A 922,746-nucleotide genomic window follows, 5' to 3' on the forward strand; every position below is an offset into this window, starting at 1 on the left:
GAGGCACGAAGCAATCTTTCGATTAGTGTAAAGATTGCTTCGTACCTCGCAATGACGATATAGTCGCAATGACGATGGATTGCTTCGTCGTACCTCCTCGCAATGACGCAATCCCTACCCCCGTCTCTTCAAAATCCCTTTACAAATATCCCCTACCAATCCCGGGCCCTCATAAATAAACCCGGTATACACCTGAACCAAACTCGCTCCAGCATCCAACTTATCCAACGCATCCTGCGCTGAATGGATACCACCTACCCCAATAATCGGGAAAGCCTTCCCAGATTTCTCCGACAAATACCTAATCACCTCCGTAGAACGTTTCGTCAATGGCGCACCACTCACTCCCCCAGCCTCTTTGACCAATTCCGCATCACTCCTTAACCCTTCCCTGGAAATCGTCGTATTCGTAGCAATCACTCCCGCAATCTTCGTATCCATCACAATCTCCACAATATCATCCAGCTGCGAATCCGTTAAATCCGGTGCAATCTTCAACAAAATCGGTTTCTGCGAAGCCTTCTCCAGATTCAATTGCTGCAAGGTGTTCAGAATATGCTTCAATGGCTCTTTCTCTTGCAAATCCCGTAATCCAGGCGTATTTGGCGAACTCACATTCACCACAAAATAATCCACATGCTCATACAGCGCATGGAAACAATAGATATAATCATTGACCGCCTCTTCATTAGGCGTCACCTTATTCTTTCCGATATTCCCCCCAATGATAAGCCCATTCCGATCCTTCAGATGTTTCAATCGTTCCGCCGCCACATCTGCTCCCTGATTATTGAAACCCATCCTATTGATCAAGGCCGAATCGTTAACCAATCGAAACATCCGTGGTTTATCATTTCCCGGCTGTGGCTTTGGAGTAACCGTACCGATCTCAATAAAACCAAATCCCAACTTCGCCATGTCCTCAATATACTCCGCATTCTTATCGAATCCTGCAGCTAAACCCACCGGGTTCTTGAAGGTCAATCCGAATACCTTGGTCTCCAATCGCGGATCTTCCACGCTGTAAAGCGATTTCAACAAGGCCTTAGATCCCCAGATTTTATTGAATACATGAAGCCCTCCGGTCACCGTATGATGCGCCTTCTCCGGGTTCATTGAAAAGAAAAATGGTTTTACGAGCTTATACATACCTGCAAATGTAGCCAAAGATGGAGAAATATTCATTACTTTTGCATCCGAAATGATATCTATAAATAACTTAACATTCGAAATTGGAGCACGTGCATTGTATGATGAAGCAAATTGGCACATCAAACCTGGAGACAAAGCGGGTTTAATCGGAGCCAATGGGGCTGGAAAATCAACCTTGCTGAAACTCATCGTGGGCGATTATGCGCCGACCAGTGGTAGCATTTCCATGGCCAAGGACCTGAAGATCGGTTATCTGAACCAGGATCTATTGTCCTACCATTCGGATAAGAGCATTCTGCATGTTGCCATGGAAGCTTTCGAGCGCCAGAACCAGCTGCATACCGAAATCGAAAAGTTATTGCTAAAACTAGAGACCGATTATTCCGATGATATCCTCAACAAATTGAGCGATAAACAGATGGAATTTGAGGCTTTGGATGGGTATAGCATTGAATTTCGCGCCCATGAGATCCTCGCCGGTCTGGGATTTTCAGAAGAGGAACAAAAACGTCCATTAGCTACCTTTTCTGGAGGTTGGCGGATGCGCGTGATGCTTGCCCGGATCTTATTGCAGACTCCTGATATCCTCCTACTGGATGAGCCTACCAACCACTTGGACCTTCCGTCCATCAAATGGCTGGAAACTTACCTGCAGGCTTTCGAGGGGGCAATCGTTATTGTATCCCATGACCGTTATTTCTTGGATAGGATCATCAATAAAACCGTGGAATCCCGAAAAGGAAAACTGACCATCTATGCGGGGAATTACACGTTCTACCTGGAGGAGAAATCCCTGCGGGAAGAGATTCAGAGTAATCAATTCAAAAACCAACAGGCCAAGATCAAGCAGGAAGAGCGTTTGATCGAGCGTTTCCGTTCAAAGGCCAGTAAGGCGAAAATGGTCCAATCGCGGATCAAAGCCTTGGATCGGATGGAAAAGGTGGACGAGGTGGATGATGACAACCCAGAAGTAAACTTCAGCTTTAAGTTTTCCAAACCTTCAGGCAGGCATGTCGTGACCATGGAAAACATTTCCAAATCATACCCTAACCTGGAGATTTTAAAGAATACCGATGCGCTGATCGAAAAAGGCGACAAGATTGCTTTGATCGGTGCGAATGGTAAAGGTAAATCCACCCTATTACGGATTGTAGCCGATGCCGACAACGATTATGAAGGTACATCCACCAAGGGGCACAATGTTTCGCAGACCTTCTTTGCGCAGCATCAATTAGAGGCCCTGCACTTGGAAAACAGCATCCTGCAAGAACTGGTGGCCTTTGCACCAAAACATACCGAAACGGAATTGCGTTCCATTTTAGGCTGTTTCTTATTTACGGGCGATGATGTTTTCAAGAAGATCAAGGTGCTTTCTGGAGGTGAAAAATCCAGGGTGGCCTTGGCAAAAGCCCTAACCGCAGATGCGAATTTCTTGGTGCTGGATGAGCCGACCAACCACTTGGATATGGCTTCGGTAAACATCCTGATCCAAGCGTTGCAACAATACGAAGGAACATTCATTGTGGTTTCCCACGACCGTTATTTCCTGGAAAATGTTGCGAATAAAATCTGGTATATCGAGGATAAAAAGATCAAGGAATATCCAGGAACCTATCAGGAATATGAGGCTTGGTCTGCTAAGCGGGTCGTGAAAGCGGAAGAACCTGCGGTAAAGAAAGTGAAAGAGGAACCGAAGAAAGTTAAGGCCGCACCAACGGAAGATAACAAGCGATTACTGCAGAAAAAGAACAAGGAATTGGCTGCTTTAGAGGAAAAGATTGCGCAACAGGAAATCTTGGTGAAGGATTTGGAGGTGGAACTGGCGAAAGAAGAAATTTACAGCGATGCTGTTAAATTGCAAGATCATACCCGTCGTTATAATTCCGAGAAAGCAAGCTTTGATAAACTTCAAGCTGATTGGGAGAATCTGGCGGAAGAGATCATGGAACTGGAAGGTTAATTTAAAAGGATAATTGGATGGATTTTTGATGTAGAAAATCAAAAATCCTCTTATGACCGAATACATTCCCTATATATTATCGCTATTTGTTGGTGTTGGGTTGGCCGCTGCAACTGGCTTTCGGATATTTCTACCTATCTTTTTCATTAGTCTGGGAACTTTCATGGGCTGGATTCCTGTGAATGATGCCTATGCTTGGATCGGAGGTCTACCTGCTGTGATTGCCACTGGAATCGCCACTTTGATCGAAATTCTTGCCTATTATATCCCTTATGTCGATAACGCGTTGGACAGTATTTCAGTACCATTGGCCACAGTAGCCGGTTCGCTTTTGGTGGCATCCCAGTTTACGGAATTGAATGCTTGGACACAATGGGCATTGGCCATTATTGCTGGCGGTGGAACAGCAGCCACTATCAGTTCGGCACTGGCCGGTACACGTGCTGCATCTACTGGAACAACCGCGGGAATCGCCAATCCCTTGATCTCTACTGTAGAGACTATCTTCTCGACCATCATGAGTATTTTCGCCGTTTTCCTGCCTGTACTTGCGATTATCATCGTGCTAATCCTGCTGTATTTGGCTTTTAAATTCGGCAAGAGACTGATGCAAAAATTAAGACCGGGTAAAAAGGCTATTTCTTAAGGAAATTTCAAAAGGTTATTTCTTAAAGCTATTTCCTAAGGGCATTCCCTCTTCCTTCCGGAACATATTCTTGCTTTTTTATGGGGCTGTAATTCACCCAGCAATAAGAAAATACCGGCATCAGGATAAAGAACAGGAATCCTGTGGTGAAATTGAATATATTTCCCAGGATGATGCTCAATAGGAAAATCAGAATCGGATATCCGAACAGCAATACCCCAAATAGAAGGGAATCATAAAATATGCTGCCTTCCGTCTTTTTCTTGATCTGTTTTTTCACCAATTGGTAGAACCAATTATGGGTATAATACCCAATCTGGGCAGGGATTTTCATCCATACTTTTTGTTGTCTTGTCTGGCTGAGCGTCAGAAATTCGCCTGTCAGGTTAAATTCCAACTTCTCCCGAAGATCCATCATGATTCTCTCGGTTTCCACCTGGTTAGGTCCGGAAAGGTAATTGGTGGAGTCGATCGGCGACATGCCTTCGATGGACACCGCTTTAGGTACTTCATCAAAGGAACTATAACCCAAGGCGTAAGGCTGAATCTGTAAGGGAATATCCCGCTGGATTGCCCTTTCGATCAACATGGTCATGCCTTTGAACATAAAGGGCTGTAAGGTCAATTGATTTCGGGATACGCCTTCCGGAAAGATCAGGATCTTGTTGCCCTTACTCAGTTCCTTCACACATTCATCCATGGTAAAAGCATTCATGATATCGGCTTGCTCATCGTCGTTCCTTTTGTAGATGGGCAGCATAAAGAAGGTCCGCAATGCCCAATTGGCGATCGGTTTTTTAAAGGCATCCCCACGTGCAAGAAAAAGGATTTCTGCTGGTGAGTGTACAGCAATCACCAAGGCATCAAAAAAGGAATTGGGATGATTGGATACAATCAACGCAGGATTCTTCTGGTCGACGAATTCCAGGTTCTTGATTTGCCATTCTGTGACATACCAGTTCAATCCAAACTTAACAAAGGATTTTAATAGTGGGTATAGCATATAACTTTCCGTCTAACGATCTTTTTGTTGTTACACAAAAAACACGCCTAAAATTGATTTTGGACTGGAAAATATAATGCTAATCTTCTTTCATGGACTCGGTGATCTTGTGGATGTTCAAGCTATTGGCCATCGCACTGAAAATCTGATGGTAGGTTCCATGTTGATCGAACAGTTCTTCATGCGTTCCATCTTCCACAACCCTACCCTTTTCCATCACAATGATATGCTCAGAATCAATGATCTGCGAAATACTATGGGAAACAATGATCACGGTTCGACCGACCTTGATCGCATCCAAGCTGTTCTTGATCTGCTCGGTGGCAATGGCATCCAGGTTAGCCGTAGGTTCATCCAAAAAGATGATTGGTGGATTTTTCAGGAACATTCGGGCGATGGCGATCCGCTGCTGCTGCCCACCTGATAACAGATGTGCTTCTGAATCGTATCCGTTTGGTAATTCCAGGATCTGCTGATGGATATAGGCTTTTTTTGCAGCTTCCTGAACCTCTTCAAAGCTGGCTTCCGTTTTTCCATAGCGAATATTGTCTTCTATACTGCCCTTGAAGATGTGGTTTCGTTGCAAAACCAACCCTACATTTTCCCTTAAAAAATCGGTGTCATATTCTTTAAGATCGACCCCATCCAACAGAATCTGTCCGGAGGAAGGCTCATAGAATTTATCCAAAAGATTGATGATGGTACTCTTTCCTGCACCAGATAATCCCACCAAAGCCGTATTCTGGTTCGGTTGGATGGTCATGTTGACATCGGTCAATGCCTGATGGCCATTCGGGTAAGAGAATGTGACATCCTTGATCTCGATCAGCCCGCGGATATGGGCAGGTTTATAATTTCCAGATGGTTCCTTTTGACCTTCATCTTCCAGGATTTCGAAGAAGCTCTCCGAATAGATCAAGGCATCATTGACCTCATCATAGATCCTATGCAACTGCCTGATCGGTGCTGAAACGTTGTTGAATAACATGATATGGAACATGATAGCCCCGATGGACATCTGCTCGTTCAATACAAAATAGGCCGTTAGGATAATCACGATAACCACCCCGATCTGCTCGACAAATCCTTTGATGCTATCAAAAAGGAAACTGGTCTTGCGGGTCGCCATCTGGTTCTCCGTCATTTCATATTGGATCTCTTTATGCCTTTCCGCTTCGATATCTTCCCTGACGAAAGATTTGATAACGGTAATGGAATCGATCAGGTTGATGATCTGGTTACTTTTGTTCTCCCGGTATTTCCGCATGTTCCTCCGAAATCCCGAAAGGCGGTTTGCCTGCATTTGGGAAACATAGAAATAGATGGGAATGATAAAAAGTCCTACTAAACCCACATAGAAATTGGCCAAGAACATACAGACCAAAGCGACAATCGCATTGGCGAACAGGGGCATGATATCGATGAAAAAGTTTTGGACCAATCTGGTTAGGGAACTGATACCGGCATCAATACGGGTCTGTAGTTTTCCGGATTCATTGATGCTCGAGGTATAGAAGGCCATTTTATAGGTCAGGATCTTATTGACAATGGCTTGGGAAAAGTCACGGGCAATCATGATTCGCAATTTCTCTCCATAGAACTTCTGACCGAACTGCACAATGGAATAGATGATTTCCTTTCCTAAAAGGATGGCTGAAATCACGCCTAGCAAGGACAAGCCCTGTCGGAGCGGGGTTTTATTCACCAATAGCTCGCTGATGGTATCGACAGTATATTTAAGGATAAAGGCATTTACCTGTGCGGCGAATGACCCTACCACCGTTAATAAAAGAGTATAAAAAATGAGGTTTTTATACGGTTTGGCAAACGGAAGAATTTTTTTGAACAGTTGTTTGATGGTCATATCTCATTAAACCTAAATTGACCACAAAAGTTTAAACAAGGGGCTAAAAACCTAGTATTTTACCGGGTAATTGCTCATAAATTCAAACTTATAGTCTTTATGTTGTTTCAAACTATCGATCAAACTGGTTAGCAAATGCTGTCCTTTCACATTTTGGAACATATCATCATGCATCAGCAACACCACATTATTGGGTTTTAAAGTTGATTTATTGCCCAACATATTTTTTATACGCGTATAGATCTCATTCACGGACTGAACAGGATTTCCTGAAAGCCCATTGATCTTCCATTCCACATCCCAACCGTAGATCTTAAATCCATTGATGCCCAATAGATCAGCTGTCTGACCGCCTGATGCGAGGTCGATTCTTCTGGTATCATCGAACAACCAGATGTTTCTTCCCGGCATGCGCACGATCTTATGGGTCAAACCCAGATCAGTTTCACACTTGGCAAAATCAGCATAAGCCATATCCGGGTTGGAATAAAAGGCATGAAAACGGTTTGCAGCATGCGTATAGCTGTGGTTATAGACTTCCACCAACGGGTTGTCTTTATACCGTTGAAGGTCATTCTTGAGGCGTTTGCTCATGTTGGCATGTCTCCCGACCACAAATGCATTCACTTTGGCATGTTTGAAGGTGGCGATGGAATCAATAGCTCGAGAACCGATCAAAGGTCCATCATCAAAAGTCAGGTAGATATGTTTTTCTTTTTTATTCAATTCGTTGTAAATACTATCCCTGAATCGACGTTTGGCAACTTTAGGATCAATCTTATTGATGGAATCCAATGCTGGGAAAGTGATTTTACCCCGGTTTAAGGAATCCAGGATATCCATAAGTTTTACCGTATCCTTTTTGGCAACCAGCTCTTCCTCTTCATTTTCTATTAATACGGAATCCTGAAGGTCATCCTTGGTGGAGCCAATAATATTATGACAGGAAAAAAGGGTTGTAAAAACAGAAATGGCGACTATACCAACAAAATACTTCTTCAACATAGCCAATGAATACGTTTAAATTTTCACAAAAGTACGAATTATCCGATATAACCAAAAGCAGGAAAATCCAAGCCTTTTAAAAGTGGTTTTTCGGCTACATGGAAAAGAAAAACCGCCTCAGAACTTACGTTAAGAAGCGGCTTTCCTACAATTAAACTTACACACTAATCTCTCCCTCTATGTTTTCTGTAATGTTTATCCATTTTCTTATGGTATTTATTACGTTCTTTTTCCATTTTACGGTAATGCTTTTCGCGGTCTTTATAATATTTATTATTTCCACGGCCATCCCTAAGGTTTACCTGGGAATAATTCCTGGAGTATCTATGATAACGATCGTAGTACGAACGGTGGTTCCGCCAAGGATTGGAATCATTGATCACCACTTTGTAAGTGCGGTACAGATCTACATGTCCATAACGTCCCGGCAAAGATCTTTGTCTTGCCCAGCGTCTACCGTCGTAATAATGGTAATACCTGTTCGACACATCGTAATAGACATCAATTTCGGGGATATAATAATACCTGGCATAATCGTATCCAACCGGACCCCAATTAGGTTGTACGCCAATATTGAAGCTTACATTGATTTGGGCATTTGCTGGATTAGCAAAAACGAAAGCTCCAAGAAATAATGCTGCGTAAAATAATTTTTTCATAATATCCTCCTTATCATTAAAGACCTCTTGATCTATCTTCTATTAAAGACCTTTTGGTCTGCCTTATTTTGATTCTATGACTTTGAAATGACCGCCAAGGATTAATCGGTAAAATGTTAAATTTTGTAAAATTTTGATGGAAGCCTGCTTTAGGGAATAGAAAAATGACCTTCTAAATTGTGGCTTCATTTTCTTATCTTTGTCGCAATTTTAACATAAATTACTTATGGCATTACAATGTGGTATCGTAGGCCTACCGAATGTGGGCAAGTCAACCTTATTTAACTGTTTATCCAATGCGAAAGCGCAGGCAGCTAACTTTCCGTTCTGTACGATTGAACCGAACGTGGGTGTGATCACTGTTCCGGATGAGCGTTTGAACAAATTAGCAGAATTGGTAAATCCTCAACGTATTGTTCCGAACAACATTGAGATTGTTGATATCGCTGGTTTGGTTAAGGGGGCTTCCAAAGGTGAAGGTCTAGGAAACCAATTCCTGGGAAATATCCGTACGACCAATGCGATCATCCATGTTTTACGTTGTTTTGATGATGGAAATGTGATCCATGTGGATGGTTCGGTAGATCCAATCCGTGATAAGGAGATCATTGATACCGAATTGCAACTGAAAGATTTGGATACAGTGGTTAAACGCATCCAAAAGGTAGAGAAGATGGCGAAGACAGGTGGAGATAAGGATGCTAAACGCACTTTTGAGATCCTTTCTGTTGTGAAGGAACATTTGGAAGCTGGAAAATCAGCCCGTACTGCTCCTATTTCGGTTGAGGACTTTGAGTTTATTGAGGATCTTACCTTGTTGACCATCAAGCCGGTGCTTTATGTATGTAATGTGGATGAAGCTTCTGTGAATACAGGAAATGCGTATGTGGAGCGTGTTAAAGAGGCTGTGAAGGATGAAAATGCGGAGGTATTGATCATTTCAGCACAGATTGAATCGGAGATTGCGCAGTTAGAAGATTATGAAGAGCGTAAGATGTTCTTGGAAGATCTTGGTTTGGAAGAATCTGGTGTTTATAAATTGATCCGTGCGGCTTATTCGTTGTTGGACTTGGCGACTTATTTTACGGCAGGTGTGCAGGAAGTACGTGCTTGGACGATTGAAAGAGGATTTACTGCACCGCAGGCAGCTGGTGTGATTCATACGGATTTTGAAAAAGGGTTTATACGTGCGGAGGTGATCAAGTACGCAGATTTCGTGAATTATGGATCGGAAGCAGCGGTTAAAGAAGCCGGAAAACTGGCTGTTGAAGGAAAGACGTATGTCGTTGAGGATGGTGATATTATGCACTTCAGATTCAATGTTTAAGTCGTTTTAACGATTAATTGATAAAGTTTTAAATCGTCATTGCGAGGAACACACCCTCATTGCGAGGATTTTACCGTCATTGCGAGGAACGAAGCAATCTTTACACCTATCGAAAGATTGCTTCGTTCCTCGCAATGACGTTTTTTTTTCCCAAGTAAACCACGTTTTTTTTTCGTACATTAGTTTATAGCATTAAAGATTATAGATAATAGACACTAGATTATAGATAATAGACACTAGATTATAGACCCTACAGTCTAACTACTAAATACTAATTACTAAATACTAAAAAAAAATGGCATCATTAAAATTCTCCCGCATATTATTAGCTATCGATGAGACACCATGTTCTCAACGGGCTATCGACTATACCAAACAGATCGTCACCAATATCCAACCATCCTTGGCATTGGTTACCGTAGTTCCGCCTACCTCCCCGACTGCTTATGGTGTAGATCCACTTTTAGGTCAGCAACCCATCATTGTTCCTGAAGTTTCAGAGATCCAACAACAGGCATCCCAAGACTACCTGAATAGAGTGGCAGATGAATTCCTGGACGCAAAAGAAACATTTACATTTAACCGTGTGGGAGATATCAGGGATGAAATCCTTAGTGTGGCAAAAGAATGGACTGCCGATCTCATTATCGTAGGCAACAATGGCCGAACAGGATTTGATCATTTCCTTTCCGGATCGGTATCTGAGGCCTTGATTCGTAAAGCAACAGTCCCAGTTTTGGTTATTCCATTGAACTGTGATTAATAGTTTGGTCAATCCCTTAAATTGTGATTAACCAAAAAAAGGAATGCAATCAGCATTATAAAGAATTTAATCAAGAAGACTTTTTCAAGCGGGCAACGAACATGGAGTCCGCTTTTTTATTATACCCTGCAATGGTCCGCATTTCTTCCACCTCCAACCCAAACTCGGCAGCCACCTGATTCACCACTTCCTCATTCTCCTGTGCATACACCGAACAGGTAATATAAATCAGCGGTTTACCCACTTTCAGATAAGGGATCACATTACTCGCAATATTCTTCTGCAAATCAGCATAAGCATCAATATCCGACTTTTCAATTTTGGAAAGCATTTCAGGCGTTCTTCCCCAGGTTCCAGAACCAGAGCATGGCGCATCCAAAAGAATCCCATCAAAGGCTTCTCCGGACATCAGGTTTTCTACCGGCGTACTCAGATCCAAGATCTTTTTACGGAAATAGGTCTTCACCCCCGCCCTTTCAAAGCGCTCATCCAGATTCCGAAGAATACTCAAACGGATATCCGAAACCATTAATTTGATATCAGGTTCTTTATCCAATAGCAAAAGGGATTTGCCCCCAGATGCTGCACAACAATCCCACCAGGAGCTTTTAGGCATAATTTCTACCCCATCTAAAGTCTGTTGGGAAGATAGATCCTGAACCTCATAGGCCCCATCAATTTTCCTGAACTGCTGTAGATTGGTCCCATTGGCCAATGCCAAGGTCTGAGGTGCAATAATCTGGTATTGCACTCCCTGACGATCCAGTTCCTTTTTAACCACATCTTCTTTGCCCTTTTGTAGACGGATGTAAAGATCAGGTTGAACAAAATGGGAAGTTATAAATTCTTCTTTATTGATCGCCGGAGAAAGATCTTCCAAAAACGGAAATACATCTCCTAGGAAATCCCCATAGATACTGCTGATAAATGCAATCTTACTAGGAAGATCATCCGAAATCCTGGAAATCCAATCCGGTTGAAACAACGCAACAGCAGCACTTTCGCTTTCACATAAAAACTCGGCAACCACCAATCGCTCCTGCAGACTTAATGTCGACAAGGCCTTTCCTAAACGGAAAAAATGATAGCAATACCTGGAATTCATCCGCCTATCGGATGAACCCATCTGTTTATTACTTTTATAGAATTGTGTCAGATATCGGGAGAACGGTTCATTAAACGAGTAAGACGCCATGCATCTCTCAAAATTACGAACCTGTCCCTGAACTCGTTTCGGATTAAACTCCAGCATGAAATGATTATTGAAAAGAACCGTTCCTATAGGTCCTAAAATTCACCGATTGGTTTACATAACCCCATTGCGGATTATAGCTGAATTGATAATTGGAAAAGATCCCATTGTATTTTTCATCCACAATCTTTTCGGCATAATCCTGACCATATTTATTCAACATCGTCGTGAAAAAGCGTCCCGCATCATAGCCTTTATAGGCATAATCCGAAGGATCAACTTTAAACTGCGTTTTATAGTTTCTTTGGAAATTCTGTACTTCGGAACTCCATACTTTCAAATGGCTCTCGGAAGTAATGGTTGGATCCATGCGGTAAAAATTATCGTAAGGACTAAAATCTATCCTTTCCCAAAGTGGATGTCCGAATAATTTGATGCTGTTTCCACTGCTTACCAAATTATCCAAGGTACTTACAAAAGAGCGCAATTGGGTTCTTTCAGTCGTTCCACAGACCACAAAAGCATAGCCAACATCAGGCATCGCCGATCCCAATTGGGAAGTGGAAGCAATATGCTTGATGATAACATTTGGATTGATCCTTTTTAGTTCAGCATCAAAGCCATCGATAAACTGACGGTGATCATTATCACGGGCATCAAAAACGATTACCACATCGCCTGCGCGATATTTCGCATTGATCTCATTCGCTACGGCACGCATGTGGATGCGGATTGGTGGCGTAATGGAAACCAGGTTGCTGATATTGAATTCCGTTGGCATAGAAGCTGCCAAAGGACTAACCTGAAGTACTTTTTTGTTGGTATTCGCTCGTGCAAAAGAACGGATCTCCTTTGGATATACAGGGCCAACGATCAAACTCGCTTCCGTTACATCCTTCGTTGCCGCCAAAGTCACATTGCGAATCTCCGAATCCTGGGAGTCCATCACATTTATCTTAATGTTCCCATTTTTCTTGGATGCTTCATTTACGCCCAATTGAAAACCTTGATAAAAGTCCAAGGCCAAAGCCGAACGTTTCACATCGGCTTCCACCACATTGTGCCCTGCTACCTTATCCAATTGGAAAGGAAGTAATAGGGCAATGTTAGGGCTTAATTCTGCTTTTTTGGCTTCTTCATTCTTTTTTTCTTCCGCTTTGGTGGTAGGTTTCGTGGTTTCTGAACCTACATTACCTCCGTGGACGGTAGGATTACGAAGTACACCTGTTGTTTTTGGCGTACATGAACTCACAGCAAGTATTGCCCCAAGGCATACTGCTGTGAATGCACGATTAGAAATATTTTTTAGTTTATTCCCACTCAATGGTAGCTGGTGGTTTTGAACTGATGTCATACACGACTCTGTTGATTCCTTTGACATGATTGATGATTTCATTTGAAATTTTAGCTAGCAAATCGTACGGTAAATGAATCCAATCAGCTGTCATGCCATCCAAAGAGCCTACAGCTCGAAGGGCAACAACATGTTCGTAAGTACGTTCATCGCCCATTACGCCCACTGATTGTACAGGCAAGAAAATAGTTCCTGCTTGCCAAACTTTATCGTACCATCCTGATTCTTTTAAATTGCGAATGTAGATGTCATCTGCCTCTTGCAAAATTCGTACCTTTTCTTCTGTAATATCTCCTAAAACTCGAATTGCAAGTCCAGGTCCTGGGAAAGGATGTCTTCCAAGGATGGCCGGATCAACTTCTAATGTTTTACCAACTCGACGTACCTCATCTTTGAAAAGTGTTTTTAAAGGCTCAATAACCTTTAATTTCATGTAATCAGGTAATCCACCCACATTGTGGTGAGACTTGATGGTTGCTGAAGGACCTTTGACCGAAATGGATTCGATAATATCTGGGTAAATGGTACCCTGACCCAACCATTTTGCCTCTGCTCCTTCTGGAAGTTCTTTTTGTATCTCTTTGGCCGCCTCATCGAATACATCGATAAAGGAAGCACCAATAATTTTACGTTTTTGTTCAGGTTCTGATACACCTGCTAGTCTAGAAAAGAATAATTCTTTCGCATTAACACCCTTGATGTTCAATCCCATGTTCTTGTAGGAAGCCAAAACCTGCTCGTATTCATCTTTACGAAGCAAACCATGGTCTACAAAGAAACAGTGTAATTTACTGCCGATTGCATGGTGCAACAACACCGCTGCTACGGTTGAATCTACTCCTCCAGAAAGGGCCATGATCACATGGTCATCTCCTAACTGCGCTTTCAATTCCTGCACGGTCGTTTCAACGAAAGCATCTGGCGTCCAATCCTGATGACATCCACAGATATCGATCACAAAGTTTTTCAATAAAACCTGGCCATCGGTAGAGTGGGTTACTTCCGGATGGAATTGGATACCGTAGGTATTCGTTCCTTGTACATGATAAGCTGCAACACGCACTTTATCGGTACTGGAAATAATAGTGAAATTACTAGGAACTTCTTTGATGGTATCACCATGGCTCATCCATACTTGGGATTGCGTAGGGATACCTTTTAATAATGCATTCTCTTGGTCTACGAACTGTAGGTTAGCACGTCCATACTCACGTATTTCTGATGGTAAAACATCTCCTCCAGATTTCTGGGCAATATATTGCGCTCCATAACAAACCCCCAATAAAGGGTATTTCGCTTGGATGGCTTGGAAATCGATTTGAGGCGCATCCTCCTGGCGAACAGAATAAGGACTACCTGAAAAGATCACTCCTTTTACCGTATCATCAAATGCTGGAAGGTTGTTGAAGGGATGAATTTCACAATAAACGTTAAGCTCTCTAACGCGACGTGCAATTAACTGCGTATACTGAGATCCAAAATCGAGAATGATTATTTTTTCTGACATGGCGCAAAGTTACAAATCACGGACGATTTTTAAGGAGATAAATTAATGAAAATTAAACATTATTAATGAAAATTTATCTTTCCTCCGGCAATTTTACGCTGTTTGGTTTGTGCAGGTTTGCCATACACTTCAATGCTCCCTCCCATCCTGGTTTCCACATCTGCCGATTCTGAGGCATTCACTTCGATTTTACCACCTGCATTCAACCTGGCAAAGGCACTTTTAACCTGTAAATCCTTCGCGAAAATGGAAGCTCCGGCTGTGGATGTTGCGGATAAGGATTGGCTGGAACCTAATAAGTCGATGCTTGCTCCGGTTCCTGCAATAGCTTCAACAGCGTTACTGGCTACTTTAGCCCGGATCTTAGCCCCTTCGAGCGAAGTAAAGAACAGGCTATCACCCTGTAATTCTTCCTGTTCCACATATAATTCGGAGCCTTTACGTGCGGTTAAACGGTTCAAGCTTGGCGAATAGACCATCACCTGGGCTTGATTTCCTTTCATCAAGAAACCGGCTTTCATTTTTAAACGAAGGCTGTTTCCAGCGATAATGATTTCTACTTTATCTGCCAATTCCCCTTTGATCTCCACCTGACTGCTATCACTTGGGATCACGGTTACCGATAATCGATCGGTAATATCGAGGGAAGTAACTTCAGGGATGACCTGTTTAATCTGTGCAAGGGCAAATTGAGCGCATAAGCTAAGGGCTACTACGAATAGGAATTTAATGTTCATTGTGCTAATATACTTGTTTATCTACCTAATAACGCTAATTCTTCGGTAGTATACATATTTGCACCCTTTAAATATTTGTAAATTTTTTCTTTCGTAAACTTATCATCCAATTTATGGAGGTTGTTTTTGAGGTAATCCTTATCTCCTTTGATGGCATCGTGATAGCCTAAGTACTTGGGTATGTGGTATTGTATGCTGAGTCGGATGAAGCGAAGCTCTACATTGTTGGGATTGGACTTTAACTCTTTTTCCAAGCGGTCTCTGCCATCCTTAAAGAACCCCATTTTCTTGAACGGATTGGAGGTATGTTTGGCCATGAACATATGAAAGGCTGCTGCATATCCGCGTTCGACCGGTGTGTCGGCTTGGTCATCCAAAAGATCCAAATATCGTTTACATAATTTCTCATCCTTCACCCCTTTATTGAAATCGTTCCGAACAGCATTCAAGTCCAATTTTTGCGCCTTAATATCATCGGTTATCAATAGCACAAACGCGATCAACAGTACTCTAATCATAATTATTCCTTTGGTTTATAAATCTTAAAATACAAAAAATGTTTTGATTTTCCGTTAATGGAACAATTTTTTAAGCAAATATGTTTTATATTTAGGGAGACAATTATTCAACCACTAAATCCACAAGTACTATGGAATCAAATGAAAATGAATTCAATCCGCAACAGCCAAATGAACATAGACCGGAGCAATCCGCTTATGGACAACCTGATCAGCATGTAACAAACCCCTCTTTCAAATCTAAGCTGGAATTAACGATTTTTTCCATCGAACATCTCCGCGAAATTGCCAAATGGAGTAAATTCTTGGCCATTATTGGATTTGTCGGCATTGGATTAAATGTTTTGGGTTTAGGATTTTTCTTCTTATTAGCTCCAAACATGTCTCCGTTTGCTGCCGAAGGCTTAAATATATTCGCTGGATTTGCAGGTTTTATTGGATTTGTATTTATTATGGCGCTTTATTTCCTGCCAATTTTATGGCTTTATAGATTTGGGGATAATTTAAAGAAAGCGATTGATATGAATAATTCCGCGGAATTGGAATCAGCTTTTGGATTTCTGAAAAAGCATTATAAGTATGTAGGAATCTTGATCATATGCTTTTTGGTATTGTATGGCTTGATAATCGTGTTTAGCATGTTGGGTGGATTATTTGCTGCTATGGGAACTTTGTAGAATTTATCGTCCCCAGCGTCATTGCGAGGAGGCATCACAGCGTCATCATTGGAAGATTGTTGCGTCATTGCGAGGAGGCACGACGAAGCAATCTTTCCCCATGTCAGACCTTCTACCTGTCAGGCTTTGCCTTCCCCATGTCATCCTGAGCGAAGTCGAAGGATCTGTACGGTTACTAGCGAACAGATCCTTCGACTACGCTCAGGATGACGCCGATCAGGATACCAAAAACAACCTACTTCCCTCCATTAAAATTATCCCCTTTCGAATACTTAAACATAAAATCATAAATCTTCTCCCCATGGAATAACCTTTCCACACTTCCATGCGTCCCACCAGGAATTATCGTCAAAGTTGCATCCGCATTCTTATTACACTTCTTGATTGCATTATAGATTTTCTTACTCTCCGAAGCCGGCACGGCCGTATCCGCACTTCCATGCTGAATCCAAACCGGTACTTGCGTCAAATTACACGCATAGGAAACCGTTCCACCCCCACAGATAGCCACCGCCGCAGCAAAACGGTCAGGATACTTTCCAGCCACATCCAACGTACCATAACCACCCATACTCATCCCACACACATAAACACGATGCCTATCAGCAGGATAATCCTCCAAAACCTCATCCAACACTTTAACCACTTTATCCGGATTCCATCCGTTGGAAGTCTGCGGAGCAACCACAATCGCATCCAAATCCTTACCCCGCTCGATTGCCCTCAGAACACCATACCGCTTAACCCGATTCAAATCATGCCCCGAAAGACTACGCCCATGCAAAAAAACAATAACAGGTAATTTCTCTTTTGCCTTGATATCTTTTGGAACTCTTACCCAATACGAATAACCGGACTTAGCTTTCACAGCCTTCAATTGAGCCTGTGCAGAAAATGCTGTAAACGATAAAATAACAGCTAAAACAATAACGATTCTTTTCATGTTTTTCAATAGGAAAACCTAGGGTTTTCAGGTGATTTATCTATAAAAATAGGGTCGCAAGATAGCAACTCCAATTTTTACCGACAAACCAAACGATACAACACGCTGTTTTCCAATGTAATATAATTTCTCATGACATTATTATTACATTTCTTTAAAATACTTAGTATATTGCATTACCTATCAAAAAAATTGCACATGAAAAGAACAATGATTACCCTGCTAGCTGTCTTCGCCATCGTCGTTGGATTAACAGCTTTTAATCAGGCAAAACAAGAAGAAAGACCTAAAAACTTAAAAGTATTACCTAAAAATATCTCTCACGAGGAGCTGGACAAAGTCATGAAATCATTCAACATGGCATTGGGCGTAAAATGTAACCACTGCCATGCCCCAAAAGCAAATGGCGAACGCGGATTGGATTTCGCTTTGGATACCAATCCAAACAAAGATGTAGCGCGGTACATGATCAAAATGACCAATCAGATCAACAAAAAGCATTTCAAGCATGAGCATGAGGGTAAAGTAATGAACATTACCTGTAACACTTGCCATAATGGTAAAACAGAACCTCATACCATCTTAAAAGATTAGTATAAACGTCCCAAAAAGACTCAGGTAACACCCTAAATAGAAGTCCATATTCCTCAGGAATAGGATTTTAGATGTGGTCGGTTGTTCGGAACTAGGTATATAGTTCAGACCATCTGACCACATTTTCTTTTGCACGAGCGGATAAGTTTTGACATTTCTTAACGCCTAAGCTGTTGAAAAAACTGTACTTTTAACCATCACCTTAACAAAAAATTGATTCATGCGCATATTACATACTGGAGATTGGCATCTTGGCAAAAAGCTCGACTTCTTTTCCCGAATGGAGGAACAACGGGAGGTCATGGAAGAGATTTGCGAGATCGCTGAACGTGAAGAAGTGGACTTAGTACTTGTGGCAGGCGATCTGTTCGATAACTTCAATCCTACCGTCGAAGCCACGGAATTATTATATAAAACCTTAAAAAGACTGACAAACGAGGGCAAAAGACCGGTCATTGCCATTGCAGGCAATCACGATTCGCCCGATCGTATAGATTCCCCGGATCCGTTGGCTAGAGCCTGTGGCATCTTCTTTTTTGGATATCCCCATATGGAAGTAAGGCCATTAACCGTGGAAAATGCCTTTGATATCATCAAAGTGGATAAAGGGTTTATGGAAATCAAACTCCCAAAATACTATTATCCGGCCAGAATTTTAGCCACCCCATTTGCCAATGAAATCCGTTTAAAACAATTTCTGGGATTTGAGGACAAGGCCGCACAATTGCAGGAAGCCCTTAAAGAGAGTTGGAGCTCCCTTGCACAGCAATATTGCGACGGCTATGGCGTTAATATCCTGACAACGCATCTGTACATGTTAAAAAGAGGTGGGGAAATATTGGAAGAACCTGAAGGCGAAAAACCGATCAAATTAGGCTATGCGGATCTGGTCTATTCAGACAGCATCCCCCAGCAGATCCAATACACCGCTTTGGGACATTTGCACCGCTATCATCAGATTGGTCCGGAAGATAGACCAGTGGTCTATCCAAGTAGCCCATTGTGCTACTCCTTTTCTGAAAGCGGACAGGAAAAACAGGTGGTCATTGTAGATCTGGAACCTAATAAAAACGCATTGACACGAACAATTCCATTGACAAAAGGGCGATCCTTATTCCGAAAAAGATTCACCTCCATTGATGAGGCAGTCGTTTGGTTGCATGAAAACCCGAATAGCCTGGTCGAATTGACCATTGAGAGTGATACCTTCCTGACGGCACAGGATATGAAACGCCTGCATGAAGCCCATGATGGCATCATCCATATTATTCCAGTGGTCAAGCAGGCCAATCAACTTGCCAGCACTTGTGAACATGTTAACCTGGAGCAAGATATGAAGGATTTGTTCATCGATTACTTCAAGTCAAAATACGGCCAGGAACCTAACGAAGAATTAATGTTATTATTTGATGAGGTATCTACGAATACCCTAGAAAAGGAAGATTAACCTAGAAAAGGAAGATTAATTTATGCTGCCATTATCACTGAGCATTGAAGGGCTTTACTCCTATCAGGAGAAGCAAACCATAGATTTTACCCAATTAACGGATGCCGGATTATTCGGCATCTTTGGCGCTGTTGGCTCCGGAAAATCATCCATTTTGGAGGCCATCAGTTTTGCCTTATACGGCGATACGGAACGGTTGAACAAAACCGACAAACGCGCCTACAACATGATGAACCTCAAATCCAATCAAACACAGATTGTATTTGAATTCCTCAATTACGAGAACCGAAAGTTCCGCTTTGTTGCCCAATGGAAACGGAGGAAGAACTTCGAGGACACCACGCCTATCGAACGTACCGCCTACGAATGGAAAGAGGAAGCCTGGATTCCCATGGAATCGGCGGATGGTGCTTTGATCACTAACCTCTCCTACCCCAACTTTCGTCGTACAATCATTATCCCACAAGGACAGTTCAAGGAATTTTTGGAGCTTAAAGGAAAGGAACGTTCCGAAATGATGAAGGAAATCTTCTTCCTGAACAAGTTTGACCTGGGACCAAAAGTATCCCATCTTCAAGCTGCGAACAATCGCAAACTGGAAAACCTCAGAGGAGCGCTCTCCGGATTTGAAAGCATCTCCGCAGAAGCCTTGGAGCAGAAAAAACTGGAAGTGAAAGAAGCGAAGGAAACGTTGGTGCAGACCCGCGAAACCTATCAGGAACTTTTGGATAAGGTGCAGCAGATCCAGGAATTCAAGGATAAGCAGATCGAATTGCAGCAAAAACAAGCGCAATTCGCCGAGCTCCAGCAGAGCAAGGATAAAATACAACAGCAGGAAAAAGAGCTGAACAAATACGAGCAAACGGCAAATGCCTTCCGTGAGCCTCTGAACAACCTGCAGGCATTGAATACCGAGCGGGAGACCCTGATCCATAAGATCGAGAATCTTCGTGCTACAAAAGATCGTCAATCCCATGAGATCGATGTGATCGATCGGGAAATCCATGCGATCCAATCCGATTACCTGAACCTTAACAATTTCAGGACACAGGTCGAAGATTACAAACTGATCCTACAGATTAAAGAGAATGAACGTAAGATCGAGGAATCGGAAGTACGTTTGGCGAAAGGCACTCCTTTTGTGGAAAGGACCAAGCAAGCTGAGTTGGAACTGGCAGCAAAAAGCCAGCACTTCGAAGAAGAGCTGGAAAAGCTGAAAGCCCAAAAAATAGACAGCAGCCAATTGATTGCCATGGAAAAATGGTATCAGCAACGGGAAAATTTCCAACAGCAGATCCAACAGGTCAAACAACAATCGGAACAGTGCAAAAACGACATCGCAAGCGAGCTGAAAGCCTTCAGTCAGGAAGGCTACCATTTGGACAATTATGAGGATATGATTTCCAAAGAGCTGCAATTGCTGGAAAACCAGCTCCTACAGCAACGGGAACAGGAAACACAGCTTCAGGTGCAGGCAAAACTGAGTACATTTGCCAATGAACTGCAATCTGGGCAAGCTTGTCCGCTCTGTGGCGCCTTGGACCACCCTCAACCCATGGTGGCGGAACATATCCAGGAAGAGCTTCAGAAAAGTAAAGATCTTCGGAAAAACCTGGAAGTAAGCCGTACTGATTTCCAAACCTTAAGACAAAGACTTAGCTTAAATGCACATTCGTTGGGCACGCGTAAAGTACAAGAAGAACGGTTGACGTTGGATCTTCAGCGATTGGATTCGTTAATGGAAAACCACATCCAGCAGTTTAACTGGGAAGGATATTCTACAGAAGATCCGAATGCGTTTGAGGCGCAGAAACAGAAATTAAAACAGAATGAGCAGCAGATCCTTGATCTGGAGGCCCAAATAAAACAGACGCAATCCGAACTTTCAAAAACTCGCGAGAATATCCAGAAATACGAAAAGGAATTGGAAGTCATTCGCAATGAAATTTCCGTTTTTCAGGGTGTCAACAAGCAGAACCAGAATAATCTGCAGAAATTCCAATTTTCGGAATTTGTCGCGCAGGGCTTGGATGAGGTAAAAAAGTCCAAATTGACCTTGGAGACTTCGGTTGTTCATATAGAAACCACCTATTTAAGCTTGAACCAAAAGGTCAACACCTTCCGCACAAAATTGGCAGAGGTGGTGGGTCAATACCAATCCGCTATCGACCAGTTGAGCGGTTTCAACCTTCAATTGAAAACCCGAAAAGAGCAGTTGACAAAATTATTGCAGGAGTTCAGGTTCAATGATATTATTGAGGTGCAACAGATTATCCAACGGCCATTGGATGTAGAAAATATCCGTCAACGGATTCAGCAATTTTATGTCCGTTTGGAGGTGTTGGAGACGCAGATCGCCGCTTTAAAAGATTTTCTGGTTCAAAAAACCTACTCAGAAGAGGAATTGGAGACCACCCATGCCCTATTCAATCTGAAAAAAGAGGAATTGGAACTTCAGCTTTCCTTAACGGGTGGATTGGAAAAGGAATTGAACCATCTATCGGTGGAGTTTGGCAAGAAAGAAAAATTATTGGAGGAGTTTGATGCCTTGAGCAATCGCGGAAGCAATCTAAAGACCATGGAAAACCTTTTCAAGGGTAATGGTTTTGTGAATTATGTTTCGGGAATTCATTTAAGGCAGATGTGTGAGATGGCGAATCATCGTTTCCATCGTTTGACCCGGAACCAGTTGAGTCTGACGATCAATGAAAGCAATGAGTTTGAAGTGATCGATTATTTGAACAATGGTTATAGGAGATCGGTAAAAACCCTTTCAGGAGGGCAAGGGTTCCAGGCATCCTTATGTTTGGCCTTAGCCTTGGCAGAAAACATTCAATCCTTGAACAAAGCGGATAGGAACTTCTTCTTTATCGATGAGGGTTTTGGAACGCAGGATGCTGATTCCATCAATACGGTTTTTGATACGCTGCAATATTTGCAGCAGGAAAACCGCGTGGTTGGGATTATTTCGCATGTGGAAGAACTGAAAGAAAGGATACCAAGTTCTGTTACGGTGACCAAGGACCTTGAGGATGGTTCCAAGATCAATACTATGAATTCATAATTCGAGATAAAACTCATGAATAAAACTCATGAATAAAAAATCGTTTATAAAAATAAAGAAAGGCCACGCATCGCTGCGGGGCCTTCTTCAATTAAACATATAACCACTAACTAATATTACTAACCTAATCAACCAATTAGAATTACTAACCTCTTTTTATTATTTTGAACTAATCTAACTAACTATTTGAACTATTCTGTTTTTTTGAACTGTTCTATTCGCTTAACTATTTGAACTATTCTCTTTAACCTCTTTTGTTTCTTTTTCTATAGGCATTTTACGGTCCATGCGTTTATGGCGCATTTCACGGGTTCTGAATTCTTTCCCACCACGTTCAAATCTTCCTCTTTTACCATCTGCCAATTTATCTTTAAAAATCGCCAACTGTTCTGGTGTCAAAAGCTTTTGGAAGGCATCTTGCTCCGCTTTCATTTCTTTACGGTGGATTTCTCGCGCTGCGATCATCTCATTGCGTTTTGCTTCCATTTTTTTAGCTTTCTCCAATTGGAAAACATAAACTTCCTTTTTCTGAGCTTCGGTAAACTTCAACTCTTTATCCATATGTTCAGTCTTCAGTTTCGCAATCTCTTCTGGAGATTTTGGTTTCATTTCCTTCCGGTCAATTTTCATACGGCGTTCTTTTTTAACATCCTGACGTACTTCTTCTTTCTTTTCCTGCGACAATGCGGAGAATGAAATCCCTGCGACCAATGCTGCTATAGTGAATATCTTTTTCATATGATTCTATTTTTATATCGTTTTCAAATTTGTTTTATACTCTTTTAGAGGGAGGAAAAATCAAAACGTTTAATTGGAAGTATGTTAATCAATGTTAACTTTTGTTAAGGTTTGGTTCGGGGATTAAGTGAGGTGTATGTGACATGTAAGTGAGTTGTAAGTGACTTTTAGCACTTACAACTCACTTACAATATACTTGGATTATGGATTCATTATGAATCAAAGGTTCGTTCAAGAGGGATGTCTTGGAACCTATAGATTTGCTTTTTTGATTGGTACTTAGTAAAGGTAAAAGAAAGGGTTTCACGTAGTCTAATAGTGCTTTATCTCCAAATCAATTAAGTTTATGGGAAAAGGAGAATTGAATAAATAGTATATTTTATAGAGAAATTGGAATTTTATCTGTTTATACTGAGGTTATTCCAGCTAGAATTGAGGCTATCCCAACTTTAACTGAAAAAATAGCTATAAAGGAAAAAAATAATAAGAACCCCTCCTATGAAATATAAGCGATTGTAAAACCTGCCTGGCTTATTAGATTTTTGCAAGATTACACCTGCAATGATACATATCGCAGCTAAGATTAAAAAGGCTAATTGTTCGGTTACCATGTTTACAAGATAGGGAAAAATGTATGTAATGCAAGGGGAATTTCCTTCAATTTTACTCATGTTTACCTATTAAAATCATTTATTATTTTAGAATCTGAGCTATAAAATTCAACTATACAAAAATAAATAGGCTTAAAATCAATAAGTTTAGGGCATAGGATAAAATTATTTTTGGAGAATAAAGTAGAAGCCCTATATTTGCATCATTCCAAACGGAATATGCCCAGGTGGCGGAATTGGTAGACGCGTTGGTCTCAAACACCAATGAAGCAATTCGTGCCGGTTCGATCCCGGCCCTGGGTACAGAAGAGAAACGAGGATTTTAGGATCCTCGTTTTTTTTTGTCAAAAAACGCGATTCTGCGCAATTTAAAAAATCGAATTCCATTACATATTCTCTTTTTGTTTTTTCTGGGAAAAAGTAAAAGGTAAATAAAATGAAATTTTCATGATTTTACCTCTTTTATAAATTACGGGAATATTTTTTAATAACCTTGAAACTCGGATCGCTTCTTGAATAAAGATCTCGTTGTTTCCGTAAATTGATAATATAGAATCCACATGTCCCAATTCATTGGCCTCAACAGAAAGTTGCAATGTAATCGTTTCTGTGATTGGAGGAAGTGCTTGCCAGTTAATAAGGGAGTCGATAGTTGAATTAAGTTTCCGAATTTGCCCATAAAAAGGTGTGTTTATAGATAAGGAATTATCAAAATAAGAAGCATTTTTTAATAATCCTTTTTCAAAGCTGTATTCAAATTCATGTTCAAAAAATTAGGAAAAGCCCATATGCATAGAATATAGAAATTTCCCTCTGTATGCAGTCACTGTATCCGAAAACCATTCTGCGTACACCCGCCCATCTTTAACCTTATCAGCAAATAAAGACTTTAGGTTTACTTTAGCCGTTCGATTATCATTGAAGATATTTGTTAGGTACATTTACAACACCGTAATAATTAGGTTAATGAATTCACAGTAAAGACTAGTTATTATTCGATAGGCAAAATTTCCAAGCTCAAGTGATTTTTGAGGAGGCTCTATTCATAGTTAACAGGATTTAAATGGCTTTTTAGGAATAATGTGTCTCAAATTCCATTTCATCTACTCTTTTAACGATCAGTTTTAAATTTCGGTGGAATATATCCAAGATACCTAGAGCCACATAGATAAAAACTAGAATAAGAATATTGGATAAAGCTAATGGCATATATTTGCTGAGCCATTCTCCGGAAATCAACAAAACCAATATGGTAAACATAGGGATCATCATACCAATATAAGATCTGTAAAGCTTATATTTATTGTAAATAGGCCTGTATTTAAGTAGATAAACCGGAACGAATATGATAATACTAGCAACCAATCCCATTTTAATCCCGTCCCAAAACGGACTTGCAGTAAACGGAATGAAATATGCGAAAAGAGTAAAATAGAGGATATAAACTGGTGATCGCCAGCTTTTCATGAATAGCCAAAAATCTCCTGGAAGACTCTTTACGAATTTATTCTGAAGACCAAGGTCAAAGGAATCTTCAATTTCAGAAAAACCCATTGCCCCAAAACTTTGATGGGCTTGTATCATGGCTCCTTTTAAATTCAAAGTTGGATTCTCTGTCATCAATTCTTCCACCTTGCAGGCAAAATGATCCAGAATTTCTAATTGAACATCCACAAAGGTATATCCTTTATGCTCAATAAAGGCCAAAAGCTCCTTTAGCTCCGTTTTATTCAATTTCTTTTCCATTATGATATACTTGGTTTTGCATTCAAGATCAGCTGAAGTTTCTCCACAAAAGTGAGTGCATCCTGCACTTTGGCCACTTGCTCCTCTTTTCCCTTTGCTGTTAAGGAGTAATATTTCCTTGCCCTACCATCTACTATCTCCGACTCCGTGGCCAACAAACCCTCAGCCTCTAATTTATGCAGAGCTGGGTATAATGCACCTTCGGTCAATACAAATTCACCTTCGGTTAATTGTTTGACCTGTTGGGTGATCTCATAGCCATACATCCGATCCGTACCTGACAGTAATTTCAGGATGATGGTCTGCAAAGTACCTTTCAATAATTTGGAATCCTTCATGTAGATTAGTATTTATAAATCTAATATACATAATTTTCTTAGGTATATAAAATTATAGGATAATTTTTCCGCGAAATCCCCTTGCAGCATAATATGACTCTGCTCCGTTGTGGTATATGAATACTCGGTTATAGCGTCTATCGCCAAAAATAGCGCCTCCCAAATCCCGAACTGCTGCTGGAGTTGCTAGCCAGGAGCTGGTTTTGAGGTCAAATTTCCCGAAGGACTGAAGGGTATGGTATTCTTCTTCGTTCAATAGGGCGATACCGATTTCTTTGGCAAAGCCAATTGCGCTGTGTTTGGGTTTGTGTTCTTTTCTGGAGTCTAAAGCATCTTGATCGTAGCAGAAACTTCTTCTACCCTTGGGGCTTTCCGCTGCGCAATCGACAAAAATAATGTCTTCGGAGGATTTGGATAACGAAACGACATCGGGTTCTCCTTCAGTTTCTTCCATTTCATTGATGATGTATAGTTTTTCAGGTTTTTCCTGAAGGGATTTTGAAACTATTTCCCAGGTGATATTTGGATGTCTAACCATGTTCTTTTCAAATCGTTTTTGAAGGATTTGGAGAAGTTCTGTGGATCTTTCTGGGGTTAGGGATTTTTTCATGGTGATGGTTTTTTTGATGATTGAGTTTAGGTAAAATTTAAAACTTGGGATTTAATGTAAAAATTGAGTTCGAATCTAAAACTTGAGGTCTAATTTAGTTAAGATTTTTGTTTTTATAAAGGTGTTAAATTATAAGCCTACGTCATTGCGAGGAGGCTTTATGTCGTGAGAGGAGCCATCCGGCATAGCGAGGACCTTTCCGTCATTGCGAGGAGCCTTCCGTCATTGCGAGGAGGCACGACGAAGCAATCTTCCCGCATGTCATGCTGAGCGTAGTCGAAGCATCTGTTCGTTGGTACCCGTATAGATCCTTCGGCGATGCTCAGGATGACAAAGTCGAAAGATTGCTTCGTTCCTCGCAATGACGGGGTGGCTCGCAATGACGTAAAAATAATAAACTTGAAAATCAATAACTTACAAACTTTTATCATCCCACAACCCTACTATAATCCAGTTTCAGGATATATATAGGTATGACCACCAAAGAAATATTGACCTTACTTGAAAAGTTTAAGTCTGGAAAACTCAATAACCAAGAGCTATCCAGATTAAAACAACTATTTGAATCATCATCCGCTCTCAAAGATCTCCTCCAATCCATGCAAATGGATTATGACCTATTGAAAGTACAAATCCAAGAATACCCAATCTACCCTAACCAAGAAAAAACTAAAAACCGCATATTACAATCCATATTAAACCAAAATTCCCACAGATCAACAAAACGGTTTCCTTTCCATTACTTGGGTTGGGCTTTGGTTGCATCCCTTGTAATTGCAGGAATATTCCTATATCCTAAAAAATCAACAAAGCAACAAGAAATCGTTTGGGAAACCATCAGTACCTTACATGGCGAACAAAAACACTTCAGGCTTTCCGACAGTACTGAAATAAAGCTTAATGGAAATTCCAGCATTACCTATGCAAAATCTACTACCGGTCAACTTCGAATCGTTAAGTTACAAGGAGAAGCATTCTTCGATGTGGCAAAAGATCCGCAGAGACCTTTCCTCATTTTATCCAAAGATTTTGTAACCCGAGTAGTTGGTACCTCCTTCAATATCGATTCTGATATTGAAAAATCTGTAGAAGTCAATTCGGGAAAAGTAAAAGTTTTTCAAATGGACGAAAAGAGTTATTCAACCCTGTTAAACCAAGATTTTACCAGTCTTGAAACACAAATAACCCAATCAACAGGCCATAAAGTTGAGCTGAACAAAGGCGAAAGAGCTGTGCTAACAAATAACAATTGGGAAGTCAAATCTTTTAATAATAACAATTGGTACAATAAGGAATTGGTGCATTTCGGAGAAAAACTGAGCACTATCCTTAAAAAGGCGTATAGGTATTATGGCGATTCCATCACCGTTTCACCGGAGATTGCCAATACAAAAACCACCATCACCTTCAAAAGAAAAAGTATTGAACAAGTATTACAAACACTTGCGGAAATGAATAATGCTAACCTCATTAAAAAATCTGATCAACTATGGGAAATTAAAAAGAAATAATAGCTAACACTTTAAAAAAAACAGGAGTGCCAGGCACCCCTGCAATTATTTTTCTGTAATCAACTTGCCTGAGAAACTAACTGATTAGCAGAGACAATCAACAAAGTTTTAACCTTTATTAATTTATGCAAAGATGCAAAAAATTCGACTCATTTTATATAACCCTAACCTACGACAGATTATGCGTAAATCATTTATGCTCTGGAGTTTTCTCCTTACCTGCTGTATCGTATTCGCCAGTACAGAATCTTACGGACAGAAGGAGTTGCTAAAAACAATAAAAGTAGATTTTAAGAATATCAGTCTGCAAACGGCATTGGAAGAATTGCAAACCAAATACAATATTCCTTTAGCCTATAATAACGATGCGAGTTACTTGAAATCCAAGGTGAACTATTCGGGGAAAAACACCGCTCGAGAGGTGCTTAATGCCATACTGGCAAAACATAACCTCACCATTGAAACCAAACATGATTTTGTTCGCATCGTGAGCAAACCAGCGCCACGAAAAACCGGCCCTACATCTCCTCAAAGTGAAATTACGGGTACCGTAAAAGATACAGATGGTAATCCCTTAGCAGGGGTAACTGTATACCAAAAAGGAAAACAATCCAATGGGACCACTACTGACTTGAACGGTAAGTTCATCCTGAATGTTCCAAACAATAGTGAACTTGTTTTTCAGATTGTAGGTTACAAGACTATTGAAACAAATATTGGAACGAATAAATCCATCGAGGTTACCATGGAAATCACGGAAGCAGGAATCGATGAGGTGGTGGTTGTCGGATTCGGTACGCAAAAGAAATTGTCTGTTGTGGGTTCGCAGTCAACTGTAGAAGCGAAAAAACTACAGGTCCCAGCAGCAAACCTCACCAATGCTATAGCTGGAAAGGTTTCTGGGGTTATTGCAGTACAACGTACAGGAGAGCCTGGTTTTGATGATGCGGGGATTTGGATCCGAGGAATTTCGACTTTCAGCCAAGGATTAAGTGCTCCATTGATTTTGGTGGACGGTACACCTAGAAGTATGTCCAACGTAGATCCAGAAGATATAGAAAGCTTTACGGTGCTAAAAGATGCAGCTGCAACTTCCGTATATGGTGTTCGTGGTGCCAACGGGGTTGTCATTATCAAAACCAAAGCTGGACAAGCAGGAAAACCAAAATTTAGCTTCAGGTATTATGAAGGGGTTACCCAATTCACCAAATTACCAGAATTCGCAGATGGTATAACTTATATGCGCATGTCAAATGAAGCATTGACGAACCGAGGAGCTGCTCCAATCTATAGTGAAGAAAGAATTGAAAAAACGGCGAGTGGAGAAGATCCATACCTCTATCCAAATGTGGATTGGATGGATGTCCTTTTCCGGGATTTTGGTCAGCAACGTAGAGGAAACCTGAACATCAGCGGGGGATCTGACTTGGCAACCTATTATGTTGGTACCAGCTATTACGACGAAAATGGTTTATATACTGAAGACCCTAGTGTGAATTATAACCAACAAGTAGGTTATAAGAGGTACAACCTAACCTCCAACCTGACAGTAAGACCATCCATCAATACAAAGATTGAATTGGGAATCCAAGGTTACTTGGCCAATGCCAATTATCCGGCAACGGGAAATGGCGATATCTTTGCCAATGCGTGGATGGTAACTCCTGTCCTGCACCCGGCCATGTATGAAAACGGGACGGTACCTGACCAAAGAGCTGGCTCCTTGGTCAATCCATATGCCCACTTAACCCAAACAGGATATGCCAATCAGTGGAGAAATCAATTGTTTTCTAACCTTCGGGCAACCCAACAATTACCATTTATCACCAAAGGACTTTCCGCTACGGCGATGTTCTCCTTCGATGTTTACAACTATACGAGTATGCGAAGAACAAAACGTCCAAGTTCTTATTTGGCTACCGGTAGGGATGAAAATGGTGAAATGCAATACGAGCAAACCTTTGAAGGCGATCGTTTCTTAAGCTTCGATAGATCTTCACAAGGAACTAGGACCATCTATTTAGAAGGAGCTTTCAATTACAATCGTACTTTTGGAAAACATACCACAACTGGAATGTTGTTGTTCAACAAGTCCGACGAGTTGAATTCGCAGGCAGGAACATTGATTTCTTCCCTACCCTTCCGATTTTTAGGTTTGTCGGGAAGAGGAACCTATTCCTATGCTGATAAATATTTTTTAGAGGCCAACTTTGGCTACAATGGTTCTGAAAACTTTGCTCCAGCGAATCGCTTTGGATTCTTCCCATCCGTTGGCTTGGCCTGGGTATTGAGCGAGGAAAATTTCTTTGCGGGTTTGAAGGAAACATTGCCCGTTGCTAAACTGAGATTTTCCCATGGTAAAGTAGGAAGCAGCAGAATCTTAAGTGAATCAGGCGAGACCCGTTTTGCCTATATCTCCACCATTGCCAATACTGGTGGATATAACTTCGGAAAAAATAGAGGAACCAATTTTGCTACGGGGTATAATATTGGTGAATATGGTGTTAATGTGACTTGGGAAACATCTATCAAGAGCAACTTAGGTATAGATTTACAGACCAAAAACAATGAATTTAGCCTACAATTTGATTTGTTCAAAGAGCGCAGAGAAGGTATTTTCCTTCGTCGTGGCAATGTTCCAACCTATGTAGGTTTACAGACGGCACCATTCGGTAACTTAGGAATCATTGATAATAAAGGTTTTGATGGATCCATCACGTATACCAAAAAGTTCAATGATTTCGGATTCCAAATCTTAGGAAATTTCACGTTGAACAGAAATAAAATCGTGGAAAATGACCAACCTGATCCATTATATCCTTGGCTAGATCAAAAGGGTCAAAAATTAGGTCAACGTATGGGTCTTGTAGCTCTGGGTCTATTCGAAACGGAAGAAGAAATTGCCAATGGTCCATTACATTCGGGACTTGTAAGACCAGGAGACATCAAATTTCAAGATGTTAATGGTGATGGAAAGATTGATGATTTTGATAAAGTGCCAATCGGATATGGAACAATTCCTGAATTTGTATATGGATTTGGATTTAGTGTAAATTATAAAAACCTATCCCTATCTACCCTATTCCAAGGTGTAGGTAATGTGGATGTACATATGAACGGTGAAGGTTTAATGCCATTCTCAGTATCCATGAGCCGTGGTAACCTGCTGAGCAATATTGAAGATCGTTGGACTATTGACAACCCTCGTCAGGATGCTTTCTACCCTCGTTTATCAGATGGTAGCCCGAACGGAAACTACCAAACATCCACCTGGTGGGTGAAAAATGGCCGCTATATCCGATTAAAAGACGTTCAGTTATCTTATATGTTACCTAAAAATTGGACAAATCCCATCGGTCTGAACAATGCGAATATATTTTTCGCAGGATACAACCTGGTTACTTGGACACCTTTCAAATTCTGGGATATGGAATTAGGGGATGGCCGTGGAACCCGCTATCCAAATGTCAAAACGTATAGTTTAGGTCTAAATGTTAACTTTTAATCCTTCCAATCATGAAATTTAATTTAAAAAATACCATAACACCTGTCCTTGCTGCAGCTCTTTTGATGCTTGGAAGCTCCTGTCAAAAAGAATTCCTGAACCAGGTACCTGATGACAGGTTATCGCTGGAGGAAGTATTTAATAGAAGAAAACTTTCCGAGGATTGGTTGGCAGGAACGTACAATTTTATACGCGATGAAGCACACCGAACCAACACTACTCCTTGGGATGTTATTTCGGATGACAACGACGTATCGCAACGAGGAACTCCTTTTCAAGTGAATCTTGGTAACTGGAATGCCTCCTCCAATTATTGGAACTTCTGGGACCATTATTATAAAGGCATTCGTACTGCTACAACCTTCATTAATAACATTGATGGAAACGAGGAAATTCTCCAAGAAAGAGAAGGTGCAGCTCTAATCAAAAAGAGAAAAGCAGAAGCTCGGTTTTTAAGAGCATTCTTCTACGCAGAAATCCTAAAACAATATGGGCCTTTCATTATCATTGGTGATGAGGAAATTGCACCGGATCTCCCTTTAACGGATCCTAATATGCAGATGCCACGTAGCTCCTATGATGAATGTGTAGATTATATTGTCACTGAGCTAAACTTAGCAGAAGCTGACCTAGATGTGGAACATTACGCCAATGGAGATAATGTCTTGGAGAATGACATGGGAAGAGCGAGTAAAATTCTTTGTAGAGCCGTGAAAAGCCGTGTATTACTTTATGCGGCAAGTCCATTGAATAACGGGAATCAGGATTATTTAACTCTTGCTAATAAGGATGGAAAATTATTGTTCAGTTCTAGTTATGATGTAAATAAGTGGGCAAAAGCGGCTGAAGCTGCAAAAGAGGTTATTAATTATGCTGAATCATCTGGAAAATTAGGCCTTTACCGAAAAAATAAATCAAATGGTGAACTGGATCCGTTTTTATCCTATCGTGACCTTTTTCTGGATTCTTGGAACATTGAATGGATTATAGGTAGGAATAACAATGGTTTATCAAGCTATCAAAGATCCTGTACCCCAAGATTAGCGAGTGGATATGCTTCCATGGGTCCAACCCAGCAATTGGTGGATGCTTACCGCATGGTAAATGGGGAGTCTCCAATAACCGGATACAATGCCGCAGGAGTTCCCAACATCAATTCCGCAAGTGGTTATTCCGAAACAGGATTTAGTAGCTTTCAGGCACCTGGTTCCACACGTGCAAAGAACACGTTCAATATGTACAAGAATCGCGAACCACGTTTTTATGCAACTATAACCTATTCCGGCAGTGATTGGATCAATACAACCTCCAGCTTGGGGGTTCGAGAAATCCAACTGTATTATACTGGAGAATCTGGAAAAGGGGGATCACACGATTATTCAGAGACTGGATATCTTTTCCGTAAGAACGTATCGCCAACCTATCATCCAACGCAGAATAACGTCGCGAGACCTCATGTGATGATGCGCTATGCAGAAATACTTTTGAACTATGTAGAAGCGCTAAATGAGTCTAGCCCTAACAATCCAGATATCCTAAAATATCTAAACCAAATCAGGGAACGCGGTGGAATCCCTGCATTATCTGCAGGTTTATCGCAATCGGAGATGAGAAACCAGATCCGATTGGAAAGACGTATCGAATTGACCATGGAACATCTGCGTTATTTTGATACCAGAAGATGGAAGGTTGCAGAACAGACTGATGCGGGACCAATGTATGGTATGAATGCAGAAGGAGGAACCTCCAATACCGATCTTGCCTTCTTTAAAAGGACAAGGTTTGAAAGCCGGGTTTTCCGCAAAAGCTTTTATTATTTTCCTATTCCACAAGCGGAAATTCAACGTAACCCAAATTTAGTTCAGAACCCAGGTTGGTAAATCTAACCCAAAAATGAAAGGATCAATGAAAAGTCTAGTTAATAAAAACATAAAAAACAGTATGCGATTATCCGCATTACTGTTATTATCCTCCCCGCTGTTCTTCTTACAAAGTTGTAAAGAACAGGCTTTGGATGTCGAAAACCAAGATCAGTATACCAAAGTTTTCATGCAATCCGCTAGTAACGGTGCTGTACCTAAAAGTTTGGCCATTAAAGATGAATGGACCAATATTGCTTTTGGAGCTGGCTATGGCGGATTCAGTATATTAAGCAACCCTGTAACCGTAAATTTTGAGATTGACCAAGAAAAGGTAGATCAATATAACCAACAGAACAATACAAATTATGAATTGCCACCTGTCGAAAGTTATAAAATTTCCAGTCCGTCTGTTATCATTCAACCGGGAAATGCCGGATCTAATAATAGTAACCTGGAGATAAACCCTATAAAATTGGGCGGTACAAAAACCTATATCATTCCTGTTTCAATCAGTGATGTTCAACCCAGCCTACCGGTTAAAGAAAACCTTAGGACTACCTTTTATCTGGTAAATGGAGTCTATGAATCAAATCCTTTTACACCAATCTCCATTGAAGGTTGGGAGATTCACGATTATTCGGATGATGATTACGATGGTGCCGGTGGAAGAGCGAAATATGCCATTGATGGTACCAAGGAAATGATTTGGTTATCCACCTATCGTCGAGTTAACGGTTGGAGGCCGCCACATCCGCATTACTTGACCATTGATATGAATGCCACCCATACGCTCCATGGAATTACATTATACGGAAGAACAGGTGCTAATAATGCCTATCTTTTTCCAAAAAATGTACTTATACAAACATCCAACGATGGAAATACCTGGACTGATGCTGGTCTATTCAGCATTGTAGCCTCCTCAGAAGATACATCTGCAACCATGTATTTTGAGAAAAGTGTAAGCTGTCGTTATTACAAAGTAACGGTATTAAGCAGTGCGGGTAATGGCGATACCACTTCGATTGCCGAATTGGTAGCATTCTAATGTGGGATTTAATCTATAGATAACATGAAGAAATTAATTGGGTTAATCATAATGGGCAGCATGGTTTTGGCATGCGGAAAAGGCGGTGGAGGTAATGAACCTGTTATCGACCCTCCAAAAAAGGATATCATTGTAAAAACAATGACCTATAATATCTTTGGCGCTAGATCTGGAGGAATTCCAGATCTAAAGGTCATTGCGGAGGTCATCAAAAAAGCAGATCCAGATCTTGTTGCGCTTCAGGAAGTCGATAAAAACTCCGACCGCAACAAACACAATGGCGATATTGCCAAAGCATTGGGCGAAATGACAGGTATGGATTATCATTTTGTGAAGGCTATTGATATAGCAGGTGGTGAATATGGAGATGCCGTACTTTCAAAACTTCCCGTAAAAGAAAAGAAAGGATTTAACTTGGAAGTCGATCCTGCTTTGGGAGGAGAAAGAAGATCTGTTGCACGCATGTTGGTAGAAAAAGACGGCAAAGAATTCTATTTCATCAGTACGCATTTTGACCACTTAAGTGATGAACGAAACAGGATCAAGCAGGCAAATGATTTCAATGCACTATGTAAAACCTTTGGGAAACCGATGATTGTAGGTTCCGATTTTAATGCGCTACCAACATCTAATACGATGAACATCCTGAAGACCTATTTTACCGTTGGCTGTTTAAATGGAAACTGTAGCCAGTTTACTTTTCCTACCCCAACGCCAAACAGAACCATTGACTATTTGATCTATCAACCTCTGAATGCCTTTACACCTCAAATGTATTCGGTGTTCACGTGGGCGAATAAAGAATCGGACCATTACCCTGTAATCGCGAATTTTAAAATAAACTTTTAATTGAATTAGGATCTACTGGAAGAAATTTCGTTAGATCCTATTGAAAAAAACCAGAATTAAAATGGTTTTCAAAAGGATATCATGTTCTTTAGCGATGTAATCTTTAATGCTTTTCATCGCTAAGGACATATGTTCCTTTACCGTTTGGGTGGAAATCTCCAGATTACCTGCAATTTCTTTATAAGTCAAACCTTCCTCTCGAGACATTCTAAATATACGTTTCCGCTGAGGTGGTAAAGTATTTATCGCGAGATTGTAGATATTGGCATATTCCTTATCCAAAATCGTTCGTTCAACACATTCTCCCCCTTCGATCTGTTCATGTTCTGTGGCATCAACTTTTAACATGATGGAGGCACTGATCTGCTTTTTGATTTCTTTATAAACTAAATTTCTGGTTATTCGGAAGATGTAATGCCGAATGGGATGAGTGGTTTGTATACGTTCGCGTGCATTCCAAAGATTCAAAAAAGAATCATGAATAATATCATCGCAAATTGCTTCATCTTTTATATATTTTTTGACAAAATAATACAATTCTTTTGCCAGGCTATTGTAGATGAATACAAAAGCATCATGATCACTGTTTTTTAATCGTGAATTTAAACTAATGTCTGAAATATAGTCCAAAGTTTAGGCTCCTTCTCTACCCAAAATTAGTTATAACGTATTAAGTAATTGTTAAACCTAGTTTATCTAAAAATAATGTCCACCTTGCGGTTTTGAATTTGGTTATTTAATTAAATCAAATATAAGGTAATACACATTACATGTCAAGGAGAATTAACATAGATTTAATCGATATTAAACTTAAGCTTAATTAACTTCAGCCTTCACACTTTCCTCCTTGTTGAAAACCGTAGTTCCAATACTTGCCAAAACCACACAGGCCACAGATGCCCATTGCATACCGGTCAAGAATTCCCCTAAAAAGATCAAACCCGACAATGCCCCGAAGGCAGGCTGCAAGCTGGTCAGGATACTAAAGGTTTTTGCAGGCAATCGACCCAAGGCAAACATATCTAAAGAAAATGGCAGGGCACTAGAAAAGATCGCTACTCCAAGTCCTTTAAGGAATAAACTTGGGGTAACATCCATAATGGCGCCATCCCATATGGCGAAAGGAACTATAAAAAAAGTAGCAATCAGCATGCCCGTACTTACAGCATGTCGGCCATCCATGATTTTGGAAACCTTTCCTCCTACCACAATATACACCGCCCAAAAAGTACCAGCTACAAAGGCCAATACCAATCCTATGATATCGATGGAATTATTCTGCCAGGGCACGATCAATAGGATCCCTAAACAGGCTAGTAAGGCCCAAATCACATCCAACCATTTACGGGAAAAGGCAAAGGCCAGGAAAAGAGGACCGATAAATTCTATGGTTACACCCAAACCTAAAGGTATGCGCTGAATGGCCATGTAAAAGATCAGGTTCATTGCGGCAATCCCCAAACCGTAAATCGCACAGTACAACCATTGCTTTTTATTGAAGGAAAATATGGGTGGTCTATTGATCAACAACAATAATATAGCTGATAAACCAATTCTTAAGGTACTTGTTCCAATTGGACCAAGAGCGGGAAAAAGTTGTTTGGCAATGGATGCCCCACCCTGCACGCAGACCATGGATAATAAAGCAGCTGTAACAGCTAAATTGGCGTGTTTTAATTTCATTGCTATGGAAATTGCATGGCAAATATAGGTATTCCATGCCTTGTTTATTAAAGGAAAAGAAATGTTTATTTTTCGAATGCTTAGGTATATAAACACCTAGTAAAATCAGAGATTAAATAAAGTAAAAATATAAGCACAAAGAAAAAAGGAAGCGATAATATCGCTTCCTTCGTATTGAAGGATATTTTGGCAGGCTCCTTCAACAGCTATATCCTACGGGGAATAGAATTAGCTAACTAAACATATATGGACAGGATTGTCAAATACTATTGATAAACACGTACATAGTCAATTTCATAAATGGCTTCATTGATGGAAGGATCAACATCACCACCAAAATACCCCCCCATGGCCATATTCAATATGATGAAAAAATCATGGTGAAATGGGTACTGAGGCGAACTTTTGAAAGTATGGTAAGCTTTTCCATCCACCTTGAAAATAATTTCATCCTTATTCCAATCCACAGAATACACATGGAAGTTTGTTGTTGCTGTAGCCAACTCTGTAGTCTTGGTCGTGGCATTTTCCCCATGATGTTCTGGATAATGTAAGGTTCCATGTATCGTGTTCAGTTGCTTACCCACATGTTCCAGTATATCAATCTCCCCACATGCAGGCCAGATTTTTGTTTGGTAATTGCTACCAAGCAACCAACCGGCTGGCCAAGTTCCTTTTCCAACAGGCACTTTTGCACGGATCTCCACCCTTCCGTACGTAAAATCAAATTTTCCGCGCGTCACTATTCGAGCTGAGGTATATCCAAAACCTTCATAGTTCTCCTTAATCAATTTGATCTTTAAGGTGCCATCTGAAATATAGGAATTTGCTGACCGGTCGGTATAATATTGCTTTTCGGCATTTCCCCATCCATTCTCACCATTCCCAATTTCATGGGTCCATTTCTTGCTGTCCAAGCCTCCAGGAACATTGAATTCATCTGCCCAAACCAGCTTTTCTGGTCTTGAAAACTCCAATTCCTCCGTTTTAGAAATGGTAATTCCGTTGGCAGAACGTGCAGTAGCAGTAACTGTATACTTCCCTGCGATAGGATAGGTATATTCTACTTTTCCGGTTTTACTTACTTCCTTTTGGTTGTTGCCAAAATTGATTTCATAGGATAATGCATTATCCGCCTTTGCTTCAAAAATATACGTTCCACTTCCGGCTTCCTTTTCCGTAATTTGCAAGGTTAAATTTGAAGGCGCATCTCCTGCTGGATCACTCCCCTTATTACTACAACTGATTACCCCTGACAAGGCAATGATCAATATCCAAAATCTATACATCGTTATTTTGCTTTAAGTTTAACATACCAGGCAAGACCATCTCGACCAATGGTCCGCAATTGCATTTCCGTATCCGTTCGTTTTAGGATTTGGTATCGATGGGATCCCATATAATTACCAACAAAACCCAATTTTGAGAATACGATAAATTCTGTTGTTTCGGAACCATCATATCCAAATGCTTCCGAATAATCTGCTGCTTTTGGTCCTAATAACGTAAAATCCCCACCTCCAGTTAAGGTATTATCGAAATCACGCAGAAAATCCTTATTCCCAAAAATGGAACCATTGGTTTTGTGCGTAAAACTACCAGAGGCTGTAAAGGTGTACTCATCATCATATATGCCTAAGCCTTTTTTATCCAATGGTGGTGCAGCCCACCATATGGGTTCCATTCCATCACTAGGTCCTACTCCAAGATGACCAGAGGCTAAGGAATCTAAAGCCCAAGTTTTGCTGGACCCGGCAGTTAGCATGGCTACCAATTCTGGATTAGGAATAAAATCACGTTGAACGGTTATTTCCTGTGTCGTTTCAGAAGAAACGCCCGCTCTTCCATAAGCGATTACCTTTACTTTAAATGTTTCTACACCTACGTGTTTATAGGCGTGCTGGAAGCTATTGGTGGTGGAAGTGATGGGATTGGAACCATCTGCAAAATCCACCCGATAGGTAAATGCATGATCGGCATTTACAGTTAGGGATACTTCCCCAGATCCATCCCCATTGGGATGGGTTGCATCCTTTCCTTTGATATCAAGCTGTAGTTGAGGCGTTGAAGGTGTATCGATGTTTCCAAAGGTAAAGGTTTCCTCCTTACAGCTATAGAGCCCCAAGAAGCAAATCATGGCTATTAAAAAATTCTTTCTCATGGTTTAATAATTAGGGTTTTGTTCAAGATTTGAAATTCGCACTTCATCCAAAGGGATAGGATAGACTTCATGCTTACCGACTACGAATCCCAAGGATCCCAACCTGGAAGCTGCCATGCCCGTGCGCACAAGATCGAAGTAACGGTCGCCTTCCATGGCCAATTCCAATCGACGTTCCGACAGAATTGCATCGTATAAGGATGCTCCTGCTGCATTAACATCATGGTTATTATTTCCAAAAGCTCTCCTGCGAACCAGGTTAAGATAATCCTTAGCTTTGATATCATTTGGCGAACTGCTTTTGTTCCAAGCCTCAGCAGCCATCAACAACACCTCGCTATAACGTATGATGCGAAAATTGTTCAGGTAATTCAATTCCACCTGACCTGATGTCTGACCTTTTCTAGGCTGATATTTTTGGGAATACAATCCTGTATTTTTATATGGTGCAACCTGATAGGAAATACCATAGGATGGATTAGCGGCAGCATAGGCATCGATATCCAGGATGGTTGCATTTTTCCTTTGATCGCCTACTTCATAAGCTGAAGCTAGATTACCTGCAGGAAGGTTGGTACTCCATCCGGCCGCATAAGGCATAGCATCAGTTCCTGCTAAACCGCGGATTCCACATTGCTGAACCGCAAAATTACCCTGTCCGCGCATCGGTGCATCCCAATTATAATAAGGGAAGGTATTGGTATATTGAATTTCAAATACGGATTCGGGACCATTCTCTCCAGCTTGGAGAAAAATGGAAGCGAAATCTGAAACCAAAGAGAAAGCATTCGATGTGATTATACTTTCCAAAACAGGGGCCGCTTGATCATATTTTTTCTGGTAGAGGTAAACTTTTCCCAACAATGCCTGTGCAGCGTATTTTGTAATTCTACCCTTTTGCTCTTGAACTGGAGGTAGATTTCCAATAGCATCCAACAAGTCCCTTTCAATCTGTTCGTAAACCTGCTCCTTGCTGGAACGCTGGATTTGCCGGGACTCATCTAGACTTAATCGTCGATCCGCAAACAAAGGTACACTTCCGAATAAACGGACCAACGTAAAATAATAATATGCCCTCAGAAAACTGACTTCGCCATAAAGGGCATCCTTTCCATTAAAATTGACTGCTCGGCCCAATGGATTTTGATCCCGATATTGGGTCATGAAATTTGCCCGATTAATCCCTTCATAAGCAGACTGCCACAGTTCCCTCAATGTAGCATTTTCAGGATTCACCGTAAAATCATCCACCTGTTGCAATGCAATCACATCAGAGGCACTTTCTCCACCGGCTACCGCATTGTCCGAAGCAATATCTCCGATCGGAACAACTTGGTTCAACCATTGCAAAGGAGTATAAACCGAGATTGTCATTGTCCGATAATCATTCTCATCCTGCAGGTAGGTTGTCGCAGCAATTCTGAAATCATCTTTAGGACTATATTCGACCCATTTCTTGCAGGAAGTTGTACCCAATCCCAGCAAGGCAATGAAAACTAAAGGTTTTGCGAATTTATAGGTATGTTTTTGAATGTTCATGACTTAAAATTTAAAATTAGCACCAAAAGAAAAAGTCCTCGCTTGTGGATATGCCCCACGGTCAACACCTGTATTCATGATTCCTCCAGGCAATTCCGGATCATATCCTAGATAGTTGGTAAACGTGAATGCATTTTTAACCTGCGCGAACAGGCGGATAGATTTAACATATTTTGAAAGCTGTGGATTTTCCAATGTATAACCCAATTGAAGGTTCTTCACCTTTAGGAAGGATCCATCTTCCACGAATCGGTCAGAAACTCTATTGTTATTGTTCGCATCCGTAAAGGAATATCTTGGATAACGAGCGTCATTCGTACTGTTTGGACCTGTCCATCGGTTCAGGATACTGTTCGGTTTATTGGAATAATTGGCATTCCGTTCATATGCGCGGTACAGATCATTACCGAAAGAACTGTATAAGAAGGCGGAGAAATCAATCATTTTATAAGAAAGGTTCAAGCTCAAACCCAAAGTCATGCTTGGGAATGGATCGCCTATTTTGGTCATATCCGAAGCATTGATCACGCCATCTTCATTGATATCCATAAATTTGATATCCCCGGGTCTAGCGCCTTCCTGTTGAGCCCATGCATCAATTTCATCTTGATTTTGGAACAATCCAACAGTTTTATATCCATAGAAATAACCTGGTGTCTCCCCTTTTTCAAAAACGGTTACTGTCTGCGATTGACCATTGAAATAACCCCCGCCAATGATTTTTGCAGTGCCATCGTCATTGGTCGCTGTTACTTTATTCTTTGCTGTGGTAATGGTCAATGCAGAACCAAATTTCCAGTTGGATCCGTAATTGTCGTTATACCCGAAGGTGATATCCAAACCATCTGTTTGGGTAGAACCAATATTTGCCGTAGGGATGGCAACTGTGCCCAGGTAAAGCGAGGCAGAAGGGGTAAACAACAGACCATCAACAGTTTTATGAAAATAATCAGCATCCAAGCTGAATTTGTTATTTGCAAATTGAAGGTTGAATCCCACGTTGGCCTGTACCTGTTTTTCCCAAGCTAAGCTTGGATTATCAATGGAGGTTAGGCTAGATCCCGAATAAAAAACACCCGAGAAATTATATCCATTGGAATTTGCATTTGGTCCATAAACTGGTCCTCCAGTACTGATTCCAGCAAATTGAGGACTTACATTTTCATTTCCGATCGTACCGTAACTTGCTCTGATTTTGAATAGATTTATGAATTCCGATTGAAAGAAATCTTCATTTGAAACAACCCATCCAAGAGAACCAGATAGGAAATTCGCAAATTTATTGTTAGATCCGAAAGCATAGGATCCATCCCTACGCATGGACACCGAAGCCAAATAACGTTCGTTATAATCGTAATTGACACGCCCAAAATATGAAAGATTCTTTCGGAAATATTGTCCATAACTTCCATCACGTCCATCCGTACGTTCGGAAGAATTGGCCCCAGTTGCTGCACTGAAATCCGCGAACTCCCAAGAATTATAGGGAACATCTTGTCGGGTTGCAGACATACCATTTCCAGTAGCCTTAAAAGCCGACATCCCTAAAACAGTCTCAAAATTATGCAATTCATTCACCTTAAAATCATAATTCACGAAGTTTTCCCAGGTATAATTAAAGTATTCATTCTTATTATGGCTCACACTATTGTGTTTGCCCGTAACAGTAGAACCGTCCGCATTCATGGAATTATCCACATTATTTACACCATAGAACACCAAAGGATTGAAGGTTTTTCCATTATCATCATATCGGGAATAACCAAACCTGGAAGTAAATCGAAGATTGTGAAGGAGACTATAGGTGAGCTCACCCTTCCCATAGATCTTATTACCCCGGTAGGTATTATAAGTGTTTTCCAATTTGGTCAAAGGATTGAAAATTTCGGATAACAATAAGGTACTGAAACCATATTGACCGACGATATTCGGATCAGTATTGTACAAAGGGACAGTAGGGTCATAATTCAACGCACTACCAAGAATGGAGTTAAACGAGTTTTCCTGAATACCTTTACTATTGATCAATACATAGCTCGTATTTAATGTAAATTTCAGTTTATTGCTCAAATCATAACTCATATTGGCCGTACCAGTGGCACGGTTGAACCTGGATTTATCATAACCACCAACAATACCTCCCTGCCCCAACCAACCGGCTGATAGAAAGTAAGTGGTTTTTTCACCTCCACCATTTGCTGTAAGGGTATAGGATTGATCCAATGGTTTTTCAAAAACCATCTCCTGCCAGTCAACGCCTTCACCAAAAACAGTGATATCCGGGAAAATAGCGTTTCCACCAGCAGCAATGCTTCCTTCGTTAATGATTCCTGCATATTCTGTGGCATTGAGCATGTTAATTTTTTTCACAGCCTCTTGGTAGCCGACATTTGTATTGATACCAATTTGTACAGGAGCATTCTTACGTCCAGATTTCGTGGTGACAACAATAACCCCATTGCCGCCTTTGACTCCGTAAATTGCAGTTGTAGCAGCGTCCTTTAAAACATTTATAGACTCGATATCCGTGGAAGATATGGCATTGAGATCGTCCAAGGATTGCGGTACCCCATCAACGATAACCATCGGATCTGTCCCTGAAAAGGATGGGATACCACGCACAAGGACGGTCGGTTTAGATCCTGGAGTTCCTCCTTGTATAACATTAACCCCAGATGCTCTTCCCTGCAATGCTTCCTCTACGCGCGTAGGTCTCAATTTTTCAATATCTTCACCTTTCACTGTCGAAATCGCACCGGAAACCTTGGTAATTCGCTGCGTTCCATAACCAACTACAACAACATCCTCAATCAGACTGGCATCACTGGCTTCCAATTGGATGTTTAAATTCCTCGCATTTGCTGTTAAAGTAATGGTTCTGTCTTCATAACCTACATAAGTTATGATCAATTGATTACCTGGTTGAGCAGATATTTCAAATCTACCCTGACCATCAGTACTGGTCGCTTTGTTGGTACCCAAAATCCGGACAGTAGCCCCAGATATGGTTTCGGCAAGCGCATTTCTCACAACACCAGTATAAGATTGCTCCTGCACTTGGGCTTTGGCCATAGAAGGCATCACAAAGGTCAATAGGAGCATCAGGTTGCAAACATACATATGCCACTTGCATTTGTTGATTAGGTAAAATAACATCATGTTTAATTGCTGTTTATAAATGGTTAAAATTTCTGAAGGCATACTTAGCAGTCGCACATCAATATCCCAAAGTTAATGTAGAATGCTTTATCCACCAATTTTTTACACCCTATAATGCCACTACAAAATAAATTTATACCATTGTAAATCAGATAATTAAAATACTACATATATTTGTATTAAAAAAAAGAGAATCTAACCAATTAAAATATGACCAATTTCTATTCTAGGGTTTTTCTTTTATTAGTAACTCTCCTACCCTGCTTGACTGTTATGGGACAGAAGAACATTGGTGTAGCCAAGATTGTTAACATCAGCCATTTTGATATGGATGCCGGTACCCAAAATTGGCAGATTCAGCAAGATAGTGCTGGTACTATGTATATTGCCAATAACAATGGGCTGATCACCTTCAACGGGAAAGAATGGAAATCCTACCCCATTCCGAACCATACTATTCTTCGTTCGCTGAAAATCATAGATCAGAAAAGAATTTACGCCGGTGGTCAAGGTATGTTCGGATATTTTATCCCCCACAATTCAGGTTTACAGTATGTCGATTTAACAAAACTAATACCGAAGGAACAGCAAGATTTTGGAGACACTTGGAGAATTGAACAATTTGAAAACCACATATTCTTTCAAACATCCCGATATATTTTTCAATATGATGGAAAGAAGATAACAGTTTTACCTGCAGCAAGAGGAACAGAATGGTCTTTCCTTGCCAAAAATCAGGGACGGTTATTCATAGCAGAAAAGGACAAACTTTATGAATGGAAACAAGGGAAACAAGGGAAACTTACCCTTATTCGAAAAGATATTTTTGCCTATATCACCGGGCTGACCGATCTAGGTAAGGAGGGCATTTTGGTAAGTTTATTGACAGAACAAGCATTTCTTATCAAAGATAATGGAACGAGTCCTTTCCATTTACCCTCGGAAATAGTCAACCAACAAGTAAATAGTATCAGTGAATTGGAAAACGAGCAATATGCGATCGGAACTGTCTCTAATGGTCTTTATATTGTTGATAAAAATTGGAAAATCATACAGAATATCAATAGCTCAGATGGTTTAAGGAACAACACTGTGCTATCGAGCCTAGTGGATAAAAATGCAAGGCTTTGGCTTGGTTTGGACAATGGCATCGCGATAATCGATGCCAATTCAGCCATCAGAAATATATACCCTCTACCTCAAGTTCCGATGGCCAGTTATACCTCTTCGGTATATGACAATAAATTATTCATTGGGACCACCGATGGGGTCTATCAAACGACTATTGATCCTGATGCAAGGGATTTATCCTATTCCTCCCACGCATTCAAAAAAATGCAGAATAGCAAAGGACAGGTATGGAATTTCGCCATTACATCCGGTGAATTCTACATGCTGCACCACACAGGGACTTACCATTATCAGAACAATAACTTTGTACAGATGAACCAATTAGGTTCCTGGCTAGTGAAGGAGACAAAAGATAAACAACTTTTGATCGGGACATATAATGGTCTTTTTAGTTCTTCTAATGGTTTAAAAGACCTGATGCTGCTAGGAAAAATGGATGAATCCATGCGTTTTCTACAATTGGAGAAAGATGAACGATATGCTTGGACCTCGCATCCTTATCGAGGGGTATATCGATATCATTTGGAAAATCCACAAGAAAAAGCGAAACTATATGGTAATGAAGATGGTTTGCCAGCCCAAATCAACAATTACGTCTACAAAATCAAAGATCAGATTTTGGTCACCAACCCTCAAGGGATTTATCGTTTCGACCACCATAAGAACCGGTTCATTAGAGATGAATATTGGAATGCGCTCTTCGGAAATAATGCTATCATCTATCTGAAAGAAGATCAACAAAATCGAGTATGGTTCGTTAGTGAAGAAAGATTAGGAGTTCTAGATTTAAGCACTAAAAAAATAACCTTTTTTCCTGAACTCGAAAAGAATATGATAGGTGGATTCTACCATATCAATCCTGTTGACGGGAAGAATATCTTAGTTGGGTCCTACAATGGGTTATTTCACATCAATTATGAGGTTTACCGCTCCAGAATGGAGAAGCCGGTCATATCCTTCAATAAGATTTTAGTGAGTAACCAGGTAAAAGACAGCATATTGATGAACGGTTATTTCAGTAGCCAGTTAAGTGAAACCAAAAAACAGGATCAGGAATTATGGATGCCTCCGGCTTTCAATTCCATTATTTTGGATATCTGTAACCATGATTTCCAAAAAGATGCCATGCAGTATGCTTATCGAATACAAGGGCAGGGTGATTGGTCTAACTGGACATCGGAATCTACTCGGACCTTCGGGAACTTAAAACCTGGAAAATATGTTTTTGAGGTGAAGGCAAAAAACCGATATGATCAAGAATCCGAAACACTTTCCTATACCGTCAACATCAATAAACCTTGGTACCAAAGTCTTTGGGCGATAATCATTTATTGCTGTCTTGGTTTAGGATTAGTTTATCTCGGTTATACACTTTACCTTAACCAACTTTGGAAGCAAAAAGAACGTTTTGAAAAAAAGCAAAGGGACCTCACCTACCTTCATGAATTGGAAAGTCGGGATAAAGAACATAAGATTACCGAGCTGGAAAAGGAAAAGTTACAAAATGATCTGATGTACAAAAACAAAGAATTGGCTTCCATCACCATGAATATTTTTAGAAGGAGCCGTCTAATGGATCGAATGAAACTGGAAATGGAAGAAGTAATCGCCAATATCGATAACAGGGAGACGAAAAACGAAGTGGAAAAAATCGTCAAAAAATTAGTGGACCATTCGAAACAGCGGGATGATTGGGAGCAGTTCTCCCTACATTTCGATGCCATCCATGCTAATTTTTTGAAGAAAATAAAGAATAAATATCCTGCCCTAACAGCAACCGATCTTAAACTCTGTGCTTATATCAAACTCAATATGTCCAGCAAGGAAATTGCCCAGATATTGCATATTTCGCCTAAAGGTGTGGAGGTCGCTCGCTATCGATTACGGAAAAAACTAAACTTGGATCAGCAGGCCAATCTTGCGGATTTTCTGAATGATATTTAACCCACACTGGCAACAATTAATTTTAAATAATTTTTATTTCCATGAAATAATCCCTAGCTTAGTCGAAACTTTAGGGGTGTCTGCAAGGATTGCAGGCTGAGATTTTACCCTTTGAACCTGATCTAATTCATATTAGCGTAGGGAAAAGTAGAACTCAACATGGGTGCGTATCTGCAACCTTGCGGCGTTCCTAAAGTTTATCAAAAAAGATAAACATAGGAATGGAAATCAGCATCAACCAAGAAAAAATTCATTTTGAAATTGCTCCAGCGTCGATCCAAGAATTACTGGAACAACATTACCCAACTTTAACATCAGGTTTTGCCATTGCCCTCAACCAACAGGTAGTGCCGAGGGACCTCTGGAAATCCACCCCTATCCAATCTCAAGATCAAATACTAATCATTTCGGCCACCCAAGGTGGTTAATATTCATTTTTCATACCCCCATATTATGAACGAGCAAAGCATAAGTACGAGCCCATTTCCCAATTCCAGAAAGATTTATGTTTCTGGAGAACTGTTCCCTATCCAGGTTCCCATGCGGGAAATCAGCCTTAGCCCAACAAAACTAAGCAAAGGCGGCGTGGAGGAAAACCCAGCCATTACGGTCTATGATACCTCTGGTCCATACACCGATAGCAACGAAACCATTGATGTACGCAAAGGACTGAAAAGGGTTCGGGAGCAATGGATCATCGATCGAGGTGATGTGGAAGAGTTAACACAGATCAGCTCCGAATATGGAAAAGCCAGGTTAGCAGACCCTAAATTGGATGAACTCCGTTTTTCCTACGCACATAAGCCCCTAAAGGCTTTGCCAGGCAAAAATGTGACCCAATTACATTATGCACGAAAAGGGATCATCACCCCGGAAATGGAATATATCGCCATCAGGGAAAACCAACGTATAGAGCAGATAGAAGCTGCTCCAGCCGCATTGCAGCAACAACACCCAGGCGAAAGTTTTGGTGCAAAAACCCCGAAAACTAGAATCACCCCTGAATTCGTTCGGGAGGAGATTGCAGCAGGACGTGCGATCATTCCCAATAACATCAACCATCCTGAAAGTGAGCCAATGATCATCGGACGTAACTTCCTCGTAAAAATCAATGCCAATATTGGCAATAGCGCGGTAAGTTCCAGCATCGAGGAAGAAGTGGAAAAGGCTGTTTGGGCATGCCGTTGGGGTGCAGATACCATCATGGATCTGTCGACAGGAAAAAACATCCATGAAACAAGAGAATGGATCATTCGCAACTCGCCTGTTCCGATCGGTACTGTGCCTATCTATCAAGCCTTAGAAAAAGTGAATGGAGTGCCAGAGGACCTGACCTGGGAAATTTTCAAGGACACCCTGATCGAACAGGCCGAACAAGGCGTTTCCTATTTCACCATCCATGCGGGAGTACGATTGAAATACATCCACCTGACTGCCAATAGGGTAACTGGGATTGTATCCAGAGGTGGATCCATCATGGCAAAATGGTGTTTATACCATCATCAGGAAAGTTTCTTGTATACGCATTTTGAGGAGATCTGTGAGATCATGAAACAATATGATGTGGCCTTTTCCTTAGGCGATGGTCTGCGACCGGGATCCATTGCTGACGCCAATGATGCGGCCCAGTTCGCAGAGTTGGAAACCTTGGGAGAACTGACCAAAATTGCCTGGAAACACGATATACAAGTGATGATTGAGGGTCCTGGCCACGTGCCTATGCACATGATCAAGGAAAATATGGAAAAGCAGTTGGAGGAATGTGATGAAGCGCCTTTCTATACCTTAGGACCATTGACCACCGATATAGCGCCAGGTTATGATCATATTACCTCAGCAATCGGAGCGGCCATGATCGGTTGGTACGGATGTGCCATGCTTTGCTATGTAACTCCCAAAGAACATCTGGGATTACCGAATAAAAAAGATGTGAAAGATGGAGTCATCACCTATAAACTAGCTGCCCATGCCGCTGATCTGGCCAAAGGACACCCTGGAGCCCAATACCGAGATAATGTATTGAGCAAGGCGCGATTTGAATTCCGTTGGGAGGATCAATTCAACCTCTCCTTGGATCCGGATACCGCAAGGGAATTCCATGATGAAACCTTACCTGCTGATGGGGCGAAAATAGCGCATTTCTGCTCCATGTGCGGACCGAAATTCTGCTCGATGAAAATCACTCAGGAAATTCGGGAGGCCACGGAAGAAGGCATGTTGGAGAAGTCAAAAGAATTTATTGAATCTGGAAAAGAGATCTATATATGATCATCGTGATTTCAGAAGAGCAGTATGTTCCTTCGGAACTGAAGCATTGGTTGGCCTTATTTGATGCAGGACTGGAAAATCTCCATCTGCGCAAATACGGCTTACCAGATCAACTTCTGCTGTCCCTTCTGAACCAAATTCCAACTGTATTCCGGAAATATCTGGTACTACATAGCCACCAGCATTTGGCTGCTGAATTAGGAATCGAAAGAGTACATCTCAAAAGAGAGGGATCGATCGAAATGGAATATCAAACCTTCAGGAAATCCTGTTCCACCCATAGCCTGGAAGAATTTAACCAATTGACCAGCTTTTGGGAATATGCTTTTTTAGGACCTTTATTTTCGAGTATTTCCAAACCGGGATACCAAGCAAACCCGGATCTGGCCAATGCTTTAGCGATTACCCAAAGACAAAACTACCATACAAAACTGATTGCGCTGGGTGGAATCTCCAAAAAGCAAATCACAAAACTATCCATATTAGATATCGATGGAATAGCCTTAAAAGGAGGAATCTGGAAATCTGAAAACCCAGCACAAAGTTTTAAAGAAATACAAAAACAATATCTAAATGAAAAAGGGAAAATCAATTCCTAGATTACAATATATTTCCCAAGGCCTTACAGAAACCGATCAGCTCACAGGCATACAGCGAGTTCTGGATGCTGGAATCAAATGGGTTCAGGTAAGATGGAAAGAGGCCGACCTTGCGGAACTAAAAAATCTTCTGGAAATAGTCAAACCTCTATGTCAATCCTATAATGCTTATTTATGCATCAATGATCAGGTGGCATTGGCAAAGGAATTCGAAGCAGATGCCTTACACCTTGGCCTAAATGATTCCCCCATAATACAAGCAAGGGCAATTTTAGGATCGGACACCTTGATTGGAGGAACCGCAAATACCTTCCAGGATGTAAAACAAAGGATCGAAGAAAAAGTGGATTATATTGGATTGGGCCCGCTACGATTCACCAGCACCAAAAAATCATTAAGCCCCATCCTTGGCTATCAAGGCTATGAAGAAATCTTCGAAAACCTCAGGCTGCATGAACTTTCCTGCCCTCCCATCTTTGCCATTGGTGGAGTGGAATGGGAAGACACGGATATCCTACAGCATTTAGGCCTTTACGGCTTTGCGGCTTCCAAATTATTTTTAAAAGAACCGATACCTTCAGAACTAATTCTATGAAACCCTTAGTTATTGCCGATAAAACATTTGATTCACGCCTATTCTTGGGAACAGGCAAATACGGAAGCCATAAACTGATGCGTGAATCCATATTAGCCTCCGGTTGCAACATGGTCACCATGGCCTTAAAGCGCTTGGACATGCAAGAAAAGGAAGATTTCTTTTTACAAGCGATGGAAATCCCAGGTATGAACTGGCTACCAAATACCTCAGGTGCTCGAACTGCAGAGGAAGCTATTTTTGCCGCTCAATTAGCGCGAGAAGCATTAGGCACCAACTGGCTGAAGTTAGAAATACATCCCGATCCCCGCTATCTACTTCCCGATCCGATCGAAACATTGAAGGCGACGGAAGAATTGGCAAAACAAGGATTTATTGTCCTGCCCTACATCCATGCCGATCCTGTTCTCTGTAAACGATTAGAAGATGTAGGCACCGCAGCTGTGATGCCGCTTGCGGCCCCTATCGGTAGCAATAAAGGCCTAAAAACCATGGATTTTTTAGAGATCATCATCGAACAGAGCCAGGTTCCAGTCATTGTGGATGCCGGAATCGGAGCGCCCTCTGATGCCGCCAAAGCCATGGAAATTGGAGCAGATGCCGTATTGGTCAATACAGCCATTGCGACAGCTAATGATCCAATCCTAATGGCCACAGCCTTCAAAGAGGCAGTAAATGCCGGAAGAATTGCTTATGAATCGGGATTAGCCGCAACGAAAAGCAAGCATGCAGCAGCTTCTTCCCCTTTAACTTCCTTTTTATTCGATTGATCATCAGCAGTTATGCTTAACCAGTCAATTTATCAGTAGCTATGTTAAACAAATCAAAGTATCAGCAGGTATTCCAACAATATGCCTGGGAAGATATCAAAGCAACGATCTATGAGGCTACAGCAAATGATGTTTCCCGAAGCTTGGGCAAAACCAGGTTGGATGTTTCCGATTTCATGAACCTGATCTCACCAGCGGCCGAACCTTATTTGGAAGAGATGGCTTTTCGATCCATGCAACTGACCCAACAACGATTCGGAAAAACCATACAGTTATATGCTCCGTTGTACCTCAGCAATGAATGCCAGAACATCTGTACTTATTGTGGCTTCAGTATGGACAACAAGATAAAACGAAAGACACTGTCCGACAGCGAATTGCTCTTGGAAGCTTTTGCTTTAAAGGCCATGGGTGTTAACCATGTGCTGTTGGTATCCGGAGAAGCCAATAAAATCGTAGATACCCCCTATTTCCTGCATGCCATAGAACTTTTGAGGCCACATTTTGCGCATATTTCCTTGGAAGTACAGCCTTTGGACCAAGCAGATTATGAAGTGTTGCAAAAAGCTGGACTACATTCCGTGCTGGTCTATCAGGAAACCTATCATCAGGAGGTTTACAAACAGTACCATCCAAAAGGCAAAAAATCAAACTTTTCCTATCGATTGGATACCCCCGATCGCATCGGAAAGACTGGAATCCACAAAATGGGCTTGGGCGTTTTATTGGGCCTGGAAGACTGGCGTATCGACAGTGCTTTGAACAGCTTCCATCTGGAATATTTACAAAAAACCTACTGGCGAACCAAATATTCGGTTTCCTTTCCCCGCTTGAGACCGGCCCAAGGTATCATAGAACCTAATTTTATCATGGAGGATAGGCACCTGCTTCAGCTGATCTGCGCCTATAGGATATGGAATCCCGATCTGGAAATTTCCCTTTCCACACGAGAGGACCAAAAATTCAGGGATCATATCATTCCTTTAGGAATTACCCATATGAGTGCCGCCTCCAAGACCAACCCAGGGGGCTATGTGGTCGACCCGGAATCCTTGGAACAATTCGAGATCTCGGATGAGCGATCGATGGATGATATCAGACAGTTGATTCGAACAGTGGGATATGAACCGGTAATGAAAGATTGGGATAAGGTTTACTCCTCATTTGCATGAAAAAGGAAGATCCGTTTTTACGATATAGCCGTCAGGTGTTCATCGAGGAGATTGGTGTCGCTGGGCAACGCAAAATTATGGCCTCCAAGGTTCTGGTGATCGGCGCTGGCGGATTAGGTTCGGCTATTATTCCTTATCTGGCAGCCGCTGGGGTTGGATGCATTGGAATTATGGACCATGACCTGTTGGAATTGCATAACCTTCAAAGGCAGATCATCCATCAAGAAAAAAACATCGGGCATCCTAAGGCTCATAGTGCAGGCGATTTTGTCAAAGCATTGAACTCCAGTTTAATGGTCCACACCTATCCTTTTGCTCTGGATCAGACCAATATGGAATCCATAATCAATAAGTACGATATTATCTTGGATGGCTCAGACAATTTCGAAACACGCTATTTGATCAATGATGGCTGTGTTCAATATCAAAAACCATTAGTCTATGGAAGTATCGAAGGCTTTCAGGGGCAACAAACTGTATTCAATTATCAAGGCGGAAAAAATCTGAGGGATCTATTTCCCCAACCAGAAGAGCCAAGTTACCAGCCAACCTGTGATAGCCTCGGCGTACTAGGACCTTTAGCAGGCATTGTTGGGAACATGATGGCTTTACAGGCCCTAAAAATATCAGCTGGTTTACCTGTTACGATAAACCAGCTGACCATCGTTGATGGCTACCATTGGCGATTTACGACGGTGAATTATTAATCCTCTCGGGAACCGTCATCGGCCATTCGAACTATTTTTGGTGAAAAATTGGCCACAATATCCACCAGATCTTCTTGGGCGGCCATCACGGTATGAATATCCTTATAAGCCATTGGTGCCTCATCCATATTGGAACCGATAAGGGTAACTCCCTGATCGTTCAACATTTGCAGCATGTCCTGTTTTTTCAGGTTTTTAATGGCTTGGGTACGGCTCATTTGACGACCAGCCCCATGGGAAGCAGAGTTGATCGACGACTCCACTCCTTTCCCTCGAACCAAGAAGCCGTCGGATGCCATGGATCCTGGGATAATCCCAAGGACACCCTCTGCAGCAGGAGTAGCTCCTTTTCGATGCACCATCAGTTCTTTGCCTTTATATTGCTCTTTCCAAGCGAAATTATGATGGTTTTCAATCTTGGCCATCCTATCTACCCCCAGATCCTTCAACACCTTTTCATGGATCACCTCATGGCAGGCTGATGCATAATCACCCGCCAGGTTCATGGCGTTCCAATATTCTTGACCGGCTTCTGTATCCATCCCCAAATATGCTAAATGTTGTGCTTGGTAAGGGAGTTTACACAGCTCTTTAGCCAATTTGGTATAATGTCCGGCAATGGTAGCGCCAAGTCCACGAGAACCAGAGTGGGTCAACAAAGCGAGGTATTTCCCTGCAGGGATACCTAATTCCTGGTCCTCTTGCTCAAAATTAATCGACCCAAATTCTACGAAATGGTTCCCTCCTCCTGAGGATCCCAACTGTGTCCAAGCCTTATCCTTCAAATTCGAAATAAAGGGGATTTCTTGGAATAAAGGATTTTCCAACACTTCATGATCCAATCGCTCATGCTTTAAAAAACCATTGCCAGCTCCAAACCGGGTGTTCTGCAAAATGATCTTTTTAAGCCAATCGTGTTTTTCCAGTAAGGCAACATCTTCCATATCAAAGATGGATAAGGCCATTCGACATCCGATATCCACCCCTACAGCATAAGGAATAATGGCATTTTCCGTTGCCAATACCCCGCCGATTGGTAAACCATATCCCTGGTGGGCATCAGGCATCAAAGCACCCGCTACCGACACCGGTAATCGCATAGCAACATCCATCTGCTTTCTTGCCCCCTCTTCAATATGTTCTTCCCCATATACGGCGTAGGCATCCGTTGATTCTTTTAATGGAATGATGTTGGTGTCCTTTTCCTCGGGAAACAATAAAGCTTTCGCCAAGGGTTCGAAAATCGCGTCTTCCGAAAAGGATTCCGGATCAGCTAAAACCTCTTTAAATTTCTGAAGCATTTCATCACGTTTTAATCCATGACGCTTGCTATTGATCTTTAGGGCAATACCTAATGCACGGTTTTCTTTATAACCTAAGGCTAATAAATCATTCCCATTTATACGTTTATTTTCCATTTTTTGTTTTCCTTTCTTCTTTTTAAAATTGCTAGGGACGAATTTCCCTAGCAAACTTCTTTATTTTACGAACAATTGTTTTAACTGGTCTAATACCTGGCCATTGCCTGAAACCGAGATGTTATTGATCTTTTCGGAGATCTTCTCCATGTATTCCATTTCTTTCAACCGGAACAACATGTTATTCTCTTCCAATAATTTAGCCGTGTTCAACAAACTTCTGGTCGAAGCTGTTTCTTCCCGCCGGGTGATGATATTGGCTTGCGCCCTTTTTTCAGCAATCAACACCTGATTCATGATATCCCGTACATCGCCAGGTAAAATGATATCCTTAATCCCTACATAGAACAATTTCAATCCCAATTCCTCCACCTTCAATTGAAAGTTCTTGAAAAAATAGGAAGAAATTCCTTCTCTATTTTCCATTAAGCCATCCAAGCTAAAGTTTCCAATGTATTCCCGCAATCCAAATTGCATCAATGCATAAAGTTGATTGTTAAAATCCCTATTATCCAAAAGGGCTTTATAGATATCTTCAACTTGATATTGCACGATAAAATTGACCCGGATCTGGGCTTTGTCCTTGGTTAAGATCTCTTGTCCAGGAACATCCATCTGTAAGATCCGCAAATCCACTTTTTTGATTTCGATCTGTATGCTGTTTTTCCAATAATAATAGCTTCCCGGCAACAATTCCTGTTTAAACATACCATCCACAAAAAGCAAACCCTTCTCTTCTGGATTTATGGTAAACATTCGCACAAAACACTTTAATTGGGATTTTTCAAGCAAATCTCTCTTTATAGACGTTGGGATTTCCAATGTGCTTATATCATACTTTTCGAAACTGTTCTTTTGCAAACCTTTCCAAAAGAAATACCGTCCGGCACCCAAGACCTGATATAAATTACCATTGATCCTATGTAAGGCAATTTCCATATCCGGAACCTCGATGACATCAACCAATTCGGCAAAGCCTGGAATGGTTAACATCAGATCCATGTCGAATGGCATTTGCACCACTCCGCTCATTTCATAAACAGCAAGCTTCTCGCCCATCCATAACCAATATTTCCCAGTGGTTAAGATGCGTTCTACGGCATTGTTTTTCAATACCAAGCCTACTTCGTTTTTGTTGATGTTAATCCTTTTCATTTTATTTCATTTTTGGTTTTTATTCCATTTGTTGACAACCTCTTTTTCATTTTACAGCTTCTCTTTTCCTTGTTCATCCCTTGGACAACGGGGATAAGAGGTAAATCCTTTTGCAATTATATACGCTTATGATTTAGGGTATAAATCCGAAGGAATAGCTCAAATCCGCTGGTCATTCAATGGATTGTTACAGATCCTTTCGTCCGCATTGCTGCAGGTTAGAAGATCCTAACGGAACAAGGAATCGATCTGCTTTTCATGTATTTTAGCTTTACCAATTAAGCAACATTGCTTTCGCAAAGACAGGACTCGAACCTGCATATAATTCAACAATCCCTTTGTTGAATGGAGTCAGCAAGCCAACTCTTGATCAGTATACAGTCTATAAATCTATAGCTGCACTATCCTGCTATTCAGAAACAGTAAAATGAATCAAAGAACTTGGTCATACCTGACACTACAAAGATGGGGCTACTACTGCGCAGGGTAATTGCGCAATAGAGGAAAATGCTAAAAATTTTTAAAAAATATGCTAAACACCTGATTTAATGAAACATATATTTTAATATTTCATTATCACTTGGAAAGTAACAGAACAAATACGCAAATAGATTGCGTAGTGAAATCCATTTCATTACATTTATGTTAGCGAATAACCAGATGAAATAACATGTCAAGCAATAAACTCGCCTTAATACGCTATAAAACGATCGACCAATGCTTAAAGCAGCGGCATCGAAAATGGACCTTGGAAGACCTGATGGAAAAAGTATCGGATGCCTTGTACGAATTGGAGGGGATAACTTCTGGCGTTAGCAAAAGGACCATACAGGGAGACATCCAATTGATGCGTAGTAACAAATTGGGTTATAATGCACCGATAGTTGTCAAGGATAGAAAATTTTATGCCTATGATGATCCTACCTATAGCATCAGCAACTCCCCATTATCCCATATGGATATGGAGAAGATGAAAGAAGCATTGGATGTATTGAAGCATCTTAATGGCTTTTCCTTTTTTGAGGAGATGAGTGACATGATCATCCGACTGGAGGACAAAATATTGGTAAATGAAAGTAATAAGCCAAATATTGTCCAAATGGAAGGCAATAAATTGTTGCGAGGGCTGGAGTGGATCAATCAGATCTACCAAGCGATCAAAAATCAAATTCCCCTTTTGATCAAATATAAATCATTCAAATCCCAAACTGCAACCGAACAGATTTACTATCCTTATTTATTGAAAGAATACAGGAACCGATGGTTCTTAATGACCTATACAAAAAACGGAAACACCCTAATAACCTTGGCATTAGACCGTATTCTGGAGATTGAAGAGATGGCAAAATCTTCTTTTAAAGCTTATGAAGGGATAGATTTTGAACGCTATTTTTCGGATACGATCGGCGTTACGAAAAGTCAAAAAGACCGTGGTCAGGCTGTTTTGTTAAAATTTGACGCCAAAAATGTCCCTTATGTGGAAACTAAGCCCCTACATGATTCCCAAGAAATCGTGCAGCGATATCCGGATGGATCGGCATTGTTCCGCATTGATGTGGTCTTGAACCTTGAATTGGAAAGGGAGATCCTAGGTTTTGGGGAATGCGTCGAAGTGCTCGCGCCAAAACAGCTAAAGAACTACATTAAAAGAAGATTGTTCAGAGCTTATAAACAATACCAGAAGGAACCTAAAGTGGAGAAACAGAACAGTTAAAAAGAAATGAAACAAACGAAAACAGGTAAGAAACCAAGAAAAACCACCGCTGGACCAATTAGGGAGAAGGCCAGAACGATGAAAAACCTGGTGGCGGCCGTTGGCAAGGTGTTGAAGAAAAAAGGATATCCTGGATTGACCATCGCAAATATTGCGGTGGAAGCAAAAGTGGACCGGAAATTAGTATATGCTTATTTTGGAAACTTGGATAATTTAGTGGAGACCTATATCACCGAACAGGATTATTGGAAATCCAAGGCTAAAAAACAGATTGCCAAGCTGCTGGAGCAGGACCAAATGAGTAAAGAGGAAATGCATGGCTTATTGTTTGGACAATTTGAAACGGTCCTGCAGGATAAGACTTTGCAGCGGATTTTGCAATGGGAACTTTCCGAACCGAATACATCGCTTCGCAAATTGGCGGATGCGCGGGAGGAAGTGGGCGAAGAACTGATTCAAAAATTGGAAAAGAATATTGGGAAGGATGGATTGGATATCCGTGCGGTATTGGCTCTGCAGACAGCCGGTTTGTATTACTTGGCGATACATGCCAAATCGAATGGAAGCACTTTTTGTGGGATTGATATCAATGAGGCAGAGGGAAGAAAACGAATTGAAAAGACCTTGATGGATATTTTGGAAAAATTAGATGAAAAAAAGAATCAAAATTGATGAAAAACTTACACTTCGGGCCTTAGTTTCGGCTGATGCGATTCGGATGTATCAGATAATTGATTCCCAACGGGACTATTTGGGCGAATGGTTGCCTTTTGTGCAGTTTACCAATAAGCTGGAGGATAGTAAGGGTTTTGTGGAGATGTGTATACAGAATTGGAAGAACATGAAAGATTTTGTGTTTAAGATTTGTTTGGATGATCGGATGGTTGGATTGATTGGAACGAAAGAAATTGATTATTTGAATAAATCTACGGAGATAGGGTATTGGTTGTCGGAGGAAGTACAGCATCAAGGGATTATGACAAAGGCGGTTAAGGTGGTTATTGAGCATTTGTTTGAGGAGTTTAATTTGCAAAGGATTCAGATTTGCTGTGCAACTGGAAATGTGAAGAGCAGTAATATTCCGCTGAGGTTGGGTTTTGTGAAGGAGGGGGTTAAGAGAAATGCAGAATGGATAGGGAATTATGAGTTTAGGGATTTGGAGGTGTATAGTTTGTTGAAAGGTGATTTTTGATAAGTAGTTGCGTCATTGCGAGGAGGTACGACGAAGCAATCTTTGCACTAATCGAAAGATTGCTTCGTTCCTCGCAATGACGCGGGGGCTCTCAATTAAGCAGGGCCTCTCAATTAAGCAGGGCCCACGCAAGCCCCCCAGCAATGACGCGGTTACCTCTTCCTCGCTTCTTTCATCGGATTTGACTCCGACGACTGCCCTCTCACCCCTCTGCCCTGCCCCTGAAAAATCTCAAACCTAGAAGGTTGCGATTTTCTTGGCCAAGCATTATTATCCTCATCAATATCTGCTGTTTCTCGCCATGGATCCAACTGAATGGAAACCACTTCCTTCCCCTTAGCAAACACCTTCGTCACCTCATTCTCATTCAACCTCCAAATATAAGCCGGGATATTATCCACTTCCTTACTTCCATCAGCAAAGGTCCATTCAATAATCAATGGCATAACCAACCCCCCATTATTCTTGAATTTCAATTCATAAAAAGAAATCTTTCCATCAAAAATATCCTTCTCCTTCGCATTTAACGACGCATAAAAAGCTTGATAATTTGCCTCATTCTCCGGTTTCACCGCAAAACGGTCCCACTTATTATAAAAATCCAACAAGGAAGTATCCTTTTCTACCAAGAAAGCCATATTTTCTTCCATATTACGCTTCCGAGTAATCGTATTCAAATCCCTATCAAAGGCTTCCTTCTGATCTTTCTGCGTTTTCCCCGGATCTGCACCCGTCATCCTATATTGGGTAACATTCGCTAATTCAATCTCCACTGCATCCGTTGTAAAGAACCAACCCCGCCAGAACCAATCCAGATCAACCGCCGAAGCATCTTCCATCGTCCGGAAGAAATCAGCCGGTGTAGGATGTTTAAATTCCCAACGACGGGCATATTCCTTAAACGCATAATCAAACAGCTCCCTACCCATTACCGTCTCCCTAAGAATATTCAGTGCGGTGGCCGGTTTTGCATAAGCATTAGGCCCAAACTGCACAATATTCTCCGAATTGGTCATAATAGGTTCCAATTGATCCTTCGGCAAACGCATATAATCCGTGATCTTATGCGCCGGTCCGCGACGCGATGGAAAATCCTTATCCCATTCCTGCTCTGTCAAAAACTGTAAAAAGGTATTCAAACCTTCATCCATCCAGGTCCATTGCCTTTCATCCGAATTCACGATCATCGGGAAGAAATTATGTCCTACCTCATGGATGATCACCCCGATCATCCCATATTTCACCGCCTCCGAATAGGTCCCGTCCTCATCAGCACGACCATAATTAAAACAGATCATCGGATATTCCATCCCATTGGCCGCTTCCACTGAAATGGCTACCGGATAAGGGTATGGAATCGAGAATTTGGAATAGGTTTTTAAAGCATGTGCCACCACTTTGGTGGAATATTTTCGATATAAAGGATAAGCTTCTGGCCCGTAATACGACATGGCCATGGGCTGGTTTCCAGGAACACCTTCATTCACCTTCAACGCATCCCATACCAAACGACGGGAACTCACAAAGGCAAAATCACGGACATTCTTGGCTTCATAAACCCAAGTTTTCTTGGCTTTGGATTTCTCACCCATCGCTTTTTGGGCATCGGCCAAGCTCACGATTTCAATTGGCTCCTGGCTGCTTTGGGCTTGCTTCCATCGGTTAAGTTGTGTAGCATTCAATACCTGCCCATAATTCTGACATTCACCAGTAGCTCCAACGATATGGTCCGCGGGAACCGTGATATTCACTTTATAATCTCCAAATACCAAGGCAAACTCTCCTCTACCGGTGAACTGTTTATTCTGCCAACCTTGGAAGTCCGAATAGACCGCCATTCTTGGAAACCATTGTGCGATGGTATAGAGGTAATTATCATCTTTCGCAAAATATTCGTATCCGCCGCGGCCACCCTGCTCCATGCGATTGGTAATCTTATAATCCCAATCGATATGCAGATTCATTTTTGCACCCGGCTTCAAAGCGGTTGGAAGGTCGATGCGCATCATCGTATAATTGATGGTGTATTTCAAAGGTTTATTGGATCCGTCCGTCACCTTATGGATATTTACGCCAAACCCCTTCTTTTCAGGGACTAATGTTTTCAATTGCTCAATCGACATGCGTTCGCTCAAACTACTTTGATTGAATTTTTTGCTTTCTGAACCATCTGCATGTTCGTTTTCATCCAGCTGAACCCATAAATAGGTCAAGGGGTCTGGAGAATTATTGGTATAGGTAATGACCTCAGAGCCTTTAAGGATTTGGTTCACTTCATCGATCTCCACATTGATGACATAATCTGCTTTCTGCTGCCAATACATGGACCCAGGAGCACCAGAAGCGGTCCGGAAGATATTCGGATCACTCAACAAGGTGCCCAATTGTTCAAATTTATTGCCATGATTTGACCCAGGATTTTGTTGAGCCTGAGCAAATGCTAAACACAGGGAGCCAGCGATTACTAAGCTTTGGGTTTTTAGGTTGCCAAATATTTTCATAGTGGAATACGTTCAATAGCCATAATAAAGGAAATACCGATCACTGCAGATGATAAAAAGAAACTCCAGTCCCTATTATTGACCCGGAAGATCTTCAGCATCAGTTCGGACAGTAGGATAACAAAGAAAACGATAATTAGTTGTCCAAATTCCAAACCTATATTAAAGGATAAAAGAGGAACCACAATGTTTGCCTCTTTTCCCAAAAGTGATTGCAAATAATTGGAAAAGCCCAATCCATGGATCAGACCAAAGATGAGGGCCATACTGTAGAGAATAGCAGCGCTTCGCTGCTTTCTTCTTTTCGGCAGGTTATAAAGCGCCGTAATCAGGATAGTGACAGGAATCAGGAATTCGATCCAGCTCATATCAACCTTGATAATCTTGAAGGCTGCCAAGGCAAGGGTAATGGAATGGCCGATTGTAAAAGCTGTAACCAACCAAAGCAGGCGTTTCCAGTCCTTTAAGGTATAGCTACAACATAAAACCAAGACAAATAGGATATGGTCATAGCCATTGAGGTCCAGAATATGTTGCCAACCAAGTTGAAAGTAAATGGAGAAATCGCTCATGATTTAGGTTATTCCAATAATATCACACAAATTTAATATTATTTTAATAAGGAATATTTTATAACTAAATAATTACATAGTTCAAGGATTTAAACTAACCAATTATTTATCCAATACTAACTTTTTGATTCGATCATCAGCCTGCAGCAGTTTAACCTCTTGTTCTGAAAGCTGCACAGAAAATTGGAAATAGTTCGGCATCGGTTGGGAAACATCGATCTGCCGGCCAACATTGATGTTCAGATCCTGAAAAACAGTGATAACAGCATCCTTAACCACAAGAACGGCCTTCGGTTCTGCCAGACCATTAAGTGCAATCGTCAACATATAGGATTCCGACAGGGTGCCCTTATAGGCAATCCGGTCATTTTCATCCTTTTGGCAGGAATTGAAGGTCAGTAAAAGGCAACATCCCAACAACAGTACAACTATATTTTTCAAAGGTTTAGCTTGTTTTAATAATAATAACAGCTTGTTCATCAGTTAATTAATTAGTTTTGGCATGGAAAATTAATAATTTTCCTGAATATTGGATACTTTAGTGTGATAAAAATATGAAAAACCTAAAATACAATTGGAAAGTCCTATGTTTCGTTTTAATATTTGTAACGAGCATTGCCTTCGCACATCCATTTTACGTTAGCATCAGTTCCATCACGTTCAACCCCCAAAAGAAACAGGTAGAAATATCCTGTCGGCTCTTTTATGATGATCTCGAACTGGCCATAAAAAATCAGATGAACCAACGCATTGATGTTATTAATCCGAAGAATAAACAGCAGGCCGATTCTACGATATCTCAGTATATAAGGAACAATTTTCGGATGAAAGTAAATGGTAACCCGGTTGAGCTCAGGTACCTAGGATATGAAATCATTGATGATGTGGCTTGGTGTTATTTATATTCCGAACAGATCAGTTCCATTAATCGACTGGAGGTGACCAATCAACTATTATATCAGGATTTTAAGAGGCAATCCAACATTATGCATGTGCAGGTTGAGAAAACAAAGAAAAGTTACAAGTTAGATCATCCAAAGCGAGTAGCTTCGTTCAGTTTTTAATGGATGAATGATAGAATTGGTAAAAACCTAACCCCCTATAAACACAAAATGCTTTTCGTTAAAAAAGCACATCTAAATTTTAATTATTGATTTTTGTTTTTTAGAAGGTTAACTTTTATTGTTAACACTTCTAGGATTTGGTTTGGATTGATCTCCGACAAAACCCCAATTCGTTACATAATATAAATATGGGTTTCTGACTAGGGTTTGTTTTTTCTTCTTCTCTTTTTTAATCATATTATTTCCTTTCTTTTATTGTTACGGCAATAATATAGCAAAAACCAGTCCAATTTCCAAAGAAATGGTTTATTTTTTTTTAAATAAGCTATTAAACTAAAATATTGGGAATTTAGGGATATATTTCTTTTAAATTTAACGATACACTTCCTTTAAAGGAACGCTTCTTTTATACGTAAAATCTGTTGGCGAACATCCAATGATATGTTTAAATAACCTATTAAAATGAACTACGGTATTAAAACCACAAAGATAGGCCACTTCCGATATATTCTCCGTAGAATGGTTGACCAATAATTGGCAAGCCTTTTCTATCCGTATCTCGTTCAAGAAAGTAACATAGGTTTTCATGGTGTGTTTCTTGAAATACTTACAAAAGGCCGAAGGGGTCATGTGGATTAACTTCGCAATCTCATCAATGGTAATATCCTTCGCATAATTTTCCAGGGTATATCTTAACACCTCATTGATTCGGATACCGACCCGGTCGTTGAAATTGGAATCCTGCAATCCAGAGTATAGGGAAATCATATTCGATTCCTGGGTAAAAAGGAAATCAAATACGGTAAATACCTTTTTGAGTTTGCTGATATTTTGGGATCTAAATAAATCCAGGAACACTTCTTTAATCTCCAGACTATGCTTAGGGCTTAATTTTTTGGAAGAATCCAAGTTCTTGAAGAAATCGCGAATGGAACGAAGTTCCGACATTTCGAACAGGGATCTTAATTTTTCAAACCCAACGAATAGATGAACAACATGGATTAATTCTATGGAATCATTCTCTTTAATAAAAACATGTGGATCATTCGCCTTCAGGATATAAATCTCATCCTTTACAAACGGTTGGATTAAATTCCCGATCACCACGGAACCCCTACCCCTAACAATGTATGAAATCTGAATTTCTTTATGCCGGTGATAGTGGCTATAAAATTGTTCAAGGATATCTTCTTGTACATAAAATGATCCTGACCCACCCGCTGGGGCAGTAAATTCGATAGGTGTTTTCACCTCCATGTTTTTAATCGATTCCATACTAGAGAGAAAATTTAATTCAAATGGTTTAAAAGTCTGGTGTTAAAATTCATAACTAAGTTTAACAAATCTAAGATTTTTTTTTATCCTATTAGCATAGGATTAAACATAAAGTGAACTTTTTTCTCTTAAAAGTTATTGTTACACTTTTTATTGTCAAAAATTTAAGAAACAATCATTTTTATTGGAAAAAATAAGAAAACTGTTCTTAGCTTGTTGAAATATTTTAAATCTACCGGAATCCAAGTTTGATTCTTCATCTAAGTGAGGTCTAAGTGAGATGTAAGTGAGTTGTAAGTGCCTTTAGTCACTTACAACTCACTTACAACTTGCTTAGACATTTCTTCCATAGTGAATCTAAAAAGATATTCCTAAATTGGTCCATCATATACTTGGAAGGATGAAAGATGTTTTAATAATAGCTTTAGGCGGTGGAATCGGCAGTATAATGCGGTATTTTGGTGCACAATTTATCAGCAAGAATTACCCTTCGCATATTCCTATGGGAACCCTGCTTATCAATATTACCGGATGTCTACTTATTGGCTTGTTGATCGGTCTATCGGATAGACAGCAATGGCTAAATAATGAATGGAAACTCCTATTGATCACCGGTTTCTGTGGTGGCTATACCACCTTTTCCACTTTTGCAGCCGAGAACATCAACCTGATCCAAAACCAACAGATCGGATACGCTATCCTCTACACGGTTTTATGTGTGGCTTTAGGTTTATTGGCGGTTTGGGCAGGACTTTCCTTAGGAAAAGTTTTCCTTAGTAACTGACCAAATTAGAGTTGAATACCAGCCCTTCCTTCCGTTCAATATCCTTCATCTGATTCACTAATATCCGAACGCTTTCTTTTGCCAATACATCGGTAGGCTGTTTCACATGACTGATGGGATGATAGAAAAAATCATACACTTCACTGGCATCAAAACACAAGACTTCTAAATCCTTTGGAATCTGAACCCCTCTCTGGGTCAATATTTTCAATCCTGCAACCGACAAGGTGTTGGTGGCAAACACCATCACATCCGTCTTTTGTCCATCCAGGATTTCATATACCACCGATTTCAGTTCCTGATGTTGATTTGCATAATCAATTTCAAAAACATCGGTTACCATATCTTTTGCTGCATCTTTAAATCCAGCCTTCCTATCGATCATATGTTGAAGTTGGGTATTGTAACTGATCAACGAAAGATGTTTAAAACCTTTTTCAATCAGGTTCTTTACCCCTGCGAACATCGATTGGTAATTATCCGTGATGACATAGCTGCTATGGATATGTTTAAAATGCCTATCAATCAAGCACAGTGGTATGCCCAAGGACATGATATATTCAATAGTTTCCTCCGAATTTTCCGGTGGAGAGATGATAAAACCATCTACCTGCCTTTTAATGAACACATCGACTAATTTCTTGAGCTTTTCAGGGCTCTCATCAGAGCTTCCCATAATGGTGGTCAACCCAAATTGGCTGGATTCATCCTCCACCCCTCGTGCAATGGAAGCAAAAAATGGATTGGAAATATCGGCAACGATCAATCCAATGGTATTTGTTTTTCCTGATTTTAAGCTCTGGGCGATGTGATTGGGTTTGTAATTCAATTCCAAAGCGGCCTGCTTGATGCGCATGGCTGTTTCTTTGCCCACTCTTCCCTTTTCCTCATTGCCACTGATCACATAGGATACCAAGGCAGTTGAAACACCCAAATGCTGTGCAATATCCTTTAATGAAACTTTCTTAGCCATGTTATAAAGATAAATTAAAATAAACACTTGTTAATACTTCCGGAAGATTTGATCCCCCCAATTATCCAGTATTCGGTTATAGGCCTCCGAAGCTGCCCCATTTCCCCAGTCGTAGATGGTAAATTCCCCAATTCCAATGCCCTCAGCCGAGGTATGCCCATCATGACCATAATTTTCCATCATAAAACCATAATCCCGTTCATTCATAAAAGGCCATCTTTTTTCCCATTGCACTTTGCTAAGGGCATTTTCCGGGCAATACATCAGTACAAAAGATGCCCGTAAGGCCGCTATCCCCCGCTGCATGTAATCCTTTCTTTTCAAGGCCTTCCCATATTGAAGAATGAGCTCGGCGAATAAACTCTGTCGCGAATCATTCCATTCGGCATCCGCATTCATCACCCCAAAACCGCCAACAGCAGGAATATGGATGAATCCCGGCTGCCAAACCGCTTGCCACATCAATAGTTCATCCATCACACGCTCTCCTAATCGTAGATGAGTCTCATCCCTGCTTATCCTGTACGCCTGAAAATGGGCCTGGGCTAAATAATACATACTCAAGGTATTCTGTTTGTACATATTATTCCGAATGACCTTCCGCCCGACCAAATCCACCGATCCAAACCTACTACAGGACCAATAGGTCTCGAAATCCTCCCATTGTCCATGCGCCAAACATAATTGATCAACGGCTTTTAATGCGCGCCATGCGGCATTCTTGAACTTTTCTTCCTTCGTGATTTCAGATAGTTTCAGTAAAAAGGTCACGGACATGGCCGATTCTGGACTCTTGCTGAGGACCTGCAGGTCCTGATGCGTTTGTACATCGATCCAGGCAGGGAAAAAACCATCCTCTCGTTGGATCTTCAACAAGCCTTCCCCATAATTTCGGGCAAAGTCCAATAACCTTTCATCCTTTTCCAAATCCTGATACCACTCCAACATAAGAAAGGCCGTAAAACTCATATCGAGGACATGGAATGGCGCTTCCTTTGCCGCTTTTCCAAAAGGATTTCTATCCGAATTGCCGTAATAATAATGTTGCCAGCCTTTGGACCGCCAATAACTCTTTCCGGCTATTTCACGAGACTCCATTTCGGTAGCAATCAAACCAGGAAAAAATCCATCTTGCTGAGGAAATGCCAAAGCCAACTCTTTGGTTTTTAAGGCATACCCCTTCAAGGAATCATTATGGGTTCTCAAGGCATAACGCATCAATCCAGATGCGGAACGGAATGAGTTAAACCAGGCCTGGTTCCAGATGGATCGAAATTCCCGCTCATTGATCTCGCCCTTGTAATTGGGACTTTGGGTTACATTGACAATAAAAGTGGGGGCTCCGACCCTTTTCCCATGGAGATCAAACTCCTGCCAAACCGCATCCTTCCAATTTTTGAATGCCCAATTATAGGTATGCTGCACATAAGTATCTAAATCCGACTTTAGCAAGGCTTTGTTCTTCTCATTCGCTTTCTCCCCCCATTTTTGCCATAAGAACTGGTTCACTTTCGCAAAGGGGTTTCGGATATCCTCTTCCTCTTCGGAGATCAGGATATAAGCTGCCAATTGATTTTTCCCTTTCGGAAAATTCGTTTTCCCCAGTTTTTCATACAGCACATGATCTGTAATCTTAGATGCAGAAAAACCTAGGGAAAGTAGATTCTTCATGGCATCCATATCCATAAACCAAGGTGCTTTATCCTGATGCTGCAGCAGATCCAGATCTGGAACGATGGCCAAGAACCTATCCTCACTCGTATTGATCATGGCCGGTGAGCGAAAAACATGCTGCGGCATGATATGGTTATCCGTAGGCGTCAGATGAGGTGCCCAATGGAATAAAGGCATAAACATTGGCCTGATCTGTACCTCCCAGAAAGCCAGAGATAGATCGTTAGCACAATCCCACTCAAAAGCAATGTAATAAACCCCCTTGCCCATCTTCCGGATTTCTCCTTCTGGTTTAAACCCCTGCGGAGCAAAGTAGCTTATCGATTGGATATACGGTATAAGATCCTTCGGAATATCCATGCTGATCGAATCTTCCGCCACAAAGTGAAAACCTTTCTCTCCATAAGGAGAGGCTTGGACAATCCCTAGCAGCAAAAACATCCATATACTGGTCAGTAAATAGACTGGACTTCTCATAATTTCTGAAACTTGGTCAATTGGTTAATGTTGAAACAATTTAAGCAATTAATCCACGACAATAGCTAAACCATTGGCAACTTTTCGCGGTTCGGCATCCGAATACACATTGATCTCCCGAAAACCAGTCCCTTCCTTTTGAATCAAGGTACTGGAACCCCCACCATCCAGATTCAGCGCATGCTGAACCTTCAGGCTGAAGAACAATTCAGACATTTCCCGGAAACTCATGCCGATGGAATGTTCCGCCTTTCGGCCATCCACCACCAAGAGATAGAATTTCTCGGCATTAAAGCCCAAGGATGTACGTGGATGTCTTTCCGAATTGGCATGACTGACCATGGCATAATCGCTCATTAATTTTTCCACACCTCCAATCCCCTCCGAAATAGAATCCTTCAATTTTGTATAATTCAGGTTCCCTCCAATCAGAAACTCGCCTGTTTTCTTAACCGCAAAGAAGCTATGCCAGGTATCAAAAAACTTATCATGAATGATCTTTCCCTCCTGTACAAAAGGTCCCCAAGGGTTCCCCTTCCAGTAGAAAAAATCCCCATTTACAGCAAACTGTATCTTGGATGCGTAGGGCGATTGTGTCGCCATTTCCTTCACCGTACCTAATTCATAATCCGAGGAATCCTTGGTCAAGGAAATGGTCTTTAATTTTAGATTTGCCTTAGCGCGATCCATCGCTATTAGATGAAATGCTAGCGGCGCATCGGTTTGGTTCTGTATGTTGACCGAATATAACTTCAGTCCATCAAGAACAGCTGTTTCTTTGAATTCCACTAGGTTTTTGACATAGCTTAGCTTTTGGATCTGATCTTCCACATCTACCTGAAGATCCAATACTACCGGCGCTATATTTTCTGCTTTGTTGCAAGCTAGCTGCAACAGCAAAAAGATTCCCCATATATTATATTTAAACTTCATCTTCCAATTATTTTAAAGGGTAAAAACCATCTGTTCTAAAATCCTTATAGCGATAGATATCACCTGCTGCATCCAAACCAACGAGATCCCCTTTTAGCACCATGATTTTCTGGTACATATCAAACCCTTCACCGATCAATCGCCTATTGGAAGGCACAGCCAATTCCGACATGCTATAAGCCCACAGTTTCCCATTACTTTCCAAGGCCAATAATTCATCCTTAAAGGCCATCAGTTGTTTGTAACCCTTGAAGCCAGTAGCCACTTCTGTTTTTGCTGCAGAAACATTGCTCAAGACAGGTTGTCTATTCATGATTCCATTGGCATCTACGGTCAACAGGTAATTCTTGAATGGGACCAAAGTCCATTTATTCCAAAAATCGCCCAACCAGAAAGGATTGGCTTGTGCCATGGTATAATCCGCATTGATCCTGAAACTAAATAATCCTGCCCAATAAGGATGATTTCTAAAAACAATGGATTGATCGTCTATCAAATACCAGGATTCCGAAGCATCCCAGAATACCCCGACCACTTTAGGCGGATCGCTGAAGACTCCTGCCTGATCTGGAACATAGGACATGATATCGTGGTTATTCTTTTTAAGCAATAGACTACCGCGTGAACCTGGACCAATAAACAATCCCCAATTGGCGCCCAAACTCAATACCTTATCCCTTGGTACCTCTCCACGTGGATAACTCACCTGAATAACATAATAAATCGTTTGGAATTTTTGGTTGGTAGCAATTCCAGAAGACTGCGATTGGATCGTGATGGGCAACAAATAAGATTTGAACAATTGCAGGTTCGCATCCGGTTTGATCTGAACCTGTAATTTATTGCTCATCCTTTGGCCAGCTGTAATCAATAAATTACTGCCTGTCAATTGGTAATTGGAAGCGGGGAGCAATTCATAATTAGTACCATTAGCCCTGTTGAAAGAATCCAGCAAGGAGGCATCTGCCGCCGCCGTGATTTGGATATCCTGCCCAGCATCCTTTGGCCCACCTAAATACACATTGAAATCGAGGTCTATAGGCTCACCACTAGGGCTAACAGCCTGTTGAACCACTCCTCTTTCCGCTTTCGGAATGTACAATTTTCCATAAAGCGCATCTTCTTCTGCTGTTGTTTCGTAAATGATCACCTTGCTACAGGAAAACATCATTACGATCAAAAGCAATCCGAGTATATAATTTATCTTACTTTTCATAATAATATCATTTATAGCTTACCAGCCTACGTTCTGCACCATATATGGATTCTTTTCGATCTCCCCGATCTGAATTGGCCATAGATAATGTTTTGGTGAGGTAAATACCCTTCTTTCGATCACCGTTCTTTTATAATAAGCAGGATCTTTTAGGTGGGTACCGGCCATGATGTTCATGCCGTAGATGGGTCCAGAATCATACGATCTGGCAATTTTCCAACGTCTCACATCAAAATAACGTTGCGCCTCAAAGGCCATCTCTACCCTTCTTTCCTGTTGTATCCGTTCGCGCATGCTTTCCTTACTCAATCCGGCAGGAAGATCAGGCATGCCCGAACGTGTCCGGATTAGGTTGAGGTATTTGTACACATCGGCTACAGGACCTTGGGATTCATTCAATGCTTCGGCATAATTCAGATAGATTTCAGCCAGACGGATTTCCACCCAGGTATTCAATCCAAATTGATTCTGAGGGATGTTACTGGTATGGTTCACCATTTTGCGCATCAGATAGCCCGAAATACAATAGTCTGAACCTGCCTTTTCACGTCCATCCTTACCCGTGAACCAAAACTGAACCTCCGCATTTTTCCAACGCGAACCGGCAAAGGTTATGGAAGCATAAAAACGTGGATCACGATTGATGTACATATTGCTAACTCCTGCGGGGTAATAATCCTTAGGATGTTTTGCTGCTACAAATCCATCTTCGCGATAACCGGATTGGGGGTTGATAATAGGCGAACCATCTGAATTGTAACCGCTGATCGGTTTCTCGCCATTGTTCATTTCATAGGCATCCACTAAGCCTTGGGTTGGACAATAAATGGAATATCCACCATAGGAGGTGGGATTAGCACAACGTTCAAAATGCTGTTTGACACCATTGTTCCGAGCCAATAAAACTTCCCTATTATTTCTTATCGTAAATACCTTTTGGTAGTTATCCATCGGGTCATTCGTTGGAGAATAATATAAGCCATAACCATTCTGTTCAGCTCCATCGATACAGGCTTTTGCTGCTGCAGCTGCCTGTGCCCATCGGTTGGCATCGTAATCCGGAAACAAACGGGTTCCATCATCGTTCTTCAAATTCCGATAATCGGGATTCCCATTGAATAAAGGACTCGCCATATACAGCAATACCCTTGATTTAAGGCCCATTGCTGCAGCTTTGGTGATCCGTCCATAATCTATGGGTTCCACATTCCAATCCAAAATGGCGATCGCTTTATCGCATTCCGCCGCAATAAATTCGGCAACCTTATCCACTGGATTTCTTCTGATCTTACTAAAATCCTCATCCAATTTGATGGTGCGATCCACGATAGGAACAGCGCCATACATTTTCATAATATTAAAATGGTAGTAGGCCCTTAAAAATATAGCCTCTCCTTTCCAAACTTCTTTATCCCGTTCATCCATCGGAACTCGATCTATATTTTCCAGGAAGATGTTGGTCTTCCGGATACCTTCATACATAAAACCCCATACATCGGGATGAAAATCGGCAGGGCTCCAAGCCCCGGAATTCAGCAGATGCGAATAGGCTCCTGTCCAGGTGATCTCCATTTCATCGCTGGCACCGGTAAATGGGTTTCTTTCCTCCCAACGGGAAATCTCCAGCATGGGCGGCATATTATGGTATACGGAAGAGAGGAAGCCTTCTGCAAACTGCCTTTCGGAAAACACCTTATCGATATCGAGGTTTTCATCCGGCTGTTTTTCCAGGAAATCACGCTCGCAGGATAGTAAGCAGGCTCCAGCTATCAGTATTTTGAAGATTAAATTTCTTTTTTTCATGACTAGTTCATTTAGGTTTAAAAAGTCAATTGTGCACCAAAATTCACGATCCTTTGCAGCGGATATCCCGGAGTACCATAATTTGCTTCCGGATCGATGATCTTGATCTTATCCCAAGTAATCAGGTTCGTTCCATTAGAGAATACCCGGATCCCATTCAAACCGATTCTCTTCAAGGACTCGGGCGCAAAAGAATAGGCAATCTCTGCACTCTTCAACCGAATGAAACTGGCATCTTGAAGGAAATGTGTGGATGTCTGGTTATTGTTCAGGTTATCCATGCTCGATACCCTAGGGTATTTGCCGTTGGGATTTTCTGTGGTCCAACGATTATCATAATATTCCTGTAGGATATTGTAGGTACCTAAACCCATCTGGAAGGGATACATGGAAGGGCCATCGATAAAAATGGAGGTTTTGGAAGTCCCTTGAAAAAAGAGGCTTAACTCCGCTCCTTTATAGGCCACCGTAAAGTTAGCTCCATAAATAAATTGTGGAGTCCTTGGGTATCCTATCGCAACACGATCGAAGATATCAATCACACCGTCGCCATTTACATCCATGTATTTAATATCCCCAGGCTGCACATTTTCGATGAACGTTTGTCTAGGGCTATTATCGATTTCATCCTGTGTTTGGAAAATTCCCATGGAGATGTATCCAAATGGCTGATCAATTAAATGCCCGATGGGATTTTGGTAAGGGTATAGGTAATTCGGAAGATCATCCTTGACCCGGATACTTTTTGCATAGGTCATGGTTCCCCTGAAATTATAGTAGAACCCTGCCTGGGTCGTATGCTTCACCTCCAATAATCCATCAATACCGTAGTTCTTGGCCTTTCCTAAATTCGCATAAGGAATTACCCAAGGATAATAACCAGCCACTCGTGGGATCACCCCACGCTGCAATAGGATATCCTGCCTATTTTCCCGGAAACCATCTACCTGAAGGTTTATTTTTCCATTAAACAACTGGAGATCCAAGCCTAGGTTGGCTTTATTCGCAACTTCCCAGGTTACATTTTCATTTCCGATCTGATCTTCATTATAGCCGGCCAACCAGGTCTGTTGTTCGCCAAAAGGATAATCCTGTCCACCACGAATAATGTTGGTCAGGAATAAGAATCGACGACCACCAATCTGATCGTTTCCGACCTGTCCATAAGACCCACGGATCTTCAGGTGGTTGATGACTTCACTGTTCCAGAAAGGTTCATTGCTGAGCACCCAACCTGCGGCTACGGACGGGAAAAATCCATAACGCTTTCCTTTCGGAAAGTTCTCCGATCCATTATACCCTGCATTCAGCTCCAAGAGATAACGCATCTTGTAATCATAGGTCAAACGTCCGGCAAAACCTCTACGGCGAAATGGAAGGTTCGCCAAACTGGTCCCTGCCGTTAGGTGTACATAATCCCGTTGGTTGTATAGGAACATGGCCGTTACATTATGCGCCTCTTGAAAGGAACGGTTATAGTTCAGACTGGCTTCAGAGTAATATGCCCTATTCGAGGAACTACCTGATCCATAACCCATAGCACCTTCTTCACGAATATCCGGGTTTCGGTATAATTCTTCCCCATTGGTGCCTAATCCCAGATATTGTCGGATTCTATACGGCTTGAAACGATCGTTCCATCCTTGGTAATAATGGTCATAGGAAAATAGTCCGCGCAGGGACAAGCCTTGAGTCAGTAGTTTGGAAAGATCCCATTTACCACCAAATGTTCCCTGCAGGGTATTTCTATCCTGTGTACTATAACCCGACCGCACCACCAATCCATAAGGATTTTCTTGGAGATAGGAAGTCTGTCCGCCGGCGATCGACCCATCCGGATTGGTGATCGGGAAGTTGATCGGGCTGGTTATTTTCAAGGCCCTGAAAATATCCGGCGCGGATCTTCCTGGGTAATTACCCCGTTGGATGATTCCCCCAAGCCCCAGTTGCAAAGCAATGGATTCTGATAACTTGATATCCACATTGGATCTAAAATTATAGCGCTGCATCTGGGCATTATTGTTCCAGAAATTATCCGGATCCTGTTTGTAGATACCGTTCTGTACGGTGTATCCCACATTGGTATAATATTGGATGATTTCACTACCACCGGTAACCGCTAAGTTATTGATGGTCTGGAAGGTATTTTCTTTTAAGATGGTATTTACCCAATCTACATTAGGGTATAGATAGGGGTTTCTACCATCGGCAAATGCCTCCAGTTCCAATTGCGAATAGATCGGATTCTTCCCTTCATTCAATTGGGCTTCATTGATCAACCCGGCATATTGTGGACCATCGATGTATTTCGGTAGGCGTTGAGCAGTAAGCAGGGCATTCTCCGTACGGAATACCACCGAAGGTTTTCCTAATTTCCCTCTTTTTGTGGTGATCAGGATAACTCCATTTGCTCCACGGACACCATAGACCGCTGTTGCGGAAGCATCCTTTAAAATGGAGAAACTTTCAATTTCTTGGGTATTGATATTGTTGAGGTCACGTTCTACCCCATCAACCAAAATCAGTGGCGAACGGTTTTCCCAGGTTCCAAAACCTCGGATGAAGATGGCGGCACCATCATACCCCGGTTCTCCGGAGCTCTGTCGGGTAACAATACCTGGCATACTGCCCGCTAAAGAATTCGATAAGGAGGGTGTGGATATCCGTTGGATATTCTGAACGGGAACTTCCGAAATAGCACCAGTAACCGTGATTTTCTTCTGTGTTCCAAACCCAACGACCACCACCTCGTTCACCTGCTGTTCCTTTAGATTGGGTTCCATCTTGATGGTGATGGTTCTACGGCTTCCTACGGTTATTTCCTGACTGGTATAACTCAGGTAGGAGACCATCAGCTGTTCTGTTTCAGCTGTAATTTCGAGGATAAACTTGCCTTCATTATCTGTTTTTGTCCCACGATTTGTGCCTTTGACCAGCACACTAGCACCAACTAAGGGTTCACCTTTCTCATTGGTAACCAGTCCATTCAAAACCCAAGATTGCTGCTGGTAATTGGTGGAGATCGAAGCGATATGTTTTCCGAACGAAAAACAATTTCCACTATTACTTAAAAGAATCGAGAAAAGGAGAAAAACACGCAACTGAAAAGACAAGCGAGATCTTTTTTCCATATATTAGAAATTGGTTATTAATAATCGATAGGCAAGATTGTCCAGACCGAACCTATCTTTTATTTAATGATTAATAAATTGATAATTTTCATCAGCCATATGAGAGCCTAGCTGTCATATGGTTTTTTTTGTTTTAAACTGTTTATATAGGTCTATTTCTGTTGTATAGTTCATTTCCAATCTGTTGATAGCGTTGATACCTATCTTCGTAAATTGTTTTTAAGGATTCATCGGGTAGAAATGTTTTCTCAAATCCCAATCCCATCTTCTCCATGGCTTCTTGAAGATTCTGATGGATCCCGGCAAGGGTAGCCGCTAACATGCAGGCCCCTAAGGCGCAGGTTTCCAACGATTGATGCACCTGAATGGGCCTTTGCAATACATTGGCCAAGGTCTGCATCACATAGCTGGATTTTTTGGCTATACCGCCAATGGCGGTCACCGAATTTATTTCTACTCCCTGTTTTTCCATATCATCCACTATGGCGCGCGATCCGAAACAGGTGGCTTCCACCAAACTCTGGAACAAACTCACCGCATCCGAACCTAAATGTAGATCTACCATAGCCCCTTTGGCATGTGGATCCACGTAAGGTGTTCTTCGCCCATTGAACCAATCCAGCGAAATGGGATTATGAAGTTCTACCGGTCGGCTTTCGGCCTTTTCAGCCAATCGCTGTAATATCTGATCTTTCCATGTTTCTGCAATGTTTTCATCCAGATCCAATTCGTTGACCGAAAATAGGAGCAAGTCTCTGTACCAGCTGAACACATCTCCAAAAGCAGATTGCCCAGCTTCCAGCCCTACAAGTCCCGGAACGATCGATCCTTCTACCTGTCCACAGATCCCTTTGACCAATTTCCCATCCAATTCTTCCTGGGAAATCACCAACATATCGCAAGTGGAAGTTCCCATCACTTTACAGAGCACGCCCGGCTGAATTTCAGCACCGATAGCACCTACATGGGCATCAATGGCGCCTACTCCCACCTTCACAGAGCTGGATAAACCCAATTTATCAGCCCATTCCTTGGAAAGTTGGCCAGCAATTTCATCCGCAGAATATAAATCCTTCGGTAAGCTTTGGTAAATCCGGGTTAATGCTGGGTCTATATGTTCGAAAAATGCCAAGGGCGGAAATCCTCCAAAGGCCTTTGCCCATAAGCCTTTATGCCCTGCCGCACATACATTTCGTTTCATGCGGTTGGCATCTTGGGTCCCGGTCAAAAAATAGGGAAGCCAATCGCTCTGTTCCACCCATGAAAAACAGGCTTCTGCCACTTCCCTATCCTGACGTAAAACGTGCAATAATTTTGACCAGAACCATTCTGCCGAATACATTCCGCCAACATGGCTTAAATAATCTTTTTCAAATAACTTCGCTTTCTCATTGATTTCCATAGCCTCCGAAATGGCCGAATGGTCCTTCCATAAGAAAAACATGGCGTTTGGATTTTCCGCGAATTCCGGATGTAGGGCTAAGGGTATTCCTTTTTCATCTACAGCCACAGGACTTGAGCCCGTCGCATCAATAGAAATCGCCAATACAGCGTCTTTTACCGCTTGTGGCTGTCCCCCCAAACATCCCATCAGACAGGCTTCCAAAGATTCGATATAATCCAATGGATGCTGGCGAAACTGATGTTTGTTCGGTTGACAATATTTTCCTTCCCGCCATCGCTTAAACAAGGAAACATGAGCACCTATCTCCTTTCCAGTCTCCGCTTCTACCAGAATGGCACGAACCGAATCGGTCCCGAAATCTACGCCTATAACATACCCCTTCTCCATAGCTTTTTAATGTGTTGGGTTCGACATGTCTAACTTTCCTTCTATCTTCCTAACTCCCCAGATAGCAAATGCAGCAATGACCACATAGCACAGCACCGGAATGATAAAACCCCTCGCCATGGTACTATGATCTGCGATCAGCCCCATGATGGGTGGACAAAATGCCCCTCCGGCAACCGCCATGACCAAAAAGGAGGAACCTTTTTTGGTTAAAGTCCCCAAATTGGAGATCCCCAAAGCAAATATGGTCGGGAACATAATGGACATGAAAAAGTAGGTGCTGAACAAAGCAATTACCGAAAGCCAGCCCAGGTTCATAAATACCAATATGTTAAGGATGATATTGACTACCGCATAAATGGCAAGCAATCGTTGTGGTGCTACAAATTTCATCAGATAAGATCCAGTTAATCGACCAATCCAGAAGGCACCCATTCCCCCTATTGCGAGGATCAGGGAAGCTGCCTGTTCGTTGTTCTTGGGCATAAAAAATTCCCCAAAGTAACCCAGATGTTCCATAATTCCGGCTATTGGCGTTCGTAGATCGTGGATCGCATCAATCACATAATTGATAAAAAAGGAATTTGTTCCCGTTTGTGCTGCCACGTAAAGGAATTGCGCGATGACTGCAAAAATAAAAACCGGATGTTTGAGAAGTCGACGCATCGGCGGGTTCTCCTCCATTTCGCCGCCCTCTTTTTTCTCTTTTATTTCGGGCAGCTTGATGACCAGAAAGACCAAAGCGACGACCACCACAATACAACCTATGGCCAAATATGGGGTTACCAGAGAGTCAAATTTATCATGTTCCCCTTCTGCTTCAGTGCCAAAGATCATTAAACCACCAATGAGCGGGCCTAAGATCCATCCCAATCCATTAAATGATTGGGAAATATTGATCCTTCTGGCGGCACCTTCCTTCGAGCCCAGAACAATGGAATAGGGATTAGCGGCTGTTTCCAAAAACGCCAAACCACAGGCAATAACAAATAAGGCGGTTAAAAAAGGGATAAAGGCTGCTAATTTTGCTGCTGGATAGAACATAAAAGCTCCTAGTGCAAATAATACCAGCCCAAAGATTATCCCCTTTTGGTATCCATAGCGTTTGATGAATAATCCCGCAGGGATGGCCATGGCTAAATAACCGATGTAAAGGGAAAACTGTACAAAACCCGACTGTGCCTTAGACACATGAAGCAGGTCTTGGAAATGTTTATCCAATACATCCAAAAATCCATGGGCAAAACCCCATAGCAGGAACAAACTGCATATGAACAGGAAAGGTATAAGTAGTCGATTACCCTGATCGTCTGTAAATAATTTCTTTTTAGTTTCCATGTTGCTTAACGGTATAATGGTCCAAAGGCTTGGCAAGCGCGGTAATCGGATCCTTCTGAATCCATTCCATATGCTGCCCAGGTAGCTGGTCTAAATATTTTATCTTCCGCAACATTGTGCATACAAACCGGAATACGGAGAATGGATGCCATGGTAATCAGGTCTGCACCGATATGTCCATAGCTGATGGCGCCATGATTGGATCCCCAATTGGCCATCACAGAATATACGTCACGGAAAGCCCCTTGCCCCATGGTACGAGGGACAAACCAGGTGGTAGGCCAAGTTTTATCTGTCCTATCGTTTAATAATTGATGTACTTCATCTGGAAGGTCTATGGTCCACCCTTCGGCCAGTTGTAAGCTTGGGCCTAAACCTTTGATCAGGTTAACCCGGCACATGGTCACCGGCATACCGCCTTTGCTTAAAAAGTTGGAGGAATAACCACCACCGCGGAAGTAATCCCGATTTGCAGGATACCAGGTTGTGGCATCCAGGCAATCTTGCACCTCTTGCTGCGAGATTTCCCAATAGGGTTTAATGGCTGCTTGCCCATCTTTTGACTGACGTCCAGAACCATCCAAGGTAGCTGCACCTGAATTGATCAGGTGGATAAAGCCATCTTTTGCTCTTCCTTCCGGTTGCCATCCGCTTACCCGCTCGACGGCAGTTGGGCTCCAGTAGGTCCTTACATCAGCAAAAATCTGGGCGGTATTGGTGAGTAGATGATTAAAGGCCATGGAAACTCCATTCAAGGAATCGTTCTCCGTAGCGACCATATACGGTGCGCGGATACCGTTCCAATCGAAGGAAGAGGTCAGCATGGCTTCCGAGAAATCGCCATTCGGCAGGAAGTCTGTCCATTGCCGTTGACCTTGGAAACCGGAAATATATGCATGATGCCCCATCGCCTCCTCGGCATGGCCCATTTCCGCCAATTTTGGATTCCCTTGCATGAGGTCTCGGATGATCATGGTCATTTTGACCACAAACTCCCAGTCCTCATCCTTTTCCTGGCGGCTTTTTACCTTATGTGTTTGATTGAAATCCTCGCCTTCTTGGCAATGTTCCTTGGTCCAAGCAATGGCTCTTTCAAATTCTTGTTCATCGTATATTCCCAGTTGTATCCTGCGGAGAACTTCCGTCGAATCCACATATTCATTGCGCATTCCCAGGTATTCCTGAAAGAATTCCGCATTGACGATGGAACCGACAATCCCCATTGATACCGAACCAATGGAAAGGTAACTTTTGCCTCTTAAAAAGGCTACAGCAAGCCCGGCTTTGGCAAATGCCAATAATTTTTCTCTCACATCATCGGGGATGCTTGTATCCCCAAGGTCTTGTACATCATGTCCATAAATACTGAAAACAGGCAGGCCTTTCTGGTTATGTGCCGCAACGGTTGCAGCCAGATATACCGCACCTGGACGTTCTGTGCCATTAAAGCCCCAAATCGCTTTGGGACGTAAAGGGTCCATGTCCATTGTTTCGGAGCCATAACACCAGCATGGGGTTACAGAAAGTGAAACGCCGACCTGTTCCCTATCGAATTTCTCCTGGCAATCCGCTGCTTCTTTCACCCCACCGATACAAGTATCAGCGATGACGCAGGATACGCGTGTCCCGTCTAAATACTTTAATTCTTGTTCAAATAACTGTGCGACGGCTTTCGCCATATTCATGGTTGTTTCCTCCAAAGACTCCCTGATTCCTCCCCAGCGACCATCAATGATTGGACGGATTCCGATTTTAGGATAATTGTTCATATGTATTAATTTTTGAAGGCTGTACGGATATCGTTGATTTCTATCTGGAATAAACTTTTGATCAATTGATTGATCTCCTTTTTGTCACCCATAAAGTGGTAAACGGCATGCTGATGCGTGAGGCTTTCGTTCGGCTTTAAAAATGCTGCAGGAGAAACACTTTCGATCTCATAGAATGGTCCCATCTGACCGCCATCTGCTAATGGCCCATCGTTGTAGGCATTGACAGCATCGCCCACAAATGGATCTTTTTTGGTAGTCCATTCCTGGTTTAAGTAGGTTTTTGAAGGATCTAAACTGTATTTGGTAATGGTCAACACGCCACTTTCCAGGTCGTAACTTCCGGCAATCTGCTTAGCGCGCTGTGCCGTAAGTCCTAATTTACCACGGGATTTTCCATCCGCCTTAAAGAACAATACCCCTTGTTTATAGACGATTCTGTCGGTTGGAATCTCCCCAAAATAATCGGTCGTAGCAACCTTTCCGCTGGCGTTTTCCTGATAAGGAATGAGGATCACCGTTGAATCAGACGGGTTGAACATATCCAGGTTCCAAAGGCAGGGAGCTCCGGTTTCTTTTGTCCAAGCGGCTGAGCCTACATTGCTAATGGTATTTTGGGTAGTAAAAGCAACCGATTTCAAACCTGGGCTCAAACTGATGCCTAATTCCTTTTCAACCTCGGCATTTTCCAATATCCGCACCTTGCGTTGCAGCTTGATATCCAAAGGCGTACCTTTATAATTAGTTATCACACTGCGTTTCTCCATGTTGACTTCTTTGCTGTCTGCTGCGACCAGATCCCAGGCTTCGGTATCAATCGCAGCTGGAGTCTTCCAATTTTCGAAAACCATCTCCGTATCCTTTTTGAAATACAGAGAAAATGGTCCTCCTTCAGGGCCCAACCATAAGCGGTCTTCGCCACCATAGGCATTCATATGCGGATCTATTTCGGCATCGAAAGCCTTATAATTGACCCAACCAAAACTTTTCCCCTCCGCCCCATTGGCTGTGGAAGTAAAAACTTTTGCTTGATATTTCGCGGAAACAATGATTTGTCCCAATCCACTTTCGTTCTGCAACAAGATGACGGAATCATACTTATTCAAGAAATCCAGATCATAGCCAAAGCTTCCTTTTTCATAGCTTACTTTCATACTGTCTTGCTGATTTTCGGTCGTTTTTCCTGTTTTTTGTTGGCAAGCTGCCACCAACACGGTTATTCCGAAGAGAATACCAATTGCTATCGGATGTCTCATGCTCTTTTAATTTACTTCTAGATCATTTTTTACTGGAAGATTCGGGAATTTCTGATGGGGTTCGGACTGGTACCAGAAGGCCACGGATATCATATCTGATTTTTGTGGCAGATACCTTCCTTCAGAACGCCAGCCCAGATCTTGGATGGTGACCTTCAGATCACCTTCAAAACGAACGGGATCCATGATATGCCAGCGATACATCCCGAACCGTTGTTGTGATTCATATAGCCCATCCGGACGGATGACCTGATGTAATCCGGCATAAGCTGTGGAGTATTCCTGATATTGACGGGTAGCCTTATTCTCAAAATTATAGGACCCGCAGAAATAATCCTCCAATCCGGTACCTACGATAGTGGCATAATCCTTATCGCCATCCATAAAGAATTTGATCTCGCCTTCTCCCCACCAGCCTATGTTGTTCACACCGACTCCCAAATAGGTTCCAACGTACTGTCCTTTCCCTTTGATACCATCAATGATGGTATGCAGGGCTCCAGTAGTCGGGTTAGAACGACGATACTGTGCATGAAAATAACCTTCATTAGCATCCACTTCTGTCAAAGCATAATCGATCTGATAATACAGGTTCATCGGATCGGCACTGATATTCTCCATGGTAATCTTACAACTTTTGCGGAAAGGCATCTTCCAATAGGAATTGAAGGCGCTTCCCGGATTTACGGTCATGGCCAATGAATTTAAGGGAGCAAAACGGTTCCAGGCCATTCCAAAAAAAGGTCCTACCGGAGACTCTACCGATGGCGTGCTTTCGCCGTCCCAATAGATCCGGAATATGGTATGGTTCCAATTCCCTGTCGGAGTCATCCAGATATGTTGGATAACACCTGATTCGTTGATCTCTGCCATGGTGAAGGTTTCTCCAGGTTTAATGGTGATAAAGGGATTAACCTTCCAGCCCACCCCTAATTCCCGGGAAGCATGGTGTGCATTGGCCACATTTGGCTGACCAGCATGTTTTGTGGGATCTGCCATCCCCCCTTTTCCTTTCTCTCCGGTAAAGTTCTCCGGACTGATGGAACGGGTCTTGGCATCAGATAAACGGGACAAGGTGCCGAGGTTCATATCCACCCCATTAAATTTCTGCTCCTTCTGACCATAAACGAGTCCAGTGAATAATAAGGAGGCAATCAAAAGTTTAATTTTCATATCTTATTGATTAGTTGATTTTCGGTAACTGGTTATTTTTCTTTTCAATTTAAACCTTTTTTGTTTTGCTAATATGTTTTTGCAAAAATTAAAACAACAAATTCTGTTTAAACGTTTAAGCGATTAGCTAACAAATAGGGGATCAGCAGCTTACAATTAAAATAAAATTTCGGTATTGATCAGTTTATAATTCATACAAGTATAATGCTTAATCGATTAAAAGAAAAATATTTTTTTATCATTTTTCAATAATTTCTTGAAAAAATAAGTTCTAAGCACCTAGGAATAAGATTTTAAAGCACAAAAAAAATCCATAAGATCGTTTTCTTATGGATTTTGCAACAAAGGATTTTTAGTTCCTGTGTTAAATGCTTCGAATGTAAGCTGTTATTCCTTGATCAATGCCCTGTCCAGATGCACATAGCCCCCATCCACATGAATCAATTGTCCGGTGGTATGGCTAGACCTGTTGGACAACAGAAATATCGCCATATCCGCAATTTCCTCCACTGTCGTCATTCTGTTCTGAAAGGGGATCCGATCGGTAATCTTTTCCAACGTTTCTTCTGGGTTATCCAATGTCTGAATCCAACTTTCGTATTGCGGGGTCATGCTTTCTGCTACCACAATCGCGTTTACTCGGATTTCATCTTTCAGCAATTCTACCGCCCACTCCCGGGTCAGTGCATTCCTACCTCCGTTGGACGCTGCATAACCAGAGGTCCCTCCTTGTCCCGTCTCAGCGGTCTTGGAGCTGATGTTCAGGATACTTCCTTTGGAGGCCTTCAAAGCAAGAAGGCTATACTGTGCCATCAAAAAATAGTGGATCAGACTATTGTGCAGGGATTGCACAAAATCTTCATAAGTTCCGGTCGCCAAGCTGACGCCATCGTTTAATCCAGCATTATTAACCAAACCATCTATCCTTCCAAAAACTTCCATGACCTTATCCACAGCAGCTCTACACTCTTCTGGCCTACCCAGTTCAGCCTGAACGGCCAAAGCCTTTCCGCCCAAGGCCTCAACTTCTGCTTTAACCGCCTCGTTATCTTTATCTTTTCTGCCTACAATCACTGGAATCGCGCCTTCCTTGGCCAATGCCATCACAATCCCTTTCCCTATTCCTTTCGCTCCTCCGGTAACTATGACTACTTTATCTTTTAATTCTAAATCCATATGCAATTAGGTTAAACCATAGAATTTTACGGCATTATCTCCCCAGAAACCAGCCAATTCCTCTGGGCTAAAATCAGTTAATTTGTCGGACACGATATGGATGGTATCCTTGAAAGATCCCGCCAATAAACATACTGGCCAATCTGATCCAAAAACCAGCCTATCTTTGCCAAAACATTGAATCACATGGGCAATATACTGGGTAAAATGATCCAGTTTCCAATGTTTCCAATCGGCCTCCGTCCCCAGTCCTGATACTTTACAATGTACATTCGGATGGGCCGCCAATTTTTCAATGAACGCTGCCCAATCGCTGAACTCCTGGCTTTTGATCGGAGGTTTGGCGATATGATCCAGCATAAATGCTTGTTTTGGATTGGCTGCTACACATTTCAGGGTACTTTCATAATGCCAAGGCTTGATCAAGAGGTCATAGGTATAACCATATTGAGTCAATGCGGCAATCCCCCTCAGAAAAGCATCCTTATGTAGGTAATCCGGATCGGATTCGCCTTCCACAATATGTCTGAACCCTTTAACCTTCGGAAACTGCTTAAAATGGTTCAACTGCTCTTCAACCTGCTCCGATTGCAGATCTACCCAACCTACAATTCCCTTGATCAATGCATAAACCTGGGAAAGCTCCAATAAAAACTCCGTCTCCCGGAGGCTTTGATCCGCTTGGACCGCCACAACACCGTCAAAACCATTGTTTTTTAAGGTCTGACCAATATCGTTCGGAAGGAAATTCCGTTGGATGACTTCCATCTCTGAAGTAATCCAGGCATCCTTTACCGGCTCATATAACCAAAAATGTTGGTGTGCATCAATCCTCATACCTATCCATTTTATTTTCTTTCATAGGCAACCACCGTTTGGCGTTGCACTCCTAAATAATCTGCTCCCAGTTCCATCACATCCCCAGGTTTCAGGTAGATCGCTGGATTGAACCCAAGGCCAACCCCTGCAGGTGTACCTGTTGAGATCACATCCCCAGGTAATAAGGTCATAAACTGCGAAACATAAGAAACCAAAGCCGGCACCTTAAAGATCAGGTTCGATGTATTTCCATTCTGGTACACCTTGTCATTTACTTTTAACCAAAGTGCCACCTTATTGATATCCGGAATCTCATCCGCTGTGGTCATGAATGGACCCATCGGCGCAAAAGTATCACAACCTTTACCCTTATCCCAGGTTCCCCCTCTTTCCAACTGGTATTCCCTTTCGGAAACATCATTGTGCAACACATAACCTGCCACATAATCCAAGGCTTCACTTTCTTCCACGTAACTTGCCTTTTTACCGATCACGATACAGAATTCCACTTCCCAATCGGTTTTAACAGAGTTTCTAGGGATCATCACCTCATCATTCGGGCCGATCAATGCCGTGGTGGATTTCATAAAGATGATAGGTTCTTCCGGAATCTTAGCCCCGGTTTCCTCAGCATGGTCTCTATAATTCAAGCCAATGCATACAATTTTCGATGGTCTAGCAAATGGAGCCCCCAGACGTACATCCGCAGGCAACTCAATCAACTCTCCTTCATTGGCCTTCACAAACTCTTCCAATCGTGCCAAACCATTCTCTGCGAAAAAGGATTCATCATAATCCCCTCCAAATGCAGAAACATCATAATTCTTACCCCCGATATGTACACCTATCTGCTCTTTTCCAGCCTCACCGTATTTTATTAGTCTCATGTTTTTTTAGTATTTAGTAGTTAGTAGTTAGTATTAAGACCTATGGTCTGATAACTTTTCCTATAATCAATTGTCTATTGTCTAAACTCTATTATCTATAATCTGATATCTATCATCTACCATCAATTATTCAGCTTAATGAATCCGCCATCTATAGGGTAGTCATTTCCAGTGATGAAGGCGGCGTCATCTGAACATAGGAACAAAGCCAATTTAGCGATTTCGGCTGGTTGTCCCATGCGGCCGATGGGCTGGGATTTGGATAGTTTATCGAACATTTCCTCCTCTTGTCCGGGGTAGTTTTTGGCAATGAAGCCATCAACAAATGGCGTATGCACGCGGGCTGGCGATATCGAATTTGATCGGATGTTATAGGCCATATAATCCCGGGCTACGGAAAGGTTCATGGCAAAGATAGCCCCTTTGCTCATGGAATAGGCAAAACGGTCGCTGATGCCTACTACGGCTGCAATGGATGCCAAATTGAGGATGGCACCTCCGCCATTGGCTTTCATAGCTGGAATTACCGCATACAAGGCATTATAAGCCCCTTTAACATTCACCTGATAAACCCTATCAAAATCAGCTTCCGCGCAGTGTTCCAGATCCCCTACATGGGCGATACCTGCATTGTTCACTAATATATCCACTCGCCCGATCTTCGCCACGATATCAATAACCTCTTGTTGGATCGAAACATTGCCAATATGAATATCGCATTTCCCTCCTTTAGATTCGATTGCTGCTTTCGTTGCTTCGGCTCCTTCGGCATTTAAATCCAAGATATGGACATGGGCACCTTCTGCACCGAACAATTCCGAAATTGCTCTACCAATACCACTACCACCCCCGGTTACCAACGCTACTTTGTCTTTTATTTTAGACATAACTATTTAATTTTATTTTTATTACAATATCTAATTAAAGCGAAACTCCACGACGCCAAGGAATGAAATCATCCTGACCCATCAACACCGCTTTCGCTTTTATTTCGCCACTTGCCACCTGTATCACATAGTCCAGGATCCGGTGGGCGGCTTCGGCAATACTTTCCTCCCCGTCGATAATCGTCCCACAGTTCAGGTCGATGATGTCCGCCATCTTCTCATAGATCTTGGTATTGGAGGATACCTTGATCACCGGAGCAATCGGGTTTCCAGTAGGAGTTCCCAATCCGGTCGTGAACAGGACAACATTGGCACCTGCTGCAACTTCTGCCGTGGTACTTTCCACATCATTTCCCGGAGTGCATAAAAGATTCAAGCCTTTTTGATTCGCCAATTCTGGATAGTCTACCACCGCAGTCACCGGCGATGTACCACCTTTTTTGGCTGCTCCGGCCGATTTTATGGCATCTGTGATCAGTCCATCACGGATATTTCCAGGTGAAGGGTTCATGTAGAAACCTGAACCATCTGCCTCTGCCTTAGCATTGTATACCTTCATCAACTGCATGAACCGTTCCGCCATTTCCTCGTTCAGGCAACGATCGCTCAGCTCTTGCTCCACCCCACATAGTTCCGGGAATTCCGATAGGATAACCGATCCCCCTAAACTGATCAGCATGTCGGAAATATACCCCAAAGTAGGATTGGCGGAGATCCCAGAGAATCCATCCGATCCACCACATTCCAAGCCGATGCATAGTTTATCCAAACCCGCAGGTTCCCTTTTCAGTTGATCGGCCTGCACCAATCCTGAGAAAGTGGCTTTAATGGCCTTCTGCATCAAATCCTGCTCGGTTCCTTCCAATTGTTGTTCAAAAACATATAAAGGTTTGTCAAAATGGGGGTCACGCTTTAGGATTTCTGCTTTCAGAATGGAAGCTTGCGCATGTTGGCATCCCAAACTCAATACGGTTGCCCCGGCCACATTCGGATGGGTAATATAACCTGCCAAGAGGCCACAAAGGGCATCTGAATCCATTCTGGTACCGCCGCATCCCATATCATGGTTCAGGAATTTAACCCCATCCACATTCGGGAATAGCCTTTTCTGCTCCTGGTTGATGGTTCCAGCACTCAGATCCAGGTTCAACAGGTCATCTACGGAAGCGCCAGCCTTATATCGTTCGATAAGGTGGTCTACTTCATTAGAATAATCCTTTGATTGCACCTGATAACCCAGTTTCTCCTCCAAAGCAGTCTTCAACGTCAATACATTTCTATTCTCGCAGAAAACCAATGGGATAACCAACCAATGATTGGCCGTACCTACGGTACCATTACTTCTATGAAATCCCTGGAAAGTCCGACCTTCAAAGGCGGACACATCAGGCCTTTCCCAATCCAACTTACGGGCAGCCAGTTTGAATGGCTCCGCAGCATGCCGGAGGTTCTCGGTGCTCAGCAATGTTCCTTCCAAAAGATCTTCATTAACCTTCCCTACCAAAACCCCATACATATACACCTCCTCGTCCTTCAACATGGGGTTTAACGTAAATTTATGTTTCGCTTTCACCGCTTGGCGAAGGGAGAATTCCTTTCCCCCAAACCCGATCGATTCACCCTCCGAAAGGTCCCTAAGCGCAACCAGCACATTATCCTTCGGATGAATCTGCAAGTACGCTACATTCTTTTTATTCATGATATCTATAACTCAAATATTTTATCCATTAATACCCATTTCTCTCCTGGTTTTGCGCCCGGAATGGCCTGCTGGTATTTCCACATCAAGGATTCCCAATCCTGCACATGCGGGTTCTGAGCATCCATTTCCCCCTTGCGCTCGAAACTAAACTGATCATCTACCTCCATGATCATAAATAACCTATTTTCAAAACGATATATCTGCATGGATATTACCCCAGCATCCTGTATCGACTGTTGGATTTCCGTAGGAATCCGCTCATGGTAGGTCTCATATTCCTTAATCAGAACTGGATCATTTACCAGATCCAGTGCTAACGCATATTTTCTATTCTTCATACCCATTAATGATTTTTGGTGGAGATGACCTGTTCGCCAGATTTATTATTCAGGGCAAACAAGACCACCACAAAGAAACAAACTAAAACAACAAAATACCCATATTGCATATGGCCGGTGCTATCCGAAATATAGCCTAATAAGGGCGGAAAAATGGCACCACCAACAATCGCCATGATGATCAGACTGGATGCCGATTTGGTATCCCCGCCGATTCCTTCCACACCCATCGCAAATATCGTTGGGAACATAATGGACATGAAAAAGGCAATCGCCACCATGCTGTAGAGTGCAACCATGCCAGAAGCGAATATACTGATCAGTGTTAAGATACAGGCTATCACCGCATAGATCAACAACAATTTGGATGGCAGGATATAACGCATCAAAAAAGTGCCCAAGAAACGACCGATAACGATCAAAAGACCAGCGATAGCGGCATAATCCTTCGCATCAAAAGCCTGTATCCCAGCTACCTCCGTAGCAAAGAGAATGATAAAGCTCAGGACACAGATCTGGGCACCCACATAGAAGAATTGGGCAATCACGGCCCAACGCACATTCTTATGACGGAATGCGGACCATACACTGGCATTGGAATCCCCCTCCTCTTTTGCTTCAGGGAGTTTGATCAGGGCAAACAACAAAGCCGCCAATAAAATAACACAACCCAATACGATATAAGGCCCTTTTACAATGGCCGTTTCTGCCTGGATATAGGCCGTTCTGGCTGTTTCATCCAACGCAGCAACTTCCTCATGGCTTAATGGTGGTTTTGCCAAAATAATGTACCCGCCCAATAAAGGAGCAACAAAGGAAGCCAAACCATTGAAAGACTGGGCAAAATTCAACCGTTGGGTAGCTTTGCTCGGATCCCCTAGAACGGTCATATAAGGATTGGCTGCAGTTTCCAGGATCGTGATCCCACAAGCCAAGACAAATAACGCCATCAGAAAGAACAGATAACTCATGGTATTGGCGGCAGGTACGAACAGGAAACAACCGACAGCAAATAATAACAAACCGATCAAGATGGCGGTTTTGTACCCATATTTTTTCATGAAAATCCCTGCGGGTATGGCCATGACGAAATAAGCCACAAAAACGGCCGAATCGATCAGTGAAGCCTGTAAATGGCTCAGACTGAACGCGCTCCGAAGATGCGCAATCAAAATCGGATCCAGGTTATGGATAAATCCCCAAAAGAAGAACAGGGATGTGATTAAGATAATAGCCAATGTATTATTTGCTTTGCTCATAGATGGTTTTTATTGGAAGACCTAAATAAGCGATTAAATTGCAGAATGGAGTGAAGAAAATTACCTTTTTTATAAACTATATTATCATTTGATGCGAATGATATTGATAAAAAATGAATAAATTAGTCAATTATGATCATCAAGCAGCTCGAAGTTCCCAAGCAGTACAACGAAAGTTTCCAGATCCGAAGAGATTATGCTCCGCGGCATCATCAGATATGGCATTACCACGATGAGCTGGAAATTGTACACATTTTAAAAGGCTCTGGGACACTTTTTATCGGAGACAGGATAAAACCTGTTCAACCTGGAGAAACGGTTCTTATACCTGCGCAGATTGCCCATTATTGGCTCTTTGAAGAGGATGTTGTGGACAATCCAGAACCTCATGCTATTGATTGCCTGGTCATCCACTTCAAAAAAGATCTCGGAATCGAACGGTTCTTTTCCACCCCCGAACTGCTTGAAATCAAAACCCTGATCGATCAATCCGAACGCGGTTATTTTTTTGATTCGAATTCTTATACGGCAATCCAACCCCTATTCGAGCACATGCTGGTCAACCAAGGCTTGGATCGCTTCATCGCGTTCCTGAAATTCCTTAGCCTGATGCAGAACAGCCCAAAAGAAGAGCTTACCTCCGAAAATTATTCCATACTCCATCAATCGGAAGACCAGTTCCGGATGAACAGTTTGATGGAATACCTGCGGGAAAACTATAAGCAAAAGATCAAATTAGCGGATCTGGCGGGATTGGCTGGCTTGACCGAAAACTCTTTCTGTCGGTATTTCAAACAAAAAACCGGCAAGACGCCGGTTCAGTTCATTACAGAATTACGCATTTCCCATGCCTGCAGTCAGCTGAGGAACAGCAAACTATCCCTGAAGGAAATCTGTTACGATAGTGGTTTCAATAATTTTGTGAGCTTCCACAAAAACTTTAAAAGCATCATCGGACAGACCCCATTGCAGTTCAGACAGGCATAGCAGGACGTCTATGCATATGTTTTCTTGGATTTCAATACCATGAAACCAATGATACCCGCCAATAAAGAAGTGATCAAAATGGATAGTTTTGCTTCTGAAATACTCAACGGATCCTTAAACGAGAGGATCGCGATGAAAATGGACATGGTAAAACCGATACCTGCCAATAGACCTACCCCCAATACATGACGCCAAGTACTTCCTTCCGGCAGGCTGCTCAACTTTAATTTTGTACATAGGTAGGAAGTCAGTAGAATACCGACTGGTTTTCCAAGCAATAATCCCAAGGAAATACCCAAACCTAAGGAAGAGGTCAGACCGCCGATCATTTCGCTTTCCAAGGTGATATTGGTATTGGCAAAGGCAAAAAGCGGAATGATCAGGAAGTTCACCGGTTTGCTCAGGGCATGCTCCAATCTTTCCAATGGAGATTCTACATCCGTATCGTTTGTCGGGATGGTCATAGCCACCAAAACCCCTGCTATGGTAGCGTGAATACCGGAATGATGGATAAAATACCAGATGAATACACCCGGAATAAGGTATAGATAAGGATTCTGTATATTTAATCGGTTCATGATGATCAGGATCAACAGACCACCTAAGGCGTATAGCAGATAAGACACTTCGATACCAGAGGAATAGAAAAATGCGATAACCAAAATAGCGATCAAATCATCCACGATGGCCAAAGCCGCCAAAAAGATCTTCAGGCTACTTGGCACCTGTTTCCCCAACATACCGATCACGGCCAGTGCAAAGGCTATATCGGTCGCCATCGGGATTCCCCAACCACTAGCTGTTTCTTGACCTGCATTAAAGCCTACATAGATCAATGCCGGAACAACGGCACCACCAATCGCACACAAAATAGGTAATGAGGCCTTTTTAGGCGAAGAAAGCTCCCCTTCCACAATTTCCCTTTTGATTTCCAGACCTACCAATAAAAAGAATATGGCCATTAATCCATCATTAATCCATAACAATACGGAATACCGGAGGTGGATGCTCTCATTTTCAAATCCCAGCTGTCGGTCCAACAAGGTCTGGAGCGATCCTGCCAGCGGTGAATTCGCCACGATCATGGAAAATATCACACAGATGAATAAGAGAATACCCCCTGCATTACTCGATTGGAAGAAATTTTTGAATGCATTCAGATTAATCAATTTTGCCATACTGTTTCCTTAATAGTTAATTATCCTATAAATTTTATTTATATATTTTGAGGTAGATTATTCGATTTACTCTCGAATACGGCTAAAATATGGAATCTCCTTAGCATACATCAGAATTATTGCATAGATAATATCTATAATTTAATATCCATGATATAACCAAACAAAAAGGCCAGAGCAAAATGCTCTGGCCTTTGAAAATCCCCTTTTATAAAGTAAGGTTAACCTCTACTGTTATAATTTGGCGCCTCTTTGGTGATCTGGATATTGTGAGGATGAGACTCTCTCAAACCAGCTCCTGTGATACGCACGAATTTAGCTTCTTGTAATTTTTCGATGGTCGCTGCACCGCAATAACCCATGGAAGCACGCAATCCACCAATATATTGGTAAACCACTTCAGCCAATGTACCTTTATATGGAACACGTCCAACAATACCTTCAGGTACCAATTTTTTGATATCGTCTTCCACATCCTGGAAATACCTGTCTTTGGAACCTTTTTCCATAGCTTCCACTGATCCCATTCCGCGGTAGGACTTAAATTTACGGCCTTCCAACAAAATGGTCTCTCCAGGTGCTTCCTCTACGCCGGCAAATAAAGAACCTGCCATAATCGTGTGTGCTCCTGCTGCAATAGCTTTGGCGATATCACCTGTTTGTTTGATCCCTCCATCAGCGATCAAAGGAACTCCAGTTCCTTTCAATGCTTTTGCCACTTCGTATACAGCATATAATTGAGGAACACCAACACCTGCAATAATACGGGTGGTACAGATCGAACCTGGACCAATACCTACTTTAACAGCATCGGCACCAGCATCAGCCAACATTTTAGCCGCATCTCCCGTAGCGATATTACCTACGATAACCTGTAGGTCCGGATATTTTGACTTAACTTCTTTTAATTTATTAACTACACCCAAAGAATGTCCATGGGCCGTATCGATCGTGATCACATCTACCCCAGCCTTCACCAAGGCATCCACACGTTCGATGGTATCAGCCGTTACACCTACTGCTGCACCAACCAACAATCTTCCATGTTCGTCCTTTGCGGCATTTGGGTAATGCTTATATTTTTGGATATCCTTAAAGGTAATCAATCCTTTAAGCATCCCATTGGTATCAACTACCGGTAATTTTTCAATTTTGTGGTTCTGTAGGATTTCCTCCGCCTTGATCAAGTCAGTACCTTCTGGAGCAACTACCAAATTTGTTTTGGTCATCAGCTCACTGATCGGTCTTGCCATATCCTTTTGGAAACGAAGGTCACGGTTGGTCACAATCCCTACCAATTTGGCTTCCAGATTGATCACTGGAATACCACCGATCTTATGGTCACGCATGATCTGGAAGGCATCACCCACTGTCGCTGTCTCCAATAAGGTAACAGGATCTTGGATCATACCGCTCTCCGAGCGCTTAACCTTGCGAACTTCCGCAGCTTGTTCTGCGATCGTCATATTTTTATGTAGCATCCCAATACCACCGGCCTGCGCGATCGCGATCGCAAGATCAGCTCCAGTTACAGTGTCCATCGCTGCGGACACCAAAGGGATGTTTAATTTGATTTTTTTAGTTAGAAAGGTACTGGTGTCTACGTCACGAGGCAATATTTCAGAATAAGCTGGAATCAAAAGTACATCGTCGTAGGTAAGTCCTTCTTGTACGAATTTTTGTGGATCTAATTGCATAGCAAATAATAATGGGGTTTCCTATTTGCGAGGCAAATCTACGGAAAATCTCTGATTTTAGCAAAATAAATAAAAGGCCGAAACGAATTAAATGACATTAAAATTAGTTTTACTGTTTTTTGGCAAACTATTTGCTTAGATTGAAATGAAATAACTGTACAATATTCACATTTTGATAATGTATGGTTAATGGAAAACATAAATTAATTCACATGAAAAAATTATTTTTATCTCTATTTGCAGTTTCAGCTTTAACATTTGCTGCTAACGAAGCGCAAGCTCAAACACCTTACAAATCAGCATTGGGTATCGTTTTCGACGGTTACGATGGTTCTAACGTAGGTATTCAGTACAAAACAGCATTAACAAATGTTTCAGCTTTACAATTGCAGGCTGCATTCCGTAACCACTGGGTTTCTTTCGGAGCAGATTGGCAATATGAAAAAGCTATCCCTAATGCAGACGGTTTAGCATGGTACGCGGGTGTTGGTGCTCAAGTTGGTATCTGGAGTCACGATGGTAACTCTTCTACTAGCTTCGGTATCCGTCCTCAAGTTGGTTTAGAGTACAAAATCCCTACTATTCCAATCGCTATGCACTTAGACTACAAACCATACTTAGGTTTGAATAATGACACTGGTTTCGATGGCGGTGGTTTCACTTTCGGTGTGAAATTCGTATTGAAATAAGTCTACCAAAAAGAAAAACAAATGGCGGCCAATGGCCGCCATTTTTGTTTTAAAAGGTCGGTTTGGCATCGCTGTGAAAGTAGGGTGAAAGCATGGTGAAAGTATGCTTTTCCTATGCTAAGCATACAAAAACCTGCTTTAAACATACTATAACCTTGTTTTTACCCCGAAAACAGCCTTTTAGGTTAGGAATTTAAAAGAGAAAATAAACTAATTTTCTAGTTAAATTTTCGTTATTTAGCTAGGTAAATTGTAGCAGCTTCCCTAAAAGAACCGTTGAGTCTTATTACATGAACAGAAAAAAAGTCCTTTATTTCATGCCCGATAACCCGATGAAGGGTCATGCAGGAAATATTTCGAGATGCCGACAGATGCTATCTTTCTTCAATGAGCGCGACAGCATGTTCGAAACTGACTTTGTGTCTGAGCATATCTGGGGCGACTGGGATCAGGAATCGGAGATAAAATTCCATCAAAAATATCCCAAGCTGGGCCTGGAGCTTATTCAACGAAAAATCAAGCGGGATAATCTTCTGGGTTATCTATTCCGTTATAAAATCCCAAATTTTCTGCATAGGCTATTCTATCAGAACCGAATTGATTTGACTACCCTGTTGATGCATCGGACGTTTCGGAAGGTGCTGTCCAAAAAAAAATACGACATAGTCATCATTTCTTATGCCCAATGGGGAACACTTATTAAAAACCTACCCTATCGCGCCTATACCATTAACGACACCCACGATTTTATTTCTTTGCAAAAGGAGTCTGACCTTGACCATCCTGCAAAATCGGGAAAAAACCTCCGGGATGAATTTCGCATCCTGAAAACTTTCGACTGCATCTGGACCTTTTCGGTGGAAGAACAATTTATGTTCAGCCAGGTGGTCAATAACCCCGTCAAGCTGATCCCGATCGGTTACCCCTTATTTCCCGAACAGGCAGAACAATCTTTCAGGTATGATCTGATCTATGTGGCTAGCAATAATCCCCATAATATAAAAGGCATCAACTGGTTTATCAAAGAGGTACTGCCGCTATTAAAGAATATCCGAATTGCGGTAATCGGTAAAATAGCGCAGCACGTCGTAGACCATCCCTCTATCCATAAACTTGGCTTTGTAGATGACCTGGAAGAAGCTTATCAATCCTCCAAGGTTTCGATCTGCCCCATGTTAAGTGGAACGGGGATCAAGATCAAAGTTCTAGAATCCCTTTCCATGGGTATTCCCGTTGTTACAAATTCCTATGGCGTAACGGGCCTGGTGAATAAAATAAATAATGGCTGTTTGGTAAGTGATGAACCGCAGGAATTTGCTGATCATATCCAGAAACTGCTAGAAAACGAGCCTTTCCGACAAGCTATTGCACAGCAAGGACGGGAATTAATGAAATCATTTTATAATTTAGCCCAGGAAGAAAAAGTACTTATGGATTCTTTATTGGATCCATTCAATAAGAAATAATGAAAGTTGTATTCGATACAGAGCGAATGAAATATGCGCATACCGGTTTATACCATTATTGTTTAAACCTGGGTAATGCACTTTTAACCGCTAAACCATCCCATGCCGATCTCTATTTTTACCACAACGAGAAATCGCCCTTGGTATTTGGCGAGGATAAAAACTACATCCGTCAGAAATCGATACAGAAATTCCTAAAACCTAGCTGGAAAGGGTATGATGTCTATCATGCGAATTTCCAATTATCCCCTTACCTACCGAACAAAGGAAAATGCAAAGTCGTACTTACCATACATGACCTTAATTTCATTGCGGAAGGAAAATCACCGGAGAAAGTCAAGAAGTACCTCGCAAAGGTACAACGGAATATCGACCGTGCTGATGCGGTTGTAGCGATCTCCAAATTTGTGAAGGAAGATGTAGAAAAGCATTGCGACCTGAAGGGAAAAGAAATCCAGGTGATCTATAACGGTAGTACGATCGATGCTTCCAAGATCAATTTGGCCAGTCCAAACTCCCCTATAGATGGTCCTTTTATGTTCAGCATAGGAACCATCGCGCGAAAAAAGAATTTCCATGTCCTACCCTATCTTTTGGTAGGAAACGACTATAAATTGGTCATCAGTGGTATTGTACAGGAAGAGAACTACCAGGAAGAAATCCTGCAAATTGCTAAAGAGCTACAGGTAGAAGACCGTGTACTGCTCACCGGCCCCATTTCGGAAGAAGAAAAATACAGTTACCTAAAGCATTGCAGCCTATTTGTATTTCCTTCCATTGCCGAAGGTTTTGGCCTTCCGGTGATCGAAGCGATGACCTTTGGTAAAAAAGTACTGCTCTCCACCTACACCAGTTTACCGGAGGTTGGTGGTCCGGAAGCCTTTTACCTGGAGTCGGTGGACAAGGATTACCTGATGGCATTTGGAGCCGAACGCTTGAAAAGCATTATAGCATCTGCGGATCGTTCCAATGAAATTAAGGCTTGGGCATCCCAATTTACCTGGGACAAGGCGGCCGCAGAATATTGGCAAATTTACCAATCCATTTAATCCAAGTAGATCAGGAGATAAGGTCAAAAATATTTGTTTTCATTATACATTTTTTTTATACCTTTGCGATTCTTGGTAAATATTATTAAGCTTAAAAAACAACATAAAAAACCATAATTTATTACGATTAGACAATGAGTAAAGGGCTGATTAAATTTTTGGTGATAGTGGTTTCCTTAGCGTGCCTCTACTCCATATCATTCACTTTTGTGACCCGCAAAGTCGAAAAAGATGCCGCAGCTTATGCAAATGGTGATCTGGCTAAAGAAAAAGCCTACCTAGATTCCATGGCAAGCGAAGTAGTTTATAACTTAGGTATCGCGAAATTCACTTACCGTGAAGCAAAAGCAAATGAACTTGCTCTTGGTCTTGATCTAAAAGGTGGTATGAACGTGACCATGGAGATTTCCTTGGACGAGTTGATTACCAACTTGGCGAACAAGCCTAAAGATGCAAACTTTAACAAAGCATTGGCGACAGCTATTGCTAAAAGCAAAACAACCAACACATCGTTGATTGATTTATTTCTAAATGAGTACAAAGCTACCGGTGCAGCAACTCCAATCGCGTCGTTCTTCGCGACCACGGATAATGCAGCGGAGATCCAAGCAGGAAGTTCTGAAGCTGATGTGAAGAGATTCTTGAATAAAGAAGCTGATAATGCCATCCAAAACTCATACAAAGTACTTCGTACGCGTATCGATAAATTCGGTGTTGCTTCCCCTAACATTCAGATCCAACAAGGTACCAACCGTATCTTAATCGAACTTCCGGGTATCAATGATGAAGAGCGCGTGCGCAAACTTCTTCAAGGATCTGCAAAATTGGAATTCTACGAGACCTTCAACAATGCAGATGTGTACCAGTTGATGGACAATATCAACCGTACCTTAGCAACTACCTTAAAAGCTGACAAACCAGCAGCAGTAGCGGCTACTCCAGTTGATACGACAGCAGCAGCTAACAACGCAGCTGATACGACTAAAAAAGAAGATAACCTATTATCAAAATTAGGCGCAAACAAAAATGCGGCTGATTCTAATGCAAGCAATGCCGCTGACCTAACAGCAGGAAATCCATTATTCTCCATCTTACAGCCAAACGTTGGCCAAGGTCCTTCCGGACAAATGGAATTGGGTCCTGGTGCAGTAGTTGGTTATGCAAACCTTAAAGATACGGCTAAAGTAAATGCTTACTTGGCTCGTCCAGAGATCAAATCGATCATTCCTGGCAATATGCGCCTATTATGGGCGGTAAAACCGGAGAGCCTTTCACAAACGAAAGACATCCTTTCCTTATTTGCTATCAGAACTTCAGGTAACGAGAATGGTCCTGCCATGACAGGTGATGTGATCACCAACGCTAGAGATGAGTTTGATCCGCAGACCAATAAACCGATCGTTTCCATGGCGATGAACGCACAAGGCGCGCGCGATTGGCAACGTGTTACAGCTGCTGCCGCTCAAGGTAGATATTCTGTAGCTATCGTGTTGGATGGTGTGGTTTACTCCGCTCCAGGTGTAGAAAGAGAAATCGCTGGTGGTAACTCGACCATCTCCGGAAACTTCACGATCGAAGATACCAAAGACTTAGCAAACGTATTGAAAGCTGGTCGTCTTCCAACAACGGCTAAAATCGTGGAAGAAGCGATCGTAGGTCCTTCTTTAGGACAGGTAGCTATCGATTCAGGGGTTAACTCTGCGGTGATCGGTATCATCGTGGTTATGGCCTTCATGATCGCTTACTACAACCGTGCAGGTATTGCTGCAAACATTGCGGTAATCTTCAACGTGTTCTTCCTTATGGGCGTATTGGCATCCTTAAATGCCGTACTGACCCTGCCAGGTATAGCGGGTATCGTATTGACGATGGGTACTGCCGTGGATGCGAACGTACTGATCTACGAGCGTATGCGTGAGGAAATGGCGCTTGGTAAATCCATGCGTAAAGTGGTAGAAGATGGTTATAAGCATGCTATGCCTTCCATCTTAGACTCCCAGATCACGACGTTCTTAGTAGGTTTGATCCTATTCTTTACAGGTTCGGGACCAATCCAAGGTTTCGCAACAACCTTAATGATCGGTATCATTACATCCTTATTCACCGCGATCTTCATTACACGTTTGATTTTCGAATACATGTTGAGCAAGGAAATGAAAATTACCGTTTCTTTCCCTTGGTCTAACCATACCTTGAAGAATGCAAACTTCGCATTCATCAAGAAAAGAAAAGTAGCTTATTTGGTTTCATTGGTAGCCATTGTAATCTCTCTTGGTGCTATTGCTGTTAAAGGATTCTCTTACGGCGTTGACTTCCAAGGAGGACGTACCTATACCATTAAGTATGACACTCCGGTAGCTGCTGAAACAGTACGTGAGAATTTGGATAATGTTTTTGGAACCACTACCGAGGTTAAAACCTTTGGAACGGACAATCAATTACGTGTAACGACTTCTTACCATATCGAAGAGACCAGCGATGCTGCAGATCAGGAAGTATTGTCTAAATTGAACGAAGGACTTTCTAAAGTTCAAGGTAAATACGAAATCCTTTCGCAACAGAAAGTAGGACCAACGATCGCAAGTGATATTAGAGACAGAGCAATCTATGCTTCCATCCTATCCATCCTTGTCATTGCTGCCTACATCTTGGTTCGTTTCCACAAATGGCAATATTCTGCGGGTGCTGCAATTGCAACCATCCACGATGCGATCATCCTTTTAGGTCTATTCTCGATCTTGGATGGTATTGTTCCCTTCTCTTTGGATATCGACCAACACTTTGTAGCGGCTATCCTTACGGTATTGGGTTATTCAGTGAACGATACGGTCGTTGTATTTGACCGTCTGCGTGAGTACCTGAAAAAACCAGATGCGCATAGAGAAGATATTGGTACAACGATCAATAAAGCGATCAACTCTACATTAAGCCGTACCGTGATTACCTCATTGACTGTAATCTTCGTTCTAGCGGTATTATTTGTATTTGGTGGAGAAGTTATCCGCGGATTCTCTTTCGCCATCTTAGTGGGTATCGTCGTTGCGACTTATTCATCGATCTTCCTAGCTGCTCCAGCCATCTACGACTTAAGTGGTGGTAAGCATCTAGCTTCTTCAGCAAAACCTGAAGAGAAAAAACAAGCAAAAGTGGTTACTCCATAATCGAGTATCATAATAAAATCAGAAAAAGCCTTGATGTTGACCATCAAGGCTTTTTTATTTATAATTTTTAGTAGTTTTGATGCTTAAACAGTACACATGAGATTAACATACGTTCTTCCGTTTTTAAGTTTATCCTTGGCCCTAACGACCGTAGGATGCAATAATGAACCGAAACAACAAGCAGCCACTGAAGTGCATAATGAGCACGATGGACATGACCACAGTGCACATGCAGAGACAAGCCCTTCTACTGCAGCTCCTGCCCCACAACAGGCTCCACCGACGGTAAAAGCGGCCAACTTATCTATTCCTGAATTCACGTTTTTCAAGGTTAAATCGGGTATGCCATTCAGCAAAGCGGATATTGCCGCTGGAAGGAATACCGTTTTTATTCTATTTGACCCTTCTTGTGCACATTGCCAACATGAAGCCACTGCCCTATCATCGAATTACGATAAGATCAAAGGGGTGAATATCTATTACGTTTCCATGAACGATCCGGCTTTGATGGCCAATTTCTTCAATACCTTTGGTAAAGAATTAGAAGGAAAACCGAATGTGGAAATGCTTTACGATCGTAATCAGGAATTTGTACAACGTATTCACATCCCAAAAATGTTTCCGGCAAACTATGTATATGGTCCAGACGGAAGCCTAAAAAAATACTGGGAAGGTGAGAAAGATATCAAAGAAGTAATCGCTGATTTTAATAATTAATGAGAATAGCCATCAATGGGTTCGGACGCATAGGACGCCACAGCCTAAGAAACCTGCTGAACAGAGGATTGGATAATGTAGAGGTTGTTGCCATCAATGATTTGGCAGATGCGGCTACACTAGCCCACCTCTTTAAATATGATTCGGTGCATGGTCCGCTTGGAAAAGAGCTGAGCTATGAGGAGAACCACCTTTACATTGATGGAAAAGCTATACAGATCTTCAACAAAAAAAATCCGGAAGAACTTCCCTGGAAGGAATTGGCGATTGATGTGGTCATCGAATCGACCGGATTATTTGTGAAGCATGATCTGGCCCAAAAGCATATCCTGGCTGGGGCAAAACAGGTGATCATCTCTGCTCCATCGCCGGATAAAGAGGTTCCTACAGTGGTATTGGGTATCAATGATGCGGATTTTGATTGGAATACGCCGATCTTTTCCAATGCCTCCTGTACCACCAACAATGTGGCACCCATGATCAGGATATTGGATGAGAATTGGGGTATTGTCGATGGGTATATCACCACGGTACACTCCATGACAGGGGATCAGAACCTGCATGATGCACCGCATCGGGATCTACGAAGATCACGAGCGGCATCGGCTTCCATCATTCCCACTACGACGGGTGCTGCCAAGGCCATTACCAATGTCTTTAAACATTTGGATGGCAAACTGGGCGGCGCAGGTATACGCGTTCCGGTATTGAATGGTTCTTTAACTGATTTTACCTGTAACCTGGCCAAACAGACTACTGTAGAAGAGATCAACCAAAAATTCAAGGAAGCTGCTGCAGGTTCCTTGAAAAATGTACTATACTATACCGAAGATCCCATCGTTTCGGTGGATATCATCAATAACCCTTATTCCTGTGTTTTTGATTCGGAGCTGACCAGTATTGTGGGTGGCTTGGTAAAGGTGGTTGGTTGGTACGACAATGAATTCGGATATTCCAACCGCTTGGTGGATATCCTGGAAATCCTATCCAAACGATGATCAGGTTTATCAAAACGGAGGATACCTTAGCGCTGCGAAGCGAAGTACTACAGCGTGGAAAAGCCTTGGAGCTTTGCATCAATCCGGAGGATGATAAACCCGATAGTTTTCATTTGGGGTATTTTGATGAGGAGGGTAAGCTTCAAAGTGTATTGACCATTCATCAGATCAATCATCCCAAATTACCGCATACCGGTTATCGATTACGTGGCATGGCTACTGCCGCTGAGGCCAGAAGGAAAGGCTATGGTAAACAGCTTTTAACGGCTGCTATCGATCATATTCAGACACAGCTTCATGGGGGTTACTTATGGCTAATCGCCAGGGAAATCGCCTATCCTTTTTATGAGGATATGGGTTTCGAATATTTTTCCGATGAATATGATATTCCGAATGTAGGTTTGCACAAGGAAATGTACCTGCCGTTTTACTCCTAATTTTTATTGGGGATTAGTTTTCGGTTTTTATAACTCACCGGCCACCCCTAGCCCAAATAAGGCAAAATCATATTTAACCGGATCCTCTGGATCAAAATACCGTAGGTTTTCCGTTAATTCTAGCGCAGATTTCCAATTGACCTTATCGCTTTGGATCAAACCAAATTTCCGGGCAACGCGCTCTACATGGACATCACAGGGACAGATAAGATCTTTGGGTGATATCCGGTTCCAAATCCCAAAATCTACCCCCTTATCATCCTTCCTCACCATCCAACGCAAGAACATATTCAATCGCTTACAACTGGATTTCTGGAAGGGAGAACTGATATGCTTTCTTGTTCGCCAAGGAAAATCAGGCAGGGAGAAAAAATAGCTTTTGAAATTATTCAAGGCGTTCTCTATGGAGAATTCCTGGCCTTCATCAAGCTGCAGGAATGCATCTTCCAAGCTGTTGAAGCGAAGGTAATGCTGCTGGAAAAAGGCAATAAAATATAAGAGATCGGTGTCATTGAAGGTACGATGCTTAAATCCCAAGAGGCGTTTGAGGTCGCTATCCTGATGGTTGAGGATAAAATCATGCGGTGCCTGGTCCATACGTTCTGCCAATTCCAGGCACTTATTGATGATGGTTTTGCGTTGCCCCCAGGCCAATATGCTGGCAAAGAACCCCATGATCTCGATATCCTCCTTCTTTTGGAATCGATGGGGTATACTGATCGGGTCGTGCGGAATAAAATCCGGTTGGTTAAATTCCAGTACCTTTTTGTCCAAGAAATCTTTTAATGATAGATCCATTATCCCTAAAATAAGAAAAGCAACCGAGGTTGCTTTTAAATATGGTTATTCATTGATGGCTTTCCAGATCATATCCTTCAATTGCTGGATATTTTTTCCGGTCACTGAGGATATGAACAGGTAAGGAATTCCTTGAGGAACCTGTTCGGCCATTTCGCTTTCCAGTTGCTCATCCAACATATCCGATTTGGTGATGGCCAATAATTTTGGCTTATCCAATAATTCCGGATTGTAGGCGGTAAGTTCATGCAATAGGATATTATATTCCTCTTCGATGGTCCGATCGGTATCTGCTGGTACCATGAACAAGAGCACGGAGTTTCGTTCGATATGTCTCAGGAAACGGTGTCCTAATCCTTTTCCTTCGGATGCACCCTCGATGATCCCTGGAATATCCGCCATCACAAAGGATTTGTTATCCCGATAGCTGACGATGCCCAAGTTAGGAACCAAGGTGGTAAACGGATAATCTGCGATTTCAGGTTTTGCGGCGGAAAGAACCGACAGCAAGGTAGATTTTCCGGCATTCGGGAATCCAACAAGCCCTACATCCGCCAATACTTTTAATTCCAAGATGATCCAACGCTCTTTACCTGGCATCCCCGGTTGGGCATGTCTTGGTGTTTGAACCGTGGAAGATTTGAAGTGCCAGTTTCCTAAACCACCACGACCTCCTGGAGTAAGGATTTTCGTCTGGCCATCACGGGTGATTTCGAATAGTACTTCGCCGGTCTCGGCATCCTTGGCCACCGTTCCTAGAGGAACTTCCAGGATTTCATCCTTACCGGTAGCACCTGTTTTCAAGGTAGATCCACCAGGTTGACCATTTTCGGCAATGATGTGTTTACGGTATTTCAGGTGCAATAAGGTCCAGTGTTGGGTAGAACCTTGGAGCATAATATGCCCGCCACGACCACCGTCGCCCCCATCGGGACCACCTTTGGCCGTGAATTTATCGCGGTGCAGATGGGCTGAACCAGCACCACCATGTCCCGAACGACAACAAACCTTTACGTAATCAACAAAATTTGACCCCTGCGCCATAAGACCTCTTCAATGTTTTTTATAAGCTTTTTTATTAGTAACGATCGATGATCGACGTTAATTCCGAAAAGATGCTTTCGATTTCACCAATACCATTTACTTTGGTCAATTTACCTTTGCCTTCGTAATAAGGTAATACATGGATCGTTTTTCCGAAATACTCTTCGATACGTTTTTTTAGTTTATCTGCCGCATCATCTGCACGACCGGAAATCTCCTGGCGTTTAGCGATACGTTGCGTTAATTCCGTTTCATCAACATCCAAAGCAATAACGCCTGAGATAGGCATATTGTTCGATTCCATGAATGCATCCAATGCTTCCGCTTGGGCAACAGTACGTGGAAAACCATCAAAAATAAATCCTTTTGCATCAGGGTTATTATTGATCTCTTCCTCAAGCATGGCAATGGTTACCGAGTCAGGAACTAAGTTCCCATCAGCAATGATTTGACTTACTTGTTTACCTAATTCGGTTTGGTCCTTGATATGAGCGCGAAACATGTCACCGGTAGATATATGATGAAGGTCATACTTATCAATTAATTTAGCGGATTGGGTACCTTTTCCTGCTCCTGGAGGCCCGAATAATACTAGGTTTAGCATAATGATGTTATTTATTGTTGATGATAAAAAACAAAAGCCTAATCCGTTTACGAATTAGGCTTATTCTAAGTGCGCTCAAAGGGAGTCGAACCCCTAACCTTCTGATCCGTAGTCAGATGCTCTATCCAATTAAGCTATGAGCGCGACAACCAACACTTTTGCGACAAACGCCCTTTCTGTTTTGGTGATGCAAATATAAGGAAATAATAAGCCATTCAAAATTTTTTTTTCATTTCTGACGCTTTCTACGCCCATACCAGATCAAAAAACCAGTGATGGGTAGGCTGGTTGAGATCAAACCTGCAATAAAGGTCGAAAATTTCCCGACCTGACCTAACCATTGCCCCATGTGCAATTGCCAAACCCAATTCTCCACTTTATTATGCTTATCTTGCTGAATGCTAATTACATAAGGTTTACCTGTATATTTATCAAAATATCTGACATCCCTGTTTTCATCAGATTTCAAGCCTGCCCGATCGGCAATATGGAAAGCGAATACCCCACTTTTAGCATAATCATAAACCCAATATTTAATGACTTTTTTGTGAGGTATTTCTTGAAATAGTTTGTCCATTAAAGGAAATGCATCGATAAATTGCCCCGATTCCTTGGCCTTAGGCAATGATTTATGCCAATCTTCTGTTGTTGCTCCAAAACTGTTCATGGTCATTTTCATTAAGGGCTGAAAAAAAATAATCAGCCCTGTCATACCCAGAATGAAACATATCAGCATGGAAGACTATGAGTAAGATATTACCTATGGAATTCCCCTTCTTAACTGCGTTAAAGAAAGGCAGAGCCTGTAAGTTGTTTGACGAGTCTAAAATAATTTCAACCCCCATTAAACAGTTATTGGAAAGCATGTTGAATTGTTCATTACCAACTTCGATGCGGGATTACTATTACAGGTTGAAGATAGAAGAATTACTTCTGACTATTTTTTCCATGCACCCAAAATTTTTGGAGGATGACCGTAGCAACACCAACCTATCCCTAGACGAAAAAGTTATTGAAGTAAAGGAATGGGTAGATAAACAGGAAATCGGTAATATTCGATTGCAAGAAGTTGAAGACCTATTTCATATTTCTCAAAAAAACTTGAATAAAGGATTTCAAAAGTATTTTGGGTGTAATCTATCGCAGTACCTACGCGAAAAACAGATGGAAAAAGCTCGATACCTGATACAACATAAAAACTACAGCATCAATGAGGTAGCCAAATTGTTAAGATATAGTTACTCCCAACATTTCACATCCGCATTTACTAAGCATTTCGGGTATTCTCCGAAAGAATTAAAAGCGCAAAAAACACTGGAAAAGAATAAATGATAAATCAAGAAAGTGAAAGGGGAAATAAAGAAAGTGCGCTCAAAGGGAGTCGAACCCCTAACCTTCTGATCCGTAGTCAGATGCTCTATCCAATTAAGCTATGAGCGCATTACAAACGGTCAAATCACCGTTGATGCTGCAAATATCGAGGTTTTTTTATATTTTCCAAATGGTTTTTTCGTTTTTTAGGCAATTTCAAACTATCTTAGGTCTATTCTGTTGATACCTATATAATTAATTTTTATGGCTGAACGATTAATAAAAAGCAACAAGATCCGGATTGGCGATATAAGCATTGCCTATCATATAAAGAAAGCAACTGAAAAAACCGATAGAACCATCATATTTCTTCATGGATTCCCTTTCAACAAGAATATGTGGCGGGAACAACTGGAAAGTCTGGAAGATAATATAACCGGCATTGCGGTTGACATTCGTGGATTAGGAAATAGTACCAAAGGTCATGGATTTTTTTCCATAGATGTATTTGCAAAAGACCTGGGCGCCTTTCTACGGAAAATGGAAATTGATAAGGCGGTACTCTGCGGGGTTTCCATGGGAGGCTATATTGCCCTGCGTGCCTATCAACTGTTTCCGGAAAAGATTGATGGACTTATCCTTTCTGATACCCATGCCAAGGCAGATGATAATGCCGGAAAACAGAAACGCTTTGATGCTATTCAAGCTGTTTTAAACCATGGTCGTCGCCCGTATGCGATCGGTTTTATTGCGAATGTATTTTCACCAAAAAGCATCGAGGAAAAACCTGAGGCGATTGAACTCATCAAAAGCAGTATCCGAAGGAACAGTGTTTCGTCCATTTGTGCAACGTTGTTGGCGATGGCTTCCAGAACCGACACCACGGATGTACTTTCAGAAATTAAGGTGCCGACCTTATTGATACGGGGGAAAGAGGATAAGATCACCCCTGCTGAGCCAATGGAAGAGATGGCCAAAAAGATCAAGGGTGCAACCTATATGGAATTTGAAGGCTGTGGGCACTTGCCTAACATGGAAGACCCAGCTAAGTTTAATTTAAATATGAACAAGCTTTTACAGAAGAAATCTTAAGATCTTCAGCATATGTTTTTATGCTAATGGAATATTAGATCTTTATTCATTTATTTAAATAGCGGCCTTCTTTTTAACGGGGATTTCCGGGATCAGTTTTTTTGTGTATTCCGTTCCTTTCTCGATTAAAAAGGAGGCTTTATCATAATCCCAAATGCCTCCGATATTGTGTGGGATATCGATCAGGTAATCCGGTTTATACAATTCTACGCTTAATTTCGATAGCCGTCTTCGCATCATCAGGTAAGCTTCTTGAAGCAATCCTATAGAATTCATCTTGCTCTCAAAAGGAAGCGGACCATATTTAGCATCCGGCTTTCCATCCAAGTTTACCGCAATGATGATGTTCCTGCGCTTTCTTTTCACATAATTGATGGGCAATGGGTTCAAAACCCCACCATCCACCAGGTTCCATTCATCCGATTCAATACTGGTAAAAACACCTGGTATGGCGATGGAAGCTCTGATAGCTTGATAGACACTCCCCTTATCAAAGATCATTTCGCGCTCATTTTTAAGGTCGGTGGCAATGGCACGGAAGGGAATGCGCATATCCTCGATATCCTTATCCGGAAATATCTCTTTCAGAGATTCAAAAACACGTACGCCTTTTAGCAATCCAAACTTTGGATTTGTGAAATCCATTAATCGGAACACCTGCCTTTTGGTCAGAACCCTCATCCAATCCTCCAATTCAGTTAATTTTCCTTCGACATAAGCGGCTCCGATCAAAGATCCTATCGAACAACCCACCACTTCATCTATTTCATAGCCCATCGCTTCCAATTGACGAATCACACCTATTTGCACCAAGCCTCTGGCACCACCGCTGCCCAGGACGAGGGATACCTTACGTTTGCTTTTCAGAAAGTTCATATTTAAAGGTAAAACAAATTTACTTGCTTTAAAAATGTCATTTGCATGTCCCATTTTATCTAAAAGTTGGAACAAATAACTATCGTTGTTAATTTTGCTAACAGTGTTAACTAAATGGTATGGGCGTAACAGAAAGAAAACTTAGGCAACAAGAGGAAATGAGGAAGCAAATCATCGATTGCTCGCGAGAAATCGTGCATGAGGAAGGTTGGGCTGCCCTTTCCATCCGCAAAATAGCGGATGCCATTGAGTATTCGGTACCCGTGATCTATAAATATTTCGAAAACAAGGAAGCAATTTCCGCTTATTTCGTAGCAGAAGGTTTTGATCTGCTCTACGCGCAGATAACAGCAGGAATTTCTACAGAAGACAGCATCGAAGAACGCTTTCAACAATTGGGATTGGGATATTACCTATTCGCTGAGCAGCATCCCAAACATTACGAGATCATGTTTGGCTTGGGGATACCGACCTGTGAAACAGCAAAGAACATCAAATCTGTTGGGCTCTTGTCGGATCTTTTCCGCCATATGATTGACGAATTGATCCAAAAAAGTGGAAGAAAGGATATTGATGCCTGCATCAAATACCGTAGCCTTTGGGCCATGCTGCATGGGGTGGTTGCCTTGGAACTTCTTTCCCTTACAGGCTCCGATAAGGTATGCAACTCCCTCATCCTGGCCGATAGCATGCGCTCTTTCACAAAAGGAATTTAAATTATTATTAAATATATCAAATACATACATGAATCTATTAGAACATTTAAACTGGAGATACGCCACTAAAAAAATGAATGGCAATAAAGTTGATCAAGAGAAAGTTGATCAAATCGTGGAAGCAGCACGTTTGGCACCAACCTCTTCCGGACTTCATCCGTTTAAGATCATTGAAATCAGCAATCCTGAGCTAAAGCAAAAAATCCAACCTATTGCTTTCAACCAATCCCAGATTGTAGATAGTTCTCATCTATTGGTTTTTGCGGCTTACGATGAATACACCCAAGAACGTGTTGATGCACCTTTCAAGCAACAGGAAGTGGAAAGAGGATTGCCAGCTGGCTTTGCTGATGATTATAAAAACTCACTTTTCACTTCTTTACAGGCGAAAACAAAGGAGCAGCATTTTGAACATGCCGCACGTCAGGCCTATATTGGATTTGGTTTGGCCATTGCCGCTGCAGCGGAATTAAAAGTTGATGCAACCCCGATGGAAGGCTTTATCCCACAACAACTGGATGAATTATTGGGATTGGACAAATTAGGTCTTCGTTCCGTTACTATCCTTGCTTTGGGATATCGCGATGAGCAGAACGATTGGTTATTGAACATGAAAAAAGTACGTGTACTTAAAGAAGATTTTGTTATAAACTTTAACTAATCCCCTACAATAGCAATTTGGCTGTTATTGAATGTAAAAAATTATACATGCAATAACAGCTTTTTTATTTATTATTAGCCTGTAACTAATAGGAATGTATGGAAACTGCCAAAGAAAAAATGATTGCCGGTAAACTATTCCGAGACGAGGATGGCGCTCTTTTCAAGGAAAGACAACATTGTAAAGTGATCCTTCAACAATACAACCAAATGGAACCCATCCGGGTAAAGGCAAGGAATTCACTCCTAAAAAGTATTCTTGGAAAGACAGAAGGCAAGTTTTTCATCGAGCCTCCCTTCCGCTGTGACTATGGTTATCATATTGAATTAGGAGAAAATTTTTATGCAAATTTCAACCTCACCATATTAGATGGGGCAAAAGTATCCTTTGGAAAAAACGTATTGATAGGCCCAAATGTCAGTTTATTTACGGCTTCACATCCTATTGATCCCATTGCAAGAGCAGAGGGTTGGGAATATTCCAAACCCATCAGCATTGGGGATAATGTCTGGATAGGTGGACATACCGTGATCAATCCTGGAGTTAGTATCGGAGAAAATTCGGTGATCGGCTCCGGATCTATCGTTACTCGCGATATACCTGCCAACGTGGTCGCGGTTGGCAATCCCTGCCGTGTAATACGGGAAATTACTTCTGAAGATATCCTTTCTAAAGATCAATTCATGTAATAGCTGCGGAACAATTTGTTTATATAAAACAAAAACACCTGAGATGGGGAATCCCAGGTGTTTTACCAAACCAATTATTAACCTAAATTATGAAATTATGAATTTACTATTTAAACGCCTGCTAATTCATTTTAGTATATCCATCTAAAAAAAATATCAAAAAAAAAAATACCTGAAGCGGAGAACTCCAGGTATTTACCAAACCAATTATTAACCTAAATATTTCTATTTATCTAGTTGCAATTAAAACGGCCATATATCTTGATTATTGTATGGATTATTAAAAAAATTAAAAAAGATTACAGCAACTCAATTAACTTATTAATTATCAAAAATTTAATTTTAAAATTTTTCGATAATAATTAAGGATTCCCTGATATTACCTCCACCACTTTATCACTGATTTTAGTGATATCAGATTTTAACCCCACCATCATCGTCATCACGTGCACTGGATTTCCCTCCATTTCTCTGAAATTTCGCATGTACCCGATTTCAAAACCAAGAAAAAAGCCTTTGAATTTATAATCAGCCCCTACCCCTACCTTAAAAGCAGGCGATATGCTGTATTTATATTCGATATCCACATTTTGGTTATTCCCCATGTCATTTGCTCGAGGTTCAGAATTAAGGGCAACTCCAGGTCCGGCATAGGCATAGGTATTCAACCTGTCCCATTGCCTCCGCGTTCCTCCCGCCAAACTCAAGGTGTACATCGTTGCGCGAGAGTTACTGAGAAGCCTATTATAATCGGGATCCTTTTCCAATTGGTCATAACCAAAACTCATCATATAAAGCGTTGGCAACAGGTAATATTTCGGATTTTTCAAGGAAATATCCAAACCCATACTGCCTGTAAAGAACTTCGTGCTCAATACATTTTTGGTTTTTCCCAAGGGAATGGAAAGACCTGTTCCCCCGAAATAATAAACCTTCTTGAAATGCAAAGTATCTGCTCCAGTTTGTGCCATAGCAGAATAGCCTATTACTAGGCTTAAGATACTCATGAAAATAACCTTCATTAACTAGATGTTTATCAATAAAACATAAACCTAATTAAAATGTTTGAAGGCCGTATTATAAATAATTCTTCGCTTGAGGACCTTGGCTGAACAGCAGGTCGATAACACTCAGATTTGGGATAAAACCATTCTTATCTTCAAAGAGCTGATAATAAGGCTTCTGATCCGTTATTAAAGAAGGCTTTTTGGGATGAATAATCTTTCTGAAATCATGTTCTGCAGACTCCACCTCTTGATAGGAATCCGTGAACTTGATTTCTTTTTTCAATTTCAATAATTTCAGCAATAAGGTAAGTTGATCGACATGGAAATCCATCAAGAACTCATATTTCTTTTCGTAGAATGGCAGTAGATCATCCTCATAATATTCAAAGTATGCCGAACTGCGGTAAGCCGTCTGAAGGGATAACCAATGCAGTCTTTGCCATGGATGATCGTAGTTGATGCGAACATCTTTCATCGCAACGCGTTCCTTTCTTCCGTGCTGTATAGGCACAAACAATTCCAAAACACCATTTGCCGTCGAGATCTGCGTACGTGTTCTGAAGGTCTGCTTTGGATAATTTTCAAAGCGTTCCAACAACAGATCACCTTCAGCGTCCTTGATGGTTTTGAAGTAACTGGCATTTGGTAAATATAAAACCGGAAGTAGAATATCCTGCATCATCATGAAATAAACCCTTAAATGTTCGCAAAAATAACTTTATTTAGGGATATTTGTACCTAAGAATACAATAAGAATGAAGGAAAAGCTTGTTTATGGATTAATATATACTATTTCGCTTCTTCCTTTTTGGTGCCTATATTTCATCTCCGACATCCTTTTTTTCCTGATTTACTATGTTTTCGGCTATAGGAAAAAGGTGGTATATGAAAATCTGCGGAATTCATTTCCAGAGAAATCTACAGAAGAAATAAATAAAATTGCAAGGGATTTTTACAGATATTTCCCTGATCTATTGGTGGAATCGGTTAAGATGGCAAGTATTTCAGAAGCAGAAGTTAAAAAAAGAATCGAGCTACTAAATCCAGATGAGGTTTATCAATATATCCATAAAGGGAGATCAGTAATCGGTGTTACTGCCCATTATGGCAACTGGGAATTGGCGATCCATAGTTTATCCATCATGATGAACACCCCGGAACTGATCATCTATAAACCTTTGAACAACAAGGTTTTCAATACCGTTCATAACCGGATCAGAACTCGCTTTGGAGCGACCATGGTACCTATGAAACAAATATTACGGCATATCATCAAACTAAAAAATGTGCCTCATGTAAGCATGTTTGTTTCAGATCAGACGCCAACCTATCAAGATTCGGATTATTTTATGGAATTCCTGAACCAGGACACCTTGGTTTTCACTGGAACTGAGCGCATTGCCCGTCTGACCAACAATCCGGTGGTATATTGTGAAATCCGTCGGAAGGAGAAAAGAGGATATTATTCTTGTAAATTCACTACCTTAGTAGAACAGCCATCAGCGTATCCAGAACATGAGATCACGCATATTCAAAACCGATTTACCGAACAGGTTATTCGTGAAGAACCGGCCTATTGGTTATGGTCACACCGCCGATGGAAGCGTAAAAGAAGAAGTTAAATGATAGCATACCCAAAAGTAGCCGTTGTAATTCTGAATTGGAATGGTAAATTTTTCTTGGAAAAATTTCTTCCTTCCGTCTTCAACAGCACTTACCCAAATATAGAATTCATTATCGGCGACAACGCCTCTACCGATGATTCCCTAGCCTATGTCAGGGAAAATTATCCGCATTTCAAAATCCTGGTCAACCAGGAAAACCTGGGATTTGCAGGTGGTTATAATGAGATATTAAAACAGGTGGATGCAGACTATTATGTACTGCTAAATTCAGATGTAGAAGTAACCGAGAATTGGATCGAGCCCGTTATCCGTCAGATGGAAGCAGATCCCCTTTTGGCGGCCTGCCAGCCTAAGATCCAAGCCTACCATAACAAAGGACACTTTGAACATGCCGGTGCTGCAGGAGGCTATATTGACTATTTTGGATTCCCTTTTTGTCGCGGTCGCATCCTAGATAAAATGGAAAAGGATAATGGCCAATACGACCAAGCCACCGAAGTTTTCTGGGCTACTGGAGCTGCCTTATTTATTAAAGCAAAGGCTTGGAAAGAAGCGGAAGGATTCGATGCAGATTTTTTTGCCCATTTTGAAGAGATCGATCTATGCTGGCGACTGAAAAGAATGGGTTACAAGATTGGGTTTTGCCCTAAATCCTTGGTCTACCATGTCGGAGGTGGTACATTGAACACCAGCAATCCGCAGAAAACCTACCTCAACTTCCGCAACAACATGGTCATGATGCAAAAAAACCTGCCGGTATTCCAGGCTTTTTGGCGATTGGCATTAAGATTATGGTGGGATTTATTCGCATTGATCAAGTTTTTGGTCGATGGAAAACGGAAAGATGCCTGGGCGGTTTCCCGTGCACATCAGTATTTCTTCCTAAATGTTTTTAGGAACGCAAAAAAAAGAAAGAAATATCCGGCGAAATACAACAATAAAGGACAATATAAGAATTCCATAATATGGGATTATTACGTGAATAAAATCCATAAATTCTCTGATCTGCACGATAAAAATTTTCATTAACCCAACTCTTGCTGAACAAATGCTTTTGCGGTTTTCTTAAACCACTTGCAAGACTTTGCCTGTTTACATATTTAGTTCCCTAAAATTATTTTAGGGCTATAATATTTCGTATTTTCGTGGTCTATGGCAGTAGATATTCAAGCGAAAATAGAAGCGTTAACTAAAGATTTAAACGAATACAACTACCAGTATTATGTATTAGCGCAATCCGCAATCTCCGATTTCGATTTTGACCATAAACTGAAGGAACTGGAAACCCTCGAGGCCCAATATCCCGAGTTTAAAGACCCCAACTCCCCTACCCAAAAAGTGGGCGGAGATATAACCCAACGTTTCAACACCGTCAAACATCGTTGGCCGATGATGTCATTGGGCAACACCTACAACGAACAGGAACTCAAAGATTTTGACACCCGAGTTCGGAAGGTCATAGGTGATGATGTGCAGTACGTCGTGGAGCTGAAATTTGATGGTCTTTCCATTTCCATTACTTACGAGGATGGCCGACTGACCAGAGCGGTTACCCGCGGAGATGGTACACAAGGTGATGAAGTAACCTCCAATGTAAAAACCATCAGGAGCATCCCCCATCAACTCAAAAAAGGAAATTATCCGGATAACTTTGAAATCAGAGGGGAGATTTTCATGCACAAATCAGCCTTCCTACGATTGAATAAAGAACGCGAGGATAATGCCGAACAGACCTATGCCAACCCAAGGAATTTTGCATCCGGAACGATCAAATTACAGGATTCTGCTGAGGTAGCTAAAAGACCATTGGATTGTTTTCTTTACTTTCTCTATGCCGATAACAGAAATCGATTGTTTGCCAATCATTGGGAAAGCTTAGAAGCCGTTAAATCCTGGGGTTTTCCGGTATGTGAGCACACCAAACTTTGCCAGAACATCAACGAAGTGTTGGATTTCATCCATTACTGGGATGAAGGCCGGCATAAACTATCCTACGAAATCGATGGGATTGTTATTAAAGTGAATGATTATGCCCAACAGGAAGAACTTGGTTTTACATCCAAGTCGCCAAGATGGGCCATATCCTATAAATATAAAGCCGAACGAGTAGAAACCATCCTGAAAAGCATCAGTTATCAGGTTGGAAGAACCGGAGCGGTTACCCCCGTAGCGAATCTGCAACCCGTTCTATTGGCAGGAACAACCGTAAAACGGGCGTCTTTACACAATGCCAATGAGATAGCACGTTTGGACCTTCACGAAGGTGATACGGTATTTGTGGAAAAGGGTGGCGAGATCATCCCGAAGATCATTTCCGCCAACACGGAAAAACGACCTGCAGGAGCGGTTGCCATTGTTTATCCTACGCAATGTCCTGAATGTGGAACTGATTTGATCCGCGAAGAGGGCGAAGCGGTGCATTATTGCCCGAACGATGCGGGCTGTAGGCCACAGATCGTTGGTAAGCTGCAGCATTTTATTGGCCGCAAAATGATGGATATCCAAGGTTTGGGTGATGAAACCATCGAAACTTTCTATCGTTTGGACCTGATCCGGAAAATCTCTGACATCTATGAATTGAAGGATCGTGCAGAAGATCTGGTAGGAATTGAGCGTTTCGGACAGAAATCCATCGATAATATGCTTGCCGGTATCGAGCAATCGAAACAAAAACCCTTTGAAAAATTATTATTTGCACTAGGCATTCGTCATGTTGGTGAAACTGTAGCGCGTAAATTGGCGCAATATTTCAAGAATATCGATGCCATGAAGGCGGCCTCGGCCGAAGAAATATTAGCGGTTCCTGATATTGGTATCCGGATCGCAGAAAGTATACACGATTACCTGAACGAGCCGGAACATTGGGAAGAGATCGAGAAATTGAGATCCCTGGGCTTGCAATTTCAGATCGAGGAAAAAGAAGTGGTGCTGGCAGGTAATGGTCTGGCGGGGAAAACCTTCCTGATCTCGGGGGTTTTTGCAGATTTCTCCCGTGAGGAATTGACGGCATTGATTGAATCCCATGGTGGAAAAATGCTGAGTGGTATATCCGCCAAATTGAACTATTTAGTGGCTGGGGATAAGATGGGACCATCCAAATTAGCCAAAGCAGAAAAACTACAAGTGCCAATCATTTCTGAAACAGAATTATTGGCCATGATTAATGAACAGTAAATAAAGCATACAAATACAATAATGATGAACGAGCTTCAAGGAGCAGGTGTTGCATTGGTAACACCCTTTAATGCAGATGGTACCGTCGATTACGAGACGTTAGCAAGACTTATCGATTACCAGATCGAAGGTGGAATTGATTATTTGGTTTCTCTTGGTACTACCGGAGAAACAGCAACCTTAAATCAAGAGGAACGAAAGCAGGTCTGGGCATTTACTTCGAAGCATGTTAACAAAAGAATTCCGTTGGTGGCAGGTATTGGTGGAAACAATACCCATGAAATCGTGGAACAGGTGAAGAACTTTGAAAGCTTGGATTATATGGCTATTCTTTCCGTATCGCCTTATTATAACAAGCCTACGCAAGAAGGGATTTATCAGCATTATAAAGCGGTTGCAGAAGCAGCAAAACTGCCTATTATTTTATATAATGTACCGGGAAGGACGGGTAGTAATATGAGTCCGGCGACAACGGTACGCTTGGCAAAGGATTTTTCGAATATTGTAGCGACGAAAGAAGCTTCTGGGAATTTTGCGCAGTTCAGTGAGATTTTGAGGGATAAGCCCGAAGGGTTTTTATTGATTTCTGGGGATGATCCAGTGACACTTCCGATGATGGCGTTGGGAGCTGCAGGGATTATTTCTGTGGTGGGAAATGCTTATCCGAATAAGGTTTCAACCTTGGCGCATTTATGTGCGGAAGGTAATTTTGAAGAAGCAAGAGCGATTCATCAGGAGTTATTGAAGATTACGGATCTTTGTTTTGTGGAAGGAAATCCTTGTGGGGTGAAGTATATTTTGGAGAGGAAAGGATTTGGAAAGGATAATGTGAGGTTGCCTTTGGTTCCTGTTACTGATGGAACAAGGAAGTTGATTGATGAAGAGATGGAGGTTTTAGGGTAAGTTGAAACGTCATTGCGCCTCGCGTCATTGCGAGGAACACGTAATTACGCCTACCCGTCATTGCGAGGAACGAAGCAATCTTCAGCCATGTCATGCTGAGCGAAGTCGAAGCATCTACATGTGGTAACCGTAAAGATCCTTCGACTACGCTCAGGATGACAAAGGCTGCTCAGGATGTCAGAGTCCAAAGATTGCTTCGTCGTGCCTCCTCGCAATGACGTAAAGCTCCTCGCAATGACGTAAAGATCATGCAATTACGTAAAGCTCCTCGCAATGACGAAAATTCAACCAAGTTTCTTATTTTTAGGTATTCTTTTTGTGCTATCAACATACAACACTTTAAGACACACATACAACCCTATAAGAAAAAAACATCGTTATGGAAACTTCAAACCAACCCCCTAAACAAGAAAAATCCATGTTCAAGAAAATCCTAGGATGGTTCTTTTTGGTATTATTCGCAGGAATTGCCATTGCCATCTTCTTTAAATATTTCTTTGTATTCGGCGAAGGTGTCAAATCCGGCGAATTGAACTACGCGGTCAAAAAAGGCAATATCTTCAAAACCTACGAAGGAAAACTCATCCAAGAAGGGATCAGGACCCAATCAACAGGCGCCGGTCTTTCCAGCAATGAGTTTGAATTCTCCATTGCCAATGATTCCATTTACCAAATCCTGGAAAGCAATTCTGGAAAATCCTTCGACCTACACTATAAAGAGTACCACGGCGTTATTCCATGGCGTGGAAACACCCGCTATATCGTCGATAAAGTAGTCGAAATCCGCGAAGCAAAACCTAGAGGATTTTAGGTTTCTTCAATTTTTTTAGGTAAAACGTTGCAAATATTGATTTCACACCCTATATTTGCGACGTACTTCAATAGTAGTACCCTAATCAATACCCTTCTCTGAATGGTCTTGATTTATAAAGAAGTGGCGAGAGACTGGCTCTATGACCCACTGGCAACCTTCAACGTGATTGAAAAGGTGCCAATTCCTGTCCGAAGCAATAATGCTTAGGAGCATATAAATGAAATAGACTATGACAATTACATCATCAAAATCTACATTTCAAGCTTGCTGTATAACGCGAATGCGTTAGTCGTCGGTATGTTTATACATTCCCTTTCTCAAAGGCAAAAGGGAAAAACATGACCATTTTAGACGACTACCGTAAGGACAGCCTTATGCCTGAAAAACCCATTAATTTTAATTTAAAACCAAAAAATCATGTCAGAAAATAAAAACTTTAAATTTGAAACCTTACAGGTTCATGCCGGCCAAGAAGTAGATCCTACTACCGGTTCAAGAGCTTTACCTATATACCAGACTTCATCATACGTATTTGAAAATGCAGAACATGGAGCCAATCTTTTTGCCCTAAAACAGTTCGGAAATATCTATACCCGTATCATGAACCCAACCACCGATGCATTCGAAAAAAGAATCGCAGCATTGGAAGGTGGTGTTGCCGCATTAGCGGTAGCTTCAGGACAAGCAGCCCAATTCATCGCATTGACCAACATCCTGGAATCAGGAGATAATTTTGTGTCGGGTGCTAACCTATATGGAGGTACTTACAACCAATTCAAGGTTTCTTTCAAAAGATTAGGTATCGAAGCGAGATTTGCGGAGGATACCGATGCCGATAAGATCGAATCATTGATCGACGATAAAACCAAAGCGATCTATGTAGAGACCATCGGTAACCCAAGCTATAACATTCCCGATTTTGAAAAAATTGCGGCTGTTGCCAAAAAACATGACCTTCCATTGATCGTCGATAATACCTTTGGTGCAGGCGGTTACCTGTTCAAACCTTTGGAACATGGTGCCAATATCGTGGTAGAATCGGCTACGAAATGGATCGGAGGACATGGAACTAGCATCGGCGGTGTGATCGTGGATGGTGGTAACTACAACTGGGGAAATGGAAAATTCAAGCAATTTTCTGAACCTTCCGAAGGCTACCATGGCTTGGTGTTCTCCGAGGTATTCGGTGAAAACGGTCCTTTCGGAAACATCCAATTTGCGATCCGTGCTCGTGTAGAAGGCCTTCGTGATTTTGGCCCTGCCCTATCTCCTTTCAATTCCTGGTTATTGGTGCAAGGATTAGAAACCCTTTCCCTACGTGTACAACGCCATGTGGACAATGCCTTAGAGATCGCCCAATGGTTGGATGCACATCCACAGGTGGAAAAAGTTAGCTATCCGGGATTGAAAAGCCACCCATACCATCAAAATGCTCAGAAATACCTGAAGAATGGTTATGGTGCCGTATTATCCTTCACCGTTAAAGGCGGCGTAGAGAAAGCCAATGAATTTATTGATTCCCTAGAGCTGATCAGCCACCTGGCAAACGTTGGGGATGCTAAATCATTGATCATCCATCCGGCGGCTACCACTCACCAACAATTGAGTGCTGAAGATCAGGTAAAAGCAGGTGTACAACCAGGTCAATTGCGTTTGTCGGTAGGTATTGAGCATATTGATGACATCAAAGCAGACTTGGAACAAGCATTTCAGAAGATTAAATAGATCATAATAGGTCTTAGCATAAGCATAAATTAGAGCACATGAGTCTTAAAATATTCGAATATGGACAGGAATTCCCACTGGAAAGTGGGAAGAAACTGCCAAATATTCAGATTGCTTATCATACTTATGGTGAGTTGAATGCCGACAAATCCAATGTTATTTGGGTTTGCCACGCATTGACGGCCAATTCTGATGTTTTTGATTGGTGGCCAGGATTATTCGGTGAAGAGGAATTATTCAATGACAAAGAATATTTCATTGTTTGCGCGAATGTGTTGGGATCCCATTATGGATCTACCAATCCCCTATCCATCAACCCTGAAACTGCGGAGCCTTATTACCTGGATTTCCCGCAGTTCACGATCCGGGATATCATCCATGGTCATGATCTGCTGGCAGCACATCTTGGTATTACCGAAATCAACACCTTGATCGGTGGCTCTCTTGGTGGGCAGCAGGTGCTCGAATGGGCAGCTTCCAAAACCATCAAGATCCATAACCTGATCGCCATAGGTACCAATGCCTTTTTCTCCCCTTGGGGAATCGCGTTCAATGAAAGCCAGCGTTTGGCATTGACCGCCGACCCAAGTTTCTATGAGAAAAGGCCTGATGCCGGACTGAATGGCCTAAAGGCAGCCAGAAGTATGGCGCTGATATCCTACAGAACCTATAATGCTTATGGGGTGACCCAGGTGGAGTCTGACCATGATAAAACCGATCAATACAAGGCTTCGTCCTACCAATCCTATCAAGGCGATAAACTGGTGAAACGGTTCAATGCCCTGAGCTATTGGTATCTGACCAAGGCCATGGACAGCCATCATCTTGGTAGAAGCCGTGGTGCCGTAGAAGAGGTCTTACACGGGATCCAAGGTATCAACACCTTGGTGATTGGCATACCTTCTGATGTATTATTCCCTCCACAGGAGCAGGAATTCATCGCCAAAAATATCCCGAATGCAGAATATTATGAACTACATTCCTTTTTCGGGCATGACGGTTTCCTTATTGAGACCAAAACATTAACACAAGTCATTGGAAATTTCCTAGCAAAATATAATAGTAAAGCAGAACAATTAAATTTAATACAAGAAAATGAGTAAGAAACTGACCATCGGTATGTTCGGATTTGGAGTGGTGGGACAAGGGTTATACGATATCATCAAAACAAAAAACTTAAACCTGGAGATCAAGAAATTCGTGATCAAAAACGCAGATAAAAAAAGAACTTTACCTGCCGAATTGTTCAGTACAGATCCGAATGCGATTCTTGACGATCCAGAGATCAATACCGTTGTGGAATTGATCGATGATGCCGAAGCAGCATTTGAAATCACCAAACGTGCATTATCTTCAGGCAAAAATGTGGTATCGGCAAATAAGAAAATGATTGCTACCCATCTGGAGGAATTGACCGAAATCCAACAACAGCATGGTACATCCTTACTTTATGAAGGAGCGGTCTGCGGAAGTATCCCGATCATCAGAAATCTGGAAGAATATTACGACAACGAATTGTTGCATTCGGTAAGCGGTATATTCAATGGTTCATCCAACTATATCCTTTCCAAGATCTTCAACGAGAACCAAAGTTATGATGCTGCCCTGAAAAAGGCGCAGGAATTAGGTTTTGCGGAAACCGACCCCACCTTGGATGTAGGCGGTTATGATCCAAAATACAAATTGGCCATTGTAGCTTCCCATGCCTATGGGGTTTACATCGATCCGGAATTGATCCTTAATTTAGGAATCGACAAATTGGGAAATGCCGATATCAAATATGCCCGTGAGAAAAACTATAAGATCAAATTGATCCCATTGGCTAAAGAAGTATCCAATAACGAAGTCGTCCTATACGTATTGCCAAAATTCATTTCGAACAACAGTATGTTGTACAATGTGGAAAATGAGAACAATGGGGTGTTGGTAAAAGCGGCTTTTGCCGATGAGCAATTTTTCTACGGAAAAGGCGCTGGTGGCCACCCAACCGGTTCTGCAGTGCTTTCAGATATCGCAGCGCTTCGTTATGACTACAAATACGAATACAAAAAACATTTAGAATCGCAAGAGGTAAGCTATACCACGAATTACGACATTAAGGTATATTTCCGTTATGAGGATGAAGATGTATTGGAAAACATCAGCTTTATCAACATATCTGAACGATTCTACAGTGATGAACATAAGTATGTGATCGGCACGATCAACATTCAAGAGATTATTGACAAACGATCATTGATCCATCAGGACGGGAATTTCCTAGCTGAAATTTTATAAGCCTATTTTCTTTCTTGATGCATATTTTTTAGTATATTGTCGTATAAACTTAAAAAATAAGAAGTCATGAGAAAATGGAGTATGATGGGATTGCTCCAGGTAGTTAGTTTGGCATTATTTGCCCAAGAAGACACAACTACAGGAGAAGTTGTAGATAACGCATCACCTACAGCATTTGTGGTGATCGGCGTGATAATATTGATCGTTGTTATTTACGTGTTATATAGTCGACAAAAAAGGCGATATAACGATTAAAAATAAAAAAGGAAAAAAGCTGTATCCGAACCAATGGGTACAGCTTTTTTTGTGGTTATTGGCTTCGGACTGAAAGCATAGTGAAAGTAATGTAAAAGTATGTTTTTAGTAACCTAAGCATACTAAAACATGCTTTAAGTATGCTTTAACCTTGATTTCAGAGCGAAAACAACCTTTTACCATACAAAAAAGAGGCCTTATCAATTATTTGATAAGGCCTCTTCCTTAGTATTATTTACCGATATTGAATAGCTCCCGATTAGTCTCTTTTCAAACCGTATTTTTCAATCTTACTGTATAAATGACTTCTTTGTATATCCAGATCGTCGGCTGTTTTGGACACATTCCAATTGTTCTTCTCCAATTTATATTTGATGAATTCACATTCCGAATAATCCTTGAAATCCTGGAAAGAAGTGAATTGCTCCAGGTCAAAACCTTTGGCCGTTGCTGTATCATTTCCAGTAATTGATTTTGCCGATACCGGGCCTCCTGGGTTCGCAAATGTCAATACATCATCTTCCGTGATTTTCTTATCACAAAGAATGATCAACCTTTCGATCATATTGCGCAGCTCACGGATGTTACCTGTCCAAGGAAGAGATTGCAATGCCAGCATCGCATCTGGTGTAAAGGTTTTCACCGGCATGCTGTATTCTGCGCAGATTTCCTCACAGAACGAGTTTGCAAGCGTAGGAATATCATCCTTACGTTCTGCCAATGAAGGCACATGGATCAAGATCACACTTAAACGGTGGTACAAGTCCATACGGAAATTACCATCTTCGATTTCCTTCAACAGATCCTTATTGGTTGCGGCAATGACACGTACATTCACGTCGATTTCCTTTTCGCCACCAACACGGGTTATTTTGTTTTCCTGCAGCGCACGAAGTACTTTCGCCTGTGCAGAAAGGCTCATGTCCCCTATCTCGTCCAAGAAAAGCGTTCCATTATTGGCTTGCTCAAATTTTCCGATACGTTGTTTTACCGCCGAGGTGAATGATCCTTTCTCGTGCCCGAACAATTCGGATTCGATCAGTTCTGAAGGGATCGCCGCACAGTTCACCTCTACCAAAGTAGAGCTGGAGCGGGTAGACTTTTCGTGCAACCAACGCGCCACCAATTCTTTACCAGCACCGTTGGCACCGGTAATTAATACACGAGCTTCTGTTGGAGCAACTTTATCAATCGTTTCCTTGATCAAACTGATTCCAGAAGAATCCCCTAGGATTTCTTTGGTTTTGGAAAACTTCCGTTTTAGGACTTTGGTTTCCTTTACCAAGGATCCTTTTTCGAGTGCGTTACGAACAGTGATCAACAAACGGTTCAGATCCAAGGGTTTTTCCAAGAAATCAAAAGCGCCTTTACGGGCTGCTTCTACCGCTGTTTCGATCGTACCGTGACCAGAGATCATTATGAACGGGATATCAGAGAATTCTTTGGCAGCGGTCAACACTTCCATTCCATCCATCTTGTTCATCTTGATATCACATAGTACAAGATCGATCTTCTCCTTTTTAAGGATTTTCAGACCATCTTCACCGTTATCGACATCAAGTACTTTGTAGTCTTCATATTCTAGGATATCACGAAGGGAACTTCGGATAGGGCGTTCATCATCGATGATTAAAACTGTAGTCATATAAAATGTTCCTATTTTTCTAGGCTGCGATAATTTAACAAATAAAGTAAAAAGAAGCAAACTTTATAAGCCGGGTTCTGTATCCCCGAGGGGATTTCTATCATTTATCTAGGATTATGCTCGCGCATAACCTCCATCAACCTACCCATTGTGAGGTCCCGAAGGAAGAAAACGAGCAGCTTTCGACTCTCACAACCTATTTGGTTTTTCAACACACGAGGTTTACCGAGATGTATGTTACCATACAAATCCGTGAGCTCTTACCTCACGTTTTCACCCTTACCATGTTGCCATGGCGGTATCATTTCTGTGGCACTTGCTGTCTACCCGAAGGCATCCTTCCTGTTAGGAAGCGTGTTGCTCTGTGTTGCCCGGACTTTCCTCTCGCCTTATTCGATAAAGGCCAGCGATAGAACGAGTTTGCTTCAAGCTGCAAAACTACGAAAAAAACAATTTAATATCGGCCTAACGAAATACTATATCGTTGTTGTTATAACTTATAATTATTTGAAAGTTTTTTGTTTTCTATTGTAGCGAAATGAATTTTAGTTTCGTCATAGGAGAAACATTTATGCGCAACATGTTTATTTTATTCATTCACAAATTAATTTTAATAAATAATATATGAAAACTATTTCTTACTTAAAGATTGCTACAGCGATTGCACTTATTTCATTCAGCACTTCATGCAAAAAGAAAAAAACTGAGCCTAATCCAGTAAGTATCGCTTACAAAATCACGACTGCATCGAAAGAAAAGATTAAAATGACCAATCTTTCCGTAACCAGTACAAAAGGAAAAGACTCAGTGATCACAGCTGCACTGGATGTTCCTAAAACCGTGGCTACTAGACGTGCTATGCCAGGAAAAGGCTATACGGTAGCGTTGAAGACAAAGATCGATAAACCAGCAAAAATTACCTTGGAGATCCTAGTAAACAATAAAGTAGTAAAAACTTCCAAAGACATTGATGTTAAGGATATCAGCAAGGAAGTTAAATTAGAACATAAGTTTTAAGTTGATAGATGCGCTATATGAATATATAAATTTTTAGAACTCTCTTTTTACCCTAGTTAACCATAGCTCCAAATCGAGCTATGGTTTTTTTGTTAACAAATAAATAATATTAACATATTAATCATTAACTTTCCCCTAACAATATATTTTTACTTTTGCTGAATAAATCAATATTAACTGTCATTGGATGAATCGGATAAAGCTTCTCTATCGGTTAAACAAAACCAACTTGAGCATTTTTTTCGTTTGGTATGTGCTCATTAGTGTAATTGTCTTTTCAACCCCACGTATCAGTTCGTTCCAATGGATCAATTCCATGAACCACCAGATACTGGATTATTTTTTCAGTCTGCTCACCCAATTCGGTGATGGCATTTTCGTGATGCTCGTGGCGGTACTATTCTTTTTTCTAAGATCAAGAAAGATCGGTATTGCCATTGCTGCCAGCTATATTGGTTCCGGATTGATCTGTTCGGTACTAAAAAGATCTTTTCAGGCGCATCGTCCGGCTTTTTTTCTTAAAGAAGACCCCAGCTTCCATTCCCTATCCTGGCTACCCTTATCCCATCATAATGCCTTTCCATCTGGACATACCACCTCAGCCTTTGCTTTAGCTTTTACCTTAATGCTATTCAGCAAGGATAAAAGGCTGGCCATGATGGCTATGGTTCTGGCTTGCCTGACGGGGTATTCAAGGGTTTACTTGGGTCAGCATTTTTTGGATGATGTGTGGTTTGGATCCATCCTTGGAGCAGGTTTTTCTTGTCTGTATTTTCTGATGTATTCCTATTTCGGCGAGAAAAAACTAAGCCGAAGCCAACTCTTTCCCCCTTCATTTAAGATATAACCATGTGGAAACTATTCATTAGCCTGTTAAAATTTGGCCTTGTTGGGTTATTGGGAATGGGGATCGACTTTGGAATAACCTGGCTGCTGAAAGAAAAATTAAACACGAATAAATTCTTTGCCAATGCCTGCGGTTTTTATTGTGCAGTGGTCAGCAATTATTGCCTGAACCGCATCTGGACCTTTTCCAACAACAATCCACAGATTGCCAAACAGTTCCTCCAATACGCACTTTTCAGTATCATTGGCTTGGGTATAAATACACTCATCATATACCTCTGCAGTACCAAATGGAAAATCAATTTCTATTTGGCAAAGGTATTTGCGATTGGAATTGTTTTTCTCTGGAACTTCTCCATCAACCATTTAATCACATTTGGACATGGATAAGGCATTCCGCATCAAATTACGGTGGCTGATTTTACTGAGTACTTTGGTACGGATCCTATTTGCTAACCTGTTGGAGTTGGGTAATGATGAGGTCTATTATTATACCTATGCCCTACAGCCTGATTGGAACCATTTCGACCATCCACCAATGATCGGGTTCCTGATCAAATTCTTCACCTTGAACCTGCACTGGGTAAACACCTTTTCCATGCGATTGGGAGCTATATTCCTGGCTGCCCTTAATACCTGGATCATTGCCTGCATTGTCAGGAGGATCGCGAATGATCGCGCAGCTTTTATTGCAGCGATCTTATTTACCGCATCGATCTATTCCAGCATTATTTCTGGGATTTTCATCCTTCCAGATTCGATCTGCAATACCTTTTGGTTGGCCGCACTATACTGTATGGTACTGATCGTAAAACCAAAAGACAAAAAAGAACAGACCGAGGCGCTTCTGTTTCTTGGCGTTTGGATCGGTTTAGCATGTATGAGTAAGGTTCATGGCATTTTTCTCTGGTTAGGTTTCTTGGCGTATCTATTCTTGCATCAACGGTCTTTATTGAAAAATTGGGCATTTTATGTTTCCTTGATCATCAGTGGTCTGATTATTTCCCCTATCGTGCTTTGGAATATTCAACATGATTTTATCACTTGGCGCTTTCATGGTGAACGGGTAAGTTTATTGGATGCTGGAATACAGATACACTTCTTCCTGCAGGCTTTTTTTGGTCAAGTATTATACAATAATCCACTTTTATGCCTTATTTACGCCTATTTAGCCCTTGCAGTAATCAAAAACTGGAAATACCATACTCAGCATTGTAGGAAAGAAATTGCGGTGATACTCTATTGTGGCCTACCGATTATATTCATAGCCAGCTTTATCTCTCTTTTTAAACAAGTGCTTCCCCATTGGAGCGGTGCAGGCTTCTTTTCGATCATGATCTTAGCTGCCGTTTGGATCGACCAGGAATTGAGCTTGGAAAAGATTCGAACAGTGCGTAAAGTGTTCAATGGGATGTTGATTTTTACACTCGGATTTATGATCCTTGCTGTATGCATTATTCGTTTTTATCCAGGCAACCCAATCGGTATTAAAAGCGGTAATGAGCTTGGAAAAGAAGATGTTTCCATCGAAATGATAGGTTGGGAGCAATTTGCCAAGGAATTTGAAAAAATCCGCTCGGAAGATCTGGAACAAAAGAGAATGCAGGAAAATGACCCCATCTTGGTCAATAAATGGTTCCCTGCTGGACATATCCTATTTTACGTGGCTAGGCCTTTGGGAATTCCCATATTAGGGGAAGGCAAATTACATGACCTGCATAAATTCGCGTGGCTGAACAACATGGCAAACCCTATACAGATTACTGATGATGCCTATTATATCAGTCCTTCCAATAATCATGTAGAGCCATACGAAATATACGGGGAAGATTTTGAATCAATCAATCTAAGAAAGGTAATCCAGCAGAAAAGAGCTGGAGCTGTGGTAAGGAAATGGTATGTATCATCTTAAAGGAGCAAAACGGATATTAGGTGAAGACCTTATTAAAGATCATTTGCGATAGCATACCCTGCTGCCCAAGCCCATTGGAAGTTATAACCGCCCAACCAACCGGTAATATCGACGGCTTCGCCACCAAAGTAAAGCCCTGGAACTGCTTTGGCAGTTAAGGTTTTGGGATTCAGCTCTTCTGTATTCACCCCACCACGCATGACCTCCGCCTTATCGTAGCCCTTATCGCCTGCAGGCTTGACCTTGAACTTATGGATGGTATCTACGATGAGTTTTGCATCATTTTTACCTAGGGAAGCGATCTTCACCGTAGTGGGTAAGAATTTTCCGAATGCTTCAACGGTTCTCTTGGTGAAATAATCATTCATCAGCTGTGCAACGGTCCTTCTTCCACCCTGCTCCCTTTCCTGCTTAATGAGGGTATCCATTTTGAATTTCGGCAATAAATCGATGCTGAACGTTTCCCCAGGTCTCCAATAGGAAGAAATCTGTAGAATAGCCGGACCACTCAGACCCCAATGGGTAAATAGGATATTTTCTTCAAAGCTGATCTTTTCATTATATACTTTAGAAAAGATGGAATTTCCGGCCAAAGAGGCATACCAGTCGGCATCCTTTCCGGTGATGGTCAAAGGCACTAAGGCTGGCGCTGTAGGTACAATTCCCAATCCGAATTTTCTCGCTATGCGTAATGCAAAATCGGAAGCTCCCAATTTAGCAACCGGTAGACCTCCAGAGGCAATCACGACTTTGGGGCTGTGGATCTTTTGGGTTTTCCCATCCTTCACAAAGGTTATTTCAAAACCTCCTTCTGTTTTTTCGACATCCTTCACTTCGGTATTCAACCAGATATCCTGCTTGGTTTCAAACATCAATTTGCTAAAAACCGCTACAATATCCTTTGCCTTATTGCTTTTGGGAAAAAGTTGCCCCAATGTCTTTTCTTCCCCTTGAATGCCTCCGAAATTCTCAAAGAAATTTTGGGTATCTTCAACAGTCCATTGGGAGAAAACTGCATGCAGAAATGCCGGGTTCTCCGAAACAAAATTTTCAGGTTGGGTATATAGATTCGTAAAATTACAACGTCCACCGCCAGAGATCAGGATTTTCGCTCCAGGCTTATCGTTCCTTTCTAATAGTAAGGTTTTTTTGCCCAGCAGCCCTGCCTGTGCGGCACACATCAATCCGCAGGCACCAGCTCCTATGATAATGGCGTCGTAATTCTTCATCTTAAGAAATCAATTCTCCAGCAAGGGAAACTACGCGTTGCTCTGTCCAAGATTGTTCGGCCAGTTCCAAGATCCGGATCACATCCCTAGCCTGTTCTGGTCTAACGAACAACTCTTCTTCTCCTTTTAATGTAGCCACTATATTTTTATAGAAATCCTCACCAGAACCCTTCTCTGACGGAATGATCTCTTCGATTTCCGTACCGTTTTCCAGGATGGCTAATTTTCCATAGATCTCCGGGTTTTCTGTTCCCCAATCCGCAACATCTGCAGGTCGCTTACCTGCGCGCAACAGTTCTTCCTGTGGATCTACACCCCATTTTACAAAAGAACCGTTCGTACCGTATAAGGCAAATCTTGCTGTTGGGATTTTCGCTAGCATCTGTCCTTTTAAGGAAACTTTGACTTGGGGATAATGCAGGATAAATTCAAAATCATCAATGGCTTTAGCACCGTCTCGTTGCACCCTTAAATCAGCATAGATCGCCGTCGGATGTCCAAAGATCTGTAGGGCTTGATCGATCAAGTGTGCACCCAGGTCATAGTGTATACCCGAACCAGGGAGGTTTTCTTCGCGCCAGGCTCCTGCCCTTAAAAAATTGCGGAACCGATCAAATCTTGCTTCATAGTTTGTTAAACGCCCCAATCTTCCTTCTTCAATAAGTTTCTTAACGGTTTTAAAATCAGAATGGAACCTCGCGTTGTGATGGACAGAAAGCAAGAGGTTCTTACTTTTTGCCAATGCGATCAGTTCATCGGCCTCGGATGTATAATTCGTGAATGGCTTTTCTACCACCACATGTTTTCCGGCTTCTAATGCAGCTTTCGCAAACGAAAAATGCACATCATTTGAAGTGGCGATGACGACCAGATCTACCACTGGATCTTCGAAAATATCTTCTGCTTTCTGAACGGCAATGGCATCCGGATATCTTTCAGCTAACATTTCCTGTTGTTCAAATTTCCTAGCTGTTACCTTATATAATTCCAGATCAGGATTTTCTGAGATAAATGGCGCATGGAATACATGTCCACCAATAGAAAACCCGATCAGTCCAACTTTGATCTTCCCCATGCTTACATTCTTTCAGGAACCTGAATTCCTAATAAGTTCATACTTTTTGCAATGATTTTTGCCGCAGCAGAGGACAATTGCAGACGGAAGGTTCTTACGGTTTCATCCTCCGCCTTGATAATACTTTCTTCGTGGTAGAATTTGTTGTATAATTTAGCGACCTCATAAGCATAATTCGCTAATTGAGCTGGGCTGAATTCCTTTGCTGAGGCTTCAATGACTCCTGGAAATCCGGCCAATGCCTGGATCAGATCCCGTTCGTAACTGGATATCTTTTCCGGTTGTACGGCAGTACCTTCCTTAAAATCTCCTTTTCTCAAAACAGATTTGATACGAGCGTGGGTATATTGAATAAATGGACCTGTGTGTCCTTGGAAATCTACGGTTTCGTTCGGATCGAACAGTAGCCTTTTTTTAGGGTCAACCTTTAATAGGAAATATTTCAATGCCCCCATACCGATGGTATTGTATAAAGCTTCTTTTTCTTCTTCGTTGAATCCTTCGGTCTTACCCAATTCTTCGGTTCTGGTTTTTGCTGTGGCAAACATTTCCTGCATCAGGTCGTCTGCATCCACAACCGTACCTTCTCTGGATTTCATTTTACCCGTTGGAAGGTCCACCATGCCGTAAGAAAGATGGAATAGTCCATCCGCCCAAGATTTACCCAGTTTTTTCAAGATCTGGAACAATACCTTGAAATGGTAATCCTGCTCATTGCCCACCACATAAATAGAATCATCCATCTTGAATTCATCGTATTTCAATTGTGCTGTCCCCAAATCCTGGGTGATGTATACAGAAGTACCATCTCCACGTAAAACAAGTTTTTCGTCAAGGCCTTCTGCGGTCAGGTCGATCCAAACGGAATTGTCTTCTTTTTTATAGAATACACCCGAATCCAATCCTTCCTGAATAATATCTTTTCCTAATAAATAGGTATCTGATTCGTAATAGAATTTATCGAAATCAACCCCTAGGGTTTTATAGGTCTGATCAAAACCTTCATATACCCAAGCGTTCATGGTTTTCCAAAGGTTGATCACTTCCTCATCCCCGGCTTCCCATTTCAACAACATGGCCTGCGCTTCCTTGATCAATGGTGCATTCTTTTTGGCTTCCTCTTCGGTCTGCCCTTCGGCTTTCAAGGCATCAATCTCCTGCTTATACGCTTTATCGAAAACCACATAGTATTTACCGACCAAATGATCGCCCTTCATTCCGGTTGAAGCAGGGGTTTCCCCTTCTCCAAACTTCTGCCAAGCAAGCATGGATTTACAGATATGGATCCCTCTATCGTTAACCAGATTTGCTTTGATCACATCATAGCCATATGCTTTTAGGATTTCAGCTACCGAATAACCCAAGAGGTTGTTACGCACATGCCCTAAGTGTAGGGGTTTATTGGTGTTTGGTGAAGAATATTCCACCATCAAGCGTTTTCCATTGGCTGGAAATACAGCAAAATCATTATGAGCTATTTCCCCGTTCAATACCGCGATCCAGTATTGGTCGGTGAAGCTCAGGTTCAAAAACCCTTTGATCACGTTGTAGGATTCAATCTCCGGAATCTGCTCCTGAAGGTAAGCACCGATCTCCTGCCCTGTTACTTCCGGCGATTTTTTGGAGAATCGGGTTATAGGAAATACAACCAAGGTAATTTGTCCTTCAAATTCCTTTCTGGTTTCCTGTAATGCAAGCTGTGAAGCTGGGATATCTGAACTATAAAGTGATTTAACTGCTTCTACAGACTTTTCAATAAGCAGTTCTTGGATTGATTTTGCCATGTAAATATTTCGTAATATTCTTAACCTTCTGATAATGAATTCAAAAAATAACACTCAGATTATTCATGTATTCGTTATGAAAGCATATCTTTGCCAAAAATAATAAAAAATGCAGAGCTATCAGGAATTTCTTGACTTAAGTGTTGGTTTTCCACAAGACGGATTCGAAATTATCGAAGACGAATTGTACTTCCACGATTTGAATTTGATGGAAATGATAGAAACGTATGGCACGCCCCTACGTTTTACTTATCTACCTATTATTAGTAAAAAGATCCAACAAGCGAAGATTCTGTTTCAAACAGCCATGTTGAAATACAATTACCGTGGGTCCTATAAGTACTGCTATTGTACGAAATCATCTCATTTCAAACATATTGTAGAGGAAGCGTTAAAGAACGATATTCACTTAGAAACCTCGTCGGCATTTGATATGCCTATGATCGATGCCTTGGAAAGACAGGGAAAGGTGACGAAGGATATTACAGTAATCTGTAATGGCTTCAAAACTTACCAGTACAAGCAATATATCGTGGACATGTTGCATGATGGTTTCCATAATATTATTCCGGTATTGGATAATAAAGAGGAATTCAACATGTACGATGATGAGATCGAATTGACAGAGCCATGTAATTTGGGTATCCGTATTGCCGCAGAAGAGCAACCGGATTCTCAATTCTATACCTCGAGATTAGGTATCCGCATGGAAGACGTCATTGATTTTTACAACAGCAAGATTGCAGAGAACCCTTACTTCAAAGTGAAGTTGCTTCATTTCTTTATCAATTCCGGTATTTCGGACACACCGTACTATTGGAATGAATTGGAGAAATATGTGACCCTTTATTGTAAGTTCAAAAAGATCAATCCAGACCTTGATACGTTGGATATCGGTGGCGGAATGCCATTCAAAGATTCATTGGTACATGATTTTGATTACGAATACATGGTTAACGAGATCGTGAACCGCATTAAACAGATCTGTGCACATCACGAAGTAGTGGAACCGGATATCATTACCGAATTTGGAAAATATACCGTAGCAGAAGCTTCTGGAATTTTATACAAAGTATTAGGCCGTAAGCAACAGAATGACCGTGAAAAATGGTTGATGTTGGATGGTTCTTTTATTACCAACCTTCCGGATGTTTGGGCATTGAACCAAAAATACATCTTGTTGCCGATCAACAATTGGGATTCGGAATATGAACGTGTCAACTTAGGCGGGATTACCTGTGACGGCCAAGATTACTACAATCAAGAGGCCCACATGAACTCTGTGTTTATGCCAAAGACCAGAAAGGTGCAATACCTTGGCTTCTTCCATACTGGGGCTTACCAAGAGGTATTAAGTGGGTATGGTGGTATTCATCATTGCCTCTTACCATCTCCAAAGCACGTGTTGATCCGTAGAAACAGGGATGAAACGTTCAATTACGAAGTGTTTGGGGAAGAACAGAATTCTAAACAAGTCATGAAACTATTAGGTTATCAATAACCTTTAATAGCATCCATAAAAAAAGCCTTAACGATATTGGAGGGCACTGAAAAAGTCTCAACTTTTTAATGAGATTTAAAGAAATGACTGAGTACAAGATTTATCTTACTCGGTCATTTTTGTTCTAAGGATTTCTGAAAATTTGTTTTTTAATGGTTTTATTGAAGGTTTAATCGACCATGAGTGGCTATTTAGGCTTTCAGAATCTCAAATCCATTGATTTTGAGGTAATATTCCTCCTTTTTAGATCAATTTCAGGATTCTTTTCAAGTTTACCGTGAAGATGGCCATTGCACCCTGCATTTCCATATTTTTGATGCCATAGGAATCTGCTCTTCCATAACCATGGACATTCTTGAGCTCACTGTTCTTTGCCTCGATCTTATACCTTTCCTTAGACTTGCTCCGGTAATGATAGGTTTGCTGGAAAGCCATCTGCTCTTTATGGAGTTCGGATTTAATGGTTATCGAATAGGTCTTTGTTTTTGACCCATCCTTATAACATCCTTCCCTGAGAGGGCAAACTTTACATCTATCCACATCGAAGTAATACGTGTCTGCTTGATTTTTACCTATGTTCTTTTTGCCCTGACGGGCCTTCCGGATTGCTAGATGGCCAGCTGGACAGACAAACATCCCCGCATCTTTATTGTAGTGAAAGTGATCGCTTTCTTTCCTGGATCCCTGGCTGACTGCCGGTTTCAATTTAGCGATGATATCAATGTTCTGTTCTTTTGCCAGCCGTAGATTGTCCTTTCCAGAATATGCGGCATCGCCTATAATCGTGTCCACTTCCATTCCATTCTGCTGGCTGATCTCCAATAATCGGGGCAGTTCCGGACCATCACCTTTCTCGCCTGTAGTAACGACCGCTGCTGTGATGATGCGTTCCTCGGTCATTGCCAGATGTGTTTTATAGCCAAAGAAACTGCTGTCCATTGATTTATGTCCAAGCCTGGCTTCACCATCTTTTGAGAGCAGATAGTATTCCTTTGTGTCCTCGATGGTTTCCTTCAACAGGTTCAACTTCTCTTTTACAGCCGGTATTTCACTGATAGATTGATCCTGATCCAGCACTCTCTGTAATTCCCTGCAATAGGCAAGCTCTTGGTCCAGGTCGTTGGACTCGTTCTTTTGTGGTAGGCGCCCTTTGTAGTCCTCATCGATCTGATATATTGCTTTCCTCAACAGCTTGGATCGTTCCTTTAGCACTTCCTGTGCTGTGTATGGGTTCGATCTGGAATGGGTATGTGTGGCATCTACGATGATGGACCTTGATTTTATAATACCCTTTTCAAGAGCGATCGTTACGGTCTTATTGATCAACAGGTTCAATAGGTCCATGTCCTTTAACCGTAGCTTACGGAATTTGGTGAGCGAACTTGGATTGATCACATCCTCCTCAGGGGCCATTTCCAGAAAGTATTTAAAGGACATGTCATATCTGGAACGCTCAACAACATCAACATCCGAAACGGTGTAGATCGTCTTTAACAGAAGGTACTTGAACATCTTGATGGGGCTCTCTGCTGTACGCCCATTGGTCTGGCAATACTTCTCCAAAAGTTCCTCATGTATAAAACTGAAATCGATAAGATCGTTGATTTTGCGAAGTAGATTGTCTTTTGGAACAATGATATCGTACAATCCCGAATAGGAACTGAACTGAATTTTTTGTTGGGTAGAAAGCATCCTGATATCCGTTAAAGCCTACTTTAAGATACGAAAAAAGGAGCAGAAAACTGTTGTTTTCCACTCCTTTTTTTAGCCCATTCTAAAAGGGGACTTTTTCAGTGCCCTCCGATATTGTTAAGGCTTTTTTCATGAAGGGAATTCGAGGTTAATTATTCAAATGAACAATTGTTCTTTGAACTGATCGGAATTTAAACTGCTTTAGCAAAGCTTTCGTAATGGCATATAATAAACCCCAAAAACCCTATTCTTTAATATTATCTATGATTTCATTAATCGATAACCATGAATGTTGCAATATCCTCGCGGATATGCACCGGTAGCATCATAAAGATTTCCTTTTTCAGGATGAGGTTCTCTTGACGTGAATCAGCTGGATTTTCTTCAATGCTTACGATTGATTCAAACCCTTCGTTCAACCATCTACCCTCTCCTATTAAGTAATCGTTGTATTTAGCATTTAAGGCTTTTAACGCGCCTAGGATTTCGTTCGAATTTGATGTATAACTATTAACCATATTATTCTGTTTCACTATTACATTTAACGCCAAAGTTCGATTATTGTTATAATCAAGATGTTAATTTATTATTATAGTATTGGTAATTATGGCAAAAAAAGGTTTAAGTTAGGTCGAGTTGACCAATTCTTTATTTAAATAATCAAACAACTAAGGACTATTAATCCATTAATATACTATAAACGAAACAGTTGAGCTAAATCTTCTCTTATTGCTGCTGGAAGCATATTGAATACTTCCATTTTTATTCGAATAACTTGCTTGTCATTATCTTTGGGATCTTGGTTTATAGAAACAATGGATTTGAATCCTCCGATGAGCCACCTTCCATCTCTGCGTAAATAGTCTTGATATTTAATATCAAAGATTTCCAACTCCTCTAGTAACGAGTCGGTTTTATTAGAAAAATTTGTTAACATATTGGTTTTTAGTGAATAAAATTTTACAATTATACAATATTATTAGGCTAGAAAAACATTCCTCAAAAAAAATATTTTTTTATTTATTTAAGTTAAATGATTTCTTAACGCGTTGTTTAAAAAAATAGCAAAAGATTAAGTTTATCGCTCAAAAACTACATTTTTTATATTCATGACAATCAGATGAAAAAGAATCTTTTAACTTGCGCCTCGCATTTATGAAAAGAACATTAAAAAGAATCATGTATATCCTTTTGGCCATCATCGTTATCATCGTTATTGCTGTCTTCCTATTGGGCAGATCGGCGCCAATCGGAACCCTCGCCACAGGCGAGCGTTTGGAGAAAATGTCCTCGAACCCTAATTTTAAAAATGGGGTATATGAAAACCTGGAAGTAACGCCAGCTATAAAAGAAGGTGTTTCTTCCTTCGAGATGCTGCGTTCCTTTTTCTTCGGAAAAGACAAAAGAAACGTACCTAGTAAGCCATTGCCATCGATCAAGACCGACTTCAAGAATCTGGACATCAACGAGAACTTGTTGGTTTGGTTTGGGCATTCCTCTTACTTATTGCAATTGGATGGAAAAAGGATCTTGGTGGATCCGGTATTCAGTAAATATGCCTCTCCTGTTCCGTTTGGAATCAAGGCATTTCAGATGACCTATAATTATACGGCTGCTGATATGCCCGATATCGATATATTGGTCGTCACCCATGACCATTTTGACCACCTGGATTATTCCACTTTTGAGGAAATAAAAGGCAGAACCAAACAGATTGTAACGAGTCTTGGCGTGGGTGCCCATTTTGAAAAATGGGGCTATCCCTCGGATAAAATTCATGAGCTGTATTGGGGTGAAAGTTTCCAAGTAGACTCCTTAAAGTTTACGGCAGCTCCTGCCAGGCATTTTGCTGGCCGTTGGTTCAAGCGAAACACCAGCCTTTGGTCGGCCTTTGTTCTGCAAAGCCAAACCTACAAACTATTATTGGGTGGAGATAGTGGATATGGAAAGCATTTCAAAACCATTGGTGAGGAACATGGTCCATTTGATCTGGTTCTTCTTGAGAATGGACAGTACAATGAATATTGGAAATACATCCATATGATGCCGGAGGAGGTGATACAAGCAGCGGAAGATCTTCGGGCAAAAGATTTGATTCCAGTACACTCAGGGAAATTCCCATTAGCAAACCATGCCTGGGACGAACCGTTGATTAGGGTTACGAATGAAGCTAAACGAAAGAATAGACCGATATGGACACCACAGATTGGGCAGGTGGTATATCTAGGTAAAGCGAACCAATTTTCAGAATGGTGGAATAATATTGATTGAGGTTGAAAAAAATCAACCTCATTTTTTATTCTTTCTTTTTGAGAAGCATCCCATGGTCAAAACGAAGATTGTTCTTGTCAACAAATTTAACCTTTCCATTTTCGTCGATAATATCGCCGAATCCTTCTATTAAACCACTTGGAACAATCCCAAAAACTTTTTCCCAAGTTGATTCCATTCCTTCCGACATGAATCGGTATTCACCCACGATTAGGGAGTCCTTGATAACCCCTTTGAACGTCCCTACATTCTTATCCTTTTCAAATAAAGAATAAGTAAGGTCGCCTACCAAGGAATCCTTTTCTAAGGCTAAAGCCAAACGAATGGTATCCCTCTTTTCTTGATATTCGTAGGTACCAACAAAGTCTTCGAGATTGTGTTCTTGATTTTTTGGAGAATGGACTATCTCCTGTTTTTGATTTGAATTGGAATTACACGCACTCAAACCAGCTATTGTCAATGCTATAGCCAAAGCATTGCTCATTCTTTTCATCTTCTTGTGTTTCCTTCTATTAAATAAACCTTTTTAGCTTAGTAATGTTTTGGTAAAATCTATAAACTTGTGTATGCTGGGTTAAAATTAGGATAATTTTTGTTGTAACTTTACTTTTATGAATATTTTAAATCAATCATTTGATACCCCCCACGATACCGCTCCTTTTTCTAAAATCAATATAACGGATTACGTTCCTGCCTTTGATGCTGCGATTGCAGAAACCCGTCAAGAAATCGATGCTATTGTGCAATTGAAGGAGGAACCTAACTTCGAAAATACGATTGCTGCACTTTCTTTTTCTGGAATGCAGCTGGATCGGATCTCCAATATATTCTTCAATCTACATTCAGCAGAAACCAATGATGAGTTGGACAAGATTGCCAATGAAGTGGCGCCCAAATTGGCTGAACTCGGAAACGACATTACGTTAAACTTTCCCTTGTTCGAAAAGATTAAACAGGTTTATGATAAAATGGATTCATTGGACCTAACGGAAGAACAAAAAACTTTGTTGACCAAAAATTACAGGGATTTTGTCCGAAACGGGGCATTATTACCAGAAGATAAAAAACAGACATTAAGGGATATTGATTCGGAATTATCTGTGCTCAAATTAAAATTTGGGGAACATGTTCTTGCGGATAATAATGCCTTCCAGATGTTGATCACAAACCCGGACGAACTAGAAGGTTTGCCGGAAGGTACCATAGAAGCTGCCAAAGAAATGGCAACAGAAGCTTGCCTAGAGGGTTGGCTATTCACGTTGGATTATCCGAGTTATATCCCTTTTGTAACTTATGCAAAAAATAGGGAGCGGAGGAAGGAAATCACGTTGGCAGCAGGTAAAAAGGCATATCAGCAAAATGATAACAATAATGAGGAGATCGTCCTAAAAATTGTCAATCTACGGCATCAAAGAGCCCAACTATTGGGGTATGCATCGCATGCACATTTTGTGCTAGAAGAACGAATGGGCCAGGATCCAGCACAGGTCACGAAATTTTTGAACGATCTTTTAGCAAAGGGTAAACCCGCTGCTGAAAAAGAATTTAAGGAATTGAGTGAATTTGCCAAAGAGTTGGATGGTCTTGAAAACCTGGAAAAATGGGATGGCAGCTATTATACCGAAAAATTAAAACAACAACGTTTTAACCTGGAAGATGAAAAGCTAAAACCCTATTTCCAATTGGAGAAGGTGTTGGCTGGTGCCTTTGAGATTGCACATCGCCTTTATGGATTGAATTTTAATGAGGTCCATAACATCGATAAATACCATCCGGATGTGCAAACCTTTGAAGTGAAGGATGATGCTGGGGAATTGGTTGCTATTTTCTATGCTGATTTTTTCCCAAGGAAAGGAAAGCGGAATGGCGCTTGGATGACTTCCTTTAAATCCCAATACCAAAAAGCTGGAAAGGACGAGCGTCCGCATGTTTCAATTGTTTGTAATTTCACGAAACCTACAGCTAGTAAACCTTCTTTATTGACCTTTAATGAAGTGTTGACTTTATTCCATGAGTTTGGTCATGCCCTGCATGGGATGTTGGCCAATACGGTATATCCTACCCTATCCGGCACTTCTGTATTTTGGGACTTTGTGGAACTTCCAAGCCAGATCATGGAGAATTGGTGTTATGAAGAAGAAGCCTTGAAACTGTTTGCAAAGCATTATGAAACTGGAGAAACCATTCCAATGGAATATGTGGAGAAGATCAAGGAGAGTGCTGCTTTTATGGAAGGTATGGCTACGGTACGTCAGATCAGCTTTGGTCTGTTGGATATGGGCTGGCATGGACAGGATCCATCCTCAATTCAGGATATTAAGGCTTTTGAGGTCGAAAAATTCGCCTCTACATCGCTTTATCCCGATGTTCAGGATAATGCGATGAGCCCTTCTTTCTCGCATATTTTCAATGGTGGCTACTCATCTGGATATTACAGTTATAAATGGGCAGAGGTCTTGGATGCGGATGCTTTTGATTATTTCAAACAAAAAGGGATTTTCAATAAGGAAGTAGCGGATAAATTCAAGGAGAATATCTTGAGTAAAGGTGGAACAGCTCATCCGATGAAATTGTACAAGCAGTTTAGGGGACAAGAGCCATCGGTTGATGCCTTATTAAAACGTGCAGGATTGATTTAAATGAAAGATATGCAATTGGCTATTAAAAATATGGTTTGTCCACGCTGTGTAATGGCAGTTGAACAGATCTTGAACAATTTGAACATCCCTTTCCAGGATGTGAAGATAGGATTGGTCAATCTGCAAAGGGAGTTGAGCGATAAGGAAACTGATCAATTGGATACTGCATTAGGTGCTATTGGATTTGAGGTGCTGCAAGATCGTAAAGAACGATTGTTGGAGGAGATCAAAATAGCTCTGCAGGAGTTTTTGGGGAAATCAGAAGATCAACATCTTAAAACTTCCGTTTTTTTAACTGATCGGTTTAATTTGGAATACACGTATATAAGCAGTCTTTTTTCGGAATTGGCTGGCGAAAGTATTGAAAAGTATTTGATTAAGCTGAAGATCGAGAAGGTAAAAGAATTTCTTCAGTATGATATGTCCTTGTCGGAAATTGCTACGAAATTGAATTATAGCAGTGTGGCGCATTTGAGCAGCCAATTTAAGAAGGTTACTGGGATGACCCCATCGGAGTATAAAAAGGCAGTTTAATTTTGCTATCCTAAACGGATCATAAATAAAAAAGTCGAACAATCTGTTCTCATGGAGATGCAGATTGTTCGACTTCGTTTTTTATGGAAAATAACCTATTTCAGGTTATCTCTATAAACTGTAGCTTTTTTAACTTCTGTTTGGATATCCTTACGAGAAGCATCTAAGCTCAATACTTTTTGATAATCAGCGATAGCTGCGTTGTAAGCATCAGTAGCTGTTTTCTTGTTGTAATTAGCAGTTCCTGCAGTACCTGTCAATACTCCTAAATCACGGTTTGCAATCGCTCTATTCTGATACAGGTTTTTCTCACTTGGTTTCAATGCAATCGCTTTTGAATAATCTGAAACCGCAGATTTCAATAATGATTCACGATCTGCTGCAGATACTTTCGCTTCACGATTTACCGCTAAGTTATTATTCGCTTTTGCTCTGTAATAATAAGCCGATGAATGTTTCGCATCCAAAGCAATCGCTTTTGAAAAGTTAGTGTTAGCTTTCTTATAATCACCCAATTGGTAATACGAAAGACCTAACAAATGAAAAACATTTGCATCATCTGCTGAAGTAGTTGTTGCTTTTTCAAAATGCGTCACCGCAGATTTGAAATCATTTGCATTGATTGCTTTTTCTCCTGCAGCCACATTCGCATCTGTATGTTTCTGTGTTTGTGCCTGAGCACCCATAGTTGCTAAGGCAATCGCAACAGCAGCCAATCCTAATCTCATCGTTTTCATCTTTGTATTAATAAATCTTAAATTCATGTCCAATTATATAAATGTTTCCAATTAATTTCTATTCTCCCGTTATAGAGTAAAAATCTGTTAAATAGTTTAAGTAGTCAATCAATAATTATAAACATTTCCACATTTCGTCCTGCTTATCCTAAAAACTGGAATTAATCCAGCAAATGACAAAAAAAGAGGCCTAAACTGACGTTTTAACAGCAATACCATTTTAATAGCATAAATAGTACCAAAATAAAACCTTGGCATTGCACTTGCAATACTTGGGTACATAAAATTAGAAATGAATAATAGGTCGGCTTACTGACAACTTGTCGGCTGTATGATATAACGCTTATGAGCAAAAATGATCCATTCAACTTCACCCAATCCATGCCCATCATCAACGAGGAAACCGAATTCTTCCCTTTGTTGACCCAGCAAGATGAAGATGAATTGAGGAATGCTGAAATACCAGAATCCTTACCCATATTACCTTTAAGAAATACAGTGCTTTTTCCAGGTGTGGTTATTCCCATTACCGTTGGAAGGGACAAATCCATCAAATTGATCAAGGATGCCTATAAGGGTGATCGGACAATCGCGGTGGTTTCGCAAAAAGATATGAATGTGGAAGATCCTACTTTCGATCAGTTGAACAAAGTAGGAACTGTAGCCCATATCATCAAGATCCTTCAGATGCCTGATGGAAACACTACGGTCATCATCCAAGGTAAACAACGTGTGAAACTTAAGGAATTGATCCAATCAGAACCTTATCTGATCGCGACCGTAGAGAAATTTCCTGAAGAAAAACCAAAGACAAAATCGAAAGAGTTCAAAGCTTTGATCTCTTCGGTTAAAGAATTGGCACTTCAGATCATCCAGCTTTCTCCAAACCTTCCAAGTGAAGCGGGGATAGCAATCAAAAATATTGAGAGTCCTACTTTCCTGGTCAATTTCATCTCTTCGAACCTTTCTTTGGAGCTAGAGCAGAAACAGGATCTTTTGGAAACCCGCGACTTTGTAAAACGCACGCAGCAATTGCTGGAGCACCTGACCACCGAAATCCAGATGTTGGAGCTGAAAAACCAGATCCAGAATAAGGTACGGGTGGATTTGGATAAACAGCAACGTGATTATTTCCTAAGCCAGCAATTGAAAACCATTCAGGAAGAATTGGGTGGAAGTACGCCTGACCTGGAATTGGAGGAGCTTAAGAAAAGAGCTAAATCTAAGAAATGGCCAGAGGAAGTTGCTAAACATTTCCAGAAAGAATTGGAAAAACTAGCAAGGATAAATCCTGCTGCTGCAGATTATTCAGTACAGCTGAATTACCTGGAGTTAATGCTAGATCTTCCTTGGGGAGAATACAGCAAAGACAATTTCGACCTGCATCGTGGAGAAAGGATCTTGGATAAGGATCACTATGGATTAGAAAAGGTAAAACAACGTATCATTGAATATTTGGCGGTATTAAAGCTAAAGAATGATATGAAAGCTCCGATCTTATGCTTAGTAGGCCCTCCGGGAGTTGGTAAGACTTCCCTTGGTAAATCCATAGCTAAAGCATTGGGCAGAAAATATACCCGAATGGCATTGGGTGGTATTCGGGATGAAGCGGAGATCCGTGGACACCGTAAAACCTATATTGGTGCTATGCCAGGTAGGATCATTCAATCCTTGAAGAAAGCAGGAACATCTAATCCAGTATTTGTATTGGACGAGATCGATAAGATAGGTTCTGATTTTAAAGGAGATCCTTCTTCAGCTCTTCTTGAGGTATTGGATCCGGAACAGAACACCCATTTTTACGATCATTATGTAGAAATGGAATATGATCTATCCAAGGTGATGTTCATAGCAACGGCAAATTCACTGAGTGGTATTCAGCCGGCTCTGTTGGATCGTATGGAAATCATCGAAGTGAATGGGTATACCATTGAGGAAAAGATCGAGATTGCGAAAAAACACCTGTTGCCGAAGCAAAGGGAAATGCATGGGATTCAGGCCAAGGATATTTCGTTGAAACCAAAGATGATCGAAAAAATCATCGAAGAATATACGCGTGAATCCGGTGTTCGTGGTTTAGAAAAGAAAATCGGATCGGTGGTGCGCGGAATTGCGACCCGAATCGTGATGGAAAAGCCGTATGATCGTAATTTGAATGCAGAACTGATCGAAGAGATTTTAGGCGCGCCTATATTCGATAAAGATCTTTATGAGAACAACGATACAGCAGGTGTGGTTACAGGCTTAGCTTGGACCTCTGTTGGAGGAGATATCTTATTTATCGAATCCAGCCTAAGTCCAGGGAAAGGCAAACTTTCTTTAACAGGGAATTTAGGGGAGGTAATGAAGGAATCTGCCTTGATCGCCATGGCTTATTTACGTTCGCATGCTGATGAATTCGGCATTGACTATAAAGTTTTTGACCAATGGGATGTGAATGTGCATGTACCTGCAGGTGCAACACCTAAGGATGGTCCTTCAGCAGGTATCACCATGCTGACGGCGCTGGCTTCCTTATTTACACAACGCAAGGTGAAACAAAAGTTAGCTATGACGGGAGAAATTACCTTGAGAGGGAAAGTTTTACCTGTTGGGGGTATCAAAGAGAAAATCCTTGCCGCTAAGCGAGCCAACATCAAGGAAATTATTCTTTGTAAAGCCAATCAGAAGGATATCCAAGAGATCAAGGAAGATTATGTTAAAGACCTTACCTTCCATTATGTAACGGAGATGAGGGAAGTGATACAACTTGCTTTATTGAGTAGTAAGGTAAAAAATCCGAAAGATTTAATTCGAGAATAATTACAATAAAAATTTTAAAAAAAGTGAGCTGGTTCAAACCATTGCTCACTTTTTTTATTTAACTTAGATTTAAACAAAGTAAAACACTAACCTGAAACAGACTAACAGAACCTGAAATTGCCCACCCACTATTTATAGTAATAAATAATCATTCCACTTAAAACTGGGTGCTTCTCCCATAGAAAACCCAGTTTTTACATTTAATATTCCCTTAATAATTTATAAGCCGTATTTTTGCGCTGATGACAGTATCGGACAAACAGGTTCAATTCATTAAACGAGCGGTCAGCTCTGCCCTTTTGATTTATATCATTCGATGCTTAATTGGCTTTGCAATTGGGTATTTACTATACCTAAAGTTTAAACAATTCGAAGTTTTCTGGGCCTTGTTATCGATAATCCTAGTGATATCTCCCGAAGAAAAGGATTCCAAGAGATTATCCATCGAACGTTTTAAATCTAATTTTGTGGGCTCCATTGTAGCGATGGGTTGTGTTTGGCTCATGCCCAAATCAGTTTATACCATCATGGTGGGGATAGTGATCACGATTATCTTCTGTCGAATATTTAAGATCATGAACATGGCGAGGGTAGCCATCGTCGCATTGTTGATCATCATGATCGAACCGCATCATACCCAATTGACCTTCACCCCTATCTATCGTGCATTAGCGACAGGATTGGGCTGTTTCATAGGCTTGGCCATTGTGATCATCACTTCAGGAATCATCCATTATTTAAAAGAAAAATACCATATCCAACAAAATCCGAACAGCAATGATTGAACTATATACTGATGGCGCTTCAAGTGGTAACCCCGGACCGGGTGGTTATGGAACCATTTTAAGAGCAGTTTATCAAGGTGCAAACCCAGAATTTCAAGGAAAACTTTTGGAAAAGGAATTTTATGGAGGATTTCGTAGAACAACCAACAACCGAATGGAACTTCTGGCGGTCATCGTTGGCTTGGAAGCATTAAAAAACCTGAACCAAACAGTCACTATTTTTTCAGATTCCAAATATGTGATCGATGCCATTGATAAGCGTTGGGTATACGGCTGGATGCAGAAAGGATTCCAGGGCAAGAAAAATAAGGATCTCTGGTTAAGGCTGATGAATCTATACAAGCATCACCAGATCAAATTGGTATGGGTAAAGGGGCATGCCGGACATCCGCTGAATGAACGGTGTGATCAATTGGCGGTTAAAGCATCCAAGGACAAGGCAAATTGGAAAATTGACTCTGTTTTTGAAATGGAAGAACAGAAAGGTTTGGACATCTAATCCTGTCGGACAATGTTCCAGACCTTTGGCAAGTAGTTTATCAGATCGCCAGCGATCATGCCTTCTTCACTTAATTCCGTACTTGCAAGATCTCCGGCCAGACCATGTGCATAAACACCTATCAATGCCGCTTCTAAAGCGGTGTAGCCCTGTGCTTTTAAACCCGCTAAAATTCCCGTGAGCACATCTCCAGTTCCACCCGTGGCCATTCCAGGATTTCCACTGCTATTAAAATACACAGTCCCCTCACTATTGATGACGGCCGTATTTGCTCCTTTGATAAGCAATACAACCTTATGTGCAATAGCAAAATCTACCGCCTTCATTAACTTATCTTCATCAGAATCCCATTCGCCGATCAAGCGTTTCAATTCTTTAGGATGAGGTGATAAAATACTATTTTCAGGCAAATGACCCAACCAATGGGGATTTAGAGCCAATAGGTTCAATGCATCAGCATCCAATACCAAAGCCTGATCTTTATCCAGAGATTGCAGGAACAAACCTAACCCCCTTTCTGTTTCTTCTGAGGTCCCCATTCCGATACCGACGGCAATGGCTTGGTAGGACTGTGGGAGCTGAAAATCACGAAGGTTTTCTTCTCCGGAGTCCATTATGACCATGGTTTCTGGATGGCTTATCTGCAGGATCTGATGGCCGCATGTAGGGGTGAGATTACTGACCAAACCGCATCCGGTTCTCAGCGCTGCACGGCTAGCAAGTATCACTGCTCCCATTTTTCCAAGACTTCCTCCAATAATACAGCCATGTCCATAAATCCCTTTATGAGAGAATTTGGATCTATTTTTCAGCAATTTCCTGATGTCTTCCTTTTCTAGGTAGTAGTAGTTGCTGCTTAAATCTTCTAAGGTTGCTTGGTCTGATTGGATGGGAATCAAGGTAAAATCCAGGACGTAACGTCCATTTTGCGGCATGAAAAAAGAAAGTTTGGGAAGTTCAAAGCTATAGACCCGATCCGCTTCTACAACAATAGGATTTTCTTCCAATGGAAAATCAACCGGCAACCCCGAGGGCATATCGATAGAAAGGACAGTTCCTTCAAATGCATTGATCTGTTCGATGAGATATTTCCAGGAATGATCCAGGCCTTTGTTTAGACCAAAACCAAACAGGCAATCGATAAGATAGGTAGATGTGTTTAGGACTAGGTGTTCATTTAGAGTAACCTTTTGGAATTCATCCAAAAGCTTTTGGTTCTCTTGATTATCCGCTGAATAGTCCACTGATTCCAATAGAAATACCTGTACCTTAATTCCTACTCCTCGCATCATCCTTGCCATCGCCAATCCATCGCCCCCATTATTGCCCTTTCCACAGAGGATACTAACTTCCGCTTGAAGAATATCCGGATAATCATGGAATATTGCTTGAAAAGCAGCAAAGGCCGCCCGTTCCATCAATTCCCATGAACTGATTTCTTGATTATGGATAGTGGCCAGATCAAGTTGTTTTAAAGCAGATGTAGAAAGAATTTTTTTCATGATTAAGGTTCTGGCTCAATGGATCAAAAATACGAGCTTTTATGGGGAAAGAAAAAAGAGAGGTTGAACCTCTCTTTTTTAGTAGTCAATTTCAATAAGCGATCTCAAAGGAATCAGAATTCCATTTTTGATCTGGATATATCGATCGGTTAACGACCAGACAGTAGTCTCAATGCGTTTTGGTCCATCCTCCGTATTAAAAACAATAGAAGTCTTCGACTTAAACTCATTACCTAATCGCAAGGCATTCTGCAATTTACTCATGAATGGTGCGCTGTTGTCGATTTCGGCGGGGATAAATCTAAATTTATCGACGTCTTCTTTTTGTATCAATGTTCCAATCATTATTATTTATGTTTATTAAGGTTAACGTTAATTTAGCCATTTAAATATATTTAGACAAGATTTTAAAGCAGAATATTAAATTAGTTACATTCGCATTATAATAAAAATAATTATGGGAATTTTCGAAAAGGAGAATTGGATGAACTTTACCCAATGCTATTCCAATGGGCAGGTAAAGTTTAGTGAATTGAATAACCTTTTACAATTAGCAGCGAGTGAACACGCGGAGGAAATTGGCTTTGGATACCGGGAGATGCTGAAGATCAAGCAGTCTTGGGTATTGAGCAGGATGTTGATCGAAGTGGATGCCTTGCCGAGATATATGGAGAAAATTACCATCCGTACCTGGATACAGGAATTTACTGGAACCAGGTCTTTAAGGAATTTTGAGGTGATCCAGCATGATAAGGTATTGGTTAGAGCATCCAGTTTATGGGTAGTATTTAATATGGCTACCAGAAGAGCTGATCATATCGCTATTAAGACGGATTATGATCATGTATTAGGGGATAGGTATAGTACTAGGGAGCAGGTTGCGAAAATAGATGGAAATATTGATTTTGAGAAGATTGCAGAGCATCAGATTAAATTATCGGATCTGGATATTGTGAATCATGCGAATAATGTGAAATATATGGAATGGTGTTTTGATGCGATGAATCCGAAGGAGGTTTTGGATGGATCGATCAAATCGTTGGAAATGAATTTTTTGAAGGAGTTGAAGTTTGGGGAGGTTGTGGATATTAATAAAAGTGAGGAGAAAGATGGTTATACGACCTTTAATATTGAAAAGGAAGGTAGGATTCATTTTTTAATGAAGGTGGGTAGAAGGAAAATTTAAACGTCATTGCGAGGCCAAACGTCATTGCGAGGCCAAACATCATTGCGAGGAACGAAGCAATCTATAAATCCGTCATTGCGAGGCCAAACGTCATTGCGAGGAACGAAGTAATCTTCCCACATGTCATGCTGAGCGGAGTCGAAGCATCTGTTCGTGAGTAACCGTACAGATCCTTCGACTACGCTCAGGATGACAAAAAGACTCCGCTCAGTATGACAATAAGACTCCGCTCAGGTTTACAAAAAGACAACGCTCAGGATGAGAAAGTTCAAAGATTGCTTCGTCGTACCTCCTCGCAATGACGGAAAAACCTCCTCGCAATGACGTATGGCCTAGCAATGACGGTGTTTAAGCCTTATCGCTTTACCAAAAACCTTTCCTTATAAAGCCCAGGCTTTATCCCCTTTTTTATAAGGATAAGCCCCATCATATTTTCCAGGGATCTTCACAAAGCGTAAAGCCTGCTTCATGCCTACCTCCGAAGTAAAGAAACCAGTTAAGGTCAATTGCTTCATCATCGTAAAGAAATGATTAGCTTCCTCTTCCTTCTTATTCTTTTGGTATTCTTTCGCCTCTTTATCCCACTTATCAACAAATTTCAGCTTTTCATCCGCAGTCAATTCATTGAAACCTTTTTTGAACTCATCCTGCGCACGTTTATCCACTCCGTTAAAGCCATCTAAAAATGCCTTTTGATCCTTCTCATCGTAACAATCACGGATCATTACCGGAATGAAATCACCTACGCCAGCTTCCTTAGCTCCAGGTGTGGATGTCTTGGGTAGAATAGCCTCCGCCAACTCACCTAAAAATGCAGGTGAATCACCTTCGAACAATGCCGCAACATCTTTAGATGCAGGTCTAGAACAGCCCTCCAAAAACAATTTGGAGCCAATCACCGTTCCGCCGACAATAAAAGCTACGCGTCTTAATGCTTCTCTTCTATTCATCATCTCTTTAAAAATTATAACGTATATTTAACTTCCCAACCTTGAGGGTACTCACGTTTCACAAACTGATTAACAATATCAAAGTTCGTCACTTTCATATTATCGTTATCCCATAACAACTTCAAGTTACGTCCAGGATATCTACCATCAATTCTTAGATCAGCACCACGAATAGCAAGGTTAGCCATCAATAAAGCTTCAGTCAATGGACCTGAAATCTCGAATGGAGCAGAAACTTCTTTCTTACCATATCCAGCGATACAAGCATCCACCCATTGTGCATAGTGTCCACCAGATTGTCCCGGTACACGTGCATATTTCTGTGCTACTTGTTCTGTTCTGGATGTTGGTAACAAACGAGCCTTATCACCATAGGTATCCGCAAGGATCTTTCCTTTCGTACCGACCATCAAGATACCATTTCCACCATCACCAAAGATTTCGTTTGCACCCAATTCTTCCGGACGAGCAGGCTGAATACCACCGTCCATCCAGTGTAAAGTAACCGGTCCAGCTGTTTTGGCAGTTTTCGGGAAAGTCATGGTCGCATGGCTCGAAGGTGGCGCACTTTCAGGGAAGTATCCGCGTTTGAACTCATCCACATATACCGAACCTACAGATGCCTGTACATCCTGCACATACGTTAGGCCCAATACCGAGAATGGAACTTCCAATAAGTGACATCCCATGTCGCCCAATGCACCTGTTCCGTAATCCCACCAGCCACGCCAGTTGAATGGAACCAATTTATCCACAAAATCCTTTTTAGGAGCAGTTCCTAACCAAAGATCCCAAGCCAATTCCTTCGGAATCTCCGCCTTTTGGGATGGCCAAGCAATACCTTGAGGCCATACCGGACGGTCAGTCCAACAGTAAACTGTATGCACATCACCGATCAAACCAGCTTCGTACCATTCTTTGACCAATCGAGGGCCATCATTTGATGCGCCTTGGTTACCCATTTGGGTTACAACTTTATATTTTTTAGCTGCATGTGTCAATACACGTGCTTCCCATACATCATGTGCCAATGGCTTTTGAACATATACGTGCTTACCCAATTGCATAGCAGGTAAAGCATGTAAAGCATGGTTATGGTCTGGACCAGAAACAGAAACCGCATCAATGTGTTTGTGTTCCTTATCCAACATCGTACGGAAGTCCTTATAATATTTCGCTTTCGGGAAACGTTTTACAGAATTTGCAGCACGACGGTCATCCACATCACATAGATAAGCGATGTCAGCCTTTCCACTTTTATAGAATTCGTTGATATCACTCTCCCCTTTTCCACCTACACCAATACCTGCAACCACCAATTTATCACTTGGTGCTGTAAATCCAGTACCCCCCAAAACATGTCTTGGGACAATGCTGATTCCAGCAGCAGCAATCGCTGTGTTCTTTAGGAACGTTCTTCTAGAATTTGAATTACTCATATTTTACGGTTTAGTTGTTTATAGATTTCCTTTTTTAAGCTCACTGACAGCAAAATCAACAGCTCTTGCCGTCAATGCCATATAGGTCAATGAAGGGTTCACACAGCCTGCCGAAGTCATGGAAGCACCATCCGTAACGAATACGTTTTTAGCATCCCAAACCTGGTTGTTACCATTCAGTACGGATGTTTTTGGATCACGACCCATACGTGCAGTTCCCATTTCATGGATACCCATACCGAAGTTGTAACCACTATCGTAGGTATACACATCCTTCACACCAATGGATTCCAACATTTCCTTCATTTCTTCGGTCATGTCTTTACGCATCTTGTGCTCATTGTCCTTGATCTCCATGTCCATCGATAAGACAGGTAAGCCCCATTTATCCTTCACGGTTTTATCCAAGAAGATCCGGTTTTCATGGTAGGGAAGGATCTCACCAAAGGCGGTAAAACCAACCCCCCAGTTTCCTGGCTCACACATCGCATCTTTCCAAGCACCACCAACAGCCATCTCCGCAATCTCACCCGACCAGCGGCCACGGCTTCCCGATCCTTGGTATCCAAATCCACGCACATAATCACGCTTTTTGGTATCTCCAGGAACATTCACAAAACGCGGAACATATAATCCTGTAGGTCTTCTTCCGAAGGTATATTTATCTTCAAAGCCTTCTACCTTTCCTCCTGCTCCCAAACGGAAGTGGTGGTCCATCGCATTGTGGCCCAATTCGCCCGAGCTACTTCCCAATCCACCTTCCCAAACATCGGTTGCCGAGTTCATCAATACCCAAGTGGAATTGAAAGCCGATGCACAAACGAAAATAACCTTGGCATAGAACTCATAGGTTTTATTTGTTTCCGCATCCACAATCTCTACCCCTTTTGCTTTTTGGGTATCCTTATCGTAAATGATCTTGGTCACGATGGAAAAAGGACGTAAGGTCAAATTACCAGTTTTCATGGCTGGTGGCAAAGTCGAAGACTGCGTACTGAAGTATCCTCCGAAATTACATCCCAACCAACATTGGTTTTGGTACTGACAATTGATACGCCCGGTATGTGGTTTCGTAATATTTGCGGTACGACCCATGATAAAGTGGCGATTACCACCATATTGCTTTTTAAGGCGTTCTGCAAGATCCTTTTCCACCACATTGAATTCCATAGCGGGTTGGAAATCGCCATCCGGCAATACATCCAAACCATCACGGTTTCCAGAAATACCAGCCCACTTTTCAGCATAACTGTACCAAGGTGCAATATCAGCATAACGGATTGGCCAATCTACGCCATGTCCATCCTTTAAATTCGCTTCAAAATCCAGATCCCCAAAACGGTAAGACTGGCGGCCCCACATTAAAGAACGACCACCTACATGGTATCCGCGGAACCAATCGAATCTTTTTACTTCGGTGTATGGACTTTCCTTCTCATTCACCCAAAAATCAAGATTCTTTTCATTCAATGGATAATCACGCTTAAGGACAGGATAATCTTCTTCCATCTGCTTGGTCCTTCCGCCACGGTGTGGGTATTCCCAAGTGTCCTTATTTGCATGATAATCCTTTACATGTTCAACGTTTCTTCCACGTTCTAACATGATTGTTTTCAGACCCTTTTCAGTTAATTCTTTGGCAGCCCAACCGCCACTGATTCCAGATCCAATAACAATAGCATCATATACATTATTCTCTACCATTATTGTTTAGTTTTATATAGTTTCAGATTGATTTTTCACGGTTTCTTTCTTGAAGAAGATCAAGAAGATAACGAATACCACAAATGCGATTACCGCAGGAACGATCCATAATTGGTTCCAGAATTGTGGAAGATCAGTGGCTTTCAGATCTACATACATATCACTTACATAACCCGCAACCCAGAATCCGATCAATTGACCAACCCCATAGGTTGCCAAAGTGATCAATCCTTGCGCCGCACTCTTATATTCTTTTCCTGCTTTCGAATCGGTATAGATCTGTCCGGATACAAAGAAGAAATCATAACAGATACCGTGCAGGGCAATACCTAACAACAGCATAAAGGTAAGCTCGCCTGCATCACCAAATGCGAACAACAGATAACGCAATACCCAACAAAGCATACCCAATAAGATGGTATTCTTAAATCCAAAACGGGTAAAGAACACCGGCAATAACAAAAGACATAAAGCCTCGGAGATCTGTCCGATGGTCATCTTTCCTGTCGCATTCTCCAAGCCGATTTCCGTAAGGAATGGGTTGGCATATTGATAATAGAATGCTAATGGAATACAGATTAGAATAGAACAAACAAAGAATATAAAGAAGTTTCTATCTTTCAATAGTTTGATGGCATCAAAGCCAAGCATTTTACTGATGCTCTCCTTGCCTTGACCAGCCTCCACTTTTGCAGGTGGCGTCTTAGGCAGGATAAAACTGAACAGACCTAAGATTAAGGAGGCAACAGCAGCCATCAGAAATGTATTTTTTAATAAACCTTCTTGAATTCCAGCCTCTGAATCCCATTTAAATAAGTAGGAAATGGATAATCCGGCCACGATCCAACCGATGGTTCCAAACATCCGGATAACGGAAAATTCCTTTTCAGGATTCTTCATCTGTCGGAAGGAAATGGAATTGACCAAGGATAGGGTCGGCATATAGAGGATCATATAGCCCAATACATACGGGAAAAAGTTGGCAATGGAGTCGCTATTATATAATTGCCACATTAAAAAAGCGCCTATCAGGTGTAGAATACCCAAAATGCGCTCAGCATTAAAATAACGATCGGCAATCATACCGATGATGAATGGTGCAATGATCGCTCCCCAAGATTGGGTAGAGAACACATTGGATATTTCCAATCCAGATGCTTTAAGGGTATTTCCCAAGAAAGTACCCAACGTTACAAACCATGATCCCCAGATGAAAAACTCCAAGAACATCATGAAGGACAATTTAAACTTTATAGATGAAGTCATTATTTAAGGTTTATTAAAAAGTAACTAATTAAAGATAGCGATATAAAATCAATATCAAAATTTAATAACGAATTTGTTTCAATACTAAAACCCTTTAGCATTAGAAGGAGTCTACCTCTCTGTAGGCTTTCACAAGGGCAGTTTCGCCTTCTTTCCCGCCTTTGGACATGCCATGTTCCATGCCCACAATCCCTTTGTAACCTTTTTCATACAACCATTTGAACACATTTTTATAGTTGATCTCTCCGGTAGTTGGTTCTTTTCGGCCTGGGTTGTCCCCTACCTGTATGTACGCGATCTCACTCCAACAAAGGTTCATCAGATTGATCAAATTCCCTTCGTTCTTCTGTTGATGATAAGCATCGTAAAGGATTTTACAGGATGGGCTGTCTACCGCTTTACAGATTTCATAAGTTTGATCGGTAAAACGTAGGAAAAGGTCTGGGGTATCGCTAAGAGGTTCTAGGACCATCGTAATACCATGTGGTTCAAATATCTCAGCTCCACGCTTCAATCCTTCGATCACATTGGCCGTTTGTACACCCAAAGGTAGGTTCCTAGCGTAATCACCTGGTACCACGGTCACCCACTTGGCATTACAGCGTTTGGCAATCTCCACCGAATCACGACATCCCTTCAAGAAAACATCAATATGTTCCTGTTTTCCCGCGGCTAATGTATTCGCACCATTTCCGCCCTTAGGGACTACAAAAACACCCATACGCATGCCTAATTTCGCCAACAGATCACCGGCTTTTTTCTGGTCCTCCACCGAACGACCCGGCATCCCATTATCCTCGATGCTACGGAAACCCAATTCGTGCATATACTTAATTTCATCTAAGAAATTTTTTCCTGCAGTAGCGCTGAACATGCCCTGATGTGGAGCATAATCCAATTTAAAAGGCTGATTGGCTGACGTCATGGTTTGAGTTGATGTAGTTGATTCGTTCGCTGCTAATTTACTTGACAATAATGATCCGCCCACTAATAGTGATCCATTTTTCAAAAAGTCTGATCGTTTCATGTAAGGTTTAGTTTATAATTTTTTTCTTATTAATCGGTTATAAGATAGCTCTTAAATCCAGAAGAAAAGGCTTCTTTTACTTGCCCGGCCTCTTCGTAGATTAAATAAATATCCATTTTATTTTTTTTATTCGCAAATGCAATAGCATCGGAAGGTTTCATGGCCATGAATACATTGTCATAGGCATCGGCATCCATCGCATTTTCAGCAATCACCGTCACGGAAATAATATTCGATTGCAGTGGATAACCTGTTTTAGGATCCATATGGTGGGAAAAACGATACTTGTCTACCGTTCGGTATTTTTCATAGCTCCCAGAAGTGGTAATGGCTTTATCCTGGAGATTGATCACATAATCAGGAACAGCGCTGGCCTGTTCTGGTCGAGCAACCAATACCCGGTAGGATGAATCGTCTGGCTTCTTTCCGAAAGTCCTAATCTCCCCGCCTACCTCGATGATAAAACTGCTGATCTTTTTGCCCTTCAAGAAATCGTAAAGTACATCAACGGTATATCCTTGGGCAATTCCATTCAGGTCGATTTCAACACTTGGTAGCTTTTTAATCAATGTATTCCCTCTCCTTTTCAGCTTGTCCATCCCAACCACCTGAAGCGTTTGTTGAACCAAAGTGCTATCCGGAAGACCATCCTGTTTCTCCGTTCCAAAACCCCACAAAGCAACCAAAGGCTTAACCGTTATATCAAACCGCCCCTTGGATTCCTTATTGATTTTGAATGATTTTTTAATGACCTGAAGCAAGTGCTTGTCCATGTCGATCTTGCTGCTGGAAGCAAGATTAAAGCTGGATATCTTGGAATCCTGCTGATAAAGGGACATGGAAGCATCGATCACCCGGAAAATACTGTCGATCGATTCCACCTTCACCCGTGCTGCATCGGCATAATAGCTGATCGTATAGGTTGTCCCCTGCGCCTTGCCAAAAAGTTCAAAACGCTCTAAATCAGAAATTGGTTGTTGGCCATAAGCCGAACAACCAATTACCATCAATAGGATCGAACCTAAAATCCTCAACACTATTAAATATATTTTTCCACGTTGATACCAGGTACCGCTACTGGATAAAGACCATCCGCATTCGGAACAATCTTCGGCTGCGCATCAAATGAATATTGTGCCGGCATGATATCGATATTGGATTGCATTGCCTCATCCCATTTGATTACCTTTCCGGTATAACAAGCAATACGACCAATAATACCTGTTAAAGTACTGTATGCGCCATACTCTGCATTATCAAATTTATATTCTCCGTTGGCAATAGCAGCAAATAACTCTTTATGCTCTTGTTGGTAGGCATTCGGATTGCCTTTAGGATCATGACGATAGATTTCCTTTCCTTGCGCATCCCAAAGGACAGCTTGGTTTCCTGCAGAAAGGTAAACCCGCCCTTTTGTTGCCTGGAAGGTCTCATCCACTCGGTTGGAAATTCCCTCGAAGTGTCTACACTGACTGTAAACCACGGCGCCATCATCATAGGTCATTTCAATCGCGAAATTATCATAGATCTCTCCATAATCCTTTCCATCACGATGGGCCCTGCTTCCTGTTCCCTGGATGGAAACCGGATATTTTCCTTTGATCCAGTTGGCAATATCGATATTGTGAACATGCTGTTCTACAATATGATCGCCACACAACCAGTTGAAATAATACCAGTTACGCATCTGGTATTCCATCTCTGTTTGTCCAGGTTTGCGTGGTCTTACCCATACACCACCTGAATTCCAATATACCTGCCCCGACACCACATCGCCAATAGCGCCATCCTGAATGCGTTTGATTGCTTCCCGATAGTTTGTTTGGTAACGGCGTTGAAGTCCAACAACAACGTTCAATTTCTTCGCTTTCGCTTCTTTGGCAGCTTCCAACACCTTACGGATACCTGGAATATCAGTAGCAACAGGTTTTTCCATGAAAACATGTTTTCCTGCTTTTACAGCTGCAGCAAAATGGTCCGGACGGAATCCCGGAGGAGTCGTCAAGATTACCACATCGGCATCTTTGATGGCGGCTTTATAGCCGTCAAAGCCTACATATTTGCGGCTATCCGGAACATTGATCTTGTCCCCAAATTTCTCTACTAAGGTTTTATGAGTAGCATCCAAGTTGTCTTTGAAGGCATCTGCCATCGCTACCAACTGGATATTTTGGCCTGAATTGAAAGCATCAAATGTTGCGCCTGTCCCGCGACCTCCACAACCAATTAATGCCACTTTGATCACATCGCTTCCCGCAGCGAACACTTGTCCCACAGAACTTGCAGTTAAAACTGTTGCGCCTGCCAGTGCTGAAGAAGATTTTATAAAATCTCTACGTTTTAAACTTTCCATTTAAGGTTTAAATTGAGTTAATGAAATATATTAGGTTGATTAAAAATCCTTGATTGGAGCCTTATCGTAATAAGCCATAATCTCCTCATGGCTAGGCTGCTTAACAGGTCTTACTAAACGCATCCCTACAAATGGCGCCTCTGGGAACCACCAATTCGATTTTGGGATCTGAGGATCCAACTGCTTCCAGAAAGGATCTGAAAAGTGACGGGCAGCAGACCGTAGATCAACCGCTTCACTTTCATAAGAACCGCCACGAACGGAATGTGCGTATAAAGTAGTTGGCACATTCACCGGATTATCCGCAACTTTCCCTTCAAATTGCTTGTAATAATCTTCTTGATATTGATCATAGGTCCATTCGCCTACATTGCCATAGATATCGAATAATCCCCATGGATTTGCCTTCTTCTGTCCTACTTTCGCTGTTTTGCCGCCACTGTTGTCTTTGTATACGGCAAATTCACCTAACTTGCTGGCATCATCGCCAAAGAAATAGGCCGTTTTACTTCCTGCTCTCGCAGCATACTCCCATTCCGCTTCTGTTGGAAGGCGATAGAACACCCCTGTCCTAACGTAAAGCCATTTACAGAATTGAATAGCATTATAATGGGTCATCGCCAAGGCTGGTTGTCCATCCTTGCCATAGCCAAAAGTCATATCCAAATACGGTTTGGTCGGTCTGGTCACTGCATCTACGTTGGCAGGCACCTTTCCACCATCCGATTTGGTAACTTCGTAATCTTTATATAAAAATGGTTCGAAAATATTCCAGGTAACTTCATAGGTACCCATCCAGAATGGGTCAATTTTTACTTTGTGAACAGGCTTTTCGTCAGCTTTAGCTGATGTTGCACTCCCCATTTCAAATTCACCGCCAGGGATGGCTTCCATCGTGAACTCCAGACTAGTTCCATTAATTTTTTGTGTGAAACGCTCATGTTTAGTTTGAGCCTGAGAAATCTGCATTCCTGCCAATAAGGCAAAGAATAGTACTTTTTTCATAAACTGTAATGAATAATCCTTAAAATAAAAAATGACTAAGTCTAGCTTGATTAAATTGCAATAAAGATAAGTAATATCATATAATTATTGATAACAATTCGGTTACAGTAAGAAAGAATTCAAAATTTGATACCAAAAATAGGTGCTTAGCAAACTAATTGGGATACTCAAGCCGATCACACTGTTGCCTAATTTAGCATTCAATTTGAATTGGTTGATCACGATACTGGTGGCTACCAAACTCGGCATCGCCATTTCAAAAATAGAGATGCTGATGATCTCCCCTTTTGCCGACAAGGCCATGGCCAGCCCAAAGACAATAGCTGGTGCAAGGAGCAATTTATAGATTAGGGCATAACAGATCTGGAGAACCTCACTTTTTTGTATGGCAAAGTTCAATTGAAGCCCAATGGAAAATAGGGCCACGGGAGATACTGTAGATGCTAAAACAGAAAAGAAGTCATCCAAGGGACTGATATCGATCAATTTGGGAATGGTCAAAGCCAACAAACAGCCGATCAGCGGTGGGAAGGTTAAGACACGTTTTAAAATAAATGCTGCCCCCACTTTCTTCTTAGGCTTGAGCGCGCCTTTTGTGGCCAGTATGATCCCAATGGTCGACAAGAGAAAAAAGGTCATCTGGTCACTGACGATGCCGATGGGTAAACCCTCTACCCCAAAATAGGCTGTGATCAATGGAAAGCCAACAAAGGAGGTATTACTAAGCCCTCCCACCAACATCAGGGTATGGCTAGACCGCTTTGACAATTGAAGTTGCCTGCTCAGCAAATAGAAAAATCCAACACTGCCTAATAACACAATTAATGGACATAACATGGTAAACAACAAGTTATTATCCCATTTCAGATGAGGTAAAAATCGAAATGACAAGGCTGGTAGACCAAAATAGAGCACCCAGGCATTCAACGCCTTAAATCCATCCTTGGCCACCCAATTCATCCGCCTACTGAGCACGCCAGCAGCCAAACAAAATATGATGAGTATAAAATTGGACACAGCCAAAGTTATTACTATTTTTGGGCTCTTTATCATTAACTGTTATTGTTTTACTACGTGAGGCTATTTTTCTTATTCCTATCATCATTCCTAATCCCCTCTTTTCTTTTTGCTCAAGTAGAGGAAATCAAAGAAAAAATTGTAAAAAGCCCGTTGGTATTGGAATTTGAGATGGAGAACGGTGGGATATTGCAGCAAAAAGGATTAAAAAACACCACCTATGAGGGGGCATATTATAACGGTTTGAACCTTAAAGTAGGTTTTAAATCAAGGGCAAAAAGAGATCAATATTATCAGGTATATAATTATCCGATCTACGGTATCGGAATTTATTCCAGCACGTTCAACTCTCCTATTATCGGAAGTCCCTATGCGATTTATGGTTTTGTACAAACACCTATCTATCCGAAGGAAAACAGCAAATGGAGCTATGACTATCGTTTGGGGTTGGGGCTTTCTGGAAATTTTAAACCTTATAACGCACAGGAAAACCCTCTGAATCTAGTTATTGGATCGAAGAACAATGTGTTTATTGATTTGGGGATACGGGCGCAATACCGCTTGACAGACCATTTAAAAGTGGGAGCTGGATTGGCATTTCATCACTTTTCAAATGGGGCACTTGCACTGCCCAATAAAGGCGTGAATTTGATACCGGCTACGGTATCGGTTAATTATCAATTTAATCCGGATGTGAAGATCCATAGGGATTCTGTCCTGGAGCCTTTCAGCAAGAAAATCTATTATCATTTGAATTATGGGGTTGGTTTTAAGCAACTGCGGGATGATTTGGATCATCGTTTTTTCAAAACGACCTTGAGTGGGTATGCGAGTAGGTTTGTTTCCTATAAGTGGCGATTGGGTGCGGGGGTGGATCTCTTTTATTCTTCGTCTGGAAATGATGAAGAGATTGCTGGGGATAAGTCGGGGGAATTAGCATCCAAGTTGTCGGGAGGGCCTTCGTTTTATGTGGCGCATGTATTGAATGAACGATTGGTGTTGAATGGGAATGTGGGGTATTATATTCACAACCAACGGTTTAATGGGGAAATTAAGAAGTTTTTCTTGAGGGCTGGCGCGAGGTATTATGTGTATAAGAATTTAAATGCGGGGGTTTCTATTAAGGCGCATATGGGAAAAGCAGACTTTATAGAATGGACGCTGGGGTATACGTTTAATAGGGATTATAAGTAGGATTGAGTGAGGGGTCCGCGTCATTGCAAGGAGGTCGGTCCGTCATTGCGAGGAGGTCGGTCCGTCATTGCGAGGAGGTACGACGAAGCAATCTTTCTTTCCACTTGTCATGCTGAGCGAAGTCGAAGCATCTACATTTGGTACCCGAACAGATCCTTCGACTGCGCTCAGGATGACATGAAGGAAGATTGCTTCGTTCCTCGCAATGACGAGTTAAGATTGCTTCGTTTCTCCCAATGACGTGGGCCTCGCAATGATTAAAGATTGCTTCGTTCCTCGCAATGACGGGGGCCTCGCAATGACGTTCTACTTCCCAAATAAATCAAATAATTTCTTTCCGAAATTCTTATCCACCGTAATATAAGAAGGATAATAAATATTCTGCCCGGCAATATTAATCGAAGGCTTAATCTTCAGCGCAATAAACCCTTCCGACTTCTTATTAAACAATTCATCAAAGAAATTCTCAAAACCATTCTCTTTCGCCTTATTAAAAATATTAGCCTTAAAGGTCATCGGTACAATAGCACTCTCCCCCTGCCCTAAATTCACATTCTGATCCACCTTTCCCTCAAACAAAGGCGATCCTTGCACCTCAATAATATACTTAAAAGAATTAAAAGCCGCTTTCTTTACCTCCGGATTGGTAATCTTCAAATTCACCTTTCCTTCCAAAGGCAGTTCCTTACTGAACAATGCCACTGCCAATCCTGCCAAAGAAGAGATATTATAATTCCCATCTGCCCCCTTATACGACGAAAGGTTCTTTCCATTGAACTTCACCTGCTCCACCGAAGCTACATCATATTCACAATCAGCCAAGGCTTTTATCTGCGCCTTCTTGTTCACCTGACAGCCCGAAAGCAACAATACCGAACATAAAACAATTAAACCTGCTATTTTTTTCATATCCAAACTAGTTAATATAATTCCTAAATACTATTTCCTGCCAAAATTATAGATCAGCCCCAAGGTAAAAACCGCATTTCCCGGTTTTAAAAACTCATTGCTCATCAAGCCAATATTCCAGCCATTGGTATATTGCAATTGCAGTCCCTTGCTCAATTCCATCCGTGTAAAGAACACCGGTTCCACGAACACATTCTCCTCCAGAGCATGATCAACACCATTCAGCTTAAAACTATCCATTTTAATTCTGCTCAAACGAATGGCCGTCCCATAATTCAGACTCCGCTTCTTACCAAAAAGATTAATCTTGTTTTTCCGAGTCGATGAAAAATTCGCCTGAACAAAGATCTTGTTGAAATCCAGGTCCCTGGATTCCACCGGATCAGCCCCTGTAGTACTGGCTCTTTTATCCACATCCAACGTAGATCCCAGACCATAACCGCCATAAAATTCCAACACACTACGTTTGGACTTTCCGACCAAGGTATAATAGCCCAGCCCCCCTTCATAGAGGTATTGATTAAAATCATGATTACTGGATTTATAATCGCTGTAGGAACCATTGGCGATGATCGCTAGGTTATCTATGATGGCAACACCCGCATTTCCGCTAAGATTGCCCTTGAGGTTAACATGAGCTGCTAAATAACCCTCACCCTTATTATTGAACATCGGCGTTGCTGGAACGTTCGGTAGATAAACTGAACTACAACTGCTCAGAAACCCTACCCCGCATAACAACGCCAATGCCTTTATTGGAGATCTTTTAATATTCATAGTTGAAAATAGTCTCCCTACTCTACAAATTATTATGCCAAATCTTACAATTTTAACAAAAAGTAAGATTTTATTGGCGAAAGCTTAAATAATACCGTGCAATTCAAGCTGTTGCTGCATCTCCTTTTGAAGGATGATAGCCTCCTGACGCGCTCTTTCCGCAAAATCCTTCCCTTGAGAAGCATAGATGATCCCGCGCGTACTGTTCACCAATAAACCACAATCCTTGTTCATACCATATTGGCAAACATCAGCCAATGAACCGCCCTGCGCACCCACTCCAGGAACCAATAAGAAATGATCTGGAGCATGTTCCCTTATCTTAAGAAAAGCTTCCCCACGGGTAGCTCCCACCACATACATGATGTTTTCTGATGTACCCCAGGTATTCACCTTATCGATCACCTCCTCAAACAACTGCTTTCCATCCGCATTGTTGAAATTCTGAAAATCAAGACTTCCTTGATTAGAGGTAAGCGCCAGTACGATCGCCCATTTCCCTTTAAAATCCAAAAATGGCGTAACAGAATCTTCGCCCATATAAGGTGCAATCGTAATGGAATCGAAATCCAAACCCGAAACCTCCGGATTAAAAAATGCCTGCGCATACATCTTTGAGGTATTACCGATATCCCCACGCTTCGCATCAGCAATGCTGAAACAATCCTTTGGGAGTACCTCGCTGGTCTTCCTTAAAGCTTCCCAACCTTTCACCCCATAACTTTCATAAAAAGCGATGTTGGGTTTGTAGGCCACACATAGATCAGCCGTTGCCTCGATGATCGCTTTATTAAAGGCGAAGATCGGATCTTCTTCTTCCAATAGATGTGAAGGGATCTTGCTGAGATCAGTATCCAATCCTACACATAAAAAACTCTTCTTACGTTTTATCTGTTCAATTAGCTCTTGCTTGGTCATTTTTATTCGTTGATAAGCGAAATAATATAATCTTCAAATTCTTTGGTCGAGTAATCGGCCATACCCTTATGCTCAAAAACCCGGGTTCCATTTTTATTCAGCACGACCGTACTTGGGATCGCACCGCTCATCCAGGTATCAGGGATCTGGCTTTCCGGAAAATAGATCGGAAGGTTCAGGTTCTCTTTCTCTAAAAACTTTATGGCACCTTCTTGATCATGTTCGATCTCCACCAAAAGGAAAGCGATCTTATCGTTATCCTTGTACTTATCATACAATTTTTGGATGGAAGGCATTTCTGCTCGACAGGGACCACACCAGGTAGCCCAAAGGTTGATGAACACTACTTTTCCGCGCAGGTCATGCGTACTCAGGCGATTCCCTTGTTGATCCGAAATACTCATCGTCTCCGTCAGGACCATCGGACTTGCAGAGCCCTCGGTATTCACCTGGCCCTTTTCAATATTAGGTTTGAACAAGCCGATCTTCATCAGACCCTGTTGCATATAGGTACGACTTGTAGGCCATATCATTAAGCCTATTAAAATGGCAAAAACCACATAATAGGTAATATCTTTCTTAGAAACCTTCTTTTTTTCCATAATTAAGCATCAAATTTCTCCAATTGCTTCAGTAAGGTAGCAAAATCTTTAGGGTATTCCGCCTCAAAACTGTATTCTTTACCGTCAAGTACGAATTTCACTGACTTGGAATGAAGGGCAAACCTCTTCATGATCGGTTGTTCCTGCTGGTCTTTGGATAGGGTATATCCCCTTTTCTTGATCTGCGAAAGATATACCGGCTTCCCCCTATACATGCTATCCCCTACAATGGCAGCATGTTGTGTCGCCAAATGGATCCGGATCTGGTGCATGCGACCAGTGATCGGCTTGCATTCAACCAAGGTATAATGCTTGAAAAACTTCAAGCTATTAAAGATTGTTTCTGAAGGTTTTCCATTATACCGATCAATGGTAACATTCTTGTTTCCCTGATTGAGGATCGGAAGATCCACCAATAGGTTTTCAAAAACATGGGTACCATCGATAATGGCATGGTAAATTTTATCCACTCTTCTTTTTTCAAATTCAATGGACATCAATCGGTACGTTTCTGGATTCTTGGCGATCAATAAGATACCGGAAGTATCTTTATCCAAGCGATGGCAAACCTGCGCATCGGGATGGTATTTCTTCGCCAAACGTAAAATATTCACCTCTCCCCCTTCGCGAGCATCCAAGGATGGAATAAAAGGAGGTTTGTTGATGACGATCAGATTATCATCTTCGTGAATGATCAGGTCCTGAAATTTTGGATATTTAAAGTGATTTTGTTCTTGTGGAATCATCCCGCAAAAATAAGAATTAAACGGTAATTTTCTATTCCTATAAAAAAAGCTAATTTTGCAGGAAACGATAGAGCATATGTCAGTTAATAAAGTAATCAAGAGAGTTACCACATCCGCCTTGCGCGATATGAAACACCGGGGAGAGAAAATCAGTATGTTGACCTCCTACGATTATTCTACGGCCAAGATCTTGGATCAGGCCGGTGTGGAAGTATTATTGGTTGGCGATTCGGCAGCCAATGTTTTTGCAGGATTTGAAACGACCCTACCCATTACTTTGGATAATATGATCTATCATGCTGCTGCCGTTGCTAGAGGGGCTTCCCGCGCAATGGTCATCGCAGATATGCCTTTCGGCGAATACCAGGGTGCTACGGATGATGCCTATAAAGCAGCGGTCCGTATGATGAAGGAATCTGGAGTCCATGCCCTGAAGATGGAAGGTGGCGAGGAAATCATCGATAACATCAAAAAGATCGTTCAATCGGGGATTCCGGTATGTGGACACTTGGGCTTAACACCGCAATCCATCTATAAATTCGGAGATTTTGGTGTTCGGGCAAAAGAAGAAGCAGAAGCTGCACGACTGAAATCGGATGCCCTTGCGCTTCAGGAAGCCGGTTGTTTTGCCATCGTCTTGGAAAAAATCCCTGCCGAATTAGCTACAGAGGTTTCCAAAATGCTCGATATCCCAACAATTGGTATTGGTGCGGGTAACGGTTGTGACGGACAGGTATTGGTCGTAAACGACATGTTGGGCATTACCCAGGAATTCAAACCTAAGTTCTTAAGACAATATGTGAACCTGGCAGAGCAGATCGGGAATGCGGCGAAAGCTTATGTGGCTGATGTGAAGGCTGGCGATTACCCGAACGAGTCTGAACAGTATTAATCCATGCAAAAGTTCTTATTGATCATCGCCCTGTTGGGAATCCTTTTATATTTTATCTCCAATAAAATCATAAAGGCTGGGAAATCCATGGCCATAAAAAGACAGGCCAAACAAGGTTATGTATTGGTAGACAGCAATGAGCAATTGATCAATAAAGTCATAAAAAGCTGTTTATATAGTGTGGGTATTGGTGTAATCCTTTTGGCCATTACGTTATTTTTGGCGATGAAGGTCAAAATCCTATTGTTGATGCTTCCGATCAGCTTATACCTGATCGGGCAGATCCTGATCCTGAACAACCACCTCAAGTATGCCAAAGAACAGGAGATCTGGTTCAACCCGCAAAATAGTGATGTATTAGTGGAATGGACAAGCGGCAATCAGATCCGCTTCAACCTTCTAAGGGATATTCAAGGCATACGATCTGTGAAAGCTATCCAAAAAAATAATAAGGTGTTGTTTGGTTATTATGAACTCATCGTCCAGAACAACCCCTTGTATATTCCCTTTCTATTGGAGGAAAACCCACTTAATAAACGATTCTTTCAATCCATAAAGGATAACTACACCATCGCGCAAAAGTCTTCCCTCTTCCCCATGATCTAATGGCTTCGGCTATCTTTTAGATCTTTGGGAGCTTATAGCCATTATGGTATGGAGCTGCAAGCAGTCTATTCGCTTCCGCTTCTTTAAATTGCTGTCGCTCTTTGTTCCAATAGATTTTCTTACCGGTCCGGTAGGCAATATTTCCCATTTGGGATAATTTGGCAATATGGCTCCCGATTTCCAAGGGTGCATTTAATAAGCTTGGATTCTTGGCCTTCACCGCTTCAATGAAATTATAGGTATGCAGATCCAATCCATTATCCACTTTCTTCTGCAAAGGTACAGGCTCCATTTTCTTTCCTTCCGGAATCACCTCCCAGCCATTCCGATCGACCACTAACGTACCATTATTACCGATAAAGGCAATACCATGTTCCCTGTTATATGGTCCTCCGGAAATACTTGCAGCATGTTCCCACAGGAGGTTAAATCCGTCGAACTCATAAACAGTAGTCAAGGTATCAGGAGTTTCTCCTGCATCATCGGGATAGGCAAATTTACCTCCCGCCGCCATGATGGATTTTGGATCGGAGACTTTCATTCCAATCAGGGCATAATCCAATAGATGCACCCCCCAGTCGGTCATCAGGCCGCCGGCATAATCCCAATACCACCTAAAATTATAATGGAACCTATTGGCATTAAAGGGTCTTGATTTTGCAGGACCGATCCAGCGTTGGTAATCAACCCCTTGAGGCACCTCGCTGTCTGCCATCGCAGGAACACGCTGCTTCCAGCCAAGATAAGCCCAAGCCTTCACCAACCTGATCTTTCCCAATTTACCGGAATGCACAAAGTCTATGGCGTCCCGGAAATGCTGCTGCGATCGCTGCCACTGGCCTACCTGCACAATCCGCTGGTATTTATCCCTGGCAGCCAGCATGGTATTGCATTCCACAATGGAATTCCCAATAGGCTTTTCGACATATACATCTTTACCCGCCTTCACCGCGTCAATCATCTGTAAGCAATGCCAATGATCTGGTGTACCTATCATCACCGCATCCACCTCCTTATCCTTCAACAGGTCCTCGTGTTTTTTATAGACTTTGGGGTTCTGACCAAGCTTTTTCAACTGGGCCAATCGGTCACTGATGACCTGATCATCGATATCACAAATGGCTGTACAAACGACATCCGGATGTTTCAACAAGGAATTCAGATTAGACCAACCCATCCCTTTGATGCCGATTGCAGCAACTCTTATTTTCCCTGCGTAACCCAAATTCTTGGCATAAAGGGAAGATAACTGTAAAGCAGGTATCAACAAAACGGACTTTTGGATAAAATCTCTTCTGGAAAGCGTCATAATGTTTAGGTTTTTTCTGAAATACTAAAATAATGAGCCTAATCCAATAATAATATAACTTTAACTGGAAATTGTGTAACAATTTCAAACCCCTTTCTAGCGACCTTTGTTACTATATTAACAGGGATAAACCATGAACAAGGAAAAAACATATAAAGTGTCAGGCATGACCTGTAATGGTTGCAGGACAAACGTGGAGAAAAAACTCAATGAATTGGAGGGAGTACATGCCGAAGTAAATCTTTCGAAAGGGGAAGCAAAAATCCATTCGGAGGAGGAGCTGGATGAAAACGCGCTCCAGGAAAAATTAGATGAACTAGGCGGCGCCTACCAGATACATTCGGATGCACATGCCCATCAGCATCATGGAGCGCATCAGCACAAAGAGCCGGAATTGTCCGAAAGTGGGCAATATATCTGTCCGATGTTCTGTGAAGGAAAAGATAAGATCTATACGGAACCAGGGCGTTGTCCTGTTTGTAATATGCATTTACGCCCTATCGAAAAGGTGGACTTTAATGCCCCATCCCATCAAGCAACCAGCGAAAAACCGAAAACGACTGCAAGTAATGCGGGGAAATATTATTGTCCGATGATGTGCGAAGGCGACAAGGTCTATGATAAATTTGGCTCCTGTCCGGTCTGCGGGATGAACCTGGAAAAGATTCCAGAAATAACCCTTAAGGTGGAATATACTTGTCCCATGCACCCAGAGATAGTGCAGGACCATCCGGGCAATTGCCCCATCTGTGGGATGGACCTGGTGGCAAACCAAGTATCGGAGGCCGACGACGAACATTATAAAAGTCTATTAACGAAATTCTGGATCAGTGTAGCTTGTACCGTTCCGATTTTCATCCTTTCCATGGGCGACATGCTTCCTGGACAACCCATCAGCAAGATCATCCCCTATCATATCAATGCCTGGATCCAATTGATCCTGACGCTTCCAGTCGTATTCTATACCTGTTGGATGTTTTTTGAACGTGCATGGACTTCCTTTAAAACCTGGAACCTGAATATGTTCAGCTTAATCGGACTGGGTGCTGCCGCTGCCTTTATCTTCAGTCTATTGGCATTTTTCTTTCCGCAGATTTTCCCAGCAGAACTGAAAGGCCATCATGGCGAGGTGCATCTCTATTTTGAATCGGTAGCCGTTATCCTGACTTTAGTCCTTCTCGGCCAGGTCATGGAAGCTAAAGCCCATTCCCGGACAAATTCAGCCATCAAGGAATTGATCAAATTGAGCCCTGCAGAAGCTATTCTGGTAGAAAATGGAAAAGAAAGAAAGGTTTCCATTCATGATGTGAAAGTGGGTGATGTGCTTCGCGTACGTGCGGGTGATAAGATACCGGTAGATGGCTTGGTAACTGAAGGTTCTACTTCCATCGATGAATCCATGATCACCGGTGAGCCTATCCCGGTAGAAAAGAATGCCGAAGACCAAGTAATAGCAGGTACCATTAATGGTAACCATGAAATATTGATGAAAGCCAATCGGGTGGGTAGCGAAACCTTGTTATCCCAGATCATCCAATTGGTGAATGACGCCAGTAGAAGTCAACCACCCATCCAAAAGTTAACGGATAGGATCTCTAAAATATTTGTACCAACGGTGATCGTTATTGCGATCCTTACCTTCTTGGTCTGGAATTTTATGGACATTCCGAACAGTACAGCCATGGCATTCTCCAATATGCTGGCTGTTCTGATCGTAGCCTGTCCATGTGCACTGGGTTTGGCAACTCCAATGTCTGTCATGGTGGGGATCGGAAAAGGTGCGAAATCAGGAATTCTGATCAAGAATTCCGAAGCATTGGAAAAACTGGAAAAAGCAGATGTGCTGATCGTCGATAAGACCGGTACGATCACAAAAGGTAAACCTTCTGTTTCGGAAGTGATATCTGGAAATCCAAAGTTCAAGGAAGACGATATCCTTCAGATTGCAGCATCCGTAAATAAAAACAGTACCCATCCCCTTGCACAGGCCATGCTTGATAAAGCCAATGAAAAAGGATTACAGGTATTGGATGTGGTCCAATTTGAAAACATTGCCGGAAAAGGAGTTTCTGGAAAAATCCACCACCTTTCGGCCCTGTTGGGTACACCTCGATTGATGAAGGAACAGCATGTATCGCTTAGCGCAGAGCAAGAAGCGCAGATCGAAGAATTACAGAAAAAAGGTAACTCGGTATCGGTATTAGCGATTGACAAGCAGTTTGCCGGTATTGTTGCTGCCTTCGATGCACTAAAGGAGAGCAGTGTCGAAACCTTGAAGAAGTTTCAGGAAGAGGGCATTGAAGTTTATATGTTCACCGGGGATAATAAAAATACCGCAGAAATCGTGGCTAAAGAAGCCGGTATAAAGCATGTACAAGCAGGCCTATTGCCTGAAGATAAATTGAAGGGCATAAAGAAACTGCAGGCGGAAGGTAAAAAGGTCATTATGGTGGGCGATGGAATCAACGATGCCCCTGCCTTGACCCAAGCCGATATCGGCATTGCCATGGGAACAGGAACGGATGTTGCTATCCAAAGTTCTGAAATCACCTTGGTGAAAGGCGATCTTACAGGCGTGCATAAAGCCTATCGATTGAGTAAGGCTATGTTGAGCAACATCAAACAGAACCTTTTATTTGCTTTCTTATATAATGTAATTGGAATTCCTATTGCAGCGGGTGTATTATACGCCGCAACAGGTTTGCTGATGTCGCCAATGATCGCAGCAGCCGCCATGAGTTTGAGTTCGGTTTCCGTAATTTTAAATTCTTTACGATTGAATGCGCTGAACTTGGAAAAGTAAAATTTACCTATATAAATAAAAGCAGACAAATGTGCACTGACAAACTGACCTTTTTAAGGTGTTTGTCAGTTTTGGCATAAAATCATGCTTTAAAGCTATTGTAGTCCTATTGTCACGAAATCTGGCTCTCCTTGGAGAGACTTTTTCTTTTTGCGCTATCAATCAATCGCTTACAAAATCATAAAAATTTAATGACAATGGCAGAAACATACATCCTATCACTTTGGCACAGGTATTGAATAATTGACCGTACATGACAATTAAGTCAAATATTAAAATAAATAATCATGAAAAAATTATTACTTACTTTAACAGCTGTTTCAGCATTATCATTAGCAGCAAACGCACAAACTGAAAAAGGAAAATTCTTATTAGGTGGTACAGTTAATTACGAAGGAACAAGCATTAAAGATAACGATGCAAAAGATAACAAGTTTGGAATTGCTCCACAAGTGGGTTATTTCGTAGCAGATAATATCGCGGTAGGTACTGGTATTGGTTACAGCTGGTCAGAAACTGAAACTGAAGCTGGTGTAAAAAACACAAACAATGCCTTCACTTTAGCACCTTTTGGTAGAATGTACTCCGCTAACCAAGGTCCTGTTAAATTCTTCGGACAATTATCAGTTCCTATGGCATGGGGTAATCATGAAATAGATGGTACTAAAATTGGAAATACATCAAGCTATGGTGTAGAATTGGCTCCAGGTATCGCTTATTTCCCAACTAGCAACATCGGTATCGATTTTAAAGTAAAAGGTCTTTACTTCAACTCTGAAAAAAGTGAAGTGGATGCTACAAATACCTCTACAACAGTGAATAAATACGGCTTAAATGCTGATTCATTCGCTCCATCTGTAGGTGTTACTTTCCACTTTTAATAGCAAATAGAGATAAATGTGAATAGAAAAGGGTTGGTTCCAATTGGACCAACCCTTTTTATATAGACTATTTCAGGAACTTATATTTTACGGTTCCCCCTAATTTCATGGAGTTTTTGGTTCCAAATGAACCCAGTTCCATTTCTAATAAGTCGCCATTTCTCAAGGGCGCTTGATAGCCGACTCCCAAGGAGCTATACAGGCTATTGATACTTCCTCCTTTAATGATTGTGCCATTATCCATTTGGGATTCACCATACTCGTAAGCGTAGCCCAACGCACCTCCTAAATAAAAGGAACCCACATAATACCTTGCGCCTAAACTGGCCGAGTACAGATGGTGTTTGAGCAGGCCTTCATCATCACTGGAAAAATCCGAACCGGTCAGTTCTTTTCTGGTCTGTTCATAACTTAGGCCTGCAGTAAAACCTACTGATCGGAAAGGTTTATACTCATACATCAACCCCGCTCCATAGGATGGCCCCTTTAATTTGAAGTCATATCCAGCAATTGGTCCCAGACCTAATCGATGCTTTTCGGGAAGATCTAAGGTTTGAGCTTTAAGATGGCTTGTTAAACAAACAGCGCCAAAAACAAAAATTAATGTAAATTTTTTCATTTTGATGATTATTTAATGCGTTAAACATGTAATAGAATACATCAAAAATAGGTTACCACTCGTAGATATTAATATTTTTAACTTAGATTAACAATTTGTATATCAATATGTTAACTTTTGTTAATTAACATTATTTAATTCTCCTTTTAGGTTTCCGGACTGTATTAAGAAATCCAGATAGGTAGGGCGATCTGCTTGAGGAGATTGGCGAGGTTAACTGTTGAGCTCTCCTCCGGTTTCACCCACCTGACCTCTTCAATTTCTGCTTGCGCAAGCCACACTTTATCCGAATCAGCTAATTGGCATCGGAATACAAACCCCCTTACCGTCTTTCCTTTTTCATTCACCGCTTGGGCTTCATGCACGGTCAAAAAGGAACACTGCTCCTCTCTAAGGCTTAGACCTATCTCCTCTTCCAATTCGCGGATCAGGGTATCCACTGGTCGTTCATTGCTCTCGATCTTTCCACCAGGAAGTTGATAATAGGTCGATCCGAATTTACGCACCGTTAGCAGCTCATTCTTTTTATTGATGATGATGGCAACAGCAATCTTTATAAATCCATTTGGCTCCATAACTACAAAAAAAAGCTAAATTTTTCGAAATCCGCAAACTTGGAATGATTTTTAGGCTCTAAAGCTTAAGAAACAGTTTTAGTATCAAAAGTTTTGATATTTTTACTAAAATTGACAAAAACACTAAACATTACCAAACTATTCGAATGAGAAATACGATTTTCTTTATCTTTCTTTTTGTTATTATAGCAACAGCTGCCTGTAAAAATTCATCTAAAAACAGCAGTGCTGCGGAACTTCGGAGAAAAGATTCCCTAGAAAAAGTAAAGGAAGCTAAAGAAGCAGCTGAAAAGGCTGAAAGAGAAAAGCCTCGTACAGCTGCGGACATCAAACTGGACAAGGACATCCAGTTTGAAAAATATACTTTGGAAGATGTTTATCCTTATGAGGATACTACCCGGATATTTCAGTTTGATAAGATAAAAGAAAAACTAGCCCATATCGAGAATTTCATGAGGATGCCTCATGTCTATGGTGTCCTGGACAATTATAAAAACCGGAATGGCGAAGCTGCGGTTGTAGAGAATTTTGTAAGGAACGCCTATAAACGGGTTTCCGACACCTTGGGGAATGAAAAGTACCAATCTGCTCCTTTATATCAATCAGAAAACAGTAAGAAACCGAGTAGATATGGGCGCGATGGTTCCTTAGTGGCCATTGAAAGCAGTGATACCTTGGACATGGTTAAAGTGACCGGTTTATCCTTTGAAGGTACTTGGTATGTGCCGAAAAGATATGTCAAATCGAAGGGAGATTCGGTGAAAATTGCCCATGTTGCGGTGGTAGATGTTACAAACCAAAATATTTGTGTGCTGGAAAGAACGGGTGAAAATGAATGGAAAATCAGGTCGATGAACCCGGCAACTTCGGGCCGTCATAAGCCTCCTCATGCGATGGAAACTCCGCTAGGAATCTTCTTCGTTCAGGAGCAAAAAGCCAAGATGTTCTACTTCAAAGACGGCACGAAATCGATCGAGGGATATGCCCCATATGCGTCCCGATTCACGAATGGAGGCTATATTCACGGTGTTCCGGTCAATAATCCGAAAGGAAAAATCATTGAGTATAGTTGGTCCTTGGGAACCACGCCACGATCGCATATGTGTGTGCGGAATGCGTCCTCTCATGCCAAGTATGTGTACGACAATTTTAAGCCCTTCCAATCCTTGGTGGTGGTGATTGATTAATACTATTTAACATTTTGATTGTCAATTTTTTCCTAATTTTGTACCCGAAGATTAGGAAAAGTGCTTATGAACAAATTATTGCTATTATCCCTGTGGGCAATCGCAACTTCAGGATTCAACGTAAACCAAAACCATTCCAACATTATTCAGGAATCGACATCAGAAATTGTTAAAACTACTGAGGTTAGCAAAGACCCTATCAGAGGACTTTATGATGAAATGAAACTTTCATCGATTTTAAAATGGGAAGCTTTCGAGCAGGCCATGCAAGGATACAACCAACTCCGAGCAAAGAACAAAGACATCATTACCGTGATCGACTTCACCTTACCATCTACCGAAAAGCGGATGTATGTGATCGATCTGAAAGCGAAAAAATTATTATTCCATAACATCGTATCCCACGGAAGAAACAGTGGCGAAAAATACGCTACTTCTTTCTCCAACAAACATGGATCTTTCCAAAGCTCCTTAGGATTCTATGAAACACAGGAAACCTACAACGGCGGAAACGGATTTTCCTTACGCTTGAACGGTTTGGAAAGAGGAATCAATGATCAGGCTAGACCACGTGCGATCGTTATCCACGGTGCAGATTACTGCAGCACAGACGTCATCAAATCCACTGGAAGGTTAGGAAGAAGCTATGGCTGCCCTGCCCTACCAAGAGAATTGAACAAACCGATCATCAACACCATCAAAGACGGCAGCTTATTGTTCATCTATTCGCAGAACAAAGAATACTTGGCCAGTACAAAAATCATCAAAGCGCCGAAATTGAACCAACCTACCAATACTATGATTGCGACACAACACGACGCAGAATTGGATAAAGGTAAAGGCGTTCTGAACTAAGATTAAGAACATAACAATAAAATATCATAGCAGAGGCTGTATCAATATACCGATACAGCCTCTGCTGTTTTAAAAGCTTTATTGTTATAATAGGACAATACATATTTTATCATTACCTGCTTCGAGGTGCAAGCGCCATGTAAGTGCCCTGTAAGTGAGTTGTAAGTGACTTTAGGCACTTACATACTACTTGCAGCCTACTGACAATATCGGTTCATAGGGGCTCTTCCTATGTCTTGAACTTCCCACGTCATTGCGACACCCACGTCATTGCGACACCCACGTCATTGCGAGGAACGAAGCAATCTTTCGATATGTCATGGTGAGCGTAGTCGAACCATCTGTTCGTTTATCAGCGTACAGATCCTTCGACGATGCTCAGGATGACAGTGTTCAAAGTTTGCTTCGTCGTGCCTCCTCGCAATGACGTGTAGAACTCCTCGCAATGACGTGTAGAACTCCTCGCAATGACGTGTAGAACTCCTCGCAATGACGCGGAGGACATCTTGCAATGACGTGGAGGACATCTCGCAATGACGCGGTGAGGCAAAAAAAACATTACAAACAAAAAAAGGCTGAACCATTTATCATGATTCAGCCTGTTTAAGCGCTTGTAGTGTCTAACTACTAAATACTATCTACTTGATACTAAACAATACCTAACTACTAAAATAAGCCCTTACATTCTTTCCTTCCATCCAGTTCATAAAGGCTTTGTTCACCACCTTATTTCCTCCTGGAGTCGGATAATTACCGGAGAAGTACCAATCCCCTTTATGGTTCGGACATGCTTCATGTAAATTCTCCAATGTTTGGAAGATCACTTCAACCTCTGCTTTTAGGCTATGTGGTTTAATAATCCTAGCAATCTCTTGAGATATCTCCTCATCGGTGAATGGTTCATAGATCGCTTTCACATAATTCTGCACCTTTTCTCTTGGAAGCGTCGTCGATGCCAGACATTTCTGGTAAACCTCCTCAATAATATGTGCCAATCCTTTTTTACGCAATAGGGAGATCGCAGCTTCAAAAGCAACAAACTCACCCATGCGGGACATATCAATACCATAACAGTCCGGGTAACGGATCTGAGGGGCTGAAGAAACGATTACGATCTTCTTAGGATGCAAACGATCCAAGATGGTTAAAATACTTTGTTTTAAGGTCGTTCCCCGTACGATGGAGTCATCGATGGCAACAATGGTATCTTCATGGTCACGAACGATACCATATGTGGTATCATAGACATGTTGAACCATATCCTGGCGATCTGCATCTTGCGTGATGAACGTACGTAATTTAGCATCTTTCACGTTCAATTTCTCGAAGCGTGGTTTCATGCTCAATACCTCTTCCATTTCCTCGTCGGTGATCTTATCGTCTCTATTTAAAAGGATATCCTTTTGGCAATTTCTCACATAGGCATTGATACCATCCATCATCCCATAATAAGACACTTCAGCCGTATTTGGAATGAAAGAGAATACCGTATTCTTGATATCGTTGTCGATGGACTTCAACACCTGCGGACAAAGCAAACGTCCTAAGGATTTACGTTCCTGATAGATATCCGCATCCGAACCTCTCGAGAAATAGATACGCTCGAAAGAACAGGATTTCTGTTCAACGGGCTCACGGAACATTTCTTCTGAAACCGTTCCATCTTTTTTCGCGATCAAGGCATGACCTGGTTTGATCTCTTTCACGGCATTCAATGGAATATTGAAGGCTGTTTGAATCACCGGTCTTTCCGATGCTACCACAAGAACTTCATCGTCCTGGTAATAGAATGCCGGACGGATCCCCGCTGGGTCACGCATCACGAATGCATCCCCATGTCCAAAGATCCCAGCAATGGTATAACCACCATCCCAGGTTTTGGCTGAACGGGTCAATATATTGGAAACATCAATGTTTTTGGCAATCTGCGCAGAAATCTCAATGTTCGACAGGCCATCTTTTTTGAACTTATCGAACAATTGTTGGTTTTCTTCGTCCAGGAAGTGTCCGATTTTTTCCAATACCGTAACGGTATCGGCTTGTTCCTTTGGATGCTGGCCCAGGTCGTAAAGCTGTTGTAAAAGCTCATCAACATTGGTCATATTGAAGTTACCAGCAACTACCAAGTTTCTGGACATCCAGTTGTTCTGACGAAGGAATGGGTGACAGCTTTCGATGCTGTTTTTACCATGGGTTCCATAACGTAAGTGACCAAGTAAAACCTCGCCCGTAAAACTTACGTTCTCTTTTAACCATTGAGTGTCTTTCGACTCCTCTGGATAAGCCTTTTGTACAGCTGCAAATTTCTTCTGAACATATTCAAAGATCTCAGCTACTGCAGATGAACCCATCGCTCGGTATCTGGAAATATAACGGTTGCCGGGAGGCACGTCGAATTTAATCGTCGCGATCCCTGCCCCATCCTGACCACGGTTGTGCTGCTTTTCCATAAGCAGGTACAACTTGTTGATCCCGTAGTAGGGCGTACCATATTTTTCTTGATAATAAGATAGGGGTTTTAACAGTCGGATAAATGCGATCCCGCACTCGTGTTTTATAGCGTCACTCATAGCTTGAATTGATGCTGCAAAGGTACGGATTTTTGAAAAAATCTCCTATACATAAAGGGGTAAAAAATGTCGTGAAAAATCTGCTTTTTACAAATAGATTATATTAGTCTTCAAAAGCTGTTTTTTCGCGTTTTAAGGCATTGTATTCCACAAATCTCTCCCTACGGGACTGTAATTCCATTTTCTCCAATCGCTGCCAGGTCATGTAACTGTTCACATAACTCCCTCCGGACAAAATAGGTTCAACTGATTTCAGATAAAGGATATCGCCTTCGAAATCTATTTTTCGCACCTGCAATTGTCCTTCCCAATTGGGGAAGGAAGAAGTCTGAATAGCATAGGTAACCGTCGCTGTATTATTATCAATCTGATAGGATCCGGCAAAAGCAATAAAACCTTTTACGCAGGAAAGCAATTCCTCTTCGTTCACAATGAAACGATCATTGGAACTGAACAGACCTCGTTCGGAACTGGAAATCTGGACAGACATATGTCCATCTGGACCATAAATTAGGGATCCTTTCGGATTTTTGCCCATGGGAAAAGTGGAATCGAGACCATTCAATGGGACTTCTATATAGGAAAGTAGTGACCAAGTGCCAACTAACTCATTTTTCAATGTTGTCATTTAGGGTATTATTGTTTATGTGAATAACGGTGAAAATTCATTAATAGTTTGTAACATTCTTTATATACAAATTTTCGATAGCAAAATTTCCTTTTTATCTTCGCTGATGATGAGCGAAAATTGTTTTTGTGGGTCTGCCCTACCTTATGGGCAATGTTGTGAATTGGTGCACTCGAATCTTAAGAATGCCGAAACATGCGAGCAATTGATGCGTGCTCGGTATACAGCATTTGTGTTACAAAAGATAGATTTTATCTATGAAACTTTCCATCCCCAGACCCGAAGGTTTCAGAACAAAAAAGAAATTGAACAATGGAGTCGCGAATCTAATTGGCAGGAACTTAACATCCTGAAAACCACCCCATCAACAGTTGAATTCAAAGCCATTTATTTGGATAGGAATATGGTTTTGCAGGAGCATCACGAGAAATCCAATTTCAAAAAACTGCAAGGAATATGGTATTATGTAGATGGAAAGCTCCTTGCTTAAGAAAAAAGTTTTTTAAGCCTATCTACTATTTATTGAAATTTAGTAAATTAGGTTATAAACAACAAAATCGATTATGGGAAAGTTTGTAATCTCTACTAGGAAAAACGGAGAATTTCAATTCAACCTAAAGGCTTCCAACGGCCAGGTTATTTTAAGTAGCGAAGGCTACACCACCAAAGCAGCTTGTGAAAATGGCATTGCATCAGTAAAGAAGAATGCTGCAGATGAAAGTAAGTTCGACAAATTGACAGCGAAGAACGGTAAGTTCTATTTCAATCTGAAAGCTGGAAATGGTCAGATCATCGGTACAAGTGAAATGTACGAAAGTGAAGCAGGTCGCTCAAACGGTATTAAATCTGTTATGGAGAATGCTCCAGATGGGCCTGTAGATGATACAACAACTCATTAATACAAAGAGCCGCCCTGAGGCAGCTCCTGTATAATCAAAAGGTTCTGATGTGAGATCAGGACCTTTTGTTTTTATATTCATTTGGTCTGATTACCAAATAACAATCCTTTTATCTTTAGGAACATAAAGCTTATCGCCTTCTTTGGTTCCAAATGCCTTATGGAATGCGTCCAAGTTGATGGTTGGTCCAATCGCACGGTATTGCGCTGGCGAATGTGGATCTGTTTTCACTTGGTTCACCACAAATTCATCCGTGGTTTTCGCTCTCCAGATGGTTGCCCATGAAAGGAAGAAACGCTGATCTTGGGTATAACCATCGATCAGACCTGGGTTCCCTTTATCTTTTAGGTAAGCTTGCATAGCATCAAAAGCAACCGATGATCCACCAAGGTCACCGATATTCTCGCCCAAGGTAAATCTACCATTTACAAATACACCTGGTACCGGTTCATAAGACTCGAACTGTGCAACCAAGGCATCTGCTGCTTTTTCAAATTTAGCACGGTCTTCATTGGTCCACCAGTTGCTCAGGTTTCCATTACCATCATATTGCGAACCTGAATCATCAAAACCATGGGATAATTCGTGACCTATTACGGCACCAATTCCGCCAAAGTTTACTGCAGGATCTGCTTTGTAATCATAGAAAGGCGGCTGAAGGATAGCTGCCGGGAATACAATCTCGTTGAACATTGGATTGTAGTACGCATTTACCGTTTGAGGTGTCATACCCCACTCCGACTTATCCACTGGCTTTCCTTGTTTCGCCAAGTTCTCCTTAAATGACCATAATTTCGCATTATTTACATTCTCTACCAACGAAGTACCGATCGTTAAAGAAGAATAATCTTTCCACTTGTCCGGGTAACCGATCTTCACATTGAATTTTGACAATTTCTCCAATGCTTTTTCTTTCGTAGTTGGCGACATCCAAGCCAAGTTCTTGATATGTAGATCAAATGATTTGATCAGGTATTGAACCAATTCCTCACAGGCCTGTTTCGCTTCTGCCGGGAAATTATCCTTCACATAGATTTTTCCCAAAAGCTCACCCACTGTACCATTCACAAACTCCAATCCGCGCATATCCAAGGCACGTTGTTCTTGCTGACCTTTTAAGGTACGACCATAGAAATTAAAGGAAAGTTCATCCAGTTCTTTGGTCAGGTAGCCTGTAGCATCATCCATTACATGGAATTTCAGATATTCCTTGATCACCGGTAGGTTTTCCTGATTGACGATCTTATCCAGATTCTGGTAATATTTAATTTCGCCAATGATCACCGTGTCAGCTTGGAAACCTAAGGTTTTCACATATTTCGCTACATCGATGTTCTTCACCATTTTGCCTAGATCCTTCACCGCAACTGGGTTATATCGTTTCTGTGCATCTCTGGATTCTTCTACCGTTTTTAGGTTAGCAGCGATCAACTTTTCGAACTCGATTACTTTAGGACCTTTCAGATCTCTAGTTCTTGGGTCGATCTTGTTGTATAGGGTATTGATGTATTGATTATAGTTACCCAACGTTTCGGTGTTTTTCTCATCTACCTTTTGGTAATAGTTACGCCCAAGGCCTAAACCTCCACCACCAAGATAAACAGCATTCATTTTACTGTTTTTCATGTGCGCATAAACATATGCCCCAAAGAATGGGTTTCCGCCGGTAGCACCATATTTCACGAAGTAATTATACAGGTCGTTCAGGTTGTTCACCTTATCGATATCCGCTAATTGTTGGCGGATTGGCTCGTATCCTAATTTATTTCTGGTTTCGAAATCCACATAGGAACGGTAAAGGTCAGCGATTTTCTGTCCATCCGAACCTTTCTCGAACTTCTGGTCCAGAGATTCCTTTAGGATCTTTAAAGACGCCTTATCCGTATTTTCTCTAAGCTCGTCGAAAGAACCCCAACGCGCTTTATCGGAAGGGATCTGAACCGTTTTCATCCAATTACCATTTACGTAATTGTACAGATCATCTTGTGGGCGGACAGTTTTGTCCATGTACGACGGATTGATCGCTTGATGTTGCTGTGCATAGGAGAATCCTGTGCTGGCCATCAAAGCCGCCATAAATACATATTGTTTCATAATTAAACCTTTTGTTTTATAGTAATAGAACGAAGAACGTTCTTATTACAAACATAAGAATTCTAACCCAAAATGGTTAATTTGCGCTATGTATTTAGAAATCGACGGTAAAGGCTATGAATTGGTCAGTTCAACGGAGGAAGGGATCATCCTGGATCTGAAGAACCCTGCCTTACCAACAATCTATGCACATCCCCTGATCTCCATGGAAGAGGTTAAAACCTATATCCGGCAGCAATCTTTCAGGTTCCCAGCGAATGAAAAAAGTGGTATCGCCCTGGAATTCATGCACATGGAACTTTTTGATAAAAAAACAGCTGTAAAAATCACCCGAGGAAACAAGTTCGACTGTTTTGAAAAGGGTGATATGGTTTATTGCCAGATCAAAAAGAATGAAATCATAAACGAAGAAAAACTCCAGGAGAAAATAGCCGGAAAAATATTTGAACAGTTTATATTGAACAGGGTCTCCCACTGGGAAGAGGAACTTGGCTTTTTGATTTCACAGATCTCTTTCAGAAAGTTAAAAAGCAGTCCGTATGTAGTTGATAAAACTGAAAAAAGCATTACGTTCAATAAGAAGAATATTACATTGACCAAGCAGATGAATGATTCCCATGTGTTCAAGAGCATGAATGAAATGTTGAAATAAAAAATGCCCTGAAGGATTAACTCCTCAGGGCATTTTTCTTTAAGGTTTGTTACGCTTTTAACCAAAGATACTGTTCAGTTCCTTGGCCAAACGCAAGCCAGCTTTCAATAAACACTCTTCCATTGGACTCTTGAACTTAAAGATATAGTCATAGGAAAGTTTGTTGTTTTTTGCTACATCATCATAGATGATATTCGCAAGCTTATGCGATTCATATAGCCATTCCTCCAATGTGGAATTGGTGTATTGCTTATAGAAATATTTCTCATAGTCCAATACCCGAGCAAACTCGGTATAGGACCATTTTTCATTGTCAACAAGGTCGCTGTCCCAAACGCGATGAATATTGCCCTCACGACCAAAAAAGGTAATGGAGATCCGATTTCCACCTAAATCTTCCGCCCGACTGACATGCATCGGCTGGTGCGCATCGCCCAAGAGATGCACCAAAAAATAAAAAGCTTGCTGCCTTTGTTCCAAGGTCAACTCCTTATTGACCACCTGTTTTCTGACCCGGTTGTAGGCTTTGTACAGGTTCTCTTCTGGTGAATTCTGCAAGGCAACTAAAAACTGCTCGTAGGTCAGGTTTCCGGCTGTATTCAAAAAATGCCAAGATCCGGTACGATTGATCAGGGTATCCGGAGATGATTTGATGAAGTCTGCCCAATTGGACCAATAGGCCAGTTTTTGGTGACCAATCAATTTCTCTATGTTTCGCTTAGCTTTGCGGTTGAGGTGTTTTTCGGCAATCTCTGCAATCACCCGGTGCCCGGTCATTCCCCAAGCCATCACATCCTGGCTGCTTGTCAGGATCATAAAAAACACTAGAATTCTACCTACTAGTTTCATATATACTGTTATTATTTATTGATATTATTTAAAGAGTTCAAAACCATACTGCGCGGAAGACCAAAAACTATCCAATGCCATGATCCTTGGTTTGAAAAAGGAAATCAGCTGTGGCCAATCTTCCTGTTTGAAAACACTAACACCCCTTATATCAATGAATATCCTGGACTTTGCTTTTCCGTACTCATCGTAATAATCAAAATCCCAGATCCATTCTTCTTGGAGTTCCTCTAAAAGCATTTGTTCATATTCCTTGAACTGCTCCCAAATCAATGCCCTGATGCCTTCGTCAGGATTAGCGATTTCAATAGCAATTGTCGCGTGTTTATTATCGGCGTCCATCCTGAAAAACAGGTGTTTGATACCGGTTTTATAGTTTACCCAAGTGACCTTCTCCCCATCTACATTAGGAACCACGGACATATATTGGCCGAAACTGGTCCAAAAGTTTTCTTTTATCTTCTTCGCTTCTTCTCTTGAGTACAAATCGTTAATTTTAGGCAAAGCTAGGAATCTCCCTAAACTTTTATCCACTTTAGGTTGTTTATTATTAAAAAATTACAATGAACAAGAAAAAATCACTTATCGCATTATCTGCCGTTGCATTAGGGTCTGTGCTATACAACTACCTGAAACCCATCCGCTCTAACGTGGAAGTTGTTCGCAATTTCGATATCAACAAATATTTAGGTTTATGGTATGAAATTGCCCGATTGGATTTCAAGCATGAAAAGAACTTAAGGAATGTAAGTGCGACCTATGAATTCAATGAAGATGGCAGTATCAAGGTACTTAATCAAGGTATAGATATGCGTACCGGAGAATTAAAGCAAAGGACAGGAAAAGCGAAATTTATTGACAGTGAGACGGAAGGTGCATTAAAGGTTTCCTTTTTCGGACCGTTCTATTCCGGGTATAACATCGTTCAATTAAATCCAAATTACGAGGATGTATTGATCTTTGGCGAAAATCTGGATTATATGTGGATTTTATCCCGCAGCAAGGAGCTTTCGGAAGATAGAAAGAAAATCTATTTGGATTATGCCCTAGCTTATGGCTACCAGATCCAGAACCTCGTTTGGACCAATCAAGAAGATCTTGTGGATCAAACTAGCCAAATACTGGCTGAATAACGGAATAATTTAAGGTAGTATCCTGTGAGATCGCCTCGGCTATTTCTTGCAGGTCTGTAGCGGAAATGATGTTCTTCATGCCCGCATTGAATAGCTTACTTAGCTGAAGGGCCGCCTCAGGCTTTTCAGCTAGGCTGAGCAAAGAACTCCCCACATAGAAGTTCAATATGGATCCGGCATATTCGCCAAACAATTGAAAATCCAATCCCCTTCTTTCGGCACCTAAATGCTTGATGAATTTTTCAAAATCATCCTGAATCATGTTTTTCTGGGTCGTTGTTAGCATGTCCCAAAAATAATTAAATAAAAATAGGGATAGTAAAAAGATTAGATAATCTTTACTATCCCCGTTTTGTTCTATGCAAGCATAGAACGGTATGGTTGTATATAAGCGTTCTCTTGCTTAATTAATGTTGAGCAAAATTACTTACGAACACTCACAGAAACTCTTCTGTCTAGGATACGGTCAGACTCTGGTGCTGAAGCATCATACTTCGCAAATTCAGAACCATAACCTTCGGTCTCAATAACTTGAGCTCCTACCCCTTTCGCATCCAATGCATTTTTCACTGCAACGGCACGATCATTAGATAATTTCTTGTTAAGATCTTCATCACCAGTCTTGTCGGTATATCCACCGATTTTGATTTTGGTATCGGGGAATGCTTTCAAGATGGCAGCAATGTTATTTACCTGATCTTGGCTTTCCGGAACGATGGTCGATGTACCGGTTTCGAAATTAAGGTTATCAAAATCGAACCAACGGTTTTTCAGGTCATCATCCGACATGGTGCTGTAACCAGCGGTCAAGAACTGAACCAACTGATCTTCGATTCCGCCTTTGTAAGCGTTCAACGTACTTCCATCAGGAAGGGTAACCATGATCGATTCACGAGCTGGAACCGTTGTTGTGATGGTATCTGGCTCCACAGGATTAACAACAACCGTGGTATCAGTGGTCGCCGCTTTGTCATCATTGCGGAAGTTTTTACCAAACAGGAACCATAGTGCCAATAACAATAATGGAATCAGAAGCCACCAAAGACCACCCCCGCGCTTACGTTCTTCTTCTACCACCACCGGTTCATTGATGTTTCTTACCGGCGTAACTGGTTCAACGCGTTCTCTTACAGGCACTACTGGTTCTTCTACCAATACATCTTTTACAGGATCTACGATTGGCTCCGTACGGGAAATTCCATCTCCGAATAGGCCTAAGGAAAGGCCAGCTGGTAATGCACTCAAAAATCCGGCTTTGTTTTCGTTTAGGTCGCTGGAAATACGGCTAGCATTCCAATTCACCCCGTTCATGGTCAAGGCTGAAATAACAGATGGTACTGCAGCTTTTAATAAGTTCATGACCGAACCTCCGTTCATCCCCAAAAACCCTGATAATTTCTCTAGAACGAGGTCTAGTTTTCCGCCAAATAATTGGCCGATCAATCCTTGGGTCTCATTTCCAAATCCGGAATCTGGGCGGTCTATAGGAACATTGATGTCCTGCCCGGGTTCATTTGTTCCGGTGAACATTCCTTTAAATTTGTCTAAAATTCCCTGCAAAGCACCTTCTGGTTGCTGTTGTAGGCCCAAAAATAAAGCTGGAAGCGAAGCATCCAATCCTTTATTTACTTGTTCTGAAGTCAACCCTTCTCGTTGAGCTAATCCATTGATGGTATCTCCATCAAAAAGAGAGCGGGCTGCATTTAGCAATCGGTTTTCCATAATAAATACGATTAGTGATAATGCAGTAACAAACCATGTAACAATTTGTTTGCATGGGATTTCATTATTAAATTAATATTAACTTAACTTCTGAACCCTATTTTTGTAAACATATTATACATATTCGAAATACGACATGAATAAAAGACTATTTAATTTATTTTTAGCATTAATTCTTTTCACGGGTATAGCCAATGCCCAAAAGCAACCGAAGTATATCTTTTTCTTGATTGGAGACGGAATGGGTCTTAGCCAAGTAAATGTAGCGGAAGCATTTTTAGCTGCTCAACAGAATAAGAATGGTACCCTACCTTTGGTTTTCAGTAAGTTTCCTCATGTTGCTTTCGCGACATCCCATTCCCTATCGCATGGGGTTACGGATTCAGGAGCTGGTGGTACGGCTTTGGCGGTTGGCCATAAAACTAAAAATGGAGTGATCGGTATGGATAGTGCCGGTGTGAAACCTTATAAAAGCATTGCTTACCTTGCCAAAGAAAAAGGTATGAAAGTGGGTATTACTTCTAGCGTGAGTATCGACCATGCTACTCCGGCTTCTTTTTATGCAAACCAACCGGATCGCGACATGTATCATGAGATCGGTTTGGATATCATCAAATCTAAATTTGATTTCTTTGGCGGTTCAGGTTTCCTAAAACCAACTACCAATGCCAAAAAAGAGGAAGTTCCTTCCTTGTTGCCACAATTGGAAAAAGCAGGTTATAAATTGGTGAATGGTATTGCCGAATACAACCAGGCAAAAGCTTCTTCTGATAAGATCATTTTAATGAACAATAAAGGTGCAAATAATGTATCCTTAAAGTATGCGATCGACCAAAAGCCTGGTGATCTTAAGTTGGCGGAAATCACATCTGCAGCTATCGAATCCTTGAGCAAAGGAAAGAACGGTTTCTTCTTAATGGTTGAAGGTGGAAAGATCGATTGGGCTTGTCATGCTAATGATGGTGCCGCAACGATTCAGGAGGTTTTGGATTTCAATTCGGCGGTAGCAAAGGCTTACGAATTTTACCAAAAACACCCAGAAGAAACATTGATCGTGGTTACAGCGGATCATGAAACTGGAGGATTGGCTTTGGGTAATGGAAGTTCTACCTTACGTTTGAAAACCATTGCTAACCAAAAGATCTCTCAGGAAGTGATGTCTACATTGATCAACGACTTCCGTACTAAGAATGCATCAGCATCTTGGGATCAGGTGAAAGCTTTCCTAACAGAACATACTGGACTTTGGAAAGATGTTAAAGTAGCAGAGAAAGACGAAAAAGAAATCTTTGCAGCTTACGAGAAAAGTTTTGTGAACCACCAGAACGAAACGCAAAAAAGCTTATATGCATCCAATGATAAGATTGCTTCTTTAGCGGTAAACGCGTTGAACAAAGCATCTTCGTTGAGTTGGGCATCTGGAAGCCATTCTGCGGCTTATATTCCGGTATTTGCTATCGGTGTAGGTGCGGAGCAGTTCAAGAATAAAATGGATAATATCGATATTCCTAAAACGGTAGCAAAGATTGCCGGCTGGAATTTACCAGAATAATTGCTATGACTATAGTAGAAAAGTAACTGTAACAGTTAAATGAAAAAGGTGGGCCATTCGGAAATGGCCCACCTTTTTTGTGCTTTAAAAGCTATTCTATGATTTATATTATCTTATGAATTATATTATCTAATGAATTATATTATAATATGATTTTGTCTATTATGATTTTGCCGACGCAGCCATGGCCTCTGTTATAGGCAGGTTGGTTTCATTGGGGCTGGATAGGAACAATAATCGGTCTACCCGAACTTCGGTTTTCCGTTGCTCCATACCATTTCTATCGAGGTAGGTGTTATTGACCAGCTTGCCTTGGACAATCCAAAGGCTTCCCTTCTGCCCTTTTTTCTCCAAGACCCTGGTCAGGCTCCCCCAGATACTCAACGAGTGCCATTGCACGGTGGAAACCTCATTTTTATCTTTATCCAGGTAGGTTAAATTGGTCACAAAACTGATATGGCAATATTGGACCCCGTTTTGACTAACCTTTACCTGCGCATCTCTTCCTAATCTACCTAATAATTGTACTGAATTTTTTAATGAACTCATAATCATAACTTTAACTTGTTTTTATATATTAACTGCCAGAAGGCTTGATTACACAGTTCAAAGTTGCATCGTATGGCCAGCAACACTCGGATATCAATTAATTATAGCTGGATATAAATGTTTAAAATCGTTTAATTAGCTTATACAAACCCATATGGAAGAGAAAACCTGTTCAGAATGTCATCGGATCATTAGAGGAAGGTCGGATAAAAAGTTCTGTGATGATAATTGCCGTAATGTGTTCAATAACCGGAAAAACAGTAACGATGAGGATGTACTCCGAAAAATAAACCGAAAATTGAAAAGGAACAGGAGGATTTTGGAAACCTACCTGGGGGAAGAAAAAATGGTAAAGGTGAATAAAGTGAAATTATTATCGGAAGGGTTTTCTATTGATTACCACACTCATATATTAAATACGAATAAAGGGCAAACCTATTACTTTAGCTATGAATATGGTTTTCTGGAAATTGAGAATGGAATGATGCTGATCGTTAAGAATAGTAAGGAGAAACAAAAAACAGCTTGACAAGGTTCGTCATTGCGAGGAGGGGTCTACGTCATTGCGAAGAGGCACGACGAAGCAATCTTTGGACTTTGTCATCCTGAGCACAATCTTTTTGTCATCCTGAGCGCAGTCGAAGGATCTGTACGGTTAATAACGAACAGATGCTTCGACGATGCTCAGCATGACATGTGGGAAGATTGCTTCGTGCCTCGCAATGACGAGAGGCCTCGTAATGACGTGTTAAATATTGCTTCGTGCCTCGCAATGACGTAGACTCCTCGCAATGACGAGGTCTTAAACAGGAACTTCCATCAACAGAAATTCTGCTTGAGTATCTGCCTTTATCGTCACATGCTCCTCTCCAACAATACCTAACCCATCCCTGCTCTCCAATTTATGTCCCGAAACTTCCACATCCCCTTTCAACACAAAAACATACAATCCATTATGTTTATCCTTCAACACATACTCCCGTTCATAACCAGCCGAAAAATCAGCCCAATGGAACCAAGCATTTTGATGGATCCAAACCCCATCATCATCCTTCTCCGGAGATAGAATCTGCAAAAAATTGTTTTTTGCCTTATCAAAATCAATACTCAATTGATCGTATCTAGGTTCTACATTCTGCTTATTCGGAATCAACCAGATCTGCAAAAATCTTACTGGTTTTGTCTCGCTGTGGTTGTATTCACTATGTTCGATACCTGTTCCTGCACTCATTACCTGAATATCTCCCTTTTTGATCACCGAACCGGTACCCATGCTATCATTATGCGCCAATTCACCCTCCAAAGGGATCGAAATGATTTCCATATTGCTGTGAGGGTGTCTTCCAAAACCCATACCTCCTGCAACATAATCATCGTTCAATACCCTTAACGCTCCGAAGTTCATGCGTTCGGCATTATAATATCCAGCAAAACTGAATGTATGTTTAGAATGCAACCATCCATGGTTCGCATCACCCCTAGAATCTGCTTTATGCAATGTGTATTTTGCCATTTTGTTTTCCTCCAATTTTTATAACACAAAGATGCTGATATTGGTTTGTCTACGCATTGATGTATGGTAAGAAAGAACTAGATCAGCATTTCATCCTTAAAACTGTAATAACTGGAATCAGTGATGATCAGGTGGTCTATTACATAGATATCCATCGTTTTTGCTGCCGCTTGTATTTTCTTGGTGAGTGCTTTGTCGGCTTCACTGGGTTTTAAGGTACCAGAGGGATGGTTGTGGACCAGAATAAGCGAATGTGCCTGGTTGATAAGGGCATGCCGAAGGATAATTCGAATATCAACTGGTGTAAAATCATTTCCCCCTCGGCTTATTTGTTGCCTATCCAAGGGTTTACAGGAAATGGAAAGATAAATGACCCAGAATTCTTCATGTGGCAGATCCTGTAGTTGGTCCTTGATATAGATATAGGCCAATTTACTGTTGTTCAATGGTTCCTGAAGGGCTCCATCCGTCTCCTGCCTTCTCCTTCCCAGTTCTAATGCGGCTATGATACTGACCGCCTTAGCTGTTCCTATCCCCTTAAATCTGCACAGATCATTTACTTCCAATCGAGATAATCTTAGCAGATTATTATCCACACTGAGCAATATCCTTTTACAGAGTTCAACGGCCGTTTCTTCCGTCGAACCAGAACCCAAAAATATCGCCAATAGCTCGGCGTTTGTTACGGCCCTTCTCCCCAAGGTCAATAGTTTTTCTCTAGGTCTATCTGCCTCCGCCCATTCGCGGATCACCATTTTTTCCATATGACTGATTATCAAGACGCTAAGAACCCTATCTGCTTAAAGATAGAAAAATAGTACGAGAAAATGTATCTTTGTGACTTATTTCAATAATTTTGAAAACTATGAGTAAAGCAATTATCAAGACTGAAAAAGGCGACATGACTGTGGAATTCTACACAGCAGACGCTCCAAATACGGTGGCAAACTTTATCAAGTTAGCTAAATCAGGATATTATGATGGACTGACTTTCCACCGTGTAATCCCTGATTTTGTAATCCAAGGTGGATGTCCAAACACCCGCGAAGGTGCAACTGGTGTTCCGGGAACTGGTGGTCCTGGCTACAAAATTGATTGTGAATTGACTGGTGAGAACCAATACCATGACCGTGGTGTATTATCCATGGCTCATGCTGGCCGTAATACTGGAGGTTCTCAATTCTTTATCTGCCATAGCCGTAACAATACCGCTCACCTTGACCGCAACCACACTTGTTTCGGTAAAGTGATCGAAAATGTGGCTGTAGTGGATGATATCCGTCAAGGCGACAGAATCTTAGGAATTGAAGTAATCGAGGATTAATAACGTTTTATACCCATGAATTTAAGAGGATTAGTATCAGTTACTGGTAAACCAGGCCTGTTCAAATTAATCGGACAAAATAAAGGTGGTTTCGTATTGGAAACCTTAGACGCTAGCAAGCTGAAATCTGTAGTCAACCTTTCTACAACCAAAATGGCAACATTGGAAGACATCACCATCTACGGAGAAGATGAGGAAATCCGTTTATTGGATATCTTTGAAAAGATCAAAACCGATAATGTGGAAACTCCAGATGTGAAAGCTGATGGCGCTACTTTACGTAATTTTTTCCGTGAAGTTGCCCCTAACCACGATGAAGAACGTGTGTATTCTTCTGATATCAAAAAAATCATCACTTGGTACAACATCATCAAAGAACTTCCTTTGTTCGATGAAGAAGCTCCGGCTCCTTTGGTATAAGTGGATCAAAAAAAATACGAAAGGCCTATTAGCACACGCTATTAGGCCTTTTTTTTATATATTTAGCCTATGAGTCTATACGAAGAACTGAGCAGAATAGAAAACTCCCAATACCAATCCTTTTGGAATTGGTTCAAGGATAATAGTGAAAACTTTCTCCAGACCTTAAGGGCTAGAGAAAACGTAGAGGAGAATTTAATTGCCATTCTAGCACCCAAGATCGAAGAATTGGATCTGGGATTGTTTTTCCTGATAGGCATTGAGAATGATGATGTCGCGGAATTGATCTTTACTCCCGATGGGAACATACAGAACGTTTACCTGGCGGAAGAAATCGTGGCGGCAGCACCCGAGATCGAAAATTGGAGTTTCAAAGCCCTTAAACCGCCAACTAATATCCCTTCTTTTGAGATCAGGATGATGGATCTGGTGTTCAGCAAAAGTAATATCACTTTCTATCCAAAAAACCATCCGGCCTATCCAGATGAGATCGATCTGGTGATGATCTATAAGGATTGGAGGGAAGAATTGGCCGATGAAATCGTGAATGGGGTCTATATTTTCCTGGACAATTTTCTGGGTGAAGAGGCCATGATCGAAAAAATCGACCGCATCCAAGTGATTGGTCCAGAAGAAGAAGTTCCCGAAGAAATTCCTGTTGAAAAACTACCGGAATACATCAATTGGCGAGAAAAAGAATTTGTGGAAAAATACCAGGATATTACCTATTCCGATGAAAACGATAGCTATACCAGTTTTGAAACGATTCTGGAAGACGATACCCCAATCATCTCCACCATCAATACCGGCGCTTTGAACTGGGATAATAAAGCCTCCCACCCATGGATATTGGTATTGATGATCAACTTCCTTGAGGTCCATGATTCAGGCATGCCCAATCAAAAGGATTTGGATGTTTTAGGAGAAATCGACAAACTGACCTTACAATTATTACCCAATCTGGAAGGTTATATCTATATCGGTCGAGAAATCGGTGATGGAAAATGTGAGCTGTTTTTTGCCTGCAAAGATTATCGGATGCCTGCTAAGATTGCAGATTGGCTAGGATCACAGTTCAATGATGGAGTGGAGATCACGGCGGATATCTTCAAAGATAAATACTGGCAGATATTCGAACGATTCAACCAATAATTTCTTATAGAAATGGAAATAAACATTCGTCCATATGATACCAGAGATCGGGAATCTTTATTACAGGTTCTGAATTCCAATATTCCAACATATTTCCATCCGGATGAATTGGAAGATTTTAAATCCTATCTGGATAAGGAACTGGAAGATTATTTCGTTTTGGAGGTAGATGGAAAAGTGGTTGCGGGGGCAGGCATCAACTATGAGCTGTCAGAAAATCTTGCCAAACTGAGCTGGGACTTTATATCTTCCGATTGGCAACAACAAGGTTTGGGATCCAGATTGATGCAACATCGATTGGGGCACATATTGAGCAATCCAGCTATTAAACATATTACTGTGCGAACTTCCCAATTGGCGGAAGAATTTTATGCCAAGCATGGTTTTGTAGAAGTGGAAAGGAAAAAAGATTATTGGGCGGAAGGATTTGATATGGTAAAAATGCAATATGCTTTTACCAGGTAACCTAGGTTACAAAACATCAAGCAATTTTTTACGAATTTTGAAGGTATAAAGAAATGAGCGAAACACTTGATCAAGGGTATTGGAACAATAGGTGGCAGCAGCATCAATTGGGTTGGGATATTGGTTATCCCTCCACCCCATTGGTTGACTATATTAACGGCTTGGAGAACAAAGGGATTTCCATCCTGATACCAGGCTGTGGAAATGCCTATGAGGCGGCCTATTTATTGGAACAAGGGTTTAACAATATCACCGTCATCGACATTGCGGAGAAGGCTGTGGAACTGGTGAAGGAAAAGTTCGCTGGGAAAGAAGGAATCCGTATCATCCATGGGGATTTTTTCGAATTGGAAGGACGGTACGACCTCATCCTCGAACAAACGTTTTTCTGTGCTCTGGATCCTGCACTAAGACCAAAATATGTTTCTAAAATGGCCGAACTTTTAAAGACCGATGGTCAGTTGGTCGGTGTATTGTTCAATACCCAATTCCAAAGACAGGGCCCTCCTTTCGGAGGTTCAGAGGCGGAATATAGACCGCTGTTCGAGAAGTCAATGGACATAAGTGTGATGGAGCCTTGCCGGAACAGTATCCCGGAACGACAAGGAAATGAATTGTTTATCATCTTAAAAAAGAAAAATGGAAAAGATTAAAATATATGTAAGTCAATGGACCATTATGCGCTTCCTAAGGCTAATAATGGGGATACTCATCGTTATCCAAGGAGTCAAAGCAGAACAATGGTTGATCGCAGGTATTGGGGTGCTGTTCAGCATTTTACCTTTATTCAATATGGGTTGTGGGGTCAATGGCACATGTGATATTCCAAATAGAAAAAATTAAAAACATTTCTTTAGATTTGTCGTTATAAAGACATGTTGAAATTGCTCTACATACCGATAATCATGATGTGTTGGATCTTCATTCCAAAACAATCAGCGGCCTGTGAAGAGCATTCCTCCCCGAAAAAAGAAATGAGCTGTACGCATGCGCAGCAAGAAAACACTGAAGAACATGCTTCTACAGATCAAGAACATGCCTCTCCGAATAAAGACTGTTGTTCTTCCGATGGCCCATGCTGTTGCATCATTCCTATGGTACAACATACCTTTTTATTGGTACAGCATTTAGATTTTCAATTTATTGCTACTGAAAATATTACAGAATATCACTTCTATGACCAGCCGCTATCCAGTGCTGGATTTTCTAAAATTTTTACCCCTCCTAAAATAGCCTAATCTATTTCAATTTATTTAGGTAGTATTCTTACGAATATGGATGTATTCGAAGGAATCGCTAGCTTTTCTATGGATGTCATTACCCAACGGTATGACGGCTATTTTATGTGATTAAAAATTTAAGAAAATGAAAAAATTAACGATATATATCTTCATCAGTGTATTAGGTATTGGAGCATTACAGGCTCAAATCAAGAACCAGGAAACCATTACAGCAAGTATCAAGGGGAATTGCGGGATGTGCAAAAAAACCATTGAAAAAGCAGGAAACGAGAAAAACATTTCGGCGGTTAATTGGGATGCAGACAGCCAAACGGCTAGCATCAGTTTTGATAAGACAAAAACATCAAAAGAGGCCATTTTGAAGAAAATTGCGCAGGTAGGTTATGATAATGAATCATTCCGTGCCCCTGACGATGTGTATGCTAAATTGCATGAATGTTGTTTATATGATAGGGATCATGAAACGGCGGTTGCAAAAGAAGACCATGCAGGGCATATTGCTAAAAATGATCATGCAGCCCATTCAAGCCATCAAATGAACAACAGCAAGGAAACCAGTCTGAACTCGGTTTATGGCCATTATCTTGGTCTTAAAGATGCCTTGGTCGCTAGCAATGCAAATACCGCGGCATCTCATGCCAAAGAATTAAGCAAGGCTATTCAACAAGTGGATATGGGGAAATTGGAAAAATCAGAACATGATGCCTGGATGAAAGTCTATAAATCCTTGGAAAAAGACGCTTCAGCAATTGCAGCGGAGAAATCCATCGATAAACAAAGAATCAATTTCATCAATCTTTCCAACAATCTTTACAGCTTAGCAAAGGTAGCCAAAGCGGATAAGCCTCTTTATTGGCAATTCTGCCCAATGGCAAATAACAATAAAGGTGCGTTTTGGTTAAGTTCAGAGCAAGAGATCAAAAACCCTTACTTCGGCAGTAAAATGTTGACCTGTGGTTCGGTAAAAGAAAAGATATGAGAAGTCTAACGAAATACATCCTGCTCCTATTAACGGCAGTCCTGTATTTTCCGGCGGATGCACAACAGGTCGTGCGATATGATCTTTATGTAAGGGATACCATGGTCAACTTCAGCGGAAAACCAAAGAACGGGATTTCGGTTAATGGCGGTATTCCGATGCCGACATTGACCTTTACAGAAGGAGATACCGCAGAAGTGCATGTCCATAATAAAATGAAAGCAGGAACATCCCTCCATTGGCATGGGGTGTTTCTGCCTAATAAAGAAGATGGGGTTCCTTTTTTGACCCAAATGCCCATCAAAACCGATGAACCTTTTGTATATCGTTTTCCGATCAAACAGAATGGTACTTATTGGTACCATAGCCATTCAGGAATGCAGGAACAAATAGGCATGTATGGAGCCATCATATTCAATAAAAAGAAGGGTGATCCAACTTTCCGAAAGGGAATAGACGATATTCCATCCATCCCCTTGGTGCTTAGCGAATGGACAGATCTTGATCCAGACAATGTACACCGGATGTTGCACAATGCAAATGATTGGTTTGCGATCAAAAAGAACGCAGTTCAGAGTTATGCAGAAGCAATCCAGGCGGGACATTTCAAGACCAAAGTGACGAATGAATGGAAACGCATGTTGGCCATGGACGTGAGTGACGTTTATTACAACAAATTTCTCATTAATGGGGGCTCTGAAAAAGTGTATCCGGATTTCAAAGCGGGTGATAAGGTTAGGCTGCGTGTGATCAATGCCGGAGCATCTTCCTACTTTTGGTTGACCTATGCCGGTGGTAAGATCACGGTGGTTGCGAATGATGGAAATGACGTAGAACCGGTGGAAGTTGATCGTTTGATCGTTGGGGTTTCAGAAACCTACGATGTGGTAGTGACCATTCCGGAAGATGGATTTTCCTATGAATTCATGGCTACGCCAGAGGATCGGACAGGAAATTCTTCTATTTATTTAGGGAATGGCATCAAACAGTTGGTCACTCCCCTTCCTACCCTTAAGTATTTTGAGGGGATGAAGATGATGAACGACATGATGAAGATGAATGGGGATCTGGATGATATGGGCATGAAAATGACGCTCCAGAAAATGGATATGAATACGGTGATGTATCCAGAAATGGAAGATCAGCAGAAGGAGGCACATGAAGGGCATCAAATGCAGGAGAACCATAAGGGACATGATATGCAGGAAAAGCAAGATAATTCAGCGACCCATGAAGGACATGATATGAACAGTCATCAAGGGTCGGGAAACATCAAAACCCTGAATTATGGGATGTTAAAATCAACTATTCCTACTTCCCTTCCGAAGGATGCGCCTGTCCGGAACCTACATTTTGAACTGACCGGAAATATGAACCGCTATGTTTGGAGCTTGGACAATAAGGTCTTGGACGAATCGGATAAGATCCTGATCAAGAAAGGTGAAGTATTAAGGATCACCATGTACAATAACTCCATGATGCGGCATCCGATGCATCTCCATGGTCATGATTTCAGAGTGATCAATGGACAAGGCGAATATGCTCCTTTAAAAAATGTGTTGGATATTATGCCGATGGAAACCGATACTATTGAATTTGAATCCAATGCGGATGGTGATTGGTTTTTTCATTGCCATATCCTTTATCATATGATGGCAGGTATGGGTCGTGTTTTCAGCACGGAGAACCAACCTGCAAACCCTTATCTTCCCAATGAGCGGATGGGATACCCCATGCTCCAGAAGGAAAGCAACATGGCTCATTTCATGATCCAAAATGATTTTGCCACGAATGGGAATGATGGGGAATTAATGGCCCATAATGCGAGGTATAGCTTGACCACGGAATGGCGCTTGGGTTATAATAAGATGCATGGTTATGAGGTGGAAACCCATTTGGGAAGGTATATTGGGAAGATGCAGTGGTTTATGCCTTTTGTAGGTTTTGATTATCGATATCGAAAAATGGAAAACCATGAATCGGAGAAGAATCTTTTCGGCCAAGCGAATAGTAAGGATGAACGGGCTTTGTTCAGTGCAGGATTTGCTTATACTTTACCGATGCTGGTTCGGTTTCAGGCGGAGGTTTATCATGATGGAACGTTGAGGTTGGGGTTAATGCGGGAGGATATTCCTTTGACCAAGAGGCTGAGAGGTGGATTTATGGTGAATACGGATAAGGAGTATATGTTAGATCTGAGGTATATTTTGACGAAGAATTTTGGTGTGCGAGGTCATTATGATTCGGATATGGGTTATGGGATTGGGTTGAGTGTGAATTATTAAACCTACGTCATTGCGAGGCACTGCGTCATTGCGAGGAGGCATTACCCCGTCCTTGCGAACCATCCGTCATTGCGAGGAGGCACGACGAAGCAATCTTTACACTAATCGAAAGATTGCTTCGTTCCTCGCAATGACGTAATTTTCGCAATGACGTTGTTTTTGCAATGGCGTTGTTCTCCCTATTACATTTTTCCTAAATATCCCTTTTATACCCTGGCTTATCCATCATCTTATCCAAAGACATCGGGCCAGAACCTACTACCACAAAATAACAAAGCAACAACAACACCACCAAAGACAACCAGAACTCCGAATTCAGAAAACTAAATCCCTGCGTGATATTCACGAAAAACACCGCACCTATCAAAATCGGGATCTGTATCAACGCCGCTAACCTCGTCGCAAACCCCATCATGATAAAAATACCACCTACCAAATGCGCAAATACCACATAATGTACCGCCCCCCAAATAGAAAGCTGAAAATGCGTTCGCTCAATTAATGCAGCTACGGAATCCCTGTCCATAACAAAACTTACACCTTTGGCAAAAATCAAAATGCCGAGTGCAATCCGGATGAAATCAATCCACCTTGGATGGTGATGATCTCCCCAATATTCAATTCGTTGAATTAGGTTCATAATAACCTCCTTTTTTAATTGGTCATACTAAAACAACGAACAATAACCCGCTGATATTGTGTGGATTATTATCAAATATTTTTAGATCAGTTCAATATCAACTCAATAACCGGAATTTCCACATTCGGTTTTACCACCGGCAGATCCATGATCAGATCATTCTCTCTGGCCGTAATCGCCATGTGCTCCCCATCGTTGGATTTTGTCCTGGAGGTATATTTAACTTCCGAATTATCATGCAGAAATTGCGCATATTTCACCTTCCCTTTAAAATTTGGCAGATAAAGCGTTTTGAAAGGATATTGCAATAAATGAACATACAAACGCTTGGTCTTCGGGTTATAGGTCAACAACGTATTACCCGGTTTCTGAAAATCCGCAGGCGCCTCTGTACAGCCGTAAATAGATGCCGAGTGGAATTTCATCCATTTCCCAATAGCTTCCAATCGATCATTTGCCCGATCATCAAAATTCCCTCTCGCTGTTGGCCCCACATTCAGTAACAGGTTACCGCCCTTACTCACCACCTCGATCAGCATGGCGATAAGCTGGTTGGAGGACTTCCAGGTGTTCTCATCCCTATGGTATCCCCAAGATCCCGAAAAAGTCTGGCAAGTCTCCCAAGGAACCCTCACCCCGTTAAAAGTCGGCCACTCATTCGGCATGAATTGTTCTGGCGTTTTATAATCCCATCCCCAAGCTTCAGCTCCCATATCCAAACGATCATTCATGATGATGTTAGGTTGCAGCTCCCGCGCCAGTTTGATCAGTCCCTCGCTGTCCCAATCCTTGTTTCCTTTGCCATTAGGCCCCGGATACGAAAAATCCCAGAACAACAGATCGATCTTTCCATAATTGCCCAGCAATTCCCTGACCTGCTCCTTCAAATACTTCCGGAAATTATCCATATTTTTACCCGAATTCGTGGCGATGGCTTCCTGGTTGCCTCTCAGAGGATGCGTATTATCAATGGTAAAGTCTGGATGGTACCAATCGATCACCGAAAAATAGAAACCCACTTTCAGTCCGTTCTTACGGCAGGCTTCCACAAAAGGTTTCAACAGGTCTTTTCCATAAGGTGTTTTGGCCGCATTGAAATTGCTCGATTTGGTATCCCACAAACAAAATCCCTCATGATGCTTGGCGGTTAACACCACATATTTCATCCCGGCATTCTTGGCCGCTAAAGCCCATTCTTCGGGATGGTATAAGTCAGGATTAAAAAGATCAAAGTATTTCTTCTTATAGGTTTCATGGTCGGTTCTTTCGATCTGCTGAACCCATTCATGCCGTGCTGGCAAGGCATACAATCCCCAATGGATGAACATTCCGAATCGGTCGTTCTTCCACCAGGCCATCCGTTCTTCTTTGTTATCAATGGATTTTTCCTTCCAGTCTTTTCCTTGGGCAACGGCTTGGGAGGAAACAGAACCAAAAAGCAAACAGGCTAACGCTAATTTTTTAAGTAAAGGTTTTTGGAATAAGTTGATCATAATGGTTAGAATATAAATAACTGAAAATAGGAAAAATAAAACTATTTCTACAATTTATTGTTTATTAATAAGATAATCCCTAAAGGAGAATTTTATGCCTTTGCTTACAAAATATGAAATCAAATTGGCCGATAGCCCATTCTGGACTTTTGCTATCCACGACGGCCACGATATAGATGAAAAATTACTGCCTTATCAACTGTTGAATGAGGAAGAACGATTACGGGAGGAAGATCCCTTTACTGCGCTGATCGCCGAACTTCCCTGCAATCGCTTTATTATGGAAAGCTCACGCTTTCAATTGGACATCAACCGTACCTTGGATGACGCCATCTACCTCAAACCCGAACAGGCTTGGGGTTTAAATGTATGGAAAGAGGACTTCCCATTGGAATTGATCAGTGAACTCCGTAATGATCATCGCGAAATATTTGAAATCATAGAGAGTAAGATCCAGGATACCATTGCCCAATTTGGCTATTTCATTATCTTGGATATCCATAGCTATAACGCCAAACGCGAAGGTCCAGACCAAGAGATCAATATGGATACGGATCCTGAAATAAACTTTGGCACCATCCACCTCAACCAAAAGTGGAGACCATTAATGGATGAATTGATTAACTTTATATCAGCGGAGGAATTGAATGGCCAGGCCATTGATGTAAGGGAGAATGTAAAGTTCAAAGGCGGCTATTTCGCGCAGACCATGAACCAACTCTATGGAGACTATGGTTTCGTGCTGGCGATCGAATTCCGGAAAGATTTTATGGATGAATGGACCGGTGACCCCGATTACCACAAAATCATGGCCTGCAAACAGTTACTCTTAAAATCATTGACGGTATTTAACCAGTATTTTCACCAAGATGGAAAAGAATAAAGCACTTTTACGTATTCTAAATGCGATCAATAAACGTACTCCTATCCATTATCAAGTTCCAAATGCCGGTAAATTCATATTCAATAAAATAGTTCCCTATATTTTTATTTACCGTGTTCCAGACACGGGTAAAAAGGATAAAATGATTGCCGATTTGGCAAAGACCGAAAATGCAAGCATTGTATGTAAAGAAGATGAATTTGCGCTGGAGGAATGGATAAAACCGATTGCTGAATCCTTGGCACAAGAATTTGGTGCCTGTCTATTGATTGAAACTTGGATTTCGGAATCCAACCAAAAGGATGATATCCTTTTGCATGTCGGTCAGAAAGATATACTCCCACTTGCGGAATATTTTGAAAGGAACATCCGGATGGAAACGGCAGAATTATCGGTAGCCATTTCTAAGGACCTGCAGATTCCAAAACCGGAAAACCTGCCATCCTTATTCTCGAAGAAATACCTGCAGAACAAGCAGATTTTATTATTGGGAATATCCATAAAAAAGCGATATATCGATTACGAAGAGAATATTTTACCACTCTTGATGCGTACCTATCGCGAAACATTGGCAAAATCACTTTCCCGACTTTTCTTTGAATTCCTGCGGGTCTATACCCACTTGAATGCCACTGCCCAAAAGATCAATGTTCATCAGGAACTTACCCCGATGATGAATGAGATCGATGATGCCTTGGCCCAGGAAAGCAAGAAATTCGATTTCCTATTGATGGTCACGCCTTTGAATGCCCATGAAGCTTGGTTGCAGTTCAAAAAGGATAAATATTGGAAAACACCAAAATTCCTTTACCGACCTATGCACGTAGATCCCGATCTGGTTAAACGCCGGTTGTACAACCTCCGGATCGAAGATATTTACGATCCTACGATGGCCTATATTTTTCGGGACAAAAGAACCGAATTGGACTCCATGATCACCATGCTGGCCGATCGTGGTAAAGAGGATTTCCTGCATGGGAGCCTACAGGTATTCGGGAATGTTTCAGAGAAACTATACAACTCCGCTTTGGCCCTATTGATGATGACCGAACCAGAAACGACTTCCAGCAAAAATGAAGAATGGATCGGACCAAGTGAATTTGCCAAAATGGCCAAGGAAGAAGTTAAATTTCTGCAACAACAAAATCAGGAATTCAATTGTCCTATCCGTATCCGCGAAGATATTTCGGGGGTTATGGTCAATAGAGGGGCATTGAATATCAGTAAGGAGTATAAACTCACCAAATCACGGGCAAAAGCACTCATCCAGCATGAGATCGGCACCCATGTCGTAACCTATTTCAATGGCAGGATGCAACCATTGAACCTTTTTAGTTTGGGTGTTCCCGGCTATGAAGAATTACAGGAAGGCTTGGCGGTACTTTCGGAATATATTGTTGATGGTCTGAACAACGATCGGTTAAGGATCATTGCAGCGAGGGTTATTGCGGTACAACATATGCTCTTGGGTAATTCCTTCACCGATACCTTTGCCCTGTTGGTCGACCAATTTGGGTTCAAACATGAAACATCTTTTCAGATTGTCATGCGGGTTTATCGTGGTGGTGGATTGACCAAGGATATGCTCTACCTCAAGGGCATCATGGAATTGATCGAATACCTAAAGGAAAACAACAATGTACATCTCCTGATGATGGGGAAAATACGAAAAGATTACCTGCCGATCATCAAAGACCTGCTGCAAAAAGAAATCCTTATTCCACCAGCCATTACACCGAGGTTCATGTTTCCTGAATATTTGGATAAATGGAAAGAGGTGAAGACAAAAGCATCTGTTTTTAAATTGACACATTAAATCACTACATAAGAAAAAACTCAACGCAAATATGAAAATTGCATTTTTGATCAATCAAACGCATAAAGAAGAAGAGAAATTCACGACCACGATATTAGCCCTCAAAGCATTGGAGAGAGGCCATACGGTATTGTATATTGGTTTGGCAGATTTCGTTTACAAGGATGAACAGCGGGTTATGGCACACTGTAGGCTCATGGAACCTCCTGAAACCATGCCTACTGCAGCCAAGTTCATGAAAACCCTAAAAGCGAAAGAAAAAGAACTGGTCGATATGGCCGATGTGGAGGTGCTTTGGCTAAGGTTCGACCCTACCCTAGATATGATCGGAAGGCCATGGGCTTCAGCAGCAGGGATTCAGTTTTCCCAACTTGTAAAACGCAATGGAGGATTTGTTATCAATGACCCTGATAACCTAATCGAGGCGAATAATAAGCTGTACCTGCAGAATTTCCCAAAAGCCATCCGCCCAAAAACGTTGGTCACCAGAAACCATGAAGATGTAACGGCATTCCTGAAAGAACAAGGGGATAAAATTATCCTTAAACCTTTAAAAGGCTCCGGCGGAAAGAATGTGTTTATGATCAAATCGGGAGAGACACAGAACCTGAAGCAAACGGTAGAAGCCATTGCGCGGGATGGTTATGTTATGGCTCAGGAATATCTTCCAGATGCTGTTAAAGGCGATATCCGTTTCTTCCTGCTGAATGGTGCCCCTTTGGTGGCTGAAGGTAAGTACGCCGCGGTTAGACGTGTGCAATCTGCAGATGAAATCCGAAGCAATATCCATCAGGGAGGATCGGCTCAAGAAGCAGAAATTACGGATGATATTCTAAAGTTGGTTAAAAAAGTGACCAAAAAGCTAAAGGACGACAATATGTACCTAGTGGGATTGGACATTGTAGGCGACAAAATTATGGAGATCAATGTATTCTCTCCCGGCGCTCTGATGCATATTAATCAATTGACTGGCATTGATTTCACCGAAACCATCATCATCGATCTGGAAAAACGAGTGAAAGCATTCTATAAACCTACTTCTCGACCACAGTCTCGTCGGTAGTAAGTGGAGCGGGCGGAATTTCTTTGACATTCCGCTCGATCTCTTTAACCTCTACATGAACCGCATATTCCGATGGCTCTATCGGATAATTTTTGAAGGTGGCATATTCCCTCGTAAAAATTGCCCCAAAATATAGAATAGCCGCGGTATAATACACCCATAATAAAATCAATACGATCGATCCAGCAGCGCCATAAGTCGTAGCGGTATCTGAATTGGAAAGATAAAATCCTATTCCTAAGCGTCCGAAAATAAAAAGAATAGCGGTAAATAAGGCGCCCGCCTTAACCGGTTTCCATTGGATGTTGACATCAGGAAGAACCTTAAAGATAACCGAGAATAATAAAAATATAATTCCAAAGGTTAGCATGAAATTGATGATATCCATAACATGCACGGCCATATCCGGGAAATACCGCAATAAGTTATCGGTAAAGGCAATAATGATCCCGTTGACCACTAAGGTGACCACCAATAGAAATCCTAAACCAATGACCAATGAAGAGGATAACAAACGGTCCATGATCAATTTTAACCAACCTTTTTTCGGTTTCGCCCGCACATGCCATATTTTGTTGATGGAGTTCTGAATATCCCCAAAAACAGTGGTCGCACCAATGATTAATGTGACTATACTGATGATCAACGCCATGGAAGATTTTCCGGAAAGCTCCAAGTTTTTAATGATTTCTTGAACCTGACGTGCTGCATTTCTTCCTATCAGTTCATTCAACTCCGAAAATAATTTACCTTTAATGGCATCTTCCCCATAGAAAATACCCGCCAAAGAGATCATCAGCACCAAAATAGGACCTATGGAAAAGATAGTATAATAAGCCAAGGAAGCACTATACTTCATGGTATCTTCATTGATAAATCCTAATGCACTATTTTTTAAAATCGTAAAGGTGTTTTTAAAGAAACCTCCTTGTTTTTTATCTTCTTTTCGCTGTTGATCCATGTGTTGTATTTAATATTTTTTTCGAGATGTAAGTGAGGTGTAAGTGACTTGCAAGTGTGGTGTAAGTGCAAAAAGGCACTTACAATATACTTACAACCTAATTACAGTATACTTAAAGTGTGTTCACAGTCCTATTCAAGGCTTTATCCTTAAAACACCAAAGTCAAAAAATGGTTTGAAACCAGTAAAATATGGGGATTGCTTTGAACCTAGCTAAGAAGCTTCCTCAAATCTACCTTCGGAAGTCAGCAAATAATTGGTAACCGTTTTTGTAGGCTCTTCCGACATGTAATTCCAATCGGTAAGCACTACCCTATCCTTCTCCATCACGCTCTCCTTCCGAAAAGCTGATTCGGCAATCTCATCATAGGCAATATCCAAGAAATCAATGATTTTTCCTTCTTTATTGATATTCAACAAGGTTGTAATGATTTCATGTTCTCCTAGAGGATAGGTCAATACAATACTATAATAGGCTGGAGAATAGTGAAGCCTATACCTCAAGCGTACATCTTTAAAATTCACTTCATCGGCCTCAAAATGGATACGTTTCAAAAAATCAGGATTATGGATCCCTTTTTTATCCACATTATCAAAATTGGTCGAATCGGCCAAAGGAAATGAACGGTTATCAAGGCCTTCGATAACGGCCAAAATTTCGTCCTTTTCTTCGGATGTTGGGGCAACGGAAACTTCCTTTTCTTCTTGCTGAACAAGCTGCTCCACAGGCTGTTCTACAACCTTATTCTCGGTCTGCTGTCTACAACCTACCAGCACAATAAAACAACATGTTGTCAAAAAGATTTTCATTTCCCGTTCGAATTTTCTGCAAAATTAATCAATTTCAGAACAAGTTTGTAGGGTAGAAAGTTTTGTAGGGCAGCTAATTATTTCAATTTTCTAAACATTCAGCTACAATTACGAAAAAAGAGGCTGAATCTTTACGATCAGCCTCTTTAAGTATGTGATTTTTAAATTGTTCTAGTTGTGTTTCACATCCATTTCATCCACATAATGTTCGTTCGGAACATAATCGGCATCAATAAGTTCCACATAGTTGGTTTTCTTTTTACTTCCCCAACGGCGGCCCATACTATCAAATAGCGAATAAACCACTGGAACTACCACTAAGGTAAGTAATAGGGAAGATAATAGACCCCCGATAATTACGATAGCCAAACCTTTGTTCATATCTGCACCATCACCTGTTGCCAACGCGATCGGGATCATACCGAATACCATCGCAATGGTCGTCATTAAGATCGGACGAAGACGGGCATGGTTGGCAGCAACCAAGGCATCGTGCGTAGTATCCCCATTATCCTTACGGTGGTTAGCAAAGTCGACCAATAGGATCGCATTCTTCGCCACCAAACCGATCAACATGATGATACCTAAGATGGTAAAGATGTTCAAGGATTGACCAGTCAATGCCAATAAGATCAAGGCTCCAATAAAGGATAGTGGAATCGAGAACATCACGACAAATGGTGTACTGAAACTATCGTACAGGGAAACCATTACCAAGTAAACCAACAGGATAGATGCCAATAATGCCACTCCCAAGGTCCCGAAACCTTCTTGTTGGTTTTCCATGTTACCACCCCAGATATAGACTACTCCTGGCTTACGCTCTAACTTAGAGAACTCTGCTTCCCATTCTCCAGCCACATCCCCTAAGGTACGACCTACAAGAGATGCTTGAACCGAAACAGCTGGCGATTTATCACGACGCTCCAATAAGGAAGGTCCTGAACCGTATCCTACCGTAGCAAATTGCTCTAAGGAAATAGGAACACCTTGTTTGTTGATGAATTTCAATCCCCTCACATCAGCGATGTTAGAACGGCTAGCTTCATCAAAACGGATATTGATATCATATTCATTATCACCTGCACGGAATTTATTGTCTGTATTTCCGGAGAATGCTGTTTGCATGGTCATACCTACGGTAGCCACATCCAAACCTAATGAAGTCATTTTCTCGCGGTCTACCTGCACATTGATTTCAGGGTTACCACCTTCAGAAGTTAATTTCACGTTGGTAGCTCCCGGAACCTTACGAAGTAGGTCTGCTGCTTTCTCAGCAAATTCATTCGCATCTTTCAGGTCAGAACCGATCACGGTCAATTTCAATGGTGCCTGTTCTGCTCCCATCAATCCCATACTCACGAATTTTACCTTCGCTCCTACCAATTCTTTTTCCAATTCACGTTGCAATCTTGCCGCATAAACTTTTGAATTCTCGGTATAGGTATCCTTCATGATCACGTGGATCTCGGATTTATAACGCGTTCCTGAAGTAGAGTTCATACCATCTGAGGACTGACCTACTGTAGTAATGATACGTTCCACTTCTGGCTTATTTTTAATGATATTCTCTGCTTTTTGGGTCAGGAAGTTGGTCTTCTCTAGAGAAGCATCTTTCTCCAACTCAAACTGCATCAGGTATTCCCCTTTGTCCGAAGATGGGAAAAAGTCAGTACCGATATAACCTGCAGGAACCAGGGCACAAGATCCTACCAAAAGGAAAAAGGCGATAAATAAAGTTCCCAACTTGGTCCATCTGTTCTTCAATGACCATTCCAAGATACCGGAGATCCAGTGGGTGAATTTGGTCAATCCAGCTTCAAATCCATGGATGATCTTTCCAAAGAAAGAGTTTGGATTCAAATGCTCTAATTTTCCGAAACGGGAATATAACCAAGGCACCACCGAGAAAGATACCAATAAGGATAGTAAGGTCGATATAATAACCGTTACACAGAACTGCGCAAGGATATTAGCCACCAAACCAGAAGACATCGCGATCGGTAAAAATACCACCACGATAACCAAAGTAATCGCTGTTACGGTAAAACCGATCTCTTTTGCTCCGTCGTAAGCCGCACGCACCTTGTTCTTACCCATCTCCATATGGCGGTGGATATTCTCGATAACAACGATCGCATCATCGACAAGGATACCCACTACTAGGGAAAGTCCTAAAAGGGACATCAAGTTCAGGGTATAACCCATCAACAATAATCCGATAAAGGTCGCGATCAAGGACAATGGAATAGCCACCATGGTAATCGCCGCATTTCTCAAGGAATGCAAGAAGAACAACATGATGAAACCTACCAAGGCAATCGCGATCAATAAGTCATGGATTACGTTATTTGCTGCGTTCAAAGTATAATCTGTCGAGTCATTCGCCAACAATACTTTCACATTGTCTTTCGAATAATCTGTTTCAACCGTTGCAATAGTTTCTTTTACCAACCTGGATACCTCTACCGCATTCGCATCCGACTGCTTGAACACCTGTAACATGATGGTATTCTTTTGGTCTAAACGAGCGATCTTTTCGATCTCTTTGATACCATCCTGTACATCGGCCACATCACGAAGGAAAATCGTTGTTCCAGTCGGAGTAGTAATAGGCAGGTTTCTCAATTCATCAATTGACGTTACTTTACCGGCCAAACGGATGGTGGTACGGTTTTCACGTGTACTCACATTACCTGTAGGGAAATCGAGGTTGGATGATCCGATCACCTGTTGGATCTGACCAATGGATAAGCCATATCCTTCCAATTTCTGTGCATCCACACTGATCTGGATCTCTCTTTCTTCACCACCGATCAGGTCTACTTTCGCAACACCATTGATACGGGCAAAGATCGGTTGGATCTTATTGTCCAGTAAGTCGTAAAGTTGTTTCTCCGATAGGTTGGAAGTCACCGCTAAACTCATAATAGCGACATCATCCAAGGAGAATTTATTCAACGATGGTGCATCAACATCATCTGGTAAATCGTTCAGGATGGCATTGATCTTACGTTGGGCATCGGTCAACAGGAAGTTGACATCGGCTCCGTCGTTCAAGGTAATCATCACCACCGAAACGTTTTCCATGGAAGTAGCTTCCAATTTTTTGATGTTTTCCAAGGAGGAGACGGCATCCTCAATTTTCTTGGTTACGGTATTTTCCACCTCCGTAGGCGAGGCACCTGGATATACAGTTTGCACGGTAATTACGTTTACCTCAAACTTAGGTACCAACTCATACCCCAACTGGGTATAGGAGAATATCCCCCCCAAGGTCAGTATTATAAATAATACGATGATCAGGCTGGGACGTTTTATCGATATTTCAGTAATCTTCATAATAGAATTGTCGTACTTAGCACAAATTATTTAATAACTTCAACCGCAGTTTGATCCAACAAGTTGATCTGACCAGAAGTGATCACCTGATCGCCAGCTTGAAGACCGCTTGTGATTTCGATTAAATCACCAAAGCTTCTACCCGATTGAACTTTTGTTTCGATGGCTTTGCCATTTCTCAATACAAACACCTTGTTATCAGAGATGGAACCTACGAAAGCTGTACGAGGGATAACCAACGCTGAAGCAGTTCCAGAACCGCCGAATACCGCTGTTCCGTACATACCTGCACGAAGGTCATTGTTAGGGTTGTTAGCAATTTCGATCTCTACAGGGAAGTTCAAGCTACCATCAGATTTAGGTGCGATGAACGTAATTCTACCTGTAAATTTCTTGTCGCTGTATACACTAGCCAATACTTCTACTGTCTGTCCGACGCGAAGTGTTGCCACATTTTTCTCATCTACATTAACTCTCAATTTCAAGGTGCTCACATTAACGATATCAAATGCCGGAGTACCTGGACTTACATAAGCACCTGGTTCAATTTTACGGGAATTTACGATACCAGAAACTGATGTTTTGATTGTTACATCACCCGCAGTTAACTTCGCACTTTTCAAGTTGTTCTTTGCGTTTTCGAATTGAAGACGCATCTGATCTACCTGTGCTTGGGTTACACCACCAGTAGTTAATGCACTCTGATAACGTTGAAGGTTGGATTGTGCAATATCGTATGCCGCTTGTGCATTGGATACATTTACATTCAATTTATCACCTTCAACCACCGCTAAGGTTTGACCTGCACCAACTCGTGATCCCTCATCCACCAACACTCTTACTACACGGCCACCTGTTTCTGCAGCTACGGTAACTTCTTGTTTCGGCATAAACGTACCATTGGCTTGGTAAGCTAAGTTCATGGCTTCTGTACGAGCTGTATCAATACGTACAGCTACCGCAGCATTTTTCTCTGCTACCACGGCAGTCTCTGCTTCAACTTTCTTTTTGTTCTTGTTCAAAATCATGAACATCCCTACTAGGGCTGCCCCGATTACTATAATAGCTATTATTGCGCGTTTCATATGGAGTGTTATATTATTCGTTAATTAAAGATTTGATGTTACCGTTCGCTTTGATCAATTGGATCTCGGCAACTTTATAGTTCAATAAAGAGGTGTTCAAGTTATTTTCTGCATCTGCCAAAGCATTCTCTGCATCTAATAGTTCGGTCAATGTGGCCAAACCATTGTGGTAGTTGTTCTGCGTATTGGACAACACATTTTTGGCAAGTTCGATGTTACGGCGGTTATTGTCTACCGTGATCAAACTATTCTTGATCTGTGCTCTTGCGTTTTCTGCTGCAAGGTTCAATCCTAATTTTGCATCTTCTTTATCTACCTGTGCCTTACGGATCTCCACATTTGCCTGGTTGATCTGTGATTTAGTTCTTCCACCACTAAAAATCGGGATGGAAAGGTTCAGACCGATGGCTGAATAAGGAGAGAAATTGGCGTTGCTATTGAAAATTGGAAATTTCTGACCAAATCCTAGATATCCCAAGTTTCCAGTAAAGGATAGGTTCGGGTAATAGTTGGAGATCATCGCTTTCTTGTTCAGCTCCAACAATTCGATCTGCTTATCCAATAACTTGATTTCCGTACGGTTATCCAAGTTGAATTCTGCACTTAGGTAATCGGCTTTGATATCAAAGGTTTCCTTCGGAAGGACAATGTCTTCTGTAATGGGCATACCGATAGCGAATTTCAAGGCATTTTCGCGAAGATCTGCCCCATTGATCACCTGTTGTTTGGAAGCCAAAAGGTTATTGATCGCTACTTCCACACGGTCAAGGTCAATTTTCTTTGCTAAACCAGCATCCACCAAGCCTTTTAAAACATCTCTCGTTTTGATTGTGTTCTGAAGGTTGTTTTCAATCGTCTGCAATTGCATTTCCGATTGGTAAACTTCGTAATACGCATTGGCTACTTTCTCGATCAATTGCTCATCTGTCAGTTCATTGTTGATCTGATAGAATTCGCGAGTCGATTTAGCGGCCTTTAATCCGGTAAACAAGGACTGGTTAAAGATCTGCTGGCTCACTTGCACAACAGCATTGGCTTGCCAAGGTTGTCCAAATGCTACCATGATCGTTTCTCCGGGCCTTCCCATCAAGGCACCATCCAATGCACTTTTCTGAATCAATGGATTATAGGTCAAGGATCCTTGTCCGCTGATCTGCGGCAATGCTCCTGCACGTACTTCAGCAATCTTGTATTCTGAATTCTCCAGGTCCAGTTTTGATTTCTTTGCCTCCGCTTTGTTTTCTAACGCATACTTGACTGCCTCCTGCAACGTCAAGGTTTCTTGCGCATGTAAGAATGTGCCGGTAAAAATACCAGACAACATTAGTGCGATTACTTTTATATTTCTCATGGTGTTAATTGCGATTTATTTTACCATCAAAGATCAATTTTGCCGACCTTTTTTGGCTTTCTAATATTTTATCCACATTGCTATCGTTCGGAATGCCTGTAATCACATCCGCAACGGTATGTAATAGGGCGATGCCTTTCTGTATTTCCGTTAAACAAACGGCTGCCTCGTCTATATTATTCATTTTCAACTCTCCGGCTTCTACAGCTTTGTTCAATAGGCTTTTCAATACTTCCACATCCCTTTTATAGAATTTCTCCATCGTATCGGTCAGATCGATACCTTTGATCCAATCCAAATTCTCATTGATCTGGAACAGGTAGTATTTACGCATGAAACGAGACCTCGTTTCTATGACTTCATTGACCACCTTCAAAATATCACCATTGTATTTTTCAACGATGGCCAATTCCGCTTCATGCAGATCAGAGGCGATCTTGCATAAAACATCAATTATCAAGGATGGTTTGTCCGGATAATAATAATATAGATTTGCTTTTGTAATTCGTAGATCGTCGGCAATCTCGTTCATAGTGGTTTTGTGGAAACCAAAATGTGAGAAGCGCTTTAGCGCCACCTCGATGATCTGATCCTTACGATTCTCCATTTTTACTTTTGTTATTTTTGACTTTTTCTAAAAATTGTTCAAAAGTAAAGAATAGAAAATAAATAATATCATTCCTTTGTCATAAAAACGATTATTAACATTTTCTTAACTTAGGAAGCGTATTTTATGAAGTGTAGAGATTAATCTTGATTGAATTGCTTTTGGAACTTTTTCTTATCAAAGGCATAAAGTTTTGCCGCACGATAGGAAACCCCCTTCTGAAATTCATTAAGTTCTTTGAGATAACCTAAATTATTGATTTTCTTGCGGAAGTTCCTTTTATCCAATTTTTTGTTCAACAAGGCTTCATAAACCTGTTGCAATTGGGTAAGGGTAAATTTGGAGGGTAGTAATTCATAAGGGGTGGTGGAATAACCTACTGTTTTTTTCAAACGATCTAAGCTCAGTTCGATGATCTCGCGGTGGTCAAAAGCCAGGTCTGGAAGTTCATCTACCGAAAACCACTTTAATTGGCGCATATAATCAGAAATGGCGACGATTTTATTCTTCACATCTTCCATCTGTACCAGGGCCATATAAGCCACGGTTAGGATACGGCCTTCAGGATGTCGCTTAACACCGGCAAATGCAGCCAATTGGTCCATGTAGATATCCTTTAAGCCCGTCATTTCAAAGAGAATCCTTGCAACCGCATCTTCCATTTCCTCGTATTTGTTCACAAAATATCCGGGAAGCGCCCACCAATCTTTGTAGGGATATTCGTTACGTTCCGCCAATAACACTTTCAGTTGACCCTCGTCAAATGTCAGTATGACACAATCAATGGTAAAATACGTCTGCAAAATTTAAATCTTATTTAACTGATTAATATAGTCTCATGAATTTATCAACAATAATACTAATTAAACAAACAATTTACTAAAAAAATTTAATAGTGTAAGAAATACACATTATATTCGTAAATCAAAAAAGAAAGACCTAATGAAGCAAATCAAAAGAATTGGTGTTTATACTTCTGGGGGTGATGCTCCCGGGATGAACGCTGCAATTCGCGCAGTAGTCCGGACTGCACTCTATAATGGATTAAAAGTTACAGGCATTTACAGAGGATATGAAGGGATGATCGAGGGGGATTTCAAGGAGATGGTGAGCCGTTCAGTGAGTTCTATCCTGCAAAAGGGAGGAACGGTATTGAAGTCGGCAAGATGCCCGGAATTCCGGACGCCTGAAGGCCGTAAAAAAGCCTATGAAAATATTAAGGAAGCCGAGATCGATGCATTGGTCGCAATCGGTGGTGATGGAACCTTTACCGGAGCGGAAATCTTCTCGCAGGAATACGATATTCCGGTGATGTGTATTCCCGGTACGATCGACAATGATCTATATGGTTCTGACTACACCTTAGGCTTTGATACTGCGAATAATACGGTAATTGATGCGATCGATAAAATTAAAGATACTGCGGCATCACATAATCGTTTATTTTTCGTTGAAGTAATGGGAAGGGACTCCGGATGTATTGCGTTGAACGCTGGGGTTGCCGGTGGTGCCGAAGCCATCATGCTACCTGAAAAGGATACAGCGATCGATGAACTGATCGACATGCTGGAAACAGCAAAACATCGTAATAAGACCTCTATGATCGTTATTGTGGCCGAAGGGGATAAAAATGGTGGAGCTTACCATGTGGCGAAAAGGGTGAATGAAAAATTTGATTATTATGATACAAAAGTTAGTATATTAGGACATTTACAGCGAGGAGGATCCCCAAGCAGTTTTGATAGAGTGCTTGCCACCCGGATGGGATACTTTGCGGTAAACGAACTAATCAAAGGAAATAGAAGTGCAACAGTGGGCATCCGCGGAAGCCAGATCGTATCAACCAGTCTTGAAGAGGCTTTGCGTGGCAAGGAATTCAAACTGGATGAAGAGTTGGTCACTATCTCCCAAGTAATGAACATTTAACATATGATTGCAGTAGTTTTTAGTGGCTCCAGGTACGCCGATTGGCGTTTAGCAGAAAAAGGTAGAATTCTCCATGGCTTCCGTACGACGGGTATCAACCCCTACATACAGGATGAAAGGTTCATTTATCAATTACTCAATAAGAACACCCAATTGATCAACAATGCCGAACGGATCCGTAAGATCTACTTTTTCGGTGCTGGCGCCTCCTCTACCGAGCGTCAGGAAAAGATCGAAAAGGTGTTCAGCCAGTTCTTCAAGAATGCCAAAGTGAAAGTGAGCCATGATGTACTGGCTTCTGCCATTTCGACTTTTGGAAACGAGAAGGGCATTATCGGAATCATTGGTTCCGGATCGAATGCAGCCTATTATAATGGGCGTAAAATCACGGAAAACAATTATGGGCTAGGCTATATTCTTGCGGATGAAGCATCGACCAACTGGCAGGCCAGACAGGTCCTCAAGGATTTTCTGACAGAGGCGATGCCTGCGGGTTTTCGGGACAAGTTCGTAAGGAAGCATGCCATAGACCGAAAAACAATATTGGATAAAACCTACAATACCCCCAATCCGAACATCTTTTTGACCTCTTTTGCGGATTTCATCCTGGAGAACAAGGACGATCCTTATATGGAAGGCATCATCAAGAAAGGATTGGAACTATATGTAAAAACTTATTTGGTACCGCTTTCCGAAGCGTATCCGGATGCAACAATCAACTTCACAGGCTCGGTGGCAAATAATTATGCCGACTGGCTGACGGAGATCGTTCAAGATCACCATCTGGCCATAGGTACGATTATACGGGAACCTGTTCAAAACCTATTAAAATATTATTTAAATAAAAATTAGTTAGAAATGAAAATTGGAATTAACGGATTTGGCCGTATCGGCCGCTTAGCTTTTAGAGCTGCTGTTAAACGCAGCGATATTGAAGTAGTAGGTATCAATGACCTAGTTGAGCCTGATTACTTAGCATATATGTTGAAATACGATTCTACACATGGTAAATTCGATGGTACAGTAGAAGTGAAAGATGGACATTTGGTAGTAAACGGAAAAGAGATCCGTATTACTGCAGAGAAAGATCCTGCGAACCTGAAATGGGATGAAGTAGGTGCTGAAGTGATCATCGAATCTACAGGTTTCTTCTTGACCAAAGAATTGGCACAGAAACACATTGATGCTGGTGCGAAAAAAGTAATCATGTCTGCTCCTGCAAAAGATGATACCCCTACTTTCGTAATGGGTGTTAACCATAAAGATCTTAAAGCAGAATACACAATCGTTTCAAATGCTTCATGTACTACGAACTGTTTAGCACCTCTTGCGAAAGTGTTGAACGATAAGTTTGGTATTGTTGAAGGATTGATGACTACAGTACATGCGGTTACTGCAACTCAAAAAACAGTGGATGGTCCTTCAGCGAAAGACTGGAGAGGTGGACGTGGTGCTTACCAGAACATCATCCCTTCTTCTACAGGTGCAGCGAAAGCAGTTGGATTGGTATTGCCTGAATTGAAAGGTAAATTGACAGGTATGTCGTTACGCGTTCCTACGGCGGATGTTTCTGTAGTGGATTTAACGGTACGTTTGGAAAAAGCAGCTTCTTATGAGGATATCAAAAAAGCAATGAAAGATGCTTCAGAAGGCGAATTGAAAGGTATTTTAGGATATACAGAAGATGCAGTGGTTTCTACTGATTTCTTAGGTGATCCTCGCACTTCCATCTTTGATGCGGAGGCTGGTATTTCCTTGAATGATCACTTCGTGAAAGTAGTTTCATGGTATGATAATGAATGGGGTTACTCGAATAAGATCATTGATTTAGCGCAAGAAGTAGCTAAGTTAGGGTAGTGATAACGCCATTGCGAGGCTATTAACACGTCATTGCGAGGCACTCATTACCGCGTCATTCCGACACGGCCGTCATTGCGAGGCACTCATTACCGCGTCATTGCGAGGCACGAAGCAATCTTTCGCCGTGTCATCCTGAGCGCAGTCGAAGGATCTGTACGGAGAGAAATATACGAACAGATGCTTCGACTATGCTCAGCATGACATGCTTAGTAAAATACTTAAGAAAAGATTGCTTCGTCGTACCTCCTCGCAATGACGAAAAAAGGGATCCAAATGGATCCCTTTTCTATTTCTATCTAATTCCTAACTCACTAAAACTCTTCCTTCATCAAAAATCCGCCGCCCAACAAATCATCTCCCTCATAAAACACCGCAGATTGTCCTGGCGCAATACCCTTCACCGTATGGGTAAAATCCACCTTCATAATATCCCCTTGTTGGGTAATGGTAGACAATGCACCAGCATCCTTATATCTAATCTTCGTAATAGCCTCCATAGGCTCCTCAATCGAAGCATATTTCACCAGATTAATATTCTTCACAAAAGCTTGGGTTCTTTCCAATTCATGCTCTTCACCCAACACCACCGAATTACTTTCCGGAAGGATCTGGATCACAAACATCGGTTTACCCAAAGCAATCCCCAAACCTTTACGCTGTCCGATCGTGAAATAAGGATAGCCGATATGCTTCCCTACCACAGTACCATCCGACAACAAAAAGTTCCCTGGTCCAATCTCTTGATCCAACGTAGGTCTTTTATGTCTTAAGAACGAACGGTAATCATTATCCGGAACGAAACAGATCTCATAACTCTCCGATTTATTGGCAAGCTCTTTCTGCCCCATATCCAATGCCATCTGACGGATTTCAGATTTCGCGAATTTCCCCAATGGGAACTGCGTCCTGGCAAGGTTCTCCTGTGACACCCCCCAAAGTACGTAAGATTGGTCTTTATGTTCATCCTTACCTTTGGAGATCACATAGCGACCATTATCATGTTGCCTGATATTGGCATAATGTCCTGTTGCGATAAATTCACAATCCAATTTATCAGCGCGTTTCATCAACGCTTCCCATTTGATGTGGGTGTTACATAACACGCAAGGATTTGGCGTACGACCAGCAATATATTCATCCACAAAATTATCAATCACAAAATCGCCGAATTCATCGCGGATATCGAGAATATAGTGTGGGAAACCATAGTTTACCGCCAGCATGCGAGCATCATTGATACTATCCAAGCTGCAGCAACCCGTTTCCTTTGAAGAGCCACCAGAACTTGCATAATCCCATGTTTTCATCGTAATACCGATGACCTCATACCCTTGTTCGTGTAGCATGACAGCAGCAACGGAGCTATCCACTCCCCCACTCATTGCTACCAATACTCTTCCTTTTTTACTCATATTAATTTATTGAGCTGCAAAGATACCGTTAATTCACGATTCACAATGTTTATTTCGTGTAATTTTATCTCAATCAAAATCAAGACATTGCTGAAAAGGGATAAACTTTTTGGGCGAAAAGTTTTAGAATTCGAAAAAAGACGGTACATTTGCATCGCAAGTCCGGTAACGGATTAGCAAAAAAAGGTGCCATAGCTCAGTTGGTAGAGCAAAGGACTGAAAATCCTTGTGTCGCTGGTTCGAATCCAGCTGGCACCACAAAAAAGCTCGTCGGAAGACGAGCTTTTTTTGTGGGTATTTAGTATTGAGTATTTAGTAGTTAGGATCATACCGAAAGTTTGGGGGGTAAAGATTTTTAAGCATATAATTTCATCACTCTGTACAGGAAGAATGTTGTGTCCCTTACGCCACGAAAGACACTCCTAAAAGCTTTGAGTTTTGCATTGAAAGATTCTGCCGAGGCATTGGTGCTTCTGTTATCGAAGTAGTGTAGTATATATTGGTGATGTGCTGCAATGGATCTTGCCACGCTCTCAAAGGAAGCAATGCCCGCATTCTCAACCTGATTGTGCCACAGACCTAGCTTTGTAAAAGCTATCTTTTTGTCCCTGCATTTGTTGAATATGTCACCCAGGGCAATTCCAAGATCATAAGCCTGTTTTAGCTTGGGAAACCGCAGGAACAACAGTTCAGCTCGGTTTTTCTGGCTTTCCGACCATCTGCTTGGATGTTTGAACAGCAGGTGTCTCGACCTGGCCAATAGCTGTTTGAGCGTATCACCATTGGGCAACAATTCGGGTTCATATGGGATCCCTCTCTTTCGCGACTCCATTATCTTCTTGCTTTCTGCATCCAGGACTTCCCAACGATATTTGATACGGAGTTCCTGTACTGCATCATAGGCCAGTTTTTGGACATGGAACCGATCGACCACACGTCTGGCATTCCTGAAACACCTTCGGATAGCCTTGGCCATGTTGGGGGCCATATCCATGGTCACCTCCTTTACCCTGTTCCGTGAGCGCAAGGGTATCCGATCAAGAACAGCCATGATATCCTCAGCCTTAGTGCCCTTAATAGTTGCCAGGATCGTTCCTTTACGCCCCTTTGCCGATTTACTGCTAACAATGGTATATAACTCACCATTGCTGAAGCTGGTCTCATCTATGCTCAGATGTTCCGAGATGTTTTCAGGAAACAATGTCCAGCTCTCGGCATGAGGTTTTTGGTCCCAATCATGGAAATCACTGAGGTGGTTCTTGTACTGATCCTGGAGTTGCTTGCCGTCCATTTGGAAGAATAATCCTACCAATTGGGTGCTTACAGGATGGTTATCCAAATATCTTCTTTAAAAAAAGCCCGAATTCCGTAGTCATTCGAGCACCCTCACGCACAAGGTTCCAATCTCTTGTAATGATCTGTCCGGTATCCAGGACCGTCCAGCGACGACGACGGATATGTAGCGTAACTTTCTGGCCTCGAATGGGAAAGTCCGAGATCTCGGTGGAAGGCATGAAGCCCTTTGACTCCAACCTGTTGTTCTCATAGCCTGTCGGAGCAATATTAAGTTCATCTAAATAAATATGGAGCTGATTGTCGACCTGATCGACTTCTATGATCTGAAAGTATACCAAAAGCCCTTCGGGCATCAACAAGGATAGTAATTTACGTTCGGCTTCTTGCAAGGGATAACTGTTTTAAAGATGCTAAACTAAGAAATTTTTAGTATTCCCCCCCAAGGATTCAGCTTGATCCAGTAGTTAGACCTGTGGCGCCTCTGCCCATTGTTGTTTTCTGAAGTTCATTTTATATTGGTTCTTCTTAATCCTGAAGGAAGAACAAGAACATTGTCAGGAACTTGCGCGGAAAACAAGTAGACAAAAACTGAAAGAGATTTTAGGCATCTAAGATTGAATTACGTAATTATACATATCGACATACCCTCCCAATTGTGGAGGCTATATTTTTATACTTTTGGTTTTACGATTTAATACTTCTTTTAAAGGATTAATATTATTTAAGCCTGTATAGGGATTGGTTAAGACCAATCTTTCTTTGAATTTATTTGGCAAATCATTCAAGGATTTATCATCATCAATAATGATAATATCTTCTGATCTATAATTATGGAATTGTATATAATTAAAAATTTCTGTTCTTCTATTTATTGGTAATCGGATGTTATTATCCTTATTTACAATTGAGCTGTTATTACCAAGGATACTTACATTTTTAAATTTTAGTCCTCTCCTATGAAATATTTGTTTCCACTGCGCAATGTTATATTTAAATCGATGTGATGTAGACAAAATAATTTCATCCTTGCTGGTATATAAAATTGATTTTAGAATATCCACTGCTAATTCATTAAACTTATAAAACCCATCATCCTCTAGCTCCACCTTTCTATGGGGATTAGCATGAACCATTACGCCATCAATATCCAAAAAAACAATCATAATTACTTTCTTTTAAATTCTTCTAACCATTCTCCATCAAAAATAAATCTTCTATTCTTATATAAATGAACATCCCAATCGTTGTCAAAATCAATAGCTAAGTTACTATATTCTAAAGGATTATCCGAATTATTACTAGAAGATTCGATTATGCTAAATTCTATTCCTGCTAATAAATAAGCTATATAACGATGGTTACCTTCAACAATAATCATCTTGTTATAACAAGCTTTAATATCTTTAAAGTAATAATTTCGCTTGCATCTGCTATAGATTCTTTTAATAATATGGAAGCAAATTTTCTTTTGAATTGTCTTAAATCCAAATTTATAGGATTCCATAAAATTTTGAAATTCTTGCTTTGTTAGCTCATTTTTTGCTTCCAAAATAACTACCTAAAGGTTATAATAATTTAATAAATAACTCCTCCATTATACGATGCTTACCACATAAGCGATACTTCTGAAATAAAAACAATGCATCAATTTTAGGTTAACTTTCAAAATCGCGGTTTAAATCGTTTAAAAGATGATTTTATCCTACTCATTTTCTGATGATTAATAAATAGTTTTATACGAATATTTGCATAATAGCTCAAGATTACTACCTTTGTAGCGTTGTCAATCAAATTCGATTAACACAAGAATAAAAGGTGCCATAGCTCAGTTGGTAGAGCAAAGGACTGAAAATCCTTGTGTCGCTGGTTCGAATCCAGCTGGCACCACTGAAAAAAGCTCGTCTTCCGACGAGCTTTTTTAGTATTTAGTAGGGAGTATTTAGTAGGTAGACCTATGGCGGTTGAGACACATACTCCGTCATTGCGAGGAACGAAGCAATCTCTATTCACCTTTGCAATCCATCATGGTTCGAGACTTATAAACTAAGCAAAAAACCTTAACCTAAATTATCCATTTTCTCAACCTGGCTCCTAACCTATATCTTCAAAATATGTTTGAATTAGGGTCAGAATCGTACTTAAAACATGCTTAAAGCAGGATTAAAGTATCGGAAAAGTATATAAAGCATACATTTTGCATACTTTCAGCATCCTTTCAGTATGCTTTTGCACCGAAGGTAACTATAATAAAAACAGCTCTTATTGTATCTGCTTATAAAAGTTCGAAGGAGTCAATCCCGTAATTTCTTTAAAATATTTATTGAAGGTAGATTTAGAGTTAAAACCCGAAGCATAGGCTGTGGTCAACATATTAACTTCCAGATCCCTTTCCACCGCCCTTTCAATACGATCTTTAAAAGAATTCACCCGATACTCATTGATATAGGTATAAAAGGGCTTATTAACATAATGATTCAACGTTTCACTAATTCGATATTTATTGATCCCTACCAAACTTGCCAATTTATCTAACGTTAGCTCTGTATCCTTAAAATATTCCTCATTCTTCATGGAAGATTCAAGTTTATCCCAAATTTCCATCATTTCCGTTTCAGAGATTAATTCCCTTCGCTTTTTAGGTTGTTCAAGGGCTATTTCAGATGATCCTTTTTCCCCTTGAGGCGCTGTTGGAAAGCCTAATCCATTTGTATTCTGCGACACTTTTGTATCAACAAACCGATATTTAATGATCAAAACACATATAATCACTAATATAGCATATACGATCGTTCTTAAGAGAATGGGATCTAGACTATAGGAACTAATCTCAAAAAAAAGGGTATAACTCAATGCTAGGACATTTATAGTCAAAAAACCAATGGACATGCTGAGTGTTAACCTTTTTTCCGCTGGACTAAATTTATTTTTTAATGTTAATACGATAGCTTTAGTGCAAAGTATAATCGTAAAGGGAATGAGTGTCCAATAACTAATCTTATTGTACCAGTCCAATATATATTTTCCCTTCTCTAAATCAATGCTCAAAGCCGTTATCGCAGAAAAATAAACTATGCTGGCCATAAAAAACGGTAATAAGAGGTAAAATTTCTGTGCGATCTTCAAGGAAAAATTTGCCTTTTGAAGCGTAAAAAAATAAACAAATGGACCGTAACAATAACCGATAAAAGTATTCATCATATCGCGCACACTCTGCTCTTCCACAAAATTGAATATGGTGAATTTTATGGATAGATGAATGGTTACACAAGTAATGATTGCCAACAAAAGAAAATCACTTTTATCCCGCGATTTCAATTGCAGCAAAAAAAACATACAAAGAATTGCCTGAAAGATTCCGATTGAAATAACAATAGTCATGTGATTAAATTCAATAACCTAAGCTATAAAAGCAATATTACCTAAGTATTAATAGTTTAATAACAATTTAATAACAACCCATAAGCAATTGTAAATCAACAGGTAAACGTCCGCTTAAAATGATACGGACTTGGGACAATCGCTATTATTTGTTGGGGGCGAAAAATCTTTGGAATCCTTAAAACTTTGTTCCAAATGAATGCAAAAAATCAAATCCAATAAAAAAATGAAACCTCATCGTATTTGCTTAGCAATCGGGTTCTTTATTATTCTTCTTGTCTCGGGGAACAAAGAATTAAGTGCCCAAGTTATTAAATCCAATGTAATTGGCGCCACAGGCAATTTGCCAGGAGCTACTGTAAAAGGCTTGACTTTTAAAAACAGTGTTACCACCAATCTACAGGGCGAATTCACTATAGTAGCACCAGATACTGGAATGGCTAAATTAGAAATAACATACATCGGATATCAGCCAATGGAGATTGAACTCCACGTTAAAAAGGGAATTAACAGTTTGTCCCCTATTGAATTAAGCGAAGGAGCTAATGCCCACATTCAAGAAATCCTACTATCCGGAACCATGGCACCCTCCCAAGCCAAAGCATTAGCCATTAAAAAGCAATCAAACGCCATTATGGATGTCTTAGCAGCCGATGCGATCGGAAAATTACCCGATAGAAATGCTGCTGAAGCCGTTCAGCGTATGCAAGGTGTTGCTGTGGCCAGGTATCACGGTGAAGCGGATAGAGCAGCAGTGCGAGGAACTCCTTTTTCTTGGACTTCCGTTTTGTTCAACGGTAGCCGCCTTCCAAGTGCTGATGTTCTTGGCAATCGCTCCACTGTACTCGATGCTATCCCTTCCGAAATTATTCAATATGTGCAAGTAGCGAAAGCGATCACTCCGGAGATGGAAGGTGATGCAATTGGTGGTTCTATAAATTTTATTACGCGAACCGCACCTGCTAAAAGAACATTAAATGTGAGTGCTGCAGGAGGATATAATACCTTTAGCCAAAATGGAACCTATAATGGTTCTCTTGTCTATGGAGACCGATTTTTCAACAACAAACTTGGAGTCATTCTTTCTTCTGCCATTTGGACGCGGAAATGGGGTTCTGATTCCTTTGATGTTTCCTATAATACTGGACTTTCGAATGAGCAGCAAAAAAATTCCATTGGTTCGGTGATGCTTAAGCGGTATTTGGGAGAAAGACAAACCAAAGGTGTGAACCTTGGTGCAGAATATAAAATTAATGCTGGAAACAAGGTTTTTGTTCGGGGAATGCTGAACAAGTTTGAAGATATCCGACCTGTTTATGAAGCCTATGTCGATTATAACAAATCAAGATATCAGTATAACAATCGCTACTCCCACTACAATACCACCATCAATGGCATAGAACTTGGCGGAGAAAGCCAATTAGCCAACAATGTAGTTTTAGATTGGACGCTGAGCGATTACAAATCCAAGTATTACCTCAATACCCCGCCTGCCAATGAAAGAAAGGGTTTACCAATTGCTACATTCCAACAGAAAATCCAAAGTGGATTTGATAATCTTTCCAACGATGGCCTTCGTTATTGGGAATTCGATTCTCCAAATGCTGTTGGTGGATCGCCAAATGATTTTCAATCGGGCGTAAAAGATCCATTGGAAAACATGGACCCCAATAAATTAAAATTAAACCAATTGGTCATTGCCAAATTGGATAACAACGAACGAGATCAGGTCGGACAATTGAATTTGAAATGGACGGCCTCTTCCAAGGTGAAATTTCAAATAGGAGGAAAATTCCGCCATAAATTCCGGGAAAATAAATTTGGTGCCAACCATGTTTATCTAGCATCCGCATCACTGGGCATACCTAATTCAGCTCCGGCATTGAGTTTAGCAGAATTAAATAGGCAGGATTTCCCTGCCGGAGTGGAATACTTTGATCATTTAAATGGAAATTATGAAGCCTTCAAATTAGACCCATTAACAAAAAATCAAATTCTAGACCTTTTTGATCCTAATTTCTTGGATCAACATGGTTTTAAGGATTATACAGACGCTGCATCGGCTGCTTCCGAATATTCAGGATATGAAAATGTTTCTGCAGGATATATTATGTTAGATTATGACTTATCCGACCGTTTGAAAATGCTGGTGGGTGTTAGAAACGAATACACACACATGGAATTGAATGGCCAACGCGCCGTTCCAAAAGATAAAACATCAGAATTGATCCCGGCACAGACCAAAAATGACTACAATTCTTTGCTTCCTATGCTTCATTTCAAATATAAATTATCAGAAAATGCCAATTTGAGGACTGCATACACCAGAACTTTCATACGTCCAAACTTTGGCGATATGTCACCAGGATCATCCATTGACAGGACAAGCGCTATAATCACCATTTCTCAAGGAAACCCCGATCTAAAACCTACATTCAGCAATAATTTCGACCTTATGGGTGAATATTATTTCGATAATATTGGAATCCTTACTGCTGGGATTTTCTATAAGGATATCCAGGACGTGATATTCACAGATATCAGCCAACAGGAAATTGAGGGACAATTATTCAGAATTTCACAAGCAAAAAACCTGAATAATGCCTCAACCTTAGGTCTTGAAGCTGGGATCAATAAACGCTTTGATTTTCTACCTGGATTTATGAGCAATTTAGGAATGGAAGTGAACTATTCCTATATCGATTCCAAAACAAAAGTACCGCGCCTCGGAAATGCTGGGATCATTGACAAAAGTCCGCTTCCTAATCAATCAAAACACTTGATGAATGCGATTTTATTCTATGAGAATAATGCGTTGATGATTCGTCTAGCAGGAAATTATAGGGCAAAATCCTTAGAAGGTATTGATCAGACTTTAGGACCGGATTTCTACAAATGGTCTGCGGGTACATTTAGCTTGGATTTTTCAGGTACAGTTACCCTTACCCGCAATCTTAAAGCATTTGTGGAATTGAATAACATCAATAACTCCGCAACAACCGTCTACTTGGGCGATAGTAGACGTACGGTATCTCAAGAGGTCTATGGTAGCCGAGGTCAGGCTGGAATCCGTTGGGATATTTTAAAATAATACAGAACAAAAAGAATTACAATCAAAACATAAAAGAAAAGTTATGAATACCATTAAAACATTTATTTGTGCAACGGCTGCATTATTACCAAGTTTAACGTTTGCACAATTAGCAGACAGTACCAAAAGGTTGGCACCGGTAGAAGGTGCTATGAACTTCAGGGATATTGGGGGATACAAAACCATGGATGGCAAGGAAGTCGTATGGGGAAAAATTTTCCGAAGTGATGCTATTAATAAATTGACCGAAAAAGACGTAAGCTGGATGGATAAACAAGGTTTACACACGGTGATTGATTTACGTGGAGAAGCGGAAGCTAAGACGGCTCCAGACCGATTGGCAAATGGCACCGACTACACCCTTAGTCCAGCGGGAAGTGATAAATTGCCTACTGCTAACGATATGGCGGATATGTTCAAAAAGAAAGATTACCTACTAAATTTTTACGCGGAAGGGATCGATTATTATGGCAAAAAATATCGACCTGTATTTGTTAAACTTCTGGCTTTGGAAGCAGATGGCGCTATGATGTACCATTGTACAGGAGGAAGAGATCGTACTGGAATGCAAACCGCTTTAATTTTACATGTTTTAGGCGTTCCATACGAAACTATTGAAGCAGATTATTTAGCTTCTAACATCTATCTTGCCCGCAGACCTAATGGCGGATTTGATAAACAAAAAATTGCAAAAGCATTAGGGATGACAGAAAAGGAAATCGATGAAAAACTTGCCCTTACTCCTCAAACGCTAGCTTCTTTTTTCAATGCCATTAAGAAAAAATATGGAACGGTGGAAAATTTCCTTCAAGAGGAAATGTCGATTGGACCGAAAGAAATTGCACACTTAAGAGCAAAATATACCAAATAGGAACAAATTTGACTTCCATATTCCAAGTAAAAACGGCTAGGACCTCGATAGGCCTAGCCGTTTATGGAAGCATTCCAAACCGATTTTTGTTACCAATTGAATTCTCTTAAATGTATCATCAAGATCGCATTAAATGAAAAGGGCATTTGCTCAGGATTTTTACATTTCTAAGGATTTTTAAAAGTGGACAAGCTAACTCAATTATTAAATCCCCATGTTAGATTTTCAATAAATTTTCTACTTCTGCCGGTAATACTTTCCCTAATTCTTTTGCCTTCTTAAAATGTTCCACACATTTATTCTCATCCTTTAAGTTAACATAAAAAATCCCTAGCCAAAAGTGAACATCAGCAAGATTTTCCGGATATATTCTTCCATAAATGGTTTTTGGTATACCGAGTGAAATTGAATTTTGATTAGCTTCGTATTCCCTTAAAAAATCTTCCAACTGATTTTTCCCTTTTTCAAATTCCTGTTTTGATCCTAAAAAACGGGCATACTGCATTTTAGCCAAATAAAAATCATATAACTGCATCATGCGATACTTCTCCCCCCTTTTGGCCTTTTCTGACTCCTTTTTGAAAATTAATAATGCAGCTTCAAATTCCTTCTCAGCAGCAACCTGATCATTTCGCATAACATAAATGGAAGCCTTTTCAAGATGGGCCTTATAGTATAAGGAATCGAAGTCTGCCAACACTTTATCAAAAGTTATAAAGGCATTATCCAATTGATTAAACCTTTTCTCTATCATTCCTTTTACAAACCAAGTCTCGGGACTTGTTGGCTGCAATTTGCTCAAGGAGGCCCAATAATTCCGGGCATCTTTCTCCATGTTCTGTTCTAAAGCTAACCAGGTAAGTTGCAAATAAGCTAAAGCATGGTTAGGATCGATTTTTAAAGCCTCTTCATATTTTGTCTTTGCATTTCCCCAATCTTTAACGCGTGCAAAATTGACCCCTTCTAACACCAATTTCGCCGCTTGGCCATTCAGATTTTTCTTACGATAATTCTCTTCCTCTCTTTTAACCTGATCTGGATTATTCAAAAAGGCAAATTTTCCATAATATAAATCCGGTTCTTTAGGTTTAGGTATATGTCCGCTATGGTCAGGATGGGTGAACTCACTATCGGGTTTAAAACGGACCACCCCCCAGGTCTGATTAATTTCTTGAAGAGCTTTCATCCTTTCTCCAATCGGATAATAGTAATAAACCTTCCCAACTCCTAAATCAAACTTCAACAAGTACACCGTAATCATTTCATAATTATCCACCGTATCCTTAAATTTAAATTTAGTATTGGAAGTGAAAATTAAGGCTGTATCTGCGTTTATCAGTTTTAAGGCATCACGGTTCACATATTCCAAATATTGCAGTCCAGCATACGAAGGGCCAATGCTTTTTGGATCTGCGTTTATTGAATTTGTCCAGCGCCTAGATTCTTCAACCGATTTTTTATCATTGTTATATTTGTAATAATTGGAAAGACGAAACCAATTTTGGTCATAACCGATATAAATATCCCCTTTTTTAAAAGAAATAGGGTTACGAAAGGCCAATAGCGGATTGATGGCCAATTTATTCTCCTCCAATTTTTTCGCTTTTGGATCGCTTGCAAACAAACTAAAGTTGATGGAATCTGGAAGTTTCGGCCATGGAACGGTTTCATACCCTTCTGGTTTAAAAACTAATGCATTTATTTCTTCCAATTTGGAATGGGTTTGCGTATCGAAAGCTCCTAAGGATTTTTTGTTAACGATTTGTTGCCCCAACGCAAACAAATGTAGACAAATGCCCAACAGTGCAAAAAGGATTTTCTTAGAATACATAATCTAGCTTAAATGTTAAATGTTTTAAAGGTATTTTAATGATCTGGTAAATGGATGCTTTTTTTTAATCAATCCATAACTAAAATTAATTTTATTTTTGAGAATACGAGTTATTTATTGAAAAAATTAACAATAAAAAAACGGCTAGGACCTCGATAGGCCTAGCCGCTAAATTTTTTCTTATGTTCCTATTATAGGCCTACAAATAACCCAACAAATAATAGATAATGATAAATACGATAATGGTACCGAAACATCCCAGTCCCATTTTTTTGGCGCCCCATCCGGCAATCAGTGCTCTAAAAAACTTATTCATTCTTTTCTCCTTTTTGTTTAATATCGAAATATTAACAATAGTCGGGAGAAAATGTTTGTGAGAGGATATCCCGAATTTCAAATTTCCCATGGAAATGCTGCTGTAGCACCCTTCCATCGCCATGAATCGTCCAGATAGCCTTAGGTTTTACCTGCTCGATAAAGTACAAAATATCGTTCCAATCCACATGATCGGAAAGGTAAAGGCTAATATCGTTTTGCGCCTGCAACCGCTCCCAACCCGAAGCAAAAGCTTTCAGCACATTCCTTGCTCGCCTATAACTGTTGAAGGTCAATGGCGGAACCAGATAGATCTTATTCTGCGAACCATCTTTCATCGACTTCCGGTTGTATAATTCATAGCGCATCGGAGCCTTCAGGTACCGATCATAAATCTTATGCATGCCCAACATGGAATGGTGCACGAGAACTTCCTTCTCCGGACAATGCTCGTTCAATAATGCGGTAATGCGCTGCGCTTTTCCCAGGGAATAACAGCCCAGTAGGATGTTATGGGGAACTGCCAGTTTCATGATCTCCTGCACCGGATCTGGATGTTTGACCGCAGGATTGGCAAAGGTGGTCTCTGTGATCAGCACATCAGCCTCTTTGAACTGAATTGGTTCGCAGGTAGGATCAGCCTGCAGTTTATAATCGCCGGTATACAGGTATCGAACCCCTTTGTAGACCATTAATATCTGCGCACTTCCCAAGATATGACCAGCCGGATATAGGTAGATCCCTACCCCATTGATCTCAAAATAGGTATCAAATGGAATAAGTTGAAAAGATTGGTCAGGCTGTTTCGAATGTCGGAGTTTGATGAATTCGGCCGTTGCCTGGGTACAATAAATGTGCTTATGTCCAGGGCTTGCATGGTCGCCATGCGCGTGGGAAACCACAGCATGCTTTACCGGATATAAGGGGTCAATATAAAAATCGCCATAAGAACAATAAAAACCTTGTTCCTTACGCACTAAAAAATCTTCAATAATATTCATGAATGGAAAAACCGTTTATGAAGTTCCATAACCTGGACGATCAAACTGTGATCATCGTCATTATGGATGATGAAATCTGCCAACTTTTCCTTTTCGGATTCTGGCATCTGTTTGCTCATCCTTCTCCTCACCTCCTCTTCTGTTACCTGATCACGTTTCATGACCCGCTCGATGCGAACCGACTCTGGCGATGTCACCAAGATCGTAAAATCCAATTTCTTATAAGAGCCACTTTCAAATAATAAGGCGGCTTCCTTTACGCTATAAAGCGATGTTTGTGCGGATGCCCAATCCTCTGCATCCTGAATAACCGCTGGATGCACGATGGCATTCAACTTCGCCAATTCTTCTGCATTGGAAAATACTTGTTTCGATAACCAAGCCCTATTCAACTGCCCATCTTCCAGGTAAACTTCCTTGCCAAAGGTTTTCAGCAAAGCCTGGCGTACCGCTTCACTCTTGAACATGATATCCTTGGCTTCCCGATCGGCATCATAGGTCGGAATACCCAACACCTTGAAGATCCGGGCAGCCATACTTTTCCCTACACCGATTCCGCCTGTAATACCTATTTTCAATCCCATAATAGCTTGTTTTTTTTGAAATTAGCTTTGTTATTTCCTGACGAAGAAATCCACGTTCTGTGGCTCGATACTCAATACCTGACAGAACTCAGGTACCTTGGTGATGATGACAGGCAGGCTGCTGACTTGATGGTCCTTCCAGGAATCCAGGTCCACCACCGCCTCAAAATCCCTTGAGGTCCACTTGTTATAATCCTTTACAGATAATAAAACCGTTGCTTTCACCTTGCTCGGTAATACCCTAACGGAAGTATACCCCTTGTTATTCTCTATCTTGATGGGCAATTCGATCACCTTTTCTGTCACTTCCCCTACCGGGATGATCACCTCGGCAAAAGTCGGGTAGATCGTGATGTTGGTCTTGTTCTGTCTATCCAGATAGGCCACCGTGCGAACATCCGTATTCAGCTCCTTGCCTTTGATCGTATCCGTCTCCAAATATTCAATGCTCGCCACATCCTCCAATGGACCGGTAATGGTGACATATTCGGGGATGGTGCGCGTAGCAGCAATAATGCCATATTGTTTTTTGAAGGTCAAGCTATGGATGGCCTTTACAGGAACCTTGCGTTGGGTCTGTTTCGAAAAATCAAAATACAAGGTATCAGGAGAAACAGCCACCACCTGTTTATCGCCTGGGAATTGCCTGTTGATAAAACCGATCTGGCTTCCAAAAACAATGAAATTACGGGATTTTAATCCGCTCAGGTCGACCTGGATTTTGGCAGTATCCGGATATAATCTTTCCATCAGCATCTTCCAACCCGACATCTTGATCTTTACCGATACGGTATCCGACTGCAAAGGGTGGAAAGCCTTGTTTTCTGGCAGGTTCACATAGGTAATACTGGCCTTTTTACTGAAATTGTAATCGCTGGAAATCGCAAACAAGGTCCATGCTAAAAAAGATATGATTACACATCTCAAAAATATGGATAGCTTTCGCCTCTGTACCTTATTTATTCGCCTCATAGCCATGTTACAAATGTAATATTTTGTAGTTACGAATGATAAAATATTCCGTAACTTTGTACTTTAATTGAAGGACATTCAAAATTCACTTTAATAATGATTCATTTCTTTGTGAACCAATCGAACACATTTTATGCTGTTCAAACCCCAAAAGTTTTATCAACCGAAGATATCTCCAAATTAAACTGGCTTTTTGGAAATGCTAAAAAACTCGACGAGCAATCGCTGAACGATTCCTTTGTTGGGCCAAGAGCAGCCATGGTTACCCCATGGAGTACGAATGCCGTTGAAATCACCCAGAACATGGGTATTGAAGGTATCATCAGGATCGAAGAATATCAGCCGGTGGCTGCAGATTTCAGCGATTTTGACCCGATGATTTCGCAGAAATTCTCGGCATTGACGCAGGATATGTTCAGCATTAACATCAGCCCTGAGCCGATCATGGAAATCGACGATATCGACGCATACAATAAATCCGAAGGACTTGCTTTAAGTCCGGAGGAAGTGGAATACCTGGATAAGCTGTCGGATAAAATCGGCCGTAAATTAACGGATTCCGAAGTATTTGCCTTTTCCCAAGCGAACTCAGAACATTGTAGACATAAAATCTTCAATGGTACGTTTGTTATCGATGGTGTGGAGCAACCAACTTCGCTGTTCAAATTGATCAAGAAAACATCAGAAACAAACCCGAATGCGATTGTTTCTGCCTATAAAGATAACGTGGCTTTTGTAAAAGGTCCTCGCGTTACCCAGTTTGCACCGAAAACGGCAGACAAACCTGACTTCTACGAAGAGAAGGAATTTGATTCCGTAATCTCTGTAAAAGCAGAAACCCATAACTTCCCAACTACGGTGGAGCCTTTCTCAGGCGCAGCGACAGGTTCGGGTGGTGAGATCCGCGACCGTTTAGCAGGTGGTCAGGGAGCTTTGCCATTGGCTGGAACAGCAATTTACATGACTGCTTATTCCCGTTTGTTGGCAGACCGCCCTTGGGAGAACGGCATGGAAGAAAGAAAATGGTTGTACCAAACACCAATGGACATCTTGATCAAGGCATCAAATGGTGCATCGGATTTTGGAAACAAATTCGGACAGCCATTGATCACCGGATCAGTATTGACATTCGAACATGAAGAGGATGGCCGTAAATTAGGCTATGATAAAGTGATCATGCAGGCTGGAGGTATTGGTTATGGTAAATTGGATCAGGCCAAAAAACACGAACCGCAAGCAGGCGATAAGATCGTCATCCTTGGTGGGGAGAACTACCGTATCGGGATGGGTGGAGCTGCGGTTTCTTCCGCAGATACTGGTGCCTTTGGATCTGGTATCGAATTGAACGCGATCCAACGTTCGAACCCTGAAATGCAGAAACGTGCTGCAAATGCCATCCGTGCATTTGTGGAATCTGATCATAACCCTATTGTTTCCATCCATGATCACGGTGCCGGTGGACACTTGAACTGTCTATCCGAATTGGTGGAAAGTACCGGTGGATTGATCGATATGGATAAACTTCCTGTCGGTGACCCTACCCTTTCTGCGAAGGAAATCATTGGTAATGAATCCCAGGAACGTATGGGCTTGGTGATTGCCGATGAGGATATCCAAGTTCTTCAGACCGTTTCGGAAAGAGAGCGTGCTCCGATGTATACCGTTGGGGACGTGACGAACGATCACCGTTTTACTTTCCAATCGGAAAAAACGGGGGAAAAACCAATGGATTATGCATTGGAGGATTTCTTTGGATCTTCGCCAAAGACCATCATGTCGGATAAGAAAATCGATCGTCCATATGCTGATCTTTCCTATGACGCGAAGGATGTTCCAAATTACCTGAATCAAATATTGCAACTGGAGGCTGTAGCATCCAAAGATTGGTTAACGAATAAAGTAGACCGTTGTGTGGGTGGCCGCGTTGCTAAACAGCAGTGTACTGGTCCATTGCAATTGCCATTGAACAATGTGGGTGTAATGGCCTTGGATTATAAATCAACAGAGGGTATAGCTACTACAGTGGGACATTCGCCTTTGACGGCTTTAGTGGATCCGGTTGCTGGATCGCGTAATGCCATCGCAGAAGCTTTATCCAATATCGTCTTCGCGCCTATCCACAACAAATTGGCAGGCATTTCCTTATCGGCAAACTGGATGTGGGCATGTAACAATGATGGGGAAGATGCACGTTTATATGAAGCAGTAAAAGGTTGTTCTGATTTTGCGATCGAATTGGGCATCAATATCCCTACGGGTAAGGATTCCTTATCGATGAAACAGAAATACCCTAATGGGGAAAACGTTATTGCTCCAGGAACGGTGATTATTTCTGCGGCAGGAAACTGTACCAATATCAATAAAGTGGTAGAGCCGGTATTGAAAAAGAATGCGGGTTCGATCTATTATATCAATCTTTCCCAGGATGCGTTCAAATTGGGAGGATCATCTTTTGCGCAGATCTTGAATAAGATCGGTGCAGAGGTTCCTACAATCAAGGATGCGGCTTTCTTCAAGAAAGCGTTCAATGCTATTCAGGATCTGATCAATGCCGATCAGGTTGCTGCGGGTCATGATGTGGGTTCTGGTGGTTTGATCACGACCTTATTGGAAATGTGTTTTGCAGATGTGAACCTGGCAGCGGACTATGACCTTTCAGGATTGAAGGAGTCGGATACGGTTAAAGCTTTGTTCAATGAAAATAATGCGGTTGTTTTACAGGCGAAAGAGGATGCTTCTTTTGAGTCATTGTTAAAAACGGCTGGCGTTTCTTTTGTTAAAATAGGAACAGCTAAGGAAGGTTCTTCGATTTCGATTCAGAATCATACTGATGCTTTCCAATTTGATGTGGCGGAGACTAGGGATACCTGGTTCAAGACTTCGTTCTTATTGGATCAGAAGCAATCGAAAAATGGAACGGCACAAGCTCGTTTTGATAATTATAAAAATCAACCTTTACAATATACTTTCCCAAGTCATTTTAATGGTAAGAAGCCCGTTATTGATGCTGGGAAGGCGCGTCCAAAAGCGGCTATTATCCGTGAAAAAGGATCGAATTCGGAGAGAGAGATGGCAAATGCGATGTACTTGGCCGGATTTGATGTGAAGGACGTGCATATGACGGATCTGATTGCTGGTCGCGAAACCTTGGAGGATATTCAGTTCATCGGTGCAGTTGGTGGTTTCTCCAACTCGGATGTATTGGGATCGGCAAAAGGATGGGCCGGTGCTTTCCTTTACAATGAAAAGGCAAAATCGGCATTAGAGAAATTCTTCTCCCGTCCGGATACCTTATCTGTGGGGATATGTAATGGATGTCAGTTGTTCATGGAATTGGAATTGATTAATCCGAACCATGAGGTGCATGGTAAGATGTTGCATAATGATTCGCAGAAACATGAGTCGAACTTTGTTTCGGTGAAGGTACAGGAGAATAATTCGGTGATGTTGTCAACATTGGCGGGTTCTACCCTTGGGGTATGGATTTCTCACGGAGAAGGAAAGTTTAACCTGCCTTATGGGGAAGATAAGTACCAGATCGTAGCAAAATATGGTTATGAGGAGTATCCGCATAATCCGAATGGTTCTGATTATAATACAGCGATGATGTGTGATAGTACAGGAAGACATTTGGTGACTATGCCACATATTGAACGTTCTACTTTCCAATGGAACTGGGCGAATTATCCAGAAGGCAGACAAGATGAGGTAACCCCTTGGTTGGAAGCTTTTGTGAACGCAAGAAAATGGATCGAGGAGCAGAATAAGAAGGGGTAAGGATAGGCGTGGAAACACGACTGGCCGTCATTGCGAGGACCATCGTCATTGCGAGGACCATCGTCATTGCGAGGACCATCGTCATTGCGAGGACCATCGTCATTGCGAGGAACGAAGCAATCTTTACGCTAATCGAAAGATTGCTTCGTCGTACCTCCTCGCAATGACGATGGCCTGGCAATCACCCGAATACCCAATGACTACATAATTTGTCATATTAAACAATGGAAAAAAAAATTAAGAATCTACATCCACGCAATAAATTCAATCAAGAGTACGATTTCATCCCTTTGATAAAACGTGTCCCTGAACTCAAGAAACAGCTTATCAAAACCCCAGACGACCGTACTAGTCTTGATTTCAGAGATCCAAAATCCGTGTTCCTATTGAACAAGGCCCTTTTGGAATCCTCCTACGACCTTCGTGGTTGGGAAATCCTGGAAAACAGCCTTTGCCCATCCATCCCTGGACGTTTGAATTACATCCATTACTTAGCAGACCTATTCAAAGCTCGTCCTGGAAAACCGGTTCGTGTATTGGATGTTGGTACAGGTTCATCAGTAATCTATCCTTTATTAGGCGCGAAGGAATATGGTTGGCATTTTGTAGGATCAGAAGTTCACAAACCATCGATCCAACAGGCCAAGAACATCCTGGCAAAAAATCCGGAATTCCGCCAAACCATAGAACTAAGAGAACAAAAGAATCCAGATTTGATCCTAAAAGGGATCATCCATGCTGGAGAATATTTTGATGCCATCATGTGCAACCCTCCTTTCTATAAATCAAGAGAGGACTATGAAAAGACGGTTACCAAAAAGAACAGTAAACTGCATCAAACATCCGAAGACCTATCTACCAATTTCAAAGGTTTAGATAATGAATTATGGGTAGCGGGAGGTGAAAAAAAATTCATCAGCCAGTTGATCTATGAAAGCATCGAACTGAAAGATCAAATCGGCATTTGCACAACCTTGGTTTCTAATAAGGAAAACATCAAACCTCTTCGAGCTATCCTCGAATACCATAAAATTCAGGATATCAAAGTGACGACCATGCAACAGGGCAATAAGATCAGTAGGATCTTATCCTGGAAATTGAGCGGATCGAAATAAGAAATTGAACAAAATAAAGAGCGGAGCGTCAAAAAAAGGTTTATGAAGGAATTCATAAACCTTTTTTGTTACATTGACCCTAATACCTGTTTAAACGCTGATACTTAAGCACTACGAATCTTCACATTTTTTTTACAAAAATTTTGCTAAAACGATTTTAATTTTTAAATTCGTTATAACCATTATATAATTTAAAACAAAAACAGTCACCATCATGAACCTATTTTTTCCAAAAATTATCGTCAATTTCTATAGACCTTAATAAGTCTACTGAAAATTTGTTGGCCAAAACCTAGGTATAAGCTAACAAACCTTTACCAAACTACTTGCTAAATCGTTTTTTACAAGACGACTAGCACCTTATTGCCCTATTTGAACCTCAAATATTAACCTTTAGACAAACCAACATATGATTACACAACGACACAAGCCAAAACTGAAAACTTAGCCGGAAACCAAATTTTAGCTAATAGCTCTTCAATTAAACCTTATTTAATAACCAATAAAAAGCTCTACATTATGAGTGTAAAATGGAAGTTTAAATCGTTAATGATTTTGACTCTCTTATCTGCCCAAATGGCGGATGCCGATGAGTTGAATGAGTTTTTCGTTGATAAACAAGACACTAGCCAAACCGACACGGTACCCGAGTTGAGAGCCGTTTACCGCTTTGATCAAGCCAACAACAAGGTGGGCTCCATCAAGAATATTTCCTTGATCACCGCCCATAGCCTTCCGCAATTAATCAAAGGGGAACTACCAGGTGTCTATGTTTCGGAATCCAATGGGGAACCCGGAACCAGCCAGCAGATGTTTGTCCGCGGCCTCAACAAACCCATCTTTACCAATCGGGATATCTATAGTACCCAACCCCTCATCGTATTGGATGGAGTTCCCCAAATTGGAGAACATCCCTTTTCCTTTGATATCCAAAATTATGATGTGGAAAGAATTGGTCCTGAAAACAACCTATTGACCACCTTCGACATCGATAACATCGAAAGCATTGTGGTACACAAGGATTTGGCCACCTTGGCGAAATACGGCCCTATAGGTGTCAATGGTGTTATTGAAATCACCTCCAAAAAAAGCCTAGGACCAGATAAAAAAAGAATCTCCGTAAACAGTTATGGGGGATTTTCTGCAAGACCTGCTGTAACCACGATCAATGGTTCCTATGAAAATGCTTTCCGTAAGCAATTTTATGATCTTTTTACTACCAATGGCCGATATAATGAGGATGATGTTTACCCCATTTATTTAAGTGATTCGTTGAACAACAATTATTTCGGGCCCTCCAATTGGTCAGATAGTTATTACCACAATGGTTATAATTATGGTGCGAATGCTACCGTTGCCGGAGGTGGAAACCGCTCCAATTTCCAATTCAACCTGGGCACCATCCAAAATGGCGGTACAGCTGAGGATACTGAATTCGATAAACTGAATGCACGGTTCTATCTTAACCTTCGCCCTTTCAATTGGTTGGTTTTCGAAACCTTGGTCAATGTGAACCGACTCAATAGGGATAGGAATAAAAATCTCCGCAACCGTTACGCCATGATGGGGTACTTCCCAGATCTTGGTGCTCCCATATCACCCAATAAAGAGGTATATGATAAATACCTAGACGAATTCGACAAAAGCTTCGATAATAATTTCAACAACTTGTTGGGCGGATTTTTCGGATTGCAGTTCAATGTGGACAGGTTACGGTTCAAGACCAAATTCGGAATCGACTACAACGAGGGATACCGCGATCTTTTCTACCCGAGTACCATTTTGGAGTCCAATAACTTTGCTTCCAATTATTACGGCTATAACCAACGTATCCTTATCGATAATACCTTGGTCTATGATTTCCAAAACGACGCGAACTACTTCTATTTTGAAGCTGGCAATTCCTTTACATGGGATGTCTTTAAATACAATTATGCTTATGCCTTTAAAGGTGTAAATGATTACATAAAGATCAATTTATTAGGAGGAGACCAGAATTCCAGTGTGTTTCCAAAACAATTGATCTATAAATTCTTGGACAGGACCCGTCACAATATGATTTCGGTGTATGGTAAAGGTTCCTATACCTACGATAATACCTATACCGCATCCTTGATGCTTCGTTATGACGGATCTTCGAATGCCCAACCTACCGCACGATGGTTCTTCTCGCCTACCTTATCCTTGGGTTGGAATGCGAAGAACAGCCTAATGGCCGACAACGAACAGATCAGCCAATTGAATTTTCGTGCTTCGGTAGGGCGTTTAGGAATCTACAACATGTACGATAATTATTCCCAAGGACCAAGCTATACTGCACAGATCGGCTATACCGGAAACATGATCGTCCCTAGTTACAATGCCTTCGCTGCCTTGGTAAGACCCTATGAAGTGGGCTGGGTAGGATACGATATCCCTTGGAGCTATATGGATGAAGTCAATATTGGGATGGATCTTGGTTTACAGCAAAACAAACTTCAGTTCAGTCTGGATGCCTATGTTCGGGATACCAAAGATCAATTGGTGATGCTTCCCGGCAAAAGAGATTTCGGATATAAATACCAATACGAAAGTGGATTGGATGTGCGAAATATGGGCGTGGACCTGGGGATCAGTGGAGATATCATCAACAAAAGCCAACTTTCTTGGAATTCTGGGATTATCCTAGGTTTTAATACCAACAAGATCTTGGCTCTGCCAAATGGACTGGATGAGGTAGCCGTGGACAACCGCTTATTAAAAGTAGGTGAACGAGTGGATGCTTTCTGGTTATTGGAGAACCAAGGGATCTATCTGACCGATAATGATGTTCCACAGCAGTCGGGTCAGTTACTGACCTATCGTGCTATCGATCTAAAAGCTGGAGATCCTATCTGGAAAGACCAGAATGGTGATTTCAACATCGATGATGAAGACCGGATCGTGAAAGGAAACATTATCCCTAAAGTATCTGGTAGCTGGAACAATAGCCTACGATATAACAATTTCGACCTAAACCTTAATTTTTATTTCAACCTGGGTAGAAGTATCATGAACCAAGAAATGTCCAACCGCTTCAATTTCATTGAAAATGAAAATGCTCGGGAGATCGATGCGATCAAAGAGATCACTTATTGGGAGAAAAGAGGCGATTACAGCAAATATCCGCTCTATAATCCATGGAGTTCGGTGAGTCCTTATCAGGTCAATCAATCCCTATTCTTGGAAAATGGATCCTTCGTCAAGTTGCGGACTGTTTCCCTTGGTTACAACATGAAGGATGTTTTGAGCAGCAAGTACAGCAAGAAAATGGATCTGTATGTCTATCTGTCTGCCAACAACCTTTTGACTTTATCGCCTTATTCAGGTCGGGATCCGGAGTTAGTTAATTATTTAGGTTATGACTTAGGTTATTCGCTTCCTTTGCCGAAAACCTTTGCTCTAGGCTTCAAACTTAATTTATAACCCGTTATGAAAAGATTATTATTTATTATTCTGATATCATCTTTAACCCTAACATCCTGCAAAAAGATGTTAGATATAGACTCCAGTCGCTTGGTTTCTGAAGAGAACATGTGGTTAAAATTAGAGGATTCCAGAGCAGCGTTGATGGGGGTTTATGGATTGACAAAAGCCGCCCTGAATGATCATAATGCCCATTGGCTTTATGGTGAAGTTCGCTCCGGCGATTTCAGCATTCCGATTCGTCAAGATCTGAAAGCCATCAGTAGCCATAACCTATCCCCTTCTTACGGAGTAATGGAAGACCTTAAAAGCTGGCGGAGATTCTATGCGGTTATCAATGCGGCTAATATCTTTATTGAACGTGTTCCGGAGGTTTTGGCGAATGATAAACGCTATACCGATAACAATATGGTGGTGGATGTAGCGCAAGCTCGCTTTCTAAGGGCCTTTGCCTATTTTTATATGGTTCGGATCTGGGGCGATGTGCCATTGATCACGTCCTCTCAGGAAGGAAAGTTTACCGATGCTCCTCGTGAAGACCAATTCAAGGTTTTGGCCTGGGTTCAGCAGGAGTTGGAAGCTGCCGCTGCAGATCTTCCTTATCGTTATTCTGTTAATGACCCACAGCAGATCGGAAATTATTACAATGAAGCACCGTCTCGCTGGGACGGTGCATTGGCCAGAAAATTAACGGCTTATGCCCTATTGGCGCATGTGGCCGCTTGGCAGAGCAATTATCCTGATGCAGCAACCTATTCCAAATTTGTTGTCGATAATTATGGCAAAGCAGGCATGGGATTGATCCCTTCAGAAACCCTCTCGGCTGCAAATGGCTTTTTCTACGATAAAAACAGTAACCAATTACTGGGCTTCGGTCATGTGTACAACCATGTGGAAGGTTCCTTCACCGGACATATCGAAGAATTGACCTTGGCAACACCGGTGGTGGATAAGACCATTCCAGATATGTTCCTTCCGAAGGATAAAATCCTTCAGTATTTCAATGAGGCCAATGACCAACGATTCAGTGCAGATACTTTGGGGAATCCTACGTCTGAAAACTATTTCAGGAACTTCAATGGTCGCTATCCCATCTTCAGCAAAATCAAGTGTATCCTTGGTGGTGTAACCAACCCAACTTTCCGTTTGTTCTCGAGTGCTACGGTCTTTACGCGTCTTGAAGATATTTACTTATTACGTGCGGAATCATTAGCGGTATTGGGCGAAACCAATGGCGCCATCGATCTGCTGAACACGCTGCGGGAAAGAAGAGGTCTCGCCAAGTATGCCTTTGAGAAAAATGGTGAATTGGTGGATGCGATCTTCCATGAACGGAACAGAGAGTTGATGGGAGAAGGTCATCGATGGTATGACTTGATTCGATATAGCCGCCTAAAGAATGACAATTCGCCGATCAACCAGATGATTCGAGCAAACGCCATTTATTGGCCAATTGCGAAAGATGTACTGGCACAGAACAGCAAGTTAACCCAAAATGAGTACTGGAAATAATAAGAAGCATCATGAAGAAACATTCAAAATACCTTTATTTCCTTTTCATCATCCTTATAACAGCCTGTACGAAAGATGCTGGCTATTATAATGAAGAGGTACAAAAAATAAAATTCAATGGTACCATCTATGATTACCTATTAAGTAAACACGGTGTTTTCGATTCCTTGGTGAAAGTGGTGGGCCGTACAGAGATGGAAAAACTATTGAAGGAATCCAACAACATTACCTTGTTCGCGCCTACTAACCAAAGTTTCAAGATAGCGTTGGAGAACCTGAACAATACCCGTAAAAAGGCTGATAAACCCTTGGAATACATCAATAATGTGGATATCCTACATCTGGATACCATGATGTCACAATACCTGATCAGAGGCTATTACCCTACAGATTCCATGCTCTTAAAAGATGGTATCAATCTGTTCGATTATAAAAATGGCTATCCGATGAATGCCAAGGTGATCAGCGGCAATTCATCAGGATATTTGAAGGGTGGTCCGGTAATCATTCAGTATAGTGATACCAAAAGGAGCCAGTTTACCCGGAATTGGGTCACAGCCACCACGGAATCCATCAACATCCAAGCGGACAATGGTATTGTCCATGTTTTGGCTCCTGACCATGTGTTTGGTTTCAACGATTTCGTGAACAAATTGACCTATATTCCGCCTCCACCAAACCTATTTGTTACCGTGGGTGGTAAATTCAGCGTATCAAGAGAAAACTCCGGTGGACCTAATGCGGTAGAAGCCTCTAAATATGTATTCGATGGAAACCCAGAGACCAAATATTTAATAAGCGCCATGAACAATCCAGAGTGGATGCAGGTAGAACTGAATTCACCATCGGTAGCCAATGCCTATACCCTAACATCTGCCAACGACTTTCCAACACGGGATCCTGCAGATTGGCAATTACAAGCTTCTCATAACGGAACAGATTGGACTACCCTGGACTCCAGAAATTCGGAGGAATTTACATCCCGATTCCAACAACGGGTATTCTTTATCAATAATACCGTTGCCTATAAATTCTACCGACTACGCTTGATCCGCGTTCGGTCTGGAGTGGACATGCAATTAGCCGATTGGAGTGTAAACAAACATGATTAACCTAACTGAATAGCTAAAAATGAAATTATCAAATTCCATACGATTAATGAGCGTCTTGTTAGGCAGTTGTTCACTTTTCGCTGCTTGTAAGGAAACCTTTGAACTTCCTGCAGACCGCGACTTCATCAGTGAAAACATTACTTACGAGAACAAAGTTATCCAACCTATCATAGGTCGGGATAATATACATACAGGTTTACTCTTGGATAACTCCACCTTGCCCCTGAAGTTTGAGATCATCAATCCGCGGTACGGTGATGGAACTCCTTATACGGATGTTTTCCAAAAGGCACCGACCTATGAATGGATCGCCGAATACGATGGTAAGGAGAAATCCTTAGCGGAAATCGAAGCCAAAAGGCATCTGGTTGAAAAACCATATTTTGAAGTGGACGATTATGGAAGGTTCATTATGTACGGATCTTCCACGAACGAGACGGTCGCTCCTAGACCTGCTGATACAGTGGTGAAGACTCAGGATGTTCGGTTCTTTGACCTTAAGGTATCCAATTCTGGAGGCTTTCAGATCATCAAAGACCTACAGTTGATCCCTTGGCGGCAACGGGATTATTCGCCAGATTATGATATGAATCCCTATACGGGCGGAGTGGCGCCAGATCCTAGAAACCCGAAGGATCCCTCGAAAAGAGAATACCTGAAGCCTTCTTGGTTCAGCAACATCATCGGGGTTAACTCGAATACCAACCTGAAGAATGATGATAAGCAGACAGACTTGGTGGTATTTATTCGAAGGTTTGAAGGTGGAAACGGTAAGAGCCTGCGGTTTAGGTTTTTGAATCCAGATAGCACTTCCATCAACCCCGCAAAGTTCAATGAAACAAAATGGGACTTATTGGTACATGGGTTCAACAAACAGATGACCAGTGAATATGTACAATATGATGTTGCTTATCCGATTCCATTGACCAGTATCCGAACCGATTACAATTCCGGCAGCAATGCCCGGGTCGTCTTCAAATATTCCCGAACCGGAATGGGAGGAACATTGACCTATGGCGAGATGGGGTTGGATTTCAGGATTTTCAAGCCTGGCGATTGGGAGATCGTGTTTATGTTCCGTAGAGAGAGTCCAAAATTTGAGGATGAATAAATATTAACCTTATGAAACTACAGAAAAATATCATTTTATATATGGTGATGGCTGTCCTTTCCATTTCATTTGCCATGGCCCAGAACCAGCAGATTCAAGGAAAGGTATTGGATGAATCCAACAAGCCGGTAAGTGGGGTTACAATATTAAACGCCTCGAACAACCGCGCCTTGACAGCAACCAAAGATAATGGCGAATTTACCGTTACGGTTCCGGCCAATACGACCTTGATTTTTCGAGGTATTGGATTTACAGAAAGAAGGATCAAGATCAATGTGAACCAAACTTCTTTGACGGTTCGCTTGAGTGCAACAGATAACCAAGTGGAAGAAGTCGTGGTACGTGGTTATGTAGCCCGTTCCAAGGAAAAAACCACCGGTTCATCCTATTCCTTAGGTGAGAAAGATATCAAAGATAATCCTGCCATCAATATTGAGTCCTTGATGCAAGGAAAAGTTCCTGGATTGAACATTCAGGTGAATACCGGTGCGCCAGGTTTCCGTGGATCCACACAGATCCGGGGTCTATCCACCCTTTCCACACAAGGTACGGGTAATGAATCGATCCTGATGCCGACCTCTCCTTTGTATGTAATCGATGGGGTCCCGATGGATGCGGACAGAGCTTCAGAGTTCGGTCTTCAACAACAAGGTCCGGGTATCAGCCCACTTTCCTTGATTCCACCGGAAGATGTGGAGAGCATTGAGATTCTAAAAGATGCCCAAGCAACATCCTTATACGGATCTAGAGGAGCATATGGTGTAATCATCATCAATACCAAACGAGGTAATTCAGAGGTGCCAAGGATCAATTATACGCATTCCTCCTTTATGAGGTCGATCCCTAAACTACGGGAGACCTTGGGCGGTAATATGGAAAGAAACCTAAAATTGCTTCAGATCTATACCAATGCTCGTACGCAAGGGGAATTGGATAAAATTATGCAGACGCCTTCCCTAGCGGATAGTCTAAACTCCTACTTCAACAATTCCACCAACTGGCAGGGCTTGTTCTATCAGAACACGTTTAACCAGAACCACAACTTCAGTATGGATGGTGGAAATCAGCAATTATCCTATAAAGCCAACCTCAATTTCTACGATGAAACCGGGGTCATCAAGAATACTGGATTTACCCGTTATTCGTCGAACTTAAGGATGGATTACCGTCCTTCCAGACGATTTGAGTTTGTAGGTCAGGTGTTTGCCCAACTGGGAAAGATGAACAAAGGGGATGGAACAGGTATTCTACAGACCGGGGTAGCCAGTGGAGGTCAGTCTTCCACCCTATTGCCACCTCCAGGATTCTTTACCGCCTCTTCGGATTATGTTGCCGCGATCAGAACACGGAACGACAATAAAACCAAATTAATAAAACCCTTTATTGAAGCTGGGGTGGAGATCATTGATAATCTCCGATTCCGTACGACACTGAGTTATGAACTGTCTTCCGGCACAGAGGAGAAATTCTCGCCAGCAGCCTCTTCGGGCCAATTCTCTGAAGTATATGCCTTCAATAACCGTTATTCGCAATTCTATAGCCGGAATAACCTGAACTATTCAAAAACATTGAAAGAAGATCATGATTTGTTCTTCAGCATTTTCAATGAGATCATCCATGTGACCAACCAGAATTCGGTCATTACGCAACGTCGTACTCCGAACGATCAGTTTGAAGGTCCATTGGGTTATGATGGTTATTTTTCCAGTGGTGGTGGTATCCTGAGTTTTAAAAATGAGAAGGCACTATCTTTTGCTTTCGCAGGAAACTACAGCTATAAATCACGCTATGTACTGGATCTGACCTATCGTTTGGATGGATCTTCCTTGAATGGATTTGAAAACCTGTATACCAAGAATCCATCCATCGGATTGAAATGGAACATCCATCGGGAAGATTGGATCAAGGGATTGCCTTGGATCAATACCGCAGCGCTACGTGGTACCTGGGGAGTAAACGTGATGCCTACGGCAACCTTAGACCGGATCTATGGTAAATACAATATCTACGGGAACTACAATCAGCAAACAGGGATCGGTATCGACTCCTATCTGATTCCAAATCCTGATTTGAAACCGACGACTTCCATGCAGTACAACTTAGGATTTGACCTGATCATTCTGAACAACAAGATCGATATCATCTATGATACCTATTATAAACGTACAGAAAACCTGTATCAGGAATCCTATTTGAACAATACCACCGGTTTCTCCACGCTGTCCTCAAACGAAGGGGGTTTGGTAAACTATGGTCATGAGGTTTCCTTGCGATTGAGACCATTGAAAGGCGATAAGTTCTTTTGGATGCTATCGGTCAATGGCGCCTATAACCGGGATGTCCTTTTGCAATTGCCAAGTATCTTCAATGGTCAATTGATTCGTTGGGATGGTTCTGCGGCCAAACAACACATCCTGAACCGCGTAGGTACGCATGCCTTCTCCAATTATGTATTGGTGAACCGGGGTGTATATGCGACAGATGCGGATGTTCCGGTAGATCCGAGAACCGGCCTTCGCTATAGGACACCGGATGGTACCTTCTTCCAAGCTGGAGATCCGATCTGGGTTGATCAAAATGGGGATTATATTCTGGATGATAGGGATTATACCCGTTCAGGCAGTGCTCAACCGAATTTCATCGGCGGAATTCAGAATGAAATGTCCTACAAAGGCATCTCCTTGACGATCGCCGCTTCTTATACAGCCGGAAGAACAATTTTCAATAATGCATTAGCGGAACGTATGCGGCTGTTGGCAAATCCTTACGGTTTACAATCGGTAGTTCCATTGGATGATCTGGATATGTGGCGTCAGGATGGTGATATCGCCAAGTACCCGAATGCTTATGATTTCTCCCGTGCGGGCAATATCAATCCTCTGCGGAATGATCAAACCTTATGGGAAGAGAACGGATCTTACCTCAAAATCAATCAGGTATCCCTAGCCTATAATTTTGATCGGGAATTTTTAAAAAGATACAGGTTACAACGTTTCCGGGTCTATGCCACCATGGACAATGTTTACACCTTTTCAAAATATTCTGGACCTAACCCTGAGGGAGTGACCAGTTTAGGCCGTGACCTTTCCAATGGTTACCCGGTTCCTAGAGGTTATGCACTTGGTTTAAACTTATCCTTCTAAATCATGAAAACAATGAAAAGATTTAATTTAAAATTAGCTTCCGTAGGATTGGGTTTAATGCTCGGATTGGGTTCATGTAACAATTATCTGAATGTAGAACCTATAGACCGTTTAACTGGAAATAACTATTATAAATCTGCGGAAGATGTAGAGGCCAATTTTGCCTTTATCTACAGCCGTTTCTTCGATAAGATCAATGAATCCTGGGTAATGGGAGCCATTGGTGAAGCCCGTTCCGGTGAGATCTTCATCTCCCCTTTGGCCAATAATGAGAACAGCCGGAAAGTGATCGAGGTCATGGGTCAGAACGACCTGAACCAAGCCATCAGCAATCCTTTATTTGACTGGTACAATATAGACCGGATCACCAATTGGAAAACCTATTACGAGGTTATCCAGAATACGAATATCCTGATCCAGAAATTGGAAGAAGGAATTCCAGGCGTGAGTGACAGCGAAAAGAACCGATACCTTGCTGAGGCTAAGTTTATGCGCAATTTCACTTATTTCTGGATGTGCAGGTTATATGGTGATGTGGTGTACTACACCCAGCCCTATGAAGCTGCTGCCCTACCTCGGGAGGCCATGGTCTCGGTGATCAATAAATGCATCGAGGATCTGATGCCCCAGAAGGACCTGATGCCTTGGTCATTGAACGACCCATCCCTTCGCGGTGCAAGACCTGCCAAAGGAGCTATTATTGCCCTATTGATGCATATGAATATGTGGAACTCAGGTTTTGACCATGCCAATAAACAGAAGTATTATGAGGCCACTATAGCTTTAGGTAAGGAATTGCTTGCCAGCAACCAACATAAACTGATTGCTCCTTTTACAGATCAGAATTGGGCCATCGTGACCAAAGGTCGTAGTGAGGAATCCCTATTTGAGTTCTATAAAAGTATCAACTATGGTGACAATGTTAATCCATTGACGCCATTCTGGGATCACTTCTTACGTTGGCCATATAAGTTCCCACGTTTTACCAACCAGATCAGTCACTGTTATTACCTACCCTCCTATATGATGAGATTATTTCCAGAGGATGTGGCGGATAAACGCAGGGAGATGTGGTTTGAGGATATCTATTCCGGTAATGGGAATTTTGTACTTCGGAAATATGGTACCAATGTGTATGCATCAGGAAACGAAGATAAGAATCCGGACAATAGCTTCTTGATCTTCCGTTATGCAGATGCGATCTTGTTGTATGCAGAAGCATGTGCAGAAACAGGTTCGAATGATGATGAAGCGATCCGGGCAGTAAACCTGATCCGAACCCGCGCAGAAGCTACCCCATATACTGGTTCTGGTGGTGCTGAGCTAAAGGATTTTATATTCATGGAGCGAAGTCGGGAGTTGTTCGGCGAGAGCCATCATTATTTCGATCTGATCAGAACCCGTCGTATCCTGAATCCGACCTGGACCATGAGCCCATTGAGTTTAGACCAGTTCAACCGTGGAGGATGGACCTGGCCAATCGATCGAGAGGCTTTGCGCTATAACCCGAATATGCGATTAAATGATTATTGGACAACTATTGGACGCTAATGATGAAGAAGTTAACTAAGAATTTATCAATATGGGGTATGCTGGGGATACTGGGTTTCCTGGGCATATCCGGATGTGCAAAAGATGATTACTACAAAGATGGCGGACTAGCAAAAGCTGAATTTGATGGTACCATACTGGAATATTTAGATTCCAAACCTGTACTATTTGATTCCGTGGCAGCAATTATCCGAGCAGCAGAGATGGAGGAATTCTTCAACACGGAGGAATTCACCTTCTTCGCTCCTTCAGACCGGGATATCAAAGACCTGATCGGTTCAAAAGATAAAGGCGGCTTAAATAGGCGCTTGTATGATAATAAACAGGATACCATCAAAACTTTTACCGATGTGGATCCATCCATATGGCAACGATATCTTTACCGCTACATGTTCCGTGGTAAGAACAAGTTGGCGGATTATCCACAGATTGATTTTGGTTTATTGTCGCTATTTGGAGGTCAGAACTACCGATCCATGGCGGGAGATATCTTCAAGATCGGCGTGGTATTCAATGATGCTGTAGGAAGTGGAAGTAACCTCAAGTATATGGGATACCGCCAATTGCATGTAGGTCTGATTGGAGATCCTTCCAGGCCAGACAATTTTGATCCGGTGCCTGTTTCTACTTCGGATATCCAGCCTACCAATGGGGTGATCCACGTATTGGATTATACCAGGGTATCCTTTGGATTCGACCAGAACCAAGTTATGAACGATATTATTGAAAGTAAACGCTAAGTCATGAAAAGAAATTTTATATATACCTTAGGAATTCTTGTCGCCTTGGCGCTTTCTTCCTGTAATAAGGAAGTGGAATTCTTCTCAGAACCTTATCCGGAAGGCAAGGAAAACCTACTTGTCAAAATGGATCGAACCCTTAAACCTTCGCCTGAATTTGGGGCACCAGGAACGGAAGTGACCATCAAGGTCACCGGTCTTGAAGCTTATAAGGATAAAGCGATCTTCAATTTCAATGGGGAAAAGGCGGAAATCGTCAGCATCAACGATGAACAGATCGTGGTAAAAGTGCCCACATTTGCCAGTACAGGAGTGACCTCTATCTATATTGATGATATGATTGTTTTTGGGCCAAAGTTCACCGTATCAGGAAAAGTGAATATCGACCCTACCTGGGGAGCAACGAAAGGATCCAACGGTTCGATCAACGCCAATTTATGGACGATTGATGAGAAGTACATCTTTGTAGGGAATTTTAGCAATTACGAAGAGAAGGGTTCTGTAAAACCGATCAACAAATTGGTGCGGACCTTTAGAAACGGAACTTACGACATCAGTTGGAGAACTGGGGATGGATCCAATGGAAACATCAATTCCATCCTTCAATACCAGGACCATTACTATATCTCTGGGGGTTTTTCAGGATATGACCAACGTAAGGACAATATTTCGAACATCACCCGTATTCATCTGAGTGGTCGTATTGATACCATGGGCATCAAACCGTTCAGACGTCCGGAGCAGAATGATACCACGAAGTACTACCCTACCTTCAATGGTGGATTTGACCAGTTTGTAGCAAATATCTATGAACATAATGGAAAGATCATCGCCTCTGGAAATTTCAGATACCATATAAACCGGATCTATGGGGAGCCTAATTTTATGGAAACCAAAGACTCCGTGATCTTGGATTCTACGGAGATCCGCCATGTAGCCAGATTGAATACAGATGGAACGCTAGATAAGACCTACCGATTTACCGGAGACAAAGCATTTGCTGGCGCCAATGGATCGATCGAGACCTTTTTCCACGACGAGGGTCCTTTAAAAGGGAAGATCGTTGTATTCGGCAGGTTCAATCGTTTTGATGAGACTACCGTAGGAAATATCGTTCGTTTGAACGCCGATGGAACAGTAGACGCCTCCTTTAACACCGGCTCTGGAGCTAATTTCAAAGTGAATAAAGTAACCTACAACCCTATTACCAAAAAATATGTAGTCGTGGGCGAGTTCAAATCCTTCAATGGGGTGGAAACCGCTAGAATGGTCCTCTTGAACGAAGATGGAAGCATTGATAATACCTTTAAAGCGAAATCCTTTGGCAATGGTTACCCTTGGTATGCCAAGCAATTGAACGATGGATTGATCGTGGTAAGTGGTGGATTCATTGAATATGGAGGTGTGGCCAAGAATAGGTTTATGTTCCTGAAACCTGATGGATCCTTAGCTGAAGGCTATAATAATATTGGTCAAATGAATGGAAGTCTGAATCGGATAATAGAGACCACTTCGGAGGATGGAAAACGAGCCATCTTACTACTGGGCTCCTTTACTCGGATTGATGATTTTGTGGCGAATAACATAACACGTTTAATCCTTGAATAATTTGAACGCTATGAGAAAGAGAATATGTAAACCATTATATGCTGTGCTTTTTGTCCTGATGGGACTGTTTTTGAGTGCCTGTCAAGAAGAATTCAGCAAGATCATTCCTGAAAAAGAGGAAGAAGAAGTGGATGTTATCTACGGAACACCTAAGGTTTTGTTATTATTGGTGGATGGTGCACGCGGAGAATCTGTCAGAACAGCACAGATTCCTACCATGATGGGCATGCTTCCCAACGCGATCCATTCCTGGGTTTCCTTAAGTGAGGAGAATGCTTTGGATGTTGCATCCAATTGGACAGATGTCCTTACTGGCGTGAATTATGTGAAGCATGGCGTAAGATCTGACGATTTCAGCACCAATAAATTGGCTTCTTTTCCGGTAGTTTATAAACGGGTAATGGACTATGCAGATAGTATCAAGATGAATGTCATCAGTACCAAGCAGACCTTTATCGATCATTATGCTACAGGAATTACTTCCCAACTGGCCAGCAATGATGAGGATGTAAAGTCCAAAGTGATTGCTGCCTTAGGGCAATCGGATCTATCTTTTATCACGGGACATTTTAGTGATATTGATAAAGCTGGTGAGGCTTCGGGCTATGATAATTCCTACCCTACCTATAAGGCATCCATCGAAAAATTTGATGGGCAATTGGCAGAGATCATGACGGCGTTGAAGGCCCGACCTAATTATGCGAGAGAAAACTGGCTAGTGATCGTTACTTCTAGCCAAGGTGGACCATTTGAAATTCCCGAAGCACAGAACGACAATACCATTTTCAGTAATCCAGAGGTAAACACCTTCACCATCATGCACTCCCCTAAATTTGTCACTAAATTCATTGGGAAACCTTATATCGGAAATAAGTTCATTGGATCGTTCATGCGATTCAATGCAGAAAATTATGCTCAATTGGATGAAGGGGATAATCCTTTATTCGATCTGGATACCACCGATTTCACCATCGAGCTGAAGATCAAGAAGAATAAAGGTTCCAATAATAATTACAGTTTCAGTTATCCATCCATTATTGGTAAGCGAAAGCATTGGCAAGGCGCCTGGGATCGCGAAACGGATGGGATTGGATGGGTGATCCACCTTGCTGGTGAGTCTTGGATTTTTAATGCTCGTGGTGATAAGGGGACCGGAGAGATCAAGGCCGATAAAAACATGAACCGTGGCACTTGGAATTCCATTGCTGTGACTGGAAGTATCGTGGATGGTAAACGCATGGTGAAATTATACACCAATGGGGAACTATCAAAGGAAGGAGAAATAACAGGCTGGGGAAAAATATCCTCCGATGCGAAATTTAGGATTGGTTTTATCCCAACGCGTGAAAATTGGCGTTCCGATGCTTATCTGGCAGATATCAAATTCTGGAAAGCAGATTTGGGGAAGGATGTGATCAAACAATATAGCTGTGAGATAGGTGTTGATCCTAACCATCCTTACATGCAGTATCTGGTTGCTCATTATCCGATGATGCGATCTGAGGCAGGTATCATTAAGGATGAAGGAAGTTTTGGTCTACATCTGAAAACTGGAAATAGCAATTATCAGATCCTGAACTTCAACGATTACCTCTGTGCCCCATCTTCGCAGAATTTAGGCGCACAGGTTCCAAGGACCATCGATATAGCAACACAGATCATTAGTTGGCTAAAAGTTCCAAGACAATCAGGTTGGCAATTGGACGGCCGTGTATGGATTGATAAATAAGAAATGCCGTATGAAAAAGAAAATTAATCTCTATCTCTCCTATCTTTTCGTTGCAGCTATGGCATTTTCTGCCTGTTCTCGAGAAGACCTAAAGGAGTTTGAATCTACCCAGAATAATCCGACAACAGTTGGAACGGGTAGTATAGCCGGTCAGGTAATAAAAACAAACGAACAAGTGGTTGTTCCGGTAAGCATAAAGCTATCCAAACCCGCCGCCAAAGCTTTCGAAGTAGCCCTTGGTGTCAATCAGGAAGCCGCTCTTGAGCATATCGCCGATGGGAATCTTGGTTCCGATCATGTGGCGGTGGCGGCAGAATCGATCATGTTGCCCAATGCCATCAAGGTTAACTTTGGGGCTGATTCTAGCAAATTCGAAATCAAGATTACCCGCACAGAGGTAGAAAAATATTTCGGAAAAAATATTGTGATCGGCTATAAGATCACAGAAGCTGGAAAGGGTAATAACATCGATCCTACAAAAACCGATGGGGTGATCATTTTGAATACAGCGGATCTATTGGTTTTGGATGATATCCATTATATTTCCTTTACCAACGGTGCTGGTGAGGTTCTGGTTGCGAAAAACCAAACGAATTATGAAAGTGCCTCTTCGGGGATGTCCATCCCGATCGGTATCACACTGGCTAGTTTTCCCGGCCCTACCTTTACCGTGAACTTAGCAACCTCCACTGATACCATTGCCCAATTGATACAATCGGGTGTATTGCCGGCAAATACGGTTGCCCTACAGGCTGGTCAGTTCACTATGCCATCAAGGGTACAGGTTGCAAGCAACGCAAGAACCGCTAATTTTAATGTAGATGTTCCTTGGTCTGTTATCTCAGCAAACGTGAATAAACAATTGGCGATCATGGTGGAAATGACCAGTTCATCCCTTCATGTGATCAATCCGGCAAAAAGCTATACAATTTTGCTGATTGATTCGGAGAATGTAATTGAGGTCGATGTGACCAACCAAGGGGTATTCAGCGTGAATAAGGACAACTCGGGTGGTCCGAATGCGGGTGAAGGATCTTTAAAATTCATTGATGGTAATTATAATTCCAAATGGCTTGTGGGTAGTTTTGTTGGAGATCTTCAAGCGAAACTTGTTTTTAGCACGCCACAAAAGATCGGTTCTTATACATTAACATCTGGAAATGATGCATCGGATAGGGATCCGAATGTATGGCATCTGGAAGCTTCCAATGACGGAATTACCTGGACAACCATCGATTCGAGATCCGCTGAGGTATTTTCCTCACGGAACCTGACAAGAAGGTTTGATATTGATCTACCAAAAGCATATACCCATTACCGTTTGAATATTACGTCCAATGTGGGTTCCAGTTTGTTCCAAGCTTCCGAGTGGAGAATGATCAGAATTCCATAGCATATTTAACCATTCCATATTATGAAAACGAAACTATTAAAATCGACATATGCCCTTCTGCTGATGCTTATTACCATCAGCATGGGCTGCACCCGAGAGGATGTAATCGACAATTCTCCAGTAGATGGATTGGAGGAAAAACCTGCAGCGGCCTTTAATTTTGCTGTGGCAGATCCAAAGGATCCCTTTACCTATAAATTTGATAATAAATCAAGTAATTTTAAGGAGGTCCGTTGGGATTTTGCGGATGATAGCACATCATCCGAACTTTCTCCTACCCATACGTTTCTGAATACCGGAACTTATAAGGTTAAGATGGTGGTATTGAATGGGGAAGGTTATTGGGCCCAACGGGAGGAAACCATTAAAATCAATCCTTCATCCTATATACAGGTAGCCACGAAAATTCTACCGGATCGAAAAATGGAACTTTCTTTTGAAACTGCCATGGAGATTGAATCCGCCTCTTGGACACACGCTGTTTCTTCATCCCAATTTGATATCTTCTCGACGGAGAAAACAGCAAACCTATCATTTGCCCCGGGGGAATTCAAACGGATATTCCTAACGGTTATTACTCCGAAAAAATCCAAAGCCACGATCGAGTTTCTTTTATCGGAAACTGGGCAGATCAAAGACTTGACGAATTTCGACAACATCTTTACCATTTCGCATGATAACAGTGGCGGACCGGATGCCAATGAAGGTTCCAAGAAAATGATCGACAACAATACGAACACTAAGGTATTCATTGGTGGGGTTGGGAACAGCCTGACCTGGCAATTTGAGTACTATGTTCCGCAGATCATTAATGGATACCGGATGACCTCGGGTAATGATGCCCAAGAAAGGGATCCTAAAGAATGGAAAGTCGAAGGATCAAACGATGGTACTACCTGGACAGAGATTGATCACCGGAGCAATGAAGAATTCCCTTCGCGATACCTATCTAGAACATTTACCTTCAATAATAGCACAGCGTATAAGTACTATAAGTTCTCTATACTGCAATTACGGAGTGGTACAAACTTCCAGATGTGTGAGTTAAGACTCCTACAGATTCCTCAATAAGGATTTCATCCAAATAAAAAAGCCATGTAAAATTCATGAGGGCACTGAAAAAGTCTCAACTTTTTAATGAGATTTAAAGAAATGACTGAGTACAAGATTTATCTTACTCGGTCATTTTTGTTCTAAGGATTTCTGAAAATTTGTTTTTTAATGGTTTTATTGAAGGTTTAATCGACCATGAGTGGCTATTTAGGCTTTCAGAATCTCAAATCCATTGATTTTGAGGTAATATTCCTCCTTTTTAGATCAATTTCAGGATTCTTTTCAAGTTTACCGTGAAGATGGCCATTGCACCCTGCATTTCCATATTTTTGATGCCATAGGAATCTGCTCTTCCATAACCATGGACATTCTTGAGCTCACTGTTCTTTGCCTCGATCTTATACCTTTCCTTAGACTTGCTCCGGTAATGATAGGTTTGCTGGAAAGCCATCTGCTCTTTATGGAGTTCGGATTTAATGGTTATCGAATAGGTCTTTGTTTTTGACCCATCCTTATAACATCCTTCCCTGAGAGGGCAAACTTTACATCTATCCACATCGAAGTAATACGTGTCTGCTTGATTTTTACCTATGTTCTTTTTGCCCTGACGGGCCTTCCGGATTGCTAGATGGCCAGCTGGACAGACAAACATCCCCGCATCTTTATTGTAGTGAAAGTGATCGCTTTCTTTCCTGGATCCCTGGCTGACTGCCGGTTTCAATTTAGCGATGATATCAATGTTCTGTTCTTTTGCCAGCCGTAGATTGTCCTTTCCAGAATATGCGGCATCGCCTATAATCGTGTCCACTTCCATTCCATTCTGCTGGCTGATCTCCAATAATCGGGGCAGTTCCGGACCATCACCTTTCTCGCCTGTAGTAACGACCGCTGCTGTGATGATGCGTTCCTCGGTCATTGCCAGATGTGTTTTATAGCCAAAGAAACTGCTGTCCATTGATTTATGTCCAAGCCTGGCTTCACCATCTTTTGAGAGCAGATAGTATTCCTTTGTGTCCTCGATGGTTTCCTTCAACAGGTTCAACTTCTCTTTTACAGCCGGTATTTCACTGATAGATTGATCCTGATCCAGCACTCTCTGTAATTCCCTGCAATAGGCAAGCTCTTGGTCCAGGTCGTTGGACTCGTTCTTTTGTGGTAGGCGCCCTTTGTAGTCCTCATCGATCTGATATATTGCTTTCCTCAACAGCTTGGATCGTTCCTTTAGCACTTCCTGTGCTGTGTATGGGTTCGATCTGGAATGGGTATGTGTGGCATCTACGATGATGGACCTTGATTTTATAATACCCTTTTCAAGAGCGATCGTTACGGTCTTATTGATCAACAGGTTCAATAGGTCCATGTCCTTTAACCGTAGCTTACGGAATTTGGTGAGCGAACTTGGATTGATCACATCCTCCTCAGGGGCCATTTCCAGAAAGTATTTAAAGGACATGTCATATCTGGAACGCTCAACAACATCAACATCCGAAACGGTGTAGATCGTCTTTAACAGAAGGTACTTGAACATCTTGATGGGGCTCTCTGCTGTACGCCCATTGGTCTGGCAATACTTCTCCAAAAGTTCCTCATGTATAAAACTGAAATCGATAAGATCGTTGATTTTGCGAAGTAGATTGTCTTTTGGAACAATGATATCGTACAATCCCGAATAGGAACTGAACTGAATTTTTTGTTGGGTAGAAAGCATCCTGATATCCGTTAAAGCCTACTTTAAGATACGAAAAAAGGAGCAGAAAACTGTTGTTTTCCACTCCTTTTTTTAGCCCATTCTAAAAGGGGACTTTTTCAGTGCCCTCAAAATTCATACATGGCTTTTTTATTTCTAAGGCTTAAAAAATTAAGCTGTCTTTTCTTGATTTAAAGCTTTAGAAGCTTCCAAAGAAATGGCAGATTTATCAAAACGAATCTTCACTCCAGAACCTACATCAACTAAAAAGGTTTTTTCGCTAACTTCAACGATTCTTCCATGGATACCCGCTGTAGTAACTACTCTTGAATTAACACCAATTTCCTCAATGTATTTTTTATGTTCTTTTTGTTTCTTCATCTGAGGTCTGATCATGAAGAAGTAAAAAACCACGACGATTAAGATCATGGGAAGAAACTGCATCATACCACCACCTGTTGCTGCTTGCAATAAAATTGTAGAGATCATATGTATTTATTTTATTTTTATTGATTTATTAAGATTTAGGATTTACTGTTCCTTTCAATTGCACGGTCATGATATTAGACTCTGCATTGGAAGCAACCGTAATAATTTTTTGTTGTTGACCGACTTGGTTCTCACTATTGAACTCAACCGTGATCACGCCTTCTTTACCTGGAAGAACCGGCTCAGAAGTATATTTCGGTGTGGTACAGCCACAACTGGCCGATACTTGCGCCAAAATTACTGGAGCATTCCCAGTATTAGTAAAGATGAAATCGTGTTTTACCACTTCCCCTTCTTTGATAGATCCAAAATCAAAAGCTGCATCCTCGAACTTGATCACGCCAATACCTTCATTGGCAGTGGCTGCTGAAGTTTCAGTAGTCGCATTTGAATCAGATGCCTCATTTTTTGGGGCGTTATTACAAGATGCCATGAATGCCAGGGCAGCTAGGGGTAAAATTAATTTTTTCATAAGCTTGCTTTTAAGCGATCAAACCTCTACCCTCTTTCTTGATACGACGTTGGGTATTAAGATCTGCTAAGATTTTATCTAATATACCATTGATAAAGGTGCTACTTTTCAAGGTACTGAAAGACTTGGATAATTCAATATATTCGTTGATCGTCACTTTCACCGGAATGGTTGGGAAATTGATCAATTCGGTAATCGCCATGCTCATCAGCAGGTTATCGATCAAAGCAATACGATCCGACTCCCAGTTTTTGGTTTTTCCAGCAATCATTTCTTGATATTCGTTGGCATATTTAACCGAAAGCTTCAATAGGTCTAGGATAAAATCCTTGTCCTCGATCCAGCTTGGTGTAAGATCTGCCAATTTATTCTTCGCCGGAACCTCACTGCTGAAATTCTTGAACGTTTTGGCGATCATCGCCTGCAACACCTCTTTATCGACCTGCCAATTGATGAAACGCTCGTCCAAAGCCTGCTCGATATCCGGAGATTTCAAAATGATCTTCTTGAAAATATATTTGATAATATCCTTCTCTACGGCAATGGAACGATCTTCCAACTCCAAATAAGCCAAGTATTCTGCCGAATCTTTTAATTGGGAATAGATGGAACGCACAATCTCAGGATCATAGCTCCAGTCGACCTTATAGCGTTTTACTTTCTCCAGATATTCTCTATTCTGACGTAGGGAATCAATGAAGGTATTGTTGTTCAACTTGGTGGATGAATAAGTTTTATCTTTATCCGAAGGGATCCATTTATTGGCAATGCCTTCCACGTCGACCAAAACATATTCTGCCACTTCATCCAAAAGATTCAGTGTCCAGATATACATCTCATCAACTTCTTCGACATTTTTGAGCAAACCTTTTTCAAAATTGACGATACTCTTGTCTTCCGACAAGCTGTAGGCATACAGCGTCTGCATGACCTTTACGCGTAGGTGTCTTCTATTTAGCATAATAATTTAAAAAGAACGATTGGTAATAAAGAACGAAATTATACTATCTTATTTTAATTTTTTCATATCATGAATACGCTTTTCAGCTAGCTCTTTCGCTGCTTGATGCGTAGAGATATTCTCTTCTTTGGCCTTTTGGATCACGTGGCGCGTCATTGTATAGATATAACGGATCAAGTGATCGGTACGGTCTGCACCGTATCCTTCCAATTCGGAGAAACAAGAGATCAATGCACCGGCATTGATCAAGAAATCCGGTGTATAAAGGATGTTATTCTCTTTCAATAACTCCAATGTACGATCCTCTTCCAACAATTGATTATTGGCAGAACCTGCAATGATCTTACAACGCATGCGTGGAACAGTATCTGGATTAACCGTACCTCCCAATGCACATGGTGCATAGACATCAGCGTCCAATTCAAAGCTGGTTGAATAGGTGATCGGCTCTGCTTTGTATTTAGCAGCAATCTTCATCTTGCGCTCTTCGGTCATATCCGAAACATATACACGGGCATTTTCAGCACGCAATAGGGAAACCAAATGCTCGCCTACGCTTCCTACTCCTTGAACAGCAATCTTTCTACCTGCCAGGTTATCATCACCATAAAGCTCCTTGATAGCCGCTTTAATACCGTAATAAACACCTTTTGCCGCAAATACCGTGGTATCACCTGCCCCATTTAAGGACGTTGGCAATCCTGCAACATAATTAGTTTCAGCGTAGATATATTCCAGGTCTTTTTGGGTAGTACCCACATCGGAAGATGCAATGAAATTACCATTCAATCCGTTGATGAAACGACCGAAACGGCGCATCAACACTTCTGATTTCTCAGTACGATTATTACCAATAATAATCGCAGATCCGCCTCCAAGGTTCAACCCTGCTAAAGATGCTTTATAGGAAATAGCTTTAGATAAACGTAATGCGTCTTCGATGGCATCTGCCTCCGTTTCGTACGGCAACATGCGGACACCGCCGATGGCTGGGCCTAGTGTGGTGTCGTGAATAGCCACAATAGCTTTCAAGCCAACTTCTTTATCATTACAAATGAAAATGTTCTGATGATCAGACACACGCATCAAATCAAATAGCGAGGTAGATTCCTTATCCATAAAATTTATAAAAATTTACAGCTACAAAATTAGCAAATTATTTATTTCTTCGGCGAAATGGCGTAAAATATTAATAAAAGTATTAATTCATGACAGATAGCCGATAAATCAACAGCAGATATTTAAAATTATAACCTATTTTTGCTTCAATGAAGGAACTGTCATACCTAAACAAGTTTTTCTATAAATATCGCTGGAAGATTATCCCAGGGGTGATTTTCGTAATTATCTCCAACTATTTTGGAATCCTTCCAGCGCAGGTCATCCGCGAGGCTTTTGACCTGGTGAAGGAAAACATCGATATGTATAGGTTGTACGATGGTTTCGACAGACAGGATCTCATCTATCGTATTTTTGGTAATAGCCTCCTCTTTTTTGGTGCAGTGGTTTTGATTTTATCCATCATTAGGGGTATATTTCTATTCATGATGCGCCAAACATTGATCCTGACATCCAGGCATATCGAATACGACATCAAGAACGAGATCTACCAGCATTACCAGCAATTGGATTTTGCATTTTACCGGCGGAACAATACCGGTGACCTGATGAACCGTGCTACGGAAGATGTTAACCAGGTAAGGAATTACTTGGGGCCCGCCATCATGTATGCCATCAACACCGTAGTACTCTCTATTATGATCATTTATGCGATGTATAGTGTCAATGCTACGTTGGCTACCTATTCATTGATCCCTATTCCCATCATATCCGTGATCATTCTTTTTGTCAATAAGGTGATCAATAGACGAAGCGAACGCATACAAAGGCAATTATCCCAATTATCTTCCTTTGTACAGGAAACTTTTTCAGGCATCCGTGTGGTCAAGACCTATACCCTGGAAGCCGATAAGATGGCAAATTTTAAACAGGAAAGCGATAATTACAAAGACATCAACCTGAATCTGGTGAAGGTACAGGCAATCTTCTTTCCCCTTATCATATTCCTTGTAGGTTTCAGTACCATCATCACCGTATATGTGGGTGGTTTGGAAGTGAACAAAGGAACCATATCAGCAGGTAATATTGCCGAGTTCATTATCTATGTCAATCAATTGACCTTTCCGGCCATGTCCCTAGCTTGGGTAACTTCCCTCTTCCAACGGGCAGCAGCTTCCCAAAAACGCATCAACGAATTCCTAATGACGAAGTCCGAGATCAAGGACGGGCATATCGAAGCAGATCTGAACGGCGACATCCAAGTCGACAATGTATCTTTCACCTATCCAGATACTGGAATCAAGGCTATCGACAACATCAGTTTTTATATCCCCGCTGGGAAGACGATGGCCATTATTGGCCGTACTGGATCAGGGAAATCAACCTTGGCCAATCTCCTTCTTCGCACGTATGATGTGGATAAGGGAGCCATCAAATTCGACCAACATCAGATCCAATCCCTTAAAATGGATTCCCTTCGCGAACAGATTGGTTTTGTTCCACAGCAGGTTTTCCTATTTTCGGATACTATCGCCAGAAATATAGCCTTCGGTTTAGATAAGGTCGATATGCCGGCCGTAGAACAGGCGGCTAAGGACGCTGTGGTATATGATAATATCATAGGTTTTGAAGAAGGTTTTGACACCCATATCGGAGAACGCGGAATTACCTTATCCGGTGGCCAGAAACAACGTGTTTCCATTGCAAGGGCTTTGGTAAAAGATCCTAAGATCCTCATTTTCGATGATTGTCTTTCGGCCGTAGACACCAAAACAGAGGAAGAAATACTCCATAACCTAGGCCGTATCATGGAAGGCAAAACCTCCATCATCATTGCCCACCGTATTTCCACCATTAAAAATGCAGACCATATCCTTGTCCTAGAGGATGGTAAAATAATCGAGCAAGGGACGCATACTCAGCTACTTAACCAACAAGGAGAATATGCTTCCTTGTATGAAAAACAATTATTAGAATCATAATTTGCCAATTCCTATTTTTTGCTTAATTTAACAGTGGGTTTTTAAACAAATTATTAAACTAAATTTAACCTTCAGTTCGTTTAACCAGCGTACTTTAGACTAATTATTATCAATTATTATGAGATTTCTTTTAACTAGCCTTAGTATGCTTTTCGCATGCTGTATTACCTATGGGCAAGATGCTTTCTTACCCAAACTCCAACAGGAAGAATTCAGAAAAGACCATTCTAAAATAGATACTTCCGCCGATGCAATTATCCTGCATGAATACGGTAGAACTGAACTTGAAGTATTAGATGCTGAAAGAAGGTTGATGGTTGTGCATACCTATAATGTTCGATTAAAGATCTTGAATAAGGATGGCGATAAATATGCTACCGTGGAGATTCCCTTGTACAAATCAGGCTCAACCGAGGAGTACCTAACAGAAATCAAAGCCAGGACCTTGAACCTGGAAAACAATACGATACAGGAAACGGAACTCCAACGAAAAAACATATTTTATGAAAAGACATCGGAGTTCTATAACACCACGAAATTTACCCTACCAAACATCAAAGAAAACTCCATCATTGAGTATTCCTATAAAAAGTATTCACCGCTCGTTCATCATTTTGAAGATTGGCAATTCCAGGGATCCATCCCCAATCTCTATAGTGAATATATTGCGGTCATCCCATCCAATTTCGAATATAATGTGACTTTGAAAGGTCATCAACCTTTATCCGGTCAAAAATCGGAAGTGTTGAACCAGCATTTCCTTTGGAACGGAGCTCGTTTTGACTGCTCGAAGATGACCTATATCATGCAGAATATGCCTGCATTTAAGGAGGAGTCCTTTATGTTGGCACCCATAAATTATATTTCTGCCATTGATTTTGAATTAAGGACCTATACCGATCCGAACGGTGCCAAACAGAATTACACCCGTACCTGGGATAATATCGACACGGAACTGCTAAATGATAAGGATTTTGGTGGGCAAATAAAAGCTAAGGGGCCGTTCAAGGAGATAAACGCCAAGATCATGGCCGAACATCAGACCAAACTTGATCAGGCGAAAGCGCTATATAGTTATTTACAGCGAAATGTGGTATGGAACAAAAACTTTGGTAAATACGCAGAATTTGGGGTTAAGAAAACCTTAGAAGATAAAAGGGGCAATTTGGCAGATATCAATTTAGGTTTAGTTGCGGGATTAAATGCCATGGATATAGAGGCATACCCTGTTATTACAGCCACCCGAAATAGGGGAATTCCGAGTTATATATATCCCGTAAACGCCGATTTCAATGCGGTCATCTGCTTGGCTAAAATAGATGGGAAAGATTATCTACTGGATGCGACCAACAAATTCTTGCCTTTCGGCCAGCTCTCCTTGCTGATGATCAACGATCGCGGCCGTGCAATGTACGGAAAAGGGAAATCAGATTGGGTACCTTTGAAAAACGAGGTAGTAGCTAAAAAAACTTTCAATATTCTTGCCAACATCAGTCCTGATGGGAAATTGAAAGGTACGATAAGAACGCAGTTAAGTGGATTGGATGCCTATAGAAAAAGACAGGATATCACTGAATATCCAAGTCATGAAGAATACGAAGAAAAGTTGATGGAGAAGACCACCGATTTTAAAATCCTTAAAAGTACGGTCAGTTATGTAGACTCGTTGGATAAAGATCTGGTCGAAGTATTGGATTTTGAATTGGACCTTAAGGAAAACATGAAAGGAAATCGATTGGTCATCAACCCTATCCTGATTGAAAGGATGACGAAAAATCCCTTTTTATTGGAAGAACGGAACTACCATGTAGATTTAGGCGCGGTCATGTCTGAAGTGTATAATGTTAACATTATGATTCCAGAAGGCTATAAATTAGATAATGGCCCTAAGAATACCGCCCTATCACTACCAGAAAATGCTGCCCGTTATGTTTATCGTTCTGCCATCGAAGGCAATTCGATCATGGTCCAACAGACTACCAATCTGAACCATCCTATCTATTCTCCAGAAGAATACTTCCACCTGAAAGAATTTTTCTCCAGAATTATCCAACAACAGCAAACTGCATTTACATTCCTTAAATAATGAAGAAAAATATCCTATATATAATCGTATTGCTACTTGGTCTTTGCCATTATTCCTTTGGACAATACCAAGTGGAATCCATCCCCAAGGAATTACTGAGCCGTGCGGTTGCAACCTATCGGGAAGACAATATGGAGATCCATATGAAATCGCCGACAGATGTGATCATCAAGGGCAATAAAGTATTGACCATCCATAATCAAAGTGGGGATGAATATGCGCCGATTGTGGTATTCTATGATAAATCTAAACAGATTAAGGAAATCAAAGGGGAAATCCTGGACCAATTTGGCAAACAGATCAAAAAATTCAGTTTAAGGGATTTTGATGATCAGAGTGCCAGTTCAGGTTCCAATCTTTTTGATGATAGTCGGTATAAATCTTATCAACCCCACATCAATACTTATCCTTATAGTATTTCCTATAGTTACGAATACAAGAGTTCGCAGAACCTGGCCATGCCCAGCTGGAATCCAAATTGGCACAAGGATGTATCGGTGGAAAAAAGCACCTACAAAATCATCGTCCCTAAGAACAGCAAACTGCGCATCAATAGCCAGAATTTTGATGGACAGCCCAAAGTGGAGCATGTAGACAAATGGAGCAGCTACACCTGGCAGGCAGAAAACCTTAAAGCTATACGTAACGAAGCTTATAGCCCTGGAAGACATATCACTGGGATTGAGGTGATGGTGGTTCCTGAGGAATTCCAATTCTACAAGAAAAGTGGACAGTTCAACGATTGGAAGAGTTATGGCCTTTGGATGAATGAAAATTTATTGAAGGGAAAAAGGATCTTGCCAGAGGCAACGGTTGCCATGGCTAAAAACCTCGTGAAAGACCTGGAAGATCCAAAAGCTAAAGCCAAAGCATTATATGAGTTCATGCAAAAGAAAACCAGGTACATCAGCATACAGGTTGGTATAGGAGGTAATGAACCTTTCCCTGCCGAAATGGTAGATCGCTTAGGATATGGAGACTGCAAGGCGTTGGTAAACTATATGCAGGCCCTATTGGAAGCGGTGGATATCCCCTCCTATTATACCATCGTACAAGCGGGTAATGAAAAAGTGGATATCAACCCTACCTTTGCCAACCTGCAGGATGGCAATCACATCATCCTATGTCTTCCTTTTGCCAATGACACTACTTGGTTAGAATGTACTAACCAGGATATGCCTTTTGGTTACTTAGGCGATTTCACGGATGATCGTTTGGTATTGGCCTGTACGCCTGAGGGAGGTAAAGTTATGCGCAGCAAATCCTATCCTTATCATGAGAGCATTCAACACCGAGTTGGGAAGTTCCGCATGGATAAAACCGGAAAATTAACTGGAGAAATGGAAACAACCTATACAGGTTGGCAGTTTGAGAACCATTTTGCCAATGTGAAGGAGAATAGAGATAAACAGATCGAAAACCTCAGACGATGGTATAACATCAACCGGATTGGGTTTAATCAGGTCGAGTATAAGATCGAGCAGAACAAAAAGCATCAATTGAATGAGAAAATAGGCCTAACGATCGATAATTATGGCCTATTGAATGGAAATATACTTGTACTGATCCCAAATATCTTTAACAAAACCACCGCTGTCCCCGAAATCAGAAATAGGCAAGAAGTATTGAAAATTTCCCGTGGTTATACGGATATTGATGAAATCGAAATTGTTATGGATGATGTGGTCGACACAAAGATCATCCCAGCCGAAAAAATAATGGAGAATGAGATTGGTTCCTATAAATTGACGACCAAAGTGGAAGGGAAAACCATTAAAACGTATCGAAAAATTGAAATCAAGGAAGGTACCTATCCCGCTGATAAATATGAAGCCTTCGTGAACCTGAATAGATTCGCAAAAGAAAGTGATGATATTCGATATAATTTACCATTAATTGATAAAAAATAAAAAAATATCCTATATTTGGCTTGCCTTGGGGGATTAGCTCAGTTGGCTAGAGCGCTTGCCTGGCAGGCAAGAGGCCACCAGTTCGAATCTGGTATTCTCCACCAAAACACTTATAGTAAAATTAGGTATAGAAACAAAAAAAGAGGTGATCAAATGATCACCTCTTTTTGTTGAAGATATCTTCCGTATCTTAGTTTTGTTCAGCAGGTAATACTGAAACGTAGGATTTGTTGTTCGCTTTCTTACGGAAAACAACAGTACCATCAACTAAAGCATACAATGTATGATCTTTACCGATACCTACGTTATTGTCAGGGTTATGCTGTGTACCACGTTGACGAACGATGATATTTCCAGCGATAGCTTGCTGACCACCAAAAATTTTGATACCTAATCTCTTACTATGTGACTCACGGCCGTTCTTGGAACTACCCGCACCTTTTTTGTGTGCCATTTCTTTATCTTAATTTATGACTTGCGTCAGATTAAAAAATTCGATTATAAACTAATACCAGTGATCTGGATTTTTGTGAAGTGTTGACGGTGACCGTTTTTCTTTTTGTAGCCTTTACGACGTTTTTTCTTGAAAACGATAACTTTTTCACCTTTCAAATGTGACAAAATAGTAGCCGAAACTTTAGCACCTGAAATACTTGGTGTTCCTACAGTGAATTTACCACCGTCTTCTGCTAACAATACATTGTCAAATTCAATACTAGCGCCTTCGTCTCCTTGTAAACGGTGTACAAAAAGGTATTGGTCTTTTGCAACCTTAAATTGCTGTCCTGCTATATTTACTATTGCGTACATTGTTATTAATGATTTGTTAATTATTTAATGAACGGCAAAGATAAAACTTTATTTCTATTCATCCAATTATTTTTTATATTTAATATGTTATTTCCAAACCAAAAAATTACCTTGAAAATGATTAATTTTTGGAACTATACGTCATTGCGAGGAGGTACGACGAAGCAATCTTTCTTTCATGTCATCCTGAGCGTAGTCGAAGGATCTGTACGTGTACCAAATGTAGATGCTTCGACTTCGCTCAGCATGACATGGTTAAAGATTGCTTCGTACCTCGCAATGACGAAAAGATTGCTTCGTTCCTCGCAATGACGGTTCATCAACTATTCTTCAAATTCCTTTAAATATGCAATAGACTGATCGATCCGCCTAATCTGTTTTTCATACCGTCGGATGACTAGCCGGCCAAAAGCATAGGCAGCAAACAACAATAATCCAAAATAAATGGCAAAGAAGATAATTGGTCCAATGTCCACTGCTGTAGTACCATTCAACAAATCGTTCAACCTTAAAGTATAATGGTCTCCCCTTTCCAGTCCAGTGTAAATCATGGCACCGCCAAAGCCAATTATCATGGAATGGAAAGTGGTTGATCGATAGGACATCATATTTAATTTCATCTCGTAGGAAAACCAAAGCAGATTCTCCAGGGAATTAAATTCCAGGTGATAGGTTTTATGGTAAAACTTCCAATATTGGGAATAATAATGAATCCAGATCATCGTGGTTGCCAAGATATAAATGGATAATACCAATATGGTAAATATCTTGAGGTTCTCTGCGTATATAAAGAACCCAAAAAGACCCAAGAAAACAACAGTAAGGATCAGGTTTACCCAAAATTCCTGACGCATATATTTTCTGATCAGGTCGATCGCGGTACTCGCCTCCCTTTTCTTGGACAGGTTGATACTCAGATCCTGATCCTCATTTTTGTCCGCTTGCCAATCTTTTTTTAAATCGTCAAAATTCATAACCTTGTTTTTTTATGATTTCCTGTAATTTATCCTTCGTCCTATTCAATTTTACCCGCGCGTTGACCTCTGAGATACCTAGCTGTACACTGATCTCTCGATGAGACAAACCTTCCAAGAATAAGAAGATTACTGCCTTTTCCACTTCATTCAATTCCTTTACCGCTCGATAGAAATAATCCAATTGCTCCTCTTTTTGGGCGTGGTCGCTATGATCTGGTAGGTCTACCTGATCATTGATGGTATTGGTCTTTGGTTTTCGCTGATCTTTCTTGACGTAGACCAGCGCAGTGTTGAGTGCCACCCGATACATCCAAGTGGAGAACTTGCTCTCTCCTTTAAAATTTCCATAGGAACGCCAAAGTTGGAATACCATTTCCTGGTAGAGATCTTCCTGATCCAAGATATCATCCATATAAATTTTTGACAACTTGAATAAGATGCCTTTATGGGTGTCTATCTCTTGAAGGAATTGCTGCTCTAAAGAATTCACTGTTTGGATAAATTGTTTTGAAGATAATTTGCTTTTATAAGGTTAGTAATTGATTTTGGGGAATGTTACATGGGAAATGGAAAAACGTTTGAAAATAAAAACGTTATTAATTAAAAACGTTATTAATTAAAAACGTCATTGCGAGGAACGAAGCAATCTTTACACTTATCGAAAGATTGCTTCGTTCCTCGCAATGACGTGCATATCGCAATGACATAGGGGCCTTGCAAAGACCCTAAACCCATCGCAATGACGTATGTTCCTCAAAAAATAACCTATTTCCCTACGATTTCCTCCATCTCCTGCATAATCTTCTTCGCTATTGCCTCTGCTGCCTCCACAGATCCACCTTCCGAATAAATTCGAATAATAGGTTCTGTATTCGATTTACGCAAATGCACCCATTCATTTTCAAAATCAATCTTCAACCCATCAATTGTAGAATGATTCTCATGCGAATACTTCGCCTGCATTTTCGCCAAAAGATCATCAATATCCAACTCTGGTGTCAAAGTGATCTTATTTTTCGACATATAATATTGCGGTAATTCTGCCCTATATGCCGAAGCTTTCTTCCCTAATTGCGCCAAATGCGTCAGGAACAAAGCAACCCCCACCAAAGCATCACGGCCATAGTGAGAAGCCGGGTAAATAACTCCACCATTACCTTCACCACCCATTACCGCATCAACTTCCTTCATTTTGGTCACCACATTCACCTCACCAACTGCTGCTGCGAAATATTCACCACCATGCTTCAGCGTCACATCGCGCAACGCGCGGGTAGAAGACAAATTAGAAACCGTATTCCCTTTTTTATGGGTCAAAATAAAATCAGAAACTGCCACCAAGGTATATTCCTCACCAAACAATTCCCCATTTTCCATCATGAACACCAAACGGTCCACATCCGGATCCACGGCAATCCCCAGGTCAGCACCATTCTTCAATACCGCTTCCGAAAGATCCGTTAAATGTTCCTTCAATGGTTCCGGGTTATGTGGAAAATGACCATTAGGCTCACAATGTATTTTATAAACGGTCTGTACGCCCAAAGCTTCCAATAATGTGGGAATAAAAACACCTCCCGTACTGTTCACCGCATCAACCGCTACCTTAAAGTTCGCCTTTTTAATAGCTTCTACATCCACGAATTCCAAGGCAAGTACATCATCAATATGTTTCTGTAAGAAAGAATCATCTTTGGTCACTTTTCCTAATTCCTCCACCTCTGCGAAATCAAAATCCAAGCTCTCCCCTAAAGTCAATACCTCTTTCCCTTCTGCATCAGAAATAAACTCTCCTTTTTCATTCAACAATTTCAAGGCATTCCATTGGCCAGGATTATGGGAAGCAGTCAAAATGATTCCACCTGCAGCACCCAATTTTGGAACAGCGATCTCCACCGTTGGTGTTGTCGACAGCCCTAGATCAACCACATCAACTCCGATACTCTGTAAAGTCCCGATCACCAAGTTCGCGACCATCTCGCCAGAAATACGTGCATCACGACCGACAACGATCGTTTTATTCGTTGAGTTTGCTGTAATAATCTTTCCATACGCTGCTGTAAACTTGACGATATCAACCGGAGTTAAGTTATCGCCTGGTCTTCCGCCTATGGTTCCTCTAATTCCTGAAATAGATTTTATTAATGCCATATTTGATTGTTTGTTCGCCGTAAATTTAATCTAAAAAATATTTATTAGTGACTTTTATTCTTTTTTTCAATTATTTACCTACTTTTGTTGCAACATTGTTTCTTTTAGCTCAGCAGGGACATTAGGAAGCAAGGTTGATTTTTTATAGATTTGGTCTGAAAAAATGGACCATTCTATTTAGACTATATGTTAGAAAATATTATTGCATTCGATAAAGAGTTTTTTTTAGCCATCAATCAAGGATTAAGTAATCCGGTGTTTGACTGGCTATTACCAATTTTAAGGAACCCATATACTTGGTCTCCACTTTACCTCTTCCTCATTATCTTTTTTATTAAACATTATGGCAAGACAGGCGTGCTGATCGTTGCCTGTACCTTAGTGACCTTTGGTATAACCGATCTCACCTCCTCCCATCTGATCAAAAAGACGGTCAAGAGGGTCAGACCTTGTAATGATGTGGTTTTTAAAGATCAAGTAAACTTAAGAGCACGTTGTGGATCCGGTTTCAGTTTTACCTCTTCCCATGCAACGAACCATTTTGGGATGGCCTTCTTCTGGATTGTACTGTTCCGTCGTAAATGGCGACACGCCCTATGGCTCTGTATCCTTTGGGCCGCGTCCATCGCCTTTTCGCAGATCTATGTAGGCGTACATTATCCTTTTGATATCATCTGTGGTGCCATCCTAGGAACATTGATCGGTTTAGGCACCGGCTATCTATTCAAACGATTTTATCCGAAATTTTTCGAATCCCCAAATAACCCAATACCAATAACACATGAGTAGTTTCTTAATTGTCTCTATTTTATTTTTTTCAGCTTTAATTAGTGGTGTCGCTGTTTTCTTTGTAAAAAGAGACAATACACAATTACTCAAGCTTATCCTTTCTTTCAGTGGTGCCTATCTTTTTGCCATCACTGTACTGCACCTGATCCCTGAGGTATACCATAGCGGATCAACTCCAGGAGAAATCATCGGATTATACATCTTAGGCGGATTCTTGTTCCAATTGGTGTTGGAGCATTTTTCCCAAGGAATGGAACACGGTCATATACATTCCGATGGGCATGCAGAACATAAGCAAGCATTCCCTATCGCCATATTGATCAGTTTGTGTTTACATGCCTTTTTAGAAGGTTTTCCATTAGCATCAGGGCATCGTAATGAATTGGTATTCGGTATAGCCATCCACCATATTCCGGCGGCTTTTGCTTTAGGTAGTCTTTTGATCAACACGAAGTTGAACAAACAGAATATTATCCTCTTCATTGCCATATTTGCAGCCATGACTCCACTAGGTTTCCTGACCAGTAAAGGTATCAGCGGTGGAGACATTGGAAATATTGGACAATATTTTGATAAGATCATGGCCGTGGTAATCGGTATATTCTTACATATATCCACCACCATCCTATTTGAGTCAGGATCGGCAGACCATCATACCTTCAACAAAAAGAAAATGTTGGCGGTTCTTTGTGGGGTACTGGTTTCGTTGGCAAACTTCCTTTTCCCACACGAGCATGACCATGGATCCCACGGTCCGGCAACAGGAACAGAACAACATGATCATGATCACAACCATGACCATGATCACGATCATGAGCATTAATTAGCCTGCTTGCCCATTCGATTCACCGCGGAATTTATCCAACAGTTCGCTTAGTTGCATAAATTCCTCGGTGGTCAGATTTGGCGCCAAGACATCATCCAGCATCATATCGTTCTCGATATCATGCAACAGCTTCAACCCTTTGTCGGTGATCAACAGATCCACCGCCCGTTTATCACTGCCATTCTTCGTCCTAGAGACCAAGCCTTTTCCAACGATTCGATCCACCAAGCGGCTGATGTCAGGCGTCTTTGTCAGCAAACGCTCCTTCAATAAATTGTTTGTTACGGGATTTGGGAACTGACCTCGCAATACCCTCAACACATTAAATTGCTGTAGTGTAAGCTGCTTAGCTCCTGCTCTCTTTTCGAGCATCACATTCAGCCAGTTGTTCGTGTAGATAACATTGACCGTAACGCGATGCCAAGGGCTAGCGAATTGCTTCACTCTTACCAGTTCTTCAATCTTTGGCATAACTTTAAAAATACATTAGTGTGACTTAATCCGCAATTTAAAAGATTTTAATTATTTATCTTTGCTCAAAACGTATTTTTTTAAACCGTTCAACTTCACAAATGCAGAACAATATTAGCCTCGACAGACTAAAAATTGGCGACACCGTAAAAATTCAAACCATAGATTCCTTGGAAATTCCGGCAAAATTCTTTGAGCTTGGCTTTTATCCAGGTTCGCTCATTGAAATAAAACACAAAGCTCCATTTGGTGGACCGATCTGTGTAAATATCATTGAAAACAATTCCTTAATTGCCATCCGCAAGTCTGAAGCCAAGTTAATAACTGTAGAAAAAATTTAATGAAAAATCCAAATATTGTACTTTTAGGAAACCCCAATGTTGGTAAAACTTCCTTGTTCAACAGGTTGACAAAATTGAACCAAAAAGTAGGGAATTACCCCGGAATCACCGTTGAAAAGCGCGAAGGAACCCTTAAAGCACATAACAAAACCTACCATATCATCGATCTTCCCGGAACATACACCTTGTTCCCCAACTCTTTGGATGAGGAAATCGTATTTCAAATATTAAGTGATAAGAACAATCCATATCACCCCGATCTGACCTTGGTCGTGGCAGAACCTGCTACCATCAAACGGTCAATCATCCTCTATCAACAAGCTCGTGAATTAGGAATTCCTGCCATTTTTGTCATCAATATGATGGACGAAATCGAGAGCAAAGGGATGCAGATCGACATCCAAAAATTGGAGGTTTACCTGAAGACGAAAGTCTATAAAACGAACGCCAGAACGGGTAAAGGAATTGACGAACTTGTAGCTGCATTTCCACAAAGTCCTGTAACATACTTCGGGAATTTTCAGATTCCTGCAACATACTCAGCCGCCCTTGATGAAGCTAAACGGATTTTTCCATTGGCAACGGAGTATCTTACTTGGCAATATCTCGCTCAAGAAAGAATTTCCAGTCTAACAGCTGAGCAACAAAAGGCCTTGGAAGAGATCAGGACCAAGCATCAATTGAATATCCATGAGATGCAAAAACTGGAATCCCAGATTCGCCATGATGCCATTACGGAGGATCTTAAACCAATCATCCAGAAAGCGGAGAACAAAAAACTGAACAATACCTCAAAAATAGACCGCATCCTTTTACATCCTATTCTGGGATACATCATCTTTTTTGGTCTATTGTTCGTGATCTTCCAAGCGATCTTTGCCTGGTCAGGTCCTTTGATGGATTGGATCGATGGCTTATTTGCAGACATTACTGAGAAGCTGGATGCCGCCCTTCCTGATGGACCTTTGGCTTCCTTATTTATTTACGGTATAGTAGCTGGTGTTGGTGGAATCGTTATCTTCCTTCCTCAGATCGTTATTCTCTTCCTATTCCTTTCCTTAATGGAGGAATCAGGCTACATGAGTAGGGTCGTATTCTTAATGGACCGTTGGTTGAAACCTTTTGGTCTAAACGGAAAATCGGTGATCCCATTGATGTCAGGTGCTGCCTGTGCTATCCCGGCGGTGATGTCGGCGCGGAACATCGAGAACCCGAAAGAAAGGTTATTGACCATGTTAGTAACCCCATTCATGACCTGCTCCGCACGCTTACCGATCTATATCGTTATTATTGGACTGGTCATTCCAGAAACCAGCGTATTAGGATTCAACCTGCAAGGTATGGTTCTTTTTGCCATGTACCTATTAGGAATTATTGGTGCCTTGGGCTCTGCTTGGATACTGAACAAAGTCATCAAAAGCGTTCGTTCGTCATACCTGATCTTTGAATTACCGACCTATAAAGCGCCAGATTGGAAAAATGTATTGACCAATGTTTGGGATAAAGCTTCAGGGTTCCTATGGGATGCCGGTAAGATCATCTTGATGATTTCCATTGTCCTTTGGGTATTGGGTAATTTTGGTCCGAACGATAAATTCTATAAGGCCGACGAATATGTAACGGCCATGAAACCTAATCTGGAAGAGGAGCAGTTTGATAAAGAAGTGGCCTCTTATAAATTGGAGCACTCCTTTTTGGGTTACCTCGGAATGGGTATAGAGCCTTTCGTAAGACCATTGGGCTACGATTGGAAAATGGGTATCGGTTTGATTTCTTCCTTTGCGGCACGCGAAGTATTTGTGGGCACTATGGCAGTTGTTTACAGCCTGGGGGATGAAGTGGATATCGAAGACGATGGTCAGAAAAGATCGCTATTGGATAAGATGCGTTCAGAAATCAACGCCAATACTGGCAAACCGGCTTATAATATGGCTTCCGGAATTTCGTTATTATTGTTCTACGCCTTCGCTATGCAATGTATGGCAACGATCGGTGTGGTGCGTAAGGAAACCGGCTCCTGGAAATGGACCTTGATACAGACCTTGTTCATGACAGGTCTTGCCTATGTAGCCGCATTAATTGCTTATCAACTTCTAAAATAAGAACATCATGGGTTTAATCATTCAGTACATCATTATTTTCATCCTTTTTATTGGGGCTTTATACTTCATCTTCAAACCCTTCTTCAGTAAAAAAAGTAACTCAGGATGTGGTAAGGGATGCTCCTGCGATGTAAAAATGGATCCGAAGAAATAAACAATAGATAAAAAAGTATTTAAAAGCTCTCTTTAAAATAAAGGGAGCTTTTGTTTTATATGTTATTGGAAAAAATTATCTTGTACCGTTATAAAACATATAATCAGTAATTAACCTGTCAACAACGTGCAAGAAAACAAGGAAAAGGAACTCAAAAGAGGACTTAGCAACCGTCATATTCAATTAATTGCTCTTGGTGGAGCCATAGGAACCGGATTATTTTTAGGCGTTGGCCAAGCTGCCATCCTAGCTGGACCATCGGTTATCCTCGGCTATGCCATTGCTGGTTTGGTCGCTTTTTTCATCATGCGGCAATTGGGGGAAATGGTCGTTCAAGAGCCTGTTTCCGGTAGCTTCAGTACCTTCGCCAACAAATATTGGGGTCCATTTGCTGGATTCGCATCCGGTTGGAACTATTGGATCCTCTATATCCTGGTGTCCATGGCCGAATTGACCGCCATTGGAAAATATGTACAATTTTGGTGGCCAGAAATCCCCCTCTGGGTCTCTACCCTCTTTTTCTTTTTCGTCATAAACGCGATCAACCTCGCATCTGTAAAAGTATATGGGGAAACCGAATTCTGGTTTTCCATCATCAAGGTCGTGGCGATCATTGCCATGATCATCTTCGGTGCCTATCTATTGATTTCCGGCAATGGCGGAGAAAGGGCAACGGTAGAGAACCTCGTCAACGACGGTGGGTTTTTCCCCCATGGTTGGCTCAGTGGAAATGCAGCAATGGGCTATTCAGGGCTCCTCGCCGCCCTGGTGATCATCATGTTCTCCTTCGGTGGATTGGAGCTGGTAGGTATCACAGCAGCTGAAGCGGAGAACCCGGAAAAGAACATCCCTAAAGCGACCAACCAAGTTTTATGGCGTATTTTGGTGTTTTACGTGGGTGCTCTGTTCATCCTGTTTTCCCTAATGCCATGGCGTACCATTACGGCAGAAACCAGCCCTTTTGTGGAAGTATTTGCCACCCTGAAAGGCTTTCAATTTGAAATGTTTGGGAATACCTTCTATTTCACCAATGTGATCGCCAATGTACTGAATGTAATCGTATTAACCGCCGCACTATCCGTTTATAACTCCTGTGTGTACAGTAATTCCAGGATGTTGTATGGATTGGCAGAACAGGGCAATGCACCGAGGTTCCTTAAAAAACTAAACAAGAACCACTCTCCTATTGCGGCTATCCTAGCATCAGCAGCCATTGTGGCCATTACGGTAGTAATCAATAAAGTGATCCCTAAGGAAGCATTGGGCATCCTGATGTCGCTGGTGGTATCTTCCCTGATCATCAATTGGATCATGATCACCTTGACACATATGTTCTTCCGGAAACAAAAGGATAAGGAAGGTGTGAAAACCAAGTTTCCAACCATCCTTTATCCGATCAGTAATTACTTTAGTCTCTTGTTCCTTGTGGGTGTATTAGTGATGATGTGGTTTACAGGACTGAAGATATCTGTTGAATTGATTCCTGTTTGGTTGATCCTCCTTTGGATATCCTACCTGCTGATCAAAAGGAATAGAGCGAAAAAAGAAATCAATAATTCGATCGATCATTAAAAAGTTCATATTTCATATCGTTTTTGCCATCCTGTTTATCTGCCATCTGGTAGCCATACAACAGCATATGGATGGATTAAGGACCATGACAAAACCATTGATATGTATCGTATTGGTATTGTTCCTCTGGAATGAGACAGGCTTGAAGAGAAAATTCCATCGATTGATAGCTGCCGGATTGGTCTTTGGCCTGGCCGGCGATGTCTTTCTCATGATGAACAACATGTTTATCTTTGGTTTAGGGTCTTTTCTGATAGGCCATATCCTTTATGCTTGGGCTTTTCTTACACAAACGTCCAGCCTAAGTCTGACCAAACATAAAGGTTATATCTTCATTGCCTGTCTGCTCATCAGTTATTCCTATTACCTGTACAGCGTTCTGAAACCCAGTTTAGGTGTATTGGAAATACCAGTCATTGCCTATATCCTTGTGATAGCTGCCATGGCTTTGTTCGCTTTTACCCGAAAACAGCAGACCAATTTGGCCAGTTTTTTATTCATCTTTATCGGCTCTCTCTTATTTATAGCCTCTGATTCCATTTTAGCCATCAATAAATTTGTGGCTTATGTTCCCGATTCCGGCATCATGATCATGAGCAGCTATATGCTAGCTCAATACGGCATTACTACTGGTGCTGTTATGGACAGAAGCAACCGCTCTTCCTGATGGATCGTTCATGTTCTGGAAAGAAGCATCCCATAACAAGGCTTCAGGCGTACTACAGGCCACGGACTTTACCGATGGAACCGATTTGGCTGCCGCGTCCGACGGGAAATGGCTTTCAAATATATTTCTGTACAGATACTCTTCCTTGTTTTTTGGCGTATTGATCGGAAAGCGTTTGGCTGCGGCCTCAAATTCCGTATCCGTCACTTTCTCCTCCGCTTGCGCTTTCAGTGTATCGATCCAGGAATAGCCCACTCCATCCGAGAACTGCTCCTTTTGTCTCCAGGCGATGCTTTCCGGAAGGTAATCCTCAAATGCTTTTCTGACAACCCATTTCTCCATGCGTTCGGAAGTGATCATTTTATCCTGTGGGTTGATGCGCATCGCAATATCCATGAATTCCTTATCCAAAAATGGAACCCTACCTTCCACACCCCATGCTGCCAATGATTTATTGGCGCGAAGGCAATCGTAGAGGTATAATTTTTTCAGTTTCCTAACCGTTTCCTCATGAAATTCCTGCGCGTTTGGTGCTTTATGGAAATATAGGTAACCTCCAAAAAGTTCATCCGACCCTTCGCCTGACAACACCATCTTGATGCCCATAGACTTGATCACCCTGGCCAAAAGGTACATCGGTGTAGAGGCACGGATAGTGGTCACATCATAGGTTTCCAAATGATAGATCACGTCACGGATGGCATCCAAGCCTTCCTGGATCGTGAAGTTAACTTCATGATGGATGGTGCCGATGTGATCTGCTGCCTTTTGCGCAGCAATAAGATCCGGAGATCCTTTCAGACCTACGGCAAAGGAATGCAATTGGGGGTACCAGGCTTCCTCCTGATCTTCGGATTCAATCCTTTTGGATGCAAATTTTTTGGTGATGGCAGCAATAACCGAGGAATCCAATCCTCCAGATAATAAAACTCCATAAGGAACATCCGACATCAATTGCCGATGTACGGCATCTTCCAATCCCTGGCGTAATTTTCCCAGGTCGGTTTCCTTATCTTTTACCGTGCTATATTGCTCCCAATCCCGTTTGTACCACTGGATAGGTTCCTGTCCTTCCTTGCTGTGCAGGTAATGTCCCGGAGGAAATTGGTCGATCTGCTCGCAGAATCCTTCCAGAGACTTTAACTCGGAGGCTACAAATAATTGACCGTATTGATCCTTACCGTAATAAAGTGGAATGATACCCATATGATCTCGGGCAATGAAAAAAGAATCATCACGGGCATCGTATAAGGCAAAGGCAAAGATGCCGTTCAAGTCTTCAACGAATGCTGGACCCTTTTCGAGGTAGAGGGCAAGGATGACTTCGGAATCGGATTGGGTTGTGAAGTTATAATGTGCTAAGGAATTTCGTAGCGCTTGGTGATTGTAGATTTCACCATTTACCGCCAATATTACTTGTCCATCCGGACTGTACAAAGGCTGGCTTCCCGATTTTGGATCAACGATCGCTAACCGCTCATGCGCTAAAATTGCTTTTTCTGAACTGTAAATTCCTGACCAATCTGGACCACGATGACGAATGCGTTTCGACATTTCCAATACTTGAGGTCTTAATTCGGACACAGGTTGTATGATTTCAAAAGCTCCTACTATTCCACACATAATATTAAAATTTTATTAATGTTTTTATTGTTTTATTGATATAATGATACAAATAAAATGATTATAAAATTAATTTCATAATATTTTTTAATTTTTGTTGAATATATTGTAATTAGATTGTAGATGTTAGATGATAGATGATAGATGATAGACGCGTCATTGCGAGGAGGTACACCTCGTCATTGCGAGGAGGTACGACGAAGCAATCTTTGAACCCTGTCATCCTGAGCACTACCATTGTCATCCTGAGCGTAGTCGAAGGATCTGTACGGTTACTAACGAATAGATGCTTCGACTACGCTCAACATGACATACGGAAAGATTGCTTCGTTCCTCGCAATGACGAGGAAGGCGCAATGACGAGGAGGGCGCAATGACGAGGAGGGCGCAATGACGAGGAGGGCGCAATGACACGATTTGCCTCTTTCTGGAAGTGAGGTGTAAGTGACTTGTAAGTGAGTTGTAAGTGCTAAAAGTCACTTACAACTCACTTACATATCACTTAAATCCTGCCTACACCACGAACCAAGCATTTAAAAAAAAGGCCGAATCAACTACTTGATTCGGCCTCGTTATATGGCGTACAGATCCTTCGACTCCGCTCAGGATGACAATATAAATACGCTCAGGATGACATATTAAATAACCCCATGCAATGATCCTCCTTTGGCACCCAACTCATCCACTCTTCTTTCCACTTTTTCATCCTTGATCAAATCTGGTGCATGATGAGGTTTACTTCTTGCGTCAATAATCACTGGACCCTTACAGCCCCAATGCTTAAATTCCGTAAATGCCCCAACACCATGTATATCATGCGAAGGATTACTTCTTGTAAAAGTAACCCAAACAAAATTATTCTCATTGTCTGCCACAAACCCCGCATCATCAGCCAATACAATACACTGAATCCCATTCCAATTCTTATCTTTGACTGCCTCCGCCCATGCTGCAATCGCCTTATTCTCCTCCTCATAGGTACTAAATCCTTTCCCATCTACCACAATAATTCCTGGCAAAGCTAATTTCGCATGGTTAAACGGCCTTGGTAGATCCAGATCTACCGGCAGTTCCGTAGCCAGCTCTCTTTTCTTATCGCCCACAGCAGCAAAAACAACTTTAGATCCCGTATTCAATCCATCACCGGTATAGTCTAATGTATCGATTGTGGTATTGGTCTGGAAATGTAGGTCCCTGCTCAGGTCGATCCGTTCAAAAATATGGCTAAAGAAATCCTTGATATGATGGATATCCAATCCTGGATTATCCTCCTTTGCAGAAATGAATAGGAATTTCGCCAAGCTCAACTGGTTGGTTCCCAAGATTAGGTTCGAAATAGTCAATAGCTCCTGTGGTCTTTCCACCTTTTGATAAGGGGTGTACCTTTCGCTTCCGATGGCAAACAACAAGGGATGAACTCCAGCCGGATCCACCGCATGGACGGCATGTAAGCCCGGAATCTGTTGTGGAATCGCATTCCCCGTGATCTCATGGATCAATGCACCAAAACTGGTATCCTCCTGTGGGGGTCTTCCAACTACTGTAAAAGACCAGATTGGATCCTTCCGATGGTACACTTTATGCACTTTCATCAAAGGGAAAGGATGTACCAAGGAATAATAGCCGATATGGTCGCCAAATGGCCCTTCCGGTTTGTTCTCATTGGGATATACGGTACCTGTGATCACAAAATCAGCATCCGCTGAAATACAGAAACCCTCTTCATCATAAAAATAACGGAAGCGTCTGTTTCCCAATGTACCGGCAAATATCATTTCCGAAAGACCTTCCGGTAGTGGCATCACGGCAGACAAGGGATGTGAAGGCGGACCTCCAACAAAAATACTGACTTTTAAAGGTTTACCCAATTGATTGGCCTTGGTCTGATGTACACCAATGCCTCGGTGAAGTTGGTAATGAAGACCGATTTCCTGGTCTTGAATATAATCATTGCCTGCCAATTGAATCCTGTACATGCCCAGATTGGCATTCATGATTCCCGGCTTACTGATATCTTCGGTATAAACCTGTGGCATGGTCACGAATGGACCTCCATCCATAGGCCAGTTGACGATCTGGGGAAGTTCGGATATCTGGGTCTGTCCATAAAGGATTGGAGCCCCTGACTTCTTTTTCCAAGGCAATGCCCCCAGCGCCACCATAGATGAGCCTACATATTGGAACGGCTTCTTGAGCACCGACATCGGATTCATTTTTACATCCACTAGTTTTTTCACATGATCCAGGGAATCCCTGAACATGAACCTGGAACGATCCAACGTACCGAAAAGATTGGAAACCGCTGGAAATTTGGAACCTTTGACCCGTTCAAAGAATAAAGCCGGCCCTTGCGCATCATATACACGCATATGGATTGCCGCCATTTCAAGATAAGGATCAACCTCCTCTTTGATTCGAATCAAATGTCCATGCTGCTCCAGATCCTGAACACAATCACGTAAACTTTTATATCCCATAGTAATAGCAAATAGCTACAAATGTAATGGAAAGAAGGCAATAATTAAAGTTTAAGGCTATTGGTCAAATTGGATCACTTCGTCCAAAGGAGTAAAGGAGAACAACATGATATTCTTCCAAGTACTGTTATCTATAGGATATTCCATAGACATCAACCTTTTGAATTCGATCAAGTCCTCTTTATTGATCCTATATAATCTTTTGAACCACATGTTCATCAAAATACCTGGTACTTTAACACTCTGCACCTTACTATTCGGGTATAGCGTTTTTTTGTAAAGCCTGAACATTTCCTGGATGGTCACCGTTTTGGCACCACCTATTTCTATGATCTCATTCTTGAAATTCTTTTCCCAGTCTACATTATAGATCCAACGAATAAGGTCTAAAGCCGAAATGGGATTGAATTTTATTTTAGCAAAATCCGTATCGTAGGCCAAGTACTTCGAATTGATCAATTTGTGCATGTACTTATCGAGTACACTTCCTTTCCCGATCGCTAAATTTTTCAATACGATGGTATAGGTTAGGCCAGAATGTTCCAAAACCTGCTTTATAAATTTTATATAGGGTTTATCCATTAAACGGGCGATGTAAACAATACGCTTACAACCATTTCGTTCGGCCAATTGAACAAAATTATTCAAGGTAATCAGTTCCATGTTCAAGTTGACATGTTCTGACAGGGTGGGAACATGGGTAATATAGATTCCCAATTGGATTCCACCTACTACTTTGTAATCTTCATATTCCTGACCTTTTCTCAACAGGTCTACCATATCTAAACTCGCCGTTGGCTCTTCAATCTGCTTCGCTCTATAGAGATCGACATCACGTGCAATCCCATGGACATGATACTCATCTGCATTTAGGTTGCTCATGGCCCTTTTGCCTAAATATGAATTGAGTCCGGATAAAAGTATCTCCATCAGTCCTCCTATTTTTTAGTAAACAACTTTACCATATGAAACAGATTATTTTTATGAAAGTTTAATCATTTTTAAAATTTAACAATATTAAACATTTAGTAAAATACATATTGTCTATATCGTGTAAAAATTGGGGTTAAAAGCACTATAAACCTATCTAAAAGGCTATATTTGTTAGCATCGCATATTGGGAAAAAAACAACATGAGTAAAAAAGTAGTTCTTGTTTGGTTCAGAAATGATTTAAGATTACACGATAATGAAGTGTTAACGGAAGCACTTCATAAATTCGACCTCGTTATTCCCGTCTTTTGTTTTGATCCGCGATACTACAACAAGAACAAATTTGACCAGTATAATACCGGTTTAAATAGGGCTCTTTTCCAACGTGAAACCGTTTCCCATCTCAAAGATAAATTACAGGCTTTACAGAGTGATCTGATGACCTTCGTGGGTTATCCAGAAGAGATTATCCCCAAGTTATGTGCTAAATATGAGGTTTCGGAGGTGTACCATCACCGTGAAGTAGCCACTCGGGAAACACAGATCTCCGAAATGGTGGAAGCAGCGTTATGGGAACAAAAAATAAACCTGAGGCACTTTATTGGCCACACGCTATACCATAAGGAAGATCTACCCTTCCCTATCAAAGATATACCTGATAAATTTAATATTTTCAGAAAAAAAATAGAACGGGAAAGCAGTGTTCGCAAGCCATTTGACGAACCTAGAGCCATCCCGTCGCCGACTCACCTAGAGGCTACCAAGTTACCTTCTTTAGAAGAACTGGGCTACAGCACAACTGTTGAAGGGATCGACCAGCTGATTCCGGCAGGCGAAACCCACGCCATGGAAAAACTCCAGCAGCTGTTGGATCCAACTTTTCAATCCTTAGCGAATTACACCGAAATTTCACCTTATATAGCCGTTGGTGCCCTGTCGCCGATCTACATTTACGATCAGATGCGCAACTCCAACCTCATCCAGAACAAACGCCGGTACGACCGTTTGATGACGACCCTTTTATGGCGGGATTATTTCCGCTTCATGTTGAAGAAATATCCAAATGTATTCTTCAAATTGAAAGGCAGTCAATCGGAAAAACCGAGTCCCTTTTTAGATGAGAACAAACTGGAACAATGGAAATCGGGAACCACAGGTGACCAAGCGGTGGATGAAGGAATTGCAAAACTGAAGGAAGAAGGAAATATAACCTACGCAGTGAGAAGAATGTTAGCGAGGTATTTTACGCAAAACGTTTCTTCGAATTGGTTGATAGGTGCCGCATTTTTTGAGGAATACCTATTGGACTATGCGCCAGCTACCACGTATGGGTTCTGGTCGCATATGGCTTCCGTAGGAACTAGTGCCAAGGAAAATGTTTCCCAGGACTGGACCGAGTTTCGGAAAAAAGTTGTAAATTATTAAAACTAGCCTAATATTAGGCTGTAAACTTATATTATTATTGCTAAATTTGGCAAAATTTTATCTTACGTATCCAGCATGGACAATATGACATATTTGAGTAATGCCGATTCGAGTTACATCGACGGGTTATATCAATCGTACAAAGCAGACCCGAACTCCGTAGACTTCGGTTGGCAGAAATTTTTCGAAGGATTTGATTTCGGACAAGGTGCAGACCCAGGCACTGTTGCAGCTGATAATGTTTCAGAACACGCGTTAAAAGAAATTGACGTATTGAACATGATCCATGGTTACAGAGACCGTGGACACCTTTTCACACACACAAACCCTGTACGCGAGCGTCGTAAATACTACCCTGGCAAAGAGTTGGAGACCTTTGGTCTTTCCGAGTCCGATATGGACACGGTGTTCAACGCTGGTGTAGAGGTAGGCTTAGGTCCTGCGAAACTACGTGATATCCGCCAATTAATCGAAGATACCTATTGTGAATCTATCGGTGCGGAATTCAAATATATCCGTAACCCTGAAAAAATCAAATGGTTGCAAGACCGTATGGAAGCGGATAGAAACAAACCCAATTATTCCATCGATCAGAAAAAACGCATCTTCAAGAAATTGAACCGTGCTGTCGTTTTTGAAAGCTTTTTGGGTACTAAATTCTTAGGTCAAAAACGTTTCTCCCTAGAGGGTGCAGAAAGTTTGATTCCGGCATTGGATTCGGTGATCGAAACTGGAGCAAGCTTGGGTATTCAGGAATTCATGATCGGAATGGCTCACCGTGGTCGTTTGAACGTGCTTTCCAACATCATGGGTAAACCATACAAAACCATCTTCTCCGAATTTGAAGGTAAGATGTATGCGGAAGAAGATCCGGAATTACAATTTGGTGGTGATGTGAAGTACCACTTAGGTTATTCTTCGGATGTTACCACTGAAGATGGAAAACACATTCATTTATCTTTAGCACCAAACCCTTCTCACCTAGAAACTGTAGATCCGATCGTTGAAGGTATTACACGTTCTAAGATCGATATGAAATACGATGGTGATTCTTCCAAGATTGCACCGATCTTAATCCATGGTGATGCAGCTATCGCTGGTCAAGGGGTGGTATACGAAGTTACACAGATGTCGAAGCTTGAAGGATACCGCACTGGTGGTACCATTCATATCGTTATCAACAACCAAGTTGGATTTACGACCAACTATAAAGATGCACGTTCTGGCACCTATTGTACAGACGTAGCAAAAATCTCTTCCTCACCTGTATTCCATGTGAATGGTGATGATGTAGAAGCAGTAGTTTATGCGATTAATCTTGCGGTAGAATACCGTCAAAAATATAAGACCGATGTTTACATCGATCTATTATGTTACCGTCGTTATGGCCATAATGAGGCTGATGAACCTAAATTCACACAGCCATTATTGTACAAAGCCATTGAAAAGCATCCGAACCCGAAAGAGGTTTATGCTAAAAAATTAATCGACGAGAAATCGGTGGATACGGAGTACTCCAAAGCGATTGAAAAAGAATTCAAGGATTATCTGCAGGAGCAATTGGATGCTGCCAAAAAAGTAGAGAACCTGGAAGAAGAGATCCCTATGTTTGGTGGTGCTTGGAAAGGATTACATGCCGGTAAAAAAGCAGAGATCCATACCACGGTTGACACCAAGGTATCTGACAAGGAATTCTTGAAATTGGCTGGTGAGATCACTTCCCTTCCAAAAGACAAGAAGTTTTTCCGTAAGATTTCGAAATTGTTCGAAGACCGTGCTGCCATGATCAAAAATGACAGTTACGATTGGGCAATGGGCGAGTTAATGGCTTATGCTACTTTATTGGATGAAGGAAAACGCGTTCGTATCTCCGGACAGGATGTTCAACGTGGTACTTTCTCGCATCGCCATGCCGTATTAACCCTAGAAGATTCAGAAGAAAAATACATCCCATTGGCAAATGTAAATGGTGGTGAGCGTTTCAATATCTACAACTCCCTACTTTCCGAGTATGCAGTTTTAGGTTTTGAATATGGCTATGCATTGGCTAATCCGCAAGCCCTGACCATTTGGGAAGCCCAATTCGGTGACTTCTACAATGGTGCACAAATCATCGTAGACCAATACCTTTCCAGCGCTGAAACCAAATGGAAGCGTTCGAACGGATTGGTGATGATGTTGCCTCATGGTATGGAAGGTCAAGGTCCAGAACACTCTTCAGGACGTATTGAGCGTTTCTTGGAATTATGTGCAAACGACAATATGATCATTGCCAATTGTACTACACCAGCAAACTACTTCCACTTATTGCGCCGTCAATTAGTTCGAAACTTCCGTAAACCATTGGTCGTATTTACACCGAAGAGTTTGTTGCGCCACCCGAAAGTGGTTTCTAAATTAACAGACTTTACGAAAGAGAATTTCCAAGAGGTAATCGATGATAGCTACGCAAAACCAACTACGGTAAAACGCGTATTGTTCTGTTCCGGAAAGATTTATTACGATCTATTGGAAAAACAACAGGCGGATAAACGTACAGATGTAGCAATCGTGAGGATAGAACAAATTTATCCGGCACCAGTCGAGCAATTGCAAGCGATCCATAAGCGCTATAAAAATGCCAAAGAATTTATCTGGGTTCAGGAGGAAAATGAGAACATGGGTGCTTGGCCATATTACTGCCGTACCTTACGCAGAACGGATATTGAATTCACGGATTATATCGCACGTACAGCAAGCGGTAGCCCAGCTACAGGTTACATGAAAAAACACGTAGCACAACAAGAAGCAATAATTAACAAATCATTCGAATAAACAAAATGTTAGACCGTCCGTTATATATAAGGAATATGTAACGGACGGTTTTAAAAAAGAACTATATGAGCTTAGAAATCAAAGTGCCTTCGGTAGGCGAATCAATCACCGAGGTAACCTTGGCCCAATGGCTAAAACAAGATGGCGATTACGTTGAAATGGACGAGAATATTGCCGAATTGGAATCAGACAAAGCAACGTTTGAATTACCAGCAGAGAAAGCTGGTATCCTACGTATCATCGCACAAGAGGGTGATACCTTAGAGATCGGAGCTGTTGTATGTACCATTGAAGAAGGCGATGCTCCTGCTGCTGGTGGATCTGAGAAATCAGAAGCCGCTCCAGCGAAGGAAGAAGCTGCTGCACCTGCAAAAGGCGAAACTGCTGCATCGGTTGATGAAAACCCAGATAGCTATGCTGCTGGCACCGCATCTCCTGCTGCTGCAAAAATCCTTAGGGAAAAAGGTATCGATCCTTCCAGCATCAAGGGAACTGGTAAAGATGGAAGAATCACCAAAGAAGATGCTGAAAAAGCTCAAGCATCTGCTCCAAAAGCAGAATCAAAACCTGCCGCTGCACCTGCCGCTGCAAAACCTGCAGCTCCTGCTGTAGCTGGTGAACGTGCTGAACGTCGTGAAAAAATGAGTTCATTGCGTAAAACCATCGCTAAGCGTTTGGTAGCAGTGAAGAACGAAACGGCTATGTTGACTACGTTCAACGAAGTGAACATGCAGCCGATTATGGATCTAAGAGCGAAATACAAAGACTCTTTCAAAGAGAAACACGGTATCGGACTAGGATTCATGTCTTTCTTCACTAAAGCGGTAACAACTGCCTTGAAAGAATGGCCTGCAGTAAATGCTCGTATCGATGAAAATGAAATCGTTTATTCTGATTTCGCTGATGTTTCCATCGCTGTTTCTGCACCTAAAGGATTGGTAGTACCAGTGATCAGAAATGCAGATGCGATGTCTCTTCACCAAATTGAAAAAGCAATTGCTGAATTGGCTGGAAAAGCACGCGACAATAAATTAACAATCGACGAAATGACCGGTGGTACATTTACCATTACCAATGGTGGTGTATTCGGATCCATGATGTCTACACCTATCATCAATGCACCTCAATCAGCTATTTTAGGTATGCACAACATCATTCAACGCCCTATCGCGGAGAATGGTCAAGTGGTAATCCGTCCGATGATGTACATTGCACTTTCTTATGACCACCGTATCATCGACGGTCGTGAGTCGGTAAGCTTCTTGGTACGTGTTAAACAATTGTTGGAAGATCCAGCTCGTTTATTGTTGGAAGTATAATTCCTACCAGATATAAGGAAAAGGCAGTCGAATTAAATCGGCTGCCTTTTTCTATTTTATTGCTATATTGCCGCCTATGAAGGCTTCATCATTCCAAAAACTAACCCTTATCCTGTTTTCTGTTTTCTTGGGGATACATACGGTTTCTGCCCAAAACATCGGATTAAAAGTAGATTTTCTTGGCTACGCAGATAATAGGGAATATAAAGCGCCTTATACCCAGGCGAAGACATTTTTTGGAGCGACCATCTCCCCCAAACTCTATTTTCAACTGGAGGAAAACCACCGACTGTATGGCGGGGTGCATTTCAATCAGGAATTTGGAATAAACAAGGAAAACAAAAGCCGAATAAACCCCATCGCTTATTACAATTATAAAACCGAACATATTGATTTTGCGCTAGGATTTATCCCTCGCTATGAACGAACCAAGGATATTCATCGCATGGTGCTAGCGGATACTTTTCAATACGACCGGCCTAATCTGGAAGGGATGTATTTTCAGTACAAGAAGAATGGTTTCCAGCAGGCGGTATTTATTGATTGGACCAGCAAACAGGGGTACAGTCATCGGGAACAGTTTATTGCAGGGATATCCGGAAAATACCAGACCGGTATTTTCTATGTTCAGAATGAAGGAATCTTATACCATAATGCCCTGACATCCAACGATAGTATTGATGAACATATCCAGGACAATGCGGTGGTGATGTTAAGGTTAGGACTGGATCTGAGTGACAAAACGCTGTTAGATTCCTTGACTTTGGATGCTGGAGCTACCTATGGATTCGACCGCGTAAGATCGGTGTATGACATGCAGAAATCACCGGGTTTTATAGCTAATCTTTACCTGGGCTATAAGCGGTTTTTCCTGGCGAATAGTCTCTATTTGGGGAAAGCGGTAAACCTACCTCAGGGAGATCCTTTCTACCATCGCGATACCTATAACCGATTGGATCTGGGTTGGATCCCTTTCCAAACGGATAGAATAGAAGGAAAGTTTTCAGCTTCCTTCCATATTTCGGATGGTTTCTTTGATAACCAGCAACAGTTTACCCTCCGGTATCGATTCGGGAAGGATTGGTAATTTTTCCCCTATTTGGCAGTTAGTTTATTATGGATCATCCGGTAATTGTATTGTTGGATGAATGCCTGGACCGTAATCTTCATATCTTCCTGTACGTCTGCTTCCTTACCCAATAAGTTCTTCTTCAATAAAGCATCCTGGCGCAGATTATATAGGGATTTCACCTCATCATTGTCATAGGTCATGAAATAATCGCCTTTGAAAATATTATAGGAGCCACCGCCAATATTACTGATAAGGAAATTGTTGGTATCCGGTGCAAAGGCATCAAAGCCAAAGGAAAAATAGGCCTGGTCATAGCCCAGGTAATTCAATACGGTAGGCATGATATCGATCTGTTGCACCAATTTATCCGACATTCCTTTCAGCTCTCCTCCTGGATAATAAAAGATGATAGGAATGGAAAATGAATTGGGTAAAGTATGGTATTCATCGAAAAAACTCATACTGGCATGGTCTGCACAGATCACGAACAGGGTATTCTTGTACCAAGGCTTTGTTTTTGCGGTCTCAAAGAAACGTTTCAGGGAATGATCCGCATAGCCGATCGGTTCATGAAGGGCCAAGGTTCCTTTCGGAAATTTCCCTTCGTACTGTTCAGGGACTTTAAAGGGATGGTGGGAGGATAGGGAAAAGAAACTGCTGAAGAAAGGTTCTTTTAGGTGATCCATTTCATTGGCCATGTACTGCATAAAGGGTTCATCCCAAATACCCCAGATCCCATCAAAATCTGCATCGTTGTTGTATTCCGTTTTTCCGAAATACTTTTTGATACCCGCCAATTGCATGTAAGCGGAAAAGCCCATGCTACCGTTTGGTGCACCATGAAAGAAAGCGGTTTCATAGCCTTTATCGCCTAATAGTTTGGCGATGCTGGTTGTTTTATTGCCCGAATAGATGGAGAGCACAAACGGTTCTCCGATGGACGGGATTCCGGTAATAACGGAAGGTAGTGCATCGATGGATTTGCGACCATTGGCATAGGAACGGTTAAAGGTATACGATTGGGTAATCAAGGAATCCAAAAAGGGGGTATAGCCTTTATAGTTTCCTCCATCCAATTGTTTATTATAAAAACCAATATGCTCCTTTCCAAAACTTTCCAGGATCAGGAAAACCACATTCAGCTTATTGAAGTTGCTGGAATCTTTGGGCTGATGGATAACTGGATAAATGTTTTCCAGGTCTTTTTCGGAAAAATAATTTTTCTCCTTATAGGTCACTGCTTTAAGGGTTTTCAGAACGGAAAAAGGAGTGTTGAGCACAATGTTCATCTCCTCCGGAGATTTGACATAGTCTCCGGCATTACTCAAGGTAATTGGTCGTGTACTGTGCGCCCATCCTCCCCTAACGCCTCCAATAAAGAAAAAAGCAACCAGCAGTAGACCTACCGCTTGAACCGCATAGAATGGCCAAGCCAGTTTTTTGGGACGCTGTAATTTGATCAGGTCATAACCTTTCGCCAACAACCAGGCGATCAGGACAAATACGATCAGCAGGTACCAGTAATCGATCAGAAAATCTATGGTGAGCCTCAAGAGGTTATCTTCGTTAGCGAACTGGCTAAAAACGGTCCCTGTTGTTCTTTTCAGGGTAAAAGGGTAATAGGCATAATCGATAAGGTTCAATCCAATTCCGATGGAATTACTGACTACAAATAGCCATTTGCCAACCTTTTGATATTTTGGATGGTATTTGAACGGAATGGGCAAGGCGAACATCAAAATATAAAGGATATTGATGTAGAAAAGCGCCACAATATCAAAACGGATCCCCCCAAACATCATGTACATCAGCTCACTGGTACTTATCCCAGGAAATTGGCTGAGGTTGATCCAGTAGAATCCCAATCGTAATACGGCATAAATTATCAGCATCCCTAGAATTCGTAGGGTAATAGCGATATAGGGTCCGAACCAGCTGTTTAACTTAATCATGTTAATAATTCATAAAGTCTTGGTAGACTTCTTGGTAATATGCTTTTGCAATATTCAAGAGACTATCGGTTTTCGATTTTGGATAGTCCTTGTTTTTCATATAATTGATGGAGTTTCCTACTTGATCGTAGGAAATTTCTTGATCCTGCTGAATGATTCCAAAGGAATTTTTGGAATTGTAGAAGGCGATAGAAGGCGTTTGGGGATCCAGGAGATCTCGGCTCCATCTGTACCGATATGCAGGTATTCCTAATTGCTTGAACAGTGTGGCCAGCAAATCATTCTGGTTACCAATTTTCTCCACTTTTAACCCTCTGTAGGCAGGTTTGATCACCTCTCCAAAGAAAACCATCGGAATATGGAACCTGTTGGGGTGGGTAATATCAAATTTTTCACTCGGCAAACGGTGTCCATGATCAGCGACCAGCACAAATAAGGTGTTTTTATACCAGGCTGTTTTTTTGGCCTGTTCCAAGAAGTCCATGATAACGGAATCGGTATAATAAGCCGTACTCCGAAATTTGTCGGCATTGGATTTATCACCAAATTTATAGCCGTTGTTTAAGGTGAATGGCTCATGGTTGTTCAAAGTGAACAAGCTATAGAAAAATGGTTGTTTTTCTTTTTGGATATCTTTCAACATCCGATTGAAAACCACATGATCATAAACTCCCCAAGAGGATCGTTCTTCCAATGGATTGAAGTTATGGTTATCAATAACCTCTTCCACCCCATGGGCCAACATGTAGGATTTCATATTGTAGAATTCGGATTGCCCACCATGGTAAAAAGCCGACCGATAGCCTAAGCTATCCAATTCCTGCCCCATTCCTGGGAGGTTCTCATGCTTGTCGATGTATTTGATAATACTTTCTGGCCCTTGGCCCGGAAAAGCACTGAATATACCAATGATGCCTTTGTCCGAACGATCGGAAGTGGCGTAGATATGCTGGAAGAATACACCCTGCTGCATTATTTTCTCCAGGTTAGGGCTTACCCCTTTTTCCCCGCCAAGCGATTCAACCAGATCTGCGGTAAAGCTTTCCAGAACCAATAAAACAATGTTTGGCCGGGTATTGGTCAAGATCTGAAGACTGGAATCTTGGGCTTGGGTAAAAACAGGTTTTAATATTTTCTTTCTTTCCTCCGGTTCAAAATAGAGATAAGGAGAATGGTTTCTTCTATTGCTGCTGAAATATTCTTTCAACAAGGCATATTGGGTATTCACCGCAGCGTGGTTATAGAATGCTTCGGAGGAGAAATAGGCCCTGCTGGGGTTTAGTGGTGCTCTTCCGTATCCTCCGCGGATAAAAGTGAACAACAATCCAGCTATAAGAACAAACAGCAACACAACAGCGGTTGGTTTATGGAAATTACGATAGCGCAAGTTCTTGAACAGCGTTGTATATAACCAATAGGAAAGTCCTACTCCCAGAATTATCCCCATTATCGGTATGAATATTGGCGTCGATTCTGCAGAAGCTAAAGCGCCCATGGCATCTTCCAGAACGGCATCAACAGCACGCTTAGAAATCTTATCCCCCCACTCTCGGTAGATATTCACGTTGATAAACATGGTCAGGAAAAAGAGAATTAAGACCAACATGGTATATACATGTAATGGCTTCAGCCCCCATCTCATCTTGGGAATAAAATAGGAAAGGAAATAAAAAAGAAAGGGAATAGCGCAGATGTAGGCCGCTACGGAAAAATCTAGGGATAGTCCATGCCAATAAATCTCCAATACATCCATGAACCCACCTTCTCCGATCTTCTCCGAAAATGAAGCAATAAATACCGCCCTGTCGATAAAACAGATGATTAACCAAAAGGCAAAATACCGCAGTAAAATATTGAATTCATGGACAAGTCTTTGCATGAGTCTTGCTATTTTGACCGCCAAAAATACACTTAATAATCTTTAGCTAACACTTTCTTAACAATAATTTACAATTGGAAGGCTTTCCATGCATTAAATTATACCTCAGGCATGTGAAAAGCGGCGATTATTGCGTATTTTTGTATCCTTTTAGAATCTATTTAATACGTAATGAGCATAGCAAAGACCTACAGTCCCAAAGAAGCCGAAGAGAAGTGGTATTCTTACTGGATGTCGAATGGATTTTTTCGTTCGGTACCAGACGATCGTGAGCCTTATACAATTGTGATGCCTCCACCGAATGTGACTGGAGTATTGCATATGGGCCACATGTTGAATAATACGATCCAGGATGTGTTGATCCGTCGTGCCCGCATGCAAGGTAAAAATGCCTGCTGGGTACCTGGAACTGACCATGCATCCATCGCTACGGAGGCTAAAGTCGTCGCTATGTTGAAAGAAAAGGGCATCGACAAGAAATCCATCTCCAGGGAGGAGTTCTTGAAATATGCTTGGGAATGGAAAGAGAAGTATGGTGGCATCATCCTGAAGCAACTGGAGAAGTTAGGTGCATCCTGCGATTGGGAAAGAACCAAATTCACCATGGATCCGGACCTTTCTGAAGCGGTTTTAGATACTTTCATCAAGTTCTACAAGGAAGGCTATATCTATCGTGGCGTACGAATGGTAAACTGGGATCCGCAAGGAAAAACAGCCCTTTCTGATGAGGAAGTTATCCGCAAGGAAGTGAACCAAAAACTGTATTATATCCGCTATAACATCAAGGATAGTAAGGAATACGTGATCATTGCGACCACACGTCCTGAAACGATTATGGCCGATACGGCTATTTGTATCAACCCGAACGATGAGCGTTATACCCATCTTCAAGGTAAATCCGTATTGGTTCCATTGATCAATCGGGAAATTCCGATCATCCAGGATGAATATGTAGAAATGGAATTTGGTACAGGATGTTTAAAGGTTACTCCTGCCCATGATCTGAATGACTACGAATTGGGTCAAAAACATAATCTGCCAGTTATCGATATTTTGAACGATGATGGTACTTTGAATGAAAAGGCAGAGATCCTGATCGGTGAAGATCGTTTTGCTGCTCGTAAGAAAGTGGCTGTGCTGTTGGAAGAAGCAGGTCAGATTGAAAAGATTGAAGATTACAAATCTCAGGTAGGATTTTCGGAACGTACAGACGCCGCCATCGAACCAAAGCTATCCATGCAATGGTTCCTGAAAATGGACGAGCTCTCGAAGCCTGCCCTAGAATATGTGGAAGATGGAACCATTAAATTGATTCCAGAGAAATTCTTTGCTTCCTATAAACATTGGATGGAAAATGTGAAGGATTGGTGTATCTCCCGTCAATTATGGTGGGGACAACGTATCCCGGCATGGTTCAATGAGAAGAATGAATTCGTAGTTGCAAAAACCGAAGCAGAAGCAATTGCTGAATTCGAGCAACAGGGAAAAACTTCGGTTGGTATCCGGCAGGAAGACGATGTATTGGATACCTGGTTTTCGTCAGGCTTATGGCCATTGTCGGTTTTTGATGGTGTCCGTAATCCGGAGAATCCGGAATTCCAATATTATTACCCAACCAATGATTTGGTAACCGCGCCTGAAATCTTATTCTTCTGGGTGGCGAGAATGATCATTATGGGCCATGATTATACGCAGAAACCTCCTTTCAGAAATGTGTATCTAACGGGTATCGTAAGGGATAAATTGGGTAGGAAGATGTCCAAATCCTTAGGTAACTCACCTGATCCGATCGAATTGATGGAGCAGTATGGTACCGATGGGGTTCGCGTAGGTATGTTGTTGTCCTCTCCTGCAGGAAATGACTTGATGTTTGATGTGTCCTATTGTGAGCAAGGAAGGAATTTTGCCAATAAGATTTGGAATGCGTTCCGTTTGGTAAAAGGATGGGAAGTTGTGGATTCTCCTGCGACTGAGGCGCAGAAAATGTCTGCTGATTGGTTTGAAAACAGGTTTAACCAGGCCTTGGTAGAGATCAATGAGCATTTTGCAAACTATAGATTATCAGATGCCTTAATGGCAACCTATAAATTGATCTGGGATGATTTCTGTGCTTGGTATTTGGAGCTGATCAAACCGGCTTATCAATCGCCGATCGAAAGGGAGACTTTGGATACGGCATTAGGATTGTTCCAAAAAGTGCTTAAGTTGGCACATCCGTTTATGCCTTTCTTAACAGAGGAATTGTGGCATGATGAGATCTTTGGAATTAGAGAAGAAAAGGATTGTATTATTGTTGCGGAGTTCCCGGAACCTCAGGGTTTTGATGAGGAGCAGATCAAGGAGTTTGCTACGGTTCAACAGATTATTTCGGAGGTGAGGAATATCCGTAATTCTAAGGGTATTTCGCCGAAAGTGGCTCTTCCATTGGCGATCAATGCAAGTAATATCGATTATAGTAAGTACCAGGATAGTATTAAGAAGTTAGCGAATATTGAGGAGCTGACTTTTGTGAAGGAGAAGGTTGCTGGAGCGGTAAGCTTCTTGGCGGGAAAAGATGAGTGTTATATTGCCCTGGAGAATAATATTGATGTGGATGCGGAAAAGGAAAGGATTGGGAAGGAAATTGAGTATTTGAAAGGATTTTTGGTTTCTGTGGAGAAAAAGCTTTCTAATGAGCGATTTGTTCAGAATGCGAAGCCTGAGGTTGTTCAGAACGAGCAGAATAAGAAAGATGACGCGATAGCGAAGATCAAGATCTTGGAAGAGAGTTTGGCGAGTTTGGGGTAGTGTGAGGTAGTTATTAAACCCCGTCAATGCGTGAGCTCGTGAGCGAGGACTGCGTCATTGCGAGGAACGAAGCAATCTTTCAACCGTCATTGCGAGGAACGAAGCAATCTTCACCCATGTCATGCTGAGCGAAGTCGAAGCATCTAAATATGGTATCCGTACAGATCCTTCGACTACGCTCAGGATGACAAAGACCGATCAGGATGACAAAGACTGATCAGGATGGCAAAGACCGATCAGAATGACAAAGAATGATCAGAGTGACAAAGTCCAAAGATTGCTTCCTCGTACCTCCTCGCAATGACGCAGAGTATAACAATTACATGCAAACAAAAAAATAGCCTCAGCAAAACACTGAGGCTATTTCTATTATTCTTATCCAATTTTTATTCTTTCAACAATCTAAATTTATTCAATAATCTAAATTCTAATTATTCTTTTAAAAATCTAAATTCTTTCAACAATCTAATTTCTTATCCCTCCAAAAACCTACTTCTCTTCCCGAACAAACTTCCCATTCAAATCAAAATAAAGATCCACATCATTCGCCAATTCCAATTCATAACCAGTCGGTTCCTTATCAATCATATGCACGGCTACATTTCCATGATTAGTCTTTAAATAATCCTGAATAGCTGTCGGTATTGCAGATAAAGGAACATTCTTCTGATCCTCTACGCTAATCTCCATCCAATTACCATCCGCATCAAAATCCAATTCTGTTCCATCGGCCAACTTAACCTCATATAAAGTACCATCTGCATCAGCTACCCCTTTCTTTTCGGTTTTGCTAATAGCTGTTGTCCCAAAATGCTGCTCAATAAATTTTTTAGCCGCATCAGGAATCTCTCCATTATCCATCGCTGAAGCATTGCTGTTAACAGGTTTTGTCTCCACATTACCCGCCGGATCTGTCGTAGTAACCGTTTCTTGTCTATTCTGATTATTACAGGATATCATCAATAAAGCGAATCCTAAAACACTAAGTAACTTCATCTTTTTTTTCTTTAATTACCTCTTATTCTTTAACATAGAATAAGATTTCTTATCCATAGAACACAGTAACCCCTAAATTGTTTTCTCGGATTCCACATCAATCTTTGGTGGAATCAATTTATACACCACCGGAGTCACTACCCGCGATAATAAGGTCGAACTGATCAAACCACCAATCATCACAATAGCCAATGGCGAGATCAACGGATTTGAAGACCATGCAATGGGCAACAATCCACCAATAGCCGTAAGCGATGTCAAGATAATCGGCAAAAACCTCAACTCCCCTGCCTTTTCGATCGCCTCGTTCAACTCCACCCCTTCCCTTCGCAACTGATTAGTAAAATCAACCAAAAGAATGGTATTCTTCACCTCTATCCCGGCCAAGGCAACTATTCCGATCGTAGCCACAAAAGACAAGGTATTTCCAGTAACCAACAAGGCAATTACCGCCCCAACAATTCCCAAAGGAATCACCGACAAGACAATCAAGGTACTTTTAAACGTTTTGAATTCCAAGATCAACACCGCAATAAACATAAAAACCGTAATCATGATGATGGTTCCAAATCCACCGAAGGCCATTTCCCGGCTTTCCACCTCACCCCCCATTTCATAGCTGTACCCAGCTGGAAAAGGAAACTCATCCATCTGCTTGATCACATCGTTGATCACCTCATCATTTCCAAAACCCTTTGCAACAAAGGAATTCACGGCGACCATCCGAATCTTATCCTGGTGGTAAATATTGGCCGGGGATACTTCAAAGCTAAAGCTTGCCAACTGCGATAAAGGAATGGAAGTACCCGCTACATTATCCACAAAAACCTGCTCCAAGGTACTTAAATCAGCTTCCTTACCCCGAGGCACCGTCACTAGAATATCATACTCATTATCATCCGAATTAGGATCCGTATAAGTTCCAACCGAATACCCCGCCAATGCAATACGGATGGTCTGGTCGATAGAAGAAGTTGGCACACCTAAAGCCATCGCCTTCTCTTTATTGATATCAACCCTAATATCCGTTTTATTGTTTTTGATCGGGTTATTGACATATTCCGAACCCGCGGTATTCTTCAACAATTCCTCTACCCGATAGGATAAGGCCTGAAGCGTATCCAGGTTTTCCCCAAATATCCGTACCTCCACCGGAGAAATAACCGGAACTCCCTGTTCGAAATCCCTCACCTCGATCTTAGCATCCAAATAAGGTGTCCATTTAGCCCGTAAAGATTCAATCAGCGCCAATTTTTCCTTATACTTTACATCCTCATGCAATTGAACAAAAATATCCGCATAGGCCTGATCCTCACTCCCTTGTTGCATGTTGTAATACACCCGCGGATTCCCCTTCCCTACGTTACTCGTAAAATACTTGACCGAAGGGATCTGCTTCAATTCCGCCTCGATCTGCTTGGTTATACTATCCGTTTGCTGTATGTTTGCCTGCAAAGTCGTATTGATGTGGATCATGAACTGCGGTTTCTCCGAAGGCGGAAAGAGGCTAAAGCCTACCACCGGTATCAGCGCCAAAGATCCCAGGAAAATCGCCAAAGCAATCAAGGTTGTGCGTCCCGGATGCTTCAAGGCTTTGTCTAGGAAAACCCCATAGCTTTTATGGATAATGTTCTGCATCCCCCTTAGGATAGCATTTCCTCCTTCATGTTCATGCGGTTTCAAAAGTTTACTCGCCAAGAAAGGCACCACCAATAACGCGATCAACATGGAACCCACCACCGATGAAATCACGGCAATAGGCATACTCCGAATAAATTCCCCCGCCATTTCCGGCATGAACACCAATGGCATAAATGCAATCACCAAGGTCACCGTACAGCCAACAACTGCCAAAGCAATCTGTTCTGTTCCTTTGATGGAGGCTTCAAATCGGCTATATCCTTCCCGCATCCATCGTTCAATATTTTCCACCACCACAATACTATCATCCACCACCAGACCCAAGGCTACCACAAAACCTACGATACTCAATTGATTAAGGGAATAACCAAAGGAATTCATGGCAATTACCCCTAGCCCCAAAGAAAGCGGGATAGCAATCATAACCACTGCTGATGCCCTAATCCCTAAAGGAAGCAAGGTGATCAATACCAAGGTAATGGCAATGGCAAAATCAATCCCCAAGCCGCTCAGCCGTTTGTTCACATTCTCGGCCTGATCAAAATTCAGTTGCAGATCCACATCCTTCGGTAGGCTCTCCTTGAATTTTGCCAGGACAGCCAAATATTCCTTTTGGGTGTCGGAAATGTTCATCCCTTCTTTTTGGGCCGCATTGATCAATAAACAATGGAACCCATTCAAACGGGTCTTATGGCTTGCACTCGCGAAGGTCGGATATACATTTGCCACTTCCCGCAGCATGATATTCTTGCCACCATTACTGGAAATGATCGTATTGGAAATATCTTCTATAGCCTGGTAATTTCCCGATGTTTTTACGCTATAGGTTTGCGTACCGGCCTTTATACTTCCGGCAGGAATATTCTGGTTCTCCGTCTGCACCGCCTGAATCACGCGGTTCAAGGGGATCTTTAATTCCGCTAATTTAGCCTGATCGATATCGATTCGAACCTGTTGATCGGCTAATCCGGAAACTTCCACATTTTTTAAGGCTTTTACCTTCTCGAGTTCCTGCTTCAGCTTGTCGGATAATTCCTTCATTTTGCTGAGGGAAGCACTCTCGGAGATCAAGGCCATCTGCACCACACTTACATTCGTAGGATCAATCTTCATCACCTCCATACTGTAAATATTGTCCGGCAGACTTGGACGAGCGGCATTCAACTCCCGCACCAATTCCTGGTACTTTTCATCATAGCCCTCCCCGTACTCAAACTCCACAAAAAAGGAAGCTACAGAATTGCTAATCGAAGTTTTGATATTCTTAACATTGTCCAAGGAATAGAACCGCGTTTCCAAAGGTTTTACAATCAATTGCTCCATATCCTTTGGATTGGTTCCCGGATGGATAACAATTATGGGAAAACTAACCGCTTTCATGTCCGGGTCCTCTGCCCGGGGCATGGTCAGGATCGAACTCACCGCAACCACCATAATCATCAGAACCATGATCAGGGTGAATTGATAATTCCGAATCGGATATTTTATTAAACTCATGATCTTTGCTTTTGATTATTTACGAATTTGGATAGGTGATCCGTCCTGGAGATAAGCACTCCCAGCAACGATCAATCCTTGAGCTCCCTCAAGTCCAGAACTGATCAGCACTTCATCCTTTTCCATTCTGGCGATCTTCACTGGCTGCTTTTTTGCTTTTTTGCCATCAAAGGTGACAAACACATAGCCGTCCTGCCCATCGGCATCCAGTAGGGCGCTGTATGGAATCCTCCAATAAGGTTCTTTGGAAGGCTGAACCGATTGAATAACCGAACGGCCAAATATCCCTGATGCCAATTTATAGGCAGGCTTTTCCCGCAGCTCCAAGAAGATGGTGAAAGTACCGGATTGCGAATCCAATCCTTCGGATTTCTTGGAAACCACCGCCGCCAAGGTATCATTGGGCATCGCATCGGTACTGATCTTTGCCTGATCCCCGATCTTGATCTGCGCCCATTGTTGATCTCCTACACCTACCTTCAGTTTCCAATTGGCATTGCTAGCGCCATTGACCTGTAATACCGGTGTTCCAGGACCTACAACCTGCCCATCATTCGCCAGCTTTGCCAGTACATAGCCCGAAACGGGTGAATAGATATTGGAATATTGTTGATTGAAACCCACCGATTTCACATCCTGCAAGGCTACATCCAAAGCTGTTTTGGCGTTCTGTAATTGCTCCAACGTAGCGACACTATCACGGTATAATTTGCTGGCGCGTTCATAATCCCGCCGTGCCTTCTCGACCGACAGGTTGACCTGACCTGCACGTGCATCCACCTCCGAGCTATGAACGGAGGCCAATAACTGCCCTTTCCGGACCGGATCTCCTTCTTTCACCAGAATTCGGGAGATCACCCCGCCATTCTTAAAACCCAGAATGGTCTCATCATCGGTGCTGAAAACGCCCGTTGCTTCAATTTCATTGACCCCACCGGAGGCTTGTAAACTGATTAATTTAACGGGAATGGTATCCTGTACAGGTAATGCAGATTTCCGCTCCGAAGGTCCACATCCCACAAAAAAGATTAAACTTGCACTTGCTATAAGAGCTGTATATAAGGTTTTCATATCGTTTAGTTTAAAGGGTAAGAAGCATTTTCACGTTCAAATTTTGCCAGAGCCGATAAGAGCTTAAAAGCGGCAATGTTATTTGCCAATTGGGCATTGGTGTACTGCGAGCGGGCATCGATGGTCTCGATATAGGTATTTACCCCTTCCTGAAATCCCCGAAGGATCAATCGTTGATAGGTGGCGGCAGCTTCCAGCTGTACCTTGGAGCTCTCATAATTCTTTTGCATGGCCAGCATTTCATTCTTCGACATCCTCGCCACTAATTCCAATTGCTGTTTCGCTTGTACCAATTGGTTCTGGGCTTCGGCAACAGCGATCTGGCTTTCCTGGATCTTCAGTTTATTCCGGTTTCCGGCAAAAATCGGAAAGCTCAACTGTGCACCGACCATATAATATTGCGATTGACTACTTACTTTCATTCCTTCGGCCTGGGAACCCAGATCAAGAAAAGCATTCAATTTCGGGATGTACACCTGCTTATTCATATCCAACATGGTCTCCTGGATCTGGATATTATCCTGTAGGGACTTTAATTCCTCCCGGGCAGAAATATCCACTTGAAGGGGCTGACCCATAGTCTGAACCGCCTCCGATTTCCCTTCACTTTCTGTTATTGGCGCTTCGGCATCTCGATTCAATAAGGCATTGAAATAGTATTGCGCATTTTTAACCTGCTGCTCCGCTTCAGCGATCTTTGCCTCCTGTTGGGCAATCTCCGCATCAGCTCGAACCACATAGGCCGGAAGTCCTTTCCCCGCATCCAATAATTTCTGGTTTACCCTTCTTCCCTCTTTAGCCAAGCTTGCCGCATTCTCATAAATAGCTTTCGCTTCTAGGGCGCTGAGGTAATTGAAATAAGCTATTTTTATATCCTTCACCAATTCCCTTTTATATTGTTCAAGCTCCTGCTTGTTCATCTTCACCATCGTTTCCCGTATTTGTCGGTTATGTTTGATATCCGTATTGATGATCGGCACGGAAGTCCTCACCTTGGCATCGTAATAATGTTGGGGCAAGAAATTAATCTGTTGGTTTTCGATCTGCGGGAAAGCCTGGCTCTGTGTCAACTGGTTCAGTGTGGTATACACCGGGTTCAGCATATCCCCAACCGGAAGGTCAATGGAACGACCACCATCTGCATGTGTATAGGTTAATTCGAAAGAGATGTCGGGTAAATACATCGTCCGGGCAGCCTCCAAACCATTCATGGCCCTTTTCAGGGATAGGTTCTTGGAAACCAACGTGAGGTTACTATCCAATCCCAATTTCACATACCTATCCAATATAGGATTCTGGGCTTTACTACTGCCCGAAATCCCCACTAAAAAGAGGCAAAGAATTAAGCATTTAAAACATGTTTTCATTATTAACAGTGTTAAGTAAGTGATCAAATTTTTTATTTCGTGCTTCCCATCATTTGAACAAAAGCCTCAAAGGAGGCATACATCATGTCCTTTACGCCTTCTTGAAATCCCACCACATCAATGATCTTTTCCAGATGTTGGGTAACATGTAGGGTAACCAGTCCGTGGACCGCCGCCCAGGCCTGCATAGTGACTGCCTCTACAGTCATCCCTTTAAAATAGCCCTGCTGTTGGCATTGGGCAACGGTCATTTTCAGAAATTCCAGCACGCGTTCTCCCTCCTGCCATTGTTCACTACCACATTGCTGGTCCAGGAAATCCATGGGCTCTTTCATCATAAACATAACTTCGTAATATTCAGGATGGTCCAAGGCAAATTCAATATAATTCTTACCAACGGCCTTTAACCGTTCAAATGGATCTTCCACGACTCCCAAGGGCATAAAACGGTCACGCATCATGGTGAAACCCACCTGATGCAGTGCATAGATCAAATCATTTTTATCTTTATAATAGAGGTAGATCGTGGTCGGACTGAAACCAATCTCTTGGGCGATCTTACGGATGGAGGTTGATTCATATCCTTGTTGCACAAACAATTTTTTTGCTGCTTCAAGGATCAATACCTTTAAATCTTCTTTTTGTTTCTGTTTTTTCATGGAGTTAGTGAATACAGAACAAAACTACTTAACACCGTTAAGTTTTTAAGAAGAATCAGTCATTTTTTTTAAAAAAAATTAAAAACTGAAAAAAAATGACTGATTATAGGGGTAAAAAGCGGTTTGATTACCGAGTTTGGAGGGAATTTAATTGTAACAAAAAAGGGTAGCCTAAGCTACCCTTCATCAACTAACCACAACTAATCTTACTTCACCTCTATAAGTCTTTTAACAACAATTGCTTCTTCTTTTTTACCAATTTTGATTGCCAATACGCCATCTTCGTAAGACGCATCGATATTCGCATAATCCACTACCTCTGGTAAGGTAAATGAACGGGAGAATGAAGTATAGCTAAATTCTTTTTTGCTATAGGTTTTTCCATCTTCTACTTTCTCCTCTTTCTTCTCAACGGAAATACTGATGATATTCTTATCTACGTTGATTTTAAAATCTTCTTTTTTCAATCCAGGAGCCGCCAATTCAATTTGGAATGCCTCTGGTGATTCGGTGATGTTTACCGCAGGAACGCGGGTAACCAAACGATCACTGATGAATGAATCATTGAATAGGTTGTCGAATACGTTGTTAACGAATGGGTTTACAGCGTCTGTATTGTACGATTTTCCAGGTAATTTAATTAATGCCATGTTTTAATTCCTCCTTATTAATAATGTAATGTTTTTATTTTTTTTAATTCAAATACACTAGCTCTTGTTCAATGAACGTACCAAGTGTTATTTTCATTATTTAAAGGACAAATTGACAGATATTGTTTTGCAATAAAAGACAAAATGACATTTTAAGGGAGATTAAGCCGTAGGGATAAGGGTGTTATCCTTTGCAGTATTGCAGGAGAATCAACTAATCTTTGCTGTAATGCAGGGAAACAACGGAATTCGCTAGATCACCACCGAAAGGAGGATTGGACTTACGGATCCGAACATCTATCTTTTGTACAGAAGAATAGGTTTCTACCAATTTATTAAGGATATCTTCCGCTGCGGATTCCAAAAGTTTACGGCGTGGACTCATCACTTCTACCAATATCCGATAGATTTCCTCGTAATTGATGGTGTTCTCGAGGACTTCCGAGTCGGGGTTTTTAAAAGGGAAACTTACAGAGACGGTAACAAAGAACTCATTTCCTAAAATCTGTTCTTCTTCGTAAAATCCAATGGGAGAATAAAATCGAACGTCTTCTAGGGAAACTTGCTGGATGATTTGGGCCATTTCTGTAAAGTTTTAATGATGGATAGCTTAAAATTAATCAATATTCTTATATTAACACAAATAAATCTAAAACCTATGCTCAAACAAACGTTAATCATTTCGATGTTAGGAATGGCAGGGATCTGCCAGGCCCAAACAAAATTCCAACCACAGGATACGGAGTTTTATAGCCCTGTACCTCCTGTTGTAAAAACATTTGCCAATAAAGCGCCCAGTGATGCGATAATTTTATTTGATGGGAAGGATTTGGGGGAATGGGTAAGTGAGAAAGATGGGAAATCGCCTGCGGCTTGGACTATATCGAATGGGATGCTGACGGTAAAACCGCAGACCGGAGGGATTAGGACCAAAAGGGATTTTGAGGATTTTCAATTGCATTTGGAATGGCGGAGTCCGGAGGTGATAAAGGGTGAAGGCCAGGGACGGGGTAATTCTGGGGTATTCCTGCAGGGGAAGTATGAGGTGCAGGTATTGGATAATGATGATAATAAGACCTATGTGAATGGGCAGGCTGGAAGTTTATATAAGCAGAGTGCGCCATTGGTGGAAGTCAGGAAACCGGAAAATGGTTGGCATAGTTATGATATTATTTATTCGGCGCCAAGGTTTAATGAAAATGGGAGATTGATTAAGCGGGGGATGGTTACTGTTTTGCATAATGGGGTTTTGGTGCAGAATAATACGGAGCTGCAGGGAACAACGGAGTATATTGGAATGCCAAAAATGGTAGCCCATGGAAGGGGGCCAATTGCTTTACAGGATCATGGGGATTTGGTTTCCTTTAGAAATATTTGGATAAGAGAATTGAAGTGATGGGAATTGAATGGAGGGGAATTGAATGAAGGGACCCTCGTCATTGCGAGGAACGAAGCAATCTTCCATCATGTCATGCTGAGCGTAGTCGAAGCATCTGTTCGTTAGTAACCGTACAGATCCTTCGACGATGCTCAGGATGACAAAGGGCATTCAGGATGACAAAGGGCATTCAGGATGACAAAGGGTGCGCAACGTGACAAAGGCCAAAGATTGCTTCGTCGTACCTCCTCGCAATGACGTGGTTCCTCGCAATGACGCAAAAACCTCCTCGCAATGACGTGGTTCCTCGCAATGACGCAAAAACCTCCTCGCAATGACGCTAAGCCTTAAAAAATTACCCCAGCCTACTTCAACAAATTAACTGAATACAAATCCTTCCTTCTATCCTGCAAGATCTTCACCGTCCCATACTCATGCAAATCCTTCAGCGCTGATAAATCCACATCCGCAATCAACACCATCTCCGTATTCGGTGTTGCTTCCGCCTTGATCGCATTATTCGGAAACGCAAAATCAGAAGGCGTAAAAACAGCCGATTGCGAATATTGAATATCCATATTATTTACCCGTGGCAAATTCCCCACAGATCCCGCTATCGCCACATAACACTCATTCTCAATCGCCCTAGCCTGCGCACAAGACCTCACCCGAATATATCCATTCTGCGTATCTGTCATATAAGGCACAAACAAAATCTGCATCCCTTGATCCGCCAAGATCCTGCTCACCTCCGGAAATTCCACATCATAACAGATCAATAAACCCACCTTACCACAATCCGTATCAAACACCTTTACTTCACTTCCACCTACCAAGCCATAATACTTAAACTCATTCGGTGTAATATGGATCTTCTTGTACGAATCCAAACTACCGTTCCTATGGCACAGGTAAGAAATATTATACAACTTTCCGCGCTCCATGATCGGCATGGATCCCGCAATGATGTTCACATTATACGAAACCGCAAACTGCTGGATCCGCTCAATGATCTCCTTGGTATGTTCTGCCAACTTCTCCATCGCCAAACGCTCCGGAAGCTCATTGTAAGGACTCATCAACGGCGTATTGAAAAACTCCGGAAACATGATGAAATCCGTGTTATAATCACTCACCGTATCCACGAAAAACTCTACCTGATCATAAAATTCCTGAAGATCCTTAAAAGAACGCATCTGCCACTGCACCAATCCTAAACGTATCGTCTGCTTAGAGGCCGAAAACGATTTGGACAAAGGTTCATAGTAAATGTTATTCCATTCCAATAAGGTAGCCACCTCCATGGATTCCGAATCCTCCGGAAGATAATTCTTCAAAATCTTCTTCACGTGGAAATCATTCGACAACTGGAAGGTCAAGGTCGGATCATAGATTTCTTTGCGTTTTACCTTTTCGATATAGGTACGCGGGGTCATGCTATCCGCATAGTTATGGTAATTCGGGATACGACCACCTGCAATGATCCGTTGAAGGTTCATCGCCTCACATAATTCCTTACGCGCATCGTACAATCGACGGCCTAAACGTAACGAACGGAAATCCGGATGCACAAATACCTCGATCCCGTAAAGGGTATCCCCTTCATTATCGTGTTTCTCAAAGGTACCATCATCGATTATCGCGTAGTATTTATCGTATATATTGGTTTTTTGCGAATCCAAAAGAATGGATAAGGCACAGGCCACCACTTTTCCATCCACTTCCACCGCAATCTGTCCATCCGGAAAAATATCCACCAGATCAACAATATTCTCTTTTGTCCACACATCCCCTAACCCTTGGTATGCCTCGGTCATAGAGTTTTTTAAATCCTTGTAATCTTTCTTACTAAGGTTCCTTACTTTAATATCCATATATTATTTGCTTTCAATGCCTGAAAACGGCAATACTATTCTAAAACAAATCCTATTCCAAAAAACCAAACAACAGCTAATAATTCTGCTTTTCAGAATATTGATCGAAATGTATGCTAAACCTATGTTTTCGGGGTAAAATCAAGGCCTTAGCATACTTAAAGCATGATTTAGTATACCTAACATACGAAAAACATACTTTAGGTATACTTTCACCATACTTTCAGGGCGAACCAAGAAGGCTGCTTATGCTTCGCCTTTAGGTCCTCCAAAGTTCAATGGGAATGGAAAATCCTTGGAATTGATCGGTCCATTCTGCCCTTCGAAACGTTGTATATTTTCCTGCAATGCATTCAATAATTGTTTGGCATGCTCTGGTGTCAAAATCACCCGCGATTTTACCTTAGCCTTAGGAACTCCAGGCATCAAACGTATAAAATCCAATACAAACTCTGTATTCGAATGCGTAATGATCGCCAAATTTGAATATACCCCTTCTGCCATCTCCTCGGTTAGTTCAATACTGATCTCTGGGTTTTCGGGTAAGTTCTGATTGTTGTTATCCATGTTTATAAATCGTTAATAATTATTTGCTGAATGTTCTAAAATCCTGATCCTTTTTAATGGAAAGTACCATTTCATAAATCAATCGGATGACATTGTCTACGTCTTCCTTATGGATCATCTCCACCGTGGTATGCATATAGCGCAAAGGTAAGGAAATCAGCGCAGAAGGAACCCCGCCATTGGAATAGGCAAAGGCATCGGTATCCGTTCCTGTCCATCTGGAGGAAGCTTGGCGCTGGATGGGGATATTATTTTGCTGAGCCACCTCGATCAGTTGCCTGTTCAGGTTGATCTGCACTGCCGGCGCATAGGAAACCACCGGTCCTTTCCCACAGGCAAGATCGCCTTGTGTAATCTTATTGATCATTGGGGTATTGGTATCATGCGTAACATCCGTTACGATCGCCACATTCGGCTTGATGTATTGGGAGATCATTTCCGCACCACGAAGTCCGATCTCTTCCTGAACAGAATTTACTATGTACAATCCGAAAGGCAATTTCTTCTTGTTCTCCTTCAATAAACGAGCTACCTCCGCAATCATAAAACCGCCTGCACGGTTATCCATCGCGCGACCAACATAATAACGATCGTTCAATACCATGAATTCATCTTCATAGGTAATCACACAACCCACATGAATACCCAATTCTTCCACCTCTTCCTTGGAAGTACATCCGCAATCCAGGAAGATGTTCTTCAACGATGGAGATTCTTCTTTTTCACCCGAACGGGTATGGATAGCCGGCCAGCCAAAGACTGCTTTTACAATGCCCTTATCGGTATGGATGTTCACTCTTTTGGATGGAGCGATCTGATGGTCAGAACCACCATTTCGGATCACATAGATCAACCCATCCTTGGAGATGTAATTGACAAACCAGGAAATCTCATCCGCATGCGCCTCGATGACCACTTTATAAGTTGCCTTCGGATTGATGATCCCCACTGCAGTACCGTAATTATCGATGTAGGTTTCATCCACATAAGGTTTTAGGTAATCTAACCACATACGTTGTCCAGCCCATTCGAAACCTGTTGGGGAAGGATTATTGATATATTTTTCAAAAAACTGAAGTGATTCGGCGGTTACCACACTTGGTCTTTCTTCCTCTAATACTTTCTTTTTTGCCATTTGTATTCGTTTATGCTGCACAAAATAAGTATTTCCTTAATTTTCGCAAAAATAAATCCGAAACCTTATCTTTACCGCATATTATTATTCAACATGATTGACCTGTTAAGTTTTATCCATTGGGAGCCTAAACCCGAAATATTTAGCATAGGAAGCTTTGGCGTACGTTATTACTCGCTTTGTTGGTTGTTGGCTTTTGTGGCATCCTACTTCTTGATGCTGAATGTTTTCAAACGTGAAGGAAAATCCCAGGACCTGTTAGATCAATTGACCATCTATATTTTTATAGGTACTTTGGTTGGTGCTCGTTTAGGACACTGTTTCTTTTACGATTGGGCATATTTTAAGGATCATTTCATTGAGATCTTCATTCCCATGCAGAAAGTGAACGGCTCTTGGCAATTGACCGGTTTTACGGGTTTGGCAAGTCATGGTGGTGCCGTAGGGATTTTGACCGCCATGTGGTTATTCGCCCGGAAAAGTAAAACGAATTTCATGTGGGTGGCCGACCGCCTTTCCTTGGTTATCCCGGTTGCCTGTGCGTTTATCCGTTTGGGGAACTTCTTCAATTCGGAAATGATCGGAAATCCAACCGACCTTCCTTGGGCAGTTGTTTTTGGCCATGAGGATAATATTCCACGTCATCCGGCGCAATTATACGAAGCACTTGCTTACGTGATCAGTTTCTTGATCCTATGGGGCATCTATAAGAAAAACATACATCCAAAACCTGGTAAACTATTCGGTCTGATGTTGATTCTATTGTTCACCGCCCGTTTTGTGATTGAATTTGTGAAACTGGACCAAGTGGATTTTGAAGCAGGCATGGCCTTGAACATGGGACAATGGTTAAGTATTCCATTCATCCTACTAGGGTTCTACTTTTTATTGAGAACACCAAAAGAACCGCAAAAAGTTCAGAATAAAAGATAATCTTCGCCCTGCCATTAGGCAGGGCTTTTTTAGCTCATTACACCTTGAAAAACAGAAAAACAACATTATTGATTCTAGGGCTTCTATCTGCAATAGGTCCTTTTTCCATCGATCTTTACCTGCCGGCATTCGATATCATTGCGCAAGATTTTAATACCAATGTAGAAAATGTACAATTATCCCTGACCTCCTTTTTCATCGGGATTGCCTTCGGACAGATGATATATGGTCCTTTATTGGATAAGTACGGTCGGAAGAAGCCTTTATTGGTGGGTTTAGGTATTTATGTAGTCGCATCCATTCTATGTGCCTTTACCCGAGACATCAATCACTTGATCTTATTACGTTTTCTGCAGGCATTGGGTTCTTGCGGGGGGATGGTTGGTGCCAGAGCGATGGTTGCGGACTATTATTCCAGCAGAGAAGCAGCACGGGTATTCAGTTTATTAATGTTGGTGATCGGGGTATCGCCTATCCTAGCACCCAGCATAGGTGCTTTTATGCTTCAACACTTGGATTGGCATTATATCTTTATATTCCTGACCATTTTGGCGGCAGTGATCTTATTGGGTACCAAGTTCCTTTTACCGGAAAGTTATGCCGGGAACAAAGAGCTGTCCCTCAAACCAAAATCCATCCTTTCCAACTTTTGGCAGGTCCTTTCCAATAATACCTTTATCTCCTATTGTTTGATCGGATCCATATCCTCCGCAGGAACATACGCTTATTTGGCAGGCTCTTCCTTCATCATGCAAACCTTGTTCGGACTGAGCAAAAGTCAATATGGATTGGCCTTTGCGTTCATTGCTTCGGCCATGATCATTGCCACCCAGATCAACCGCTGGTTATTGAAAAAACACAGCTCTGCGAGGATTTCTTTGATTGCTAATATCTGGCAGGCATGTATCGGCATCTGTATGGTCATCGCCTTAAGCTTGAATCTGCTGACCTTTCCGACCCTGTTGATCCTGATCTTTTTGTTTCTGTTCGGGTATGGATTTATCTTTCCGAATACCTCTGCCATCGCGTTATCCCCATTCAAAGGTTTAGCAGGCAGTGCATCGGCACTATTGGGATGTATTCAAATGGCTATTGGCGCATTGGCTTCGGCGGTGGTGAGCCTATTGCATAACAGTACAGCCTGGCCTATGCTATCGGTGATGGCATTTGGGGCCGTGGCTTCCCTAGTATTGCACCTGTTTGTAAGAAGGTTTGTGAAAACAAATACAGAATTGGCCTAGAAACTTGCTAAGGCCAATCGGTATCCATCCAATCCGAAACCAACGATTATACCTTTACAGTTCTTGGAAAGATAAGAATGATGGCGGAATGTTTCGCGTTGATGTACATTGGAAATATGCACCTCAATGACCGGCGTAGTGATGGCTGCAATGGCATCGGCTATTGCTACAGAAGTATGCGTATAAGCTCCTGCATTCAACACCACCCCATCAAAATTAAATCCGATTTCGTGTAATTTATCGATGATCGCACCTTCGGAATTACTCTGAAAATAGCTCAGCTCCAAACCTGGAAACTTCGCTTTTAATTCCTCCAGATAGGATTCAAAAGATTGATCGCCATAAATACCTTTTTCACGGACACCTAACAAGTTTAGGTTTGGACCATTGAGGATTAATATTTTTTTCATGAATTGAAGATATGCTCTAAAGATAATGTTAAGCGCTAAAGATACTATAATCCCTACATATCTCCATAGAAGTTACGGAAACTAGATCGTAGACCTACATTGATCACGCCTGATTTCTGTGTTGCTGCGCCTTCGATTCTATTGTATCGTTGGGTATAGCCCACTTCAAAACGAAGATTATATTTCGGGTTCAATACATAGGCAACTTTCATATCCGCATAGAACAGATCGTTCTGTATACCTTGACCGATTTTGTTGCCATAGGTATTTGGTGCGGTTTGATAGCTCTGGAAGATATCTCCACCATAATTTACAAAACCACCCATACCGTCTGCTGGGTCTGTACCGTAACGGCTATATAAGCCTTGGGCAGAGAAATCGAAACGGTTCCAAGAGTAGTTCACTAAACCAAGGAGCTCACGGAAGTTAGCACCCCGAGGGTGTGCCAATGGCTCTCCCCTGTTGGAATAATTGGAGATGGACACAAAGTGCTGGTAAGTATAAGGACGAACCATATTGTATTCACCCAAGATATTCAGGTTCTGTACGCCAAAGATGTTGAAGGCTTTAGCTCCTAACTGAGCACCCCATTTATTATGTACATAGCCATTATTGGCAAAGAATTCCTTAGCGGTGAATTCACCCAATAAAAACTGTCCATATACGGTTGCATTATTAAGCACCTTGTATTTGGCATTCAGCCCTAGGAACATTTTATCTGGTGAGGATCGGTTGGAGTTTTCTACGGCTCTAATGAACATGACCGGATTCAGGTAATTAAAATCAAAACCTCTTTTTCCAGCCTGTGTTTTATTCGCCCAAACCACCGATTGGAAAAAACCAATGGATAAACGGTTGGTCACGTTATAATCTAAATATTGAAATGCTCCCCATTTGATGCCATCACCATAACGGTTTCCAGAGTTCATGGAATCAATCCTTGGGTTGCGAGGGTCGTTCATATACGCCCAAATGGAGGTATATTGGACATTTCCTACTTTACCGGTTAATTTCAGATGAGCATAATTGGAGGAAAAGTCGGATAATAACACGGAACGGTAACCATCACCGATGAAGTTCTTATCATAGGCCAATGTCGCCTGCAGGTAATCACTGAAATCATAGGTCAGGTTGGCTGTTGCATACATCCAATCCTTTTCCTTGCCGAGGTGGTTCTTTGAAGCTGCTTGGCCAGGTACGACCATGGATTTCTGCACATACTCATCGATATAATGCGGGAATACGGCTTGGTTTTCAAAGAAATTACCATAAAAGGTAAATTTATCTTTAATATTTACTCCAGCTTGTATACCGCGGGTATTCAACCAGGTTGTTCTTTTATCGGCGTTGATCAATTCCTTACCGATCATAAAATCCGGTAGAACATCCAGGTAAAAAGTATGGTCATCTTTTTCCACCTCTATCAAATGTTCATTAAAGACCTTACGCATGAACCAATTATCCGAATTGACAGGATGCAGGGATTGAATGGAATCCATTTTCTCCAATAATCGGCCTTTGAACAAATAAGGCTTGGAAGACGTATGGTATCGGGTATCTACGGAATATAACTCTTCGTCGTATTTTTGGTAATGTTGGTACGAGTATGGTTGATTTTTTACTTGTGCCTGCGAGGTATTGAAATAGGCCATGCCCAACAATCCAGCAAACACATAGGTTAATGACTGTTTCATAAATAAATTTCCGTTTATTTGCGCTATTCTATCAAATTCTATTCCTAAATATCCCGCAAGTTACTTTTAATAATTAAGCTTCCCCTATTTTAAGTTCAATAAGTAGCTAAAACGTTAATTCAAACTTCTTATTTTACAGTACAATTTGTATATTGCGGTAATAAATCATCGTGAAACCCCTATAAACTAAATATGAAGCGAAGAACTTTTCTACAAAATTCGGCCGCGTTAGGCGCCGGTATGCTGGCTAGTAAATTCAGCTTTGCCATGCCTCCAGCCGATTTTCCGGTGGTGCGGGTGGCGGAAAAAGACCGTCATTTCCGAAGTAAGCCGATCGAAGATATGATCAAGGAATTCCAGAAGAATGTAGCCGATAAGGAATTGGGCTGGATGTTCAACAACTGTTTGCCGAATACCTTGGATACCACCATCTATGATGAAACCAAGGACAACCGCAAGAGAACTTATGTAATCACCGGAGACATCGATGCCATGTGGTTGCGCGATAGTAGTGCGCAGGTTTGGCCTTATCTTCAATTCATGAAAAAGGATCCGAAATTGAAGGATCTGATCCTGGGATTGATCAATAAGCAATCGGAATGTATCAATATAGACCCTTACGCCAATGCTTTCTATAATGATCCGACCAAAAAAGGAGAATGGTTCAAGGATCATACCGACATGAAACCCGGTCTGCATGAACGTAAATGGGAAATAGATTCGCTCTGCTACCCTATTAGATTGGCCTATCATTATTGGAAGGAAACCAATGATAATACCCCATTTGATGAAGTATGGGTGCAAGCACAGGAAAAAACCTTGCAGACTTTTATCGAACAGCAACGGAAGGAGAATCTTGGCCCCTATCGTTTTGAACGGACGACTTCCCGTGGTTCAGATACCCTTCAGGTAGATGGATATGGCTATCCGGTCAATCCCGTTGGTCTGATCGTTTCCAGTTTCCGTCCTTCAGATGACTGCAGTATTTTCCCATTCCTGATCCCTTCAAATCTTTTTGCGGTTACCAGTTTGAGGCAATCGGCAGAGATTTTAAGGAAAGTAAAGAACAATACCGATTTGGCGGCCAAAATGGAAGCTTTGGCCAATGAAGTGGATGCTGCCGTGAAGAAATATGGTATCATCGACCATCCTACGCATGGGCGTGTATATGCATTTGAGGTGGATGGCTTCGGAAGTTACCTGATGATGGATGACGCGAATGTCCCTAGTTTATTGGCTTTACCTTATTTGGGGGCAGTGGATAAGAATGATGAGGTTTACCAACGCACAAGAGCGTATATACTATCGGACAAAAACCCGTTCTTCTTTAAGGGGAAATTTGCAGAAGGAATCGGCGGACCGCATATTGGTCGTGATATGATCTGGCCGATGTCCATTATCATGCGTGCTTTCACTTCTTCGAATGATGAAGAGATCCGAACCTGTGTTCAGACCTTAAAGAAAACACATGGTGGAACTGGATTTATGCATGAGTCCTTCCATAAAGATGACCCTAAGAAATTTACCAGACATTGGTTTGCGTGGACAAATACGCTGTTTGGTGAGTTGCTATGGAAATTATACAAGGAGAAACCTCAATTGTTGAGTTAAGTTTTTTCAGCTAAAGCTGAGCTATAATTTAATTTAACGGGGCTACTTTGCTTGAAAACCGATGCAAAGTAGCCCCGTTAATTATTTTCACTAATTTCTTATCACAAAATCATTCAGGTAGATCTTTTTTGATTCTGCAAAAAGCACCTTAGGTTGTCCGTTTGTCCATAGGACAGCAGTGGATTTCGTACCGTTCAAATAATTCCCTAGCACATACACTTTGCCAGCAACAACTTGAATCGCCGTTGCGGCAAGACTTTGGTTAGGATTCAATTGATAGAGTTTTGTTCTGTTTTTATAGACTACCGCAGTACCCTTATTGTTGTTGTAAAAATTGGCTACATAATAATAATCCTGACCAGACATCGTACCAATGACATCCGTAGCAGAACCACCCAATAGCATTTTAAAAACCTGCACATCGTTTTTCCAAACCATGGCCGCATCGCCGTCCTTAGCAAAGTTTTCTTTACCGATCACATAGATATCCGAACCAATTGCATGGACATAATCGGCATAGGTATTTGGACCAGCAAGCGCAATCGCATAACCATCTTTGAACATGTGGGCATTACTATTAAATCGACCTGCCAATACTGGTTTACCGTTCGATTCCGTAATGGAAGTCAAAGTGGATGAGGCAAGACAACAAGCCTTTCTGGATTCTACGCCATTTGTCCACAGAAATAACCCATAGTAGCCTGAATGGTCTTTCGTTCCTCCAACATATACTTTTGAACCAATTACATTGATCGAAGTCCCACTATTAAAATTTCCGGCAGCAGTTAAATAGGAAATCCTGTTATTCTTCCAATAAGCAACGCGTTTTTTTCCTCCTGCAGCCATTTGGTAGCCTGTTACATGGGCTTCCTTAGTGTTCACTGCTGCAATCGCCAAGGCATCAGACCGTGTATTTGGCGAAAGATTGATCAGGGAATCGTTAATGCTCAAGATCGCGTTCCGATCTGCAGTCTTAAAATCTGCATTATATTTATAACCCGCATAGAAAAACGTAAGGGGCTTGGGTGTTGGTGTTGTCGGTGGATCTATGGGAACTTCCGGATTTCCTGGATCAGGAGTCACGGGTTCCACCTCTTTCTTACTACAGGAAGAAATAATCATCAACATGCTCAATGCCAATACGGCGCTTTTTAAATCTAATCTTTTCATAATTTTTATTTCTTGCTAATTGGCACACAAAAAAAGAACCAGTCTTAGACGGTATAGAAGGGTTGGCTATAGGAATTATATAAATCATGCTCTTTAGCATTTAAACAGGGAAATGAGGGTATATACAAAGTATCTACTTCATATTTTAACAGGGAATTTTAAAAATGATTGGCTACCTTATGGTAATTAAGCTAAGAAAAGTCATCTTTGCATAGCAATACAACATGGAGAACACAAATTATCACGCAGGTCCTATCGGCATATTTGATTCTGGATACGGTGGGTTGACTGTATTTAAGGAAATCTATAAAGCCCTACCTAAGTATGATTATATCTATCTGGGAGATAATGCCCGTGTACCTTATGGTACCCGATCTTTTGAAACTGTCTATGAATTCACCAAACAATGTGTGTTCAAACTGTTCGATGAAGGCTGTAACCTGGTGATATTGGCATGTAATACGGCATCTGCTAAGGCTTTAAGAAGCATTCAGCAGAATGACCTACCTCCGGGCAAGAAAGTTCTGGGTGTTATCCGGCCTACATCAGAAGTGGTTGACCAATTTACAAACACGAATAAAGTAGGGATCTTGGCAACCCAGGGCACCGTAAATTCCGGTTCCTATGTTATTGAGATCAATAAGTTCCATCCGGAAATCGAGGTTTTTCAGCATGCTTGTCCGTTATGGGTTCCCATTGTTGAAAATAACGAGATGGATAGTGAGGGTTCTCAGTTTTTTGTCCAGGAGGATCTGAAGGAGTTATTGGCTATGTCGCCTGATATGGATACTATTTTGTTAGCCTGTACGCATTATCCATTGTTGCTTCCTATTATTGAACAGTTCGTACCTAAGGGAATCAATATTATTTCCCAGGGTGAGTTGGTAGCGGAAAGTTTAGTAGATTATTTGAAAAGGCATCCGGAAGTGGATGAAAAATGCAGTAAATCTGGGGAGTTGAAGTTTTATACCACGGATGATCCGGTGGATTTTAACCTGAAAGCAGAGCTATTTTTTGGAAGAAAGATTGAATCGGAGGTGATAAAGGTGGTTTAGTATTTAAATAAATTCAGGTGCTTAATAAATTTAAAATCTCTAATATTAAAAGTGAATAATTCAATTTCTACTTCAATTGAAGTAGCTGCAATTAAAGCATCAGGAATATTTAAACCATGACTCAAATGATAACTATTTATCAAATCTATAGATCTTAAAGTAATTTCAGGATTGATTAAAATGGTATCAAATTTCTTTATTTTTTTGGCAATCTGTATACTATCATTTTTATGAATCGCTCCTTTTATTAACTCCATTCTACTTATTGCTGTTAATAAAACATTTTCAATCCCAACCTCATTTATTATCTCCTTTGTAAAATTGTGACGGTTCCTCTTATTATCAAGTAATTCAATTAGAACATCCGTATCACAGATTATCATTTTCGATTCCAAGATGATATACGTAAATTTTTGGCTGTGTAATTTTGATGTGAGAATATTTTCTGCAATTCTTTAATATCTATACTTGAATCACCTTTTTCAATTGCAACACCATTAATATGATATATCTTTTTAGATTTTTTCTTTTTTAAGGATGTTATGGAGAATTCCAAGTATTCACTTAAAAATGCTAACATTTTAAAAGTTTTAAATTTTTTATATTTAATTATTACTTCAGGCATTGCTAAATTATTTATTATCAAATTTATTGAAATGATTTTAGATTAACGACTGAAAATCAGTAATTAACATTTAATTAAAACTACAGTAAATTAGTGCAAGGCTGGAAGATATTGGGAACTCTTCGTCATTGCGAGGCTAGCCGTCATTGCGAGGAACGAAGCAATCTTTCAGCCTTTGTCATCCTGTGCAACTTCGAAGGATCTATACGATTACATACGAACAGATGGTTCGACTCCGCTCACCATGACATGCGGGAAGATTGCTTCCTCGTACCTCCTCGCAATGACGGGCAAAGTCTCCTCGCAATCAAAGGGAAAACCTCCTCGCAATGACGGGCAAAGTCTCCTCGTTATTAAAGGGAAAACCTCCTCTTATTAAAAGTAAATCTCCTCTGTTAAAATAAGTTAATCAAAAACTATTCTCCTCCAATAATCCCTAATTTAGGTCATCTAATTAGTACCTAATGAGATTTTTTATATCCTTTATTTTCTTTTTTGGCATCCTAATTCCAATATCCGCGCAGACAATCATCGGTCAAATCCGGGATTTGGCTAGTAAAAAACCATTATCAGGCGTAAAAGTGGAAAGTGCAGAGAACAAAACAGTCACTGACACTCAAGGCAAATTCTCCATCCAGGTTTACGGTCGCGACGACAGTCTAACCTTTTCCTTAAAAGGTTATAAAACCCAGCGATTGATCTACAAAAATGGGATTTACAGGTCTAATATCCAGATTGCATTAGAAGAAATTGTGACGGAAATTGAAGAAATTGTAATCGAGCGAAAAGTGGTCGGAAGTGATCAACCAAAAGTAAAACCCATTTTTATTGAGCAAAAAAAGAAATCAAAATTAAGGCAGATATTTGGAGATCGCGTTGATCTTTCTGGTGGGCCAAGGCCAGGATTTCTCGCCAATGGTAGTACCGCCCAATTATTCAGCATCAACGTCCTTTCTGTAATTTCCATGTTCAAAAAAGAAAAAGAACCTAAAAAATCAAAAGAAGAGCAATTGGAAGAGTTGGAAAGGGATATCCAAAATGCAGATTTTGTCTTCTCGAAGAAACTGATCACAGAAATAACTGGATTAACTGGAGATAGGCTCCAGATTTTTCAGAATATATACCGTCCTCCCTACTCCACATTAATTGAAATGTCTGAATACGAACTTCGGGTATATATTGAAAAAAGTTTTAAAGAATTTCAGAAGGAGAATCCAGCAGCTAAGAAACCTTAGCCTGTAGGCCCATAAAAATTAAGAAACCTTAGCCTGTAAGGCCAATGCATATAATTTCATCTGTTTCACCATAGCCAACAAGCCATTCGCTCTGGTAGGCGACAAATGCTCCTTCAATCCGATCTGTTCAATAAAATAAAGGTCTGCATCCGCAATTTCCTTTGGCGTATGACCGGAAAGCACTTTCACCATCAAACTCACCAAACCTTTGGTGATCACCGCATCGCTATCCGCCGTAAACCACAGTTTACCATCCTTCATCTCTGGAAATAACCAAACCTTGGATTGGCAGCCTTTTATAATATATTGCTCCTGTTTATTGGCTTCATCAATCAAAGGAAGCTCTTTACCCAACTGAATAATATATTCATATTTCTCCATCCAATCGGAATAGAAAGCAAAATCCTCGATTAATTCGTCCTGTATTTCGTTTATTGTCATTATCTATATTTAATTTCGGCCTATCACCTTAAGGTTTATCACCTGAAAAGGCTTAAACCAACATGGCAACTGCGCGTTTCACGCCAGCAACCAATGCATCTATCTCTTCTTTTGTATTATACACCGCCAAACTTGCCCTAACTGTTCCAGGAATTCCATATTGCTCCATGACCGGTTGAGCACAGTGATGCCCTGTCCGAACAGCAATTCCCAATTTATCTAAGATCACCCCAATATCATATGGATGGGTGCCATCTACCACGAAGGAGATCACCGAGGATTTCTCTTTGGCAGTTCCGATAAAGCGAATCCCTTCCACTTCCTGCAGACGCTCCGTTGCATAGGCCAACAAATCATCTTCATATGCTTTGATATTGTCCAATCCGAGGGAATTGATATAATCGATCGCTGCATTCAAGGTAATTCCAGCTTCGATATTTGGCGTTCCAGCCTCAAATTTAAAAGGCAATTCATTATAGGTGGTCTTCTCAAAACTAACGTCCTTGATCATATCACCACCACCTTGGTAAGGCGGCATGGCGTTCAACCATTTTTCTTTACCATACAACACCCCTACTCCGGTCGGTCCGTACATTTTATGTCCAGAAAAGACCAAGAAGTCCACATCCAATTCCTGAACATCAATTTTCAGATGCTGTACAGCTTGTGCAGCATCCAACAGAACCGGTACATTTTTAGCATGAGCCAAACGGATAATTTCCCTGATCGGATTTATCGTTCCTAAGGCATTGGAGACATAGTTTACAGAAACCAATTTAGTTTTATCATTCAACATAGCAGCATAAGCGTCCATATCCAATTCACCAGCCTCGTTCATCGGGATAACCTTCAAAACCGCTTTCTTAGTCTCACACAACATCTGCCAAGGCACAATGTTCGAATGATGCTCCATCGCCGAAATAATGATCTCATCCCCTTCATGCACAAATTCTTGCCCATAACAGGTCGCTACCAGGTTGATACTATCCGTAGTTCCTTTGGTAATGATGACCTCATAATCATGCTCCGCATGTATGAACTCCTGAACCTTACGACGTGTAACCTCAAAGGCATCAGTTGATATTTGGCTCAGATAGTGCACACCACGGTGCACATTACTGTTCATATCGGTATAATAAGCCATGATGGCATCGATTACAGCTTGGGGTTTTTGAGTGGTTGCTCCATTATCGAGGTATACCAAAGGCTTTCCATTCACCTCACGTTTCAATATCGGAAAGTCTGCGCGTATCGCCTGTATATCTAAATTGTTCAATTTTTCCAGTTTTGATAAAAGTTCTACAAAGTTAATATATATTAAAAACAATCGAGCAGACATTCCGTTAAATGAACGTAATAAAATATTTGAACATCTTTAAAACAAAATCCAATTAACAAAATTTAGATATATATTAAATTAAGTTTAATTACCTTTGTTTAATTATGCAAGAACAACCTTTGAACATACCAGAAGGCTCTAGGAAAGAGGTGATGACGTATCTGGAACCATTCATGTTGAATGAAATGGCGGATTACCTGAAACCTGTGGAAGACATGTGGCAACCTGCCGACTTTCTTCCAGACTCTTCACGTGATACTTTTTTTGAGGAAGTACGCGATCTGCAGGAAAGTGCGAAAGAACTTCCTTACGACCTTGTCGCAGTCTTAATCGGCGATACGGTGACTGAAGAGGCGCTTCCGACCTATGAATCTTGGTTGACTATGGTTGAGGACGTAGACAAGAACGAGCAAGGCGGCTGGATGAGATGGGTTCGTGCTTGGACAGCGGAAGAGAATCGCCACGGTGATCTATTGAACAAATACCTTTACCTTTCCGGTCGTATTGACATGCGTCAATTCGAAATCTCCTTACAGTACCTGATCAAGGATGGTTTTGATATCGGTACAGGGGCCGATCCTTACCGCAACTTTATCTATACTTCCTTTCAGGAATTGGCAACAAATGTTTCCCATAGAAGGGTTGCAGGTTTATCCAAAAAATCAGGAGATAAATTATTAGCTAAAATGTGTGGTGTTATTGCAGCAGATGAGGCAAGACATGCCAAGGCCTATATGTCCTTTATTTCCCATGCCCTGGTGGTTGATCCTAGCGAGGTGATGTTGGCTTTTGAAGACATGATGAAAAAGAAGATCGTGATGCCAGCGCATTTTCTACGTGAATCAGGAGAGCCACAAGGAGATGCCTTTGCGCATTTCTCCGATGCGGCACAACGCTTAGGAGTTTATACTGCGGTGGATTACGTGGATATCCTTAAAGAACTTATCGCGGAATGGAAGATTGATCAAGTAGGCGGTTTGAACGAAAAAGGCGAAAAAGCAAGGGATTACCTCATGAAATTACCTGATCGTTTGTTACGATTAGCAGATCGAATCAAGATTCCAGAAAAAGAGTATAACTTTAAGTGGATCTATTAAGTTTTTAATTTAATTATAGAAAATATAACCCGCCAAATAAATTGGCGGGTTTTTTATTAAAAATAACCCCTCAACCCCTTAAAAATCTTTAGGGGGTTGATTTGTCATTCCATCGTTGAAATTTCCAAAAATCCCATTAATATCCAACTAAAAATAACAATCCTATTTAAACATTCCGTACATTTACTTGTCATACTAATAATTGTTATGCTAAAGGAAAAATTCAATCAATATTCATTCATCCTGGATCGGACAGCCAGGCGGGTAAAACAGTATGCCCAGACCTCCTTTTCCAGCCATGGCATTGATCTAACGGTAGATCAATGGACGGTCATCAAAACGCTTTACGAAGCGAAGGACCTTACCCATAAAGAGATTGCAGATGAATGTGGTAAGGATCAGCCGACCATGACCAGGATCATTGATCTCTTGTTGAAAAAAGGATTGGTCATGCGGGTGGAAAACCCCAACGATCGTCGTAGCCTGCATATTCAATTGACCTCAACGGGCAATCAACAAGTCGAAAAACTTGCTCCGCTCGTGAAGGAATTCCGTATGAAAGCCTGGGAGAACCTAACAGACGAGGACTTCCAACATTTTACCAGAATATTAAACAAGATCTATTCAAATCTAGAAACAACATAGCTATGATAACAACAGATATATGCATTATCGGAGCTGGACCCGTTGGTCTATTCGCTGTCTTTGAAGCTGGATTATTAAAGATGCGTTGCCATCTAATCGATGCCTTGCCTCAGATCGGCGGACAACTTTCCGAGATCTACCCCCATAAACCCATTTACGATATCCCTGGATATCCGAGCATTACCGCACAGGAGCTGATCGACAATCAGTTGAAACAGATCGAGCCCTTCCATCCTACCTTCAGTTTGGGGGAACGCGTTGATGCGCTTCAGAAACAAGATGATGGAAGCTATATCGTGCTGGGATCTGAAGGAACACAGATCCACTGTCAGGTAGTGGTGATCGCTGGTGGATTGGGTTGTTTTGAGCCCCGTAAGCCGGAGATCCTGAACCTGGAAAACTATGAAGGAAAACAGGTACACTACATGGTTAGGGATCCGGAAAGATTCCGTGACCAACGTATTGTGATCGCTGGAGGGGGTGATTCGGCCTTGGACTGGACTATTTTCCTGAGTGATGTAGCCAAAGAAGTCACCTTGGTACACCGGAGCGATAGTTTTAGAGGGGCTCCAGATTCTGCGGAAAAAGTATACCACTTGGCGCAGGAAGGAAAGATCAACCTGCTACTCTCCCATAACCTGCAAAGTCTGAACGGAAATGGCCATATGGAAAGCATTTCCTTGATCAATAAGAACAAGGAGGCCATCCAGTTGGATACCGATCATTTTATCCCACTGTATGGCCTTAGCCCGAAACTGGGACCTATTGCAGATTGGGGATTGCAGATCGACAAGAACGCGATCGAAGTAAACACCTTCGATTATTCCACCAATATTGAACGCATCTTTGCGATAGGCGATATCAATACCTATCCCGGAAAATTGAAACTGATTCTTTGTGGGTACCATGAAGCTGCCTTGATGGCACAAAGCGCCTTCAGATATGTGTATCCGGATCAGAAGTTGAGTTTTAAATACACCACCGTAAATGGAGTAAACGCATTTTAGAACATGGAAGATATCATCACCATAAAAGTAGAAGACCGCGATGGCAGCACCCAAGAGGTGCAAGTACCTACCGACGTCAACCTGAGCCTGATGGAAATCCTGAAGGCTTCAGAATACGATATCCTAGCGACCTGTGGAGGAATGGCACTCTGCGCCACCTGCCATGTAGAAGTATTGGCCGGCGCAGAAAACCTTTCAGAACCTGAAGATCAGGAACTGGACATGCTCGACACCCTTCCTGATGCGGATTCGCAAAGCCGATTGGCATGCCAGATTCGATTGCATCCGGAAAATGAAGGTCTGCATATTAAGATCAGGGGCAGTTTGCAATAAAAATTATAAGTGTACTTTTTACACTTAGTTAGTTGGAATTAAGTCCTTGAGAACAAATAAGATAGGAGATTGTTTAATTAAGAAAAGGGGGCATAATCTAAAATTAATGCAATTATTTAATAGATAATGCAATAAAATGTCAGATATTTGTACCTTATTTTAAAATTCTTTTAAAGAAACATATGATGTTGCTAAATCGTTCTGAGAGAAACTTTCCAAGAGTTGTCGTTATAGGTGCTGGCTTCGGAGGGGTGGAAGTTGCCCGCCGACTGAAGAACAAGGAAGTTGAAGTATTATTGATCGACAGAAACAATTACCATACTTTTCAACCTTTGATGTACCAAGTGGCAACCGGAACCCTAGCATCGGATTCCATCTCTTTTCCACTTCGGAAAATGTTCAAGAACCAACAGAACTTTCGTTTTCGATTGGCAGAGGTCCAACAGATCAATACCGCTGAAAAAATAGTGCATACATCGGTAGGCGACTACGATTACGATTACCTGGTGATCGCAACAGGAGCTACCAGCAATTTCTTTGGCAACAAGGAAGTGGAAAAATACTCCCTTCCGATGAAGAGTATTGTGGAAGCCTTGAATATCCGTTCCTACATGATCCAGAATCTGGAAGAGGCTGTCCTTCGGAAGAATACCTCCGATAGAGAGCGTTATTTGAATTTTGTGGTTGTGGGTGGCGGACCAACGGGGGTTGAACTTTCTGGTGCGATTGCAGAATACCAACAGCATATGCTGAAAAAGGATTACCCAGAACTTTCTACCTATGAGATGAAGGTCTATCTGGTAGAAGGTACAGGAAAGATTTTGGGCGCCCTTTCGGAAAAATCATCCCGTGATGCGGAGCGTTATTTGAATGAATTGGGTGTGAAAGTGACCTTGAATACGGTAGTTACAGGCTATGATGGCAATACGGTCACCTTATCTTCCGGCGAACAGATTCCTACTAAGACGGTGATCTGGGGAGCGGGAGTTATGGGACAGATGCCAGAAGGCTTAAGTCCGGAAATCATTGAACGTGGAAACCGTATCCGTATTGATGAGCAATGCCGAGTTGAAGGGTTGGAAGATGTGTATGCGATTGGCGATGTTTCTGCTATGATCACGGAGGAGAATCCTCGTGGATTGCCAGGGGTTGCTCCTGTGGCGCAACAACAGGGTAAATATGTGGCAGAGCATATCATGAATGCGCTCAATAAACAGGAAAGTAAGGGTTTTAAGTATTTTGATAAGGGATCCATGGCTACGGTAGGAAGAAATCGTGCGGTTGTGGATATGGGAAGCCTGCATATGAAAGGCTTTTTGGCCTGGATGACCTGGATGTTCGTGCATTTGGTATCTATCTTTGGATTTAGGAACAGGGTGGTGACTTTTGTGAACTGGACCATCAAATTTTTAACGAAGAACTCGGGTATCAGGTTGATTATTCATAAGTACGAAAGACCAAAGCCAGAACCAAAAGTAAAAGCTGAAAATAAAGCGTATTAAAACAAACTAGATAAAGGTTAAAGAGGCCGTATCAAAACTTTCGAGTTAGATGCGGCCTCTTTTTGGTTCGGTATGTACGTATATTGTCAGTGGGATGTAAGTAGGGTTTAAGTATCTTTTAGCACTTACACCTCACTTACATGGCACTTAGAACATGCTTTCAGTGCGAAGGAAGTTTTGTTAAAATTTGTTAATATGGAGGGGGAGATATACGATAGGCATATGCTTTGCGTTTATGTATTAAAGAAAAGCAAAAGAGTAAAAATTTCATAATTTAGGTTAATAATTGGTTTGGTAAAATCCTGAGGTTCCCCACCTCAGGATTTTTTTGTTTTTGTTAGTTTTCTAGTTATTTGGAGAGCCTCCGTCATTGGGAGAGCCTCCGTCATTGCGAGGAGGCCGAACCCAATGACATATTTTTTCACCATTAGCCTTTTCTTAATGAAGTATATTATTAAAAGATAGATTATCTTCGCATATTTACCATCCTCATTAAACAAAAACAATCATGACAAATAAAGACATAGCTAAAGTCTTCAAATTATGTGGACAACTCATGGAGCTTCACAATGAGAATTCCTTTCGTACCAAAGCTATGGCGAACGCCTCCTTCCGAATAGATAAATTACCTTTTGCGGCCAGCACTTCCAACCTGGAAGAACTGAGCGAGCAACCCAATATCGGGAAAAGTACCGCTGAGAAAATCCTACAAGTTTTAACCACCGGCACGTTCCCTGAAATAGAAAAACTGATCGAGAAAACCCCGGAGGGCATCATCGAAATGTTAAAGATCAAGGGACTCGGTCCAAAGAAAATCCAGATCATCTGGAAGGATTTAGAGATCGAATCCGTGGGCGAGCTGTATTATGCCTGTAATGAAAACCGCTTGGTCGAAGCCAAGGGGTTCGGCTTAAAAACCCAAGAAGACATCAAGAAATCCATTGAGTTTTCCATCGCCAACCAAGGTTGGTTCCTCTATGCAAGGGTAATGCCCTTTGCGGAAAACCTAATCAAAAACCTTCAAGAAAAAACAAGCAATAAACTCTCGTTTACAGGAGATTACCGTCGAAAGATGGAAGTTTTACAGCAGGTACAAATCCTGTGCGAAGGAACATCTGAAGAAGCCCTTCAACTGGTTAAATCGCTGGAATTTGAAATGGATATAAACCAGGAAAGCGGCAGGATCAGCTTCCGGGAAGAGAATGGGTTTGCCTTTGAGGTCATCCCTACTCCTGCTTCCGATTTCGCCAAGAACCTTCTCTTAACCACCGGTTCTCCCCTACATATCCAGCAATTGGAAAACCTTGGCGAGCTAAAATCCTTGCCAACAGAAGAGGAAATCTACCAATCCTTGGGATTAGCTTATATAGAACCCGAACTACGCGAAGGCAATCAGGAAATCGAATTGGCGAAAACCAATAGCCTACCTACCCTCATTACCTATCAAGATCTGAAAGGAAGTCTCCATAACCACTCCACCTATTCCGATGGTGTGCATAGCTTGGCAGATATGGCCAACTATTGCAAAAACGAGCTGGGGCTGGAATACCTGGGTATTTGCGACCATTCCCGAACAGCAGTCTATGCCAATGGGCTTTCTATTGAACGCGTGGAAGAACAATGGCGAGAGATCGACCAATTGAACCAAGAGCTTGCTCCTTTCAAAATATTCAAAGGGATCGAGTCGGATATTTTGGGCGATGGCTCTTTGGATTATCCAGCCGAGATCCTATCCAAATTCGATTTTGTGGTAGCATCGATTCACGGCAACCTGAAAATGGAGGAAGAAAAAGCAACTAATAGGTTAATCAAAGCTATTGAAAACCCTTATACCACGATACTTGGACATCCGACAGGAAGGTTATTATTATCTCGCGCCGGATACCCCATCGACTATAAAAAAGTCATCGATGCCTGTGCCTCAAATCAGGTGGTCATTGAGATCAATGCCAATCCATTACGCTTGGATCTTGATTGGCGCTGGCAGCAATATGCCTTGGAAAAAGGCGTCCTCCTTTCCATCAATCCCGATGCGCACCGAAAAGAAGGACATCTGGACATGGAATTTGGCGTTTATGTGGCACGTAAAGGCGGCCTGACCAAAGAAAAATGTTTGAACGCATTTAGTTTATCAGAAATATCTTCTTATTTTACCAACAACAAGAAATAACCAAAATAATATCCTCATATCGATCATGAAGTTAAACGGAAAATCTTTTTTATTGGGATTGATGCTGATGGCTGGCACACAGACCGGACATGCCCAATTGATGAAGGCCAAAGAAATCTATACCAAGGCAGATTCCCTACGAGGGGAATTGACACCTTTGAGAACCTGCTATGATATCCAATACTACCACTTGGACATCAAGGTGGATATAGACAATAAATTCATCAGCGGCAGCAATGAATTCCAGTTCAAGGTAGTAGATCGATTCAATAAACTTCAGTTCGACCTGTTCGATAACCTCTCTGTAGACAAAGTCGTTTATAAAGGAAAGGAACTGCCTTTTACGAGGGAATACAATGCGGTATTTGTCACTTTCCCAAACTACCTGGAAAAAGGAACGGAAGATTCGTTTACCGTTTTCTATTCCGGGAACCCGATACAAGCCACCAGAGCGCCTTGGGATGGTGGGTTTGACTGGAAGAAAGACAGCAAGGGCAAACCTTGGGTCGCGACCGCTGTTCAGGGGCTTGGCGCGAGTGTATGGTGGCCAAACAAAGATCATCAATCGGATGAGGTAAACGGCATGATGATCTCTGTTGCAGTACCTAATGGCGTCATGAATGTTTCCAACGGAAGGCTTGTTAAAACCGAAAAACTGAAAGGAAATTACACCAAGTACCATTGGAAAGTGGATAACCCGATCAATAATTACAATGTGGCATTGAACATTGGTGACTATGCCCATTTCAAGGAAGTATATGCTGGTGAAAAAGGGAAACTGGACCTGGATTATTATGTGCTGAAAGAGAATGCGAACAAGATCGATTTTCTGAAGAAGAACGCCAAAGAAACCCTGAAAGCCTTTGAACACTGGTTCGGGCCCTACCCATTTTATGAAGATGGCTATAAACTGGTAGAGACCGCCCATTTGGGTATGGAACATCAAAGTGCGATCGCCTATGGTAACAAATATAAGAATGGCTACCTGGGTGGCGACGGATCAGGCACAGGTTGGGGATTGAAATGGGATTTCATCGTGGTGCATGAATCCGGTCATGAATGGTTCGGCAATAACATCACCGCAAAGGATCTGGCCGATATGTGGATCCATGAAAGCTTCACCAATTATTCGGAGGCCCTGTTCATCGATTATTACTATGGCAAAGAAGCCAGCCAGGCATACGTCAATGGTAACCGAAGAGGGATTACCAATCAAACACCTATTCAAGGTCCATACCATGTGAATAAGGAAGGATCTGGCGACATGTACAACAAAGGCGGTGTGTTACACAATATGATCCGCACGATGATCGATGATGACGAGAAATGGCGAGCGATTTTGAGGGGTATGAACAAGACCTTCTACCACCAGACCGTGGATTACAACGACATTTTGAAATACATGACCGAACACAGTGGCATAGACCTGAGCAAGGTCTTTGAACAGTATGTGCAACGAAAAAGCATCCCTACGCTGGAGATCAGAAATGCTGGTCGCCCGGGATCCTTTATAATCCGCTGGAATTCAGAGGTCGACAACTTCCATATGCCGGTCCACATCTTCGATAAAGATGGTAAAAAGGTATTGATAAAACCGACTACGAAATGGTCTACGCACCGTTTTGAAGGGCAGACCACGGAGACCATAAAAGCGGATACCTTCAATTATTATATCGGGGTGACCACACAATAATTGACAGTGGATTTCGTTAGCAATACCAGATATCGAAAAAATAAAAAAGTTCTTCGTAAAATGAACATTTTTATGGAAGCGGCTTTATATAAAAACCATTTTTTTTCATTAGGTTTGCATTTAAATTTTACAATATACTTTCACAAATAAATGGGGCTTTTTAATTGGTTTACGCAAGAAGTTGCAATAGACTTGGGTACAGCTAACACCCTGATCATTCACAATGACAAAGTAGTAGTTGACGAGCCATCTATCGTAGCATTTGACCGCACGACAAATAAGGTAATTGCCATCGGTCGGCAGGCCATGCAGATGGAGGGTAAGACACACGATAATATTAAAACAGTAAGACCATTGCGCGATGGGGTAATTGCGGATTTCACAGCTGCAGAACACCTGATCAGAGGCATGGTCAAACTGATCAATAAAGGAAAATCCTGGTTCTTCCCATCTTTACGTATGGTAGTTTGTATTCCTTCTGGTATCACCGAGGTGGAAAAACGTGCCGTACGCGACTCTGCAGAGATTGCAGGAGCAAAAGAGGTCTACTTGATCCATGAACCTATGGCAGCTGCTGTGGGTATCGGGATTGATGTAGAAGAGCCTGTAGGGAACATGATCATCGATATCGGTGGTGGTACGACCGAGATTGCGGTTATCGCCTTATCGGGTATCGTCTGCGACCAATCCATTCGTGTAGCGGGAGATAATTTTGACTCGGACATCGTTCAGTACATCCGTCGTCAACATAACATCATGATCGGAGACCGTACGGCAGAGAAGATCAAGATCGAAGTGGGGGCTGCTCTTCCGGAGCTGACCGATCCACCAGAAGATTTTGCTGTTCAAGGACGTGATTTGATGACCGGTATTCCTAAGCAGATTACCGTATCCTATACCGAGATTGCACATTGTTTGGATAAATCCATCTCTAAGATCGAAGAAGCTATCCTTAAAGCCTTAGAGATCACTCCTCCGGAATTATCAGCTGATATTTACCAAACAGGTATCTACCTAACTGGAGGTGGTGCTTTATTGAGAGGATTGGACAAACGTATCCAAGCAAAAACAAAATTACCTGTTCACGTTGCTGAAGACCCACTACGTGCGGTTGTACGCGGAACAGGGATCGCATTAAAGAACATTGGACGTTTCAAGTTCTTGATGCAGTAATTAATGAACAATACTTATTCCGTACGCGATATAATGTCTCTCAGCACGTTATATCGCGTACCTATTAAAAGAGATTTAGAATGAAAAACCTTTGGCTTTTCTTGGTAAGATACAATGCCTTTTTTTGGTTTGTGTTGTTCTTTACCGTATCTCTTTTATTGGTTGTCCAAAACAACCGCTACCAACGTTCTGCATTCGTCAATTCCTCTAATGTGGTCGTAGGTTCTTTCTACGACAAATTGAACTCTTGGAAAAGCTATTTGGCATTGGAAGAGACGAACAAAAACCTGGCACAGGAGAACGCTGAATTAAGACAGCAATTGCAGAAATTCATTCTTGCCGATACCTTGGACTCTGTCCAGATCGCTGATTCCATCGAAGAAAACCGTTATCGGTTTACCATCGCCGAGGTGGTGAACAACAGTATACATCAAAAGAGCAATTTCATCACCATCAATAAGGGATCGTCCGAAGGCGTGGAAAAAGGCTTGGGCGTTATCACGTCCAATGGAGTTGTTGGGGTAGTATTGAATGTTTCTCCTCATTTCAGCACGATTCAATCCTTATTGCATCCAGATACCCGGGTTTCCGTGACCTTGGACACCACCAATGTGTTCGGTTCGCTGGCTTGGGGAAACAATGTGGATCCTAGATTTGCGTTGGTTAGGGATATTCCGAACCATGTGAAAGTGCAAAAAGGCATGAAGATCTATACCTCCGGATTTTCTTTGTTCCCGAAAGGGATCGAGATTGGCACGGTGGAAGAAACAGGGATTGTATCGGGTGAGAGTTTCTTGGATGTGAAGATCAGGCTGCGCACCAATTTCAGTAACCTGAACCATGTCTATGTAGTGAAGGACCTTTTGGAGAACGAGAAAAATTTGTTAGAAACTCAAACGGAGGATAACAATGGGTAGTGTGGTATTATTTAATCTGTTTCGGTTTGTGGCCTTGATTGCTCTGCAGGTGGTCTTGTTCAAGAATGTGGGTTACTATAACCTGGCAACCCCCTTTCCTTATATCTTGATTATCTTTTTATTACCAATCAATATTCCTAATTTTATACTATTCTTGTTGGCCTTCGCCACTGGATTAACAGTAGATGCTTTTTACGATTCCATCGGAGTTCATGCGGCAGCATGTGTTGCTTTGGCCTGGTTCAGGATCTTTTTCCATAAGATCACCCTGGACGTGGATGCACAGAATTCCTTTGAAACGCCTGCCTTGGGCAACATGGGATCCAAATGGTTCTTATCATACATCGCAATAGGTACCGTGGTACATCATATCGTACTCTTCCATGTGGAGTATTTTAGTTTTTCTAATTACTTAAGTACGCTGTTGAGCATTCTACTGAGCAGTATTTTCACTATCTTGTTAATCATGCTGATCAGCTTGCTGGTTTATAGGCGGAAATCAAGATTATTAGGCAATTAACATAGTAAAGGGTTCATTTCATGAACAATAGTTTCTTCAATCGTAAGTTCGTTATTCAGGGGATTTTTATAGCCATCGCATTGGTTATTGTAATAAGATTGTTCTATATACAGATCATCGATGATCGGTATTTGCTTTCTGCGAACAATAATGTGATGCGGAAGGAGATTATCTATCCTGCACGCGGGGTAATCTTGGATAGGAACGGAAAGATGTTGGTGGAGAACGAAATGGTATTTGATCTTATGGTGACCCCAAGAGAGGTTAAGGATATTGACACCCTCCTATTCTGTGAACTTTTGCAGATCGATACAGCGGATTTCAATAAACGCATGAAAAAAGCTAGAGCGGAGTCGCCATATCGCCAATCTGCCTTTATGAAGCAGGTACCAATACAGATTTTTGCTCCTTTTGAAGAACAACGCTATAAATTTCGAGGATTTTATGTTCAGAAAAGAACGGTAAGGCACTATCCAGACAGCATAGCCCCGCAGTTTTTGGGTTATATCCAAGAGGTAAACGAAAATGACATTAAAAAATCCAATGGTTTCTATCGTTCGGGAGATTATATTGGGGCATCGGGCGTTGAACGTGCATATGAAGATTTGTTACGTGGGAAACGTGGTGTAAAGAACAGGATGGTGGATGCCCTTAACAGGCCACAAGGGGTTTTCATGGACGGTAAATACGATACTACGGCTGTTTCTGGAGAAGGCTTGGTTTCTTCCTTGGACAAGGAACTCCAGGTTTTGGCCGAGAAGATGATGAAGAACAAACTGGGCTCGGTAGTCGCTATCGAACCTTCCACTGGGGAAATCCTGACCTTCGTCAGTAGTCCGGGTTATAACCCTAATTTGATGGTCGGCAGGGAACGCGGAAACAATTACATGAAATTATTGGAGGATCCGAACAATCCGATGTTTATCCGGCCGATACAAGCATCCTATCCCCCAGGATCTGTCTTCAAGGTCGTGGCAGCCCTTACAGCGCAACAGGCGGGCGTGATCAATGAACAGACGGTATTTTATTGTCCTGGAGGCTACCGTTATGGTGGTGGACGTGCGATTATGCGCTGTACCCACGTGGATGGAGCAACAGGCTTGGTGAAATCCATCAAGATGTCCTGTAATACGTACTATGGTTATGTATATGCCAAGATGATCGATGGTCGAGGAATGGCCAGCTATAAAGCTTATGACCTTTGGCGTGATGGTCTTTTGAAATTTGGTCTTGGCGGTAAATTGGGGATCGACCTGCCGGGAGAAAAAACTGGTTTGGTTCCTACTTCCAATTTTTATAGCAAACGCTATGGAAGCGACAAGTGGAAATCTGGGTATAACATTTCCCTATCCATCGGGCAGGATGCCTTGGGTATTACCCCGCTTCAGATGGCGAACGTGATGGCCATTGTGGCTAACCGTGGATTTTACTATCGCCCGCACCTGATCAAAGGCATCGGAGAAAAACAGATCGTGAAGGAAGAATTTACGGAGAAGATCTTCGCAGGTGTGGATGCCAAATACTACGAACCGGTTATCGAGGGAATGAGCCAGGCGGTCAATCAAGGTGGTACAGGTGCTGCATCTCGGATCGCAGGCATTGAAATGTGCGGAAAGACCGGTACGGTTCAGAACCCTCATGGGGAGAACCATGCGGTATTCTTTGCCTTTGCCCCTCGGGAGAACCCTAAGATTGCTATTGCCGTATTCGTGGAGAATGCGGGATATGGTGGTACCTGGGCGGCGCCTATTGCCAGTATGCTGGTGGAGAAATACCTGAAGGATACCATTACCTTACCGAAATATATTCAGGACAGGATCTACAATGGAAACCTCCTACCGAAACCAAAAGTTAAGGTAGAAAAAGAAGATCCCAAACTGAAAAAAGATAGTACGAAGAATAAAAAGGACAGCATAAAATTAAGAACCACGGCCATTGAACCAAAGAAGAAGGAATCGGCAATTTTAGTACACCATAGTCAGGTAAGAAGGTAAGATGAATAATTTACAGAATAAGAGTTTCTTTGGGCGGATTGACTGGATTACCATTGGTCTATGGATGACCCTATGCTTGATCGGATGGTTCAACATCCATGCGGCAGTTTATGATGCAGAAAATCCGGGGTTGTTCAATTTGGCAACGAATTACGGAAAACAATCAATCTATATTTTTACTGCCCTGATCATCGGAATCTGTATTTTAATTATTGATTCCCGGTTCTTTATCTCTTCGGCTCCTATTATCTATATCCTGGTGATATTGCTCCTCATAGCGACCTTGGTAGTTGGACGAAGTGTTGGTGGAAATCAATCATGGATACCATTGGGAAGCTTCAGGTTACAACCTTCTGAATTCGGAAAGTTGGCGACCTGTTTATTGTTGGCCTATTACCTCAGCAATCAAACCAATAAAACGCCCAACATGAAAACCTTGATGATTGGTGCGGCAATTGTATTTCTTCCGATCGCTTTGGTTATGCTACAGAAAGATACCGGCTCAGCCTTGGTTTTCTTTTCCTTGATCTTTGTTTTTTATAGGGAGGGTTATATCGGTTCATCGGTTTTGATTATCGGGGGATTGGCCATTCTGCTGTTTGTTCTGGCTTTATTGATCAACCAATGGATTCTCATTGGTATAATTGCCCTCATATGTGGATTCTTTGCTTTTATGATGCGTAAAAAGCGAAAGAATATAATCAATATAGCCTTATTTTTTGCCTTTTCATCCATCTATATCCTCAGTGTAGATTTTGCCTATAATCAGATCTTGAAACCCCATCAAAGAAACCGTATTGATGTTATTTTAGGAAAGATTGAGGATTTACGTGGGGAAGGCTATAACCTAAACCAATCGAAAATTGCAATTGGATCGGGTCAACTATTCGGAAAGGGCTATCTGCAAGGAACCCAAACGAAATACAATTTTGTACCGGAGCAAAGTACCGATTTCATCTTTTGTACTGTGGGTGAAGAATGGGGTTTTGTGGGCTCGGTTATCTTGATTTCGATCTATGTGGCGCTACTATTACGCATAGTAAACATTGCTGAAAGGCAAAGGACTGCCTTTGCTAGAATATATGCTTATGGGGTGGCTTCTATCCTATTTTTCCACTTCTTTATCAATCTAGGAATGACCATAGGTTTGGTACCTGTAATCGGAATCCCATTACCATTCATCAGCTATGGAGGTTCTTCCCTATGGTCATTCACCATCTTATTGTTTATTCTACTTCGATTTGACTCGTCGAGAAAAGGGCTATAACCTATCGAGTACCATTCGGATAGCCTTGTCCACAATCTCCTTGGGATTGCTGGCGAAGGTTTCATTTACCCGACTGGCTAGGATGGCGTTAATGGAGATCGCATGATGTCCTAACATATTGCTGAGTGCATATATTCCCGCTGTTTCCATCTCCAGATTGGTAATTTGATAGCCATTGACCTTGAAGGTATTGGCCTGCTTGATGAGATGGGGATAGGTATTTTGCGAACGTAGGTTTCTTCCTTGTGGCCCATAAAATCCCGGCGCGGTCATGGTTACTCCCTTTGGAATATCATGCGCAAATTTCTTCAAGAGCCTTTCGGAGGCATGCGCTACATAAGGTTTAAAAGTAAGGTCATGGAATTTTTCGATGACAGCCTCTTGGATTTCTAATTCCTTGCTGTTATACGGCTTTTGATAATACTGCATGAGGGTATCAAAACCAATGGCATATTCGCTGGCCAAGATGGTACCCATGGCAATATTTCCTTGTATGGAGCCGGATGTTCCGATCCGGATAATGTCGAGCGATTTAATCTCCGATTTCAGGTTCCTGGTTTCAAAATCAAAGTTCAATAGGGCATCCAATTCATTCAAAACGATATCGATATTATCTGTTCCTATGCCGGTGGAGATAACAGTCAATCGCTTACCATTCACATGACCGGTATGGGTAATGAATTCCCTTTTTCCCTTTCGGATTTCGATATCATCAAAATATTTGGATACTTCGGGCACCCTGTCGGGATCTCCTACAAAGATGATGGTATCGGCAATGTCTTCTGGTTTTAGGTTAAGATGGTAGATACTGCCATCTGCATTAAGAATTAATTCAGAATCGTTAATCATATCGTTCGTAAGTAAGTGATTTTTAAGTCCGCTACTTTTTCAAGTTTCCCCAGGACTTCGTTCACATGTAATTTACGAATTTCAAACTGCAATTTGCAATTCAAATCAAATTCTTGGTTTAATAACTGTAAATCTGCATCTTTCATGATCCGCATGACATCATTCATCTGTACATAATCAAATTGGATCTCGTAGACATCATTTACGGTGAGTTCTATAATGTTTGCTACCTGGAGTGCTTCCTGGGTAGCGGTTTTGTAGGCATTGATCAAACCGGGTACACCCAATAGGGTTCCGCCAAAATAGCGTACAACAACCACGAGCACATTGGTGATGTCCTGGGAAAGCAGGACGTTCAGGATTGGTCTTCCGGCTGTACCGGAAGGTTCGCCATCGTCGTTGATGCGAAAGACATTGCGGTCGGGGGTTAATCGATAGGCATAGCAATGATGCCTGGCTTTGGGGTGCTGGCTTTTCAGATCGGCAATGATATCCTTCAGGCTGGATTCATCCCTGAAGGGATAGGCATAGGCAATGAACTTGGAGCCCTTGTCGCGGAAAATCCCTTCCGAGGGCGATTCAATGGTCCGATAGGTATCTTCAAATAAACTCACAGAAATGCAATTAATAAAACGGAAATTAAAGCCAAAAATACCCCAATTTTATTGGAATTGCTAAGTTTCTCGCGGAAAAGAAGGACACCAACCAAAGCGCCTACGGAGATTACCCCGATATTCATGCCCGTAAATACGATGGATGGGTTGTCTGGCAAGGCGCGATGTGCCTTCATATAGAATACGATATTGCCAAAGTTGAACATCCCGAGTATTAATCCATAGGCTATGGATTTTAGATCCAAGGCTTGTTTCTTAATAAGGAGCAGATAGGTTAGAAAGAGTATGGCAAAGCCCAAGGCCAGGACAAATACGATCCAAAGGGAGGACATATAGGTGATTTCTGCTGATTGGGCGACTTGCTTGAAAAGGATATCGATGATCCCCATTCCGAAAAAGACGGATAAAGGGAATATCCAGGTGTTATCTGTGGAGTTGTTTTGTGTGTTACTTGTTAGGCTGCTATCTTTTTTGTTCCATCCGATGGAGAAGATAATGGCCAAAATACCGACTGAAATCCCGATCAATTTGGTTGGTACGACCTCCTCACCCATCCATAAAAATGCGGCTATTAAGGGGATGAAAAGGGATAAACGTTGGGCGACCTCTGTTTTTACAATTCCGCCATAGCGAATGGACATAGCAATGCAAATGAAGATGGCGGGTAATAAAAAGCCTAATGGAAGGTATAAATGCCAAGGCAGTTCTTTTTGCCAAGGGATGATTGCCGGTTTTAAAACCAAATAGGTTAATAAGAGTGCCATCGGATAGTTCCAGACCAGAAGCTGCAAGTAATTGACGCCTTTTTGTTTCGCCAATTTGATGATAACGGCTACTGTAACGGAACAGAGTACACTTAAAAGTACATAGATCATACGGATAATGTATTTTGACTCCGCAAATATAAGCTTATCCTAATTATTTATTTATCAGTTGGGGGTTGGGGTTGGAAATTGAGGGTTTCGAACATTTATATATGGAAATATGACATTAAATCATGGTAATTAAGCTGATGATTTTAATTATTTTAAACAAGTATTTTTATTCTTTTTTAGTATGATTTTTTGGTGTTTTTTTTAATGTTTTTTACAGTAATTTTTAAAGATATTTTTTTGTTATATTAAAACTTAAATATTTCATAAAATATTATAAAATAGAGGATTATGATTATTTTAACAATTTATAAATATATAAATTACAATGTTTTCAATGAATTTTTAATCATTTTTTATTGATATTTTTAACTGTTTTCATACTATTTTATTCATGTTTTTTATCCATATTTTTTGACTAAAAATCAATTTTTTTGAAAAAATATTTTGCAGATATGGAGATTAGCTCTATATTTGACTCAAATTAAACGGGAATGCACAAACAATACACATATACAAACTTTTGGTTCTTTTATTTTTATGATAAGAGCAGGGACTAGTATATGGTATCGGAAGCGATATATGAGGTCCCAAATGTAAAGTTTGGGACCTTTTTTTTGGCATCCAGCAAAGCATTCAACAATAAACAACACAGTAAAATTTAAAATGAGCGAGAAAACAAGAATAGCCATCCAAGGAGTTAAAGCATCCTTTCACGAAGAAGCAGCATACAAGTATTTCGGTACGGAGATCGAAACATTGGAATGTACCTCTTTCAAACAGACTTGCGAAATGTTGAAACAAGGAAAAGCAGACTACGTGGTAATGGCGATTGAAAACTCGATTGCAGGTAGCATCCTGCCAAACTACAACCTCCTGAGGGATTACCGATTCCATATTATTGGTGAGGTCCATCTGAACATTCAGCAACATTTATTGGCGCTTCCAGGGGTTAAGCTTTCTGATATACATTATGTAGAGTCCCACCCTATCGCTATCCGCCAATGTGATGAATTCCTTTCCGAGCATCCTGAATGGACGATAAAAGAGGGAATGGATACCGCTGCATGTGCTAAAAAAATATTGGATGATAAGTTGACAAACACCGCAGCGATTGCTTCTGAAGCTGCTGCAAAACTATACGGTTTACAGATCCTGGAAAAAAGGATCGAAACCAATAAGAAAAACTCCACCCGTTTCTTGATTCTATCCAACGACTTGGAGGAACAGAAAAATGCAAACAAAGCATCTATTTCTTTCCAGACTTCTCATGCGATTGGCGCCTTGGCCTCTGTGTTGCAATGTTTTGCAGAGCAGAATGTAAACTTGAGTAAGATCCAATCCATGCCAGTGGTTGGACGTAGGAACGAATACGACTTTTATGTGGATGTGGAATGGAAAAAGCAGTCGGATTATGATGCTGCCATCCGCAAGGTCCTAAAACATACCGTGAACTTCAGTATCATGGGTGAATATGTGAAAAACGAAAAAATCTAAATCTAATTAAATACGTAAAAATTAAAGACAACATACAATGAAACATTCATTAGACATCCTTCCTTTAAAATCTTGGTTAGACACAGGGGATAAACCATTAATCATCGCGGGACCATGTAGTGCAGAGACAGAAGAGCAATTGGTATCCACTGCACATTTGTTGGCCAACACTGGAAAAGTGAATGTATTACGTGCCGGAATCTGGAAACCACGTACGCGTCCAGGAGAATTCGAAGGTATCGGAAGCATCGGTTTGGAATGGTTGAAACGTGCTAAAGAAGAAACCGGATTGTTAACGGCTACTGAAGTTGCTACAGCAAAACACGTGGAAGAAGCCTTGGCAGCTGGCGTAGATGTACTTTGGATCGGTGCCCGTTCGACGGCAAACCCATTCACTGTTCAGGAAATCGCTGATGCGCTTCAAGGTGTAGATGTTCCTGTATTGGTTAAAAACCCGGTAAACCCTGATTTGTCTCTATGGATCGGTGCGCTTGAGCGTGTGAACAGAGCGGGTATCAAAAAATTGGCTGCGATCCACCGTGGATTCTCTTCTTACGAGAAAACAGCTTTCCGTAATGAACCGATGTGGGATCTTGCCATCCAATTAAAAACGATTGCTCCTGATCTTCCGATCATCAACGACCCTAGCCATATCTGTGGTAACCGTGAGCTGATTCCTTACGTGACCCAAAAAGCGATGGACATGGATATGCAAGGATTGATCATTGAATCACATATCGATCCTTCGGTAGCTTGGACTGATGCCAAACAACAGGTTACGCCAGCAGGCTTAGCTGAACTATTGGACAATCTTTCTGTTCGTAAACCAGAATCCAACAACCCTATTTTCGAGGATAAGTTGGCTGAATTACGTAAGCAGATCGATAAGATCGATGACCTTTTGATCAAACAGATCGGCGACCGTATGAAGATTGCAGAGAAGATCGGTGAAGTTAAAAGAGATAACAACGTAACGATCCTTCAGGTGAACCGTTGGGATGAGATTGTTCAGAAACGTGTTCAATTGGCAAAAGCATTGAACCTGAGCGAGGAATTCACCGTGAAATACCTAGAGTTATTGCACAACGAATCTATCCGTAAGCAAAATGAGGTGATGAACACAAAAACTGTGACGGAGGCCTAATGACTGCGGAAAGCATTGTTGTAAAACACCCATCCAAAAATATAAAAGGCACGGTTCAACTTACTGGCTCAAAGTCAGAGAGCAACCGTGCTCTTATTATCCAAGCATTGAGCAAGGGCTTGGTGAAGGTTGAAAACCTTTCAGAAGCTGCTGACACAGTAACTTTGAATGCTGCTCTGACCTTGGCTTCCAATGCATCTTCTTCCAACGAAACGTTGATCGATATTGGCCCTGCTGGTACAGCGATGAGGTTTCTTACCTCCTACCTGAACCTGATAAAAGGAAACTTTATCTTAACTGGAACTGAACGTATGCAACTTCGTCCGATCGGAATCTTGGTTGATGCCTTGAAAGATTTGGGCGCTGACATCCATTATCAAAAAAAGAGCGGCTTTCCGCCCTTAAAAATTGAAGGGGGAATGATCCAAGGAAAAGAAAAGATCAGTATCCAAGGCAATGTTAGCAGCCAATATATCTCATCCTTATTATTGATTGCTGCTAATCTCAAAAAAGGTTTAACAATAGATATCCAAGGGGAGCTGACCTCAAGACCTTATGTAACTATGACCTTGGAAATGTTGAAGGAATGTGGGATAGACTATTCGTTTACAGAAAACCAGATCCATATCGCCAAGCAGGATTACCAAGAAACCACCATCTATGTAGAGCCTGATTGGAGCGCTGCCTCCTATTGGTATGCTATCGTCGCCTTATCCGAAAATGGGCATATCATCCTTCCTGGACTAAAAGAACACAGCCTTCAAGGTGATATGGCGATCGTAGAGATCATGAGCCATTTCGGTGTGTCGTCTAGTTTTGAGCAGGATGGCCTGCATTTAAGGAAAACCACGCTTGATTCTGAAAAGACATATTTTGATTTTAAGGAATGTCCCGATTTGGCGCAAACTGTTGTTGTAGTTGCTGCTGCTTTGAAAAAGGATGTTACTTTTACAGGCCTGGAAACTTTAAAAATCAAAGAAACAGACCGTATCTTGGCTTTACAGACAGAGATTGCCAAATTTGGCGCTCAGCTGGAGGAAGATCAACAAGATTATCACCTGAAAACGTCTGCTGTATTTACACCCGAAACAGTAACCTTTGGCACCTATGAAGACCATAGAATGGCGATGGCATTTGCACCATTAGCCATGGTATTTCCGGAGGTGATCATCGAAGAACCGATGGTGGTGGAAAAATCCTACCCAGAATTCTGGAAGCATTTAAAGGCTCAAGGTTTCGAGATCAACGACTAATCAATCTTTAAAGAATCAGGATCAAAGATCTAATCAATTTTTATAGAATAAGCTATTTATTTAATAGGCTAAATTATTTAACATCATTTTTCATATATTTACGGGCATTATAGCATTATGGCAGGAAATTCTTTTGGCGATATTTTTAAGATTACCACTTTTGGTGAATCTCATGGGAAGGCTATCGGGGTAATTATTGATGGTTGTCCATCATTAATCGACATCGATGAGGAATTTATCCAATCGGAATTGGATAAGCGTAGGCCAGGCCAATCTAAAATTACTACCCAACGGAAGGAAAGCGATACTGCTCAGATCCTTTCGGGAGTTTTCGAAGGAAAATCTACCGGAACGCCGATTGCTATAGTGATTCCCAACGAGGATCAACGCTCTAAAGATTACTCGCATATCCAAGATAAATTCAGACCTTCACATGCCGATTACACCTACCAACAAAAGTATGGTATCCGTGATTATCGTGGTGGTGGTCGTTCATCTGCTCGCGAAACTGCTGCTCGGGTAGCCGCTGGAGCTATTGCAAAACTATTCTTAAAGAAACATGGTATTGAAGTATTCGCGCATGTTTCTGGTGTTGGCCATATTGAAGCGCCAAATATCGATGTTACAAACCTTTCTACGCTATTGGAGATCAGAGAGGGAAATATTGTTCGCTGCGCAGACCCTGCAACAGCAGCTGAAATGGCGGAATTCATCGATGGCATTCGTAAAAATGGGGATACCGTTGGCGGAAGAATATCTACCATAATCCGCAATGTACCAGTGGGTTTAGGTGAGCCGGTATTCGACAAACTGCATGCCGATCTTGCCAAGGCAATGATGGGGATCAATGCAGTGCATGGTTTTGAATATGGTTCAGGTTTTGAAGGTTCCTTTATGAAAGGTTCAGAACATAATGATATATTTGTCAACGAAGATGCTAAAGTAAAAACATTAACCAATTTTTCTGGTGGTATCCAAGGCGGCATTTCCAACGGCATGGATATTACCTTTAAAACTGCATTTAAACCTGTGGCAACCATCATGCGTGATCAAGCAACAATAAATGAGGAAGGCCAAGAGGCTACAATCTCGGGCAAGGGACGTCATGATCCTTGCGTGGTACCTCGTGCTGTGATCATCGTGGAAGCGATGGCTGCATTGGTGATTGCAGATCACCTATTGAAACATAATGCTTATTTAAATAATGCCTATTAGCGACTATATACTATCCTGCGATATCGGGGGGTCACATATTACATCTGCTATTGTCGACAGGTCGACATGGACAATTATTGAAAAAACTATCACGCGTTCGCATGTTAATTCGCTGCAAAATGCTAAATCGATTTTTCAAGAATGGACCTCCAACATGAAAAACTGCTTGGCCAAAATGGAATCCCAAGTGACCCAAATCGGCATTGCAGCACCCGGTCCCTTTGATTATGAAAAGGGAATCCCGCTGATGAAGGGACAGGCAAAATACGATAGCATTTATAAAGTTCCGGTAACAGATCCTATTATAGAGGGAATCGGAGATGAAAACCTCCATATTCGTTACATCAACGATGCTGCGGCATTTTTACAGGGTGAAGTTTTCGGAGGTAGACTGGAACATAAAGATTGTGTCCTGGGGGTAACTCTAGGAACAGGATTGGGATCGGCTGTTTGGCGGAATGGCGAAAAGGCATTCGATGCGGATCTATGGAACACAGTCTATAAGGATTCCATCTATGAAGAATATTTGGTAACCCGTTGGTTCACCAAAAGATTTGAGGAATTGACCGGAAAATCAGAAAAAGGGTTGCGTGAGATTTTGGAGAACAACAAAGGCGCAGAAGTTGATCAATTATTAAAAGAATATAGTCAAAACCTAGCCAGCTTCCTCCATTTCTTTAGCCAAAAGCATCAATGTAAGCATTTGATAATCGGCGGAAATATCGTAAAGGCATGGGATCTTATTTTTAAAGATAAATCCCTTTTGAAAGGTTTGGACATCTCTATAGGCAAATACCAGGAACATGCGGCCATTATTGGTGCTGCTTCCCTATTTTCAAACGAAGAACAATAAATCAGGTAATTAAATCTTAAATCGGAAAATATCCTCCTTAGAACAAAGGAGGATATTTTTTTGGATTGCTTTCAGACATGATCTGATAAGCAGTTTCTACCACATCATCTACAGCAGGTTTAGTGAAGTAATCACCATCTGATCCGTATGGCGGTCTATGTGCTTTAGCGGTCAAAGTCCTAGGTTTAGCATCCAGGAAGTAATAACCACCTTGTTTTTCTAAAATCTCATGGGTAATGAACGCTGATGCCCCTCCTGGAAAATCCTCATCGACAACCAATAATCTATTGGTCTTCTCCAATGATTTTGCTGAAATAGCTTCCCTATCAAAAGGTTGTAGACATTGTGCGTCGATAATTTCAATCGAAATTCCGACCTTATCCAATTCCAATGCAGCCTCCTGAACGATCCTTAACGTAGAGCCATAAGAAACAACCGTGATATCAGATCCTTCCCTTAACAGCTCTGCCTTGCCGATCGGCACGGTGAAATCACCAATATTTGCAGGCATTTTTTCTTTCAAACGGTACCCATTCAAGCATTCGATGACCAATGCTGGTTCATCCCCTTTTAATAAGGTATTGTACATACCAGCAGCTTGCGTCATGTTCCTTGGTACACAGATATGCACTCCGCGAAGCCCGCCCAATAAAACTGACATCGGAGAACCCGAATGCCAGATCCCTTCTAAACGGTGCCCCCTCGTTCTCACGATCAAAGGCGCCTTCTGCTGACCTTTAGTCCGATAGCTCAAGCTTGCCAGATCATCACTCAATACAGGAAATGCGTAGATCAGATAATCGAGGTATTGGATCTCAGCAATCGGTCTGAAACCACGTACCGCAAGCCCAATACCCTTTCCAATAATGGCAGTCTCCCGAATTCCAGTATCAAATATACGTTGTTCACCAAATTCCTCCTGTAGTCCAGCAAAACCTTGGTTCACATCTCCAATTTTCCCTACATCTTCTCCAAATGCCAATAAACGAGCATCCTTATCAAAATTAGCTCGGAAGCAGGCATTCAGAACTTCCCTACCATCTACGATAGCCGCATCTGCATCATAGTTTGCAGGAATCTCCTCCACCTTTAGCGGAGAATGCTGTGTAGAAGAATACAACTTATCGTTGAAGCGGAAACTATTAAGCTCCTGACTTTTTTTGTACCAAGCCAATAACTCTTCTTTTCCAGCAACCTCCACACCGCGCAACTCCCTGATCACCCTTCTAACATTGACATAAACCTCCTTTAGAGAAGGCTCTGTAATAGACAATAAGGTTTTCAAAGGTATTTCCACTGCGTGGTGATTGATCCCCTGAAGCAGTTCAATGGCTTCCGTTAGATCAACCTGTAAGGTCTTTTTATAATCTGACCAGGCACGTTTCTGTTCTTGTCGAACAAAATCCTTGGCCTCTGATTCAATCTGTTTTAATTCCTCTTCATCTGCAATACCCGAACTCAACATCCATTCCCGCATGCGGTCATTACAATCAAAATCCGTCTCCCAAGTCAATCGTTCGGGAGATTTATATCTTTCATGCGAACCCGAGGAAGAGTGTCCCTGAGGTTGGGTCATTTCATAGACATGCACCAAACATGGTTTGCAATGCTCACGAGCATATTCTGCAGCCTTTTCGTACACCTCACAAAGCCCGGCATAATCCCATCCTTTGACCTTAAAGATCTGGTAGCCTTGTCCTGACTCATCCTCCTGAAATCCCCTCAACACGTTGGAAATATCCCCTTTGGTTGTTTGAATTTCATTAGGAACCGAAATCCCATAGCCATCATCCCAAATGGAGATCACGACTGGAATCTGCTTTACCCCAGCGGCATTCACCGTCTCCCAGAACACACCTTCTGAGGTAGATGCATTTCCAATGGTACAGAAGATTACTTCCTGACCATCTTTGGTAAACTTTTCACTGTGTGAAAGCCCTGGATTGTTACGATATAGTTTAGAGGCTAAGCCGAGGCCGAGAATTCTGGCCATCTGCCCACCTGTAGTAGATACATCCGAAAAGGAGTTGACCTGAGCGGTCTGATCCAACCATTCGCCATCCTCATCCAATAATTTCGTGGAGAAATGGGCCACCATCTGCCTACCTCCGGAGGAAGTATCAGCGGAAAGGTCGGGATTGGAATACAATTGGGAAAAGAAATGATAGATACTGCTGATGCCTAAGGCAAATGCTAAGGTTTGATCCCGGTAATACCCAGAACGCCAATCTCCAGGTTTGAAAACCTTGGATAAAGCAATTTGTGCTAATTCTTTTCCGTCGCCAAAAATCCCAAACTTTGCTTTCCCGGTCAGCACTTCTTTCCTTCCCAACAAACTTACGATACGGCTTTGAACGGCTAGTTTATAATCGTCTATAAGGACCTGGCGGAATTCCTCATAACTAATTTTCTCTGAATTAAATTGCACTGGTCTTGTCGCGTTTAAATCTGACATTAAAGTGTTTCCTGTTTTAACAAAAGTAATAAAATAAACCTGTATATCTTAATCCGAAGAGAGGTTTAATCCCATGTAATTTGAATTAATCACTTAACATTAGGACTTTATTCACTACTTTTAGCCGTATTTTTATTTTAACATGAGTAATATCCATTTTTTTGATGCTAGCAACGGCGCAGGAAATTTTGGTGATCTAGAGAAAACCATTGCTGTCAACAACCTATTAGAGATCCCTTTGCCCGAACGGGATGGGAAATGGATTGCAGCCTTTATTGAAAATATTTCCGAAGCGAATTTACAGGTAGCCGAACCTGAGATCATTATGAGTACGGAGGGCTTCCCCTACTTTAACCTGAAAACGGTGGCCAATGGGGAGAATTTCCATGCCTATGTGATAAAAAATAAACTTTCGACCTTATTAAAAAGCGGATTTGGGGTGGCGATCAATACCCATAAGGAGCAGCCGGATTGGATGTTCAGTTATGGGGATCTGTTGAACCTGGAATTGAATGGCGAATATTACACCGATGAGAGCCTATTTTCCAAGAACACGGGTGATTTTGCAATCGGAAGCGATGAGGAGATCCTTGTTGGTCAACCATCCGAGGAGATCCTACCTGCCTATGTGAGGCGACATATGAGTGAATTCCTACAATATTCAGGCGTTCGAAATCCGATGGTCATGTTGATCGCGAGGAATTATACCGATGAAGAAAAAGTTTCGCAGGATCTGGTGCTGAATCTTACGCCAAAGAACTTTGCGAATGAGCGGGAATATCAGCAGGCGATGAATACCATTTCCTGGTTTCTACCAAAACATTATTCATTGGTTGGATTAGATTCGGAAGCGGTTGAATCGGGTTTTCAACCCTTATAGTCCAAATAAAAATTTAATAATAATATGTATTTATTCAATGTCCGGGTGTATGGCATCCTGGTGAATGAGCGTGGAGAGGTATTGATCAGTGATGAGCGCACCGAAAACGTTTCATTCACGAAGTTTCCTGGTGGAGGACTAGAATATGGGGAAGGTCTGTTAGACGCCCTTAAAAGAGAGTATCAGGAAGAGACGGGGATGGAGATAGAAGTGGTGAGACACATCTATACAACCGATTTTTGGGAGAAATCGAGCTTTAACGAGAGCCAGATAATTTCCATTTACTACCAGGTGAGGTGTTTGAATGAGGTAGATTTAAAGATTAGGACGGAAGTTTTTGATTTTCGGGAGGAGTCTATTGAAGGTAAGTTACAATCCTTTCGTTTGATTCCTTTAAAGGTATTACAGGCGAAAGATTTTACGTTTAAAACGGATCAAGTTGCTTGGTTAGAATTTTTAAAAGTTGCAGATAAAATCAAATTATAATATAAATGTTGCAACTTTTATTTGATATTATAACAAAAGGTTTTTACTTTTACAGTAGGTCTTGGAGATGAGATGAGAATCCAAATTCAAGATTTATGTTTTGAAAACACCTAGTTCTATAGGGTTTTATTAATAGTTAGTGTGATTTTAAGGCGATACTCCCCGTATCGCCTTATTTTTTTGAAGTTTTTTGAGGTGTTTTCGAGGTATTTTTGAAGTTGTAGTGAGGTTGTAGTGAGGTTTTTTTGATGGCAGATATCTTAAAAGGAAAAAAAACGTCATTGCGAGGAACGAAGCAATCTTTATTTAAGTCGAAAGATTGCTTCGTTCCTCGCAATGACGAAAATGTCGCAATGACGATAATGTCGCAATGACGAGATGGTAGACAGGACGAGAGTCCTAGCCGAAAGAGCTCTTACTTAAAAAAACTCCTACCTAAAAAAATAAGCCAAAGCCACTACCACAGCACCACCAATAATGATTATCCATTTATTGACATCACCACCATGTGCCCCTTCTTGACTCTTATACTTATAATCTCTTTTAAATTTATCTAAATCCATAACACTCCCTTTCTTATTTAATTCTTGAATGATTTAATTCTTAGATGCAATCAAACCCTAATTTACACAAAATTTCTTCAAAAATTACCAACAACCAAGATTCCCCTTATGCAAAAACTATCATCTCTCTCCTCAAAACCCAGCAATCCCCCTCAATAAAATCCTTCAACCTATCTACTCATGATGATATGGCTCCCCCCTCATGATCGTATAAGCCCGATACAACTGCTCCACAAAAAACATCCTGATCATCTGGTGCGAAAAGGTCATCCGTGACAAAGAAAGTTTATAATTCCCCCTATTGTAAACCTCCTCCGAAAACCCATATGGCCCGCCGATCAACAACACCAAACTCGACACACTGGAAACCATCTGCTTCTCCAAAAAAGCCGAAAACTCCACAGAACTCAATTCCTTCCCCCGTTCATCCAATAAAATCACGAAATCCTGATTGCTCACGCTCTTCAATAACAAAGCTCCCTCTTTTTCCTTCTGCTGTTCCTGGCTCAAGTTCTTCACATTCTTCAAATCCGGAATCACCTGCAATTGAAAATTACAATAATGTTTCAAGCGCTTAGTATACACTTCAATTCCATCCAAAATATGTCTATCATCTGTCTTTCCAATACAGACCAACGTAATTTTCATTCTAAGTAAATTAAATCAAATATATTTCCACCCTTTCCATCCAACTGCATCATCAACCATCCCAAGCCCAAAAATAAACAAAAAAGGCAACCCTTTATGAAAAGGATTGCCTCATATTCCTAAAGCCTAACCAAGATTATTAAAAGCGCATTAGCTTACCTTTCAAAATCCCTTAAAAGCTATTTATTTTTTAGCTACCAAAGTAACGTCAAAGTTGATCTCTTTAGAAATCAAATCATCTTCTTTACCTGCATAGTTCACTCCCCATTGAGCACGCTCAATATTGAAGTTAGCTGTTGCTTTAACATCAGTTTCTGTTGCTTCTGTTACTTTAGCATCAAAAGTGATGTTTTTGCTGATTCCTTTGATCACTAAGTTTCCAGAAATCACTAAATCTTGATCAGTTGCACCTGCTTTAACCTCTGTAATTGTGAATGAAGCCTCCGGATGAGTCGCAACAGCGAAGAAATCATCAGCTTTCAAGTGGCCATCCAATTTTTGTTTGTATTCACCTTCCAAGTCAGTAGAGCTGATGCTGTTCATATCCAATACAAAGTTTCCGCCAGTTAATTTACCAGCATCAACAGTGATCGATCCAGATTTGATGTTTACAGTACCTGTGTGTGCACCAGTTACTTTAGTACCTTTCCAAACCAATTTAGAAGCAGTAGTGTCTACATTGTAAACCGATCCTGCAACAGCAGTAGTGTTTTCTACGGCAACTGAATCTTTGGTTTCCGCTTTTTTACCTTCAGGGTTTCCAGCACAAGATGCTAATACAAGAGCAGCGATAGCTGATAATAATGTGATTTTTCTCATTTTTATATGTTGAAACATTTAATTAATGGCACAAAAATAGGGTTGCCCTTTTATATGGGCAACCCTTTGAACTTTTTTTAACATTAATCCGACAATCGTATTTTTAAACTACGATGTAAAAATAATTAATGTCCGGCAGGTTGCGCTTCTACACGACGGATATCCGCCCCTAAAGCTTTCAACCTTTCCTCAATATTTTGGTATCCTCTTTCGATCTGTTCAATGTTATAGATCGTTGATTTTCCTTGAGCAGACAATGCGGCGATCAATAGCGAAACCCCGGCACGAATATCCGGAGAGGTCATTTCTATACCACGTAATTTCGTTTGTTTGTTCAATCCAATCACGGTTGCACGGTGTGGATCACAAAGAATGATCTGAGCACCCATATCGATCAATTTATCCACAAAGAACAAACGGCTTTCGAACATCTTCTGGTGGATCAAGACATTTCCTTTCGCCTGGATAGCGGTTACCAAACAGATACTCAACAAATCTGGCGTAAAACCTGGCCATGGAGCATCAGAAATTGTCAGGATCGACCCATCAATAAAGGTGTCGATTTCGTAATGATCCTGCGCAGGAATGAATATATCGTCGCCACGAAGCTCAAATTTGATTCCTAAGCGTGAAAATACCGTTGGGATAATACCCAATTCCTGGAAACACACATCCTTGATCGTGATCTCGGATCCAGTCATTGCCGCTAGACCAATGAAAGAACCGATTTCGATCATATCCGGCAACATTCTATGCTCCGTACCACCTAAACGCTCTACCCCTTCAATGGTCAATAGATTAGAACCGATTCCGGAGATTTTTGCCCCCATGCGGTTCAACATCTTACACAATTGCTGTAGGTACGGCTCGCAAGCAGCATTGTAGATCGTAGTTGTTCCTTTTGCCAAAACCGCAGCCATGACAATGTTTGCCGTACCTGTTACAGAAGCTTCATCCAATAGGATGTAAGTTCCTTTCAACTGGGTAGCATCTACATTGAAAAAGTGGTTTTCTGCATCATAAACAAACTTAGCCCCTAATTTTTCGAATCCCAAGAAATGGGTATCCAAACGGCGGCGACCAATCTTGTCACCTCCTGGTTTAGGAATAGCCGCTTTACCGAATCTCGCCAACAAAGGACCAACGATCATGATGGAACCTCTTAAGCTTCCACCTTTGCGTTTGAATTCTTCCGATTGGAAATAATCGATATTGATGTCCTTGGCTTCGAATTCGTAGGTATCCTGATTTACTCTATTGACCTTCACCCCTAAGGCAGCCAATAAATCGATCAATTTGTTCACATCCTTAATATCGGGGATGTTGCTGATGGTCATTTTTTCTTCCGTCAATAATACGGCTGAAATAATCTGTAGGGCTTCATTTTTCGCGCCCTGAGGAACAATCTCCCCTTTCAATGGTTTTCCACCATGAATTTCGAATGCATTCATAAGATATATAGCGTAGTCGATGAATTATTTTTGGTAATTATTCTTCCTTCCACCCGGATTGTTCATCGGGCGTTTGGAATTCGACATCTTCTTATTGTTGTTGTTATTGTTATTATTATTGTTGTTGTATTTGCGTTGGTTGTTGTTCTGTTGACTAGCACCAGAACTCGAACTACCGCCTGTGCTCTTCATCCTGTTTCCTGGAGGCGGCGTTTTGAAATCAACCTTGGTCAATACCGTATCCGCTGGTAGGGACAGTTCGCCGTTGGACAATAAAGAAAGATCATTCAGGATCTGTTCGTCCGATACGGAATCCTTGTTCCAGGTCAGGTAGGCCATCTTCATGAAATTGGCGATGCCAACTGTCATTTTCTGTCTAGCCTCTTCATTGGAAACTGCTTTTGCTTTGCGGATCATCTCTTCCACGGTATAGCCATAATGTTTGAAACGGATATTATGGTTCGGATATTTAAGGGAATCCGGTTTGTGGTGGATATTTTCTTTGGTCGGGATCGGGTATGGCGAATCTACATCGATCTTAAAATCAGAAATGATGTAAAGATGGTCCCATAGTTTATGTTTGAAATCCGATACATCGCGTAGATGCGGGTTCAGAACACCCATCATATCAATGACCACTTGTGCTAGGCGATTACGTTCTTCGCGATCTGTTAAGGTACAGATGTAATCGACCATGTTCTGCACATTCCTACCATATTCAGCTAGGATAAGTTTAGGTCTGGTACTGTTATAGTCAAAAATCATATTTATTGTTTTACCGTACAGGTAATTTATTTTATTACTCTTGGATTATTCCACGATTCTCAGTTTGGCAAATTTAAGCAACAATTGCTTCTGTCCCAACTCTTTGAAAAAAATAGTTGCTTTAATATCCGGTTTATTTCCCTCCAGGTTGATCACCTTCCCAAAACCAAATCTTTCATGCTCCACTTCCATCCCTACTTGCAGGTTGGATGTATCCGATGGCGCAAAACCTTCGGTAGGTTTATGTGCCTTCGGCAATATCGAGGTCGTTTTCACCACCTTAGGTTTCGGTTTGGAAAACACATCGCCTGTCTCTTTTCGCTGCCAAGATACGCGTTCTGATTGAAAATCCTCGGATCCAACCGCAGAACTTCGCGGTTTGAAATCCAAATCCAAACAACTTGGGTTCAATTCATCCAAGAATCTACTTGGCTCACAGTTATTTAAGGTTCCCCAACGATAGCGTGAGGTGGCATAGGAAAGATGCAATTTCTTTTCTGCCCGTGTAACTGCCACATAGAACAATCGGCGTTCCTCTTCTAATTCCGAGCGGGAATTGAGTGACAACTGCGATGGAAATAGATTCTCCTCCAATCCTACGATGAATACCACCGGAAATTCCAATCCTTTAGAGGCATGTATAGTCATCAAAGAAACCGTATCTGCATTTGGATCCTTATCGTTGTCATCGTTGGTCAATAAAGCAATGTCCTGCATGAACACATCCAGGCCTTTTTCCTCCAGGTCCTCCCTCTCCGAAAACTCCTTGATACCATTCAGCAATTCCTGGATATTCTCGTATCGAGCAAGGCCTTCAACAGATTTATCCTCGTAAAGATCCTTTAATATGCCGGAATGTTGCGCGATATACATGGCGGTATCAAATGCCGTATTGGTTTTGGCCATTGCCTGGAAACTTTGGATCATGATCCCAAAATTGGTCACTGAACCCGCGCTCCTTCCGTCCAAAAACATCTGCGCATTGGCTACCACATCCCAGAGTCTAAGTTGGTTCTGGTCTGCAGCCACCATGATACGGTCTACGGTGGTATCACCGATTCCGCGTCGAGGATAATTGATCACCCGTTTTAAGGCTTCTTCATCATTCGGGTTAAAGGTCAATCGGAAATACCCGATCAGGTCCTTGATTTCCTTACGTTGGTAGAAGGAGGTTCCACCATATAATTTATAGGGAACTCCCAGCTTTCGAAGGGCTTCCTCCATGGATCTGGATTGCGCATTGGTACGATATAGGATTGCAAAATCCTTAAAGTTTAAGGTCTTAAGCGATTTTTCCTGCAAAATGGCCTCAGCAACAATCTTTCCTTCTTCATTATCCGAAAAAGCACGTGTAACTTTTATTTTTTCTCCATCCTCATTGTCGGAGAATACATTCTTTTCTAATTGATTCTTATTGTTGGCGATGATGCTGTTCGCTGCATTGACGATCATCTTGGTCGAACGGTAGTTCTGTTCCAATTTATAGACCTTCACATCCGGATAATCCTTCTGGAAATTCAAGATGTTCTGGATATTGGCACCGCGGAATGCATAGATACTTTGCGCATCATCCCCTACCACACAGATATTCTCGTTCACTGCTGCCAGTCTTTTCACGATCAGGTACTGGGAAAAGTTGGTATCCTGATACTCATCCACCATCAGGTATTTGAACTGATGCTGGTATTTGTACAGCACATCGGGATGTTTGTTCAACAGCACATTGGTCTTGAACAATAGATCGTCAAAATCCATGGCCCCGGCGCGGTAACAACGTTGCGCATAGGTCATGTAGATCTGTCCCAATTGTCCCCTTCCATTGGCGATATCCTCCGCCATAATGGCTTCGTTCTTATTATATTCCTGCGGAGAGATCAGGTTATTCTTTGCTGATGAAATCCGACCATATACATGGTTTACATTGTACAGTTTATCATCCAGGTTCAACTCTTTCAAGATGGCGCGCAATAAGCTCTTGGTATCGTCTGTATCGTAAATAGTAAAATTGCGGGGATAACCGATCAGTTCAGCCTCCACCCGTAGGATACGGGCAAAAACGGAGTGGAAAGTTCCCATCCAGATGTTCTTCGCCTCTTGACCAACCACCTTCATGATACGCTCACGCATCTCTTTCGCAGCCTTGTTGGTAAAGGTTAATACTAATATATTGAATGGATCAACGCCCTTTTGAATCAAATGGGCCACCCGATAGGTTATCACACGTGTCTTTCCAGATCCTGCACCTGCTACAATCATCACCGGACCTTGAGTCTGCTCGACAGCCGCTCGCTGGGAAGGATTTAATCCTGCTAAAAAATCCAAAATTCGCTCCTAAGTTTAAATATCTATTGCCTCTATTTATGGGGACTCAAAATTACGAAAAATACATGGAGTAGACAATAGATGAGAGACGTTAGATGAGAGTTTATAGATGATAGACTATAGACGATAGACCCGTCATCGTAAGTTTGTAAGTAAGTTATAGGAATTAAAGAGACAGAATATAATTTTGTATTTCATTTAGGATACAGCGAGAGAGGGAGTAAGATTTTTAATCGTCATTGGTCCTTGAGAGACCCTTCGCAATGTTAATCCCCCTCTCTTATTCCTATCATAAACTTGGACAGTTCATTAGGCCAGGAGCCTGTTTTTACGATTGATAAGTTATGATAAGAGCTGCTGTAATCCACAAATATGATATACAAATATGGTAACAGGTATTGATTGTTCAAAGGATTATTTTGACATTTCTGTCCAATCGGGAGAGAAAGAGGTTTTCAAGGGTCGTTTCCGTAACGACCAAGCGGGTTTTGTGGAGGCCCTGGGCCACATGCACGGCAGCCATATAGCGATGGAGGCCACCGGTCCCTATTACTTCCGCCTGGCAAGGTTCCTCTGGGAAAGGGATGAACGTGTCTCGGTCATCAACCCCCTTGTCATCAGGCGTTTTTCCCAGATGACCCTGGCCAGGACCAAGACCGACAGGAAGGATGCCCAGCTCATCGCCAAGTTCACCAGCATGACGGAACCTGCCCAATGGAGGCTGCCGGAGGAACATGTGCTGAGGATCAGGAACCTGGAGGGCTATATCAAGGGACAGAAGGAATGCAGGAACCTTCTAGGGAACCAGCTCCATGCATATGAATATGCTGGGACACTGGACCCCTCGCTCAGGAAGACCATGGAGGAAGGGATCAAAGTTTTTGATGAGAACATCAATGAACATGAAAGACAGATCCAGCAGATCATCATGGAGAATTACGGGGAACTCAACGCGAACCTGCGGAGCATACCGGGAATAGGGCCACGCAGCGCAGCACTGCTTATCATCCTGACGGACGGTTTCAGTCGGTTCGAGGGGCACAGGCAGCTGATATCCTATTTCGGACTGGCGCCCAGGATATTCGAATCCGGTACCAGCGTAAAGGGAAAGGGGCATATCTGCAAGATGGGGATGGGCCAGGTCAGAAAGGTGCTGTACATGGCGGCAATATCCGCCATCAGGAGCAACACCGCCTGCAGTGAGCTTTATGGGAGGTTGATGGAAAAAGGAAAGCCATACAAGGTCGCAATCATAGCAGTGGTGAACAAACTGATCAAACAGGCATTCGCCATCGCAAAATCTGGAAAGGGCTACATCGCAAAAGCGGCCTAATCAGAATATTATTTGGAGAAAATTTAATTTATTATTTGGATATATACACAGTTCATTGCGAGGAGGTACGACGAAGCAATCTTTACACTAATCGAAAGATTGCTTCGTTCCTCGCAATGACGAAAAAACTCGCAAGGTCGGGAAAGGTCTATAATCTATTATCTAACGTCTATTATCTAATCTATCAAGAACATTCCGTAAATTAGAGCTACCCTTATACATTTAATTCTATATACAATTAAAACTGAAATACAGTCCATTCTATGAATAATTTATTGACCACAGAAAAAGACCTCCAGCATTGTTTTCGAACTTTATTGAATTCCTGCATATTACTGATTTTCTGCTTAATATTATCTTCTTGTTCGGTTTTACAACCAGTGCCTGGTACCTTTGTGGATCTGAAAAAAATCGTACCTGGAATAGAAATAGACTTGAGCTATTATGGAAACCATAATTTTCTGGGTAGACCAGTGGATGGATACAAACGTGAAGTTGCCTATGCCACCCTGGAAGCAGGATTCGCACTTCAGGCATTGCAAAAGGACCTCCAAAAAGAAGGCTTAGGGATCAAAGTCTTTGATGCTTATCGACCTCAACAAGCGGTCGACCATTTCAAACGTTGGGCTAAGGACATCAAAGATACCTTGGCGAAAGCTACTTTCTATCCCGAAGTGGATAAAAGAAACCTTTTCAAATTGGGATACATTGCTGAAAGATCAGGACATAGCCGAGGCAGCACCATCGACCTCACCCTGATCACCCTCAAAGACAAAAAAGAACTGGATATGGGCAGTCCATTCGATTATTTCGGAGAAAAATCCCATCACAATTACCGGCATCTAACAGAAACCCAAAAAGTCAACCGCAAAAAATTAAGGACTCTCATGGATAAACATGGCTTCAAAGCACTTGATGAAGAATGGTGGCACTATACTCTGAAAAACGAACCTTTCAAGGATAAATATTTTAATTTCCCTATTAAATAACGGCCAATTTCTCCGTCATTGCGAGGAACGAAGCAATCTTTCGATTAGTCCAAAGATTGCTTCGTTCCTCGCAATGACGAATTTCGGCTATCCATCGTCTATTATCTATCGTCTATCATCTATAATCTAACATCTATTACCTTTCATCCGAATCCTTTTTTAACCATTTGATAAAAAGAAGGAAACAATTAATTTCCCTACGTTAATTATCTTTATAACAGACAATTAACACAATGAGCCGACAGATAAAACCAACCTACATTGAACCTTTATCGGATTTTGGTTTTAAAAAAATATTCGGCACATCAGCTAACAAAGATCTATTGATCAACTTCCTAAATGTGGTTTTTCAGGGACGAAAAATTATCTTAGATATACATGAATGTAATTCAGAACGAATTGGCAAAACCAAAGAGCATGGGAAAGTATTTTTTGATCTCCATTGTATCGGTCAGAACGGGGAACATATTATCATCGAGGTACAGCGGTATAATCAGCGGAATTTCTTAAGTCGAATACTATATTATCAATCCATTCTCATTTCCGAACAAGGTCAAATCGGAAAGCAGAAAAAATGGAATTACGAAATTTCGGAAATTTACACTATTGTGCTCATGGACAGCTTTCCGCTAGAAATAGAAAACAAGGATCAAAATTATATCCACCCGCTCTGCTATTGCAGTATGGAAACAGGAACAATATATCTCGAAAAAAGCAAAATAATTTTCTTAGAATTGATTAACTTTACCAAGAAAGAACCTGAAATACAGGGAGATCTGGAGAAATGGCTTTTTGCTTTAAAACATATGTCGGTCATGCAAAAAATCCCAGATCCACTTCAGGATCCTATTTTTAAAAAACTATTTAAAATAGCAAAATATACAAATCTAAACAGAAAGGAGCAGGAAATGTACGACAGGGAACTAAAACGTAAAAGGGATGCCCAATTAATGAAAGACACGTGGTTGGAAGAAGGAGAATTAAAAGGAAGAGCAGAAAGAAATCAAGAGTTTGTCTTACTTCTTCATCATTATGGTGACCCCATTGAAAAAATCTCCAAAATAACTGGCCTTTCTCAAGTGGAGATCAATAAAATCATAAAATCCAAAAAGGGCTAGAAATTCAAAAAAATAAAAGATTATCAATACAGCAAAAACCCAGATGGAATAAAATAATTAGACAAATAAATTCTATTGTCTATTGTCTAATATCTATCATCTACCACCTATCCCCCCCTATCGTCTAACTTGGTACAGTAATTGAAGTATTTGAAGTTGAACACAAATTGTTAAATAAATAACCACCTATGAACTCAAATACAAAAATCTTATTAGGTTTAGGCCTATTGGCATGCACGGCATGTACGACAACTACCAAAACTGATCAGGACACAGATAAGGACACGACTATTGTGGTCAACCAACCAGCTTCACCCGTAATTGTGGAAGAAAGAGTTGTGGAAGAACCGGCACAACCAGCCACAACCAATGCAATCAGCAGTAAACAAGTTAGTGACGGGACTATTAATGTCACTAAGGTCAATGTGTTGGGAAGCATCATGACTGTTGAACTGATGCTGGACAATCCAGAGAAAAATGCAATCAACATCAATTTCCCAGCAGATAACATCTATTACATCGATGATGCAACGGCAAAGAAAAACAGCTTACTGAAAGATGATGCTGGAAAAGTTATGCTTACGCCAACCAATTCAGAGGGCAAAAAAATGAGGTATCTGGGATCGGATAAAATGGTATTGATGAGCCTGAAATTTGCAGCTCCACCTGCTGAAAGCAAAACCATCAGTTTAACGTTAGGAGATTACGGAACGTTTGATGGACTTCCTATCACCCGCCAATAATCCATATAGAATTGCAGAAAGCAGATTTCAGAAAGGATAGAATTGTAGAAAAGATGGAATTGCAGAAAAGATGAGATAAGAGAAATTTGGAATATGAGAAATTCAGGAATAACTTTTATAAATATGAGTCTGTTCTCAGCATTGCTACTTATGGGTTGCAATGCTGAAAACAGCAATCAAAAAGGCAGCAAGGATACGGTTTATGCACCCATAAACAATGAGCCAGTAGATACCCTAAGAGCAGAATCCCAAGGGTTTGGTGCAGATACTGGATCATTTTCTGCATCAAGATCAGGCAACCAAACCGCCTCAGAAAGCGAAAACCAAACTACTTCAGCAACGGACAACCGAAACACCTCATCCTCAAACACATCCGATGGAACCTTGATTACTTCAGGAAGCAGTTTGACAGCATCATCCAGCAACTTGAATGTCGACATCCGCCTAGCAGCAGACAACCTTTTCGATTTTAATAAGGCAACCATAAAACCTGAGGCAGAACCAGAACTTAAAAAAGTTGCTGATCAACTGAAAAAAGTTAATGCCGATGCCGTTCAGATCATTGGGCATACCGATTCAAAAGGGAATGACCAATACAACGACAAATTGTCCCTACAACGTGCAGAAGCAGTAAAACAATGGTTCGAAAAAAACGGTGTAAAAAATAAGCTCTTAGCCAGCGGAAAAGGGGAAAAAGACCCCATCGCTGACAATGAACTACCCAACGGACAGGACAATCCCGAAGGCCGCACTAAAAACAGAAGAGTTGACATCAAATTCGTCGGCTCTCAGAGCATCAGCAATTAACTATTCCTATTGAACATTATTACCCAAAATTAGGCTAGGTTTTAATTATTCATGAAAGCATCTTCCAAGAATATTGCAAGTACCATGTAAGTGCAAATACACACTTACAACTCACTTACAACTCACTTACACTACACTTGAAACTAGCCTACAACAACATAAAAAAGCCGTATCAAATTCCAATCTGATACGGCTTTTTTTCTTATTTTTTTATCCTTTACCTAATCCCTCTCCATCAAAAATCTATAATCTCTCATCTATCATCTATAATCCCTCATCTCCCATCAAACTACACAGTCTAACTACTAAATACTAACTACTAAATACTACCAAATAAATACCCCTAAAACGGTGCATCATCCGGCATATCGTTCATTCTCGATGGCATAGTAATACCCCCACCAAATCCACCGAAATCACTGGAAGGCTGCATAGCACTACTTGCACCGCCAAAGTCGTTGAAACTTCCACCTTCAGGGCCACCCATACCAGAGAAATCATCCTCCAGATCCACGAACTTCACATATTTACCCACAAAGCGTAAAGGTACAATACCAGTTTCACCGTTACGGTGCTTCGCAATAATAACCTCACCTACCCCAACCGTGGATCGACCTTCTTCATCTTCCATCAACCCATAATATTCCGGACGATATAAGAACAACACCATATCCGCATCCTGCTCGATAGATCCCGATTCACGTAAGTCGGAAAGCATTGGACGCTTACTGTTACCAGGTCTTGATTCTACGGCACGACTTAACTGTGATAAGGCCAGTACCGGGATATTCAATTCTTTGGCAACAGATTTCAATGCGCGGGAAATACTACCGATCTCTTGCTCACGGTTACCACCGCCACCTTTACCATCACCTTTACCATGCATCAACTGCAGGTAATCGACGATCACCATCTGAATATCGTATTGTGCTTTTAGACGTCTACATTTTGCGCGGAACTCGAATACGTTCAGCGCTGGGGTATCATCGATGATCAAAGGTGCTTCTGTCAATCGACCAATTCTGGAATGCAGTTGCTGCCATTCATGGTCTGCCAGATTACCTTTTTTCAATTTCTCCTGTTCAATCTCCGTTTCTCCAGCAATCAGACGGTTAACCAACTGTACTGACGACATCTCCAGGGAGAATACCGCAACAGCACGCTGATGGTCTACCGCAGCATTCCGTGCTACAGATAATACGAAGGCCGTTTTACCCATTGCCGGACGAGCCGCAATAATCACCAGATCCGATGGTTGCCAACCGGAAGTCATCCGATCCAACGCTGTCAGCCCGGAAGGAATACCCGTTAAACCGTCTGTCCGATCACGTAATAACTCCAGGTTATTGATGGCTTCGCGCATGATGTCGTCCATCTTACGTGAATCCCTTCTCAAGTTATTCTGCGCGATATCGAACAAAGATTTCTCCGCATGATCCAATAGATCAAAGATATCACTGGTTTCGTCATACGAAGCGTTGATGATCTCTGTGGACACCTTGATCAGTTCTCTTTGGATATATTTTTGGGAGATGATACGTGCGTGGTATTCGATATTGGCTGCAGATACTACCCTATCCGTCAATTGGGTAATATAATAAGCTCCACCAACCATTTCCAAAGCGCCCATTCCGCGCAATTCGGCGATTACGGTCAGTAGATCGATTGGCGAAGTCTTTTGGAACAGGTTATAAATTGCCTGGAAGATCTGTTGATGTGCTTCTTTATAGAACGAATCCGGTTTTAGGATATCGATCACCTCACTCAATGCATTCTTTTCCAACATGAGTGCGCCAAGGACTGCTTCTTCCAGATCCAAAGCTTGAGGTGGTATCTTACCCAAACCACTAATCAAGTTGTTCACACTCGTCCGTTTCTGCTTGAAGTTCGGACGGTTCGACTGACCCGACTGGCTATTTGTGTGTTCGTTTTCTAAAGACATATTACAATTTATCTACGGCTTGTTCAAAAGTTTTCAATGATAGGGTAACAAATGTAAGGAAAATAAAATACCTCTATAACCAAAGTTATGAACAGCTAAAATAGGTGCTTCAACAATCATGCAATAGTAGTTGAATTACAAGCCTTAGTATTCCACATCAAATGTGGATAAAACCTTAATAACTCTATTTAAACACTCATTATCAATCATTTAAATCGATGTGGATAACATCGGAGACTGTTAATAAGCCTTTAGCAGGAAAGCCTCGGAAAGGCTTTGTTGGCTTAAAAAGCAGTTCAAATTCATAGTCAGGGAGTTAAGGTTTTTGGATTATCTAAACTATGGAAAAAGCTCGGGAGATAAAGGATAATTTCTGTTTACTTTGTTGTATCTTTGTCCCTATGTCAAATGATGCTTCAACAGTAAAACCATACAATCCCGAGGGCGGAAAAAAAGAGCAAGTAGCGGATATGTTCAACAACATTTCGAAAACTTATGATCTATTGAACCGTTTTATGACGATGGGGATTGATACCATCTGGCGCAAAAAAGCCATCAAATCTTTGAAAAGTTTAAACCCACAGATGATGCTAGATGTCGCCACGGGAACTGGTGATTTTGCTATTGAAGCCATCCGTATCCTGAATCCCAAAAAGATCATTGGGGTGGATATTTCCCAAGGGATGTTGGATGTGGCGAAAGAAAAGATCAAGAAAAAAGGTTTAGAAAATCAGTTTGAGGTTTGTTTGGGCGATTCGGAGGCACTACCCTTCGAAGACCAGACCTTTGACGCTGTGACGGTTGCTTTTGGGGTTCGGAACTTTGAGAACCTGGAACAGGGACTGAGCGATATCCGCAGGGTATTGAAACCTGGTGGAAAGGCAATTATTTTGGAGCTTTCCAATCCTACCGCCTTCCCGATCAAGCAGCTATTTAATTTTTATTTCAACAAGATAACGCCAGCGATGGGCAAAATGATCTCTAAAGACAATAGAGCTTATGAATACCTGCCGGAATCGGTAGCCAAATTTCCTGATGGCGAACGGTTTGCAGCCATCACCAAAACAGTAGGCTTTAAATCCTGTCGGGTAAGACCACAGACTTTTGGCTTCTGTACCATTTACGAATGTCATAACTAAAAAATAAATGAGAACAGTTTTAATTACAGGGGCAAGCTCAGGAATAGGTGAAGCTTGTGCATTGCAATTGGCGGAAGAGCAGAACTTTCGCTTGCTATTATGCGCCAGGAGAATTGAAAAACTGGAAGAATTAACGAATAAAATCAAAACATTGAACCCGAATTGTGAGGTACATACCTTCAAATTGGATGTCCGCAATGCCGAAGAAGTGGAGACCACTTTAGGGAACCTCCCTGCAGAATGGCGCAAAGTGGATGTTTTGATCAATAATGCTGGTCTGAGCCAAGGATTGGATCCGATTCAAGATGGAGACATAGGTGATTGGGACAGAATGATCGATACCAATGTAAAGGGACTTCTATACGTGACCAAATACGTGGTCCCTATGATGGAGGGGAGCGAACAAGCGCACATCATCAATTTGGGATCCATTGCCGGTAAGGAGGTCTATCCGAACGGCAATGTGTATTGTGCAACCAAACACGCTGTGGATGCCTTGAATAAGGCAATGCGCATTGACCTACTGAGCAAAGGGATCAAGGTAACTGCCATCAATCCAGGTATGGTGGAAACGGAATTTTCGGAAGTAAGATTTCATGGCGACAAGGAAAGAGCAAAGGCCGTCTACCATGGCCTGACTCCGTTGAACGGTCAGGATATTGCGGAGATCGTATCTTTTGTGCTTTCCAGACCAAAACATGTTAATATCAATGATCTATTGGTCATGCCAACCGTGCAGGCCAATGGCACCATCATCAACAGAAACAACTAATCTATTCATATACGTTTAATTTATAATAGAATGTCATTAGAAACACAAATCAACCAAGATATTAAAGCGGCAATGATCGCTAAGGATAATGCAAAATTGCGTGGACTTCGTGCCATCAAGGCGGCTATTTTGTTGGCAAAAACCGAAAAGGGCCATAGCGAGGAGATGACCGAAGAAGCGGAAATCAAGGTACTTCAGAAATTGGTGAAACAACGTAAGGAATCAGCAGAAATCTACCAACAGCAAAACCGTGAAGATCTTTATCAGATCGAAGTGGAAGAACAGGAAGTGATTGAGGCTTATCTACCGAAACAATTGGACCGTGCAGCCATCGAAGAGATCGTTAAAGGAGTTATTGCAGAAAGTGGCGCTACGTCGGTAAAAGATATGGGTAAGGTGATGGGTGTTGCCAATCAAAAATTGGCGGGTAAAGCAGATGGTAGAACAATTTCAGAAGTTGTTAAAGCGTTATTGAGCTAATGGAATGGTTCAATAAATCCTTTGAAGAGCTGAGTTCGTTGGAACTGTACAAAATCCTGCAGGTAAGACAGGAGGTTTTTGTACTGGAACAGACTTGTATCTATAGGGATTGTGATGATAAGGATCAGTTTGCCAAGCATCTATTTGCGGTGAAGGATGACAAATGTGTCGCCTATGCGCGATTGATCCCACCAGATTACTCCTACCCTGGATCTTCTTCTATCGGAAGGGTCCTGGTCCATCCTGAATTCAGAAAATTGGATTATGGAAAATTATTGATGGAACAAGCGATACAAAGCTTGGTAGAGGATTATCCTGATTTTCCGATCCGGATTTCCGGTCAGCAATACCTGGAAAAATTCTATAATGAACTGGGATTCAAGACAGAGAGTGATATGTATCTCGAAGATGATATTCCCCATCTAGAGATGGCTTATTACCAGCATATTCAAGCATAAAAAACGGGCTCCTTTAGGAACCCATTTTATTGTATAATATTAACGATGATGCTAATCAGGAACCAAATGGTTAATAGACCAGCTTGGTTGCAAATTCTGGATTTTCAATATCCTCCAATACAGAAGTCTTTTCCAATAAAGGCGCATATTTTACACGTGCTTTGGTCCAACGACCTAAGGTCATGTTATATTCTCCCCCCATATAATTGAAATAGCCCGCATCGGAAGGTGTATTATAAGGAATATTGTTGGTATTCGACCCAGAACGATAGAACGGCTGTTCGTTCAACGTGATCGGGTTAATGATATCATAGAAGTCATTATTGGCTACACGGTATCCAAAACCATTACCAACCACACTACCTCCAGAAGCCACAAACATCACATCCTCTGGGATCGATTTCTCTGTTACATCCGTACCTTCAAAAATCGCAATTCCATAGGTATTTCCGCTATTGGCCAATAGGTTGGTGGTCTTTGTTCCGAAACCTTGCCCATCGGTCGTGCCATAATTATGTGTAGCAATCCAGTTGGCATGTTTGATACTGGTGGATCCCGAACTGAGGATCAATCCATTGGTTCCACCTACATAGAAGAAGGTCCCTTTCTTGGCTGTTCCTTTGGTCAGATTGATCTTATAGGTCCGCATGCCACCTGTTGCCCAGCCCTTTTGTGGGAAACCCACTGGGGTGGAAGCATTGGCATTATTGGTGGTAACCACCGAGAACGGCGTTTTAGCAAAATCGATATCCTCTGTTGCCATAAACTGCATATACTCATGGTTATTATCGGAACCTTTTGGATCATTGTTCCAACCGGTAATAATAGCTTTCGGAACCTTATATACCGATTTCAATTCCACTAAATCTCGTTGCGTACGCATTTTCTGATAAGCAATAACACTGTCTTGCTCCTGTTTGGTAAATACGATACCATAGTAATTGGCCATTTTATACTGTGGAAGGTTGGCCAATGTTGAATTCGCATCGGTAGAAACCGTAATGGTTCCAAATCCATCATTGATGGTCTGATCGCCAGAAATCACCTGACCCGGCTCAGGAGTGTAAGTATAACCTCCCTTAACAATGGCCACCAAGGTACTTTCGAAATCATAAGGTTTCGCGGCAATCTTTGCGGTATTGGTTAAAGTCGCATAAACCGGTCTATCTGAAGCCACTTTAGTGATGCGATTCTGGTCCACATTCTTGATCTGCAAGAGTCCATCAACACGGTCTAAAACAGTACCATCGAGATTGATGATCACAGAATCTCCCGGTTTATATTCTTTAGCGAGATCTCCTAGTGGAATGGCCACTCCTCTTAATAAACTTAACCTTCTGGCATCCTGCACGAACAACATGCCTTCAGGCAGGTTATTACCCGAGTGATCCGAAATCACCACAGCCGAAAGGCTATTGGAGCCTTCCATGGTTTCCAGGTTCAGATCAATCGCCGAACCTTTATATAAATTACGGATATCATATATACCGATATAAGGACTCACCTCCCCTCCTGGATAATTGGTATCCGCACAACTTGCCAAGCTACCTGCGAGCACTGCAAATCCGAATAATTTTTTAAAAATATTTTTCATCTCCTTCATGATTAAGGCTTTTGCCACCACATTTTTGTATTGATTTCATCTGCCCCTTGTCTGGCAACCGCTTCTCTATAACTTACTGGGTTAGAAGATTGCACGTAGACTGGATATTGCATACGCGCCGGCATTTCGCCATTGTTCTTCAAACCTGCTCCTTTTGGCAATATTGGATGTCCTGTTCTTCTATACTCGAACCATTGTTGAAGATCTACTAAGAACAACGCAAAATACTTTTGCTGATGGATCATTTCCATTTTCTCGTCGAAAGTTGCCGCAGCATCCCAAGCCTTATCAGAGGCCGCCAGATGTTCCTCGATATTTCCGGTCCATGTCGGTACCCATAGGGTAATGGAATTGGAAGCGCCAGAATAGAAAGGCACGCTAGGATCTCCAGTGATATAGCCTTTCAGCATGGCTTCTGCCTTGATGAATTCCACCTCCGCAAAATTCATGATCATTCCGGTCATAGGTTCATGCTGCATGCTGTATCCCCCTACGATCTGATCTGCCGAATAGAAATAGGACATTTTTGAATAATCCTCCGAACCTTGGGCATATCCACTTGGAACACCTACGAAGTTTCCGGACACGGGCGCAATTCCCCAACGGTTTACACCTGCTTTCCCATAGTCAGGAATGTTCAATCGTGGATCATTCGTATCACGCAAGAAATCAATGAAATATTCGGCAATCGCAGTTGCTCTAAAATCCTGTACCCTTGTCGACATAAATGGGGATACATAAACCCCTTCTCCCGTCCAACGAAGAATGGCAGACTCCTCATTATTGGCAATGATGGGATAATTAGATTTATTGGTTTCCAAAATCTCTTTGATTTTTGCTTCTGCATAATCTTTTACCTCGGCTTTATGGGCAACACGCATCAATAACCTCAGGAATAAGGAGTTTCCAAACTTACGCCAATTGGCTACCGATCCAGCATATACTGGATCCTGTAATGGATCAATTGCGGTATTGGCTTTCAGCAGGTTATTCGCCGAATCCAATTTCATCAACAGATTGGTATAGATATCCTTCTGGGCATCAAATTTTGGTTCGAACAACAAGGAGTCTCTTCCCAAGGTAGCCTGTGTATAAGGGATATCACCATACGTATCCGTTAGAATGGAGTTGGTCCATGCCTGAAGGATCATGGAGATCCCTTGATAGGACGTATTAAAGGTCAACTCATTCTGCGCCTTGCTGTACATATCCTTGTAATTGGATAGATTCAGGAAGTGGTTGCTCCAAAGGTAATCTGACCAACTTCTTCTAAAGTCATATCGGAAGACTTTGAATTCGCCATCTCCAATGGAAACAGTGACCTGCATCAATTCATTGTTGAAGCCCCTGTTCCGGTTCATATTGGCGGATACGGAAGAGATCAAAGCATTTGCCATGAACTGCTCCGGATAGGCTTCCGTGGTTTTGGTCGGGTCGACATTCAGGTCAACAAAACCTTTATCGCAAGATGAAAGTGCTAAGATGCTTAACAGACTTCCAAATAGTATATTTTTCAATTTCATGATAATCGAGTTAGAAACCAACAATTAGGTTAAATCCGAATGTACGGGTTGACGGGAATTGAGCAATCTCAAATCCTTTCACGATATCCCCACCATCCAAGGTTCCGAATTCTGGATCGAAGGCCGGCCATTTGGTCCAGATGAATAGATCACGGCCATAAACACCAATGGTCGCCCGGTTAATGCCTAAACGGGAAACCAGGTTCTTATTTAAGCTATAATCCAAACGCGCTTCCCTAAATTTGATGAAATCGGTAGGGAATGTGCTTCCTTCGGCATTATCCTGCCCGAAATGAGAACGGTAATATTCATCAACGTTCTTGGCGATGACATCATTTTGGCGGTAGGTACCATCCGCATTCTGGATTACCCCATTACCGATGATACTGCTGTAGCGTCCTGGTAAGGTATTTTTGGTTTTTCCTTGCTCTGCTAATTTATAATGGGTTAAGGAATGACCAACTGCTCCCCATTGGGTATCGAACAAGAGGTTCATACGCAACCCTTTATAAGAGAAGTTATTTCCGAAACTCATTTTACCTTTTGGAATGGTATTTCCCAAATACAGGATTTCACTGGTTAGTTTCGCGTATCCGGTAGATTCATCATAGATGACTTGTCCATCAGGAGCACGCTCATAGCCAATACCATAAAGATCGCCTAAACTTCCACCGACCATTCCTACAATCTGTCCAGATCCTACTGAACGCTGCTGAAGCACGATGGTGCTATCGGTCAACTGTTTGATGAGGTTTTTATTTCCGGTATAGGTAATATAGGATGACCATCCAAAGCCATTGTCTTTAGCTTTGATCTGATCAGTGTTCAAGGCGATTTCTAGACCTTTGTTTTCCACTTCACCAAAGTTGACCAAGAAACGGCTTACTCCCGAAGCAGGGTCTACGAAACGGTAAAGGTGTTGGTTCGATGAATTTGCTTTATACCAAGCAATATCCAATTTCACTTTATTGTTGAACATGCGGATATCGGTACCGAATTCCAGCGACGATGTAGAAAGCGGCTTGATCAACGGATTGGCCAGGGTTGATGGATTAGCCAATGACCCTCCCAACAAGGAATTTGGATTTTCGTAATTGAATTCTGTTTGAAAAGGTTTCTGTACACCTGATCCGGTACCTGCATAAGAGGCACGGAATTTACCAAAGCTGATGAATTCTGGAAGATCCCAGATTTTAGAGAACACGAAACTTCCGTTGATAGAAGGATAATTGAACCCTAATTCTTTATCGATATACAAACGTGTAGCCAAGGTACTTGCCCAGTCCCTACGGAACGTAGCATCCAGGAATAAGAAATCCTTATATCCAGTAGTTACCAAAGTATATAAACTGTTGGTTTGGGATCGCTCGATGATCTGACGGGTTTTTACCCCATATTTTGAATTGTTGTGGTTGTAAACACCTGGGTAGAACAAACCATCAGAGGTCATTTCATCCCGATCATAATCGATACGGGCAGATGCACCACCTAAGTTGACTGAAAAATCAAAGTTATCGTTCAGTTTTTTATTATAGGTCACCAAGAAATCGATATTGGTTTCCTTCGAGAAAATAGATTGGCTACGGTATGATCCTTCCCGAAGTTTAGAACCGGCATCGTAAGGTCTATTCTGGTTTCTATCCTCGATCCCCATATCCATTGCCGCGCGAACATGGGCTTTCAGGTCTTTGGAAAACTGATAAACGGCCTGTGCATTCCCGGTAATGGTATGCCTGTTGTTGGCATTGATGAACTCATAGGAGATCGCGTATGGGTTTTCTGGATAGGTACTGAATGGATAAGCAATTTTACGATCTTCTTCACCATTCACCCAATAATTTCTCAACCAATTCAGGTCAGCGCTTGGTTGCCAGAAAATATACCAGTACATCAAGGATTGGTTTCCATAACCTGTTCCCGGCAAATTGTCTGACCAGCGGTTGGTATAATTCACTTTGGAATTGATGGTCAGTTTATCGGTGATCTTGGAACTCACGGACAGTGCCAATGAATTCTTTTTATATCCGGTATTCGGAACGATCCATTTGTTCTGGGTATTGGTGGCGGAGAATCTGGCAGTTGTCTTGTCGGTACTTCCGTCGATAGATACCGTATTGGTAAAGGTTCTACCAACATCAAAGAAACCATTTACGCCATTTTTGCCATCATAGGCACGCCAAGGTGTTCTTGTAGGACCTACCTTTTGTAATATAGGATCATATTGGAAAAATTCTTGACCATCGAATTTAGGGCCATAAGCAGAACTGGTTCCACTGGTGCTACTTCCATCCACGGAAGAACCGAAGGAGTAATGCGCAGCTCCGTCCAAACCCTGACCATATTCGTATTGTAGATCTGGGGAACGGTTCATGCTTTCAAAGGCAGCATTGGAATTAACGGTAATACCAATTCCTTTTCCTTTAGCGGACCCCGATTTAGTGGTAATGATGACCGCACCATTGGCTCCACGGGAACCATAAAGTGCTGCTGCACCTGGACCTTTTAGTACCGTAATGCTTTCGATATCCTCCGGATTGATGTCGTCCATACCGTTACCATAATCTACCGGCATGTTGTCGGAACCCGTTCCATAGGCGCCATCAGAACCTAGAGCCGAGGATCGACCAGAACCACCGTTCATGATGACTCCATCGACAACGATCAGGGCACCATTTTCTCCGGTTAGGTTGTTTTCTCCACGAAGGATGATCTTGGTGGTCCCAACAGGTCCTGCATTGGACCGCATCAGGTTCACACCGGCAACTTTTCCGGAAAGAGCATCCATCCAGTTATTGGATAAGGCTTCGGTCAACTGCTCGCCTTTAACGGTAGTAGCCGAATAACCCAAAGCCTGTTCTTCACGCTTGATTCCCAAAGCCGTGACTACGACTTCCTCGATCGATTCGTCTACAGCCGATAACTTAATGGAATAGGTTTCCTGTTCCACCTTTACGGTTGTTGAGTTATAACCTATCATTCTTAGGCTCAATGTCGTCCCTTTCACAACAGAACCACTAAACACCCCGTCTTTGCCTGTAAGGCCTATTGCTCGGTTGTTTGCACTAATACTCACGCCCTCTAAAGGGTTCCCAGAACTCTGATCAAGTACCGTAATACGTACATTGATCAATTCTTGTGCAGCATAGGATTTCAAAGGCACATACCTGACGTGCCCTGATGCCTGCGAAATACAGGAAAGCCCTAACAATAGGATAAGGCTTCCTTGGCTAATCCTCAAGATCGATCGATTCATTAATTTCAGTTTTTGTTTGTTTTTCTTAATTCAAGCGGATATCCACGTTCAAATGTTTATCACTTCGGATATAGGTAGAAACCACCTCATAGGTTAATGAAGGTTGGTTGGCTTCGGCAGTTAATGTTTGGGCAGATCCAGGGTAAAGTACAATCTTTTTTGTCCCTTTTCCTGCTTTTAATACCAGCTCAAAATATAGATCACTGTTGTTCTTGATCTCATAATAATTGGTTACTACTCCTTTATTATTGGTCTTTTTATGGAAAACTGGGCTCAACGCTACACAGGCATCGAACAAAGCCTTTACGTGTTCTTCTTTTCCAAATAAGTATTTGCTTGACCAAGCTACAGTCCTTCCGCTATTCAATGCTTCGCGGATACCTTGAGCGCTGCGGTCCTTGCTCATGATCAAGGTCATCGTGCGGTGTACACCTTCTTTGTTCAGATCGTAGCTATGGGCGATCAGGTTATGCATATCGGTATTTCCGATAATGGTTAGGTTTCTGTCCAATGCCCAATCTAAGGCTTTGGAATGGAAGCCCAATCCGTTCACTACTTCGATGCCATGTACTTTCTTTTCCTGGTAGAGTTTTTCTACAAATGGAATCCATTCATATGATCCCGGAATCTGTTTGTCCTTCCATCCCGGATGGTTCCAGAACACAAAGGCACCATCGTTGATCACGCGGTCAATGGATTCTTGGTCTTTATCCTCGTCGCGAACATCGATGAACTTGTTGGCATCAGTAATGAAAAGCGCATTGAAGTGTCCTGGAGGCGTATTACGGGTAACTTCTGTTCCTTTGATCAGGACCAAGTTGTTTTCTTTAGCCAATTCCACGGCAAGGTCATGTGAGCGGTTATGGTCGGTGTTCACATCATCTTTATGGGGTTGGTATTCCATATGTTCGGTAATGGAAATGGCATCCAAACCTTCTTTCCAAGCTTCCTGCACGCGTACGTTAGGCCATACATGGCCATCTGTAAATACGGTATGCATGTGGAAATCACATTTTAGAACCTGGAAACCGTTGACATTGGGAATATGGATGATATCGCGTTTGGATGGCAAACGGAATTCGTCCAAAGTGATTACTCCTTGATTGGTTTGACTGAATAAACTGGTTGTTCCTAATAATAGTAGGCTGGTTAGTATTGCTGTTTTCTTCATGGTTTTAGATTATGTTGAACAAAACTACAGTCAATATATAAATTTTATGTTAAGAAATTGTTTAGTATTTGATAAGAATTAACATGAATTTTGGTGTTTTATAAGGAAAGAAAAGCAAAGAAAAGGTTGCATAGGAAATATTTAAGAAAAATAAAGGTGCGCGGAAGGTGTCAAAAACCGCATGATAACGCATTTTAGTTAATTTATTTTCTTGAGAAAGGAGGTTGAATTGGGGAAGGATTAATTTTGAAAATTGTGGTTTCTTATGGGTATTTTTTTGGGGATTTTAGGGAATTGTAAAGAAAAATCCACGTCATTGCGAGGAGGAACGACGAAGCAATCTTTGGACTTTGTCATCCTGAGCAGCGTCGAAGGATCTGTACGTGTACTATCGAACAGATGCTTCGACTACGCTCAGCATGACATGTGGGAAGATTGCTTCGTGCCTCGCAATGACGAACGCCCTCGCAATGACGTAGGGTCGCAATGACGTAGGGTCGCAATGTCGTAAGGCTGCAATGAAAACCTACCTTGCCTTCACCGGTCTTTCGCCGAAATGCCTATCCCGTTCAAAAGTCGACATATGTCTTTCTTTCTTCGCTGGATAGATATCATCCAAGGTAATCATGATACCAGTCTCTTCCACCTCGCCAAATTCATTGTTCCTAGCGGTACCAAAAACACGCATGGTTGGCGACAAATTCATATACGTATTGATCAATGGCGGAACATTCTCCCCCAACTCTCTTACACGCGTATTCAACACCTTATAACCTTCTTTATAATCCAAGCCATCAAAAATGCCTTCAAACTTGGAAACATCAGTCTTATACCCCAAAAACAAATCTGGAGATGGAGTAACTAATTTATCCTTATCCGGAAAATAATGGTTCATGAAGTAGATCAGCAGATCTCTGGCTTCTTCATTATATTGCGGGTACATGGTCACCTTTCCAAATAGATACTTCACATCTGGATTCAACAACACCACCGCCCCTAGCCCATCCCAAAGGTTATCCAAAGAGAATATCCCTTTGCGGTTATCAATTGCGGGTTGGTATTTGGGTTGTACCCATGATCTTCCCAATTCCAAGGTCTGGGGAAGATAGTTCTTTACAAAGTCTTCTGAAAAATCAAAATAATGCGCTGTGGAGAGATGGACTTCCCCATCTTCTGAAACGGCATTATCACATTTGATCACACGGTATCCCGCAATGATCTCTTCATCATCCGGGTTCCAGGCGATCAGCTGGTCGTAGTTATGTTCACTGATATCGTTCTCATCAATATCCAGTGCTTGCCCGGTACCACCTCCCGCGGAGCGGAAACTCAACTCTCTCAGTCGGCCAATCTCGCGCATGATATTCGGAGACGTATGATAGTTTACCAAATAAACCTCATTGTTGCCATTATTAGTATAACGGACAAAAGCTTCTTTAGTAAGTTCTTTCTTAATTAATTCCCGATCAACAGGTTGAATTATTTCTTGCATAGATTATTATTTACTGTTGGCCATCGCATAAACCTGCTGTTTAACATCTTCGGCCCAGGCTCTTTCGTTTTTGCTTTGGTCGAAATGTGTATATGGAATACGTTTACCGATGCGGATTTTGATGTTCTTCCCGCGTTGGGAAAACAACTCATCAGGTAAATATAACATTTCAATGTTAGCTTTTAAACCTAGTTTTGCTCTTATTCTCGCTAAATTATAGAAGAAATTAGAATTCCTACCCTCAATGTAGACAGGAACGATGTCCTTTTTGTATTTTTTTGCTTTATTGATAAAGCTTTTTTTCCATTCTAGGTCAACAATTTTGCCTTTTATTTTCCGTGAAACCAATCCGGCCGGGAAAACCAACAGGGCATGGTCGGAGGCATAGGCGGTTTCAATGGCCGCGATTCCTGCCTTACTCTGATTGCCTACCTTATTAACAGGCACGAACAAAGGCTCCAGGTTGCGGATGTTCAATAGGATATCATTCACCAGGAATTTCACATCCTTCCGGTATTTTCCGATAGCCTGCATAAAAGCCACGCCATCCAGTCCACCAAGTGGGTGGTTGGAAGCAAAGATCACACTATCCTCCAAAGGAATGTTCTCCACACCCTCCAGATGAACCTCTACATCCAGCTCCTTCAATAAAGAATCCACAAAATCCAAGCCTAGGTCATCGTAATACCTGGTCATGATATAGTTGATCTCATCTTCGTGTATAACACGCTCTAAGTAACTAATTAATGGTTTGGGTATCCACTTCGCTAATTTTGGACTTTTCTTATGAATGACTTCTCGAATCTTTATAAACTTCTCTTGCTCTAGTAAGTCCATATAATTACCGCTCTTTTTAAAGTAGGGTAAAATTACACATTTCCTTTAAAGTACCATTAAACATCTTTTTATTTTATTTCAAAATATATATTTTCGTTACCTTAGCATCAACGAATCATTAAACTCCTAATTAAACGTTTTCTCAAAATAAGGGTTTAATATATAAAACGGTTTCATGTATATAGGCGAAAACATATCTACGCTCTACACCGAGGTCCATCCAAACGACACGGTAGCTGCTACCCTGGATAAGGTCAATGAGCTCCATCTCCAACAACTCCCTGTTGTTAAAGGCAAGGAATACCTGGGGATCATCACCGAAGAAGACCTCTTGAACGTAGATGATGACCTGAAAACCATCAAGGAACTCAAGTTCACTTTTCCATTTATTTATCTTTTCGATTACCAACATATTTTTGATGCCCTGCAATACCTGGAAACTTATCAGTTTGATATGTTGCCCATCATGAACAAGAACAACCAATATGTGGGTGTGATCACGCCAAAGGATCTGCTATTGGCCTTGAACAAGACCGTATCCAACCAGGAGATTGGGGCGATCATCGTGTTGGAAATGGAAGAGCGCGACAATTCCTTGACCCATATTGCGAATATCATCGAATCGGAAAACTGTAAGATCCTGCAGACTGGCGTTAAGGTGATGGAGGATTCATCCAAAGTGGAACTGACCATCAAACTCAACAAGACCAATATTTCTTCGGTTTTGGCATCCCTCTGGCGACATGATTATGTGGTGAAAGCGACTTTTAATGATGGATCTGACCAGAACGACATACAAGAGCGGTACAATCTTTTGATGAATTATTTGAACCTATAATTTATCAGAAATTCCCATCTTTGACTAAATTTTAAAAGAAAGCATGAAAGAACTGGCCATCGCAGTATATGGACGTGAATTTAACCAATCGGTTATCGGCTACGTTGTTGAGCTGTTCAGTTACCTCCGCGAACGCAATGTTCAGGTATATATCTACCACGATTTCCACAGTTTTTTAAAGAAACTATGCAAAGTGGATTTCAAATTCAAAAAATTTAGATCTCATAAGGATCTCCCGAAGGATATTTCGTTTATGCTGAGCCTTGGTGGCGATGGAACCATGCTGGCCGCAGCAACCTTGATTAAGGACTCCGGAATCCCGATCGCAGGTATCAACTTCGGTCGTTTGGGATTCTTAGCCAACATTTCAAAAAACAAGATCGAAGAGGCATTGGACCAAATCTTGGCAAACCAATACCAGATCCAAAAGCGTGGGCTGTTGCAGGTAGAAACCTCAGATGGAACCCTTGTGGCCGGAGATAATATTGCGCTAAATGACATAACGGTATTTCGTTCGGATTCTTCCGCTATGATCACAGTAAATGCGGTATTGGATAATGAGCTCTTGAACTCCTATTGGGCCGATGGATTGATCATTGCGACACCAACCGGCTCCACAGCCTATTCCTTAAGCTGTGGCGGGCCGATCCTGATGCCGGGAAGCGGCAACTTCGTGATTACCCCTATCTCTCCCCACAACCTGAACGTACGCCCTATCGTCGTCAGTGAAAACATGAAATTGCACCTGGAGATCGAAAGTCGCACGGAAAAATACATCTTGAGCTGCGATTCGAAAAGTTATACCCTATCGACAAATACAACCTTAACCATTTCCAAAGCGCCTTTCAACATCAACTTGATCAGGCTTCAGAATGACCAGTATTTCAGTATCCTACGGGAGAAATTACTATGGGGTATAGACGTCAGAAATTATTAATCAAGGTTTAAAGTTCATTTAACACTATTTAATATCAAAGGATTATCTGAAAACCTGTATCTTTACCGCAGTATACAATCAAATGAACTATAAAGATAAAATAGACAAAACTAACCTTCCTAAGCATATTGCGATTATCATGGATGGCAATGGCCGATGGGCCAAGGAACAGGGTGAGCTGCGTGTATTTGGACACAAAAACGGTGTTACAGCTGTTCGGGAGGCCTTGGAGGCTGCTGTTGAAATCGGCGTTTCCTACCTCACCTTATATGCTTTTTCCACCGAAAACTGGAACCGACCTGAATTTGAAGTCAATGCCTTGATGGAACTCTTAGTGAATTCCCTCAACCAGGAATTACCTACCTTCCAGGCCAACAATATCCGGGTAAATACCATCGGAAAGACTTCTGACCTACCAGATCATTGTCAAGTAACCTTGGCAAGTACCATCGATCAGACGAAGAACAATACAGGCTGTACCCTTACTTTAGCCTTAAGCTATGGTTCCAGACAAGAGATTGTGGAAGCCACCAAAAGGATAGCGGAAAAGGTGAAGAACAATGAACTTGATCCTTCGAATATTAATGAAGAAACCATAAGCCAGCATCTTTATACCTATGATATGCCGGATCCCGATATTCTGATCAGAACATCCGGTGAAGAACGCATCAGTAACTACATGCTTTGGCAGATCGCTTATTCTGAATTATTCTTCCTACCCATTATGTGGCCGGAGTTTTCCAGAGAACATCTCTTCGAGTGTATTTATTTATATCAAAATCGCGAAAGAAGATTTGGGAAAACTAGTGAACAATTGTAAGAAATACTTACTTTTGCAACATTTTGATTTTGGATGGGTTAATCCCCGAAATCCGCAATATTTCTTTTAACAAAAATTAACAAGACTTTGCTGTACTTTAGCAGACATAATAAAAAGTAGATGAAGCATATACTAAAAATTTCTATTTTTCTGACCATCTTAATTTGCAATTTCTCGCATGCCCAAATCCTTGGTGGTAATCCCATAAACGTCAATGACCCCGATGAAATTGACTATAATAACCCTAAGAATTATGTCATTGGAGGAGTGACTGTTACAGGAGCACAATACTTAGAGAGCGATGTATTGATTACCATTTCCAAATTGGTCGTAGGTAATTACATCGAGGTACCTTCTGAGCAGACAGCTAATGTGATCAAGGATCTGATGGATCAGAACCTATTCGAGGATGTTCAGTTATATGCTACAAAAATACAGGACGAGACGATCTTTTTGGAAATCCGAGTAAAGGAACGCCCAAGATTGACCCGTGTGGATATTGAAGGTTTGAGCAAGACCCAAACGGAAGAAGTTCGTAAGCGTTTGAATACTACGGCTGGCCGAATTGTCAATGAAAACCTATTATTGACCACCCGTACGACCATCGAGAAATTCTTGAGGGAGAAATCCTATCTATATCCGGAAATTACGATCAAGACCGCAAAAGATACAACCCAACCGAACAATGAAATTGTTATGGTGGATATCGAAAGAAACAAGAAAATCAAAGTTCATCATGTGAATTTTGAAGGCAATGAAGAATTTACGGATAAGCAGCTTCAAAAATACCTTAAAGGTGTTAAACCAAGAATGTGGTACCGTGTATTTGGTCCTGGTAAATTCAAGGAAGATAAATACGAAGAAGCGAAAGAAAAACTGATCGCTAAGATGCAGGATAAAGGATACCGTGATGCAGAAATCATCAGGGATTCCGTATACCGTTATGACAACAATGAAGTTGGAATCGATATTGATCTTTACGAAGGTCCTCGTTACTATGTGGGTAACATCAGCTGGTCCGGAAACGCGAAGTTCAAGGATTCCATTCTGAACATCTTTTTAGGTATTCAGAAAAGCGATATCTACAGTGAGGAAAAATTGAACTCGAAGTTGATGGGTCCTACCCGTAACTCGGATGATATTGCGGCAATCTATCAGAACGATGGTTACCTGACATTCAACATCCAACCGATCATCAAAAGAATCTATAACGATACGATCGACCTGGAGATCCAAATGTCTGAAGGTAAACAGTACACGATCAACAACGTGATCTTGAAAGGTAATGATGTAACGAACGACCGCGTGGTTCTACGTTCGATCTACACCAAACCAGGTCAGAAATATTCAAGGGAATTATTGGTAAGAAGTGTTCGTGAGATCTCCCAATTGGGGATGTTTGATGAGCAGAAAGTTCAACCTGCCCCTATCAACCTGAACTTTGAAGAAGGAACAACAGACATCGAATTCTCGGTTGCAGAGAAGCCTTCAGATCAGGTGGAACTATCCGGTGGTTATGGTGCAGGACAGGTAATCGGTACCTTAGGTCTTACCTTCAATAACTTCTCGACGTCTAACTTATTTAAGAAAGATGCTTGGAAACCACTTCCTCGTGGAGATGGTCAGAAATTAAGTATCCGTGGACAGACTTCCGGAAAGCGTTATCAGTCGTATAGCTTCTCCTTCTCGGAGCCATGGTTAGGTGGTAAGAAACCTATCTATTTCGGATTGAGTGCTTACATTTCGAATTCACAACAACAATATTACAATTGGCAAACGCAGCGTTACGAAGGCTATGCGAACAACCCTAAAATTCAAATGCACGGGGTTACAGCGACCTTAGGTAAGCGTCTTCAATGGCCAGACAACTACTTCCAGATCAATAGCTCCCTATCTTACCAACGTTATTATTTGGAAAACTATAGAGGTTATTTCATCTTCTCAGACGGTGAAGCATACAACATCAACTTTACCCAAGAGATTAGTCGTAACTCTGTTGATGCACCGATCTACCCTACTTCTGGTTCACACCTGAAGTTCAGCGTACAATTGACGCCTCCATATTCCTTGATGAACAACATCAACTATGCAACCGCTCCAGATAATGAAAAATACAAATGGACGGAATACCATAAATGGAAATTCGATTCGCAATGGTACACGAAAATCGTAGGTAAATTGGTGTTGAAAACCCAAGCACAATTTGGTTACCTAGGTACTTACGGTGATGAAACACCTACCTCTCCATTTGAGCGTTTCAAATTAGGGGGTGATGGTATGCAAGGTTTCGACTTCTTGCAAGGTTCTGAGATCATCGCGATGCGTGGTTATGCCAATGGATATATTATCCCAGCTTCTACCGGATCAAACATGCAATATACGGCGGCAAGCTCAGGTAGCCCGATCTATGCGAAATACCAGATCGAACTTCGTCACCCAATCTTGTTGAATGATCAGGCAACGGTATTTGCGTTGGCATTTGCTGAAGCAGGTAATACCTGGAACAAATTCTCTGAAGTGAATCCATTCAAGGTTCGTCGTTCAGTGGGTGTTGGAGCACGTATCTTCCTACCGATCTTCGGTATGTTGGGTATTGACTACGGTCATGCGATGGATCCTATCCCTGGATTGCCTTCGAGCCAGTGGAAACAGAACTTCACGTTCAGTATCATCCAGAACATGGGCGGATTTTAGTAATTAAACTTTTTATAATTTTAATTGTCTTAAAAAGTAGAATTAAAAAAATATTGATATGTCAATGAAAAAAATTATAACTACGGCCTTGATGCTAACCATGATGGTGGGCATCTCCTTTGCACAAAAAATTGCTTATGTAGATTCGGAGTATATCATGAAACATATTCCTGAAGTTGCAAGCGCACAGAAGAAAGTGGATGCCTTGTCCCAACAATGGCAACAAGAAGTGGATAAACAATACGAAGAGATTGAGCGCATGTACCAGGCTTATCAGAACGACCAACAGAAGTTGAACGCAGATATGCGCAGACGTCGTGAAGATGAGATTGTGAACAAAGAGAAAGCGGTTAAAGAATTACAACGCAGTAAATTCGGATTCGATGGCGAGATCGTTAAACAACGTGAAACCTTGATGAAACCTATCCAAGATAGGGTTTCTAAAGCCATTCAGGATATCGCTACTGCACAGCAATTGGATTTCATTTTAGACCGTCGTAGCGAGGTATCTTTCCTTTACGCGAACCCTAAAATGGATAAAAGCAATGAGGTAATCGTTAAATTGGGGTTAAAACCTAATCCAAGTTTAGCCAACTAACGATTTTTTTATTATTTTGCGCATCTAAAAAAATTAACAAATATAAAAAACAGAAAAAACTTATATAATTATAAGACTAACAGAATGAGCATGAAAAATTTATTGAAAAGTGTAGTATTAGCATCAGGACTTATTTTTGCAGCAAACGCAGCAAGCGCACAGCAAAAAGTTGGTCATATCAATTCTAGAACAGTTATGGAATCTACTACAGATTTCAAGAATGCGCAGACACAAATCCAAAGCCTTGGTGCTACCAAAGACAAAGAACTACAAGATATGTTTACCTTGTATCAAGCTAAACAAAAAGATCTTAATGATAAAGCGAGAAACAGAAGCGAAGCTAACAAGGAAACAGTTGATGTGGAATTGAACAAGATCGCTACGGAGATGCGCGAAATGGAAGGAAAGATCCAAGAAAGCCAACAACAAGCTGAAAAAGATATGGAAGCTAAACAGGCTGAATTGTTCGCTCCTATCCAAACAAAGATCATGACCGCTATCAACGCAGTAGCGAAAGAAAAAGGATATGCTTATATCCTGGATCTAGCATCTGGTTCAGTGGTTTATTCAGCAGGTGGTGATGACCTTACAGCTGATGTTCAAGCTAAATTAGGTGTAACTGCAGCTGCAGCTCCAAAGAAATAATTAAAAATCTATAAAGATTATAAAAGCCTCCCTAGGGAGGCTTTTTTTATTTATCTTATCCCATTAAGACAATTATTTTTAATCGGTCTAAATAATTTATTATGCCTGCATAGTATCTAAGGATTGATTATATTTGTTTTACCTAATTTGTAAACTATGATCGGTCAATTGATTTTTGGCGTACTTCTGATCGCAGGCATCATCCTGTTCTATAAAAACGCCAGTAAAATATATCGCAATATTCGTTTAGGAAAATCCCTCGATCGCAGCGATCGTCCTTCGGAACGATTGAAGGTGATGTTGCTGGTGGCTTTCGGACAGAAGAAAATGTTCAAGAAGCCCATCCCAGCAATCCTTCACCTGTTTGTCTATGTAGGGTTCTGTATCATCAACATTGAGATGTTGGAGATCGTGATCGATGGCCTTTTCGGTACCCATCGCGTACTTTCCTTTATGGGTGGTTTTTACGATTTCCTGATCTTTTCCTTTGAGATCTTAGCCTTCCTGGTATTGATGGGCTGTGTGGTATTTGCCGTGCGCAGGAATATCCTTAAATTGAAGCGTTTGAATCAATCTGAATTAGACAATTGGCCGAAAACAGATGCCAACCTGATCCTGACCGCGGAGATCCTTTTGATGGCTGCCTTCTTACTTATGAATGCCGCAGATTATAAACTTCAGCAATTGGGTGCTGCCCATTATCATGCTGTCGGATCCTTTCCGATCTCCCAATATATTGCGTCTTGGCTTCCCGATCAGGTGAGTACATTGATTGGGATCGAACGCGGAGCATGGTGGTTCCACATCATCGGCGTTTTGGCCTTTTTGAATTACTTACCGATCTCAAAACATTTACATATTATACTGGCCTTCCCGAACACCTATTTCTCCAACCTGGAGCCTAAAGGCAAGTTTGAGAACATGCCTTCAGTTACGGCAGAGGTTCAAGTGATGTTGGATCCTTCCTTACCCCCACCCACCGGAGAACCAACCCGTTTTGGGGTGAAGGATGTACAGGACCTTACCTGGAAGAATCTGTTGGATGCCTATACCTGTACCGAATGTGGGCGATGTACCGCTGCTTGTCCGGCCAATATGACCGGGAAGTTACTATCCCCAAGAAAAATCATGATGGATACCCGCGATCGCTTAACGGATGTGGGCTTGAACATTGATAAAAACGGAGAGTTTGTAGATGATGGGAAATCGCTATTGGATACACACATCAGCAGAGAGGAGATATGGGCTTGTACAAGCTGTAATGCATGTGTGGAGCAATGCCCGGTCAACATCAACCCTTTAGAGATCATCATTGGTCTTCGTCAATATGCGGTGATGGAAGAATCGCAGGCACCAGCAAGTGTGAACAACATGTTCTCCAACCTGGAAAACAACGGTGCACCTTGGAAATATGCACAGGCAGATCGTGCAAATTGGGCAAATCAATAAAAAAGAAAAAACATGGAAAACGAACTTCATATACCAACAGTAGCCGAGTTATTAGCAAAAGGAGAAAGCCCAGACCTATTGTTTTGGGTGGGATGTGCCGGTAGTTTTGATGAACGTGCGCAGCGCATCACCAAAGACATCTGCAAGATCCTTCAACATGTAGGGATCAAATATGCCATCCTAGGCACGGAAGAAAGCTGTACGGGAGATCCGGCAAAACGGGCAGGAAATGAATTCCTGTTCCAGATGCAGGCGATGATGAATATCCAGGTATTGGATGGTTATGAAATCAAAAAGATCGTGACCGCCTGCCCACATTGTTTCAATACCATAAAAAATGAATACCCGAGCTTAGGCGGCCACTATGAAGTGATCCACCACACCCAATTGATCCAATCGTTGATCGATGAAGGGAAATTGAAACCTGCCGATGGAAATGAATTCAAGGGCAAGCGAATCACTTACCATGACCCTTGTTATCTAGGCAGGGCAAATGATGTCTATGAGGCACCAAGGAAAGCCTTGGAGGTTTTGGATGCCGACCTGGTGGAACTTAAACGCTGTAAATCCAATGGTTTATGCTGTGGAGCTGGTGGTGCTCAGATGTTCAAAGAACCTGAAAAGGGCAATAAGGATGTGAATGTAGAGCGTATTGAGGATGTGATCGAAAGCAAGGCCTCCATTGTTGCCGCAGCTTGTCCTTTCTGTATGACGATGTTGAGGGATGGGGTGAAAGTAAAAGACAAGGAACAGGAAATCCAGGTACTGGATATCGCAGAGATTACCGTAAAGGCAAATAAAATTTAAACAAGAATAAGAGGAATTTTAAGGGGTGCCCAGGAGCAGATTCGAACTGCCACGCCCATTCAGGCGCCACCCCCTCAAGATGGTGCGTCTACCAATTTCGCCACCTGGGCATTTCACATCGCAAAAATAATCTTTATTTTGATATTTGCAACGAATTTTGATTAAGCCTTCTTCAGATTTTTATTGATCAGGGTCTGGATGATTCCATCCGCCAATCCGATCCTAGGCGCCATAATATTCTTCAGATGCCCCACCTTCATGATCGTTAAAAAGATCTCCGAAGCCGGGATAATCACGTCTGCCCTATCCTGTTTCAATTCAAGTACATTGATCCTATCTTTCAAAGAATACGAACTCAGATAAACATACATGGCTTTCAATTTGGCGTAGGAAATAGGCTTATCCGCCTTTTCATTCGCCATCCTCGAAAGTTTATTGATATTACCTCCAGAACCAATCCCGTAGATGTTCTTATAACTCTTGGTGATATTCTTCACCCATAACTTCATGTCGTCCCAGGTTTCCGGTTCATCCTGGTTATCCAGGATACGTATAGTACCTAAATTGAAGGAACGGGATGCCACTAGATCACCATTGGCAAAAAGCGAAATCTCGGTACTACCACCACCCACATCGATATAAAGATAAACCTTGTTCTTATCCATGTTGGTTTGGTTGTGCACATTGTATATGATTTGGGCTTCCACTGAACCATCGATGATCTCAATATCGATACCCACCTTTTTACAGGCCTCAACAACGTCCTTGCCATTATCCGCATCGCGCATCGCAGAAGTCGCACAGGCCATATAATCACTGACCTTGTACACATCCATCAGATTACGGAATGCCGACATGGTTTTCACCATGTTCTCAAATTTTCCTTCAGAAATGTGTTTATTGATGAATGCATCATCACCCAATCGTAATGGCACTCGTAGAAGTGTGTTCTTGTTAAATATGATTTCGTTTTCTCTTTCAATTATATCGGCAATCAGCAAACGAACAGCGTTTGAACCGATATCAATAGCGGCGTATCTCACAGTGTGTATTTGAAAAGTTTAACAATATTAAAAATCTTAGATTAAATTAATATTAATATAATATTAAATAGCCGATTATTTCGTCGGTTCTAAGATTTCTAATTGCCAGATAATCTGTTCTTTGCTCACAAAATAGGGAGCATCCTCGCGTATGGTGGCATAAACCGCATCAAAAACAGCCATATAATCACCTTTTACAGGCGCTATAAGCTGTCTTTCCATCACATCATCCCGAAGGGCAATACTCAGTACACCTTCATTACCTAAGGGCTCTAATCCGAAGCTTGCATGGTCAGGCATCAACCCTTCCAGGAGTTGGGCCTCCTGCACATCCGTTCTATATTTCACATAGCTCCCTTTTGTGCCATGTAGCACGAAGGCGGCTTGGGGGTCGGCGACCAATAGGCTGGTCGTGATGAAAACATTTACGCCAGAGCCATAGTTCAGCATCAGATGGGCATAATCGTCCACCACACTATTTGCCCTATAGGTTCCCTTTAATTTGCTCATGGATTTTGGCTTACCGAACAGCGATATGGCCTGATCCAACAGATGCGATCCCAGATCGTAAAGAATCCCCGAGGCAGCTCTTTTGGTTTCTTTGAACAACTTCACGCCGATCTGCGATTTATAGCGATCGAAACGGAGATGCAGCTCGATAGGCTTTCCTACCAGACCGGATTCCACGATGTTCTTGAGCGTAAGGAAATCGCTATCAAATCGTCTATTATGAAATGGAAGGATGTGTTTTCCCTGTTCTTCCGCCAATTTATATAATTTGGCTGCTTCTTGGGAGGTTGGTGCGAATGGTTTCTCGATCAATACGTGCTTACCGGCCAGGAGTGCCTGCTCCGCATAGGATACATGCGTATCATTTGGCGTATTGATGATGACCAATTCGATCTCCGGATTATCCAATAATTCCTGAACGGAATCATAACTGATGACATCGGGATATTTCTCTTGGGCTGATTTAAGGCTGCGTTCTACGATTGCCCTAAATTCAAAGTTGGGATTGACAGCTATAAATGGCGCATGGAATACCCTTCCGGACATTCCATACGACAATATACCTGTAACGATCTGTTTTTTAACCATTAAACTGTTTTTTGCTTAGTGATGCGCGTGGGCATCTTCTTTACCACCTACAGCAGTAAACAACTGAGCAACAGCTTCTGTTTTTGATTGAGCGAAATCTCTTAATTCTTTGTTGGTATTGCGAGACAATCTTCTCAATTGTTCCTTCACCAAGCCTACTTGATGTTGAACATGGTGTAAATACGCTTCATCCGTATAAGCAGCATGGCTAGGAGCCGTATGCATTACTGGTGCTGGGGCTGTTGCTGCGACTGCGGTAGAATCAGCGGTAGAATCTGTAGCAGTGGTTACGCTATGTGCTGCATGATCAGCTTCTGTGGCATATTTCTCTTGTCCTAAAATAGGGAAATCTACATGGAATTTTGTTGCCAAAGAGTCCATTTGAGGAAGCATCTCTGTAAAGAATTGGGATACTTTGCTCGCTGCATCTTTCGCTTGTGCATTTCCAACCGTACCAACATGTTTCGCATAGTCTACCTCATACGGCGCAATCGCTCCAACGGATCTGAAAAATGCATATGCATCCCCATCTACCAATGTCGTATGCGTGTATTTAAGTTGATTTTCGCTTGCAGTATCAAATACGCAAGAAGATAAAGTTGTACTTGCTAAAACTGCCGCAACAAATAATGTATTTAATTTCATCGCTTTATATTTTTTAAAACACACAAAAATATAAAAATATCCCTATTAATGCCTATTTCTGTTTAATTCATATTCAATCTACGCTAAATTTCTTCCTGCATTCACCACACCATAAATGGTTCTGCCGATTAATTTGCGGTAGATTTCTGCCCTTTCTTCCTTAACCTGCTGCTTATCAAGCAATCGGATAGCGTAATGCTGGATAATCAATAAAGGAAGGATAATCTTCTCCCTTTCCAAAATAGAAGCCCGCTCTACCGGATAATTCTCCATAAGCTCTTTCATTCCTGTTAATTTTAGCAGATAGGTTTTGGTCAGATCGAATTCTTCTTTCAGCATCGTCCAAAATCCACCAAACTGAGGGTCATCCTTCATGTAAGCGGTGATGTGGAAATTCGATTTGGTCATCGACATCATGCAATTATCGATCACGGTATTGAACATACCGGAAGTTTCATACAGGTTCTTGACATAGGACCAGAGGTTATTGTCCTCTGCCCATTGCAGAGCCGTCCCTACCCCGAAAAATCCAGGAATATTTTGTTTCAGTTGACTCCAGGAAGTCACGAAGCTGATCGCCCTAAGATCTTCCAACCGCAATTCCCGATCGGAATTCCGCTTTACCGGCCTACTGGAAATATTGATCGAAGACAAAGCCTTCAATGGACTCAAGGTTTCCAGGTATTGTAGGAACTGTGGATGATGGCGCAAGGTCAAGAACTTCTGATGACTTTCTGCGGCCATCTGATCGATCACATCCTTTTGTTTTGGTGTCAGGGTATCCCCCACCTTTTGTTGCAGATCTGAAACCAGACCAGCCTGTATCAATTGTTCGATATTGTATCTTGCCGAATCCAAAGAACCATATTGGCTACTGATGGTCTGCCCCTGAATGGTTACCTGAATATGGTTATTCTCGATCTCTTTGCCCATCGAAGCATAGAAGCGTTGGGTTTTACCACCGCCACGTGCCGGTGGTCCACCGCGACCATCAAAGAACACCAAATCCACATCGTATTCACGAGAAATGGCGGTCAATTCGATCTTGGCTTTATAGATAGACCAGTTGGCCATCAAATAGCCCCCATCCTTCGTACTGTCCGAAAACCCCAACATGATGGTCTGCTTATTCCCTCTTTTCTTCAGATGGGCAGCATAAGCTGGATTTGAGTAAAGCCTACGCATCACATCCGCGGCATGTTTCAAATCATCAACCGTTTCGAACAAAGGCACAAAATCCATGGTCAGATCCCCTTTCTTCCATCCCTGCCATAAAAACAGCTGCATCAATCCTAAGATATCCGAGGCTTGCTGGCAATTACTGATGATAAACCGCTGAACTGCACGCTCACTACCCGATTTTTGGATATCCTTGATCAAGCGGATAACACGCAGGGTATCCTGAACCAAGGGATCTTCTGCTGTTTCCAGATCCAGGTCCGCTTCAGAAAGCGTAATCTGTTTTTCTTTTTCCTCCTCCGAATCGACAACCTCAGATAAAGGGATTCCGGTTTCGGATGGATAGGTCTCCAACAACCAATTAAAGGTATTTCTCAGAATACTGCTATCCTGACGGATATCCAAGGTGGTGAAATAACAGCCAAAGGTCTGTACCTTACGTTTTAAATCTTCCACGATTTCAACAAAAAGTCCATCGTGGTCTTCGCGAAGAACACGGATGATATTTTCGAGGTTATCCAATATTTTATCGGTTTCATCCACCGGTTTATCAACGGGGTTGAAACTGTTCTCATAGAATAATTCCTGTAGGTTTTCCATGTAGGATTCTACTCCACGGAAGGTGATGCGTCTTTTTACGACCCTAAAATCCCGGTAATAACACCTGAAAAGAATGGTCCTCAACAGGTTAGCCACCTTTTTGGTACTCTCCCAAGTCACATTCGGATTTCCGTCACGATCGCCTCCTGGCCAGAAGCCTAGCTCGATCAAGTGATCTAATTCCTTCGTAGAAAGTTCAAGTTCATCATCAATTCTTGCCTGAATATCAGAAGCAACCTTATAGAATACATTTTCCAGGTACCAAGCTAAACTGATGGCTTCATCCACAGGGGTAGGCTTTTGTTTATTGATGAATGGAGTCTTTCCCAACTGCTGTAACAACAGGTGTATTTTAGGAATATCATTCTTTTTTAGAACCTCGATCAAGTCATTGATGATGGATAGCACCGGTCCAGGATAAAATTGGGTCGGATGCGCCGTCAAAACCAACCGTACCGACATTTCCTTCAACCGCTCCACAATCTGTTTACGCGTTTGCGGATTGGATTGGGCAGCACCAAAAATAGTATCCAATCCTCCCGTTTCATCGCTTTTCCCTACGGCCTTAAATGCCGAATCCTCCACCGCATCAAATAAAACCACCTGTCTTTCGATATACTGGACAATGCGGAACAATAGATCCAATCGATCATCTTCCCGCACATACTGCTCATACTGCCCGAAGAAACTATCGATGATGGTCTCGGGTGTCTGATGTTGTTCTACACCCTGCTCACAATGGGTATTGAAAAAAGGTAATATGGTTCCCGTATGTCGAACACGTTGGAATGGAAGCGTAAGAAACAGACTCTTGAATAAATCGAACCGCGTTAGGACTTCATTCTGAAAAGCTGCTTTTTTCTGACTTAATCTCATAGTTTAAAATAAGTATCTTGTTTATTCCCAAACGATAGGATAATAATTAAAACAAATATATGATTTTTATATATTTTTAAGGTACTAATTGTATTTTTTACACTAACTAAATAATTTTATTATGATTTTATCAATAAAATTGGTTTTAATGCTTTAAAATGCCCATTTTTAAGAAAAATAACCTTTAATCCTTTACCTTAGTAAACAAGCCTTGCGTATCTTTGTGTGACAAGCCATGATAAAAACAAAAGAGATCAGTAACTTTTTCTACAGCCAATACTTTGCAGATGGACTTCGAATCACCATTGGCTGCATCGTTCCGGTCATCATTTGCGCCCTTTTAGGGCAGTTCATGCTAGGCACTTACATCTCTTTAGGCGCTTTATTGGTGGGGCTTTCTGATACACCTGGGGCGCCCAGCCATCGCAGAACAGGGATGATTGCCAGTTTTATCGTCTGCTTGATCACCCAATTCCTGACGGTCTTGGTCAATAGCAATATCTGGCTCATGACAGGCCTCATTGCCATTCTTTGTTTTCTCTATTCCATGTTCGCCGTTTTCAATGCCCGGGCCGCTACCGTGGGTTCCATGGGGGTATTGATCATGCTGATCTACATCGATGATGTCAAGAACATCACCGAGGAGCTGGAATTTCTGCTTTACTTCATCATCGGTGGCCTATGGTATATGCTGATCAGCTTTTCCATGACGCAGGTTCGCCCCTATCGGCTTGCTCAACAGGAATTATCGGAATCCATCCGGCATGTAGGTGATTTTATTCGACTGCGAGCTAACTTTTACGACCCTAAAACCGACTTCGACGAGAATTACCGCAAACTGATCGATAAACAGGTGGAAGTTCATGAGCACCAGGAAAACGTTCGAGATCTTCTTTTCCAAAGCAAGCGATCGATAAAGGATACTACCAAAATTGGTCGATTCCTGACCTTGACTTTTAATGATATTGTAGACCTCTTCGAACTGTCCATGACCACCCATTATGATTATGAACAGATCCGGAAGTCGTATTCCGAAACGGGCATCCTGAAGGAATTCAGGCTTTTATTGATCAAGGTTGCCAATGAACTCGATCATCTGGCCTATCAACTCAACGCCAATAAAGCGCCAAAAGCAAAATACAGCTTTGCCAATGATTTTGATCGGATCTTATATAAAATAGACCAGTTGGATAAAAAGGAACAGGTCAATACCATTCCTTTAAAAAAGATCCTGATCAGTATCCGTAACATTACGGCGTTCATCCAGAATATTTACAATTACAGCATTATCAGGCCTAACAATGTCCATAAACAGGAGATTGAAGAAGCCAATAAATTCATACAGACGGAGCATATTGATTGGAAGAAATTTAAGAGTAACCTTTCCCTGAACTCTTCCATCTTTAGGCATGCCCTACGGATGGGCATTGTCATGTCCCTCACTTACCTGATCCTTAACCTGAACTTCTTCAACATCGGACAGATGGGCAGCTTCTGGGTTCTTTTGACCATCATGGTGATCTTAAAGCCCGGTTTTGGATTGACCAAGGAAAGGAATGTGCAACGATTGATGGGAACCGTGATCGGCGGTATTATCGGTGCTATCATCCTCATGACCATACATTCAGAGATCATACGGTTCATCCTCTTGATCTTTTTCTTCCTGACAGCCTATAGCCTATTCCGGGTAAATTACATTATGGCGGTACTCTTCATGACCCCTTATGTGATGATCATGCTGAGCTTCACCGGTGTCAACACCTTTGTGATGGCCAAAGAACGGATATTTGACACATTTCTAGGCGGGATGATCGCCTTTATTTCGAGTTATATCATCTTTCCCAATTGGGAAAGTTTCCAGATCAAAACGAACATGCGGCAGTTATTGATCGCCAATTACAATTATCTTGCCCAGGCGGTCCGTATCCTTTCGGGGGAGACCATCGGCGTGACCGATTATAAACTCGCTCGAAAACAGGTTTACATCTCCTCTGCCAATATGGGGTCCACCTTCCAACGCATGCTTTCCGAGCCTAAATGGCGGCAGAAAAGCACGAAGGATGTCAACAGATTCGTCATCCTCAACCATATTTTATCTTCTTACGGGGCAACCTTGCTGATCCAATTGACGGAAGCAACGGATACGAATTATACAAAGGAACATTTGACCATTCTCAAAAGAATCCTGAACCATATCCAAAAATCCATTGAAACCCTGCATGTAGAGCAGGAGGAAGAATTTACTCCTGTACGCGATTTTCCGGAGCTGACAGATGACACGCTTGATCCGGAAGAATCTAAATTAATTACCGAGCAATTACAGTTCTTAAATAAAATTTCCTCAGATTTATATAAATCTACGGTGGATGTAATGGAAAAGGAATCCGTCATTCAACTTGAAAAACTGGAAACAAAAAATGGATAATATATATGATGTCCTCATTATTGGGGCAGGACCGATTGGAATTGCCTGTGGTATAGAAGCAAAGAAAAACAAGCTCAAGCATATCATTCTTGAAAAAGGCTGTCTGGTCAATTCCCTGTACAATTATCCCATCAATATGTCCTTTTTCTCTACTTCCGAGAGGTTAGAAATCGGAGATACCCCATTTGTTACCACGAATCCTAAACCAAAGCGTGCCGAAGCACTGGAATATTACCGTCGGGTGGAGCGAAAATTCGACCTGAACTGCAAGCTATTTGAAGAGGTTTTAAGTGTAAGGAAGGTAGACCACGTTTTTCATGTCAATAGTAGCAAAGGGAATTACCAAGCCAAAAATGTGGTTATTGCCACCGGTTTTTATGACATCCCCATTTACCTGAATGTACCGGGAGAAGAACTGGAGAAGGTACGCCATTATTACGATGACCCTCATTATTATGCCAACCAGAAGGTTGTTGTCGTTGGAGCAAGCAATTCTTCCATCGATGCCGCCCTGGAGACCTTCCGTAAAGGAGCAGAGGTAACCTTGGTGGTAAGGGGGCCCGAAATCAGCCCGAGGGTAAAATATTGGGTAAGGCCCGATATCGAAAACCGCATTGCTTTTGGCGAAGTGAAAGCCTATTTCAATTCCAATATAACCGCTATCACCGAAGAAGAAGTCGAGATTGAAACCCCTGAAGGAAAGATCATATTGGAAAACGATTTTGTGTTAGCACTGACAGGATATAGACCCAACTTTAATTTTCTGTTGAAACTAGGCATTGAAGTGCCGGAAATTGCACCCTGCATCCCGGTCCATAATCCGGAAACGATGGAAACCAATGTCAAAGGGATGTACTTGGCAGGGGTGGTTTGTGGAGGATTGAATACCCACCTTTGGTTTATCGAAAACTCAAGAATTCATGCCAGCTTGATCATGAAGGCTATTTGCGAAGGCCATCAATAAATATCTTGGAAAGTTTTCGTTGCAGATCCAGAATGTAATCGAACTCTTCCTTTGTTGGTGGAAAAAACAGGTTCTTGAATTCTTTCAGGATGCCTAACCGCATGCCCAACATGGAAATCAATAAGATCCTGGCGGTCGTCATCATATCATCGATAGGTTTTAGCTCCCCATTCTCCACTCCCATTTCCAGGATGGACCTTACCTGTTCAATCTCGCGTTCAAACATCGCCGGCATGGCACATTCTAGATCAGGCGGCATATCATTGCGTAGGGAATAGGTAAATTCAAACACGTTATAATTCTCTTTGATGATATGCAAACGGGTTTCTAGAAATGCATCGATGGCGTGTTGGACGGTTTTTGCTGACTTGATCTTAGCGGTGCTTATTTCCAATAATTCATCAATCGTAGCTTCCATTACGGCAGCAAACAAACTGTTCTTATCCGGAAAATAATAATATAATAATGCTTTGGAGAAAGACAGGTCCTGCGCGATCTCTGCCATCGTTGTTTTGGCAAGACCATAATGAGCAAACCGCTTCTTTGCAGCCTCTAAAATCTTTGTCCTTTTTGCATCCGCACTCTTCGCCATTAGCAATTTAAATTAGTTATTGATTTAGGCTTTGCCTATATTTACGTCTTAAACTAAAGTTAACTAAATTTTTCGAACTTTTAATAGATTCGGTCAAAAAATGAAAAACGAGATCCAGCAAAACACCTCCTTAAAGCAGTTTAATACGTTTGGGATAGAAGCATTAGCCGAACAATACATCAAGGTGGAAGATGAACTTACCCTGACCAGCCTTTATGAGGCCGGACACTTCAATCAACCTTTCTTTGTATTAGGTGGCGGATCCAATGTGTTGTTCACCAAGAATTATGAAGGACTTATTGTACATATGTGCAATAAAGGAAAGCAACATTTCATTCAGAATGATAAGGTATTCGTTACGGCCGAAGCTGGAGAAGTTTGGAACGATCTGGTCTGGTACTGCATCGAACATGATTTTCCAGGTATGGAAAACATGGCGCTCATTCCGGGAACAGTAGGAGCCTCTCCTATTCAGAACATTGGAGCCTATGGACAGGAGCTCATGCATATCTTTTATTCCTGCCGAGCATTCGATACGCAAACCGGAGAATTCCGGACCTTCAATAATGCAGAATGCGAATTCTCGTACCGCGACAGCATTTTCAAGAAGGAATTTAAAGGCAGATTCATTATCTGTAGTGTAACCTACGAATTAGCTTTGTTCGGAACGATCAATACCAGTTATGGGGCGATTGAGGCCGAATTAAATAATAGAGGGATTACTTCCCCAACCATAAAGGATGTGGCCGAGGTGGTATCCTATATACGCGTCGAAAAACTTCCGGATCCTTCTACTGTAGGAAACGCGGGAAGTTTTTTCAAAAACCCCATCATCCCAACCGCACAATTTGAAGAATTGAGAAAACAATTTCCAACGATCGTACATTATCCTATTAATGAGGACGCCGAGAAGTTGGCAGCAGGCTGGTTAATAGAGGAATGTGGCTGGAAAGGAAAACGTGTTGGTGAAGTGCAAGTGTGGAAAAATCAGGCTTTGGTGATCACGAACTGTGGGCAAGCCACTGGAAATGAGATATTCCAAATATCGTCTACTATTGTGGACGATGTACTGAACAGGTTTGGTGTGAGATTGGAACGTGAAGTCAACCTCTTATAAAAGTTTTCCACATTTTCTGTAATTACATATTTTTTTATTAAAATTCAACAAATCTATCCTGAGCGCCCTCAAACCTCGATTATCGTAAAACAAGCGATTTCCTAAAACGAAATTTCCCTCCCTAAATCCTCAACATTTCCACACTTTCTGGAATTTCTCGCACAACTATTGCAATAACCCTTACAGCTAAACGATACGAACATACTCGTTTAGTTACAGGAATTCCTGTCAAATCGCATCATTTAACTATATAAACTACTAATCGTATGAACAAGCTCGATTTTAACACACTTGTCGTCCAACATTCCGAATCGCTAAGAAGTTACGCAAGAAACTTTACTAGAGATGCTGAGGATGCAAACGATTTAGTGCAAGATACGCTACTAAAAGCCGTAACGTATTTTAAGAACTTTAGAGACGGAACTAATCTACGTGGATGGTTGTACACTATTATGAAGAACACATTCATCAACAATTACCGTCGTGTCGTAAAAACGAACTCTTTTATCACGAAAGAAGAGGAAATCTCTCAAACCAACCTGGTAGTATCTGCGACCAAGAACAAAGGCGAAAACAAATTTGTAATGGAGGACATCAATTACGCCTTATCTAAATTATCAGATGAATATTATATCCCTTTTACCATGTATTTCGAAGGATATAAATACCATGAAATTTCAGATCATCTAAAAATCCCTATTGGTACTGTGAAGACCAGGATCCATGTGGCTAGAAAATCAATGAAGAAATCCTTGGCAGCGTATAACGTTGAAATGGATTAAAGAAATATACAAACCTTGAAGACAAAAAAATCCTCTATATTTTTTATAGAGGATTTTTTTTGGCCGTTTAGGAATGGCCGTTATTTCTTGGTACAGCTAATTATTCGCTGATCTCAAATTTTGATAGCTGAACGAATTGTTGAATACGGTCTGAAATCTCTTGTTTAGTCAGGTTCTGCAAACGTTCCGTACCAAATTTCTCTACACAGAAAGAGGCCAATGCCGAACCAAAGATGATCGCATTTTTCATGTTCGTGAAGTTCACGGATTGTAGTTTTGCCAAATAGCCAATAAAGCCACCGGCAAACGAATCACCTGCACCTGTAGGATCAAACACATCAGCTAATGGAAGAGCTGGTGCTGAAAACACCTGACCTTCTCCAAATAAAAGCGCACCGTGTTCGCCTTTTTTAATGATCAGGTATTTTGGTCCCATCTGCAAAATTTTATCCGCAGCCTTTACCAACGAATATTCTCCAGCCAATTGTCTTGCTTCAGCATCATTGATCGTCAATACATCCACCTTCTGAAGAACTTCTTTAAGACCATCCATGGCCACGTCCATCCAAAAGTTCATCGTATCCAGAACCACCAATTTAGGTTTGTTCTCTAAACGCTCTAAGGTCGCTAGCTGTACAGATGGAGTAAGGTTTCCCAATAATAGGTATTCGCAATCTTGGTAAGAAGAAGGTACTTTAGGATCAAAATCGGCCAATACATTCAATTCCGTGATCAGGGTATCCCTGCTGTTCATATCATTGTGGTACTTTCCGGACCAGAAGAATGATTTTCCTCCTGGAATGATCTCTACCCCTTCTACATCGATCCCTTTGGAGGTCATGATGCTCAAGTTCTCCTCGCCGAAGTCCTCTCCGATTACCGAAACCAATTTCACGTTTGGATAAAGGTAAGAAGCAGCCAATCCTGCGAATGTAGCAGCTCCACCAACAATTTTATCTGTTTTTCCAAATGGCGTTTCTATAGCATCAAAAGCCACGGTACCAACAATAACTAAACTCATGTACAAAATCTTTAAATAAAAAAAATGCCGGCATCGAGGCCGGCTTACTTTGTTTTTCTGCTCCTGAAGCTGGGCTCGAACCAGCGACCCTCTGATTAACAGTCAGATGCTCTAACCAACTGAGCTATTCAGGAATCTTTCTAATGACCCGCTGTCATCTTCAAAGTGGTACAAAAATAGAATTTTAGATTTTAATTCGCAAATTTTTTGTAAAACATTTTTTGATTCTCGCGTCATTGCGAGGAGGTACGACGAAGCAATCTTTAAAGTTTGTAGCAATCTTTACCTGTATTATCCATTTTCTTCGGATGGCATGCAACCTAGAGATTCAAAATATGTTTGAATTTGGGCTATAATCGTGGTCTAAGCAAGCTTAAAGCAGGGTCAAACTAAGGCTACTTCAAGTAAAGCATACATTTTACATACTTTCACTATCCTTTCACTATCCTTTTTCACCGACGCGAAAATAAAAAAAGGCTATCTCGCGATAGCCTTTTTTGCTCCTGAAGCTGGGCTCGAACCAGCGACCCTCTGATTAACAGTCAGATGCTCTAACCAACTGAGCTATTCAGGAATTTCCCGTCCCTTTCGTTTTGGTGATGCAATTATCGGAAGATATACCGACAAGTGCAAATATTTTTATGCGTTTTTTCGCAAGTTATTCAGAACCAATCAGAATAATTTTAAATCCGCTCCAATGAATTAAAAGAGCACATCTTTCAACACCAAGGTAGCAAAGGTAAAATAGATGATCAAACCTGTTACATCGACAATAGTGGATACAAATGGTGCGGATGAACTTGCCGGATCCGCTCCCAGCCTACGCAAAATAAAAGGAAGCATGGAACCGATAACCGAACCCCAAAGCACCACAGCCACCAGCGAAAGACTGATCGCAATAGCAATCAGATACCAGATATCACCATAGGATTGCCTAAAGGCTTCCTCCATCCCGATCCGCATAAATCCAAGCGCACCAAGAATCACCCCTAAAAGCAAACCGGAGAGCAATTCTCTTTTCATGACCATCCACCAGTCCCGAAGGGTCACCTCTCCCATCGCCATCGCCTGGATGATCAGGGTCGAGGCCTGTGAACCGGAGTTACCCCCACTGGACATGATCACCGGCATCAAGAGGATCAATACAGGCACGAATTTGCTTTCGTAATACCCTAACACCACGGCGGTCAACAACTGCCCTAGGAAGAGCACAATAAGCCAGCCTGCGCGTTTCTTTACCAAGTGGAAGATAGATACATCCAAGTAAGGCTCATCAAGGGCTTCAGTACCCCCGATACGTTGCATATCTTCCGTATACTCTTCATTGGCTACCCAAAGGATATCATCGATCGTGATGATCCCTAGCATGATGTCCTTATCATCTACGACAGGCAATGCCACGCGGTTGTTCATCCGGAAGATGGTCACCGCCTCTTCGGCCGGATCGTAGGCATGCAGGGAAATCAACCGATTATCGATCAGATCCGCAACAATGGTATCTTCTTCGGCAACCAGCACATCCTTGATCCGAATATCGTCTATCAACTTTCCTTCCGAATCGATGACATAAAGCACATCGATCGTCTCGGATGCCGATCCATATCGACGGATATGGTCAAGTACCCGCGGCATGGTCCAATGCTCCTTGACCGTGATGTAATCCGGGGTCATCAAACGACCAACCGAATCTTCTGGATACCCCAATAAAGACAAGGCTTCCTTACGCTCCTCCGGAGTCAATAGAATGATCAGGCGTTTCACCACATCACCAGACAACTCACTAAAAAAGGAAGTCCGGTCATCGGGTGGCAATTCGTTAAGAAGTTCTCTGATTTTAAAATTTGGTAATTTCTTGAAAATCCGTTCTTGGGTTGGGAAGTCCAAAATCCGGAATACGTTTACCGCACGTTTGATACTTAAGATCTCGAGGAACAATGGACCGTGCTCTGGGAGCTCATCGATCAGCTCCTCCACATCTGAAATGTTCAGTTCATTCAAATAATCTGCAAGCTCGGCTCTATCACCATGTTCAATAAGTTGTTCGACATGCGAAACAAGCATTGCTAATTCTTCCATACGCCTCCTCTATTTATATGATCCTACATTGGTGCCTAAAAATTCTTTTGTGCAAAAGTCGTTTTTTTAAATTGAAAAACAACATCTTTCACAATAAAAAAACGAAGCCTAAAAATCCGTTAAATCAAAAATAGATAAGACCCATTTTTGAAGGGATATTTGAATCAGATTATAAAAATGAAAAAATATGGCGATTTATCTATTATTTATGTTCTTAAACAAATTTAACTGATAAAGAAATATATCAGTTAAATTTAGCTATATAAATATTCGAAAAAAGCTTCATAAAACAGGGTTGACAGTTAACGAAGAACAATATTACTTCTTTACATTATTTATATTCTTTAAAGTTAATTAATCCTGTTATCAGTTTGTATAGAAAATCATTTCAATACCTTAATATCTGATGGAAAATAGAACAATAAAAAAAGAAACAATAGGCGGAAAATTGCACCACTTATAGCTTGAATAAATGAAGCAAAAATAACCGATCCCACTTAAAATAGAAACCCGAAAAACCATCAAATAAAACCACTTTCAACTCACCTTTATTTGATGTTCATTGGAAAGGCAAATGGATGAGTATACATGAATCAAATGTTATACTTATAGATTATATTTATTCAATACTGCAGCATAATCATATTAATATTACAGAACACCAAATTACCCCCTAATAGTCTTTGAAATATTCAAGCCTTTATCATCCACAAAAAAAACGATCCAAAACCCTCCCAAAAAAATCTTGTGCTAAAGGAGATAAAAATGAAGAAGAAAAAAAAGAAAGCTTTCATTCCAAAACTAATTAAGAAAAGTTCACTCGACAAAATCTAAAATCACCCAGAATAAATAGTCCATCCTAAAAATCACAATGCCAAAAGTGCGGCAAAAAAAACGAAAGAAAATCCCGAACTGACCTCGGAAAACAAGCAATAAGATAAACGTTGAAATTTTAAAGCCAGCACAAACATATGCCATTATGGCATATGTTTTTATAAATGAATAGTCTTATTAGAAAGGCTAAATCCTTAGCATTAGCATAGGAATAATAAGCCCCGCCCATAACCGAAGATTCCCAAACATAGGAGCTCCGAAAACACTAATTCGAAAAATGAATTTCCAATCTATAAAACGTATCCAAAAAAACGAAAGGATATTGAACAATATCTATCAAAGTAATAGACATAAATTTTGAGTTGAACAGCATCCAGCTTCATCTCTTGGAATATTTAATAAATAAACATACATTTACAGCAAGCAATAATTTGTCCGAATGAGTGGAGTCAACCAATTCCAAAACGCACAAAAAAGCATAAAAAACAACCAAAAATTAGTGAATTATGATTAAACACAAAAACAATATAAAATCTTGTATTTCAGTATTTAAAAGTTTTTTAATAAAACACTAACTTAAATTAAATCTTAGATTTAGTACTAATATTTTTAGCATATCATGTTTTTAAGACAAAAATCATTATATAAATATATATTTATCAGTATTTTAATTTGTATTATATTAACCATATATACACAACAAGTAAAAGCTCAACTTTTTGACTCCGACCAAGCCTCTTCTAAGACGAAATGGAGACAGATAAATGAAGCCCGATTCCAATTGATATTCCCTCAAGAATTTGAAAAAGCAGCTCCTCTCCTCGCCTCTCAGATCAACAGCATGTTGGATAATGCCAGTAAAGATCTAGGAATAAATCCAAGGAAAATTTCAATCATAGTTCAAGAGAACCATATCGAACAGAATGGTTTCGCTCAATTGGCTCCACGTAAAGTGGAACTATTCTCCACACCTGGGCCGGCTAGCGACAACACCAAATGGTTACCAAACCTCGTCCAGCACGAACTTAGACATGTAGCACAGTTTGACAAATTGACAGGTAAAATCAAAGGTCCGTTTTTCGAACAATTGGCTTTAGCCTTGTACGGACTTCATCTTCCGGCATGGTACTTTGAGGGGGATGCTGTCTCTATCGAAACCCAATTCTCCAATGGTGGCCGAGGAAGATCCAGCGCCTGGATGGTTCCCCTAAAAGCCAATATGGTAGCCGGCAAAAACTATTCATTCGATAAAAATATCCTTGGGTCTTTCAAAGATATTACCCCCTCTTACTACCTCACCGGTTATCTGATGAATAGCTACCTCAGCAACAATTTTGGATATCCGGTGAAGGAGAAGATCATGGACAACATGAGGAAAAATCTACTGCGCCCCTTCAACTTTAATGTTGCCTTGAAGAAAGAGACAGACATGAACAGTCAAGCGCTATACAAGCAAAGTATGAAGGCGTATAAGGGCACTTGGGAAATGCATATCAAACCCGAACAAGAGGATATTATTTCTCCAAAAAACGACCGATATTTCAGCCATTATTACCTCCCTCAAACCAATGGTTCAGGAGAAATTTTCACCTTGGTGGAATCGCCAGATCAGGTATCCCATCTGGCAAAAATCGAACAGAATAGCAGTAAAAAACTGTTTAAGCTCGGTTATCAGCTCCGTCCATATTTTCACTTAAACGATAACCATATAGTATGGGACGAAATCAGAAGGGATGCCCGATTTGGTAAACAGACCTATAATATTATCCGGATTTATGATATAAAGACGAAAAAAACGAAGGACCTCAGCAAAAACAGCCGTTTTTACAGCCCTGTAATCGATTCAAATTCTGAAAATGTGTATGTGGTCCATGTAGATCAAACAAACGTTTCTAGCCTAGTTAAAATCAATTTAGAGACATTGGATGTTCAAGAGGTTGTGCAAATGCCTGCGGATTTCCAGTTATTACAGCCTGCTCTTCATCCAAAAAACAACAAGATAGTAGCCATTGTCTTGAGTCAAAAAGGCAATAATCTGATCGAAATAGATTTGGAATCCAAGTCTTGGGAACCCCTATTCGCTTGGTCGAACCAAGAGTTTGAGCGCCCGATCTATGCCGGTGAAAGCGTTATTTTCAAGGCACAAAAAGATCAAAAAGATAATATTTTCAGGTTGGATCTTGGTAATGGATCAGTTTCGCAAGTCACCTTTTCGAGCTTGGGAAATTATTCACCAAGCAGCTATGATGGGAATACGCTTTACTATAACAGCTATAAATTTAATGGCCAAAAGGTAGGAAAACTTAGGTTGGATTCTGTAAAATTCCATCCGGTGAAGATTGATGAAAACAATCCGGCGATCATGGATCGGCAGCTTAATGCTATTTATAGTTTGGAAAATCAACCTCAAAATCAAGACTACCAGATCAAAAAATACAATCCTTTAAGCCATCTTTTCAACTTCCATAGCCTTAGTATAAGCGCTAATAATTTTGAAAGTTTTGATAATTATAGGCCTGGTATATTCTGGATCGCCAATGATCTGCTGAATACTTCCCAGGTCAAATTGGGTTATGAATATGATCTGGAAAGAGAAAAAAGCAGCTATTCAGCAGAGGTTACTTATCAGAAATATTATCCAAAATTTACGGTGAGTTATGAAAACAGAGGGCTGATAGGTCAGGCGAAAGTAGGAAATAACGGCACGCAAACCATCAATTTTGATTATAGGGAACATGTGTATATGTTGGATATGCAGATCCCTATGGTCAAATACAGGGGCAATGTGATTTACAGTTATGGGTTGAATTTTGGAACTTCCTATCAGAAAAGGTATGATCTGAGCATGGATAATTTAAGGAATTTCAGGTATGAAATTGCATTTCCATTAAATTATCAGGTTTATTTGAACCGCAATTGGCGCCGCAGCCAAATGGATCTGATCCCAAAATGGGGACAGAATATCAATATAATTTATCGGCATGTGCCTTTTACATCCGGCATGACGGGTAATATCTGGGTGTTAAAGAGTAATTTTTACTTTCCTGGTTTCTTTAGGAACCACGGTTTTCAGGCCAGGTTATCTTATCAGAATGGGTATGGGCAGTTTGCCAATTCGAATGAACTCCCTATGGTGGGTGGCTGGGCTCATTTCAAATCCGAGAAGGTGGATAATACCTTGTTGTTGAATTATCGTTTTCCGATTGCTTATCCGGATTGGTCGATTGGCCCTTTGGGGTATATCAAAAGATTCCATGGGTATCTGTTTACGGATTATCAGAATTTGGAGGATAGTGGGTTTTCACCGGCATCATATGGGGTTGGACTCTCTATGGATTTCAATTTGATGAGGTATAAATTGCCGGATTTTGGGCTGGGTGGGAAATTGAGTTATATAAATCATCCAAGCGCCAGAGGAAAGGTAGTGCCGAGCTTTAGCTTTAGTTATAGTTATTAAGAATTTTGGGAGCCACGCGTCATTGCGAACTCTACGTCAATGCGAAGAGGATGCGTCATCGTAAGTTTGTAGGGAAGTTATAGGAATTAAAGAAACAGAATATAATTTTGTATTTCATTTAGGATACAGCGAGAGAGGGAGTAAGATTTTTAATCGTCATTGGTCCTTGAGAGACCCTTCGCAATGTTAATCCCCCTCTCTTATTCCTATCATAAACTTGGACAGTTCATTAGGCCAGGAGCCTGTTTTTACGATTGATAAGTTATGATAAGAGCTGCTGTAATCCACAAAAATGGTATACAAAGATGGTAACAGGTATTGATTGTTCAAAGGATTATTTTGACATTTCTGTCCAATCGGGACAGAAAGAGGTTTTTAAGGGTCGTTTCAGTAACGACGAAGCGGGTTTTGTGGAGGCCCTGGGCCACATGCACGGCAGCCATATAGCGATGGAGGCCACCGGTCCCTATTACTTCCGGCTGGCAAAGTTCCTCTGGGAGAGGGATGAACGGGTCTCGGTCATCAACCCCCTTGTCATCAGGCGTTTTTCCCAGATGACCCTGGCCAGGACCAAGACCGACAGGAAGGATGCCCAGCTCATCGCCAAGTTCACCAGCATGACGGAACCTGCCCAATGGAGGCTGCCGGAGGAACATGTGCTGAGGATCAGGAACCTGGAAGGCTATATCAAGGGACAGAAGGAATGCAGGACCATGCTAACGAACAGGCTCCATGCATATGAACATGCGGGAACACTGGAACCCACGCTCAGGAAGACCATAGAGGAAGGGATCAAACGTTATGATCAGGACATCAATGAACATGAAAGGCAGGTCCAGCAGATCATCATGGAGAATTACGGGGAACTCAATGAAAACCTGCGGAGCATCCCGGGCATCGGCCCGCGCAGCGCAGCACTGCTTATCATCCTGACGGACGGTTTCAGTCGGTTCGAGGGGTACAGGCAGCTGATATCCTATTTCGGACTGGCGCCCAGGATATTCGAGTCCGGCAGCAGTGTAAGGGGAAAGGGACATATCTGCAAGATGGGGATGGGCCAGGTCAGAAAGGTGCTGTACATGGCGGCAATATCCGCCATCAGGAGCAACACCGCCTGCAGCGGGCTTTATGGGAGGTTGATGGAAAAGGGAAAACCCTACAAGGTCGCAATCATAGCAGTGGTGAACAAACTGATCAAACAGGCATTCGCCATCGCAAAATCTGGAAAGGGCTACATCGCAAAAGCGGCCTAATCAGAATATTATTTGGAGAAAATTTAATTTATTATTTGGATATATACACAGTTCATTGCGAGGAGGTACGACGAAGCAATCTTTGGACTTTGCTTTGGAATTTGACTTTGGACTATTGTCATCCTGAGCGCAGTCGAAGGATCTGTACGGTTACATACGAACAGATGCTTCGACTACGCTCAGCATGGCATGTGGGAAGATTGCTTCGTTCCTCGCAATGACGCGGAGTTCCTCGCAATGACGCGGAGTTCCTCGCAATGACCCGGAATTCCTCGCAATGACGCGGAGCTCGCAATGCCAGAGAGCCCCTCCCAAAAACCTTTCTAATCCATTATCGCCTTCACACCTGGCAAGGTCTTCCCTTCCATATATTCCAATAAAGCACCACCACCGGTACTTACATAGCTCACATGCTCCGTCATCCCAAATTTCGATATCGCTGCAGCAGAATCACCACCACCGATCAAAGAAAAAGCACCACGCTCTGTAGCTGCTACAACCGCATTCGCCACAGCACGTGTTCCCTTCTCAAATGTCTCCATCTCAAAAACACCCATTGGACCATTCCACAACAAGGTATTCGATGCCATAATCACATCAAAGAAATGTTCTGAAGACTCCTTACCAATATCCAATCCTTGTAAATCAGCTGGAATCTCATCGATCGGACCATCATACACCTTCGCATCATTCGCAAAACGATCTGCAATCTGCGCATCTGTTGGCAACACCAAATTCACCCCTTTTTCATCCGCTTTCTTCACCAATTCATTCGCCAGATCCAACTTATCCAATTCTACAATGGATTTACCGATCTCACCACCACGAGCCTTGATAAAGGTATAAGCCATACCACCACCAATGATCAAATTATCCACTTTATCCAACAAGGCTTCGATCAGTTCCAATTTATCGGAAACCTTCGCACCACCCATGATCGCTGTAAACGGACGCTCAGGCTTGTTCATTACCTTCTCCGCATTATTGATTTCATTGGACATCAGGTATCCAACAAATTTATTTCCTGGAAAATACTCCGCAATAATAGCTGTTGAAGCATGCGCACGGTGCGCAGTTCCAAAAGCATCATTCACATACACATCCCCAAGTTCAGCTAATTTCTTAGCAAAATCCTTATCTCCTTTTTCCTCTTCCTTATGAAAACGAAGGTTTTCCAACAAAAGCACTTCTCCAGGTTTTAATGCTGCAGCTTTTTCCTTTGCCTGCTCCCCAATGCAATCATCAGCAAACTGAACTTCTACACCCAACACTTCCGATAGGTGCTTAACAATATGTTTCAAGGAATATTTATCGGTAGGACCTTCTTTTGGTCTACCTAAATGGGACATCAAGATCACAGAACCACCATCCTTTAAGATTTTCTTGATGGTCGGCAATGCCCCTTGAATCCTGTTATCATCTGTAATATTAAAGTCGTCATCAAGAGGCACATTGAAGTCTACTCTCACCAATGCTTTCTTGTCCTTAAAATTCAAATCGTCTACTGTTTTCATGATATTTTTTTATTTCCGGTTGATTTTCGTGTCTAAAGATATAAAAAAGGCGTTGAACCCAAAACGATAGTCAACGCCTTTTTAGTTTAATATATTTCTACCAAATAAGGTATTCGTGCCTGTATTCCAGACCGCTTCGTAATTTTTTTAATTTCCGTGAGGTATTTCACATAATCACCCATCTCATCCTCCAGCATCCACATCTTGATTTTTTCTTTGGAGGTGGATAATAGATTGGCAAATGGTTCTTTCGCTCGAGGGTATTCGGAAACACGGTAATTATCCAGTTTCGCCTTTTTTGCAGCGGCTTCAATAGCCTCATCCAACCCAGCTACGCGGTCCACCAGCTTTAACTTAACTGCCTGTTCCCCAGTCCATACACGTCCCTGCCCGATACTATCCACATAGGCAACATCTATTTTACGACCATCAGCCACACGTTTCATAAAAACCTGATAGATCTTGTTCACCCCACCTTGAATGATACTTTTTTCCTCTTCCGTTAGTGGTCTATCCATATCGACATCCATATCTGCGAATTTAGCTGTCTTCACCGCATCAAAATGGATCCCTAATTTATCATTGAACAGCTTCTGCATATTCGGGATCATTCCGAACACCCCAATAGAGCCAGTCAAAGTCGTCGGATCAGCAAAAATAGAATCTGCTGCTGCTGAAATATAATACCCTCCCGATGCGGCATAATCACCCATGGAAACAATCACAGGTTTTACCTTTTTGGTCAGATCCACTTCGCGCCAGATATTTTCTGATGCCAATGCCGAACCACCTGGTGAATTTACCCGCAAAACGATCGCTTTAACCCGATCATCCGTGCGGAGATCCCGAAGTTCTCGAGATATTTTATCTCCCCCAATCTGACCTTCCATCCCTTCGCCATCTACAATCTCGCCATAAGCATACAATACCGCCACACGGCTAGCACCTGCTTCGCCTGCATCAGCTTTATTATTATAATCCAAGATCGAGACATAAGGAACATCCTTTTTCGCATCGATCCCTAATTTTCCACGCAATTTTGCCAAGACCTCATCTTTATATAACAGACCATTAACAAAACCATATTTCTTGGCATCCTCCGGTTCACGGATCAGATATCCGTCAGCAATATGCTTCAAGCTATCCACGGTGATCTTTTTGCTGTTGGAGATGTCCTGTAAAAAGGTATTATAGATACTTCCTAAGTAGGAATTCACCTGTTCTTTATTCGCTTCGCTCATACTGTTCATCATAAAAGGTTCCACCGCACTTTTATAAGTTCCCACCTTCAGGATCTGCATATCTACACCCAGCTTTTCCATGGCTTCCTTAAAGAACATCACCGAAGTCGCTAGCCCGCGAAAATCCAAACTTCCTTGCGGATTTAGGTAGATTTCATCGGCTACACTGTTCATGTAATATCCTTTTTGGCTCATTACATCACTGAACGCGAGTACAAATTTTCCTGATTCTTTAAAATCTACAATGGCTTCTCGAATGGCTTTAGCAGTAGGAAACCCCGCATTAACGCCTGCAACATTCAAATAAATCCCTTTGATATTTGCATCTTCTTTAGCGGCTTTGATCCTGGAAAGGATATCATTCAAGCCAATGCTGCGCGTACCGGAATAACCAGGAACATCCAGCCCCTCGAAAGGATTGGGCTCCGTTTTTTCGGTTATGGTATGATCCAGATTGATCATGAGCACGGCATTGCTCGGGGTAATAGTTTCTGATTTTGTGCCAACAGAACTCACCATGGCGCCAATTATTCCAATAACGATAAAAAATAAAATAATGGAACTAATAATAATACCGGTGATCGTGGCTAATACATACTTAAAAAATGATCTCATACATGTTATGCTTTAGCGTCAGTAAAAATAAGTTATTATTCCAACTTTCCTAATAACTATTCCTATATTAAACGCATGAATCGAGTATACATTTTGTTGGGTGCAAACATAGGTGATCCTTGGCAGCAACTGGCTGCTGCAAGGCTGGAAATTGAGGAACGTATCGGTAGCATTGAACTTCAATCCAGCATTTATGAATCGGAGGCCTGGGGAGTAACTGATCAGCCTGTATTTTTAAATCAGGTATTAGCCGTATCCACTGCGTATTCGGCCATGGAATGTTTGGACATCGCCTTGGACATTGAGCGTGACCTAGGTCGGGTTCGCTTAAAAAAATGGGGCTCACGTGTAATTGACATCGATTTACTCTATTTCAACGAGGAAATAATTAATACGGAAAGACTGAAATTACCACATCCCTATATCCAAGAACGCAATTTTACCCTGGTGCCTTTGGTCGAAATTTCTCCACAATATCTTCATCCGGTTTTAAAGAAAATAAACAAAACCTTATTATTGGAGTCTAAAGACACATTAACAGTTAAAAAACACATTCATGAACACCTATAATATTATCGACGCTGATATTATTCAAAGCAATATGATGAATAATACAGAAGTGATAAAACAAATGATTTCCATGTTTTTGGGACAGGGTAAGGAGGATTTTAAGGCTCTTCAAAAGCTGGTGGAAAACAAGGATTTCGCGGGAATCAAATCCAAAGCCCATCATATCAAACCGACCATGGAATACATTGGCGCAAGCAGTCTAAGATACCAGTTCCAGGAATTGGAAAACTTGGTGACATCAGGCGCGGCTTACACTGCCTTGAAAAGCCATTTCACGATTATGGAAAGAGACTTCAAGGAAGCCATGGAGGAGCTCGAAGATTATGCCTCTACCCTTTCCTGATTTTTCTCCGACGAAAAATGGATAAAGGAAAAGAGGATATAGATCAACAACACTAACGGTAAGGCCAGAAAACTTAACCAAACCAATAATAGCACACTAACGATCAGAAATAGGTATTTGTATTTGTTCACAGACCATTTCAAGCTATTCAGTTTCATCGAGAACAATTTAATTTCAGATACCAAAAGTAGGCTGGATACGATCGCTATGCCTATCAATAGGTAAGCGTTGTTCAGTATTTGGTATTGTTGGGCAATAAAGGGAAGGGAGATGATCACAAAGGTGTTCATTGGGGTGTTCACGCCTATGAAATCGGTCGTTTGGCGGGTATCAATATTAAATTTCGCCAGGCGTAAAGCTGAGAAAACTGTAATAATAAAGCCAATATAGGGCAGGTATTCTTGATCTGTAGCGTTTTTCAACATCATATACATAATCACCCCCGGTACAAACCCGAAACTGATCACATCTGCCAAAGAGTCCAGTTCCTTTCCTATCAGCGATTTTACATGGAGTGCGCGAGCCACCATACCATCGAAAAAATCAAATATCCCAGATGCCAATACGCAATAAAAAGCATAATTAAATTCTCCTTTCAGAACGAACAGCACAGCAATGCATCCGGAGAATAAATTGAGGGACGTTATGGTATTGGGGATATATTTCTTCATAAATAAAAAAAGCCATCTTTGTAACAAAGATGGCTTAAAAATATCAATTTCTCATGGTTTTTTAACCATTCATACTAATTAAAAATTCGGAATTCGATTTGGTACCACGCATTTGGGTCAATAAAAACTCCATAGCTTCCTGAGAATTCATATCCGCTAAGTGGTTTCTCAATACCCATAGACGTTGTAGTTCCTCACGGTCAACCAATAAGTCATCACGTCTTGTACTAGATGCTGTAAGATCGATCGCTGGGAAGATACGTTTATTGGATAATTTACGATCCAATTGAAGTTCCATGTTACCTGTACCTTTAAATTCTTCAAAGATAACCTCATCCATTTTAGAACCAGTTTCTGTCAATGCGGTAGCTAAGATCGTCAATGAACCACCGTTCTCAATGTTACGGGCAGCACCGAAGAAACGTTTTGGTTTGTGGAGCGCGTTAGCATCCACACCACCTGATAGGATTTTTCCTGATGCAGGAGCCACAGTATTGTATGCGCGGGCAAGGCGGGTGATGGAATCCAATAGGATAACCACATCATGTCCACACTCGACCATACGTTTAGCTTTTTCCAATACGATGTTAGCAATCTTTACATGGCGATCTGCCGGTTCATCAAAAGTTGATGAAACCACTTCCGCACGTACGCTGCGCGCCATATCGGTTACCTCTTCCGGACGCTCATCGATCAAAAGGATAATCAAATAAACTTCTGGGTGGTTCTTAGCAATGGCATTTGCCACTTCCTTCAACAAGTTGGTTTTACCTGTTTTCGGTTGTGCTACGATCAATCCACGCTGACCTTTACCGATCGGTGTGAAAAGATCCATGATACGGGTAGAATAATTGCCTGGACCTAAATCCAAATTCAATTTTTCATCCGGGAAAAGTGGTGTTAAGTAATCAAACGGTACACGATCGCGAACTTCGGCCGGATCTTGACCATTGATTGCTTCTACACGTACCAATGGGAAATATTTCTCGCCTTCTTTCGGCGGACGGATACACCCACGTACATTATCTCCAGTTTTCAATCCGAATAATTTGATCTGCGACTGGGAAACATAGATATCGTCTGGTGAAGTCAGGTAGTTATAATCAGAAGATCTTAGGAAACCATATCCATCAGCCATGATTTCCAATACACCTTCATTAACAATGACATTGTCGAAGTCTGTAGGGTTTGCTGCTGGTTTTTGTGTTTGTTCCGGAACTGATGGCTTCTGAGGTTCAGCTGGTTCTTTTTCGGAAGGTGTAGTTGGGAATTCGATCTTCGGTTGATCTTCTTCAGGTGATTTCTTACGACCTACGGCTACTGGTTCAGCCGTCTTTACCGTGCGCATTCGCTTTCTAGGTCTTTCACCACTTGCGTCCACATCCGCATCTTCATGAACAGGTGCTTCTTCAGCTGTTCCTTTTTGTGCCTCTTGGGCTATTACACTAATACGATCAATCAATTCTTGCTTCCTAAGCTTTTCAGCATCGGCAATACCAAGAACTTTAGCGATCTCGCGCAATTCAGACACGAGTTTCGTATTCAATTCATTAATATCCATTAATTTATTCTATGATTTATAGGATTTTTATTTTTATTGAAATTTATCTTTCAGGACTTCGCTATTCTAAGACTTGAAGTCAGGTAACTGACGATCCTTTAAGTGATTTTCCTTTTACCCTGATGAAAGACAATTTTTAGAACCGCCACAAAGTAAAAAAGATAAAATGTAAATTCAAAAGAAAAATAGGTTTTTTTTCCCACTTTTACCAATTTCTAATACAAATTCATTTAGTAAAATGTTTTAGCATCCGTTAAATTTTTGAGAAAAATCAAAAATTAATTCTTTATTTGTAGGTAGATAATCATAAATCAACGCTATTTGATATGAATAACCAACAAACAAACACCAATTACCCAGCACTATACACCCTCATTGTGGTGTTCTTTTTTTGGGGCTTTATAGCCGCCGGAAATAGTGTTTTCATCCCCTTTTGTAAAAATTATTTCCACCTCGATCAGTTTCAATCCCAATTGATCGACTTTGCCTTTTATACGGCTTATTATATAGGTGCCTTGCTCCTATTTATCTTCGGTACGATCTCCGGAAAGGACCTTGTCGGAAAATGGGGCTATAAACGGAGTATCGTTTATGGGTTGCTGTTCTCGGCTTTGGGCGCAGCGGCCATGATCGTGGCTGTGGAGGTCAATGTATATGTGGGAATGTTGATCGGTTTGTTTATTGTAGCCTTAGGTTTTTCCCTTCAGCAAACGGCTGCAAACCCATTTGCCGTTCTGTTGGGTGATCCTAAAACGGGAGCTTCCCGGGTGAACCTTGGTGGTGGTATCAATTCTCTCGGTACTACAATCGGTCCCTTGATCATAGGTTTTGCATTATTTGGCACCTTTGAGACGGTTTCAGACAGCCAGATCGCCAGCTTACCCTTGAATAAAGTGGTATATCTATACGTGGGAGTAGGACTATTGTTCATATTAGCTGCTGGCCTATTCCATTTCTCCAAGAAAGTACCTGCAGGATATAACCTGGAACCGATGGAAGCCGCCAATAAGGCGAGAACAACGCTGGTTATCATGACCATTCTGTTGTTATGTGCGTTCATTCCTGTATTCACCAGTTATAATTCAGCAGAAGCGCTGCAGATCGAGAACCTAAAGGAAGTGGTGAAAACCAGCCGGGATGCAGGCCCAGCTTTTGAATTGGAAATGCTATCACATTCCTTGGAACTGAAACGCATGTTCTGGTTATTAGGAGCCCTATTGGTCGTGGTTGTGGGCTTATTGTTCGCCTATGGTAGTGCTAAGAAAAACCCGGCCGGATGGGGTGCCATGAAATACCCACAATTGGTATTGGGGATGTTGGCATTGTTTGTCTACGTAGGTATCGAAGTGGCTATCGGAAGTAATCTAGGGGAATTATTGACTTTGGAAGAATTCGGAAGTCTGCAATCTTCACAGATCACGCCTTATGTATCGATGTATTGGGGCGGAATGATGATCGGCCGTTGGGCTGGTGCGATTTCTGCATTCAACCTGACAAAATCCAAAAAACAAATGCTGACCATTATTGTCCCTCTTATCGCATTTAGCGTCATTATTGGTGTAAATGCCTTAGCAGGGTTTGATATGTCGGTATTATATTATTATATCGTTTGTGTCGCTATTCAGATCGTTGCCTTCCTGATCAGTAAGGAAAAACCGGTACGTACCTTGATTATTTTTGGAACATTCGGTCTTGTGGCGATGGTGGTTGGATTGATGACTTCAGGTACGATTGCCATCTATTCATTCCTTGCAGGTGGATTGGCTTGTTCCATTATGTGGGGATCGATTTTCAGTCTGTCCATTCAGGGATTGGGAAAATATACCGAACAGGGATCCGCATTCTTGGTGATGATGATTTTAGGTGGAGGTATCATTCCTCCTATCCAAGGAAAACTTTCCGATATCATTGGTATCCACAACTCTTATATTATTCCGGTTATTGGATTTGCCTATATTATCCTGTTTGCGATCTTGGTTAAAAACTTCTTGACCAAGCAAGGGATAAATATGGATGAGATTGAAGCAGAAGCTGGGCATTAATCGCCCATCTAATTGTAAAATATACACTAAGTAAATATTAATTTTACACTTTGTTAATAAGCTCATAATCAAAAAATTATGAGCTTATTGCTTAAAATCAGCAGTCAAAGGGCTTCAAAATTTTTGATTATATCCAATAAAAATTCTTATTTTTAGTAATAAATCCCGTATTTTGGGAACAATACAGTAAAAATTACCATTGTAAAACGTAAAAACAAGTTACTTAATTTTAAAACTATTAAATAATGATAATAATTGCAGATGGAGGGTCTACAAAAACAAACTGGTGTTTGTTAGATGATACTAATAAAAAGATCTATTTCAACACCGAAGGTTACAACCCATATTTTGTAGATAGCGATTACATTGTTGCATCCCTAAAGAAAGGTTTACCACAGGATATTCCATACGATAAGATCACCGAGGTCAATTATTATGGTGCGGGGGTACATAACGAGGAGAAAGCGAAGATTGTGGAAGAAGCCATTCAAGCGGTGTTTCCAAATGCAAAGGTTGAAGTAGGACATGATTTATTGGCAGCTGCTCGTGCGCTGTTGGGTACAGAGGCCGGATTTGCGGCCATCTTAGGAACCGGTACCAATACTTGTATTTACGACGGTAAAGATATCACCCATAACATTGATTCTGCAGCTTATATTTTAGGAGATGAAGGTAGTGGTAGCTACATCGGAAAAAAACTATTGACAGATTTTATCCGTGGTCTTATGCCTAAGGATGTTTCTGATGTGTTCTATGAAACTTATAAACTGACTCCAGATGAGATTATGGACAATGTTTATACGAAACCTTTAGCAAACCGTTTCTGCGCAAGCTTCAGTAAATTTGTTTATGATAATAATGTAAATATTCAATATACACGTAAGATTGTTGATGATGCGTTTGAAGCTTTCTTTAACAATTTGGTGAGTAAATATCCAGATTACCAATCGTATACATTTAATTGTATTGGTTCGGTTGGGTATAATTTCAGAAATGTTCTGGAAGAAAAAGCAGATCAATATGGGATGAAAGTGGGTAAGATCCTACGCTCGCCTATTGATGATTTGGTACAATTCCATATCAATAGATCTAAAAGCATCGCTTAATAAGCAGCATAGTTTAGTCTTTATATACGTCATTGCGAGGAAAACGTCATTGCGAGGAAAACGTCATTGCGAGGAAAACGTCATTGCGAGGAAAACGTCATTGCGAGGGACGAAGCAATCTTTACACTAATCGAAAGATTGCTTCGTCCCTCGCAATGACGTTTTTAGATTGCTTCGTGCCACGCAATGACGTTTTTAGATTGCTTCGTGCCACGCAATGACGTTTATTTACAACTCATAACTCTTGCCAATCTCTGGCAAAGTCAAATCCACATCAGCTTCACTGAATAACTTCTCAACTGCAATTTCATCAATTTCTATTGGTGGGAAAGAATTGAAATGCGTTCCTACCACATGTTTACACTTAATAAACTGTGCAGCGATCACTGCATCTTCCGCATCCATGGTATAATGTCCGCCAATTGGTAAAAAGGCATAATCCACCTGATACCTCTCCAATAACTTCATCTCCATTGTCAAAGCTGTATCACCAGATACATATATAGTCTTCCCTTTGACAATAAACACAAATCCTACAGGAAATCCACCATAACTTCCGTCAGGCGTACTGTTAGAATGCGCCGCAAAAACCATCTTCACCTTTCCAAATGGCAAATTAAGAGTTCCGCCCAGATTAAAGTCAATCACTTTATCTGCATGCACACCTTGGTTCTTTACCCAATTAGCCGTCTCCACAATTGCCGCAACGGTCGCATTCTTCTTCTTCTGAACGGTCACCATATCCGCCACATGATCCTCATGTCCATGCGTTAGGAAAATATAATCTGGAGCCAAATCTTCTGCCTTCACCTCTTTAGCAATGGGGTTATAGGTTATGAAAGGATCCAAAAGGACTTTCGTCCCATCGAAATCAAATTCAAAACAGGCATGTCCGTAATAGGTATATTTCATTTTAAATCCTTTTGAATAATTATTTATTTCCGAACAAGTTCCCTAATCCGCCCAATCCTCCTAAAAGATCTTGGGAAGCTGCCTGCATTTCCGACTGACTGATGTTCTCAGCTTGGGTTAAGGCCTTATTGATCGCTACGATCAACAATTCTTCCAATTCTTCCTGATCTGCCTCTGCCAAAAACTCCGGATCGATCTTCACTTCCTTGATCTCCTTATTTGCCGTTGCAATGACACGTATTTTACCACCCTCAGCATCTCCAGATACGGAAATATGGTCTAATCTCTCTTTAATCTCCTTTGCACGTTGTTGCGCTTCAAATAACTTATCGAACATATGATTTTATCTTTTAAAACATCCAAAATACGAATAATTTAGGATTCTTGACAATCTTTATAGGTTCTTTTGCCGAGCTTGCTTACCTTTGCAGCAACAATATTTTTTCCAAGAATGGATCATTTAAAACATTATACCGCATTAGCGGACAACTTAGCATCTACCAACCCACAAGCACACGAAACCCTCGAAGAGGAGATCAATATCCTTATCCATAAGCTAAAATTCATCCCTATGGAAAGCAGACCAGTAGTGCTTATTCAGAACTTATCCACTTCGCAGATCGAACCGGATTACCTGGAAGAGATCTTGGCTGTTGCCGGTGGAAGGAAAGCAGGTTTGGAAAATGATCTTGCTGAAATTGATATTTTGATTTTCATTCAGGAAAGCCCTGATTTCTTGAGTAAGTTGCCTACCTTGTTGAGCGCCCAATACCAAGGAAGCAAGGCTGTTGAAAATAATCAGGTATACATTATCCAAAAGCCAGCTTTTGGTTCCCAACGATCAGATTATTTGCAGGATATAGAGATCCTTGCCGAGATCGTGCAATCCAAATATTTCATCTATGGGCATGAAGGTAACCACTGGATGAAATTCGGGCTATAAACAAAGGACTTAACATCTTAAATAACCAAAAGAGGTCGGTTGCTTGATGGCGACCGACCTCTTTTTATTGGATCAACTTATTTCCTTCGTTGTTAAACGAACTTCTTTCTTAGGATGGAATATAATTTTTCTACGGTTTGCGGTTTGGTTGCCCAATTATTTTTAAGCGCATAATTGGTCTGCAAAAAGGCATCTGCCTCCGCAAAATTATCAAACCTGTTCAGTAGCTCGATCGCCTCGGAATAAGCTAAACTATAACCGTTGAAAAGATCTTTGATGAACATGAGCTTATCGTTCAAGCTGACCGCTGTTTTAAGATCCACTACCGTTTCTGAACCTCGGCTAGCAGACGTATTGAACTGCTGCACATTTGTCAATCCAGCACGTTTCTGTTGTTGGATGAGTTCGTTCAATGTCAATGGCCTACTTGGTTTCGCCTCTGCTTGTTTGGCAAGATCATTTAACGTCACCTCTTTTTCCGCCGGTTCCTCAATCCTTACCTCTTTTTCCTCAATGCGAACCTGGTTTACCACCGGTTCAGAGGAGATTGATGCAGATCTTTCAGGAGTTGTTTCTTCTTTTGGCTCTACTTTGGATTCTTCCTTAGCTTCTACTTTGGAGTCTTCCTTAGCTTCTTCTTCATAAGCTGGTCTTACCGAAGTGTAATTGGAGCTTGAAGTATGTACTGGAGATTGTAGAGAATCCGTTATGGAAGTACTTGCCTCCGCTAATTCTTCTTTATCAGCGTCGGTTTCCCCTTCCTGCTTATTATCTTCTTCAGGGTTTTCTAAATCTTGCTCAGAATCCTTTGCCTCCTCCTCAGATTTCACCGTTGTTTGTTCTTTTTCTTCTTCCTCTTGATATTCCTCTACTACCGCATCATTTTCTTTGTTGCTCTTCGCTCCAAAGGTACTGGAGAATGGAATCTCTTCGTCGTATTCCTCTATCACAGGAGCATCATTATTCGATACCTCTTCTTTTTCAGTTTTTACTGCATCTGGGTTTTCTGTTGCTGTTTCTGCTTCAATATTTCCATCAGCCTCCACTTCCTGAATCTCATTTACGACCGGTTGATCATCCGCTTCATGTTCATCCACCTGAACCGCCGGTGTAAAAACAGTATCTTCCTCTTTTGCAGATTCAACATTCGAAGAATCCTCTTTTGTAGACTGGTCTTTCGTAGACTCCCCTTGCACAGGTTCATTTGAAACCGGTGAAGCAGCCAATAATCGAGGTTCCTTTTCTACTTGTAGGTTGGCCAATACATCTAGGTGTGCTGCCAAATATTTTGCCTGAGCGGCCAATAAAAGGATCTCTGTCCGATGTCCTGAAATCTGATTCCCATCCAATGAAGCGTACTGCTCATTGATCTCCACCAATAAGTCGCCGATTTTACCTAAAATATCTTGTTCTTTATAAGCCATAATGCTGTTTTGATCCTTTATTATTCTATCTTGTTCTTCTATATGAACAAAAAACAAACCAACTGAGTTTGACTAAGTTTGATTTTTTATTCGATGATGCTCAATCAAAAATAGGATTTTATTCTGATATTCGTAAGCAAAACGAAGTCCTATGATGTTATTTTCTGAACATAATTTCCACCGTAGAAGAGATTGTATTGGCAGTATCGAAGTGATCTGTGGATCGATGTTTTCTGGAAAAACGGAGGAGTTGATTCGGAGGCTTAAAAGGGCTCAATTTGCCAAATTACCGGTGGAGATTTTCAAACCGGAAATCGATATTAGATATGGCGCTAATGAAGTGGTTTCGCACGATAGCAATGCGATTCCTTCTACGCCGGTTTCCCATTCTTCAGCGATATTGTTGTTGAGTAATGAAACGAAAGTGGTGGGGATTGATGAGGCTCAATTCTTTGATGAGGAATTACCGAATGTCTGTGAGGAATTGGCGAATCGTGGAATCAGGGTTATTGTAGCGGGTTTGGATATGGATTATTTGGGACAACCCTTTGGCCCGATACCAAATTTGATGGCGATAGCAGAGGATGTGACAAAGGTGCATGCGGTATGTGTGCAATGTGGCGCGCCAGCGAATTATTCTTATCGGACGCAATTGGATGATGCTAGGGTTTTGCTTGGCGAGAAGGATAAATATGAGCCGAGGTGCAGGGGCTGTTATTTTGGACTGGAAGATGAGGATTGTTAGGTTGGATAGGCCAAGGCGAGGTATTATTCGTCATTGCGAGGTATTATACGTCATTGCGAGGAGGTACGACGAAGCAATCTTTGTATTCATGTCATCCTGAGCAACGTCGAAGGATCTGTACGGGTACCAAATGTAGATCCTTCGACTTCGCTCAGGATGACATGGGTTGAAAGATTGCTTCGTTCCTCGCAATGACGGTAGAGTTCCTCGCAATGACGGTATCTTTCCTCGCAATGACGGTAGAGTTACTTCAACTCCTTCACAATACTTTCATCCAAAGGCGTTACCTTCGATCTATATCTATGCGCTAATTTCCCATCCTTACCAATCAAAAACTTCTCAAAATTCCAATTGATTGCTCCGGTAAAATCAGGGTTCTTTGCAGTCGTCAGATACTTGAACAACGGGATCATCTTCTCCCCCGTCACATCCACCTTTTCCGACAACAAAAATTTCACGCCATAATTCTCCTCACAAAAGGCTGCAATTTCTTCATTACTATCAAATTCCTGGCCTTTAAAATTATCCGAAGGAAAACCAATTACGACCAAATCCTTTCCGTACTTATCAGATAACTCCTGCAGTTCCTTATACTGCTTGGTAAAACCACATTTTGAAGCCGTATTAACGATCAAAATCTGCTTGCCCTTGAACTCAGACAAGGAAACTTTCTTCCCATCCAAGGTCTTAAAGCTATAATCATAAACCGTCGGCTGATTGAACAGCATGGTAAAAACCATTAATATCGAATAAATCATCTTTTTAAATTTTATATTTCAACATTCAGCTCCCTATTCACCACAAAATGAAAAAGCTGCTCTATAGGATTCTTCAAAATCGTGCCAATCTTAACCCCATGTAGATTACACACCTCCCGCAAATGGATATCAAAATTATAGGCTATCTGACCCACAAAATGACATTCATATTCCCAGAAATTAGGATAAGTCATGATATTTGTCCGCACAAATTCATCAAAACCATTCCTCAACAGGTTATCAATAAATGGATGCGAACGGTTATCCCCCATGAATTTCGCAAAACTTGCCAAATAGGCATTCGGACGATCCCTTTGGTAGACATTCTTGATAATGATATCCTTGGTAATCGGATGCACTTCCTGGAAAATACGCATCAGATCCCTAGGCATGGATTCGTAGAGGTAAGCAGTTATCAATTGTTTACCGAACCAGGCACCCGAACCTTCATCCCCCAACACATAACCGATCCCGTGGATGCTTGTGGACAAACCTTCACCATCAAAATAGCTGATGTCCGACCCTGTCCCTAAATTCGAGATCAGGCCTTTGCCCGAACCAAAAGTAGCATAGGCAGAGCCGAGCAGATCGCTTTCTACTGCAACATAGGAACTGGGAAAAATCTCCGACAAGGCATTGGATACCAACTCCCTACGATCAGGAGTAGAGCATCCCGCACCAAAGAAATATACTTCATTGATCTCATTGATATAGGGAATGATCTCGGGAACACCGGAAAGGGTATTAGCGATTTCCTTTTCACTCACAAAAAATGGATTAAGGCCTTTGGTACTAAAACTTAAGGGTTTACTATCTGGAAGATGGAGCATCCAATCGGATCTTGATGAACCACTATCTGCAACTAAAATCATATTATTTAATTCTCATCAAACCCAAATATACGAAATGTAATATTATCGTGAAAGTGCATTTTATACGGATAAAAAAAGAGGCATTTCATATTCCTTTTCTATCTTTATGATGATTATTTAACCCTTTCTAATTATGATAAAATTTCGAAAACCTTTTTGGTTGATCGCTGCAGCCTTACTTGCATTCCAATCGGTACAGGCCCAGGAAGTCAGCCATCCGAAATCGCATTTTGGATTTAATATCGGAGATGATTATCAACTAACGAACTATACCCAAACAGAAGCCTATTTCAAAAAACTGGCTCAGCAATCCAATCGGGTAAAGCTCCAGGTGATCGGTAAAACCGAAGAAGGTAGAGACCAGATCATGCTCATCATCAGTTCCCCAGAGAACCTGAAGGAACTCGCGAAGTACCAGAAGATCGCTACAGATTTAGCGAAGGCAAAGATCTCGGAAGAAGCCGCTAAGCAATTAGCGAAAGAGGGAAAATCCGTGGTGTGGATTGATGGCGGACTACATTCCACCGAAGTGGTGGCTACCCACCAGTTGATCCAAACGGCCTATCTCTTAGCATCTGCAAACGATGAAGAGACCAAAAGGATCTTGGATAATTCGATCATATTAATGACACATGCCAATCCCGATGGCCATGAACTGGTAGGCGATTGGTATATGCGCCATACTGACCCGCAGAAAAGAAGCACCAGTCTGATTCCTGTCCTCTATCAAAAATATGCTGGACATGATAACAATCGAGATTTCTTTATGCTCAACCTTAAGGAAAGCCAGAACATTGCACGGCAATTGTTCATCGATTGGAACCCACAGATCATGTACAACCATCATCAAACTGCGCCTGCTGGAGCAGTGGTGGCTGGAGCACCCTATCGGGATCCTTTCAATTATGTATTCGATCCTTTGCTGATGTCGGGAATCGATGCCCTTGGGGCAGCCATGTCCTCCAGGCTGAACGCCGAAAATAAACCGGGATATACCGCAAAAGGTGGTTCCGTCTTTTCCACCTGGTATAATGGTGGTCTGCGAACAACCACCTATTTCCACAACATGATCGGTTTATTGACCGAAATCATCGGAAATCCCACACCTTATGAAATTCCATTGGTGTCCAAAAGGTTAATTCCATCCAGTGATACCCAGAACCCTGTCATCCCACAGAAATGGCATTTCCAACAATCCATTGATTACTCCGTTTCGCTGAACTATGCGGTTATGGGCTATGCGGCTCGCTATAAGGATGAGGTGTTATATAACATCTATCGGATGGGTCGCAACTCGATTGAACGAGGATCCAAGGATTTCTGGCCATTATCACCGAGTAAAGTAGCATTGATTGATTCGGCCATGAAAGGGAGCAACATTTCCTCTACCAGAGAAATGACCCGTGGTTTCGAAAAAAGAAGTTTGGAGACCTTGTTCGGAAATAAAAACCTGCGGGATCCAAGGGGATATATTCTTCCGTCCGACCAAAAGGACTTCAGTACGGCCAAAAAATTCCTGAATGCTTTAATCCAGAACGGCATCGAAGTTAAACAGGCAACGGCTGATTTTACCGTCAATGGCACATCCTACCCTGCCGGAAGTTATGTGATCAAAACCAATCAGGCTTTCCGTCCTCATATCCTGGACATGTTCGAACCACAGGACCACCCTGATGATTTCGAATACCCAGGAGGCCCTCCGATCCCACCTTACGATGCAGCAGGATGGACCTTGGCTTACCTGATGGATATTAAGTTCGATCGCATATTGGAAGATTTCAATGGTCCATTCCAGGACCTAATCCTCGGTGAGCAGATCTCCCTTTTGAACAGCAAAAAACCGGTTGGCAAATTCGTTAAATTGCCAGCGGAGATCAATGACAGCTATAAGATCGCCAACCAACAACTGAACAATAAAGGTAAGGTTTGGCGTGATCAGGTTTCAGGAGATTTCTATATCGAGAACAAAGGAAATATGGCCCTTACCTTTGATGCTGCAGGCGCCAATGCACTTCCAAAAAGTGTAAAACCATTAAAATCCCTTCGGATTGGTTTATGGGATACCTATGGAGGTTCTATGGCTTCGGGCTGGTTAAGGTTCAATCTGGAACAGCATCATTATAATTTCGAACTGGTCTTCCCTGCGGATATCGACAAGGGCAATCTGAATAGTAAGTTTGATGTCTTGATCTTCCCTGGCGGAGCGATCCCAAGATTTGGAACTTCCACAACAACTCGACCTGGGAATAGAGGAGAAATGGCGATGCCTGACCATATTCCGGCAGAGTATAAGAATCGTTGGGGCAGATTGAGCGCCGATAAATCCATCCCTGTCTTGCAGGAATTTATGGAAAAAGGCGGCAAGGTAATCACGATAGGCAACAGTTCCGATCTTGCTGAACACCTTAAATTGGGCGTGGAAGATGCATTGGTCGATCAAAACAAAGTGCCTTTGAAAAGAACGGAATTCTATACTCCAGGTTCTGTATTGACTGCCAAAGTAAATTCGGGTGTGCCGAGCACTTGGGGATATGGAGATCAGATCGATCTTTATTATTCCAATGACAATCTGTATAAGATCACCAATAAGGATATTACACCGTTGATCTGGTTTGATAGTGAAAAGGTATTAAAATCAGGTTGGTCTTGGGGAGAAAAATACCTGAAGGATGGTGTTCTGGCCTTTGAAACGAATATTGGCAAAGGAAAATTGGTTTCCTTTGGTAATGACATCAACTTCAGGGCGCAAACACACGGGACTTTTAAATTCTTATTCAACCAATTGCAATAGGTTTTTAATCCTTTAATGATAAAAAGAGCTGCTATCTTAAAATTAGCAGCTCTTTTTATGAAAGATAATTTTCTTTTTTATTGATTGAGCTTAGAAGTTCAATAGGGAAGTTTTCATCTTCATACTTTTCTAATAAAATTCCTGTTTTAATTGGTTTTAATTTCATCCTTCTAAATTTTGCTTCCTTCTATTTTTATCATATTCATAGTAAAAGATAGAAATCAATTCCCAAATTGGGAAATTCAATTTTAAATTTACATTCAAAACAAAGTATGGAAACTGAATTAAGACCGGTTTGGTTCTTCCTAAAACCAAGGTGAAAGCAATGTGAAAGTATGTAAAATGTATGTCAAGCATCCTAAACACCTACTTATACCTTGGTTTAAACCTACTTAAACCACGAACTTAAACCTATTTTATCCTATTTTAAGGGACTCAGGTCCTAATCACTTGACAATTGATAATAAGGAATTTCTTCTATTATTGAATCGGTATCCCAGCCCTAACATCAGGTAATTAGGCTCATGAAAATCTTTGATGGAATAGCCAATATGCAGAAATGCACTTTTGCTGACGCCTGTTTTCAGGGCAAAACTTTGGTAAGTACCCTTAAAATCCCCTTCACGATTAAGGAAATGTGTTCCCAATCCTATACTCAGTGTAAATATCGGCATGATATAATCTGCTCTTGCTGACACTCCCGCTGCAATCTGTTCTTTCCAATAAGGCTTAAAGAATTGCTGTTCCGTTCCTACAATATAGTCTTTGGTATACACATTAGCACTACCATCATGGATCAGGTCCAGGGATGCTCCCGCTCGGACGCGATACCCAAAGTTGTACATGGGTGCAATATATGCCCCCAAAACGGGGTAACGGTGTGGCGAAGCAATCTGATTACCTATGAAATAAACTCCTTTTCTACGCCAAGATCCAAAAGCCACCACATCATAGCTCCAATGCCTTTCAAAGGCTGGGATTTGCTTCTTCATCCGCCATTTTTCCGCGTTCGGAAGTTTTTTCGAAAGATCATATTGTAAGCCTAACCGAAAGCTGCTGGTATTAAATCCGGAATTGGGATATTCCGTATTTCCATTGGAAAAATGGGTGAAATCAAAGCCCGTATTCAGAGCTAGGCGTTTCCCCAAATACCAGCGCAGAAAAAGACCCGCATTGATATAGGCATTCTCCTTGGAACCAATAATTACGTTTTTTGGGTTTTCATGCGTATCGAAATATTTCCAACCCGTGGATAGGCCAAAATTCCATTCATAATGCAGACCCAGTAATTGGTTTAACCGTAGGATCTCCGCATTCTGGAAAATATACCCCGCCATTGGATTCCCTAATTCCTTTCCATTTCCATAATTAAAATAAGCTAAGCCAATTCCCTGGCTGGTCTGGGGGAAAATACAATTCCCAAAGGAACCTTCAGGCAGACCAAATGCATATTGCAGGTGAGCGGAAATCCCTTTTTCGGAGAGCGAGTAATCGTTGTCCATCCCTTTGTAAAAAGGTGCGGTAGGAATGACTTTTGCCGCCCGAAAATCGACACTGATCAGGTTTTTGTAGCCCCCTTGCATAATGGTCTCCCTTTGAATTGGCTGTTGGATAAGACTATCCTGGGCAAATACAAATCCTTGGGAACAGAAAATAACAAACAAGTAAATTATCCGGTAGAATAATCGAGTCATTTTAAATGGTTAACCATCAAAAATAACCAAATAAATCCTAAAGCAAGGTTAAAAATTCTTAAATATGGCGGCTAAATTCCGCTATTTTAGCGCAGCTTCGATCAATTCGCCGTAAAAAGCAGTTTCCGTTCTACCAGATGCCCTTACCTGTTGCGGAATAAAGCTCTGCGGAGTCTGACCCGGAACCGTATTGATCTCAATAAAAAAGAATTTATCTGTTTCATTCTCCAGGAAAAAATCCACTCTTACCATCCCACTGCAGTTCAACCGGATATATATTTCCTTGATGATTTCATCAGCTCGGCTTTTCTGATCAGCATTCAGATCGGCTGGCGTAATCTCCTCGGTCAGTCCTGGGGTATATTTCGCCTCAAAATCAAAAAACTCGCGGGTGGTTCGGACTTCTGTAGCCGGCAACACCTGCAGTTCGCCTTGTGCATTGCGGTAAATGCCTTGGGAAAACTCACGCCCTACCACAAATTCTTCTACAAGAACCTGCTTTCCGGTATTCTCCGCATCATAAGCATTATCCAAGGCTTCTTGGAGCGCATCCCAGGATTTCACTTTGCTCATCCCGATACTACTACCACCAGCATTCGGCTTCACAAATAAAGGCAGCACTAATTTTTCCTTAACGGTATTAAAAGCATCTGAACGATGCGCTTCAAAAAGCAACACCGATTTTGCTACGTATAATTGGGGGATATCCTGGATGATCGCTTTGGTATAGCCTTTATTCATGGTCAAAGCAGAGGTCAATGCGCTGCAGCTGGTATAAGGTAATCCGATCATATCGAAATAACCTTGTATCCTTCCATCCTCTCCGGGTGTACCGTGCAAGATGATAAATGCCACATCAAAATTGATCTTGCCGTTAATGTCCAAAGAAAAATCCTGTCTATCTATCTCATGCCTGTTTCCTTGATCATCGGTATAATACCAACCATCCAAATTAATGGCAATAGGATACACTTCATATTTTTCTTTATCCAATTGGGAGTACACAAAAGCGGAGCTTTTGAAGGAAACTTCGGCTTCTCCGGTATACCCACCCGTAATTAAGGCTACTTTAGTTTTCATATTATTCATTGAAGAAACAAATATAATTTGAGATACGAGGAAAAACGAATATTTTTGCCCTTATATTCTATCGATAATTCGAAAATTCTAAAAAATGGAATTAATATTGATAGTGCAACACTAAAAAAGCAACAGATCGATGTCGAAACTCTTTTTATACCTGAGGACAGCCACTTTCAGGAAAAACCTTATCGGGTCTATAATCTTCTTGATTGTCCTGTTCATCCTTATTTATTTTGGACTGAAAATTTACACCAAACATGGGGACTCCCAGGAGGTTCCAGTGCTGAAAGGCCTACATATCAATGAAGCCTTAAGTATCTTGGATAAGGCAGGCTTAGAATATGAAATAGACTCCATCTATCAGATGGATGCAAAACCAGGCTTGGTCATCGATCAGGATCCTGATCCTAAATCGCATGTTAAAGGCGGTCGGACCATCTATCTGACGATCATTACACAATCTGCACCGGAAATTGCTTTCCCAGAAGTGATCGACAAGACCTATATCGAGGCTTCGGCTATCCTGAAAAACCATTCCTTGAAAATTGCGGACACTACCTATATCAATGATATTGCTAGAGATTTGGTATTGGATGTTAAATTTGCCGGACAGTCGTTACGTGCTGGAAGAATGGTTCCTAAGGGATCGAAGATCTCCTTGATTCTTGGAAATGGCCGTGGTGATAGTGAGGTAGAAATCCCTAACCTGGTCGGATTGCCTTTGATCGAAGCAAAATTTGCTTTGGCTGGCGTAGGGTTGGTACTGGGTTCTGTTAAATTCGCAGATGGATCCAACGACTCCCTGAATGCGATCATCGAAAGCCAAAGTCCAGACACCAGCGCAAGAATTATTTCCATCGGTTCAGCGATCCATGTGATCATGTCCAAACCAAAAGAAGTAGCACCCGAAACTCCAACCCCGCTAAACCCATAACATGGCAGAGAACAGAAAAAAATCGAGCCTTCCTTTATTTATTGGAATTATCGTATTGATCATAGGATTAACCGCTGCAGGTTTTGCCTATTTCACTTTCATGGCACCATCCATCGCCACCGATGAGCCTTACTTTTATGTAAAGAGCAACGAGCCTTATGAGGAAGTGATGAAGCGGATAGAAAGTGAAGGGGTAGTCAGTAATCCGGCATTGTTTCAGTATGCGGCAAAATTTATGGACCTGAAATCCGCAGGTATCAAAGCAGGTAAATACAAATTATCTAAAGACCTTTCCAACCGCAGATTCATTGGAAATCTTCGTGGGGGATATCAGGAAGCCGTTAAATTCAGGTTTCAGAACATCCGTTTAAAAGAAAATTTCGCAGGTTTATTGGGCAGAGAATTTGAAGCGGATTCCACCGCCTTCCTTCAGCTATTGAACGATGAGCAATTGGCAACAAAATACGGTTTCACGAAAGATAACTTCTTCAGCATGTTCATTCCGAACACCTATGAAATCTACTGGAACACCGATCCTAAGGAGATCATCGATCGTTTTGCAAAGGAGTACACCAAATTCTGGAATGATGACCGTAAGGCCAAAGCAGCAGCATTGAACCTGACCACGCAAGAAGTTAGTGTGCTGGCTTCTATTGTTAAAGGAGAAGCGCTTCACGTGGATGAAATGCCAAAGATTGCAGGGCTATACCTTAATCGTTTGAAGAAAGGAATGTTATTGCAGGCCGATCCTACGGTAATCTTCGCAAACAACGACTTTACCATCCGTAGGGTGCTGAACAGACATTTAACCATTGATAATCCATACAACACTTACCGGTATAAGGGATTGCCTCCAGGGCCAATCATGATGCCAAGTATCGCCTCTATTGATGGGGTATTGAACTACGACCATCATAACTATATCTATATGTGTGCGAAAGATGATTTCTCCGGATACCATTTATTTGCAGAAACCGTTGCAGAACATTTGGTGAACGCACGGAAATTCCAAAAAGCATTGGACGAAAGAAATATCAAAAAATAAGGTTATGTTCTCTTACCAACATCAAATCCGGGTCAGGTATGCCGAAACGGATCAAATGGGTTATGTTTATTATGGCAACTATGCTTCCTATTACGAAGTGGCACGTACGGAGATGTTGCGTAGTACCGGTGTTTCCTATAAGGAGTTGGAGGACATGGGCGTCATGCTACCTGTTACAGACTTGAACAGCAAATACTTAAAGGCCGCCAAGTATGATGATTTGATCACAATAAATATTTATATTAGGGAAAAACCAGGTATTCGGATTAAATTTGAATACGAGCTATTTAACGAAGCGGGCGAATTGCTGAACACCGGATTCACCCAATTGGTATTTGTTGATATGGAAAAAGGTAGACCCTGCAAACCACCACAGGTTTTCGTTGATAAAATGGCTCCATTTTTTGGAGGATAATGAAAAAAGTACACCAACAACTTCTTCGTGTAAGGCCGTATGACCGTTTGATAGAATGGTCTAAAGGGGCCACCCTACCTGGTTTTGGGAAGTTGCCACTTTACACTGTACTTGTATTTTTCTTCCAAGAAATAGCCCGGGAATCCATTCTGAACAAAGCTTCTTCCCTCGCCTATAACTTTATGTTGGCGGTATTTCCAGGGATTATCTTCCTGTTCACCTTGATTCCCTATATCCCGGTTGATAATTTTCAGGAACAATTGTTGGACCTGATCCAATTGGCTTTGCCGAACAATGCCTTTGAGGTCCTACAGACTACACTGATCGATATCATCAAAAGACAGAACAGTGGGTTATTGTCGGTGGTATTTGTATTGGTCACTTTCTTCTCCACCAATGGGATGACTACCTTGATGATGACCTTCAATAAAGCTGCGCTTTCCAAAGAATCGAGGACCTGGCTACAACGACGGGTCATCGCTTTAGGTTTGGTTTTCGCTATCGTCCTTGCCCTGGTAGTTGGCATAGCGCTATATGCGGGTTCCAACTACTTCATCAACTACCTAAAAACACATATCGATTACGACCTGAAATATTTTTGGGCCACCCTGATCAAGATCGCCCAGTGGCTGATTCTCTTCAGTATCTACTTTTTTACCGTCAGTTTAATCTATAAATTTGGACCATCCTCTACAAAAAAATGGAAACTTTTCACCCCGGGAGCTACCTTAGCTACCCTTTTGGCCATGCTTTCCTTCTCCCTTTTCACCTTCTACATCAACAACTTTGGGGCCTATAACAAACTGTATGGATCAATCGGAACATTGATCGTAGTGATGATCTGGATGTATATTAACGCATTAATACTTATTATTGGCTTTGAATTGAATGCCAGTATTGCTTTATCAAAACAAAGTATTAAAATTGTAAAGCCAAGGGTATACAACTCTTTTAAACCAAACAATACTTAAATACCATCTTGTTAATTTATTTGGCTTTTTAATTAACTTTGTGTCGAATATGGAAGATAAGACTTTATTGAAGAGCTCTAAGCGGAACAGAAATGTCCGTAATATCCTATTATTTTCCATCATCATCCTTTTCATCACCTTCGTTATCGTATTTATATTTTCGTTTATCCAATATAAATCCATTCAGAACCGGATCAAATCCATTTACGTTTCCATCAATAGCGATAAAAATGACTTCTCCGATTTATTGGATGTTTTCAACGAAGCGGAACATGATTTCCGGGAGTTCTCCATCACCTATAGCAGTGAGGATTATGAAAACTACAAGAACAAGCTGGTCCACCTTAAGAAATCTGTTGATTCCCTGATCAATATCAAGGAATTGACCGACCTATGGTATGATGATCAACCAAAATCCAATCGGGAGGTGCTGGATCTCATTCCGAAATATAAATCCCTGAACGCAAAACTGGACTCCATGATCCTGGCATCAGAGACCCTACGGAATTTCCACCAGGAAACATCCAAGGATTCCATGTTTGATCTGCCGCTTCCGAAAATTGAGAAGGATAGTATTTTCAGTAGCGAGAAAACCTTGAGCAATAGGCAGATCCTTTTGGATAGAAAACCCCTATTGCAACGTATATTCCAGAAAAAACAGGATACTATCAACGTCGAGGCCTATGAAACTTACGAAACAGAACGTTTGCAGCTGCAGGAGACTTTGGTCGAGATCCTGGAAGATAACAATACCTTTACCCGAACCAAATTAAATGAACTGCAAGAAACCCTGAACCGGTTGCGGAAGAATGAAAGGGCTTTGCTAGCGGATAATTTCACCTTATTGCAAAGTGCCAATCAATTGGTTCGGATCATCCATAATGAACGCTTTCAGATACAAAAGGAAAAAACCGATCGTGACCTGATCTCTTTGATTTCCAGTACAGAGACGTTCAGGTGGCAGATCATCATCTCCCTAACCTTTGTATTCATCATTATCTGTATTCTGATCTACTACCAATTTTTCTCAGCCTACTACGAAAGGAAGCTGATGGAAGAAAAAGTGTACGCCTCCAAATTGGCAGAACAGAAGACAGACATCCTCGCAGAGATCACCCATGAGATCAGAACTCCATTAAATTCCTTGATCGGTATTGTGGATCTGTTGAAGAGTAGAAAAGACCTCTATCAGCCGAAGGATATCCTGTTGTTGGAATCGGCCTATTCCAATATCACCATGACTTCCAAAACCATCAATGATATATTGAACTTGAGCAAGATCGATCAGCATGACGCGATAGAACCGAGCTTCTTTGATTTCAAAGAATTGGTTATGGAAGTGATCGAAGGCCATCAGAACCAGGCAGCTTTAAAGAACATCACCCTGGATTATCATGTACAGCCGGAAGCACCTACGGTGATCTATACCGATGAAGTCAAGGTTCGGCAGATCTTACATAACCTGGTGAGCAATGCGATTAAATATTCTTCCAAAGGGGTAGTTCGGACCAGTATCTACATTAATGATAATGGCATGTTGTTGATCAAAGTTTCCGATCAGGGACAAGGGATACCCGATAACCTGAAGAAGAACATCTTCAAGAAATACTATACGGTGAATAAATCCACCAAGGTGGATAGTGGGGTTGGCTTAGGCCTTTACATCACTAAAAATATCGTGAACATGCTGGAAGGCAAGATTGGGTTCAAGACTGCTTCTGGCGCGGGTACCACATTTATTGTGGAGATCCCTGTTCCAGCACCAAGGTACCGCCGGAAGAACAATATCGAGGCCAATCGGGTAAACGACCTACCAAAAAACATCAGCTGGCTGATTGTTGATGATAACGCTTTGAATCTGCTCTATTTACGGCAGTTCTTTTCGTTACATAAGCAAGTATTTACGGCAACGAACGGTAAGGAAGCAGTGGAGATCATGGACCGCGAAAAGATAGATGTGATCATTACCGACATCAATATGCCGGTGATGACGGGGGATGAACTGCTCCTGAAACTACGCATCAACCCGGCCTTTGACCACGTGAAAATAATAGCCACATCCTCTGATAATGACCAAGTTAAGCGACTGGAAAAGGAAAGAGGCGTTCGATTCGACGGTATATTGATCAAGCCGTTCAACGAGAAAAAACTAACGGAAATTATCCTGAAAACCATCTATCCGATATTCGATGATCAGGAGTAAAATCCAAGGACTTCCGATGGGCTAAACTTTTTTTCATCTAAACTCTTGTAAATAAACTTTTTTCGTATCTTTGCAGTCCCTACCACGTAGGGAAAAGGAGAAAATTAATTAATGGCAAAAAAACAAGAAGCAGAAAAAGAGTTAGCGGCGAAAAACGCAGAGCTACAAGGTGCTGACACAAAAGTTGTGAAGGACACTGAAAAGATTGAGTCTGAGGCAGATTCAAATTTGATCGATGAGATCAAATCGAACACTTGGAGTACTCCACAAGGAGACTTCGACTGGGATCTTGATGAGAAAGCATTCGGTAACTATAGCGATGCTGAGCGTGTTAAATTGGAAGAGGAATATGCTGGAACATTTAACCAAATCAATCAAGGTGAAATTATTGAAGGTGTTGTTGTATCAATCAACAACAAAGATGTTGTTTTAAACATCGGTTTCAAATCAGACGGTCTAGTAGCATTATCTGAGTTCCGTGACTTACCTGACTTAAAAGTAGGTGATACTGTTGATGTATTCGTTGAATCTCAAGAAGATGCAAACGGTCAATTGGTATTATCCCGCAAACGTGCTAAAACACAAAAATCTTGGGAAGAGATCAACAATGCATTGGAAAATGACAAAATCATTGATGGTTTCGTTAAATCACGTACTAAAGGTGGTTTGATCGTAGACATCAAAGGTGTTGAGGCATTCTTACCAGGTTCTCAAATTGACATCAAACCTATCCGTGATTACGATGTATACGTAGGTAAAACGATGGAATTCAAAGTGGTAAAAATCAACCACGAATTCAAAAACGTAGTCGTATCGCATAAAGTATTGATCGAAGACGATTTGGAAAACCAAAAATCAGAGATCGTTGCGAAATTGGAAAAAGGTCAAGTATTGGAAGGTACTGTTAAAAACATTACAGATTTCGGTGTGTTCATCGACTTGGGTGGTGTTGACGGATTACTTCACATTACAGATATCTCTTGGGGCCGTATCGAGCATCCAAAAGAGGTATTGGCATTAGACCAAACTATCAACGTTGTAGTTCTTGACTTTGATGACGAGAAAAAACGTATTGCATTAGGCTTAAAACAATTATCAGAGCACCCTTGGGAATCTTTAGACAAAGGATTAGAAATCGGTTCTAAAGTGAAAGGTAAGATCGTTACTGTAGCTGACTACGGTGCTTTCTTAGAAATCATCCCTGGTGTTGAAGGATTAATCCACGTTTCTGAAATGTCTTGGTCTCAAAACCTACGTTCTCCTCAAGAGTTCTTGAAAGTAGGTGATGAAATCGAAGCGGAAATCTTAACATTAGATCGTGACGATCGTAAGATGAGCTTAGGTATCAAACAATTAACTCCAGATCCATGGCAAAACATCACTGAGCGTTACCCAGTAGGTTCTAAACAATCAGCTGTTGTTAAAAACATGACTAACTTCGGTGTATTCGTTGAGTTAGAAGACGGAATCGATGGTTTGATCCACATTTCTGATCTTTCTTGGTCTAAGAAAGTTAACCACCCTAATGAATTCACTAAAGTTGGTGAGAAATTAGATGTAGTGGTATTGGAATTAGACGAAGAAAACCGCAAGCTTTCTTTAGGTCACAAACAATTAGAGGAAAACCCTTGGGATACTTTCGAAACGATCTTCACTGAAGGTTCTGTTCACGAAGGTACTGTAATCAAAGTTGGTGACAAAGGAGATATCGTAGCTTTACAATATGGTGTTGAAGGTTTCTGCCCTAACAAACATTCTGTAAAAGAAGATGGTTCTTCATTGAAAGTTGACGAAGTTGCTGAATTCAAAATCATCGAATTCAACAAAGAGAACAAACGTCTAGTGATTTCTCACTCTCGTATCTGGGAAGATGCTAAAGCTGAAGCTCGTATCGAGGAATTCAATGCTCGTAAAAAAGAAGCTAAAACTGCTAACGCAGCAGTGAAGAAAGTTAAAGATTCTGTAGAGAAATCTACTTTAGGTGATCTTGACGTTCTAGCTCAATTGAAAGAGCAAATGGAAGATGATGAAAAAAAATCTAAATAATTAGATTTTAAAACATAATCCAAAGCCCCGAATGTAAGATTCGGGGCTTTTTTTATGCCTTATATTTCCTTAGCTTTATGAAAGGAAATGTAGGATTTGAATGTTTTTAAGGAATGATTATGGAAAAGATGGATATGCGTGAAAGCCCGCTGATTAGTACGGATGTTGCCTTGCAGATGATCAATGATGATCAGGTGGTGCTATTGGATGCGACCATTGATAAGGTTAATGAGAAAATGGATCGGGATCGGTTGGAACTGATTCCTGGGAGTTTGTTCTTTGATATTGAGGGAGGTTTTTCTGATCATGGAAGTGTTTATCCGCATACGATGGTGGATGCTGCCGTATTTGAAAGGGAAGCGAGGAAATTGGGGATAAATCAAGGGGATAAGGTTATTGTTTATGATCGTTGGGGGATTTATTCCAGTCCTAGGGCGTGGTGGATGTTTAAATTGATGGGCGTTGAAGAGGTATATGTCTTGCGTGGAGGATTGCCAGCTTGGAAGGCTGCTGGATTGCCGATTGTGGATGCTTATAGGGAGGTTGCTGGTTTGGAAGGTGATTTTGTGGCCAAGGAGGATAAGGATTGGATGATTGGAACGGAGGATTTGATGGAGAGGTTGGGATTGGATGGTCAGATGATCGTTGATGCGAGAAGTGAGGGAAGGTTTCATGGAACTGCTCCGGAGCCAAGGGCGGGCTTAAAATCGGGGCATATTCCAGGGTCTAAGAATATTCCTTTTGATCGGGTGCTGGATGGGATTGATTATAAGGAGGATGAGGAGTTGGAGCTGATTTTTGAAGGGAAGTTGGTTTCGGATGGGAAGATGGTTTCAGAAGAGAAATTGATGTCGGAAAATGTTTTGGATGATGATAGTAAGCCGATTGGAAATAAGCCTTTAGGAAATAGGAATATATTCACTTGTGGATCTGGGGTATCGGCAGCGATATTGGCCTTGGCCGCTTATCATTTGGGGAGCAGGAATGTGGCGGTGTATGATGGGTCTTGGAGCGAATGGGGAGCGAGAGAGGATACGCAGATAGAACGGTAATATTTCCGTCCTTGCGAGACCTACGTCATTGCGAGGAGGTACGACGAAGCAATCTTTGGACTTTGTCATCCTGAGTGGTCTCTGTCATCCTGAGGTCTCTGTCATCCTGAGCGCAGTCGAAGGATCTGTACGGGTACCAATTGTAGATTCTTCGACTTCGCTCAGCATGACATGAAGGAAGATTGCTTCGTGCCTCGCAATGACGGAAGGCCTCGCAATGACGCAGTAGCTCCTCGCAATGACGCCAAAAGGCGTCCCAATGTCAAGTACCCCCCTACTTCCTAGCTTCCGGCAAGGGAACATATCCATCATCCCCAGGAACTTTCGGAAACTCATGCTTCCGCCATTTATCTTTCGCTTCTTCAATAATCTCCCTTGAAGTCGCTACAAAATTCCAATAAATAAATCTTTCCTCCGGAAAAGGCTCCCCACCAAAAATATACACCGTCGTCCCAGCCTTCATCTCAAAAGAACATAAATGCGCGTCCTTCGTAATCAAAATATGCTTAGGCGCATAATCATGGCCATTACTGGAAATCTCCCCTTCCAAAATATACAAACCACTCTCGCCATAAAGCTCACCCCGGATATCAATCAACGCATCCTTACTCGCTTTGATCTCCATCATGTACAATTTACTATGTACCGGAACTGGCGATTTCTTCCCAAAAGCTTCCCCTGCAATCAATTTATAACTTACACCATCCTCTTCCCAAGCAGGAATATCCGACGCTTCCACATGATGGAATTCCGGTTCTTGAAACTCCAATTCCTTCGGCAAAGCAACCCAAATCTGCAAGCCATGCAAGAACTTATCCTTGGTTCGCAGATACTCAGGCGTTCTTTCCGAATGGACTACCCCTTTTCCAGCGGTCATCCAGTTTACCGCACCAGGTTTGATCTCCATGGCCGAACCAATGCTATCCCGATGAAAAATAGATCCTTCGAAAAGATAGGTCAACGTGGATAAACCGATATGCGGATGAGGACCAACATCCAGGTTTTCATGGTCTGCCAAACAAGCTGGCCCCATATGATCAATAAATACAAAAGGACCAATACTTCTTTTCTGACGGAAAGGCAATAACCTTCCCACCATAAAATTCCCAATATCCGCAGCGGTTTCTTCTTTTATGAAATCAATATTTGACATGTCTCTCCCTATTTTTTTAAATACTTAACTAATTTAAGCATTTGAAGATAGATTCTGAACAGCTTTAAAAATAAGATTGGCTGCCAAACGGGCTGTACGGTTATCAATATCGTACAAAGGATTCAGTTCTGCCACATCCATACTACGGAGATTGTCCAAGTTCATGATGGTTTCAAAAATGCGGTAGAAGCCATGCGTAGGCATGATTCCTTGAAAGGAGGATGCACTCACACCGGGCGCAAATGCCGGTGAGAATACATCCATATCAATAGTTAGATAGACATGATCTACAGCGTTCGCAAATTCAAATATTTCCTGAATGATCGGATCGATCTGTTCGTGATGGATATTCTCTGCCTTCACGATTTTAGTACCCATTGAATCTGCATAATCGAACAGGGCTTTGGTATTGCTGATATCCTGAATACCGATGGCCATATAACGGAATGCGCTATTGTTCTGTTTAGCTTCCTCTGCAATCTGGTAAAATCCAGTACCTGAATTTGCTCTTCCATCTGCCGTGGCACGGATGTCAAGATGAGCATCAATATTGATGATGCCAATCTTTCCTGATTTAGCAGCTTGTAATCCTTTAAAATGTCCATAGGTGATCTCATGGCCTCCTCCCAATAAAATTGGAAAACCACCAGCTTTCACGATCTGTGTTACCCTGTTTGCTAGTTCCTGCTGAGCTTCTTCCAGCTCCTCTCCAACACAGACTACATTTCCGGCATCCAGTAATTTGGTCTTGCCATCAAAGTGAACCGGGAGATTGGCAATGGATTTCCGTAGGGCTTCAGGAGCCTCCTTGGCCCCTACCCGACCTTGATTCCTATGAACGCCCTCATCACAGACAAAACCCAAAAAAACAATTTTACCTTTTAATGGAGGTTGATCATTCAGATCTATTAGTTCTATTTTCTGATGCCAACGCAAAAATGATTCATCTGTCCCATCAATTCTCCCTGTCCAAAGATTTCTGTCTACGGGTTGGTAATAAACTTGTACTAATGCCTCCATAATATTATCAGTCTAAAAGGTTAGAAATTATATCTTCTTCCACTAAAATGGCAGGTGTTACCTGTAGTGTAGAAGTACGTTTAAGTTCGGTTTCAATAGCTTGTTGAGCTTCTTTGTTCCTTGCCCAAGCTCTGCGGGCAATACCATTGTTCACATCAAAGAACAACATCTGTTTCAATTTCTGATCGGCTTCCTGGCTACCATCCAACAACATCCCAAAACCACCATTGATTACTTCGCCCCAACCTACGCCACCACCATTATGTATAGATACCCAGGTTGCTCCACGGAAGCTATCACCAATCACGTTATGGATGGCCATATCGGCTGTGAATTTACTGCCGTCATAGATATTGCTGGTCTCGCGGTATGGAGAATCCGTACCACTCACATCGTGGTGATCCCTGCCGAGAACCACAGGCGCGGAAAGTCTACCCTCTTCCACAGCCTTATTAAAAGCTTCTGCAATGCGCATTCTTCCCAAAGCATCTGCATAGAGGATCCTCGCCTGAGAACCTACGACCAACCTGTTTTTCTCCGCTTCTTCGATCCATTTGATGTTATCTGCCATTTGTTGGTAGATCTCTTTAGGTGCATCCACTTGGATCTCTTTCATCACTTCCAGAGCAATCTGATCTGTTAAACGTAGGTCTTCTGCCTTTCCGGAGGTACAAACCCAACGGAACGGTCCGAAACCATAGTCGAAACACATTGGGCCTAGGATATCCTGCACATAGGAAGGATATTTAAAATTCACCCCATCTGCAGCAAATACATCAGCTCCGGCACGACTACATTCCAATAAAAAGGCATTACCATAGTCAAAGAAATATGTCCCGCGAGCGGAATGTTTATTCACTGCATTCGCATGCCTTACCAAAGTTTTTTGTACTTCTTGGGCAAAACGTTCCGGATGGTGGGCAATCAGTTCATTGGCCTCTTCAAAACTGATATCTGCCGGATAGTATCCGCCAGACCAAGGGTTGTGCAAAGAGGTCTGGTCTGATCCCACGGTTATAAAAATATCTTCTTCATAGAATTGCTCCCATACATCCACGATGTTGCCGATATAGGCAATGGAAACCAATTCTTTGTTTTTCATGGCTGTTCTTACGCGATCGATCAAATCAGGCATGTTGTCGACCAACACATCTACCCATCCTTGTTCATGACGTTTGGTCGCTGCGGCAGGGTTTACTTCAGCACATACCGTAATACAACCTGCTATATTACCTGCTTTCGGCTGAGCACCACTCATTCCGCCTAATCCTGATGTAAGGAATACTTTCCCTTCAATACTTTCGCCTTCTTTCAGGTGTTTTCTAAAAGCATTCATGACCGTGATCGTTGTGCCATGCACAATACCCTGCGGACCAATATACATATAGGATCCTGCGGTCATCTGCCCATATTGGGTAACCCCTAGGGCATTGAACCTTTCCCAATCATCTGGTTTGGAGTAATTGGGGATCATCATCCCATTGGTTACCACGACTCTTGGCGCATGAGCGGAAGATGGGAATAAACCCATCGGATGACCACTGTACATGTGCAGGGTCTGCTCATTGGTCATTTCCGCAAGATATTTCATCGTCACTAAGTATTGTCCCCAGTTCTGGAACACTGCACCATTACCACCGTAGGTGATCAATTCATGCGGGTGTTGTGCCACGGCAGGATCCAGGTTGTTCTGGATCATCAGCATTATAGCTGCAGCCTGTTGGCTTTTTGCAGGGTATTCTTCAATACCACGTGCATACATTTCGTAAGTAGGTCTGAACCTATACATATAGATTCGTCCATATTCACGAAGTTCTTCCAAGAACTCCGCTGCTAATTCGGCATGCCATTCTTTCGGAAAATAACGCAGTGCATTACGTAGCGCCAATTTCTCCTCTTCTTTATTTAATATGGCCTTGCGCTTGGGCGCATGGCTTACACTTGGATCTAGTTTGGTTTTTGCAGGCAATTCTTTCGGAATGCCTTGTATAATGGTTTCTTGAAAATTCATTGTTCTTTAGTATTAAAGGTTTTCGCCTTTGCGGAATACTTCCATTCCGGATTTCCATACCCGTGCAGGTTTTAATGAACCCTGCAGGTAGGTGATATTCTGATAATTAGCTGTTTCATAGATGATAAAGTCGGCTAAAGCTCCAGCTTTCAAGATGGCTCTATCTTTTAAGTTCAATGCTTTGGCCGCGCGGAAAGTTATACCGGCAAACACTTCGGTATTGCTCAGTTTTTCCATGGATGCCAAAATGCTGGCACTTTCGATCAATTTCCCCATCGGTGCTGAACCTGGATTCCAGTCAGTGGCGATGGCCAAACATGCGCCGGCATCCAATAATTTTCGGGCAGGTGTAAATGCACACCCAATTCCCAAGGATGCCGCAGGTAGTGCAACAGCCACCACATTGGAATTTGCCAAGGCTTGGATTTCTTCTGCAGTGGAAGCTTCCAAGTGATCAGCCGAAACCGCATCTACCTCAACGGCCAAAGCCGAACCGGAAGTGCTGAACTGATCGGCATGTACCGTAATATCAAAGCCCATACTTTTTGCCTTTTCGAAATACGGTTTGGTCTGTTCTGCGGTAAACGCACTTTTTTCGACGAAGGCATCTATCCTATTGGTCAATCCTTCCGCTTTTAGGACTGGGAATAATTCTTCTGCGATCCATTCCAGATACGATTCCGGGCTTCCCTCATAATCCTTCGGACACATGTGTGCAGCCAAACAGGTACTGATCAATTCTGCTTTACTGCTTTCATTCGCCTTTTTGATAGCGCGGAGGGTTTTCAATTCCTCTGCCACATTCAATCCATACCCACTTTTCACCTCGATGGTGGTAATCCCCTGCTCCAATAAAGCATCTGCGTGTTTAAGGATCACCTCGGTCAATTCTTCCTCCGACAATGCCCTAGTATGTTTAACCGTGCTCCAAATCCCACCGCCGGCTTCCGCTATTTCCAGGTAAGAACTACCGGCATTACGCATGGCAAAATCATTGGCGCGGTTTCCGCCAAAAGCGATATGGGTATGGCAATCGATATAACCTGGAAGAACCACCTGGTCACCTTGTAAAAGGATCAAGTTTGCTTCCTGGCCATATTGGGTCTTTAAATCATTGAAATTTGAAATAGCCTTTATTTTATCCCCTTCCAGCAGGATTCCTGCATTTTCCTGGATCTGTAATTGGCTATCTTTTAACGCCCCTTTCATCGGCAGGTTGGCCATACTGACCAATTGCTTAAAGGGTCCTATTAACGTGAGTGCTTTGTTCATGCTTAATAGTTTTCGAAATATTCTACACCTGTACCGAAATAAGGCACACCTTCCTTCTCGGAAACCTCTTTGGCCAACTCAACCAATTCACCCGATTTCACCAATGCTAAAGCCGCATCTAGGATATCGGTCATAGGTTGGTCCTCTTCGATATGCGGGATGCTTTTACGCACATACTGATGGATGGCTTCCACTACCGCCGTAGATTTCAACGGTGCATGGTAATCCTTCGCTTGTGCAGCACATAATAGCTCGATACTTAATATCTTATCCACATTATCCAACACCTGTAATAATTTCCTTCCGGAAATCGAACCCATGCTAACGTGGTCCTCTTGCCCCAATGAAGTTGGGATGCTATCGGCACTTGCCGGGAAACATAATCCTTTATTTTCAGAAGCGATTGCTGCTGTACTGTATTGCAGGATCATAAAACCAGAGTTCAATCCAGTGCTTTTCATCAATAATTTTGGAACGCCATTGGTCTCGCCTTCCAAAGAAAGATAAACCCTACGATCGGAGATATTTCCCAATTCAGAAACGGCCAAGGTCGCGTAATCTAACGGAAGAGCGATCGGTTGACCATGGAAAGAACCTCCAGAAATGGTCAATTCATTGTTGATGATGATTGGATTATCTGTTACAGCATTGATCTCCGTTTCAATGATCTCCTTGAAGTGTAACCAGGCATTGCGGGATGCGCCATGAACCTGTGGGATACAACGTAAGGAATATGGATCCTGAACGCGGGAACAATTTTTATGTGATTCAAGAATATCGGAACCTTTTAAGAGATTAAAAACCGTAGCAGCTACAAAGCTATTTCCCTTATACGGTCTTAATTGATGTAATTCAGTATAGAAAGGTTTGATGGAGCCATTCAATCCTTCGATCATCAGGGTCGCGATCAGGTCGGCATTGTTCATCAGGCGGTTCATTTCTACCACGGCTTTAACGCCATGAGCAGCCATAAACTGGGTACCATTGATCAAGGCCAATCCTTCTTTAGCGCCAAGGGCAACAGGAGTAAGATTATGTTTCTTCAATACCTCAGCGGTAGAAACCTCTTTTCCGTCCTGCCATACTTTTCCATAACCGATCAAAGGAAGGAACAAGTGGGACAAAGGCGCTAAATCGCCCGATGCACCTACTGAACCTTGTTTTGGAACCACAGGGATCACATCCTCTTGGATGTGCCAGATGATCCTTTCGATGGTGCTGTATTGAACCCCTGAAAATCCTTTTGCCAAAGCTTGAACTTTCAGGATTAACATTAATTTACTCAATTCTTTATCGATGGCCTCACCCACACCTACGGCATGGCTCATCAGGATGTTCTCTTGTAATTTACGGGTATCTTGAGCACCAATCAGGGTAGTACACAATGGACCAAATCCTGTATTGATACCATAAACCACTTTTCCGGCATCAACAATATCTTGTACATATTGGGCACTTTGGTTTACTTTTGCTTTGCTTTCCTCGCTCAATTCACCTTTTAAATCTCCTTTTGCAATAGAGACAGCTTGGGAACTGCTCAAAAAATCTTCACCGTATTTAAATATTTTCATCATAATTATCTGTGTCTATCAAATTTAGCCGCTATATTTGATAATTAGTAATACCAATTTTTTCATCAATTGATAACTATGAATTATCAAATAGAACTGAGACATCTGCATTATTTTAAGGTTTTGGCGGAGGAACTGCATTTTAGGCGTGCAGCAGAACGTTTGTTTATTGCGCAACCTGGATTATCGAGGCAGATCAAGCAATTGGAGGATTATTATCAGGCTCAATTGTTTGAAAGGGATAAGCGGAAGGTTTCTCTAACGCCTGCGGGCCAATACCTGCAGATGGAGGTGGATCTGTTGTTTAACCAATTAGGGAAGATCAAGGAACAGGTGGAAAAGATCGAGGAGGGGAAGCTTACTTCCTTGAAATTGGGATTTATCGGATCGGCGGTGCAGACTGTGCTGCCGGAATTATTGGTTAGCCTAAAGCATGAACAACCGTTGATTGATATTACCTTGAATGAGTTGTCCAATGAGTTTCAATTGGAGATGTTGCTGAAGAATGAATTGGATTTTGGTTTTGTTCGGATGGAAAAAGCTTTTCCGCCATTAAAATCGATTCCGGTGTTGACGGATCATTTTAGTTTGGTGGTTCCGAAGGATGCGAAGAACAAGAACATTAAAAAGGTGGATATCTTGGATTATCAGAAGGAATCTTTTATACTTTTTTCGAAGGATTATAGTAGTTCGTATTATAATTTGGTGATGAGTATTTTTTATGATCATGGTTTTGAGCCGCATGTGACGTTGAAGACGGTGAATGCGTTGAGTATTTTTAATCTGGTAAGTCAGGGATTGGGCGTGGCGATCGTGCCATCTTCCTTGAAAAAGGGGTATCATACTCATGTTGATTTTTTGGATTTGAGCCATCTTCCACAACGGACGACATTGTCGTTGGTATGGAACGAGGAGAATAGGAACCCGGGGTTGGGGTTGTTGTTGGATATTGTGAAGAAGATGATTAAGTGAAGGGGTTGATGGGAGGTTTGCATGATTGGGGGGGCGTCATTGCGAGGAGGCACGACGAAGCAATCTTCCTTCATGTCATGCTGAGCGCAGTCGAAGCATCTACATGTGGTACTCGTACAGATCCTTCGACTTCGCTCAGGATGACAGAGACCTCTCAGGATGACAGAGACCACTCAGGATGACAAAGGCCAAAGATTGCTTCCTCGTGCCTCCTCGCAATGACGTGGAAATAAACAAAATAAAATATTTTTTTACCCCACCATTATGGAAATCTATATTATCTTGCATCAGATGAATAAAAACATATGGCATTCATCAACTTACCAACACCATTATGAAAAAAGCACTCTGGATTCTCCTCCTCTTCATCCCCTTATTTTCAATAGGACAAATCTCTCCACAAACAAATGATCTTACCAAAACATGGTTGGAAGTAGATCGCCTATTCAGCATAAAAAATTACGAACAAGCCTTACCCTTGCTCGCAACAATAAAAGCTGAATCCATAAAAAGAAAAGATGACGCCCTCTGGTTAAGAGCCTTTTTGGCAGAAACCCAAGTCGCAACTGTTAATACCAACGACGATAACCAATTCGAAAAAATCGACCAGCTTTTCCAGAATAACATCTCCACCGCCAAACCCTTGGTAAAAGATGTACTCTATAATTTTTATGCCTCCTTCCTCGAAAACAACCTACACAGGTACCTCAGCAATTCGAGCAATAAATTTGTAGCGGCAGACCATAATCAAAAATGGGATATAATCGATTCCCTTTATAAGCTCTCTTTAACAAACAAACTCAGATTAAAAAAAGAAAAAACAGAGAAATGGAGTTCCATGTTTTCGGATCTTAATAATATACAACTCACACCTACCCTATTCCATTATCTAAGCATCAATTACCTATCTTTTCTTAAAAAAGATATGGTCAGCTATAAAAGTGCTTATCAAAATCTTCATCAGGAAATCATGGCCTTAAATAAAAACGAAGACTATAAAATTTCCGCCACTTTTTTTGCTTCCCAAAATCCAACCATAAAAGCAAATAACAACCTCCTCTACTTCCAAGCCTTACGGGATATCATGAAAACCTATCCAAGTGATTATAATGCTTATTTGCTTTATCAGATGGCATATAAACATTTTTATATGGGAAATAAGAAGGAAGCCTTAGCCTTGGTTGAAGAAGCTGAAAAAAATTACCCTAATTCTCCTTGGCTAAATAATGCAAAAAACCTGAATGAGGACATTAAAAGAGTAGAAATAGGAATGGATATGAAGGAATTCCAGTTGCAGAATTCCTATTTACCGATTAGTTTAAGACTGAGGAATGTAGACAACCTTTATATCCGAGTCTATCGCACAACCAACCATCCGAAGGAACTGAAAAAATTTACAGTAAAATATGATAGTACGACCTTCGTGAACAGCTTAGATGCACCTCTGGCCTATGAGGAAGTCATACCCATAAAAGACCTAGCAGTTGGAGAATCTAAGCGCACCATCTATAAAATTAATCCCCTTCCGTATGGCCATTATACCATCTTGATCTCCAATAACGCAGCTTTTAAGGATGATGATAAATTCCAAAAGGTAAGTATCAATAATTTCTATATCACTGATTTCTTCTTTTCGGCAACCTTCGAAAAAGAAAATGAAAACAACGAAGAGTATCATACTTTATTCATCAACAGAAGGACCGGGCAACCCTATGCAAACAAAACATTCAGCCTCTACGAATTCTATGATAAAAATCCTCTGAAATTAATCCAGAAGATAAAAACAGACCAAAGAGGTTTCTATCATTTCAAAACAAACGAAAAGAAAGACATCACGGATATTAATGATTATTATATTTATTTAGCTGATGAAAATCAATTTATAGATCTATCGGAGTTTCCGGAAACAGCTGATCATGTCCGATACGATCAAGAAAAAGAAGAAATTGAGGGTGAAGTCAGGATAAATGCCATGTTAGACCGCGGCATCTATAGACCCGGCCAACCTTTATACTTCAAAGGAATCATTTACAATGATCACTATCTGAAAGGCAGGGTATTGGCCGATCAGAAAATCAAGGTCTATTTACATGATGTAAATTTCAGAAAAATTGACTCATTGGAACTGACAAGCAATGCTTATGGATCCATTCATGGAGAATTCAACCTACCAAGCCCCATATTGGCTGGTCGATTTAGATTATCCTTTCAACAGAAGGAGCTGCAGATTGGCGAAATAAGCTTTCGGGTAGAGGAGTATAAACGACCTACCTTTGAGGTTAAGCTGGAAACCAATAAAGAAACCTATACCAAAAAAGATACGGCCATATTCCAAGGTCAAGCCATGTCTTTAAATGGTGCGCCTTTGGTCGGCGCAAGTGTACATTATAAAGTAAACTATAGCGCTCGGGGTAAGCAGTATAAAAATGGTCTTTTTGTCGATTCGACTACGACGACCAATGAACTTGGAAAATTTACCATCAAAGTTCCATTGATGGATTCCACCTTCCAAACATTTACCGATTTCAGACTGAATTATGAGGTGGAGGTAGTCAATCAGAATGGTGAAATGCAATCGGCAGCTTCCAGTCATCAATACAGTGATAAACCATGGCGGATACAAATTCAAACGCCAAGGAATGTAGAAGAATATAAATGGTCTTCCATCCAGGTCCACACCTTAAATAACAATAATCAACCCCTGAAATTTGCTGGCGATGTACAGATCTTGAAAATAAAAGACCCTACTGTTGTGGTTCCGGAACACATGCGGAGTTATTTTAGGGATGTAGACTTTCATTTATTTTCCAATTCGGAATATAAAAAATATTTCCCGACCATATTTGATGATGTATTTATTGGTGATCAAAAATCAGAACTGATCAAAAGCTATTCTTTCGATACTCGGGATACCACGTTGGTTAGAATAGATTCTAATCTATTTGGACGTGGAAGATATTTCATCAAAGCTTTATCCATTCAAGGCCGGGATAGTATCCGAGCACAAGCCCTGGTAAGTGTATTTGATAAAGCGACTGGAAAAAGTCTTAATTCTGAATTCCTAACCTATACCTTGGATAAGCCGAGTTATAAAGAGGGCGATGAAGTGACCCTGAAACTATTTACGGATCTAAAAGAAGTAAAGCGTCTTTATTTATTCAGCCAGATTGGAAACAAAAAACTTCCTTTGCAGGTATTGTCCTGGAATAATGGGAAAATTATCTATAAATTCAAGATTACCGAAGAACAGCTGAACAATAATATGCAGTTCCATGCTATGTTGATCTTCGACAACAAATTGTCGTCCTTACCTATCCACATCCCAATTGAAAGGGAAAACCAGTCGGTGGAGATCAAGACCCAAACTTTCCGGGATAAGATAACGCCTGGACAAAAAGAAAAATGGAGTTTTACCATCACTAAAAAAGAGGAGAAGATGCAGGCGGAGGTATTGGCCAGTATGTATGATGCTTCATTGGATGTTTTCCAGGGTAATTATTTCAGCTCATCCCTTTCCAAGCAATATCCATATTTCCAACCCTATTATTACCACCATATGTATGGCAATTTTTATGCATCGAGTGGTTCTTACTCCCTATTTAGGAACTTTAAAGTAAGGAATACAAAAGGCACCGAATTCCCAAGTATAAAAAATTATGGTCTTTGGATTACGCCATATTGGGGAGAAAATAAAGTTTATGATTTCGCCTACTCGGATGGAGTTCACGAATCCTCACGTCGTCAAGTCATCGAGGAAGTAGTTACTGTTACTGCAGCTGGGAAAGTAGCAGGAGTGAATGCATCACCAAGTTTAATGCTCCGCGGAACATCCTCTTTAAATACTAATGATCCCCTATATGTCATCGATGGCGAAATTGTTAGTCAAGAAGAGTTCAATAGTTTCAATAAGGATGAAATTGCGGATTTTAAGGTCTTAAAAGATGCCGAAGCGACTGCTCTGTATGGATCAAAGGGGGCAAATGGTGTTATTATTTTAACCAGTAGGCTCGGGAAACAGGCGAATGAGCAATTATCGGATGTAAAGACCCGAACCAATCTTCAGGAAACGGCCTTCTTCTTCCCTACCCTTTACACGGATGCTGAGGGAAATGTTTCCTTTGAATTTGATTCGCCGGAAGCATTGACCAAATGGAAATTGCAGTTATTTGCCCATGACAAGGAATTGAATGCTGGATCTGCTACCTTCTATACCCAAACCCAGAAACAATTGATGGTGCGACCGAATCTACCACGTTACTTCCGGGAAGGGGATGAAATTGTGATCAAAACACAGATCCAAAACCTGAGTAAGAAAGCACTTTCAGGAACGGCAAAGATCGAGATCATCAACCCGGAAAACAATGAGGTGATCAGCAATAAATTTATTGGTGAAAAAGCGATAACCCGTTTTGAAACCCAGGAAAATACGCATGGATTAATAGAATGGACCTTAAAAATACCTGCTGGTTATCCAACGGTTCAGATCAAAGTGATTGCAGGAACAGATGAATTCTCGGATGGTGAACTATCCGAGGTTCCGATCCTGACCAATAAGGTGCTGATAACCGATTCGGAGAAGATCATGCTGAAACCGGATCAAGAAAAAGATTACCTCATCAAAATAGCTGGTAAGGAAAATGTACAGGCTAAGGTTCAGATCCAAAGCAATCCTATTCTGGAGATTATTTCGGCATTGGATTACCTGAAGAATTATCCATACGAATGTACAGAGCAATTGACAAGCAAATGGTTTGCCCTTAAAGTACTGCAATATGTGGACAAGAGCTATCCAGCAATTTCCGATTATTTCAGAAAACTGAATACGGAGGAAAAACAAAGTAAAATGGAATCCAATGCAGAGTTGAACAGTTTCAAACTGGAGGAAATGCCTTGGTTGAAGTCCATTGAAAATGATGGCAAGAAATTGCAGGAATTGGCAAAATTATTCCGTTCGAACTTTCCGTCAGAGCTAAAGGCTATCGAGGAGAAGATCGTCAAGAATCAGACCCGTGAAGGTGGATTCCCTTGGTTTGATGGTGGCAAAGCGGATCCTTATATTTCCATCCGGATCCTGGAGATCATGGGTAAAACATTGACCCTGGACAAGAGCTTGATCAGTAAAGATATGAAGGGCATCCTTCCAAAACTGACCAGTTATTTGGATACAACAAGTACAGTATTTGGACCTAAGGCTACTGAAAGTACGGCCTTGGATTATCTATATGCAAGGAGATATTGGTCTGCTGAGTTCCCTATTTCGGAGGCTATTAAAGCGAAATTGAAGAGTAAAGTGGCTATAGCGCCGTTGTTGACAGCAAATAGACCTGCAGGAGTTGCGGCTAAAGCATGGATCGTGAATCAATTGTTCGGAACAGGTAAAGAATCGACAGAGATCAGGAATAGGCTGCAGCAGGAGGTGATCTTGGATGAACTGAAAGGAATGTATTGGGAGAGTAATGAAAAATATTACAATGGCATCTCCATGCAGGCTTATGTTTTGGAAGCTTATAAAATGCATGATCCAAGCAAATTGATGCCGATCAGTCAGTGGTTCTTTTATAAGAAGGAAACGAATTATTGGTACAGTACCTGGATGACGGTGGATGCGATCTATGCGATATTATTGGCAAATAATCCGAAGGACTTTTCGTTGGAGAATACGGTGTCGGTGCGGATGAATGGAAATGAGCTGGCTATGGATGATAAGGTTTTGGGTCAGGCATCGAAGGTAATTCCAAAGGAGGAACTTAAACAGGATACCCGGTTTTCGGTGAAGAACAATAATGTTCGGAATATTTTTGGTGGAATTTATCATCAATATTTTGTGCCGATGGAGGATGTAAAGAGCAGTACGAACGAGATTAAGGTGAGCAAGGAATACTTGGTGGAAAGGGAAGGAAAATGGGTGGTGAGTAATCAGGCTGTTCTTGGTGAGAAGATTAAGGTGAGAATTACGGTGATAAATGATAAGCCTTTGCAATATGTGCATTTGAAGGATAGTAGACCTTCTGGCGTGGAACCTGTGTATCAGCCTTCGGGGTATAGGTATTGGGAGAGGTTTTATTTTACGATGAAGGATGCTTCGACAAATTATTTCTTTGATCGATTGGGTAAAGGGAAGTTTACTTATGAATATGAGGTGAAGGCGAATAATCTGGGAAGGTTTAATTCGGGGATCACGACCTTGGAATGTATGTATGATCCGACGGTTAACGCAAGATCGGAGAATGTGGAAATGAGTATTGTTAAGTAGAACTTTAAGTAGAACTTTAAGTAGAAACCGCGTCATTGCGAGAGCCACGTCATTGCGGGAGCCACGTCATTGCGAGGTACGCAAGCTAATAAAACCGCGTCATTGCGAGGTACGAAGCAATCTTTCGATATGTCATGGTGAGCGTAGTCGAACCATCTGTTCGTTTATCAGCGTACAGATCCTTCGACGATGCTCAGGATGACAGAGTTCAAAGATTGCTTCGTCGTGCCTCCTCGCAATGACGTAGATTATCGCAATGACGGGTTATTTACTCACCTTACTAACCAATTCCTGCTTACCCACCCTACTAACCAACTCCTGCTTACCCACCTTACTAACCATCTCCTGCTTATCCCCCGCCTTTTCCTTCTTACTCATTTCCTTCAAATGATGTCCACCTAATATCGGCGCAATCACCAAACCCACCAAACAAGTCAACTTAATCAAAATATTCATAGACGGTCCAGAAGTATCCTTAAAAGGATCCCCTACCGTATCCCCCGTAACCGCAGCTTTATGCGCCTCAGAACCCTTAAAAGTCATCTCCCCATTGATCATCACCCCTGCTTCAAAAGACTTCTTCGCGTTATCCCAAGCTCCACCTGCATTATTCTGAAAGATTGCCCACAACACCCCTGATACCGCAACACCAGCCATGTAAGCGCCCAACGCCTCCGCTCCCATCACAAACCCTACAATAATCGGTGTAATAATCGTAATCGCCCCAGGCAACATCATCTCCCTTAAAGCCGCTTTTGTAGAAATATCCACACACTTCCCATATTCAGGCTTCCCAGTACCTTCCAAGATCCCTGGAATCTCCCGGAATTGCCTTCTTACCTCATTCACCATATCCATCGCTGCCTTACCAACAGACTGCATTGCCAAAGCTGAAAACACCACCGGAATCATTCCACCAATGAATAAAGCTGCCAATACATCCGCCTTAAAAATATTGATACCATCGATACCCGTAAAAGTCACATAGGCTGCAAACAAAGCCAATGCGGTCAAAGCTGCCGAGGCAATAGCAAAACCCTTACCAACCGCAGCTGTGGTATTCCCCACCGAATCCAATACATCGGTACGCTGGCGCACTTCTTTTGGCAATTCGCTCATCTCTGCAATACCACCGGCATTATCCGCAATAGGTCCAAATGCATCAATAGCCAGTTGCATAGCCGTCGTCGCCATCATCGCAGATGCAGCAATCGCAACCCCATAAAAACCCGCCAAGGTATAAGATCCCCAGATCGCCAAAGCAAATAACAATACGGAAGAAAAAGTAGATTTCATCCCAGTTGCTAAACCAGCAATGATATTAGTTGCGGCTCCTGTGGAGGAGTTCTGCACAATATTCAGAACCGGTTTCTTACCAAGACCTGTATAATATTCCGTAAAGGAAGATATCAATCCCCCAACAGCCAATCCAACAATCGTTGAATAGAACACATTCATGCGAGATATATCCTTAAAACCTTCTCCGAAGAACTTCATCTGAATGGTTTCCGGAAGCATATATTGGATCAGGAAATAACAGGATATCACCGTTAAAATAATGGAAGTCCAGTTCCCCATGTTCAAGGCTCGCTGAACCTGCGCCTCCTTAGCGTCATTATTGGAAATCTTCACCAGGAAGGTTCCAAGTATGGATGCCAAAATACCAACTCCTGCAATGACAATTGGTAATAAAATAGGTCCCATTCCGTTAAAAGCATCCGTATAGGCAGTGCCCGAAGCTTCCGACATATCTCGGATAATATAATTTCCCAGCACCATAGATGCTAGAACCGTTGCCACATAAGAGCCAAATAGATCCGCTCCCATCCCGGCCACATCGCCCACATTATCGCCTACGTTATCAGCAATGGTAGCTGGATTCCGTGGATCATCCTCCGGAATACCGGCCTCCACCTTTCCCACAAGGTCTGCCCCCACATCTGCTGCTTTGGTGTAAATACCACCTCCCACACGTGCAAATAAGGCAATGGATTCCGCCCCTAGGGAAAATCCAGCCAAGGCTTCCAATACAATGGTCATTTCATGAACGAAATCACCACCATTGGTCACAAACATTTTTAGAAACAAAAGAAAGAAAATACTTAAACCGAGAACAGCCAATCCTGCAACGCCCAACCCCATTACGGTACCTCCCGAAAAGGAAACTTTTAAGGCCTGAGGTAGGCTCGTTCTAGCGGCCTGCGTGGTCCTTACATTGGCGCTCGTAGCGATCCGCATTCCGATATTTCCGGCAAGGGCAGAAAAAAAGGCACCAAAAATAAAAGCGACCACAATGATCCAATGCGTGGTTTCCACCAAGGTGGATACAAAGAAAAGCGCAACGGATGCGATGACAACAAAGATCAATAGGATACGATATTCTGCTTTTAGGAAAGCCATCGCTCCTTCTTTGATGCTCTTGGAAATGGTTTGCATGTGGCCATCGCCTGCATCCTGTTTGTTTACCCATCCGGACTTAACCAGCATGAAGAGTAGACCCAAAACAGCCAAGACTGCTGGTAAATAGATAATAAATTGTTCCATAGAAAGTTTATTTGGTTATCACTAATTTATCATTTTTTTTATCAAATAAAGAAGCAATAACCAGAACACCGTATAAATAACTTATTGATTATCGGTATAATAGACCATTCCAGGAATACAACCCGTCCTGAAGGAGGACTTTCTGCTGGTCCAGTAGGCTGCGCAAGGTCTGCAGGCGGAGTTCCTCCTTGCCAATCTGTAAGGCTTCGATCAATTCATACAGATACATGGGCTTTGCGATCAAAAGTTGCTGGATTTCCAAGGCTATTTTTTCGGACTCGTTGGTTTTGAAATCGCGGGTAAGGCAGAGGTCGCAGGCACCACATACCTCTTCGCCTTCCTCGCCAAAATAGCGTTGAATAGCCAAACTTCGACAATGCTTTTCGTCCAGATATTGGTAGATGGCCTTTACCTGCTCCTGTTTATAGGCCTTTCGCATCGCAATAAACTGGGTATCGATGTAGAGGTTTTTATAATCTACCCTAGCCTGCAGGAATTCCAATTGTGGCGCATCGGTTTTGGGAAGATAAGTCGCGATTTCCTGGGTCTGCATCATGGTCAGCATCTTAACGACTTCCTCATAAGGCTTTTTGATCAGCTTTGCCAATTCAAACTCATTGATGGGCACAAAATAATCATAAACTCCTCCATAGAGACGTTGGATAGCTTTTATTAATGGGTCGAAAAAGGCGCTTTGCACTTGGAATTTATAGAGTTCCTGAAAGTCCACTTCAAATTTAAATCGAGCAGGAATATAGACCGACTCACTCAAACTCAACCATCGGTCCCTTTCCAGAAATTTGAGGGCACTGATGGTCTTTAGAACCTCCAGTTTATATTTTTTAGCAAATTCAACGAGGTCAAAATCATAGACCAGGCCTTTTCCAGCACCATAGGCTATCTGGAAATAATTGCAAAGATAATGATATACCTGTTGGATAAATTTAACATCCGGAAAATCATTTTCGATATTTAGCCAAAGGTTATCCCTATCAGCTTGTTGATAGAGCAATACCGGGAATGCTTTTTTGCCATCCCTTCCGGCCCTTCCTGCTTCTTGATAATAGGCTTCCAAGGAATCCGGTAAGTCCAAATGGACAACGAAGCGAACATCGGGCTTATCGATCCCCATGCCGAAGGCATTGGTGGCAACAATGACCCGTACTTGGTTATTTGTCCAGGCTTCCTGTTTCTTCATCCTGCTAGGCATATCAAGCCCAGCATGGTAAAAATCAGCAGGTACCCCGTGGTTGAGCAAAAACCTAGCTACCTCCTGTGTTTCCCGCCTATTCCTTACATAGATTACCCCTGAGCCTCCCATCTTCTTGATGACACGCAACATGCGGTTCATCTTGTTCTCCTCATCAAAAACCATATAACCTAGGTTTTCCCTTCGGAAACTCATCCGGTATTCATTCCGTTCTCGAAATCCTAGCTTTTCTTGGATATCCTCTACCACTTTGGGTGTGGCCGTGGCCGTTAATGCCAAGAAAGGAACATTAGGTTGGAGTTCACGGAGTTTAGATAATTCAAGGTAAGGTGGCCTGAAGTCGTATCCCCATTGGGAAATACAATGTGCTTCATCGATGGCAAAGAGATTGACCTTCATATGCCTGATCCGCTCCTGTATAAGATCTAAATAGAGCCTTTCTGGTGCTAGATAAAGGAATTTGATGTTCCCAAAGATGCAGTTGTCCAACGCAATGTCCACCTCACGGTAACTCATTCCTGAGAAGATGGCTATGGCAGGAATATCTCTTTTACGCAAGTTCTCGACTTGATCTTTCATTAGGGCGATCAAAGGAGAAATAACGATACATATACCCTCCATCTGCAGGCTTGGAACCTGAAAACAAAGGGACTTTCCTCCACCGGTTGGCATCAAGCCTAAGGTGTCCTTTCCTAATAATACATCATGGATGATGGCTTCCTGCAAAGGCCGAAACCGATCGTATCCCCAATACTGCTTTAATATTTCCAGACTAGTCTTTTCCATGTGCCTTATTCTCCCAAACATACGCAAAATTATCCTTCAAAATATAGTAGGGCTGCTTTTTGGCATCCAATAAAGCGATGGATTCCTGGATAAAACGCTCCGTATTGGATGCATCAAATATCCATGTTTCAGTAGCATTTAGCTGTTTAGGAAGTTTGTTGTTCCTGATTAAACATAACTCCCCCTGGAAGCTTATGCTTCCTTCCATCCAATTCTCTAATCGGACAAACTGAATCTCATTCAAGGCTTTAAACTTTTCCAGGTCTGGCCAAACGGCATATTTCAATCTTTTGTCCTGTATGGAATCCATACTGCTAAACAACGAAACATGGCCATTATTTATAATGGCAAAAGCAATTTCCTTCTGGACATTATATAATCTTATCCCGTTAAAGTGTTGCTTGGAAAAGGTCTTCCAAACACCCCAACCAACCAGCAAGCAAGACATTAGGAGACAAAGAAACAGGGATTTTATATGTCTGAAATAATAGGCGACACTTAATAAAAGTAATATTGAATAACTTATGACTAAGGCATATCCATCCATTTGAAGCCCTTTTATACTTGAACCTGGTAAGTTATCCATCCAGGTTAGCATGGAATAACTGTACGTGATGATATTTTCCAAAATTATGGCGAAGTAGGTATTGATGCCTTGGAAAGGACTTATCATTAAGATACCACCAACAATAACCATCATGCTGGATGGAAGTGTAAAAAGCACATTGGCCGGCAAAAAGTAAGTTGGAAACTGATGGAAATAGTATAAGGCAAGCGGAGTAGTGATCAATTGTGCGGATAAGGAAACGGCAAGCAAGGAAATCATTTTCTTAAAAATGCTTTTATCATGATTCATCAGACTTTTAAAAAAGGGAGTGAATAGGATCAATCCTAACACGGCCAAGTACGACAGTTGAAAACCGATATCAAAGAGCATATGTGGATCAAAGCAGAGCAATATAAAGGCGGAGGCCGCCAAGGAATTAACAGAAAATTGGAAACGATGCAGCCATTGGCCAATAATAAAAATACTGATCATCAAAGCTGCCCGTTGGATAGGTGGTGCGAAGCCACAGATGGCTGCATAGAGCCATATGATGATCAAGACCAGTATATACCTACAAGCAGGACCTCCTAGGTAGGTATCAAATTTTTTAAGGATGATATTTAAAAACCAGAATACCAGCATCACATGATAGCCCGATACACTTAGGATATGGATTGTTCCGGTATTGGCGAAGGTTTGGGTAATCTCTTCCGAAAAATCTGTTCGATACCCAAAAACAATGGCCGAAGCTATCTGAAAAGCTTCTTTAGCTTTCATCAAGGTGTTGAATTTATCAGCAAAATGCTTTTGTTGTTTTCTTGCCCAGTAGGAAAAATTCCATCCTGAGTATCTTTTTATGAGCTTTACTTCTTCGGCCTTCCCCTCACTTTGAAAATAGATCCCCTTGCTTTTTAAATAGGATTTATAATCAAACTGATGTGGATTATAGGCTGGTTTTATGGATTTTAAATGCGCTTTAAAGCTTATTTGGTCCCCTAAATGAAAAGGGAAACTAGAAAGACTATCTTTCCATAATACGGCTAAGGTTTTGGAAGGTTTTATGGATTGCCCTTGAATTTCCAAGATCATTATTTCCATGCGTATCTGTCGCTTCGTAATTTTAGGTTCAGAAATTAACTTCGCCAAAACCTGTTGATCTTTCCCCATTTTCAACCTTGTGGCTGGCAAATGTTGATGCATGTTCAACAAGGAAAAAATAGTGAGCAATAAAGCTATTATCCAGGCATTTGCTTTATAATGGTTTTGGATTATTCGGTTGTGATAGATCATCAAAACCAATGCACCTGCTATCCATAAAATTAAGACAAGAGGGCTGGACCAAGTTATGTACTGGGCTATTACATATCCTAAAACCAAGAAAAAGAACAGGAATACGAATATGTATTTACCTAATACTATTTTCTCTAATTCCATGAATACCGGATCTGGAACCTGATGTCTGTCCGTTGATTTCCCGCGATGAGATCTAATCCCGATCCCATTTCATCAATCCCAAAATAATGGGTATGAGCAGCCTTTCCCCAGAACTCCAAGGACTTTCCAATACGGTATTTTATATTTGCATAAGTTCTGATGCCTTTTCGGAAAAATGATGGAAAGGAAAATGCATACAAAACATCCCTTTCATAGGTATAGATTCTTGCATCATAACTATCCACATTGAACCAAGCCAACCTGAGGTTTGCAGAAAACGGATTTCCAGGGTTTTTCCAGATCAGATCTTGAAGTGCTAAAAATCCTCTTTTAGGATAGGCGGCATCTTTGGCAAAATGCCTCCCTTCTACTTGATTGTTGAGCATCCAACTGTCTGTCAGTTTATATTGAAAATTCAACCTTAATTGATGCCGCAAGACGTTAGCTATCCTACTTTGCAGTTTACTTTCCGCTGGAAAATCCTCTTGGAACCATTTATACTGATATCGGAGTCTTAAATATCCCTTTTTATACCAGATATAGCTCATTTGGGACTGGAACAGCCAACCTTCCGAAGGTAATCTAACGCGATACCTTGGTTTCTCGAATTGAACATAATCGAAACTGGATATCCAATCGAATTTTCGGGAAGGATGATAGGCTAAGCTCAAATAGGCTCCTTGTTCATTTCCTAGATTACTTTGTGCTTGGAAAGATTGTGCAAAGAATTGCTGATAATTGGGTTGATAATGTCGATATCGGATATTGAAGGAAAACTTTCGACCAAGACTGGCTGTTAGACCGTGATAATTTGCCCAACCCGAAGATAAGCTATGGGCGGTTTCTCCATACAACAGCAGATTATAAAAGCTGTATTGATAATGGGCATTCAACTGATGGAGGGTGGTTCCCCTGAATCGATATTGATTATAATAGGTTGGTCGTGGTTGTAAAGGGTATTGCAATTGATGGTACAGATAGCCCAGACCTAATTTCCAGTTCAGGTTTGACCAATGCATGGAAGTTCCGGCGTTGAAAATTCCTGTAGTCTGTCGATTTCTTTGTTCAGAAGGCGTTCGATGGAGACCACTGTAATTGATGGAGGTCACTACCCAACCGAAATCCGGTAGGTGGTTTAAGGTGGCAGTTTCTTTTTTGTAGGATAAGAAAGGGATGAATTGAAAATTCTTTTTTATAAAAGAGGCTGCAATTCCCCGGAAGAAACGACTTTCGGTCATGCCGGTATGAGGTCTGATGCCTATGGGCTGTTGGAGGATCGGAGCTATGGCATTGCGATTCCCAAATTGCGGGCCAGTCCAGACTATAAGCCCTTGCCCAAGCTGCACATGAAAATCTCCGAGGATAAGATGATTTGCTTGTTTAATGTTTCGGTAATATATAGAACCTGCATAATAATCGAATCCATATCGTTGTTTAGCGGCGAAGAATGGTTCTCCTGGATCTTTTTTCATGTTTAGGGTAAAGAGGAGTTTATCCTGGTGGCTCCATCGAAATCGGGCCAATAAACGATCTGGACTGCCCAGATATTTGGACCGTTCAGGATCTGTTATTTGGTAGCCCTTAGCGGGTTGTAGGGTCCTGGAATAAGTGAACATGGACCAGGCCGAGTTATCGAGGGATTTTTTACGGAGATCGGATAGTTTAAAGGTATTGCTTGGTTTTACAGTGATATAAGGAAGCATAAGGGTAATCACTTCGTTGGTAAATCCTGGAATGACTTGCAGTTCATTAACGGAAAGGAAGGGTCCTGATTTTTGTCGGTGTAGGAAGAATTGATTGATTTGGTTGGCGGAGAGGAAGAAAAGTTGTTGGAGTTCCTCTTCGGAGATGGTATTGAGGTTTAGTGGATTTTTTTGGAGAGGTTTTAGGAGTTCGAGCTGTGCGGTAAGATCTTCGGTGAAGACATCAGGATCAGATGCGGATAAGGATATTTCTTCTAGGATTTTTTCTTCGGTTTGGGCATTAGAGAGGTTGGGGAAAAGGGTTATGAGGAGAAAAAGAAAGAAGATATATCGACGCATAATTTGATGTTTTTATTTATGTAAAATATTTAAAATCAATATGCTATAAATATATTATTGGGATATTATTGGGTTGTTATTAGGTTGTTATTAAGATATTATTTGGGTGTTATTGGGTTGTTATTGGGTTGTTATTGGGTTGTTATTTGTTTGTTACTAGGTTGTTATTAAGCAAAGATTTGCTTCTGACTTCAAGTGAGGTGTAAGTGACTTCTAAGTGAGGTGTAAGTGCTAAAAGGCACTTGCATAATACTTACACGCTCTTTAAACTATGCTTACATCTAGAAGCCAAATAGAAGCCACCTCCGTCATTGCGAGGAACGAAGCAATCTTTCAAACCATGTCATCCTGAGCGAAGTCGAAGGATCTACATTTGGTACCCGTACAGATCCTTCGACGCTGCTCAGGATGACATGAATCCAAAGATTGCTTCGTCGTACCTCCTCGCAATGACGGCGGGCGTACCGACTCGCAAGGACGAGATAACCTCCTCGCAATGACGCGGGCTCCCTAAGCTAAAATTCCACCCAAATAAAAAGGCAGTTCAAAATGAACTGCCTTTCTCAAATATTTCACGCTAATATCTATCGTCTAATATCTATCATCTAATATCTACCAATTAAATATCAATCTTCGCATACCTCGCGTTCGCTTCGATAAATTCCCTACGAGGAGCAACTTCATCGCCCATCAACATCGAGAAAATACGATCACATTCCGCAGCATTTTCAATCGTCACCTGACGCAACGTACGCTTATCCGGATCCATCGTAGTATCCCATAATTGTTCCGCGTTCATCTCACCAAGACCTTTATACCTTTGCACATGAACACTATCCTCTTTACCCGCACCTTTTAAGCGCTGAATAGCGGCCAAACGCTGATCTTCTGTCCATGCATATTGGAAATCCTTACCTTTCTTCACTAAATACAAAGGAGGAGTAGCGATATAAACATATCCACGCTCAATCAACTCCTTCATATAACGGAAATAGAATGTCAACAATAAAGTCGCAATGTGCGATCCATCGACATCGGCATCCGTCATAATAATAATCTTGTGGTAACGAAGTTTGTCGGTATTCAATGCTTTGGAATCCTCGGCGGTACCAATACTAACCCCTAATGCTGTGAACATATTCTTGATCTCTTCGTTTTCATAGATCTTATGTTCCATAGCCTTTTCCACGTTTAGGATCTTACCTCTCAAAGGCATGATCGCCTGCGTTCTACGGTCGCGACCTTGCTTAGCCGTACCACCCGCAGAATCTCCCTCGACGAAGAAAATCTCACAGCTCGCTGGATCATTATCCGAACAGTCGGCCAGTTTACCTGGTAAACCAGAACCTCCCATAACCGTTTTACGTTGAACCAACTCACGGGCTTTACGAGCCGCAGCACGTGCTTGGGCAGCAATGATCACTTTCTGTACGATCTGTTTTGCCTCTCTCGGATTCTCCTCCAAATAAGCACTTAAGATCTCACCAACGGCAACATCCACCGCACCCATTACTTCAGAGTTACCCAATTTGGTTTTTGTCTGCCCCTCGAACTGAGGTTCAGCAACTTTAACAGAAATTACCGCAGTCAATCCCTCACGGAAGTCATCACCTGTAATCTCTACTTTTAAGTTCTTCAATAAACCTGAATCATCGGCATATTTCTTCAACGTCCTGGTCAAACCTCTACGGAAACCAGCCACGTGAGAACCACCTTCGATGGTATTGATGTTATTTACATAAGAATGTACATTCTCCGCATATGTATCGTTGTATTGCAAAGCAAGTTCTACGGGAATACCTTGTTTGATTCCTTCTACATAGATCGGTTCAGGGATCAAGGCATGGCGATTGCCATCCAAGAACTTCACGAATTCTTGCAGTCCACCTTCTGAGAAAAAGATATTCTGGCGGAAAGAATCATCCTCCAATACCTCACGCTCATCGATCAATGTCAATCGAATCCCTTTGTTCAAGAAAGAAAGCTCTCTCAAACGGTTTGCTAAGGTATCATAGTTATAGACGATGGTTGTTGTAAAGATCTCCGGATCCGGATGGAATGTTACAATAGTTCCTGTTTTGTCACTCTCACCAATCTCCTTTACATCAAATTGCGGCTTACCCTGTGCATACTCCTGCACAAAGATCTTACCCTCACGATGAACTTCTGCACGCAATAAGGTCGACAGGGCATTCACACAGGAAACCCCCACACCGTGCAAACCTCCAGATACCTTATACGTATCCTTATCGAATTTACCACCGGCGTGCAATACCGTCATAACCAGCTCTAATGCCGATTTATTCTCTTTTTTGTTGATACCTGTAGGGATACCACGACCATTATCTTTTACCGAAACAGCGTTGTCTTTTTGGATAGTTACAACGATGTCATCGCAATAACCGGCAACAGCTTCGTCAATTGAGTTATCGACTACTTCATAAACCAGGTGATGCAGACCCTTTACTCCCGTATCACCAATATACATAGATGGACGCTTACGTACCGCTTCTAATCCCTCTAAAACCTGGATATTATCCGCTGAATACGTTGAAGGTTTTTTGTTTTCTTCGCTCATGAAAATGAATTAATATTACTGTTGATTAACTTTCAAAAATACGAAAAATTACCTTAATAATCAAACATAAAACGCTTAAAAATACGCTCGGGTACTCTCCCAAAAACATCCTCATCCAAGCCATTATTTACTAGCTTTTCATGCATTTTTGGTAAAATTTCATTTTTTTATCTTAGGTTTGTTCTTCAGAAAATCGAAATACAAGAAAAGAATGAATAAATTAGTAAAATTGACCTTAGGTCTTGTTGCCACTGCAGCAATCGTTTCCTGTAACCAAGAAGCAAAAAAAGATAACACTACTGCTTCCACTACAGCAGCAACAACAACCCCAACCACTGCCCAAGAAGAGAAGATCGTTTATGTAAATTCAGATTCTTTATCTGAAAAATACACGTACTACAAAGATGTACGCGCTAGATTAGAAGCGAAATTCAAAAAAGCGCAAGCTGATTTCCAGGCAAAAGGACAAGCTTACCAAAGAGAAGTAGCAGAATACCAACAAAAAGGTCAAGGCATGAGCGCAACGGAACGCCAGGCAACTGAAGAGCGTTTGGTTCGTTTGCAAGGCGACCTTCAACGTATGGAGCAGAATGCTGGTCAATCCATTGGTCAAGAAGAGCAGACAGAATTCTCCAAAGTTTATACTGCAGTAACAGAATACCTTCAGAAACATGCTGAAGATAAAGGGTACAAATTGGTATTGACTTATTCAAAAACCAACCCTGCCGTTCTTTATGCTGATCCAAAGATGGATATCACCAAAGAAGTGATCGACGCTTTGAACAAAGAATATGCGGATAAAACTCCTTCAAAGAAATAATACACAGGAGGAGGTAATTCTTCATTAAGATATAAAAATGGCAGTCTGAAAATACAGGCTGCCATTTTTTTGATATATCCTTAAATCTCCCTAATTTTCGGTAATTATTACGCTACTATGGTAAAACAGATTCTCAGCAAGGAAGACAATGGTTTCGACTGGTTCGACATCTTCAACCCTTCTATCGATGATTTCACAGATCTCAAAGAAAGGTACAACATTAAGGATGCTTCCATCAAAGATTGCCTGGAAATCGGCCATTTGCCAAAAATTGAAGAATTTGAGGAATACCATTTCCTCATCCTTAGGAATATTGCAGAGAGTTTTCCGGAAAGTTCCGATACCTTAACGGATATCACCAATCGAATTTCCTTATTCTACGGGCAGGACTTTGTCATCACGGTACATCGGAATGAAATCAATTTCCTTTCCGAATTGATCGATCTGGATAAGACCAATAAAAAACTGAAATCCAGCAAAAGCCTGGTGAATACCCTGGTTTCTTCTTCGCTAAAATCATTCGAAACCTTGATCATTTCCGATCTTTCCGAGAAACTGGATAATTATGAAGAGATTGTTTTCCTGCATAGCCGCAGAAAACCTTTCCTTCGAAAGGTGTACTATTTGAAAAGACAGGTTGACTTGATCCGGATCATTCTGACCCTGTACAAGGATATCGTGGACTATTTCCATATGCCCGAGTACCAGAACATCTATACGCAAGACTTAAGGGATATCTATTCCAGAACGAATACCCTTTACCGCAATATCAGTGAGAACACGGCACAATTGCTGTCCATCTATTTCAACATCGAATCCAACCATACCAATGAGATCATGCGTACGCTGACCATCATCTCCGTATTTTTTATGCCTTTAACGTTTATCGTAGGGGTTTATGGCATGAATTTCAAATACATGCCTGAACTGGAATGGTACTATGGATACCCGATCATTATTGGGGTAATGATGGCGCTTTCTGCCCTGATCTATATCTGGTTCAAAAGAAAACGATGGTTATAAGATTAAGAGGAAAGTAGGTTCTTTTTAGACTTGGTCACCACAAAATCCTTCAGGTAATACGGTTCAAAATAAGCAACATCCTCAAATTGCTGTTGTTTGAATTTATCATAGGCCTGCTTTCCTTGCTGAGAGGCATGGGATTCAAAGCCCTCTACTATAGTCACCCCCTCTTTGGAGGCAAACATCTCCTTGAACTTATCTGCACCAGCTCCAAATAAAACGACCTTGAAACCTTCCTTCAAATACGCATCAAAGGTTTGTTCATCCACGATCAGGGCATGGGTTTCCGTTAAAGTTGTTCCATCAGCATCAAAAAATGCTGTGTAGACTTCCAATCTCCGTGCATCAATCATTGGACATAGCATCAGCTTCTCCCCTACATGCTCATGATTCATCAGATACCCACCTAACATCGCTTCTAAGCTATTAATTCCGATCAAAGGGATATCCATTGCATAGCACAATCCTTTTGCCGCAGAAACCCCTATTCGCAACCCGGTATAAGAGCCCGGCCCCATGCTCACAGATATTGCTGCCAGGTCCTGAAACGTCAGCCCCGTCTTATCCAAAAGCTCTTGGATAAAGACCGTCAATGCCGTTGCATGCATATTGGGTTCATTGCTGAACACGGAATCAACTAAACGACCGTTATTGGATAGGGAAACCGAACATACCTGTGTTGCAGTTTCAATGGAAAGGATATAGCAGTTTGACATAGTAGAATTATGGAACAGGATCATGACCATGACCACCCCATGGGTTACAACGAGCGATCCGTTTTACCGTCATCCATCCGCCTTTGAAAGGGCCATATTTCAGGATGGCTTCCTTCCCATATTGGGAGCAGGTTGGCGAATACCGACAACTTGCACCTAAAAAGGGCGATATGAACAACTGGTAAAACCTAATAATAAAAAGGAATACCCATTTGATGGGAAGCTTAATTCCCTTCTCCCAGATCAGATTTAGCAATTTCATTTTTCAATTTTAAGAGCATTTGCTTCATTTTTGCCTGCATTTCGGCAAATGGCAGATCTTCTTTGCCCACGTATTGTATGGTCAAGAGCAAATGTAGGGAATGTTCAGTCAAAAAATCGTAAAGATTATGCTTTTCCAAACGATAGGCTTCGCGCATCCGACGCTTGAAATAATTGCGGTCGACCGCTTTCTTAAACTTACGCTTGGAAACTGAAATGATGGTTTGTACAGGGTATGGGAGTTCGGAAGGAGCCTGGGCATAGACCATCCGGAAAGGATATACAATAAAAGAAGAACCATTATCGAAAAGATGGTCGATCCACCTTTTGCTACATAATCGTTCTTCTTTTGTAAATGTATATTTTTTCATCTCGATGTGCATTGAGCCGGCTAAATTAGCTCGGTCGACGTATCACCGGCGATGTTTGGATTAACCTTTGTGACGGTATTCGTCAGAAACTGTAAGGCGTTTTCTTCCTTTAGCTCTACGAGAAGCTAATACTCTTCTACCATTTGCAGAGCTCATACGCTCTCTGAATCCGTGTTTATTTCTTCTTTTTCTTTGCGAAGGTTGAAATGTTCTCTTCATGACGCTTTTATGCTTGTTTTTATACTTTTAATCAATTTATCCCTCAAAAGAGGAATGCAAAAATAAAGTTTATTTCACAATTCCGCAACACTCAGGATATAATAAATAAAAAAAAGCAAATTAATTAGGCATGATCACCTGCATAATTTGCTTTCTGAGCGCAGAAATGGCTTATTTATTTCTTAATAAATCGCGAATCTCTGTCAACAAAACTTCTTCTTTTGTTGGAGGAGCTGGAGCTGCTTCTTCAGCTGGTTTTTCGCGTTTCAATGAATTCAATCCTTTGATCACGATGAAAATACAGAAGGCAATGATCAAGAACTGGATCAGCACGTTGATGAAGTTACCGTAGTTGATCGCTACTTCTGTGGTACCAGCAGCTTCATTCGCTTCGCTGATCACATATTTCATCTTGGAGAAATCTACTCCACCTGTGATAAAACCGATCGGAGGCATGATGATATCATCCACTAAAGATGTTACAATCTTACCGAATGCACCACCAATAACCACACCGACCGCTAGATCGATGACACTGCCACGCATGGCAAATTCTTTAAACTCTTTTAAAAATCCCATTTTATTCAATAGTCTTAACTGTGAAAAATTTATTTGCTATTTGAAATTTAAAACAAATAATCGACAAAAAAAACGGTTTAGAATGATATAATAAAATAATTCCGAAAATATTTGTCTATATTTAGTAGGCTACGAACTACATTTAACAAAAAAAAATTAAGGTGAAGTGAATTGTCACGAATATCTTATATTTGAAGAAATAAATTAACTACTATAAATAATAAATAAACCCTGCCTATTGATAAATCACACAGTCAAAAAAGCAGAAATCTCGGTTAGTGATCGTGTAAATATGAAGAAAATTTTAATTGCCGACGACCACATCATAGTAAGACTAGGTGTTTCAACCGCCATCAAGGAGACCATTAAGGCTGTTGAAATCACCCAGGCCCAGACCTATGATGAAGTTTTTGGGGAGCTAAAAAATAACAGGTACGACTTATTGCTCTTGGACATCAATATGCCCGGAGGAAATAACATCAAGGTCATTAAAGAGATATTGGAAATCCAGCCCGATTTGAAGATCCTGGTGTTCTCATCCTATGATGAGAGCCTCTATGCATTAAGGTATATTGAAGCTGGAGCGGCAGGATATGTGAACAAAACGACCAGCATGACTGAGTTCACCAATGCCATTAACAGCATCTTCGAAAGAGGAAGATATATGTCGGATGCCATTAAAGATCTCTATGTGCAGAAGTTGACCACCAGCAAATCAAAGGTCGATAGCTTGAACCCATTGTTCAAATTATCGAACCGGGAAATGGATGTGGCCAGACACTTGATCGAAGGTTTGGGAATCATTGAAGTTTCCAACCGATTGAACCTGAGTTCCTCTACTGTAAGTACCTATAAGAGCAGAATATTTGAAAAATTAGGGGTAACCAATATTCCCGATTTGATTTCCCTGTTCAAAATGAATACAGAAAAGGAATAACCGCTTGGTTATTCCTTTTCTTTTATACAATAAAATTTTGGTATTATTTCAAACTATCCATTGTTTGAAGCGGAATATCTTTTCTATCAATTCCCTTTAATGGACGTTGTTCGGTATAAGTATAGCCATTATCCTCCAGGCTCCATAATAAAGGCGCAAGGTAATTGACCGTGTTTTTAGCCCCTTGGTTGATCGCTCCCATATTATGGGTATCTTTGGAGTTCTTAGCCTCGTTCTCGATCTCAAACGGCCCAGAAAAGCCTCTCTCGTGCAATATCTCTACAAATGCATTCCAGTCCATATGATCTGTACCACCAAATCCAGGCAGCATAGCGGTATAATGATGTCTATCCCAATCATGCTGCGGGATACTGACCCCAGCCAATTCTGCCAATTCTGGCGATACATATTGCATCGGATACATTCCGCCCCATTCGGTATAGGCTTTTCCGTAGTTCATACGTGTTGTTTTCACATGGATACGTTTCAACCTGTTGATGTCCATTTCATCAATGACATCCACCGGATCGGTATTCTGCCAAATATCATGGGAAGGATCGTAGATCTCGCCATGGGCAGCACTAGGGATCATCGCATACATCAATTTGCGGGCAGCTAGGACTCCTGGTAAATTATTAAAGGTACTGCTATAGCGGGAAGATCTCCAGCCCTCCATCGGGCAATTCTCATAGACGATCGTCACGCCCAAACCTTCCGCATATTTTACGATCGGTTCAAAAACCTTTTTATATTCCTCCAGATTCCGTTGGAATCCATCGATCTGATTACCCAATTCATGGTTATACCCCACAAAGGTCCCTACCTTCACATCGTTCTCATCACCACCCAACAAATGCGCGATCCGGATCAAGGCCAACAAATGGTTCTGATTTTTTACACGTTGGTCTTCCTCGCCTCCTATCATATTCTCAAAGGCGCCTAAGGACAAGCGTAATCCTTTGGCATTGAATTTATCCAACAATGCCTTAGCCTGTTCCGGTCCAAAGGATTCATAATCCAAATGGGTCGCGGTATGGTCCTGTCTGGCACCATCCCTACGGAAAACACAAAGATCTATCCCTTGTGCACCCGCCGCGTTTGCCGCATCCAACAATTCATCTTGAGTCAATTGATCATAGGCCGAGCTCATCAGCCAGATAGGATTTTGAAGTTTATTCATATTGTAAATATAATAGTATTTGCGCATAAAAAAAGCCCATTGATAGGGCTTAAACTGTAACAAGGTTTTCTCAGGTTTCTATTTCTTGTTTTTCAGATCCTGAATACCTAAACGTAAAGATTGAGCCAATGTTTTCACATCCTGCAAACCTTTTCTCACGCGTGTTCCAGCAGCGCTATTTGCTTTTGAATAGAATTTTTCAGCATCATTTTCCAATCCATCGATAACTGATTTAAGTTCTTTGAATTTATCAATACTTGCCATAATTGTTAGATTTAATTGAGATAATTTTTTAGTAACTACCTCTAAATTAACATCTTTTTTCAAAAAACAAAACTAAAAACAAAAAAGGTGGTCTTCACAGACCACCCTTTAGTATTAAATAGGATAAGATTAATCTACATTGTCGTGCAAGAACGAATTGTTCGGTCTGATCTCCGTTTCACCATCATCAAACGACAAGGTAAAGCGGCTCACTTGTGATTGGGAAGAATGTGGCACATCATCCAAGGTCTTTTGTTTTCTCTTGTATGCTGGCTCATTCTCCAATTCCTGAAGACCGTTCGAAGACTTCAATTTCATGCTCAATTCTTTCAAACGAAGGATTCTTTCTTTCGTTTTCATCAATTGATCCTCAAAATTGGACTCTTCTTTGATCGCCTCTTCCAGTTCAACTTCAGCTTTTGGCTGAGGTTCTGCCTGCAATGGCGACTGAATTGGTGCTTGCGCCTGTGGAGCAACTTCCTCCGGTTCTTCGTTGGTTTTATACGCATCGAATACCGTTGGCAATTTGAATTCGAAGATCGATGGTGAAGTTTTCAATTCAAACCCGTGTGGATTTGGATCTTCTTCTACCTCTTCAACATCATTACTATCTTCAAGCTCCAAGGTATGACGAATCAAATTTGGTTCTTTGTTCTCCACTGCATTTGCTTGTGAAGCAGATGCTACTTTATTGGAAAACAGATCAGCTTGTGGACCTTGAGGAGCAGTTGGCTCCGCCGGTTGTGTAGTCTTTACAAAAGCCGATGGCTCCTGTGCAGTACGCTCAACAAACTGATTGGTTGCTACTGGTTTTACGAAAGCCGAAGTTTGAACTTCGGGTGTTAAGGGAATAGCGATCTTCTCTTTCTCTTTTTCTTTCACGCGCTCTTCCGCAGTTTGAAAACCAGTCGCGATTATGGTTACAGAAAGCTCCTCGTCGTAGTCCTCATCGATACAGTTACCCCAGATCAGATCAGCCGAAAGACCAGCCTTCTCTTGGATATAATCTGTTACGATAGCTACCTCATCCATGGTTACCTCACGTGTACCGGAAGTAATGTTCAATAGGATGTAACGAGCACCTTCAATTTCATTGTCTTTTAATAATGGAGAGGCCAATGCGCCAGTTACAGCATCTAATGCGCGTTGTTCTCCTTTTGCCACAGCATTACCCATGATAGCAACACCGCTATCATTCATTACGGTACGAACATCCTTGAAATCGACGTTCACATAACCCGGAATAGTAATAATTTCAGCAATACCCTTTGCAGCAGTCGTTAAGATATCATCTGCTTTTGCAAAGGCAGCAGTCATTGTTAGGTTTCCGAAGATCTCACGTAAGCGATCGTTCGAAATCACTAAATAGGAATCCACGTATTTACGTAGTTCTTCCAAGCCATCTTCAGCTTGCATACGACGACGCTTACCTTCGAAAGTAAAGGGAGTAGTCACAATAGCAACGGTCAATATCCCCAATTCCTTTGCTGCTTTCGCCAATACTGGACTTGCTCCAGTACCGGTTCCACCACCCATACCTGCTGTGATGAAAAGCATCTTCGTATTGGTACCCAACATACGTTTGATATCCTCAATACTCTCGATAGCCGAGTTCTCACCCACATCAGGATCGGCACCAGCACCCATTCCTTCCGTTAAACTTGCTCCTAATTGTACCTTGTTCGGGATAGGACTCAACTCCAATGCTTGCGCATCCGTGTTACACACGATGAAGTCTACACCACTAATTCCCTGCTTGTACATGTGGTTTACAGCATTCCCGCCGCCTCCACCTACACCAATTACCTTGATAATTGATGAATTCTCCTTTAACATTTCAAATTGTATCGACATATAATTTATCCTATTTAATTCTTCATCAATCTATTACGTTATCGCAACTTGACTCAACAATTCTAATGTAATATTACCAATATATTAACAATAGTTATCCACATTTGTTAAATTGTGGAAAAAACATACTGATGTTGATAATTATTTTTTTCCAATGAAAGTATCATCGTCAATGTCCGCCCCGTCTTTGATCCAGTCTCCTAAGAAACGAGATAACCAACCTTCTTTTCTGCTTTGACCTTCCGCTATAACTTTAACGTCATCTTTGGATTTTTCTTTCCCTGCAACCGGAGTTTTTCTTGTCGTTCTCTCCTCGTCGCGCTTCTCTTCTTCCTCGATAGACTGAATACCTTTGATCAATAAACCGATACCTGTTGCATACAATGGGCTCTTCAATTCATCGAATGCCTGTTTGTTCAACATATCTGTTTTTGCCAAGTATTCGTTCGGATAACCGATACGGCAATCGATACCTGTGATGTACTCCACCAACTGAACCAAATGTTTCAATTGTGCACCACCACCCGTGATCACAATACCTGCGATCAATTTATCTTCATAGCCCGAAGCTTTGATTTCATAATATACATGCTCGATGATCTCTTCCATTCTTGCCTGAATGATATAGGCTAAATTTTTAACAGAAATCTCCTTTGGCTCTCTTCCACGGATACCAGGTACACAGATCACCTCGTTATCCTTGTTTTCATCTGCCAAAGCCGAACCATAACGAACCTTCAATTGCTCCGCTTGATTACGTAATACCGAACATCCCTGACGGATATCTTCCGTTACGATGTTACCTCCCAAAGGAATAACCGCTGTATGACGGATGATACCTTCATGGAAGATCGCTACATCCGTAGTACCTCCACCGATATCCACCAATACCACACCAGCTGTTTTTTCTTCTTCATCCAATACAGCTTCTGAAGATGCCAATGGTTCCAAGATCAGTTCCGATACCTCAAGGTCAGAATTATCTACACAACGTTTGATGTTCTTGATATCGGTTACACGACCCGAGATGATGTGGAAGTTTGCTTCTACGCGTCTTCCCGCCATACCGATCGGTTCTTTGATACCAGGCTCATTGTCGATGGTGAACTCCTGTGGTAAAACATGGATGATCTCCTCTCCTGGAGGCAATACCAATTTATACATGTCCGAAATCAAACGTTCGATGTCGATCCGTCCGATTTCATCATCGTCGTTCTTGGTCAAGATACCACGGTGTTGAATACTTTTGATGTGTTGTCCGGCAATACCTACGTTTACCACTTTGATGTCAACGTTGGATTGTCCTTCGGCCACTGCCACTGCTTCGCGGATGCTGGTTACCGTTTTTTGGATGTTGGCAACGACACCACGGTTCACTCCTGCAGATTCTGCTTTCCCTACACCCAATAATTCCACCTTGTTAGCACCACTACGACGACCAACCGTTACGCAGATCTTCGTGGTACCGATATCCAATCCGACAATGATTGGATTCTCTTTTTCATTTTCTGTAATTCTAGGTTTCATATGCTGTGTTTGATGCTGTATATTATAATTCCTTTTTTTCTCCTTTGTTTGTCTGCTTAACGCATTAAGTTGTCTTTATTTATTTTCATCTGTAAGCTGTCCATAAACCACTCTCCTTTTCGCTCACAAATGATCTGACCACCATACTTTACATTCACCTTACTGTAGGCATCATTACCTACTTTTGGAAGGATATGGGTATAGAACTTGGTCAACCTATCCAGTTTATAACTCAATGAATCGGCATTCCCTATTACCAACTGCTGGTCTCCAACACGCGGCACAATCTCGATATCCCGCTCATTGTTCACATAGAGCTGCACAATCTGGTTAGACCATAATTCATCGTTTTTCGTTTGCTCCACCACTTTGATCAAATCCTTTACAGCTTTTGTCTGAACCGGTTCCAAGGATTTCTTATAGCCTTCGCCGATAAACCCGTTCGCAACCATCACATGCGGAACATACTTCAAGGTTACCGGAATCTTTTGATTCTTGGAATCCACATAGTATTCCTGTCCATTCTGGTTGATCACGCGTAGCACAACTTCCCGTTGCATCACCTGTACTTTCATGGTTCCATCCATATCCATATGTACATCGGCTTCCGACACATATGGCGATCTCCTTAACTCGGTTTCGATCTTTTGTAGAGGGATCTCGTTCAATGGTCTTCCCACTACACGGCCGAATTTCTCCTGGATCATCGAAGTAATATCCGTCTGGTCGATAAAAGTCTCCTTTCCTTCGACCATCACTTTCAAGGCCGAGCACACCTGAACCTGATCCTTTTTATTGACCAGACTCATCAACATGCCCACCCCTACCAGCGCAACAATGCTTAGGAAGAAGTAGCCGACCTGACGCCATTTGATATTTCTTATTTTATCCAACATGTAATACTTCGCTAATCGGTTTAACCAATTTATCAATATCGCCTGCTCCTACAGTAACCACTAATTCTGGGCTTTCTGCTTTAATGATTTCCAATACCTCTTCTGGGCTTACCAATCTTTTATTCTCCAGATTGATCTTGTCCAATAACCAAGAAGAATCCACTCCTTCAATAGGCAGCTCCCTTGCCGGATAGATCTCCATTAACAACAACTCATCGGCTAACCCAAGAACTTCCGCAAATCCATCTACAAAATCACGTGTTCTTGTGAACAGGTGAGGTTGGAAGACCACCGTCAGTTTCTTGTTCGGATATAGCTTCTTCATCGAGGTCAAAAAGGCCCTCAATTCCTCCGGATGATGCGCATAGTCATCAATATAAATATGTGACGGATTCTTAACGATAAATTCGAAACGTCTTTTAACGCCTGCAAAATTCGATAAGGCCGTACGGATCTTATCCGCTTCGATACCCAACAGATTCGCTACCGTAATCGCAGCAACGGCATTCTCTACATTATGTAATCCCGGGATACCCAGGTGCACATCCTTTAAAATCAAAGTCTCCGAATGGTAATCAAAATAAAATTCCCCATCTCTCACGTGTACATTTTCTGCGTAGGCATCACATTTCTCCTCACGGGCATACGTGATGTTTCCTGAAAATGGCAAACCTTTTTTCACGATCTTATCGCCATCTTCCACCACCCTATCCAAGAATAGTTTAAAGGAAGTGACCAATTCTTCAGGATCTCCATAGATATCCAAGTGATCAGCATCCGCCGAAGTAACTATGGCAATATTCGGATGAAGAGTCAAGAAAGAACGATCGTATTCATCGGCTTCCACGACAACCACATTATTATCACCGAACAATACATTGTTCTGGTAGTTGGTACTGATCCCGCCTAAGAAAGCTGAACAATCATAACCTGAATCTTTCAATATATGGGCAACCATGGTTGATGTTGTTGTCTTCCCATGGGTACCAGCTACGGCAATCGTAAACCGGCTTGCCGAAATAAACCCTAATACCTGAGATCTTTTGAACAATTCATGACCTTGCTCCATAAAGAAGGCTTTAAGCGCCAAATCCTTTGGAATAGCAGGGGTATAGATCAAAAGCGTCTCCTCATTCGCTTCCTTAAAAACAGCCGGAACGGTATTGATATCATCGGTATACGTGATATCTAATCCTTCTGCCTCCAAGGTTCTGGTCAACTCGGTAGAGGTACGGTCATACCCTGCCACTTCGCATCCCAAACGACTAAAATAACGAGCCAATCCGCTCATGCCGATTCCTCCGATGCCCAGTAGGTAAACTCTTTTTATTTTGTCGATATTCATTTCTTTATTTTTTTATTAATTCCAATACTTCTTTTGCAATGACTTCATCCGCATCCGCCAATGCCAATTTCTTGATCTCTTCGCTCAATTTGACCTGCTTTTCAGGATCAAACAATAGGTTCAGGATGGTTTCCACCAAATCCGAACCAGCTTGCGCATCCCTGACCATCACCGCCGCATCCTTGTTCACCAGGGCCAAAGCATTTTTGGTCTGATGATCATCCGAAACATTTGGCGAAGGAACCAGGATAACCGGTTTACCAACCACACATAGTTCAGATATGGTCCCCGCACCAGCTCTTGCCACGATCACATCCGCCGCTGCATAAGCATAATCCATGCGCTCCAGGAATGGCATCAATTTGATGTTCTCCGGAAGGGAGTCCCCAAATTCTGCTTGCAGCTTCTCATAATAGTAGCTCCCACATTGCCAGATCACCTGAATATCCTGTGCGACGAAGGCAGGAATACCTGCTTTGATGCAATCGTTCAGCGTCTTTGCGCCTAAACTACCCCCTGTTACCAAAACGGTTTTCTTCTTGGCATCCAAGAAGAAAGCATGCATGGCTTCCTCCTTTTTCCCCTCAATAGCCACTGATGACTTACGGATCGGATTTCCTGTCAACAAGATCCTATCCTTAGGAAAGAAACGATCCATCCCTTCGTATGCCACGCAGATGCGTTTTGCCTTGGCTCCCAATTTTTTGTTGGTCACCCCAGCAAATGAATTCTGCTCCTGGATCACTGTCGGAAGGCCCATCATATTGGCCATCATCAACAAGGGTCCCGACGCATAGCCACCAACACCGATAGCTGCCTCTGCTTTAAAATCTTTAAGAACTTGCCTTGCTTTCCATAGACTTTTGATCATCTTAAATGGAAGGCTGATGTTTTTCAACATCGATTGTCTATTAATCCCAGCAATATCCAATCCGATGATTTCGTATCCTGCTGCTGGAACCCGCTCCATCTCCATCTTACCATTTGCTCCTACAAAAAGGATCTCGGTATCCGGAGCTATATTTTTTAGCGCATTAGCGATGGCAATCGCCGGGAAAATATGTCCCCCAGTTCCTCCGCCACTAATTATGATTCGATGCGCCATCTGTTATGCTATTAAATTGTACCTACTACTACTTTCTTTGGTGTCCTAACCTTTGCGGGCTCCAATTCTTCCTTGTTCTTGATCTCTTCAATATTTCGGCTCACACTCAAGATGATCCCCAAAGCGATCGAAGTGAACAAGATGGAAGTACCCCCCATACTGACCAATGGCAAAGGAACCCCAGTAACCGGTCCTAGACCTACGGCCACCGCCATATTCGCCAAGGCTTGAATGGTCAGACTGAATCCTAGGCCTGCCGCCAGAAAAGCACCGAACGCCCGAGGACTCATGGTCACAATCCGGATGATCCGGTACATCAAGGCTATGTATAAGAACAAGAGTACTGCGCCTCCAACGGTTCCATATTCTTCAATGATGAACGCGAAAATAAAATCCGAATAAGGGTGTGGTAAGGAATTCCGCTGAACGGAGTTACCAACGCCTTTTCCGAACATCTCTCCTGTTGCGATGGCAATCTTGGCATTATTCGCTTGGAAGTTTTTATCATCCTGAAAAGAAGTATTGCCTTCATGTACAGATTCCGTTTGAAAGAACCCTTGTATTCGACTGATATAGGTTGCACGACGTGGTCCTAATAGCATGACCAAGGTCAAGAGCACAGCACCACCCATACATACTACGGCTATCTGCTTGAAACTGATCCGACCGATCATCAACAACAACACACTCACACCAAACAGCATCAAAGCGGTTGAAAGGTTGGCCAAGGCAATCAATACAAAGACTACACAAACCGCACCCATGATCGGAATAAAGGATTTCTTCACATCTTTGATCTCCTCTTGCTTACGGGATAACATCCTTGCCAAAAAAGTGATCAGGGCCAGTTTCGCCAAATCCGAGGTCTGGAACGTCTGGTTGATGATCGGAATGGTCAACCACCTGCTCGCATCATTGACCTTACTACCGAATAATAAGGTATATAACAACAATGGAATAGTGATCAACATCAATAATTTGGAAATACCGGCATAATAGCGGTAATCCAGTTTATGGGATAGATACATCAGACCAAAACCTGCGGCCACTGTAAAGAAGTGCTTAAACAAATAAATTTCCGTACCCTTTCCTTCTTTGTATGCCAAAGGACCTACCGAGCTATAAACAGCCAATAGCGACCAAATGGATAACAGGATCACGATGATCCAGATCCATTTATCTCCTTTAAGTTTTGAAAAAATGCGTTCCATCATAAATCTTAATTTTATAAGTGCATTACTGCATCCTTAAATTGTTCGCCGCGATCTTCATAATTCTTGAACCAGTCAAAGCTCGCACATGCCGGCGATAACAATACCGTATCTCCTTTTTTCGCTAGATGCGAAGCAATCTGTACCGCATCGCTCATAGAAGCTGAATTCACGATCACATCGGTATCATCCTCAAAAGCCTCATGGATACGACCAGTATCTTTACCGATACAGATGATCGCTTTCACTTTGGATTTTACCAAATCACGTAACATTTCGTAATCATTTCCTTTGTCCACTCCACCCATGATCAACACGATCTCCGTGCTGAAACTTTCCAAAGCATACCAAACCGAATTCACGTTCGTCGCTTTCGAATCATTGATGTAATTGACCCCACCGATGCAGGCAACATGCTCTAAGCGATGCTCTACATTTACAAAAGAACCCATACTTTCCTTCATCGTCTGGTTACGGAGTTCCTGTACTTTGGCTACTAAACCTGCGGCACTGTTGTTGTAAACATTGTGTCTGCCCTGCAGTGATAATTCTTCAATATTCATGGTAAAAGCTTCTCTATTTGGTACTAAAATGTTCAAGTTCTTGTCGGCATCCACAAAGGCACCTATGCTTAATTCCCCCTCTTGGGTGAAAGGCAGGTATTGCGCTGCTGTGGGATGTTTATCCAGGGCAGCAACTGTTTCTGCATCATCCTGGCAATAGATGAAATAATCTTCTGCTCGTTGGTTCTGAACCATTCGGAACTTAGAAGCCACATAATTCTCCATCTTATAATCGTACCTGTCCAAATGGTCAGGCGTAATGTTCAATATAACCGCTACATCAGCGCGGAAATGGTACATATCGTCCAACATGAAACTGCTGATCTCCAATACATAGCTATCATGTTGTTCCCTTGCTACCTGTAAGGCAAAGCTGTTCCCGATATTACCCGCAAGCCCAACGTTCAACCCTCCTTGCTTCAATACATGATAGGTTAATAAGGTGGTCGTTGTTTTACCATTGGAACCCGTGATACAGAATAATTTAGCATCGGTATACTGTGCCGCGAATTCAATTTCCGAGATGATCGGTTTTCCCATTCCACGCAATTGCTTGATCAATGGCGCTTTTTCAGGAATACCTGGGCTCTTGACGATCAGGTCTGCATTGACGATCAGGTCTTCGGTATGTTGACCCGACTCAAATGCGATCCCTTCTTCCTGAAGCATATTCAGGTATTTCTCAGAAATAGTACCCATGTCCGAAACAAAGACATCAAAGCCTTTATCCTTCCCAAGGATGGCAGCTCCCACGCCGCTCTCTCCTGCGCCAAGAATCACTAGGCGTCCAGACTGTGGGTAATAGGTATGTGCAATGTTCGACATCTGCTTATCTCACTTTCAAGGTTACTACCGTAATAATGGCCAAGATGATCGACACGATTAAAAATCGGGTAACGATCTTGGACTCATGATATCCTTTTTTCTGATAATGGTGATGCAAAGGCGACATCAAAAAGATGCGTCTTCCTTCACCGAATTTCTTTTTCGTGTATTTGAAATAGGAAACCTGAAGGATAACCGACAAGCTTTCCAACAAGAAAATTCCACATAAAACCGGGATCAATAATTCCTTACGGATCAGGATGGCAAAGGCAGCAATAATACCACCGATGGTCAAACTACCGGTATCCCCCATGAACACCTGTGCCGGATAGGCATTGTACCACAAGAAACCGGTACATGCTCCAACAAAAGCGCCTGCAAAGATTACCAGCTCTCCAGAATTCGGAATGTACATGATGTTCAGGTAATCCGAAAAGATGATGTTACCAGATACGTAGGCTAGGATCGCCAAGGTAATCCCGATGATGGCGGAGGTTCCTGTAGCCAACCCATCAATACCATCAGTTAGGTTCGCCCCATTGGAAACTGCCGTAACAATCAGGACCACAACCACCAAAAACAGGCAGAAGGTAATCCATACATTATTCAGTCCGAACACATCCAACACTTTGGCATAATCAAACTCGTTGTTCTTATACAAAGGAATATTGGTCTTCGTGGATTTTACGTTTTCGGCATAAGTCTTCTCCCCTGTTGACGGATTGATGATCACTTCCACCGGTCTTGAAGACGAAGGGTTGGAAACCGTTTGGCGAACTACGATATCCGGATGGAAATACATCGTCACCGCGATCAACACGCCCAAACCTACTTGACCAATCACTTTGAAACGACCGGCCAATCCTTCTTTATTCTTACGGAATACCTTGATATAATCATCCAAGAAACCGATAGCTCCCATCCATACGGTGGTGATGATCATTAAAAGCACATAGATATTATCCAACTTGGCAAATAACAAGGTTGGAATTAGAATACCTGCAATGATGATCAATCCACCCATGGTAGGTGTTCCTTGCTTTTTCTTTTCCCCTTCTAGACCCAGATCACGGATCGTTTCGCCAACTTGTTTCTGATGCAACAAGCGGATCAAACGGCTACCATAAACGGTGGTGATAATTAACGATACAATAACTGCCATGGCCGTCCGGAAGGAGATAAACTGGAAAAGTCCAGCTCCAGGGATATGAATATGCTCATTAAGCCAAGTGAATAAATAGTATAACATCCGTTTAGTTATGTTCGTTAAAAATTTTAATTAATTCTTCCTTATCATCAAAATGGTTCTTTACCCCATTGATTTCCTGGTATTTCTCATGTCCCTTACCAGCCACTAGAATCACATCTCCTTCTTGTGCCAAATGAAAAGCAGCACGGATAGCTTCTCTACGGTCGGTAATGGAAAACACATTTTTCTTTTTATCGGTAGGCACGCCGGTTTCCATTTCCTTGATGATCGCTGCTGGATCTTCGGATCTTGGATTATCAGAGGTTAGGATCACCTTATCGCTAAGGCGACAAGCCACTTCAGCCATTTCCGGGCGTTTGGTCCTATCTCGATCACCACCACATCCCAACACGGTAAAAACCTGTTGTCCAGCTTGACGGAGTTCATTGATGGTTTCCAATACATTCTCTACTGCATCCGGTGTATGGGCATAATCCACGATAGCCACTACGCCATTTTTAGCTTTCAAAGTTTCAAAACGACCTTCGGCACCCGCAATCTCCGAAAGTGCGGTCAACACTTTCATGGTCTCCTGCTCCAACAGGATAGCCGCACCATAAACCGCCAATAAATTATAGGCATTAAAATGTCCTACCAATTTCACCCACAGTTCGTGCTGATCGATCTGCAACAGCATTCCATCAAAATGGCTTTCCAAAATCTTGGCTTTGAAATCCGCCATTTGGTGTAGGCCATATGTTTTGCGGTGCGCAAAAGTATTCTGAAGCATCACCTGACCATTTTTATCATCGATATTGGTCAAGGCAAATGCAAATCTGTCTAAGTCATCAAAGAATTTCTTCTTCGCTTTAATATAGTTGGCGAAAGTGCCGTGGAAATCCAAATGATCGTGGGTAATATTGCTGAATATCCCACCTGCAAAACGCAGACCTGCGATTCGCTGCTGAACTACCGCATGCGAGCTGACCTCCATAAAACAATAGTCACATCCATCCATCAACATCTCCTGCAATAAAGCATTGAGGGAAATAGGATCCGGAGTGGTATGGGTGGAGGCAATGATGCGATCCCCAATCTGGTTCTGCACTGTCGACAATAAACCCACATGGTAACCCAATTTTCCAAAAAGATTGAAAAGCAAGGTCGCAATGGTCGTTTTACCATTGGTACCGGTTACCCCTACCAATTTTAGTTTATGGGAAGGATTGCCGTAAAAATTACCTGCAATCACACCAAGTGCATAGGCAGAATCTGAAACCAGTACATATACTACATCATCTTGGATATGTTCAGGCATCTCCTCCGCAACAATAACCCCTGCTCCTAAGGCGATGGCCTTTTCAATAAATAAATGCCCATCTGTTTGATGTCCTCGAACTGCAATGAATGCACTTCCCGATTCCGCTTTGCGCGAATCAAGACAAATGGCTTTCACCTCCGTCTCCAGGGTGCCGCGGTAATCTTGTACCGGAATGCCGTGCAACAATTCTTTTAACAACATCTTAATTTAATTCTATAAGTACATGCGTTCCAGCTTTCAATCGCTGTCCCGCTGCTAATGATTGATTGATAACTTTTCCTTTTCCACGCACCGTGGTTTTATAGCCTGCATTCTCCATCGCAAAGATGGCATCCACCAGGCCCATTCCCTTTACATTCGGAACTACCCCTTCTTTCACCTCATTGGTGGCAAATGAAGTAGGTGTGACGCCTGTGCCTGCGGAATCTTTTTCCGAGCGAACAATCGCATTCCAGTTCACCGTTTTGAACCCTAACTTCTCATATACCTTAGCAGTCGCTTCTTTAGATCCTCTTAAGGTATAAGGCACCTTCTCTCCAGCCACATTCACTTGGCGTTGGCCAAACGTATGGTGCAGGGAAAGGTCGTTGGCATAGACCATATCCGCCAGTTCGCGGAAAACCGGTCCAGCTACCGAACCTCCATAGTATCCATTCCTAGGGTTACGGATAACCACGATCATGGAATATTTTGGATTCTCTGCGGGGAAATAACCAGCAAAAGAGGATTGATATCTTCTTTGTCCATATCCTCTGGAACCATCGGCCATTTGGGCAGTACCCGTCTTACCTGCTGAAGTATACAATGGGCTTTTCAAACGCTTACCTGTACCTTCGTCCATCACTCCTTTCATCATCGTCTGCATAGACTTGATTGCTTCCGGAGAGGCAATCTGCTTATTGATCACCCTCGCTTCGAATTTCTTAACCGGTTGACCCAGGTGTTGGATTTCCTTTACGAACAAAGGCGCGACCATCTTACCATTATTGGCAACCGCATTGAACAAGGTCAATGTCTGCAATGGAGTAAGTTTCAATTCATATCCATAGGCCATCTGCACCAAGGATAATTTGCTCCAAGAACGGCTATCTGGCATTTTCACCCATGGCGTCGCCTCCCCAGGGATTTGGATTCCTAATGGTTGGTTCAACCCCCATTCATGCAATTTTCCAGTGAATTTCTCCGGATTAGCACCATAATGTTGATTGATCAATTTGGCAACCGCCACGTTGGAAGATTCTTCAAAGGCTTCCAAAACCGTCATGCGGGATTTTTTAGGTGCATGCGAATCCTTGATGGTATGCGAAGGAACTTTATACGTTCCATTACCCACATCCACCACGGTATTCAAGTCCACTTTTTTATCGTCCAATGCTACTAGGTAAGAGGCTACCTTAAAGGTAGAACCGGGGTCAGCCCCTTGCGCAATGGCATAGTTGAATTTTTCTCTATAAACTTCGCCATCTTTGGTAAAGTTGGCAATGGCACGAATCTCTCCGGTCTGAACCTCCATCAATACCACACAACCGTTATCGGCATTGCTGATCTGCAATTGCTTTTCCAAGGCACGTTGTGCCATATCCTGCATATTCACATCGATGGTTGCAATGATATCCGAACCATCTGTTGGAGCGATTTCCATCTCTCTGTTCACTGGGATCCAAACACCGCCCGCAATGCGTTGCATCAATTGCACCCCGCTTTTTCCTTCGATGTAATCGCCATAAGCACCCTCAAGACCTACCCTCACCGTATCGCCTTTGGTGTTTTTGTAACCGATGGTACGAGCCGCTAGATTAGTAAAAGGCAAAATGCGCTTGTTCTCACGAACCGCGATCAAACTGCTTGAAAAGCGTTTTTTCTCTGATTTGAAATTCTTGAAAAGTGGAAACTTCTTCAAGTCCTTTAACTGCTGATGCGACACCGCACGCTTGATCAGCACATAGCGTTGTTTTTTGGCCCTTGCCTCCTTAAGTTGGGTCAGGTACTGTCTCGAAGAACGATCTCCGAAGTATTTCGCCAGGTTAATGGCCAAAGAATCCACCCGAGCATTGAAGACATCGTTATGCTCGGATGGAATGGCCATCGCATCAAACCTAATATCATATTCTGGCACCGAAGTAGCCAGCAAACTGCCATCATTAGAATAAATATTGCCACGGGCAGCCTCTACCACACGCTCGCGTATGGTCAAGCTATCCGCCATTTCACGCCATTGATCACCATCAACATATTGCAGGTGAAGCAACTTTCCAAAAACCAAAAGGGCACCAAATACCATCAGCCCGAACGCCAGGTATACCCTCATCAAAATGGTCTTCCTAATATTCATGTTTCTTGCTAATGTGACTATTTAACTTCTTTTACTATCTCCAGTTTTATTGGTGGCTCGGTACGCTCTTTCAACCCTAAGGTATCCGCACGCTTTGCTATTTCTGTCTGCGTGGTCAATTTCATCAACTCCGCATTCAATGATTTATAATCCCAACTCAATTCCTTCACTTCCCTCCCCAATTTATCGATCCGACGAACCGTATTCTCTGCCAAATGCCTGTTCGTGATATACAGCAGGCCTAACAAAGCAAGAAAAGCCACAAATGGCAAATTCTTGGCAACGAGATAAGTGGACAACCTTTGGGTAGAAAAAAAGCTCTTGAGGAAATTTTCGGTCTCTTCTACTTTTTCTTCTAAAGCATCCGACATCTCCTCCTGAACTTCTTCGCTCAGTTCCTTTTGTTTTATGGTATTCCTATTCGCCATCCCTATCCTATCTTTTCTGCAATTCTTAATTTTGCACTCCGTGCTCTGTTATTTCTTGCCAGCTCTTCGGCATTCGCTACGATCGCTTTGCGGCTGATCACCTTGAATGGCTTGATCTCATTTCCGAAGAAATCCTTCTCTACTTCCCCCTTGAATTTTCCTTTTGCCATGAAGTTCTTCACCAATCGGTCTTCCAAGGAATGGTAGGACATGACCACCAATCTGCCATTTGGCTTCAAAACAGCTTCTGTCTGTAATAAGAACTCCTGCAAAGCCTCTAACTCCTTATTCACCTCAATACGCAAGGCCTGAAAAACCTGCGCATGGTATTTATGTTCTTTTCCTTTGGGAACCAACTTCTGGATCACCTGCTTCAATTCCGCTACCGTTTGGATCTCTTGGTTCAGCCTCGCTGTGACGATCACCTTCGCCAGGGATTTTGCATTCTGGATCTCCCCATACATCCCAAAAATCCGATGTAACTCTTCCTCCGGGTAAGTATTCAATAGTTTTTTCGCATCCAGGTCCGAAACCTGATCCATGCGCATATCCAGATCCGCATCAAAACGGATGGAGAACCCACGGTCTGCCGCATCAAATTGATGCGATGAAACACCTAGATCGGCCAAAATGCCATCAACCTGCTTAACACCTTCTAAGCGTAGATAATTTTTTAAGAACTTGAAGTTCTGATGGATCAATTTGAACCTTGGATCATCCAACGCATTTTTAACCGCATCAGGATCTTGATCAAAGGCGTACAACCTACCGTTTTCGCCCAGATGTTTCAAGATTTCTTTGGAGTGGCCTCCGCCTCCAAACGTTACATCTACATAGGTACCGTTCGGATCAATTGCCAATGCATCGATGCACTCCTGCAACATGACAGGTACATGGTATCCAATTTCATTACTCATCGATACTTCCTCCGAAATCAAATCCACCCATTACCTCTTCTGCCAAGGATGCGAAATCTGCTTCATCCGCATCTCCCATCAATGCCTCGTACTCCTCTTTTGCCCAAACCTCGATCTTATCGAACGTACATTGCAAGAACACTTCGCCATGAATGTTTCCATATTCCAACAATGATTTTGGCAACAGGACACGTCCGGCAGCGTCCAAGGTCAATTCCGTAGCCCCCCGCATAAATTGACGAATGAAGTTTCTGTTCTTCGCATTATACTGGTTCAGTTTAGATAGCTGGAACATCTTTTTGTTCCATTCTTCCTTGGTATAGATCACTAAATTTTTCTCAAATCCACGGTTCACCACTAGCCCTTCACGCTCTACATCAGGCAATTGCCTTTTGAGCGCGGCAGGGACCACCAATCTTCCCTTGGTGTCTAGCTTACATTCGAACTCGCCGATTAATGGATTCATTTATTTGACTTCTACGGTAATTTTAATGTAAAAGTATACACTTTCTCCCACAATCCCCCACAATGCCCCACAAAAAAGTTTTCCACATAGGCATCCGCCTACAAAAACAGCCTTAAATAGGTCAAAAACAAGGGATTGTATTGAAACACAATAAATTAATGAATGTATCATAGGGATGTTTTTTAGGGTATTTTTGGGTTAAATGGCTTGGTATTAAGCAGTAAAATGGCAAAATGAAAGGTAATGTGGGGCAAAGTGGAGGACTATTGAGAATGCAGATTTTTTAAGCCTTTTCGAGAGGTTTCCTTCGCTATAAAAGCAAGGTGAAAGTAACCTAAAAGTATGTAAAATGTATGTTCGACATAGATTTACATACTAAAACCCTGCTTTAAGCATGCTTTAAGGGCGAATCTAGTTTGAAAATGCGGTTTTAGCATAGAAAACTACCCTATTATAATTCTTTATTCTCGGATAAATCAGATAATTTTGTAGCGCAAAAAAAATAATACAGAACACATGCATAGAACACATACCTGTGGCGAATTAAGAATCACAGACTTGGGAAAAACGGTAACCCTTAGTGGGTGGGTACAGAAATCTCGTGACTTGGGCGGAATGACCTTTATCGATGTTCGTGATCGATATGGCATCACCCAATTGACCTTCAACAGTGAGGACGACGAGGCTTTACGTAGCCAAGCACGCGAATTGGGCCGTGAGTATGTGATCAAAGTGACAGGAACTGTAATTGAACGTTCCAGCAAGAACAGCAAAATCCCTACCGGAGAGATCGAAATAAAGGTGAGCAATTTGGAAATCCTGAACGAATCCAAGCTACCTCCTTTCACGATCGAGGATGAAACCGATGGAGGTGAAGATATCCGGATGAAATACCGTTATCTGGACATCCGCCGTAACCCGGTGAAGAATTCCTTGTTATTCCGTCATAAGGTAGCGCAAGAAGTAAGAAATTACCTTTCTTCCTTGGATTTCTGTGAGGTGGAAACTCCTTATTTAATCAAATCTACCCCTGAGGGTGCTAGGGACTTTATTGTTCCTTCCCGCATGAACCCAGGACAATTCTACGCGTTACCACAGTCGCCGCAAACATTCAAGCAATTATTGATGGTGGGCGGATTGGACAAATATTTCCAGATCGTAAAATGTTTCCGTGACGAGGACCTTCGTGCCGACAGACAGCCGGAGTTTACCCAGATAGACTGTGAAATGTCATTTGTGGAACAAGAGGATATCCTGAATGTATTTGAAGGAATGACCCGTCATCTTTTGAAGAACATCCATGGGATCGAATTGGAGCAATTTCCACGTATGACTTTTGATGAGGCCATGCGTACCTATGGTAATGACAAGCCAGATATTCGTTTCGGTATGAAATTCGGCGAATTGAATGCGGTAGCACAACATAAGGATTTCGCCATTTTCAATAATGCGGAATTGGTGGTAGGTATCGCTGTTCCAGAAGCGGCATCTTATACCCGTAAACAGATCGATGAACTGACCGATTGGGTAAAACGTCCGCAGGTTGGTGCTTCGGGAATGGTTTATGTGAAATGTGAAGCGGATGGTACATTTAAATCTTCCGTTGATAAATTCTACGACCAATCGGATCTGGCTAAATGGGCAGAAGCGACCGGCGCAAAAGCTGGAGATTTGATCCTGGTATTATCTGGTCCTGCGAATAAAGTTAGAGCGCAGTTGAGTGCCTTGCGTATGGAATTGGGTAATCGTTTAGGATTGCGCAAACCAGATGAATTTGCACCATTATGGGTAATTGATTTCCCATTGTTGGAATGGGATGAGGATACCGAGCGCTATCACGCCATGCATCACCCATTTACTTCACCTAAGGTAGAAGACATGCCTTTGTTGGATACCGATCCTGGAAAAGTACGCGCAAATGCTTATGACTTGGTATTGAATGGAAATGAAATCGGAGGCGGGTCGATCCGTATCCATGATAAAGATATGCAAGCCTTGATGTTCAAGCATTTAGGATTTACGCCTGAGCAGGCACAGGACCAATTCGGTTTCTTGATGAATGCTTTCCAATACGGAGCTCCTCCACACGGTGGATTGGCCTTTGGATTGGATCGTTTGGTAGCTATCCTTGGTGGCCAAGAAACGATCCGTGATTTCATCGCTTTCCCGAAAAACAATTCTGGAAGGGATGTGATGATCGATGCGCCAGCTACCATCGCGAAAGAGCAATTGGACGAGTTGGGTTTGGGAATAAAATAGTAAAAGAATATATTTCTTTCTTATTCAAAAAGCTTAAATGGAAAATCCATTTAGGCTTTTTGATTTTTTAGCTGCATGAAAATTAGCAGATTTTTTTTATATTTAAAATTGGCATCATACCTTTCATCTTTTATTTTTGCACGAAAGCTTAATCATCCCCTATGGCACAAACTATTGCTGACAAATTCCTTAAAGATAGCTTGGAGAAATCCTTTGATCTGAAACATCGTCAGATTATCAATACAGGAATTGATAAATATAATACCGCCTTTGAAAAAGGGAAAAGCAAATTTTTTGATCTGGAGAATTCGAAATTAAAGGCTAACCTGATCAAATGGAAAGCTATTGAAAATCTGGATAAATACCTATTGGATTTTGAGTCGAATTTCACGGCAAATGGTGGAAAGGTAATCTGGGCAAACGATGTGAAGGAAGCCCAAGAGGAGATCTGGCGCATCATGGAATACCATAATGCCCAATCGGTCATCAAATCAAAATCGATGGCTACCGAAGAAATCCACCTGAATGATTTTTTGGAGAAAAAAGGGATCGAGACGGTTGAAAGTGATCTAGGCGAGTATATCATCCAACAATTAGGTCATAAACCTTATCACTTCGTGACCCCTGCGATGCACCTTAGTTTGGAAGATATTGCAAAGGTCTACCACGAGAAATTTGATATGTCCTTGGAATCTTCAGCAGAAGAATTGACCATGAAAACCCGTGAGATCATGCGGGAGAAATATACTAGCGCTGATATTGGTATCTCAGGTACCAACTTTTTAGTGGCAGATACCGGCAGTATAGCGATTACGGAGAATGAAGGAAATGCCAGGTTGACCACCACTTTTCCCAAAGTTCATATTGCGGTGGTTGGAATTGAAAAGGTATTACCAAGCATCAATGACCTTGATTTATTTTGGCCATTATTGGCATCCCATGGAACTGGTCAGAACCTGACCGTTTATAATACTTTATTATCAGGCCCTAAAAAAGGAACCGAAAGAGACGGACCAGAGGAGATGTATGTGATCCTCTTGGACAATGGTAGGACCAATGTATTGGAGCAGAAAGACCAGCGCCAAGGCTTATATTGTATACGTTGTGGTGCATGTTTGAATGTTTGTCCGATCTATCAGAACATTGGTGGCCATACCTATGAAACCACCTACCAGGGACCTATTGGTTCATTGATCTCTCCACACCTGAACGGCATGAAGGAATTTAAGCATTTGAGTTATGCTTCTTCGCTGTGTGGAAAGTGTACAGAGGTTTGTCCGGTAGGGATCGATATCCAAAAGATGTTGTTATTGAACCGCAGGGATTCCGTTCAGGAAGGCCTAGCTGCTCCGATGGAGGTTAGAGGCTGGAAGATGTTCACCTGGGCGATCCAAAAAAGAAAATGGATTGATTTCTTTGGTGGAAAGATGAAGAATTTCTTTGTGCGTAATTTTTTCAAGAAAGCTTGGGGAGATCAAAGGGAACTGCCAAAGATTGCAGATAAATCCTTTGCGCAGCAATGGAAGGAAAAACAGAAGCACGAGAAGTAAAAAGGGGGTTTGCTAAGATTTACGTCATTGCGAGGAGGCACGACGAAGCAATCTTTGGACTTTGTCATCCTGAATGCCCTTTGTCATCCTGAGCATCGTCGAAGGATCTGTACGGGTACTAGCGAAGAGATGCTTCGACTGCGCTCAGCATGACATGTGGGAAGATTGCTTCGTCGTACCTCCTCGCAATGACGAAGGGAGAAAGTTTGCTTCGTACCTCGCAATGACGAGAGGAGAAAGATTGCTTCGTTCCTCGCAATGACGCTGGCCCTCGCAATGACGGGATTACCCCCCAGTATCCATCAAAGACTTACTATTCTCTGCCATCCTGATAAACTCTGCCCTATATCCCTCATCATCTTTTCCTTTGGCAGCTTTTGCTCTAGCGATCAAACTGGCAAAACTCGCTTTTTGTTTAAATTCTGAATTACGAATCAACATCCCAAACTCCGCAACTGCGGTTGCAAACCTAAAATCTTCACTTGCTGCATCAATACCAACAGCCTTATCCGACACCACCACTTGCTGCAATTTGCTCACCTCACTTTTCGGATCCTTATACCTGAACTTCACCGTAGCCAATTCGCCATTCAAAGCACCTGCTTTAGATTTTCCATTTTCCTGATATTTCAAGGGATCAACCGTTCCAATAGCCGAACTCTTCACCCCTACCGGAACAATCTCATAGATCGCAGTGACCGCATGCCCTACTCCCATATCTCCTCCCAATTTCTGGTCATTATTAAAATCTTCAGCGGCCAATAACCTATTCTCATACCCCACCAATCGGTAAGCCTGCACATAAGCCGGATTGAATTCCACTTGGATCTTCACATCCTTCGCCACCGTGAACATCGTTCCACCAAATTCAGTGACCATGGCTTTTCTGGCTTCCGCAATATTATCAATATAAGCATAGTTACCATGACCTTTATTCGCCAAGATCTCCATCTTACTATCCTTCAGGTTTCCCATACCATAGCCCAGAACGGTTAAATGCACACCACTCTCCCGCTCTCTGCTGATCAGGCTTTCCATATCCTCATCCGAAGATGCACCCACATTGAAATCCCCATCAGTTGCCAATACAATACGGTTATTTCCATTCTTCAGAAAATTTTCCCGCGCTATATTATAGGCCATCTTAATTCCCGCGCCACCAGCGGTTGAACCACCAGCTTCCAATTCATCGATCGCATTTTTAATGGTCATCTTCTGATCACCAGCAGTACTTTTTAATTTCAACCCAGCTGAACCCGCGTAGGTTACAATGGCTACCTTATCCTCTGGTCTTAATTGATCCACCAATAATTTTAGGGACGATTTCACCAATGGCAAACGATTATGTCCAAACATAGAACCAGACACATCAATCAAGAACACAAAGTTGGATGCTGGAAGCTTTTCTGTAGGCATATTTTTAGCTTTAAGTGCTATACGCATCAGTTTATGCTCTTTATTCCATGGCGAAGTCGCCAACTCGGTAAAAATCTTTACTGGATCCCCATTGGTTGGGGCAGGCAGATTATATTGAAAATAGTTGATCATCTCCTCTACCCGTACCGCATCTTTCGGCGGCAGAGTTCCCGAATTGATCATCCTACGTACATTACTGTATGATGCGGCATCCACATCTACTGCAAAAGTGGATAAAGCTTCTTTCAGTGGTGAAATAAACTTATTCTCATCAATGTTTTGATAGGATTCTGATTGCACAGGACTTGGAATACCCCGAACCACCATCCCGGGATGGTGGGATGCCACAACTGCCCCTACACGTTTTTGCGCTTTCACCTGCCCATATCCCATGACTGTTACTTCCTCTAACTGCATAGAACTCGCATCCATAAAAACCTCTAAATTCAATTTCTTGGCGATTTTTACGGTCTTGGTTTCAAATCCTAGGTAGGAAAACTCCAATACATCCCCTTTATCTGCCTGGATCTTAAAATACCCGTTCTTATCCGAGGTAGTGGCAAGGTTTTTCCCTTGTACCATAATCTGCACCCCAACAATGGGCTGTTTATTCGAATTATCCTTCACAAAGCCGGTAATTTCGGCTGCAATGGCTTGGCTCATACCTCCTAGGGCAAACAGCAAAGCGAAAACATATAGTAATCTTTTCATAGCGCGTTGATTTTTGACAAGGGATGCAGAAAAAAACAAATTTCCATAAACGAGAAAAAAAAATTAATTTTCAGCTTTTATAAAGCCGTAGCATTTTGTCGAAACAGACCATCCATACCGATGAGGAACTGCTCCAAGCCTTTCTGCAAGCTGGAGAACTTACCTATTTAGGTGAGCTGTTTCAACGGCACAGCGAAATGCTATACTATGTATGCCTCCGATACTTCAAAGAACCGGAAAGAAGCCGGGACGCCGTTATGCAGATTTTCGAAGAACTGATCGAAAAGGTAAAGAAACAGGATATCCAAGATTTTCCACGTTGGTTATATGTTGTTGGCAAGAACCATTGCCTGATGGCCCTGCGTTCTGCAAAAAATAAAATGGAAATTGTTACAGACAGTTTTGTGGAATTTGGGGTAAACCTGCATCAGGAGGAAAACTATCAGGACAAGGAAGAGCAACTTTCCCAATTGGAACGTTGTATCGAGGTGCTGATCGATAAACAAAAACAGAGTATTCAACTCTTCTTTATAGAACAGAAGTGCTATAAAGAGGTTTCAGAAATAACAGGCTATAGCTTGAATGATGTAAAGAGTTATATTCAGAACGGGAAGCGCAATCTGAAGAACTGCATGGAAAGGAGTGGAAATGAATAATCATTTTGATATTGCTTATTTAAGGAAATATGTAAACGGGGAACTGAGTCCTTCGGAGATGTATGCCCTTGAAAAGGCATCCCATCAGGATGAATTCTTGATGGACATCATCCTTGGTTTGGAGCAGGAGAAGGCACTGGGCGAATCTGAATTGCTGGATAAAAAGGATCTTGATTCTGCTATTTATGAACGTACGCATCCGAAGAAGATCCAAAAAATGGGTTATATACGTTGGATATCTATCGCAGCTGCCTTGGTATTGGCATTTGGGATTGGTCTTACCTGGTATCTAAATCGTGATGTGGAGCAGGAAACAATGGAGGAAAGCATTGCCGCGGCAGATCAGGCGGCACCGATGGATAGCCCTACGAATGTAGCTCCGATAGATAGTTTGGCGGATGAATTGTTCGAGCCTGAACAGGAAATAGCCATGCTGGAAAAGAAAGCGCCTCAAAGGCGGGCATCTAAAGATGCTGTTGTAGAAATTCAGCGGCCGAAATTGAGATTTCCAGATGCACCAGTGGCTACAGAGGCAGATCGGATGGGTTTTGGAAGATGGCGGGATACGTCTTATGATTTCCGGAATGAGGATATGATTGTGGATAATAGGATTGCAGGAAAAGTTTCGGGGGTACAAACTGATAATCAAATTGTTATCCGGGGAATCAATAGTATAGCGAAGAAGGAAACTATTACTGGAGCTGTTGCGCGGGTTGGTTCTGCCCAGGACAAAAAGACCATCGTAACGGGATTGGTGTTGGATCAGGTTTCAGGGAGACCATTGGATCATGTGACGGTTAGGGATGTTCAAACGAATGAAATTGCCATTACAGATTCTTCTGGTCAATATATTATGCCTTTGTCGGCAAATAGCCAAGAATTGGAATTGATTTCTTTAGGATATGAGAGTAAGCGTATAATCGCAAGTAATAATAAGGTGGTACAGCTGGCCCCATCGAATCAGAGTTTGGATGAGGTTGTTGTTGTTGGAGTAAGTGGTAGAGCGAGAAAAACAAAATCAGAGCCTTTGGCGGGTTGGTCGGCTTTTAGGAAATACCTAGAGGATCAGACTGGTCAATCTTTATTGGGTAAAGGGGCTGTGACCTTGGTGTTTGATGTTTCTAATGCGGGAAGGCCGGTGGAAATACAGGTTAAGAAATCTAGTAATGCGGTGTTGAACCAGAGGGCTATTCAGATTATCTCGAACGGCCCGGATTGGAGCTTGGGTAATGATGGGAAGAAGGTAGAGGTTAAGGTGGAGTTTAGGTAGTTTTTGCAGACTTTGCGAGAGCTTTTCGCGTCATTGCGAGAACTTCGTCATTGCGAGGAGGCACGACGAAGCAATCTTTAGCCATGTCATGGTGAGCGTAGTCGAACCATCTATTCGTGTACTACCGTACAGATCCTTCGACTTCTCTAAGGATGACATTGGGCGCCGCATATCGAAAGATTGCTTCGTCGTGCCTCCTCGCAATGACGGGTAAAGTTCAAAGACGTATAGTTCCTCACGATAACCAGATTAAAACCTATACATGCATCCTTGCCAATGGCGCTATATCCTGCCCTACAAAATCCTTTTTCAAAAACTTCTGATAACCCGCTATCGCAATCATTGCTGCATTATCCGTACAATACTCAAACTTCGGAATAAACACCTTCCAACCATACTTCTCACCCATTTCCAACAAGCCCTTCCTCAACCCCGAATTCGCAGAAACACCACCCGCAATAGCAATCTCCTTCACTCCTGTTTCCTTCGCCGCCTTCTTCAATTTATTCAACAAAATAGAAACAATCCTACTCTGCACGGATGCACATAGATCATCCATTCGCTCCTCCAAAAAACGAGGATCCTTCTTCAACTCTCCCTGAACCAAATAAAGTATCGCCGTCTTCAGACCCGAGAAACTAAAATTCAAGTCCGGAATCTGAGGCTCCGGTAATTTAAAAGCCTCCGGATTTCCATTTTGTGCATGTTTATCGATCAATGGTCCACCAGGATAAGGCAGATCCAATATCTTCGCTGTTTTATCAAAAGCTTCTCCAGCAGCATCATCCAGGGTCTCCCCCAACAATGCCATTTCAAAATAATCCTTTACCAGCACGATCTGCGTATGTCCACCAGAAACCGTTAAACATAAGAACGGAAAATTAGGCTTAGGATCATCAATAAAATGCGCTAGAATATGTGCCTGCATATGGTTCACCTCGATCAAAGGAATATTCATCGCCAAGGCAAAAGACTTCGAAAAGGAGGTTCCTACCAATAAAGAGCCTAAAAGTCCAGGTCCACGCGTAAATGCTACTGCATCTATCTCATTTTTATGTATTTTTGCCTCAGCAATAGCTTGATCTACCGTAGGGATGATATTCTGCTGATGTGCTCGGGAGGCTAACTCCGGAACCACACCACCATATTTCGCATGTACTGCTTGACCAGCTATAATATTTGCCTTAATTTCGCCGTCTATACAAATAGAGGCCGAAGTTTCATCACATGAAGATTCTATTCCGAGTATGATGGCCATTTTGAGAGAGTAATTTAAATAAAGTACAAAAGTATCAAAAAAATACTGAAAATAACGTTGATTTGCCTGCTCAGCATCCTTGCATTGCTGTCGATCGTGTTATTCTCGCTTCAGTTCTCTTCCGTGCAGACCTATGTGAGCCATAAGGTCGCCAATTACCTGTCCAAAGAGTTAAAAGCTGATGTTAAGGTGGAACGTGTATATTTCCGACCATTTTCAGAACTCACCCTTACTGGATTTCAGATTTCCGATCAATCGGGCAAGCCATTGCTTTCTGCCAAAGAACTGCATGCCAACCTCATGCTTCGCAAGATTTTGGAAAACAAGATCACCATTGAGGAAATCAGTATCGAGGAAGCAAAAGCCAACCTGCATTTCTATAAAGACAGTTCAAATTTTAAGTTTTTGGTCGATTATTTCGCCCCCAAGAAAAAGAAAGAAGGAAAACAGAGCAAGCCTTTGCAACTGCAACTGGATAATATTGTGCTCAAGAACAACCAGATCAAACTGGTCAACCATCGATTCAAACACCATAACCGAGGGGTTGATTTTTCCGATCTGGACATCATCAACCTTTCTGGCGCGATCAATGAGATCAAATTTGATACCCTAGGTTTTGAGGCTAATTTAAGAGCATTAACCCTGAAAGAAAAATCAGGTTTTCACCTGAAGGAACTCACTGCGCAGACGAAGATCAGCTCCACCTCCATGGAATTTGATGATCTGAAACTCATCAGCAACAACTCCTCCTTAAGCCGCTATTTAAAATTCACTTATTCCAAATTTGCTGATTTCGGCGATTTCATCAATAAAGTGCAGATTGAAAGCACCTTGGAAGATGTTTTTGTGGATTCCAGGGATATAGAATATTTTGCGCCTGACCTGAAGTTCGTCAAGTTCAAAACCCATATCATCCAGGCCAAGGTGGATGGAACCGTAGCGGAATTATACGCCAGCGATGCCCATCTGAAAACCGGAAAGGAAACGGAACTAAAGGGCGATTTCAGTATCAAGGGCTTACCCGATATCAACAGGACCATTTTTGATTTTGACCTGGAAAAACTGAACAGTTCAGCCAAGGATGTGGAACTCTTGGTGCCCCAATTGGCCAACCGTTCCGCTTTCAAGCTACCTGAACAATTACATGCCTTAGGACATCTACAGTTTGCCGGAACTTTCAAAGGGCTTTACAACCTGTTTGATGTGGAAGGTAACTTCCAAACTGCCTTAGGCGATATCATTGCCAAGACAAACATCAACCTTAAACAAGGCATACAATATCAAGGTCAACTCCAAAGCCCAGATTTTCAATTAGGTAAACTTTTGGGATCTAATAGCTTGAGACAAACCGGAATGGATTTCGATTTTCAAGGTAAAGGTCTGGAATTGGATCAATTGGAACTGAATCTGGCAGGAGATTTAAAAAACTTCCAGTTTGAGAATTACCAATATGATAGCCTATTCGTCAATGCGACCTTAGCGAACAGCATTATCCAAGCAGTTGGGGATATTAAAGATCCCCAGATCAGGTTGAGTTACGATGCTTCTATAGACCTTCAGCAACCGCAAATTTCTTACGACATTTACGCTGATATCGAACAGGTCAACCTGAAGAAAATGGGGCTGGTTAAAAAAGACAGCATCCTGATCTATAATACTAGCATCCACACTCAATTAAAAGGAAACAACCTGAACAATCTGGTGGGCGACCTTTATAGCGACCAGATCAATATGGAAACCAGTAAGGGCGAGTTTTCCATCAATGATGTTTATTTTTCGGCACAGGGTAATGAAAAGGACAGGCTTTTCAGTTTGAAGTCCAATGTGGCGGATGCGGAGATGCGCGGCTTGATCGATCTGAATACCATTGTTCCCTATTTTAAAGCCTTGGCGATGCGTTATGCACCAGCAATCGGCTTCGATCTGGAACCTTATAACCCCCAGATATTTGATCTGGAGTTCAACATTAAATCCTTTGAACCTGTGTCTGCGTTCTTGGACCCCAACCTGACCTTAGAAGATGGTGCTTATTTAGAAGCCCATTTTTCTTCGGAGGATTATACCGCTAAATTCCATGCTTTTAGTCCTTTGGTCAAATACAAAGGCATCAACCTGCAAAACCTAAATCTGCAGGAAAATGCGGATCAAGAGGCCTTTTCTCTTGACCTCAAGGCAGATCGGCTGTTTTTAAATGATAGTCTATATGTAAATAATATCGAGATCAACAATGTACTGGCAAAAGACAGCCTGATGTTCTCGGTCAATGCGGCAAATGAAACCGATGTAAATTACCTGCGATTGAATGGGAATATCCATTTTGCGCATAACAAACCCGCATACATCAAGTTCAATGAATCGACCATTGTGGTCAATAATGATCCTTGGGAATTCAACAAAGATGCAGAAATGCGTGTTTCTAAGGGGAAATTTTACCTGCAGAACCTGAAGGCCAGCCAGGGCAAGCAATTGTTGACCTTTAACGGGGTATTGTCCAATGAGGATGATAAATTGGATGTGGCTTTCAACCATTTCAACCTAAATTCCTTGGAAAGTATTCTTGCTCCTATGGGCATTCAGTTAAGTGGAGAGCTGAACGGAAATATTGAAGTGAATTCTATTTTCAGAAAACCATATCTATCTGCGGATGTAAGTACTACCCCTTTAGTTTATAATAAAATCCCCATCGGGCATTTGAAATTATTGGCGGATTATGTACCGGAATCCAAAGTAGCCAATTTAGATCTCCAATTATTGGATGAACTGAACCGAGGGCTTACTTTGAAAGGAACCTATCAAGTGGATGAGGGTGATCAGGAATTAAATCTGAAGGGCGATCTTAAGGAAGCAGAATTGATTTTGCTGCAACCTTTCGTCCGCAACCTGGCTTCTAATCTGGAAGGTAGGATCAATGCTGATATCCAGATCAATGGCACCCTGAAGAATCCATTGTTCAACGGAACGGCCAAGATTCAGAACGCATCGTTCAATGTGAATTACCTGAAAACGGCGTATAACTTCAGTAACCAGACGGCATTGGTAGACAAGAACAACATTATTTTGGATAATTTGACCTTCACGGATACCAAAGGGCATCAAGCGGTAGCGAATGGGAAGATCGATCTGAACAAATTAAACAATCCTTATATTGATGTGGATGTGGCCACCAATAATGTGATGATATTGAACACCACTTTCAAGGACAATAACCTTTACTATGGGACTGCCTTTGCTACGGGGAACTTTTTGTTCAAAGGACAGACCTCTGCTATCGACATCAATATCAAAGCAAGATCCGAGGCCAATACAGTCATCAGTATACCGTTTAACACAGCGATGACGGTATCTGACAGCGATTTCATCTATTTTGTGAGTAAGGATTCCAGTGAAAATAAAGAGAATGCTTCCAGGTACTTCCTGAAGGGCATGACCATGAATATGGACCTGGTGCTGACCCCCGATGCGGAAGTGAACCTACAGACTGATCTTGGATCTTTGAAAGGGACAGGTAATGGGGAAATCACCTTGAAGGTATCGAGTTTAGGGGATTTTGAGATGTTTGGAGATTATACCGTAAGTTCTGGAAAATTCCATTTTACGGCGCAGGATTTTATCAACAAATACTTTGACATCAAACAAGGGGGAACCATCCGTTGGACGGGCTCTCCGTCTGGAGCAACAATTAACTTGGTGGCACTCTATCAACAGCGAACATCGATCGGCGATCTGTATAATGCAGCCGGGCGAGCTGGGCAGGATGAACGCGTGTTGGCACAAGCTGATATGAACATCAAAGGTACGCTAAGCCAACCGGATGTTACTTTCGACTTGAATTTCCCGCAAAACCCGTATGTAAAGGATGAACTGCAGGCCTATTTAAGCGATGCGAACAATGTAAACCAACAAGCCTTGAGTCTGATTATCCGAAGAAGTTTTACAGCAAGTTCTTCCAATGATGTTGGTCGGGAGGTGAACAACACCTTATTGTCTGCCGGAACAGAGATCGCCTTCAATCAGCTTAATAATATTTTAGCGCAATCCTTGAATATTAATTTCTTGGATTTTAATATCCGTTCCTTCAATGATGCCTCAGCTTCCTTTAGGTTCTTCAATGATCGTTTGGTATTGACTGGTGGTATTGTGGACCGCAGGAATATACAGACCACCGATCTGACTTTTTTCTCCAATGAGGTAGCTACGGATGCGGAGTTGACCTATAGGGTGCGTAGGGATGGAAGTTTAGTTTTCCGGGCTTACAACCGTTTAAATACGAGGAATATTTTATTTACACCGACGGATGATTATATCAACGCGGTAGGATTGGTGTATCGGCAGGAATTCAATACCCTTGGAGAATTCTGGCGCCGGATGTGGACTTTCAAAACAAAACAGGATAGTATCAAACCTTTTTCTTTGCCAAGGCAGGATACGGTAAAGCATAACCTTAATCCATTTTAGTTGGCTATCCGTTTGTTTTTCTTCTAGTATACTTTAGTTTTTATTAAATAATTGGAATAAGGACTCCCATTCTTGATCAAGGGAACCGGTAAATTCAGGCTGCTTGGCCCGGTTGTACCAATACCTGGCATTCCATAGATCGCCCTCCACCCGATGCAAATAAGCATGTAGGTGTGCAGAAAGTAAATCCGTGAGTTGATCGACCAAGTCATGGGCAGTTTTCCAATCGCCTTTTGCATCATACCAAAGGGATTTTAGATGTACGGACCAGGAAGGATCGGGATGATTTTCTTTTAACGAAGCTTTGAATTCTTGAATAGTCATGGTTGAAATTAATCAATTATTTCGAGTACTAATAAAAAAATGGCTAGCCTTGAGGACTAGCCATTTCTTTTGTGTCTATTTAAATTTACTTGCCAAGGCTGCAAGTTTACTAGCCATATCGGTTTCGGGCTCAACCTCTCTCCTTCCATGGTTTCCCTTGCCATGCGACCTGTTACCCTGATCTCGTTTCCCTTGATCTGATTTTCCAGTCTCCCGGTAATCCGAACGCTTTCTTTGCCCTTTATCTTCTGTTTTCATGCTTAGGCTGATTCGGTTCCGGCGTTCATCTACCTCCGTCACCTGCACCATCACCTGTTGTTGCACTTTGACCACTTCATGTGGATCGGAAACATAATGATTCGCTAATTGACTTAAATGTACTAATCCATCTTGGTGAACACCTATATCCACAAAAGCACCAAAGTTTGTGATATTCGTTACGATTCCTGGCAGTTTCATGCCCACCTTCAAATCGCTGATTTTATTCACACCTTCCGTAAAGGAAAAGGATTCAAATTTCTCCCGTGGATCCAATCCTGGTTTAGCCAACTCGGCCATGATATCATTCAGGGTTGGCAATCCCACTTCCTCGGAGGTATAGTTTCTTAGGTTAACTTGTTTTCTAAGGCTATCATCCTTCATCAGATCCTCGATAGAAACCTTTAGATCTTTTGCCATCTGTTCCACCAACGCATATCGCTCTGGGTGTACTGCGGAGGCATCCAAAGGATGCGCTGCATTTCGGATACGGAGGAAGCCAGCTGCCTGTTCAAAGGCTTTATCGCCCAGTCTAGGCACTTTTTTCAACTCCCGACGGGATTTGAACGGTCCATTTTCTTTACGATAATTGACGATCTGTTGAGCCAATGCTGGACCTAATCCTGAGATATAGGCAAGAATCTGTTTGGAAGCGGTGTTTAATTCTACCCCAACTGCATTCACACAGGAAATCACGGTATCATCCAAGGCATTCTGTAATTTACCTTGGTCTACATCATGTTGATATTGACCTACTCCAATGGATTTTGGATCGATCTTCACCAATTCGGCCAAAGGATCCATCAATCTTCTACCGATGGAAACTGCACCACGAACGGTAACATCATAATCTGGGAACTCTTCCCTTGCGGTTTCTGAAGCAGAATAAATGGAAGCCCCACTTTCGTTCACCATCACCACCGTCACATTCGACAATTGTAATTTGCGGACAAAATCTTCTGTTTCACGGCCAGCTGTACCATTACCAATTGCAATAGCTTCCACATCGTATTTAGTAACTAAATGCTTGATGGTTTTCTCGGCCTCTGCCATTCCTCCGGCGCCATTGTGTGGGAAGATCGCCGTGTTCTCCAATAAATTCCCTTGCGCATCCAGTACCACGGTTTTACATCCCGTACGGAAACCTGGGTCAATCGCCAATAGACGTTTCTGACCAAGTGGTGCCGCCAATAGCAATTGGCGAACATTATCTGCAAAAACCTTGATCGCTTCTTCATCCGCACGTTGGCGAGTCAATACGCGAACCTCTGTTTCCATGGATGGTTTCAACAAACGCTTATAGCTATCCAATAGCGCAAGTTCAACCTGTTCGCTGGAACTGTTCTTGGCTTTGATATATTGTTTTTCTATACCCGGAAGCACTTGATCCTCTTCCACATCCACATCCAGGTACAATAATTCTTCTTTTTCGCCCCTACGCATCGCTAATACCCGATGGGATGGTGCATCTTTTAGGGATTCAGACCACTCGAAATAGTCCTTGTATTTAAGGGCTGCCTCCTCTTTTCCTGGCACCACCCTAGAAACAAACTTCCCTTTTTCCATCAGGATCTTTCTTGCATGAGATCGAACTTCGGCATCCTCTGCAATCTGTTCCGCTAGAATATCTCTTGCTCCTGCCAAAGCTTCTTCCAGGTTGTTCACCCCTTTTTCCGCATCGATATAGTCTGCAGCTGCTTCGTCAAGATCGATCTTATCCTGTGCTAATAGGATATCAGCCAATGGCTGTAATCCCTTCTCGCGCGCCATGGAAGCCCGTGTACGACGTTTTGGCTTGTATGGAAGGTAAATATCCTCCAGAATGGCCATGGTCTCGGCTGTTTTTACCTGCTCCTCTAAAGCAGGGGTCAATTTCCCTTGATCACTAATGGATTTTAAGACAGCTTCCTTGCGTTTATCCAGATCGCGTAATTGCTGAATGTGATCTCTGATCGCCGCAATCTGCACCTCATCCAAACTTCCGGTAACCTCTTTACGGTATCTTGCAATAAAAGGAATGGTAGCACCTTCATCCAATAGGGCCAATGTACTGTTTACTTGCTTTTCGCTAAGCGCTAGCTCTTGCGATACGATAAACTCGTGGGATGTACTCATAATCAAGTGTTATAGAAAAAATAAGCTGTTGAAGAACATCAACAGCTTAATGATTTATGCTTAAATATTGTTAGGCGTTTTTAGATGGATTTTCATCTGATGAAGTTTTACCTTCATCATGTTGTGTTTGGTCAGCAGATGGTTGATCTTCTGTAGCTGCCGTTTGGTCTACGTCTTTATTATCTTCAAAATGGTCGTTATAACCATAGCTGTAATAATCATCCTGTGTTGGGGTTGCATAAGGTTGATGGGTATATGTCCCGGCAGGAGCAGAAAAATGTGGAGTTTTCTTTTCTTTTACCTCTCCTTTTTCTGCCTGATCAGTACCTTGATTTGCTAAAGCCTCATCATTTTGGTAATTCGTAGATGTTTTTTGCTGCTCAGGTTCGCTTTCGATATTTGCTTTTACATCATCAATTTCCTTTTCAAAGTTATTGATCTGATCGGAAATCTCTCTTTTGATGCCTTCGGAAGCATCTTTAAATTCGCGTATACCTCTTCCCAATCCTCTCGCCAATTCAGGTAGTTTTTTCCCTCCGAACAACAACAACGCCACAATCAGGATCAACACCATCTCTTGGGTACCTATATTCAAAAACGCTAAATTCATTTCTTTTAAAAATTGTTAATAGAGCTAAGGTAAGTGTATTATTTTTTTTCGCCAACTGTTATCTGTAAATATTTAGACACAAAAAGTTAACAAGCCTGCTACAATGTTTGAAGTTAAACTTTGTACATTTGCCCACTCCAACCCGATTTGATATGTTCAATTATTACAAATCCAACAAAATGTATTACCTCAGCAGCATGGCATTAGCCGGACCTGTTGTGATTTCCCAATTGGGTCATACCTTGGTCCAAACAGCGGATACCATTATTGTTGGCCATTTTTCCGGTACGATTTCATTAGCTGCTGTTTCTCTGGTGCATTCTGTTTTTATGGTCGTCCTGGTGATAGGCCTTGGTATTGCCTTCGGATTAACACCGCTAATAGCGCAGGAAAATGGACGCGGGAACTATCAGGAATGTGCCAAATTGCTCTCCAACAGTTTTTGGTTGAACATCATTTCGGCTATCCTGCTGTTCCTGTTGGTTTATTTCGGATCGATGTATGCCATGCAACATGCTGACCAAGATCCGCTGGTGGTAGAAACTGCCAAACCTTATCTTCTGATCCTGAGCTTATCCATATTACCTTTGATGCTGTTCAATACCTTTAAGCAATTTGCCGAAGGATTGGGCTTTACCAAGCAGGCCATGAACATTACCATTTGGGGAAATGTACTGAACGTGCTCTTGGCAATTGTGCTGGTGAAAGGGATGTTTGGCATTAAGCCAATGGGCGTTGTCGGTGTGGGTATTGCCACCTTGGTGGACCGTATCCTGATGATGGCCGTAATGGCTTGGTATGTTTTGAATTCATCGAATTTCAAAAGGTATATCCAGCATTTTTCGGTAAAGTTCATTGATGTGGATCGTATGAAAAACATCCTGAAGATTGGTGCTCCGGTTGCTATGCAGTATGTTTTTGAGATTGGCGCTTTTGCTGCAGCGGCTTTGATCGCAGGGATGATCGGGGCAGTGGAGCAGGCAGCACATCAAACCGCAATTACGCTTGCGGCAATGACTTATATGATGGCCAGTGGAATTGCTTCAGCAGCCACCATTAAGGTTGGGAATAGTTTTGGAAACAAGAACTTTTTCAGGTTGAGGAAGTTTGCAACGGTTTCCTACCATTTGGTGATTGTCTTTATGATAATCTGTGCCTTGATATTTGCGGTGTTTAATCAATATCTACCGTATATTATTTCAACGGATCTGGCGGTTATTGCTTTGGCTGGCCCTCTATTGATCATTGCAGGTGGATTCCAATTATTTGATGGAACGCAGGTGGTTGGATTGGGTGTTTTGCGGGGTATGGGCGATGTGAATATCCCTACTTTTATAACGTTTGTGGCGTATTGGGTGGTGGGTATACCGGTAGCTTATCTGCTAGGGATTTATTGGAATGTAGGGGTTAAAGGGATTTGGTATGGCTTGACATTGGGATTGCTGACCTCTTCGGTTTTGCTGTTTTTGAGGTATCAGTATGTGGTGAAAAGGAAGTTAATTGAGGTGGGTGCCTAAAGACATTGTAAGGTACTTCGTCATTGCGAGGAGGTACGACGAAGCAATCTTTGGACTTTGTCATCCTAAGCGGAGTCTTTGTCATCCTGAGAATTAAAAATTTGAACTAAATTTATCGGAAGGTGATGACATTTAGTAACTTAGTTCATTGACCATTCTGCAGTTTGACCGGACTATCGTATAGTGCATCTTGCCTGTCCCTGAGCTTGGTTCCATAGATTGAGGCATTGGAGTTTGGTACATCTTTTAGATTGTCCGTATGGTAGCCTGCCGTTTATTTTTCCTCTATGGGCTTAATGGTTTCACATTTTAATTGATGTGCCATGAAAATCATTCACGATCATGCTGCGGGGATCGATATCGGTTCACGCAGAATCTTCATCTCCGTCCAGGGGCAGGAGGTCGTTTCCTTCGCCACTTTTACCCGTAACTTTCGCGAAGCCCTGGACTATCTGCTCTCCCATGGTGTGGACACCGTTGCGATGGAGGCCACGGGTTCCTATTGGTTCATCCTTTACGATATCCTCCACGCCGGAGGGCTTGACGTCTGGCTGGTCGACGGCCGCCAGACCAAACAGGTCCCCGGACGGAAGACCGATGTAAAGGACTGCCAATGGATCCAGCAGCTGCACAGCTATGGACTGCTGAACCGCTGCTTTGTGGCCGAAGGGGACCAAAAGGAGATCCGCAGCTACCTGAGGCTGAGGGAGGACCTGCTGCGGAACGCCGCCATGCATGTCAACCACATGCAGAAGGCCCTGGTGGAAATGAACATCAGGCTTCCCGAGGTACTGAGCCAGATCCATGGAGCAAGCGGTATGGCCGTCATCGGTGCCATCCTGTCGGGCGAGCGCGATCCTGGTGTCCTGCTGTCCCTGTGCCATACCAGGCTGCGCAGGACCAAGTCCCAGGAGATCCTTGCCGCCCTGGAGGGTTTCTATACAGAAAGGGGTGTGTTCGCCCTAAGGATCGCCCATGAGGCCTATCTGTTCTACATGAAGCAGATTGCCGAATGTGACCATAAGCTGGAAGCCCTGCTGCAGAAGGGCGGCGATGGCGGCAAAGGGACCCAGTCAGGGCCCAGGAAACCGATACGGCACAACAGGCCGGACATCAGGGACCTTGGCGCCCATCTGCTGGACCTCTTCCAGGGCAGGGATGCCACCATATTGCCCGGGATCACGGACTATACCTGGATGCAGATCTACAGCGAGACGGGAAACGATCTGGAACGATGGGCCACGGAGAAGCATTTCACAAGTTGGCTGGGGCTATCTCCGGGGCAGAACAGCTCGGGCACAAGTAGCAGAAGGGTCAAGCGGAAGGGGAAACCGCTGACCGGACAGATATTCCGGGTCATTGCACAGGGACTCCTACAGAGCAAGAAAATAGCGATCGGGGAATTCGGACGACGGCTTCGGGCCAGAAAAGGGCCTATGATCGCCATCAAGGCCATGGCCAACAAATTGGCAGCACAGTATTGGCGACTGATGGTAAAGGGGACTACCTATGTGGAACAAGGGGTGCAGACCTATGAAACACAATTGAAAAAGCAGAAGGAAAAGTACCTAAACAGGTTGGCACTGGAGTTCGATATGAAATTAGATAAGATACATTGACCTGATTAACAATAGGTTATACAACATGTCATTGGTAGCGTAGTCGAAGGATCTGTACGGGTACTAACGAACAGATGCTTCGACGCTGCTCAGCATGACATGCGGAAAGATTGCTTCGTTCCTCGCAATGACGTGATGCTACACCGTCCTTTCTGCGTCCCAGTTTTCTAAGTAATCAGCCACCCTACGGATAAAACTTCCACCTAAAGCGCCATCAATTACCCTATGGTCATAAGACATCGAGATATACATCATATGCCTTACAGCAATCACATCACCATATTCAGTCTCCAACACAGCCGGTTTCTTTTTAATAGTTCCTACAGCTAAGATCGCTGCCTGTGGCTGGTTGATAATAGGCATGCCCAAGATATTTCCGAACGCACCGATATTTGTAAATGTAAAAGTACCTCCCTGTGTATCATCTGGCTTCAGCTTATTACCCCTCGCACGATTTGCCAAATCATTTACCGATTTTGAAATCCCCGAAAGACTCAACTGATCCACATTTTTAATCACAGGAACAATCAGATTTCCACTTGGCAAAGCCGCTGCCATACCAATATTGATGTTTTTCTTGCGAATAATATTATATCCATCTACTGAAACATTCACCATCGGGAAATCTTTAATAGCTTTCGCGATCGCTTCAATGATCAATGGTGTAAAGGTGATGTTCTCCCCTTCTGCTTTTTTATAAGCGTCCTTGATTTTATTTCTCCAGTTCACCAGATTCGTTACATCCGCTTCCACCACTGAAAATACATGTGGCGAAGTCTTCACACTGCTCACCATATGATCTGCGATCAAACGACGCATTCTATCCATTTCAATGATCTCGTCGGATCCGGAGCTCTTCACTACCTGAGCCGGACTCGTCACAGCTTGACCTGCATTAGATGTACCAGAAGATGCTTTAACTTCTGAACCAGCAGATGATGAAGCTACCGAGCTTCTAGACTCAGTAATTGAAGACCCCATAGTTGGAGAAGTTGAATCCAATTTAGGCGTATGATTACTACCGTCCTTTTGATGGATATAGTTCAACACATCTTGCTTCGTCACTCGGCCTTCTGCACCAGTACCAGTAATTCCATCCAGCTCCTGTTGAGAAATACCCTCCTGTTGAGCAATATTCCTAACCAATGGGGAATAAAAACGAATACCGGAATTCCCAGCTTCCGAAACTTGGTTATGATCTTCAGCAGCACGGCTATCCACCTGATCCATTCCAGGAATTTCTGTCGATGCCTCAGGAGCATCATCCATTCCTTCATGATCAGCAGATTCTTCCGTATGTTCCGCTTGTTTTTCTTCTATGTTTTGCTCGGAATTATTCAAGTTTTCACCCTGAACATTCCCTGAATTTTCAGCATCATCATCGCCATCAACCTCGATCAATGCAATAACATCGCCTACCTGGATTACCTGATTTTCTTCAAACAATCTTTCCTTTAGGATACCAGCAACCGGAGATGGCACTTCGGAATCCACTTTATCCGTAGCGATCTCAGCGACAGCATCATCTTCCTCGATGCGCTCTCCAACCTGAATCACCCATTTTGTCAACGTAGCTTCTGATACGCTTTCTCCCATCTTAGGAAGTAAAAGTTTATATATAGCCATCTATTTTTTATTTGGATTGTTAGTCCACTAAGTTACTTATTAAAAGTTGAAACTCAAGGAAACAAAATATAATCGTTTGAATAAAAACCTATAAAAAATATAATTCTGTTAATCGCCCTTCTCTTGTCGATATAAATTCCATAACATCAGCAAGGCTTGCGCGGTTGCCCGTTCAATATTGATCTGCCGATCCCCATGAAAACGGAACAATTTAGTTTGTACTTCCTGCTTACCCGCTACAGCAATCCACACGGTACCTACAGGCTTTTCCTGCGAGCCACCTCCAGGCCCTGCAATTCCCGTAGTGGCCACTGCATAACTCGTGCCGAGACGTTCCTTTGCCCCTTTCGCCATCTCCACAGCCGTTTCTTCACTTACCGCACCAAAAGCCTCCAAGGTCGACTCCGACACACCCAGCTGCGACACTTTCACCTGATTGGAATAAGAAACAATCCCTCCCTCGAACATCTCACTTGCTCCAGCAACTTCCGTAATCACACGTGCGATATTTCCGCCTGTACAGCTCTCTGCGGTGGCTAAGGCACAGTTATCCGCCACAAAGGATTTGATGAGCACCTCCTCAAAACTGATATCTTCCGTTGATACAACAGCCTTCCCGATTCTCTCAATCAATTGTTCTTGCAACTCATCCGCTAAAAGATTCAATTGTTCCACATCTTTGCCAGAAACCGTCAAACGAAGTCTGACCATACCGATCTTAGGAAGGTAAGCAAGGTGAACCTGATCCGGAAAACTATCCTCGATATCAGCGATCATTTCGGCTAAATGCGACTCCCCTATTCCAACGGTTAATATATAGCGCAGCACCAACTTTTCCTCACTGTAAAAATTCTTCAGTTTAGGAATAACCCGATGGGTCATCAGGTTTTTCATTTCAAAAGGTACTCCCGGAAGGAAAATAAACACCTTCCCCTCATGCTCCACCCACATTCCAGGCGCTGTTCCCCAATCATTGAAAAGGACTTCCGCATTGGCCAAAACATCAGCCTGACCATAATTCATGGCCGGCATGGTCCGGTTAAAGCGTTCAAAAATCTGCTTCACATGAACCATAACTTCTTCATTATGGACGAAAGTGGTATTGAAAAACTTGGCGACGGTCGCTTTGGTTACATCGTCTTTGGTTGGGCCTAATCCACCTGTACAGATGATCACATCTGCCCTGCTTTGAGCGGCTGTTAAAGCTTGAAGAATATGGGATTCACTATCTGTTATAGAGGTTATCTGTTGAACATGAATCTGTAGGTCGAACAATTGCTGTCCTAGCCATGCCGAGTTCGTGTCCACGATTTGCCCCAGCAGGATTTCATCACCAATGGTAATAATCTCAGCTTTCATGGCTTTTAAGATTTAAGTTTTTCTAAAAGGTAAAATGACTCTGGCGTTTCGATAACTTCAGATCCTGAAGGATCGATGCCTTTGCCCTGATGGTTATGTTATAACTTTTGTATTGCCCAAATGGAACCCATCCGACCGACATATCCCAACAATGGAGATCCCGATAAATACTGATGTTGGTCAAACTGGCCTTCATCTGCACAAAATCGAAACCGGTATTGTATTGAATCTTCCATTTCGGCGTCACATTGAAATCCCCATGTACATTGACCGTATTGGTCAATACACTACGCATTCTTTGCTCTTCGTCATCAAAAACCCGCGCATAATTAAAGGAAACGGATGCCGCAACATTCCATGGAATGTTGAAATCCACGAAGGCATTCGGATCGGTACTGATGCGCGATAGTGCCTGCGCCTGTTCCGGACTTAGGTTCGGCATGCTGTTCCGCAGGGAATCCATATTGTTATTCCTGCTTTTATTCGCCTCCGGGTTAAAACTATAATCAAAGGAAAGACCGAAATTGGTCAAACGGGCAAGCTTACCATCTTTGATCGCATAGCGATTAACCGTTCTTCCCGTATAAGGATCATACGAATAAGGATCAAATGTACCATTGAAATTCAGGTTCAATTTTTCCTTGAATAAGGAGGTACGACCGGAGAAACTGATGGTGGATAGTTTCAGGGAGTCTGCCGCCATGTTATAGTTACCCGAGAAGGTTAGACCTTGGATAATAGGAACCTTTCGGAATCCATTACCTGTGGTATCATTATCATCCCTGATCTTCGCCTCAATATTATTATCTACTGAGAATCCAATCCCTAAGGAACGGCCTTCACTTGGCGATCCATAGAGTGCACCATCAAAGATGGAATACTTCCTGTTCACGCCATTTTCATCAATAAAATTACGGTAATAGCCATATCTTTCCCTTCCAAAATCTGGGCGATAATTCAAGTTCACCGATGGGGTAATCACGTGACGTATCCCCTCTATCTTACCCATTTTAGGATACATACCATAAACCTTGGTTGATAATCCACTGGAAAGGTTATAATCGTAGGCTCTTTTGAATCCTTGGATGGTATCCCTAACTGTGCTATACCCAAAAACCTCGTTTGCTACACGATTACGAACGGACTGCAAATACCAGCGTTCGGTGTAGTTGGCGGAGGTATTGAACTGGAAATATTTCAGCACATTTAAACTTAAACTAAGCGGAATATTATGTTGCATCCCATTGGTAAAGTCTTGTAGCGTTTCTTTTCTAAACAAAAGCGTATCAAACGTAACGATCTTATTCTGCGCCTGCATACTATAACCTACCGTTAGTTTCTGGTACCATTTCTGTTCCCCAACACGATCTTTACTATCGAAAGGATTAAAGGTGGCCACGTTCAAACTGATGGTCGGTAGATCCAAGGTTACCCGACCAGTGGTCAGGTCCTGCTCATGTCGAAGGTTGGACGTAAAATTGACCTTACCATCTGCAAATACTTTTCCATAAGCGATGGAAGAGTTCAATCGGTTATTGGTCAAAGCGCGAGGGTCGTATGTTCCACCCGCAGCAGAATTCTGCAAATAAGAACGGGTACCAAAGTTTACAGATGCCGTAAAGGAAGTCCCCGGATTAGCCTCCTGCCTTTGGGTATGGTTCCAGGTAAAGTTAAAATCCTTACTACGTCCATAACTTGGCGTACCTTCTACCCCTTCCACGAAGGAACCATAACGGATATTGAAGTTACCACTGAATTTATAGTTCACCAAATATTGGGTCCTTACACTAGCTTCCCAGGTTCCTTTGGAATACAGGTTACCTCTGATTTCCGAATCCCAATAATCATTGAAGGTCAAGTACCATCCCAGATCACGCATGGCAAAACCACGGGAGGCATCCTCACCAAAGGATGGGAATAAAAATCCGGAACTCTTCTTATCCTGTTTAGGGAAAAATCCGAATGGAATAGCAATAAATTTTAAGGGTATATTTTCAACCACCAGGTAGGATGGTCCGGCAATAATCTGTTTTTGGGTGATCACCCCTTTGCTGATCTGTATACCAAAGTGGGTATGCGGATAAGGCAGATCACAGGTACTGTACAATCCTTTGTACAAGGACATCTCGTCATAGATATTCTTACGTACTTCCCGGGCTTGAATATAACCCCCATCCACCTCGGTCATCACGCCATAGGTTTTCGGCACTTGGGATTTGTAATTATATAACAGGGAATCGACAGCAATCGGCGATTCTCCAGGCATAATCACGACTGGCCTACCTACATATTTTCCGTTATGATCGATTACACCGGAAGCAAATAAGATATTGGTATTTCTATCCAAACGGATATAGTCGGCTGCTAATTCGAAGCCTTCATATTTTACTTTGGCACCTTTGAATAGGTGCAGGATGTTTTTACTGACTTCGTTCCATGAAGAATCATTGGCAGAAATGGTGACCACAGTTTCCAGACCGCCATCATCTTGCATATGCACCGTATCTTGTCCCGAAACCTGTTTGAAATTGTTTTTACTGGTATCCTGGAGTTCGTTTTTGGAAGTGTCGTTTGTAACAGTTGTCCCTCTGGAATTGGTTTCCACCTGCCCTTTTACCAAAGACAGCCCACAAAAAAAAAGAAAAAGGGTAAGGAAAAAACAACTTAAAGCCTTCAAAATGAAATATGAATGTTATTTTTGTGCTAATTTTAAACTCTTGATGGCAAAAATAGTCAAAAATCTATTACAATAATTAGGATTTTGATAAAGTTAAACATATTTAACAAATAACTTTAAAAAGCATTTTGTTGGATATTTAAAAGGAGAAGTTGGAAATGAATCTTAATCAAAGAACAAAATCAGTCCTAAGCATTTTAGGCATTACACTACCTATCTTATTTCTAAGTATTTACGTCGGAACCAGTAAGGGCGACTCCGCAAAGGAACCCATTGCAACCGAAGTTTCTAGCAATAAAGCCATGCGATTGATCGTTATCGATCCGGGTCATGGCGGGAGAATTCCTGGCGCCAGAGGAAAGATTTCTGCCGAAAAGGATATCGTTTTGCAAGTATCAAAAAAACTGAAAGATGCTATTGAAAAAGAATTACCGGGTGTAAAGGTGATGCTGACACGCGAAACAGATGTGGATGTTCCTTTCCATGAGCGTTCCGCCATTGCCAACCGCAATCGGGCGGATCTCTTTTTATCCATTCACTGTAACTCGGCCGATTATGATTCGAAAGGTCGGGTAATCCGTAGACCTAGTGTTAGTGGAACAGAAACCTTTGTATGTGGTTATAACCGATTACAGAAAGGGGAATCCAACGTAGCGGTAAGAGAGAACGCGGATATCTTGATGGAGGAAAATTACCAGGAAAACTATGGTGGTTTTGATCCGAAAGATCCTTCATCCTATATCATTTTCTCTTTATTGAAAAGAACCTATCGGGACAAGAGCATTAAATTTGCCTCTTATATCCAGAATGAATATGTAAAGCAGGGCAGACCAAATCGTGGCGTTCAGGAATTATCTTTAGCGGTACTGGCATTTGCGAGTATGCCTTCTGCCTTAACCGAAATTGGATTTATTTCCAACCCCGATGAAGAAAACTACATGTTATCCGCAAAAGGACAGGAAGAAATTGTTGGCAACATTGTTGATGCAGTGAAACGCTATAAAACAAGTTCTGGATTATAGCATTAAGATACATTGAAATTGGACACTTTTAAAAACACGAAAAAACACATTTTTAAGGCAGCCGGACGTATGGCCATCTGTTTATCAGTCATCGTCTTAGCTTCCTTTACTCCTAAAGACCCGCAAAATCCAAATCAAAGTGGTACCGTAAAAAAGATGCGGACGATTGTACTTGATGCAGGACATGGTGGTCATGATTCAGGTGCTGTCGGTCGGGTATCGAAGGAAAAAGATATCGCGCTGCAGGTAGCCCTAAAATTAGGCAAACGTATAGAACAGGAACTGCCAGGTGTAAAAGTGGTTTATACCCGCAAAACGGATATTTACCCGAAGCTATACGAAAGACCTGCTATTGCCAATAAGCACAATGCCGATCTTTTTATTTCCATCCACTGTAACTCTGGAGGTACTACCAGTAGAAGGGTAAAAAACAGTAAAGGAAAATATGTTACACGAAAAACATTGAACACATCAGCTGCCGGAACAGAGACCTTGGTTTTAGGTTTTAGCCGTACAGGTCAGCAGGATGTGGCCATCCGAGAGAATGCTTCCATCCTGATGGAGGAAAACTATAAGGAAAACTATGGTGGTTTCGACCCAAAGGATCCATCATCCTATATCATCTTCTCCTTGATCAAAAGGAAATATAGGGAGCAGAGTATCCGATTAGCAAGCTATATGCAGGACCAGTTCAAAGGGTCTAACCGCACTGATAGAGGTGTTAAAGAGCAGTCCTTGGCTGTTTTGGCCACTGCGGGTATGCCAGCGGTACTTACGGAAATCGGATTCATCAGTAATCCCGAAGAGGAACGCTACATGAACTCTGCTGCTGGGCAGGAAGCCATTGTCACAGATTTGTTTAATGCAATAAATACCTACCGAAAAGCTTTTGAAAGATAAACTTTTTCTTAACTTGGTGGTTAAATATTTATAGATACTCTTAAATCGGATCATTTTGAAAATTTCTAATGAAACTAAAGTTGGCGCACTTACCATTATCGCCATAGCCTTGTTGTTTATTGGATACAGCTTCCTAAAGGGCAATAATGTCTTTAGTAGTGAAAACATTTTTTACACTGAATATGATAATGTGGATGGATTGGCTGTTTCCAAACCGGTGTTGGTGAATGGTTACCAGATCGGTCGGGTTTCAAAATTGACCCTTCAGCCGAACGGCAAGATCAAAACAGAATTCAAGATTGATGATAAGGTGGATATTCCATCCAATACGGTAGCACGGATTGTGTCTGCGGATTTATTGGGTAGTAAGGCCATTGTTTTTGAATTGGGAAATAGCACGACCATGGCACGAAATGGCGATCCTTTGCTATCGGATGTACAGGCGAACCTAATGGAAAAAGTAGAACCGCTACAGAAGAAGATCGAGAATTTGGTGGTTAAATTGGATTCGGTGCTAACGGGGGTTAACTCGGTATTGGATGCCGATTTCCAACGTGATTTCAAAAGTTCAGTGCATAGTATTTCAGTTTCTTTAAAGAATTTGGAGAAGATTACGGGCGATGTTGATGGGATGGTGGGTAGCGAGCGAGCTCGTTTGACCAATATCTTGGCGAATTTAGAGTCGATTACCAGTAATTTTAAGCAGCATAACAGTAAGATCAATTCGATTCTGGCTAATATTGATAACCTTTCTGATGATCTTTCCAAAACGGAAATTAAGGAAACGGTGGATAATGCGAATCAAGCGATGTTGCAGGTGCGGATGATAACGGATAAGATCAATAGTGGGGAAGGATCGTTGAGCTTGTTGTTGAATGATGAGAAATTGTATAATAATTTGGCGAATTCTTCGGAGAGTTTGAATCAGTTGATTGAGGATTTGAAGAAGAATCCAGGGAAATATCTTAAGATCTCGATTTTCGGAAAGAGGGATACGAAGTAACCGTCATTGCGAGGGTTACGTCATTGCGAGGAACGAAGCAATCTTTCGATTAGTCCAAAGATTGCTTCGTCGTACCTCCTCGCAATGAACTGTGTATATATCCAAATAATAAATTAAATTTTCTCCAAATAATATTCTGATTAGGCCGCTTTTGCGATGTAGCCCTTTCCAGATTTTGCGATGGCGAATGCCTGTTTGATCAGTTTGTTCACCACTGCTATGATTGCGACCTTGTAGGGTTTTCCCTTTTCCATCAACCTCCCATAAAGCCCGCTGCAGGCGGTGTTGCTCCTGATGGCGGATATTGCCGCCATGTACAGCACCTTTCTGACCTGGCCCATCCCCATCTTGCAGATATGTCCCTTTCCCCTTACACTGCTGCCGGACTCGAATATCCTGGGCGCCAGTCCGAAATAGGATATCAGCTGCCTGTACCCCTCGAACCGACTGAAACCGTCCGTCAGGATGATAAGCAGTGCTGCGCTGCGCGGGCCGATGCCCGGGATGCTCCGCAGGTTTTCATTGAGTTCCCCGTAATTCTCCATGATGATCTGCTGGACCTGCCTTTCATGTTCATTGATGTCCTGATCATAACGTTTGATCCCTTCCTCTATGGTCTTCCTGAGCGTGGGTTCCAGTGTTCCCGCATGTTCATATGCATGGAGCCTGTTCGTTAGCATGGTCCTGCATTCCTTCTGTCCCTTGATATAGCCTTCCAGGTTCCTGATCCTCAGCACATGTTCCTCCGGCAGCCTCCATTGGGCAGGTTCCGTCATGCTGGTGAACTTGGCGATGAGCTGGGCATCCTTCCTGTCGGTCTTGGTCCTGGCCAGGGTCATCTGGGAAAAACGCCTGATGACAAGGGGGTTGATGACCGAGACCCGTTCATCCCTCTCCCAGAGGAACTTTGCCAGCCGGAAGTAATAGGGACCGGTGGCCTCCATCGCTATATGGCTGCCGTGCATGTGGCCCAGGGCCTCCACAAAACCCGCTTCGTCGTTACTGAAACGACCCTTAAAAACCTCTTTCTGTCCCGATTGGACAGAAATGTCAAAATAATCCTTTGAACAATCAATACCTGTTACCATATTTGTATATCATATTTGTGGATTACAGCAGCTCTTATCATAACTTATCAATCGTAAAAACAGGCTCCTGGCCTAATGAACTGTCCAAGTTTATGATAGGAATAAGAGAGGGGGATTAACATTGCGAAGGGTCTCTCAAGGACCAATGACGATTAAAAATCTTACTCCCTCTCTCGCTGTATCCTAAATGAAATACAAAATTATATTCTGTTTCTTTAATTCCTATAACTTCCCTACAAACTTACGATGACGACTAAAATCACTCGCAATGACGCGTACTTCTCCCCTCTTCTACTTCAAAGTTTCACTTAACCAGCCAAAAAACTCACGTTGCCATACCTGCGCATTCTGCCCAGACAACACCCAATGGTTTTCCTCCGGTAAATACACAAACCTACTCTTAATCCCCTTCAACTGCGCTGCTTGGAAAGCTTCCTGTCCCTGCCCGATCGGCACTCTAAAATCCTTACCCCCCTGGAAAATCAAAATCGGTGTATCCCATTTATTCACATGCCTCATCGGGTTATAATCCGTATACGTTTTTGCATTTGCCTTATCCCAATAGGGTCCTCCCAAATCATGGTTCGCAAAGAACAACTCCTCTGTCGTCCCATACCAAGACTCCATATCAAACAACCCACAATGCGAAATAAAGGACTTAAACCTTCCTTCATGCACACCTGCCAACATAAACACCGAATAACCACCATAACTAGCGCCAATAGCACCTAAACGATCCTTATCCACATATTTCTCTTTCGAAAGGTCATCAATAGCCGATAGGTAATCCCGAATAGCCTGTCCACCCCAATCCTTAGAAATATCCTCATTCCATTTCACGCCCCAGCCTGGCATTCCCCTACGGTTTGGTGCTATCACAATATAACCCTGAGAAGCCAATAATTGGAAGTTCCACCGGAAAGAATACGATTGTGTAGTCGCAGATTGAGGTCCGCCCTGACAAAACAACAAGGTTGGGTATTTCTTGTTCGGGTCGAAATCCGGTGGATAGATCACCCAAGAGAATAGATCCTTTCCATCGCTCGCCTTTGTAACCCTACTTTCCACCTTCGTTGCCGCCATTTTGCTATAATCTGCATCATTCACGGTCGTGATCTGTCTCAATTCCTTGCCTTTGAACGGGAAGAAAAACACCTCCGTTGCACGGGTCATTTTGGTAGATGTCAATACCAGACCATCCTTGGTCTCTCCTACTATGCCTGTAATATCAAAATCACCTTTCGTGATCTGGTTGATCTTTGGCTGCATTTTATTCCATACCCCTTTTTCCACGCCCAATTCAAATACCTGAACAGTACCACCCACAGGTGCGGTAAAGAATATTTTCTTACCATCTTTGCTCCATGTAAAGGAATTCACCGTTCCATCCCAATGGGCCGTCAGGTTTACCTTACGGTTGGAACCAGGTTCCAGGATATAGATATCGTTTTTATCCGCTTCATAGCCATCAGTCTTCATACTCAACCAGGAGAACACGCTACCATCTGGATTGAATTCAGGATGGGTATCATAGCCTAACATGCCTTCGGTCCAATTTTTGGTTGTTCCGCTAGCCAGGTCATATTGATAGATATCCGTATTGGTACTCTGGGCATAATCGGTTCCGAATTTCTTCTTGCACACATAAAAAACAGATTTGCTATCCGGAGCCCAAGCGAAATCTTCAGCACCACCAAATGGCATCTGTGGCGAATAGAAAGCTTCCCCCTCCATGATATCCTTGGCTTCCCCAATCTGTCCATTATCATAGCTGGCTACAAAGGGATGCTTGAAACGGCCATCCATCCAACTGTCCCAATGCCTGTAATCCAAATTATCGTAGATATATACATCTGATTTTGGCAGGTCCTTATATTTATCCACGGAATGGTAAGGTTTGATCAAGACCGCTTTGCTGAACATGATCTTCTTCCCATCTGGAGAGAGCTTCACATTTTCAAGACCACCTTCTATATTCGTAAGCTGTTTCGCTTCTGAACCATCGATATTCTTTTTCCAGATCTGCCCTTTAAATGTGTACAGCACATCCCCAGTATCTTCCACTTTCAGAACGGATTCTGATCCAGCTTCAGAAGTGAACTGCTTGGCGACACCTCCATTTACCGGAATGGTATAAAGGTTCTTCTCGGATTTATTTTCATCAAATTGGTAGTTCGAAACTGAATAAACCAATGTCTTTCCATCTTTTGAAAGGCCTTCTGCAGCCACCCTACCTAATTCCCAAAGTTTTTTGGGCGATAAGGGTTCCAATCCTGGGGTATACATTGTTTTTACAGCAAGTTTCTGCCTATCCATCTTATCTGGAAGATCCTTGGTTCGTTGTGCCATAGCCATATTACTGATTAATAAGCATGCGCCAATAATGGTTATCTTTCGCATAGTGATTTCATTTTGCCTGCCAATTTACTAAAGTTGGCAGGCAAAGCGAAATATTAACCATTAAATCAACGCCTATGGCTGAACCATAAGCACCAGATACTGCTCAGGTACATCCTGATCGATTCTTTGCCTAATCTTATCATTTTCTTTCAAATTGGTACCAATCAATCTTGGTTGACAAACGCATAAGAACAGCCAAAATAAGGAAGATACCTACTGTTCCAACGATTAACGAGTAATCCTGCAGCTGTAAAAGCACAAAGATAAATAGGTAGAAAATCGACAGGATGCCCCCAAACAGCAGTGCTGATTTGGTATTCTTGGTAATAGCTTTGATAAAGCTTGCAATCAGCAACATGGTCGCCAAGGAAGCTATTAAATAGGCTATATTAAATCCTAAGTGTTCGGAGATGGCCAATAATAAACCATAGAAAAGCACCATGGCAAATCCGATCAGGATATATTGGATGAGATGCACCCGCTGTTTCTTGATCACTTCCATGAAAACCAAGGAAACAAAAGTCAATGCGATCACCAAAACACCATATTTAGCCACCCGATCGGTCTTTTTATAATTGTTTACCGATGGTAGGAAATTGATCTGTACCATATCCAGATCACTTGAAATCTCCAGGTTGGAACCTGCAGCATGGGCAGCTTCTGCAGCTGCAACTACTGCCGATTCGGCCATGTAGGATCCCGGTGGGTAGGCGGCTGTATGATCTTCCGTATTGAGGTCCAAACCTGAAAAATGGTAGATGGTAAAGGGTTCTCCCAGCCATTGTGCAGGTAATTTCCGGTTGAATGCCGGGATATCCCAACTAGCCGTGAAACTGTCTTTCACCTCCCTTACATTGGGAAGGTAACTGCCGTTGAAACTTGGATTTGCCCATTTACCAGCTGCTTTGATCTGTGTCTGTTTGGCAAGCGGCAGGAAATTCAAGGATTTTGATCCTCGAAGATCCAATTGGAAACTGAATTTTTGTTTGGCAGCCTCCGCATTCTCCAAGGGAAGATCTATCTGAAGATTGCCATTGAACAATTTTAGATCCAGGTTGTTCTTGAACATTTCCTTGGATTCATTCCCCCAGGTCATTACCGGATTTTTGGATAAGCCTTTAAAATCTTCGATTCCGACCAATAATTTTGTTTCTTTCCATTTCAATAAATTGGGGTCGATTTTTAAGGTGGTCAGATCAAAGCCCGCAAAGTCGCCATTGACCTTTACTTGGGTAGTATAGACAACGGTTTCATAGATCCCTCTTTTTCTGGATTCGGGTTCTACCTGTGCTTGGATGTTTACCTGATTGGGCATTAAGAAGGCATAGTTGGTGACGTTATTGTAAACCGTTCTTTTTGTGCCGTCGGATGTTGTTTCCACTGTTTCATTTGTAATATCGTATGGTACAGCTAGGATAGGTCCCGAAATGACCTGTTCCTGCCCCCATTTCATGGCTATCTCCTGGGAAACCACTGCTTCCCGCCCTTTTCTTTCCTGGATCAATTCATTGATCATATTTAAAGGGATGAGCATGATGAGGGTTAGAAAAAAGATGATGAATATTTTGAGAATTACGGATTGCGTAATTCGATCAAATAGCGAAGGCGTTGGTGTTGGCCTGTTTTCTGGGTTGATATTTGAACTTTCCATGCGTTTATTTTTTAGTTGTTGTGTTTTATTAATTGATGTGTTTTATTAGTTGTTTGTTTTTTTATTTCCCCCGTCATTGCGAGGCACGAAGCAATCTTTCCCCGTCATTGCGAGGAACGAAGCAATCTTTGGCCTTTGTCATCCTGAGCGCAGTCGAAGGATCTATACAGTTACCTACGAACAGATGGTTCGACTCCGCTCACCATGACATGCGGGAGGATTGCTTCCTCGTACCTCCTCGCAATGACGGACCGATAACCTATCAAATTAAAATGCAGCATCTCCTTAAACTCCACATCATAGAACCTTCCATAAAACTTGCCCTTCTGATACGATTCCCTGTAATACCTAAAATGCTCCGGGAAAACAAATGTTCCCACAAATAGCATCCCCAACAGGTACAAACTCACCTTTCCATTGCCGAACAATAAATATTGCATGGCAATCTCATCCTGAATATCTATTCCCGTACCGGTCAGCACATGAAAAACATCATGGTTCTCCAAGGTAGGCATCACATCAAATCCCTTCTCCTGATAGAATACTCCCAATTGATACCCAATAGAACCCTCAGGATAATTCAAAAACTCTTCTTTCTTAATCCCCCATGGCGTTTTATTGGCTTTAAAGATCTGGGCATAAATCCTCGATGAATGCGTGTACAGCCAAAGCATAAATTTTAAGCGAAGTCCTCTCATTTTATTTCAATATTTTAAAAAGTACTTTGTATTTCAAAGTTGTTCTACAAAAAAAATTATTTATACTGTTGTTTTATCAAATTCTCCAAGGCCATCAAGTGATTTTCAAAGGCTTTCGCTCCTTTATCTGTCTTACTATACCGCGTATTCGGCTTACGGTCAACAAAAGTTTTGGTCACCGTAATATAGGCCTCCTTCTCCAGACTCTTCAGATTCGAAGCCAGATTCCCATCTGTCACATCAAGCAATTCTTTCAAGGAGTTAAAATCATAGGAATCGTTGGCCATCAGAATACTCATGATCTGAAGCCTAATCCTATTTTCTAAAACCTTATCATATAGCGTTAAATCTAAACTCACTTTTCGTATTTCTTATGAACGATCAATCCATAGATGATGTGCAACACACCAAATCCCAAAGACCAGAACCAGATACCATAACCCGGAAATGCCAGCGCCAATAGCCCCAAAATGATTTCCAGGATCCCCAGTACACGCACCTCCCTAAAGGTAAAAACGGATGCCGCGGCCAAAGATAGTCCATAAAAAATCAACAAACTAGAAGCGACCAAAGAAAATACGCCTTTACTTATCAAGATCAAGGTAAATAAGCCTCCAGCTATCAAGGGGATCGCCATAGCTTTCAAAAGCGCCTTGCTCGTCGGGTTCCAAATGGTCTGTCCCGCTTTCTTTGCCTTTGCCTTCGCCATGCTCAGTCCCAGGATAATGGAAAGTAAGAGTACGCCAAATGCAATCAAGATCAGTTTCCACAATACATCCTCTTCCAGGACATAATTATCGCGATATCCAAATTGGGAGATCGTGCCATAAACCGTAAAGTAGGCCAAAGTTGCCCCTAGTAAAGCGATACAACCGATCAACACACCGGAGAGCCCACTGATGGACATGAACTTCGATGATTTTTCCATCATCGAACGGATCTGACCTATTTCTTTTATTAAATCTTGCTGGTTCATAAAAGTACTTTGTGTTTCAAAGTAAGGTAATATAATCGAATCTTTCAAATATTATTTTCATATTTTTTCAGGAATATAAATTTTCGTGCTCACAAACAACCACTTACAGTAAATAGTTAAAAAAAGGCAAAAAAAGACTTGACATATATTGGATAGGTTTCTATCTTTGTGGCTCAATAAAATCCTAACTGCGGAAGTGGCGTAATTGGTAGCCGCACCAGACTTAGGATCTGGCGCCGCAAGGCGTGGGGGTTCGAGTCCCTTCTTCCGCACTTGATATCCTCCTGAAAATAACCATCAGGAGGATTTTTTTTTAAATTGCGAAAAGCTAAAGAACGAATATGAATATTTCACATCAGAAAATTGATGACATCAACGCTAACATCCAAGTGGAAATAGCTCCTGAGGATTACAACCCGCAAGTTGATAAAGCAATCAAGGATCAAGCAAAAAAGGCTAAATTACCTGGATTCCGCCCAGGAATGGTACCTACTGGTCACATCAGACGTATGTATGGTAAATCAATTTTGTTCGACGAAATCAATAAAATCATCAACGATAAAATTGCTGAGTATATTGGCGAACAAAAATTAGAAGTTCTTGGTCAACCTCTTCCTACAGATGAGGATAAAGATGCTTCTTACAATTGGGATTTCAAGGATACGTTCAATTTCAAATACGAAATTGGTTTAGCTCCAGAATTTGAAACTCCATTCTCCGCAGAAACTGAATTCACTGAATACGATATCAAAGCAGACGAAGCTACTTTAACAGAACGTATCAAAAACCTACGTCGTAGCTACGGTAAAATGACCAATCCTGAAGTATCTGAAGAAGGTGACGTATTATACGCTACCTTGAAACAAGATAAAGAAGATGGTATCGAAAAAACAACTTCTGTACGTACGGACATCATCGAAGACGCTAAAATCAAAAAATCATTGGTTGGTTTGAAAAAAGATGACAGCGTAAAGATCGATGTGAAGAAAGCGTTCAAAGTAGCTGATTTAGCACGTATCTTAGGTGTTACCGAAGAGGAGGCAGAAAACTTGGACGAAACAAAATTCGAGTTGACCGTTAAGAACATCAACCGTTTGGAAGAGTCTGATCTGAACCAAGAGTTCTTCGATAAATTGTTCCCTGCTGGTGAAGTAACCACCGAAGAGCAATTCAACGAGAAAGTTAAAGAAGAGGTAGAAAACCTTTTCAAACAAAACTCGGCACAACGTCTTCGCAACGATCTATACACATTCGGAATGGAGAAAGTTGATGCTAAATTCCCTGAGGAGTTCTTGAAAAAATGGTTACAAGCTACTAACCCTAACTTGAAACCAGAAGAAATCGAAGAAGGATTCGCTGATTTCTTGAGCAACTTGAAATGGACGATCATCGAGAACCGCATCGTTACAGCAAACAACCTAGAAGTGAAATACGACGAAGTGGTTGATTTAGCAAAAGAACGTATCTATGCACAGATCAAGATGTACAACATCAATGAAGAGCCTACTGATGAGCAATTGCAACAATTTGCTATGCAATTATTAGCAGACAGAGAACAAGCAAACCGTTTGTTCGAAGAGGTAAAAGCATTGAAAGTGTTCGATCAGTTGAAAAACACCATCAAAATCAAATCTAAAAAGATTGATTTCGATAAATTCGAAGCATTAGAAAGCAAATAAGCTTTACGAATTAGTTATAAAATAGAAATAGGGCTGTATCATTCATTTGGTACAGCTCTTTTTTTGTATTTTTATTTAGCAAGATTGTTTTTCTTTCGAGAACATATATTATCCATTTTCTCCAGGTGACTTCCCACCTACTGCTTCAAAATAGGTTTGATTTTGGGCAGGAATCAGGGTTAAAGTAGGCTTAAAGCAGGGTTAAAGTATAAGGAAACTATATCAAGCATACATTTTACATACTTTTACATTAGTTTCAGTATGGTTTTACACCGAAGGTAACCTGTCTTCTAAAAGAAAATATTATAGCCGATGGAAAGCTTGCCGTAAGGATATTCCCTGTTGAAATCGGGATACTGCTGATCCCGGAAATGCCCCTGAAGGTTAAAATAACCCGAACTTAGGTTGATGGACCAACGTTTATATAACCGTAGGCTGCCTTCCACATTCAAGCCATGGAGCACATAATAAGAGTCTGTTCCGGAGATGGTAAAGAACACCCCACCGTTATAATCTGCACTCAGCAGAAAGGTGTTCAACAGCATCAGTTCGCCCTTGAAACGATAAGAAGCCCCCGGACCGTAATTGTAGTTCCGGCTGGCACCATAAAGCAGGTAAGGATCCGGCACTGCGGCTAGCACCACTGCCCCTGCCCCCACACTCAGATTCAACCGGTTTCCTTTCTTATATCGGAATTCGGATAGCCAATTGTAGTTCAGACTTTGCGCCCCGTAGAAAAAGGCATCGTTATTATAAAAATCATAATGCGCGTTCAATGTGCCGTAATGGTTTCCACGTTGGGATTTGAAAAATTTGGCTCCGTACAATAAAGCATGAACATTCACGGCATTGATAAAGGAACTATCCCCATTTCCCAACTCCAGGTTTACGCTGAACTGGTCAAATGGTCTTTTGTAATTATGATCACCGTTGCTGTATTTAAACCGTAGCCTCCCATAAAAAGCATTCTTGCCCTTGCTCAGGAAATCCCCGTCTTTGGCATCAAAACGACGGATCCCGGCGTCGACTTCGGCAGATATGATGGAGGAATCCACCACGAAATAATCATCCACCTTCTTTCCCCATTTACCATCCAACCACCTGTTCAAACCGCTGACCGGGTTGACCAAAGTCGCCACGATTTCATTGCCTATACGATTATGCCCATTTCTACTTCTTGCCAGAATGTTTCTGGAAACCCGATGCATCATTTCCCCGAGGAGAATCCCACCAAAGGTAGTGTTCACCAGGTCGTTGATGGATGGATGTTGGGTCTCCCCTGCAGTTTCCCAGATGTAGGATCCCGCAACAGTGGCCAAACTGGATTGGTAAAAGTTATAGCCGTTGCTCCTAAACGCATTGAAATAGATCTGCCCATGAAAGGGGTGATCGATCTGGTTGGTGGTGAATTGGTTATCATCCCAGTCCCAGGCACTTAAGCGTTGATGATCCAGGAAGTTCTGAAAGCTGATATAGGAATACGGATCTTTGGTAATGAAACGGTTGAAGGAGGCTGGAAAAGCCTGTGCCAGGAACCACTCCGTACCTGCCCGCCAGAATTTCTTTTCCCGAACGGGGTTCAGGGGTGTTTTTATGCTGTCTTTCCAATTGACGATCGGTTTAAGATCGATCGTTAGGGAATCTTTATGAATCTTTAAGGAATCGGATCTGAGGGAATCTAATTGTGCATTTGCCTGACCAATAGAAAGGAAAAGAAAGCTTATTACGAGGAAGATGAAATTCTTTGTCTGCAAGGGAATTGAATTATATGCCGACAAAATTAGGCTTTACTTTTGGAAACAGAAAAACCTTGTTCTGATACTTAGGTTAAAACTGTTTGCGGTTTTAAGGGTTTTAATTATATTTAGTTGATAATCAAAAACAAAGCGTTATGAAAAGAATCTATGCAATTATGATGATCCTGTTGTTTTCTGTGACAGCTTTTGCACAGGGAGAGATACAAATGAATGGGGCATTTCATCGGAAGGATGGAAATGTTAACCACCTTTGGCTTTTGAGTGATGGATATTCTTCGTATATCACATATGAGGATAATAAGTATTTGGGGACTTGGGGCGGTCCATTTACCATGAAAGCAGATGGGATTGAAGTGAAGGTGGAATATAATGATCTGAAGCCGGAGGAGATTGGGACGGTTAAAAAGACAAATGCCGTATGGAAGCCGAAGTTTTTGGAAATGGGATCGGTGAAGATGGATAGGATGAATTTAGGGAAACAAGACCTGGATGGATTATGGCGGATTACTGGTAGGAAGCAGGGCGATAAGGTTTCGGAAATTCCGGTTGGGGATAGGAAGACGATCAAGATCTTGGTGGATGGTTATTTTCAATGGATAGCGATTAATCCAGCGGAGAAAGGTTTTTATGGTACTGGTGGTGGAAAGTATGTGTTTAAGGATGGGAAATATACGGAGGAGATTTTGTTTTTTTCCAGGGATAATTCAAGGGTTGGCGCGAAGTTGGGTTTTGATGGGAAAGTGGAAGGAAATAACTGGAACCATAGTGGGCTGAGTTCGAAAGGGGATCCGATTTTTGAGGTTTGGAGTAGGGATAAGACGCAGTATGGGATAGAATTGAGGAAGTAAAGGGGTTAGCGGCCGAAAGGCCGTTGGCATGGAGCGGTAGCACGAAAGGCCGTTAAGCAAGCCCCCCGCGTCATTGCGAGGAGGCACGACGAAGCAATCTTTCGAGTCGTGTCATCCTGAGCAGCGTCGAAGGATCTGTACAGGTACCAAATGTAGATCCTTCGACTTCGCTCAGGATGACATGGGTTGAAAGATTGCTTCGTTCCTCGCAATGACGTAGGCCTCGCAATGACGCATGGCTCAATGACGCATGGGCCAACGACGTAGGTCTCGCAATGACGTTTTTACCCGAACAAATCCGAGCTCAAATACCTATCCCCTCTATCACAAACAATAAAAACAATTACCCCTTCCTCAATCTCATTCGCTACCTTCAATGCAGCATGAAAAGCTCCACCGGAGCTCATACCCGCAAATACCCCTTCTTTCCTTGCCAGTTCCCTGGCCTTCTGCGTAGCATCCTCCTGCGAAATATCAATCACCCTATCCACCCTACTCGCGTCAAAAATCTTCGGCAGATAAGCCTCTGGCCAACGCCTGATCCCAGGAATACTAGCCTCTTCCGTAGGCTGACAACCCACAATCTGCACCTCCGGATTCTTCTCTTTCAAAAACATCGAACAACCCATGATAGTCCCCGTTGTTCCCATTGCACTCACAAAATGGGTAATCCCCCCATTGGTATCCCGCCAGATCTCCGGCCCAGTTGTCTTAATATGCGCTTCATAATTATCCGGATTAGCGAACTGGTTCAAAATCACATACTCCCCTGTTGCCGCCTTTTCTTCCGCATAATCCCTACAGATCTCCATCGTCTCCAGCAAAGTCACCTTTGCACCAAATGCTTCCATGGTCAAGGTTCTTTCCCTGGTCGATGTCGAAGGCATCACCAGTTCCATCTCCAGTCCATACATACTCGCAATCATCGCCAAGGCAATACCGGTATTTCCGCTGGTGGCCTCGATCAATTTACTATCCTTTGTAATGGTTCCCCGCTCCAGGCCAGAACGGATCATGTTCAATGCCGCGCGATCCTTCACCGATCCACCGGGATTATTCCCTTCCAGTTTAGCAAAGATCTTTACTTTTGGGTTGTCATGGAATCTCGTGATCTCCACTAATGGCGTATTTCCTATCGTCTCTATTATTCCTGCCATGCTATTTACGTTTAGTATTATTTGATGGGTTTACTGTCTATAAATTTTGAATTTGCCTGATGATATACTGTGGTATACGGATCAATACTTGCTGTGAGCCATACATTACCACCGATGACCGAGTGATGCCCAACAACGGTCTCACCACCTAGAATGGTCGCTCCTGCATAGATGATCACATGATCTTCAATGATCGGATGCCTTTGTGTATTGGCCAGGTTCTTCTCCACACTCAAGGCACCAAGGGTAACCCCTTGATATAACTTGACGTGCTTACCAATAACCGTGGTCTCCCCAATAACGATTCCCGTTCCATGATCGATATGCAGGTACTCATCTATTTTAGCCCCAGGATGGATATCAATCCCAGTTTTGGAATGGGCATGTTCCGTCAGGATCCTTGGGATCAAAGGGATCTCCTGTTTATGGAGTTCATGTGCCAAACGGTAGATCGCAATAGCAAAAAACCCGGGATACGTACGGATTACCTCATTCAGGCTTTTGGCAGCCGGGTCGCCGTCCATGATCGATTGTGCATCGGTCAGCATGGTTTCATACACATGCGGCAATTGCTCAAAAAACTCTTGGGAAATCCTTTTGATATCGCAGGTTCCACAAGCCTTCGTCTTCAACAGGAGTTCATAAAGATCGAGTTCAGACTGTTTGAATGCTTCTTCTACATCTTTTACGGCCGAAAAGTTGCTGGAACTACGTTCGGGGAACAACAGATGCAGCAGTGCAATGGCCCATTGGCCTATTCTTTTGTTACTTGGCATATCCTGAACAGCTTGCTGTTTTTGAAAGATATGTTGGTAAAATTCTTGCATAAAAAAAATTGGGTTTAGGAGTAAACAAGTTTTTCCATCAGTTCCTGATGGGTTTCTGCGGCATCGAGACAAAAACCGGGATGCACAGCAGAACATTGGATGAGGGTACTACGTTTAGCCGTTATCCAGCGGAATCTTTCCGTCTGATCCAACATCGCCAAGGCTCCCCCCTCCTTATTTCCTTTACAGATATGCTGTATACTTTTTAGATGGGCATAGATTTGTTCAAAATCTATTTCTTTGTGCAATAGCCTACATCGTTCTTCATCGATATGGAACAACAATTTGGCATATTTCTGCTTTCGACAGTACAACAGCACACCGATATTGACGAACTCTTCACGTTCTACTCGAGGTACCAAACGTACCACGGCATATTCATATAAGGTCCTATCTTGCATGCTGGATCTGGTTTACGAAGACAGCGGAAGCCGCTGCTCTCCGGGTTAAAAACTCCACATAGACCTCTCGAACATCATCAGCGGACAGTCCTCGAACCTCGTCGATCAACCATTCATCAGGAATGGCATCCAAAATAGGTTGTATATTTTCTCTGGTAAAAAGTGATGTATAGTTTGCATCCACCTGATCCACCTCCGAAGCATAGTTGAGGAGAACATGATCTTTGATCTGTACAAAAGGTTTTTCGATATGATCTTCCCAGTTATCCCAGCTGTGATGGAAATACAGGGCAGCCCCATGGTCTATCAGCCATAGCTCCTGATGCCAGACCAGCATGTTGGTATTCTTGACTGTACGGTCTACGTTCATTAATAAGGCATCCAACCAGACTATCTTGGAAGCTTCTTCGGCACTGATCTGATCCGCATTGGCATCAAAGGTAATGGCGCCATTCAGGAAGCTCACGCCAAGGTTCTTTCCTACCGAAAATTTCAAAAGGTCCTGGATCTCTTCATCCGGCTCCGTTCTTCCAAAGCCTTCATCCAAACAGGCATACACCATTTCAGGCACGCGAAGACCCAGGAACCTCGCCAATTCGCCTCCGATAAATTCGGCCACTAAGGCTTTTTTTCCCTGTCCCGCGCCACGAAACTTGATCACATAACTGAATCCATCATCGGCATCCACCAACCCCGGCAAGGATCCACCTTCCCTAAAAGGCTGAATGTATCGGATGATATTGACCTCCCGTATCTCTGGTTTTTTCATATTAAGCGGATGTTTCATATCCCAAAGGTAAGGGATTTAGTATATTCTAACTATATTTGTGAAATTGAGCTATCAATAATTTTTATGAACACCACAACGGAATACAATCATATTATCCATCACTGTCAGGAATTATTTTTAAAAAAAACCAAGGATTATGGTACTGCCTGGCGTATCATGCGTCCTTCATCCATAACCGATCAGATCTTTATCAAAGCCCAACGCATCCGTACCTTGGAGGTGAAAAAAGTTTCCAAAGTTGGTGAAGGGATCATCGATGAATACATCGGGATCGTGAATTATTGTCTTATTGCCTTAATGCAGTTGGAACTGACCGATGAAGACCCGATGGAGCTTCCGGTGGAGGAAGTTGCCAGCAAGTACCAGGAGAAAGTGACGGAAACCAGGGACCTGATGCTGGCGAAGAACCATGATTATGGAGAAGCTTGGCGTGATATGCGGGTTTCGTCCTTGACCGACCTGATTCTGATGAAATTACAACGTGTCAAACAGATCGAAGACAACAATGGACAGACCCTTGTTTCGGAAGGCTTGGCAGCCAATTATCAAGATATGTTAAACTACGCCGTATTCGCTTTAATCAAACTCGGATTGGCCAAATAACGATTTCAAATGACTTTTACACAGCCCTACACGCAGAGCAAACATGCAAAACCAAATATCCTGTTATGGATTTCCCGCATCATTGTGGGTTTATTGTTTATTTTCTCCGGCTTGATCAAGGCCAATGACCCGATGGGTTTCGGGTATAAATTGCAGGAATATTTCCATGTGTTCAACATGAGTTTCCTCAATGATTACAGTTCCTGGATCGCTATTTTCCTATGTGCACTGGAAATCATCCTGGGTGGTCTGTTATTGATCGGTGTAGCCGGACGGAAAGTGGCTTGGGGATTGCTCCTACTGATTATTTTCTTCACATTCCTGACTTTTTATTCCGCCTATTCCGGTGCTGTAAAATCCTGTGGCTGTTTTGGTGATGCGATTCCATTGACGCCGTGGCAATCTTTCTATAAAGACCTGGTGCTTTTGGCCCTGATCATCATCATCTTTATTTATAGAGGGCAGATCAAGCCAACGATCAAAAGTTTATTTACAAGGAACCTATTGACGCTTTTCATCATCATCGTTTCTTTTGGAATAGGGATTTTTACCTTGTACTATTTGCCGTTTGTGGATTTTCTTCCTTACAAAGAAGGGAATAACATCCCAGAGCAGATGAAGATTCCTGAAGGTGCTGAACCGGATGTGTATGAGCATATCTATGAGATGAAAAACAAGACAACCAATGAAACCAAAAAGGTAAACGATAAGGATTATATTGCTCAGAAAATGTGGGAGGATAAAAACTGGGAAATCGTTGGGGATCCAAAAACTACCTTGATCAAAAAAGGGTATGAGGTAAAAATTCCAGACTTGATCATCTCGGATATGGATGGCAATGACCTGACGGAAGAGATCATCAACAATCCTTATTACAATTTTATTGTTACCAGTACGAACGTTTCTAAAATGTCTCCTATAGACCTGAAAGCGTTGGATAAGATCAATAATACCATTCGTGATCTTTCGGAAGATTATAATATCCGCGCGATCTTGGCTACGGCATCATCCACCGATGAGGTCAATTACCTGAACGATCAAATGGATCTTGTTTTGGAGACCTTCTATGTGGATGCTGTTCCATTGAAAAGTATGGTTCGCTCCAATCCTGGGGTGATGTTGATGCTGAACGGTACGGTGATCAAAAAATGGTCGTCCATCAATTTCCCGAGCAAGGAAGAGATCATCAAAAACTATTTAGATAAAGCCGAATAATGAATAAACCAGTTTATCTTATTGGCTTTATGGGTAGTGGGAAAACCACTTGGGGGAAGAAACTGGCGAAAGCATTGGATGTTCCCTTTATCGATCTAGACCATGAACTGGTGGAAAAAATAGGGATGTCCATTCCTGAATATTTCAGCCTGCATGGGGAGGCTAAGTTTCGTTTATTGGAACAGGAAACCCTGCATGCCAGCCAAAACCGGGAAGGGATTATCTCGACAGGCGGCGGAACCCCCTGCTATTTCGACAATATGGATTGGCTGTTGGATAATGGGACTGTATTGTACTTAAAGCACAGCCCAAAATCCTTATGGAGTAGGCTGAGCAAATCGGATGTCCATAAACGTCCGGCATTAAAGGGGCTTCAAGGGGAAGACCTCTTACATTTTATCGAAGAAAAATTGGAAGAACGGGAACCGTTCTATAACCGCGCACATATACAGGTGGATCAGATCAATACCTCCTTGGAGGATCTGGTAGCCTTGGTAAAAAATTATGATCACCAATGAATCCTAAGAAATTAATATTTAAAGGGCTATTTGCCGTTTTGTTTATCGGGTTAACGATTGGCTGTTTTCGTGGCGAAAGACCTGTAATGACAGATGAAACGCCTAAGGTTCATAATTGGTTCAATATAAACACGGTGGATGAGCTGTATGAATTTCTTACCTACGAGGAAGGTTCTATTCCATTGGTGAGTGCCCATCGCGGTGGTCCTCATGATGGCTATCCTGAAAATTGCCTGACCACCATCGGAAAGGTTGCAGGTGAAATGCCCGCCATTATGGAAATCGATATCGCCATGACCAAGGATTCTGTACTGGTACTGATGCATGATGAGACGTTGAACAGAACCAGTACCGGGAAAGGAAAAGTGTCTAACAAAACCTTTGCGCAATTGCAGGAGCTGAAACTGAAGGACAATGATGGTCAGGTCACGGACTACGTGATCCCTACCTTAAAGGATATTCTCTATTGGGGAAAGGGAAAGGTATTGTTCACCTTGGACATCAAAAAATCTGTTCCCTATGAAAAGGTGTTGGAAGTGGTCCGGGAGGCTAAAGCGGAAGCGAGTTCCATCATCATTACCTATTCGGCCAATCAGGCTTCGGCCGTGAATAAATTGGCACCTGACTTGATGATCTCTGCCACGATCAAGAACCAGGATGACCTTACCAGACTGAGCGATTTGGGGATTCCGGACAACCGTTTGATCGCTTTTGTAGGAACTTCTGAACCTGATTCTGCCTTGTACAGCCTGCTGCGCCAGCACGGCATCAAATCGATTTTGGGCACCATGGGCAACTTGGATAAGGCTGCGGATAAATCGGGTTTCCAACGGTATGCGGAATTGGTGGAGAGAGGTGCGGATGTGTTATCGACCGACCGTCCTTTCGAAGCTTGGAAGGCCCTGGATTTCTACATCAAAAAAAGAAGCTTAACCTCTACATATATTAACTGGTAATTTACTGGCAAGGATAAAATCCAAACATTTTGATTCATGGCTTGTTTTATAAGTACAAATTAAAACATATAACATCATGAAAAAATCATTACTTACCCTTGCTGTTGCATTAGGTATGTTCGGCATATCCAATGCACAAATCAACACTACCCCTCAAGCTTCTGCTGATGTGGGTATGAAGCCTATCAAAGAAGGCAATTGGATGGTAGGTGGATCGATTGGTAATATTGGTTATGCCTTTGAGTCCAATACGTTCAACTTTGCCTTGATGCCTAGAGCCGGATATTTTATTTCTGATGGTATAGCCATTGGTGCGCAGGCTAATCTAAACTTAAAAGCTGTTAAGGATTTGGATAATGAATGGGGATATGGTATTTCACCATTTATCCGTTATTATTTCCCAGGAGGTGCTAGTGCGACCGGTCGTTTCTTTGGACAAGGTGATATTGGTATTGCGGGAAGTTCTGCAGGTAGTGGAGTTGGGTTGAATGTAGGTGCGAATGTGGGTTATGCGCATTTTATTACACAGACAGTGGCGTTGGAAGGAACTTTTGGATATAATTATTCCAAAGCGAATATTAATACAGGCGATAAGGCCAGTGGTATTGGATTTGGTTTGGGATTCCAGATTTATCTTCCTGGAAGAAGATAGAACGTCATTGCGAGGAACTTTGCGTCATTGCGAGGAGTTTTGCGTCATTGCGAGGAGGTACGACGAAGCAATCTTTACACTCGTAGAAAGATTGCTTCGTTCCTCGCAATGACGGGTGGCTCCTCGCAATGACGTATTTTCCTCGCAATGACGTATAGTTTACTTCTTCATCGATCCCGTTTCATTGAAACGGATATGCCAACTAAAGGCCTCCTCCAACAAATGTGGCGTATGTCCTCCCCTTTCACATGCCCTATCGAAATAAGACTGCAATTCCTCCTTATAATCCTCATGCACACAATTATCAATAATTTTCTGTGCTCTTTCTCTAGGCGCCAATCCCCTTAGATCCGCCAAGCCTATATCCGTCACCAAAATATCCACATCATGTTCCGTATGATCCGTATGCGAAACCATTGGCAAAATATGCGAAATCTTATTCTCTTTCGACGCCGCCTGCGTAACGAAAATACTTAGGTAAGCATTTCTTGCAAAATCCCCGGATCCACCAATACCATTCATAATCTTCGTACCACCAATATGGGTCGAATTCACGTTTCCATAGATATCAAATTCAATCGCTGTATTAATAGCAATGATCCCTAAACGACGGATCAATCCTGGTGTATTGGAAATATTCTGCGGACGCAGCACAAATTTATCCCTATAACGTTGTAAATTATTGAACACCCGATCATAACATGCCGCAGACACCGTCACCGATGATGCAGATGCAAAGGAAAGGATTCCAGCATCCATCAAGTCAAAGGTAGAATCCTGCAATACTTCCGAAAACATCGTCAGATCGTAAAAATTACTGTGTTTGAAACCGGTCAATACCGCATTCGCCACCTTTCCGATTCCAGCTTGGATAGGCAATAATCGATCGGTCAAATGCCCTAATCGAACTTCCTCTTCAAAGAATGCCAAGATGTGTTTGGCGATGTTGGATGTTTTCTCATCTGGTTCCGCAATATCCGCCGGGCTATCGTGTTGATTGGTAAAAACAATCGCTGCTACCTTCTCTGGATCTAAAGGAATCGTCTTCCTTCCGATCTTATTCCAAGGTGCCACAATAGGAATCACGTTTCTATGCGGATAGTTTTCTGCTTGGTAGATATCATGGATGCCATATACATCTTCGTGAACGGAGGTATTGATCTCCAAGATCACCTTCTTTGCCAAAGCGGCAAAAGTAACCGAGTTACCCACGGAGGTGGTCGGCACTATACTTCCATCCCGATCGATAAAAGCGACTTCCAGCACAGCGATATCCACATCCGGAAGATTTTTATTATGCAATAGTTCCGCACTTTCACTCAAATGCTGGTCAATGAATAATACTTCCCCTGAATTGATCTTCTTTCTTAGTACCGGATCCACTTGGAAAGGCATGCGTTTTTTCAAGGCTCCCGCTTCGGCCAATTTACCATCAGTTCCATGGCCTAAGGAAGCACCGGTCATTAGGGTAATCTTGATATCCTCAGTTTTAGCGCGCTCTGCCAAAGCAGGTAGAATTACTTTACTGTCGCCGGCTTTGGTGAATCCACTCGAGCCAACCACCATACCATTCTCAATTAATTTTACAGCTTCCTCGGCTGTGGTGACTTTATCTCTTAATTTCTCTAAACGAATTCTTTCAATCATATGCTTGGTATTATTCACTCCTTCTAAGAGCGAGGCAATATTAATCAATATTTTAAATTAAAAATTATCAAAATTAGACACTTACTTTTTGAGGTAAAATAAAAAGTAACCGATTACTTACTGTGTTTATTAACCCTATAGCTAGCTTAACACATAAATATACTCCTATTTTGGTTTTATCAAATAAAAACAGGAAATTTATCGTTCATTTACAGCATAGTCTGCATGCAAAAGGAATACCTTGACAAATATTATATGACGGATATAGATACCTATGAAAACAGTATCTATTGCCATCATGCCGTAATGGGCGAAGGAATGGTTGTTGAACACTCGCACCATAAAGGTCAATTTTTATACACCGAAGGCGGTGTCGTATTTTTGAAGACCCCAGAGAAATCTTATTTTTTGCCGGCCAGGCATTATATCTGGATTCCTGCTGATGTAAGGCACAGCATTCATCCGAGTAACCCGGAAGTGGTGATGCGGAATCTCTACTTTCCACCTTTTGATACCGACACGGACTTTTTTGATAAAGTGAATATCTATCCAGTGAATGATCTACTGATCGAACTGATCATGTTCACCAATCGATGGAACGGAAATATCTTTCCTGATGAAGAACCTAAATATTCCATTGCAAAGGCCTTCAAATTAATCCTTCCGGAAATTTCCCAAACAGAACTTCCATTGGCTCTGCCCTATCCCAAAAATGATAAGCTCAAACACATCATTGCTTACCTGGAGCAGAACATTGCCGAAAACATCAGTTTTAAGACCTTAGCAGAACACTTTGATATTTCTGAACGAACACTTGCCCGGTTATTCCAAAAGGAACTGAGCATGTCGTATATCCAATATTTCACGATCCTACGGATGTTGACCTCCCTAAAATTGTTATTGGATGATAAATTAAGTGTGAATGAGGTGGCGCTTCGGGTTGGATACAATAGCCTACCCACTTTCAGCAATACCTTCAACAAAGTAATCGGTGTTCGTCCGAGTGAATACGTGAAAAATAGAAATTTACTATTATAACTTAAACCCCATGAAATTTAACAAATTAATTGCTGCAATTGCAATTGCCTCTTTATGCGCCTGTTCGGCCAACTCACAAGTGGCGAAGAATGGCGTAAAGACGCCTAAGCCGATCCAATTGTTTAATGGTAAAGACATCAAGGATTGGACGCCAAAGATCAAATTGCATGAAGTAGGCGAAAACTACGCCAACACTTTCCGGGTAGAAGATGGCTTATTAAAGGTTAGGTACGATGGTTATTCAGACTTTAATCAACAGTATGGTCACCTTGCCTACAAAAAGCCTTACAGCTATTACCTGTTAAAAGTGGAATACCGTTTTGTAGGTGATCAGACAAAAGGAGGTGAAGGATGGGCATGGCGAAACAGTGGTGCGATGTTGCATGGCCAAGATCCGAAGACTATGTTGAAAGATCAGGATTTCCCGATTTCCATTGAGGGCCAACTATTGGGCGGTGATGGTAAAAATGAACGTACGAACTCCAACCTATGTACGCCTGGAACCAATGTAGTGATCAAGGATAAATTGTTTACCCCACACTGTTTGAGCTCCACTTCCAAAACCTATCATGGTGATCAATGGGTAACAGCGGAGTTTTTGGTATTGGGTGATTCTGTTATCCAACATATCCTGGATAACCAAGTGGTTCTTTCCTACAACAAACCGCAGATCGGAGGCAGTAATGTGATCAATTACGATCCTGCACAAAAAACGGATGGTAAATTATTGTCGGAAGGATTCATCTATCTACAGAGTGAAAGCCATCCTATCGACTTCCGTAAAGTAGAACTGTATGATCTAAGCCCTTATAAAGCAGATCAGACGAAATTGAAACAGGTAGTGGATGCGCTACTAAAGAAATAGTATAGCAACAAGAAAAGGGATGCTGTTTGCATCCCTAAATATCTTTGAGGAAAAAGCCTAAACTTATGCTAACTTGTTAACGAACTTGGTTAACTTAGATTTGTTGTTAGAAGCTTTTTTCTTGTGAATAACATTTTTCTTTGCTAAACGGTCAAGCATCGATACCACGCGAGGTAATAAAGCTTTAGCTTCTTCAGCTGAAGTTGTTAAACGTAATTTTTTGATGGCGTTACGAGTAGTTTTTGCTTGGTAACGGTTTCTTAGACGCTTCGCAGCGTTTGCTCTAATTCTTTTAATCGAAGATTTATGATTTGCCATTTCTCTTAGCTATATAATATTATTAATCTTTTATACTAAATTCGGACTGCAAAAATAACATTCATAATCTAATATTCAAAATCATTTTTAATTTTTCGAAATTGTTATCTTTGCACATGCACAAATTATCCATGGATCAGCTGAATCGAGTTGATGTAGACACCTTTAAATCGCAGGAAAAAAACCCAATAGCTATCATTTTAGACAATGTACGCAGCATGCATAATGTGGGATCGGCGTTCAGGACAGCAGACGCTTTGGCGATCGACCGCATCCTGCTATGTGGGATCACCGGGACACCTCCCCATCGGGAAATCGAAAAAACAGCTTTAGGCGCAACCCAATCGGTGATTTGGGAATATTACAAAGAAACTATTGACGCCGTCAATCAACTAAAAGCCGAAGGATTTCAGGTATATGCGGTAGAACAGACCGACAATAGTATTTCTTTGGAGACCTTTGAACCCAATGATCAACAGAAATATGCCTTAGTGTTTGGAAATGAAGTGCATGGTGTAGAGGAAGAAGTGATTCAACAGGCTGATGGCACGATTGAAATCCCCCAATTTGGCACCAAACATTCTTTCAATGTCTCCGTAACGATCGGCATCGTGCTTTGGGATTTCATCAATAAATTAAAGTTTATCAAAAAATAACAAAATACCTAGCCATACAATTTTTAGAAGTCATATCAAAATAGTAGATTTGCGTTGCAAAAAATAAGACAAAATGAGTGTATTAGTTAATAAAGATTCCAAAGTAATCGTTCAAGGTTTTACCGGAAACGAAGGTACTTATCATGCATCTCAGATGATTGAGTATGGTACAAACGTAGTTGGTGGTGTTACACCAGGCAAAGGCGGACAAAGTCACTTAGACCGTCCGGTATTCAACACGGTACAAGATGCTGTAGATGCTACTGGCGCAAATGTTTCTATTATTTTTGTTCCACCAGCATTCGCTGCTGATGCGATCATGGAAGCTGCTGCTGCAGGAATCGCTTTAATTGTATGTATCACAGAGGGTATCCCTACGAAAGATATGATTCAAGTAAAATCTTACTTGAGCGACAAAAACTCCCGTTTAATCGGTCCTAACTGTCCAGGTATCATCACTGCTGAAGAAGCGAAGATCGGTATCATGCCAGGATTTATCTTCAAAAAAGGTTCTGTAGGTGTTGTTTCCAAATCAGGAACATTGACTTACGAAGCGGTAGATCAAACGGTAAAAGCAGGATTAGGAATTACTACAGCTATCGGTATCGGTGGTGACCCGATCATTGGTACAACAACCAAAGAAGCGGTAGAATTATTGATGAACGATCCAGAAACAAAAGGTATCATCATGATCGGTGAGATTGGCGGTGGTATGGAAGCGGAAGCTGCTCGTTGGATCAAAGAAAATGGTACTAAACCAGTAGTTGGTTTCATCGCTGGCCAAACAGCGCCTCCGGGACGTCGTATGGGTCACGCTGGTGCAATCGTTGGTGGTGCAGATGATACTGCTGCTGCGAAAATGGCGATCATGCGAGAGTGTGGTATCCGTGTAGTAGAATCTCCAGCTGAAATCGGAAAAGCTATCGCTGAAGAATTAGCGAAGTAATCGAACATATTAGAAATGGAAAAGTCCTTGCTATTACGGCAAGGACTTTTTTATTAAACTAAACAACAAACAAATTTTCCTTAAATATCTTTTTTATTGGTTTCGTAGTATTCAACCAATTGGTTCAATTCATTCAGGTCGATATCGGTTTTCAGGTCTACAAACACATGGTCACCATCTTCATTGATCCCCAATAAAATCTTCTTGATCTTATCCCCTTTCATCAAGGTATTGATGGATATCCTGGCCCCATCACTGTGGATGCTCATCATTTCCTCATAATTATTCCGAGCCAGGTACTTGCTGAAATTCTTATAAACCCGTTCTCCATCCTGACCTCCTTCTACAGCCATGAACTTAATCTTCTTGATCTTTTTCAAGGCGAGAGCCAACATGGGATCTTCTTCTTTAAGTTCCTTGATCTCCCCACGGATAAAACTTTTCATCAATATTCCTGGCACACTGATGGACACCACTTCTGCATCCCTGGATAGATCCGAACGATCTACAAAAGCCATGTTCGATCCTCTTTTTACAAAACAGCTCTGTGTTCCTATTAAAATAACTGCGGCAACTAAAATTCCTATTATACGTTTCATGGTTGGTTAGATTTATTATTTATCGTTATTTACTAAAGCATTCAGGTCATCATATTTTAAGGAGCCATCCAAGATCATAAATACGGTATCCTCATCGGAGTTAATGCTCAACAATAGATTCGACAGGTAGTCTCCTTCTACATTTTCTGCCAGGAATTTGATCTGGTTCCCTTCGGAATTGATCACCATCAATTCTTCGTATTTCAGGTTCTTGATCGCATTGGAAACTTCGGATTGTATTCCTTTATTCTCCCCTTCCAGCACCAACATTTTAATGGAGTTTATTTTTCCCAATAAGGGCTTGATCACTTCCACATCAGCGTCATCGATCTTTAGTTTGTTCAACATCTTGAACATCGGTTTGCCGATCTTGATGGATGTAACCCCCTTATGTTCTTTATATTGCTCGAAGATCTTATCCAATTTAGAGATCTGGGCTTGAGCCATCGTCGCCAAGAAGAGACTCATCACTAACATTAACGTTTTCATCATTTTCATTTTAGATTTCAATATGTAAGTATTTTACTTTTTCAATTCCTTTCATTCCAGCTTTCAGGTTCGTGGTGGCCAACTGAATGGCTGCTTCGGTAACGGCTAAGGCTTTTTCCTCGTCATAGATCCGAACACCATTTACCTCCACATACATTTCCTCTTCTGTTGCTTCTTCAATAGCTGCTTGTGTTTTGGGTTTGGCAATTTGTTTTACTTTGTTTGCCAATCTGGTATCGGTGCCTTTGGTTGTTCCTTTTGGAGAAGATTGCATTGTGCTTTCTTTTTCTACTTGTTGAACCTGCTCACTATCGATAGGCTGAACTGTTTCCCTTTCCAAGGGTTGAACTGTTTCCTTTTCAGTAGTTGGCACCTGTGCAATCCTATCCCTATTTTCTTGTTCCTGATCTTGGAAGCGGTTCACCACAAAAAAGGCGATCAATAAACTGGCAGCAACAGCCAATAAAGGAAAAAGTCTTTTTATTATTGGCCTGTTCGTTTCCCTGTTTTTTTCAGCGAACTCTTCCGGTTGAACTACGGATTCCTCCAGCTTTTCCGAGAAATCTTCGAAGTTCCAATCCATGGTTTCTGGAGAATCCTTTAAAGATTGGAAATACCCATCCCCCTCCAATTCCTTCAATCGGCGTTCCTCTTGCAGGCTGGTTTCCCCAGCCCAGTACTTAGCCTTTAATCGATCCAATTCTTCGTTTCTCATAATCAAAAACTTTTGTTAATTGTTCCTTAACGGTATTTCTTGCTCTGGAAAGGTTTACTCGAACCGCATTCTCTTCCAGGTTTGTCAAATCAGCGATATCCGAAATCTCATATTCTTCAATATCCCTCAGGTACATCACCAGCCTTTGCTTTTCTGGTAGGCTATCGATGTATTTGAGCACCAATTCCTGCGTTAGCGACGGATACTTTTCCACCTGCACTTCATCCTGCAATTGTCCAAGGTATTTCGCCTGCCTTCCCAACCTTTCGATCTTATTGTAGGCCATATTCCTGACCATGTTCATCGCATAGCCCTCAATGGAATGCAGTCCCGATAATTGCTGCCTCATTTCCCACAGTTTCATCATCACCTCCTGCACCAGATCAAAAGCATCTTCTTGATGTTCCAAAAACCTATTCGCAAAGCGGTAGAGCTTATCCTTATGGACAAATACCGTATGTTTAAAGGTTTCTTGGTTCATTGTTTTATCGCTTATTTACTATCAAGACAGGCAACAGGTCCGATCTATTACATCCAAAATGAAAAAAAAGTAAAAAATATTATAAAAATCTAATAGTCAATATATTAAAAAAGCCAGAAATGTTAAATTTCTGGCTTTCTATCAGCGGTTAGCCTTATTTTTTATGTTCATCCGCCGAAGGACCGTACAATCCAGGAACTGGGATATCCAATAATCGTAAATAAACGGTCGCCTGTCCGCGATGGTGGATCAGGTGGTTATGGATGATGAACCTGAAAGCACCGATCTTAGGAACCTCCGAGATAACATGATCACCTACATGCAGCTTCCATTTTTTTGACCATTCCTCATCATCAAAAACATTTACGGTTTCTACGTTCTTTTGATAATCTGCTTCCAATCTTTCTTTGATCTCTGCTACAGAAGTAGGTTTGAACGGTCTATAATCCGTCATTAAGTTAAAGCTGTCCTTGGTTAGGCCCGCAGCTACCCAGCTGTGCAGTTCTACGATATGCCCCAATAAGTCGCCTAAGGACATTGATTTTTCATGTGGTTTGTAGGATAAATGCTCATCCGATACACGCTCCAATAACCTTTTGGTATTATTGGTTTCATGTTCCATCTCAATTAAAAAGCCTTGTTTAATGCTCATGATTTTGCTGTTTTTGTTTCTTACGAATTTAACCAAAATCCCTTGAAAATTCCTATCTTGTTGTTCTTTAAAACACCTAAGCAAATGAAAAGATTACTGATCTTTTGTATCCTGATTTCTTTCTTCGGGCTACAAATCCGGGCACAATCCACCGATGCCTATTACGTAAAAACACATTATGACAAAATTGAACAATATATTACGATGCGGGATGGCGTCAAATTGTTCACCGCGATCTATGTTCCGAAGGATCAATCCCAAAAATATCCCATCCTTTTAAATAGAACTCCATACACCGTAGCTCCTTATGGAAAGGACAGCTATAAGAACAGCCTGGGAAATTTCCCTGACATGATGAAGGCTGGCTATATTTTCGTGTATCAGGATGTTCGTGGAAAATGGATGAGCGAGGGTACTTTTGAAGATATCCGCCCGACAAGGACCAAGGAGAATAAGCATCAGATCGACGAAAGTACAGACACCTATGATACGATCGATTGGTTGGTGAAAAACCTGAAGAACAATAATGGAAAGGTGGGCATGTACGGGATCTCCTATCCGGGTTTTTATGCAACGGCAGGACTGATCGGATCTCACCCTTCTTTGAAAGCCGTTTCGCCGCAGGCACCAGTAACCGATTGGTTTATCGGGGATGATTTCCATCATGGCGGAGCTTTATTTCTGATGGATGCTTTCCGATTCATGCACGTCTTTGATGCCCCAAGACCAAAACCGATCACCGATAAGGAAGGTCCGAAAGGTTTTGAATTGGCATCAAAGGATTACTCGAAATTCTTTATGGATAACCCAACGCTTTCAGGATTGAAGAAAAAATACCTCAGCCATACCGTAAAATTTTGGGATAACCTCGCGAAACATTCCACCTTGGATACGTTTTGGATGGCCAGGACCATTACCCAGCATTTAAACGATGTAAAACCAGCGGTTATGGTCGTTGGCGGAACTTTCGATGCGGAGGATACCTATGGCGCTTTTGAAACTTATAAACAGATCGAGAAGAGGAATAAGAACAATAATTCCATTCTGGTAATGGGACCTTGGTTCCATGGAGGCTGGGTTCGATCAAAAGGAGATTCTTTTGGGGATATCCGGTTTGGCGAAGAAACCAGTACACATTATCAAAATACATTTGAATTGCCTTTCTTTGAGTATTACTTAAAGGGGAAGGGGGATTTTAAGGCTGCCGAGGCGAATGTATTCTTCACCGGTTCCAATGAATGGAAAACCTTTGATACTTGGCCAAGCCAGAATACCACAACCTCCAGTTTATTCCTACAGGCGGATGGGAAATTAAGTCCTAAGCAACCTGCAAAGAGCCATCCCTTTTTAGAATACAAATCTGACCCGAATAAACCGGTTCCTTTTCAGGAAGGCATCATCAGCAATAGAACTCGGGAATATATGGTTGCCGATCAACGCTTTGTATCGAACCGGCCGGATGTATTGGTCTTTGAAACGGAGGTTCTGGAAAATGACCTGACCATGGCGGGTTCCATCATCGCTGATCTTCATGTTTCCATGACAGGAACCGATGCTGATTTTATTGTAAAGGTTATTGATGTTTATCCAGATACCAGTACGGCCACTTCTCCTGTGAGCAAAGATATCGTGATGCCCAACTACCAGATGCTGGTCCGTGGGGAGATTCTTCGTGGGAAGTTCAGGAACAGTTTCAGCAAACCAGAACCATTCACGCCGAATGAGATCACGAATGTGAAAGTCAATCTGCCAGATGTAGCCCATACCTTTAAAAAAGGCCATAAAATCATGGTTCAGATTCAACATACCTGGTTTCCTTTAGCAGATCGGAATCCGAATCAGTTTATGGATATCTACCAGGCAAAGGCCACTGATTATATTAAAAATACCCATAGGCTGTATGTAGATCCGGAACATCCGAGCAAAATCAACTTCTCGGTATTGAAATAATTTTTAGATATATATTTTTGTAACAAATCATGCCGAATACCTACTAATGATTAAAAACAACAACATTGATATGAAGAGACTAACTTTAAAGAGATTATTCACAACCGCATTCGCTTTGCTTTTTTCTGTGGCACTTTTTGCACAGGAGAACACTTTACTATGGAAGATTTCAGGAAATGGATTGACCAAGGATTCTTATCTATTCGGAACCTTGCATATGGCATGTGCCGAGGATTTTAAAATGGAAGATAAGGTGAAGGAAGTTGCTCAAAAAGCTGAAGCCATTGCCTTCGAAATCGATATGGCGAATCCTGAAAATATGACCAAGGTACAGGAGTTCATGAAACCAAACCTGGAATTCTTTAAAGATTTTGACCCAGCAAAAAAGAAGGTAATTGATAGCATCATGACCAGCTATCAAATTCCTCCCGCTATTTTTGATCAGGTGGCTCCTGCAGCAGTGATATCTATCCTTTCCATGCGTTCATTTGCCTGTTCGGACTTTAAAACGGTTAAGATGATGGAAAATGAGATCCGCAATTTACCTGCAGTTAATGGTAAGCCTATTGCGGAACTAGAAACCGTTGAATTCCAATTCAACCTTTTGAACAACCTGTTTTCGCCTGAGGATTTCTACAATTACCTAACTATAGAGGGAGGATTGGAAGCATCGACAAAGAAATTGGTACAGGCCTATTTTTCAGAGAACCTAAAGGAAATCGAGAACCTGACTTTGAAATCTGGTTATCTAAGTGAAGAAGAACAAGCGAAATTTCTAGATGAACGTAATCATACCTGGATGGAAAAAATGCCAAATATGATGAAAGAAAAGGCTTATTTATTTGCTGTAGGTGCTGGGCATTTGGTAGGCAAGAATGGTATGATCGAATTGTTGAAAAAACAAGGGTATAAATTAACTCCGATTTTAGATTAAATACAATTGTTTAATAAAGGGCGGTTCTACTAGGACTGCCTTTTTTTATGCTAAATTCGTTATTATTTATATGCTAAAGATTCTTCGCCACTATTGGCATTTTATAAAAAACCCTTCAGATCGCAGATTATGGCCTATCCATCCATCTGCCCGTACTAAAGTCTTTTTCACCATCTTTCTTTTAGATGTATCCATTTTAATCCTCATCTTTCCTATTTACATGTTGATTGATTACATCAATCCCATGGTAAGTACAATGGATAATACATTTGAAACACCTTGGAACGTATTTTGGATGGGTGTTATTTTCGTACCATTAGTTGAAGAGATCCTATTTCGATTTTTGATCAAGTATAAAGGTTTCTATGGTTTTATTATTTCCCGAAATACATGGCGTAAGTATTACCGATGGATTTTTTACAGTAGCGTAATCCTCTTCGGGTTTGTGCATTTAGGCAATTTTGATAATAATAATTTCTTATTTTATTTTCTTTCCCTATTCATCGTCCTTTCCCAATTGATAGGCGGAATTAGTTTGGGTTTTATCCGCGTTCGCATTAATTTTTTTGCGGCTTTTCTACAGCATGCCCTATGGAATTTAATGGCTTTTTCTTTGGGATTGGTTATCATCCAGCTCCACAATCCACTAATCAAATTAAATGAAAATCATATACAATTGGAGGTCAATGAATCCAACTTCAGAGATCGTTCTATTGAAAAATTTGATATGATTAGTAAAAACGATCGGATTTATAAACTAGATATAAAACAGTATGCCTTAGCGGAAGTGATTGACAGTATTTATGGAAAGGATAAGTATCAGGTTTATGATATTTATTTAAATTTAAAATTAGAAACGCAAGAAGGTATAAGTAAAGATTCCTTATTGCAGGAATTACAAAAAGAGTTAACTATTCTAGAAAAATCGGAGGAGTAATTTTAAATTACTCCTTAATTCTTTTTACTATCCATGCGGCAATAACCATGCAGGCTCCTGCCAATGCTAGGCCTAAAATAGGTTGGTTTCCTAAAAGGTGCTTAATAATCATACCTCCAAAAAATCCGGAAATAATCTGAGGGAAGGTGATGAAGAAATTGAAAATCCCCATATAAACACCCATCTTTTTTGCCGGAAGGCTATCGCTTAGGATAGCATAAGGCATAGCAAGAATACTTCCCCAAGCTATCCCGATTCCGATCATAGGTAAGATCAATAAGTACTCCGACCGAATAAAGAACATGGATACAAGCGAGATTCCACCGATGGCCAAACCCAGCGCATGGGTATGCGTCCGTCCCAATTTGGATGCTATTTTTGCCAAGAAAAGCGAGTAGATGGCAGATACCGCGTTATAAACCGCAAACAATACGCCTACCCAATTCCCTGCATCGGCAAACAATTGTTTCTTGTCGGCTCCTTTCAAATAAAAGACATGCTCTGCAATGGCCGGTGTGGTATATACCCACATAGTGAATAAAGCAAACCAAGAGAAGAACTGTACCCAGCCCAATTTTTTCATGGTAAGCGGCATCTGTTTGAAGTCCTCCCTCAAACTTGCAAAGAATCCCTTATTGTCTGTTTCCACCTCCTGCACTTCCGCTACCCCTTCAAAACTTGCCAATTCTTTTGGCGAATATTCTTTGGTATTGAAAACTGTCCACAAAACGGTTATGATCAATAAGGCTGCCCCGCAATAAAAGGAATAGATAACATTTAAAGGGACTGAACCATCAACGGCCTTCCCCGATACGCCGAAATAATTGGTAAGCGCATAAGGCAGCATCGATCCAATGACAGCTCCAAGCCCTATGATAAACGTCTGTACGGAGAATCCCAAGCTTCGCTGTTCACTTGGAAGATTATCACCGACCAAAGCACGGAAGGGTTCCATAGTCACGTTGATGGAGGCATCCATAATCATCAACATACCAGCTCCAACCATCAATGGCGGTAAGATGGCAGTAAACCAAGAAATATTGGGCATCAGCAACAAGGCAATGCTCGTTAGGATGGCACCAACAAGAATATAGGGTCTCCTTCTCCCCAGACCGTTCCACGTTCTATCGCTGTAATGGCCTATGATCGGCTGAACAATCATTCCTGTAATGGGCGCAGCCAACCAAAATAGGGAAAGATGTTCCACATCTGCACCAAAGTCCTGTAGGATGCGTGAGGCATTTCCGTTCTGAAGGGCGAATCCGGCCTGTATTCCCATGAATCCTATGCTCATATGGATAATCTGCGCTAAGGACAATCTAGGTTTGCTTAGAGAACTTTTCATGTTCGTTGTTTGGTTAATTGTTGGGGAGCGATATTAATCACATCGCCATTAAATATAATATTTATTTCCTTTCCAGATTTGTTTTGAACTTCAAAATTCCCCTGTGTAACCGTAATTTTAAGGTGTACCTCCCGAAATTGGATATGGAAAGAAAACCGCTTCCAGTTTTTAGGAATAAATGGTTGAAAAGATAACATCCCTTTTTTAACGCGCATACCTGCAAACCCTTCCACGATCGACATCCAGGTTCCGGCCATCGAAGTGATGTGAAGCCCATCCTCCGTATCGTTGTTATAATCATCCAGATCCAACCGCGCTGTCCTTAGATAGAACTCATAGGCCTTCTCGGGATTTCCAATTTTCGCTGCAATGATGGCATGCACACAAGGCGACAGAGAACTCTCATGTACGGTGAGGGGTTCGTAGAACGCATAATTCCGTTTAATGGTTTCCAGATCATACCTATCCTCTAGAAAATACAGGCCCTGCAATACATCTGCCTGTTTGATATAGCAAGATCTTAAGATCCTATCCCAGCTCCATTTCTGGTTCAGTGGCCTTTCTTTAGGATCCAATTCCGTCACAGGTATCAGTTCCTTATCTAAAAAACCATCTTGTTGCAAGAATACTTTTCTTTTAGCATCATAGGGATAATACATCTTCTCGATGATGGATTTCCATTCTTCCAATTCAGCATCCTTTAATTTCAGCTTTTTGAAAATCTCATGGAACTTCTCCGGCGCATGATCCTGAACAATATGCAAACTTTCCAAGGTATATTCCAAGCACCATGATGCCATGGTATTGGTATACCAATTATTGTTCACATTGTTCTCGTATTCATTTGGTCCTGTAACCCCCAGCATCACGAAAACTTTCTTATCCTCGCTCCAATTGATACGTTGTGCCCAGAATCGAGCAATACCGATCAATACTTCCAAACCGTGGGATGCCAAATAGCCCACATCATCCGTGTATCGGATGTAATTAAATATGGCAAAAGCAATGGCGCCGTTCCTGTGGATTTCCTCAAAGGTGATTTCCCATTCATTATGGCATTCCTCACCATTGATGGTCACCATGGGATAAAGGGCTGCTCCATTTTTGAAGCCCAGCTTTTCTGCATTTTCAATGGCTTTTTCCAGGTGGTGGTAGCGATAGATCAGCAGGTTTTTAGCTACATCCTCGCCCTTGGTAGCCATGTAGAACGGCAAACAATAGGCTTCCGTGTCCCAATAAGTCACCCCACCATATTTTTCGCCCGTGAACCCCTTTGGACCTATGTTCAATCGGGCATCTTCGCCCGTATAGGTTTGGTATAATTGGAAAATGTTGAATCGGATGGCCTGTTGTGCCGATACATCCCCTTCTATCTCAATATCCGCATCCTCCCAAATCTTTGACCAGGCATCTTCCTGCATTTTCATGAGCACTGAAAAATCCTTTTCAAAAAGCCAACTCAATCTTTCTATCCCCAAAGATTCCAGATCTGTTTCCGAGTGGTTCGTGCTGGAATGAATCGCCACATATTTTACCAAGCTTAAGGTAGCATCTTTCACCACATGTTGGTTGATCTTTTCACCAACTTTCGCCACTGCATCAATTTTCTTTTTCTTATTGATTGCTTTCCCTTGGTATTCGAACTTCGAAGCAAGATCCGTACGCACTAAGAATCCGGTCTTTTTGGTTCGCATCGTTAAATGCTGGAAATTCCCTCCTAATTCATGACCTTCGTAATCCCAGAATTTCTCATCGTAATTGCTATCCCTATTCAGCACATTCCCATCAAGATAGGAACTTAAACTGATGTCGATATCACGGTTTAAAGCCTTGATCTGATAATGCAGTGAAGCCGTTTCGGATAAGAACAAATGACACATCCGAATACTTTTAACCTCGATTCTAGCCCCGTTTTCCATCTCCGCTTCAAAGATTCGGATCAACTGACCATTCTTCATGTCAAGTACCCGTTCGAATCGATCCACTTTTACCTTGGCTAGATCCAATCTTTCCCCATCGATGAGCACATGAACACCAATCCAATTGACCGAATTGATCACCTTGGCAAAATATTCTGGATAGCCATTCTTCCACCATCCTACACGGGTTTTATCCGGATAATATACCCCTGCCAAATAAGAACCTTGAAGGGATTTCCCCGAATAATCTTCTTCAAAATTCGCCCGCTGTCCCATCCGTCCATTTCCAATGGAAAATAGACTCTCGGAAATTTCCTGATATGCCGGTCTAAATTCATCTTCGATGATTTGCCAAGCGTCTTTAATAATATAATCTTTCATAAGTAGGAATACTTAAATCGCCTCCACTAAACTATTAACTCGTTCATCATAATCTCTTAATACCGCATCTTTATCCACGGCCACAACTTGCATTCCGGCAGCTATAGCTGCCTCGATACCCGATTGCGCATCTTCAAAGACTACACAGTTTGCTGGATCTGCGCCCAATTTTTCGGCTCCCAAGAGGAAAACCTGAGGATCTGGTTTCGACCTACTGACGGAATTACCATCAATAACCGCATCGAAATATTCTATTATACCGGTTTTCTCTAAAATGGCAGGTGCATTTTTACTGGCAGAACCTAATGCAATTTTCTTATGGTTATCCTTTAACCAACTTAGCAAGGCAATCGTCCCTGGAAGTACATCGCCGGTTTTCATCGTATCCAACAATTCGAGATACCATTCATTCTTCCGTTCGGCCAATTGTTGTTTTTCTGCGTCAGTTTTTTGGACCTCTCCCCAAGCTAAAATTTTGTCTAAGGAGTCCATCCTACTGATACCTTTCAATGCTTCATTTTTTTCAATATCGAAAGGGATTCCCAGCTCATCGGCTAATCGTTTCCATGCCTGATAATGAAATACGGCGGTATCCACCAACACTCCATCCAAATCAAATATGACGGCTTCGGCTTTCTCTAATAATGCAGTGATCTTCTTCATTTATTTATTTTGGAGCTTGTAAATTTTTGTTTCAAATGGTTTCAGGCTAATAATGTCACCTCCAGTTTCTTTTTTATCGGATAGCAAATCAAATAGGCTGTTTGATCCAATCATGCGATCAAAACGATCTAAGGAGATGCTTTTAGCTTCGCTATTGAGGTTCATTATAACCATGATCTTTTGGGAATCATTGTATCGGAAATAAACATAGATATTGTCAATTGGGACATAATGCTGGAGTTTTCCAGTTTGAAGGACAGGACTATTCTTTCTAAAATTGGCCAATTTTTGGATATGCCTAAATATGTCTTCTTCCTGCGCTGTTCTTCCAGTCTGTTGGAACTTATCCACTTTATCACCTGGGAACCCACCTTTAAAATCTTCCCTTAACAACCCATCAGGATTATTAAAGTTTTTCATCAGGATTTCAGCACCATAATAGATCTGTGGAATACCCCTATAAGTCAACAACCAACTCATCGCTGATTTATATTTTTCCACGTTTTCACCAACAACAGAAAAGAAGCGATCCTTATCATGATTATCCAAAAACAGGACATGTGCATAGGGATTGGGATAAAGGTAATCGGCGCCCAAGGTACTATATAACCTATTGGCGCCATCCTTATGCTCTTTAAGGGCATCGGAAATGGCATAGTTTAACTGAAAGTCCGTAACTCCTTCCAATTTAGTGTCCACAGATTGACCAACTTGTTGTCCACCCAGGAAATAAGCCTGGTTGGCAATACCTGGTACCCAGGTTTCTCCAAAGAAACTGAAGGTTGGATATTCTTTTCGGATCCTATCCGTCCAATTTGCCATGAACTGCAGGTCATTGTAGGGATAGGTATCAATTCGGAACCCATCTACACCTGCAAATTCGATCCACCAGATATGACTCTGGGTGATGTAATTTACGACGAAGGGATTTTGTTGATTCATATCCGGCATGGTTTTCACAAACCATCCTTTTTCCATTAGTTCTTTGTCCTCCTTGGCTCCATAAGGGTCAAAAATGGTTTGATCCTTATAGGTGGTTTGGGTAAAGGTTGGCCATTCATGTAGCCAATCGGAAAACGGTTTATCCATGACCGTCCAATGGTAAATACCAACATGGTTCGGAACCACATCATGAACCAGTTTCATCCCCCTTTTATGCAGTTCAGCCCCCAGGTTCTGGTAATCTTGGTTACTTCCAAAACGAGGGTCTACCTGATAATTTTCGGTATTGGCATATCCATGGTAAGACGCTTGGGGCATATCATTAGTTAAGACTGGAGTTAACCATACGGCTGTAATTCCCAGGTCCTTCAAGTAATCGAGTTTGCCGATGAGTCCTTGCAGATCGCCGCCATGTCGATAATACATGGAATCTCTATTGACCGCCATCTCCCGCATTCCTTTTACTCGGTCATTCTTTGGGTTTCCATTTGCAAAGCGATCGGGCATGATGAGATAAATAAAATCGGAGGCATTTACGCCTTGTGCTTTTACCTGCTCTTGGTTTCTATCCATCAGTTGATAGCCATAGCTGAACACTTGTTTATCACGATCGAACAATTGGATAGGATATTCTCCCGATTTCGCGTCTGCAGCAATTTCCATATCCAAGAACAGGTAGTTGGGATTTTCTACTTGATGTTGTTTCAATAGACGAAATCCTGCCTTTGGCGATTTGGCCGTCAACTTCCCAACACCTTGTCCATAAAGGATCAATTGTAGCTTGGAATCCTTCATCCCTACCCACCAATTGATGGGTTCTATGCGCTGGATTTTCTCCTGACCAAAGACAATAAGGGTCTGCAACAGCATAAATATGCTGCTCAAAAGATAGATTCTCATATTAAATAGGTAAGAATAGGGAGCTGGGCTCCCTATCGTTTAGTTTTTAGTAATCTTAGCGGTATATCCAGATGGGTGTAGACTCAATTCGATATCATAAACCCCAGGAGCAGCAATGGCCAAGTTTGGACCATCTTGCGTAAGCTCGGTCAAACTTCCACCCAAGTTGATATCCCAAGCATCATTTGCCCTGAACTTCAATTCACCGGCTGCTAGATTTGCCTTGACTTTCCATACATATGTTCCTTTGCTGTTCGAAAAAGACATATCCGTATCTGCTTCCCAACCACCTGGTGTTGCACTTCCAACGATAGCCCAACTGGTTTTCAGCAATTCATAGGTAAGTGCCTCTGCATCCATGCGGATACGGTAGAAACCAGAGCTTGCAGCTTCTAGGTTTCCTGCTCCGCCATCCTGTAATAATGATCCTGCTGCAGCACCCTTTCCAAAAGCACCATCCCAATTGATGTTGGTTGGTAGGAATTTAAAACCACCTCCGGTCACATCAATATATTCATAGATTTCAAATTTAGTCTTGCTATCTGCATTTTGCAGTTTCATGGCAACGGAAAGTTCTGGAGACCATCCCGCACCAATAGAACCACCTACAATGTACATCACAGGGTTACTTTCCGTAAAGGTGATCGCTTTGAACTTGCTAACCGTTTGCCCATTTGCCTGGTAAGTGATCTTCAATAGGGCATCACCCACCCAAGTATCGTTCGACTTCAGGTCAAATTCCTTTTCAACGATCTTATTCCCTTCCAGGTTTACCTGTTCGGTAAATAAGGCTTCCGAAGAGCTGGAGTCCTTGACCACGGCGAATTCAAAATCAGAAACCATATTACTGATGAATCCTACTTTTAGCGGTTTTCCAACCTGAATGATGGATGTAGTTCCCTGATTGATGGAGACTACCTGTTCATCGATTCCATGCTCCACTTTTTTACAGGAAGCGAAGAACAATATGCTGAGACCAACGATGGCCAATAAGCTATTCTTTATGTTTAATTTCATGATCTTTCTGTTAATTGGTATAACCTGGATTTTGTGTTAAGTTGTTATTGTTCGCCCTGGCTTTTGCCGGAATAGGGAAAAGACGTTTATAGGTTTCTGCAGCATTTGCTGGTTTGAACAATTGCGCATTCTCCCATCTTCCAAAACGGATCATATCCGTTCTACGGGTCAACTCAAAAGTAAATTCCAACGCGCGCTCTCTATAGATGGCATCTAAGGTCAAGCTACTTGCAGTGAATTGTTTAGATGGCGTGCTAGGGAATGCTCTTCCACGAACCATGTTTGCTGCTGTCAATGCTTCGCCCGCATTTCCGTTGGTTGCCCCACGAAGAATAGCCTCGGCTTTCATCAGGTAAACATCTGCCAAACGCATCACCACCACATCATTTCCAGCATTATTGTTCAACTGGTTTTTGTCTGGGTAGTATTTGATACAACGTGCTCCAGCCAAACGACCGCCATCATTTGCACCACCAATATCGAAATCTGATCCTGGTAATAAGTTAAAGCCGTAAGGGTCGATCACAATGTTGACATTGTCATAGACCAAAGGTTGGCCTGTGGAAGTATATTGTTGGCCGTATAACCATTGTTGCTTCCGGATATCATCGTTTTCAAAATAGTCGAAATAGGCAGGCTGTGTACTCCAGCCATTCCAAGGGTTGGTACTCAACTCGAAGGTTTGGCGGTGGGCATAGTGTAATACACGCAAGAAAAGGGTATTACCGCCTGCGCGGGTCGCATCAAATGGAATGGAGAATATAGGTTCTGTACTGGAAGAACCGTTATCTGGCTTAAATTGAGCCAAAAAATCGGCCTCTAAGCTGTATTTTCCTGAGTTGATTACCGCATTGGAATGCTCCACAACTTTATTCCATTGGGCAGTCCCCGCATAAACCTGTGCATTCAAATATACCTTTGCCAATAAAGCATGGGCAAACCATTTCGTCGGTCTGGCATAGGTAGCCTCCGATTTTTCCTCATTCAGATTCGCCAAGTTCTCTTCCAATTCCTTTACGATGAAATCATAGATTTCTGCACGGGGTTTGGTACTAGGCAATTCTGTACCCGTATCAAAGGAAGTAACCAAAGGTAGATTTCCATAGGCGTCCATCATCAGGTAATAATACCAGGCACGCATCACTTTGATCTCAGCCAAAGTTTGGGCTTTGGTATCGGAATCCGGTGCATTTTCCAGGATACTCAATACCCGGTTACAGGTACCGATGGCATTGAAACCCCAATCCCAGGTATTGCTCACCACCTCATGGGAAGACGACCAGGTATGGAAATGCATATCGCGCCATTTTCCACCATCAAACCAGTCACCACCACGGGTTGGCACCACCACTTCGTCTGCTCCTCCCGTTTGTAAACTGAAATAATTGTCGAAATATCCTCTGGCAGAGGTATAAACAGGTCCCGTAACGGCCACAAATTGTTCAGGCGTTTTCGGGAAAGTATCTTCGGTATAGGCCGAGTACATCTTGTCATCAAATTTGGTACAAGATTGACCCGCCAAGGTTAGCCCTAGGGCTACCATTAAATAGAGTTTGCTATAATTTCTTTTCATGACTTACAGATTAAAAGGTGAAGTTTACTCCCATAGAGAATGATCTAGTTTTTGGATAATAATTTCTATTATCAATACCTGGTGCCAAACCACCTAAGCCTACTTCTGGATCTACTCCACTATAATTCGTAATCGTAAATAAATTCTGTGCTGTTAGATAAACACGTGCATTTTTGAGATGACGTAAGTTTCCTGTTTTGAAGGTATAACCTAAAGTTGCATTGTCAAGACGTAGGAAAGACCCATCTTCCAAGAACCTGCTAGAAGCAATCAATGGTGTTTCAAAGATTCCTTCTTCTACAGCATCTTTGGAAATATTGGTCACATTTGCCTGTTGTAATCTGGAAAGATCTGCACGTGTAGCATTAAAGATCTGGTTACCATACATGCCTCTTAGGAAGAAGTTGAAATCCCAGTTTTTGAATTGGAAGTTGTTATTCCATCCGTATGTGAATTTTGGTAAAGCCTGTCCCATGACCATATAGTCATCCGGTGCGGAGATCTGATCTTGGGTCACCAGCTCACCATTAGGTTTTTGGTAAATTGTTTTTTGGGTTGCTTCATCATAACCTATATAATTGGCAACATAGAAAGTTCCCAAAGCATGTCCAGGCAATACGATAGATGCTGTTTGACCCGTCCATCCTTCCAATCCGATACCACCTTCAAAGCGTTGTGATACCCCGATGTTCTCGATATTGGAAGCTAAACTTCCCACCTTATTGATGTTACGGGCAAAATTTACGGAGGTATTGTAAGAGAAGTTCTCGTTGCGATATACTACTGCATTCAACACCACCTCTACCCCTTTATTGGTCATGGATGCACCATTTGCCAATAATCTATTATATTGGTAAGGAGGCGAAGGAACATCATATTCGTATAAGAGGTCTTTGGTTTCCTTGTTGTAATATTCAATGGAACCAGAGAATCTTCCTTTTAGCAATTCAAAATCGATTCCTGCGTTAAACATGGAAGTGCTTTCCCATTTCAGGTCAGGGTTTTCATTTTGGTTTACGCCGTAGGCATTCACCCATTCACCGTTGTAATAGAATTGGCCATCACGAGGACCGAAAATGATGATCTGGCGGTAAGGATCGATGTTTTGGTTACCCGAAACACCATAACCTGCCTTCAATTTCAAATCGGAAAAGATCGTTTGGTCTTTCATGAACGCCTCTTCGCTGATTCGCCAAGCTCCAGAAACGGAACCAAAGGTTGCCCAACGGTTGTTCGCACCAAATTTTGAAGATCCATCACGTCGAACGGCTGCACTTAAGATATATTTATCAGCAAAAGTATAACCCACACGACCGTAGTAGGAAATCAATAAGGATTCCAGAATGTATGGATAATCTTGGAAAGGATTATATCCATTTGGCAAAGTACCTAGGTTCAGGTTGTTTGCTCCTAAGTCATCCGAAAGGAAACCGGTTGAACGTGCTATTACACCATCATTGTTTTTGGTTTTTTGGTAAGAATAACCCACCATCGCATCAAAAGCATGCTGATCTTTCGTAAGGTTATAGTTCAGATAACTCTCTAAGATCTGATCGATGTTTTTCAGGTTCGTGCGTTGTGCAAAACCTTGTCCCAATGCATTGGAATCAAAATCCGTACGGTGCATATAGTACTTGCGATCATATTGATTTTGTTGGTAGGAAAGCACATTGGTCCAAGTCAACCCTTTGTATAAAGTTAAATCAGCTTTTAAGCTTGCCAATAAGGTATTATTGTTTCTGTTCTCATCGCGTTGGTTCAACATCGCTACAGGATTCATGTAGCCTGTTCTTCCCGGCACTTGGAAATAACCTCCATAAGGTGCATAAGTAGGATCATCACTCATGATCGGAGAAGTCGGCACAAAGCGAGCTGCACCATTGAATATTCCATAGTCAACATGGTTGGATCTATTCAAGCTGTTGGCTAAGTTCAAAGCCAATTTCAAGCGGTCATCAAAGGCATTCTGATCCAGACCAACCCTTGCTACAATACGCTCAAGATCATTTCTTTTCACAATACCTTGATTGCTGAAATAATTGATGGATGCATTATAACGTGTTCCTTCAGAACCGCCGGTCATGGACAGGTTGTGGTTATGTGAAAATCCAGTTCTGGTGATGGCTTCTTGCCAATCGGTGGTGTGCCCAGCTTCCGATGGGGAAACAGCCAAACCATGCTCTTCTACAAAGGCCGCATGTTCAGCAGCGCTCAGGACATTTACTTGGTTGGCGATTCTTTCGGTTGCGGCGTATCCACTATAACTTAAAACTGGGGTTCCGGCCTTACCTCTTTTTGTGGTCACGAAGATAACCCCATTTGCTGCGCGGGAACCGTAGATAGCGGTGGATGAAGCGTCTTTCATCACATCCATGGAAACGATGTCATCGGGTGCTACCAATTCAATATTGGCACCCACTACCCCATCGATCACATATAAAGGAGATGAACTTGCTGTTAAGGAAGAAGGTCCACGAAGTTGTACCGTAGCTCCCGCCGTTGGATCACCACCCGAACGGTTTACGGTTAGACCCGCTACTTTACCCGCCAATAATTGATCTGGCGAGCTAACCACCCCTTTATTGAAATCCTTTGGACCTACACTGGCTACCGATCCGGAAATCTGTTTCTTTCTCGCTACACCATAACCAATCACCACGATCTCATCTAGATCGCTAGCCGTATTTTCGATCACGATGTCCAGCACGTTTTCTCCAGCTTTGATCGCGATTGCTTTTGAAGCTGTTTTATAGCCCATGGCGGTTACCGTAATGGTCTGGTTTCCTACGGCAATGTTCTGAAAACTGTAGGCTCCTTCAGGACCTGAAGCTGTTGCCGCTTGAGTTCCCTGAACCTGGACTGTAGCACCTAAAACTGCCTGTCCTTCCGAGTCGGTGATACGTCCGGTCAAACTTGCAGTCTGGGCAAATACAGACATGCTCATCAACATCAGTAATCCGATGCTTAAAATGGCACGAGTAAATAATTTGCTCATAATTGTGTGTTTTGTTGTTTAGTAATTTAGTTTGTTATTGCTCAATACAAAGTACTCCCCAGGAGCCAGTTGTATTCCACTTTGTGTTGTTAAGGTTTTGCTTTGGTTATTTAAATTGTCGTGCCAAGTACCCGCCATGGCAGCACTGATGTTAAGTTGCTGTTGCACTACATCAAAATTGCCGATGATCAGGACCTTCTGTCCAGCACTTTCCAATAGGTAATATTTCACGGCAGCATTCAAGGAAGATGCCTGCAAAGTCGCGTTTCGGAAAATAGAATTTGCCTTTTTCAAACGGATCATTTTCGCATAGTTCTTGAAGAGCTTGGTCCGGATCGGATCGTTGAAATATTCCCATTTGATTGGCTTCTCTCCTGTCCTTCCATTTTGATCAATGGAGATTTCATAACCCAATTCCCCGAATTGCCAGATCATTTTTGGTCCTGGTGCAAACAGTAGGAAGCTTGCTGCCATGCTATTTCGATCAATAGCGGTAGGCAATTGCTTGATGGAATAACTTCCGGAGGTGTTGCCATACTGCAGGTTTTTGAACATGATCCGTTCTTCGTCATGGGATTCCATGTAACTGATGAGGTTTGGATTAGAAAAGCCTCTATTCTGTGCAAATAAGCGGGAGAGATCGGATTTATTATCGCTGTTATAGCCCATGGTGGCCTCATTGAATGCCTGGTTCAGGTTATTCCAGAGGAACATCTCAGCTTCTGCCAATTCTTTCTCTTCTCGGTCATCCGCGAAGTGTTCCAGGATCACATAAGCAGTAGGATCTATGGTCTTGATGTAACTGTTGTACATCTTCCACAATTGAACCCGGCTAGCATCATAGGCGGACCATGCCCCGACCGCTGATTCTGAAGTGCCGGAGTTCTTTTGTGTAAACCCTTTTGATAAATCAAAACGGAACCCATCCACCTTATATTCACTTAACCAATATTTTAAAACGTCTTTTACAAAAGTCTGGCTGAGATTGCTCTCATGGTTCATATCATAACCTACATTAAAAGGATGCATCGCGATTGGATTGAACCAAGGATTGGAAGCCGTTGGGGCTCCATTCTCAAAGTATAATTGCACCATGGGCGATTGTCCAAAGGCATGGTTCAAGACCACATCCAAAATCACGGCCATCCCCTTCTGGTGGCAGGCATCAACAAATGCTTTCAACTCATCCTGCGTTCCATAATATTTGTCCAGAGCCAAATGGAAGGATGGGTTATAACCCCAGGTGGAATTCCCTTCTGACTCTTGGATAGGCATCAATTCTATGGCATTAACTCCTAATTTTTCAAAATAGCTGATAGAATCCTTCAATGTTGTATAATCATGGCTTTGGACAAAATCCCTGACCAAAGTTTCATAGATCACCAGATCGTATGGATTGGGTTTGTTGAATTGGCTGATCTTCCAGTTGTAGGAGGATGCCTTTAAATTCAACACAGATACTATACCCTGAGCTTGCGCAGGATAATTAGGCAAACTTGACCTATAGGAAGATTTAATTCCAGCATCATGGGCAGGATCTAAAACCAAATGGCTATACGGGTCAGCAATCCGAAGCTTGCCATCTACCATAAATTGATAAGTATAATCCTGGTTCAGATTAAGGTCGGTCAACCTGATCCAAAAAGTCTTCCCATCTGGGGTTTTATTTAATACATATTTTTCAGAAGCCTGATATTGATTGAAATCACCCAACAAAAAAACCGATTGTTTCTGTGGAGCGCTCAGTGCAAAGGTGACCGTATTGTTGCTTCTATCGATGCTTACCCCATTTGGATTTACACCAGCTGGCAATTCTGCCACATTGGACGATCCGGTAACAAATACTTCAAGATTCTGAGTGCTTTGCTGTCCATTAGCTTCAATCTTAGCCAAGAAATTATGTAAACCTACCTTGGTTAATTTATGGCTAGCTTTCAAGGTTTTACTGTTTTCTTCAACCCCGATCTGAACACCGTCCAAACTCAGGCTGATTTTCCCGGATTGGTTAGCCATGATCTCAAAACTAACTTCTTCTTGAACAGCATAACTTTCCTGCTCCGTTTTTAGCAGGTAGGTAGGTTGGGTAACAGGTTTATTGAATCGGATGGCTAATCCTTCCTTCTTTGCTATTGGAATATATAGATCTGAACCATCTTTATTTCGACCTACTTTAGTGCCTGTTCCATTTCTTACCAATAAGGCTAAGTACTTGACATCATTTCCATTGGAAAGTTTATAGAGAACACTTGGATTTAATGTAAAAGCATATTTACCATCATTTCTTTTGGTCATTTTGAAGGAAGCATCATTGCTCGTCCAGGAGCTGATTACATTTTTCCAATCCTGCGCACCAGCACTGGCGGCTGTGATCAGACCCATATGCAGGTATAAATCTCCGTTTTCGCCTTTTAATTCTGCATTCCCTTTGGAAGGATCAAATAGCAAAGTAGCTTGATCATTCCAATAGAGAAAGCCTTGCTCTACCGACAATAAACCCTCTGTACTTACTGCTATAGGATCGGGTTCATCGGTTGGCACGGCCTTCTTACAGGCCATAAAGCTCCATAAACTATTAGCGATTAAAAGAAATATGATTAACTTTCTCATTTGCTTACGATTTGGCATCCTTGGGAACGTTCCCAGAATGTGTGCAAAAAAATCATGGATACTTCAGCTAACAGGAAAACCAAAACAAGATGTTGGTGTTCAAGCCTAAAAATAAGATGATTTTAATATTTAATCTTTGCTACGACAATTGATGGATTGCAGTAGGTTTATAATTTTAATTGATTTCAATGTTTAGTTGGGAATGTTCCCGAAACTAATCGAAGATAAGAGGATATTTTTTATTAAGCAAGAAATTTATGATATTTTTTTACTGGAATCTTGATAAATGAGACTGGAATCCAGGATGATAGTTTGCTGTTCCTCTAATTTTACCGGTTTAGCAAGGGATTCAAATAAATAGGTAGCCGCCACTTTTCCCATTTCAAATGCAGGTTGTTTTACCACGGAAAGTGAAGGGTTCAACAGATCGGTAATATCCAAACAAGAGAAACAGATCAACTTCAAATCTTCAGGCACTGCAATTCCTTCCTCTTTCGCCACACGTAAGGTGGAAATGGCTAGACGCTCTACCGAGGCAAGGATGCCATCCGGTTTTGCATCTCTCAACAATTCACGGATATCTTCCGTATTCAGTTCCGCTTGGTTCACAGTATCCAATACCAATTGATCATCTACAGGAATCTTGTATTTTTTTAAGGCCCTTTTGTAACCATCCATGCGGACTTTACCTATGGAAATATTGGGATTGATGACCAAATAGGCAATTCGTTTACAACCATTTTTTATCAGATGTTCGGTTGCTAGGAAACTGGCCTCTTCATCATTACCCGTCACATAGACGGTATTGATATCATCATAATTTCGATCAAAGAAGACAATGGGAATATTATTATCCTTCAACAGGTTCAAATGGCTATGATCATTGCCTTCGCCCGAAGCCGACATCAGAATACCATCTACCCTACCATTGGAAAGGGAACGGATAATGGATGCTTCGTTCTGAACCTGATGGTCTGTCACATAAATCAAGGTATGATATCCTTTGGATCGTGTTACCAATTCTATTCCTTTGATCGCCTGACTGAAGAATTTATTTCCAAATTCAGGAATGATAATCGCAATTGTTTGGCTCTTGCTAACCCGCAAGTTACTGGCATGAAGATTAGGTGAGAACCCAATTTCTTCAGCCATTGCCAAGATACGTGCCTTTGTTTCCGGGTTGATGTCGTTACTATTCCGAAAAGCACGGGATACCGTAGACTTTGAAAGTCCAAGTTTTGCGGCCAGATCGATAATAGTTAATTGAGACATATAATGTATATGGTTGCGGCTCAAAGATATGGCAATTATCCTAATTTAAAAATAAAAGGCTTGCCAATATTCGGCAAGCCTTTAACTGATTGAAAAAATCTTGTTTATTTAAACCCTTATTAACCTTCTTTTAAGATCGAATTTACCTTATCAAACTCCTCCTGTACCTCTTTCGATGCTGGTTTGGTTATTAACGAAACAAGCACAATAGTCAAAAATCCCAATAAAAATCCAGGGATGATTTCATATACCGCTTTATAATCATGAGGAACATAAACCCAGATCAATACGGTCGCTGCGCCAACCAACATGCCCAAAAGACCTGCTATGGCGGTTGTTCTTTTCCACACCAACGATAAAATAATGATCGGACCAAATGCAGCACCGAAACCTGCCCAGGCATTACCTACCAGATTAAGGATACTATCTTTAGGTGTCAGCGACAAAAGAATAGCGATGACAGCAACAATCAATACCGAAATCCTACTCACCAAAAGCATATTCTTTGCCGAAGCCTGTTTATTGAAAAAAGTCTTATAAATATCCTCGGTCATGGAACTGGAAGTCACCAAAAGTTGGGAAGAAATCGTACTCATAACGGCGGCCAAGATGGCGGACAATAAAAATCCTCCGATCAATGGATGGAACAATACACGGGAAAGATGGATAAAGATAGTTTCTGACGCTTCCTTCGAGCCATCAAACTTGGTCATGGTAGCTTGGTCGAACTGTTGGAGATAGGCAATACCGAAAAGACCAACCAACATGGCGCCCCCAACGGTAAATATCATCCAGGTGATCCCAATTCTTCTGGCCTTCGGAATATCCTTCACACTGTCAATCGCCATAAAACGAACCAAAATATGTGGTTGTCCAAAATAGCCCAAACCCCAAGCCAATAGCGAAACAATGGAGACCGTAGTGGTTCCTTTAAACAGATCGAGGTAATTGCTGTTCTTGTTTTCGATGATATCCATGGTCGTTCCTAACCCTCCCAACTGGGAGATTAATACGATGGGAAGAATCACCAAAGCCAACACCATGATCGTCCCTTGCACAAAATCTGTTAGACTCACTGCCAGGAAACCTCCTAAGAAGGTATAGAGCACTACCACCGACGCAGTGAGGAACAAACCGGTATAGTAGTCCATATTAAAGGCCGATTCAAACAATCGTCCACCAGAAACCATACCCGCTGAGGTATATAAGGTAAAGAATACCAAGATCAGGATGGATGAAACCAACTTCAGCAGCTGGGTCTTATCCTGGAAACGGTTTTCAAAGAATACCGGAAGGGTAATGGCGTTTTTAGCTACTTCGGTATAGACCCTTATTCGAGGCGCTACGATCACATAATTGAAGAATGCTCCAATGGTAAGACCAATAGCGATCCATGCTGCGGATAGTCCAGAAAGGTACATCGCACCGGGCAATCCCATCAAAAGCCAACCGCTCATATCCGCTGCACCAGCAGATAAGGCAGTAACTGCCGCCCCCATTTTTCTACCCCCGATCAGAAATTCTTCCGAATTGGATGTGGATTTCTTCCAGGAATAAAATCCGATCGAGACCATTAACAGCATGTAAATGGTGATGGAAATAAGTTCGTATATATTCATATGGTTAATTGAAAAGATAAAGATGCTATAATTTTGGAAGAATTTCCATGGTTTTTAAATGATTATCCAATATAATTTTTGCCTCAGGCATCTTTGACGACCATTCTTTTAAGGTCTTTAAGGCGTCCATCTGATAAGGATAGAAATCCAAGGCTTTTTGGATCTGAAGGAAAGCGGCTTCGCTACCCCCTTTTTTCATGGAGAAAAGCGCCTTAGTCAATTCTTCAGATGCATAATATAGGGAAGAATGCTCTCCCTCCATTTTGTTGAAGAAAGCCTCTGCTTCCGCTATCCTATTCTGCGCTATTAACAGCCTAGTGATTTTCAGGTTATTTACGGGCGAAGTTCTGGAAGGATCACCGTCCCTCACCATCAATTTTGCTAAGAAATCCGACAGGGATTTAAGATCTCCTTTCTGCGCATAGGCTTCCGCATACAGCAATTCAAAATCAGCTCGGCCAGCTTGTGTTGCTTGTAAGGTCGGGTAGATCTTATCCAGATTCTCCAAAGCTTTATCAGCTTCCTGATTGGCCAATAAAGCTTCCAGGTATTGCATCCGGATGCCATAATTCTGTGGTTTCTGCGCAGAGATGTGCGCTAAAGTCTTAAGCTGTTCTTTATCGCCTAATAGTGCCCGCTGCCAAGCAGCAAAGATTTTTGCCTCGTCTTTCCTGTCCCTCAGGTAGGTTGAAATCTCTGATCCTTTTTTGATATATTCATCCGCCGTTTCAAGGGCTTCAACTAACCTTCCCCGATAGAAATAAAAATTACGGAGCGTGGCAGAGATCCTTGCCTGTTCCATATAATCCGTTTCCAGTTCATAGGCTTTTTGGTATAATCTCGCCAGGCCATCGACGTTTCCAGGATCCTTTGCCCCCAATAATCGCGCTTCTGCTAAATAGATTGGCGCATAATCAGCATCCAATGCTTTTGCTTGGTTCAATTTTTGGTTTGCCTCTTCAAATTTCTTTTGGGAGGTAAGGAATTCCGCATGGGCAAGGATTGCCGGAAGATAGGTCGCATCATATTGTAAGGCCGTATCGATCAATCTAATCGCCTCATCCAAGTCATTCCTGCTGCTATAATTTGCCAGATTCAAATAAACCTGAGACCAATTGGAAGCCATCGCTTTGTGATCCCCTGCCAGGTATGCCTTTTCTTTTTTGATCAGTTGATCAAGGAAGGCATACATTTCCGGATCCTTTGTCTGCAGGTCGGCCAAGGTATTCATGGATTTAAAATCCAAGGGATGCACTTTCACTTTTTCAAAGTAAGCCGGATAGGTCTGTGCAAAATACTCCGATTCATTGTTCTGTGAATAGTAGTCCAAGGTCCTACCGTTTTCCATCGCGCTGTAATAGAGCGATTTTATCTTTCTATTCTGCTCGTCGGTAAGTACCATGCCGTGGAACAGGTGTACATATTCATGCAGCAATACATTTCGTTCCTCAAAAGCACCACGTTCCACATATTCAATGGCTGCAGCACCTGAACCCACGCCTCTGATATCCATCCATTGCCTATTGTCAAACGTAGTATTGAACCTGAAATAAGGTGCTTTCATGGCAATGGCCAAATCAATGTGCAATGGTGGAATCACAAATAAGCGGTGCTGTTTGACGAGGAATGGAAAGTAAACCGTTGATGTATATAACTGGTTCCAGGCCATTCCTTTTGCTACATTTCCAGGATAATAAGCCACATCGGGAAAGACTTCCAGGAAATCTTCCATGTTATCAATCTTCGGATTCCGGAGGGATTGCATGATGCGATCATATGTCTTCAAGTATGGGATCCGTTTGGATTTAATGACAGCCGCTAATCCATTATGCGCCGGCCCATAATGTTTTTTCTTTTGTAGGATTTCGATAAATAGATTCTCCGAATTCCTTAACCTTTCTAATCGATCTAATGCATCAAAATCGCTGTATAGGAGCGATGCTTTATGCATAGCCGGTAATACAGAGTTTGGATATTTTGTACTAATCCGATCGATGACCTGATAGGATTCATTGATTTTATTGGCCGTGAACAGACTATCCGCCTGATTAAGATCTTGTCTAATTTCCTTTTCCTGTTTATCCAGGTAATCGGCGTAAGTCAGGTTGGTATGTCCATTTCCGAGATGCCAATGCGATTGGAAATGCAATGGGTTCAATTTTAGGGCGATTTCCCATTGTCCAACCATGGCATCCAGTTGGGTGGCGTCAATTCGTCTCCAAATGGCATATCCACAATAGAATCTAGCATCGGCATGGAACGGATCCAACTTCAAGCCTTTAACCAACACTTCCTCTGCTTCTTTAGGTTTCTGGTCCCAGAAAAATACATCCGCCTTTAGGAAATAACCTGCTGCCTGATCGGGGAAATGCTTGATCAGATCGTTAGCAAGTTGCAATGCTTCCGGATATTTCTTCTGTAGCATCAGCGCCCTTCCCAATACCATGGCATAATCCAGGTCATTGGCTGTTTGCGGCAGAATAGCTTTCATCAGTTGCTCTGCCTCCTCCAATTGCCAAGCTTCGATCAAGAGGATCGCTTTCCATTTCTGGATTTTTAGATGGCTGGATTCCTTCTGGTTCAATTCGCTCAAAAGTTCTTCGACCATCTTGAATTCATTGTTCAGCCAATTATATTTTGCTTGAACATCGATTTTATCGACCCTGGATAGATTCTTAATCGTGGGTAATTTCGTGTTTACATAAGTCCAATCGCCAAGGTCAAGTAGGCGGTTCATTACCTTCGCCGGATCGGATTTCCGATCTTCCAACGATTTGCGCTGCTGAGTGATCTCTTTTTCCAGCTTGGTTTGGATCTGTTGTAGATCGTCCAATAGGTCCTGCGCATTTAGGGTCAGGACAGATGATACAGCAAGAAAAAGAAGAAAAAAGTATTTTTTCATTTAATATTTCGCTGCTTGATCGGGTTTCGGAGTAGATAATTTGATGAACTGTCGGATGTCCTCATTGGCCTTGATCAGGTCTTCTTTTCGCAGGTACATCATATGTCCACTGCGGTACCCTTTGAAGCTCATTCTTGGAGCCAGTTTACCCGATGGATCCATCTGCCACATATTATATTTTGCATTGAAATAATCACATGCCCCATCGTAATAACCAGACTGAACCATAACATGTAGGAATGGATTGGCAGCCATGGCCTGTCTTAAGTTGTACCCAGTATTATCATTGCTGTTGTCCCAAGGATGAACATTGCCGAACATATTGTATTTCACATCCGATTTATACTTCAGTTCATTGGCATAATAGTAGTTAATGGCTGGAGTAAAGGAATGCAACCAGGAAGTCAGTTCCGCATTAAAATCGGGGCGTTCTCCGCCATCGCGCATGTCGATTCCCAAATAGCGGGAATCCAGACGACCGATGGTCATACCTTGATCCCTCAACAGTTCTTTCCAATACAGATTGGTGGAGATATCCATGTTGTTCTGGGCAATGACCGTTTCCGACAATCCGGAATACCTGGCCATCTTTTTAATGATGGCTGCTTTACTGTTGGCATCTAAGCTAGAGCCTTTTGCTATAGCCGGTAACAATTCATCCATGGTGAACTGCTCCACCTCGGGCAGCATCGCTTCCAATTCCTTGCTCTGCAGATCGGAAGGTAATTTTTTATGGAACCAGGCTGCTGCTGCATAATAGGGCCAACGTAAGGCTTTTTCCAAGGCACCATCCCTTTTGATTCCCAATTCTGTTGGAGATACCAAGATCACACCATTGAGGTACATCCATTGGTTGTTCTGAAGTTCATGGGCAAGTCCGGATACGCGGGTGGTACCATAACTCTCCCCGATCAAATACTTCGGAGAGGCCCATCTATTGTTCCTTGTCACAAAGGTATTCAACCATTCTGCTAGATATCGGATGTCGGCATTAATACCAAAGAATAATGATCGATCTGCCTTTTCATCCAGTATTCTGGAGAAACCGGTATTTACCGGATCGATGAATACGATGTCCGCTACATCGAGAATAGTATAAGGATTTTCCTTGACGCCATAGGGCTGTAAGGGATATCCTTCATCATCAATATTCAATAACCGTGGACCGGTATAGGCCAAGTGCATCCATACGGAGCCAGAACCTGGACCACCATTGAAGGAAATTACCAAGGGTCTTTTATTGCGATCCTGAATATCATCGCGGTAGTAATAGGTATAGTGAACAGTTGCCAAGACCTTTCCAGCATTATCCCAAACGGGTTGGGTGCCTGCTTTGGCTGTATAGGAAAATTTTTGTCCATTAGCGGTGATCTGGTGTTTGGTAGTTACCGCGGAATCAGCTAAGGGAATACGTTGGGCATGTGTTATGGAGATAAAGCATACTGCCAACATGGAAAAGAAAAGGTGTTTCATTTTATTTAGTAATTAGTAATCAGTATTTAGTAATTAGTATTTAGTAATTAGTATTTAGTAGTTAGACCTATGGCGCCCTCCGTCATTGCGAGGAGGTACGAGGAAGCAATCTTTGGATATGCGGCGCCCTTTGTAATGCTGTGATCGAATCTTTGTCATCCTGAGCGCAGTCGAAGGATCTGTACGGGTGCCACATGTAGATGCTTCGACTACGCTCAGCATGACATGCGGGAAGATTGCTTCGTTCCTCGCAATGACGCGTGGCGGTTTTCAAAGCCCTCCGAATATACGAAAAAACGCATAAAAACAGAAAGCCCCGTCATCTATCGATAACGGGGCTCCTTTGTAAAATTAGGCGCCGACCTACTCTCCCACCTGTTACGGCAATACCATCGGCTCTGGCGGGCTTAACTTCTCTGTTCGGAATGGGAAGAGGTGGACACCGCCGATATAGGCACCTGAAGATCTTTATGAGATATTGTTCTTTTTATTTACTTGACACCGTACCACGCATGCAGTGGTCTAAATACTGACTACTAACTACCTGATACTGTCAATGCCGGCGGAGCCGTCATTGACATGTTATTGGAAGAAAGGATCAAAAAAGAGAGAGGACAACAGTACTATCCGCATTGGAAAGCTTCGGGTTATTAGTACCACTCGGCTTTGGTCTCTCAACCTTTACACCTGTGGCCTATCAACGTCGTCATCTTCGACGGCCCTTATGAGGAAGTCTCATCTCGTGGCTAGTTTCGCACTTAGATGCTTTCAGCGCTTATCTATCCCGGACGTAGCTACCCTGCCGTACACCTGGCGGCATAACAGGTTCACCAGCGGTCCGTCCAACCCGGTCCTCTCGTACTAAGGTCAGATCCACTCAAACTTCCAGCGCCCACAACAGATAGGGACCGTATGGCCGTCATCGGTGCCATCCTGTCGGGCGAGCGCGATCCTGGTGTCCTGCTGTCCCTGTGCCATACCAGGCTGCGCAGGACCAAGTCCCAGGAGATCCTTGCCGCCCTGGAGGGTTTCTATACAGAAAGGGGTGTGTTCGCCCTAAGGATCGCCCATGAGGCCTATCTGTTCTACATGAAGCAGATTGCCGAATGTGACCATAAGCTGGAAGCCCTGCTGCAGAAGGGCGGCGATGGCGGCAAAGGGACCCAGTCAGGGCCCAGGAAACCGATACGGCACAACAGGCCGGACATCAGGGACCTTGGCGCCCATCTGCTGGACCTCTTCCAGGGCAGGGATGCCACCATATTGCCCGGGATCACGGACTATACCTGGATGCAGATCTACAGCGAGACGGGAAACGATCTGGAACGATGGGCCACGGAGAAGCATTTCACAAGTTGGCTGGGGCTATCTCCGGGGCAGAACAGCTCGGGCACAAGTAGCAGAAGGGTCAAGCGGAAGGGGAAACCGCTGACCGGACAGATATTCCGGGTCATTGCACAGGGACTCCTACAGAGCAAGAAAATAGCGATCGGGGAATTCGGACGAAGGCTTCGGGCCAGAAAAGGGCCTATGATCGCCATCAAAGCCATGGCCAACAAATTGGCAGCACAGTATTGGCGACTGATGGTAAAGGGGACCACCTATGTGGAACAAGGGGTGCAGACCTATGAAACACAATTGAAAAAGCAGAAGGAAAAGTACCTGAACAGGTTGGCACTGGAGTTCGATATGAAATTAGAGAAGATACATTGACCTGATTAACAATAGGTTATACAACATGTCATTGGTAGCGAAGTCGAAGGATCTGTACGCAGGCATACGAACAGATGGTTCGACTCCGCTCACCATGACATGCGGGAAGATTGCTTCGTTCCTCGCAATGACGTGGGAGTCGCAATGACGCTGGCCTCCCAATGACGCGGAAAGTTCAAGACATAGTAGGAGTCATTTTTTCTTCAATTTTCAAGTGAGATATATGTACCATGTAAGTGAGTTGTAAGTGACTTACACCTCACTTGAAAAAAGAAAAAAGCAAGCAAGCACCTCACCCCAAAAGAAGCTTTTTCTTTAGATCCTGTTTATAAAAAAAACAATTCCTAATTCTCCTAAGGTCAAATCCTAATTCTCCAAAATTTAATCCTATTTTTCCGAAAGCCAGATCCTATTAAACAACACTTCTTTCTCTGCTTGAAAATCAACCTGAATCTCCTGCGCCTTATCCATCGAAAATTCACCCAATACCACATCCAAAAACTCCTCCACATACCAATTCTGGTTAGGTTCCACAGTAATCTTTCCATTAGGCTTGGCCACTGCCTTCCAAGTTCTGCCATTCGCAGTAATGGTCAGCCCTATATCTTCTTTGGCAGGATTATGTAAGGAAGCTTCTAATTGATAATTTCCTGATTTTGGTACATATACTTTCCAGCTCACTTTTTGATTCGGTTTTAACTTCAAATGATCCGGGCTAGTTCCATCAAATCCCTTATACTCCAGTCCCTTACTGATCGTGTTTGTAGCATTCAAACTAAATCCTCCAAATGTAGATTCCCCTACGATTTCCTTGTTGATATCCAACTTATCCATCGTCAGCTTGATCACCGAAACATAAGGATCAGGTTGATCCCCTGCACAATGTATATGCAATAAAGGGCCATTCTGCTCAAATTTCAATGCCTTGCGACCGGAGGAAGTCAATAGTTCCACCTTATTGGGCTTACTGCTTAGCCCAGTTACCTGAAGAATTTTATCCAATGGCCAATTATACACATGCAGATACAATGCACCAGTCTTTTTATTCAAGGTGATCTTTCCCCAATCGTGTTGGGAAGACCGAATTTCCAATCCGGTGTTCATATATACCGATTCGCCATAGTTAGCAAGCCATTTCCCCATGGTCTCTAATCGTTCAATTCCTTCATACGGAACCGATCCATCTGCTCTAGGGCCAATATTTAAGGTATAAGACCCATTCAGGCTCACATTATTGATCAAAGATTGGAACAGTTGATTCGTTGATTTCCATTCGTTCTCCAAGGCATTGAATCCCCAGGAATGAGCGATCGTGCCAGGGGTTTCCCAGATATGGGTGGTATAAGCCGATCCAAATTGGTTATCACCCAATGTTTCGAAGTCCACATGTTCGTTTTCTATAGGTAGCCCCAAACGGGAGTTGATCAAGCAGTTGGGTTGCAGGTCGTGGATCAGGTTGGCCAATTGGTCCAACTGTTCTTTTTTGATGATGCTTTGTTGGTAGGGGATCCACATGTCAAACCACATCATCGCAATATCACCATAATTACTTAGCAACTCCCTGACCTGAGGGATCACTTTTTCTTGCCAATATTGGTTGTATTGAGCATCTGTAACCCTTCCGGTAATTTCCTGGTTATGATTCCATGCAAATGGATGTTGCCAATCGATCCAATGGGAATAATAGAAACAGAGTTTGATGTTGTGTTTTTTACAGGCTTCAGCAATTTCCTTGATCACATCCCTATTGGTTCCACTTAATTTGGGTAGGGAGTAATCACCTACCTTTGTATCCCAAAGGGCCACACCATCATGGTGCTTAGAGGTAATGATGATGTATTTCATACCGGCTTTTTTGGCCAGTAACACCCATTCTTCTGGATTGATTTTATCCCAGTCGAATCGTTTGGCAAGCGCTCCGTATTCGGCTTCCCCAATCCGGTTCCGGTATCGGATCCATTCGGCATAGTTGTTCGGGTGTCTAAGTCTTTCGCCTTTCCAGATCCCTTCCGTGGCACTGTACAGCCCCCAATGAATGAACATGCCGAAGCGTTCGTCCTCTAACCATTGGGCTTTATTGGGTTGTTGGGCAGAAGTTAATAAACAGTAGCAAATCAGAAACAAAGTACAGATGGCTGATCTCATAAAATTTGGTTTTATTGTGGCTTACAAGATAATAAAAAGGGGTTTAAAAAAAATCTCGTGGAGCAGGGCGCCCCACGAGAAACCATTATATTAAAAATTGAACCTTTAGTTCTTTTTAGCCCACCAAAGCGGGGTAAATATTTGGTCTTCACCACCCAACTGCGTAACAGCTTTGTCGTAATTAGTCTGATCGGCAGAGCGGAAAGATGAAGGATATCTCAAACGTTGAGGGAAGAAATTCACCTGATTTTTTGTGTAATTAGATGAATTCAACTGTAACATGGTTTGGATTGGTTGTTCTACAGCAGGGTTTTCGAAAAATGGTAAACCTAATCTTCGGTGATCACTCCATGCTTCCAAAGCCATATAAGGGAATGTAGCAATGTATTTCTGCGTGATGATCTTTGTTAGTTTATCATTCTTCACCGTACCATTTTTATAAATGGTATTGGATGGATACGGAATCTGCGCAGTTCCAGGTGCCCCAGTGTATGCATCAATGAATTTTACGGTATGAGAAGCAGGTGGTTCCGTAACATGGTCATAACTTACAGAAGTACCCACGCGGTTATAGTTGGTAGAAGCTTTATATGCTGCTAAATGGCTACTCACACCCCAATATTCAAAATTCTGTTCAATACCTTTTTCATAAGCGGCTTTATCCGACATCGGGGTTGACCAACCTCTCAATGCCGCTTCGGCCATTAGGAAATGGGATTCCCAAGAAGCAAAGAACAACCTTTTCTGTGTACTCGTTCTGAACTTGTTGATCATTCCAGGTAGGCGACCATTCTGACCACGAAATACAAGGTTAGATGCTAGACCACCCCATGTTCCACCAGTGAAAGCATTCCATGTGTATTTTGTATCTAAAATATCTGTCCGTGTATCTGAAACCTTGATTGAAGCTTCTTGGGTGCTGGCTGCCGGCCAATATTCTCCATCCGTTTTATTTCCAGGAACGAAGAAGGCTTTATAAGCACGTGGGTCCATTTTATTTGGCATACCATCCAAATAATATCCTTGAGAAGGATCGTTGGATTTTACCGAGAAATTGGAAAGATATCGTGTTCCAAAATCATCCTCAGGTTTGATCTTTTCTATTATGCCTTGATTGGTAAATTGATCGGCTGTTTTAATACCTCCTAAACCGATGAATATATTGTTGAGGGTAGCTGAAAGGATTTGTGTGTTCCAGCTTCTGGACATGACGCCTGAAATTGGGTCCCAACCATCTTTTTCTTGAACACCAAAGTTCTGTTCTTTCGTTTCGATGAATTTATTCGTAGCAACTGCAGCCTCAAATTCTGATTTTGCCTTCGCCGCATCTACTTCAGACAAGCGCATAGCGAAACGCATCCTCATGGAATTGGCAAATCTGATCCAATTCTCCCAATTGAAACCATAAGCCGCATCGTAAGATTTGATATCACCATTTGCAACACTTACATCAATTTTGCTGGTAGCATCTTTTAACTCGTCAAAAAGATAGTTGTAAACCTCTTGAACCGTATTGAAAGTTGGGTTGGTTCCTTTGAACGATTCGATCGGGGCAGGTCCAAAGTTATCCGATAGTTCACTCATCAGATAAGCTCTCCAGATACGAGCCACTTGTTTCACGTTTTCATTGTGTGCAGCTGCGGTTCCATTGGCGGCTTGCTTTTCGGCTATCTCGATGGCTGCGTTCGCATTGTTCAACCATTCGGAAATATAACGCCAATAATCACCATTAAACGTATCATCATCAACACCCATGTTTAGGTAATTGAAATAATGATGTCTTGCTGCGGTTTTCCAATAGTACACATATACCCTTTCTGCAATGTGTGGATCTTGCTGCGCGCCAATAATGGCGTTGTTTAGAAAATATTCAGGTTTTACCTGATTTTCATTCGCCGCTGTTGGGCTGGTATTTAATTCTTCGAATTTACTACAGGAAGCAGTTATTCCTCCAATAAGCAAAGCGAAAGTTATTTTTGATATGATATTTTTCATGATTGTCTAATTAGAAGCCTACAGAAATATTAAGGAAGAAAGATCTGGAAGTTGGGAAAGATAAGTATTCAAATCCTACGGCATTGGTGCTCAATGCAAAGGTCGATTCTGGATCAACCCCTTTTCCATAGCTTTTTAACATCGCCAAATTGTTCACTGAGATTCCGAATTTTGCAGATTTTACAGCTGAGGACTTCAGCACCTGACTTGGGATGCTGTAGTTCAACATTAAGTTTCGGATACGGATGTTTGTTGCATTCAATAGGTTGTGTTCCGTAATCCCCAAGTTACCATTGCCAGCAACAGCTGCCCAATAATTTTCAGGACTTACTTCTTTGTTGTTCTGTACATAGGTGTCTTTATCTAAGATAACTCCATCCACTACGAAATTAGCTCGGTCACCATTCACTACGGTTTCTGCAGAAGAACCACTTAACTGTATAGCACGGTGTGTTCCTGCGAAGAATTTACCACCGAAACGACCATCGACCTGGAAGCTCAATCCGAAGTTTTTATAAGAAAAAGAGTTGGTTATACCTACTAATGCACGTGCTGTTTGGTCACCCAACATGGTTGTAGGACCAGAAGCTTTTTGTGGAAGCCCAGTTTGGGAAGCCAAGATTAACTTTCCATAATGCTCAGATTCTACATCCTCAACTCTTAAGAATCGTGTTCCGTAGATGGCACCATAATACTTGCCTTCTTCAGCAAAGATTTTCACATCATCATATCCGCCTAGTTCCGTACGTTTTACGTCATCATGTAATTTGATGATTTTGTTCTGGTTGTGGGATACATTTGCTCTAAGATCCCATTTCAATGGGGTATCTCTTAAGATGTTCGCATTGAAAACCACCTCGAAACCTTGGTTTTGAATATTACCAGCATTAGCTTTGAACCCTTGGTATCCTGATAGGTTGTTCATTGGGATATTGATCAACTGATTGGTCGAATTAGTTTTGTAATACGCAAAGTCGATTCCGATACGATCATTCAAGAACCTGGTTTCAAAACCTGCTTCAAAACTTTTCTGCAACTCATTCACTACACCTGGATTGAAGAGGATATTTCCTTTGGAAGCTGTCGTTACGTTGTTCGGGTCATTACCTACATTATACGTGTTGTATAATTGGTATGGGTCCATATCACGACCAGTTTCGGCATAAGAAGCTCTAATTTTTGCAAAAGAGAACCAAGATGGCATTTCCCCATTTACACGTACAAGATCAGAGATGATCAATGAAGTACTTGCAGAAGGGTAGAAGTAACTGTTATTGTCTGGATGTAAAGTAGAAGTCCAGTCATTTCTTGCCGTCAAAGTAATAAACCAGAAATTACTATAGTTGATATCTAAGCTGGAGTAAACCGAGTTGATCTGTTTTCTGGAAATACTTTCAGAAATACTTGGGTTTCCAATGTTATTACCTAATGTGAAAAGATTTGGAACACGTAGGTTTCCTGCAGAAGAATTGATTCCATTTCTGTTTCTCTCCATGATCTGTCCATAAAGCGACAAAGCACCACCCCAGTTTCCAAAAAGATTATCTTTTCTCGCGTGGATACTAGCAATGTAGTTGTTTTCATAGAACTTATCCACCCCAGTAGAGTAGGAGTTGTTCAAGTTTGCCCCTGTATAGGTTTTGGATTCGTATTTGGTGCTGTAGGTATCAGTACCTACACGTGCATCAGCACTTAACCAATCATTGAAATCGTATTTTACCGTAGCGTTCATTAAATAACGGTCGCGGGTATCTGTACTCAACTTATTATGAGCAGCCCAATATGGGTTTACCGGTGCATCAGCTGGATCCGTATACCAGATTTGATTCACCCCTAGTTCATCCATCCCTGTTTTGAATTGGGTAATATCCAATGAACGTGGAAACAATAGAACCTGGGAGTAGAAGTTACCATCGTTATGACCACCTACAGCTCTGTTATAAGCCATGTTTTTCATGTATTGTACTTTTACATCAGTACTCCATTGGTTTCTTTCACCAAATTTAGCGTTTACACGGTTGATCAAGTTCAATCTGTTCAACTTCATCCCTGGCGTTTTGCTATCATCATGTAGGTAAGTGGCAGAAGTGTATAGGTTTACTTTGTCAGAAATCGCCTGTTGGAAGTTGATGTTCTGTGTTGTACTGAAACCTGTTTTAAAGAAGTTGGACATGTTGTCATAAGCGGAAAGATTGGCTTTAGAACCATCCCACATATCGACTTCCTGGCCAGCAATCTTTGCTCCCCAAGAAGTACTCGCCAAACGACCATAAATACCACCAGCACCTTGTGAGAATGTGCTTTGAAGTTCAGGTGTCATAAACATGTTTTCAATACCTGTAATGGTCGAATAACTTATTCCTACACCATCTTTAGCTTTACCTGATTTTGTTGTGATCAAGATAACCCCATTGGAAGCTCTTGAACCATATAAAGCTGATGCAGCACCACCTTTTAATACGGACATGCTTTCGATATCCTCTGGGTTTAAATCGCCAAGACCGCTACCCATATCGGCAGTAGGATTCCAGAAGTCATTATTGGATGCACCCACAAAGTTATCCATAGGCACACCATCCACAACGATCAAAGGCTGGTTGTCACCAGTTAATGAATTGAAACCTCTTAAGATAATTTTGGATGAAGAAGCCGGTCCTCCAGAACCTTTAACGACCTGAAGGTTAGAAACCTTACCAGCTAAAGCGTTCGCTACGTTATTTTCACGCGCATCTGTTAAAGATTCTCCTTTTACTTCTTGGAAAGAATATCCAAGCGCTCTGCGCTCTCTTTTAACCCCCATTGCTGTTACTACAACCTCATCAATGTTGCTATTGTCGGCAGATAGGGTTATATTATGGGTAGCTCCAGAAACAGTGATTTCCTGGAAAGCATAGCCCATACTTGAAAAGCGGATTTTTTGGCCATTATCAGCTTGGATGCTGTAATTACCATTTTGATCTGATTGTGCAGCCCGGTTGGTACCCACCACCGTTACACTGACACCAGCCAATGGACCATTAGCATCTGTTACTCGCCCCGTAACAGTTTGCTGTGCAAATAATGTCGTAATGCTCAATAGCATAACCAACATTATACTGCAACTTTTTGCGTAAAGATTACTCATTTGTTGATGATTTAATTGATTAAATTTCTGTTAAATAATTCTTGTAAATGCTCTTGTCTGAATTACCAATGCAGACGCAGGCAGATCCTATTAGTTGTATGTGTTTGGTATTAGAAAATTTGATTTTGGTGTTTTTTGATAATCGTTGGATGGTAAATTCCAAAAGGGCGGAATTGATCTGAGGGGCCAGGATAGTTTTCGCCTGCGCACCACGACCTGAAACCACCACCATTTCCGGATTGATTATGTGGATTAGGGTGGCTATCCCCTTGCCCAACATATACCCGATACGACTTATTGCTTCAATAGCCAATTGATCACCTGCGTTTGCCGCAGTTAATAATTGATCGCCAGTGATGTGGTTATTTTGCTGCTGATAATCCTTTAATAAAGAAGACTCTTCACCTTTTGAAAGTTTCTCGGTAGCAAATTCGATCGCTGCAATCAGCGATGCCTCCACCTCCAGACAACCTTTTTTGCCACAAGAACAAAGCTTGTTTTGATTAGATAAAGGAATATGGCTGAATTCTCCCGCATACCCAGAATGTCCACGATAAAGTTCGTTATCAATGATCATTCCCAGTCCTACACCCCAATTGAGGTTTACCACCATGACATTTCTGGCATCTTTGGCTTGTCCAAAATAATGTTCGGCTATAGCGATTGCTGAAGAATCATTTTCGATAAAAACAGGGAGGTTAAACGTTTTACCTAAATTCGCTTGAAAATCATAAAATGGCGATTCAGCTGTGAAAGAGTTGTTTTTTCCGGATTTGCTATCCACAAATCCTGGAATACTGACCCCTAAGCCAAAGATCGGTTTGTCTTGAACCAATAACATGGTTTGCCTGATAAAGGCAACCAATTCTTCATAAGCGTTTTCCCCTTTGAGTGGAATTCGTTGAGTAGAGATTTCCGTTTGAAATTCGTTTTTGAAGTCAGTAATAACGACCGATGTGTAAAATTGATCGATTGCCACACAAACGATTAATGGGAGCTGTTGGCTGTTTGGAATGAATTGAGCAGCCCGCCTTCCGCCTGTTGAAGGAGCAAGCCCATCTTGTTGAATCAAATCCGATTGAAGAAGTTTATGGATAGAATTCGTTATGTTGGGCACACTCTTCCCAATAGAGGAGCTAAGCTCTGCAATCGATTGCGGACTTGAAAAGTATAAACTTTTTAATATCGACAATTTTAGGTTATCCACGGCTAATACGTTTTATTAAACTTATTGTAAAGTTATGTTAAAAATTTCTTAACATACAAATTCTTTTTAAAATTTTTAATAAGTACTGTTCTACTATTTAAAACCTACTCAAAGTTTAAGATTATATATGCGTGTTTATGCGTTTTTATAGTAATTCAAACTAAATGTTGCATTATTTGAGCTTTGAATGCCCAATAATAATTGTACCTTAGTTAGAATTATTAAATTATGAAGCAACGTTATTACTCTTTGGATGTGTTCAGAGGTGCTACAGTGGCGCTAATGATCATGGTGAATAATCCAGGTACTTGGTCATCGATGTTTGCCCCGCTAAAACATGCACCTTGGCATGGTTGTACGCCAACCGATCTGGTGTTCCCATTTTTTCTGTTTGCTGTAGGAAATGCGATGTCATTTGTGATTCCGCGCCTTCAAGAGGCAGGGGATGGAGTATTCTGGAAAAAAGTCATTAAGCGAACGGTTTTGATTTTCCTGATCGGTTTAGGGCTCAATTGGTTTCCTTTTGTACAATGGGTGGATGGAACGCTGCAATTCCGAGAGTGGGTAAGCAGTGTGGATCCCGATAAAGGGGTTCGGATTTTAGGGGTTTTACAGCGTATTGCTATTGCCTACTTTTTTGCTTCGGTATTGGCCTATTATTTTAAACCTCGGACCCTAATTTATATTTCAGCCGTTATCCTTTTGGGATATTGGGGCCTGAGCGCATTTTTAGGAACGGGGGATCCCTATTCGTTGGAAGGCTGGTTTGGAACAGCGATCGATAAACAGATTCTGGGGGTAGCCCATATGTATAAAGGTGAGGGGGTTCCCTTTGATCCGGAAGGTTTCGTGAGTGCCATGCCTGCGGTAATCCAAGTGGTATTCGGTTATCTGGCGGGGGTATTTATCAAAAAACAGGGACAGGTGGATTGGCTTTGGACACGGGTTCCACAGAGTCAGGAACCACATTTCAAATTGTTGTCTGGGATGTTTGTGACCGGGTTTATTCTATTGGTATTGGCTTGGACCTGGTCTTTAGGATTTCCCATCAACAAAAAAATATGGACCAGTTCCTATGTGTTATACACAACAGGATTGGGCGTGATGACGATCGGATCGATGATCTGGTATATCGAGGTACAGGGAGTCAAGAATAAGCTTACCCAGTTTTTCGATGTGTTCGGAAAAAACCCGTTGTTCATTTTTGTGTTGAGTGGGTTATTACCAAAAACATTGGCTTTGATCCGAATTCCAAACGGATTTGCGGAGGATGGAAAAGCCTTGTTCACCACACCTTTGGCCTGGTTCTATAAAAATGTTTGTGCGCAGATTCCTGGTCCTACAGAGATAGGTTCTTTTGTGTATTCCCTGTGTTTTCTGGCCTTTATGTGGGCCATCTGTTACTGGTTGGACCAAAAGAAAATCTATATCAAGGTATAAAGGATAGGGTAATTCCCTGTAAATGAATAATAATTTTAAAAAGTTGCTGATAAACATTATCTTTGCAGCCAATTAATAAATTTTTTAACGCTTTAATATTATTCAAGAATGTATTTAAGTAAAGAGTACAAAGCTGATATCTTCGCAGAATTTGCAGGTGCAGCAGAAAACACTGGTTCTGCAGAAGGACAAGTAGCTTTATTCACTAAAAGAATCGCTCACTTAACTGAGCATTTGAAAAAAAACAGAAAAGATTTTAACACACAACGTTCTCTACAAATGTTAGTAGGTAAACGTCGTTCTTTATTAGCTTATCTGTACAAAAAAGATATCAACAGATATCGTGCGATCATCAAAGGCTTAGGCTTGCGTGATATCATCAAATAAGCTTTTAGTAAAAAAACAGAGGAGCCCCGAATTTCGGGGCTCTTTCTTTTTGTGATATGGTTTATTTCCAGAATGGATTCTGTTCCAGGTTTTCGTTCAGTTCCAATTCTTGGGTAGGCAATGGATAAAAGTAATCCTTCGTTTCATCAAATACCTTTTTGATATGAGGATTGACGATGACATTTCCACTGGTTCCATTTTCCAATAAAATTTCGGATCCTAATTTCAATAATTGAATGCCAGAGGCTGTCGGTTTTGTGCCTTCATAGATCCAGACATCTTCTTTCCCATCACCATCAAGATCAAATTTTCCAATACTTGGGAAATACATTCCCTTGAATTGACGGGTAACTAATTGTCCTGCTTTCCAGCGTAAAATATCATCCCAACGGTAAGTTTCCATCACCAGTTCAATCCGACGTTCCCTGCGAATTTCAAGAATGACGCCTTTGTTGTTCCCTGATACCAGCGGATAGTCTGTTGCTAGAATCTTATCTGGATTGCTGTTCGCTGCATCTTTATTCAAACCAGGCATTTGGATTCTTGCCCGGATTTTATTGATGGAGAGGTCAAGATCTGCTTGCGTCAAGAGCCCAAGCTCCGCACGGGCTTCAGCATAGTTTAACAGTACTTCCGCATAACGAATAACAGGCATATCATTTTCCGACCGATTATAATTATCATACATCGGATCACCAACAAATTTGGTCAATTGATAGCCGGTTACTGAATTTCCGAAGTTTGGCGCTAATTGAGCAACCCCACCGATCCGTTTATATCCTGGGTATCGGATCGTTTGGGATAATCGAGGATCTCTATCCTTCATTTCTTCCAGAAAGGTCAATTTATCGTAGTTCGGTTTGTCCGTAAAACGGGATCCATCTTTCATGAGGTAAGAATTCACCAATGATTTTTCTAGTCCCGGCTTACCATAAGATGCGGTAATGGTATAATAATTGACATTATGCCAGATCTGTAAAGCATCCGAGAATTTTCTGGTCAGGATCACCTCTTGGTCAATACTGTTTACAGAACGGAACAATGCCGCATAGGAATCAATTCCTGCACCCACATAGATATCATATTGTTTTTGGTCGATCAATTTTTTGGATGCATCTGCCGCCGCTTCCAAAAGTTTGTCGGCACCTTGAAGATCTAATTCCGTATGATATTTTCTAAATGTCCCTTCAAATAGAGCAACCCTAGATTTTAAAGCCAAGGCTGTCCATTGGGTGATTCTGATATCCGATTTTTTGTCTGCCTTGATTTTCTCAATGGCATAATCCAGATCGGCCAAAATGGAATCCACGATCAAAGTACGGGGGTCTCTTTTTTTCATCAATCCTTCTTCATCGGATTCCGAAAGAGTTTTGCCGTACCATGGCACATCGCCGAACCTTTTTAGCTTTTCGAAATAAAAATAGGCTCTGAAAAATCTAGCTACACCAGCATAAGGGGCAGCTTCAGCTTCGCTGAGATTATTGAAGCAGTTTTCCAGGAAGAAGTTGATGTTCCTGAGTTCACCCCAGCTCCATCCTCCACCAGTTGTTGGGACAATTCTTTTTCCGGAGATATTATCTTCCAACGTTGTTTTCACAATATTGTCTACACCTTCATTATAGATGCCCTCGGCTGATGGTAAATAGTTGTAGAAAGAATTGGTATAAAGTTCCAGGTCTTTTTTTGTTTTAAAAGAGGCATCGGGAGATACGCTAGCCTCGGGAGTTCTATCTAAGAAATCCTTGGAACAGCTGCTAAGACCAAAAGCTGTGATTATGACGAAATAAATTAATTTTTTCATGATTTAGAATGTAAGGTCAAGACCGAATGAGAAAGTTTTGGAATAAGGATAAGCTCTACCGTTGGTTTCTTGGGCAGCCTGTTCAGGGTCGATGTATTTGGAGCGTAGTTTTGTTGCAGTCCATAAATTTTCACCAGAAAGGAATATTCTCGCCCTACTTAACTTCATTTTCTGGGCAATGGAGATTGGAAGAGCATAACCTAGGGTCAGATTCTTCAAGCGTATGTAAGCTAGGTCCTGAAGATATCTATCCGTTCTTACGTTCAATGAACCTCGGTTGTTTAAGGCGATGTATCCTCTTAACAATGGGAAATAAGCATTAGGATTTTCTGGTGTCCAAACATCATCATTAAAATCTTTCGGGATAAACGAATAGTATGGACGTGAATATGGTCCCCAGAATTTGTCGGAATTATTCCCAGGCCACCAATTCTGTTTGCCAATACCTTGGAAGAATAGGGAAATATCAAAACCTTGATAATTAGCTCCCATATTGATCCCAAAATTGTACCTCGCACGGGAATTACCGATGATAACCTGATCTCCAGGTTCAAATACGGAGTTTTTTCCATTATTTACAATTCCGTCTGGCGTTCCGTCTGGTCCAGAAATGTCCACAAATTTTAAGTCTCCCGCTTGCAGTTTTGACCAGTTTCCTGGTGCAGATAGACGTTGGTTATCGACATAGTCCTGGTTGATGGTCCAACCATTGGCTTCTTCGTTGGATTGGAAAAATCCATCCGTTTTATAGCCCCAGATTTCACCTAATGTTTGACCCACGTAATAATTGTTGAGCAGCTTTTTCTCGTTATCAAAACGGGTGATCTTTGCTTTAGAATCAGACAGTCCAATCCCAAAATTGTATCCAAATGGTTTTTCATTGATCAAGAACTGATCTCTCCAGGTCATGGATAATTCCCATCCTGTATTTCTCAAATCGCCGGCATTGGTCCTTGGTGAAGAGGCTCCATAAACAGCAGGCAAGGTTTTTCCAGGGATCAACATATCCAATGTTTCACGGATAAAATAATCAAATGATACGGCGAGCTTATTTTGGAAGAATTCCAGATCAGTACCAAAGTTTAATGTATTTGTTCTTTCCCAGGTAAGATCTGCAGAAATTGGGGTAGGGATGCTTAGGTATTGCGACCGGGCACCATTGATGATATAGGTATTTGTTCCAGCATTTAATAATGGAATGTATCCATAAACACCAGCTTCCTGCGCATTACCCAGAGCTCCATAAGACACCCTGAACTTTGCTTCGTTCAATACTGGTTTTAGACTTTGCATAAAGTTTTCCTCCGAAATACGCCATCCAGCTGAAAAGGAAGGGAAAAACCCATAACGTTGTCCGGTAGGGAATTTAGATGTTCCATCGTAACGACCATTTACCTCTAATAGGTATCTCCCTTTATAATCGTAATTGATACGTCCAAAGAAACCCATTAATGCCCAAGTATTGGCTCCACCATTCAAAATTGGAATACCAGTTCCCAAATTGAAGTCATTCAGATCTTCGGATAATAAGTTGGTCTGGGTTCCGCCCATGTTCTTATAGACGTTCAGTTCTTGGTTAAAACCAAGGGTAGCTCCAAAATTATGGTCTCCGAAGTTTTTGATATAATTGGCAAATAAGTTCATGGAATGCTTGCGGGTCAACGCGATGGATTCCACTAATTGATCATTTCCTAAATAATTGATCACTCCTGGAAAAATGGACCATGGTGCTTGCGTGCGTCTGTTAAAGCGGGAAATAGGATTATACGTGAAAGTATAATTACCTGTTACCGTAAGTTCAGGTAATGGTTGGAATACGGCTTCAAATAAGTTTACAAATTCGTAATCCTTTTCTCCGCCTTTGGATTTTCCATATAATAGATCGGCCATAATACCATCACCGATGTTGTAGTTGTTCAGCTCAGTTCTGTAGGTGGCCGTTCCATCGGGGTTCACTGGGACATAGGATGGAAGCGCATGGACAGTAGTAGAAATAAAGTTATTATTGGCATCTACGCTGGAGTTCCATCCCGGATAGGTATAGCTTTGGTAATTCAATTGGGAATTGTTGCTGACACGTAGCCAGGAAGTAACTTGCCCATTGATCCTTGAACGTAGGTTAAAAGAATCGAATTTATCTTGGGTCACTTTCATCAAACCGCCTTTTTCATACATACGTCCAGAAAGGTAATAATCGATCTTATCTGAACCGCCCGAGAAGGTCAGCGCATGTTCCATAGAATTCATGTTCTTGCGATAGAAAGTATTCCACCAGTCGGTATTGGCATAATAAACATATTGGTCCTTACCATTTCTGTTTTGAATAACAACTGCAGGTAATGAAGGATCCTCTTTACGTTTTAATAGTTCGGCATAATCCTCATCGGTATAGCCGGTATAGCGGTTTCCTGTTGCTCTAACAAATGCCTCATCATTCAGAATGGCTGCATCATAGCCACTCGTCATAAAGTCTGTGCTTACCGTTAAGTTGGAAGTTGCAAAATTATTGTTGTAACTAATGTTCATTTTACCAGCTTGGCCCCGTTTGGTGGTCACTAACATAACACCAAAGGCGCCTCTAGCACCATATACAGCAGCAGCCGAAGCATCTTTCAATACGGAAATGGATTCAATATCTCTCGGATTGATGTTGTTGATGTTTCCCGGTACACCATCAATTAACACCAATGGGGCCGCATTCGCGGAGTTGATGGATGCGAAACCACGGATATTTATGGAACCTTCACCACCCGGGCGTCCATTCGAGAAATTGATGTTTAAGTTCGGAACTGCACCCTGTAATGCTTGCGTAGCATTGGATACGGAACGATCCTCTAAAATTTTGGAGTCGATTTGTGCCACAGCTCCAGTAAGATTTACTTTTTTCTGTTTACCATAACCCACGACAACCACTTCGTCCAATGACTCGTTGCTAGATTCTAGTACAATTCGGGAATACTCTTCTTGAATATTGAGGGTTTGAGGAGTATAACCCACCATAGAAAAACGTAATTGATTTCCTGTGGAGCCAGCGATCTCGAATTCGCCATTTTCATTTGTCTGGGTAGAAGCGGACGAGCTCAAATTGCGGACAGAAACTCCGGTGATAGGCTCACCTGTGGCATTTGTGATTTTACCGCGTAGAAGGTTTTGGCCTTGAATGATTTCCAAATGGTCAATAAAGGCAGGTTTTCGACCTGCTTGTACCGATGACCATGTACAGAAAGACATTCCTAAAAGGATAGGCAGAATAGCATAACTCTTTTTCATGTAGGTAGTTTTAGGATGTTTTTAAAGTTGCAAAGAAATGGTTAGAATGTTTTGATACCATTAAGGATATGTTACCAAATGGTAAAAGGTTTTAGGTAATTGTTGCTACCTAGGTGTAAGGGGTTTAAGGTTTAAGAAATATGTTTAGTTAGTATAAATTTAATATGAATTCTTTCTGCTTGTAACAAAAAATTAATATTTAACATTTCTACGGCATTTTCTATTGTTGTGATAAGGATTAATCTTATGTATCATTTATTGATGTGATAGAAATAAAAATTATTTACCTTTGTGCGATTAAAAATGTCAAATTAAATAGATGCATGTAAATTGACGCAAGTGCATCAAAACGAACGAACAATGAGTTATAACGAAAAGAAAGTAACAATTGAAATGGGTGGCGGGTTAGCTCCCATTGAATTGTCGACTGGGAAATTGGCTAAACAGGCTGATGGATCAGTAGTTTTAAAGCAAGGAGCAACGATGTTGCTAGCGACCGTGGTTTCTGCAAAGGAGCCAAAAGCGGGAACAGATTTCCTTCCTTTATCGGTAGATTACCAAGAGAAATATGCAGCCACAGGACGTATTCCAGGTGGTTTTTTACGTCGTGAAGCAAGACTTTCAGATTATGAGGTTTTGATTTCAAGATTGATCGATAGGGCTTTACGTCCATTATTCCCTGATACCTACCACGCAGATACACAAGTAATGGTTTCTTTGATCTCTGCAGATAAAGAGATCATGCCTGATGCTTTGGCAGGTTTAGCAGCTTCTGCAGCAATCGCTGTTTCTGATATTCCTTTCAATGGCCCAATCTCTGAAGTGCGTGTAGCGAAGGTAGATGGTCAATTAGTGATCAACCCTACGGTATCGGCTTTGGAAAAAGCAACATTGGAATTTATCGTAGCAGGTTCTGCACAGGATATCGTGATGGTAGAAGGTGAAGCCAATGAGATTTCTGAAGCTGAAATGGTAGAAGCAATTGCTTTTGCACATGATGCCATCAAAAAACAAGTGGCGGCACAGGTTGAATTGGCCAATTTGGTTGGATCCCACGATAAGAGAGGTTTCGATCATGAACCTTCCAACCCAGCATTGCGTGAAGCAATCTACGATGCTACTTATAGCCAAGTTTATGAAGTTGCCAAATCAGGTTCTTCGAAACATGACCGTACAGAGAAGTTCGCAGCTATCGGAGCGGCATTCTTCGAAACAATGGGTGAGGAGATCGATGATGATACGAAATTCTTATTAAAGAAATATTACCACGATGTACAGTACGATGCGGTTCGTAATCTTTTATTGGACGAAGGTATCCGTTTGGATGGCCGTGATGTTCGTAAGGTACGTCCGATCTGGACTGAAGTGGATTACTTACCGGCAGCACACGGTTCTGCGGTATTTACACGTGGTGAAACTCAGTCATTGACATCGGTAACTTTAGGTGCTAAAGACGATGAGCAGATGATCGATGGTGCATTCTTCCATGGATACAATAAGTTTATCCTTCACTACAACTTCCCTGGTTTCTCTACTGGTGAGGTAAGACCTAACAGAGGTCCTGGTCGTCGTGAGGTAGGTCATGGTAACCTGGCCATGCGTTCATTGAAAAAAGTGCTTCCTACGGAAGATAATCCATATACCATCCGTGTTGTTTCTGATATCCTGGAATCCAATGGTTCTTCATCAATGGCAACAGTATGTGCGGGAACATTGGCGTTGATGGATGCCGGTGTAAAAATCAAAGCGCCAGTATCAGGTATCGCGATGGGATTGATCTCTGATGAGAAAACAGGTAAATACGCTATTTTATCCGACATCTTAGGAGATGAGGATCACTTAGGAGATATGGACTTCAAAGTAACCGGTACAGCAAATGGTATCGTAGGTTGTCAAATGGACTTAAAGATCAATGGTCTGAAATGGGAAGTATTGACACAAGCTTTGGATCAAGCGAAAGAAGCTCGTTTACACATCCTTGGTGAAATGGCGAAAACCATCACGGAGCCACGTGAAGATTACAAACCACATGCTCCACGCATCATCCAGATCCTTATCGATAAAGAATTTATCGGTGCGGTTATTGGCCCAGGTGGTAAGATCATCCAAGAAATGCAACGTGAAACTGGTGCAACCATCTCCATTGAAGAAGTGGATAATAAAGGTGTTGTTCAGATCTTCGCTGACAATAAAGAATCTATCGATGCTGCCTTGGCAAGAATCAAAGCGATCACTGCAAAACCAGAAATTGGTGAAGTATATGAAGGTAAGGTCAAAACCATTATGCCTTTCGGAGCTTTCGTAGAGATCATGCCAGGTAAAGACGGTTTATTACATATCTCTGAAATTGATTGGAAACGTCTTGAAACCATGGACGGTGTGTTCAAAGAAGGTGATATGGTAACTGTTAAGTTATTGGATATCGACAAACAAGGTAAATTGAAGCTTTCTAGAAAAGCGTTATTACCAAGACCTCCAAGGGAAGACAAACCTGCAAAGGATCAACCAAAAGAGGACTAATAAACGAATACCTATAAATGAAGAGGCTGTCTAAAAAGGTCTCTTAAAAGAGAACCCCGTCATTAAAAAATGGCGGGGTTTTTCTGTTTTTTGTCCTCAAGATTTTGTATCTTAAGGTGCAACCAAAAAACAATATGGCAAACATACAATTCAAAGCGCTTCCATCCAATAGTCCTAGTCTTTTTCCTGAGAATATTTTAGACCGTATCCCCTTGAACCATCCTGTTCGGTTGGTGAGCCAGGTTGTTGACCAGTTGGATCTGGAACATATCATCCGTCAGTATAAAGGAGGGGGAACGACCAGTTTCCATCCCAGGATGCTCATTAAGGTACTGTTCTACGCGTATCTGAGCAATATCTATTCTTGCCGCAAGATCGAGCGCGCCCTGCACGAGAACATCCATTTCATGTGGCTTTCGGGCAACAGTACACCGGATTACCGTACGATCAATTATTTCAGGGGAAAGCGTCTTAAGGGACAGATACAGGAGCTGTTTGCCAGTATCGTTCGGATGCTGCATGATATGGAGTATGTCAGCCTGAAAGTCCAGTATGTAGATGGTACCAAGATCGAATCGGCCGCCGGTCGTTATACCTTCGTTTGGAAGAAATCGATCGAGAAGAACAAGATAAAGCTGGAGGCGAACATCGCTTCGGTCCTTTCGGATATCGATGCACAGATCAGCCGGGACCAATCTTCATTAGGGGATCAGCAGGTCATAAACAGGATCCTTTTTCGGTACAGAACCTATATTACAACCAGCAGGAGGACTTTTATGTGTGTCCGGCAGGACAGAAGCTCAGCTTTATCGGTCATGCAACCAGAGTCAGTGCCAACGGATACACTGCCCAGGTCAGCTGTTACCAGGCTCGGCGATGTGAGGGCTGCCCGATGCGCAGTGGGTGCCATAAAGCTAAAGGCGATCGGCTCATTGAAGTGAACCACAGGCTCAATAAGCTCAAGGATAAAGCCCGGGAAAGACTGCTGTCGGAAGAGGGAATGTACCATCGGAGCAAGCGACCCATAGAAGTGGAAGCTGTATTTGGTCAGATGAAAAGCAACAACAGGTTTACCCGGTTCACAATGAAAGGACTGGATAAAGTCGCTGTGGAATTCGGTTTGATGGCCATTGCCCATAACCTCAGAAAATGGGCAAAAAAGTGGAAAGACAAAGCTTTTATCGGTAAACCAGGTGGCAAAAACTCCCTATTTGCGATAAATCAAGCCATCAACATGCTGAAAAGTACAAAACATCGACTTGCAGCCTAATATTGCTCATGAAATTATAATGGAGCTCCAGAAAGCTATAAAACAGAAGAAGGTGCCTTTTTAGACACCTTCTTTTTTTTTACGTAAAAAAGTTTTCCCTCATTAAAAGCCAATATTCACTCATTCAAGAACCCCCTTCCCTCATCGATGGATTTTTGTGCGGCAAAATCAAATAATTTCGACATCATAAACAATAAGTAAACGAGAAACATTATGAAAACGAATTTATTGATGATGCTCTTGGCCGTCATTATTGGCATAGGCGCATGTAAAAAAGGGGATACTGGACCGATGGGTCCCCAAGGTGAAAAGGGAGATCAGGGGATACAAGGGGTAACGGGGATAAAGGGAGCTGATGGTTCCACGATATTTAGTGGAGCAGATGTTCCAACTGCAGCCATTGGTAAAAATGGCGACTTCTATTTCAGGACGGCAACTGGGGTGTTATATGGCCCTAAAACGGCAGCAGGTTGGGGAAATGGCACCAATCTGAAAGGTGCTAATGGCACGAATGGTACCAACGGAACAAATGGAACGAACGGTACGAACGGAAAGGATGGGTCACAATTTTTATCAGGTACGGTCATACCCGATGCGGGTTTAGGGAAAGTAGGCGATTTCTATTTCAATACTGCCCAGATGGTGCTTTATGGTCCAAAGACAGCTACAGGATGGGGTGTAGGCGCTAATTTAAAAGCAGATGCAAGAGTGATGTATTCTGGCTGGAAAACTAGTGTAAGGATGAAGGACTCTATCATGGATGGAACCGTCGCTCGGATTGCACACATTTATGCCCCCCAATTAACGGAAACCGTGATGGCATCTGCAGTTGTATTGATGTATTTGGATTATGGTGGTGGTCCATTTCCGTTGCCCTATACAAGCAGGGCAGGAGGTAGGATGTCTACCATCACCTTTAAATTGAAGAAAAATGAAATTGTGGTTTATCGGTATGTATATGATGGCGGGGCATTGTTGATGTTGGGCTCACAGATTCAATTTCGCTATGTCATCATCCCAGGTAATATGTATATAGGTTTGAAGGAAAGAAATATAGATTTTGGAAATCCAGCTGCCGTGCAGCAAGCTTTGGAAACAATGGACAGGTAAGAGGTTGTTTTTGAAAGATTGCTTCGTCGTGCCTCCTCGCAATGACGTTCCGATATAGGTCTAACTACTAAATACTAACTACTAACTACTGTTATAAAAAAGAGAGGGTGTCATTTTGACACCCTCTCTTTTTTATAACATCATTACATCAGGTATTTCTGCTACCTTTTTGTAATAATCGATAACCTCATCTGCATTGTTCACATAGTTCTCGATCGAGATGGAAGTGTATTTCCCGCCTGAAGAGCTTTTTTCGGAAAACTTAGCGCTGGCATGTGTAAAAATCGCTTTCACCTGCTCCGCTTTGTCTGAATCTGTTTTCACTATAAATTTAAAGGTGTAGATCGTAGGAAATTTCTCTACATCAATCAATTTCTCTTTAAAGTTTTTGTAAAAATCCTGTGGATTATTATCCTGTATATCTTTAATGTTGATGTTGTTGTTAAAATCTGTCATTTTTCAATTTCTCCTTTCCCTTACTTAACAAATTGCATACCCAATGGTTTGGTATGACAAAAGGTTAGTTTTCCATCGAAGTAGGCCAGGATTTCCTTTTTGTTCCGAATTTGAAGTTCGGTTTTTCCGACATCTGGAATTCCAAGGTGCCTCCCTTGAGAATTTCCGAATGAGTGATAAACAGCTTATCGTATTTCTTACCATTCAATCGGATGGAATGGATATACCTGTTCCTGGAAGAATTATCCTTTGCGATAATGTGGAATGTTTTTCCATTTGGCATTTGTATGCTCGCCTTATCCAATACCGGGCTTCCGAATACATATTCTCCATTGACTGGTGAAGCGGGATATAAGCCCATCATGGACCATACGGCCCAGGCACTCATTTGTCCGGCATCTTCATTACCGGCATAGCCATCTGGACGGTCATGGTACATGGAGTCTAAGATCGTGCGGACTTTTTCCTGGGTTTTCCAGGGTTTTCCAATGTAACTATACATATAAGCGATATGATGACTAGGTTCATTTCCATGAGCGTATTGGCCAATAAATCCTGAAGCATCCGGAGATTGGTTTTCACCAGTCATAATGGATGGTGCTTTGAAAAGGGTGTCTAACATCAGCTCCAATCCATTCTTTTTAGGGAATAATTTTGCTAAACCTCTCACATCATGTGGCACAAAAAATGAATGTTGCCAAGCATTGCCTTCGATATATTGACTTTTGTCGAAATCGTGTTCCGAATAGAATGGATCAAAAGGTTCAAAGAATTGGCCGTTTTTCAGTTTAGAGCGCATGAAACCCGTTTGTGGGTCAAAATGGTTTATATAATTCTTTGCTCGCTTGCTGAAGGTTTTAAAGTCCTCTTGTTTGCCCAATTTTTTGGCGACCAAGGAAATACAATAGTCGTCAAAAGCATATTCCAATGTTTTGGTTACTGAACCTCCGTTCACATCCTGTGGGACATAGCCATATTCGATATAGGCCGGAACTTCACGGATTTTTTGATAGGCACTCGCCAACATGGCCTGATAAGCTTTTTCCTGATCGAGCCCCGGCCAATCTTTGAGGATGGCATCGGCAATAACAGGGATGGCGTGGTAGCCGGTCATGGTATTGGTCTCAAAAGTACTCAAGTCCCAAACGGGTAAAAGGCCATTCTCTTCGTAAAAGGCCATCATACTCTGGAGGATATCTGTATATCTTTCCGCTTGCGTAATGGTAAATAAAGGTTTTAACGCTCGGAAAGTATCCCAAAGGGAAAATAGGGTATATCGTTGTCCAGCATTAGGCATTTTATGGGATTCTCCTTTATAATTTTTATAGGCACCATCCGCATCCGAATATAAGGTAGGAGATAGAGCGGTATGGTATAGGGCCGTGTAAAAGATGGTTTTTAGTTTTTCGTCGGCCGATTCTACTTGGATTTTGGACAATTCTTTTTCCCACTTGTTTTGGGCTGAAGTCTTAGCGGCAATGAAATCCCAATCGGGTATTTCGTTCAATGCAGCCAATGCTTTTTCTTCGTTGCTCGTGGAAAGTGCAACTTTTAGGGCAACCTGGTTTTGGTTAGGAAAGGTAAATTGTGCATTTACTGCTTTTACGGGGCCAGAAGTGCTTGTGTTGGTTTGAGAGACGCTGGAAGAGCTGGTTTTTTCCCCATTTAATAAGTAGGTGGAGAAAGGCTTTTCAAATCGGATGGCGAAATAGATATGTTGTTTATTCGCCCAACCATAGGAATATCTTTTTCCAATTATGGTATGCTTATCAATGATCTTTATTTCGGTATCCATAGGTCTATCCCAGTTAAAGGCATGGGCAAGATCCAAACGGATGGTTGGCCTACTGCCGGCAGGAAATTGGTATTGATGAAAACCTACTCGTTCTGAGGCCGTCAATTGAGCAAGGATGCCATTCTCTAGTTTTACTTGGTAAAATCCGGGGCTTGCCATTTCATCCTGATGGGAGAATCTGACCCGGGTATCCAATCTGTTCTGTTCCACAGGGTTCGTTAGGGGCATAATAGCGATATCCAACCAATCACCAATACCTGTTCCGCTGAGGTGCATATGGCTGAAGCCCGCAATGGAATCGGCAGAAATATGGTAACCGCTCACCCAGTCCCAGCCGCTCTTACCATTATCTGGTGATAACTGAACCAAGGAGAATGGAACGGTCGCTCCGGGATAGGTATGGCCATGGCCGCCGGTACCTATGAAAGGATCCACGTATTTGCTGAACTCTTGAGCCTTTAGGCCCAACGTGCCCAATAAAAGGCCAGTTAACAGTGGTAAAAATCGTTTAAAATATATGATCATAATGCAGTTTATTTCGATTTACAGCTTTTCAAATATAAGCTTTTAAATCAATTTAAACCCTTTTAGCAAATTATTTAGCGATTAATTTAGCATTTATTTGCTAAAATTTAGCTGATTTTATATATTTGGTTTGTATAACATCAACAATAACCTACAAACATGAAGAAGCGTATTTTGATCTCAGACATAGCCAAAAGCTTGGGCGTATCCGTTACGACCGTATCCTTTATCCTGAATGGGAAAGCGAAGGAAAAGCGGATCAGTGAAGGATTGACCAAGCGTGTATTGGATTATGTGAAAAAGGTCGGGTATAAACCAAATCAATTAGCACAGAGTCTGCGGACTGGCCAATCCAAGATTTTAGGATTGATCGTAGAAGATATTTCCAATCCGTTTTTCTCCAATGTAGCTAAGTATATCGAAAGGATAGCGTATGATAACGGCTACCACATCATTTATTGCAGTATGGACAATGATGTAACAAAGGCTAAAGAACTTATACAGCTATTTTACGATCGTCAAGTAGATGGTTATATCATTACGCCGCCTGAGGGTTTGGAAGAAACAGTGGCTAATCTGATAAAAAATAACGTCCCAGTTGTTTTATTTGACCGTTACATCCCAAATTTGGAAACAAATTATGTGGTATTGGATAATTTCAATGGAGCTTTTACGGCCACCAAGCACCTGTTGGAAAATCCTTCCAACAAGCGGGTCGGTTTTGTTTCCCTATTTTCGAACCAGACCCAGATGCGGGACCGTTTGGAAGGTTATATGAAAGCCATTGACGATTTCCAACAGCAGGCCTACATCAAAAAGATCAAGATTGATGAAGATGAGGCATCGTCCATCGAACAATTGCACGAATTTATCGCATCCAATAAACTGGATGCTGTATTATTTGCCACGAATTATCTGGCAATCCATGGGTTGAAGGCCATCAAGGAATATAAAATGAAATTACCCCATATGGTCGCCTATGATGACCACACTCTTTTCAGCTTATATGAGCCGGGAATTTCGGTGGTCACCCAAGATACTGCAACCATTGCCAATGAACTTATCCATACACTCTTGAATGAGATTAAAGGAAAGAACAAGGAATTGCAGAAAATTACCATTCCAAGTGAACTGTTGGTTCGCGGATCTTCCGTTATTTCTGAGGAGGCGCTGGAACAAACTTCATAGAAATAGAATTCACACAATGTCTCGTGTTTTTGGAGGTGAATCCTTCTCCTTCAAAAACATGGCCTAGGTGGGCATCACATTTCGCACATAAAATCTCCACTCTTCTTCCGTCTGCATCGACCTCCCTGCGCACAGCACCCTTGATTTCATCATCAAAACTTGGCCATCCACAGTGGGATTCAAACTTATCATCTGATTTGTACAAAGGGGCATCGCAGCGTTTGCACACATAGGTACCTTTCGCTTTATTGTCCAATAGTTTTCCTGTAAAAGGTCTCTCGGTACCTTTTTGAAGGATGACGTACTCTTCTTCAGGGGTTAGTTTGTTGTATTTTGTTGTGTCGTTCATAGCGATTTTGGTTTTGGGCTGTTGCGACTGCGCACAACCGGTAAAAACAAATAAAAATAAAATGCAAATTATTATTCTCATAGTACCACTAAGTTAGGGAATAATTGGGAGTAAAAAATCAGATTAGTGTTAATTATTGGCATGTAGGACAACAAATGCAAAGCTATTTAGAATGATTATAAATTGATAAATTAAGTCATCAAATTGTCAGTGATTGCTTAATAAGTTATACTTTTGTGCATTGTTTTGTACGGTATTGTGTACCTATAGTAGAGAGTCAACAATTAATTATTACACATAAAATAGTATAAAGTGCTAAATATGAGAAATATCTCATCCGTTTTAGGAAGACTTGCGAAGTCAATATCAGTAAGTTTGGTATTGTTATTTGCCGTTACTACTGCTGCGCAAGCGCAGGATGCTGCGAATGGTGCTGCGCTATTCAAAGCGAATGCATGTCAGTCATGTCACACGTTGGGAAGGAATGGCGTTGGACCTGACTTGTTAGGGTTGTCAGAACGTCGTGAAATGGGCTGGATTGTGAAATGGATTCACAACCCACAAGGTATGATCGATGCTGGAGACCCAATTGCATTGGAGTTGAAAGGGAAGTACCCAACAGTGATGACTCCATTTGCGAGTTTATCTGAATCAGATATCGCTGACATGGTAGCTTATTTGGACGCGGAGAAGGTTAAAGCTGAAGAGAAGAAAAATTCTCCTGCTGCTGCCGGTGCTGCTGCAAGTTCGGATGCAAACACCATGATGATCATCGGATTGGTTGCCTTATTTGTGGTTGCCATTGCCGTTATCTTCGCGTTGAACAGAGTGACCAAAACTTTGGAGCGTGTTATTGCCAACAACCAAGCAGCTATTGCTGAGGCACAGGCAAGACATGAAGAGGCAGGCGAAAGCAATACGGCTAAATTTGCTCAAGCATTCCTTAAGAATAAGAAATTGGTATTCTTCGTGGTATTGATGGTGGTAGGTCTTTTAGGAGCTGCAGGATGGAACACGATGTGGAACGTAGGTGTTCACCAAGGTTACAAACCTGTTCAGCCTATTAAATTCTCGCACCAGATCCACGCTGGGGTAAACCAAATCGAATGTCAATATTGTCACGGTGGTGCATTCAAATCTAAAAATGCATCTATTCCATCTGCGAATGTTTGTATGAACTGTCACAATACGGTAACAGCATCTGACCATTACGATGGACAAACATCACCTGAGATTGCGAAACTATACCGCGCGGTAGACTGGGATCAAGAAACCAGAACTTACGGTACCAATACTAGACCGATCGAATGGGTTAGAATTCACAACCTTCCTGATTTTGCGTATTTCAACCACTCCCAGCACGTTGTTGTAGCGGGTGTTGAGTGTCAAACATGTCACGGTCCTATTCAGGATATGGAAGAAGTTTACCAATACTCACCACTAACCATGAAATGGTGTGTTGACTGTCACAAAGAGACTGAGGTTAATAAGGATAATGCTTATTACGACCAGTTGATCGAAGCTCACGAGAAATTGAAAAAAGGTGAGAAGATGACAGCAGCGATGATCGGTGGATTAGAGTGTGGTAAATGTCACTATTAATGAATTAATTTAGAAATACAGAATCTTATATATAGCTTAAATGGAAAGCAATAAAAAATATTGGAAAGGCTTAGAAGAGTTAAATCAAACACCTGCTTTTGTTGAAGGAAGCAAGGGAGAGTTTGCTGAGTCTATTCCTGTAGAAGATGTGTTAAACGAAGCTGGTTTAAGTACAAAGACTCCTCGTCGTGATTTCTTAAAGGCTTTAGGTTTCGGTTTGGGAGCTGTTACATTAGCAGCTTGTAACCGTACGCCAATTCATAAGGCTGTTCCTTATGTGATCAAACCAGAGGAAATCACTCCAGGTATTCCTAACTTCTACGCTTCATCCTTCAATGGTCAGAGTGTAATCGTTAGAACACGCGAAGGACGTCCTATCTCGTTAGAAGCTAACCCAAATGCTGTTGGATTAAATCAAGGTACAGATGCGAGCACTTCGGCTTCGGTACTTGATCTATACGACATGTCTAAATTACAGGCTCCACAGATTGGTGGCAAGGATGTAAGTTGGGCACAATTGGATAAAGCGGTTGTAGACGCATTGAATAAAGCACAGGCTGCCGGAAAACAGATCACGATTGTTTCGGATACAGTAAACAGTCCGTCGACTTTGGCTGCCATTGCTGCACTTGCTGCTAAATACCCTGCAACACAACATGTTCAGGTTGATGCAGTTTCTTACAGCGGTATCATCGAAGCAAACAGAGCTTCTTTCGGTAAAGCTGTTATCCCTTCTTACCATTTTGACAATGCACAAGTTGTTGTATCCGTTGCAGCAGATTTCTTGGGTTCTTGGTTAGCTGGTGAGGAGCATACTCAAGATTATATCAAAAACCGTGACCATAAATCATTGAAAGGTGGTAAAATGTCACGCCATATCCAATTTGAATCTGGTCTATCGATGACTGGTTCGAATGCTGACGTTCGTGCAGCGATCAAACCTTCTGAAGAAGGAGCAGTATTGATCGGCTTGTACAATGCCATCACAGGATCTTCCATCGCGGGAGGTACTACTAATGCGAAAGCAACCACTATCCTTAAATTAGCTGCTGCTGAATTAGTAAAAGCTAGAGGAGCTGCAGTTGTTGTTGCAGGATCAAACGATATCAATACGCAAGTATTGGTCAACGCGATCAACTCGGCATTAGGTGCTTACGGATCAATTATTGATTTGGATAATTATTCTAAACAATATCAAGGTTCGGATGCCGCATTCCAACAATTCTTGACAGCAGCAAAAGCTGGACAAGTAGGAGTGGCCTTCTTCTTAAACAGTAACCCAGTATATAACTACTTCAAAGCAGAAGATGCAAAAGCAGCAATTGCGAAAGTAGATTATACGGTATCCTTCGCTGATAGAGCTGATGAAACAGCATCAGAATTGAAAGCGATCGCTCCAAATTGTACTTTCTTAGAGGCTTGGGGTGATGCATCAGCAAAAGAAGGATTATTCACGATCATCCAACCAACGATCAACCCAGTTTTCAACACCCGCCAAGCAGAGCAATCTTTATTGACTTGGGCAGGTGTGAACAAATCCATTCATGATTTCGTAAAAGAAACTTGGGAAACCACTATCCTTGCAGGTACTGGAAAAGCTTGGAAAGATGTATTACAACAAGGTTTTGTTTACAAAGGATCAACTACAGGATCTGCTTATGCTTCAAACGCTGATGTAAATGCTGCTGCTGCAGCTATCGTAAATGATAGCAAACGCGTTTCTGGCGGTGTAGAATTGAAATTATACGAATCTACTACCTTAAGAGATGGTCGTTATGCAAACAATGCTTACTTACAAGAATTGCCTGATCCGGTATCCAAAGTAACTTGGGACAACTATGCTGCCATCAACCCTGTTGATGCGGAGGAATTAGGAGTTAAAGAAACAGGAAAAGTTACTGTTGAAGCGAATGGCTACAAAGTAGATCTTCCTGTGATCTTGCAACCAGGTCAAGCAAGAGGTACTGTTTCAGTAGCTGTGGGTTACGGCCGTACGAAAGTAGGTAAAGCAGGTAATGAGGTAGGGGTGAATGCTTATCCATTTGCTAGTCTGGTTAATGGAACTATCCAATTGTCTGCAAAAGCGACAGTTTCCAAAGCATCAGGCATCTACGAATTAGCTCAAACACAAACACACCACACGATTGAAGGACGTAACATCGTTCGCGAAACTTCATTCGCTAAATACTTGAAAGATCCTAACTCAGAATCTGGTCGTTTCGCAGATACGCACCAAACTTATGACTTGTGGAACAAGTTTGAACAACCGGGTCACCGTTGGGTGATGGCGATCGACTTGAACGCTTGTACAGGATGTGGATCATGTATCGTGGCATGTAACGTAGAAAACAATATCCCAGTAGTAGGACGCGATGAGGTTCGCCGTCGTCGTGAAATGCACTGGTTGCGTATCGACCGTTACTATACCCTAGAAAATGGAGAAGCTTCTTTAACAAAAGAGAAAGAGATTGCAAAAGCTGACGGCATGGATTACGAAAGTGTAACCGTTGTTCACCAGCCGATGCTATGTCAACACTGTGAGCACGCACCTTGTGAGACGGTATGTCCGGTATTAGCTACTGTACACTCATCTGAAGGTCTTAACCACATGGCTTATAACCGTTGTTTCGGAACACGTTACTGTGCGAACAACTGTCCATACAAAGTACGTCGTTTCAACTGGTTCAACTACTGGAATGATTCTCGTTTTGATAACTATCTGAACAATGAATTCACGCAATTGGTATTGAATCCTGATGTAACTACACGTTCTCGTGGGGTTATGGAGAAATGTTCAATGTGTATCCAACGTATCCAAGCTGGTAAATTACAAGCGAAGATCGAAAACCGTAAAGTAAAAGACGGAGATATTAAGATGGCTTGTCAAGCAGCATGTTCTGCCAATGCTATCATCTTTGGAGATGCAAACGATCCGGAGTCAGAAGTTTCTAAAGCATTACGTAACGAACGTGTTTATTACGTATTGGAAGAAATCAACGTTCAACCAAATATTGGTTACATGACGAAGGTTAGAAACACATTTGAAGCTTAATTTTTTTCTAGACTGAAATTAAAAAACTATGTCATCGCATAACGAATCAATATTAAGAGAACCATTAATTACCGGCAAGGATATCACCTACGCACAAATCACAGATGATATCTTACTTCCGGTTGAGAATAAGCCCAACAAAGCTTGGTGGATCGGTTTTACGGTTGCCGCATTAGGAGCAATGTTATGGGTAGTGAGTGTTGGATACACGTTTTGGACAGGTATCGGCGCTTGGGGATTGAACAAAACAGTAGGCTGGGCCTGGGATATTACCGACTTCGTATGGTGGGTAGGTATTGGTCACGCCGGAACGTTGATCTCCGCAGTATTATTATTATTCCGTCAGAACTGGCGTAACTCCATCAACAGATCGGCTGAGGCGATGACAATCTTTGCCGTTATCTGTGCCGCAACTTACGTTGTTGCTCACATGGGTCGCCCTTGGTTAGCATACTGGATTTTCCCACTTCCTAACCAATTCGGATCACTTTGGGTGAACTTTAACTCTCCATTAGTATGGGATGCCTTTGCAATCTCCACTTATTTCACGGTATCCTTAGTATTCTGGTACTGTGGTTTATTACCGGATATTGCAACTGTTCGTGACCGTGCTACGGGTTTAAAACAAAGAATCTACTCTATCCTTTCTTTCGGATGGAACGGATCAGTGAAAACTTGGCAACGTTTTGAGATCGTATCCTTGATCTTAGCCGGTATTTCCACACCACTTGTACTTTCGGTACACACCATCGTATCCATGGACTTTGCAACTTCTGTAATTCCAGGATGGCACACCACGATCTTCCCTCCATACTTCGTTGCTGGAGCGATCTTCTCGGGTTTCGCCATGGTACAGACCTTATTGTTGATCTTACGTAAAGTAATGAACTTCGAGAACTACATTACCATGTTCCACATCGAGTCGATGAACAAGATCATCATGGTAACAGGTTCTATCGTAGGTATTGCTTACTTGACCGAGTTATTCATTGCATGGTACTCTGGTTCTGAATATGAGATGTATGCATTCGCAAACCGTGTTGCTGGTCCTTATGCATGGGCTTACTGGGCGATGATGACCTGTAACGTAATCTCTCCACAGTTATTCTGGTTCAAAAAGATCCGTACAAGTATTCCAATCTCTTGGGTATTGTCGATCATTGTGAACATCGGTATGTGGTTTGAGCGTTTTGTAATTATCGTTACTTCTTTGCACCGTGACTACTTACCATCATCATGGGCAATGTTCTACCCAACTTGGGTTGACGTGGGTATCTTTGTTGGATCCATCGGTCTATTCTTCACGTTATTCTTACTTTTCCTTCGTTTCCTTCCAGGTATTGCGATTGCAGAGGTTAAGTTGTTGTTGAAGAGTGCGAGTTTACAACAGAAAACCAAACTTGTTCAAGAAGGTGCATTCCCTGAGGACCAAGTGGAATACTTCAGAAACTCATTGGAAAAGTACGATACAGTAACTGAAGAGGACATTAAGGCATTAAGAAAAAAATAATTTAGCAATGAGCAATACAAAATATATACTAGGAAGTTTTGCGGATCCTGATGAAATGATGCACGGGATCGATAAGTTGCAAGCGAATAACATTAGCATTTACGATTGTTTCACACCAATGCCTATCCACGGTATTGAAGCTAAATTAGGTGTAAAGCCATCACGTTTACCAATTGCAGCATTTATCTTCGGTATCACCGGAACGATATTAGGATTTAGTTTATTATTCTATACAATGGCTTATGATTGGCCGATGAACATTGGTGGAAAACCATCAATGCCGTTGCCAAACTTTGTACCCGTAACGTTTGAGGTTACCATCTTGATCTGTGCGTTGGGTATGGTAGCTACGTTCTTTTTCCGTAACCATTTGTTTCCAGGACGCGCACCACGTGTTATGGACTTAAGAGCAACGGATGACCGTTTTATTATTGCAATTGATGCTAATGAGAATACTGACCATGGTTTGATCGATAACCTATTGAAAGAAGCTGGCGCAGTAGAAGTTAAATACAATGAAAGAAAATATGTTAGTTATGAATAAGAAGAATTTTCTTGGAACTGTATGTGTAGCTGTCGCTTTGTCAGCGGTCGTTTCTGCTTGCGGGGATGGAACAACGCGTAGTGCCGGATGGGAATTCTCGCCCAATATGTATGAACCGCTTGCTTTCAACCCGGATCAGCCAAACCCGAATTTTAAAGATAACAAGACAGCTCAATTACCACCAACAGGTTCAGATCCTATCGGATTTGTACGTTTTGAATATCCAAATACCACTGAAGGATATACCCAAGCTGGTTTAGAAGTTAAAAGCCCTCTAGCGATGACAGATGAAAATCTGAAACAAGGAGAAGCTTTATTCTTAACTTATTGTGCAGTATGTCATGGTAAAGATGGGAATGGAGATGGTCAATTGACAAAAGATAGAAAAGTTAATGATTCTCGTGGAGAGCGTGAATTGGAGAAATTCCCTCCGCCACCATCATTCCACAGATCCGCTGGAGCTAAATCGACTAGAGGTACGGTTATGGCTGACCTTTCGGATGGTCAAATATTCCACACCATTACTTATGGATATAACGCGATGGGTTCACACGCATCTCAATTGACTCCAGATGAGCGTTGGAGAGTGGTAATGTACGTACATGAATTACAAAAAAAATAATCTAACATCGATAATATAAATGGGAACTCACAATCATCATCACGATTATAATTTCAGCGAGCAATTTCAATTCGCAGGGATCGCTAAGGTCCTGAGTTTGGTTGCTATCGTTGTAGGAATAGCCGCTATTGCATTTGGCTTACTATCCAGTGACCATATCATGGTTGAGCGTACATATGCCAATTTATTATTGATGGGTTATTACTTTACATGTGTTTGTGCAGCAGGAGCATTCTTCGTTGCATTACAGATGGTAACTCAATCAGGTTGGTCTGCAGGTTTACTACGTATCCCTCAGGCTATGGCAAGCGTACTTCCAATCGCCTCAATCATCTTATTGGTTATTGTTGGCTTAGGCTTAACAACGCATAACCTTTACCACCACTGGCATGCTGAAGGATTAACAGATCCTAACAGCCCGCACTATGATAAATTGGTAGCCGGTAAAGCCGCTTTCTTGAACGTTCCGGGATTCTTGATCCGTCAGATCCTGTTCATGGGTAGCTACGCGATCTTCGCCTTTATCTTAGCAAAATTGTCATACAATGAAGATTTAGAAGGTGGACTTACATCTTATAAGAAAAGCTTTAAATTATCAGCTATTTTCTTAGTAATCTTTGGTTTCACAACACCTATTTGGTCTTTCGATACCATCATGTCCTTAGAGGCACACTGGTTCTCGACCATGTTCGGTTGGTACAACTTCGCAGCAATGTGGGTAAGTGGACTAGCTGTAATCATTGTGATCTTAGTATTATTGAAGAAAGCTGGTTATATGAACTGGGTTAATGAGAACCACCTACATGATTTAGGTAAATTATTGTTCGGTTTCTCTATTTTCTGGACTTACGTTTGGTTTGCACAGTTTATGTTGATTTGGTATTCTAACATTCCAGAGGAAACAGTTTATTTCTACAAACGTTGGGAACCTGAATACAAGCCTTGGTTTTGGATTAACATTATCATTAACTTTGTGGCGCCTGTATTATTATTGGTAGACCGTGACGCAAAACGTAGATTGAACATGATGTTGTTCGTAGCGATCTTGTTATTGTTAGGACATTGGTTAGATTATTACATCATGATTATGCCAGGTACTGTTGAAAACCACCGTGGATTCGGTATTGTGGAGATCGGTACTGCCATTGGTTTTGTAGGATTGTTTACTTTCTTAGTGATGTCCAAATTGAGCAAACATGCTCTGGCACCTAAGCATCATCCGTTCTTGGATGAGAGTTTACATCATCAGATATAATAGCGAATTACTTGAAATTACGTTCAAACGTCTTATAAGAAATGAAGTTTAAAATTAATACAAGATTTAAGTCCTTGTTTGCTGGATTATTAGCAGTTAATCTCTTCTTTGCAGCACCTGCTTTAGCATCGGTTCAAGATACTACTGCAGCGGCAGCTCCAGTTGAGCAAACTGCCGTAGCAACGGACTCTGCGGTTGTAGCGACAGATTCAACAGCAACAGCAACTACGACTGATACCGTAGCGGCTGCTGCTCCTTCGAATTCCGTTACACCTACGGCAACCACTACACCAGAAGAAGTAAAAGTTATTGATCCTCAGGTTTACAAAAACTTGACTTACTATATCCTTTTCTTCTTGGTCATCTGTGCAGTTTTTGCTGTAATTGGTAAAGTACATTCTATCTACACCCTTACAAAACGCGTAAATGGTACTTACAATCCTTTAGCTAACAATACAATCCAAGCTGTTTTATTCTTGGTTTTCTTGGTGGCTTTCTTAGGTTTTGTTTACTATGGTTATGCAGTATGGGGAGATTGGTCTTGGAGACCAGCGGTTACCGAGCATGGTAAAGACGTAGATACCATGTTCATCATCACAACTGTAATTATTACCGTTGTTTTGGTATTGGTTCACATCCTATTATTAGGTTTCGCATTCCTTTATAGAATGCGCGCTAAACGTAAAGCCTATTTCTATCCACATAACGATGCTATCGAGCGTTTATGGACGATTGTACCAGCAGTTGTATTGACTGTTTTGGTATTGTTCGGTTTCTTTACTTGGCGTAAGATCACCAACATTCCTGAAGAGCTTAAGAAATCAGCTTTACAGGTAGAGGTGTTAGGTGAGCAGTTCCAATGGACAATTCGTTACCCAGGAACGGATGGAGTAATCGGAAAACGTAATTTCAAAATGACAACTCCATTGAACGGTTATGGTATCGATTTCAATGATAAATCCTCATGGGATGATATCAAAGGAGATGAGATCGTAATTCCGGTTAACAGACCAGTTCGTTTCCATATTCTTTCTAAAGACATTATTCACTCGTTCTATATTCCTGATTTCCGCGTACAGATCAATGCTGTACCTGGTATGACGAACTACTTCCAGTTTACTCCAACTGTAACTACGGAAGAGATGCGTGATAAGATGAATGATCCTCAATACAACTACGTGATGCTTTGTGCTAAGATCTGTGGTGCTTCACACTACAATATGCAGAAGAACGTTCGCGTGGTAACCGAGGCTGAATATAGTGAATGGTTAAGCAAGCAGGCTAAATTCTTTACAGAAGATGTACAGAAAGAGTTTGCAGAACTTCATGGTGATGATACGAAGGAAACTCGTATTGCTGCTTCAATCAATTAATAGAATAGAGAATATAAAATAGCATATGTCAACTACAGTTATATCGCACGACGCAGCTCATCACGATGATCATGGTCACCATCATGAGACGTTCTTGACGAAGTATATCTTCAGTCAAGATCACAAGATGATTGCAAAGCAGTTTTTGATCACAGGTATTATTATGGCCGTTTTCGCCATGGTACTGTCGATTTTATTTCGTATCCAACTAGCATGGCCTGACAAAGAATTCCCTATTCTAGAAGTATTCTTAGGTAAATGGGCTGAAGGTGGACGTATTAAACCAGATTTCTTCCTATCGTTAGTAACGATCCATGGTACCATGATGGTATTCTTCGTATTAACAGCAGGTCTTTCTGGAACATTCAGTAACTTATTAATTCCTTACCAATTAGGTGCACGTGATATGGCATCTCCATTGATGAACATGTTATCATACTGGTTCTTCTTTGTAGCTTGTGTTATCATGGTTGCTTCTTTCTTTATCGAAAGTGGGCCTGCGTCTGCCGGTTGGACCATCTATCCGCCACTCTCTGCCGTACCGACCGCCATCGCTGGTTCCGGTCTTGGTATGACCTTGTGGTTAGTGAGTATGACTTTGTTCATCGCTTCACAGGTATTAGGTGGTGTTAATTACATCAGTACCGTATTGAACATGCGTACTAAAGGTATGGAACTTTGGAAGATGCCTTTGACTATCTGGTCTTTCTTCTTAACGGCAATCGTAGGTTTATTATCCTTCCCAGTATTAGTTTCTGCGGTAGTATTATTATTCTTCGACCGTTCAGTAGGTACATCTTTCTATCTATCAGACTTAGTAGTAGGTGGTACGATCCTTCCTAATGAAGGTGGTTCACCAATCTTATTCCAACACTTATTTTGGTTCTTAGGTCACCCTGAGGTATATATCGTAGTTATGCCTGCATTAGGTTTAACTTCTGAGGTAATCTCTACAAACGCTCGTAAACCGATCTTCGGTTACCATGCGATGGTTTACTCTTTAGTTGGTATTACGGTATTATCCTTTATCGTATGGGGTCACCACATGTTCGTTACAGGTATGAGTCCTTTCTTGGGAGGTGTCTTCATGATCACCACGTTGATCATTGCGGTTCCTTCTGCGGTAAAGGCGTTCAACTATATTGCAACCCTATGGAGAGGTAATATCCGTTTCACTCCAGCGATGATGTTTGCTATCGGTATGGTATCATTCTTCGTATCTGGTGGTTTGACAGGATTGTATTTAGGTAACGCAACATTAGATATCAACTTACACGATACGTATTTCGTAGTTGCCCACTTCCACTTGGTAATGGGTTCTGCTTCGATCTTCGGTATGCTTTCTGGAGTTTACCACTGGTATCCGAAAATGTTCGGTAGAATGATGGATGAGCGTTTAGGTTATTTCCACTTCTGGTTAACATTTATCGGTGCTTACTTGGTATTCTTCCCAATGCACTTTATGGGTATCGATGGGGTACCTCGTCGTTACTATGCATTTACCGAATTCCCTTTCATGGAGAAATGGGTATCTGTAAACTTATTGGTTACATGGGCAGCGATCGTTTCTGCTGTAGGTCAAGTAGCGTTCTTATGGAACTTCTTCGCTTCGATCTGGTGTGGAAAACGTGCGCCTCAAAACCCTTGGAAATCCAATACTTTAGAGTGGACTACTCCGGTAGAACATATCCACGGAAACTGGCCAGGAGAAATCCCTTCAGTGTACCGTTGGCCATATGACTACTCTAAGCCAGGTCATGATGAAGACTTTATTCCTCAAACAGTTCCACACTCTCAAACCATGAGCTCTAACTTGCTACATGATTGGGAAGGAAACGAAGAGGGTATAGCTGCTCAAAAAGCGTACAACCGCGAGCACGATAGAGAAATAGAAGGGTAGGTTCATACCTACCTCTTCTTTATTCGATTATAATTTGTAATAGGAGAGATCCATGTATCCATCAGCTGAAAAGCATTTTATTCGGATAAATAAGATCACGATTTTCGTTCTTTTCATTGTTATTGCAGCAGGAGGAATCGTTAGGAGTACAGGTTCGGGCATGGGATGTCCGGATTGGCCTAAGTGTTTTAACCGTATCATTCCACCTACCGATGTTTCGCAATTGCCAGCAGGCTATGAGCAACATTATGTAGAAGGAAGGGTTAAAAAGAACGAACGATTTGCCAAAATGATTGAATTCTTTGGATACAAGGAATTGGCCGATCAGATTCGTCATGATGAATCGATATTGGTTCATGAAGAATTCAATGCCGCAAAGACCTGGACGGAATACGTTAATCGATTAGCAGGTGTAACAGCCGGATTTTTCATGCTGTTTACCGCTATTTATTCCTTTACCTATTGGAAAAAGAAAAAGGCCATAGCAATATGGAGCGTTCTTAATCTTATTGTCGTTGTGATACAAGCCTGGTTAGGCTCTATCGTTGTATCCACTAACTTAACCCCTTGGGTGATTACCATCCACATGTTACTTGCACTAGTGATTGTCTGTATTGCCATTCACACCTATTTTTGGGCGAAAACATTACGAGATGGAACGATCCTAAAGGCAAATGTAAAACCAAGTTTAAGAATCTGGGCTTTAGTGTCCATTATTCTGTTGGTAATACAAGTAGTTTTTGGAACCGATGTTAGGGAGATCATCGATCATCTTAACCAACAAGCCATTCAACGGGAGAACTGGATAGATTCTATTGGATCTGCTTATCATATACATCGTATTTTGGGCTATATAACCTTAGCCATTACGTTGTACCTGTATTTTAAGATAAAATCCACAGGTTTATTCCAAACGGTTCAATACCGTTATGCCTTGATCGCAGTGGTATTGGTTTGTATTCAAATGTTGTCAGGGATTATATTAGCAAGGTTTCATGTTCCTGCTTTTGCACAAACAACGCATTTAGTGGTGGCGAGTCTGTTCGTCGGAGCTCAGTATTATCTTTTGTTATTATTGAGTAAGCCAAAGCCCGTGCTTGCCAGTGCTTAGTTGGGAATTATTTTGATTATGAAAGAGTTTATTTCAGATTTTAACAAACTTGTGAAGCTACGTCTTACACTGACCGTAGTTTTTTCGGCCTCTATCTCCTTTTTGATAGGAGCTACCCAACAAGGAGATATCATCTGGTATAACTGGGCATTGCTTACATTCGGTGGATTCTTGGTTACTGGTGCTGCAAATGGATTTAACGAGATCATCGAAAAAGATCTGGATAAATTAATGAAACGCACCATGGATAGACCACTTCCTGCCGGAAGGATGACTACTGGACAAGCCTTGATCTTAAGCTTGTTCATGGGAATATTCGGAACCTTGGTTTTGGTGAATCTTAACTTTATCGCAGGTCTGATTTCCGTGTTTTCCATTTTCCTGTATGCATTTGTTTATACCCCACTGAAACAGAAATCGCCAATTGCGGTATGGGTAGGCGCAATTCCTGGAGCTTTACCTCCATTAATTGGGTATTATGCAGCGTTTAAATCGGCGGGATTCGGATTGGCCTATGCAGAGGTGAGTGAGCAGGCTATCGTAATCACTCCTTTGGTTTTATTCGCTATTCAGTTTTTCTGGCAGTTTCCACATTTCTGGGCTATTGCTTGGGTTTCTGATGAGGATTATAAGCGAGCAGGTTTCCGGTTATTACCGACAACGAAAAAAGATAAGTTATCAGCTTGGTTTATTTTTATATCCGCGCTGTTAATGGTGCCTGTAGGACTATTGCCTATGTACTATGGGATTGGAGGCTGGGTATTCACTACAGTTTCCGTATTGGGCGGATTGCTGTTTACCTGGTATGGGTATCAGCATTTGGTTAAAATGGAAGTGAGTACAGCAAAGAAGATCATGTTTACTTCTTTCGCTTACTTACCAATAACACAGTTGTTGTTGTTGTTAGATTTTAAACCTTTTTAAAAACAATGGAATTAAATATTGCAATGGATAAGCAAGAATTGCTAAACGAAGAACTACAGAAATCAAGAAAGGCGAAGAAATTCAATCTTTACCTGGGCATGATCGGTATGTTCATGATGTTTGCTGCTTTTTCAAGTGGGTTTATCGTGTATACGAATAGTGGGGTGGATAAAGGTATCAAAACAATTCTTCCTTATGTATTTATTTATAGTACTGCCGCTATCGTCATCAGCAGTTTAACGATGTACCTAGCTTTTAAAGCAGTAAAAAACAATGACCTTGGAAAACAGAAAATCTTTTTGATTGCCACTATCCTATTAGGTGTGGTGTTCTTTTTCCTTCAATTGGAAGCTTGGAGCGTTTTATTCAGCCGTGAGATCACATTTACCAATACGAATGCCTCACAGTCGTTTATTTACGTCTTTACAGGTTTCCACTTAGCGCACATCATAGCCGGAATTTTGGTGTTGACGCGTTGTCTGATAGGGGCCATGAAAAATATCCCCCTTGGCAACAATATTTTCCGGATGGAAATTGCCTCAATTTTCTGGCATTTTCTAGGCCTATTATGGATTTATATATATGTTTTCTTACTTTTGAATCAATAACAGTAAACAATGAGTACAACAGTATCGCAATTGGATAAGGTAAAAGAGGGACCTTGGAGCGGAGGTAAATCACCTTGGAATTTAGAGTATGGAAAGATCATGATGTGGTTTTTCCTGGTATCAGATGCCTTTACATTTTCTGCATTCTTGATTTATTATGGTGCTCAGAAATTTGCACAGCCTACATGGATCGATGCCGATAAGATTTTCCAATCTATCCCAGGTATCGCAGAATCAGGACAACCATTGGTTTTCGTAGGTATCATGACCTTTATCTTGATCATGTCATCCGTGACCATGGTACTAGCCGTAGAAGCTGGACACCGAAACTCGAAACAAGAGGTGGTAAAATGGATGTTATGGACTATTTTAGGAGGTTTAATGTTTGTTGGCTGTCAAGCTATCGAGTGGAGCCACTTGCACCATCAAGGATTCTGGTTCGGACGTAACCCAGCTACTGGATTAACGGACGATAATGCTATCGTACAAGCATTGAGCCCTTATTTTACCAAAGAGGTTTCTTATACAGCAGCCCTTCAATTTTCTAACCTTTTCTTTACCATTACAGGTTTCCACGGATTCCACGTATCGATTGGTATCTTGTTGAACATCATCGTTCTTTCTATGACGTTGAACAATACCTTCGAAAGAAGAGGAACGTATTTAATGGTTGAGAAAGTAGGTCTTTATTGGCACTTTGTCGATCTAGTATGGGTATTCGTATTTACCTTCTTCTACTTAATCTAATTTTAGGGTTCAACATTTAAACTAACGAAAATGAGTCATCACGATCATATAGCAAGCCACGATGCGCACGCGCATGGCGAAGGAATGGATAAAAAACGTATCTGGTCCGTATTCTTTGTTCTATTAGCTTTAACTGCTTTAGAGTTCTTAATCGCATTAGGATTTGTACACCACTGGGGTATCCTTCAAAAAGGAACTTTGGTGAATGTAATCTACATCATCTTAACATTGGTGAAAGCATTTTACATTGTTGCCTTCTTTATGCACTTGAAATTTGAAAAATCAGGTTTCATCATCACTTGTAGTATTGTATTCTTATTTATCATATACTTCATTATCTTAATGTTGATTGAAGGCGGTCACTTGAATGACTCTTTCACACATCAACCAATTTTCCCTCATTAATAAGCATATTTGAAATGAGTAAACATACTCGTTCGAAGAATATATCGAAATTAATTATCCTGGCACTCGTTCTATTTGTGCCAGGATTTTTATATATACTGGTTAATAAAATGGGCTCCAATGAGTACATTAAGCTACCAGTATTCGGTGAAAAACACCTTTCTGGTAAGATGAACAGGGTGATGGGTCGTGAAATTCCCGATACTGTTTTCCATCAGCTTACCGAAGTGGATTTCATCAATTATGATAATAAACCGGTTAGGTTTCTGGAATCTGATACGATTATTACCGTAGCTCATCTATTCTATGGCAAGGATCAAGGACTATCGAAGCAATTGCTGCACGATGTCAATACCATTGCTACCCGTTTTAAGTACAATCCGAAGATTCAGCTGTTTTCCATTGATGTGGATTCTACCGATAGTCAACAAGTAATGGAGGAGGCAATTGCGCCTTACAGCAAGGATAGAAACCCCAATTGGTTTGTCGTTAACCAACCCAACACCGACATTTTTAAATATGCTCGAGAGCGGATGTTATTGGAGGCTATGCGGGTGGATGGGGATCCAAACAAGTTTGTCATCAGCAACCAGATCATCTTGATCGATTCTAAAAAACGGATCCGTGGTATCTACGACATTAGCCTTCGCTCAGAAATAGATCGCTTAGAAGATGAGGTAAAAGTGCAGGTGGTAGAAGAAATCAGAAACTCACCATTAAAAGTAGAAAGAAAGTAATCATGGGAATGACTGAAGAAGAAAAAAAATATAAAGGGATTATTTGGGCTTTGTCCATCATTATCCCACTTGCCGTAGCTGCCCTGTTTGGGATCAACCTTCCAAAAATGGGTTATGATGTAAAACCATTAGGATTCCTTCCTCCAATTTATGCCACTATCAACGGCCTTACTGCAGTTACTTTGGTGGTTGCTGTTTCTGCAATCAAACGGGGTAACATCAAGTTGCACGAGAACCTGATCAAATTATGTATGGTCTTTTCATCCTTATTCTTGGTGATGTATGTGGCCTACCATATGACCTCAGAATCTACCAAATTTGGCGGCGAGGGAACTATTAGATACATCTATTATTTCATTCTGGTGACACACATCGTGTTATCCGTGGTTATTATTCCTTTTGTATTATTTACCTTTGTAAGAGGGATTGCAGGAGCCTATGAACGCCATAAAAAATTAGCCCGTATTACCTATCCAATGTGGTTATATGTAGCTGGTACAGGTGTTATTGTTTACCTGATGATATCCCCTTATTACGCACATTAAGGAGAATAACATGAAAAAGATATGGATTTATCAAGCTGATCGTTTCTTTACCCAACCTGAGCATGAACTGGCACAGGAGAAGTTGGATAGATTTGTGAAGGAATGGACTGCCCATGGGAGTCAATTAGCTGGGAAAGCGGAAATCAAATACAATTTATTTATTGTTTTTACGGTTGATGAGGCCATGGCGCAAGTGACCGGATGCTCCATTGATAAATCGGTTCGGGTATTGAAGGAATTGGAAGAGGAATTGAATATCGGTCTATTCAATAGGATGTTGATCTCCTACCGTGATACAGAAGGTAATATACAACTTGTTTCACGTGAAGTTTTTGATTCCTTGTGTAAGGAAGGTGAAGTAGGGCAGGAGACCATCGTTTTCAATAACTTGATTCAAACCGCAGACGATTATTCCAGCAAATGGGAAGTCCCATTAAAGGATAGTTGGCATGCCTCTGTTTTTTTTGCTTCGGTGTAAAAGCATACTGAAAGTATACTAAAAGTATGTAAAATGTATGTTTTATATACTTGCCTCGTACTTTAATCCTGCTTTAAGCTTACTTAAACCACGATTGCACCCTTAATTCAAACATATTTTGAAGTTATAGGTGGGAAACAAGCCCAAGAAAATTGATAATATACGTTGGGGTTATTTATTTCTTATCGATACTTAATTTTCCAGGCCCCATGATGGCAAAGGCAATATATACGGCCATGAATTCCAAAGCATGGGAAGCGCCGGATAATCCATCCCCTTTCGCCAAATGATTTAGAGCGGCTACCAACATCGTAAGTGCCAAAAATATGGACGCTGGTTTGGTCCATAGTCCCAACATCAAAAAGACAGAGCCTAGACTTTCCACCAAGCCTGCTGAAAACCCAAATACGGTAGGCATGAAATTAATGCCCAAGTTGCTCATAGATCCTCCAATCTTAGTCCATAGTTCAGGACCACCCATTAATTTCGGTAATCCGTGGAAAGCGATCATGCTTGCCCCAATGACTAACCTGATAATTAGTAAACCGATATCTATCTTTGAATTTCGCATGTATAATATGTATTAGTGCTTTTTTGGTTAGAACAATATACATTTTTTTTGGCAATTTGCTGTATCTTTGCTAGCCGACAATTTTGTTGGAATTCATTAAAAACACACAAACCTTGGATATATTTAGCAAACAACGTTATACCATAACATCAGCATTACCTTATGCTAATGGTCCATTGCATATCGGTCATTTGGCCGGTGCATACATTCCCGGAGATATTTTTGTCCGTTTTCTACGTTTGAACCAAAAGGATGTGGTTTATGTCTGTGGTTCTGATGAACATGGTGCAGCCATTACCATCAAAGCCAAAAAAGAAGGCGTTACTCCACAGGAGATCATTGATAAATACAACCTGCAGATCAAGGAGAGTTTCGAGCAGTTCGGGATCTCTTTCAACATATATCACCGTACTTCGGAGCCGATCCACCATCAATTGTCGCAGGAATTCTTCTTGAATCTTTATGAAAAAGGAGAATTTATTGAGCGTTTCTCAGAGCAATATTATGATGAGGAATTTCATCAGTTCTTGGCGGATCGCTATATCGTGGGAACCTGTCCACATTGCCACAATGAAGGCGCCTATGGCGACCAATGTGAAAAATGTGGTACTTCCTTGAACCCAACCGATCTGATCAATCCAAAGTCTACTCTAAGCGGTAAAACGCCTATATTGAAGGAAACCAAGCATTGGTACCTTCCATTGGATAAATACCAACCTTGGTTAGAGAAATGGTTGATCGAAGGAAAGAAGAATGAACTTAAATCCAATGTGTTTGGACAATGCCAATCTTGGTTGAAATCAGGATTGCAACCACGTTCAATGACACGCGATTTGGATTGGGGGGTTGATGTTCCTTTGGAGGAAGCCGAAGGCAAGAAATTATATGTTTGGTTGGATGCACCAATCGGTTATATTTCTGCCACCAAACAATGGGCAATCGATGAAGGTAAGAATTGGGAAGATTACTGGAAAAAGCAAAGTAACCCAGAAGATGATTCCACCTTGATCCATTTTATTGGTAAGGATAATATCGTTTTCCACTGCATTATTTTCCCAGCGATTTTACATGCCCATGGGGAATATATCTTACCGGAGAATGTTCCAGCCAATGAATTCCTGAATTTAGAAGGGGATAAATTATCGACATCCAGAAACCATGCGGTTTGGTTACATGAATATTTAGAAGAGTTCCCTGGCAAACAGGATGAACTGCGTTATATGCTGACTTCCATTCTTCCGGAAACCTCCGATAGTGAGTTTACATGGAAGGATTTCCAGGCACGTGTGAACAATGAATTGGTAGCCATTTTTGGAAACTTTGTGAACCGGGTTATGGTTCTTTCCCATAAATATTTTGATGGTAAGGTTTTAATGGGTTCTTCATTGACTGCAGCTGATCAGGAGGTGTTGGATGAGTTGGCAAAAATTCCTGCGCAGATCAAACAATCCCTATCGCAATACCGTTTCCGTGAAGCCTTGGCAACCTTTATGAATGCTGCCCGCTTAGGAAATAAATACCTGGCTGATGAAGAGCCTTGGAAGGTTATTAAAACCGATGAAGAGCGTGTTAAGACTGTGCTTTTTGTAGCTGCTCAGATTGTTGGAAACCTAGCGGTGATGGGACAGCCATTTTTACCTTTTACCAGTACAAAGGTTTTTGAAATGTTGAACCTGTCTGCAAAATCTTGGGAAGATGCAGGTAAAGCGGATTTATTAGCCAATGGTCATTTATTGGGAGAGACACAATTGTTGTTTGAGAAGATTATGGATGAGCAGGTGGAGTTTCAATTGACGAAATTGGCGAATGCAAAAGCGCAAAATGCTTTAGCAGCTCCTAAGGCATCACAAAAACCAAATATCAGTTTTGATGATTTTGGGAAATTGGATATTCGGGTTGGAAGAATTTTGACCGCTGAGAAGGTGGCGAAGACCAAGAAGTTGTTGAAGTTGACTATTGATACGGGGATAGATAAGAGGACGGTGGTATCTGGGATCGCGGAGCACTTTACGCCTGAGGAGATTGTTGGTAAACAGGTGAGTATTTTGGTGAATTTGGAGCCTAGAGAGATAAAAGGAATACAATCCCAAGGGATGATTCTGATGGCAGAGGATGCGGATGGAAGATTGGATTTTGTAAATCCAATTTCGGAGGTTTCTGCTGGAAGTATTGTGAGATAGGGGGGGTATTGTCATGCTGAGGGAAGTCGAAGCATCTGTTCGTTAATGGCGTACAGATGCTTCGACTTCGCTCAGCATGACATTTTTTATGGGGCCTTGTAGGTTTGAGATTGTAATGTTAAGATTGCTTCGTCGTGCCTCCTCGCAATGACGGGTAACCTCCCTACGACGACGGGTTGCCTCCTTGCAATGACGGGGAGTCGCTATCAGCTGAATTTCCTAAGCCTGCTATCAAGATCCCAATCACAAAACCGATCAAAGAAGGGACAACCCAGCCCAGATCATACGCAAAAAACGGGATATGATTCAATTTATCGATTATCCCATCTCCCAAGAGGTTAAATTGCTTCAGCAAACCAATTACAGCCATCAACGTTGATGCCGCCAATGCCAACCTATAAGGCAATTTACTCTTCACAAAAGCTCCAAAAAACACATAATAAATTACCAGTGTAATCACAATTGGATACACAAAACTCAATATCGGATAGGCAAAACTGATGATATTATCCACGCCGGTAATAGACAGGACACAGGAAACCACACAACATATGGTCACCAACAATTTATAGCCCAATTTATTTCCTGTTAATTCGGAAAAGAAGGTTCCGATGGCCGAGGTTAAGGCAATAGCAGTGGTCAAACAGGCCAGGGCAATACTAATCGCAATGGCAATGGTGCCATAATCGCCCAATATCGACCTAGAAATATAGATCAGTAATTCAGAGCGTTTGATGCCCGGATCCGAAATCCCAGAGGTCGCACCCAAGTAGATCAATCCACCATAGATAATGAACAGGCAAACAGCTGCCAAAGCACCTGCAGCAATCACCACATAATTCTTCGATTTAATATCCTTATAACCTTTTGCCTTAGAAGCCATGATTATTATTCCTGCAAAGATCACAGACGCCAATACATCCAAGGTCTGGTAACCATCAATAAAACCTAGGGTAAACGACTCGGCAGTGCTCAATGCCGAAGTGCTGTAATCCGCTATTGGATTCATAACACCAACTACAATCAAACCTATTAACAAAACCAATAACAAAGGCGTCAGGAAATTCCCGATGATATCAACCACTTTTGAGGGAGCAATGGTCAATAGCCATGTTACGGCAAAAAAAGCGATGGAAGTCCAGATGGGTTGTGCATTCGGAAAGGAGGGGAGTACCCCTACTTCAAAAGTAGTGGCGGCAGTTCTTGGAATAGCGATCATAGGACCAATACATAACATGATGATTGATCCGAGGATAGGAGCCAAGTTCTTATGCACCCGTCCACCGAGGTCATTAAAATCTTCACCGGAATTTACGATGGAAAGGATTCCAAAAAAAGGCAATAATATCCCGGTCAAACCAAAGGCTAATATCGTTATCCCAACATGATCTCCGATCTGAAGCCCGATATAGGGAGGCAAAAGTAAATTTCCGGCGCCAAAAAACATGGCAAATAAGGCAAAACCAATGGTGATAATGTCTCTAGTTCTTTTCAAAATATAGGGGTTTAGTAAAAATAATCAATCAAATAAAGGTTCTTCAGAAAAATAAATCAATAAGTTGTTTAGCTTCTTTCACATCGTGTACACGAAGGAGTTGAACGCCTCTTTCCAATAATAAGGTATTCAATGCGATGGTACTTGGTAATACATCCTCCGGTTTCAGGTCCAATTTTTTATAGATCATGGACTTCCTCGAAATACCACCTAAGATCGGTAAACCAAAATAATGAAGCTGGTCCACCCGCATCAAAAGTTCATAATTCTGTTCAACGGTTTTGGCAAAGCCATATCCTGGATCCAAAATAATATCTTTCACACCAAGCGCACGTAATTGAGCCACCGCATTTCCCAAATGCACTGCCACATCATTGACCACATCTTCATACGACGTTAGCTGTTGCATGGTGGAAGGTGTTCCACGCATATGCATCAAAATATAAGGGACCTGCAATTCCGTTACGGTTTTAAACATCAAGGGATCTAAGGTCCCGCCGCCAATATCATTGATGATATGGCCTCCCGCTTGTACACTAGCTCTTGCTACTTCTGCCCGAAAGGTATCCACCGAAATAATCGCATCTGGAAATTCGCTCCTAATGCCCTCAATAACAGGGATGGCCCTGTCCATCTCTTCCTGCGCAGATATATCCTTTGCTCCAGGCCGGCTCGAATACGCACCTAGATCGATGATATCTGCACCTTCGGAAAGCAAACGCTCCGTATGTCGCAAAGCTTCATCTAAACCATTATGCTTCCCGCCATCAAAAAAAGAATCTGGCGTAACATTCAATATCCCCATGATCTTGGGCCTACTGAAATCCATCAATTGACCATTGATCTGAATCGTTTGACAGCTAGAAGTTTGGAAAATAGACATTAATGCCGGGATTTTAAAAATAAATAAGGCTGTAAATTTTCATTTACAGCCTCCAAAATAAGGTTTTTAGGTTTACTTTACAACTAAAACACCATCTGCAACAACAGAGATGTCTTTACGTGGCTTAGTAATCTTCGCAATCTCTTCCTTGCTTTTTCCCATATCTTCGGCATAGTGTTTTTGCCACTCTACCGTTGTTTCTTTAACTTTTGCTTTCCCTTCAACAACTACGGTCTTTCCAACCAAGTCCTCAGGTACAAAATAAGAATAATCCGTGAAACGAACCATGATCGGCTCTTGATCGCCAGCACGTTTGATGGTCAGGAAACATCCTTTTTTCTTACATACCTGAACCACTTCGCCTTCGATCTTTCCATTGAAAGATTCGGCCTTAGCAAAGGATTGCTCTAATTGTTTTACAGAAATAGCTCCTTTTTTATCGATTTTCTTTCCGTAGTTCACACCGACTTTGGCAGGTGTAATGGCTTGTTGCGCTTGGCTGATACTGATCATCGCGAATACAGCAACAAAAATGGCTAGTAATTTTTTCATATTATTTTCTAATAAATTCAAATTTACCACTTGGATCAAGCTTCATGATGGTCGATGCTTTACCTTCCGCATGGTTGTCTTGTCCAAATTTAACAACATAATCGACAGCTTTTCTAATTTCAGGGTCAATTTCATCAAAAGTTCCTGCAGATGGTTGTCCGCTGATATTAGCCGAGGTAGAAACGATAGGCTTTCGGAACCGTTGGATCAACTGCTCACAGAAGGGATGGTTGACGATACGTATACCAATACTCCCATCTTCTGCGATCACATTTTCAGCCAGATTCTTTGCGTCAGAATAGATGATCGTCAATGGCTTATCGCTCGCCTCGATCAATTCATAAGCAACTTCCGGAACTTCTTTCACATAACTTTGCAACTGATTATCATTGGCCAACAATACAATCATGCTCTTACCCTTATCCCTGCCCTTTAAGGCAAAGATCTTTTCTACCGCTTCCGGATTTGTAGCATCACAGCCTAAACCCCAGATCGTATCCGTAGGATATAAGATGATCCCTCCAGCTTTTAAGGTTTCTAAAGCCTGATGGAGATCCTCCCTATCGATAAATGCTCTGTTCATGAATAAATTAAACCGCTACGTTATGCTCACGTAAGGCATCGTTCAACGAGGTTTTCTTATCTGTAGATTCTTTACGTTGTCCGATGATCAAGGCACAAGGTACCTGATATTCTCCCGCAGGGAATTTCTTGGTATAAGAACCTGGAATCACGACTGAACGTGCAGGAACATAACCTTTATATTCTACTGGCTCAGGACCAGAAACATCAATAATCTTAGTAGATGCCGTCAATACCACGTTTGCACCCAATACTGCTTCCTCTTCCACACGGATACCTTCTACCACAATAGCTCTAGAACCAACGAACACATTGTCTTCTATGATTACTGGAGCAGCTTGAACAGGTTCTAGAACACCACCGATACCAACACCACCACTTAGATGTACGTTTTTACCGATCTGGGCACAGGAACCTACCGTAGCCCAAGTGTCCACCATTGTCCCCTCATCTACATAAGCACCAATATTTACATAAGAAGGCATCATGATTACCCCTTTTGCCAAGAATGCACCGTATCTTGCCGAAGCACCAGGTACTACACGAACACCAAGATCCTTGTAATTGGTTTTCAATTTCATTTTATCGTGGTAAACAAAAGGATCGTTCTTGATCTCTTTCATCGCACGGATCGGAAAATAAAGGATTACCGCTTTTTTGATCCAATCGTTCACATGCCAACGTTCACCAACAGGCTCCGCTACACGTAAATCTCCTTCATCCAACATTTGGATCACAAAAGCGATCGCTTCAAAGTATTCTTTATATTCTAATAATTGTCTGTTTTCCCAAGCTTCTTCAACTAGTTTTTTCAGGTTGCTTATTTCTGTCATAATGATTGCTGAACTTATAATAATTAGGCACAAATATAAGAAACTATCCCTATTTTTGTTATTATGGCGGAAGAGAAAGAGAAATTACGAATAGATAAATATTTGTGGGCAATTCGCTTATTTAAGACCAGGAGTTTGGCTACGGAAGCCTGCAAAGCAGGACGTGTCAAATTGAAAGGGCAGAACGTAAAACCATCTGCGGTGGTGAAAGTAGGCGATCAATACAGCATACAAAAAGGAATCGAAAGAAAGGTTATCTTAGTTACCGGCCTTTTGGAGCGCAGGGTAGATGCCAAGACTGCGGTTCAATTTTACGAAGATCACACACCGGTGGAAGAAACCTATGGTTTCAAATCCGTATTCCATGCACCGGTCCTGAAAAGAGATCGAGGTACTGGGCGACCAACCAAAAAAGACCGTCGGGAGATCGATGACCTGAAAAGTGATTGGTGGGAAAACGAAGAAGAAGATAAATAGACAATTATTACCTGATGTTATTACGAATATTCATTTTATGGGTTATGTTATCCATGGGCAAGCTATTGTTTGCCGATGATAATGCCGTATCCGTATCTACCGATTCGGTGGAAAGGGAATTGCAGAATACCCTTGCCCGGAAAATGGAATTTGAACGCGTTAAATTGAAGGATATCTTTCAGATCAAAGAGGCTTTGCGCAATACCAAAAGTATCAATACCCGCTATGACCTCCATTTGAAGTTATATAAGGCTTTTCTTACCTATCAGATGGATTCGGCGATCTATTATGTCAATCAGAATCTGCAATTGGCCAATGAATTGAATGATGTATTTAAACAGAACCAATCCCATATCCAATTGGCGGGGCTTTATTCATCGGCCGGTCGGTTTATTGAATCCAATGATATCCTGAAGCAGATCCACCGGAAAGGATTAGCCGATGAATTGTTGGCCGATTATTATCGTACCTATTCCGACTTTTATTCCCATTACGGTCAGAGTACTAATTATAATCATTATTTCACCTTAAGCGAGATCTACCGGGACTCCCTATTGTCGGTTATTCCTGAAAACTCTTTGGACCATCGCTTGATTATGGCGACCAGGGATCTATTTCGCAATAACCTGGATAGCGCAGAGTCTACTTTTCTAAAATTACTGAGTGAGTATGAAGAACCCCAACATGAAAGGGCCGTAATTGCCTATCTATTGGGGCTGGTACATAAGATGCGCTCAAATCGCGAAAAGCAGATCTATTATTTTGGGCTTTCAGCGATTACCGACATCAAGAATTCCGTGAAGGATAATGCCTCTTTACAGAGTCTTGCTTTGGTATATTTTGAAAAAAATGATATTGATAAGGCCTATCTATTTATTCAGGAGGCCATGGAAGATGCCCTGTTCTGTAATGTGAGGTACCGAACCATTGAAAACTCCTCTTTTTATCCGATCATCAATTCGGCCTTTCAGGAAAAGGAACAAGCTAGGAAAAAACAGCTTACTACCTTCCTATATACCATCAGTATCATGTCTGCCTTGTTGCTTTTGGTGCTGATTGTTGTTTATTTGCAGATGAAGCGTTTAAAGGAAGCTCGAAAGGATCTGAATAAAGTAAATAACGAACTCCAATTACTGAATGCCGAGTTATTGAAGGTTAATGATGATCTTCAGGAAGCCAACCTGGTCAAGGAAGAATATATGGCGCAGTTTTTTGAACTGTGCTCCTCCTATATTGAAAAACTGGATTATAATCGGAAAAGTATGCTCAAAAAGCTTTCCAGTAAACAATACGATGAACTGACCAAAGAATTGAAATCCCAGGATAACATCAAAACGGAACTGGAAGACCTCTACCATCATTTTGATGTGATCTTTTTGAGTCTTTATCCAACCTTCATACAAGAGTTCAATAAACTATTGAAATCTGAGGAACAGATCATCCTCAAACCTGACGAATTGTTGAATTCCGAGCTTCGGATCTTTGCCTTGATTCGTTTGGGAATTTCTGATTCCACCAAGATTGCCCAGTTCCTCCGGTACTCCTTAAGAACGGTTTACAACTACCGCGTGAAAGTGAAAAATAAGGTCATTGGTTCCAAAGAAGACTTCGATGAACGCATCAAAGAGATCGGAAACATGACGATTCAACCTTAAAATGGGTTACTTTTTTTCTCTGTAAAAACATCTATTTTGTTGACTGATAGTGGTTTTTGCTTTACTTCGTTTACTTTTTTAAAATTAGCCTTAACCATTTCGTAATATCAGCTTATTCCTTGCTTAACTTTGGTAACAAGGATTAAGGTTCTACCTGAATTATTTTAAATTATAAACTAGTTATACACCCATGAAACTTTTTACTAAAGTTAAGCAAGGTCTATTACTTTTTCTTTTTACGGTTTTTTTCAGCATGTCATATGCCCAATCCAATCTAACGGTAAACGGAAAAGTAATCGATGAATCCACAAACGAACCCATAGCTGGAGCTACGGTTTCCGTAATTGGCGGATCCAATTCAACCTCAACTAACAATGAGGGATCATTTACATTGACAAATGTTCCTGCCAATTCCAAGCTGAGGATTTCATTTATCGGCTATGTTAGCCAAGAGGTCATTTCCAAGGCCGATCTGACGGTTTCCTTAAAGAGTGCGACCAACACCCTAGAGGATGTCGTGGTGATCGGGTATGGTTCTGTTAAGCGAAAAGACGTAACGACGGCGATTTCATCCGTTTCTTTGGATGATATCAACGAAAGGCCGATCGTATCTGCTGAACAAGCGATCCAAGGTCGCGCGGCTGGGGTTTCTGTTACCCAAACTTCGGGTGCACCAGACGCTGGGTTATCGATTCGTGTTCGTGGTACGACCTCCTTTAATGGAAGTAATAACCCTTTATACGTCGTTGATAATGTACCTGTAGATAACATCAACTTTTTGTCACCAACCGATATCGCCGATATTCAGATCATGAAAGACGCTTCTTCGGCAGCCATCTACGGTTCACGCGGTGCCAATGGGGTTATTTTGATTACGACCAAAAAAGGTAAAACGGGTGCTCCGAAGATTACCTTCAACATGTTGGCTACCCAAAACAAAATCACAAACAAGATCACACCATTAAATACGGCTCAATACAAAGAGCTACAGGACGAAATCGGCATGATCAATCTTCCAAGCAATTTGACGGATCAGACCAACTGGTTTGATGAAACATTCCGTACAGGGGTGATTCAGGATTATCAAGTGTCGGTTTCGGACGGTAGCGAGCGATTGAAGTATATGATTTCCGGTGGATATGTAAATAACAAAGGGATTATTAATGAAGCATTTTTCAAGCGGTATAACTTCCGCGGAAATATCGAGAATAATATTCGCGAATGGTTGACCGTCAATGCAAATCTTTCCTACTCCGATTATGCTGGAAATGGCATTATCCAAGGTACGGGAGCTAACCGTGGTGGGGTAATCATGTCGACCATCAATACCCCAACCTATGCCCCTGTTTGGGATCCGTTCATGCCAGGACAATATTACAATAATTTCTATGGGGTGAATATCAATAGCCCATTGGAAAACATTGCCCGTACCAGCAATAATAAGAATAGAGAGAACAGGTTTATCGGTTCTGGTTCTGCGATCATCAAGTTTATGCCAGAGTTGAATCTGCGTACGACTTTTGCTTTGGATCGTAGAAACGCCATCTCTACTACTTTCTTAGATCCTTTGACTACTTCTTGGGGTAGAAACCAATTTGGTGAAGGTGCCGATTCGAGAAACATGAATACGGTGACTACATTCGATAATGTGTTGACCTATAATAAGAATGTGGAGAAGCATGGGTTTGAAGCGATGTTGGGATCATCTTATACCAAATCAGACTATACCAATAGTTATATCAATGCCTCTCATTACAGACCTGGCATGATCCAGACCTTGAATGCTGCCAATAAAATTTCTTGGACAGCAACCGGTTCTGGTGCATCCGATTGGGCGATCATGTCCTACTTCGGCCGGTTGACCTACAATTTTGATGGTAAATACATTATTACCGGTAATATGCGTGCGGATGGATCTTCAAAGCTTCATCCTGACAGCCGTTGGGGTTATTTCCCATCCTTCTCTGCAGCTTGGCGACTTTCTTCAGAAGATTTTATGAAGGATGTAGCCTGGATCAACGATCTTAAAATGCGTGGAGGTTGGGGTCTTACCGGTAACCAAGATGGAATTGGCGATTACGCTTACCTACAACGCTATTATATCACCAGAGAACCGTGGTTTGAAGAGACAAAAGAAAATGCCTTGGTCACTGTGACCCCTGCGAACCTGAGGACACCTGATTTGCATTGGGAAAATATGAAACAGGTGAATGTTGGTTTGGATTTCACTGGCTTTAACCAACGGTTGACTGTGAACTTGGATTATTATAACAAGACCACCAACGATATGTTGATGTATGTTTCCATTCCGGAAGGTCAAATTGCAAATAATATTCTGCGTAATGAGGGTGAAATGAGCAATAAAGGTTTTGAGGCAAATATCCTTAGCGAAAACTTAATTGGGGAATTCAAATGGAATACAGCGTTTAATATTTCGTTCAACAAAAACAAATTGGTAAGCTTGGATCTACAACAGATCTATCCAGCAGCCAGAACGGTAGAAGTGGTCAACGATTATGTGGTTCGCAACATGCCAGGCAAACCTATGGGCAGTTTCTTTGGCTACATCAGCCAAGGCGTAAACCCTGAGACTGGAGATATGATCTATCAGGATATCAATGGCGATGGCAGGATTTCATCTTCTGACCGTACGTTTATCGGTGATCCAAATGCAAACTTTACCTTCGGTTTGACCAATAATTTTGCCTATAAAGGATTCAATCTGAGTATCTTCTTACAAGGTTCACAAGGGAATGATATTTTCAATGCCTCCCGTATGGAAACTGAAGGGATGTATGATGGAAAAAACCAATCTACCCGCGTGTTGCAACGTTGGAGAGTACCAGGGCAGATCACTGAAGTGCCTAAAGCAGGATATAATATGTTGAATTCTACCTACTTTATCGAGGATGGTAGCTATTTAAGGGTTAAGAATGTATCCTTATCTTATAATATCAAAGGAGAGGTGTTGAACCGCATCGGAATTAACAGATTGCAGCCATTTGTTTCCGCTTCTAATCTATTCACTTTCACAAAATACACAGGTTTAGATCCCGAGGTGAATCAGTTTGGCAATAGTGGAGCAGTACAAGGAATTGATTGGGGAACATATCCACAGAGCAAATCATTTGTGGTGGGTCTGAACTTGGAGTTTTAGGTAATAAAAATTGAAAGCAATGAAAAGAAATTTTATATATCAATTAGCAGCACTGGCAATCATAGGATTGTTGGGTAGTTGTTCTTTAGATAAAGATCCAATCGATACGTTTTCCGATGTAACCGAAGGTGTTTCTGAGACAGGTGAAAAGGTGGTATTTAAAGATAGAGCAGCTGTGGAATCCCACATGTTGACCATCTATAACCAAATGCGCGACCGTCAGGAACATTGGTACCTGGATGTTTTATTGATCGCCGAATCCCATTCGGATAATGCCTATGCCGGAACTACCGGAGCAGAAGTGGTACCCTTTGAAAACAATTCGATCGAAGGATCCAACTCGGTGGTTGAACGCGATTGGAAAAGGTACATGGAAGATATTGCACGAGCGAATATCCTGATCCAATATATCGATTCTGTACAGGACAACACGCTTACGGAAGCAATTCGTAGAAGAATGAAAGGAGAAGCGAAAATATTCCGTGGTATGGTGATGTTCGATATGGTTCGTTTATTTGGTGATATTCCAGTGGTTACTACCATCGCGGGTGATATCACTGCTGAGACCATCAAGGATGTTTACAAAGACTATTTTCCTGAGCAAAAAACGGAGAAAGAAGCCTATCAACAGATTGAAAAGGATTTGTTAGACGCATTGGTGGATGCACCCGCAAATGATAATGCCAATAAAACGAGGTTCAGTAAATCAGTAGCGAAAGCGTTATTGGCGAAAGTATATGCCGAAAAACCTTTACGCGACTATAACAAAGTCATCCAATATGTGGATGAATTAGCAGCGGATGGGTTTGACCTGGAAGCTGATTTTACCGATCTGTTCGGTGTGGTGGAAGGAACCGCAGATGCGAAGAAAAGAAATTCGAAAGAAAGTATTCTGGAGGCTCAATTCTTTGTTGGGAATGGTAACTGGGTAACCTGGATGTTCGGTAGGGATCTTTCCAATTATAACAATGCTTTTGACTGGGCAAAATGGGTAACCCCATCACGTGATCTGATCAAAGCTTTTACCAATGAGGCCGATCAGATCCGTTATACCGAATCGATTGTTTATTACGAAGCCAAATGGAGTAATTACTATCCATCCAATAACTATCCTTTTATGTATAAAACCCGTTCAGCATATAGCAATATCATTAAATTCAGATATGCGGATTTATTGTTGCTCAAAGCTGAAGCATTGATCCAGAAGGATGGACCAAACCTAGCTGCTGCTGCAGATATCATCGATAAAGTTCGTACGCGGGTAAAACTACCTCGCCTAAGCAGCGCGACCAAAGCGAGCAAGGATGCCATGTTGGATGCTTTAATGAAAGAAAGAAGATTGGAATTGGCATTTGAAGGCCAAAGATGGTTCGATTTAGTGCGAAACAATAAGGTAGAAGCTGTGATGAATGCCGTTTTTGCCAAGGATTCAGGAAGAAAAGCACAGGTTTATCAGTTTAATGAGAATTCGTATAGACTTCCAATTCCACAGGCGATCATCGATCAGAACCCAAATATCAAACAAAACTTAGGTTATTAATTTAGAACATGATGAATTTCAAGAAATATATTTTAGCTGTTAGCGTTCTGACCACAGGAATGATTGCCTGTGGAAATGACAACTTTAACGGTGGCGATCCGATCAAGCCGACCAATCCAACTTCTGGCGATGTAAAGATCTATACAACGACCTCCTCCATGAGCCAGGATTTCGAGCGAACTTTTGTTAATTTCAATAAAACGGCAAGTATGTCGCCAAAAACCATCAAGATCGACGAGTCTAAGACTTTTCAGACCATGGATGGTTTCGGTTCTGCAATTACTGGTTCAACAGCTTACAACCTGCTGAAGATGAGTGAAACAGATCGTGCTAAGTTTTTGAAGGAAACCTTTTCTCCGACCGAAGGGATGGGCCAGAGCTATATCCGTATAGCTATCGGCTGTTCCGATTTCTCTTTGAGTGAATATACCTTGGCAGATAAACCAGGAATCGAAAACTTTGCCCTTCAAGAAGAGGAATTGAAATATGTAATTCCGGTTTTAAAGGAGATTTTAGCGATCAATCCAGATATTAAGATCATGGGTTCGCCTTGGACGCCGCCAACTTGGATGAAGGTGAACAACTTGACCGATCTTAAACCGCATGAGTCTTGGACCGGGGGGCACTTAAATCCTAAATATTACCAGGATTATGCCACCTACTTCGTAAAATGGATTCAGGCGATGGCCGCTCAAGGCATCAATATCTATTCCATTACGCCTCAAAATGAGCCATTGAATGCGGGCAACTCCGCTTCCTTGTTGATGTTCTGGTCAGAACAACAGGCATTTGTGAAAACGGCATTAGGTCCGAAAATCAAAGCTGCTGGTTTGACCACTAAAATCTATGCTTTTGACCATAACTATAATTACGACGATATGCCAGAGCAAGAGGATTATCCGGTAAAAATCTTCCAGGATCCTGCAGCGGCAGCCTTTTTTGCAGGTTCAGCTTTCCATAATTATGGGGGTAACAAAGATGAATTATTGGACATTCATGCCAAAGCACCTAATAAGGATATCGTTTTTACAGAAACATCCATTGGAACCTGGAATGATGGCAATGTATTGGGCAAACGTCTTACCGAAGATATGCGTGAAGTGGCGCTAGGGACCGTAAATAATTTCAGTAAAGCAGTTATTGTTTGGAACTTGATGTTGGATTCTGACAAAGGACCAAACCGTGAAGGTGGATGTCAAACTTGTTATGGAGCTGTGGATATCAGTAAAGCGGATTATAAAACGATCCGTAGAAATTCTCATTATTATATCATTGGCCACATGTCTTCGGTGGTTAAACCAGGAGCTGTTCGTATTGGTACAACAGGGTATACCGACAGTAATTTGACCTATGCAGCATTTAAAAACACCGATGGATCCTATGCTTTCGTGATTACCAATCATTCTGGAGCTGATTCATTCATCGTGTTGGAGGATGGTAAGAACAATTTTGGCTATACCGTTCCTGCTAGTTCGGTAGTTTCTTATACTTGGAAAAAATGAAAAAACTAATCAATTATACCGCAATATTATGCCTTTTTACCTTGCTGTTCTCGTGTAAAGAGGATGAATTTATCGTTCCAATTGGTGGCGGGTCACCAAGCATGGAAATCACGAATCTGCCAAAAACAGCTTTCTTCGGAGATAGTCTTGCTTTCTCGGTCAATGTTAAAGATCAAGGTGTCGCTTTGTCCACGTTAAAAGCTCAGCTTTTATTCAGTGGGGAAGTGGTTGCCGAGAAGATTATCCGTACGAAAGATTATGGCGAATATACTGGAAAATTATTTGTGCCTTTTCTTAAGGATATTCCAAATGGTGCCGCAGAATTGAAATTTACCTTGGAAAACGTGGAATTGGTGAAATCCGATACCAGTCAGTCCATCACGATCAGTAGACCTGATTTTCCTCATATCAATTTGGTGACACCTACCAAGACCTATAAAATGAACAGGGTAGCACTGAATAAGTATGAATTAACAGAAAACCTACCATTCAAAGTAAACGGTTATTTAGAGGCACCAGCATTTGGAGCTGCAGGAAACCCGATTCAATTTGGTTGGGAAAATGATATGATAACGCAAGGGATCACACAGAATATTCCTTTCTCCAATTCGGTATCTGGTGTTTATACCATTTCGTTCAATACCCTTACTTATGAAGCAGCACCTTTTATTATTGGTTATGCGTTCAATGGAGAGGGAATGAAAATGGTAAACGACAACCTGTACAGTGTTGATCTGACGATTGAAAATGGACAAGAGATTACGATTGATGGTATCGAAGGATTGTCGGCTTGGGGCATCAGTTCCGATTATATCCGTGAGGATGGGGGTAAATATTACTTCAACGCTATGAGCGGTAAATACCGTTTCTATGCGAATTTCGATAAAGAATATATTTACGCGGAAGCGATGAACGGAAGTAACCTAGCGAGCTTAAATGCAGACGGAACCGGCGCTATTTGGATCATCGGTGAAGGAATCGGTAAACCAACGGTAGCATCGAATGAAGTAGGCTGGAACCCAGATAATGCGATCTGTATGGCGCCAATTGGTGGCAAGAAATACCGTGTAACGGTGATCGCTGGAAAATCCATCAAAACGGATAACATCAACTTTAAATTCTTCCATCAAAAAGGATGGGGCGGTGAATTCAAGAATGAATTGACCACGACAAGTGATGTGGTATTTGTTGGAAATGGAAGTAACGGTAGAGATCCGGGTAACTTAGGATTATTGGCTGGCAAGACTTTGACGGCGGATACAACCTATGAATTTGTGGTCGATCTATCGGAAGGCAATGCCAAACCAAAATTGACAGTGACAAAGAAATAACCTAACTATTAATACACAAGCACCCAAAGGCTGGATATCACTTGATATCCAGCCTCTTTTTTTTGTGGCAATATTTGGTTAATTTGTGGAAATGATTAGTTAATGATGAAAAAGATTCTATATACGCTACTAACTTGTTTAATGATGGTGGGAAGTCAGGATAATAGCCAGGCTCAGGCTAAAAAAGAAGTGAAATATGTGTTGGCCATCCATGGGGGTGCCGGAACGATTCTGAAGAAGAACATGACTGATTCCTTGGAGAAGGCTTATATTGCTGCTTTAACGGAAGCCTTGGAAAAGGGGTATGCCAAGATAAAGAACGGTGAATCCAGTCAGGATGCGGTCATTGCCGCGATAGAAGTCATGGAGAATTCGCCTTTGTTCAATGCTGGAAAAGGTGCGGTATTTACCAATCAAGGAAAGAACGAATTGGATGCTTCCATTATGGATGGAAAAACCTTGAAGGCTGGTGCTGTTGCAGGAATTACCATTGTTAAGAACCCTATCAAGGCAGCAAGAGCGGTAATGGATAAATCGGAGCATGTGATGATGATTGCGAGGGGGGCGGAGGAATTTGCTAAAAAACAGGGCTTGGAGATCGTTGATCCCCAATATTTCTGGACACAGCAACGATGGGATGGATTGCAGCGGGCATTGGAACGCGATAAGGAAAGGATGGAATTGGATCATGATGGACAGCAAAGTAATTTGCCGCCTGTTATTAAGGATGAAAAGTTTGGAACGGTAGGTTGCGTGGCCTTGGATAAAGCTGGGAATCTAGCGGCAGGAACCTCTACCGGCGGCATGACCAACAAGAAATTTGGAAGGGTAGGGGATTCTCCGATCATCGGCGCAGGGAATTATGCGAATAATGAAACAGCAGCAATTTCTTGTACAGGATGGGGGGAGTTTTATATTCGGACCTCTGCAGCTTTTAATGTTTCAGCAAGGATGAAATATGGAAAGGAAAATGTGGCATCGGCAAGTAAGGCGGTAATCGATGAAATCGGTAAGCTAGGCGGCGATGGGGGGATGATCGCTTTGGATGCTCATGGAAATGTGGCCATGCCTTTTAATACCGAAGGTATGTATCGCGGAACTGTAACGGAGGATGGAGAGATAAAGGTGGAAATTTATAAGTAGTTTTTTTGCTGCGTCCGGGCTGCAGTCATTGGATGCACTGCCTTATTGCGTGCACTGATTCATTGAGGTCACTGCGTCATTTCGTACTTATGCGTCATTGCGAGGAGGCCCTGCGTCATTGCGAGGAGGCACGACGAAGCAATCTTTCGATTAATGTCATCCTGAGCAGCGTCGAAGGATCTGTAATGGTACCAAATGTAGATGCTTCGACTTCGCTCAGCATGACATGGGTAAAGATTGCTTCGTTCCTCGCAATGACGCCCAAGTCTATCATCTAACATCTATCATCTATCTACTCCGGTATCTCATAAACATGCATATACCTCACAATAGCATTAGCCCGTCTATTCACCCAATTAGATGGCCTTCGTGCGTCCCATTTCTGCGGGCTAGGCAGCACCGCAATAATCAATGCCGCTTCCTTCTTCGTCAAACTCTTCCCCGATTTATGGAAATAATATTGTGAAGCCGCTTCCGCCCCATAAACCCCTTGTCCCATCTCTATCACATTCAAATACACCTCCAATATCCTTTTCTTACTCCATAAACCCTCAATCAACAACGTAAAATAAGTCTCCAATCCTTTCCGGAACCAAGACCTTCCCGGCCAAAGAAACACATTCTTCGCCGTTTGCTGACTGATCGTACTCCCTCCCCTCAATTTTTTCCCCGCCTTATTCTTCTCAAAAGCCTGCTTGATCGCTTCCGTATCAAAACCATTATGCGTCAAAAAATGAGCATCTTCACCCGCAATGGCCGCTCTTTTCAAATTATCCGAGATATCCTCGTAATCCAACCACTTCTTATCGATCTTCCATTCCTTCCCTGCAGCCTTCCTTTCAAAGCCCCTAGTCAACATCAGATACGTAATGGGAGGATTGATAAAACGCAGGGCGATCACCCAAAGAATAGATAGCACAAAAAATGCAATAAGTCCCCTTAATGCATAGTAACCCACCTTCCTCCACAAAGTGGATTTTCCCTTGCTGTTGTTTTGTTTGACTTTATTCTTTTTGGTACTGCGCTTAATGGCCATAACCTTGAATTTTTATGCAAACATAAGAGGTATTTTTTAATAATTCTGCTATTTTTACATCTTATTCAAAATTGGCATATCTTGGCAAAAGAGAAGAAACAAACCCCTTTAATGCAGCAATATAATACCATCAAGGCGAAATATCCTGGTGCCCTTTTGTTGTTTAGAGTGGGGGATTTTTACGAGACGTTTGGGGAGGATGCGGTGAAGGCCGCCAAAATTTTAGGGATTGTTCTAACAAAACGCGGTAATGGCACCGAATCGGAAACGGCATTGGCAGGATTTCCGCACCATTCCTTAGAGACTTATCTACCAAAACTGGTGCGTGCCGGACAACGTGTGGCGATATGCGACCAATTGGAAGATCCCAAACAGACCAAAACCATCGTGAAACGCGGGGTGACCGAATTGGTAACTCCAGGTGTTTCTTACAATGAAAACATCGTTCACCAAAAATCAAACAATTACCTTGCCTCCCTTTATACCGAAAAATCGGTCGTTGGAGTGTCCTTCTTGGATATTTCAACCGGCGAATTTTTGGTCGCCCAAGGGAATGTAGGTTATATCGATAAATTGTTGCAAGGTTTCAAGCCAACGGAGATCATTCTTCCCAAGAAGCAGTATAAAGAGTTTCTGGAACAGTTTGGTTCCGGATACTATACCTATACCCTGGATGAATGGCCATATTCTGGAGATTATGCCGAGGAACAGTTATTGAAGCATTTTGAGGTGAAATCCATGAAAGGCTTTGGGGTAGATCGCATGAACATCGGCATCATTGCTGCTGGTGTGGCGCTGCATTACCTGAATGAAACCGAACACCGAAATCTGCAGCATATTTCCAATATTTCCCGAATCGAGGAAGATCGCTACATGTGGTTGGATCGTTTTACGATCCGTAACCTGGAGTTGATCGGTTCTGCCAATGAAAATGCCAGTACTCTTTCGGATGTCCTGGATGAAACATCTTCGCCTATGGGTGCACGATTGTTGAAACGCTGGATCATCATGCCTTTGAAGGATGAAAAGGCTATTCAGGAGCGACTACAGGTGGTGGAATATTTCCATAACCACCGCGATGTACGTGACGAGCTTATCCATGAGATTAAGCAGGTGGGTGATCTGGAACGCCTGATCAGTAAAATCGGACTTCAGAAGGCGAATCCTCGCGAGATCATCCAATTGAAGCGGGCCTTATATGCAGTGGAAAAACTGAAGGAGATGACCAATGCTTCGGATACGGAATCGCTACGGATGATAGCCGAACAGTTGAACCCTTGTCTCCTTATTCGGGAAAAGATCGAAAAAACGGTTAAAGCCGAACCTCCGGTGGCATTGAACAAAGGGAATGTGATCGAAGATGGGGTGGATGTGGATCTGGATAAGCTGCGAAAGGTGGCATTCGGTGGAAAGGATTACCTTTTGGAAATCCAACGTCGGGAATCGGAGGCTACGGGTATCCCATCGCTTAAAATAGCTTTCAATAATGTCTTTGGTTATTATTTAGAGGTCACCAATACCCATAAAGATAAAGTTCCGGATAGTTGGATCCGCAAACAGACCTTGGTCAATGCAGAACGCTACATCACCGAAGAACTTAAAGAATACGAAGAACAGATCTTAGGTGCCGAGGAGAAAATCCAGGTCATCGAAAATAGGATCTATGCCGAATTATTGCAGGATATCGCAGCTTACATCAAGCCCATCCAGCTCAATGCGCAATTGATCGCCAAGTTGGATGTGTTGTTGAACTTTGCGGTGATCGCGGAAAAGAACTATTACATAAAACCTGAGATCAATAATTCTCGTGTATTGGATATCAAAGGCGGTAGACATCCTGTGATCGAAAAGAAACTTCCGATTGGGGAGGATTACATCACGAACGATACCTTTTTGGATCCAGAAACGCAACAGATCATTATTATTACCGGTCCGAATATGGCGGGTAAATCGGCCTTGCTTCGTCAAACGGGCCTGATTGTATTGATGGCTCAGATCGGAAGTTTTGTTCCAGCGAAGGAGGCAAGTATTGGTATTGTCGACAAGATCTTTACCCGTGTCGGGGCTTCGGATAATCTATCCTCTGGAGAATCGACTTTTATGGTGGAGATGAATGAAACGGCAAGCATCATGAATAATCTTTCTGACCGCAGTTTGATCCTCTTGGATGAGATTGGTCGTGGAACGAGTACCTATGATGGTATTTCTATAGCCTGGGCTATTGCAGAATATTTGCACGGGCATCCGAGCTGTCAGGCAAAGACGCTTTTTGCGACCCATTACCATGAATTAAATGAGCTCTGTAATTCCATGCCCCGCATTAAGAATTATAATGTTAGTGTGAAAGAGGTGAATAATAAGGTGATCTTCCTAAGGAAATTGGTTCCCGGAGGCTCTGAACATAGCTTTGGTATACATGTCGCGAAATTGGCAGGTATGCCGCCGAAGTTGATCGGTCGTGCGAATGATATTCTGAAACGTTTGGAGCAGGAACGCACCGGCGGAGAAAAGATCAAGGATAGCATGCGGAAGATCCAAAAGCAGGCCTATCAATTGCAGATGTTTGCTATTGATGATCCGGTGCTGGAGAAGATCAGGGATATGCTGAACAACCTGGACGTGAATACCCTAACGCCTGTGGAAGCCTTGATGAAATTGGATGAGATCCAACGTTTGCTAAAGAATTAGTATTTCGTGTTTAAATTAGAAACTCGTATTTAATATTGGGATAGGATGGGACAGGTATTTCAATTCAAACAATTTGCTGTAGATCAGAATAATGTACCGATGCGGATCAATACCGATGGGGTCTTATTGGGCGCAACGGCTGGATTTCATCAAGAAGAGGCTGTTGATGGATCAGCAGTTAATGCGGGAGCCATGAATATCTTGGATATCGGAACAGGTACCGGTGTCATTGCTTTAATGCTTGCCCAACGTTTTGAACAGGCGAAGGTATGGGGTGTGGAAATTGATGAACTGGCCGCTGAAACCGCAGGCATGAACTTTAAGCAATCGCCCTTCAAGGACAGGATGCAGCTTGTTCATGGCGATATCTTTCACTGGCAAACGGAACTGCATTTCGACTTGATTGTGTCCAATCCTCCATTCTATATAAATTCCCTCCATAATCCGGATCAACGGAAAAAAGTTGCAAAACACACGGATGATACCTTTTTCAAAGAGATGATCAAATTTGCTTCGGAAAGGTTGAAGGCAGATGGGCAAATTCAGCTAATTGTTCCCATTGAGATGGAACAGTTCTTAAAAGATGAGGCTATTGCGCATGGCCTGGAATGGAACGGACAATGCAATATCCGATCTTTTGAAGATTCGGATAGTTTTCGTTGCATCATCAGTTTTGCCCGTAAAGCCCATCAGCCAAAAACAGAAGAATTTATTATCTATAAGGGCCGAGGGATTTATTCAGATGCCTATAATCATTTGTTGGAACCTTTCTTTTTAGCTTTTTAATATGAAAATCGGACTGATTTCGGATACGCATAGTTATTTGGACGATGCGGTCTTTGAATATTTCAAAGACTGTGATGAGATTTGGCATGCTGGAGATTTTGGCTCCTTGGAGGTTATTGAAAGGTTGCAGGCTTTTAAACCACTAAAAGGGGTGTTTGGGAATATCGATGCAAAGGATATTCGGATGATCTATCCGGAGAATCTGCGTTTTCAATGTGAAGGAGTGGATGTTTGGATGACGCATATTGGAGGATATCCCGGGAAATATAGTCCCCTGGTTCGGGAAGAGATCCGCAAGAATCCCCCAAAGTTATTTATCTGTGGGCATTCGCATATTTTGAAGGTGCAGTTTGATCAGAAATTGGGTTTATTGCATTTAAATCCCGGTGCAGCCGGAAAACAGGGTTGGCATAAGCAAAGAACGCTAATGCGTTTTGAGATCAATCAGGATCGGATAGAGAACCTGGAAGTGATCGAGTTGAACCCGAGATGGTGATGGAAAATAAATGGTATATCCGTTTATAAACTATATTCCTATTATAAACTATCCCTTACTTCCAGCAAGAAACTTTTCAGTTTTTCCAAGGAATCCACGACCCGTTGATTTTCCTTAGCTTCATTTTTATTGTTTCTAAGAAAGTCTCGAGCGCCTTGAAGGGTGTACCCTTTATCTTTGACGAGATTAAAGATGATCTTTAGGTTAGCGATATCATCTGGAGTGAATAATCGATTTCCTTTTTTGTTTTTCTTGGGTTGCAGGATATCAAATTCACGCTCATAAAAACGGATTTGTGAGGCATTTACATCGAACATTTCGGTAACTTCCCCCATTGTATAGTACAATTTATTGATTTCGCGTTCTTTATATGGCATGAATTAATGCTTTTGGTGATTATAACAAATATACAATCAATTTTGAAATTAAAAAAAAGCTATATTTTTATAGCGAAAAACAAAGTTATTGTACAAATTCTATAAAAAGTATATTCTGATCGATGAAAGGGAAAATTATAGTGAGTAAGTTCTGGACGCGTTTTTTTTCAGCCGGAAAAGCGCAGGCCATCACGATATTTCCATTTATCTTTTTGAGGGAACTGTCGAATCGATCAGATAAAGTTTTGATCAACCATGAGAGGATTCACCTTTCGCAAGCATTGGAATTGTTGATTCTGCCCTTTTACTTCTTTTATCTTTTGGAATTTCTATTCCGCTTTGTACAGTACCGAAATTTTCTTCAAGCCTATGTGCATATCTCCTTTGAAAGGGAAGCCTTTGAAAATGAGGAAAACCTGTATTATATTAAGAAGAGACGGCCTTTTAGTTTTCTGAAGTATTTGAAAAAGTAAAGTTTTCTGTAGTAGCTTCACTGTGCAAGTAGGATAAAAGCAAAAAAAGCGATCAATATTGATCGCCTAATTTTTTGTTAATGGTATTTAAACAAATAATATTTATACCTACTTCACTAATTTCAAGAAAGTAGCTACTTTATCTTTCAGTTGTCTTCTATCTACGATAAAATCCAAGAACCCATGCTCCAATACAAACTCCGAAGTTTGGAATCCTTTTGGAAGATCTTTTTTGATGGTTTCTTTAATTACACGAGGACCTGCAAAACCGATCAACGCACCTGGTTCTGCGATATTAATATCACCTAACATCGCGTAAGATGCCGTAACACCTCCAGTTGTAGGATCTGTTAATAAGCAGACGTAAGGTAGTTTTGCTTGCGCAAGAAGAGCGAGTTTAGCCGATGTTTTCGCCATTTGCATCAATGAAAAAGCGGCCTCCATCATACGTGCACCTCCGGATTTGGAGATCAGCATAAAAGGCAGTTTATGTTCGATACAATAATCGATTGATCTCGCTATTTTTTCACCAACAACAGAACCCATGGAACCTCCAATGAAAGAGAAATCCATACAAGCGATCACAATTTCCTGTCCATCTAGCTTCCCTACAGCAGAGCGCAAAGCATCGTTCAATCCTGTTTTTGCCTGACTTTCTACCAAGCGATCCTTATAAGGTTTGCTATCGATAAAATTTAAGGGGTCTCCAGCTTTTAGGTTAGGGAATAGTTCGGTGTATTCGTTATTGTCAAATAATACAGAAAAATAAGCCGTCGAGCCAATTCTAATGTGGTAATCGCAATAATGACAAACGTATTTATTTTCTACCTGCTCAACATTCAAAAGTGGTTTTTTACAGTTCGGACATTTATTCCACATCCCATCTGGTGCCTCCTTTTTATGTTCGGTCGCAGTTTGTATTCCTGCTTTGTTTCTTTTAAACCAACTCATAGATTCATGTTAATTCGGATTACAAATAAACGAAAAATATCTAATATGTGATTAGAATTCTTTGCGGATTGCTGGATACTGTTTCCCAGCAGGAATCTGGAATGGTAATCTTAATTACAATGTGATGTGTTTACTTCAGTAATATTTTATACTCCATTTCATAAAATGGCGTTCATATTTATAAGCAAATGTAACCCTCCCGAAAATTCGGACTGTCTGAAACGCGAAAATTCGTAACTTAGAACAGTACAATGAAAAAGACAAGAATCAGCGAGAGCCAGATTGTTTCTGCGATCAAGCAACATGAATCGGGTAAAAGCACTTCGGACATCTGCAGGGAGTTGGGTGTCCACCAAGCAACCTTTTACACTTGGAAGAAGAAGTATTCCGGGATGGACAGCCAAGAGCTGCGCCGTATGAAGGAACTGGAGGAAGAGAACCGCCGTCTCAAGCAGATGTATGCGGACCTCGCCCTGGACCACAAGATCCTCAAGGACGTACTATCAAAAAAGTTCTAAGGCCCTGCCAGCGCAAGGATATGGCTGCTTATGTTATTTCTATGCACCAGATCAGCATCAGCAGGGCCTGCAAGGTTGTCAACCTGCCGAAGTCGATGTATTATTACAGGAACAGGAAGGACGACAGCGAAACGATAGCGAAGCTCCGAGAGCTGGCCGATCGGTATCCAACCGAAGGACAGGACCTTTACTATTCACGTATTCGACATGAGGGACTGAAGTGGAACTACAAACGAATCCGCAGGGTGTATCAACTCTTGGGGATGAACCGTCGCAGAAAGACCAGGAGACGACTTCCAGCCCGGGTAAAGCAACCGTTATCGATTCCAGAAAGGCCGCTTAAAACATGGTCTCTGGACTTTATGAGCGACGTACTGACCAATAAGCGCAAGTTCAGGACCCTGAACATCATTGATGACTTTAACAGGCGGGCCATCGCTATTGAAGTTGCGCACAGTATGCCAGCAAACAACGTAACCTATCTATTGGATCGCATCATAAAAGAGCAGGGAAAACCTTCACGTTTCCGTACGGATAACGGCCCTGAATTTATCAGTAGGGAATTTCGAGATTGGTGTGCTGGCAAAGAAATAGAGATACAGTACATTCAACCAGGCAGGCCGATGCAAAACGGTTACATTGAACGTTTCAACCGCACATTTCGGGAAAGTATCCTGGATGCCTACCTCTTTGAAGATACACAGCAAGTACAGATACTTGCAGAAGAATGGATTCAGGATTACAACTACAAAAGACCACATGAGTCATTGGGAGGAAAGACACCAATGGAATACGATGCCCTGCCGGCGGCATGTTATCAATAGGTCAACTTTAAAAAAGATTGACCTATTGATAACAACTATTTTTAAATTTGAAAACTCGCCTGGATGCCAGTCCGAAAATAGGGAGGGTTACACAAACTTCATATTTTTATAATAAATAAAGTGTTAAGTATATTTTTTTCTTGAAATAATATTGGTTGAGTTAACATATATTAATTATTCAAGATCAAAAGTAGTATAATATAGAGTTTATGAGCAAACTGGATCAATACAACTATTAAATTGTATAATATGAAATTTCTCCACACAGTTATTTTGATGCAAATAGCTCTTTTGGTGCTCATGTCTTGCCATCAAAAAAAGAAAGGCTTCAGCAGCGAGGATATACAAGGAAGGTGGGCAATCGATATGGTATTTGAAAACCATAGTTTAGATCGGGTCATGGAAAATTCACCACACGATGTATATCCAACTCGTAATCTTTTCGGTGTTTTTTCAAATGGCTTTTATTTCTATGGGGATTCTTGTAATTATAAACCTGGTTTTTTTGATAGGAATAATTCAGATAATGGAATACCTATGTTGATTGGCTCCAAAACGAAATTTAAAATTAATGGCGACACACTTAAGGTATGGGATATAGTTAATCTGGATTGGCAAATGTTGTTAATAAAAGGCCTTGATGAAAAGAGTTTGATGCTTCAAACAATAGGAATTAATGATGAGGTATTTAAATATAAAAAGGTTGAAAAAGTTTCAAACAGTATTAGAAGTTTTGATAAAGTAATCGTTGTATCAATTACTCCTGAAGATCTCTCAGATGAATTATACACCCTAGATAATGAAGGCAATTATTTATATCAAAAATTTGAAATAAGAGAAATAGATGAAATTCCCGGTTCTTTTTATCAATCCAAATTAAAGGCGAATCTATTAGAATCAATAATTGATGGTTTTGATTTTATTGATCTTGATTCACTACAAGAAGAATACTTATCCGCAAAGATGGGAGGTAATACGACGAATTTTGTGTTTTTTATTAAAAACGGTGAAATATCGAAGGTCATTGAAGATCATGACCATGTTTCTCCGGACGAACTTCAGTGGGGATATAACGCTGTGATCTTTTTGCGGAGACAGCTAGATATGAAATTTGTTAAATCTCAAAAGGATATTAATGGGAGTGAGGAAATTGAATTACTTCATCCCCGGATTTTCAAAGAAGTGAAAGAACGTTTAGGTTGGCATTGGGATTATATTGAAGCCAATAAAAAGGTGTTGAATAAAACTCCTACAAATTAAATTTTTTTGAGATGGTTAATATAATCATCTTTCATAACCAAATTATTATTTGACCATTCAAAGCGTCATTGCCTTTTGTAGATGAGAATGCTATATTTATCATTTATTTTTAATGAAATTAAGGGATTGTTAGTCATTTCGGTCTGCACCTTTTAAATTTTTATCGTTTTCACGGTAATACGATATGATTTTTTCAAATTCAACAGTTGAACCATTGAAAATTTACTAAATATTATCCTTTTAAGATCATCAATTATTCATTAAAAATAAATTCCATTCTAGGTTTAAAAGGGTTTGAAGTGGGTATTGGTTTAAAACTTTATGAATGAAAGGTGTTTCTAATTTGAAAGTATGTTGTTAGTATAATTGATATACATTTTACATACTTTCGGTATACTTTCACCTTGCTTTCAGTGCGATGCCAATATTGATCAACCAAAATTTATGTTTAAGTAGGTTTTATAAATTATATTTATAAAACGAAGTTAGAATTAATTATGAGTTTGATATCCAAGGATAGTTATATGTAGTATGTTTTATTGATTTTATTAAATCTTAGCTCTTGTAAAAATATGATTAATGAGGATGTATACCCTTTAGATTTTTATACCCAGTATAGTCAATTTTATTTGACTGATGGGGCTGATGAAGATTCTGGTGGCGTTTTATGGACAGACACAGCTTTTTACCAAAGAATGGCCTCTGATAAAGGGTTTTTAGCTGTAGGAACAGAATGTTATGGTCCGGTAAAAGGACGATTGGAGATAAAGAATGATGGATCTAATATTGGGAACTTAGATGAGTATGATCATGTTGTTGAAGGTAAAATCGATATTGAGACAGGTGTTTTACAAGTTCAGGACTGTCCTACATCAAGTGTAGTTCTAGAAGTTGAGTTGCCATCGGGATTGTATAGTGTTCGGGTTTATTCAAAAGGTTTGACGACTGTTGAGGGGGATGAAGGAGATGATTTTTATCGTATAGTTATTTGGCCAGCTATGAATAATGATAGGAAAGTAAATGTCTTAAAACAATACACTCCTTAATTTCGATAATACAGAATACTAGTATACTAAATCGTGGTGCCAATCTTTAAACAGGTTGGCACTATTGTTTTATTGCGCATATGTTTTCCTAACCTTGTAATCCCTGATGAGCACATCGGCCAGCTTGGGGGCCACCTGCACGGAAGGCGTTCGCGTTGGTGGTGGCATATGATATAAATCTTTAACAAAAAGCATTTACGAGCATACATTAAATGCTTTTGAGAGAGGTAAACTTAAAGTCTTTCATTATGATCGGGATAAAGATAGGCGAAACCTAAGAAGACTAGAGGTGTTCGAAGATTATGATTGGATTAGAGGTTTGTCTGCTTTGCAAGTTTATTTTAAGTTCGTGTTTTATGAATATGTTGTATAGAAGTAATGAGTTAAATCTTGATACAGATTATTATCAATTTTTTTTAGTTGATGGAGATAGAGGCCTATCTCAAAGCTTTTGGTTAGTTGAGGAAGATTTTTTTCAAGAATTGACTCATCAAACGGTATTATTGTAGTTCGGACAGAAAGAAGTGGGGTATTGAAGGTCGCGGAAGGTTGAAAAAGGGCAAATCATATAATCCTAAATATGGTAAAAAACGAGAATAGAATTAACTGAGCTGGCAAAGAAAAAGGTGACAAGATAGCTAAGGATATGTAAAAATTAATAGACCAAGCTGAAAGCATTCATGACAAACTAAAAACAACGAAACGATGATAAACCTAAACAACTTTATAGAGAGATTAGCAGAATATGAAAGAAACATAAATGTGATTTCTCACGATTTAATGCTTAGAATTAAAAATGATACCTCCTTCTTCAATTATTTGAATAACGTTGATCAAAAGTATTTAAACGACATAAGATTAATTTTAATTATGACAGCTGCACTACAGATTTCTGAGACAGAATCGATATATGATTCTTTTGAGTTAGAGGATATAGCTAAAATATTTGATATCCTTGTAAAACAACATAAATCTAATTTAGACTTGAATTTGGAAGCAATATACTTTAATTACAACGTAATGACGGATAATAATAGAGCCCTCGCCTTAATAATTGAGTTGGAAGAAAGACTCACTGCAGAACTATCAAAAATTTATGAAATTAAAAATGAAATACAAAAAGAAATATAGCTGCTATACCATTAAATTAACTATTAACGTTATGAGATTTTTAATGTTGTTTATAATGATATCCGCAATCAATACTGCTCCAACAAATTTTTGATCGTAAAAAATCCCTCTTCAATATTGGATATTTGAAGAATTAGAGCGATTACCAGCAATGTTTCAGCCTGATGAAATTGACCAGACCAAGTCGTCTTAACGCAGGATGCAGTGCAGCGCAGTAAGGCCAGTAAGGAATGGAGCTATACGATATATGATGCCTTCGGGCGTGTGACCGGGACAGGATGTCTACGGTACTCAGCTTCAACCACCTGGACCTATCCGAAACGGCCACGAGGCCGGGCACGAGCGTTTCGTATGTATACGATGCGCTGGGGACCAAGCTCTCCCGGATATCGACGGTGAACTCGGTGGGCGTCCGTCAGGACTATGCCTTCGGGAAGACCCGGTCACTTGTATCGGGAGGGAACAATCGCTATCTTTCCAATGGCAAGGAGGTACAGCAGGAGCTGGGCGGACAGCTGGACTACGGGGCAAGGTTCTATGACAGTGAGATAGGCAGGTGGAACGTGGTGGATCCGCTGGCGGAGGCTTTTGAAAACGTATCACCGTATGTGTACGGGATGAACAATCCGATTAGCTACATTGATCCTACTGGGATGGCTGCAACCGATTCTACCATATTTGGAGGTATAATTGAAACGGTTACTGTTTGGGGCAATAAATTAAATAACTTTAGGTGGCCAACATGGACTTATCATGTGCCGATATTTGGCTCTGCTGCGGAGAGTGGAAACAACCTAGCAGACGGTCGTCCCGGCTTTGCTGCAATAAATTTTGCTACTTCTTTGGCCGAATTGTTCACCGCGGGGTATCTCAGTAAATATAAGCTTGGAACAAAAATGATGTCGTACGCTGCAGACGATGTTGTGGTTACAGGGTTGAAGATTAGACAGGGAGTAAAAGAAGCATTCAAGAAGCATGCACTTGCAAATGGGTGACATAATGATCTTGGCGTTTCTGAAGAGTCATTGGTAGAAAATGCTTTTAAACTTATTGAAAGTAATAAAGCGATACTGAAACCTGGTGATAATACATTAATAGGCACAATAAATGGTATTCAAAAATCATTGAAGGCATTTGTTAAAGATGGTGAGATTTTGTCTGTTAATATGTATCCAGGAGTGTCAACTAGAATTAGTGATGGAGGAATTATAAAATTTGGAGATATATTATGGAAATAAAGAATCAAAGTATAGAATTAATTGATAAAACGTATTTTTCTCAAAATGATTACGTAAAAATGAGCAATTGTATGATTAAATGTATTGATCTTACTGGATGTTTTGAATTAGATACTGAAATTATAATAGAAAATTGTGTTATAAACGAGTTTAATATACATTCTTGCTGGTTTGTCAAAGGTTTAACATTAAGATGTTGTGTTGTTAATGGATATATTGATTATCAAATGGGAGGACATAATGACGTTTCACTGATTTTTGATGAGAATATTTTTACTGACTTTTTCAATTTTTTTGACTGTGAATTTAACGCTCCGGTGATTTTTACTAATAACATTGTTCTAGAAGGAACTAATTTGTTAGGTAACATAGGTGAGGGATACGAGAATAGGTTTAATGCAGGTTGGAATGCTAAAAATAATTTGGGAGCTCTTAATTTGAGTTGTAAAGTATAATAATAACTTGTTACAGAAGAATTATCGCCCAAGCTTTTATCGGATTGGGCGGTGTTGGTTTATAAGCTATATGGCATAAAGGCTTTTGCATCCCTGATGTATGTGCTGGAAGTGCCACGGAATCGGCAGAACATCGGAAAAGTTGCGGAAGGCAATACGATTACGGTGCGAGGTTCTATGACGCGGAGATAGGGAGGTGGAATGTGATTGATCCAATGGCGGAGTTAAATTTCGAGCAATCTGTTTATGGATATGTTCAGAATAATCCCACAAATGCTATAGATCCTGATGGAAATGTTGTTATTTTCATAAACGGGAATCACTTTGGAGAAGGTGCCACAGGATACTATGGAAATTACAATCACAATAAAGGAAACTACAATTTCTACGGATCAAGAGATTACTGGACTAATGGTACATCTAATTTTGAATATGCTGTCCAGAATTAGTTAAACGATCACTCTAAGACTATTTATAGAGATGACGCTTTCTATCAGACACAATATTCTTTTGATGGTTCATATCCTGCAGGAGCAAGTTCATTGAAAGATATTAACGGCATAACGTTAATGAACATAAAAGCTTCGGATGGAAGAACGGTTTACGAAAAATTAAAAGATAAGAAGAATTGAGAAAGTTTTTATTTATATCAATAGTTGCGTTTCAACTTATTGGCTGCATTTCAACAAAAGGTCAAAAATTAAAAGTTCAAAATACGACAGGTGTATATCAGCGACAAAAGAGTTCAGAGAAATTGGAATTTAAGTCGGATGGAACCTATACATTATGGAACGCTGAAATATCATTTACTCCTGTAATAGAGCAATGTGATTATGCTTCAAAGGGTAAATGGTCGGTTATAGCATATAATGTGTTAGAGATTACAAGCGAAGATTATTACACAAAGCAAAAAGGCTTTGAATATGAAATTAAAAAACAGAATAAATTTTCGCAAGACAGTTTATATATCCAAGTAATTTTTCCTACTGATTTTCATTCTGTAAAATTGGACTTTACGTTTAACCACGATAACAGTAAGTCCGTCATAACTGATAAGGCGTATATGGTACTGCCCAAATCAAAGCATCTATGGAATAGAAGAACCGCTGCAAATCAAATCGGCTTTAGCCTGAATGCTGATGTATCGGGAACAGAACTTTACAACGGCAGGATATTGTTTAAAATTTTTGAGGAAAGTATTGACACGGAAAAGTACAATTACCTTACCATTACTTTACCAAACTTTGACAGATGCTTTTTTGAGTTTGAACCTTACTATCAGGAGTTGATTTATATTAAAGGCAGAAATCAGTTATTGTGGCGAGGAGAAATATGGAAAAAATAGTATGAAGGTACTCAATGGAAAGTTTGACCTAAAGGAACCAATGATTTTGGGCCAAATTCAAAAAAGTCAGGTGAAAGTACAACGCTTGATCAAAATGGTATTGTAATTGGAAATTAATAAAATATGGATTTTAATAAACTTTATGATGAATCAATAGAACTATGGCCGGATGAAATAGATATTTCCGATGGAAAAGTATTGACAAATGGAGTTGTCTTTAAAGAATTGTCTTCTATTTGGACGATAGTGGAAAAGAAAGCTGTGAAAATGGGAGAGTGGTATGATTTGATGACATGGGTAATCTTCAGTAACTATCATCATCAAAGTAAGTTGAATATGATTGAAAATATTAAGATAGTAAGGAAAAAAGATATAAGAAAAGAAAAAGTTAAGAATGATGTATTACAAAATTTACAGACGGAAGGATATGAGGATATGTTAAAAGAGTTTAATCAAACAAATTAGTTGGAAAGTCTACAAAAAAGGTAAGTCAATTTATGGGCTAGGCGTTGCAGGTGCGTTACGCATTGAAGGTAATTTGTTGAAATAAAATAAATTGTTGGTGACACAAGAAGGGACGCAACAACATCAAATAATAATGCAAAAAATGGTTCAGAGATAAAAGACCCAAAGAAGACAGAATTTTATGGAATTTGATTTTTATATAATAAAAATGTATTTGACCAAAAGCAAGTATGTATAGACTTGAAGTCAACAAGTTAATATCTGCTGGTGCTGTGATAGTTCTACTATAATATAGGTTTTAAAACTATAGTTACTTTGAAATGGAAAAGCAAAGAGGAATAAAGGTTCATCCGATAGTTTTTGTTTTTATGATAGGATTATGTCTTTTTTTAGTTTTTAAATTCATTTATAAAAAGGATATATTATCATTGATGAAAGAAAATTATAATTTAGAAATTGAAGATTCCTATAATGGAAAAATTGAAATGAGATATTATGATAAATTTAATCACAATGCTTCTATGATTGAATTTGTTGATAATAAGAGTAGAGGAATTCATCCATATTTTTGGGGAAAGATGCAAGTTGGAGATTCTATTAGTAAAGTAAAGGGAGATTCTATAATACAGGTTTTCCGAAATGGAGAAAAGATTATATTGGAAATTGCTCCGTTTTATGAAAAAGCAATAAAGAAACAACAGAAAAATAAATAAAAATTCCAGGTGCGTGCGGTGTATCGTTTAGGCTTGGTGCTGATTTAACGAATTGACCAGAATGAAGAAGAAAAGTTGACAAAATATCTGAATATCCAGATTACATGGACACAAACACAGTTCAATTTATACAATTGTCCATGGCGTAAATCTGCTTGTAGAATACATCCTACTAGTTTGTCAAAAACACTTTCTAAAAGCCTTAATTTTCTTATTTAACTTCAAACGATATAGTAAGAAGTATCAGATAATATCAAAATTCTAAAAAAACTACTCCGCTTTCAATATCTCCGCGCCGATCAAATTTACCTCTTCATCCATACCAAACATCGGCAAGCCAGTCTCCGGATTTAATTTCAACCAGCTAGTCTCTGTGTCCTTAATAATCTGCACATACTCCTTCCCATCCTTAAAAATCGTATAAGTATCCTTTTCATCCGGGAAAACCGAATATTCCACACCATTAATTTCTATATCAAAAGGTTCTTGCATTTCCATAATCGCTGAATTTATCCCTGCAAAGTTAAGCATTTAAGTTTTACAGATGTTGCAGAAAGCACATCGAATCCTTATATTTAATACCAACTAACCGAAATAATGAATGCAATAGAGCAAATTGCGATTACCAAAATAAAGGGAATCGGACCTAAATCCTGCAAGTTGTTATTGGCCTATTTTGGCTCGCTACATGCGTTGTTCCAAAGTTCCAGATCGCAATTGAACGCTATTCCGGGAATTAGTAAACAGGTCGTTGAAACCATTCTTTCCAAGAAATATATGCATGAGGCGGAATCCGAATACCGATTCGCTGAAAAACATGGGATCGATGTTTTATGGTTCGAAGATGAACGCTATCCCCGTAGACTCCGTAATTGCGATGATGCACCATTGCTCTTGTTCAGCAAAGGCAAGGTGGATTATAATAAACAGAAAGTGGTCAGCGTGGTCGGGACGAGAAATGCAACGAACTATGGTCGAAAATTGACCGAAGAGCTCCTGGGAGGAATCGGAAGGGCCGAGGTATTGGTATGCAGTGGATTATTTGGGATCGATATTATTGCCCATAAAGCCGCGAATAGCCATAACATTCCGAATGTTGCGGTATTGGGGCATGGATTGGACCGGATCTATCCCTATGAACATCGGGAGGTGGCATTAAAGATCATGGAAAATGGCAGTCTATTATCTGAGTTTACCTCCGGAACGAAACCTGATAAGACCAATTTTCCCATGCGGAACCGCATTATTGCAGGTTTGGCCGATGTAACCGTGGTCGTGGAGGCGGCCGATAAGGGTGGCGCATTGATAACAGCCGATATTGCCAATAGCTATAACCGCGATGTATGTGCTTATCCAGGCAATGTGGATCAACCGTATTCCAATGGAAGCAACCAGCTTATTCAGATGCACCAGGCACATCTGATCCGAAGTTCCAGGGATCTTTTGCAATTGATGCGTTGGGAAATTCCATCTGAACCAAAAAAGGATTCGGGTGTTCAATTAAGCATGCTCCAGGATTTGAATGCCGATGAAGAGAAAGTATTTGGCTTCTTGAAGGATGCAGGACAGGCATTGATCGATGAATTGGCAAATTACTGCGATTGGCCGCAGAGCAAACTCGCCATCGTGCTGTTGGAATTGGAGCTTAAAGGCCTCATACAGTCCTTACCAGGAAAAATATACAAACTACTTTAAATTTAAATAATTCAAAATACCTTAAATTTAAATAACACAAATTACCTAAAATCTGAATAACATAAATTACCTAAAACCTAATACATCTATGCAAGAACAAGTAAGTAAGAAGGGGATCTGGAAAGTGATCGGGGCTTCCTCGCTGGGAACCCTGATCGAATGGTACGATTTCTTTATTTTCGGGAGTCTGTCTGTCGTTATCTCCACCAAGTTTTTCCCGGCAGATAATCCAACTGCAGCATTTTTATCCACTTTGGCCACCTTTGCAGCGGGATTTGTGGTCAGACCTTTCGGCGCATTATTCTTTGGCCGTTTGGGCGATCTCATCGGTCGAAAATATACCTTTATGGTCACCCTGATGTTGATGGGAGGCGCTACATTCCTCATAGGATGTATTCCAAGTTATGAACAGATTGGATTTATGGCGCCATTGATCGTGTTGATATTACGTTTGCTGCAGGGATTGGCACTTGGAGGAGAATATGGAGGTGCTGCAACCTATGTGGCAGAACATGCGCCGAAAGGGGAACGTGGCTATTGGACCTCCTGGATTCAGACCACCGCGACCTTTGGCTTGTTCATTTCATTGGTGGTGATCCTATTGACCAAATTCTTCCTCACGGAAAACCAATTTGATCAATGGGGCTGGCGTGTTCCATTCCTGCTATCTATTCTGATGGTCTATGTTTCTTACCTGATCCGGAAGAATATGGATGAATCGCCTGAATTTAAAAAGGCAAAGGCAGAAGGGAAGACTTCTACCAATCCATTGAAGGAAAGTTTTGGTAATAAATATAATCTGAAGTTCGTATTGTTGGCCTTATTTGGTGCTGCAATGGGGCAGGGGGTGGTCTGGTATACCGGACAATTCTATTCCATGAGCTATATGAAAACCGTGATGATGCTGGAATCCAACCAGGCGGATACCATTCTGGGGATCGCCTTATTGTTCGGTACCCCGTTTTTTGTGGTATTTGGAAGGTTGTCGGATAGATTGGGCAGGAAATGGGTGATGTTGCTGGGGATGCTATTGGCAGTGCTTACCTACAGACCGATCTACCAAGCCATGTATAACATTACCAACCCTGTGCTAAAAGAAGAGGTCGTAGCTTCAAGAACCGAACATTACTCGGAAAGCCATCAAGGGGAGGATGTGTATGAGGTGCATACCATCAATAAGGTATTTTCAGATGGAACTACCTTAAAGGAGGAACATAAAAGTTTGATCAGTAGAGATGGGAAAGCTGTTCAGGGGGAGGTAAAGGCCTTGGATAAAACAACAGTACATATCAATGGGGGGAATTACATCAAACTGATCTTGTTGATCTTTATTCAGATCATCTATATCACACTGGTTTATGGGCCTATCGCCGCTTTCTTGGTGGAGATATTTCCGGTTAAGATCCGTTATACGTCCATGTCCTTGCCTTACCATATCGGGAATGGGATTTTCGGGGGATTGTTGCCTGCAGTTTCTACCTATTTGGCGACCAATGCCAAGACCATTGGGGATCCAACCTTTTATTTGGAAGGGCTGTGGTACCCGATCATTATTTCGGCGGTGAGTTTCATCATCGGCGCGCTTTATATCAATAAAAATATGGTTGCAAAAGATTTGAGTTAATTATGGAAGGATTAAAAAAAATATTAGGATGGTTGTGGATCGGGCTGGCTTTGCTGACCGCCTATTTCTGTATCGCAAAATTTGGATTGCCAAAAATCATGTCCGGTCATCAGGAAGATGTGGTGTTTGGGATTATTATTCTGTTTATTCTTACACCAATTATTAGTATTGGGCTGGGAGTTTTTGGATATTTCGCGCTAAAAGGGGAATATCATGAAGAGAAGATGTAATTTTTTGACTGAGATTCAGGTGGATAGCAGGATAATGCTATTTTCTTTTCGGAAACATTAAAAATTTGTTAATTTTGCCGTGGGTAAGTCCTTTACGACCAGCTCCCATTGACTCCCCCAGGTTGGGAACAAAGCAAGGGTATTTGGTTGAGCGGTGCGATAAAGGGGGCTTACCCATTTTTTATGGATAATTTTTAGTTTTAAAAATATTAGTAATATATATTTCCGAACAAAGGCCTCTCGATTGAGAGGCCTTTGTCGTATGGTAGGTTATTGCGAGGGTTTGCGTTGCGAGGAACTTTACCCGTCATTGCGAGGGTTTGCGTCATTGCGAGGAACGAAGCAATCTTTAGCGATGTCATGGTGAGCGTAGTCGAACCATCTGTTCGTTTACCAGCGTACAGATCCTTCGACTACGCTCAGGATGACATAGGGCGCCGCATACCGAAAGATTGCTTCGTCGTGCCTCCTCGCAATGACGCAGGGTACACGAAATGACGCGGGGGCACGCAATGACTTGTTGGTTCCTCAATGACGCAGAGCCAATGCAATGACGCTCCTACATCTGCACATACATCACATACTTCGTATCAAAGAAATCTTCTTTAAAGAAATCCGAGATCTTATGCAATTCTGCCTTAACCCTTGCTTCCTTGATTTCCTCCTTCAAATCCCCGCCCTTCAAATATAAAATCCCATTCGGGATCCCATTCTTATCCTTTTTCTCAAACTTATTCCTTACCCAAGGGATAAAATCCCCCAATCTAGTCACCGCTCTAGAAACCACAAAATCATACTTATAATCCAGTTCCTCCGCTCTCATATGATCCGCTTCCACATTCGTTAATCCCAAAGCTGATGCTACTTCCCTTACCACCTTGATCTTCTTACCGATCGAATCCACCAAATGGAACTGCACTTCCGGAAATAAAATCGCCAAAGGAATCCCCGGAAATCCTCCGCCAGTACCCACATCCAAAACCCTTGTCTTCGGCGCCAACTCCCCAACGAATTTCCCGATCGCCAACGAATGTAGCACATGCTTCAAATAAAGACTCTCTATATCCTTGCGGGAAACCACATTGATCTGGTCGTTCCAGAATGGATAAACCTCCGCCAATTTGGCAAACTGCTCTTTCTGTTTTTCCGTAAGCTTCGGAAAGTATTGGTAAATAATATCTACTGTTGGATTCACGATGAACAAATTAATTTTAAACGAATTACCTATCTATTTCCAGCTCTTCAATTTCTTATTCCTATTGAATAAACCATTAAAACAGATATAAAAATAATAATACAAATCTAATATAGGGAGCCAGACCAACAGGTCAGACACCTGAAGTTTTCTATAGATCGCCCGGAAGACCAAAAGCTGGCAAAGCAATCGGATCAGGTAAGCCGCCAACGCCACATACCAGAAACTAGGCAATAAAATAACACTGACCAACAATAAACTATAGAATAGCACAGCACTGATCAATTGAATGCCCAACATGCTTTTATGACGGGCTTTGTACAATACGGATGCACCCGCATGCCTAGCCTTCTGTTTATAATAGCTTTTCCAGGTTGTCTTTGGTGCTGATTCCACAAAGGCATCCGGATAAATGGCAATCTCCACATTATTTCGATTGGCATTGGCATTCACAAAAAGATCATCATCCCCCGATTTGATGTGCATATGTGCATTGAACCCTTTTCCTTTGAAGAACAATTCCTTGCTATAGGCCAGGTTTCTACCAACACCCATATAGGCATCACCCTTCAATGCATACGCCAAATAACTCATCGCTGTATGCGTGGTTTCAAATCGGATCAATTTATTCAGAAAACCGGGATATTTGAAATAAGGTGAATAACCTAACACCAATTCTTTCTTTCCTTGCAAGGCTCCAGCCATTTCTGCCAACCATTGCCTGCTCATCGGCTGACAATCTGCATCTGTCATCAGCAGAAGGCCATGCTTGGCGGCCTTGATCCCCATGGTAAGTGCAAATTTCTTGCTATGCTTCAGCTGGATATGTTCCTTGATCTCCACTACCCGAAGATGGGCATACCTGCTGGAGAATTCCTTCAATACCCATTTGGTCTCATCGCTGGAACAATCGTTGACCACAATGACCTCAAATTCCGGATATTCCTGCTCCAGAATACTTCCCAAATATTGTTGTAGATTTTCCTGCTCATTATGGGCACATATAATCACGGAGACCGCAGGTTTTTCAGTCGCCTCCTGATAGGATTTTACCTTATACCTAGAGAGCCTCCCATAAACAAACAGGATAAAATATAGCTGGAACAGCAACAGCAATAACAGCAGTCCATAAGGAATATGGAAGTAATTAAAGGAGATATCGAAATTAAATGGCATAAATTAGGGTCAAAGATACAGGTTCTCGACCTAAAATGTCTTTGGGATGTTAATAAATACTAATTAAATAGCGGAATTAGCATAGGCTCGAAATTTTATAGTATTTTTGCCGACGATTAAGGATAAATATGAAATTCACGCTTCAGGCACAAGATAAAAATTCAAGAGCAAGAGCCGGTGAGATCGAAACCGCGCACGGCACCATAAAAACCCCGATATTCATGCCTGTTGGTACAGCAGGAACCGTAAAAGCGGTACATCAACATGAACTGGTCAATGATATTCAAGCACAGATCATCTTAGGAAATACCTACCACCTGTACCTTCGTCCAGGTTTGGAGGTATTGAACAAAGCTGGTGGCTTGCATAAATTCATCAATTGGGACCGCCCGATCCTAACCGATTCGGGAGGCTATCAGGTGTATTCCCTCACCGAGGTTCGTAAAATCAAGGAAGAGGGGGTGACCTTCCGCTCGCATATCGATGGGTCGAAACATTTGTTCACTCCAGAGAATGTAATGGATACACAACGGGTGATCGGCGCTGATATTATCATGGCTTTTGATGAATGTACGCCATACCCTTGCGATTATCGCTATGCCAGAAGATCTTTGGATATGACCCACCGTTGGTTAAAGCGTTGTTGCGATAGATTTGATAGCACCGAGCCATTATACGGCTATGAGCAGACCTTGTTTCCTATTGTTCAAGGTTCGGTTTATAAGGATCTACGTGAGAAATCGGCCGAAGTGATCGCCTCTTTCGAGCGGGAAGGTAATGCCATTGGTGGTCTTTCCGTAGGAGAACCAGCAGAGGAAATGTATGCCATGACCGAAGTGGTGACCAATATCCTACCAAAAGAAAAACCGAGGTATTTAATGGGCGTTGGTACGCCTGTGAATATTCTGGAAAACATCGCCTTGGGAATCGATATGTTCGACTGTGTGATGCCGACCAGGAATGCCCGTAATGGGATGTTGTTTACCCGCGAGGGAATCATCAACATCAAGAACGAGAAATGGAAGGATGATTTTACGCCGATCGAGGCGGAGAGTGATCTTTTGGTGGATCAGATCCATACCAAAGCCTATTTACGTCACTTGATCAGATCCCAAGAAATTTTAGGGGCACAGATTGCTTCCTTACATAATTTACATTTTTATCTTTGGTTGGTGAACGAAGCCCGCGAGCGAATCCTTGATGGCACGTTTTATGAATGGAAGAACAAAATGGTCGTGAAATTAGGCCAGAGATTATAAGCCAATTGGTATGAAAATTATCGATCGTTATATCATTAAAAAGTACCTTTCTACTTTTATATTCACGGTAGCCATCTTCTGTGTGGTTATCATCATATTTGATATTTCGGAGAAGATCGATGATTTCAATAAATACAAAGCACCGATGTCGAAGGTCTTCCTGCAGTATTATGCGCTAGGAAGTCTACCTTTCTTCATCAATATGCTGACGCCGCTCTTTAACTTTATTGCGGTGATCTTCTTTACCTCCAAAATGGCCGATCAAACTGAGGTCGTGCCTATCCTCAGTGGAGGGATGAGCTTTAACCGGATGCTTCGCCCATATCTGATCTGTTCCGGATTGATCTGTGCGATGACCCTGGTCTCCAACATCTACGTGATCCCCTTTACCAACAAGGTCAAGGTAAATTTTGAAAATGTCTATGTGAAGCCGAATAAAGTGGAAGGAACTTCCACCTCAACGCACATGCAGATTGATTCGAATACCTATGTTTATATGGGATCCTTTGATTATAAGGCCAAAGTGGGCTATAACTTTTCCTTGGAGAAGTTCGATGGCGACAAGATGATCGAGAAGATGATGGCCGAACGGATAACCTGGGATTCTACCAAGAATAAATGGAGTATTGCCTCTTTTACCACCCGCCATATCGATGGTCTGGCCGAAAGAATGGAGTCGGGTGATCAACGGGATACCACCTTGGATATGCGTCCGCAGGATTTTGAGGTCTATGAGAATATCTTCACGACCATGAGTCAGGAAGAATTGGAAACCCGAATCAGTAAAGAAGAGATTCGAGGAACAGGGATGATGAACGACCTGCTTCTGGAAAAATATAAACGTATCATCAATCCATTTTCTGCATTTATCCTAACGGTGATCGGAGTGGCACTTTCTTCCAAGAAAGTCCGGGGAGGTATTGGTTTGAGTTTGGGTATAGGGATAGGCTTGAGCTGTATCTATATCGTATTGGAAAGGTTTTCGAGTATGTTCTCCATCAAAGGAGGGTTGGATCCCTTGATCTCCGTATTGATACCGAATGTTATATTCTTGTTCATCAGTTTTTATCTTTTAAAGAAGGCGCCTAAATAGGCCAAACCATGAAACTTGTTGTTAACCGCAATATTCTCATATTGCATTTTACGGTCCTTATCTGGGGTTTTACTGGGGTTCTCGGTGAATTGATCTCCGTTTCTGCACTGCACCTGGTTTGGTACCGGGTTTTGATTGCGGCGATTTCCCTTTATGTATTTTTCCTTTATAAAAAGAAAACCATTCGGGTTTCCAAAGAACAAATCTGGCAGTATCTTGGGGTGGGTGTGCTTGTTGGATTGCATTGGGTGCTCTTTTTCCATGCCATCAAAATCTCAACGGTATCCGTCACCTTGGTGACGCTATCCTCAGTAACCTTATTTACCGCGATTTTGGAGCCGATCATCAATCGAAAGCGGATCGCCATTTCGGATGTGCTGGTAGGTCTGTTGATCATATTCGGGATATACCTTATCTTCAAATTTGAGTTCAAATATTTCTGGGGGATTGTCTTCGGGCTATCCTGTGCCTTCTGTGCCAGTATTTTCTCGATATTGAATGCACGGATGGTAAAGAAAGCGAGTCCAAGCATCATTACCTTCTATGAAATGATCGGCGCGTTTTTGGTGGTCAGCGGTTTATTGTTGTATACCGGCCAGTTTGATTCCCAGATGATCCTGAGTCAAAAAGATCTCATGTATTTGTTGCTTCTTGGCGTGGTATGTACGGCTTTTGCCTATGTGTTAGGCGTTGCGGTCATGAAGGAACTGTCTGCTTTTACGGTGGCTCTGACCACTAATTTGGAGCCGGTTTATGGAATTATCCTTGCCTTGTTGATTTTTGGTCAACGCGAAGCCATGAGCACCGGCTTTTATTTTGGGGCAGTCATTATTTTGGGAGCAGTTTTTGTCTATCCCTATCTAAAAACTAAACTTATTGCGTAACTTTGCAATTTACATGGTACCTGAAAAATGTTGCCGTGAGGTAACAATCAAATAATAAATATGGCAAATATTGTAGCAATTGTTGGAAGACCGAATGTCGGTAAATCCACATTATATAACCGTTTGACGGAGAGTCGGAAGGCGATCGTTGATGACTTTAGTGGCGTTACGCGCGACCGTCATTATGGCCAGGCGGAATGGGTAGGAAAGCGGTTCACCGTAATCGATACGGGTGGTTTCGTGCATGGCTCGGACGATGTGTTCGAAGCAGCGATCCGTGATCAGGTATTGATCGCTATCGATGAAGCTTCCGCTATCTTATTTGTGGTGGATGCCACAACAGGAATCACCGATTTGGATGATGAAATTGCCGATGTATTGAGACGGAGCAGCAAACCTGTTTTTGTAGTTGCCAATAAGGTTGATAGTGCAAAGCAAACCCACGATACCCACGAATTCTATTCTTTGGGATTGGGTGAAGTCTATAATATTTCCTCCATGACCGGTTCGGGTACTGGAGAGTTATTGGATGAATTGGTAAAAGAGCTCGATGTAGAGGATGAGGAAGAAGAAGAATTGCCAAAATTCACGATCGTTGGTCGTCCGAATGTGGGTAAATCTTCCCTGACCAATGCTTTATTGGGTGAAGAGAGAAATATCGTAACCCCTATTGCCGGAACAACCCGCGATTCGATCCGTATTCATTATAACCAATTTGGACATGAGTTCCTATTGGTAGATACAGCAGGTCTTCGCCGTAAATCAAAGGTCAACGAAGATATCGAGTTCTATTCGGTGATGCGTACCATCAAAGCCTTGGAAGATTCCGATGTCGTAATCTTGATGATCGACGCTAAGGATGGTATTGAGGCGCAGGATATTAATATCTTCCACTTGGCAGAAAAAAACAAAAAGGGTATTGTACTTTTAGTGAATAAATGGGACACAGTTGAGAAAGATCATAAAACGGCAAAGGCATTTGAAGATACCATCAAGAGCAAGATTGCACCTTTCACGGATGTTCCGATCATCTTTACTTCCGTAACGGAGAAACAACGTATTTTCAAAGCGGTGGAAACAGCGATGGAAGTCTATGAGAACAAAACCAAGAAAATCCCTACTTCGAAATTGAATGATGTGATGTTGGAGATCATTGAAAAATATCCACCTCCAGCAACAAAAGGAAAATATATTAAGATTAAATATGTAACGCAGTTGCCAGGCAGATCACCTATGTTTGCCTTCTTCTGTAACTTACCGCAATACATCAAAGATCCATACAAACGTTTTATTGAAAACAAATTGCGGGAGAACTTTGATTTCAGCGGTGTGCCGATCCAAATATTCTTTAGACAAAAATAATAGCAGCAACAATTCATTATGGAGCATAATCTTGTATTATACAATACCCTTACGCGCAAGAAAGAGAAATTTGTGCCTATTCATCCCAATTTGGTTGGTATGTATGTTTGTGGGCCCACTGTTTACAGTGATGTTCACTTAGGGAATTGTAGGACTTTTGTTTCCTTTGATTTGATCTTCCGTTATTTGGTCCATTTGGGCTATAAGGTACGTTATGTACGCAACATTACCGACGCCGGTCACCTGGAAGGAGACAATGACGAAGGGGATGATAAATTTGCTAAAAAGGCTAAATTGGAGAAATTGGAACCCATGGAGATTGTGCAAAAATATACCTTGGGTTTTCATGATGTGCTCCGCATGTTCAATACCATACCACCAAGCATTGAGCCAACGGCTACTGGACATATTTCAGAACAGATAGAAATGGTTCAGGAAATTATGAAGAACGGCTTTGCCTATGAAGTGAATGGTACGGTATATTTTGACGTGGATAAATACGTTAAAGAATATAACTATACGATCTTGACCAACCGTAACCTGGAAGACATGCTGAACAATACCCGTGAACTGGGTGGGCAGGATGAGAAAAAGGGTAGGTTGGATTTCGCCCTATGGATCAAGGCTAAGCCAGAGCATATCATGCGTTGGCCATCGCCATGGGGTGTAGGCTTTCCGGGCTGGCATATTGAATGTTCGGCCATGAGCAGAAAGTATCTGGGTGATCAATTCGATATCCACGGCGGTGGAATGGATTTGGCCGCAACCCATCATACCAATGAAATTGCGCAATCTGAAGCGTGTAACCATACTACACCTGCCAAATATTGGATGCATACCAATATGTTGACCGTCAATGGTGCAAGGATGTCTAAATCTGCAGGGAATGGCTTTCTTCCTGGGGAATTGTTCACTGGGAATCATCCTTTATTGAATAGGGGATACTCGCCAATGGCTGTCAGGTTCTTTATGCTGCAGGCCCATTACAGGAGTACATTGGATTTCTCCAATGAAGCTTTGGATGCTGCAGATAAAGGCTATAAACGATTGATGTCTGCCATTGCGCTGTTGGATAAGATTGCGGTATCCGGAAAGTCCAATTTTGGAAATCTGGAGGAAATCAAAGCAAGATCTTATGCCGCGATGGACGATGACTTCAATAGCCCTGTACTGATTGCAGAGTTGTTTGAGGTGGTTCGTATCATCAATTCACTGTATGATGGCAAATTGACGATCACAGCAGCCGACTTGGAAGCATTGAAAGGCTATGTGTCGGATTTTGTTTTCGATATTTTAGGCTTGAAAGATGATCAGGTTGGAGATGTGGACAATATGGATGGTCTGATGCAGATCCTCATTGGAATCCGCAATGAAGCTAAGAAAAACAAAGATTTTGTGACTTCGGATAGTATCCGCGAGAAGCTTACGGAAATAGGTATTCAGCTCAAGGACAGCAAGGAAGGAACACTTTGGAATAAGATTTGATTAGATAGCAGAAATTATATCGAATGATCTATAAAAAAGGCTTATCAATACTAGCCGCTGCCTTGGTTTCCGTTTCTGCGTTCGCCCAGATGCCTGAGAAGGTTGGGGGATTGTTGAATGTGGATAAAACCGCAGCAAACATATCAAAATCGGAGGGTCCACATGCTGGATTCAAATATATGGTAGATAAACAGTCTACCTTTTATGTGCCCTCTCCTGTGAATGCCGTTAATTATTTGGATAATAGACCTAATATTCCCGATCTGTTGACCTGGGAACCCAATCTGGTTTTGGTATCCCGTAGTTTGGACTGGGGAGTGACCTCAGGCCCTATGGAATTTCAAAAAGTTGGATCTCCAAAAAGATTTGGTCAATACCTTTCGGTATGGCGTAGGGATAAAAAAGGGAACTGGAAGATCCATTTGCGTACAGAGGTTGATAACTTTGGAAAGAAAAAATCCGAAGGATTGGAATATTACGAACCGGATAGCAAGAATTTCCTGAAACATCGCTCGGAGAAGAGATTACAACAGCGTGAGGAAGTCGTTTTCCAAACGGATGAGTTATTCTCTACCATCTTGAAAGCAGATACTAGGACGGGTTATAAAGAATTCTTGGCGGATGATGCTCGTTTTTATTTTCCTTGGAAGGATGAGATTGAAGGCAGGGATAAGGTTCTTGACTTTTTGAAAAAGGACCGGATTGAGATCGATACGGAACCAACGGAGGTAGGACGTGCTTATAGTGGTGAGTTTGCTTATACGCTAGGAACGGCTACTGTAGGGATGAAAGATAAGGTGGTTAAGTTTAGTTATATCCGGATCTGGCAATTGAAAGATGATTTCAATTGGAAGGTTATTTTGGAAATGATGTGGGAAAGGTAGAAATTGGATTGTTTTAAAGCGTTGTGCTTTAAAACGTGATAGCTATAAAATGTGATAACTATAAAACGTAATTGCTATAAAGCGTCATTGCGAGGAGGTACGACGAAGCAATCTTTGGATTAGTGTCATCCTGAGCGAAGTCGAAGGATCTGTACGGGGTTCCAAATGTAGATACTTCGACTTCGCTCAGCATGACAAACTGAAAGATTGCTTCGTTCCTCGCAATGGCGGTAAAGGTCCTCGCAATGAAGCGTTTTTATCTAATGTCTATAATCTAATATCTAATATTTATCATCCCCAACCTAATTCCTGTTCACCGCTACATCCTCTAAATTACTCTTCGAAAAGATCTTCAGTTCATCACAAGAACCAAAATCCTCATTTATCTGAACAAACGTAGTCTTTGTTTTCTTCTCAAACCACTCACTCATTTTACGGCGGGTTTTATCCTCTTGCGCATAAAACTGAATAGTTGCAAAATCCTGCTCTAAACTTGCGCGGTGTGGCGGAATACGAGTCTTCAAATAATTGAATTTATAACCTATCTTTCCAGTTCTTGGATCCTGGTATTGATAGGATTCTGTATATTCTCCAGGTTGGATCGGGTCAATAGCGACAAATACCTCTTTCTCCAAATTCTCCACGGCAATAATCGTCGAACGGTTTTCCGATCTAGGATCGATAACCATACCTCCTGTAAACTTCGTTTCTTTATTATCCGAATATCTAGATGCAGCCGCACTAAAGCTCATCTTACCAGTTTTAACCAAATTCAAAACAGAATCTAACTTGGTTTTCGCGCGATCTAAACTTGCCTGGGTAGGCTGGGTAAGGATCAAGACATGGCGCACATTAACATCCTCTCCACGGCGTTGTAATACCTGCAAGAAGTGGAATCCATATTCCGTTTCAAATACCGGTGAGATCTCGCCCTCTTTTAATTTAAAAGCCATGGCGGAGAACTCCTTCACATAATTCGTTCTAGGCGCAAAACCCAATTCACCACCTCTTTTTGCAGATTCCTTATCTTCTGAATAAAAACGTGCTACCGTACCGAAATCTGTACCATCCAATACCTGTTGGCGGTATTTCTCTGCACGCTCTTTAAATACATTCTTCTCGTCCTTGGTCAATTCCGGTTCAATGGTGATCTCACCAATTTCCACCTGGGTACTGATGTTTGGAACTTCATTTTCTGCCAAGGATTCGAAATATTTTTTAACTTCCAATGGAGTGATCGTGATCTTTTGGATCAAGGAACGTTGGAATTTTTGTGCTTTTAATTGTTCTGCAACTACTGGACGCATTTCCTCCTTATACTGTAAGAGCGAACGTTTCAAGAAAGCCTCTACACGCTCCTGACCACCACCTTGAGCAATCATTCCACGCATACGAGAGTTTAGATCATCATCTACTTCTGATTCGGTTACTTCTACCGAGTCAATGGCCGCTTGTTGAGCCAACAGCTTCGTGATGATCAATTGCTGTAAGAATCTACATTTGATATCAGGAGCAGGTTCCCCACGATTAAGCAGGTATTGGGCGTATTGAGCTTCTACCTCTGATTGTAGGATTACCCCCGAACCAACAGTAGCCACTACGCGATCAATAAGTTTTTCTTGTGCACTTACCTGTATGGAACATACCGTAAGTATTAATATAATAATCTTTGAAAGGTTTTTCATTCTATTTTAACGCGCTATTCCGATAGTCTTTTGGCAAAAATATTAAATATTATGCCTTTTTTAATACATTTACGAATGAAATAAAATAATAATCTATTTCAACCGCTTCTTAATTCCGCTAAAATAGCGAAACAGTCTTACAATAAACTCGATTTAACCATATTTAACAGATGATTAAAAGATATTTTTCAGTTGCATTAATCCTTATGACAGTGGTAGTTACAGAAATTAAAGCGCAAAAAATTCCATTATATGTTGGAACTTATACGGAAAAAGAAGAGAGTAAAGGGATTTATACTTTTTCCTTTGATACCGAAACGGCAGATGTAACGTTGTTGTCAGAGACGGAAACCCCTTCACCATCCTTTATTGCACGGAAAAATGAGCTTTTACTGGCTGTAAATGAATTGACCGATGGTAATCAATCGATATCGGCTTTTCAGATAGAAGGGGACAAGTTGAAATTCATCAATAAATTGCCCACAACAGGATCAGCTCCCTGTCATGTATTGTTGGATCCCAAAGGTAAATATGCCATTGTCTCCAACTATTTAGGCGGAACATTGGATATCTATGGTATTGATTCTCAAAAGGGTTTATTAGGTCATGAAGGAAATGTAAAATTCGAAGGGTCAGGACCGAATAAAAAGCGCCAGGATGCACCACATATACATTCCACATTTTTTGGGAAAGATAATCATGTCTATGTTTCTGATTTAGGTTCGGATCAGATCTATGAATTCCAGGTACAGAAGAAGGATGGAAAACATGCCTTGAATTTAGCATCGATCATTAAAACTCCTGCAGGTGCTGGACCACGCCATCTTGCCTTTCATCCGAAGAAGAAGATAATTTACGCCATTATGGAAATGACAGCTGATGTGCTGGTCTATGAAAAGGAAAATGATACTTGGGTCGAAAAACAACGGTTGAACATGAATGCGGAAGGCTTTTCTGGAAACAGTGGAGCTGCGGATATCAAGGTTTCCAAGGATGGTCGATTTGTTTATGCTACGGATCGGGTGGATGCGAATAGCATTGCCAGCTTTAAGGTGCTTAGAGATGGAACATTGGAGAAAATCCAGGTACAATCCGTATTGGGCAAAGGGCCGAGAAACTTTAATTTTTCACCTGATGAAAAGTTTGTGCTGGTTGGAAACCAGATAAGTAATGAAGTGGTAATCTTCAAAAGGGATAAAAAAACAGGGTTATTAACGGATTCTGGCAAACGCATCAATGCATTTAAACCTGTTTGTTTGATATTTTAACCTGATATTTTAATCTGTGGCATCATCCGAATGCGCGATGTTCTCTTTTGCATGGGGTTGTGCTTTCTCCGGATCACTTTCTAAACAATGTGTTTCCTTGTTGTACATCCCTTTAAGTTCATCGACCACCGTGCCTTTCCACAAAGGGGTGCCAGTAAAATAGGCTGCTTTGGCTATCATATGGGCCGCAATAGGGGCAGTTAGGATCAGGAAGAAAATAATGGCGATGGATTTGGTAGTCACCGAGACATCACCAGGGAACATGATAGCTGCACAAATCAACAATAACCCAACTCCTAAGGTGGAGGCTTTTACCGTGACGGATAGCCGTAGGTAAAAATCAGGCATCCGTAGAACGCCGATGGAGGCGAATAGGATACTCAATGCACCTATGGTGCTTAATATGGCTAGAATAATATCAATCATCTTGTTGTTTTTCAATGTAATAAGAAAAGGCGATAGTGCCTAAGAAAGCGATCAGTGCCAATATGATCGCCACATCCAATAGCACATCCTGTTCCTGTCTGATGCTATAGACGGTGATGATCCCAATCCCGATGGTAATGATCAGGTCAAGTGCGATTACCCGATCCACCACAGTTGGTCCCTTGAATAATCGGATGAAAACCAAGAGCACCGAGATGGTCAATATCGGAAGAATCACAAAATCAAAATAGGCCTCTAAACTCATCGTAATAACTCTAATAATTTACGTTCAACTCCAGTTTTTAATGTCCGGATGAATTGTTCTTCATCCTTCAGGTACATCACATGGATATAAATAGCTTTTTTATCATCGCTGATATCAATGATCAAGGTGCCTGGCGTTAAGGAGATAAAAGTGGATAACAGGTTGATTTCAAAATCGGTGTTCGCATTGACCGGATAACGAACAATACCGGGTTTGAAAAAGTATTTTGGTGTTATCACATCGTATGCTACCTGGACATTGGCTTTGATCAATTCGTATAGGAAGAAAAAGAAGAAACTGATGATCTTGGGCACCCGATAGAAATAGCGGACATCCGATTCGTTCCGATTCATGATCCATAACACGCCAAATCCCAGGAGGTATCCAAAGATAAAATTAGAATAGAGCATGGATCCCGTAAGAGCTACCCAAATAAAGGATAGCAACAGGTTCATTAGAAAAAACTTGATCATTGTTCAAAAACTTTATCGCCCAATACCGTGCGGATATACAGGCTGGTGTCCAACAATTCGTTCGTTATCTTATCCACCAATATGATGATGTTTTCTACATTCAGACCAATGTACAAAGTAACAGCACATAAGAGGAGGATAGGTAGTACCAATAGGATCTTTTTGAATGGTGGAAGATCCACAAATTTATCATCAACTTCTATGCCTTCAGGGGTGTCCTTCCAAAATACATCAGCCCACATTTTGGCTATGACATACATCGTTACTAAACTTCCTACAATTAAAGCAATGATGAAGAAATATTGTTTTTCTATAAAAGCTTCCTGGAAAAGGTAGATCTTTGGCCAAAAGCCTGATAATGGCGGAATACCCACCAGTGAAAATAAGACCAAGGCAATAATCAAGGAAATCAAGGGATAATTTTTATAAAGACCTCCTAATTTATTCATATCCATCGTTCCTCTGATCTGTCGGATGATCCCTGCAATCAGGAACATATTGGTCTTAACAATAATATCGTGGATCAAGTAGAGGACGGTTCCCATCAGCGCAATCTTGCTGAACATGGCAATACCACCGAGCATAAATCCGATATGACAGACGATCAAATAGGAGAACAACCTTCTAATATTGGTTTTGATCAATGCCCCAAAAGCTCCAGTCAGGATTGTCAAAACAGCCAGGACCATAAACAGGTTCCTGGTAAAATCATCGGGTATAAATATCAGACTGAATACACGTAGAATAGCATAGATACCGACTTTCGTCAATAGACCACCAAAGGTAGCTGCTACTGCGGAAGGTGGGGTATGGTAGGAGGAAGGTAGCCAATAATATAAGGGGAAGACGGCAGATTTGATACCAAATCCCATGATAAAGAATACCGAGGTGATCCCGACCAAAGCTTTATTATCAAATTCCCTGATCTTAAGGGAAAGGTCTGCCATGTTCAAGGAGCCGGTAATACCGTAAAGAATCCCGATACCAGTGAGGAAGAAGGTCGAGGCGAGAATATTCATTGCCATGTACTTTACAGCACCTTCCAATTGTGCTTTTCGGCCACCCAATGTCATCAGAACAAAGGAAGAAATGATGATGACCTCAAACCAGACATAGAGGTTGAAGATATCGCCAGTAAGGAAGGCTCCGTTCAATCCCATTAAAAGGAAATGGAAGATAGGAAAGTAGCCATATAACATCCTTTGCCTATTCAGACCGATGGAAGAAAAGATAGAAACCGCAAAACCTGCAATGGAAGTAAGCAGGACCATGGTTACACTGAGCAGGTCGGCAACAAAGACGATTCCGAATGGTGCTTCCCAATTGGAGGCATTCATATGGAGCGGCCCTTCGTTATAGACCTTAGCAAACAACCGGATGGCAATCAGAAGTCCGATAAACGCGCCACCCACACTCAAAAAACGCTGAGATATTGTCTTCCGCCAAGCAATCAATTGAATGATGGCAGTGAACAAATGGATAAAAACAGGGGCTAAAATATGGTTATCGATCATATATCTTCTTCTTCCGGCGTGTTTAAATCATCCAAATCATCTGAATTGACCAATGCGTAGACACGTTTCAATAATACGATGGCAAATGCCGTTAATGCGAAACTGATAACAATCGCGGTGAGGATCAAGGCCTGCGGGATCGGATCAGCATAAATATCCTGAAAAACATTATGGTCAGCATCAATTACTGGTGGTTTTCCTTTGGTAATACTACCCAAAAGGAAAATTAAAATGTTCGTTCCATTTCCTAGGAGCATGATCCCCAAGAGGAGCTTGACCATACTTCGCCGCAGGATGAGATAGACCCCCGCAGCATACAATAAACCCAAAACAGCAACAAGTAATAATTCCATATGATTAGTCCTTGGTTAATGAGATGGTGAACAATATGGTTAAGACCACGCCTACTACGACCAAGTAAACGCCTAGGTCAAAAAATAAGGCTGAGCCTATCATGCCAATTACAGGTATCTTTTCTTCCCACCAAAGACCGGTCATTGGTGGAAGGCCAAAAAAGGTTGGAAGCACTACACTTGTGGCAGAAATGCCCAATCCTATGGGTATCAAGGACAATGGTTTTCTTTTCAATATTTTCATGGTTGCTTCGGTACCATTGGCAAAGCTATGGAGCACGAAGGCGATGGATGCGACCAAGCCGCCCACAAATCCTCCTCCGGGATAATAATGGCCACGTAGGAGCAAAAAGAAGGAAAATAAGAGTAGGATAGGCAACAGATATCGTGTTGCGGTCTGTAAAATTATACTGCGCATATTTCTATTCTTTTTCTGATGATTTCAACCTTAATTTTAACAAACTATATACGCCTAAGGCTGCTATTCCAAGAACCACCGTTTCAAACATGGTATCTATACCCCGGAAGTCGGCAAGGATCAGGTTGACAACGTTCTTACCTTTTGCAAGGATATAAGCATTTTCCCCATAGAAATCACTGGTTTGCGTTTGGATAGGTTCGTATAATACTTTCAATGCAATGATGGACAAAATGGCTCCAAAGCCTAATGCAACCACGATATCGCGGTATTGCTGTTTGGCGGAGGCTAGATTAAGGAAGCCTGGAAGTTTATAGAGAACCAGTACAAACAGTACGGTACTTAAGGTATCAATAGTAAATTGGGTCATGGCCAGATCCGGTGCACTGTAGAACACATACATCAAACAGATACAGTAACCGATGACACTCATGGAAACAACTGCCGTTAAGCGAGAAGGGGTGGAAACAACGATCAATAATGCCCCAAGGAGGATGACGACCACTGCTACTTCATAGATTGTTAAAGGAGTCAGGTTGTCAAAATCAATTTGAATTGGCCCGCTCATCCATAATTTATAGATCAGCAATCCCTCAGCAAATAGAATGATCTTCAGGTGGTAAGAGCGTAGATAGCCGTTATGGAATTTGCCCGTATACCAAGTGGAAAAACGAATAATATCGTTACTGTATCTTGTTAAAATACTTTGGGAAGATATGGATTGGAATTTTTCTAAAAAGGAGACCTTTTTTTCACTTGGTTTATTGAATATATAGAGTAGGATCCCTAATCCTAGGGTTACTAGGCTTAGTATCAATACGGTATTAAAAGAACCGTGCCAGATGGCTAATTTCAAATCTGTTTCAGCACCGAATATGCTGTTTGCAGTTGCCAGGCTCATCCATTTCCCAATAAAACTAGGAAACAAACCAAATAAAAGACCTAGGGTCCCTAAAATCAATGGTGGAATCCACATGGATTTATAGGGCAAGTGCAGCTGGCTATATTCCCGCGGAAGTTCGCCAGCAAAGGGTTTCCATCCTGCCATAAATCCTGCCGCAACTAGGCAGGTATTGGTAATAACCGCCAGAATGGTCAAAATCAGCATTAGGTTTTCTTTGCTGTGTAAAGTGGCTTCATAGATGAGGTCCTTACCGATGAAACCAAAAGTTCCTGGTAAACCGGCACTACTTAAAGCTGCCAGTATACCTGCGATGGCAACCGGCATCAATACCTTTCTTAAGCCGGCAAGCTTGGTAATGTCCCTTGTACCAGTTTCATGATCGATGATCCCCGTTACTAAGAACAATGTTGCTTTATAAAGGGCATGGACTAAAATAAATACGGCAGCAGCTATAATAGCTTCCCGGCTTCCAACGCCTAAAAGAAAGACCAGAATTCCCAATGCCGAGATCGTAGTATAAGCTAATATAGATTTCAGATCGATCCGGAACAGGGAATGTATGGCCGCATATAGCATGGTAAATCCCCCGACGATCATGAGTGGATAGGACCAGAGGTCGGTGCCACCTAAGGCAGGAAAGAACCTCGCCAACAGGTAGATCCCCGCTTTTACCATGGTTGCGGAGTGCAGATAAGCGGAAACTGGTGTTGGGGCTTTCATCGCTCCAGGCAACCAAAAATGGAAAGGGAACTGTGCGGATTTGGTAAATGCTCCTAAGAATATAAAAAGGAGGATTAATGGATAGAAATCACTGTTAATAATCCTATCCTTATATTCGATCAATTCCGAAATCTGATAAGTTCCAGCCACATTTCCGAGCAATACCAAACCTGCTAAGAGAAAGAATCCACCCATCCCGGTGATGGTCATCGCTGTCATGGCGCTTTTCCTGGAATCCTTATTGTCGTTATTGAATCCGATCAGGAAAAAGGAACTGATACTGGTCAACTCCCAGAAAATAAATAAGAGCAGCATGTTATCCGAAAGGACCAATCCCATCATGGCGGTCATGAAAAGGAATAAATAACCGAAGAACCGGTCAAAATAAGGATGTCCTTTGAGGTAGGTTCGCGCATAAAAGAAGATGCCGGTCCCTATTCCGGTAATCAGTAACATGAACAACATGGAGAGACCATCCAAACGGAAGTCAAAATTAACTCCTAGTGTTGGGACCCATTCGATATGTTGGACAAAGGATGCTCCTGATGCAATTTTCGGGATAAATCCGAGGTAATAGGCAAAGATTCCCGTTGGGATAAGCGGTAATAAAATACTCCATTTGGATTTGAGCCTGGATCCGAAAGGGATAAGCAAAATGGCGGAAAACAAACCAAGAAGTATAGTAAACAGCATGAACTAATTATTAGAAATTTATGGGAATTGGCTAAAAATAATAAAAAACTCGCATTTTTCGTCGTTAAATTACGGTTAAACTTGAAAAAAATGTAGTTTTCGTGTGGTTTTATAATTAGCTTTATTTATCAATTACTAATCAACATGAATAAAAAACCTATCCTAATTTTGACTCTATTTCTAGGGATTTTAATGTATAATTTTACGGCTTCAGCACAACAAGATTATGTGAAACCAAAACTTAGTAACAAAGACTCTTGGTCTTTGGTTTTGATTCCCGATCCGCAATCCTATGTGAAATTTGAACGCAATGTTCCGCTGGTCAATTTAATGACTGCTTGGATAAAAGAAAATGTAGACTCCTTGAACACGCAGTTTGTGTTATATACAGGAGATCTGGTGGAGCAAAATGATCTGTTGAATCCTAATGGAAATGGTGGCGATGGATGGTTGAGGTATCTGGAGTTCTTGCCTGATGGAAAGACTGTGAAAGTAAAAACCTTTTCACCTTTGTTTGCAATATCGCCAGCTACCCAATCTTTAGCTTATAAAACAGAGAAAAATCAAGAATTTGAGTTTGAATTGTAGTTCTTTTTATACTTTTGGGTTTACCAAGCTATATTATGAAGAAATTAATTTTATCTCGTTTATTTGTTTTTGCCGTTTTATCGTTAGTTAGCCTGCAATCATTAGTTGCTCAGGATATTTCCAAAGATAGTTTATCCAAACATGTACATTATCTTGCTTCGGAAGAATTGGAGGGAAGAGGTTTGGGCACTGCCGGAAAGGATAAAGCGACCAGATTTATAGTAGAACAGTTCAGATCGGCAGGTTTACAGCCATATCAAGGGGGTTTTTTACAGGATTTTGAATTGACTTTTAGTCTTGCGAAGGTTAAGGCGCATAATGTATGAGGATTTGTAGAAGGGTCGGATCCTCAATTGAAATCAGAAATGATCGTGTTAGGAGCTCATTATGATCATCTTGGCTATAAAAAGGATCGTAAAGTTTGGTATCCGGGTGCTGATGATAACGTTTCTGGTGTAGCGACGGTAATTGAATTAGCGAAATATTTTGGAGAGGATGTCAATAGATCGAAACGAAGCATTTTGTTTATTGCCTTTGATGCGGAGGAATCGGGTCTTTTAGGTGCGAAACATTTTGTTGATAAGTTGAGTGCTGAAGAGCGCAATAAAATTAAGGCAATGTTCAGTTTTGATATGGTGGGAATGTTGAGTAAGAATAAGGGCTTGGTGTTAAAGGGTGTTCGGACATTGGGAGATGGCGTGGAATTGGCCGAACAAGAAGCAAAAGGATTAAACCTATTAAATCTTTCGGATAAAATTGAGGAGCGGACGGATACAGAACCTTTTGGGTCAGTAGGAATTCCGGCTATCCATGTTTTCACGGGATTGAAATCTCCTTATCATAAGCCTGAGGATAAAGCGGAATTATTGGATTATGATGGGATGAAGGAAATTGCTGATTTTTCAGCTCGATTTGTTGGAGCACTGGCTAATCAGCAGGAGGAACTTGTTGCTACCAAGAAGATGCAGAGGTTGCAGGAAAATCCGAAAAGTATTGGAAAACCAGTGACTTTAGCAGGAATGTTCCAGTTGAATTCGGGAAAGCATCTGTATGATGATGAGTTTTATGATGCAAAATCGGATATTGGCTTTAGCCTTGGTCTGCAAATGGAGTATCGGTTCAAGAAATTGTGGGCGGTTGATTTAGGAGGATATTTTAATAATAATGCAAGTCGATCTGCAGAAGGAAGGTTTGAGAGGAATTCATTGATGGTTCCGATGAATCTTAAATTTGGAAGTAATGTGGTTATTTCTGCGGGGCCGTATTATAAATATCATTTTAATGGTAAGAATGGGAATACGGATTTGGATTTTGAAAATACGTTTAGAAGGGATGAGTGGGGGTATTCGCTAGGTGTGGCTGTGGAGGTGATGAATTATCATGTAGGATGGGTAAGTAGAAGATCTTTTCACTCGATATATTCGAATGGGCCAAAGGTGATTCCAATTGAAAATGGGGTTTCTTTGGGGTGGAGGTTTTAACTTTTTTTTTGGGAAGATGCTGTCCTTGCGAAGGGTTAATAACGTCATTGCGAGGTGTGTATTGCGTCATTGCGAGGCACGAAGCAATCTTTACATTAGTCGAAAGATTGCTTCGTTCCTCGCAATGACGGGGAAAACCGCAATGACGGAGAAAGCCGAAATAAGAGTAAATGTCCTTATTTCATTTCCTTGGAGCCTTCAATAATCGCTTCCACAACAGTAGGGTCCTGCAAGGTTGAAGTATCACCTAAAGATCCCAATTCGCCTTCTGCGATTTTTCTCAAAATCCTACGCATAATCTTCCCAGACCTCGTCTTAGGCAATTCAGTCACAAACTGAATAATATCAGGTTTAGCAATCGCACCAATAATCCTAGTCACGGTCTGTAAAATATCCTGACGTGTTTTTTCAGCATCAATATGATGGTTCGCAATCACATATGCATAGATGCCCTGTCCTTTTACAGGATGCGGATAACCAACAATAGCTGATTCCACCACATCTGCGTGCATATTGATCGCATTTTCCACTTCAGCAGTTCCGATACGGTGTCCAGAGACATTCAACACATCATCAACACGGCCCGTAATTCGGTAATAACCTTCCGGACTTCTATAACAACCATCACCTGTAAAATACATATCCTCATACGTAGAGAAATATGTCTGTCTACAACGTTCATGGTCTCCCCAAGTTGTACGCAGCATACCTGGCCAAGGGAATTTGATACAAAGGTTTCCAGAAACATCGTTTCCTTCAATCTCTTCTCCGTTCTCATCCATCAAACAAGGTTGAACGCCTGGCAATGGTAACATGGCATATCCCGGGATCTCCGGTGTAATACCCGCAATCGGCGTAATCAAATGACCACCATTTTCTGTCTGCCACCAGGTATCCACAATCGGACAATTTCCTTTTCCCACTTTATCGTGGTACCAATTCCAAGCTTCCTCATTGATTGGCTCACCCACGGTACCTAACACTCTTAAAGAAGAAAGGTCCTTATTCTCCACATATTCATCTCCAAAAGCCATCAACGAACGGATCGCTGTAGGAGCGGTATATAAGATGTTAACTTTGTATTTTTCTACGATATCCCAGAAACGGCTAGCATCAGGATAGGTTGGAATTCCCTCAAACATCAAAGAGGTAGCTCCTTGAGATAATGGCCCATATACGATGTAACTATGGCCAGTAATCCAACCAATATCAGCTGTACAGAAATACACTTCTCCAGGTTGGTATTGGAAAGTATTGGCAAAGGTATATCCGGTATAGACCATATAACCGGCAGTACTGTGCACTACACCTTTCGGCTTTCCGGTCGAACCGGAGGTATATAGGATAAATAAGGTATCCTCGGCATCCATTTCTTCCGCTGGGCAAGCCGGATTTCCTTGAGTCTCCACTTTCTTGATCTCATCTTCCCACCAAACATCACGACCTTTGATCATGGAAATCGGCGTACGCGTACGGGTAAGTACAATCACTTTTTCTACCGATTTACATTGCATCAAGGCATCATCAACAATGGTTTTAAGTTCCAGAATTTTCTTTCCTCGGAAACCACCATCCGAAGTGATCACCAATTTACATTCCGCATCATTGATCCTGTCTGCAATGGATTGCGCCGAGAAACCACCAAACACCACCGAGTGGATGGCGCCTATTCGAGCACAGGCAAGAACGGCAATCACCAATTCAGGAACCATCGGTAAATAGATACAAACCCGGTCGCCTTTCCGGATGTTGTTGTTCTTTAATACATTGGAGAATTGTTCTACCTTCTGTAATAATTGTTTATAGGAAAGCACACGATGTGCCTCATGTGGATCATTTGGCTCCCAAATAATAGCAGGCTTATCGCCCAACTGGTAAATATGACGGTCTAAACAGTTTTCGGTAATGTTCAGCTTACCTCCTTCAAACCACTTAATATCCGGCTCTTTGAAATTCCAGTTTAATACATTGGTCCATTTTCTTTTCCAAAAGAAATTCTCCGCAATGCCTCCCCAGAATTGTTCCGGATTTTCTACACTCTCTTTGTAAGCTTTTTGATACTCCTCAAAAGATTTAATTTGAAAACTCATCTTTCTAAAATAAAATTATAGGTCTATATGTTTATTTGCTAGGGAAATTATTTAATTCGGTCAATTAGTTATTAGATGCCGTTAAATAGCCTCCCAGCAGAGCTAATTTAATTTTTTTTAATATGTTTTACTAATTTTTCCTGTCTTGATTGAATAAATTGCATTTTTGTTTAGGTTTTATTGTGGAAATTTTAAAGAGGATATATTATTTTTTGGTGCATACCAACCTGCTCATTGCTTTGGCTGCAATAGCCCAATGCGCATTGACTTACATGATCCTTCAACTCCCGATAAATCCTTCCATCTTAATTGTCGAGGGAACAACCACCTTATTGTTGTACAATTTGAGTTTGTATCTCTCTTTACCCCGAGAAACCGAAAAATCACCTTATATACGAACGCGCTGGATAGGAAGGAATATGCCTGTTTTTTGGGTATTAAGTTTATTAGCCTTTATTGTTTGTCTGTTTGCATTATGGCAACTGCATCTTATCACTTGGGTATTTCTTGGTGTCATCGGGTTGATCAGCATTGCTTACGCTGTTCCGCTCGTCAAATTCAAAGGTAAGAGACTTGGTTTGAGGCAGGTTCCAGGTTTAAAGGTATTCTATATTGCGGTAATATGGTCGCTGAGCAGCGTTGGATTGCCCGTCCTTGAATTATATGCAAATGGTGAGGCGATCGATTGGTATATGGCCAATTACTTGGGCATCGTTAAGATTCTATTTCTGCTGCTCTGTACCTTGCCCTTTGATATCCGAGATTATGAGCAGGATGTACAATATAACCTAAAAACCTTGCCCATTCTATTGGGTAAAAGGAAAGCGATAGGTTTATCCTATGCTATGGGCGTAATCCATATTCTCTTGATCTATTTTTCACCTTATTCAGATCCTGTTAAAATGGGGATGGTTTTAACCAGTTTGCTTGTACTGTTTCTTTTTAAAGCCCTTATTTTCACAACAAAAAAACATTACCACCATGTTTACCTATTGGATTTAGCTTTGATCGTACAGTGGTTGATTGTATGGATCTGCTTATCGTGGAGGTAATACCTAGCCTAATTTGTTATAATCTTATCTGTTTTTTAAAAAGGCGATAATCTTTTCACCAAGGAAGGAGGAAAGCTTCTCATAACTTTCAAAGGTCCAACCGGCCACATGCGGACTCAACAAAACATTGTCCCTGCTGATCAGATCTGCATACCATTCCTGTTCCGCTAAAGCTGGAAATTTCTCGAAAGGGAGTACATCGAAGGCTGCGCCAAGAATCTTTCCATTATCGAGATTCTTTAAGACCGCAGGCACTTTTGCGATTCCTCCTCGGGCACCCATCAAAAAGAAGATGGGTTTGCGGAAATGGAAAAGATATTCCTCATCCACCATACCTCTTGTTTCGCGGGTCAATGGGATGTGAAAACTTAATATATCGGCTTGTTTTACCACTTCTTCCATGGAAACCTCACGCGCATATTGATCCGAAAAGCCAGTTTTGTATTTATCGTAAGCAATAACTTTAACCTCAAAACCGGAAAGCTTTTTGGCCATGGCCTGGCCGTTATTCCCATAACCGATCAATGCAACAGTCCGACCTTTGAGCTCATAACCTCTGTTTTCTTCCCTTTTCCAGAAACCCGTTCTCACTTCCTTATCCCCCCGATTCAAGTTATTCATCAGGCTCAATAACATGCCGATCATATGTTCGCCCACTGCATCGCGGTTTCCTTCATTAGCAGAAAAGAGGAATATTCCTTTAGAAGCGGCATATTCTTCATCGATATTGTCCATCCCAGCTCCAGCCCTGCCTATAAATTCCAGCTTATTCCCCAAATCGATGAAAGCCTGGTCAACTTGGAATTTTGATCGGATGATAAGTCCTGAGTAGTTCCCTATTATTTTTTCTGCCTCTTCACATTGGATATCAGGTTGATAATCATAAGCAATGTTCTCCTTCTTGAACTGGTCAAGAATAACCTCATGTAAATCATCGACAATTAATATGCTCATGAAAAATGGAATTAAATTTCAACTATTTATGTTGATTAGGGTTTCTTAGCGATTTCATTGGTCAATTGAACAAAATCGTTTACATCCAATCGTTCCGCCCGAAGTTCGTAAAGGGGATTATCACTCATCTGTTCTTTTGGGATAACGCCAGAAAGTGCATTTCTTAAGGTCTTCCGTCTTTGGTTAAATCCAGCTTTCACTACACGCCAAAATAATTTCTCATCACAATCCAAAGATTCCTTATCATTCCTCACCATGCGCATCACACCCGATAAAACCTTTGGCGGAGGATTAAAAGCACCTGCTTTTACCGTGAATAGATAAGAAACATCATAATAAGCCTGCAAAAAGACGGATAAGATTCCGTACTCTTTGTTCCCTGGCTTAGCCACACAACGTTCTGCAACTTCCTTTTGGAACATGCCCACCATTTCAACTACGCGCTGTCTTTCTTCTAAGATCTTGAAAAGAATCTGGGAGGAAATATTGTACGGGAAATTCCCGATCACGGCCATTTTATCGCCAAAATATTGACCAAAATCCAGGTTCAGAAAATCTCCATGGATCAATCTATTTCCTAATTCGGGGTACTTATCAGCTAAAAATTCAATGGATTCATCATCTACATCGATGAGAAAGGTTTCGTAGTTAGTGTTCTGAAGGAGGAAATCGGAGAGTACACCCATCCCAGGACCTACTTCCAACACCTGATTGAATCCCAAGGAAGGAGTCAAAGCATCCACTATACGTTGTGCCGCATTTTTATCATTAAGAAAATGCTGGCCTAAATGTTTCTTTGCACGAACTGAACCCATAAGCTTAAATTATGCAAAGATACTATTTTTAAATAACCTGATTGTTTATCTTTTTTTGCTATTTTTGACTATCTAATGCGCAAAAAAGATGAGTGAAAAGCTAAAAATTGGGATTTCAATCGGCGATATCAATGGTATCGGACTAGAGGTAATTATCAAATCGTTAATGGATCCTCGCATCCTGGATTTCTTTACCCCAATTGTATACGGAAATACCAAAGTGGCTTCCTTTCATCGCAAAGCAATAGGTGTTAATGATTTCAGTTTCAATGTGATCAATGCCGCATCAGATGCCAATCCGAAGCGTCCTAATATGATCAATTGTTGGCAAGAAGATGTGAAGATATCTTTGGGCGAGCAGAACGAAATCGGCGGAAAATACGCATTCATTTCCCTACAAAAAGCAGCAGAGGACTTAAAAGCCGGTGTGATCGATGCATTGGTTACTGCACCCATCAACAAACATAATATCCAACAAGAAGGATTTAATTTTCCTGGCCATACGGAATATCTTCAGGATTTCTTCGGGGCTAAGGATGTGTTGATGTTCATGGTCAGTGAAGATCTTCGGGTAGGGGTGGTAACAGGCCATATTCCAGTTAAAGAAGTATCCGAAGCGATTACCGAAGAATCCATCCTACACAAATTGCGCATGATGAATACCAGTCTGAAAGTGGATTTCTGGATTCAGAAACCAAAAATTGCCGTATTGGGATTAAACCCTCATGCAGGCGATGATGGACTTATCGGTACAGAGGATCAGGATATCGTGGCTCCAGCGATCAAAAAAGCCTTCGATGAAGGGATATTTTGTTTCGGACCATATCCTGCAGATGGTTTTTTTGCTGCAGATGCCTATACCAAATTTGATGCGGTATTAGCGATGTACCACGATCAAGGTCTGATCCCTTTCAAGCATATTGCTTCTCGAAACGGGATTAACTTTACTGCGGGCTTACCGGTGGTAAGGACCTCCCCAGATCATGGAACGGGTTATGATATTGCAGGAAAGAATCAAGCGTCGCATACTTCCTTCCTTTCCGCGATCTTTGAGGCCGTTCATATTGTGAATAGGCGTCGGGAGCAGGCTGTATTGGCAGAAAATCCATTAGCATTCCGTCGTTTGAGCAAGGATAGAGACTAATCTATCCGTTTTTTAGTCAGGTAGCAGGTCCCTGTTATCTATAAATTTCATTACTTTTGCACTTTGTTGCTATGAGTGAAAATTTAAGTCATCCAATATTTTCCATTATCCGAGATTTGGCGAAGGAAGAACAGGTATCTTGTTTCGTAATTGGCGGCTATGTTCGTGATCGGATCATGGGCAGGCCATTAAAAGATGATATCGATATATTAGTGTTGGGAAGTGGGATTGATTTTGCTGCCAAACTAGGGGAGAAGCTGCATACGAATGTAGCGGTGTATAAATCCTTCGGAACCGCCATGCTCAATTTTCAAGGTTTACAGGTCGAATTTGTGGGAGCTCGCAAAGAGTCCTATCGTCGGGAATCGAGGAAACCTATTGTGGAAGATGGCACATTAGAAGATGATCAGAACCGGCGCGATTTTACGATCAATGCAATGGCCTACTCCTTAAATGAGGAGAATTATGGCGAGTTGATCGATCCTTTTGATGGCGTGGCTGATATCCAGAACCAACTGATAAAAACCCCATTAGAACCCGGAATAACTTTTTCAGACGATCCTTTGCGAATGATGCGTGCCATCCGCTTCGCTACCCAATTGACCTTTCGAATTGATTCCGCAGCGTTGAATGCTATTGCTGAACATGCCGATCGTATCAAGATCATCTCCAAAGAGCGGGTAATCGATGAACTGAATAAAATTATCCTTGCTAAGAAACCATCCATCGGTTTTAAGTATTTGTTTGATACCGGCTTATTGGAGTTGATATTTCCGGCGATGCATCAATTATATGGTGTAGACTATGTGGATGGAAAAGGGCATAAGGATAATTTCTATCATACTTTGGAGGTATTGGATAATGTAGCGGAAATGTCTGATGATCTCTGGTTGAGATGGGCAGCGATCATGCACGATATCGCCAAGCCGGCCACCAAAAGATTTGATAAGAAGGTAGGTTGGACCTTTCATGGCCATGAAGATAAAGGGGCTAAAATGGTTCCGAAACTATTTGCCGAGCTCAAGTTGCCTCTCCATGAAAAGATGAAATTTGTGCAGAAACTAGTGGCTTTGCATCTTCGTCCTATTGTGCTGGCAAAGGATATCGTAACAGATTCTGCAGTTAGAAGACTATTGTTCGAAGCAGGAGATGATATTGATTCCTTGATGATGTTATGCCATGCGGATGTAACGACCAAGAATGATTTCAAGAAAAAGAAATACCGCGAGAATTTCGACCTGGTCAAACAGAAGTTGAAAGACGTGGAGGAACGGGATCAGATCCGGAATTGGCAGCCGCCAATTGATGGTGATGATATCATGAAAATGTTTGGTATTGGACCTGGAAGGCATGTAGGTATTATTAAAAACGCTATCCGTGAAGCTATTTTGGAAGGCGAAATTCCAAATGCAAGGAAGGAAGCCCTACAATTTATGTTGGAGAAAGGTAAAAACTTAGGCCTTGAAGTGGTAGGTCAAGTTTAATTTTTTTAAAAAATATGTAACTTTAATGCTCGAAATATCGCATTATTAACGAAATATAAAATGGCAATTTACAGATTTAGGGTAACCTTTGAAGACTATGAGGATGTGTACAGAGAGGTTGACATGCCTTCTAAAGCAACTTTTTTAGAACTGCATGAAACGATCCATAAATCAACGGGTTACGATCAGGACAAATCTTCTTCTTTTTATGTAAGTAATGACCAATGGAAAAAAGGCACTGAAATCGCATTTCAACCTAATGAAAGGAAGAAGAGTGCAGGTGTATTATTGGTAGAAGATGTTCGACTTAGTAAATTCATCGATGATCCACATCAGAAATTTTACTACGTATATAATTTTGATCGTCCATACGACTTTCATGTTGAGCTGATCAAGATCCTTAAAGAAGAGGATGGGAAGGAATATCCTGCGGTATTCAAAAAAGTGGGTGAAGCACCAAAAGTGGTATCTGCGGCTAATTTCCCTGTTACAGGCGATGAGGATGATGACGATGATTATGTTGAAGAAGTTGGCGAAGAGTACGGTGTAGATGAGGAGGATGATTATGATATGTTCGATGACGAAGAAGGGGAAGAAGGAGAAGGCGAAGATAAAAGTTCATCAAACGAAGATTATTAAGATTTTTTAGATTCGAATAGGAATAGATGATAGCCAAACTATCATCTATTTTTTTAAATATCCCTTATGTCAAGTCAGAAAACATTGATTGTTGTTGTTGGACCTACTGCTGTTGGCAAGACGGCTATGGGCATCGCCTTGGCAAAATATTTCAAAACATCCATTATATCGGCTGATTCCCGCCAATTCTATCAAGAAATGAGTATAGGGACAGCCAAACCGACGAAAGAGGAACTTGCCGAAGCCAAACATTATTTTATCGATTCCCATTCCATTGCCACTGATTATACGGCGGGTGATTATGAACGGGAAGCACTCCAATGCTTGGAAGAATTATTCAAAACTACAGATGTAGTGATCGCTGTTGGAGGATCTGGTTTATTTGTTCGTGCGCTGACAGAAGGACTGGATGATTTACCTAAGGCACCGGAAGAAGTCCGTGAATCTTTGAACCAATCCTTTAAGGAACATGGTTTGCAACCCCTCCAAGACAGATTAAAGGCGGTTGATCCCACTTACTATGCCAAGGCTGATATAGAAAATCCGCAGCGTGTAATCCGTGCATTGGAAGTTTTTGAAGCTTCAGGGAAACCTATTTCTCATTTTATGAAAAATGAGGCAGTGAAAAGACCATTTAATGTCATCAGCATCGGGCTGAATACCGATAGAGCGGTGTTGTACGAACGAATCAATCGTCGGGTAGACATCATGATGGAACAAGGTCTTTTAGCGGAAGTACAATCCCTTTCCTCCTATAAAAATAAGCCAGCGCTATTGACGGTTGGTTATGCAGAACTATTCGATTACCTCGATGGTCTAATCTCTTTGGAGGAGGCAATAGAGCGTATCAAACAGAACTCTAGGCGTTACGCAAAACGACAAATTACCTGGTTCAAGAAATATGGCCACACCCATTGGTTCGAACCGAACGATGTGCAGGCCGTTCTGGATTTTCTATCTGAAAAATTGCCAAAAAAATAGCCCCTCTTTCAAGGGGCATTCATTTGTGTATGTAATAGATGTGATTTAATCGTTTGGCAGCTCTTCCAGGTATTTCAATTCACTCTCTGATAAACCTTGAGAAGAATCGGTTAGCGTCCATAGAATATCCTGCAATTCATCAACAATATCCCAATAATCGCTACTGTAATCTTCCTGTACGTTGTATTGTTCAATGTTTATTTTTTTATTCTTTAACTTGTTGATCAGGTCATGAATGATTCTTGAATTGGTAACCACCGCAAAATCATATTGTTCAGAACTTGATGAACTTGATTTTGATGCATTTCCACAGTACATATGTAGATCCAACAGTTTCGTGCTGTTTGCAGGGATGGTAATCGTCACTTTCTTTAGTAGTACACCATTCTGATAATGTCCCGACCTAGATTTAATGACCAATCCTGCCGGTATTTCAAATCTTTTTTCAGAAGAAGTGCTGTTCTTCAAATTAAGTGCTAGCCTTACATATTCCCCACTTCCTCTTGTGAAATCAGCGGTATTATTAGCTAAATCTGCTTTCAGAGCAGCTCTTTTTTTGGAAATAGATGCTTTGAATCCTTGTTGTGTTTCGGTATTTACCTTGGAGAAATTACCATAGTATCCCGAGAAGCCTGTGATCTCACCTTCTTGGCTAATCCCTTCAGGTAGGGTGTATTTTATCCCTGTCAACTCTCCCTCTTTATCCCCAAGGCCAGGGATCTCTCCTGGAGTGTAATCTTTTAATTCTTGGTTATAGGAGGTATCATCATCACTGTCTTTTGAACATGAAATTTGGAAGAAGCAGATACTGCATAAAAGGACAAGGCTTGTCAAGATGGATCGTTTTTTCATAAGATTCGTTTTATTAATAGTAAGTTTCAATTGAATAGAACTTCTGTCTCAAAGGTATGAAGAAGAAAAACCTTAAAAAATACCGGATTTCAGGTAAATTTCATTTCATTTTCCGGGAGTTGGCAAAGTTTACAATTTGCGCAATCGATTGACAGCAATTTCAGAAGGAGAGAATTCTTATATTGTCGCTCAAATTATAATACCCCATATCATGATTTTCAAGAAACTACCTTATTTGACGCTTTCGATGGTCCTAGGCCTTTCGTCCGTTCATGCGCAATCAAGAGTTGATAAACCATTTAATGATAATTGGCAATTCTATAAAGCGAACAACAGCACATTTTTTACGGATTTTGATAATGGCACTAAGTATTTTGAAAGCCAAAGTCAATGGACCAAATTAGAAGTTTGGGAGGATATTCAGTTGCCTCATACCTATAATAGGGAAGATATGCAGAAAGACCGGAATTTCTTTGAAGGCAAAGCTGTTTATCAAAAGAAATTCCAGATGACAGCCTCGGATAAGGAAAAAAGGAGCTTTCTGAAATTTGAAGGAGTAGGGGCAGTCGCTCAACTGTTCATCAATGGAAATTATATTGGGGAACATAAGGGCGGATATGGCATGTTCGTTTTTGAGATCACCAATTCGGTGGATTATGATAAAGAGAATACTGTGGTTGTTGTAACCGACAATAAATCGAGACGTGATATTATTCCGATCAACCAATTTTTATTTCCGGTATATGGCGGTATTTACAGGCCTGTGCATTTGATCCAAACGAATAAAACAGGATTTGTAGTTACGGACCAAGCTTCTGACGGTATTTACATCCGTCAGAAAAATGTATCTTCCAAAAGTGCAGATGTTTCGGTTGAAGTAAAACTGGAAACCAAAGAAAAGCATACCCAATCGGGAGAATTGCTTGTTGAAATCCGGGATTTTGAAGGCAAGGTGGTGCAAACGGAAAAACAGGCGGTTAAGATAAGTCCACAAGGTGTAACCTATGTAACCCAGGATATCAAGATGAAATCGCCAAGATTGTGGGACGGCGTTAGGGATCCATACCTCTATTCCTTGACCGCGAAATTAATGGTGCAAGGGAAAGAGATGGATGCGGTAAAACAACCGTTGGGAGTTCGTAAAGTAGAATTGATCGCGGGTAAAGGTGTGTTCTTAAATGGCAAGCAATATCCAATGTTTGGTGTATGTAGACATCAGGACCGGGAAGGATTTGGAAGTGCATTAAGTTTTGAACAGCATAAGGAGGATTTCGAATTTATGAAGGAAATGGGGGTTACTACGCTCCGTTTGGCACATTATCAGCAATCTCCGGAGGTATATGCTTTGGCTGATACTGTAGGTTTTCTGACCTGGGCGGAGATTCCTTTTGTGAACAGGGTGTCGTATTATGAGAATGATAATGCGAAGCAGCAGATGCATGAATTGGTGAAACAGAATTTCAACCATCCTTCTATTTATATCTGGGGAGTACATAATGAAGTATATTCTAAAACTGCGGATGAACAAGTTCCGGTGTTGTCTAGGGAATTGAATGATATCGCAAAGACATTGGATCCAGATCGTTATACTGTAGCAGTTACGGGGTATAATGTGGTTGATCGTCAGGAAAATCTGAGTACAGATGTACAGGGGATAAACCATTATTTCGGATGGTATGGTGGTAAGATTGAAGATCTGAAACCATGGGCTGAAAAGGTTCAGCAGAATTTCCCGGATTATAAGGTTATTTTATCGGAATATGGGGCAGATGGAAATATAGATATTGGCCAAGAGTTGTTGGAACAACCTAAGGATGTGGTTTCTGGAAAATCATTTCCAGAGAATTATCAAACGGAGACCCATATTAAGCAATGGGCTGCGATTGAGCAGAATCCAATTATTTTGGCTTCTTATGTGTGGAACATGTTCGAATTTGCGGTTCCTGCCTGGAATAGGGGTGGTGTGAATGCAAGAAACTTAAAAGGGCTGATTACATTTGATCGCAAGCGTAAAAAAGATTCTTTCTATTGGTATAAGGCCAATTGGAATCCTGAGCCGATGATTTATTTGGCGAATAGGAGAGATAATAAAAGAACAAATGCAAGTACAAAGATTCAGGTATTTTCGAATTTAAGTAATGTGGTTGTTTCGGTTAATGGGAAAGATTATAAGGCAGTGAAAGGGGAGAATGATAAGCATTGGGTGGTAGAGCAGGTTCAGCTTCAAAAAGGTGAGAATAGGATTGTAGCGAAGGGGGATGCTGTTGGGAAAGTAGGGAAAGTTGGGGATAAATCTGCCGGGGGTAAAGATGCTGGGGCTAATGTGTTGACCGATGAAATGATTTGGACCTTGGAATAGATTAGGGGTTGGAATAGATTGAAGGAATTCACTCAAACGTCATTGCGAGGAGGTACGACGAAGCAATCTTCCCTCATGTCATGCTGAGCGTAGTCGAAGCATCTGTTCGTTAGTAACCGTACAGATCCTTCGACGATGCTCAGCATGACAAAGTGTAAAGATTGCTTCGTTCCTCGCAATGACGATAAAGTTCCTCGCAATGACGTGAATTAACCCTAATCAACCATTATCCCTACTTCACTATAAAATTCCAGCCATATGGATCTTCGATCCTACCATATCTTAAATCATTCAAATAATTCAATACCTTATTTGAAAACTCTCTTCCTTCAACCGGAGGAAGACTATAATCCTCACCTTCATATCCAATACGATCAATATGCGTAATGGTCGCCGCAGTACCTGCCGCAAAAGCTTCCGTAACTTTACCCTCTTTTATCCCATCGATCAGCTCCTGAACAGAAACCTTACGTTGCTCTGCCTTATAACCCCATTTTTCAGCTAATTCCATAATCGTCCTACGCGTCACACCATGAAGAATCGTATCCCCATGAGGCGTAATAATCGTATCCCCAATTCGGAAGATCAAATTCGCTGTACCAGCTTCTTCAATGTACTTATGCTCAAGCGCATCCGTCCACATGATCTGATCATAGCCTTCATCGTTCGCTAATTGCGTAGGATATAACGATAACGCATAATTCCCAGCATTTTTAGAGAAACCAACACCACCTTCAGCAGCACGTGTATAATGCGTTTCCACTTTTAAACTGATCGGTTTGCTGTAATACGCACCTACCGGACAAGTGATAATAATGAATTTGTATGATTTTGATGGATGTACGCCCAATGCAGCTTCAGTCGCAAACATAAAAGGTCGAATATAAAGGGAAGTTCCACCTACTGCTGGAACCCAATCTCTATCTACATCCAATAATTTTTTTAACCCATCCATGAAGATCTCTTCCGGCACCTCTGGCATCTGCAAACGTGCAGCAGATTTATTGAATCTTTCCCAGTTTTTATCCGGACGGAAAATGCTTACCGTACCATCTTCAAACTTATATCCTTTGATACCTTCAAAAATTGCTTGACCATAGTGCAGTGCAGACATGGAAGGGCTTACAGAAAGGTCTCCATAAGGCACAATGCTTACATCTTCCCATTTGCCATTGTCGTAGCTAGCTACGAGCATGTGATCAGACATGATCTGTCCGAATTTTAAATTGTTAAAGTCTACCTGCGAGAGTCTTGATTGTGTTACTGGCTCTACGCGAAATGAAATTTGTTCTGTCGCGCTCATATCTTAATTGATTGTTTTCGTTCTGCAAGTTAGGCAAAATTATTAAAATCCATACATTGTATGTTTTCCTATTCAGCACTGTATACTCTTTGCTATACAGTTAAGTATTAATACCCGAAAAATCCGAGAAAATTCAGTTCGGTATAATATTTGGATTATCGACCGGCAACTAACAATATTTTGTTAACAAACAACAGGTTATGGAAAGGAAATTGACAAATTTTAATAATTACGAAACAAAAGAAGTAGGTGGTTGGAAATTCATCTTGGGTTTTTTTGTGTTTCTATATAAAACAGCGATTCGTCCTTAATAATAGGCTATCATTGGTGGTCAAGCGACCCACCATTCACTAACTATTTTTCATTAATTCGAGCAGGGGATCAAGATATTCTCTACTATTCGCTAATCTTGGGACTTTATTTTGTCCACCTAATTTACCCCTACTTTTCATCCATTTGTAGAAGGTTTCTTGAGGAGCATGATGTATGATCGGCTTATTCAAGGCCATATTCTTGTGACGTTTAGCGTCATAGTCGGAATTTATCTCGCGAAGGGTATTATCCAAAATATCACAGAATCTTTCGAAGTCTATTGGGTCTTTTTCAAATTCGATGACCCACTCATGTGCTCCAGCTTCCCCTTGCCTAAAATAAACTGGCCCTGCTGTATAATCTTTGATGTTCGCATCGGTGGCCATACAAGCGGCTGCTAAGGCATGTTCCACATTATCCACGATCACTTCTTCTCCAAAAGTATTGATGTACTGTTTGGTTCTTCCTGAGATCTGAAATCGATAAGGTGTGGTCGAAGTGAATTTAATTGTATCACCAATCTTATATCTCCAAAGACCAGCATTGGTAGAAATAATGAGGGCATAATTCTTCCCGATTTCTACTTCATGTAAACCGAGAGTTTTAGGATTCTCTTCGTGGATATTCTCCATCGGAAGAAATTCATAATAGATTCCATAATCCAACATCAATAAGAGGTCGTCGGAGTCCGACTGGTCCTGGATTCCAAAATATCCTTCCGAAGCATTGTAGTTCTCCAGGTAATACATGCTATCCGAAGGGATCAATCTTTTGAACTGTTCCTTATAAGGCTTGAAACTGACGCCGCCATGTCCATAGAATTCCAGGTTTGGCCATACTTCCAAGAGGTTGTCTTTCCCTGTAAGCTCCAGGATGCGGTTTGCCATGACAATGTTCCAGGTAGGCACTCCAGCCAATGAGGTTACATTTTCTTTGATGGTGATCTCCGCAATCTGAGCAATCTTTTCCTCAAAATTCGGATTTAGGGTCACCTCAAGCGTTGGTGTCCTTTTGAACTCTGCCCAAAAGGGAAGATTTCGGATCAATATTGAGGATAAGTCCCCATAATAGGAATCAGGGCTGAAATTGTTGATTTGGGAGGATCCACCGATAACCACGGATTTTCCGGTGAAGACTTTGTTCTCTGGCTTATTATGGCAGTAAATGGAAAGCATGTCCTTTCCGCCTTGGTAATGGCATTCTTCTAATGCCTCAATACTTACAGGAATAAATTTACTGCGGTCAGAAGTAGTGCCTGAGCTTTTCGCGAACCACTTGATGTCTGATGGCCAAAGAATGTTCTGTTCGCCTTTGATCATCCGGTCCACATAACCTTTGATGTCATCATAATCCTGGATCGGTACCCTTCTTTTGTATTCATCTGGCGTAAAGATGCTATTATAGCCGTATTTTTTACCCCATTCTGTAGCTTCTGCGGCTGATATCAAACTCTGGAACCACTCATCCTGTACATCATGAGGATATTTCATGAACAACTCAATCTGATGAATGCGTTTTTTCATGATCCAGGTAAAAAGTGAGTTCAGTAAAGCCATAGTGTATTGCCGAAAGCTAAATTTAGAATTTTTTTCTTCTCAATTCAAAATGTCTACCCAAATAGAATTTACGTGCAAGTTCATTGTTCGCGATTTCTTCGGGTGTTCCAGTTAACATGATCTTACCTTCGGTAAGGAGATATGCCCTGTCCGTAATGGAAAGAGTTTCCTGTACGTTGTGGTCAGTAATAAGGATACCGATGTTTCTGGTCTTTAATTTTGCGACGATGGTTTGAATCTCTTCCACGGCGATCGGGTCGACCCCTGCAAAAGGCTCATCCAATAGAATAAAGCTCGGATTGGCGGCCAAAGCGCGAGCAATTTCCGTCCGGCGTCTTTCACCACCCGATAGTAGATCGCCCCGGTTCTTACGAACCCGGTGCAAACTGAATTCGGTAAGTAATTCTTCCAGTTTTTCCTTGCGTTCAGCTTTGTTGGGGTAATGGATTTCCAATACCGCCATAATGTTGTTCTCCACAGATAACTTACGGAAAACGGAAGCCTCTTGAGCCAAATAACCAATACCGCGTTGCGCACGTTTGTACATCGCATCTTGTGTGATTTCAAGATCATCTAAGTACACATGCCCATCATTGGGCTTGATCAATCCCACGATCATATAGAAAGAAGTGGTTTTACCGGCTCCATTGGGGCCTAATAAACCGACAATCTCCCCTTGTTCTACGTGGAAGGAAACATCATTAACAACAGTACGTTGTTTGTATTTTTTGATGAGATGTTCTGCTCTAAGAATCATGTGTTATTCCTTTATCTGCAAAGATATTTTTAAAATTTTATTGCCTTTACATTTAATTGCAAATTCTTCTTCCCGCGCCAATTATTTTCTTCGATTGAGTAACAGATATCGAATGGCTGTCCGGAATTGATCTGATCCACAAATTCGCCAAGGCCAAAACCGATACAATCGTATGTGATGGAATCGGATTGTTTGACGGAAAATTTCAAATGTATCCCCCCTACAATGTAGGCGGGATAGGCAAAAGTAACCTGCTTCGTCAAAAAGATTGGTGCTTCATTCTGTGGGCCATAAGGCTCAAACTGGCGCAGCAATCTAAAAAACTTCGTATCAATATCGTTAAAATTGATTTCTTTTTCAATTAAAACTTCTTGTTGTAGCATTTCTGGTTTAATGGTTCTGGAAACCACCTGTTCGAAGCGTTCCTGAAACAGGGTAATATTTTCAGTCGGCATGGTCAATCCAGCGGCATATTTATGTCCTCCAAATTGATCCAATAGGTCAGCACACTCACTCAAGGCTTCATATAGATCGAATCCAACTACGGAACGTGCAGATCCGGCGATATGTCCATTCGTTCGGGTTAGGATAATGGTCGGTCGGTAATATTTCTCCGTTAATCTGGAAGCTACTATGCCGATCACGCCCTTATGCCAATCTTCTTTATAAAGCACGGTGGTTTTGCGCTGTTGAAGGACGGTATTGTCGTTCAATAATCTTAACGCTTCCTCGGTAATGTTCAAATCAAACTCCTTACGGGCATTGTTCTGATCATCAATATTGAGTGAAAATTCCTTCGCTTCTTTCAAGGATTTAGAGATCAATAATTGAACGGCATCCTTCGCGTGGTCGATCCGTCCTGCAGCATTGATCCGAGGTCCGATCTGGAAAACAATATCGTTCACCGAGAAGGTTCCGGTTTTGTTGCTGGAGAGATCAATTAAGGCTTTTAACCCAAAAGAGGGGTTGCTGTTTAGTTTTTTAAGTCCAAAATGGGTTAAGAGACGGTTTTCGCCTGTGATCGGAACGATATCCGAAGCAATACTTACCGCTACGAGATCCAGGTTTTGGTAGGCAAGTTCCATATCCATATTATTCTGGAGGATAAACGCCTGTACGATCTTAAAACCAATCCCACAACCGGATAATTCCTTATAGGGATAGGGGCAATCCGACCGCTTAGGATCTAATACGGCAAATGCATTCGGCAGTTGATCACCTGGTAAATGGTGGTCCCCGATAATGAAATCAATGCCCTTATTATTGGCATAATCAATCTTGTCGTTTGCCTTGATACCACAGTCCAGCGCGATGATCAAGCTGAAACCATTGGCTTCGGCATAATCGATCCCTTGGGTAGAAATACCGTAGCCTTCACTATAACGGTCTGGTATATAATATTCCATACCGGAGTTAAAATTCCGGAAGAAACTGTACACCACCGAAACGGCCGTGGTTCCATCCACGTCATAATCGCCATAGATCAATATTTTTTCCTTATTCCCGATAGCTCTTTCGATGCGTTCTATAGCCTTGTCCATATCCTTCATCAGAAAGGGGTCAAGAAGGAGCGAAAGGGAAGGGCGGAAGAATTCTTTGGCCTGATCGAAAGTCTCTACGTTTCTGTTGATTAAGAGTTCTGCTATGATGGGGTTTATGCCAAGCTCTTGTTGGAGCTTATCGGTTTTATCTGTATTCTTTTTTGGTTTCAGGACCCACCTTTTTTGCATATCTTTGCCTCTAAATAACGTGTAAATATACATTTTCTAGCGCTACTTACCTACAAACATATATAAATGGCGAAAGCATATTCATTATTTGAGGGTTCTTATTCTGTCGATTCCAGTAAAAAATTTATTCCATTTGATCCCAAAAAAGATGATCCGAAAGACAGGCCGGGTTCATTGTTCGTACATGTACATCCTTTTCTTATCGAAACTTCCGATGGTCTGATCGTATTGGATACGGGTTTAGGATTGAGAAACGAAAAGGATGAATTGATCATCCATGAAAATATTAAAAAATTAGGCTTCTCGCCAAACGATGTGCGGTATGTATTGATGTCGCATCTGCATAAGGATCATGCTGGTGGCATGGTGGATATTAAAGATGGCGTAAAACGCCTTGCATTTCCCAATGCGGAGTATGTGATCCAGGAGCAAGAGTGGGAATATGCCTACAGTACCGAATCATCATCTTATAAGACCGAAGTCTTTGATGTGTTACAGCGCAGTGGAAACATTCTTTTTGTGAATGGCGATGGGCAATTGACGCCCGAGATCAGCTACGAACTTTCCAGTGGGCATAGTAAGTACCATCAGGTATTTCATGTGTTGGCGGATGGTAAGAACTATTTTTTCGGCGGGGATGAGTTGCCGGAACCGGAAGAGATCTTCCGCAGTTTCATTGCCAAATACGATTATGACGGTCGCAGGGCGAGGGATCTTCGTGCACAATATTGGGCAGAGGGTGCACCAGCAGGTTGGATTTACCTGTTCTATCATTCTAAGAACATCAGCGTAGGGAAGCCCGAGCAGAAGCCGGATGGGACCTATAAGATTGTTACAGCGGAGTAATCACGAAAAATTATTATATTTATAAAGAAGGTTTTTACAAATTATTTAATTTTTACTTAAAAATAACGTTTAATCATGTCGATAGTTAGAGAAAGTGACCTAATTGGTATTGGCAAAAAATACCAGATTGAGACGGAGGCTGGAGACAACATGGTTGTCGTTATCCATGATGATGGTCGTCGGGAATTATACCGGCACGAAGATGAAGATAACGAAACCCATTGTGTCATGACCCTTTCTGACGAGGAGTCTAGACAAGTTGCCGGCATTCTTGGCGGTTTATCCTATAAACCAAAAGCATTAGAAACGATAGAAGTAGCCTTAGATGATTTAAGGATCGAATGGTATAAGGTAGAACCAAGCAACGATGGTGTGAACAAAAGCATCGGACAATTGGAGGTTCGTCAGCGTACGGGGGCTTCTATCATCGCGGCCATCCGGGAAGAAGAAACCATTATTAATCCAGGACCAGATTATGTGATCACCCCAGGTACTACACTGGTTATTGCCGGAAAGCTAAAAAACATCAAATTATTAAAAGAAATCTTACTGTAATTTAATTCTATGCACAATACCATTATTATAGAAATAGGAATCGCTGTTTTATTAGTTGCGTTAGTAGGTCTTTTGGCCAATAGACTTCGGTTTTCGGTAATTCCTTTTTTTATTGTGATCGGCATGGTGCTGGGAAATGAAAATTACCCTGATTTTGTAGGTGATTTATTGGCAAAAGTCAACCATGAGGGTTTTACCCATGCGGTGCAATCCACTTGGAAGTTTTTGACCTTTACCGAGAGTAAACCTTTCATTGATTTCATGGGGCGCTTGGGAGTGTTATTCCTGCTGTTCTATCTAGGGTTGGAATTTTCCGTTGGAAGGCTCATCAAGTCCGGTAAATCCATTGTAGCAGGGGGGACGATCTATGTATTGTTGAATTTTTTCTCCGGCCTATTGGTGGGATGGATGATGCATCTACCTTTTAAAGAAATGATGGTCCTTTGCGGGATCATGACAAGTTCATCCACGGCGATCGTTGCCAAGGTTTTGACCGACCTGAAACGAACCGCCAACCCGGAAACAGAGGTGATCATGGGTATGATCATGTTTGATGACCTGTTCATTGCCATGCATATTTCTTTCCTTTCCGGATTGATCCTTACCGGGAGTGGTTCCTTCTGGACAGTTGCAGGAACCTCTTTATTGGCATTGGGATTTATCCTCTCTTTCCTTATTCTGGGAAGGAAATTAGTTCCCTTCATCGATCGGTTATTACAGGATAAATCATCCGAATTATTCATTTTGGTCATCTTCAGTTTGTTGTTCTGTATCGCAGGTTTTTCCGAAACCATCCATGTGGCAGAGGCTATTGGAGCCTTAATGGCAGGCTTGGTATTCGCGGATTCCAAATACCTGAAGAAGATTGAAAACATGGTACTACCGTTCAAAGATTTCTTTGGTGCGATGTTCTTCTTTAGTTTCGGATTATCCATTGATATGTACTCCCTTGGAGGCGCAGTAGGATGGGCATGTTTCGCCGCAGGCATTACAGTTGTTTGTAATGTGGCTTCTGGTTATTTCGCTAGTAGGTTCTCCAACCTGAAGGCGAAAAACTCTGTCGATATCGGTTTTACCTTATCGGCGAGGGGAGAGTTCTCCATCATTATGGCGAACATCGGCAAGGCTGGTAAGTTGTTGCCGGTAATTCAGTCTTTTGTGGTGGTTTATGTATTGATCCTGTCCATTGTTTCTCCTTTGTTGACTAAGGAGTCTAGGAACATCTGGAATAAACTGGCAGGGCATGAGGCAGCTCCTAAAAAACCAAGAAAGAAACTTAGCGATCTAGAAGCTCCCTTGACCGACTCTTAATCGTCGTATCCGAATCTTTTCAGGTAATTCTTTTTACTTCTCCAATCGGGGATTACCTTGACGAACAGTTCCAAGAAGACTTTTCCGCCGATAAATTCTTCGATATCCTGTCTGGCATAGGTCCCGACCTTTTTGATCATGGCGCCTGCCTTACCTATAATAATGTTTTTTTGGGAATCACGTTCCACGATGATTTCGGCCGCGATTCTGGTCAGTTTTGGCTCTTCTTTGAAAGAAGTGATGATAATTTCTGTGCTATAAGGGATTTCCTTTTCATACAGTTTGAATACTTTTTCGCGGATGATCTCAGACACAAAGAAACGCATGTTCTTGTCCGTCAACTCGTCCTTTGCATAATAAGCAGGATGCTCAGGCAATTTATCCTTGATGTATTGCATCACCGATTCCACATTATAACCCAAAAGAGCCGAAATAGGGAAGATGACGTCCGGATTGATCTTGTTTTTCCAGAACTCGATTTTGGCTTTCACTTCTTCTTCTGAGGATTTGTCCACCTTGTTGATGATAACAGCAACTGGGGATTTGGTTGTTCTCAATTTTTCAAGAACGTCGTTTTCGTCGTATTTTTCGTTGATGTCTGTAACAAAAAGAAGAATATCCGCATCGATAATAGAACCCATTACGAAATTCATCATGGATTCCTGCAGGGAATAGTTGGGTTTGATGACCCCAGGTGTGTCGGAAAACACGATTTGGTGGTCTTCATCATTGACAATTCCGATAATTCGGTGTCTTGTTGTTTGTGCTTTAGGAGTGATGATTGACATCTTTTCACCTACTAAAGCGTTCATTAGCGTAGACTTACCTGCGTTTGGCTTACCAATGATACTTACGAACCCTGCTTTATGTGACATTATTTTTAATTATTTATTTGGAATACAAAGAAACAAATAATATCTTTGTGCTCCAATTCGGAAGTAATATAATCTGCTTTTATAGATATAGGGAGCAAGATTTTAAAAATATAATGCGGGATGGAGCAGTTGGTAGCTCGTCGGGCTCATAACCCGAAGGTCATCAGTTCGAGTCTGGTTCCCGCTACTAAAAGGGTTAAACGCGAGGTTTAGCCCAAAGACATTTAAAATACATTGCGGGGTGGAGCAGTTGGTAGCTCGTCGGGCTCATAACCCGAAGGTCATCAGTTCGAGTCTGGTCCCCGCTACTACTAAGGTTTCTATGGTAACATGGGAACCTTTTTTGTTAGTAGTAAGTAATAAGTATTTAGTAGGTAGACTTCTTGTCTTTCATTTTATTCATTGTGTTTAAATCGGAGAATTTTCATTTTCAAACATCTCGTGTAGTTTTTGTTGGAGCAACCTTTTATCAGGTAGTTGCGTTTGATATTCTGCGACCATTGTTGGTGAAAGACTGCGACTTAAAGCATATTTTACCACTTCACTATCCTTGTCTTTACAAAGTAATATACCAATACTCGGATTTTCATTGGTTTTTTTCATATCGCGATCCAAAGCTTCGAGATAGAAATTGAGTTTTCCTAAATGCTCTGGCTTGAATTTATGGGCTTTTAGCTCAAAAGCTACCAAACATTGCAAACCACGATGATAAAACAATAAATCCACATAGAAATCACTATTCCCAACTTGAAGCGTGTGCTCTTCAGCAATAAATAAAAAATCTTTACCTAATTCTAAAATGAACTTTTTCATTTGATGGATTAAGCCTTTTTTTAAATCGCTCTCGTTAAATGGCTCAGGAAGGTTTAAGAAATCAAAAATATAACTGTCTTTGAATGCATTAGTAAAACCTGCATTTATTCCTTTTAATGTATCGGGTAGTTTAGAATTGCTAATTATCGTACGCTCAAAAACGGCACTATTAATTTGACGCTCTAATTCTCTTTTGCTGTATTTTTCGGATCATACCGAAAGTTTGGGGGGTAAAGATTTTTAAGCATATAATTTCATCACTCTGTACAGGAAGAATGTTGTGTCCCTTACGCCACGAAAGACACTCCTAAAAGCTTTGAGTTTTGCATTGAAAGATTCTGCCGAGGCATTGGTGCTTCTGTTATCGAAGTAGTGTAGTATATATTGGTGATGTGCTGCAATGGATCTTGCCACGCTCTCAAAGGAAGCAATGCCCGCATTCTCAACCTGATTGTGCCACAGACCTAGCTTTGTAAAAGCTATCTTTTTGTCCCTGCATTTGTTGAATATGTCACCCAGGGCAATTCCAAGATCATAAGCCTGTTTTAGCTTGGGAAACCGCAGGAACAACAGTTCAGCTCGGTTTTTCTGGCTTTCCGACCATCTGCTTGGATGTTTGAACAGCAGGTGTCTCGACCTGGCCAATAGCTGTTTGAGCGTATCACCATTGGGCAACAATTCGGGTTCATATGGGATCCCTCTCTTTCGCGACTCCATTATCTTCTTGCTTTCTGCATCCAGGACTTCCCAACGATATTTGATACGGAGTTCCTGTACTGCATCATAGGCCAGTTTTTGGACATGGAACCGATCGACCACACGTCTGGCATTCCTGAAACACCTTCGGATAGCCTTGGCCATGTTGGGGGCCATATCCATGGTCACCTCCTTTACCCTGTTCCGTGAGCGCAAGGGTATCCGATCAAGAACAGCCATGATATCCTCAGCCTTAGTGCCCTTAATAGTTGCCAGGATCGTTCCTTTACGCCCCTTTGCCGATTTACTGCTAACAATGGTATATAACTCACCATTGCTGAAGCTGGTCTCATCTATGCTCAGATGTTCCGAGATGTTTTCAGGAAACAATGTCCAGCTCTCGGCATGAGGTTTTTGGTCCCAATCATGGAAATCACTGAGGTGGTTCTTGTACTGATCCTGGAGTTGCTTGCCGTCCATTTGGAAGAATAATCCTACCAATTGGGTGCTTACAGGATGGTTATCCAAATATCTTCTTTAAAAAAAGCCCGAATTCCGTAGTCATTCGAGCACCCTCACGCACAAGGTTCCAATCTCTTGTAATGATCTGTCCGGTATCCAGGACCGTCCAGCGACGACGACGGATATGTAGCGTAACTTTCTGGCCTCGAATGGGAAAGTCCGAGATCTCGGTGGAAGGCATGAAGCCCTTTGACTCCAACCTGTTGTTCTCATAGCCTGTCGGAGCAATATTAAGTTCATCTAAATAAATATGGAGCTGATTGTCGACCTGATCGACTTCTATGATCTGAAAGTATACCAAAAGCCCTTCGGGCATCAACAAGGATAGTAATTTACGTTCGGCTTCTTGCAAGGGATAACTGTTTTAAAGATGCTAAACTAAGAAATTTTTAGTATTCCCCCCCAAGGATTCAGCTTGATCCTATTTTTCCTTAATGGTTAAACGGATATAAAACTCTCTTTCTTCTTCGGTTTTACAACGAGAAAAAATAATGAGATTATTTGTCCAACTTAGTTGAACTAAAATGGTTTTTGTTATATCTTGAGGTAGAAATTCAAATTGTGTCACCAGTGGTGACACAATTTTATCACACTGATTATCAGCGTGTTGAATTTGTCTCACCACTGGTGAGACAAATTCAACATTCGCATAAGTTTCATAAAACTGTATCATTCTATATAACCCACGTTGATTGAAGCCTTTTAGCTCAGGATTGTTCTTTTGAATGAATTGGGCTAATTCATCAACCGTCTTATCTCCCCATTCAGCAACTGAAATTTTTTGCTTGATGTAAGCTCCAATGTTCCAATACAAATTGATCAACTCAACGTTTACTGCTTTAATCGCTTTATTTCGGGATTGTTGAATTAAATAAATTATCTCTGTAAACTGTTGGTGCATAATGAGTTGTATTTGAGATAAAATTATATATTATTCTCCAATCACATTAGTCGTATATTGTGCATCCTTAATTAATTTTCTTTACAATTATTATCCTTTTTCTTGCCATGGTTTTTAGGTTTGCTATTCAAAATATGTTTGATATAGGGTTAAAACAGGCCCTAAGTATGCTTGAAGCAAGGTTATAGTATGTAAAAAGTATGCCTAACATACATTTTACATACTTTCAGTATGCTTTGACCATGGTTTCAAATCGGAGCTAATTGTCCTTTTTTAAATGGAATGAAGTTTTTTTAGTAGAATAGGTATATGACTGTTGAGGTGGGATTTAAGATAATTATTTTATTTTAAACAAAATATAAATTTATAAGAAATTATAATTAATTTAGTAGCTATTAAATTTAATAATTTTTAATTTCAACTGTACAATTTCTAATTAGTTGTTTATTGTTAATCCATATGATCGATTTATTAGTGTAATGATGTTGACTAAGAAAAGTTTTAGAATTGGTTTGTACATCTGCGATCAACTTGAGGAGCAAAGGGTAAAAGATATCCTATTGGGATATGAATTAGTCAATTTACTTGTTTTTAATCTTAGAGAGGAATCTATAAATAATTTAGATAAGACTATTTTATCAAATTCATTAGATCTATGCATACTAGATGTCAAATTGGGTATTAATACCATTGAAAAATTGCAATACACCTTGTTGAAAGTAAGTGAATCCAAGTTAGTCTTATATACAGATCCTGAAAATGTCGATCTATTGCCCAAGTTTATGGAATTATGTTCAAAAGGATTTATCCTACAAGGTGTTCATGAAACAGAATTGCTCTTTGCTATATCTGCAATACTTAATGAAGGAATATTTATCAGTCCCTTGCTGGCTGATAGATTTTTTCAAATATATCTGCACAAACGTCAGATTTTGAGAAATTTTTCTCCTAAAGAATTATTAGTTGTAAATGGTCTTATCGAAGGATTTAGTTATAAGCAAATTGCTGAGCAAAATCAAATCTCTATTAACGCAGTAAGGGATTATGTAAAGAAAATTTATCGGAAACTAAATATTCAAAGTAAGGGACAATTGCTTTATAAATTACATATGCCCTAAATTATGATTAATCTTATCTAATATGAGAAGATTGGCGTTCAATCGGATTTCACTATTCATCTTGCTAATAATAATTCCATTATTGAGTTTGGGTCAGGAGTCTGAATTGAAAATATATTTTGAATCTGATAGTGTGGAGATTTCAGAAGGGGCAACTTTTATAAATAGATTGAATATTCAGAATCTCCATATGGATTCAATTCATGTTGAAATCTCAGGATATCATATGAATAACGCCTTACTAAAATTGCCCACTGAAGTCCAAATTGCACCTTTTAGGTCCCTTCAATTTCCAGTAAAATTCTTAGCCTCTAAAGCCCTAATAAATGAAGAATACCAAAAGTTTAAATTTCTTATTCGGGTAAATAAAAAAGGTCGACATGTAAATGAAAGTCAACCGAGTTTTATAACCGTCCTTCCAACAAAAAAACGACTTTTGGTTCTTCTGGAACAACCTGAATTTTATTTATTGCCAAATGATGATGAGACTAAATTGGTTTTCATCATTTCGAATCCTAGTTTATTTCAAGAAAAGTATTCCTTAAAACTAATTGATTTACCAAAAGGGTATGAAATAATTAATCCCGCAAAACTTTTTTGGATTGATGGCAGATCAAAACAAGAAGTAGTTTTAGTTATGAAACATCCCATTGCAGATGGAAAAATGGTGGATTTCCATTGTACATTAGAGCTCAAACAAGACAAACATGATAAACCATTGCGTTATAAGCTACGCGGATTAAATTTAACTGGACAACTTGATTTAACTCAAAATGTTTATGCCGGAGAAAATCCCAATAATAATTTCAATGAAATAAACTACCTCACAAGTGATTACATGAATAGTATTCAATTGAATTCGAATTCTGAAATGTACTTTTCAAAGGATAATAAATTAGAATATTCCCTTCAATTTAATCATTTCATTGACCATGGCACATTTCAATTATTTAATAGCCAAATCAATTTCATGCACAAAAATTGGCAGTTTACAGCTGGGTCCTTACATGAAAACTTGAATTATAATTTGAATGGTAAAGGGGTTAAAATGTCGTATCGAAACGATGATCGAACTTTTAAGGCATTATTAATGGATAATGATTTGGTGATCTTAGGCAATGAAACAGATAGAAGAGTAATGGGATATAATATAGGTATGGAATATTTAAAGGGTTTAAAAACGAAAGAAACCACGAGATTATTGGCTGTTTATAACAATCGCCCAGATTTAAGGGTAGAAAATTCCATGGTAAATTTAGAGCATAAATTATGGGAAAATAATATTCATCTATTAAATCTGGAAAGTGGAATAAGCATGGCTCATCATGATAGTGATATACGAAAAAAGTATGAATTAGGTTTTGCTGGGGGTATAAATTATTCAGCAAAATTTGAAAAGGTTGGTTTACAGACTATGCAATACTACAGTCATCCTAATTTTACTGGAAATAGAAGAGGGGTAATTCAATCAGAATTCAAGCTAGACTATAATCCTAAATCTACACAAGGTATCAAATTAGGTTGGACCTTTAATCAAAATAGAATCAAAACAAATGACCTGCAATATGTGGAGGTGTTAAAAGATCTCTTGAGAATTTCTCAAATGAATGTTAGTTTAGACTATAAAAACAAATTATCTAAAAATTTCTCTATCGTTTTTGGACCATATTATTTAGAACAATATATGGATAGATTAAATGTAGATCACATTGTTCATAATATGTCTGAATCTTTGAGATTTAGAAAATCTTTAAGCTATATCGATAAAAAAAACGGTATAAATTTGATTTTAGACCATGGACTATCTAATCAAAGATTTCAAGGTAAGGAAATGGATAGATTCTATTCTTTTAGAGCGAATGCTATGGTAAATCATAAAGATTTAAGTTTGCACGTTTTCTATCAATATAATCCATACTTTTTATCAGATGCCTTAGCTAATTTGGAGTTCGGAAAATATCACGTACTTAATTTTGAATCAAGGTATGCCCGTTACTTCATGAAAAAAAAGCTTCATGTTGCTAATTCATTGATGTATTATTATCATGGTGATAGTAAACACAGTAACTATGTTTGGAATGGACAAATTTTATTTAAAATGCAAAAAGGTGTTCAATTACGGGGAGATTTTTATTTTGGTATCAATAGGATGCAACGATTGATGTTATATAATCCAGAAATAGGAGTTGATCCAAATCCTATTGTATTTAATAGGCGAGATCAAACTTTATTATCAACTCGGCAGATTCGATTGGGAGTCAGCAAAGATTTGGCGTTTCGAGGTAATAAAGATGCTGCAAATTTAAATTTGTTGTTTTTTCATGATCAGAATGGAAATGGTGTAAAAGATGAGAACGAGGTTTATTTAAACGGGATTATCGTTAGTACTCAAGGAATGTTGGCCCAATCTAATAAAGAAGGCAAGGTTAGATTTAAACTTATAAAAGGTGAAACATATAATTTTGATTTGCAAAGTAATAGTGGGTGGATAATGGCCAACAATGCCTTAAAGCAGATTAATATCACAAGAAGCCATAATTTGGAGGTTCCATTGGTCAAAATGACAATGGTAAAAGGAATAATTACTCAGAAAATAAAGGAATTTCAGCCCAAAATTATCGATTTTTCAGATTATCAAATATTATTTCGTACGGAACTAGGTGTAAGTTATCAAACAAGGTCCAATATCCATGGTGGCTTTTTTATTTCTCTTCCTGATGGTAATTATAAAGTTGAAATTATTCCCAGACAGGATTTTATAGAAGTAATTGAAAACGGGAAAAATGTTTTATTAAAAGATGGAAAAGAAGTTAGATTGGAATTTGAGATAGTCAACTCATCGAGAAAAATTAATATTTCCCAATTTTAGACACATCTTTATGTATAAGATTTATTATTAACTAATAAGATATATTAATTAAATTAGTATCATATTTTTAAATATTAGATTTTATGATAAAGAAATCCATTTTAATGTTTGCAACACTAGGTTGTTTGAGCATTTTTCAAGTTGTGCATGGTCAAAGTAGAGATATAACATTAAATATTGAATTGAAAGATGTTATTAGTGGTGGAGGTACTGGAGATGGCGGTACGGCTACTGGTTCGAATCAGATTGATTTCGATTTTAGTGGGGAAGCAGATTACCGTCAAACCCAAACAAAAGTGGTGGCTGATCAGTTGCGTGTATTGAGTACAAAAAACTATGAGATTAATGTTAAAGCTCAAACAGCTAATTTTTCTTCTTCCACCTCATCAAGTACTTTGCCTCTAAGTATAATTAAAATCTCAACTGCATTAAATGGAACAACCACATTTGGAACAGCAGTTGTTCCAACGACCGCAGATCAAATAATCTATACCGGAGGTGTACCAACATTAGGCCAAGGTTTTGATTTTAAATATGAAATTGAACCCAATATTTTATTGGTAGAAGCTCCTAAGGAAAAGTATAATGTCGTTTTAACATATACTGTTGTTGCAAAATAATTGTTTTTCAACAGGGGATACTAAATCCCCTGTTTTTTTAAATATGAATTTTCAAAAGTTTATTCTGTCCATTTTATACCAGTTTCTTTTAATTGTATCCTCGCTGTCTTGGGGACAAGATATTTCTATTTCTCCTTCCATTTTACATTTTAGTACAGAGCCTGGTCATTCGGCCAGTAATACTATAAAGATTACGAATCATGGTGAAAAGATATATGAATTTCAAGTGAATTTAAGGGATTGGACTAGGGATTCTATCGGGAGAAAGGAATATAGAGATCCTGGAACATTGGCCTTTTCGAATGCAAATTGGATTAGGATGAATGAATCCATAATTAGAGTTTTGCCAAATCAAGTATTGAATATTCCTATTCAAATGGAGATTCCATTAGATCTCAAAGAAATACGCAGCAGTAATTCTATGCTTTTTTTAACACAGATTAATGGCATTGAGCAGGAAACAAATCATCCGTCCATAGGTATTAAAATTAATTACGAGTTTGGTGTACAAATTTTTCATACACCAATAACAGCAAAAAAAGGTGAAGTAGTTTTTACCAATATTTCATACCAAGAACAGCAAGAATCTAAGGTAAGATTGTTGAGAATTGATTTTGAAAATAATGGTTATATCCATAAAAATGGACAAATAAGGACTGAATTGACCAACATAGATACAGGCAAAGATTTTAAGTTAGAACCCGTGGCTTTCGCTATTATGCCTTTAGATAAACAATTTCAAACCATTAAACTTCCTAAGGAAATTGAAGAAGGAAATTATAAACTTGTTTCTTTTTTAGATCTAGGCGAAAATTATGAATTGAATATAGGGGAAAAGAAAATTCATGTTAAACTTTAAGTTATTAATAATGTTTCTGATTAATCTATCTTTAGGTTATGGGCAAAATGTAAGGATGGAATTGGACCTTGCAAAACTTAAAGTTGGTAGTCATTCATTATTACATACTGGCTACCAATATACCAGAGGTTTGATAGCTACTAATAAGGTATTAGCTTTATCTGAATACAGTTATTTTCATGATGAATTTCTAACATCTGATTTACCAGTGGGTCTTTTAAGGCTATCAGTAGAACAAGAGAGTAAAATATATCCAAAAATTCAGTTATCAACAGAATCAACTGCTTTAACTGATGAGAATTCAAGTACGCAACTGAAAAATGGTAATTTTAATATTCGATACGAAATATTAAATTTAAAACAATATGCATTGACTGCTGCAACTTACCATACGATAATACAATTGAAAGCTAAAACTGAGGCGCTTTCTACTAAAGTCAGGCCGAGTCCAATCCGTTTTGACCTTGTGATTCCTAAAGTTCTTGAGCCAAATTATGTGAATAGAGAAATAAAACTTCCAATTGATCAAATTTCCTATTATAGAAGTGGTTTTTTATTTGAAGTACCATTTACGACATCAATCTTCCATTCTATGCCAATAGTTGCTGATTTTAATTCTATAAACCCAAGTTTTGATTATACATTCTCTTCTGGATCAAGCTATTATGAAAATAAAAATGTTGAAGTATCTAAACTTCAAATCCATGGGGGAACAATGGTTAATAATACTTATTCTGATCTTAGTACAGGAACAAAAAGGTTATGGGCAATATCAGATGTACCAATAGGTAACAGTAGCTTAATTTATTACGGATTCAAAATTAATGAAGATTATCTTCAATCATCTTTTTTACAGCCAGGAACTTATAAAACACAAATAAATATTCAAATTAAGGATGAAACAGATGTAAATATCAATCAGAATCAAACAATGGATGTACAAATTGAAATTCCAGAAATGACTGAATTTCAATTGGGTACGAGTTCTGTAAGTCTTGAATTGAATTCTGCAGAGAATTATCTTCATGGTGTTCATAAGGACTATGCAGGACATGTACTTATAAGTAAAAATGCTCCGTTTCAAGTTACTGTCAGATCTAATCTTAGCAGTTTGTATTTTAATGACTCAGAAATCCCCGTTAGTAATATTTCTATTGGCCCTTCCTCTGAAGATTCGAGAATTAATCAAATTGCTGAATTAAGTGTTGAACCACAAGTTTTAATTCATTCTGGGCAAGGCATCATCGATGGCTCCTACAATATCCGTTACTCCATTCGCCCTACAGCCGCCCATCAGCTCATCCATGTAGAAAAAGGGCGGTATACAGGCCTTATTACCTACTCCATTACAGCCCTCTAGCACTGTATAATAATATTATTACAGAATCGTATCCCTTTTTTCGCTAATTTTCAGTTCGTTTTATTTAGCAATAAACCCTTATTCGCACTAAAGTGCATGTACTGAATGAAAAAGAGATCCATTATCTTGATAGGAATTGCGATAGCAATTGTTGTAGGCTTGATTGTTTATCGTGTGATAAGCAATAAGGAGAAAGAGGAAAAGCAAAGTGGTCCTGGAGGTCCAAGGGCGGCTTCTAAAGTTTATGGAAAAGTGATACAGGGTCAGCCATTTTCTGATTTCCTTTCCTTGTCGGGTTCTATTGAAGCCGACGAACAGATCGAGATCCATTCGGAGATTTCTGGTCTGGTGGAGTCCATCAATTTTTCGGAAGGTGGTAGGGTTGGACAGGGGCAGACGCTGCTGAAGATCAACGACGCCGAATTGCAGGCCCAATTGGCGCAGGCGCAGACCCGCAATAACCTGGCGGGTGAAAATGAACGCCGAGCAAAATTATTGTTGGAGAAAGAGGCGATAAGCCAGGAAGAATATGATATTGCAAGTGCAGATTTTCGTACGGCACAGTCACAGATCCAATTAATAAGAGCGCAATTAAGCAAGACCATAATTAAGGCGCCATTTTCGGGAACGATCGGTCTTCGTAATATTTCCAAAGGAAGTTATATCACGCCGACCACCAATGTGGCACAGTTGGTGAACACCAATCGGGTAAAGATTTCCTTTTCCATTCCGGAAAAATATGCCAACAAAGTACGGGTGAACAATCAGATCAAGTTTTCTGTTCAAGGAGTAGAAGGCGAGTTTACTGCCAAGATCTATGCAACAGAACCATCTGTTGAACTGAATACCCGGACCTTATTGGTAAAAGCGGTCACACCAAATCCCAATGCTAAACTGATGCCAGGTACCTTTGCGAATATCATTTTTCCGTTGGAAACGGTAGAGGATGGCCTATTGGTCCCAGCAGAAGCATTAATCCCGATTCAGAATGGGAAGAAGATTTTTGTGATGAGAAACGGTAAAGCAAAAGAGGTTATGGTGGAGACGGGCGCACGTACGGATGAGGACGTGTTGATCACATCGGGATTGGTAGCTGGGGATACCGTGCTGACATCAGGGGTGATGTCTTTGCGTGATGGTGCAGCAGTGAAAGTCACACTTCGTTAATAAGCGAATAAAAATGAGTTTATCTACCTTAAGTATAAAACGTCCGGTTCTGACGATTGTGATGAACCTAGTCTTGATCCTGTTCGGGATCATTGGCTATACCTTTTTAGGGATCCGGGAATTCCCTTCCATTGACCCGGCGCAGATTTCCGTAAGGACTAATTATGCCGGAGCGAATGCCGATATTATCGAATCCCAGATTACAGAGCCTTTGGAAAAGGCCATTAATTCCATCGATGGTATCCGGAATATTTCGTCCTCCAGTAACCAAGGGTCCAGTAACATCAGTATTGAATTTAACTTGGACAAAAACCTGGAAGAGGCAGCCAATGATGTTCGGGATAAGGTTTCCCAAGCATTACGCAGCTTGCCTCAGGATATCGATGCCCCGCCGGTAGTTTCCAAAGCGGATGCCGATTCGGAGCCCATTATCACCATGACCATTCAGAGCGCCACGAAAAACGTATTGGAGCTATCGGATTATGCGGAGAATGTTATTGCACAGCGATTGCAGACCATTCCCGGTGTAAGTTCAGTTCAAATATGGGGGCAGAAAAAATATGCCATGCGCTTGTGGATCGATCCGGTAAAACTGGCTTCCTATGGCTTGACGGTTATGGATGTACGGAATGCGCTGAACACACAGAATGTAGAGCTTCCTTCGGGAAAGCTGACCGGAGCAAATACGGAACTCGCCATTAAGACTTTAGGGAATCTGGCAACAGAAGAGGAATTCAGCAATATCATCATCCGTTCGGACAACAACCGGATCATCCGGTTTTCGGATGTAGGTAAAGCCGCGCTAGAGGCGGAGAATTTTGAAACCAAAATGTCGGATTCAGGTTTTCCGATGGTGAGTTTGGCCATCATTCCACAGCCAGGAACGAATTACCTGGACATCGCAGACCAATTCCACAAGGAATATGAAAAGTTAGAGAATGAACTGCCTGAGGGGTTTGAAACCAATATTGCCATCGATAATACCCTTTTTGTTAAAAAGGCGGTGCTGGAGGTAGTGGAGACCTTAGGGATTGCGATTGTCCTGGTGGTACTGATTATTTACCTATTCTTTAGAAACTGGTCCATTGCATTCCGACCTTTGATCGATATACCCGTTTCTTTGATCGCTACTTTCTTTATCATGTACCTCTGCGGGTTTTCCATCAATGTATTGACCTTGTTGGCTATCGTACTGGCAACGGGATTGGTGGTGGATGATGGTATTGTAGTTACGGAGAATATTTTCAAGAAGGTGGAAGAGGGGATGTCGCCCATAGAAGCGGCCATCAAAGGTTCCAATGAGATTTTCTTTGCAGTTATCTCCATTTCTGTTACCCTAGCTGCGGTTTTCCTGCCGGTAATCTTCCTCGAAGGGTTCGTGGGAAGGCTTTTCCGAGAATTTGGGGTCGTCATCGGGGCGGCGGTATTGATCTCGGCCTTTGTTTCCCTGACCTTAACGCCGATGTTGAATGCCTATTTAATGAAAGGTGGCGAGCAGAAACATTCCAAGTTCTATATCCGAACGGAGAAGTATTTCGAGATGATGAACAAGGATTATGCAAGTGGACTGAAAAGTTTCCTGAAATATAAATGGTTGAGTTTTGCGACGATTATCCTTTGTTTTGGTTTGATCTATCTTTTCTATCAATTATTACCAAAGGAGACTGCTCCTTATGATGACCGTAGTTATATCAGTTTACGGGCAACGGCACCTGAAGGGGTTTCCTACGATTATATGGATCGTTTTATGACGGATCTCACGATGTTGATCAATGATTCGGTGCCTGAAAAGAAAGTGAGCTTAGTGATCACTTCTCCAGGATTCGGTTCTGCGTCTTCCAATAGTGGATTTGTTCGGTTGGGATTGGTTCAGCCAGATGAACGGGAGAGATCGCAAGCTGAAATCGCCGATCATCTTTCGAAATTGACCAGGCAATATTCTGAGGCCAGGGTGGCAGTTTCCCAACAACCCACCATTTCGGTGAACCGACGTGGGGGTATGCCTATTCAATATATTATCCAGGCCCCTAATTTCCAGAAATTGGAAGAAAAGATTCCTTTATTTATGGAAGAATTGGCAAACGATAAGACGTTTTCCATTACTGACGTGAACCTGAAGTTTAATAAGCCGGAGATCTACGTTACGATTGATCGGGAAAAGGCAGAATCTATGGGCGTATCGGTATTGGATGTGGCACAGACCTTACAGATGTCTCTTTCCGGCCAGCGCTTTGGATATTTCATGATGAATGGAAAGCAGTATCAGGTGATGGGACAATTTGATCGGAAGGATCGTTCTACACCAATGGATCTGGCATCTATCTATGCGAAGAATGGTCAAGGAGAATTGATACAGTTGGATAATATTGTAGAAATCGAGGAGCGGAGTAGTCCGCCGCAATTGTACCATAACAACCGTTACATGTCGGCTACGGTTTCTGCGGGACTTGCTCCAGGTAAAAGTATGGGCGACGGTATTGAAGCAATGGAAGCTATTAAGGAAAAGGTGTTGGATGATACCTTTACCACGGACTTGGGGGGTGAATCCCGAGATTTCGTGGAAAGTGGATCGAATACCATGTTTGCGTTCGGATTAGCTGTTCTTTTGATCTTCTTGATCTTGGCAGCACAATTTGAAAGTTTTATCGACCCGATCATCATCATCATCACGGTTCCGATGGCTGTTGCAGGGGCTATGTTCTCGCTGTGGTTATTTGGCCAATCCTGGAATATCTTCAGTCAGATCGGTACGATCATGTTGATTGGTCTGGTAACCAAGAACGGTATTCTGATCGTTGAATTTGCCAATCAGTTGCGGGAAGAAGGAATGGAAAAATACGAAGCAGTGGTAACCGCTTCGGAAGCCAGGTTGAGGCCTATTTTAATGACTTCCTTGGCCATTGCTTTGGGGGCATTGCCTATTGCGATGTCTTTAGGTGCGGCATCCACCAGTAGGATCGGTATGGGGGTTGTGATTGTAGGTGGAACCATGTTTGCCTTGGTATTGACCTTATTTGTCATTCCTGCCTTTTATTTAATGATGTCCAGAAAGAAACATAAGAATCCAGAATTGGAGCAAATTGAAGAATAACATGAAGAATTTAGGGATCATATGGTTATTGATGTTGGCTTGTTCGGGTTCTCAAGCTCAGGGGCTATTAACGGTGCAAGAGGCCGTGGAAATAGCCTTGGAGAATAATTATGAAATCAAGCTTTCCAGTAATGATTTAAGGATTGCCGAGGAAAATGTGACCTACGGTAATGCAGGTATGCTACCAAATGTGACGGGAAATTTCTCCCAGAGCAATAGTGTGCAGAACTCCAGGCAGACGCAGTCCAATGGAGATGAACGTTCTTTAAGGAATGCCAAAAACAACAGTATGTCGGTCGGGGTGAGTGTAGGATGGACGATTTTTGATGGTTTTGGTATGTTCTCTCGTTATGACCAATTGAAGGAATTGCGGAAACAAGGGGAGTTTGAATTGAAAAAAACGGTATTGACGACGGTTTCCGATGTAATCTCTACCTATTATACCATAGTGGAACAGCAGAATTTGTTGTTGGCCATTGATTCCAGTATCAATATCTCGAAGGAAAGGTTGAAAACAGCAGAAAACAGGTTTTCGATCGGAAAAGCCTCTCGCTTAGAAGTGCTTAATGTGCAGGTGAATTTGAACGAAGATGAATCTAGCCGGTTGCGGCAGGCCGATGTAGTCAAGAATCTGAAGATCAATCTGAACAGTTTAATGGCAAGGGAGCTGAGTATTGATTTTGATGTGGAAAGGGATGTGGAATATGACGATACCCTCATTTTCGAAGATTTATTGCAGAAAGCTAGGGCGCATAACCCGGATCTGCAGATCATAGCAGTGAACAAACGGATGGCCGAACTGGAAGTGAAACGGGTTAGGGCAGGGCGATATCCAGTAGTACGTTTGACCACTGGGTATAACCTTTCGGAATCCGAATCCAGCTTGGGATTCGTTTCCAGTTCCAATTCGCGTGGATTGAATTATGGTGTTACGGCATCGATTAACCTGTTCGATGGCTTTAACCAACGGAGGAATGAAAGAAATGCCAAGATAATATTAGAAAGTGCGGACCTATTAATCCAACAACAGGATCTAATGGTTAGAACAGCGATATCTACCGCCTTTCAGACGTACCAAACCAACTTGTCTTTGGCACGTTTAGAAGATAACAATGCGGCTATAGCCCGTCAGAATTTGAATATCACCCTCGAAAAATATAGGATCGGAACAATCAGCGCAGTGGAGTTCAGGGATGCCCAGGAGAACTTCATCAATGCGATATCTCGATTTAATTCCGCTCGTTTACAAGCTAAATTATCAGAGTTGCAATTGAAGGAAATTATAGGGAACATCGATCTTTAGGTAATTGTCTCAAGAAAATGACAGTAAAGCAATCGGTTGTGTAAATTGAACAAACGTTTGCATTTCCAAATCATTTTTGAATTACTGAAAAACGTATTATACTTGTATTAGGGGTTTGATTATCAAGCTCCTCAACCAAATTATGAAATTCAATAATTTGATAGTTTTCAAAATTCGACTGTTTAGTTTGTTTTAAAATAGGTGATTTATTGGGGGGCTATTAGTCCCCCATAATTTTGTAACTTAGTTTCTTTATTTATTATATACTATGAATAACAACCGTAGAGATTTTTTGAAGAAGGCAGGTTTATTGTCGTCAGCGGCAATTGCATTACCTTCATTAAATAACCAAGTTTTTGCAGCTCCAAACTTTAACATGGCAGGATTTGCTGCTCCAAAAATTGATAAAGTAAAAGTTGCTATCATTGGATTAGGAATGCGTGGTCCTGGTGCCGTTGATCGTATTTCTTACATCGAAGGTGCAGAGATTGTTGCTTTATGCGATAAGCATGCTGACCGTGTAACGAAAGCACAGACCATCCTGACCAAAAAAGGATTAAAAGAAGCTAAAGCGTATTCTGGCGAAGATGGCTGGAAAACCATGCTAAAGAATGAAGATTTAGACCTAGTATATATCTGTACACCTTGGGAGTACCATGCGCCAATGGCGATCGAAGCTATGAAATCAGGTGCTCATGCGGCTACTGAAGTTCCGATCGGATTGACCATTAGCGAAATCTGGGAAGTTGTGAAAACATCAGAAGCTACCAAAAAGCACTGTATGATGTTGGAGAACTGTTGTTATGATTTCTTCGAAATGTTGACTTTGAATATGGCCCGTCAGGGAATGTTCGGGGAGTTGGTACATGCGGAAGGCGCTTATATCCACGATCTATTGGATCTGAACTTCAACAAGAACGGGTATGACAATATGTGGAGATTGCGTGAGAACATCAAGATGAATGGTAACCTGTACCCAACACATGGTATTGGCCCGATCGCACAATGTTTGAACATCAACACCGGTGATAGAATGACGCATTTAGTGGCTATGCAATCCAATGATTTCCAAATGGCTGATAAGGCTAGGGAATTGGCTGCTAAGGATTCTTTCTACCAAGAATTTGTGGGCAAGAAATACAGAGGAAACATGGACGTTACGTTGATCAAGACGGAGAAAGGTAAAACCATGATGATCCAACATGATGTAACTTCGCCAAGACCTTATTCCCGTATTCACTTATTGAGTGGTACCAAAGGTTTTGCACAGAAGTATCCGCAAGAAGGAATTGCTTTTGGTCATAGCTACATCAAACCAGAAGAATTGAAAGGTCTATATGACAAATACACACCAGAATTGGTGAAGTTCATTGGTGAACAAGCGAAGCAAGTTGGTGGTCATGGTGGTATGGACTTCATGATGGACTGGCGTATGATCGACTGTTTGCGTAATGGTTTGCCATTGGATCAGTCGGTATATGATGGTGCATCTTGGAGTGCTGTAGTTCCTTTGAGCGTACAGTCTGTTGCTAAAAACAGTCGTACAGTAGAGGTTCCTGACTTTACAAGAGGTAACTGGAAAACCAACAAGCCACACGACATGACCTTGAATGGTGGTGGAAACACGAAAATCCGTGCGAAAGTAAACGGAAAGAACATTCAATTGGACGTGTAACGAATACGTATAATTTAAAATAATCCCCTTATAAGAGGTTGCTTTCTTTGGATAGCAACCTTTTTTTTGTTATCATCGTTCTATCATGAAGAAAATCAACCTATTGATCCTTCTGGCTTGTGCTCTACAGGCTTGTGAGTCAACGAATAAAAAACAAGATTCCAATTCTTTATTGCCTTCAGATTCTGCGGCGGTATGCCATAATGGAAGTATTCCTTCTCGTTTTGCTTCTTTGGTGAACCAGGGCGATTCCTTGCAGCGTATTCAAGGTAAGGATGAAGTGGAAATGGTTTATATACCAGGAGGTTTGTTTCGGATGGGTTCTGATGCTTTTGAAGATGCTAAGCCTATTCATGAGGTGAGGGTTTCGCCATTTTATATGGATGCGCATGAGGTGACTAATGCGCAGTATGCGGCTTTTGTAAAGGCGACGGGTTATGTGACGGTTGCTGAGCGCCCATTGGATCCTAAGGAGTTTCCGGGGGTTGATCCGGCTATGTTGGTGCCAGGATCGGCTGTTTTTGCTGCGCCGGCTAATGTGGAAGGCTTGCAGAACCATCTGCAGTGGTGGAGGTATGTGCCTGATGCGAATTGGCGGCAACCGGAGGGTCTTGGGAGTTCTATTGTAGGAAAAGAAAACCATCCGGTTACTCAGTTGGCATATCAGGATGCAGAAGCCTATGCGAAATGGGCTGGTAAGCGTTTGCCTACGGAGGCGGAATGGGAGTTTGCGGCGAAAGCTGGTAAGCATATGAATGAAACCTATTATTGGGGGAACGAGAAATTAGAGGATGGGAAATGGTTGGCGAATATTTATCAGGGCAAGTTTCCATTGAAGAATATGAAGGAGGATGGGTATGAAACGACAGCTCCTGTAAAATCTTATCCGGCAAATGCTTATGGGTTGTATGATATGGAGGGGAATGTATGGGAATGGTGTTCGGATTTCTATCGACCGGATTATTATGGGGAGAGTGCTAAGGATAATCCAAAGGGACCTAAGGACTCTTATGATCCGCAGGAGCCTGGGGCAGTGAAGAGGGTGCAGCGCGGTGGTTCTTTTTTATGTAATGATGAGTATTGTGAAAGGTATAAGGCGGGGAGTAGGGGGAAAGGGGAAGTGAATTCGCCGACTAATAATGTAGGGTTTAGGTGTGTTGTTGATATTTAGGTGTGTTGTTGCCTAGGTACGCTCTCCGTCATCGCGAGAAACTCTTGCGTCATTGCGTTCTCGTCGTCATTGCGAGGAGGTACGACGAAGCAATCTTTAGATTAGTGTCATCCTGAGCAGCGTCGAAGGATCTATACGGGTACCAAATTTAGATGCTTCGACTTCGCTCAGCATGACATGGGGGAAGATTGCTTCGTTCCTCGCAATGACGTGGGGTGCTTCGTTCCTCGCAATGACGTGGGGATAAAAATTGCTTCGTTCTTCGCAATGGCGCGGGGTTATAATGCGGGTTATTTCATAGAATTTTTCAATAGCAAATCTGACAAGGAGGGCACTCGCCCTCCTTTTTATTTTTATTTACTTTCTTTTTTATACCACAACATTAATCAATCATAATTTTTATTAATTCCTACACCTAATATTATCTTTATTAAAAATATTAATGAATTGAAATGTATTAATTTTTCAAAAAATATTTGTGTAATTAAAATTAAATTTGAATATTTAATTAATGATTAATAACATGGTAGTTATTTAGCAGCTTACGCGCCAGTGTAAGCCCCAATTAACAAACAACAAACTAATTAAACGTATGAAACAAAAAATTTTACTCTTTTGTTTGCTCATCTGGATGATGATGGGACAAGCGTATGCACAAAGTCGACAAGTAACTGGAACAGTTACTTCAGCAAGCGATTCCAAACCTTTGGCAGGTGTTTCAGTTTTAGTATCTGGAACAACTTTAGGCACCCAAACCAATCAAGATGGACAGTTCACCATCACCGTTCCAAATTCACAAGCGAAATTATTATTTTCTTATGTAGGCTATCAGGATCAATCTGCCCAAGTTGGTTCAAGAACGGTTATCAATATTTCTCTCCTTGCTGTTGGGGAGGTGTTGGATGAGGTAGTTGTAACAGGATATTTGGTACAACGAAAACAAAGTTTTACTGGATCATCGGCAAATATTGCTGGAGATAAAGTTGCTAATCGGCCTTTACAGAGTTTTAGTCAAGGTTTGACAGGACAAGCATCTGGTGTGAATATTATTCAACCTTCAGGGGTGCTGAACAACCCTCCTGTAGTTCGGGTTCGGGGTCTAAGTTCCCTTTCCTTAAGTTCATTTCCGTTGGTCGTAGTGGATGGAATTCCGATCTCCACAGGAGACGTATCTTCCAACTCTTCGGCGAATAACCCGCTAGGAGATATCAATCCTGAAGATATTGCTTCGATCAATATTTTAAAGGATGCAGCTTCTACGGCGATTTATGGTTCGAGAGCTGCAGCCGGGGTTTTAGTGATTACGACAAAACGCGGAAAAACAGGCGATGCCAAGTTCAGCTATGATGGCTGGATGGGTTCTTCCCAAGCGGTCAGATTACCTGAGCTCCTTAATGCAGAACAATATGTAACCCACAAAAACAAAGCTATAGCTAATGCAAGAGCCTTGAATCCGAGATTACCTCAGGGGTCTTTTCCTCAGGCAGGAGGCTTTTTCCTAGACACCTTGGAAGACGGCCGTATTGTGGAAACCAACTGGGCGGATTTAGTTTATCAAAATGGAATATCCCATAACCATAATTTAAGTGTTACTGGCGGAACCGAAAAGACAAGTTATTATTTTTCAGGCAACATGTCGGATCAACGCGGGATCTTGGTCAAGAACAATTTTAAAAGAAAGGCAATTAGAGCGAATATAGATCATCGGTTGTCCGATAGATTTAAATTTGGCGGATCTTTTAGTTACACGAACAGTCATAACCAGTCACCCAATTCAGGATCAGTTCCTGGTGCAGCATTCAATACTTCTGGGCTTGGTCGGATTGCCATTGTTCAAGCACCGAATGTTTCCCCTTATTTACCAGATGGTGGTTATAGTGTTACCGGTAATTCTATTGGAAAAGGTAAGAATGTCCTTGCTCCAAATTATCCAAACCCTATGCCGATCATTGACTTGGATAAAAACACATCGGAAACCAATCGTTTATTTGCCAATGCAAATTTTGAGGCCAATATAATTGAAGGGTTAAAATTCTCTTCTAGTTATACTTGGGACTTGAGGAATACCGGAAACCAGACTTTTTGGAATCCTATAAATGGAGATGGGTTCAGTTACCAAGGTTTTGCATCGAATAATACGGCTAAGGCTAATAACTGGATTTTCATGAATAACCTGGTGTATTCAAAATCCATTAATGATCATAATTTCGTGCTTTTGGTTGGTCATGAATCTCAATTGAACCGGGTGGAAACTTGGGGTGGTACAAGAACAGCTCTCACCGATCGATTCTTTAACCAATTTCAAGGAGGGTATAAAAATAACCTACCAAGTGGAAACGGGATTGGAGAACAGGCCTTTGAGTCGTACCTAAGTTCTTTGAATTATGATTTTGCTGGGAAATATTTCATCACCGCAAATATTCGTAGAGATGGTAATTCGGCTTTATCAGCGGCCAATCGTTGGGGTAATTTTGGAGGTGCATCCTTAGGCTGGACCATTTCAAAAGAAAATTTCTTTGAATCCTCGGTATTGGGTGAGTTGTTCAATTCCATGCGTTTTAAAGGAAGTTGGGGGCGTGTTGGTAATGGAAATCTAACAAACTGGTATGCCACCAATAATCTATATACAGCGGGTGTTTATGGGCAAGATGGTATTGTGGCTTTCGCACAAGCGGGCTTAAAGGACCTGAAGTGGGAATCAAGCAGCCAAACCAATATTGGATTGGATTTTACCATGTTGGATAATCGATTGACGGCAGAAGTGAACTGGTTCAACAAGGATATCGATAATATGATTTTGGCTGTTCCACAAACGTTGTCAAAAGGTATCCCTGGCAGTTCTATTCTGATGAACGTGGGTAGTATGTATAATAAAGGATGGGAATTTTCTCTGAATTTTCAAGCTATACGAAGAGAAAATTTTAAATGGAATACAAATGTGAATTTTGCAACCAATGAAAATATGGTGACAAAACTTTACGATGGTAGACCGATAATTGCCAGTACGGCTACGTTGGAAACAACAAGTATAACGGAAGAAGGAAAGTCTGCGGCGCAAATTTATGCCGTTCCTACCGCAGGGGTAAACCCGGAAAATGGACGAAGGATCTTCATCAATAAAGAAGGTGAAAAGGTTCAATTTCAACCTTCAGCACCTGGGGCTGCATATACCTATTTGGACGGTAGAACAGCTCCTACAGCTGCAGATCAGGCGGTGGCCATGGGAAATACCTTGCCAACATGGTATGGGGGTTTCAACAATGATTTCCAATTCCGCAATTTCGATGTACAGTTGAATTTCACCTACTCGGGAGGGAACTATATTTACAATGGAACAAGAGCGGGCTTATTGGATCAACGGATCTGGAATAACTCCACTGAAATTTTGGAATCTTGGACGCCAGAAAATAAAAATGCTAAAATTCCATTGGCCATCTACAATGATAATGTTTCCAATGGATCTTCTTATGCCATTGGGGCCAATGTAGAAAAAGGAGATTTTTTAAGGCTTCAGACGGCCACAGTTGGCTATCGAGTACCATCGGATTTCTTGCAACGTGCGCAGATTTCTTCTGTTCGGTTTTATGTTTCTGTGCATAATGCCTTCTTACTTACAAAATATACCGGTGTGGATCCAGAAATTTCCTCGAATGGTAACAGTAACCTCAGTTCTGGTGTAGAGCGGAACTCGATTCCGAACGGTCGGACTTTTACATTTGGGATTAATCTAGGGCTATAAATTATCAAGACATGAAAAAAATGAAATCAACAACAAAAATATTAGCAAGATTCCTGTTTTTAGCCGTTTATTTAATGGTTAATTCCTGTGGGAAGGATTTTCTTGACCGAGCTTCAGAAACGGAGATTCCGGAGGATCAAATCAGTGCAGAAGCTACCAGGATTGAAGGGCAAGTAAATGGTCTATATGCATCGTTGAAAAGTGGTGCTTTATATGGAGGACGGTATCTGATTTATAACGACATCCGAGGCGATGAGTTTTTAAACAGAGCCCAAAATGGGGGGGTAACCGGTTTTACGGTTTATTTGTTTACTAATGATCCTGCGGACAGTTACGTAGGTGGTTTTTGGGTAGCAGGATATCTAACCATCAATCGGGTTAATATTTTCCTGGATGAAATGGCCAAATTAGGTCCTAATATTATTACGGACGCCAAAAAGAAGGAATATATTGCGGAAGCGAAATTTGTGAGGGCAATGGCCTATTATGCATTGGTGCAATTGTTTGCTAAGCCATACGTTGCTGATAATGGTGCATCAAAAGGTATTCCTCTGCGTTTGAAACCTGAAAAAACGACAGAAAATAATGCGATACAACGTTCAACAGTAAAAGCAATTTATGATCAAATCCTAAAGGATCTGAACGAATCGGAGATCGATGTCCCAATGAGTCACTCCAATGGTTATAGGACTTCGACAAGAGCACATAAAAACACGGTAATCGCCTTCAAAACACGTATCTATTTAGCGATGAAGAATTTTCCTAAGGTAATTGAAGAGGGAAATAAATTAGTAACCGCTACTGCTCCTTTTAAAACAAAAACTGGTACTCATCAGGAACTACTTGGACGAGTAGCGACGGTTTATGCAGATCGGATCAGTGCCGAACGAATTTTGAGTTTCCCATTTGAATTAACCAACGTCCCAGGTACACAAAATCAATTATCCTATTATTATAATATCGGAAACTTGGAATATCATATTAATACTTCAGGTACCGGTATTTATAATAATCCGAATTGGCCAGCTACGGATGCTAGAAAAAGAGATCTGACGGATTTGTATGCCAACACCTTTCGATATCTAACGAAATTTACAGATGTGGAAACTTACTTGGATTGGGTTCCGGCCATCCGTTATGCTGAAGTATTGTTAAATCTAGCCGAGGCTGAAGCAGAAGAAGGGGATGAGACGCGAGCATTGGCTTTATTAAAAGCGATTAGACATCGTTCGGATGCGAATTATGTATTCCCAACATTTGACAGTAGGGCTAAATTGGTAGAAGCTATTTTATTGGAAAGAAGGATAGAGTTGTTAGGAGAAGGTTTCCGAATCCCAGATTTACAACGGAGAAATATGCCTATCGTTTCTGTTGGTGCAGCAAAAAGCATCCTACCAACGGATCCGGAATATATTTTTCCAATTCCTTTGCGTGAAATTATTGATAATCCAGATATCAACAAATAATAGAGAAGTTTTTATTGATAGAACGTGGTTTATATTACATTAAGTTAATGATCAAAAAAAAGGAGGGCGATTGCCCTCCTTTATTATTTTATTAATCCTTGATATCACAAAATTATTGCGCGTTCAAGAACATTGATTTTTTAGAATATAATTCTCTGAAATGTGGATCGTTCAAGTCCTTGATGAAACGGATTGCCTCACCAGTAGATTTCATCTCAGGGCCTAATTGTTTATCTACCTCAGGGAATTTTGAGAAAGAGAATACAGGCTCTTTGATTGCATAACCTTCCAACTTACGAACAATAGTAAAGTCTTTCAGTTTATTCTCGCCCAACATCACTTTCGTTGCGATATTGATGTAAGGAACATCGTATGCTTTGGCGATAAATGGAACCGTACGGGATGCTCTTGGGTTTGCCTCGATCACATATACATTCTCATCTTTGATCGCGAATTGGATGTTCAATAATCCCAATACATTTAATGCTTTCGCCAATTTGATGGAGTATTCTTCCATTTTTTGCTGCACATTTTCAGAAAGGCTGAATGGAGGTAACACCGCTGAAGAGTCACCTGAGTGAATACCCGCTGGTTCAATATGCTCCATCATACCGATGATGTGTACATCTTCTCCGTCACAGATAGAATCCGATTCTGCCTCTTCCGCTCTGTCCAAGAAATGGTCGATCAGGATATGGTTACCCGGAAGGTTTTTCAATAGGTTCACTACCGCTTTTTCCAAGTCCTCATCATTGATCACAATACTCATCCCTTGTCCGCCTAATACGTAAGATGGACGAACCAAGACTGGATAGCCAACTTCGTTTGCTACTTTGATCGCTTCTTCAGCTGAAGTAGCTACACCATATTTAGGATAAGGAATATCTAATTCTTTCAATAAGTCGGAGAAACTTCCGCGGTCTTCTGCCAAGTCCATGTTCGCGAAGGAAGTACCGATGATTTTTACACCCAATGCTTCTAAGCGTTCCGCCATCTTCAAGGCTGTTTGACCACCCAACTGTACGATAACTCCTTCTGGTTTTTCCAATTCGATGATTTCACGTACATGTTCCCAGAAAACAGGCTCGAAATACAGTTTATCGGCCATGTTGAAATCTGTTGATACCGTCTCAGGGTTACAGTTCACCATGATGGCTTCATAACCACATTCTTTAGCAGCCAAAAGCCCGTGTACACAAGAATAATCAAATTCGATACCTTGTCCGATACGGTTAGGACCAGAACCCAATACGATGATTTTTTTACGATCAGAAACCACAGACTCGTTCTCATCTTCAAAAGTAGAGTAGTAGTAAGGTGTATGTGCTGGGAATTCTGCTGCACAAGTATCTACCATTTTATAAACACGGTGGATACCTAGTTCTTTACGGCGTGCATAAACCTCATCTTCGGTTGTGTTTCCTAATAACCAAGCGATTTGGTAATCGGAATAACCTTTTTGTTTCAAGGTCATGAAGAAGTCGCGTGGGATATTACTCAATTGATACCTGCGCAATTCGCCTTCCAGTTGAACAAGCTCTTGGATCTGTACCAAGAACCATTTGTCGATCAATGTTGCTTTACGGATGGATTCCAAAGGAACACCCAACTCAAAAGCATCTTTGATGTGGAACAAACGGTCTGCACTTGGATGCTCCAAGCTGTGCATGATCTCTTCCAGGTTTCTGGATTGACGACCATCCGCACCTAAACCTGCACGTCCAGTTTCCAAAGACTGCGCAGCTTTTTGAAGTGCTTCGATGAAGGTACGTCCGATGGACATCACCTCACCAACGGCTTTCATCTGTAATCCCAATTCTTTGTTTGCACCTTTGAATTTATCAAAGTTGAAACGAGGAACTTTCACGATTACATAATCCAATGTAGGTTCGAAATATGCTGAAGTTGTTTTTGTAATTTGATTCTGTAATTCATCCAGGTTATAACCGATCGCTAATTTGGCAGCAATCTTAGCAATTGGATAACCAGTTGCTTTAGATGCTAAAGCTGATGAACGAGATACACGTGGATTGATCTCGATAGCGATGATTTCTTCATTCTCTGGATTCACCGAGAATTGAACGTTACATCCACCTGCAAAGTTACCGATAGAACGCATCATCTTGATTGCCTGATTACGCATATCTTGGTAACATTTATCTGAAAGGGTCATACCTGGTGCAACAGTAATGGAGTCACCGGTGTGGATACCCATAGGGTCAAAGTTTTCAATGGTACAGATGATGATCACATTATCGTTGGTATCACGTAGAAGCTCCAACTCAAATTCTTTCCATCCTAAAACTGCTTGTTCTACCAATACCTCATGTGTTGGTGAAGCGTGCAGACCACGATTCAATGCCGCATCAAAATCTTCTTTTTTGTGCACAAAACCACCTCCGGTTCCTGCCAAGGTATATGAAGGACGGATTACCAATGGAAAACCAATGATCTGAGCCGCCTCTTTACCTTCTAAGAATGAGTTTGCAATTTTAGAGGTTGCTACCCCAACGCCGATATCGATCATTAACTGACGGAATTCTTCACGGTTTTCCGTTTTTTCGATCGCAGCAACATCAACACCGATTACTTTGACATTGTATTTATCCCAAATACCACGGTTTGATGCTTCAATGCAAAGGTTCAAAGCGGTCTGTCCACCCATAGTAGGTAATACAGCATCGATTTGACGTTCTTGAAGGATCTGCTCAATACTTTCAACGGTCAATGGAAGTAAGTAAACATGGTCAGCTACGACATTGTCAGTCATGATGGTAGCCGGGTTTGAGTTGATGATGGATACAGAGATACCTTCTTCTTTTAAGGAAAGGGCAGCTTGTGATCCAGAGTAGTCAAATTCACAGGCTTGACCAATCACGATAGGTCCAGATCCAATGATTAATACCGAATTAATGGAGGTGTTTCTAGGCATTATTTTCTATTTCAAAGTTAAATACAAAAATACTGTGGACTGTTGCAGACAGATTTTGCCTTAAATGAGAGGTGATTTCCGACTGCTTTGTCGGAGTGCAAAGTTACATTATTATTTTTAAAAACGATGAATAATTTCATGAATTAATATATCACAATCTCATCAGCAAAAAGATAACCTTTCATAGGATTGCTCGCCACAACTTGTACAAATCGCGTCATGATCGGTTTTTCCAATTTTATTTCGAATTTCTGGAATTTCAAGGTTGGATCTTTTGTGCCCACTTGGTTTTTTATGGTCTCAATTTCTCTATAATTTTTACCATTATCAGAAACAAGGACCTTGAATTCGCCAGGAAAATATACACCAGGACCAGGAATCTGCATGAAATTAACTGCCACTGATTTGATTTCCTCTCGACGTTCAAAATCTACAATGGCATCAAAGTTTTTCGTAAAGCCTTGCCATTGCCCATCATTATAGGTTAAAGTACCTTTGATTCCATTAGTTAAGGTTTTAGCTCCTTGAGCAGGATAACCTTCCCATTTGGTTTTGTAGATAACATCTTTTCCAATGGCTTTATGCACATCCAATTCTACTGTCTCCACGGAACTAACCCGTGTAGAATCTAAAAAGGAGGCTGCTTTAATTACAGCTGACTTAGAAAGTTCGATAGGAAGGTTGTATAGGGTAGAGCTGCTTTTAGGTTCTGTACCATCTACTGTGTAGCGAATATAGGGGGTGTATTGTTCCGAGCTAAGGCTCACGGTGTTTTTCAAAGCTAAAGAATCAAAGTTCACCTTTGAGGAAACGGAAAAAGAAGGTCTGTAATAATTAACATCCTTCTCCTGAAGAATCTTATAATGTTGTTGTAAGCGTCTGTTGAAATCTTCCCACTTACGATCTGCCTGCTCGGTCCAGACCATTTCTGCCAAGGCTAAAACGCGAGGAAAGGCCATGTATTCCAAATGCTGGTAAGTAGGGATGTATTCTGCCCAAAGATTGGCTTGGGCGCCTAGTATATGTTTCTTTTTATCCTCTGGCAATTTAGCCGGAACGGGGTTATAACTATAGACTTTTTCAATAGGAAGGTATCCACCGATAGCCTCTGGTTGGGTTCTTGGATCGGATTGATAACTGTCGAAATAAAGATAAGCACCTGGTGTCATGATCACATCTTGACCTGCGGTGGCTGCTTTAATGCCGCCATCTTCTCCACGCCAACTCATAACAGTTGCTCCAGGAGGCAAACCACCTTGTAAAATTTCATCCCATCCGATCATTTTTCTGCCTTTAGTATGTAGGTGTTCCCCGATTTTTTTTACCGCATAACTCTGAAGTTCCTCTTCGGTTTTTAAACCTTCTTTTTTCATGAGCTCCTGGCATTTTGGACAACTTTTCCAATGTTTCTTATCGGCTTCATCACCACCAATATGGATATAGGAAGACGGAAAGATATTTACCACCTCATCCAGTACATTTCTCATGAATTGATAACTGTCTTCATTGCCCAGACAGAATTCTCCTTGGGTATAGGGTTTTCCTGTGCAGGATAGTTCTGGATAAACTGCAAGAACCTCTTCGGAATGACCAGGAAATTCTATTTCAGGAATGACGTTGATTCCTCGCTTGCTGGCATAATTAACAATTTCCCTTGCCTGTTCCTGGGTATAATAACCTCCATAGGCATTGGGATTTCCTTGTTCTACATATTGTCGGCCATTATTCCACCAATCCTTCCATAGAGTATGCGATCGCCAAGCTGCTTTGGACGTCAATTCTGGGTATTTTTTGATTTCCAATCGCCATCCTGCAGCATCAGTAAGATGCCAATGGAAGTTATTCAGTTTATATAAAGCCATTAAGTCGATATATTTTTTAATAAAGCTCAAAGGCACAAAATGTCTGGAAACATCCATGTGTAATCCGCGGTATCCGAATCGTGGCTTGTCCTGGATTTGGATATGGGATAAAGCATGTGGACCTTCCAGTAGATTCAATTGAACCAATGTATAGATCCCAGAAATCATCCCTGATGCCTGATGGGCCTTCAGTAGAATACCCGAATCATCTATTTCTAAACTATATCCGTTGGGATCTATTTTATCTCGGTCTTGGGCTTTAAACAATCGAACGCCAAGTTGATGCTGTTTCCTGATTTTCTTGACCAGCTCATTGCTGTTTATTTTTAGTGATGGAATTTCATAGAGCAGATCGATGACAGCCGCAAATTCCTCAGTATAATATAATGGAAAATTCTGGTCCAAACTTAATTTCCCATCCATGACAATCATTTTGGAGGGTCTAGGGATAAGGGAAATTTCCTTGTCCTGAGCAAATAGGGACAGGTTGGAAATTAATAACAGTACCAAGAGGTGGAACAATTTGGTCTTCATATTATTAATAAGGGGTTTGTTCTTCTGCAAATATCTTAAAATTTTAACACATCCTTCGCATAATTGTTTGGTCGGCAGATTTATGATATTAAGCAAACATAACCTTTATTTTAAATCTTAGAAATATGCTTACATTTGTAGCATGATTCAATTACCTGTCATTCCAGCAAATCAGACGCAACGTAAACCAGATTGGTTAAGGGTTAAATTACCGGTAGGTAAGGAGTACCGTCATGTACGCGGTTTGGTTGATGAGCATAAATTGCATACCATTTGCGAAAGTGGAAACTGCCCGAACATGGGAGAATGTTGGGGAGCTGGAACAGCTACCTTTATGATATTGGGTAATATCTGTACGCGTTCCTGTTCATTCTGTGCAGTAGCAACAGGAAGACCATTAGCAGTGGATACGGATGAGCCGAATAGGGTGGCCAATTCGGTGAAATTAATGCAGGTAAAACACTGTGTGATTACCTCTGTAGATAGGGATGATTTAAAAGATGGCGGTTCTACCATCTGGGCAGAAACCATTAATGCGATCCGCCGCGAAAGTCCAGAAACTACATTGGAAACATTGATTCCAGACTTTAAAGGGCAATGGGATAATTTAGAGCGTCTTTTGGAAGTTCGTCCAGAAGTGGTTTCCCATAATATTGAAACCGTTCGTCGATTGACCAGAGAAGTTCGTATTCAAGCGAAGTATGATCGTTCTTTGGAATGTTTGAAGCGTATTTCGGCAGCAGGCTTACGTACAAAATCAGGAATTATGTTGGGATTTGGTGAAACGGAAGAGGATGTTGTTGAAACCATGCAAGATCTATATGATGCTGGGGTTCATATCCTGACCATTGGGCAGTACCTACAGCCTACCAAAGCACATCATCCAGTTGTGGAATGGGTTACTCCGCAACAATTTGAAAAATATAAAGAAATTGGTTTAAAAATGGGATTCAAGTATGTAGAATCAGGACCATTGGTTCGTTCTTCCTACCATGCAGAAAAACATTTGTTTGATATGCAATAAGAAGCCTTGTTTTTAAAGAAAAAATCCTTAGAAATCTGTAGGGCACTGAAAAAGTCCTCTTTTAGATTGGGCAAAAAAAGGAGTAGAAAACAACAGTTTTCTGCTCCTTTTTTCGTATCTTAAAGTAGGGTTTAACGGACATCAGGATGCTCTCTACCCAACAAAAAATACAGTTCAGTTCCTATTCAGGATTGTACGATATCATTGTCCCAAAAGACAATCTACTTCGCAAAATCAACGATCTTATCGATTTCAGTTTTATACATGACGAACTTTTGGAGAAGTATTGCCGGACCAATGGACGCAACGCTGAAAGTCCAATCAAGATGTTCAAATACCTTCTGTTAAAGACTATCTATACCGTTTCAGATGTCGATGTCGTTGATCGCTCCAGATATGATATGTCCTTTAAATATTTTCTTGAAATGGCTCCTGAGGAGGATGTGATCAATCCAAGTTCGCTCACTAAATTCCGTAAACTACGATTAAAGGACATGGATCTATTGAACCTGTTAATCAACAAGACCGTAACGATCGCTCTCGAAAAGGGTATTATAAAATCAAGGTCCATCATCGTAGACGCGACCCATACCCATTCCAGATCTAACCCCTATTCAGCATTGGAAGTCCTCAAGGAGCGTTCCAAGCTGTTAAGGAAAGCGATATATCAGATAGATGAGGACTACAAAGGGCGTCTGCCACAAAAGAACGAGTCCAACGACCTGGACCAAGAACTTACCTACTGCAGGGAATTACAGAGAGTGCTGGATCAGGATCAATCCATCAGTGAAATACCGGCTGTAAAGGAAAAGCTGAACCTGTTGAAGGAAACCATCGAGGACACAAAGGAATACTATCTGCTCTCTAAGGACGATGAAGCCAGGCTTGGATATAAATCTGTAGACAGCAGTTTCTTTGGTTATAAAACACATTTGGCGATGACCGAGGAACGCATCATCACAGCAGCGGTCGTTACTACGGGCGAAAAAGGTGATGGTCCGGAACTGCCCCGGTTATTGGAGATCAGTAGGCAGAATGGAATGGAAGTGGATACTATAATAGGTGATGCTGCATATTCTGGAAAGGACAACCTTCAACTGGCAAAAGAACAGAACATTGATATCATCGCTAAATTGAATCCAGCAGTTAGCCAGGGATGCAGGAAAGAAGGGGAACACTTCCACTTTAACAAGGACGCAGGGATGTTTGTCTGTCCTGCAGGACATTTAGCCATCCGCAAGGCGCGTCAGGGAAAGAAGGGACAAGGTACAAATCAAACGCAGACATATTACTTCGATGTCGAAAAATGTAAAGTCTGCCCTCTTAGAGAAGGATGTTACAAGGAAGGCTCAAAAACAAAGACCTATTCGATAACCATTAAATCCGACCTCCATAAAGAGCAGATGGCTTTCCAGCAAACCGATCATTACCGGAGAAAGTCCAGGGAAAGATATAAGATTGAGGCCAAGAATAGTGAGCTCAAGAATGTCCATGGTTATGGCAGGGCCGATTCCTATGGTATCCATAACATGGAAATGCAGGGTGCAATGGCCATCTTTACGGTAAACTTGAAAAGAATCCTGAAATTGATCTAAAAAGGAAAGGTATTACCTCAAAAACAGGGCAATTGGGATACTAAAATCTCAAACAGCAAGCCTAGTCGGCTAAACCTTCAATAAGGCCATTAAAAAACACACTTTCAGAAATCCTTTAAACAAAAATGACCGAGTAAGGTAAATCCTGTACTCAGTCATTTCTTTAAATCTCATTAAAAAGTTGAGACTTTTTCAGTGCCCTCGAAATCTCTAAGGATTTTTTTATTTTTAGGAAACTTACCAGCTCATCATGAACCTGAAAAAATCTGTGCTTTCCATTGTAATACTCTTGTTCCTAAGTTTATCGCTTTCCAGTATACTTTATATCCTATTTCTATTTGGTTCCAGCGGGAATTGGCCGGTTTGGGCTATGATCATCTTTCCGGCTGTTGTTGCCTTATTTGTTATATTCATGGCAAGACAGCGGATTGGCAAGGGCTTGATCATCATAGGTGTCATGCTACCTATTCTGGTATCCCTATTATTTCAGCCATTGGTAAAGAGCCTTAGATATAATTTTGGAGAAGTAAGGACCTTAAAGACCATTTACGATCTCAAACCTTATGATAAAGCATTGTTTCTGGATGCTGAAGATTGGTATGTCGATAGGATGCAGGTGATACCGGTGTCGAGGGAAGTACCTTTAAGTGGATTGTTCAATTTTGGGAAGAAGAAAATTGAAGCCTTATTCCTTGTTCCGATTTTCCAAAAAGATGAACCTTACATGGCCTATGCGCGTGGATGGATGGCTTTCGATTACAGTAAAATGTTTGCTGCTGATGAAGTCAATGAAGAGTCTATAAATAAATTCCTTGAAAGTTCGCTTTCCCATTTTAAACGGCTGAACCTAAGACAATTCAGTTATTTGGAACGGATGCCCAGAAATAATGCGCAAGATCTGTTTTCCAAAATGAGCCAGACACACGAGTTTTATAAAAGTGGTTTTGGAAACATTTACCAAGGACAAGATGTAGATAGAGATTACCTATCTGCTTATTACCTTAAATTTTTCCTGTTCTCATTGCTGATCATCGGAATACCGGGAATCCTGATCATTCTTGCTGCATTATATTTAGTAGAGCGTTATTGGAAAAATCTTAGCGTTTAAAGACGGTCTCACCAGCAATTACGGTTCTCAAGGTTTTGATATCGCGAAGGGTTTCATTTTTTGCGGTCATGATATCCTCTTCAAGAATTACAAAATCGGCGTCTTTACCTTTTTCAATGCTTCCTCGTTTTCGTTCTTGAAAGCAGGAATAGGCAGCCCAAATGGTCATTCCGCGTAAGGCTTGTTCTCTACTGATGGCATTCTCCATTTGGAAGCCTCCATTTGGAAAACCGTTTTTATCCACTCTTGCAACAGCGGCATGGAAACCATAGAGTGGATTATAATGTTCCACTGGAAAATCACTGCCCAATGCCAATAAACCATATTGATCCAACAACTGCTTGTAGGCATACGAAGTTTTTAGGCGCTCTTCCCCCAATCTTTCACCTGCCCAGTACATATCTGAAGTAGCATGGGTTGGTTGGACAGATGGAATGATCTGAAAATCTTTGAATTTATGGAAATCATTAGGCTGGATGACCTGTGCATGTTCTATCCGCCAGCGACGTTCTTTTCCATCCTTTAAGTATTTGCCATAGCTATCCAAGATGATCCTATTGGCTGAATCACCGATAGCATGTGTATTGACCTGGAAGTTGCTCCTTGCCAATCGTTGGATGAGATCATCAAAATCTTTTGGACTTTGTAGGAGAAAACCATTTGTTGGAGCATCATGATAAGCATGTATCAAACAAGCACCTCGTGATCCCAAAGCGCCATCGGCCATCAGCTTGAAAGATCTAACCGTTAATCGGTCGGATTCGAAAGTGCCGGCGCGCAGAAATTCTTTCACACTTTCAGGAGTCGCCATCACCATGGCATAATCCCTTATCTGTAAAGAATCCTCATTATAAAAAACTTTTAAGGCATCGATCTGGCTTTCATTAAGGCCAGCATCCACAATACTTGTCAAACCGACGGAAACCAATGAATCTTGAGCTCTTCTCAGCATTTTCAGCAATGCACTGTTCTGGTTTTTGGGGATATGCTTGCTTACCAATTGCATGGCATTATCTACCAAAATCCCATCGGGTAATCCTTCCTCATTCACCGAAATCAATCCGCCATCTACAAAATAAGCAGAATCCAGGCTTGCAATTTCAAGTGCTTTTCCACTTGCCAATGCTGCATGGTAATCTACGCGGGTCAAATAGATTGGAAGATCTGGGAAATATTTGTCCAAGGAGTCCTTTACAGGGAAATTCTTATCCTCCCATAGGTTTTGGTCCCAACCATTACCAACAATCCATTTCTTATCCGGATTGGCAGCTATGTATGTTCTCAAACGATCAAGGATTTCATTATAAGAGGCAGCTCCGACCAGATTGACCTCATCCATGGCCTCGGCCAGCATGAAGAAATGCCCATGGGCATCATAAAAGCCCGGATAGATGAACTTCCCTCCGGCATCAATTTTTTCTTTGGCTTCGTATTTATTCAACAGATCCTGGGAAGATCCTGTTTCAATGAACACACCGTTATTTACGGCAAATGCCTCTATGGTCGTGAAGGCAGAATCGACCGTATATACCTTAGCATTGTAAACAATAAGATCGATTTGCTTATTGGTCGTACAACCGAATAAACAACCTAATAGTAAAAAGAAGAAAAGTTTGGTAATGCTCTTGTTCATTATTTAGGAAGCCTTATGAACAAATGTACTAAGAAATTGCTGAAATTTCTATAGAACAGAAAAAGCTTCTTTTCCTAAAAAAAGAAGCTTTTTCGAATTCAAAAATCAAAATACAATGATTGTTAGCAGTACTCATCGAATGCAGCAACTAAGTTGTCTGCAATCATTTGAGCCGGACGGCCTTCAATCATATGTCTTTCTATCATGTGTACCAATTGACCATCTTTGAACAATGCCATTGCAGGTGAAGATGGAGGGTAAGGTAACATATATTGACGTGCTTTATCAACAGCGTCTTTTTCCATTCCTGCAAATACAGTTACTAATTTGTCAGGATGTTTTTCGTTTTTAACGGCAGCTTTAGCCGCTGGGCGAGCATTTGCTGCCGCACAACCACATACTGAATTGACCACTACGAATACTGTTCCCTTGGTTGGGATGGCAGCATCAACTTCCTCAACTGATTTTAATTCTTCGAAACCAGCATCAACTAATTCTTGACGCATTGGTGCTACTAAATATTCTGGATACATACTATTTCCTTTTTTGTTTAATGCAAATATAAGTTGAAAAGCCGCCCAAACCAAGTTTATATCCTCAAGATAATGTCAATTTATCTCGAATAACAACATGAAATTTTGAATTGATTTGGTTATCAAGTAATTTTGTGGCTCTAAAACTAAAAAGAATACATATGTCATCATTAGAAACTACCTATGTTCCTTACAAAGTAAAAGATATCTCTTTAGCAGAGTGGGGCCGTAAAGAAATAGAGTTAGCAGAAGCGGAAATGCCTGGATTAATGTCCTTGCGTGCGGAATTTGGAGCGTCTAAACCTTTAAAAGGAGCCCGTATTGCAGGATGTTTGCACATGACCATTCAAACTGCCGTATTGATTGAAACCCTTGTGGAATTAGGTGCAGATGTTTCTTGGTCATCATGTAACATCTTTTCTACGCAAGATCATGCCGCTGCTGCAATTGCCGCTGCTGGTATTCCGGTTTATGCTTGGAAAGGGATGAACGAAGAGGAATTCAACTGGTGTATCGAACAAACGTTATTCTTCGGCGAAGATCGCCAGCCATTGAACATGATCCTGGACGATGGTGGAGATTTAACCAATATGGTATTTGATCAATTCCCAGAATTGATTGATGGTATCAAAGGTTTATCTGAAGAAACAACTACTGGAGTTCACCGTTTATACGAACGTATGAAAAACGGAACCTTGCATTTACCGGCAATCAACGTGAATGATTCGGTTACTAAATCCAAGTTTGACAACAAATATGGCTGTCGTGAATCATTGGTTGATGCGATCCGTCGTGCTACCGATTTGATGTTGGCAGGTAAGGTTGCGGTTGTTGCGGGCTATGGTGATGTAGGTAAGGGTTCTGCAGAATCTTTACGTTCAGCTGGTGTTCGTGTAATTGTTACTGAAATCGATCCAATCTGTGCATTACAAGCAGCAATGGAAGGATTTGAAGTGAAGAAAATGGCGGATGCGATTGTGGAAGCAAATATCGTAGTTACCACAACAGGTAATAAGGATATCGTTCGTCCTGAGCACTTCAAAGCGATGAAAGATAAAACAGTAGTTTGTAACATCGGACACTTCGACAATGAAATCGATGTGGCTTGGTTGAACGACAATTACGGCGATTCTAAGATCGAGATCAAACCTCAGGTTGATAAATATACCATCGATGGTAAAGATATTATCTTATTGGCTGAAGGTCGTTTGGTAAACCTAGGTTGTGCAACAGGACACCCCTCTTTTGTGATGTCTAATTCCTTCACAAACCAAACATTGGCACAATTAGAACTTTGGACCAATACAGATAAATACGAAAAACAAGTTTATACACTTCCAAAACACCTGGATGAGAAAGTAGCACGTTTGCACTTAGCGCATATCGGTGTTGAACTGGAAGAATTAACAGCAGAACAGGCTGAATATATCGGTGTAACCGTGGAAGGCCCATACAAGCCAGAAGCTTACAGGTATTAATCTTTCAATAAATGATTTCATGAAAGGGTGTCAAGTAATTGACACCCTTTTTTAAAGATTTATCATCATGAAAAAGGGAAAATTACTATTAATTGTACCGTTTGTATTATTATTACAATCATGTAGTTTTTCCTGGCCTATTTATATCATTAATTTTTTCGACGAACCAATACGTATTATCATTTTAAAAGATTCGGTAGAATATAGTAGTAAATGGACTTTAGATTATTTACCTGTTACTGAATTAGCTGAAGGTTATTCTGAACTATCGTTTCATCAAAAAGGAATAAAACTTGAGGTTTTGGAAATAAATAAAGAAGAATTAAGTATTGTACTTCCTCCAAAAAGTACCAGTAGGATAGTTATTGGGCATAATTGTTTCCCCAATGATCTTGGTCGGATCAGAATTTCAAAGGGGAACAAAACAAGAGAATTAAACAAAAGTGAGTATATGGCTCTCCTCAAAAGAGAGCATTTATTATTGTTTTGGACCAGAAAAAAGTTTATTCATATTCAGAAAGATTTCTTTTAACCGCTTCCAAACCATTTTGCAAACGTTGCTCTCCAAGGCCAGAAATCAATTCATAGTTCGCATTCAAGGCCTTTAATTCCTTTTTCCATACGTCAAGGAAATGCTCTCTTTGCTCTGGGAAATCCCGTAAGGGATCATCCTCCCAAGGCAGATCGATATCCATCAACAGGAAAAAATCATATTGCCGCACAGCGATCTCATCCGTCACTTCCGCAGGAGTCGACCCAAACAAATGGTCACACCAGATTTTTACGGTCAAAATGGTCGTATCACAGACCAAGATCTCTGGACTCCGGTTCAGAAAAGCTTCCTCTAAAGCCACTTGTCCATAAAACATATTGACCTCATCTTGCAGCGTATAGGCCCGATTTAGATTCTTGCAATAAAAGCGTGCATATTCCGGAACACATAAAGTATGCAGCTTTTCCGCCAAATAATTAGCCATAGTGGATTTTCCGGTGGACTCAGGCCCAACAACAGCTATTTTTAGGGTTTTACTTTCGTTTCCTTGCATGTAGGCAATCTCTTTTTCTTGCATGAAGGCAATATTACTGAAAATTCTGATAGGTTTTCCGCCAATCCCGATATCCATTCCAGGCAATAATGGCGAAAGCGAAATACAGCACCGCCGTCAACAATAAATCTTTGTGGTAATATAAGGGAATATAGCAGATGTCTACAAACACCCAGATCAGCCAATTCTGTAACACCTTCCTGGTCATTAAAAATTGGGCAACAAAACTGGTTGCCGTACAGAAACCATCGGCATAGGGCACATCAGAATTCGTCCAATGATCTAAAGCGAAACCCAATAATAACGACAGAACAGCAATAACTGCTATGGTCATCATCATTTGCTTGCTATTGAAGGAACTTATCGGTTTCTCATCCGAATGCGCTCTCTTGTTCCAATAATACCAACCGTAAATGGCCGTTCCAAGAAAATAAATTTGCAAAACAGAATCCCCATAAAGCTTACTATGGTAGAATATATAAAAATAGGTCAAAACAGAGATGATACTGATTGGCCAGTTCCAGATATTTTGTTTGGCTGCTAGGTATACACAGAGGAAACCGGAGAGGGTAGCTATCCACTCCAGCAGACTTGTTGCTAGAAATTGTTGGAAAAGTTGAGAGAGTAAATCCTGCATTCTTCAATTATTTCGATAATTAAAGATAGCATTTATTACCTAAGAAAAGCCTCTAAGCCATATTTTCATCAAGCTGTAAACATCTACATCAAGCTGTAAAAAAGGCCTAAACAAGTCTACTGAACGAGTTTGTTCGCGCAGTTGGTGCTTGCAAAAGACTCTGGTTTTGCCTTAAAAATAAAACCCATCCCCAGGATGTAGCCCATGGCTTCCTTAAGTGCGGTGTTGGATTGAAAATTGGGGTTTGTATTGATGTCGGCATGTACCTCTAGATCGATGTGGTATTGCTCTAGAAGCGGACAAAGTTCATAGGCTGTTTCGATCGAATGCTGAACTTCTAAAAGCATTCGCTCCTTAATGGACATGTTGTGGTTCTTGCGGTCTTTTCTGATGAACATGAAGCCACCACGGTGCTCCCGTAGAAAGACGATGACGGTAGCAAACTCAACAGTTCCACGTTTGACCTGGGAATCGGTTCCGATGTAGACCTTGAGTTTATTTCCGGCTTGGTTCTCCCGGACGATTGTTTCCTCAACTGCGGACCATATGGGTAATTTTAATGTCTCGCCATTGTATTTTTGCCATTCCATATTGCGAAGATTTGTTTATTAAATTTACTGATATCTTATTCATTATCTTTTAATTGTGTATTAAGTAATTGCTAATTGTTTATTTGTTAATCTGGTCAACCGAGGCTTTACTATTCCTTGTTTCCGTAAGCCAGGTCACCTGCATCACCCAATCCAGGAACGATGTAGGATTTGGAGGTTAATTCCTTATCCACTTCACCCACCCAGATCTGTGCTTCAGGTAAAAAAGCCTGCACATGCTGTAGCCCTTCTTCCGAGGCAATAACAGTGGCTATATGGAGTTCTCTGATGTTATAATCGCTCAATAGATCCTTACAACATAACACCAGACTACGTCCTGTTGCCAACATCGGGTCAGCCACAATAACGATCTTATCATCCAAATTCGGGGTGTTTTGGTATTTCTTATGAATCTCAAATTCCCCGCTTTTCTTGGTATGCCGGAAGGCGGCGATAAAGGCGCTATCCGCACGGTCGAAGTAATTTAAAAAGCCTTGATGAAAAGGTAGGCCTGCTCGGATTATGGTCGTAATCACCGGTTGGTTGCTCATCAGGTGTGTATTGGCAGCTCCCAAGGGTGTTTCCACTTCGGTAGCTTTATATTCGAAAGACTTACTGATCTCATAGGCCATGATTTCGCCAATGCGTTCCAGATTTCTTCGAAAACGCATCCTATCCTGTTGAATCCTTACATCTCTCAGTTCTGCCAAAAAATGATTGGCAATCGTGTTCTGTTTTGTTAAAATCGTTACCATGACAAAAAGTCTTCTTATCCTCCAAAATACTAATAAATATTGGTATTTAACCGATGAATAGCTAGATAGTTTTGATAGGGAATAATATTTGATAACTTTAAAGAGTGAAAGGCATGCTATGAAATTTAAATTAACATCTGAGTATAAACCAACTGGAGACCAACCTACCGCCATCGAGCAATTAGTAGCAGGAGTGGATACAGGAGAAACCTATCAAACTCTTTTGGGGGTCACCGGTTCCGGTAAGACATTTACAGTGGCCAATGTGATCCAACAGACCCAGAAGCCGACGTTGATTTTAAGCCATAACAAAACCTTGGCCGCCCAACTATATGGCGAATTCAAGCAATTCTTTCCAGAAAATGCGGTCAACTATTTTGTTTCCTACTACGACTATTATCAGCCGGAAGCATTCATTGCTTCCTCCAACACCTATATTGAGAAGGATCTTGCCATCAATGAAGAGATCGAAAAGCTGCGCTTGGCTACCACTTCGGCCTTGATGTCAGGTAGGAGGGACGTCATTGTGGTTTCTTCTGTTTCCTGTATTTATGGTATGGGAAATCCAGAGGATTTTTCCCGTTCCATCTTCCGCTTTGGCGTAGGAACGACAATCAGTAGAAATGCCTTTTTATATAAACTGGTAGAGATTTTGTATGCCAGGACTACTGCAGAATTTAAAAGGGGTACCTTTCGAGTGAAAGGGGATACCATCGATGTATATCCAGCATATCAGGATACTGCTTATCGGATTTCATTCTTTGGGGATGAGATCGATGAATTGAGCGAGATCGATCCGGTATCTGGAAGAACCCTGGAGAAACATGAAAGCTTGGCTTTATTCCCAGCCAATCTGTTTGTTACCCCTAAAGAAAAATTCACCCAATCCATATTTTCCATTCAGGAAGAATTGGTAAGCCGGAAAGCCCAATTGGAAGGTGAAGGCAAGATGCTGGAAGCAAAACGTTTGGAAGAAAGGGTAAACTACGATCTGGAAATGATGCGTGAACTGGGCTATTGTTCCGGAATCGAGAACTATTCTAGGTTCTTCGATGGAAGGACACCAGGTATGCGTCCGTTCTGTTTATTGGATTATTTCCCGGAAGATTATCTCTTGGTGATTGATGAGAGCCATGTAACCATCCCACAATTGCGTGCGATGTATGGTGGAGATCGCTCGCGGAAGATATCTTTGGTGGAACATGGTTTCCGATTGCCTGCGGCATTGGATAACCGTCCATTGAATTTCCCAGAATTCGAGTCCTTGACCAATCAGACCATTTATGTTTCAGCAACACCGGGTGACTATGAGTTGCAACAGACGGAGGGCGTGGTAGTAGAGCAAGTGATTAGACCTACTGGTTTATTGGATCCGGTCGTGGAAGTAAAACCTGCTATCAATCAGGTGGATGATTTCTTGGAAGAGGTAGATAAGACCATCAAAGAAGGTGGACGAGTGTTGGCAACCACCTTAACCAAGCGTATGGCGGAGGAATTGACCAAGTATATGACCCGATTGAATATTAAGGTACGTTATATCCACTCCGAAGTAAAAACCTTGGAACGTGTAGAAATTCTTCGCGGTCTGCGTTTAGGGGAGTTTGATGTATTGGTAGGGGTGAACCTCCTGCGTGAAGGGTTGGACTTGCCAGAAGTGACCTTAGTGGCGATATTGGATGCAGATAAGGAAGGGTTTTTACGTTCAGAGCGATCTCTGATCCAGACGATAGGACGTGCTGCCCGTAATGATAAAGGTCGTGTGATCATGTATGCGGATAAGATGACCGATAGCATGCAGGTTACCATAGAAGAAACCAATCGAAGAAGAGAAAAGCAGGTTGCATACAATGAACTGCACGGAATAACCCCACGTACGGTTGGAAAGACAAGGGAAGAGATTTTGGAACAGACTTCCGTTGCGGACTTCAAAGGCGAACCGAAAGCTTATATCGAACCTGATGCAAGTACAGCTGTTGCAGCCGATCCACTTATCGAATACATGAGCGAGAAGGAAATGAAAAAAGCCATCGAAACTGTTCGTAAGCGTATGGAAAAGGCAGCCAAAGAAATGGAATTCCTAGAAGCTGCCAAACTAAGGGACGAAATGTTTGCCCTAGAAAAATCTTATGAAGAAAAGTTCGCCGGGAAAAAATAGAACCTATACAGAAAAACAGAACCTATTCAGTAGGCACATCATGAGTAACCCGCTGCCATATTTCAGTTGAGGTAATCATTTCTCCTGAAGGTGTTTTGAATTTATATTTTAAAGTCATGAATTTCCGATCGGCAGAAATACTGTAGTTCATCGGTTCTTTATTTTCTATGTTTTCCGTTCCAGGCATACCTGAATTGTTAATCACTTTTTCAACCAATCTCCCTTCTGAAGGTAATTCATAAGTACCTGTTAAGGCAACGAAAAACCCCTTTCTACTAGGTTTTAAGATTTGAAAGGATTGATCTTGCTGATAGATTTTCAAATATCCAACCGAATTGGTGTTAATGGTATCTCCATTTGGGCTTACCATTTTTTTTAATTCCCAAACTGCGGCTAAATCTTTTACCGATCGAGCATGTGTAAGTTCATTCGTGATGGCAGCTGTTACTTTAGCCTCTTTGGTTTGTGCTGTACCGAACTGCATGAATGTCAAAAGACAGACAAAAATTAATAGGGTTGTTTTCATATTGGTTAACTATTTGATTGTTGAAATATCGTGAATTTTAATGGATTCAAGGTTAAGAAATTGATAAGAATAAAAAAAAGAGGCTGTCTAAAAAGGTCTCTTAAAAGAGAACCCCGTCATTAAAAAATGGCGGGGTTTTTCTGTTTTTTGTCCTCAAGATTTTGTATCTTAAGGTGCAACCAAAAAACAATATGGCAAACATACAATTCAAAGCGCTTCCATCCAATAGTCCTCTTCTTTTTCCTGAGAATATTTTAGACCGTATCCCCTTGAACCATCCTGTTCGGTTGGTGAGCCAGGTTGTTGACCAGTTGGATCTGGAACATATCATCCGTCAGTATAAAGGAGGGGGAACGACCAGTTTCCATCCCAGGATGCTCATTAAGGTACTGTTCTACGCGTATCTGAGCAATATCTATTCTTGCCGCAAGATCGAGCGCGCCCTGCACGAGAACATCCATTTCATGTGGCTTTCGGGCAACAGTACACCGGATTACCGTACGATCAATTATTTCAGGGGAAAGCGTCTTAAGGGACAGATACAGGAGCTGTTTGCCAGTATCGTTCGGATGCTGCATGATATGGAGTATGTCAGCCTGAAAGTCCAGTATGTAGATGGTACCAAGATCGAATCGGCCGCCGGTCGTTATACCTTCGTTTGGAAGAAATCGATCGAGAAGAACAAGATAAAGCTGGAGGCGAACATCGCTTCGGTCCTTTCGGATATCGATGCACAGATCAGCCGGGACCAATCTTCATTAGGGGATCAGCAGGTCAGCAAGGCCATCGATAGTGCCCAGCTGAGGGAAAAGATCAAATCGATCAATGCCAAGCTCAAAGGAGTGGATAGATCCACCGATAGGCAGCTGAGGAAGCTTGAAGACGACTATCTGCCCCGACTGGAGAAATATGAGGAGCAACTGGAAGTACTGGGAGATCGCAATAGTTATAGCAAGACCGATACCGATGCCGTGTTTATGCGGATGAAAGAGGACCACATGAAAAATGGCCAGCTTAAACCGGCCTACAATACCCAGATCAGCACCGAAGAGCAGTTCATCACCCATTATAGCATCCATCAAACGGCCGCAGATACCACAACCCTGCCCGAACACCTGGAAGGCTTTGAGTCCCATTACGGAAAACAGAGTGAATCCATCGTCGCAGATGCCGGATATGGTAGCGAGCAGAACTACGAGCTGATGGAAGGACAGGGTATAACCGCTTTTGTGAAGTACAATTACTTCCATATGGAACAGAAGCGCAAGGATAAACAGGATCCTTTTTCGGTACAGAACCTATATTACAACCAGCAGGAGGACTTTTATGTGTGTCCGGCAGGACAGAAGCTCAGCTTTATCGGTCATGCAACCAGAGTCAGTGCCAACGGATACACTGCCCAGGTCAGCTGTTACCAGGCTCGGCGATGTGAGGGCTGCCCGATGCGCAGTGGGTGCCATAAAGCTAAAGGCGATCGGCTCATTGAAGTGAACCACAGGCTCAATAAGCTCAAGGATAAAGCCCGGGAAAGACTGCTGTCGGAAGAGGGAATGTACCATCGGAGCAAGCGACCCATAGAAGTGGAAGCTGTATTTGGTCAGATGAAAAGCAACAACAGGTTTACCCGGTTCACAATGAAAGGACTGGATAAAGTCGCTGTGGAATTCGGTTTGATGGCCATTGCCCATAACCTCAGAAAATGGGCAAAAAAGTGGAAAGACAAAGCTTTTATCGGTAAACCAGGTGGCAAAAACTCCCTATTTGCGATAAATCAAGCCATCAACATGCTGAAAAGTACAAAACATCGACTTGCAGCCTAATATTGCTCATGAAATTATAATGGAGCTCCAGAAAGCTATAAAACAGAAGAAGGTGCCTTTTTAGACACCTTCCATATAAAATAGGTCAATTCAATTTATTTTAATATCCACATGAGTTGGTTAATATCATCCACCCCATTGAACTGTCTTTGAACAGCTGCATCAACATTCTCGGTGTTATAATCGAACTCCACCGTAGGATATTTCCAGCGCACAGGTATTTTTGTTGGAGCTTCCGAATTCAAACTCGTTGCAGGATTGATTTTCCATTTTGGATACCCCGTTCTCCGGTAATCATAATAAGTAGCAAATTCGGATTGAAGAAAACTTGCCAAATATTTCTGTACCAAAATCTCCTCTATCCTTGCTTCAAGATTGGTTGGAAAAGAAGTTCCTAAACCAGCCACATACGTACTGATATAAGTATCGTCCAAAGGCATGTTATGGTGGAATTGGGTCGTATTTGGGGTATTGGCATAAATGAATTTCATAGATGCTTCCACACCTTTTTTGTACCATTCAACCGCAGGATCAGAAACCCATCCTCTCGCAGCAGCCTCAGCAATGATAAAACATACTTGGGCATAAGATAATTGTTGGGTTGGTTCACCAGTCGGTATTTCCATATAACGATCATTCAATTTAGAATAATCGCCACTGTTTTTGATCGTTGTAATCACGTCAAAAGACTGGGAATGATCAATTCCTACATAGGCAGCAAAATCAGATTGGGTCTTACCTTCTGATAATTTTTTAGCAGCTGGATTACCATAATAAAATAACCGACGATCTTGTTTATCCTTTAATCGATCAACAATTTCTGTTGACATGGTTGGATAGATCGTAAAATTGTTTCCAACTTTATAGAAAGGATATTGTTGACCATTCTTATCGGAACGTTTAATCTCATAGTTATCTGCATTGGATGCAAAAATGGGCTTGCTTGTTAAGATGGTCTGAAACCTACCTTTAACATTCAAATCTGGATCGGATTCCTTTTTGCTTAACTGCATCAACACGTTAAGGGAGAAACTATTCACTAATTTCCGCCATTTGTTGATATCTCCAGCATAGATTGGATCTCCAGAAAATTTCTCCCCTTCAGAAAAGGCCTTATCAGCTAATTCCAATTCATTTAAGATTCCCAAAAACACCTCTTTTTGTGTATCATATTTCGGGAAGTAATTCTTTTCTGATTCTCCTTTTAAAGCTTCAGAATAAGGAATATCTCCCAAATCCATGGTCGATTCATAAAACTTTATTGCTCTTGCAAAATATTTCAATCCTTCGTAGGATTTGGCAAGTTTTTCCGTAGCTGCAAATTTCACCATGTTCTCCGCGTCATTGATCGCCGTCATACTAACAGAACTGGTTCCAAATCCATTGTATTGATAGCTTTCTACAAATTCCGTCCAAATGACGTTCTTGTTAAGCAGATAGGGCATCATGAAACTCTTTTGAGTCGATTGGTTTGCCAAATTCAAGATGATACGAGTAGCAATCATCGCCGATGTTGCCTTCTCAGTCGCTTCGGGATTGGTATTCACTTCCTCAAATTTGGAACAGGATAGTACTGAAAAACCAGTTACTCCAATTAATATATATTTGAATAGCTTTTTCATGTTTTTTCGTGTAAAAATTAAGGATTAAAAAGTGATGTTAAGATTGAACCCTACATATCTCATGGATGGGGAATTCAAATCCTCTGATCCCGTGTCTGGATCTGAAAATTTATATTCCTTTGTCCATAAAAATAGATTCTGGCCAGTGGCTCCAATGCTCGCTTTTTTAGCACTTATCTTTTGTGCAAGACCTATTGGGAGGTTATAATTAATGGATACTTCCCTTAATTTAATGAACGTTTCATCCCAAATGTTGTGGGTGCCAGAATAAGCCCTTTTCCAATAGTTTTCAAACGACACAGCTGTTTCATTAGGTGCAAATTCACGGGTATCCGTTAATATTTGTCCATATTTATCATAGGTCACTGTTCCTGAAGTAATTTTAACACCATTTCCTACATAGGTTTTATTACCATTAACTACTTCCTCATAACGCTCAGGAGATGCTGCATCTGGATGGGCACCTGTTTGCCATAACCTTGCATTCATATTGGAATAGGATAATCCTTTTATACGTCCATCTAAACTAAAGGATAAAGAGAAATCCTTATATCCAAATTGATTCGTCAAACCCCAAAACCATTTTGGCGCGGTATAGCCAAACAATCTGTTCGCATGTGTTGCGGAAACCGGCATACCTGCAGAGTTGTGGACAATTTCTCCATTAGGGCTTCTTTCCCAATCGCGAGTAGCATAAAAGTCAGTACGCAATCCCTTTTTGATGTATAAGGCATCTGCTGTATAGATAGGATCTAGTTTATGATAATATTCCAGATTTTGCGAAAAGTTGGTCATGATATCCCAAGAGAAATCATCTTTTTTGATCGCTGTACCTCCAACCGTGATTTCATGGCCTTTGGTCATCAATTGTTGGTCGGTATTGATCAATCGAGAACTGAATCCGGAGGATGGTGAAATACTTGCATAGGTAGTTACATTATGCAGCAATCGATAGTATCGGGTATAATTCGCATATAATCTGTTGTTGAATAAGGAAATATCTGCACCATACTCGGAAAGGTCTCTCTGTGTTGGAGAAATGGAAAAATCCTTGATAGAACTTGGATACGATGCGGTAGAAAGACCTTCCCAAACATTGGAGCTAACGCTATAGGTCTGTCTGATCTCATAAGGAGCTGGGACAGATTTTGTAACCGCCCAAGAACTTCTCAATTTCAACATCGACAGCCAAGAAGGTTTATAATCCTGCAATAAATCAGAAACAACCACACTACCAGAAACTGATGGGTAGAAATAGGATCTGGTCTCTTCCGGTAAAGCGGAAGACCAGTCATTTCTTCCTGTCGCCTCTAAGAATATGGCGTTTTTCCAGGATAAGGAAATTCGACCATATAAACTGTTGATCATTTCTTTATTTTTCGATTCGGAAGTTGAAACGGGATCAATCGAATTTTTAAGGGAATAGAATCCAGGAATTGAAATTCCATTTACCGTAGACGCAATTAAACCATTATCCCTTCTATAGAATACGCCAGCACCTGCTAAACCGTCAATTTGAAAATCGTTAAAAGATTTCTTTGCGGTAAAAATCAAATCATTATTCGTTCCAAAACCATCCGTTTTGTTTGTCCAGTATTTACCATTACTATGGTAACCACTAAATCCTCCACGAGTACCGTAGATTCCTTTTGGATTGGTCTGCGTTTGGGTATTTCCATAATAATCATAGCCCGTTCTCAACATGAATTTAGCCCAATCATTCACTTGATAATTCAACGTGACAGCCGCATTCAATTTGTTGACCAATTCGGCACTTATCTTTTCATAAGCCGATAAATAAGGGTTGTCGTACCATGCATTATAATGCCAGTTTTGTTTCTCATCTTTGGCTAGCCAGTAATCCTTGTATTGCATAAGGTCATATTCTGGACCGGTCCATACCAAAATATTATAAATATATCCTTGCGCATTATATCCAGCACCAAAATCATTAGGAGCGTTCCTTCTATTGTAACCAAATCTTGATTCTAAAGATACTTTGTTCGAAATCTTGGTTTCGCCTGATACGGAAATATTGGTCATATTCAATGTGGCATTTGGATACTGACCTTTATTATAGATATGGCTGATCGAAGTACGGATACTTCCATATTCTCCTTGATTGGTGAAACTAACCGAATTGTTGGAAATTACACCAGGTTCCAGGAAATTCTGGAAATTGTTTTTGCCCCTTGAGGTCAATTCGGTCATTTCCATTTGTTTAGTGATCGGGTTCCATTGACTATATTGTCTGCCAATATCTAACTTATCCCCCCATACATAATCATTTGTATTGTATTTTCCGCCTTCACCAGCTGAATAGGAAGATTGTACCTCTGGAAGTGCAAGATAGCCTGCGAAGAACATGTTATTGCTGTTAACCGAGATTTCGGTACCCATTTCACCCAATCCTTTTTTAGTGGTGACCATGATGGCACCCCCTGCACCCATGCTTCCGTATAGGGCGGTTGCAGTTGCTCCTTTTAATACCGAAATGTTTTCAATGTTATCTACTGGAATATCCCTTAGGTTAAGGTTTTCATAAGCTACCCCATCAATTACCAAAATTGGCGACATACCTCTTAGGGAGATCGAAGGCATCCGGTTGAATTCTGTACTGTTGAAAACACGTAATCCCGAAATCCTACCGGTTAATGTTGTACCAACGTCTACACCTTTAACTTTTTGTAATTGATCACCTTTAATGTCCTGAACCGCGTAGCCTAAGGCTTTCGTTTCTCTTTTGATACCTAGAGCCGTTACAACTACTTCGTCAATGGATTCTTCTGAACGCATTAAGGTAATGGTAGCATTGTTCCTTGCAGAAGATTCTAAACTATTGTATCCTACTATGGAAAATACCAGAACGCTGTTATCATTGGGAATCATGATCGTGAATTTCCCTTGCTCATTAGTTTGTGCAGCGGTCTCTGTTCCTTTCACTCGTACAGTTACATTCGCAAGTGGCTCATTGGTTTGTCCATCTAAAACAGTTCCTGTAATTTGATTTTGGAGATTAGATGATGCTCTTGAACCCTGTAGGTTCTGACCTGTTGTTCCATTGCTTGAACTGTTGGGTTTTAGACGCATAGTAAAGGCATTATCGCCCACTTTATCAATCTGAATCTGTTGAAAGCTCACCTCACTAAGAAAATTTACGATTTCGGACTTCTTTAAGCTTCCAATTTCATAATTATTCTTAATCTTAAGATCTTTCAGTTTAGATTCATAGTTGAACCTAACCTTGAATTTTTTCTCCAATTTTTGAATTAATTCCGTGATATTCTTATCCTGATAGGAGGAGAGACTACCCGCATAGGAATGGTTAATGTTTGGCAAGCCAAGGCTCAATGCCAGCGCTAATGCCAGGGTTAGCTTTTGTTTTTTCATTTTTCTATTGAAATAACGAGGTTATAATTTTTAAAAGTTTTTTGTAGGATGGTGATACAATCCTCAAAATCATCTGTTGGTAAATAGCCGGTAAAGTAGAGGTTGGAATTTTGGTTGTTTATTTGGATTTTCTGATCCGGATATGCTGTATGTAATTGGTTGATAACTTCTTGTAGTGGCTTATCGTTAAAATATAATTGATGATTGGTCCATGAAATATATTGCATAGTATCAACCACCGATGTCCTTATTGCTCCCTTATCGATGAGTACCCTTTCCGATGGTTTGATTTTCACTTCCTCGGTGCCCAATTTCATCGCAATTGAGCCTTCCGTTAAAACTGCTTCTTGCTGGTCGCCATGGAATATTAAATTGAACCTAGTGCCATAAACCTTAATTTCCGCTTGATTTTGGGATACAATTTTAAAGGGTTGATTTGATCTTTTACTAACATCAAAAAAACCTTCTCCTTTGAACGATATGATACGTTCTGAAGCTTTTGCAAAGTCACTTTTTTGAACGAGTTCGCTATTGGGTTTCAACAAGATTCTCGTGCCGTCTTCTAAGGTCAATACTTTTATCTTTTTGCTGGTATTGCTATAGCGGAAATAATCAACCTCGGAATTTTCGTTGGATTTCATGAACCATAATGCAGCAAAGCCAATGATAAGGAAAGCGGCGGCAATAGGGATCAGCTTGATGATCTTCGCCTGTTTGGAAATAGTTTTAGGCTGTTGAATATGGGCTAATATAGCGGATGATTTTTCGGGAGAAAGTTGTTTTTCTAATGGAAAGTTCTCCTCAAATCTTTCTAGGTCGAGTAAATGCTGAGGATCTTCTAATGACTGGTATAGTTCATAGAATTCCTTTAACTCATTTTCTGAGCAATTGTCTTGAAGGTACTTGGTATATAAATATTCAAATCTTTCCTTGTCCATGCCGTTTTCAGGTGTTCTTCTGTATTATATACTGACATGCTCAGCGAAAAGACGATGCTGATCAAAAATATTTTTTTCGGAATAGGACCATGTTTTTTTAATATATAAGTCTTAATGGTCTTATTTCCTTTAACTAGTTGATCTCTAACGGTGTTGATGGAAAGATTTAGGTGTTGAGCAATTTGGGTATTGCTCAAGTTTTCCATTCTACTTAACCAGAAAATATGTTTTCTTTTTTCAGGTAATTGTTCAATGGCTTCGGAATAGATCCTTTTTAATTCTCGGTATTCCTGCTCTTCTTCATTGTTATTGCAGAAATTGCTATTTACCTTCAATTGGTTCGAAGCATAGACTTGGAATTTGGCCTTCTTTTTCAGTTCATCATGCACTTGGTTCTTACAAATGGTAAATAAATAAGCTTTCGGATTGTTTTCAAAATCCAACTGGTCAAAATTGTTCCAGATTTTAATGAAAACCTCTTGCACGACATCGGCAGCTATATCCTCATCCTTTAAATGATTTAAAGCATAAATATAAAGCAAAGTATGATATTGATAAAAAAATGATTCGAATGTTGTCTCCCCTGTATTAGAGGAAATTGATTCTTCTTTTTCTGTCATACAATAGGGTAATTAAAAGAAATTGTGTCCTTATGAAATTTCGTGCTAAGAACGGTTTATAATGTTAATAGAAGATTAAGTTAATAATAAAATAAATATAAAAGAATAATTGCAATATTATTTACAACACCAGCTTTTTAACCAAAGGCTTCCCATCCTTTACCCCATAAAACAGAATATAATCCACCTTGGTCGACAATCCCGACGTCCCATCTTTCTGCCTAATAAAAATCCGTTTGAGGATAAAACTGGTCCCAGCAACCGTGGTACTCACATAAGGATTCCCCTTAGATGGAAAATGAAGAAATAACTTTTGTTCAGGTAGGGAAACAATAGAAGCCTCATAACTATTATTCTTCAAAAGCTTCGAATCAATTCCATACGCAAAATTCTTTTGAATGATCGTCAATGGCCTTATAACCCCACCATTGTCAAATAATTGGCGATAAACCTGAATGGGTTCATCCTTATTTATCGTTTTATCCGATTTATAATTCAGACTGTAGATATAGGTATTCTTCCCCCGGTTATGCTGTATATAAAACAAAACCCCATCCATGCGGGTGGGGGTAGGATAATTGTCCTGCCCCAAAGAGACAAGACAATTTATAATAAGTAGGCATATTAATAGCAATCTGTTCATTTCCAGTCTCTAATTTGACATGAAAATACAGAATCGTTTATTAATAAGCGATGAATTTTAAGTTAACTATTGTCTATTTCCACCGCCACCCATAAAACGGGTGATCAACCAGATCAATAAGGCAACAATAACAACGACGAAGATGATCCCTGACCATAGACCTGCCTTAAATATCCCCTCAATAACGGAACATCCAGTCAATAAATTCGTCATTAAAAATAATAATAATACTCCGTTGATTCTTTTCATAGTGCAATTGTCTTTATTAATAAACAATAAGGCATGGAAAAGGTTTGACCAAAAAAAATCAGGCCGAACATAACGTTCGGCCTGAAAACAAATTATATTTTATAATCAAAAATGCGTAGGCTTATTCAGCTCTTAAAATCTTGGCAGCTTCTACCATAGATTCCAATGCTGCTTTAGTTTCCGGCCATGCACGAGTTTTCAAACCACAGTCAGGGTTAACCCATAATTGCTCCGAAGGAACAACCGCTTTTGCTTTACGCAATAGGTCTACCATCTCTTCTGTGCTAGGAACGCGTGGCGAGTGGATATCATAAACACCAGGACCAATATCATTTGGATATTTGAAGTCAGCGAAAGCATCCAATAATTCCATTTGAGAACGTGAAGTCTCGATCGTAATTACGTCAGCATCCATTGCTGCGATATCTTGGATGATATCATTGAACTCAGAGTAACACATGTGTGTATGGATCTGCGTATCATCATCCACATTCGAAGAAGATACACGGAATGAACGTACAGCCCAATCCAAATACGCTTGTTGATCAGCTTTACGCAATGGTAATCCTTCGCGGATAGCTGGCTCATCGATCTGAATGATTTTGATACCTGCTTTTTCCAAAGCTTGAACCTCATCAAGGATCGCTAATGCGATTTGGTAAGTCGTGGTTGAACGAGGTTGATCGTTACGTACGAAAGACCATTGAAGAATAGTAACAGGACCAGTTAACATTCCTTTTACCGGACGGTTGGTCAATGATTGTGCATAAGCAGACCAACGAACAGTCATATCTTCAGGACGGTAAACATCACCATAAATAATCGGAGGTTTCACACAACGAGAACCGTATGATTGAACCCAACCGTTTTGAGTGAATGCATAACCTGCTAATTGCTCACCGAAGTATTCCACCATGTCGTTACGCTCAAATTCACCATGTACCAATACATCGATATCCAATTGCTCTTGTAAACGGATGGTTCTTTCTGTTTCTTCAGCAATTTCTTTATCGTATTGTTCTTGGGAAATAGCACCTTTTTTCAAATCAGCTCTCCATTTACGAACATCTTTGGTTTGTGGGAAGGAACCGATAGTCGTAGTTGCATAATCAGGAAGATTGAACTTCGCTTTTTGCGCTTTTTTACGATCATTGAATTTAGAAGTACGTGTAGCGTCTTCATCAGTGATGTTGTTTACACGGGTTTTAACTTCTGGTTTGTGGATCAATGGAGAAGTACGGCGGCTTTCGTTTGCTGCTTTGTTGGCTTCGAAACGTTTTTGTGTTGCTGCATCTACTTCACCTTCTGCCAATACCGCTAAGTCTTTTACTTCAGCTAATTTCTGTTTAGCGAACGCTAACCAGTTTTTAACTTCCGCAGGAAGAGACTCTTCGTTGTTTTCGTTGTCCAAGTCAAAAGGAACGTGCAATAGAGAAGAAGAAGGAGCAACCCATACACGGTCTTTTCCTAATTTCTCAACTGCTTGGTTGATTTTTGTCAAGGATTTTTCGTAATCATTTTTCCAAATGTTACGGCCTTCAACCACCCCTAAGGAAAGGGTTAGGTTAGCAGGAACTTTCGCTAATATAGAGTCGAGTTGATCTTCACCACGAACTAGATCCAGGTGAAGCGCGTGTACAGGAAGTGCCAAAGCAGTATCTTCGTTATCACGTAATGCCTCGAAATAAGTTGCAACGATTAATTTGATGCCTTTAGCTGCTGCAGCAAGTTTTTCGAAAACTTTTGCGTATAGCGCACGGGTAGCATCGTCGATATCCAAAGCTAAGAAAGGCTCGTCGATCTGTACGTATTGAGCGCCAGCATCAGCCAATTTTGCTAAGATTTCTTCGTAAACAGGTAATAAACTATCGATAAGATCGATACGGTTGAATCCAGCTTCTTTTTCTTTACCTAATAATAAGTAAGTGATTGGGCCGATGATCACCGGTTTAGTTTCAATACCTTGTTGTTTTGCCTCATTGTATTCGCTTAGGAATTTCTCTGAAGTCAATTTGAATTCTTGGTTTTTAACGAATTCAGGAACGATATAGTGGTAGTTTGTATCGAACCATTTGGTCATTTCCATAGCGGTCACATCGACACCACCTTCTTGGAAACCACGAGCCATCGCGAAGTATAGGTCTAAGTTATACTGGCGATCGATTTTGTTCAAAAGGGAGTTGTAACGAGCAGGGATAGCGCCTACAGTTAAGGATAGGTCTAATACTTGATCGTAGAATGAGAAATCGTTAGAAGGGATCAAATCGATGCCTGCATCTTTTTGAGTCTTCCAATTGCCTTCACGGATTTTCAGTCCAGCTTGCAATAATTCTTCCGCGCTGATTTTTTTTGCCCAGTAAGCTTCATTAGCTTTCTTTAGCTCGCGGAACGCGCCCACACGTGGGTAACCTAAATTGTTCGTTAATAACATAAAGTATTTTACTTAATTAATTTTTACTAAAGTCGTTTGCTAAGAGAAGGCTCCTAAGGATTAGTGAGTCCAGCTTATCGTTCCTCTTTAGAGGTAGAATGTAGCACCTTGTCAAGGGACAGGTTGCTAAGGCTTCATCGGGTCTAGTCCCTCTGCCTTTCTCTATAAGCGGTGCTAAGGTAGGGATAAGATTTTATATTAACAAAAAAATATTTCTATATCTTTTATTTATCCCCTGCTAAAACAGAAAAAGCCCCCAGCTTTTACACCAGAGGCTCTTCATGCTATTACTTAATAAATATTTTACCTTTTTACTTAATATGGTATCTGATACCGGTATAGAACATTCTACCTACTATCGGACCCCACACTAAATTCGTGTCGAAATTAGCACCAAACGGGTTGTCATGTGCCAAGATCGGATCTTTTTGGAAGTAGTTGCTCAGGTTCTCACCACCAACATACACATCAAAATTCTTGTTCTTTCCAAATGTTCTGCTCACCTGAGCGTTCATCGTAACATAAGCATCTGATTCCGTTGCCAATTGATACGCCTCTGGATTACCTACCGTACTTGGAAGACGTTTCTTGCCCACCACATTCAAGGTATAATCAAAACTCCATCCCGAATGTAGGTTGTAGGCCAAGTTCATGAATCCACGGTGTTTTGCTGTCAATGGTTTCTGTAATTTTCCGGAAGTATATTCGGTCTGTACATCCAACATACGGTATGCAAAACGTGCTTCGAAGTGCTGTGCCGGCATGAAACGGAATTCTGCCTGAACACTGTTCGAATAGGATTTGCCATCGAGATTATAGAATGCTACTTCTCGTGGGTTTTCGAAATCAACCACGACCTGGTTCTGGAAGTTGTTGTGGAACAATTCTAATGATAAGCCAGACTCACGACCGAACAATTGGAAACTCTGGTCAAATGTAAAGCCTGTATTCCAAGAAACCTCTGGTTTTAATCCATAAGCTGCTTCACCAGACACCAATTGGGCCAAGTCTTTAATAGTACGGCTGGATGCAAAAACACCTAAGTTCTCTGCAAAAACATTCGCTGTACGTTGTCCACGTCCTGAACTGATACGGAAAGTGGTTCCTAAGATAGGCTCATAACGCAATACCGCGCGTGGTGTGGTGAACCAACCATATAGGTTATTGTAATCCTGGCGGATACCCAATACCGCATCGAATTTCTCCGAAGGGCTAAAGGTATATTCTAAGAATGCACCCGCAACCGATTCTTTTCTTCCGAAGTTATAATCGTAATCATTTGTGCTGTTCACACGGCTTAACTGCTCATCCATATCATCATATTGGATGGATGCACCCACTTTGTATTTATGGGTCACATCGGAAATGATATCCTGGAACAATAAGTTGGCATACATGGATTTCTGCTCATTGTCGTAAGCATTCAATCCGAAGAAACTTTCCTGTTTATAGCGGCTTGCTGATAATTGTAGACCGATACTACGGTGTTTGTTGGTCGGGAATACATAACCTAGTTTACCAAAACCTTCAATACGCTCGTTTTTGAAGCCCAAGCCATATTGGTTGGTCGTAAACTTGTCGGTGTCTTCATTGAAATCGATCTGTCCACCAACACGGTCATCATGTAGGAATTTTACCCCAAATTGTGCAATGACACCTTTTCCATTTTCATAATGCCATCTATTGATACCGGAGAATAGGTTTCCAACCGGCATATCCCTAAATCCATTGTCGCTGAAGTTCATCTTCTTATTGTACATGAAGTTGTCATGCAGCAACAATCCTACTGACCATTTTTCGTTCAGGTGGGTAGCAACATTCAGGTTGATATCCGTACGGCCCATATTATTGGCGTAGGCATTGAAATATAATTTATCGGTATTGTGTGGTTTTTTCAATTCCACATTGATCTGTCCAGCCATGTTCTCGAATCCATTGGCAACAGAACCGATACCTTTACTGATGTTGATCGCTTCGATCCAAGTACCAGCGATACTGTTCAAACCAAGGGGAGAGGCAAAACCACGCGGACCTGGTAGGTTTTCTACAGTCAACTGCGTATAGATACCACTTAATCCCAACATCTGGATCTGTTTACTTCCGGTTACCGCATCGCTACTTACCACATCAACTGATGCGTTGGTAGAAAAACTTTCCGAAAGATCACAACAGGCAGCTTTGAAAAGCTCTTTTGCCGTGATGGTTTCCACACGCACAGGACTTAGCTTATTGATATAGTTCGATTTCTGTCTTCTCGAAACAACGATCTCCTTCAATACATTGTTCTTCGCCTGGATCATCACGATATCATGTAGGTTCTTAACCTCCACCGTATCCGAATTCATGCTGGCGTGGGTTACTACCAAGTAACGATATGGTTTTACGTGCATGATCTTGAACACACCATTCTCATTACTCTTTATTTTTTTGGAAGGATCTTCTTTCCAATAAACGGTAACATCAGAAATTGGGGTCAGATCACCACGATCATTTTCATTAACTACTACACCGGTCACCTCATGGTCGTGATCATGGTCATGTCCACCTTTGTCATCCGCTTTCTTAGCATGGTCATGGCCTTCATGTTCATCATGGTCGTGTCCTTCGTGGGATGCATGATCGTGACCTTCATGGTCATCGTGATCATGTCCTTCATGGTCATCTTCTTTTTTGATACCATCGGCACCCATACGTTCATATAGACAGCATTCATGCAATTTGTCATATACCTCTTGCGAAGCACGGAACTCTTTTGTGTCGTGCCCAGCATCAGCAATGGATTTCTTTATTTTATCTACTGTGGTTTTTTTGCTGTCAAAGGTTACTTTGGCCTTTTGGGTTGCCTGATCCCAGGTGATGCTGCTTGCACCGCCATCTTTTCCTGCCTTCTCAATTCGTTTTTTACACATGCCGCAATTTCCGGCCACTTCAAATTCTACCGTATTGGTCTGCGCAAATGCCAGATTGCCCAATAGGATAAATGTTATTAATAAATAATTTTTAAGGGTATTCATAAAATTTAATAAAAAATTGATTCAAATAATGTTTAAATATTTGGAGTCAATTCGATACTAAATTCTATACGTGCAGTTTAAGATGTAGACGGGTTCGAGATCCTGAATAGGAATAAAGGCCAAACTGTGGTACTCTTGGTCAGGATCATCAACAAAGATTTTCCATTGTTCCATGATCCAAGGGATCAGAACCACTGCTGGCGCAAAATTGATTAAATCTGTAAAGGTGGATTTTGACTGTAATTGTTCGCTGTCCGATTTCAAGCTTAATTCCTTGTCCTGACAACATCCTTTCTTACAGGAATCACCGTGTTTATGGGAAGTTTTGTCCTGGCATTTTGAACAATTAGGACAATTCTCATGTGATACTTTGGTGGATTGATCTAGCGATAGAAATGTCGATTTTCCACAATAGTGGAGATAAATTGTTGCCCCCGTACTGCATACAGAATAAATCATTAGGAGTAATATGGCAATAATTTTTCGCATAGATTATCCAAATATAACAATTGTTATGGGAAAATGTTGATAAATTATTTTAATTAATTCTTGCGTGTAAAAAAATTGGTTTTTATATTGGACTCAACTTAATGTAATAAACCTAATAATTTATGGAAACTTTAGCTGCACATCCAAACTTGCTGTATGTTGGCGTTGTAGGCTTAACATGCGCTGCGGGCTTGGTATTTTTCGTTTTCAACAAAATCTTAAGAAGAGTAAATTAATCTCGGGAAATGCTGCCCATAAATTCCAATCCTGTAAATATTGGAATTTATGAAGAGGCTGTGTCATAAAAATGATACAGCCTCTTTTTTTTGGAAGGCTTAATTATGCCCTTTGAAAAATAGATTTTGGTCTTGATTTAAGTGAGGTGTAAGTGAGTTGTAAGTGACTTTATGCACTTACAACTCACTTACATAGTACTTGGAATTTACTTGTACAGCGTTCGTATTTTGGAAATTGTATTTCTGAACTAAAAGAAGATTATTTTATGCCTTGAATAAAGTCCGAAATCTTGTCCAAATAACTATCGGCTGCCAATAGTTTTACGAATGCTGTCCCAACAATGGCTCCATTCACATAGCTCGTTGCTTTTCGGAATGTATCCCGATCATGGATACCAAATCCAATTACAACCGGATTTTTCAAATCCATGTCTTTAATTCTTTTGAAATAAGCTTCCGATTGCTCCTGTATGGCCAATTGCTTTCCTGTTGTGGCATTGGAGGATAGCAGGTAAATAAAGCTGGTAGAAAGATCATCGATCTTACGGATGCGTGCTTCCGAAGTCTGGGGAGTTACTAAAAAGATATTGCTGATTCCATTTTCTTTAAATACATCCTGGTAAAGTTCCTCGTATTCATACATCGGTAGATCAGGGATGATTGTTCCGTTTACACCGACCTCCTTACATTTATTACAAAAATTCTCTACCCCGTATTGAATAACGGGATTTACATAACCCATTAAATAGACAGGAATGGAAACCCTAATCCGGAGGTCTTTTAATTGTTCAAAAAGAATGTTCAGGGTCATGCCATTTTTTAGGGCTTCTTCCGAACTATGCTGTATAGTTGGTCCATCGGCCACAGGGTCGGAATAGGGGAAACCGATTTCCAAAAAATCTGCACCTGCTTTTTCGAGCGCCTCGGCAATATCCAAGGTACTGTCCAAGGATGGATAACCGGCGGTAAAATAGATGGATAGCAATCCGTTTGCTTGTTTGTTTATCTGCATCATGGTTAAAAGCCAAAGTATTTCATATAATTATCAAGATCCTTGTCGCCACGTCCGGAAAGACAGATCACGACGGTTTCATCGCCTTTAAAAGTCATCTTCTCCAAATGCGCTAAGGCGTGGGAGCTTTCGATCGCTGGGATGATCCCCTCCAATTTGGTCAGAAGTAGTCCCGCATTCATCGCTTCCTCATCGGTAGCACTGACATAAGTCCCTCTTCCAGATTTGAACAACCAGGCATGTTGTGGGCCAATACCAGGGTAATCGAGCCCGGCCGAAATGGAATAAGGTTCAATCACCTGGCCATCTTCGGTCTGCATCAGGATGGAGCGACTGCCATGTAGCACGCCTTCTTGTCCCAATTGGGTGGTAGCAGCTGATTCGCCACTGTCAACACCATGACCTGCTGCTTCCACAGCTATGATCTGAACATCCTCATCATCCAAAAAATGGTAGAACATCCCTGCTGCATTCGATCCTCCGCCTACACAGGCCATCACGATGTCTGGGGTCGCTTTTCCGGTTTTTTCCAACAGTTGCTTCCGGGTTTCTTCAGAAATGATGGACTGAAAGCGCGCCACCATGTCGGGATAGGGATGTGGTCCAACCACCGAACCGATGATGTAGTGGGTATCCACCGGATTGTTTATCCAATCTCTTAAGGCTTCATTGGTCGCATCTTTTAATGTTTTGCTGCCCGAAGTGGCCGCAATGACCGTAGCTCCCATCATTTTCATCCGGGCAACATTTGGCGCCTGACGCTGAATGTCGATCTCACCCATATACACCACACATTCCAAACCTTTCAGGGCACAGACTGTCGCAGTTGCCACACCATGCTGCCCAGCGCCGGTTTCGGCAATGATCCGTTTCTTGCCCAGTTTTTCTGCCAAGAGAATCTGACCGATGGTATTGTTGATCTTATGCGCTCCGGTATGGTTCAGGTCTTCACGCTTCAGGAAAATATTGGTACCGTATTTTTCCGATAGCCTTTTTGCTGGATACAAAGGGGATGGACGGCCTACATAATCCCGTAATAATTGTTCAAACTCTTCCTTAAACGAAGGGTCTTCTATGATGGAAAGGTATTGTTGTTGTAATTCTTCTACATTGGGATACAGCATTTCGGGGATGTATGCTCCTCCGAATGGGCCATAATACCCTTTTTGGTTTACTTGATATTTACTCATGGTGTATGGTTTTCAATGCTTCTTTTATTTTTTCGATATCTTTTAATCCCGGCTCGAGTTCGAATTTGGAGTTTAGATCCAGGCCAACTAATCTGGCATCATCAAATGCCAATGCCTCGGAAAGGTTTTCTAAGGAAAGTCCGCCACTTAGGAAATAAGGTTTTTGATAGGGATAAGATGTTAATTTCTCCCAATTGAAGGTATGGCCTGTACCGCCGTAGGCTGCGCTCTTGCTGTCGAAAAGGAGGTAATCTACCTGATCTAGAAAAGGGGATACCTTAGTCCAGTCAAAATCCTCATCAATGCCAAATGCCTTGATGACTTCCATTCCCAACCCTTTAAGGTCTTTTGCCAATGCCGGTGACTCATCGCCATGCAATTGGATGACCTTCAGGTCGTATTGTTTTATTGCCGACGTAATTTCCGATAGGCTGGCATTTACAAAAACGCCCGTTTTCTTTAATCCTGGAGCATCTGCTAATGTCGACAGGTTGCCCACATAGCGAGCGGATTTCGGATAAAAAATGTGGCCAATGTAATCAAGAGGTAAGCCGGCCAGTTCCTTGATATTCTCAGGGTCTCGCATGCCACATACCTTGATCAATATATTTCTCTTAGGCATTTATCAGTTTTTTAAGGCTCTCTTCTGCTTTTAATCCCAATAAGGATGCTTCGGCTTCATAGTAGCAATCGGCAAAGCTTTTTTCCGGATGGAAAGTTTTGATGGCGAAGGCGGCATTGCTCATCACTACATTGTTCTGTACATCTGTGCCTTCACCTTGAATGATCTTCTTGAAGGTATTCGCCGATTCTTCTACCTGATCTCCACCGGCCAGATCTGCCGCTGCAACAGGTTGGAAACCTAATTCCTCTACTGTATAATAATTCTCACCCGCATTGTTGATCACTTTGAAATCGCCGGTCAGGGATATTTCATCGTATCCATCCATGGAATGGATGATGCTATATTGTTTATTGCTGTTCTGATACAGGTAAGCATATAGCCTTGCGAGTTCTAGATTGAATACCCCAACCGATTGGAATTTGGGATTGGCAGGATTCGTTAATGGGCCGAGCATATTGAAGAAGGTCTTCACCCCTAATGCCCGACGGATTGGGGCCACAGTTTTCATGGCAGGGTGGAAGAGTGGGGCATGTAGGAAACAGATATTGGCTTCGTCAAGCTGTTTCTTTAAGGCATCGCTGTCTGCGGTAAAGGTATAACCTAAGGATTCCATCACATTGGAAGATCCACAGCCCGATGATACCCCTACATTACCGTGTTTGGCTACTTTATAGCCAGCACCCGCCACGACAAAGGAGGATAAAGTGGATATGTTGAAGGTGTTTTTTCCATCTCCACCTGTACCGCACATATCGATCAGGTCATAGCCATCGAAATCAAGTTTATGACATAAATCGTACATGGCATCGCGAAAACCACCCAATTCTTCTACGCGGATGCTGCGCATGCCGTAGATGGTCATGAATGCCGCGATTTGATGCGAATCGTATTTCCCGGTCGCGATATTTGTGAGGATATCGTAAGCTTCTTTTCTTGTAAAAGACTTATATTCAAATAAATGGGCTAAAATTTCTTTCATATCATTGCATAAAAAAAGGCTTGCCTATAAGGCAAGCCCGCTATTTTTTGAGTTCATTAATTCATTCAATAGGTCATTGCCACAACATTAATTGTTGTGCCACCACCAAATTGTATTGAACTGTTGTGCTTTCATTGTAAGTGAAACAAATATCAACGATTGTTTTGATATTTGCAAGAAATCAATTAAAAAAATGATTTTTTGTTAATAGGTAACAAAATGAGCCATCTCTTCTCCTTTAGAAACCAAGGTAAAAGAAGCTATTTTTCCTTCTTCCACATAAATGCTGGTCACCAACCGGTCCTTATGGTATAGAAAGTACATGTTATTCACATCCATATCCTCTGGATCGATATCCCGAACCTCCTTACGTGGTAATTGACTGTAGGTCTTATATTGTATATTCTCCAGTTTTTTGGTCATCAAATTGATTCTGATTTCCTGAAGACTAACTTCCAGGTAATCATACATCTCATCGGAAGGGTCATTTACGGTAACATATTGACTAAGGATCACATCCAATGCATTCTCTTCGTTTGCTAGGTCATGTATAAAATTCTTGACCAAGGATAGATTTTCCTTGCTTGATTTGCTTTCCATATGCTCCATTTTAGCCTGATTAGGTTTTGCCTGTGCGAAAGAGATCAAAGGACTGATGGACAATATCAAATACAGTAAATCCGGTTTCATGTTTAATTTATTTAGAATCTTTGACCAATAAAAACATAAAAGGATTAAATAAAAAGCGCCTCTTGATAAAAAGGCGCTTTTTATTTGAATTTAATATTCATCTTCATTGAAAAAGAAATCATCTTTTGTTGGATAATCCGGCCAGATTTCCTCGATGTTCTCGTATGGTTCACCATCGTCTTCCAACGCTTGAAGATTTTCAATCACTTCAACAGGTGCGCCAGAACGGATAGCATAATCAATCAATTCATCTTTGGTAGCCGGCCAAGGAGCGTCTTCTAAATGCGAAGCTAATTCAAGTGTCCAATACATATCTCTTTAATTAAGTTACATTTTTCGCAAAAATAATATTTAATTTAACTAATGCAAGAAATTTCCCTTTAATTCTTTGTTAATGGGTGTATGTATCAGATAATCAGATTTCTAAAATGAAAAATTTATTTACGGTTATTGTATTCCGTCCAGACTTTATTCATTTTTTCGTAGACTTCCTGCTCAAAACTCTTATCGTTATCATGCAGTTTCGGGTCGGTCTGTATAGGTTTTAATACCGTGATTTCAATTACGCCGGGTCTGGATCCATATGTTGATCCATCATCAAACATGATTTTCCAGGCATTGTGGATCACCACAGGAAGGATGGGGATATTGTTTTCTACCGCCATTTTAAAGGCGCCGGCTTTAAAAGGATGAAGTATCGGCGGATAACCATCGTCTATTTTTCCTTCCGGGAAAATAACCACGTTTTTTCCCTGTTGTAGCAATTCGGTCGCACGCTTATATGCTTTAAAGGAGGATATCTTACTTTCCCTCTTAACAGGAATATCGATCGTACGGAAGAATATCCTGGTAACCGGATTGTCCATCAATTCGATCTTTCCAATAAAAGAAAAAGGTTTTGGACACAAGTAGGTCAACGCCGTAATGTCCAGTATAGATGTATGGTTCGGGCAGATGATGTAATTTTGGGACCAATCTACCGGTTCTTCATAATGCACTTTAATCCTTATACCCACCAGGTATAAACTGGTCACACTGATCCATTTACGGAACCATACAATAGAGTTGTAATGCTTCTCCGGGTTTTTCGCTAAAAAATAAAGAATAGGGTAGCTGAGGATGTAGAAAAATAGTACCGCAGCGAAATAGAAAAACCTATGCATGGAGGAGTATTTAGTAGTAAGTATTTAGTATTTAGACCGGTTTTGAGTATTTAGTAGTAAGTATTTAGTATTTAGACCCTGGCGGCTTAATAGTTCATTTAAAACTTTAAAATTATTTAAATATTCAAAATCTTTTTTAACAAACATAGGTCTAAATACTAACTACTATATACTAAATACCTCTAGAAGACATAGGTCTAAATACTAACTACTATATACTAACTACTTCTAGAAGACATAGGTCTAAATACTAACTACTATATACTAAATACTAGCGAGCGATAGCTGAGCTATCGCCACATTTCCGCATAGTATTTATGGAACAATGGAATTGTTTCGATACCTTTTAGGTAGTTTTCAATGCCATATTTTTCATTAGGGGAGTGCAGGTTGTCGCTGTCTAGTCCGAAACCTAACAATACGGTTTTAATACCTAATTCTTTCTCGAATAGGGCAACGATTGGAATCGAGCCACCACCACGAGTAGGTATAGGTTTTTTGTTGAATGTTTCTTCAAGTGCTTTCTCTGCTGCTTTATAGGCGATGCTATCGGTAGGAGTAACCACTGGCTCGCCACCATGATGAGGTTTTACTTCTACTTTTACCGATTTTGGAGCGATGGCTTCAAAATGGTCTTTGAATAATTTCGTGATACGCTCCGAGTTTTGGTTAGGAACCAAACGCATAGAGATTTTTGCGAAGGCTTTAGAAGGTAAAACTGTTTTTGCACCTTCACCGATATATCCACCCCAGATACCATTTACCTCCAAAGTAGGACGGATACCGGTACGCTCGATCGTTGTGAATCCTTTCTCGCCCCATAATTCCTGAACACCTAAATCTTCTTCATAGGTTTCGATATCAAATGGCGCTTCGTTCAATGCTTTTCTTTCTGCTTCAGTCAATTCTAACACATCATCATAAAATCCTGGGATGGTGATGTGGTTGTTTTCATCATGCAAAGAAGCGATCATTTTAGCCAGGATGGTTGCTGGGTTTCCAACTGCTCCACCGTAAACACCAGAGTGAAGGTCGCGGTTTGGACCAGTTACCTCTACCTCTACGTAAGATAGTCCACGAAGACCTGTTTCCAACGATGGGCTTTCCAAGCTGATCATCGAAGTATCCGAAATAACAATCACATCGGCTTTTAAACGTTCTTTATTGGCACTTACAAAAATACCTAAGTTGGCCGAACCAACTTCCTCTTCACCTTCGATCATGAATTTAACATTACATGCCAAAGCATCGTTCTTCATCATGTATTCGAAAGCTTTCACGTGCATGTAGAACTGACCTTTATCATCAGCTGCACCACGAGCATAGATTTTACCATCACGTACGGTAGGTTCAAATGGTGGAGTCTCCCATAGTTCAATAGGATCTGCCGGTTGCACATCGTAGTGTCCATAAACCAAAACAGTAGGTAAAGATGGGTCGAAGATTTTTTCTCCGTATACAATTGGGTAGCCTGCTGTAGGACAAATCTCTACATTATCTGCTCCTGCATCTTTAAGTTTTTGTGCTACAAATTCCGCGGTGTTCAATACGCCTTCTTTAAATTGAGGGTCTGCACTTACTGACGGAAAGCGCAATAATTCAAATAATTCTTCTAAGAAGCGATCCTTATTTGCTTCTACATAGTCTTTGATATTTTGCATTTTTAATGGGTTTTTACAAATGTAATGAAATATATTTTAGTAAGGCTGTAACAAATTGCCCCCAGGGTCGACAAATGAAATGAATTGAATGGATCAGCTAGCTATCCGATTGCTGTTAATTATTTGTTAAAACGAAATGCTTTTAACCGTATTTCTCAGTTTTGTGATAATTTTGCGTACCATTTAATCCTTTGAACTTTTTTATTAATTCTATGAAATTTTTTACAAGCGTTTTTCTAACCCTCTTTTTCGGTTTGATCTCCTTGCAGACTTTTGCCCAGAAAAAAATTACTGGAGAGATTCTTTCAGAAACCGACAAAACAAAACTTAGCAATGCCAGCGTGATGCTATTGCAGGCTAAAGATTCCATTTTGGTGGATTTTGCCCGAGTAAATCAAGATGGTAAGTTCAGTATCAACAATCCGGATACGGCAGATTACCTATTGATCGTAAGCTATCCAAAATTTGGTGAGTACTTCCAGAACATCAAAAAAGGAACTGGTGATTTGGCATTGGGACAGATCAGTTTACAATCCGCCGCCAGTTTGATCGAAGAAGTTTTGGTGACCGGAAAGATTCCGGTCGTGGTCAAAGGGGATACGGTCGAATATGACGCATCCAGCTTTGCAACGGAAAAGAATGCGAAGGTGGAGGATCTTTTAAAGGTATTGCCAGGGATTTCGGTCGATGCGAGTGGAAAGATTACCGCGCAGGGTAAGACTGTAGAAAAGGTATTGGTTGACGGAGAAGAATTCTTCGGAGACGATCCTACCTTAGTGACCCGTAATATCCGTTCGGATATGGTGGATAAGGTGCAGGTATATGAGAAGAAAACGGAAGCGGCTGAACGTACAGGCGTGGATGATGGAACGCGTGTGCAAACCATCAATGTGAAATTGAAGGAAGAAGCGAAGAACGGTATGTTCGGAAAAGCGGAAGCCGGAGGGGGTACCGATGGTGATAATGGTTTCTACTTAGGAAAATTAGCCTTAAACCGATTCAAAGGATCGACTAAAATCTCCGCTTTTGGAGTGGGTGCCAATGATGGAACCATCAGCTTAGGTTGGGAAGATGAAGAGAAGTTTGGAATGGGCGATGGTGGAATAGAGGTTATGGAAGATGGAGGGGTAAACTTCAGCTTCGGTGGTGATGCTTTCAGCAATTGGAATGGAAAGGGACAACCGAAGGCTTTGACCGGTGGGGTATCTTATATGGATGCTTGGAAAGACAAAAAGCATAAGTTGAACTTAAGCTATAAGTATGGTCAGATCGAAAATAATTTTTCGGATAATTTTATCCGCGAGACGCCAACCGAAGGTGGCTATTTGAACAGCAATACCACCAACAATAATCAAACAGATGCGAATAGACATCGTTTCAATACCAAATACGATTATGCGATCGATTCATTAACGGCATTGACGCTAAAGGTTTCTGGCTCAAGAGAAAAGAATACCAATAGTTTAATGGTAAATGGGGAGACTTTCCAGGATGGTACAAAAGTATCGGATAACAGTAGTGAGCAACGTGGGGAGACAACAACGCAAAACGTTTCCTACGATGCCTATCTAACTCGTAAATTCAAGAAAGAAGGCCGTTCATTGGCTTTGCGTTTCGCAGGTAATAATTCAGAAGACGAAGGCGATCTTTTATTGGAATCTGAAAACAACAATTATGCTTTGGGAACTTCCCAAGTAATCGATCAATTGAAGAATAAGACGTCCAATTCGGATAACATCGTTTCTTCCGTGACGTATACAGAACCTTTGGGCAAGCTTTTCAGAACCTCCTTCAATTATGAGTTTGCATCCTCTAAAACCCATGCCATTGTAAATTCCTTCAATAAGGATGCAAGTGGTGGCTATACGGTATTGGATGATGAATTCAGTAATGACTTCAACTTTAACACCACCCGCAATTCCGGAGGAATCGGTTTTGGATATAAGACGGAAAAGATCGATGTGTATCTGAATAATGTGCTTCGTCATGATGACTTGAGCCAAATGAACAATTATGCAAATACAGGGCTGAGCAGGGATTATCTGACCTATAACCCGAACGCTTATTTGCGATACAACATTTCAAAATCTAAACGTATTAACTTAAATTATAGCTATCGCAATAGTTTGCCTTCGCTGTTCCAGATTCAACCATTACGTCAGAATACGGACCAGATGAACGAATATTTTGGTAATGAAAACCTGGTTCCTTCCAAATCAAGTAGCTTCGGGTTAGGGTTCAACTCCTGGGATATGATGAAAGGTAAATATATCTACCTATGGGCAAATGCAGGACAGACCATCGATGCGATCCAGACCAATGTGGTGATCGAAAAAGGAGGTTTAAGGAAGCTTTATTACGAGAATATGGATAAAAACTCCACCAATGTATCGGTTTATGGAGGTGCCGGATTTGACCTGATCCGTAAATGGCAATTAAAATCCAACTTCAATCTGAATGCCTCATACAATAGATACTATAATTATATTAACGATAGAACAATTGCGAATCCTTCTGATGAGTTTGCGGAGAACGTAAATGACAATTTTAATTACGGACTGAGCATCGGTTTTGAAAGAAACACGACGAAGAAAGTAGATTTCAACTGGACCTTTACACCAGGGTTCCGTACCTTGAAAACTTCGTTGAACCCAGAACGTAACAGTGACGGATTCACCTTCAACAGTGATCTGACGGTGAAAGCTTACCTTCCTTGGAAAATTACCTTATATGGAGAGGGTACTTATGACTACGAAGCACCTACGGATGCTTTACCTGAGCGTTTTGAACGTATTCTTTTCAAACCGGGGATTTCCAAGAAATTCTTGAAAAGTGAAGGTCTGATCTTAGACTTTTATGTAAATGATGTGTTCAATCAGAATAAAGGGTTCAGCAGATCGCAGTACAACGGAGCGATTACACAGAATACCTACAACACCATCTCCAGGTATTACATGTTGAAGTTAACTTGGGAGTTCACTAAAATGATAGGAGTAAATTAATCATGAAAAAGCATTTATATATAGCCGTTTTATTTTTTCTAGGCCTAGGTTTGCAAGCGGCGCAAGCACAATACGCCTATTTCCCAACTGAGGGAGCAATTACATACGAAAAGACCATCCACATCAAGAACTTGATGAGACGTTATATGAACAGTTTAAAGGACGGGGATATGTCGCGGACGTATATGGAACAAATGGTATCAAAATCTCCGGAGACAGCTGTTTTGGAAAGGAAGTTATCCTTCCGTGGCAATGAAACCTATTTTGAACCGATGCCTCGTGAACAGAACCAATTGGTTACCCAAATGCTGATGATGTTGGATAATGGGGCTAAAGTCTATCAAAACCTGGAAAAAGAACAAGTATCCATGGCGATGGATTTTGGTGGTTCTGCCATCGTTGTTCAGGATAGCTTAACGGACGTAAAATGGAAGATTACCAATGAATACAGAAACATTGCTGGCTACGATTGCCGCCGTGCGAATGGAATTACCTTAGATTCTGTATATGTGGTTGCTTTCTATACCGATCAGATCCCTACTTCAGGAGGACCGGGAAGTATCCATGGTTTACCAGGGATGATCTTAGGGTTTGTGGTTCCGGAGCAGCACTTCAACATCTACGCAACCAAAGTGGAAATGACCGCGCCTACCATTAAGACCGATATCTTCAAGAAAAAAGATAAGCCCAATACCCGCAGAGAGGTCAAGGCTAAAATGAAAGAAGTAATGGGACAATGGATGACCGATAAACAGATTGATCTCATGATGGCCAGTCTATTCCTATAGACGAGGAGCCAATAGCTAAAAAAGCCCGATTCAATGGAATCGGGCTTTTTTATTTTCAAAAATAAGCAAGCTTATTTTTTACCTTCGTTTTTCTTAGAAGTTACTTCGTTACGAATTTCTTGTGCTAATGTTTTGATGTCTTGTAAACCTTTACGCACGCGTGTTCCAGCAGCAGAGTTACCGTTGTTGAAGAATTTTTCTGCGTCAGCTTCGATAGAAGCTACTAGCTCTTTTAATTTAGTGTAGTTTTCCATTTTTTAATTAATATAATTTTAGTTTTTCTTAATTAATTCTCTAATATATCATAAATATACAAAAGGAATACAAACAAAGCGAATTTTGTAATCTTTTTTTATGTTTCAAAACACCGTTTTGAGGCAATTACTCCACAATTTTCAATTCGTCGATGATGTTTGTTGCTCCAGCGAACTTGTCGATGATGAACAATACGTATCGAATATCTACTGAAATTGTACGTTGCAATTTAGGATCGAAAATCACATCACCAGCCATTGCCTCGATGTTACCATCAAAAGCTAAGCCAATAAGTTCGCCATTGCCATTCAATACCGGGGAACCTGAGTTACCACCTGTGATATCCTGATCGCTCAAGAAGTTCACCGGCATGTATCCAGCTTTGTCTGCATAACGTCCATAGTCCTTATTTTCATATAGTTCCATTAAACGTTTAGGAAGATCGAACTCTTCATCACCTGCTTTGTATTTCGCGATCGTACCTTTCAAGGTCGTGTAATTATTTACTTTGGCGTCGTTGCGAGCATCCTTAGGAAGGGCACGAATGGTACCATAAGTTAAGCGTAAGGTTGAGTTTGCATCTGGGTAATATTTTCCTTTTGGATCCATTTCCAATACACCTGCAATGTACTTACGGGTAGCCGCTTGGAACTTATCCGTCAATGTTGCCAACTCCGGATTGCTCTCACGACTTTTTTCTACCAATGCATTAGAAATTTTTAACAAAGGATCGTTTGTAACTTTCGATGCATCTGGATTTTTCAAATAAGCTTCCAATTTCGCTTTAGAACCGAATATACTGTTATCAAATGCTTGTTGAACATCTGCTTGGAAATTACCATTGTTTTTGTTTGCCATCTCGCGGATGTATGGAGCAATGTTTCCTGCTTTTGCAGCATAAAGATTCAACTCATCTGCCAACACATCTACTTCCAACGGCATATAGGCCTTATCGTAATTGTCATTGATGAACGCTTGTAAACGTGTTGCTAATTCTGCACGTTTTGCTTGGTCTAAGCTAGCATATTGTTGCAATGCAGAACTTAATGAATAAGGTAGGGAAGCAAAAGTAGAAGAACGCATCATGCCTGTTAAATAGTTATCATGTCTAGCCTTTTCATTGGTTTTTGCATAATATTCATTAATCGTGCTGATCACATCGCCGTATTCTGCTTTATTAACTGCTTTGTTCGCCCATTTGTTGAATTTCTTCTCTTGTTTTGCTTTTGTAGCTGCGGTCTTGTGCTTCGTTAATGCATCGATCATCCCTTGTCTGTTTTTCCAGTAGTTAGCAACACCAGAATATTTAGAGGCATAATTGATCTTAACAGATTGGTCTTTATCCATGTATTTTTTCATGGCATCCATACCCACTTTCGAAGCTTCCACCCAAGCCGGGTAAGCGAATTTCACATTCTGATCGATACCTGCTGCATTCATCCAACGGTTGGTACGGCCAGGGTATCCTAAGATCATGGAGAAATCACCTTCTTTGATTCCTTTGATGCTGATCGGAAGGAAATGTTTTGGTTTCAATGGTACATTCTCTTTGGAGTATTCTGCCGGGTTACCGTTCTTATCACCATATACACGGAAGATCGAGAAGTCACCGGTGTGGCGTGGCCATTCCCAGTTATCGGTATCTCCACCAAATTTACCAATGCTGTTCGGAGGAGTACCTACTAAACGTACATCGGTATAATCTTGGTAAACGAAATAATAATATTCATTTCCGTTGAAGAAAGGACGTACAGAAACCACATATTTACCACCTTCACTATTCTCTGCCTGGATCTTTGCAATCTCTTGGTTAATGATTTTCTCTCTTTCCTTCTCGGTCATTTTATCATTTACCAATCCTAAAATACGTTTGGAAACATCATCCATACGAACGAAGAAACGAACGAATAAAGATTTAGGTTTTAGCTCTTCGCTATGGTTTTTTGCCCAGAAACCATTGGTTAAATGGTCGTTTTCAGGCGTAGATAATTCAGCGATGGCGCCATAACCACAGTGGTGGTTGGTGAACACCAATCCGCTTCCAGATACGATCTCTGCTGTACATCCACCGTTGAATTGTACGATCGCATCTTTTAGGCTGGAGTTGTTAATGCTGTATATCTCTTCAGCAGAAAGCTTCAACCCTTTTTTTTGCATGTCGGCCTCATTCATCTTTTTCAGATACATCAGGAACCACATACCCTCGTCCGCAAACGAGAAGGTGCTAACTAGGGTCAGCACACATAATAATACCAGTTTTTTCATATCAACCTATTTTGTAGTATCACAAATTTAGAAAAATGTTTCGCTATCTTTGCAAGGATGGCATCATTTGAAGATTTTAAACTCAACAAGCAGCTTCTCAATGCGGTTGCAGAAGCAGGCTATACCATTCCAACGGAAATTCAGGAAAAAGCAATCACCCCTGTTCTAGCAGGACAGGACGTGATGGGAATTGCCCAAACCGGAACGGGAAAGACTGCAGCTTATGTACTACCCATGCTGATGAAGCTGAAATATGCACAAGGCAATGACCCTCGGGCGCTTATCTTAAGCCCTACCCGGGAATTGGCTATGCAGATTGAAGAGAATATCCGTTTGTTCTCCACCTACCTGGATTTACGTACCGTATTATTATACGGTGGTCTAGGTCCTAAAACCCAAAAAGAAAAACTGGCAAAAGGCTGTGATATTATTGTCGCTACACCAGGTCGCTTCTTGGATCTTTACCTGGAAGGAGAGATCAATACAAAAAGCCTGAAGTTTTTGGTGTTGGATGAGGCAGACAAGATGATGGACATGGGATTCATCAGTAAAATCCATCGGATTTTGGAAATCGTGCCACGTAAGCGTCAAAACTTACTGTTCTCGGCCACCATGAGCGAATTAGTTCGTAAGATTGCAGGAGATTTCTTGGAATTCCCAACTGTAATAGAGGTGACGGAACAAGCTACACCCGCCAAAACAGTCGAACAAAGTCTATATCATGTACCTAATTTAAAGACGAAGCTGAATTTATTACAGCATTTCTTTAAGGATGATCAGGCTTTTACAAGGGTCATCGTTTTCTGTAAAACAAAAACCGTGGCCGATAATATATTTGGTTATCTGGAGCGTAAATATGGACCAGAAGCGGTGCGTGTGATCCACGCCAATAAAGGACAAAATACCAGGATCAATTCGATTAATTCCTTCAAAGAAGGATCAGTACGGATCTTGGTCGCTACGGATGTGGCAGCTAGAGGATTGGATGTGACCCAGGTAAGCCATGTGATCAATTTTGATGTACCGATCGTTATTGAAGATTATGTACATCGCATTGGCCGTACGGGAAGAGCCTATAATACTGGTGATGCGATTACCTTCTGTAATCCAGCTGAAGAATATTATGTCGCGAAGATCGAAAAGTTGATCAAGCAAACCATTCCAGTGAAGGAGATGCCAGCGGAAGTGGTACTGGAGAAAACACCGTTCGATGAAAAACAAGCAATTGCCCGTGAAATAGATAACCAGAAAAAGAAGGACGATCCTGATTTCAAAGGTGCTTTCCATGAGAAGAAATATGCCATGAAGATGAACAACAGAAAGTCGTCTGGCCGGGGGCCGGGAGCAAAGGGCGCAGGAAAAGGGAAAGGACCTAAGAAAGGGCCTTCAAAACCTGGAAAAAGAAGATGAAATTAACTCCCCTCAATATCACATTGGCCTGTATTATCGTATGGTCAATCTCTGAAATGGGCGATACAAAGGAACACTTGTTTTCCTGGGGATGGCTCATTTTGTTGATTGTTGTCCTGATTATTCTGGATATCCTGTTCCGATTATGGACCAAGGATGTCAAGAAATTATGGATGATGCAGATTGGCTTTGTGCTCGTAGTGGGGATCATTAGTATATTGATAAATACACAGTTTTAGATATGAAAAAAGCAGAAATAAAGCTCCAAGTAGAATTGGATGATAAGAATGTTCCAGAGCAGATCCTATGGAGTTCATCAGATGGCGAGTCAAGTGATGAATTGCCGGCAAAGGCTATGTTTTTAGCTTTATGGGATAGCCAATATAAAAATTCCATGCGTATTGATCTTTGGACCAAGGATATGCCGTACGATGAAATGAAAAGATTCTTTTACGAGACTATGCAAACCTTGGGCGATTCTTTCCTTAGAGCATCTGGAGGTGATCCAATGGCCGAAAAAGTAATTGCCGATCTTCGGGATTATTGTGCACATTATGCCGATAAAATGGAAATATTAGAACAACAGAATTAATTTCAACTATACACAACAATTAAGGACATGAATTATTTTTTGGTAAAGTCAGAGCCCTTCAAGTATAGTTGGGAACAGTTTAATAAAGATGGTGAAACTTTCTGGGACGGTGTTCGTAATTATCAAGCGAGGAACAACCTGAAAGCCATGAAAAAGGGTGATCTTGTTCTATTCTACCATTCCAATGAAGGGAAGGAAATTGTAGGTATGGCGAAGGTGGTCAAGGAATTTTACCAAGATCCAACGACCGAGGATGAGCGTTGGGTAGTGGTGGATCTGGCACCAGTTGAAACATTCAAGGTTCCCGTAACCCTGGAAACCATTAAAGCTGATCCACAATTGCAGGATATTGCCCTGGTCAGACAGGGACGATTATCGGTGATGCCCTTGAAAAGAGAAGAATTCGATCGATTGGTCGCTATGGGTACTGGCGAGTAGATCGGATAGCGTCGCTCATTCAATATCCATGTTTACACAGTGAATAGCCTTATTCACTCATTCTTTTTTAATCTCCTAAATATTTAATTTACCTTTAATAAGGATGTATGCAGACAGGCATAATGCCCATACATCCTTATTGACTAATAATATATGCTTTACCATGATAAAAGCGGTTATTTTGGATGATGAAAGCCGTGGGAGCACCTTGCTTCAACATAAGCTTCAGGATTTCATGGAGGTAATTGAAGTGATCGCTGTTTATAACGATCCCCAGGAGGCTTTACAACAAATAAGAAACCTCAAGGTCGATGTTGTGTTTCTGGACGTGGAAATGCCCATTATGAATGGCTTTGAATTCCTGGAAAGCCTTGGCCAGTTTGATTTTGAAGTCATCTTTGTAACCGCCTATAATATCTATACACTTGATGCGCTGAAGGCGAATGCGCTGGATTACCTGCTCAAACCTGTGGATATGGAGGAGCTCAGTAAGGCAATAGACAAACTGGAATCTAAAATCCAGTTGAAAGAGAAGATCCGGAAAATGGATTTTCACGAATCCAAACCAAATCCTGCTTTAAAAATGGCTTTGCCGACCTCCGAGGGGATACATTTAATTAAAAGAGAAGATATCCTCCGTGTAGAAGCCATGAGCAATTACAGTGTTTTCTACCTCACGAACCTCTCTAAGATCATGGTATCCAAAACGTTGAAAGAGTTTGAGGTTCAGTTGGAAACCGGTAATTTCCTGCGGATAAACCGAAGTATAATCGTAAATTTAGATTATATCATCAAATACAAAAAAGGCGATGGTGGTACAGTGGAGATGATTGATGGTTCAGAACTTGAAGTCTCCGCCAGTAAGAAAAACCTATTGATAGAACGATTATTTTCCACTTAAAACAATCTGTTTTGGCATGCAGGATATTCCTTTTGGTTGTTTTTACCTTTCTGTTTAACTCTACGATTGGGCAGGAAAGAACCTATAATTTTCTGCATTTTACGGTAAAAGAAGGGCTTGCCAGTGATCGGATTGCTGGGTTGGCGAAAGATAGCAAAGGGCTGCTCTGGATCAGTACAAAGAGGGGTTTATCCTATTTTGATGGACTCCGGTTTGTAGATGTCAACCTCAATTACGCCAAGGAAGCTTTTTCTAATAACCTGGGTCGAATTTCCATAGACCAAAAAGACCGTTTATGGATCACTACCCATAATCGTGGCCTACTCTGTTATGATCCGTCGCTTCCGCCAGATCAGGCGGTGAAGTCTTTTTATGCAAAAGTCTCCAATGGTGACCTGATCAAATCCGATCTGTACGATGTGCTGGCTGCTAAGTCTGGTCTTGTTTATTTTGGAGGGCAGGAAACCAATCTTCAGGTGTTGAATCCGGAAACTGGAGAGGTTTCTTTGGTTCACTTCCCTGGATTAACACGCCATACCTTTGCCAGTGTTTATTCCTTAGCGGAGGATCAGGAAGGTAATATATGGATTGGTACCCGGTATAATGGGTTACTGAAATATCATCCCAAAACCAAACAAACGTTATACTTCAACCTGGAAAATCCGGGTGAGAATGCGGTGTCCAGTTTTGCGCTTGCACCGGATGCGGTTTATGCAGGTTATTATGATCATGACGTGATCCGCTTGGATTATGACATGAAGCGATTTCAATCGCAATTGTTGCACTGGAACAAGAATAAAGATTTCTATGATAATTTTGCCAGTGCTTTGGCCTACCTTCCGAAGGAAGATCAATTGCTAGTTGGGCATAATGTTTGGGGTATGGAGATCCTTCATAGGCATAACGGTGAGATCGAACGTATCTCCTGGGATAAACTGATGCCTGAACTACCCAAACCTTCCCGGATACAGGAGATTCTGCCGGTTGAACAAGGCTATTGGATCGGTAGCGAATCGGGATTGTTTTTCTACGCCAATCCATTGAATACTGTTTCTACCTTGATTTCTAACCCCAAATATGCAACAGATCCCATTCAACATATCCGCAATTGGAGGGGAGATCCTTGGTATTTTACACAAACCACTTTTGGCAAGATAAGCCCAGATTTTAAGCAAAGGCTGAGCAGTTTTTCCTTGGATAGCTTAAAGATTAGTGCCATCCATGCGACCTCTTCAGGCCTATTGTTCTCCACTTACGATAAAGGAGTTTATCGTTTCGTGGAAGATAGAAAGAAACTGGAACCCTTGGAAATCATAGGCCATACCCATGGCTTTGGAAAGGCCGATTGCAATAAACTGATCGTGGATACCATCAAGGGAATCCCACATTATTGGATCGGATCCTGGAGCTCAGGACTCTATAAATATAATCTATCGAGCAAAACCATGGAACTTTACCATGAAAAGAATGGATTGCCCAATCAGAAAGTGATCAGTATTGGTAAAGATCCTCGGGGTGAAATTTGGATTGGGATGGATGGTTTTGGCCTGCTGTTATTAAAGAACAAGGAACACCCCGATAAGGCTTTTGAACAGTTCCGGTTCAATGAAAAAAAGGAGAATGCTTTAGAATCGAATACCATATTCTCATTCTTTACCGACAGTGATGATCGGTTTTGGTTCAGCAATCTGCAAACGGGGATAGGAGAAATCATCAAGCAGGGCAACACCTACGAGTTCAAACAATATCGGGATGATCATGCTTTACCATGGTTGCATGCCAAGCGCATGTTAGAGGATGGAAATAAACTGATCTGGATGAGCACATCTGATGGTACCATGGTTTTTGATAAGAAGAACAAACAATTCCATCAACTTTTGCCAGGTAAGGGCATATATCCTGCGGAACATATTCATACCTTTGATGTTTACCTCCGAGGCCAAACCTTGGTTTGGTGCACCGATAAAGGATTGATAATTGGAGATCTTCGATCACTACCTTTCCAACAGCAACCGAAAAACCTTAGCCCCATCCTGAGTAGGCTTATGGTCTCTCATCAGGATCAATCCTACCGATTGAGAAAGGATAAACTCGTATTCGCCGCCAAAGAGAACAATTTTTCCCTATCCTTTTCGATTCCCGAACAGGTCACCGGCCAACCGTTGAAGTTTGCCTATCAATTAAAGGGGCAGGATGAGGACTGGGTAGTAGCCAACACTGAGCAGACCGCCTATTACAATAATCTCAAGGGTGGAGAGTATGTATTTGCGGTAAAAGTAGGGGATAGGTTTGGTAATTGGTCTTCCGAGGTATTGGAAATCCCTATCCAGATGAAATCCTTTTGGTATGCTACGGGCTGGTTTAAAACCTTGCTGGCGCTTTTCTTCCTATCTGCCATAATCCTGTTCTTCGCATATCGTATCCATCAGCAAAAGAAAATAAACCGTATCCAGGCAAATTACAATGAAAAGTTAGAGGAGGAATTGGCCTTAAAGGTAGAAACGATAAAAATACAGGCAGCCGACATTGAAAGGGAAAAACAGGATAAGATGGAAAAGGATTTCAAACAGAAGTTGTTTGAAAGTGAACTGAAAGCCATACGCTCGCAGATGAATCCGCATTTCATATTTAATGTACTGAATTCTATTGAGGCCTATGTCGTGGAAAATGATAGCAGGAACGCCAGTAATCTGATCCAGAAGTTTTCATCCTTGAGCCGGATCGTGCTGGAAAATTCCCAATATTCCATTGTTTCCATCAATTCAGAGATCCAATTGGTCCGTTTGTACCTGGAATTGGAACAGCATCGATTCAATCATGCTTTTGATTTTGAAATAGTCTATGGAAAAGAATTAGATGAAGAGATTAAGATCCCTTCTATGCTGATCCAACCTTTAGTGGAGAATGCCGTGCATCATGGGATACGGCATCTTAAAGATAAACAGGGCAAAATCCTGATTCGTATGGAAGTGGATGAAGATCAGGTGATGATCTGGATCTTAGATAATGGCGTAGGATTCCAAAATAAAAAACCGAACAAACCGAATGTTTTTAAATCCACCTCCTTTGGGATCAAGGGAATACAGGAACGGATCCATATGATCAATGAGAATTATCCTACGCCTCTTGCCCATCTATTATTTGATGAAGCACATAAAGAGCCAGGGTACACGACTCAAGTTGCTATTTTCCTACCTCGGAAATAGCAACTCAGCAGTTAGCTTTATGCAGGATCTTTCGGTGCAAACAACTTAACCAGGTTTTTGATCTTCGTTGCATTCTCTGGTTTTAGTTTACCAGCCAATAAAAGTCTTAATTCTCTTCGTTGTTGCGCCTCCTCAAACAGGATCTTTTCCGTATCCGTCTCCGAGATCAATGCAGGGATAGGCTTTGGCTTTCCCTCTTCATCGATGGAAACAAAGGTATAATAAGCCTCGTTGGACTTTACTTTCGTCCCTTGTGGAAGGTTCTGTGCAAAGATTTCCATGCGTACCTCTACAGAGGTATTGAAGGCACGGGTTACCTGTGCCTGAATAGTAACCACCTCACCCAATTTGATGGACCGTTTAAACGATACATTATCCACAGAAACGGTGACAACCTGATTATTACAATGTTTTTGTGCCGCCATGGCCGAACAGATATCCATCCAGTACAATAAGCGGCCACCCATTAGATTGCCGAAGGTATTGGTATCGTTGGGTAGCACCAACTCGTTCATTTCTGTATAAGATTCTCTAGCAAATTTCTCTTGCATCATTATTTCATGTAAAATTTGATCTGTTGATCGATTAAAGGAAGCGAATCACGAAAGGAAGTAGGTTGATACCCCAGTTCTTTCTTCGCTTTATCAAGTATAAACCCCGTTTTTTGCGGACGGTTTTCCGATTGGCCAATTTCTCCCGCACTGATCGGGCTGATCAGGGATTTATCATATCCCCAGTAATCAGCGATCTCCTGTACGGCTTCTAAAACCGAATACATCTTTTCGCTGGAAATATGATAGATGCCGGTTGCCGATTTTTCGATGCACAAGATACAGGCATCCGCTAAATCATCCACCCAGGTAGGCATCCGCCATTGGTCATTAACCACCTTGATGGCCTCATTGGCTCCTAATTTTGATTTAGCCCATAACACCAGATTGGATCTTTTTTTATCGGCAATAACGCCATAGACCAAGATGGTTCGAAGAATAGCCGCTTTGGCAGAAGAAGCCAAAATGATCTGCTCAGCCGCTACTTTACTCGCGCCATAGGCATTGCAGGGATTGGTTTCATCGATCTCTTTATAAGGCCCATTTTTGCCATCAAATACAAAATCCGTGGATAGAAAGGTTAAATGGATATTATTTTTTTCTGCAGCTTCCAATAGCAGCTCCACCACATCCACATTCAGCTTTTGACATCCTACTGGATCCTGTTCGCAGGCTTCCACGGCGGTCATCGCTGCAGTATGTAGGATATGGGTCGGTTGGAATTCCTCCATCAATTCTATTAAGCCCTCCTTATCCAGAAGGTCCAGTTGGACAAAGGTATAACCTGTATTGTTCGGATTGCGATTGGGCGATTGAGAAGTGCAACAAAGCGTATAATTTGTTTTTTCAAGAATAAAATCCGAACACTTTTGTCCCAAGAAACCATTTGAACCTGTCAATAGCACCCTAGTAGAAGAATTCCCTAATTTGTCCATATAAAATCCATTTTAGGTTGTTTCATCGAATTATCGATTACATCGATTTCTAATTTTAGGATAGCTTCTAAAGCCTTGTAATCTATTTTATCCGCATCATCCGTTGGTTTGTGGTAATCATCATGACCACCGGTGTGAAAGAATAAAACAGGGATATTTTTACGATAGAAGGAGGTCTGATCGGATCCGCCATTCCCATCTTTGCTCTTGTTGAATTTAATGCTACTGCTGATGCCATCAAATATCTTAGGAAAGGCCGAGCTAGTGCCATATCCGATAACCGCCAATCCATTTTCCGGTTGGTATCGGCCGATCATATCCATGTTCAACATCCAATGTATGTTCTCCAATGGAATGGTCGGTTTTTCTGTGAAATGTTTCGAACCCAATAAGCCCAGTTCTTCCGCTCCAAAACCTATGAACAGAAAATTGAATGCCTCTTGAATGTTATTGCTGGAATAATGTCTTGCCAACTCCAATAAACCGGCAACGCCGGAAGCATTATCATCTGCACCATTATGGATTTTTCCTACGCCCAAGGAATCTCTTGATCCGCCAATATGGCCATAACCCAAATGGTCGTAATGCGCCCCAATAACAATGGTATAGGGAGATTGGTTGTCTATAAAGCCTATGATATTATCCGATGGTCTTTCTGGGTCTGCTACTTTTTTACGGGTAACTTTAGCAAGAAAGGGCTGCCGGTATCCTTGTTCGCCTTTGGGAAGCAGACCATATTTTTTGAAATGTTTCTCTACATAATCGGCTGCTTTCAAAGATCCTTCCATACCCGTTTCCCGACCTTTCATCTTATCGGCAGAAAGGTATTCGATATGTTTTTTAAGGTTCTTTACTTGTACTTGAGCCTGTGCCTGTGCCTGTGTAAGGCTAACAAAGCAACAGCTAAGGATAATGGATGCCACAACAAATGGCTTTCGGAAATTTATCATGACCAAATATACATAATCCAAAAAAGGAAGGAGGTCCTAATCCATGAATATATGGTTAGTAGCAACGAATTAATCTTCTACGATCTCTGAATTCACATTTGAATTTTCCACATGCTCTTCTTTGAAATAGCGTTTTTGGAAAATCAAGATCATGATAACCCCCACGGTGATGGCGGAGTCAGCGACGTTGAAGATCGGGCTGAAGAACTGGAATCGTTCGCCACCCCAGAATGGGAACCAATCCGGAAAGGTGCCATTGATCAATGGAAAATGCAGCATATCGACCACATAGCCATGTAAAAAGGTAGCATAGCCACCGCCTTCAGGAAATAATACCGCTTTTTGGAAAGGGGTACTTTCGCTGAATATCATACCATAAAATGCAGAATCGATGATATTTCCCATGGCACCGGCAAATATCAGGGCTACATTCAGGATAAAACCACGGTTATACTTATTCTTGATCATGTAATGCAAGCCATAACCGATACCGATTACAGCGATGATACGAAACACGCTAAGAAATAACTTGCCATATTCTCCACCGAATTCCATGCCATAGGCCATTCCAGGGTTTTCGATAAAATGAATCAAAACCTTGTCGCCAATCACTTTGAATTGTTGGTTAATGGTCATGTTCAGTTTTACCCAGAATTTAGAAATCTGGTCGATCAATAAAATGATGGTAATGAGTAATACGGGCTTGGTATATCCTTTCATAGTACATAAAAAATGGTCTTTGCGCAATTACAAAGACCATTTGTTTTTAATCTTTCGCTTAATATTGTTTGTTTTTTGCCTCGATACTTAAGGTAGTATGAGGTACTGCTTTCAATCTTTCTTTTTGAATAAGCTTTCCAGTCTCTCTACAGATTCCGTAGGTTTTGTTCTCGATGCGCACTAAAGCCGCCTCTAGGTTATCGATGAATTTTTTCTGACGTGCTGCCAGTTGGTTGATCTGCTCTTTTTCCAAAGTTGCCGATCCATCTTCCAATGTTTTGTAAGTACCTGCTGTATCATCAGTGCCGTTCGCATTGCTGTTGCTCAATGATTTGGTCAACGAGGATAATTCCTCTTTGGCAATACGTAACTTCTCAAGAATTATTGCTTTAAACTCCTGTAATTCAGCATCACTGTACCTTGTTTTCTCTGTGTTTCCCATACTTTAAATTTTTTCTATTAGTAGCAATAAATTCTCTCCATTAATCTCAACGGTGTCTCCATTTGCCAGTGTACCGTCGATTTTAAGACTGTTGGCTAAAATTTCCGTACAAATATACGAGAAATTATTTTGTACAGCTTCTTGAATTTCAGTATTTTGACTAATAGTTACATTTATGCGGTCGGTAACTTCAAAACCTTTGTCTTTTCTTAAGTTCTGGATACGATTAATGAGCTCACGAGCAAGACCTTCCTCTTTTAATTCTTGGCTAATATGGATGTCCAAAGCAACCGTTAAACGACCAAGATTGGCCACTTGCCATCCTTCTACATCTTCGGCAATAATTTCCACATCCTCTGTAGTAATGCTGTATGCAGTACCTGGAAGCTGGATTTGACCTTGGATTTCCAGTTCGTTCAATTGTTGGGCATCCAATGCCTGAATAGCTGCACTTACTGCTTTCATATCCTTTCCGACTTTAGCACCCAAAACCTTAAAGTTAGGTTTTACCTTTTTCTTGATGATGCCGGTCGTATCGGTAATGAACTCCAGGTTTTTGATGTTCGTTTCGGAAAGTATCAAATCTTTTACTTTCTCCACCTTTTCCTGGAAGGCGTTGTCCAATACCGGAACCATGATCTTTCCTAAAGGTTGACGAACATTGATACCCGTCTTTTTACGTAGGGATAGGGTCAAGGAAGAGATATCCTGCGCCAAAGCCATACGCTCTTCCAGGTCTTTATCAACTAAATCAGCATGGTAGGCAGGATAATCTGCTAAATGTACCGATTCGAAGTTTTCTTTTTTCGTAGCAGCGTTTAGATCCAGATACAGTTGATCTGCAAAGAATGGCGATATAGGTGCCATCAATTTGGCAATCGTATCCAAACAGGTATAAAGGGTCTGATAGGCCGAGATCTTATCCTGGCTATATTCCCCTTTCCAGAAACGACGACGACATAAACGTACATACCAGTTACTCAAATGCTCATCCACGAAAGTCTGTATCGCACGTGCCGCTTTGGTCGGTTCGTAATCGGCATAGAATTCATCCACCTCTTTGCTCAAACTGTTCAATAAGGAGATGATCCATCTATCGATCTCCGGACGATCCTGGATAGCGATATCCGGCTCAGCATAACTGAATTTGTCGATGTTCGCATATAAGGCGAAGAAGGCATAGGTGTTGTAAAGCGTACCGAAGAATTTACGGCGTACTTCATCCAATCCTTCTTCATTGAATTTCAGGTTGTCCCATGGAGCAGCATTGCTGATCATGTACCAACGGGTTGCATCCGCAGAGTATTTTTCGATGGTCGCAAATGGATCCACACCATTACCCAGGCGTTTGGACATTTTGTTACCATTTTTGTCCAGTACCAAGCCGTTCGAAACGACGTTTTTGAAGGCTACTGAATTCTTGAACATGGTCGATATCGCGTGAAGGGTAAAGAACCAGCCACGCGTTTGATCTACTCCCTCAGCAATAAAATCTGCCGGGAAAGCAGAGAAATATTCGTCTTTGAACGGCTGAGGATCACCTTTCGCCAATTTATCGTAGTCTAATCCCCATTGTGCATACGGCATGGCTCCAGAATCAAACCATACATCGATCAAATCGGGTTCACGGTATAATTTCTGACCGCCTTCTGATACCAGGATGATATCATCCACATAAGGACGGTGTAGATCCAATTCATCCGTACCGAATTTATCCAGATAGGCCTTGTTCACTCTTTTTTCATCTGCTGAAAGCACATCAGTCGATAGGGAAGCTTCCAACAAAGATCTCAATTCCGGCATGGAGCCTACGCAGATCTCTTCGTTTTCGTCCTCACTTCTCCAGATCGGAAGAGGAGTACCCCAGTAACGAGAACGGGAAAGGTTCCAGTCGACCAGGTTTTCCAACCAGTTTCCGAAACGTCCGGAACCCGTAGCTTCAGGTTTCCAGTTGATGGTTTTGTTCAAAGCCACCAATTCTTCCTTACGTGCGGTAGTTTTGATGAACCAGCTATCTAAAGGATAGTAAAGTACCGGTTTATCCGTTCTCCAACAGTGAGGATAGGTGTGCTCATATTTTTTGACATCAAATGCCTTGTTGTCTTCTTTCAGTTTGATGGCGATCAGTACATCCGTAGGGCGGAAATCCTTATCGGCTCTTTCTTCTGCCGAATAGTATTCCTCTTTCACGAATCGGCCAGCAAAATCAGTTACTTCCTTCACAAAACGACCGGTTTTGTCTACGGTAGGAACATCTTTTCCGAACTCATCTTTCACCATGATAGCAGGCACCCCATTTTCGCGGGCTACCCTAAAGTCATCGGCACCATAAGTTGGTGCAGCATGAACGATACCTGTACCATCTTCCGTGGTTACAAAATCGCCAATGATCACGCGGAAGGCTTTATCAAGCAATTCTTCGGAGCTGATGTATGGCAATAATTGATGATATCGCAATCCCGCTAGTTCTTCCCCTTTGAATTCTGCAGCGATTTCCCAAGGGATAACTTTATCGCCTAGGCTGTAGTCCTGGAAGGATACTTGTTGGCCTTCGGCCTTGAAGTGTTTCGGGATCAATGCCTTCGCCAAAATTACGGATACTGGAAGACCGGTGTACTGGTTGAAGGTGCGGATTTTTACATAATCGATGTTCTTACCAACAACCAATGCGGTGTTGCTTGGTAGCGTCCATGGCGTGGTGGTCCAGGCAATGAATGCGACATCTTCCTCTGGAGATTCCACTAGGCTGTCCAACATCGGATGGATCTGTTGTTTATCCAATCTGAATTCCGCAACGATCGTGGTATCCTTTACATCCTTATAGGTACCAGGCTGGTTAAGTTCGTGCGAACTCAAGCCCGTACCTGCAGCCGGAGAATACGGCTGGATGGTATAGCCTTTGTATAAAAGCCCTTTTTTGTACAGATCTTTCAATAAGAACCAAAGGGTCTCGATATATTCGTTCTGGTAGGTGATGTACGGGTTTTCCAGATCTACCCAATACCCCATTTTCAAGGTAAGGTCGTTCCATACATCGGTGTATTTCATGACTTCCTTGCGACAGGCATCGTTGTACTCTTCCACAGAGATCTTTTTGCCGATATCCTCTTTGGTGATTCCCAAGGTTTTTTCCACCGCCAGTTCGATCGGAAGACCATGGGTATCCCAACCACCTTTACGTTTTACCTGGAAACCTTTCAAGGTTTTATAACGACAGAAAATATCCTTGATCGCACGCGCCATCACATGGTGAATGCCGGGCATTCCATTTGCTGAAGGCGGGCCTTCATAAAAGGTGTATGGTTTGCTGGCAGGGCGATTGGAAATACTTTTTTCGAATATATTTTCGTTTTCCCAACGTTTCAATACTTCTTTGCCGATCTCTGATAGATTTAACTGCTTATATTCCTTGTACATCAAATTCCTATTCTAAATTTTAAGGTCGCTAATTTAATGAATTAAAAGCACATAAAAAATGCCCCTATCGGAGCATTTATATTCTTTATTCGTGTTTTTATGCGCTGAAACTACTGCCGCAGCCACAAGTACTGGTGGCATTGGGGTTATTGAAGGTGAAGCCACGGGCATCTAATCCAGATTTGAAATCGATTTCCATTCCGGCCAGGTAAAGGCCATGTGCTTTGTTCATGAACAAACGGATGCCATTCACCAGGTATTCCGAATCTCCCTCTTTCTTTTGGTCAAAGCCCAACATATAGCTCATGCCGGAACATCCACCACCTTCTACACCAACACGAAGCCCGAAGTCTTCGGAAATTTCTTGTTGATCAATCAGTTTTTTTAGCTCTTTCACAGCTCCTTCGGTTAAGGTTACGGGTGCTGCTGTTGATATATTTTCTGTTGACATGTCTTTTTCTTATTGTTTATTGTTGCAAATTTAAGCATTTTGAAAGGGATTTGGATATAGGGGGAGTTTTATGACAATTTGCCGACTTGCTTCGCTGCGAAAGTAGGGTGAAAGTAATGTAAAAGTATGTATTTAGTATGGTATGGGTTTAAAAACATGCTTTTTTCTTGGTTTAAGTGTGCTTAAACCAAGATTTTAAGGTTTGAAAGTGCGTTTTATATGGATAAATGTTAATATTTGGCATTAAATGTTGAGCGTACTACATGTCATGGCATACTGAGCGCCCTCCATGTCATGTTGAGCGTAGTCGAAACATCTGTTCGCTAGTAACCGTAGAGATCCTTCGACTACGCTCAGGATGACATACTAACTAACCATACCTTCATAAAATTGGAAGAATACTCTTCCAATTCTTTGTAAATCTCTATATTTGCTGCTTAAAATCGAATTATTAAATTCCCCAATAAAAATAATCAACATGGAAAGAGATCAATCCATTTTCAATCTAATTGCCGACGAGCTTAAACGCCAAGAAGAGGGTATTGAGCTAATCGCTTCGGAGAACTTCGTAAGCAAACAAGTGATGGAAGCTGCTGGTTCTGTACTGACCAATAAATATGCGGAAGGATTACCGGGAAAACGTTATTACGGTGGTTGTGAAGTTGTCGATCAAATCGAAACGATCGCTATCGACCGTGCTAAGGAATTGTTCGGTGCGGAGTGGGTGAATGTTCAACCACACTCAGGAGCGCAGGCCAATGCTGCGGTTTTCTTAGCGATCTTAAAACCTGGCGATAAGATTTTAGGTTTTGATCTTTCTCATGGTGGCCACTTAACACATGGTTCTCCAGCAAACTTCTCCGGAAAATTATACCAACCGTTATTCTATGGTGTAAAACAAGATACCGGATTGATCGATTACGAACAATTGGAAGAAACAGCTTTACGTGAGAAACCAAAAGTGATCATTGTAGGAGCTTCAGCGTATTCACGTGATTGGGATTATGCTCGTATCCGTAAAGTAGCCGATCAGATCGGTGCTTTGGTGGTTGCAGATATCTCTCACCCAGCTGGATTGATCGCTCGTGGATTATTGAATGATCCGATCCCTCATTGTCACATCGTAACAACCACTACCCACAAAACTTTACGTGGTCCTCGTGGTGGTATGATCATGGTAGGAAAAGATTTCGAAAACCCATGGGGAATCAAAACTCCAAAAGGAGAGACTCGTACCATTACACAATTATTAGATCTTGCGGTATTCCCAGGTACACAAGGTGGTCCTTTGGAACATACGATTGCTGCGAAAGCGATCGCTTATGGCGAGGCATTGTCTGATGAGTATTTAACCTACATCAAACAAGTTCAGAAAAATGCACAAGCATTGGCTCAGTACTTTGTAGATAAAGACTATAACATTATTTCAGGAGGAACAGACAACCACTTGATGTTGGTAGACTTAAGAAATAAGGATATTTCTGGTAAAGAAGCGGAAGCTGTTCTAGGATTGGCGGGCATTACGACCAACAAAAACATGGTTCCATTTGATACCCGTTCTCCATTTGTTACATCAGGCGTTCGTTTCGGAACGGCTGCGATCACCACTCGTGGGATCAAGGAAAACGAAATTGTACAGATCGGTGAATTGATCGATGAAGCGATTACAAAGCGTGCTGATGAGGCTGCATTAAATGCAATCCACGGAAAAGTGAGAGAGATGATGGCTAAGTTTCCTTTATATAAATAGATAAATCTTAAAAATTTAAAATATTAATAGCTCCAAAGATAATTTGGAGCTATTTTTGTTACTAGTAATTACTGTGAAGAAATGTTAAAATAGCAACCTAATTTTTGAATACCCGATATTTTTAACTCTCTTTGATTATATAAATTTTAATAAAACGCCTATAGGAACACGATTACGCTACAACTAAAATATTACAAAGACATAGAAATACTCTATCAAGATTTGTGGAGGAATAATTATGAAACTATTGAATAAGAAGAGTGAACAGCAATTGGTACAAGCGTACGTAAAAGGCGAGGAGAAGGCCCTTCAGGTATTACTGGAGCGTTATAAGACGAAGATCTATTCGTCGATCTATCACCAGGTGAAAGATCAATACCTTGCCGAAGATATTTTCCAAGAGACATTCATTAAAGTAATCAACACACTTAAAGCTGGCCGTTATAATGACGAGGGCAAATTCCTGCCATGGGTAATGCGTATTGCGCATAATATGGTGATAGACCATTTCCGTCGGGAGAAAAGAACCCCTAACATTGTGAACAATGATGGGTTTGATATTTTCGAGGTCCTTCAATTTTCAGACGATTCGGTAGAAACCAAAATGGTAAAGGATCAGCGGGACGTTGATTTGAAAAAGATCATCCAACTTTTACCAGACGATCAGAAAGAAGTGCTTATCATGCGTTTGTTCTGTGAAATGAGTTTTAAGGATATCGCCGATATCACCGAGGTCAGTATCAATACCGCTTTAGGAAGGATGCGTTATGCATTGACCAATCTTCGTAAAATGATCGAAGAGAATAATATGGTATTTCAATTTGGATAGAACTAAGTAATCGAAATAGGGGATGAGGCTGTCTAAAAAGGTCTCTTAAAAGAGAACCCCGTCATTAAAAAATGGCGGGGTTTTTCTGTTTTTTGTCCTCAAGATTTTGTATCTTAAGGTGCAACCAAAAAACAATATGGCAAACATACAATTCAAAGCGCTTCCATCCAATAGTCCTCTTCTTTTTCCTGAGAATATTTTAGACCGTATCCCCTTGAACCATCCTGTTCGGTTGGTGAGCCAGGTTGTTGACCAGTTGGATCTGGAACATATCATCCGTCAGTATAAAGGAGGGGGAACGACCAGTTTCCATCCCAGGATGCTCATTAAGGTACTGTTCTACGCGTATCTGAGCAATATCTATTCTTGCCGCAAGATCGAGCGCGCCCTGCACGAGAACATCCATTTCATGTGGCTTTCGGGCAACAGTACACCGGATTACCGTACGATCAATTATTTCAGGGGAAAGCGTCTTAAGGGACAGATACAGGAGCTGTTTGCCAGTATCGTTCGGATGCTGCATGATATGGAGTATGTCAGCCTGAAAGTCCAGTATGTAGATGGTACCAAGATCGAATCGGCCGCCGGTCGTTATACCTTCGTTTGGAAGAAATCGATCGAGAAGAACAAGATAAAGCTGGAGGCGAACATCGCTTCGGTCCTTTCGGATATCGATGCACAGATCAGCCGGGACCAATCTTCATTAGGGGATCAGCAGGTCAGCAAGGCCATCGATAGTGCCCAGCTGAGGGAAAAGATCAAATCGATCAATGCCAAGCTCAAAGGAGTGGATAGATCCACCGATAGGCAGCTGAGGAAGCTTGAAGACGACTATCTGCCCCGACTGGAGAAATATGAGGAGCAACTGGAAGTACTGGGAGATCGCAATAGTTATAGCAAGACCGATACCGATGCCGTGTTTATGCGGATGAAAGAGGACCACATGAAAAATGGCCAGCTTAAACCGGCCTACAATACCCAGATCAGCACCGAAGAGCAGTTCATCACCCATTATAGCATCCATCAAACGGCCGCAGATACCACAACCCTGCCCGAACACCTGGAAGGCTTTGAGTCCCATTACGGAAAACAGAGTGAATCCATCGTCGCAGATGCCGGATATGGTAGCGAGCAGAACTACGAGCTGATGGAAGGACAGGGTATAACCGCTTTTGTGAAGTACAATTACTTCCATATGGAACAGAAGCGCAAGGATAAACAGGATCCTTTTTCGGTACAGAACCTATATTACAACCAGCAGGAGGACTTTTATGTGTGTCCGGCAGGACAGAAGCTCAGCTTTATCGGTCATGCAACCAGAGTCAGTGCCAACGGATACACTGCCCAGGTCAGCTGTTACCAGGCTCGGCGATGTGAGGGCTGCCCGATGCGCAGTGGGTGCCATAAAGCTAAAGGCGATCGGCTCATTGAAGTGAACCACAGGCTCAATCAGCTCAAGGATAAAGCCCGGGAAAGACTGCTATCGGAAGAGGGAATGTACCATCGGAGCAAGCGACCCATAGAAGTGGAAGCTGTTTTCGGTCAGATGAAAAGCAACAACAGGTTTACCCGGTTCACAATGAAAGGACTGGATAAAGTCGCTGTGGAGTTCGGATTGATGGCCATTGCCCATAACCTCAGAAAATGGGCAAAAAAGTGGAAAGACAAAGCTTTTATCGGTAAACCAGGTGGCAAAAACTCCCTATTTGCGATAAATCAAGCCATCAACATGCTGAAAAGTACAAAACATCGACTTGCAGCCTAATATTGCTCATGAAATTATAATGGAGCTCCAGAAAGCTATAAAACAGAAGAAGGTGCCTTTTTAGACACCTTCATTTTTTTATGCCCTAAATCCGTAATTTCCATGTCAATTTGTCTAAAATTGCCAATTTATGCATCAAAAATGTCGGATATTTTTATTTATTTGGGGGAATTAAGATTTGGAATCAGATTTGTTAAAGGTAATTAAACAAGAAAAAAAATATTAAAGATATGTATTGGATAATTTTTATTGGAATTATGTTGGTGAGCTGGATAGTCCAGTGGCGCTTTAAAAGTAAATTTAAGAAATACTCGGAAATGCCTTTATCATCGGGCATGTCCGGTGCAGAGATTGCACAAAAAATGTTGCGTGATAATGGGATCAGTGATGTACAGGTGATTTCGGTAGAAGGACAATTGACGGACCATTACAACCCAGCGAACAGAACGGTGAATTTGAGCCCGGATGTATATGCCGGTCGCAGTGTCGCTGCTGCGGCGGTTGCAGCGCACGAATGTGGACACGCTGTGCAGCATGCAACAGCCTATTCTTGGTTGCAGTTCCGCTCGTCCATGGTTCCTATGGTGAGTGTGGCTTCTAAGATCGTGTCTTGGGTGTTGCTCTTAGGTGTGATCATGGCGGCTTCAGGAAATTTTTATGTATTGGCCATTGGTGTGGGTGCTCTGTTCCTAACGACGGTGTTCAGTTTTATTACCCTTCCGGTAGAGTTTGATGCATCCAATAGAGCATTGGCCTGGTTGAATACGGCAAACATTACCCATAGTACGGAAGAGCACGATGGTGCAAAAGATGCCTTAAAATGGGCGGCAATGACTTATGTGGTAGCAGCATTATCCGCATTGGTTACGTTGTTGTACTATGCTTCCATTTTATTCGGCGGAAGAAGAGACTAATAAAAAATCAAAGATATACACAAGGGGCTGTCTCCTATGTTTGTGTCAAGCAAATGTAGGAGACATTTTTTGTTTTATAGATTTGCTGTATTTAGTGAAAAGAGGGAGAGCCTAGGGCTGTCTTAGTAGCTTTTTTAGCATACTGATTTTTAGAGATGGCCTTCCTCTTTTTCGCTTCCTAAGACAGAACAGAATGTAAGGCGGAATTACAGTCCAGCTTGAATATCCATAAGGAGACAAGTCCAAGGGAAGTTTCACTATTGATTTTTCAGTTTCACATCAAAAAATTAACATGAAAACACTCAAGCAGGTCGTTGGCATTGACGTCGGTAGTAAGGAACTGGTCGTATGCTTTGGCAAGATCTTTTCCAATCTGGATAAAAAGCTGTGCCAATATGGTAATTTCCGAAACTCGGATAAAGGTTTGATAAAGCTTTACGAATGGGTACAGACCCATACCTGTGAGGATAGTCCTCTTCATTTTGTCATGGAGGCTACAGGCGTTTATCACGAAAAGCTAGCCTATTTTCTGGAAAGCAAGGGGTGCAATATCAGTATTGTCCTGCCAAACAAGATCAGCAACTATTTCCGTACCTTAGAGATCAAGACGATAACGGATAGTACCTGCTCGGAAGCTATCACCTTATTTGGCCTAGAGCGCAACCTGGAGTTGTGGCGCAAGCCAGACCCCACCTATAAGCGTTTGAAGCAGCTGACCCGGGAGAGAGACCAATTGGTACAGGAACGTACTGCTGTCAAGAACCAGCTACATGCAGAACAGGCAGAGGCAGAACCCAATGAAAACTCTATAGGACGGATAAAGGAACGCATAGCAGTACTGCAAAGACAGGAAAAGGAAATAATGACCGAGTTAAAGCTCATTGTTAAGGAGAGTTCCTTACTCAAAAAACAAACAGATAACCTGACCACAATCCCTGGAATTGGACTGCTGACAGCAGTAACAGTATTGGCAGAAACGAATGGATTTGAGATGATCCGAAATAAAAAGCAACTGGTAAGCTATGCCGGCCTGGACATAAAGGAAAAACAGTCCGGAACATCGATCCAGAGCAAACCTACCATATCCAAACGGGGCAACAGATACCTGAGAAAATCCCTTCATTTACCTGCATTGGCCGCCATAAGGCATGATGAACATTATTCTAATACATTTACAAGGCTTGTTTCAAGAAATGGCATCAAAATGAAAGCAGCAGTAGCTGTGCAAAGGAAACTTCTAGAGCTGATGTTTATAATTTATAAAAACGAACAGCGGTATGATCCACAATACCATCTCCAAAAGTATCAGAACGAAAAAGTAGATACAAATTAGGGCGGCCAAAAACGGCTACCCTAAACAGGCTGGCAATAGACCGCCTAAAACCCGAAATTACAAAAAAAAGATAAAATTGACTTGTATATTAACACAGAATCTAAAAAGGTCTCTTAAAAATAAACAGGATCCTTTTTCGGTACAGAACCTATATTACAACCAGCAGGAGGACTTTTATGTGTGTCCGGCAGGACAGAAGCTCAGCTTTATCGGTCATGCAACCAGAGTCAGTGCCAACGGATACACTGCCCAGGTCAGCTGTTACCAGGCTCGGCGATGTGAGGGCTGCCCGATGCGCAGTGGGTGCCATAAAGCTAAAGGCGATCGGCTCATTGAAGTGAACCACAGGCTCAATAAGCTCAAGGATAAAGCCCGGGAAAGACTGCTGTCGGAAGAGGGAATGTACCATCGGAGCAAGCGACCCATAGAAGTGGAAGCTGTATTTGGTCAGATGAAAAGCAACAACAGGTTTACCCGGTTCACAATGAAAGGACTGGATAAAGTCGCTGTGGAATTCGGTTTGATGGCCATTGCCCATAACCTCAGAAAATGGGCAAAAAAGTGGAAAGACAAAGCTTTTATCGGTAAACCAGGTGGCAAAAACTCCCTATTTGCGATAAATCAAGCCATCAACATGCTGAAAAGTACAAAACATCGACTTGCAGCCTAATATTGCTCATGAAATTATAATGGAGCTCCAGAAAGCTATAAAACAGAAGAAGGTGCCTTTTTAGACACCTTCTTTTTTATTTATTAAGAAAATATTTCATTTATTTGGGAATTTTTACCTATTTTGAGGCCTAACCTAATGAAGAACTTAGATATTGAAAGATATCATTTAATGCTATGGAATTTGATTTTAAAGAAGTTTCAGGCAATTCACTGGGAGAATTATTTTCAGTGAATACCTGGAATTGTGCGATTTTAAAAGTCGTGATGATTTTTGAGCACGGAGGGAAAATAGATATTCATGGAGAAGAGATTGAGTTTAAGCCCTACAGTTTGGTATTTATACCCAAAGATATACAGCTAAGGGCGGTAGCGGGAGAACCCAGGCCGTTTTTTCTCCTTTATTTTTCAGAATCTTTTTTTGACCGAATGGTCATGGATTTTCAACCCCTACAACAATCACATATTTTCAGCGGTGAAAATCTTTTTTACCGGACGGTCATCATTCCGGAAAAATATAGTGGCTATAATGAATTCATGGCTTTCCATATGGAACTGGCGAAACAACACAGCAATGAACTTATTTATAAGGAATTTGGCTTGACCCTGATCAAGCAGGTCCTGTTGACCGGAAATATTTATTTGGACGATTTTGTAGTGGTGGAAAGGAAAGGTCGGAGGGAAGAGATCGAATTGTCGAATAAGTTCCGTTGCCTGATCAGTAAGCACGTGCATCAGGAGAAAAAAATACCTTTCTATACAGAACAGTTGGGTGTAAGCCAAAGAAAGCTGACTTCTGTAACCAAGAAAGTGTTCGGCAAGACTCCGAAAGAACTCATCAGCATCGGTATGCTGAAAATAAGTAAACACCTTTTAGTCAATAGTACCAAAAGTATAAAAGAAATCGCTAGAGAGCTTCAATATGAAGATGAGAACAATTTCAGTGCTTGTTTTTCAAAACTCTGCGGCGAGAGCCCAAAAACATACCGAAAAAGGTGGTCAAAAGAAGTCCAGTAAAAAGTAGATTTTCGCTAATTAACAAGTAATTATTAACTTTGTGGTTTAGCAAGAATTTTCAAGAGATTATAAGATGTTTTCAAATCTACAGGATAAATTAGACAGAGCCTTTAAAGTATTAAAAGGGCAGGGGAATATTACGGAAATCAACGTCGCTGAGACGATGAAGGAAATTCGCAAGGCATTGTTGGATGCCGATGTGAATTACAAAACAGCCAAGACCTTTACTGATGATGTAAAACAAAAAGCCTTAGGGCAGAATGTACTGACCAGTATTTCGCCAGGTCAATTATTGACCAAGATCATGAACGACGAATTAACGGAGTTGATGGGTGGAACGGTTACTGAATTGGAAATTGGCAAAAACCCAACTGTAATTTTGATCGCTGGTTTGAACGGTGCCGGTAAAACGACCTTCTCGGGTAAGTTGGCCAATTTCTTGAAAGCATCTAAAGGTAAAAAACCATTATTGGTAGCAGGCGACGTTTACCGTCCGGCTGCGATTGACCAATTGGAAGTTTTGGGTTCGCAGGTAGGTGTTCCGGTTTATACCGATAGAACGTCTACTGATCCTATTGCCATTGCCGTTGCGGGTGTGGAAGAAGCCAAAAGAAACGGAAACAATGTAGTCATTATCGATACAGCTGGTCGTTTGGCCATCGATGAACCATTGATGCAGGAGATTACCGCGGTGAAAGAAGCGACCAAGCCTCAAGAGATCTTGTTCGTGGTGGATTCCATGACTGGACAGGATGCCGTGAATACCGCGAAAACCTTCAACGACCGTCTGGATTTTACCGGGGTCGTATTGACCAAATTAGATGGTGATACCCGTGGTGGTGCTGCTCTTTCCATTAAATCGGTGGTAAACAAACCGATCAAGTTTATTGGTACCGGCGAGAAGATGGAGGCATTGGATGTCTTTCACCCTGATCGTATGGCATCCCGTATTTTGGGTATGGGTGACGTGGTATCCTTGGTTGAGCGTGCGCAACAGCAATTTGACGAAAAACAAGCGGCGGAGCTACAGAAGAAAATCCGCAAAAATAAATTCGATTTCAACGATTTCAAATCCCAGATCCAACAGATCAAGAAAATGGGTAATATGAAGGATTTGATGGGTATGATTCCAGGAGTTGGAAAGGCCATCAAAGATGTGGAGATCGATGATAACGCGTTCAAGCCTATTGAAGCGATCATTGATTCCATGACCCCATTTGAGCGTGAGAACCCGGATGCGATCGATCAACGTCGTAGAAATCGTATTGCAAAAGGTTCAGGTACCAATCTGGATGAAGTGAACAAGTTGATGAAGCAATTTTCGGATATGCGTAAGGTCATGAAGCAGATGTCCAATCCAGGAATGGCTGCGAAAATGATGCGTAATATGCCTAAAATGCCTGGTAAACCTTTTTAATAGTAGAAGGGAAGCATTGAATTAATTGTTAATTTTGTAATATGGACGAACCCAGTCAGATATCAGAATACGGTAAGATACTTTTAATGGCTATCATTGGTATCTTATTGGTTGCTGGGACCATGTTATTAGCTAAATTCCTTTCTCCAAAAAATCCGAATCCCATCAAATTGAGCACCTATGAGTGCGGTGAAGAATCCAAGGGGACTTCCTGGGTACAATTTAATCCCAGGTTTTATGTCATTGCCTTGGTTTTTTTATTATTTGATGTGGAGCTGTTGTTTATATTTCCTTGGGCAACCGTTTTCGGGAATGCAGATTTTATTGCTGCTGATTCCCGTTGGGGTTGGTTCACCTTGATTGAAATGGGGATCTTCCTAGGTATCCTGGTTGTAGGCTTGATCTATGTTTGGAAAAGTGGGGATATCAGTTGGATAAAACCCACCAATCAGAAACCTACGGTTTCGGTCGGTATTCCACCTTCAGCCTATGATCAATTGAATGCAACAACCTATGCTGTCCGAGATTTTAAAGAGAAGGAAATAGAAGAGGTACTTGCCGAAAAGGCAGCTGCTCCGGTAAAATTGGGATTTAAGCCGAAATTTAAGAAACCAAATTCCGAATCATGAGCCTAGATCAACGTTTTCAGCAAAATAATGGGGTGATCATCGCCAAGATGGACGATCTGCTGAATTGGGCAAGGTTGTCATCGATGTGGCCAATTAGTTTTGGTATTGCCTGCTGTGCAATCGAGATGATGGGCGCCATGGCTGCCACTTACGATCTGGATCGATTAGGGGTATTCCCGAGGCCTTCCCCTAGGCAGTCGGATGTGATGATCATTGCTGGAACGGTGACTTTTAAGATGGCCGACCGGATCAAGAAATTATACGAACAGATGCCCGATCCGAAATATGTGATTTCGATGGGTTCCTGTTCCAACTGTGGTGGTCCTTATTGGCAACACGGTTATCATGTGGTAAAAGGAGTGGATAAGATCATTCCGGTGGATGTGTATGTGCAGGGATGTCCTCCTAGGCCAGAAGCATTGATCGGAGCGTTCCTGGAATTACAGAAAATAATAGAAAAACAGTCTTTACTGCAGGGGGATATATTTCCCACAACAGTAGAGCAATAGCATACAATATGGCAAAAGATTTTTATGGTGACCTTCGATTAGGGATCCTAGGCGGTGGTCAATTGGGCAGGATGTTGATCCAAGAAGCTATCAATTATAATGTGAATATCCATGTGTTGGATCCTGATCCGAATGCGCCCTGCAAGAAACTATGTAATCAGTTTGAAGTAGGGTCACTATCGGATTATGATACCGTTTATAATTTCGGTAAGGATCTGGATATGATCACGATTGAAATTGAGAAGGTAAATGTGGATGCACTGGAGGCTTTGGAGGAAGAGGGTGTTATTGTGTACCCACAATCCCGCGTGATTCGGTTGATTCAGGATAAAGGGTTGCAAAAGCAATTCTTTAAACAGAATGATATTCCAACTTCAGCTTTTCAGTTTGTTTCCAACAGGGAAGGGCTAGGTAATTGCCATATTCAACTGCCCTATATCCAAAAAATGAGAAAAGATGGATACGATGGTAAAGGGGTTAAAAAAATAGCAACGGAGGCTGATTTTGAGCATGCTTTTGATGAACCGAGCATCGTAGAGGAACTGGTGAATTTTGAGAAAGAGATAGCGGTTATTGTAGCCAGAAACGATCGTGGGGAAATGAGTACTTTTCCGATGGTGGAAATGGAATTCAATCCGCAGGCAAATCTGGTGGAGTTCTTGATTGCACCGTCTACCTATTCCTTCGATATCCAATCAAAAGCAGAAAGTATTGCCAAGAAGATTGCAAATGATCTTCAGATCGTGGGTTTGTTGGCCGTAGAGATGTTCCTAACAGCAGATGGGGATATTTTGGTGAATGAATTGGCTCCAAGGCCGCATAACAGTGGTCATCAGACCATTGAAGGCAATTATACTTCGCAATTCGGGCAGCATCTACGTGCGATTTTCAATCTTCCATTAGGAAATACGGAATCACGTAGCAATGCGATCATGATCAATCTGTTGGGTGAGGATGGGTATGAAGGACTGGCGAGATACGAGGGTCTGGAAGAGGCATTGGCCATGGATGGTGTATATGTGCATTTGTATGGTAAGAAATATACCAAACCATTCCGTAAAATGGGTCATGTTACGATCGTGAATCCAGATCGATCCTTAGCGATTGAGAATGCTCGAAAAATACAATCTTTAATTAAAGTTATAGCATAAAACAGAATATAGTAAGATGGAAAATCCAAAAGTAAGTGTCATCATGGGAAGTAAATCGGATCTTCCGGTTATGCAGGATGCTATTGAAGTTTTAAAATATTTAGGTGTTGAATGTGAAGTGACCATCGTTTCGGCACACCGTACGCCAAAGCGTATGTTCGATTTTGCAGAACAGGCTGCTGGGAGAGGGATTAAAGTGATTATTGCTGGAGCTGGGGGTGCTGCGCACCTGCCAGGGATGGTGGCTTCGATTACGACCTTGCCGGTGATAGGTGTTCCTGTGAAGTCGTCTAATTCTATTGATGGATGGGATTCGGTGTTGTCTATTCTGCAGATGCCTAATGGGATTCCGGTGGCTACGGTAGCTTTAAATGCAGCAAAGAATGCTGGAATTTTGGCCGCGCAGATATTGGCTACGGCAGATGATAAGTTGGTCGCTGCGGTGCAGGGGTTTAAAGATGAGTTGAGGGAGAAGGTGGAAGAGACCGCGGAAGAAGTGGAGAGATTAAGGTTTTAGGTGCTGGGGGGGTTGCGTCATTGCGAATCTCTGCGTCATTGCGAGGAGTTACGACGAAGCAATCTTTGGACTTTGTCCTCCTGAGAGTAGTCTTTGTCTTCCTGATTGTAGTTTTTGTCATCCTGAGCGAAGTCGAAGGATCTGTACGTATACAACCGAACAGATGCTTCGACTTCGCTCAGCATGACATGCGGGAAGATTGCTTTGTTCCTTGCAATGACGGGCTCCTCGCAATGACGGGTGTAAAGATTGCTTCGTTCCTCGCAATGACGAAAGGAATGCAATTCCGCCTAATCCTTATTTAAAATTCTTCTGCATATAATCAAAGCTTTTCTTAATACTCGCATATTTATCCGCAGAATAAATCTCATCCTGCTCCACATACGCATATTTCAATCCACTTTCATTCGCAAAAGTAGCCATATTAATATAATTAATACTTCCGGTACCTACCTCCGTATACTTAGTCGTTCGAGTTATCTCATCCAAATTGATCGTATCCCTTTTTCCAGTCTTCGGATCCAACTTATTCTGATCCAAAGGAACAGAATTCGCTCTATCCATATCCTTGATATGCCACTGACTGAACCTACCTGGATATTTATCAAAATACGTCTGCGGGCTTTCTCCCGCCTTATTGATCCAAAACAAATCCAGCTCAAAACTCACCAGATCAGGTTCTGTAAATGCCAATAGAATATCCAATCCCTTCGTTCCATTTCCAAATTCCTTAAATTCCCAGAAATGGTTATGGTATCCCATTTTAATCCCAGCCTTCTTCGACATTTCCCCAGCCTTGTTCAATTGTTCCGCCATATATTGATAACTGGCCACATCCAATTGGTTCAACTTATGCATAGGAGGAACGGGAACTACAATGAATTCCTGGCCTAGATTATGGGCAACTTCAATATATTTCTCCAAGTTTTCCTTATCCGTAATATCCTTGTCCAAATATTTCTGAAGATCATAATGACCGGAATGTGTCTTCAAGTCATTATCGTTCAGGAATTTTTTGAGCTGATCCGTACTGATGCCCCAGTGGTTCCCATTACTTGGATCTGCCCCAAAAGTTTCTACATGTTTATACCCGATCTTGGCGATATTTTTCAACGTTTCTTCGGGGTTCTGTGCGAGCAGATCCCTAACAGTGAACAATTGTAATCCGATATTGTGGAGTGGCGAATCAGAGCCTGGTTTTGCGTTATCACAGGATAAAAATTGGGGTGCAATTAATCCACCTGCGATACCTAAGCCTGCTAGCCTAAGGAAGTTTCTTCTTGATTGTAACATAGTGTTTTTAATCTGTTAATTGAATATAGCCAAAATATTTAGAAATAGTAACGAAAAAAAAAGGATTCTAAGTATAGAATCCTTTCATATGTGTTCGAAATTTGATCTGACTTATACCGTCATGATATCTTTTTCTTTCAATTCAGCTAATTGATCAACTTTAGCGATATATGCATCCGTTAATTTTTGAACTTCAGCTTCACCAGTTTTGATCTCATCTTCCGATGCACCATCGTTCTTCAATTTCTTGATTGCTTCGTTCGCATCCTTACGGATATTACGGATAGAAACACGACCTTTTTCTGTTTCTTCTTTTGCTTTTTTCACTAGATCGCGACGGCGTTCCTCAGTCAAAGGAGGTACAGCCAATCGGATGATTGAACCATCGTTCTGTGGGTTCAAACCAATATTAGAATCCATGATTGCTTTTTCGATCACAGATAACATGGGTTTTTCCCAAGGTTGGATCACGATTGTTCTTGCATCAGGTGTATTTACATTGGCTACCTGCGCCAAAGGCGTAGAAGTACCATAGTAATCCACATAAATTCCATCAAGCATACCTGGGCTTGCTTTTCCCGCACGGATCTTCGTTAATTCAGTCTCCGTATGAGCAACAGCCTTTGTCATGCTTTCTTTGCATTCGTCCAGTTGAAGTGATATAAATTCGTTCATATCTTGATTGTATATTATCGTTATTATTCAGTTAACTAACTACGGTTCCAACATGTTCGCCATTGGCCAATTTCAATAGGTTTCCTGGTTTGTTCATGTCGAAAACAATGATAGGTAGGTTGTTTTCTTGGCATAGGGTAAATGCCGTCATATCCATTACGTTCAGCCCTTTTTCATATACATCCGTGAAAGAGATATGATCGAATTTCTTCGCATTAGGATCTTTTTCTGGATCGGCAGTATAGATACCATCTACACGTGTTCCTTTCAATACGGCATCGGCATTGATTTCGATAGCACGTAAAGAAGCAGCGGTATCCGTTGTGAAATAAGGGTTACCGGTTCCGGCACCAAAGATCACGATACGACCTTTTTCCAAGTGGCGAACAGCGCGTCTGCGGATAAAAGGTTCGCAGATCTGTTCCATTTTGATGGCGGTCAATAAGCGGGTTTTCATACCTGCTTTTTCCAATGCGTCCTGTAAAGCCATGGAGTTGATCACGGTGGCCAACATACCCATATAATCCGCTTGTACACGGTCCATTCCAGCTTTTTCAGCACTCAATCCACGGTAGATATTTCCACCGCCAATTACGATTGCGATTTCCATGCCTAAAGCATGAAGTTCCTGAATGTCGTTTGCGTATTGTTGAACACGATTAATGTCAATTCCGTAGCTTTGTTCACCCATCAAAGCTTCACCACTGAGTTTAAGGAGGATACGTTTGTATTTCATATTTGATTTTTGGAATATTTCCAAAAGCCAAAGATATGACTTTTTGCTTTCGATTAGTTAGATTTATTCTCTTTTTTTACCTTTTCGATCACCTCTTCATAAAATTTCTCATATCGTGGAACGATTTTGCTGAGTTCAAATTCCTTCGCTCGGGTCAATGCATTCTCCTTAAATTGGTTCAGCACCTCGCAATCTTTCAAGATATGGATGGCATTTTTTGCCATATCATCCACATCGCCCACATCGCTCAGGTATCCGCTGAATCCTTGCACGTTCAGTTCTGGAAGACCTCCTGTATTGGAGGAAATCACAGGCACTTTACAAGCCATGGCTTCAAGGGCAGCAAGACCGAAACTCTCTGATCCTGATGGCATAATGAACAGATCGGCAATGGAAAGGATCTCCTCGATGGCATCCTGCTTTCCTAAGAAACGGATACAGTCGGTTATGCCCAATTCGCGAGCCTGCTCTTCGGCATTTCGACGCTCCGGACCATCCCCAACCATTAAGAGTTTACTTGGAACTTCCTGGATGATTTTATGGAAGATCTTGACTACATCGTCTACCCGTTTTACCTTACGGAAGTTGGAGGTGTGAACAATGATCCGTTCATGGTTAGGCGCGATAGCCTTTTTGAAGTGCTCATGGTTTTTATTGTGGAATCTATGAAGATCAATAAAATTAGGGATGACTTCAATATGATTGCTGATATCGAAATAGCTTAGGGTCTGTTCTTTAAGGCTATCGGAAACTGTGGTAACCCCATCGGATTTGTTGATCGAGAAGGTGACTACCGGGCTAAAACTTTTGTCCTTACCCACTAGGGTAATGTCTGTTCCGTGTAAGGTGGTGACTACTGGGATGTTGATGCCGTAGGTTGCTAGGATCTGTTTGGCCAAAAAGGCTACAGAGGCATGTGGGATGGCATAGTGCACATGTAAAAGGTCTAAATTTTCAAATCGGACCACATCCACCAGCTTACTGGCCAGTGCGGTTTCGTAAGGAGGGAAATCAAATAAAGGGTATTGGTTGATCGCCACTTCATGGTAATATAAGTTTTCGGAGAAGAAATCCAATCGTGCAGGTTGGGAATAGGTGATGAAATGTACCTGATGTCCGTTGTTAGCCAATGCTTTACCGAGTTCAGTTGCCACTACACCGCTTCCCCCAAAGGTCGGATAGCATACGATTCCTATTTTCATACGTTTATGTTTGTTGGTTTAAAGATAAGGATGCTTTATTAATTGTAGTGCAAAATTTTTATCAGTTTAATATTTATGCTAATTTTATTACAAATGAACTATAATCCAGAAGCGTTATTGAATGAATTGTCCTTTAGAACTTCCAGATCTGGTGGTAAAGGGGGGCAGAATGTGAACAAAGTTTCCTCCAAGGTTACTTTGATATGGAATGTTACGGAGTCTAAGGTTTTTGATGAGGAGAAGAAGGGAATTATTCTGGAGAAATTGGCGAATAGGATCAATAAGGATGGGGAGCTGTTGATGGATTCTTCGGAGGATAGGAGCCAGTTGAGGAATAAGGATATTGTGGTTGAAAGGTTTTTGAAGGTGATGGAAGAGGCGGTGAAGGTGGAGAAAAAAAGAATTAAGACCAAGATTCCGAAGAGTGTGGTGTTGGAAAGGTTGGATCGGAAAAAGAAGCAAGGTGCTAAGAAATCGGACCGGAACTGGCGGTATAATCCGTAGGATTGTGGAGTAGGGATTGTGGGGTAGGGGGTGATTGGTGTAGGGGTGTCGTCATTGCGAGGAGGCACGACGAAGCAATCTTTGGACTTTTTTGTCATCCTGAGCGGTCCATGTCATCCTGAGCGGAGTCGAAGGATCTCTACGGGTACCAAATTTAGATGCTTCGACTACGCTCAGCATGACATGCGGAAAGATTGCTTCGTACCTCGCAATGACGTGGGAGTAATTCTTCGCAATGACGCTGAAAAAATAATCCTCTATAAATCAACTAATTAAACAAAATTTACAAATAAAAACTAAAAAATTAGTTGATAAACTAAAAACTTAGTTATACCTTAGTACTATAATCGATTATAGGCAATATTGTCTTTTTTAATAAACACAAGTATGGACGAATTAAAAGAACTTACTAAAGCCGAGGAGCAGATCATGCACGTGCTATGGGAATTTGAAGGTGGATTTGTAAAAGATGTCATCGACCAATTACCCGCTCCAAAGCCAGCATATAATACGGTATCAACCATCATCAGGATCCTCGAGACCAAGGGTTTTGTGGGCCATGAATCCTTTGGGAAAAGCCATCGGTATTTCCCATTGATTCAAAAAGAAGAGTATAAGAAGTTAATTACAGGAAAACTCCTGCAGGGATATTTTGAAAACTCCGCCAGTAGCATGTTGTCTTTTTTCTTGGAAGATAAGAAGCTGGATGTTCAAGAGTTGGATGATATCCTAAAACTGATTCAAAAACATAAGTCATAAACCTTATTTGATTGCCATGAACTATATTTTGCTTGTCAATATTTCCCTGGTATTATTTTATCTATTATATAGATACGGTTTAAAAAGGTTGACCTTTTTGAAATGGAATAGATTCTATATCCTATTGGGATTGATTTCTTCCATGCTGATGCCCATTGGATTATATATTTCCTATGAGGTCCCACAGGCAATGGTCATCCAAATACCTGAACTAATTATCCAGGCCGGAATAGAAAATGTAGATACTGCAGCATCACCTTTACAGGAAGAAAAGCAGGAGTGGAGCATTTCACAGATCGCTATGATCATCTACGGCTTAGGCAACGTATTAGGCATAGGAAGATTGGTCTATCAATTTTTTCTAGTCAACCGACGAATCGCCAATCCAGCAGAAAATGAGAGTTTCTCCTTTTTTGGAACCATCAGTATGGGCGAAAAGGTAAAGGATAACAGCTTGATGAACAAACATGAAGAGATCCATGTTAAACAGGGTCATTCCTATGACCTCATGCTGATGGATATCATCTGTATCCTAAATTGGTTCAACCCTGTTGTTTATCTATTCCGGAAGGAGATGAAACTGCTACATGAATATTTGGTGGATAGCAATTTTGGCGATTCCAAAGTAAAATATGCAGAGCTTTTGTTGGCTTATGCCTTGAACACGAATCAGTATGCGTTGAGTTATGAGTTTTCCAATAAATCATTACTAAAAGAAAGAATTACCATGTTATTTAAAGAAAAAACGAAGAAAAACAGAATAATGATCTATTTCAGTGTATTACCGATTTTAGCGTTACTAATGGGTTTAACACAAGGCTTTAAGACATTAGATCAAGAAGAAGTTATTCAGCCCTTATTGGAAAAAACCGTGATGGAATCAAGCCAGGTTGGAAGGAATGAAGTTGAGGCAAATGAAGTTGGGTCAACCAAATTGGTTGCAAATGCACAAGTACTAACTGAGCAGGAATCCAATAAGGAATCATCTATTCCAATAGAAACAGGATCTATCAATCAGGCACAAGAAAAAGCTGCTTTAGACACCATAAAGCCTCAAAATAAAAAAGTGGTGGCTTTTGATCAAGTGGATTCACCTGCGGAATATCCTGGTGGACTAATGGCTTTTAGAAAAGAAGTACAGGAAAAAATTGTTTTTCCACAAAGCGCCATAGATGCTGGATTGAAAGGAACGGTACAAATTTCCTTTGTAATTGATGTTAATGGCAATTTGACTGATATCAAAGTGGACAAATCGTTATCACCGGATTTAGATCAAGCAGTTCTCAAAGCCTTAGAAAATACGCAAACTTGGATTCCTGCTAAGGCAAAAAATGAGAATGTACCAGTAAAATTTTCATTTCCTGTCAGAATGGATCTTTCTATTCAATAATGAAATTAAGGTTTCTTTACATCCTTTTTTTCATCCTCTTTGTTTCCTGTTCTGGGCCAAGGTTTATTAAAGAAGGGCATTTCTTTAATGATATCGACCGCTATTTCAACCCTAAGGAAGAAATCAATGTTTGGTTATATTATAATTTTAAACATCGAGAGCAGGGACAATCAGGATTACGCCTCCAATCACTTTATCCCACAGATGAGGAATTGTTGAATAAGGCCAATCTCTTGAAAAGAGGGAACCGTATTTTATTTAGTGTGGTGCCCGAGATTCAACCTTTTTATAATATGATCGCTGTACAGCATCGTCGGGCTCTAAAAAACTTAAAGCAGTTTGAAAGGCAGGAATATCAAGGCGTAACCTACTATCAAAGAGATATCGCTCACGAAAAGTTTAAGATTCGGGAAGTGTACATAGAAGTTCCGAATAAAGATCCTTTGAGTTTTTTAGGTTATGTAAGCCATGCGGAAGACAGAAAAAACCCTTTGGCTTTATTTGATTACTTGGCAAAGATTAATGCTTTTGCTCTAAACAAAGAAAAGGACTATAAAATGGCCTGGCGTAGCCAAGGGATTTCCGATAGCCGATCTACCGCAGTAAAAGCAACTATTCCATTGGAGCTTTTGAAAAAAGAGAAACAGCTTTTCCTAAAGGTATTTGAAAAGATAAATGATGACCAGGTCATTGCTTATTTTCAATTGTTGCAACATGGTGATCCTGCAGAAATAAGCTTAAAATTGGAGCCAGGAACCTATTTTCTCGAATACCTGGATAAGAACTTAGCGCTTCAGAAAAGGGATACAATTTCCCATTAATTTTTAAAACCCAAGAATATAGTTTAATCTAAGAATGTTGATTAATATTTAACTTTATTTGTATTTTTACAAAACCAAGTGAAAATCAATTATTATGAGATTACCAATTATTCTTTCCAGTTTTGCACTTTTTGTTGTAAGTCAACTTCTTTTCGTGAATTTATCGTTTTCTCAGGAAGTATTACCAGCAAAAACTGCTGAACAGGATACGGTATATGATAGCACCTCATTGGAGAATTTTGGAAGAGAGGGTGTTGTTGCTGCAGAACCGTTAAAAGGAATGACCAATTTTAGGAAAATGATTTTGAACAATTATCGATTGCCTGCTTCAGCTATTAGCAATGGGGTAAACGGCAAGGTAATCTGTTCATTTGTGATCACAAAGGAGGGAAAACTAACTGATGTTAAAATAGTTCAACAGTTAGGCCATGGAACAGGCGAAGAATTAAGGCGTGTAATAAGGAGTTCTTCGAAGAAATACCTCTGGAAGCCAGGAACAGTTGATGGTCAACCAAAATCCATTCGATACAATATACCATTTACCATATCTACTCATTAGGAACTTTATGGACAAATTAAAGTATTTGATATTCTCCTTGGTGACTTTGTTAGGTACAAGTGCTTATGCACAAGATAAAGCACCACAACTTTCTCGGAATGTAGACAAAATAGACCAAGTTCCTGAAGCAGAATTTGGCTTGAACGCTTTTCGCCATCAAGTGGCCAATCTCTTTGTACCTACTCAAGAAGCCATTAAAGCAAAGGCAAGTGGCACCTTGTTGGCTACTTTCGTTATCTCTAAAACTGGAGAACTGACCGATATCGAAATTGTAAAGGACATGGGCTACGGCATGGGGGAGGAATACAAACGTGTATTAAAGGAAATTGCGAAAAAAAGCAAATGGAAGCCAGGTGTGCATAATAATGAAAAAGTGGCAGTAAAATACGCACTTCCTTTACGATTTGCATTGTAAATTTCCGATTTGGCTAACTTATTTTCTCCCTGATTTGATCTCCCGGATTTCCTGCTGTAGGGACTCGATGCGGTCGATCAGGTTTTGGACCACCTCTATTCCCTGTACATTGATCTCCAGTTCATAATGCCATGTGGAAAATCTTTCCAAAACAATGATCTGTTCCTCTTCTATATATTCCTGTTCTTCTTGGTAAATAATCTCTATCAATCCATTGTTATGAAGTTCCTGGATGAAATCCTGTTCGATATTGTTGGATCGGCAGATATCGATTACCCTAAATAATGTCTTTTCCATAGTCTACTTCATTGAATCTGCTAATTGTTGAACAATTTTCTTTTGTTCCTCTGTTAAATTTTTGGGAAGTTTCACGTGGATTTCTGCATAGAGATCGCCATGTTCATCTTCCTTTTTATAGATCGGGAATCCTTTTCCCTTCAATCTGATCTTGCTGCCGTTCTGTGTTTCGGGCTTAATCTTCACGTTGATTTTTCCGCTAAGTGTTTCGACTAAGCTATCGCCGCCCAAAAGGGCAGTAGGTAGGTCGATGTCGATATGGGTATAGAGGTCATTCCCTTTGCGCTGGAATCTCGGATCTGGTTTAATATGGAACGTGATATATAGATCGCCTTTCGGTCCGCCGTTTACACCTTCTGCACCCTGACCTTTCAATCTGATCTTTTGGCCATCTTCCACTCCTGCAGGAATAGTGATACGGATGTTCTTTCCATTTACGGTAAAGGTTTGCTTGTGGGATTGGGACGCCTGAAGGAGGGTTAATTCCAAAGATGTCTCATAATCTTGTCCCCTGTAGCTTCCTCTTCTGCCCGAACTCCGACCTCCGGAAAAGCGGGAACCGAATAATTCTTCAAAAAAGTCGGAATATTCGCCGGTATCATAATTTCCGGAATAGTTGAAGTCAAAACCTTCAAAAGGATTTCCCCCTGCACCCTGTCGTGCTCCTTGTTGCTGACGGTACTGTTGCTGGGCTTTTTCATATTCTTCGCCATGCTTCCAATTTTCACCGTATTGATCGTATTTCTTTCGCTTCTCAGGATCGGTCAATACTTCATTGGCTTCATTGATCTCCTGGAATCTTTTTTTTGCATCTTCATCGTTTGGATTTAAATCGGGGTGGAATTTTCTTGCCAGCTTGCGGTAAGCTTTTTTGATGTCATCCTGGCTCGCCGATTTATCTAAACCGAGTACTTTATAATAGTCTAAAAACGCCATTTTATAATTTGATTTAAAAATAGAACAAGTGGAAGAGGGGTTTTGTTTATCCTCCCTCTACCCAAATGTACGACCTGAAATCGGGAAAGCAAAGATGATTATCCCAAAACAATGTGCGTTGCCAAGTGTTGATTAATAAAAAGAAATAAGATGAATACGAATAGACTTTCAAAGGCGATGGAATCGTCGCTAATCAAACAGATGACGAAGGAGAATCAGGCTTCACAGATTTACTTGGCATTAGGAATCTGGGCGGATACACAAGGATATGGTGGTGTTTCTAATTTTTTGTTCCGCCATGCACAAGAAGAACGTAATCACATGATCAAGATCATGATGTACATATTGGAAAGAGGAGGGACTCCGAAGGTGGAGGCTGTTGAGGCACCTAAGACAATGCCAAAGAGCATGACGGAATGCTTCAATATGGTGCTTCAACATGAAATAGATAATACCAATGCTATTTATAACCTGGTGAACCAATCGATGGATGAAAAGGATTGGGCGACATGGAATTTTGCACAGTGGTTTGTGAAGGAGCAGATTGAAGAAGAGAAATTAGCACTTCAGTTGATCGATAAACTGAAGATTGCAGGTGGAGATCGTGCCACCGATGAATCGTTGTTTGCGTTGGATAAATTCTTGGAAAGTGCACCGGATGAGGTGACATTGGCAAGGGAATCAACCGCGGATAATCCTGAATAAAGGAACTTCCGATGCCCACAGAAATTTGACCGTTTCTGTGGGCATTGGTTCATATAGCTCTTTTTTTGCTAACTTAAATTATTCTAGGATCCATTTTATTGCTTGGTTTAAGGTTTCTTGAGGATCTTGGGATTTTGTTAATATATCGGGAATGATTTGCCCTTTATAGACCTTTCCCAATCTGTCTTTTACTACCGCACTTGCTAAATTAAGCGCTCCACCATTAGATAGTGGAAAGAACTGATTAGCTGTTGTTAGTCCTGCTGTATTTTCACCAATCAACTTTACATTTGGCATACCTATAAAAGAAATAGCGGTCATCTCCCCACTACTTGCTGTTTTAATACTGGTAAGAACAGCAATTTTATTTACCTTAAATCTTTTAGGCGTAATTTTTAATGTTATTCTTCCAAATTTTCCAGCTGATGAATAGAGTGGTTGCTCCCCTTGATTTGTTTTAAATGTTATAATATTTCCATCTGCAATAAGCGCATTTAGACCAGCAATCATAGGATGCATATTTCCGCCCGAATTGGTTCTTAAATCAATGACCCATCCCTTTGGATTTTGTTGTTGTAGGGACAGAACAAGATCATTTAGGTGGTCGGCAAATGCTTGCTGACTTTCAGGAAAGGTAGACCCAAATCGAGGCACATTGACATAGGCAATTCTTTCATCGAGCATTTTTCCTGAGGGTAATTCAAGAGGAGACCTAGTTTTATTTTCTTCTATGGGTTTGCTGGTATATGCAATATATGCTTCCGGACTATAGTATTTGCTATGAAAATCCTTTGCCTTTCTCAAATGATTTAAATAGAAATTGGCAACTTGTTGTGCGCCATTTTCTAGTGTTAAACCTGCTAATGCTGCAGGTGTTTGGGCGATGATATCTTTCCAAATTAAGCTATCATTAACAATGCTCATTTGTTGGATCTTTGATTTGATTTCTTCACTAAATTCAAGGATTTCCTTAGCAGGTGGAGTATTAATCCAATCTGTTTTTACTTCATCTATAAATAGATTTCCAAGTCCACCCATATTAACAAAAAGAATCATAGATTTGACCTCTGGTTGAACCAAAATGGAGAAGTTAACATCTTGCCATTCACCTGATTTGGAAGGATCAACAACTATTCGGCTTCCCTCTCCTCCAATTCTTTTTTTATTCTCATCAAAAAACTGAATAAAAAAATTAGCCACTAGCTGCTTGCTATCCGTTTTTATTTTAGAGGAAACTTGAAGCTTTGTTAATTTACTGATTTCAATCGAAAAAATATTGGAAGCCATTAACTTGGCTTTTACTTCCTTTTTGTTAAAATGTAGGCTGTGTTTACCTTGATGTTTATCGGAAGTGGTAATTCTTAGGATATTATTTAAAGTATCTTGATTATTCAAATACCATCCTTGTGGTTTTCCATCCGTATTAAAACTTTCAAAATTACCATTTATGATTTGGGCGTGGGAGATACTTAGACCAAAAAGAAATAGTATGATAATTTTAAGGAGTTTGATAATAATATGAGCTATCATGTCACTTGAGATTTAAATATTAATGCTTATTATAGTAATCTAAGTTTCCACCTAATCCGACCTGATTGACCACCTTGCTATTTTTTAATCCCCTGATATGGCTGAGTCCTGATAATTGGGCATCTAAACTATCTATTTTACTGACATTGGATACATCAATCAATGAATTTTCGATGTTTGCATTCAATCGATGGATATTATATCCTTTGAAGCTTAGCTTTGATTCGTCTTTGAGATTCACATTTAACGTGGATACAATTTTTATGGGATCTCTATAATATTCATGAAATGCAATAGTTGAATTTTTCGCTACGGTGAAACTTTCAATGGAGGTCGTTACTGTATCCCTACTGCTGTATTCCACCTGACCATTAAGATTATTTAATAGCAGTGATTTTATTTTTTGTGCAGAGAGGCCAATTACTATCTTCTTAATTTTACTGCCTTGTAAATTCAGGATTAATTGTCTGTTTTTTATTTGATGATCAACCTCCATTAAATAATAGGGTGACATACATTCTACTCGTGCCTTTTCATCATCTTCATTAATTTCCAATAACACCAAATCCTTGTCGCCGTTGCCATTAATCACGATATCATCAATATCATCCAGAGAAATGGGGTCTGCTGTTACATCATGGCTGAAATGGAGCATGAATTTGGATATAGGATCTGTTGTAACCGGATCTGCCTTCAAATCCATGGACGATTGGTTGGGATCAATGCGGATTCTTCCGCTCAATGGAGCTAATAGTATAAAACCTAAGAATAAAATGAACATCGTTAGGAATATATATATGTTGGTCTTTTTCATGATTTCTTAATTATCATTATATAATTGAATTAATTCTTCTCTACTGATGCCTAAAAGTTTTGCCATCTGAAAGAAGTTTGGCGCTTCATGTACAAGGAAATTTGATCGCCTAGCGTGAAGAATTCTATCTTTCGCATCCAAAGAAACAAAGAACCCTAAACCTCTTTTATTATAGATGATTTCATCTTGTTGGAGCTTATCATAAGATCTCATAACCGTATTCGGATTCACTTCGATCAGTGATCCCAATTCGCGTACAGATGGGATCTTATCATCCAATTTCCATTCATCCTTTAGGATTTTTTCCATCACCAAATCAATTATTTGAATATATATGGGTTTTTCATTGGAGAATTTCATCAGTGTACCTCCTTTTCTTTTAATAGGTAGTAAAAACTTATGTATGCGAAGATAGCTGCAATACTACCCAATACATATGGATATGCTTTTACATAAGCTTCATTATTGATGAATTGCGTAAATCCACCTGCCCAAAGATGTTCCATTACCAGACTTGATAAATAAACGTATGCAATGAAAATTAGGATGGATAGTAATCTACTGTATTTACGGAAATAGAGAATACCTACAAGATAAACTGGAAGAAATAGGAAGAAAATAAAGCTATATTTTAATACATCTAAGTTTATATTGGCATTATATAAGATACTGTTCTCTGGGATTTTTGTGTACAGATAACCTAATTTATCATAGCCTTCCTTCGCTAAATCAAGGTAATTGAACTGGAAATAGAACTGGATAATATAATTGCATAGGACAATAAAGATCAAATTAATAAGGAATACTAAGCTACAAAAGATTATAATTCCAAAAAACCTATCTTTCGTACTTAATGGCAAAGTAAATTCAATGGGATTGTAGATGATTTTTTGAAGGATAATAAGATTAAGAATAGGGAATAGAATAGCAAGTATTGGAGAGCTTTCAAAATAAGTACGTTCTGCAAGCTGTACCGCAGTAATATAATTCTTGGCTGTATCAAAACCATTTTTCTCGGATAGTATACTTAGGGTATTGCTGTTGGTCAGGTAAAATATGATGCCAAAGCCAGCAAAAGCAACCAGTAAAATCGAAGTAAAGATGGATTTGTTCCCTTTGAAGATGAGCAAGGCGTAATTTAAAGCTGCTTTCATTTCACTGTAGTTTTTGAAGTATTAATAAATGCATTGAATAAAAATTCAATGTCCATGTTGGAGGTTGCCTCCGTCTTATTGACGATCAGGTATTTATTTCCGATCACCTCTTCAGTTTGAAAGATAATCTCATCTCCAGGAGTGATTTCTGAAGTAATGGCATATTGATCGTTAATGTCGGATAGGCTTTTATCTAAAATTAATTCACCATGATGAAGGATCAAGAGGTGATCGAGCAGCTGATCGATATCTCGGATTTGATGGCTGGCAATGACCACTGTTTTTTCAGGAGTAAGGCTATTGGCCAATAGCCTTCTGAATATAGTTTTGGATGGGATATCTAATCCATTGGTCGGTTCATCCATCAACAGAACGGCCGTATTACAGGCTAATCCAAATGCCAGATGTACTTTTTTACCTTGACCTAAGGAAAGACTGCTTAGGTGACTATTAGGATCAATTTGAAATTCCTGTAAATAGTTTTCAAATTCGGTATAATTAAAATTGCTGTAAAAATTTCCGTACATCCTACCGAAATCATGGACATACAAATAAGGCAGATTGGTCGTGTCTCCCAAATAAAATACCTGGTCGAAGTATTTCCCTGAACGTTCCTTGCTATTTATCCCTCTGAAATTAATATCACCTTCTTTGGGGAGAAGAAGACCTTCCATCAATTTGATCAGGGTGGTTTTCCCTTCTCCGTTCAACCCCAATAATCCGTAGATAGTTCCAGGTTGGAGATTTAAAGAGATATTTTTTATTATTTTTCTTTTTTTGGTATACCCATAGGATACCGAATTGACGGTTAACATAGGCTTATTGTTTTAGTGTATTAGTATGTTAGTACACTACAAATATAAGCTAGGATTTTTAATTTCCAAGAATTATTTAAAAAAAAGCTGTCCTGGAGATTTTCATTCCAGGACAGCTCAAAAAGCCTTTAAGGCTAAATTATCTTATATTTTATCTTCCGCTAGCAGGAGGAGGGGTTTTATCAACCACTAATTTTTTATCGCGGTTAGCGATTTCCCATGCCGTATGGAACACTAATTTCTCGCGTTTTGCCATCATAGGGAAGTTGATTTTATCTACCGTATCGTTCGGCGTATGGTAATCTGGATGTAATCCGGAGAAGTAGAAAATCACTGGAATATTGTGTTTAGCCAAATTGTATTGGTCTGAACGGTAATAGATGCGCATAGGATCCTTTGGATCATCGTACATATAATCCAATTCCATCTGTGTGAAATCCTGGTTTGCTTTCTCATTGATCGCTTTCAATTCGGAGCTCAACATTTCTGATCCGATGGCATGGATATAATTATGGTTTCCTTCCAAATGTTTATTGTCGATACGGCCGATCATGTCCATATTCAAACAGGCTACCGTATTTGCTAATGGGTAAACTGGGTTTTGGGAATAGAAATCGGATCCAAGAAGGCCTTTTTCCTCTGCCGCAAAAGCCATGAACAAGATGGTTCTACGAGGACCTTTACCTGCTTTCTTTGCCGCTGCAAAAGCTTTCGCAACCTCCATCACACCTACCGTTCCAGATCCATTATCATCAGCTCCTGGAAAGAAAGTGCCATCTGGCAATACACCATCATGATCATAGTGACCGGAGATGATCAATACTTCATCCTTAAGGTCTGTTCCTTCGATAACTCCTAACACATTCGGATCGAATAGATCTTCTTTTTTAGAACCCATGCTCGCATTCAAGGATGCTTTCAGGACTGAAGAATTAGGTTTTTTTGTCGAGCTAACAGTTTGCTTGAATTTACTAATCGATGTATTGTTTGCAGCCAATATCTGGTTAGCAGTTGCTTCTGTAATATTTACTACTGGAGCTGCGGTGCTGTTATTTGTAGTTTCTTTATCTGTTGATTTCAACCTGTAACTTCCGCTGGTCATTCTTGATCCAAAACGTTTGATCATTTCCGCTGCTTGAGAGTTAGCGGACAAGATCAAGGCTGGGTTTTGTTTCATGACTTCTTGAAGTCTTTTAGAACGACTGGTCGACCAATCCGATAGGGTGGAAGTTCCAGTGATCAATGAGTTTCCGGAGGCATCCATAGGTTCGCCTTCGTTGATGACCAAAACGACTTTACCAGCTAAATTCTGTCCTGCATAATCACTATATGAAGGCGTATTTATTCCATATCCAACGAATACAATCTCTGAAGCATTGAAGTTTCTGAAAGCATTAGATCCTGTAACATAAAAATCTTTGGCATTGACCAAGGTTTGGTTGTTCAGGTTGAACTGCTCCACCACATATGAAGATTTAACAAGGTTCACAGGCTGATAATAAGAACCATTTACTGCTGGTTTTAAACCCAGTTCCTGGAATACCTTGGCGATGTATTCTACGGTCTTTTTACCACCTTCTTGCCCAGTTCCACGACCGGCAAATTCTTTCGAAGCAAGAATGGTAAGATGTGACTTTGCAGATTCTTCGGTTAAAAGGTCTGCATACTTCTTTTGAAGGGTATGTTGATTGACCGAACAGCTGAACAGCGTAGGGATCAACAAGGATACAAAAAAGAACTTTTTCATATGGTTTTATATTGGTTATGAACAGGAAATCTTATTTACGCGGTTAGCGTGGCGGCCACCTTCAAAGTCAGTGATCACGAATGTACGAACAATACGTTTTGCTAGATCTAGATCGATAAAACGAGCTGGGATACATACAATATTAGCATCGTTATGCTGACGAGCCAATGCGGAGATTTCTTCCAACCAGCAGATTGCTGCACGGATTCCCTGATGTTTGTTGGCCGTAATGGCAACCCCGTTTGCACTTCCACAAATTAAGATACCCAAATCGTTCTCTTTGTTCTCTACACTGCTTGCCACAGGATGAGCAAAATCTGGATAGTCTACTGAATCTGCAGTACTCGGACCAAAATCTTGAACAGTATATCCCAATTCTTCCAAAAATGGAATCAAGGCTGCTTTGTAATCTACACCGGCATGATCACTGCCAATTGCTATTTTTTTAGACATAATCTATAAGTTATGGATTTCTATAATTTATGAATTGTAAAACTCTTTTTCTTCTTGTTCTTTTCGCTTCTTCACATTTGCGGAAACCATAATACTCACCTCATACAGAATGAACATTGGAGCACTCACAGTCAGTAAGGTCAGGATATCTGCCGTAGGCGTAATGATTGCTGCGATAGTTAAAATGATTAAGATCGCATATCGACGGCTTGCACGCATGAATTCTGGAGTCATAATGCCAATCTTTGATAAGATGAATATCAGGATAGGTAATAGGAAGATAATTCCACAACCTAAGGTCAGGGTTGCAATGGTCGATAACCAGTTATCCGTTGTAAAGTTGTTATGGATCTCAGGACTTAGGGTATAGTTTGCTAAGAAGTTGATGGATAGCGGTACAACAATGAAATATCCGAACAATGCACCTAAGAAAAATAATATAGTGGCATAAAATACGAACCCTTGTGCTGATTTTCTTTCAATTTTGGTCAATGCTGGTTTTATAAATAACCAAACTTCAAAGAGAAGATAAGGAAATCCCAAGAACAAAGCAATTAATAAAGATCCGTTAATAGTAAGCATAAATTGGGATCCAACCTCTGTGGAAATTAAATTGAAATTTAAATTCTTAACGCAGAACCCTTCCAGGTTTAGGGCATCGCCCACCTTGCACATCATTTGATACGTCCAGAATTCTGGTTTTTTAGGCCCCATAATGATGGTATCAAATAGTTGTTCGAAATAAGAAAAGGAAATTATCGCAAATATGGAAATAGCAATTACCGATCGGATGATATGCCATCTCAGAACTTCAAGGTGGTCGAAGAAAGACATTTCTGCTTCAATATTCTTTCCTTTATCCTTGATCGCCTGTATAAGTTTGATATTCTTTGACATGTAATTTTTTTACGCGTAATTTAAGTCGTAATAAACAAAAATACCATTCTTCTGCAGAAGAATGGCATCTTTTGTATTTGTAAAGTAAATTTTATACACTTTCCTCATCAGGATACTCCGTAAGATCGAAAGTTTCCATGAATTTGGTGGTAAAATTACCCGCTCTAAAGTTCGGATCATTCATTAAACGCAAGTGTAATGGGATGGTTGTCTTCACACCTTCGATCACGAATTCGCTTAATGCACGAGACATTGTGTTGATTGCTTCCTCACGTGTTTGAGCCACACAGATCAATTTCGCGATCATGGAATCGTAGTTTGGTGGAATCGAATAGCCCGAATAAACATGCGTATCAACACGAACCCCATGTCCTCCTGGAGAATGGAAATTAGTGATCTTTCCTGGTGATGGACGGAAGTTGTTGAACGGATCCTCTGCATTGATACGACATTCGATCGCATGCATGGTTGGCTCATAACTTTTTCCTGAGATAGGAATGCCTGCTGCCACTTTGATCTGTTCTTTGATCAAATCGAAGTTGATCACTTCCTCTGTAACCGGGTGTTCTACCTGGATACGGGTGTTCATCTCCATAAAATAGAAGTTACGGTGTTTGTCAACCAAGAACTCGATGGTTCCTGCACCTTCATATTTTACCGCTTGCGCACCTTTGATGGCCGCTTCACCCATCTTCGCACGAAGCTCAGATGTAATGAATGGGGAAGGAGCTTCTTCAACCAATTTCTGGTGACGTCTTTGGATGGAACAGTCACGCTCTGAAAGGTGACATACTGTTCCATATTGATCTCCGATTACCTGGATTTCAATATGGCGAGGGTCTTCTACAAATTTCTCCAGGTAGATGCCGTCGTTTCCGAATGCAGCACCTGCCTCTTGACGGGCAGAATCCCAAGCAGGTTCAAATTCTTCATCTTTCCAAACAATACGCATACCACGGCCACCACCACCGGCAGTAGCTTTCAAGATGATAGGATATCCGATCTCATTGGCAATTTTGATCCCCGATTTAACATCAGGAACCAAACCATCAGAACCAGGGATAGTAGGAACTCCTGCATTCTTCATGGTTTCTTTGGCTGAAGCCTTATCGCCCATGCGTTCAATCTGTTCCGCAGTTGCACCAATAAACTTGATGCCATATTCTGCACAGATTGCCGAGAATTTCGCGTTCTCCGATAGGAAACCATATCCTGGGTGGATAGCATCTGCATTGGTCAATTCCGCTGCAGCAATAATATTTGGAATATTTAAATAAGAATCTTTACTTGCTGGAGGGCCGATACAAACTGCCTCGTCCGCAAAACGAACGTGCAAGCTGTCGCGATCGGCTGTAGAATATACAGCCACGCTCTGAATCCCCATCTCTTTACAGGTACGGATGATACGAAGCGCAATTTCCCCTCTATTGGCAATTAATATTTTTTTGAACATATTTCTAGCTAGGATCTACTAAGAATAAAGGTTGATCGTATTCAACTGGTTGCGCATCATTTACTAAGATCTTCACAATCTTACCCGATACTTCCGACTCAATTTCGTTGAATAATTTCATCGCTTCAACAATACACAATACTTTTCCAGGAGCGATTTCATCGCCAACATTCACAAAAACAGCTTTGTCTGGACCTGGAGAACGGTAGAATGTACCGATGATAGGAGATTTCACAGTAATGTATTTTGAGCTGTCATCAGCAGCTGGAGCAGCCGGAGCAGCAGCAACAGGTGCAGGAGCAGCAGCAGCAGCTTGTGGTGCTGCAACAGCAGGTGCTGCGGCAGGAACAGTTGCAGTTACATAAGTAGGCTCCTGATTTGTTTTTATTGTAATTTTGAAATCTTTTTCTTCGATTGATACTTCATTCACACCTGATTTTGAAACGAACTTAATCAGATCCTGAATTTGTTTGATATCCATACTCATATGCTAGCAGGTTTTGTTTAATTATTGTAAAAATGATTAGCTATAAAGGTAATAAAATCTATTGTATTAGTATGCCCATTTCAAATAAATAGAGCCCCAGGTAAATCCACCTCCAAAAGCCGCTAATATCAAATTATCACCTTTTTTCAGCTTGTTTTCCCATTCCCAAAGACATAAAGGAATAGTTCCACTGGTTGTATTTCCATATTTTTGGATGTTCACCATCACCTTTTCCTCAGGTAGTCCAGCGCGTTCTGCAGTGGCATCAATAATGCGTTTGTTCGCTTGGTGTGGAACCAACCAGGCCACATCTTCTGAGGTCAAGTTGTTTCTTTCCATCACTTCTGCCGCAACTTCCGCCATATTGGTAACCGCAAATTTAAACACGGTACGACCTTCTTGGTAAGCATAATGTAATCCAGCATCCACTGATTCATGTGAGGCAGGGTACATAGAACCTCCACCTTTGATGTTCAGGTATTGTCCACCAGATCCATCTGTTTTTAAGATAGAATCGATTACCCCATTTCCTTCTTCGTTTGGTTCCAGCAAAACTGCTCCACAACCGTCACCAAAAAGGATACAGGTATTTCTATCTTTATAATTGACTACAGCTGACATTTTATCGCCACCTACAACCAATACTTTTTTGTGTTTGCCCGACTCAATGAACTGAGCCCCGGTAGTTAATCCGAATAAAAATCCAGAACAAGCGGCTTGTAGATCGTATCCCCAAGCGTTTTTGGCGCCGATTTTATCGGCAAGGATATTGGCAGTTGCTGGAAACAACATATCTGGCGTACTTGTACAGAAGATAATCAATTCAATCTCTTCTGCAGAGATTCCTCTTTTTTCCAATAATCCTTTTACTGCTGGAACGGCAAGGTCTGATGTTGCTTTTCCTTCGTCTTTTAAGATTCTTCTTTCGCTGATACCTGTACGTGTAACGATCCACTCGTCGTTGGTATCCACCATGGTTTCCAACTCTTTGTTCGTTAGGATATAATCAGGAACATAACCATTAACAGCTGTAATAGCTGCATGAATTTTTGACATATTTCTTAATTAAAGGCAGATTTGATCCTATCCACAAAGTTGGATGCAATCATATCTCTAGACAATAAAACCATATTCTTAATGGCTTCCGGAGTTGAAATTCCATGGCCAATGATTACAGGTGCATTTACCCCCAAAATCGGGCTGCCCCCATAACGTTCATAGTTAAACCTATCGAAAAATTCATCCTTAAACCCTTTTTTCAGGGTTACCACATAGAAAGACTCTGCCAGTTTCAACACCACATTACCGGTGTAACCATCACAGACAAATACATCTGCATGGTCGCTGAAAAGATCGCGTCCTTCCGCATTTCCGATAAAATTAATGTTGTTGTTTTCTTTAAGAAGAGCGTATGAGGCAATAGTTAGGTTATTTCCTTTTTCTTCCTCTTCCCCAATATTGAGTAGTCCCACTTTCGGAGAAGAAATACCATACACATGTTCGGCATAAAGGCTTCCAAGGATGGCAAATTGGTTTAACATTTCAGGTTTACAGTCGGCATTGGCTCCAACATCCAGTAGGATTCCAAAACCGCTTTTCAACTTCGGAACATTGGTTGCAATGGCAGGTCGCAGTACTCCTGGTACAGTCTTGACGCTGAACATCGATCCGACCAACATAGCTCCTGTGTTACCTGCCGAAGAGAACGAGTCGATCTCTCCGTTTTTAAGAAGTTCAAATCCCTTTGCAATGGAGGAATTTGGCTTTTGTGTGATCGCTTTAGTAGGGTGTTCATGCATACTAATCCCTTCAGGTGCATGAACGTAGTCAAATTTGGAGGGGTCAGAACCGGCCGCTTCAATCGCTTTTCTGCATGCCTCTTCATCTCCGAACAGGACAATTCGCTGTGATTCTTCCAATACTTTCTGCGCATCAATTGCGCCTTTAATGTTCGAATCAGGTGCGAAATCTCCCCCCAACACGTCTAATCCAATCTTCATTCGTTATTATTTATAATATTCAATAATACGCAAAAAACATCCCAAGTGAAAGTGAATAATATAAAAATATTACACTTTTTTGGGATGTTTACTTAGAAAGATGTCTTTAGACAGCAGCAGTAGTCTCAACGATTAATTTACCGTTATAGTATAAATTACCGTCTACTGTATAAGCGTGGTGTGGTCTGTGAACCGCGCCAGTTTCTTTACAAACTGTCAACCCTGGAGCTTCTGCTTTATAATGCGTTCTTCTCTTGTCTCTTCTAGATTTAGAAATTTTACGTTTTGGATGTGCCATTTCGTATTTTAATTTTAGTTATTTTTAATTTTTTTCAATGCTTCCCAACGTGGGTCAATGTTTTCATTGTCGCCACCTGATGAATCATCCTCGTTATTTTCGTTTTCGATCCTGCTCAACATTTCTGGGTCGCAGGAAACGCCAATACCTTGTTCCGAACATTTCGTGTATGGTGGAACCGCGACATTGATATATTCATATAACAACGGCGCAATATCCAATTCGTAATCACTTTTGGAAAGCATGATCACCTCTTCGGTATCATCGTTCCAATCTTCTTCACTGAATTTGACCAATGCACGTTCCTTGATGTGAACAGGGGAGTCGAATGTGGATAAGCAAACATCACAAGTCAGTTCAATACTTCCTTGGATATCAAAATTTGCAATCAACATATTCTCCTGCTTCTGCAAGTCGACCACTACTTTCAGGTCGCCTTTTTTCACTAGGGAATGTTCGTAACATTCAAAGAACTTCTCATCAATTTCAAAGTCAAAGCTGTGTTTACCTGTCGAAAGTCCTGAAAAAGGTATTCTATACTGTTTTAGATACTTCACAATCTTGCATTTGAGCCTGCAAAAGTAACGATTAATTAAACATAAATGAAATTTATTTTAAAAAATCCTACAGGCTATTCGTAATAATTTTTACCAAGTTCAATTTTTGGACGATCGTTGGCCATACGCCATTTGTTAGTGTCCCGCAAAGAATAAGCACAACCGCAATATTCCTGCATATAGAAACGCTCTCTTTTGCTGATTTCCAGCATTCTTTCCGAGCCGCCTTTCTTACGCCAGTTGAAGGTCCAGTAATCCATATCCGGATACCTGGAAGCCGCTCTCACACCGCAATCATTGATCTGGTCCATGTTTTTCCAACGGGAGATACCCAAGGAAGAAGAGATGACGTCAAAGCCATGGTTTGCCGCATATTCTGCCGTTTTTTCAAAACGCATGTCAAAGCACATGGTGCAACGAATGCCTTTTTCAGGTTCATTTTCCATCCCTTTGGCCAGTTCAAACCAATGGTCCACATCATAATCTGCATCTATGAATGGAATGTTGTGTTTTTCTGCAAAGCGGATGTTCTCCTCTTTCCGAAGATCATATTCTTTTCTTGGGTGGATGTTCGGATTATAGAAATAGATAGTGAAGTCTATTTTCGAATCAATCAATGCTTCCATTACCTCGCCAGAACAAGGTGCACAGCAGGAGTGAAGCAATAATTTCTTGCCTTCATTCGGAAGCGTTAGCTTCTCCCTTACAAATTCTTTCTTCTCCATGTGACAAAACTATTCTGCAATAGTACAAAAAACCAAGTATTTAATCAAATTAACACTTCTTCACATGCGCCAAGGATTGCTGAAAGGGATATTTTTATACATTTGTAATATAATAGGTTCCCGATGAAACAAAGATTACTTTACGCTTTATTTATTCTGTTAGGTTTTGGATTGATTACTTCCTGTGAAATGGATGATGATGAACCCGCTAAAAGTACGTCCATTTCTAGGTTGTATATTTCCTATTCCAATTGGAACCCGAATGTACAAGGGACACCGATCAATAACATGGCGATTGTTTCCAATGCCGATTCTACCAATTTCGGAGATGCGAGGACAACGTCCTTTTACCTTACCCCATCATCAGGTGGGTCTACCATTTATTTCCACCCGGCCGCGAGAACGGTATTCCATGCGTCCTTGAATATTTCTGCTGTGGACACCATTATCCATACCGCGACCATTGGAGAGACCGGTGCACCAGCAAATAATCGGAAAATAATGAGCAAATTGCTGATGAAGCCAAGAGGGTTGGTTTTCCATCCTCATTTGGATCGATTATATACTGTTCAGGTGAATGAAGGAAGTTCCTATGTGTATGTTTTTGATAGACCACGTGGGATAAACCAGGTCGTGATTCCTTCTCAGACCATCGAGCTAGCCGGTCAGTTGAATGCCTGGGATGCCACCATAGTGAATTCAAAATTAATCCTTAGCCGTACAGGAAAGGATGGTGGATTGGACATTTTTGATAATCTTGTTCCACGTAGAGAACCATTGATCCCGAATCTAAGCCCTTCCAAAAGCTTGAAAATTGTTGGTACTTCCAATATTCAGGGGATTTCGATCGATACGGTCAACAACATGATGGCAGTAGCCGATTATCCGGATAACAATTCGGTAGCTGGAGCAGGTAGGATCTTGATATTTGATAATTTTACTTCCTTGCTGGAGGGTTCAGAGACAATTACTCCTTCCAGAATCATCACTGGAGCAAATACAAAATTAGTTAGACCATCGGATGTGGACCTGGACTTCAGAAAGGATAGTAAATATTTTTATGTGGCAGATCCGGGCTCTTCTTTAGTGTATCGATTTCTGAAATCAGCGGATGGGGATGTAGCACCTGAATCCCAATTTTCTAGAGCAGGATTGAATCCAGTGAGTTTATCCCTCGACGCTCGAAATTAATTGCAGCATCAATTCCACTTCTAGTTTTTTCTCGGCATTGTCCACATGGTCATATGCAGCAATCAGGTTGCGAAGCACTCTGCGGATAATCGCTAGGTTATCACAGGGCAATGTGTATTCATCCGATAAGGGGAGATTCAGCTGCCTAAGAAAAGCAAATATATCCTCCTCCCGCATAATCTGACCGCGATTGAACACATTGATATAGAAGAGCACCTTATCCTGATTATCTCCATCTGCATAGGCCAGAACAAAATGCTTCGGTAGATTTACCCCAAAAATAGGGATATCCAATTTTTGTGCTACCAAGGCATAGATACAGGCAAGGCTGATCGGATTCCCCTTTTTGCTCTCCAGGACTTTATGAATAAAGGAATTCTGTGGATCGTGGTAATTGGTTGTATTTCCTGATAGGCCAAATTCCCTAAAAATGATATTGTTCAATAATTTCACCTTTTCTACCGGGCTCATATCGTACATCAGATGATACCATGCATTCCGGCGTAATTCGGCCAATTGCACATACACCTGTTCATCGTTCAGATTTGGATATTGGTACCTGTTGATGATCAACAATCCTTCAAGAAGATCTTCTGCATTATTTAATTTCCAGAGCTGTAGGTCGTTCTTGACCTGATCAAATTGAATCTTATGAACGATGTTTTCGATTCTGCTCTGTGAGAGGGGATCAAATGAGGATTCCCAAGAGCTTTCCAAGAGCGGAATAACTTCAGGACCACAGGTGATAAGTTTGTGTTCGATTTCTCGGAAAATATCCGTGTCCGGATCGTCCAAGAGATAAATTAGTGCCTTTATTTCTTTTTCGTTCACATTGAAAATTACGAAAATAAAGGCACAACTCAAAAATTATTTCAGCTGCCCATCCAACATATGGATAATTCTTTTGCCATATTCGGCATTCTTTTCGGAGTGGGTAACCTGGATGATGGTGACACCATCATCATTTAATTGTTTAAATAATTCCATGATCTCTTCCCCTTGTTTGGAGTTTAGATTTCCGGTTGGTTCATCCGCCAGCAATAGTTTGGGTGATCCTGCTAATGCCCGAGCTATTCCTACGATCTGTTGTTGGCCCCCAGATAATTGGGCCGGGAATAGGTCTTTTTTACCTACGATATTGAACCGATCCAGGAGATCGCTGACGATACTTTTTCGTTCAGAAGAGGAGATGTTTTTGTAGATCAATGGCGTTTCGATGTTTTCATAGACTGTTAGTTCATCGATCAGGTGATAGGATTGGAAAACATAACCCATATGGGACTGGAACAGTTGGGTCCGTTTCTTCGGTTTCATGGTTAAAACATCTTCATCCATGAAGAAGTATTTTCCTTCATTAGGTTCATCCAACATCCCGATGACATTGAGTAAGGTGGATTTTCCAGAACCTGATGGCCCCATGATGGAAACGAAATCACCTTCTTGGATGGTGAGGTTGATGTCCTTTAGGATGAAGGATTTGGTGCCTGCTACACTGTACCATTTGAAAATATGTTCTAATCTTATCATGTTTAAATTTAAAATTTTAATGTTAATTTTTTGTATTTTGGTTTTTGTTCCTCTCGTTGAGTATTGCGACTTTTTCGTTATTGCCACTCTCGCGTCATTGGTACTTTCGCGTCATTGCGAGGTACGAAGCAATCTAACTAACGCTGTCATCCTGAGCATCGTCGAAGGATCTGTACGGTTGGTGGTAAACGTTCAGATGCTTCAACTTCGCTCAGCATGACAAAAGCGAAAGATTGCTTCGACGTGCCTCCTCGCAATGACGAACCCCTTGCAAGATCCCGACTCCTCGCAATGACGAGCCCGCTCGCAAGATCTCAACCCCACTAAACCTCTCAAACCCTTCCAATACACACTACACAACGCCACACCCTTCCAATACCACCTACAAATCCCTCAAAGTCTTCACTGGGTTTTGCAACCCAGCCTTTATCGTCTGTAAATTCACCGTAACTAAAGTAACCACAAAAACCAATAAAGCCGCCAAGCCGAAAAACCACCACGAAATCTCTATCCTATAGGCAAAATCCTCCAGCCATTTATTCGATAAATACCAAGCTATCGGACTTGCAATCAAAACCGCCAAAAATATAATCAGCACATAATCCCTATTAAACAAGTTGGAAATACTCATAATTGACGCCCCAAGCACCTTCCTTATCCCAATCTCTTTAGTCCGCTGTTCTACACTTTGCAATATTAAACCAGAAACACCCAAAGCAGAAATAAAAAGCGCCATTCCTGCAAACAACAAAAACAACTGGGCCTGTTTACTTTCCTTCACATATGTTTTTTCATACAGCTTATCCACCCAATTATAGTTTAAATACCTTCCAGGATAGAACTGATCCATCACTTTCTGTACCCCTTCCATGGCCAACCTTTCCTGCCCAGGTTTTACCTTGAGCAATATCCCTGCATAGGAAGTTAATTGATGTGCACTAATTACCGTAAATCCTATTTTCTTATGGAAAGACTCACTATGAAAATCTTTTACTATCCCAACAGGTATAACCTTCAGGTCACGATATATCTGCCCCAATTCAGTAATATTTAACTTTTTAGCTGTACTTTCAGTTAACAATACCTTCTTAATTCCATCATTTTCATCCCCTTCCACAGCATCTGGGTCTGCTATTTCCACATAGTCCGACTCATTTAAAAACCTACCTTTCAAAAGCTCCATATTCAAAAGCTTACCCAGATCCACATCGCCAGTAATATAGTTTACCTGAATTTTATGCTCCGCATTGTCTGGGTCTGAGATGAATTTTGAAAAATTTCCTGACCCGTTACTTGGTGTCCAGCCAGATACACTAACTGTTTCTATGCCAGGTAAATTTGCCAATTCGTTCTTTACAGCAGCACTTTTCTCTCCAACTCCAAAATGTTCAACCCCCAATACACGGTCCACATTGATTCCCAAAGATTTTTCCTGAACCAATTTCAGTTGAGATTTGATCGTAATCAAGCCAATGATCACGATCAATGAAATGGAAAATTGAGTAATGATCAATGATTTCTTGACCCATACATCAATCACCTGCGATTTACTGATTTTATTTCGTAAGGCCTCTGCGGTATTCACCCTAGAGATGATAAACGCGGGATATATGCCGACAAGCACACTCAGCAACAAAATAGTGGGAAAGTACAGGGCAAGCATAGGAATTAATTGGGTTCTAACATAAGCTAATTCATATCCTAAGAATTTTTGCAACAGCGGGAGGGAAAGGAAATAGAACATCAGCGAAATACATGCAGCGATGAAAAACAGCATAATAGTTTCTTTTAAAAGATTGGCTATCAAGCTGCTTCGCTTTGCCCCTAATATTTTATGTAGGTTGATCTGTTTGACCCTTTTTAAGGTTTTTGCAGCAAAAATATTGATATAATTGATGCAGGAAATCAAAAGTACCAGCGCTGCAACAGCCATCAATATTTGGCTTGCTTTTTTATTCCCACTGATGTTCGTCCCATCGATAGGTTCCATATACATCGCGGTGATTGGCTGAAGTCTGAACGATGTTTTGTAAGCCATTTCCGGTCCAAGGAAATTAGCATACCACTGGCTTGCTTTCTTCGCCAGAGCATCTGCATCGGTACCCACTTTTAATTTCAAAATCTGTTGACTAAAAAAGCCCCATCCTTCCCGATTTAATGGGATTTTAGGCTTCCCTGTCAGGTAGATAAATTCGGTTCGGAAAACCGAATTATAAGGCATATTATCTATAACACCAAGGATCACATATTCCGATTTTTTGTCGGAATAGGAATCAGCAGATAAAATGGTTTTTCCAATGACATTTTCCCCTTTAAAATAGCGTTCCTTAAAAGATTTGCTGATCAACAGATTCTTCTTGCCTGCAACTAGGTTTTTGGCACTTCCTTCAAGAATATGCACATCCAGTAGATCAAATACATTGTTCTCCGCCTCCAAACCTTCAATTTTTATTGCAGGTTCTGCCTCGCCCTGTAAATTGAGATAGATCTGCCCTTGACGCATGTGTGAGGCAGCCTCAATCTCCGGAAAAGATTTTTCCAGCTCGGTACCGAGATTTACATAAGCAGTACCATTTTCATTTTCTACACCTGCGGTAGAATCGATCGTGACAATACGGTATAATTGGGAGGAATTTGTCCAAGATTTATCATAGGATTGTTCCTCAAAATAAACACTGGAAATCAGCAAACAGATCAAGAAACCAAGAGACAGACCTAGGATATTGATCCAAGTAAAAGTCCCGTTCTTTAAAATATTACGAAATATCAGTCTATTCATCGCGCAAACTATCTACAGGATTTGCTCTTGCGGCACGTAAGGTTTGCCAAGCAATCGTACTCCAAGCTATAAAAACGGTTATTAAAGCGGCCAATGCAAACATCCACCATTGGATGCCGATTCTGAAGGCATACATTTCCAAGTATTTGTTCATCATCCATAAAGCTATCGGTGCTGCAATCAGAAAGGCTATCCCTACCAGTTTAATAAAATCTTTGGATAATAATAAAATCAAACTGGCGATCGAGGAACCCAATACTTTCCGGATGCCGATTTCTTTTACTCGTCGATTGATGGTCAATAAAGCCAAGGCAAATAAGCCCATGCAGGAGATAACAATAGCGATACCAGTTCCTACCATCACAATGCCAGAGAAGCGACGATCATCCTTATACATATTCTGGGTGTTTTCATCCAGATAGGAAATAGCAACTGTTGCTTTAGGGTTCACTGTTTTCCAAATTTTTTCTACGTTGGCCAGGGTTTCCGATAAATTCTGTGTCTCTACCCGTACAAAAATATAATCTACTGAAAATACACTTGGATTGATAGATAAGGTTAGAGATTCTACTTTTTTGCGTAGATCCTGAAAATTAAAATCATCAATTACACCGATCACCAAGGATTTTCCATTCAAATTAATCTGTGTTCCTAAAACTTTATCGATTCCACCCAGCTGTTCTGCCATTTTCTTATTGAGGATGACCGAATTGGTATCCGTGGCAAAACTTCTGTCAAAATCTCTTCCGGCCAATAGCTTGATATCCAGTGTTTTTAGGTAATCGTAATCTATACGCATATAATTGGTCGTGATCTCCCGGTTGTCTTGGTTGAAACCAAACACACTTCTTCTGGAAGTACCATCATTTCCCAAACCCATATTCACGTCCGATCCACTGACAGCTTTCACCCATGATTCTTTTTCTAAGGCTACCCGCATTCTGTTCAAGGCATCTTCATGGTCAATTCCACTTCCAATAGGGATACTGATCACTTCGGATTTATTATAACCCAATGGCCGATTACTGATGTAGTTCAATTGTGAACTGATCACTATGGTCGAAACGATCAATAAAATAGCTATTACAAATTGCAAAACGGTTAAGGTGTTTCTGATTCTAGAAGATTTTACCGAAGACCCGCCTTTTAAGGAATGGATGATATTGGAATTGGCTATTTTCCATGCCGGGTAACCACCAGCAATCAAGGTAATAACTAAGAAAATACCAAGAAATATCAAGAGGTTGGTGGGCGAAAATATATCCAGGATAGTCAAACGGTAATTCATGCTGGCATTATATTCTGGCAATAGTGCCCAAGCAAGCAGGCCGCCGAACACTAGAGCAATAATGCACAATAGAAAAGCCTCGGTCCATAACTGAACCACTAAGTGTTTAATAGTTCCTCCCAATGTTTTTCGGGTTCCGATTTCCTTGCTTCGCAATAAGGAATTGGCAAGGGATAGATTGATGAAATTCGAACAGGCAATGAAAACGATCAAGCCGGCAATGGTTAACAGGATCCAAGGAAAGGATGCTGAAGGCCCATTGGCAATCCCTAAATTGCTCAGATGAAAATCCGCAACCGGTATGATCTGCAATGAAAAATATTGCCCATCTTTGTCGGCTGTTGCACCATCCCTTTTCAGGTTTTCAATATTGCTCTTGTAATATTGCTGGGTCAATGATCTGATTTCCTTTGCGAATTTCTGTTCATTGATTTTTCCATCCTTTAGCTTAACTATCACTTCGTGATTGACATTATCCCATCGATCCTTATCGTCCTGGTAATTGGGCTTTTGCTCAAAGCGAATCAAACTAGTAAATTTTAAACTGGAATTATTCGGGGGAGTTTCAACGATGGCTGATATTGTTTTTGGAATCCAAGTGCCTTGGATGTATACTTCTACCTGTTTTCCTGTGGCATCCAAGCTTCCAAATAGTCTTTCGGCCATGGATTCATCAATGACGATATTGCCAAGGTCGTTCAAAGCCTTTTGGTCTCCTTTGATGATGGGAAAACTGAGGATGGAAAGAAACTCTTCATCCACAAACTTATTGGAGGATTCAATTTCCTTGCTACCATTTCGGATGACCACATTGCCATTAGCAATCCGGGTCACCGCTTCGATATTCGGAAGTTCTTTTTTGAGCAATGGACCTAATGGAGCCGGCATGGAGGTGTTGTATTCCACCCCGCGTTCGGGTTGGCTTTTACTATATAATAATCCGATGCGATCAACATCCTTGTGGAAGGAATCGTAGGAAAGCTCAAACCTGGCCGTTAAGAAAAGGATAATGGCCGATCCCAAAGCAATCGCTAAACCCAAGATGTGGATTATGCTTAGTGATTTGGTTTTTAGGATACTCCTCCAAGCAGTTTTTATGTTCAACATTGTTGTAGTATTTAGTATATAGTAATTAGTATTTAGTATATAGTATTTAGTATTAAGACAATTGCCTTGCCAGTTGGGTATGTTGTTGATTATTAGATTGTTGGCTGTTTTTTTTGGGGTTGATATTGTTCGATAATGAACAGTGTTTGTACGTATTTGAACGGTTTGATGATTGTATTTTCCCCGTCATTGCGAGGAGGTGCTTTCTGCGTCATTGCGAGGAGGTACGACGAAGCAATCTTTCGATTAGTGTAAAGATTGCTTCGTTCCTCGCAATGACGCGGGAAGATTGCTTCGTTCCTCGCAATGACGCAGCCCTCACATTACCCTCCCAATGGCATTGCCTCGCCCCCCGCGCCTGCCTACTCATCCCTCAAACTATCCACCGGATTCGCCCTTGCTGCCAAATACGTTTTGGATAATAAAATAACCGTTGCTACCAACAACAAACCCATTGCTGATACCGGAAAAATCCACCAGCTGAAAGCTGTTCGATAATTGAAATCCTCCAACCATTTATTACCAAAATACCATGCTATTGGGAATGCCAGTAAACATGCAATAGCCACCAGACTCAATAAACCCTTCAATAGCATCATAAGGATCTGCGAGATGGAAGCACCCAAAACCTTTCTAATACCGATCTCTTTCGTACGTTGGTTTGCTGTAAACAATCCCAATCCAAAAAGACCCAAACCAGCGATAACAATAGACAACGTAACTGCCCAGGTCAATAATTTCGATAATTGCATTTCCTTTGTATATAACCCTTGGATCGTTTCATCAACAAATTTAAATTCGAATAGATCCGTAGGGAAAACAGCATTAAATTCTTTAGCAATCTTATCCGTTGTCCCTTTCCAAGTTTCAGGATGATCTTTATTCAATTTAATATGCATTACATACCCATCCCGATCCCCAGCAAATAGAATAGCTCGGTTTTCAACCCGAGCATTGGTGATGTCGAAATCCTTCATGACCCCAACAATCATCATACTTTTTTTATTCAAGGTTAATCCCAAAGCCTCCTGAGGAGATTCCAACTTCAACTTTTGCAATGCTTTTTCATTGATCAAGATCTCCTGCAGGGAATCCCGCATGATCACATTCCGGCCAGCAACCAATGGGATTCCATAAACATGAAGGTATTGGTCATCCCCACTTCTAAAATCCATATCAATGGACTCTTCCGTACTGGAATTGTCCAGCATAATACTGGTTTTCATTTCCCCATTCAAAATAGGCGCTTGATTACCAAAACTGATACTTTGGATCTCAGGAATAGATCCCAACCTTGTTTTCAATATATTTCCTTTTGCGGAATTCTGATAATTCCCAGGAATTGTTAATGTCAGGACGGCCTCTTTTTGAAAGCCCAGATCCTTATTGGAAATATAGGTCGTTTGTTTAACCACCAGGAATACCGCAATCAGAAACACCTGTGCCAATGCAAATTGAAAAACAGTCATTACCTTTCTCACCCAGGTACTACGTGAAAGATTACTGTTCTGGTTTACTTGATTTTTGAGGGCAAGGATAGGAGAGTAGCCTGTTAAGACCCAAGCCGGATAAAAACCTGCCAAAAGGGTTACTAGCAATAATTGTCCAACCAAAAAAGCGATTGCCAATGGGCTTGCCAAAGCGGACAAGGATAAACCTGGGGGAATAAATCCTTCAAATGCTTTCAGCAGGATTGGTGTGAAAAGAAGGGACAATAAGGTGGCGGTCAAAGCTATTAAAAAGGTTTCTGTTAGGAATTGTCTGGTCAATCTGGCCTTTGAACTTCCAAGTGTTTTACGAATACCTATCTCTTTGGCTCTCTCTGTAGATTGGGCAGTTGTCAAGTTGATGAAATTGATGATTCCCAAGGCCAATAAGAAGATAGCCAAAATGATCATGTTTCTTAGTGTGCCAGCTTTGGTCGCATTATAATTGAAATCACTGTTGAAATGTACATCCGATAAGGGTTGTAATTTGAAATCATCAACAAAGTTTTCCTCAAGGTTTTTATTTTTCCTATTGATGGCAATGATGGTTTTTTCAAAAGTTTCTGCGTCCACACCTGGTTTTAATTTTATCAATGCATTGGTATTATCATTGTAATTGTTCCAGGAATCATAAGCAAAAATCTTGTTGAGAGATGGGTAGCTTGGAATAGTAGCGGTTGATAAAAATGACTGGAACTTAAATTCTGAGTTTTCGGTCATTTCTTTAACCACACCGGTTACTTGTAGATTGATCGAATCTAGAAACACGATCGTTTTTCCAAGCACTGCATCGGGGGTTTCTTTTGGAAAGAACCTTTCCAGGTTGCGTTCCGTCAGTACAATGCTATTGGGTTTATTTAGGTCCTTAACATTTCCTGCCAACCAGGTATGTGGATAGAGTTCGAAGTATTTTTCATTAACAAAGGCTATTTTATTGTCCTTGAAAAATACTTTCTCTTCGCTGTTTGAAGTGGCAGGGATTTTTATTTTTTCCAAGAATGATTTGAAGATAGGCGCTATGAACTCCTTATTGGAAGCTTCTTGGTCGATGGTTTCAATTAGGGGGGCTACTAGACCTGAAATCTTAAATGTTCCATCGGTGACAATGCGGTACACTCTTTCTTTATCTGGAACATGCTTATCAAAACTATAATCGTATTGCACAAAGAGAAAGATAACCAATGTGGCGCTGATACCTATCGCCAAACTGAGGACATTGATAAAGGTCATCAATTTGTTCTTTTTTATGGTTCTTATGGCTGAAGTAAGCATAATGAAGTTTTTATTAGTTAATTTTTTATTTTTTTATTCTCGCTATAACGTCATTGCGAGGAGACTATCTCGTCATTGCGAGGAGACTATCTCGTCATTGCGAGGAGGTACGACGAAGCAATCTTTCGCCATGTCATGGTGAGCGTAGTCGAACCATCTGTTCGTATACTTAACAGTGTACAGATCCTTCGACTACGCTCAGGATGACATGCGGGAAGATTGCTTCGTTCCTCGCAATGACGCAGGTCTCCCAATGACGCAGGTCTCCCAATGACGCAGCCCTCCCAATGACGCTGGTCTCCCAATGACGCTGCCCTCCCAGTGGCATTGTCATTGCGAGGCCAGCATCCTACTCATCCCTCAAACTATCCACCGGATTTGCCCTTGCGGCCTTAACAGCTTGATAACCTATCGTCAACATCGCCGCAAAAATCGCCAACATCCCGCCCAACAAAAACGGTATCCATGAAATCTCAATTCGATAGACAAAATCATTTAACCATTTGCTACAAGCCCAATAAATAATCGGACTTGCTATAACAAAAGCCAGCAAAATCAATTTCACGAAATCCTTAGACAGCATCCCAACTATCCCCGAAACCGAAGCCCCTAACACTTTCCGAATTCCAATCTCCTTGCTCCGTTGGAAAGTACTCAATGTAGCCAATCCAAAAAGCCCTAAGCAACTGATCACGATCGCGATTCCGGTACTGATATTAGTCATCTTTGCCAATTGCTGTTCCTTTTTATAAAGCGCCAGCACCAGCTCATCGTAAAATTTATAACTGAACTCTTCCGAAGGGAAAAACTTATTCCATCTCTGCTGTATATTCTCAATAATAATCGGCCAATCCGATTTCTTAAGATTATCCAATTTGATGTTATACATTTGAAGATCCCTTTCATCATAAACCAAAGCCGTTGGTTCTATTGGAGTATAAAAATCACGGGAATGAAAATCTTTGATTACCCCAACAATAGGATACATCCTATTCGTCTGTCCTATAACTTTTCCGATTGCTTCTTCAGGCGTTTTGAATCCATAAGCCCGCACTGCAGTTTCATTGATCAACAACCCATTGGTTGTATCGGATGGAATAAGATTCGAACCGGCAATCAATTCCAGTTTATAGAAATTCAGGTAAGCGGTATCAATGGTTTTTGTGTATACTGTCCTCGCGATAGGCGCTGATTTATCCGTTGGATAATACCGCATTTCTCCCGAGGCATAATTATCCGAAAAGGGCTCTGAACCGAAAGTTACATTGGTCACTCCTGGCACTTTTCTGATTTCATCCAATAAAGCGTGTTTCTTGCTTTGGAAATTTTTCGATTTATAGATTTTATAAGAGACTTGGGCAAGAATCACGGCGTCCTTGTCAAATCCAAAATCCTTTTTGACCACATAATTTAATTGTTGGCCAATAATAATGGCCCCAACGATAAATATTTGTGCAATGATGAATTGAAAAATGATTAAGCCTTTACGCAGGTTTATTTTTTCTTTTCCTACAGCAAGCAGATTTTTTGATCTAAAGATGTCAATAGGATTTACCTTGCCCATCATCCATGATGGATAAAGACCAGCGAACAAAATCGTAAAAATTAACAAGCCGCCCATTATTCCAACAAATAATGTAGGATCTGCATAGGCTTTGTTGCTTTCACTGATCAGATCTCCCAAAAGATAGATTCCTAATTGGGAAATAAAGAAGGAAAGAAAGGCTGCAATCAGGACAACAAGGGCAGTTTCGCACATCATCTGAAGAATAAAGGACCGTTTTGAACCACCTAATGTTTTACGAATTCCGATCTCTTTATGGCGTTGAGGCAATTGTGCTGTGCTCAGGTTGATATAGTTGATACAGGCCAATACCAATAAAAATATGCCAACACCAATTAATGAATATATAATCCGCTTACTTGTTTTGGGAACATCTCTTTCCATCATCGCTGTTGAAAAATGGGATTCGAGGAGCGGCATAGTGATTAAGGTCCGTGTAAAGTTATAATCAAGTAATTCCTTGTTTTTTATTTCTATCCATTTGGCATCCGAAAATTGTTGTACTTTCTGGACCGCTTGATGCACAATTCCTTCAGATTTGGCAGAAACATAGAGTTTGTGCTGGCCATTTGTATGTGTCCAGGTCCTTAGGTTCTTATCCCGTTCTGTTTCCCTGATCAATATGAATTCCTGCCCAGTGAATTCTGTGGGATAGGAAAGGTCAGCCACAATTCCAGAAACTTCTTTTTTTAGGCTGTCATTGTAGATAATGGTTTTTCCTAGGATTTCCGCATTGGACAATTTTGGGAAATAATGCTTTGCTCTTTTTTCGGTCAGGACAACTTGATGGGGCGCGGTAAGTGCAGTCTCTTTATTACCTTCAAGCCAATTATAATCGATAAGGTTGAAATAATCTTTGTCTGTTTCAATAGTGGCTGTCTCCTCAAATGTGGGTTCTTCCTGTTTTTGCTCCTGACCATTTGTTGCTGGGATGGTTACAGTTTCTACAAAATACCTGAAGACAGGGACAACTTCATCCAATCCAAAATTATTGGCTTTCAAATAAAAATAGATCGGTCTGGATACACCTGAATGTAGGTCGTCCCTACCTTCCGCCTTAAAATGACTGATGATACGATAGATGTTTTCCTTCTTCGGAAGTTCCTTTTCGAAGGATAGTTCGTAACTCACATATTTATATATCACCCAGCAGGAACTGATGCCTATGGTTAGACCTAATATATTCAAAAAGCTGAATAGCTTATTTCGAATTAATTGTCTGATCGCGTTTTTAAACATATGGTGTGATGTTTTAATGTTTTATTGTTTATTTTTTTTTCGTTTTCTGCGTCATTGCGAGGCCATACGTCATTGCGAGGAGGTACGACGAAGCAATCTTTGGACTTTGTCATCCTGAGCATCGTCGAAGGATCTGTTCGTAAGTAACCGTACAGATGCTTCGACTGCGCTCAGCATGACATGCGGGACGATTGCTTCGTTCCTCGCAATGACGCAAAGTCCCGCAATGACATAGCCCCTCTCCATGCCCAATTACTCATCCCTCAAACTATCAACCGGATTCGCTCTGGCGGCTTTCAAAGATTGAACTCCCATGGTAATAAAAGCAATCAGCAAAGTTGCAATAGCCGGAATACTGAACATCCACCAACTCAATTCAATCTTAAAAGCAAAATCTGTCAACCATTGATTCATTGCCCACCAAGCAATTGGTGTTGCAATAACAATAGAAATCAAAATTAACTTGATATAATCTTTTGATAGTAGCCTAATAATTCCCCCAACGGTACTACCCAAAACCTTCCGAACACCAATTTCTTTCGTTCGTTGTGCAGTAGTTATGGTCACTAAGCCCACCAATCCCAAACAACTGATCAAAATGGTAATACCAGAAGATAAATTGATGATCTTTGAAAACCTATTCTCTTTTTCATACAACTCCTTGATCCGATCATCATAAAACTCATAGCTAAAAGCAGTTGCTGGATAGTATTTTTCCCATTCCTTTTGAATGATTTCAATGCTAGACTTCCAAGTCGAAGGATCATTGTTTAATTTGATGGCTATATTTTGTAATTGACCACGTTTATTGGAGGCAAGGAAGGATACAGGCTCCAATGCCACATGCATACTTTTACTATGGAAATTCCCAACCACCCCCGTGATCTTTCGGTCTTTATCCCAGGCATTTACTTCCTGTCCAATAGCTTCTTGCGGCGATTTATAGCCCAGATCATAGATGGCTTTTTCATTCAATATAATTCCTGTACTGGTATCAGAGATCGTAAGTGCTCGTCCAGCGAGCAATTTCATGTCATAGACATCAAAATAGGAATCACCCACTAGCTTAAAGGGCATATTAACTTTCATTAATCCAGTATCCGAAGAGCGGTTGACAAAATTTCCCCAATGATCATTACTTAGGGGAAAATGACCTAGTGCAGCCTGTTGGATTTCGGGATGTTTGTTGAGTATTTCCTTAAAGATTATGGGATTTTTTTTGCCATCTTCCTCTTTATAAGGTAAAGACAAGGTAAGTAAAGCGTTCTTATTGAACCCAAGATCACTGCTCAACATATGTTTCATCTGAAAGCCGATGATAAAGGTTGCAATCACAAATATTTGTGCAATAATAAATTGGAACACGATTAATGCTTTTCGAACAGAAATATTACCAAAAGAAAGTTTAGCATTTTTATTCACCTTCAAAACATCAATTATTTGTACTTTATTGATGAGATAGGTTGGGTAGATACTGGAAAATAGGGTGATCAGCAGCAGCAAGGCCAACAAAAAGAGGAAGATCAATCCAGCATGGCTGAAATTTTCTAAGTCACTTGGCAAATAATGGCTGAAAAACCGTTCGAATAACTTGGTAAGCGGCCAAGACAATAGGAGAGAGGCACTGGTAATCATCAACGTCTCTAAAAAGAAATTGACAGTTACTTGTTTACCTTGTTGACCTAATGTTTTTCTGATGCCGATTTCCTTGGCTCTTTGGGGGATTAAAGCCGTACTCAGGTTGATATAATTAATACTGGCCAAAAGCAATAGAAATAACCCTATACCGATCATGCCATAGACCACGTTTTTATTGGTGCTGTTGGAAAGAATGGTATTAAAATGGGCATCAGATAGTTTTGCAATTTGAAATTCCCCCTTGACGTTATACTCCGACCATTCCTTTTCGGTTAATTGCATGAGTTTGTTCTTTAAATGCAGGAGAACAGGCGCAATATCTTTTTCATTATTGATTTTGATATACAGATGATTGTTGGAATTGGAAGATGCCCAGGACTGATCTCTCCATTCTGAATCTTTGACCAGCTGGAATTCCTTGGCGGTAAAAGTACTTGGATAATTTAGGTCTTCAACAATTCCCGAAACAGCATATAAGGTCGTGTCATATAGGATTTGTTTGCCGATAATTTCATTCGGTTTGAGATTCGGGAAGTAGATTTTTGCTCTTGACTCTGTAAGCACAACCTTATCAATGGAGTTTAGGGCTTGTTTTTCATTCCCTGCTAGCCATTGGTAATTAACCATCTTAAAGTAATCTGGATGGGTACTGTATATCCTTTCATTTTCATTGAACTCAGCTTTTTCATTGCTGTTGGAATTGATGGTGATCTTTTCAAAATAACGGTTGAACATCGGGATACTCAGTTCGACCTGTGAAAGATTGTTCTTTACATAATCCCATAGCGGAGCTGGTGTACCATCGAAGCTGTTGACTTCATTGTTGTATTCGTATTTAGAATAAACTTTATAGATCTGATCGCGGGCAGGGTTTGGTTTATCAAAACTGAATTCATAACTCACAATTTTAAATACAATCCAACAGGCACTTATCCCGATGGCAAGACCAACGATATTCAAAATGGTGAAAAACTTGTTTTTCCATAGTTTCCGAAGGATGTGGTTTAATTTCATGGTTATTTATTTGTGTTTTGTTTTATTAATTTTTTTATGTGTTTTAGTCCGCCCTCCGTCATTGCGAGGAGGTACGACGAAGCAATCTTTGCACCTTGTCATCCTTCGACTGCGCTCAGCATGACATGCGGGAAGATTGCTTCGTTCCTCGCAATGACGCTGGTCCTCGCAATGACGCTGGTCCTCGCCTCGCCGCACCCTTCGCCTCGCCGCACCCCTCGCAATGGCCGATCCTATTCGCCCTACTCACCCAATTCACCCTACTCATCCCTCAAACTATCCACTGGATTCGCAATAGCCGCCTTCAAAGTCTGAAAACCAATGGTCAAAGCCGTGATCAACAACGTTATCCCAGCAGCGATTACAAATGCCCACCAAGGAATCTCTATCCGATACGCAAAATCATTCAACCACTGGTTCATAAAATACCAAGCAATTGGCGAAGCAATCACAAAAGCGATCAATATCAATTTAAAATATCCTCCCGTCAGCAAATTACTGATGTTAATCACCGAAGCACCAAGTACTTTCCGGATACCTATCTCTTTACTCCTTTGCTCTGCCGTAAAGGCAGCCAATCCCAACAAGCCTAAACAGGCAATACCGATCGTAAGAATCGAAAAGCTAATTAAAACCTGGTTAGATCGCTTTTCAGCCTCATATTGCATAGCAACATGATTGTCCACAAACGTATAATCAAATGCCGATTCTGGGATATGGGTTTTAAATGCCTGTTCTACCTGGGCTAAATAATCCTGGGTATGCTCCGCTTCGAACCGGATCATTAAATACCTGATCCCTTCCGAAGGAACATTCATCCGATTGAAATAATATCCACCAATATTTTCTTTTAAACTCTTGAAATTAAAATTGGCAACTACCCCTTGGATTATCGATTTTCCAGCACTTTCTGCGTTTAAAAGTTGACCAACTGCATCCTCCGGTTTTTGGTATCCCAAATACGCCAAAGCCACTTCATTGATCAATACATAGTTTACCGTATCCCCCAAAGAAAGCGACCCAGGCAGGTCACGTCCTGCCAAAAGCTTTAATCCAAGGGTCTTTACAACAGGACCATTAGCCACATTCGTAAATACTGGTAAGCCAGCAGGATCTGAATTGCCTGATTTATGAATGTTTTTTCCACTTTCGCCCAATCCAGGAATGGCTTGGGTGCCTGTAATTGCCGTAGTCCCTGGAATCTGGTTCAATCCATTTACCAAGCTTTCATAGCTCTTCGTAGTCTTTATCGATATGGTATTGATCGCTAACAACTTTTCGGGATTAAAACCAATATTTCTATCCGCAATGTATTTCATTTGTTGGATCATAATGATCACAGAGATGATCAGGATGATGGAAGAGGCAAACTGAAAAACGACCAAGCCTTTTCTCGCAGGTTCTACCAAAGCTGCGTTTCTACTTTTCCCTTTACCCATAAGGTTCAATGAACTGATACTCGATAGGTAAAATGCTGGAAAACTACCCGCAAACAGGGTGGTGATCATTAAACAAGCAAGAAGGATCAACAGGATTTCTATAGAAAGGAAATGCTGGTAGGAGAGTTCAGCCCCTGTAATGTTATTGAATAATGGAATGCCGACCAAACAGAGGATAAACCCTATACTGATGGATATGCCACTTAGCAGCATGGTCTCCATTAAAAATCGGGTTCGAAGTTGTTTTTTAGAGGCTCCAAGTACTTTATTGACACCAACCTCTTTGGCATACAAAGTTGTTTTTGCCGTAGCAAGATTCATGTAATTGATGCAGGCAATCAAGAGTACCAGACCCGCTAGATAAAGTAAGTTTTTTACCCTATCGATATCACCATTTTTAGGACTGTTTCCTTCTCGAAACGATTTGGAATAAAGATGGACCTTATGAAGGGGCTGTAGATAAAAATCCGTAAAATATTGATTGGATTTTTCGACATGCTTGTTGATCAATGCGGTGGAGAGTTCTGCAATGGTTTGGGGATCTGCTGTTTCCTGAATCTGAATATAGGTTTCGTAACTGGCATTACTCCAATAAACGTTTTTTCCCATCCAGCTATCCATAATGTTAAAAACCATTTGGCAATCCAAGCTACTGTTCTTAGGTAGATCCTCATAAACGGCCGATACTTTTAGGGTATCCCTTTGGTTGAGGATGATCAATTGATCTATGGCAGATGCATCTCCAAACAAGAGTTCTTTTCTGGATTTGGAGATGGCAATGCTATTGACATCTTTAAAAACAGTGTTCTTATCCCCTTCAATAAATTGGAAATCAAAAATGGAGAATAGGGAAGCATCAGCGAGATAAACGTTTTTTTCGACAAATGTTTTTTCCCCTACCAGGATGGAAGAAGGGGTTCCGAAATCATTCTTTACCAATCGGGTGAAGTTGACAACTCCTGGAACTTCCTCTTTGATGGCTGGACCAACGGAATTGGGTAAGTTTACCCAGATTTCCTTATCATATTCTGGAGTAGTCTGCATGTTAACTCGATAGATATGTTCTCCCTTCGGGAAGAATTTATCATAGCTTAGTTCGTATAGTGCATAGCCGATTAATAATAAGGCAAGCCCCAAACTGATGGATAAACCAAAGATGTTAAGCAAACTGAAAAACTTGTTTTTCTTGATGCTTCTCCGCGCTATTTTTAGGTAATTGAGTATCATTATTTGGTTTTATGTTAGTATTAAATGTTGTTTTTTCTTTGGTTAGAACTATCGCGTCATTGCGAGGAGTTCTACGTCATTGCGAGGAGGTACGACGAAGCAATCTTTGGACATGCGGGAAGATTGCTTCGTTCCTCGCAATGACGCTGGCCCTCGCAATGACGCTGGCTCTCGCAATGGCCGACCCTATCTCCCTACTCATCCCTCAAGCTCTTCACCGGATTTGCAATTGCCGCCTTAATAGATTGAAAACTCACCGTAAAAATCGTAATCAAAACCGCCCCGATTCCAGCTATTAAAAACACGCCCCAGTGAAGTTCAATGCGATAACTATAATTAGATAAAAATTTATCCATTGCCCAATACCCTATCGGAAATGCGATCAAACAAGAAACCAGCACCAAGCCAACAAATTCTTTTGAAAGCATACGAGTTACTGAAAATACCGAAGCCCCTAATACCTTCCGTATTCCAATCTCCTTAGTCCTACTTTCTGCCATAAAGGCCGCCAAACCAAATAATCCCAAACAGGAAATAAATATCGTCAAGCCCGCAAATAAGGTCGCCAATTTTCCAGTCCTTTCCGTTTCCTCAAACTTCCGAGCATAAGCCTCATCAATAAATTTATAATCAAATGGAAAATCCGGATTATATTTTTTCAAAATCTTCTCTGTTCTATCCAATGCTTCCTTGCTACTTAATTGCGGATTGAAGCGAATATGCATGGTGTTCATATTACTGGAAGCACCTTCGATCAACAAGGGTTTAACAGGTTCAAAAGGTGATTCTTGGATAAAATCCTTAATCACCCCGATAATTTGGAATTTACTCGATCCATCAATGAAATATTGCCCGATCGGATCTTTAAACCCCATGGCTTTTGCTGCGGTTTCATTAATGATAGCTGCAGTGGAGTCCGTAGCATAACTACTCAAATCAAAGTCGCGACCGGCAACCAATTCAAATCCTGCCGTTTCCACCACCTTATCATCCGCTGTCTGACGGTTGAATTGAATAATGGCATTCGGGTCTTTTCCTTCCCAAGTGAATCCATTCCAACCACTCCAACGCTCCGTGAGTGGAGACATCATCCGGGTAACTGATTGTGCAATGCCCTCAGCGATCAATTCCTGTTTAATTAAGGACGCATTTTTAGAAATATTCCCAAACTCAGGTAGGAAAATCAGGTTCTCCTGCTTATAGCCATAATCGCGATCCTGAGCATGTTGGATCTGTTTCCGAATCACTAGGGTACTAATGATCAGCAAGATCGCAATAGCGAATTGCGTGACTACCAAAATCTTTCTCGGATTGAGTTTATAATGTATATGCCTGAAACGTCCTTTTAAAACTTTTATAGGATTGAAGGAGGATAGGAAGAAGGCTGGATAGATTCCTGCCAAGATGCCTGTCAGGATAATAAATCCAAGGAATAGCACCCAAAAACCAAATTCTTGGAACGGGATCTGCATCTTTAAACCTACCAATTCATTGAAGCTTGGTAAACAAAGGAAAACCAATAATAAGGACAGGAATCCGGAGAAGGTTGCTAACAGCAGCGACTCCGATAAAAATTGGAACACCAAACTTGATTTCTGTGCGCCAACCACTTTTCGGATGCCTACCTCCTTTGATCTCTTTTCACTTTGCGCGGTACTGAGGTTCATGAAATTGATGCAAGCGATCAATAGGATAAATACCGCGATCACGATAAAGATCCGCACCATTTCGATCCTGCCACCAACTACTTCGCCATTTTCATATTTATTGTACAGGAAAACTTTTGAAAGTGGTTTCAGAAAAAATTGTGCGTCTGTTTTGGAATGTTTGGCAGGTAGGGCGTTGAACTGCTTGTTAATTTGATCGACATTCGCGTTCTTATCCAACTCTACATAGGTATAGACCGAACTATTGCCCCAATTTTCATCCGATTGCCCTAGTTTTTCCATTAAAGACCAGGGCAGGTAATATTCATATCCTTGAAAGCCATTGTCTGCTCGCCCTGCCTTTAACACCGCACTCACGGATAATATTTCGGTACTATCAATATGCACCGTTTGTCCTACAACATCCACGGATCCAAACATGTCTTTTGCCAATTTTTCGGATAAGACGATTTGATTGGGCGCAGTGAGGACATTTGCTGGATTTCCACTGTATAAAGGGAAATCGAAAATGCTAAGAAAGCTGGGATCCACGAATGCACCAACTCCGGCTACCAATTTTTTGTCGCCAACCTGGAATAGAAATCCTCTTGTTCCATTTAACCTGGAAGCTGATTTGACTTCAGGCACATCGGTTTTCAGTGCTGGTACGAGGGGTTTCGGGGTACCAAACCATACGGCGATATCATTGTCGGTGGGTTCTTTGGTTCCAACGGCATAGATCTGATCCGATTTTGGGAAATTGTTATTGATGGAAAACTGGTGGTTTACCCATAGTAAGATCAACATCGAAGCCGCCATTCCGATGGCTAAGCCAATGATATTGATCGCTGTAAAACCCTTATTGGATTTAAGGTTCCGGAACGCAAGTTTGATGTTGTTATTCATGAGTTAATTGTTTTATTTTTTTATTTGTATCAGCTTCGTGTCATTGCGAGGAACGCCCCGTCATTGCGAGGAACGAAGCAATCTTTGAACATGCGGGAAGATTGCTTCGTCGTGCCTCCTCGCAATGACCCATCAACTTAAACCCCTACTGTCTCCAAAATAACCTGCCCATCCAGCATCCTAATCACCCGATCAGCAAATTTTGCATCATGCTCCGAGTGGGTCACCATCACAATCGTAGTCCCTAATTCATTCAATTCCGTCAACAGGTGCATCACCTCATTACCATTGCTCGAATCCAGGTTTCCCGTAGGCTCATCCGCCAAGATCAATTTAGGATTATTCACCACCGCCCGGGCAACCGCAACCCTTTGCTGCTGACCACCCGATAACTGCTGTGGAAAATGGTTCCTACGGTGCATGATCTGCACCTTCTCCAACACCTCTTCCACCCGTTTCTTCCGTTCTGCAGCCGGCACATTCGTATACACCAATGGCAGCTCCACATTTTCAAAAACGGTCAATTCATCGATCAGGTTAAAACTCTGGAATACAAATCCGATATTATGTTTCCGCAAATCGGAACGCTTACCTTCTTTAAATTTCGCTACTTCTATATTATTGAACAGGTAACTTCCCTCGTCCAGATCATCCAATAATCCCACGATATTCAATAAGGTGGATTTACCACATCCCGATGGCCCCATAACAGCCACGAATTCCCCTTCCTTTACATGAATGTTCACATCATTCAAGGCCACGGTTTCCACCTCTTCGGTGCGGTAAAATTTTTGCAGATTGGTTATTTTAATCATGTTTCTCTAATTATGGAGGTGTACTATTTTTATGAATTATTATAGGGTTATTTTTTGATATTTAGTTCCTGGATCTTATCATAGCTTTCATAGCTGGATACGATCACTTTATCCCCAACTTTCAAACCGCCCAGAACCTCATAGAACTGTGGGTTCTGTCGGCCTAATTGGATATCTGCCCGATAGGCTGTCGTTCCATTTTTATCCAATTTGAAGATCCAATTTCCGGCAGTCTGCTGATAGAATCCTCCCTTGGCCAATAATAAGGCTTTGGTTTCATCACTCAGTGCCAAACGAATGGATAGGGTCTGTCCACGGCGGATACTTTCCGGTCTTTCCCCCACAAACTCCATATCAACCTGGAAACGACCATCCTTAACCTGGGTATACACTTTCTTGATGCGTAGATCATAGGTTTTATCCCCAATGGTAAATTGCCCCTGTAGATCAGGGAAGATCCTGTTGATATAGTGTTCGTCGATATCCGCACGGATCTTAAATCCGGTCAGTACATCGATCTGGCCCAACCTTTCTCCGGCTGATTTATTCTGTCCGATCTCTACATCAAAGGAAGTCAATTGTCCATCGACTGGTGCTCGGAGGATCAGATCACCCACTTTCTGGCGCATCAAGGCCAAACCATTCTGGGTTCTCTTATAGGTCTCCCTATCCTGAGCCACCTTCTGGTTGTTGGATACTTCATCCTGCTTCAGGATCTGTTTGGTTAAGTTTACCCTTTCCTTTTGATAATTATAATCGTTCAATGATTTTTGGTATTCCTGCGATCCGATCGCCTTCTCGGCCAATAATTTTTTGTTCAAGGTATATACCCGATCAGCTTCCTTTAACGCCTGTTCCACATCCGCCATTTGGTTTTTATTGCTGATGGAAACCTGCTGTGCATTGGTCTGGGCAATCTGTGCCTGGGTCAATAGATTCAATACCTGCGTTTCCTGTTGGATAAGCGATAGTTCCAAATCTGTATTGGATAAGCGCATGATGGGATCTCCCTTCCTCAGGTGGGCACCATCTTCTACATATTTTTCTTCCACACGGCCACCAACAGAGGCATCCAGGTAGATACTACTGATGGGCTGCACCGTTCCATTGATAGGAATGAATTCTTGGAAGGATCCTTCCTTTATCTCTACGATGGAAATTCGTTCCGCATCTACATTCAGTTTACTATTGCCACTCGTGAAATAATAGCTTGCTCCAATTAAGGCCACAACTGCCACAATCCCGACAAGGGTTAATATTCTTTTAGAGTTCCAGGTCTTCTGTTCAATCGGTCTGTCCATTGATAAATCTTTGTATTTGCTATTTGCATAGACAAGGTTGTGCCAAACTTGTAAGTAGTTGATTATCAGCTATTGTTATAAGCAATTAGGGAAGTGACTGTTCGTTAATGAACAGTTGCCTGTTCGCTCATGGACAACCATTCTAACCCTTTATTTTTAAGTAATTGATTTTCAGCTTTCTAAATATTTGGCACAGGCTGTGGGATGTCTTGGAAAATTAATTCATGAAAAAAATATCCACAGTTTTAATAATTTTTGTTTGTTGTTTAGTTTGCACGGTTAAAGGACAGGTGAGCGACCTGTCCTTGACCGATTGCATTGCGCTGGCGATCAAGAACAATCCTACATTAAAGCAAGGGGAACTACAGGTTTCCCGCGCGGATTTATATTATAAACAGGCAAAATATAACCGTTTGCCAAATCTGAACGGCAATATCTCCCACGATCTTACCCAAGGTAGATCCATCGATCCGACAACCAATCAATACATAGATAAGAGCAACAGTTCAGGGAGACAATCCCTGAACCTGAGCTTGCCCATTTTCAATGGTTTTGCCATTCTCCATGATATCCGGATGCGTTCGAATGCAAAGGATGCAGGAAAACTGGAGTTTGAGGGACAACTGAATGAGCTGAAATTGAATGTTATTGAAGCCTATATCAAAGTATTGACCGCTCAGGATATGCTGAAACAGACTGAAGGGCAATTGACCGTTACCAAGGAGCAGTTGCAGCGATCTGAAATCATGCATAGGGAAGGGAATATCAATCCTGGTGATTTTTATGACCTCAAGGGGCAATATAGTGCTGAATTGAATATCTTGGAACAGACCAAACAGTCCCTAAACAATGCACGGGTTTCCCTTGCAGCCCTATTGAACATCGCACCGGAAGATTTGCCTGGATTAAGGGCTGTAGATACCGCTCCGAAAGCCCAAACACAATCTGCCAAAGAGCTGTTCGAAAAATCCCTGTTCAATATGCCAAATTATAAGGCGATGGATTGGCGGATCAAGGAAATGGAAGAGAGTGTGAAATTAGCAAAGGCAGATTATTTTCCATCATTATCCTTATCAGGAGGAATGAGTACCAATTATAGCTGTGAAGGGGGATCCTTTTCCAGCCAATATAAAAATAACCTTTACAAAGGTATCGGGTTGAATCTGAGTATCCCTATTTTCAATAAGTTCCAGACCAGGACGCAGGTTCGCTTGGCAGAGGTCAATCTGGCAAGTGCAGAATTGGATCGGGAAATCCTAAAAAATGAATTGAGATCCAAAACCGCCCAAGCGGTATTCGATCTCGCGATCACCCAGGAAAACCTGCAGAATCTTCGGGAACAAGAACTGAACTACACGGAAGCTTTTCGGATTTCTACGGTTCATTTTGAAGCGGGAAATAGTAACTCTGTACTTTTTTTGACAGCCAAGAACAAATTGGATGCGGTAAAAAGCCAATTGATCATCAAGGAATATGAATGGTTGATGCAAAAATATATCAATGATTATTACGCAGGTTCATTGGATTTATAATTAACTTAGCGAGGTATGAAAAAGGCAACCATTTTAGTTGTTGATGACGATCAGGATTTATTAACCGCTACCCGAATATTATTGAGACCAAACGTAAAGGAAGTGCTGGTAGAGCATAATCCCGAACGATTGATCCATATCCTGGAGCGCAATAAAGTGGATATGGTGCTTTTGGACATGAATTTTAAGAGTGCCATCAACACCGGCAATGAAGGCCTGTTCTGGCTCGCCAAGATCAAATCCCAATTCCCACATATCCATGTTTTAATGATCACAGCTTATGGTGCGGTGGATCTGGCGGTAAAATCCCTAAAACAGGGGGCGGCAGATTTTATCGTGAAACCTTGGCAGAATGAACAATTGCTGAATACCATAAACCATGTTTTTGAGGAGAACCAACAGGTCCAAAAAGTACATCCTGTTTTTGTCAATAAAGAATTCGATGGTATAATCGGGAAATCCGCCATTATGGAGGATCTACGATACAAGATGGATAAGGTAGCTCCGACCGAAGCCAACATCCTGATCTTGGGAGAGAATGGTACGGGTAAGGATTTGATCGCCTCAGCTTTACATCAACGCTCTTTAAGGAGTAAAAATGCCTATATTAAAGTGGACGTAGGCGCATTGACCGAAACGCTTTTCGAAAGTGAACTTTTTGGTTATAAGAAAGGGGCTTTTACGGATGCTCGAGAAGACAGGAAGGGTAGGTTTGAGCATGCAGATGGTGGAACCTTGTTCCTGGATGAGATCGGCAATATCGCTCTGCCACAACAGGCCAAATTATTGAGTGTACTCCAGAATAGGGCGGTGGTTCCCTTGGGAAGTAGCCATCCCATACCGGTAGATATTCGCCTGTTGAGCGCCACGAATGTGCCCTTGAAAACCTTGGCGGATGAAAGCAGGTTCCGAAAGGATTTGATCTATCGGATCAATACCTTAGAGATCCAAGTTCCCGCACTTCGCGAACGGGTAGAAGACATCCCTTTGCTTGCCCAGCATTTTCTGGCTTTCTACAATAAGAAATACCATAAACATATCGAAGGCTTGGAGCAGGATGCTGTTCAGAAATTAAAACAATACCATTTCCCGGGCAATGTTCGTGAGCTACAGTACAGTATTGAACGTGCGGTGATCATGTCGGATGGTACTAGCATACGGGCGGAGGACATCCTGTTTTCACCTATAGAACAACAGCTGGAGCAACCCAAACCCGTGGAGTTTGCATCCCATAACCTGGAAGAAATGGAAAGAAAGGCCATCAAATCGGCCATTGAAAGATATAACGGCAATATTTCAAAAGCTGCAAAAGAATTGGGTCTGACCCGAGCGGCACTCTATAGAAGATTGGAAAAATACAATATTTAATACCATGCGCCTGGCTATTTTCGATTTCCTGAAAATGCTCTTCCTCTTGGCGCTTGCCGTTGGGGTAGCCCTGCTTATTTTCAAAGGGTATTATGGTTATGCGGTCTTATCGTTCTTGATGCTCAGCATTTTTGGTTACCGCCTATTCGCTGGCCATCGCTTTTTATATACCCAGTTGCGCGAATTTTCGGAAGCCGTAAAGTATCGGGATTTCACCCGTCGTTTTGTGGTGAAACGGAAGCACAGCGTCGAAGGTAAGTTATTTGAGGCATTCAACCAGATCAACGAGGTCTATAAGAACATCAGTATAGATCAAGCCCTGCAGCAACAATACCTGAACAAGGTGATCAATATGCTGGATACGGCGATCCTATTTTACCATGTGGAAAGTGGAAAGGTGATGTGGTTGAACGATGCCTTTAAGGAACTGTTCCAGGTTCCACACCTCGGCAATATTTCGGGCATGAAAAAAAGGCATGCGGAATTGTATGAGAAAACCATGCTCCTAAAGTTGGGTAAGCACCAGATGGAAACTGCACATTCGAGTAAGGGAAAGATCAAGCTGTTCATGCAGAGTTCCGAATTTGAAACCCAGGAAGGTTTATTCCGCGTAGTGGTTTACCAGAACATCAATGAGGCTATTGATGAAACGGAGACCAAGGCATGGCATAAACTCTTGCGTGTACTGACCCATGAGATCATGAATTCCATTGGCCCCATCAGTTCACTTGCCGACACCCTACACCATCGACTGGAAAACTGGACTTCCGAATCGGATCTCGAAGACCTGAAAGTTGGTATCTTTACCATCAAAAGAAGATCGGAAGGGCTGCTGCAATTTGCCAAGAGCTACCGGATGATCAATAAGGTGGACCAACCACAATTTGCCGATGTACAGGTCGTTCAATTGTTCGAAAACATTTACCAACTCTTGGAACCCACCCTTCTACAGAAGAACATTGACCTGGATATCGTGATCAAAAATACCCGACTGGTTATTCAGGCAGACGTGAACCTGTTGGAACAGGTCATTATTAATATCCTATTGAACGCCATTGAGGCAGTTAAAGATCAGCCTGAACCTTACATCACGCTTTCCGCTATTGAACAAAAGGATAATATTCAGATCCGGATCAAGGATAATGGGATCGGGATGTCTCCAGAGATCCAAGACCAGATCTTTACCCCATTTTTTACGACCAAAAAGACGGGTACAGGGGTTGGTCTAACCCTCAGCAAACAGATCATGCTCATGCACCATGGCAACCTCGCCGTGGATAGCAAGGGAGGCGAGGGCAGTACGTTTACCCTGCAATTTCCTTAACTTTAAAAAATCGATGTTTTCTGTATGTAAATGACTAGATTTCGCTATGAAATCAAGGTTTAAGTAGGGTAGAAGCGTGTTTTTATATGCTTACCATACTGTTTACATACATTTAGGTTACTTTCACCATGCTTTCACTCCGAATCAAATTTGTCCTGTCCGTATATAGCTATACCGATTATTACCTTAATTTTGTCCTCATGCGCCACCTGTATGATTACATTTACCATTACCTGATGTCGAATAGCCGACATGGTACGCATTCGCCTTTTGTCTATGCTTTGGCAGATCAGGTGATCTACCGAAAGGATTATGAAAGGAAAGGGGAGGTGGCTGTTCCGGCTAGCATACCGGCCCACCAAAAGGAATTGATAAAGAATATCCTTTCTTTTTGGGGCATAGCGAAGTTAGGTGATGATTGGAACGATGCGGAAGCTGAGGCGTACTGGCTGGAGAAATTGCCAGCACAGTATGAAGTCTTGCTTGAGGTCTTAACGTCAGGGAAACCTCTTTTTGTGAAAAACCCTTATTCACGCCAAAATAGAGCGCTTTGGAGGCGATTGTTGCAGAAAAAAGAGGTTACCGTAAGTATCAACCTGTTCCATTTTGGCATATTGCTGTATAGACCCGTTCAACATAAAGAGGACTTTCTGTTGAGGCAGGTATAGATCCAAGCGATTGAATTTTCCAACCTATCCTAAAAGGCTTCGCTGATGCTCAGGTAAAATCCAGACTGGCGTTTCTCTCCGGGTCTTTTTTCGCCATAGGAATAATCGAAGCGGATACTGCTGCTGTGTTCCAGACTGAAGAAATAACGCAATCCGCCGCCATAGGAGGGCAGGAAGCGTGCTTTATGCTCTTCGGAGAAGGTGCTTCCGGTGCCAAGAAATCCGGTAACCCCTACGCGTGGATGGAACCTGTACCTCAACTCAGCTTGGGCGGTTAGGTAATTCTTATCCTTATAGCGTCCCAGGTAATACCCTCGCATGGTCATATCGCCACCCAGATCCCTCATCACATAAAAAGGTACATTCTTCCCGTATGTTCCGCGATAAAGCCCTTGGGCAGCCAAAACCAATTTATTTGCTAATGGATAATATCCCCGGATATCGATCTCTGCTTGGCTTCCCGTGAAATCATCATCCTGAAAGAATTTTGGTGCATAGGCATATTTTACCCTTCCGTAGAAGCCCTGGCTGGTATAGGTGGTGTTGTTACGGGTATCGTATAGTACAGATGCTCCTAGCGCGGCATATTGCCCGCCATCCTTACCCAACACTTCAGGGGAGGTGAAAATGCCATCGGCTTCAACATCCTGGAATTGGAAATGTTCATAATTGACATTGACGCCAGCATAGAGGTTGGAGATGATCTTCTTCTCCACATCCAGTTTTACCCGATAGAGTTTCTGTTCCAGGTAATCTTCATCGGTCTTCCAGGTATCATTTCCGATACCATAGAAGTTGAAGGGCCAATCGCGATAACGGAGTTCCGAAAGGATATGGTATTCGTTCTCCTTTGTCCAGATATCGGAGAGCAACTTGATGTTCTTCTGTTTTTTGGTGGTCAATGTACCGATCAGAGTGATATTGGAAGTGCGGCTTTCCAGGTTTTCCTTATCCATATAGAAGTTGTAGGTACTGGCAAGTCCATATTCAAAGCCGGTCTCCTGGGCATAGCCCACAGCAGGCAGGACCATGAAACTAGCGGATCGGCTGGAGTCTTTTTCGGAGGAGATGAATTTTTTTATGATTTTTTGGATGATATTTTTCTGTTCTTGTGCTTGGGAACTGTTACAATTTGCGGCGAAAAGGACGCTTGCTGTAAAAAGAATGCGGAAAAATTTCGTGTGAAAATGCTTAATCATGCACAAATATAGGGGATAAGTCGACATGAAAAATGAAAATTATTTACTTGCATATCAACGATATGATTTTCAATGGCAAAAAAAACCGGCAAATATTTTTGATATATTCTGGCGTTAGCTATCTTTGCATCATCAAAACGGGACAATAGGTCGAAAAGTTTTGGAAGTTCTTTAAGTGAAAAAAAATAAAAATAAAACTTGCGAATATCAGATAAATATTAGATTTTTGCACTCGCTATCTCCGGAAAGCCGTTCTTTAAAAAGAAAGTTTTATTAAATTAAAATCCGCCTCCTTAGCTCAGCTGGTAGAGCAACTGACTTGTAATCAGTAGGTCATTGGTTCGATTCCGATAGGAGGCTCAAAGCGACGCAAGTTGCTGGTCTGGAGGGGTTCCAGAGCGGTCAAATGGGACGGACTGTAAATCCGTTGCTTCGGCTTCGAAGGTTCGAATCCTTCTCCCTCCACCATGAAAATGGAGTTCTCCACTTACCTCTCGGGGTTTCTACAGTGGGAAACGACAAGCGGAAGTAGCTCAGTTGGTAGAGCGATAGCCTTCCAAGCTATAGGTCGCGAGTTCGAACCTCGTCTTCCGCTCAATTTATAAAAACAAATCTAAGTCTCTCTTCTTTTCAATGAACAAATTAAAAGGGTAGAGACTTATCTTTGTAAATGGGTTTTTAACCTGTTAAAAAGGTTTTAAGCCGAAGTAGCTCAGGGGTAGAGCACTTCCTTGGTAAGGAAGAGGTCGTGGGTTCAAATCCCATCTTTGGCTCGAATACATAAGTTTTATTAACTTTGTAAGATAATTAAAGGAAATATTTTATAATTACTAATTCGCATAAACATGGCAAAAGAGAAATTTGACCGTAGTAAACCGCACTTAAACATTGGTACTATCGGTCACGTTGACCACGGTAAAACAACTACAACAGCTGCTATCACTAAAGTATTAGCTGATAAAGGTTTTTCAGAAGCTCGTTCATTTGATTCAATTGACTCTGCTCCTGAAGAAAAAGAGCGTGGTATTACAATTAACACGGCACACGTAGAATACCAAACAGCTAACCGTCACTATGCACACGTAGATTGTCCTGGACACGCGGATTACGTGAAGAACATGGTAACTGGTGCTGCACAGATGGATGGTGCTATCATCGTAGTTGCTGCTACAGATGGTCCTATGCCTCAAACTCGCGAGCACATCCTATTGGCTCGTCAGGTAGGTGTTCCTGCGTTAGTAGTATTCTTGAACAAAGTTGACTTAGTTGATGACGCTGAGTTATTAGACTTAGTTGAAATGGAAGTTCGTGAATTATTATCATTCTACGAATTCCCAGGTGACGATGTTCCTGTAATCAAAGGTTCTGCATTAGGTGCTTTGAACGGTGAAGAGCAATGGGTTGATTCAATCATGGAATTGATGGACGCTGTAGATAACTACATTCCAATCCCTCCACGTTTGACTGAACTTCCTTTCTTGATGCCTATCGAAGACGTATTCTCGATCACTGGTCGTGGTACTGTTGCAACTGGTCGTATCGAAAGAGGTGTAATCAACTCTGGAGATCCAGTAGAAATCTTAGGTATGGGTGCTGAGAACTTGAAATCTACCGTAACAGGTGTTGAGATGTTCCGTAAGATCTTAGATTACGGTGAAGCAGGTGATAACGTAGGTTTATTGTTACGTGGTATTGAGAAAACTGATATCCGTCGTGGTATGGTTATCTGTAAACCAGGTTCAGTAACTCCTCACACAGACTTCAAAGCTGAGGTTTACGTATTATCAAAAGCTGAAGGTGGTCGTCATACTCCATTCTTCAACAAATACCGTCCTCAATTCTACTTCCGTACGACAGACGTTACTGGAGAGATCACTTTAGAAGAAGGTACAGAGATGGTTATGCCAGGTGATAACGTTACGATCACTGTGAAGTTGATCAACGCTATCGCGATGGAAAAAGGTCTACGTTTCGCTATCCGTGAGGGTGGTCGTACAGTAGGTGCTGGTCAGGTAACTGAAATCTTAGCATAATCTATCGATTACAACATAAAAAATAAGCTAATTGGCTCAGGCTGATTAGCTTATTTTTTCTAACAAAGGAGCTTGCGAAAAACTCCATTAAAATTGAAATAATATTTGTTGTAATGCGGTTTAAACGCTATATTTGCAACATCATAAAAAATACACGGGCATAGTTCAATGGTAGAATAGAGGTCTCCAAAACCTTCGATCAGGGTTCGAATCCTTGTGCCCGTGCTTAATAAACTTAGAAAACAATTAAATGGCAAAAGTACTTGATTTTTTTAAGGACTCTTATACAGAGATCACCGAGAAAGTGACTTGGCCGACTTGGTCACAATTGCAGAGTCATGCTATTATTGTACTTGTTGCTTCCATTATCATCGCATTGTTGATTTTCGTAATGGATAAAGCATCGAGCAACATTATGGAGTTGTTGTACAATACAGCTTCTTAATTTTTCTAATTCGAAAGAAGACTATGGCAGATCAAAGTTTAAAATGGTACGTAGTTCGTGCTGTTAGTGGGAAAGAGAAGAAGGTAAAGCAATATCTTGAGGCAGAAATCAATCGTTTAGGAATACAGCATTTAGTAACGCAGGTATTGATCCCTATGGAGAAATACTACCAGATGCGTGATGGTAAGAAAGTAGCGAAAGAGCGTAACTATTACCCTGGATATGTATTGATTGAAGCAGCTTTGGATGGAGAGATTGAGCACGCGATCAAAAACGTAAATAGCGTAATCGGATTTTTAGGTGATAAAGCAGGTAATGCAATCCCTTTGCGTCCGGCAGAAGTAAACAGAATCCTAGGTAAAGTGGATGAGATGGCCGAGCAAGGCGAGTCTATCAACGTTCCTTACTACGTAGGTGAAACAGTGAAAGTAAGCGATGGTCCATTCAATGGATTCACAGGTGAAATCGAAGAGGTTCATGAGGATAAGAAGAAATTGACCGTAATGGTTAAGGTATTCGGTAGAAAGACTCCTCTTGAATTGAACTACATGCAAGTGGAGAAGGAGTAATCCGGATCGAAGATAAAATAGAGACAGGAATAATGTCTATCAAAAAAAACCGATATTGAGAAATATCGGTTTTTTTATTTTTGATAAAATTAGTATCTGTATATATTGGATCTGATTATTTGGATAAATATGTGATTAGATCATTCATATTTGTATAACCTTTGAGTTTTTTAGATTCAGCAAGGGTTTCCTTAATTGCTTTCTTAGTCTCCTTATTAGGTTTATTAGCATGAATGTTCTCAATTCGTAAGGAGGAAGATTTCTTTGAATTATTTGTATTCATCTTGCTATCATTTTAAATACAAAGCTAATCTTAATTCCTTGCTATAACAAATAGCAATCTTTCGCCTCAAATAAAAAGTAAAAAATATTTTCATCTTAAAGAATTTATATATATCTTTGCACCTCGTTTGATTGCAAAACTTAGGTTTAAGGTCGAACGAGAAAAAGTAAATGTTACGTTATTGCTTCCAACTTACTAACAAACATTTAACAAATTAAATCACAAAAAAAATGGCAAAAGAAGTCAGTGCGTTAGTAAAATTACAAGTGAAGGGCGGTGCTGCAAACCCATCTCCACCAGTAGGACCTGCATTAGGTGCTAAAGGTGTGAACATCATGGATTTTTGTAAGCAATTCAACGCTCGTACGCAAGACAAACCAGGTCAAGTATTACCTGTTGTAATCACTGTATATGCCGACAAATCTTTTGATTTTATCATCAAGACTCCACCAGTAGCGGTTCAGTTAAAAGACGCAGCTAAATTGAAAAGTGGATCAGGCGAGCCTAACCGTAAGAAGGTGGCTAGCATTACTTGGGATCAAGTAAAGCAAATCGCTGAAGATAAAATGCCAGATTTGAATGCATTTACCGTAGAGTCAGCTATGAGAATGGTTGCCGGTACAGCGCGTAGTATGGGTATCACAGTATCTGGAGATGCTCCTTGGAAAAATTAATTAACGAAATCAGTTTAAGAAAGTGGCTAGATTAACAAAAAATCAAAAAGCGGCACTATCCAAAATTGAAGCTGGTAAGGCGTATACTTTAAAAGAAGCTTCGGCTTTAGTTAAAGAAATCACCAATACCAAGTTTGATGCTTCAGTGGATATCGACGTTCGTTTGGGCGTAGATCCTCGTAAAGCAAATCAAATGGTTCGTGGTATCGCAACATTACCTCACGGAACTGGTAAGACAGTTCGTGTTTTAGTTTTATGTACTCCTGATAAGGAAGAAGAAGCTAAAGCAGCAGGTGCGGACTACGTAGGTCTTGACGACTACATCAGCAAAATCGAAGGTGGTTGGACTGACGTTGACATCATCATCACTATGCCTAGTGTTATGGCGAAAGTAGGTAAATTGGGTCGTATTTTAGGTCCAAGAAACTTGATGCCTAACCCTAAAACTGGTACAGTAACTACCGAAGTTGGTAAAGCTGTAACAGAGGTTAAAGGTGGTAAGATCGATTTCAAAGTTGACAAAACAGGTATCATCCACACTTCAGTTGGTAAAGTGTCTTTCGATGCAGATAAAATCTATGATAACGCATTAGAGGTATTACAAACGTTAGCACGTTTGAAACCATCTGCAGCTAAAGGAACGTACTTCAAGAGTATTCACATTTCATCAACCATGAGTCCAGGTATTCATGTAGAAACTAAATCAGTAGTAGGAATTTAATCATGAGAAAAGAACTTAAACATGAAATTGTTCAAGCCTTGGCTGAGCAGATTAAATCTTACGGTAATTTCTACATTACGGATACGGCAGATTTAACTGTTGAGAAGGTGAATGGCATTCGTCGCAAATGTTTCGAGCAAGGTATCGAGATTCAAGTGGTAAAAAACACCTTGATCAAGAAAGCCTTATTAGAGGCAGGTGTTGATTCAGAAGAGATCTTTGGCGTATTAAAAGGAGCATCTACAATGATGTTTGCCGAAACCGGCAACGCTCCTGCGAAATTGATCAAACAATTACGTAAAGAAGGTGAAAAGCCTGTATTGAAAGCAGCATATATTCAAGAGACTGCTTTCGTAGGCGACAACCAACTTGATGCATTAGTGAACCTTAAATCTAAAGAGGAACTTATCGCAGACGTTATTGCTTTACTTCAATCACCAGCGAAAAATGTTATTTCTGCTCTTCAATCAGGCGGCAATACAATTTCCGGCTTAGTAAAAGCTTTAGAAGAAAGAGGTTAACGAGACCTACTCACAAAAACTCGTTGCATTTTAATTAACAATTATTTTTTAAAAAAGTACATTCAAAAAATCAAAATAAAATGGCAGATTTAAAACAACTTGCTGAACAGTTAGTGAACTTAACAGTAAAAGAAGTTAAAGAATTAGCTGATATCTTAAAAGACGAATACGGTATTGAGCCTGCTGCTGCTGCTGTAGCTGTTGCTGCTGCTCCTGCTGGAGACGGCGCTGCTGCTGCTGAAGAGAAAACTTCATTTGACGTTATCTTGAAAGAAGCTGGTGGTCAGAAATTAGCTGTAGTTAAATTAGTTAAAGATTTAGCTGGTTTAGGTTTGAAAGAAGCAAAAGACTTAGTTGACGGTGCACCTAAAGAATTAAAAGCTGGTGTTTCTAAAGACGAAGCTGAAGCTTTGAAAAAACAACTAGAAGAAGCTGGAGCTGTAGTTGAGATTAAGTAATCTCGCATAAAGCACCAAAAAATTAGACTCTGATAGTGAAATCTATCAGAGTCTATTCCTGTTTATAATAAATGATATGAATCTGCGCTTTCGCTGAGGCCAGATTGGAAGACAACATCAGCTATGTTAGCTCAGTTTTTTTAAACTAAATTCTTATTCCCTTGGCAAACAATAATATGCAACAAGAAAGAGTAAATTTTGCGACCAGTAAGAAGGTAATTGATTATCCGGATTTCTTGGACGTACAATTGGAGTCTTTCAAGGAGTTTTTTCAATTAGAGACTACTTCCGACGATCGCCATCAGGAAGGGCTTTACAAGGTTTTCGCCGAAAACTTCCCTATTTCTGATTCAAGAAACATCTTTGTGCTAGAGTTTTTGGATTATTTCATTGATCCACCGCGCTATGATATCCAAGAGTGTATCGAACGTGGTTTGACGTATAGCGTACCTTTGAAGGCAAAATTGAAGTTATCTTGTAATGATGAAGAACACGAAGATTTTGAAACCATTGTACAAGATGTATATTTAGGAACTATCCCTTACATGACTCCAAAAGGTACCTTTGTGATCAATGGTGCTGAGCGTGTAATCGTTTCTCAATTGCACCGTTCTCCTGGTGTGTTCTTTGGTCAAAGTAGACACACAAATGGTACTAAACTTTATTCTGCTAGGGTAATTCCTTTTAAAGGGTCTTGGATCGAATTCGCAACAGACGTGAACAACGTGATGTATGCTTACATCGATCGTAAGAAAAAATTCCCAGTTACTACCTTATTACGTGCTATTGGTTTCGATTCTGATAAGGATATCTTAGAATTATTCGACCTTGCAGACGAAGTAAAGGTTAGTAAAACGGGTCTGAAGAAATACGTTGGTCGTCGTTTAGCGGCTAGGGTATTGAACAAATGGACAGAGGATTTCGTAGATGAGGATACCGGTGAAGTGGTATCTATCGACCGTAACGAAATCATACTTGAACGTGAAACAGTTTTAGAAGAGGACCACATTGATTTGATCATCGATGCAGGGGTAAAATCTATTATCCTGACCAAAGAAGACGAATCCAACAATGCGGACTATTCGATTATATATAATACTTTACAGAAGGATACTTCGAACTCAGAGAAAGAGGCTGTGGAGCACATCTACCGTCAATTACGTAACGCTGAACCACCTGATGAGGAAACTGCTCGTGGTATCATCGATCGTTTGTTCTTCTCTGATAAACGTTATGATTTAGGGGATGTAGGTAGATACCGTATCAACCGTAAATTGAACTTAGGAACGGATTCAGATACCAAAGTATTGACACGCGAAGACATTATCGCGATCGTTAAATACTTGATCAACCTGATCAACTCCAAAGCTGAGGTGGATGATATTGACCACTTATCAAACCGTCGCGTACGTACGGTAGGTGAGCAATTATACGCGCAGTTCGGTGTGGGTCTTGCTCGTATGGCGCGTACTATCCGCGAACGTATGAACATCCGTGACAACGAAGTGTTCACACCTACTGATTTGATCAATGCACGTACATTATCATCAGTAATCAATTCATTCTTCGGAACAAACCAGTTATCTCAGTTCATGGACCAAACGAATCCATTGGCGGAGATTACACATAAGCGTCGTTTATCAGCGTTAGGTCCAGGTGGTCTTTCTCGTGAACGCGCAGGTTTCGAGGTTCGTGACGTTCACTACACGCACTACGGCCGTCTTTGTACGATCGAAACGCCTGAGGGTCCGAACATCGGTTTGATCTCTTCACTATCTGTACACGCGAAGATCAACAACCTAGGATTTATCGAAACGCCATACCGTAAAGTTGAAGACGGTAAGGTAGTGGTTGATCAGCCAGTTGTTTACTTGTCGGCAGAAGATGAAGATGATAAAACAATCGCACAAGCGAACGCATTGTACGATGATAAAGGTAATTTCTTGGATGCGAAAGTAAAAGCAAGATACGAGGGTGACTTCCCGATTATCGAGCCTGAGAAATTAGACTATATGGACGTTGCGCCTAACCAGATCACTTCTATTGCGGCTTCATTGATTCCTTTCTTGGAGCATGATGATGCCAACCGTGCATTGATGGGATCGAACATGCAGCGCCAGGCTGTGCCTTTATTACGTCCTCAAGCACCGGTTGTAGGAACAGGATTGGAAGCTCGCGTAGCGAAAGATTCCCGTACCTTGATCAATGCTGAAGGAAACGGTGTAGTAGAATATGTAGATGCACAAGAAATCCACATCCGCTACAACCGTAATGAAAACGAGAAATTGGTTTCATTCGATGAGGATGTTAAGGTTTATAAATTAACAAAATTCAAGAAAACCAACCAGAATACTTGTATCAACTTGAAACCGATCGTCATCAAAGGACAAGAGGTATCCAAAGGTCAGGTATTGTGTGAGGGTTATGCAACAGAAGACGGTGAATTAGCATTGGGCCGTAACCTAAAAGTAGCGTTCATGCCTTGGCAAGGATACAACTTTGAGGATGCGATCGTAATCTCTGAGCGCGTTGTGTCTCAAGATTTGTTCACTTCATTGCACATTGAGGAATTCGAACTGGAAGTTCGTGATACCAAACGTGGTGAAGAGGAATTAACAGCTGATATCCCGAACGTATCTGAAGAAGCTACGAAAGACTTAGACGAGAACGGTATTATCCGTATCGGTGCGGAAGTTGGCGAAGGCGATATCTTGATCGGTAAGATCACTCCAAAAGGAGAATCTGATCCTTCACCAGAAGAGAAATTATTACGTGCCATCTTTGGTGACAAAGCCGGCGATGTGAAGGATGCTTCCTTGAAGACTCCTCCATCCATCAAAGGGGTTGTTATCGACACGAAATTGTTCTCCCGTGCGAAGAAAATGTCTAAAGAAGTAGAGCGTAAAGCTTTAGAGAAATTAGAAGTTGCACACGATAAAAACATCAGAGCATTAAAAGACCGTTTAGTGGATAAATTGTTCACTATTGTAAATGGTAAGACCTCTCAAGGAATCTACAGTGTTTACAAAGAGCTTTTGGTAGCTAAAGGTGCTAAATTCACCCAAAAGATCCTTCAGGATTTGGATTACAACAATGTAAACCCAACTGGATGGACTACGGATGATGATAAAAACGAAATGATCAAGTATGCATTACATAACTACGGCATTAAAGTTAATGAGGAGTTAGGTGCATTCAAACGTGAGAAATTCGCTATCTCTGTGGGTGATGAGCTTCCATCAGGAATTGTTCAAATGGCTAAAGTTTATGTGGCTAAGAAACGTAAGCTTAAAGTAGGGGATAAGATGGCGGGTCGTCACGGTAACAAAGGTATCGTTGCACGTATCGTTCGTGATGAGGATATGCCATTCTTGGAAGATGGAACACCGGTAGATATCGTATTGAATCCACTAGGGGTACCATCTCGTATGAACCTTGGACAGATCTATGAAACTGTTTTAGGATGGGCAGGACAGAAATTAGGGGTTAAGTTTGCTACGCCGATCTTCGATGGTGCTGAAATGGACCAGGTAGAAGAATGGGTAGAGAAAGCAGGATTACCGAAATCAGGTCGTACCTATTTGTACAACGGTTTAACTGGAGAGCGTTTTGACCAACCTACAACAGTTGGTGTAATCTACATGTTGAAATTAGGACACATGGTAGATGACAAAATGCACGCACGTTCAATCGGTCCATACTCGTTGATTACTCAACAACCATTAGGTGGTAAGGCACAGTTCGGTGGTCAGCGTTTTGGTGAGATGGAGGTTTGGGCATTAGAGGCATTCGGTGCATCGAACATCCTTCAAGAGATCCTAACGGTGAAATCAGATGATGTTGTGGGTCGTGCGAAAACTTACGAAGCGATCGTTAAAGGTAATAACCTTCCAACGCCATCGGTACCAGAATCGTTCAACGTATTGGTACATGAGCTTCGCGGTCTAGGTTTAGATATCACATTGGATTAATCAAGCAAAATTGAGCTTAAGAAGGGGTCAAATCCTTCTTAAGCTTTCACATACAGCTTTAACTTTTTACTAAGTATGTCTTACAAAAAAGATAATAAAATCAAAAGTAACTTTACATCGATCACGATCAGCTTGGCATCTCCAGAGACTATTTTGGAGCGTTCAAGTGGTGAGGTTACTAAACCAGAAACCATCAACTATCGTACTTACAAACCAGAGCGCGACGGATTATTCTGTGAGCGTATTTTTGGCCCTGTAAAAGATTACGAATGTCACTGTGGTAAATACAAACGTATCCGTTATAAAGGTATCGTTTGTGACCGTTGTGGGGTGGAGGTTACAGAGAAGAAAGTACGTCGTGAGCGTATGGGACACATCAACTTGGTGGTTCCTGTAGCGCATATCTGGTACTTCCGTTCTTTGCCAAACAAAATCGGTTATTTATTAGGTCTTCCTACCAAGAAATTGGATATGATCATCTACTACGAAAGATATGTGGTTATTCAAGCCGGTATCAAAGAAGATGATGGTATCTCCTACATGGATTTCTTGACAGAAGAGGAATATTTGGATATTTTGGATACCCTTCCAAAAGAAAACCAATACCTTGACGATACAGATCCTCAGAAATTCGTAGCGAAAATGGGTGCTGAGGCGCTAGAAGATTTATTGAAACGTCTAGACCTTGACCAATTATCATACGATCTTCGTCACCAAGCGGCTAACGAAACTTCTCAACAACGTAAGAACGAGGCCCTAAAACGCCTTCACGTGGTAGAAGCTTTCCGCGGTGCCAATGATCACATCGAGAACCGTCCGGAATGGATGATCGTGAAGATCGTTCCGATCATTCCACCAGAATTGCGTCCTCTTGTGCCTTTGGATGGTGGTCGTTTCGCGACTTCGGATTTGAACGACTTATACCGTCGTGTGATCATCCGTAACAACCGTTTGAAACGTTTGATCGAGATCAAAGCTCCAGAAGTAATCTTACGTAACGAGAAACGTATGCTTCAAGAAGCCGTTGACTCTTTATTCGATAACTCGCGTAAAGTAAATGCGGTGAAAACGGAAGGTAACCGTGCGTTGAAGTCATTATCCGATATCCTTAAAGGTAAGCAAGGACGTTTCCGTCAGAACTTACTGGGTAAACGTGTTGACTACTCGGCTCGTTCGGTAATTGTGGTAGGTCCTCACTTGAAATTACACGAGTGTGGTCTTCCAAAAGATATGGCAGCAGAACTTTACAAACCATTCATCATCCGTAAGATGATCGAAAGAGGAATTGTGAAGACCGTAAAATCTGCTAAGAAAATCGTTGATCGTAAAGATCCGGTAGTATGGGATATCTTAGAGAATGTTCTAAAAGGACATCCTGTATTATTAAACCGTGCTCCTACGCTTCACCGTTTGGGTATTCAGGCTTTCCAACCTACTTTGGTAGAAGGTAAGGCAATCCAATTGCACCCATTAGTGTGTACAGCGTTCAACGCCGATTTCGACGGTGACCAGATGGCAGTTCACTTACCTTTAGGTAATGCCGCAATTTTGGAAGCCCAAATCTTGATGTTGGCAGCACACAATATTCTTAACCCTGCAAACGGTTCTCCTGTTACAGTACCATCTCAAGACATGGTATTGGGTCTTTACTACATTACCAAAGGCCGTAAAACAGATGATAGCCGTAAGATGAAAGGGGAGGGAAGTACCTTCTATTCTGCTGAAGAAGTAATCATTGCTTTGAACGAAGGACAGTTGGATCTTCACTCTTTCATCAAGGTTAAGACACAAATCAAAACCAAAGAAGGTGAATTCAAACAAGCAATCATTGAAACTACGGTAGGCCGTGTGATCTTTAACCAGATCGTTCCGGAAGAAGTAGGTTATATCAATGAATTGTTGACCAAGAAATCCTTGCGTAATGTTATCGGTGAGATCGTTAAGAACACCGGTATGGCTCGCGCAGCGAAATTCTTGGATGATATGAAAGAGTTAGGATTCCAAACTGCATTTAAAGGAGGATTGTCCTTCAACTTGCAAGATTTGAACATCCCGGCTGCAAAAGCTGATTTGATCGCTCAAGCTACCAACGAGGTGGAAGAAGTAATGAACAACTATAACATGGGTTTCATTACCAACAACGAGCGTTACAACCAAATCATCGATATCTGGACTCGTATCAATAACCGATTGACTGCACACGTAATGGATATCCTTTCGAACGATAACCAAGGTTTCAACTCTGTTTACATGATGTTGGATTCTGGAGCTCGTGGTTCTAAGGAGCAGATTCGTCAGTTATGTGGTATGCGTGGTTTGATGGCGAAACCTCAGAAGTCTGGTACTTCAGGTGGTGAGATTATCGAAAACCCGATTTTATCGAACTTTAAAGAAGGATTATCCGTATTAGAGTACTTTATCTCTACCCACGGTGCGCGTAAAGGTCTTGCGGATACGGCGTTGAAAACGGCGGATGCGGGTTACTTAACTCGTCGTTTACATGACGTAGCTCAAGATATGATTGTTGTTGAACAAGATTGTAACGGTTTACGTGGTATCTATACAACAGCATTGAAAGACAACGATGATATCGTTGAACCACTTTACGACCGTATCTTAGGACGTACGCCATTGAATGATGTGGTACATCCGGAGACAGAGGAAGTAATCGTAGCGGCAAACGAAGATATCACGGAAGAGATTGCGGAAGCAATTGAAAACGCTGGTATCGAAGGTGTGGAGATTCGTTCGGTATTGACCTGTGAGTCTAAACGCGGAGTTTGTGCTTGTTGTTACGGACGTAACTTAGCATCTGGTAAGCGTGTTCAATTGGGTGAGGCTGTCGGTGTAATCGCAGCACAATCCATTGGTGAGCCAGGTACGCAGTTAACACTTCGTACGTTCCACGTCGGTGGTACGGCATCCAACATTGCGGCAGAGTCTTCGATCATCGCGAAATACGATGGTAAAATCGAATTCGAAAATGTTCGTACAGTGGAGAAAGAAGGCGAAGATGGTCCATATCAAGTCGTATTAGGTCGTTCTGGTGAGATCAAAGTAGTAAATGACGAGAAAAAAGTTCTTTACCAACAGATCATCCCTTACGGTTCGAACTTATTCGTTAAAGAAGGAGAGAAAGTTGAAAAAGGAGCTAAGTTAGTAGACTGGGATCCATATAATGCGGTAATTATCTCTGAATTTGCGGGTAAGGTAGAATTTGATGCGATCATCGAAGGTATTACTTTCCGTGAAGAGTCTGATGAGCAGACTGGCCACAAAGAGAAAGTGATCATCGAAACGCGTGATAAGACGAAAAACCCTACCATTAAGGTATTGGATAATAAAGGCGAAATCATCCGTTCATATAACATTCCAGTAGGAGCTCACGTTTCTGTATCTGATGGTCAGAAAGTGAAAGAAGGTGCGGTATTGGTTAAGATCCCTCGTTCTACAGGTAAGACCCGAGATATTACGGGTGGTCTTCCTCGTGTAACGGAGTTGTTCGAGGCTCGTAATCCTTCAAACCCTGCGGTTGTAACTGAAATCGATGGTGTTGTATCATTAGGTGGTGTTAAACGTGGTAACCGGGAGATCTCTATCGAGTCTCGTGATGGTCAAGTGAAGAAGTACTTAGTACCTCTTTCGAAACACATCTTGGTACAGGATAATGACTTTATCAAAGCTGGTATGCCATTGTCAGACGGTCAGATCTCTCCTTCAGATATCTTATCGATCAAAGGCCCTTCAGCAGTACAAGAATATATCGTAAATGGTATCCAAGAGGTTTACCGCCTTCAAGGGGTAAAAATCAACGATAAACACTTCGAAACCATCGTTCACCAAATGATGCAGAAAGTGAATATCGAGGATCCAGGAGATACACGTTTCTTAGAAAAAGAAGCGGTGAACAAATGGGATTTCATGGAAGAGAACGATTCATTATACGACAAGAAAGTTGTTGTTGATGCGGGCGATTCCAAAACATTACGTCCAGGACAGATCGTGGCTATGCGTAAGCTTCGTGAGGAAAACTCCAGCTTGAAACGCCAAGACATGAAATTGGTAGAGGTTCGTGATGCTATCCCAGCGACTTCAAGTCCATTGTTGCAAGGTATTACCCGTGCTTCATTAGGTACGAAATCGTTCATCTCAGCAGCTTCCTTCCAGGAAACTACCAAAGTATTGAACGAAGCAGCAATCGCTGGTAAACGTGATAACCTATTAGGATTGAAAGAAAACGTAATTGTTGGTCACTTGATCCCTTCAGGTACAGGTTTACGTCAGTACAGCAATATCATTGTTGGTTCTCGTGAAGAATACGATCAATTATTAGCTTCTAAAGAAGAAGATTAATCGTTGATAGGTAGCGATGTTGGTCTGAGGACTAACAGAGCAAACATATACAAATGGTCTGGATTCGAAAGGATCCAGGCCATTTTGTTTTTACAAAAAATAGAAATTTGGATAAAATTCCAACTAATTGTTACATAATTTGTTTATTTGCTTTAAGCTATGTTTGAAATGGACCTGAATATCATCATCAATCAATTTGTATGGGAATGGAACGACTTGCTGAAAGCATGTCTTTCCCTTGTTGCCGGCTTTGTGCTAGGTTTTGAACGGGAATGGAAAGACAAATCCGCCGGTTTTAAGACCATTTCTATCATCTGTTTGGGGAGTACGCTATTTTCTTTGTTATCCTATAAATTGGGGGCAGGGGATTCCGAAGATGCTACCAGAATAGCCTCTTACGTGGTTTCTGGGATTGGTTTCTTGGGCGCAGGTGTAATCTTCAAGGATGGTGTTAATGTGAATGGATTGACCACAGCAAGTATCATTTGGATGTCGGCAGCTATTGGAATGGCAATTGGCTTTGGGGTATTCCTTACAGCTGCAATCTTCCTGTTCGCTTGTTTTATTATTATTGGTTCCGGAAAATTCATCAATAAACATATCATTAAGAGTGTGGGAAGGCAGGTAACCATTACCCTAGACCGTGAAGACCTGGATGCGAAAGATGAACTCATCAAGGAACTTAAGCCCTTAACCAAACAGCTCAAGGTGAAAAAAGTCACCATGACCGAGGATGAACTTACTGTAATTTTGGACGTTTTGATCAACAAGGAAAATATCCGAAAATTCGAAAGGACCATTTTGGCTAATAGAAAGCTCATTGAGATCAGTATATAAGCTAAAATCGGGTGTAGCTTATTTGCGGGGTTGATGCTCAGCTATTTTTTGACCCAACTTAAAAGGTTTCCACAATTTTGACTGATTGCCTGATAATCAAATCCTGTTTGGTTTTTCACAAATAATTTTGAACCCAATCCAACTGCCGATACGCCGGCTTCAAACCAGTTCTGGATATTGCTCTGCGTGACATCCACACCTCCAGTAGGCATAAACTTAACAGTAGGGAACAAAGGTTCGATGCTTTTTAGAAAGCCTGTACCTAAGGTTTCTCCAGGAAACAATTTGATGAATCCACATCCTGCATGCATGGCCGCTGCGATCTCAGATGGTGTCATACAACCAGGAATCCATAGCATACTTTTTTCTTTAGCCAGTTTAGCTAGCTCCTGCGTGAAAATAGGACTCACGAGAAATTCTGTTCCCAATTTGATGAATTCTTCAGCGGCTTCGGTATCCAGAATGGTTCCGATGCCTAATTTTAGATCAGGGAAATGTACCGTTTTATAAGCCATTAAAGCCTTGAAATTCTCAACAGCAGCAGCTCCTCGGTTTACAAATTCAAAAACTCGAATTCCACCTTCATAGCAGGCCTTTAAAACATCTATACAGATATCTACATCATCATGGTAAAAAACCGGGATGACCGGATAAGCTGCTATGGTATCTAAGATTTGATTTTTCATCATGTTAAAATTTACCGTTTCCAAAATCACCTTCCACAAATAATTTCTGATAACCAGCGCCTGTGGCAGTATCAACGACTTTCTGGGCATCCCATTGATGGGAAAGCGCATGTATCAATCCCGCCATAAATGCATCCCCACTTCCTATTCGGTCTATCACCTCTTCGGTTTCATAAACCTCGGAGATCACATTCTCCGTTTCGGTATGTAAAGTGCCATAAAAGAGGTTATGCGAGGGCCGATCCATAAACCTAAAAGTATTTGCGATAACTTTGACCCTTGGAAATAAGCTTCGAATCTCTTGGGCATTCTGCTTAGCAAATTCGAAATAGGTTTCCTTACTACTGTTTCTATTTAGCTGTTCATCAATAGCAGTTCCTAGCATTTTATTGGATGCCCAGATGTTGCCCATGATGACATCACAATATTTGACCAAATCTGGCATAACCGATATTGGGGCTTTACCATATTGCCAGAGCTTACTCCGGTAATTGAGATCCACCGAAATCTGAATCCCTTTCTCGGAAGCCTTCCTTAGGAGAACTTCCATCAGGTCTGCCATATCCTGATTCAAAGCAGGTGTTAATGCCGACCAATGCAACCAAATAACATCCTCCAATAAACTGTCGAAAGGGAAATCTTCCTTGCTCAATTGGCTAAAACTGGAATATTTACGGTCGTAAATCACCTCTCCCGAACTCAATCCATTTGCTGAAAGTAAGATATAGCTTCCCAATCGATCCCCAGACCAAATGATCTTATGAGTGTCAACAGCTAACCCATTCAATTTCTGAACGATTTCTTGGCTCAAGCTGTTTTGTGGGAAAGCACTTACATATTCCACTTTATTTCCCATTTGGGCCAGTGAGGCTGCTACATTGGCTTCAGCTCCACCAGGGTAAATACGCAAGAGATTGTTGGGGCTCTCAAAAAAATGACTGCCGAGACTTTGTTGACGAATCAGGATTTCTCCGAAGGATAGTATTGTGTTCATTGGTTGAATTGGATAGCAAGTTAATTCTTTTTCTTGAGGATTTTCACTATTATTGGGTTAAAATCTAACCACATACTATGGGAATCCTAGAGAAGTTCTCTTTAAGAAACAAGAAAATTATTATTACAGGCGGTACAGGCATTTTAGGGAAGGCCTTTGTACATGCATTAGCAGAAGCTGGCGCATCAATTTGTATCCTCGGTAGAAGCCAAGAAAAAATTGATGAACGAATTAAGGAGGCGCAGGCCCTAGGTGCAGAAGCCATTGGAATTATTGCTGATGTGATGGATGAGCAGGCTGTTCAAGCTGCGAAATCAGAAATCCTAGCGCAATGGGGTACCATTGATGGCTTGATCAATGCGGTTGGGGGTAATATCCCGGGTGCAACAATTGGCGACCAACAATCTATTTTTGATAATAAAATCCAAGACACCATTAAGGCCATCGAATTGAATCTTTACGGAACGATTATTCCAAGCATGGTGTTCGGTGAGATCATTGCTTCCAAGGGAAAAGGTTCCATCATTAATATATCTTCGCTAGCCGCGAGCAGACCCTTAACCAGGGTGCTGGGCTATACGGTTGCGAAGCATGGAATAGATGGATTTACCAAATGGATGGCTACGGAACTTGCCCTTCGTTATGGCGATCAGGTGCGTGTCAATGCGATCGCTCCGGGCGTATTCTTAACAGAGCAGAACCGGAACCTATTGACCAACCCAGATGGTAGCTATACCGATCGGGCACAGAAGTTTATTAATGGAACACCTTATAGACGATTGGGAGATCCTTCTGAGCTGGAAGGAACTTTGGTTTACCTATTGAGCGATGCTTCGGCCTTTGTAACGGGCGAAACAATATTTGTAGATGGTGGTTTTGATGCTTGGTGTGGCGTATAAAAAAAGATGAACAAGAAATTTTTAGAACAAACCTGGAGATGGTATGGTCCCAATGACCCCGTTTCCTTGAACGATGTAAAACAAGCTGGTGCAACGGGTATTGTAACAGCACTACATCATATCCCACATGGCGATGTTTGGCCGGTGGAAGATATTTTAACGCGTAAAAAACTGATTGAGGATGCTGGCTTGAGATGGTCGGTCGTGGAATCTGTTCCCGTACATGAGGCGATCAAGACCAATGCTGAGGATGCCGGTATTTATCTGGAGAACTATAGGCAATCCTTAAAGAACTTGGCTGATTGTGGCATTTATACCGTTTGCTATAATTTCATGCCGGTATTGGATTGGACTAGAACTCAATTGGACTTGGAAATGCAGGATGGATCCAAAGCTTTGTATTTTGATTGGATCGATCTGGCTATTTTTGATATCCATATCCTGAAAAGGGAAGGGGCATTGGATGATTATTCTCAGGAGATACAGGAACAAGCAGCAGATCGGTTGGGGGAGATGAGTAAAGAGGATTTGCTAAACCTTCAGCATAATGTGTTGATGGGGATTCCTGGTGAAGGGGATATTTCCCTGGAGTCCTTGAGCAATAGTATCGAGACCTATGCGAGTATTGGCAGGGATGGATTGAGAAAGAATCTATTGTTGTTTTTGGAGGGGATAGAGGAGGTTTGTGAAGCAAATGGTATTAAGATGACCATTCATCCGGATGATCCGCCATATGGTATTTTAGGGCTTCCTAGGGTGGTGAGTAACGAGGAAGATCTGTTGTATTTGATCAATGGTCAGGAAAAGGAATTTAATGGGATTTGTTTTTGTACAGGTTCTTTAGGTGCAGGACCGGCGAATGATCTTCCGAAGATCTTTGACCAGGTTAAGCATCGGGTGAATTTTGTGCATTTGAGGAATGTGAAGAAGGATGCATTGGGAAGTTTTTATGAGGCAGATCATTTGGATGGGGATGTGGATATGTATTTGATCATGAAGGCGCTGGTGGAAGAGAATCAGAAGCGGGAAATGGCCTTGCCTTTTCGTCCGGATCATGGCCATCAGATGTTGGATGATTTGGAAAAGGTGACTAATCCGGGGTATTCGGCGATTGGTAGGTTGAGAGGTCTTGCGGAATTAAGGGGATTGGAATTGGGGGTGATAAGGTCGGAAGGGTAATATTATAATTCCCGTCATTGCGAGGAGGTACGACGAAGCAATCTTTAAACTATTCGAAAGATTGCTTCGTTCCTCGCAATGACGGGTCGATTGCTTCTTTCCTCGCAATGACGGGTGGATTGCTTCGTTCCTCGCAATGACGGGTGGATTGCTTCGTTCCTCGCAATGACGGATAAAGATTGCTTCTTTCCTCGCAATGACGAGCCCCCTTACTTCAATTTCTCCGTTAAGAAAACAATCTCTTTATAATTATCCTTTTCATACACAATACCCATCAATTTCGGTTTGATCAACACAATATCCGAATACGCAGAATACGATCCTTTATACCCGGCCGGGCTTTTCGCAATCACCTTATTAAAATACCAGGTTTTTCCCTTATCCTTCGACAACCTCAATGTCAAATTATCCCTGTTATTCTGATCCGCAGCATTAATATGCGCCAAGATAAAACCCTTACCCTTCTTCCAAGAAAGCACAGCTCCCTGGTTGATCGGATCCGGAAGATTCGGATCTGGTGCTGAAGAAACCCAAGATTCACCCCCATCATGAGAAATAGAAATAATCCGTTGCTTCGGTTGGATCTGTTGATTTCTCGAACTCATATACACCTCATTATCCCCGATCTGTGCTGCCAAAGACTCATTAGATCCCTTAAAAGGCACATTATCACTCAACTGAAAAGTCTTTCCGTGATCATCGGAATAAAATGCATGTGCATTCCAATCCTTTCCGGCAGGGGCAGGGTCGCCGGCACTATGGTTTGCCGCCACATAGATTCTTCCTTTCTTCGGTCCGGAAACAAATTGAAAAGCATGGCCAGGCGTATTCGCATATGTTCTCCAATCTTCTGAAAAATTATAAGAAGGGTTCAACTGCGGTTGCTTCGGACGATGGGTCTGCGTAGTAATATTTACCGGTTCCGACCAGGTCTTCGCACCATCCACCGAAGTAATGTACCATACCTCACGAAGCCCTTTTCCTTTTCTCACCTCGCCCTCATGGTTATTACCCGTATTATAGAACAAAAATATTCTTCCTTTAGGATATTGCGGATCCGTCAAGTCCACCACTGGTGCCATATTACCCGCCTGCAACTTATCATAATCAGCAGCAATCGCCAATTTTCCCCAAGTTTTCCCATTGTCCTCACTGATCTTATACACAATATCCACATTCCCATAATCTCCAGCATGGTCAACCCGTCCTTCCGCAAAGGCAATCAGGTCACCGTTTTTGTTTTTGATCAAAGCCGGGATGCGGTAACTGGCATAGCCATCTTCTCCAGAACGGAAAACAACGGTTTCCTGGGCCTGTGTGCCCGAAATTAAGCAAGCAGTAAGTAAGGATAAAAGTAATTTTTTCATATATGATGTTTTTGTTGATTTACGGTATCGGTGTAAAGGTATACATCCATTTCACTGGATTCTGCCAATCTTTTCCTGCAAATTTACCCACAGGAACCTTGATCAGCACCTCATTCCAGCCTTTTTTTAATTTTATTTTTGTTGGCATCCGGAAAGAATACCCTTCATCGATTAAAGGAACTTCCAAGCTACCCTTTCGGCCTGGAAAACGCCAAGAAGGAGCAGGGATAGCCGAGCCATTTACAAAAACCTGGCTCGAAAGGTCATCCCAAGTCCCATCCTTGGGTGTATCGCTCGCATAAGATCGGGAAAGGTTTCCAAATCCGATCCAAAAGGAACGAACTTCCTCCTGGTCACTCCATATTTTTGTTCTTGCATACCAGGTGCTATTCGGTTTTGGATCATCAAGCGCGCCTATGACAACATCGGCCCACCAGTGTCTTAAGATCACCGTGGCACCAACCTGTGTTTTGGCCACATTCAAATGATCCGAAAAAGGAGCTTGCTCAATGTCAAAACGCTTTTGAAGATCGCCTCCATTGTCAAAAGGACCAATCAGTTCCCATTTTAGTTTCGTCTGCTGCACATAGGGAAAAGGCATGCCTTCAAAAAATCGTTCTTTATGCTGCAATAATCTCGTTTCAAATTCCGAAAATGCCTCGAACGAAGCTGTTCCTTCCTGCGGTAAATTGGCTTTCCATTCCGCTTCTCCATTGCCGCGCCAAGCCCGTTCTGCAAAGGTTAGCAAACCTGGGTAAATGGCACTTTGTAGGAACATATCTTCCGGATGGGCTACCGCGCGATCAGGCCATGAACATAATATAGCACCTTTCAACTGTTCACTTTCCTGCTTTTGCTCGGCAAACTGCCGGAAGAAAAGGGTGGTTACAGTTTCCAAGGGGTCCATATGGTTAATGTAGAGGTGTTTGGAATCGATGAATTCAAACTGACTAGCCTTATCGATGGCTTTAGGACCACCCATCCATAACTGCCGAACGGTACTCGCTTCCAAGTTACTTCCAGGATCCCAACCATAGGTTTTGAAACCCAGTTCCTCCACAAATCGCGTGATTTCAGGCATGAAATTCTTATTGCTGATTTTAACTTCATCGCCCCCAATATGCAGATGGGTCAAGGAAGGATAGGTTTCCTTAAACTCCTTTAATAGGGATTTGATATAGTACATCCCCGAATCCGACTGCATATTATGCCCAAAGTACCTTTCGAAGGCAGCACTATGGCCGGGCATATCGATTTCGGGCAAGAAAAGAATATGCCTTTTTTTACAATAATCGATCAGTTCCTTAAATTCCTTTTCGGTATAATACTTTCCAGGCCAACGGGTCATATTTTTGCTGGCCGTTAAGCCCGGATATTTTTTGCTCTCCAATCGCCAAGCGATGTCCTCCGTGAAATGAAAATGCAGCACATTCAATTTATACTTCGCCATCACATCGATCTGCTCCTTGAGCATAGCCATGGGCTGATAATTTCGGCCTACATCCAGTAAAAATCCCCGAAAGGAAAAAGCGGGAATATCCCTTATTTTAACAAAAGGAAGCCTTTTGTTCTCCAGTAACAATTGCTCCAATGTTTTGAGGGCATAGAATAAGCCAGTCTCGTGCTCAGCTCCAATCGTAATCCCCTTCGCATTGATCTCTAAATTATAACCTTCGTTTCCTAATCCGGTCTTGGTCAATAATTGTAAAGTAAAAAGAGGCTTTATTTTCCCTTCTTCAAAATCCTTTATATTATTCTGTTCAAAAAACTGTTTAACAAGGCCCATCTCATTCTTGAAAAAAAGATAATTAGGGATAAAAATCCCTTTATCCAAATTCAGTGTACCTTTCTTCCAGCTCAGCTCTTGAGGAAGGGGGATGAGTGCCTGTTGGGCAAATAGGCTCGTAGGAATACGCAGCAACAGGATCAATAAAAGAAAATAAGTAAATTTTAGTTTCATCATTCCAACGATTAAGAGTTTATGGATTTATCGGCCAAGAATTGCTGTATGATCTGAAAACAATACCATTCTTGTCTTGGAAGATGGAATGGTCCTTTGAACAGATTCCCTTTGGCAGTCTGGGCGATCCGGCCATCTCGATGCAGGTAGCCAAACCATTCGCCATTTTCCTTATCATGAAAATGGGCATAGGCATAGTCATGGATCTGTTTATGCATTTCGGCATATTTCTCGTCATTGGTCATCAGAAAGGCCAGAAGGCAAGCGATGATCGCCTCATTCTGAGGCCACCAGAATTTCATGTCCTGCCAATATTCCTGAACTGGTTTATCATAAACATCCCGGTAATATAATATTCCGCCATGTTCTTTATCCCAACCTCTTTCCCACATATAATCCAACATCCTACAACCTAAATCGATCATCGCTGGATCGTTATTTCTATATCGGGCTTCGTGCAGGATAAACCAAGCCCCTTCAATCGCATGTCCCGGATTCAAGGTCCTACCATCGATGTGGTCAATGATACTTCCATCCAGTGCCACCTGTTCCATCACACAACGGATATCATCCTTCACAAAATTGCTTTCGATTTCTTTTATCCAGTTGGCAATTGCCTCATCACAACGGGGATCTCCGATGCTTTCCCGCAACTGTTGGGCGGTGTTGATCATGATCATCGGTATGCCAATACCCTTGGATGGTCTCGTATCCTCAAACTTCGGATCCATTTTAAGGCTTCCAACTGCATATTGCATACAAGTACCAAAGATTTTCCGCGCCAATTCCGCAGCCTCTTCATCGCCCGATGCTTTCGCATAAGCAGCGAAGGCGATCACCGCAAAGGTCTCCGAGAAAAAATAGCGACGCATCCGGATCGGGTTGCCAGCTCTATCCACGTGGAAATACATTTTTCCTTCCGCGTTGAAACATTTTTCCTTCAGGAAGGCGTATCCCAGTTGGGCACCTTTCAACCACTCTTCTTTCTGCTCCACCGTATTGTACAGGGTTGCCAATAGCCAGCATGCCCGGCCTTGAATCCATACCGCCTTATCCGTATCGATCAAACTGCCATCCGCATCACGCATCAGCAGGTATCCTCCGAATTCCTCATCAAAAGACCTTGGAAACCAAAAAGGGATCGTATCGTTCAACAATTGGTTCTTATAAAAATCGGCAAGTTCGGCAAGTTCCTGGGTCGTATACATGGTGTTATTTTATAGCTATAGAAAAGGTCGATGCGGGAGTACCCATCTCATTCTGCAGATTTGCCCTGGTAAAAGGCTCATAGGCATATAGTATTCGGGTCGGTTTCTCCGCGGTGGTTATGATAATGTTGTTTTCTTCGATTTGAACGGCTTCAGGATCCACTATTTTTCCATAGATATCCATGATCTGGAAGCCTTTTAAGGGTTGATTTCCTTTCGTGGAAAGGCTTTTGCAGTTATTGAATTTAAGCACATACTTGTTGCTTCCTTTTAGCTCATAGCCTACGGCAAAAGGTGCATCAGCATTTATTGGCTTCTTGAATTCATGTTGTTGGACCAGGGCCGATAGCCTCAAACCCACCGGAATTTTATCCCTTGGATGAACATCCGTCGAGTCTCCAAGATCCGAGGAAACGGCCATATGTACGTTTGGCAGCTTTTGGCTTAACAGGAGTTGACTCTCCCGAAATCTTGGCCAAGATGGACGGTTCAGACTAGATAGTTGAACGACATAAAATGGAACATGCTGCTGCAGTTCCTCCCGCCATGATTGAACCAAGGTTCCAAAAAGATGTTCATGTAATTCCAGGTTATGGGCATTGCTTTCCCCTTGATACCATAGAATAGCCCTAAACTCTACATCCTTCCATAAAGCCATGCCAGCCTCATAATTGTAGGCAGGTTCATAAGGATGTCTTTGGTTCTTGAGCGTGGAATTCTTTAAGTTTACGGATGCTCTCTCCCGACAGAAATCCTGAATGAAATCAGCAGTTTTCCAAGAATGTATATAAGAGGCTAACAGGTCATCATCCTCCAGAGCTTTCCTCGGAATCCAGGATTCCGTATTCGATCCACCCACAGCCAATTCAATTATCCCTACTGGTACCCCTGATTTCAATTGTATATCCTGGGCAAAAGAAAGGGCGACGGCCGAGAAATCAGCCACATGTACCTTCGTCGGCTTTTCCCATGTACCATTAAAGTAGGCTAAGTCGTTTACTTGTTGCAGGACTTCCGCAGTCCAAGCCTGGTTATTGGTCTCTGCAATCGCTTTATGCTTGAACAACCTGATGTTAGGATTTTTGCTGGTCTTTTCGATCCACTCTTTCGATTGCAGGGCATGTTTTAAAGGAAAGGCCATGTTGGATTGGCCCGAAGCTAAATATACATCCCCAAACAATATATCTTCTAAAGTTAGGTTTTCCCCCTGTGCTTGAATGACGATATCCGTTGGGCCTGAGGCCGGAGTGGGCGGAAGATCTACTTTCCAATTTCCCAAATGATCTGCTTGTGTTTGGTAGGTTCTACCTTTAAGTTGCACACTGATTTCCGAAAATGCATTCGATTTTCCTTTTAACACATTCTTCCTATCCCGTTGCAACACCATATGGGAACCAAAAGGATACTCTACCGAAAGTTCTTGTTCCTTCGGAACCAAATGTCCATGCACGTGATTGGCGATCATTGCTGCACCTGCTTCCGAGGGATGGAGGAAATCGTTGAACAGATCCATCCGACTGGCAAAGGATTGATGATTATCGATCAATGGGATATCATGCTGCTTGGCAATAGCTACAATCTCTTTCTGTATCTCATCATACCAATCCCGAGTCCCCGATAAGAAACGAGCATGACCACTGAAAATCGGCGTCATCTTACAGATATAGAATTCCACGGCGGGATTGTTCTGCCAGAAAAGTGATAATAGTTGATGATAATCTTTTCTGAATTCCAGCTGATAATTAGGCCAATTCCGCGGATCGGTATCATTCAATCCAAGCGCGATAACCACGATATCAGGCTGGAACTCCAACGCTGCTTTTAATTCTTCAGATTTTAAATAGGGGTTATGTCCATGCTGGAGCAAGGTAGCCCCATTTCTCCCAAAATTTTCAACGATATAATCTTCACCCAATAAGGACTGAAGTTGGTCTGGATAGGATTTTCCCTTGGCCAATCCATAGCCTTTGGTAACCGAATCTCCGATACAGGCCACCTTCTTTTTTTGTTGGGCAAGAAGTAGCTGAATGGAAAAGAGGAATATAAGAATGGCACTAAGATATCGCTTCATGTGACTTTGGTCTTAAAACGGCTAATTGAATGATCAGCACCAAGAGCACGATACCTGCCAAAAGGGCAAAATCACTTCCCAAACGGCCTTCATCGGCAGATGCACCTAAGATTTTCGTAATGTATGCACCAGCAAAAACACCGACCATATTCATGATCCCATAAGCGGTTGCTCTGTATTTGGAAGATACAAACTGACATAGGATCGGCATATTATTGGCGTCGAACATGCCAAATCCAAACCCGAACATCAATCCTGCTGCGACGATTGCATATACATTGTCGCCAAATCCCATCAGGATTACGGCAGGGATGGTCAATGCCAAGCCAATGGCACTGGTATAGATCCGTCCTTTAATGTTTTTCTGTATCCAACGGTCGGATAATATTCCCCCCAGGATGACCCCAAAGAAGGAGGATAGCGCAATGGTAATGGTGGCCAAAGGCCCTGCTTGTTCCATCGGGATATGCAGGTTTTCAGAGAAAAGGGTTGGTAGCCAATTCTTCGTTGCCCATCCCGGCAGACTGGGGATGGCAAAATATAATAGGATCACCCAAAACGCAATATTGGAAAATAGCACCGATAAGCCTTTCCATACAGGAACTTTTTCCTTTACTAGGGTGTTGGTTTCGCTGCGGTGCGGAGCCTCTTGAAGGAAGAAGATTAATATAAAGGAATATATAATCCCGATCAGTCCGAAGAGGATAAAGGTATAATGCCAGGAATAGGAGGCAGCGACGGTTGCACCAAATCCCCCTAAGGCCTGCCCAAAATAAAACCCGGTCATGTGTATACCTATGGCTAGCGATCTGGTGTTGTCGGAATGGTAATCGGCGATTAAGGATAAACCTGCAGGGATGTATAGGGCTTCACTAACGCCCATAATAGCCCGCAGGGCATATAATTGTTCGTAGGTATCTGCATAGCCCATAGCCATGGTTACGGCCGACCATACAAACAGACTCCCCACGATCAACCATTTTCTGTTCCATTTGTCGGCTACAATACCCGCTACCGGGCTCATAAATCCATAGATCCATAAAAAGATAGCCATGAGGTTGCCAAATACGGCGGCACTCTCCAATTCAGAAATATCCAGGGCCATCGCTGGTCGCATGGTCGATAGAATTTGCCTATCCATGTAGTTCAAAAGAGCCACAAACCATAATAATCCGACAATCACCCAAGGATATTTTCTGCTATTTTTCATGGTAGTAAAAAATTATTTTAATTGCCCCAATAAGATCTGATCTGTTCTTACGCCGGCTTTGATCTCCCCCGAAGGAATAATCAATAAATCTTGATGTAATAAGGCAGTTGTCGTTACTGTTCCTGCTGATGGTAATGCGGCTAATGTTTTCCAGGTCAAATCACTTAGGTTTAACGCCAATGCCTGGCGTTCAAAACCAGGATGGTTCACCAAGATATTGTTTTTGGCGGTAATAAGGCTATCCTTTTTAGAAGGATCGCTATTTAAGTTGATGTTGGCGATGGCCTGTTCTACCTGATGGAAAGTACGGGCATCATCTCCTGAAAACAATAGGAGATGGTTTTTATATAATACACCGGTTCCTGCAGCCATCGGCTTTGCTAATCTACTGATTGCTTTTATTTCCTTGCTGCCTATATTCACTTCAAGGACCTGGTCGTAGATATCGCTCTTGGCATTTACATTCTTCTTTCTACCCCCAACGATATATATCTTTTCTTTTCCGTCGGCCAACACTACAGCATTGGAAATCGGGTAGGGCAGGGTCAGGAATTCTTGCCAGCCCTTACTATCTTGATCGATTTGATAGCAATATATCTTATTGGAAACCAATTCGGCATTTTCCCCACCAACGAAATAAAGTTTGTCCGAAAGATGCACAAGCCCAGCGTTGGTCAACGCTAAGGGCAACTCGGATAGTTCTTCCGTTTTCAGCTCCTTATTTTCCGAGATCGAATAGGCTTGGAAGTTCTTTATAGCTCCAGTAGAGTCTTCTCCACCAGCACTATAAAGCTTATCATCTATAACCACATTGGCCGCGTAGGCAATTTCCCTATCCAAAGCAATTTCTTCTTTGAACTGCAATTCCTTTCCTACGATATCATAGATATAAACGGAGTGCTGATAATTCTTTTTACCACCCTCCCAAGGCATTCCATCGGGAAAATTTGCGCCGCCAGCAATAAGTAACTTACCCTGTAGGATACCTGTAACAGAACCTGCAAGACCCAGATGCGCCTTTTCTTCCTGCATAGGCAGGTTTGCCGAAGGTAGCCATTGTACTGCTAAGGATGTGTTTTTCGGTTCACATCCCGTTAATAGTATGGTCATGATCATAAACCCGATGTTTCGCATCAACGAATTGATTTAAAATGTTCAAAACCGAGGTCAGCCACATCTGCTTGGAATAAGGCAAACTGCTCCTCTGTCATATTGGCAATAGGTAAGCGGAATGTTCCACAATCCAAACCTATTAATTTCATATAGGCCTTTCCGGTTGCAATACCTCCATATTTGCCCAATAACCGGATCATATCGATCGATTTTTGCTGAAGGGCATTGGCGTTCTCGAAATCAGAATTTTCATAGGCTTCCATAAGGTCCAAGTAAAGCGGGGCGGCGTAATTATACGTACTGCCCACTGCACCTTTAGATCCAAGGATAAGGGAAGATAGCATGTTTTCATCTCTTCCCCATAACATATCATATTTTCTGCCCTTAAAATTTAAACAGGAAAGGAAATCCATAAAATCTTCATGGGTATATTTTATGCCTTTGAAGGTTGGAATCTGTTCATCGATTTCTTGCAAGAGGTCGATCATGTTGAAGTTTCCACCCGTCAAAATCGGGATATGGTAATAGTAGAAAGCAGTCTTTGGCGCAGCAGAAGCAATTTCCTGGCAGCATTTGGCCAATTGTTTTACGTTGGCCGGTTTGAAATAATAGGGGGAGGTAAAGGAAATGGCATCTGCACCTTCCTGTTCCGCTATTCTTGCCAATTCTTGGCATTCTTTCACATTTGTTCCTCCAAGAAACATCATCAACGCAAAATCATCATCGCTTTTGGTCAGGGCAGTCCATGCTTTTAAGGTGGCTACTTTTTCCTGGAAGGTTAGGGATACACCCTCACCCGTAGATCCGCAGATGAATGCTCCTTTAATCTGGTTCTTTTTTAAAGAATCATAGTAGGAAGGGATGAGTTCTAGGTTCAATTCGCCTTGTTCGTCGAATGGGGTAAAAGGGGCAGCGATTAATCCTTCAATTTTTTTATTAAGCATGGGTTCTGAAATTTTCTCAGGGTAAATGTTACCTTTTGTTCTAATTGATTAATATTTGATTACAAACATATTTTTGCCTAAATGGTTCTGGTCTGTAATTTTTATACCTTATACATGTTTAATAATCGAATATATTTTATAAATTATATTATGTCATACATATAATGATTTCAAATGTAAGACTTAATGTTTTACTTCCAAATTTTTTTTTGATATAATTGTACCTTTTAACATTAACTATTTAAATGCACATATGGAGTATCCGAATGAGAATATGGGGAAAATAGGCACCATTGACACCTCCAGTTTAGTCGACAAAGCAGAGGAACGTATTGTTCAATATATCCAAGAGAACAAAATGGTCATTGGTGATGTATTGCCCAAGGAGTTGGATCTTGCGCTTAATCTAGGGGTAAGTCGGACCGTCATCCGGGAAGCTCTTTTACGCCTGAAGACTATCGGGTTGGTGGAGTCCAAAAAACATAAGGGTGCAGTATTGCGCAATCCGGATGTATTGGGATCATTACGTAAAGTATTCCATCCATCTATTTTGGATGATGCTACCCTGAAGGATATGTTCGAACTTCGATTGGGATTAGAGGTCGGGATGGCTGATTTCATCGTAAAGAATATCACTGATGAGGATATCAAGGAACTAGAAGATATTGCAAATCAGGTAGGGTCGGGTGATACGGCGCAGACCTGGCAGGTGGAAGATGAGATCAGATTCCATAGCAAATTGTATAAGATTTCTAAAAATAGGATCCTGTTGGAGCTACAGGTGATGCTGATGCCGATTTTCAATTATGTTCATGAAAGTGGCCTATTATCGAGTGAGGTGGTGACGGGAGATTTTGTTTCCCATAAGGAATTGGTGGAAGTATTGAAAACGCGTGATGCAGATGCTTACCGGAATGCTATTCGGAAACATCTGAACAACCACTTCAAGAGGATTTTAGGCTAAGTTTGTTTCGTACTGGCTACTTACTGCAAGTGGTGTGTAAGTGAGGTGTAAGTGAGTTGTAAGTGACTTTATGCACTTATACCTTGCTTACATCCTGCTTAGAATTTACATACATAGCGAATGAAAATCGAAGCTACTTCGACATTGGAAGGAACAGCGTCATTGCGAGGAACAGCGTCATTGCGACATACAGCGTTATTGCGAGGAACGAAGCAATCTTTACACTAATCGAAAGATTGCTTCGTCGTACCTCCTCGCAATGACGAGATAGCCTCCTCGCAATGACGAGAGAATATAAAAAAAGCCAAGCATACCGCTTGGCTTAATTTATATGATATAAAATTCGGACTTTCTACTATTTAATTGGATATTCCTTGAAAATACCTTGAACCACTTCCGGTAATTTATTGATCGCTTTTTCTGGAGCTTTGATCTCTCCCGATCCACGAGCTTGCCAAACCACGGAATTTGTTCTTCTATCCACCGCTTCTATGATCAAATGCGAATACCGATATTTTTCCTTTCCGATAGGATAGGAAGGGCTCATGTAATAGCCCCAAGGACGGTACCATCCCCAGCCGCCCCAGCCACCCATGTGGCCATAGACCATACGGCTCTTGTTATTGACGATGGTCACATAGCGAAATAAGATATCCGGATCGTTCTTGCTGTATTGCATACCACGGGCTGCTAATTCCCGATTCGCTGCAGAAAGGATGTTCTCTCGCGCAATATCATTGTTGAAATAGTTTTTCGACAAGGAATCTACAGGCGGTAACCATCCATATGTTTTATATTGTGAAAAGTCTAATTGCTGCACCCTCGTCATGTTATAATTGTACGAGGCACAGGATGCCAGGAATAAAACGATTCCTGCCATGAAAAAAGTCCTAAGCGTCTTCATAATTCTCATTTTTTTAATTAGACTACATGGGTTGCTAAACGTTTAATGGCTAGAAAGAAAATTTTGCGACCAATGGCATGGCCCTTCCGGGACCAAATGCTTTCGGACTAACCCTCAAAATTGGTGGCGCTTGGAAGCGCTTGAACTCTGCATTGTTCAATAACTTATTGACCCGTAGAACCGTTGCTTCATCAAAGCCCAAGGCAATCACTTCGGTATATGGTTTTTCCTTTTCGATCAATTGGTAAAGTATGCTATCCAAGATGTCGTATTCCGGAAGTGAATCCGAATCCTTTTGACCAGGGCGAAGTTCTGCGGAAGGCGGTTTCACGATGGTGTTCAATGGGATGATCTCCCGATCCCTATTGATGTATTTAGCCAATTGATAGGCCTGGGTTTTGTACACATCACCGATCACGGATAAGGAACCCGCCATATCGCCATACAAGGTTCCGTATCCCACAGCAGCCTCACTTTTATTGGATGTGTTCAATAAGATGTTTCCGAATTTGTTGGACAGTGCCATCAATAAGGTTCCACGCGTGCGAGCCTGGATGTTCTCTTCGGTGGTATCAGGGTTCCGACCTTCAAATGCTGGAGCCAATGTTGCCTCAAAAGCCGCTGCAATGTCTTTTATCGGAAGGATGAGCTTTTGGCATCCGGTGTTTTCCACTAAATCCAAGGCATCCTTCAAGGAATGGTCGCTGGAGTAAATGGAAGGCATCAAGACCGACAGCACGTTTTCTGCGCCCAAGGCTTCACAGGCAAGAGCGGCTACCAAGGCAGAATCCAAACCTCCGGAAAGCCCTAGAACGGCTTTCTGAAATCCTGATTTCTGGAAATAATCCCTTAAACCCAGGATGATCGCATCATGGATCAATGCAATTTCCTGATGTTCTACGGATTGATGCGCCTGCTCACTGTGCAGATCATTGCCTTTTAATTCCACAAATTGTAGGTCTTCTTCAAAGCTTTTCATTTCGCTTACCAATTCACCTTTTCTGTTGAGGGCCAAAGAACGGCCATCGAAAATAATATCCGTATGGGCGCCCACCTGATTCACATAAATCAGCGGGGCATTCCCTTTGATGACATTCCTGCTCAATACGTTTTTCCGATTTTCGAAATGGGTATAGGAAAAAGGGGATGCCGCAATATTGATGATCAAGTCGGGATGTTCCTTAGCAAGGTCCTGCATCAGGTCGCCAACATAGGAGTTTGGTCCATCATCATCCCAAAGATCCTCACAGACGGTTAATGCAATCGTGAGATCCTTGAACTTGATGCAATTACTTGACGGATTAGGCTCGAAATAACGGTATTCATCAAAGACGTCGTAATCCGGCAATAGACTTTTCCTGACTACTTGCTTCACCTCACCATCTGCCAATAAAAGGGCAGCATTGAACAAAGGTTTTCCTTCGGCATCCTTGTTGGGAACTGGTGCTCCAATGATACAGGCAATGCCTTCACAATATTTTGCGATTTCATCCACGCTGGCATAACAAGCCTTAAGGAAGGCGGTATTTCGTAGTAGATCTTTGGCTGGATATCCCCCAATTGCCAATTCTGCAAAGACGATCAGTTCTGCCCCTTGTTCCTTGGCATCCGTTATAGCCTTTACTATTTTTTTTGTGTTCTGTTCGAAATTACCGATATGATAGTTTAGTTGAGCTAATGCAATCTTCATATGTATGTGTTTAAGGTAAAATTAAACATAAATTTTAAAAAAATAAGGCGGCACCCAAGGGAATAGGTACCGCCTTATACTATATAAGTATGAATTGTTGAGCTTATATGTTTTTGATATCGATTACTTCGACCTCGTATTCTACTGGAGAATCTTTAGGAACAATCACTTTACCCGAACCATCTTTTCTTTCTCTATTGTCATATACAATTGGAGAAGGAGCAATAAACTTGAATTTAGTTCCTTTTTTGATTCCATTAGGAACCAGTCCGTATAAAATATCTGTTCCATTGATCGTTACGTTTCTTGGAAGGAATGCTCTGATCCAAGCTTGAGTAACATTGATATTGGAGTTTGGATTCAAATAGAATTGTTGAGCAGTACCTGTAGCATCTTCAAACACTTCACCAGTCAATAATAATTTACCTTTGTATTTTACCGTGATCTGAGGAGAGATGAAAGAGGAGCCTTGAAGTACATATTCATACGATTCGTCTGTTGCTGGCGTAAGGATATCCAAATACATGCCTACTGAATCATTGAAATAACGATTGTCTGAATAATTTTCCGCTGCATAAGCTGCTAGGATCGGCTTTTGTTTATTCATTGTGGAATCGTAACGAGCTTTTTCTTTTGCATAATCCCAACCATCATCAATGGTATCATTCTTCATACATGAAGTGATACTGATAACTCCCAACAAAGCAATGATTAATAGTCTAAAGTTTTTCATAAAATGTTATAAGTATTGTGAATATTAAAGGAGATAACGCATAATTGTATCAATGTGCTACACCTAATCTGTTAAAATTATAAAATATTTAACATTTGCTTTATACTTATATAGTTAAATTTTCTTTGGGTGACCTTGAAATCACGGTCTAAAAAGAGACTGGTTGGGAATGTAGGCTTTTTCGAATCCTGCATCAATAAACGAAACAACTGATGGTATTGACCTGTTTTTTTTACGGTTTGGGGGTTTGTATAAAGTACTCCATCGAAGTAAATACTGTCCAGAGATTCGGCATCCATTTCTACTGCATAATAGTGTTCATTGAGATTTTGAATCACTTTCGGATCCTTAAACGTTTCCCTTTGCATTTTTTTGCAATAGCTGCACCATTCCGTATGGAAAAATAAAAATACCGGTTTAGGGTTCCTTTCGAGCGAATCGCTGATCTGCTCGAAAGGAATCCAGTTGATGGCTTCTTTGTTCAAAGGCTGCGCCTTAATTTCCCAAGAAATCAACCCGATAAATAATATGCCTATTTGTAACAGTTTCATTAGTGAAAATGTCCTAATTTGATTCCAAATGTAAATGTCCTTGGACGGGATGGTCCATAGATATATTGGGAGTCACGGAGTGCGCCGGTATCAAAATCCTTTTGGAAAGCGTTGAAAATATTCTGGACCCCACCAAAAAGTTCGATACTGAATTCTTTCTTCACGGAAAATGTATAGCCAATCCGGGTATTGATCTCATAAAAATCATTCGCCTCCTTCAATAGCATCTTTTCGGGCTCAACCAGGTGCGGAACGATCATTTTTCCGGTATATACGGAAGTGAGGTCTAAACTCAATGCTTCTAATGGTTTCCAGTTGGCATTTAGGTAACCATAGATATTGGGTGTGCGGACGAACCGCTTACTGCTTACATTTTCATTGGCAGTTGGTCCCTCGAACAAAAGCTGTGCTTCCTTAAATTCTGAACGTTGAATTGTTCCTCCCGCCTGAAAGCTGTACCTCGAAGAAGGGGCAATATTCAGCTCCAGGTTGGATCCATAGACACGCGCTCCTGTTCCATTTCGCATCTCTTCGATGATTAGGTTCTCTTCTTCAGAAGTCATAATAGTGGTGAATGGATTGTTCAATTGGGTGAGGAATCCTTCTACCAAGAGGCTGGTCTGGGTAGTTCCGAAGTTCTTCGTGAAATTCAAGGATCCGGTATAAGCGTTGGAATATTCGGTTTCCAAGTTCTCACCGATCAGCACGAATACCTGTTGTCCGCCGACCGAGGTGACATGCATATCTTCATTGAAAGCTTGTGGAGCACGGAATCCGCGGGCAAAACCTCCTCGGAATTGCAGGTAATCGGTAATGTCGTACAATAAGGTCACCCTTGGGCTGAAAGTGCCAAAGCTTTCGGAGGAGTTTCGTTGATGACCTGCCAATTCATAGTTTCCATCTACATCGGTATAATCGTACCGGGCACCCAATAGGGATTTCAGATTATCCAAGATGTTCCATTCGTACTGCACATAGCTACCTAGGCCATGGGTCTTCTGATCGATCAGACGTTGGTAACCGGGAATATTATCTTTGGTGCGGTTGCTATTGAATTCGACACCGGCAGTCAAAACATCCTTTTCGAAGGTATAGGTATACTGCGAGCCGGCTACCATGGCAAAATCATCCGTATCTCCATAGGAATTGGAGGCCAAAAGGCTATCCTGTTTGGTTCTGCCGCCACCTAAACCACCGTAAAAGCTTTCCCGGTTGGTGAATTGCGCAGAAGAATAAAGTGAGATTTTATGTTTGTAATCTTTGGAATAATGGTCATAGGTCAATCCGCCGATAAAGGAATTTGTGCGCAATTGTTCGGTTACATCCGTAAAATGGGGCGCAAGATCCAATCGGTCGCCACCACGTCTGAACTCATTGAGCACGCTGAGGTCCAAGGTGATCCGGTCGAAATCGGTGGGTTTGTAAAAAGCCTTGGAGCCGAAGGTGAGGTTCTTCAATTTGGTCATTTCGGAGAAACCATCGTTATTGGCATCATAGGCTTCCCGGTTTCTATGCATCCCATAGAAGGTGACGCCTGTTTGCAGGTCATTATCTACGTAGGAGCTGTTGAAATCCAAACTATGGTCCCAGGCTTTTCCCCCGATCAAGGAATTGGTGGTTTTCAGTTGCCAATCGTTTTCTACCGGGTCTTTGGTGATGATGTTAATGGTTCCGGCAATGGCATTCGCGCCAAATAGGGCAGAACCTCCTGAACGGACCACCTCGATGCGGTCGATCATGCTCGTAGGGATCTGATCCAGGCCATAGACACTGTTCAGGGCACTGAAAACGGCGCGGCTATTGATCAGGATCTGGGAGTAGGCGCCTTCCATGCCGTTCAATCGAACTTGGGTAAATCCACAGTTCTGGCAGTTGTTCTCCACGCGAACTCCGGGTTGGTAGTTCAGCGTTTCAGACATCGCGACCGACTGGGTGGCATTGAATAATTTGGGGCTCAGCACATTGACAATCACCGGTGCTTTCTTGCGTTCCATGCCGTATCGGGAGGCACTTACCACGACCTCACTCAGGTTGAGGTTGTCTTCCTGCAGGGTGATGTTCAAGGGATTGTTCCTATCGGCTGCGGTCAGTTGTTTTTTGATGGATTGAAAACCGATGGCGCGGATACTGATGCTTTTTATGGGCGTTTTTCCTTCTTCCAGGATGAACTGTCCTAAGCTATCGGTGGATGTTCCTTGGTTGGATCCATCTACCTGTACGGTAGCATTGGCAATGGGTTCATCTTTGGGATTACTGATAGTTCCACGAATTTGTGCATATAGGTTTGTTTGGCCCACATAACATAGGGCTATTATCAGGTTTAACCTGAAAAAAATAGATTTCATAGTAAAATTTAGCAATGATCAATAAGGTATGGCCTGGGATTAAGCAGGCGACATACAAATACAATAAGGACCATGAAATTTGATTTCATGGTTGGAATAAGATTATGCTAAATGGGTAGGAGGGTCTCTTCCGGTGTTGAAAGAGATGTATTGTTTGATTTCCGCGAAGGTTTTCTCCGCGAAATGGATTTCTGTAAGGGTTTGTTGGATAGGAGCGGTGTAAGTTTGCGACTCCCAGTTTAAGTAACTGCCCTGAAAAACAATGTCCAGGTATTTGATTTCATCATCGGAGTGGTGTTGGTGATGTTTTTTTTCGCCAAGATCGTAAGGGTGGATGTGGGTGACGATCTCTCCGGTGGAGGTGACCTCTTTGTGCATAAAGACAATTCCGCTGATGATTATGCCGCAGATCCAGAAGAGGAGGAAATGGGCGATTATTAGGCGGTATGGATGTATTTTATGCATGCAGATGTGAAATCTGGGATAAATTTAGGGATTTTTTTCCGTGATTGGGAGATTTTTGCGTCATTGCGAGGTGTTTTACGTCATTGCGAGGTGTTTTACGTCATTGGGAGTTTTTTTTACGTCATTGCGAGGAACGAAGCAATCTTCCCGCATGTCATGCTGAGCGAAGTCGAAGCATCTACGTATGGTACCCGAACAGATCCTTCGACGATGCTCAGGATGACACTTAAAGAAAGGATGACACTTAAAGAAAGATTGCTTCGTCGTGCCTCCTCGCAATGACGCGTTGTTGTCATGACGCAATGTTGCCAATGACGCAATATTGTCAATGACTCCTAACCCTTACACCAACTTATTATTCTCATCCGGGAAAATAACAGTTGGTTTAAAGGTTTTGGCTTCTTCGCGATCAATCGTCGCATAAGAAATCACGATCACAATATCACCAACCTGCACCAAACGAGCTGCAGCGCCATTCAAACAAAGAATTCCGGATCCACGTTCGCCAGGAATGACATAGGTTTCCAATCTGGCGCCGTTATTATTATTTACAATTTGTACTTTTTCTCCAACGATCAAGTCTGCCGCATCAATCAAATCTTCATCAATGGTGATGCTTCCAACATAATTCAACTCCGCTTGTGTAACACGAGCGCGGTGAATTTTCGATTTCATTACTTCAATAAACATAATGCAAAGTTAGGGTTTTCCCATGTAATAGCTTTGTAAATTAATCAAGTGCTAATCAACAAATATTCTACGCTAAAATAATATTATCAATCAAACGCACATTTTCCACCCAGGCCGTAATCAAGGCAACATACTCTTTTCCGGCTTCAATTTCCGATACCGGTTCCAAGCTACTGGATTCACAGATCGCCAAATACTCCAACGTAACAGCCGGGTTCTCCGCAATCATATCCTTGCTCTCCGCCAATAATTCCGCTACTGATCGCTTCTTGATATTCGCCTTGATAAATCGCAATACCTTAGACAAAGTCAATGCATCCGCTTTCCCTTGTTCCGACAATCTTGCATTTCTAGAGCTTAATGCCAAACCTTCTTCACTACGCACCGTAGGGCAGATCAACAAATGGATAGGTAGCTCTTTAATATCGATCATCCGCTGGATCACCATCACCTGCTGGAAGTCTTTTTGTCCAAAACAAGCCTGGTCAGGTTCTACCAAAGAAAACAACTTGTAGACTATTTGTGTAACACCTTGGAAATGCCCAGGCCTATGCTCCCCTTCCCAGATCTTATCCAGATTGCCAAGATCAATATGCCACTCCGGATCGTTTTCAGGATACATCTCTTCCACCGATGGAAGGAAGAGGATATCACAATCTACCGACTCCAATAAAGCGATGTCCTTTTCAATAGGGCGCGGATAATTTTCCAGGTCCTTTGGGTCATTGAATTGGGTTGGATTCACAAAAATGCTACAAACGATGATATCTGTCCTTGGTTTTGCGTATTCGATGAGGGATAAATGACCTTCATGCAAGGCGCCCATGGTGGGTACCAATGTTTTTGTTTTTTCTTCTTGGCGGATATCTTGCAAAGCAGCTTGCAACTCCCCCTTTGTACGAAATATTTTCACGGCGGAAATTTAAAATTAGGTGCAAAAATGAGGAATAATCTTTAAATTATAAAACGATGATTTTTAATCAATTGTAAAATTGATAAATTATGTGTATCTTTGTAGACCGATTTTACTATTCAATAAATAAAAAAACAGTTGGAGATGGCAAAAACGAAAATCTTGTTTATTACCCATGAAATGTCGCCTTTCCTTGAATTAAGTAAAATTTCTGAAATAACACGCCAGTTACCACATGCAATGCAGGAAAAAGGATTCGAAATTCGGATTCTAATGCCTCGTTTTGGTAACATTAATGAGCGCAGAAATCGTCTTCATGAAGTGATAAGGTTGTCGGGAATGAACATTGTGGTGGACAATAATGATAATCCGCTAATTATTAAGGTAGCATCCTTGCCGGCAGCAAGAATGCAGGTTTACTTCTTAGATAATGAGGAGTACTTTCAGCGGAAGAAGGTTTTTCGTGATGAGCAAGGGAAATTCTTTGATGACAATAACGAACGTTCCTTGTTCTTCTGTAAAGGAGCTTTGGAAACTGTCAAGAAATTAGGTTGGTCACCGGATGTGGTACATTGCCACGGATGGTTTACCGCGATGGTACCGGCTTACCTAAAAACTGTATACCAAAACGATCCTACCTTCAAGGATGCTAAGGTTTTCTATTCCCTTTACAAGGAAGATTTTGAGAACGCAAGCCTTGGAACGAAGTATGCTGAAATGGCTAGCCAATCAGATATCGCCGCTGATCAAGTGAAAGATTACGCATCCGGATCTTACGTGGATATCTGCAAAGGCGCGCTTTCTTTCACGGATGTCGCTATCAAATGCGATGCTGACATCAACCCTGAAATTACCGCGTACATCCAAGAACATAATATTCGTACATTCGAACCGACTTCTGATGAAGATTACGAAGCATTCGGCGAATTATATGACGAGTTTGTAAACGAAGAAGTCTCAGCTTAGTTGAGTATAAAGTATTGAGTATTTAGTATTTAGACCTATGCGGGCTATCAAAAGCAAGTATAGGTCTATTTATTAAATACTTTTTTAATGCAATATCCTTTTGTTTAGATTAAAAATCTCTTTTTATCTTTAATGCGACATATTCAAACTATACAGAGTCATAATGCTAACAAACTATACAGAGTCTTAATACTAACTACTAAATACTAAATACTAAACCATGATACGCGTAGGTTTTGGGTTTGATGTACACCAAATGAAAGAAGGACATCCATTTGTGGTAGGAGGAGTGACGTTGGATCATCATGCAGGGGCATTTGGGCATTCGGATGCGGATGTGTTGGCTCATGCGATCTGCGACGCTATTTTGGGTGCTGCAAATCTAGAGGATATTGGCTATCATTTCCCGAATACCGATGATAAATGGAAAGGTGCGAATAGTTTGGACCTTTTACGCCATTGTATTCAATTGATCAAGGACAAAGGGTATTCTTTGGGAAATATTGATGCGATGTTATGTTTAGAGGCACCGAAGATCAAGCCTTATATTCCAGAAATGAAAAAGAACATTGCGGAAGCTGCGGGTATTACAGTAGAGGATATCTCTATTAAAGCTACTACTAATGAGAAGATGGGATTTATTGGCCGTGAAGAGGGCGTGGTTGCTTATGCAGTCTGCCTTTTGGAAAAATAATTGATAACAAGGATGACGGCAATCAATGCCAATAATCCACCAAGATAAAATGGAGCGCCTGGGAGATACACCGAGGCGTTCTTTTTTGTAAAAAAGGAGAAGAGGCTGGTCATCAGGATAGGGCCAATTATGGCCGTTAGACTGATCACACAGGTCAATCCACCTTGAATCTGGCCCTGCTCATTGGCCGGTGTCTGGTTCGAGATGGAACTCTGTATGGCCGGTCCGGCAATCCCTGCAAATACATAAAAGAAACTGGCCACATACAGCCAAGCGGAGGTAGGGGCTAAACCCATCGCGATCAATGATCCTGCATTCAGAAGCAATCCGATGATGATGCTCTTGGCAATCCCTAATTTGGGGATGATGATCCGGATCAATCCGGCTTGCACGATCGTAAGCAACACCCCAATAAATCCCAAAGAATAGCCTACCATACGTTCGTTCCATTGGAATTTCTCCATCGTAAAATAAGACCAGGTACTCTGTACGGCATGCGCCGCTACGTTGATCAGAAAGATGCAGATTACCAAGGTCTGGATCTGCGGATATTTTCCGATATGCCGGAAACTCCCGATTGGATTGGCATTGATCCATCTGAAGTTCCGTCGGTTTTCTTTATTTAAGGATTCTGGTACTACAAAATACCCGTATACAAAATTCAGGAAGGATAGACCAGCAGCGGCAAAGAAAGGTACGCGAGGTCCATAATGCCCCAGAATACCTCCCAGGACAGGCCCAATGATAAATCCTAATCCAAAAGCGGCACCCAAGAGCCCGAAATTCTGGGCTTTGTTCTCCTTTGTGCTCACATCGGCAATGTACGCCGCAGCAACCGTATGGCTAGCGCCGGTAATACCGGCAACAATTCGTCCAACAAATAACCAGAAAATACTAGGAGCCCAGCCGATCAATAGGTAGTTCACAGCGAAACCGAACAAGGAGCAGAGCAGGACTGGTCTTCGGCCAAAATGATCACTCAAATTTCCAAGGATCGCCGCAAAGAAAAATTGCATGAAGGCATAACAGAAAGTCAGCCAACCCCCATACGAAGATGCCTGGCTTAAGTCGCCATGTATCAATTCTTTGATCAATGCTGGCATCACTGGAATGATGATACCCAATCCTATCGAATCTAAAACTACGGTTATGAAAATGAATAGTAAGCCAGCTTGTGATTTATTGTTGGGCATATATACTAAGGTAAAAGAAAATTATGGTATTTTTGTAGCGTTCAACAAACAATTGGCACACTTACTGATATTATGCATTTCATGGTTATCCAGTTTAAGTGGGTAATTGATTATTCATTACTATAACAAATGAAGAGAGAATCACAAAGTAGCAAACTTACCGAAGAGGATGTAAAAAGATATACAAGGAATTATTGGAAATTTCTGTTGGGAATGATCGCTTTTGTAGCGTTGTTTTTAGTGAGTGTAAGGGTCGGTTTGTTTGGTAAATTGCCAACATTCAAGGATCTTGAAAATCCCAAAAGTAACCTTGCTTCCGAAATTATTACTGATGATAACCGCGTTTTGGGAACCTATTATGTCCATAACCGGTCTAACGTCAAATACAGTGAATTATCACCCTTCCTCGTGGAGGCTTTGGTATCCACTGAAGATAAACGTTTCTACGAACACTCAGGTATTGACTATTCCAGGACTTTTTCAACGGTACTTTTAACCCTTGGCGGAAATAAGCAGGGGGGTAGTACCATAACCCAACAGTTGGCGCTGAACCTATTCGGCGAATCCAGAGCACGCAATCCGATCAAACGTATTATGCAGAAGTTGCAGGAATGGATTACCGCTGTACGCTTGGAACGTAACTATACCAAGGAAGAGATCATCATGATGTATTTCAATACAGTAGATTTCGGAGCTTACAATACCTATGGTATCAAATCGGGAGCAAGAACCTATTTCAATACGACTCCAGATAAATTAACGGCAGATCAAGCTGCGGTCTTGGTGCAGATGTTAAAGGGTACTTCCATGTATTCGCCAGTATCGAATCCAGAAAAGGCTTTAGCACGTCGTAATCTGGTTTTACAGAATATGCGCGATCAGAATTTCATCAGCAGTGAGGAGTTCGAGAAGAGCAAGGAAAAGCCTTTGGGTATCAAGTTGACCAAAGCCAATTATGGTGATGGATTGGCTCCATATTTCCGTGCGGTATTGAAGGAAGAGATCAAAAAAGAATTCCAACGTTTGGCGATTACCAAACCTGATGGAACACCATATGACCTGGATCGCGATGGATTGAAAATCTATACACCGATCAACTATAAAATGCAGCAGTATGCGGAAGAGGCGCAGAAAGAGTGGATGAAGAAGCTGCAGAATGAATTTGATAAGCAATGGCGCCGTCGTAATGCCTTCACCGGAAAGAATGCCAACCTTTTGGTTACCGGGATGAAGCGTTCGGATAGATGGCATACCTTGAAATCAGAAGGGATGTCGGAAAAGGATATCCGTAAGGAATTTGACAAGAAAGTAAAGATGAACCTCTTTACCTGGAGGGGAAATATTGATACCATGATGACGCCGATGGACTCCATCAAGTACACAAAATTGTTCTTGCGGAATGCGATGATGTCCATGGAGCCTCATACCGGCTACATCAAAGCTTGGGTAGGAGGTATCAATTTTGAACATTTCAAATACGATCAGGTACGCCTTGGTACCCGTCAGGTAGGATCTACGGCAAAACCATTTGTCTATGCTTACGCCATCGATAATGGTTATGGTCCATGTGTTTCCATTCCGAACCACATGAGAACTTATGGCGATTGGACACCAAAGGGAACCGTACAGGGAGGTGATCCTATTACCTTAAAAAATGCGATCAAATATTCCCAAAACTATGCGTCTGCTTATTTGATCTCCGAAGTGGGAGCATCATCTGTAGCCGATCTGACAAAAAGAATGGGTGTGAACTCCAATATTCCGAATAACCTTTCCATTGCATTGGGATCTTATGATGCATCCTTATTTGACATGGTAGGAGCCTATTCTGCTTTCGTAAATCAAGGTACTTGGGTAGAACCAACGATGATTTTACGAATTGAGGATAAAAACGGAGCTCCGATCTATGAAAAGGCACCTAAAGTATCCAAAGCATTGAACAGTGAAACGGCTTACGCCATGGTGGATATGTTGAAAGGTGTAGTGGATGGTGGTACAGGTAGTCGATTACGTTGGGATCCAAACTTCGGTGGATTGAAGAATCCAATTGGTGGTAAAACGGGTACAACGAACGATAACTCGGATGCTTGGTTCATCGGTATCACGCCAGAATTGGTGACCGGTGTTTGGACAGGTGCTGAGGATCGTGGTATCAGTTTCAGCAGTATGCAATATGGTCAGGGTGCGGCAGCAGCGATGCCGGTATTCGGCTTGTACATGCGGAAAGTTTATGCCGATAAAGGGTTAAACTATACCCAGGAAGATTTCCCGCCTCCAGCAGGTGGAATCACCAGATTTGAAATGAATTGTTCTAACTTTTCCCAATATTATGGACGTGATCCAAACCAATCGAACGGCAGTACAGAACTGATGGATGACGATCGGTTAGGATTTTAGGCATATCCTTAATGGAGTTTGATTATAAGAAAGAATTAGGAAAAATCCCCCATAAACCAGGTGTCTACCAGTATTTTGATAAGGAAGACACCCTGATTTATGTTGGTAAGGCCAAGGACCTTAGGAATAGGGTCAGTTCTTATTTTGTCAACACCCAACAACTCAATAGCAAAACCAAAGTTCTAGTCCGAAAAATCAATCGGATCGCCTTTACCATTGTAGATACGGAGATCGATGCCTGGTTATTGGAAAATAACCTCATCAAAAAGCATCAGCCTCGGTACAATGTCATGCTGAAGGATGATAAGACTTACCCTTGGATTGTCATCAAGAACGAACGATTTCCCCGTGTTTTCTGGACCAGAAGGTACATCAAGGATGGTTCCAGGTATTTTGGGCCTTATGCCTCTGTGGGCATGATGCACATCGTATTGGATATGATCCAGGAGCTCTTTCCCCTTCGCACCTGTAACCTCAGCCTGACCGAAGAGAACATTGCCAAAGGCAAGTTCAAGGTCTGTTTGGAATACCAGATCGGAAATTGTAAGGGACCATGCGAAGGCTATCAATCCGAAGAGGATTATGATCAGAACCTTTCTGATATCAAGGATATCCTGAACGGGAAGATCAGTATGGTGACCAACCGTCTTAAGGAGCAGATGCAGGAGGCCGTGCAGGGCATGGATTTCGAAAGGGCGCATAAACTGAAGATCAAACTCGATAAGCTCGACAATTACCAGAGTAAATCGACCGTTGTCAATTCTTCCATCAGCAATGTGGATGTGTTCAGCATCGCATCAGAAAGTAATTATGCTTTTGTCAATTTCTTAAGGGTGGTTAATGGAGTAATCATTCAGACCCAAACCGTGGAGCTGAAAAAGAGACTCGATGAGACCGATGCGGAATTATTGGCGATTGCCATTCCGGAGATCAGGTCCAGGTATAGTAGTCTCTCCCGAGAGATCATTGTGCCATTTGAATTGGATATCGAAGGCAATGAACAGATCAAGTTTGTGGTTCCAAAATTGGGTGAGAAACGGAAATTATTGGATCTGTCCCTTAAAAACGTAGCCTATTTCAAGAAAGAAAGATTACTTCAATACGAAAAACTCAATCCTGAGGTAAAAGTTGAAAGGGTATTGACCCAAATGCAGAAGGACCTTCGCTTGCCGGTTCTCCCGCGGCATATCGAATGTTTTGATAACTCGAACATACAAGGAAACTATCCTGTTTCTGCTATTGTGGTGTTCAAGGATGCGAAACCTTCCAAAAAAGATTACCGCCATTTCAACGTGAAAACGGTGGAAGGTCCGAATGACTTTGCAACGATGGAGGAGGCTGTTTTCCGTCGCTACAGGAGGTTGTTGGATGAAGACCAGAGCTTACCTCAATTGATTATTATTGATGGTGGCAAGGGGCAGTTGGGTGCCGCATTGAAGAGTCTAAAGCTTCTTGGGATCGAGAAGAAAGTGACTGTAATCGGGATTGCCAAACGATTGGAAGAATTGTATTACCCTGGCGACCAATATCCTCTTTATCTGGATAAGAAGTCCGAAACCTTGAAGATCATACAGCACTTACGGGACGAGGCGCATCGTTTCGGTATTACCTTCCATAGAAACCAACGAAGTCGGAAGACCTTTGTTTCGGAATTGGACAATATTCCCGGTATAGGAAAAGTGACGGTTCAGAAATTGTTGACCAGCTTCCGCTCTGTAAAGAAAATAAAAGAAGCGACGGACGAGGAACTAAAAAAAGTGCTTAACCTAAAACAGATACAAGCACTTCGTCAATATTTTTCAGCACATTAATAATTCCTGAGCCTAAATTATAGTTGGCGAATTATAAGAACCCCAGTTCTAATTTAGCCTCTTCGCTCATCATATCCTTGGTCCAAGGTGGATCAAAAGTAAGTTCTACAATAGCTTCTTCAATTCCTTCGATCGCTGCCACCTTTTGTTGAACCTCATTCATCAATTCCCCCGCTACAGGACATCCGGGAGCTGTAAGCGTCATAACAATTTTAGCATGCTTATTCTCCTTCGTAATAATCTCGTATACCAATCCTAAGTCCAGGATATTTGCCGGTTTCAATTCCGGGTCGTATACTGTTGCCAATGCCTCTTCTATCTGTGGGGCAAGCCCCAATCTATCCATTACGATGATATTCATGTTGATTTCTTTAAATTTTCGTGCGCTGCTCTTTAATTACCTCTTGGTATATATGTTCCAATTGGTTCATCACCAGCGTCTGTTCATAATGTTTCAGGAAGGTATCCCTGCAGTTCATCTTCATGATCTCCTTTTTATCAGCCGGAATAGCTTGCCACTCTGCTAAGGTCTGGATGATCTGAGGATGATTATGCGGATCGAATAACATTCCTGTATACAAAGGTACAACCATTTCATTTAATATGCCAATATTGCTGGCCAGAACAGGCACGCCAAGGGCATAAGCTTCCAGGACTGCCAAAGGCATGGATTCATAACATACCGACGGTACGATCACAGCTGATGCGACAGCCATATGGTTACTAATCACCTGCTTATCCTGAAATCCAAAATAATGGATATTCGTATGGCTATTCGCTATTTTTTCTACCTCTTCCTGCAAGGGGCCTGTCCCAAAGATCTTTAATTCATGGTTGGATGCGGTCCAGGCATGTAATAAGGGTAAGATCCCTTTTTCTTCGGATAATCTTCCTACATAAACAAAAGCCTGACTTTGGATAATCTCGGTAGGAGCGACTTCCTTTACAAAATTTGGTTTCACCACGAAATTCTTGATGGGAACCTCAAAGGTAGATCGATGAAATAGATTTTTAGCGAATTCCGATAAGGCGATAAAACGATCTACTTTCTTGAAAGTTCCTCGTTTCCGATGAATCCAATAGGTAAACGCCGTCCAAAAGGTTTTGATATAGGAGTTCTCCAAGGCTTTTTTCCGAACAGCTTGCCAAGGGAATTTTTGGGTAATGGAATCCAAAAAGAGGTTTCCATCATGGAAAAGCGTAGCTGATGGACATAACAACCTAAAGTTATGCAGGGTCATGACCATCGGGATTCCTAATTTTTTGATATGCAATATGAACAATGGCCCCAAGGCATAGTGCATATTATGAATATGAATGATATCTGGTCTGAAATGTTTGATGCGTGTTTCCAAGCGGTTAGCTTCTTTCCAATTTAATGGATAGCTCAAGTACTGCAGATAACCTGCTAAACTCTTTACATTCTTCACTGTAAAAAGTTCAACTTCATGCTTTTGGAGCAATGCTTCTATTTCCTGCTTTACAACGAAATCCTCGCCACCAATATGTTGATATTCGTTATGAATAATTAAGATTCGCATCCTGTGGATATAATTTACGCAATTTACATAGACTAAGCTGAATATTCAAATAGGCTATTCCACGCTATTCATGTTAATTGCTTATCTTTGTAACAATTTTTTAATAAGTATGTTTGAACAGAATCCCTACAGCAAACTCATCTCCAGTTATATTCAACGCGCCGAATTTCCGGCAGATCCAGCAGACCTCTACGACCCCATCCGATATATCCTTTCCCTAGCCGGAAAACGAATTCGTCCGATGTTGGTACTGATGTCATCCAATATGTTCGGATTCAAGGATTTAGAGCTTTCCTTGCCAGCGTCGGCCGCCATTGAATATTTCCATAATTTCTCCTTGATCCACGATGATATCATGGACAAGGCGCCATTGAGAAGGGGTAAGGATACGGTTCATCAGAAATGGAACGATAATGTGGCTATTCTATCTGGGGATGCCTTGTTGGTCAAAGCCTATCAGGAATTGGGGAAATCGCCTGCCGACAAGATCCCAGCTTTGTTGGAGGTATTCAACAAAGTGGCGTTGGAGGTTTGCGAAGGCCAACAGATGGACATGGATTTTGAGAAAAGATCCTCCGTTAGGGAAGAGGAATACATACAGATGATCAAGCTGAAGACCTCCGTGCTACTGGGAGGCGCTTTGCAGATGGGGGCGATCCTGGCTTCAGCATCCAAGGAACAACAGCAAAAAATCTATGACTTTGGAGTAAACCTGGGCATTGCTTTTCAATTGCAGGATGACTATTTAGATGTCTATGGAGATCCATCCAGCTTTGGAAAACAGGTTGGGGGAGATATTCTAAGCGATAAAAAAACAATCCTTCATATTCGTACGCAACATCTATCGGAAGGGGCTGATTTATTGGAATTCAATGACTTAGTTTCTGCCCAAGAAATCACGAAGGAAGAGAAGGTGGGGCGGATGAAAAACTTATATGCAAAATATAACATTGATCAATACGCAGAAGAGGTAAAACAGCGTTATATGCATTTAGCTTATGCTCAACTCGAATCATTAGATATTGATCCGGAAAGCAAGCAGGAGATGTTTGTTCTGGCGGATATTCTCATGCATAGAGCGAAGTAAATTATGTTTTTTGTGTAGTTTTTTATATTTTGGTAATATAAGTGGATTGTATATAAATGGAGCCTTTAAAAATAACCATATTTCAAGCCTATCTTTTTTGGGAGAACGTGGATAAGAACCTGCAGAATCTTGGCTTAAGGTTGTCTGCGTTGCGCGAAAAGACAGATTTGATCATACTTCCGGAGATGTTCAATACGGGTTTCACCACCAATGTGGAGAAATGCGCAGAAACGATGTCCGGAAAAACCATGCATTGGCTTTTTGAGACCTCTCAGAAGTTCCAGTGTGTAGTGGCTGGTTCATTGATTATTGAAGAAGGTGGAAAATATTATAACCGCTTTGTATGGATGTCGCCGGATGGCAGTTTTGTACATTACGATAAAAGGCATCTATTCAGCATGGCCAATGAAGATAAAGTCTTTACGGCTGGTGATTCTCGAATTATCTTCCAATTGAAGGGTTGGAAAATCTGTCCGATGATCTGTTACGACCTGCGATTCCCAACCTGGTCGAGAAATCAAGGCGCTTCTTATGATCTATTGGTTTACACAGCTAGCTGGCCAGACAAACGTTCTGCACATTGGAGAGCATTGATTCCTGCGCGTGCTATCGAGAATCAGGCCTTTGTGATCGGTGTGAATAGGGTAGGACATGATGGGAAGGAAGTCTATTACTCCGGTGGTTCCATGTGTATTTCTCCAAATGGGGATGTGGTCTATTATAAGCCAGAGGATGAAGACCTCTATACCTTTACGTTAAATCCAAAGGATCTCGAAGAAAACAGAAATAGCTTTCCATTCTTGGACGATCAAGATGAATTTAAATTATTATAGTTTAATCCTGGTAAGGGCGGTTTAGGATAGCTTGTTGAATAACAGCCTGTCTAAGATCGAAGTGTTCGTTCTTGTCCAATTCCTCGACCTGAACAGGTTCTAATCTTTTCAATTTGCCTTTTAGGTTTTCATTCCTGCGCTGTTGGTTTTGGGTTTGCAGCCTTTTTACTTCATCAGGAAGTTCTGATGCTGGTTCAGGCTTTCTTTCTTCCCTAATAACTGGTGCAGGTCTTCTTTCCTCTCTGATAACTGGTGCAGGTCTCCTTTCCTCTCTGATAACTGGTGCAGGACGTCGTTCTGGCTGCTTTTTTTGTTCGAATTCAGGATAATCTGTTACAGTCTGATGCTTTCGCTTTAACTCTTCCAAACGTTTTTTTGCTTTTGCTTGTTCCTCTTTATAAGACTGATAAATCTTATAAATGATACCGGCAACCACCAATAGAACTATACCAAAAGGATTCTCCATAGGCTAAATATACTCATTTTTGAATGCTAATCCATTGTTGTCCATAAAAAAATTTGCTTTTACCTATTTTTATTTTATTATTGCAATGTTAACTTGTTACCTTATTAACCTTTTTTCACAATGATTAGCAATACACTGTATGCTGATGAATTCTATTCCTTTCTAACGGGTAGAGTATCAACAGCAATTGGCCGAAGATTACAACGTAACTTCAAGGAGAGCGGATTAAACATTACTGCAGAACAATGGAGTATCCTCTATTTTCTATGGGATGCAGAGGGATTGAGCCAACAGGAAATTGCGCGTCTTACCTTTAGGGATAAACCTTCCGTATCCAGGTTGATCTCTAACCTTGAAAAACAGAAGATCCTGGTAAGGGTGAACAGCAGTGGAGATAAGCGGACCAACCAGATTTATTTAACTGCATTGGGCCATAAGATCAAAGATAAGTGTATGCTACAAGCAGAAAAAACTATCTCTGAGGCGATGTCTGGTGTCGATAAGAAATCGATGCAACAGGCTCAAGAACTCTTAGAGATAGTTTTTAACAATCTGAAGTAATCAGCAATATGATGTTAGTCGAATACTTCCGGAGCGAAGTCGCTACGGCTATTCACTAATTTTCCGGTAGATTTAAAGTAAATATCCTGGAAACTCAAGGTCGTCTGGTTATCCACTTTACGGAAGAATTTCTCTGCAGAAACATCCTCCAATGTTTTGAAACCACATGCTTCCATAATTTCTACAGTTGCGCGTAGGGTGTTTCTATGGAATTGGGCAACACGTACATATTTATCATCCACGTTCAATCCTTTGTAAAGGTGAGGCTGTTGTGTTGCCACCCCAACCGGACAAACGTCCTCATTACATTTCAGGGCTTGGATACATCCCAATGCGAACATCATTCCACGTGCAGAGTAACAAGCATCAGCACCCAAAGCAATAACTTTCAGGATATCAAATCCTGTAACGATACGGCTGGATACAATGATCTTGATGTGTTTCTTCAATCCAAAGTTGATCAAGGTCGTGGTTACAAAGGCTAATGCATCATACAATGGCATACCTAGGTTATCGGTAAACTCCAATGGTGCCGCACCGGTACCACCTTCCGAACCATCCACCGAGATAAAGTCTGGCATGATCTGCGTTTCTTGCATCGCCTGACAGATATCAATAAACTCTTGTTTATCTCCGATACATAGTTTGAAACCAACCGGTTTACCATCCGATAGATCACGTAATTGTTGGATGAAGTTCATCATGCCTACGGCAGAATTGAATGCGGAGTGCGCAGGAGGGGACATTACATCCGTTCCAGGTACAACGTGACGAATAGCAGCAACCTCTGGGGTGTTCTTAGCCGCTGGAAGAATACCTCCATGACCAGGTTTTGCACCTTGGGAAAGCTTCAATTCGATCATCTTCACATATGGACGAGTAGATTTTTCGCGGAATAGGTTTGGTTCAAAATAACCATTCTCATCCCTACATCCGAAATAACCTGTACCTACTTGCCAGATCAGATCTCCACCACTGATGTGGTATTGGCTGATACCCCCTTCACCTGTATTATGGGCAAAGTTCTGTAGGGCAGCACCCTTATTCAATGCGGTGATGGCCGTGCGGCTCAATGCACCGTAACTCATCGCTGAGATGTTGAATACACTTAAACTATATGGTTGTTTACAGGCACTGTTCCCCACCATGGTACGAAGGTTATGGTCATCGATATGTACCGGGAAGATACTGTGCGCTGCCCATTCGTTTCCGATGGTTTGTGGGTCGGTCTGCATACCGAAAGCAACGGTTTCACGTTGGTTCTTCGCACGTTGGTAAACGATACTTCTTTGGCGTCTGTTGAATGGACGACCATCGGTATCCGATTCCCAGAAATACTGACGTAATTCCGGACGGATAGACTCCAAGAAATAACGGAAATAACCAACCAACGGGTAATTGCGCAAAATCGCGTGGCTTGTTTGAAAGCTGTGATATACCGCGACGATCAATAAAGGCATTGGGATCAGTAACAACCAGAACCATCTTGGTGTAAAGATTAGACCAAAAGAGATGATAATCAAATTGATGACGATCATGATACCGAGAATGAGATTTCTTACAGGCATGATGCTTATAATTTTGCTTATTTTAATTCTTTAATTAAGATGCAAAATTAGGATTTACTTGCTGATAAAAAAAGAATTAATCCCGTCCGAGAAGATTTAGTGAATTATTAATTTTCTCCGTCCTTCGCTCTTGTTTTTGTAATAAGGTCGGATATTTTTTGGTAAATAAGTTGCCAATCAGGATTGCTGCTGATAAACTGCAAATGCTTCTGCATCGTAGTTTTGTCATTTCGGATGGCAGGGCCCGTCTGAACCTGCTCAGGAAGGTGATTTTGGACCTTCGCAGCGGTTTCTGATATGATGGGACGGATCAGATCGAAAGGTAATTGATGGCTTGCTAAAAGCTCATAGGCCACCTGAAATAAGGCATTGGAAAAGTTGTTCGCAAAGACCGCCGAAACATGGATCGCCAAGCGCTGTTCGCTACTACAAGGAAATACCTTAGCAGATATTTCTGTAACAAAATCCATTAATTGCTGCTGTATTTCGGCTGTTGATCCTTCTATTCCGAAGGGTACAGCAGAAAGGTCAAGGTCTACTTCTTTTGAAAAACTCTGCACCGGATAGATCACGCCATATCTTTCCAAGGTATGCAACACCTGCATATCCGTAGCACCTGAACAATGCACGAAAACACCGTTCCATGCCGGGCTAAGCTGCTCAACGATCTCAGGAATGGCCGAATCACTCACGGCCAACAGATAAAGATTGGCATCTTTACTAATCTCCGAAAGATCTGAAATTGCCTGGGCAGATAATACATTAGCCAATGCGGCAGCATTGGCTAATGTTCTACTGTATACTTGCATGATTTCATGATGTCCTGTAGCAAAAATGGCTTTCCCCAAATGGGTTGCTATATTTCCGCTGCCTATCAGAACGATTTTCATGACACCAGTTCCTCGCGGTTTTGTTTGTTTCTTCCGTCCTTAACACGGCGATAGATCGCCATACAGAATCCAATGGTCATGACGATGGTACCACACCAGAAGAAATTGATATATGGGAATTTGATGGCTTTGAATACCACCCATTTTTTCTGAGGCAATGGTTTTTGGTAGGCCATTAATTCCAATTTTTTATCAGCCGGCAATACCTTCGTAAACCGGAACATTAATCCTTGCTCTTCCACCGTTTTCGGGAAATCGAAGTAATTGTTGTTTTTCAGTACAAAAACTGGTTCTACAGGATATTCTTTTCCTTCCGCAGAAACCACTTTGATCTTCATTTTGACCATCAGGTCATTCTCGCCCTTGGACATGTTCTCTACCGTTGCATTATGGTCTAGGCTTTCAATCACATAGTAACCATTTCTGTAACGTAAGGTATCTCCTACCGCCACCTTATAGGTCGCCGGTTCATCGTATTCTTCTAAATTGGTTCCTTCGCCTTCTTGCTTCGGAGTGGCAGCCGCCTGCGAATCCGATGCTGCAGCCGTGATCAAGGTATAGATATCATGGGTCAGGAAATGTTTGGTACCTGGAGTACCGATCAATCCACCCATTTGCGGGTTGTTCTGTGCAAATGGTGTTAGGATAAAGGATTCCAACATCTGCCCGGTTTCCTCATCGATTTTTTCGTACTTGATCTTGTAGAACACATTTGGAGCCGCTACGGAATCTCCCACGTAGGTGATCTTGTATTCACCCATCTGTACAGGCTCGCCTTCGGTCAGGAACAGGTTTTCGCCTGGCTTTTCCACTTTATCGAAACCTGCTACCGCGATGTAGTTTTCCTGGTTCACCGAGATCACCTCATTGGTCGCTGCCGCAATAAGGGCACCGATCAATAACAATCCAAATCCGATGTGTGATACCGCAGATCCGGCCAATCTCCATTTTCCTTTAAAGGCATCGCCCAAGATCCTTAGGTTTGCCAGGATACAGAAAACTGCAGAGAAAGTAATCAAGATATACATCACATTGGTATATACATGGGTAAAATAGATGATCACCGCAGATATCAGGATCGCGAAAACAAAGGAAGCCAGGGTGGCTGCCCAGAATTTTTTCGAGTCCGAACGTTTGTATTTCAGGAATTGGGTAAAGGCAGTCAAAAGCATCACCACGACCGCAAATGCCCCTTGCCATTTGTTATAATGCGGGATAGGGTCGATTGGAGGCGCTACTTTGGTACCGAACAAAGCATTGAATACCGGAATGGAAGTCGTGGCGATCATCTGCACACAGGCAACTGTAAGCACCAAGGCACCGATGAACAACCAGAACTCTCTGGAATAGATTTCTTCCTCTTTCTGAGTGCTCGGCATTCCTTTTTTGCGGGTTACCAAGAAGAAGATCATTAAGCCCAGGAAAGTCAGGTTGAAGATGATCAATTGGCCAGACATCCCTAAACTGGTGAAGGAGTGTACCGAGGTTTCACCAAGGATTCCACTTCTCGTCAAATAGGAGGCATAAATTACCAATACAAAACTGATCAGACATAGAAATGCCGAGGTAAAATAAGCATGGCCAGAATTCTTGAATGCGATCATTACATGGACCGCGGCAATCAGCGTGAACCAAGGAATGATAGAAACGTTTTCTACCGGATCCCAAGCCCAGAAACCACCAAAGTTCAAGGCTTCATAAGCCCAGAAAGAACCCATAATAATTCCAGCTCCCAGGATCATCACGGCAAATAATGCCCAAGGCAACCCAGGGTTGATCCATTCTTTATATCTTTTTTGCCATAAACCAGCTGCGGCATAGGTAAAAGGAACGATCATCGACGCAAAACCCAAGAAAAGGGTAGGCGGGTGGATGACCATCCAATAGTTTTGTAGTAAAGGGTTCAGTCCGCGACCATCCTTGATCATGCTCAAGTAGTTAGGGTCGTTCAGGATAGGCCAGGTCATGGCTTCGCGCAACAGAATAAAAGGCGAACTACCGATCCTGCTGCCGAATATTTCAACACCAATAAGCATGGAGGATAAAAACAATTGGCAGAGCATTACAAAGGTCATTACTGGTGCTTCCCAGGATTTGGATTTAAAGACCAAAACGATACCCAGGATCACCTGCCAGAACATCCATAACCAAAAACTACCTTCTTGACCTTCCCAGAATGCCGAAATGATATAGTGGGTAGGCAGGGTAGTGGATGAATGTGCCCAGGCGTAATGATATTCGAATAAATGATTGTAGATGATGTAGAAAAGGGTTGCTCCGATCACAAAAATGGAAAGGGCATTTAGCCAGAAGCCGATTCGCCCTAATTTTTTCCATGAAGTCTCTTCAGGGTTTTTTGCGGCAAAGAAATAGGATATAAGGGAAAATAGGGCTGCACCAAAGGAAAGGATGACAAAGAATTGCCCGATCTGTCCTGGTAGCAGATTTTCTCCTACGAATTTAACGTCCATGTGTTGTTATGACTGATTTATTTACGATTGCTGTTATTGGGGGTCGCTTAGTTAACGAATGCTGTTTTAGGCTCCGCTGTCGTTTCGATAACCTCCATTTGATCTTGATTGTATTTCGAAGGACATTTCATCAAGATTTTACTCGCATGGAACGTATTACCTTCCATTTTGCCAGTCAATACGATCTGCTCCGAACGTTCGATATCCTGCGGTTTGGAACCATTGAATACCACCTGACATTCCGTGCTGTCGTTATCATACATGTAAAAAGAGAAGTGATTGGCATCCTTTACCGGATCGTACATCAACTCCTTGTCTTTATTCAACACCCCAACCACGTACAATTCTGTCTGTTTTTCCTTTGCTTCGCTAAAGGTAGAATAAGTGCTGGAATCGGTGTAAATGACCAAAATCATCGCAATCGCGATCGCAATGATTCCAATTAAAATGATTGAACTTTTCTTCATTTTCTACAATAAACTATTATCCAACTGCAAATTTACGAAATAGGAAGCTAAGGAATGAAAATAGCAAATTTTTGCAGTTATTTAGAATTGTTCTAATCTAGGCTTCCAAACTGTCTTCTTCAAATTTTTCCCCCGAAAACTTGGTCACCAGCAGACCCGCCACGGTATCACCTGTCGCATTCAATACTGTTGCTAAAGGGTCCACCAAGGCTCCGATGATCAAAATTGCTGGAACAGCCTCATTCGGAATGCCATAGATGGAGATCATCAACATTTCCCCGATAAAACCGCCATTCGGAATTCCGCCAGCAACCATCGATACCAATACGGTTATTCCCACAGCGGTGATCAAGGTCGCAGGTTCAAAAAAGTTCCATCCTAAAATAGAAAAGGCTACATAGATCTTCAAAATGGAAGAGATTGCCGACCCATTTTTATATAAGGTATTTCCGATAGGCACCACAATACTGGCGATTTCCTTCGGGATACCCATTTTATTGGCCGCCAATAGGTTGGCAGGCAATGTTGCCAAGCTGCTACAGGTACTCAATGCTGTTAACGATGGCGAGATATTATGTTTCCAATAGGAACCTACACCCTTTGTTCCACGTGATACAAAGGCATAAAAACTAAAGGCCAGGATAAAAAACACCAATCCAAAACCATAATAGAATCCTAGCGGTTTGGCATAGAATCCGAACAGATCCGGTCCCAATGTTTTGACTTGGTAGGCAAAATAAGCTCCCAAACCAATGGGCCCAACTTTCATGATCAAGGTCAAGAGGTTTTCCATGACTTTATTACCTGCATTCAGGAAAGCGGTGAACTGCCTTCCTGCTTCTCCCGATTTTCGAGTGGCCACTCCTACCAGTAGGGCGAAGATCACAAAGGCTAATATACTTTTACGAGAAAGGAGATTCGCAAATTCATCTACGGTTAAGAATCGTACGATGCGGTCGCCCCAGGTTTCATTCGCATTCCCGGTAATAGGTTCCAATACAGCTGAAGCATCCTTGATCGCTGTAACAGGAAAGGCCCATAAACCAGCAATGGTAGCAACAGCGGCAATAACGATGGTCAAAACGAACACGATGGTCATGATGACGATGGTTCGCCCCAATTTCTTGCTGTCTTCAATATTGGCAATGGATGAAGAAATCGCAAAAAACAATAAGGGGATTACAGAAACGAACAATAAGTTCAGAAAGATATCTCCGATAGGTTTCAGGATATCAACCAATTGTGGCGCAAATAGCCCAATTAGACTACCGATGCTTATCCCTAACAGAAGTAAGATAATACTTCCGTAATTTTTTAAAAGGTTGTTCATTTAAGTAATTTGTTAAGGCTAAATTAATTGTTTTTTTGAGAATCTTGTAGATTTGCAGAAAATAAGCAACATGGAATTTGTAAATACCGGCGATGGATCCAAAACATTATATCATGAAGAAGTGGGCGAGCACTACCATTCCAAGCATGGTGCCTATCAGGAAAGCATCCATGTTTTCTTAAAGACCGGCCTACAATATTGGTTGGAAAAGGAAAATAAACAGGCTGCTGCCATTCTGGAGATCGGATTTGGAACAGGTTTGAATTTTTTGCTTAGTGCAGATTGGGCGATGAAAAATAAGGTGGGCTTGGATTATGTGGGTATTGAGGCCTATCCCTTGGAAAAGGATCTCTTGGTTCAGTCCGGTTATGATAGTTATATAGCAAATGAACTTTGGACTTCCTTTATTAAAGAATATGAAACAGCGCAACAAGGAAAAACCCAAATTATCGAACATATACTTCTAAAAATTGCGGTTCAAAAAGTGATGGACTTTCAGACCGATCAAATGTTTGATGTTATCTATTTCGATGCTTTTGCCGAAATCCATCAGCCGGAGATGTGGACCGCGGAAACATTGTCTCATGTGGTTCAGTTCCTGAACCCAGGTGGTGTCTTTGTAACTTACGCCATTACCGGAAATCTAAAAAGAGCCATGAAAGCTTTAGGGTTCAGCATTGAAAAGGCAGCAGGTGCTCCCGGCAAAAGAGAAATGCTTAGAGCTACGAAGCTATAACTAAATTAACTTTAATAATTTTTTGATAAATAAAGTCTTTTCCGTAGAAATGCTGTTTTTGTAAAAAAGTTATTGACAAATTTTTCTTTATTTTCTTCACTAAATTTTATTTCAACCTATGCTCCCTGAATTTCGTTCTTTTCATCCAAATCAAATTCAAGGTTAAATGGAGTTTGAATAGACGGATCTATAACTAAATTATAGATTTCCTCTTGGGATTTAAATTGGATTTCTATACATTTTTTGTCGTTATAAATCTTTTCTTTGATAAATCCCAACTTGAGATTTTTTGACTTGATTTTTTCTGGTAAATTTTTCAATTGGAAAATATTAAAATCAACCAATTTTGAGTAGTCTAAAGCTTTTTTTTCTGATAGTTTTGGGTTGATTAAATCAGCGGTATAAACATACAAGCTATTTTTTGCGGTGTCAATGACTTCAATTCTCCATAATTTTTGAAAAATGGTATCCTTAATGATATCTAATTCTTCAGCTACAGTTACATCTTGCTGGAATGTAGTCTTATTAGGAAACCTGATTACATAAGAATCGAATTGATAAATAGTGTCTATAGAATTAAAAAGCAAATTTTTTGAATGGCATATGTAAGTCCAGTTCTTTAATGAGTCTTGTTCATTTGCAAAAGTTAGCTGTGGTAAACCAAAAAAAGTAAAGAATATTAAAAATATCGAAGTATAAAGAACCTTAGAAACTTTAGATTGAGGATTTTTATGGCAAGAATAAAATGAATTTGTTTTCATCATAAATGAAGCTAATATTAGTGCGATTTTTTCTGATTCGACCTAAATAAATCTTATTCAATGCTAAGAAAAATCGATTAGCTGATTACAAATGCACTATTATCAAATTGTTAAAACACAATTTTAATCTCTTCTATTCGCTCCCTTTCTTTTGGTTAAATCATCCCCCAGATCAGCTCTAGCCTCTTCTGCCATCTGTAACAATTTTTCTTTTACATCAGGATGTTGCTCAATCACATTATACCTTTCTGCTGGATCCCTACGCAAATCGAATAGCATTAGACTATCCACTGTTTTACTATTGTATTTTCCGCCATTTCCATCATTCCCCGGCAAGATATCCTCGTAAGAGCGATAGCGATGCGGGAATACCAACTTCCAATTCTCCAACCGGACAGCCTCCAGATCATTCTTGTTGTAATAATAATACATCCTATCCCGATGGGGTTTGGCCTCCGCATCTTTCAGATTGGGCAAAAAACTGAGCCCATCTATCTGAAAAGGATGTTCTTGATAATTTACAATATCCGCTAAAGTGGCAAAGATATCCATACTGCTGCTGAGGTTATTCTCAATCCTTCCCTGCTTGATCACCTTCGGCCATTGGATTATACATGGCACTCGTTGTCCACCTTCCCAGCTCGTACCTTTTCCCTCCCGGAATCCACCGGAAGAACCATTTTGATTTCCAAAATTCAACCAAGGACCATTATCACTGGTAAATATCACGATGGTATTGTCCTCGATCTTGGCATCCTTCAATGCTTGTAGGATAGTACCCATCGACCAATCAATTTCCGCCATCACATCTCCATACAGTCCCTGTTTTGTCTTCCCTATAAATTTTTCGGAAGCAGCAATCGGCGCATGGGTCATATTATGCGCTAGATATAAGAAAAAACGATCCTTTTTATGCTTTTTGATGTAATCAACCGCTTCCTTGGTATACCGTTGGGTAAGGGTTGCCTGATCTTTTAAATCCTTGATGATGCCGATGGTATCCGGAATTTCCTGACCAACTTTACTCTGTAGAAGTGGTAATTTGGGATAATGCGCAACTCGACCGCCTTTTTTGGCAGGGGAGCCATCAAATTCCACCGGCCACATATCATTGGAATAGGGTAGACCCACATAACCATCGAATCCTTGTTTGGTAGGAAGAAATTCCGGTTCATTGCCAAGATGCCATTTACCGACCATATAAGATTGATAGCCTTTGCTCTTGAGCATTTCAGCGATGGTTATTTCCGAGGATTTCAAACCTGCTTTCGCATTGGGCATGTATGCCCCATGCACTCCCATCCGATTTGGATAATTGCCGGTCAATAAAGCAGCGCGAGAAGCCGAACATACCGCTTGAGGGACCAAGAAATTCGTGAATCGAATCCCATGATTGGCCATCTGATCTAATATGGAGGTTTGGTAATCCAATGCTCCCGTTACGCCCAGGTCGCCATATCCCATATCATCCATGAAGATCAAGATCACATTGGGAAGGTCTTTTTTATCCACTCGAGTTGCTTTCTGTTGGGCAAACAAAAACGCTGGAAAAAATAAAAAGAATAACATCTGGTATCGGCGGTTTCTCATGGATTTAAATTTGGTTCTTTAAAAATATTAAAAAAAAGTAGAAGCGGATACAGAAAGATAAAACAGCAAATGCTTCGAGGTGTAAGCATAATGTAAGTGTAGTGTAAGTGAGTTGTAAGTACCTTTTAGCACTTACAACTCACTTACACTACACTTAGATCTCACTTGCACTAAGTCTTTAAATCGAAAAAAAAACGGTAGTAAAGCATTTGCTTTACTACCGTTTTATATAGCTTTTAGATTAAAATCTAATTTTTATTCGTGACCTTCAGTTCCGTCAGCACCATGTGCATGTCCGTGAGATAATTCCTCTGGAGTAGCTTCTCTGGTATCCAGGATTTCAATGTCAAAATTCAATTTTTTTCCAGCCATTGGGTGGTTCAAATCTGCAACTACAGCTTCAGGAGTAACTTCTACCACTACTGCACGGAATTGATTTCCTTGGTTGTCCTGCAAAGGAATAACCTCTCCAACTGGAGGAAGACCGATTTCTTGGAACATATCTGCTGGTAATTGTGCCATTGCACGATCATCACGCTCACCGTATGCATCTGCTGCTTCTAATTCGAAGGATAATTTATCACCTGCGTTCAATCCGGCAATATTCTCTTCAAATTTTGGAAGCATCATACCAACACCATATAAGAAAGTTAACGGGTTTTCCGTGGTTGTCTGCTCCACAAATGTTTTTTCACCATTCTCTTCAATTGTATGAAGAACATAGTTTAACGTAACTACGTTGTTGTTTTCTACTGCCATTCTAATTGATTTATGGGATCTTATCCCTGTTTATTATTTATAAGTTCTATGATATCTGCAATCGACGATTGAGGTAGACTGCAAGTTTTTCGTTGACAAAGGTAGGCTTTTGAATCCAAACCTTCTTTATGCTCTAACAAAGGAAGTTTACTTTTTGTTCCCCCAAGGGTAATTTTATTCGGAATATAATGCTCGTCGAGTTCTTTCCGCCATTCGAGTGCGTCCGATCCGGTCAATGCCACTTCCCACACACCATAGTGCAGTTCCAACAACTGGATCGCCCAATTGGAATAGGCCGATCCATAAGATTTAATATGTGGATAGACATTCGCAAATACCTGTTCCGCGATGCTTTGGTAAACATTATTATCAAATAAAAGTGCCAATTTGAACAGTTGGCGAACGATCGTTGAAGTAGAGGCAGGAATAACATTGTCCATGATCTCGCTTTTACGGGCAATCAATTCTTCTGCTTGGTTGCCGGTATAGTAAAAAGTTCCCTGACTGGCATCGAAGAAGAAAGATATGGCCTTATCCATGAGGTTTTTTGCTTTTTCTAACCATTCTTCCTCAAAGGTGGTTTCATATAGCGCTATGAAAGCTTCTATCGTAAAAGCATAATCGTCCAGAAATCCTGGGATTGCCCTGTTCTGATCGGCTGGCTGATGAAGCATTTCGCCATCATGCATGGCATATTGCTCCAGGAATTTGGCGGTATCCAAGGCTAGGCTTAAATATTTTTCCTTATTAAATACACGGTAGGCATCTAAAAGTCCTTTTAACATCAGGGCATTCCAAGTAGTCAATTGCTTGTGGTCCAAACCAGGTCTGACCCGATTGCTCCGATATTCCAGCAGTTTTTTCTTGAGCTCGCCCAAGTATTCATCCCATTGTGCGGTCTCAAATCCTACTTCACGGATAAGATCCTCATCATCTGGTCTTACAAATGGGATATTGGTCTGTTCTTCCGTCCAATTCCCACTTTTAACGATATTGTAATATTGTCTTGCCAACTCCGCATCGGCACCTAGGATATCAAATTCATCGTAATCAAAGGTATAGAATTTACCTTCCACCCCTTCGCTATCCGCATCCAGCGCACTGTAGAATCCGCCGTTGGCATCCAGCATTTCCCTCACCGCCCAATTGATGGTCTCTTCGACCAAGGTTTTATAGAGCGGCATGGGCCTTTCCTGGTAAGCCTCACTGTACAGGCTGATCAGCTGGGCATTGTCATATAGCATTTTCTCGAAATGAGGCACATGCCATTGTCCATCTACGGAATAACGGGCAAAACCACCTGCTATCTGATCGTAGATCCCGCCATTGGCCATTTTTTTAAGCGTAAAATGCACGTAATCCAAAACAGCTTGATCTTTTGCCAAATGTCCGTAACGCAAAAAGAATAACCAGTTATTGGGCAATGGGAATTTTGGCGCTCTTCGATAACCGCCATCTTGATCATCAAAATGGTTTTTCCAAGGTTCGACCACCTGTTTGATATCTTCGAATGTATATTGTTCTGGAATTTCCTGTATAGGAAGCTTTTCGGCATTTTGAATGCCTTCCGTCAATCGGTTCGCATAATCCAAGGCTACTTCTGGTTTTTCTTCCCACATCTGGGCAATCTGAAGCAAGACCTGTTGCCAATCATGAGGTTTAAAATAGGTCCCTCCGTAGATTGGTCTGCCGTCGGGTAGACAGATGCAGTTCAACGGCCATCCACCGGCATTGGTCATCAACTGAACCGCGATCATATAGATCTGGTCGATATCTGGTCTTTCTTCTCTATCAATCTTGATGGAGACAAAGAACTTGTTCATGGTCTCAGCGATCGCTTCATTCTCGAAACTTTCCCGTTCCATCACATGACACCAGTGGCAGGCGGAATAGCCTATGCTCACGATGATCAACTTGTTTTCTGATTTTGCCTTTTGGAGCGCTTCTTCTCCCCAAGGATACCAATGCACCGGATTATGTGCATGTTGTTTTAAATAAGGGGAGTGTTCTGCCTGTAATTTGTTTCCCATACCTTACTAAGGTAAAAATTTTACTTTAAAAATTCGATGAGCGATGCGGTGCCGCCAGCAAGCATGGAGAAGTTGATTCCTTCCTCCAGTTGGAGAACAGCGACATTGGAAGTTGCCAATTCGACCTCCGAATGGCTCAGGTAATTGCACAGGTTGGATAAGCCAGGGTTATGACCGAATACCAATACCTGATCGTATTGATCATCGACATCATTGATCACTTGAAGTATTTCCATGAAATGCGCCTCGTAGATCTTCTCCGTAGTTTGGATATCCTGAATGGGATAACCAATGATCGGGCAGAAAATCTCTGCCGTTTGAAATGCTCTATTGGCTGCAGAAGAAATGACCAAGGTATTTTCGTCAACCGTTAGCTTGTCCGCCAATTCTTGTGCAATCCTGTTCGCACGCTCTCTACCTTTATCCTGTAGATCCCTATAAAAATCACTTTTGGCAAACCCATGTTCTTCTGCTTTGGCATGACGCACTAAATATACTTTTTTCATATCCTCTTTTCTGTTGTTAAAGCATACAATATAATTATTATAAACGCTTTTAAGATTAGGAAATTGTTAAAGATTGTCTGTAAAAAGAAATGATAAATACAAATTTTGATAAATACTCAGTAGCTTTGCCCACGGATTTTTCGTTCCATCGAAAAACTGACAATAATTATTTACAAACCAATGTATTGGAAGCATTTTATCCTTTTTGCATCCGTAGTTTTCTTATGGAGCGGATGTAAGCAAACTTTGGAAGAATTGGAGCCTTTGGAAGAGAAGAAGGCTGGATTTAGAAAAGTGAATCCCCTTAAAGATGATTTTTTAGTTCAACCTATCCTGATTCAAATCCAGACGATTGCCAATGGAAATTATCCAGGCTTGCATACTAGCCAATTTTTAAGGGATCTGGGCTTTTTTCAAGACGGTTATTGCCATCCCGATGTACAATATTTCCCAAACGGATTTCGAGGCTATAAATTTTGGATGGTTTTCACACCTTATTTTGGAAGTGTGGGCTATGATTTCTATGCCAGGCGCTATGAGAACCCGACCGTGGTTGTTTCCAATGATGGTATCAATTGGGTAGAGCCGGAAGGAATTTCCAATCCTATCCAAAAAACAGCATCCTTTAAAGAGAGCTTTTTGGAGAAAAAAGGGGAATTGGTGCAGGGGTTCTGGTCGGATGTCGATTGGATGTTTAGGAACAACCGTTTCGAACTTTATTACAGGGGAAGTTTTATCAAAGCTACAGCCTTGAAAAAAAGAGGGGTAAATAACCAAAATAATCGCCATAAATTAATGGAGAATGCGCTTCGAACTATTGTGAGGCAAACCTCAGTGGATGGGATTAATTGGGAACCTTTAGAAGTTGTTTACACGAGCAATGCACCTGCTACTTCTAAAGATAATCACATTCTTTCGCCTTCCTTTGTAGAGGTCGATGGAAATATTAAAAGCTATGAAGTAGAGTTCAACAAAACACAGAATAGATTTAAATCTGATGATTTGACATTGGTAATCAACAGATCCTCATTAAATGGATTGGATTTCAGTAATTACAGGGCTAGTAAGGCTGTAAACTTCTTGAATGAGCCATGGCTAACATTAAATCCCAACAATTCGGTATGGCATTTGGACGTTACTTATCAGGATGGGTATTATTTTATGTTATTGGCGGTGGGGGATGTCAAAAAATACACTTCGGATCTTTTATACTTGGCATATTCCAAAGATGGAATTAATTTTTTGGTTGAAGGCGCGCCTATCGTGAAGGAGAAAGCCTACCGATCTACAATTTTTGCCATGGATAAAAATAACCATCATATAGAATTTGGATTGATTTTAGGCTCGAAGGATGGTCAATTTAAGTTTGCCAAAATTAAAGTAGATACCGAAAAAATTGAAGACGCTTTTTAGAAGGGAATTGCATGAAGGAGAACTATAAGAATATCAAAGTTTCTGTTGTTATACCGGTTTATAACCGACAAGAATTTTTGGGGGAAGCTGTTGAAAGTGTTCTAGCACAGGACCTGACCGAAATCGAGATCATTATCGTCAATGATGGAAGTACTGATCAATCTGCGGTTGTAGCCAAAGAGTACCAAGCAAAATACCATAGAGTAATTTATATGGAACAGGAAAACCAAGGGGTTTCTGTTGCCAGGAACAAAGGAATGGCTATGGCGAAAGGAGAATATCTCTATTTTCTGGATTCAGATGATATCCTTGGTCAAGGTTTTTTGTCGTCCAGCTATGCAATGGCTACGGAAAAGAAGTTCGATTTACTAGTTTGTGGAGCTTATTTTTTAGATAGATTTCCTCAGGTAATGGCTCTTCAAACCTGTGCACTTTTTATGAAAAAATCCTTTTTAGACCTGCATCCGGATGTTCAATTTCTAAAAGGTATTCAGCCAGGGGAGGATGGTGTGTTCTCTCATGAACTATTGGCATTGACCGATAAAATAGGGATAAACCTGAACACGACCTATTTTTACCGGGAGCATGAAGGCCAGAATACTTCTCAAATAAAAAAACAGACTGATAAAGTCCTCCAAGTAATCCCCATCTGGTTGAAGGAATTGGAGGGATTTTATGAAAGCTATAATCTTTGGGATAAAAAAGCCCTTCATCTGGCTCGATTTATCGAACATGAGCCTTTTGAGTTCCGATATATGGCCATGCCCTTTCAGCAAGAACAAAAACAGCATCTTTTCCAAATGATCCGGGACTTTATGTATAGTAAAGTGCTTCCAAGACTAACAGAAAAAGATAGGAACGTACTTTCAGCAGCATTTATCGGTTTTTTACAAGCGCGATCAGCAGAAGAATTTGATGCTTGGTATCAAGCAAGAAAATTAAGGAACAGAGCTAAAGTAAAAGCTTTATATTTAGTCAGTAAACTGTTGCCCAGCCGAAAATGGAAGAAAAGTTTTCGGGCAAAGATGAAGAAGAAATACGATTGATGAAAATTCTGATCCTACAAAACCAAGGCTTTTTGAACAGTCAGGGTGGAACTGAAAAGATGGCCAGCTTTTATGCGAATAGTTTCTCGAAACTAGGACATGAGGTCGTTATTGCCACGAATGATCCAAAGGATGGAAAACCTATTTTCCCTTTGGATCAGAAAGTTAGGCTTGTCAATCTTTTTCATGAAGGTATGGATACCATTGAACTAGAACAACCTTATACTTATAAAGGCCGAAATCCTTTCCGTTGGATTTATTTTAAGGCGAAGAAGAAGGGCCAAAAATGGCGAAATGCTTCTCTAATGCGCAAGCGCGGGTTGAAAAATAGGGATGAGGTGTTTTTGCATAACCTGCAGCGCAGATCTAAGGTCTGGAAACCCTTTTTCGAACAAGAAAAGCCCGACATTATCCTCAGCATGTCCATTGCTACTTTATTGGAGATAACGTATTCGGATGCTGTAGCATTTCCGATCATCAATACCGTACATGGAAGGCCAGATTATGATTATACCGATATTTTATGGTACCGAAGCGAACAGGAGATGAAACTCCTGAAGGAAAGTTATTCAAAACTGGATGCGGTTCAGGTATTTTTTGATAAATATAAAACTTTCCTGCCGGATAATTTTAAAGGGTTGGCGAGAGCGATTCCAAATCCCATTCCACAGATGGATGACATGGAAATCGTCGGTCACCTTCAGACCAAAGAGCGCTATAAGATTATCCATATTGGATCCTTGATCAATGCTGGAAAACAACAGGAATTGGCTATCCAAGCATTTTCAGAATTGGCTGAACAATTCCCGAACTGGGATTTATGGTTATGGGGAGAGGGTGTAGATAAAGCATATTTGGAGGAAAGGATAGCTTCCTTGAAATTAAAGGATAGGGTGTTTTTGACAGGCTTTACAGACAAACCTATGGAAAAGCTTCAAGAGGCGGATATTTTTGTTTTTCCGAGTAAATACGAAGGCTTTGGCTTAGCGCTTGGCGAGGCAATGACTGTTGGATTACCTGCTATCGGCTTAAAAGACTGCTCTGGTGTGAACGAATTAATTCAGCATGAAAAATCGTGTTTTCTAGCAGCAGATGGGCAGGAATTCAAAGCTTATTTAGGTATGTTGATGGGGGATAGGCAGCTTCGTGATAGGTTAGGAAAAGAGGCTCATGAGCAGATGAAAGCGTATAAGGACTCCCTTGTTATCGCGCAGTGGGAAGACTTTATGGATATGGTGGTTAATGCCCATCAAAAAACCTAAAGGGAGTTCAGATTTTATTATCTTTGAATCACAAACCTTTGTTAAAAATATTCTGATGGCAATTCCAAAAACCATATACCAAACGTTCAAAAGCAAGGATATTCCTTGGTTGACCAAATTTTACATCTGGATTTTCAGGCAGAAGAATCCAGACTACGCTTATGTGTTTTTTGATGATGCAGCGGTTGATCGGTTTATACAGGAGAATTTTGAAGAAAGGGTGTATAAGGCTTATAGCCGACTGCAGATCGGGGCTGCCAAAGCCGATTTCTTTCGCTATGCGGTATTGTATATAAATGGTGGGGTTTATCTGGATCTGGATTCTGATTTATTGGTGTCTTTAGACAAACATCTTCAAGCGAGCGATGTCGCGGTGATCAGTCCGGAGAAAAACCATCCAGAATACTTTGCCCAATGGGCATTGGTCTTTGATAAGGGGCATCCCTTCCTGAAAAGGACCTTGGATTATGCCGTGGAGAACATCGAACAGAAAACCTATCCGCATGATGTGCATAAAACGACTGGTCCATCTGTTTATACTCGCGCCATACAGGATGAAATTAAGGAAAATCCTTCCGTTGCCTATCGCGTGGTGGAGCCTGATTATAAAGGCCTCATGCAGTTCAAATATAAATTGGGAAAATTATTGATCTATAGAGATCGTAAAAACCATTGGAAGAAGTTGCAGAAACGGATTACCGTTGTAAAAGAAGATAGTTAAAGCGTGTTATAGCAGTTCATGATTTGGGCTGCTATTTTTTCATCATTGAATCGTTGGACATAGCGTTTTCCTTTTTCGCTCATTTCCTGTCTTTTTTCAGGGTTGTTCCATAAACCAACTATTTTTTCCTTCATTTCTTGGATGTTCTCCGGATCGATGTACAGGGAATCTGGTCCAGCTGCTTCAGGGAATACACCGGATCGGTTAGTTATCACTGGGGTTCCGGTATATAGCGCCTCAATAATAGGGATTCCAAATCCTTCGAACTTGGATGGATAGACAAAAACACTTGCCATGCTGTAAATCGCTGCCAGCTCTTCCATCGTGAAACCTTTTAGAAAAATGACCTGTTTTTCCATGCCTTTCTCTTTGATATAGGCTTTTATTTCATCAGCATAAGGAGTTTCCTTGCCAAGAATGAGAAGCGGAATACCCGTATTCTCTATGGCTTTTACGATCTGAAAGGCATTCTTACGGGGCTCAATAGATCCCACATTCAGGATAAACCGTTCAGGTAGATTGTTTTCTTGGCGTAGCCTATTTTGAATATCCTCGGATATAGTTTCCTTGAACGCCGGATGACAGACCTGATAGATCACTTCGATCTTCTGTTCATCGACTTGGTAGAATTGCAGGATATCTCTTTTGGTCTGTTCGCTGATAGCAATGATGCGGTCTGCATGTTCGATGGCATATTTCGCTTTACGATGGTAGATCCATCGATCCAATGGCTTATAAAGCTCGGGATACCGAAGGAAGATCAGGTCGTGGATGGTGACTACGGATTTGATCTTGGCTTCTTTGAGGCCAATAGGAATCTCTCCGGATAGACCATGAAATACTTGGACCTGGTCGCGTTTCAGATCTTCCACAATGCGTCTATTGCGCCAAAGGCTGGGAAAAAGATTGTTGATAAATCCTTGGGGTAGTTTGTTGGTCTGGTTAAATTCTTCAGAACCGAACCAGAACCCTTCGAACTTCGGGCTGTATTTGATATAGCGATTTTCAGGATAATGGTCTTCCAAAATACGAATCAGATCTCGGCTGTAATTTCCAAGACCTGTTCTGTTCAAAAAATATCGTTTGGCATCATAGCCTATGATAAGCTTCATTAATCCCGATTGATAAGCTTTATTAATCCCTATTGCGCTATAAAGATATTATTTTTTCCAATAGCATTTCTGGACTAATTAAATCGATCGCTTCCGTACCATCGCAGGGGCAGGGTTTATTGCCATAAACGGAACTTGGGCGGTTGGGATGTTCGACTTGGACACAATCATCCATGGATTGCCCAAAGCCTAAAAAACCTGCAAAAGGATGCGTAGCTCCCCAAACAGAAATGCAGCGGGTGCCAACAAGGGATGCCATGTGCATTCCCGAACTATCCATACTGACCATGAGATCCAAGTGGGAGATGATATCCAATTCTTGCTGCAATTTATACTTTCCGACTAGGGAATGTACTCCTCGGTATTTGTTTGCCCAGGCTTCAGTTATCTTCTGTTCTTCTGCTCCTCCGCCGAATAAAAGGACTTCATAGCCTTTTTCCGCCAGTTGCTGCACGACTATTTCCATTTTTTCCAAAGGAAATACCTTGTAACTGTGTTGGGCAAATGGGGATATGCCTATTTTTTTCTTGGTTCCGGCCAGGATAGGCATCATGCCGGGAGGAATGAGTCGAAAATCTTTTTCCAATTGATGGCTGAGCGATATCGGAAATCCAATGTTTCGGAAGACATCGGCATAGCGCTCTGTAGTGAGTTGGAGTTGTTTTTTGATTTTGTTTTCAGGACGGGTCAGTGCTTTTTTTTCAGCCCTGCCTTTATCCAAAATGGCAACCCGTTTTCCGATCCCTTTAAACAGCATATCCAAAAACCTGGATCGGATGTTATTATGTAAATCGGCTACTGCATAAGGTTTGTAACTCTTCAATTCATTGAAAAGGCTCAACAGCCCAAAGACTCCTTTATGCCTGCCCTTCGGTTGGATGGCATGAAAGGTTAAGCGCGGGATGTCCTGAAAGAAGGCAGAGAACAATGGTCTGGATACCATGATGATTTCCGTATCCTGATGCTGTTGTTGAAATTCCTTCAAAACAGAGGCAACCATGGCGACATCGCCCATTGCCGAAAACCTCATCACCAGGACGCGTTTCATGCTTGATTATTTTTGGGTGCCGTATAAAACAGGATTAAGATTCGGATCATTGTACATTTTCATCTGTTTATAGACTTTCATGTATTTTTTTCCGCTTTCAATGTCGCTTAATAATTCATCGATGCTTTGGGAAAGATCTTTACGCTGCTCCAATAGCACGTTAAGTTTTTCTGTACAAGCTTGAATATGGGCATTGGAAACATCTGTTCTTAGGGTTTCCTGTTCCATGTGGAATATTTTCAGTGCGAGGATGGATAATCGATCGATTGCCCATGCTGGACTTTCAGAATTGATCTTGGCGTCTGTTAATGGCTGGATATCTTTGAACTTTGACAAATAATAGCTGTCGATGTATTCGACGGTATCTGTTCTTTCTTGATTTTGGCGGTCAATGCGGCGCTTCCAATACAATCCTTCGCGAGGATCGATATCTGGATTGCGAACGACATCTTCCATATGCCATTGCGCAGTGTCGATCCAGCATTTCAGATAAAGCAGATGCTCAAGTGTTTGGCTATCGTAGGGATTGCTGATCGGATGGTCGATCTGATCATGTACATGGTAATCTTGAATTACTTGCTGAAAGATTTTATTTGCTGTTCCACTAATCATACACAAATATAACATTTAGCTGTTGATGCTAAAGATATTTAGCGCAAGAGATGGGAAAATTCCTAATAAAAGGACTAAGATGGTGAGTAGGATACCGATAAGGTAGAGGATATTGAAAGGGGGAGGTGGGCTGGAAGGAGGGTAAGAAGGGGAAGAAAGGGAAGATTGCTTCGTCGTACCTCCTCGCAATGACGCGGGTATTTCTTCTGATGCCACGGGGGTTTCTTCCGATGACGCGGAGTTTTTTAAGAACGCGTATAAAGGGATCTTGAAGTAATAGAACAAGGAGATGACTGAGGTTAGGGCTCCGATGATCAAAAGGGCTAAGAAGATGGGATCTTCGGAGGATTGGTACAACTCGAAAATACTGCTGAACACCAATAATTTTCCGACAAATCCAGCGGTAGGAGGTAATCCTACCAAGGCAATTCCGATGAAGGAAAAGCAGGTGAATAGGATGGGGTAAGTTTTGCCCAATCCAGTATAGGAGGAAAGCAAGGTGCTTCCTTCTTGTTTTTCCAAGATGCTGATGAAAGCAAAAATCGCTAAGTTCATCAGGGTGTAAGCCAGGATATAGAACAACAGGATATCCTGATGTCCATTGCTATAGCCGATAATGGCCATCAGCAAAAATCCGGTATGCCCGATCGACGAGTAGGCCATCATCCTTTTTACATCCTGCTGCCTTAAGGCGATTAAATTTCCGATGAGCATGGTCACCATAGCCACCACTGCTATGAACAAGAACGTAAGATCGCTGAAATAGAATTGGGTACTGATCCAGGCACTGGCAATTCGGCCAAACAGCACAATAGCGGCAATCTTCGGAATGGTAGACAGAAAAGCCGTTACTGGGGTAGGAGAGCCTTCATAAACATCCGGTGCCCACAGGTGAAAAGGAACAAAACTTAGTTTGAATCCGATGCCGGTGAATACAAACAGAAAGGCGATGCTGACCATCACTTTTGGCGCATCGATCAATCCTTGAATGTGTTGTTGGCTTGAAAAATCAAGATCTCCTGTAAAACCGTAGACCAAAGAAAGGCCATACAGCATCACCGCCGCACAGGCTGATCCAAACAAGGCGTATTTCATCGCAGCTTCTGCCTGTTTCTTGTTCTCAGAGAAATAACCGACTAGCACATAGGATGAAATCGAAACCATCTCAATGGCTATAAAAGCCATTAACCAATTGCTGGTCATAGTGAGGATATGTAAACCAATGCCTGCTGCCAATAAAATGCTGTAGATATCTCCTTTACGTTTATTGAAGATCTTATCCTTGAAATATTGTTGGAAATAGATGCAGGCGATCAGAAGACTGACAAGGATAAAAGACCGAGCAAAGAAGCTCATCTTATCCAAAATCAACATCTGATAGAAACCTGAACTTTGGAGGTTGTACTGGGATAGAAGGATCACGAATGCCCCTAAGCAGGTAATGATGCTGATATAAAAGGAGCTTTGTTTCCAGGTCTTATCCAAGAATAGGGTAGCCGCAATCGTCAATAGAAATCCGAATGCCAGCGCCAATTCCACCTTGATTAGAGGTAGAGAAGCAATGATATGATCTATATTTTCCGATACTTGGTAGCTAAAATCCATCACAGAATTATAAATAAGGATTAACTAAATTCAATAGGCTCAAAACGGATTGGTTAAGTACGCCAAAAACCAAGGATGGCATAACTCCTAAAAGCAGTGCCAATGCCAAGGTTGGAAAAAGAATGATCTGTTCCCGTACGGAAAGGTCAGTAAGACTGTTTGCCCAAGTTTCCCCACCTTTTAGTCGGGTCTCCCCGAAGAACATCCGTTGGAGCGTCCATAAGAAATAGGCCGCACTCAAAAGGATACCCAGGGAACCAAATATCGCCATCCAACGAGGAATTCCTGTTGATAGGCTTTCTGCATTAAACGTTCCGATAATGACAAATGCTTCCCCAATAAATGCCGAGAACCCAGGTAATCCTAGGGAGGCAAAGAATGCAATGGCCACGTATGCGGTATATTTTGGCATCAAAGAGGCAAGCCCTCTGAAATTATAGATATAACGATCATGAACGCGGTCGTAAAGAACCCCAACCAGGAAGAAGAGGGCGGCCGAAAGAAAGCCGTGGCTCAACATCTGGAAAACGGCTCCGGAAATACCTTCCGCAGTCAGGGATGCGATTCCCAATAAGACGAATCCCATATGGGATACCGATGAATAAGCGATCAATCGCTTCAGATCAGTCTGGGCCAAAGCATTGAATGCTCCATAAAGAATGGATATAATACCGATAAGACCTAGCCACCAATTCGCGTCTACGGCGGCATCTGGAAATATGCCCAAACAGATCCGGATAACACCATATCCCCCAATTTTTAATAGGATACCAGCTAAAATAATAGAAACCGGTGTTGGTGCTTCCACGTGTGCATCGGGTAACCAGGTATGTAAAGGTACAATTGGGATTTTAATAGCGAATGCCACAAATAGGACGATAAATCCGACCATTCTTGCCGGGATTCCCAAGATCTCTTGGCTGTTTCCTAAGGCTTCAAAGAAGGAACCTGGGACATAATTCGTCGGATCCATCATGTATAGCATGTTGAAGGTATGCGCGCCGGTATTTGGGTTTTGGACCGAAAAATATAATCCTACGATGACCAGCAGCATAAAAACGGACCCAAACAGGGTATAGATAAAGAACTTGATGGCAGCATATTCCCGTCTTGCACCACCCCAGATGCCAATTAGGAAATACAAAGGCAACAGCATCACCTCATAGAATACATAGAAGAGGAAGAAGTCCAAAGCACAAAAGATGCCCATCACGGCGGTGTTCAGCAGCATCAATAGGGCAAAGTATCCTTTTTTGCTCTTTTCAATACGCCATGAGGCTCCAATGGCCATCAGCATCACAAAGGCACTCAAAACCAATAGCGGAAGGGAAAATCCGTCCACCCCGAGGAAATAATCGATTTCCAATGTACCCAATGAGCCTAGCTGCATGCGTATCCAAGGCATTTGTTCGACGTATTGGTAGGCCGAAACAGCATTGAATGCAGATTCGCTTGGTTGGAAGTTGGCGTAAAGATAACCGGACAGTCCAAATTGGATCAATGTCGCTGCCAATGAAATGTATTTGAACGAACCATTGCTGCGATTTGGAAGAACCAAGATCGCTAGAACAGCTAGCAGGGGTAAAAATATAAGTAAGGAAAGTAGTCCCATCTTATTTGAATATCAAATAAATTATTCCAATTAATAAAACCGTGAAGGCAAAACCCAAATAGTTCTGTAACCTTCCATTCTGAACCCATCGTAATAGATGACCCAAGTAATACGTACTTCCAGCGATGGTATTCACCAATCCATCGACGATATAACGATCGGTCCAAGCCGATATGCGGGAAATAGCGCGAACTAATGAACCCGCTAGGTTGACCAATCCATCGATGATGTGTCTGTCGAACCAATATAATCCATTACTGAATTGCACGGTGCTGTTTACAAAAGCCTTTTGATAAAACTCATTCAGATAGCCTTGATTTAAGGATAATTGAAGAAGTGGGAATGTCATCCTGAGCTTGCTTTCTGTCATCCTGAGCTTGTCGAAGGATCCCCCAGCCTCTCCTTGCGCATACCATCTGTATGCCCAGATCCAGATCAAAATACTTCCAATACTCATCAGCAAAGGAACGACCGTATGCAAAATATGCAGTTCGGTATAATCCCGATCAAATTCAAATCCCTTCAGCACAAAAGCTTGTTGGTAAGATAAAGGGTTTAAACTAAAAACCACAAAAAGCGAACAGATTCCTAGAAAAACCATAGGACCTAACATCTGTCCTGGAGCTTCATGTATGCCTGGATTTTCCACGTTAATCCTCAATTTCCCAAAAAACACTTTGAACATCAACCTGCCAATATAAAAGGCGGTCATAAAACTTACAATGATCAGGGCAATCGGGATCAAGAGCCAGAGACCACCTTGCTGCATGCCCCATTCCAAGGCATTGATCAAGATCGCATCCTTGGATAAAAACCCAGAAGTTAGAGGAAATCCGGCTAATGCAAGCGATGCAATTGCCATAAGGATGAAAGTCTTGGGCATATATTTCCTAAGTCCACCCATGTTATGGATATCCTGTGGATCGAAATCTAGCTGATGTTTTGCTTTAAGGTGTGCCATTTCATGGATAATAGCCCCTGCTGCTAGGAACAATAAACATTTGAAAAACGCATGGGTAACAAGATGGAACATCGCAGCATCCCAAGCCCCAATACCAATGGCAACCATCATGAAACCCAATTGGGAAATGGTGGAGAAAGCCAATATGCGTTTGATATCCTGTTGCGCTAGGGCGAAATATGCAGCTATAAATGCGGTGATGCATCCAATAATGGCAATAATAAGCAAGACAGTGGTATTAAACAAAGGAAATACCGTGCTCAACAGGAATACCCCGGCTGCAACCATCGTAGCGGCATGGATCAGGGAAGAAACTGACGTTGGTCCTTCCATGGCGTCCGGAAGCCAAACATGTAGCGGGAATTGTGCCGATTTGGCCATGGCCCCTAAAAAGAAACAACAGCCGGCAAAGGTCATCCATCCGCTTGAATCCGGAGGAACCGTATTGAGAAAACCATGCTCTCCAAATAAATCTACCAGATTTAAGGTCCCATAGATGCTGTACAAACTGGCTATACCTAAAAGAAAACCTAAATCCCCAATTCTATTGATGATAAAGGCCTTTTTATTGGCCTGAACTGCCGATTCTTTATGAAACCAGAACCCGATCAATAAATAGGAGGCAAATCCCACCAATTCCCAGGCAATATACATCAATAAGAGATTGTCTGCCATGGTTAACAAAAGCATCGCAAAACAGAATAGGCTGAGGTACATCCAATACCGGTGTATGCCTGGATCCCCTTTCATATAGGCTCTCGAGTAGATATGAACGGGCAAAGCCACCAAACAAACGATCAATTGCATCAGGCTAGTCAGGTTGTTCAATAGGAAACCGATCTGAAAATCTTTGGTACCAATACTGAACCAAGTAAGGGCTTGATGCTGCGTGTCCTGGTTCCATATTTTTGGAAAGACCATGGTCGCACTGATCAAACAGCTCAATAATATCGCCAGGAGCGAGATGGTTCCCTGTTGTGATCTCCTGCCGAGCATCGCTTGGATCAGGAAAGCAAGGAAGGGTAATATAACGACCAGTAGGCTGGCAACGATTGGCGATAGGTTCATCATTTGCACATTAATCTCTTAGGTCCGTAATATTATCCGGGTTAATGGATTTGTATTTTCTATACACATTCAAAATGATGGCCAATCCGACAGCAACAGCTGCAGCAGCCAGCACTATGGCAAAAAGAGCAAACACCTGTCCGCCATAATTGATCTTATCATACCTGCCGAATGCTACCAGATTCAAAATGGCGGCATTGATGATGAATTCGATTCCTACCAAGATCATGATGGCGTTCCTTTTGGCCAATACCGCATATAATCCTATACAAAATAGACAAGCGGATACTACCAAGAAATGAGTTAAAGTAATCATTGTTTATCCTCCTTTCTGGATAGATGGGCCGCCCCGATCAGTGCCATCAATAAAAAGATGGATATCACTTCAAAGGGAAGTAGATAATGGGTCATGAATTTGATGCCCAATTGATTGATATTATTGTCGGATGGTAAAATAACCTGCCCTTTATGTATATTTTGGGTGATCCAATTCGGGGTATGTTGTTGCCATTCGATGATGCCATAGATCATCACGGCAAGAAATCCCAACGTTAAGAGAAGAGATTGCCAGTTGGGCATGGATAGGAATCTGGAGGATGTGTTTTGGAGATCCGCAAGCAGCTCCTTATTGGAGAGCATAAAGGCAAAGATCATTAGGATCAATACGCCACCCACATAGACCATGATCTGGGTAATGGCGACAAAATCAGCTAAGGCAAACAGGAACAATCCGGCCATACCGAACAACACCACGAAGAAAAGAAATAAGGCGCGTGCTGTATTTTTCAGGCTAACTACCAGCAGGGCAGAACCGATCGCCAACACGGCAAAAGCATAGAACAATACTAATTCCATTATTTAGCCTTTGCTGCCTCCTTTTCAGCTTGAAAACGGGTCCATTCTTCCTTGCGTTTTTGCACTTCCGCATCCGACATGTCAGAAAAAGTATAGGTTAGATCCGCCAGATTTGTGGTGCTGCGGTCGTAATTATCCGTCATAACGATGCATTCCGTAGGACAAACCACTGTACATAATCCGCAATACATACATTTTGCCATATCGATCTCGAATTTGGCTGCATAAAGTCTCTTTACGCTTCCATCGGAGGTTTTTCCAATGGCTTCTGGGGATTTGATGGATTCTATGGCAATACAATCCACCGGACATGCCTTGGCACATAAATCACAGACAATGCAATCGTCTATTTCTACATCCAATTGATACCTGGCCACATCGGGGATCGGCATTTTTTCCGAAGGAAATTGAACGGTGGTCACACCTTCTTGTTTTTCGAAATAATTTTCCTGTTTAATGTCCAGGGAGGTTCTTGATTTTCGGGCACTAAAAAGGTGGGCCACCGTTAAGCTGAGTCCCTTTATGGCCGTAGCCAATCCTTTTAGTGTAGATTTGATAATCATGTTAACCTATCAATATTTTAAACCATCACTGTAATTCGCCAAATCCCGGAAATGGCCATGCAAAGAAAGGCTACTGGGATTAAGATCTTCCAACATAAGACCATAAGTTGATCAGCACGGAACCTCGGAAGGGTCCAGCGGATCCATATCTGCACGGCTACAATGAACAACGATTTGATCAAAGTCCAGAAAATACCCCAATAAAGTCCAGTGGTCCAATCGGCCAAACGTACATTCCCAATATTGGGAAGGGGACTGTTCCATGCGCCCAAGAAGATCACCACGCCCAGCATCGCGACCAAGAACATCATGGCGTATTCCGCCAGGAAAATAAAGGCAAAACGGATACCACCATATTCGGTATGGAAACCTCCGATCAGTTCACTTTCCGCCTCAGGGATATCAAAAGGTGCTCTATTGCATTCTGCAAGGGAAGCAATGAAAAAGATGACATAGCTCACCAAGAGATGCGGTGCCTGGAAAACATTCCAGGATAAGATACCCCCTATATCCTTCACATTCCAGATGCCTAAGAAAAACAGGTCTTGTTCACTATAAATCCCTTGATTGAGGGCAATTTCGTTCAGATTAAGGGTTTGGGTGATCATCACCGCAGCAATCAAAGATAATCCTACCGGTAATTCATAGGATATCATCTGCGCGATGGCACGAATTGATCCCAAAAGGGAATATTTGTTGTTTGAGCCCCATCCGGCCATCAGAATACCAATAGCATCGATGGAAACCACCGCCATAATAAAAAATAAACCGGTGTGTGTATTTGCTGGAACAAAATCGGCAGCCCAAGGAACGACCGAGAAACCAACAAAAACCGCCACAAAAATCAGGATAGGGGCAACGGCAAAGAGGATTCTATCCGCTGCTGCTGGAGAAATAAATTCTTTTTGAAGGAGTTTGAGGATATCCGCAAAGGTTTGGAGCAATCCAAATTTACCGGTTTCCATTGGCCCTAATCGATCCTGTACAAAACCTGCAATCTTACGCTCCGCATATACTGCAAAAAGCGTGAATAAAGCAATAAAAAGGAATATTGCGACTGGGGTAAGGATATGGATAAAAAGGGAACTCAATCTTCTTTTTAGATTAATTCTTAATTAAGGACAAACATACGGAAAACGTACGAATTACCTCAAAAATATTATAAAATATACTAGTTTAGTAGATATTATTTAGGGTAATTTAGTAGCACTTCGTTCAAACATTTCGTCTTTAGGAGAGTATTAATAAAAGAAATAAGAAAATCACTATGAAAAAAACAATTTTTAGTATGCTAGCTGTAGCCAGCTTGATCTTTTCAAGCTGTAGTACATCCAAACAAGTTACAGCAGATGAATCAGCTGACATCGCTAAAATCACCGGTAAGAAATGGCAATTAGTGGAATTGGGTGGGAAACCAGTAGCCGCTGAGGTGAATGGTAAGATGCCTTATTTGGAGTTTTTGCATGAGGCTGGACGTTATTCGGCCAATGGGGGTTGTAATACACTGAATGGGGAATTTCAATTCGCAAAGAACAATAAAATATATTTTACGAGAGGGATATCAACGATGATGGCCTGCGAGAATATGGAGATTGAAAGGGGCTTGGGGCAATCCTTGCAACAGGCGGATAATTATACGTTTGCAGATGGGGTGTTGTCTTTAAATCAAGGTCGTAAAGCTCCTTTGGCGCGATTTAAGGAGATTTCTTCAGATGTTTCCGTTGCTGGGACTTGGGAGTTGGATTATATCGCTGGATCAAATAAACCTTTCAATGAATTGTTTCCAGGGAAGAAGCCGACTATGGTGATTCAGGCTGGATCTTCGAAGGTTTCAGGAAATGGGGGATGTAATAATTATGGAAGTAATATGAGCTTGGATGGTAGGAAAGTGAATTTCAGTGGGATTTTTTCTACGAAGATGGCTTGCAAGGGTGATGGAGAGCCTTTGTATTTTTCAACGTTGGAGAAAGTGAATGTGATGAGTGTGAACGGGGATGCAATGACGTTGATAATTGGCGATATTGCGGTGATGAGGTTTAAGAGGAAGTAATTATCGTTGCTGGGAGGCTTGGCGTCATTGCGAGGAGGTACGACGAAGCAATCTTTCGATTAGGATAAGCTAGACTTTCTTTCCATGTCATCCTGAGCGTAGTCGAAGGATCTGTACGCTGGTAAACGAACAGATGGTTCGACTGCGCTCACCATGACATGGGTAAAGATTGCTTCGTTCCTCGCAATGACGTACAGTTCCTCGCGATTACGCCAAGCCTCCTCGCAATGACGCAAAGCCTACTCCCAATAACTTCTACTTTCTACCCTTCCATCTCCACCCAAAGTCCATCAGACTTAATAATCTCAATCAACTCATCCAATGCATTCGCTGAAGAAACATTTTTCTTCACCACCTGCTTCCCTCTATACAACGTTATCTTATCCGGGCCAGCACCTACATACCCATAATCCGCATCAGCCATCTCACCCGGTCCATTCACAATACAACCCATAATCCCAATTTTCAATCCTTTCAAGTGGTTAGTCCTACTTCTTATCATCTGCGTAGTTTCCTGCAGATCAAACAAAGTCCTACCACAACTCGGGCAAGAAATATATTCCGTTTTAGAGATCCTAGACCTTGTAGCTTGCAAAATCCCAAAAGATACCGAAGCAATCTTATCAGTTGGAGTCGCTGGGCTATCCAACCAAATCCCAGACCCCAATCCATCGATCAATAACGCACCAAAATCAGTCGCAGCATAGAGCTGTATCTTCGAGATCGGTTCCTCCGGATCCATAATGTCTCCCATTGGTCCCGAAAATTCTTCCACCGCATAACTTCTCTTCAAAATCACCGGATTATCAATTCCGATTTCCTGGAGGTTCGCAAAAAACTGACGCTGATCCGCCATACCATGCAGATGATCGGTCTCCAAGATAAAAACCACAGTTTTATCGATGGCCAATTGCGCAAAAGCTTCGGATTGCAGCTCATCATTGCTGATATAGATCAGGTTCATGGCAGCATCCTTTTCCTTGGCTTCATTAAATTCCTCCAAAGAATAGATCGGATGCATGTTTGCCTTATTGCTTAAACCCAACCAGGTTTTATAATTATATAGCTGTTTCAGGTTGCCAGGCATAGTAAACGAAGGCAATTGATCGCCCAGGTAAACAAAATCTACCGATTGGTCGCCCATATGGTATTTATCCAACACCGCATCGTATTTATAGCCTACTTCCGTAAGGATAAAAGGATCTTTTAGGTTTTTCTGTGTGATATCCACCACAATCCTCGGCACCAAAGAACCCCCAATAAAGGCGTTTACCTCCGAAGACTCATATCTTTTGGTCTCTCTTGATACCGATGGCAATTGCAGGATTTCCCGTTTGGGTTCAGATTCAATGGCTGCTTTCCGATTGCTGTAGCGGTTTACCAAAGCAATGGCTACTGGAGCTTCCTTCTCCGGTTCTTCCGTCAAAGAAACACGCACGGTATCGCCAAGTCCATCCTCCAACAAGGTCCCGATCCCCACTGCCGATTTAATCCGGCCATCCTCGCCATCACCAGCTTCCGTAACGCCAAGATGCAAAGGATAATTCATGTTCTCGGCAACCATTTTCTCGACCAACAAGCGATAAGCCTGCACCATCACCTGTGGATTGGAAGATTTCATGGAAACCACCAAGTTGTAGTAATTCAGATCCTCACAGATTCGGATGAATTCCAAGGCCGACTCCACCATGCCTTCTGGGGTATCTCCATAACGGCTCATGATGCGGTCCGACAAAGAACCATGGTTGGTTCCGATACGCATGGCAGTACCATATTCCTTACAGATACCCACCAATGGCGCGAATTTCTTATAGATCCTATCCAACTCTGCTTGATAAGCGGCATCGGTATAATCGATCTGGTCGAACTTCTTCTTATCGGCATAATTACCTGGATTCACGCGCACTTTTTCCACGATCCTCGCCGCTACTTCCGCAGCATTCGGCGTGAAATGTATATCCGCCACCAAAGGGACTTGATAACCTCTGTAGCGTAATTCTTTCTTGATGTTTGCTAGATTTTCGGCTTCCTTGATGCTAGGAGCCGTAATGCGGACATACTCACATCCTGCATCCACCATCTTGATGGTCTGTTCCACCGAACCCATGGTATCCATGGTGTCCACTGTCGTCATACTCTGGATGCGGATAGGTTGATTTCCACCCATGGGAATATCCCCAATCTGTACTTCTCTCGTCAAAAACCGACTATACGTTGTTTTTGAATTACAATATCCCCCTGCTAATTCTGATGATTTCAAGCTGTCCATACCGCACAAAGTTAGCTATTTTTAAAAGTTAATAGCGTAAAATGGTCAATGAATTTGCTGCGCCATCCACTTTGATCGTATAGCGGCTGTTGGATTTATCGTATCCCGAAGTTTTTCGGATCTTATCATCGCTGAAATCCACATCTTCAAATTTATTGCTGGACAGAAAAGAGTCGGTTTCAACGCTACAATCGGCTCCCTTCGGCAAAAATAACTTGATGCTGGAAGCAGCGGTGTTGATATCGATTAAATGATCGCCCTCGATCGGAACAGGAAGGTACATGTCCAAACTGGTCGCACCCGAATTGATGCTCAAGGATCCCAATTTCAGTTTCTTGAAATCAGCACTGATGCTGGCCGCACCGATATTGTATTCCAGATCCCAGATATGATTCGGGTTCAAACCTACAAAAATCTTGTTCTTGGCGTATTTGCTGGACTTGATCTGCGTATTTATCGTGAAGTTATTGATTTCATCCGTATTGCTCAACGAAAGGGAAGAGTTAGGGCTATCGGTGCTTGCACGGAAAAGGGAATCCGTACTGATGTCGGTATTCATGATGTACTTAGCTGCCCCACCATTAAATTTAAGGGTAATACGTTCAGCGATTCCTTCCGAAGATTTACCTATCGAGTTGGCAGGAATAAATTCGGCATCATCACTAACTGCTGTAAACGAATCAAAGATGGTGTCTTTTGACGTTACGCCCTGATAAAAGATAAAGGAACAGATGATGATGTTACAGGCAGCAAGGATCCAGGCGGTATTCTTGCGGTTCTGCAATAAAAAACCTATACCAATGGATACCAACAATAAAGGCCAATATTTAATGGCACCAATAAAGTTAAAGTCGATGACATGCAGGTTATGAAGGAGGACAACCAGTCCAATAAAGACTAGCCAGATGCCTGTTGCTATTTTGTTGTTCATTGTTTATTTGTTTTGTTGTCGTCAAAACTAGTACGATTATACAAATTAATTAACTGAAAATAGGCTATGTTGCCTAAATTTTCGGTAAATGAATTAGATTTGTCGGTGAAATAATTCCACAGAATTGTTATCTTGAACGGATGCTAAATATATTGATATGATATTCTACTATATCGGCGACTACATATTGTTGTTGAAGAAGGTTTTTCGGAAACCCGAAAAATGGAAAATTTACTGGAAGGAAGTCCTCCATGAGATGAGTGATATTGGTGTGGGTTCTTTGGGCTTGATCCTGATTATTTCCACCTTTATCGGGGCGGTAATGACCATGCAGATTGCCTTTCAATTGGTTTCCGACCTGATCCCAACCTCGGTTATCGGTTCGATCAACCGTGACTCTAATATTTTGGAACTTGGACCTACCATCTCTGCCTTGGTTTTGATGGGAAAGGTGGGGTCCTCCATTTCTTCCCAGATTGGTTCCATGCGGGTAACCGAGCAGATCGATGCACTGGAAATCATGGGGATAAACGCGGCGGGATACCTCATCCTTCCGAAGATCATAGCTGGGGTCATCATGGTGCCTGTTTTGGTAACAGTGGCTATCTTTTGTGCTATCGTAGGTGGTCTTATTGGCGGGTCGCTCTCCGGAGCTGTGACCGTGGATGATTATAATGAAGGTATCCGATCCGGATTCAATGGTTTTACGGTAGCTGTAGCTATGGTAAAAGCTTTTGTATTTGGTTTTATCATCACTTCGGTGCCGGCATACAAAGGTTTTAATGTACGTGGTGGGGCTTTGGAAGTTGGACAAGCAGGTACCAGAGCAGTTGTGATTGGTTGTATTACCATTCTTGCCTGTGACTATTTGATAACTGCTTTAATGTTGTAATGTAAATGATTGAAATTCAAGATATTCATAAATCTTTTGGGGATAACCTCGTATTGGACGGGATCAGTGCTACTTTTGAACCAGGAAAGGTCAGCCTCATTATTGGAGGTTCTGGATCTGGAAAAAGTACGGTGCTGAAATGTATCGTCGGCCTGCATCAACCAGACAAGGGAAAGGTGTTTTTTGATGGTAAGGAATTTTCCAAGATGGACTTTGAGGAAAAGGTGCCAATCCGTAAGGAAATAGGTATGCTTTTCCAGAACTCAGCGCTTTTCGACTCCATGACCGTAGAACAGAACATCGTTTTTACCTTGGATATGTTCTCGGAGATGAGCAAATCTGAAAAGTTGGATCGTGCAAATTTCTGTTTGGAGCGGGTGAATCTTGCTGGAAAGAACAAATTGTTCCCAGCGGAATTATCCGGAGGTATGAAAAAACGGGTGGGTATTGCCAGGGCGATCGCCATGAACCCAAAATACCTTTTTTGTGATGAGCCCAATTCCGGATTAGACCCAGCCACCTCCATCCTCATTGATGAACTGATCCAAGAACTGACCGAAGAATACAATTCCACCACCGTAGTGGTAACCCATGATATGAACTCCGTGATGGGGATCGGACAATATATCATGTTCCTGTACAAAGGGAAGAAATATTGGGAAGGTTCTAACCAGGATATGCTGAAATCGGACAATAAGGAGCTGAACGAATTTGTATTTGCGAGTCCTTTGATGAAAGCAGCTCGCGATACCATGAAGAAGTAGAACCTGAGGGAGTAGAACCTGCGTACATAGAGGATATTATTCCTTATTTGCTATCTTTGCCAAAATTTACTGTTTTGAATACAAATTCTCCCATACAATTACTGACACCACAGCACTGGAAAGATTATGAACTGATCGATTGTGGTGATTTTGAAAAATTGGAACGATTCGGCGAGCTGATTCTGATCCGTCCGGAGCCACAGGCTGTATGGCCGAAAGCTTTAGGCGATGCCGAATGGAACAAACGCTACCACATCAAATTCAAAGGTCGTTCTGCAACAAGTGGAGAATGGTTGAAAAAGAACCCTAAATCACCAGATAGGTGGCATATCCAGTACAAAAACAAGGATGTAGCCATTAAATTCCGATTGGGATTGACCTCCTTCAAGCATGTAGGGATTTTTCCGGAGCAGGCCGTGAACTGGGATTATATTTCAGAATCTGTGAAAGGATTCAAAACCCCTAATCCAAAAGTATTGAATTTATTTGCCTATACGGGTGGGGCTTCCTTGATTGCTAAAGCAGCAGGGGCGGATACGACGCATGTGGATTCGATCAAACAGGTGGTAACCTGGGCGAATGAAAACCAGGAGATCTCCGGCATAAGCGATATCCGCTGGGTGGTAGAAGATGCCTTGAAATTTGTGAAAAGGGAGCTGAAAAGGGGCAATACCTATAATGGGATCATCCTGGATCCGCCGGCTTATGGACATGGTCCAAAAGGGGAGAAGTGGAAGTTGGAAGACCATATCATGGAAATGATGCAGGATGTCGTCAAACTATTGGATCCAAAGGAACACTTCCTGATTCTGAATACCTATTCGTTAGGTTTCTCATCGGTGATCGTGGAAAACCTGATCAAGACCTCTTTTCCGAAGGTGGAGAACCTGGAAATCGGCGAACTTTATCTGCAGGCAACTGCTGGTCCTAAACTTCCTTTAGGCGTATTCGGAAAATTCCGCAAATTCGCTAAATAAACAGCTTTATATACCTTAAAAAATAAAAGCAGCCATCATCACGACGGCTGCTTTCCATTTTTCACAGTAGGCAATTAAATTACACAATGAGCGGTTTAAGCTGATTTTCATAATTGGCCAATTGTTCCTGAAAAGCTGCCTTAGACTCTCCAAAAACCTGGCTCACCCGATCCTGTAAGGACCTGTAATAGGCAATGCCTTCGACCAATTGATTTTGAAATTTATAGATATACTTTTTCTTTTTTACATCCAGATCCAACAGGTTTTCCTGTATGTAGTTACTTAGGTGGTTGACGTATAATTCCAGTTCATTAATGAACATGGACGGTCTTTTGACCCCTTGAAGTACATTGATTCTGCCATAGATATGGTCTACCATTTCCTGAAGGGAATAGGTCTTGTTGAAATATGCCGTATTAGGTCCTGGGCAGATGGCCACCGCCGATCTTTCCCTTGGTTTGAGAATCTGGTACTTCAGGTAGGCTGGTGTGGCCAGCCCTTCACATAGACATTGTTTCTCTACAATCTTCTGATAGGCTTTTTCGTATTCCTGGGCATTCAATCCCGCCTGATCTAAATCCTTGATCTTGTTCACCTGATATACACGACTAGCGGTACATTGGGGTTCATCGGAATAGGTGCTATCCGAGACCAGGTATTTCTTGGTACAAGGGAATCCCGGGCGACCTTTGGCTATTCGGGATAAACGCGATTGTTCGGCCGTACTTTTCCGGAAATTATTGAACGGAACACCCAATGGGGAGGCATTGCTGATATAGAAGTCCTCCGGAGCGGCATTCGCTAAGTTGTTCAGGGTTTCCTCATCAACGGTCGTTGCTTCGGGCACCAATAGGAAAGGGGAACCCCATCCTACGGCATCAAACCCATAATAGTCTAAAAGAAATTGATGTTCCTGGGTAGTTCCCACGCCACCCTGAACGGTAAGCCGAATGCCAGGAACATGTTCAATTTCTCGACCTATTTCGCTTAATGCTGCCTGGTACAACGGAAAAATCTCTTCCGACAGGGCAGCTTTATTTATTTTGAATTCTTCAAGAATCGGCCCTAATAAGAAACCATCGGTGGCAAACGCATGACCTCCGCAATTAAGGCCCGATTCTATCCGGTATTCGGAAATCCAAATACCTCGTTTTGCTAAATATTTCGCTTGGATCAGCGCTGATCGGTAATCAGACACTTTTAAGGTTATTTTTTTGGTGAAATTCCCATGCTCGTCTGGGAAGAATTGGGGGAATTCCTGGAGTTGACCATATAATCGCGGGTTCATTCCGGCCGATAGCACAACGGAAGATCGTAAGCTGCTGTTGGCAAAACCTCGAACGGCTGCTGTAGCATCGGAATAATATTCCGAAAGCATCTCGCCATCTTTGGAATAATTGATCTTATCTACCTTGGACATGATGTTGACATCAATATCGCCCGGTAGCATGGCCTCGCAGATCGCTGTTTTTAATCTTTCCTTTTCGCCTGAAGAATTGGTATCCCGCCATTGCTGAAAAAGGTTTCTGGAAGGATGTTGCTCCGGTAGCAGCGAAAAATATTTGATGGCGGTTTCATCCTGCAACCAATCACAGCTTTTTAAGTGTACAAGTTGCTTGTCCACCAATACCTGGATCATATCCAAGTAGGCGGTTATTCTTCTTGCCCGAGCATCTTCCATGTGTTCCCCAATGGCTTCGTATTCAAGCTGGTTTTCGTTGGAATAGTAGGCGCGAAGTCGCTCCAGTAATTCATCATCCACAATGGATACCACGGATGAAATACCAAATTGGGCGACCTTAATGGCCGTATCTACGGAAAAAGCTAAACCTAAAACAGGGATATGGAATGAATGCGTCATGTAATTTTAAACTGACGCAAATAGCAAAGAAATCCTGGATTAAAAAGTAATGATAATTAGGAAGGAAAAGTGATCTTCATCACACAACCGCTTCCTTGGTCATTTCTTCTTCGGTATCCAATTCCACACGCAGGTTATTGACGATATGATGCTGTCTATCCGGTGTGTTCTTGCCCATGTAATACTCCAACAACTGGCTCAATCTATTGTCCTTGGACAGGATTACCGGTTCCAAACGCATGTCGCCACCTATGAACAGTCCGAATTCACTCGGCGAGATTTCACCAAGTCCTTTGAATCGGGTAATTTCTGGTTTTGCGCCTAATTTGTTGATGGCCCGGATTCTTTCTTCGTCGGAATAGCAATAAATGGTTTCTTTCTTGTTCCTAACCCGGAATAATGGGGTCTGAAGGATGGACACATGTCCGGCTTTTACCAGATCGGGGAAGAACTGAAGGAAGAAGGTCATGATCAGCAAACGGATGTGCATACCATCCACATCGGCATCTGTTGCAATCACGATGTTGTTATAACGTAGCCCTTCGATACCATCTTCGATGTTCAAGGCATGTTGAAGAAGGTTGAATTCCTCATTTTCATACACGATCTTTTTGGTCAATCCGAAGGAGTTCAACGGTTTCCCTTTCAGACTGAATACGGCTTGTGTTTGTACATCCCTGGATTTGGTGATGGATCCACTCGCCGAATCACCCTCGGTGATGAATAGGGTAGTTTCTAAATTACGCTCGTGTTTATCGCTGAAATGAATCTTGCAGTCCCGGAGCTTACGATTATGTAGAGAGGCTTTTTTAGCCCTTTCGTTGGCCAATTTCTTGATCCCCGCGATATCCTTGCGTTCTCTTTCCGATTGAAGGATACGCTTTTGCAGGGCTTCAGCCGTTGCAGGGTTCTTGTGCAGGTAGTCGTCCAAAGCCTTCTTCACAAAATCGTTGATGAAGGTACGAACGGTTGGTCCATCAGGGCCTACACTCTGGGATCCTAATTTTGTTTTTGTTTGGGATTCGAATACCGGCTCCTGTACCTTGATGGCAATGGCCCCAATGATGGATGAACGGATGTCGGAAGCATCAAACTCTTTCTTATAGAATTCACGGATGGTTTTTACCACCGCTTCGCGATATGCCGCCTGATGGGTACCACCTTGGGTGGTATGTTGACCATTCACAAAGGAATAATACTCTTCTCCATATCCCTGGCCGTGGGTCATCGCTATTTCGATATCTTCCCCTTTCAAGTGGATGATTGGATAGCGCATGCTTTCCGTGTCTACATTTCTTTCCAACAAATCCTTTAATCCATTTTCGGAAATGAACTTCTGGCCATTGAAATTGATGGTGAGCCCGGAATTTAGAAAAACATAATTCCAGATCATGTTCTCCACAAATTCGGAACGGTATTTATAGTTTCTGAAAATGGAATCGTCTGGGTAGAAGGTGACGGATGTTCCATTTCGTTGGGTAGTGTCTTTTTGCTCATCGGCCAACAGCTCGCCTTTGCTGAATTGGGCAATACGGGTGACACCTTGGCGGTAGGATTGTACCGTGAATTGATTGGACAGGGCATTGACAGCCTTGGTACCCACCCCGTTTAATCCCACGGATTTTTGGAAGGCCTTACTGTCGTATTTACCTCCGGTATTTATTTTTGAAACCACATCAACCACAGAACCGATCGGAATTCCGCGCCCGTAATCCCGAACGGTTACCCGGTTCTCATTGACGGTGATATCGATGGTTTTTCCAGCACCCATAACAAATTCATCGATGGAATTGTCTACCACTTCCTTTAAAAGGACATAGATACCATCATCATAGGCAGAACCATCACCCAATTTTCCAATATACATACCCGGTCTTAGGCGGATATGTTCTTTCCAATCTAGCGAACGTATACTATCTTCGTTATATGCTGTCATTTGTTGTCTTGTTTTGAGTTTGCTGGAATATTCTTCTTGGTTGATTTATGAACCTTCGCAAAAATATAAAATTTTTTGGGTCATTTTGTTATGGTTGATGAAGTGGTAGGACTTGTTCCTATGCTTCGAGCTGAAAGTATGGGTTTAATAGGGTGTTAGTAGGGTTTTTGTATGGTTTGCATAGGAAAAGCATACTTTTAGGTTACTTTCAGTATGGTTTTGACTCGAAGGTCAAGCGGGGAAAGGGGAGGTGTAGGGGATGGAGGGAATGGAGAAGGGAGGTGTTGGGGGATGGTGGAAGGAGGTGGTGGGATTGGTGATGGGATTGGTGATGGGAGGTGGTGGGAGGTGTAGGGGTAAGGAATAAGACAAAAAAAGCGTCATTGCGAGGAACGAAGCAATCTTTCCGTCTCTGTCATGGTGAGCGTAGTCGAACCATCTGTTCGTGTACAACCGTACAGATCCTTCGACTGCGCTCAGGATGACAAAGGGTAAGATAGTATGACAAAGAGAAAGATTGCTTCGTCGTGCCTCCTCGCAATGACGGTAGGGCTTGCAATGACGGAAAGCCTCGCGATGACGGGGATAGCTAAAAAAACCTATCTTCCGAAATCGTCCTGAACCCTTACGATATCACTTTCATCAGAAGGATTAGATCCATCGGTATGTTGCCAAATCTCAGCCACCACACCATAATTTCCCATTCCTACCAAACGGTGTCTCTCTCCTTGACTCAAACGAATAGTATCGCCTTCTTTCAAGATCTTCAATTCGTGTTCTTCATCATCAGGGCTTGTTACAACACCCACCTCACCACGGATCACTCTCCAGATTTCCGCTCTGCGATGGTGGTACTGCCATGATAAACGCTTGTTAGGACCAACCACCAATACTTTTGGGCTTAACTTCCCGGATATCTTCAAATCCTGCACATCCAACCCTTCAAAGTAGGCGTTCGCAAACTCCTGCGCTTGCTCTTCATTGATCACAAAAAATCCGCCCCAGGGTCTGTTCTGATCGATGCTTTCAATCTTGAAGCCTTTATCAGTCAACTTTGTTTCAATTTCCTGGAATAAATCGCTCTTATCAATATATGTCATGGTTATTAAGTTTTCTTTCGTGAAGATAATATAACTTTTGTATTAAAACAAGGGCTGAACCAATTGAATAAGCCTATTTACCGTATATTTGTAATTCTAGAAGAAGCCTTATGTCATTACCATTAGATCATCAAAACGATATATTCGCACAAGCCGTAGCCTTTGTAAACCAGACCCAACAGCCTATCTTCCTGACAGGAAAGGCAGGAACTGGAAAGACTACTTTCCTGAAGTATATCCGGGAGAATAGCTATAAGAAAATGGCGATCACCGCGCCTACTGGTGTGGCGGCGATGAATGCCGGTGGAACGACATTGCATGCGCTATTCTGGTTGCCATTCGGCACCTTTATCGAAGATTATCCGATTCAATGGGGCGATCAGGACCAAAACATCTATAATAAACATCGGCTTTTCAGTACTATCAAACTGACCAAGAACAGAAGGGCTATCCTTCAGGAGTTGGAATTGTTGGTCATCGATGAGGTTTCCATGGTCCGTGCGGACACTTTGGATGCCATTGATGTCATTCTGAAGAGTGTTCGAAGGGACATGCGACCATTTGGTGGTGTGCAGCTCTTGTTCATCGGGGATCTCTACCAGTTGCCTCCCGTGGTACAAGATCGGGAATGGCAGGTACTTCGGGATTACTACAAAAGCCCGTTCTTCTTTGAGGCCAAGGTTTTCAAGCAACAGCCGCCTATCTTGATCGAATTGAAAAAGATTTACAGGCAGCAGGACGACCGTTTTATCGGTATATTGAATAAAATCAGGAACAACCAGACGACGAATGATGATCTGGAGGACCTGAACAGCCATTATAAAGAAGACTTTGTTGCACCCAGGGACGAACAGTATATCACGCTGACCTCACACAACCGCTTGGCCGATAAGATCAACCAGGAGCAGTTGGATAGTTTGGATTCCAAACTCTACCAGATCAAATCCATTATTACGGATGATTTCCAGAACAGTATGTATCCGGTGGATGAGATGTTGAGCCTTCGGGAAGGGGCGCAGGTGATGTTCATCAAGAATGATGTGGGCGAGGATAGAAGGTACTACAATGGTAAAATTGGAACCGTTAAAGAGATCAATATTGATAAACATAAAGTGATAGTGACCTTTCCGAATGGGGAGGAGGATGTGGAAGTGAAACGGGAGACCTGGGAGAACATCCGATATTCCTACAATAAAGGGGAAGATAAGATAGAAGAGGAGGTTCTCGGTACCTTTTCGCAATTTCCCTTACGATTGGCCTGGGCGATCACCATCCACAAAAGCCAGGGTCTTACTTTTGAAAAGGCTATTATTGATGCTGGAACTTCCTTTGCAGCGGGGCAGGTCTATGTGGCGCTCAGCCGTTTGACCGGACTGGAAGGTTTGGTGCTGCGTTCAAAGATCCCTAGCCATGCCATCCGTACCGATTTTCAGGTGGTGAATTTCATGAACCAGATGGAAGCCATTGGTGATTTGGCGCCTATTCTGCAGGAAAGCCGCCGCCGATACTTGGGGCAGATCTTATTGCATAGCTTTCGTTGGAACAGCCTGAGCGAATCCCTGAACCTCTTGGTGGAAGACCTGGAAGGGAAAAAAATCGAACAGAAAGAGGAAGCATTGGAGCTGCTGAAGCAGATGTTGGACAAGGTGAAAGGCCAGGAGCAGGTTGCCAATAAGTTCATTACCCAATTGTATCAGTTATTGGCCCAAAAGGAGGATACCGATTACGAGAAAATCTGTGAAAGATCCAAAGCTGCGGTCAATTGGTTTATCCCTAATTTTCAGAAGGACTGTTTGGAACCTTTGGAGAAACATATCGATGAATGGAAAGTAAAAAAGCGTACGAAAAAATATATCAGTTCCCTGAAGGAATTATTGTTGGATTTCAAGCGGAAGTTTGAGCAACTGAAACATAGTCAGACCATTGCGGAAGAATTGACCAAATCGGATGCCGACCTTTCGGAAGAGCTGTTGAATTGGGAACGACCAAAGGACGACCAACTGAAGAGTGGGGATGATGAAAAGGAAAAAGACACGAAACAGATTTCTTTGGATATGTACCTGGAGGGCATGGATATCGAAGAAATTGCAGAAAAAAGAAGCATGGTGGCGGGGACCATCTATGGGCATCTGATCCATTTTATTGGTCAGGATGTTGAAGCCACCGATCTCTTGGATGAACAGACGCTACAGGAAATTATTGCGGTTTTGGAGAAACATCCCGATGCTTCCTCCAGCGAAATCCGTCAATTGATGGATCTAAAAGTGGATTATCCTGCCATTAAGGTTGCCCAAAAGCATCTTGAAATTAGCAAGGAGCAGGATGCTAATCCTCATGTTATTTAATTATATTTGCGGGATAAGCTAACGACATCATACCCTTGGAAAACGAAAAACCGAAATCGAAAAAAGTAAATAAATGGATCGTTTTTACATCCATGCCCTTTCAGATAGGGGCGACAATTTACCTTTTTTATTGGATCGGGACCCTTTTGGACCGCAAGTTTGAGGTCGAAGGGGAATGGTGGATGAAGGGGTTGACAATCGTGGGGGTGTTGGCATCCATGTACCAAATGATTAGACAAGTAAACTATATCAATAAAAATGAATAAATTCCTTTTGTTAATACTCGTTTTAATTGCCGTTACTGGGATCAGTTTTGGTATCCATTACGCTGTTTTACAGTATAACGATCTCGACCATTGGTGGATCGGGAGTGGATATAGTCTGTTGGGCATGTATGCTTTCTGCGCGATTGCTTCTTTGGTGATGGCAATGGTTTATGTAGGGGTGGATTACTCGATGCCGACCCAAACTGGATTTGCTTTTTTGATCGGGATGACGATCAAGGCTGCGGCCAGTTATTTTTATATCCACGAGGGTATAAACTTGTTGGAGAACGATTTTATCGAACTCAATTTTATGGTGGTGTTTTTCATTTATTTAGGGTATGATGCCTTCGTTGCGTATTACCTTGTAAATCAGCATGAACCAGAGCCTAAAAAGTAAATTTTCAAAAAGTTTAAACATTTGTGGACTAATGCAAAATAAAATTGTATTTTTGCGCAAAATTTGTCATAATTCAACATTATTTAAAATGGTGAGTCTTAAGAAAGTACTTTTATTATTGACGGTGATTTTATTCACTGCAAACCCATTCAGATCAGCTGCTGAGGTCGCACCTTCAACAGGGGAAGTATCCTCTCCAGAAGAGATCAATGCTCACATCCAACACCACTTAAAGGACGATTATTACTTTAACTTCGCTACCAATTCCAAAACTGGTCACAGTTATGGATTCCCATTGCCAGTTATCTTAATCGATAATGGATTGAAGATCTTCTCTGCTGCAGAATTTGACCATGGGAAAAAAGTAGTGGAAAAAGACGGTAATTATTACAAATTATACCACAGCAAAATCTACAAAACCGACGCGGCAGGTACCATCACTTATGATGACCACCAGCATCCTACCAATGCGAAACCATTGGATTTCTCCATAACTAAAAACGTGGTAGGTTTAATGTTGGCGGCTTTATTACTTTTCATAGGCTTCATGAGCTTAGCGAAAACCTATAAGAATGGCGCTAATGCTATTCCAAAAGGAGTAGGACGTGTTTTAGAACCTTTGGTGCTTTACGTACGTGATGAAATGGCGGTTCCAAATATCGGCCACCGTTATAAAGAATTCATGCCATACTTGTTATCGGTATTTTTCTTGATCTTCTTGTTGAACATTTTAGGATTGACCCCACTAGGGTTCAACGTAACAGGTAATATTACAGTAACCTTGGTTTTGGCTTTGTTTACTTTCTTTATTACCACATTCAAAGCAAACAAAGATTACTGGAAACATATTTTCTGGATGCCAGGTGTTCCGGTTCCTTTCAAATTTATCTTAGCACCAATTGAGGTGTTGGGTATGTTGACCAAACCATTCTCCTTGATGCTTCGTTTATTTGCGAACATCACTGCAGGTCACTCGGTAGTATTTGGTTTGATCGCCATCGTCTATTTGTTTCAGCAAGAATTGACCGTTGGTGGTAGTATCGGTGTATCGATGTTATTGACCTTGGTATTGTTCTTCTTGGAGCTTTTGGTTGCATTTTTACAGGCGTTTATCTTTACCATGTTGTCATCCCTATTTATTGGTATGGCGGTAGAAGAGCACGCACATCATTAATTCGAATTTTTTGTTAAATTTTTAAATATAAAATTGTTATGATTCCAAATTTAGTAGGAGCAGGTTTGATCGTTATCGGAGCTGGTTTAGGTTTAGGTAAAATCGGTGGTTCAGCAATGGAAGCTATCGCTCGTCAACCAGAAGCAGCATCTAAAATCCAAACTGCGATGATCATCATCGGAGCCCTAGTAGAAGGTTTAGCATTCGGTGCTTTAATCTTAGGTAAATAAGCTCAGGCTTATCAAAAAAACAATAGACGTAACTTGCAACGGTTGGTTGCAAGTTATGTTTATCAAAGACAAAAAATTATAAAATATACATATACTTATATCGAAAATAAATGGACGCTTTAATTCAAGATTTTTCATTAGGGTTGGTTTTTTGGCAAACCATCATCCTATTAATCGTAATCGTATTATTAGGTAAGTTTGCTTGGAGACCGATTGTAGACGCTTTAGAAGACCGTGAAAAGGGCATTGCTGATGCTTTGGCTTCTGCGGAAAAAGCAAAATTGGAAATGGCTCGTTTGACGAATGAAAACGAACAGTTATTGAAAGAAGCACGTGAAGAGCGTGATATCATTTTGAAAGAGGCGAAGCAATTAAGCGATAAATTGATTGCAGACGCTAAAGCTGCTTCTCAAGTAGAAGGTGCTAAGATGATCGAAAATGCAAAACGTGAAATCGAAGATCAAAAGCTTAAAGCATTGGCAGAGGTTAAAAACCAAGTGTCTACTTTATCTTTAGAGATCGCTCGCAAAGTATTGACCAAAGAATTTGAAGACCAAAACAAACAAGAAGCTTTAGTTTCTGATTTGTTGAAAGATGTTAAATTAAACTAATTGGTTAACAGATTAAAATTAAACTATGTCAGTTTTTAAAGTAGCTTCAAGATACGCCAAGTCCCTTATCGATCTTGCCCAAGAGCACAACAACTTGGACGAGGTGAAGACCGATATGGACAGTGTGGTTTCTGTGATCAAGACAAGCACGGAACTACAAGCGGTTTTGAACAACCCAATCATCAAAACAGATAAAAAAGTAGCGGTATTGAACGCACTTTTTGCAGATAAAGTAAAGCCGGAGATCATTGGATTTTTCAATATCATGGCCAAAAAAGGTCGTGCGGAATTGATCTATGCAACGGCACAAGAATTTATCCGTGAATACAATGAGGTAAAAGGAATTGTGAAGGCTGAGGTGATCTCGGCTGCCAAACTTTCTGATGCCAATATCGAAGAGTTGAAAAAGGCTATCGGTGAGCAGATCAATGCACAGGTTGTATTGACCAATAAAGTTGACGAATCGTTGATCGGTGGTTTCATCGTGAAGGTTGGCGACAGACAATTGGATGAAAGTATTCAAGGTAAATTGAATAAGTTAGAAAGACATTTTGCTAATCTTGGTGTATAACCCAAGGAATAGCTTAAAGATAAAATAGAATAAAAAACCCCTTATACGAATTTAACAATGATAGAGGTAAGACCAGATGAAGTTTCGGCAATTCTTAGAGAGCAATTGTCAGGCTTTAAGTCAGCGGCCGAATTAGAAGAAGTAGGTACTGTCCTTCAAGTAGGTGATGGTATCGCTCGTATTTACGGCTTAACAAAAGTTCAATCAGGAGAGTTGGTTGAGTTCCCTAACGGATTACAAGGTATTGTGATGAACTTAGAAGAAGACAACGTGGGTGTTGTACTTTTGGGTTCTTCGGATTCCATCAAAGAAGGAGACACCATCAAACGTACTAACCGTATCGCATCTATTAAAGTAGGTGAAGGTATGTTGGGCCGTGTGGTAAACACTTTAGGTCAGCCAATCGATGGTAAAGGACCTATTGCTGGTGATACTTACGAGATGCCGATTGAACGTAAAGCTCCTGGAGTAATCTATCGTCAGCCAGTAACTGAGCCATTACAGACTGGTATCAAAGCGATCGACGCGATGATCCCTGTAGGTCGTGGACAGCGTGAGCTAGTGATCGGTGACCGTCAGACAGGTAAAACAGCTGTTTGTATCGACACGATCCTTAACCAAAAAGAATTTTACGATGCAGGTCAACCTGTATTCTGTATATATGTTGCTGTAGGTCAGAAAAACTCTACTGTAGCTAACATCGTTCGCGTGTTGGAAGAAAGAGGCGCATTACCTTATACGGTAGTTGTTTCTGCTTCTGCTGCGGATCCTGCACCTATGCAATTCTACGCGCCAATGGCGGGTGCTGCTATCGGAGAGTACTTCCGTGATACAGGACGTCCGGCATTGATCGTTTATGATGACTTGTCAAAACAAGCGGTAGCATACCGTGAGGTGTCTTTATTATTGAAACGTCCTCCAGGCCGTGAGGCATACCCAGGAGACGTATTCTACCTTCACTCCCGTTTATTGGAGCGTGCTGCGAAAATCAACACTTCTGATGATATCGCACGTAACATGAACGACCTTCCTGAGTCTATCAAGCACTTGGTTAAAGGTGGTGGTTCATTAACAGCACTTCCGATCATCGAAACTCAAGCGGGTGACGTATCGGCTTATATCCCTACCAACGTAATTTCCAT

Annotated in this window: 768 protein-coding genes, 17 tRNA genes, 1 rRNA gene, 2 other RNA genes, 3 pseudogenes, 3 riboswitches and 1 other annotated feature (1 of these 795 only partly in view); of the genes and pseudogenes, 381 read left to right on the forward strand and 410 right to left on the reverse strand. The window is 41.5% G+C overall.

Going from position 1 to position 922,746, the window contains the following annotated elements:
- Window positions 1-114: 114 nt before the first annotated feature.
- Window positions 115-1,149 (reverse strand): quinone-dependent dihydroorotate dehydrogenase, encoded by a 1,035-nt coding sequence (locus tag E3D81_RS05780; RefSeq protein ID WP_134778390.1) that lies wholly within the window; start codon window positions 1,147-1,149, stop codon window positions 115-117.
- A gap of 52 nt (window positions 1,150-1,201) precedes the next feature.
- On the opposite strand from E3D81_RS05780, the gene E3D81_RS05785 reads away from it, so the two are divergent.
- Both E3D81_RS05785 and E3D81_RS05790 read left to right on the forward strand, forming a co-directional pair.
- Entirely contained in the window at window positions 1,202-3,112 is a 1,911-nt protein-coding gene (locus E3D81_RS05785) for an ABC-F family ATP-binding cassette domain-containing protein (protein ID WP_134776773.1), read from the forward strand.
- Between the two features lie 52 nt (window positions 3,113-3,164).
- Entirely contained in the window at window positions 3,165-3,758 is a 594-nt protein-coding gene (locus tag E3D81_RS05790) for a DUF4126 domain-containing protein (RefSeq protein ID WP_134776774.1), read from the forward strand.
- Between the two features lie 28 nt (window positions 3,759-3,786).
- Here E3D81_RS05790 and E3D81_RS05795 read toward each other — a convergent pair whose 3' ends face one another.
- The 4 genes from E3D81_RS05795 to E3D81_RS05810 form a co-directional block, all read right to left on the reverse strand.
- Window positions 3,787-4,761: a 1-acyl-sn-glycerol-3-phosphate acyltransferase gene (locus tag E3D81_RS05795; protein WP_134776775.1), complete on the reverse strand. Its 975-nt coding sequence runs from the start codon at window positions 4,759-4,761 to the stop codon at window positions 3,787-3,789.
- 79 nt (window positions 4,762-4,840) lie between these two features.
- Window positions 4,841-6,625 carry an ABC transporter ATP-binding protein gene (locus E3D81_RS05800; protein ID WP_134776776.1) on the reverse strand — a complete coding sequence of 595 codons (1,785 nt, stop codon included), beginning with the start codon at window positions 6,623-6,625 and terminating at the stop codon, window positions 4,841-4,843.
- A gap of 51 nt (window positions 6,626-6,676) precedes the next feature.
- Complete coding sequence (locus tag E3D81_RS05805; RefSeq protein WP_245153293.1) at window positions 6,677-7,630, reverse strand: polysaccharide deacetylase family protein; 954 nt, start codon at window positions 7,628-7,630, stop codon at window positions 6,677-6,679.
- Between the two features lie 164 nt (window positions 7,631-7,794).
- Window positions 7,795-8,289, reverse strand: a complete 495-nt coding sequence (locus tag E3D81_RS05810) for a hypothetical protein (RefSeq protein WP_134776777.1) — start codon at window positions 8,287-8,289, stop codon at window positions 7,795-7,797.
- 226 nt (window positions 8,290-8,515) lie between these two features.
- On the opposite strand from E3D81_RS05810, the gene ychF reads away from it, so the two are divergent.
- Window positions 8,516-9,616 carry a redox-regulated ATPase YchF gene (gene ychF, locus E3D81_RS05815; protein ID WP_134776778.1) on the forward strand — a complete coding sequence of 367 codons (1,101 nt, stop codon included), beginning with the start codon at window positions 8,516-8,518 and terminating at the stop codon, window positions 9,614-9,616.
- Between the two features lie 295 nt (window positions 9,617-9,911).
- Window positions 9,912-10,379 (forward strand): universal stress protein, encoded by a 468-nt coding sequence (locus E3D81_RS05820; RefSeq protein ID WP_099367378.1) that lies wholly within the window; start codon window positions 9,912-9,914, stop codon window positions 10,377-10,379.
- A 70-nt stretch (window positions 10,380-10,449) separates the two neighbouring features.
- Here E3D81_RS05820 and E3D81_RS05825 read toward each other — a convergent pair whose 3' ends face one another.
- From E3D81_RS05825 to E3D81_RS05845, 5 genes are all read right to left on the reverse strand, one after another.
- Complete coding sequence (locus E3D81_RS05825) at window positions 10,450-11,631, reverse strand: RsmB/NOP family class I SAM-dependent RNA methyltransferase (RefSeq protein ID WP_134776779.1); 1,182 nt, start codon at window positions 11,629-11,631, stop codon at window positions 10,450-10,452.
- A 7-nt stretch (window positions 11,632-11,638) separates the two neighbouring features.
- Window positions 11,639-12,925 (reverse strand): ABC transporter substrate-binding protein, encoded by a 1,287-nt coding sequence (locus E3D81_RS05830; protein WP_134776780.1) that lies wholly within the window; start codon window positions 12,923-12,925, stop codon window positions 11,639-11,641.
- Window positions 12,882-14,432, reverse strand: coding sequence for a glutamine-hydrolyzing GMP synthase (gene guaA, locus E3D81_RS05835; RefSeq protein ID WP_099367142.1), 1,551 nt, complete (start codon window positions 14,430-14,432; stop codon window positions 12,882-12,884). Before guaA ends, E3D81_RS05830 begins: the two co-directional genes overlap by 44 nt.
- Window positions 14,433-14,494: 62 nt before the next feature.
- Window positions 14,495-15,169, reverse strand: a complete 675-nt coding sequence (locus E3D81_RS05840; protein WP_134776781.1) for a head GIN domain-containing protein — start codon at window positions 15,167-15,169, stop codon at window positions 14,495-14,497.
- Window positions 15,170-15,186: 17 nt separating this feature from the next.
- Entirely contained in the window at window positions 15,187-15,687 is a 501-nt protein-coding gene (locus E3D81_RS05845) for a hypothetical protein (RefSeq protein ID WP_099367144.1), read from the reverse strand.
- A gap of 131 nt (window positions 15,688-15,818) precedes the next feature.
- Between E3D81_RS05845 and E3D81_RS05850 the strand changes: the two genes are divergently transcribed.
- Window positions 15,819-16,364 (forward strand): hypothetical protein, encoded by a 546-nt coding sequence (locus E3D81_RS05850; RefSeq protein WP_099367145.1) that lies wholly within the window; start codon window positions 15,819-15,821, stop codon window positions 16,362-16,364.
- Between the two features lie 235 nt (window positions 16,365-16,599).
- Here the strand turns inward: E3D81_RS05850 and E3D81_RS05855 are convergent, their stop codons facing one another.
- Entirely contained in the window at window positions 16,600-17,307 is a 708-nt protein-coding gene (locus E3D81_RS05855; protein WP_134776782.1) for a prolyl oligopeptidase family serine peptidase, read from the reverse strand.
- Window positions 17,308-17,505: 198 nt separating this feature from the next.
- Here E3D81_RS05855 and E3D81_RS05860 point away from each other — a divergent pair, with 198 nt between their 5' ends.
- The 3 genes from E3D81_RS05860 to E3D81_RS05870 all read left to right on the forward strand — a co-directional run bounded on the left by E3D81_RS05860 (window position 17,506) and on the right by E3D81_RS05870 (window position 22,412).
- Window positions 17,506-17,901: a c-type cytochrome gene (locus tag E3D81_RS05860; RefSeq protein WP_134776783.1), complete on the forward strand. Its 396-nt coding sequence runs from the start codon at window positions 17,506-17,508 to the stop codon at window positions 17,899-17,901.
- Window positions 17,902-18,121: 220 nt separating this feature from the next.
- Window positions 18,122-19,348: an exonuclease SbcCD subunit D gene (locus E3D81_RS05865; RefSeq protein WP_134776784.1), complete on the forward strand. Its 1,227-nt coding sequence runs from the start codon at window positions 18,122-18,124 to the stop codon at window positions 19,346-19,348.
- 22 nt (window positions 19,349-19,370) lie between these two features.
- A complete protein-coding gene (locus tag E3D81_RS05870) occupies window positions 19,371-22,412 on the forward strand; it encodes an AAA family ATPase (protein ID WP_134776785.1) in 3,042 nt (1,013 codons plus the stop codon).
- Between the two features lie 222 nt (window positions 22,413-22,634).
- On the opposite strand, the gene E3D81_RS05875 is transcribed toward E3D81_RS05870, so the two are convergent.
- Window positions 22,635-23,150: a hypothetical protein gene (locus tag E3D81_RS05875; protein ID WP_134776786.1), complete on the reverse strand. Its 516-nt coding sequence runs from the start codon at window positions 23,148-23,150 to the stop codon at window positions 22,635-22,637.
- 832 nt (window positions 23,151-23,982) lie between these two features.
- Here E3D81_RS05875 and E3D81_RS05880 point away from each other — a divergent pair.
- A tRNA-Leu gene (locus tag E3D81_RS05880) sits at window positions 23,983-24,064 on the forward strand.
- Between the two features lie 768 nt (window positions 24,065-24,832).
- Here E3D81_RS05880 and E3D81_RS05885 read toward each other — a convergent pair.
- The 3 genes from E3D81_RS05885 to E3D81_RS05895 are packed head-to-tail and all read right to left on the reverse strand — an operon-like array spanning window position 24,833 to window position 26,455.
- On the reverse strand, window positions 24,833-25,507 hold the full coding sequence (locus tag E3D81_RS05885; RefSeq protein ID WP_134776787.1) for a hypothetical protein: 675 nt from the start codon (window positions 25,505-25,507) through the stop codon (window positions 24,833-24,835).
- Window positions 25,507-25,845, reverse strand: coding sequence for a PadR family transcriptional regulator (locus E3D81_RS05890; RefSeq protein WP_099367159.1), 339 nt, complete (start codon window positions 25,843-25,845; stop codon window positions 25,507-25,509). Before E3D81_RS05890 ends, E3D81_RS05885 begins: the two co-directional genes overlap by 1 nt.
- A gap of 52 nt (window positions 25,846-25,897) precedes the next feature.
- Window positions 25,898-26,455: a DUF4256 domain-containing protein gene (locus tag E3D81_RS05895; protein ID WP_209023109.1), complete on the reverse strand. Its 558-nt coding sequence runs from the start codon at window positions 26,453-26,455 to the stop codon at window positions 25,898-25,900.
- A 473-nt stretch (window positions 26,456-26,928) separates the two neighbouring features.
- Here E3D81_RS05895 and E3D81_RS05900 point away from each other — a divergent pair, with 473 nt between their 5' ends.
- The 5 genes from E3D81_RS05900 (at window position 26,929) to E3D81_RS05920 (ending at window position 35,230) form a co-directional block, all read left to right on the forward strand.
- Window positions 26,929-27,966, forward strand: a complete 1,038-nt coding sequence (locus E3D81_RS05900; protein ID WP_134776789.1) for a FecR family protein — start codon at window positions 26,929-26,931, stop codon at window positions 27,964-27,966.
- A 181-nt stretch (window positions 27,967-28,147) separates the two neighbouring features.
- Window positions 28,148-31,471, forward strand: a complete 3,324-nt coding sequence (locus E3D81_RS05905; RefSeq protein ID WP_209023110.1) for a SusC/RagA family TonB-linked outer membrane protein — start codon at window positions 28,148-28,150, stop codon at window positions 31,469-31,471.
- An 11-nt stretch (window positions 31,472-31,482) separates the two neighbouring features.
- Window positions 31,483-33,351, forward strand: a complete 1,869-nt coding sequence (locus E3D81_RS05910; protein WP_209023111.1) for a RagB/SusD family nutrient uptake outer membrane protein — start codon at window positions 31,483-31,485, stop codon at window positions 33,349-33,351.
- Window positions 33,352-33,376: 25 nt separating this feature from the next.
- Window positions 33,377-34,381: a BT_3987 domain-containing protein gene (locus tag E3D81_RS05915; protein WP_167554244.1), complete on the forward strand. Its 1,005-nt coding sequence runs from the start codon at window positions 33,377-33,379 to the stop codon at window positions 34,379-34,381.
- 24 nt (window positions 34,382-34,405) lie between these two features.
- Complete coding sequence (locus E3D81_RS05920; protein WP_134776791.1) at window positions 34,406-35,230, forward strand: endonuclease/exonuclease/phosphatase family protein; 825 nt, start codon at window positions 34,406-34,408, stop codon at window positions 35,228-35,230.
- A 30-nt stretch (window positions 35,231-35,260) separates the two neighbouring features.
- Here the strand turns inward: E3D81_RS05920 and E3D81_RS05925 are convergent, their stop codons facing one another.
- From E3D81_RS05925 to E3D81_RS05950, 6 genes are all read right to left on the reverse strand, one after another.
- Window positions 35,261-35,860: an RNA polymerase sigma factor gene (locus E3D81_RS05925; protein ID WP_099366219.1), complete on the reverse strand. Its 600-nt coding sequence runs from the start codon at window positions 35,858-35,860 to the stop codon at window positions 35,261-35,263.
- Between the two features lie 186 nt (window positions 35,861-36,046).
- Complete coding sequence (locus E3D81_RS05930) at window positions 36,047-36,913, reverse strand: EamA family transporter (protein ID WP_134776792.1); 867 nt, start codon at window positions 36,911-36,913, stop codon at window positions 36,047-36,049.
- A gap of 266 nt (window positions 36,914-37,179) precedes the next feature.
- A complete protein-coding gene (locus E3D81_RS05935) occupies window positions 37,180-38,202 on the reverse strand; it encodes a family 16 glycosylhydrolase (RefSeq protein WP_134776793.1) in 1,023 nt (340 codons plus the stop codon).
- A gap of 2 nt (window positions 38,203-38,204) precedes the next feature.
- Complete coding sequence (locus E3D81_RS05940; protein WP_134776794.1) at window positions 38,205-39,074, reverse strand: hypothetical protein; 870 nt, start codon at window positions 39,072-39,074, stop codon at window positions 38,205-38,207.
- 3 nt (window positions 39,075-39,077) lie between these two features.
- A complete protein-coding gene (locus E3D81_RS05945; protein ID WP_134776795.1) occupies window positions 39,078-40,613 on the reverse strand; it encodes a RagB/SusD family nutrient uptake outer membrane protein in 1,536 nt (511 codons plus the stop codon).
- Between the two features lie 3 nt (window positions 40,614-40,616).
- A complete protein-coding gene (locus tag E3D81_RS05950) occupies window positions 40,617-43,772 on the reverse strand; it encodes a SusC/RagA family TonB-linked outer membrane protein (RefSeq protein WP_245153294.1) in 3,156 nt (1,051 codons plus the stop codon).
- Between the two features lie 210 nt (window positions 43,773-43,982).
- Between E3D81_RS05950 and E3D81_RS05955 the strand changes: the two genes are divergently transcribed.
- The 8 genes from E3D81_RS05955 (at window position 43,983) to E3D81_RS05990 (ending at window position 52,958) form a co-directional block, all read left to right on the forward strand.
- A complete protein-coding gene (locus E3D81_RS05955; RefSeq protein WP_134776796.1) occupies window positions 43,983-46,847 on the forward strand; it encodes a triple tyrosine motif-containing protein in 2,865 nt (954 codons plus the stop codon).
- Window positions 46,848-46,909: 62 nt separating this feature from the next.
- A riboswitch (TPP riboswitch) is annotated at window positions 46,910-47,008 on the forward strand.
- 60 nt (window positions 47,009-47,068) lie between these two features.
- On the forward strand, window positions 47,069-47,275 hold the full coding sequence (gene thiS, locus E3D81_RS05960) for a sulfur carrier protein ThiS (protein ID WP_099366213.1): 207 nt from the start codon (window positions 47,069-47,071) through the stop codon (window positions 47,273-47,275).
- A gap of 25 nt (window positions 47,276-47,300) precedes the next feature.
- Window positions 47,301-49,115 (forward strand): phosphomethylpyrimidine synthase ThiC, encoded by a 1,815-nt coding sequence (gene thiC, locus E3D81_RS05965; RefSeq protein ID WP_167554245.1) that lies wholly within the window; start codon window positions 47,301-47,303, stop codon window positions 49,113-49,115.
- On the forward strand, window positions 49,112-49,714 hold the full coding sequence (locus E3D81_RS05970; RefSeq protein WP_134776797.1) for a thiamine phosphate synthase: 603 nt from the start codon (window positions 49,112-49,114) through the stop codon (window positions 49,712-49,714). The genes thiC and E3D81_RS05970 overlap by 4 nt, the downstream gene beginning before the upstream one ends.
- A complete protein-coding gene (locus tag E3D81_RS05975; protein WP_209023112.1) occupies window positions 49,689-50,309 on the forward strand; it encodes a thiamine phosphate synthase in 621 nt (206 codons plus the stop codon). Before E3D81_RS05970 ends, E3D81_RS05975 begins: the two co-directional genes overlap by 26 nt.
- Window positions 50,306-51,079, forward strand: a complete 774-nt coding sequence (locus E3D81_RS05980) for a thiazole synthase (RefSeq protein ID WP_134776798.1) — start codon at window positions 50,306-50,308, stop codon at window positions 51,077-51,079. Before E3D81_RS05975 ends, E3D81_RS05980 begins: the two co-directional genes overlap by 4 nt.
- A 41-nt stretch (window positions 51,080-51,120) precedes the next feature.
- The gene (gene thiH / locus E3D81_RS05985; protein WP_134776799.1) at window positions 51,121-52,251 is read left to right on the forward strand and encodes a 2-iminoacetate synthase ThiH; all 1,131 of its coding nucleotides are present in this window, start codon (window positions 51,121-51,123) and stop codon (window positions 52,249-52,251) included.
- A complete protein-coding gene (locus E3D81_RS05990; protein WP_134776800.1) occupies window positions 52,248-52,958 on the forward strand; it encodes a HesA/MoeB/ThiF family protein in 711 nt (236 codons plus the stop codon). Before thiH ends, E3D81_RS05990 begins: the two co-directional genes overlap by 4 nt.
- Here the strand turns inward: E3D81_RS05990 and E3D81_RS05995 are convergent.
- The gene (locus tag E3D81_RS05995) at window positions 52,955-54,376 is read right to left on the reverse strand and encodes an RtcB family protein (protein WP_134776801.1); all 1,422 of its coding nucleotides are present in this window, start codon (window positions 54,374-54,376) and stop codon (window positions 52,955-52,957) included. The two genes, E3D81_RS05990 and E3D81_RS05995, sit on opposite strands and share 4 nt — an antisense overlap.
- 60 nt (window positions 54,377-54,436) lie before the next feature.
- Window positions 54,437-55,531, reverse strand: coding sequence for a slipin family protein (locus tag E3D81_RS17480; RefSeq protein WP_134776802.1), 1,095 nt, complete (start codon window positions 55,529-55,531; stop codon window positions 54,437-54,439).
- A gap of 670 nt (window positions 55,532-56,201) precedes the next feature.
- Between E3D81_RS17480 and E3D81_RS06005 the strand changes: the two genes are divergently transcribed.
- Genes E3D81_RS06005 through E3D81_RS06015 form a run of 3 tightly spaced genes read left to right on the forward strand, consistent with a single transcriptional unit; the run spans window position 56,202 to window position 58,437 of the window.
- Window positions 56,202-57,245: a helix-turn-helix transcriptional regulator gene (locus E3D81_RS06005; protein ID WP_134776803.1), complete on the forward strand. Its 1,044-nt coding sequence runs from the start codon at window positions 56,202-56,204 to the stop codon at window positions 57,243-57,245.
- A gap of 6 nt (window positions 57,246-57,251) precedes the next feature.
- On the forward strand, window positions 57,252-57,917 hold the full coding sequence (locus tag E3D81_RS06010) for a TetR/AcrR family transcriptional regulator (protein WP_134776804.1): 666 nt from the start codon (window positions 57,252-57,254) through the stop codon (window positions 57,915-57,917).
- On the forward strand, window positions 57,895-58,437 hold the full coding sequence (locus E3D81_RS06015; protein WP_134776805.1) for a GNAT family N-acetyltransferase: 543 nt from the start codon (window positions 57,895-57,897) through the stop codon (window positions 58,435-58,437). The genes E3D81_RS06010 and E3D81_RS06015 overlap by 23 nt, the downstream gene beginning before the upstream one ends.
- Window positions 58,438-58,589: 152 nt before the next feature.
- Here E3D81_RS06015 and E3D81_RS06020 read toward each other — a convergent pair whose 3' ends face one another.
- The 3 genes from E3D81_RS06020 to E3D81_RS06030 all read right to left on the reverse strand — a co-directional run bounded on the left by E3D81_RS06020 (window position 58,590) and on the right by E3D81_RS06030 (window position 61,990).
- On the reverse strand, window positions 58,590-60,938 hold the full coding sequence (locus tag E3D81_RS06020) for a M1 family metallopeptidase (protein ID WP_134776806.1): 2,349 nt from the start codon (window positions 60,936-60,938) through the stop codon (window positions 58,590-58,592).
- Window positions 60,935-61,510, reverse strand: coding sequence for a HupE/UreJ family protein (locus E3D81_RS06025; RefSeq protein ID WP_134776807.1), 576 nt, complete (start codon window positions 61,508-61,510; stop codon window positions 60,935-60,937). The genes E3D81_RS06020 and E3D81_RS06025 overlap by 4 nt, the downstream gene beginning before the upstream one ends.
- A 102-nt stretch (window positions 61,511-61,612) precedes the next feature.
- Entirely contained in the window at window positions 61,613-61,990 is a 378-nt protein-coding gene (locus tag E3D81_RS06030) for a hypothetical protein (RefSeq protein ID WP_134776808.1), read from the reverse strand.
- A gap of 74 nt (window positions 61,991-62,064) precedes the next feature.
- Here E3D81_RS06030 and E3D81_RS06035 point away from each other — a divergent pair, with 74 nt between their 5' ends.
- Complete coding sequence (locus tag E3D81_RS06035; RefSeq protein WP_134776809.1) at window positions 62,065-62,574, forward strand: DUF6702 family protein; 510 nt, start codon at window positions 62,065-62,067, stop codon at window positions 62,572-62,574.
- Window positions 62,575-62,946: 372 nt separating this feature from the next.
- Here the strand turns inward: E3D81_RS06035 and E3D81_RS06040 are convergent, their stop codons facing one another.
- Entirely contained in the window at window positions 62,947-63,849 is a 903-nt protein-coding gene (locus E3D81_RS06040) for an AraC family transcriptional regulator (protein ID WP_134776810.1), read from the reverse strand.
- A gap of 400 nt (window positions 63,850-64,249) precedes the next feature.
- Between E3D81_RS06040 and crcB the strand changes: the two genes are divergently transcribed.
- Window positions 64,250-64,633: a fluoride efflux transporter CrcB gene (gene crcB / locus E3D81_RS06045; protein WP_134776811.1), complete on the forward strand. Its 384-nt coding sequence runs from the start codon at window positions 64,250-64,252 to the stop codon at window positions 64,631-64,633.
- Here the strand turns inward: crcB and E3D81_RS06050 are convergent.
- From E3D81_RS06050 to fucP (E3D81_RS06135), 18 genes are all read right to left on the reverse strand, one after another.
- Window positions 64,623-65,606, reverse strand: a complete 984-nt coding sequence (locus E3D81_RS06050; RefSeq protein ID WP_134776812.1) for a LacI family DNA-binding transcriptional regulator — start codon at window positions 65,604-65,606, stop codon at window positions 64,623-64,625. The genes crcB and E3D81_RS06050 overlap by 11 nt on opposite strands.
- A 30-nt stretch (window positions 65,607-65,636) precedes the next feature.
- Window positions 65,637-67,757, reverse strand: coding sequence for a hypothetical protein (locus E3D81_RS06055; RefSeq protein WP_134776813.1), 2,121 nt, complete (start codon window positions 67,755-67,757; stop codon window positions 65,637-65,639).
- Between the two features lie 48 nt (window positions 67,758-67,805).
- Window positions 67,806-68,690, reverse strand: a complete 885-nt coding sequence (locus E3D81_RS06060; RefSeq protein ID WP_134776814.1) for a phosphodiester glycosidase family protein — start codon at window positions 68,688-68,690, stop codon at window positions 67,806-67,808.
- A gap of 7 nt (window positions 68,691-68,697) precedes the next feature.
- Entirely contained in the window at window positions 68,698-69,906 is a 1,209-nt protein-coding gene (locus E3D81_RS06065; protein ID WP_134776815.1) for a DUF1735 domain-containing protein, read from the reverse strand.
- A gap of 18 nt (window positions 69,907-69,924) precedes the next feature.
- Complete coding sequence (locus tag E3D81_RS06070; protein ID WP_134776816.1) at window positions 69,925-71,709, reverse strand: RagB/SusD family nutrient uptake outer membrane protein; 1,785 nt, start codon at window positions 71,707-71,709, stop codon at window positions 69,925-69,927.
- Between the two features lie 17 nt (window positions 71,710-71,726).
- Complete coding sequence (locus E3D81_RS06075) at window positions 71,727-74,840, reverse strand: SusC/RagA family TonB-linked outer membrane protein (RefSeq protein ID WP_134776817.1); 3,114 nt, start codon at window positions 74,838-74,840, stop codon at window positions 71,727-71,729.
- 142 nt (window positions 74,841-74,982) lie between these two features.
- Window positions 74,983-76,632, reverse strand: a complete 1,650-nt coding sequence (locus E3D81_RS06080; protein WP_134776818.1) for a ribulokinase — start codon at window positions 76,630-76,632, stop codon at window positions 74,983-74,985.
- A gap of 6 nt (window positions 76,633-76,638) precedes the next feature.
- On the reverse strand, window positions 76,639-77,970 hold the full coding sequence (gene fucP, locus E3D81_RS06085) for an L-fucose:H+ symporter permease (RefSeq protein WP_134776819.1): 1,332 nt from the start codon (window positions 77,968-77,970) through the stop codon (window positions 76,639-76,641).
- 5 nt (window positions 77,971-77,975) lie between these two features.
- Window positions 77,976-79,739, reverse strand: a complete 1,764-nt coding sequence (locus E3D81_RS06090; protein WP_134776820.1) for an L-fucose isomerase — start codon at window positions 79,737-79,739, stop codon at window positions 77,976-77,978.
- A gap of 5 nt (window positions 79,740-79,744) precedes the next feature.
- A complete protein-coding gene (locus E3D81_RS06095) occupies window positions 79,745-80,995 on the reverse strand; it encodes a DUF6786 family protein (protein ID WP_209023113.1) in 1,251 nt (416 codons plus the stop codon).
- Between the two features lie 6 nt (window positions 80,996-81,001).
- The gene (locus tag E3D81_RS06100; protein WP_134776821.1) at window positions 81,002-82,168 is read right to left on the reverse strand and encodes a glycoside hydrolase family 172 protein; all 1,167 of its coding nucleotides are present in this window, start codon (window positions 82,166-82,168) and stop codon (window positions 81,002-81,004) included.
- A 387-nt stretch (window positions 82,169-82,555) separates the two neighbouring features.
- Window positions 82,556-83,344 (reverse strand): SDR family oxidoreductase, encoded by a 789-nt coding sequence (locus E3D81_RS06105; RefSeq protein WP_134776822.1) that lies wholly within the window; start codon window positions 83,342-83,344, stop codon window positions 82,556-82,558.
- A 6-nt stretch (window positions 83,345-83,350) separates the two neighbouring features.
- Window positions 83,351-84,181, reverse strand: coding sequence for an amidohydrolase family protein (locus tag E3D81_RS06110; RefSeq protein ID WP_134776823.1), 831 nt, complete (start codon window positions 84,179-84,181; stop codon window positions 83,351-83,353).
- A gap of 11 nt (window positions 84,182-84,192) precedes the next feature.
- Window positions 84,193-85,050 (reverse strand): fumarylacetoacetate hydrolase family protein, encoded by an 858-nt coding sequence (locus E3D81_RS06115; protein WP_134776824.1) that lies wholly within the window; start codon window positions 85,048-85,050, stop codon window positions 84,193-84,195.
- Window positions 85,051-85,172: 122 nt separating this feature from the next.
- Complete coding sequence (locus E3D81_RS06120; protein WP_134776825.1) at window positions 85,173-85,937, reverse strand: SDR family NAD(P)-dependent oxidoreductase; 765 nt, start codon at window positions 85,935-85,937, stop codon at window positions 85,173-85,175.
- A gap of 34 nt (window positions 85,938-85,971) precedes the next feature.
- Window positions 85,972-87,636, reverse strand: a complete 1,665-nt coding sequence (locus tag E3D81_RS06125) for a UxaA family hydrolase (protein ID WP_134776826.1) — start codon at window positions 87,634-87,636, stop codon at window positions 85,972-85,974.
- 5 nt (window positions 87,637-87,641) lie between these two features.
- Entirely contained in the window at window positions 87,642-87,977 is a 336-nt protein-coding gene (locus E3D81_RS06130; RefSeq protein ID WP_134776827.1) for an L-rhamnose mutarotase, read from the reverse strand.
- A gap of 5 nt (window positions 87,978-87,982) precedes the next feature.
- On the reverse strand, window positions 87,983-89,236 hold the full coding sequence (gene fucP / locus E3D81_RS06135; RefSeq protein ID WP_134776828.1) for an L-fucose:H+ symporter permease: 1,254 nt from the start codon (window positions 89,234-89,236) through the stop codon (window positions 87,983-87,985).
- Between the two features lie 132 nt (window positions 89,237-89,368).
- On the opposite strand from fucP (E3D81_RS06135), the gene E3D81_RS06140 reads away from it, so the two are divergent.
- Window positions 89,369-90,223: a helix-turn-helix domain-containing protein gene (locus E3D81_RS06140; protein ID WP_099367353.1), complete on the forward strand. Its 855-nt coding sequence runs from the start codon at window positions 89,369-89,371 to the stop codon at window positions 90,221-90,223.
- Window positions 90,224-90,231: 8 nt separating this feature from the next.
- On the opposite strand, the gene nhaA is transcribed toward E3D81_RS06140, so the two are convergent.
- Window positions 90,232-91,401, reverse strand: coding sequence for a Na+/H+ antiporter NhaA (gene nhaA, locus E3D81_RS06145; protein ID WP_099367352.1), 1,170 nt, complete (start codon window positions 91,399-91,401; stop codon window positions 90,232-90,234).
- Between the two features lie 221 nt (window positions 91,402-91,622).
- Window positions 91,623-93,098, reverse strand: coding sequence for an IMP dehydrogenase (gene guaB, locus E3D81_RS06150; protein WP_099367351.1), 1,476 nt, complete (start codon window positions 93,096-93,098; stop codon window positions 91,623-91,625).
- A 212-nt stretch (window positions 93,099-93,310) separates the two neighbouring features.
- Between guaB and E3D81_RS06155 the strand changes: the two genes are divergently transcribed.
- The 7 genes from E3D81_RS06155 to E3D81_RS06185 all read left to right on the forward strand — a co-directional run bounded on the left by E3D81_RS06155 (window position 93,311) and on the right by E3D81_RS06185 (window position 101,615).
- Window positions 93,311-93,787: a hypothetical protein gene (locus E3D81_RS06155; protein WP_134776829.1), complete on the forward strand. Its 477-nt coding sequence runs from the start codon at window positions 93,311-93,313 to the stop codon at window positions 93,785-93,787.
- A 290-nt stretch (window positions 93,788-94,077) separates the two neighbouring features.
- Window positions 94,078-95,253, forward strand: coding sequence for a glycosyltransferase (locus tag E3D81_RS06160; protein ID WP_099367865.1), 1,176 nt, complete (start codon window positions 94,078-94,080; stop codon window positions 95,251-95,253).
- Window positions 95,253-96,302, forward strand: a complete 1,050-nt coding sequence (locus E3D81_RS06165) for a glycosyltransferase family 4 protein (protein ID WP_134776830.1) — start codon at window positions 95,253-95,255, stop codon at window positions 96,300-96,302. Before E3D81_RS06160 ends, E3D81_RS06165 begins: the two co-directional genes overlap by 1 nt.
- Window positions 96,303-96,436: 134 nt before the next feature.
- A complete protein-coding gene (secDF, locus tag E3D81_RS06170; protein ID WP_134776831.1) occupies window positions 96,437-99,463 on the forward strand; it encodes a protein translocase subunit SecDF in 3,027 nt (1,008 codons plus the stop codon).
- A 96-nt stretch (window positions 99,464-99,559) separates the two neighbouring features.
- Entirely contained in the window at window positions 99,560-100,180 is a 621-nt protein-coding gene (locus E3D81_RS06175) for a peroxiredoxin family protein (protein WP_099366664.1), read from the forward strand.
- Window positions 100,180-101,178 carry a type I glyceraldehyde-3-phosphate dehydrogenase gene (gap, locus tag E3D81_RS06180; protein WP_134776832.1) on the forward strand — a complete coding sequence of 333 codons (999 nt, stop codon included), beginning with the start codon at window positions 100,180-100,182 and terminating at the stop codon, window positions 101,176-101,178. The genes E3D81_RS06175 and gap (E3D81_RS06180) overlap by 1 nt, the downstream gene beginning before the upstream one ends.
- Entirely contained in the window at window positions 101,175-101,615 is a 441-nt protein-coding gene (locus tag E3D81_RS06185) for a GNAT family N-acetyltransferase (RefSeq protein ID WP_134776833.1), read from the forward strand. Before gap (E3D81_RS06180) ends, E3D81_RS06185 begins: the two co-directional genes overlap by 4 nt.
- 27 nt (window positions 101,616-101,642) lie before the next feature.
- Here the strand turns inward: E3D81_RS06185 and E3D81_RS06190 are convergent, their stop codons facing one another.
- The 5 genes from E3D81_RS06190 to E3D81_RS06210 all read right to left on the reverse strand — a co-directional run bounded on the left by E3D81_RS06190 (window position 101,643) and on the right by E3D81_RS06210 (window position 104,797).
- Window positions 101,643-102,413: a TIGR02757 family protein gene (locus E3D81_RS06190; RefSeq protein WP_134776834.1), complete on the reverse strand. Its 771-nt coding sequence runs from the start codon at window positions 102,411-102,413 to the stop codon at window positions 101,643-101,645.
- Between the two features lie 45 nt (window positions 102,414-102,458).
- On the reverse strand, window positions 102,459-103,457 hold the full coding sequence (gene obgE, locus E3D81_RS06195) for a GTPase ObgE (protein ID WP_099366660.1): 999 nt from the start codon (window positions 103,455-103,457) through the stop codon (window positions 102,459-102,461).
- A 34-nt stretch (window positions 103,458-103,491) separates the two neighbouring features.
- A complete protein-coding gene (locus tag E3D81_RS06200) occupies window positions 103,492-104,061 on the reverse strand; it encodes an adenylate kinase (protein WP_099366659.1) in 570 nt (189 codons plus the stop codon).
- Between the two features lie 70 nt (window positions 104,062-104,131).
- Window positions 104,132-104,205 (reverse strand) — tRNA-Arg (locus E3D81_RS06205).
- An 85-nt stretch (window positions 104,206-104,290) separates the two neighbouring features.
- The gene (locus E3D81_RS06210) at window positions 104,291-104,797 is read right to left on the reverse strand and encodes a PepSY-associated TM helix domain-containing protein (protein ID WP_134776835.1); all 507 of its coding nucleotides are present in this window, start codon (window positions 104,795-104,797) and stop codon (window positions 104,291-104,293) included.
- An 8-nt stretch (window positions 104,798-104,805) separates the two neighbouring features.
- On the opposite strand from E3D81_RS06210, the gene E3D81_RS06215 reads away from it, so the two are divergent.
- Entirely contained in the window at window positions 104,806-105,393 is a 588-nt protein-coding gene (locus E3D81_RS06215) for a helix-turn-helix transcriptional regulator (RefSeq protein WP_134776836.1), read from the forward strand.
- Between the two features lie 34 nt (window positions 105,394-105,427).
- Here the strand turns inward: E3D81_RS06215 and E3D81_RS06220 are convergent.
- Window positions 105,428-105,501 (reverse strand) — tRNA-Arg (locus tag E3D81_RS06220).
- Window positions 105,502-105,636: 135 nt separating this feature from the next.
- On the opposite strand from E3D81_RS06220, the gene E3D81_RS06225 reads away from it, so the two are divergent.
- Entirely contained in the window at window positions 105,637-106,464 is an 828-nt protein-coding gene (locus E3D81_RS06225; protein ID WP_134776837.1) for an alpha/beta fold hydrolase, read from the forward strand.
- A 54-nt stretch (window positions 106,465-106,518) separates the two neighbouring features.
- Here E3D81_RS06225 and E3D81_RS06230 read toward each other — a convergent pair whose 3' ends face one another.
- Window positions 106,519-107,340, reverse strand: a complete 822-nt coding sequence (locus E3D81_RS06230; RefSeq protein WP_245153296.1) for a patatin-like phospholipase family protein — start codon at window positions 107,338-107,340, stop codon at window positions 106,519-106,521.
- Window positions 107,341-107,498: 158 nt separating this feature from the next.
- On the opposite strand from E3D81_RS06230, the gene E3D81_RS06235 reads away from it, so the two are divergent.
- The 3 genes from E3D81_RS06235 (at window position 107,499) to E3D81_RS06245 (ending at window position 109,406) form a co-directional block, all read left to right on the forward strand.
- Window positions 107,499-108,056: a TetR/AcrR family transcriptional regulator gene (locus E3D81_RS06235; RefSeq protein WP_167554247.1), complete on the forward strand. Its 558-nt coding sequence runs from the start codon at window positions 107,499-107,501 to the stop codon at window positions 108,054-108,056.
- 28 nt (window positions 108,057-108,084) lie between these two features.
- Entirely contained in the window at window positions 108,085-108,717 is a 633-nt protein-coding gene (locus E3D81_RS06240) for an NAD(P)H-dependent oxidoreductase (protein ID WP_099366652.1), read from the forward strand.
- Window positions 108,718-108,815: 98 nt separating this feature from the next.
- Window positions 108,816-109,406, forward strand: a complete 591-nt coding sequence (locus E3D81_RS06245) for a sugar O-acetyltransferase (RefSeq protein ID WP_099366651.1) — start codon at window positions 108,816-108,818, stop codon at window positions 109,404-109,406.
- A 362-nt stretch (window positions 109,407-109,768) separates the two neighbouring features.
- Here E3D81_RS06245 and E3D81_RS06250 read toward each other — a convergent pair whose 3' ends face one another.
- Entirely contained in the window at window positions 109,769-110,428 is a 660-nt protein-coding gene (locus E3D81_RS06250) for a hypothetical protein (RefSeq protein WP_099366650.1), read from the reverse strand.
- A 55-nt stretch (window positions 110,429-110,483) separates the two neighbouring features.
- Window positions 110,484-111,098: a WbqC family protein gene (locus E3D81_RS06255; protein WP_245153297.1), complete on the reverse strand. Its 615-nt coding sequence runs from the start codon at window positions 111,096-111,098 to the stop codon at window positions 110,484-110,486.
- 70 nt (window positions 111,099-111,168) lie between these two features.
- On the opposite strand from E3D81_RS06255, the gene E3D81_RS06260 reads away from it, so the two are divergent.
- From E3D81_RS06260 to E3D81_RS06295, 8 genes are all read left to right on the forward strand, one after another.
- On the forward strand, window positions 111,169-112,035 hold the full coding sequence (locus E3D81_RS06260) for a lysophospholipid acyltransferase family protein (protein WP_134776839.1): 867 nt from the start codon (window positions 111,169-111,171) through the stop codon (window positions 112,033-112,035).
- Window positions 112,036-113,067: a glycosyltransferase family 2 protein gene (locus E3D81_RS06265; protein ID WP_134776840.1), complete on the forward strand. Its 1,032-nt coding sequence runs from the start codon at window positions 112,036-112,038 to the stop codon at window positions 113,065-113,067.
- A gap of 123 nt (window positions 113,068-113,190) precedes the next feature.
- On the forward strand, window positions 113,191-115,212 hold the full coding sequence (gene ligA, locus E3D81_RS06270; RefSeq protein ID WP_134776841.1) for an NAD-dependent DNA ligase LigA: 2,022 nt from the start codon (window positions 113,191-113,193) through the stop codon (window positions 115,210-115,212).
- Between the two features lie 24 nt (window positions 115,213-115,236).
- A complete protein-coding gene (gene dapA / locus E3D81_RS06275) occupies window positions 115,237-116,115 on the forward strand; it encodes a 4-hydroxy-tetrahydrodipicolinate synthase (RefSeq protein WP_134778399.1) in 879 nt (292 codons plus the stop codon).
- A 379-nt stretch (window positions 116,116-116,494) separates the two neighbouring features.
- On the forward strand, window positions 116,495-116,926 hold the full coding sequence (locus E3D81_RS06280) for a hypothetical protein (RefSeq protein WP_209023114.1): 432 nt from the start codon (window positions 116,495-116,497) through the stop codon (window positions 116,924-116,926).
- A 110-nt stretch (window positions 116,927-117,036) separates the two neighbouring features.
- Window positions 117,037-117,149: riboswitch (SAM riboswitch) on the forward strand.
- Window positions 117,150-117,346: 197 nt separating this feature from the next.
- On the forward strand, window positions 117,347-118,654 hold the full coding sequence (locus tag E3D81_RS06285; RefSeq protein WP_134776842.1) for an O-acetylhomoserine aminocarboxypropyltransferase/cysteine synthase family protein: 1,308 nt from the start codon (window positions 117,347-117,349) through the stop codon (window positions 118,652-118,654).
- A 38-nt stretch (window positions 118,655-118,692) separates the two neighbouring features.
- Complete coding sequence (metX, locus tag E3D81_RS06290) at window positions 118,693-119,757, forward strand: homoserine O-acetyltransferase family protein (RefSeq protein ID WP_134776843.1); 1,065 nt, start codon at window positions 118,693-118,695, stop codon at window positions 119,755-119,757.
- Complete coding sequence (locus E3D81_RS06295; protein ID WP_134776844.1) at window positions 119,750-120,931, forward strand: homoserine dehydrogenase; 1,182 nt, start codon at window positions 119,750-119,752, stop codon at window positions 120,929-120,931. The genes metX and E3D81_RS06295 overlap by 8 nt, the downstream gene beginning before the upstream one ends.
- A 514-nt stretch (window positions 120,932-121,445) precedes the next feature.
- Here the strand turns inward: E3D81_RS06295 and E3D81_RS06300 are convergent.
- Entirely contained in the window at window positions 121,446-122,831 is a 1,386-nt protein-coding gene (locus E3D81_RS06300; protein ID WP_099366642.1) for a sigma-54-dependent transcriptional regulator, read from the reverse strand.
- A gap of 50 nt (window positions 122,832-122,881) precedes the next feature.
- Window positions 122,882-123,257: RNase P RNA component class A (rnpB, locus tag E3D81_RS06305), an RNA gene on the reverse strand.
- Window positions 123,258-123,455: 198 nt separating this feature from the next.
- On the opposite strand from rnpB, the gene E3D81_RS06310 reads away from it, so the two are divergent.
- The 4 genes from E3D81_RS06310 (at window position 123,456) to E3D81_RS06325 (ending at window position 126,606) form a co-directional block, all read left to right on the forward strand.
- The gene (locus tag E3D81_RS06310) at window positions 123,456-123,848 is read left to right on the forward strand and encodes a hypothetical protein (RefSeq protein ID WP_099366641.1); all 393 of its coding nucleotides are present in this window, start codon (window positions 123,456-123,458) and stop codon (window positions 123,846-123,848) included.
- 229 nt (window positions 123,849-124,077) lie between these two features.
- Window positions 124,078-124,695 (forward strand): phosphatase PAP2 family protein, encoded by a 618-nt coding sequence (locus E3D81_RS06315; RefSeq protein WP_167554248.1) that lies wholly within the window; start codon window positions 124,078-124,080, stop codon window positions 124,693-124,695.
- Between the two features lie 2 nt (window positions 124,696-124,697).
- Window positions 124,698-125,084 carry a GtrA family protein gene (locus E3D81_RS06320; RefSeq protein ID WP_099366639.1) on the forward strand — a complete coding sequence of 129 codons (387 nt, stop codon included), beginning with the start codon at window positions 124,698-124,700 and terminating at the stop codon, window positions 125,082-125,084.
- A complete protein-coding gene (locus tag E3D81_RS06325; RefSeq protein ID WP_134776846.1) occupies window positions 125,077-126,606 on the forward strand; it encodes an ArnT family glycosyltransferase in 1,530 nt (509 codons plus the stop codon). Before E3D81_RS06320 ends, E3D81_RS06325 begins: the two co-directional genes overlap by 8 nt.
- A gap of 32 nt (window positions 126,607-126,638) precedes the next feature.
- Here the strand turns inward: E3D81_RS06325 and E3D81_RS06330 are convergent, their stop codons facing one another.
- Genes E3D81_RS06330 through argS form a run of 3 tightly spaced genes read right to left on the reverse strand, consistent with a single transcriptional unit; the run spans window position 126,639 to window position 130,694 of the window.
- A complete protein-coding gene (locus E3D81_RS06330; RefSeq protein ID WP_134776847.1) occupies window positions 126,639-127,835 on the reverse strand; it encodes an NAD(P)/FAD-dependent oxidoreductase in 1,197 nt (398 codons plus the stop codon).
- A 1-nt stretch (window position 127,836) separates the two neighbouring features.
- Window positions 127,837-128,910 (reverse strand): oxidoreductase, encoded by a 1,074-nt coding sequence (locus tag E3D81_RS06335; protein ID WP_134776848.1) that lies wholly within the window; start codon window positions 128,908-128,910, stop codon window positions 127,837-127,839.
- Window positions 128,911-128,912: 2 nt separating this feature from the next.
- Entirely contained in the window at window positions 128,913-130,694 is a 1,782-nt protein-coding gene (gene argS, locus E3D81_RS06340; protein WP_134776849.1) for an arginine--tRNA ligase, read from the reverse strand.
- A 109-nt stretch (window positions 130,695-130,803) separates the two neighbouring features.
- Here argS and E3D81_RS06345 point away from each other — a divergent pair, with 109 nt between their 5' ends.
- Entirely contained in the window at window positions 130,804-132,195 is a 1,392-nt protein-coding gene (locus tag E3D81_RS06345; protein WP_099366634.1) for an arginine decarboxylase, read from the forward strand.
- Window positions 132,196-132,438: 243 nt separating this feature from the next.
- On the opposite strand, the gene E3D81_RS06350 is transcribed toward E3D81_RS06345, so the two are convergent.
- The 3 genes from E3D81_RS06350 to E3D81_RS06360 form a co-directional block, all read right to left on the reverse strand.
- The gene (locus E3D81_RS06350) at window positions 132,439-133,887 is read right to left on the reverse strand and encodes an IS1182 family transposase (RefSeq protein WP_134776850.1); all 1,449 of its coding nucleotides are present in this window, start codon (window positions 133,885-133,887) and stop codon (window positions 132,439-132,441) included.
- A gap of 272 nt (window positions 133,888-134,159) precedes the next feature.
- Entirely contained in the window at window positions 134,160-134,405 is a 246-nt protein-coding gene (locus E3D81_RS06355; RefSeq protein WP_099366633.1) for a hypothetical protein, read from the reverse strand.
- Window positions 134,406-134,581: 176 nt separating this feature from the next.
- Window positions 134,582-134,824, reverse strand: coding sequence for a hypothetical protein (locus tag E3D81_RS06360; RefSeq protein WP_134776851.1), 243 nt, complete (start codon window positions 134,822-134,824; stop codon window positions 134,582-134,584).
- Window positions 134,825-135,042: 218 nt separating this feature from the next.
- Between E3D81_RS06360 and E3D81_RS06365 the strand changes: the two genes are divergently transcribed.
- Window positions 135,043-136,158 carry an MBL fold metallo-hydrolase gene (locus E3D81_RS06365; RefSeq protein WP_245153298.1) on the forward strand — a complete coding sequence of 372 codons (1,116 nt, stop codon included), beginning with the start codon at window positions 135,043-135,045 and terminating at the stop codon, window positions 136,156-136,158.
- A gap of 25 nt (window positions 136,159-136,183) precedes the next feature.
- Here E3D81_RS06365 and E3D81_RS06370 read toward each other — a convergent pair whose 3' ends face one another.
- Window positions 136,184-136,651 carry a hypothetical protein gene (locus tag E3D81_RS06370; RefSeq protein ID WP_134776852.1) on the reverse strand — a complete coding sequence of 156 codons (468 nt, stop codon included), beginning with the start codon at window positions 136,649-136,651 and terminating at the stop codon, window positions 136,184-136,186.
- Between the two features lie 118 nt (window positions 136,652-136,769).
- On the opposite strand from E3D81_RS06370, the gene E3D81_RS06375 reads away from it, so the two are divergent.
- A complete protein-coding gene (locus E3D81_RS06375) occupies window positions 136,770-138,797 on the forward strand; it encodes a M3 family metallopeptidase (RefSeq protein ID WP_134776853.1) in 2,028 nt (675 codons plus the stop codon).
- Window positions 138,798-139,331, forward strand: coding sequence for a helix-turn-helix domain-containing protein (locus E3D81_RS06380; protein WP_245153299.1), 534 nt, complete (start codon window positions 138,798-138,800; stop codon window positions 139,329-139,331).
- Window positions 139,332-139,426: 95 nt separating this feature from the next.
- Here the strand turns inward: E3D81_RS06380 and E3D81_RS06385 are convergent, their stop codons facing one another.
- Window positions 139,427-140,068, reverse strand: a complete 642-nt coding sequence (locus E3D81_RS06385) for a tetratricopeptide repeat protein (RefSeq protein ID WP_245153300.1) — start codon at window positions 140,066-140,068, stop codon at window positions 139,427-139,429.
- A gap of 345 nt (window positions 140,069-140,413) precedes the next feature.
- On the opposite strand from E3D81_RS06385, the gene lon reads away from it, so the two are divergent.
- From lon to rnhA, 3 genes are all read left to right on the forward strand, one after another.
- Window positions 140,414-142,870, forward strand: coding sequence for an endopeptidase La (lon, locus tag E3D81_RS06390; RefSeq protein ID WP_099366601.1), 2,457 nt, complete (start codon window positions 140,414-140,416; stop codon window positions 142,868-142,870).
- Window positions 142,871-143,112: 242 nt separating this feature from the next.
- Window positions 143,113-143,655 (forward strand): FUSC family protein, encoded by a 543-nt coding sequence (locus E3D81_RS06395; protein WP_099366602.1) that lies wholly within the window; start codon window positions 143,113-143,115, stop codon window positions 143,653-143,655.
- Entirely contained in the window at window positions 143,648-144,154 is a 507-nt protein-coding gene (gene rnhA / locus E3D81_RS06400) for a ribonuclease HI (RefSeq protein ID WP_099366603.1), read from the forward strand. Before E3D81_RS06395 ends, rnhA begins: the two co-directional genes overlap by 8 nt.
- On the opposite strand, the gene E3D81_RS06405 is transcribed toward rnhA, so the two are convergent.
- The gene (locus E3D81_RS06405; protein ID WP_134776854.1) at window positions 144,151-145,656 is read right to left on the reverse strand and encodes an NAD(P)H-hydrate dehydratase; all 1,506 of its coding nucleotides are present in this window, start codon (window positions 145,654-145,656) and stop codon (window positions 144,151-144,153) included. The two genes, rnhA and E3D81_RS06405, sit on opposite strands and share 4 nt — an antisense overlap.
- A gap of 78 nt (window positions 145,657-145,734) precedes the next feature.
- Window positions 145,735-146,001 carry a hypothetical protein gene (locus E3D81_RS06410; protein WP_180268466.1) on the reverse strand — a complete coding sequence of 89 codons (267 nt, stop codon included), beginning with the start codon at window positions 145,999-146,001 and terminating at the stop codon, window positions 145,735-145,737.
- 112 nt (window positions 146,002-146,113) lie between these two features.
- Between E3D81_RS06410 and E3D81_RS06415 the strand changes: the two genes are divergently transcribed.
- Window positions 146,114-146,842 (forward strand): acyl-[acyl-carrier-protein] thioesterase, encoded by a 729-nt coding sequence (locus tag E3D81_RS06415; protein ID WP_134776855.1) that lies wholly within the window; start codon window positions 146,114-146,116, stop codon window positions 146,840-146,842.
- A gap of 380 nt (window positions 146,843-147,222) precedes the next feature.
- Here the strand turns inward: E3D81_RS06415 and E3D81_RS06420 are convergent, their stop codons facing one another.
- The 9 genes from E3D81_RS06420 to E3D81_RS06460 form a co-directional block, all read right to left on the reverse strand.
- A complete protein-coding gene (locus tag E3D81_RS06420; protein WP_245153301.1) occupies window positions 147,223-147,795 on the reverse strand; it encodes a gluconate 2-dehydrogenase subunit 3 family protein in 573 nt (190 codons plus the stop codon).
- A gap of 11 nt (window positions 147,796-147,806) precedes the next feature.
- A complete protein-coding gene (locus tag E3D81_RS06425) occupies window positions 147,807-149,231 on the reverse strand; it encodes a Gfo/Idh/MocA family protein (RefSeq protein WP_134776856.1) in 1,425 nt (474 codons plus the stop codon).
- Between the two features lie 18 nt (window positions 149,232-149,249).
- On the reverse strand, window positions 149,250-150,935 hold the full coding sequence (locus E3D81_RS06430) for a GMC oxidoreductase (RefSeq protein ID WP_134776857.1): 1,686 nt from the start codon (window positions 150,933-150,935) through the stop codon (window positions 149,250-149,252).
- Between the two features lie 12 nt (window positions 150,936-150,947).
- Window positions 150,948-152,201 (reverse strand): nucleoside permease, encoded by a 1,254-nt coding sequence (locus tag E3D81_RS06435; RefSeq protein ID WP_099366610.1) that lies wholly within the window; start codon window positions 152,199-152,201, stop codon window positions 150,948-150,950.
- Between the two features lie 100 nt (window positions 152,202-152,301).
- A complete protein-coding gene (locus E3D81_RS06440; protein ID WP_134776858.1) occupies window positions 152,302-153,228 on the reverse strand; it encodes a hydroxypyruvate isomerase family protein in 927 nt (308 codons plus the stop codon).
- Between the two features lie 29 nt (window positions 153,229-153,257).
- A complete protein-coding gene (locus tag E3D81_RS06445; RefSeq protein ID WP_134776859.1) occupies window positions 153,258-154,265 on the reverse strand; it encodes an FAD:protein FMN transferase in 1,008 nt (335 codons plus the stop codon).
- A gap of 2 nt (window positions 154,266-154,267) precedes the next feature.
- Window positions 154,268-155,581 carry a Gfo/Idh/MocA family protein gene (locus E3D81_RS06450; protein ID WP_134776860.1) on the reverse strand — a complete coding sequence of 438 codons (1,314 nt, stop codon included), beginning with the start codon at window positions 155,579-155,581 and terminating at the stop codon, window positions 154,268-154,270.
- Window positions 155,582-155,620: 39 nt separating this feature from the next.
- Window positions 155,621-156,586: a formylglycine-generating enzyme family protein gene (locus tag E3D81_RS06455; RefSeq protein ID WP_134776861.1), complete on the reverse strand. Its 966-nt coding sequence runs from the start codon at window positions 156,584-156,586 to the stop codon at window positions 155,621-155,623.
- Window positions 156,587-156,688: 102 nt separating this feature from the next.
- Window positions 156,689-157,603: an AEC family transporter gene (locus E3D81_RS06460; RefSeq protein ID WP_167554249.1), complete on the reverse strand. Its 915-nt coding sequence runs from the start codon at window positions 157,601-157,603 to the stop codon at window positions 156,689-156,691.
- Window positions 157,604-157,660: 57 nt separating this feature from the next.
- Between E3D81_RS06460 and E3D81_RS06465 the strand changes: the two genes are divergently transcribed.
- A complete protein-coding gene (locus E3D81_RS06465) occupies window positions 157,661-158,797 on the forward strand; it encodes an acyloxyacyl hydrolase (protein ID WP_245153302.1) in 1,137 nt (378 codons plus the stop codon).
- Between the two features lie 306 nt (window positions 158,798-159,103).
- Here E3D81_RS06465 and E3D81_RS06470 read toward each other — a convergent pair whose 3' ends face one another.
- From E3D81_RS06470 to E3D81_RS06490, 5 genes are all read right to left on the reverse strand, one after another.
- Complete coding sequence (locus tag E3D81_RS06470) at window positions 159,104-159,706, reverse strand: hypothetical protein (RefSeq protein WP_099366616.1); 603 nt, start codon at window positions 159,704-159,706, stop codon at window positions 159,104-159,106.
- A gap of 30 nt (window positions 159,707-159,736) precedes the next feature.
- Window positions 159,737-160,483 (reverse strand): hypothetical protein, encoded by a 747-nt coding sequence (locus tag E3D81_RS06475; RefSeq protein ID WP_134776863.1) that lies wholly within the window; start codon window positions 160,481-160,483, stop codon window positions 159,737-159,739.
- Between the two features lie 84 nt (window positions 160,484-160,567).
- On the reverse strand, window positions 160,568-161,401 hold the full coding sequence (pyrF, locus tag E3D81_RS06480) for an orotidine-5'-phosphate decarboxylase (protein WP_134776864.1): 834 nt from the start codon (window positions 161,399-161,401) through the stop codon (window positions 160,568-160,570).
- A 2-nt stretch (window positions 161,402-161,403) separates the two neighbouring features.
- Complete coding sequence (locus E3D81_RS06485) at window positions 161,404-162,003, reverse strand: TlpA family protein disulfide reductase (protein ID WP_099366619.1); 600 nt, start codon at window positions 162,001-162,003, stop codon at window positions 161,404-161,406.
- Window positions 162,004-162,005: 2 nt separating this feature from the next.
- Complete coding sequence (locus E3D81_RS06490) at window positions 162,006-162,749, reverse strand: RluA family pseudouridine synthase (protein ID WP_099366620.1); 744 nt, start codon at window positions 162,747-162,749, stop codon at window positions 162,006-162,008.
- A 76-nt stretch (window positions 162,750-162,825) separates the two neighbouring features.
- Here E3D81_RS06490 and panB point away from each other — a divergent pair, with 76 nt between their 5' ends.
- Both panB and E3D81_RS06500 read left to right on the forward strand, forming a co-directional pair.
- Entirely contained in the window at window positions 162,826-163,641 is an 816-nt protein-coding gene (gene panB / locus E3D81_RS06495) for a 3-methyl-2-oxobutanoate hydroxymethyltransferase (RefSeq protein ID WP_134776865.1), read from the forward strand.
- A 3-nt stretch (window positions 163,642-163,644) separates the two neighbouring features.
- Window positions 163,645-164,247, forward strand: coding sequence for a hypothetical protein (locus E3D81_RS06500; RefSeq protein WP_134776866.1), 603 nt, complete (start codon window positions 163,645-163,647; stop codon window positions 164,245-164,247).
- 16 nt (window positions 164,248-164,263) lie between these two features.
- Here E3D81_RS06500 and E3D81_RS06505 read toward each other — a convergent pair whose 3' ends face one another.
- On the reverse strand, window positions 164,264-165,556 hold the full coding sequence (locus E3D81_RS06505; protein WP_134776867.1) for a Gfo/Idh/MocA family protein: 1,293 nt from the start codon (window positions 165,554-165,556) through the stop codon (window positions 164,264-164,266).
- A 133-nt stretch (window positions 165,557-165,689) separates the two neighbouring features.
- On the opposite strand from E3D81_RS06505, the gene E3D81_RS06510 reads away from it, so the two are divergent.
- On the forward strand, window positions 165,690-168,359 hold the full coding sequence (locus tag E3D81_RS06510; protein WP_134776868.1) for a heavy metal translocating P-type ATPase: 2,670 nt from the start codon (window positions 165,690-165,692) through the stop codon (window positions 168,357-168,359).
- A gap of 287 nt (window positions 168,360-168,646) precedes the next feature.
- Window positions 168,647-169,240 (forward strand): outer membrane beta-barrel protein, encoded by a 594-nt coding sequence (locus tag E3D81_RS06515; protein ID WP_134776869.1) that lies wholly within the window; start codon window positions 168,647-168,649, stop codon window positions 169,238-169,240.
- A 67-nt stretch (window positions 169,241-169,307) separates the two neighbouring features.
- On the opposite strand, the gene E3D81_RS06520 is transcribed toward E3D81_RS06515, so the two are convergent.
- Window positions 169,308-169,859 carry a hypothetical protein gene (locus E3D81_RS06520; protein WP_134776870.1) on the reverse strand — a complete coding sequence of 184 codons (552 nt, stop codon included), beginning with the start codon at window positions 169,857-169,859 and terminating at the stop codon, window positions 169,308-169,310.
- A 164-nt stretch (window positions 169,860-170,023) separates the two neighbouring features.
- A complete protein-coding gene (locus tag E3D81_RS06525) occupies window positions 170,024-170,434 on the reverse strand; it encodes an NUDIX hydrolase (protein ID WP_099366627.1) in 411 nt (136 codons plus the stop codon).
- A gap of 146 nt (window positions 170,435-170,580) precedes the next feature.
- Here E3D81_RS06525 and E3D81_RS06530 point away from each other — a divergent pair, with 146 nt between their 5' ends.
- A complete protein-coding gene (locus E3D81_RS06530; RefSeq protein ID WP_134776871.1) occupies window positions 170,581-171,621 on the forward strand; it encodes a L,D-transpeptidase in 1,041 nt (346 codons plus the stop codon).
- A gap of 66 nt (window positions 171,622-171,687) precedes the next feature.
- Window positions 171,688-172,476: a murein L,D-transpeptidase catalytic domain family protein gene (locus E3D81_RS06535; protein WP_167554250.1), complete on the forward strand. Its 789-nt coding sequence runs from the start codon at window positions 171,688-171,690 to the stop codon at window positions 172,474-172,476.
- A gap of 659 nt (window positions 172,477-173,135) precedes the next feature.
- Here E3D81_RS06535 and E3D81_RS06540 read toward each other — a convergent pair.
- Together E3D81_RS06540 and E3D81_RS06545 are read right to left on the reverse strand one after the other, a co-directional pair.
- The gene (locus E3D81_RS06540) at window positions 173,136-175,046 is read right to left on the reverse strand and encodes a class II glutamine amidotransferase (RefSeq protein ID WP_134776872.1); all 1,911 of its coding nucleotides are present in this window, start codon (window positions 175,044-175,046) and stop codon (window positions 173,136-173,138) included.
- 103 nt (window positions 175,047-175,149) lie between these two features.
- Entirely contained in the window at window positions 175,150-175,674 is a 525-nt protein-coding gene (locus E3D81_RS06545; RefSeq protein ID WP_134776873.1) for a lipocalin-like domain-containing protein, read from the reverse strand.
- A gap of 106 nt (window positions 175,675-175,780) precedes the next feature.
- Here E3D81_RS06545 and E3D81_RS06550 point away from each other — a divergent pair, with 106 nt between their 5' ends.
- Together E3D81_RS06550 and E3D81_RS06555 are read left to right on the forward strand one after the other, a co-directional pair.
- Window positions 175,781-176,164, forward strand: a complete 384-nt coding sequence (locus E3D81_RS06550) for a YchJ family protein (RefSeq protein ID WP_245153303.1) — start codon at window positions 175,781-175,783, stop codon at window positions 176,162-176,164.
- Window positions 176,165-176,234: 70 nt separating this feature from the next.
- Window positions 176,235-176,573, forward strand: coding sequence for a YegP family protein (locus E3D81_RS06555; protein WP_373560880.1), 339 nt, complete (start codon window positions 176,235-176,237; stop codon window positions 176,571-176,573).
- 90 nt (window positions 176,574-176,663) lie between these two features.
- Here E3D81_RS06555 and E3D81_RS06560 read toward each other — a convergent pair whose 3' ends face one another.
- Window positions 176,664-178,667 (reverse strand): M13 family metallopeptidase, encoded by a 2,004-nt coding sequence (locus E3D81_RS06560; RefSeq protein ID WP_134776874.1) that lies wholly within the window; start codon window positions 178,665-178,667, stop codon window positions 176,664-176,666.
- Window positions 178,668-178,755: 88 nt separating this feature from the next.
- On the opposite strand from E3D81_RS06560, the gene E3D81_RS06565 reads away from it, so the two are divergent.
- Window positions 178,756-179,319 carry a hypothetical protein gene (locus E3D81_RS06565; RefSeq protein ID WP_134776875.1) on the forward strand — a complete coding sequence of 188 codons (564 nt, stop codon included), beginning with the start codon at window positions 178,756-178,758 and terminating at the stop codon, window positions 179,317-179,319.
- 57 nt (window positions 179,320-179,376) lie between these two features.
- Here E3D81_RS06565 and E3D81_RS06570 read toward each other — a convergent pair whose 3' ends face one another.
- Complete coding sequence (locus tag E3D81_RS06570; RefSeq protein WP_209023115.1) at window positions 179,377-180,168, reverse strand: S1/P1 nuclease; 792 nt, start codon at window positions 180,166-180,168, stop codon at window positions 179,377-179,379.
- A gap of 24 nt (window positions 180,169-180,192) precedes the next feature.
- The gene (locus tag E3D81_RS06575) at window positions 180,193-180,654 is read right to left on the reverse strand and encodes a DUF4268 domain-containing protein (protein WP_134778403.1); all 462 of its coding nucleotides are present in this window, start codon (window positions 180,652-180,654) and stop codon (window positions 180,193-180,195) included.
- 77 nt (window positions 180,655-180,731) lie between these two features.
- Here E3D81_RS06575 and E3D81_RS06580 point away from each other — a divergent pair, with 77 nt between their 5' ends.
- Window positions 180,732-181,301 carry a lipocalin family protein gene (locus tag E3D81_RS06580; RefSeq protein WP_099367332.1) on the forward strand — a complete coding sequence of 190 codons (570 nt, stop codon included), beginning with the start codon at window positions 180,732-180,734 and terminating at the stop codon, window positions 181,299-181,301.
- On the opposite strand, the gene E3D81_RS06585 is transcribed toward E3D81_RS06580, so the two are convergent.
- Together E3D81_RS06585 and E3D81_RS06590 are read right to left on the reverse strand one after the other, a co-directional pair.
- Window positions 181,279-181,587, reverse strand: a complete 309-nt coding sequence (locus tag E3D81_RS06585) for a hypothetical protein (protein ID WP_099367333.1) — start codon at window positions 181,585-181,587, stop codon at window positions 181,279-181,281. The two genes, E3D81_RS06580 and E3D81_RS06585, sit on opposite strands and share 23 nt — an antisense overlap.
- 137 nt (window positions 181,588-181,724) lie before the next feature.
- On the reverse strand, window positions 181,725-183,023 hold the full coding sequence (locus tag E3D81_RS06590) for an OmpA family protein (protein ID WP_134776876.1): 1,299 nt from the start codon (window positions 183,021-183,023) through the stop codon (window positions 181,725-181,727).
- A gap of 136 nt (window positions 183,024-183,159) precedes the next feature.
- Here E3D81_RS06590 and E3D81_RS06595 point away from each other — a divergent pair, with 136 nt between their 5' ends.
- Window positions 183,160-184,575, forward strand: coding sequence for an alkaline phosphatase (locus E3D81_RS06595; protein WP_134776877.1), 1,416 nt, complete (start codon window positions 183,160-183,162; stop codon window positions 184,573-184,575).
- 162 nt (window positions 184,576-184,737) lie between these two features.
- Here the strand turns inward: E3D81_RS06595 and E3D81_RS06600 are convergent, their stop codons facing one another.
- Window positions 184,738-185,124, reverse strand: coding sequence for a single-stranded DNA-binding protein (locus E3D81_RS06600; RefSeq protein ID WP_167554251.1), 387 nt, complete (start codon window positions 185,122-185,124; stop codon window positions 184,738-184,740).
- A gap of 154 nt (window positions 185,125-185,278) precedes the next feature.
- Between E3D81_RS06600 and E3D81_RS06605 the strand changes: the two genes are divergently transcribed.
- Entirely contained in the window at window positions 185,279-185,653 is a 375-nt protein-coding gene (locus E3D81_RS06605) for a hypothetical protein (protein ID WP_134776879.1), read from the forward strand.
- 273 nt (window positions 185,654-185,926) lie between these two features.
- Here the strand turns inward: E3D81_RS06605 and E3D81_RS06610 are convergent, their stop codons facing one another.
- Complete coding sequence (locus tag E3D81_RS06610; protein WP_134776880.1) at window positions 185,927-186,637, reverse strand: pirin family protein; 711 nt, start codon at window positions 186,635-186,637, stop codon at window positions 185,927-185,929.
- A gap of 77 nt (window positions 186,638-186,714) precedes the next feature.
- A complete protein-coding gene (radC, locus tag E3D81_RS06615; protein ID WP_134776881.1) occupies window positions 186,715-187,401 on the reverse strand; it encodes a RadC family protein in 687 nt (228 codons plus the stop codon).
- Window positions 187,402-187,502: 101 nt separating this feature from the next.
- Between radC and E3D81_RS06620 the strand changes: the two genes are divergently transcribed.
- From E3D81_RS06620 to E3D81_RS06660, 9 genes are all read left to right on the forward strand, one after another.
- Window positions 187,503-187,961: a peptidylprolyl isomerase gene (locus E3D81_RS06620; RefSeq protein ID WP_099367340.1), complete on the forward strand. Its 459-nt coding sequence runs from the start codon at window positions 187,503-187,505 to the stop codon at window positions 187,959-187,961.
- A 15-nt stretch (window positions 187,962-187,976) separates the two neighbouring features.
- Window positions 187,977-188,381 (forward strand): DUF5606 domain-containing protein, encoded by a 405-nt coding sequence (locus E3D81_RS06625; protein ID WP_099367341.1) that lies wholly within the window; start codon window positions 187,977-187,979, stop codon window positions 188,379-188,381.
- 69 nt (window positions 188,382-188,450) lie between these two features.
- Window positions 188,451-189,533, forward strand: a complete 1,083-nt coding sequence (locus E3D81_RS06630; protein ID WP_134776882.1) for a DUF695 domain-containing protein — start codon at window positions 188,451-188,453, stop codon at window positions 189,531-189,533.
- A 12-nt stretch (window positions 189,534-189,545) separates the two neighbouring features.
- On the forward strand, window positions 189,546-189,998 hold the full coding sequence (locus E3D81_RS06635) for a GNAT family N-acetyltransferase (protein ID WP_134776883.1): 453 nt from the start codon (window positions 189,546-189,548) through the stop codon (window positions 189,996-189,998).
- 53 nt (window positions 189,999-190,051) lie between these two features.
- On the forward strand, window positions 190,052-190,651 hold the full coding sequence (locus tag E3D81_RS06640; protein WP_134776884.1) for a methyltransferase domain-containing protein: 600 nt from the start codon (window positions 190,052-190,054) through the stop codon (window positions 190,649-190,651).
- Window positions 190,638-190,841 (forward strand): hypothetical protein, encoded by a 204-nt coding sequence (locus tag E3D81_RS06645; RefSeq protein WP_209023116.1) that lies wholly within the window; start codon window positions 190,638-190,640, stop codon window positions 190,839-190,841. The genes E3D81_RS06640 and E3D81_RS06645 overlap by 14 nt, the downstream gene beginning before the upstream one ends.
- A 62-nt stretch (window positions 190,842-190,903) precedes the next feature.
- The gene (locus E3D81_RS06650; RefSeq protein ID WP_134776885.1) at window positions 190,904-191,236 is read left to right on the forward strand and encodes a hypothetical protein; all 333 of its coding nucleotides are present in this window, start codon (window positions 190,904-190,906) and stop codon (window positions 191,234-191,236) included.
- Window positions 191,237-191,363: 127 nt separating this feature from the next.
- The gene (locus E3D81_RS06655; protein ID WP_209023117.1) at window positions 191,364-192,218 is read left to right on the forward strand and encodes a DUF3347 domain-containing protein; all 855 of its coding nucleotides are present in this window, start codon (window positions 191,364-191,366) and stop codon (window positions 192,216-192,218) included.
- Window positions 192,215-194,503, forward strand: coding sequence for a multicopper oxidase domain-containing protein (locus E3D81_RS06660; RefSeq protein ID WP_134776886.1), 2,289 nt, complete (start codon window positions 192,215-192,217; stop codon window positions 194,501-194,503). The genes E3D81_RS06655 and E3D81_RS06660 overlap by 4 nt, the downstream gene beginning before the upstream one ends.
- A gap of 193 nt (window positions 194,504-194,696) precedes the next feature.
- Here the strand turns inward: E3D81_RS06660 and E3D81_RS06665 are convergent, their stop codons facing one another.
- On the reverse strand, window positions 194,697-195,143 hold the full coding sequence (locus E3D81_RS06665) for a DoxX family protein (RefSeq protein ID WP_134776887.1): 447 nt from the start codon (window positions 195,141-195,143) through the stop codon (window positions 194,697-194,699).
- A gap of 86 nt (window positions 195,144-195,229) precedes the next feature.
- Window positions 195,230-196,636 (reverse strand): alpha-L-fucosidase, encoded by a 1,407-nt coding sequence (locus tag E3D81_RS06670; RefSeq protein WP_134776888.1) that lies wholly within the window; start codon window positions 196,634-196,636, stop codon window positions 195,230-195,232.
- A 94-nt stretch (window positions 196,637-196,730) separates the two neighbouring features.
- Between E3D81_RS06670 and E3D81_RS06675 the strand changes: the two genes are divergently transcribed.
- From E3D81_RS06675 to E3D81_RS06685, 3 genes are read left to right on the forward strand one after another with little or no spacing between them, the layout of a single operon-like run.
- Window positions 196,731-197,519, forward strand: a complete 789-nt coding sequence (locus E3D81_RS06675) for an N-formylglutamate amidohydrolase (protein WP_134776889.1) — start codon at window positions 196,731-196,733, stop codon at window positions 197,517-197,519.
- A complete protein-coding gene (locus E3D81_RS06680) occupies window positions 197,506-199,335 on the forward strand; it encodes a flavohemoglobin expression-modulating QEGLA motif protein (RefSeq protein ID WP_134776890.1) in 1,830 nt (609 codons plus the stop codon). The genes E3D81_RS06675 and E3D81_RS06680 overlap by 14 nt, the downstream gene beginning before the upstream one ends.
- A gap of 31 nt (window positions 199,336-199,366) precedes the next feature.
- Window positions 199,367-200,398: a glutathione synthase gene (locus E3D81_RS06685; RefSeq protein WP_134776891.1), complete on the forward strand. Its 1,032-nt coding sequence runs from the start codon at window positions 199,367-199,369 to the stop codon at window positions 200,396-200,398.
- On the opposite strand, the gene E3D81_RS06690 is transcribed toward E3D81_RS06685, so the two are convergent.
- From E3D81_RS06690 to E3D81_RS06720, 7 genes are all read right to left on the reverse strand, one after another.
- Window positions 200,370-201,359 (reverse strand): YihY/virulence factor BrkB family protein, encoded by a 990-nt coding sequence (locus E3D81_RS06690; RefSeq protein WP_099366083.1) that lies wholly within the window; start codon window positions 201,357-201,359, stop codon window positions 200,370-200,372. The genes E3D81_RS06685 and E3D81_RS06690 overlap by 29 nt on opposite strands.
- Window positions 201,360-201,572: 213 nt before the next feature.
- Window positions 201,573-202,169 (reverse strand): hypothetical protein, encoded by a 597-nt coding sequence (locus E3D81_RS06695; RefSeq protein ID WP_134776892.1) that lies wholly within the window; start codon window positions 202,167-202,169, stop codon window positions 201,573-201,575.
- A 171-nt stretch (window positions 202,170-202,340) separates the two neighbouring features.
- The gene (locus tag E3D81_RS06700; RefSeq protein WP_099366085.1) at window positions 202,341-205,511 is read right to left on the reverse strand and encodes an efflux RND transporter permease subunit; all 3,171 of its coding nucleotides are present in this window, start codon (window positions 205,509-205,511) and stop codon (window positions 202,341-202,343) included.
- Window positions 205,512-205,537: 26 nt separating this feature from the next.
- A complete protein-coding gene (locus E3D81_RS06705; RefSeq protein ID WP_134776893.1) occupies window positions 205,538-206,596 on the reverse strand; it encodes an efflux RND transporter periplasmic adaptor subunit in 1,059 nt (352 codons plus the stop codon).
- Between the two features lie 13 nt (window positions 206,597-206,609).
- The gene (locus E3D81_RS06710; RefSeq protein ID WP_134776894.1) at window positions 206,610-207,947 is read right to left on the reverse strand and encodes a TolC family protein; all 1,338 of its coding nucleotides are present in this window, start codon (window positions 207,945-207,947) and stop codon (window positions 206,610-206,612) included.
- Between the two features lie 4 nt (window positions 207,948-207,951).
- Complete coding sequence (locus tag E3D81_RS06715; protein ID WP_134776895.1) at window positions 207,952-208,554, reverse strand: TetR/AcrR family transcriptional regulator; 603 nt, start codon at window positions 208,552-208,554, stop codon at window positions 207,952-207,954.
- A 140-nt stretch (window positions 208,555-208,694) separates the two neighbouring features.
- The gene (locus E3D81_RS06720; protein ID WP_099366089.1) at window positions 208,695-209,357 is read right to left on the reverse strand and encodes an NUDIX hydrolase; all 663 of its coding nucleotides are present in this window, start codon (window positions 209,355-209,357) and stop codon (window positions 208,695-208,697) included.
- 139 nt (window positions 209,358-209,496) lie between these two features.
- Between E3D81_RS06720 and pfkA the strand changes: the two genes are divergently transcribed.
- Genes pfkA through gap (E3D81_RS06735) form a run of 3 tightly spaced genes read left to right on the forward strand, consistent with a single transcriptional unit; the run spans window position 209,497 to window position 212,337 of the window.
- The gene (gene pfkA, locus E3D81_RS06725; RefSeq protein ID WP_099366090.1) at window positions 209,497-210,480 is read left to right on the forward strand and encodes a 6-phosphofructokinase; all 984 of its coding nucleotides are present in this window, start codon (window positions 209,497-209,499) and stop codon (window positions 210,478-210,480) included.
- Between the two features lie 3 nt (window positions 210,481-210,483).
- A complete protein-coding gene (locus tag E3D81_RS06730; protein ID WP_134776896.1) occupies window positions 210,484-211,332 on the forward strand; it encodes a hypothetical protein in 849 nt (282 codons plus the stop codon).
- A 6-nt stretch (window positions 211,333-211,338) separates the two neighbouring features.
- Window positions 211,339-212,337, forward strand: coding sequence for a type I glyceraldehyde-3-phosphate dehydrogenase (gap, locus tag E3D81_RS06735; RefSeq protein ID WP_099366092.1), 999 nt, complete (start codon window positions 211,339-211,341; stop codon window positions 212,335-212,337).
- A gap of 314 nt (window positions 212,338-212,651) precedes the next feature.
- Here the strand turns inward: gap (E3D81_RS06735) and mnmA are convergent, their stop codons facing one another.
- Complete coding sequence (gene mnmA, locus E3D81_RS06740) at window positions 212,652-213,752, reverse strand: tRNA 2-thiouridine(34) synthase MnmA (protein WP_099366093.1); 1,101 nt, start codon at window positions 213,750-213,752, stop codon at window positions 212,652-212,654.
- A 185-nt stretch (window positions 213,753-213,937) separates the two neighbouring features.
- On the opposite strand from mnmA, the gene E3D81_RS06745 reads away from it, so the two are divergent.
- Window positions 213,938-214,010, forward strand: a tRNA-Phe gene (locus E3D81_RS06745).
- A gap of 97 nt (window positions 214,011-214,107) precedes the next feature.
- Here E3D81_RS06745 and E3D81_RS06750 read toward each other — a convergent pair.
- From E3D81_RS06750 to E3D81_RS06765, 4 genes are all read right to left on the reverse strand, one after another.
- Window positions 214,108-215,091: a transposase gene (locus E3D81_RS06750; protein WP_245153279.1), complete on the reverse strand. Its 984-nt coding sequence runs from the start codon at window positions 215,089-215,091 to the stop codon at window positions 214,108-214,110.
- The gene (locus tag E3D81_RS06755) at window positions 215,084-215,437 is read right to left on the reverse strand and encodes a transposase (protein WP_134776497.1); all 354 of its coding nucleotides are present in this window, start codon (window positions 215,435-215,437) and stop codon (window positions 215,084-215,086) included. The genes E3D81_RS06750 and E3D81_RS06755 overlap by 8 nt, the downstream gene beginning before the upstream one ends.
- A 273-nt stretch (window positions 215,438-215,710) precedes the next feature.
- Window positions 215,711-216,211 (reverse strand): HAD domain-containing protein, encoded by a 501-nt coding sequence (locus tag E3D81_RS06760; protein ID WP_134776897.1) that lies wholly within the window; start codon window positions 216,209-216,211, stop codon window positions 215,711-215,713.
- Window positions 216,212-216,213: 2 nt separating this feature from the next.
- A complete protein-coding gene (locus E3D81_RS06765; RefSeq protein WP_134776898.1) occupies window positions 216,214-216,597 on the reverse strand; it encodes a hypothetical protein in 384 nt (127 codons plus the stop codon).
- Between the two features lie 265 nt (window positions 216,598-216,862).
- Between E3D81_RS06765 and E3D81_RS06770 the strand changes: the two genes are divergently transcribed.
- Window positions 216,863-216,935, forward strand: a tRNA-Phe gene (locus E3D81_RS06770).
- A 372-nt stretch (window positions 216,936-217,307) separates the two neighbouring features.
- On the opposite strand, the gene E3D81_RS06775 is transcribed toward E3D81_RS06770, so the two are convergent.
- The gene (locus E3D81_RS06775) at window positions 217,308-218,426 is read right to left on the reverse strand and encodes a helix-turn-helix domain-containing protein (RefSeq protein WP_134776899.1); all 1,119 of its coding nucleotides are present in this window, start codon (window positions 218,424-218,426) and stop codon (window positions 217,308-217,310) included.
- A 226-nt stretch (window positions 218,427-218,652) separates the two neighbouring features.
- Between E3D81_RS06775 and E3D81_RS06780 the strand changes: the two genes are divergently transcribed.
- Complete coding sequence (locus E3D81_RS06780; protein WP_167554252.1) at window positions 218,653-221,517, forward strand: TonB-dependent receptor; 2,865 nt, start codon at window positions 218,653-218,655, stop codon at window positions 221,515-221,517.
- A gap of 43 nt (window positions 221,518-221,560) precedes the next feature.
- The gene (locus E3D81_RS06785) at window positions 221,561-222,388 is read left to right on the forward strand and encodes a tyrosine-protein phosphatase (protein WP_134776901.1); all 828 of its coding nucleotides are present in this window, start codon (window positions 221,561-221,563) and stop codon (window positions 222,386-222,388) included.
- 217 nt (window positions 222,389-222,605) lie between these two features.
- Here E3D81_RS06785 and E3D81_RS06790 read toward each other — a convergent pair whose 3' ends face one another.
- From E3D81_RS06790 to E3D81_RS06805, 4 genes are all read right to left on the reverse strand, one after another.
- A complete protein-coding gene (locus E3D81_RS06790; RefSeq protein ID WP_134776902.1) occupies window positions 222,606-224,219 on the reverse strand; it encodes a tetratricopeptide repeat protein in 1,614 nt (537 codons plus the stop codon).
- 347 nt (window positions 224,220-224,566) lie between these two features.
- Window positions 224,567-225,535: an MBL fold metallo-hydrolase RNA specificity domain-containing protein gene (locus E3D81_RS06795; RefSeq protein ID WP_134776903.1), complete on the reverse strand. Its 969-nt coding sequence runs from the start codon at window positions 225,533-225,535 to the stop codon at window positions 224,567-224,569.
- Complete coding sequence (coaE, locus tag E3D81_RS06800; protein WP_134776904.1) at window positions 225,532-226,119, reverse strand: dephospho-CoA kinase; 588 nt, start codon at window positions 226,117-226,119, stop codon at window positions 225,532-225,534. The genes E3D81_RS06795 and coaE overlap by 4 nt, the downstream gene beginning before the upstream one ends.
- Window positions 226,120-226,149: 30 nt before the next feature.
- Complete coding sequence (locus tag E3D81_RS06805) at window positions 226,150-227,046, reverse strand: YbbR-like domain-containing protein (RefSeq protein ID WP_245153304.1); 897 nt, start codon at window positions 227,044-227,046, stop codon at window positions 226,150-226,152.
- Between the two features lie 141 nt (window positions 227,047-227,187).
- Here E3D81_RS06805 and purL point away from each other — a divergent pair, with 141 nt between their 5' ends.
- The 14 genes from purL to E3D81_RS06870 all read left to right on the forward strand — a co-directional run bounded on the left by purL (window position 227,188) and on the right by E3D81_RS06870 (window position 250,397).
- Window positions 227,188-230,868 (forward strand): phosphoribosylformylglycinamidine synthase, encoded by a 3,681-nt coding sequence (gene purL, locus E3D81_RS06810; RefSeq protein ID WP_134776905.1) that lies wholly within the window; start codon window positions 227,188-227,190, stop codon window positions 230,866-230,868.
- A gap of 8 nt (window positions 230,869-230,876) precedes the next feature.
- Entirely contained in the window at window positions 230,877-231,035 is a 159-nt protein-coding gene (locus tag E3D81_RS17205; protein ID WP_167554253.1) for a hypothetical protein, read from the forward strand.
- A gap of 57 nt (window positions 231,036-231,092) precedes the next feature.
- On the forward strand, window positions 231,093-231,983 hold the full coding sequence (rlmF, locus tag E3D81_RS06815; RefSeq protein WP_134776906.1) for a 23S rRNA (adenine(1618)-N(6))-methyltransferase RlmF: 891 nt from the start codon (window positions 231,093-231,095) through the stop codon (window positions 231,981-231,983).
- A 549-nt stretch (window positions 231,984-232,532) separates the two neighbouring features.
- Entirely contained in the window at window positions 232,533-235,427 is a 2,895-nt protein-coding gene (locus E3D81_RS06820; protein WP_167554254.1) for a SusC/RagA family TonB-linked outer membrane protein, read from the forward strand.
- Between the two features lie 66 nt (window positions 235,428-235,493).
- The gene (locus tag E3D81_RS06825) at window positions 235,494-236,939 is read left to right on the forward strand and encodes a RagB/SusD family nutrient uptake outer membrane protein (protein WP_245153305.1); all 1,446 of its coding nucleotides are present in this window, start codon (window positions 235,494-235,496) and stop codon (window positions 236,937-236,939) included.
- Window positions 236,940-236,950: 11 nt separating this feature from the next.
- Window positions 236,951-238,051, forward strand: coding sequence for a discoidin domain-containing protein (locus E3D81_RS06830; protein WP_134776908.1), 1,101 nt, complete (start codon window positions 236,951-236,953; stop codon window positions 238,049-238,051).
- Between the two features lie 19 nt (window positions 238,052-238,070).
- The gene (locus E3D81_RS06835) at window positions 238,071-239,162 is read left to right on the forward strand and encodes a DUF5007 domain-containing protein (RefSeq protein WP_245153306.1); all 1,092 of its coding nucleotides are present in this window, start codon (window positions 238,071-238,073) and stop codon (window positions 239,160-239,162) included.
- An 11-nt stretch (window positions 239,163-239,173) separates the two neighbouring features.
- Window positions 239,174-242,305, forward strand: a complete 3,132-nt coding sequence (locus E3D81_RS06840) for a SusC/RagA family TonB-linked outer membrane protein (protein ID WP_245153307.1) — start codon at window positions 239,174-239,176, stop codon at window positions 242,303-242,305.
- 12 nt (window positions 242,306-242,317) lie between these two features.
- Entirely contained in the window at window positions 242,318-243,856 is a 1,539-nt protein-coding gene (locus E3D81_RS06845) for a RagB/SusD family nutrient uptake outer membrane protein (RefSeq protein ID WP_134776909.1), read from the forward strand.
- A 2-nt stretch (window positions 243,857-243,858) separates the two neighbouring features.
- Window positions 243,859-244,596 (forward strand): fasciclin domain-containing protein, encoded by a 738-nt coding sequence (locus E3D81_RS06850; RefSeq protein ID WP_144038113.1) that lies wholly within the window; start codon window positions 243,859-243,861, stop codon window positions 244,594-244,596.
- 3 nt (window positions 244,597-244,599) lie between these two features.
- Complete coding sequence (locus E3D81_RS06855) at window positions 244,600-246,204, forward strand: DUF5008 domain-containing protein (protein WP_134776910.1); 1,605 nt, start codon at window positions 244,600-244,602, stop codon at window positions 246,202-246,204.
- Between the two features lie 10 nt (window positions 246,205-246,214).
- Window positions 246,215-247,933 (forward strand): LamG-like jellyroll fold domain-containing protein, encoded by a 1,719-nt coding sequence (locus E3D81_RS06860; RefSeq protein WP_134776911.1) that lies wholly within the window; start codon window positions 246,215-246,217, stop codon window positions 247,931-247,933.
- A 10-nt stretch (window positions 247,934-247,943) separates the two neighbouring features.
- A complete protein-coding gene (locus tag E3D81_RS06865) occupies window positions 247,944-249,326 on the forward strand; it encodes a discoidin domain-containing protein (RefSeq protein WP_134776912.1) in 1,383 nt (460 codons plus the stop codon).
- 21 nt (window positions 249,327-249,347) lie between these two features.
- Window positions 249,348-250,397: a PKD domain-containing protein gene (locus E3D81_RS06870; protein WP_134776913.1), complete on the forward strand. Its 1,050-nt coding sequence runs from the start codon at window positions 249,348-249,350 to the stop codon at window positions 250,395-250,397.
- A gap of 241 nt (window positions 250,398-250,638) precedes the next feature.
- On the opposite strand, the gene E3D81_RS06875 is transcribed toward E3D81_RS06870, so the two are convergent.
- From E3D81_RS06875 to E3D81_RS06895, 5 genes are all read right to left on the reverse strand, one after another.
- Window positions 250,639-252,087, reverse strand: a complete 1,449-nt coding sequence (locus E3D81_RS06875) for an IS1182 family transposase (RefSeq protein WP_134776850.1) — start codon at window positions 252,085-252,087, stop codon at window positions 250,639-250,641.
- Window positions 252,088-252,237: 150 nt separating this feature from the next.
- The gene (yajC, locus tag E3D81_RS06880) at window positions 252,238-252,555 is read right to left on the reverse strand and encodes a preprotein translocase subunit YajC (RefSeq protein WP_099367824.1); all 318 of its coding nucleotides are present in this window, start codon (window positions 252,553-252,555) and stop codon (window positions 252,238-252,240) included.
- 28 nt (window positions 252,556-252,583) lie between these two features.
- Window positions 252,584-253,027 carry a DUF1573 domain-containing protein gene (locus E3D81_RS06885; protein WP_099367823.1) on the reverse strand — a complete coding sequence of 148 codons (444 nt, stop codon included), beginning with the start codon at window positions 253,025-253,027 and terminating at the stop codon, window positions 252,584-252,586.
- Between the two features lie 10 nt (window positions 253,028-253,037).
- The gene (gene nusB, locus E3D81_RS06890) at window positions 253,038-253,988 is read right to left on the reverse strand and encodes a transcription antitermination factor NusB (protein ID WP_167554256.1); all 951 of its coding nucleotides are present in this window, start codon (window positions 253,986-253,988) and stop codon (window positions 253,038-253,040) included.
- A 48-nt stretch (window positions 253,989-254,036) separates the two neighbouring features.
- Entirely contained in the window at window positions 254,037-255,107 is a 1,071-nt protein-coding gene (locus E3D81_RS06895; protein WP_134776914.1) for a Glu/Leu/Phe/Val family dehydrogenase, read from the reverse strand.
- A gap of 149 nt (window positions 255,108-255,256) precedes the next feature.
- Here E3D81_RS06895 and E3D81_RS06900 point away from each other — a divergent pair, with 149 nt between their 5' ends.
- From E3D81_RS06900 to E3D81_RS06915, 4 genes are all read left to right on the forward strand, one after another.
- Window positions 255,257-257,029, forward strand: a complete 1,773-nt coding sequence (locus E3D81_RS06900; protein WP_134776915.1) for an ABC transporter ATP-binding protein — start codon at window positions 255,257-255,259, stop codon at window positions 257,027-257,029.
- A gap of 118 nt (window positions 257,030-257,147) precedes the next feature.
- On the forward strand, window positions 257,148-259,115 hold the full coding sequence (locus E3D81_RS06905) for a transglutaminase domain-containing protein (protein WP_134776916.1): 1,968 nt from the start codon (window positions 257,148-257,150) through the stop codon (window positions 259,113-259,115).
- Window positions 259,115-261,025, forward strand: a complete 1,911-nt coding sequence (locus tag E3D81_RS06910) for a DUF3857 domain-containing protein (RefSeq protein ID WP_134776917.1) — start codon at window positions 259,115-259,117, stop codon at window positions 261,023-261,025. Before E3D81_RS06905 ends, E3D81_RS06910 begins: the two co-directional genes overlap by 1 nt.
- 27 nt (window positions 261,026-261,052) lie before the next feature.
- Window positions 261,053-261,129 (forward strand) — tRNA-Ala (locus E3D81_RS06915).
- An 86-nt stretch (window positions 261,130-261,215) separates the two neighbouring features.
- Here E3D81_RS06915 and rpmA read toward each other — a convergent pair.
- The 5 genes from rpmA to glmM form a co-directional block, all read right to left on the reverse strand.
- The gene (gene rpmA, locus E3D81_RS06920) at window positions 261,216-261,479 is read right to left on the reverse strand and encodes a 50S ribosomal protein L27 (RefSeq protein ID WP_099367641.1); all 264 of its coding nucleotides are present in this window, start codon (window positions 261,477-261,479) and stop codon (window positions 261,216-261,218) included.
- 44 nt (window positions 261,480-261,523) lie between these two features.
- Window positions 261,524-261,835 (reverse strand): 50S ribosomal protein L21, encoded by a 312-nt coding sequence (gene rplU / locus E3D81_RS06925; RefSeq protein ID WP_099367640.1) that lies wholly within the window; start codon window positions 261,833-261,835, stop codon window positions 261,524-261,526.
- Window positions 261,836-262,158: 323 nt separating this feature from the next.
- Window positions 262,159-262,809, reverse strand: a complete 651-nt coding sequence (locus E3D81_RS06930; RefSeq protein WP_134776918.1) for a hypothetical protein — start codon at window positions 262,807-262,809, stop codon at window positions 262,159-262,161.
- Complete coding sequence (locus E3D81_RS06935) at window positions 262,799-263,302, reverse strand: RNA polymerase sigma factor (RefSeq protein ID WP_099367637.1); 504 nt, start codon at window positions 263,300-263,302, stop codon at window positions 262,799-262,801. Before E3D81_RS06935 ends, E3D81_RS06930 begins: the two co-directional genes overlap by 11 nt.
- 275 nt (window positions 263,303-263,577) lie before the next feature.
- Window positions 263,578-264,963, reverse strand: coding sequence for a phosphoglucosamine mutase (gene glmM / locus E3D81_RS06940; protein WP_134776919.1), 1,386 nt, complete (start codon window positions 264,961-264,963; stop codon window positions 263,578-263,580).
- Window positions 264,964-265,149: 186 nt separating this feature from the next.
- On the opposite strand from glmM, the gene E3D81_RS06945 reads away from it, so the two are divergent.
- A complete protein-coding gene (locus tag E3D81_RS06945) occupies window positions 265,150-265,752 on the forward strand; it encodes a phosphatase PAP2 family protein (protein ID WP_099367635.1) in 603 nt (200 codons plus the stop codon).
- Complete coding sequence (locus E3D81_RS06950; RefSeq protein ID WP_134776920.1) at window positions 265,745-266,575, forward strand: ZIP family metal transporter; 831 nt, start codon at window positions 265,745-265,747, stop codon at window positions 266,573-266,575. The genes E3D81_RS06945 and E3D81_RS06950 overlap by 8 nt, the downstream gene beginning before the upstream one ends.
- On the opposite strand, the gene E3D81_RS06955 is transcribed toward E3D81_RS06950, so the two are convergent.
- A complete protein-coding gene (locus E3D81_RS06955) occupies window positions 266,576-267,049 on the reverse strand; it encodes a MarR family winged helix-turn-helix transcriptional regulator (protein WP_099367633.1) in 474 nt (157 codons plus the stop codon).
- Window positions 267,050-267,150: 101 nt separating this feature from the next.
- Between E3D81_RS06955 and E3D81_RS06960 the strand changes: the two genes are divergently transcribed.
- From E3D81_RS06960 to E3D81_RS06980, 5 genes are all read left to right on the forward strand, one after another.
- Window positions 267,151-267,390: a ferrous iron transport protein A gene (locus E3D81_RS06960; RefSeq protein ID WP_099367632.1), complete on the forward strand. Its 240-nt coding sequence runs from the start codon at window positions 267,151-267,153 to the stop codon at window positions 267,388-267,390.
- A complete protein-coding gene (gene feoB, locus E3D81_RS06965; protein ID WP_134776921.1) occupies window positions 267,390-269,492 on the forward strand; it encodes a ferrous iron transport protein B in 2,103 nt (700 codons plus the stop codon). The genes E3D81_RS06960 and feoB overlap by 1 nt, the downstream gene beginning before the upstream one ends.
- Window positions 269,493-269,499: 7 nt before the next feature.
- Window positions 269,500-269,646 carry a FeoB-associated Cys-rich membrane protein gene (locus E3D81_RS06970; RefSeq protein WP_209023118.1) on the forward strand — a complete coding sequence of 49 codons (147 nt, stop codon included), beginning with the start codon at window positions 269,500-269,502 and terminating at the stop codon, window positions 269,644-269,646.
- Between the two features lie 126 nt (window positions 269,647-269,772).
- On the forward strand, window positions 269,773-271,218 hold the full coding sequence (locus tag E3D81_RS06975; protein ID WP_134776922.1) for an amino acid permease: 1,446 nt from the start codon (window positions 269,773-269,775) through the stop codon (window positions 271,216-271,218).
- A gap of 67 nt (window positions 271,219-271,285) precedes the next feature.
- Entirely contained in the window at window positions 271,286-271,885 is a 600-nt protein-coding gene (locus E3D81_RS06980; RefSeq protein ID WP_134776923.1) for a lysoplasmalogenase, read from the forward strand.
- Here E3D81_RS06980 and asnB read toward each other — a convergent pair.
- The 3 genes from asnB to E3D81_RS06995 all read right to left on the reverse strand — a co-directional run bounded on the left by asnB (window position 271,826) and on the right by E3D81_RS06995 (window position 276,867).
- Window positions 271,826-273,508: an asparagine synthase B gene (gene asnB, locus E3D81_RS06985; RefSeq protein ID WP_134776924.1), complete on the reverse strand. Its 1,683-nt coding sequence runs from the start codon at window positions 273,506-273,508 to the stop codon at window positions 271,826-271,828. The genes E3D81_RS06980 and asnB overlap by 60 nt on opposite strands.
- Before the next feature lie 638 nt (window positions 273,509-274,146).
- On the reverse strand, window positions 274,147-275,985 hold the full coding sequence (locus E3D81_RS06990) for a UbiD family decarboxylase (RefSeq protein WP_134776925.1): 1,839 nt from the start codon (window positions 275,983-275,985) through the stop codon (window positions 274,147-274,149).
- Between the two features lie 57 nt (window positions 275,986-276,042).
- Complete coding sequence (locus E3D81_RS06995; RefSeq protein ID WP_134776926.1) at window positions 276,043-276,867, reverse strand: hypothetical protein; 825 nt, start codon at window positions 276,865-276,867, stop codon at window positions 276,043-276,045.
- A gap of 251 nt (window positions 276,868-277,118) precedes the next feature.
- Between E3D81_RS06995 and E3D81_RS07000 the strand changes: the two genes are divergently transcribed.
- From E3D81_RS07000 to E3D81_RS07015, 4 genes are all read left to right on the forward strand, one after another.
- On the forward strand, window positions 277,119-278,342 hold the full coding sequence (locus E3D81_RS07000) for a deoxyribodipyrimidine photo-lyase (RefSeq protein WP_134776927.1): 1,224 nt from the start codon (window positions 277,119-277,121) through the stop codon (window positions 278,340-278,342).
- A 75-nt stretch (window positions 278,343-278,417) separates the two neighbouring features.
- Window positions 278,418-281,156 (forward strand): 2-oxoglutarate dehydrogenase E1 component, encoded by a 2,739-nt coding sequence (locus E3D81_RS07005; RefSeq protein WP_134776928.1) that lies wholly within the window; start codon window positions 278,418-278,420, stop codon window positions 281,154-281,156.
- 65 nt (window positions 281,157-281,221) lie between these two features.
- On the forward strand, window positions 281,222-282,475 hold the full coding sequence (gene odhB / locus E3D81_RS07010; RefSeq protein WP_134776929.1) for a 2-oxoglutarate dehydrogenase complex dihydrolipoyllysine-residue succinyltransferase: 1,254 nt from the start codon (window positions 281,222-281,224) through the stop codon (window positions 282,473-282,475).
- A gap of 76 nt (window positions 282,476-282,551) precedes the next feature.
- Entirely contained in the window at window positions 282,552-283,562 is a 1,011-nt protein-coding gene (locus tag E3D81_RS07015) for a hypothetical protein (protein ID WP_134776930.1), read from the forward strand.
- An 8-nt stretch (window positions 283,563-283,570) separates the two neighbouring features.
- Here E3D81_RS07015 and E3D81_RS07020 read toward each other — a convergent pair whose 3' ends face one another.
- On the reverse strand, window positions 283,571-285,499 hold the full coding sequence (locus tag E3D81_RS07020; RefSeq protein ID WP_134776931.1) for an LTA synthase family protein: 1,929 nt from the start codon (window positions 285,497-285,499) through the stop codon (window positions 283,571-283,573).
- A gap of 1 nt (window position 285,500) precedes the next feature.
- Window positions 285,501-287,378, reverse strand: a complete 1,878-nt coding sequence (locus E3D81_RS07025; RefSeq protein WP_134776932.1) for an LTA synthase family protein — start codon at window positions 287,376-287,378, stop codon at window positions 285,501-285,503.
- Between the two features lie 171 nt (window positions 287,379-287,549).
- Here E3D81_RS07025 and E3D81_RS07030 point away from each other — a divergent pair, with 171 nt between their 5' ends.
- On the forward strand, window positions 287,550-290,165 hold the full coding sequence (locus E3D81_RS07030) for a valine--tRNA ligase (RefSeq protein ID WP_134776933.1): 2,616 nt from the start codon (window positions 287,550-287,552) through the stop codon (window positions 290,163-290,165).
- A gap of 489 nt (window positions 290,166-290,654) precedes the next feature.
- On the opposite strand, the gene E3D81_RS07035 is transcribed toward E3D81_RS07030, so the two are convergent.
- From E3D81_RS07035 to folB, 7 genes are all read right to left on the reverse strand, one after another.
- A complete protein-coding gene (locus E3D81_RS07035) occupies window positions 290,655-291,161 on the reverse strand; it encodes a PepSY-like domain-containing protein (RefSeq protein ID WP_134776934.1) in 507 nt (168 codons plus the stop codon).
- Between the two features lie 72 nt (window positions 291,162-291,233).
- Window positions 291,234-294,299: an efflux RND transporter permease subunit gene (locus E3D81_RS07040; protein WP_134776935.1), complete on the reverse strand. Its 3,066-nt coding sequence runs from the start codon at window positions 294,297-294,299 to the stop codon at window positions 291,234-291,236.
- A gap of 15 nt (window positions 294,300-294,314) precedes the next feature.
- Window positions 294,315-295,370 (reverse strand): efflux RND transporter periplasmic adaptor subunit, encoded by a 1,056-nt coding sequence (locus E3D81_RS07045; protein WP_134776936.1) that lies wholly within the window; start codon window positions 295,368-295,370, stop codon window positions 294,315-294,317.
- 5 nt (window positions 295,371-295,375) lie between these two features.
- Entirely contained in the window at window positions 295,376-296,737 is a 1,362-nt protein-coding gene (locus E3D81_RS07050) for a TolC family protein (RefSeq protein ID WP_134776937.1), read from the reverse strand.
- Window positions 296,738-296,769: 32 nt separating this feature from the next.
- The gene (locus tag E3D81_RS07055) at window positions 296,770-297,396 is read right to left on the reverse strand and encodes a TetR/AcrR family transcriptional regulator (protein ID WP_134776938.1); all 627 of its coding nucleotides are present in this window, start codon (window positions 297,394-297,396) and stop codon (window positions 296,770-296,772) included.
- A 206-nt stretch (window positions 297,397-297,602) separates the two neighbouring features.
- Window positions 297,603-298,046, reverse strand: a complete 444-nt coding sequence (locus tag E3D81_RS07060) for an Hsp20/alpha crystallin family protein (protein ID WP_134776939.1) — start codon at window positions 298,044-298,046, stop codon at window positions 297,603-297,605.
- A 214-nt stretch (window positions 298,047-298,260) separates the two neighbouring features.
- Window positions 298,261-298,629: a dihydroneopterin aldolase gene (gene folB, locus E3D81_RS07065; protein WP_134776940.1), complete on the reverse strand. Its 369-nt coding sequence runs from the start codon at window positions 298,627-298,629 to the stop codon at window positions 298,261-298,263.
- Between the two features lie 75 nt (window positions 298,630-298,704).
- Here folB and E3D81_RS07070 point away from each other — a divergent pair, with 75 nt between their 5' ends.
- Window positions 298,705-299,442, forward strand: coding sequence for a DUF1080 domain-containing protein (locus E3D81_RS07070; protein WP_134776941.1), 738 nt, complete (start codon window positions 298,705-298,707; stop codon window positions 299,440-299,442).
- Window positions 299,443-299,789: 347 nt separating this feature from the next.
- Here E3D81_RS07070 and E3D81_RS07075 read toward each other — a convergent pair whose 3' ends face one another.
- The 3 genes from E3D81_RS07075 to E3D81_RS07085 all read right to left on the reverse strand — a co-directional run bounded on the left by E3D81_RS07075 (window position 299,790) and on the right by E3D81_RS07085 (window position 303,000).
- Complete coding sequence (locus E3D81_RS07075) at window positions 299,790-301,298, reverse strand: carbon-nitrogen hydrolase family protein (protein ID WP_134776942.1); 1,509 nt, start codon at window positions 301,296-301,298, stop codon at window positions 299,790-299,792.
- Between the two features lie 246 nt (window positions 301,299-301,544).
- On the reverse strand, window positions 301,545-301,865 hold the full coding sequence (locus tag E3D81_RS07080; RefSeq protein WP_099365331.1) for a DUF3467 domain-containing protein: 321 nt from the start codon (window positions 301,863-301,865) through the stop codon (window positions 301,545-301,547).
- Between the two features lie 19 nt (window positions 301,866-301,884).
- Window positions 301,885-303,000 carry a M42 family metallopeptidase gene (locus tag E3D81_RS07085; protein WP_099365330.1) on the reverse strand — a complete coding sequence of 372 codons (1,116 nt, stop codon included), beginning with the start codon at window positions 302,998-303,000 and terminating at the stop codon, window positions 301,885-301,887.
- Window positions 303,001-303,093: 93 nt separating this feature from the next.
- Here E3D81_RS07085 and lgt point away from each other — a divergent pair, with 93 nt between their 5' ends.
- Together lgt and E3D81_RS07095 are read left to right on the forward strand one after the other, a co-directional pair.
- Complete coding sequence (lgt, locus tag E3D81_RS07090; protein ID WP_134776943.1) at window positions 303,094-303,933, forward strand: prolipoprotein diacylglyceryl transferase; 840 nt, start codon at window positions 303,094-303,096, stop codon at window positions 303,931-303,933.
- 44 nt (window positions 303,934-303,977) lie between these two features.
- Window positions 303,978-305,174 carry a multidrug effflux MFS transporter gene (locus tag E3D81_RS07095; protein WP_134776944.1) on the forward strand — a complete coding sequence of 399 codons (1,197 nt, stop codon included), beginning with the start codon at window positions 303,978-303,980 and terminating at the stop codon, window positions 305,172-305,174.
- Here the strand turns inward: E3D81_RS07095 and aroQ are convergent.
- Together aroQ and E3D81_RS07105 are read right to left on the reverse strand one after the other, a co-directional pair.
- On the reverse strand, window positions 305,171-305,584 hold the full coding sequence (gene aroQ, locus E3D81_RS07100; protein ID WP_134776945.1) for a type II 3-dehydroquinate dehydratase: 414 nt from the start codon (window positions 305,582-305,584) through the stop codon (window positions 305,171-305,173). The two genes, E3D81_RS07095 and aroQ, sit on opposite strands and share 4 nt — an antisense overlap.
- Window positions 305,585-305,637: 53 nt before the next feature.
- A complete protein-coding gene (locus E3D81_RS07105) occupies window positions 305,638-307,278 on the reverse strand; it encodes a gliding motility protein RemB (RefSeq protein ID WP_134776946.1) in 1,641 nt (546 codons plus the stop codon).
- Between the two features lie 192 nt (window positions 307,279-307,470).
- On the opposite strand from E3D81_RS07105, the gene E3D81_RS07110 reads away from it, so the two are divergent.
- Entirely contained in the window at window positions 307,471-308,889 is a 1,419-nt protein-coding gene (locus E3D81_RS07110) for a glycoside hydrolase family 125 protein (protein ID WP_134776947.1), read from the forward strand.
- A gap of 90 nt (window positions 308,890-308,979) precedes the next feature.
- Here the strand turns inward: E3D81_RS07110 and E3D81_RS07115 are convergent, their stop codons facing one another.
- A complete protein-coding gene (locus E3D81_RS07115; protein ID WP_099365325.1) occupies window positions 308,980-310,059 on the reverse strand; it encodes a hypothetical protein in 1,080 nt (359 codons plus the stop codon).
- A 224-nt stretch (window positions 310,060-310,283) separates the two neighbouring features.
- On the opposite strand from E3D81_RS07115, the gene murI reads away from it, so the two are divergent.
- Window positions 310,284-311,114 (forward strand): glutamate racemase, encoded by an 831-nt coding sequence (gene murI / locus E3D81_RS07120; RefSeq protein WP_134776948.1) that lies wholly within the window; start codon window positions 310,284-310,286, stop codon window positions 311,112-311,114.
- Here murI and E3D81_RS07125 read toward each other — a convergent pair.
- Both E3D81_RS07125 and E3D81_RS07130 read right to left on the reverse strand, forming a co-directional pair.
- A complete protein-coding gene (locus E3D81_RS07125) occupies window positions 311,111-311,497 on the reverse strand; it encodes a PIN domain-containing protein (protein WP_167554257.1) in 387 nt (128 codons plus the stop codon). The two genes, murI and E3D81_RS07125, sit on opposite strands and share 4 nt — an antisense overlap.
- Window positions 311,494-311,739, reverse strand: a complete 246-nt coding sequence (locus tag E3D81_RS07130; protein WP_134776950.1) for a hypothetical protein — start codon at window positions 311,737-311,739, stop codon at window positions 311,494-311,496. Before E3D81_RS07130 ends, E3D81_RS07125 begins: the two co-directional genes overlap by 4 nt.
- Window positions 311,740-312,203: 464 nt before the next feature.
- Here E3D81_RS07130 and E3D81_RS07135 point away from each other — a divergent pair, with 464 nt between their 5' ends.
- Entirely contained in the window at window positions 312,204-312,974 is a 771-nt protein-coding gene (locus E3D81_RS07135; protein WP_134776951.1) for a carboxypeptidase-like regulatory domain-containing protein, read from the forward strand.
- Between the two features lie 18 nt (window positions 312,975-312,992).
- On the opposite strand, the gene E3D81_RS07140 is transcribed toward E3D81_RS07135, so the two are convergent.
- Together E3D81_RS07140 and E3D81_RS07145 are read right to left on the reverse strand one after the other, a co-directional pair.
- The gene (locus E3D81_RS07140) at window positions 312,993-313,415 is read right to left on the reverse strand and encodes a SufE family protein (RefSeq protein WP_134776952.1); all 423 of its coding nucleotides are present in this window, start codon (window positions 313,413-313,415) and stop codon (window positions 312,993-312,995) included.
- Window positions 313,416-313,467: 52 nt separating this feature from the next.
- Window positions 313,468-314,691, reverse strand: a complete 1,224-nt coding sequence (locus E3D81_RS07145) for an aminotransferase class V-fold PLP-dependent enzyme (protein ID WP_245153308.1) — start codon at window positions 314,689-314,691, stop codon at window positions 313,468-313,470.
- 167 nt (window positions 314,692-314,858) lie between these two features.
- Here E3D81_RS07145 and E3D81_RS07150 point away from each other — a divergent pair, with 167 nt between their 5' ends.
- The 12 genes from E3D81_RS07150 (at window position 314,859) to rodA (ending at window position 329,072) form a co-directional block, all read left to right on the forward strand.
- Window positions 314,859-315,851: an acyl-ACP desaturase gene (locus E3D81_RS07150; RefSeq protein WP_134776954.1), complete on the forward strand. Its 993-nt coding sequence runs from the start codon at window positions 314,859-314,861 to the stop codon at window positions 315,849-315,851.
- A gap of 207 nt (window positions 315,852-316,058) precedes the next feature.
- Entirely contained in the window at window positions 316,059-316,496 is a 438-nt protein-coding gene (locus E3D81_RS07155; RefSeq protein WP_134776955.1) for a MarR family winged helix-turn-helix transcriptional regulator, read from the forward strand.
- Between the two features lie 2 nt (window positions 316,497-316,498).
- On the forward strand, window positions 316,499-317,503 hold the full coding sequence (locus E3D81_RS07160; RefSeq protein ID WP_134776956.1) for an NAD(P)/FAD-dependent oxidoreductase: 1,005 nt from the start codon (window positions 316,499-316,501) through the stop codon (window positions 317,501-317,503).
- A gap of 3 nt (window positions 317,504-317,506) precedes the next feature.
- A complete protein-coding gene (locus E3D81_RS07165; protein ID WP_099365318.1) occupies window positions 317,507-317,836 on the forward strand; it encodes a 2Fe-2S iron-sulfur cluster-binding protein in 330 nt (109 codons plus the stop codon).
- Between the two features lie 185 nt (window positions 317,837-318,021).
- Window positions 318,022-319,338, forward strand: a complete 1,317-nt coding sequence (locus tag E3D81_RS07170) for an NAD(P)/FAD-dependent oxidoreductase (protein WP_134778410.1) — start codon at window positions 318,022-318,024, stop codon at window positions 319,336-319,338.
- 508 nt (window positions 319,339-319,846) lie between these two features.
- Entirely contained in the window at window positions 319,847-321,508 is a 1,662-nt protein-coding gene (locus E3D81_RS07175; protein ID WP_134776957.1) for a DNA polymerase/3'-5' exonuclease PolX, read from the forward strand.
- Between the two features lie 25 nt (window positions 321,509-321,533).
- The gene (locus tag E3D81_RS07180) at window positions 321,534-323,201 is read left to right on the forward strand and encodes a M1 family metallopeptidase (RefSeq protein WP_134776958.1); all 1,668 of its coding nucleotides are present in this window, start codon (window positions 321,534-321,536) and stop codon (window positions 323,199-323,201) included.
- 150 nt (window positions 323,202-323,351) lie between these two features.
- Complete coding sequence (locus E3D81_RS07185; protein ID WP_093098220.1) at window positions 323,352-324,374, forward strand: rod shape-determining protein; 1,023 nt, start codon at window positions 323,352-323,354, stop codon at window positions 324,372-324,374.
- Window positions 324,375-324,454: 80 nt separating this feature from the next.
- Window positions 324,455-325,291 (forward strand): rod shape-determining protein MreC, encoded by an 837-nt coding sequence (gene mreC, locus E3D81_RS07190; RefSeq protein WP_099365314.1) that lies wholly within the window; start codon window positions 324,455-324,457, stop codon window positions 325,289-325,291.
- On the forward strand, window positions 325,284-325,811 hold the full coding sequence (mreD, locus tag E3D81_RS07195; protein WP_099365313.1) for a rod shape-determining protein MreD: 528 nt from the start codon (window positions 325,284-325,286) through the stop codon (window positions 325,809-325,811). The genes mreC and mreD overlap by 8 nt, the downstream gene beginning before the upstream one ends.
- 20 nt (window positions 325,812-325,831) lie before the next feature.
- On the forward strand, window positions 325,832-327,805 hold the full coding sequence (gene mrdA / locus E3D81_RS07200; RefSeq protein ID WP_099365312.1) for a penicillin-binding protein 2: 1,974 nt from the start codon (window positions 325,832-325,834) through the stop codon (window positions 327,803-327,805).
- Window position 327,806: 1 nt separating this feature from the next.
- Window positions 327,807-329,072 carry a rod shape-determining protein RodA gene (rodA, locus tag E3D81_RS07205; RefSeq protein ID WP_099365311.1) on the forward strand — a complete coding sequence of 422 codons (1,266 nt, stop codon included), beginning with the start codon at window positions 327,807-327,809 and terminating at the stop codon, window positions 329,070-329,072.
- On the opposite strand, the gene E3D81_RS07210 is transcribed toward rodA, so the two are convergent.
- The 3 genes from E3D81_RS07210 to E3D81_RS07220 are packed head-to-tail and all read right to left on the reverse strand — an operon-like array spanning window position 329,067 to window position 331,410.
- Window positions 329,067-329,921 carry a nucleoside phosphorylase gene (locus tag E3D81_RS07210; protein WP_134776959.1) on the reverse strand — a complete coding sequence of 285 codons (855 nt, stop codon included), beginning with the start codon at window positions 329,919-329,921 and terminating at the stop codon, window positions 329,067-329,069. The two genes, rodA and E3D81_RS07210, sit on opposite strands and share 6 nt — an antisense overlap.
- Entirely contained in the window at window positions 329,918-330,535 is a 618-nt protein-coding gene (locus E3D81_RS07215; RefSeq protein WP_134776960.1) for an IMPACT family protein, read from the reverse strand. The genes E3D81_RS07210 and E3D81_RS07215 overlap by 4 nt, the downstream gene beginning before the upstream one ends.
- Entirely contained in the window at window positions 330,532-331,410 is an 879-nt protein-coding gene (locus E3D81_RS07220; protein WP_134776961.1) for an EamA family transporter, read from the reverse strand. Before E3D81_RS07220 ends, E3D81_RS07215 begins: the two co-directional genes overlap by 4 nt.
- A 663-nt stretch (window positions 331,411-332,073) precedes the next feature.
- Between E3D81_RS07220 and E3D81_RS07225 the strand changes: the two genes are divergently transcribed.
- The 5 genes from E3D81_RS07225 (at window position 332,074) to E3D81_RS07245 (ending at window position 337,369) form a co-directional block, all read left to right on the forward strand.
- Window positions 332,074-332,904 (forward strand): prephenate dehydratase, encoded by an 831-nt coding sequence (locus E3D81_RS07225; RefSeq protein WP_099365306.1) that lies wholly within the window; start codon window positions 332,074-332,076, stop codon window positions 332,902-332,904.
- A 37-nt stretch (window positions 332,905-332,941) separates the two neighbouring features.
- The gene (locus tag E3D81_RS07230; RefSeq protein WP_099365305.1) at window positions 332,942-334,048 is read left to right on the forward strand and encodes a chorismate mutase; all 1,107 of its coding nucleotides are present in this window, start codon (window positions 332,942-332,944) and stop codon (window positions 334,046-334,048) included.
- On the forward strand, window positions 334,048-335,301 hold the full coding sequence (gene aroA / locus E3D81_RS07235) for a 3-phosphoshikimate 1-carboxyvinyltransferase (protein WP_134776962.1): 1,254 nt from the start codon (window positions 334,048-334,050) through the stop codon (window positions 335,299-335,301). Before E3D81_RS07230 ends, aroA begins: the two co-directional genes overlap by 1 nt.
- Before the next feature lie 117 nt (window positions 335,302-335,418).
- Complete coding sequence (aroC, locus tag E3D81_RS07240; RefSeq protein ID WP_134776963.1) at window positions 335,419-336,516, forward strand: chorismate synthase; 1,098 nt, start codon at window positions 335,419-335,421, stop codon at window positions 336,514-336,516.
- A complete protein-coding gene (locus tag E3D81_RS07245) occupies window positions 336,506-337,369 on the forward strand; it encodes an ROK family protein (RefSeq protein WP_134776964.1) in 864 nt (287 codons plus the stop codon). The genes aroC and E3D81_RS07245 overlap by 11 nt, the downstream gene beginning before the upstream one ends.
- Before the next feature lie 37 nt (window positions 337,370-337,406).
- On the opposite strand, the gene E3D81_RS07250 is transcribed toward E3D81_RS07245, so the two are convergent.
- The gene (locus E3D81_RS07250) at window positions 337,407-339,824 is read right to left on the reverse strand and encodes a thiamine pyrophosphate-dependent enzyme (RefSeq protein WP_134776965.1); all 2,418 of its coding nucleotides are present in this window, start codon (window positions 339,822-339,824) and stop codon (window positions 337,407-337,409) included.
- A gap of 142 nt (window positions 339,825-339,966) precedes the next feature.
- Between E3D81_RS07250 and E3D81_RS07255 the strand changes: the two genes are divergently transcribed.
- Complete coding sequence (locus tag E3D81_RS07255) at window positions 339,967-340,704, forward strand: hypothetical protein (RefSeq protein ID WP_134776966.1); 738 nt, start codon at window positions 339,967-339,969, stop codon at window positions 340,702-340,704.
- A 24-nt stretch (window positions 340,705-340,728) separates the two neighbouring features.
- On the forward strand, window positions 340,729-341,190 hold the full coding sequence (locus E3D81_RS07260) for an NUDIX domain-containing protein (RefSeq protein WP_134776967.1): 462 nt from the start codon (window positions 340,729-340,731) through the stop codon (window positions 341,188-341,190).
- 431 nt (window positions 341,191-341,621) lie between these two features.
- Here E3D81_RS07260 and E3D81_RS17575 read toward each other — a convergent pair whose 3' ends face one another.
- The 6 genes from E3D81_RS17575 to E3D81_RS07285 form a co-directional block, all read right to left on the reverse strand.
- Window positions 341,622-341,753, reverse strand: coding sequence for a hypothetical protein (locus E3D81_RS17575; protein ID WP_257213667.1), 132 nt, complete (start codon window positions 341,751-341,753; stop codon window positions 341,622-341,624).
- Between the two features lie 174 nt (window positions 341,754-341,927).
- Window positions 341,928-342,401, reverse strand: coding sequence for a 23S rRNA (pseudouridine(1915)-N(3))-methyltransferase RlmH (rlmH, locus tag E3D81_RS07265; RefSeq protein ID WP_134776968.1), 474 nt, complete (start codon window positions 342,399-342,401; stop codon window positions 341,928-341,930).
- Window positions 342,402-342,584: 183 nt separating this feature from the next.
- Entirely contained in the window at window positions 342,585-343,220 is a 636-nt protein-coding gene (locus E3D81_RS07270) for a YceI family protein (RefSeq protein WP_099365297.1), read from the reverse strand.
- A 125-nt stretch (window positions 343,221-343,345) separates the two neighbouring features.
- Window positions 343,346-344,671: a UDP-N-acetylglucosamine 1-carboxyvinyltransferase gene (murA, locus tag E3D81_RS07275; RefSeq protein ID WP_134776969.1), complete on the reverse strand. Its 1,326-nt coding sequence runs from the start codon at window positions 344,669-344,671 to the stop codon at window positions 343,346-343,348.
- A gap of 24 nt (window positions 344,672-344,695) precedes the next feature.
- Entirely contained in the window at window positions 344,696-345,436 is a 741-nt protein-coding gene (locus tag E3D81_RS07280; RefSeq protein WP_134776970.1) for a DUF4290 domain-containing protein, read from the reverse strand.
- 45 nt (window positions 345,437-345,481) lie between these two features.
- Window positions 345,482-347,758, reverse strand: coding sequence for an ATP-dependent helicase (locus E3D81_RS07285; RefSeq protein ID WP_134776971.1), 2,277 nt, complete (start codon window positions 347,756-347,758; stop codon window positions 345,482-345,484).
- A 385-nt stretch (window positions 347,759-348,143) separates the two neighbouring features.
- On the opposite strand from E3D81_RS07285, the gene E3D81_RS07290 reads away from it, so the two are divergent.
- The 5 genes from E3D81_RS07290 to E3D81_RS07310 all read left to right on the forward strand — a co-directional run bounded on the left by E3D81_RS07290 (window position 348,144) and on the right by E3D81_RS07310 (window position 352,748).
- A complete protein-coding gene (locus tag E3D81_RS07290) occupies window positions 348,144-349,091 on the forward strand; it encodes an IS110 family transposase (RefSeq protein WP_134776146.1) in 948 nt (315 codons plus the stop codon).
- Between the two features lie 263 nt (window positions 349,092-349,354).
- The gene (locus tag E3D81_RS07295) at window positions 349,355-350,080 is read left to right on the forward strand and encodes a M15 family metallopeptidase (RefSeq protein WP_134776972.1); all 726 of its coding nucleotides are present in this window, start codon (window positions 349,355-349,357) and stop codon (window positions 350,078-350,080) included.
- A 233-nt stretch (window positions 350,081-350,313) separates the two neighbouring features.
- Window positions 350,314-351,198: an Rpn family recombination-promoting nuclease/putative transposase gene (locus E3D81_RS07300; protein ID WP_099365292.1), complete on the forward strand. Its 885-nt coding sequence runs from the start codon at window positions 350,314-350,316 to the stop codon at window positions 351,196-351,198.
- A gap of 188 nt (window positions 351,199-351,386) precedes the next feature.
- Window positions 351,387-351,941: a hypothetical protein gene (locus tag E3D81_RS07305; protein WP_134776973.1), complete on the forward strand. Its 555-nt coding sequence runs from the start codon at window positions 351,387-351,389 to the stop codon at window positions 351,939-351,941.
- A gap of 93 nt (window positions 351,942-352,034) precedes the next feature.
- Window positions 352,035-352,748 (forward strand): OmpA family protein, encoded by a 714-nt coding sequence (locus E3D81_RS07310; RefSeq protein ID WP_134776974.1) that lies wholly within the window; start codon window positions 352,035-352,037, stop codon window positions 352,746-352,748.
- Between the two features lie 343 nt (window positions 352,749-353,091).
- On the opposite strand, the gene dnaB is transcribed toward E3D81_RS07310, so the two are convergent.
- Complete coding sequence (gene dnaB, locus E3D81_RS07315; protein ID WP_099365289.1) at window positions 353,092-354,690, reverse strand: replicative DNA helicase; 1,599 nt, start codon at window positions 354,688-354,690, stop codon at window positions 353,092-353,094.
- A gap of 401 nt (window positions 354,691-355,091) precedes the next feature.
- Here dnaB and ubiE point away from each other — a divergent pair, with 401 nt between their 5' ends.
- Genes ubiE through E3D81_RS07335 form a run of 4 tightly spaced genes read left to right on the forward strand, consistent with a single transcriptional unit; the run spans window position 355,092 to window position 357,539 of the window.
- Window positions 355,092-355,829 (forward strand): bifunctional demethylmenaquinone methyltransferase/2-methoxy-6-polyprenyl-1,4-benzoquinol methylase UbiE, encoded by a 738-nt coding sequence (gene ubiE, locus E3D81_RS07320; RefSeq protein ID WP_134778411.1) that lies wholly within the window; start codon window positions 355,092-355,094, stop codon window positions 355,827-355,829.
- A 7-nt stretch (window positions 355,830-355,836) separates the two neighbouring features.
- Window positions 355,837-356,601, forward strand: coding sequence for an SDR family NAD(P)-dependent oxidoreductase (locus E3D81_RS07325; protein ID WP_134776975.1), 765 nt, complete (start codon window positions 355,837-355,839; stop codon window positions 356,599-356,601).
- A gap of 30 nt (window positions 356,602-356,631) precedes the next feature.
- A complete protein-coding gene (locus E3D81_RS07330) occupies window positions 356,632-357,081 on the forward strand; it encodes a GatB/YqeY domain-containing protein (RefSeq protein ID WP_134776976.1) in 450 nt (149 codons plus the stop codon).
- Entirely contained in the window at window positions 357,081-357,539 is a 459-nt protein-coding gene (locus E3D81_RS07335) for a GNAT family N-acetyltransferase (RefSeq protein ID WP_099365285.1), read from the forward strand. The genes E3D81_RS07330 and E3D81_RS07335 overlap by 1 nt, the downstream gene beginning before the upstream one ends.
- A gap of 70 nt (window positions 357,540-357,609) precedes the next feature.
- On the opposite strand, the gene E3D81_RS07340 is transcribed toward E3D81_RS07335, so the two are convergent.
- The 6 genes from E3D81_RS07340 to E3D81_RS07365 form a co-directional block, all read right to left on the reverse strand.
- Window positions 357,610-359,133 carry a DUF5689 domain-containing protein gene (locus E3D81_RS07340; RefSeq protein ID WP_134776977.1) on the reverse strand — a complete coding sequence of 508 codons (1,524 nt, stop codon included), beginning with the start codon at window positions 359,131-359,133 and terminating at the stop codon, window positions 357,610-357,612.
- Between the two features lie 11 nt (window positions 359,134-359,144).
- A complete protein-coding gene (locus E3D81_RS07345; RefSeq protein ID WP_134776978.1) occupies window positions 359,145-360,665 on the reverse strand; it encodes a SusD/RagB family nutrient-binding outer membrane lipoprotein in 1,521 nt (506 codons plus the stop codon).
- A gap of 10 nt (window positions 360,666-360,675) precedes the next feature.
- Window positions 360,676-363,918, reverse strand: coding sequence for a SusC/RagA family TonB-linked outer membrane protein (locus tag E3D81_RS07350; RefSeq protein WP_134776979.1), 3,243 nt, complete (start codon window positions 363,916-363,918; stop codon window positions 360,676-360,678).
- 25 nt (window positions 363,919-363,943) lie between these two features.
- Window positions 363,944-365,089: an Sb-PDE family phosphodiesterase gene (locus tag E3D81_RS07355; RefSeq protein WP_099365282.1), complete on the reverse strand. Its 1,146-nt coding sequence runs from the start codon at window positions 365,087-365,089 to the stop codon at window positions 363,944-363,946.
- A gap of 526 nt (window positions 365,090-365,615) precedes the next feature.
- Window positions 365,616-366,581, reverse strand: a complete 966-nt coding sequence (locus tag E3D81_RS07360) for a GNAT family N-acetyltransferase (RefSeq protein ID WP_099365281.1) — start codon at window positions 366,579-366,581, stop codon at window positions 365,616-365,618.
- Window positions 366,582-366,587: 6 nt separating this feature from the next.
- Entirely contained in the window at window positions 366,588-367,418 is an 831-nt protein-coding gene (locus E3D81_RS07365) for a 1-acyl-sn-glycerol-3-phosphate acyltransferase (RefSeq protein ID WP_134776980.1), read from the reverse strand.
- A gap of 175 nt (window positions 367,419-367,593) precedes the next feature.
- Between E3D81_RS07365 and E3D81_RS07370 the strand changes: the two genes are divergently transcribed.
- From E3D81_RS07370 to E3D81_RS07405, 8 genes are all read left to right on the forward strand, one after another.
- On the forward strand, window positions 367,594-368,256 hold the full coding sequence (locus E3D81_RS07370) for a CBS domain-containing protein (RefSeq protein WP_134776981.1): 663 nt from the start codon (window positions 367,594-367,596) through the stop codon (window positions 368,254-368,256).
- A gap of 43 nt (window positions 368,257-368,299) precedes the next feature.
- Complete coding sequence (locus E3D81_RS07375; protein WP_317128174.1) at window positions 368,300-369,193, forward strand: NAD kinase; 894 nt, start codon at window positions 368,300-368,302, stop codon at window positions 369,191-369,193.
- An 82-nt stretch (window positions 369,194-369,275) separates the two neighbouring features.
- Window positions 369,276-370,013, forward strand: coding sequence for an isoprenyl transferase (locus E3D81_RS07380; RefSeq protein ID WP_134776982.1), 738 nt, complete (start codon window positions 369,276-369,278; stop codon window positions 370,011-370,013).
- 120 nt (window positions 370,014-370,133) lie between these two features.
- Complete coding sequence (bamA, locus tag E3D81_RS07385) at window positions 370,134-372,707, forward strand: outer membrane protein assembly factor BamA (protein WP_134776983.1); 2,574 nt, start codon at window positions 370,134-370,136, stop codon at window positions 372,705-372,707.
- Window positions 372,708-372,771: 64 nt separating this feature from the next.
- A complete protein-coding gene (locus E3D81_RS07390) occupies window positions 372,772-373,305 on the forward strand; it encodes an OmpH family outer membrane protein (protein ID WP_099365344.1) in 534 nt (177 codons plus the stop codon).
- 90 nt (window positions 373,306-373,395) lie between these two features.
- Window positions 373,396-373,950, forward strand: coding sequence for an OmpH family outer membrane protein (locus E3D81_RS07395; protein ID WP_099365276.1), 555 nt, complete (start codon window positions 373,396-373,398; stop codon window positions 373,948-373,950).
- Window positions 373,951-374,106: 156 nt separating this feature from the next.
- Window positions 374,107-375,399 (forward strand): (Fe-S)-binding protein, encoded by a 1,293-nt coding sequence (locus tag E3D81_RS07400; RefSeq protein WP_134776984.1) that lies wholly within the window; start codon window positions 374,107-374,109, stop codon window positions 375,397-375,399.
- A gap of 12 nt (window positions 375,400-375,411) precedes the next feature.
- Window positions 375,412-376,206, forward strand: a complete 795-nt coding sequence (locus tag E3D81_RS07405) for a (Fe-S)-binding protein (RefSeq protein ID WP_134776985.1) — start codon at window positions 375,412-375,414, stop codon at window positions 376,204-376,206.
- Window positions 376,207-376,232: 26 nt separating this feature from the next.
- Here E3D81_RS07405 and E3D81_RS07410 read toward each other — a convergent pair.
- From E3D81_RS07410 to E3D81_RS07430, 5 genes are all read right to left on the reverse strand, one after another.
- Window positions 376,233-376,316, reverse strand: a tRNA-Leu gene (locus E3D81_RS07410).
- A 51-nt stretch (window positions 376,317-376,367) separates the two neighbouring features.
- Window positions 376,368-377,249 (reverse strand): exopolyphosphatase, encoded by an 882-nt coding sequence (locus tag E3D81_RS07415; protein WP_099365273.1) that lies wholly within the window; start codon window positions 377,247-377,249, stop codon window positions 376,368-376,370.
- A gap of 75 nt (window positions 377,250-377,324) precedes the next feature.
- Window positions 377,325-378,347 carry a Gfo/Idh/MocA family oxidoreductase gene (locus E3D81_RS07420; RefSeq protein WP_134776986.1) on the reverse strand — a complete coding sequence of 341 codons (1,023 nt, stop codon included), beginning with the start codon at window positions 378,345-378,347 and terminating at the stop codon, window positions 377,325-377,327.
- A 15-nt stretch (window positions 378,348-378,362) separates the two neighbouring features.
- Window positions 378,363-378,992, reverse strand: a complete 630-nt coding sequence (locus E3D81_RS07425) for a hypothetical protein (protein WP_099365271.1) — start codon at window positions 378,990-378,992, stop codon at window positions 378,363-378,365.
- 78 nt (window positions 378,993-379,070) lie between these two features.
- Window positions 379,071-381,647, reverse strand: a complete 2,577-nt coding sequence (locus E3D81_RS07430; protein WP_134776987.1) for a phosphoenolpyruvate carboxylase — start codon at window positions 381,645-381,647, stop codon at window positions 379,071-379,073.
- 235 nt (window positions 381,648-381,882) lie between these two features.
- On the opposite strand from E3D81_RS07430, the gene E3D81_RS07435 reads away from it, so the two are divergent.
- Complete coding sequence (locus E3D81_RS07435; RefSeq protein ID WP_099365269.1) at window positions 381,883-384,072, forward strand: FUSC family protein; 2,190 nt, start codon at window positions 381,883-381,885, stop codon at window positions 384,070-384,072.
- On the forward strand, window positions 384,065-385,036 hold the full coding sequence (locus tag E3D81_RS07440) for a YpdA family putative bacillithiol disulfide reductase (RefSeq protein WP_134776988.1): 972 nt from the start codon (window positions 384,065-384,067) through the stop codon (window positions 385,034-385,036). The genes E3D81_RS07435 and E3D81_RS07440 overlap by 8 nt, the downstream gene beginning before the upstream one ends.
- Here E3D81_RS07440 and E3D81_RS07445 read toward each other — a convergent pair.
- A complete protein-coding gene (locus tag E3D81_RS07445) occupies window positions 385,014-385,628 on the reverse strand; it encodes a TetR/AcrR family transcriptional regulator (protein ID WP_134776989.1) in 615 nt (204 codons plus the stop codon). The two genes, E3D81_RS07440 and E3D81_RS07445, sit on opposite strands and share 23 nt — an antisense overlap.
- Window positions 385,629-385,728: 100 nt before the next feature.
- On the opposite strand from E3D81_RS07445, the gene murB reads away from it, so the two are divergent.
- On the forward strand, window positions 385,729-386,745 hold the full coding sequence (gene murB, locus E3D81_RS07450) for a UDP-N-acetylmuramate dehydrogenase (protein ID WP_099365266.1): 1,017 nt from the start codon (window positions 385,729-385,731) through the stop codon (window positions 386,743-386,745).
- Window positions 386,746-387,011: 266 nt separating this feature from the next.
- Window positions 387,012-387,527 (forward strand): RNA polymerase sigma factor, encoded by a 516-nt coding sequence (locus E3D81_RS07455; RefSeq protein ID WP_099365265.1) that lies wholly within the window; start codon window positions 387,012-387,014, stop codon window positions 387,525-387,527.
- Window positions 387,528-387,627: 100 nt separating this feature from the next.
- On the opposite strand, the gene E3D81_RS07460 is transcribed toward E3D81_RS07455, so the two are convergent.
- From E3D81_RS07460 to mgtE, 4 genes are all read right to left on the reverse strand, one after another.
- A complete protein-coding gene (locus tag E3D81_RS07460) occupies window positions 387,628-388,548 on the reverse strand; it encodes a PfkB family carbohydrate kinase (RefSeq protein ID WP_134776990.1) in 921 nt (306 codons plus the stop codon).
- Between the two features lie 60 nt (window positions 388,549-388,608).
- Window positions 388,609-388,682 (reverse strand) — tRNA-Asn (locus tag E3D81_RS07465).
- Between the two features lie 366 nt (window positions 388,683-389,048).
- Window positions 389,049-389,122: transfer RNA gene (locus E3D81_RS07470), tRNA-Asn, on the reverse strand.
- Window positions 389,123-389,250: 128 nt separating this feature from the next.
- A complete protein-coding gene (gene mgtE, locus E3D81_RS07475) occupies window positions 389,251-390,624 on the reverse strand; it encodes a magnesium transporter (RefSeq protein ID WP_099367986.1) in 1,374 nt (457 codons plus the stop codon).
- Between the two features lie 1,453 nt (window positions 390,625-392,077).
- Here mgtE and E3D81_RS07480 point away from each other — a divergent pair.
- Complete coding sequence (locus tag E3D81_RS07480) at window positions 392,078-394,915, forward strand: TolB family protein (RefSeq protein WP_134776991.1); 2,838 nt, start codon at window positions 392,078-392,080, stop codon at window positions 394,913-394,915.
- A 305-nt stretch (window positions 394,916-395,220) separates the two neighbouring features.
- The gene (locus E3D81_RS07485) at window positions 395,221-396,168 is read left to right on the forward strand and encodes an IS110 family transposase (protein ID WP_134776992.1); all 948 of its coding nucleotides are present in this window, start codon (window positions 395,221-395,223) and stop codon (window positions 396,166-396,168) included.
- Between the two features lie 323 nt (window positions 396,169-396,491).
- On the opposite strand, the gene E3D81_RS07490 is transcribed toward E3D81_RS07485, so the two are convergent.
- Window positions 396,492-397,682, reverse strand: a complete 1,191-nt coding sequence (locus E3D81_RS07490) for a phosphoglycerate kinase (RefSeq protein WP_134776993.1) — start codon at window positions 397,680-397,682, stop codon at window positions 396,492-396,494.
- Window positions 397,683-397,768: 86 nt separating this feature from the next.
- Complete coding sequence (gene sppA / locus E3D81_RS07495; protein WP_134776994.1) at window positions 397,769-399,538, reverse strand: signal peptide peptidase SppA; 1,770 nt, start codon at window positions 399,536-399,538, stop codon at window positions 397,769-397,771.
- Window positions 399,539-399,613: 75 nt separating this feature from the next.
- On the opposite strand from sppA, the gene folK reads away from it, so the two are divergent.
- On the forward strand, window positions 399,614-400,108 hold the full coding sequence (gene folK, locus E3D81_RS07500) for a 2-amino-4-hydroxy-6-hydroxymethyldihydropteridine diphosphokinase (protein ID WP_134776995.1): 495 nt from the start codon (window positions 399,614-399,616) through the stop codon (window positions 400,106-400,108).
- Window positions 400,095-400,451, forward strand: coding sequence for an Hpt domain-containing protein (locus E3D81_RS07505; RefSeq protein WP_134776996.1), 357 nt, complete (start codon window positions 400,095-400,097; stop codon window positions 400,449-400,451). Before folK ends, E3D81_RS07505 begins: the two co-directional genes overlap by 14 nt.
- On the opposite strand, the gene pssA is transcribed toward E3D81_RS07505, so the two are convergent.
- Together pssA and rho are read right to left on the reverse strand one after the other, a co-directional pair.
- Complete coding sequence (gene pssA / locus E3D81_RS07510; protein WP_134776997.1) at window positions 400,430-401,122, reverse strand: CDP-diacylglycerol--serine O-phosphatidyltransferase; 693 nt, start codon at window positions 401,120-401,122, stop codon at window positions 400,430-400,432. The two genes, E3D81_RS07505 and pssA, sit on opposite strands and share 22 nt — an antisense overlap.
- A 61-nt stretch (window positions 401,123-401,183) precedes the next feature.
- On the reverse strand, window positions 401,184-402,683 hold the full coding sequence (gene rho / locus E3D81_RS07515) for a transcription termination factor Rho (protein WP_134776998.1): 1,500 nt from the start codon (window positions 402,681-402,683) through the stop codon (window positions 401,184-401,186).
- A gap of 326 nt (window positions 402,684-403,009) precedes the next feature.
- Between rho and E3D81_RS07520 the strand changes: the two genes are divergently transcribed.
- Together E3D81_RS07520 and E3D81_RS07525 are read left to right on the forward strand one after the other, a co-directional pair.
- Complete coding sequence (locus tag E3D81_RS07520; RefSeq protein ID WP_134776999.1) at window positions 403,010-404,725, forward strand: MFS transporter; 1,716 nt, start codon at window positions 403,010-403,012, stop codon at window positions 404,723-404,725.
- Between the two features lie 245 nt (window positions 404,726-404,970).
- The gene (locus tag E3D81_RS07525; protein WP_099366943.1) at window positions 404,971-405,831 is read left to right on the forward strand and encodes an N-acetylglucosamine kinase; all 861 of its coding nucleotides are present in this window, start codon (window positions 404,971-404,973) and stop codon (window positions 405,829-405,831) included.
- Between the two features lie 228 nt (window positions 405,832-406,059).
- Here the strand turns inward: E3D81_RS07525 and E3D81_RS07530 are convergent, their stop codons facing one another.
- The gene (locus E3D81_RS07530; protein ID WP_134777000.1) at window positions 406,060-406,743 is read right to left on the reverse strand and encodes a metal-dependent hydrolase; all 684 of its coding nucleotides are present in this window, start codon (window positions 406,741-406,743) and stop codon (window positions 406,060-406,062) included.
- 19 nt (window positions 406,744-406,762) lie between these two features.
- Entirely contained in the window at window positions 406,763-407,080 is a 318-nt protein-coding gene (locus E3D81_RS07535) for a YbaB/EbfC family nucleoid-associated protein (RefSeq protein ID WP_099366941.1), read from the reverse strand.
- A gap of 114 nt (window positions 407,081-407,194) precedes the next feature.
- On the opposite strand from E3D81_RS07535, the gene E3D81_RS07540 reads away from it, so the two are divergent.
- Complete coding sequence (locus E3D81_RS07540; protein WP_134777001.1) at window positions 407,195-407,686, forward strand: hypothetical protein; 492 nt, start codon at window positions 407,195-407,197, stop codon at window positions 407,684-407,686.
- 92 nt (window positions 407,687-407,778) lie between these two features.
- Here the strand turns inward: E3D81_RS07540 and E3D81_RS07545 are convergent, their stop codons facing one another.
- Complete coding sequence (locus tag E3D81_RS07545; protein WP_134777002.1) at window positions 407,779-409,110, reverse strand: hypothetical protein; 1,332 nt, start codon at window positions 409,108-409,110, stop codon at window positions 407,779-407,781.
- 154 nt (window positions 409,111-409,264) lie between these two features.
- On the opposite strand from E3D81_RS07545, the gene E3D81_RS07550 reads away from it, so the two are divergent.
- The gene (locus tag E3D81_RS07550; RefSeq protein WP_099366938.1) at window positions 409,265-409,855 is read left to right on the forward strand and encodes a thymidine kinase; all 591 of its coding nucleotides are present in this window, start codon (window positions 409,265-409,267) and stop codon (window positions 409,853-409,855) included.
- Between the two features lie 245 nt (window positions 409,856-410,100).
- On the opposite strand, the gene E3D81_RS07555 is transcribed toward E3D81_RS07550, so the two are convergent.
- Both E3D81_RS07555 and E3D81_RS07560 read right to left on the reverse strand, forming a co-directional pair.
- Window positions 410,101-410,613 (reverse strand): glutathione peroxidase, encoded by a 513-nt coding sequence (locus tag E3D81_RS07555; protein ID WP_134777003.1) that lies wholly within the window; start codon window positions 410,611-410,613, stop codon window positions 410,101-410,103.
- Between the two features lie 11 nt (window positions 410,614-410,624).
- A complete protein-coding gene (locus tag E3D81_RS07560; protein WP_099366936.1) occupies window positions 410,625-411,485 on the reverse strand; it encodes an N-acetylglucosamine kinase in 861 nt (286 codons plus the stop codon).
- A 133-nt stretch (window positions 411,486-411,618) separates the two neighbouring features.
- On the opposite strand from E3D81_RS07560, the gene E3D81_RS07565 reads away from it, so the two are divergent.
- Window positions 411,619-414,276 carry a M14 metallopeptidase family protein gene (locus E3D81_RS07565; RefSeq protein ID WP_134777004.1) on the forward strand — a complete coding sequence of 886 codons (2,658 nt, stop codon included), beginning with the start codon at window positions 411,619-411,621 and terminating at the stop codon, window positions 414,274-414,276.
- A gap of 446 nt (window positions 414,277-414,722) precedes the next feature.
- On the opposite strand, the gene E3D81_RS07570 is transcribed toward E3D81_RS07565, so the two are convergent.
- Entirely contained in the window at window positions 414,723-415,970 is a 1,248-nt protein-coding gene (locus E3D81_RS07570; RefSeq protein ID WP_134777005.1) for an acyloxyacyl hydrolase, read from the reverse strand.
- A gap of 81 nt (window positions 415,971-416,051) precedes the next feature.
- Window positions 416,052-417,050, reverse strand: coding sequence for a D-alanine--D-alanine ligase family protein (locus tag E3D81_RS07575; protein ID WP_134777006.1), 999 nt, complete (start codon window positions 417,048-417,050; stop codon window positions 416,052-416,054).
- Window positions 417,051-417,189: 139 nt separating this feature from the next.
- On the opposite strand from E3D81_RS07575, the gene E3D81_RS07580 reads away from it, so the two are divergent.
- From E3D81_RS07580 to E3D81_RS07610, 7 genes are all read left to right on the forward strand, one after another.
- Window positions 417,190-417,987, forward strand: a complete 798-nt coding sequence (locus tag E3D81_RS07580) for a PASTA domain-containing protein (protein WP_134777007.1) — start codon at window positions 417,190-417,192, stop codon at window positions 417,985-417,987.
- Between the two features lies 1 nt (window position 417,988).
- Window positions 417,989-419,032, forward strand: a complete 1,044-nt coding sequence (mltG, locus tag E3D81_RS07585; protein WP_099366930.1) for an endolytic transglycosylase MltG — start codon at window positions 417,989-417,991, stop codon at window positions 419,030-419,032.
- Window positions 419,033-419,036: 4 nt separating this feature from the next.
- Window positions 419,037-419,447, forward strand: coding sequence for an acyl-CoA thioesterase (locus tag E3D81_RS07590; protein ID WP_134777008.1), 411 nt, complete (start codon window positions 419,037-419,039; stop codon window positions 419,445-419,447).
- Window positions 419,447-420,418 (forward strand): YihY/virulence factor BrkB family protein, encoded by a 972-nt coding sequence (locus tag E3D81_RS07595; RefSeq protein ID WP_099366928.1) that lies wholly within the window; start codon window positions 419,447-419,449, stop codon window positions 420,416-420,418. The genes E3D81_RS07590 and E3D81_RS07595 overlap by 1 nt, the downstream gene beginning before the upstream one ends.
- Before the next feature lie 49 nt (window positions 420,419-420,467).
- Complete coding sequence (locus E3D81_RS07600) at window positions 420,468-422,621, forward strand: ATP-binding protein (RefSeq protein ID WP_134777009.1); 2,154 nt, start codon at window positions 420,468-420,470, stop codon at window positions 422,619-422,621.
- Between the two features lie 111 nt (window positions 422,622-422,732).
- Window positions 422,733-424,667, forward strand: coding sequence for a 30S ribosomal protein S1 (gene rpsA / locus E3D81_RS07605; RefSeq protein ID WP_099366926.1), 1,935 nt, complete (start codon window positions 422,733-422,735; stop codon window positions 424,665-424,667).
- Between the two features lie 119 nt (window positions 424,668-424,786).
- Complete coding sequence (locus E3D81_RS07610; protein WP_167554258.1) at window positions 424,787-425,719, forward strand: sulfurtransferase; 933 nt, start codon at window positions 424,787-424,789, stop codon at window positions 425,717-425,719.
- A 274-nt stretch (window positions 425,720-425,993) separates the two neighbouring features.
- Here E3D81_RS07610 and E3D81_RS07615 read toward each other — a convergent pair whose 3' ends face one another.
- The 5 genes from E3D81_RS07615 to hutH are packed head-to-tail and all read right to left on the reverse strand — an operon-like array spanning window position 425,994 to window position 432,749.
- Window positions 425,994-426,872: a pirin family protein gene (locus E3D81_RS07615; protein ID WP_134777011.1), complete on the reverse strand. Its 879-nt coding sequence runs from the start codon at window positions 426,870-426,872 to the stop codon at window positions 425,994-425,996.
- A gap of 33 nt (window positions 426,873-426,905) precedes the next feature.
- Window positions 426,906-427,892 carry a formimidoylglutamase gene (hutG, locus tag E3D81_RS07620; protein WP_134777012.1) on the reverse strand — a complete coding sequence of 329 codons (987 nt, stop codon included), beginning with the start codon at window positions 427,890-427,892 and terminating at the stop codon, window positions 426,906-426,908.
- Between the two features lie 7 nt (window positions 427,893-427,899).
- Window positions 427,900-429,903 (reverse strand): urocanate hydratase, encoded by a 2,004-nt coding sequence (locus E3D81_RS07625; protein ID WP_134777013.1) that lies wholly within the window; start codon window positions 429,901-429,903, stop codon window positions 427,900-427,902.
- 12 nt (window positions 429,904-429,915) lie between these two features.
- A complete protein-coding gene (hutI, locus tag E3D81_RS07630; protein ID WP_134777014.1) occupies window positions 429,916-431,175 on the reverse strand; it encodes an imidazolonepropionase in 1,260 nt (419 codons plus the stop codon).
- 2 nt (window positions 431,176-431,177) lie between these two features.
- The gene (gene hutH / locus E3D81_RS07635; protein ID WP_245153309.1) at window positions 431,178-432,749 is read right to left on the reverse strand and encodes a histidine ammonia-lyase; all 1,572 of its coding nucleotides are present in this window, start codon (window positions 432,747-432,749) and stop codon (window positions 431,178-431,180) included.
- 75 nt (window positions 432,750-432,824) lie between these two features.
- Here hutH and E3D81_RS07640 point away from each other — a divergent pair, with 75 nt between their 5' ends.
- Window positions 432,825-433,718, forward strand: coding sequence for a LysR family transcriptional regulator (locus E3D81_RS07640; RefSeq protein ID WP_099366919.1), 894 nt, complete (start codon window positions 432,825-432,827; stop codon window positions 433,716-433,718).
- A gap of 334 nt (window positions 433,719-434,052) precedes the next feature.
- Window positions 434,053-439,971, forward strand: a complete 5,919-nt coding sequence (locus tag E3D81_RS07645; protein WP_134777016.1) for an alpha-2-macroglobulin family protein — start codon at window positions 434,053-434,055, stop codon at window positions 439,969-439,971.
- 264 nt (window positions 439,972-440,235) lie between these two features.
- Here E3D81_RS07645 and E3D81_RS07650 read toward each other — a convergent pair whose 3' ends face one another.
- The 5 genes from E3D81_RS07650 to gyrB all read right to left on the reverse strand — a co-directional run bounded on the left by E3D81_RS07650 (window position 440,236) and on the right by gyrB (window position 451,112).
- Window positions 440,236-442,515 (reverse strand): sodium-translocating pyrophosphatase, encoded by a 2,280-nt coding sequence (locus tag E3D81_RS07650; RefSeq protein ID WP_134777017.1) that lies wholly within the window; start codon window positions 442,513-442,515, stop codon window positions 440,236-440,238.
- A gap of 88 nt (window positions 442,516-442,603) precedes the next feature.
- Window positions 442,604-444,511, reverse strand: coding sequence for an ATP-dependent DNA helicase RecQ (locus E3D81_RS07655; RefSeq protein ID WP_245153310.1), 1,908 nt, complete (start codon window positions 444,509-444,511; stop codon window positions 442,604-442,606).
- Window positions 444,498-446,492, reverse strand: coding sequence for a ComEC/Rec2 family competence protein (locus E3D81_RS07660; RefSeq protein WP_134777019.1), 1,995 nt, complete (start codon window positions 446,490-446,492; stop codon window positions 444,498-444,500). The genes E3D81_RS07655 and E3D81_RS07660 overlap by 14 nt, the downstream gene beginning before the upstream one ends.
- Window positions 446,483-448,534 (reverse strand): helix-hairpin-helix domain-containing protein, encoded by a 2,052-nt coding sequence (locus tag E3D81_RS07665; RefSeq protein ID WP_134777020.1) that lies wholly within the window; start codon window positions 448,532-448,534, stop codon window positions 446,483-446,485. Before E3D81_RS07665 ends, E3D81_RS07660 begins: the two co-directional genes overlap by 10 nt.
- Before the next feature lie 619 nt (window positions 448,535-449,153).
- Window positions 449,154-451,112 (reverse strand): DNA topoisomerase (ATP-hydrolyzing) subunit B, encoded by a 1,959-nt coding sequence (gyrB, locus tag E3D81_RS07670; protein ID WP_134777021.1) that lies wholly within the window; start codon window positions 451,110-451,112, stop codon window positions 449,154-449,156.
- A 211-nt stretch (window positions 451,113-451,323) separates the two neighbouring features.
- Between gyrB and E3D81_RS07675 the strand changes: the two genes are divergently transcribed.
- Window positions 451,324-451,932, forward strand: coding sequence for an OmpH family outer membrane protein (locus E3D81_RS07675; RefSeq protein WP_134777022.1), 609 nt, complete (start codon window positions 451,324-451,326; stop codon window positions 451,930-451,932).
- 117 nt (window positions 451,933-452,049) lie between these two features.
- Window positions 452,050-452,955, forward strand: coding sequence for a CorA family divalent cation transporter (locus E3D81_RS07680; RefSeq protein WP_099366912.1), 906 nt, complete (start codon window positions 452,050-452,052; stop codon window positions 452,953-452,955).
- 2 nt (window positions 452,956-452,957) lie between these two features.
- On the opposite strand, the gene tsaB is transcribed toward E3D81_RS07680, so the two are convergent.
- The 5 genes from tsaB to mscL all read right to left on the reverse strand — a co-directional run bounded on the left by tsaB (window position 452,958) and on the right by mscL (window position 455,101).
- Window positions 452,958-453,671 carry a tRNA (adenosine(37)-N6)-threonylcarbamoyltransferase complex dimerization subunit type 1 TsaB gene (gene tsaB / locus E3D81_RS07685; protein WP_134777023.1) on the reverse strand — a complete coding sequence of 238 codons (714 nt, stop codon included), beginning with the start codon at window positions 453,669-453,671 and terminating at the stop codon, window positions 452,958-452,960.
- Window positions 453,672-453,678: 7 nt separating this feature from the next.
- Window positions 453,679-453,933 (reverse strand): membrane protein insertion efficiency factor YidD, encoded by a 255-nt coding sequence (yidD, locus tag E3D81_RS07690; RefSeq protein WP_134777024.1) that lies wholly within the window; start codon window positions 453,931-453,933, stop codon window positions 453,679-453,681.
- Window positions 453,896-454,303: a ribonuclease P protein component gene (gene rnpA, locus E3D81_RS07695; RefSeq protein WP_134777025.1), complete on the reverse strand. Its 408-nt coding sequence runs from the start codon at window positions 454,301-454,303 to the stop codon at window positions 453,896-453,898. The genes yidD and rnpA overlap by 38 nt, the downstream gene beginning before the upstream one ends.
- Window positions 454,304-454,363: 60 nt before the next feature.
- The gene (rpmH, locus tag E3D81_RS07700) at window positions 454,364-454,522 is read right to left on the reverse strand and encodes a 50S ribosomal protein L34 (RefSeq protein WP_075991291.1); all 159 of its coding nucleotides are present in this window, start codon (window positions 454,520-454,522) and stop codon (window positions 454,364-454,366) included.
- 171 nt (window positions 454,523-454,693) lie between these two features.
- Window positions 454,694-455,101 (reverse strand): large-conductance mechanosensitive channel protein MscL, encoded by a 408-nt coding sequence (gene mscL, locus E3D81_RS07705; RefSeq protein WP_134777026.1) that lies wholly within the window; start codon window positions 455,099-455,101, stop codon window positions 454,694-454,696.
- 292 nt (window positions 455,102-455,393) lie between these two features.
- Between mscL and E3D81_RS07710 the strand changes: the two genes are divergently transcribed.
- Window positions 455,394-456,038, forward strand: a complete 645-nt coding sequence (locus E3D81_RS07710) for a response regulator transcription factor (protein ID WP_099366908.1) — start codon at window positions 455,394-455,396, stop codon at window positions 456,036-456,038.
- Between the two features lie 43 nt (window positions 456,039-456,081).
- Here the strand turns inward: E3D81_RS07710 and E3D81_RS07715 are convergent, their stop codons facing one another.
- From E3D81_RS07715 to mraZ, 15 genes are all read right to left on the reverse strand, one after another.
- On the reverse strand, window positions 456,082-457,218 hold the full coding sequence (locus E3D81_RS07715; RefSeq protein WP_134777027.1) for a sugar phosphate isomerase/epimerase family protein: 1,137 nt from the start codon (window positions 457,216-457,218) through the stop codon (window positions 456,082-456,084).
- Window positions 457,219-457,296: 78 nt separating this feature from the next.
- Window positions 457,297-457,482 carry a histone H1 gene (locus E3D81_RS07720; RefSeq protein WP_099366907.1) on the reverse strand — a complete coding sequence of 62 codons (186 nt, stop codon included), beginning with the start codon at window positions 457,480-457,482 and terminating at the stop codon, window positions 457,297-457,299.
- A 129-nt stretch (window positions 457,483-457,611) separates the two neighbouring features.
- Window positions 457,612-459,336, reverse strand: coding sequence for a cell division protein FtsZ (ftsZ, locus tag E3D81_RS07725; RefSeq protein ID WP_099366906.1), 1,725 nt, complete (start codon window positions 459,334-459,336; stop codon window positions 457,612-457,614).
- 141 nt (window positions 459,337-459,477) lie between these two features.
- Window positions 459,478-460,863: a cell division protein FtsA gene (gene ftsA / locus E3D81_RS07730; protein ID WP_099366905.1), complete on the reverse strand. Its 1,386-nt coding sequence runs from the start codon at window positions 460,861-460,863 to the stop codon at window positions 459,478-459,480.
- 56 nt (window positions 460,864-460,919) lie between these two features.
- A complete protein-coding gene (locus E3D81_RS07735) occupies window positions 460,920-461,759 on the reverse strand; it encodes a cell division protein FtsQ/DivIB (protein WP_134777028.1) in 840 nt (279 codons plus the stop codon).
- A complete protein-coding gene (gene murC, locus E3D81_RS07740; protein WP_134777029.1) occupies window positions 461,749-463,104 on the reverse strand; it encodes a UDP-N-acetylmuramate--L-alanine ligase in 1,356 nt (451 codons plus the stop codon). The genes E3D81_RS07735 and murC overlap by 11 nt, the downstream gene beginning before the upstream one ends.
- Before the next feature lie 4 nt (window positions 463,105-463,108).
- Window positions 463,109-464,209: an undecaprenyldiphospho-muramoylpentapeptide beta-N-acetylglucosaminyltransferase gene (gene murG / locus E3D81_RS07745; protein ID WP_134777030.1), complete on the reverse strand. Its 1,101-nt coding sequence runs from the start codon at window positions 464,207-464,209 to the stop codon at window positions 463,109-463,111.
- A gap of 11 nt (window positions 464,210-464,220) precedes the next feature.
- Window positions 464,221-465,420, reverse strand: coding sequence for an FtsW/RodA/SpoVE family cell cycle protein (locus tag E3D81_RS07750; protein ID WP_099366957.1), 1,200 nt, complete (start codon window positions 465,418-465,420; stop codon window positions 464,221-464,223).
- A gap of 14 nt (window positions 465,421-465,434) precedes the next feature.
- The gene (gene murD, locus E3D81_RS07755) at window positions 465,435-466,808 is read right to left on the reverse strand and encodes a UDP-N-acetylmuramoyl-L-alanine--D-glutamate ligase (protein ID WP_134777031.1); all 1,374 of its coding nucleotides are present in this window, start codon (window positions 466,806-466,808) and stop codon (window positions 465,435-465,437) included.
- Between the two features lie 4 nt (window positions 466,809-466,812).
- On the reverse strand, window positions 466,813-468,057 hold the full coding sequence (gene mraY / locus E3D81_RS07760; RefSeq protein ID WP_099366900.1) for a phospho-N-acetylmuramoyl-pentapeptide-transferase: 1,245 nt from the start codon (window positions 468,055-468,057) through the stop codon (window positions 466,813-466,815).
- Window positions 468,058-468,061: 4 nt separating this feature from the next.
- A complete protein-coding gene (locus E3D81_RS07765; RefSeq protein ID WP_134777032.1) occupies window positions 468,062-469,519 on the reverse strand; it encodes a UDP-N-acetylmuramoyl-L-alanyl-D-glutamate--2,6-diaminopimelate ligase in 1,458 nt (485 codons plus the stop codon).
- Window position 469,520: 1 nt separating this feature from the next.
- Window positions 469,521-471,650, reverse strand: coding sequence for a penicillin-binding protein (locus E3D81_RS07770; protein ID WP_134777033.1), 2,130 nt, complete (start codon window positions 471,648-471,650; stop codon window positions 469,521-469,523).
- A 17-nt stretch (window positions 471,651-471,667) separates the two neighbouring features.
- Window positions 471,668-472,078: an FtsL-like putative cell division protein gene (locus tag E3D81_RS07775; RefSeq protein WP_099366897.1), complete on the reverse strand. Its 411-nt coding sequence runs from the start codon at window positions 472,076-472,078 to the stop codon at window positions 471,668-471,670.
- A 2-nt stretch (window positions 472,079-472,080) separates the two neighbouring features.
- Window positions 472,081-472,995 carry a 16S rRNA (cytosine(1402)-N(4))-methyltransferase RsmH gene (gene rsmH / locus E3D81_RS07780; RefSeq protein WP_099366896.1) on the reverse strand — a complete coding sequence of 305 codons (915 nt, stop codon included), beginning with the start codon at window positions 472,993-472,995 and terminating at the stop codon, window positions 472,081-472,083.
- Complete coding sequence (gene mraZ, locus E3D81_RS07785) at window positions 472,988-473,461, reverse strand: division/cell wall cluster transcriptional repressor MraZ (protein ID WP_099366895.1); 474 nt, start codon at window positions 473,459-473,461, stop codon at window positions 472,988-472,990. Before mraZ ends, rsmH begins: the two co-directional genes overlap by 8 nt.
- Window positions 473,462-473,977: 516 nt before the next feature.
- On the opposite strand from mraZ, the gene aspS reads away from it, so the two are divergent.
- Together aspS and E3D81_RS07795 are read left to right on the forward strand one after the other, a co-directional pair.
- Window positions 473,978-475,720 carry an aspartate--tRNA ligase gene (aspS, locus tag E3D81_RS07790; protein ID WP_134777034.1) on the forward strand — a complete coding sequence of 581 codons (1,743 nt, stop codon included), beginning with the start codon at window positions 473,978-473,980 and terminating at the stop codon, window positions 475,718-475,720.
- A 161-nt stretch (window positions 475,721-475,881) separates the two neighbouring features.
- Window positions 475,882-477,270 (forward strand): LutB/LldF family L-lactate oxidation iron-sulfur protein, encoded by a 1,389-nt coding sequence (locus E3D81_RS07795; protein ID WP_134777035.1) that lies wholly within the window; start codon window positions 475,882-475,884, stop codon window positions 477,268-477,270.
- 285 nt (window positions 477,271-477,555) lie between these two features.
- Here E3D81_RS07795 and E3D81_RS07800 read toward each other — a convergent pair whose 3' ends face one another.
- On the reverse strand, window positions 477,556-479,397 hold the full coding sequence (locus tag E3D81_RS07800; protein WP_134777036.1) for a vWA domain-containing protein: 1,842 nt from the start codon (window positions 479,395-479,397) through the stop codon (window positions 477,556-477,558).
- 95 nt (window positions 479,398-479,492) lie between these two features.
- Here E3D81_RS07800 and E3D81_RS07805 point away from each other — a divergent pair, with 95 nt between their 5' ends.
- Both E3D81_RS07805 and E3D81_RS07810 read left to right on the forward strand, forming a co-directional pair.
- On the forward strand, window positions 479,493-480,053 hold the full coding sequence (locus E3D81_RS07805) for an RNA polymerase sigma factor (RefSeq protein ID WP_245153311.1): 561 nt from the start codon (window positions 479,493-479,495) through the stop codon (window positions 480,051-480,053).
- Window positions 480,046-481,323: a carboxypeptidase-like regulatory domain-containing protein gene (locus tag E3D81_RS07810; RefSeq protein WP_134777037.1), complete on the forward strand. Its 1,278-nt coding sequence runs from the start codon at window positions 480,046-480,048 to the stop codon at window positions 481,321-481,323. Before E3D81_RS07805 ends, E3D81_RS07810 begins: the two co-directional genes overlap by 8 nt.
- 256 nt (window positions 481,324-481,579) lie before the next feature.
- On the opposite strand, the gene tsaD is transcribed toward E3D81_RS07810, so the two are convergent.
- A complete protein-coding gene (tsaD, locus tag E3D81_RS07815; protein ID WP_134777038.1) occupies window positions 481,580-482,581 on the reverse strand; it encodes a tRNA (adenosine(37)-N6)-threonylcarbamoyltransferase complex transferase subunit TsaD in 1,002 nt (333 codons plus the stop codon).
- Window positions 482,582-482,638: 57 nt separating this feature from the next.
- On the opposite strand from tsaD, the gene E3D81_RS07820 reads away from it, so the two are divergent.
- Complete coding sequence (locus E3D81_RS07820) at window positions 482,639-487,036, forward strand: translocation/assembly module TamB domain-containing protein (RefSeq protein ID WP_245153312.1); 4,398 nt, start codon at window positions 482,639-482,641, stop codon at window positions 487,034-487,036.
- A 33-nt stretch (window positions 487,037-487,069) separates the two neighbouring features.
- Here the strand turns inward: E3D81_RS07820 and E3D81_RS07825 are convergent, their stop codons facing one another.
- From E3D81_RS07825 to E3D81_RS17600, 3 genes are all read right to left on the reverse strand, one after another.
- Window positions 487,070-487,360: a hypothetical protein gene (locus E3D81_RS07825; protein WP_134777039.1), complete on the reverse strand. Its 291-nt coding sequence runs from the start codon at window positions 487,358-487,360 to the stop codon at window positions 487,070-487,072.
- Between the two features lie 75 nt (window positions 487,361-487,435).
- Window positions 487,436-489,733, reverse strand: coding sequence for a Tex family protein (locus E3D81_RS07830; RefSeq protein ID WP_134777040.1), 2,298 nt, complete (start codon window positions 489,731-489,733; stop codon window positions 487,436-487,438).
- 70 nt (window positions 489,734-489,803) lie between these two features.
- Complete coding sequence (locus E3D81_RS17600) at window positions 489,804-490,343, reverse strand: twin-arginine translocase TatA/TatE family subunit (RefSeq protein ID WP_134777041.1); 540 nt, start codon at window positions 490,341-490,343, stop codon at window positions 489,804-489,806.
- Window positions 490,344-490,495: 152 nt separating this feature from the next.
- On the opposite strand from E3D81_RS17600, the gene E3D81_RS07840 reads away from it, so the two are divergent.
- Both E3D81_RS07840 and E3D81_RS07845 read left to right on the forward strand, forming a co-directional pair.
- Complete coding sequence (locus E3D81_RS07840; RefSeq protein ID WP_134777042.1) at window positions 490,496-491,860, forward strand: MATE family efflux transporter; 1,365 nt, start codon at window positions 490,496-490,498, stop codon at window positions 491,858-491,860.
- Window positions 491,861-492,183: 323 nt separating this feature from the next.
- Window positions 492,184-493,479, forward strand: coding sequence for an IS110 family transposase (locus E3D81_RS07845; protein ID WP_134777043.1), 1,296 nt, complete (start codon window positions 492,184-492,186; stop codon window positions 493,477-493,479).
- A 138-nt stretch (window positions 493,480-493,617) separates the two neighbouring features.
- On the opposite strand, the gene E3D81_RS07850 is transcribed toward E3D81_RS07845, so the two are convergent.
- The 3 genes from E3D81_RS07850 to E3D81_RS07860 form a co-directional block, all read right to left on the reverse strand.
- Window positions 493,618-495,105, reverse strand: coding sequence for a dihydrolipoamide acetyltransferase family protein (locus tag E3D81_RS07850; RefSeq protein ID WP_134777044.1), 1,488 nt, complete (start codon window positions 495,103-495,105; stop codon window positions 493,618-493,620).
- A gap of 108 nt (window positions 495,106-495,213) precedes the next feature.
- Window positions 495,214-496,464, reverse strand: a complete 1,251-nt coding sequence (locus E3D81_RS07855; protein WP_134777045.1) for a competence/damage-inducible protein A — start codon at window positions 496,462-496,464, stop codon at window positions 495,214-495,216.
- A gap of 22 nt (window positions 496,465-496,486) precedes the next feature.
- Window positions 496,487-499,069, reverse strand: coding sequence for a putative LPS assembly protein LptD (locus tag E3D81_RS07860; RefSeq protein WP_245153313.1), 2,583 nt, complete (start codon window positions 499,067-499,069; stop codon window positions 496,487-496,489).
- Between the two features lie 230 nt (window positions 499,070-499,299).
- On the opposite strand from E3D81_RS07860, the gene E3D81_RS07865 reads away from it, so the two are divergent.
- The 3 genes from E3D81_RS07865 to E3D81_RS07875 are packed head-to-tail and all read left to right on the forward strand — an operon-like array spanning window position 499,300 to window position 502,066.
- Window positions 499,300-500,163, forward strand: a complete 864-nt coding sequence (locus E3D81_RS07865; protein ID WP_134777047.1) for an N-acetylmuramoyl-L-alanine amidase — start codon at window positions 499,300-499,302, stop codon at window positions 500,161-500,163.
- Window positions 500,164-500,181: 18 nt separating this feature from the next.
- Window positions 500,182-501,063 carry an N-acetylmuramoyl-L-alanine amidase gene (locus tag E3D81_RS07870; RefSeq protein ID WP_245153314.1) on the forward strand — a complete coding sequence of 294 codons (882 nt, stop codon included), beginning with the start codon at window positions 500,182-500,184 and terminating at the stop codon, window positions 501,061-501,063.
- A 55-nt stretch (window positions 501,064-501,118) separates the two neighbouring features.
- Window positions 501,119-502,066 (forward strand): MlaD family protein, encoded by a 948-nt coding sequence (locus E3D81_RS07875; RefSeq protein ID WP_099366878.1) that lies wholly within the window; start codon window positions 501,119-501,121, stop codon window positions 502,064-502,066.
- Between the two features lie 140 nt (window positions 502,067-502,206).
- Here the strand turns inward: E3D81_RS07875 and E3D81_RS07880 are convergent, their stop codons facing one another.
- The 6 genes from E3D81_RS07880 to E3D81_RS07905 form a co-directional block, all read right to left on the reverse strand.
- Complete coding sequence (locus E3D81_RS07880; RefSeq protein ID WP_134776992.1) at window positions 502,207-503,154, reverse strand: IS110 family transposase; 948 nt, start codon at window positions 503,152-503,154, stop codon at window positions 502,207-502,209.
- A gap of 291 nt (window positions 503,155-503,445) precedes the next feature.
- Window positions 503,446-505,554, reverse strand: a complete 2,109-nt coding sequence (locus E3D81_RS07885) for an alpha/beta hydrolase family protein (RefSeq protein ID WP_134777049.1) — start codon at window positions 505,552-505,554, stop codon at window positions 503,446-503,448.
- A 139-nt stretch (window positions 505,555-505,693) separates the two neighbouring features.
- Window positions 505,694-507,205 (reverse strand): cell envelope integrity protein CreD, encoded by a 1,512-nt coding sequence (creD, locus tag E3D81_RS07890; protein ID WP_134777050.1) that lies wholly within the window; start codon window positions 507,203-507,205, stop codon window positions 505,694-505,696.
- A gap of 170 nt (window positions 507,206-507,375) precedes the next feature.
- Window positions 507,376-507,879: a hypothetical protein gene (locus tag E3D81_RS07895; protein WP_134777051.1), complete on the reverse strand. Its 504-nt coding sequence runs from the start codon at window positions 507,877-507,879 to the stop codon at window positions 507,376-507,378.
- Window positions 507,880-507,959: 80 nt separating this feature from the next.
- Window positions 507,960-508,262: a winged helix-turn-helix domain-containing protein gene (locus E3D81_RS07900; protein ID WP_099366874.1), complete on the reverse strand. Its 303-nt coding sequence runs from the start codon at window positions 508,260-508,262 to the stop codon at window positions 507,960-507,962.
- Window positions 508,259-508,879 carry a hypothetical protein gene (locus tag E3D81_RS07905; RefSeq protein ID WP_099366873.1) on the reverse strand — a complete coding sequence of 207 codons (621 nt, stop codon included), beginning with the start codon at window positions 508,877-508,879 and terminating at the stop codon, window positions 508,259-508,261. The genes E3D81_RS07900 and E3D81_RS07905 overlap by 4 nt, the downstream gene beginning before the upstream one ends.
- Window positions 508,880-509,069: 190 nt before the next feature.
- On the opposite strand from E3D81_RS07905, the gene E3D81_RS07910 reads away from it, so the two are divergent.
- A tRNA-Leu gene (locus E3D81_RS07910) sits at window positions 509,070-509,151 on the forward strand.
- A gap of 69 nt (window positions 509,152-509,220) precedes the next feature.
- Window positions 509,221-510,558 (forward strand): trigger factor, encoded by a 1,338-nt coding sequence (locus E3D81_RS07915; RefSeq protein ID WP_134777052.1) that lies wholly within the window; start codon window positions 509,221-509,223, stop codon window positions 510,556-510,558.
- Window positions 510,559-510,848: 290 nt separating this feature from the next.
- On the opposite strand, the gene E3D81_RS07920 is transcribed toward E3D81_RS07915, so the two are convergent.
- A complete protein-coding gene (locus E3D81_RS07920; protein ID WP_245153315.1) occupies window positions 510,849-512,312 on the reverse strand; it encodes a DUF3943 domain-containing protein in 1,464 nt (487 codons plus the stop codon).
- A 137-nt stretch (window positions 512,313-512,449) separates the two neighbouring features.
- On the opposite strand from E3D81_RS07920, the gene E3D81_RS07925 reads away from it, so the two are divergent.
- Window positions 512,450-513,163, forward strand: coding sequence for a hypothetical protein (locus E3D81_RS07925; protein WP_134777053.1), 714 nt, complete (start codon window positions 512,450-512,452; stop codon window positions 513,161-513,163).
- A 284-nt stretch (window positions 513,164-513,447) separates the two neighbouring features.
- On the opposite strand, the gene cysM is transcribed toward E3D81_RS07925, so the two are convergent.
- From cysM to E3D81_RS07945, 4 genes are read right to left on the reverse strand one after another with little or no spacing between them, the layout of a single operon-like run.
- Complete coding sequence (gene cysM / locus E3D81_RS07930; RefSeq protein ID WP_134777054.1) at window positions 513,448-514,320, reverse strand: cysteine synthase CysM; 873 nt, start codon at window positions 514,318-514,320, stop codon at window positions 513,448-513,450.
- A 17-nt stretch (window positions 514,321-514,337) separates the two neighbouring features.
- Window positions 514,338-515,147, reverse strand: a complete 810-nt coding sequence (locus tag E3D81_RS07935) for a serine O-acetyltransferase (protein ID WP_134777055.1) — start codon at window positions 515,145-515,147, stop codon at window positions 514,338-514,340.
- A gap of 14 nt (window positions 515,148-515,161) precedes the next feature.
- Window positions 515,162-515,548, reverse strand: a complete 387-nt coding sequence (locus tag E3D81_RS07940) for a DUF3037 domain-containing protein (protein WP_134777056.1) — start codon at window positions 515,546-515,548, stop codon at window positions 515,162-515,164.
- On the reverse strand, window positions 515,538-516,335 hold the full coding sequence (locus E3D81_RS07945) for a HipA family kinase (RefSeq protein ID WP_134777057.1): 798 nt from the start codon (window positions 516,333-516,335) through the stop codon (window positions 515,538-515,540). The genes E3D81_RS07940 and E3D81_RS07945 overlap by 11 nt, the downstream gene beginning before the upstream one ends.
- A gap of 66 nt (window positions 516,336-516,401) precedes the next feature.
- On the opposite strand from E3D81_RS07945, the gene E3D81_RS07950 reads away from it, so the two are divergent.
- From E3D81_RS07950 to E3D81_RS07970, 5 genes are all read left to right on the forward strand, one after another.
- Window positions 516,402-516,941 (forward strand): DUF1599 domain-containing protein, encoded by a 540-nt coding sequence (locus E3D81_RS07950; protein ID WP_134777058.1) that lies wholly within the window; start codon window positions 516,402-516,404, stop codon window positions 516,939-516,941.
- 9 nt (window positions 516,942-516,950) lie between these two features.
- Complete coding sequence (locus E3D81_RS07955; protein WP_134777059.1) at window positions 516,951-518,156, forward strand: BT_3928 family protein; 1,206 nt, start codon at window positions 516,951-516,953, stop codon at window positions 518,154-518,156.
- On the forward strand, window positions 518,156-518,674 hold the full coding sequence (locus tag E3D81_RS07960; protein WP_134777060.1) for a shikimate kinase: 519 nt from the start codon (window positions 518,156-518,158) through the stop codon (window positions 518,672-518,674). Before E3D81_RS07955 ends, E3D81_RS07960 begins: the two co-directional genes overlap by 1 nt.
- Window positions 518,671-519,630, forward strand: coding sequence for a glycerophosphodiester phosphodiesterase family protein (locus tag E3D81_RS07965; protein ID WP_134777061.1), 960 nt, complete (start codon window positions 518,671-518,673; stop codon window positions 519,628-519,630). The genes E3D81_RS07960 and E3D81_RS07965 overlap by 4 nt, the downstream gene beginning before the upstream one ends.
- A gap of 76 nt (window positions 519,631-519,706) precedes the next feature.
- Window positions 519,707-520,282: a hypothetical protein gene (locus tag E3D81_RS07970; RefSeq protein ID WP_134777062.1), complete on the forward strand. Its 576-nt coding sequence runs from the start codon at window positions 519,707-519,709 to the stop codon at window positions 520,280-520,282.
- A 159-nt stretch (window positions 520,283-520,441) separates the two neighbouring features.
- On the opposite strand, the gene E3D81_RS07975 is transcribed toward E3D81_RS07970, so the two are convergent.
- Window positions 520,442-521,929: a succinate CoA transferase gene (locus E3D81_RS07975; protein WP_134777063.1), complete on the reverse strand. Its 1,488-nt coding sequence runs from the start codon at window positions 521,927-521,929 to the stop codon at window positions 520,442-520,444.
- Between the two features lie 225 nt (window positions 521,930-522,154).
- On the opposite strand from E3D81_RS07975, the gene E3D81_RS07980 reads away from it, so the two are divergent.
- The gene (locus tag E3D81_RS07980; RefSeq protein WP_099366861.1) at window positions 522,155-522,967 is read left to right on the forward strand and encodes an AraC family transcriptional regulator; all 813 of its coding nucleotides are present in this window, start codon (window positions 522,155-522,157) and stop codon (window positions 522,965-522,967) included.
- A 10-nt stretch (window positions 522,968-522,977) separates the two neighbouring features.
- Window positions 522,978-523,832, forward strand: coding sequence for a DUF1080 domain-containing protein (locus E3D81_RS07985; protein WP_134777064.1), 855 nt, complete (start codon window positions 522,978-522,980; stop codon window positions 523,830-523,832).
- A gap of 63 nt (window positions 523,833-523,895) precedes the next feature.
- Here E3D81_RS07985 and rpsT read toward each other — a convergent pair whose 3' ends face one another.
- Window positions 523,896-524,150 (reverse strand): 30S ribosomal protein S20, encoded by a 255-nt coding sequence (gene rpsT, locus E3D81_RS07990; protein WP_099366859.1) that lies wholly within the window; start codon window positions 524,148-524,150, stop codon window positions 523,896-523,898.
- 116 nt (window positions 524,151-524,266) lie between these two features.
- Here rpsT and E3D81_RS07995 point away from each other — a divergent pair, with 116 nt between their 5' ends.
- Both E3D81_RS07995 and sucD read left to right on the forward strand, forming a co-directional pair.
- Entirely contained in the window at window positions 524,267-524,806 is a 540-nt protein-coding gene (locus E3D81_RS07995) for an RNA methyltransferase (protein ID WP_134777065.1), read from the forward strand.
- Window positions 524,807-524,879: 73 nt separating this feature from the next.
- The gene (gene sucD / locus E3D81_RS08000) at window positions 524,880-525,752 is read left to right on the forward strand and encodes a succinate--CoA ligase subunit alpha (RefSeq protein ID WP_099366857.1); all 873 of its coding nucleotides are present in this window, start codon (window positions 524,880-524,882) and stop codon (window positions 525,750-525,752) included.
- Window positions 525,753-525,832: 80 nt separating this feature from the next.
- Here sucD and E3D81_RS08005 read toward each other — a convergent pair whose 3' ends face one another.
- The 5 genes from E3D81_RS08005 to E3D81_RS08025 all read right to left on the reverse strand — a co-directional run bounded on the left by E3D81_RS08005 (window position 525,833) and on the right by E3D81_RS08025 (window position 528,688).
- Window positions 525,833-526,351 carry a DUF4252 domain-containing protein gene (locus tag E3D81_RS08005; protein ID WP_099366856.1) on the reverse strand — a complete coding sequence of 173 codons (519 nt, stop codon included), beginning with the start codon at window positions 526,349-526,351 and terminating at the stop codon, window positions 525,833-525,835.
- 15 nt (window positions 526,352-526,366) lie between these two features.
- Window positions 526,367-526,843: a DUF4252 domain-containing protein gene (locus E3D81_RS08010; protein ID WP_245153316.1), complete on the reverse strand. Its 477-nt coding sequence runs from the start codon at window positions 526,841-526,843 to the stop codon at window positions 526,367-526,369.
- A gap of 7 nt (window positions 526,844-526,850) precedes the next feature.
- Window positions 526,851-527,555 (reverse strand): hypothetical protein, encoded by a 705-nt coding sequence (locus E3D81_RS08015; RefSeq protein WP_134777066.1) that lies wholly within the window; start codon window positions 527,553-527,555, stop codon window positions 526,851-526,853.
- Window positions 527,521-528,036, reverse strand: a complete 516-nt coding sequence (locus tag E3D81_RS08020) for an RNA polymerase sigma factor (RefSeq protein WP_134777067.1) — start codon at window positions 528,034-528,036, stop codon at window positions 527,521-527,523. Before E3D81_RS08020 ends, E3D81_RS08015 begins: the two co-directional genes overlap by 35 nt.
- Window positions 528,037-528,190: 154 nt before the next feature.
- Window positions 528,191-528,688 (reverse strand): DinB family protein, encoded by a 498-nt coding sequence (locus E3D81_RS08025; RefSeq protein WP_134777068.1) that lies wholly within the window; start codon window positions 528,686-528,688, stop codon window positions 528,191-528,193.
- Window positions 528,689-528,772: 84 nt separating this feature from the next.
- On the opposite strand from E3D81_RS08025, the gene E3D81_RS08030 reads away from it, so the two are divergent.
- The 3 genes from E3D81_RS08030 (at window position 528,773) to E3D81_RS08040 (ending at window position 532,509) form a co-directional block, all read left to right on the forward strand.
- Complete coding sequence (locus E3D81_RS08030; protein WP_134777069.1) at window positions 528,773-530,638, forward strand: CocE/NonD family hydrolase; 1,866 nt, start codon at window positions 528,773-528,775, stop codon at window positions 530,636-530,638.
- A gap of 70 nt (window positions 530,639-530,708) precedes the next feature.
- Window positions 530,709-531,572 (forward strand): TraB/GumN family protein, encoded by an 864-nt coding sequence (locus E3D81_RS08035; protein ID WP_167554259.1) that lies wholly within the window; start codon window positions 530,709-530,711, stop codon window positions 531,570-531,572.
- 70 nt (window positions 531,573-531,642) lie between these two features.
- Window positions 531,643-532,509: a CPBP family intramembrane glutamic endopeptidase gene (locus E3D81_RS08040; protein WP_134777070.1), complete on the forward strand. Its 867-nt coding sequence runs from the start codon at window positions 531,643-531,645 to the stop codon at window positions 532,507-532,509.
- A 7-nt stretch (window positions 532,510-532,516) separates the two neighbouring features.
- Here E3D81_RS08040 and E3D81_RS08045 read toward each other — a convergent pair whose 3' ends face one another.
- The 13 genes from E3D81_RS08045 to rrf form a co-directional block, all read right to left on the reverse strand.
- Entirely contained in the window at window positions 532,517-533,854 is a 1,338-nt protein-coding gene (locus tag E3D81_RS08045) for an MFS transporter (protein WP_134777071.1), read from the reverse strand.
- Window positions 533,851-536,154 (reverse strand): family 65 glycosyl hydrolase domain-containing protein, encoded by a 2,304-nt coding sequence (locus E3D81_RS08050; RefSeq protein WP_134777072.1) that lies wholly within the window; start codon window positions 536,152-536,154, stop codon window positions 533,851-533,853. Before E3D81_RS08050 ends, E3D81_RS08045 begins: the two co-directional genes overlap by 4 nt.
- A 12-nt stretch (window positions 536,155-536,166) precedes the next feature.
- Complete coding sequence (gene pgmB / locus E3D81_RS08055) at window positions 536,167-536,817, reverse strand: beta-phosphoglucomutase (RefSeq protein WP_134777073.1); 651 nt, start codon at window positions 536,815-536,817, stop codon at window positions 536,167-536,169.
- Window positions 536,818-538,659: a glycoside hydrolase family 13 protein gene (locus E3D81_RS08060; RefSeq protein WP_134777074.1), complete on the reverse strand. Its 1,842-nt coding sequence runs from the start codon at window positions 538,657-538,659 to the stop codon at window positions 536,818-536,820.
- Window positions 538,660-538,698: 39 nt separating this feature from the next.
- Window positions 538,699-539,676, reverse strand: coding sequence for a SusF/SusE family outer membrane protein (locus E3D81_RS08065; protein WP_134777075.1), 978 nt, complete (start codon window positions 539,674-539,676; stop codon window positions 538,699-538,701).
- A 10-nt stretch (window positions 539,677-539,686) separates the two neighbouring features.
- Complete coding sequence (locus E3D81_RS08070) at window positions 539,687-541,249, reverse strand: RagB/SusD family nutrient uptake outer membrane protein (protein WP_099366845.1); 1,563 nt, start codon at window positions 541,247-541,249, stop codon at window positions 539,687-539,689.
- Between the two features lie 10 nt (window positions 541,250-541,259).
- The gene (locus E3D81_RS08075) at window positions 541,260-544,244 is read right to left on the reverse strand and encodes a SusC/RagA family TonB-linked outer membrane protein (RefSeq protein ID WP_134777076.1); all 2,985 of its coding nucleotides are present in this window, start codon (window positions 544,242-544,244) and stop codon (window positions 541,260-541,262) included.
- An 18-nt stretch (window positions 544,245-544,262) separates the two neighbouring features.
- Window positions 544,263-546,851: an alpha-amylase family glycosyl hydrolase gene (locus E3D81_RS08080; RefSeq protein WP_167554260.1), complete on the reverse strand. Its 2,589-nt coding sequence runs from the start codon at window positions 546,849-546,851 to the stop codon at window positions 544,263-544,265.
- Between the two features lie 255 nt (window positions 546,852-547,106).
- Entirely contained in the window at window positions 547,107-548,123 is a 1,017-nt protein-coding gene (locus E3D81_RS08085) for a LacI family DNA-binding transcriptional regulator (RefSeq protein ID WP_134777078.1), read from the reverse strand.
- Between the two features lie 119 nt (window positions 548,124-548,242).
- The gene (putP, locus tag E3D81_RS08090) at window positions 548,243-549,742 is read right to left on the reverse strand and encodes a sodium/proline symporter PutP (protein ID WP_134777079.1); all 1,500 of its coding nucleotides are present in this window, start codon (window positions 549,740-549,742) and stop codon (window positions 548,243-548,245) included.
- A gap of 25 nt (window positions 549,743-549,767) precedes the next feature.
- Window positions 549,768-552,644, reverse strand: a complete 2,877-nt coding sequence (locus tag E3D81_RS08095; RefSeq protein WP_134777080.1) for a hypothetical protein — start codon at window positions 552,642-552,644, stop codon at window positions 549,768-549,770.
- Complete coding sequence (locus tag E3D81_RS08100; protein WP_099366839.1) at window positions 552,645-554,117, reverse strand: S10 family peptidase; 1,473 nt, start codon at window positions 554,115-554,117, stop codon at window positions 552,645-552,647.
- 350 nt (window positions 554,118-554,467) lie between these two features.
- Window positions 554,468-554,579: ribosomal RNA gene (gene rrf, locus E3D81_RS08105) — 5S ribosomal RNA — on the reverse strand.
- Between the two features lie 180 nt (window positions 554,580-554,759).
- Window positions 554,760-555,008 (reverse strand) — a sequence feature (23S ribosomal RNA rRNA prediction is too short).
- Window positions 555,009-555,029: 21 nt separating this feature from the next.
- Between rrf and E3D81_RS08110 the strand changes: the two genes are divergently transcribed.
- Window positions 555,030-555,830 carry a transposase gene (locus E3D81_RS08110; protein ID WP_134777081.1) on the forward strand — a complete coding sequence of 267 codons (801 nt, stop codon included), beginning with the start codon at window positions 555,030-555,032 and terminating at the stop codon, window positions 555,828-555,830.
- Between the two features lie 387 nt (window positions 555,831-556,217).
- Here E3D81_RS08110 and E3D81_RS08115 read toward each other — a convergent pair whose 3' ends face one another.
- The 4 genes from E3D81_RS08115 to E3D81_RS08130 all read right to left on the reverse strand — a co-directional run bounded on the left by E3D81_RS08115 (window position 556,218) and on the right by E3D81_RS08130 (window position 564,301).
- Window positions 556,218-557,975, reverse strand: coding sequence for an alpha-L-fucosidase (locus E3D81_RS08115; RefSeq protein ID WP_134777082.1), 1,758 nt, complete (start codon window positions 557,973-557,975; stop codon window positions 556,218-556,220).
- A 105-nt stretch (window positions 557,976-558,080) separates the two neighbouring features.
- On the reverse strand, window positions 558,081-559,970 hold the full coding sequence (locus E3D81_RS08120) for a SusD/RagB family nutrient-binding outer membrane lipoprotein (protein WP_134777083.1): 1,890 nt from the start codon (window positions 559,968-559,970) through the stop codon (window positions 558,081-558,083).
- 10 nt (window positions 559,971-559,980) lie between these two features.
- The gene (locus tag E3D81_RS08125; RefSeq protein ID WP_134777084.1) at window positions 559,981-563,094 is read right to left on the reverse strand and encodes a SusC/RagA family TonB-linked outer membrane protein; all 3,114 of its coding nucleotides are present in this window, start codon (window positions 563,092-563,094) and stop codon (window positions 559,981-559,983) included.
- Window positions 563,095-563,113: 19 nt separating this feature from the next.
- A complete protein-coding gene (locus E3D81_RS08130) occupies window positions 563,114-564,301 on the reverse strand; it encodes an ROK family transcriptional regulator (RefSeq protein WP_134777085.1) in 1,188 nt (395 codons plus the stop codon).
- 228 nt (window positions 564,302-564,529) lie between these two features.
- Between E3D81_RS08130 and E3D81_RS08135 the strand changes: the two genes are divergently transcribed.
- Together E3D81_RS08135 and rpsO are read left to right on the forward strand one after the other, a co-directional pair.
- Window positions 564,530-565,741, forward strand: coding sequence for an acyltransferase family protein (locus E3D81_RS08135; RefSeq protein WP_099367736.1), 1,212 nt, complete (start codon window positions 564,530-564,532; stop codon window positions 565,739-565,741).
- Between the two features lie 108 nt (window positions 565,742-565,849).
- Complete coding sequence (gene rpsO, locus E3D81_RS08140) at window positions 565,850-566,128, forward strand: 30S ribosomal protein S15 (protein WP_099367735.1); 279 nt, start codon at window positions 565,850-565,852, stop codon at window positions 566,126-566,128.
- A 61-nt stretch (window positions 566,129-566,189) separates the two neighbouring features.
- Here the strand turns inward: rpsO and E3D81_RS08145 are convergent, their stop codons facing one another.
- Window positions 566,190-567,929 carry a RagB/SusD family nutrient uptake outer membrane protein gene (locus tag E3D81_RS08145; protein WP_099367734.1) on the reverse strand — a complete coding sequence of 580 codons (1,740 nt, stop codon included), beginning with the start codon at window positions 567,927-567,929 and terminating at the stop codon, window positions 566,190-566,192.
- A 3-nt stretch (window positions 567,930-567,932) separates the two neighbouring features.
- Window positions 567,933-571,199 carry a SusC/RagA family TonB-linked outer membrane protein gene (locus tag E3D81_RS08150; RefSeq protein ID WP_134777086.1) on the reverse strand — a complete coding sequence of 1,089 codons (3,267 nt, stop codon included), beginning with the start codon at window positions 571,197-571,199 and terminating at the stop codon, window positions 567,933-567,935.
- Window positions 571,200-571,559: 360 nt separating this feature from the next.
- On the opposite strand from E3D81_RS08150, the gene pnp reads away from it, so the two are divergent.
- The 3 genes and pseudogenes from pnp (at window position 571,560) to E3D81_RS08165 (ending at window position 576,099) form a co-directional block, all read left to right on the forward strand.
- The gene (gene pnp, locus E3D81_RS08155) at window positions 571,560-573,719 is read left to right on the forward strand and encodes a polyribonucleotide nucleotidyltransferase (protein ID WP_099367732.1); all 2,160 of its coding nucleotides are present in this window, start codon (window positions 571,560-571,562) and stop codon (window positions 573,717-573,719) included.
- Between the two features lie 134 nt (window positions 573,720-573,853).
- Window positions 573,854-574,848, forward strand: a pseudogene (locus E3D81_RS17490) (transposase); the annotation flags it as partial.
- Between the two features lie 354 nt (window positions 574,849-575,202).
- Window positions 575,203-576,099 carry a hypothetical protein gene (locus E3D81_RS08165; RefSeq protein ID WP_134777087.1) on the forward strand — a complete coding sequence of 299 codons (897 nt, stop codon included), beginning with the start codon at window positions 575,203-575,205 and terminating at the stop codon, window positions 576,097-576,099.
- Between the two features lie 132 nt (window positions 576,100-576,231).
- Here E3D81_RS08165 and E3D81_RS08170 read toward each other — a convergent pair whose 3' ends face one another.
- A complete protein-coding gene (locus E3D81_RS08170; RefSeq protein ID WP_099367730.1) occupies window positions 576,232-576,555 on the reverse strand; it encodes a DUF493 domain-containing protein in 324 nt (107 codons plus the stop codon).
- A gap of 64 nt (window positions 576,556-576,619) precedes the next feature.
- Complete coding sequence (locus E3D81_RS08175) at window positions 576,620-578,875, reverse strand: GH92 family glycosyl hydrolase (protein WP_134777088.1); 2,256 nt, start codon at window positions 578,873-578,875, stop codon at window positions 576,620-576,622.
- A gap of 159 nt (window positions 578,876-579,034) precedes the next feature.
- Between E3D81_RS08175 and E3D81_RS08180 the strand changes: the two genes are divergently transcribed.
- Window positions 579,035-580,063 carry a LacI family DNA-binding transcriptional regulator gene (locus E3D81_RS08180; RefSeq protein WP_099367728.1) on the forward strand — a complete coding sequence of 343 codons (1,029 nt, stop codon included), beginning with the start codon at window positions 579,035-579,037 and terminating at the stop codon, window positions 580,061-580,063.
- Here E3D81_RS08180 and E3D81_RS08185 read toward each other — a convergent pair.
- The gene (locus E3D81_RS08185) at window positions 580,029-580,493 is read right to left on the reverse strand and encodes a methionine-R-sulfoxide reductase (RefSeq protein ID WP_099367727.1); all 465 of its coding nucleotides are present in this window, start codon (window positions 580,491-580,493) and stop codon (window positions 580,029-580,031) included. The genes E3D81_RS08180 and E3D81_RS08185 overlap by 35 nt on opposite strands.
- A 240-nt stretch (window positions 580,494-580,733) precedes the next feature.
- On the opposite strand from E3D81_RS08185, the gene E3D81_RS08190 reads away from it, so the two are divergent.
- Genes E3D81_RS08190 through E3D81_RS08265 form a run of 16 tightly spaced genes read left to right on the forward strand, consistent with a single transcriptional unit; the run spans window position 580,734 to window position 597,825 of the window.
- Window positions 580,734-582,014 carry a cytochrome c3 family protein gene (locus E3D81_RS08190; RefSeq protein WP_099367726.1) on the forward strand — a complete coding sequence of 427 codons (1,281 nt, stop codon included), beginning with the start codon at window positions 580,734-580,736 and terminating at the stop codon, window positions 582,012-582,014.
- Window positions 582,015-582,054: 40 nt separating this feature from the next.
- Complete coding sequence (locus E3D81_RS08195; RefSeq protein ID WP_099367725.1) at window positions 582,055-585,066, forward strand: TAT-variant-translocated molybdopterin oxidoreductase; 3,012 nt, start codon at window positions 582,055-582,057, stop codon at window positions 585,064-585,066.
- A gap of 28 nt (window positions 585,067-585,094) precedes the next feature.
- Window positions 585,095-586,576 (forward strand): NrfD/PsrC family molybdoenzyme membrane anchor subunit, encoded by a 1,482-nt coding sequence (nrfD, locus tag E3D81_RS08200; RefSeq protein WP_134777089.1) that lies wholly within the window; start codon window positions 585,095-585,097, stop codon window positions 586,574-586,576.
- Window positions 586,577-586,583: 7 nt separating this feature from the next.
- Window positions 586,584-587,120 (forward strand): DUF3341 domain-containing protein, encoded by a 537-nt coding sequence (locus tag E3D81_RS08205; RefSeq protein WP_099367723.1) that lies wholly within the window; start codon window positions 586,584-586,586, stop codon window positions 587,118-587,120.
- On the forward strand, window positions 587,092-587,742 hold the full coding sequence (locus E3D81_RS08210) for a c-type cytochrome (protein WP_134777090.1): 651 nt from the start codon (window positions 587,092-587,094) through the stop codon (window positions 587,740-587,742). Before E3D81_RS08205 ends, E3D81_RS08210 begins: the two co-directional genes overlap by 29 nt.
- Before the next feature lie 19 nt (window positions 587,743-587,761).
- On the forward strand, window positions 587,762-588,997 hold the full coding sequence (locus E3D81_RS08215) for a quinol:cytochrome C oxidoreductase (protein WP_099367721.1): 1,236 nt from the start codon (window positions 587,762-587,764) through the stop codon (window positions 588,995-588,997).
- Window positions 588,998-589,038: 41 nt separating this feature from the next.
- Window positions 589,039-590,370 carry a cytochrome c oxidase subunit II gene (locus E3D81_RS08220; RefSeq protein WP_099367720.1) on the forward strand — a complete coding sequence of 444 codons (1,332 nt, stop codon included), beginning with the start codon at window positions 589,039-589,041 and terminating at the stop codon, window positions 590,368-590,370.
- Between the two features lie 25 nt (window positions 590,371-590,395).
- On the forward strand, window positions 590,396-592,270 hold the full coding sequence (locus E3D81_RS08225) for a cbb3-type cytochrome c oxidase subunit I (protein WP_180268513.1): 1,875 nt from the start codon (window positions 590,396-590,398) through the stop codon (window positions 592,268-592,270).
- Window positions 592,271-592,322: 52 nt separating this feature from the next.
- Complete coding sequence (locus E3D81_RS08230; RefSeq protein ID WP_134777091.1) at window positions 592,323-593,381, forward strand: COX15/CtaA family protein; 1,059 nt, start codon at window positions 592,323-592,325, stop codon at window positions 593,379-593,381.
- Window positions 593,382-593,399: 18 nt separating this feature from the next.
- Window positions 593,400-594,305: a heme o synthase gene (gene cyoE / locus E3D81_RS08235; protein WP_099367717.1), complete on the forward strand. Its 906-nt coding sequence runs from the start codon at window positions 593,400-593,402 to the stop codon at window positions 594,303-594,305.
- A gap of 5 nt (window positions 594,306-594,310) precedes the next feature.
- Window positions 594,311-594,913 (forward strand): heme-copper oxidase subunit III, encoded by a 603-nt coding sequence (locus E3D81_RS08240; protein WP_245153317.1) that lies wholly within the window; start codon window positions 594,311-594,313, stop codon window positions 594,911-594,913.
- Between the two features lie 9 nt (window positions 594,914-594,922).
- Complete coding sequence (locus E3D81_RS08245; protein ID WP_099367716.1) at window positions 594,923-595,660, forward strand: cytochrome c oxidase subunit 3; 738 nt, start codon at window positions 594,923-594,925, stop codon at window positions 595,658-595,660.
- Window positions 595,661-595,690: 30 nt separating this feature from the next.
- Window positions 595,691-596,065 (forward strand): cytochrome C oxidase subunit IV family protein, encoded by a 375-nt coding sequence (locus tag E3D81_RS08250; protein WP_099367715.1) that lies wholly within the window; start codon window positions 595,691-595,693, stop codon window positions 596,063-596,065.
- Window positions 596,066-596,079: 14 nt separating this feature from the next.
- Window positions 596,080-596,802, forward strand: a complete 723-nt coding sequence (locus tag E3D81_RS08255) for a photosynthetic protein synthase I (protein WP_134777092.1) — start codon at window positions 596,080-596,082, stop codon at window positions 596,800-596,802.
- 2 nt (window positions 596,803-596,804) lie between these two features.
- Window positions 596,805-597,347, forward strand: a complete 543-nt coding sequence (locus tag E3D81_RS08260) for a DUF420 domain-containing protein (RefSeq protein ID WP_134777093.1) — start codon at window positions 596,805-596,807, stop codon at window positions 597,345-597,347.
- A gap of 10 nt (window positions 597,348-597,357) precedes the next feature.
- Window positions 597,358-597,825 carry an ABC transporter ATPase gene (locus E3D81_RS08265; RefSeq protein WP_134777094.1) on the forward strand — a complete coding sequence of 156 codons (468 nt, stop codon included), beginning with the start codon at window positions 597,358-597,360 and terminating at the stop codon, window positions 597,823-597,825.
- A 175-nt stretch (window positions 597,826-598,000) separates the two neighbouring features.
- Here E3D81_RS08265 and E3D81_RS08270 read toward each other — a convergent pair whose 3' ends face one another.
- Window positions 598,001-598,396 carry a DoxX family protein gene (locus E3D81_RS08270; RefSeq protein ID WP_134777095.1) on the reverse strand — a complete coding sequence of 132 codons (396 nt, stop codon included), beginning with the start codon at window positions 598,394-598,396 and terminating at the stop codon, window positions 598,001-598,003.
- Between the two features lie 113 nt (window positions 598,397-598,509).
- Here E3D81_RS08270 and metG point away from each other — a divergent pair, with 113 nt between their 5' ends.
- On the forward strand, window positions 598,510-600,576 hold the full coding sequence (gene metG, locus E3D81_RS08275; RefSeq protein WP_134777096.1) for a methionine--tRNA ligase: 2,067 nt from the start codon (window positions 598,510-598,512) through the stop codon (window positions 600,574-600,576).
- 163 nt (window positions 600,577-600,739) lie between these two features.
- On the opposite strand, the gene brnQ is transcribed toward metG, so the two are convergent.
- The 5 genes from brnQ to E3D81_RS08300 all read right to left on the reverse strand — a co-directional run bounded on the left by brnQ (window position 600,740) and on the right by E3D81_RS08300 (window position 604,921).
- Complete coding sequence (gene brnQ / locus E3D81_RS08280) at window positions 600,740-602,071, reverse strand: branched-chain amino acid transport system II carrier protein (RefSeq protein WP_134777097.1); 1,332 nt, start codon at window positions 602,069-602,071, stop codon at window positions 600,740-600,742.
- A 43-nt stretch (window positions 602,072-602,114) separates the two neighbouring features.
- Entirely contained in the window at window positions 602,115-602,954 is an 840-nt protein-coding gene (folP, locus tag E3D81_RS08285; protein ID WP_134777098.1) for a dihydropteroate synthase, read from the reverse strand.
- A 72-nt stretch (window positions 602,955-603,026) separates the two neighbouring features.
- Window positions 603,027-603,506: a DUF4920 domain-containing protein gene (locus E3D81_RS08290; protein WP_134777099.1), complete on the reverse strand. Its 480-nt coding sequence runs from the start codon at window positions 603,504-603,506 to the stop codon at window positions 603,027-603,029.
- A gap of 1 nt (window position 603,507) precedes the next feature.
- A complete protein-coding gene (locus tag E3D81_RS08295; RefSeq protein WP_134777100.1) occupies window positions 603,508-604,089 on the reverse strand; it encodes an L-threonylcarbamoyladenylate synthase in 582 nt (193 codons plus the stop codon).
- Between the two features lie 7 nt (window positions 604,090-604,096).
- Window positions 604,097-604,921, reverse strand: a complete 825-nt coding sequence (locus E3D81_RS08300) for a 2,3,4,5-tetrahydropyridine-2,6-dicarboxylate N-succinyltransferase (protein ID WP_099367706.1) — start codon at window positions 604,919-604,921, stop codon at window positions 604,097-604,099.
- A gap of 63 nt (window positions 604,922-604,984) precedes the next feature.
- Here E3D81_RS08300 and E3D81_RS08305 point away from each other — a divergent pair, with 63 nt between their 5' ends.
- From E3D81_RS08305 to E3D81_RS08335, 7 genes are all read left to right on the forward strand, one after another.
- A complete protein-coding gene (locus E3D81_RS08305; protein ID WP_134777101.1) occupies window positions 604,985-605,398 on the forward strand; it encodes an RNA-binding S4 domain-containing protein in 414 nt (137 codons plus the stop codon).
- A 14-nt stretch (window positions 605,399-605,412) separates the two neighbouring features.
- A complete protein-coding gene (locus E3D81_RS08310) occupies window positions 605,413-607,053 on the forward strand; it encodes a DUF6377 domain-containing protein (protein ID WP_167554261.1) in 1,641 nt (546 codons plus the stop codon).
- 190 nt (window positions 607,054-607,243) lie between these two features.
- Window positions 607,244-610,210: a SusC/RagA family TonB-linked outer membrane protein gene (locus tag E3D81_RS08315; protein WP_134777103.1), complete on the forward strand. Its 2,967-nt coding sequence runs from the start codon at window positions 607,244-607,246 to the stop codon at window positions 610,208-610,210.
- 19 nt (window positions 610,211-610,229) lie between these two features.
- On the forward strand, window positions 610,230-611,750 hold the full coding sequence (locus tag E3D81_RS08320; protein ID WP_134777104.1) for a RagB/SusD family nutrient uptake outer membrane protein: 1,521 nt from the start codon (window positions 610,230-610,232) through the stop codon (window positions 611,748-611,750).
- Between the two features lie 8 nt (window positions 611,751-611,758).
- Window positions 611,759-613,252 (forward strand): glycoside hydrolase family 30 protein, encoded by a 1,494-nt coding sequence (locus tag E3D81_RS08325; RefSeq protein ID WP_209023120.1) that lies wholly within the window; start codon window positions 611,759-611,761, stop codon window positions 613,250-613,252.
- Window positions 613,249-614,583 (forward strand): DUF5121 domain-containing protein, encoded by a 1,335-nt coding sequence (locus E3D81_RS08330; protein ID WP_134777105.1) that lies wholly within the window; start codon window positions 613,249-613,251, stop codon window positions 614,581-614,583. The genes E3D81_RS08325 and E3D81_RS08330 overlap by 4 nt, the downstream gene beginning before the upstream one ends.
- Before the next feature lie 102 nt (window positions 614,584-614,685).
- The gene (locus E3D81_RS08335; RefSeq protein WP_209023121.1) at window positions 614,686-615,726 is read left to right on the forward strand and encodes an isoaspartyl peptidase/L-asparaginase family protein; all 1,041 of its coding nucleotides are present in this window, start codon (window positions 614,686-614,688) and stop codon (window positions 615,724-615,726) included.
- Between the two features lie 292 nt (window positions 615,727-616,018).
- Here the strand turns inward: E3D81_RS08335 and mtgA are convergent, their stop codons facing one another.
- The gene (gene mtgA, locus E3D81_RS08340) at window positions 616,019-616,762 is read right to left on the reverse strand and encodes a monofunctional biosynthetic peptidoglycan transglycosylase (RefSeq protein ID WP_134777106.1); all 744 of its coding nucleotides are present in this window, start codon (window positions 616,760-616,762) and stop codon (window positions 616,019-616,021) included.
- Between the two features lie 111 nt (window positions 616,763-616,873).
- Here mtgA and mutS point away from each other — a divergent pair, with 111 nt between their 5' ends.
- The 3 genes from mutS to E3D81_RS08355 are packed head-to-tail and all read left to right on the forward strand — an operon-like array spanning window position 616,874 to window position 620,732.
- Window positions 616,874-619,450: a DNA mismatch repair protein MutS gene (gene mutS / locus E3D81_RS08345; RefSeq protein ID WP_245153318.1), complete on the forward strand. Its 2,577-nt coding sequence runs from the start codon at window positions 616,874-616,876 to the stop codon at window positions 619,448-619,450.
- Between the two features lie 45 nt (window positions 619,451-619,495).
- Window positions 619,496-620,236 (forward strand): tRNA1(Val) (adenine(37)-N6)-methyltransferase, encoded by a 741-nt coding sequence (locus E3D81_RS08350; protein WP_134777108.1) that lies wholly within the window; start codon window positions 619,496-619,498, stop codon window positions 620,234-620,236.
- A 1-nt stretch (window position 620,237) separates the two neighbouring features.
- A complete protein-coding gene (locus tag E3D81_RS08355; protein ID WP_134777109.1) occupies window positions 620,238-620,732 on the forward strand; it encodes a metallophosphoesterase family protein in 495 nt (164 codons plus the stop codon).
- A 41-nt stretch (window positions 620,733-620,773) separates the two neighbouring features.
- Here E3D81_RS08355 and E3D81_RS08360 read toward each other — a convergent pair whose 3' ends face one another.
- Complete coding sequence (locus E3D81_RS08360; RefSeq protein ID WP_099367696.1) at window positions 620,774-621,109, reverse strand: MerR family transcriptional regulator; 336 nt, start codon at window positions 621,107-621,109, stop codon at window positions 620,774-620,776.
- Between the two features lie 122 nt (window positions 621,110-621,231).
- Here E3D81_RS08360 and E3D81_RS08365 point away from each other — a divergent pair, with 122 nt between their 5' ends.
- Window positions 621,232-621,582 (forward strand): hypothetical protein, encoded by a 351-nt coding sequence (locus tag E3D81_RS08365; RefSeq protein ID WP_209023122.1) that lies wholly within the window; start codon window positions 621,232-621,234, stop codon window positions 621,580-621,582.
- A 108-nt stretch (window positions 621,583-621,690) separates the two neighbouring features.
- Here the strand turns inward: E3D81_RS08365 and accD are convergent, their stop codons facing one another.
- Window positions 621,691-622,533 carry an acetyl-CoA carboxylase, carboxyltransferase subunit beta gene (gene accD, locus E3D81_RS08370; RefSeq protein WP_099367695.1) on the reverse strand — a complete coding sequence of 281 codons (843 nt, stop codon included), beginning with the start codon at window positions 622,531-622,533 and terminating at the stop codon, window positions 621,691-621,693.
- Between the two features lie 251 nt (window positions 622,534-622,784).
- On the opposite strand from accD, the gene E3D81_RS17380 reads away from it, so the two are divergent.
- The 14 genes from E3D81_RS17380 to E3D81_RS08420 all read left to right on the forward strand — a co-directional run bounded on the left by E3D81_RS17380 (window position 622,785) and on the right by E3D81_RS08420 (window position 631,528).
- Window positions 622,785-623,051 (forward strand): transposase, encoded by a 267-nt coding sequence (locus E3D81_RS17380; protein WP_185218669.1) that lies wholly within the window; start codon window positions 622,785-622,787, stop codon window positions 623,049-623,051.
- A 20-nt stretch (window positions 623,052-623,071) separates the two neighbouring features.
- Window positions 623,072-623,875 carry an IS3 family transposase gene (locus tag E3D81_RS08375; RefSeq protein WP_209023051.1) on the forward strand — a complete coding sequence of 268 codons (804 nt, stop codon included), beginning with the start codon at window positions 623,072-623,074 and terminating at the stop codon, window positions 623,873-623,875.
- Window positions 623,876-624,124: 249 nt separating this feature from the next.
- The gene (locus E3D81_RS08380; protein ID WP_134777110.1) at window positions 624,125-625,135 is read left to right on the forward strand and encodes a hypothetical protein; all 1,011 of its coding nucleotides are present in this window, start codon (window positions 624,125-624,127) and stop codon (window positions 625,133-625,135) included.
- A gap of 572 nt (window positions 625,136-625,707) precedes the next feature.
- Entirely contained in the window at window positions 625,708-626,181 is a 474-nt protein-coding gene (locus tag E3D81_RS08385; protein WP_134777111.1) for a hypothetical protein, read from the forward strand.
- A gap of 302 nt (window positions 626,182-626,483) precedes the next feature.
- Window positions 626,484-626,690 carry a hypothetical protein gene (locus tag E3D81_RS17210; protein ID WP_167554262.1) on the forward strand — a complete coding sequence of 69 codons (207 nt, stop codon included), beginning with the start codon at window positions 626,484-626,486 and terminating at the stop codon, window positions 626,688-626,690.
- A 196-nt stretch (window positions 626,691-626,886) separates the two neighbouring features.
- Entirely contained in the window at window positions 626,887-627,312 is a 426-nt protein-coding gene (locus E3D81_RS08390) for a hypothetical protein (RefSeq protein WP_134777112.1), read from the forward strand.
- Window positions 627,313-627,590: 278 nt separating this feature from the next.
- The gene (locus tag E3D81_RS17585; protein WP_134777113.1) at window positions 627,591-628,307 is read left to right on the forward strand and encodes an RHS repeat-associated core domain-containing protein; all 717 of its coding nucleotides are present in this window, start codon (window positions 627,591-627,593) and stop codon (window positions 628,305-628,307) included.
- A 30-nt stretch (window positions 628,308-628,337) separates the two neighbouring features.
- Window positions 628,338-628,550 carry a hypothetical protein gene (locus E3D81_RS17215; protein WP_167554263.1) on the forward strand — a complete coding sequence of 71 codons (213 nt, stop codon included), beginning with the start codon at window positions 628,338-628,340 and terminating at the stop codon, window positions 628,548-628,550.
- Window positions 628,541-629,005 (forward strand): hypothetical protein, encoded by a 465-nt coding sequence (locus E3D81_RS08400; protein ID WP_134777114.1) that lies wholly within the window; start codon window positions 628,541-628,543, stop codon window positions 629,003-629,005. The genes E3D81_RS17215 and E3D81_RS08400 overlap by 10 nt, the downstream gene beginning before the upstream one ends.
- 51 nt (window positions 629,006-629,056) lie before the next feature.
- Window positions 629,057-629,197: a hypothetical protein gene (locus E3D81_RS17505; protein ID WP_245153319.1), complete on the forward strand. Its 141-nt coding sequence runs from the start codon at window positions 629,057-629,059 to the stop codon at window positions 629,195-629,197.
- Window positions 629,194-629,454 (forward strand): hypothetical protein, encoded by a 261-nt coding sequence (locus E3D81_RS08405; RefSeq protein WP_245153324.1) that lies wholly within the window; start codon window positions 629,194-629,196, stop codon window positions 629,452-629,454. Before E3D81_RS17505 ends, E3D81_RS08405 begins: the two co-directional genes overlap by 4 nt.
- A gap of 179 nt (window positions 629,455-629,633) precedes the next feature.
- Window positions 629,634-630,350: a hypothetical protein gene (locus tag E3D81_RS08410; RefSeq protein WP_134777116.1), complete on the forward strand. Its 717-nt coding sequence runs from the start codon at window positions 629,634-629,636 to the stop codon at window positions 630,348-630,350.
- 123 nt (window positions 630,351-630,473) lie between these two features.
- On the forward strand, window positions 630,474-630,815 hold the full coding sequence (locus tag E3D81_RS08415; RefSeq protein WP_134777117.1) for a hypothetical protein: 342 nt from the start codon (window positions 630,474-630,476) through the stop codon (window positions 630,813-630,815).
- 320 nt (window positions 630,816-631,135) lie between these two features.
- Window positions 631,136-631,528, forward strand: coding sequence for a hypothetical protein (locus E3D81_RS08420; protein ID WP_134777118.1), 393 nt, complete (start codon window positions 631,136-631,138; stop codon window positions 631,526-631,528).
- A gap of 270 nt (window positions 631,529-631,798) precedes the next feature.
- Here E3D81_RS08420 and E3D81_RS08425 read toward each other — a convergent pair whose 3' ends face one another.
- Window positions 631,799-632,026, reverse strand: coding sequence for a hypothetical protein (locus E3D81_RS08425; RefSeq protein ID WP_099367691.1), 228 nt, complete (start codon window positions 632,024-632,026; stop codon window positions 631,799-631,801).
- 99 nt (window positions 632,027-632,125) lie between these two features.
- On the opposite strand from E3D81_RS08425, the gene dprA reads away from it, so the two are divergent.
- From dprA to ffs, 4 genes are all read left to right on the forward strand, one after another.
- On the forward strand, window positions 632,126-633,223 hold the full coding sequence (dprA, locus tag E3D81_RS08430; RefSeq protein ID WP_134777119.1) for a DNA-processing protein DprA: 1,098 nt from the start codon (window positions 632,126-632,128) through the stop codon (window positions 633,221-633,223).
- A gap of 88 nt (window positions 633,224-633,311) precedes the next feature.
- Window positions 633,312-634,847, forward strand: a complete 1,536-nt coding sequence (locus E3D81_RS08435) for an MFS transporter (protein WP_134777120.1) — start codon at window positions 633,312-633,314, stop codon at window positions 634,845-634,847.
- 2 nt (window positions 634,848-634,849) lie between these two features.
- Window positions 634,850-635,077: a DUF6814 family protein gene (locus tag E3D81_RS08440; protein WP_099367688.1), complete on the forward strand. Its 228-nt coding sequence runs from the start codon at window positions 634,850-634,852 to the stop codon at window positions 635,075-635,077.
- Window positions 635,078-635,158: 81 nt separating this feature from the next.
- Window positions 635,159-635,256, forward strand: an RNA gene (ffs, locus tag E3D81_RS08445) — signal recognition particle sRNA small type.
- 380 nt (window positions 635,257-635,636) lie between these two features.
- Here ffs and rsmG read toward each other — a convergent pair.
- Both rsmG and E3D81_RS08455 read right to left on the reverse strand, forming a co-directional pair.
- Window positions 635,637-636,272 carry a 16S rRNA (guanine(527)-N(7))-methyltransferase RsmG gene (gene rsmG, locus E3D81_RS08450; RefSeq protein WP_134777121.1) on the reverse strand — a complete coding sequence of 212 codons (636 nt, stop codon included), beginning with the start codon at window positions 636,270-636,272 and terminating at the stop codon, window positions 635,637-635,639.
- Window positions 636,273-636,305: 33 nt separating this feature from the next.
- Window positions 636,306-637,448, reverse strand: a complete 1,143-nt coding sequence (locus tag E3D81_RS08455) for a glycosyltransferase (RefSeq protein ID WP_134777122.1) — start codon at window positions 637,446-637,448, stop codon at window positions 636,306-636,308.
- 128 nt (window positions 637,449-637,576) lie between these two features.
- Between E3D81_RS08455 and tgt the strand changes: the two genes are divergently transcribed.
- Genes tgt through E3D81_RS08485 form a run of 6 tightly spaced genes read left to right on the forward strand, consistent with a single transcriptional unit; the run spans window position 637,577 to window position 644,415 of the window.
- Window positions 637,577-638,707: a tRNA guanosine(34) transglycosylase Tgt gene (tgt, locus tag E3D81_RS08460; RefSeq protein WP_134777123.1), complete on the forward strand. Its 1,131-nt coding sequence runs from the start codon at window positions 637,577-637,579 to the stop codon at window positions 638,705-638,707.
- A gap of 10 nt (window positions 638,708-638,717) precedes the next feature.
- Window positions 638,718-639,800: an LptF/LptG family permease gene (locus E3D81_RS08465; RefSeq protein WP_134777124.1), complete on the forward strand. Its 1,083-nt coding sequence runs from the start codon at window positions 638,718-638,720 to the stop codon at window positions 639,798-639,800.
- Window positions 639,801-639,808: 8 nt separating this feature from the next.
- Window positions 639,809-640,684 carry a DMT family transporter gene (locus E3D81_RS08470; RefSeq protein ID WP_134777125.1) on the forward strand — a complete coding sequence of 292 codons (876 nt, stop codon included), beginning with the start codon at window positions 639,809-639,811 and terminating at the stop codon, window positions 640,682-640,684.
- 60 nt (window positions 640,685-640,744) lie between these two features.
- On the forward strand, window positions 640,745-642,046 hold the full coding sequence (gene der, locus E3D81_RS08475; RefSeq protein ID WP_099365498.1) for a ribosome biogenesis GTPase Der: 1,302 nt from the start codon (window positions 640,745-640,747) through the stop codon (window positions 642,044-642,046).
- Window positions 642,047-642,064: 18 nt separating this feature from the next.
- Window positions 642,065-643,531, forward strand: coding sequence for a cysteine--tRNA ligase (cysS, locus tag E3D81_RS08480; protein ID WP_134777126.1), 1,467 nt, complete (start codon window positions 642,065-642,067; stop codon window positions 643,529-643,531).
- 23 nt (window positions 643,532-643,554) lie between these two features.
- Window positions 643,555-644,415 carry a DUF4440 domain-containing protein gene (locus E3D81_RS08485; RefSeq protein WP_134777127.1) on the forward strand — a complete coding sequence of 287 codons (861 nt, stop codon included), beginning with the start codon at window positions 643,555-643,557 and terminating at the stop codon, window positions 644,413-644,415.
- A 302-nt stretch (window positions 644,416-644,717) separates the two neighbouring features.
- Here E3D81_RS08485 and E3D81_RS08490 read toward each other — a convergent pair whose 3' ends face one another.
- The gene (locus E3D81_RS08490; RefSeq protein WP_134777128.1) at window positions 644,718-646,100 is read right to left on the reverse strand and encodes a peptidylprolyl isomerase; all 1,383 of its coding nucleotides are present in this window, start codon (window positions 646,098-646,100) and stop codon (window positions 644,718-644,720) included.
- 170 nt (window positions 646,101-646,270) lie between these two features.
- Between E3D81_RS08490 and E3D81_RS08495 the strand changes: the two genes are divergently transcribed.
- Window positions 646,271-647,368, forward strand: coding sequence for a lactonase family protein (locus E3D81_RS08495; RefSeq protein ID WP_134777129.1), 1,098 nt, complete (start codon window positions 646,271-646,273; stop codon window positions 647,366-647,368).
- A 9-nt stretch (window positions 647,369-647,377) separates the two neighbouring features.
- On the opposite strand, the gene mnhG is transcribed toward E3D81_RS08495, so the two are convergent.
- The 7 genes from mnhG to E3D81_RS08530 are packed head-to-tail and all read right to left on the reverse strand — an operon-like array spanning window position 647,378 to window position 653,134.
- Window positions 647,378-647,794, reverse strand: coding sequence for a monovalent cation/H(+) antiporter subunit G (gene mnhG, locus E3D81_RS08500; protein WP_099365503.1), 417 nt, complete (start codon window positions 647,792-647,794; stop codon window positions 647,378-647,380).
- Window positions 647,787-648,059: a monovalent cation/H+ antiporter complex subunit F gene (locus E3D81_RS08505; protein ID WP_099365504.1), complete on the reverse strand. Its 273-nt coding sequence runs from the start codon at window positions 648,057-648,059 to the stop codon at window positions 647,787-647,789. The genes mnhG and E3D81_RS08505 overlap by 8 nt, the downstream gene beginning before the upstream one ends.
- Window positions 648,056-648,532, reverse strand: a complete 477-nt coding sequence (locus E3D81_RS08510; RefSeq protein ID WP_099365505.1) for a Na+/H+ antiporter subunit E — start codon at window positions 648,530-648,532, stop codon at window positions 648,056-648,058. Before E3D81_RS08510 ends, E3D81_RS08505 begins: the two co-directional genes overlap by 4 nt.
- On the reverse strand, window positions 648,529-650,046 hold the full coding sequence (locus tag E3D81_RS08515; protein ID WP_134777130.1) for a proton-conducting transporter membrane subunit: 1,518 nt from the start codon (window positions 650,044-650,046) through the stop codon (window positions 648,529-648,531). The genes E3D81_RS08510 and E3D81_RS08515 overlap by 4 nt, the downstream gene beginning before the upstream one ends.
- Complete coding sequence (locus tag E3D81_RS08520; protein ID WP_099365507.1) at window positions 650,043-650,399, reverse strand: Na+/H+ antiporter subunit C; 357 nt, start codon at window positions 650,397-650,399, stop codon at window positions 650,043-650,045. Before E3D81_RS08520 ends, E3D81_RS08515 begins: the two co-directional genes overlap by 4 nt.
- 4 nt (window positions 650,400-650,403) lie before the next feature.
- The gene (locus E3D81_RS08525; protein WP_099365508.1) at window positions 650,404-650,817 is read right to left on the reverse strand and encodes a Na+/H+ antiporter subunit B; all 414 of its coding nucleotides are present in this window, start codon (window positions 650,815-650,817) and stop codon (window positions 650,404-650,406) included.
- A gap of 4 nt (window positions 650,818-650,821) precedes the next feature.
- Complete coding sequence (locus E3D81_RS08530) at window positions 650,822-653,134, reverse strand: putative monovalent cation/H+ antiporter subunit A (RefSeq protein ID WP_134777131.1); 2,313 nt, start codon at window positions 653,132-653,134, stop codon at window positions 650,822-650,824.
- Between the two features lie 144 nt (window positions 653,135-653,278).
- Between E3D81_RS08530 and E3D81_RS08535 the strand changes: the two genes are divergently transcribed.
- Genes E3D81_RS08535 through E3D81_RS08545 form a run of 3 tightly spaced genes read left to right on the forward strand, consistent with a single transcriptional unit; the run spans window position 653,279 to window position 655,203 of the window.
- Window positions 653,279-653,722, forward strand: a complete 444-nt coding sequence (locus E3D81_RS08535; protein WP_134777132.1) for a hypothetical protein — start codon at window positions 653,279-653,281, stop codon at window positions 653,720-653,722.
- 35 nt (window positions 653,723-653,757) lie between these two features.
- The gene (locus E3D81_RS08540; protein WP_134777133.1) at window positions 653,758-654,048 is read left to right on the forward strand and encodes a hypothetical protein; all 291 of its coding nucleotides are present in this window, start codon (window positions 653,758-653,760) and stop codon (window positions 654,046-654,048) included.
- Window positions 654,049-654,075: 27 nt separating this feature from the next.
- On the forward strand, window positions 654,076-655,203 hold the full coding sequence (locus E3D81_RS08545) for a M20/M25/M40 family metallo-hydrolase (RefSeq protein ID WP_317128178.1): 1,128 nt from the start codon (window positions 654,076-654,078) through the stop codon (window positions 655,201-655,203).
- 176 nt (window positions 655,204-655,379) lie between these two features.
- Here the strand turns inward: E3D81_RS08545 and acs are convergent, their stop codons facing one another.
- Window positions 655,380-657,293, reverse strand: a complete 1,914-nt coding sequence (acs, locus tag E3D81_RS08550; protein ID WP_099365512.1) for an acetate--CoA ligase — start codon at window positions 657,291-657,293, stop codon at window positions 655,380-655,382.
- Window positions 657,294-657,475: 182 nt separating this feature from the next.
- Between acs and E3D81_RS08555 the strand changes: the two genes are divergently transcribed.
- Entirely contained in the window at window positions 657,476-658,345 is an 870-nt protein-coding gene (locus E3D81_RS08555) for a UbiA family prenyltransferase (protein WP_134777135.1), read from the forward strand.
- A gap of 24 nt (window positions 658,346-658,369) precedes the next feature.
- Here E3D81_RS08555 and E3D81_RS08560 read toward each other — a convergent pair whose 3' ends face one another.
- Both E3D81_RS08560 and rsmA read right to left on the reverse strand, forming a co-directional pair.
- On the reverse strand, window positions 658,370-659,299 hold the full coding sequence (locus E3D81_RS08560) for an NAD(P)-dependent oxidoreductase (protein ID WP_134777136.1): 930 nt from the start codon (window positions 659,297-659,299) through the stop codon (window positions 658,370-658,372).
- Between the two features lie 35 nt (window positions 659,300-659,334).
- Window positions 659,335-660,114: a 16S rRNA (adenine(1518)-N(6)/adenine(1519)-N(6))-dimethyltransferase RsmA gene (gene rsmA, locus E3D81_RS08565; RefSeq protein ID WP_134777137.1), complete on the reverse strand. Its 780-nt coding sequence runs from the start codon at window positions 660,112-660,114 to the stop codon at window positions 659,335-659,337.
- Window positions 660,115-660,202: 88 nt separating this feature from the next.
- Between rsmA and pdxA the strand changes: the two genes are divergently transcribed.
- The 4 genes from pdxA to miaA all read left to right on the forward strand — a co-directional run bounded on the left by pdxA (window position 660,203) and on the right by miaA (window position 664,362).
- On the forward strand, window positions 660,203-661,258 hold the full coding sequence (gene pdxA, locus E3D81_RS08570) for a 4-hydroxythreonine-4-phosphate dehydrogenase PdxA (protein ID WP_134777138.1): 1,056 nt from the start codon (window positions 660,203-660,205) through the stop codon (window positions 661,256-661,258).
- Between the two features lie 71 nt (window positions 661,259-661,329).
- The gene (locus E3D81_RS08575; RefSeq protein ID WP_134777139.1) at window positions 661,330-662,742 is read left to right on the forward strand and encodes a CCA tRNA nucleotidyltransferase; all 1,413 of its coding nucleotides are present in this window, start codon (window positions 661,330-661,332) and stop codon (window positions 662,740-662,742) included.
- A gap of 60 nt (window positions 662,743-662,802) precedes the next feature.
- Window positions 662,803-663,381 carry an IS1096 element passenger TnpR family protein gene (locus tag E3D81_RS08580; protein WP_134777140.1) on the forward strand — a complete coding sequence of 193 codons (579 nt, stop codon included), beginning with the start codon at window positions 662,803-662,805 and terminating at the stop codon, window positions 663,379-663,381.
- Between the two features lie 66 nt (window positions 663,382-663,447).
- Window positions 663,448-664,362, forward strand: a complete 915-nt coding sequence (gene miaA, locus E3D81_RS08585; RefSeq protein WP_134777141.1) for a tRNA (adenosine(37)-N6)-dimethylallyltransferase MiaA — start codon at window positions 663,448-663,450, stop codon at window positions 664,360-664,362.
- A 45-nt stretch (window positions 664,363-664,407) separates the two neighbouring features.
- On the opposite strand, the gene E3D81_RS08590 is transcribed toward miaA, so the two are convergent.
- Window positions 664,408-665,214 carry a hypothetical protein gene (locus tag E3D81_RS08590; protein WP_134777142.1) on the reverse strand — a complete coding sequence of 269 codons (807 nt, stop codon included), beginning with the start codon at window positions 665,212-665,214 and terminating at the stop codon, window positions 664,408-664,410.
- A gap of 211 nt (window positions 665,215-665,425) precedes the next feature.
- Between E3D81_RS08590 and E3D81_RS08595 the strand changes: the two genes are divergently transcribed.
- The gene (locus E3D81_RS08595) at window positions 665,426-667,573 is read left to right on the forward strand and encodes a glycoside hydrolase family 2 protein (protein ID WP_134777143.1); all 2,148 of its coding nucleotides are present in this window, start codon (window positions 665,426-665,428) and stop codon (window positions 667,571-667,573) included.
- A 232-nt stretch (window positions 667,574-667,805) separates the two neighbouring features.
- Here the strand turns inward: E3D81_RS08595 and E3D81_RS08600 are convergent, their stop codons facing one another.
- The 4 genes from E3D81_RS08600 to recJ all read right to left on the reverse strand — a co-directional run bounded on the left by E3D81_RS08600 (window position 667,806) and on the right by recJ (window position 673,231).
- Window positions 667,806-668,876 (reverse strand): branched-chain amino acid aminotransferase, encoded by a 1,071-nt coding sequence (locus E3D81_RS08600; RefSeq protein WP_134777144.1) that lies wholly within the window; start codon window positions 668,874-668,876, stop codon window positions 667,806-667,808.
- 350 nt (window positions 668,877-669,226) lie between these two features.
- Window positions 669,227-670,744, reverse strand: a complete 1,518-nt coding sequence (locus E3D81_RS08605) for a GH3 auxin-responsive promoter family protein (RefSeq protein ID WP_134777145.1) — start codon at window positions 670,742-670,744, stop codon at window positions 669,227-669,229.
- Window positions 670,745-670,766: 22 nt separating this feature from the next.
- Entirely contained in the window at window positions 670,767-671,501 is a 735-nt protein-coding gene (gene lptB / locus E3D81_RS08610; RefSeq protein ID WP_099365524.1) for an LPS export ABC transporter ATP-binding protein, read from the reverse strand.
- 29 nt (window positions 671,502-671,530) lie between these two features.
- Window positions 671,531-673,231, reverse strand: a complete 1,701-nt coding sequence (gene recJ, locus E3D81_RS08615; protein WP_134777146.1) for a single-stranded-DNA-specific exonuclease RecJ — start codon at window positions 673,229-673,231, stop codon at window positions 671,531-671,533.
- Window positions 673,232-673,297: 66 nt separating this feature from the next.
- Between recJ and E3D81_RS08620 the strand changes: the two genes are divergently transcribed.
- The 3 genes from E3D81_RS08620 (at window position 673,298) to E3D81_RS08630 (ending at window position 675,943) form a co-directional block, all read left to right on the forward strand.
- Window positions 673,298-674,077 carry an MBL fold metallo-hydrolase gene (locus E3D81_RS08620; protein ID WP_099365526.1) on the forward strand — a complete coding sequence of 260 codons (780 nt, stop codon included), beginning with the start codon at window positions 673,298-673,300 and terminating at the stop codon, window positions 674,075-674,077.
- A 75-nt stretch (window positions 674,078-674,152) separates the two neighbouring features.
- Entirely contained in the window at window positions 674,153-674,632 is a 480-nt protein-coding gene (locus E3D81_RS08625; protein ID WP_099365527.1) for a cation:proton antiporter regulatory subunit, read from the forward strand.
- A 9-nt stretch (window positions 674,633-674,641) separates the two neighbouring features.
- On the forward strand, window positions 674,642-675,943 hold the full coding sequence (locus E3D81_RS08630) for a cation:proton antiporter (protein WP_134777147.1): 1,302 nt from the start codon (window positions 674,642-674,644) through the stop codon (window positions 675,941-675,943).
- Here E3D81_RS08630 and era read toward each other — a convergent pair.
- On the reverse strand, window positions 675,940-676,818 hold the full coding sequence (gene era / locus E3D81_RS08635; RefSeq protein WP_099365529.1) for a GTPase Era: 879 nt from the start codon (window positions 676,816-676,818) through the stop codon (window positions 675,940-675,942). The two genes, E3D81_RS08630 and era, sit on opposite strands and share 4 nt — an antisense overlap.
- A 114-nt stretch (window positions 676,819-676,932) precedes the next feature.
- On the opposite strand from era, the gene E3D81_RS08640 reads away from it, so the two are divergent.
- Window positions 676,933-677,005: transfer RNA gene (locus E3D81_RS08640), tRNA-Met, on the forward strand.
- Window positions 677,006-677,053: 48 nt separating this feature from the next.
- Window positions 677,054-677,126: transfer RNA gene (locus tag E3D81_RS08645), tRNA-Met, on the forward strand.
- A 100-nt stretch (window positions 677,127-677,226) separates the two neighbouring features.
- On the opposite strand, the gene E3D81_RS08650 is transcribed toward E3D81_RS08645, so the two are convergent.
- The 4 genes from E3D81_RS08650 to E3D81_RS08665 all read right to left on the reverse strand — a co-directional run bounded on the left by E3D81_RS08650 (window position 677,227) and on the right by E3D81_RS08665 (window position 679,750).
- Window positions 677,227-677,805 (reverse strand): PDDEXK nuclease domain-containing protein, encoded by a 579-nt coding sequence (locus E3D81_RS08650; protein WP_134777148.1) that lies wholly within the window; start codon window positions 677,803-677,805, stop codon window positions 677,227-677,229.
- A 66-nt stretch (window positions 677,806-677,871) separates the two neighbouring features.
- Complete coding sequence (locus E3D81_RS08655; protein ID WP_245153279.1) at window positions 677,872-678,855, reverse strand: transposase; 984 nt, start codon at window positions 678,853-678,855, stop codon at window positions 677,872-677,874.
- Window positions 678,848-679,201 carry a transposase gene (locus E3D81_RS08660; protein WP_134776497.1) on the reverse strand — a complete coding sequence of 118 codons (354 nt, stop codon included), beginning with the start codon at window positions 679,199-679,201 and terminating at the stop codon, window positions 678,848-678,850. Before E3D81_RS08660 ends, E3D81_RS08655 begins: the two co-directional genes overlap by 8 nt.
- A 69-nt stretch (window positions 679,202-679,270) precedes the next feature.
- Window positions 679,271-679,750 (reverse strand): DUF1016 N-terminal domain-containing protein, encoded by a 480-nt coding sequence (locus E3D81_RS08665; protein ID WP_134777149.1) that lies wholly within the window; start codon window positions 679,748-679,750, stop codon window positions 679,271-679,273.
- A gap of 479 nt (window positions 679,751-680,229) precedes the next feature.
- On the opposite strand from E3D81_RS08665, the gene E3D81_RS08670 reads away from it, so the two are divergent.
- From E3D81_RS08670 to E3D81_RS08725, 12 genes are all read left to right on the forward strand, one after another.
- Window positions 680,230-680,868, forward strand: coding sequence for a helix-turn-helix transcriptional regulator (locus tag E3D81_RS08670; protein WP_134777150.1), 639 nt, complete (start codon window positions 680,230-680,232; stop codon window positions 680,866-680,868).
- Between the two features lie 22 nt (window positions 680,869-680,890).
- Window positions 680,891-683,737 (forward strand): hypothetical protein, encoded by a 2,847-nt coding sequence (locus E3D81_RS08675; RefSeq protein ID WP_134777151.1) that lies wholly within the window; start codon window positions 680,891-680,893, stop codon window positions 683,735-683,737.
- 83 nt (window positions 683,738-683,820) lie between these two features.
- Window positions 683,821-684,357, forward strand: coding sequence for a hypothetical protein (locus E3D81_RS08680; RefSeq protein WP_134777152.1), 537 nt, complete (start codon window positions 683,821-683,823; stop codon window positions 684,355-684,357).
- A gap of 43 nt (window positions 684,358-684,400) precedes the next feature.
- Entirely contained in the window at window positions 684,401-685,216 is an 816-nt protein-coding gene (locus tag E3D81_RS08685) for a hypothetical protein (protein ID WP_134777153.1), read from the forward strand.
- 10 nt (window positions 685,217-685,226) lie between these two features.
- Window positions 685,227-686,576 carry a hypothetical protein gene (locus E3D81_RS08690; protein WP_134777154.1) on the forward strand — a complete coding sequence of 450 codons (1,350 nt, stop codon included), beginning with the start codon at window positions 685,227-685,229 and terminating at the stop codon, window positions 686,574-686,576.
- A 105-nt stretch (window positions 686,577-686,681) separates the two neighbouring features.
- A complete protein-coding gene (locus E3D81_RS08695) occupies window positions 686,682-687,743 on the forward strand; it encodes an efflux RND transporter periplasmic adaptor subunit (RefSeq protein ID WP_134777155.1) in 1,062 nt (353 codons plus the stop codon).
- Window positions 687,744-687,756: 13 nt separating this feature from the next.
- Window positions 687,757-690,834 (forward strand): efflux RND transporter permease subunit, encoded by a 3,078-nt coding sequence (locus E3D81_RS08700; RefSeq protein ID WP_134777156.1) that lies wholly within the window; start codon window positions 687,757-687,759, stop codon window positions 690,832-690,834.
- Window position 690,835: 1 nt separating this feature from the next.
- Window positions 690,836-692,137, forward strand: a complete 1,302-nt coding sequence (locus tag E3D81_RS08705; RefSeq protein ID WP_134777157.1) for a TolC family protein — start codon at window positions 690,836-690,838, stop codon at window positions 692,135-692,137.
- Between the two features lie 268 nt (window positions 692,138-692,405).
- Window positions 692,406-693,812, forward strand: a complete 1,407-nt coding sequence (locus E3D81_RS08710; RefSeq protein WP_099365539.1) for a Gfo/Idh/MocA family protein — start codon at window positions 692,406-692,408, stop codon at window positions 693,810-693,812.
- Window positions 693,813-693,897: 85 nt separating this feature from the next.
- Window positions 693,898-694,983 (forward strand): formylglycine-generating enzyme family protein, encoded by a 1,086-nt coding sequence (locus tag E3D81_RS08715; protein WP_134777158.1) that lies wholly within the window; start codon window positions 693,898-693,900, stop codon window positions 694,981-694,983.
- Window positions 694,984-695,575: 592 nt separating this feature from the next.
- Window positions 695,576-698,722, forward strand: a complete 3,147-nt coding sequence (locus tag E3D81_RS08720; RefSeq protein ID WP_134777159.1) for a SusC/RagA family TonB-linked outer membrane protein — start codon at window positions 695,576-695,578, stop codon at window positions 698,720-698,722.
- 20 nt (window positions 698,723-698,742) lie between these two features.
- Window positions 698,743-700,188: a RagB/SusD family nutrient uptake outer membrane protein gene (locus tag E3D81_RS08725; RefSeq protein WP_245153178.1), complete on the forward strand. Its 1,446-nt coding sequence runs from the start codon at window positions 698,743-698,745 to the stop codon at window positions 700,186-700,188.
- Window positions 700,189-700,300: 112 nt separating this feature from the next.
- On the opposite strand, the gene carB is transcribed toward E3D81_RS08725, so the two are convergent.
- Together carB and E3D81_RS08735 are read right to left on the reverse strand one after the other, a co-directional pair.
- Window positions 700,301-703,120 (reverse strand): carbamoyl-phosphate synthase large subunit, encoded by a 2,820-nt coding sequence (carB, locus tag E3D81_RS08730; protein WP_134777161.1) that lies wholly within the window; start codon window positions 703,118-703,120, stop codon window positions 700,301-700,303.
- Between the two features lie 143 nt (window positions 703,121-703,263).
- Window positions 703,264-705,516, reverse strand: a complete 2,253-nt coding sequence (locus tag E3D81_RS08735; RefSeq protein ID WP_134777162.1) for a family 20 glycosylhydrolase — start codon at window positions 705,514-705,516, stop codon at window positions 703,264-703,266.
- A gap of 142 nt (window positions 705,517-705,658) precedes the next feature.
- Here E3D81_RS08735 and lipA point away from each other — a divergent pair, with 142 nt between their 5' ends.
- The 3 genes from lipA (at window position 705,659) to E3D81_RS08750 (ending at window position 709,243) form a co-directional block, all read left to right on the forward strand.
- Window positions 705,659-706,540, forward strand: coding sequence for a lipoyl synthase (gene lipA / locus E3D81_RS08740; protein ID WP_099367841.1), 882 nt, complete (start codon window positions 705,659-705,661; stop codon window positions 706,538-706,540).
- 146 nt (window positions 706,541-706,686) lie between these two features.
- Complete coding sequence (locus E3D81_RS08745; RefSeq protein ID WP_134777163.1) at window positions 706,687-708,135, forward strand: IS1182 family transposase; 1,449 nt, start codon at window positions 706,687-706,689, stop codon at window positions 708,133-708,135.
- A 250-nt stretch (window positions 708,136-708,385) separates the two neighbouring features.
- A complete protein-coding gene (locus E3D81_RS08750; protein ID WP_134777164.1) occupies window positions 708,386-709,243 on the forward strand; it encodes a hypothetical protein in 858 nt (285 codons plus the stop codon).
- Here the strand turns inward: E3D81_RS08750 and E3D81_RS08755 are convergent.
- Both E3D81_RS08755 and E3D81_RS08760 read right to left on the reverse strand, forming a co-directional pair.
- Complete coding sequence (locus tag E3D81_RS08755) at window positions 709,233-710,876, reverse strand: amidohydrolase (RefSeq protein WP_134777165.1); 1,644 nt, start codon at window positions 710,874-710,876, stop codon at window positions 709,233-709,235. The genes E3D81_RS08750 and E3D81_RS08755 overlap by 11 nt on opposite strands.
- A gap of 122 nt (window positions 710,877-710,998) precedes the next feature.
- Complete coding sequence (locus E3D81_RS08760; RefSeq protein WP_099365980.1) at window positions 710,999-711,409, reverse strand: BrxA/BrxB family bacilliredoxin; 411 nt, start codon at window positions 711,407-711,409, stop codon at window positions 710,999-711,001.
- Window positions 711,410-711,570: 161 nt separating this feature from the next.
- On the opposite strand from E3D81_RS08760, the gene ahcY reads away from it, so the two are divergent.
- Window positions 711,571-712,887 (forward strand): adenosylhomocysteinase, encoded by a 1,317-nt coding sequence (gene ahcY, locus E3D81_RS08765; protein ID WP_134777166.1) that lies wholly within the window; start codon window positions 711,571-711,573, stop codon window positions 712,885-712,887.
- Window positions 712,888-712,954: 67 nt separating this feature from the next.
- Window positions 712,955-713,419: a hypothetical protein gene (locus tag E3D81_RS08770; RefSeq protein ID WP_134777167.1), complete on the forward strand. Its 465-nt coding sequence runs from the start codon at window positions 712,955-712,957 to the stop codon at window positions 713,417-713,419.
- Here the strand turns inward: E3D81_RS08770 and E3D81_RS08775 are convergent.
- The 4 genes from E3D81_RS08775 to upp all read right to left on the reverse strand — a co-directional run bounded on the left by E3D81_RS08775 (window position 713,391) and on the right by upp (window position 715,915).
- Window positions 713,391-714,011 carry an ATP-binding protein gene (locus E3D81_RS08775; protein WP_317128143.1) on the reverse strand — a complete coding sequence of 207 codons (621 nt, stop codon included), beginning with the start codon at window positions 714,009-714,011 and terminating at the stop codon, window positions 713,391-713,393. The genes E3D81_RS08770 and E3D81_RS08775 overlap by 29 nt on opposite strands.
- On the reverse strand, window positions 713,968-714,570 hold the full coding sequence (gene pnuC, locus E3D81_RS08780; RefSeq protein WP_134777168.1) for a nicotinamide riboside transporter PnuC: 603 nt from the start codon (window positions 714,568-714,570) through the stop codon (window positions 713,968-713,970). Before pnuC ends, E3D81_RS08775 begins: the two co-directional genes overlap by 44 nt.
- 116 nt (window positions 714,571-714,686) lie before the next feature.
- Window positions 714,687-715,160, reverse strand: a complete 474-nt coding sequence (locus E3D81_RS08785) for a ribonuclease H-like YkuK family protein (protein WP_099365976.1) — start codon at window positions 715,158-715,160, stop codon at window positions 714,687-714,689.
- A gap of 110 nt (window positions 715,161-715,270) precedes the next feature.
- Window positions 715,271-715,915 (reverse strand): uracil phosphoribosyltransferase, encoded by a 645-nt coding sequence (gene upp / locus E3D81_RS08790; protein ID WP_134777169.1) that lies wholly within the window; start codon window positions 715,913-715,915, stop codon window positions 715,271-715,273.
- Window positions 715,916-716,033: 118 nt separating this feature from the next.
- On the opposite strand from upp, the gene uvrB reads away from it, so the two are divergent.
- A complete protein-coding gene (uvrB, locus tag E3D81_RS08795) occupies window positions 716,034-718,070 on the forward strand; it encodes an excinuclease ABC subunit UvrB (RefSeq protein WP_134777170.1) in 2,037 nt (678 codons plus the stop codon).
- A 22-nt stretch (window positions 718,071-718,092) separates the two neighbouring features.
- Here uvrB and E3D81_RS08800 read toward each other — a convergent pair whose 3' ends face one another.
- Entirely contained in the window at window positions 718,093-718,596 is a 504-nt protein-coding gene (locus tag E3D81_RS08800) for a DUF4488 domain-containing protein (RefSeq protein WP_134777171.1), read from the reverse strand.
- A gap of 191 nt (window positions 718,597-718,787) precedes the next feature.
- Between E3D81_RS08800 and E3D81_RS08805 the strand changes: the two are divergent.
- A pseudogene (locus E3D81_RS08805) lies at window positions 718,788-720,308 on the forward strand (IS1182 family transposase); the annotation flags it as partial.
- 203 nt (window positions 720,309-720,511) lie between these two features.
- Here the strand turns inward: E3D81_RS08805 and E3D81_RS08810 are convergent.
- The 17 genes from E3D81_RS08810 to E3D81_RS08890 form a co-directional block, all read right to left on the reverse strand.
- Entirely contained in the window at window positions 720,512-722,038 is a 1,527-nt protein-coding gene (locus E3D81_RS08810) for a SusD/RagB family nutrient-binding outer membrane lipoprotein (RefSeq protein ID WP_099365972.1), read from the reverse strand.
- A gap of 24 nt (window positions 722,039-722,062) precedes the next feature.
- Window positions 722,063-725,428: a SusC/RagA family TonB-linked outer membrane protein gene (locus E3D81_RS08815; protein ID WP_134777172.1), complete on the reverse strand. Its 3,366-nt coding sequence runs from the start codon at window positions 725,426-725,428 to the stop codon at window positions 722,063-722,065.
- On the reverse strand, window positions 725,425-726,366 hold the full coding sequence (locus E3D81_RS08820; protein ID WP_134777173.1) for a FecR family protein: 942 nt from the start codon (window positions 726,364-726,366) through the stop codon (window positions 725,425-725,427). The genes E3D81_RS08815 and E3D81_RS08820 overlap by 4 nt, the downstream gene beginning before the upstream one ends.
- Complete coding sequence (locus tag E3D81_RS08825) at window positions 726,297-726,986, reverse strand: RNA polymerase sigma-70 factor (RefSeq protein ID WP_134777174.1); 690 nt, start codon at window positions 726,984-726,986, stop codon at window positions 726,297-726,299. The genes E3D81_RS08820 and E3D81_RS08825 overlap by 70 nt, the downstream gene beginning before the upstream one ends.
- A 121-nt stretch (window positions 726,987-727,107) precedes the next feature.
- A complete protein-coding gene (locus tag E3D81_RS08830) occupies window positions 727,108-727,629 on the reverse strand; it encodes a DUF4833 domain-containing protein (RefSeq protein WP_134777175.1) in 522 nt (173 codons plus the stop codon).
- Between the two features lie 66 nt (window positions 727,630-727,695).
- The gene (locus tag E3D81_RS08835; RefSeq protein WP_099365967.1) at window positions 727,696-727,878 is read right to left on the reverse strand and encodes a hypothetical protein; all 183 of its coding nucleotides are present in this window, start codon (window positions 727,876-727,878) and stop codon (window positions 727,696-727,698) included.
- 121 nt (window positions 727,879-727,999) lie between these two features.
- Window positions 728,000-730,309 carry a 5-methyltetrahydropteroyltriglutamate--homocysteine S-methyltransferase gene (gene metE / locus E3D81_RS08840; RefSeq protein ID WP_134777176.1) on the reverse strand — a complete coding sequence of 770 codons (2,310 nt, stop codon included), beginning with the start codon at window positions 730,307-730,309 and terminating at the stop codon, window positions 728,000-728,002.
- A 71-nt stretch (window positions 730,310-730,380) separates the two neighbouring features.
- Window positions 730,381-730,480, reverse strand: a riboswitch (SAM riboswitch).
- A 140-nt stretch (window positions 730,481-730,620) separates the two neighbouring features.
- Window positions 730,621-733,323 carry a TonB-dependent receptor domain-containing protein gene (locus tag E3D81_RS08845; RefSeq protein WP_134777177.1) on the reverse strand — a complete coding sequence of 901 codons (2,703 nt, stop codon included), beginning with the start codon at window positions 733,321-733,323 and terminating at the stop codon, window positions 730,621-730,623.
- 57 nt (window positions 733,324-733,380) lie between these two features.
- Complete coding sequence (locus E3D81_RS17220; protein ID WP_410528423.1) at window positions 733,381-733,812, reverse strand: HYC_CC_PP family protein; 432 nt, start codon at window positions 733,810-733,812, stop codon at window positions 733,381-733,383.
- Between the two features lie 495 nt (window positions 733,813-734,307).
- The gene (gene trpA, locus E3D81_RS08855) at window positions 734,308-735,063 is read right to left on the reverse strand and encodes a tryptophan synthase subunit alpha (RefSeq protein WP_134777179.1); all 756 of its coding nucleotides are present in this window, start codon (window positions 735,061-735,063) and stop codon (window positions 734,308-734,310) included.
- A 2-nt stretch (window positions 735,064-735,065) separates the two neighbouring features.
- Window positions 735,066-736,250, reverse strand: coding sequence for a tryptophan synthase subunit beta (gene trpB / locus E3D81_RS08860; RefSeq protein ID WP_134777180.1), 1,185 nt, complete (start codon window positions 736,248-736,250; stop codon window positions 735,066-735,068).
- Window positions 736,243-736,872, reverse strand: a complete 630-nt coding sequence (locus E3D81_RS08865; RefSeq protein WP_134777181.1) for a phosphoribosylanthranilate isomerase — start codon at window positions 736,870-736,872, stop codon at window positions 736,243-736,245. The genes trpB and E3D81_RS08865 overlap by 8 nt, the downstream gene beginning before the upstream one ends.
- The gene (trpD, locus tag E3D81_RS08870; RefSeq protein WP_134777182.1) at window positions 736,865-737,854 is read right to left on the reverse strand and encodes an anthranilate phosphoribosyltransferase; all 990 of its coding nucleotides are present in this window, start codon (window positions 737,852-737,854) and stop codon (window positions 736,865-736,867) included. The genes E3D81_RS08865 and trpD overlap by 8 nt, the downstream gene beginning before the upstream one ends.
- 204 nt (window positions 737,855-738,058) lie before the next feature.
- Entirely contained in the window at window positions 738,059-738,544 is a 486-nt protein-coding gene (locus E3D81_RS08875; protein ID WP_134777183.1) for a hypothetical protein, read from the reverse strand.
- 90 nt (window positions 738,545-738,634) lie between these two features.
- Window positions 738,635-738,856 (reverse strand): DUF2795 domain-containing protein, encoded by a 222-nt coding sequence (locus E3D81_RS08880; protein ID WP_002996718.1) that lies wholly within the window; start codon window positions 738,854-738,856, stop codon window positions 738,635-738,637.
- Window positions 738,857-738,981: 125 nt separating this feature from the next.
- Entirely contained in the window at window positions 738,982-739,707 is a 726-nt protein-coding gene (locus E3D81_RS08885) for a lysophospholipid acyltransferase family protein (protein ID WP_134777184.1), read from the reverse strand.
- 290 nt (window positions 739,708-739,997) lie between these two features.
- A complete protein-coding gene (locus tag E3D81_RS08890) occupies window positions 739,998-741,368 on the reverse strand; it encodes a dipeptidase (RefSeq protein WP_134777185.1) in 1,371 nt (456 codons plus the stop codon).
- 212 nt (window positions 741,369-741,580) lie between these two features.
- Here E3D81_RS08890 and E3D81_RS08895 point away from each other — a divergent pair, with 212 nt between their 5' ends.
- Window positions 741,581-744,370: an outer membrane beta-barrel protein gene (locus tag E3D81_RS08895; RefSeq protein ID WP_134777186.1), complete on the forward strand. Its 2,790-nt coding sequence runs from the start codon at window positions 741,581-741,583 to the stop codon at window positions 744,368-744,370.
- Between the two features lie 2 nt (window positions 744,371-744,372).
- A complete protein-coding gene (locus E3D81_RS08900; protein ID WP_134777187.1) occupies window positions 744,373-745,158 on the forward strand; it encodes a GLPGLI family protein in 786 nt (261 codons plus the stop codon).
- Between the two features lie 71 nt (window positions 745,159-745,229).
- Here E3D81_RS08900 and E3D81_RS08905 read toward each other — a convergent pair whose 3' ends face one another.
- Together E3D81_RS08905 and E3D81_RS08910 are read right to left on the reverse strand one after the other, a co-directional pair.
- The gene (locus tag E3D81_RS08905; RefSeq protein WP_099365954.1) at window positions 745,230-745,412 is read right to left on the reverse strand and encodes a histone H1; all 183 of its coding nucleotides are present in this window, start codon (window positions 745,410-745,412) and stop codon (window positions 745,230-745,232) included.
- A 127-nt stretch (window positions 745,413-745,539) separates the two neighbouring features.
- Window positions 745,540-747,678: a S46 family peptidase gene (locus E3D81_RS08910; protein WP_134777188.1), complete on the reverse strand. Its 2,139-nt coding sequence runs from the start codon at window positions 747,676-747,678 to the stop codon at window positions 745,540-745,542.
- A gap of 57 nt (window positions 747,679-747,735) precedes the next feature.
- On the opposite strand from E3D81_RS08910, the gene E3D81_RS08915 reads away from it, so the two are divergent.
- From E3D81_RS08915 to E3D81_RS08940, 6 genes are all read left to right on the forward strand, one after another.
- Window positions 747,736-749,088, forward strand: a complete 1,353-nt coding sequence (locus tag E3D81_RS08915) for a DEAD/DEAH box helicase (RefSeq protein ID WP_134777189.1) — start codon at window positions 747,736-747,738, stop codon at window positions 749,086-749,088.
- Entirely contained in the window at window positions 749,085-749,327 is a 243-nt protein-coding gene (locus tag E3D81_RS08920; RefSeq protein WP_134777190.1) for a hypothetical protein, read from the forward strand. The genes E3D81_RS08915 and E3D81_RS08920 overlap by 4 nt, the downstream gene beginning before the upstream one ends.
- Window positions 749,328-749,329: 2 nt before the next feature.
- Complete coding sequence (gldC, locus tag E3D81_RS08925) at window positions 749,330-749,680, forward strand: gliding motility protein GldC (RefSeq protein ID WP_099365950.1); 351 nt, start codon at window positions 749,330-749,332, stop codon at window positions 749,678-749,680.
- 27 nt (window positions 749,681-749,707) lie between these two features.
- Window positions 749,708-750,118, forward strand: a complete 411-nt coding sequence (locus tag E3D81_RS08930; protein ID WP_099365949.1) for an EVE domain-containing protein — start codon at window positions 749,708-749,710, stop codon at window positions 750,116-750,118.
- A gap of 163 nt (window positions 750,119-750,281) precedes the next feature.
- Complete coding sequence (locus tag E3D81_RS08935; RefSeq protein WP_134777191.1) at window positions 750,282-751,019, forward strand: LytR/AlgR family response regulator transcription factor; 738 nt, start codon at window positions 750,282-750,284, stop codon at window positions 751,017-751,019.
- 11 nt (window positions 751,020-751,030) lie between these two features.
- The gene (locus tag E3D81_RS08940; RefSeq protein ID WP_134777192.1) at window positions 751,031-754,225 is read left to right on the forward strand and encodes a sensor histidine kinase; all 3,195 of its coding nucleotides are present in this window, start codon (window positions 751,031-751,033) and stop codon (window positions 754,223-754,225) included.
- A 17-nt stretch (window positions 754,226-754,242) separates the two neighbouring features.
- On the opposite strand, the gene E3D81_RS08945 is transcribed toward E3D81_RS08940, so the two are convergent.
- The 7 genes from E3D81_RS08945 to E3D81_RS08975 form a co-directional block, all read right to left on the reverse strand.
- Entirely contained in the window at window positions 754,243-754,776 is a 534-nt protein-coding gene (locus tag E3D81_RS08945; RefSeq protein WP_134778420.1) for an acyl-CoA thioesterase, read from the reverse strand.
- Window positions 754,777-754,778: 2 nt separating this feature from the next.
- Window positions 754,779-755,711, reverse strand: coding sequence for an SDR family oxidoreductase (locus E3D81_RS08950; RefSeq protein ID WP_134777193.1), 933 nt, complete (start codon window positions 755,709-755,711; stop codon window positions 754,779-754,781).
- The gene (locus tag E3D81_RS08955; RefSeq protein WP_134777194.1) at window positions 755,699-756,661 is read right to left on the reverse strand and encodes a M20/M25/M40 family metallo-hydrolase; all 963 of its coding nucleotides are present in this window, start codon (window positions 756,659-756,661) and stop codon (window positions 755,699-755,701) included. The genes E3D81_RS08950 and E3D81_RS08955 overlap by 13 nt, the downstream gene beginning before the upstream one ends.
- 69 nt (window positions 756,662-756,730) lie before the next feature.
- Entirely contained in the window at window positions 756,731-757,381 is a 651-nt protein-coding gene (locus E3D81_RS08960) for a lipoprotein signal peptidase (RefSeq protein WP_099365943.1), read from the reverse strand.
- A gap of 58 nt (window positions 757,382-757,439) precedes the next feature.
- Window positions 757,440-757,823, reverse strand: a complete 384-nt coding sequence (locus E3D81_RS08965) for a TraR/DksA family transcriptional regulator (RefSeq protein ID WP_099365942.1) — start codon at window positions 757,821-757,823, stop codon at window positions 757,440-757,442.
- A 3-nt stretch (window positions 757,824-757,826) separates the two neighbouring features.
- Complete coding sequence (gene ileS / locus E3D81_RS08970; RefSeq protein WP_134778421.1) at window positions 757,827-761,240, reverse strand: isoleucine--tRNA ligase; 3,414 nt, start codon at window positions 761,238-761,240, stop codon at window positions 757,827-757,829.
- Window positions 761,241-761,337: 97 nt separating this feature from the next.
- Window positions 761,338-761,691, reverse strand: a complete 354-nt coding sequence (locus tag E3D81_RS08975) for a HesB/IscA family protein (RefSeq protein WP_134777195.1) — start codon at window positions 761,689-761,691, stop codon at window positions 761,338-761,340.
- A gap of 478 nt (window positions 761,692-762,169) precedes the next feature.
- On the opposite strand from E3D81_RS08975, the gene glyA reads away from it, so the two are divergent.
- The 12 genes and pseudogenes from glyA (at window position 762,170) to purE (ending at window position 774,191) form a co-directional block, all read left to right on the forward strand.
- Window positions 762,170-763,441 (forward strand): serine hydroxymethyltransferase, encoded by a 1,272-nt coding sequence (gene glyA, locus E3D81_RS08980; RefSeq protein WP_099365938.1) that lies wholly within the window; start codon window positions 762,170-762,172, stop codon window positions 763,439-763,441.
- A gap of 238 nt (window positions 763,442-763,679) precedes the next feature.
- Window positions 763,680-764,270 carry an RNA polymerase sigma factor gene (locus E3D81_RS08985; RefSeq protein ID WP_134777196.1) on the forward strand — a complete coding sequence of 197 codons (591 nt, stop codon included), beginning with the start codon at window positions 763,680-763,682 and terminating at the stop codon, window positions 764,268-764,270.
- 136 nt (window positions 764,271-764,406) lie between these two features.
- Window positions 764,407-765,927 (forward strand): annotated as a pseudogene (locus tag E3D81_RS08990) (IS1182 family transposase); the annotation flags it as partial.
- Between the two features lie 338 nt (window positions 765,928-766,265).
- Window positions 766,266-766,949 (forward strand): zinc metallopeptidase, encoded by a 684-nt coding sequence (locus tag E3D81_RS08995; protein ID WP_134777197.1) that lies wholly within the window; start codon window positions 766,266-766,268, stop codon window positions 766,947-766,949.
- 292 nt (window positions 766,950-767,241) lie between these two features.
- Window positions 767,242-768,282, forward strand: coding sequence for an IS110 family transposase (locus E3D81_RS09000; RefSeq protein ID WP_003010395.1), 1,041 nt, complete (start codon window positions 767,242-767,244; stop codon window positions 768,280-768,282).
- Window positions 768,283-768,358: 76 nt separating this feature from the next.
- The gene (locus tag E3D81_RS09005) at window positions 768,359-768,952 is read left to right on the forward strand and encodes a transposase (RefSeq protein ID WP_167554266.1); all 594 of its coding nucleotides are present in this window, start codon (window positions 768,359-768,361) and stop codon (window positions 768,950-768,952) included.
- Between the two features lie 176 nt (window positions 768,953-769,128).
- Window positions 769,129-769,968 (forward strand): AraC family transcriptional regulator, encoded by an 840-nt coding sequence (locus E3D81_RS09010; RefSeq protein WP_134777199.1) that lies wholly within the window; start codon window positions 769,129-769,131, stop codon window positions 769,966-769,968.
- Window positions 769,969-770,041: 73 nt separating this feature from the next.
- Window positions 770,042-771,385, forward strand: a complete 1,344-nt coding sequence (gene ffh, locus E3D81_RS09015; protein ID WP_134777200.1) for a signal recognition particle protein — start codon at window positions 770,042-770,044, stop codon at window positions 771,383-771,385.
- 41 nt (window positions 771,386-771,426) lie between these two features.
- Window positions 771,427-772,014, forward strand: a complete 588-nt coding sequence (locus E3D81_RS09020) for an NADH-quinone oxidoreductase subunit A (protein WP_134777201.1) — start codon at window positions 771,427-771,429, stop codon at window positions 772,012-772,014.
- Window positions 772,011-772,523: an NADH-quinone oxidoreductase subunit B gene (locus tag E3D81_RS09025; protein ID WP_134777202.1), complete on the forward strand. Its 513-nt coding sequence runs from the start codon at window positions 772,011-772,013 to the stop codon at window positions 772,521-772,523. The genes E3D81_RS09020 and E3D81_RS09025 overlap by 4 nt, the downstream gene beginning before the upstream one ends.
- A gap of 8 nt (window positions 772,524-772,531) precedes the next feature.
- Window positions 772,532-773,674, forward strand: coding sequence for a 5-(carboxyamino)imidazole ribonucleotide synthase (locus tag E3D81_RS09030; RefSeq protein WP_134777203.1), 1,143 nt, complete (start codon window positions 772,532-772,534; stop codon window positions 773,672-773,674).
- A 16-nt stretch (window positions 773,675-773,690) separates the two neighbouring features.
- A complete protein-coding gene (purE, locus tag E3D81_RS09035) occupies window positions 773,691-774,191 on the forward strand; it encodes a 5-(carboxyamino)imidazole ribonucleotide mutase (protein WP_134777204.1) in 501 nt (166 codons plus the stop codon).
- 297 nt (window positions 774,192-774,488) lie between these two features.
- Here purE and E3D81_RS09040 read toward each other — a convergent pair whose 3' ends face one another.
- The 4 genes from E3D81_RS09040 to bshA form a co-directional block, all read right to left on the reverse strand.
- Window positions 774,489-775,484: a sugar phosphate isomerase/epimerase family protein gene (locus tag E3D81_RS09040; protein WP_134777205.1), complete on the reverse strand. Its 996-nt coding sequence runs from the start codon at window positions 775,482-775,484 to the stop codon at window positions 774,489-774,491.
- 111 nt (window positions 775,485-775,595) lie between these two features.
- Complete coding sequence (gene frr / locus E3D81_RS09045; RefSeq protein ID WP_099365927.1) at window positions 775,596-776,159, reverse strand: ribosome recycling factor; 564 nt, start codon at window positions 776,157-776,159, stop codon at window positions 775,596-775,598.
- Window positions 776,160-776,190: 31 nt separating this feature from the next.
- Window positions 776,191-776,895, reverse strand: a complete 705-nt coding sequence (gene pyrH, locus E3D81_RS09050) for a UMP kinase (RefSeq protein ID WP_134777206.1) — start codon at window positions 776,893-776,895, stop codon at window positions 776,191-776,193.
- Window positions 776,896-776,948: 53 nt separating this feature from the next.
- Window positions 776,949-778,097, reverse strand: a complete 1,149-nt coding sequence (bshA, locus tag E3D81_RS09055; protein ID WP_099365925.1) for an N-acetyl-alpha-D-glucosaminyl L-malate synthase BshA — start codon at window positions 778,095-778,097, stop codon at window positions 776,949-776,951.
- Window positions 778,098-778,172: 75 nt separating this feature from the next.
- Here bshA and arfB point away from each other — a divergent pair, with 75 nt between their 5' ends.
- The 6 genes from arfB to E3D81_RS09085 all read left to right on the forward strand — a co-directional run bounded on the left by arfB (window position 778,173) and on the right by E3D81_RS09085 (window position 782,545).
- Window positions 778,173-778,601 (forward strand): alternative ribosome rescue aminoacyl-tRNA hydrolase ArfB, encoded by a 429-nt coding sequence (gene arfB, locus E3D81_RS09060; protein ID WP_245153179.1) that lies wholly within the window; start codon window positions 778,173-778,175, stop codon window positions 778,599-778,601.
- Window positions 778,602-778,988: 387 nt separating this feature from the next.
- Window positions 778,989-779,360, forward strand: a complete 372-nt coding sequence (locus E3D81_RS09065) for a BlaI/MecI/CopY family transcriptional regulator (RefSeq protein ID WP_099365923.1) — start codon at window positions 778,989-778,991, stop codon at window positions 779,358-779,360.
- 16 nt (window positions 779,361-779,376) lie between these two features.
- Window positions 779,377-780,750, forward strand: coding sequence for a M56 family metallopeptidase (locus tag E3D81_RS09070; protein ID WP_134777208.1), 1,374 nt, complete (start codon window positions 779,377-779,379; stop codon window positions 780,748-780,750).
- A complete protein-coding gene (locus E3D81_RS09075; RefSeq protein ID WP_134777209.1) occupies window positions 780,750-781,571 on the forward strand; it encodes a hypothetical protein in 822 nt (273 codons plus the stop codon). The genes E3D81_RS09070 and E3D81_RS09075 overlap by 1 nt, the downstream gene beginning before the upstream one ends.
- A 94-nt stretch (window positions 781,572-781,665) precedes the next feature.
- Window positions 781,666-782,130, forward strand: coding sequence for an energy transducer TonB (locus E3D81_RS09080; protein WP_134777210.1), 465 nt, complete (start codon window positions 781,666-781,668; stop codon window positions 782,128-782,130).
- Between the two features lie 7 nt (window positions 782,131-782,137).
- Window positions 782,138-782,545: an energy transducer TonB gene (locus E3D81_RS09085; protein ID WP_167554267.1), complete on the forward strand. Its 408-nt coding sequence runs from the start codon at window positions 782,138-782,140 to the stop codon at window positions 782,543-782,545.
- 18 nt (window positions 782,546-782,563) lie between these two features.
- Here the strand turns inward: E3D81_RS09085 and E3D81_RS09090 are convergent, their stop codons facing one another.
- The gene (locus tag E3D81_RS09090) at window positions 782,564-782,842 is read right to left on the reverse strand and encodes a chaperone modulator CbpM (protein WP_134777212.1); all 279 of its coding nucleotides are present in this window, start codon (window positions 782,840-782,842) and stop codon (window positions 782,564-782,566) included.
- A 3-nt stretch (window positions 782,843-782,845) separates the two neighbouring features.
- Window positions 782,846-783,778, reverse strand: coding sequence for a DnaJ C-terminal domain-containing protein (locus E3D81_RS09095; RefSeq protein ID WP_099365917.1), 933 nt, complete (start codon window positions 783,776-783,778; stop codon window positions 782,846-782,848).
- A gap of 150 nt (window positions 783,779-783,928) precedes the next feature.
- Between E3D81_RS09095 and E3D81_RS09100 the strand changes: the two genes are divergently transcribed.
- Window positions 783,929-784,483 (forward strand): ferritin, encoded by a 555-nt coding sequence (locus E3D81_RS09100; RefSeq protein ID WP_099365916.1) that lies wholly within the window; start codon window positions 783,929-783,931, stop codon window positions 784,481-784,483.
- A 78-nt stretch (window positions 784,484-784,561) separates the two neighbouring features.
- On the opposite strand, the gene E3D81_RS09105 is transcribed toward E3D81_RS09100, so the two are convergent.
- The 15 genes from E3D81_RS09105 to E3D81_RS09175 all read right to left on the reverse strand — a co-directional run bounded on the left by E3D81_RS09105 (window position 784,562) and on the right by E3D81_RS09175 (window position 797,413).
- Window positions 784,562-786,013 carry a S41 family peptidase gene (locus tag E3D81_RS09105; RefSeq protein ID WP_134777213.1) on the reverse strand — a complete coding sequence of 484 codons (1,452 nt, stop codon included), beginning with the start codon at window positions 786,011-786,013 and terminating at the stop codon, window positions 784,562-784,564.
- Between the two features lie 19 nt (window positions 786,014-786,032).
- On the reverse strand, window positions 786,033-786,827 hold the full coding sequence (locus E3D81_RS09110) for a hypothetical protein (RefSeq protein WP_134777214.1): 795 nt from the start codon (window positions 786,825-786,827) through the stop codon (window positions 786,033-786,035).
- Window positions 786,828-786,833: 6 nt separating this feature from the next.
- The gene (locus E3D81_RS09115; RefSeq protein WP_134777215.1) at window positions 786,834-787,187 is read right to left on the reverse strand and encodes a GntR family transcriptional regulator; all 354 of its coding nucleotides are present in this window, start codon (window positions 787,185-787,187) and stop codon (window positions 786,834-786,836) included.
- On the reverse strand, window positions 787,187-787,981 hold the full coding sequence (locus E3D81_RS09120) for a hypothetical protein (RefSeq protein ID WP_134777216.1): 795 nt from the start codon (window positions 787,979-787,981) through the stop codon (window positions 787,187-787,189). The genes E3D81_RS09115 and E3D81_RS09120 overlap by 1 nt, the downstream gene beginning before the upstream one ends.
- The gene (locus E3D81_RS09125) at window positions 787,978-788,796 is read right to left on the reverse strand and encodes an ABC transporter ATP-binding protein (protein ID WP_134777217.1); all 819 of its coding nucleotides are present in this window, start codon (window positions 788,794-788,796) and stop codon (window positions 787,978-787,980) included. The genes E3D81_RS09120 and E3D81_RS09125 overlap by 4 nt, the downstream gene beginning before the upstream one ends.
- Window positions 788,797-788,947: 151 nt before the next feature.
- Complete coding sequence (locus E3D81_RS09130; protein WP_134777218.1) at window positions 788,948-790,543, reverse strand: M28 family peptidase; 1,596 nt, start codon at window positions 790,541-790,543, stop codon at window positions 788,948-788,950.
- 15 nt (window positions 790,544-790,558) lie between these two features.
- Complete coding sequence (rpiB, locus tag E3D81_RS09135; RefSeq protein WP_134777219.1) at window positions 790,559-790,996, reverse strand: ribose 5-phosphate isomerase B; 438 nt, start codon at window positions 790,994-790,996, stop codon at window positions 790,559-790,561.
- Window positions 790,997-791,023: 27 nt separating this feature from the next.
- Window positions 791,024-791,893 (reverse strand): twin-arginine translocase subunit TatC, encoded by an 870-nt coding sequence (gene tatC, locus E3D81_RS09140; protein WP_099365908.1) that lies wholly within the window; start codon window positions 791,891-791,893, stop codon window positions 791,024-791,026.
- A gap of 91 nt (window positions 791,894-791,984) precedes the next feature.
- Complete coding sequence (gene accC / locus E3D81_RS09145; protein ID WP_099365907.1) at window positions 791,985-793,346, reverse strand: acetyl-CoA carboxylase biotin carboxylase subunit; 1,362 nt, start codon at window positions 793,344-793,346, stop codon at window positions 791,985-791,987.
- A gap of 4 nt (window positions 793,347-793,350) precedes the next feature.
- On the reverse strand, window positions 793,351-793,833 hold the full coding sequence (gene accB, locus E3D81_RS09150) for an acetyl-CoA carboxylase biotin carboxyl carrier protein (protein WP_134777220.1): 483 nt from the start codon (window positions 793,831-793,833) through the stop codon (window positions 793,351-793,353).
- Window positions 793,834-793,899: 66 nt separating this feature from the next.
- Window positions 793,900-794,889 carry a beta-ketoacyl-ACP synthase III gene (locus E3D81_RS09155; RefSeq protein ID WP_099365905.1) on the reverse strand — a complete coding sequence of 330 codons (990 nt, stop codon included), beginning with the start codon at window positions 794,887-794,889 and terminating at the stop codon, window positions 793,900-793,902.
- Between the two features lie 5 nt (window positions 794,890-794,894).
- Complete coding sequence (plsX, locus tag E3D81_RS09160) at window positions 794,895-795,833, reverse strand: phosphate acyltransferase PlsX (protein ID WP_099365904.1); 939 nt, start codon at window positions 795,831-795,833, stop codon at window positions 794,895-794,897.
- 106 nt (window positions 795,834-795,939) lie between these two features.
- The gene (gene rpmF, locus E3D81_RS09165) at window positions 795,940-796,131 is read right to left on the reverse strand and encodes a 50S ribosomal protein L32 (protein ID WP_099365903.1); all 192 of its coding nucleotides are present in this window, start codon (window positions 796,129-796,131) and stop codon (window positions 795,940-795,942) included.
- A gap of 14 nt (window positions 796,132-796,145) precedes the next feature.
- Window positions 796,146-796,688, reverse strand: a complete 543-nt coding sequence (locus E3D81_RS09170) for a YceD family protein (RefSeq protein ID WP_099365902.1) — start codon at window positions 796,686-796,688, stop codon at window positions 796,146-796,148.
- Between the two features lie 74 nt (window positions 796,689-796,762).
- Complete coding sequence (locus E3D81_RS09175) at window positions 796,763-797,413, reverse strand: epoxyqueuosine reductase QueH (protein ID WP_134777221.1); 651 nt, start codon at window positions 797,411-797,413, stop codon at window positions 796,763-796,765.
- 123 nt (window positions 797,414-797,536) lie between these two features.
- On the opposite strand from E3D81_RS09175, the gene E3D81_RS09180 reads away from it, so the two are divergent.
- Window positions 797,537-798,604: a hypothetical protein gene (locus tag E3D81_RS09180; RefSeq protein ID WP_134777222.1), complete on the forward strand. Its 1,068-nt coding sequence runs from the start codon at window positions 797,537-797,539 to the stop codon at window positions 798,602-798,604.
- Here the strand turns inward: E3D81_RS09180 and E3D81_RS09185 are convergent.
- The 11 genes from E3D81_RS09185 to E3D81_RS09235 form a co-directional block, all read right to left on the reverse strand.
- A complete protein-coding gene (locus tag E3D81_RS09185) occupies window positions 798,581-799,435 on the reverse strand; it encodes a transglutaminase-like domain-containing protein (protein WP_099365899.1) in 855 nt (284 codons plus the stop codon). The genes E3D81_RS09180 and E3D81_RS09185 overlap by 24 nt on opposite strands.
- A gap of 36 nt (window positions 799,436-799,471) precedes the next feature.
- Window positions 799,472-800,131: an ABC transporter ATP-binding protein gene (locus E3D81_RS09190; RefSeq protein WP_134777223.1), complete on the reverse strand. Its 660-nt coding sequence runs from the start codon at window positions 800,129-800,131 to the stop codon at window positions 799,472-799,474.
- A gap of 382 nt (window positions 800,132-800,513) precedes the next feature.
- Window positions 800,514-802,910: an FtsX-like permease family protein gene (locus E3D81_RS09195; protein ID WP_134777224.1), complete on the reverse strand. Its 2,397-nt coding sequence runs from the start codon at window positions 802,908-802,910 to the stop codon at window positions 800,514-800,516.
- Window positions 802,903-805,305: an ABC transporter permease gene (locus tag E3D81_RS09200; RefSeq protein WP_134777225.1), complete on the reverse strand. Its 2,403-nt coding sequence runs from the start codon at window positions 805,303-805,305 to the stop codon at window positions 802,903-802,905. Before E3D81_RS09200 ends, E3D81_RS09195 begins: the two co-directional genes overlap by 8 nt.
- A 362-nt stretch (window positions 805,306-805,667) precedes the next feature.
- Window positions 805,668-808,064 carry an FtsX-like permease family protein gene (locus E3D81_RS09205; protein WP_134777226.1) on the reverse strand — a complete coding sequence of 799 codons (2,397 nt, stop codon included), beginning with the start codon at window positions 808,062-808,064 and terminating at the stop codon, window positions 805,668-805,670.
- Between the two features lie 349 nt (window positions 808,065-808,413).
- Entirely contained in the window at window positions 808,414-810,867 is a 2,454-nt protein-coding gene (locus tag E3D81_RS09210) for an ABC transporter permease (protein ID WP_134777227.1), read from the reverse strand.
- Between the two features lie 252 nt (window positions 810,868-811,119).
- Entirely contained in the window at window positions 811,120-813,519 is a 2,400-nt protein-coding gene (locus tag E3D81_RS09215) for an ABC transporter permease (protein ID WP_134777228.1), read from the reverse strand.
- A 260-nt stretch (window positions 813,520-813,779) separates the two neighbouring features.
- On the reverse strand, window positions 813,780-816,185 hold the full coding sequence (locus E3D81_RS09220) for an ABC transporter permease (protein WP_134777229.1): 2,406 nt from the start codon (window positions 816,183-816,185) through the stop codon (window positions 813,780-813,782).
- A 194-nt stretch (window positions 816,186-816,379) separates the two neighbouring features.
- Window positions 816,380-818,737: an ABC transporter permease gene (locus tag E3D81_RS09225; protein ID WP_134777230.1), complete on the reverse strand. Its 2,358-nt coding sequence runs from the start codon at window positions 818,735-818,737 to the stop codon at window positions 816,380-816,382.
- A gap of 137 nt (window positions 818,738-818,874) precedes the next feature.
- Window positions 818,875-819,552, reverse strand: coding sequence for an ABC transporter ATP-binding protein (locus E3D81_RS09230; RefSeq protein ID WP_099365889.1), 678 nt, complete (start codon window positions 819,550-819,552; stop codon window positions 818,875-818,877).
- Window positions 819,553-819,599: 47 nt separating this feature from the next.
- A complete protein-coding gene (locus E3D81_RS09235) occupies window positions 819,600-820,853 on the reverse strand; it encodes an efflux RND transporter periplasmic adaptor subunit (RefSeq protein ID WP_099365888.1) in 1,254 nt (417 codons plus the stop codon).
- Window positions 820,854-821,077: 224 nt separating this feature from the next.
- Between E3D81_RS09235 and E3D81_RS09240 the strand changes: the two genes are divergently transcribed.
- The 4 genes from E3D81_RS09240 to E3D81_RS09255 all read left to right on the forward strand — a co-directional run bounded on the left by E3D81_RS09240 (window position 821,078) and on the right by E3D81_RS09255 (window position 825,745).
- Entirely contained in the window at window positions 821,078-822,385 is a 1,308-nt protein-coding gene (locus tag E3D81_RS09240; RefSeq protein WP_134777231.1) for a TolC family protein, read from the forward strand.
- Between the two features lie 15 nt (window positions 822,386-822,400).
- On the forward strand, window positions 822,401-823,753 hold the full coding sequence (locus E3D81_RS09245; RefSeq protein ID WP_134777232.1) for a sigma-54-dependent transcriptional regulator: 1,353 nt from the start codon (window positions 822,401-822,403) through the stop codon (window positions 823,751-823,753).
- Window positions 823,754-823,757: 4 nt separating this feature from the next.
- Window positions 823,758-825,077 (forward strand): sensor histidine kinase, encoded by a 1,320-nt coding sequence (locus tag E3D81_RS09250; protein ID WP_134777233.1) that lies wholly within the window; start codon window positions 823,758-823,760, stop codon window positions 825,075-825,077.
- 128 nt (window positions 825,078-825,205) lie between these two features.
- Window positions 825,206-825,745, forward strand: coding sequence for a hypothetical protein (locus E3D81_RS09255; protein ID WP_134777234.1), 540 nt, complete (start codon window positions 825,206-825,208; stop codon window positions 825,743-825,745).
- A gap of 29 nt (window positions 825,746-825,774) precedes the next feature.
- Here the strand turns inward: E3D81_RS09255 and E3D81_RS09260 are convergent, their stop codons facing one another.
- Complete coding sequence (locus E3D81_RS09260) at window positions 825,775-826,944, reverse strand: BamA/TamA family outer membrane protein (protein WP_134777235.1); 1,170 nt, start codon at window positions 826,942-826,944, stop codon at window positions 825,775-825,777.
- A gap of 287 nt (window positions 826,945-827,231) precedes the next feature.
- Here E3D81_RS09260 and E3D81_RS09265 point away from each other — a divergent pair.
- The 15 genes from E3D81_RS09265 to E3D81_RS09335 all read left to right on the forward strand — a co-directional run bounded on the left by E3D81_RS09265 (window position 827,232) and on the right by E3D81_RS09335 (window position 841,809).
- Window positions 827,232-827,304, forward strand: a tRNA-Thr gene (locus E3D81_RS09265).
- Between the two features lie 24 nt (window positions 827,305-827,328).
- A tRNA-Tyr gene (locus E3D81_RS09270) sits at window positions 827,329-827,412 on the forward strand.
- A 54-nt stretch (window positions 827,413-827,466) separates the two neighbouring features.
- Window positions 827,467-827,539 (forward strand) — tRNA-Gly (locus tag E3D81_RS09275).
- Between the two features lie 106 nt (window positions 827,540-827,645).
- Window positions 827,646-827,717 (forward strand) — tRNA-Thr (locus E3D81_RS09280).
- 72 nt (window positions 827,718-827,789) lie between these two features.
- Window positions 827,790-828,977 carry an elongation factor Tu gene (tuf, locus tag E3D81_RS09285; RefSeq protein ID WP_099365882.1) on the forward strand — a complete coding sequence of 396 codons (1,188 nt, stop codon included), beginning with the start codon at window positions 827,790-827,792 and terminating at the stop codon, window positions 828,975-828,977.
- Between the two features lie 154 nt (window positions 828,978-829,131).
- Window positions 829,132-829,202, forward strand: a tRNA-Trp gene (locus E3D81_RS09290).
- A 25-nt stretch (window positions 829,203-829,227) separates the two neighbouring features.
- On the forward strand, window positions 829,228-829,422 hold the full coding sequence (gene secE / locus E3D81_RS09295; protein ID WP_099365881.1) for a preprotein translocase subunit SecE: 195 nt from the start codon (window positions 829,228-829,230) through the stop codon (window positions 829,420-829,422).
- Between the two features lie 23 nt (window positions 829,423-829,445).
- The gene (gene nusG / locus E3D81_RS09300) at window positions 829,446-829,991 is read left to right on the forward strand and encodes a transcription termination/antitermination protein NusG (protein ID WP_099365880.1); all 546 of its coding nucleotides are present in this window, start codon (window positions 829,446-829,448) and stop codon (window positions 829,989-829,991) included.
- 513 nt (window positions 829,992-830,504) lie between these two features.
- On the forward strand, window positions 830,505-830,948 hold the full coding sequence (gene rplK, locus E3D81_RS09305) for a 50S ribosomal protein L11 (protein WP_099365879.1): 444 nt from the start codon (window positions 830,505-830,507) through the stop codon (window positions 830,946-830,948).
- A gap of 22 nt (window positions 830,949-830,970) precedes the next feature.
- Window positions 830,971-831,669, forward strand: coding sequence for a 50S ribosomal protein L1 (gene rplA, locus E3D81_RS09310; protein ID WP_099365878.1), 699 nt, complete (start codon window positions 830,971-830,973; stop codon window positions 831,667-831,669).
- A 2-nt stretch (window positions 831,670-831,671) separates the two neighbouring features.
- Complete coding sequence (gene rplJ / locus E3D81_RS09315; RefSeq protein WP_134777236.1) at window positions 831,672-832,190, forward strand: 50S ribosomal protein L10; 519 nt, start codon at window positions 831,672-831,674, stop codon at window positions 832,188-832,190.
- Between the two features lie 80 nt (window positions 832,191-832,270).
- Window positions 832,271-832,648 (forward strand): 50S ribosomal protein L7/L12, encoded by a 378-nt coding sequence (gene rplL / locus E3D81_RS09320; RefSeq protein ID WP_099365876.1) that lies wholly within the window; start codon window positions 832,271-832,273, stop codon window positions 832,646-832,648.
- A 176-nt stretch (window positions 832,649-832,824) separates the two neighbouring features.
- A complete protein-coding gene (gene rpoB / locus E3D81_RS09325) occupies window positions 832,825-836,619 on the forward strand; it encodes a DNA-directed RNA polymerase subunit beta (protein ID WP_367575541.1) in 3,795 nt (1,264 codons plus the stop codon).
- 75 nt (window positions 836,620-836,694) lie between these two features.
- Window positions 836,695-840,972, forward strand: coding sequence for a DNA-directed RNA polymerase subunit beta' (rpoC, locus tag E3D81_RS09330; protein ID WP_099365874.1), 4,278 nt, complete (start codon window positions 836,695-836,697; stop codon window positions 840,970-840,972).
- Between the two features lie 159 nt (window positions 840,973-841,131).
- A complete protein-coding gene (locus E3D81_RS09335; protein WP_245153181.1) occupies window positions 841,132-841,809 on the forward strand; it encodes an MgtC/SapB family protein in 678 nt (225 codons plus the stop codon).
- Window positions 841,810-841,850: 41 nt separating this feature from the next.
- Here the strand turns inward: E3D81_RS09335 and E3D81_RS09340 are convergent, their stop codons facing one another.
- Together E3D81_RS09340 and E3D81_RS09345 are read right to left on the reverse strand one after the other, a co-directional pair.
- On the reverse strand, window positions 841,851-842,498 hold the full coding sequence (locus E3D81_RS09340; RefSeq protein WP_245153182.1) for a bifunctional 4-hydroxy-2-oxoglutarate aldolase/2-dehydro-3-deoxy-phosphogluconate aldolase: 648 nt from the start codon (window positions 842,496-842,498) through the stop codon (window positions 841,851-841,853).
- Between the two features lies 1 nt (window position 842,499).
- Window positions 842,500-843,489 carry a sugar kinase gene (locus E3D81_RS09345; RefSeq protein ID WP_134777237.1) on the reverse strand — a complete coding sequence of 330 codons (990 nt, stop codon included), beginning with the start codon at window positions 843,487-843,489 and terminating at the stop codon, window positions 842,500-842,502.
- A 77-nt stretch (window positions 843,490-843,566) separates the two neighbouring features.
- Here E3D81_RS09345 and E3D81_RS09350 point away from each other — a divergent pair, with 77 nt between their 5' ends.
- Together E3D81_RS09350 and uxuA are read left to right on the forward strand one after the other, a co-directional pair.
- Window positions 843,567-844,388 (forward strand): SDR family oxidoreductase, encoded by an 822-nt coding sequence (locus E3D81_RS09350; protein WP_099365872.1) that lies wholly within the window; start codon window positions 843,567-843,569, stop codon window positions 844,386-844,388.
- 6 nt (window positions 844,389-844,394) lie between these two features.
- On the forward strand, window positions 844,395-845,567 hold the full coding sequence (gene uxuA, locus E3D81_RS09355; RefSeq protein ID WP_134777238.1) for a mannonate dehydratase: 1,173 nt from the start codon (window positions 844,395-844,397) through the stop codon (window positions 845,565-845,567).
- A 209-nt stretch (window positions 845,568-845,776) separates the two neighbouring features.
- Here uxuA and E3D81_RS09360 read toward each other — a convergent pair whose 3' ends face one another.
- From E3D81_RS09360 to E3D81_RS09390, 7 genes are read right to left on the reverse strand one after another with little or no spacing between them, the layout of a single operon-like run.
- Complete coding sequence (locus E3D81_RS09360) at window positions 845,777-846,934, reverse strand: sialidase family protein (protein ID WP_134777239.1); 1,158 nt, start codon at window positions 846,932-846,934, stop codon at window positions 845,777-845,779.
- A gap of 19 nt (window positions 846,935-846,953) precedes the next feature.
- Window positions 846,954-848,897: a family 20 glycosylhydrolase gene (locus E3D81_RS09365; protein WP_134777240.1), complete on the reverse strand. Its 1,944-nt coding sequence runs from the start codon at window positions 848,895-848,897 to the stop codon at window positions 846,954-846,956.
- Window positions 848,898-848,905: 8 nt separating this feature from the next.
- On the reverse strand, window positions 848,906-850,102 hold the full coding sequence (locus E3D81_RS09370; protein WP_134777241.1) for an AGE family epimerase/isomerase: 1,197 nt from the start codon (window positions 850,100-850,102) through the stop codon (window positions 848,906-848,908).
- 4 nt (window positions 850,103-850,106) lie between these two features.
- Window positions 850,107-852,173, reverse strand: a complete 2,067-nt coding sequence (locus E3D81_RS09375; RefSeq protein WP_134777242.1) for a GDSL-type esterase/lipase family protein — start codon at window positions 852,171-852,173, stop codon at window positions 850,107-850,109.
- Window positions 852,157-853,383 carry an MFS transporter gene (locus tag E3D81_RS09380; RefSeq protein ID WP_134777243.1) on the reverse strand — a complete coding sequence of 409 codons (1,227 nt, stop codon included), beginning with the start codon at window positions 853,381-853,383 and terminating at the stop codon, window positions 852,157-852,159. The genes E3D81_RS09375 and E3D81_RS09380 overlap by 17 nt, the downstream gene beginning before the upstream one ends.
- Window positions 853,384-853,395: 12 nt before the next feature.
- Window positions 853,396-854,493: a hypothetical protein gene (locus E3D81_RS09385; RefSeq protein ID WP_134777244.1), complete on the reverse strand. Its 1,098-nt coding sequence runs from the start codon at window positions 854,491-854,493 to the stop codon at window positions 853,396-853,398.
- A gap of 23 nt (window positions 854,494-854,516) precedes the next feature.
- Window positions 854,517-855,440, reverse strand: coding sequence for a dihydrodipicolinate synthase family protein (locus E3D81_RS09390; protein ID WP_134777245.1), 924 nt, complete (start codon window positions 855,438-855,440; stop codon window positions 854,517-854,519).
- Between the two features lie 253 nt (window positions 855,441-855,693).
- On the opposite strand from E3D81_RS09390, the gene E3D81_RS09395 reads away from it, so the two are divergent.
- The gene (locus tag E3D81_RS09395) at window positions 855,694-856,404 is read left to right on the forward strand and encodes a FadR/GntR family transcriptional regulator (protein ID WP_245153183.1); all 711 of its coding nucleotides are present in this window, start codon (window positions 855,694-855,696) and stop codon (window positions 856,402-856,404) included.
- A 355-nt stretch (window positions 856,405-856,759) separates the two neighbouring features.
- Here E3D81_RS09395 and E3D81_RS09400 read toward each other — a convergent pair whose 3' ends face one another.
- The 8 genes from E3D81_RS09400 to panC form a co-directional block, all read right to left on the reverse strand.
- Window positions 856,760-857,308 carry a DUF4136 domain-containing protein gene (locus tag E3D81_RS09400; RefSeq protein WP_099365863.1) on the reverse strand — a complete coding sequence of 183 codons (549 nt, stop codon included), beginning with the start codon at window positions 857,306-857,308 and terminating at the stop codon, window positions 856,760-856,762.
- 49 nt (window positions 857,309-857,357) lie between these two features.
- Window positions 857,358-858,998, reverse strand: coding sequence for an NAD+ synthase (locus E3D81_RS09405; protein WP_134777246.1), 1,641 nt, complete (start codon window positions 858,996-858,998; stop codon window positions 857,358-857,360).
- A gap of 103 nt (window positions 858,999-859,101) precedes the next feature.
- Window positions 859,102-859,731 (reverse strand): FKBP-type peptidyl-prolyl cis-trans isomerase, encoded by a 630-nt coding sequence (locus tag E3D81_RS09410; protein WP_134777247.1) that lies wholly within the window; start codon window positions 859,729-859,731, stop codon window positions 859,102-859,104.
- 77 nt (window positions 859,732-859,808) lie between these two features.
- On the reverse strand, window positions 859,809-860,282 hold the full coding sequence (locus E3D81_RS09415; RefSeq protein WP_134777248.1) for a thioredoxin family protein: 474 nt from the start codon (window positions 860,280-860,282) through the stop codon (window positions 859,809-859,811).
- Window positions 860,282-862,627 carry a TonB-dependent receptor gene (locus tag E3D81_RS09420; RefSeq protein ID WP_134777249.1) on the reverse strand — a complete coding sequence of 782 codons (2,346 nt, stop codon included), beginning with the start codon at window positions 862,625-862,627 and terminating at the stop codon, window positions 860,282-860,284. Before E3D81_RS09420 ends, E3D81_RS09415 begins: the two co-directional genes overlap by 1 nt.
- A 102-nt stretch (window positions 862,628-862,729) precedes the next feature.
- Window positions 862,730-863,092, reverse strand: coding sequence for a hypothetical protein (locus E3D81_RS09425; RefSeq protein ID WP_167554268.1), 363 nt, complete (start codon window positions 863,090-863,092; stop codon window positions 862,730-862,732).
- A gap of 342 nt (window positions 863,093-863,434) precedes the next feature.
- The gene (gene panD, locus E3D81_RS09430) at window positions 863,435-863,782 is read right to left on the reverse strand and encodes an aspartate 1-decarboxylase (RefSeq protein WP_099365857.1); all 348 of its coding nucleotides are present in this window, start codon (window positions 863,780-863,782) and stop codon (window positions 863,435-863,437) included.
- Window positions 863,783-863,849: 67 nt separating this feature from the next.
- The gene (gene panC, locus E3D81_RS09435) at window positions 863,850-864,695 is read right to left on the reverse strand and encodes a pantoate--beta-alanine ligase (protein WP_134777251.1); all 846 of its coding nucleotides are present in this window, start codon (window positions 864,693-864,695) and stop codon (window positions 863,850-863,852) included.
- Window positions 864,696-864,839: 144 nt separating this feature from the next.
- On the opposite strand from panC, the gene E3D81_RS09440 reads away from it, so the two are divergent.
- Together E3D81_RS09440 and ispF are read left to right on the forward strand one after the other, a co-directional pair.
- Entirely contained in the window at window positions 864,840-865,661 is an 822-nt protein-coding gene (locus tag E3D81_RS09440; protein WP_099365855.1) for a glycogen/starch synthase, read from the forward strand.
- A gap of 220 nt (window positions 865,662-865,881) precedes the next feature.
- Window positions 865,882-866,355 carry a 2-C-methyl-D-erythritol 2,4-cyclodiphosphate synthase gene (gene ispF, locus E3D81_RS09445; RefSeq protein ID WP_099365854.1) on the forward strand — a complete coding sequence of 158 codons (474 nt, stop codon included), beginning with the start codon at window positions 865,882-865,884 and terminating at the stop codon, window positions 866,353-866,355.
- On the opposite strand, the gene E3D81_RS09450 is transcribed toward ispF, so the two are convergent.
- On the reverse strand, window positions 866,328-867,548 hold the full coding sequence (locus tag E3D81_RS09450) for a TCR/Tet family MFS transporter (RefSeq protein ID WP_134777252.1): 1,221 nt from the start codon (window positions 867,546-867,548) through the stop codon (window positions 866,328-866,330). The genes ispF and E3D81_RS09450 overlap by 28 nt on opposite strands.
- A 129-nt stretch (window positions 867,549-867,677) precedes the next feature.
- Here E3D81_RS09450 and E3D81_RS09455 point away from each other — a divergent pair, with 129 nt between their 5' ends.
- Together E3D81_RS09455 and uvrC are read left to right on the forward strand one after the other, a co-directional pair.
- On the forward strand, window positions 867,678-869,945 hold the full coding sequence (locus E3D81_RS09455) for a penicillin-binding protein 1A (protein ID WP_099365852.1): 2,268 nt from the start codon (window positions 867,678-867,680) through the stop codon (window positions 869,943-869,945).
- Between the two features lie 11 nt (window positions 869,946-869,956).
- Window positions 869,957-871,756 carry an excinuclease ABC subunit UvrC gene (gene uvrC, locus E3D81_RS09460; RefSeq protein ID WP_134777253.1) on the forward strand — a complete coding sequence of 600 codons (1,800 nt, stop codon included), beginning with the start codon at window positions 869,957-869,959 and terminating at the stop codon, window positions 871,754-871,756.
- Window positions 871,757-871,787: 31 nt separating this feature from the next.
- Here the strand turns inward: uvrC and E3D81_RS09465 are convergent, their stop codons facing one another.
- Both E3D81_RS09465 and E3D81_RS09470 read right to left on the reverse strand, forming a co-directional pair.
- A complete protein-coding gene (locus tag E3D81_RS09465) occupies window positions 871,788-872,102 on the reverse strand; it encodes an iron-sulfur cluster assembly protein (protein ID WP_410528429.1) in 315 nt (104 codons plus the stop codon).
- A gap of 25 nt (window positions 872,103-872,127) precedes the next feature.
- Window positions 872,128-873,297, reverse strand: a complete 1,170-nt coding sequence (locus E3D81_RS09470) for a glycosyltransferase family 4 protein (protein ID WP_134777255.1) — start codon at window positions 873,295-873,297, stop codon at window positions 872,128-872,130.
- A gap of 109 nt (window positions 873,298-873,406) precedes the next feature.
- Between E3D81_RS09470 and E3D81_RS09475 the strand changes: the two genes are divergently transcribed.
- The gene (locus tag E3D81_RS09475) at window positions 873,407-874,384 is read left to right on the forward strand and encodes a polyprenyl synthetase family protein (RefSeq protein WP_134777256.1); all 978 of its coding nucleotides are present in this window, start codon (window positions 873,407-873,409) and stop codon (window positions 874,382-874,384) included.
- A 56-nt stretch (window positions 874,385-874,440) separates the two neighbouring features.
- The gene (locus E3D81_RS09480; RefSeq protein WP_099365847.1) at window positions 874,441-875,217 is read left to right on the forward strand and encodes an amidohydrolase; all 777 of its coding nucleotides are present in this window, start codon (window positions 874,441-874,443) and stop codon (window positions 875,215-875,217) included.
- Window position 875,218: 1 nt separating this feature from the next.
- Here the strand turns inward: E3D81_RS09480 and E3D81_RS09485 are convergent, their stop codons facing one another.
- Entirely contained in the window at window positions 875,219-875,683 is a 465-nt protein-coding gene (locus E3D81_RS09485; RefSeq protein ID WP_134777257.1) for a hypothetical protein, read from the reverse strand.
- Window positions 875,684-875,803: 120 nt separating this feature from the next.
- On the opposite strand from E3D81_RS09485, the gene E3D81_RS09490 reads away from it, so the two are divergent.
- Window positions 875,804-876,244 carry a MarR family winged helix-turn-helix transcriptional regulator gene (locus E3D81_RS09490; RefSeq protein ID WP_099365845.1) on the forward strand — a complete coding sequence of 147 codons (441 nt, stop codon included), beginning with the start codon at window positions 875,804-875,806 and terminating at the stop codon, window positions 876,242-876,244.
- A 14-nt stretch (window positions 876,245-876,258) separates the two neighbouring features.
- On the opposite strand, the gene E3D81_RS09495 is transcribed toward E3D81_RS09490, so the two are convergent.
- The 5 genes from E3D81_RS09495 to E3D81_RS09515 form a co-directional block, all read right to left on the reverse strand.
- Window positions 876,259-877,812 carry an FMN-binding glutamate synthase family protein gene (locus E3D81_RS09495; protein ID WP_099365844.1) on the reverse strand — a complete coding sequence of 518 codons (1,554 nt, stop codon included), beginning with the start codon at window positions 877,810-877,812 and terminating at the stop codon, window positions 876,259-876,261.
- Between the two features lie 107 nt (window positions 877,813-877,919).
- Entirely contained in the window at window positions 877,920-878,702 is a 783-nt protein-coding gene (locus E3D81_RS09500) for a Rossmann-like and DUF2520 domain-containing protein (protein WP_134777258.1), read from the reverse strand.
- Window positions 878,699-881,173 carry a heme lyase CcmF/NrfE family subunit gene (locus E3D81_RS09505; RefSeq protein WP_134777259.1) on the reverse strand — a complete coding sequence of 825 codons (2,475 nt, stop codon included), beginning with the start codon at window positions 881,171-881,173 and terminating at the stop codon, window positions 878,699-878,701. Before E3D81_RS09505 ends, E3D81_RS09500 begins: the two co-directional genes overlap by 4 nt.
- A 47-nt stretch (window positions 881,174-881,220) precedes the next feature.
- Entirely contained in the window at window positions 881,221-881,640 is a 420-nt protein-coding gene (locus E3D81_RS09510; RefSeq protein ID WP_099365841.1) for a cytochrome c maturation protein CcmE, read from the reverse strand.
- 97 nt (window positions 881,641-881,737) lie between these two features.
- Window positions 881,738-882,970: a dicarboxylate/amino acid:cation symporter gene (locus E3D81_RS09515; RefSeq protein ID WP_134777260.1), complete on the reverse strand. Its 1,233-nt coding sequence runs from the start codon at window positions 882,968-882,970 to the stop codon at window positions 881,738-881,740.
- 70 nt (window positions 882,971-883,040) lie between these two features.
- Here E3D81_RS09515 and mnmD point away from each other — a divergent pair, with 70 nt between their 5' ends.
- Window positions 883,041-883,706, forward strand: coding sequence for a tRNA (5-methylaminomethyl-2-thiouridine)(34)-methyltransferase MnmD (gene mnmD, locus E3D81_RS09520; RefSeq protein ID WP_134777261.1), 666 nt, complete (start codon window positions 883,041-883,043; stop codon window positions 883,704-883,706).
- Window positions 883,707-883,822: 116 nt separating this feature from the next.
- Here the strand turns inward: mnmD and E3D81_RS09525 are convergent, their stop codons facing one another.
- From E3D81_RS09525 to E3D81_RS09545, 5 genes are all read right to left on the reverse strand, one after another.
- Window positions 883,823-884,470 carry a hypothetical protein gene (locus E3D81_RS09525; protein WP_134777262.1) on the reverse strand — a complete coding sequence of 216 codons (648 nt, stop codon included), beginning with the start codon at window positions 884,468-884,470 and terminating at the stop codon, window positions 883,823-883,825.
- Between the two features lie 120 nt (window positions 884,471-884,590).
- The gene (locus E3D81_RS09530; protein ID WP_245153184.1) at window positions 884,591-886,057 is read right to left on the reverse strand and encodes a sulfatase; all 1,467 of its coding nucleotides are present in this window, start codon (window positions 886,055-886,057) and stop codon (window positions 884,591-884,593) included.
- Between the two features lie 255 nt (window positions 886,058-886,312).
- Complete coding sequence (locus E3D81_RS09535; RefSeq protein ID WP_099365837.1) at window positions 886,313-886,816, reverse strand: peptidylprolyl isomerase; 504 nt, start codon at window positions 886,814-886,816, stop codon at window positions 886,313-886,315.
- A 20-nt stretch (window positions 886,817-886,836) separates the two neighbouring features.
- Window positions 886,837-888,846, reverse strand: coding sequence for a thioredoxin domain-containing protein (locus tag E3D81_RS09540; RefSeq protein WP_134777263.1), 2,010 nt, complete (start codon window positions 888,844-888,846; stop codon window positions 886,837-886,839).
- Window positions 888,847-888,866: 20 nt separating this feature from the next.
- Window positions 888,867-889,352, reverse strand: coding sequence for a SixA phosphatase family protein (locus E3D81_RS09545; RefSeq protein WP_099365835.1), 486 nt, complete (start codon window positions 889,350-889,352; stop codon window positions 888,867-888,869).
- Between the two features lie 180 nt (window positions 889,353-889,532).
- Here E3D81_RS09545 and E3D81_RS09550 point away from each other — a divergent pair, with 180 nt between their 5' ends.
- From E3D81_RS09550 to E3D81_RS09565, 4 genes are read left to right on the forward strand one after another with little or no spacing between them, the layout of a single operon-like run.
- Window positions 889,533-890,765, forward strand: coding sequence for a hypothetical protein (locus E3D81_RS09550; protein ID WP_134777264.1), 1,233 nt, complete (start codon window positions 889,533-889,535; stop codon window positions 890,763-890,765).
- Window positions 890,766-890,776: 11 nt separating this feature from the next.
- The gene (locus E3D81_RS09555) at window positions 890,777-891,811 is read left to right on the forward strand and encodes a glycosyltransferase family 2 protein (RefSeq protein ID WP_134777265.1); all 1,035 of its coding nucleotides are present in this window, start codon (window positions 890,777-890,779) and stop codon (window positions 891,809-891,811) included.
- On the forward strand, window positions 891,766-893,073 hold the full coding sequence (locus E3D81_RS09560; protein WP_134777266.1) for a glycosyltransferase: 1,308 nt from the start codon (window positions 891,766-891,768) through the stop codon (window positions 893,071-893,073). The genes E3D81_RS09555 and E3D81_RS09560 overlap by 46 nt, the downstream gene beginning before the upstream one ends.
- 55 nt (window positions 893,074-893,128) lie before the next feature.
- Window positions 893,129-893,794 (forward strand): glycosyltransferase family 32 protein, encoded by a 666-nt coding sequence (locus tag E3D81_RS09565; protein WP_134777267.1) that lies wholly within the window; start codon window positions 893,129-893,131, stop codon window positions 893,792-893,794.
- Here E3D81_RS09565 and E3D81_RS09570 read toward each other — a convergent pair.
- Genes E3D81_RS09570 through E3D81_RS09615 form a run of 10 tightly spaced genes read right to left on the reverse strand, consistent with a single transcriptional unit; the run spans window position 893,791 to window position 904,321 of the window.
- Window positions 893,791-894,906, reverse strand: coding sequence for a glycosyltransferase family 4 protein (locus E3D81_RS09570; protein WP_134777268.1), 1,116 nt, complete (start codon window positions 894,904-894,906; stop codon window positions 893,791-893,793). The genes E3D81_RS09565 and E3D81_RS09570 overlap by 4 nt on opposite strands.
- Window positions 894,907-894,943: 37 nt before the next feature.
- Window positions 894,944-895,954, reverse strand: a complete 1,011-nt coding sequence (locus E3D81_RS09575) for a glycosyltransferase family 9 protein (RefSeq protein ID WP_134777269.1) — start codon at window positions 895,952-895,954, stop codon at window positions 894,944-894,946.
- Window positions 895,955-895,960: 6 nt separating this feature from the next.
- Window positions 895,961-896,566 carry a DUF4254 domain-containing protein gene (locus E3D81_RS09580; RefSeq protein ID WP_099365828.1) on the reverse strand — a complete coding sequence of 202 codons (606 nt, stop codon included), beginning with the start codon at window positions 896,564-896,566 and terminating at the stop codon, window positions 895,961-895,963.
- Window positions 896,567-896,581: 15 nt separating this feature from the next.
- Window positions 896,582-898,171, reverse strand: a complete 1,590-nt coding sequence (locus E3D81_RS09585) for an NADH-quinone oxidoreductase subunit N (protein WP_134777270.1) — start codon at window positions 898,169-898,171, stop codon at window positions 896,582-896,584.
- A 7-nt stretch (window positions 898,172-898,178) separates the two neighbouring features.
- Window positions 898,179-899,783 (reverse strand): NuoM family protein, encoded by a 1,605-nt coding sequence (locus E3D81_RS09590; RefSeq protein ID WP_134777271.1) that lies wholly within the window; start codon window positions 899,781-899,783, stop codon window positions 898,179-898,181.
- Window position 899,784: 1 nt separating this feature from the next.
- Window positions 899,785-901,815 (reverse strand): NADH-quinone oxidoreductase subunit L, encoded by a 2,031-nt coding sequence (nuoL, locus tag E3D81_RS09595; protein WP_245153185.1) that lies wholly within the window; start codon window positions 901,813-901,815, stop codon window positions 899,785-899,787.
- Window positions 901,816-901,822: 7 nt separating this feature from the next.
- On the reverse strand, window positions 901,823-902,128 hold the full coding sequence (nuoK, locus tag E3D81_RS09600) for an NADH-quinone oxidoreductase subunit NuoK (RefSeq protein WP_099365824.1): 306 nt from the start codon (window positions 902,126-902,128) through the stop codon (window positions 901,823-901,825).
- On the reverse strand, window positions 902,125-902,667 hold the full coding sequence (locus E3D81_RS09605; RefSeq protein ID WP_134777272.1) for an NADH-quinone oxidoreductase subunit J: 543 nt from the start codon (window positions 902,665-902,667) through the stop codon (window positions 902,125-902,127). Before E3D81_RS09605 ends, nuoK begins: the two co-directional genes overlap by 4 nt.
- Entirely contained in the window at window positions 902,667-903,230 is a 564-nt protein-coding gene (locus E3D81_RS09610; RefSeq protein WP_134777273.1) for a 4Fe-4S binding protein, read from the reverse strand. The genes E3D81_RS09605 and E3D81_RS09610 overlap by 1 nt, the downstream gene beginning before the upstream one ends.
- 17 nt (window positions 903,231-903,247) lie before the next feature.
- Complete coding sequence (locus E3D81_RS09615; RefSeq protein WP_099365821.1) at window positions 903,248-904,321, reverse strand: complex I subunit 1/NuoH family protein; 1,074 nt, start codon at window positions 904,319-904,321, stop codon at window positions 903,248-903,250.
- A gap of 176 nt (window positions 904,322-904,497) precedes the next feature.
- Here E3D81_RS09615 and E3D81_RS09620 point away from each other — a divergent pair, with 176 nt between their 5' ends.
- Complete coding sequence (locus E3D81_RS09620) at window positions 904,498-905,280, forward strand: META domain-containing protein (protein WP_134777274.1); 783 nt, start codon at window positions 904,498-904,500, stop codon at window positions 905,278-905,280.
- 262 nt (window positions 905,281-905,542) lie between these two features.
- Here E3D81_RS09620 and ispG read toward each other — a convergent pair whose 3' ends face one another.
- Window positions 905,543-907,549, reverse strand: coding sequence for a (E)-4-hydroxy-3-methylbut-2-enyl-diphosphate synthase (gene ispG / locus E3D81_RS09625; protein ID WP_134777275.1), 2,007 nt, complete (start codon window positions 907,547-907,549; stop codon window positions 905,543-905,545).
- A 28-nt stretch (window positions 907,550-907,577) separates the two neighbouring features.
- Window positions 907,578-908,480 carry a LiaI-LiaF-like domain-containing protein gene (locus E3D81_RS09630; RefSeq protein WP_134777276.1) on the reverse strand — a complete coding sequence of 301 codons (903 nt, stop codon included), beginning with the start codon at window positions 908,478-908,480 and terminating at the stop codon, window positions 907,578-907,580.
- A 157-nt stretch (window positions 908,481-908,637) separates the two neighbouring features.
- Between E3D81_RS09630 and E3D81_RS09635 the strand changes: the two genes are divergently transcribed.
- The 3 genes from E3D81_RS09635 (at window position 908,638) to E3D81_RS09645 (ending at window position 911,113) form a co-directional block, all read left to right on the forward strand.
- A complete protein-coding gene (locus tag E3D81_RS09635; protein ID WP_099365817.1) occupies window positions 908,638-909,372 on the forward strand; it encodes an MlaE family ABC transporter permease in 735 nt (244 codons plus the stop codon).
- A 5-nt stretch (window positions 909,373-909,377) separates the two neighbouring features.
- A complete protein-coding gene (locus tag E3D81_RS09640; RefSeq protein WP_099365816.1) occupies window positions 909,378-910,136 on the forward strand; it encodes an ABC transporter ATP-binding protein in 759 nt (252 codons plus the stop codon).
- Window positions 910,137-910,210: 74 nt separating this feature from the next.
- Window positions 910,211-911,113, forward strand: coding sequence for a class I SAM-dependent methyltransferase (locus E3D81_RS09645; RefSeq protein WP_245153186.1), 903 nt, complete (start codon window positions 910,211-910,213; stop codon window positions 911,111-911,113).
- A 79-nt stretch (window positions 911,114-911,192) separates the two neighbouring features.
- Here E3D81_RS09645 and E3D81_RS09650 read toward each other — a convergent pair whose 3' ends face one another.
- The 3 genes from E3D81_RS09650 to E3D81_RS09660 all read right to left on the reverse strand — a co-directional run bounded on the left by E3D81_RS09650 (window position 911,193) and on the right by E3D81_RS09660 (window position 916,010).
- Window positions 911,193-912,974, reverse strand: coding sequence for a hypothetical protein (locus tag E3D81_RS09650; protein ID WP_134777278.1), 1,782 nt, complete (start codon window positions 912,972-912,974; stop codon window positions 911,193-911,195).
- A 79-nt stretch (window positions 912,975-913,053) separates the two neighbouring features.
- Window positions 913,054-914,910 carry a DNA topoisomerase IV subunit B gene (locus E3D81_RS09655; RefSeq protein WP_134777279.1) on the reverse strand — a complete coding sequence of 619 codons (1,857 nt, stop codon included), beginning with the start codon at window positions 914,908-914,910 and terminating at the stop codon, window positions 913,054-913,056.
- Between the two features lie 599 nt (window positions 914,911-915,509).
- Window positions 915,510-916,010 (reverse strand): phosphoheptose isomerase, encoded by a 501-nt coding sequence (locus E3D81_RS09660; RefSeq protein ID WP_099367588.1) that lies wholly within the window; start codon window positions 916,008-916,010, stop codon window positions 915,510-915,512.
- A 110-nt stretch (window positions 916,011-916,120) separates the two neighbouring features.
- On the opposite strand from E3D81_RS09660, the gene E3D81_RS09665 reads away from it, so the two are divergent.
- From E3D81_RS09665 to atpA, 8 genes are all read left to right on the forward strand, one after another.
- The gene (locus tag E3D81_RS09665) at window positions 916,121-918,355 is read left to right on the forward strand and encodes a helix-turn-helix domain-containing protein (RefSeq protein ID WP_134777280.1); all 2,235 of its coding nucleotides are present in this window, start codon (window positions 916,121-916,123) and stop codon (window positions 918,353-918,355) included.
- Between the two features lie 35 nt (window positions 918,356-918,390).
- Window positions 918,391-918,621: an AtpZ/AtpI family protein gene (locus tag E3D81_RS09670; RefSeq protein WP_410528424.1), complete on the forward strand. Its 231-nt coding sequence runs from the start codon at window positions 918,391-918,393 to the stop codon at window positions 918,619-918,621.
- The gene (locus E3D81_RS09675) at window positions 918,614-919,018 is read left to right on the forward strand and encodes a hypothetical protein (protein ID WP_134777281.1); all 405 of its coding nucleotides are present in this window, start codon (window positions 918,614-918,616) and stop codon (window positions 919,016-919,018) included. The genes E3D81_RS09670 and E3D81_RS09675 overlap by 8 nt, the downstream gene beginning before the upstream one ends.
- A gap of 88 nt (window positions 919,019-919,106) precedes the next feature.
- Window positions 919,107-920,192 carry a F0F1 ATP synthase subunit A gene (gene atpB, locus E3D81_RS09680; protein ID WP_134777282.1) on the forward strand — a complete coding sequence of 362 codons (1,086 nt, stop codon included), beginning with the start codon at window positions 919,107-919,109 and terminating at the stop codon, window positions 920,190-920,192.
- A 38-nt stretch (window positions 920,193-920,230) separates the two neighbouring features.
- Window positions 920,231-920,422 (forward strand): ATP synthase F0 subunit C, encoded by a 192-nt coding sequence (gene atpE / locus E3D81_RS09685; RefSeq protein ID WP_099367593.1) that lies wholly within the window; start codon window positions 920,231-920,233, stop codon window positions 920,420-920,422.
- 110 nt (window positions 920,423-920,532) lie between these two features.
- Window positions 920,533-921,033, forward strand: a complete 501-nt coding sequence (locus tag E3D81_RS09690; protein ID WP_099367594.1) for a F0F1 ATP synthase subunit B — start codon at window positions 920,533-920,535, stop codon at window positions 921,031-921,033.
- A gap of 25 nt (window positions 921,034-921,058) precedes the next feature.
- Window positions 921,059-921,604 carry an ATP synthase F1 subunit delta gene (gene atpH, locus E3D81_RS09695; RefSeq protein WP_099367595.1) on the forward strand — a complete coding sequence of 182 codons (546 nt, stop codon included), beginning with the start codon at window positions 921,059-921,061 and terminating at the stop codon, window positions 921,602-921,604.
- A 57-nt stretch (window positions 921,605-921,661) separates the two neighbouring features.
- A protein-coding gene (gene atpA, locus E3D81_RS09700; RefSeq protein ID WP_099367596.1) for a F0F1 ATP synthase subunit alpha crosses the window boundary here: on the forward strand, window positions 921,662-922,746 show its 5' portion. Its footprint extends 490 nt past the window's final position; the window shows 1,085 of its 1,575 coding nt (coding positions 1-1,085); the start codon lies at window positions 921,662-921,664; its stop codon lies beyond the right edge, outside the window.

The organism is Sphingobacterium sp. CZ-2 (assembly GCF_004526235.1).
Classification (GTDB): domain Bacteria; phylum Bacteroidota; class Bacteroidia; order Sphingobacteriales; family Sphingobacteriaceae; genus Sphingobacterium; species Sphingobacterium tenebrionis.

Coding starts and splice junctions, on each gene's coding strand:
- E3D81_RS05780 (WP_134778390.1), bottom strand. CDS start 1,149: ATGTATAAGCTCGTAAAACCATTTTTCTTTTCAATGAACCCGGAGAAG.
- E3D81_RS05785 (WP_134776773.1), top strand. CDS start 1,202: ATGATATCTATAAATAACTTAACATTCGAAATTGGAGCACGTGCATTG.
- E3D81_RS05790 (WP_134776774.1), top strand. CDS start 3,165: ATGACCGAATACATTCCCTATATATTATCGCTATTTGTTGGTGTTGGG.
- E3D81_RS05795 (WP_134776775.1), bottom strand. CDS start 4,761: ATGCTATACCCACTATTAAAATCCTTTGTTAAGTTTGGATTGAACTGG.
- E3D81_RS05800 (WP_134776776.1), bottom strand. CDS start 6,625: ATGACCATCAAACAACTGTTCAAAAAAATTCTTCCGTTTGCCAAACCG.
- E3D81_RS05805 (WP_245153293.1), bottom strand. CDS start 7,630: ATGTTGAAGAAGTATTTTGTTGGTATAGTCGCCATTTCTGTTTTTACA.
- E3D81_RS05810 (WP_134776777.1), bottom strand. CDS start 8,289: ATGAAAAAATTATTTTACGCAGCATTATTTCTTGGAGCTTTCGTTTTT.
- ychF (WP_134776778.1), top strand. CDS start 8,516: ATGGCATTACAATGTGGTATCGTAGGCCTACCGAATGTGGGCAAGTCA.
- E3D81_RS05820 (WP_099367378.1), top strand. CDS start 9,912: ATGGCATCATTAAAATTCTCCCGCATATTATTAGCTATCGATGAGACA.
- E3D81_RS05825 (WP_134776779.1), bottom strand. CDS start 11,631: ATGCTGGAGTTTAATCCGAAACGAGTTCAGGGACAGGTTCGTAATTTT.
- E3D81_RS05830 (WP_134776780.1), bottom strand. CDS start 12,925: ATGACATCAGTTCAAAACCACCAGCTACCATTGAGTGGGAATAAACTA.
- guaA (WP_099367142.1), bottom strand. CDS start 14,432: ATGTCAGAAAAAATAATCATTCTCGATTTTGGATCTCAGTATACGCAG.
- E3D81_RS05840 (WP_134776781.1), bottom strand. CDS start 15,169: ATGAACATTAAATTCCTATTCGTAGTAGCCCTTAGCTTATGCGCTCAA.
- E3D81_RS05845 (WP_099367144.1), bottom strand. CDS start 15,687: ATGATTAGAGTACTGTTGATCGCGTTTGTGCTATTGATAACCGATGAT.
- E3D81_RS05850 (WP_099367145.1), top strand. CDS start 15,819: ATGGAATCAAATGAAAATGAATTCAATCCGCAACAGCCAAATGAACAT.
- E3D81_RS05855 (WP_134776782.1), bottom strand. CDS start 17,307: ATGAAAAGAATCGTTATTGTTTTAGCTGTTATTTTATCGTTTACAGCA.
- E3D81_RS05860 (WP_134776783.1), top strand. CDS start 17,506: ATGAAAAGAACAATGATTACCCTGCTAGCTGTCTTCGCCATCGTCGTT.
- E3D81_RS05865 (WP_134776784.1), top strand. CDS start 18,122: ATGCGCATATTACATACTGGAGATTGGCATCTTGGCAAAAAGCTCGAC.
- E3D81_RS05870 (WP_134776785.1), top strand. CDS start 19,371: ATGCTGCCATTATCACTGAGCATTGAAGGGCTTTACTCCTATCAGGAG.
- E3D81_RS05875 (WP_134776786.1), bottom strand. CDS start 23,150: ATGAAAAAGATATTCACTATAGCAGCATTGGTCGCAGGGATTTCATTC.
- E3D81_RS05885 (WP_134776787.1), bottom strand. CDS start 25,507: ATGGAAAAGAAATTGAATAAAACGGAGCTAAAGGAGCTTTTGGCCTTT.
- E3D81_RS05890 (WP_099367159.1), bottom strand. CDS start 25,845: ATGAAGGATTCCAAATTATTGAAAGGTACTTTGCAGACCATCATCCTG.
- E3D81_RS05895 (WP_209023109.1), bottom strand. CDS start 26,455: ATGAAAAAATCCCTAACCCCAGAAAGATCCACAGAACTTCTCCAAATC.
- E3D81_RS05900 (WP_134776789.1), top strand. CDS start 26,929: ATGACCACCAAAGAAATATTGACCTTACTTGAAAAGTTTAAGTCTGGA.
- E3D81_RS05905 (WP_209023110.1), top strand. CDS start 28,148: ATGCGTAAATCATTTATGCTCTGGAGTTTTCTCCTTACCTGCTGTATC.
- E3D81_RS05910 (WP_209023111.1), top strand. CDS start 31,483: ATGAAATTTAATTTAAAAAATACCATAACACCTGTCCTTGCTGCAGCT.
- E3D81_RS05915 (WP_167554244.1), top strand. CDS start 33,377: ATGAAAAGTCTAGTTAATAAAAACATAAAAAACAGTATGCGATTATCC.
- E3D81_RS05920 (WP_134776791.1), top strand. CDS start 34,406: ATGAAGAAATTAATTGGGTTAATCATAATGGGCAGCATGGTTTTGGCA.
- E3D81_RS05930 (WP_134776792.1), bottom strand. CDS start 36,913: ATGAAATTAAAACACGCCAATTTAGCTGTTACAGCTGCTTTATTATCC.
- E3D81_RS05935 (WP_134776793.1), bottom strand. CDS start 38,202: ATGTATAGATTTTGGATATTGATCATTGCCTTGTCAGGGGTAATCAGT.
- E3D81_RS05940 (WP_134776794.1), bottom strand. CDS start 39,074: ATGAGAAAGAATTTTTTAATAGCCATGATTTGCTTCTTGGGGCTCTAT.
- E3D81_RS05945 (WP_134776795.1), bottom strand. CDS start 40,613: ATGAACATTCAAAAACATACCTATAAATTCGCAAAACCTTTAGTTTTC.
- E3D81_RS05950 (WP_245153294.1), bottom strand. CDS start 43,772: ATGATGTTATTTTACCTAATCAACAAATGCAAGTGGCATATGTATGTT.
- E3D81_RS05955 (WP_134776796.1), top strand. CDS start 43,983: ATGACCAATTTCTATTCTAGGGTTTTTCTTTTATTAGTAACTCTCCTA.
- thiS (WP_099366213.1), top strand. CDS start 47,069: ATGGAAATCAGCATCAACCAAGAAAAAATTCATTTTGAAATTGCTCCA.
- thiC (WP_167554245.1), top strand. CDS start 47,301: ATGAACGAGCAAAGCATAAGTACGAGCCCATTTCCCAATTCCAGAAAG.
- E3D81_RS05970 (WP_134776797.1), top strand. CDS start 49,112: ATGATCATCGTGATTTCAGAAGAGCAGTATGTTCCTTCGGAACTGAAG.
- E3D81_RS05975 (WP_209023112.1), top strand. CDS start 49,689: ATGAAAAAGGGAAAATCAATTCCTAGATTACAATATATTTCCCAAGGC.
- E3D81_RS05980 (WP_134776798.1), top strand. CDS start 50,306: ATGAAACCCTTAGTTATTGCCGATAAAACATTTGATTCACGCCTATTC.
- thiH (WP_134776799.1), top strand. CDS start 51,121: ATGTTAAACAAATCAAAGTATCAGCAGGTATTCCAACAATATGCCTGG.
- E3D81_RS05990 (WP_134776800.1), top strand. CDS start 52,248: ATGAAAAAGGAAGATCCGTTTTTACGATATAGCCGTCAGGTGTTCATC.
- E3D81_RS05995 (WP_134776801.1), bottom strand. CDS start 54,376: ATGGAAAATAAACGTATAAATGGGAATGATTTATTAGCCTTAGGTTAT.
- E3D81_RS17480 (WP_134776802.1), bottom strand. CDS start 55,531: ATGAAAAGGATTAACATCAACAAAAACGAAGTAGGCTTGGTATTGAAA.
- E3D81_RS06005 (WP_134776803.1), top strand. CDS start 56,202: ATGTCAAGCAATAAACTCGCCTTAATACGCTATAAAACGATCGACCAA.
- E3D81_RS06010 (WP_134776804.1), top strand. CDS start 57,252: ATGAAACAAACGAAAACAGGTAAGAAACCAAGAAAAACCACCGCTGGA.
- E3D81_RS06015 (WP_134776805.1), top strand. CDS start 57,895: ATGAAAAAAAGAATCAAAATTGATGAAAAACTTACACTTCGGGCCTTA.
- E3D81_RS06020 (WP_134776806.1), bottom strand. CDS start 60,938: ATGAAAATATTTGGCAACCTAAAAACCCAAAGCTTAGTAATCGCTGGC.
- E3D81_RS06025 (WP_134776807.1), bottom strand. CDS start 61,510: ATGAGCGATTTCTCCATTTACTTTCAACTTGGTTGGCAACATATTCTG.
- E3D81_RS06030 (WP_134776808.1), bottom strand. CDS start 61,990: ATGAACAAGCTGTTATTATTATTAAAACAAGCTAAACCTTTGAAAAAT.
- E3D81_RS06035 (WP_134776809.1), top strand. CDS start 62,065: ATGAAAAACCTAAAATACAATTGGAAAGTCCTATGTTTCGTTTTAATA.
- E3D81_RS06040 (WP_134776810.1), bottom strand. CDS start 63,849: ATGGAATCGATTAAAAACATGGAGGTGAAAACACCTATCGAATTTACT.
- crcB (WP_134776811.1), top strand. CDS start 64,250: ATGAAAGATGTTTTAATAATAGCTTTAGGCGGTGGAATCGGCAGTATA.
- E3D81_RS06050 (WP_134776812.1), bottom strand. CDS start 65,606: ATGGCTAAGAAAGTTTCATTAAAGGATATTGCACAGCATTTGGGTGTT.
- E3D81_RS06055 (WP_134776813.1), bottom strand. CDS start 67,757: ATGAGAAGTCCAGTCTATTTACTGACCAGTATATGGATGTTTTTGCTG.
- E3D81_RS06060 (WP_134776814.1), bottom strand. CDS start 68,690: ATGAAGTTTAAATATAATATATGGGGAATCTTTTTGCTGTTGCAGCTA.
- E3D81_RS06065 (WP_134776815.1), bottom strand. CDS start 69,906: ATGAAAAGTAAGATAAATTATATACTCGGATTGCTTTTGATCGTAATG.
- E3D81_RS06070 (WP_134776816.1), bottom strand. CDS start 71,709: ATGAAAAAAAGAAATTTAATCTTCAAAATACTGATAGCTGGAGCCTGC.
- E3D81_RS06075 (WP_134776817.1), bottom strand. CDS start 74,840: ATGGAAAAAAGATCTCGCTTGTCTTTTCAGTTGCGTGTTTTTCTCCTT.
- E3D81_RS06080 (WP_134776818.1), bottom strand. CDS start 76,632: ATGGAGAAGGGGTATGTTATAGGCGTAGATTTCGGGACCGATTCGGTT.
- fucP (WP_134776819.1), bottom strand. CDS start 77,970: ATGGAAACTAAAAAGAAATTATTTACAGACGATCAGGGTAATCGACTA.
- E3D81_RS06090 (WP_134776820.1), bottom strand. CDS start 79,739: ATGAACAATTATCCTAAAATCGGAATCCGTCCAATCATTGATGGTCGC.
- E3D81_RS06095 (WP_209023113.1), bottom strand. CDS start 80,995: ATGAGACATCCGATAGCAATTGGTATTCTCTTCGGAATAACCGTGTTG.
- E3D81_RS06100 (WP_134776821.1), bottom strand. CDS start 82,168: ATGAAAATTAAACTTTTGATTGCCTCCTTATTATTCACTGGACTCGTT.
- E3D81_RS06105 (WP_134776822.1), bottom strand. CDS start 83,344: ATGGATTTAGAATTAAAAGATAAAGTAGTCATAGTTACCGGAGGAGCG.
- E3D81_RS06110 (WP_134776823.1), bottom strand. CDS start 84,181: ATGAGGATTGATGCACACCAACATTTTTGGTTATATGAGCCGGTAAAG.
- E3D81_RS06115 (WP_134776824.1), bottom strand. CDS start 85,050: ATGAGACTAATAAAATACGGTGAGGCTGGAAAAGAGCAGATAGGTGTA.
- E3D81_RS06120 (WP_134776825.1), bottom strand. CDS start 85,937: ATGTCTAAAATAAAAGACAAAGTAGCGTTGGTAACCGGGGGTGGTAGT.
- E3D81_RS06125 (WP_134776826.1), bottom strand. CDS start 87,636: ATGAATAAAAAGAATGTAGCGTACTTGCAGATTCATCCGAAGGATAAT.
- E3D81_RS06130 (WP_134776827.1), bottom strand. CDS start 87,977: ATGAAGAATAGAAAATATGCGTTAGCACTGGATCTGGTAAATGATCCA.
- fucP (WP_134776828.1), bottom strand. CDS start 89,236: ATGAGCAAAGCAAATAATACATTGGCTATTATCTTAATCACATCCCTG.
- E3D81_RS06140 (WP_099367353.1), top strand. CDS start 89,369: ATGATCATCAAGCAGCTCGAAGTTCCCAAGCAGTACAACGAAAGTTTC.
- nhaA (WP_099367352.1), bottom strand. CDS start 91,401: ATGGCAAAATTGATTAATCTGAATGCATTCAAAAATTTCTTCCAATCG.
- guaB (WP_099367351.1), bottom strand. CDS start 93,098: ATGCAATTAGATCCACAAAAATTCGTACAAGAAGGACTTACCTACGAC.
- E3D81_RS06155 (WP_134776829.1), top strand. CDS start 93,311: ATGAAAAAATTATTTTTATCTCTATTTGCAGTTTCAGCTTTAACATTT.
- E3D81_RS06160 (WP_099367865.1), top strand. CDS start 94,078: ATGAACAGAAAAAAAGTCCTTTATTTCATGCCCGATAACCCGATGAAG.
- E3D81_RS06165 (WP_134776830.1), top strand. CDS start 95,253: ATGAAAGTTGTATTCGATACAGAGCGAATGAAATATGCGCATACCGGT.
- secDF (WP_134776831.1), top strand. CDS start 96,437: ATGAGTAAAGGGCTGATTAAATTTTTGGTGATAGTGGTTTCCTTAGCG.
- E3D81_RS06175 (WP_099366664.1), top strand. CDS start 99,560: ATGAGATTAACATACGTTCTTCCGTTTTTAAGTTTATCCTTGGCCCTA.
- gap (WP_134776832.1), top strand. CDS start 100,180: ATGAGAATAGCCATCAATGGGTTCGGACGCATAGGACGCCACAGCCTA.
- E3D81_RS06185 (WP_134776833.1), top strand. CDS start 101,175: ATGATCAGGTTTATCAAAACGGAGGATACCTTAGCGCTGCGAAGCGAA.
- E3D81_RS06190 (WP_134776834.1), bottom strand. CDS start 102,413: ATGGATCTATCATTAAAAGATTTCTTGGACAAAAAGGTACTGGAATTT.
- obgE (WP_099366660.1), bottom strand. CDS start 103,457: ATGGCGCAGGGGTCAAATTTTGTTGATTACGTAAAGGTTTGTTGTCGT.
- E3D81_RS06200 (WP_099366659.1), bottom strand. CDS start 104,061: ATGCTAAACCTAGTATTATTCGGGCCTCCAGGAGCAGGAAAAGGTACC.
- E3D81_RS06210 (WP_134776835.1), bottom strand. CDS start 104,797: ATGCTGATATGTTTCATTCTGGGTATGACAGGGCTGATTATTTTTTTT.
- E3D81_RS06215 (WP_134776836.1), top strand. CDS start 104,806: ATGAGTAAGATATTACCTATGGAATTCCCCTTCTTAACTGCGTTAAAG.
- E3D81_RS06225 (WP_134776837.1), top strand. CDS start 105,637: ATGGCTGAACGATTAATAAAAAGCAACAAGATCCGGATTGGCGATATA.
- E3D81_RS06230 (WP_245153296.1), bottom strand. CDS start 107,340: ATGAACTTTCTGAAAAGCAAACGTAAGGTATCCCTCGTCCTGGGCAGC.
- E3D81_RS06235 (WP_167554247.1), top strand. CDS start 107,499: ATGAGGAAGCAAATCATCGATTGCTCGCGAGAAATCGTGCATGAGGAA.
- E3D81_RS06240 (WP_099366652.1), top strand. CDS start 108,085: ATGAATCTATTAGAACATTTAAACTGGAGATACGCCACTAAAAAAATG.
- E3D81_RS06245 (WP_099366651.1), top strand. CDS start 108,816: ATGGAAACTGCCAAAGAAAAAATGATTGCCGGTAAACTATTCCGAGAC.
- E3D81_RS06250 (WP_099366650.1), bottom strand. CDS start 110,428: ATGAAGGTTATTTTCATGAGTATCTTAAGCCTAGTAATAGGCTATTCT.
- E3D81_RS06255 (WP_245153297.1), bottom strand. CDS start 111,098: ATGATGATGCAGGATATTCTACTTCCGGTTTTATATTTACCAAATGCC.
- E3D81_RS06260 (WP_134776839.1), top strand. CDS start 111,169: ATGAAGGAAAAGCTTGTTTATGGATTAATATATACTATTTCGCTTCTT.
- E3D81_RS06265 (WP_134776840.1), top strand. CDS start 112,036: ATGATAGCATACCCAAAAGTAGCCGTTGTAATTCTGAATTGGAATGGT.
- ligA (WP_134776841.1), top strand. CDS start 113,191: ATGGCAGTAGATATTCAAGCGAAAATAGAAGCGTTAACTAAAGATTTA.
- dapA (WP_134778399.1), top strand. CDS start 115,237: ATGAACGAGCTTCAAGGAGCAGGTGTTGCATTGGTAACACCCTTTAAT.
- E3D81_RS06280 (WP_209023114.1), top strand. CDS start 116,495: ATGGAAACTTCAAACCAACCCCCTAAACAAGAAAAATCCATGTTCAAG.
- E3D81_RS06285 (WP_134776842.1), top strand. CDS start 117,347: ATGTCAGAAAATAAAAACTTTAAATTTGAAACCTTACAGGTTCATGCC.
- metX (WP_134776843.1), top strand. CDS start 118,693: ATGAGTCTTAAAATATTCGAATATGGACAGGAATTCCCACTGGAAAGT.
- E3D81_RS06295 (WP_134776844.1), top strand. CDS start 119,750: ATGAGTAAGAAACTGACCATCGGTATGTTCGGATTTGGAGTGGTGGGA.
- E3D81_RS06300 (WP_099366642.1), bottom strand. CDS start 122,831: ATGACTACAGTTTTAATCATCGATGATGAACGCCCTATCCGAAGTTCC.
- E3D81_RS06310 (WP_099366641.1), top strand. CDS start 123,456: ATGAAAACTATTTCTTACTTAAAGATTGCTACAGCGATTGCACTTATT.
- E3D81_RS06320 (WP_099366639.1), top strand. CDS start 124,698: ATGTGGAAACTATTCATTAGCCTGTTAAAATTTGGCCTTGTTGGGTTA.
- E3D81_RS06325 (WP_134776846.1), top strand. CDS start 125,077: ATGGATAAGGCATTCCGCATCAAATTACGGTGGCTGATTTTACTGAGT.
- E3D81_RS06330 (WP_134776847.1), bottom strand. CDS start 127,835: ATGAAGAATTACGACGCCATTATCATAGGAGCTGGTGCCTGCGGATTG.
- E3D81_RS06335 (WP_134776848.1), bottom strand. CDS start 128,910: ATGGGGAAGATCAAAGTTGGACTGATCGGGTTTTCTATTGGTGGACAT.
- argS (WP_134776849.1), bottom strand. CDS start 130,694: ATGGCAAAATCAATCCAAGAACTGCTTATTGAAAAGTCTGTAGAAGCA.
- E3D81_RS06345 (WP_099366634.1), top strand. CDS start 130,804: ATGCAGAGCTATCAGGAATTTCTTGACTTAAGTGTTGGTTTTCCACAA.
- E3D81_RS06350 (WP_134776850.1), bottom strand. CDS start 133,887: ATGCTTTCTACCCAACAAAAAATTCAGTTCAGTTCCTATTCGGGATTG.
- E3D81_RS06355 (WP_099366633.1), bottom strand. CDS start 134,405: ATGGTTAATAGTTATACATCAAATTCGAACGAAATCCTAGGCGCGTTA.
- E3D81_RS06360 (WP_134776851.1), bottom strand. CDS start 134,824: ATGTTAACAAATTTTTCTAATAAAACCGACTCGTTACTAGAGGAGTTG.
- E3D81_RS06365 (WP_245153298.1), top strand. CDS start 135,043: ATGAAAAGAACATTAAAAAGAATCATGTATATCCTTTTGGCCATCATC.
- E3D81_RS06370 (WP_134776852.1), bottom strand. CDS start 136,651: ATGAAAAGAATGAGCAATGCTTTGGCTATAGCATTGACAATAGCTGGT.
- E3D81_RS06375 (WP_134776853.1), top strand. CDS start 136,770: ATGAATATTTTAAATCAATCATTTGATACCCCCCACGATACCGCTCCT.
- E3D81_RS06380 (WP_245153299.1), top strand. CDS start 138,798: ATGAAAGATATGCAATTGGCTATTAAAAATATGGTTTGTCCACGCTGT.
- E3D81_RS06385 (WP_245153300.1), bottom strand. CDS start 140,068: ATGAAAACGATGAGATTAGGATTGGCTGCTGTTGCGATTGCCTTAGCA.
- lon (WP_099366601.1), top strand. CDS start 140,414: ATGAGCAAAAATGATCCATTCAACTTCACCCAATCCATGCCCATCATC.
- E3D81_RS06395 (WP_099366602.1), top strand. CDS start 143,113: ATGACAGTATCGGACAAACAGGTTCAATTCATTAAACGAGCGGTCAGC.
- rnhA (WP_099366603.1), top strand. CDS start 143,648: ATGATTGAACTATATACTGATGGCGCTTCAAGTGGTAACCCCGGACCG.
- E3D81_RS06405 (WP_134776854.1), bottom strand. CDS start 145,656: ATGAAAAAAATTCTTTCTACATCTGCTTTAAAACAACTTGATCTGGCC.
- E3D81_RS06410 (WP_180268466.1), bottom strand. CDS start 146,001: ATGATTGGAACATTGATACAAAAAGAAGACGTCGATAAATTTAGATTT.
- E3D81_RS06415 (WP_134776855.1), top strand. CDS start 146,114: ATGGGAATTTTCGAAAAGGAGAATTGGATGAACTTTACCCAATGCTAT.
- E3D81_RS06420 (WP_245153301.1), bottom strand. CDS start 147,795: ATGATGAATAGAAGAGAAGCATTAAGACGCGTAGCTTTTATTGTCGGC.
- E3D81_RS06425 (WP_134776856.1), bottom strand. CDS start 149,231: ATGAGTAATTCAAATTCTAGAAGAACGTTCCTAAAGAACACAGCGATT.
- E3D81_RS06430 (WP_134776857.1), bottom strand. CDS start 150,935: ATGGTAGAGAATAATGTATATGATGCTATTGTTATTGGATCTGGAATC.
- E3D81_RS06435 (WP_099366610.1), bottom strand. CDS start 152,201: ATGACTTCATCTATAAAGTTTAAATTGTCCTTCATGATGTTCTTGGAG.
- E3D81_RS06440 (WP_134776858.1), bottom strand. CDS start 153,228: ATGAAACGATCAGACTTTTTGAAAAATGGATCACTATTAGTGGGCGGA.
- E3D81_RS06450 (WP_134776860.1), bottom strand. CDS start 155,581: ATGGAAAGTTTAAAACGTAGAGATTTTATAAAATCTTCTTCAGCACTG.
- E3D81_RS06455 (WP_134776861.1), bottom strand. CDS start 156,586: ATGAAAAAAGTACTATTCTTTGCCTTATTGGCAGGAATGCAGATTTCT.
- E3D81_RS06470 (WP_099366616.1), bottom strand. CDS start 159,706: ATGAAAAAAATAGCAGGTTTAATTGTTTTATGTTCGGTATTGTTGCTT.
- E3D81_RS06475 (WP_134776863.1), bottom strand. CDS start 160,483: ATGAATATTAAAAGATCTCCAATAAAGGCATTGGCGTTGTTATGCGGG.
- pyrF (WP_134776864.1), bottom strand. CDS start 161,401: ATGACCAAGCAAGAGCTAATTGAACAGATAAAACGTAAGAAGAGTTTT.
- E3D81_RS06485 (WP_099366619.1), bottom strand. CDS start 162,003: ATGGAAAAAAAGAAGGTTTCTAAGAAAGATATTACCTATTATGTGGTT.
- E3D81_RS06490 (WP_099366620.1), bottom strand. CDS start 162,749: ATGATTCCACAAGAACAAAATCACTTTAAATATCCAAAATTTCAGGAC.
- panB (WP_134776865.1), top strand. CDS start 162,826: ATGTCAGTTAATAAAGTAATCAAGAGAGTTACCACATCCGCCTTGCGC.
- E3D81_RS06500 (WP_134776866.1), top strand. CDS start 163,645: ATGCAAAAGTTCTTATTGATCATCGCCCTGTTGGGAATCCTTTTATAT.
- E3D81_RS06505 (WP_134776867.1), bottom strand. CDS start 165,556: ATGACGCTTTCCAGAAGAGATTTTATCCAAAAGTCCGTTTTGTTGATA.
- E3D81_RS06510 (WP_134776868.1), top strand. CDS start 165,690: ATGAACAAGGAAAAAACATATAAAGTGTCAGGCATGACCTGTAATGGT.
- E3D81_RS06515 (WP_134776869.1), top strand. CDS start 168,647: ATGAAAAAATTATTACTTACTTTAACAGCTGTTTCAGCATTATCATTA.
- E3D81_RS06520 (WP_134776870.1), bottom strand. CDS start 169,859: ATGAAAAAATTTACATTAATTTTTGTTTTTGGCGCTGTTTGTTTAACA.
- E3D81_RS06525 (WP_099366627.1), bottom strand. CDS start 170,434: ATGGAGCCAAATGGATTTATAAAGATTGCTGTTGCCATCATCATCAAT.
- E3D81_RS06530 (WP_134776871.1), top strand. CDS start 170,581: ATGAGAAATACGATTTTCTTTATCTTTCTTTTTGTTATTATAGCAACA.
- E3D81_RS06535 (WP_167554250.1), top strand. CDS start 171,688: ATGAACAAATTATTGCTATTATCCCTGTGGGCAATCGCAACTTCAGGA.
- E3D81_RS06540 (WP_134776872.1), bottom strand. CDS start 175,046: ATGAGTGACGCTATAAAACACGAGTGCGGGATCGCATTTATCCGACTG.
- E3D81_RS06545 (WP_134776873.1), bottom strand. CDS start 175,674: ATGACAACATTGAAAAATGAGTTAGTTGGCACTTGGTCACTACTTTCC.
- E3D81_RS06550 (WP_245153303.1), top strand. CDS start 175,781: ATGATGAGCGAAAATTGTTTTTGTGGGTCTGCCCTACCTTATGGGCAA.
- E3D81_RS06560 (WP_134776874.1), bottom strand. CDS start 178,667: ATGAAACAATATGTATTTATGGCGGCTTTGATGGCCAGCACAGGATTC.
- E3D81_RS06565 (WP_134776875.1), top strand. CDS start 178,756: ATGTATTTAGAAATCGACGGTAAAGGCTATGAATTGGTCAGTTCAACG.
- E3D81_RS06570 (WP_209023115.1), bottom strand. CDS start 180,168: ATGAAACTAGTAGGTAGAATTCTAGTGTTTTTTATGATCCTGACAAGC.
- E3D81_RS06580 (WP_099367332.1), top strand. CDS start 180,732: ATGAACAAGAAAAAATCACTTATCGCATTATCTGCCGTTGCATTAGGG.
- E3D81_RS06585 (WP_099367333.1), bottom strand. CDS start 181,587: ATGCTAACAACGACCCAGAAAAACATGATTCAGGATGATTTTGAAAAA.
- E3D81_RS06590 (WP_134776876.1), bottom strand. CDS start 183,023: ATGGAAAACCGATTGCTAAATGCAGCCCGCTCTCTTTTTGATGGAGAT.
- E3D81_RS06595 (WP_134776877.1), top strand. CDS start 183,160: ATGAATAAAAGACTATTTAATTTATTTTTAGCATTAATTCTTTTCACG.
- E3D81_RS06600 (WP_167554251.1), bottom strand. CDS start 185,124: ATGAGTTCATTAAAAAATTCAGTACAATTATTAGGTAGATTAGGAAGA.
- E3D81_RS06605 (WP_134776879.1), top strand. CDS start 185,279: ATGGAAGAGAAAACCTGTTCAGAATGTCATCGGATCATTAGAGGAAGG.
- E3D81_RS06610 (WP_134776880.1), bottom strand. CDS start 186,637: ATGGCAAAATACACATTGCATAAAGCAGATTCTAGGGGTGATGCGAAC.
- radC (WP_134776881.1), bottom strand. CDS start 187,401: ATGGAAAAAATGGTGATCCGCGAATGGGCGGAGGCAGATAGACCTAGA.
- E3D81_RS06620 (WP_099367340.1), top strand. CDS start 187,503: ATGAGTAAAGCAATTATCAAGACTGAAAAAGGCGACATGACTGTGGAA.
- E3D81_RS06625 (WP_099367341.1), top strand. CDS start 187,977: ATGAATTTAAGAGGATTAGTATCAGTTACTGGTAAACCAGGCCTGTTC.
- E3D81_RS06630 (WP_134776882.1), top strand. CDS start 188,451: ATGAGTCTATACGAAGAACTGAGCAGAATAGAAAACTCCCAATACCAA.
- E3D81_RS06635 (WP_134776883.1), top strand. CDS start 189,546: ATGGAAATAAACATTCGTCCATATGATACCAGAGATCGGGAATCTTTA.
- E3D81_RS06640 (WP_134776884.1), top strand. CDS start 190,052: ATGAGCGAAACACTTGATCAAGGGTATTGGAACAATAGGTGGCAGCAG.
- E3D81_RS06645 (WP_209023116.1), top strand. CDS start 190,638: ATGGAAAAGATTAAAATATATGTAAGTCAATGGACCATTATGCGCTTC.
- E3D81_RS06650 (WP_134776885.1), top strand. CDS start 190,904: ATGATGTGTTGGATCTTCATTCCAAAACAATCAGCGGCCTGTGAAGAG.
- E3D81_RS06655 (WP_209023117.1), top strand. CDS start 191,364: ATGAAAAAATTAACGATATATATCTTCATCAGTGTATTAGGTATTGGA.
- E3D81_RS06660 (WP_134776886.1), top strand. CDS start 192,215: ATGAGAAGTCTAACGAAATACATCCTGCTCCTATTAACGGCAGTCCTG.
- E3D81_RS06665 (WP_134776887.1), bottom strand. CDS start 195,143: ATGAACCTAATTCAACGAATTGAATATTGGGGAGATCATCACCATCCA.
- E3D81_RS06670 (WP_134776888.1), bottom strand. CDS start 196,636: ATGATCAACTTATTCCAAAAACCTTTACTTAAAAAATTAGCGTTAGCC.
- E3D81_RS06675 (WP_134776889.1), top strand. CDS start 196,731: ATGCCTTTGCTTACAAAATATGAAATCAAATTGGCCGATAGCCCATTC.
- E3D81_RS06680 (WP_134776890.1), top strand. CDS start 197,506: ATGGAAAAGAATAAAGCACTTTTACGTATTCTAAATGCGATCAATAAA.
- E3D81_RS06685 (WP_134776891.1), top strand. CDS start 199,367: ATGAAAATTGCATTTTTGATCAATCAAACGCATAAAGAAGAAGAGAAA.
- E3D81_RS06690 (WP_099366083.1), bottom strand. CDS start 201,359: ATGGATCAACAGCGAAAAGAAGATAAAAAACAAGGAGGTTTCTTTAAA.
- E3D81_RS06695 (WP_134776892.1), bottom strand. CDS start 202,169: ATGAAAATCTTTTTGACAACATGTTGTTTTATTGTGCTGGTAGGTTGT.
- E3D81_RS06700 (WP_099366085.1), bottom strand. CDS start 205,511: ATGAAGATTACTGAAATATCGATAAAACGTCCCAGCCTGATCATCGTA.
- E3D81_RS06705 (WP_134776893.1), bottom strand. CDS start 206,596: ATGAAACGCGCAATAATAGCTATTATAGTAATCGGGGCAGCCCTAGTA.
- E3D81_RS06710 (WP_134776894.1), bottom strand. CDS start 207,947: ATGAGAAATATAAAAGTAATCGCACTAATGTTGTCTGGTATTTTTACC.
- E3D81_RS06715 (WP_134776895.1), bottom strand. CDS start 208,554: ATGGAGAATCGTAAGGATCAGATCATCGAGGTGGCGCTAAAGCGCTTC.
- pfkA (WP_099366090.1), top strand. CDS start 209,497: ATGAAGCAAATCAAAAGAATTGGTGTTTATACTTCTGGGGGTGATGCT.
- E3D81_RS06730 (WP_134776896.1), top strand. CDS start 210,484: ATGATTGCAGTAGTTTTTAGTGGCTCCAGGTACGCCGATTGGCGTTTA.
- gap (WP_099366092.1), top strand. CDS start 211,339: ATGAAAATTGGAATTAACGGATTTGGCCGTATCGGCCGCTTAGCTTTT.
- mnmA (WP_099366093.1), bottom strand. CDS start 213,752: ATGAGTAAAAAAGGAAGAGTATTGGTAGCAATGAGTGGGGGAGTGGAT.
- E3D81_RS06760 (WP_134776897.1), bottom strand. CDS start 216,211: ATGATTGTTTTTTTGGATATTGATGGCGTAATGGTTCATGCTAATCCC.
- E3D81_RS06775 (WP_134776899.1), bottom strand. CDS start 218,426: ATGACTATTGTTATTTCAATCGGAATCTTTCAGGCAATTCTTTGTATG.
- E3D81_RS06780 (WP_167554252.1), top strand. CDS start 218,653: ATGAAACCTCATCGTATTTGCTTAGCAATCGGGTTCTTTATTATTCTT.
- E3D81_RS06785 (WP_134776901.1), top strand. CDS start 221,561: ATGAATACCATTAAAACATTTATTTGTGCAACGGCTGCATTATTACCA.
- E3D81_RS06790 (WP_134776902.1), bottom strand. CDS start 224,219: ATGTATTCTAAGAAAATCCTTTTTGCACTGTTGGGCATTTGTCTACAT.
- E3D81_RS06795 (WP_134776903.1), bottom strand. CDS start 225,535: ATGAATATTATTGAAGATTTTTTAGTGCGTAAGGAACAAGGTTTTTAT.
- coaE (WP_134776904.1), bottom strand. CDS start 226,119: ATGGGATTGAAAATAGGTATTACAGGCGGAATCGGTGTAGGGAAAAGT.
- purL (WP_134776905.1), top strand. CDS start 227,188: ATGATTCATTTCTTTGTGAACCAATCGAACACATTTTATGCTGTTCAA.
- rlmF (WP_134776906.1), top strand. CDS start 231,093: ATGGAAAAAAAAATTAAGAATCTACATCCACGCAATAAATTCAATCAA.
- E3D81_RS06820 (WP_167554254.1), top strand. CDS start 232,533: ATGATTTTGACTCTCTTATCTGCCCAAATGGCGGATGCCGATGAGTTG.
- E3D81_RS06825 (WP_245153305.1), top strand. CDS start 235,494: ATGTTAGATATAGACTCCAGTCGCTTGGTTTCTGAAGAGAACATGTGG.
- E3D81_RS06830 (WP_134776908.1), top strand. CDS start 236,951: ATGAAGAAACATTCAAAATACCTTTATTTCCTTTTCATCATCCTTATA.
- E3D81_RS06835 (WP_245153306.1), top strand. CDS start 238,071: ATGAAATTATCAAATTCCATACGATTAATGAGCGTCTTGTTAGGCAGT.
- E3D81_RS06840 (WP_245153307.1), top strand. CDS start 239,174: ATGAAACTACAGAAAAATATCATTTTATATATGGTGATGGCTGTCCTT.
- E3D81_RS06845 (WP_134776909.1), top strand. CDS start 242,318: ATGAAAAGATTTAATTTAAAATTAGCTTCCGTAGGATTGGGTTTAATG.
- E3D81_RS06850 (WP_144038113.1), top strand. CDS start 243,859: ATGAAGAAGTTAACTAAGAATTTATCAATATGGGGTATGCTGGGGATA.
- E3D81_RS06855 (WP_134776910.1), top strand. CDS start 244,600: ATGAAAAGAAATTTTATATATACCTTAGGAATTCTTGTCGCCTTGGCG.
- E3D81_RS06860 (WP_134776911.1), top strand. CDS start 246,215: ATGAGAAAGAGAATATGTAAACCATTATATGCTGTGCTTTTTGTCCTG.
- E3D81_RS06865 (WP_134776912.1), top strand. CDS start 247,944: ATGAAAAAGAAAATTAATCTCTATCTCTCCTATCTTTTCGTTGCAGCT.
- E3D81_RS06870 (WP_134776913.1), top strand. CDS start 249,348: ATGAAAACGAAACTATTAAAATCGACATATGCCCTTCTGCTGATGCTT.
- E3D81_RS06875 (WP_134776850.1), bottom strand. CDS start 252,087: ATGCTTTCTACCCAACAAAAAATTCAGTTCAGTTCCTATTCGGGATTG.
- yajC (WP_099367824.1), bottom strand. CDS start 252,555: ATGATCTCTACAATTTTATTGCAAGCAGCAACAGGTGGTGGTATGATG.
- E3D81_RS06885 (WP_099367823.1), bottom strand. CDS start 253,027: ATGAAAAAATTAATTTTACCCCTAGCTGCCCTGGCATTCATGGCATCT.
- nusB (WP_167554256.1), bottom strand. CDS start 253,988: ATGCTAAATAGAAGACACCTACGCGTAAAGGTCATGCAGACGCTGTAT.
- E3D81_RS06895 (WP_134776914.1), bottom strand. CDS start 255,107: ATGGATAAGGAATCTACCTCGCTATTTGATTTGATGCGTGTGTCTGAT.
- E3D81_RS06900 (WP_134776915.1), top strand. CDS start 255,257: ATGAAGGAACTGTCATACCTAAACAAGTTTTTCTATAAATATCGCTGG.
- E3D81_RS06905 (WP_134776916.1), top strand. CDS start 257,148: ATGAGATTTCTTTTAACTAGCCTTAGTATGCTTTTCGCATGCTGTATT.
- E3D81_RS06910 (WP_134776917.1), top strand. CDS start 259,115: ATGAAGAAAAATATCCTATATATAATCGTATTGCTACTTGGTCTTTGC.
- rpmA (WP_099367641.1), bottom strand. CDS start 261,479: ATGGCACACAAAAAAGGTGCGGGTAGTTCCAAGAACGGCCGTGAGTCA.
- rplU (WP_099367640.1), bottom strand. CDS start 261,835: ATGTACGCAATAGTAAATATAGCAGGACAGCAATTTAAGGTTGCAAAA.
- E3D81_RS06930 (WP_134776918.1), bottom strand. CDS start 262,809: ATGAATTTTGACGATTTAAAAAAAGATTGGCAAGCGGACAAAAATGAG.
- glmM (WP_134776919.1), bottom strand. CDS start 264,963: ATGGCATTAATAAAATCTATTTCAGGAATTAGAGGAACCATAGGCGGA.
- E3D81_RS06945 (WP_099367635.1), top strand. CDS start 265,150: ATGTTAGAAAATATTATTGCATTCGATAAAGAGTTTTTTTTAGCCATC.
- E3D81_RS06950 (WP_134776920.1), top strand. CDS start 265,745: ATGAGTAGTTTCTTAATTGTCTCTATTTTATTTTTTTCAGCTTTAATT.
- E3D81_RS06955 (WP_099367633.1), bottom strand. CDS start 267,049: ATGCCAAAGATTGAAGAACTGGTAAGAGTGAAGCAATTCGCTAGCCCT.
- E3D81_RS06960 (WP_099367632.1), top strand. CDS start 267,151: ATGCAGAACAATATTAGCCTCGACAGACTAAAAATTGGCGACACCGTA.
- feoB (WP_134776921.1), top strand. CDS start 267,390: ATGAAAAATCCAAATATTGTACTTTTAGGAAACCCCAATGTTGGTAAA.
- E3D81_RS06970 (WP_209023118.1), top strand. CDS start 269,500: ATGGGTTTAATCATTCAGTACATCATTATTTTCATCCTTTTTATTGGG.
- E3D81_RS06980 (WP_134776923.1), top strand. CDS start 271,286: ATGGATGGATTAAGGACCATGACAAAACCATTGATATGTATCGTATTG.
- asnB (WP_134776924.1), bottom strand. CDS start 273,508: ATGTGTGGAATAGTAGGAGCTTTTGAAATCATACAACCTGTGTCCGAA.
- E3D81_RS06990 (WP_134776925.1), bottom strand. CDS start 275,985: ATGGGATATAAAAGTTTACGTGATTGTGTTCAGGATCTGGAGCAGCAT.
- E3D81_RS06995 (WP_134776926.1), bottom strand. CDS start 276,867: ATGAGCAACCTAAATGCAGATGAGTATCATGTCCATGGGATTGCACGT.
- E3D81_RS07000 (WP_134776927.1), top strand. CDS start 277,119: ATGAGTAAAAAAGTAGTTCTTGTTTGGTTCAGAAATGATTTAAGATTA.
- E3D81_RS07005 (WP_134776928.1), top strand. CDS start 278,418: ATGGACAATATGACATATTTGAGTAATGCCGATTCGAGTTACATCGAC.
- odhB (WP_134776929.1), top strand. CDS start 281,222: ATGAGCTTAGAAATCAAAGTGCCTTCGGTAGGCGAATCAATCACCGAG.
- E3D81_RS07015 (WP_134776930.1), top strand. CDS start 282,552: ATGAAGGCTTCATCATTCCAAAAACTAACCCTTATCCTGTTTTCTGTT.
- E3D81_RS07020 (WP_134776931.1), bottom strand. CDS start 285,499: ATGATTAAGTTAAACAGCTGGTTCGGACCCTATATCGCTATTACCCTA.
- E3D81_RS07025 (WP_134776932.1), bottom strand. CDS start 287,378: ATGCAAAGACTTGTCCATGAATTCAATATTTTACTGCGGTATTTTGCC.
- E3D81_RS07030 (WP_134776933.1), top strand. CDS start 287,550: ATGAGCATAGCAAAGACCTACAGTCCCAAAGAAGCCGAAGAGAAGTGG.
- E3D81_RS07035 (WP_134776934.1), bottom strand. CDS start 291,161: ATGAAGTTACTTAGTGTTTTAGGATTCGCTTTATTGATGATATCCTGT.
- E3D81_RS07040 (WP_134776935.1), bottom strand. CDS start 294,299: ATGAGTTTAATAAAATATCCGATTCGGAATTATCAATTCACCCTGATC.
- E3D81_RS07045 (WP_134776936.1), bottom strand. CDS start 295,370: ATGAAAACCTTATATACAGCTCTTATAGCAAGTGCAAGTTTAATCTTT.
- E3D81_RS07050 (WP_134776937.1), bottom strand. CDS start 296,737: ATGAAAACATGTTTTAAATGCTTAATTCTTTGCCTCTTTTTAGTGGGG.
- E3D81_RS07055 (WP_134776938.1), bottom strand. CDS start 297,396: ATGAAAAAACAGAAACAAAAAGAAGATTTAAAGGTATTGATCCTTGAA.
- E3D81_RS07060 (WP_134776939.1), bottom strand. CDS start 298,046: ATGGCATTAATTAAATTACCTGGAAAATCGTACAATACAGACGCTGTA.
- folB (WP_134776940.1), bottom strand. CDS start 298,629: ATGGCCCAAATCATCCAGCAAGTTTCCCTAGAAGACGTTCGATTTTAT.
- E3D81_RS07070 (WP_134776941.1), top strand. CDS start 298,705: ATGCTCAAACAAACGTTAATCATTTCGATGTTAGGAATGGCAGGGATC.
- E3D81_RS07075 (WP_134776942.1), bottom strand. CDS start 301,298: ATGGATATTAAAGTAAGGAACCTTAGTAAGAAAGATTACAAGGATTTA.
- E3D81_RS07080 (WP_099365331.1), bottom strand. CDS start 301,865: ATGGATAACAACAATCAGAACTTACCCGAAAACCCAGAGATCAGTATT.
- E3D81_RS07085 (WP_099365330.1), bottom strand. CDS start 303,000: ATGGCAAAAAAGAAAGTATTAGAGGAAGAAAGACCAAGTGTGGTAACC.
- lgt (WP_134776943.1), top strand. CDS start 303,094: ATGATTGACCTGTTAAGTTTTATCCATTGGGAGCCTAAACCCGAAATA.
- aroQ (WP_134776945.1), bottom strand. CDS start 305,584: ATGAAAAAAATATTAATCCTCAATGGTCCAAACCTAAACTTGTTAGGT.
- E3D81_RS07105 (WP_134776946.1), bottom strand. CDS start 307,278: ATGAAACAGTCATTAACCTATGTGTTTGCTGGATTGTTGGGCATGGCC.
- E3D81_RS07110 (WP_134776947.1), top strand. CDS start 307,471: ATGAAGCGAAGAACTTTTCTACAAAATTCGGCCGCGTTAGGCGCCGGT.
- E3D81_RS07115 (WP_099365325.1), bottom strand. CDS start 310,059: ATGAAAAGATTAGATTTAAAAAGCGCCGTATTGGCATTGAGCATGTTG.
- murI (WP_134776948.1), top strand. CDS start 310,284: ATGGAGAACACAAATTATCACGCAGGTCCTATCGGCATATTTGATTCT.
- E3D81_RS07125 (WP_167554257.1), bottom strand. CDS start 311,497: ATGATAATCTGTGATACGGATGTTCTAATTGAATTACTTGATAATAAG.
- E3D81_RS07130 (WP_134776950.1), bottom strand. CDS start 311,739: ATGCCTGAAGTAATAATTAAATATAAAAAATTTAAAACTTTTAAAATG.
- E3D81_RS07135 (WP_134776951.1), top strand. CDS start 312,204: ATGAGATTTTTTATATCCTTTATTTTCTTTTTTGGCATCCTAATTCCA.
- E3D81_RS07140 (WP_134776952.1), bottom strand. CDS start 313,415: ATGACAATAAACGAAATACAGGACGAATTAATCGAGGATTTTGCTTTC.
- E3D81_RS07150 (WP_134776954.1), top strand. CDS start 314,859: ATGCAAGAACAACCTTTGAACATACCAGAAGGCTCTAGGAAAGAGGTG.
- E3D81_RS07155 (WP_134776955.1), top strand. CDS start 316,059: ATGCTAAAGGAAAAATTCAATCAATATTCATTCATCCTGGATCGGACA.
- E3D81_RS07160 (WP_134776956.1), top strand. CDS start 316,499: ATGATAACAACAGATATATGCATTATCGGAGCTGGACCCGTTGGTCTA.
- E3D81_RS07165 (WP_099365318.1), top strand. CDS start 317,507: ATGGAAGATATCATCACCATAAAAGTAGAAGACCGCGATGGCAGCACC.
- E3D81_RS07170 (WP_134778410.1), top strand. CDS start 318,022: ATGTTGCTAAATCGTTCTGAGAGAAACTTTCCAAGAGTTGTCGTTATA.
- E3D81_RS07175 (WP_134776957.1), top strand. CDS start 319,847: ATGACAAATAAAGACATAGCTAAAGTCTTCAAATTATGTGGACAACTC.
- E3D81_RS07180 (WP_134776958.1), top strand. CDS start 321,534: ATGAAGTTAAACGGAAAATCTTTTTTATTGGGATTGATGCTGATGGCT.
- E3D81_RS07185 (WP_093098220.1), top strand. CDS start 323,352: ATGGGGCTTTTTAATTGGTTTACGCAAGAAGTTGCAATAGACTTGGGT.
- mreC (WP_099365314.1), top strand. CDS start 324,455: ATGAAAAACCTTTGGCTTTTCTTGGTAAGATACAATGCCTTTTTTTGG.
- mreD (WP_099365313.1), top strand. CDS start 325,284: ATGGGTAGTGTGGTATTATTTAATCTGTTTCGGTTTGTGGCCTTGATT.
- mrdA (WP_099365312.1), top strand. CDS start 325,832: ATGAACAATAGTTTCTTCAATCGTAAGTTCGTTATTCAGGGGATTTTT.
- rodA (WP_099365311.1), top strand. CDS start 327,807: ATGAATAATTTACAGAATAAGAGTTTCTTTGGGCGGATTGACTGGATT.
- E3D81_RS07210 (WP_134776959.1), bottom strand. CDS start 329,921: ATGATTAACGATTCTGAATTAATTCTTAATGCAGATGGCAGTATCTAC.
- E3D81_RS07220 (WP_134776961.1), bottom strand. CDS start 331,410: ATGATCTATGTACTTTTAAGTGTACTCTGTTCCGTTACAGTAGCCGTT.
- E3D81_RS07225 (WP_099365306.1), top strand. CDS start 332,074: ATGAGCGAGAAAACAAGAATAGCCATCCAAGGAGTTAAAGCATCCTTT.
- E3D81_RS07230 (WP_099365305.1), top strand. CDS start 332,942: ATGAAACATTCATTAGACATCCTTCCTTTAAAATCTTGGTTAGACACA.
- aroA (WP_134776962.1), top strand. CDS start 334,048: ATGACTGCGGAAAGCATTGTTGTAAAACACCCATCCAAAAATATAAAA.
- aroC (WP_134776963.1), top strand. CDS start 335,419: ATGGCAGGAAATTCTTTTGGCGATATTTTTAAGATTACCACTTTTGGT.
- E3D81_RS07245 (WP_134776964.1), top strand. CDS start 336,506: ATGCCTATTAGCGACTATATACTATCCTGCGATATCGGGGGGTCACAT.
- E3D81_RS07250 (WP_134776965.1), bottom strand. CDS start 339,824: ATGTCAGATTTAAACGCGACAAGACCAGTGCAATTTAATTCAGAGAAA.
- E3D81_RS07255 (WP_134776966.1), top strand. CDS start 339,967: ATGAGTAATATCCATTTTTTTGATGCTAGCAACGGCGCAGGAAATTTT.
- E3D81_RS07260 (WP_134776967.1), top strand. CDS start 340,729: ATGTATTTATTCAATGTCCGGGTGTATGGCATCCTGGTGAATGAGCGT.
- E3D81_RS17575 (WP_257213667.1), bottom strand. CDS start 341,753: ATGGATTTAGATAAATTTAAAAGAGATTATAAGTATAAGAGTCAAGAA.
- rlmH (WP_134776968.1), bottom strand. CDS start 342,401: ATGAAAATTACGTTGGTCTGTATTGGAAAGACAGATGATAGACATATT.
- E3D81_RS07270 (WP_099365297.1), bottom strand. CDS start 343,220: ATGAGAAAAATCACATTATTATCAGCTATCGCTGCTCTTGTATTAGCA.
- murA (WP_134776969.1), bottom strand. CDS start 344,671: ATGAATGCATTCGAAATTCATGGTGGAAAACCATTGAAAGGGGAGATT.
- E3D81_RS07280 (WP_134776970.1), bottom strand. CDS start 345,436: ATGATTTTTGACTATAACAGTACCAGACCTAAACTTATCCTAGCTGAA.
- E3D81_RS07290 (WP_134776146.1), top strand. CDS start 348,144: ATGGTAACAGGTATTGATTGTTCAAAGGATTATTTTGACATTTCTGTC.
- E3D81_RS07295 (WP_134776972.1), top strand. CDS start 349,355: ATGAATAATTTATTGACCACAGAAAAAGACCTCCAGCATTGTTTTCGA.
- E3D81_RS07300 (WP_099365292.1), top strand. CDS start 350,314: ATGAGCCGACAGATAAAACCAACCTACATTGAACCTTTATCGGATTTT.
- E3D81_RS07305 (WP_134776973.1), top strand. CDS start 351,387: ATGAACTCAAATACAAAAATCTTATTAGGTTTAGGCCTATTGGCATGC.
- E3D81_RS07310 (WP_134776974.1), top strand. CDS start 352,035: ATGAGAAATTCAGGAATAACTTTTATAAATATGAGTCTGTTCTCAGCA.
- dnaB (WP_099365289.1), bottom strand. CDS start 354,690: ATGTCTTTAGAAAACGAACACACAAATAGCCAGTCGGGTCAGTCGAAC.
- ubiE (WP_134778411.1), top strand. CDS start 355,092: ATGTCAAATGATGCTTCAACAGTAAAACCATACAATCCCGAGGGCGGA.
- E3D81_RS07325 (WP_134776975.1), top strand. CDS start 355,837: ATGAGAACAGTTTTAATTACAGGGGCAAGCTCAGGAATAGGTGAAGCT.
- E3D81_RS07330 (WP_134776976.1), top strand. CDS start 356,632: ATGTCATTAGAAACACAAATCAACCAAGATATTAAAGCGGCAATGATC.
- E3D81_RS07335 (WP_099365285.1), top strand. CDS start 357,081: ATGGAATGGTTCAATAAATCCTTTGAAGAGCTGAGTTCGTTGGAACTG.
- E3D81_RS07340 (WP_134776977.1), bottom strand. CDS start 359,133: ATGAAAAATATTTTTAAAAAATTATTCGGATTTGCAGTGCTCGCAGGT.
- E3D81_RS07345 (WP_134776978.1), bottom strand. CDS start 360,665: ATGAAATTGAAAAATATACTATTTGGAAGTCTGTTAAGCATCTTAGCA.
- E3D81_RS07350 (WP_134776979.1), bottom strand. CDS start 363,918: ATGAATCGATCGATCTTGAGGATTAGCCAAGGAAGCCTTATCCTATTG.
- E3D81_RS07355 (WP_099365282.1), bottom strand. CDS start 365,089: ATGAAGAAAACAGCAATACTAACCAGCCTACTATTATTAGGAACAACC.
- E3D81_RS07360 (WP_099365281.1), bottom strand. CDS start 366,581: ATGCAAGAAATAATTCAACCTGTTGATCGGGAATTAATTAAGAAAGAA.
- E3D81_RS07365 (WP_134776980.1), bottom strand. CDS start 367,418: ATGGACTTACTAGAGCAAGAGAAGTTTATAAAGATTCGAGAAGTCATT.
- E3D81_RS07370 (WP_134776981.1), top strand. CDS start 367,594: ATGTATATAGGCGAAAACATATCTACGCTCTACACCGAGGTCCATCCA.
- E3D81_RS07375 (WP_317128174.1), top strand. CDS start 368,300: ATGAAAGAACTGGCCATCGCAGTATATGGACGTGAATTTAACCAATCG.
- E3D81_RS07380 (WP_134776982.1), top strand. CDS start 369,276: ATGAACTATAAAGATAAAATAGACAAAACTAACCTTCCTAAGCATATT.
- bamA (WP_134776983.1), top strand. CDS start 370,134: ATGAAGCATATACTAAAAATTTCTATTTTTCTGACCATCTTAATTTGC.
- E3D81_RS07390 (WP_099365344.1), top strand. CDS start 372,772: ATGAAAAAAATTATAACTACGGCCTTGATGCTAACCATGATGGTGGGC.
- E3D81_RS07395 (WP_099365276.1), top strand. CDS start 373,396: ATGAAAAATTTATTGAAAAGTGTAGTATTAGCATCAGGACTTATTTTT.
- E3D81_RS07400 (WP_134776984.1), top strand. CDS start 374,107: ATGATCGGTCAATTGATTTTTGGCGTACTTCTGATCGCAGGCATCATC.
- E3D81_RS07405 (WP_134776985.1), top strand. CDS start 375,412: ATGGAAAACGAACTTCATATACCAACAGTAGCCGAGTTATTAGCAAAA.
- E3D81_RS07420 (WP_134776986.1), bottom strand. CDS start 378,347: ATGGTTAAAAAACAGATCGTTACAGGTATATTGTCGTATGGAATGTCC.
- E3D81_RS07425 (WP_099365271.1), bottom strand. CDS start 378,992: ATGAAATTAAATACATTATTTGTTGCGGCAGTTTTAGCAAGTACAACT.
- E3D81_RS07430 (WP_134776987.1), bottom strand. CDS start 381,647: ATGAGATTAAGTCAGAAAAAAGCAGCTTTTCAGAATGAAGTCCTAACG.
- E3D81_RS07435 (WP_099365269.1), top strand. CDS start 381,883: ATGATAAAAACAAAAGAGATCAGTAACTTTTTCTACAGCCAATACTTT.
- E3D81_RS07440 (WP_134776988.1), top strand. CDS start 384,065: ATGGATAATATATATGATGTCCTCATTATTGGGGCAGGACCGATTGGA.
- E3D81_RS07445 (WP_134776989.1), bottom strand. CDS start 385,628: ATGGCGAAGAGTGCGGATGCAAAAAGGACAAAGATTTTAGAGGCTGCA.
- murB (WP_099365266.1), top strand. CDS start 385,729: ATGAAAAACGAGATCCAGCAAAACACCTCCTTAAAGCAGTTTAATACG.
- E3D81_RS07455 (WP_099365265.1), top strand. CDS start 387,012: ATGAACAAGCTCGATTTTAACACACTTGTCGTCCAACATTCCGAATCG.
- E3D81_RS07460 (WP_134776990.1), bottom strand. CDS start 388,548: ATGAGTTTAGTTATTGTTGGTACCGTGGCTTTTGATGCTATAGAAACG.
- mgtE (WP_099367986.1), bottom strand. CDS start 390,624: ATGGAAGAATTAGCAATGCTTGTTTCGCATGTCGAACAACTTATTGAA.
- E3D81_RS07480 (WP_134776991.1), top strand. CDS start 392,078: ATGTTTTTAAGACAAAAATCATTATATAAATATATATTTATCAGTATT.
- E3D81_RS07485 (WP_134776992.1), top strand. CDS start 395,221: ATGGTAACAGGTATTGATTGTTCAAAGGATTATTTTGACATTTCTGTC.
- E3D81_RS07490 (WP_134776993.1), bottom strand. CDS start 397,682: ATGAAAACAGTAGACGATTTGAATTTTAAGGACAAGAAAGCATTGGTG.
- sppA (WP_134776994.1), bottom strand. CDS start 399,538: ATGAGATCATTTTTTAAGTATGTATTAGCCACGATCACCGGTATTATT.
- folK (WP_134776995.1), top strand. CDS start 399,614: ATGAATCGAGTATACATTTTGTTGGGTGCAAACATAGGTGATCCTTGG.
- E3D81_RS07505 (WP_134776996.1), top strand. CDS start 400,095: ATGAACACCTATAATATTATCGACGCTGATATTATTCAAAGCAATATG.
- pssA (WP_134776997.1), bottom strand. CDS start 401,122: ATGAAGAAATATATCCCCAATACCATAACGTCCCTCAATTTATTCTCC.
- rho (WP_134776998.1), bottom strand. CDS start 402,683: ATGGATATTAATGAATTGAATACGAAACTCGTGTCTGAATTGCGCGAG.
- E3D81_RS07520 (WP_134776999.1), top strand. CDS start 403,010: ATGAATAACCAACAAACAAACACCAATTACCCAGCACTATACACCCTC.
- E3D81_RS07525 (WP_099366943.1), top strand. CDS start 404,971: ATGATAATAATTGCAGATGGAGGGTCTACAAAAACAAACTGGTGTTTG.
- E3D81_RS07530 (WP_134777000.1), bottom strand. CDS start 406,743: ATGAAATATACCTATTACGGACATGCCTGTTTTGAATTTGATTTCGAT.
- E3D81_RS07535 (WP_099366941.1), bottom strand. CDS start 407,080: ATGTTCGATAAGTTATTTGAAGCGCAACAACGTGCAAAGGAGATTAAA.
- E3D81_RS07540 (WP_134777001.1), top strand. CDS start 407,195: ATGGATCATTTAAAACATTATACCGCATTAGCGGACAACTTAGCATCT.
- E3D81_RS07545 (WP_134777002.1), bottom strand. CDS start 409,110: ATGGCTTATAAAGAACAAGATATTTTAGGTAAAATCGGCGACTTATTG.
- E3D81_RS07550 (WP_099366938.1), top strand. CDS start 409,265: ATGTTATTTTCTGAACATAATTTCCACCGTAGAAGAGATTGTATTGGC.
- E3D81_RS07555 (WP_134777003.1), bottom strand. CDS start 410,613: ATGATTTATTCGATATTAATGGTTTTTACCATGCTGTTCAATCAGCCG.
- E3D81_RS07560 (WP_099366936.1), bottom strand. CDS start 411,485: ATGATTTTAGTTGCAGATAGTGGTTCATCAAGATCCGATTGGATGCTC.
- E3D81_RS07565 (WP_134777004.1), top strand. CDS start 411,619: ATGATAAAATTTCGAAAACCTTTTTGGTTGATCGCTGCAGCCTTACTT.
- E3D81_RS07570 (WP_134777005.1), bottom strand. CDS start 415,970: ATGACTCGATTATTCTACCGGATAATTTACTTGTTTGTTATTTTCTGT.
- E3D81_RS07575 (WP_134777006.1), bottom strand. CDS start 417,050: ATGAAAACTAAAGTAGCCTTAATTACGGGTGGGTATACCGGAGAAGCC.
- E3D81_RS07580 (WP_134777007.1), top strand. CDS start 417,190: ATGTCGAAACTCTTTTTATACCTGAGGACAGCCACTTTCAGGAAAAAC.
- mltG (WP_099366930.1), top strand. CDS start 417,989: ATGGCAGAGAACAGAAAAAAATCGAGCCTTCCTTTATTTATTGGAATT.
- E3D81_RS07590 (WP_134777008.1), top strand. CDS start 419,037: ATGTTCTCTTACCAACATCAAATCCGGGTCAGGTATGCCGAAACGGAT.
- E3D81_RS07595 (WP_099366928.1), top strand. CDS start 419,447: ATGAAAAAAGTACACCAACAACTTCTTCGTGTAAGGCCGTATGACCGT.
- E3D81_RS07600 (WP_134777009.1), top strand. CDS start 420,468: ATGGAAGATAAGACTTTATTGAAGAGCTCTAAGCGGAACAGAAATGTC.
- rpsA (WP_099366926.1), top strand. CDS start 422,733: ATGGCAAAAAAACAAGAAGCAGAAAAAGAGTTAGCGGCGAAAAACGCA.
- E3D81_RS07610 (WP_167554258.1), top strand. CDS start 424,787: ATGGAAAAGATGGATATGCGTGAAAGCCCGCTGATTAGTACGGATGTT.
- E3D81_RS07615 (WP_134777011.1), bottom strand. CDS start 426,872: ATGTCAAATATTGATTTCATAAAAGAAGAAACCGCTGCGGATATTGGG.
- hutG (WP_134777012.1), bottom strand. CDS start 427,892: ATGGAGGCATTAGTACAAGTTTATTACCAACCCGTAGACAGAAATCTT.
- E3D81_RS07625 (WP_134777013.1), bottom strand. CDS start 429,903: ATGAATTTTCAAGAAACCATTATACAAGGCATTCCGAAAGAATTGCCT.
- hutI (WP_134777014.1), bottom strand. CDS start 431,175: ATGAACAAAGCACTCACGTTAATAGGACCCTTTAAGCAATTGGTCAGT.
- hutH (WP_245153309.1), bottom strand. CDS start 432,749: ATGATGAAAATATTTAAATACGGTGAAGATTTTTTGAGCAGTTCCCAA.
- E3D81_RS07640 (WP_099366919.1), top strand. CDS start 432,825: ATGAATTATCAAATAGAACTGAGACATCTGCATTATTTTAAGGTTTTG.
- E3D81_RS07645 (WP_134777016.1), top strand. CDS start 434,053: ATGAAAAAAGCACTCTGGATTCTCCTCCTCTTCATCCCCTTATTTTCA.
- E3D81_RS07650 (WP_134777017.1), bottom strand. CDS start 442,515: ATGGAACAATTTATTATCTATTTACCAGCAGTCTTGGCTGTTTTGGGT.
- E3D81_RS07655 (WP_245153310.1), bottom strand. CDS start 444,511: ATGGAAAAGACTAGTCTGGAAATATTAAAGCAGTATTGGGGATACGAT.
- E3D81_RS07660 (WP_134777019.1), bottom strand. CDS start 446,492: ATGGAATTAGAGAAAATAGTATTAGGTAAATACATATTCGTATTCCTG.
- E3D81_RS07665 (WP_134777020.1), bottom strand. CDS start 448,534: ATGCGTCGATATATCTTCTTTCTTTTTCTCCTCATAACCCTTTTCCCC.
- gyrB (WP_134777021.1), bottom strand. CDS start 451,112: ATGAGCGAAGAAAACAAAAAACCTTCAACGTATTCAGCGGATAATATC.
- E3D81_RS07675 (WP_134777022.1), top strand. CDS start 451,324: ATGAATAAATTAGTAAAATTGACCTTAGGTCTTGTTGCCACTGCAGCA.
- E3D81_RS07680 (WP_099366912.1), top strand. CDS start 452,050: ATGGTAAAACAGATTCTCAGCAAGGAAGACAATGGTTTCGACTGGTTC.
- tsaB (WP_134777023.1), bottom strand. CDS start 453,671: ATGTCAAACTGCTATATCCTTTCCATTGAAACTGCAACACAGGTATGT.
- yidD (WP_134777024.1), bottom strand. CDS start 453,933: ATGAAATTGCTAAATCTGATCTGGGAGAAGGGAATTAAGCTTCCCATC.
- rnpA (WP_134777025.1), bottom strand. CDS start 454,303: ATGAAAAAATATACATTTACAAAAGAAGAACGATTATGTAGCAAAAGG.
- rpmH (WP_075991291.1), bottom strand. CDS start 454,522: ATGAAGAGAACATTTCAACCTTCGCAAAGAAAAAGAAGAAATAAACAC.
- mscL (WP_134777026.1), bottom strand. CDS start 455,101: ATGGGATTTTTAAAAGAGTTTAAAGAATTTGCCATGCGTGGCAGTGTC.
- E3D81_RS07710 (WP_099366908.1), top strand. CDS start 455,394: ATGAAGAAAATTTTAATTGCCGACGACCACATCATAGTAAGACTAGGT.
- E3D81_RS07715 (WP_134777027.1), bottom strand. CDS start 457,218: ATGAATAAACTTCAAAATCCTATCTGGCTGATGAGCTCGGCCTATGAT.
- E3D81_RS07720 (WP_099366907.1), bottom strand. CDS start 457,482: ATGGCAAGTATTGATAAATTCAAAGAACTTAAATCAGTTATCGATGGA.
- ftsZ (WP_099366906.1), bottom strand. CDS start 459,336: ATGTCGATACAATTTGAAATGTTAAAGGAGAATTCATCAATTATCAAG.
- ftsA (WP_099366905.1), bottom strand. CDS start 460,863: ATGAAACCTAGAATTACAGAAAATGAAAAAGAGAATCCAATCATTGTC.
- E3D81_RS07735 (WP_134777028.1), bottom strand. CDS start 461,759: ATGTTGGATAAAATAAGAAATATCAAATGGCGTCAGGTCGGCTACTTC.
- murC (WP_134777029.1), bottom strand. CDS start 463,104: ATGAATATCGACAAAATAAAAAGAGTTTACCTACTGGGCATCGGAGGA.
- murG (WP_134777030.1), bottom strand. CDS start 464,209: ATGGCGCATCGAATCATAATTAGTGGCGGAGGAACTGGGGGACATATT.
- E3D81_RS07750 (WP_099366957.1), bottom strand. CDS start 465,420: ATGGAACGCATTTTTTCAAAACTTAAAGGAGATAAATGGATCTGGATC.
- murD (WP_134777031.1), bottom strand. CDS start 466,808: ATGTCGAACATTGCACATACCTATTACCCACAGTCTGGACGCCTAGTG.
- mraY (WP_099366900.1), bottom strand. CDS start 468,057: ATGTTATACTATTTATTCACTTGGCTTAATGAGCATATTCATATCCCT.
- E3D81_RS07765 (WP_134777032.1), bottom strand. CDS start 469,519: ATGTTGTTAAAAGAATTGTTGCACGGCATTCCGGTACAAGATTACCGC.
- E3D81_RS07770 (WP_134777033.1), bottom strand. CDS start 471,650: ATGAATATTAGGAAGACCATTTTGATGAGGGTATACCTGGCGTTCGGG.
- E3D81_RS07775 (WP_099366897.1), bottom strand. CDS start 472,078: ATGGCGAATAGGAATACCATAAAACAAAAGGAACTGAGCGAAGAAGTT.
- rsmH (WP_099366896.1), bottom strand. CDS start 472,995: ATGAGTAATGAAATTGGATACCATGTACCTGTCATGTTGCAGGAGTGC.
- mraZ (WP_099366895.1), bottom strand. CDS start 473,461: ATGAATCCATTAATCGGCGAGTTCGAATGTAAGCTAGACACCAAGGGA.
- aspS (WP_134777034.1), top strand. CDS start 473,978: ATGCATAGAACACATACCTGTGGCGAATTAAGAATCACAGACTTGGGA.
- E3D81_RS07795 (WP_134777035.1), top strand. CDS start 475,882: ATGGCACAAACTATTGCTGACAAATTCCTTAAAGATAGCTTGGAGAAA.
- E3D81_RS07800 (WP_134777036.1), bottom strand. CDS start 479,397: ATGAAAAGATTACTATATGTTTTCGCTTTGCTGTTTGCCCTAGGAGGT.
- E3D81_RS07810 (WP_134777037.1), top strand. CDS start 480,046: ATGAATAATCATTTTGATATTGCTTATTTAAGGAAATATGTAAACGGG.
- tsaD (WP_134777038.1), bottom strand. CDS start 482,581: ATGGCCATCATACTCGGAATAGAATCTTCATGTGATGAAACTTCGGCC.
- E3D81_RS07825 (WP_134777039.1), bottom strand. CDS start 487,360: ATGACTATTCAAGAATTCAAAGCTTCGTTAAAAGAAAATCATCCCGAT.
- E3D81_RS07830 (WP_134777040.1), bottom strand. CDS start 489,733: ATGAGTACATCCCACGAGTTTATCGTATCGCAAGAGCTAGCGCTTAGC.
- E3D81_RS17600 (WP_134777041.1), bottom strand. CDS start 490,343: ATGAATTTAGCGTTTTTGAATATAGGTACCCAAGAGATGGTGTTGATC.
- E3D81_RS07840 (WP_134777042.1), top strand. CDS start 490,496: ATGTTCAATTATTACAAATCCAACAAAATGTATTACCTCAGCAGCATG.
- E3D81_RS07845 (WP_134777043.1), top strand. CDS start 492,184: ATGAAAATCATTCACGATCATGCTGCGGGGATCGATATCGGTTCACGC.
- E3D81_RS07850 (WP_134777044.1), bottom strand. CDS start 495,105: ATGGCTATATATAAACTTTTACTTCCTAAGATGGGAGAAAGCGTATCA.
- E3D81_RS07855 (WP_134777045.1), bottom strand. CDS start 496,464: ATGAAAGCTGAGATTATTACCATTGGTGATGAAATCCTGCTGGGGCAA.
- E3D81_RS07865 (WP_134777047.1), top strand. CDS start 499,300: ATGAATCTTAATCAAAGAACAAAATCAGTCCTAAGCATTTTAGGCATT.
- E3D81_RS07880 (WP_134776992.1), bottom strand. CDS start 503,154: ATGGTAACAGGTATTGATTGTTCAAAGGATTATTTTGACATTTCTGTC.
- E3D81_RS07885 (WP_134777049.1), bottom strand. CDS start 505,554: ATGCGAAAGATAACCATTATTGGCGCATGCTTATTAATCAGTAATATG.
- creD (WP_134777050.1), bottom strand. CDS start 507,205: ATGGAAAGTTCAAATATCAACCCAGAAAACAGGCCAACACCAACGCCT.
- E3D81_RS07895 (WP_134777051.1), bottom strand. CDS start 507,879: ATGCTTTGGCTGTACACGCATTCATCGAGGATTTATGCCCAGATCTTT.
- E3D81_RS07905 (WP_099366873.1), bottom strand. CDS start 508,879: ATGAACCAGCAAGATTTAATAAAAGAAATAGGTCAGATCCGTTCGATG.
- E3D81_RS07915 (WP_134777052.1), top strand. CDS start 509,221: ATGAATATTTCACATCAGAAAATTGATGACATCAACGCTAACATCCAA.
- E3D81_RS07925 (WP_134777053.1), top strand. CDS start 512,450: ATGAAAAGAATCTATGCAATTATGATGATCCTGTTGTTTTCTGTGACA.
- cysM (WP_134777054.1), bottom strand. CDS start 514,320: ATGGCAGGAATAATAGAGACGATAGGAAATACGCCATTAGTGGAGATC.
- E3D81_RS07935 (WP_134777055.1), bottom strand. CDS start 515,147: ATGCAAGAATTTTACCAACATATCTTTCAAAAACAGCAAGCTGTTCAG.
- E3D81_RS07940 (WP_134777056.1), bottom strand. CDS start 515,548: ATGCAAGATAGGACCTTATATGAATATGCCGTGGTACGTTTGGTACCT.
- E3D81_RS07945 (WP_134777057.1), bottom strand. CDS start 516,335: ATGAAACATCCGCTTAATATGAAAAAACCAGAGATACGGGAGGTCAAT.
- E3D81_RS07950 (WP_134777058.1), top strand. CDS start 516,402: ATGAACACCACAACGGAATACAATCATATTATCCATCACTGTCAGGAA.
- E3D81_RS07955 (WP_134777059.1), top strand. CDS start 516,951: ATGACTTTTACACAGCCCTACACGCAGAGCAAACATGCAAAACCAAAT.
- E3D81_RS07960 (WP_134777060.1), top strand. CDS start 518,156: ATGAATAAACCAGTTTATCTTATTGGCTTTATGGGTAGTGGGAAAACC.
- E3D81_RS07965 (WP_134777061.1), top strand. CDS start 518,671: ATGAATCCTAAGAAATTAATATTTAAAGGGCTATTTGCCGTTTTGTTT.
- E3D81_RS07970 (WP_134777062.1), top strand. CDS start 519,707: ATGAAAAAATCATTACTTACCCTTGCTGTTGCATTAGGTATGTTCGGC.
- E3D81_RS07975 (WP_134777063.1), bottom strand. CDS start 521,929: ATGATTGAAAGAATTCGTTTAGAGAAATTAAGAGATAAAGTCACCACA.
- E3D81_RS07980 (WP_099366861.1), top strand. CDS start 522,155: ATGCAAAAGGAATACCTTGACAAATATTATATGACGGATATAGATACC.
- E3D81_RS07985 (WP_134777064.1), top strand. CDS start 522,978: ATGAAATTTAACAAATTAATTGCTGCAATTGCAATTGCCTCTTTATGC.
- rpsT (WP_099366859.1), bottom strand. CDS start 524,150: ATGGCAAATCATAAATCTTCGATTAAAAGAATTAGAGCAAACGCTGCG.
- E3D81_RS07995 (WP_134777065.1), top strand. CDS start 524,267: ATGCACAAATTATCCATGGATCAGCTGAATCGAGTTGATGTAGACACC.
- sucD (WP_099366857.1), top strand. CDS start 524,880: ATGAGTGTATTAGTTAATAAAGATTCCAAAGTAATCGTTCAAGGTTTT.
- E3D81_RS08005 (WP_099366856.1), bottom strand. CDS start 526,351: ATGAAACGTATAATAGGAATTTTAGTTGCCGCAGTTATTTTAATAGGA.
- E3D81_RS08010 (WP_245153316.1), bottom strand. CDS start 526,843: ATGATGAAAACGTTAATGTTAGTGATGAGTCTCTTCTTGGCGACGATG.
- E3D81_RS08015 (WP_134777066.1), bottom strand. CDS start 527,555: ATGAGAAACGAAGAATTGGATCGATTAAAGGCTAAGTACTGGGCTGGG.
- E3D81_RS08020 (WP_134777067.1), bottom strand. CDS start 528,036: ATGAACCAAGAAACCTTTAAACATACGGTATTTGTCCATAAGGATAAG.
- E3D81_RS08025 (WP_134777068.1), bottom strand. CDS start 528,688: ATGAGCATTAAACAAGGCTTTTTAATTGAGATGGAACATGAAACCAAT.
- E3D81_RS08030 (WP_134777069.1), top strand. CDS start 528,773: ATGAAAAGATTACTGATCTTTTGTATCCTGATTTCTTTCTTCGGGCTA.
- E3D81_RS08035 (WP_167554259.1), top strand. CDS start 530,709: ATGAAGAGACTAACTTTAAAGAGATTATTCACAACCGCATTCGCTTTG.
- E3D81_RS08040 (WP_134777070.1), top strand. CDS start 531,643: ATGCTAAAGATTCTTCGCCACTATTGGCATTTTATAAAAAACCCTTCA.
- E3D81_RS08045 (WP_134777071.1), bottom strand. CDS start 533,854: ATGAAAAGTTCTCTAAGCAAACCTAGATTGTCCTTAGCGCAGATTATC.
- E3D81_RS08050 (WP_134777072.1), bottom strand. CDS start 536,154: ATGAAAGATTATATTATTAAAGACGCTTGGCAAATCATCGAAGATGAA.
- pgmB (WP_134777073.1), bottom strand. CDS start 536,817: ATGAAGAAGATCACTGCATTATTAGAGAAAGCCGAAGCCGTCATATTT.
- E3D81_RS08060 (WP_134777074.1), bottom strand. CDS start 538,659: ATGAGAATCTATCTTTTGAGCAGCATATTTATGCTGTTGCAGACCCTT.
- E3D81_RS08065 (WP_134777075.1), bottom strand. CDS start 539,676: ATGAAATTAAACATAAAGAATAGCTTATTGGCCATCGTTGGTCTCAGC.
- E3D81_RS08070 (WP_099366845.1), bottom strand. CDS start 541,249: ATGAAAAGAAATTATAGCAAACTCTATTTAATGGTAGCCCTAGGGCTA.
- E3D81_RS08075 (WP_134777076.1), bottom strand. CDS start 544,244: ATGAGCAAATTATTTACTCGTGCCATTTTAAGCATCGGATTACTGATG.
- E3D81_RS08080 (WP_167554260.1), bottom strand. CDS start 546,851: ATGAGAAAGTTAATCATATTTCTTTTAATCGCTAATAGTTTATGGAGC.
- E3D81_RS08085 (WP_134777078.1), bottom strand. CDS start 548,123: ATGTCTCAATTAACTATTATCGATCTGGCCGCAAAACTTGGACTTTCA.
- putP (WP_134777079.1), bottom strand. CDS start 549,742: ATGAATATATACGAACTTATTTCCATCACCATTTACATGCTGTTAATG.
- E3D81_RS08095 (WP_134777080.1), bottom strand. CDS start 552,644: ATGAAAAAATACTTTTTTCTTCTTTTTCTTGCTGTATCATCTGTCCTG.
- E3D81_RS08100 (WP_099366839.1), bottom strand. CDS start 554,117: ATGAAACACCTTTTCTTTTCCATGTTGGCAGTATGCTTTATCTCCATA.
- E3D81_RS08110 (WP_134777081.1), top strand. CDS start 555,030: ATGGCCGTCATCGGTGCCATCCTGTCGGGCGAGCGCGATCCTGGTGTC.
- E3D81_RS08115 (WP_134777082.1), bottom strand. CDS start 557,975: ATGAGATCAGCCATCTGTACTTTGTTTCTGATTTGCTACTGTTTATTA.
- E3D81_RS08120 (WP_134777083.1), bottom strand. CDS start 559,970: ATGAAAAATATCATATCAAAAATAACTTTCGCTTTGCTTATTGGAGGA.
- E3D81_RS08125 (WP_134777084.1), bottom strand. CDS start 563,094: ATGAGTAATCTTTACGCAAAAAGTTGCAGTATAATGTTGGTTATGCTA.
- E3D81_RS08135 (WP_099367736.1), top strand. CDS start 564,530: ATGAAGCAACGTTATTACTCTTTGGATGTGTTCAGAGGTGCTACAGTG.
- rpsO (WP_099367735.1), top strand. CDS start 565,850: ATGTATTTAAGTAAAGAGTACAAAGCTGATATCTTCGCAGAATTTGCA.
- E3D81_RS08145 (WP_099367734.1), bottom strand. CDS start 567,929: ATGAAAAAATTAATTTATTTCGTCATAATCACAGCTTTTGGTCTTAGC.
- E3D81_RS08150 (WP_134777086.1), bottom strand. CDS start 571,199: ATGAAAAAGAGTTATGCTATTCTGCCTATCCTTTTAGGAATGTCTTTC.
- pnp (WP_099367732.1), top strand. CDS start 571,560: ATGAGTTATAACGAAAAGAAAGTAACAATTGAAATGGGTGGCGGGTTA.
- E3D81_RS08165 (WP_134777087.1), top strand. CDS start 575,203: ATGAAAACGAATTTATTGATGATGCTCTTGGCCGTCATTATTGGCATA.
- E3D81_RS08170 (WP_099367730.1), bottom strand. CDS start 576,555: ATGACAGATTTTAACAACAACATCAACATTAAAGATATACAGGATAAT.
- E3D81_RS08175 (WP_134777088.1), bottom strand. CDS start 578,875: ATGATCATATATTTTAAACGATTTTTACCACTGTTAACTGGCCTTTTA.
- E3D81_RS08180 (WP_099367728.1), top strand. CDS start 579,035: ATGAAGAAGCGTATTTTGATCTCAGACATAGCCAAAAGCTTGGGCGTA.
- E3D81_RS08185 (WP_099367727.1), bottom strand. CDS start 580,493: ATGAGAATAATAATTTGCATTTTATTTTTATTTGTTTTTACCGGTTGT.
- E3D81_RS08190 (WP_099367726.1), top strand. CDS start 580,734: ATGAGAAATATCTCATCCGTTTTAGGAAGACTTGCGAAGTCAATATCA.
- E3D81_RS08195 (WP_099367725.1), top strand. CDS start 582,055: ATGGAAAGCAATAAAAAATATTGGAAAGGCTTAGAAGAGTTAAATCAA.
- nrfD (WP_134777089.1), top strand. CDS start 585,095: ATGTCATCGCATAACGAATCAATATTAAGAGAACCATTAATTACCGGC.
- E3D81_RS08205 (WP_099367723.1), top strand. CDS start 586,584: ATGAGCAATACAAAATATATACTAGGAAGTTTTGCGGATCCTGATGAA.
- E3D81_RS08210 (WP_134777090.1), top strand. CDS start 587,092: ATGAAAGAAAATATGTTAGTTATGAATAAGAAGAATTTTCTTGGAACT.
- E3D81_RS08215 (WP_099367721.1), top strand. CDS start 587,762: ATGGGAACTCACAATCATCATCACGATTATAATTTCAGCGAGCAATTT.
- E3D81_RS08220 (WP_099367720.1), top strand. CDS start 589,039: ATGAAGTTTAAAATTAATACAAGATTTAAGTCCTTGTTTGCTGGATTA.
- E3D81_RS08225 (WP_180268513.1), top strand. CDS start 590,396: ATGTCAACTACAGTTATATCGCACGACGCAGCTCATCACGATGATCAT.
- E3D81_RS08230 (WP_134777091.1), top strand. CDS start 592,323: ATGTATCCATCAGCTGAAAAGCATTTTATTCGGATAAATAAGATCACG.
- cyoE (WP_099367717.1), top strand. CDS start 593,400: ATGAAAGAGTTTATTTCAGATTTTAACAAACTTGTGAAGCTACGTCTT.
- E3D81_RS08240 (WP_245153317.1), top strand. CDS start 594,311: ATGGAATTAAATATTGCAATGGATAAGCAAGAATTGCTAAACGAAGAA.
- E3D81_RS08245 (WP_099367716.1), top strand. CDS start 594,923: ATGAGTACAACAGTATCGCAATTGGATAAGGTAAAAGAGGGACCTTGG.
- E3D81_RS08250 (WP_099367715.1), top strand. CDS start 595,691: ATGAGTCATCACGATCATATAGCAAGCCACGATGCGCACGCGCATGGC.
- E3D81_RS08255 (WP_134777092.1), top strand. CDS start 596,080: ATGAGTAAACATACTCGTTCGAAGAATATATCGAAATTAATTATCCTG.
- E3D81_RS08260 (WP_134777093.1), top strand. CDS start 596,805: ATGGGAATGACTGAAGAAGAAAAAAAATATAAAGGGATTATTTGGGCT.
- E3D81_RS08265 (WP_134777094.1), top strand. CDS start 597,358: ATGAAAAAGATATGGATTTATCAAGCTGATCGTTTCTTTACCCAACCT.
- E3D81_RS08270 (WP_134777095.1), bottom strand. CDS start 598,396: ATGCGAAATTCAAAGATAGATATCGGTTTACTAATTATCAGGTTAGTC.
- folP (WP_134777098.1), bottom strand. CDS start 602,954: ATGTCTATTTTCCAAACTTCTAGCTGTCAAACGATTCAGATCAATGGT.
- E3D81_RS08290 (WP_134777099.1), bottom strand. CDS start 603,506: ATGAAAAAATTACTAGCCATTTTTGTTGCTGTATTCGCGATGATCAGT.
- E3D81_RS08295 (WP_134777100.1), bottom strand. CDS start 604,089: ATGAACAGAGCATTTATCGATAGGGAGGATCTCCATCAGGCTTTAGAA.
- E3D81_RS08300 (WP_099367706.1), bottom strand. CDS start 604,921: ATGACAGAAATAAGCAACCTGAAAAAACTAGTTGAAGAAGCTTGGGAA.
- E3D81_RS08305 (WP_134777101.1), top strand. CDS start 604,985: ATGGCGGAAGAGAAAGAGAAATTACGAATAGATAAATATTTGTGGGCA.
- E3D81_RS08310 (WP_167554261.1), top strand. CDS start 605,413: ATGTTATTACGAATATTCATTTTATGGGTTATGTTATCCATGGGCAAG.
- E3D81_RS08315 (WP_134777103.1), top strand. CDS start 607,244: ATGAAACTTTTTACTAAAGTTAAGCAAGGTCTATTACTTTTTCTTTTT.
- E3D81_RS08320 (WP_134777104.1), top strand. CDS start 610,230: ATGAAAAGAAATTTTATATATCAATTAGCAGCACTGGCAATCATAGGA.
- E3D81_RS08325 (WP_209023120.1), top strand. CDS start 611,759: ATGATGAATTTCAAGAAATATATTTTAGCTGTTAGCGTTCTGACCACA.
- E3D81_RS08330 (WP_134777105.1), top strand. CDS start 613,249: ATGAAAAAACTAATCAATTATACCGCAATATTATGCCTTTTTACCTTG.
- E3D81_RS08335 (WP_209023121.1), top strand. CDS start 614,686: ATGATGAAAAAGATTCTATATACGCTACTAACTTGTTTAATGATGGTG.
- mtgA (WP_134777106.1), bottom strand. CDS start 616,762: ATGGCCATTAAGCGCAGTACCAAAAAGAATAAAGTCAAACAAAACAAC.
- mutS (WP_245153318.1), top strand. CDS start 616,874: ATGCAGCAATATAATACCATCAAGGCGAAATATCCTGGTGCCCTTTTG.
- E3D81_RS08350 (WP_134777108.1), top strand. CDS start 619,496: ATGGGACAGGTATTTCAATTCAAACAATTTGCTGTAGATCAGAATAAT.
- E3D81_RS08355 (WP_134777109.1), top strand. CDS start 620,238: ATGAAAATCGGACTGATTTCGGATACGCATAGTTATTTGGACGATGCG.
- E3D81_RS08360 (WP_099367696.1), bottom strand. CDS start 621,109: ATGCCATATAAAGAACGCGAAATCAATAAATTGTACTATACAATGGGG.
- E3D81_RS08365 (WP_209023122.1), top strand. CDS start 621,232: ATGAAAGGGAAAATTATAGTGAGTAAGTTCTGGACGCGTTTTTTTTCA.
- accD (WP_099367695.1), bottom strand. CDS start 622,533: ATGAGTTGGTTTAAAAGAAACAAAGCAGGAATACAAACTGCGACCGAA.
- E3D81_RS17380 (WP_185218669.1), top strand. CDS start 622,785: ATGAAAAAGACAAGAATCAGCGAGAGCCAGATTGTTTCTGCGATCAAG.
- E3D81_RS08375 (WP_209023051.1), top strand. CDS start 623,072: ATGGCTGCTTATGTTATTTCTATGCACCAGATCAGCATCAGCAGGGCC.
- E3D81_RS08380 (WP_134777110.1), top strand. CDS start 624,125: ATGAAATTTCTCCACACAGTTATTTTGATGCAAATAGCTCTTTTGGTG.
- E3D81_RS08385 (WP_134777111.1), top strand. CDS start 625,708: ATGATTAATGAGGATGTATACCCTTTAGATTTTTATACCCAGTATAGT.
- E3D81_RS17210 (WP_167554262.1), top strand. CDS start 626,484: ATGATTGGATTAGAGGTTTGTCTGCTTTGCAAGTTTATTTTAAGTTCG.
- E3D81_RS08390 (WP_134777112.1), top strand. CDS start 626,887: ATGATAAACCTAAACAACTTTATAGAGAGATTAGCAGAATATGAAAGA.
- E3D81_RS17585 (WP_134777113.1), top strand. CDS start 627,591: ATGTCTACGGTACTCAGCTTCAACCACCTGGACCTATCCGAAACGGCC.
- E3D81_RS08400 (WP_134777114.1), top strand. CDS start 628,541: ATGGAAATAAAGAATCAAAGTATAGAATTAATTGATAAAACGTATTTT.
- E3D81_RS08415 (WP_134777117.1), top strand. CDS start 630,474: ATGGATTTTAATAAACTTTATGATGAATCAATAGAACTATGGCCGGAT.
- E3D81_RS08420 (WP_134777118.1), top strand. CDS start 631,136: ATGGAAAAGCAAAGAGGAATAAAGGTTCATCCGATAGTTTTTGTTTTT.
- E3D81_RS08425 (WP_099367691.1), bottom strand. CDS start 632,026: ATGGAAATGCAAGAACCTTTTGATATAGAAATTAATGGTGTGGAATAT.
- dprA (WP_134777119.1), top strand. CDS start 632,126: ATGAATGCAATAGAGCAAATTGCGATTACCAAAATAAAGGGAATCGGA.
- E3D81_RS08435 (WP_134777120.1), top strand. CDS start 633,312: ATGCAAGAACAAGTAAGTAAGAAGGGGATCTGGAAAGTGATCGGGGCT.
- E3D81_RS08440 (WP_099367688.1), top strand. CDS start 634,850: ATGGAAGGATTAAAAAAAATATTAGGATGGTTGTGGATCGGGCTGGCT.
- E3D81_RS08455 (WP_134777122.1), bottom strand. CDS start 637,448: ATGCCATTTAATTTCGATATCTCCTTTAATTACTTCCATATTCCTTAT.
- tgt (WP_134777123.1), top strand. CDS start 637,577: ATGAAATTCACGCTTCAGGCACAAGATAAAAATTCAAGAGCAAGAGCC.
- E3D81_RS08465 (WP_134777124.1), top strand. CDS start 638,718: ATGAAAATTATCGATCGTTATATCATTAAAAAGTACCTTTCTACTTTT.
- E3D81_RS08470 (WP_134777125.1), top strand. CDS start 639,809: ATGAAACTTGTTGTTAACCGCAATATTCTCATATTGCATTTTACGGTC.
- der (WP_099365498.1), top strand. CDS start 640,745: ATGGCAAATATTGTAGCAATTGTTGGAAGACCGAATGTCGGTAAATCC.
- cysS (WP_134777126.1), top strand. CDS start 642,065: ATGGAGCATAATCTTGTATTATACAATACCCTTACGCGCAAGAAAGAG.
- E3D81_RS08485 (WP_134777127.1), top strand. CDS start 643,555: ATGATCTATAAAAAAGGCTTATCAATACTAGCCGCTGCCTTGGTTTCC.
- E3D81_RS08490 (WP_134777128.1), bottom strand. CDS start 646,100: ATGAAAAACCTTTCAAAGATTATTATATTAATACTTACGGTATGTTCC.
- E3D81_RS08495 (WP_134777129.1), top strand. CDS start 646,271: ATGATTAAAAGATATTTTTCAGTTGCATTAATCCTTATGACAGTGGTA.
- mnhG (WP_099365503.1), bottom strand. CDS start 647,794: ATGATTGATATTATTCTAGCCATATTAAGCACCATAGGTGCATTGAGT.
- E3D81_RS08505 (WP_099365504.1), bottom strand. CDS start 648,059: ATGAGTTTAGAGGCCTATTTTGATTTTGTGATTCTTCCGATATTGACC.
- E3D81_RS08510 (WP_099365505.1), bottom strand. CDS start 648,532: ATGATCAAGTTTTTTCTAATGAACCTGTTGCTATCCTTTATTTGGGTA.
- E3D81_RS08515 (WP_134777130.1), bottom strand. CDS start 650,046: ATGATCGATAACCATATTTTAGCCCCTGTTTTTATCCATTTGTTCACT.
- E3D81_RS08520 (WP_099365507.1), bottom strand. CDS start 650,399: ATGGAATTATTACTTGTTGCTGTTTTGGGTTTATTGTATGCTGCGGGG.
- E3D81_RS08525 (WP_099365508.1), bottom strand. CDS start 650,817: ATGCGCAGTATAATTTTACAGACCGCAACACGATATCTGTTGCCTATC.
- E3D81_RS08530 (WP_134777131.1), bottom strand. CDS start 653,134: ATGCTGTTTACTATACTTCTTGGTTTGTTTTCCGCCATTTTGCTTATC.
- E3D81_RS08535 (WP_134777132.1), top strand. CDS start 653,279: ATGAATAAAAAACCTATCCTAATTTTGACTCTATTTCTAGGGATTTTA.
- E3D81_RS08540 (WP_134777133.1), top strand. CDS start 653,758: ATGAAGAAATTAATTTTATCTCGTTTATTTGTTTTTGCCGTTTTATCG.
- acs (WP_099365512.1), bottom strand. CDS start 657,293: ATGAGTTTTCAAATTAAATCTTTTGAGGAGTATCAAAAAGCTTACAAA.
- E3D81_RS08560 (WP_134777136.1), bottom strand. CDS start 659,299: ATGAGCATATTAATTGTCGATGATTTACATGAGGTTATTCTTGACCAG.
- rsmA (WP_134777137.1), bottom strand. CDS start 660,114: ATGGGTTCAGTTCGTGCAAAGAAACATTTAGGCCAGCATTTTCTTAAT.
- pdxA (WP_134777138.1), top strand. CDS start 660,203: ATGAGTGAAAAGCTAAAAATTGGGATTTCAATCGGCGATATCAATGGT.
- E3D81_RS08575 (WP_134777139.1), top strand. CDS start 661,330: ATGAGTGAAAATTTAAGTCATCCAATATTTTCCATTATCCGAGATTTG.
- E3D81_RS08580 (WP_134777140.1), top strand. CDS start 662,803: ATGGCAATTTACAGATTTAGGGTAACCTTTGAAGACTATGAGGATGTG.
- miaA (WP_134777141.1), top strand. CDS start 663,448: ATGTCAAGTCAGAAAACATTGATTGTTGTTGTTGGACCTACTGCTGTT.
- E3D81_RS08590 (WP_134777142.1), bottom strand. CDS start 665,214: ATGAAAAAACGATCCATCTTGACAAGCCTTGTCCTTTTATGCAGTATC.
- E3D81_RS08595 (WP_134777143.1), top strand. CDS start 665,426: ATGATTTTCAAGAAACTACCTTATTTGACGCTTTCGATGGTCCTAGGC.
- E3D81_RS08600 (WP_134777144.1), bottom strand. CDS start 668,876: ATGAGCGCGACAGAACAAATTTCATTTCGCGTAGAGCCAGTAACACAA.
- E3D81_RS08605 (WP_134777145.1), bottom strand. CDS start 670,744: ATGGCTTTACTGAACTCACTTTTTACCTGGATCATGAAAAAACGCATT.
- lptB (WP_099365524.1), bottom strand. CDS start 671,501: ATGATTCTTAGAGCAGAACATCTCATCAAAAAATACAAACAACGTACT.
- recJ (WP_134777146.1), bottom strand. CDS start 673,231: ATGCAAAAAAGGTGGGTCCTGAAACCAAAAAAGAATACAGATAAAACC.
- E3D81_RS08620 (WP_099365526.1), top strand. CDS start 673,298: ATGGCGAAAGCATATTCATTATTTGAGGGTTCTTATTCTGTCGATTCC.
- E3D81_RS08625 (WP_099365527.1), top strand. CDS start 674,153: ATGTCGATAGTTAGAGAAAGTGACCTAATTGGTATTGGCAAAAAATAC.
- E3D81_RS08630 (WP_134777147.1), top strand. CDS start 674,642: ATGCACAATACCATTATTATAGAAATAGGAATCGCTGTTTTATTAGTT.
- era (WP_099365529.1), bottom strand. CDS start 676,818: ATGTCACATAAAGCAGGGTTCGTAAGTATCATTGGTAAGCCAAACGCA.
- E3D81_RS08665 (WP_134777149.1), bottom strand. CDS start 679,750: ATGCACCAACAGTTTACAGAGATAATTTATTTAATTCAACAATCCCGA.
- E3D81_RS08670 (WP_134777150.1), top strand. CDS start 680,230: ATGATGTTGACTAAGAAAAGTTTTAGAATTGGTTTGTACATCTGCGAT.
- E3D81_RS08675 (WP_134777151.1), top strand. CDS start 680,891: ATGAGAAGATTGGCGTTCAATCGGATTTCACTATTCATCTTGCTAATA.
- E3D81_RS08680 (WP_134777152.1), top strand. CDS start 683,821: ATGATAAAGAAATCCATTTTAATGTTTGCAACACTAGGTTGTTTGAGC.
- E3D81_RS08685 (WP_134777153.1), top strand. CDS start 684,401: ATGAATTTTCAAAAGTTTATTCTGTCCATTTTATACCAGTTTCTTTTA.
- E3D81_RS08690 (WP_134777154.1), top strand. CDS start 685,227: ATGTTTCTGATTAATCTATCTTTAGGTTATGGGCAAAATGTAAGGATG.
- E3D81_RS08695 (WP_134777155.1), top strand. CDS start 686,682: ATGAAAAAGAGATCCATTATCTTGATAGGAATTGCGATAGCAATTGTT.
- E3D81_RS08700 (WP_134777156.1), top strand. CDS start 687,757: ATGAGTTTATCTACCTTAAGTATAAAACGTCCGGTTCTGACGATTGTG.
- E3D81_RS08705 (WP_134777157.1), top strand. CDS start 690,836: ATGAAGAATTTAGGGATCATATGGTTATTGATGTTGGCTTGTTCGGGT.
- E3D81_RS08710 (WP_099365539.1), top strand. CDS start 692,406: ATGAATAACAACCGTAGAGATTTTTTGAAGAAGGCAGGTTTATTGTCG.
- E3D81_RS08715 (WP_134777158.1), top strand. CDS start 693,898: ATGAAGAAAATCAACCTATTGATCCTTCTGGCTTGTGCTCTACAGGCT.
- E3D81_RS08720 (WP_134777159.1), top strand. CDS start 695,576: ATGAAACAAAAAATTTTACTCTTTTGTTTGCTCATCTGGATGATGATG.
- E3D81_RS08725 (WP_245153178.1), top strand. CDS start 698,743: ATGAAATCAACAACAAAAATATTAGCAAGATTCCTGTTTTTAGCCGTT.
- carB (WP_134777161.1), bottom strand. CDS start 703,120: ATGCCTAGAAACACCTCCATTAATTCGGTATTAATCATTGGATCTGGA.
- E3D81_RS08735 (WP_134777162.1), bottom strand. CDS start 705,516: ATGAAGACCAAATTGTTCCACCTCTTGGTACTGTTATTAATTTCCAAC.
- lipA (WP_099367841.1), top strand. CDS start 705,659: ATGATTCAATTACCTGTCATTCCAGCAAATCAGACGCAACGTAAACCA.
- E3D81_RS08745 (WP_134777163.1), top strand. CDS start 706,687: ATGCTCTCTACCCAACAAAAAATACAGTTCAGTTCCTATTCAGGATTG.
- E3D81_RS08750 (WP_134777164.1), top strand. CDS start 708,386: ATGAACCTGAAAAAATCTGTGCTTTCCATTGTAATACTCTTGTTCCTA.
- E3D81_RS08755 (WP_134777165.1), bottom strand. CDS start 710,876: ATGAACAAGAGCATTACCAAACTTTTCTTCTTTTTACTATTAGGTTGT.
- E3D81_RS08760 (WP_099365980.1), bottom strand. CDS start 711,409: ATGTATCCAGAATATTTAGTAGCACCAATGCGTCAAGAATTAGTTGAT.
- ahcY (WP_134777166.1), top strand. CDS start 711,571: ATGTCATCATTAGAAACTACCTATGTTCCTTACAAAGTAAAAGATATC.
- E3D81_RS08770 (WP_134777167.1), top strand. CDS start 712,955: ATGAAAAAGGGAAAATTACTATTAATTGTACCGTTTGTATTATTATTA.
- E3D81_RS08775 (WP_317128143.1), bottom strand. CDS start 714,011: ATGGATATCGGGATTGGCGGAAAACCTATCAGAATTTTCAGTAATATT.
- pnuC (WP_134777168.1), bottom strand. CDS start 714,570: ATGCAGGATTTACTCTCTCAACTTTTCCAACAATTTCTAGCAACAAGT.
- E3D81_RS08785 (WP_099365976.1), bottom strand. CDS start 715,160: ATGGAATGGCAAAAATACAATGGCGAGACATTAAAATTACCCATATGG.
- upp (WP_134777169.1), bottom strand. CDS start 715,915: ATGGTAACGATTTTAACAAAACAGAACACGATTGCCAATCATTTTTTG.
- uvrB (WP_134777170.1), top strand. CDS start 716,034: ATGAAATTTAAATTAACATCTGAGTATAAACCAACTGGAGACCAACCT.
- E3D81_RS08800 (WP_134777171.1), bottom strand. CDS start 718,596: ATGAAAACAACCCTATTAATTTTTGTCTGTCTTTTGACATTCATGCAG.
- E3D81_RS08810 (WP_099365972.1), bottom strand. CDS start 722,038: ATGAAAAAGCTATTCAAATATATATTAATTGGAGTAACTGGTTTTTCA.
- E3D81_RS08815 (WP_134777172.1), bottom strand. CDS start 725,428: ATGAAAAAACAAAAGCTAACCCTGGCATTAGCGCTGGCATTGAGCCTT.
- E3D81_RS08820 (WP_134777173.1), bottom strand. CDS start 726,366: ATGGACAAGGAAAGATTTGAATATTTATATACCAAGTACCTTCAAGAC.
- E3D81_RS08825 (WP_134777174.1), bottom strand. CDS start 726,986: ATGACAGAAAAAGAAGAATCAATTTCCTCTAATACAGGGGAGACAACA.
- E3D81_RS08830 (WP_134777175.1), bottom strand. CDS start 727,629: ATGAACAGATTGCTATTAATATGCCTACTTATTATAAATTGTCTTGTC.
- E3D81_RS08835 (WP_099365967.1), bottom strand. CDS start 727,878: ATGAAAAGAATCAACGGAGTATTATTATTATTTTTAATGACGAATTTA.
- metE (WP_134777176.1), bottom strand. CDS start 730,309: ATGTTATTAACGAACAATTTAGGTTACCCACGTGTGGGCGCGTTCCGC.
- E3D81_RS08845 (WP_134777177.1), bottom strand. CDS start 733,323: ATGAATACCCTTAAAAATTATTTATTAATAACATTTATCCTATTGGGC.
- E3D81_RS17220 (WP_410528423.1), bottom strand. CDS start 733,812: ATGCGAAAAATTATTGCCATATTACTCCTAATGATTTATTCTGTATGC.
- trpA (WP_134777179.1), bottom strand. CDS start 735,063: ATGATGCAGATAAACAAACAAGCAAACGGATTGCTATCCATCTATTTT.
- trpB (WP_134777180.1), bottom strand. CDS start 736,250: ATGAGTAAATATCAAGTAAACCAAAAAGGGTATTATGGCCCATTCGGA.
- E3D81_RS08865 (WP_134777181.1), bottom strand. CDS start 736,872: ATGCCTAAGAGAAATATATTGATCAAGGTATGTGGCATGCGAGACCCT.
- trpD (WP_134777182.1), bottom strand. CDS start 737,854: ATGAAAGAAATTTTAGCCCATTTATTTGAATATAAGTCTTTTACAAGA.
- E3D81_RS08875 (WP_134777183.1), bottom strand. CDS start 738,544: ATGAAACCGGATTTACTGTATTTGATATTGTCCATCAGTCCTTTGATC.
- E3D81_RS08880 (WP_002996718.1), bottom strand. CDS start 738,856: ATGTATTGGACACTTGAATTAGCTTCGCATTTAGAAGACGCTCCTTGG.
- E3D81_RS08885 (WP_134777184.1), bottom strand. CDS start 739,707: ATGCATAGGTTTTTCTATTTCGCTGCGGTACTATTTTTCTACATCCTC.
- E3D81_RS08890 (WP_134777185.1), bottom strand. CDS start 741,368: ATGCAAAATATCAAAGACTATGTAGAAGCAAATAAGGATCGCTTCTTA.
- E3D81_RS08895 (WP_134777186.1), top strand. CDS start 741,581: ATGAAATTTTTTACAAGCGTTTTTCTAACCCTCTTTTTCGGTTTGATC.
- E3D81_RS08900 (WP_134777187.1), top strand. CDS start 744,373: ATGAAAAAGCATTTATATATAGCCGTTTTATTTTTTCTAGGCCTAGGT.
- E3D81_RS08905 (WP_099365954.1), bottom strand. CDS start 745,412: ATGGAAAACTACACTAAATTAAAAGAGCTAGTAGCTTCTATCGAAGCT.
- E3D81_RS08910 (WP_134777188.1), bottom strand. CDS start 747,678: ATGAAAAAACTGGTATTATTATGTGTGCTGACCCTAGTTAGCACCTTC.
- E3D81_RS08915 (WP_134777189.1), top strand. CDS start 747,736: ATGGCATCATTTGAAGATTTTAAACTCAACAAGCAGCTTCTCAATGCG.
- E3D81_RS08920 (WP_134777190.1), top strand. CDS start 749,085: ATGAAATTAACTCCCCTCAATATCACATTGGCCTGTATTATCGTATGG.
- gldC (WP_099365950.1), top strand. CDS start 749,330: ATGAAAAAAGCAGAAATAAAGCTCCAAGTAGAATTGGATGATAAGAAT.
- E3D81_RS08930 (WP_099365949.1), top strand. CDS start 749,708: ATGAATTATTTTTTGGTAAAGTCAGAGCCCTTCAAGTATAGTTGGGAA.
- E3D81_RS08935 (WP_134777191.1), top strand. CDS start 750,282: ATGATAAAAGCGGTTATTTTGGATGATGAAAGCCGTGGGAGCACCTTG.
- E3D81_RS08945 (WP_134778420.1), bottom strand. CDS start 754,776: ATGCAAGAGAAATTTGCTAGAGAATCTTATACAGAAATGAACGAGTTG.
- E3D81_RS08950 (WP_134777193.1), bottom strand. CDS start 755,711: ATGGACAAATTAGGGAATTCTTCTACTAGGGTGCTATTGACAGGTTCA.
- E3D81_RS08955 (WP_134777194.1), bottom strand. CDS start 756,661: ATGATAAATTTCCGAAAGCCATTTGTTGTGGCATCCATTATCCTTAGC.
- E3D81_RS08960 (WP_099365943.1), bottom strand. CDS start 757,381: ATGAAAGGATATACCAAGCCCGTATTACTCATTACCATCATTTTATTG.
- E3D81_RS08965 (WP_099365942.1), bottom strand. CDS start 757,823: ATGGGAAACACAGAGAAAACAAGGTACAGTGATGCTGAATTACAGGAG.
- ileS (WP_134778421.1), bottom strand. CDS start 761,240: ATGTACAAGGAATATAAGCAGTTAAATCTATCAGAGATCGGCAAAGAA.
- E3D81_RS08975 (WP_134777195.1), bottom strand. CDS start 761,691: ATGTCAACAGAAAATATATCAACAGCAGCACCCGTAACCTTAACCGAA.
- glyA (WP_099365938.1), top strand. CDS start 762,170: ATGGAAAGAGATCAATCCATTTTCAATCTAATTGCCGACGAGCTTAAA.
- E3D81_RS08985 (WP_134777196.1), top strand. CDS start 763,680: ATGAAACTATTGAATAAGAAGAGTGAACAGCAATTGGTACAAGCGTAC.
- E3D81_RS08995 (WP_134777197.1), top strand. CDS start 766,266: ATGTATTGGATAATTTTTATTGGAATTATGTTGGTGAGCTGGATAGTC.
- E3D81_RS09000 (WP_003010395.1), top strand. CDS start 767,242: ATGAAAACACTCAAGCAGGTCGTTGGCATTGACGTCGGTAGTAAGGAA.
- E3D81_RS09010 (WP_134777199.1), top strand. CDS start 769,129: ATGGAATTTGATTTTAAAGAAGTTTCAGGCAATTCACTGGGAGAATTA.
- ffh (WP_134777200.1), top strand. CDS start 770,042: ATGTTTTCAAATCTACAGGATAAATTAGACAGAGCCTTTAAAGTATTA.
- E3D81_RS09020 (WP_134777201.1), top strand. CDS start 771,427: ATGGACGAACCCAGTCAGATATCAGAATACGGTAAGATACTTTTAATG.
- E3D81_RS09025 (WP_134777202.1), top strand. CDS start 772,011: ATGAGCCTAGATCAACGTTTTCAGCAAAATAATGGGGTGATCATCGCC.
- E3D81_RS09030 (WP_134777203.1), top strand. CDS start 772,532: ATGGCAAAAGATTTTTATGGTGACCTTCGATTAGGGATCCTAGGCGGT.
- purE (WP_134777204.1), top strand. CDS start 773,691: ATGGAAAATCCAAAAGTAAGTGTCATCATGGGAAGTAAATCGGATCTT.
- E3D81_RS09040 (WP_134777205.1), bottom strand. CDS start 775,484: ATGTTACAATCAAGAAGAAACTTCCTTAGGCTAGCAGGCTTAGGTATC.
- frr (WP_099365927.1), bottom strand. CDS start 776,159: ATGAACGAATTTATATCACTTCAACTGGACGAATGCAAAGAAAGCATG.
- pyrH (WP_134777206.1), bottom strand. CDS start 776,895: ATGAAATACAAACGTATCCTCCTTAAACTCAGTGGTGAAGCTTTGATG.
- bshA (WP_099365925.1), bottom strand. CDS start 778,097: ATGAAAATAGGAATCGTATGCTATCCGACCTTTGGGGGAAGCGGTGTA.
- arfB (WP_245153179.1), top strand. CDS start 778,173: ATGCTAATTTTATTACAAATGAACTATAATCCAGAAGCGTTATTGAAT.
- E3D81_RS09065 (WP_099365923.1), top strand. CDS start 778,989: ATGGACGAATTAAAAGAACTTACTAAAGCCGAGGAGCAGATCATGCAC.
- E3D81_RS09070 (WP_134777208.1), top strand. CDS start 779,377: ATGAACTATATTTTGCTTGTCAATATTTCCCTGGTATTATTTTATCTA.
- E3D81_RS09075 (WP_134777209.1), top strand. CDS start 780,750: ATGAAATTAAGGTTTCTTTACATCCTTTTTTTCATCCTCTTTGTTTCC.
- E3D81_RS09080 (WP_134777210.1), top strand. CDS start 781,666: ATGAGATTACCAATTATTCTTTCCAGTTTTGCACTTTTTGTTGTAAGT.
- E3D81_RS09085 (WP_167554267.1), top strand. CDS start 782,138: ATGGACAAATTAAAGTATTTGATATTCTCCTTGGTGACTTTGTTAGGT.
- E3D81_RS09090 (WP_134777212.1), bottom strand. CDS start 782,842: ATGGAAAAGACATTATTTAGGGTAATCGATATCTGCCGATCCAACAAT.
- E3D81_RS09095 (WP_099365917.1), bottom strand. CDS start 783,778: ATGGCGTTTTTAGACTATTATAAAGTACTCGGTTTAGATAAATCGGCG.
- E3D81_RS09100 (WP_099365916.1), top strand. CDS start 783,929: ATGAATACGAATAGACTTTCAAAGGCGATGGAATCGTCGCTAATCAAA.
- E3D81_RS09105 (WP_134777213.1), bottom strand. CDS start 786,013: ATGATAGCTCATATTATTATCAAACTCCTTAAAATTATCATACTATTT.
- E3D81_RS09110 (WP_134777214.1), bottom strand. CDS start 786,827: ATGAAAAAGACCAACATATATATATTCCTAACGATGTTCATTTTATTC.
- E3D81_RS09115 (WP_134777215.1), bottom strand. CDS start 787,187: ATGAAATTCTCCAATGAAAAACCCATATATATTCAAATAATTGATTTG.
- E3D81_RS09120 (WP_134777216.1), bottom strand. CDS start 787,981: ATGAAAGCAGCTTTAAATTACGCCTTGCTCATCTTCAAAGGGAACAAA.
- E3D81_RS09125 (WP_134777217.1), bottom strand. CDS start 788,796: ATGTTAACCGTCAATTCGGTATCCTATGGGTATACCAAAAAAAGAAAA.
- E3D81_RS09130 (WP_134777218.1), bottom strand. CDS start 790,543: ATGAAAAAGTTCTTTTTTGTATCCTTGTTGATCCCTACGCTGTTCAGC.
- rpiB (WP_134777219.1), bottom strand. CDS start 790,996: ATGTCTAAAAAAATAGCAATTGGCAGTGATCATGCCGGTGTAGATTAC.
- tatC (WP_099365908.1), bottom strand. CDS start 791,893: ATGTCAAAGAATATCAAACTTATACAGGCGATCAAGGATAAAGGAAAG.
- accC (WP_099365907.1), bottom strand. CDS start 793,346: ATGTTCAAAAAAATATTAATTGCCAATAGAGGGGAAATTGCGCTTCGT.
- accB (WP_134777220.1), bottom strand. CDS start 793,833: ATGAGTATGGATATCAAACAAATTCAGGATCTGATTAAGTTCGTTTCA.
- E3D81_RS09155 (WP_099365905.1), bottom strand. CDS start 794,889: ATGTCAAAAATTCATGCAGCTATTACAGCTGTTAATGGTTATGTTCCT.
- plsX (WP_099365904.1), bottom strand. CDS start 795,833: ATGAAGATTGGATTAGACGTGTTGGGGGGAGATTTCGCACCTGATTCG.
- rpmF (WP_099365903.1), bottom strand. CDS start 796,131: ATGGCACATCCAAAACGTAAAATTTCTAAATCTAGAAGAGACAAGAGA.
- E3D81_RS09175 (WP_134777221.1), bottom strand. CDS start 797,413: ATGGAGAAGAAAGAATTTGTAAGGGAGAAGCTAACGCTTCCGAATGAA.
- E3D81_RS09180 (WP_134777222.1), top strand. CDS start 797,537: ATGAAACAAAGATTACTTTACGCTTTATTTATTCTGTTAGGTTTTGGA.
- E3D81_RS09190 (WP_134777223.1), bottom strand. CDS start 800,131: ATGATAAGATTAGAACATATTTTCAAATGGTACAGTGTAGCAGGCACC.
- E3D81_RS09195 (WP_134777224.1), bottom strand. CDS start 802,910: ATGAATAGACTGATATTTCGTAATATTTTAAAGAACGGGACTTTTACT.
- E3D81_RS09200 (WP_134777225.1), bottom strand. CDS start 805,305: ATGTTGAACATAAAAACTGCTTGGAGGAGTATCCTAAAAACCAAATCA.
- E3D81_RS09205 (WP_134777226.1), bottom strand. CDS start 808,064: ATGCTTACTTCAGCCATAAGAACCATAAAAAAGAACAAATTGATGACC.
- E3D81_RS09210 (WP_134777227.1), bottom strand. CDS start 810,867: ATGTTTAAAAACGCGATCAGACAATTAATTCGAAATAAGCTATTCAGC.
- E3D81_RS09215 (WP_134777228.1), bottom strand. CDS start 813,519: ATGAAATTAAACCACATCCTTCGGAAACTATGGAAAAACAAGTTTTTC.
- E3D81_RS09220 (WP_134777229.1), bottom strand. CDS start 816,185: ATGATACTCAATTACCTAAAAATAGCGCGGAGAAGCATCAAGAAAAAC.
- E3D81_RS09225 (WP_134777230.1), bottom strand. CDS start 818,737: ATGAATAACAACATCAAACTTGCGTTCCGGAACCTTAAATCCAATAAG.
- E3D81_RS09230 (WP_099365889.1), bottom strand. CDS start 819,552: ATGATTAAAATAACCAATCTGCAAAAATTTTACCGCACCGAAGAGGTG.
- E3D81_RS09235 (WP_099365888.1), bottom strand. CDS start 820,853: ATGGACAGACCGATTGAACAGAAGACCTGGAACTCTAAAAGAATATTA.
- E3D81_RS09240 (WP_134777231.1), top strand. CDS start 821,078: ATGAAAAAAATATCCACAGTTTTAATAATTTTTGTTTGTTGTTTAGTT.
- E3D81_RS09245 (WP_134777232.1), top strand. CDS start 822,401: ATGAAAAAGGCAACCATTTTAGTTGTTGATGACGATCAGGATTTATTA.
- E3D81_RS09250 (WP_134777233.1), top strand. CDS start 823,758: ATGCGCCTGGCTATTTTCGATTTCCTGAAAATGCTCTTCCTCTTGGCG.
- E3D81_RS09255 (WP_134777234.1), top strand. CDS start 825,206: ATGCTTTCACTCCGAATCAAATTTGTCCTGTCCGTATATAGCTATACC.
- E3D81_RS09260 (WP_134777235.1), bottom strand. CDS start 826,944: ATGATTAAGCATTTTCACACGAAATTTTTCCGCATTCTTTTTACAGCA.
- tuf (WP_099365882.1), top strand. CDS start 827,790: ATGGCAAAAGAGAAATTTGACCGTAGTAAACCGCACTTAAACATTGGT.
- secE (WP_099365881.1), top strand. CDS start 829,228: ATGGCAAAAGTACTTGATTTTTTTAAGGACTCTTATACAGAGATCACC.
- nusG (WP_099365880.1), top strand. CDS start 829,446: ATGGCAGATCAAAGTTTAAAATGGTACGTAGTTCGTGCTGTTAGTGGG.
- rplK (WP_099365879.1), top strand. CDS start 830,505: ATGGCAAAAGAAGTCAGTGCGTTAGTAAAATTACAAGTGAAGGGCGGT.
- rplJ (WP_134777236.1), top strand. CDS start 831,672: ATGAGAAAAGAACTTAAACATGAAATTGTTCAAGCCTTGGCTGAGCAG.
- rplL (WP_099365876.1), top strand. CDS start 832,271: ATGGCAGATTTAAAACAACTTGCTGAACAGTTAGTGAACTTAACAGTA.
- rpoB (WP_367575541.1), top strand. CDS start 832,825: ATGCAACAAGAAAGAGTAAATTTTGCGACCAGTAAGAAGGTAATTGAT.
- rpoC (WP_099365874.1), top strand. CDS start 836,695: ATGTCTTACAAAAAAGATAATAAAATCAAAAGTAACTTTACATCGATC.
- E3D81_RS09335 (WP_245153181.1), top strand. CDS start 841,132: ATGTTTGAAATGGACCTGAATATCATCATCAATCAATTTGTATGGGAA.
- E3D81_RS09340 (WP_245153182.1), bottom strand. CDS start 842,498: ATGATGAAAAATCAAATCTTAGATACCATAGCAGCTTATCCGGTCATC.
- E3D81_RS09345 (WP_134777237.1), bottom strand. CDS start 843,489: ATGAACACAATACTATCCTTCGGAGAAATCCTGATTCGTCAACAAAGT.
- E3D81_RS09350 (WP_099365872.1), top strand. CDS start 843,567: ATGGGAATCCTAGAGAAGTTCTCTTTAAGAAACAAGAAAATTATTATT.
- uxuA (WP_134777238.1), top strand. CDS start 844,395: ATGAACAAGAAATTTTTAGAACAAACCTGGAGATGGTATGGTCCCAAT.
- E3D81_RS09360 (WP_134777239.1), bottom strand. CDS start 846,934: ATGAAAAAATTACTTTTATCCTTACTTACTGCTTGCTTAATTTCGGGC.
- E3D81_RS09365 (WP_134777240.1), bottom strand. CDS start 848,897: ATGATGAAACTAAAATTTACTTATTTTCTTTTATTGATCCTGTTGCTG.
- E3D81_RS09370 (WP_134777241.1), bottom strand. CDS start 850,102: ATGTATACGACCCAGGAACTTGCCGAACTTGCCGATTTTTATAAGAAC.
- E3D81_RS09375 (WP_134777242.1), bottom strand. CDS start 852,173: ATGAAGCGATATCTTAGTGCCATTCTTATATTCCTCTTTTCCATTCAG.
- E3D81_RS09380 (WP_134777243.1), bottom strand. CDS start 853,383: ATGAAAAATAGCAGAAAATATCCTTGGGTGATTGTCGGATTATTATGG.
- E3D81_RS09385 (WP_134777244.1), bottom strand. CDS start 854,493: ATGACCATACTATTAACGGGATGTGAACCGAAAAACACATCCTTAGCA.
- E3D81_RS09390 (WP_134777245.1), bottom strand. CDS start 855,440: ATGCTTAATAAAAAAATTGAAGGATTAATCGCTGCCCCTTTTACCCCA.
- E3D81_RS09395 (WP_245153183.1), top strand. CDS start 855,694: ATGGAGTATCCGAATGAGAATATGGGGAAAATAGGCACCATTGACACC.
- E3D81_RS09400 (WP_099365863.1), bottom strand. CDS start 857,308: ATGAAGACGCTTAGGACTTTTTTCATGGCAGGAATCGTTTTATTCCTG.
- E3D81_RS09405 (WP_134777246.1), bottom strand. CDS start 858,998: ATGAAGATTGCATTAGCTCAACTAAACTATCATATCGGTAATTTCGAA.
- E3D81_RS09410 (WP_134777247.1), bottom strand. CDS start 859,731: ATGAAAAACTTTAGACTATTAATCATTGCTTTGTTGGGAGTTATCAGT.
- E3D81_RS09415 (WP_134777248.1), bottom strand. CDS start 860,282: ATGAAACTGTTACAAATAGGCATATTATTTATCGGGTTGATTTCTTGG.
- E3D81_RS09420 (WP_134777249.1), bottom strand. CDS start 862,627: ATGAAATCTATTTTTTTCAGGTTAAACCTGATAATAGCCCTATGTTAT.
- E3D81_RS09425 (WP_167554268.1), bottom strand. CDS start 863,092: ATGCATAAAATACATCCATACCGCCTAATAATCGCCCATTTCCTCCTC.
- panD (WP_099365857.1), bottom strand. CDS start 863,782: ATGTTTATTGAAGTAATGAAATCGAAAATTCACCGCGCTCGTGTTACA.
- E3D81_RS09440 (WP_099365855.1), top strand. CDS start 864,840: ATGGCAAAAACGAAAATCTTGTTTATTACCCATGAAATGTCGCCTTTC.
- ispF (WP_099365854.1), top strand. CDS start 865,882: ATGATACGCGTAGGTTTTGGGTTTGATGTACACCAAATGAAAGAAGGA.
- E3D81_RS09450 (WP_134777252.1), bottom strand. CDS start 867,548: ATGCCCAACAATAAATCACAAGCTGGCTTACTATTCATTTTCATAACC.
- E3D81_RS09455 (WP_099365852.1), top strand. CDS start 867,678: ATGAAGAGAGAATCACAAAGTAGCAAACTTACCGAAGAGGATGTAAAA.
- uvrC (WP_134777253.1), top strand. CDS start 869,957: ATGGAGTTTGATTATAAGAAAGAATTAGGAAAAATCCCCCATAAACCA.
- E3D81_RS09465 (WP_410528429.1), bottom strand. CDS start 872,102: ATGGATAGATTGGGGCTTGCCCCACAGATAGAAGAGGCATTGGCAACA.
- E3D81_RS09470 (WP_134777255.1), bottom strand. CDS start 873,297: ATGCGAATCTTAATTATTCATAACGAATATCAACATATTGGTGGCGAG.
- E3D81_RS09475 (WP_134777256.1), top strand. CDS start 873,407: ATGTTTGAACAGAATCCCTACAGCAAACTCATCTCCAGTTATATTCAA.
- E3D81_RS09480 (WP_099365847.1), top strand. CDS start 874,441: ATGGAGCCTTTAAAAATAACCATATTTCAAGCCTATCTTTTTTGGGAG.
- E3D81_RS09485 (WP_134777257.1), bottom strand. CDS start 875,683: ATGGAGAATCCTTTTGGTATAGTTCTATTGGTGGTTGCCGGTATCATT.
- E3D81_RS09490 (WP_099365845.1), top strand. CDS start 875,804: ATGATTAGCAATACACTGTATGCTGATGAATTCTATTCCTTTCTAACG.
- E3D81_RS09495 (WP_099365844.1), bottom strand. CDS start 877,812: ATGCCTGTAAGAAATCTCATTCTCGGTATCATGATCGTCATCAATTTG.
- E3D81_RS09500 (WP_134777258.1), bottom strand. CDS start 878,702: ATGAAAATCGTTCTGATAGGCAGCGGAAATATAGCAACCCATTTGGGG.
- E3D81_RS09505 (WP_134777259.1), bottom strand. CDS start 881,173: ATGGACGTTAAATTCGTAGGAGAAAATCTGCTACCAGGACAGATCGGG.
- E3D81_RS09510 (WP_099365841.1), bottom strand. CDS start 881,640: ATGAAGAAAAGTTCAATCATTTTAATTGGAATCATTGCGATCGCGATT.
- E3D81_RS09515 (WP_134777260.1), bottom strand. CDS start 882,970: ATGAACAACCTTTTAAAAAATTACGGAAGTATTATCTTACTTCTGTTA.
- mnmD (WP_134777261.1), top strand. CDS start 883,041: ATGGAATTTGTAAATACCGGCGATGGATCCAAAACATTATATCATGAA.
- E3D81_RS09525 (WP_134777262.1), bottom strand. CDS start 884,470: ATGATGAAAACAAATTCATTTTATTCTTGCCATAAAAATCCTCAATCT.
- E3D81_RS09530 (WP_245153184.1), bottom strand. CDS start 886,057: ATGAGAAACCGCCGATACCAGATGTTATTCTTTTTATTTTTTCCAGCG.
- E3D81_RS09535 (WP_099365837.1), bottom strand. CDS start 886,816: ATGGCAGTAGAAAACAACAACGTAGTTACGTTAAACTATGTTCTTCAT.
- E3D81_RS09540 (WP_134777263.1), bottom strand. CDS start 888,846: ATGGGAAACAAATTACAGGCAGAACACTCCCCTTATTTAAAACAACAT.
- E3D81_RS09545 (WP_099365835.1), bottom strand. CDS start 889,352: ATGAAAAAAGTATATTTAGTGCGTCATGCCAAAGCAGAAGAACATGGG.
- E3D81_RS09550 (WP_134777264.1), top strand. CDS start 889,533: ATGTATTGGAAGCATTTTATCCTTTTTGCATCCGTAGTTTTCTTATGG.
- E3D81_RS09555 (WP_134777265.1), top strand. CDS start 890,777: ATGAAGGAGAACTATAAGAATATCAAAGTTTCTGTTGTTATACCGGTT.
- E3D81_RS09560 (WP_134777266.1), top strand. CDS start 891,766: ATGGAAGAAAAGTTTTCGGGCAAAGATGAAGAAGAAATACGATTGATG.
- E3D81_RS09565 (WP_134777267.1), top strand. CDS start 893,129: ATGGCAATTCCAAAAACCATATACCAAACGTTCAAAAGCAAGGATATT.
- E3D81_RS09570 (WP_134777268.1), bottom strand. CDS start 894,906: ATGAAGCTTATCATAGGCTATGATGCCAAACGATATTTTTTGAACAGA.
- E3D81_RS09575 (WP_134777269.1), bottom strand. CDS start 895,954: ATGAAACGCGTCCTGGTGATGAGGTTTTCGGCAATGGGCGATGTCGCC.
- E3D81_RS09580 (WP_099365828.1), bottom strand. CDS start 896,566: ATGATTAGTGGAACAGCAAATAAAATCTTTCAGCAAGTAATTCAAGAT.
- E3D81_RS09585 (WP_134777270.1), bottom strand. CDS start 898,171: ATGGATTTTAGCTACCAAGTATCGGAAAATATAGATCATATCATTGCT.
- E3D81_RS09590 (WP_134777271.1), bottom strand. CDS start 899,783: ATGGGACTACTTTCCTTACTTATATTTTTACCCCTGCTAGCTGTTCTA.
- nuoL (WP_245153185.1), bottom strand. CDS start 901,815: ATGATGAACCTATCGCCAATCGTTGCCAGCCTACTGGTCGTTATATTA.
- nuoK (WP_099365824.1), bottom strand. CDS start 902,128: ATGATTACTTTAACTCATTTCTTGGTAGTATCCGCTTGTCTATTTTGT.
- E3D81_RS09605 (WP_134777272.1), bottom strand. CDS start 902,667: ATGGAATTAGTATTGTTCTATGCTTTTGCCGTGTTGGCGATCGGTTCT.
- E3D81_RS09610 (WP_134777273.1), bottom strand. CDS start 903,230: ATGATTATCAAATCTACACTAAAAGGATTGGCTACGGCCATAAAGGGA.
- E3D81_RS09620 (WP_134777274.1), top strand. CDS start 904,498: ATGAAAAAAACAATTTTTAGTATGCTAGCTGTAGCCAGCTTGATCTTT.
- ispG (WP_134777275.1), bottom strand. CDS start 907,549: ATGGACAGCTTGAAATCATCAGAATTAGCAGGGGGATATTGTAATTCA.
- E3D81_RS09630 (WP_134777276.1), bottom strand. CDS start 908,480: ATGAACAACAAAATAGCAACAGGCATCTGGCTAGTCTTTATTGGACTG.
- E3D81_RS09635 (WP_099365817.1), top strand. CDS start 908,638: ATGATATTCTACTATATCGGCGACTACATATTGTTGTTGAAGAAGGTT.
- E3D81_RS09640 (WP_099365816.1), top strand. CDS start 909,378: ATGATTGAAATTCAAGATATTCATAAATCTTTTGGGGATAACCTCGTA.
- E3D81_RS09650 (WP_134777278.1), bottom strand. CDS start 912,974: ATGACGCATTCATTCCATATCCCTGTTTTAGGTTTAGCTTTTTCCGTA.
- E3D81_RS09655 (WP_134777279.1), bottom strand. CDS start 914,910: ATGACAGCATATAACGAAGATAGTATACGTTCGCTAGATTGGAAAGAA.
- E3D81_RS09660 (WP_099367588.1), bottom strand. CDS start 916,010: ATGACATATATTGATAAGAGCGATTTATTCCAGGAAATTGAAACAAAG.
- E3D81_RS09665 (WP_134777280.1), top strand. CDS start 916,121: ATGTCATTACCATTAGATCATCAAAACGATATATTCGCACAAGCCGTA.
- E3D81_RS09675 (WP_134777281.1), top strand. CDS start 918,614: ATGAATAAATTCCTTTTGTTAATACTCGTTTTAATTGCCGTTACTGGG.
- atpB (WP_134777282.1), top strand. CDS start 919,107: ATGGTGAGTCTTAAGAAAGTACTTTTATTATTGACGGTGATTTTATTC.
- atpE (WP_099367593.1), top strand. CDS start 920,231: ATGATTCCAAATTTAGTAGGAGCAGGTTTGATCGTTATCGGAGCTGGT.
- E3D81_RS09690 (WP_099367594.1), top strand. CDS start 920,533: ATGGACGCTTTAATTCAAGATTTTTCATTAGGGTTGGTTTTTTGGCAA.
- atpH (WP_099367595.1), top strand. CDS start 921,059: ATGTCAGTTTTTAAAGTAGCTTCAAGATACGCCAAGTCCCTTATCGAT.